Source organism: Pseudomonas sp. FP2335 (genome assembly GCF_030687535.1).
Classification (GTDB): Bacteria; Pseudomonadota; Gammaproteobacteria; order Pseudomonadales; family Pseudomonadaceae; genus Aquipseudomonas.
This window is the reverse complement of record NZ_CP117437.1, coordinates 3921734-4826447: the sequence shown is the minus strand read 5'-3', so window position 1 is coordinate 4826447 and position 904714 is coordinate 3921734. Positions and strand designations below refer to the sequence as shown.

The following is a 904714-nucleotide window of genomic DNA, read 5'->3' as shown; positions in this document are numbered from 1 at the left end:
TAGGCATAGGCCACCGAACCCAGGGAGTAAAGGCCCTGCGGCGCGCCGAAGGCGTCGAGGTTCAGGCGTCCCTTGGCTTCCACGCCCTTGATGGTGGCGCGCTTGATGTTGCTGGCCTTGAAGGCGGTGCCGGTGGGGGACAGCAGCGCGGCGTCTTCGTTGATGAAGTCGCGGTACTTGTTATAGAACACCGCCACGTCGAAGTTGCCCGATTCGAAATTGCCACGCAGGCCGGTTTCGAAGCTCTTGCTGCTTTCCGGCTTGAGGTCCGAGTTCGGTTCGACCACGTAGCCTTGCTGGATATTCTCGAAGCGCCCGTACAGGGCCTTGGCCGATGGGGTGCGGAAACCTTCGGCGTACTGGCCGAACCAGGTGTAGTTATCGGTCAGGGCGTAGGTCAGGCCGAATTTGGGCGATACGCGGTGCCAGGTCTTGTCGCTGTCGTCGTGGGCGTAGATGCGGTTCGGGTCGGTGGCGTTGAGAAAATCCTCGGTCAGCTTGGGCTTGAGCTGGGTGTAGTCATAACGCACGCTCGGCAGGAAGGTCCAGTCGCCCCAGCTGATCTGGTCCTGGGCGAACAGCGCGTAGGTGTTGATGGTCGGGTCCGGGAAGTCGCTGGCCGGTGTGACTTTGTCCGAGGCGAAGCTGCTGGGACCACCGACGGCCGCGCAGTAGGTGCTGACGGTCAGGCAGGTGGCGCTGCCGGTACGCGAGCCGGTAACTTTGGCCTGTTTGAGGGTGGTGCCGTAGGTCACCACGTGGTCGGTGTCACCGATGGCGAAGGCTTTGTCCAACTGGGCGTCGAAGATCCATTGTTTTTCCTGGTAGAGCGTCTCGCGCTCACGCAGCAGGTTGCGCGCACCCGACACGTAGTGTTCGGCGGTGCTCTGGTCGGTCTTGGCGATCTGGTAGTTGAGGCTGGTCTTGATGTGATCGGCAAACGGCGCGTCGAGGGCGAAGGTGTTTTCCAGGCCGAAGCGTTCACGGCTGATGGTGTCGTTGCCCGAGCGTGCGCGGTACAGGTTGCTGTTGAAGCCGGTGTTGAACGGGCCGCCTACCGCACTTTTCTGGTTTGTATCGCGGTCGTCCTTGTACTTCTCGTAGGTCAGCACCAGGCGGTTTTCGTCGCCGTAGTTCCAGCCCAGCTTGGCCAGGACGTTGGTGGTGCGCGCGTCTTCCGGGTTGGCGCCGGTGCGGGCCAGGCCGGTGGCATTGTTGCCGTCGTAGGATTCGGTCTCGTGGCCGTTGCGCTGGCTCAGGTGCAGCAACCCGTCGAAGTCCTGCACGCGGCCGGCGACGGTGCCGGAGGTCAGCCAGCTCTCGTCGGCGGAACTGTAGCCGGTCTTGAGGCGGGCGCCGACGTCCTGGCCGGGCTTGATGATGTCGTCCGGGTCGAGGGTGAAGTAGCTCACTGCGCCGCCGATGGCGCTGCTGCCGTACAGGGCTGACGCCGGGCCGCGCAGGATCTCGACGCGCTTGACGATTTCCGGGTCGACGTAGTTGCGACGGGTTTGCGCGTAGGGGCCGTTGGAGAAGTGATCGGGCACTTCAACGCCGTCGACCTGGGTGAGGATGCGGTCGCCGTCGATGCCACGGATGTTGAAGCCGGCATTACCGGAGCGGGTACCTGCGCCGCCGACGGAGACGCCGGGCTCGTAGCGCACCAGGTCGCGGCTGTTGCCGACGTTGAGGCGGTCCAGCTCCTGGCGATCATGCACGCTGACGGTGCTGGGGACGCTGTTCACATCCTGTTCGTGGCGGGTGGCGCTGATGGTCACCTGTTGCAGGTTGAGGGTACTGCCGGCGGCGCGCTTTTCCAGGACGATATTGTTGTTGCCCAGTTTGCGGTAGCTCAGGTTGGTCCCCACCAACAGCTGGTCCAGGGCCTTTTCCGCTGATAGCGGGCCGCGTACGCCGGGGGACGAGACACCCTGGCCCAGTTCCGCCGGCAGGCCGACTTGCCAGCCGGTGACGCCGGTGAAGGCATTCAGCGCCGAGACCAGCGGTTGCTGGGCGATGCTGAAGTTGTAGTTGCCGTGGCTGCGTGGCGCCGGTTCGGCGGCGCTGGCGCTCATCACCGGCGCGCCGGCCAGCAGAATGGCGGCGGTCAGCAAGGACAAGACGGGCGAAGAAGACCGGCGATTGAAACGAGAGGACATCGAGAGCGCTCCGGAGTACGAATCTTATAGTTGCGAACCGAACCAAATAGGAATCAGTTGCATTGGCTAAGACGAGACGTACCGTCGCAGGCTATCGAGTAAAAATAATTCTCATTTAGTTCAGGATCACCAGCGCGGGGTATTCCGAGAGCTTGGCCGAGGTGATGTGTGCCAGGGAGCGCACCACGTCCAAGGGCTGGTCGAGGCGGTAGTTGCCGGTCACGGCGACGCTGGCGAGCTGGTCGTTGTTATTGACGATCCAGCCGGGGTAGTAGCGGCGCAGCTCGGCGAGCACTTCGCCCATGGGGCAGTTTTCAAAGATCAGCCGGCCCTCGACCCACGCCAGGTCCTTGTCTGCATCCAGCTTGGCCGGTGGGCCGAAGCCCTTGGGGCCGATGCGGATGCTCTGCCCGGCGCTCAGGCGCACACGGGCGTCGTCGACGGTGTTGCTCAGGTCCACGTCGCCGCGTTGTACTTGCACCTGGGCCTCGCCGTTGAGGTAGCGCACGGCGAAGGCCGTGTCGCGCACGCTGGCGCGCACCGGGCCGGCGTCGATCTCCAGGGGCAGGCCACGGTTGGGCGCGATCTCGAAAAACGCTTCGCCCTGATACAGGCGGGCAACGCGCTGGTGGTCCTTGATGCTGCTGGAAAACGCCGAGTTGGTGTTCAGCAGCACTTTCGCGCCGTCGTCGAGTTGCAGGCGCTGGCGCTCGCCGACCACGGTCAGGTGGTCGGCTTGCAGGCGCACCGGCAGGTTGCTGAAGCTGAACAGGCCGATCAGCAGCACGGCGGCGGTGGCCAGGGGTTTCCAATGCGGTTTGAGCCGGCGCCAGGCACTCGGCTTGCGCGGCGCGGCGAGGGCGACGGCAGCGCTGTGCACCGGCGCGCCCCCCCAGGCGGCCTGGGCCTTGGCGAAAGCGTGGACGTGGGCCGGATCGCTGGCCAGCCAGGCCTGGAACTCGGCCTGCTGCCCAGGCTGCGGGCACTGCAAGGTGATCAGCCAGTCGAGGGCCTGGTCCATAGCCGTGTCTTGCAACACCTCATGAGCCAGCTCATGGGGGCGCAGTTTATTCGGGTCCGTCACGGTGTTCCTCGGGTCTTCGCCACGTTTTATTGATCTTTCCTACAGCTGAATCGGGTGAAGCTTAAGGCCGATCCAGCCTTTCGGCCACACCTACACAGATGGCCATGATCAACTTCAGTTCCTTTTGCACGGTGCTCAAGGACACGTCCAACTGATCGGCAATCTCCTGGTAGCTGCAACCGTGCAGGCGGTTGAGGATGAAGATCTGCTGCTGGCGGGCGCTCAACTGGCCGAGGCTGACGCTCAGGTGTTCCAGCAGTTGCTCGGCCTGGGTCGCGTCTTCGGGCGTACTGATGGGGGCGGCGACGCTTTGCAGGACATCCAGCGGGACATCTTCCTGCAACGTACGGGCCTGGATCCTGCGTGAGCGCAGATGATCCAGCGCCAGATTGCGTGCGGTTTGATAGACGAAGGGTTCGAGGTGGTCGATCGGCCGCTCGCTGAGGGCGCGGGTGACACGCAGGTAGGTTTCCTGCAAGAGGTCCTCGGCGGTGCTGGGGTTATTTACCATCCGCTGCAAGGTGCGTAGCAGAATCACCCGTTGGGTGATAAAGACTTGGTTGAAGCGAGATTGGCTCACAGGGGTACCAGACCGATTTGCAGTTAATGATAATGCTTATCATCAACTCAAATAGCAAGGAGCACTTTTGGGAGGGTTGGCGCAGGACAAATGTGGGAGCGGGCTTGCTCGCGAATACAGTCTGTCAGTTGATAAAGATGTCGACTGACCCACCGCTTTCGCGAGCAAGCCCGCTCCCACACAAGCCCCACACAAGCCAACTCCCGTGGGGATTTCTACTGGGCCGTTATTCGGCGTTGCACAGCGCCAGGCAGTTATCCAGCATGCGGTTGGAGAACCCCCACTCGTTGTCATACCAGGCCAGCACTTTCAGCAATTTGCCAGTGGACTTGGTGTGATTGGCATCGAAAATCGACGACAACGGGTTGTGGTTGAAGTCGCTCGAAACCAGCGGCAGGGTGTTGTAACCGAGGATTTTCGAGTGCTGGCTGGCTTCCTTGAGCAGCGCGTTGACTTCTTCGGCCGTGGCTTCCTTCTTCAACTGCACGGTGAGGTCGACCAGCGACACGTTGATCACCGGCACACGCACGGCCATGCCGGTCAGCTTGCCTGCCAGTTCCGGCAGCACCAGGCCGACCGCTTCGGCGGCGCCGGTCTTGCTCGGGATCATGTTCTGGGTGGCCGACCGCGCGCGGTACGGGTCGGTGTGGTAGACGTCGGTCAGGTTCTGGTCGTTGGTGTAGGCATGAATGGTGGTCATCAGGCCGCTTTCGATGCCCAGTTCGCGGTGCAATACCTGGGCAACCGGCGCCAGGCAGTTGGTGGTGCACGAGGCGTTGGAGATGATTTGGTGGGATTGGCGCAGAATGTCGTGGTTCACCCCGTAGACGACGGTGGCGTCCGCGCCCTTGGCCGGTGCGGAAATGATCACCTTGCGTGCGCCGGCGGTAATATGGGCGGCAGCCTTGGCGCGGTCGGTGAACAGGCCGGTGCATTCGAACACCACGTCGATATTCAGCGCGGCCCACGGCAGTTCGGCCGGGTTGCGAATGGCACTGACAGCGATCCGGTCACCATTGACGGTCAGGCTTTCCTGATCGTGGGCGACCTCTGCTTCGAAAGTGCCATGTACGGTGTCGAATTTGAGCAGGTGGGCGTTGATCGAACTGTCGCCCAGATCGTTGATGGCGACGATCTGCAAATCCTGGCGGTAGCCTTGGGTATACAGTGCGCGCAGGACATTACGGCCGATACGGCCAAAACCATTGATTGCGATACGAAGAGTCATTGGAAAGTGCCTGTCGTCGATTTGTTGTAAGAATTACAAGATTATTCGCATAAAAATAGAAAACAAGCCTTTTTAGTGGCAATATTTTGTTCAATCTACAACGAGTGACCTGAATCAACTGGTCCGATGATTCAAACGACACCCTGCCATCCCATGGTTAGCGGGCGTTTGATCAGCATAGACACTCAGGTCGCCACATCCGTTAGCCTGGAGTTCTACACATGCATCCCCGCGTTCTTGAGGTCACCGAACGGCTTATCGCCCGTAGCCGCGCCACCCGCGAGGCTTACCTTGCGCTCATTCGCGGCGCAGCCAGCGACGGTCCGATGCGCGGCAAGCTGCAATGCGCCAACTTCGCCCACGGCGTGGCCGGTTGCGGCACTGAAGATAAAAATAGTCTGCGCATGATGAATGCCGCCAACGTGGCAATTGTTTCGTCATATAACGACATGCTCTCGGCGCACCAGCCGTACGAACATTTCCCTGAACAGATCAAGAAGGCCCTGCGCGAAGTGGGCTCGGTCGGCCAGTTCGCCGGCGGCACCCCCGCCATGTGCGACGGCGTGACCCAGGGCGAGCCCGGCATGGAGCTGAGCCTGCTCAGCCGCGAAGTGATTGCCATGTCCACGGCGGTAGCGCTGTCCCACAACATGTTCGACGCCGCGCTGATGCTGGGCATCTGCGACAAGATCGTCCCCGGCCTGATGATGGGCGCGCTGCGCTACGGTCACCTGCCGATGATTTTCGTGCCCGGCGGGCCGATGCCGTCCGGTATCTCCAACAAGCAGAAAGCCGACGTGCGCCAGCGCTACGCCGAAGGCAAGGCGACCCGCGAAGAACTGCTGGAATCGGAGATGAAGTCCTATCACAGCCCCGGCACCTGCACCTTCTACGGCACCGCCAACACCAACCAATTGCTGATGGAAGTGATGGGCCTGCACCTGCCCGGCGCCTCGTTCGTCAACCCGTACACGCCGCTGCGTGACGCCCTGACCCGCGAAGCCGCGCACCAGGTCACGCGCCTGACCAAGGCCAACGGCAGCTTCATGCCGATTGGCGAGATCGTCGACGAGAAGTCCATCGTCAACTCCATCATTGCCCTCAACGCCACTGGCGGCTCGACCAACCACACCCTGCACATGCCGGCGATCGCCATGTCGGCGGGCATCATCCTGACCTGGGACGACATGGCCGACCTCTCCGAGGTGGTGCCGACCCTGTCCCACGTGTATCCAAACGGTAAGGCCGACATCAACCACTTCCAGGCGGCTGGCGGCATGTCGTTCCTGATCCGCGAACTGCTCGAAGCCGGCCTGCTCCACGAAGACGTCAACACCGTGGCGGGCAAGGGCCTGAGCCGCTACACCCAGGAACCGTTCCTGGTCGACGGCGAGCTGATCTGGCGCGACGGCCCGATCGAGAGCCTCGACGAAAGCATCCTGCGCCCCGTGGCCCGCGCGTTCTCGCCGGAAGGTGGCTTGCGCGTGATGGAAGGCAACCTCGGCCGTGGCGTGATGAAAGTCTCGGCCGTGGCCCTTGAGCACCAGATCGTCGAAGCGCCGGCGGTGGTGTTCCAGGATCAGCAAGACCTCGCCGATGCCTTCAAGGCCGGCCAGTTGGAAAAAGACTTCGTCGCGGTGATGCGCTTCCAGGGCCCGCGCTCCAACGGCATGCCCGAACTGCACAAGATGACCCCGTTCCTCGGCGTGTTGCAGGACCGTGGTTTCAAGGTTGCGTTGGTGACAGACGGGCGCATGTCCGGCGCCTCGGGTAAGATTCCCGCCGCGATCCACGTCAACCCCGAAGCCCAGAGCGGCGGGCCACTGGCGCGGGTGCGTGATGGCGATATTATTCGCGTGGATGGCGTCAAAGGCACCTTGGAGCTCAAGGTGGACGCCGAAGAATTTGCAGCGCGCGCGCCGGCCACGGGCCTTCTGGGCAACAACGTGGGGGCCGGTCGCGAGCTGTTTGCATTTATGCGCTTGGCCGCAAGCTCCGCAGAGCAGGGCGCCAGCGCCTTTACCTCTGCCCTGGAGACGCTTAAGTGAAGCTTGCGCTGGTCGGTGATATTGGTGGAACCAACGCGCGTTTTGCGTTGTGGCGCGATCAGGAGCTGCATTCGATCCGCGTGCATGCAACGGCGGACTATGCCAGCCCTGAGGATGCGATCAAGGTTTACCTCAAGGAAGAAGGCCTGCACATCGGCGACATTGGCGCGGTGTGCCTGTCGGTGGCCGGTCCCGTGAGTGGCGATGAATTCAAGTTCACCAACAACCATTGGCGCTTGAGCAGGGCGGCTTTCTGCAAGGCCTTGCAGGTAGACGAACTGCTGCTGGTCAATGACTTCTCGGCCATGGCCCTCGGCATGACCCGCCTCAAACCCGGCGAATTCCGCGTGGTCTGCGAAGGCACGCCGGAACCGTTGCGCCCGGCGGTGGTGATCGGCCCGGGCACCGGCCTGGGCGTCGGCACGCTGCTGGACCTGGGGGGCGGGCGTTTTGCGGCGCTGCCGGGGGAGGGCGGCCATGTCGACCTGCCATTGAGCAGCCCGCGAGAGACCCAGCTGTGGCAGCACATCTACTCTGAAATCGGCCATGTCAGCGCCGAAACCGCCTTGAGCGGCGGTGGCTTGCCGCGTCTGTACCGGGCGATTTGTGCCGTCGACGGGCATACCCCGGTGCTGGAAACCCCCGAAGCCATCACGGCCGCAGGCCTGGCCGGCGACCCGGTGGCGATGGAAGTGTTGGACCAGTTCAGCATCTGGCTGGGCCGCGTGGCCGGCAACAACGTGCTGACCACGGGCGGGCGCGGTGGTGTGTATATCGTGGGCGGGGTGATACCGAGGTTTGCCGACTTCTTTATCGCCAGCGGTTTCGCCAAGAGCTTTCGCGACAAAGGCTGCATGAGTGACTATTTCAAAGGTATTCCGGTGTGGTTGGTGACGGCGCCTTATTCCGGGTTGACTGGCGCGGGCGTGGCGCTTGAACAGGCTTTTGCGTAGGCAGCGATGGCCTCTTCGCGAGCAAGCCCGCTCCCACATTCTGATGTGTGAACACCTTCAAGTGTGGGAGCGGGCTTGCCCGCGAAGGGGGCCTCAAGGGCAACAAATGACTTAAGCTTGGCCATAACAACAAGGAGGCCCCCGTGAGCGTAATCAGTAAATCCATTCTCCTCGTCGACGACGACCAGGAAATCCGCGAATTGCTGCAAACCTACCTCAGTCGCGCCGGCTTCCAGGTGCGTGGCGTGCCGGATGGCGCGGGGTTCCGCCTGGCGATGAACGAGGCGCCGTGCGACCTGGTCATCCTGGATGTGATGCTGCCGGGCGAAGACGGTTTCAGCCTTTGCCGCTGGATCCGCCAGCACCCGCGCCAGGCGCAGGTGCCGATCATCATGCTCACCGCCAGCTCAGACGAAACCGACCGTGTGATCGGCCTGGAACTGGGCGCCGACGATTACATCGGCAAGCCGTTCAGCCCCCGCGAGTTGCAAGCGCGGATCAAGGCGCTGTTGCGCCGTGCGCAGTTCGGCCAGGAACAACGCGGCAGCAGCGATGTGCTGGCGTTCGATGAGTGGCGCCTGGACATGATCAGCCACCGGCTGTTCCACGTAGACGGCGAAGAAGTGATCCTCTCCGGCGCCGACTTTGCGCTGCTCAAATTGTTTCTCGATCACCCGCAACAGATCCTCGACCGCGACACCATCGGCAACGCCACCCGTGGCCGCGACCTGATGCCGTTGGACCGTATCGTCGATATGGCCGTCAGCCGCCTGCGCCAACGCCTGCGCGATACCGAAAAACCGCCGAGGCTGATCCGTACCGTGCGTGGCAGCGGTTATCAACTGGCAGCCAGCGTGGTTGCCGGCAATGCCCACTGAACATCTGAGCGAACGCCGCCGCCGCTTCCCGGTACCGCGCTCGCTGCTGGGGCGCATGCTGCTGCTGACTTTGCTGGTGGTGTTGTTTGCCCAGGCGCTGTCGAGCGTGATCTGGGTTTCGCAACTGCGCGCCACCCAGCTTGAAGGCCTGGTCACCAGTGCCCGCAGCCTGGCGCACTCGATGACGGCCAGCGTGAGTTATTTCCGTTCGTTGCCGGTGGCCTATCGCCCGTTGGTCCTCGACCAATTGCGCAGCATGGGCGGCACACGGTTCGTGGTGACGCTCAACGATCGGCCGCTGGACATGCAGGTCTTGCCGCAAACTCCGCGCAAACAGGCGGTACTGGAGGCGGTGGATGAAGTGCTGCGCCAGACCCTGGGCGCCGACGTGCACATCTCGGTGGAATTCGTCAGCGCCGAAGACCTGCGCATCTTCAACGCCGGTTTGAAACTCGACGAGTTGCCACGCTCATGGGCGCATTACGCGCTGACCCTGGAGCCGGTGAACCCGCCGGTGCTGGTCACCCAGATCCAGCTCGCCCCTGGCGAGTGGCTGTACATCGCCTCGCTGCTGCCCGAGCCCTACACCAGCCTTGAAGAACAGGGCCTGCCGTCCCAGCAAGTGTGGTTTATCGTGCTCACCAGCGGCTTCTTGCTGCTGTTTATCGGCCTGCTGGTGCACTGGCAAAGCCGGCCGCTCAAACGCCTGGCGCGGGCGGCGCGGGACATGTCCCTGGGCGCCGACGTCGAACCCGTGGCCGAAGGCGGCGGCAGTGAAGTGGTCGAAGTGGGCCGCGCCTTCAACGCCATGCGCGAGCGCATCAGCCGTTACCTGACCGAGCGCAGCCAGTTGTTCAGCGCTATTTCCCACGACTTGCGCACACCGATCACACGCCTGCGCCTGCGTGTGGAGTTGCTTGAGGACGAAAACCTGCAAGCCAAGTTCGGCCGCGACCTGGATGAATTGGAGTTGCTGGTCAAAGGTGCGCTGCAATGCGTGAAAGACACCGACATCCACGAAAACATCGAGCCGGTGGACCTCAACCACGTGCTCGACTGCCTGGTCGAGCCGTACCTGGCGCCGAACGGCAACGGCCGCGTGACCCAGCACGGTCGTGCGCTGAGCACCTATCCGGGCAAGCCGCTGGCGCTCAAGCGCTGCATCGGCAACCTGATCGACAATGCGTTGAAGTACGGGCAGAACGCGCATTTGCACATCGAAGACGATGGCGCGCAGTTCATCCTGCATGTGGATGATGAAGGGCCGGGCGTGCCGGAGCAGCGCTTGGAGCAGGTGTTTGAGCCGCACTTCCGCTTGGCTGGGCAGCAGCAGGGGTACGGGCTGGGGTTGGGGATTGCGCGCAATATTGCCCACAGTCATGGCGGCGAGGTGAGTCTGCAGAATCTGCGCGAGGGGGGGCTGCGAGTGACCCTCCAGCTACCCCGTGGCCTGGATTAAAAAACGCCGCAGATCAAATGTGGGAGCGGGCTTGCTCGCGAATGCGGTGGATCAGTGAATATATTTTTGACTGACACACCGCATTCGCGAGCAAGCCCGCTCCCACATTTTTGATCTCTATTGAATCAGATGCTTTGGCGCAGTCTGGCCAGGTCTCTCAAAGGCGGCGCGCCGAATAACCGGCTGTATTCGCGGCTGAACTGCGACGGGCTTTCATACCCCACCCGATACCCCGCCGCCGAGGCTTCCAGCCCTTCGGCAATCATCAGTCGGCGCGCCTCCTGTAACCGCAGCTGCTTCTGATATTGCAGCGGGCTCATGGCGGTAATCGCCTTGAACCGATGGTGCAAGGTCGAGACGCTGAGGTTCACTTCCTTGGCCAGGTCATCGATGCGCAGCGGCTGTTCATAGTTGCTGTTCAACCAGGTGATCGCCTGGCTGACCCGATGGCTCTGACTGTTGGCCACGGCGATTTCATACAGCCGATAGCCCTGCGGCCCACGCAACAAACGGTAGAGGATTTCCCGGTTGATCAGCGGCGCGAGCATGGCGATGTCTTTGGGCGTATCCAGCAGGCGCGCCAGGCGCAGCACCGCGTCGAGCAACGGGTTGTCGATGCGGTCGACGTACATGCCGCGGGCGGTCGGACGCGACGGCACGCCCATCGGCCCGGCTTCGGCGATCAGCGCGGTGAGTTGTGCCGGGTCGATATTGATGCGCACCGACAGGTTCGGGTCTTCGGGCGTGGCATCGATGATCCGCCCGGCGACCGGCATGGCGACCGAGAACACCAGGTAATTGAGCGGGTCATAGGCAAAGATTTCATCGGCCAGGCGCACTTCCTTACTGCCACTGGCGAGGATGCACAACGCGGGCTCCACCAGCACCGGCATAAAGTCGCGTGGGGTGTTGTGGCGGTTCAGGTAGAGCGAAGTGATCGCGGTGCCGTAGGAACCGTCCTCCCAGGTGTGCCGGTGGACGATGCTGGCCAGTTCGGAACGCTGTTTTTCCATCTCGGCATCGAGGGGCGTGGACTGATGTTCAGCTGACGACATGGGGCGTCCTCTACAGGCTTTTTTGATGGGCTCAGCTTAGCGGCGACTTTTCAAAAAGTGTTACGTCGATTCTGCACAATCCTTGCCTGATCCTGCGATACGTCACGAATCAGGCAAGCAGCGGGGCTGTCATCTGCCTGAAACACTGAGTCTGCGGTGCTCATCTCTCCAGCACCCCGGACCTGCGCGCTACGCTTCTCGCAGGATTGTGCAATAAGCCGGCAGGAATCGACTAACCGCGCCGAGCGCCGCGCCGTTATCTTTGATCCTGTGGCAACACGCCCTCACCGTGCTTGCCGAGCATCACTTCTCAACGGGAGAGTCGAACATGTCCACCCCCATTCCCGCGAGCCATATGGCCTTTATCCGCGCCCGCAGCGGGTGCAGCACCGAACTCGGTGCACGCTTGAGCAGTTTGATCGAACCGGGCCGCCAGGCTCAGGGTTGCCTGCAATTCTCGTTGCAGCAGTCCCAGGTTGACGCCGATGTGTGGCTGGTCTCGGGCTTCTGGAGCAGCGAGCAGGCGATGAGCCTCTACTTCAACTCACCGGCCTTGATGATCTTCACTGAGCTGTTGAACGACATGGTGATCCGCAGTATGGATTTCCAGACATTCACCGATGCATCCGCCGCCAACGCCTATGGCGAGTACCTGCAACTCGCCGGCTAAATCAGGTTTAGAATGGCCGACTTTCCATTGGCCAGGACCTGCAACATGGCACGTAAAGAATTTGCCCACCACGAAGCCGTTTCCGCCGTAGTGCCGGGAGAGGGTGGCTACAGCGCCGCCGTCGCCGTGAAGGCACTGGACGGCATGGGCGCACCGCGCTTTCACAAGATCCTTGATGGACAGAAGTTCAAGACGGCGTCCGATGCTGACGATGCGGCGGCACTGCAGCTTGAGCGGTTGATTGCTGTGGATGAAGAAGGTCAGCTGTCCTGGGCGCCTGCCACAGTCTAAATAACACTGCTGATCCAAAGGTGGGAGAGGGTTTGTGTGGGAGCGGGCTTGCTCGCGAATGCAGTCTGTCAGTTGATAAAGATGTCGACTGATACACCGCCTTCGCGAGCAAGCCCGCTCCCACACAAGCCCTCTCCCACAGTTTTGATCGCATTTCAGTCAGGGTTTGGTGGCGCCTGGGCGGTACATCTTGAACAGGGCTTCCGGGCCCAGCTGGAAGTAATCTGCCGGCCCACCGCCACGCAAGATCGGCTCGGCGGCGGCCGTGTCGTAGACGCCATCCTTGAGCAACCACTTGGCAATATGCACCGCCACCACCTCACCGAGCACCAGCCAGCTCGGTACCCGTTCCTTGTCGGCCCGTTGCAGCTGAATAATCTGCGTCACCTTGCATTCAAACGACACCGGGCTCTCGCCGACCCGTGGCACGGCAACGATTTTCGAAGCCACCGGCGTCAGCCCGGACAACTCGAATTCATTCACCTCAGGCGATACCGCCGCGCAACTCTGGTTCATCTGCTCGGCCAGCGGGCGGGTCGCCAGGTTCCACACGAACTCGCCGGTCTGCTCGATATTGTTCAGGCTGTCTTTGCGGCCGACGCTGGAAAACCCAATGATCGGCGGAATGTAGTTGAACGCATTGAAGAAGCTGTAAGGCGCCAGGTTCAAGCGGCCTTCGCGGTCCTGGGAGGAAATCCAGCCGATGGGCCGTGGGCCGACGATGGCATTGAACGGGTCATGGGGCAGGCCGTGGCCGTTGGCGGGTTCGTAGAAGTGGATGTCGTCGGGCATGGCCGGGGTTCCTGCGATTGAGTGCGGTGAGGTGGCCATACTGCAAGGCATGGCGGTGAATTTCCATCGGCGATATGGAATTTTCATACAGCGCCCACCTATTTTTCACAGCTACACGTTCAGTCTGCGCGGCAGGTCGACGCCCCCTCATAAGTCGGCCAGTTCAAAGACTGAGCATTGGAGCTTTTTACCCCCCATGAACAAACTTCCTCAGATCACCCTGGCGTTCTGGGTCATGAAAATCTGCGCAACCACCCTGGGCGAAACCGCCGGGGATTTGCTCTCGATGACCCTGAATGTCGGCTACGCCCTCAGTTCGATGATCTTGATCAGCGTGTTCCTTGTCACCCTGGTGACGCAACTCTGGTCGAAAACCTACAACCCGGTGCTGTACTGGATCGTGATTCTGTCCACCAGCACGGCCGGCACCACCATGTCGGACTTTATGGACCGTACCTTGGGCCTGGGCTACGCAACGGGGTCGATGATCCTGATTGTGATCCTGATGATCATCTTCGCGATGTGGCACCTGAGCGGTGATTCGCTGAACGTGAACAAGGTGCAGACGTTCCGTGGCGAGTTGTTCTACTGGATGGCGATTCTGTTTTCCAACACCCTGGGCACCGCACTGGGCGACTTCCTGGCGGACGATTCGGGGCTGGGTTTTGCCGGCGGTGCGTTGTTGATCGGCTCGACCATTGCGGCCGTGGTGGCGCTCAAGTACTTCACGCGGATCTCGTCGGTGTTGTTGTTCTGGGTGGCGTTTGTGTTGACCCGCCCGTTTGGCGCGACACTGGGTGACTTCCTCACCAAACCCCATGAAAAGGGCGGGCTGGATTTCGGCACGATTGGCTCGTCGGCGGTGCTGGCGGCGGTGTTGGTGGTGATGATTGTCGGGGCGTCGTATGCGCAACGGCGGTATGGACGTGACCGCATTAGCCCGGCGATACAAAACTAAAATGTGGGAGCGGGCTTGCTCGCGAATGCGGTGGATCAGTCAAAATATCTGTGTCTGATACACCGCATTCGCGAGCAAGCCCGCTCCCACATAAGCCCGCTCCCACATTTAGAACTGCATTCAGCTGTTAGTCAGTGGTAATCCGCGAATGCTTGCGCGTGTCCTTCATGGTCACGTAGACCACCAGCGACACCGCGATGCACGCAGTCACATACCAGTAGTAACCGGTTTCCATGCCGATGCTCTTGAACCACAGCGCAATGTATTCAGCCGTGCCGCCGAAGATCGACACCGTCAGCGCATACGGCAGGCCCACGCCCAGTGCACGGATTTCGGTAGGGAACAGTTCGGCCTTCACCACCGCGTTGATCGAGGTGTAGCCGCTGACGATGATCAGCGCGGCCATGATCAGGAAGAACGCGCCCCACCAGGTCTGGATGGTGTGCAGGGTTGTGAGGATCGGTACGGTACACAGGGTGCCGAGGATACCGAAGGCGATCAGGATCGGCCGCCGGCCAACCTTGTCCGACAGAGCGCCGACCAGGGGTTGGATGCACATGAACAGAAACAGCGTCGCCGCCGAAATGGTGGTGGAGTCGGAAATGCTCATGCCGACGGTGTTCACCAGGTATTTCTGCATGTAGGTGGTGTAGGTGTAGAACGCCAGCGTGCCGCCCATGGTCAGGCCGACCACGGTCAATACTTCCTTGGGGTGACGCAGCAAGGTGCGCATCGCGCTTTCCTTGGCTTTTTCCTTCTTGGTGAACGACTCGGTTTCTTCCATGCCGCGACGCAGGTACAGCGCAACGACCGCGCACAGTGCGCCGATGGCGAACGGGATGCGCCAGCCCCAGGCGTACAGTTGCTCGGTGGTGAGCACTTGTTGCAGCACGATCAATACCGCCAAGGCAATGAGCTGGCCGGAAATCAGGGTCACGTACTGGAAGCTGGAGAAGAAGCCGCGGCGTTCCTTGGTCGCCATTTCACTCAGGTAGGTCGCGGAGGTGCCGTACTCGCCACCCACGGACAGGCCTTGCAGCAAGCGCGCGAGGACCAACAGGATGGGTGCGCCGATGCCGATGGTGTCATAGCCCGGCGTCAGGGCGATCAGCAGCGAACCGAAGCACATCAACAGTACCGAGGCCATCAACGCGGCCTTGCGGCCTTTGTAGTCGGCGTACATGCCCATCAACCAGCCGCCGATCGGCCGCATGATGAAGCCCACGGCAAAGATCGCGGCGGTGTTCATCAGTTGCGCGGTGGAGGAACCGGCGGGAAAAAAGGCTTTGGCGAAGTACAGCGAGAATGCCGCGTAGACGTACCAGTCGTACCACTCGACCATGTTGCCGACCGAGCCGCTGAAGATCGATTTGATCCGGCTGGAGGTGGTGCGTTCTTTTGCCGGCGCGGCCGCCGACCCCAGAGGCAGGGCGTTGGAGTTATCCATTGAAGGATCCTTCATCTAGTTGTTTTTATGGAGCGTGCCTGGGCACAGCCTGGTTGGGGCTATAGCAGGAGCTGTGCCAGGTGGATGAAGGCCCGGTCTAGAAGGGTTTGGCGGATTTTTTGAGCGGAAAGTCGCTGATGTTTTGTGAGGGGTGAGCGGAAATCCGCTTATGGCGGCTGGCCTTTTCGCGGGCAAGCCCGCTCCCACAGTTGACCGAGTTCCAAATTTGGAATGCAGTCAGTGTGGGAGCGGGCTTGCCCGCGAAAAGGCCCGAAGGTCGCTAGAGAAACATCTCCCGCACCAACCCATGGCGCTGCATCTTTTCATTGAAGGTGCGCCGCGGCAGTTGCAGCTCCGCCAGCACCGCCTTGATGTCACCTTTGTGCCGCGTCAACGCCGCCTTCAAGCAATGGGCTTCAAACGCTTCCTGCTGCGCCGCCAACGATTGCCCGGCCTCGATGCCTTCCGGCTCCGGCTCGCCCAACCCCAGCACTTGGCGTTCGGCGACGTTGGCCAGCTCGCGCACATTGCCCGGCCAGTCGTGGCTGAGCAGGCGCCCCAACTGCGCGCCGCTCAAGGGCTCGATACTGCGGCCGAGGCGCTCGGCGGCACTGTGTGCAAAGTGGTCGAACAACAGCGGAATATCTTCACGCCGCTCACGCAACGGTGGCAGGCGCAGTTGCGCGACATTCAACCGATAGGCCAGGTCTTCACGGAAACGCCCGGCGCGCGCTTCTTCCAGCAGATCGGGTTTGGTCGCGGCAATAATGCGCAAATCCACGTGGATGCTCTGGTTGGAGCCCAAGCGCTCCAGCTTCTGCTCCTGCAACACCCGCAGCAGCTTGACCTGCTGGGCCAGGGGCATGCTTTCGATTTCATCCAGGAACAGGGTGCCGCCGTGGGCGTATTCCAGTTTGCCGATGCGTTTGCCCTGAGCGCCGGTAAACGCGCCGCTTTCATGGCCGAACAGCTCGGCCTCAAACAGTTGCTCGGGGATCGCCGCGCAGTTGAGCGCCACAAACGGCTTTTTCGCGCGCGGGCCGAAATCATGCAGGCAGCGCGCAACCAGCTCCTTGCCGCTGCCGGTCTCGCCGCGGATCAGTACATTGACCGGCAAGCCTGCCAGGTCCAACACCTGGCGCCGCAGGTTCTGCAACCCCCGGGACACGCCGAGCAGGCTCGATTCAAGCTGGGCCTTGTGGTCAGCCTGTTGATGCAGGCGCCGGTTTTCCAGGATCAGCCCGCGCTTGTCCAACGCCCGGCGCAGGCTGTTGAGCAGGGCGTCGGGGCTGAAGGGTTTTTCCAGAAAGTCGTAGGCACCGTCGCGCATGGCTTCCACCGCCATCGGCACATCGCCGTGGCCGGTGAGCAGGATCACCGGCAGGTCGGCATCGCGGCGTTGCACTTCGGCGAGCAACTCCAGGCCGCTGAGGCCGGGCATGCGCACATCGCTGAGGATCACGCCGGGGAAGTCCCTGGGCAACTGCGCCAGGCATGCCTCGGCGCGGCTGAACAGCTGCACCTCAAAGCCCGACAGGCTCAACCACTGCTCCACGGCCGTGCGGATGCTGGCTTCGTCATCGACCACAATCACCGCGTTCAACATAGGTCGGGCGTCTCCAGCGCGATTGGCAAGGTCAGGGTAAACACCGCGCCGTCGCCACGGTTGCCGGCGATCAGGCGCCCGCCCAATTCGTGCACGATGGCGTAGGACACCGCCAGCCCCAGGCCCAGCCCATCACCCACCGGCTTGGTGGTGAAGAAGGGGTCGAACACGCTGTTCAGGTGTTCTTCGGCGATCCCGCCGCCGCTGTCGCTGACGGTCAGTTGCCACAGCTGCTGGTCGGCGTGCAGGCGGATTTCCAGGCGTTTGCGCGGCTTGTCGGCCATGGCGTCGAGGGCATTGCGCAGCAGGTTGATCAGCACCTGTTCCAGGCGGATCGCGTCGCCGCGGACCCAGGCCGGGCGGGTCAGGTCGAGTACCACGCCGATGCCTTCATCACGCAGGCGTGCGTCGAGCAGGTGCAGGGATTGGTCGACCACCATCGCCAGGTCCAGGCGTTCGCGCAGGCCGCTGGGGCTCTTGCGGGCGAAGGTCTTGAGGTGGCCGGTGAGCGCGGCCATGCGTGTGAGCATTTCGTCCAGCGGGGTCAGGGCCTTGTAGGCATCGTCCACGCGGCCGTGGTCGAGCAACAGGCGCAGGGTGGCCAACTGCATGCGCTGGGCGGTCAGCGGCTGGTTGATCTCATGGGCGAGGGCGGCGGACATCTGCCCCAGCGCCGCCAGCTTGGCCGATTGCACCAGGCCATCCTGGGCGGTGCGCAGCGCCTGGGTACGTTCTTCCACCAGGCGCTCCAGCTCTTCGCGGCTGCGCTGGCGCAACCGGGCCAGGCGCCAGCGCTGCGTGAGGAACAACACCAGGAACACCAGGGCCAGCCAGGAACCGGCGGCGGCCAGGCCGGCGTTGCGCTGGTCTTCAAAGGCGAATTGCGGTTTGCGCAGCAGGTGCAGGGTCCAGCCTTCGGCTTTGAGCGGCAGGGATTCCCAGATGTAATTGGCGTTGCCATCGGGGCCGTTGACGCGCATCAGGTGGCTGTTGTCGTCAAAGCGCTGCAAGGGCTGGGTGTCCAGCGGTTCCAGGTGTTTCTTGTCGTATTGGCGGGTGGCCTTGAGTTCGGCCAGGTCGGTGTCCGACAGCGGTCGCAGGTTGCGGTAACGCCAGCCTGGCTGATTGGCGATAAACACGATGCCGCGCGCGTCACTGACCAACAACAGGTCGTTGCCCTGGGCCCATTCGCGCTCGAGCTCGGGGAATTCCAGCTTGACCACCATGGCGCCGAGGAACTGCTCGTGTTCATCCACCACCGCGCTGGAAAGAAAATAGCCCGGCACGCCTGTGGTCACTCCCACCGCGTAGAAGCGTCCCGTGCCCTGGCTTTTGGTCTGGCTGAAATACGGCCGGAACGCGTAGTTGTGCCCGACATAACTGCTCGGCAGGTTCCAGTTGCTGGCAGCCACCGCGAGGCCGTTGCGGTCCATCAATTCCAGGGTCGATGACTGTGCGGCGCCGTTGATGCGTTCCAGTTTGCGGTTGAGCACATCCTGGGTTGCGGGGTCCAGCGGGCCTTTCAACGCGCTGATCATTTCCGAGTCCAGCGCCAGTACGGCGGGCAGGGCGCGGTAGCGTTCGATCAGGGTGTGCAGGGAATTGGCGTACAGGGCGAGTTGCTGATTCGCACGAGCCGCATCGTCCACCAGGGCTTGGCGTTCGGCGTGGCGGGTGGCCAAGGCGGCGGCCAACAGCGCACCGGCGATGATCAACAGGGAATAGAAGGTCAGGCGCAGGGGGCGAGGGATCACGATCATACGGTGATGAACAGGCGCAGTGAGGGGAGTGCACCATACCATGCGTGCCTTGAATCTTGTGACGAATGGGTTTGTGTGGGAGCGGGCTGGCCCGCGAATGCGCTGTGTCAGTCGCCGCAGATGTTGGCTGATCCACCGCCTTCGCGGGCAAGCCCGCTCCCACATTTGAAGCGTGCCAGCCATAAAAAAGGCGACTGGGCCGTGTAGCCGCAGTCGCCATTTTTTATGGCAGGGAAGTGCTTATTGCACTTCTACCGCCAGGCTTTCACTGATCTTTTTCTGCCAGATGGCAGGACCGGTGATGTGCACGGATTCGCCCTTGCTGTCGACTGCAACGGTGACCGGCATGTCTTTGACGTCGAACTCGTAGATCGCTTCCATACCCAGTTCGGCGAACGCAACCACGCGCGACTTCTTGATGGCTTGCGCCACCAGGTAGGCAGCACCGCCGACGGCCATCAGGTACACGGCCTTGTGGTCCTTGATCGCTTCGATCGCAGTCGGGCCGCGCTCGGATTTGCCGATCATGCCCAACAGTCCGGTTTGCTCGAGGATCTGGCGGGTGAACTTGTCCATCCGCGTCGCGGTGGTCGGGCCAGCCGGGCCAACCACTTCTTCGCGCACCGGATCAACCGGGCCGACGTAGTAGATGAAACGACCCTTGAGGTCCACCGGCAGGGTTTCGCCCTTGTTCAGCATCTCGACCATGCGCTTGTGCGCGGCGTCGCGGCCGGTAAGCATCTTGCCGTTGAGCAACACGGTTTCGCCCGGCTGCCAGCTCTGCACTTCTTCCGGGGTCAGGGTGTCGAGGTTGACGCGACGGGCCGATGGGCCGGCTTCCCAGACGATTTCCGGGTAGGCGTCCAGCGGTGGCGCTTCCAGCGACGCCGGGCCCGAACCGTCGAGCACGAAGTGTGCGTGACGGGTGGCGGCGCAGTTGGGGATCATGCACACCGGCAGGGAGGCAGCGTGGGTCGGGTAGTCCATGATCTTCACGTCGAGCACGGTGGTCAGGCCACCCAGGCCCTGGGCGCCGATGCCCAGTTGGTTGACCTTCTCGAACAGCTCCAGGCGCATCTCTTCGATACGGTTCTGCGGGCCGCGTTTTTTCAGTTCGTGGATGTCGATGGATTCCATCAACACTTCCTTGGCCATCACCGCGGCTTTCTCGGCGGTGCCGCCGATGCCGATACCGAGCATGCCCGGTGGGCACCAGCCGGCGCCCATGGTCGGAACGGTCTTGAGCACCCAGTCGACGATCGAGTCGGACGGGTTGAGCATGGCCATTTTCGACTTGTTCTCGGAACCGCCACCCTTGGCCGCCACGTCCACTTCCACGGTGTTACCCGGGACGATGGAGTAGTGGATGACCGCAGGGGTGTTGTCCTTGGTGTTTTTACGCGCGCCTGCCGGGTCGGCGAGGATCGATGCACGCAGGACGTTTTCCGGCAGGTTGTAGGCGCGACGCACGCCTTCGTTGATCATGTCGTCCAGGCCCATGGTGGCGCCATCCCAACGTACGTCCATGCCTACGCGCACGAACACGGTAACGATACCGGTGTCCTGGCAGATCGGGCGATGGCCGGTGGCGCACATGCGCGAGTTGATCAGGATCTGGGCGATGGAGTCACGGGCCGCTGGCGATTCTTCGCGCAGGTAGGCTTCGTGCATGGCCTGGATGAAATCAACGGGGTGGTAGTAGGAAATGAATTGCAGGGCGTCGGCAACGCTCTGAATCAGGTCGTCTTGCTTGATCACGGTCATGAGTCGCGCTCCTCTATAAGGGAACATTCAATAAAGGTGGCTTCAGTGGGGTGCATCGGTCGGCTGAAGCCACCTTTCCAAGGCACGCCAATGGTGCAGGCGCGACGCTAAAAAGGCGCGGCAGTATAACCCGGCACGGTGGCCGATACACCCGACTATGGTCAAACTGTCGCAGGCATGATTCCCTGTGCCCATCCCCTGTGATTGAGACCTTTATATGCCTGAACTGCACGTCGGCGAACGCCACTGGTCGGTCGCCACCGGCAGCAATCTGTTGGATGCGTTGAATCAGGCGGGTGTGGCGGTGCCCTACAGTTGCCGCGCCGGCAGTTGCCATGCGTGTCTGGTGCGGTGTACCGGCGAGGTTTCCGATCGGCAGCCGGATGCCTTGAGCCCGGCCCAACGCCAGGAGGGTTGGCGGTTGGCCTGTCAGTGCCAAGTCAGCGCGGATCTGCGTGTCGAAACCTTTGATCCGGTGCGTGACGGTTTGGCGGCGCAGGTCGTGGGCGTCGATTGGTTGAGCTCGACGGTGCTGCGCCTGCGTCTGCAACCGGAGCGTGGCCTGCGCTATCGCGCCGGCCAGCATCTGGTGGTGTGGGCGGGGCAGGTGGCGCGGCCTTACTCGCTGGCGAGTTTGCCGCAGGAGGACCCGTTCCTGGAGTTTCACCTCGACTGCCGCCAGCCTGGGGAATTCACCGATATTGCCCGTCAGTTGCAACTCGGCGACGGTTTGCGTCTGGGCGAGTTGCGTGGCGGCGCGTTGCAATATGATCCGGACTGGCAAGCCCGACCGTTGTGGCTGCTGGCGTCGGGCACGGGCCTGGGCCCATTGTGGGGGGTATTGCGTGAGGCGCTGCGCCAGGATCACCAGGGCGCCATCCGCGTGATTCACCAGGCCCATGATGTCGCCGGGCATTACCTGGCCGAACCCCTGGCAGCGCTGGCCGCGCAGCATCCGAACTTGACGGTGGAGCTGTGGACGGCGGCGCAGGCGACCCAGGCATTGGCGCAACTGCGGCTTGTTTCGCGGCAAACCTTGGCCTTACTCTGCGGACACCCCGCCCATGTCGACGCGTTCTCCAAGCGCCTGTTCCTGGCGGGCCTGCCGCGCAATCAACTGCTGGCCGACGTGTTCCTGCCCCGTGGTTGAGCGCTGAACTCCACAGCCGCGAGAATCGCCATGACCGACGCCATCCTGCAGCACCGCGAACGTGGGCTGCTGACCTTGCAGCTCAATCGCCCCGACAAGAAAAACGCTCTGACCCGTGGGATGTACACACAGTTGGCCAAGGCGCTGGAGTTGGCCGATGCAGATTCAGCCATTCATGCGGTGCTGATCCAGGGCAGCAGCGAGTGTTTTACCGCCGGCAATGACATCGGTGACTTCCTCGAGCAACCGCCAGCCGACCTCGACAGCCCGCCGTTTCACTTCATGCAAAGCCTGCTCAACTGCCGCAAACCGGTGATCGCCGCAGTGGCGGGCGCGGCCGTGGGGATCGGCACCACGCTATTGCTGCATTGCGACCTGGTCTATGTCAGCCGGGATGCGCGGTTGCGCATGCCGTTCGTCAACCTGGGGCTGTGTCCGGAGTTTGGCTCGAGCCTGATCCTGCCGCGACTGCTGGGGCATGCGAAGGCCGCAGAGCTGTTGCTGTTGGGTGAGGGGTTCAGCGGTGAGCAGGCGGCGGCGTGGGGGATTGCGACCGAGGCGCTGGGCAGTGGCGAAGCGGCGTTGGCCAAGGCGCGGGAAGTGGCTGCGCGTTTCGAGACGCTGGCGCCGGGGGCGGTGCAGGTGACCAAGCAGTTGATGAAAAGCGTGGATCGCGAGCAGTTGCGGCGGGTGATTGAGGAGGAGGGCGCGTTGTTTACCCAGCGGTTGAGGTCGCCGGAGGCGGTTGCGGCGTTGTCGGCTTTTATCACTGGGCGATGAAGCTTGGCTGATTGGTCTGGCCTCATCGCGGGCAAGCCCGCTCCCACAGGGGATCGCGGTCAAACTGTGGGAGCGGGCTTGCCCGCGATGAGGTCCTGTGCAGCCACACAAAAACCCAGGCATAAAAAAGCCCCGAACCAGTCGGGGCTTTTTCATTCAGCAGTCACTCAGACCATTGGGTCGCCAACGTGCAGGATCTTCATGCCGTTGGTGCCGCCAGTGGTGTGGTAGCTGTCGCCCTTGGTCAGGATGACCCAGTCGCCTTTTTCCACGACGCCGCGCTTGACCAGCTCGTCGATGGCCGCCTGGCTGACTTCGTGCGGCGGCAGCGATGCCGGGTCGAACGGCACGGTGTACACACCACGGAACATCGCCGCGCGGGCCTGGGCTTCGCGGTGTGGGGTGAACGCGTAGATCGGCACCGAAGAACGGATGCGCGACATGATCAACGGCGTGTAGCCACTTTCGGTCAAGGCGATGATCGCCTTCACGCCCGGGAAGTGGTTGGCGGTGTACATGGCCGCCAGGGCGATGCTCTGGTCGCAGCTTTCGAACTCTTTGCCGATGCGGTGGCTGGAGGTCTTGCTGGTCGGGTGCTTTTCAGCGCCGACGCAGATACGCGCCATCGCTTGCACGGCTTCCAGTGGGTACGGGCCGGCGGCACTTTCAGCCGAGAGCATCACGGCGTCAGTGTAGTCGAGCACGGCGTTGGCCACGTCGGACACTTCGGCGCGGGTCGGCATCGGGTTCTGGATCATCGACTCCATCATCTGGGTCGCCACGATCACCGCTTTGTTGTGGCGGCGTGCGTGCAGGATGATCTTCTTCTGGATGCCGATCAGCTCGGCGTCACCGATTTCCACACCGAGGTCGCCACGGGCAACCATCACGGCGTCGGAAGCCTTGATCAGGCCATCGAGGGTTTCGTCATCGGCCACGGCTTCGGCGCGTTCGATCTTCGCCACCAGCCAGGCGGTGCCGCCGGCTTCGTCGCGCAGTTTACGGGCGTATTCCATGTCGGCTGCGTCGCGCGGGAAGGACACGGCGAGGTAGTCCACTTCCATTTCAGCGGCGAGCTTGATGTCGGCCTTGTCTTTTTCAGTCAGGGCAGGAGCGGTCAGGCCACCACCGCGACGGTTGATGCCTTTGTGGTCCGACAGCGGGCCGCCGATAATCACGGTGCAGTGCAGTTCGGTCGGGGTAGCGGTGTCGACGCGCATGACCACGCGGCCGTCATCCAGCAGCAGTTCGTCGCCGACGCCGCAATCCTTGACCAGGTCCGGGTAATCGATACCCACGACTTGCTGGTTGCCTTCGGTCAGCGGGTGGCTGGTGGAGAAGGTGAACTGGTCACCGATCTTCAGCTCGATGCGCTTGTTGGCGAATTTGGCGATACGGATTTTCGGGCCTTGCAGGTCACCCAGCAACGCCACGAAACGGCCATGCTTAGCCGCGAGGTCACGCACCAGCTTGGCACGAGCCTTGTGCTCGTCCGGGGTGCCGTGGGAGAAGTTCAGACGGGCGACGTCCAAACCAGCCAGAATCAGCTGTTCGAGGACTTCCGGCGAATTGCTGGCCGGGCCAAGGGTGGCGACGATTTTGGTACGACGGACGGACATGCACAGACTCCTGAGTTCAAGCGCTGAGGAAGGCTACTATGCTCTTTCGTTGTAGTCATTGTTCGTTTGCACTACTTATCGACGATTAACTTGTTTTCGCGGCGGCTGATTACGAACAACCTTGAAGATTTTCGACTAGGGGTCGATACATTGCACAAGACAGGAGAACCCTCATGCGAATTTTGCTCGTTGCCGCCCTGGCCGTCAGTGTTGTCGGCTGCACCCGCTGGTCGATGGACCACCATTTGAACAACGCTTATCGCGCCTACAAGGTCGGCGATTGCGAGCGCGTCACTCTGGAGTTGTCCCAGGTCGACCGCGAGAGCCGTACCCGGCGTTATGTGCAGCCGGAGGTCTCGATGTTGCGTGGGCAGTGCCTGGAGCGCCAGAAATTGTTTGTCGACGCCGTGCAGACCTATCAGTTCATCATCAATCAGTATCCGTCGAGTGAGTACGCCTATCGTGCCCGCGCGCGGCTCGATACCTTGCAACAGCTAGGACACTACCCTGGAGCAAGCACCGCCCAGACGCGCCCGGCCTCGCTGTGATGACATTCGTCATTTAATAACTGGCCCGTTGCCAGTCTTGGGCTATCCTTCGGATGTTCGTTTGTACAAGTTTCTATTCGAACGAATGAGGGACCCGGATTCGGCAGTTGTCTGGTGACACAAGGTTGTATGTTGTCACTCCGATATCCAGGGAGAGCGAGAGATACGCGCTCGTTCCGAATCACTGGCACGGCCAGATTAATGGCCATTGGATGGCGATCTCACCATGTTTACCGACCGACGGATCGAGCGGCATCAGCTACCTTGTTTTCTGCAAGTATTCAACCGCCTCACTGACAAGCCCATCGGCTTTTTGGGTAACGTCTCGGCAGACGGGCTTATGTTGATCAGCCTGCTGCCCATGATGGTCGACGCGGACTTCGAGTTGCGCTTGAAGATTCCCGTGCCTGGCGACACCTTTGAGGCCATTGACCTGACGGCGACCTGCTTGTGGAGTCATGAAGACATCAACCCACAGCATTACGATTCCGGGTTCAGGGTGCTCCAGGCGCCCGAGGAATATGGGCAACTGATCAGCGTATTGATGCATTACTTCAGTTTCGATCCTTTGCAGGCTTCAGCCTAGCTATCGCGTGCTGTCGGCCCGGTTGGGGACTGCCCCTTGCCGAGGCCGTGCGCTCTATTCTCAGAGTACGCCCGCTTTCTTCCAGCCCAGGTAGCGTGTCACCAGGGCTGGGCCAAGCTCCGATGGTGGAGTGTCCAATACCGACAGGCCATGGGCGCTCAAGCGGTCATGCAGTTCATCCCGGGTATTGAGGTAGTCGACGGTGCCGCTGTAGGCCAGGGCTTCGGGCAAGGTTTGCACGGGGATCTGGCGCAGTTGGTCGAGTACTTCCTCGCGCAGGCTGGCCACCAGCACCCGGTGTTGGCGGCCGATGCGCTTGGCCGCGGTCAACAAAGCTTCATCGTCCTCATCCCGAAGGTTGGTGACCACAATCACCAGGGCGCGGCGTTTTTGTCGGGCTAGCAGTTGGCTGGCCGCGGCCTCGTAGTCGGCTGTGCGTCGTGTCGTGTCCAGGTCGTAGACTGCGTTGAGCAGCAGGTTCAACTGGCTGCTGCCCTTGACTGGTGCCAGGTAGCGCGACTGTTCACCGGCAAAGGTGCATAAGCCCACCGCATCGCCCTGGCGCAAGGCTACATAGCTGAGCAGCAGGCAGGCATTCAGCGCATGGTCGAAGTGCGACAGCTCGTCGTCCTGGCTGCGCATGCGTCGGCCGCAATCAAGCAAGAACACGATTTGTTGGTCGCGCTCATCCTGATATTCCCGGGCGATCGGTGTACGTTGCCGTGCAGTCGCCTTCCAGTCGATCTGGCGCAGGCTGTCGCCCTCGCGAAATTCGCGCAGTTGATGAAACTCCAGCCCCAATCCGCGTCGCTGATGCTGCCGAACGCCCAACTGGCTCAGCCAGTTGTCCACTCCCAGGAGCTGTGCACCATAGAGTCGGGCGAAATCCGGGTAGACACGTGTGGCGTCGTTGACGTCGATCAAGCGCCGCACCGCCCACAGCCCGAGGTGGCTCGGCAGGTGCACCTCGCAACGAGTGAAAGTGAAATGCCCGCGCCGCAAGGGGCGCAGGCGATACCCCAGCTCACTGCGTTCACCCGGTCGCAGCGCGATGGACTGCGGCATGTTCTCTACGCTCAGGCCGTCAGGAGCATGGTCGAATACCTGCACGGTCAGGGGCTGTGGCGAGTCGTGTTCCAGCGTCAGGCGCACCTCGCCCCAGCGGCCCAACGCCAAGCTGCCGGGCATCTGCCGTTGCACGCGTGGGGAAGGGCGACGGCGCAGGCGCGCGGCATCCAGCAACGCCAGCAGCAAAAGCGCCAGCAGCAGGCCCCAGGCTATCGAGTACAGGGTGTCGGGCACCTTGAACTGCAACGCGGTCGCCGCGCCGAGCAGGGTGTTCAGGCCAAGCAGCACTGCGAGCCAGGTCAACAGCAGGCGGGTCGGTTTCATGGGCGGTTCATTGCCGAGGTGCCGGGATCTGGTCGAGCATTTGCTTTAGCACCTGGTCCACGTCCAATCCGTCGATGTCCAGTTCGGGGGCGATACGCACCCGATGGCGCAATACCGCCAGGGCGCAGCCCTTGATGTCATCCGGGGTGACAAACTCACCGCCGCGCAACAGGGCCCTGGCTCGGGCGCCGCGTACCAGGGCGATGGACGCCCGGGGGCCGGCGCCAATGGTCAATCCTGGCCAACTGCGGGTGGCGCGTGCCAGGCGCACGGCATAGTCGAGTACCTGCTCGTCGAGGGGCAGTTCGCTGGCGATCTGTTGCAATTGCAGCACATCTTCAGCCTGCAACACGGTACGCAGGGGCTGTACATCAAGCATGTCGGCGCGGGATGAGCGCGTCACTTCGCGCACCATGTCCAGCTCTTGTTGCGCATCGGGGTAGTCCATGCGGACTTTCAGCATGAAGCGGTCCAGCTCGGCTTCGGGCAGGGGGTAGGTGCCTTCCTGTTCGATCGGGTTCTGGGTCGCCAGCACCATGAAGGGTTGGCCGATGGGCAGCGCTTCGCCTTCAAGGGTGACCTGACGTTCTTGCATGGCTTCGAGCAGCGCCGCCTGGGTCTTGGCCGGGGCGCGGTTGATCTCGTCAGCCAGCAGCAGATGGGTAAACAACGGCCCCTTTCGCAACTTGAACTGCTCAGTGTGCAGGTCGTACACGGCATGGCCGGTGACGTCACTGGGCATCAGGTCCGGGGTGAACTGGATACGCGCGAATTCTCCACCGAAACACCGCGCAAGGGCGCGCACCAGCAAGGTCTTGCCCAGGCCGGGAACGCCTTCGAGCAAGACATGGCCTCCGGCGATCAGCGATGTGAGGACATCATCGATCACCTGATCCTGGCCAATGACCGCTTTACGTAGTTCAACACGCAGGGCCTGTGCCTGCCGACTGGCCTTTTGCAGGCTTTCGGTCGTCAGGGCAGTTGCCGGGGAATATTCGCTCATAGGGCGTTCCTGAGAGTTTGCAGGCTGGCCACCTGACGGCTGAAATCGGCGCTGGTGAGCCGTTTTGCCGGGAGGGGGCCGAGGGCCTGGCTGATGACGTGAGAAGGTTGGCGCGTCAGGTGTTCGAGCACCTGCTGCTGTTCTGCGGAGTCGAGGTGTTCAAAACCTGGGTGACGCCGCCTTGCGGCGCGCAGGATGTCGCGCTGCAACGCACGCAGCAAAGCACCCTGGCCGCCGCGGCGGAGCAGGAAGTCGGCGCTCGCGTTCAGGTGTTCTTGCAGTTGCCGGCGCGCCTTGGGGGCCGGCGCTTGTATCGGACCTTGGCGCATGCCGACGTGCCAGAGTGCCAGGGCGAGCAGCGCAGCGAGTGCCACCAACGCCTGGGGGAAGTAGCGCAGCAACAGGGTGAACAGGTTGTCCACGTCACTGTTGAACAGCAGGGTCACCGCGGTGCCTTGGTTGAGATACCACAGCAGCCAGGCGTTGTCGTGCTTGCCGATGTTCGGGTTTTTCCACAGGTCGCTGTCGGTGATCACCGTCACACGACCATGCCCGAGATTGAGTTGCATCAGGTGGCTGGACTGGGCGCTATTGGCAGAAAACTGTGCCAGATGCTTGGGGTCGGTGAGGTTGAAGTCGGTATCGAAACTGAAATAGGCCGGTGCGGTTTCGTTGTCGACATAGAGCTTGGTCAGGTCTGGCGATTTCTGTTTTCGCGCAGGTACGGGCTCGTCAGGTTCGTCGCTCAATGCCTGGTGAATCTGCAGGTGATCCAGCAGCAAGTCGCCGCTGTTGCCGGTTTCTTCATCCCAGAGCGCTTCAGCCACCAATAGCAGATGGCCGCCGGACCTGGCCCAGTCCAACAGCTGCTCGGCCTGGCGTGGTGTCATGTTGCTGCGCTCGCCCAGCAACAGCAGGCTGTTGTTTTTGGCTGGCAGGGTCTTCAGCCTCTCAAGGCTATTGGCGTGTTCGACGCCCAGGCCTTGCTGGCGTAAAAAGTGTTCCGCTGCCAGGTAGGGGTTGGCTGCGGCCTCGGGTGAGGGGCCGCGGTCTATGACTTCATCGTAGGGGATCGCTTTGTTTCCGACATAGACAAGGCCTGCCCCCAGCAGGCACGTCAGCAGCGCTACGATGACCCACAGTAAAGTCCGTTTCATCGGGCTGCCCCCGCGTTGAACAAGGTGCGCCAATCACTGCACAGTTGCTGTTGAGCCTGGGCCGGGGGCAAGCGGTGGCCGTACGCGAGGTTTTGCCAGTGCCGGGTCAGCTCATCGCTGAATGCCAGCAAGTGCGGCTGTTGCAGCCGATGGATGCGTTCCAGGACCTGGCCTTCCGTATCGGCGCTTTTCAGTGGCAGGTTGAAGTCATGCAGCAACCGGCTAAGCAAGCCTCGATAGAGCAGGCCGAGTGCTTCCCGTGGCTGTGTGGGCCAAAGTTGCTCGGCCGTGCTGGCGATGTCGTCGGGCAAGGTCTCGACGCCCAGTTCCAGGCCGAACAGTTGCGTGGGTATCGGTTTGGCGGGTTTTGGTTGGCGTGAGCGGCGCCGGCTGACAAAGGCGTGCAGCCAATCGCGATAGCGCCAGATGAGCAGGGCAATACCGGCGGCCAACAGGCTCCACAGCAGCACTTCCATGCCCAAGGCGACGTGTTTGAGGGTATTGCCGTTGAGGTTGTCCAGCCATGCCCGCAACCAGGCCGGCAGCTTGCCGTCTCCGTGTGCCTTGCTCTTAGTGGCGGGTTTCTCATCGCCGAAACGATAGCGCGTGACGGTTTCCGGATTTTTGAACGGTGGCTTCTCCAGCAATGTCTTGATCGACTGGCTGGCGGCCTGGGTTGTCACTTGTTTGGGCGGGGAGGCGTCCTCGGCCATGGCGGGGCCGCTGAATGGGCTCAGGGCCAGCACCGTCACCAGCACCAACAACGGCACTACGCTGCTCAGGCGTTCGCGCAGGCGGCGGAATACCAGCTCCAGGTCCCAGGCCTCCAGCACGGTACGGCGGTTGAGGTACAGGCTGAAGCCGCACGCGACATACATCGGCTCCCAGAACACCAGGATCAGGGCATAGAAGGCATTGCCCAGGTGTTCCAGCCAGAGCCCCTCGGAACCCGTGGCCAGTGCCATTCGTTGCCAGTCCCAATCCAGTTCGAGCTGCTGGGGGATGAGTAGATAGAACAGGGCCATGCAGCCGAACCACAGGCCTATTTCCAGATGCACCCCAATAATGGTCAGCCAGCGTCCGGCCCAGGCGCTGCGTTGCTGCAAGACGCCCAGGCGTTTTTGGCGGTCGGGACCATCCAGGCCTTCGAGTTGACTGACCGGCATCAAAAAGCTGCGACTCGGGCTGAGTCGCCGCCAGGTCAGGCTGGCCAATAGCTGGCCTTTGAGCAGTCGCGGCCATTGGCTGACGGCCTGCCTGGCGCTGGGTGTCTCTGCGAACAGGGCTTTCGACAAGATATACAGCGGCAGACGATCAAAGGCCGGCTTCAGCCACCAGAACACCAACAGAGCCGTGGAGGGATACTTCCAGAACAGTGCGGTCAGCAACGCGAAAACCGGCAAGGTCACCATCGCCCAACTGCCCATCAGCAGCCAGCGATGTTCCTGGGCCATCCGTACTCCAAGGTCCATGGCTTCCCATGGCGTGCGGGGGCGGATCACTACGCTGGCATTACTCAGGCGCATGGCGAGTCCGTCCGGCAAAGATCAGGTAAGCGGCCACCAGCAACCAGAGCAGGGTGCCCACCAGGTATTTGAGCCAGGGCGCAACGCTGGTGGTGGAAGACCAATAGGCTTCGATGAACGCGGCGATCAGCAGGAACACCATCACGCCGCACAGCATCTGCACGCTTTGATGCGCCGCCAGCCGCAGGGATTCGCCTCGCGTCAGTTGACCCGGGGCGATCAATGCCCAGCCCAGTTGCAGTCCCGCCGCGCCGGCCAGGGCGATGGCGCTGAGTTCGAAGGCGCCATGGCCGATCACAAAGGACCAGAACGTCTGGCCAAAGCCTATTTCGGTGAGGTGGCCGGAGATCGCACCGATGATCAGGCCGTTGAAGATCAGGAAGAACACACTGCCCAGCCCCAGCAACAAACCGGCGGCGAAGGTCTGGAACGCGATACCGATGTTATGCATCACGTAGTAGCCAAACATCATCCAGTCTTCGCTGGAAGCACGTTCGGCCGCGCGCCCGAGGCGGCTGGCCTCGGGGTTGTACATGCTGTGCATCTCGGCTACCTGCTGGGGGCTGACGATGCTGTAGATCAGGTCGGGAAACAGGTACACCAGCAGTGCTACACCGGCCAGGCTGCCGAAGAACAGCAGGCTGGCAACCAATACAAAGCGCCACTGCGCGCGAACCAGGCGTGGGAAGTCGGCCAGGATAAAACTCAGGACCTTTGCGCCCAATTGGCTGCGATGGCGGTAGAGCTGTTGATGGCCACGCAAGGCCAGTTGTTGCAGGGGGTCCACCAGATAACTGCTGTAGCCGCGCTCCTGAGCCAGGGCGAGGTGTTGGCACAGGCGCCGATACTGGTGGGGGAAGTCGGTCACGTCAGCGGCCTTGGCCTTGCCTTGTTCCAGCTGGGTCAGTTGTTCGGCGAAGGCATGCCATTGCTGCTGGTAACGGCTTTCGAACAGGCTCTGTTTCATATTGGCCCCAACAGGCCGCGAGCCACGCCGTTGAGTTGTTCGGCGGCACGTGCCGGTGACACTTGCAGGGGCGTGGCGAGAATGGAGGCCAGTTCGTGGACCCGCTCGGCCGACAACTCACCCTGGCGTTCGGCAAAGCCAAGGATGGCGCGTTGCTCGCTGAGGTCCAAGGCAAAGGGCAGGCGCAAGGCCGCAGCTGCGGGGACATTGGGACGGGGCAGGGGATGCTCGCGGTAGATCACCAGCGTACCGGCGGCGAGGTCGCCGAGTCGTTTGAAATGGGGGTGCTGCAGGCAACTGATGGCCCCGAGAAAGTAGCCGAAAGGCAGCATGTCGACAAAGCGCAGCAGGTTGCGGATCAACGAGGCGGACCAGCCGATGGGCGTGCCGTCATCCTGTACCACGCGCAAGCCCATCACCTGCTTGCCTGGGGAGCAGCCCTGGTTGAGCACTTCGAACAGCACCATGTACCACCAGCTGACCAGGAACAGCAGCAGCGAACCGATGCCGATGCCGATATTGCCGAGCAGCGCCAGGGGCACGACGAGGATTCCCATGACCAGCCCACGCAGGCCCAGGTCGAACCCGAAGGCCAATGCACGGGGTACCAGGCCGGCTGGGCGCAACGGCAGGTCGATGCCCTCCGGGGTCTCGATCTGGTAACGGGTGTCCAATGGGGCTGATGGCATCGCGATCCTTGGCAGTGCAGTGTGGCTGAGAGAGACGGATGCTAGCAGTGTCGGCGCTGGAAGCAACCATTCAAGGTTTTACTGGATGTTTGTACAGGGTCGATGGCGCTGGCTTCGAATGCCTTGCAGCGCCTAGACTTTGCCGATCTTCAGCACAGGAACAGCCCGTGACCTCCATTTTCTGGTACGACTATGAAACCACCGGCATCAATCCGCGCAGCGATCGCCCCCTTCAGGTCGCCGGTATCCGCACCGATCTTGAACTGAACGAGATCGGGCCGCCGGTCAACCTATACTGCCAACCCAGCGACGACATCCTGCCGCATCCTGCTGCATGTGCGATTACCGGCATCACCCCCGGCATCCTGGCGCAAAAAGGCTTGGCCGAGGCCGATTTCATGACACGGGTGCACGCCGAACTGGCTGCCCCCGGTACTTGCGGGGCCGGTTACAACACCTTGCGGTTCGACGATGAAATGACGCGCTACAGCCTGTATCGCAACTTCTTCGACCCTTATGCCCGCGAGTGGCAAGGCGGCAACAGTCGCTGGGACTTGATCGACGTGGTGCGCACCGCCTACGCCTTGCGTCCGGAAGGTATCGAATGGCCACAGCAGGACGGCCGTGTCACGCTCAAGCTTGAACGCCTGACCGCCGCCAACGGGATTGATCATGGCCAGGCCCACGATGCCTTGTCCGACGTGCGTGCAACCATTGCGTTGGCCCGGTTGGTACGGGAGAAACAGCCCAAGCTGTATGACTGGCTGTTCCAGTTGCGCAGCAAACAGCGGGTGATGGACCAGGTGCGTCTATTGCAGCCGATGGTGCATATCTCCGGACGTTTTTCGGCCGAGCGTCATTACCTGGGCGTTGTGTTGCCATTGGCTTGGCACCCACGCAATCGCAATGCGTTGATTGTCTGTGACCTGGGTCTCGACCCTCAAGGCTTGCTGGACCTTGATGCCGAAACCTTGCGTCAGCGCCTCTACACGCGGCGTGACGAACTCGCTGACGGGGAACTGCCTGTGCCCCTCAAATTGCTGCACATCAATCGCTGCCCGGTGGTGGCTCCGTTGAATGTGTTGCGGGCGCAAGATCGTGAACGCTTGCACTTGGATATGGACAGTTACCAGGCGCGCGCGCTGCGGCTAACTGACGCACAGGAAGTTTGGCGCGACAAGTTGGCGAGCATTTATGCCGAGGAGGAATTTGCGCCGACAACAGACCCGGAGCAGCAGCTTTATGATGGTTTTATCGGCGATCGCGATCGGCGCTTATGTGAACAAGTACGCAACGCTGAACCTGCGCAACTAGCACATCAGCAGTGGCCGTTCGACGATCATCGCCTGCCCGAATTATTATTTCGCTACCGTGCGCGCAACTTTCCCGAGACCTTGAATAACGAGGAGCAACAACGCTGGAAATTATTTTGCCAGCAGCGTTTGTCGGACGCTGAGCTGGGCGCGCCGATTACCCTTGAGGGATTTAATCAGGCACGCCTGGAGTTGGCGGCAAGTGCCACGCCGTATCAGTTGCAGGTGTTGGCGCAGTGGCAGGAATATGCCGACGCTTTAGCGGCCCGGTTCAATTTGTAATCGGGGCCCTAGAGTATTTTCAGGCAATAAAAAACGCCAGCGAGCTGGCGTTTTCAAAGTGTCGCGTATCAGGCCGCAGCCCGATGGGGCTTAGCCCAGCAGGGTAGCCCAACCTTCAACCACGTCACCGCCCCACTTGGCTTTCCACTCTTTCAGAGTCTTGTGGTTGCCACCTTTGGTTTCAATCACTTCGCCGTTGTGTGGGTTCTTGTATTGCTTGACCTTGCGAGCACGCTTGGTGCCGGTAGTTTTCACGGCGCCACGTGGAGCCTTAACTTTCGACTCTGGGTCCAGCAGCGCGATGATGTCACGCAGGGACTTGGAGTATTCACCCATCAGGGTGCGCAGTTTGCCTTCGAATTCCAGCTCAGTTTGCAGCTTGTCGTCTTGGGACAGGTTCTTCAAGCGGGCTTGCAGCTCTTTGATAGCTTCTTCGGTGGCACGGTATTCGTTGATCAGGGACATGTGGACTACCTTATGTAGAGCGCTGATTGACAGGAAGTGGGTCAATAATAGTCAGGCCAAATCCTCAAGTAAACATTTAAGGGTGTATTTATGTGAATTGCGTTGAATGTTTGTGGCAATGCAATGCGTTGGAGTTAATTAATAGGGCATACGCGGCAAAGATAATCTACGTAAGAAAAGCATAATTGCCCGATTTTGCGCGTGAACGTTCATATAGCGCTGGTAAAACCTTACGCTATTAAGGGGCGTATCGCTGCCAGGCCACCAGAATAAGCCTCGACGGATACTGCAGTTTTTCTGCGTAGTGGCTAGAATGGCGGCCTTTGCGAAGTTCTGGAGTTTTCCCCTAATGCGCACTTTTCGGCTGGTGATTGCTTGCCCGGACCGGGTTGGTATCGTTGCCAAAGTCAGTAACTTTCTGGCCTCCCACAACGGCTGGATCACCGAGGCGAGCCATCACTCGGACAATCTCAGCGGTTGGTTCTTCATGCGTCACGAGATTCGTGCCGACTCGCTGCCCTTTGGCCTTGATGCCTTCCGCGAGGCGTTTGCGCCGATTGCCGAAGAGTTTTCGATGACCTGGCACATCACCGACACCGAGCAGAAAAAACGCGTGGTGCTGATGGCCAGCCGCGAATCCCACTGCCTGGCGGACTTGCTGCACCGCTGGCACAGCGATGAGCTGGACTGCGAGATCGCCTGCGTGATTTCCAACCACGACGACCTGCGCAGCATGGTTGAGTGGCATGGCATCCCGTACTACCACGTGCCGGTCAACCCGCAGGACAAGGAACCGGCGTTCGCCGAGGTGTCCCGCCTGGTCAAGCAGCACGAAGCCGACGTCGTGGTGCTGGCGCGCTACATGCAGATCCTTCCGCCGGAGCTGTGCAGTGCCTACGCTGGCAAGGTGATCAATATCCACCACAGCTTTCTGCCGTCGTTTGTCGGCGCCAAGCCGTATCACCAGGCATCGCTGCGTGGTGTGAAGTTGATTGGTGCGACCTGCCACTACGTGACCGAAGAGCTGGACGCCGGCCCGATCATCGAGCAGGACGTGGTCCGCGTGAGCCACAGCGACAGCATCGAAGACATGGTGCGTTTCGGCCGTGACGTCGAGAAGATGGTGTTGGCCCGTGGCCTGCGTTACCACTTGGAAGACCGCGTGCTGGTTCACGGTAACAAGACTGTGGTGTTCTGATCACCGAGTGGTGATTGAAGAATGAAGGGCCTGGGCGTTAAATCGTCCCAGGCCCTTTTTTTTGCCTGCCCTCAAGGAGTGGACCATGAGCGATCCGTTGGACAAAGCCACATCCAAAGCCCCGGCGACGCTGGGGGAGGGTTGTTTGAGCCGCTATGACCCGGATGACCTCGACAGTGAGGACGGCACCGATTTTCCCGGTGCCGCCGAACTGTGGGCGCGTGAGCAGGGCAAGCCTGCACACGGGTCAGATGCGGAAGCTGCCGACCAACTGCTTGAGCCGCCCGGCCTGTTGCTCAAGGTCGGCACAGGCACGCAAGGTTGACTGCAGGTTTTCCACACCTTCCTGGTTGAGGGTGTTGATCTCGGTGATGTCCATGTTGATCGACTCCACCACCGAGGTCTGTTCCTCGGTAGCGGTGGCGACCGACTGGTTCATGCCGTCGATTTCGCCGATACGTTGGGTCACGCTGTTCAGGCGTTCGCCAGCGAGGTTGGCAATCTCCACGCTGTCCTGGCTGTGACGCTGGCTTTCGCTCATGGTACTGACCGAGTCCCGTGCACCGACTTGCAGCTCTTCGATCATGGTTTGCACCTGTTGCGCCGATTCCTGGGTGCGATGGGCCAGGTTGCGCACTTCATCGGCGACCACGGCAAAGCCACGGCCAGCTTCCCCGGCGCGGGCGGCTTCGATGGCGGCGTTGAGCGCCAGCAGGTTGGTTTGCTGGGAGATGCTGGTGATGACTTCGAGAATTTGCCCGATGTTCACCGTTTTGCTGTTAAGTGCTTCGATATTGGTGCTCGAAGCGCTGATCATCGCCGATAGCTGCGTCATCGCCTTGATGTTGCGCTCCACCACTTGCTGACCATCTTCCGCCAGGCTGCGCGCATCGCTGGCCTGGCTGGAGGCCTGCGCGGCGTTACGGGCGATTTCCTGGGCGGCGGCCCCCAGTTGATTGATGGCGGCAGCCACGCTGTTGGTGCGGTTGGCCTGTTCGTCGGAATTGACCATTGATGAGTTGGACGCGCTGACCACACGCAGGGCCACTTCATTGACCTGCCCGGTGGCCGAGGACACTTCGCGGATCGACGTATGAATACGCTCGACGAAGCGGTTGAACGCGTTGCCCAGGGTGCCGAATTCGTCGTGGTTCTGGATGGTCAGGCGGCGCGTCAGGTCGCCTTCGCCATCGGCGATGTCCTGCATGGCGCGGGTCATCAGGTGCAACGGTTGCAGCAGCACACGGATCAGCATGCCAAGCAGGGCGATGATGATCACCACGGCAATGAGGGTGGCGATCACCGCCGAGGTGCGAAATTCGCTGAGCATGGCGAAGGCTTTGTCTTTATCCACCGAAATTCCGAGATACCAGTTCACCGACGGCAAGCCTTTGATCGGTGTGAAGGTGACGATGTTGTCCTTGCCGTTGGCCTCGACCTCGCTGAAGTCGCTGCTGATTTTCGGGGTGTTTTTGGGGTAGACGTCGGCCAGGGTCTTCATCACCAGGTTTTTGTCCGGGTGCACCAGGACCTTGCCGTCGGCACTGACCAGGAAGGCGTAGCCCATGCCGCCCAGGTCCAGCGCGCCAATGTTGTCCACCAGGGTTTGCAGGCTCAGGTCACCGCCCACGACGCCGATGCTTTGGCCGGACTTGATGCTGGGGGTGGCGATGGAAATGATCAATTTGCCAGTAGCGGCGTCGATGTAGGGTTCGGTCAGGGTCGAACCGTTACTGCTCTGGGCGCCCTTGTACCAGGGGCGAACGCGGGGGTCGAAGCCGTCCGGCATTTTGGTGTCGGGGCGGATGGTGAAGGCGCCCGTGCTGTCGCCTACGTAGGTTGCCATGAACGAGGAGGTCAGGGTTTTCTGATCCAGCAGGCTGCCGACCACACTCGGCTCGGGGTTGATGGCGATGTTCTGTGCGGCGTTTTCCACCAGGGCAATGCGCCCGGTGAGCCAGGTTTGAATGTTGCCTGCGGTGACGTCGCCCATTTCATTCAGGTAGCTGTTGAGGTCGTTGCGAATGGCGTTGCGTTGCAGGTAGTCGTTGTAGAGGGTAAACAGCGCGAATGCGGCGACGACTATAAGGGAGGCTGCAAGCAGGATTTTATGGCTGAAGCGTAGATTTTTATTCATGGCTTGTAGGGGTCCGCTAAGGTCTTAATATCCGATGCGCGTCCTTGTGGGAGGCGCAGAATGGCAGCGTCAAAAAAGGTGTGATATTGCTTGTGATAGCTCCGCTGGCTCCTGTGGGAATTATCTGACCTATTTTTAGACTTTGTGGGTCTCACATCTGTCTGTATCGACCTCGCGTTATTAAAGCTTAATCATGGGAGACAAAATGTCTGACTCCACGCAACTCCTGATCGGCGCAGACCTTGAAGGCCAGCCCATCGCCCAGGCCATGCGCCTGGGCAATCGCCACGGGCTTATCGCCGGTGCCACCGGCACGGGCAAGACCGTCACCTTGCAGCGTCTGGCCGAGGCGTTCAGCGATGCCGGTGTGGCGGTGTTTGCCGCTGACATCAAGGGCGATCTGTGTGGCCTGGGTGCCGCCGCCAACCCCCAGGGCAAAGTGGTCGAGCGCATTGCCGGCATGCCTTTCCTTAACTACACGGCCAAGGCTTATCCGGTCACGTTGTGGGATATACACGGGCAGTCTGGTCATCCTTTGCGTACCACCATCAGCGAAATGGGCCCGTTGTTGCTTGGCGCCCTGTTGGAGCTGACGGACAGCCAACAATCGGCGCTCTACGCGACATTCAAGATGGCCGACCGCGAAGGTCTGTTGCTGCTGGACTTGAAGGACCTCAAGGCGCTGCTCAACCACTTGCGTTATCACCCGGAGTTGCTGGGCGACGATGCCGCGCTGATGACCACCGGCTCCAGCCAGGCGCTGTTACGGCGCCTGGCGGTGTTGGAGCAGCAGGGCGCCGAAGCCTTGTTTGGCGAACCGGCCCTGCAACTTGAAGATATTCTGCAACCCGCCAGCGACGGACGGGGGCGCATCCACCTGCTGGACGCCAGCCGCCTGGTACACGAGGCGCCGAAGGTCTACGCGACGTTCCTGTTGTGGCTGCTGGCGGAGTTGTTCGAACAACTGCCAGAGCGTGGCGATGCAGACAAACCGCTGCTGGCGCTGTTTTTCGATGAGGCGCATTTGTTGTTCGCCGACACGCCCAGGGCCCTGCAAGAGCGCTTGGAGCAGGTGGTGCGGTTGATTCGTTCGAAAGGGGTAGGGGTGTATTTCGTCACCCAGTCCCCGGGTGACCTGCCGGACACGGTGCTCGCGCAGCTCGGCCTGCGTATCCAGCACGGCCTGCGCGCGTTCACCACCAAAGAGCAGAAGTCTCTGCGGGCGGTGGCAGATGGTTTCCGACCGAACCCCGCGTTCGATGCTCTGGCGGTGTTGACCGAGTTGGGCACGGGTGAGGCGTTGGTGGGCACCTTGCAGGAAAAAGGCACGCCGGAAGTCGTCCAGCGCGTGTTGGTTGCGCCGCCGCAATCGCGGATCGGGCCGTTGAGCGAGGTTGAACGCGTGGCATTGATCGCCAGTTCGCCGTTGCAGGGGCGCTATGACAAGCCGATCGATCGCGAATCAGCCTACGAAGTGCTGATGGCGCGCAAGGAGCTGGGGCCGACCGAGGAGGCCAAGCCGGCCGAAGAAGAGCCGAGTTTTACCGACAAGGCCGGAGCGTTTCTGGGAACGGCAGCGGGCAAGGCGTTGAAATCCGCCATGCAGCAGGCTGCCAATCAGATGGGGCGGCAGCTGGTGCGGGGGTTGCTGGGGTCGTTGCTTGGCGGCAGCAAGCGCAAGTAACGGCTCAGGCCTTGGGCTTGGCGTGGGCGGCGAGCCGCTCAAGCGCTGCGCGCAGGCCTGGATCGCTGATCCCGTCGGCCGTTGCCTGAATGGTTTCGGCCGCGTTTTCCGACAAATCCATGGTGTGCCCCACCGCGCCCTGCTGGACAGTGGGCGGTTGCACCTTGAACTGGATGCGCGTCAGGCTGGCGAACTCATCAAATGCCATCAATTGGCGTTGCAGGCGCTTCTGTTGATAGCGCAGGCGGGTGGCCCAATGGCCATCTGTGACAATGAGTAGCAGGTTGCCCTCGCGCCACGACGCCACATGACAATGTTCACGTGCGGCCGGTTGCAGTTGGCTTTCGACCAGGCGCTGCAGATGGCCCAGGCGTTGTGCATGGCCAAAGATGGCTTTCAACGGCTTGGCTTCGCGAAGCAACGCGCCGGGAGCGCGGGCTGTAAGGGGGCGAAATGCCATTATTGGACACCTAAAGTAACAGAGCGGCCATCTTAGCAGAAAGCGCCTGTACGCCCCCAAGCCATGCGCTGAAGGGGTAAAGCCCGTGAAATCAATAGTTAACTTCTGTGCTCCATGGGTTGAAAGTCCGGTAAAAGCCCTTATTTTAAACAAGCCCTCTCACCGCCCCATGCCTGCATCGGGGAACAACGCCACTTTCCTCACCCACGATTCCGGGTAGAATGCGCGTTCGCATGCGGCCGTGAGGGCTGCTCGGGCCACTCACGGTGCGCCCTCCATCCCTATGTGTGGAAGAACCTGCCGATATGTTTGCGCCTTTGTTAAAGAAACTTTTTGGAAGCAAGAATGAGCGCGAAGTCAAACGCATGCTCAAGACGGTGCAGCTGGTCAATGCCTTCGAAGAGCAGATGGTTGCCCTTTCGGACGAGCAATTGCGCGCCAAGACCGAAGAGTTCAAGGCCCGCATAGCCAAAGGTGAAACCCTCGACAAGCTGCTTCCCGAAGCCTTTGCGGTCGCCCGTGAAGCCGGCAAGCGTGTCATGGGCATGCGCCACTTCGACGTCCAGTTGATCGGCGGCATGACCTTGCATGAAGGCATGATTGCCGAAATGCGTACCGGTGAAGGCAAGACCCTGGTGGCAACGCTGGGTGTTTACCTCAACGCACTGTCCGGCAAGGGCGTGCACGTTGTGACGGTGAACGACTACCTGGCTCGCCGGGACGCCAACTGGATGCGCCCGCTGTATGAATTCCTCGGCCTGACCGTCGGCGTTGTCACGCCGTTCCAGCCGCCGGAAGAGAAACGCGCCGCCTACGCCGCCGACATCACCTACGGCACCAACAACGAATTCGGTTTCGACTACCTGCGCGACAACATGGCGTTCAGCATGGAAGAAAAATTCCAGCGCGAACTCAACTTTGCCGTGATCGACGAAGTCGACTCCATCCTCATCGACGAAGCCCGTACCCCGCTGATCATCTCTGGCCAGGCCGAAGACAGCTCGCGCCTGTACACCGAGATCAACAAGTTGATCCCGCGCCTGGAGCAGCACATCGAGGAAGTCGAAGGCGTGGTGACCAAAGAAGGTCATTTCACCATCGACGAGAAGACCCGCCAGGTCGAACTCAACGAAGCCGGTCACCAGTTCGTCGAAGAAATGCTGACCCAGATCGGCGAGCTGGCCGAGGGTGAAAGCCTGTACTCGGCGCACAACCTGGGCCTGTTGACCCACGTGTATGCCGGGCTGCGTGCCCACAAGCTGTTCCATCGCAACGTTGAATACATCGTGCAGGACGGCCAGGTCGTGCTGGTCGACGAGCACACCGGCCGTACCATGCCAGGCCGCCGTCTGTCCGAAGGCCTGCACCAGGCCATCGAAGCGAAGGAACACCTCAACATCCAGGCTGAAAGCCAGACGTTGGCGTCCACCACCTTCCAGAACTACTTCCGTCTGTACAACAAACTGTCCGGCATGACCGGTACGGCCGACACCGAAGCGTTCGAATTCCACCAGATCTACGGTCTGTCGGTGGTGGTTATCCCGCCGAACAAGCCACTGGCGCGTAAGGACTACAACGACCTGGTGTTCCTGACCGCCGAAGAGAAGTACGCGGCGATCATCAACGACATCAAGGACGGCATGGCCAAGGGCCGTCCAATCCTGGTGGGTACCGCCACCATCGAGACTTCCGAGCATGTGTCCAACCTGCTCAACAAGGAAGGCATCGAGCACAAGGTCCTCAACGCCAAGTTCCACGAAAAAGAAGCCGAGATCATCGCCCAGGCCGGTCGCCCAGGCGCACTGACCATCGCCACCAACATGGCGGGTCGTGGTACCGACATCCTGTTGGGCGGCAACTGGGAAGTGGAAGTCGCGGCCCTGGACAATCCGAGCCCCGAGCAGATCGCCCAGATCAAGGCCGACTGGCAGAAGCGCCACCAGGCCGTGCTGGAATCCGGTGGCTTGCAGGTGATCGCTTCCGAGCGTCACGAATCGCGCCGTATCGACAACCAGCTGCGTGGCCGTGCCGGTCGCCAGGGTGACGCCGGCTCCAGCCGCTTCTACCTGTCCCTGGAAGACAGCCTGATGCGCATCTTCGCCTCGGACCGCGTGAAGAACTTCATGAAGGCCCTGGGCATGCAGTCCGGTGAAGCGATCGAGCACCGTATGGTGACCAACGCCATCGAGAAGGCGCAGCGCAAGGTTGAAGGGCGCAACTTCGATATTCGTAAGCAACTGCTCGAGTTCGATGACGTCAACAACGAACAGCGTAAAGTGATCTATCACATGCGTAACACGTTGCTGGCCGCCGACAACATTGGCGAGACCATCGCCGATTTCCGTCAGGACGTGCTCAACGCCACTGTCAGCGCGCACATTCCGCCACAGTCGCTGCCTGAGCAGTGGGATGTGGCCGGTCTGGAAGCAGCGTTGAAGAGCGATTTCGGCGTGGATCTGCCGGTTCAGCAATGGCTGGACGAAGACGACCACCTGTACGAAGAAACCCTGCGCGAAAAACTGATGGCCGAATTGCTGGCCGCGTACAACGAGAAAGAAGAGCAGGCGAGTGCCGAAGCACTGCGCACCTTCGAGAAGCAAATCGTACTGCGCGTGCTGGACGACCTGTGGAAAGACCACCTGTCGACCATGGACCACTTGCGTCACGGCATCCACCTGCGCGGCTACGCCCAGAAGAACCCGAAGCAGGAGTACAAGCGCGAGTCGTTCACGCTGTTCTCCGAACTGTTGGATTCGATCAAGCGCGATTCGATTCGCGTGCTGTCCCACGTTCAGGTGCGTCGCGAAGACCCGATCGAGGAAGAAGCTCGCCTGCGCCAGGAAGCCGAGGCACTGGCTGCGCGCATGCAGTTCCAGCACGACGAAGCGCCGGGCCTGGACGCCCCAGAGGTGTTGGGCGAAGAGGTCGATGTGGCCTTGGCTCAAACCCCGGTTCGCAACGACCAGAAACTGGGCCGCAACGAGCTGTGCTACTGCGGTTCGGGCAAGAAGTTCAAACACTGCCACGGCCAGATCGAATAAGATTTCGCCCTGACGCTGCAACACCTTGCGCCGCGACCGGCCTGTGCCGTCGCGGCGTTTTGCCATTAATTTCACCGTCGCTTACGACGGCACAGACATCACCTATTTTTTAAGGAGCGCATTCATGGCTGTTGGTCTTGGTCCTTTGCCCACTTTGCACCCGGTTGCCGGTTTTGAACTCGGTATCGCTTCGGCCGGCATCAAACGCCCAGGGCGCAAGGATGTGGTGGTGATGCGCTGTGCCGAAGGCTCGACCGTCGCCGGTGTGTTCACCCTCAACGCGTTCTGCGCTGCGCCGGTGATCCTGGCCAAGCAGCGTGTTGCCGGGACTATCCGTTACCTGCTGACCAACACTGGCAACGCCAACGCCGGCACCGGCGAGCCTGGCCTGGTAGCGGCTGCGCGTACCTGCGCCAAGCTGGCCCAACTGACTGGCGTGGACGCCAGCCAAGTGCTGCCGTACTCCACCGGCGTGATCGGCGAGCCGCTGCCCGTCGAGAAGATCGAAGGCGCACTGCAAGCCGCGCTGGACGACCTGTCTGTGGATAACTGGGCCGCCGCCGCCACCGGCATCATGACCACCGACACCCTGCCAAAAGGCGCCAGCCGCCAGTTCGTGCATGATGGCGTGACCGTCACCGTGACCGGCATCAGCAAGGGCGCGGGCATGATCCGTCCGAACATGGCCACCATGCTCGGCTACATTGCCACCGACGCCAAAGTCTCCCGCGACGTGTTGCATAGCCTGATCCTCGACGGCGCCAACAAGTCGTTCAACCGCATCACCATCGATGGCGACACCTCGACCAACGACTGCTGCATGCTGATCGCCACCGGCCAGGCCAACCTGCCGGAGATCACCGAGGCCAGCGGCCCGCTGTTCGCGGCGTTGAAGCAGGCGGTGTTCGAAGTGTGCATGGACGTGGCCCAGGCCATCGTGCGTGACGGCGAAGGCGCAACCAAGTTCGTCACCGTAGAAGTCAACGGCGGCGGCAATCACCAGGAATGCCTGGACGTGGGCTACACCGTGGCGCACTCGCCGCTGATCAAGACCGCACTGTTTGCTTCCGACCCCAACTGGGGCCGTATCCTTGCGGCCGTCGGTCGTGCCGGCGTGCCAGACCTGGACGTGAGCAAGATCGACGTGTTCCTCGGTGACGTCTGCATCGCCAGCCGTGGCGCGCGTGCCGAAACCTACACCGAAGCCCAGGGCTCGGCCGTGATGCAGCAGGAAGAAATCACCATCCGCATCGAGCTGGGTCGCGGCGATTGCAGCGAAACCATCTGGACCACTGACCTGTCCCACGAGTACGTGAAGATCAACGCGGAATACCGCACCTGATCGCAGAGAGGATGAACGCGGTGAAACGAGTGCATGTAGCAGCAGCGGTGATCCGCGGTGTCGATGGCAGGATTTTGCTGGCGCGCCGCGCAGACACTCAGCATCAGGGCGGCCTCTGGGAGTTTCCCGGTGGCAAGGTGGAGGCCGATGAGTCGGTCGCCACCGCGCTGTCCCGCGAATTGCAGGAAGAACTGGGTATCCAGGTCACCACGGCGCGGCCGCTGATCCAGGTGCAGCATGACTACCCGGACAAGCAGGTGTTGCTGGATGTCTGGGAAGTCTCGGCCTTTACCGGCGAGCCCCATGGTGTGGAAGGGCAACCGCTGGAATGGGTGGCGCCCCGGGACCTGCCGAACTATGAGTTCCCGGCGGCCAATGCGCCGATTGTGGCTGCGGCGCGTTTGCCTGCCGAGTACCTGATCACTCCTGGTGAGCTGGAAACACCGACGCTGTTGCGTGGCCTTCAGAAAGCCATTGCCGGCGGCATCAAGCTGGTCCAACTGCGTGCGCCCAACGGCTACGATCCCAAATATCGTGACCTGGCGGTGGATGCGGTTGGCCTGTGTGCCGGCAAGGCGCAATTGATGCTCAAGGGCCCGTTCGAATGGTTGGGGGATTTTCCTTCAGCCGGCTGGCACATGACCTCGGCGCAATTGCGTAAATACGCCAGCAAAGGTCGACCGCTGCCTAAAGATCGTTGGTTGGCGGCGTCGTGCCACAACGCTGAAGAGCTGGCGCTGGCGGAATTGATGGATGTGGATTTTGTCACGCTGTCGCCGGTGCAACCGACCCAGACTCATCCTGACGCGCAGCCGTTGGGTTGGGAGCAGGCCGCGCAGTTGATCAGCGGCTTCAGCAAGCCGGTGTTTCTGCTGGGTGGGGTTGGGCCGGCCGCGCGGGAAAAGGCTTGGGGCGCTGGGGCTCAGGGTGTGGCCGGGATCCGGGCATTCTGGCCTGAGGTTTGATGCGGTTCTGACTGGCCTCTTCGCGAGCAAGCCCGCTCCCACACTTGACCGAGTTCCGACATGAGAATGCGGTCGAATGTGGGAGCGGGCTTGCTCGCGAAGGCGTCAGATCCGGCACTGATTAATCAATGGGGTTTAGCGGCTGCCTGCCACAAAACCTCAGCAACACCCTGGCGTTTGGCAATAATCCGCGCCGCCACGAACAACAAATCCGACAACCGATTGATATACGCCAACCCCACGCCATCCAGTGGCTCAATCCCATTCAACTGCTGACACCGCCGCTCGGCACTACGCGCCAGGCTGCGGCACACGTGTGCCTGGGCGATCAACGCCGAGCCACCGGGCAGGATGAAGTTTTCCAGCGGCCCGACCTCCTCGTTCCAACGATCAATCGCCGCTTCCAATCGGTCCACTTCCGCCGCATTCAGCGCCTTGTACACTGGCATGGCCAGTTCACCGCCAAGGTCAAACAAGCGATGCTGGCACGGCGTAAGCACTTCGATCACATCTTTGAGTTGTGGGTGTTTGCCGCTCTGTTCTTCCAGATTGGCCAGCAATAGCCCCAGTTGACTATTGAGCGTATCCACCTCGCCAATCGCCTCCACGCGCGGGTGGTCCTTGGGCACGCGGCGGCCGTCACCGAGGCCGGTTTCGCCCTTGTCGCCGGTGCGGGTGTAGATCTTCGACAGGCGAAAGCCCATGGTCATTGCTCCAGTTGGGTGAGTTCGTAAGGCGGCAGTTGGCTGCCCGCCAGGGGTAGGCGCAAGGTGAAGCAAGTGCCTTGGCCGAGGGTCGATTGCACTTCCATCTGGCCCTTGTGGTTGTTGGTGATGATGAAGTACGACACCGATAGTCCAAGCCCGGTGCCCTGGCCGATTTCCTTGGTGGTGAAGAACGGCTCGAACGTGCGTTTGCGCACGTTTTCGCTCATGCCGATGCCGTTGTCTTCCACCTGGATCTCCGCCCACGGTGGGTTGAGGCGCGTGCGCAGGATGATGCGTCCGGGCTCGCGGTCGTCTTCACGCAGGTGAATGGCCTGGGCGGCGTTCTTGAGCAGGTTGAGCAACACTTGCTCAAGCTCGTTGGCGGTGCCGGGCACGGGGCCCAGTTGCGGGTCGAACTGGCGGACGATGGCCTGGCCCTTGAAGTCGAAGCCGATGGTCAGGTCGAAATCATTGCCAGCGATTTCCACGGCTTGATCGATCAGCGCGGGCAGGTCGCAGGGCGCCATCTGCCGGTTGCTGCGGCGACTGAAACTGAGCATGTGGGTCACGATTTTCGCTGCGCGCGCGCCGGCCTGCTGGATGCCGTCGAGTAGTTGCGGCACTTCACGGCTTTGCAGGTAGCGGTTCACCGTGTCCAACTCGACGCCGACCTGTTCGGCGTGTTCGAGGTTCTTGGGCAGGTCCGGTGACAAGCGGCGGCGGATGTTCTGCACGTTATGCAGGATCGCCCCCAGTGGGTTGTTGATCTCATGGGCCATGCCGGCGGCCAGCCCGCCGACCGAAAGCATTTTCTCCGACTGCACCATCATTTCTTCCAGGGACAGGCGCTGGGTGATGTCGTCGATGCGGATCACCACCCCGCGCCCGGCGCCGCCCATCAGCGGGTAGAAGGTCAGGGCGTAGTGTTTGGGCTCGTCGTCCTTGATCCAGGTAACGCGCTCGATGCGTTCCACGGTGTGCTGTTCCACTGTGGCCTTGATCTGCGGCAGGTATGGCTTGAGCGGCTGGAACGCAAGGAAGATCGGTTGGTTCAGCGCTTCATCCAGGCGTGTGCCGGAGAGCGCGCTGGCCTCCTGGTTCCACTGGGTGACGTAGAGCTGTTCGTCGAGGGCGATCAGGGCCGACGGCATGGAGTCGATGATGCTATTGAGGTAGTTCTGGAAACCCGTGAGCTTTTTCTCGATCTTGCTGCGCACCTGTACTTCGAGTTCCAGCTTGCGGTTGGTGTGGCGGGTTTCTTCGGCCAGGCCCTGGGCTTGGGCGTAGGCTTCCTGGGAGTCGTCCCGCGCGCGCTTGAGCTGCTGCTCGCGGGCTTCGATGCGCGACAGCATGGTGTTGAAGGCTTCGGCCAGGCTGCCGATTTCATCGTGGTTGCCGCGCCCGGCACGCAAGGCGTAGTTCTCTTCGCGGGTAACCTGGCGCGACAGTTCTTCCAACTCATGGATCGGCCGGGTGATCAGGCGTTTGATCTGCCGGGCGATGACCAACCACAACAGCACACTGAAAATCAGGATGCCCAGGCTCGCGGTCAAGGTGCCGGTATAGAACGCTACCGGCAGCTCGCTGCTGGCGACCAGCAGCAAATGCCCGGATGGCTGGCCCGGACGGGGCAGGGTGATGACCTGGTTGCTGCGAAACTCGGTGGCGCGCCAGGCCTCGATATGCCGGTAGTTGTCCGGCAGGTGCAGGCGGTCGCCATGTTGCAATTGCGCCAGGCGGTTGCCTTCGCTGTCATACAGGGCGGCGGCGCGCAGCGGTGAGTAGCTGGTCAGCTCGTTGAGCAGGGCGTCGGCTTTGGCCGGGGATTCCAGGGCTTCGGCGGCCAGGGCCGGGTTGGAGACCAACCGACCGATGGCTTGGAGTGCCTGGGGGGCCATGCTCTCCTGGGAGATCCAGTAGGCGGCGCTGATAAACGTGAGGTTGGCCACCAGCAATACAGTGGTCAGCAGCACCAGCAGGGCGGCGAGCAGTTTCTGCCCGACCGGTAGATTTTCAAGACGCTGGCGCAGCGGCATCAGGGTTTTCCCAGGTGATAGACAGGCGGGCAGGGTAGCGCGTGGTTCAGTCGCGGGGCAATCCGCGTGCATGCAACTGCTCGACCAGGCGCATTTGCACTTGTTGCAGGTGCGGCAGATTCAATTGGTGACGGGCCGCCGCCTGGCAAGCATAGCCCAACAGGTAGCTGATTTCGGTGCGCCGGGCGTTGGCCACGTCTTGGTACATCGAGGAGTAATTGGCTGCAGTCGCCTGGATTACCCGTACCACCTCGCTGTGCAGGTCTTGTGCGGCGACGGGCTGGCCGCAGCATTCGAGCAACTCGCTCAATTCCGCGCAGAGGGTCGCGACCTCACAGGCGTGGGCCTGCAAGCCGCCGTTGCGGCATTGGTAAAGCACCGTCAGCGGATTTATCGCACAGTTGAGTGCGAGCTTGCGCCACAGGCGGGTGAGGATGTCGGTGCTCCATTCGTGAGGGATTCCTGCGGCCTGTAGGTCTTCCAGCCACAGCGGCGGGGTGGGATGCCTGGCGTCACCCAGCCAGGTGTAGCCGTGGCCGGCGAACACCACACGCCAGTCGCCGTCGCGAAACGCGCCTTCGGTGCTGGAGGCATAGATGCAGCGGGCCTGGGGCAACTGGGTGGCAACGGCGTCCTGGCTGCCGAGGCCGTTCTGCAGCAGGATCAGTTCGGCGTCTGGCGCTAGCCGATGTTGCAGCTGTGCGACGGCGCTTTGCGCGTCGTAGGCTTTGCACGCCACCAGCAGGCGACGGATTGGCTCTGGGCTGTCGGGCGTTTCGGCGATCACCGGGTAGGTGTGTGCCACATCATGCTCCACCAGGGTCAGACCAGGCGTCGCCTGATAGCTGGCCAGGCGTGCCGCATCGCGCAGGATCAACCGCACGGGCACGCCCGCACGGGCCAGCCGCGTGGCCCAGAGGGTGCCAAGGCTGCCGGCGCCGAGAATATGCCAGGTGGTCGACATCAGATTTTGCTCCGTAGGGTCGCCCGCAGTGAACGAGGCGAAAGAACCGCTATAATGCTCCGGCATTTTAGCTCGGGCGCGCTCCATCTCTACTGAGCCCGCCCCTTATATTGGAGAAATGACATGCCTTCGTTCGACGTGGTATCCGAACTGGACAAACACGAAGTCACCAACGCCGTCGAGAACGCCGTCAAGGAACTGGACCGTCGCTATGACTTGAAAGGCAAGGGCAGCTTCGAATTCAAGGAAAAGGAACTGACCGTCAACCTGACCGCTGAAGCCGATTTCCAGCTGGAAGCGATGATCGAGATCCTCAAGCTGTCGCTGGTCAAGCGCAAGATCGATGCGCAGTGCCTTGAAATCAAGGACGCCTACGCCTCCGGCAAGCTGATGAAACAGGAAGCCGTGCTCAAGGAAGGCATCGACAAGGAGCTGGCGAAGAAGATCGTCGCTCATATCAAGGATGCCAAGCTCAAGGTCCAGGCTGCCATCCAGGGCGAGCAGGTGCGTGTCACCGGCAAGAAGCGTGACGACCTGCAAGAGGCCATCGCGGCCCTGCGCGCCAAGACCTTCGACATGCCGCTGCAGTTCAATAACTTCCGCGACTGATGGCACATCGCGGAACCTGGGGGCGTTTTTGACGTCCCACGCCCCAGAATCCGTGCCTACACTTGAGCCCTACGGGGCTCATTTGCGTTTTTAGGCAGTCAATAAAGCCGCACATCCGCCACATAGGAGAAGCTACATGGATTTGAACGCTGAAATGGATCACTTGATCAAGACCTCGCAGTCGTGGGTCCCGATGATCATGGAATACGGCAGCCGGGTGCTGCTGGCCGTCCTCACCCTGGCCATCGGCTGGTGGCTGATCAACATGTTGACCCACCGTGTGGGGCGCCTGCTGGCTCTGCGCAATGCGGACCTGGCCCTGCAACACTTCATCACCAACCTGGCCAACATCGCGCTGAAAGTCATGCTGATGGTCAACGTGGCGTCGATGATCGGCGTGGCAACCACCTCGTTCGTCGCCGCGATTGGTGCCGCGACTCTGGCCATCGGCCTGGCATTGCAGGGCAGCCTGGCGAACTTCGCCGGCGGCGTGCTGATTCTGCTGTTCCGCCCGTTCCGCATTGGTGACTGGATTGAAGCCCAGGGTACTTCGGGTACGGTCGACAGCATCCAGATCTTCCACACCGTGCTGCGCACCGGCGACAACAAGACGGTGATCATCCCGAACGGCAGCCTGTCCAACGGCATCATCACCAACACCAACCGTCAGCCGACCCGCAAGGTGGTATTTGATGTGGGTGTGGATTATGACGCCGACCTGCAGAAGGCCCGTGAGGTACTGCTGGAACTGGCGAAAGACCCGCGCGTGCTGGCAGACCCGGCCGCGGTGGCGGTGGTTTCGACCTTGGGCGACAGCTCTATCACTGTGTCCCTGCGTTGCTGGACCAAGACAGCGGACTATTGGGATGTGATGTTCATGTTCAATGAACTTGCCCGTGACCGTTTGAAAGCGGCGGGGATTGATATTCCGTTTCCACAGCGGGTTATTCGTGTGATGCAGGAAACTGCAGCTAAATAATGCCAGGTCAATTGCGCCGAACTTGGCTGAAAGGTCAGGTTCGAAGCTGCGAGTTTAATCTCGTTAGTTAGCTTGCTAGTTATTTATCCGCTGAAACAATACTGCAATAAAAAAGCCGCTCCCTTGTTTGCAGGGGAGCGGCTTTTTATTTAAGGCCGAAGCCTTACGTCATCGTTGTAATCAAGCAATCAATTACAGGATGTTCAGCGGGTATTGCGCGATCAGACGCAGTTCATCGAGCGAACCCGAGTAAACCTGATCAGACGAACGATAGGTCGCTTGACGTACGCGCAGGCTCAGGTCTTTGGCTGGACCGCTCTGGATCACGTATTTGGCTTCGATGTCGCGTTCCCACTCTTTACCGTTGCTGGTGCTGGCGATGTTGGCGCCGGTACCTTTCACGTAACGGGTCATGAAGCTCAGGCCAGGGATACCGAAGGTAGCCATGTTGAGGTCATAACGAGCCTGGTAGGACTTCTCACCTTCGGCGTTGAAGTCGGAACGGGCGATGGAGTTGGCCAGGAAGATCGTGCCGCCGCCGTCTACGCCGTAGGCGTATTGGCCGTCGCCGGTGACTTTCTGGGCTGCCAGGGTGAAGGTGTGAGCGCCGAGGGTGTAAGCACCCTGCAAGCTGAACGCACGGTTGTCGAGCTTGCTGCCGTCCTTGTCGGAACGTACCAGGCCAGCACCTTCGCTCTTGGTGTCGTAGATGTTGAAGTCTACGGCTACGGATTGGTCATCGCTCAGGGCGTGGGTCCAGTTCACGTTGGCGTAGATCTTCTTCCAGTAATCTTCCACTTTCGAGTAGTAGAGGCTGGTGGTGAACTCTGGGGTCCAGGAGTAAACGCCGCCGACGAAGTTGGCATCACGCAGGCCACGCTTGGAGCCAGGCTCGGAGCTGCTGATACTGTCCTTGTAGGTCTGGTCCTGGGCAACGATCGAGGTGAAGTGACCGGCTTCCAGTTTCAGATCTTTGATGTCGGTGCTGGTGATGGAAACGCCTTGCGGCAGTTCCGGCAGCAAGCGGCTGTCATCGGAGGCGAATACTGGAGCGGTGGTGTATTGATCGCCGACCTTCAGGACCGTGTTGGAGATACGGAACTTAACGGCAGCGCCGCCTTTGGAATAGTCGTCTTCCGAACGGCCGTCGGAGCCTTGAGGGAACAGGCCGGTACCGGCGCGACCCTTGCCGCTGTCGAGTTTGACGCCCAGCAGGCCGATCACGTCTACACCGACACCGATGGTGCCTTGGGTGTAACCCGAGCTGAACAGGCCGTGGAAACCAAGACCGGTTTCTTCGATACGGCTTTGAGTCGCATCGTGGTTACGGCGGTCACGGCTGAAGTACAGGGCGCGGGTCAGAATGCTGGCCGTGCTGTCTTCGATAAAGCCCTTGGAGTCGTCCTGGGCGGACGCCATTGCGAACTGCGAGGTGCCTGCTGAAACAGCCAGGGCGATCATGCTCCACTTCATCACGCGCATCGTGATTTGCTCCTTTGGTTTTTAGGAAGAGTACTGCCGTCCCACCTGTATTTTTGTCTGGGCGGCTCTTTCTTTTTGTGTCGGCGCAAAGTTATATCACGCTGACAATACTTGGCGATACTTGCCTATCTTTCCTTTCAGCTTCTTTACGAGGCTGTCGCAAATTGCTAGATCCATGTCGCAAATTCACAGTCCTGAATGTAGCGGGACTGACAACTTCAATGCTGTTTCCAAGCTTTTTAAAAGTTTGGATTCTTCCTGGTTAAACATTGAAACGCTGCTGTTCTTATCGCGTAACACCTGCTTCCAGGCGGGTGTCGTTGTCGACGATGTGAGGTTGAATGCAACAAGCGTGCACAAACCGGTAACCGAATGTCATTTTTTCGTGAAAGCCGTTATCTCAATGTAAAAACCGCATAAGCACGGGGTTTTTACGCCGTTTGGTTTGGGCTTGACGCCGGGCCATTACACCTGAACGGGGCCGCGCAAAACTTGCTCCAGAGCAAAACGTTACCGGTTCACCCCGCGAGTGGGTAAACGGCGGATCGCTTTGAGGCACAAGTGGGTCATTTTGGTGCGTCCCGCTGAGGCCCGTCTTAGCGTAGTTGAAATATCCGCCTGCATCGAAAAGGTGCAGTTGTTTTTCTCGGGTTGCATCGCACCTTCTGCATGGCGGGCCATTCGAAGGTATGCTGGGCGCCTGAAACTGACCTGCCAATACGGAGTGCCCGCGGTGTTCGCCTTAGACCAACGCCTGCAACAAGATACGCTGACCCTCGGGGATTTCCCCTTGTGCCGCCTGCTGCTGTCCAATGATTCGAATTACCCGTGGTTCATTCTTGTGCCGCGTATCAACGGTATCAGCGAAGTGTTTCAACTGGGTGTCGCCGATCAGCAGACGCTGTGGCAAGAGACCACAGCCCTGGCGCAACTTCTCAATGAAGGCCTGGCGGCGGACAAGATGAATATCGGCGCCCTTGGTAACGTGGTCAGTCAGCTGCACGTGCATGTGATCGTGCGCAAGCGCGATGACGCTGCCTGGCCTGCGCCGGTGTGGGGCAAACACCCCGCCGTGCCATATACCGCGGAGCAGGTTGCGGCCATTCGCGCCAGGTTGCGCACGCTGTTGCCTGCCGACTTCATCTTTACCCAGGGCTGAACCATGGATCTGCAAGACCGCGTCAACGACCTGGAAAGCCGCCTGGCCTTTCAGGACGATACTATCGAAACCCTCAATGACATCCTTGTCACCCAGCAACGGGCGGTCGAGCGTTTGCAATTGCAGATGACGGCACTGCTCAAGCGCCAGGAAGAAATGGGCGGCCAGTTCGAGACCTCCGAAGAAGAAGCGCCGCCGCCTCATTACTAAACAGGCGCGCAATAAAAAACCGCGATCCAGTCTGCACTGGATCGCGGTTTTTTTTGCTGCGAAGGCGTGGATCAGCGACGCGGCAGGGCCGCAATCACGTCTTCGGCTTGCAGGCCTTTGTCGCGGTTCATCACGGAGAACTCCACGCGCTGGCCTTCCACCAGGACACGATGGCCTTCGCCGCGAATGGCCCGGAAGTGGACGAAGATGTCGTCGCCCGAATCACGAGAAATAAAGCCGAAGCCCTTGGACGTGTTGAACCACTTGACCGTCCCGGTATCGCGGTTGGTCATGTCGTAGTTTTGCGAAGCGGCTGCAGGCGACGAACGGTAGAAACTGATTGCCAGGTGCAGAACGATGGCAACCACGGCAATTACCAGGCTGAGCAGGATGGCCGGGTGGCCACCGACTTCAGGCATGGGTGCCAGGAGGGTGAGGGTTTGTACGACAACGGTCAGTACCAGCAGTGCGCTGACCAGGTTTTGCAGTTGATGACGTGTGCCTTTGTTCCAGTAAGGGATCACCGGTGCCAGCGTCAGGTTAAGAAGGCCGAACAAGGCCAGGTACAGAGCGTCATATTGTTGCAGGTAGGGCAGGCTTTCAGGCTGCAGGCTCGGGATAAAGGACAGCAGCAAAGCTGCAACGCCCGTTAGCAGGTGGACGATTTTCAACATTTTGATTAACTCACGTTAAGACGGATCACAAGGAAGAGCTGACTGGCACGGTTCGCTTCTGAACAATGGGAGGCGTTGAGCACGTGCGCGGGTATCAGCCTATGTAACGTGCCGCAAACATTAACGGCAGCCACACGCCGCCTATTTAACAGCAAAGGCTGTGCCTACTCAAATCAAGCATTTGCGGGTGTTGCGGGAGACGCGGCGTTTATGCGGCAAACGCTTGTCCTAGACAGGTTTGGGTGTTTTGAGGGGTATTTCAAGAGTCTGCCTGAGCGCTGTAGCGCTTGCCCCACGCGGCCTGGCGAGCGGCAGAGGGGCGATTTGCCGCAGGTCACCGGGGTGTGTCGGGCTGCACAACACCGGGTCTCTTGCTAGAGTGGTCCTGCACCTGATCAATGAACGCTCGTCAATTGAAGGGGAAAAACATGGCAATCGATATTGGTATCAGTGAAGCAGACCGTAAATCCATCGTCGATGGGCTTTCGCGTCTGCTGTCCGATACCTACGTACTGTATCTGAAGACCCACAACTTCCACTGGAACGTCACGGGCCCCATGTTTCGTACGCTGCACTTGATGTTTGAGGAGCAGTACAACGAACTGGCGCTGGCGGTGGATTCCATTGCCGAACGTATCCGTGCCCTGGGTTTCCCGGCGCCGGGTGCCTATTCGATCTATGCTCGCCTGTCTTCCATCAAGGAGGAGGAAGGCGTGCCCAGCGCTGAAGAGATGATCAAGCAGCTGGTGGCGGGCCAGGAGGCGGTCACTCGTACCGCGCGTGGCATTTTTCCATTGCTCGACAAGGTCAGCGATGAGCCGACTGCCGACCTGCTGACCCAGCGCATGCAGGTCCACGAGAAGACCGCGTGGATGTTGCGTTCCCTGCTCGAAAACCAGTAGATACCTGCTTCGAGCGGCGCCACCCTGGCGCCGCTCGCTTGTTTCCCTGCGCTTCCTGGCGTTGTCCTACGACTATCAACTCCGCGTCTTCTGGCCGCTCCGCTCGTCCTGCTGTTTTATAGGCCCACTGTCCAACGGGAGTACCCCGTGGGCTGTTGTTTGGCAATGGAGTGTCAGGTGTATGTCACGCGGAGTGGGTAATGGAGTGATGGAGGCCTGTGGTTTCCATAAGATAAAGGTCGATCCCTTTGCAAAGGGGTTCGACATGGGGCTGTCCAAGCCCTTGTCCCGATCGGTCAGGCTCAATGGGTTTTCCACGTGCCTGCGGCTTGAGCAGATCTATTGGAATATCCTCACGGAAATTGCCAGGATCAATGCCTGTTCGGTCAGTGCGTTGCTGTCGTATGTCGATCGGGAAGTGCATTTGCGTTACGGGGGGGTGAAGAACTTCAGTGGTCTGGTCCGTGTGGTGTGTGTGGTTCACGCATTGAAGGGCCAGGTTGTGCCGCCGAACCCCGAGTAGCACGGCGGCCCCGAGGACGACCCGCTGCCCTGGCGGGCCGTGCTTAGGGCAGAAAGCCGGCTGCGCTGCCTTGATTTACCATATATAATCCCGCGCTTTGCTGCGCAGGCCGGGGCTGTTCTCCAAGGGCCAGGCGTGGCGCAGTAATGATCTGATCGCCGAGACATCGCCATGCCCATGTACGACTATCAATGTGCTTCCTGTGGTCATCAGTTGGAAGCCATTCAGAAGATCAGCGCAGCACCGTTGGTCGATTGCCCAGCCTGCCAGGCGCCGGAACTCAAGAAGATGTTGTCCATGCCGGGCTTTCGCCTGAGTGGCAGCGGCTGGTACGAGACCGATTTCAAGACCGGCTCGAAGAAGAATCTGGCGGGCGGCGACAAAGCAGACTGAGTTGAACTCTACGCGCAGGCTCCTGCATTATCCGTCCCCTGCTTTAATGTACGGTGACGAGGCAGGCCTCCACCGAATTTCGAATTACGAGAAGTGAAACCACTACCATGATGCGCAGCCACTATTGCGGCCAACTGAACGAGACCCTGGATGGTCAGGAAATCACCCTTTGCGGATGGGTTCACCGTCGCCGCGACCACGGCGGGGTGATCTTCCTCGATATCCGTGATCGTGATGGTCTGGCCCAGGTGGTGTTCGACCCGGACCGCGCCGAAAGCTTCGCCGCCGCCGACCGCGTGCGCAGCGAATACGTCGTGAAGATCACCGGCAAGGTTCGCCTGCGTCCGGCCGGTGCCGTGAACGCGAACATGGCCTCCGGTGCGATTGAAGTGCTGGGCTATGAACTGGAAGTGCTGAACGAGTCGGAAACCCCGCCGTTCCCACTCAACGAATACTCCGACGTGGGCGAAGAAACCCGCCTGCGCTACCGCTTCCTGGACCTGCGTCGTCCGGAAATGGCCGAGAAGCTGCGCCTGCGTTCGCGCATGACCACCAGCATCCGCCGTTTCCTCGACGAGAACGGCTTCCTGGACGTGGAAACGCCGATCCTGACCCGGGCCACCCCGGAAGGCGCGCGCGACTACCTGGTGCCGAGCCGTACCCATGCCGGTTCGTTCTTCGCCCTGCCGCAATCGCCACAGCTGTTCAAGCAACTGCTGATGGTCGCTGGCTTCGACCGTTACTACCAGATCGCCAAGTGCTTCCGCGACGAAGACCTGCGCGCCGATCGCCAGCCCGAATTCACCCAGATCGACATCGAGACCAGCTTCCTCGATGAAAACGAGATCATGGGCCTGACCGAAAAAATGATCCGCAACCTGTTCAAGGAAGTGCTGGATCTGGAGTTCGGCGATTTCCCGCACATGACCTTCGAAGAAGCCATGCGCCGCTACGGTTCCGACAAGCCAGACCTGCGCAACCCGCTGGAACTGGTAGACGTGGCCGACCAACTGAAGGAAGTCGACTTCAAGGTGTTCAGCGGCCCGGCCAATGACCCTAAATGCCGTATCGCCGCCCTGCGCGTACCTGGCGGCGCAAGCATGCCGCGCAAGCAGATCGACGACTACACCAAGTTTGTCGGCATCTACGGTGCCAAGGGCCTGGCTTACATCAAGGTCAACGAGCGTGCTAACGGTGTTGACGGTCTGCAATCGCCGATCGTGAAGAACATCCCGTTGGACAACCTGAACGCGATCCTCGATCGCGTTGGTGCAGTCGATGGCGACATCGTGTTCTTCGGCGCCGACAAGGCCAAGATCGTCAGCGAAGCCCTGGGCGCGCTGCGGATCAAGCTGGGTCACGACCTGAACCTGCTGACTTGCGAGTGGGCCCCGATGTGGGTCGTTGACTTCCCGATGTTCGAAGAGAACGACGACGGCAGCTTCAGCGCCTTGCACCACCCGTTCACCGCGCCGAAGTGCTCGCCGGCCGAGCTGGAAGCCAACCCGGCTGGCGCACTGTCCCGCGCCTACGACATGGTTCTGAACGGTACTGAGCTGGGTGGCGGTTCGATCCGTATCCACCGCAAGGAGATGCAGCAAGCGGTGTTCCGCCTGTTGGGCATCAACGAAGCGGAACAGGAAGAGAAGTTCGGCTTCCTGCTCGACGCCCTGAAATACGGTGCGCCGCCCCACGGTGGCCTGGCGTTCGGCCTGGACCGTCTGGTGATGCTGATGACCGGCGCCCAGTCGATCCGTGAAGTGATCGCCTTCCCGAAAACCCAGAGCGCTGCGGACGTCATGACCCAGGCTCCGGGTGTGGTGGATGCCAAGGCACTGCGCGAACTGCACATCCGCCTGCGTGAGACACCGAAGGCTGAGTAAGGCTGCGGCGTGAAAGCGCGTTGAGTTCTACGCAGTCTAAAAAAGGCGCATCTTCGGATGCGCCTTTGCGTTACAAGGGTTGCATCCTGCCTGGGGCAGGGTTGACAAGGTTTCTACAGAATTTCGGAGTTGTGTTATGGCTGGCCATTCCAAGTGGGCGAACATCAAGCACCGCAAAGAGCGTCAGGATGCCAAGAAAGGCAAGATTTTCACCAAGTGGATTCGCGAGCTGACTGTCGCTGCCCGCCAGGGCGGTGGTGACCCGGGCTCCAACCCGCGCCTGCGCCTCGCGCTGGACAAGGCCCTCGGCGCCAACATGAGCCGCGACATTATCGACCGCGCCGTGGCCCGTGGTGCCGGCGCTGCCGATACCGACGACATGGTCGAGCTGACCTACGAAGGCTACGGCCCGGGCGGCGTGGCGGTGATGGTCGAGTGCATGACCGACAACCGCAACCGCACTGCGGCGGCCGTGCGCCATGCGTTCAGCAAGTGCGGCGGCAACCTGGGCACCGATGGTTCAGTGGCTTACCTGTTCGAGCGTAAAGGGCAGATCACGTTCGCGCCGGGTACGGATGAAGACGCGCTGATGGAAGCGGCGATGGAAGCGGATGCCGACGACGTGGTCACCAACGACGATGGTTCTATCGACGTGTTCACCTCGTTTGCCAGTTTCTACGCCGTGCGTAACGCCCTGGAAACCGCCGGTTTCAAAGGTACCGACGCGGAAATCGTGATGCTGCCGACCACCAGCGCCGAACTGGACCTGGATGGCGCACAAAAAGTGCTGAAGCTGCTGGATATGCTCGAAGACCTGGATGATGTGCAGAACGTCTATTCCAACGCCGACATCCCGGAGGATGTGGCTGCACAGCTAGTCTGAGGTATGACGTCGATCAAAATGTGGGAGCGGGCTTGCCCGCGAATGCGGTGTACCAGTCGCTGAAAATGTTGACTGATCCACCGTCTTCGCGGGCAAGCCCGCTCCCACATTGGATCTCCTTTGTATCAAAATTGTTTTACCCAAACCGCAGGCGTTATGACTTTAATCCTAGGTATCGACCCCGGTTCGCGCATCACCGGTTTTGGCGTGGTGCAACAGACCCCGCGTGGCTGCATCTATGTCGCCTCGGGCTGTATCCGCACCGGGGCGGGCGAGCTGGCCGAGCGCCTGCAGATTGTTTATCGCGGCGTGCGTGAAGTGATCCAGACCTATGGTCCGGTGACCATGGGCATCGAAAAGGTGTTCATGGCCAAAAACGCCGATTCGGCGCTTAAGCTCGGCCAGGCCCGTGGCGCTGCCATCGTCGCAGGTGCCGAGGAGGGCATGGAGATCGCCGAATACACCGCGACCCAGGTCAAGCAGGCCGTGGTCGGCACCGGCGCGGCGAACAAGGAACAAGTGCAGATGATGGTCATGCACATGCTCAAGCTCACCGCGAAGCCACAAATCGACGCCTCCGACGCACTGGCCATCGCCATTTGCCACGCGCACACCCGTTCCAGCCTGTTGCCTCACGGCCTGGGTACTGCACGCAGTCGTGGCGGGCGGCTGCGTCTCTGATAGCATCAGCGCAATCGTTTTTCCCGGTCAGGCCTTTTATCTGACCTCAAGCTTTAAGGATTTGAACCGTGATTGGACGCTTGCGCGGCACCCTGGCTGAAAAACAGCCGCCGCACCTGATTCTGGATGTAAACGGGTTGGGGTATGAGCTGGAAGTGCCCATGACCACCCTGTATCGCCTGCCGTCGGTCGGCGAGCCGATTACGCTGCACACCCACCTGGTGGTGCGCGAAGATGCGCAATTGCTCTATGGTTTCATTGGCAAGCGCGACCGTGATTTCTTCCGCGAGCTGATTCGCCTCAATGGTGTCGGGCCGAAACTGGCGCTGGCGTTGATGTCGAGCCTGGAAGTGGATGAGCTGGTGCGCGCCGTCTCGGCCCAGGACACGTCGGCGCTGACCAAGGTGCCGGGGGTTGGCAAGAAGACCGCCGAGCGCTTGCTGGTCGAACTCAAGGACCGCTTCAAGGCCTGGGAAGTCGTGCCAAGCATGTTCGCCCTGGTGCCGAACCAGCCGGATATGCCGGCGGCCCAGGTCGCCAGCGCCGAGAGCGATGCTGTCAACGCGCTGATTTCCCTGGGCTACAAGCCCCAGGAAGCCAGCAAGGCCGTGTCGGCCATCAAGGACAAGAACCTGAGTGCCGAAGACATGATCCGCCGCGCCCTGAAGGGAATGATTTAAGTGATTGAAGCTGATCGTCTGATTGCGGCCACCGGTCCGCGTGACCGTGAAGAAGTCCAGGACCGCGCCATCCGCCCGTTGAGCCTGGCCGACTACATCGGCCAGCCCTCCGTGCGCGAGCAGATGGAGCTGTTCATCCAGGCTGCGCGCGGGCGCAGTGAGTCCTTGGACCACACGCTGATCTTTGGCCCGCCGGGCCTGGGTAAAACCACGCTGGCCAACATCATTGCCCAGGAAATGGGCGTGTCGATCAAGTCCACGTCCGGCCCCGTGCTGGAGCGTCCGGGTGATCTGGCGGCGTTGTTGACCAATCTTGAGCCCCACGACGTGCTGTTTATCGACGAGATTCATCGTCTGTCACCCATCGTCGAGGAAGTGCTGTACCCGGCGATGGAGGATTTCCAGCTCGACATCATGATCGGCGAAGGCCCGGCGGCCCGCTCGATCAAGCTCGACCTGCCACCCTTCACCCTGGTCGGCGCCACCACTCGCGCGGGCATGCTGACCAACCCGTTGCGAGACCGTTTCGGCATTGTTCAACGTCTAGAGTTCTATAGCACTGCAGACCTGGCGACCATCGTCAGCCGTTCGGCGGGCATTCTCGGCTTGCCCCTGGACCCGGAAGGTGCGTTTGAAATCGCCCGTCGTGCCCGCGGTACGCCACGAATCGCCAACCGTCTGCTGCGTCGCGTGCGTGACTTCGCCGAAGTGCGGGCCAAGGGGCATATCACCAAGGCCGTCGCCGACCTGGCCTTGAACCTGCTGGATGTGGACGAGCACGGCTTCGATCACCAGGACCGACGTCTACTCTTGACCATGATCGAGAAGTTCGACGGCGGCCCAGTGGGCGTCGACAGCCTGGCGGCTGCCATCAGTGAAGAACGCCATACCATCGAGGATGTGCTGGAGCCTTACCTGATCCAGCAGGGCTATATCATGCGCACGCCGCGGGGGCGCGTGGTGACACGCCACGCCTATCTGCACTTCGGGCTAAACATTCCGTCACGATTGGGTGAGATGCCCGTGGTAGACGAATTCCTTGATGCAGTGGACGATTAAAAAGGTCACGCCAGTCGATTTATCTGAGGTTTGTGCTGTCCTAGTGGCTGGTGTCGTCATTCAGTCGTTAGAAATGTTTCATAGAATGAAAAAACAGTTGCCCAGCCAATTGGCAACCTGAGGAGTAAGCACTAGAGTATGCGCGCGCAAAACGGGGATCAGTCGTTCGCACATCGCTGTCGCGTTTATTACGAGGACACCGATGCGGGCGGCATCGTGTATTACGTCAACTATCTCAAGTTCATGGAGCGGGCTCGCACCGAGCGGCTGCGGGAGCTGGGCTTTGCCCAATCCCAGCTGGCAGGGGAGGACCTGTTGTTTGTCGTGCATTCCAGCGAGGCGCGCTATCACGCGCCGGCGCGGCTCGACGACGAACTGCTGGTCAGCGCTGAAGTAATCGAATTGAACCGTGTCAGCCTGCGCTTCAAACAGCAGGTCAGGCGGGCAACGGATGCAACGCTGCTCTGTGAGGGGCAGTTCCTGGTGGCCTGTGTGCGCACCAATAGTTTGAAACCCCGGGCCATTCCCGAAGCTCTACGTGCGGCCTTTGCCGACGTAAGCGGCGCGGGTAAACAATCAAAGCAGGAGATTTAGCGTGGAACCTACCGTCGTCGACCATTCCTCCATGTGGAGCCTGGTCAGCAATGCCAGTGTCGTGGTTCAACTGGTGATGCTGACCCTGGTAGCCGCATCGGTTACCTCTTGGGTCATGATTTTTCAGCGCAGCAACCTGCTGCGTGCCGGTCGACGTGCCCTGGAGAGCTTTGAAGAGCGCTTCTGGTCGGGTATCGACCTGTCCAAGCTGTACCGCCAGGCGGGCAGCAACCCGGACCCGGATTCGGGCGTCGAGCAGATCTTCCGCGCCGGCTTCAAGGAATTCTCCCGTCTGCGCCAGCAGCCAGGCGTCGACCCGGAAGCGGTGATGGAAGGCGTGGCCCGTGCCATGCGCGTCGCCATCTCCCGCGAAGAAGAGAAACTGGAGCAGAGCCTGCCGTTCCTCGCCACCGTGGGTTCCGTGAGCCCGTACATCGGTCTGTTCGGTACCGTGTGGGGCATCATGAACTCCTTCCGTGGCCTGGCCCAGGCTCAGCAAGCGACCCTGGCCACCGTGGCCCCGGGTATCGCCGAAGCCTTGATCGCTACTGCGATCGGCCTGTTCGCTGCGATCCCGGCAGTCATCGCCTACAACCGTTTTGCCGCTCGCGGCGAAAACCTGATTGGCCGTTACTACACCTTCGCCGATGAATTCCAGGCGATCCTGCACCGTAAAGTGCACACCAGCGAAGAATAAGCAGGTACCTCCCGATGGCTTTAATCACTCGAGCTCGAACCAAGCGCAAGCCGGTCGCCGAGATGAACGTAGTGCCTTACATCGACGTGATGCTGGTGCTGCTGGTGATCTTCATGGTGACCGCGCCGATGCTCAACCAGGGTGTGAAGGTTGACCTGCCCAAGGTTTCCAGCGAAGCCTTGCCCCAGGACAACAACACGCAGGTGCTGACCATTTCGATCAAGTCCGATAAGACCTATTACTGGAACCTTGGCAGCGAAGTCGACACTCAGAAGCAACAGGACAAGGCCATGACCTTGCCGGCGATGACCGATGCGGTGACCAAGATCATTCGCGCCGGCAACGAAGGCGGCAAGCACACCCAGGTGTTCATCCGGGGTGACAAGGCAGTCGACTACGGTTCCGTCATGGGTGCCATGGGCGGGCTGCAGAAGGCCGGCGTCGGTAACGTTGGCTTGATTACCGAGGCGCCCTGATGCAGCAACAGCGAGAGCCGTCCGCCTCGGAAAGCTACTTCTGGCCTAGCGTCTGGGCAATTGCCCTGCACGTCCTGGTGTTTGGCATGCTGTTCGTCAGCTTTGCCATGACCCCGGACCTGCCGCCAGCCAAGCCGATCGTGCAGGCGACCCTGTATCAGCTGAAATCGAAAAGCCAGGCCACCACCCAGACCAATCAGAAGATTGCAGGTGAGGCCCAGAAGTCGGCTGCGCGCCAGACTGAAGTCGAACAGATGGAACAGAAGAAGGTCGAGCAGGAAGCGGTGAAGGCTGCTGCGGAACAAAAGAAAGAAGAGGCGGCTCAAAAGGCCGAGGAATCGAAAAAGGCTGACGAAGCGAAGAAGGCCGACGAGGCGAAAAAGGCTGATGAAGCCAAAAAAGCCGAGAAGGCTGCCGAAGCTAAAAAAGCCGAAGAGAAACAATTGGCTGATATAGCCAAGAAGAAATCTGAAGAAGAAGCCAAGAAAGCTGCCGAAGAAGAGGCCAAGAAAAAGGCCGCTGAAGAAGCCAAGAAGAAAATAGTCGAAGACGCGAAGAAGAAAGCCGCCGAAGACGCCAAGAAAAAAGCTGAAGCAGACGAGGCGAAGAAAAAAGTCGCCGACGACGCGAAGAAGAAAGCTGCCGCCGATGCCACCAAGAAAAAGGCCCAGGAAGCAGCACGTAAATCCGCCGAAGAGAAAAAGGCCCAGGCCCTGGCAGATTTGCTTTCCGACACGCCGCAGCGTCAGCAAGCCTTGGCCGATGAACGTGGTGACGAAGTCGCGGGCAGTTTCGACGACCTGATTCGGGCACGGGCAGCGGAAGGTTGGACACGTCCACCTTCGGCACGCAAAGGCATGACAGTAGTGCTGCAGATCGGCATGTTGCCGGACGGTACGGTGACTTCGGTCAGCGTGGCCAAGTCCAGTGGCGATGGTTCGTTCGACAGTTCGGCGGTTGCAGCGGTCAAGAACATTGGCCGGTTGACCGAGATGCAGGGAATGAAACCAAGCGACTTCGCTCCCTATCGTTCATTCAAGATGACATTCACACCTGAGGATCTAGCCTTGTGAGAAACCTTCTTCGAGGAATGCTTGTCGTTATTTGCTGTATGGCAGGGATAGCGGCGGCGGATGAAAAGAACATCCTGGTCACCAGCGGTAGCGATCGGGCCACCCCGATCGCGGTAGTACCGTTCGGCTGGCAGGGCGGCAGCGTGCTGCCGGACGACATGGCCCAGATCGTCAGCGACGACCTGCGCAACTCCGGCTACTACGCGCCGATTCCGAAAGGCAACATGATCAGCCAGCCGAACCAGGCCAGCGAAGTCGTGTTCCGTGACTGGAAAGCCGTGGGCGCGCAGTACCTGATGGTCGGTAATATCACGCCGGCCGGCGGTCGCCTGCAAATCACCTACACCTTGTTCAACGTTGCCACCGAGCAGCAGGTCCTGACCGGCAGCGTGTCGGGCACAGCCGAGCAAATCCGCGACATGGCCCACTACATCTCGGACCAGTCGTTTGAAAAGCTCACCGGCATCAAAGGTGCTTTCTCGACGCGTCTGCTTTATGTAACGGCTGAGCGTTTCTCGGTAGACAACACCCGCTACACCTTGCAGCGTTCGGACTACGACGGTGCTCGTGCAGTGACCTTGCTGCAGTCGCGTGAGCCCATCCTGTCGCCGCGTTTTGCGCCGGACGGCAAGCGTATTGCCTACGTGTCCTTTGAACAGAAGCGTCCGCGTATCTTCGTCCAGCACATCGATACTGGTCGTCGTGAGCAGATCACCAACTTCGAAGGCCTCAACGGTGCGCCAGCCTGGTCGCCGGATGGTTCGCGCCTGGCGTTCGTGCTGTCCAAGGACGGCAACCCGGACATCTACGTGATGAACATGGCTTCGCGTGCGATTACTCGCGTGACCAGCGGCCCGGGTATCAACACCGAACCGTTCTGGGGTAAGGATGGCTCGACCATCTTCTTCACCTCCGACCGTGGCGGCAAACCACAAATCTACAAGGCGAGTGTTGGTGGCGGTGGCGCGGAACGCGTGACTTTTATCGGCAACTACAACGCCAACCCTAAACTTTCGGCTGATGAAAAGACGTTGGTGATGATTCACCGTCAGGATGGTTTCACTAATTTCCGGGTTGCGGCCCAGGATTTGCAGCGCGGAACCGTAAAAATCCTCACAGATACCAACCTTGATGAGTCAGCCACTGTTGCGCCCAACGGCACCATGGTAATCTACGCCACCCGCCAGCAGGGCCGGGGAGTCTTGATGCTCGTGTCCATTAATGGACGCGTAAGGCTCCCACTTCCTACCGCTCAAGGCGAAGTCAGAGAACCATCCTGGTCCCCTTACCTGAACTGACGCGGCGCTACAAGATTTGCTTAACACACTGGGGTTCATTAGGAGTTTCACGATGGAAATGCTGAAGTTTGGTAAGTTTGCTGCTCTGGCTCTGGCTCTGTCCGTAGCCGTTGGTTGCTCGTCTAAAGGCGGCGACAATGCCGGTGAAGGCGCAGCTGTTGATCCAAACGCTGGTTACGGCGCTAACACTGGTGCAGTTGACGGCTCCCTGAGCGAAGAAGCTGCTCTGCGCGCTATCACCACTTTCTACTTCGAATACGACAGTTCGGACCTGAAACCAGAAGCCATGCGCGCTCTGGACGTTCACGCGAAGGACTTGAAAGCTAACGGCGCTCGCGTTGTTCTGGAAGGTAACACCGACGAACGTGGTACTCGTGAGTACAACATGGCACTGGGCGAGCGTCGTGCGAAAGCCGTTCAGCGCTACCTGGTACTGCAAGGTGTTGCTCCAGGCCAACTGGAACTGGTTTCCTACGGTAAAGAGCGTCCAGTTGCTACTGGCCACGACGAGCAGTCCTGGGCTCAAAACCGTCGCGTCGAACTGCGTAAGTAATTCGTCATGCGAACGTGCCGTCGTGCTCTGACTGTATTGGCTCTCAGCTTCGCACCGCTTGCGGTGTGGGCTGCGGTTCCTGTGGAAGATAGCAACTCTGGCTATAACAATAGCGGGAGCAGTTATCCGCCAGCAGGTTATGGCACGAACGGCGCCTATGCGGGGGGAGCGGCTACGTCCGCTCCCTCGGCACAGGGCGAACTGTTCAACCAGCTGCAACGTATGCAGGATCAATTGGCGCAGCAACAAGGCACCATTGAAATTCTGCAGAACGAAGTGCGCCAGCTGAAGCAAGAAGGCCTGGAACGTTACCAGGATCTTGATCGACGCATTGGAGCCGGTGTTACACCTGCCGCAACTCCTGATAATTCTTCCGCCGGTGGTGCACCTAGTGCTGCCATCGGTGGTGCAGCAGCGGGGGCGGCTGCCAGCCAAGCCCCTGCCGCGAGCAGCGAACCGGGTGATCCGGCGAAGGAAAAGCTGTATTACGATGCGGCCTTCGACCTGATCAAAGCCAAGGATTTCGATAAGGCCAGCCAGGCATTCAGCGCTTTCCTGCGCAAATACCCAAACAGCCAGTACGCGGGTAACGCCCAATACTGGTTGGGCGAGGTGAACCTGGCCAAGGGTGACTTGCAGGGCGCAGGCCAGGCATTTGCCAAGGTCAGCCAGCTCTATCCCAAGCATGCCAAGGTGCCGGATTCGCTGTACAAACTCGCTGACGTAGAACGCCGCCTGGGTCATACCGACAAGGTCAAAGGCATTCTGCAGCAAGTGGTTGCCCAGTATCCGGGGACTTCCGCTGCCCAGTTGGCCCAGCGGGATCTGCAACGCTTGTAGGCAAAGCAGCCCGTTCAGAAGAAACCCGCGCCTGGCGCGGGTTTTTTCGTTAGAATCCACGCCCTTTTATGAAACACGCTTCTTGGGGTCTACGCGTTGGCGGGGTCTCATGAAGTGCCTGACGGAGGCGGACAGCCTGTTTAGCTGTTACGCCCGTGGCGACTATGCAAGACACATTACGTATCACCGAAGTTTTTTACTCTTTGCAGGGTGAAACGCGCACCGCTGGCCTGCCCACAGTCTTTGTGCGCCTGACCGGTTGCCCGTTGCGCTGCCAATACTGCGACAGCGCCTACGCCTTCAGTGGTGGCACCGTGCGCACCCTCGACGACATCCTCGAACAGGTTGCCGGTTACCGGCCGCGCTACGTCTGCGTGACGGGGGGTGAGCCGTTGGCGCAACCCAATGCCATCCCTTTGCTCAAGCAGTTGTGCGATGCCGGTTACGAGGTGTCCCTGGAAACCAGCGGCGCCCTGGATATTTCCGCGGTCGACCCGCGGGTAAGCCGGGTAGTCGACCTCAAGACCCCGGACTCCAAGGAGTCGCACCGCAACCGCTACGAGAACATCGACTTGCTGACGGCCAACGATCAGGTCAAGTTCGTTATCTGTTCCCGTGATGATTACGATTGGGCGAACTCCAAGCTGATCCAGTATGGCCTGGACCGTCGCGCGGGCGAGGTGCTGTTCTCTCCAAGCCACCACGACCTGAACGCACGCGACCTCGCCGATTGGGTGGTGGCGGACAATCTACCGGTGCGCCTGCAATTACAGTTGCACAAATACCTTTGGAACGACGAGCCAGGACGCTGACATGACTGAGCACACCAACGATCAAAAACGCGCCGTGATTCTCCTGTCCGGCGGCCTCGACTCCGCTACCGTGGTCGCGATGGCGCAGGCGCAAGGCTACAGCTGCTACACCATGAGCTTCGACTACGGCCAGCGTCATCGCGCCGAACTGAACGCTGCCGCCCGCGTCGCCCGCGACATGGGCGTGGTCGAGCACAAGGTGATCGGCTTGAACCTCAATGGCATCGGCGGCTCGGCGCTCACTGACAGCAGCATCGACGTACCGGAAACACCCGGCGAAGGCATCCCGGTCACTTACGTACCGGCCCGCAACACCGTCTTCCTGTCCCTGGCCCTGGGCTGGGCTGAAGTGCTCAACGCCCGCGACATCTTTATCGGCGTCAACGCGGTGGACTACTCCGGTTACCCGGACTGCCGCCCAGAGTTCGTCGAGTCGTTCGAACGCATGGCCAACCTGGCGACCAAAGCCGGTGTAGAAGGGCAGGGCTTCCGCATCCTGGCGCCGCTGCAAAACCTCAGCAAAGCCGACATCGTCAAGGCTGGCGTAGGACTTGGCGTCGATTATTCGCTGACAGTTTCCTGCTACCAGGCAGACGATGACGGCCGTGCTTGTGGGAAATGCGACAGCTGCCGACTGCGTGCAGAAGGCTTCCAAGCAGCCGGAATTACTGACCCAACGCGTTATTTCTGATTTTTTTAAAATAAGGTGTTGAATAATCCTTAGAAATCAGTATTATACGCGCCACCACACAGCGGGTCGTTAGCTCAGTTGGTAGAGCAGTTGGCTTTTAACCAATTGGTCGTAGGTTCGAATCCCACACGACCCACCATTTTTGGCGGTTTAGAAAATCCGGAAGGCCCACGCAAGTGAGGATTTCCGGGTTTTTTTTTGCTTGCGATTTAGGTAAGCCTGCGTAGCTGGACGATTTAGCCAAAGCCGATAGCCCATGTGAGGAAGGCTCAATGCGTCACCTAAACCGCATGACCCGCGCATTCCAAACCACGCCCCTCGGCGACCTAATCTTCTATTTCGACCCCCGCTATCAGCCTGAACTCTCCACGCTGGTCCAACGCTTCCTCGCCGCACCGGAACAACACACCACCCTCGACATACCCGAGGCCACGCGCGGGGTGTTCCTGCTGGAGGGCGAGCGCCGGTGGGTGTTGAAGCACAATAAGCTTGAGCACTGGAAAAAACAGCTGCAGAACTACCTGGGGCTAAAACGTGCATTTGGCCTGCATGACCTGACCAACGAGTTCATCAACCTGTCCGTGGTGTCCACCAAGTCAGCCAGCGTGCCGCGCGTCGCCGGGTTCGGCTATAAAGCGCGCTTTCCGTTCCTGAAAGAGGAGTACCTGCTGGTGGGCTTTTTTGATGATCATTGCAGTGTGGATGATCGTCTTGTCGCGCAACCTGAACAGGCCGCTGCACTACTGCCACAGGTGTTTCGACTGTTTGCGCAGATGCTCGCCGAAGGGTTTGTGCACATGGACCCCCACCCCAAGAACATTTTGATCGCGCCGGACGGTCAACTGCGCCTAATCGATTTTGAGTGCTGCGCGCATTCGGTTATCGATCATGACTTCAGCCTGGGTTTCTCCATGGGGTACTTCTATCACTTCTGGATCAAGCGCTTCGTCAGCCTCGAAGCCTATCGTGCGCTCTGTGAGCGTTACCTGGAGGACGAGCAGCCGAATCTACAACGGTCCATCTTCGACCCCGTATTCGAACGCTTCCTTACCCGGAAAGTCTCGCGCACCACGCGCTACAGCATCCTGACCAACCCCAAGGCCCAGGCCGCCTTCAAACAGGCTCCCGCCACGCACCCTTGACGGGCTCAGCGCCGTTTGCCAAACACCGACTTGGGCGGTTTGCCAAAAAACCGCGTAAACGCTGCGCTGAAGTTATTCGGAAATTTGTACCCCACCTGATAAGCCGCCTGGGCCACCTGACAGCCACTTTCCAGCAAGGTGTAGGCCTTGCGCATGCGGATCTCGTTGAGCATGCGGTGCGCAGTGGAGTTGAAGCGGTAGTGCAAACCTTCCTTGAGCTTGAACTCGTTGAGCCCGACCGCCGCGCAGAGATAGGGGATGGTCAGCGGCTGGTCCATCTGCTCGATCATGATGTCGCGCGCGCGCTCGAGTTTCTCGATGTCGGTCGCGCTGAATTTCAGGCTTTGCGAGAGCGCGTCGGGGCTCAGCAGCTTGAGCTGTTCGCAGAGCAGGCTCAGGGTGTGAATGTGCATGTCCAGGGTGCCGGTCACGCCGTGGCTGAGGTAGCGGGTCAGGGCGCTGGCATGGCTGGCGCTGGCGGCCGAGGTCTTCTGGAATGCCAGTTGGCGCACATTGCCGTTGCCGAGGATCTGCTGGGTGCGCTGCTCGCCGATGTATTTGTTGAGCATGCTCTCGCCAATCAACAGGCGCAGTTGCGACACCGTTGCACCGGCCTTATAGCAGCGTTCGCCGAGACTGAGCTGGAACGAAGTGATCGTGGTAAAGCCCGCCCTGAACGACACCGCCGCGCCATCGGCGCCCTTGTAGCCGGAATCACCCTGCATACCGAAAGTAATCACCAACATGTGGCGGTTGTGCGGGCTGACGGTTTCTTCAATCAGGTTGCGCGTCGGGCGATAGCGCGAACGCACCACCATCAGGTCGTCGTCGAAGGTCAGGCGTTCCGAATAACACTCGCCCAGTTCTTCCGGCAACTGTTGGCGCATCCAGCCGCAGGCTTGCGTACTGACCTGCCGCGAGTGCGTTGACGCAACTCGATACGACTGGGAAATCCTCTGTAAAGCCGACACGTTTAACGCCCTCCCTAGATTTGGCTCCGATTCGCATATGGATTGATCCGAAATCCATACGGACTTACATGATAAGTATTCGCATTAATGCGTAGCATGTTTCCCCATCAACTGCCATCGCCAAGACGCGGCCATGGGGCGATTCATTGAAGGGGAATGCGGGTGAGCACAGCTGTTTTCAGGGGCGTACTGGTGTGTTGGCTGGGTAGCGCAAGCGTTGCCGTTGCACAGACTGAACTGGCGCCGGTCAAGGTCACGGCCAACAAGATCGAGCAGGAACAGGAAGAGGTCCCGGCCAGCCTCTCGGTGATCTCCGGCGAAGAGCTGCGCAAGGGCAATATCGATGATCTGGAACGCCTGGCCCGCACCACTGCGGGCTTCACCTTCCAGCCGTTCGGCCAGTCCGGCACCAATCTGCCGGTGGTGCGCGGCCTGAGTTCGGGTGCGACGGCGTTTTCGTCCTCGATGCTGATGCTCGTGGACGGCGTGCCGACCCTGATGGGGCAGGGCTTCGACCACACCCTGCTGGGCGTCGAACGCATCGAAATCCTGCGCGGCCCGCAATCCACCCTGTACGGTCGCAACGCCGAAGCCGGCGTGTTGAGCATCCACACCCGCCAGCCTGGCGATACACCTTACGCGCGCCTTGAAGCCGGCACCGGCAGTCGCGACCTGCGCACCATGAGCGTCGACGCCAGCACTGCCCTGGTGCCCGGCACCTTGTATGCCGGCGTCTCCGGCCAGTGGCGCGAGCAGGACGGGTTTATCGATAACGCCTATAAAGGCGGCCAGGCCGATGACCGCGATCGCCACAGTGCGCGTATGGTGCTGCGCTGGACACCCAGCCTGGCCACTGATGTCAACCTGCGCTACAGCCGCCAGGATTACCGTGACGGCGGCTCACAGTGGGGCACCGCCACTTCGGCGCGGCGCGAAGTGCGCTCCGGCACGCCAAGCTGGAACCACTCCAGCGGCCGCAGCGTGTCCCTGGATGTGACGCACGAGTTCGACTCCGGCCTGAAGCTGCGCTCGATCACCGCCCGCAATGACTTCTACGACCGCCTGCAACAAGACACCGATTTCCAGCCGGCGGACCAACTGCACCTGGCCCGCGACTACCATTTCAACACCCTGTCCCAGGAATTGCGTCTCGAAGGCCAATGGCGCAACAACCAGTGGCTACTCGGCGCCTACACCGACCGCGACGACCACGACCTGTCCTACCAGCAAAAACTGCCGCTGCGCCTGACCCAGACTGACAGCCAATTGGGCGGCAACACCCGCGCACTCTTTGGCCAATGGCTGATGCCCCTGGCCGAACGCTGGACCCTCACCCTCGGCGCCCGTGCCGAGCAGGACAAAGTGCACATCGACCCCGCCAGTGGCGGCCGCCAAAGCGCCAGTTGGCAACGCTTCACGCCCAAGGCCGCGCTGCAATACGAATGGCAGCCCGACGCCTTCGTCTACGCCAGCTACGCCGAAGGCTTCCGCGCCGGTGGTTTCAATGCCTTCTCCAGCGCCGCCAACTACCCCGGCTACGATCCGGAAAAAGTCAAAACCTACGAACTCGGCGCCAAGGGCTGGCTGGCCGACAAACGCCTGCGCTACTCGGCCGCGGTGTACTTGGTGGACGTGCGCGACATGCAGGTCCAACAGATCATCCAGCCCGGCGTGGTGTACATCACCAACGCCGCCACCGCGCGCTCCAGCGGGCTTGAGTTGCAGGCCGAATACCTGGTCGCCGACGACTGGCGCGTGGTCAGTTCCGCGGGCCTGAACCGCACGCGCTTCAAGCAGTTCAGCGAAGGCAGCAACGACTACAAGGGCAATCACAACCCCTACGCGCCGGACCTCACCGGCCACCTCAGCCTGCGTTATGACGCCCCTGCCGGTTGGTACGCCCAAGGGGGCGTCAGCGCCGTCGGCAAGACCTACCTGGACGCCGCCAATCAATACAGCCGTGGCGGCTACGGCTTGATCGACCTGAGTGCCGGCTACGACTTCAGCCACTACGGCATCAGCGCCTACCTGAACAACGCCGCGGACAAGCGCTACGACGCCGTCGGCTACCTGAATGGCACCACCCGCGTGTACAGCCCGGGCCGCGAAGTCGGCCTTCGGCTCAGCTATGAACTGTGAGCGATAAACCTATGAACCTGTCCACCCCACATGCCCTGCAACCTTTCTGGCACCTGACCCTGGCCGCCGTGCGCGCCGACGCCCTGCGCATTGCGCTGGAATGGAAACTCTTCGATCTGTTGCAAGTGCCCACCTCGGCCCACCTGATTGCCCGGCAACTGGAACTCGACCCGACAAACACCGGCTTCTGGCTCGAAGCCCTGTGGAGCATGGACCTGCTTGAGCGCGACGAACGCCAGCCTGCGCTGTACCGCAACACTGCGGTAGCCAGTGATTACCTGCGCAGCGACGCACCGCACTACTGCGGTGACGCCTGGACGTTTCGCCTGCGTGGCATGCGCCGGTTCGGCAGCCAGCTGGGCGAACACGTGCGCGCCGGCCAGCCCGACAGCCAACCCACCGACATGACCACCACCATCGACAACTGGACCGCCGCCGCCCGCCTGCAAATCGCCCAGGAGCAGCGCGCCGTCACCGTCGATGTGGCTCTGCGGCTGATGGCGCTGGTCCCGGAGTTCGCCCAGGCGCGTCGCTTGCTCGACCTCGGCGGCGGCCCGGGTTTGGTGGCGATCGCCCTGGTGCGCGACAACCCGATGCTCAGCGGCGAGATCTTCGACTTCGAAAAAACCGTCGAAGTGGCGGCGCTCAACATTCAGCGCGCCGGCCTGGAGCAACGCCTCGGCGTGCGCGGCGGCAACCTTGCCAGCGACCCGATTGGCGACGGCTACGACGTGATCTGGTGTTCTTCGGTGCTGCACTTCGTCCCGGACCTGCCTGCCACCCTGGCCAAGATCCGCGCCGCCCTGCGCCCCGGCGGCGTGCTGATCAGCGCCCACGCCGAGATCCCTGCCGACCCCGAACATGCCAGGCGCGTCATGCCGTATTACCTGTCGATGCAGATGCTCGGCCGCCACGTCACCGAGGCCGGTGGCCTGAGCGCCGCCCTGCAACAGGCCGGCTTCAGCAGCATCGACAGCTACCCCGAGGTGGCCTTTGCCGTGGCGCCGGTCTCGGTGCTGGTGGCCCGACGGAGCGCCTCATGAACGCTTCCCTGTGGCGCCTGCAATTGCTGTTTGGCTGGCTCGGCTTTGTGCTCGCGGTGCCGAGCATCTACCTGCTGCTCGGGCTGCCGCTGGTGATGCGAGAACACGGTTGGTCGGGCACCGACATCGGCCTGTTCCAGCTCGCCGGGCTGCCGGCGGTGTTCAAGTTTTTGCTGGCGCTGCCCGTGCAACGCTATCGCTTCCAGCGCGGGCATTACCGCAACTGGGCGATGTTGCTGTGCCTGCTGCTGGCGGCGCTGCTGGTGGTGGCGAGCCAACAGTCGATCAGCGGCAACCCGCTGTACCTGTTCGGCCTGGCGTTCGCCGCCTCCGTGCTGGCGACCTGGGCCGACATCCCGGTCAACGCCCTGGCGATCAAGTTGCTGCCGCACGCCGAGCAGGCGCGCGCCGGTGGTATCCGCTCGGCGGCGCTGTTTCTGGGGGCGATTGTCGGCGCTGGCGTGATGCTGCTGGTGCAGAACCGCTGGGGCTGGCAAGCGCCGTTCCTGTTGATGGCCGCCGGCCTGCTGCTGGCGCTGCTGCCCTTGGCCAGGCTGCGTGAAGGCGACGTACAAGCGGCCGATGGCAAGCCGGCCAGCCCGGCGCTGGCCGACTGGTCGGGTTACTTCCGCCAACCCGGTGCACGCCTGTGGACCTGGGTGCTGCTGACCAGCTTCCCGTTTGTCGGCGCGGCCTGGCTGTACCTCAAACCGCTGCTGTTGGACCAGGGCATGCTCGCGCCAAACGTCGCGCTGATCGCCGGTGTCGGCGGTGGCGTGGTCGGTGCCGTGGCCAGCCTGCTCGGCAGCCGGCTGATCCAGCGCATCGGGCCGGGCCGGGCGATTCCGCTGTTTATGTTGTGGGCGCTGATTTCGTTACTTGCACTGACTGCCGCCGTCGGCCTGCACGCCGACATGCTCTGGCTGGTGGTCGCGGCGTTCCTGCTGGCCACGGCCATGGGCGCGGTATCGACCCTGGTCTTCGCCCTGATGATGTTTTTCTCCCGCGAGCACCACCAGGCCGCCGACTACGGCTTGCAGGCCAGCCTGTTCGTGTTGACGCGGATGCTGGTGCCGATTGGCGCCGGGGTGCTGCTCGACCGCAGCGGCCATGTCGGCATGCTCGCCGGCCTGTCGTTGGCGATGGCCCTGGTGTGCGGCGTGGCCTTGCTGGCCCGGGCTTTTCCGGCTGGTACGGGCGCGCCTTGATGGGCGGCGGAGATTGATCCACGGGTGGTCTGAGGGCCGCGTCATGGGACAAAAAAAGGGAAGCTCCGCTGCTGGGGCTTCCCTTTTTTTGCCCGACAGACGCACGTGCAAACGCCAGATTGGGCTTTTGAATCGATTGGATATTCTGTAGCCTTGCGCGGCTTCTGTTTCAACCGTGCTTGATGAGCAAAAACACTTCGTCCGGCGGCGCCCGATGGGCTCCAGAGCCGGTGGTACACTCGACTTTCGCGCTACTGCGCCTGCAGGTCTTGCGAACATGACGCAAATTTCCGAACGCCTACTGGTTCAAGCCCACCTCGACGCCAAGCAGCCCAAGGCCCTCAGCGCCGATGAAGAGGCGAGCCTGCGTGCCGCCATTGCCGCCGAGCTCAAAGCCCAGGACGCGGTGCTGGTTGCCCACTTCTATTGCGACCCGGTGATTCAGGCCCTGGCCGAAGAAACCGGCGGCTGTGTCTCCGACTCCCTGGAAATGGCCCGCTTCGGCGCCGCCCACCCGGCCAAGACCGTACTGGTTGCCGGCGTGCGGTTCATGGGCGAGACCGCCAAGATCCTCACCCCCGAAAAACGTATCCTCATGCCGACCCTGGAAGCCACGTGCTCCCTGGATCTGGGCTGCCCGGTGGACGAGTTTTCCGCGTTTTGCGACCAGCATCCCGAGCGCACGGTGGTGGTCTACGCCAACACCTCGGCGGCGGTCAAAGCCCGCGCCGATTGGGTGGTGACGTCCAGCTGCGCGCTGGAAATCGTCGAGAGCCTGATGGACAACGGCGAGACCATCATCTGGGGCCCGGACAAGCACCTGGGTACCTACATCCAGCGCCAGACCGGTGCCGACATGCTGCTGTGGGACGGTGCATGCATCGTCCATGAGGAGTTCAAGTCCAAGCAGTTGGAGGACATGAAGGCGCTGTACCCGGACGCCGCGATCCTGGTGCACCCGGAATCGCCGACGGCGGTGATCGAACTGGCCGACGCGGTGGGTTCCACCAGCCAACTGATCGCCGCCGCCCAGCGTTTGCCGAACAAGACGTTTATCGTGGCGACCGACCGCGGCATCTTCTACAAGATGCAGCAGCTGTGCCCGGACAAGGTCTTCGTCGAAGCGCCCACCGCCGGCAACGGCGCGGCATGCCGCAGTTGCGCGCATTGCCCGTGGATGGCGATGAACACGCTGGAGCGCACGTTGCAGTGCTTACGTGAGGGCAGCAACGAGATCTTCGTTGAGCCGTCGGTGATTCCGCATGCGGTAAGGCCGCTCAAGCGCATGCTGGACTTTACCCAGGCGGCGCGCCTGAAACTGGCCGGCAACGCCTGACCTGAGGCGAACTCGGCCAAAAATGTGGGAGCGGGCTTGCTCGCGAAGGCGGAGTGTCAGTCGATATATTGATTGACTGATACACCGCCTTCGCGAGCAAGCCCGCTCCCACATTTGGATCTTCACTAGGCTGTGATTATTTCTTCTGTTTGGGGATCCGCACCAGTTGCGTGTCCGAATAGATGTCATGCCAGCTGCGCTTTTGCTTATCAAACAGCGACCAGACAAACCCCAGCCCCACGCACAGCCACGACGCAATCGACACCACAAACCGCAGCAGCGCCTGCCACAGGCTGATCCGCGAGCCGTCGGCGTTCTGCACGCGCACGCCCCACACCTGCATGCCCAGGGTCTGCCCGGAATGGGTCCAGAACTTGGCGAAGAAGCCAAACAGCACAAAAAACAGAATCGTCGACAGCAACGGATCGCCGTCCAGCGCACCGGATTCGGTCAGGGTGCGCATCTTGGCTTCGCCGACAAACGCCATCCACACCAGCTTGTAGATAAACGCGGTGACGATCAGCAGCGCGGTGCACAACAGGAAGTCATAGAACATCGCTGCCAGACGACGGCCCAGGCCAACGGCGGGAAATTCGCCCTGGGGGCTCAGCAGGGATTTGGACATGGCAGGGCTCTCTGGAGAAAAAAGCCATAGTACGGAATAACGCCCATAAAAAAGCCCCTGATGTCATATCAGGGGCTTTTTGTCGCAGGAAGGATCAGCCTTCTGCTTGTACTTCGTCTGCTTGCAGGCCTTTTTGGCCCTGGACCGAGACGAAGGTCACTTTCTGGCCTTCTTTCAGGCTCTTGAAGCCGTTGCCCTGAATAGCGCGGAAATGCACGAACAGATCCGGGCCGCTTTCTGGAGTGATAAAACCAAACCCTTTTTCGTCGTTAAACCACTTGACGGTGCCGCTCTGACGTTTGCTCTCCGACATTTTCTTATTTCCTTGACGCTAAAAAATTAATGACAGCCTCTTTCGCATGAAAGAGTACTGGACTGGATTGCAGGAAAGTAAGACGTCGAACGGGTTGTAGCGCAACTACTTCAGCTACTGCCCAGGTCCAGGTTCAAAGCGACCCATGCAAACACAGTGGGCAAACTCTACGCCAACTAATAAGTAAAATACAAGCCCTGACAAAACCCCAGCGTTTGCTCGGTTTTATGACACTTTGGTGGCTGCGCGGGACTCGCCTTATTCGATAGAGTTGATCACTTGTTATAGGTTATTCCTTAATGTATTGACTATCGTCAATGCACTGTTTTATGGCGGTTGCGTTACAAATTAGTGCGCATTAACGCAACCGCGTTACTTATAGGAACAGTTACTCAGCCACGATAGTAACGCTGTGGGACGAATGGCGTTTTACTTACACGAAGTGGCACCTTTTTCCCACGTACCAACGCAGAGACTTCAGTGTCCAGCGCGATGAATGCGCTGTCCAGGTAACCCATGGCGAGCGGGCCGCCGAGGGTCGGACCGAAACCGCCGCTGCATACGCTGCCGATCACGGTGCCGTGTTCGTCGACGATCTCTGCGCCTTCACGTACCGGCGTGCGTTCTTGCGGCAGCAGGCCCACTCGCTTGCGGCTCACACCGGCTTGCTGTTGGGTGAAGATGCGGTCGGCACCTGGGAAGCCACCGGCACGCGCGCCGTCGGCCCGGCGGACCTTGGAGATCGCCCACAGCAGGCTGGCTTCGATCGGCGTGGTGTCGGCGTTCATGTCGTGGCCGTACAGGCACAGGCCGGCTTCCAGGCGCAGGGAGTCGCGGGCGCCCAGGCCGATGGGCTGGACTTCGGTCTCGGCCAGCAGGCTGCGGGCCAGGCTTTCGGCGCTGGCAGCGGGTACGGAGATTTCAAAACCGTCTTCACCGGTGTAGCCCGAACGGCTGACATAGCAGTCCACGCCCAGCAGGCGCAGGGAGGCGAACTGCATGAAGGTCATCTTGGTGACTTCCGGCGCCAGGCGCGCCAGCACCTTTACCGCCGCCGGGCCTTGCAGGGCGAGCAGGGCGCGTTCTTCGAACAGCGGTTCGATGCTGCATTGTTCGCCAATGTGTTTGCGCAGGTGCGCCAGGTCCTGGTCCTTGCAGGCCGCGTTGACCACCAGGAACAGTTCGTCGTTACCCAGGTTGGCCACCATCAGGTCGTCGAGGATGCCGCCCTGCTCGTTGGTGAACATCGCGTAGCGCTGCATGCCGACCGGCAGGTCGATGATGTCGACCGGTACCAGGGTTTCCAGGGCCTTGGCGGCATTCGCGCCGGTGAGGCGGATCTGGCCCATGTGGGACACGTCGAACAACCCGGCCTGTTCACGGGTGTGCAGGTGTTCCTTCATCACGCCCAGTGGGTATTGCACCGGCATGTCGTAGCCGGCAAAGGGCACCATGCGCGCGCCGAGTTCGATGTGCAGGGCATGCAGTGGGGTTTTCAACAGGGTTTCGGTGGACATGTTCAGCTCCTGAAAAACGTGCTGGCGCGCCTTGAGGCGTCAGCACTCGATAATGTTGACCGCCAAACCGCCACGGGCGGTTTCCTTGTATTTGCTTTTCATATCGGCGCCGGTCTGGCGCATGGTGCGGATGACCTTATCGAGGGACACAAAGTGCTGCCCGTCGCCGCGCAAGGCCATGCGTACCGCATTGATGGCTTTCACCGAGCCCATCGCATTGCGCTCGATGCACGGCACCTGCACCAGCCCGCCAATCGGGTCGCAGGTCAGGCCGAGGTTGTGCTCCATGCCGATTTCGGCGGCGTTTTCCACCTGGGAAACCGTGCCGCCCAACACCTCACACAGGGCGCCGGCGGCCATTGAACAGGCCACGCCGACTTCGCCCTGGCAGCCGACTTCGGCGCCGGAAATCGAGGCGTTTTCCTTGTACAGAATGCCGATGGCGGCCGCGGTGAGCAGAAAGCGCACCACGCCGTCTTCGTTCGCGCCGGGGATAAAGCGCATGTAGTAATGCAGCACCGCCGGCACGATTCCGGCCGCACCGTTGGTGGGCGCCGTCACGACGCGTCCGCCATTGGCGTTTTCTTCGTTGACGGCCAGGGCGTAGAGGTTGACCCAGTCCAGTACCGACAGCGGATCACGCAGTGCCGATTCCGGGTTTTTGCACAGCTGGCGATGCAACCCCGCCGCGCGGCGCTTGACCTTCAAACCGCCGGGCAAGATGCCTTCGTTGCGACAGCCCGCAGCCACACAATCTTGCATCACCTGCCAGATCTTCAGCAGCCCGGCGCGGGTTTCGGCTTCGGGGCGCCAGGCACTTTCGTTGGTCAGCATGACCTGGCTGATGGACAGCCCGTAGGTGGTGCAATGCTGTAGCAAGTCCTTGCCGTGTTTGAACGGAAAGGTCAGCGGGGTGGCGTCTTCGACGATACGGTCGGCGCCGGCCGCGTCTTCATCCACCACAAAACCACCACCGACCGAGTAGTACTCGCGGCTGCGGATCTGGATATGGGCGGCGTCGAAGGCACGAAAAATCATGCCGTTGGGATGGTAGGCGAGGGGTTTGCGAATCATCGCCAGGTGTTCTTTCTCGTTGAACACGATGCTGTGTTCGCCGAGCAGATTGAGGCGGCCGTCCTTGCGCATCTGCGCCAGGCGCGTGGCCACGGTTTCGGTGTTGACGGTGTCCGGGTGTTCGCCTTCCAGGCCCAGCAACACGGCCTTGTCGCTGCCGTGGCCTTTGCCGGTGGCGCCCAGCGAGCCGTAGAGTTCCACCTTGACGCACGTGGTGGCGCTCAGCAGGTTGTCACGCTTGAGCCCCTCGACGAATCGAGCGGCGGCGCGCATCGGGCCGACGGTGTGGGAGCTGGAGGGGCCGATGCCAATCTTGAACAGGTCGAACACGCTTAAAGACATGGTTGTTCTCCGGTTTCTTATTATTTTCTGAAGGTCCACTCGGTTAAATGTGGGAGCGGGCTTGCTCGCGAAAGCGGTGGGTCAATCACAGTTGTATCAACTGATAGACCGCATTCGCGAGCAAGCCCGCTCCCACATTTTTGACCGAGTACAGCCTCAGGTTACGCGTAGCTCTCGATGGAAGGGCAGGCGCACACCAGATTGCGATCACCAAACACGTTGTCCACGCGCCCAACCGGCGGCCAGTACTTGCCTTCGATCAACGATGGCACCGGGTACACCGCTTGCTCGCGGGTGTACGGGTGCGTCCATTCACCGACCAGTTCAGCGGCGGTGTGCGGGGCGTTTTTCAGTGGGTTGTCGTCCTTGTCCAGGGTGCCGTTTTCTACTGCGCGGATTTCTTCGCGGATGGCGATCATGGCGTTGCAGAAGCGGTCCAGTTCTTCCTTGGATTCGCTCTCGGTCGGCTCGATCATCAAGGTGCCGGCCACCGGGAACGACATGGTTGGCGCATGGAAACCGAAGTCGATCAGGCGCTTGGCCACGTCATCCACGCTGATGCCGCTGCTGTCTTTCAATGGGCGCAGATCCAGGATGCATTCGTGGGCGACCAGGCCGTTGCTGCCGGTGTAGAGGACCGGGTAGTGCTCTTCCAGGCGACGGGAAATGTAGTTGGCATTCAGGATTGCCAGCTGCGAAGCGCGCTTGAGGCCCGCACCGCCCATCATGCTGATGTACATCCAGGTGATCGGCAAAATGCTCGCGCTGCCGAACGGCGCCGCGCACACCGCGCCTTCCTTGCGTTCCATGGCCGCGTGGCCCGGCAGGAACGGCGTGAGGTGCGCTTTGACGCCAATCGGGCCGACGCCCGGGCCGCCACCGCCGTGGGGAATGCAAAAGGTCTTGTGCAGGTTCAGGTGGGACACGTCGCCGCCGAACTTGCCCGGTGCGCACAGGCCGACCATGGCGTTCATGTTGGCGCCGTCGATGTACACCTGGCCGCCGTTGTCGTGGATGATCCCGCAGATTTCGCGGATACCTTCTTCGAACACGCCGTGGGTGGACGGGTAGGTGATCATCATTGCGGCGAGCTGATCGCGGTGCTCGATGGCCTTGGCGCGCAGGTCTTCGATGTCGACGTTGCCGCGCGCATCGCAGGCGGTCACCACCACACGCATGCCGGCCATGTTGGCGGTGGCCGGGTTGGTGCCGTGGGCCGACGACGGGATCAGGCAGATGTCGCGGCGCGCATCGCCACGGCTCTGGTGATAGGCGCGGATCGCCAGGAGGCCGGCGTACTCACCCTGGGAACCGGCGTTCGGTTGCAGGGAGATCGCGTCGTAACCTGTGGCCGCGCAGAGCATGGCTTCCAGGTCGGAGGTCAGCTCCAGGTAGCCGGCGCTCTGCTCGGCCGGGGCGAACGGGTGCAGGGCGCCGAACTCGGCCCAGGTCACCGGGATCATTTCGCTGGCGGCGTTGAGCTTCATGGTGCACGAGCCCAGCGGGATCATGGTGCGGTCCAGCGCCAGGTCCTTGTCGGCCAGTTTGCGCAGGTAGCGCATCAGCTCGGTTTCCGAGTGATAGCGGTTGAACACCGGGTGGCTGAGCACCGGCGACTGACGCAGCAGCGCGGCGGGCAGGGTGCTGTCGACGCTGGCGTTGAAGTCCGGCAGGGCCTTGCCGTCGGCGAAGATCGCCCACAGGGTTTCGATGTCGGCCTGGGTGGTGGTTTCATCCACGGAAACGCCAAGACGCTCAGCGTCTACCACACGCAGGTTGATGCGCTGGGCGCGGGCCTTGTCATGCAGGGCAGCGGTGTGGGCGCCGGTGTTGAGGGTGAGGGTGTCGAAGAAGTTTTGCTGCTCGGCCTTGAAACCCAGGGTAGCCAGGCCGTTGGCCAGGATCGCGGCCAGCTGGTGCACACGCTGGGCAATCTGGGTCAGGCCTTTGGGGCCGTGGTACACGGCGTACATGCTGGCGATGTTGGCCAGCAGCACCTGGGCGGTGCAGATGTTCGACGTGGCTTTCTCGCGGCGGATATGTTGCTCGCGGGTCTGCATGGCCAGGCGCAGGGCCGGCTTGCCGAAACGGTCGACGGACACACCGACCAGGCGGCCGGGCATGTCGCGCTTGAACGCATCCTTGGTGGAGAAGTACGCCGCGTGCGGGCCACCAAAGCCCAGCGGCACGCCGAAGCGTTGTGCGCTGCCGATGGCCACGTCGGCACCGAACTCGCCCGGCGGGGCCAGCAGGGTCAGGGCCAGCAGGTCGGCGGCCACGGCCACCAGGGCGTTGGCGGCGTGGAAGCGCTCGGTCAGTGCGCGGTAGTCGAACACGTCACCATTGCTGGCCGGGTATTGCAGCAGGGCGCCGAAGAACGGGCTGACATCGGTCAGTTCGCGTTCGTCGCCCACCACCACGTCGATGCCCAGTGGCTCGGCACGGGTGCGCAGCACGTCGAGGGTTTGCGGGTGGCTGTGGATCGAGGCGAAGAAGGCGTTGCTGCCCTTGTTCTTGCTCAGGCGCTTGCAGAAGGTCATGGCTTCTGCAGCGGCGGTGGCTTCGTCCAGCAGGGAGGCGTTGGCGATCGGCAGGCCGGTAAGGTCGCTGATCAGGGTCTGGAAGTTCAGCAGCGCTTCCAGGCGGCCTTGGGAGATTTCCGGCTGGTACGGCGTGTAGGCGGTATACCAGGCCGGGTTTTCCAGGAGGTTGCGCAGGATCGGCGCCGGCGTGTGGCAGTTGTAGTAGCCCTGGCCGATGTAGGTCTTGAACAGTTGGTTCTTGCCGGCGATGGCCTTGATCTTGGCCAGGGCCGCGGCTTCGCTCAGGCCGTCTTCCAGGCCGAGTACGCTGGTGCCCTTGATGCTTTCCGGGATCACGCTGGCGCTCAGGGCTTCGAGGGAGTCGAAACCGAGGCTGGCGAGCATGTGTTGCTCGTCTTGCGCGCGCGGGCCGATGTGGCGGGCGATGAATTCGTTGGCGGTGCTGATGTTAACGGTCATTGCGCGCTCCTCAAGCTTCGGCGTTGGCTTTGATCAGGCGGTCGTACGCGTCCTGATCCAACAGTTTAGCTACCGCGTCGGCATCGGCCGGTTTAAAGCGGAAGAACCAGCCTTCGCCCAGCGGGTCTTCGTTGACCAGTTCCGGGCTGTCGCTCAGTTTGTCGTTCACTTCCAGCACTTCGCCGGTCAGGGGCATGTACACGCCGCTGGCGGCCTTGACCGATTCCACGGTGGACGCTTCGGCGCCTTGCTCGTAGGCCTGCAACTCCGGCAGTTGCACGAAAACCACGTCACCCAGCGCGTTTTGCGCAAAAGCCGTGATACCCACGGTGACGCTGCCGTCAGCTTCGGCGCGCAGCCATTCGTGATCTTCGGTGAAACGCAACTCGCTCATGGAAACTCCTCAGGGCCAGAATCGTCTGGTGGACGGGATTGGAATAATGAGGAGTTGCTTAGCAAGAACGCGGCCAAGGTTATTAAATCGTTATAAAACAAATACTTAATAAATTTGGCTATAGCGTTATGCATTTTACCTGTAGCGATTTCGATACAGCTGGACCGGTTAAAAAAAGCCTATGTGGATCAAAGCCTTGCATGGCACGCAAAAAACAGGGTTGTAGCGAAATCGTTACGCTGTAGCGCTTTCAGTACACGGAATGTCGTTTCTGGACCAAAAATGGGCAGGCATTCCAAATGTGGGAGCATTCCACATTTGGATTTTGTGGGTTCAGGGCTTGTTGGGAATGCCGTACTTGCGCAAGCGATGGGCAATCGCCGTATGGGAGGTCTGCAAACGGCTGGCCAGTTGGCGGGTCGAGGGGTAGCTGGTGTAGAGCGTTTCCAGCAGGTTGCGTTCGAAGTCTTCCATCGCTTGCTCCAGGCTGTCGACTTCGTTGTCATTCTGACGGGCCACCGAGGTGCCGGCGATGTCGAGGTCGCCGATGTCCACCAGGCTGCTTTCGCAGATGGCGGCGGCGCGGAAGATCACGTTTTGCAACTGGCGCACATTGCCCGGCCAGCGGTTGCCCAGCAGCGCCGGATAGGTGCCGGGGGCCAGGCGGCAGACCGGGCGCTGGATCTGCGCGCAGGCCTGCTGCATGAAGTAGCGCGCCAGCAGCAGGATGTCCTGGCCCCGTTGGCGCAGCGGCGGTACTTCGACGTTGAGCACATTGAGGCGGTAGAACAGGTCTTCGCGGAAGGTGCCTTCGCTGACCATCTTTTCCAGGTCTCGGTGGGTGGCGCTGAGGATGCGCACGTTGACCTTCACCTCACGGTCACCCCCCACGCGACGGAAACTGCCGTCATTGAGAAAACGCAGCAGCTTGGCCTGCAGATACGGCGACATCTCGCCGATTTCATCGAGAAACACCGTGCCCTGGTTGGCCAGCTCCATCAGCCCTGGCTTGCCACCGCGCTGGGCGCCGGTAAACGCGCCCGGTGCATAGCCGAACAACTCGCTCTCGGCGAGGTTTTCCGGCAACGCCGCGCAGTTCAGTGCCAGGAACGGTGCACTGTGCCGCGCACTGATGGCGTGGCAGGCCCGTGCCACCAGTTCCTTGCCCGTGCCGGTTTCGCCCTGGATCAACAGCGGCGCATCCAGCGCCGCCACCCGCTGTGCGCGGGCCTTGAGGGTGCGGATCACCGGGGACTCGCCGAGCAGTGCATCAAAGCCTTCGGCGTGGTCGTGGTGCAGTGCCGACAGTTGTTCGCCGATGCGGTTGGGTTGGTACAACGTCAGCAGGGCGCCGGCATCAGTGATCGGCGTGGCGTCCAGCAGCAGGGTCTGGCCGTTGACGCTGATTTCGCGCAAGGGCAAACGAAAGCCCTGCTCCAGCAAGGTCTCCAGCAGCTTGGGGTCGTTGAACAGTGCGCTGATGCTTTCCCCGGCCGGTTCGCGGCCGTACAGGGCGATCAGTGCCGGGTTGGCCAGCAGGATCGTGCCCGCGCTGTCCAGCGCCAGCACCGGGTCGGTCATGGCGGCCAGCAGGGCGTCGAGTTGCAGGTGGCGACGTTGGCCGGGAAGGATGTCGACCACGGTGACGGCTTGCACGCCATGCACGCTGAACAACGCATCACGCAGTTCTTCGAGCACATCAGCGCTGAGGGTCGGCGCGTCGATATAGACGTTGGGCGGCACCATCTCCACCGCATCCAGGTTGAGATTGCGCCCACCGAGCAGGGCCAGGACTTCCTGGGTGATGCCGACGCGGTCGATGAAGCTGACGTGGATACGCATGGGATGGATGGCAATTCTGCAGAGCGAGAGGTGGCAAGTATGCCTTGGAGCGAGGGTAGAGGTGAAATCTCACATGGGATGAAGATCCAAATGTGGGAGCGGGCTTGCTCGCGAATGCGGTGTATCAGTCACTGATGTGCTAACTGATCGACCGCATTCGCGAGCAAGCCCGCTCCCACAGGGGATTTACGCTGTGCTTACTCTAAGTGCTCAGGTTTGACCGGATCACCTGGCTTCACATCCAGTTGATGGCGCACATCCTCGAACATCAAGTCGTACTGCTTGTGCATCGAGCCGTTGAGCACCGCCACCTTTGGCATGCCGTACTTCTGCGCAATGTTCATCGCATGCCGGGCAAAGTCGAATGCCTGGTCCTTGGGCAGGAAAAACTCCTCTTTGATGTCCTTGCCCTGCACCGAGCCATGCAGCTTGAAGAGCATGCCCTTGCCTTCCTTGGGGTCCTGGCTGACTTCATAGTCGATGCACAGGTTGTAGCTGTAGTCATTGGCATTGAGTGCATGACGTTCAACGTGCAAGTGACCCGGTTCAAAGGTGGCCATCGGCGTTTCTCCTCAACTTCACAGGTAGGTAATGCCAGGCTTTGCCGTGCTGATGCGTGTACCGGCGCTGCCCTGGACGATCGCTTCGATGTCCGAGAGTGAACCGATGACTGCGGTTTTGCCAGTCTTGCGGGCGAACTCGCAGGCCGCTTGCACCTTGGGCCCCATGGAGCCGGCGGCGAAGCCGAGTTTCTCGATTTCGTCGGGGTGGGCGTGGCCGATGGCTTTCTGGGTCGGCTTGCCATAGTCGATAAAGGCCGCGTTGACGTCGGTGGCGATCACCAGCAGATCGGCGTCCAGTTGCGAGGCCAACAGCGACGAACACAGGTCTTTGTCGATCACCGCCTCAATGCCACGCAGTTTGCCGTCTTCGCCATACATGGTCGGGATGCCGCCGCCGCCGGCGCAGATCACGATGGCGCTTTTTTCCAGCAGCCACTTGATCGGGCGGATTTCAAAGATGCGTTTGGGCCGCGGGCTGGCGACCACACGGCGGTACTTGTCGCCATCCGGCGCAATGGCCCAGCCTTTTTCGGCGGCGAGCTTCTGCGCTTCGGCCTTGGAATACACCGGGCCAATCGGTTTGGTCGGGTTCTGGAAGGCCGGGTCCTTGGCGTCGACTTCGACCTGGGTGAGCAGGGTGGCGAACGGCACCTCGAAGTCCAGCAGGTTGCCCAGTTCCTGTTCGATGATGTAGCCGATCATGCCTTCGGTCTCGGCACCCAGCACATCCAGCGGATAAGGCGAAACCTGGGTGTAGGCCGCCGCCTGCAACGACAGCAGGCCGACTTGCGGACCATTGCCGTGGGCAATCACCAGTTCGTTGCCAGAATGGATCTTGGCGATCTGTTCGGTGGCGATCCGGATGTTGGCGCGTTGGTTGTCCGCGGTCATGGGTTCACCACGGCGGAGCAGGGCGTTGCCGCCCAGTGCAACGACGATACGCATACAGAGTGTCCTTCTGAAATTCATCGTTGTGAACACGGTGCAAAAAATGTGGGAGCAAGCCCGCTCCCACAGTTGACCGCATTCCTTCAGTTACAGGTCGGCGAGGGTGGAGACCAGGATCGCCTTGATGGTGTGCATGCGGTTTTCCGCCTGCTCGAAGGCAATGCACGCCGGCGACTCGAACACGTCATCCGTCACTTCAATGCCATTGGCCAGGTGCGGATACTGCTCGGCAATCTGCTTGCCGATCTTGGTATCGCTGTTGTGGAATGCCGGCAGGCAGTGCATGAACTTGGTGCGTGGGTTGCCGGTGGCTTTCATCAACTGGGCGTTCACCTGGTACGGCAGCAGTTGCTCGATGCGTTCAGCCCAGGCTTCCACTGGCTCACCCATGGACACCCAGACGTCGGTGTGGATGAAGTCCACGCCTTTGACCGCAGCTTTCGGGTCGTCGGTGAGGGTGATGCGTGCGCCGCTTTCTTCCGCGTATTTTTTGCAGCGGCTGACCAGGTCATCGTGGGGCCACAGCGCTTTCGGTGCGCAGATGCGTACGTCCATGCCGAGTTTGGAACCGACCAGCAGCAGCGAGTTGCCCATGTTGTTGCGTGCGTCACCCAGGTAGGCGTAGCTGATCTCGTGAATCGGCTTGTCGGCGTGTTCACGCATGGTCAGCACGTCGGCGATCATCTGGGTCGGGTGGTATTCGTCGGTCAGGCCGTTGAATACGGGCACCCCGGCGAACTTGGCCAGTTCTTCGACGATTTCCTGCTTGAAGCCACGGTATTCGATGGCGTCATACATGCGCCCGAGTACGCGGGCGGTGTCTTTCATGCTTTCTTTGTGGCCGATCTGCGACGAGCCCGGATCGATGTAGGTGACGTTGGCGCCCTGGTCATAGGCCGCCACTTCGAAGGCGCATCGGGTGCGGGTCGAGGTTTTTTCGAAGATCAGCGCAATGTTGTTGCCCTTGAGGTGCTGCTGTTCGGTGCCGGTGTACTTGGCGCGCTTGAGGTCGCGGGACAGGTCCAGCAGGTAGCGCAGCTCGCGCGGGGTGTGGTGTTCCAGGCTGAGCAGGCTGCGGTTGTGGATGTTGAACGCCATGATGATTCTCCTTGGATTCGGTAATCGGCCCGGTCGGCGCGGGATATGCGCCGCCGGGTGGATGGTCGTTTAGTAGTCGATTGGGTCGCGGATGATCGGGCAGGTCATGCAGTGGCCGCCGCCACGGCCCCGGCCGAGTTCACCGGCGCTGATGGTGATGACTTCCACGCCGGCCTTGCGCAGCAGGGTGTTGGTGTAGGTGTTGCGGTCGTAGCCGATGACCACGCCGGGCTCCACGGCGACCACGTTGTTGCCGTCGTCCCACTGCTCGCGCTCGGCGGCGAAGGCGTTGCCGCCGGTTTCCACTACCCGCAGGGCCTTGAGGCCAAGGGCAGCGGCAACGGTGTCGAGGAAGTTGGTTTTTTCGCGTTGGATGTCGATACCGTGCGGCTTGCTTTCGTCAGGGCGCAGGGTGAAGGCGACGATCTGGTTGACCACTTCGGGGAAGATGGTCACGAGGTCGCGGTCGCAGAAGCTGAACACGGTGTCCAGGTGCATCGCGGCGCGGGATTTGGGCAGACCGGCAACGATCACCTTCTCCACCGCCTTGTTCTTGAACAGGTTGCGCGCCAGCTGGCCGATCGCCTGGTGGGACGAGCGCTCGCCCATGCCGATCAACACCACCCCGTTGCCGATCGGCATCACGTCGCCGCCTTCCAGGGTGGACGCGCCGTGATCCTTGTCGGGGTCGCCGTACCAGATCTGGAAGTCGGCGTTGGTGAACTCGGGGTGGAATTTGTAGATGGCCGAGGCCAGCAGGGTTTCCTGACGTCGCGCCGGCCAGTACATCGGGTTCAGCGTCACGCCGCCATAGATCCAGCAAGTGGTGTCACGGGTGAACTGGGTGTTGGGCAGCGGCGGCAGGATGAAGCTGGCGTGGCCGAGGAAGTCGCGGAACATTTCGATGGTCTTGCCGCCGAACTGGCTCGGCAGGTCATCGGCCGAGACGCCACCGATGAGGAACTCGGCGACCTTGCGTGGTTCCAGGCTGCGTAGCCACGAGCCGACTTCATTGACCAGGCCCAGGCCGACCGTATCGGCAGTGATCTTGCGTTCCAGGATCCAGTCCAGCGCTTCAGGGATGGCAACGATGTCGGTGAGCAGGTTGTGCATTTCCAGCACATCAATATCCCGCTCGCGCATCTTGGTCACGAAGTCGAAATGGTCGCGCTTGGCCTGGGCCACCCACAGCACATCATCGAACAGCAGTTCATCGCAGTTGTTGGGCGTCAGCCGCTGGTGGGCCAGGCCTGGGGAGCACACCATGACTTTGCGCAGTTTGCCGGCTTCGGAATGTACGCCGTACTTCACTTTTTCCGTGGTCATTACAGATCCTCCAGTTATCAACAATTACAAGGTCAGGAAACCGTCGTAGAGCCCATAGGCCGCCACCAGGGCGCCAATGACTACTGCGGCGAAGATCAGCTTCTCGACGTTGGTGAAAATCGGTTTGCCCAGTTCACGCTTGGCCTTGGCGAACAGGATTGCGCCAGGGGCGTAGAGCAGGGCGGAGAGCAGCAGGTATTTGGTACCGCCGGCGTAAAGCAGCCAGATCGCATAGATCAGGGCGACGGCGCCGATGAACAGGTCTTTCTGGCGCTCCTTCAGGGCGTTTTCGTAGGTCTCGCCGCGCACCGCCAGCAGCAGGGCGTAGGCCGCGGACCACAGGTACGGCACCAGGATCATCGAGGTAGCGAGGTAGATCAGCGACAAGTAGGTGCTGGCGGAGAACAGCGTGATCACCAGGAACACCTGCACCATCGCGTTGGTCAGCCACAGGGAGTTGACCGGCACGTGATTGGCGTTTTCCTTGCGCAGGAACTCCGGCATGGTGTGGTCCTTGGCGGCGGCGAACATGATCTCCGCACACAACAGCACCCACGACAGCAGCGCACCCAACAGCGAGATGATCAAGCCGACGCTGATCAGCACCGCGCCCCAGTGGCCCACCACGTGTTCCAGCACGGCGGCCATCGACGGGTTCTGCAGCTTGGCCAGTTCCGGTTGGGTCATGATCCCCAGGGACAGCACGTTCACCAGCATCAGGAACAGCAGCACGGTGATAAAGCCGATGACAGTGGCCTTACCCACGTCCGAGCGTTTCTCCGCACGGGACGAGAAGATGCTCGCGCCCTCGATACCGATGAACACCCACACGGTGACCAGCATCATGTTGCGCACCTGGTTCATCACGCTGCCCAGGCTCGGGTTTTTCACGCCCCAGATGTCGGCGGTGAAGATGTCCAGCTTGAACGCGAACAGTGCGATCAACACGAACAGCACCAGCGGCACGACCTTGGCGACGGTAGTCACCAGGTTGATGAACGCCGCTTCCTTGATCCCGCGCAGCACCAGGAAGTGCACGGCCCATAGCAGCACCGATGCGCCGATCACGGCTGCGGGGGTGTTGCCTTCGCCGAAGATCGGAAAGAAGTAACCGAGGGTGCTGAACAAGAGTACGAAGTACCCCACGTTGCCTAGCCAGGCACTGATCCAGTAGCCCCAGGCCGACGAGAAGCCCATGTAGTCGCCGAAACCGGCCTTGGCGTAGGCGTACACGCCGCCGTCGAGGTCGGGCTTGCGATTGGCAAGGGTTTGAAAGACGAACGCGAGGGTCAACATGCCAATGGCGGTAATGACCCAACCGATCAACACCGCGCCCACATCAGCACTGGCGGCCATGTTTTGCGGCAGTGAGAAGATCCCGCCACCAATCATCGAACCCACGACAAGTGCAACCAGTGCGCCAAGCCTAAGTTTTCCAGGAGTTTCAGACATTGCGTGACTCCAATGCAGGAGAAGAGAGACCACAGAATAAATCCGTGAGCTATTCAAACAGCTGACTCAGATCACTTCATTGGCACATTCCATTGTGAATTAATGACTTAGGATGGAATCCCATTGGCAATGAAAAGCTCCGAAAGGTGCTTTCCAGAGCGGCTCCTCCGTTATTGTTAATTAATAAGTCAGGGGGTTGGACGTTTGAAGCTAGACCGTTTTCACGGATGTGCAAAATTTTTGTACGATGTTTTACAAATCTTTCAGAATTGTAAAAGTTGATGGTGTATTTAAATTTCAAATAAGACTAAATGTGTCTTTTTTGACATGCCATTGCGTTATGAACAGCCGAGTTTTATTTGCTATCGCTATTAAGCGCTACACTCATTTGCGTCCGTAGTTGAGTGCACAGTTGTCAGCTGATTTTTGTTTTAGCTAGGAGTCTGCATGTCCCAACCGGCCCAGAAGCTTCGACTCAGTGCCCTTATCGCCCTGGTGGTGGGGTCAATGATCGGCGGCGGAATTTTTTCCCTGCCACAAAATATGGCCGCCCGTGCCGAGGTGGGTGCGGTGTTGATCGGCTGGGGAATTACCGCCATCGGTATGTTGACCCTGGCGTTTGTGTTCCAGACCCTGGCCAATCGCAAGCCTGAACTGGATTCAGGCGTGTATGCCTATGCCAAGGCGGGGTTTGGCGACTACATGGGGTTTTCGTCGGCCTGGGGCTACTGGATCAGCGCATGGATGGGCAACGTCGGTTACTTCGTGTTGCTGTTCAGCACCCTCGGTTACTTTTTTCCGGTGTTTGGCCAGGGCAATACGCCGGTGGCCATCGGCTGTGCGTCGCTGCTGCTGTGGGCCGTGCATTTCCTGGTGATGCGCGGGATCAAGGAGGCGGCGTTCATCAATCAGATCACCACCGTGGCGAAGATCGTACCGTTGGTGATGTTTATCGTGATCGCCGTGGTGGCGTTCGAGGCCGACATTTTCACCCGTGACGTCTGGGGCCTGGGCAATCCGAAACTCGGCACGGTGGTGGATCAGGTGCGCAACATGATGCTGGTCACCGTGTTTGTGTTCATCGGCATCGAAGGTGCCAGCGTGTACTCGGCGCGCGCCGAAAAACGCTCGGACGTGGGCCGCGCCACCTTGATCGGTTTTCTCGGTGTGCTGGCGCTGTTGGTGCTGGTGAATGTGTTGTCACTGGGGATCATGAGCCAGTCGCAGCTCTCGCAACTGCAAAACCCCTCCCTGGCGGGCGTGCTGGAACATATCGTCGGGCCGTGGGGGGCGATGGCGATCAGCATCGGCCTGGCCGTGTCGTTGCTCGGCGCATTGCTGTCGTGGGCGCTGCTGTGTGCCGAAATCCTCTATGCCACGGCCCATGACAAGACCATGCCGGCGTTTTTGAAGAAGGAAAACACCAATCAGGTGCCGGTCAACGCGCTGTGGCTGACCAACGTGATGATCCAACTCTTCCTGGTGATCACGCTGTTTTCCCATAGCACCTACACCACGTTGATCTATCTGGCTTCGTCGATGATCCTGGTGCCGTATTTGTGGTCGGCGGCGTATGCGGTGCTGTTGAGTGGGCGCGGGGAAACCTATGAAGGTGAACAGGGCCGACGCATGAAGGATCTGCTGGTGGGCTTGATCGCGCTGGGGTATGCGGTGTGGCTGCTCTATGCCGGCGGGTTGAAATACCTGCTGCTGTCGGCGCTGTTGTATGCGCCGGGGGTGATTCTGTTTGCCCTGGCCAAGCGCGAGCAGGGGCAGCCGTTGTTCACCCACATGGAGAAAGGCATTTTCAGCTGCGTGATTGCGGGGGCGGGGTTGGCGGCGTATGGGTTGTACAGCGGAGTGTTGAGTTTGTGAGGGGGGGACGGTAATGGCCTCTTCGCGGGCAAGCCCGCTCCCACATGTTGACCGCGCCGCCTATCCAATGTGGGAGCAGGCTTGCCTGCGAAGGCGAGCTTCAGGTCACCACTGCGCCCGATGTGAACCCAGTTCTCCCGCCGGCAAATCCCACTGCAACGGCGAGCCGCTGATACTCAGCGGCGCCAGCAACCGATGGGCCTGGCCCCACGCCGTCTGCTCCACCAGCAAACCCTGATCGCCCGGTGTTTCGGCACGCAACGCCGGTTGTTCCGGCACTTGTCCAGCTTCCATCAATAACCTCGCCGTGCGGGCCAGTGACAACCGCGCCGAGCCACCGCGTCGGGTCTTCAATCGTTCACTCAAGGCTTGGATGGCCGCGGCCGCCATCAAATACCCCGTGGCGTGATCCAGCGCCTGCACCGGCAGTGGCACCGGTTTGTCCGTGTGTTTCCAGGCCATGCCGGCGTCTGCGATGCCGCTGCTCATCTGTACCAGGCTGTCGAAGCCCCGGCGGTTGCGCCATGGGCCGCTCCAGCCGTAGGCGTTGAGGCTCACGTCGATCAGGCCGGGGGCGAGGGCCTGCCACTCGCTGGCGGTGTAGCCCAGGTGTTCAAGGGCATCGGCGCGGTAGCCGTGAAACAGGATGTCGGCGTCCTTGAGCAAGGCTTCGAAAACCTGTCGGCCCTGCGCGGTTTTCAGGTCCAGGCGGGCACAGCGTTTGCCCAAGGTCATCTCCGGGACGACGCCGGGTTCGTTCCAGGTGGGCGCGTCGATGCGCAACACATCGGCACCCAGGCCGGCAAGAAAACGACTGGCCACGGGACCGGCCAGCACGCGGGTCAGATCCAGCACCCTGATGCCCGCCAGCGGGCGCGCCACCGAACCGAGCCAGGGCTGGTCGGTGGTGGTGTCGAAGGTCTGGCGCTGCACCAGCGCTTCGGCGTTGACGGCCAGCCCCTGGGGATGTGCCTGCCAGGCCTGCCAAGTGCGCATCTGCGCGGCGCACCCGCCCTCATCGACAATCGCCTGCTCCAATTCTGCGGCGTTCCACGCGGCGACTTTGGCGGCCATCGCCTTGCGCTCGGCAACCTGGCCCAACACGCGTTCGGCGGCGGCACGGTGATGGGGGGCGTTGGTGTGCAAGCGTATCCAGCCATCGGCGCTGGGGTAGTCGCCGGCCACCGGGTCCCACAGCGGCGGCACTTGCCAGCCCAGCGGGCGGAGCGAGGACGCGAACCAGAAGGAGGCGAGGCGTCGGTCCACACTGACGTTGGGCAGGCGCCCGGTCTGTTGCTGGATCAACTGGGCCACGGCCTGGCCAGCGGCGCCGAGGCTGGCGGCCGCCAGTTCGGTGACGGCGAAGGTCGAGGGTAGGGCGCCGGCCTCGGTCAAGGTCAGTGGGGTGTGCGGCAGATCGAGTGCGGCTTGGATGGGTGTCAGCAAGTCAGTCATCAAAGGCCCTCCGTAAGAGAAGGGCCACTATAAGAGATGATCAGGCCGGTGTGACAACTCCGGGTTCCAACGGCAGGTCGATGCTGGCGATAAAACCGCCGTCAGGGTGGTTGGCCAGGGTCAGGCTGCCACCATGGCGCTCGGCGGCGCGGCGCGCAATCGCCAGGCCCAGGCCATGGCCTTGGGCGGTCTGGCCGGGGGCGCGGTAGAACGGTTCGCCCAACTGGCAGAGGTGTTCGGCATCGACGCCGGGACCGTGGTCGCGCACGCTGATCAGGATGCGTTCGCCCAGGCGTTGCGCAGCCAGCTCGATGGGCTGTCCCTGCGGATTGAAGCGCTGGGCATTGCGCAGCAGGTTGTCTACGGCGCGTTCGATCATGGTCGGCCAGCCTTTGAGCTGCAGGTCGGGCGCTGCACTCAGTTGTACGAGCTGATCCGGCGCGCCGAGTTGGGCGTCCTTTTGCAGGGTCTTGAGCAATGCACTGAGGTCGATGTCTTCGGCGCTGGCGTTGTCGGCATCGACGCGCGCCAGCACCAGGATTTCGCTGATCAAGGCTTCGAGGCGATCACATTCGCGGGTCAGGCGTGGCCAGAGCTTTTCTCGTTCTTCGGGGCTGGCGCGCTCGGCCAGGGCCAGGGCGATACGCAGACGGGCCAGGGGCGAGCGCAGTTCGTGGGATACGTCGCGCAGCAATTGGCGCTGACTGCCGATCAGGCTTTGCAGGCGCGCGCCCATGCGGTTGAAGTCGGTGGCGAGTACGCCGAACTCATCGCGGCGGTTGGCCAGTTGCGCCAGGCTGTTCTGCTGGTAGGTGGCTTGGCCGAGGTCGTGCACCGCACCGCGCAGGCGGCTGAGGGGGCGGGTGATGGACAGCGTCACCAGCAGGCTGAACAGCGTCAGTACCACCAGCGCAATCGCCAGCGCGCTGAGCGGCCACAGCAGGCTGTTGCGGTGCCAGGCATCCAGTTCCGGGTGGGGAATGCGGTAGATCAGCAGGTAGGTGTCGCCGGTTTTTTCGCTGGTGTATTCGGCCGTCAGGCGGCGCCAGGGCAGGTGGCCGTCCTGGCTGTCGTTCTGGCGGGCCTCGAAGGCGGCAGCGCGGCGCGGGAAGGTGCCGCGTACCACCGGGTCGCCGCTTTCGTTCAGCACTTGCACGTCGATGTGGTACTGGCGCTTGCGCTGTTGCAGCAAGTCCTGGGCGGCGTCTTCGCCTTGGGATTCGTAGAGCTCGGTCCACTCTTGCGCCAGGTTGTTGAGGCCAGGGTGGCGGCTGAGAATCCAGGCATCTTGATTGAGCATATGCCCAAGCAGGATCGACAACCCGGCAACCAGGGCGATGGCCAGCCAGAAACTGGCCAGGATCCGCCAGAACAATGAACGCACAGGAAACCCTCAAACAGGAAAAGCCCAGTGGCGGTGGCCACTGGGCTGGGAGCGTTAACGCGTGGGCATTATTGCGCTTTTTGCGGCTGTTGCGCTTTCCAGGCCTGGAATTCCTTCCACTCGGCACGACGCTCGGCTTGTTTCTTGACGATCTCGTCGAACTTCTTCTGCTGCTCAGGCTTGAGTACCGCGCGGATGTCCGCCTGGGTTTTCTGCTTGCTGGCGGCAATTTCGTCCTGCATGGCTTTCTGGTCAGCGGCTGGCAGTTTGTCCAGGTACTTCTTGGTCAGGTCTTTGCGAGCGTGCCATTGGTCGCCCATCAACTTGCCGATCTGCTGGCGCTGTTCCTTGCTCAGGTCCAGTTGGCTGAAGGGGCCGCCTTTGCCACGCGGACCGTGTTCACCGCCGTGGCCCGGGCCGCCCATCATGTGGCCTTCCGGACCGCCCATCGGGCCTGGGCCTTCAGGCATTGCTGCCATGGCGACGGTTGGCAGGGCTGCGGCGAACATCAAAGCGATAAGGGTCTTGCGCATGGTGATTCTCCTGTCTCTATTCCGGTGAGTCCGGATGTGAGTAGATTACGGAGATCAAGGTCAGCGGCGGTCAGGGGAGCGTAAAGCTTGGGTAAAGAGGGTTTTGGTCGGGCCTGACAAAAACTTGCGCGTCAGAACACCGCGTGTGGGAGCGGGCCTGCTCCCACAGGGACAGCGATGGCTTAAAGGCTGTAGTAATAGCCGCGGCTACGCAGCGCCATGATCCGTGGCCGGCCATCGGGGTGCGGGCCGATCTTCTTGCGCAGGTTGCTGACGTGCATGTCCAGGCTGCGATCGTAAAGGGTCAGCTTGCGGCCCAGGGCAATCTGCGCCAGTTCCTGTTTATCCAGGGGCTCGCCGGGCTGACGCAGCAAGGCTTCGAGCAGGCGGCTTTCGGAGACGGTGAGGGTGAATTCCTGTTCGTCGATGCTGACCACACCGCGCACCGGGCTGAAGCACAGGTCGCCCAGTTCCATCTGCGTGGAGACCGCGGCCGGGTGGCTGCGGCGCAGCACGGCGCGCAGGCGGGCGGTGAGCTCGCGGGGGTCGCAGGGCTTGGCCAGATAATCGTCGGCGCCGAGTTCCAGGCCAAGGATGCGGTCCAGCGGTTCGCCACGGGCCGACAGCATCAGCACTGGCAGCTCGGGGTGGTCGGTGCGCAATTGCTTGAGCAGCTCCAGGCCACTGCCGTCGGGCAGCATTACGTCGAGCACCACGGCGGCGGGCGCACTGTCGGCCAGGGCTTTGCGCGCACTCAGGCCGTCATGGCAGGCGCGCACCTGGAAACCTTCCTGGCTCAACCAACTGCTCAGCAGCTCACAGAGCTCCTGGTCATCATCTATCAGTAACAGCTCGCTCATGACTCACTCAATTTAGCCATTGTCGACGGCGACGGTGCCCACCACTGGCGAAAATCCCGCACAGCAAGGCGATCAGTGCGACGGCCCCGCCGGTGACAAACCACTGTTGTTGCTCGGTCAGCCAGCGCGTCAAGGCGCCGCCCTGTGTCTCTTTGAGTTGCTGGGCCAGGCGTTGGTTCTCTTGGCGAAGACGACTCAATTGCGCGCTTTCGCGGGCGGCGTCCGCGTTTTGCAGTTGCTTGCTCAGTTCATCGCGCTGGCGTTCGCTTTCTTTCAAGCGTTGCTGCAACTCGGTGATCTGGCTGCCGGCACTCAACGACAGAGGCGTCGAATTGCCGGTGTTAGGGGTTTCTTCAGCGTGGGCCGTAGCCCCGATCGTTAACACTACCAACAGACACAACTGACGTAAGCGCATCGGAACTCCTGATTCCACACGAATATTCAGAACGTTGTCGGCAGGTTACCGAGAATAATGAGCCATTGGGAGTGTGCCGAACGCAATAGGTTCGGCACGGACCCCGGTCAAGGCAGGACTTGCTTGAACGGCTTGATCACCACGTCGGCATAAACGCCGGCCGCGACATACGGATCAGCCTTGGCCCAGGCTTGGGCATCGGCGAGGGAGGCGAACTCGGCAACGATCAGGCTGCCGGTGAAGCCGGCTTCGCCCGGGTCGTTGCTGTCTACCGCCGGATGCGGGCCAGCCAGTAAGATGCGGCCTTCGGCTTGCAGCTGCTTGAGGCGCTCGACGTGGGCCGGGCGGACGCTCAGGCGTTTTTCCAGCGAGTTGGCAACGTCGGTGGCAATGATGGCGTAGAGCATGTCAGTCCTCGGTTTTTGGCGTGGTGGGGGCGGCGTCATGCAGGTGGCGCGACAGGTAGATGCCCTGGCCGACCAGGAACAGCACGGTCATGCCCAGGCTGCCGAAGACCTTGAAGTCGACCCAGTAGTCCTGGAATGTAAACGCGACGAACAGGTTGGCGGCGCCGCAGAAGATGAAGAACACGATCCAGGCGATGTTCAGGCGTGTCCACACCGGCTCCGGCAGGGTCAGCGCGTGGCCCATGATCCGCTTGATCAGCAGGCGGTCACCGATGAAGTGGCTGCCGATAAACACCAGGGCGAACAGCCAGTTGACCACCGGCGCTTTCCATTTGAGGAAGGTTTCGCTGTGGAAGGCCAGGGTCAGGCCGCCGAATACCAGGCAGGCGACCAGGGTCAGCCATTGGCTTTTTTCCAGCTTGCGCTGGGAGATGAAGATGGCGCCGTAGACGACGATAGAGCTGATGATCAGTACGGCGGTGGCGCTGTAGATGCCTCCGAACGAGAGCTGGTGACCGGCGATATCGATGACCCTGGGGTCGAGTTTGGTAACGATGAAAAACAGCAACAGCGGGATGAAGTCGATGAATTGTTTCACAGTAAGAGCCAGAAGCTGGATGTGGCGGCATAATAACAAACATCCTTGGTAGCGAAAGCGCCAGCTGACTTGAGGTTACACACTCCCGTGAATGTTGATTTGCACTGCCACAGCACGGCCTCCGACGGCGCCCTGGCGCCCGCGGTACTGGTTGCGCGTGCGTTTGAAAAAGGCGTGCGAGTCCTGGCGTTGACCGACCACGACACCCTCGAGGGCCTCGATGAAGCCCGCACGGCGGCGCAGGCGCTGGGCATGCAACTGGTCAACGGCGTGGAATTGTCCTGCACCTGGGGCGGCGCCACCATTCACGTGCTTGGCTACGGTTTCGATCAAACAGCCGCGCCGCTGGTGGCCGCCATTGCGGCGTTGCATGATGGCCGCTGGCTACGCTCCGAAGAAATCAGTCGCAAACTCGGCCTCAAAGGCATGCCCAACGCCCTCGACGGCGCCCGTGCCATCCAGCAGGAGCTGGGGGACAGTGGCAACGCCCCGGCCCGGCCGCATTTCGCCGACTGGATGGTGCGCGAAGGGTTTGTCAAAGACCGCGCCGAAGCTTTCCGCAAATGGTTGGGCGCCGGCAAGCTGGGCGACGTCAAACAACACTGGCCGACCCTGGAAGACACGGTCGAGACCCTGCGCGCCTCCGGCGCCTGGGTCAGCCTGGCACATCCATGGCATTACGATTTCACCCGCAGCAAGCGCCGCAAGCTGATCAGCGACTATATTGGAGCAGGCGGTCACGCAATCGAAGTGGTCAACGGGCACCAGCCCGCCGAACAGGTGGGCAGCCTGGCGATCCTTGCCCGCGAATTTGGTCTGCTGGTCAGCGCCGGCAGTGACTTTCATGGCCCAGGTGGTTGGTCCGAAATCGGCGAGTATCGCCAGGTACCTGATGACCTGCCGCTCTTGTCGGGGCGATTCAAGCATGACCCCATTACTGCCACCGTCTGAACAGGTAGAACACGTGAGTCAATTCTTCCAGATTCATCCGGAAAACCCCCAGGCGCGCCTGATCAAACAGGCCGTGGAGATCATTCGCGCCGGCGGCGTGGTGATCTATCCGACAGACTCGTCCTACGCCATCGGTTGCCAGATCGGCGACAAGGGCGCGGTCGAACGTGTACGCCGCCTGCGCCAGCTGGATGACAAACACAACTTCGCGCTGATCTGCAGCGACTTGTCCCAACTCGGGCTGTTCGCCAAGGTCGACACCGGCACGTTCCGCCTGCTCAAGGCCCACACGCCGGGGCCCTACACCTTCATTCTCAACGCCACCCGCGAAGTGCCGCGCCTGTTGCTGCACCCGAAGAAACGCACCATAGGCCTGCGCGTGCCCGAGCACCCCATCGCCCTGGCGCTGCTGGCCGAGCTGGGTGAGCCGTTGATGAGCGTGTCGCTGATCATGCCCGGTGAAACCGAGCCGCTGGAAGACCCGTACGAAATGCGCCAACTCCTGGAAAAACAGGTCGACCTGATCATCGACGGTGGCTTCGGCGGCAACAAAGCCTCCACCGTGATCAACCTGGCCGATGGCGAGCCGGAAGTGATCCGCGTCGGTTGCGGCGATCCGGCGCCGTTCATGGTCGAGGCCTGAATGTCCGCTGTGGAAACCGTTGATCCCCAGGCCGGCGCCCAGCAGGAACTGCCATTTGCCATGGTCTATGGCCAGGCGGTCATGGAAATGCCCCTGGACCTGTACATCCCGCCGGACGCCCTGGAAGTCTTCCTGGAAGCCTTCGAGGGCCCGCTGGACCTGCTGCTGTACTTGATTCGCAAGCAGAACATCAACATCCTCGACATCCCGGTGGCGGAAATCACCCGCCAGTACATGGGCTATGTCGAGCTGATGCAGTCGGTGCGCCTGGAGCTGGCCGCCGAGTACCTGGTGATGGCCGCGATGCTCGCCGAGATCAAGTCGCGCATGCTGCTGCCGCGTTCGGAGACGGTGGAAGCCGAAGAAGACGACCCGCGTGCCGAACTGATCCGTCGCCTGCAAGAGTACGAGCGTTTCAAGGCTGCTGCCGAAGGTATCGACGGTCTGAGCCGCGTCGGTCGTGACGTGGTGGTGCCCAAGCTGGATGCGCCCGAGGCCCGCGCCCGAAAGCTGTTGCCGGATGTAAGCCTGGAAGAATTGTTGATGTCCATGGCCGAGGTGCTGCGCCGTGGCGATATGTTCGAGAGTCATCAGGTCAGCCGCGAGGCGCTGTCCACCCGCGAACGCATGAGTGATGTGCTCGAGCGCCTCAAGGGCGGCGGGTTTGTGCCGTTCGTCGAGCTGTTCACTAAAGAAGAAGGGCGTTTGGGGGTAGTGGTGACCTTCATGGCGGTCCTTGAATTGGTCAAGGAATCCTTGGTCGAGCTGGTCCAGAATGAGCCTTTTGCGGCTATCCACGTGCGGGCGCGAGCCGAATAAAGAGCTGAATCGATGAATCTGACTGAACCCCGCGAACTGGCCCCGCTCCTGGAGGCTTTTCTACTGGCCTCGGGTAAGCCCCAATCGTTGGAGCGCCTGTTCGAACTGTTTGAAGAAGCCGAGCGCCCTGAGCCGCCGGTGTTCAAGAAGGCGCTGGAGATTCTGCGCAAATCCTGCGATGGCCGAGCCTTTGAATTGCGCGAAGTTGCGTCAGGCTATCGCTTGCAGATCCGTGAGAAGTTTTCCCCGTGGGTCGGCCGACTGTGGGAAGAGCGCCCGCAGCGTTATTCGCGGGCGATGCTGGAGACCATGGCGCTGATCGCCTATCGCCAACCGATCACCCGGGGCGAGATCGAGGACGTACGGGGCGTGGCGGTCAACAGCCATATCGTCAAGACCCTGCTGGAGCGCGAGTGGATTCGCATCGTCGGCTACCGCGACGTGCCCGGCAAACCGGCGATGTTTGCAACCACCAAGGTGTTTCTCGACCACTTCAACCTGAAAAACCTCGATGACTTGCCGCCGTTGGCCGAACTGCGCGAGATGGAGCCGGACCCGGTGCTGGACTTCGACGACGCACCTGTGCCCGCCAGCCTGCAAGAGCTGGCCGATGCCAGCGCCGAGCCGGAAGAGCCGAAGGACGAAACCAGCTTCCACACCTTGTTGCTGGAATTGGACGACATGGAGCAGGGCATCAAGACTGACTTTGATGATTTGTTGCGTGATGGTGCCGTTGAGCCTGAGGCCGCAGAGATTGCTGAACCCGAACCCGAACCCGAGGAAGACATCCTCGGCGTTGCCCAAGCCCGCGAAAAACTCCTGGCCGCCGTCGCCGCCCTCGAACAACCGGCCTTGAGCGACGAAGAAGCCGAAGCCCGTGCATTGGCCGAAGCCATCGAAGCTGAGCGACGCGAATTCGAAGACTGACCCAATCCCGCAAACACTGCTGAACCCCCTGTGGGAGCGGGCTTGCTCGCGAAAGCGGTCTATCAGTTGACTTATGTGGTAACTGACACACCGCATTCGCGAGCAAGCTCGCTCCCACATGTTGATCTGCTGTGGGCCACTGGTCGGCGCAAGGCCAGCGACTTTGCCTTTATCAACTAGTCTCTGATGCGCAACGCGCAGCATACGCGTATGATTCGCGACCCTTCGCCGACCTCTTCGGCCTAGACCCCGCTTTCAACACTCTTCAGGCCACGCCTGAATCGACCCACCGGGAGGTGCTTAAGATGAACGACAAAGACCAGAACGACAGCCAGGAAATCGGCCCAGCAGGCGAAAAACTGCAAAAGGTGCTGGCGCGTATCGGCGTGGGCTCGCGCCGCGACGTCGAAGCCTGGATCACCCAGAAGCGCATCAAGGTCAACGGCGTCGAGGCTACCCTCGGCCAGCGCGTCGACCTGCACGATGCAATCACCATTGATGGCAAGGTCATCAAGCGTGAAGAGGCCGCCGAATCGGTGCGCCGCGTGATCATGTACAACAAGCCCGATGGCGAGATCTGCACCCGTGACGACCCGGAAGGCCGTCCGACCGTGTTCGACAAGATGCCCAAGCCTAAAGAAGGCCGTTGGATCAACATCGGGCGCCTGGACATCAACACCACTGGCTTGCTGATGTTCACCACCGACGGTGAACTGGCCAACCGCCTGATGCACCCGTCCTATGAGATGGACCGCGAATACGCCGTGCGTGTACGTGGCGAAGTCGATGACGAGATGATCGAGCGCTTGAAAGCCGGTGTGGTCCTCGAAGACGGCCCGGCCAAGTTCACCGACATCAAGCAGGCTCCAGGCGGCGAAGGTTTCAACCACTGGTACCACTGCGTGGTGATGGAAGGCCGTAACCGTGAAGTCCGTCGCCTGTGGGAATCCCAGGGCCTGGTGGTCAGCCGCCTGAAGCGCGTGCGTTTCGGCCCGGTGTTCCTGAACTCCGACCTGCCGATGGGCCGCTGGCGCGAAATGAGCCAGTACGAAGTCGACATTCTCAGCGCCGAAGTCGGCCTGACGCCGGTCGCCATGCCGCAGATGAACGCCAAGAGCAAAGACAAGCTTGAGCGTATGCAGCGTAAATCGTCGCGTCCTGTGGCGCGTACCGAGCGTGTTGCGCGCACGCTGCGCCCAGCGTTGAATGCACCGGCCACCGGCGGTCGTATCTCCCGTGAGCCGCACATCGAAGGCGAGCGCCGCCCAACCGCGCCATCGCGTCAGGAAGGCGAGCGCGCTCCACGTGCACCGCGTCCGGCTCCGACGGGTGGTCGCAGCAACCGTGGTGAAGCCGAGCGCCCGGCCGACAACGCCAGCACCAAGCGTCCAGCCAAGCCGGCGGCGAACAAGCGCCCTGGCCCGAAACTGGTCGCGGACGAGCCGTCGGGCAAGCGCCGTGGCGCGCCGGCCGGTTCGGGCCAGCGTCCTGGTTTTGGTCGCAAGAAGCCGCAGTGATGTTTTAAGCGCGGCCTGAAAACGCCAACCCTCGGGTTGGCGTTTTTTTTTGCCATTCAAAAAATGTGTGTGGGGGCTCCCCAGCGTTGCTGATAGCGGGATTCAGAAGGCAAAGCTGCCATCAAACACCGGCTTGTCATCCAGTGCCAACACCCCGCTGGCGAAGATCAGGTCCAGATGGTGGCTGCCTTTCTGCCCGCCGCCCAAGCCCAGGTGCAAGCCGCAGTGGCGCTCCTCGAAGCCCGCATTGCGCGCATACAGATCCTTGACCCCTTCATTGGTGCCAATCCCCAATTCCTCCACGCGCCGGTTCGACGGGTTGGCGTTCAGGTACTTGTTGAAATCCTCCACCAGCCCCGGCACATCACTGGCCACGCTGCACACCGTCGAATTTTCGATCCACAACTGCAGTGGCGATTGCAGCACGCCGTACTTGCGCGCAAACGGGATGGTGCTGAGGAAAGTACCGACAAACCGTACCTGGCCATTGATGGCTTCGCTGTGGGTGGCGATTTCGCCGGGCGCCAGGTCGTGGTTGCCGACGCCGTTGATATTGGTCCACTTGCGCACGCTGCTCAGCGGCGCCTGAAGGCGTGAACCGTGCTTGTCGGTAAAGCTCAGCACCTGGGCCTGGGACAGGCGCCGGATCAGCGTGGCGTTGAGGTCGGCGATGCGCTGGGGCTCGACGCTGAAGGTGTCGTAGAAGTAGTCGCCGTAATCCTTGAACAGCAGGGACTTCTGCCAGTGCTCCGCCATCACCCCTTGCAGGTCGCGGATAAACGCCGGGCCTTGGGCGCTGGGGTTGGGCAGTGTCGACGAGTCGTACAGGAACAGGTACAGGTCGCAGGTTTCGATGGCCTGGGCCAGGGTCTCGCTGTTGGCCAGATCCAGGCGCTGCACCTGGAAGTTGAAACGCGCCGCGCTGGCGTGGGTGATGGCCAAGGCAATCGCCTCATATCGCGCGGTGTGGCCCAGCAGTACGGTGGGGCAGTTCAGGCCGGTGAGGGCCGGGTGGTGGGCGAGGTAGTAAAGAAAGTGTTCGACAGCGCGGGCCTTGTCCATGACGGGTGTCCTTGTGTGCCTTGGGTAAGGAGGGCAGGTGCCGTGCACAGCACCTGCCGGGAGCCTGTCGGGCGTTACGGCCACATCGCGGTGCCAAACGGCACCACGGCGTCGGCTTGCATCATTTCCACGGCGGCCTCATGGGTAGGGGCTTCAAACCAATCGTCGAGTTGCAGTTCGGTTTCCAGAGCGTTTTCCAGTGTGTGCATGCTGTCTCTCCTTGAAGGCATTTTCGGAATGGCTTGCCGACCGGCAAGTGGTTTGAACCTAGGAGAGAGTGTTTCAGAAAGCAAAAAATTTAATGACACGGTTCCATTGGCGATTTTTGTTGCGGTTTTTCATGGGGATTTTTTCCTGAGGAAATACAGCAGGCTGGCGGTGCTGATTTTGAACCAATCGGCGACCGCCAATTTTTCTAAAACTGACAGCCGTAACGTAGGTTTTCCGCGCTGTAACGATAAATTTACGGGTCTGTGGCGGGTTCATTGGCGTAGCGGTTGCCGTAAGAAATACCTGACAGTTCGTCGCACGCACCATTCGAGAGCGGCCCCAAGCAGTCGAGCGGTGTACAATGCGCCGCGTTTTACTGTGACCCCTCCTTGCGCAACCACGCGAAAGGCCAAGACCTCAGGGTTTGCCTACCCTGATCACTCCGTTTGGCTACGAGCCGGACGGGTTCGATTTCGTCACAGATAAAAACAAACAGGTGACGCATGACCCTTAGAACGACGCTGTACTCCTGGTGCCTGCGCTGGGGTTTGAGCGGGGCTGCTTGAGTCGAGATTCACGGCAGCTACGTGTATTCAACATCATCAAACCTTGCGTGAGACCCTTTTCATGAGTGGACCCCATTCCTCTTCAGGCGAGCTGAAACGCGGCCTGAAAAATCGTCATATCCAGCTGATCGCCCTCGGTGGCGCCATCGGTACCGGCCTGTTCCTCGGCTCGGCCGGGGTGCTCAAATCCGCCGGCCCGTCGATGATCCTGGGCTATGCCATCTGCGGCTTCATCGCCTTCATGATCATGCGCCAGCTTGGCGAAATGATTGTCGAAGAGCCGGTCGCCGGTTCCTTCAGCCACTTTGCCCACAAGTACTGGGGCGGTTTCGCCGGCTTCCTGTCGGGCTGGAACTGCTGGATCCTGTACATCCTGGTGGGCATGTCGGAGCTGACGGCCGTCGGCAAATACGTGCATTACTGGTGGCCGGAGATCCCGACCTGGGTCTCGGCGGCGGCGTTCTTCGTGCTGATCAACCTGATCAACCTGGCCAACGTCAAAGTCTTCGGTGAGGCCGAGTTCTGGTTCGCGATCATCAAGGTGGTGGCCATTGTCGGCATGATCGCCCTGGGCAGCTACCTGCTGGTCAGCGGCAGCGGCGGCCCGCAAGCTTCGGTGAGCAACCTGTGGGAACACGGCGGCTTCTTCCCCCACGGCGTTGGCGGCCTGGTGATGGCCATGGCGATCATCATGTTCTCCTTCGGTGGCCTGGAAATGCTCGGCTTCACCGCTGCCGAAGCCGACCAGCCACGCACCGTGATCCCGAAAGCGATCAACCAGGTGATCTACCGCATCCTGATTTTCTACATCGGCGCGCTGGTTGTGCTGCTGTCGCTGACCCCGTGGGACAGCCTGTTGACCACCCTCAACGCGTCCGGCGATGCCTATAGCGGCAGCCCGTTCGTGCAAGTGTTCTCGATGCTCGGCAGCAACACCGCTGCGCACATCCTCAACTTCGTGGTCCTGACCGCGGCACTGTCGGTGTACAACAGCGGCACGTACTGCAACAGCCGTATGCTGCTGGGCATGGCCGAGCAGGGCGATGCACCCAAAGCGCTGGCCAAGATCGACAAGCGCGGCGTGCCGGTGCGTTCGATCCTCGCCTCGGCGGCGGTGACCCTGGTGGCGGTGCTGATGAACTACCTGATCCCGCAGCACGCGCTGGAACTGCTGATGTCGTTGGTCGTGGCCACGCTGGTGATCAACTGGGCGATGATCAGCTTCTCGCACTTCAAGTTCCGCCAGCACATGAACCGCACCGGCCAGGTGCCGCTGTTCAAGGCGCTGTGGTACCCGTACGGCAACTACATCTGCCTGGCGTTCGTGGCGTTTATCCTGGTGGTGATGCTGATGATCCCGGGCATCCAGGTGTCGGTGTACGCGATCCCTGTGTGGGTGGCGTTTATGGCGGTGTGTTATGGCATCAAGAACAAGCGCAGTGCCGAAGCGGTGCAAGCCTCGGCGAATGCGGCGTTGAAATAAGCCAACGCCTGAAAACACGGAACCCGGCGCTTTGCCGGGTTTTTTGTGGGCGCTGGCAGGTTAGACTCGCGCCTCGTTTTAATGCCTGACCGGCACAGCGGTCCTTTAGGCCTGATCGGCTTGGATTTGAGCGGTTTTCGCCTCAATGATGCCAAACTGTTCAAAGGCGCCGTGATTTCCAAAGCCCAGGCGTCGATGTTGTTGTCCGAGTTGGGCTTGTCCGTTGCTTAGGGTGTTTGATTGATGCTGGTGATTTCCAACAATGTGCACTTGCCCGATGCCGAGATCGAGCTGACCGCCATTCGCGCCCAGGGCGCCGGTGGGCAGAACGTCAACAAGGTATCGAGCGCGGTGCACCTGCGTTTTGACATCCCTGCGTCGTCGTTGCCGGAGTTCTACAAGGAGCGGCTGCTGGCTCTGCGTGACAGCCGCATCACCAGCGACGGCGTGCTGGTGTTGAAAGCCCAGCAGTATCGGACCCAGGAGCAGAACCGCGCGGATGCGCTGGAGCGTCTGGTGGAGTTGATCCTCAGTGCCACCAAGGTCGAGAAGAAGCGCCGCCCGACCAAGCCGACGCTGGGCTCGAAAAAGCGTCGCCTCGAATCCAAGACCAAGCGCGGCAACATCAAGGCCGGGCGCGGCAAGGTCGACTTTTAGTCGCCGCGCGTTTCGCGGGCCTTGGGCGCCTGGCGGTACAGGTAAACGCTGAGCAGCAAGCCACCGAGGGCAGCGAGGGCGGCGAACAGGAAGATCGATGCAAAGCCAAAGCCGGCCGCGACCGCCCCAGCCAGCGGTCCGGTGATCCCCAGGGACAAGTCGATGAACAACGAGTAGGCGCCCACCGCCGAGCCACGGCTGGAGGCGGGTACCAGGTTGACCGCCTCCACGCCCAGCGCCGGAAACACCAGGGAAAAACCGAAGCCGCTCAATGCTGCACCCGCCAGGGCCAGGTTGGCGTCCGGCGCCAGCCATAACAGCAGCAGGCCAAGGATCTCCACCGACAGGCAGGCAATCGCCACGCGAAAGCCGCCGATGCGGTTGATCAAGTTGCCAAACAACAGGCGCGCACCGATAAAGCTCGCGCCGAACAGGCTCAGGGCCCACACCGCGTTGTCCCAGTGCTGGGTGGTGTAATACAGGGTGATAAAGGTGGCGATGGTGCCGAATCCGATCGAGCCCAGCGCCAGCGCGCAACCGTGGGGCAGTACGCGGCCCAGCACGTTCATGAACGGCAGGCGCACGCCGGCGACGATGGGCGCGGCTTCCTTCTTCCAGGCCAGCAGCAGGCCGATGACGGCGAGCAGGATGATGCTGACGCCCATGCTCCACAGGCCCAGGCTTTTCACCAGCAACACGCCCAACGGTGCGCCGACGGCCAGTGCACCATAGCTGGCGATACCATTCCACGAAATGACCTTGGCCGTATTGGCCGCGCCGACACGGCCGATGCCCCAGCCGATGGCGCCAGAGCCCACCAGGCTTTCCGCGCTGCCCAGCACCAGGCGCCCGATGAGCAGGCTGCCCAGGCTGATCGCCGGCAGGCTGGAAAACCAAGCGGCCAGCAGCATGAACACACCGCTCAGACCACAGCCGACCAACCCGATCAATACCGCGCGCTTGCTGCCCAGGTTGTCGATGATTTTGCCGGCATACGGGCGGCTCAGCAGGGTGGCCAGGTATTGCAAGCTGATCACCAGGCCGGCGATAACGGCGCCGTAGCCCAGTTCACTGTGGACATAGCCGGGCAATACGGCGAGGGGGATGCCGATATTCAGGTAGCCGATAAAGGTAAACAACACGATGGAAACAACTTGCAGCGTGACCGCCATGGGGCGCTGGGTATCTGGCATGGGAGAGGTCCACAGTCGCAGCAGGTAAAGATAGGCTGCTAATGATACCGATGGTTTGACCCACGCAGGGTGGTAAATTCCAAAAACGTCAGATCAGAAAGACGTCAGGACTTGGGCGGGGCGAGCAATTGGGTGGTGACCAGGGCGGCCAAGGCGTTTTCCTGGGTGCCAAAGCGCTTGAGCAGCAGGGCTTGTTTGTCCGCGCTGAGGCGGTTCCAGACGTCGACCATCTGCAAGGCAGCGTCGAGGACGGCGGTATCCGGGGTATCTGTCATGGCGTCTATCCAGGTCTATTCAGGCAGTGTGGAAAGCGCGCAAAGCTGCGCTTTCCACACGGTCTGGTACGGCGTCAGCCCTGGCTTTTGCCGTCGACTGGTTTTGCTTCTTTGGCCTCAGGCTGCTTTGGGCTGGCCTGCTGCGGTGTTGGCTGCTCAGTTTCGTGCAGGCTTGGGAAGGGGAGATTAGGTATCTCGTGCATCGTCGTCGCTCCTCGCAAGGTCTGTTTTTTCAATCGCAGGTGATTCCGCGCTCTCAAAAAGCCTTGGCAGGATACAGCACTGCAAATGACAAAAAGATTTTTCTGTCGGCGGATGTCAGAACTTTGATCATTTAACGCAAGTGACATGGGGTCACACGTCTAGAACGGGACTTTGCCAAGGATCATGTCGCGATACATCACGAAATCCCCCAATAAGCTGTAGAACGGGTGCTTGAAGGTCGCCGGGCGGTTCCTTTCGAAGAAGAAGTGGCCGATCCAGGCAAAGCTGTAGCCGGCAATCGGTATGGCCAGCAGCAACGCCAATGAGCCCCGACCAATGGCATAGGCCAGGATGCCGATCACCAGGGTGGTGCCGATGAAATGCAGGCGCCGGCAGGTACTGTTGGCATGCTCGCCCAGGTAATACGGGTAGAACTCAGCAAAGCTATTGAATTGCTTGATATTTTCCACGATTGCCGGCCCTTTGATTGTTGTGCCGCCCAACAGATGTTCGGCGGGGAGCTTATTTGAGTCTAGAGTGATCAGTGGTAACGGCCAGTGACAATAGATGCCACTTTAGTATCCTTGGCTTTCCTGGCTGCCGTTTAAGCCTGCTTTATTAAGAAGACGCCATGAGCGAACGAACAACTTCTGCAAGCTGGGCGATGGGGATAGTCAAGGCATTGGAAATGGATGGCCTGGACTGCCGGACGCTGTTCAAGCAACTGGGCCTGGATTACGCCGCCCTGAATGACCCCGATGCACGGTTTGCGCAAGACTCCATGACCCGCCTGTGGCAGCGTGCGGTGGAACTGTCCGGCAACCCGGCAATTGGTCTGAACATGGGCAAGGTGGTGCGCCCGGCCTCGTTTCATGTGGCCGGGTATGCGTTGATGTCGAGCAACACGCTGGCCGAGGGGTTTATGCGCCTGGTGCGTTACCAGCGGATCATTGCCGAAAGTGCCGACCTGAGTTTCCGCCTGCTACCTGAAGGCTATGCACTGATTCTGACGGTGCATGGCGATCACCTGCCGCCCACCCGGCAAAGCGCCGAAGCCTCGCTGGCCAGTGCTCTGGCGATGTGCGGCTGGCTCAGCGGCCGCACCCTGCAGCCGCGTAAAGTGCTGTTGCAAGGCGATCACCCGGTGGACCTGGGGCCGTACAAACAAGCCTTCCATGCCCCGCTGGAATTCAACGCGGCCTACGATGCACTGATTTTCGAGCAGGCCGACATGGAGGCGCCACTGCCCACCGCCAACGAGGCCATGGCGCTGCTGCATGATCGGTTTGCCGGTGAGTACCTGGCGCGCTTCTCGGAAAGCCGCGTGACCCACAAGGCCCGGCAGGTGCTGTGCCGCCTGTTGCCCCAGGGTGAGCCCAAGCGCGAAGTGGTGGCGCAGACGCTGCACCTGTCCCAGCGCACCCTGCAACGGCGATTGCAGGAGGAGGGCACCAGTTTTCAGACCCTGCTTGATGACACCCGTCGCGAACTGGCCGAGCAATACCTGGCGCAACCGAGCATGACCTTGCTGGAAATTGCCTACCTGTTGGGGTTTGCCGACCCGAGCAATTTCTTCCGCGCCTTCCGTCGCTGGTTCGATGCCACGCCCGGTGAATACCGGACGCGGTTGCTCGAAGCGTCGACGGTCAGTGGCGCCAAAACGCCGGAATACACAGAACAAAGACCGTAATGATCTCCAGTCGGCCGAGCAGCATGCCGAGCGACAGGATCCACTTGGCCGCATCCGGCAGGCTGGCGAAGTTGCCGGCCGGGCCGATGGTTTCCCCCAGGCCCGGGCCGACGCCGGACACCGTGCTGGCAGCGCCGGTCAGCGCGGTCATCCAGTCCAGGCCGAGCAGCGACAGTGCAAGGGCGATGGCGCAGATGGTGATGGCGAAGAAGAACGAAAAAGTCAGGATCGAGCGTACGATTTCTTCGTCGAGACGGTGGCCGTTGTACTTCTGCTTGATCACCGCGCGAGGGTGAATCAATTGGTTCAAGTTGGCCTTGAGCAGGATGTAGGCGACCTGGAAGCGGAAGATCTTGATCCCGCCCGCCGTGGAGCCGGAGCAGCCGCCGATAAAGCCCAGGTAGAAAAACAGCATCAGTGAGAAGTTGCCCCACAGGCTGTAGTCCCCCAGTGCAAAACCTGTAGTGGTCACCACCGAGGTAACGTTCAGCGCCACGTGGCGCAGGGCGTCCAGCCAATGCAGGTCGGTGGTCCACCAGTACCAGGTGCCGAGCACCAGCCAGGTTACCAACAGCAAGCCGAGCAAGCCCTGCACCTGCTGATCCTTGACCAGCGCCTTGCGGTTGCCGCGTAACGTGGCGACATACAGGGTGAACGGCAGGCTGCCGAGGATCATCACCACCACCGCGACCCAGTGCACCGCCGGTTGTTTCCAGTGGGCCAGCGACTCATCGGAGGTGGAGAAGCCGCCGGTGGAAATCGCCGACATCGCGTGGTTGATCGCATCGAACAAACCCATGCCGGCCCACCAGAACGCCAGGCTGCCCAGGATGGTGATGCCCACGTACGCCGCCACGATCAGGCGCGCCACCATGTGTGAGCGCGGCATGACCTTTTCCGAGCGGTCCGAGGATTCGGTCTGGAACAGACGCATGCCACCGATGCGCAGCAGCGGCAGGATCGCCACTGCCATGCCGATAAAGCCGATACCGCCGAGCCAGTGCAGCAGCGAGCGCCACATCAGGATGCCCGGCGACATGCTATCCAGCCCGCTCAATACGGTGGAGCCGGTGGCGGTGATGCCGGACATGCTTTCGAAAAACGAGTCGGTGTAGCTGATGTGCTGGGTCAGCAGGAACGGCAGCGCGGCAAAGATGCATACCACTACCCAGCTTGTGACGGTGAGCAGGTACATGTCCCGTGGGCGCAGGTGCACGTGTTCGGGGCGGCCGGGGATGACCAGGGCCAGGCCGGCGAGAAAGGTGATCATGCTGGCCCACAGGAACGAGGGCAGGTCGCGGGTGCGTTCGAAGATCACCAGGGTGGCCATGGGCACCACCATGGCAATTGCGAGGGTGATCAGGAAGATGCCGATGATGAAACCGATGATGCGTAGGGTCGGCAACGCCATGAAGTGAGCTCGGGTGATTGGGCAGAGGCGCCATTCTACCTGGGGTGCAGGTCTTGTAAACCGGCCCCTTCAGGCGATACCGAGCAAATGTGGGAGTGGGCTTGTGTGGGAGCGGGCTTGCTCGCGAATGCGGTGGGTCAGCCAAATATCCAGTGACTGATACAGCGCATTCGCGAGCAAGCCCGCTCCCACATGGGGTTTGTGGTGTTTGATGCAGGCATTAAAAAGGCGACCCGAAGGCCGCCTCATTCAACTCGGCGTTGATCAGAACTCGTGATCAGCGTTGTCCGGGTTCAGGTCGCTGATGCCCAGCTTGCCCGCCGCCGCTTCGATCGAACCGGTCTGCTTGACCAGCGCCGCGATGGCGTCACGTACGATCTGGTTGCCCGCATCGTTACCGGCCGCGATCAACTGGTCGTAGTGCTCACCCTTGTTGGCGTGGTCAACCATGACTTGGATCTTCGCTTCGGTCGCTGCCAGGTCTGCCTTCAGCGCGCTGTCGGCAGCCGGGTCGACCTTGGCCACCAGGGACGACAGGCTGGCGCCGGTCAGCTTGGTGCCGTCGGTGCGGGTGTATTCGCCCAGGTAGACGTTGCGGATGCCCTTGGCGTCGTAGAAGTGCGAGTTGTGGGTGTTGTCGCTGAAGCAGTCCTGCTCGTCTTCCGGCGAGTTGGCTTCCAGGGACACTTTCATACGCTCACCAGCCAGTTCGCCGAGGGACAGGCTACCCATGCCGAACAGCATTTTGCGCAGGCCGTCGGTGGCCGGTTCAGCCTCCAGGGTGGCGCGGTAGTTGTCGGCGACGTTTGGCTTCCAGTTGCCGACCATTTCTTCCAGGTCGCTCACCAGCAGCTGGGTCACGGCGCTCAGGTAGGCGCGGCGACGCTCGTTGTGGCCGCCCGTAGCGCCGTCGCCGGTCAGGTAGTCCGATGCTGGGCGGTTGCCGGCGCCAGGGCCGGTGCCGTTCAGGTCCTGGCCCCAGAGCAGGAATTCGATGGCGTGGTAGCCGGTGGCGACGTTGGCTTCGGAACCGCCCAGCTCGTTGAGGCTGGCAAGTTTTTCCGGGGTGATTTCCTTCACGTCGACCTTGTCTTCGCCGACCTGGACTTCGGTGTTGGCGACGATGTTGGCGGTCGCGCCTGGGTTACCCAGGGCGTGTTCGTAGGACTTGTCGACGTAGTCGATCAGGCCTTCGTCCAGCGGCCATGCGTTCACCTGGCCTTCCCAGTCGTCGATGATGGTGTTGCCGAAGCGGAACACTTCGCTCTGCAGGTACGGGACGCGTGCGGCAACCCAGGCCGCGCGGGCGGCTTTCAGGGTTTCGTCGTTCGGCTTGGCGAGGAACGCGTCGATGGCGGTCTGCAGGGTTTTGGCGGTGGATTCGGCGTCGCTGTAGACCGCGAACACCATGTCAGCGTAATGCGCGACCACGGCCTTGGCAGCTGCTTCGTCGACTTGGCCGGCAGGGGTGGCAGCCGCTGGAGCGGTAGTGCTGGCAGCCGGGGTCGGCGCCTGTGGCGCGGCGGCCTTGTCTTTACCTTCGCCGCAACCGGCGAGAGAAATGGCAATGGCCAGCAGACTGGCGGTGGCCAGGGGCATACGAATCATGGCGAACATCCTGCTTCGGTTGTTGATAGGGCGCGCGGGGGGAGCGCAAAACTGCGACATAATGCGAAAGATTTGCATTTTGTGTAAAGGCTTAAACGCGGGAAATATTCAGTATCGTTTTCTCGGTTCAAAGAATCGCGGCGTTATTGCGCTCTGACTGTTTCAGATACGCGGCCAATTCCCGCGCCGGCAGCGGTTTGCTGTAGTGATAGCCCTGCCCCTCATGGCAACCCTCGGAGATGATGTAGGCCTCTTGTTCCGCGGTTTCCACGCCTTCGGCGATCACCTGCATGCCCAGGCTTTTACCCAACTGGATAATCGCCCGCACGATGGTGGCATCGTCGTCGTCATCCAGCAGGTCCTGGACGAAGCTCTTGTCGATCTTGATCTTGTCCAGGGGGAGGCTTTTCAGGTAACTGAGGGATGAATAGCCGGTGCCGAAGTCGTCAATCGCGATCAACGCTCCGGAGCGGCGCAGGCTCAGCAGGTGTTGGGCGGCGGTGCTGATGTCTTCCATCAGGCCGGTTTCGGTGACTTCCAGCTCCAGGCTGCGCGGCGGCAGGCGGTAGATCTGCATCAGGTTGTTGACCACTCGCGGCAACTCGGTGTGGTGCAACTGCACGGTGGACAGGTTGACCGCCATGCGCAACTCGGTGAAACCCAGGTCATGCCATTCGCGCAACTGCCGGCAGGCCTGGTCCAGTACCCATTCGCCAATCGCGATGATGGTGCCGTTCTGTTCGGCCAATGGGATGAACAAGTCAGGCGGCACCAGGCCATGTTCCGGGTGCTGCCAGCGGATCAACGCTTCGACGCCCACCACACGGTGGTCGCGGTAGCTGATTTGCGGTTGGTACACCAGGTGGAACTGGTTGCGACTCAAGGCGTCGCGCAGGTCTTTTTCCAGTTCGCGGCGGCGGCGCATTTCGCTGTCGACGCTGGCGATATAGAACTGGTAGCGGTTGCGTGACCGGCTCTTGGCCAGGGTCATGGTCTGTTCGGCTTTTTGCAGCAGCTTCTCGGTGCTGTCGCCATCTTCCGGAAACAGGGTGATGCCTATAGTGGCGCGCAGGCGGATCTGTTCGTGGTCGAGGGCGAATTCCGCTTCGAGGTCATCGAGGATGCTTTGTGCCAACTCCGCGGCTTCGTAGGGTTGGTCGATGTCGGCCTGCACCAGGGCGAACTGGTCGCCCCCCAGGCGGGCGAGGGCGCCGAGGCGGCCGCTATGGGCGCGCAAACGGTCGGCGAGGGCCAGCAGCAATTGGTCGCCGGCCTGGTAGGTGAACTGCTCGTTGACGCTCTTGAAGTCGTCCAGGCCCACGCACAACACCGCCACGCGGCGCTGCCGGCGGCCGGCGTCGATGAGGATCTTGTCCAGTTGTTCCTGCAGCTTCTGGCGATTGGGCAACCCGGTCAGGAAGTCGTACTGCGCCATGCGCCGCAGGCTGCTCTCGGCCTCGTGACGCAGGTGGGTGTTGCGCTCGATGGATTCGAGCAACTGGTTGGCGGTATTGATCCACAGCCCCAGTTCATTGCGTTCATGGCCTTTGAGCTGGGGGATCTTGTGTTCGCTGGGCCGGTCCGGGTTGATCGACGTCAGGTGCTCGATGATCCGCGACAACGGCTTGGTCAGCAGCCAGTGGTAGACCAGGTACAACACCAGGCCCATCGCCAGGGCCCGAAGCACTCCGGAGATAAAGATAATCACCGAGCTGACAATAAAATCCTTGCCGTACGTGGCGGTGTCGAGGGTGATGCTCAGGTCGCCGTAGTACTCGCTGTAGGGACCTTTGCCCACCAATGCCGTGGTGAACGTGCGTTCCTGGCCAAGAATCAGGTCGGTCAGCCAACGGCTGGGGGATTGCTGCAGGGCGCGGCTTTTTTCCGCGAGCATGGTTTCGTTGGGATGGCCGATGGACGCCATGCGTACCGCATCGTCTTGAAACAGGCCCTCAATGACCTGCATTCCCATCTCGCGGTCCAGGCTGTAGACGGCCTGGGTCGAGGGGTCGCGGAACATGTCGAGGATGCGCTGGGCATCGCTGGCCACGGCCTGGCGCGTTTTGTAGGCATCAAAGACGATCTGCGCCACGCTCAGCGCTACACCCACGACCAAGGCCGACAGCAGCACGACCCGTAGCAACTTCACCGACAAGCTGTTTTTGAGTTCCAGCTTCAAAGGGGGATTCCTTGTTCCATGCGGGTAGCCTCAATATGCCATGAGTATTGGCAATCTGAGGGTGGCAGTCAAAGGGACATTCGGTTAAGCGGGAAATGTTGAGAAAAGTGGAACCCAGCTCGCGGAAATTGCCACCCACGCGGTGAGGGGAATGAGCCTCTCGTTGAATACTGGAGTACTTATTTATGTTGACGGCATTGGCAGGCATAGCGTTGCCTGCAGTGGCTGCGGCTGCAGCCCCTGTGGTTGGGCAGGGTTTGAAAATGTTAGGGGATGTTGGCGAGCAGGTCGTAAAAGGCGCGATGGGCGCAGTCTTGGGGGGGGCGGGTCTAGGGCAGTCAAATCCAACAATCAACTTTGGGGGCAGCAACAATCGCAATAACGTACTGGAGCAAATAGGCCTCCAAATGTTGGCGAATGCCGTGAAGCGTTAAGCCCACATATTCCCTGGCATGCCCCGTGCGATAGCGGAGTCAAAAGCCGCAGGAGCAGGAGCGGTCCCGCTCCTGCCCTGGCGCTATCGTTTAATTAATGAAACTGATCGTCTGCTTAGCCTTGTTGGTCAGGGCGGCAAACTGTATCGGTTCGCTGGATTCGCTCTTTGGACTCTCTGCGCCGATTTTCTTTGCTACTGCGTCGGCAAAGGGTTGGATCAGTGGTGCAATAGCTTTTACCACTTCGCCAACGACAGGAATTGCGGCTTTCAATAGATCGCCACCCAGCGAGATTGCGGAGGCTGCGCTTATTGTCATTGTGATTTCTCCGATAGGTTAAGGGGGCGTATCCCCTCACCGAATAAGTGGCGGCTGACGCTGTGAGAGTTCCTCGTGGGGTTTGCGCTAACCATGAAAAAGCCCGGCAATTCAGGCTGTGTGAAAACCTAGCAATCTGCCGCCCGGTTTAAGAAAAATGCCCGTATCGAAAGATACGGGCATTTTTCTTATGCGCTACATCCAAGGTGAAGACCGTATCCAAGGCATTCTGTTTCCAGTCTCACTGGACGAACTCATTCCCGAAAAAATGCCCGGTTCCTGTTTCGCCAACTCGACGGAACACGAACGGAAATGGCGCTAGCGATGCAGGTGTACAACCTGAAAAGAGCCATAAACGTGTTGGGTGTGCGAAAAATGATGGAGTTGATGGGCTGAAAAGCCCTTTTTGCTATCCGAAACCGCAAAAGCAAATGCCCCGACAAGTCGGGGCATTTGCTTTAGACCGGCGTGGGCTGCGTTTTCACACAGCCTGCATTGCCGGGCTTTTTTTACTGCAAGGGCTGCTTAGGCAGTGAAGGTCTTGCCTTCGAACTGCTCAGCCACGAACTTCCAGTTGACCAGGTTCCAGAACGCTTCCACATACTTTGGACGCGCGTTGCGGTAGTCGATGTAGTAGGCGTGTTCCCACACGTCGCAGGTCAGCAGCGGGGTGTCGCCGCTGGTCAGCGGGTTGCCGGCGCCGATGGTGCTGGCCAGGGCCAGGGAACCGTCAGCCTTTTTCACCAGCCAGCCCCAACCGGAACCGAAGGTGCCGACGGAGGTCTTGGTGAACTCTTCCTTGAACTTGTCGAACGAACCGAACGCAGCGTTGATGGCTTCAGCCAGCGCGCCGGTTGGTTGACCGCCGGCGTTTGGCGCCAGGCAGTTCCAGTAGAAGGTGTGGTTCCAGACCTGGGCAGCGTTGTTGAAGATGCCGCCCGAAGAGGACTTGACGATCTCTTCCAGGGTCTTGCCTTCGAACTCGGTGCCTGGCACCAGGTTGTTCAGGTTCACGACATAGGTGTTGTGGTGCTTGTCGTGGTGGAATTCCAAGGTTTCCTTGGAGATGTGCGGCTGCAGGGCATCGTGTGCGTAGGGCAGCGGCGGCAATTCGAAAGCCATGATGATTCTCCTAATCAGGTCAGTTGCGGTGAGCGCAAGGCCGATCACGGGCGGCCAAACAAGCGCCGGGGAGTTTGTACTCTTTGCGGCGCAGGGTCCGGATCATAGCACCGGGGGGGCGGCAAAACCACGCAACAACTGTGTGGGATAGAGGTTCCAGAGCGTTTTGGAATATTCGTCAGGCGGCGATCAATTGATAGGCCACGCTGAACATCATCACCGCCACCAACAGGTCCAGCAGGCGCCAGGTGGCCGGGCGTGCCAGCCACGGCGCCAACCATGCCGCACCGAGGGCCAGGGTGGCGAACCACAGGAAGGACGCACTGGCCGCCCCGGCCACGTAGGCACCGGGTTCGGTTTGTTGCGCGCCCAGTGAGCCGATCAGCAATACCGTGTCCAGATACACATGGGGATTGAGCAGCGTCACCGCCAAGGCACTGAGCATCACCGCGCGCAACGAACGCACCTTGAGGTTGCCGCCCTGCTCCAGGCTTTGGCTCGAAAATGCCCGACGCAGTGCCAGGGTGCCATACCACAACAGGAATGCCGCGCCGCCCCAGCGGGCAATCGCCAGCAGCAGCGGGTTTTGCGCCAGCACCGTGGCCAGGCCGAACACCCCCGCGGCCACCAACAACGCGTCGCATACCACGCACAACGCCGCGACGGGCAAATGGTGTTCGCGGCGCAGGCTTTGCGCCAGCACAAAGGCGTTCTGGGTGCCGATGGCCATGATCAAACCGAGGGCCACCAACAGGCCGTTCACATAGCTTTGCCACATAGGATTTACTCCGCGTCCGCCGCCAGTTGCCGTAATACCTGCAAGGCACGCTCGGCATCGGCGCGGCCGACGAACAGGTGATCGTGGTAATAGCCGGCAATCACATTGCAGCTGATTCCGGCCTGGCCCAGCGCGCTGGCAAAGGCGGCGGTGAGGCCGACAGCCTCCAGGGACGAATGCACGTTCAAGGTGATCCAGGCGGCCACGTAGTCGAACTGCAATCCTGCCTGTTCGGCTTGCTCGCGCTTGACAATCAGCGTCAGGCCTTCCTGTTCGCGAAAGCTGCCGATCACTTCACAGCCCGCCGGGATGCGGTGGTCGGGCAGGGTGCAGAACACATAGTCGCCGTCATTCAACTGCGGGCTCATGCTACTTAGCAGGGTCGCCAGGGCGGTTTCGCCAGTCATGTGAGAATTCCTTGAATAGAGAGAAGCAATGCTGGTCATTCTCACGGGCGAAGCTGTATAAGAAAAACCAATATTGCTGATCGCTCATTAGAGAAACTGATGTTCGACTATAAATTGCTTTCCGCCCTGGCAGCGGTGGTGGAACAGGCCGGCTTTGAACGCGGCGCCCAGGTGCTGGGGTTGTCGCAATCGGCGATTTCCCAGCGCATCAAGCTGCTTGAAGCACGCATCGGCCAGCCGGTGCTGGTGCGAGCCACGCCGCCGACGCCCACCGACATCGGCCGGCGCCTGCTTAACCATGTGCAACAGGTGCGCCTGCTGGAGCGCGACCTGCAAAGCCAGGTGCCGGCGCTGGACGCAGAGGGCATGCCCGAACGCCTGCGCATCGCCTTGAACGCCGACAGCCTTGCCACCTGGTGGGCCGAGGCGGTCAGCGCGTTTTGCGCCGAGCAGCATTTGCTGCTGGACCTGGTGGTGGAGGATCAGACCGTCGGCCTCAAACGCATGCGCGCCGGTGAAGTGGCGGCCTGTATCTGCGCCAGCGAGCGCCCGGTAGCCGGGGCCCGCAGCTTGTTGCTCGGCGCCATGCGCTATCGTGCGCTGGCCAGTCCGGCGTTTATCGCCCGGCACTTTCCCGGAGGGGTACGTGCCGATCAACTGGCGCGCACTCCGGCGCTGGTGTTCGGTCCGGATGATTTCCTGCAACACCGTTACCTGGCTTCGCTTGGTGTGGACGGTGGTTTCGAACACCATTTATGCCCATCTTCCGAAGGCTTCATCCGCCTGACGGAGGCCGGGCTCGGTTGGGGCCTAGTGCCGGAATTACAGGTGCGCGACCAGTTGGAAAAGGGCGTGCTGGTGGAGTTATTGCCAGATAAGCCCATCGATGTGCCGCTGTACTGGCATCATTGGCGCAGTGGCGGGCAACTGCTGGGCTTGTTGACCGACCATCTGGCCCAGGCGTGTGGCCAATGGCTGGTGCCGTTGGACTGACAGCGGGCGTCAAGGCAACAGCGATGAAAAATGAAAGAACATGGGGTAATACATGAAAATTCTGGTCACCGGCGCAAGCGGCTTCATCGGCGGACGCTTTGCGCGTTTCGCTCTGGAGCAGGGCCTCGACGTGCGGGTCAACGGGCGACGCGCCGAAGGTGTGGAGCACCTGGTCAGGCGCGGTGCCGAGTTTATCCAGGGTGATTTGAATGATGCCGACCTGGTACGCGAACTGTGCCGCGACGTTGAAGCCGTGGTGCATTGCGCGGGCGCCGTCGGGTTGTGGGGCAAGTATCAGGACTTCTACCAGGGCAATGTGCTGGTGACTGAAAACGTCGTCGAGGCCTGCCTTAAACAGCGTGTCGGCCGGTTGGTGCACCTGTCGTCGCCGTCGATCTACTTTGATGGGCGCGACCACCTGGGGTTGACCGAAGAGCAAGTCCCCAAGCGTTTCAAGCATCCTTACGCCGCGACCAAATACCTGGCCGAGCAGAAGGTGTTCGGCGCCCAGGAGTTTGGCCTCGAAGTGCTGGCGCTGCGCCCGCGTTTCGTGACGGGCGCCGGCGACATGAGTATCTTCCCGCGCCTGTTGAAAATGCAGCGCAAGAACCGCCTGGCCATCGTCGGCGACGGTTTGAACAAAGTTGATTTCACCAGCGTGCACAACCTCAACGAAGCGCTGCTCAGCAGTTTGCTCGCCACAGGTTCGGCGTTGGGCAAGGCCTACAACATCAGCAACGGTGCCCCGGTGCCGGTGTGGGATGTGGTGAACTATGTGATGCGTCAAATGGAACTGCCGCAGGTGAAGTGTTACCGGTCCTACGGTTTGTCCTACGGCGTTGCGGCGTTGAACGAAGCGTTCTGCGCGATATGGCCCGGCCGCCCGGAACCGGCGCTGTCGCGCCTGGGCATGCAAGTGATGAACAAAGATTTCACCCTCGACATCAGCCGTGCCAGGCATTATCTGGACTACGAGCCCAAGGTCAGCCTATGGACCGCCCTCGACGAGTTCTGCAGCTGGTGGAAGGCCCAGGATTCGGGGCTCAAGTAAGGTCACAACAGGCAACACATCGGGAACCGAATTCGTGGTTCCGGGTCGATCAGAGCGACAGGACTGCGGTTTATACTCCCGTCGCTCGCCACCTCACCGATTCAGGGTTGATTCATGCGTAACGATGCCAAAGACGATTTCGACGACGTTCCCAGCCTGCGCGCCGATGTAGGGGATGACGATGATTTCGAACCGACTCCCGCCACCTCGGTGCGTTCGCGCAACACAAAGGTGGTCAAGGTCAAGAGCGCCAGCACCGGGCCATTGTGGGCCCTGATCGGCGCGCTGCTCTTCGCCTTCGCCGGGCTGGCCTGGTGGAGCTTCCAGCAGATTTCCCTGATGGGGCAGCAACTGGTCGCCACCCAGGAAAGCTTTGCGCGCATCAGCGAAGAAGCGGCGGGGCGCCTGCAGGATATTTCCGGCAAGGTCGTCGCCAGTGAGGCCAGTGTGAACAACGGCAGTGAAGCGTTGAAGTTGCAGATCCGCCAGTTGGAGACCCAGTTGCTGGAGCAGGGCAAGCAGCAGGTCGGCGTGGCCGGCCAGGCCACCGAGCTCGACAAGCGCCTGGCGACCATGACCGCCAGCACCACCGAACTGTCGAGCGCCAACAGCAAGCTGCAAGGCCAGGTGCAGGCCTTGACCGACGCCGTGGCAGGCTTGAAGGCGGCACAAGGTGAGGCGGCCAAGCGCGATGCCGAGTTCAAGGAGCTGGCCGCCGATGTGGCTGCACTGAAGAAACAAGGCAACCCAAGCGCGGCCATTGCTCGTCTGGAGCAGGACCTGGTGGTGCTCAAGAGCGCCCAGGAAAACCAGCCGGCCAGCAGCGATGCGCCGACCAATAAAGAGTTTGATGTGTTCCGCATCCAGACCACCCGCAACATCACCACCTTGCAGAGCCAGGTGCAGAACCTGCAGCAGCAACTGAATGCACCGGCCAGGGTCACCCCGCTGGGGCAGTGATCACACCTGAGACAACAGGCGTGTAAACCGATCCAAATGTGGGAGCGGGCTTGCTCGCGAAAGCGTTGAATCAGCCAATGAATCCGTTGACTGACCCACTGCTTTCGCGAGCAAGCCCGCTCCCACATTTTGCACTGGGGCCAGGAGTTAAATAGTGCTCTTGGTCTCATTGTCACCGCCTGGTGACATTTCCCATCCCCTTCGTTACTTGCCCCCACGGCCCCCTTGTTTAGACTCCGGTCACCCCATAAACAATAATAAGGGCCACCCATGACCACCCAACCACTGCCTGCCAGCAGTTGGCTGAACGCGCCTGCCCATCACGCCTGGCTTGCCGCCGAAGGCCAGCGTCTGTTGGCATTCGCCAAGGCCGCGCGCCTGCCCGACGGTTTCGGCAACCTGGACGACAGAGGCCAATTGCCGGCCGATGCCCACGCCGAAACCATGAACACTGCCCGTATGACCCACAGCTTTGCCATGGCCTACGCCCTTGGCCTGCCGGGTTACGCCGAGTGGGTGGCCCACGGTGTCGCGGCCCTCAATGGTCCGCTGAAGGATGCGCAGCACGGTGGCTGGTTCGCCACGCCCCGCGCCCTCGATGGCAACCGTGGCAAGGCTGCTTACCTGCACGCCTTTGTCGCCCTGGCTGCCAGCTCCGCGGTGGTGGCCGGCGTTCCCGGTGCCCAGGCCCTGCTAAACGACGCGATCCACATCATCGACCAGTGCTTCTGGAACGAGGAGGAGGGCGTCATGCTCGAAACCTTTGCCCAGGATTGGAGTGGCGTCGAAGCCTATCGCGGCGCCAACAGCAACATGCACGCCACCGAGGCCTTCCTCGCCCTGGCCGATGTAACCGGTGACACGCGTTGGCTGGACCGTGCGCTGCGGATCGTCGAGCGGGTGATCCATACCCACGCCGCCGGCAACCAGTACATGGTGATCGAACATTTCGACGCCCACTGGCAGCCCCTGCTGGATTACAACGAAGACAATCGCGCCGACGGCTTCCGCCCCTACGGCATCACTCCTGGCCATGGGTTCGAGTGGGCGCGGCTGGTGCTGCACCTGGAGGCCTCGCGCCTGCGCGCTGGGTTGGTCACGCCGGACTGGTTGTTGACCGACGCCAAAGGCCTGTTCGCCAGCGCCTGCGAATACGCTTGGGCGGTCGATGGTGCGCCCGGCATCGTCTACACCCTGGACTGGAACCAGCGCCCGGTGGTGCGTGAGCGCCTGCACTGGACCCACGCCGAAGCCAGCGCCGCAGCTCAGGCCTTGCTCAAACGCACCGGTGAGTTGCACTACGAAACCTGGTATCGGCGTTTCTGGGAGTTCTGCGAAACCCATTTCATCGACCGCATCCACGGCAGCTGGCACCACGAGCTCAGCCCGCGCAACCAACCCAGCAGCACGATCTGGGCTGGCAAGCCGGACCTGTACCATGCCTGGCAAGCGGTGCTGCTGCCTGCGCTACCGTTGGCGCCAAGCATGGCCAGTGCATTGGGGGCGGGGTCTTATGTCACCAGCTGGTGACATTTGTACGTCCCTTTGTTACCTGCGCCCTAAATATCCATGTTTAAACTCCGTGCAGCGCAAGCTCTAGACTTGCATGCATAACAACAAAAAAAGGTACTCAGATGAACGCGATTAATCGCCTCGCCGTCGCTATTTCCATTGCCTCGTTGTTTCCCCTCAGTGCATTTGCCGCCGACTCCAAAGGTACGGTTGAAGTGGTGCATTGGTGGACCTCTGGCGGTGAGAAAGCGGCAGTGGATGTCCTGAAGGCCCAAGTTGAGAAAGACGGTTTCACCTGGAAAGACGGTGCCGTCGCTGGTGGCGGTGGTGCCACGGCCATGACTGTGCTGAAAAGCCGCGCAGTTGCGGGCAACCCGCCCGGCGTTGCCCAGATCAAAGGTCCCGACATCCAGGAATGGGCGTCCACTGGCCTGCTCGACACCGACGTCTTGAAAGGCGTGGCCAAAGACGAAAAGTGGGATTCCCTGCTCGACAAAAAAGTCTCCGATACCGTGAAGTTCGACGGTGACTACGTCGCCGTACCTGTGAACATCCACCGCGTCAACTGGCTGTGGATCAACCCGGAAGTCTTCAAGAAAGCCGGCATCACCAAGAACCCGACCACCCTCGAAGAATTCTACGCAGCCGGCGACAAGCTCAAGGCTGCCGGTTTCATTCCGCTCGCCCACGGCGGCCAGCCTTGGCAGGACAGCACCGTGTTCGAAGCCGTCGTCCTGTCGGTGATGGGAGCCGACGGCTACAAGAAAGCCCTGGTCGACCTGGACAACGCTGCGCTGACGGGCCCGGAAATGGTCAAGTCGCTCACCGAGCTGAAAAAAGTCGCGACCTATATGGACGTCGACGGCAAAGGCCAGGACTGGAACCTCGAAGCCGGTAAAGTCATCAACGGCAAGGCCGGCATGCAGATCATGGGTGACTGGGCCAAGTCCGAGTGGACCGCCGCCAAGAAAGTCGCGGGCAAGGACTACGAGTGCGTCGCCTTCCCTGGCACCGAGAAAGCTTTCACCTACAACATCGACTCCCTGGCGGTGTTCAAGCAGAAAGACAAAGGCACTGCCGCTGGCCAGCAGGACATTGCCAAAGTCGTGCTGGGTGAAAACTTCCAGAAGGTCTTCAGCATCAACAAAGGCTCGATCCCGGTGCGTAACGACATGTTGAACAACATGGACAAGCTCGGCTTCGACTCCTGCGCCCAGACCGCTGCCAAGGACTTCCTGGCCGACGCCAAGACCGGTGGCCTGCAGCCAAGCATGGCGCACAACATGGCCACCAACCTGGCGGTGCAAGGCGCGTTCTTTGATGTCGTGACCAACTTCCTCAATGACCCGAAAGCCGACCCGGCCGACACCGCCAAGAAACTGGGCGCTGCGATCAAGTCGGCCAAGTAAGCGACAAGCTGCAAGTTATTAGCTGCAAGTGGTCTGCAACCTCTCTTGCCGCTTATAGCTTGTAACTTGCAGCTGCCCTCACTCTTTCATTGGATTTCCCCATGAGTTCTGTTGCTGTGTTCAGCAAAGCCTCGCCGTTCGATGCACTGCAGCGCTGGCTACCGAAACTGGTGCTGGCGCCGAGCATGTTCATCGTACTGGTGGGCTTCTACGGCTACATCCTGTGGACGTTTGTGCTGTCGTTCACCACATCCACTTTCCTGCCCAGCTACAAGTGGGCGGGGTTGGCGCAATATGAGCGCCTGTTCGACAACGACCGTTGGTGGGTCGCAAGCAAAAACCTGGCGCTGTTTGGCGGCATGTTTATCGGCATCACCCTGGTGATTGGTGTTCTGCTGGCGGTGTTCCTCGACCAGCGTATCCGTCGTGAAGGTTTTATCCGCACCATTTACCTGTACCCGATGGCGCTCTCGATGATCGTTACGGGTACGGCCTGGAAGTGGCTGCTCAACCCGGGCATGGGCCTGGACAAACTCCTGCGGGACTGGGGCTGGGAAGGCTTCCGTCTCGACTGGCTGATCGACCCGGATCGCGTGGTCTATTGCCTGGTAATCGCCGCGGTGTGGCAAGCCTCGGGTTTCATCATGGCGATGTTCCTCGCGGGCCTGCGTGGGGTTGATCAATCGATCATCCGCGCCGCGCAGATCGATGGCGCGAGCCTGCCGCGCATCTACTGGAGCGTGGTGCTGCCCAGCCTGCGTCCGGTGTTCTTCAGTGCCGTGATGATCCTGGCGCACATTGCGATCAAGAGCTTCGACCTGGTGGCGGCGATGACCGCAGGTGGGCCGGGCTACTCGTCCGACCTGCCGGCGATGTTCATGTACTCGTTCACCTTCAGCCGTGGCCAGATGGGCATGGGCTCGGCCAGTGCCATCCTGATGCTCGGTGCGATCCTTGCGATCATCGTGCCTTACCTCTACTCCGAGCTGAGGACCAAACGCCATGACTAGTCTCGCTTCCAAACCTGCCATCAGCTTGAGTCGCGTCGCGATCTACGCGGTGCTGATCCTCGCGGTGCTGCTGTACCTGGTGCCGCTGGTGGTGATGTTGCTCACCAGCTTCAAGACCCCGGATGACATCAGTAACGGCAACCTGCTGAGCTGGCCGACCGTGGTCACCGGCATCGGCTGGGTCAAGGCCTGGACCACGGTCGACGGTTACTTCTGGAACTCGATCAAGATCACTGTGCCGGCCGTGCTGATCTCCACCGCCATCGGTGCGTTGAACGGCTATGTGCTGTCGTTCTGGCGCTTCAAAGGTTCGCAGTTGTTCTTCGGCTTGCTGTTGTTCGGCTGCTTCCTGCCGTTCCAGACCGTGCTGCTGCCGGCGTCGTTCACCCTTGGCAAGATGGGCCTGGCCAGCACCACCACCGGCCTGGTGTTTATCCATGTGGTCTACGGGCTGGCGTTCACCACGCTGTTCTTCCGTAACTACTACGTGAGCATTCCGGATGCGCTGGTCAAGGCCGCACGCCTGGACGGTGCAGGTTTCTTCACCATCTTCCGTCGGATCATTCTGCCGATGTCGACCCCGATCATCATGGTCTGCCTGATCTGGCAATTTACCCAGATCTGGAACGACTTCCTGTTCGGCGTGGTGTTCTCCAGCGGCGACTCCCAGCCCATCACGGTGGCGCTGAACAACCTGGTCAACACCAGCACCGGGGCCAAGGAATATAACGTGGATATGGCGGCGGCGATGATCGCCGGGCTGCCGACCCTGCTGGTCTATGTGATCGCAGGCAAGTATTTCGTGCGCGGCCTCACGGCCGGCGCGGTCAAGGGGTAATCATGGCTACGCTTGAACTTCGCAATGTAAACAAGACCTATGGCCCCGGCCTGCCCGACACCTTGAAGAACATCGAACTGTCGATCAAGGAAGGCGAATTCCTCATCCTGGTCGGCCCTTCGGGTTGCGGTAAATCCACGCTGATGAACTGCATCGCCGGCCTGGAAACCATCACTGGCGGCGCGATCATGATCGGCGACCAGGACGTCAGCGGCATGAGCCCCAAGGATCGCGACATCGCCATGGTGTTCCAGTCCTACGCGCTATACCCGACCATGAGCGTGCGCGAGAACATCGAATTCGGCCTCAAAATCCGCAAGATGCCCCAGGCCGACATCGACGCCGAAGTGGCGCGCGTGGCCAAGCTGTTGCAGATCGAACACCTGCTCAACCGCAAGCCGGGCCAACTCTCCGGTGGCCAGCAACAGCGTGTGGCCATGGGCCGCGCCCTTGCACGTCGGCCGAAGATCTACCTGTTCGATGAACCGCTGTCCAACCTCGACGCCAAGCTGCGCGTCGAGATGCGCACCGAAATGAAACTGATGCACCAGCGTCTGAAAACCACCACCGTCTACGTCACCCACGACCAGATCGAAGCGATGACCCTGGGCGACAAAGTGGCGGTGATGAAGGACGGCATCATCCAGCAGTTCGGCACGCCGAAAGACATCTACAACAACCCGGCCAACCAGTTCGTGGCGAGCTTTATCGGTTCGCCGCCGATGAACTTCGTGCCCCTGCGCCTGCAACGCAAGGACGGTCGTCTGGTGGCCCTGCTCGACAGCGGCCAGGCCCGTTGCGAGCTGGTGCTGAACGTGACCGACGCCGGTCTTGAAGACCGTGACGTGATCCTTGGCCTGCGCCCCGAGCAGATCCTGCTGGCGGCGGGCGAGGGCAACGGTTCGAGCATCCGCGCCGAAGTGCAGGTCACCGAACCGACCGGCCCGGACACCCTGGTATTCGTGCAACTCAATGACACCAAGGTCTGCTGCCGCCTGGCGCCCGACGTGGCCCCGCAGGTGGGCGAGACCCTGACCCTGCAATTTGATCCATCCAAGGTATTGCTGTTCGACGCCAATACCGGCGAGCGTCTGGGCACTGCTTCTTCATTGCCCGCACAGGGGCATGCCGACAATGTGGCCCAATTCAAAGGCCGTTGAAGCAGATAAGTTGTTGTTTTAAATAAAAAAGTAACCCGCGTTAGATAAAAACAGTTTAATAACAATAAAGACGAGGATGTAGGGATGAAAAAGCAACACAACACTACCCGGCTGATCTGCCAACTGTCAGCGGCAGCAGCCCTGGTTTTGTCCGCCAATGCGATGGCGGACGAAGCATTCAGCGCCGATTCCAAGTGGATGACCGGCGATTGGGGCGGCGAACGGACCAAGCTGATCGAGCAAGGTATCGATATCAAGGCTGACTACGTAGGTGAAATGGGCTACAACGCCCACGGCGGCTACAACACCGACAAGACCGGTCGCTACTCTGACCAGTTCGGCTTGGGCGTCGCGCTGGACCTGCAAAAACTGTGGGGCTGGGACAACACCCAGGCCAAGATCCAGTTGACCAACCGTAATGGCCAGAACATCTCCAACGATCGTATCGGCGACCCGCGTGCCGGCACGCTGAGTTCGTCGATGGAAGTCTACGGGCGTGGCCACATGGTGCGTCTGACCCAGTTCTGGATCCAGCACCAGATGTTCGACAACAAGTTGGACGTGAAGCTCGGTTACTTCGGTGAAGGCGAAGACTTCAACACCTTCCCGTGCGACTTCCAGAACCTGTCGTTCTGCGGTTCCCAGGTCGGTAACTATGTGAGCACCTGGTACAACTGGCCGGTCAGCCAGGCTGCGATCCGCGTGAAGTACCACATCACGCCTGAGCTGTACGCGCAAATCGGTGCGTACAACCAGAACCCGTCGCAGCTGGAGCACGGTAACGGCTTCAAGCTCAGCGGCAGCGGTACCAAGGGCACTGTAATCCCGGTGGAATTGGTCTGGTCGCCGAAGGTCAACAACCTGCCGGGCGAATACCGTGTGGGTTACTACAAAAGCGCCGCCGAGGCGTCCGACGTGCGTGAAGACGTGAACGGTAACGATGCTGCTACCACACGCGCGGACTACCGCACCCACAGCAGCAAGAAAGGCTACTGGTTCGTTGCCCAACAGCAACTCACCACCCATAACGGCGACGCTTCCCGTGGTCTGAACATCGCGGCCAACGCCACGTTCCACGACAAGGAAACCAACACCGTCGACAACTACCAGTCGTTGATGCTGGTGTACAAAGGTCCGTTCGACGCGCGTCCAAAAGATGACGTCGGCATCGGTGCGGCGCGTCTGCACGTCAACAATGACGTGAAGAAAAACGCCGAGCTGCTCAACGCCTCCAATGGCGTGAGCGACTACGACAACCCGCTGTACACGCCGATCCGCGAGACCGAGTACAACTTCGAAATCAACTACGGTTTCCACGTCACCAACTGGCTGACCGTGCGTCCTAACCTGCAATACGTCGTGCAACCTGGCGGCGTGGACAAAGTCGACAACGCGTTGGTGGCTGGCCTGAAAATTCAGTCTACGTTCTAACGTTGTTGCGATAAGCTCCTTCTCTCTGTGCGCATTTTGCGGGTAGCCATGGCTATCCGCTTTTTTTTGCGCAGCACTGTGAAGACCTTCAGGACAGTGGCAAATGCATGAGCAACCGCTGCAACGCTTTTTCAAATCCCTGCGCGAACGTCCAGTGTTCGCCTGGGAGCGCTTTCAGATGCGCGACGTATTGGTGATCGACCACCCGCTGTGCCAGGCGGTGTTCAGTCGTCAGGGCGCGCAACTGTTGCACTTTCAACCCACGGGGCAAAAACCCTGGCTGTGGTGTGCGGCGAAGTGGCCGCAAGTCGGCGCGATCCGTGGTGGCGTGCCGGTGTGCTGGCCGTGGTATGGCCGTCATCCCAGCGAGAACGCGTGGCCATCCCACGGCTGGGCGCGGCTGATCGACTGGAAACTGCTCGACAGCAGCACTGACGACGACGGTGTGCGTCTGCACTGGCAACTGCAGTTGTGCGATTGGCAGGTCGACCTGCACGCACACCTGGGCGACACCCTGGAACTGCGCCTGAGCACCGAGCATCAGGACGAGCTGCCGTGCCAATTGAGCCATGCTTTGCATGCTTACTGGCGTATTGGTCATGTTGATGAGATAGCGCTGTCTGGACTCGACGGGGCGCAAGGGTATGACCAGCTCAGTCGCCAGGCTTGCCAGCAGGAAGGTGAGTTGCGGGTGGACGGTGGATGCCAGCGGGTGTTCCAGCATGATGGGGAATTGCAGCTCAAGGACCACGCCTGGCAACGCGAATTGTGCATCGACACCGGCGACAGCGCCGACACCGTGGTGTGGCATCCGGGCAGCCGGCCGCTGTTGGGCGTGAGTTTCAACGAGGCGTCGGGGTTTGTGTGCGTGGAGTCGGCAATGGCCGGCGCGAGCCTGGCGCCGGGGGAACGGGCGCATTTGAGTCTGCAGGCCAGGGCTGGGGTGTAGCGGTGTGGCTGCGGGCCCCTTCGCGAGCAAGCCCGCTCCCACATTTGAATGTGTTCACAAATCAAAATGTGGGAGCGGGCTTGCTCGCGAAGAGGCCGGTACAGCTGGTAGAGATTCCAGCCTTAGTTGAACTCATCGCCAACCGGATACCGGCTGTCATTCAAGCTCTCTTTGATCTTGCGCAGATGGGGCTGGAAATCCACCCCACGGCGCAGCGTCATGCCTGTCGCCAGCACATCCAGCACCGTCAACTGAATGATCCGCGAGGTCATCGGCATATAGATGTCCGTATCTTCCGGCAGTGGAATATTCAGGCTCACCGTACTGGCCTTGGCCAATGGTGAGTTCTCGGCGGTCACGCCCAGCACCGAGGCGCCGTTGCTGCGGGCGATACGTGCCACTTCCACCAGCTCACGGGTACGCCCGGTGTAGGAAATGATCACGAACAGCTCGCCCGTATGCGCCACCGACGCGATCATGCGCTGCATCAGCACGTCCGCGTGGGCGGTGACCGACAGGTTGAAGCGGAAGAACTTGTGCAGCGCGTCCATCGCCACAGGTGCCGAAGCGCCGAGGCCGAAGAAGTGGATCTGCCGCGCCTGGATCAGCAGGTCCACGGCCTTGCTGATCAAGTTCGGGTCCAGGGCCTGGCAGGCGCTGTCCAGGGATGCGATGGCGCTGCCAAAGATCTTCTGGGTGTAGGCCTCGGGGTTATCATCGGCCTCCACGGCGCGGCTGACATACGCAGCACCGCTGGCCAGGCTTTGCGCCAGTTGCAGTTTCAGTTCAGGGTAGCCGCTGACGCCGAACGAACGGCAGAAACGGTTGACCGTCGGTTCACTGACCGAGGCGGCTTGGGCGAGGGCGGCGATAGAGAAGCGGGTCGCCTGCTGCGGGTTGAGCAGGATGACCTCGGCGACTTTTTTCTCGGCCTTGTTCAATTCTTCGAGGCGGTTCTGGATCTGTTCCAGAAGATTTCGCACGCGGTCCATTCAGTCTTTCCTTCGGGCGACGATGCAAATGAGGGTGGCAACCAATCGACCAGTGGTCTTTTGCGGTGGCCTATCCTACTGAGGGTAGCTGAACACCACCACTCGCAATGCGTATTTCGGGAAAATGTTGTGGTTATTACTACATTTTTCCTTGAGTGATGCCTTGAAAAAAGGTATTTGTAGCTTAACTTGATAAAAGAACAAACATCATGCCTTCGATAACCGTAGAACCCTGCACCTTTGCCCTGTTTGGCGCCTTGGGTGATCTGGCGCTGCGCAAGTTATTTCCTGCCCTCTATCAACTCGATGGCGCCGGGCTCTTGCACGACGACACCCGCATCCTGGCCCTGGCCCGTGAAGCCGGGACCGAGCAACAGCACCTGGCCCATATCGAAAAAGAACTGCGCAGCTACGTCGGCAAGGAACTGGACGAAAGCATCGCCCAGCGTTTCCTGGCGCGCCTGACCTACGTTCACGTTGACTTCAAAAACGCTGACGACTACACCGCCCTGGCGGAAAAAGTCGGCAGCGAGCAACGCTTGATCGCCTACTTCGCCACCCCGGCGGCGGTGTACGGCGCGATCTGCGAAAACCTGGCCAAGGCCGGCCTGGCGGAAAACACCCGCGTGGTGCTGGAAAAACCCATCGGCTCGGACCTGGAATCCTCGCGCAAGGTCAACGATGCCGTGGCGCAGTTCTTCCCGGAAAACCGCACCTACCGCATCGACCACTACCTGGGCAAAGAAACCGTCCAGAACCTGATCGCCCTGCGTTTCGCCAACAGCCTGTTCGAAACCCAGTGGAACCAGAACTACATTTCCCACGTGGAAATCACTGTCGCCGAGCAGGTTGGCATCGAAGGCCGTTGGGGCTACTTCGACAAGGCCGGCCAGCTGCGCGACATGATCCAGAACCACCTGCTGCAACTGCTTTGCCTGATCGCCATGGACCCGCCGGCTGACCTGTCCGCCGACAGTATCCGTGACGAGAAGGTCAAGGTGCTCAAGGCCCTGGCGCCGATCAGCCCGGAAGGCCTGACCACCCAGGTTGTGCGCGGCCAGTACATCGCCGGCTACAGCGCTGGCAAGCCGGTGCCGGGTTACCTCGAAGAAGAGAATTCCAACACCCAGAGCGACACCGAGACCTTCGTCGCCCTGCGTGCCGACATCCGCAACTGGCGTTGGGCCGGGGTGCCGTTCTACTTGCGCACCGGCAAGCGCATGCCACAAAAGCTGTCGCAGATCGTTATCCACTTCAAGGAACCGTCCCACTACATCTTCGCCCCCGAGCAGCGCTTGCAGATCAGCAACAAGCTGATCATCCGCCTGCAACCGGACGAAGGTATTTCCTTGCGTGTGATGACCAAGGAGCAGGGCCTGGACAAGGGCATGCAACTGCGCAGCGGGCCGCTGCAACTGAATTTTTCCGACACCTATCGCAGCGCACGGATTCCCGATGCCTACGAGCGGTTGTTGCTCGAAGTGATGCGCGGCAATCAGAACCTGTTTGTGCGTAAAGATGAAATCGAAGCCGCGTGGAAGTGGTGTGACCAGTTGATCGCCGGGTGGAAAAAATCCGGTGATGCGCCCAAGCCGTACGCGGCGGGTTCCTGGGGGCCGATGAGCTCCATTGCACTGATCACGCGGGATGGGAGGTCGTGGTATGGCGATATCTGATTTGAAACTGCCCCAGGGCGTCACGCCGCACGAGTACCGCACGCCGGTGCTGTTGGCGCAAGGCCTGGCCAATGATGTGGCCGAGCAATTGCGTGCGGCCATCAGCGCCCGTGGCGAAGCCACGTTGGTGGTGTCCGGTGGCCGTAGCCCCGTGGCGTTTTTCCAGAACCTGGCCAAGCAAGGCCTGGACTGGTCCAAGGTGACGATCACCCTGGCCGACGAACGCTGGGTGCCGGTGGAACACGCCGACAGCAACGCCGGTCTGCTCAAGCAATACTTGCTGCAAGGCCCGGCGGCCAAGGCCAAATTCCTGAGCCTGTACAGCGCCGCGGCCAATCTTGAAGACGCTGCCGAGCAGGCCGATCGCCTGCTGGCGGAATTGCCGGCGATTGACGTGTTGGTGCTGGGCATGGGCGATGACGGTCACACCGCGTCGCTGTTTCCCAACAGCCCGAACCTGAGCGAAGCCTTGCAGCCGGACGGCACGCGCCGTTGCTGGCCGATGCTGGCGCCGACCGTACCCCACCAGCGCCTGACCATGAGTCGCGCGCTGCTGGCTTCGGCGAACTACACCGTACTGTCGATTTCCGGCAGTTCGAAATTGACGACCTTGAGCGCTGCACTGGCCGGTGACGACATCGCTGCCATGCCGATTCGCGCGTTTTTGCAACCCACATTAGAGATTTACTGGTGCCCATGAGCCAAGGATCAGCCGCTATGAAAAGCCCTCAACCGACCGTGTCCATGGCGGATAAAGTTGCCCTGATCGACAGCCTCTGCGCCAAGGCGCGGATCCTGCCGGTGATCACCATCGCCCGCGAACAGGACATCCTGCCGCTGGCCGATGCCCTGGCCGCCGGTGGTTTGACCGCGCTGGAAGTGACCCTGCGTTCGCAGTACGGCCTCAAGGCCATTCAGGTGCTGCGCGAGCAACGCCCGGAACTGTGCACCGGTGCTGGCACCGTGCTGGATCGCCATATGCTCGAAGCGGCCGAAGTCGCCGGCTCGCAATTTATCGTCACCCCAGGCATCACCCGCGACCTGCTGGAAGCCTCGGTACACAGCGCAATCCCGCTGCTGCCGGGCATCAGCAACGCCTCCGGGATCATGGAAGGCTATGCGCTGGGTTATCGCCGCTTCAAGCTGTTCCCGGCTGAAGTCAGCGGCGGCGTCGCGGCAATCAAGGCCCTGGGCGGCCCGTTTGGCGAAGTGAAATTCTGCCCGACCGGCGGCGTTGGTCCGGCCAACATCAAAAGCTACATGGCGTTGAAAAACGTGATGTGCGTGGGCGGTAGCTGGATGCTTGATCCTGAGTGGATCAAGAACGGCGACTGGGCCCGCATTCAGGAAGTCACCGCCGAGGCGCTGGCGCTGCTGGATTGATCTGATTCATCGAATCGTTGTTGCTGTGCTTGACGGCATTTTTGCGGTGCACTTGGTCGGTGTGCCGCTTTTTTTTGCCTGCAGAAAACCTCTCAGGTCGGCGTAACTCCTTGAGTTGGAATGGGTTTGTGTGGGAGCGGGGTTGCTCGCGAATGCGGTGGTTCAGCTTGCAGATGTATTGCTGACACACCGCATTCGCGAGCAAGCCCGCTCCCACAGTTTTAATCGGCGTTGAGTTCGGCGATGGCGGTGACCAAGGCATTGATGTCCGCGGCCGACGTGACCAACCCCGGCGTCACCCGAATGCAGGTCCCAAACGCCGCGCCCACCCGTGTGGTGGTAAACAGGTTGTAGTCCTTGAGTAAACGATCTGCCATCACCTGCTGGTCCCTTCCGACAAACTTGAACGCCGTAATCCCGCAATACAGGCGCGGATCATCCGACGTCAGCACCTCAACCCCCGCCAACGGCCGCACCTTGCTCACCCACAGGTCACGCAGGTAATTCACCCGCGCGCCCTTGGCCGCCGAGCCTCCCAGGCTTCGATGCTCCTCAAACACCAAGGGCAAGGTCATCAGCGCCGGAAAATTCGGTGTGCTGTAGGACGTGCGTGCGCGCACGTCGCTGGGCGGGTAGTGAAACTCGCCCATGTCCGGGTCGATGTCGGCCAGGCGCTCGGGCGCGATGTACAGAAAACCCAGGGTCAGCGGCGCGCCGATCCATTTGTGCAGATTGAAACCGGCGAACTGAATGCCCAGTTCGGCGAGGTTGAAGTCGATCTGGCCCAGGGCGTGAGCGCCGTCGAGGATCACATCCACATCATATTCACGCGCCGCCTTGGCGATCGCCTCGACCGGCATCACCAGGCCAGTGCGATGGGTGACGTGGGTCAGCGCCATCAGCTTTAAACGTGGGTATTGCGCGAACGCATCGCGGTATGTGCGCAGCAGGCTGTCGAAACTCGCCGGGTGCGCGTGGGACAGTTCGATCACCTCCACGCCGCGAACCCCGGCCAACCAGCGCATGGCGCCTTTGACCGTGTCGTACTCCAGGTCACTGATCAACACCTGATCCCCCGGCTCCAGGCGGTTGTAGTTACGGATCAGCGACTGCAAGGCCTCGGTGGCGTTGCGGGTGAAGGCGACCGACTCGGGGTCGACGTTGATCAGCCCAGCCAGTTGGCGGCGGATCTCGACGTTTTCGCCCTGCTCGAAACGCTGGCGCACATGCAGGGAATTGCTGCGGTTGATAAACGCCACGTGTTCCAGATACTGCGCGCGCACGACGCGGCTCATGCGTCCGAAATAGCCGTTTTCCAGATTGATCGGGCCAGGCTCCAGCTCATAGCGCCTGGCGATGGCGGTCCAGTGTTGCTCGTTATCGGCATTCCTTGGCATGGCGGGGTTCTTTCTTAATGGCGGGGGGCGGGCTTGCCGTGTTTTACGCGCAACGGTTCGAGCAATTCGGCCAGGCCGTTGCTGTCGATTTCCTGCATCAATGCCAGCAGCCCACCCAGTTCGCCGTGGGGGAAACCTTCTCGGGCAAACCAGTTCAGGTAGGGGCCGGGCAGGTCGGCGATGATCCGGCCCTTGTACTTGCCGAAGGGCATTTGGCGGGTGATCAGCAGTTCGAGTTTTTCGGGGTTCATGGGCTTCAGACGAATGAGTCGAGAGCCCTGAAAATACAGGCATTCTGCATGAAGGCCAATTGACAGATCATGCAAATAACGTACATACAGATGGTTCAAATATTTTTAAGTTATTGAAAACAAAGGAAAAGTTGTTATTGAAAAAACTGGCACGGGCGCTGCAATCATTAAGACAACCTCTTAACCCGTACAAGGAATTGAAAAATGACTGACATCACTAAAGAATCGATCTCCGTACTGAACTACCTGATTGAAACCAGCATCGACGGTCAAAAGGGTTTCAAAGAGTGCGCTGAAGACATCAAGCACCCAGAGCTTAAAGCGCTGTTCGCCAAGCGTTCCGCCGACTGCGCCACCGCTGCTGCCGAGCTGAAGACTGCCGTGCGTGCCTTGGGTGGCGATCCGGAAGATTCCGGCAGCGTTGCCGGCGCACTGCACCGTGGCTGGGTCGACGTGAAGTCGATGCTCACCGGCAAGGATGAAGAGGCGGTACTGAACGAAGCCGAGCGCGGTGAAGACCACGCACTGAAGGCTTACAAAGAAGCGATCGAGAAGATCAACAAGCACAACCTGTTGGGCATTCGTGACCTGGTTGAGCGTCAGTACCACGGCGTGCAACGTAACCATGACCAGGTGAAGGCGCTGCGTAACCAGGCTCGCGCCCAGTCGTAAGCCTTACGCTGTAACGAATGTGGGAGCGGGCTTGCTCGCGAATGCGGTCTTTCAGTCACAGTGTTGGTGACTGATCCACCGCTTTCGCGGGCAAGCCCGCTCCCACATTTGTATTGTGTAGATTTCAGCCAATGCTGATCGGCGGCAATTCGGTCAGCGTCACCACCTGCTGCTTGCGCGGCGCCAGAATCTCCGCTTCACCATCCACCACCAACTCATCGCGCTGGTTGAACACCCGCGTGGCGATGCGTACGCGGAATTTCGGCAGTTTTTCGAGAATTTCCAGGCGCACGGTCAGGGTGTCGCCGATCTTCACCGGCTTCTGAAAGCTCATCTGCTGGCCGATATAGATAGTGCCCGGCCCAGGCAATTCGCAGGCTACCGCCGCGCTGATCAGGGCACCGCTGAACATGCCGTGGGCGATACGCTCCTTGAACATGGTCGCCTTGGCGTATTCGGCGTCCAGGTGCACCGGGTTGTGGTCACCGGACATCGCGGCGAACAGCTGGATGTCGCGCTCTTCCACCAATTTGCTGTAGCTGGCGGTCTGGCCGACTTCAAGGGCTTCGTACGGGGTGTTGGTTACCTGGGTCATCTAAAGGTGCATCCTGTGGCTAATCGGTAATTTAATCGGCTGATTCTAAAGCAAACATTATTCGCAGCGGGCCGGCCTGTGCAGGGTCAGGGCCTGGTCGAGCCACGTCAGCAGGTCGGCGGTGACTTGGTCACGGTTGGTTTCGTTGAACACTTCATGGCGCGCCTGCGGGTAGATCGTCAGTTGCACGTGGCGGCAGCCGGCTTCACGCAGGGCGTTGGCCAGATGGGTGAGACGCTTGCCCTCACTCACCGGATCACATTCGCCGCCGGTCACCAGGATCGGCAGGCCCGGATCGATCTGCGCGAGATTGGACGCTTTGCTGATTTGCTGCAAGCCGCCGAGCAGGTCGACCCACAGCTGGTTGGTGCAGCGGAAACCGCAGAGCGGGTCGTTGATGTACTTGTCGACTTCCGCCGGGTCGCGGCTGAGCCAGTCGAAGGCCGTACGGTTGGGTTTGAACGCTTTGTTGAATGAGCCGAACGACAGGAAGTCGATCAACGCACTGCGCCCGCGCAGGCCCTGGCGGGCCCGCTCGATGCGCGCGATCACCCGGGCGGCGCGGTACAGCGCCACGGGTTGGAAATTCGAGCCGCTCAGAGCCGCGCCGCTCAGGCTGGCGCTGTGATGCAGCAGATAGGCCTGGGCGATGTAGCTGCCCATGCTGTGGCCCAGCAGAATGATCGGCACCCCCGGATGCTGCTGGCCGATATGCTGGTTGAGGCTGGCGAGGTCGCCCACCACTTTGTTCCAGCCGTCGTGCTCGGCGTACAGGCCCAGGGTGCCTTCGTCGGCGGTGCGGCCGTGGCCACGCTGGTCCGGTGCGTACAGGCCGTAGCCCGCCGCACACAGTGCCTGCGCCAGGCGCGCATAGCGCCCGCTGTGCTCGGCCATGCCGTGGGACAGCATGATCATCGCCTTGGCGGGGCCGTCCGGCAGCCATTGATTGACATACAGGCGGCTGTGGTCATTCGCGGTCAGCCAGAAGGTGCTGTGGTTCATGGCGGTTCCTTTGCTCGGGGTCGTTGCAGTGTATAGCTCATCCCACGGTAAGCGTCTGATCAGTGCAGGGCCTTGTAGGAAGATTCACGCAATTAATGACGCTCTTTCCTGTATTTGCCTGTTTGGCCATAGCTGCTAACGTCCCCAAAGCTCCGCTTTGTATGCAGTGCAAAAGCGGCCGGACACACTCAGGTAAGAGGACAAGAATAATGCAACCTGATTTCTGGAATGACAAACGCGCCGCGGGCGTTCCCAATGCCATCGACCTCACCTCTTACAAGTCGGTGATCGAAGTCTTCGAGCGTTCCTGCAAGACCTTTGCCGACCGTCCGGCGTTCAGCAACATGGGTATCACTCTGACCTACGCCGAGCTGGAGCGCCAAAGTGCGGCGTTCGCCGGCTACCTGCAACAGCACACCGACCTCAAGCCCGGCGAGCGCATTGCGGTGCAGATGCCCAACGTGCTGCATTACCCGATTGCCGTGTTCGGCGCCCTGCGCGCCGGGCTGATCGTGGTCAACACCAACCCGCTGTACACCCCGCGCGAGATGCGCCACCAGTTCAAGGACGCCGGCGTGCGTGCGCTGGTCTACCTCAACCTGTTCGGTTCGCGGGTGCAGGAAGTGTGCGCCGATACCGAGATCGACTACCTGATCGAAGCCAAGATGGGCGATTTCATGCCCGCCGCCAAAGGCTGGCTGGTCAACACCGTGGTCGACAAGGTCAAGAAAATGGTCCCGGCCTATAGCCTGCCGCGCGCCGTTTCCTTCAAGCGTGCGTTGCGCATGGGCGCAGGCCTGGGCGTGATCCGCCATCCCGTGACCCTGGACGATATCGCAGTGCTGCAATACACCGGCGGCACCACCGGCCTGGCCAAGGGCGCGATGCTCACCCACGGCAACCTCGTGGCGAACATGCAGCAGGCGCGGGCGTGCATGTCCCAGGTCAACGACGACGGTCAGCCGCTGGTGCGCGAGGGGCAGGAAGTGATGATCGCGCCGCTGCCGCTTTACCATATCTATGCATTCACGGCGAACTGCATGTGCATGATGGTGACCGGCAACCACAACGTGCTGATCACCAACCCGCGCGACATCGGCGGCTTTATCAAGGAGTTGAAGAAGTGGCGCTTCTCCTGCCTGCTGGGGTTGAACACGCTGTTTGTGGCATTGATGGATCATCCGGACTTCAAGACCCTGGATTTCTCCCACCTCAAGATCACCAACTCCGGTGGCACCGCGCTGGTCAAGGCCACTGCGGAGCGCTGGAAAGCGCTGACCGGCTGCACTATCGGCGAGGGCTACGGGCTGACGGAAACGTCGCCGGTCGCCAGCACCAACCCCTACGGCAGCCAATCGCGGTTGGGCACCGTGGGCATTCCGGTGCCGGGCACGGCGATGAAAGTCATTGATGACGAAGGCCGCGAATTGCCCTTGGGCGAGCGCGGCGAGTTGTGCATCAAGGGCCCGCAGGTCATGAAGGGCTACTGGCAGCAGCCGGTGGCCACCGCCGAGACGCTCGACGCCGAAGGCTGGCTCAAGACCGGCGACATTGCGGTGATCGACACCGATGGCTTTGTCAGCATCGTCGATCGCAAGAAAGACCTGATCATTGTCTCGGGCTTCAATGTGTACCCCAACGAGATCGAAGATGTGGTGATGGCCCACCCTGCGGTGGCCAACTGCGCGGTGATCGGCGTGCCGGACGAGCGCACGGGGGAGGCGGTGAAGCTGTTCGTGGTCGCCCGCGCCCAGGGTGTGAGCCTTGAGGAATTGAAGACGTACTGCAAGACCAACTTCACCGGCTACAAGGTGCCCAAGCATATTGTGTTGCGTGAGTCGTTGCCGATGACGCCTGTAGGGAAAATCTTGCGGCGGGAACTGCGCGACATCGCCTGACCCTGAGTTGAAATGCAATCAAAAAATGTGGGAGCGGGCTTGCCCGCGAATGCGGTGCATCAGTCGACATATCTGTGTGACTGGTACACCGCATTCGCGGGCAAGCCCGCTCTCACATTTGCTGTTCGGTGTCCTCAAAGCCTTATTCCAGAGCCTTTCCCGAGGCAAATTAAGTGCTGTTTATAGTGTGACCAAATATTGTAGGACAGTCGCGAATATGACTGTAGGGCCCGCGTTTGGCTCTAGTCGGCCCTTGGCAAAGCTGCTACTCTCGGCGCGCTTTGTGACGTCTCGGCCTGCTTGAAAGCGCCAGATTCACCTTAAAAAAACATACACCAATAATAATCGCATCAAATGCGATGATGAATTCGCGTCGCTGAGGAGTGGGCTTCCATGAACGAAGACTTTTGGAAGGATAAGTACCCCGCCGGGATTGCTGCAGAAATCAATCCAGACGAGTATCCGAATATTCAGGCGGTACTGAAGCAGTCCTGCCAGCGCTTCGCCAACAAACCGGCTTTCAGCAACCTGGGCAAGACAATCACCTACGGTGAGTTGTACGAATTGTCCGGTGCTTTCGCCGCGTACCTGCAACAGCACACCGACTTGAAGCCCGGCGACCGCATCGCCGTGCAACTGCCCAACGTCCTGCAGTACCCGGTCGCCGTGTTCGGTGCCATCCGGGCCGGCTTGATCGTGGTCAACACCAACCCGCTGTACACCGCGCGGGAAATGGAACACCAATTCAACGACTCCGGTGCCAAGGCCCTGGTCTGCCTGGCCAACATGGCGCACCTGGCGGAAAAGGTCGTGCCCAAGACCGCCGTCAAGCATGTGATCGTCACCGAAGTCGCCGACCTGTTGCCGCCGCTCAAGCGTCTGCTGATCAACAGCGTCATCAAGTACGTGAAAAAAATGGTCCCGGCTTATCACTTGCCCAAGGCGATCAAGTTCAACGACGTGCTGGCCAAGGGGCAGGGCCAGCCGGTCAGCGACGCCAACCCCGCCAGCAGTGATGTGGCCGTGCTGCAATACACCGGCGGCACCACCGGCGTGGCCAAGGGTGCGATGCTCACCCACCGCAACCTTGTCGCCAACATGCTGCAATGCAAGGCGCTGATGGGCTCGAACCTCAATGAGGGCTGCGAGATCCTGATCACGCCGCTGCCGCTGTACCACATCTATGCGTTCACCTTTCATTGCATGGCGATGATGCTGATCGGCAACCACAACATCCTGATCAGCAACCCGCGCGACCTGCCGGCGATGGTCAAGGAATTGTCCAAGTGGAAGTTCAGCGGTTTTGTCGGCCTGAACACGCTGTTCGTGGCGCTGTGCAACAACGAGGCGTTCCGCAAGCTGGACTTCTCTGCGCTGAAGGTCACCCTGTCGGGCGGCATGGCCCTGCAACTGGCCGCCGCCGAGCGTTGGAAGGACGTGACCGGTTGTGGCATCTGCGAAGGCTACGGCATGACCGAAACCAGCCCCGTGGCGACCGTGAACCCGATCCAGCATATCCAGATCGGCACCATCGGCATTCCCGTGCCGTCCACCGTGTGCAAGGTCATCGCCGATGATGGCACCGAGTTGCCGCTGGGCGAAACCGGCGAGCTGTGCGTGAAGGGCCCACAGGTGATGAAGGGCTACTGGCAGCGTCAGGACGCCACCGACGAGATGCTCGACAGCGAAGGCTGGTTGAAGACCGGCGACATCGCGATCATCCAGCCGGATGGCTACATGCGCATTGTCGACCGCAAGAAGGACATGATCCTGGTCTCGGGCTTCAACGTGTACCCCAATGAGCTCGAAGACGTGCTGGCCGGCCTGCCGGGCGTACTGCAATGCGCGGCCATCGGTGTGCCGGACGAGAAGTCCGGTGAGATCATCAAGCTCTTTATCGTGGTCAAACCGGGTGCCACGTTGACCAAGGATCAGGTGATGGAGCATATGCGCGCCAACGTCACCGCCTACAAGGTGCCCAAGCTCGTGGAATTCCGCGATGCCTTGCCGACTACCAACGTGGGCAAGATCCTGCGGCGTGAGTTGCGTGATGAAGAGCTGAAGAAGCTCGGCCTCAAGAAGTAACCCCATAAAAAACCCCGCGAATGCGGGGTTTTTTACGCCTGCTGATTTCCAGGATTGGAATCCAATCCAATGCGGGAGCTCCCACAGTTTTTGAACCGGGTTCTTACAGGGCGAACTGGGCGAAGCTGATACCCGCACCGGCTGGCCGCACATCCTTCAGGAAGGAATCCTTGTCTGCGCTCAGCTCCAGGGTGATCTCCGGCTTGCGCTTGCCCGCATTGCGCACCACCAGGCCTTCGATGTGTTCGCGCAAAAACGCCGTCGGCACCTTCAGGTGCAGCAACTGGTCGGTCTCGGCGTTGTGCATCAACAGGTGAATCCACTCGTACTGGCCCACCGCAATACGGCCCACCGGCAGATCGAACCACCAGATGTTGCGTTTGCGGTCCAGGTCGGTGAAGTGGCAGTTGTTGACGCCGAGTACGGCACCGCCCAGTTCGGTGTTTCTGCGGGCGATGGCCTGTGCTTTATTGAGTTTCATAACCTTCCTACGGGATCTGTTATTCAGCGTTATAGCCTGAATGTGCCGGGCATTCTCGTGGGTTGGCCACAAAACATAAAGCCAAACCTGCGCCCGGCGATGAAATGTCCGTGGAAAATAATTGAAACTCTGCCGGACAGCCCCGGGTCAATTTCTACGTAATGACCAAAACCCTTGATTGTTCTTCTGGAGAAATACCATGGGCAGCACAGCGGATAAGGCAAAAGGTTTGAAAGACGAAGCCGTCGGCAACATCAAGCAAGGCATCGGCAAAGTCACCGGAAACGACAAACTGCGCGCTGAAGGCGTGGTGCAGGAAAAGAAAGGCCAGGTTGAAAAGGCCATTGGTGACACCAAGGACGCGGTCAAGAAAGCCGTCAAATAAGGCAGCACTTGAGCAGTCGGAGCGGCCATCCACGGATGGCCGTTTTTTTGTCACCGGATGCGGTTAAAGTTTCGAAATTGTTTCAAGGTCGCCAAATAAGCTACCTTGATGTAGAAAACGGCCCCTGAGTCGCCCTTGAACTCATCTTTTGCGGCGAAAGGAGACGCTATGATTTTTCCGGTCCTTGATGGCCTCAAGCTACATAAAGTGTTGGTGCGCACCGTCAAAGAGTTCGTCGATGACGAAATGTCCACCTACGCGTCGGCGCTGGCCTACCAGATGCTGTTTTCGCTGTTTCCCTTCCTGCTGTTCCTCATCGCCCTGATTGGTTTTCTGCACCTGCCCGATTTCTTCACCTGGCTGCGCCTGCAGTCGGAGCTGGTATTGCCGCCCCAAGCCCTGGAGCAGGTCAACCCGGTGATCGACCAGCTGCAGCAATCCAAGGGTGGGCTGCTGTCGGTGGGTATCGTGATTGCGCTGTGGACCGCTTCAGCGGGTGTGCGCCTGATGATGAGCGCAATGAACGCCGCCTACGACGTCGTCGAAGGCCGGCCGATCTGGAAGCGTTTTCCGCTGTCGATTTTCTACACCGTCGGCATTGCCGGCATGCTGCTGGCCGCTGCGGCGCTGATGGTGCTCGGCCCACAAGTGATGGAATGGGTGGCGGGCCAGATCGGCATGCAGGAGTTCGTGGTCACCCTGTGGACCATCCTGCGCTGGCCGCTGATCGTGATCCTGCTGATGTTCGCCGTGGCCCTCATGTACTACGTGATGCCCGACGTAAAACAGAAATTCCGCTTCATCACCCCAGGCTCGGTATTGGCGGTGGTAGTGTGGATTGTCGCGTCCCTGGGCTTTGGCTACTACGTCAAGACGTTTGCCGACTACAACGCCATGTACGGCAGCATCGGTGCGATCATCGTGCTGCTCCTGTATTTCTACATTTCCGCCGCCGTGCTGCTGCTGGGGGCAGAGATGAATGCCGTAATCGAACACATGTCGGCTGAAGGCAAGGAGCCTGGCGCGAAGGATTTCGACCAGCCAGCCCATGAAAAACAGCATGTCTCCGGCCTCGGCCGGGACCATTCCAAGCCCACTACTGATGAAGTCTGATCGATGATCCGTGAAATCCTGAAAATGGGCGACGAGCGCCTGCTGCGTATCGCGCCACCGGTGCCGCCGGAGATGTTCGACAGCCCCGAGCTGTGGCAATTGATCGACGACATGTTCCAGACCATGGAGCACGTCGGTGGTGTCGGCCTGGCCGCCCCGCAGATCGGCGTTGACCTGCAACTGGTGATCTTTGGTTTCGAGGCCAGCGAACGCTACCCGGACGCGCCGCCGGTGCCGCAGACCATCCTGATCAACCCGTTGATCACGCCGCTCAGTCCGGTGTTGGAGGAGGGGTATGAAGGCTGCCTGTCCGTGCCCGGCTTGCGTGGTGCGGTGAACCGTTACCAGCAGATTCGCTACGAGGGTTTCGACCCCAAGGGCGAGCCGATCGTACGGGTTGCCGACGGGTTTCATGCGCGGGTGGTGCAGCATGAATGCGACCACTTGATCGGCCGGTTGTACCCGTCGCGGATTACCGATTTCAGCAAGTTCGGATTTATCGAAGTGATGTTCCCCGACATGGACCCCACGGCTGACGATTAGCTTTCAAGCCCAATGAGGCAAAACTGTGGGAGCGGGCTTGCTCGCGAATGCGGTGTTTCAGCCGACATATCAGGTGACTGGTACACCGCATTCGTGAGCAAGCCCGTTCCCACAGTTGGAATGCACTTCAAATAGGTTTATTTGGCTGGCTTGACGAACCGCAACGTCAGCCGATCGGACTCACCAATTGCCACATACCTGGCCTTGTCCTGTTCGCCCAACTTCAACGTCGGCGGCAAAGTCCACACCCCCGCCGGATAATCCTTGGTGTCCTTGGGGTTGGCGTTCACTTCACTCTGCGCCGCCAGCTTGAACCCGGCATCGGTGGCCAGTTTCACCACCTGGGCGGTGGTCAGGTAGCCGCTGTCCTTGATTGCTTCCAGGTCTGCTCCGTCCTTGGCCCGGTGATCTTCCACGCCCAGTACGCCACCGGGCTTGAGCACCTTGTAAAACGCGCTGAAGGTCGCGTCGGCGGTGCCCGCCAACACCCAGTTATGCACATTGCGAAAGGTCAGCACCGCATCCGCCGAGCCCGGCTTGCCGAACACCGGTGCCTTGGGATCGAACTCGACGACCTCGGCCTTGCCATACCGCGTCGGGTCTGCGGCGAATTTTTTCTTCAGGTTCTCTTCGGACGTACGCGCGTAGGCGCTGCTGCTCGCGGCCTGTACGGCAGCGATGTAATGCCCGTGGTCCTTGAGCAGCGGTGCCAGCAGCTCGCTGTACCAACCGCCGCCCGGGGTGATTTCGATCACGCTCTGTTTGGCGCCCAGGCCAAAGAATTCCAGGGTCTGTTGTGGATGGCGATAACCGTCGCGGGCGCTATTGGCCGGGTCACGCCAGCTGCCGGCGAGTACGCTTTGGTACTGCTTGGCGCTGATCGGCGCGTCGGCGGCCTGGCTGAGGGGCGGGACGAGGAGGGCGGTGAGGCAGAAAGCTGCAAGCGTCGTTTTCATGATCATCCTGTGAGGGGGCCACTGTGTCGCCGAGGCTAGCATGGGCCCTGTACCCACGGATCACACATTATCCGAGGTCAACCTCACTAACGGTTCTAAGCCCATGGCGATCATCGGCTTGTTGCGTTTGTAGCGCACCAGACGTTCGCTGAGGGATTGCGGTAGCAGTGTGTCCTGAGTGAACCCCATGCGTTGATACAACCCTTCCAGGTCCGGATGGCACAGCAGCCATACGGTGCCTTCGCACGCGGCCACCGCCTGCAGAATCAGGGTTGCCGCCAACCCCCGGCCGCGATAGGCCGGGTCTACAAACACCCCGGTCAACCACTGCCCGCCCACCACCGGCGTCAGGCACAGGCCCGCGACAATCTCGCCGTCGCGTGCGACCCACAAACGCCCGCCCTTGAGCGCTTTCATCGAGCAATTGTGGCTGCGATAGAACTTGTTCAGCAGCGGCCACAGGGGTTCTGCCAGTAGATCGATGGTCAACTCGGGCATGGTGTTCAGACGACGTGATGGAGGGGACGCGATTATAAGCCCCTTCTGTCGGGCAATAGGTGGTATACCCAGTGTCACGTTCCCTGACAGTGGAGTACGCATCATGGCCAAAGGTATGGATTCAAAGAAAGCCGCGAAGAAAAAACCGGCAAAAACCGCCGATGAAAAACGCGCCGACAAGAAAGCCAAGAAATCCGAGGGTGGTTTGTTCGGCCATTGAGTTTCAAGCCTGATGTGGGAGCTGCCTGGCTCCCACATGCTCATCCCATTTCAGCTCATTGAGCTTCTGCCGCCAGTGCCGCAATCACTGCCGGCCGCTGCCCGACCCTTTGTTCAAACGCCTGCAGCGCCGGCCATTCGCGCAGATCAATAGCGTGGAACGCCGCCCAGCGCAGCACCACGAACAGATAAGCATCCGCCACCGAATACTGCGAACCCAGCAGATAGTCCTGGCGCTCCAACGTCTGCACCAGAATCACAAAGCGCTTGAACAGTGTGGCCTGGAACATCGCCCGCACTTCGCCTTGGATCGCGCCGTTGAAGAACACCGCCAGCCCGCCATGGATCTCGGTGGCAATAAAATTCAGCCATTCCTGCAAGCGCACCCGCTCCCAGCTGCCATTGGCCGGGGCCAGTCCGGCGGCGGGTTTCAGGTCTGCCAGGTATTGCAGGATCGCGCTGGCTTCGGTCAACACCTGGCCGTTGTCCAGTTGCAGTGCCGCCACGTAGCCCTTGGGGTTGATCTGTAGGAAGTCCTCACCGTTGGCCGTGGTTTTTGCCTGGTTATCCACCTTCACCAACTCAAATGGCAGCGCCAACTCCCGCAGCACGATGTGTGGGGCGAGGGAACAGGCGTGAGGGAAGTAATACAGTTTCATCGAGGGCAGCTCCGTTGGATTTGCGCCAGTCTCGCGGGCATGACACCGTGCGTAAAATTAAACCTTCAGAGCCCTGCCATAAGGACAGCTACTGCCATGATGAACCTGATGCACTGGCGCCTGCTGGTGGCCGTTGCCGACCACGGCAGCATCACCGCCGCCGCCGAGCGCGTGGGCATGACCCAGTCCGCCGCCAGCCAGGCCATGGCAGGCATGGAGTCGACCCTGGGGGCGCAACTGTTTACCCGCGCGCCGCGCCAGACCTTGCCCACCGCCCTGGGCCTGAGTGTGATCGAGCAGGCGCGGGTGATGCTCGGCGCCTTGCAGGCGATTCGCAGCACCGTCGACGAAGCCAGGCCGATGTTGCGTGGAAGTCTTCGCATCGCCAGTTTCCCCATGGTGCTGGCGACGTTTCTGACGCCGCTGTTGCAGCGTTTCGCTCAACTGTACCCAGGCATCGACGTCACCACCCTGGAAGTCACCGACAACGAAGTGAACACCTTGCTCGACGCCGGCCTGATCGATCTGGGCGTGGTGCTCAACCCCAAGCCGGAGCGCAATGCCACGGTGTTGGGGCGCGACAACTGGCTGGCGGTGTTGCCGCAGGCGCATGCGCTGGCCCAGCGTCCGGCGGATGCCACGCTGACGCTGGAGGAGTTGTTGCAACAGCCGTTTGTACTGGCCACTGGCGGCTGCACTGCCAATGCCCGCAGCCTGGCCGCCGAGGCGGGGCTGACTTTGGCTGATATTCGCGTGCAAGTGCGCGAATGGAGCAGCGCCTTCAGCCTGGTGCGTGATGGCATCGGCGTGACCCTGGTGCCCGAAGTGACACTGCCTGTCCAGCGCCAGGGCCTGCGGGTGATGCCACTGGCCGTGCCCCTGCACCGTGAGTTCTCTTTGGTGGCCTCGCAAACCTGCCCGCCCTCCGTAGCCGCCCGCGCGTTGTTGAAAACGCTGGCTGACTAGTGGCCTTGCGTAGCGCCGAGCCCTGTCTATGCTCATCCAAAACCGATGATGACACTTGGCATATAAAACGTTTCGGATGGTTTGTTTCCCATGAAAAGCGTGCCAGCAGTATCCAACTGATGAATGGAATGCGCCTTCCAGGCGCCGGGACTCAAGGGTGACCTGACCATGTTCAACCGCCATCACAAAGCCGATCTGCGCGAAATCGAACGTTTCTCCTGCGCCCTGACCGAAGCCAACGCCAAACTCGCCGCCATCAGCCGTTCGATGGCGATGATCGAGTTCGATCGCAATGGAGTGATCCTGGATGCCAACGACAACTTCTGCAAAACCATGGGTTACAGCGCCGAGGAAATTCGCGGCAAGCATCACCGGATTTTTTGCGACGAGGCCTACACCCAAACCGAGCCCTACGCCAAGCTCTGGCGCGACCTGGCGCGGGGGGAGGCCATCAGTGGCACCTTCATGCGCTTGAACAAGCACGGCGAGGAGGTCTGGCTTGAAGCCAGCTACATGCCGGTGCTGGACAGTGACAATCAGGTACAGAGTGTCATCAAGGTGGCGTCGGATATTTCCGCGCGGGTCCACCATGAACACGAAAACCAGAGCCTGATCGATGCCATCGGCCGCTCCATGGCGGTGATCGAGTTTACTCCGCAAGGGCAGATCCTCAACGCCAACGACAACTTCTTGCGCACCGTGCAGTACTCCCTGGACGAAATCATCGGCCAGCATCACAGCATGTTCTGCCACCGCAGCGAGGTCGAATCGCCCGCCTATAAGGCGTTCTGGGCGTCGCTGAACCGCGGCGAATATCACTCTCACCGCTTTGAGCGCAAAAACAAATACGGCAAGACGCTGTTTCTGGAAGCGTCCTACAACCCGATCTTCGACACCAATGGGCGCCTGTACAAAGTGGTGAAGTTCGCCAGCGACATCACCGACCAGGTCTCGACCCTACGCAACGCTGCCGATTCGGCCCACGCCACATCGGTACAAAACGACGCCTGCGCGCGCAAAGGTTCGGAGGTGGTGCAGCAAACCGTGCAGATCATCGAAGGAATTTCCCAGGACTTGAACCAGGCCGCCGTGAGTATCGACGCGGTGAGCAAGCAGTCGGACATCATCGGCGCCATCGTGCAGACCATCCGCAGCATTGCCGAGCAGACCAACATGCTCGCGCTCAATGCCGCCATTGAAGCCGCACGGGCAGGTGAGCATGGGCGCGGCTTTGCGGTGGTGGCCGATGAAGTGCGCAGCCTCGCGGGGCGCACCAGCCAGGCGACGGTGGAGATTGTCGACGTTGTACGCAAGAACCACGACCTTTCGCTGAGCGCGGTGTCGAGCATGCAATCGAGCCTGAGCCGCACGGGGCTGGGTGTGGAACTGGCGAATGAGGCAGGGCAGGTGATCCTGGAAATCCAGGAAGGGTCACGGCACGTGGTGGATGCGATCAGTCAGTTCAATTCGACCCTGCAACTGCAATAACACCCGTAGTGAGCGGGCTTGCCCGCGCTGGGCGGCGCAGCCGCCCCAAATCCAGGCACCTCGGTCTTCCTGATCCTCCGCGGCGATCTGTTTGGGGCGGCTTCGCCGCCCGGCGCGGGGCAAGCCCGCTCACTACAGGTTGCGTTTTAGATTGCGGCGAGGGTTTCTTTTACGCTTTGAGCCGGGTCAGTGGCCTTGGCGGCAACCTGCTGCTCTTGCTGCTGCTTCAAACGCTCGGCCACTTGCTTGGAAATCGCGTCCTGCTTTTCCTGCGTCATGTTCTGCACATCCGCTTCGGTCAAACCCTGTTCCTTGAGCAATTGTTCACGGATACGCTCGGCCGGAGTCTTGCTCATGTAGTCGGTGAATTCCGAACGTGCCGCCGACGTGGCATTGACCGCTGGAACATCCGTGGTTGCCGCCTGCAACTGCACGCGGGTCTTGGCGAAGGCTTCGTCGATACGGTCGGCGGCCTTGTCCAGTTCCTTCTGCGCGGCCGGCACGGTAATGCTCTGCTGCGCCGCTTGCACCGCACCGCTGTACAGCGCGCTGGCGGCGGCGTTGGCGGGGTCCATGTCGGAGCGCTTGAGCTGCTGGAGGGTCGTCACAGCTTGGGTGTTGTTGTTAACCAGCATGATCGGTCACCTGGGGAAATGTTCGTGTGCCACAGGTGGAGCAAATAGCGTGCCGAGGTTTATTCCCTTTGCCGCGTGGCTTCTGGCCGGCGGGAGCGGCAATGAATGGCCCATGCAGGGCTGTTCATTGCCGCTTGTGCTGCAAAGTATTGCCTGGGTTTAGGCTTTGATATCGAAGTGGCCCGCGAGTGTGTAGTCAGTATTTTCTACGGTGACGACGACATCGAACTTGCCTGAAGCCTCAGCATTGGCTGTGCTGAAGCTTTCCAGCGTCAATGTCCCACTCTTCGCTGGAAAAGACTGCCTGGCGCTGCCCACTTGGCGGAAGTAGTTCACCGAGTAGGTATCGGGAAAGCCTTGGGGAATGGTGTGTTGACCCAAGCTCGCGGAACTGGGGAAATCAATTTGCACGCCCCTCGAGCTGCCATTGGTTTCAGGCTGCAAGCCGTCCAGCGTAATGTTTCGGCCGCCGTTGCCCCATTGGCGATACGAGGTGGTGACGGCGTCAATAGGGCCATCAGGCGCACTTGTAGCAATCAGAGTTTTTCCGGGTAGTCCCTTGGTATTGGGCATGTCCAGCTCCTCTTTCGTCATCGGAGGGCGGCCCGAGCTGGGCTCGCCTTCCGAGAGTAGATACCCGGGGGAATTAGGGCGGTACTGTCATAATTAACAGTTATGACGCCTGGCTGACGAATGGCAGTGGTGTGCTTTCCATGGGCATTGATTGCTTTAAGTGATGGGGATTTCAAAAGTCTGGAAGGCATCGTCCACCGGTTGATAACCCAGCACCCGCGTGGTTTCGCTCAAATCCAGGCGCTTGAAGCGGTTGTTGGAGATGCCATGGGCGATCAGGTGCCTCACACCCTCGGTTTCTACCGAGCGTTGCAGCAGCTGCACCGCATCGCGCGGGCTGAGCCAGGCGCTGAGGTCGCGGGCGTTGTTGAGGTCGTGGGTTTCGACAAACTCGAAGGCGCCAATGCGCAGGGCAATCGTCGACAGCGGGGTTTTCGCTGCGTAGTAGGCACACAGCGCCTCACCGTAGCATTTGCTCACGCCATACAAGTTGGCCGGCATCACCTGCATGCCGGGGATAATCTGGCGGTCCACCGGGTAGCCTTCGATGGTCTGCGCGCTGCTGGCGAAGACTAGACGTTTGACCCCGGCGGCCACGGCGGCTTCAAACAGGTAGGTGGTGGCGAGGATATTGTTCGGCAGCAATTCGTCGAACGAAGCGCTGGCGTGGGGGATGCCCGACAGGTGCACGATCACGTCGATGCCGTCGAGCAGCGCCGCCAGGCCGGTTCTGTCACTGAGGTCGGCGTGTACGAAACGGTGTTCGCCGAGGGCAAAATCCGGGGCGATGCGGTCGGTGAGAGTGAAGCGGTAACGGTCTTTCGAGGCGTCGAAAAACGTCTTGCCGATTCTGCCGCAAGCGCCGGTGAGCAGTACGTTGAGTCCTTTCATGTGACCTCCGGTTAGATAGAAGTTGTGAGCTTCGGGCTTCGGGCTTCGAGCTGCAAGCTTCAAGCTGAGAGGCTGTTACTTGCGGCTTGTAGCTAAAAACTTGACGCTGCTTCTATTCAATCATGGCCGTCGAGGGCGAAGGTCTGGAAACCGGGGCGCTGGCTGAGGCGCTGATAGTAAGCCTCGACAGCGGGGTAGGGCGGATGCTCCAGCGGCGCGTTGCGCCAGCGGTGCACCGACAGGCCGACGAGGATGTCGGCCAGGGTGAACTCATCGCCAGCCACGTAGGCACCGGTCTTGAGCAACTGTTGTTCGAGCAGGCCCATCTTGCTGTTCCAGGCTTGCACGCCGGCCTGGATACGCTGCGGGTCCTGGTAGTCGGGGTTCTGGCGTACCAGTGCATGGAACGCGTAGCCCCAGGACGGGTTGAGTTCGGTGGCTTGCCAATCCATCCATTGCTCGACGCGCGCCCGTGGCGCGGGTTCGGCGGGCAGCAGGTCATGGCGTTCGTAGAGGCCCACGAGGTAACGGCAGATGGTGTTGGATTCCCACAGCACACCGTGATCGTCGATCAGCACCGGCACCTGGGCGTTGGGGTTCAGGGCGAGGAACTCGGGGGATTGGGTGGGGGTGTAGCCGATGCCCCAGTCTTCGCGCTTGTAGTCGATGCCGAGTTCCTGGCAGGTCCACAGCACTTTGCGCACGTTGATGGAGGAGGTGCGGCCCAAGATTTTCAGTGAGTGTCCCATGGTGCTTCCCTTGCGGTGGAGAGCAGCCAATCTAGCAGTGGACAACAGCGACGGCGAGTGCATGTTGTTTATTTCTTTCTCACTGGAACTCAGATCCTTTAACTATTGTTTACGGATGCGCTCGCGATGGATGCTCTCATGCCGTCTATGAGTTCGGAGTGCATTGAGGGATGTGGCGCGATGATTTCGGCAAGACGTGTCCCGTCGGTGGCCACGTCTTATTGCCAATAGTCATATAGTTTAGCGAGGTTGCGACGTGCTTGATAAACTGAGTGTCGCTACTCTCATCTGATAAAGGCATTGTTGAAAAGATGCTTGTGTTTCTAAGTGGGCGTAATGTTGTACTCGGCTTCAAACTCATTATCAGTCCCGGCGCTGTTTGATATGAAGTTGAGTTTTCCCGTTAGGTGCGATGCCTTTTCGATGTAAATCATTTCGTAAGAGCCAGAGTCGGCGTTATAGAAAACTCCACCGCCATTACTGTCGATACGAATGCCAAAGGCCCACGGCCTGCCATCGCCATCGGTCACTTGGAAATCTCCCTTAGACGTACCATGCGCGAGTACGACGTTGAGTTCAATCAGGATCTTATCGCCAGATGGAAGTGTTGTTGATCCCGTCACGATCATGACCCCACTGGCCATGAAATAATATTCTGTGGCACTAAAAGAGCCGAAGGGCGATTTAGTTACGTTGAAGTAACCTCTGAACTTAGGGTTTTTGTTTGGTGTGGTGTTCATGGTGGATCTCTCTTATGCTTTTTATGGAGGTTTATCTCTATTGGGAGATGGTGCGAGTATAGGCGGCGAGCGTGGTGTGTCTACTGTCATACTTGACAGTGGTAGCCACCTGTCTCTTAACGTATGGTTTAAGGTTTTTATATGTGAGTGGGTGGTGGTGCTTTTTTATTTAACTATTGCAAGTTTCTATTGGCTGCTTTTAGTGCTCGGGTGAGTCAGGAGGTGATGAGACTCTAGCGCTTAGAAATGAATCCAGTGGTTGATGCAAGCCGCGCCAGCGCAGCCGACGGCGCACTAAGCGGTGGGTCAAGTATCTGGTGCAGTGACGGATACTCAGCACTCGGCGGCAAGTACCCTCCCACAGGTTTAGTGTGCTCGGCTTTTGAGCGTCAGGTACTTTCGCGCACCTGCAACTCAAAGCCCATATCCACCACCGGCTTGGCCACCTTGTTCCCCGCCATGATCGTCAACAGATGCTCCGCTGAACGCCGACCAATCGCTTCACGCGGCGTGCTGATGCTGCTCAGGCGCGGCACCATGAACGATGACGACGGCAAGTCGTTGAAACCCAGCACCGCCACGCGTTCCGGCACCTTGATGCCGTGGCGCAGGGCTTCAAGCAGAGCGCCCTGGGCCAGGTCGTCATTGCCGAAGAAGATCGCGTCCACATCGGGATGGGCGGCCAGCAACTGCAGGAACAGTTCGCCGCCCAGGCCCACGGAGGACGGGCGTGGCGTCAGCACTTCCAGCGCCGGGTCGTACAGGCCGGCCTGTTGCAGTGCGCGGCGGAAACCTTCGCCACGCAGCAGGGTGCGTTGGTCCAGTTGTGCGCCTATATACGCCAGGCGCTTGCGCCCACGGGCCAGCAGGTGCGCCGCCGCCGTTTCACCCGCCGCCAGCTGCGAGAAACCCACGCAGTTCACGCCGGCATTCGGGTCCAGGTCCATCATGTACACGCAGGGAACATTGCTGCTCTCGACCATCCGTCGGGCGCTCTCGGTCCGGTCGAAGCCGGTCAGCAGCAAACCCCGTGGCTGGTAGGCCATGTAGTTGCGCAGCAGGTTTTCTTCTTCGTCGCGCGAATAGTGGGAGTTGCCGATCAGCACTTCAAAACCTTTGGGCCGCAGCACTTGGTGGATGGCTTCGAGGGTTTCGATAAACAGCAGGTTGGACAGCGACGGCACGATCACCACCACCGAATGGCTCTGGGCCGAAGCCAGGGCGCGGGCGGCGGGGTTGACCACGTAATTCAACTCGGCAGCGGCGTGCTGGACTTTTTCGACCAGCTCTGTCGCTACGGTGCTGATGCCGCGCAGGGCGCGGGAGGCGGTAATCGGGCTGACGCCAGCGAGGCGGGCGACTTCGTTGAGGGTCGGGCGACCCGTGGTGCGCAATTTTTTATCGTTCTTGGAGGTCATCAGGCGGCTTGCCAAACAAAAATCGAGGCACTAAGGTAGCGCTGTCTCCAAAAGGCTGCAAATTCTTGAACAAAGGGTTGCCTGATCCTGTTCAAACGCTTGGAGCGGATGCACGCGTCACTCCATAAAAAAAGACAAGACGGCGCGGGAAAAGCCTGTTTTTGCACTAGCCTTACAGCGTGCAAAGGTAGCGCTATCTGCGTCCTGAGGTGTTTCATGAGTCAACCTGTTACTGCCCTGGTCATCATGGGTGTTGCTGGCTGTGGCAAGACCAGCGTCAGCGAAGCCGTGTGCCGTCTGAACGGCGCTACCGCCATCGAAGGCGACAGCTTCCACCCTGCCGCCAACATCGAAAAGATGAGCGCCGGCCACCCCCTCAACGACGACGACCGCGCCGGCTGGCTCGACATCCTTTGCGATGAACTGCGCCGTTCGCTAAAAGCCGGCGAACACCCGGTGCTCACCTGTTCAGCCCTCAAGAAGAAATACCGCGACCACCTGCGCGAAGCCGCGCCGGGCCTGGGTTTCGTGTTTCTGGAGTTGAGCCGTGAAGTGGCGTCCGACCGCGTGTCCCATCGCCCCGGCCATTTCATGCCGGCAAGCCTGATCGACAGCCAGTTCGCCACCCTTGAATCACCCGTGGGCGAGCCGCTGACCCTGGCCCTCAACGCCAGCGTCGACAGCGTCGAGCAATTGGCCGAGCAGGCCCATGCCTGGTGGCTGCAACACGGCTTCGAACCTTCCAAGTGATTTTTTGCCGGAAAAGATAGCGCTATCTACGGCAGGAAATTCAACACCCGCTTTAATAACAACAACAAACAGGAGAGACCCCCCATGTTTGGCATGTCCCACGAGTCCTACCTGCTGCTAGATGCAGTGGTCACTATCATCGGGTTGATCGTTCTGATCACCAAGTTCAAGGTTCATCCGTTCATTGCACTGATCATCGCGGCCGGCTTCCTCGGCCTGACCTCGGGCATGCCCGTGGACAAGATCATCAAGGCGTTCCAGGACGGCTTCGGCGGTGTGCTCGGCTTTGTCGGCATTATCCTCGCGCTGGGTACGATGCTCGGCAAGATGATGGCTGAATCCGGTGGTGCCGATCAGATCGCCCAGACCCTGATCCGTGCCTTCGGCAAGGAAAAGGTCCAGTGGGCCATGATGTTCGCCGCGTTCCTGGTGGGCATCCCGCTGTTTTTCGAGATCGGTTTTGTACTGCTGATCCCGCTGGTATTCATCGTCGCGCGCCGCACCGGCGTGTCGCTGATCAAGATCGGCATCCCGCTGCTCGCCGGCCTCTCGGCGGTGCACGGCCTGGTGCCACCGCACCCGGGCCCGCTGCTGGCCATCGGCGTGTTTGGCGCGGACATCGGCAAGACCATCCTGTACGGCCTGATCGTGGCACTGCCGACCGCCATCATTGCCGGCCCGATCTTCGGTACGTTTATCGCCAAGTACATCCCGGGCAATCCGTCCCAGGAACTGGTCGATCAACTGGCCCGCGAGTCGCAACACAAGTCGCTGCCGAGCTTCAGCATCACCCTGATCACCGTGCTGCTGCCGGTGTTCCTGATGTTGCTGAAAACCTTTGCCGACATCGGTCTGCCGGACGGCCATATCGTGCGCAACTGGATGGACATGATCGGTCACCCGATCTCCGCGCTGTTGCTGGCGTTGCTGCTGTCGCTGTACACCTTTGGCCATCGCCAGGGCATTCACTCCAAGCAGATCCTCAAGTTGCTCGACGCCAGCCTTGCGCCGACCGCCGCGATCATCCTGATCATCGGTGCCGGTGGTGGCTTCAAGCAGATGCTGGTGACCAGTGGTGTGGGCGACGTGATCGGCCATATGGCGGTGAACGCACAGATCAACCCGATCCTGCTGGCGTGGCTGGTGGCGGCGGTGATCCGCGTGGCGACCGGTTCGGCGACCGTGGCGACCATTACTGGCGCGGGCATCGTGGTGCCGGTGGTGGGGATGATTCCAGGGGTTAACCGTGAGCTGCTGGTGCTGGCGACGGGGGCGGGGTCGTTGATCCTGTCGCACGTCAACGATGCGGGCTTCTGGCTGGTGAAGCAGTACTTCAACATGACCGTGGCGGAAACGTTCAAGACGTGGACGGCGATGGAGACGATCCTGTCTGTGGTGGCACTGATCTTCATCATGCTGTTGTCGCTGGTGGTCTAACCGACACACCACAAGGGCAGGGTGCAAACCCAATCCAAATGTGGGAGCGGGCTTGCTCGCGAAGGCGGTGGATCAGTCACCCAATACATTGACTGATCCACCGCCTTCGCGAGCAAGCCCGCTCCCACAGTTTTGACCATATTCCTACAGGGGGATTGGGTCAGGCCTTGGTGACCAACCCATCCGCACGAAACATCCCGCGAATCCCCCGCACCGCCTGCCGTATCCGGTCCTGGTTCTCGATCAGCGCAAAGCGCACATGATCGTCGCCATACTCACCAAAGCCGATGCCCGGCGACACACACACCTTCGCCTCCAGCAGCAGCTTCTTGGCAAATTCCAGCGAGCCCATTTCGGCATACGCCTCGGGAATCTTCGCCCAGACGTACATCGATGCCTTTGGATTTTCCACCATCCAGCCCAGTTCATGCAGGCCCTTGACCAGCACGTTGCGGCGCTGGCGATACTGCTCGGCAATGTCCTTCACGCACTGTTGGTCGCCTTCCAGCGCGGCAATCGCCGCCACTTGCAGCGGGGTGAAGGTGCCGTAGTCGTGGTAGCTCTTGATGCGCGCCAGGGCGTTGACCAGTTCCGGGTTGCCCACCATGAAACCGATGCGCCAGCCGGCCATGTTGTAGCTCTTGGACAGGGTGAAGAACTCCACCGCAATGTCCTTGGCACCAGGCACTTGCATGATCGACGGGGCTTTCCAGCCGTCGTAGACGATGTCGGCGTAGGCCAGGTCGTGGATCACCAGCACGTCATATTGCTTGGCCAGGGCGATCACGCGCTCGAAGAAGTCCAGCTCCACGCACTGCGCGGTGGGGTTGGACGGAAAGCCCAGGATCATCATCTTTGGCTTGGGGATCGAGCCGCGAATCGCCCGTTCCAGTTCGGCGAAGAAATCCACGCCGGGAATCAGCGGCACCGAGCGCACCTGGGCGCCGGCAATCACGGCACCGTAGATGTGGATCGGGTAGCTGGGGTTGGGCACCAACACGGTGTCGCCCTGGTCCAGGGTGGCCAGCATCAAGTGCGCCAGGCCTTCCTTGGAACCGATGGTCACGATGGCTTCCGACTCGGGGTCGATGTCCACTTCATAACGGTCCTTGTACCAGCGCGAAATCGCCCGGCGCAGACGCGGAATGCCTTTGGAGGTGGAGTAGCCGTGGGTGTCTTCACGCTGGGCCACTTGTACGAGTTTCTCGACAATGTGCGGCGGCGTGGGGCCGTCGGGGTTGCCCATGCTCAAGTCGATGATGTCTTCGCCGCGCCGACGCGCAGCCATCTTCAGCTCGGCAGTGATATTGAAAACGTAAGGGGGGAGTCGATCTATGCGCGCAAAGCGGCGCGGCGAACCTTGGTCGGCCATTGTTGCCTCGAGAGTACGTAAGCGCCCGGAACCGTCCGAGCGACGTTGGCCACTGCGGTGGCCTGCGGGGCAGACAATACGGTCGATGATGGCCAGTTGTCCAGATGCGTAGGAAAATTTTCTGCTTGGAGTGCAGCGTCGATATAGCCCTATACTCGATGCGGGTTTGTTCCCCCATAAGAAGGAGACTGTTCCAATGGATCAGCACACAACACAACCGTTAGAGCCACGCATGGAAGAGGGTAAAGCCCTGGTGATCGCCGGTGTACAAGGGCGTTATTCGAAGGCCACCGTGGGTGATATTCCCAAATTGTGGGAGTTGTTCGACACCTGCATCAAAGACATCAAGCAACGCGTCGGCGGCGTGACTTACGGGGTGTGCCATAACCCCAACCACGGCGAGTTCGACTACATGGCCGGGGTGGAAGTGCCGCGTAAAAGCGATGTGCCCGGTAACTTCGAAACCGTTGAAATCCCAGCCCATCACTACGCCGTGTTCCCGCATTACGGGCCGGTACAGGCGCTGGAGCAGACCTATGAACGCATCATGTTCGAGTGGTTGCCGCACTCGGGCTTCAAGGTGGCGGGGCCGGATTTCGAGCGTTACAGCGCGGATTTTGATGTGACGAAGGGCACGGGGACGGTGGAGGTCTGGCTGCCGGTGGAGCCCAAGTAAACCCATCGATCTCTGTGGCGAGGGCGCCTGCTGGCGCTGGACTGCGCAGCAGGCCCCTCGCTGGGGGACGCTTCGTGCCCCAACGGGAGCAAGCTCCCTCGCTACAGGTCTAGCGTCGTTGACTCGGCAATGGCGCATTTCAACCTGCGCTCATACCCCACCCGCGCCTTGTACGCCTCCCCGCAATCCACCCATCCAGCTCCAAGATACAAGCCCATTGCCGCCACATTTTCGGTGTCCACCGACAACTCGATCCCCTTGATCTGCGGCCACGCCAGCAACGCCGCAGCGGGCAGCGCCTGCAAGCACGCCTTGCCAAACCCGCGCCCTTGTTGGCCACGATCGACTTGCAGCGCATGCAGCGTGGCGCTGTGCTCGTCGGCCCAATGGGGCAGGCACGGCGGGCGTTTGAGCAGCAGGAAAGCCACGGGCTGGTCGTCTGCGAGGAGGGCGAAGCCTTTGATGCCAGGGTTGGGATTGACCCGCAGGCTGTTCAGCGCGCAGTAGATGTCGCCGCAAAACGGCAGCTGTTCGGGGTGCACTTGCAGGCTGTCGAGCTGCTGTTTTTGCAACATGCTCAACGTCTCATAGGGGACGAGGCGGGTTTCCATCGGGGCTGCATCCCAAATACTACAAAGAGGCGCGGATTCTAGCGGGTTTGGCGCCGGTCTGGTCGAGTGCCACCTCCCGGCGCTGCGAACTATAGTGAATGCCTTGCACCGTTGACTCTCTGAACACAACAAACATAAGACTCAGGAGGTTTATTCCATGTCTACCCAACCTGCCGAATTTGAGTTGTCCATCAGCCGTGTGATCGACGCGCCCCGCAGCCGAGTGTTCCGCGCCTGGACCGAGCCGGCGCTGTTGCAACAATGGTGGGGCCCCCACGGCATGACCACCCCCGAATGCGAAATGAACCTGTGGGTCGGTGGGCTGTTTCGCACCCTGATGCGCGCGCCGGACGGCAGCGAATACCCGACCGAGGGCGTGTTCCTGGAAATCGTCGCGCCCCAGCGGCTGGTGTTTACCGATGCGTTCAGGCCGGGGTGGATCCCCTCGGGCAAGGCGTTCATGACCGCAGAAGTGACGTTGCAGGAGGTCGAAGGCAACAAGACGCTCTATACCGCGCGGGCGATGCATTGGAGTACTGAGGATAAACAGGCGCATGAAGCGATGGGCTTTCATGACGGCTGGGGCCAGAGCCTGGATCGCTTGGTGACGCTGGTCACAACCGGCATGCGCGATTGACCAGGCTGTAGGCAATCAACACTGTGGGAGATTCTATGGTTGAGGGGCAGCATATCCGCCAACAGTGCCGCCGCCTTCGCAGCCTCGCCAAAGCTCGACACATTTGCTCTGCATTGTTGCGCCCAGCATATTCGGGCATCACTCCAACATCTTGCCCAGTAACCAGCTCCCCGCCGGCCCCGGCGGGTGGTGGCGGGACCACAGGGCATCCACCGCCACCGACCGCGGCCAGCTGCGGGCCTTGAGCTCCACCAGGCGGCCGCCGTCAAAACGCTCCACCAGCCAGCGCGGCAGCGGTGCCCAGCCAAAGCCGAGCTGGGCCATCTCCATCAACATCAAGTAACTGGGCGCCGACCACACCCGCCCGCTGGCACGGGTTTCAGTCGGGTTGATGATGCTCGCCAGGCGCAGTTCGCGGTGTTGGCGCAGGGTGTCGACGGGGATGCTTTTCAGCCTGGCCAGCGGATGTTCGGGCGCGGCAAACAGGGCGATTTCCGTGCGCTCTTGCACTGGCGCGCCGGTGAGGTCGGGCGGGTAAGTCTCCTGTTGTTCGATAAACGCGATCTGCGCCCGGCCACTCTGTACCAGGGCGATCAAGTCTTCGCACTCGGCGATCAAGCATTCCAGTTCAAGGTCCGGATAACGCTGTTCAAACGCACTGAGGGCAACTTCAAAGCGGTCGGACTGGTAGGTGTCGGACATCGCAATCGTCAGCTTCGGCTCCAGGCCCTGGGACAACTGGCTCGCCGCCAATTCCAGGCGGCTGCTGGCTTCCAGCACCTGTTCGGCGCGTTGCAGCAACACATGCCCGGCCGGGGTCAGCGTTGGCTTGCGGCTGCTGCGATCAAACAGCACCACGTCCAGGTCGATCTCCAGGCTCGCCACCGCCGCGCTGACCGTCGATTGGCTCTTGCCCAGCTTGCGCGCCGCCGCCGAAAACGAGCCCTGGGTCGCCGCCTGGACAAACGCCTGGAGCACTTCATGTGAGGCCATGACTATCGCCTTGATCGATGGTTATTGGTTATGAAGTATCGGCACAAGGGGTAATGATGGCAACGTCTTCACTCACGGAGCCGGGCCATGACCCCTACCAAATCGATGACTGAACGTGTGTGCCAAGCCCTGGGTTTTGAAGGCCTGGCCTTGTTGATCTGCACCCCGTTGCTGGTGTGGATCACCGGCCGGCCGGCGTTGGAGATGGGCGCTGTCACGCTGGGGATCAGCCTGTTGGCGCTGACCTGGAACATCATTTTCAACAGCCTGTTCGACCGCCTCAAGGCGCGTCTGCAACTGGCCAACAACAGCGGCACGCGGGTGCTGCATGCGCTGATGTTCGAAGGCGGGCTGATCCTGGTGTGTGTGCCGTTGATCGCGGCGTGGCTGAACATCAGCTTGATGGACGCGTTTATCCTCGACATCGGTGTACTGCTGTTCTTCCTGCCGTACACCTATGTCTATCACTGGGTCTATGACGTGCTGCGTGACAAGTTCCTACAGAAACATGCCGCCCGAGGCCTCGATGCGCTGCCCGGTGATCCAGTGGCTGCCGTCGGCCAGCAAGAGGGAAATGGCCCCGCCAATATCGTCCGGTAAACCGGCGCGACCCAGGGCGGTATTGTTGGCGACCATCGTGTTCAATGCGGCGTTGTCACGCACGGCGCCGCCGCCGAAATCGGTCTCGATGGCACCCGGTGCAAGGATGTTCACGCTGATGCCGCGACCGCCCAACTCCTTGGCCTGATAGCGCGTGAGCACTTCCATTGCGCCTTTCATCGCGGCATACGCGGCATAACCCGGCAGGCTGAAGCGCGCCAGGCCGCTGGAAATATTGAGAATGCGACCACCGTCGCGGATCAGCGGCAGCAGCTTCTGGGTCAGGAAGAATGGACCTTTGAATTGGATCGCCAGCAGTTGGTCGAACTGCGCCTCGGTGGTCTCGGCAAAGCTGGCATGGGCGCCGATGCCGGCGTTATTGATCAGAAAATCGAAGCGCTCCTGTGCGAAAACATCCTTGAGCAAAGTGCCGACGTCGCCAACAAAATCATTGAAGGTCGCGCTTTGGCCCACATCCAGTTGCAGCATCGCGGCACGGCCGCCCAGCGCCTGGATCTGCTCGGCCACCGCCTGGGCTTCGGCGGCAGCACTGTGGTAGGTGCCAATGATGTCGACGCCTTGTGCTGCCAGGTGCAGCGCGGTGCTTTTGCCCAGGCCACGGCTGGCGCCGGTGATCAATGCGATTTTACGGGTCATGGTGCAATCCTCTCGGGTGGTCAGTGGGATTGAGTGTATTTGTCCGGTCATTACGTGATAAACAGCGCTATACCGGAATCACTGGCCGGATAAAGCGAACAATCCCATGAACAAACTTGAGCTGTTGCGCACCTTTGTGCGCGTTACCGAACTGTCGAGTTTCACCGGCGCGGGCGAGAGCCTGGGGCTGCCGCGCTCCACCGTGTCCGAGCATGTACAGGCGCTGGAAGAACTGCTCGGCACGCGCCTGCTGCAGCGCACCACGCGCAAGGTCCAGGCGACCCAGGACGGTCGCGTGTTGTATGAGCGCAGCAAGGACTTGCTGGCGCACATGGACGAGCTGGAAGGGCTGTTCCGCCAGGATGAAGCGCAACTGAGCGGGCGCATTCGCGTGGACATGCCCAACGTGATGGCACGGGAATTGATCCTGCCGCGCCTGCCCGAATTCATGGATGCGCACCCGTTGATCGAACTGGAAATCAGCAGCACCGACCGCCAGGTCGACCTGCTCGCCGAAGGCTTCGATTGCGTACTGCGCGTCGGCGCGCAGCCGGACCAGACCGTCGTCGCGCGGCTGCTGTGCCGCCTGCCGATGATCAACTGCGCCAGCGCGGCGTACTTGCAACGGTATGGCGTGCCCCAGACGCTGGCCGACCTCGCGCATCATCACCTGGTGCATTATGTGCGCCCGTTGGGCTCACGTTCGGCGGGGTTCGAGTACCAACAGGGCAACAAGGTGCAGCGCATTCCCATGGCCGGGCGGGTCACGGTCAACAGCACCGACGCGTACCGGGTGGCGTGCCTGGGCGGGTTTGGGATTACTCAGGTGCCGGCCCTGGGGATTCGCGAGTTGCTGGCCAGTGGGGAACTGGTGGCGGTGTTGCCCGATTACCCGGCGCCGCCGTTGGATGTGTCGTTGCTGTACGCCGGTCAGCGGCACTTGCCGCAGCGAGTGCGGGTATTCATGGATTGGTTGGCCACTCTTTTACAGTCGCAGTTGTAGCCAATGTGGGAGGTGGCTTGCCCCTCCCACATTTTTACCCTCTGCCGGGTCAGAAGAGTTTGGTGAATAGCCAGTAGAGGCTGCCCGACAACACAATCGCCGCCGGCAACGTCAACACCCACGCCATCAACAGATTGCGGATGGTCTTCATCTGCAACCCGCCGCCATTGGCCACCATGGTTCCCGCCACACCGGACGACAACACATGGGTGGTCGACACCGGCAAGCCAAACATATCCGCCGCGCCGATGGTCAGCATCGCCACGGTTTCCGCCGAAGCCCCTTGAGCATAGGTCATGTGGGTCTTGCCGATCTTCTCGCCCACCGTCACCACGATGCGTTTCCAGCCGACCATGGTGCCCAGGCCGAGGGCGATGGCCACGGCGATCTTCACCCACAGCGGGATAAAGCGCGTGGAGTTGTCGATCTGTTGCTTGAACAGTTGCAGCTTGCTTTGGGTATCGGCGTCGAAATTGCCGACCTTGCCCTTGTCCATCAAGCGAATGGTTTCGCTGGTCAGGTACATGTCGTTACGCACGTTGCCCACCGCTTCGGCGGGGACCTTGGCCAGGGAGCCGTAGCCTTTGACCTGCTCGCCGATCTGCCCGGCGAGGGCGGCGAGGGCCGGGATCAGTTGCGGAGTGACTTCCTTGGTACTGACGTACGCCGACAGAATCGGCCGCGGGTTGCCCGGCAATGCCTGCGGCGCGCTTTTCGCCAGCGCGACTTGAGTCACTTCGGCCACGGCGGCGAATTGTAAGGATTGCTCGGCGGGCATGGTGCGGTTCAGCGCGTAGGCCATCGGCAACGTGCCCACCAGGATCAGCATGATCAGGCCCATGCCTTTTTGCCCATCGTTGGAGCCGTGGGCGAACGACACACCGGTGCAGGTGGCGATCAGCATGCCGCGAATCCACCACGGCGGCGGGGTGTCGCCTTTCGGCGCCTTGTACAGCGAACGGTTCTTCACAAACGCGCGCAGGGCCAGCAACAGCAGGGCGGCAAAGCCAAAGCCGATCAGCGGCGACAGCAGCAGCGCGTAACCGATCTTGGTGGCCTGGGCCCAATCCACTCCGCTGGTGCCGTCACGCCCGTGCATCAAGGCATTCGCCACGCCGACGCCGATGATTGAGCCGATCAGGGTGTGGGACGACGAGGCCGGCAAACCCAGCCACCAGGTGCCCAGGTTCCACAGGATCGCGGCGATCAGCAGGGCGAAGATCATCGCGAAACCGGCCGACGAGCCGACCTGCAAAATCAGCTCCACCGGCAGCAGGGCAATGATGCCGAACGCCACGGCACCGCTGGAGAGCAGCACGCCGAGGAAGTTGAAAAAGCCCGACCACACCACCGCAAAATGCGGCGGCAGCGAGTTGGTGTAGATCACCGTCGCCACCGCGTTGGCGGTGTCGTGGAAGCCGTTGACGAACTCGAAGCCCAGGGCGATCAACAGCGCCACGCCGAGCAGCAGGAAGGGGGTCCAGGTGGTGACCACCGTGCCCAGTTCGTGCATGTCGTGCATCAGGCTGTAGGCGGTGAACAGCAGGCCCATGGCGAGCACGGCGAAGAAAATGATCACCGTGAGCAGGTTGGGCTTCTTGTCCAGCCGGGGTTTGGGGTCTGCGGGGGAGGCGTGCGTGGAGGCAGTCAGGGAAGGGGTGGCCATGCCGGAGCATCCAGTGTGAGAGGGATGCTGCCCATGATCATTGCAGAATGTTACAGAGATGCTGCCATATGTCAGTGTTTCAATGATTGAAGATGCCGCTGGTCGAGATCACACCGCAGGGCCAAATGTGGGAGCGACCACATTTTCAATGGCGTTCCAGTTCAGTAATCCTTGCGTTTGCGGAACGCCCAGCGCCCGGCAATCAGGGTAAAGGTCGCGACCAAGGCCACCAATATCCAGAAGCCTTCCGGGTCCTGGGAAAGCGGCACGCCCCCCACGTTCATACCGAAAAAACCGGCAATGATGTTGATCGGCAATGCCAGCACCGTCACCACCGTCAGGGTGAACAGCGTGCGGTTGCTTTGCTCGTTGAGGTTGGCGGCGATCTCTTCCTGCAACAGCTTGATACGTTCTCCGAGCGCCGTGAGGTCGTTGATGATCAGCGCAAACTCCTCGGTGGATTTGCGCAACTCCTTCACGTCTTCCTTTTGCAGCCACTGCGGTGGGCGGTTGAGCAGGCGCAGCAGCGAGCCCGGTTCCAGCGCCAGCAGGCGTTGCAGGCGCACCAGCACCCGCCGCGCGGCACCGAGTTCGGCGCGGTTGGTGGACAGGCGCGAAGACAGCAACTGGTCTTCGATATGGTCGACGCTGATGCTGGTCTTGCGCACGATCTGCGTCAGCACCTCGCCCTGATCGCGCAGCAGATGCACGAGCAACTCCAGCGGCGAACGGAAGCGTTCCCCGGCCTTTACCGACGAGCGCAGTTTGTCCACCGAGTGCAACGGTTGCAGGCGTGCACTGATCAGCAGGCGGCTGCGGGCGCACACCCACAGCGTGGAAATATCCGACGAGACCATGCTGCTGAAGTTGAACACCACGTCGTTGACCACCGCCAGCAAGGCCGAGTCGACGTGTTCGATACGGGTGGAGCGTGAGCCTTCGTGCAGGGCTTCGAAGAACTCATCCGGCAATTCCAGGTGCTTCTGCATCCAGCGTTCGCACGCGGCATGGGCCAGGTTCAGGTGCAGCCACAGGAATTCTTCCGGGTCTTGTGGGACCTGTAGCGCAGCCAGTGCGGTGGCCGAGTCGATCTGTTCACCCTTTTCGCCTGGGCGAAAACGAAAACCGTAGAGCAAGCCGAACAGGTCGGAGTCCTGGTGGCTGTGGTCAATGCTGTGATTCATGGAGGCTCGCAGGGAAAGGGCCTGTAGGACGTTTCACAGGTCGCGTAGCCGAATCATTGCAAGGGGAATTGACAGTTTTGTGACGGCTTTGTGTTTATTTCCGCTGCGTTAGGTTTATTTGATTATTTCTCAGGGACCGTTCAAACAGCGTCTAGCCCGGCAGATACGGCGCGCTTGGGCGCCTGATGAACCTGTGGGAGCGGGCCTGCTCGCGAAGACGGTCTATCAGAAACACATTCAGTGACTGATCCACCGCTTTCGCGAGCAAGCCCGCACACACATTGGGTTCTGCGTTTTGATCAAGTATCCAGTTTGTTTTCCAGCACTTCGCCGGTCTTGGCGTCGAGCTTCACGTCCCACTTCTTGCCGGTGGTGTCGGTCAGTTCAACTTCGTAGACCAGGCGACCGGCCTTGTCCTCCAGCTCGGTGTCGTGGATAACGGCGCCAGGGTGTTTGGCCAGGGCGTCTTTGTTGAGTTGTTCAAAAGGCTTCACCGCGCCGGACTGCAACAGGCTTGGAATCTGGTCAGGGCGAACGTCGGCTTGAGCCAGGCCGGCGGTCAGGGTCAAGGCGGTGGCGGCGAACAAAGCGGTCAGGGTTTTCATCGTGTGGGTCCTTTTGGGGTGAGCTGTTTAAGTGGCCTCAGGTTAGTCAGCGCAACTTAACTCACCCTTAATTATTTCAAGCAGTTGCGCAGTTTGTTCAATTCGTCGGGCGCGGCGGGTTTCATGCCGGGGGCTGTGGCAACCGCACCTGCTGCTGGTGTTCGCGGGCACTGCGTTTTATCGCGATGCCTACCGCACGGCCTCCAAGGACAGGTCTGCGTGCAACAACGGGGCGAGATCGAACACGGCAGGCTCGGCATATAGCACCGATACCTCACCCTGGCTCGCAAGAATGGCGTGGGGCTGACGCGAAGGGATAAACAGACGATGGGCCCTGGTGACCTGGCCGTCGGGGTTGACCGTGATCGGCGAACCGTTGGAGCACATCACCTGATGCGCATAGTACGCATGGGGCGCGGTACGCCCCAGCTCGCCGATGATCAGGCCGTAGTCACGCCCCAACCACAGGCGGCCTGACCAATGGGCCTTCACTCAATACTTATAGTCGTTCAGCAAGTCCTGCACGCTGGACGACGGCCAGCGCTTGTAGAACTTCAGCAGTTCGGCCGCGCGGTTGGTGAAGATGCCGTCCACGCCAGCCTTCATCACCTTGTCGAAGTCAACCGGCTCGTCGACGGTGTAGACGTGCACCAGCAGGCCTTTGTCGTGGGTCAGCTTGTTCATTTCAGGCTTGACCAGGTTCGAATAACTTTGATCGCCATGGGCGGTCAGCTCAGCCGACGGGCCAGTGCCGATGGCGCCGAGGCTCTTGGCTTCGTCGACCCACTTTTCGAACTCGGCGGCGTCTTTCGGCTCTTGCTTGGCATAGTAGGCGGCCTTGGTGGTTTCGCCGGACTCGGCGAACGTCTGCTTGGATTTTGGCTCGATGCTGCCTTCACCGACCCACAACAGCAGGATTTTCGGGGTGTTCGGCATCTCTTTTTGCAGCTCGACCAGGCTCGACTTCTCGAAGGTTTGCAGCACCACGCGGCCCTTGCCCTGGCCGACACCGGTGTTGCTCTTGCCCAGCTTGGAGCCGGCGGAACTCAACCAGCCTTTATCCAGCAGCTTGTTTTTCAGGTCGGCCTCGATGCCCGGGAATTGCTTGGGCTCCTTGGTCTCGATGTACAGGCCGGGTTTGTGCTGTGGGTTGCCTTCGGCGATCTTGATGATGTCGTCCAGGCTCTGGATTTTCAGGCCGACGAAACCCGGGCGGGCGCGGTCCGGGTAAGCGGCGTTGAACCAGCTGCCGGCGTCGAGGCTTTGCAGTTCTTTCCAGGTGAATTCGTTGGCCGGTGCGTCTTTGCGCTCGGGGAACTTGGTGGCCACGTCGGTGGTGCGCTGCAGGTTGTTGTCGTGCAGGGCGAACAGCACGCCATCCTTGCTGCGTTGCAGGTCCATTTCCAGGTAGTCGGCACCCAGGTCGCGTGCAACTTTGTAGGCGGCGGCGGTGGATTCGGGAGCGTCGTACGAGGCGCCACGGTGAGCGATGACGGCGGGATACGGAATGCCTTCGTTTGTCGCCAATTCAGCCGGGCTGATCGGATCGGCAGCCTGGGCCTGGCCGAGGCCAAGCGTCAGGGCGAGCAGCAGGGCGCTCTTGGTGAACGTGACAGGCATATGCGAAGTCCTTTCGTGGAGGTAGCTTTGAGAAGGCCTCCTTTTTAACAATTGATTGCGAACGGCGCCATCACCAAACCGACATTAACGTGCGCATGCGCCAATTTTCTGGGTTTTTTTGCGGTGCATTGCAGTACTCTTGCCCGAAGCTTCCCCGCCAGAGGGCGGCAATTTCTGCCACGCGTGTAAACCATCTTTCCAGTCCATGTGGGACTTTTCAGTGAGGTTTACCATGCGCATCACTTCCGAGCTTATCTGCCAGGCTGCCGACAGACTCCACGGTTTTGTCGGACTGAACCGCAAGACCGGGCAGTACATCGTTCGTTTCAGCGAAGACTCCTTCGGCATGGATGTGGCCGATGACGGCATCATCCCCACCGCCGAATTTGTCTGGCTGCCCGCCGAGGATGACACCATGACGTTGTCCCGCGAGCGCATCCAATTGCTGCTGGACCAGAACATCGACGACCGCATCAACATCAGTGAGCCGCTGCGGGTGTACATGCGCCGGGTCGAGATCCCGCAGATTGCTGCGTTGCGCAGTCTGGTCAGCTAGCTACCTGTTTGCGAGGTTATAGAGAGCCAAATGTGGCAGCGGGCAAGCCCGCTCCCACAGGGGGTCAGCATTTCAGTTCTGGAACGCATAGTCCCGTTCGACTTTGCACACCCGTGTCTGAAACGCCGAGTACCAAAGGGCCCGTCCTTGCTCACGCACGGCACTGTGCTCGGCTTGCCGCTTCCACGCCAGGATCGCCGCCTCGCTTTGCCAGTACGACACGGTGATCCCCAGGCCATCCTCCCGCGCCGATTCCACCCCGAGAAACCCCGGTTGCCCACGCGCCAGTTCCAGCATGCGCGCGGCGGCCGCGCCGTAGCCGTGATCGCCCTCGGTGCGCAGCGAGCTGAAAATCACCGCGTAGTAGGGCGGGGTGGGTGTGGCGGCGATCATGCGGACACCTCCCGGCAGGCGTTGAGCAAGGCCATCGCCAGCGGCGGCGTGATGCCGTTGAGGGCGGCGCGTTCGGGTTGGAACAAGGTGGCGACGAAAAACGGGTGATCGAGCAACTCCACCGCGCGCAGATCGCCCGCCGAGTCGTGGCCGCAGGCAATCAAGTCGCCTTCGAGCAGGGCATCGAGAAACTCGCGATTGACCCCGTAGCGGCAGCGATAGCCCTCTTCAAGGTCCAGCGTGCCGTAGGCCTCGGCGATGCGGGTGTAGGGCGCCAGACGCACGCGGTCGGTGGCTTCCACCAGGGCGCAGCTCAGCGGCGCGATCACCGCGCGTTTGGCCTCGGGGTTCAGTTCGCCATGTTGCGCATCCGCCCAGCCCAATACATTGCGGGCATATTCCAGCACTGCGTGCTGAAAACCGCCGCAGGTGCCGAGGAACGGTCGCCGCTGCTCGCGGGCAAAACGGATGGCTTGCAGGGCGCCGTCGGTGTCGCGATAGGGGCTGGCGGGCACGCACCAAAAACCGTCAAAGCCGTGCAGCGATGGCAAGTTGTCGGTGTCGAGCCATTGCAGGTGAACGGTCAGGCCAAGCCTGTCGGCTGCCTGTTGCAGGGCCACGGGAATGGCTTGGTGCGCGGTGACAGCGGGGTGGTACTCGCCGATCAGGGCGAGGTGCAGCGTAGAGGCGTTCATCCTGTGCATCCCATGGCTTGTGGTGTCCTGGAGCGCACTATAAATTGGCGTTCACGCAATCAATATTGGCGTTTACCCATATGTTCAATGCGTCAACGCACTATCAGATTGACTACCCCGACCTGTCGTTGATCCTCGCCCTGGTGCGCGGTGGCTCCCTCGCGAGGGCGGCGGCGTTGTTGCGGGTGGACGTGTCCACGGTGTTTCGCGCAGTGCGGCGCCTGGAGGCGGCATTGGGCCAGACGCTGTTTGAAAAAAGCCGCGCCGGCTACTTGCCCACGGGCTTGGCGCGGGACCTGGCGCAACAGGCCGAACGTGCCGAACAAGCGCTGGAGGCGGCGCGCATTGGCGTGGAGCAGGGCGGTGAAGTGATCAGCGGCACGGTGCGCCTGACCTGTACCGACTCGGTGTTGCAAGGGTTGCTGCTGCCCGCGTTGGCGCAATTCATGCCGGATTATCCGGCGCTGACCCTGGAGCTGAGTACGTCCAACGACTTCGCCAACCTCAGCCGCCGCGATGCGGACATCGCCCTACGCTTGACCAAGACGCCGCCGGAGCACCTTGTAGGACGCTGCCTCGGCAACGTCGCCTACCAGGTGTGTGCGAGCCCGGGTTTTGCGCGTGAGCATGCCGGGCGCGAGTTGGCCGAACTGGCCTGGATCGCCCCGGATGATTTCATGCCGGACCATCCGACGGTGGCCTGGCGTCGCGAGCACCTGCCGGGTGTACGCCTTGGTTTTCGCTGCAACAGCATGCTGTCGGTCACCGAACTGGTGCGTGCCGGGCTGGGTGTGGCGGCGTTGCCGGACTTTCTCCTGGATGAAGGCTTGCAACCGATGGGGCCGACGTTGACAGGGCATGGCACGGCGCTGTGGTTGCTTACCCGTCCTGACTGCCGGGCGTTGCGCTCGGTGGTGGCGTTGTTTGATGAATTGGGGCGGCACATCCGGATGAAACCCTAGACCCAAATCAAAAATGCGGGGGACAAGCCCCCCTCCCATATGGGATTACGGGTGTTCTTGGGGTTTTCTTACAAAGTGCTCGTGCAGTTCACACGTCAGGCTTTCGACATGTTCCGTCAGTTGCTTGGTCATTTCCGTCAGCCGGGTGTTCTGTTCGAGTAATTCCAGCAACTGTTTGGTGGTCTGCGCGGCCTGGGCCTGGCGTTCGGTATTGGCAACGGCGAGGGCTTCACGGTGCTGCGCATCGGCGTCGGACTGGGCTTTGTCCCGCGCTGCCTGGCGTGTCTGCGCCAGCAGGATCAGCGGCGCGGCGTAGGCCGCTTGCAGGCTGAAGGCGAGGTTGAGCAGGATGAACGGGTAGGCGTCGAAGTGCGTCACGCCGGTCATGTTCAATACCATCCACACCACCACGATCACCGTCTGCGCACCGAGGAAGGTCGGCGTGCCGAAGAATCGGGCGAAGGCTTCGGCCTTGAGGGCAAAGGTGTCATTGCCAAACGTCGGTGCCAGGTGGGCGTGGGGGCGGTGGAAACGCAGGTGATCGACGGGGGCAGCTTCAGGTTTGCTTGGGGTCATGATGGGCTCGGATCTTCAACTGAGAGACAGTGAAGCACTATAGACCGAGCCCCCGACGCTACGTATGAAGATCGGGTCAGTTGCCGCCACGCTCGTTGGCGAATGCACTGACTGCCTGCACGGCCTCGCTGGTGCCTTCACGAATCTGCAGGATCACCGTGCCGGCGCGGTTGGCCAGGTCGACACCCTGGGCCGCGCGGTCGCGGGTGCCGTCCATGCTGTGGATGGCCTGGCGGGTTTCGTCCTGGATCATCGCGATCATGCTGGAGATCTCCGCGGTGGAGCCGCTGGTACGCGCTGCCAGTTGCCGCACTTCATCGGCCACCACGGCAAAACCACGGCCTTGTTCACCCGCGCGCGCCGCTTCGATGGCCGCGTTGAGGGCCAGCAGGTTGGTCTGATCGGCGATGCCACGAATGGTGTTGACGATGGCGGTGATCTGCTGCGAACGCTCGCCAAGCTTGGCGATCAGTTGTGAGGAGCCGTCAATGTCGGCGGCAATGTCGCGCATGCCGCTGGCCGTTTGCTGGATCACTTCGGCACCTTTTTCGGCGATGTCCCGGGTGCTCAGGGAGATGTGATACGCCTGGGCTGCGCTGGCCGCATCGGCGCTGTGCTGCTGCACCATGGCGGTGACGTCGGAGGCGAACTTGACCACTTTGCACAGGCGTCCGCCGGCGTCATACACCGGGTTGTAGTTGGCTTCCAGCCACACGGTGCGGCCGTTTTTATCCACGCGCTCGAACTGGCCGCTGAACATTTCGCCCTGGTTCAGGCGGCGCCAGAACTCGCTGTAGGCCGCGCTGTTGGCCAACTCCGGGGTGCAGAACAGGCGGTGATGCTGGCCCTGGACCTGTGTGAGGCTGTAGCCCATGCGTTGTAGGAAATTCGTATTGGCGGTGAGGATGGTCCCGTCGAGGTTGAACTCGATCACCGCCATCGCCCGGCCGATGGCGTCCAACTTGGCGTTGGCTTCGCTCTCGGCTTGCAGGCGTGGGGTCACGTCCATGGCGTACTTCACCACCTTGACCACGCGGCCGGCGTCGTCGCGTACCGGGTTGTAGCTGGCTTCCAGCCATACTGAATGGCCGTCGCCTGCCACCCGTTCGAAGGTGCCGGACCGGAATTGGCCGTTGCGCAGGTTCGTCCACAACTGGTTGTACTCGGCGCTACGCGCAAATGTGGGGGTACAGAACAGCTTGTGGGGCTGGCCGACGATCTGTTCGGCGCGGTAGTTCATGGTCTTGAGGAAGTTGTCGTTGGCCCGCAGCACGTTGCCTTGCAGGTCGAATTCGATCACCGCCATGGAGCGCTCGAGGGCGTCCAGCAGGCTGGCCTGTTGGGCCACGGTATGTTGCAGGGCGCTGATGGTTTTTTTGTGGGCGTTAAATAGCATGTTCGGATGCTCGGGCAAGCAAGCGTAGGGGGTATCCATGTGAGGTCGCCTGCCCCGTAAGGCGCTGGGCTCTACGGTTGACGTGCTCATTGTCAGCTTCCTGGTGCTGACAGCGGGGTGGAACAACGGGGTCAGAGTCGCGCAGCGGGAAGAAAGTTCGGCGATGTGCCACTACTTTTTACCGGCGGCGCCCAATGAAGGCATTATGCTATCGCTGCAAGTGCTGGGCAGGAAATTCAGACGAGGTGTCGTACGACAACTTCAGGCGGAATGAGCCACGCAATAGTTGCTGACGTTGACCCGGTTGCGCCCGGTGGCCTTGGCGGCGTACAGCGCCCGATCCGCGGCGTTGAGCCACATCGCGGCATCGCTGAAACCGGGTTGGAAGTCGGCCAGGCCGATGCTCAGGCTGACGCGTAGCTCCGGGATCTGCGGGTTACGGTAGTTGCTGAAGGTCTCGCGCATGCGTTCCATCAACTGCGCGGCTTCTTCCAGGGGCATTTTCGGAAGAATCACACAGAATTCATCGCCACCATAGCGTCCGGCCAGGTCGTTTTCCCGCAGGTTGCGCCGCAACTCCAGGCTCAGTTGGCGCAGCACCGCGTCACCGACGATATGGCCGTGGGTGTCGTTGATCTGTTTGAAGTGGTCAATGTCGATCAGCGTGATGGTGGCGTGGCTTTGTTGTTGCCGGCACTTATGGAATTTGATGTGCAGCAGGTCTTTCCACGAACCGTGATTAAGCAAGCCCGTGAGGCTGTCGATACGGCTGAGGGCGCTGAGGGCACGCTTGTGCTCGGACAGTTTGATCGCCAATTGGTAACAGACCATGCCGATGGCCATGGGGTAGAGGGTCAGCATCGGCAGGCAGGCGTAGATCTCAAGCACGCTGACATCCGCGTCGAAGCGCATGCCGAACAGCAACCACCCGGCTCCGATACCCACTGCCTGAGCCAACAGGCCGCGCAGGAACATCTGTTTGCCGCCCGCTGCGACGTTATTCATGGCCATCATGGACAGGATGGTCACGGCCGTCAGCGGCGAGAACTCAATGGCTGCCGCCCAGAACCCGCCGAAAAACGAGTCGTAGATCAGGTTGCGTTTTTCGGCCTGATAGGGGAATTGGGCGCGCGTCGAGAGTTGATACGCCACATGCGGCCAGCCAAGGCCATTGAACAGCAGGAACGCCCAGACCCAACCGGGCATCGAGAGCGGGTAGAGGGCGGCGGCCACACTGATGCCGCCGATGCCCAGGCCGATGATCCTTGGCTTGTAGATACGCCTGGCAAATGAGAGCCCTTTGCCTTGTCGGTTTTCCATAAATTCTGAGTCAGCTCTTTTTGCAGGTACGGCAGCGTGTTCGTGGGGTAACCGTTTATCGGATAAGGCTGTGAATATTGTCAGTTATTTGCGCACGAATAATCAGTGGCCTTACAGGCCATTTGTGCAAAACAGAGGGCGAATGCGTCAAAAACGACCTGCAATGTCGTTCAAGCAACAGCGTCTACCGAGGGTGGACTTCGTAGCCGGCCAGGAACAGGTCGATGGCAGACTCGATCACGCTGGCCTGGTTGGCGGCATCCAGGGTCGGTTGGCCAAGGGTGATTTGCGGCCAGAACGCGAACGCCTTGAGCAGGCTTTGGATCTGGTGGGCGGCGAATGCCGGATCGCTGCAACTGAGGCGGCCGTCTTCCTGGGCGGCGCGGACCCACTGGGTAAAACCTTCTTCGCGCTGGCTCAGGCGGGTCACCATGTCTTGGGCACGTTCCGGCGAGTGAATGGTGGCGGCGATAGCAACCCGGGCCAGGTCGAGGAAGTTGGCATCCGCCATCATCTTCATCTTGGCCTCCAGCAACCCGCGCAGTTGCTCGCGCAGCGGGCGGTCGCTGGTGTAGCTCACATCCAGTTGCGCGACGCTGCTGGCCCACAATTGGTGAAGGATTTCGGCGAACAATTCCTCCTTGCTCGGGAAGTGGTTGTACACGGTGCGCTTGGAAACACCGGCGGTGGCGGCGATCTTGTCCATGCTGGTGACCTCGAAACCGTTGGCGCGAAACTCGGCGATGGCCGCAGCCACGATGGCTTCGCGTTTACGGTCGGTGAGGCGTTGAGGGGCAGTCATGGGGGGCATTCGGCTCGGCAGGGGAAATTACACTCGGTAGTTTACTTGCTCCGGATTTTGTTGCAATCTTGAAACTACACTGTGCAGTGTAATTCTTCAGCGCTCTGTAGGAGTCACCTGGTAATGGCCATCCTCTCATCCCGTGTCGACCCTTTGCCTGAGGGGCTCAAACCTGCCGAGCAGGAACAGGGCCCCTTCAGTAACGACGCTCCCGTACAACACGGCGGCTTTGGCAAAACCTTGCGGATTTTCTGGAACATGCTGTTCAACAAGCCACGCAGCACGCGGCCGGTGGGGACGATCCCAGTGCAACCGCTGACCCGTGACCAGTTGCTGGCAGCGCCCGATCACAGTGTGTTTCGCCTTGGGCATTCCACGGTCTTGCTGAAAATGCGCGGTAAGTTCTGGGTGACCGACCCGGTCTTCGCTGAGCGCGCTTCGCCGTTCAGTTGGGCTGGCCCCAAGCGTTTCCACCAGCCCCCCATCAGCCTCGATGAACTGCCTGCGCTAGAGGCGGTGATTCTTTCCCACAACCATTACGACCATCTTGACTACAAGGCGGTCGTGGAATTGGCCGACAAGACTCGCTATTTTCTCGCACCGCTGGGCGTGGGCGACATTCTCGTCAAGTGGGGCGTTGAACCCGGCAAAGTACGGCAACTGGATTGGTGGCAGGGCACCGAGGTGGATGGCATCCGGTTTGTCGCCACACCTGCGCAGCATTTTTCCGGGCGCGGCTTGTTCGACAGCAACCAGACCCTGTGGTGTTCCTGGGTGATGATCGACGGCGCGCGGCGGATCTTCTTCAGCGGTGACACCGGCTATTTCGATGGCTTCAAACGCATTGGCGAGCAGTACGGTCCGTTTGATCTGACGCTGATGGAAACCGGTGCCTACAACGTCGACTGGCCCCACGTGCACATGCAGCCAGAGCAAACCGTGCAAGCACACATCGACCTCAAGGGGCGTTGGCTGCTGCCGATTCACAACGGCACCTTCGACCTGGCGTTCCATGCCTGGCACGAACCGTTCGACCGCATCATGGCCTTGGCGTGGGAGCGCAATGTGTCGATCACCACGCCGGCGATGGGCCAGGCGTTCAGCCTGAACCAACCTGAGCGCGGGCAGGCGTGGTGGCTGGAGGTGGAAACCCAGGGCGCCGAAGAAAGCCTGGCAAGCTGAAGCTGGCGGCGTCGGAAAAAGGAGTTTTCAAGGTGTTTCCGGGCTGCGACAGAGGCCGGATGAGGGTGCGATGATTCCCGGAAAATTAATTTCTGGGGGACGTTTTGATGGATGAAAAGTGTAGGAAAATTTGTGCAGTACGCGTGCCGTGCCTGCCGGTGCAAGTGCTGCCCACGTTTGTCGAGCCTGCACCTGCTGGCCACGTTCCTGAGGCAGCGGGCCGGCGCGGTATTGCGTTTAGCGTCGAACCCCTGGCCGGCATGCCGCATGAGGTGAGTATCCCGATCCCTGGATATGACGCACCGGCGATTCCCTTTAAAACCGTGCGTGATCCCTCGCTGTCATTGATCGCCCTGAGTGGTATCGACCCCTCTGGACCAGTCATGGTGGAGGTGCCTCTGGTGCAGAACAACACCACATTCACTGCGACCCCGGCTCTGGCAGGCCGACGCGTGGGGGTTGCCGAGCGATTTGATGATCAGACACCGATCGAGCAACACGCCTCTTTTCTCCGCGCGCTGGAGATACTGCGGCGGGCTGGCGCGCACTTGGTGCTGGTGCCTGCCCGCGCGGCCAAGGGCGATCTGCACTTCACCTTGCAGAGCCTTAATGAAGTCGATGAGCTTGTCAGCGAATATCGCTTGGATGCGGTGGTGTCCGACAGCCGCACTGGAGCGTTTCACAGCGCTTGCTGGAACGGTTACCCAGCGCTCAACGAGCCGCTTGAGGACGGGGCGACACTGTGGTTCTACGGTGCGCGCTGGTCGAAGGCGATGTTGGCAGCGCTGGTGCAGGGCTATCGCAGCGTGCGTGCGTTGACTCCGGTTTAGGCCAGGCTACCCCATGCGTTGAACAATCCCACGGTATGAACGACTGGCCTCGCGCAGCCTGGATGGAGGGGCGTTTTTAGAATGGTGTGCGGATCAACATAGGTCCTTCGTCAATTCTTACCCCTTCCTGGAGGTGTTGCATGTTTGGTATTGGTCTTGGTGTGGGCGCGGTAATTAGCCAGGCGTCGAGAATGATGGGGGTGAAACCCGCGGGCGATCTACGCAAACCGGTACCGCCTGGCACTGAGTATGTCGGTGTTCGCGAACTCGGCGAGCAAATGGCACGGCCGGGTGGGTTCACCTCGGAAGATCTGGTCACCTATTTGCAAGCGCGCATTCGTAAGCTCGACCCCGCGTTAAGCACCATCATCGAACTCAACCCACAGGCGTTGGAGATTGCACGCGAGCTGGACCGCGAGCGCATGTCAGGCAAGGTCAGGGGGCCGCTGCATGGTATTCCGGTGCTGCTCAAGGACACGATCGAGACAGGCGATACCCAGCAAACCAGCGCCGGCGCGTTTGGATTGACGGGGACGGCGGCGCGCAAGGATGGATTTATTGTCGAGCGCCTGCGTGAGCAGGGCGCGGTGATCCTGGGCAAGACCAACCTGACGGAGCTCGCGGGTTTTCGCGGCGGCCCCGACGGTTGGAGCAGTCGGGGCGGGCAAACGCGCAACCCTTACCATGCGGATGCACCGGTCGGTGGTTCAAGTTCGGGATCGGCCGCCGCTGTTGCCGCCGGGTTGGCGCCGCTGGCCGTGGGCACCGAAACCAGCGGTTCGATCATTGTGCCGGCGGCGCTCAACGGCGTGGTCGGTTTCAAGCCCAGCGTGGGCGTGTTGAGCCGCAGCGGCATCATTCCAGCCAGCCACCGGCAGGACACACCGGGGCCGATGGCGCGCTCGGTGTTTGATGCTGCGCTCATGCTTAATGCAATGTCTGGCAGCGACCCTGACGACAGCGCGAACATTGATGCGCCCAAGGGCATCGACTACACCGCATTGCTCAAACCCGGAGCGTTGCACGGCAAGCGTATTGGTTACCCGGCGACCTTTTGCGCGAAGGGCGAAAGCCTGTCGGTGGACAATAGCCCTCAGTTTGCCCAGGCGCTTGAGGTGCTTCGAGCGCAAGGGGCAACTGTGGTGCCGGTGAATATGCGACTGGCCGACGCCTCGCGTTATGGCGAATTGTTGTTTGCCGATGTGAAGGACGAGTTGAATGACTACCTGGCCAAGCGACAGGGACTGCCGGTCAAGTCGGTGCCGCAACTGATTGCGTTCAACGATGCGCGTGATGGAGCCGCCACCGAGCACCAGCCGGTACTCAAGCAAATCGAGGCATCCACCCTCACGCCTGAGGAACGCGAACCCCTATGGGATGCCCTGATCCAGGAGTTTCGTGGCACCTTGGATGAGCTGATTGACGAGCAAAACCTTGATGCGGTGGTCTCGGACTTCGAGACCAACAGCTACTTTGCGGTCGCCGCAGCTGGTTACCCTGGTGTCTCGGTGCCTTCCGGGAAAAATGACGACGGTGAACCGACCAGCGCGTATTTCTTTGGTGCCCGCTGGAGCGAACCGACATTGCTGGCGGTGGCCCATGGGTATGAGCAGGCTGCGAAAGTGGGGATCAAGCCGGTTCTTTAACGTCAACGCATTAGACTTCATCCTGCGCCGCCTACGCTGTCCAGTGATCCGGCTGGACACTACGCACCATTCGGTTGAGGGGCTGGTGAGTCAAGAGAGGCCGCTGTTGAACCCATCAGCCGCGAGATGATACCTGGCTCGGCGGGTTCGGCCGGAGCAGGGGTAGACCTGCGTGCACTCATTCCCCACCCCGGCGCGAACCCTGGGAAAAACACCAGCCCCTCCGCCTCCAGCCGAAACGCCAGGGTCAACCGGGTTTCATCTTCCACGTCGGCGTGGCTTTCAAAGCGTTGCACCGCTTCCACTGCGACACCCGCCTGGCTGGCCAGGTCTTCGCGGCTCCAGCCCAGCATCGCGCGGGCCTGGACGCTGTGCTTGGCGGTGAATTGGTGCAGGACGATCTGTTGTTCTACGAAAGAGCTCATTGCCAGAGAGGACATGGGGTTTCTCCAGGATTCGACGGGGGAGGGCAAACTATACTGTGTTTTTGTACAGTTGTTTTGACCGCTCATCAACTGGATTTTTTTCGAAGGCTCGCGACCAGCCCTTACTCCACCCCCGGCGCCTCCCGAATAATCAAGTGATCCAGGTTCTCGATATTCGCGCTGAACACCCCGAACGTCTGCTCGGGGTGTTTCTTGCTTGGTACTTGTTTCAGCTCGGGCGTCACCCCGTAAAAGAAACAGTACAGCGCCTGCTTACTGTCCACCGCCGCCTTGATCTGCTCCAGGAACGCCTTGCGCTTGCGGTAGTTCTCGATCAGCTTTTTGCTCAGGTAGACGTTGACAGAGTAAGGCTTCTTGTCGAGCCACACCTTCTTTTCGAAGTCGATGCGAAAGCTGCTGGTGTAGTCCTTGATCGCCTTGATCCTGCCCCAGTAGATCAGGCCCTTGTTGTCTTGCAGGTACTCGATCTTCTTGAAAAACGCCCAGTACGTCGCAGTATGCTCGCCGATCTTCAGTGGCATGCTTTTGAGCTTGTGCTTGTCGTCGATGTTCGACACATAGCATTCCACCGGGTGGGCGAACACACTGGTTTTGTCTGGGGGGGAGTCAGTGGCGACGTGGGAGGTGCTGCTGCGGATTGAAGGTGTTTTCGTTGGGTCTTGTGGGGCGTTTGCTTCGGTGTCGACCACAGTGGCTTTGCGTTGGTATTGGCGGCGGGTGAGCACAAACTCCGATGGGAAATTGTCCTCGCGCTCGTCGTCACTTTCACCGGATGCGGCCTTGTGCGTGCTGGCATAACGGCAGCCGTCGATATGCCGGGTGCCGGCCTTGTTCTTGAAGTGCGGCGTGCGTTGGTAGTTGACGTTTTTTGCGTTGAAGGTGCTCAGCGTGTTGCCCGCATCGAATGCTGCACGGCATTCATCGTTGGGGCAGAAGAAACGATCCTTGTCGGAATCGAAGTCGCTGGTTTCGTCGAAATTCAGGTCTCGTACGTCGTAGATCGACAGCTTTTCATCGAGACTCAGGCTGTAGGCCGTGTCGAATTTCATGGGGCTCGGGTCCGTGAGATAGTTCGCTATTAATAGCGGGATTTGCCTCAAATATCAGCAACAAGAGCAATCCATATACCTTTGGCGAGGCTACGATGGGGCCGCCATGATTCACTCGTAACGCCGGCCAAGGCGCTTGCGAATATCTACGTTCGACCGCGTGCCAGGCTTGCGGGTAGAGGATTGGGTTTAAGCTGCGCAGCAGAGCAGCGTCAGCGCTCACGGTTTTCAGACTCACACCGATCAAATGTGGGACCTGTAGAACCCCTGTGAGGCTGCGAAGGGATCGGCTCAGTTTTTTTTGCCGACCCCACTCACTGGTATCACCGCTGCAACCGGGCCCGCTTGTTCTTCTTCCCATGAAAATGCCGAAAATGCGCATCCTGCGCCGCCGCCAGCAACTCCCGATCCCCGCGCGTGTCACCCCAGGCCCGCAGACGATAATCCCCCAGGTCCCCATACACCGCTTCAAGCCGCAGCACCTTGTTCTCACAGCGGCAATTGTTGCCGGTCAGCTTGCCGGTCAGCACCCCGTCGACCACTTCAAGCTCGGTGCCGATCAACTTGATCCCCAGGCGATCGGCAAACGGCTGCAACACCAGCGCCGGCGACGCCGAGCACAGGGTCACCACCGCTCCGGACTTCAACTCATCGGCCACCGACTGCAAGCCGCTCGGGCGCATCAACCTGGTCCAATACGCCTGGCAATACGCTTGCGCCTGCTGCTGCACCCAAGCTTTCTCCACCCCGGTCATGAAGGTGCGGATCAACTGCGCCTTCAACTCATCCCGGCTGGTCAGCCGCAACAAAAACCGCAGCCCAGGCACCGCGAGCTTCACCATCCGCCGGCAGAACTCAGCCTTGCCAAAGGCAAACTTGAGGAACGGCACAAAACTGTCGTGGTGGGTCAGGGTGCCGTCGAAGTCAAATACGGAAAGTACTTTTGCATCGGCGGGGCCGGCTTCGAGCATGTCTGGGGTCACGGGGTGGCCTCGGTCGTATCTACTGAATATTGGAATGCACCAGCTGTGACAACCGCAGTTTGCTCGCGTATCAATCTATCGATTTTCGCGTAAATCGCTGCGGTAAAAGCCTCCCGGTCGCTGGACCGGTGACAACGCTGATGGCAATTGGGGCACAAGGCTACAGCATTGGTGATGCGATCCGAACCCTTCCGGGCGAGGTGCTGGGTGCGATGTGCTTCAAGAAATGGCAAATCACCAGGCATAAAAAAGCCCCGAGCGAGTCAGGGCTTCTTGATATTGCTTGGCGCGGGAATCAATCCCAGCTCAACGCACCACCAGTCTGATACTCGATCACACGGGTCTCAAAGAAGTTCTTCTCTTTCTTCAAGTCCATGATCTCGCTCATCCACGGGAACGGGTTGGTGGTGCCTGGGTATTCTTCCTTCAAGCCGATTTGCGACAGACGACGGTTGGCGATGAACTTGAGGTAGTCCTCCATCATCGCGGCGTTCATGCCCAACACACCGCGGGGCATGGTGTCGCGGGCGTATTCGATCTCCAGTTGGGTCCCTTGCAGGATCATCTGGGTCGCTTCTTCCTTCATCTCGGCATCCCACAGGTGTGGGTTTTCGATTTTGATCTGGTTGATCACGTCGATGCCGAAGTTCAGGTGCATCGACTCGTCGCGCAGGATGTACTGGAACTGCTCGGCCACGCCGGTCATTTTGTTGCGGCGGCCCATGGACAGGATCTGGGTGAAGCCGCAGTAGAAGAAGATGCCTTCCAGCACGCAGTAGTACGCGACCAGGTTGCGCAGCAGTTCCTTGTCGGTGTCGACGGTGCCGGTTTCGAACTTCGGATCGGAGATTGAACGGGTGTACTTCAGGCCCCAGGCGGCTTTCTTCGCGACCGATGGAATCTCGTGGTACATGTTGAAGATCTCGCCTTCATCCATGGCCAGCGATTCGATGCAGTACTGGTAGGCGTGGGTGTGGATCGCCTCTTCGAAGGCCTGGCGCAGGATGTACTGGCGGCACTCCGGGTTGGTGATCAGGCGGTACACGGCCAGCACCAGGTTGTTGGCGACCAGGGAGTCGGCGGTGGAGAAGAAACCCAGGTTGCGCATGACGATGCGACGTTCGTCGTCGGTCAGGCCTTCGGGGTTTTTCCACAGCGCGATGTCGGCGGTCATGTTGACCTCTTGCGGCATCCAGTGGTTGGCGCAGCCGTCGAGGTACTTCTGCCAGGCCCAGTCGTACTTGAAGGGTACGAGTTGGTTGAGGTCGGCGCGGCAGTTGATCATGCGCTTTTCGTCAACGGCGACGCGGGCGGAGGCGCCTTCGAGTTCGGCGAGGCCTTCGGCGATGTCGAGTTTGTCCAGCGCAGCTTTGGCGCGCACGATGGCAGCGGAGTCGTTGGCGGTGACGGCGCGGGCTTCCACGGCAGCGGCAGCGCCGGCACCGTCGAGGCGGTCCATGTTGGCTTCGGTGGCGTGGCCGGCGTTGGCACCTTTGGTGGCTACTTCGCCTTCTTCTTCTTTGTCGAATTCGTCCCAGCTCAGCATGACGTGTCGTCTCCTGCGTGAGGGCTCAAAGGTGCCCGTGTGAAACCGGATGGTTGGGTGTTCACACGGCCCAGAGGCCGCGGTGGATCTTAAGGAATCGTTTGTTGCAACAGCTCGCGCAGGCATTAAACGGAATCAGGGTTACGGGTGGTCTGCTCGAGGCTTGAGGGGCGGAGCGCAGGTGTTTGCTCCAGCGGGGCCTCAGGTCTGGCTCTTCATCCCAGTGTAAAGGGATATTGCAGGCCCGATTTACCCGCGCATTATAGGGAAAAAATCGGCTTTGTGTTGTGGCGGATGGTCACGGATCGCAGACAAAAAGCCTGCTTTTCAAGCCAAGGCACGGGTTTGCTGGGGTTGGCTGGAGGGACGAGCGGCAGGTTTTTTTTCGAGGGGGCGCAGCGCGGGGAGGAGGGGGAGGTTTTTTGGCCGCAAGAACGATTTCTTGCGGCGAGTACGATCAGGTTCAACTTGCACTAACGAAGTTGTTATCCGTTAGAGCAGCCATTGCCCATTACATGGTAATTAAGAATATGGCGCTGACCTTGTGAATCTTCATATTCCATCTTCACCGGTACAACTTCGCAGACTTCTGGAATCGCGCTCATGGACAGTACTTTGGCAACGTCCAGATGGGTGCTGTAAGTGTAGTCCTCGACAATCGGGGCATTGCGGTCAGCTACGTCAGTCGGGGCTTCGTCGGCCAGGGCGGCGGTGGCGCACAAGCTGCTGAGGGCCATAACTACTAGAGCTTTCATTTCTGTGTTTACCTTATTGAGGTCGAAGTGGGTCACGGGGCCTTTGTGAGGCCACGTGTGTAACTTAGGGTTGTTTGGTTCGGATTAACGTTGCCTTCGTGGGGGCTGTTGCGTTGTTAATCACAGTGCCTCTGTTGGCGGAAGTGATTCTAGGCTCGCGGGTTATATTCATATACCCGTGCTTTTGATAAACACTATTGGCGGTTTTTGTAACAATCCACGGGTAAAGCTTTTTTCATCAAGGCGCAAAACGCCACGGGCCGCGGGCCAGAGCCGCCAAAGCACATAGCAGGGCAAAATGTAGGGGCTTGTTACTACCATCGTCGAATGGTTCTATGGGGCAGCCCCGGCTAAAACAGGGCATACAAAAACAACTATTGTCACCGAGGTAAGAAAGATGAGTGCGGCTTCCCTGTACCCCGTTCGCCCCGAAGTAGCAGCCAACACGCTGACCGACGAGGCGACCTACAAGGCCATGTACCAGCAGTCGGTGGTCAACCCCGATGGTTTCTGGCGTGAGCAAGCCAAGCGCCTTGACTGGGTCAAGCCTTTCACCGCGGTGAAGCAGACCTCGTTCGACGATCACCATGTCGACATCAAGTGGTTTGCCGATGGCACCCTGAACGTTTCCTACAACTGCCTGGACCGTCACCTCGCCGAGCGTGGCGACCAGGCTGCGATCATCTGGGAGGGCGACGATCCTTCCGAAAGCCGCACCATCACCTATCGCGAGCTGCATGAAGAAGTCTGCAAGTTCGCCAACGCCCTGCGCGGCCAGGATGTGCATCGCGGCGACGTGGTGACTATCTATATGCCAATGATCCCCGAAGCCGTGGTCGCCATGCTGGCGTGTGCCCGTATCGGTGCGATCCACTCCGTGGTGTTTGGCGGTTTCTCGCCGGAAGCCCTGGCCGGTCGCATCATCGACTGTAAGTCGAAGGTGGTGATCACCGCCGACGAAGGTATCCGCGCCGGTAAGAAGATTCCGCTGAAGGCCAACGTCGACGACGCCCTGACCAACCCGGAAACCAGCAGCATCCAGAAAGTCATCGTGTGCAAGCGCACCAGTGGCAACATCAAGTGGAACCAGCATCGCGACATCTGGTACGAAGACCTGATGAAAGTGGCCGGCACCGTCTGCGCACCCAAAGAGATGGGCGCCGAAGAGGCCCTCTTCATCCTTTATACCTCCGGCTCCACCGGCAAGCCCAAGGGCGTGCAGCACACCACCGGCGGCTATCTGCTCTACGCGGCCCTGACCCACGAGCGCGTGTTCGACTACCGCCCGGGTGAAATCTACTGGTGCACCGCCGACGTCGGTTGGGTTACCGGCCACACCTATATCGTCTACGGCCCGCTGGCCAATGGCGCGACCACGCTGCTGTTCGAAGGCGTGCCCAACTACCCGGACATCACCCGCGTCGGCAAGATCGTCGACAAGCACAAGGTCAATATCCTCTACACCGCGCCGACCGCTATCCGCGCGATGATGGCGTCCGGCACTGCCGCTTGCGAGGGCGTGGATGGCAGCAGCCTGCGTCTGCTGGGGTCGGTGGGTGAGCCGATTAACCCTGAAGCGTGGGACTGGTACTACAAGAACGTCGGACAATCCCGTTGCCCGATCGTCGACACCTGGTGGCAAACCGAAACCGGCGCGACGTTGATGAGCCCGCTGCCGGGCGCCCATGCGCTCAAGCCGGGTTCAGCGGCGCGGCCGTTCTTTGGCGTGGTGCCGGCGTTGGTGGACAACCTGGGCAACATCATCGAAGGCGCTGCCGAAGGCAACCTGGTGATCCTCGATTCGTGGCCAGGCCAGGCGCGGACGCTGTACGGCGACCATGACCGGTTCGTCGACACCTACTTCAAGACCTTCCGTGGCATGTACTTCACCGGCGACGGCGCGCGTCGTGATGAAGACGGCTACTGGTGGATCACCGGGCGCGTGGATGACGTGTTGAACGTGTCTGGCCACCGCATGGGCACCGCCGAGATCGAAAGTGCCATGGTGGCCCACCCGAAAGTCGCCGAAGCGGCGGTGGTCGGTGTGCCGCATGACATCAAGGGCCAGGGCATCTATGTGTATGTCACCCTCAAGAATGGCGAAGAGCCGAACGAAGCGCTGCGCCTGGAATTGAAGAACTGGGTGCGTAAAGAGATCGGGCCGATTGCTTCGCCGGACGTGATCCAGTGGGCGCCGGGCTTGCCGAAGACGCGTTCGGGGAAAATCATGCGCCGCATTCTGCGCAAGATTGCCACGGCCGAGTACGACGGGCTGGGGGATATTTCCACCCTGGCGGACCCAGGCGTGGTGGCGCATTTGATTGAAACGCACAAGACCATGAACGTCGCGTAAGGCGGGTTGGTGGTACAGAGCCCTATTCGGTGTAAGCCGGATGGGGCTTTTTTGTGGGACCTTGCAAACTGTGGAGATCCCCGGTGGGAGCGGGCTTGCTCGCGAATGCGGTGGGTCATTCAACATCTCCAGCGACTGACACTCTGCATTCGCGAGCAAGCCCGCTCCCACATTTGGATTGCATTTCATAGCGAGGGCGGTGGTGGTATGACGAGCCTGCATAACCATCAAGCCAATAAATATCGGTTTCTCTCGTAGGACGTTTCTGAATGTTACCGGCGGCCCTAAATGTGTAACCCCGCGCCCAAACATGAGGCAAAGCGCTACGCCTGCGCACCGAAAAGCCCCATTGCAGACACCCATCTCAATAAGATTAAACGCCAGACTTGCCGTGCCAGAAGGGTTTGCGAATAATAGGCCCGCAATTTGCAGTATCAATAGGTTTAATGTCTTTTGTCTCTGCATAAAATTCAGAGGCTGTCAATGTGCTGGAACCGCTTTCTCGGTGCTTCTGTAAATTGTTGTCGCATTGAGGAAATATCGGCTTCCGGCCTGTCGTTAGAATGCCGATCACTCGCTCGTCGTCTCCGGTGTGTAACTGGTGTAGGACGCAGCACCGCAATTCGGTTTCCCTTATGTCGCATCGTGGGCCATGGCTCATACTGCTGTTTTGCCCTATACCGATGGAGTCCCAAGATGAAGAAACTCGTGCTGTTGGGCGCCCTGGCGCTGTCCGTGCTGTCCATGCAGGCTTTCGCTGATGAGAAGCCTCTGAAAATTGGTATCGAAGCGGCCTACCCTCCGTTTGCCTCGAAGGCGCCGGATGGCAGCATCGTGGGTTTTGACTACGACATCGGCAACGCCCTGTGCGAAGAGATGAAGGTCAAGTGCACCTGGGTCGAGCAAGAGTTCGACGGCCTGATCCCGGCGCTCAAAGTACGCAAGATCGACGCGATCCTGTCGTCCATGTCCATCACCGAAGATCGCAAGAAGTCCGTGGACTTCACCAAACGCTACTACCTGAGCCCGGCGCGCCTGGTGATGAAGGACGGCGTAGCGGTCAGCGACAGCCTGGCTGAGCTCAAAGACAAGAAGATCGGCGTGCAGCGCGGTTCGATCCACGACCGTTTCGCCAAGGAAGTGCTGGCTCCCAAAGGCGCCACCATCGTTCCTTACAGCACCCAGAACGAAATCTACCTGGACGTGGCTGCCGGTCGTCTTGACGGTACCGTGGCCGACGCCACCCTGCTGGAAGACGGTTTCCTGAAGACCGACGCTGGCAAAGGCTACGCGTTCACCGGCCCATCCTTCACCGACGCCAAATACTTCGGCGACGGTATCGGCATCGCGGTCCGCAAAGGCGACAAGGAAAACCTGGACCGCATCAACGCTGCCATCACCGCGATCCGTGCCAACGGCAAATACAAAGAAATCGAGAAAAAGTACTTCAACTTCGATATTTACGGCCCAGAAGCCCAGTAAATACTCGCAGCTGTCAGTCCGAAATGGCGCAAGCAACAGAATTCCTGAGGTTTGCGCCATTTTTTCATCCCCCTTTTCGAGGACCTGAATCATGTTGAAAGGCTACGGGGCCGTCATCCTCGATGGCGCATGGTTGACGCTTCAGCTCGCCTTGTCGTCCATGGCCTTGGCCATTGTTCTGGGTCTGATCGGGGTCGCGTTACGCCTGTCGCCGGTGCGCTGGTTGGCCTGGCTGGGTGACTTGTACTCCACGGTGATTCGCGGAATCCCTGACCTGGTGCTGATCCTGCTGATTTTCTACGGCGGCCAGGACCTGCTCAACCGCGTCGCGCCGATGCTCGGCTACGACGACTATATCGACTTGAACCCCTTGGCCGCCGGCATCGGCACCCTGGGTTTCATCTTTGGCGCCTACCTGTCGGAAACCTTCCGCGGCGCCTTCATGGCTATTCCCAAGGGCCAGGCCGAGGCCGGCCTGGCGTATGGCATGAGCAGTTTCCAGGTGTTTTTCCGGGTGATGGTGCCGCAGATGATCCGGCTGGCGATCCCTGGCTTCACCAACAACTGGCTGGTCCTCACCAAGGCCACCGCGCTGATCTCGGTGGTGGGTTTGCAAGACATGATGTTCAAGGCCAAGCAGGCGGCAGACGCCACCCGCGAGCCTTTTACCTTCTTCCTCGCAGTGGCGGCGATGTACCTGGTGATCACCAGCGTGTCGTTGCTGGCCCTGCGTCATCTTGAGAAGCGCTACTCGGTAGGCGTAAGGGCGGCTGATCTATGATCTTCGACTACAACGTCATCTGGGAGGCCATGCCGCTGTACCTTGGCGGCCTGCTGACCACCCTGAAACTGCTCGCCATCTCGTTGTTCTTCGGCCTGCTCGCCGCCTTGCCCCTGGGCTTGATGCGTGTGTCCAAGCAGCCGGTGGTCAACGGTGCGGCCTGGCTCTACACCTATGTGATCCGCGGTACGCCGATGCTGGTGCAGCTGTTCCTGATCTACTACGGCCTGGCCCAGTTCGAAGTGGTGCGCGAGAGCTTCCTGTGGCCGCTGCTGTCCAGCGCCACGTTCTGTGCGTGCCTGGCGTTTGCGATCAACACCAGCGCCTACACCGCCGAGATCATTGCCGGTAGCCTCAAGGCCACGCCCAATGGCGAGATCGAAGCGGCCAAGGCCATGGGCATGTCGCGCTACAAGCTGTATCGCCGCATCCTGCTGCCGTCGGCCCTGCGCCGCGCACTGCCGCAGTACAGCAACGAAGTAATCATGATGTTGCAGACCACCAGCCTGGCCTCGATCGTCACCCTGATCGACATCACCGGTGCCGCGCGCACGGTGAATGCGCAGTTCTACCTGCCGTTCGAAGCCTACATCACCGCCGGCGTGTTCTACCTGTGCCTGACCTTCATCCTGGTGCGCCTGTTCAAGTTGGCCGAGCGCCGTTGGCTGAGCTACCTGGCTCCAAGGAAGCACTGATATGGAACGTATCGATCACCTGTTGCCCTGGGGGCATTTGGGCTGCGAGCGCCAACTGAGCGTGTTCCGCTTCGGCAGCGGCGAGCGCAAGGCCTATATCCAGGCCAGCCTGCACGCCGATGAATTGCCCGGCATGCGCACCGCCTGGGAACTGAAAAAGCGTCTCACCGAGCTGGAAGAGCAGGGCGCCCTCAACGGCGTCATCGAGCTGGTCCCGGTGGCCAACCCGATGGGCCTCGGCCAGCTGCTGCAAGGCGCACACCAGGGGCGTTTCGAGGTCGGCAGCGGCAAGAACTTCAACCGCGATTTCGTCGCGTTGGACGAGCCGGTTGCCGCGCTGCTGGAAGGCAAGCTGGGGGACGATCCTCACGCCAACGTGCGCCTGATCCGACAGGCCATGATTGACACTATCGACGCCTTGCCTGAGCCGGCGAGCCAGCTGCAAGGCATGCAGCGGGTGCTGTTGCGCCACGCCTGCAACGCTGACGTGGTGCTCGACCTGCATTGCGACTGCGAAGCCGCGTTGCACCTGTATGCGTTGCCCCAGCATTGGCCGCAGTGGCGTTCGCTGGCCGCGCACCTGAATGTGAAGGTCGGCCTGTTGGCGGAAGACTCCGGTGGCAGTTCGTTCGATGAAGCCTGCTCGACGCCCTGGCTGCGTTTGTCCAAGGCGTTTCCAGACGCGCAGATCCCGTTGGCGTGCCTGGCGACTACGCTGGAGTTGGGTGGCCAATCCGACACCGGGCGCGACGAGGCGATTTTCCACGCCGAAGGCATTCTGGCGTTCCTCGCCGAGCAAGGCCTGATCAAGGGCCAATGGCCGGCGGCACAATTCGATGCCTGTGAAGGCATGCCGTTCGAAGGCACCGAGATGCTGTTCGCGCCCCATCCCGGCGTGATCAGCTTCCTGCGCAAGCCGGGTGAATGGGTCGAGGCCGGTGATGAGATTTTTGAAGTGATTGATCCCTTGTCCGACCAGGTCAGCATTGTTTGCGCCGGCACGTCCGGGGTGCTGTTTGCCGTTGAGCGGCTGCGTTATGCCCAAGCAGGTTTTTGGCTGGCCAAGGTCGCGGGGCGCGAAGCCCTGCGCCATGGCAATTTGCTGAATGACTGACCCACTGTTTTTGTGAGAACCGACCGCATGTACAAACTTGAAGTCCAAGACCTGCATAAACGCTATGGCAGTCATGAAGTGCTCAAAGGCGTGTCCCTGGCCGCCGCGGCCGGTGACGTGATCAGCATCATCGGTTCCAGCGGTTCGGGCAAAAGTACCTTTTTGCGCTGCATCAACCTGCTGGAGCAACCCCACGCCGGCAAGATCCTGCTCAATAACGAAGAGCTGAAACTGGTGGCCAACAAGGACGGCGCCCTCAAGGCCGCCGATCCGAAACAGCTGCAGCGCATGCGTTCGCGCCTGTCGATGGTGTTCCAGCATTTCAACCTGTGGTCGCACATGACCGCGTTGGAAAATGTCATGGAAGCGCCGGTGCACGTGCTCGGCATGTCGAAGAAAGACGCCCGTGAAAAGGCCGAGCATTACCTGGCCAAGGTCGGCGTGGGCCATCGCAAGGATGCGTTCCCCGGCCACATGTCCGGCGGCGAGCAGCAACGTGTGGCGATTGCCCGTGCCCTGGCGATGGAACCGGAGGTGATGTTGTTCGACGAACCCACTTCGGCCCTCGACCCGGAACTGGTCGGTGAAGTGCTCAAGGTGATGCAGGACCTGGCCCAGGAAGGCCGCACCATGGTGGTGGTGACGCACGAAATGGGCTTTGCCCGTGAAGTGTCGAACCAGTTGGTGTTTTTGCACAAAGGTATCGTCGAAGAACGTGGCAACCCGCGTGAAGTACTGGTGAACCCGCAGTCCGAGCGTTTGCAGCAGTTCTTGTCCGGTAGCTTGAAATAATCAAGGCTGCTTTTGTGCACTGAAGTAGTGCGTGATCGGAAGTCTTGAGGCTAGCTCAAATCCCCTGTGGGAGCGGGCTTGCTCGCGAAAGCGGTACATCAGATATACCTGTATCAACTGAAACACCGCTTTCGCGAGCAAGCCCGCTCCCACATTGGTTCTTCACCGTTTTTAAGATTTGTGTTGGTTTACCGGCTAGCATTAGCCCCTGTCTTCATTACTGTTACTCGCTTCGGATAGCCCTACATGACCGCCCATCGCATTGGTTTCCTGATTTGGCCCAGCACAAAAGCACTCACGCTTGCGCTGGCTGAGGAGGCCTTGCGCGTTGCTCAGCGGGTGCATCCGGACGTGGTCTACGAACTGTCGTTCCTGCTCGCCGAGCCGGCCTCCGATGGCGCCTGGCAACTGCCGGGCGAGCCGTGGGGCGGCAAGCTGGAAGGTTTCCAGAAACTGTTCCTGCTGGCGGACGAGCCGCCCGCCGCCATCGCCTCGCAACTGAGCAGCGCGCTCAAGCAACTGGTGCGCGCCGGATGCGTGATCGGTGGCTTGTCGGCCGGTGTCTACCCGCTGGCCCAGCTCGGCCTGCTCGACGGCTACCGTGCCGCCGTGCACTGGCGCTGGCAGGACGATTTCGCCGAGCGTTTCCCCAAGGTCATCGCCACCAGCCACCTGTTCGACTGGGACCGCGACCGTCTCACCGCCTGCGGTGGCATGTCGGTACTCGACCTGCTGCTGGCGGTGCTGGCCCGCGATCACGGGGCCGAACTGGCCGGTGCGGTCTCCGAAGAACTGGTGGTGGAGCGCATCCGCGAAGGCGGTGAACGCCAGCGCATTCCGTTGCAGAACCGCCTGGGTTCCAGCCACCCGAAGCTGACCCAGGCCGTGCTGTTGATGGAAGCGAATATCGAAGAGCCGCTGACCACCGACGAAATCGCCCAGCACGTGTGCGTGTCGCGACGACAACTCGAGCGCATCTTCAAGCAATACCTCAACCGCGTTCCCAGCCAGTATTACCTGGAACTGCGCCTGAACAAGGCGCGCCAGATGCTCATGCAAACCAGCAAGTCGATCATCCAGATCGGCCTGTCGTGCGGCTTCTCCTCGGGGCCGCACTTCTCCAGCGCCTACCGCAATTTCTTCGGCGCCACCCCGCGTGAAGACCGCAACCAGCGGCGCAGCAGCAGCCCGTTCGAGCTGTCGTCGGTGCCCGCCGAACGCGGCTAGATGCTTATTCCTCCTCTGTCTGGGGCGTCGGTGGCGACAACGGGTTGCCCTGCTCATCCACGCTCGCCTCGGGCACCCGGAAATCTATGCCGGTGCGCTGGTAGTAGCTGCGCAGCCTGCCAATACTTTGCGCCGACCAAGGGTTGTCACTCAGGTCGCAGTCCTCCAGAAACGTGGGGATCATCTCCAGCAGGTCGGGGGGGATGTGGCTGATCTGGTTCTGGCTCACGTCCAGTGTGTCCAGCGCGCTGAGTTGAAACACGCCGCGAGGCAACTCGCGGATCCGGGTGTTGCGCAGGTGCAGTGAAGTCAACTGGCTCAACCGCCTGACATCGGGTGCCAGTGTCAGCGGGTTCTCGCTCAAGTCCAGAAACTCGATGTCCGCCAAGTCGCCGATGGCCGCGCTGTCGGAAGCGCTGAGCCTGAGTTGGCAGTGGGACAGTCCCAGGCTTGTCAGTTTGCGCAGGCTGAACAGCGATTGCGGCAACGCTGGCAGATGACACTGGGTCACGACCAGCGATTGCAGGTTCGGGAAACAGCCCAAGGTGCCGTCGAGCCCGGTGGTCGTGCCATCGCCGGTGTATTGGAACCAGGACACATGGTCGAAGCGTGCGCTCAGTTGCGGCAGGTCACCGAGGATGGGAGTGTCCAACACCAGCGCATGGGTGAGTTCATCATTCAGGCTCTCTTCGTCTTCGGCTCCTTCGCGGCGCCACGCCTGTTGCAGCAGGGTCTTGAAATCATTGCGCAGCAGTTGCTCACGCGCCCGTTCCGCTTCGTCCAGCGGCGTATCCAGTATGGGGTGGCGTTGCGGTACATCCAGCATCCACTGTTGCAGGTCTGTCGTCAGTTGGGCGTATTCGGCTTCCAGGCGGCCGAGGGTGGGGGACACGGCGTCCATGGTGCCGGGGAGCCTGAAAATGAAGCGGTCGGCTTCGGCCTCGGTAAAGGTCGGGTACAGGCGCAACAGGCGCTCCCGATCGGCCTCGGGGGCCTGGGCATTGAAGTTTTCTCGCCAGGCCTGGCTGTAGCGTTTGACCTGTTCGAGCGCCGCGGGCGATAGCGGGTTGCCGGACAGGTCATAGGCGCGGCTGACCTGCGCCGACAAGTTGAACAGTTCTTCGGGCAGCGTCTCGATGGCGTTATTGCTCAAGTTCACCGTGCTGCGCGGCACGCCGTTGACCAGGCTGGCGGGCACTGCGCGCAGGCCGGTGTTGGCCAGCAATACGTTGGACAGCCTCGGTAGTTGATGAAAGTCTGGCGTACGGCCCAGGGGGTTGTGGCTCAGGTCCAGGTATTCCAGGTGTTGCATGCCTTGCAGGGCGGTTGCGGCGGGCGCTGACAGTGTGATGTTGCACCGGGGCAGGCCGAGAAACGTCAGGTTGGGCCGTGAAAGGATCGCGGCGGGGATCTGCCCGAGTGGGGCGTTTTCGATGTCCAGGATGTCCAGCGCAGGGAAACTGTCGAGAAACGCCGCGGGCTCCAGTGCGCGGCCATTACCGTGAATCACCAGAGAACGCACATGGTCGAAGCGCGCGCTGAGCGTCGGCAGCTCGCCGACCAGGGGTTGGTCGATGACCAGGGACTGGAGCATGCGTGTCTCCTGAGTCGTGATCCGCCTCCAGCTGTCTTCCAGGCGCTGGCTCAAGGCACTGCGCCGGGCCTGTTCCAGGGCCGGTTGCCCGGGTGCCTGGCGCCAGGTGCTGAGCTGTTGTTGCAGCCTGTCCAGTTCACCGGCCAAGCGTGCCAGTTCGATCCGCCCCTGTTCGATATTGCCCGGCAGGGTAAAAATCAAGCGGTTGATTGCCGGGCGGTCCAGTGTCGGGTACAGCCGCTGCGCGTCGCGGATGTCGGTGGGGTGGGCGTCGGCCTCCCAGCAGGTGCGGTGGACCTGGAAGTAAGCCTTGACCCGTTGCAGGGTCGAGCCGGAAAGGGGGTTGTTCGACAGGTCCAATCGGTAGCTGGAGGTGGCAGGCTGGTTGTAGATCGCTTCAGGCAGCTCGCTGATGCGGTTGTCGCTCAGGATGGCCGCCTCCAGCTCAGGCCGGTTGAGTAGGCCCGCGGGCACGCGATCGATGCCGGTGCGGGTCAGGTCCAGGGCTATCAGGTTGTGCAGGGCTTGCACATCCGGCACCAGGCCCAGCGGGTTGTGATCCAGCGCGAGGGTTTGCAGGCGGCTCATCGAGGCGAGCTCAACCTGGTTGGCAGCTGTGAGCACTATGTTGCAGTCGCTCAGGCTGAGGGTGTTGAGGTTCGGCCAGGTGTGTACTTGCGCCGGTAATCTGCCCAGGGGCGTGTGGCGCACTTCCAGGTGACGCACGCGCTGGAAGCGACTCAAAAACGCCTGGGCGCCACGGGTCGTGCGCGTGCCGATCAGGGACAGCAGCGACACGTGGTCGAAATGGGCGCTCAGGTTGGGCAGCTCGCCCATGATCGGTATGTCCAGACGCAGGGTATGGCCGTTGCGTGCGGGGTCGTCGAAGTACTGGTCGACATCGGTTTCACGCAGCCAGGCCTGTTCGAGTTGCCGGGCCATCAGTTGCCGGTTGCGCCGTTCATAACGGCGTTGGCGGGGGGTGAGCGGCTCGCCGGTTTCAGGGTGGTGGGTAGGGGGCGCGGTTTGCCAGGCCGCCAGCTCTTGCTGCAGTTGGCGATGTTCCTCAGCCAGGGCCGCCAACTGGTTGGCCGCACCGCCGGGTTGGCGTTCCCACTGCTCGAGCAGCGCGGGGATGCGGTCGCGGTCGAGCCGTGGGTACAGCAGCTCGGCCCGTTGTTGCAGCGTCAGGGGTTGGTCGGAGGCGGGCGGTTGAGCGGGATAGCCGCCGTTGTTACCCAGCAGGCGCAGGGTTTCGAGTGACGGCGCTTCGGGCGCGCCATTGCTGAGTACTACGCGCAACTCATCCCGGGGCAGCGGCCGTTGGCGCAAGCGGCGTTTGAGTTCCGTGCCGTCGGTGACCTGGATGCCCAGCGCGTCGCGTTGCGCATCGGGCAAGGCTTTAAGGATGGCGCTGTACAGGTCGGTTTCGCCAAACAGCGCACCCCGGTCGTCATAGGGCACATAGCGGCCATTGTCGGTACGTACCAGGGTGCGCACGATGGTGGCATCGGCGGGGCCGACGCTGTTCCAGACCGGCCCGTGCGGCGATTGATAGCGGGCCACCAGGCGCACCCGAGGCGACCAGCGCGGCATCAGTTTCAGCGAGTTGAGCGCCAGGCGATCGCTGTCGATACCCGCTGTTGCATCCAGGTGCTGGCCTTCATAGGCGCGATTGAGGCGAACCTCCCGCATGGCGGTCATGGCCAGTTGCGCCAGGCGCGGCGGCGTGCGTTGCTGGTCCAGCGTGTGCAGCTCGCTGCCGGTGGCGTGCTCCAGCAGGTGCTCGGCGACATTCACCGGCAACCCAGGTGCGGTGTCGATCAGGCGCTGGGCAGCGGCAGACGGGGCGGGTTGCGGGAGCGTGTAGCGCGAGTCGAACAGTTGCGCGCGTTGCCGTTCGGCAATGTCGGCCAGCACGCGGCGCAGGTTTTTCGCGCGGGTATCCAGGCTCAATTGCGGATCGCTGGCCCGTTCGCCGAACGATGCGCGGATCTCTTGCGGGCTCAGGGCCTCCAGCACGATCTTGAGCAAGTTGCCGTTCTTCAACTGCGCTTCGTGGATCTGCACCACGGGCCGGTCGCTTTCACCGAAGCGCCACGCCACGTTACCTTCGGCATCCAGAAAATGCAGGGCTTTGGAGGTTGGCCAATAGCCGTAGCTGGTCAGCAGTTGCAACTGATCCTGTGGATCGATCGCGAGGTACACCGCCGGGTCGTCACTGCGCAGTTGCTCGATCAGTTGCTCAATGGCGCGGTTGATGCGCATCCGGCTCAAGGTGTCGCTGAGCAATGGGGGAAGCGGGTCGCCCCTGACGTGCATCCTGCGCAGGGCGGCTTCATCCACGCCGCTCAGTTGCAGGGCCAGCGCACGGTCGGCGTCGCTGAGGTCATGCGCGCGGTGACCCAGGCGCTGCAGCAAGGTCGAGGAGTCCCATTGCATCGGCTGCTCCAGCTCGCTGTGCCAGGCGCCGGCGCCGTTATGGGTGAGGGTCGGGCGGTAGGCGTCGGGGCGGCTGGGGTGTTTGATCACATAGCGCCCGGTACCGGGCGTCTGCTCCACGGCATAGTGCTGGCCTGCCAGGGGCAGGATGGCCTCGTCACGCACCTTCAGCAGCCCCAGCCCGTCATGCCCCAGGCGCGGCGGCACGTTTATGGCCTGTTGGTAGGGCTTGAGGTCGGGTTTCCAGTAGCGGGTCTTGCCATTGGCGAGGGTGACGGGCTTGAAACGGTCGATGAACGTCAACACGTTCTGTGGCAGCAGCTTGCGCAGTTCGGTCACGCCCAAGGTGCTGCCGGCGACAAAAATACCCGCCTGCACCAAGGATTCGAGGATATTCATCAGGTGGCCGAACGCCTGCTTGTCCAGGCCTTGCGCCCAATCGACGATGCCTTCAAACACCTCATCCAGCAGTTGATAGGCCATGTAGCCCAGCATCAGTTCACCCAGGCCCGGGATGAAGGGCGCCACCACCAGCAGCACGGCGTTGAGCACCGATGAGGCGACGCTGACAAACGAGTCCCACAACGCCCAGCGTGCATTTCGATCGGCATCGGCGGTGGGCACGGCCAAGGTGCGGGCGTCATTGAGCAGCTTGTTTAGCGTCTGCTGATACAGGTGTTGCCAGACGTCGCCTGAAATCGCTGTGGCAGCCACTTGCAGCGTGGGCGCAGCGATGGACTCCTCGCGCCACGGCGCCTGGCCATCGCCCGGCTTGGGAGGGTGCCAGGTGATCCGTGCCAACCGCTGTTTGAGGTCGGCAAAAAACACCCCGCGTTGCGCGTGGGCCACGAAACGGCTGAAAAAACCCTGGTACTGCTCGTCACGCAGCTGCTCGGCCAGGGTCTGCTGGAAGGCGCGCGACGATGCATATTCCTTGATGGGGTGCTGCGGGTCGTCCGGCACATAGGCCACCACGCGCTGTACCGTGCGGGCGTGCTCCGGGTCGGGGGCGAACAGCAGGATGCCGGTGAGTGGGGCGTCCATCATGCTCAGGGCATGGCACACCATGGGACGGCCGCCGATCGTCACGCCAGTGCGCCCGGCGATCAGGTCTTCAATCGCCCTGGCGTAATCGGCCTGGATGTCGCCCTGTACCCGCGCCACTTGCAGGGCTGCGCGCAGGGCGGCCTTTTGGTGGATGTTGACTTTGTGCTGCAGCACGGCGCGGGCGACGGGCTCTGTCATGCCCAGCGCCTCGCGCAGGTAGGTGGCATAGCGGGCGCCGATATCCAGTTCGCGGCACAGCCTGGTGAAGGCGGCAATCGACAGGGCCTGTTTGATCGCGGGCAAGGTGTCGAACTGTCCGTCGTCGGAGGGTCGGGTGATAAAGGTCGAGCCCGCCTCGTATGCCTGCGGGCGCATTTCCTGGGCGTCGAAGTTATGCAGGGCCGCGTCCAGCAGTGACACGGTCCAGGCCCGCGCCCCGCCTGAGGTCAACGAGGGAAACCAGGGCACGTGCTGGGGAATGTACAGGCGCACGAAGATCGCTTCGGCATCCAGGTTCAGGCTGAAGCGAGTGAGCAGGGCGTCTTCGAGGATCGGCTTGGCGAAGGCCCTGGCGTCCTGTACGTGTGCGAGGGCCTGGTCAAGGTTGTTGCGGGCGGTCCAGAGCTCGGCAGTGTGTTGGCTGAGCGCGGTTTTTAATGGCGCGGGCGCGTTCGCCAGCGCCACGGCGTGTTGCGGTTGGGCGTTTTTCAGGTCGCTGCGGGTGCGGGTGCTGGCTTGCCCGAGCCACTGTGGGAACGCACCGAGCAGCGGTGCGTAATGGCTGTCCGGGTGGCGGGTACTCTGGGCCAGGGTGGCAGGAGGGGAAGCGGTCGTCATGAGCTTGATCTCTTGGGTCATGAAAACGGCTAGTAGATCAGCGGCACTGCGGCCCAGGAGCTTAGATAGTTAGGGGGCGGGGCGTGTATTGGTCCTGCCGTAAAACCGCCGGGCAGTTTAAACTGCGCCTTTGCGACGCTATTTGTCGCATTGGCGTAAACCCGCTGAAAACGCGGGTTGGCGCTATAAGAAGTTGTCGCTTGGCGACAAGGCTGCACTGAAAACTGTCCTTACAATCCCTGCATCGCCCGCCAGTTCCAGGCAGGCGTTCCTCTTCAGGAGACTCCGATGTCCGTTGAGCAAGCCCCGGTGCAACGTGCCGATTTCGACCAGGTCATGGTGCCCAATTACGCACCTGCCGCATTCATCCCCGTGCGTGGCGAAGGTTCCCGTGTATGGGACCAGGCGGGTCGCGAGCTGATCGACTTTGCCGGCGGTATCGCGGTCAACGTATTGGGCCATGCCCATCCGGCGCTGGTCGGTGCACTGACCGAGCAGGCCAACAAGCTGTGGCACGTCTCCAACGTCTTCACCAACGAGCCGGCGCTGCGCCTGGCCCACAAGCTGATCGACGCCACCTTTGCCGAGCGTGTGTTCTTCTGCAACTCCGGCGCCGAAGCCAACGAGGCCGCGTTCAAGCTGGCCCGTCGCGTCGCGTTCGACCGTTTCGGCACTGAGAAGTACGAGATCATCGCCGCGCTGAACAGCTTCCACGGCCGCACCCTGTTCACTGTCAACGTCGGTGGCCAGTCCAAGTACTCCGATGGTTTCGGTCCAAAAATCACCGGCATCACCCACGTTCCCTACAACGACCTGGCCGCGCTGAAAGCCGCCGTTTCGGACAAGACCTGCGCCGTGGTGCTGGAGCCGATCCAGGGCGAAGGCGGCGTGCTGCCGGCCGAACTGGCCTACCTGCAAGGTGCCCGTGAGCTGTGCGACGCGCACGACGCTCTGTTGGTGTTCGACGAAGTGCAAACCGGCATGGGCCGCACCGGCAAGCTGTTCGCCTACCAGCACTACGGCGTGACCCCGGACATCCTGACCAGCGCCAAGAGCCTGGGCGGTGGTTTCCCGATCGCGGCGATGCTCACCACCGAAGCGCTGGCCAAACACCTGGTCGTGGGCACCCACGGCACCACCTACGGCGGCAACCCGCTGGCATGTGCGGTGGGCGAGGCGGTGATCGACGTGATCAACACCCCGCAAGTGCTGGCTGGCGTGAACGCCAAGCACGACCTGTTCAAGGCGCGCCTGGAGCAGATCGGCAAGCAATACGGCATCTTCACCGAAGTGCGCGGCATGGGCCTGCTGCTCGGCTGCGTGTTGAGCGACGCGTTCAAGGGCAAGGCCAAGGACGTGTTCAACGCGGCCGAGAAAGAAAACCTGATGATCCTGCAAGCCGGCCCGGACGTGGTGCGTTTTGCCCCAAGCCTGGTGGTGGAAGAGGCGGACATCAAGGAAGGTCTGGACCGTTTTGAGCGTGCTGTGAAGACGTTGACGCAAGGCTGATACACGGTTCGGTGACCGGCGATGCGGGCACCGAACACAAATTTTGTATGCCGGACTCCTTGGTTGGAGCTGTGAAGGTCAAATGTGGGAGCGGGCTTGCTCGCGAATGCAGTGGTTCAGTCACCTCAAATGTTGAATGACACACCGCTTTCGCGAGCAAGCCCGCTCCCACACTTGACCTCACTGGTCTCAAGACTGTGTCCGGCATTTTTTCCTGCAAGTTTTTCGAGTTAAGGAGTGACACCATGCTGGTGATGCGCCCCGCGCAAATGGCTGATCTGGGCGAGGTACAGCGTCTGGCTGCGGACAGCCCGATTGGTGTCACCTCCCTGCCGGATGACGTCGAGCGCCTCAGCGACAAGATCGCCGCCAGTGAAGCGTCCTTCGCGGCCGAGGTCAGTTTCAACGGTGAAGAAAGCTATTTCTTCGTGCTCGAAGACACCGAGACCGGCAGGCTCGCCGGTTGCTCGGCCATCGTCGCCTCGGCCGGTTACTCGGAACCTTTCTACAGTTTTCGTAACGAGACCTTTGTGCACGCCTCCCGCGAGCTGAAGATCCACAACAAGATCCACGTGCTTTCCCAATGCCATGACCTCACCGGCAACAGCCTGCTCACCAGTTTCTACGTGGTGCCCGAGCTGGTCGGTTCGCCGTGGTCGGAACTCAATTCCCGTGGCCGCCTGCTGTTCGTCGCCAGCCACCCCGAGCGCTTTGCCGACTCGGTGGTGACCGAGATCGTCGGCTACAGCGACGAGAACGGTGACTCGCCGTTCTGGGACGCCATCGGTCGCAACTTCTTCGACCTCAACTACGCCGCCGCCGAGCGCTTGTGCGGGCTGAAAAGCCGCACTTTTCTCGCCGAGCTGATGCCCCATTACCCGATCTATGTGCCGCTGTTGCCGGACGAAGCCCAGGAAGCCATGGGCCAGGTGCACCCGCGTGCGCAGATCACCTTCGACATCCTGATGCGCGAAGGCTTCGAGACCGACCATTACATCGACATCTTCGACGGTGGCCCGACGTTGCACGCGCGGGTTTCGGGCATTCGTTCGATTGCCCAGAGCCGCGTGGTGCCGGTGAAGATCGGCGAGATGGTCAAGGGGGTCGGTCGCCAGTACCTGGTGAGCAATGCGCAGTTGCAGGATTACCGCGCGGTGATGCTGGAACTGGACTACGCACCGGGCAAGCCAGTCACCCTGGACCTGGCAGCGGCCGAAGCGTTGGGCGTCGGCGAAGGCGCGAGCGTGCGCCTGGTCGCGGTTTAAAAGCAGAGTTTCGCGGGTGGCTCGAACAGAGCGGCCCGTCTGAGGAGATAGCATGATCGTTCGTCCCGTACGCAGCAGCGACTTACCGGCCCTGATTGATCTGGCGCGCAGCACCGGCACCGGCCTCACCACCTTGCCGGCCAACGAAGAGCGCCTGACCCACCGCGTGGGCTGGGCCGAAAAAACCTTTCGCGGCGACGCCGGGCGCGGCGATGCCGACTACCTGTTCGTGCTGGAAAACGACGAAGGCCGCGTGGTGGGTATTTCCGCCATCGCTGGCGCCGTCGGCCTGCGTGAGCCCTGGTACAACTTCCGGGTCGGCCTGACGGTCAGCGCCTCCCAGGAGCTGAATATCTACCGTGAGATCCCGACGCTGTTCCTGGCCAACGACCTCACCGGCAATTCCGAGCTGTGCTCGTTGTTCCTGCACGCCGATTACCGCACCGGCCTCAACGGTCGCATGCTGGCCAAGGCGCGCATGCTGTTTATCGCCGAGTTCCCGCAACTGTTCGGCAACAAGATCATCGCCGAGATGCGCGGGGTGTCCAATGACGCCGGGCGTTCGCCGTTCTGGGAAAGCCTGGGGCGACACTTCTTCAAGATGGAATTCAGCCAGGCCGATTACCTCACCGGGGTCGGCAACAAGGCCTTTATCGCCGAACTGATGCCGAAATTTCCGCTGTACAGCTGCTTCCTTTCCGAGGATGCGCGCAACGTGATCGGCAAGGTCCACCCGGACACCGAACCGGCGCTGAGCATGCTCAAGAGTGAAGGTTTCAGCTACCAGGGCTACGTCGACATCTTCGACGCAGGCCCGGCGGTGGAGTGCGAGACCAGCAAGATCCGTGCGGTGCGCGACAGCCAGGCCCTGGTGCTGGCGATTGGCACGCCGGGGGAGGATGCCACGCCGTTCCTGATCCATAACCGCAAGCGCGAGGAGTGCCGCATCACCGCCGCTCCGGCCCGTCTGGCGGCCGGTACGCTGGTGGTCGATCCGCAGACCGCCAAGCGCCTGCAGCTGGTGGTGGGTGATCAAGTGCGTGCCGTACCGTTGTCTGCTGCTCGGGAGTCGAAATAATGAATTCGCTGTATATCGCAGGTAGCTGGCTGGCTGGCCAGGGTGAACTGTTTGAATCGCGCAACCCCGTGACCCAGCAGGTGCTGTGGGCCGGCAACGGCGCCACTGCCGAGCAGGTCGAGTCTGCCGTGCAGGCTGCGCGCCAGGCATTCCCGGCCTGGGCCCGGCGCCCGCTGGAAGAGCGCATCGGTGTACTGGAAGCCTTCGCGGCTACCCTGAAGAAACGCGCTGATGAAATCGCCCGTTGCATCGGTGAGGAAACTGGCAAGCCGCTGTGGGAGTCGGCCACCGAAGTCACCAGCATGGCCAACAAGATCGCGATCTCGGTGCAAAGCTACCGCGAGCGCACCGGCGAGAAGAGCGGCCCCCTGGGCGACGCCACTGCGGTGTTGCGCCACAAACCCCACGGTGTGGTGGCGGTGTTTGGCCCGTATAACTTCCCCGGCCACTTGCCTAACGGGCATATCGTCCCGGCGTTGCTGGCGGGCAATACCGTACTGTTCAAACCCAGCGAGCTGACCCCCAAGGTCGCCGAGCTGACCGTGCAGTGCTGGATCGAAGCCGGTTTGCCGGCGGGCGTGTTGAACCTGCTGCAAGGTGCTCGGGAAACCGGGATCGCGCTGGCGGCCAACCCGGGGATCGACGGGTTGTTCTTCACCGGCTCCAGCCGCACCGGCAATCATCTGCACCAGCAATTCTCCGGGCGCCCGGACAAGATCCTGGCGCTGGAAATGGGCGGCAACAACCCGCTGGTGGTCGACGAAGTGGCCGACGTGGATGCGGCGGTCTACACCATTATCCAGTCGGCGTTTATCTCGGCTGGCCAGCGCTGCACCTGTGCCCGGCGCCTGCTGGTGCCGCAAGGCGCGTGGGGCGATGCGCTGCTGGCGCGGCTGGTCGCTGTGAGTTCGACGATTGAAGTGGGGGCATTCGACCAGCAACCCGCGCCGTTCATGGGCTCGGTGATTTCCCTGGCAGCGGCCAAAGCGTTGATGGAGGCCCAGGAACTGATGCTGGCCAACGGCGCCGTGGCGTTGCTGGAAATGACCCAGCCGCAGGCTCAGGCCGCGCTGTTGACGCCCGGCATCATCGACGTGACCGGTGTGACCGAGCGCGAAGACGAAGAACTGTTCGGCCCGCTGTTGCAGGTGATTCGCTACGCTGATTTCGCCGCGGCGATTGCCGAGGCCAACAACACCCAGTACGGCCTGGCCGCGGGTTTGTTGTCGGACTCCGAAGCGCGTTACCAGCAGTTCTGGCTGGAAAGCCGCGCCGGGATCGTCAACTGGAACAAACAACTGACCGGCGCGGCGAGTACCGCGCCGTTCGGTGGGGTAGGGGCGTCGGGCAACCATCGCGCCAGTGCGTATTACGCGGCGGATTATTGTGCATATCCGGTGGCGTCGCTGGAAACTCCATCATTGGTTGTCCCAGCAACCCTGACTCCTGGGATAACACTGATCTAAATGAGGGAGCGGGCTTGCTCGCGAAAGCAGTCTGTCAGTTGATGCATCAGGTGCCTGACTCACCGCATTCGCGAGCAAGCCCGCTCCCACATTTGATCTCTGTTGTGTTGAAGATTGCCTATAAAAACAGATGTTCGTGGAGCCTCGCCGATGAAATCCTATGAAGTCAATTTTGACGGTCTAGTGGGGCCGACCCATAACTACGGCGGTTTGTCCTTCGGCAACGTCGCGTCCCAGAGCAACAGCCAACAGCATTCCAACCCCAAGGAAGCGGCGTTGCAGGGCTTGCAGAAAATGAAGGCCCTGATGGACATGGGCTTTGTGCAAGGCGTGCTGGCGCCCCAGGAGCGTCCTGATGTGGCAGCTTTGCGCAACTTAGGCTTCAGCGGCAGCGACGCACAGGTCATCCAGCAAGCCGCCAAGGATGCGATGCCTCTGTTGGTGGCAAGCTGCTCGGCATCGAGCATGTGGGTGGCCAACGCCGCCACGGTCAGCCCGAGTGCCGACACCGCGGATGGCCGCGTGCATTTCACCGCCGCCAACCTCAACTGCAAATACCACCGCAGCATCGAGCACCCGACCACCAGCCGCGTGCTGGGGGCGATGTTTGCCGATCAGAAGCACTTCGCCCACCACGCCGCGTTGCCGGCGGTGGCGCAGTTCGGCGACGAAGGCGCCGCCAACCACACGCGTTTCTGCCGTGAATATGGCGAGGCCGGCGTCGAGTTCTTTGTGTTCGGTCGCAGTGCGTTTGACAGCCGTTTTCCGGCGCCGCAGAAGTATCCGGCGCGCCAGACACTGGAAGCATCCCAGGCCGTTGCGCGCCTGCACGGTCTGAAGGATGCAGGCGTGGTCTACGCCCAGCAGAACCCGGCGGTGATCGATGCCGGTGTGTTCCACAACGACGTGATCGCGGTGGGCAACGGCGAAGTGCTGTTCTATCACGAGGACGCGTTCCTCAATACCGAACAGATGCTCGCTGAATTGCACGGCAAGTTGGGCAAGCTGGGCGGCAACTTCCAGTCAGTGTGCGTGCCGCGCGCCCTGGTCAGTGTCGAGGACGCGGTGCGCTCCTACCTGTTCAACAGCCAGCTGCTGACTCGCCCTGACGGCTCGATGCTGCTGATCGTGCCGGAAGAATGCCGCGTCAACGAACGTGTGTGGAATTACCTGCAAGGCCTGACCGCCTCCGGTGGGCTGATCCGCGAAGTGAAGGTGTTCGACCTCAAGCAAAGCATGCAGAACGGCGGTGGCCCGGCGTGCCTGCGTTTGCGCGTGGCGTTGAACGAAACCGAGCTGGCAGCGGTGAACCCAGGGGTTATCATGACCGCGCCGTTGTACGACACCCTGACCCAATGGGTCGGCAAGCACTACCGCGACAGCCTGCGCGAAACCGACCTGGCTGACCCGCAATTGCTGCTTGAATGCCGGACGGCACTGGATGAACTGACGCAAATCCTTAAACTGGGCAGCGTTTATCCTTTCCAGATCAATTAACGCCACCTTCTATTACGACCTTTGGCTGAGAACTATTTATGACCACCGACACCCTGAAACTGATTCTTGAAGACACCGACGGCACCCAGCTGGAAACTTCCTGCACCCGCGTCGCCGTGGTGTGGCAGGGCAAGGAAATCTGGATCCAGCACGACGGCCGCGGCCAACTGCTGATCGGCGTGGACGTGGAAGAAGGCGACGCCGAATACGCCAACCTGCTGATGCGCCCATTGGCCACCAACCTGATGAGCCTGCAACTGGAAATGGAACCGGCCGACGTCGAAGGTGATGACGACGATCACGTCCACGGCCCAGGCTGCAACCACTAAGGAAGCGCTCTATGCTCGCCCTCGGCAAACTGCTTGAACTGACCCTCGCCGGTCGCGAACCGGCGCAAAAAATTCAACTGACTGTCGGCGGCGTGCAGATGCGCTGGCTCAGCGAGGGCGCGCTTGAAGTGCGCCCACCGCAGGCCCAGGACAACGGCAGCGACCTGCTGCTGTCGTCCGGGATCCATGGCAACGAAACCGCGCCGATCGAACTGCTCGACCGCCTGTTGCATGGCATCGCCCGTGGGGAGATCAAACCCCGCAACCGTATTCTGTTCCTGTTCGGCAACCCCGAGGCCATGCGCCGCGGTGAGCGTTACCTGGAATTGGACGTCAACCGGCTGTTCAACGGCCGGCACGAACAAAACATCGGCCCGGAGGCCATGCGCGCCGCCGAGCTGGAGCAATTGGCCCGCAGCTTCTTCAGCCAGCCGGGCCGTGCGCGCCTGCATTACGACCTGCATACCGCGATTCGTGGCTCGAAGATCGAGCAGTTTGCGCTGTACCCGTGGAAGGCCGGGCGCCAGCATTCGCGCCGAGAGCTGGCGCGTCTGCGCGCCGCCGGCATGGAAGCTGTGCTGTTGCAGAACAAGACTTCGATCACCTTCACCGCCTTTACCTACGAGCAGCTCGACGCCGAAGCCTTCACCCTGGAGTTGGGCAAGGCGCGGCCGTTCGGGCAGAACCAGGGGGTGGACGTGTCGCGCCTGGAGGCGCGCCTCAAGCAGATCATCGAAGGCACCGAGCCTGCCGACGACAGCCTGGATGGCCTGCAACTGTTTGCCGTGTCGCGCGAAGTCATCAAGCACAGCGATGCATTCCTGCTGCACTTGCCGGCGGACGTGGAAAACTTCTCGCCGTTGGACAAGGGCTACCTGCTCGCCGAAGACGTCGCCAAGACCCGCTGGGTGATCGAGGAGGAGGGCGCGCGCATCATCTTTCCCAACCCGAAAGTGAAAAACGGCTTGCGCGCTGGGATCCTGATCGTGCCGACTACCGCGCAAGACCTGGTTTAGTCATTCAGGTATTGCCTGCGCGGCGGGAGCCCAAGTTCCATGCGTAGCCCGTTCTCGGTAAACGCTGGGGGGTTGGTCGTGGTGGGTGGGGTGCTTGGGTCTCGATCAAAGTCGAACGGCTGTGCGGCTGTTGGCAGACCAACGGCTTGCAACTCAGGGTTGTTCACGGGAAATCGAGGCTTGGTGCCGTCAATACCGTCCAGGCTGGTGCCACGCAACAGGGTGCCCGTGACGTGGTTGTAGGCGTGGCATAGCTCGTGGAACAGATTGATGATACTGGGCGTGCCGGGCTGCACGTCGGTGGTGTTGTACCAGATCCTTCCACCGTAGGACGGCCGCCCGGGCTGGTCATTCTCGATGAATGGCAACGCAGCGCTTGCGGGGTCTGGAATGAACTGGCCATTAGGCTTGGGGTAAAACTCATGGATCGTGACGGGACGCCCGCTCGCCAGTGCCGCGCCTTCGAGCTCGGCCATCAGCCGTTGGCCGGTGGGTGAGCCGAGCAGCATCCGCAGGTCGTCGTTGACCCGCTCGACGAATTGCGCGCTGCCTTGTATGGCTACGCCGCAATGAGCCAGCTCCTTGGGTTCGATATGGACAGTATGGGCAGCCAGCTCGCCGGGTGGGAACTGGTCGAGGTGCTCGGGGTGGAGCAACAGGGAGTGATCTATCGTCAGGCTGCTTTTCCAGCTGTAGTAAGTGATGTCATTGGCTTTGAGCCGGGTGACATCATCCTGGCCTTCGCCGGTGTAGATGACGTTGCTGCCAGGCCCGGCCTCGATCCGGTCGTTGCCTCTGGCACCATTGAGGATGTTGTGCCCCTGGCCGCCCACAATGTGGTCATCGCCGTCGCCGCCATCAATGTAGGTTGAACCGGTGCCGCCGCTGATGGTGTCGTTGCCGGGCCCGCCGTATACCGTCATATGGATGTCCTGGTAACCGTGCACGTCGTCATCACCTGGGCCGGCCTCGATATGGCAGCGCCCGTTGATGGCCCAGATGAAGTCATCACCGGGGCCGGTATACAGGCTGGCGGTTCTTGCCGCACTGAGGATGCGGTCGTTGCCTTCGCCGCTGAAGACAAACACCGGCACTGACACGTTATCGTCAATGTGGATCCGGTCGTCGCCGCCCTGAGTGTCGAGGACCAGGGTTTGGCTGCGCGAGTCGAGGGTGATCTCGTAGCGTGGCTGGTTGACCTGTGCGGTCAGCGTCAGTAAGCCGTCGACAGCTGGCGCGGCGGCGAAGAGGTTGATCGTGTCATTCCTGTCGAAGGTGGTGATACACAGCTGGTCGACGCCTTCATCCCTGAACAGTTTGCGCTCGATGCGCACGTTTTCATCTGCGATCAGTTCATGTACCTCGACGAACCCGGGGCCGCCTGGGCGTTCGTTGGTGGGTTCTTGGCGAGGGTTTTGGGTCAGTGTGTTTGCGTCGATGACATAGGCGCCATCGGTATTTCGGTCTGGAAGCATGCTGCGTTTTCTCCGGTGTTGAGTAAGGGGTGGACCTTACTTAACCGCGAGTGCGCAGTATCGAGGAGGTAGATATACAGGGCCGAATACAAGACGCCCCGGCAAGTGCACTTGCCGGGGCGTCTTGTATTCGGCTGGAAAACGTTTCAGACCGCCAGTTTCTGCTCGCTGCGACGGATCGCGCGCACTTTGTGCAGAGTATCGGCGCAGGTACGCGCAGCTTCCTGACCCTTGTGCACGAAGTGCTCGTAGAAGAACGTGTGGTGCTCGCTGCCGGCGTGGAAGTGATGCGGCGTCAGCGACACCGAGAACACCGGCACTTCGGTTTCCAGCTGCACCTGCATCAGGCCGCTGACCACCGACTGGGCCACGAACTCGTGGCGGTAGATGCCACCGTCCACCACCAGCGCGGCGGCGACGATACCGGCGTAGCGGCCGGTCTTGGCCAGCAGTTTGGCGTGCAGGGGCATTTCAAAGGCGCCGCCGACTTCGAAGAAATCGATGTCCGATTCCTGGTAGCCCTGGGCGATCATTTCGGCGAGGAAGCCTTTGCGCGATTGGTCGACAATATCCTTGTGCCAGCAGGCCTGGATAAACGCGACGCGCTCGCCGTGATGGTTTTTGCTTTTGCTGTCGATTGCGGTGGGTTGCATGTTCTGACTCCTGTTTAAGAAAAAAACAGGGCGTTATGAATCGAATGGGATTTAAGGGTACGCAAGACGAGCGGCCCTTAGGTGCCAATCCCGTTCTCTCTTCATCCGGACTATGACCGTCGGCCCCGGGATCACACCGGGTCTGCTGACCTTGGCGCCGTCCCGCGTGAGCAGTTCGAGGCGCCAAGCGCTCGCGGGCTATACACATTGCGTGTAATTACCGCCGGTGGGGAATTGCACCCCGCCCTGAGAACGTTGCCGCCAGAACCCTGGCGGCGGAGAGTTTTTATCATGGTTTTTCAAAAACTGCACGGCTGTCGTATCGATAGGCTATATCGGTTTGTTTGGTTGGTATTCGATTGAATAGGCCTGGGGCTTGATATTCTGTGGCGTTGCCCGCAGTAATGACCTTCAAAAGGACTTACCCAACCTTTAGAGGCCCGTTTCATGTCTGTGATCGACCTGCGCAGCGACACCGTGACCCAACCCACCCCTGGCATGCGAGACGCGATGGCCACTGCCGCCAGCGGCGATGACGTGTACGGCGAAGACCCCAGCGTCAACCATCTGGAAGCCGAAATGGCCAAGCGCCTGGGCTTTGAAGCGGCGTTGTTTGTGCCCACCGGCACCATGAGCAACCTGCTGGCGTTGATGGCCCATTGTGAGCGCGGCGAGGAGTACATCGTCGGCCAGCAAGCCCACACCTACAAATACGAAGGCGGTGGCGCGGCGGTGCTCGGTTCGATCCAGCCGCAACCGCTGGAAGTGCAGGCGGACGGTTCGCTGGATTTGCACGAGGTGCTGGCGGCGATCAAGCCGGACGACTTCCACTTCGCCCGCACTCGCCTGCTGGCGCTGGAAAACACCATGCAGGGCAAGGTTTTGCCGCTGGCGTACCTGGCCAAGGCGCGGGCGTTCACCCGTGAACATGGCCTGGCGCTGCACCTGGACGGTGCGCGGATCTATAACGCAGCGGTCAAGCTGGGGGTGGATGCGCGGGAAATCGCCCAGCATTTCGATTCGGTTTCGGTGTGCCTGTCCAAAGGCCTCGGCGCGCCGATTGGCTCGGTGCTCTGCGGTTCGAAGGCGTTGATCGCCAAGGCGCGACGCCTGCGCAAGATGGTTGGCGGCGGCATGCGCCAGGCCGGCTCACTGGCGGCGGCGGGGCTGTATGCATTGGATCATCAGGTACAGCGCCTGGCCGACGACCACGCCAACGCCCAATGGCTGGGGGACGAGTTGCGCAAGGCTGGCTATGAAGTGGAGCCGGTGCAGACCAACATGGTCTACGTGCAGGTCGGCGACCAGGCCCAGGCACTGAAGGCGTTCGCGGCCGAGCGCGGGATCAAGTTGAGCGCCGCACCGCGCCTGCGCATGGTCACCCATTTGGATGTGAGCCGCGCGCAGATCGAGCAGGTGCTGGCGACATTCGTCGAATTTTCGCGCAAATGAGCCTGCAGACCGTCCAATTGAACCTTTCAATCGTATAAACACGCTGTACCACCGGCAAAGGGCCGATATAATGCGGCCCTTTGCCGTCGCTCCGTCTGATGATGTTGCGCACTGGCCTTTGGCCGCAGCCTCCGTGGAAGAACCTAATGAAAAGCGCAGAAATCCGTGAAGCCTTCCTTCGCTTCTTCGAAGAGCAAGGCCACACCCGTGTAGCCTCCAGCTCCTTGATCCCAGGCAATGACCCAACCCTGCTGTTCACCAACGCGGGGATGAACCAGTTCAAGGACTGCTTCCTGGGCCAGGAAAAGCGCGCCTACACCCGCGCCACCAGCAGCCAGAAGTGCGTACGCGCCGGCGGCAAGAACAGTGACCTGGAAAACGTCGGTTACACCGCGCGTCACCACACGTTCTTCGAAATGCTGGGCAACTTCAGCTTTGGCGACTATTTCAAGAAAGATGCGATCACCTTCGCCTGGACCTTCCTGACCGGCGTGCTGAAGCTGCCGAAGGAAAAACTCTGGGTCACCGTCTACGCGACGGACGACGAAGCGTATGACATCTGGACCCAGCAAATCGGCGTGCCTGAAGAGCGCATGATCCGTATCGGCGACAACAAAGGCGCGCCGTACGCTTCCGATAACTTCTGGACCATGGGCGATACCGGCCCGTGCGGCCCTTGCACCGAGATCTTCTACGACCACGGCGCCGACATCTGGGGTGGCCCGCCGGGCTCGCCGGAAGAAGACGGCGACCGTTACATCGAGATCTGGAACAACGTGTTCATGCAGTTCAACCGCACCGCCGATGGCGTGTTGCATCCGTTGCCAGCGCCGTCGGTCGACACCGGCATGGGCCTGGAGCGGATCAGTGCGGTGATGCAGCACGTGCATTCCAACTACGAAATCGACCTGTTCACCAACCTGCTGAGCGCCTCGGCGGCGGCCATTGGCTGTGCCAATGACAACCAGTCTTCGCTCAAGGTGGTGTCCGATCACATCCGTTCCTGCGGCTTCCTGATCGCCGATGGCGTGCTGCCGTCGAACGAAGGCCGTGGATATGTGCTGCGCCGCATCATCCGCCGCGCCTGCCGCCACGGTAACAAGCTGGGCGCCACTGGCAGCTTCTTCTACAAGATCGTCGCCGCACTGGTTGCCGAGATGGGCGATGCCTTCCCGGAGCTCAAGCAGCAGCAAGGCAACATCGAGCGCGTGCTCAAGGCTGAAGAAGAGCAGTTCTCCAAGACTCTCGAGCACGGCCTGAAAATCCTCGAGCAAGATCTGGCCGGGCTCAAAGGCACCGTGGTGCCGGGCGACGTGGTGTTCAAGCTGTATGACACCTACGGCTTCCCGATGGACCTGACTGCCGACATCGCCCGTGAGCGTGAACTGACCATCGACGAAGCCGGTTTTGAGCGCGAGATGGAAGCCCAGCGTGTGCGTGCACGCTCCGCCAGTTCCTTTGGCCTGGACTACAACACCTTGGTCAAGGTTGATGTGCCGACCGAGTTCACCGGCTATAGCGCTACCGTGGGCTCGGCCAAGATCGTTGCCATCTATAAAGACGGCAAGTCGGTCGACGTGTTGAACGAAGGCGAGGAGGCGGTAGTCGTCCTGGACCAGACGCCGTTCTACGCCGAGTCCGGTGGCCAGGTTGGTGACTGTGGTTTCCTCAGTTCGACGTCCGGTCGGTTTGAAGTGCGCGACACCACCAAGACTGGCGGTGCGTTCCTGCATCACGGCAAGTTGGTGTTGGGCAACCTGACCGTTGGTGCGCCGGTTGACACTCAGGTCGACGCCAACGTGCGCCACGCCACGGCGCTGAACCACTCGGCCACTCACTTGTTGCACGCTGCACTGCGTCAGGTGCTGGGCGATCACGTTCAGCAGAAGGGTTCGTTGGTCGATAGCCAGCGCCTGCGTTTCGACTTCAGTCACTTCGAAGCGATCAAGCCGGAGCAGATCAAGGCCCTGGAAGACATCGTCAACGCCGAGATCCGCAAGAACACCCCGGTGCAAACCGAAGAAACCGATATCGAGACCGCCAAGGCCAAGGGCGCCATGGCGCTGTTCGGCGAGAAGTACGGCGACAGCGTGCGCGTACTGAGCATGGGCGGTGATTTCTCGGTGGAACTGTGTGGCGGTATCCACGCCAACCGCACCGGCGACATCGCCCTGCTGAAAATCATCAGCGAAGGTGGCGTGGCGTCCGGTGTACGGCGTATCGAGGCAGTGACCGGTGCTGCGGCTCTGGCCTACCTCAATGCGGCCGAAGAACAACTCAAGGAAGCGGCCAGTCTGGTCAAGGGCAGCCGCGACAACCTGATCGACAAGCTGTCCGCCGTGCTGGAGCGCAACCGCGCCCTGGAGAAACAGCTGGAGCAGTTGCAGGCCAAGGCAGCCAGTGCGGCGGGCGACGATCTGTCGGCTTCTGCGGTGGACGTCAAGGACGTGAAAGTCCTGGCCGCGCGCCTGGACGGTCAGGACGGCAAGGCGCTGTTGGCCTTGGTCGATCAGTTGAAGAACAAGCTCGGCCGCGCAGTGATCCTGCTCGGCGGTGTCCATGAGGATAAGGTCGTTCTGGTTGCCGGTGTAACCAAGGACCTGACTGGCCAACTCAAGGCCGGTGATTTGATGAAACAAGCCGCTGCGGCAGTGGGCGGGAAGGGGGGGGGTCGTCCGGACATGGCGCAAGGCGGTGGTGTAGACGCCGGTGCCCTGGACGCGGCCCTGGCCCTGACCGTGCCGTTTGTCGAGGCGGGTATTTAAGGCGCCATGATTGAGCCCATGGTCTAGTCATGGGCTCGCTCCGGTGCTGGAAGATTTGTTTATTGGGCGCCCCTTTACGGGCTGAGGCGGCTTAGAAATGGCTTTGATCGTACAGAAATTTGGAGGCACCTCGGTCGGCTCCGTCGAACGAATCGAGCAGGTGGCCGACAAGGTTAAGAAATTCCGCGATGCCGGCGACGACCTGGTGGTGGTGCTGTCGGCCATGAGCGGCGAGACCAATCGCCTGATCGACCTGGCCAAGGCTATCAGCGGTGATCAATCGCCGCTGCCGCGTGAGCTGGATGTGATCGTGTCTACCGGCGAGCAGGTGACCATCGCGTTGCTGGCCATGGCGCTGAACAAGCGCGGTGTGCCGGCGGTGTCCTACACTGGCAGCCAGGTGCGCATCCTTACCGATAGCGCACACACCAAGGCGCGCATCCTGCAGATTGACGATCAGAAAATTCGTGCTGATCTGAAAGCAGGGCGCGTGGTAGTTGTAGCTGGCTTCCAGGGTGTGGACGAGCACGGCAACATCACCACCCTCGGGCGTGGCGGTTCGGACACCACCGGCGTGGCGCTGGCAGCGGCTCTCAAGGCTGACGAGTGCCAGATCTACACCGATGTGGATGGCGTCTATACCACTGACCCGCGTGTGGTGTCCGTGGCCCAGCGCCTGGACAAGATCACCTTTGAAGAGATGCTGGAAATGGCCAGCCTCGGTTCCAAGGTGTTGCAGATCCGTGCGGTGGAATTCGCCGGCAAGTACAACGTTCCGCTGCGCGTATTGCACAGCTTCAAAGAGGGTCCGGGCACCCTCATTACTATTGATGAAGAGGAATCCATGGAACAGCCGATCATTTCCGGTATCGCTTTCAACCGTGATGAAGCCAAGCTGACCATCCGTGGCGTGCCAGACACCCCGGGTGTGGCCTTCAAGATTCTCGGCCCGATCAGCAATGCGAATGTAGAAGTCGACATGATCGTGCAGAACGTTTCGCACGATAACACCACCGATTTCACCTTCACCGTGCACCGCAACGAGTACGATGCGGCGTTCAAGATCCTGGAAAACACTGCCAGCGAGATTGGCGCGCGTGAAGTGGTGGGTGACACCAAGATTGCCAAGGTGTCGATCGTGGGCGTGGGTATGCGTTCCCATGCCGGCGTTGCCAGCCGCATGTTTGGCGCCCTGGCCAAGGAAAGCATCAACATCCAGATGATCTCCACGTCGGAGATCAAGGTCTCGGTGGTGATCGAAGAGAAGTACCTGGAACTGGCTGTCCGCGCGCTGCATACCGCGTTCGAGCTCGACGCTCCGGCCCGACAGGGCGAGTGATGCGGTAATGCCAGGAAGGCGCGGTTTACCGCGCCTTTGCTTTTTTTGTAGGGCGCATGTTCTTTTGCGTGGGCTCGACAATACTTAGGCGGGTAGGGCCATGACCTTTGGGTTGTAGGTCGAACGCCTTTTTTTTGCAGACTGTTGTTCCTGAACTGAAATGCGTGAGGAGAAAGGTATGCTGATTCTGACTCGTCGTTGCGCAGAAAGCCTGATTATTGGTGATGGCGAAATCACCGTGACTGTGCTCGGCGTCAAAGGCAATCAAGTGCGTATTGGGGTTAACGCTCCGAAAGAGGTAGCGGTCCACCGTGAGGAAATCTACCTGCGGATCAAGAAAGAGAAGGACGAAGAACCAAGCCTTTAATTTTTATCGTTTTTTATGTTTGCAAACGGGGATGAACGTGGTTAATATACGCCCCGTGTTGCGGAGAGCTGGCCGAGTGGCCGAAGGCGCTCCCCTGCTAAGGGAGTACACCTCAAAAGGGTGTCGGGGGTTCGAATCCCCCGTTCTCCGCCATTATTTGTTTAGTACGTTGCAATCTGGTTTTTTCGTAAGTTGTTGAAATTAAACGAAAAAATAGCTTTACATAGAGATTGAACGGCCTATAATGCGCGGCAACAAATGCACTCGTAGCTCAGCTGGATAGAGTACTCGGCTACGAACCGAGCGGTCACAGGTTCGAATCCTGTCGAGTGCACCATTTAAGAGTCAGTTGCAGTAATGCAGGTGGCTTGGCTCCAACCAGTTGTGATCTGGTCTAAAAACACAATCTGCACTCGTAGCTCAGCTGGATAGAGTACTCGGCTACGAACCGAGCGGTCACAGGTTCGAATCCTGTCGAGTGCACCATACAAACAAAAAGCCCGCCTAGTGCGGGCTTTTTGCCGTCTGGGGTTTGTGTGGGAATGATCCTGGATTTTATCTTTTCTCCTACGTCATGTGTTTTCCTTTCGGGCAGCGTCGTCGCAGTTCATAGATCCAGCCATTGCTCAGCTTTTGCTCGCAAGCGCTTGTTCTTGCCAGTTTTTTAACGTTTAAAGCGGTCGGGCGGTGTATCATTGCGCCCGTCAGCCCCGCCGGGGCTTGTGGAATACCTCCATGGACTTACCCAGTAGTTACTCAGTACCCCGTTTTACCAATCATGAATTGACTGATTGATCCTTCCGGCGTGCCCCGCTGCTGGGAGTGGAGTTCGCCTATGACCGAAGTAGAAGTAAAGAAAACACAAGAAAGCCTGCAGGATCGCCTGGCTCAAGTCATCGAGCTGCTGCAGCGCCAGCGTGTGGTCGAAGACCTTACGCATCGCCAGGAAGGTCCGAACCACGACCGCGTCGAAAATCTGGTCCACCGCCAAAACCTCGTCGAGTTGCAACGCAAGCTCGATGATCTGCACTCCGCCGACGTCGCTTACATCCTCGAAGCCTTGCCGCTCGATGATCGACTGACCCTCTGGCAGTTGGTCAAGGCTGACCGCGACGGCGACATCCTTCTCGAAGTATCCGACTCGGTCCGTGAAACCCTGATCGCCGACATGGACGATCACGAGCTCCTGGCTGCGGCCAAGGAGATGGACGCCGACGAACTCGCTGACTTGGCCCCCGAGCTGCCGCGTGACGTCGTGCACGAGCTGATGGAGGCCCTCGACGGCCAGCAGCGTGAGCGAGTGCGCTCCGCGCTGTCCTATGACGAGGACCAGGTCGGCGCGCTGATGGACTTCGAGATGGTCACCATCCGCGAAGACGTCAGCCTGGAAGTGGTTCTGCGCTACCTGCGCCGGCTGAAAGAGCTGCCTGGCCATACCGACAAACTGTTCGTGGTCGACTACGAAGGCATTCTCAAGGGTGTGCTGCCGATCAAGCGTTTGCTGGTCAATGATCCGGACAAGAAAGTTGCGGACCTGATGGCCAGCGACACGGTGAGTTTTCACCCGGACGAAGATGCGTACGAGGCTGCCCAGGCGTTCGAGCGTTACGACTTGATCTCGGCGCCGGTAGTCGACAAGAACGGCAAGCTGATTGGTCGTTTGACCATCGATGAAATGGTCGACTTGATTCGTGAGGAAAGTGAGACCGAAGTCCTCAACATGGCGGGTTTGCGTGAAGAGGAAGACATTTTTGCATCGGTCTGGCGCTCACTGCATAACCGTTGGGCGTGGTTGGCGATCAACCTGATTACCGCGTTTATTGCGTCGCGGGTGATTGGGTTGTTCGAGGGCTCGATCGAGAAGTTGGTGGCCCTTGCGGCGCTGATGCCGATTGTGGCCGGCATCGGCGGCAACTCGGGTAACCAGACGATTACCATGATCGTGCGTGCCATGGCGCTGGATCAGGTGAGTACCGCCAATTCATCGCGCTTGCTGCGCAAGGAGCTGGCGGTTGGCTTGATCAACGGTCTTGTGTGGGGTGGGGTAATTGGTGTGGTGGCTTACTTGCTCTACGGCAGTTGGTCGCTCGGTGTCGTGATGACGGCCGCCATGACCCTCAACCTGCTGCTGGCCGCCTTGATGGGTGTGTTGATCCCCATGACCCTGGCCCGCCTCGGACGTGACCCTGCGATGGGTGCCAGTGTGATGATCACCGCGATGACCGACAGTGGTGGCTTCTTTATCTTCCTGGGGTTGGCAACGATCTTCCTGCTTTGATCCAACCCCGATGGGGGCAGCTCTGCCCCCTTGCTGCATCCTCTTCTCAAATCCCGGGCAAAAAAAAGCCAGCACATGGCTGGCTTCGGCTTTCAGGTGCAGATCAATTGGCTTCTGCGGCCGCCTCAACGTCGTGCGCGATAAGCGAGACGAGAGCATTTTGCTGGCGGTGGGAGAGCTGACGAAAACGCTGCAGCAGTTCGCGTTCGTGCAGTGACAGCTCGGGGCTGTCCAGGCGCATGCTCAACTCTTCGCCCAACGCACCTTCCTGAATAAGGCTTTGCTCCAGGCGCGCGATGATTTCGGAGTTCATGCTGCGGTGATGATTGCGAGCCACCTCGGCAATGCGTTCCCGCATTCCGTCTGGCAGACGTACGACGAACTTGTCAGCCGTACGGCTGGAATAAATTGCCTGTTTCAATGGGCGCATATATTTAACCGGTTAGTTCAGGGGAGCGGTTTCTGGAATTGGCCGCAAGCGATGAGTGTTAAGACAAGGCTCACGACCAAAGTTCAACCTGAATTGCAAAGAGGCCGCATCATGCCTCAGATTTGCCAGTTCCTTGGCGTCAATTCTGTGACAAATATTGAACTGCCTAGAGGCTTAATGCCAGCACTGATTTGCATTTTTGCGGACTGGTTGGAAAACTTTTCGGCGAAGGATTTCATCCAGTAATGATCGCGCAAAGCCCGGCCGCAAAAGGGTTTTAGGGCGCACATCGTATAGCAAAGTGGCCTTTTGCCCTTGAATTTAAGACTAGTGGCAATCTGCCGATTTACTAGCACGAGGCGACATAAGGTAGGTGGGAGTCAGCGCAGTACGGGGTCGAATTTGATCCGGCGACCCACGATGAGGGTCAGCAACAGAATGCCGGCAAACACGCCGCTGGCGATAAATGCGCTGGATTGCACGTCCCGCGCGCTGGCATTCAGTCCCAGGATGGCACTGGCTAGGGTCAGGCAAAGAAACAGCCAGGCGGACTTGTTCATTGCGGCGTCCTCAGAAAACCCAGTGTTCGGCGGATGGCGCTGCTTGAGTGCCCTGGGTCAGGTGAATGTCGGATTGCGGTTTGACGGCCATCACGGCCAGTTGCGGACGCTGTTGCAAATGATGGGGCACGGGCTGGTGCAGCTGCGCGGTGTCGTCGCTAGTGTTCGATTGGAAATGGAAGGCCACCAATGCCGCCAGGGCTGCGGTGTTGAGAGCTAACAGAAGGGCGCTGTTCATAATCATGTTCTCCGCAGCAGGCATGGCCGAGTTGGTTTTATAAGGGAAGTATTGCAGAACCCGTGCCAAGGTTTTAATTCAATAAAATCAGTGACTTAAGTGTAGTTTGGTGGGCTGTTTTATTGCAATTTGCAATGCTGGCATTTTGGGGTAATGCATTTTGCACGATGGCACCAAGTGCCCGGTTCCACGGGACCAAACGGCAGCCACCCCAGTAAGCTGCGGCCTACACTCAAAAAGCCTACAGACGACATGACAAAACCCAACCCGGCCGTTAACATGCACGCCGTCCGTCGCACCGCCCCTTGGCGAGATGACGGTCATTGGTCCCAGTAGCTCAATTGGATAGAGCATCCCCCTCCTAAGGGGAAGGTTGGCCGTTCGAACCGGCCCTGGGACACCAGATCCAAAGCCCCGCACAGATTGTTCTGGCGGGGCTTTTTTGTGGGTGCTTTTCAAAGATGTGTCGAACCTTGACGCTGTTCAGGGTTCACAGCAGGTGCGCGGTGTATTTATCACGATCTATGTACCTTGCAGCCAGCCGGGCAGCGTCTGACGGTTAAGCAAAATAATCCCCGGAAACAGCATATGCCGCCTGTCCGGACCCGCCCACCCAGGACTATCATGCCGATAGCCCTGTCTCTCACCGCAAGGAGCCGCTCGGAACGCCGATGCGCCAGATCTGGAAATCTTTTCGAGCCCTTTATTTCGCCTCTTTGATGATGCTGATCGGCTCCGGCCTGCTCAGTACTTACCTGGCCTTGCGCCTGGCAGCCGACCATGTGGACAGCCTTTGGGTCGGTGCGCTGATGGCGGCCAACTACTTTGGCCTGGTGCTGGGCGGTAAGATCGGGCATCGCCTGATTGCCCGGGTCGGGCATATCCGCGCGTATGCCACCTGTGCCGGGATCGTCGGCGCGGCGGTGCTGGGGCATGGCCTGATTGACTGGCTGCCGGCGTGGATCGTACTGCGGGTCATTGTCGGCCTGGGGATGATGTGCCAGTACATGGTCATCGAGAGTTGGCTGAATGAACAGGCGGACGCCAAGCAGCGCGGTGTGGTGTTCAGCGGCTACATGATCGCCTCCTACCTGGGGCTGGTGCTGGGTCAATTGATCCTGGTGATGCACCCCCAGCTCGGCCTCGAATTGCTGATGTTGGTCGCGTTGTGCTTTGCCCTGTGCCTGGTGCCGGTGGCGATGACCCGACGGATTCACCCGGCGCCGCTGCATCCGGCGCCGATGGAGCCGCGCTTCTTTATCAAGCGGGTGCCGCAGTCGCTGAGTACGGTGCTGGGTGCGGGGTTGATCGTCGGTTCGTTCTACGGCCTGGCGCCGCTGTATGCCTCGCAGCAAGGCTTGAGTACCGAGCAGGTCGGTCTGTTCATGGGTAGCTGCATTTTTGCCGGTCTGGTGGTGCAGTGGCCGTTGGGCTGGTTGTCTGATCGCTATGATCGCGCCCTGTTGATTCGTTGTTTCGCGCTGTGCCTGGCGGTGGCGGCGTTGCCGTTGGCGGTGCTCACCCAGGTGCCGTTGGAAGTGCTGTTCGTGGCTGGGTTCGTGTGTTCCCTGGTGCAGTTCTGTCTGTATCCGCTCGCTGTGGCGTTCTCCAATGACCACGTGGAAGGTGATCGCCGCGTCTCGCTCACCGCGATGCTGCTGGTGACCTACGGCGTGGGTGCCAGTATCGGGCCGTTGCTGGCCGGTGTGGTGATGAAGCTGTTCGGCAGCCAAATGCTGTACGCGTTCTTCAGCCTGTGTGCGTTGATCCTGGTGTGGCGCATCCGGCCGAAGGCGGTGACCAATCTGCATCAGGTGGACGATGCGCCGCTGCATCACGTGGCCATGCCCGACAGCATGTCCAGTTCGCCGCTGGTGGCGGCGCTGGACCCGCGGGTCGATGAACAGGTGGTGCAAGAGCAGATGCAGACCGCTGCGCCGCAAGAGCCTGAGGTCGAGACTGAAGCCGATGCACAGCCAGCGGTTGAAGAGCCTGCCTTCGAAGGGCCACCGGAGCCCTTGGGCCCCGAAGAGCATCCCCATGACTTGAGCAGGGCACGCCCCTGAATGCAAAAACGGGCAGATCCCATCAGGATCTGCCCGTTTTTTTTGCTGCATGCGTTAAGGCTTAAAAGTCGTCGTCTTTGTCAAAACGCCGTGCTTCACGTTGCAGTTGGTACACAAATCGTTCGACCTGGCGTTGTACCAGGCCACTCATGTTGTGGAAGCGCACGCCAGCGAAGGTGGTGTTGATCTTCTCTTCGAAGTGCAGGTAACGCAGTTCGACGGAGGTGGTCATGCTGCCGAAGGGCAGGGCGGCGATAAAGCGGTCATAGACCTGGCCCAGTTGCAGGCGCTCGGAGATGTCGCCTTCAAAACGCAATTTGCAGCCAGTGGCGGAGATGTCCAGCAGCTTGCCGCTGACCGGCGCCTTGAGTTTCTCGCCGCCCAGCTCGATGTTCACCAGTTGTGCCAGCTTCAGCGCGGCGCGAAAGGCATTGCGGCGCTGGTGGTAGACCACCTCGTCCGGCATGCTGCCGGTGTAGATACGGTGGCCGTCTTTTTCACTGATGGTGTAGGTGCCGTTGCTTTCCCAGGCGACGCGCACGCCTTCGTGGAAACCTTCGATGCGAAACGGTTCGCCGCTTTCGAGGAAGCGCTCGCCATCGCGCGGAATCATTTCGTCCAGTGCCAGGGTCTTTTTGTCCCGGTCGACGTCCACCAGATAGCTTTGGAAGCGCTGGCTGCGTTCGTGGAAGGTGATGATCAGCGGGTCGTGGCTTTCTTGCAGCATCCGCAAGGTGCCGACAATTTCCAGGGGCGTAGTGAGTACCTTGGGTGGCTGCGGTGCATCTTCCGCATTAAGGGCGTTGAACACGGTTCTTCCATCTCCAGACAAAATACGACTACACGCAAGAACCGGCATTTTGCCAGTATGTGGCGCGCCTTGGATAGGGCGCGCTGTAAACCGGCGTCAGGCTTGGCTGCGGGTGCTTGGCTTGACCAGGCGTGAGGTGGAGCCTTGGGCGTTGTACAAGGCTGGAGGCTCACCGCCATGGAGTATACGCAACTGGTTGGCGGTCGTGGCTTGCTGAAGTTGGATCGACTGACCGTTGAGCAGGTTGGCTTCCTGGCATTGGGCGAGCAATTGATTGAGTTCTTTGCTCTGCGCCAGCAACTGGTCGCCGACGGAGGAGTGACTGGCCAATTGTGCGAGGCCGTCGTGGTCAGCGGGCAGGCCCAGGCTGAGGAGAATTTCACTGCGTTTCTTGCCGTGTTGTTCCAGCAGCACGATCAACGACTGCTTGCGTGCCAGGATTTCTTCCAGCAGGGGCATGTCCCGGCCATAGAGGGCCAGGGATTCTTCTTTTAGCAGCTCGAGCAAATGTTGCGTCGGCGCCAGATCATCAATGATCAGTTGAAGCAGGTTTTCGTCGTGGTGCATGGCTGGCCTTGGGGTTTAAGCGTCCAAAAGCCCGGCGCAGGCCTTTGCCTAGCGCTCGGCTTCGAAGTTAAGCAGCTTGCTGGCTACACGGTTGCTGTCGACTTTGTAGCTGCCATCGGCGATTGCTTGTTTCAATTCGGCCACGCGGGCCTTATTGACAATCGGCTGATCGCGCAGCGAGTCAGTGACCTTCTGCAACTGTTGAGCCTCATTGCTCAGGTGTACGGATTCCCCGCTTTGGCTGGCGCCAACCTGTTCTGCCTTGGCGGGCAGCGGTTGCGACTTGGCTTCTACGCTGTCCTTGGCACCGCTGGTGCGCGTAGAGCCGGGCAAAGCCTGGGTACTGTTTAAACGGCTGAAATCGATGACCATGATAAAAAAACCTCTGGGTATTTGGACGCTTGCCATGTTTTCGGCCATACCCGGACAAACTTTAGGCTCGATTGACAATAAACCTGCGCGCGCTGACGTCTGACGCACAGTGTAGAAAAAGCCGGCGCCCGATACCAGTGATCTATAAAGCCACTTCGACTTGCCCCGGGGCTGTCACCCGCGCCTTGATCACTCGATTGGAGTTGAGGTTCTTTACCCGTATCTGTTCGCTCATGCCGCCGTTGGACAGCGCTTCCCCTGGCATTTTCACCTGCAACGCACCGCTGCTCGCGGAAATAACCACCTGATCACCTTTGCGAATTACCTCGGCCTGCTCCAGATGCACCAGGGTAATGACCTGATCGGTGACCACTGGTCGGGTCAATTTCTGCCCGACGGCCTGGTCCACGGAGGTAAGGTAGCCCTGGCTGATCAGGCTGATGTCGCGTTCACGCAGTACAACATCGTCTAGACCGATGATGCCGGTGCGCTTCAGCGGGCGGGCGACCACCACCACATCGCGGAACAGTTTGACCTGCGCCGGCACGAACACCGTCCAGGGTGACGCGCCTTCGCAGCGCACTTTGACCGTCACGCGACCAATGGGCTGGGCGGGGCTTTCCAGGGTGGCTGTCAATTCCTTGTCGCACATTGGCATGCGCAAACGCGGGTCCAATGGGTTGACTTGGATTTCATAACGCCCCGGCGTCTGTGTGGTTGCCAGATAATCTTCTACAGTGAACTCAAGAAACCCCTGAGTGACGCCGATAAGTAGATCAGGCAAGGTGACGTTGTCCGCGCGGGCCGCGCTGTTGAGGCCCAGGGCGAACAATGCCAGCGAGACGCAGAGCAATCTGCTGTACCGTGGTAATTGAAGGCGTCGGGAAACTGTCGTTTTAATATCCATAGCCAATAATTAGCAAAGCTCGTGCCGTTTAGAGTTGGGTGCGCGTCGCACCCTCAAAGGTTTTAGCGTAGGAGTCTGGGCATGGCAGGAGTAATGGATTCAGTAAACCAGCGCACACAGCTGGTAGGGCAGAATCGCCTGGAGTTGTTGCTTTTTCGCCTGGATGGCAAACAGCTATATGGCATCAACGTATTCAAGGTGCGGGAGGTGCTGCAATGTCCCAAGCTGACGATCATGCCCAAGTCCAGCCCGGTGGTGTGTGGCGTCGCCAACATCCGTGGTGCGACCATCCCGATTCTTGACCTGGCCCTCGCCACTGGTTCGTCCGGTTTGCAGGACCGCGAAAGCCCGTTCGTGATCATTACCGAGTACAACACCAAGACCCAGGGGTTCCTGGTGCGCTCGGTGGAGCGCATCGTCAACATGAACTGGGAAGAGATCCATCCACCACCCAAGGGCACCGGCCGCGATCACTACCTAACGGCGGTGACGCGGGTCGATAACCAGTTGGTGGAAATCATCGACGTGGAGAAGATCCTCGCCGAAGTGGCGCCGACCTCGGAATCGATTTCGGTGGGTGTGGTCGACGCTGAAACCGCACACAAGGCAATTTCGCTGCGTGTGCTGACGGTGGACGACTCGTCGGTGGCGCGCAAACAGGTGACCCGTTGTCTGGAAACCATCGGTGTTGAGGTGGTGGCGCTCAATGACGGCCGCCAGGCCCTGGATTACCTGCGCAAGCTGGTGGATGACGGCAAGAAGCCGGAAGAAGAGTTCTTGATGATGATTTCCGACATCGAGATGCCGGAAATGGACGGATACACCCTCACGGCCGAGATCCGCAACGATCCACGCATGCAAAAATTGCATATCATCCTGCATACTTCATTGTCAGGCGTATTCAATCAGGCGATGGTCAAGAAAGTCGGTGCCGATGACTTCCTGGCCAAATTCCGCCCTGATGACCTGGCAAACCGGGTAGTCGACCGGATCAAGGCAGCAGATCACGGCTAGGGGCATTTGCCCCTGGCGGTCACACGATTTAAGAGGCGGTATCATTGTCTACGGGTAATTTGGATTTCGAACAGTTCCGGGTCTTCCTGGAAAAAGCCTGTGGCATATTGCTCGGTGAAAACAAGCAGTACCTGGTATCCAGCCGTCTCAACAAACTGATGGAACAGCAGGGCATCAAATCCCTGGGTGAGTTGGTGCAGCGTATCCAGGGCCAGCCGCGCAGCGGGCTCAAGGAAATGGTGGTCGATGCCATGACCACCAACGAAACCCTGTGGTTTCGTGATACCTACCCGTTTGAAGTGCTCAAGAGCAAAGTGCTTCCGGAGGCCATCAAGGCCAGCCCGGGCCAGCGCTTGCGCATCTGGTCGGCGGCCTGCTCCTCGGGGCAGGAACCGTATTCGATCTCGATGTCCATCGATGAGTTCGAGCGGACCAACATGGGCCAGCTCAAGGCCGGTGCGCAGATCGTCGCCACCGACTTGTCCGGCACCATGCTCACCAACTGCAAGACCGGCGAATACGACAGCCTGGCGCTGGGCCGTGGCTTGTCCCAGGAGCGCCTGCAACGTTACTTCGAGCCGAAAGGGGCAGGACGTTGGGCGGTCAAGGCGCCGATCAAGAACCGGGTGGAGTTTCGCTCGTTCAACCTGCTCGACAGCTACGCCAGCCTGGGCAAGTTCGACATGGTGTTCTGCCGCAACGTGCTGATCTACTTCTCGGCCGAAGTGAAGAAAGACATCCTGTTGCGCATCCATGGCACGCTCAAGCGTGGCGGCTATTTGTTCCTTGGTGCTTCCGAGGCGTTGAACGGTCTGCCGGATCACTACCAGATGGTGCAGTGCAGCCCTGGGATCATCTACCAGGCCAAGTAAGCATCAAAAACGTGGGAGCCAGGCTTGTGTGGGAGCTGGCTTGCCTGCGATAGCATCACCTCTGTATCACTGAAGTACCGAGGTGTCTGCATCGCAGGCAAGCCAGCTCCCACACAAACCAGCTCCCACAGTTGTTTTTGCGGCAATCCTCTCAATAGCGGCAAACCCCATTGCCGCTTTACTGGCACCACGCGGAAACCCATTGCCGCTTTTCTGGCATTGCCGCCCGGCAACTTCCCCGCAAAGCCCTGAAACACGGGCCTTCGAAGAATTGGCACACACCTTGCTATAACCCTGCTAACGAAAAGCAGGTCAGCCTAAAGGTTTCCGCCATGAGCATCAGCTTCGATAAAGCGCTCGGTATCCACGAACAAGCCCTAGGCTTCCGCGCCCAGCGTGCCGAAGTCCTGGCCAACAACATTGCCAACGCCGATACCCCGAACTACAAGGCTCGGGACCTGGACTTCTCCGCCGTGCTCGCCGCACAGCAGGACAAGAACAAGAACGGCACCTTCGCCTTGAACATGACCAACAACCGTCATATCGAAGCGCAAGGCCTGAGCAGTGGGGACGAGTCGCTGCTGTATCGCACGCCGATGCAGCCGTCGATCGACCAGAACACCGTCGACGCCCAGCTGGAGCAATCGGCCTACGCCGAGAACTCGGTGAACTTCCAGGCCAGCTTCACCCTGCTCAACAGCAAATTCAAAGGGCTGATGTCAGCCCTGCGTGGAGAGTAAGCCATGTCCCTGTCCAGTGTTTTCAATATTGCCGGTAGTGGCATGAGCGCCCAGACCACGCGTCTGAACACCGTCGCCAGTAACATCGCCAACGCCGAAACCGTGTCGTCGAGCATTGACCAGACCTACCGCGCCCGCCACCCAGTGTTCGCCACCATGTTCCAGGCCGGTCAGAACGGCGGCAGCGACTCGCTGTTCCAGGAGCAGGGTGCCGCAGGTTCCGGCGTGCAGGTGTTGGGCGTGGTCGAAGACCAGAGCAACCTCGAAGCCCGCTACGAACCCAACCACCCTGCCGCGAACGAAAAGGGTTACGTGTACTACCCCAACGTCAACGTGGTCGAGGAAATGGCTGACATGATTTCCGCCAGTCGCTCGTTCCAGACCAACGCGGAAATGATGAACACCGCCAAAACCATGATGCAAAAGGTCCTGACCCTGGGTCAGTGATAAGGGGCGCCGAATAATGGCTATCGTTGATACAACATCAACCAATACAGCGGTGCAGAACCTTTTCAACACGAAGGTCAACACTGCCACCAACAATGTTGCGAGCGCTGCCACCGCTGCCACGGGCAACCAGTCCCTGGGCAAGGATGCATTCCTGCAATTGCTGGTGACTCAGCTGAAGAACCAGAACCCGCTGTCGCCTCAGGACAACGGCGCGTTCGTGGCCCAGCTGGCGCAGTTCAGCAGCCTGGAAGGCATCAACACGCTGAACGACTCGGTGAATGCGATCTCCAGCAACTTCAGCTCGTCGCAAGCGCTGCAGGCTTCGTCGCTGGTGGGGCGTTCGATCATCACCCAGACCGACAAGGCCCTGGTGGATACGAGCAAGAGCATGACCGGTTCGGTCGCGGTGACTTCTGCGGTGGGCAACGTCTCCATCAAGATCACCGACAAAGACGGCAACGTGGTACGCACCATCGACATGGGCGCCCAGAGTGCCGGCACTTCCGACTTTATCTGGGATGGCAAGAACGAAAAGGGCGAGGTTGCTCCAGCGGGCACCTACACCTTCGCGGCCACCACCAAGAACGACAAGGGCGACGCCGTTGCCTTGAGCACTTCGCTGCCAGCCACGGTCACCAGCGTGACCCTGAGCAAGACCGGCGGCGAAATGCTGCTGAACCTGGCGGGCGGCATGGGCAGCGTCAAGCTGTCGCAAATTCAGACTATCGGTACATAGAGCCGGCTAAATACGGCAGAAAGGGAGAGAAGCATGTCTTTTAACATCGGCCTTAGCGGCCTCTATGCGGCCAACAAACAACTGGACGTGACCGGCAACAACATCGCCAACGTCGCGACCACTGGCTTCAAATCGTCCCGTGCGGAATTCGCGGACATCTACGCCGCGTCCAAACTGGGTACCGGCCAGAACAGCATCGGCAACGGGGTGAACCTGGCGGCGGTGTCCCAGCAGTTCACCCAGGGTGACGTCAACAACAGCGGCGGCGTGCTGGACATGGCGATCCAGGGCGGCGGCTTCTTCGTACAGAAGGGCAGCGACGGCTCGCTGGAATACACCCGTAGCGGCGCCTTCCGTGCCGACAAAGATGGTTACATCACCAACAACACTGGCACCTCGCGCCTGCAAGGCTATGCGGCGGATGACAATGGCAAGATCGTCAAGGGTGGCCTGGTCGACCTGCAACTGAACCTGTCGAGCCTGCCGCCAAAGGCGTCCACCAAGGTGGATTCCACCAGTAACCTGAATTCGTCGGACCTGCCGATCGACCAGACGGCACACCCGTTTGATCCTACCAAGACCGACAGCTTCAACACCCAGTACTCCACCACGCTTTACGATACCCAGGGCAACGCCCACTCGATGGTGCAGTACATGGTCAAGACGGGCTCCAACGTCTGGAAGTCCTACACCTTGATCGACGGCCGCAACCCTGACGGTACTGCCATCAGCGGTTCCGACCCATTCGGCGTGACGGCGCCTGTCGCGTCGACGCTGACCTTTGACGAAGCCGGCAAACTCAAGACTATTGTTGCGCCGAATGTCGCTGGCACCACAATGACCGTTGACGACTGGGTTCCAGGCGGCATGGTCAACGGCTTGTGGCAGAAAAACGGTGCTAAAGCCAACCCTGACGGGATCGCCGTCAACATGGGCAACATTACCCAGTACAACTCCGCCAGCTACCGTAACCCGCCGGTCACCGACGGCTACGCCACCGGCCAGATCACTGGCTTGAAAATCGACGGCAGCGGCGTACTGTTCGCCACGTTCAGCAACCAGCAGAGCAAGGCCATCGGCCAGATCTCCCTGGCCAGCTTCAACAACGAACAGGGCCTGCAGCCATCGGGCGGCACCACCTGGAGAGAGACCTTCGCATCTGGCCAGCCGGGTTACGACGCCCCGCAAACCGGCACCCTGGGTTCGATCGTGGCCAACTCCCTGGAGAACTCCAACGTCAACCTGACCAATGAGCTGGTGGACCTGATCAAGGCCCAGAGCAACTATCAGGCGAACGCCAAGACGATCTCCACCCAGAGCACCATCATGCAGACCATCATTCAGATGACGTGATGCTGACCTGTAAATGGTGAAGAAAAACCCCTCGATGAGGGGTTTTTTTTTGCAGGTATTTCTTGCATTGCACTGGCTTTTCCCCGTCAGAAGATCCGATTTTTGACGCGGTTTAAGCTGGAACGGATTACGCCCTTTTTACCACCTATGAAGCCAACAAGGATTCATCTGGGGGAGAGGGGTATATGTTTGGAGTCAACGTGCCGGCCCAGGTGTCATGGGGGGGATTAAGCGGCCATAACAATGCGGGCGGTTTTAAAAAAAGCCAGGACAAGACCGACGATACGCAGAAGGTCGATACCGATAAAGACACCGTTTCGAACCTGCTCAAGGAGTTGGAGGACGCCCAGAAGACGTCCAAGACTCAGCTCGAGCAGGACTTGCGCGACAAACTCAATGAGCTGCGAAAGAAGCTCGGCGAGGAAAAGTTCAAAGAGATCATCGAACAACTGAAGAAGAATGCTTCTGAGGCTTGGCTCGCTTTCTTGAAGGCGTTGTTCCCGGACCTGTTTCCAGACGACGGATCACCACCTCCACCGATTGATAACGGTGGGGGTGGCGGTGGCGGTGGAGGTGGCGGTGGCGGTGGTGTCAACCGAGATGACTTTGGTGGCTCGAAGCCGATGTCCAATGTAAAGCCCAGCAAGGGGGCTGGCTTCTACGACTACAAGACCAACACCGGTACACCGGGGGAGAAACCCAGTACAGAGTTCGGGGCTGGTAACATCTGGAGTGGTTTCAGGCAGGGGGGCAATGGAAGCTGTGTGACTGTTTCAGCTATCAAGGCGGCGATGATGAAGTACGGCAAGAACCCTCAGGACATCTTCGACAAGGTCATTGATACGGGCGACGGCTATAACGTCACGATGAAGGATGGCTTCAACCTTAAGTTGTCCAAAAGTGAATTGCGGGAGGCGGCAGCATATGCGGGCTTTGAGGGGGATGATCCAGAAATGCTGACCAACGCCAACTTTCTGTATGCGGCAAGTGCCAAGCGCGCGCAGATTGAGGGTAATGGTCTGGATGACAATCCCAACGATGCCAAGCGCAGCTTTCGACATGCGATGGAAAGCCTGAACAACGGTGAAATGCCCCATGAGGCGCTAGACCGCCTTGGTTTGAAAGGCCGTTACCGTCGAACATCGAGCAATGAGCTCGCGAATGGTCAACTAGGGGTGGTGGCCTACAACCTGCACTCAATGGCTGTTATTGGGGGGAACATCGAGTTGTGGGGGCAAAAAGGAGGCAGACCTCAGCAAGGAATCGCGTACGCATTGATCTGACTGCAGCGCTTAACAAAAAACCCGATAAACCCTATGCAGTCGGGGTTTATCGGGTTTATCAATCACGGGCATTCCGCCCGGGATCGCCTCAGCTTATTGGCAGGCTTCGCAATCTGGCTCGTCAATCGCGCAGGCTTTTGGCACTGGTGCCGGGCCGGCAGGGGCAGCGAGCACCGAATCATCACCGTGGTTGCCGCTGGAAACAGCGTTCAGCTTGCCGGTGTTGATGGTCGACTTCTCGGTGCTGGTCGCAGCCAGGGCACGGAGGTAGTAAGTGGTTTTCAGGCCACGGTACCACGCCATGCGGTAGGTTACGTCCAGCTTCTTGCCCGATGCGCCTGCGATGTACAGGTTCAGGGACTGGGCCTGGTCGATCCACTTCTGACGACGGCTGGCGGCGTCAACGATCCACTTGGTGTCCACTTCGAAAGCGGTCGCATAGAGCTCTTTGAGTTCTTGCGGGATGCGCTCGATCTGCTGCACGGAGCCGTCGTAGTACTTCAGGTCGTTGATCATCACCGAGTCCCACAGGCCGCGGGCCTTTAGGTCGCGAACCAGGTACGGGTTGATCACGGTGAATTCGCCCGACAGGTTCGATTTCACATACAGGTTCTGGTAGGTCGGTTCGATCGACTGCGATACGCCGGTGATGTTGGCGATGGTCGCGGTCGGCGCGATGGCCATGATGTTGGAGTTACGAATGCCTTTCTGCACGCGGGCACGTACCGGCGCCCAGTCCAGGGATTCGTTCAGGTCAACGTCGATGTACTTCTGGCCACGTTGCTCGATCAGGATCTGTTGCGAATCCAGCGGCAGGATGCCTTTGGACCACAGCGAACCCTGGAACGTCTCGTAGGCACCGCGCTCGTCGGCCAGGTCGCAGGAAGCCTGGATCGCGTAGTAGCTGACCGCTTCCATGGACTTGTCGGCGAACTCGACCGCAGCATCCGAACCGTAAGGAATGTGCTGCAGGTACAAAGCGTCCTGGAAGCCCATGATGCCCAGGCCGACCGGACGGTGCTTGAAGTTGGAGTTCTGCGCCTGTGGCACCGAGTAGTAGTTGATGTCGATCACGTTATCGAGCATGCGCACTGCGGTGTTGACGGTACGTTCCAGCTTGGCGGTGTCCAGCTTGCCGTTGACGATGTGGTTCGGCAGGTTGATCGAGCCCAGGTTGCAAACGGCGATCTCGTCCTTGTTGGTGTTCAAGGTGATCTCGGTGCACAGGTTCGAACTGTGGACCACGCCCACGTGCTGCTGCGGGCTGCGCAGGTTGCACGGGTCTTTGAAGGTCAGCCATGGGTGACCGGTTTCGAACAGCATGGACAGCATCTTGCGCCACAGGTCTTTGGCCTGGATGGTCTTGAACAGCTTGATCTTGCCTGGGTACTGGGCCAGGGCTTCGTAGTACTCGTAGCGCTCTTCGAAGGCCTTGCCGGTCAGGTCGTGCAGGTCCGGCACTTCGGATGGCGAGAACAGGGTCCACTGGCCGTCGTCGAAGACACGCTTCATGAACAGGTCAGGGATCCAGTTGGCGGTGTTCATGTCGTGGGTACGACGACGATCATCACCGGTGTTCTTGCGCAGCTCGATGAACTCTTCAATGTCCATGTGCCAGGTTTCCAGGTAGGCACACACAGCGCCTTTGCGCTTGCCGCCCTGGTTAACCGCAACGGCAGTGTCGTTCACCACTTTCAGGAACGGTACAACGCCCTGGGACTTGCCGTTGGTGCCCTTGATGTACGAACCCAGCGCACGCACCGGTGTCCAGTCGTTGCCCAGGCCGCCGGCGAATTTGGACAACATGGCGTTGTCGTGGATCGCGTGGTAGATGCCCGACAGGTCATCCGGCACGGTGGTCAGGTAGCAGCTGGACAGCTGTGGACGCAGGGTGCCGGCGTTGAACAAGGTCGGGGTCGACGACATGTAGTCGAAGGACGACAGCAGGTTGTAGAACTCGATGGCACGGTCTTCTTTGTGCTTCTCTTCGATCGCCAGGCCCATGGCCACGCGCATGAAGAACACTTGTGGCAGTTCGAAGCGGATACCGTCCTTGTGGATGAAGTAACGGTCGTACAGGGTTTGCAGGCCCAGGTAGGTGAACTGCTGGTCACGCTCGTGGTTGATCGCCTTGCCGAGTTTTTCCAGGTCGAAGCTGGCCAGGACCGGGTTGAGCAATTCGAATTCGATACCCTTGGCGATGTAGGCCGGCAGGGCCTTGGCGTACAGGTCGGCCATCTCGTGGTGGGTCGCGCTGTCGGCCACGCCGAGGAAGCCCAGGCCTTCGGCACGCAGGGTGTCCATCAGCAGGCGCGCGGTCACGAACGAGTAGTTCGGCTCACGTTCAACCAGGGTACGGGCGGTCATCACCAGGGCGGTGTTGACGTCGGTCAGGGCTACGCCGTCGTACAGGTTCTTCAGGGTTTCGCGCTGGATCAGGTCACCGTCGACTTCTTCCAGGCCTTCGCAGGCCTCGGTCACGATGGTGTTCAGGCGGCCCAGGTCCAGCGGTGCAAACGTGCCGTCGGCCAGGGTGATGCGGATCGATGGGTGAGCTTGTACCGCGGCGTCTTCGGCCGGGGTGCGGACAGCGCGTTCCTTGGAGCGGGCGTCACGGTAGATCACGTAGTCGCGGGCGACTTTCTGTTCGCCGGCACGCATCAGGGCCAGTTCGACCTGGTCCTGGATTTCTTCGATATGGATGGTGCCGCCCGACGGCATGCGACGCTTGAAGGTCGCGGTGACTTGTTCGGTCAGGCGGGCAACGGTGTCGTGGATGCGCGACGAGGCAGCAGCGGTGCCGCCTTCAACTGCAAGGAACGCTTTGGTGATGGCGACGGTGATTTTGTCATCGGTGTAAGGAACGACAGTGCCGTTACGCTTGATCACGCGCAATTGGCCTGGTGCAGTGGCGGACAGATCCTGGTTCGAATCAGCGGCCTGCGGCACGGAGCCTTGCGGGTTCTCGCGAGTTGTGTCGGTTTGCATGGGGGGTTGTCTCCGCGTTCTATATTTGATTGCGAGTGCCAGGCTTTTCCTGCAACACCCGTACCGTTTTCCATATCGGGGATGGGAAACAGCTGCCATCCGCGTGAGCGGTTTGGTCTACTGAAAAATCGGTTGGTTCCCTACTGCGCTAGCAATAAAACCCTTGAATATCGAACCACTTGTGTGGTTGGGCGCTTTGCGCAAAAACCCTACATATAGGGTCTGCTGTGTCGCCGAGGTACAAGATAATGCGTTTCGGAAGGGTTGGCAACGCAGTAACCTGTGGATAACGCTGTGGGTAAAATGTGTATGAAAGGCTGAATGTGTGTGTAGGCCGCATTACTGCTGCGTTGCACCGTTTGTCATGAAATATTTCCGACCTAAAACAGCTGGGCCGTTTTCGAAGGGCGCGAACCCTATCACAAAATATCGCGATCACCGAATGGATTTCCCGCCTTGTGCTACAGGCCGTGAGCATGGCTACAATCGGCTTTTGTTATGCCTCTGAAACATGACAAACAGGGTATGACCGATGGAAATCAAACTGTGGGAGCGGGCTTGCCCGCGAAGGCGATGTATCAGCAACAGATTCGGTGACTGACACTGCGCTTTCGCGGGCAAGCCCGCTCCCACATGCAGATATCCCTGGGTAAGAAGAATGTCTAATAACAACGAGGACCGCCCGTGGAGCAAGAAGCCTGGCAGATACTGATCGTCGAGGACGACGAGCGATTGGCCGAGTTGACCCGTGATTACCTGGAAAGCAACGGCCTGCGCGTATCGGTGGAAAGCGACGGTGCCCTGGCCGCGGCGCGTATCGTTGCCGAACAACCTGACCTGGTGATCCTCGACCTCATGCTCCCCGGCGAAGACGGCCTGAGCATCTGCCGTAAGGTGCGTGAGCGCTACGACGGCGTGATCCTGATGCTCACCGCGCGTACCGACGACATGGACCAGGTGCTCGGCCTGGACATGGGCGCCGACGACTACGTGTGCAAACCCGTGCGTCCACGCCTCTTGTTGGCGCGCATCCAGGCCCTGCTGCGGCGCAGCGAACCGGCCGAAGCGGCCATCGTCGAAAACCAGCGCCGCCTGCAATTCGGCCCGTTGGTGGTGGACAACGCCCTGCGCGAAGCCTGGCTGCATGACGGCGGCATCGAGCTGACCAGCGCCGAATTCGACCTGTTATGGCTATTGGTGGCGAATGCCGGGCGCATTCTGTCTCGCGAAGAAATCTTTATCGCCCTGCGCGGCATCGGCTACGACGGCCAGGACCGCTCCATAGATGTGCGTATCTCGCGCATCCGCCCGAAAATAGGCGATGACCCGATCCACCCGCGCCTGATCAAGACCATCCGCAGCAAAGGCTATCTGTTCGTCCCCGAAGCCGCTGCCGATATGCCGCTGTGAACTCGATCTTCCTGCGCATCTACGGCGGCATGTGCGCGGCGCTGATCCTGGTGGCGCTGCTCGGCGTACTCGCCCTGCACCTGCTCAACGAAGTGCGCAGCGGCCAGTACCGCGAGCGCCTGGCCCACGGCACGTTCGCCCTGATGGGCGATAACCTGCAACCCATGAGCGCCATCGAGCGCCAGCGCGCCCTGGCGGTGTGGGAGCGCTTGCTCGGTATTCCCCTGGAGTTGCGCAGCCTCAGCGACGCGCAGTTGGACCTCAGCCAACGCAATCGCCTGCAGCGCGGCCAGGTGCTGGTGCAGCAGACCGGCCCCCATGCGGCGCGCGTGTTGCGCCTGGTCAGCGAGCGCGAATCCCTGGTACTGACCGGCGAAGTGCAGCAGATCAGCGAGCAATTGGCCCGGGCGACCATTTACCTGCTGGCCGACGAACTGGTGCGTTTTCCGGTCGCCGAACAGCCGCAACGCCTGGCGGACATAAAGGAAGCCAAGGGTTTTGGCTTCGAGATGCACCTGATGGCCCTTGACCAGACCGATATGGACGACGACCAGCGCCGCCGCGTATCGGAAGGCGATACGGTGATGGCCCTTGGCAAGGGCGGTGATTCGATCCGCGTGTTCGCCGGCATGGTTGGTACGCCGTGGGTGTTGGAAATCGGCCCGCTGTATCAGATGAACCCGTACCCGGCGCAATGGCTGATCCTGATCGCGTTGATCGGCCTGACCCTGATCGGTTTGATCGTCTATCTATTGGTGCGCCAGTTGGAGCGCCGCTTGCGCGGCCTGGAAGCCGCCGCCACACGGATCGCCAAAGGCAGCCTGGAGGTGCGCGTGCCGGCCCGTGGCGCCGACTCGGTGGGGCGCCTGGCTGCCGCCTTTAATGGCATGGCCGAGCACTTGCAGCAATTGCTGGCGATCCAGCGCGAACTGGTGCGCGCGGTGTCCCACGAACTGCGCACCCCGGTGGCGCGCCTGCGCTTCGGCCTGGAGATGGTGGGCGATGCCACCACGCCCGAGGCTCGACACAAATACCTGGAGGGCATGGACAGTGACATCCAGGATCTCGATGGCCTGGTCGATGAAATGCTCACCTATGCCCGCCTGGAACAGGGCGCGCCGGAGCTGAATTTCCAGCGTGTCGACCTCAACGCCTTGCTCGATCAGGTGATCGGCGAATTATCGCCACTGCGCCCGCAAGTCTCGGTCGCCCGTGGCATTTGCCTGTCCTCGGCGCATTGGGACGACGCCTGGGTCGACGCCGAGCCGCGCTACCTGCACCGCGCCCTGCAAAACCTGGTGAGCAACGCCATGCGTCACGCCCAGGGGCAGGTGCTGATCAGTTACCAGGTGGGCCAGGTGCGTTGCCGCATCGATGTGGAGGATGACGGACCGGGTGTGCCGGAAAGCGCCTGGGAGCGCATCTTCACGCCGTTCCTGCGCTTGGATGACAGCCGCACCCGTGCTTCCGGTGGGCATGGGCTGGGGTTGTCGATCGTGCGGCGGATCATCTACTGGCATGGCGGGCGGGCGTTGATCGGCAAGAGCAACAACCTGGGTGGGGCTTGTTTCAGCTTGAGTTGGCCCAGGGATCAGGAGAAACCTTGAGGCCGCTTTCGCGAGCAAGCCCGCTCCCACACTCGACCGAGTTCCAGCAGGGGAATGCATTCAAATGTGGGAGCGGGCTTGCTCGCGAAAGCGGTCTATCAGGCGCCGACCGCCACCAGGCTCAACAACTGCCCATCCGCCAGTACAAACTGCCCCACCAACTCCTTGCCATAACACCACTCGCTGGACAGGTCCGTCAGCAAGCGTAACCGCACAGCCCCTGACTCATCCCACTGCACCACCTCAGCGTGTTCAAAATAAAAGCGCTTCTGCACAATCGGATACAGCGCCTTGAACAAGCTCTCCTTGGCCGAAAACGTTAGCGTCACCAGCAACGCAACCTGCTCGCGCGGCACATGCGCCATGCGCTTGAGTTCATCGGCGGTGAGGATTTCGCCCGCCAGCCGTTCGGCGCGCTCCAGCGGCATCACGTTCTCCAGGTCCATCCCCAGCCCGCGCCACTGCGCCTTGTGCCCGACAATCGCTGCGGCATGCCCGGTGCTGTGGGTGATGGAGCCGCTGATATGCCCAGGCCACACGGGGGCACGGTCTTCGCCGATGGCCGGGATGCAATCGAGCTGATCCAGCTGCTGCAACGCGGCACGGGCGCACAAGCGGCCGGCAAGGAACTCGGCCTGGCGCTTGGCCACTGAGCGCTGGATGCTCGGCGGTGGCGGCACGGCGCTGCGCTGGAAATCGCCCTCGGCCAGTAAGGTCGGGTCGAAGCGAGTGCTGAGCAATACCGTGCCCGGCAAGGGTTCGGGCAGCGACCAATGGGCGTCGAGTGGGGTGCAGCAAGCGGGTAAAGGAGTCATGGGCGGTATTCTGCCGAGTTGGCGGGCCAGAGGATAGCCCGCTGTTCAGGGGGAGTTCAGGGGCGCCTGCGTAGTCTGGCCCTACAGCCAAACGCATAGAGGTAAGCACCATGACTGCGATCAAAAAGCTGATGTTGGCGTTAACCATGCTCAGCGCCACCGCCGGGGCCCAGGCCTCGGATGCGGCCTTTGCTGCATTCGGTAGCGAAAAAACCAAGAAATCCAGCACGCTGATCCAGCGTGTCAGCTTTGAAGATGCGGGCAGCCAGCCTACGCCGTGGGGCCAGGCCCTGGGCTTGACCGCCGCGCAACCGGCCTACCGTGCCGGCTACGCACACCTGACGGGCCACTACAATGGCACTAAACTGCGCCCGCAAGACTTGCAGGGCCGCTATGATGTCCCTCTGTCGGACAGTTGATTTGCCTTGGAGAGCCTTATGAAATTGCTGGTGGTGGAAGATGAGGCGCTGCTGCGCCATCACCTGTTGACCCGCCTGACCGACAGCGGGCATGTGGTCGAGGCCGTGGCCAATGCCGAAGAAGCGCTGTACCAGACCGGCCAATTCAACCATGACCTGGCGATCATTGACCTGGGCCTGCCCGGCATGGGCGGCCTGGATCTGATCCGCCAACTGCGTACCCAGGCCAAGACCTTCCCGATCCTGATCCTCACCGCCCGTGGCAACTGGCAGGACAAGGTCGAAGGCCTGGCCGCCGGGGCCGACGACTATGTGGTCAAACCGTTCCAGTTCGAAGAGCTGGAAGCGCGGATGAACGCCTTGCTGCGCCGCTCCAGCGGGTTCACCCAGTCGACCATCGTCGCCGGGCCCTTGTTGCTGGACCTCAATCGCAAGCAAGCGTCCCTCGATGAACAGCCGTTGGCGTTGACCGCGTACGAGTATCGGATTCTCGAATACCTCATGCGTCACCATCAGCAAGTGGTCGCCAAGGACCGCCTGATGGAACAACTCTATCCGGATGACGACGAGCGCGATCCGAACGTGATCGAAGTGCTGGTCGGCCGCCTGCGCCGCAAGCTGGAAGGCCCGGGCGGGTTCAAGCCGATCGACACCGTGCGTGGCCTGGGCTACCTGTTCAATGAGCGCTGCCTTTGATTCGCTCGCTGCGCGTGCGCCTGATGCTGGCGGCCGCCACCCTGGCCGTGCTGTTTATGCTCGGTTTGCTGCCGGCGATGCAAGGCGCGTTCAGCCTGGCGTTGCAGGATTCCATCGAGCAGCGCTTGGCGTCGGATGTCACCACCCTGATTTCCGCCGCCCGTGTGGAAAACAACCGCCTGCTGATGCCGGCGCAGTTGCCGGACGAGCGCTTCAACCTCACCGATAGCCGCCTGCTCGGCTATATCTACGACCGTGAGGGCCACCTGGTGTGGCGCTCGCGGGCGACCAAAGAGGAGAACATCAACTACAAGCCGCGCTACGACGGGCGCGGCAATGAGTTTGCGCGGATTCGCGAGGCCAATGGCCAGGAGTTCTTTGTCTATGACGTCGAGGTCAAGTTGCTCGGTGGCAAGAGTGCGGCGTTCAGTATCGTCGCCCTGCAACCGGTGCGTGAATACCAGCTGACCCTCGAAGGCCTGCGCGAAAACCTCTACCTGGGTTTCGGCGCGGCCTTGCTGGTGCTGCTCACGCTATTGTGGTTGGGCCTGACCTGGGGCCTGCAAGCCTTGCGACGCTTGAGCCAGGAACTGGACCAGATCGAAGGCGGCACCCGTGAAAGCCTTACCGAAGAACACCCCCGCGAACTGCTGCGTCTTACCGGTTCCCTCAACCGCTTGCTGGCCAGCGAGCGCGAGCAGCGGGCGCGCTACCGCGATTCCCTCGACGACCTGGCCCACAGCCTGAAAACCCCGCTCGCTGTGCTGCAGGGCGTGAGCGAAGACATGGCCCAGCGCCCGGAAGACCGCGACCAGGCCTGGGTGCTGCAATCGCAGATCGAACGCATGAGCCAGCAGATCAGCTACCAACTGCAGCGCGCCAGCCTGCGCAAAAGCGGCCTGGTGCGCCATCAGGTCCGTCTGGAACCGGTGCTGCAAAGCCTGTGCGACACCCTGGACAAGGTCTACCGCGACAAGCGCGTCAGCGTGTCCTTCGATTTGCCGGACGAGTGCTATGTGCCGATCGAGAAGGGCGCCTTGCTTGAACTGCTCGGCAACCTGCTGGAAAACGCCTACCGCCTGTGTGTACGCCAAGTGCGTATCCGCCTGGTGGAAAGCCTCGAAGGCATCGAGTTGTGTGTCGAGGATGACGGGCCGGGCGTGCCGCCGGATCAGCGTGCACGGATTCTGCAACGGGGTGAGCGGCTGGACCGCCAGCATCCGGGGCAGGGGATCGGGTTGGCGGTGGTCAAGGACATCATTGAGAGCTACGGTGCGCGGCTGACCTTGGGGGATTCGCCGTTGGGTGGGGCTGCTTTCAAGATCCACTTTCCGGCTGTTTGATCTTTATTGGTCATGCTGGCCTCTTCGCGAGCAAGCCCGCTCCCACATTCGACCAAGTTCCAACGTTGGAATGCAATCAAGTGTGGGAGCGGGCTTGCTCGCGAAGACGCCAGTACAAGCAACACACCTCTAACTCTCCTGCGCCCGGTAAGCCCCTGGCGTCACCCCCGTCCACTTCTTGAACGCCCGGTGAAACGCCGACGGCTCGGAAAACCCCAGCTGCTCGGCAATCTGCTGCAACGACAAATCCGCCCGTCCCAGGTGATAGATGGCGATGTCCCGCCGCAGCTCATCCTTGAGTGCCTGAAAGCTGGTGCCCTCTTCGCGCAGGTGCCGCCGCAGTGTCTGCGGGCTGATGTGCAGGTGCTGGGCAACCGCTTCCAGGTCCGGCCAGGGCGTGCGGTCGCGGCTGAGCAAGCGGCGCAGTTGGCTGCTGAGGCTGTCGCCTTCGTCCGGGCGTGACAGCAAGTCGGCAGGCGAGCGTTCGAGGAAGTGCTTGAGCGTGCGCTCGTCCTGCAACAGCGGCAGGCTCAGGTAGCGCGCGGGAAACACCAGGCTGCTGTGCGGCGCGCCGAACACTAGGGGGCAGGGGAACAGCAGGTCGTACTCTCCGGCATGGGCTGGCCTCGGGTAGCTGAAGGTGGCCTGGTTCAGTCGGATGCGCTGCCCGATCAGCCAACTGCCGAGGCGATGCCAGATCACCAGCAGGCATTCGCTGAGGAAGTGATCCGGGTCCCACAGCTGTGAGTCGTCCAGGCTCAAGCGGGCCATGTCGCCTTCGCGTGTCAGCTGCCAGCGCGGGCCCTGTGGGAATAGGCTATAAAATAATAAGCCGCGTTCCAGCGCCTTCTCCAGGGTGCGGCAGTGGATCAGCGCGTGGCACATCATGGCGAAGGTGCCGCGCTTGCTCGGGCCTTCGGCAAAGCCCAGGTATTCGTCATCCAGCCCCAGCCAGAGCATTTGCAGTAGCCGGGTAAATTGCTCCGGGGCAAGGCGGGCGCGCGGTTCGCTCAGCAGTTCGGGGGTGATGCCCAGTTGTTGCAGCAGGCCCGAATAGTCGTAACCCGCCCGGCGCGCACCGCCGAGGGCTGCTCGGGCGTAATGACTGGCGATGGTACGTTCACGCATGCGAAGGCCTCGTCCATGGAATGGCGGATGGTAGCCAGCCGGGGGGAGGGCGACAAGGCGGATATCCGCCAAATTGTAGGACGTGATTGGACGAGTGGGCGGAAATCCGCCACCTGATTCGGCGCGCTGGAGGGCGCCTGAAAAGCCTCAGCCCTGATGTCTAAAGGCCTTCAGGGTTTTTCAGAGAAGTGGCACGACGTTTGCGATATAGATTACAGCGCAGGCCGCTCCGACAGGCCTCGCAAACAACAAATCCCTCCAGTGCAGGAGGGTTCGCAATTCAAGTGTCGTGGGCAATGGCGGATCTTTGCCACACGGGACGATTGAGGAATTTTGCAATGACGACTCGTCAGCCAATCTACAAATCCCTGTATTTCCAGGTGATCGTTGCAATCGTTATCGGTATTTTGCTCGGTCACTTCTATCCGGATACCGGCGTGGCCCTCAAGCCATTGGGTGACGGGTTCATCAAACTGATCAAAATGGTCATCGCCCCGATCATCTTCTGTACCGTTGTCAGCGGCATCGCTGGCATGCAAAGCATGAAATCGGTCGGCAAGACTGGCGGCTACGCGCTGCTGTACTTCGAAATCGTTTCGACCATCGCGCTGCTGATCGGCCTGGTCGTGGTCAACGTTGTGCAACCGGGCGCCGGCATGCACATCGACGTGGCTACCCTGGACGCTTCGAAAGTCGCGGCCTACGTGACTGCCGGTAAAGACCAGAGCATCGTTGGCTTTATCCTCAACGTTATCCCGAACACCATCGTCGGCGCCTTCGCCAACGGCGACATCCTGCAAGTGCTGATGTTCTCGGTGATCTTCGGTTTCGCCCTGCACCGCCTGGGTGCCTACGGCAAGCCGGTACTGGACTTCATCGATCGCTTCGCCCACGTGATGTTCAACATCATCAACATGATCATGAAGCTCGCGCCAATCGGTGCCCTGGGCGCCATGGCGTTCACCATCGGTGCCTATGGCGTAGGTTCCCTGGTGCAACTGGGCCAGCTGATGATCTGCTTCTACATCACCTGCGTGCTGTTCGTGCTGGTGGTGCTGGGCGCTATCTGCCGCGCTCACGGTTTCAGCGTGATCAAGCTGATCCGCTACATCCGTGAAGAGCTGCTGATCGTTCTGGGTACTTCGTCTTCCGAATCCGCACTGCCACGCATGCTGATCAAGATGGAGCGTCTGGGCGCGAAGAAATCCGTAGTAGGCCTGGTGATCCCGACTGGCTACTCCTTCAACCTCGACGGTACGTCGATCTACCTGACCATGGCGGCCGTGTTCATCGCCCAGGCGACCGACACCCACATGGACATCACCCACCAGATCACGCTGCTGCTTGTGCTGCTGCTGTCCTCCAAAGGCGCTGCGGGCGTGACCGGTTCGGGCTTCATCGTACTGGCTGCAACCCTGTCGGCCGTAGGCCACCTGCCGGTTGCCGGCTTGGCGCTGATCCTGGGTATCGACCGCTTCATGTCTGAAGCCCGCGCCCTGACCAACCTGGTTGGTAACGCAGTGGCCACCCTGGTTGTGGCCAAGTGGGTCAAGGAACTGGACACCGACAAGCTGCAAAGCGAGCTGGCGTCCGGCGGTACCGGTATCTCGGAAACCCGCGAACTGGATGACCTGGGCGTGGCCGAAGGCCCTGCACCTACCGTCAAGTAAGCTGCTGCCGGCGTGAACTGACGCCGACCGCGATACACAAACGCCCCGACCTGTTCGGGGCGTTTGCGTTTCTGGTTTACAGTGGGTGAATCTGTTTGCCGTTGTAAAGCTTGCTGGAGGTTTGATGGACAGCGTTGACCTGAATGTCCTGCGCAGCGTGCTCGAATGGCGTCGCGCCGGGCAGCGTGTGGTGTTGTACAGCGTCGTGCAGACCTGGGGCAGTGCGCCACGGCCGCCGGGGGCAATGTTGGCCTTGCGTGGTGATGGTGTGGTGATCGGCTCGGTGTCTGGCGGTTGCATCGAGGATGACCTGATCGCGCGGCTGCAAGACGGTCGCTTGCCGGCCGATGGGCCGCCGGTGCAGTTGGTGACTTACGGTGTCACCCGCGATGAGGCGGCGCGTTTTGGCTTGCCGTGCGGCGGCACCCTGCGCCTGACCGAGGAGCGTGTTGATGAGTGGGAGTGGGTGTCGCAATTGCTGGAGCGCTGCGAGGCCCACCAGATTGTCGCCCGTGAACTTAACCTGGCGAGCGGCGAGGTGACACTGAGCGAGGCGAACAAGACCGATGCGGTGACCTTCGACGGCGAGCGCCTGCGTGCGATTTACGGTCCGCGTTGGCGCCTGTTGCTGATCGGCGCCGGCCAACTGTCGCGCTACGTGGCGCAAATGGCGCGGCTGCTGGATTTCGAGGTACTGATCTGCGACCCGCGGGAAGAGTTCGTCTACGGCTGGGAGCAGCAGCACGGCCGTTTCGTGCCGGGCATGCCGGACGAAGCGGTGTTGAATATCCACACCGATGAACGTACGGCCATCGTCTGCCTTACCCATGACCCGCGCCTGGATGACATGGCGTTGCTGACGGCGTTGAATTCACCGGCGTTCTACATTGGCGCCCTGGGCTCGCGGGTCAATACGCAGAAGCGCCGGGAAACCTTGGCGGCGCTGGGGTTGTCGGCAGAGGCGATTGCGCGTTTGCATGGGCCGATTGGTTTGTATATCGGCAGCCATACACCGGCGGAAATCGCGCTATCGCTGCTGGCGGAAATTGTCGCGATCAAAAATGGCGTGGTGTCGTGACGGTCACTGCGCTTGTATTGGCGGCAGGGCAGGGCAGACGGTTCCGCGCTGAAGCGGGCGATGCCCAGGACAAACTGTTGGCCGCCTGCATGGGCCTGGATGGCGTGATGCGACCGGTGATCGAGCAGGTGCTGCTGAACCTGCCGGCGAGCATTGTACGGCGCTGGGTGGTGACTTCATCGGGGCGGGATGAGGTGGTTCGTCTGGCCAGGGCGTATGGCTGTGAGGTGTTGTTGCTGGAGTCTGCAGGTATGGGCGACAGCCTTGCGGCGGCGGTTGCGGCCAGTGGTTCGGCTGACGGTTGGCTGGTGGTGCTGGGGGATATGCCGTTTATTCAGCCTGCGAGTATTGAGCGGGTGGTGGAGGGGCTGGAGGTGGATGGCATTCGTGTGCCGGTGCAGAGCGGGCGGTATGGGCATCCTGTGGCGTTTGGGGCCGCGTTTGGGCCGCAGTTGATGGCGCTGAGCGGTGATCGTGGAGGGCGGGCGTTGTTTGTGTCGGCATCGGTGCAGGAGGTGCTGGTGGACGACCCGGGGGTGCTTTGGGATGTCGACTTGCCGCAACTCTTGAGCTTCACACCACCTCGCTCGGATTGAACTGCATGGCAAATTGGAAGCATCAAAAAGCCCCGCCTGATCACTCAGGCGGGGCTTTTTAGTCGCTGCTGGAATCAGGCGAGAGGTTTGCTCTCGTGTTCTGCTTCCTGTGCAGCGGCAGCGGCAGCGGCAGCGGCGGCTGCTTCAGCTTCCTTGCGACGACGACGCACTTCACGTGGGTCGTTCGGCGCACGGCCGTTTTCGGTCAAGGCGCTGGCCGGGGCTGCTTCAACCACCGGAGCGGCGACTTCGGCAACCACTGGCGCTTCAACCACGGGTGCAGGCTCGACAACCGGTGCTGGCTCAGCCACTGGAGCAGGTTCTGCAACCACGACAGCTTCGGCAACCGGAGCCGGCGCTTCTTCTACCACAGGGGCAGGCGCTGGCGCTTCAACCGGGGCGGCTGGCTCGGCGGTCCACTGGAAGGCGGTCTGTTCTTCACGAACTTCACGAACTTCCGGGGCGGCTTCGACAACGGGTGCTTCAACCACGGCTTCAACCACTGGCTGAGGCTCAACGACCGGTGCCGCTTCTACCGCAATCACTTCGACTTCTGGCTGGGCTTCGTGAACCGGTGCCAGTTCGACTTGCGCAACAACCGGCGCTTCGACTGGTGTGGTTGCTTCTACAACCGGCGCTTCGGCAACAGGCACTTCAACAGCCGGCGCTTCTACCACTGGGGTTTCGGCGACGGGTGCTTCAACTGCGGCGGTTTCTTCGACAGCAGCGGTCGCACGTTCAGCCTGCTCGTGGGCCTGGGCTTCAGCCGATGCGCTGATGACCGAGCTGGCAACGGCCGCGGTCACGGCCAGGCCGGCAGCCAGTTCGGTGCCAGTGGCTGCTTCTGCGTTCTCGCCGGCTTCTTCCGAGCCTTCGATCACGTTGCCGTTGGCGTCACGTTGACGCTCACGACGGTTGCTGCGACGACGCTGGCCACGGGAGCGGCGGCGTGGGCGATCGCCTTCGGCGCCGTCCTGACCGTCTTCCTGCGACTGCTCTTCAGCGCTCAGTACTTCTTCGTCTTCGCTGGCAGCGGCGGCCTGTTCGGCACGTGGCTGACGCTCTTCACGCGGTGGGCGTGGCTGACGTTCTTCACGTGGCGCACGCTCTTCTCGTGGCTGGCGAGCCGGGCGCTCTTCAGCAACAGCGGCGGCACCAGCAGCGGCGACGGCAGGTGCTGCGTCCAGCGGTTCACGCAGTTCACGCACGCGTTCTTCACGCTCGCCACGTGGCTTGCGATCTTCACGTGGGGCACGTGGGGTGCGTGGTGCGCGTTCTTCACGCGGTGCACGCTCTTCGCGGGCTACGGTTGGAGTCTCTTCACGGGCTTCGCGAGGAGCACGCTCTTCACGTGGTGCGCGCTCTTCACGCGGTGCACGTTCTTCGCGTGGCTTGCGCTCTTCGTCACGGCGGCCGTTGCGGTTACGGCTCTGCTGGCGACCGTTGCGACGTTCTTCGTTGCGCGCCGGGCGCTCGGCCGCTGGTTTTTCAACCACAACCGGAGCAGCAGGTTCTTCCTTGGTAGCAAACAGGCTGACCAGCGACTTCACCAGGCCCTTGAACAGGCTTGGCTCAGGCAGGGCGGCCGGTGCGGCAACCGGAGCGGCGGCTTCAACCGGGACCGGTGCGTTGGCACGGGCTGGCGCGGTCTTGACGGCGGCTTCCTGGCGAACCAGGGTGCGGGTCGCAGCGGCTGGCTGGACTTCTTCCACTTCGGCAGCAGCAGCGGCGATTTCGTAGCTGGACTGGCCGCTGTGGGCTTCCGGGCTGTCATCACGCAGGCGCTGCACTTCGAAGTGCGGCGTTTCGAGGTGATCGTTCGGCAGGATGACGATACGGGCACGGGTGCGCAGTTCGATCTTGGTGATCGAGTTGCGTTTTTCGTTGAGCAGGAACGCGGCAACCGGGATCGGCACTTGCGCGCGGACTTCGGCGGTGCGGTCTTTCAGGGCTTCTTCTTCGATCAGGCGCAGGATTGCCAGGGACAGCGATTCAACATCACGGATGATGCCGGTGCCGTTGCAACGCGGGCAGACGATGCCGCTGCTCTCGCCCAGGGATGGACGCAGGCGCTGACGGGACATTTCCAGCAGGCCGAAGCGCGAGATGCGGCCGACTTGCACGCGGGCACGGTCAGCTTCCAGGCATTCGCGGACTTTCTCTTCCACGGCGCGCTGGTTTTTGGCTGGGGTCATGTCGATGAAGTCGATCACGATCAGGCCGCCGATGTCACGCAGGCGCAGCTGGCGGGCGATTTCTTCAGCCGCTTCCAGGTTGGTCTGCAGGGCGGTTTCTTCGATGTCGCTGCCTTTCGTTGCGCGCGCCGAGTTGATGTCGATGGACACCAGGGCTTCGGTCGGGTCGATCACGATGGAGCCACCGGAAGGCAGTTCGACTACGCGCTGGAAGGCGGTCTCGATCTGGCTTTCGATCTGGAAACGGTTGAACAGCGGCACGCTGTCTTCGTACAGCTTGATCTTGCTGGCGTACTGCGGCATCACCTGGCGGATGAAGGTCAGGGCTTCGTCCTGGGCTTCAACGCTGTCGATCAGCACTTCGCCGATGTCCTGGCGCAGGTAGTCGCGGATGGCGCGGATGATCACGTTGCTTTCCTGGTAGATCAGGAATGGCGCGGAACGATCCAGGGACGCTTCTTTGATGGCGGTCCACAGTTGCAGCAGGTAGTCGAGGTCCCACTGCATTTCTTCGCTGCTGCGGCCAAGACCGGCGGTGCGAACGATCAGGCCCATGTCGGCCGGTGCAACCAGGCCGTTCAGCGCTTCACGCAGTTCGTTGCGCTCTTCGCCTTCGATGCGACGGGAAATGCCGCCGGCACGTGGGTTGTTCGGCATCAGGACCAGGTAACGGCCAGCCAGGCTGATGAAGGTGGTCAGGGCTGCGCCCTTGTTGCCACGTTCTTCTTTTTCCACCTGGACGATGACTTCCTGGCCTTCGCTCAGGACGTCCTTGATGTTCACGCGGCCTTCAGGGGCTTTCTTGAAGTATTCGCGGGAGATTTCTTTGAGTGGCAGGAAGCCGTGGCGCTCGGAGCCGAAATCGACAAAGGCAGCCTCAAGGCTTGGTTCGATGCGAGTAATACGGCCTTTATAGATGTTGGCCTTCTTTTGCTCGCGTGCACCGGATTCGATGTCCAGGTCGTAGAGGCGTTGGCCATCTACCAGTGCAACACGCAACTCTTCGGGTTGAGTTGCGTTAATCAGCATTCTTTTCATGTTGTACCGTCGGTTTCCGGGCTGCCGGAAACGGCGTTCGGCACACACGACTTCTCACGGTCGGTGTCAGGTGCGTCAAGAGTGGTTGGCCACTCCAGTGTCCAGCGACATCTGCCCAAAGGGGGCAAAGGCGCGACGGACGCGTCCTGCTTGTTTGCTGTGGTGACCAAGGCACCACTTCAACAAAAGCTAAGGTCAGGAGGAGGAATCAACCGGCGACTGTGGACGAGATGAAGCGTCTAAATATAAGCCTAGTGCTACACGGTCCGACGGTTGTGCATCTCCACCCTACACGTATCCCTGATAATTCGGGTGCTGCCGCGCGCAGAATCCGCAGCGGGTTGGCATTTACCGTGTTTTCCAATGGGGAGAACACGCTCATGGCTAAACAAGACTAGGTGTGGGCGACTGCGCTCTCACTCAGCTCTTAACAGGCGTTGTTTCCGAAGCATTCGCCATGGTCTGGCCCAAGACTGACTGCACTTTGTGAACTGGCCGTAAATATCGGCGCAAAACGCGAGTATTCACTCTGCTTTCTGCACTCGCTTCAGGCCTCATGTCACCTGCGCTCGTTACAATCCTGAGCCTTCCAAGGTGGCGAAAGCCCCGTAGGACGGCCTCGCGTCCTGATGAATTGCGATGGTCAGGGCCGGCTGTATGCCGCATGTCCTCTGGCCAGGCCGCTTTTGGCGGCGTTCGCGACTATAGCAGCAATGATTAAGTGCTTCAATTCCATAAAAAATTGTTATCATCGCCGCCATGACGACTACCGCCCCCCAGACCCCCAGCGTCCAGCTGCTCGAGGTCTCGCCGGAATATGCCGGCCAACGCATCGACAATTTTCTCCTGGCCAGGCTCAAAGGCGTGCCCAAGACCTTGATTTACCGCATCTTGCGTAAAGGTGAAGTGCGGGTGAACAAGGGCCGGATCAAGCCCGAGTACAAGCTGCAGGCGGGCGATATCGTCCGTGTGCCGCCGGTGCGCGTGCCGGAACGTGACGAGCCTGTGCCGCTGGCCCAGGGCCTGTTGCAGCGCCTGGAAGCCTCGATTGTCTTCGAAGACAACAAGCTGATCGTGATCAACAAGCCTTGCGGCATTGCCGTCCACGGCGGCAGCGGCCTGAATTTCGGCGTGATCGAAGCCTTTCGTCAGTTGCGTCCGGATGCCAAGGAGCTGGAGTTGGTCCACCGCCTGGACCGTGACACTTCCGGCCTGCTGATGATCGCCAAGAAGCGCAGCATGTTGCGCCACCTGCACACCGCCCTGCGTGGCGATGGCGTGGACAAGCGCTACATGGCGCTGGTGCGTGGCAACTGGGCCAGCTCGATCAAGAGCGTGCGGGCGCCACTGCAGAAGAGCAACCTGCGCTCCGGCGAGCGCATGGTGGAGGTGGACGAGGAGGGCAAAGAAGCCCTGACCCTGTTCAAGGTGCTGCGCCGCTTCGGCGACTTTGCCACCATGGTCGAAGCCAAGCCGGTCACCGGGCGAACCCACCAGATTCGTGTGCACACCCTGCATGCCGGGCATTGCATCGCCGGTGACACCAAGTACGGCGACGAGGATTTCTCCAAGGAAATCCGCGACCTGGGTGGCAAACGCCTGTTCCTGCACGCCTACATGCTCACTGTGCCGCTGCCGGATGGCGGCGAATTGAAGCTGCAGGCCCCGGTCGACGAGATGTGGGCCAAGACCGTGGAGCGTTTGAGTGTCGCACCCTGACTACAAGCTGCTGATTTTTGATTGGGACGGCACGTTGGCCGATTCGATTGGCCGCATCGTCGAGTCGATGCACGCTGCGTCGACCCGCTCGGGTTACGCGTTGTGCAGCGATCATGCGGTCAAGGGCATCATCGGCCTGGGCCTGCCCGAAGCGATCCGCACCCTGTACCCCGAGATCAGCGATGCTGAGCTGACCGCGTTCCGTGAACATTACGCCGACCACTACATCGCCCTGGAGGCCGAGCCTTCGCCGTTGTTTGAGGGGGTGGTGCATTCCCTGGCCGCGTTCCGCGCCGAGGGTTACCACCTGGCGGTCGCTACCGGCAAGGCCCGTCGCGGGCTGGATCGCGTGCTCAGGGCCCATGGCTGGGAAGATTACTTCGACATTACCCGCGCTGCCGATGAAACCGCCAGCAAGCCGCACCCGTTGATGCTGGAGCAGATCCTCGCCCATTGCGGCGTAGCGCCGCGCCAGGCGTTGATGGTGGGCGATGCCTCCTTCGACCTGATGATGGCGCGCAACGCGGGCATGGACTGTGTTGCGGTCAGTTATGGCGCCCAGTCCGCCGAAGCCTTGCAGCAGTACGAACCACGGCTGACGATCAATCATTTTTCCGAATTGCAGGCCTGGCTCGGTCAGGCTCACTAAGTCTTTGCTGGGGTTATTGGCATGAGTGATGAGTGGAAAGCGCCTGAAAAGGCCGAGAATGGTGAAGACAAGAGCTGGAAGCTGCTGGAGAAGACCCTCCTGGCTGGCGTCCAGGAGCAGCGTCGTGCGCGGCGGTGGGGGATTTTCTTCAAGCTGCTGACCTTCACTTACCTGCTCGGCATGCTGGTGCTGTTCAGTCCGCTGGTGGACATGGAGAAGAGTGCCGCCCGTGGCAGCAACTACACCGCCTTGATCGAGGTGCGTGGGGTGATTGCCGACAAGGAGGCTGCCAGTGCCGACAACATCGTCAGCAGTCTGCGCGCGGCGTTTGAAGATCCCAAGGTCAAGGGTGTGATCCTGCGTATCAACAGCCCGGGCGGCAGTCCGGTGCAGTCGGGTTACGTGTATGACGAGATTCGTCGCCTGCGCGGCCTGCACCCGGATACCAAGCTGTATGCGGTGATTTCCGATCTGGGTGCCTCGGGTGCTTATTACATTGCCAGTGCCGCTGACCAGATCTACGCCGACAAGGCCAGCCTGGTCGGTTCCATTGGCGTGACGGCGGCCGGTTATGGCTTTGTCGGCGCCATGGAGAAGCTGGGTGTGGAGCGTCGCACCTATACGTCGGGTGAGCACAAGTCGTTCCTGGACCCGTTTCAGCCGCAGAAGCCTGATGAGACCCAGTTCTGGCAGGGTGTGCTCGACACCACGCATCGCCAGTTCATCGCCAGCGTGAAGCAGGGGCGCGGGGATCGGCTGAAGGATAAGGAACATCCGGAGCTGTTTTCCGGCTTGGTCTGGTCTGGCGAGCAGGCGCTGCCGTTGGGCTTGATCGATGGGTTGGGCAGTGCCAGCTCGGTGGCGCGGGACGTGGTCGGCGAGAAAGAGCTGGTGGACTTTACTGTGCAGGAATCGCCGTTTGATCGGTTCTCCAAGAAGCTGGGTGCCAGCGTGGCGGAGAAACTCGCGCTGTACATGGGCTTTCAGGGCCCGACCCTGCGCTGAGATTTCGAACCTGGTGTAGATCAAAATGTGGGAGCGGGGTTGCCCGCGAATGCGGTGTTTCAGTCATCTGATGTACTGGCTGATCCACTGCATTCACGGGCAAGCCCGCTCCCACATTTGGTTTTGTGGTGGGCTTAGGGGATTTGTACGCCTTCGACCAGCAGCATATCCACCAGTCGAATCAATGGCAGCCCGATCAGGCTGGTGGCATCCGGCCCTTCGGTGCTCTGGAACAGGCTCACGCCCAGCCCCTCGGCCTTGAAGCTGCCTGCGCAGTCATACGGCTGCTCAATGCGCAGGTAACGCTCGACTCGCTCGGCGTCCAGTACGCGCATCTGCACCGTGAATGGCACGCAGTCCACCTGGCAGTGGCCGGTGTTGCTGTTGAGCAGGGCCAGGCCGGTGAGGAAGCTGACGCGCTTGCCGCTCGCCGCCAGCAATTGTTCACGGGCGTTCTCGAAGGTGTGGGGTTTGCCGATGATCCGTCCGTCGAGCGCTGCTACTTGGTCGGAGCCGATGATCAAATGCCCTGGGTGCTCGGCGGCAAGGGCGCGGGCTTTTTCTGCGGCGAGGCGCTTGACCAGCTCAACGGCAGACTCATTGGCGCGATGGCTTTCGTCAATGTCCGGCGAGCTGCAGATGAACGGCAAGTGCAGGCGGCCGAGCAATTCCCGGCGATAAACCGAGCTGGAAGCGAGTAATAAAGGCAGCATGGGTGTCTCCTCAGGGCAGTCGCGGATTCTAGCGAGGACTCCTGGCGACGGACAGGGCTGAATTTCCTTTGACATGGCTGGGTGCATCCCTATAATGCTGCGCCTATGTTGAATGACCCGATTCCACCTCACGTTGACCCGCGCAAATTGGCTGATCGTGGCACTTCCCTTCAAGGTGAATTGCTGCTGGCCGATTTGGAGAGACTCTGCGACCCGCTTTCCGACACTGTCGGTACGGTGCAGGCGAAATTCGTTTTTGAACGAGATGAACGTAAATCTGTGGTAATTCACAGCTTTATCGACACCGAAGTCAAAATGGTTTGCCAGCGTTGTCTTGAGCTGGTCACCCTGCCGATTCACAGCGAATGCAGTTACGCTGTGGTAAAGGAGGGTGCGAATACCCAGTCGTTGCCGAAAGGTTATGACGTGCTGGAACTGGGCGAAGATCCATTGGATCTGCATGCACTGATCGAGGAGGAGCTTCTGCTCGCCTTGCCCATTGTGCCTGCTCATCATCCGGAAGAATGCCAGCAGCCGGAGGGGCTCGATGACGAGTCCGAACCGAGCGAGGACGAGGTAACGCGGTCCAACCCGTTCAGTGTATTGGCGCAGTTAAAGCGTGACCCAAACGTTTAGGAGTTAATCAATTATGGCTGTTCAGCAGAACAAAAAATCCCGCTCTGCCCGTGACATGCGTCGTTCGCACGACGCCCTGACGGCAAGCACTCTGTCTGTAGAAAAAACCACTGGTGAAATTCACCTGCGTCACCACGTATCGCCAGAAGGCGTATACCGTGGTCGTAAAGTGATCGACAAGGGCGCTGACGAGTAATCACTTGTCTGCTCTAGTCATCGCGATAGACGCAATGGGCGGGGACTTCGGTCCCCGCAGCATTGTTCAGGCCTGCATTGCCAGCCTGTCTGCAACGCCCTCGCTGCACCTGACCCTTGTCGGTCAACCCTCCTTACTTGAAGAACTGATTGCCAGCCATCCGGCGGTGGATCGCGCGCGCCTGACGATTACGCCAGCCAGCGAAACCATCACCATGGATGAGAAGCCGGCGGCTGCCCTGCGTGGCAAGCCTGACTCTTCAATGCGGGTGGCGCTTGAGTTGCTGCGCGATGGCAAGGTGCAAGCCTGCGTCAGTGCGGGCAATACCGGGGCGTTGATGGCGTTGTCGCGCTATGTACTCAAGACGCTGCCAGGCATTGACCGGCCGGCGATGGTCGCGGCCATTCCGACGCAGAAGGGCTATTGCCAACTGCTGGACCTTGGCGCGAACGTCGATTGCAGTGCCGAGCACCTGTTCCAGTTCGCCGTCATGGGCTCGGTGGCTGCCGAAGCGCTAGGCGTGGCTCGCCCGCGAGTGGCGCTGCTGAATATCGGCACCGAAGACATCAAGGGCAACCAGCAGGTCAAGCTCGCCGCTACGCTGCTTCAAGGCGCACGCGGCTTGAACTACATCGGCTTCGTCGAAGGTGATGGTTTGTACCGGGGCGAGGCGGATGTGGTGGTGTGCGACGGGTTTGTCGGCAATATCCTGCTCAAATCCAGTGAGGGGCTGGCGACCATGATCGCTGCGCGCATCGAGGCGTTGTTCAGGCAAGGTTTTGCGTCGCGCCTGGTCGGTGCCCTGGCGCTGCCGTTGATGCGGCGCCTGCAGGCTGATCTGGCGCCGGCGCGGCATAACGGTGCGAGCTTTCTCGGCCTGCAGGGCATTGTGGTGAAAAGCCATGGTTCGGCCGGTGTAGAAGGCTTTCAAAGCGCGATTGCGCGAGCCCTGATCGAGATCCAGGAAAACCTGCCGCAACGCTTGCATGGCCGTCTTGAAGACCTGTTGCCTTAGGCGAATCGGCCCGGAAATGCTTAAATGTGACCGGCCAGTTCAATTGACCATCCAATCTGTCAGTTTCGTGCGCTCCCATCGTAGGCGCGTTCATTTTTGACGACCAGATCATTAGGGGCTTGTTACATGTCTACATCCCTCGCATTCGTCTTTCCAGGGCAGGGTTCGCAGTCCCTCGGCATGTTGGCCGAGCTGGGCGCGCAATACCCGCTGATCCTGGACACTTTCAAGGAAGCTTCCGATGCCCTGGGTTACGACCTGTGGGCTCTGACCCAGCAAGGGCCGGAAGAGCAGCTCAATCAAACCGACAAGACCCAGCCGGCCATCCTGACCGCTTCGATCGCCCTGTGGCGCTTGTGGCTGGCCGAAGGCGGCGCGCGTCCGGCATTCGTTGCCGGTCACAGCCTGGGCGAATACAGCGCCCTGGTCGCGGCGGGCAGCCTGACCCTCGGTGAAGCGGTCAAGCTGGTCGAGCGTCGTGGTCAACTGATGCAAGAAGCCGTTCCGGCGGGGCAGGGCGGCATGGCTGCAATCCTGGGTCTGGACGACGCAGTGGTGATCGAAGCCTGTGCCGAAGCGGCCCAGGGCGAAGTGGTCAGCGCAGTGAACTTCAACTCCCCTGGCCAGGTGGTGATCGCCGGTGCCAAGGCAGCAGTCGAGCGCGCCATCGAAGGCTGCAAGGCTCGTGGTGCCAAGCGTGCGTTGCCGTTGCCGGTAAGCGTGCCGTCCCACTGTGAGCTGATGCGCCCGGCAGCCGAGCGTTTTGCCGAGTCCATCGCCGCCATCAACTGGCAGGCGCCGCAGATCCCGCTGGTGCAGAACGTCAGCGCGGCCGTGGCTGCCGACCTCGATACCCTCAAGCGCGACCTGCTGGAGCAGCTCTACAAGCCGGTACGCTGGGTTGAATCGGTCCAGACGCTGGCCGCCAATGGCGCCACCGAACTGGTCGAGTGCGGCCCGGGCAAAGTCCTGGCCGGCCTGAACAAGCGCTGCGCCGACGGCGTGTCGACCGCTAACCTCAATACCCCGGATGCCTTTGCTGCCGCTCGCGCAGCACTGGCCTGAAGAATTAGGAGAAGCCTGCATGAGTCTGCAAGGTAAAGTTGCACTGGTTACTGGCGCAAGCCGTGGTATTGGCCAGGCCATCGCTCTCGAACTGGGTCGCCAAGGCGCCATCGTGATCGGCACCGCCACTTCCGCTTCGGGCGCCGAGCGTATCGCCGCGACCCTGAAGGAAAACGGCGTACAAGGCACCGGCCTTGAGCTGAACGTGACCAGCGATGAGTCCGTGGCTGCCGTATTGGCCCAGATCACTGCGCAGTTCGGCGCGCCGGCTATTCTGGTAAACAACGCCGGTATTACCCGCGACAACCTGATGATGCGCATGAAAGACGACGAGTGGTACGACGTGGTCGATACCAACCTGAACAGTCTGTTTCGCCTATCCAAGGGCGTTTTGCGCGGCATGACCAAGGCGCGTTGGGGCCGAATTATCAATATTGGCTCCGTAGTGGGTGCCATGGGCAACGCAGGCCAAGTAAACTACGCGTCCGCCAAGGCCGGTCTGGAAGGTTTCAGCCGTGCATTGGCACGTGAAGTCGGTTCGCGGTCGATTACGGTCAACTCGGTGGCCCCAGGGTTCATCGACACCGATATGACCCGCGAGCTGCCGGAAGCACAGCGTGAAGCCTTGCTGACGCAGATTCCGCTGGGCCGTCTGGGCCAGGCTCAAGAGATCGCGAATGTGGTCACTTTCCTGGCATCCGACGGTGCGGCATACGTGACTGGGGCTACAATCCCGGTTAACGGCGGGATGTACATGAGTTAAATTGTGACGGATTGCTTCAAAAAAATGTCATACGAGCTGTCTAAAATCCGTTATAAAGCTGCAACTTAATTTATAGGCAGGTGGCCGACCGGGTACGTGGGTGAAGCTTTCAGTTGAAAAGCTGAAAAGGCTTTCTATACACTTACCCACTGGCCAGCTGCCTGAATTTGTCCATTAGGAGTTAAACAAGGTATGAGCACCATCGAAGAGCGCGTCAAGAAAATCGTTGCCGAGCAACTGGGCGTCAAAGAAGAAGAAGTGGTCAACACTGCTTCCTTCGTAGAAGACCTGGGTGCCGATTCCCTTGACACCGTTGAGCTGGTGATGGCTCTGGAAGAGGAATTCGAGACCGAAATCCCGGACGAAGAAGCTGAAAAAATCACTACTGTTCAAGCTGCTATCGACTACGTTACCAGCCATCAGGCGTAATAGTTTTTAGTCGTCGCTTGCTGTTGGGAAAAACCGCACTGCTGTTACAGCGTGCGGTTTTTTCTTTAGCTCTGACGAAAAGTGAGCCTGAAGCAAAGTGTCGTCATTAGAAAAAGGAGAGTGCTGTGTCGCGTAGACGCGTCGTAGTCACCGGTATGGGTATGTTGTCGCCACTGGGTACGGATGTGCCGAGCAGTTGGCAGGGCATTCTGGCTGGCCGCAGTGGTATTGGTCTGATTGAACATACGGACCTTTCTGCCTATTCCACCCGTTTTGGCGGCTCGGTAAAGGGTTTCAATGTCGAGGAATATCTCTCGATCAAAGAGTCCCGCAAACTCGACCTGTTCATTCAATACGGCCTGGCCGCCGGTTTTCAGGCAGTGCGTAATGCCGGCCTGGAAGTTACCGACGCCAACCGTGATCGCATCGGCGTGGCCATGGGTTCGGGTATTGGTGGTCTGACCAATATCGAAGAAACCAGCCGCATCCTGCACGATACTGGCCCCCGTCGAATTTCACCGTTCTTCGTGCCGGGCTCGATCATCAATATGATTTCCGGCTTCCTGTCCATCCACTTGGGCGCACAGGGACCTAACTACGCCATCGCCACCGCGTGCACCACCGGTACGCATTGCATCGGTATGGCGGCGCGCAACATCGCCTACGACGAAGCTGACGTGATGATCGCCGGCGGCGCTGAAATGGCTGCCTGCGGCCTTGGCATGGGCGGCTTTGGCGCGTCCCGTGCGCTGTCGACCCGCAACGACGAACCGACCCGTGCCAGCCGTCCGTGGGACAAGGGCCGTGATGGTTTCGTGCTGTCCGACGGTGCCGGCGCCCTGGTGCTGGAAGAGTTGGAACACGCCAAGGCGCGTGGCGCCACCATCTACGCCGAGCTGATCGGCTTTGGCATGAGCGGCGACGCCTACCACATGACTTCGCCACCGTCCGACGGTGCCGGTGCTGCACGTTGCATCACCAACGCCCTGCGCGACGCGAAGATCAATGCGGACCAGGTGCAGTACATCAACGCCCACGGCACCTCGACCCCGACCGGCGACCTGGCGGAAGCCGAGGCCATCAAGTCGGTGTTCGGCGAACACGCCTACAAGCTGGCGGTCAGTTCCACCAAGTCCATGACCGGTCACCTGTTGGGTGCGGCGGGCGCGGTCGAGGCGATTTTCAGTGTGATGGCTATCAAGGATCAGGTCGCTCCGCCGACCATCAACCTGGATGAGCCGGACGAGGGCTGCGATCTGAACTTCGTGCCGCATGAACCGCAACCGATGCCGATCGACGTGACGATCTCCAACTCGTTCGGCTTTGGTGGCACCAACGGTTCCCTGGTGTTCCGCCGGTTCGCCGAGTGATGGACAGCTGGGTCGACGGTCAGCCAGCGGACAGCGTGCCTCTGAAAGATCGCGGCCTGGCGTATGGCGATGGGCTCTTCGAGACCATCGCCGTCAAGGCTGGGCAGCCTGTGCTGCTCGACCGCCACCTGCAGCGTCTTGAAGACGGTTGCAGGCGCCTCGCTCTCGCCGCGGATCACAGTGTGATTCGCAGCGAAGTGCAGGCCTATGCCGCCGCCCTCGGCGACGGTGTTCTCAAGTTGATCCTCACCCGTGGCGACAGCCTGCGAGGTTATGGCCTCAACCCCGGCGCGCCGCTGCGCCGTATCTTGCAGGGCAGTCCGCCCGCTCCCTATCCCCCGCCCCATGGAACCGACGGCATCCGCCTGTTTCCGTGCGTCACCCGCTTGGCCGAGCAGCCCCTGCTGGCCGGCCTCAAGCACCTCAACCGCCTGGAACAAGTGATCGCCCGCGCCGAATGGCAGGATGCCGAGCACGCCGAAGGCTTGATGCTGGATACGTCCGGGCGGGTCATTGAAGGCGTATTCAGCAACCTGTTCCTGGTGCGCAACGGCTTGTTACTAACCGCCGATCTGACCCGTTGCGGCGTTGCCGGCGTGATGCGCGCCGAGATTCTGGCCCAGGCGCAAACCCTGGGCATCCCGGTGGCCGTGGCTGACATCAGCATCGAACAGTTGCAGCAGGCCGATGAAGTCTTCGTTTGCAACAGCGTTTATGGCATCTGGCCGGTGCGTGCCTGCGCTGCGATGAGCTGGTCGGTTGGGCCGCTCACCCGTAAACTGCAAGGCATTGTTCGCGCGCTATTGGATATTTGAGTTGATACGAAAACTGGTTGTACTGCTGCTGGTTGGTCTGTTCTCGGCGGCTTTGCTGTTGGGCTATGGCGCCTGGAAATACGACGCTGCCCTCAAGCAGCCCCTGAACCTGACCCAGGAGCAGCTGCTCGACGTACCGGCCGGGGCGACGCCTACCGGCACCTTCAATCGCCTCGAAGCCGACGGCGTGCTCGACGGCGCCTTCTGGCTGCGCCTTTACTGGCGTTTCAATCTCGACGGCCAGCCCCTGCACAGCGGCGAATACCGCATGACCCCCGGCATGACCGCACAAGGTTTGATCGGCCTGTGGCAGCGTGGCGAAGTGGTGCAATACAGCCTGACTCTGGTGGAGGGCTGGAACTTCCGCCAAGTACGCTCGGCCCTGGCCAAGCATGAAAAGATCGTGCAAACCCTGTCAGGCCTCACCGACAGCGAAGTGATGGACAAGCTTGGCCACCCCGGCGTGTTTCCGGAAGGGCGCTTCTTCCCCGACACCTACCGTTTCGTACGCGGCATGACCGACGTCGAGTTCCTGAAAAAAGCCTACAACCGCTTGGACGATGTCCTCGCCCAGGAGTGGAGCAAGCGGGCTGCCGATGTGCCGTATACCGAGCCCTACCAGGCGCTGATCATGGCTTCGCTGGTGGAGAAGGAGACCGGCGTGCCTGAAGAGCGCGGCCAGATTGCCGGGGTGTTTGTGCGCCGGATGAAGATCGGCATGCTGCTGCAGACCGACCCGACGGTGATCTATGGCCTGGGTGAGCGCTACAACGGCAAGTTGACCCGTGCCCATCTCAAGGAAGCCAACCCCTACAACACCTACATGATTGCCGGCCTGCCGCCGACGCCCATCGCCATGGTCGGCCGCGAAGCGATCCATGCCGCGCTGAATCCGGTGCCGGGCAGCAGCCTGTATTTTGTCGCCCGTGGCGATGGCAGCCATATTTTCTCCGATGACCTGGATGCGCATAATGCCGCCGTGCGCGAGTTCCAACTCAAGCGCCGCGCCGATTACCGCTCCAGCCCGGCGCCTGCGGCAAAGCCGGCAGAAGACGCAACACCACCGGCCGATGCGCCTGCCGAACCGCAAAGCCTGCAATGACTCTGACTAAGGACTGCCCGTGACTGGCTTGTTTATTACCCTGGAAGGCCCTGAAGGCGCCGGCAAAAGCACCAACCGCGATTACCTGGCCGAGCGCTTGCGCGCTGATGGCGTCGAGGTGGTGTTGACCCGTGAGCCCGGTGGCACGCCGCTGGCCGAGCGCATCCGCGAAGTGCTGCTGGCCCCGGGTGACGAGCCGATGAATCCGGATACCGAACTGCTGCTGGTGTTCGCTGCCCGCGCCCAGCATCTGGCTGAAGTGATCCGCCCGGCGCTGGCCCGTGGTGCCGTCGTGATCTGCGACCGCTTCACCGATTCCACCTACGCCTACCAGGGCGGCGGCCGCGGTTTGTCCCTGGCGCGCATCGCCACCTTGGAAACCTTCGTGCAAGGCGATCTGCGTCCCGACCTGACCCTGGTATTCGACCTGCCGGTGGAAGTCGGCCTGGCCCGCGCCAGTGCCCGTGGTCGCCTGGATCGCTTCGAGCTGGAAGGCCGTGCATTCTTCGACGCGGTGCGCAGCGCGTTTCTCGCGCGTGCCAAGGCCGAGCCTGCACGCTACTACCTGCTGGACGCTGCCCAACCCTTGGCCCAGGTGCAGCACGCCATCGATGCCCTGCTGCCCACGTTGCTGGAGCGCGCCCGTGGCTGAAGCCTACCCGTGGCAGGCCAGCCTCTGGCAACAGTTGGCCGGCCGTGCCCAGCACGCCCACGCTTACCTGTTGCACGGGCCGATTGGCATCGGCAAGCGCGCGCTTGCCGAGCGTCTGATGGCCAGCCTGTTGTGCCAGCGCCCTGTCAATCTGGAGGCGTGTGGCGAGTGCAAATCCTGCCTGTTGCTCAAGGCCGGCAGCCATCCGGATAACTACCTGCTCGAACCTGAAGAAGCCGACAAGGCGATCAAGGTCGATCAGGTGCGCGATCTCGTCAGCTTCGTGGTGCAGACCGCGCAGATGGGCGGGCGCAAAGTCGTGTTGATCGAGCCGGTGGAGGCGATGAACATCAATGCCGCCAACGCCCTGCTCAAGAGCCTGGAAGAGCCGTCCGGCGATACGGTGTTGCTGCTGGTGAGCCACCAGTCCAGTCGTTTGCTGCCGACTATCCGCAGCCGTTGTGTACAGCAGGCCTGCCCGTTGCCGAGCGAGGCCATGAGCCTCGAGTGGCTGGCCCAGGCGTTGCCGGAGTGCAGCGCAGAAGAGCGTGGCGAATTGCTGACCCTGGCCGCCGGTTCGCCGCTGGCTGCGGTGAAATTGCAGGCCCAAGGCGTGCGTGAACAACGTGCGCTGGTGGTAGATGGGGTGAAGAAACTGCTCAAGCAGGAACTGTCCGCCACCCAGTTGGCCGAGACGGCCTGGAAGGATATTCCGCTGTTGCTGCTGTTCGACTGGTTTTGCGACTGGTCGAGCCTGATCCTGCGCTACCAGTTGACCCAGGACGAAAACGGCCTGGGCCTGGCGGACATGCGCAAAGTCGTGCAGTACCTCGCGCAGAAAAGCTCCCAGGACAAGGTGCTCAACATTCAGGACTGGATTCTTGCCCAGCGCCAGAAGGTGCTCGGCAAAGCCAACCTCAACCGCGTGCTGTTGCTCGAAGCGCTGCTGGTGCAGTGGGTCGGCTTGCTCGGCCGCCGTTAATTTCCGTGGCCGACGGGTGTATCGTCGGCCAGACCCTTTTTCGCGACTCAAGTTGTAATTACCCATGCTCGTAGATTCCCATTGCCACCTAGATCGCCTTGACCTCGCCCAGCACGGCGGCTCCCTTGACGCCGCCCTCGAAGCCGCGCGCCAGCGTGGGGTAGGGCACTTCCTGTGCATCGGCGTCAGCGCCGACAATGCTGCCGACGTCAAAGCCCTGGCCGAGCGTTATGCGGATGTGGACTGCTCGGTGGGGATCCACCCGCTGGACCTCAAGCCCGGCGAAGCCCCGGCCCTCGACTGGTTGCTGGGCGAACTCAATCACCCGCGTGTGGTGGCGATCGGCGAAACCGGTCTGGATTACCACTACGAACCCGAGGCTGCCGAATTGCAGCAGGCCTCCTTCCGCCTGCACTTGCAGGCCGCCCAGCAGACCGGCAAGCCGGTGATCGTCCACACCCGTGGCGCCCGCGCCGACACCCTGGCCCTGCTGCGCGAAGCCGCGTTGCCCCAGGCCGGTGTGCTGCATTGCTTCACCGAAGACTGGGACATGGCCAAGGCGGCCCTGGACCTGGGTTTCTACATTTCCCTGTCGGGTATCGTCACCTTCCGCAACGCCGACGCCCTGCGCGATGTAGCGCGCCAAGTGCCGGCCGATCGCCTGCTGGTGGAGACCGACTCGCCGTACCTGGCGCCCATCCCCCATCGCGGCAAGCCGAACCTGCCGGAATACGTGCGGGATGTGGCGGATTACCTGGCGATGTTGCGCGGCGAGTCCTACGAGCGTTTTGCCGAGCAGACCACGCAGAACTTCAAGCGCCTGTTCCCGTTGGCCCACGTCAAATCGTAGGCAAAAAAAACCCGGGTTCTGGGGGGTGAATCCGGGTTAAGACCATTAGGAGTAAAACAGGGCACGCAGTCCGTCGGTACCCAGGGTCGGCGCGTCACTTGGGGGAGATGTCACGCCGACAGTTCAAGTATTGATCAGTATCTGATTCAGTCCAGTCGTGACTGGTCGATTTTTAAACAGATTTGGAATACACGCGCTTCGCTTGAGTTCTCATCACGCGGGTGCACAGGCGCAGTTTGTGCGTATTATTTCTGACTGAGAGCGGTGAAAACGTTGGCGCGCTGAAACTAAAGTGCATGACGGGTTCACATAGGCGTTGCCCAACGACCGTTCAGTCGGGATAATCCCTCGCACCGGGTAAATCGTATCGCCGCGTCTGCGTGGCCCTGCGCAACCCTCCCCATAGTCACCTCTGCAGACCTCTTCCTCATGCACAAAGAACCCCGTAAGGTCCGTGAGTTTCGCCGCCGTGAGCAGGAAATTCTCGACACCGCGCTCAAGCTGTTCCTCGAACAAGGTGAAGACAGCGTCACCGTCGAGATGATCGCGGATGCCGTGGGTATCGGCAAAGGCACGATCTACAAACACTTCAAGTCCAAGGCCGAGATCTACCTGCGCCTGATGCTCGATTACGAGCGCGACTTGAACGAGCTGCTGCATTCGGCCGATGTGGACAAGGACAAGGAAGCCCTGTCCCGCGCCTACTTCGAGTTCCGCATGCGCGACCCGCAGCGTTATCGCCTGTTCGACCGCCTGGAAGAAAAGGTGGTCAAGGGCCATCAGGTGCCGGAAATGGTCGAGGAACTGCACAAGATCCGCGCCTCGAACTTCGAACGCCTGACCCTGTTGATCAAGGGCCGCATCAGCGAAGGCAAGCTTGAAGACGTACCGCCGTATTTCCACTACTGCGCCGCCTGGGCGTTGGTGCATGGTGCCGTGGCGCTGTACCACTCGCCATTCTGGAGCAATGTGTTGGAAGATCAGGAAGGTTTCTTCCAGTTCCTGATGGACATCGGCGTGCGCATGGGCAACAAGCGCAAGCACAGCACCGAACTGCCGCCCGCTGAAACGCCCGCCAGCTAATGATTTGCTGCCACGCGTAGTACCCCAGGAATATACTCAGGCAAGGACTCTTGCTAAAAGCTGATTTTTAAGTCAGCTTTTAGCGCGCCCGAATCATCCTCTGCCGGAGTGATCCATGATCGTTGATCGTCAAGGCAGGCGTTTTCGCAATTTGCGGATCAGCCTGACCTCAGCCTGCAATTATGCGTGTACCTACTGCGTGCCCAATGGCAAGCGGTTGGTGGCTGCCCAGGACGAACTCTCGGCCGAGGCCATGGCGCGGGGTGTCGAGTACCTGATCGAAGCGGCGGGCATCGAGCGCCTGCGCATCACCGGCGGTGAGCCGCTGGTCAGTCCCAAACTGGAAGCCTTCATGGGCGCGGTGGGGCAGCTGGGCCTGAGTGACATCAGCCTGACCACCAACGGCCAACTGCTGGCGCGCAAACTGCCGTTGCTGGTGGAGGCCGGGATCAAGCGCATCAACGTCTCCCTCGACACCCTGGACGCCGCCGCCTTCCGCAGCATCGCCCGTGGCGGCGACCTGGCCAGCGTGCTCGACGGTATGGACCAGGCCCGCGCCGCCGGGATCAAGATCAAGGTCAACATGGTGCCGTTGCGCGGCCAGAACCTGGATCAGGTGATGCCACTGCTCGACTACTGCCTGGAGCGTGGTTACGAGCTGCGTTTTATCGAGTTGATGCGCATGGGCCACCTGGCCAAGGATTCCAATGCATTCCTGCAGCAATTCGTCAGCCTGCAACAGCTGCTCAGCCTGATCGGCGAACAATACGAATACCTGCAAGCCAACGCTCCGGTGGACGCCACCGCTGTGCGTTATGAAATCCCAGGCAAGGGCTACTTCGGCGTGATCGCCAACGAAAGCGTGCCGTTCTGCCGCACGTGTTCGCGGCTGCGCCTGTCGTCCACGGGTTGGTTGCATGGCTGTCTGTCGTCGAGCAACCGTCACTATGTCGGCGACCTGCTGGACAAGCCGCGCCATCAGGCGCTGCCGGCGCTGCAAGGGCTGTTGATGAAGGCCTTGGGCGATAAGCAGGAAGTGGCGTTCTCGGGCGGTGCGACGATCATGAAAATTATTGGCGGCTGACCCGATATTCTTCCGCCACATTCCCCTGTGGGAGCGGGCTTGCTCGCGAATGCGGTGTATCAGAAACAGATGTGCTGACTGACACACCGCATTCGCGAGCAAGCCCGCTCCCACACAAGCCCGCTCCCACATTTGATTTGTGTCGTCTGTGAATGGCGCGGATTCTGCATCTCACGCCCATTCGCCGGTTTTCCGTCACCGGCTTCTGGAGGATTAGGATGCGTAGTCTGGTTTTGTTGCTGGCGTCGTTGGCGCTGAGTGGTTGCATGACCGTCAGCGATATGGCCGAAGGCACTCGCTATCAGATGAGTGACGCCGGGTTGCTCGACCACAGCGACACCCGCCGTACCAACTCGATCCGCCTGCAACCGGACTCCTTTGTCTTTATCGCTCAAGGCGCATTTGTGCCGCCGGGCAGTGCCTACCCGCGTCCCAACGTGGTGGCCGAAGAAGCCTTCAACGGCTTCGTCGAATACTTCCCCATGGTCCGTCGCGCCCGTCAGCCGGAAGGCCTCGAGCAGGCAATGACTGAAGCGCGCGGCGCGGGGGCCCACTACCTGCTGTATTGCCGTTTCGCGGCAGCCGATGACCGCATCGGCAACGCCGATGAATGGGCCGACCAGGAAGCCCTCGATCGCGTCGGCCTCGACAGCGGTGTGATCCAGGTGATGTTGATCGAGACCAGCACCCAGTATTTGATTGATACTGTGCGGATTCGCAGCCGTGGCGGTTTACTGACGTTCCACGACAACCGACCCCAGGATCTGATCGCCCGCCCCCTGGCGCAGTACGCCCGCAGCCTGCTGGGCATGAGCGATCAATAAGACACAGGAGCAGCCCATGACCGATTCCGCCAAGGCCAATGATCTGTTGGCCCAACTGCCCAAGGGCAAGGGACCGGCGCCAGTGCACCTATGGAACCCGGAGTTCTGCGGCCATATCGACATGCGCATCGCCCGCGACGGCACCTGGTTCTACCAGGGCACGCCGATCGGGCGTAAGCCGATGGTCATGCTGTTCTCCAATATCATCCGCCGCGATGGCGATGAGTACTTTCTGGTCACTCCCGTGGAAAAAGTCGGCATCCGCGTCGATGATGCGCCGTTCGTTGCGCTGACGCTTGACGTCGAAGGGCAGGGCGAAAGCCAGGTGCTGCGCTTTACCACCAATGTCGACGAGCAGATCGATGCCGGCCTCGAGCACCCGCTGCGGGTGGTCATTGACCCAGTCACCCAGGAACCGTCACCCTATCTGCGGGTGCGCACCAACCTCGAAGCCCTCGTGCATCGCAATGTGTTCTACCAATTGGTCGAACTGGCGGTCAGCCGTCCGATCAACGGTCAGAACTGGCTGGGCGTCTGGAGTGGCGGGGAATTCTTCAGGATTGGCCTGGAACCCTGAGGCTGGCTTTTTCATCCTCCTAAAATAATTCGCTTGCTGACAGCGGGCGCTTTCGGGTATGAATTTGTACATGATTAGACATGTTCGATTTGATAAGAAAAAACGCGTCGTCGACGAGCTCATCCGCCGTATCGAGGGTGGGGTGATGGCCGACGGTTTCCTGCTCCCGGGTGAGCATCAACTGGCCGAAGAGTTCGCCGTCAGCCGGGGCACCCTGCGCGAGGCGCTGGCCGAGCTCAAGCGACGTCATTACATTGCGACCCAGAGCGGCGTCGGCTCCATCGTTACCTTTGACGGCATGATGCTCGACCAGCGCAGCGGCTGGGCACAAGCCCTGGCGGACACCGGGGCGCAGGTGAGCACCGACGTCCTGCGGTTCGAGGCCGTGAGCCGCCCGGACCTGTTCAGCCGCTTCGGCACCGAGCAATTCATTGCTCTCGACCGCCGCCGGCGCACGTCAGACGGTACCGCCGTGTCCCTGGAACGTTCGCTGATGCCGGCTTCCGGTGGCCTTGAGAGCCTGCCGGAAGTCGGTCTGATCGAGAACTCCCTGACCATCACCCTGGCAGCCTACGGCTTTGTCGGCGCCGAAGGTGACCAATGGATCGGCGCCGAGCCCCTCAGTGACAGCGACGCCGAGCTGCTCGGTCGCCCCAGCGGTAGCGTGTTTCTCAAGGCGTCGCGCACCACCTACGACCGTCGCGAGCGCTTTATGGAATACGTTGAAAGCTTGCTTGACCCGCTGCACTTTCGCCTGCATCTGCAATTTGGAAACCCGAAATGACCCCGCTCAACCGCGCGCTCGGCGCCTTCTACGGCCTGGCCTTGGGCGATGCCCTGGGCATGCCCACCCAGTCCCTGAGCCGCGAACAGGTGCGCGCACGCTTCGGTGCGATCACCACCCTGGAAGATGCCGACGCCAACCAGCCCATCGCGCCGAACATGCCCGCCGGTTCCATCACCGATGACACCGAGCAGGCGATTCTGGTCGGTGAGCTGCTGGTCGAAGGCCGAGGCACCATCGAGCCCACCGTGCTGGCCAAGCGCTTGATCGCGTGGGAAGCGCGGATGCGCGCCAAGGGTTCCCAGGACTTGCTCGGCCCATCGACCAAACGTGCGATCGACATGATCCTCGCCGGTCACACCCCGCAGGAGTCCGGGCGTTATGGCACCACCAACGGTGCCGCGATGCGCATCACTCCGGTCGGTATCGCCGCTGATGTCAGCGATCCGACGCGGTTTATCCAGGCTGTGATCCAGGCGTGCCAGGTCACCCACAACACCAGCCTGGGCATCTCCAGCGCGGCGGCGGTGGCGGCGGTGGTCTCGGCCGGGATCAACGGCGTGGATTTGGGCGAAGCACTGAACATCGGCACCCAGATCGCCCAGCAGGCGCAAAGCCATGGTCACTGGATTGCCGGAGGACGCATGTCCACCCGCATCAGTTGGGCGCGCACCCTGAGTGTCGGCAGTGGCGACAAAGCGCTGTTTGCCGATTTGCTCTACGAATTGATCGGCACCTCCGTCGCATCCCAGGAGTCGGTGGTGGTCTCGTTCGCCCTCGCGCAGCAAGTGGCGGTGGGCGACATGAGCGCGTTTGAAGCCTTGTGCCTGGCTGCCAGCCTGGGCGGCGACACCGATACCATCGCCGCGATTCTCGGCGCCATGCTGGGTGCCTGCCTGGGCATGCAGTGCTGGCCACAGGCGATGGTCGAGCAGGTCAAGCGGGTCAATGGTCTGGACTTGCAGCCACTGGTCCAGGCACTACTCGCCATGCGCTGACTGGCACAGATCCACCCGCTCCCACAGTTGATCGACTGCATGGAACACTTGCCACAACCACAACAACACAGGCAGCAGGAGCATCCTTCATGAGCAGCACCCCTAGCGGCCAAAGCGCCGGGCAATTGGAAACACGTGGCATCGAACCGGTTCCGGAAGGCGAGTGCAACGGCCATCCGCTGCAACTGTTCTGGGTCTGGTTCGCCGCCAATATCAGCATCCTCGGCCTGCCGCTGGGAGCGACGCTGGTGGCGTTTCGCGGCCTGGCCATCTGGCAGGCAATCATCGTCGCGATCCTCGGCGCGGCCGGTTCGTTCGCGGTGGTGGGCATCATCTCCATCGCCGGTCGACGTGGCCGTGCGCCGAGCCTGACCTTGTCCCGGGCGATCTTCGGTGTGCGCGGCAACATCGGCCCGACGCTGGTCTCGCTGATGTCGCGCCTGGGCTGGGAAACCGTGAACACCACCACAGCCGCGTTCGTGCTGCTGTCGTTGTGCTCGATCCTGTTCGGCTCGCCGGTCGAGGCGAAAAGCGCACCGGTTCTGACGCTAGTATTCATCGCCATCTTCGTGCTGCTGACCCTGTCGGTATCCGGCCTCGGTCACGCCACCTTGCTGGTGATCCAGAAGTGGGCGACCTACGTGTTCGGCGCCCTGAATATCCTGGTGGGCGGCTTCCTCTGCGCCACCATCGACTGGAGCGCGGTGTTCAACGCTACGCCGGCGCCGCTGAGCGCGATGATCATCGGCGTCGGCACCATGGCCGCCGGCACGGGTATCGGCTGGGCCAATGCCGGCGCCGACATGTCGCGATACCAGCACCGCAGCGTCAAGGCCGTGCGCCTGGTGGCCTCGGCCGCGTTTGGCGCGGGCATCCCGCTGGTGCTGCTGATCACCCTCGGCGGCCTGCTCTCGGTGGGCAACAACGACCTGGCCTCGGCCACCGACCCGATCATCGCGATCCGCGACATGTTGCCGACCTGGATGGCCGTGCCGTACCTGATCACCGCGTTCGGCGGGCTGCTGCTGTCGAACAACCTCTCGGTGTACTCGGCGGGCCTCACCACCTTGACCCTCGGCTTGAAGGTCAAGCGCGTGCACGCAGTGATCGTCGACATCGTGGCGATCTTCGCCGGCTCGATCTACTTCATGCTGATCGCCGACAGCTTCTACGGCCCGTTCATCACCTTCATTTCGCTGTTGGCGGTACCGATCACCGCGTGGGTCGGGATCTTCGTGGTCGACCTGATCCACCGTCACCACTACAGCGCCAATGACCTGCTGGACGTCAGCCCGAGCAGTGCCTATTGGTACCGCGGCGGCGTGGAATGGCGCGCGTTTGGTGCCTGGGCCGTGGCGATCGTGCTGGGTTTCAGCTTTACCACCATCGGCACCACCGCCGAAAACATCTGGTTCGCCGGGCCTTTGTCCGACTCCTGGCTGGGCCACAACGGCTTGGGCTGGATCGTCACCTTCCTGGTGGCCGGCGGGATTTATGCCGTACTGGGCGGCGCATCCGACCGTCGCCCGGCGTTAGTCGAGCGTCGTCATGTCTAGATTGCTGCACACCGGCCAGGTCATTGTCGATCTGGTCATGGCCCTGGAAACCTTGCCCGCGACTGGCGGTGACGTGTTGGCACAATCTGCCAGTTTCGAAGCCGGCGGTGGTTTCAATGTGATGGCGGCGGCACGGCGCAACGGCTTGCCGGTGGTGTATCTGGGGCGCCACGGCAACGGGCGCTTTGGTGACTTGGCCCGCGCGGCGATGCAGGCCGAAGGTGTCGAGATGGCCCAGGCCGCCAGCCCCGATAAAGACACGGGCTTGTGTGTGTCACTGACCGAGGCGACGACCGAACGCACGTTCATTTCCCATCTCGGTGCCGAGGGCGAGTTGACGGCCGAGGATTTGGCGCGGGTTGTCCCGCAGGCGGACGATTATGTCTATGTCAGCGGTTACAGCCTGTTGCTCGAAGGCAAGGCCCAGGCGTTGCTCGATTGGCTGTTGGCGCTGCCGCGTGAGATCACCGTGGTGTTCGATCCGGGCCCGCTGGTCAAGGCGCCGGAGTCGCCGCTGATGGCAGCGTTGCTGCCGCGTATCGACATCTGGACCAGCAATGGTCCGGAGGTGTTGGCGTTTACTGGTGCGGCTACGTTGGCGCAGGCCTTGAACGCCTTGCAACGGCATCTGCCCGAGGGCGCATTGCGGGTGGTGCGCGATGGCCCGAATGGCTGCTGGGTGAATGCCGAACATGTGCCGGGCTTCAAGGTGACGGCGGTGGACAGCAACGGAGCGGGCGATGCCCATGCTGGGGTGTTTATCGCAGGCTTGGCCAATGGCCTCGCACCCGTCCAGGCGGCGCGCCGTGCGAACGCTGCGGCAGCCTTGGCCGTGACACGCTGGGGCCCGGCCACTTCTCCTGGCACCGCCGAGGTCGACGCGCTATTGGCGCGCTGAACCGCGGCAAAAATGTGGCAGGAGGTAAGCGCCCTGCCACATTGGGTTTCGGAACATGCCTTCTACGGCGCAGGCTGTTTCGGCGCGCCCGGCAGGTTGGAGTCATCGCCTTTGTTGATCGTCGGCTCGTTCACCGAGGGGCCCATCTTGCCATTGCCCACCGCAGTTGGCGCCTGGCGTTCCGCGTCGTGCCCCTTGGTGTGCGGGTCGGCGCCGTTGGAGTTTTCGATCACCGCCCCATTGTTGATTTGCAGCCCCGTGCCCATGGATTTCTGGGACTCGGTGGTCGCGTCAGGGGTGCTCGTGCCGGTGGACGAGGTGGCCGCAAAACCGCTCAGCGAAACCGACGACAACAGGCCTGCAAAGGCGAGGGCAGCCAACTTGGAATGCTTCATGAGGGAATCTCCATAGAGTTATTGTCCTTACCCTCTATTGGTCCGCCCGCAAGGCTGGTTGGTGCCTCGATGGCGACGAACGGCGCAGTACCAGCCGAACAACGCTGATCAGCCAATTGAGCGCCGCCACCGCCGTCACACTCAACAACAGCGTGGGCATGCCGTGTTCGACGATGATCTTGCCCGCCAGCAACGGAAACCCGAACACCCCGACAAAGTACGCCAGGCTGAACAACAGCAACGCCTGGGAGGTGCTGCCCGGCGGTGCTTCGTTCGCCACCAACCCGTTGATCACCGAATACGTCAGGCCGTAACCCACCCCCAACGTAATCGCCGCCAACAGGTAACTGAAACTGCCTGACACACCGAAGCCAAACATCAACACCGACACCAGCATCAACCCCGACAGCACACACGCCGCGCGGTACGCATCCCGCTTGACCACGAAGCCGGCGATCAACAACCGGCTGCTGATCGCGGCGCTGAGAAAACCCGCAAAAAACAGCGAATAGTCCAGCGAGTGCGCCGCTGCATAGCTGGTCTGGAACGACGACAACCCGCCAAACACACAACCGCCCAGGCCGACCATGACAATCGCGAATGCGGCTTTGGACGACAGCACCTGACGCGTGGCGCGCCAGGAGATTTTGGCCACCGCAGCCTCTTGCCCGAGATGGGCACCCAGGCGCCAGAACATCAGCACACCGATCAGGCTGGCGCATGCAGCGATCAGAAATGCGCTGGTCAGCGCCAGCCCCAGGACGTTGGCCGCCCGCCCCAGCAACGGCCCGGCGCCGATGCCGCTCATCATGCTGCCCGACAGCAACGCAAAATATTTGGCCCGTTGTTGCGGCGCCACCAACATCGCCACGATGATCGGCCCCAAGGTGTAGAACACCCCCCAGCCCAGTCCCAGGGCCAGCCCGAACACCATCAGGCTTTCGCCAACGCCCGGCGTCAGCGCAAAGCCCAGGCATGCCACTACCAACAGCAGACCCATACCGGCAATCGCGCGCGCCGCACCCAGGGCGTCGGACAGATGCCCTGAGACCATCACCGCGACAAAGGTGCTGAGCATCGCCATGGAAATCACACTGCCCGCATCGTGCTCATCGCCGCCGCGTGTATGCATCAGCAGCGACAGCAAAAAGGTCGAGCCGTAAGACAACGACAGCAGAAAACTGGCGAGACAGAACAGGGCGAACAGCTTGTTGCTCACCGGGGGTGTGGAGTGCATGGGGGGCGGCCTGGAAGTCGTTGGAGTTATGCCGGTTTTTTTACCATGGTGGCATTGGTCGATTGTTGTGCGGTTGCTGGTGCCAGCGTTAGCTGCCGACGGAGTAACGGCAGCGATGAAAATGCACTGCAATCAGTCATGAATCCCCCTTAGTATGTGTGCTTTGAAATTGCCCAAGGCTCGACCATGACCATCGAGATTCGCCCCGCGGTGCCCAGCGATGCTGCGCAGATCCTGACTTTCATCACCGAACTGGCCGAGTACGAAAAGGCCCGGCATGAAGTGATCGCCAGTGTCGTGGACATCGAGCGCAGCCTGTTCAGCGAGGGCGCCACCGCCCATGGCCTGATCTGTTTGCGCGACGGCTTGCCGATTGGTTTCGCGGTGTTCTTTTTCAGCTACTCCACGTGGCTGGGCAGCAACTGCCTGTACCTCGAAGACCTCTACATCAACCCGGAACAACGCGGCGGCGGTGCGGGCAAGAAGTTGCTGCGCCACCTGGCGAAGATCGCCTTTGACAACGGTTGCGGGCGCTTCGAATGGAGCGTGCTGGACTGGAACGAGCCGGCGATCGCCTTCTACAAATCCATCGGCGCGCAGCCCCAGGAAGAGTGGGTGCGCTACCGCATGGAAGGCGATGCGTTGCGCGACTTTGCCTTGGGCTGAGATCACTTTTTAGAAAGCACTGAAGTTCAAATGTGGGAGCTCCGACATAAGCCGGCTCCCACTTTTTTTGCGCGACTGCTCAGTATGTGGGATGCAAATTTATATATTGAGATATTTCAAAAGATAGGTTTATAGTCGGCGGCATCAGCACTCACTACCAAAAATAAAACAGGTGAAGCGATGCAGGCACAACCGTTGTCCCTCCCCGCCGTGCCCGAGCCAACCTACGGCGAGCGGCTCAAAGACAAGGTGGTGATCATCACCGGCGCCGCCCAAGGCATCGGCGAGGCCATCGTCGCGTGCTTCCAGGCCCAGCAGGCGCGCCTGGTCATCGCCGACATCCAGGCTGAAAAAGTCCAAGCCGTTGCCGCCCACTGGCGCGAACGCGGCGCTGCAATCCACGCCCAACCCGTCGACATCACCTCAAAAGAGCAATGGCAGGCGCTGGTCAACCTGGCCATCGAGCGTTTTGGCCGTGTGGACGTGCTGGTCAACTGCGCCGGGGTCAACGTGTTCCGCGACCCGCTGCAAATGAGCGACGAAGACTGGCGCCGCTGCTTCGCCATCGACCTCGACGGCGCCTGGTTCGGCTGCCGTGCGGTGTTGCCGCATATGATCGAGCAGGGCATCGGCAACATCATCAATATCGCCTCCACCCATTCCAGCCACATCATCCCCGGCTGCTTTCCCTATCCCGTGGCCAAGCATGGCCTGCTTGGCCTGACCCGCGCCCTTGGCATCGAATACGCGGCCAAGGGCATCCGCGTGAATGCCATCGCGCCGGGCTATATCGAGACTCAGCTCAACGTCGACTACTGGAACGGTTTCCCCGACCCCCACGCCGAGCGCCAGCGCGCCTTCGACCTGCACCCGCCCAAGCGCATCGGCCAGCCGGTGGAAGTCGCGATGACCGCGCTGTTTCTGGCGACCGACGAGGCGCCCTTTATCAATGCCACCTGCCTGATGATCGATGGCGGGCGGTCTGTGATGTACCACGACTAAAGCGTTCTCCAATAACAAGAAGGAGGTGGTTCATGTTGAAGAAGACACTCGGCACCCTGGCGCTCGCCGTCGCGTTCAGCGGCGTTGTTTCGGCTGAAGAAGTGAAGATCGGCTTTCTGGTCAAGCAGGCCGAAGAGCCGTGGTTCCAGACCGAATGGGCCTTCGCCGAAAAAGCCGGCAAGGACCATGGGTTTACCGTGATCAAGATCGCCGTGCCCGATGGCGAGAAAACCCTTTCGGCCATCGACAGCCTCGCGGCCAACGGCGCCAAGGGCTTTGTGATCTGCCCGCCGGATGTGTCCCTCGGCCCGGCGATCGTGGCCAAGGCCAAGGCCAATGGCTTGAAAGTCATGGCGGTGGATGATCGTTTCGTCGATGCCAAGGGCAACTTCATGGAGGACGTGCCGTACCTGGGCATGGCCGCTTTCGAAGTCGGCCAGAAACAGGGTGCGGCCATGGCTGGCGAAGCGAAAAAGCGCGGTTGGGACTGGAAGGACACCTACGCGGTGATCAACACCTATAACGAACTCGACACTGGTAAAAAACGCACCGACGGCTCGATCAAATCCCTGGAAGAAGCCGGCCTTCCCAAGGACCACATCCTCACCGCCGCCCTGAAAACCCTCGACGTGCCGGGCAGTATGGACGCCACCAACTCGGCCCTGGTCAAGCTGCCCAGTGGCGCGAAAAACCTGATCATCGGCGGCATGAACGACAACACCGTGCTTGGCGGCGTGCGCGCCACCGAAAGCGCCGGCTTCAAGGCGGCCAACGTGATCGGCATCGGTATCAATGGCACCGACGCCATCGGCGAGCTGAAAAAGCCTGACAGTGGTTTCTTCGGTTCGATGCTGCCGAGCCCGCATATCGAGGGCTACAACACGGCGCTGGCGATGTATGAGTGGGTCACCACCGGCAAGGAACCGGCGAAGTACACGGCGATGGACGAAGTGACGCTGATCACCCGCGAAAATTTCCAGGCAGAACTGACCAAAATCGGTCTGTGGAAATGAGCGGCGCGGCCCTGCGTTTCAACGGCATCGGCAAGGAGTTTCCCGGGGTCAAGGCCTTGGCGCAGATCAGCTTTGAAGCGCGGCCGCACGCGGTACACGCGCTGATGGGCGAGAACGGTGCGGGCAAGTCGACGCTGCTGAAAATACTTGGCGGCGCCTACATCCCAAGCAGCGGCACAGTGCAGATCGGCGCGCAGACCATGGCCTTCAAATGCGCCGCCGACAGCATCGCCAACGGCGTGGCGGTGATCCACCAGGAGCTGCACCTGGTGCCGGAAATGACCGTCGCCGAAAACCTGTTCCTCGGGCATTTGCCGTCGCGGTTCGGCGTGGTCAATCGGGGCTTGCTGCGCCAGCAGGCCCTCGCTTGCCTCAAGGGCCTGGCGGATGAAATCGACCCGGCCGAAAAGCTCGGCCGCCTGTCCCTGGGCCAGCGCCAACTGGTGGAAATCGCCAAGGCGCTGTCCCGTGGCGCGCATGTGATCGCGTTTGACGAACCCACCAGCAGCCTGTCGGCGCGGGAGATCGACCGCTTGATGGCGATCATCACGCGCCTGCGCGACGAGGGCAAAGTGGTGCTCTACGTGTCGCACCGCATGGAAGAAGTGTTCCGCATCTGCAACGCGGTGACGGTGTTCAAGGACGGCCGCTTCGTGCGCACCTTCGACGACATGAGCGCGCTGACCCATGACCAGTTGGTGACGTGCATGGTCGGGCGCGACATCCAGGACATCTACGATTACCGCCCGCGTGACCACGGCGAAGTGGCGTTGAAGCTCGACGGTTTACAAGGCCCCGGCTTGCGTGAACCGATCAGCTTTGACGTGCGCAAGGGCGAGATTCTCGGCCTGTTCGGCCTGGTCGGGGCAGGGCGCACCGAACTGTTGCGCCTGCTCAGCGGTTTAGAGCGCACCAGCGCCGGTCGCCTGGAGCTGTGCGGCGCGCCGCTGCAACTGCGCTCACCGCGCGATGCCATCGCCGCCGGGGTGCTGCTGTGCCCGGAAGACCGTAAAAAGGAAGGCATCATCCCGCTGTCCAGCGTCGCCGAGAACATCAACATCAGCGCCCGTGGCGCCCATTCGGCGTTCGGCTGGTTGTTGCGTGACGGCTGGGAAAAGGGCAACGCCGAGCACCAGATCAAGGCGATGAAGGTCAAGACGCCGAATGCCGAGCAGAAGATCATGTACCTCTCCGGCGGCAACCAACAGAAGGCCATTCTCGGCCGCTGGCTGTCGATGCCGATGAAGGTGCTGCTGCTCGACGAACCCACCCGCGGTATCGATATCGGCGCCAAGTCGGAGATCTACCAGATCATCCATACCCTGGCGGCAAGCGGGATTGCGGTGATCGTGGTGTCCAGCGATTTGATGGAAGTGATGGGCATCAGCGACCGCATCCTGGTGATGAGTGAAGGCGCCTTGACCGGCGAATTGACCCGCGCCGAAGCGGACGAAGCACGGCTGTTGCAACTGGCTCTCCCGCGTTCGCGGGCTTGATGAATTCGAGGTGAGTATGTCCGAGGTAAAAACTGCAAAGGGCTTCTGGCCGGGTTTCAACCAGCGCAAGTTCCTCGATGACTGGGTGATGTTGCTCGCGGCGCTGGGCATCTTTGTGCTCAGTGCGTTGTTTATCGACAACTTCCTTTCGCCGCTGAACATGCGCGGGCTGGGCCTGGCGGTTTCCACGGTGGGCATCGCCGCCTGCACCATGTTGTTCTGCCTGGCGTCGGGGCATTTCGACCTGTCGGTGGGCTCGGTAATCGCCTGCGCCGGCGTGGTGGCCGGCATCGTGATCCGCGACACCGACAGCGTGGTGCTCGGCGTGTCGGCCGCGTTGGCGATGGGCCTGGTGGTGGGGCTGATCAACGGCATCGTGATTGCCAAGCTGCGCATCAATGCGTTGATTGCGACGCTGGCGACCATGCAGATCGTGCGCGGCCTGGCCTACATCTTCTCCAATGGCAAGGCGGTGGGGGTGATGGATGAACGTTTCTTCGTGTTCGGCAACGGCCAACTGCTGGGTGTGCCGGTGCCGATCATCATCACCGTGCTGTGTTTTGTGTTCTTTGGCTGGCTGCTCAACTACACCACCTACGGGCGCAACACCATGGCCATTGGCGGCAACCAGGAAGCGGCGCTGCTGGCCGGGGTGAATGTGGATCGCACCAAGATCATCATCTTTGCCGTACACGGCTTGGTGGGTGCGTTGGCCGGGGTGATCCTCGCCTCGCGCATGACCTCGGGCCAACCGATGATTGGCCAGGGCTTCGAGCTGACGGTGATTTCGGCGTGCGTGCTGGGTGGGGTGTCGTTGAGCGGCGGGATCGGCATGATCCGGCATGTGATCGCCGGGGTGTTGATCCTGGCGATCATCGAGAACGCGATGAACCTGAAGAACATCGATACCTTCTACCAGTACGTGATCCGTGGTTCGATCCTGCTGTTGGCGGTGATCATCGACCGCATGAAACAACGCTAAGCCATGCCATGTGAGGACTAAATGTGGGAGCGGGCTTGCTCGCGAATGCGGTGGGCCAGCTAGCTCATCAGGTGACTGACACACCGCATTCGCGAGCAAGCCCGCTCCCACATTTTGATCTTCGCTGTGCTCAGGTTCAGCTTTTGCCATAATGCCCGCGCTTTCACACTTATAGGCCCGATATGCAGGAAAACGCCCACACCCCCGCCAAAGAAACCGCCCCCACTGGCACCCAGACCCTGCTCCGTGGCCTGGGCGTGGTACAAGCGGTGGCGGCCGGTGCGCGGGATCTCAAAGAGATCGCCAAGCGCATCGGCACCACCCGCAGCACCACCCACCGCCTGGCCAGTTGCCTGGTGGAGGAGCGCTACCTGCGCGTGGTGCCGCAAGTCGGTTACCTGCTGGGGCCCAAATTGATCGAGCTGGGTTTCCAGGCGCGTGAAGAGCTGCCGTTGGTGACGTTGGCGGTGCCGTACCTGGACGAATTGTCGGCGTTGACCGGGGACACCATCCACCTGGCCATCCGCGAGTACGACGACGTGCTCTACCTGCACAAGAACCCCGGCCGCAATGGCCCGGAAATGCGCTCGCGGGTCGGCCACCGCATGCCGCTGGCGCGTACGGGCATCGGCAAGGCATTGCTGTTGGATGATTCGGTCGAAGAGTGGCAGCGCCTGTACGACGTCAGCTTGCCGGCCGCAGGGAAAAGCCCGCAGTGGCCGCAGCACCCGGAGCAGTCCTGGGCCCAGTTCGAGCAGCGCATGCGTGAATACGTGGTGGGCGGTTATGCGTTCGACCTGGAAGACAACGAACCGTCGATCCGTTGTGTCGCGGCACCTGTGCGCGATGCCAGCCGGCGGATTGTCGCCGGCATCAGCATCGCCAGTACCGTGCCCTACATGCCGCTGGAGAAAATGGCCGAGCTGATCCCTGTGATCAAACAGGTCGCAGCGCGGCTGTCAGCGGAGTTGGGCGCGAAGGCCTGATCAGGCCTTGAGGGTCGCCATGTCGATGACAAAGCGGTACTTCACATCGCCGGCGATCATGCGGCTGTAGGCTTCGTTGATGTTGCGGATGTCGAGCATTTCGATGTCGCAGCTGATGCCGTGTTCGGCGCAGAAATCCAGGACTTCCTGGGTTTCGGCAATGCCACCGATCAGCGAACCGGCCAGCACCTTGCGGCCCAGGATCAGCTTGGCGGCGTTGACCGGCGGGTCGACCGGCTCGATCAGGCCGACCAGGATGTGCACGCCGTCAAAGCGCAGCACGTCGAGGTAGGGGTTGAGGTCGTGCTGCACCGGGATGGTGTCCAGCAGGAAATCGAACTGCCCGGCAGCAGCTTGCATCTGCGCAGCGTCGGTGGACACGATCACGTGGTCGGCGCCCTGGCGACGGCCTTCCTCGGCCTTGCTCGCCGAGCGGGTGAACAAGGTCACTTCGGCGCCGATCGCCTTGGCCAGCTTGATGCCCATGTGGCCGAGGCCGCCCATGCCCAATACGCCGACCTTGTCGCCAGCCTTGATGCCGTAGTGCTTGATCGGCGAGTACATGGTCACGCCGGCGCAGAGGATCGGCGCGGCGCTGGCCAGGTCGAGCCTGGCCGGGATCTTCACCACGAAGTGTTCGCTGACCACGATGCTGTCGGAGTAGCCACCCATGGTGTTGCTGCCGTCGACGCGGTCCGGGGTGGCGTAGGTCATGGTCGGGCCTTCGAGGCAGTATTGCTCCAGGTCCGACTTGCACGCGTCGCAGTGACGGCACGAGTCGACCATGCAGCCCACGCCGACCAGATCGCCGACTTTGTGCGCGGTGACGTCGGCGCCGACGGCGGTGACTTTGCCGACGATCTCGTGGCCCGGCATCAGCGGGTACACGGCGATGCCCCACTCGTTGCGTGCCTGGTGGATGTCGGAGTGGCACACGCCGCAGTACAGGATCTCGATGGCCACATCATCGACGCGCGGGCTGCGGCGCTGGAAGGACATGGGGGCGAGGGGAGTGGTGGCCGACTGGGCGGCATAACCGATGGCGGTGTACATGGGAAAAACCTCGCAAAAAGCAATGACAGGTGAGGCGGCGCATTCTCCGCGCCGGGCCTTGCAGCGGCCATGGCGATTGCTCCGAGTCTCATGCCTATTCGTCCGGAGGTGCCCCGGGTTTGGGTTTTTGTGTCGCCGGACCTGCGATGATGCGTTCATCCCTTTTTCGCGAAGTTTTTTGCCATGTTGTTGACTCGCCATCTTGATGCCAACGCCACGCTGGTTTCCTTGATTGAGGGGCTGACGCCCTGCGACGGTTTCTCGCCGACCCACCTGCCGGGCGTGAAGGTATTGCGCGCCAGCTGCGATGTGGCGCGCGGCCCGCAGATCTATGAGCCCAGCCTGATGTTCGTGGCCCAGGGCAGCAAAGTCGCCTACCTGGGCCCGCGCACGCTGGAGTATGGCGCCGGGCACTATTTAATCCAGGCCATGCCGGTGCCGTTCGAGTGCGAGACGTTTGCCATGGCACCGGATGCGCCGCTCTACGGGGTGACGGTGGGCATCGACCGTGTGGTGCTGGGGGAGTTGGTGATGGCCATGGGCATTCAGGCCGGGCCGCCGCCGACGGCGCAGACGTTGGAGTCGATGAGTTCGGTGGTGCTGGATGACGCCATGCGTGGCTGCGTCGAACGGCTGCTGCAGTGCCTGCATGATCCGCTGGAAAGCCGGATCATGGGCCCGGCGCGGGTGCGTGAATTGTTGTTCACCGCGCTGCGCGGGCCGCAGGCCGATGTGTTGCGCGCCTTGGTGGAACAGCAGGGGCAGTTTTCGCGAATCGCCACGTCATTGAATCACCTGCACGCCCATTATGCCGAGCCGCTGAATATCGAGACATTGGCGGGGTATGCGCACATGAGTGCGTCGACGTTTCACGAGCATTTCAAGCGCTGCACCTTGTTGTCGCCGGTGCAGTACCTGAAGCGATTGCGCTTGTTGAAGGCGCAGCAGTTGCTGATGGTGGAAGGCATGGGGGTGGCGCAGGCGGCGCATAGCGTGGGGTATCAGAGTACGTCGCAGTTCAGTCGCGAGTACAAGCGCTACTTCGAGCGTAACCCCGGCGAGGAGCGCGTCGCCTAGATCTTACTGATTCAATGGGTCAATGTGGGAGCGGGCTTGCTCGCGAAAGCGGTTTGTCAGTCAAATATGCTCTAACTGACCCACCGCTTTCGCGAGCAAGCCCGCTCCCACATTTGACCGAGTTCCTGCCACAAAAAAGGCTCCCATTTGGGAGCCTCAGTTGGCGTTACATATTCGGGTAAGTCGGCCCACCCGCGCCTTCCGGCGTTACCCAGGTGATGTTCTGCGAAGGGTCCTTGATGTCACAGGTCTTGCAGTGCACGCAGTTCTGGGCGTTGATCTGGAAGCGCTTGGCGCCGTCTTCCTGGGTGATCACTTCATACACGCCCGCCGGGCAGTAGCGCTGCGCCGGTTCATCGTAGAGCGGCAGGTTGGTGCCGATCGGGATGCTCGGGTCTTTGAGCTTCAAGTGGCACGGCTGTTCTTCTTCATGGTTGGTACCGGAGATGAACACCGAGCTCAACTTGTCGAAGCTCAGCTTGCCGTCGGGTTTGGGGTAGTCGATCTTCTTGCTGTCCTTGGCCAGCTTGAGGCAGGCGTAGTCCGGCTTGGTGTCGTGCAGGGTGAACGGCATCTTGCCGCCGAGGATGTTCTGGTCGAACCAGTTGAAACCTGCACCGATGATCGGGCCGAACTTGTGCATCGCCGGGCCGAAGTTGCGGCTGGCGAACAGTTCTTCGTAGAGCCAGCTGGACTTGAAGCTGTCGACGTAAGCGGTCAGTTCATCACCGCCTTCGGATTCGGCTAACAGGCGGTCGGCCACGGCGTCGGCGGCGAGCATGCCGGACTTCATCGCGGTGTGGCTGCCCTTGATCTTGGCCACGTTCATGGTGCCCAGGTCGCAGCCGATCAATGCGCCGCCCTTGAACACCATCTTCGGCAGCGAGTTGATGCCACCTTTGGCCAGGGCGCGGGCGCCGTAGCTGATGCGCTTGCCGCCTTCGAGGTACTGGGCCAGCACCGGGTGGTGCTTGAGGCGCTGGAACTCATCGAACGGCGACAGGAAGGTGTTGCTGTAGGACAGGTCGACGATCAGGCCGACGACCACCTGGTTGTTTTCCAGGTGATAGAGGAACGAACCGCCGGTGTTCTCGTTGCTCATGATGTCCAGCGGCCAACCGGCGGTGTGCACCACCAGGCCTGGTTGATGCTTGGCTGGGTCGATTTCCCAGATTTCCTTGAGGCCGATGCCGTAGTGCTGGGCGTCGGCGTCGCTGTCCAGGTTGAAGCGCTGGATCAGCTGCTTGCCGATGTGGCCACGGCAACCTTCGGCGAACAACGTGTACTTGCCACGCAGTTCCATGCCCGGGGTGTAGACGCCTTCTTTCGGGTTGCCTTCGCGGTCGACGCCGAGGTCGCCGGTGATGATCCCGCGTACCACGCCGTTTTCGTCGAACAGCGCTTCCTGGGCGGCGAAGCCTGGGTAGACTTCCACGCCCAGGTTCTCGGCCTGCTGGGCCAGCCAGCGGCACAGGTTGCCCAGGGAAATGATGTAGTTGCCTTCGTTGTGCATGGTCTTGGGCACAAAGAAGTCAGGAACCTTGGTGGAGGCTTCGGGGCTGCGCAGTACATAGATGTCATCGCGCACCACGGGGGTGTTGAGCGGGGCGCCGAGTTCTTTCCAGTCCGGGAACAATTCGTTCAGGGCGCGGGGTTCAAACACCGCACCGGAGAGAATATGTGCGCCCACTTCGGAGCCTTTCTCGACCACGCAGACGCTGATTTCCTTACCGGCTTCGGCGGCCTTCTGCTTCAGTCGGCAGGCGGCAGACAGGCCCGCCGGGCCAGCGCCGACGATGACCACGTCGAATTCCATGTATTCGCGTTCCACAGGTTATCTCCTACTCAAGGCTCAACAGGCTTTTTTTCTAATGGATGGAGGTTCGGTGTCGTCTGGCGCAAAGGCCTGACCCACCTTTCTCTCTAGGTGGCGCATTATATATAGACCACTGCGAGCGTCCAATACAAACGTTTGTTTGAATTGCCCGCAGGCTAGGTAAATCAAAGCAACGCGGCTTATGACTGGCTATTTTGCCGTATTGACCAGAATAGGCGTTCCGGTCAATATACGGTCGGTTTTGCGCTTACCGTAGGCAGACAGCAGGTTTCAAGAGCACGTCCAAAAGCAAGACAGGTGACGCGCGCCGAAACTCGGGCGCGCAGTTTACACGCTGCGATAAAGAATGACCTCTCAGTCACCACTGACGAACGGTCGTCATTTCCCGTGAGCAAGGTCATCCGCCGACGTTTTTGGAGGTGCCCTTGTGTGCCGATGAGCATCAACCGCCAGGTTCGCCTAGGCGACTTTCTTTTCACCGGAGAGTAACGAGGAATCCATGAAGGTTCTTGTAGCTGTCAAACGCGTTGTCGATTACAACGTGAAAGTTCGCGTCAAGGCGGACAATTCCGGCGTCGATCTTGCTAACGTCAAGATGTCGATGAACCCGTTCTGTGAAATCGCCGTGGAAGAAGCCGTACGCCTGAAAGAGAAAGGCGTGGCAACTGAAATCGTCGTGGTTTCCATCGGCCCGACCACTGCTCAAGAGCAGCTGCGTACCGCCCTGGCACTGGGTGCCGACCGCGCCATCCTGGTCGAGTCCGCTGAAGAGCTGACCTCCCTGGCCGTGGCCAAGCTGCTCAAGGCTGTTGTCGACAAGGAACAGCCTCAGCTGGTGATCCTTGGCAAGCAAGCCATCGACAGCGACAACAACCAGACTGGCCAGATGCTGGCTGCACTGACCGGTTACGGCCAGGGCACCTTCGCGTCCAAAGTCGAAGTGAGCGGTGACCGCGTCGCTGTGACCCGTGAAATCGACGGCGGCGCCCAGACCGTTTCCCTGAAACTGCCGGCCATCGTCACCACCGACCTGCGTTTGAACGAGCCGCGCTACGCGTCCCTGCCAAACATCATGAAAGCCAAGAAGAAGCCTCTCGAAGTGCTGACTCCGGATGCTTTGGGCGTTTCCACCGCGTCCACCAACAAGACCGTCAAGGTTGAAGCGCCGGCTGCACGCAGCGCGGGCATCAAGGTCAAGTCGGTCGCTGAACTGGTCGAGAAACTGAAAAACGAAGCGAAGGTAATCTGACAATGACTATCTTGGTAATCGCTGAACACGACAACAAGGTCGTGGCCCCGGCCACCCTGAACACCGTGGCTGCTGCCGCTAAAATCGGTGGCGATATTCACGTGCTGGTTGCAGGTCAGGGCGCTGGCGCCGTGGCTGAAGCCGCCGCGAAAATCGCTGGCGTGAGCAAGGTGCTGCTGGCCGACAACGCCGCGTACGCTCACCAGTTGCCGGAAAACGTTGCCCCTCTGGTTGCAGAGCTGGGCGCTGGCTACAGCCACATCCTGGCTGCCGCCACGTCCAACGGCAAAAACATCCTGCCACGCGTCGCCGCGCAGCTGGACGTTGACCAGATCTCCGAGATCGTTTCGGTTGAAAGCGCTGACACCTTCAAGCGCCCGATCTACGCCGGTAACGCCATTGCCACCGTGCAATCGACGGCCTCGGTGAAAGTCATCACCGTGCGTGCCACCGGTTTCGACCCGGTTGCCGCCGAAGGTGGTTCGGCTGCCGTTGAAGCCGTTGCAGCTGCCCACAACGCGGGTACTTCCAGCTTTGTTGGCGAAGAGCTGGCCAAGTCGGATCGTCCTGAGCTGACCGCTGCCAAGATCGTCGTTTCCGGCGGGCGTGGCATGCAGAACGGTGACAACTTCAAGCACCTGTATGCCCTGGCCGACAAGCTGGGCGCTGCGGTCGGCGCTTCCCGCGCGGCCGTCGACGCAGGTTTCGTACCCAACGACATGCAGGTCGGCCAGACCGGCAAGATCGTGGCGCCACAGCTGTACATCGCCGTCGGTATCTCCGGCGCGATCCAGCACCTGGCCGGCATGAAAGACTCCAAAGTGATCGTTGCGATCAACAAGGACGAAGAAGCGCCGATCTTCCAGGTAGCCGACTACGGCCTGGTGGCAGACTTGTTCGAAGCCGTACCCGAGCTGGAGAAGCTGGTCTAATCCAGTCGCTTCACTTATAAAGAGCCCGGTCCTTGTGACCGGGTTTTTTTTTGACTTGCTGGAGCACCTCGCCATGGAACTGCGCCCCTGGACCTTACTGATGGGCCTCACGCTACTGCCAGGCCTGGCGCTGGCCGCCGGCAAGTGCGAGCGCCTGGTGATCACCGGCAGCCCCGACGCACCGCCTTTGCTCTGGCGCGACCCCCAAGACCCCACACGCCTGATCGGTGCCACCGCCGATGTGCTGCAACAAGTGGGCAAGGACCTCGGCCTGAAAATCGACCTGCTCTACGGCGGCAAACGCTCCCTGGCCCTGGACGAAGTGCGCAGCGGGCGCATGGACATCCTCGCCGACGCGCCGCTGAACCTGGGCGAGTTGGACACCCTCGATTATATCCACCCGGCACTGGTGCAGACCGACTACCTGGTCTGGACCCGCAAGGACTCGGCACTGGCCTACACCACCGCCGCCGACCTGCACGGCCACAAAGGTGCGGCCTCTGAGCGTGCACGGTTGAGCGCCGCCTTCGAAACGTTCGCCGGGCAGCAGCTCACCCTGCAACGCCTGCCGAGTCTGACGCCGGCGTTTCAGAAACTGCTGCTCGGGGAAGTGGACTACGTCCTTGCCGGTCGTTACTCCGGCATGGCCATGGCCCAGACCCTGGGGATGAGCAATGACTTGATTGCGCATGAGGTGCCCATCGATCAGCCCGGCCTGTACCTGGCGATTTCCCACAACTCTGCCTGCAATGATCCGTGGCTGCGCGGACAGCTGGCGAAAAAGATGACAGAATTGCCCGCGTCCGGTGTGGTGCAAGCGGCAACGCAGCGCAATCTCGAGCGCTGGAAAGCGCAATTGCAGCAACCTGTCGGCACTCCAGCAAAGTAAGGATTTTCAGTGACTCTTCGACCTCTTTTCGCGGCCCTCGCCGTTGTCGCTTTGGCGGGATGTGCGGCCGATCCTGCGCCGAATGAACAAATGCGCCTCACCCAGCAAGCCTTGGAACAAGCCAGCGCCGTGGGTGCCAACACCGATGAATCGCCCGAGTTGAAATTGGCCGAAGCCAAATTCGCCCGGGCCAAGGGCAGCATGGCCGACGAGTCCTACAAGAACGCCCGTATGCGCTCTGAGCAAGCCGAGCTGGACGCGCGCCTGGCCGAAGCCAAGGTGCTGACCCGCAAAAGCCAGGAACAGTTGAACGTGCTCAACACTCGCATCACACGCCTGCGCAAGCAGTTGCAGTTGGGGGAAGCCCAATGAGCCCGATGATCCGTGGTTTGAGTGGTGCGCTGCTGTTGGTTTCGGCGGTGTTGGGCGGTTGCGCCAGTCACCCTGATAGCGAGCAGGCTTTGCAGCAGGCGGGCAACGACTTCCAGAAGGTCAAGGAAGACGCCAACGTGCTGCGCTTTGCGCCCAAGGACGTGATCCGCGCCGGTGAATCCCTGGCCCGTGCCGACCGCCTGTCGAGCTACTGGGGCAGCGGCGCCGACGTCGCGCATTACGCCTATCTGAGCCAGCGTTACAGCGCGATTGCCCGCGAACACACCGAGCAGGCGCTCAATGCCGAGCGCGGTGCCAAGCTCGAGTTGGAGCGCCAGCGCCTGCAACTGGCCCTGCGTGAAAGCAAGCTGACCAGCGTGCAGCAACAGGGCAAATGGCTCGAAGAACAGATCGCCAGCCTGACCACCACCCAGACCGATCGTGGCTTAGTGATGACCCTGGGCGACGTGCTGTTCGATACCGGTGAAGCGGAACTGAAAAACTCCGCCAACCGCACCGTGCTGAAAATCGTGCAGTTCCTGCAACTGAACCCCAAGCGCGTGGTGCGTATCGAGGGTTACACCGACAGCACCGGCGGCGAGCAGGAAAACCTCAAGCTGTCCCGTGACCGTGCGCAATCGGTGGCCGATGTGCTGGTGGACCTGGGGATCGACGAAAAACGCATCCAGGTTGAAGGTTATGGTGACCAGTACCCGGTCGAAGCCAACGCTTCCGAGCGGGGCAGGGCGCAGAACCGGCGGGTAGAAATCGTGTTCTCCGACGAAAAAGGCCAGTTGGGCGCCGCCCGCTAGACGCCACACACAAATCCAAATGTGTAAGTGAGCTTGTGTGGGAGCGGGCTTGCCCGCGATTGCGGTAGGTCAGCCAGAGTTGTTTCTGCTGATACACCCCTATCGCGGGCAAGCCCGCTCCCACATTTTGTTTGGTGTACACCCAAAAGGCTCTTAAGCACCCTTACAGTTTTTACTGTCACTCCCGCCCGCGCTCGACTATTGTGGCAACTGTCCCCGTACACTTTTAAACTGTGCCGGTATGTTTCACACAAAAATAAAATACCCGTGAAATCGAGTGCTGCGTCATGACCAATCTGTTGCTCTACCAACGTATCGCCCAGCAACTGGCCGAGGACATCCGGCGCGGCGTCTATCAACCGGGCGAGCGTGTGCCTTCGGTGCGCAAGATGAGCTCCCAGCTCAACGTCAGCCACGCCACGGTGTTGCAGGCTTATGCCAACCTGGAAGACCAGGGGCTGATCCGCGCACGCCCGCAGTCGGGCTACTACGTGCACCAGACGCCGGCGCTCACCGCGCCAACGCCAGACATCGCCCGCGTCGAGCGCCCAGGGTTGGTCACCCGCAGTAGCATTATCCAACAGGTATTGGTCGAATCGCGCCGCGAAGGGGTGTTCCCTTTGGGCGCCGCCGTGCCGAGTGTCGATTACTTGCCGGTGCGCGCGTTGCACCAGCAGTTGGCCAAGGTCACGCGCTTCCAGAGCCCACGGGCGTTCAGCTACATGTTCAGCCCCGGTTTCGAGCCGCTGCGCCGCCAGGTGGCGATCCGCATGCGCGATGCGGGCGTGGTGGTCGACCCGTCCGAAGTGGTGATCACCCATGGCTGCGTCGATGCGCTGCAGATGTCGCTGCGCGTACTGACCCGGCCTGGCGACCTGATCGCCGCTGAATCGCCGACGTATTACGGCTTGCTGCAACTGGCTGATCTGCTTGGCCTCAAGGTCATCGAGATCCCCAGTGATCCAGCCTCCGGCATGAGCCTGGAAGCCTTGCAACTGGCGGCCAACCAATGGTCGATCAAGGCCCTGGTGCTGACCACGCGCCTGAGCAATCCCCTCGGTGGTACCATGCCCGAGGAACGGCAAAAACAGTTGCTGCGCCTGGCGTCGGATTTCGATATTCAGATCGTCGAGGACGACATTTACGGCGAATTGATGTTTGAAGTCGGTCGCACCAAGGCCCTCAAGGCCTACGACCGCCTTGACCGAGTGATCTACTGCTCGAGCTTCTCCAAGACCCTGTCACCCGGCGTGCGGATCGGTTGGATGATTGCCGGCAAGTACCAGCAGGAAATCCAGCGCCTGCAGATGTTCAGCACCCATTCGGCGTGCAGCGTCACGCAGATGGGCGTTGCCGCGTACCTGGAGAACGGGGGCTATGATCGCCACCTGCGTTACATCCGCCAGGAGTACCGCAAGAACCTCAACGCCTTCCAGCTCGCCGTGCAGCAGTACTTCCCCGAAGGCACGCAGATGACCCGCCCCAGTGGTGGTTTTATCCTGTGGGTCAGTTTGCCGGGACGGGTCAATACCCAGGAACTGCACGTACGCGCCTTGCAACAAGGCATCAGCATTGCACCGGGGCTGATCTTCAGTAACACCGAGCAGTTCAACCACTGTATCCGTCTCAATTGCGGCACAGCGTGGAACCGCGAGGCAGAGCGGGCGCTGATGACGTTGGGGATGCTCGCCAGCCAACTTTGCCAGGAAACCGCCGCCGGCTTTTGAGCCCGGGAATAGGGACGTGACCGGCCGCTGGCCAATCACCGCGCTTGTCATGCTGCCCACAACAAGCGAGCATATGGCCCTCTGCCGTTAATGCTGTAGGCGATATGACCTGTATTTTTCGCGCTGTCTTGGTGATTGGCCTGTTAAGCCTGTGTAACGTCAGCACAGTGCTGGCGGCAGCACCTGTGACCCAGGGCAAGGTCACCGCCGGCGCCACGCAGAAGGCCCCGGCCAAAAAGGCCGTCGAGGCCAAGAAAAAAGCCGCTGCGGTGAAAAAGCGTACGACAAGCAAGTCGAAGTCGTCCCAGGAAGTTACCCAGACCAAATTGCCACCGGCACAGTTGGACCTGTCCCTGCCTTCGGACATGGTCAGGCACTTGCAACCCATCGGCACCATGCCCAAGCCCCAGAGCGTGCCCCTGCTGCCGCCGATGTTTGGCGAGAAACCGGCAGGCAACAGCGCCTTCCAGATCAACGGTCGCCTGCTCAGCAATGAGATGAAGCTGCAACTGCGCAACGAAGAGCGGCGTGACGTTGAAGGCGCGGCGTTGGAATTCGAGTTCAAGCAGTAAACTTTTCCTGCAAACGTGACGTGGCTCTTCGACCATGTGTCGGAGACTGGTCAGTCATTTTTGTTTTCTGCGAAAAACCCCTGTTAGACCATTTTAAAACGGCTGTTTAAGGGCGTACTCTAGCCCGGCCATCCACATTGAGTCGTCGAGGACCTGCCTGTCATGAATTGCCGTGAAGGCTGTGGCGCGTGCTGCATCGCCCCCTCCATCAGTTCGCCATTACCGGGAATGCCACAAGGCAAGCCGGCAGGCGAACGCTGCCTGCACCTGTCGGTCGAACAACTGTGCCTGCTGTTCGGGCAGCCGGAGCGGCCGGCGGTATGCAGTGATTTCAAGGCGGACATCGAGGTCTGCGGTACCGACCAGGCCGATGCGATCCGCTTGATCGGTTGGTGGGAGCAGATGACGGCGGCTTGATGGGCTTTACTATCGGAACTTCAACAATAAGGAATACAACAATGGGTTCGCTGAAACGAATGGCTGTGCTGTGCGGGTTTACGGTGTTGTTTGCTGCTACGGCCCAGGCTGAGGATTGGCAGGTCGCCAAAGATGAAGACGGGATCAAGGTGTCCTTGAGCGAAGTGGCCGGCTCCAAGTACAAGGCCTATCGCGGCGTGACCACGATCAAGGCGCCGGTGGCCAAGATCCAGGCACTGCAAGAAGACGTTGCGGGTGCCTGTGCCTGGATTCACGAGTGCAAATCGCAAAAACTGCTTAAGCAGGAAGGCGACAAGAGCTGGACCTACACCCAGTTCAAGGCTCCGTTCCCGGTCACCGACCGTGACTCCATCCTGGAGATCACCACCTCCAAGGCCGCTGACGGCACCCTGACGCGCAAGCTGCTGGAAGTGCCGACCTACCAGCCGGAAGTCAAAGGCTATGTGCGTGTGGCCCAGGTCGAGGGCTTCTGGAAACTGGTGCCCAAAGGCGACAACCTGACCGAAGTCACTTACCAGGTGCACACCGAGCCAGGCGGCAGCGTGCCATCGTGGTTGGCCAACAAATTCGTGGTGGATGCGCCGTTCAACACCTTGAAAGCCCTCAAGGACCACGCCGAGAAGTAAGCGCAACTGATCCGGTGCCTCCAGCCTTGAGTGGAACGTTTGGCGATCCCTCAAGGTCCAGATGGATGTGAGCCCACACATGGGCTTTATCGAGGAGGCACCGATGCAAACGTGGAACATTACCTTCGTTGATGATCACGGCGAGACTTCGGTGGAGCAGTTCACCTGCAATGAAAAGCCCAGCCTTGAAGAAGCTGCGCACATGATCCGCAACAAGCTGCTGCCGGTCGCCGCCGAACTCGACCTCAATGACCTTGAGGGGCGCCAGTCTGAGCCGACGGTCAAAATCCTCAAAGACCAGAACAGCATTCAAATCCTCGACATTTTGCCCGCCGCCTGAACATTGCGTGGTTGCCACTAAAGTGCCTCTGGTGGTGGTCAAAGCTTCGCGCTACTCTGCAAGCGAGATCAGCGAATGAATCGCTAAGGTCTGGTCTTGTCAGCTACATGCTTGTTTTCCAGCGGTGTTGTCATCGCCGTAGTCCATGCGCCAGTACGGCGTGGGCCTCGGGAAGCACGGAAAGTCTATCCATCGGTCAGAGGAGCACTTTTCATGAGCACAGCCTATCAAGAAGACATCAGCACCAACGTTCTGCGCCGCATGAAAGAAGGCGGCTTCGACTTCTCGCGTTTCCACCCCATTGAGTTCTACGCCATTTTCCCGGATGAGGAACGTGCGCGCAGGGCTGCGGGTGAGTTTCGTGGGGAATCCCTGAATGCCCAGGTCAGTGCGCGCGACGATGGCGCCTGGTATCTGGAACTGAGCAAAATCATGTTTGCCACCTACGACGGTATAGGAGACTTCGAACAGGACTTTGGGGCGGTGGTAGAGCCTCTGGGCGGGATTATCGAAGGGTGGGGCGTCAAGCAGGAGGTGCGTGGGTTACCCATGTAGTTGTATGAAAAAACGCAGCGTATCGGCTGACCTTTGGGTCGGCCGATTTTGTTTGTGGCGTGGGAAAACTATTCTGAACTTGTGCGCCATTTTTCAGCACCAAAAAAAAGCCACCCAAGAAGGGTGGCCTAAAGGGAAGAGCGGTGTGCTGAAGGAGCGTGTTCAGCAGATGGGGCGATTATCCGCAGGCTTGGCCGGGCAGTGAAATCAACTCTGGCTATGCTGCTGATAGTCAAAGCCCGCATTGCGATGAAGCGCGCGACGGGACGGCGGGCATCTGGCTGCACCAGGACGGTGCGCTTGTGTCCTTGCTTTAATTCAACTCACTGATTTTTAAGTGTTTATGCCGCTGGCACGGGCCTTGCGATGGTTCTAGCGCCCGGGTGACAAGGAGTTCGGCATGATCCGCACTTATTACGATGAAATGTACGATGGGGCAGGCCAGGTCCGGCCTCATTACCGCGAGTTCGCCCGCTGGTTGGCCGAAACCCCAGATGATCTGTTGGCCCAGCGTCGGCGTGAAGCCGATTTGCTGTTTCACCGCGCCGGCATCACCTTCACCCTCTACGGTGACGAGCAGGGCACCGAGCGCTTGATTCCCTTCGACACCATCCCGCGCAGCATCCCGGCCAGCGAGTGGCGGGTTGTCGAGCGTGGCTGCATCCAGCGGGTCAAGGCGCTGAACATGTTTCTCGCCGACCTGTACCACGATCAGCGCATCATCAAGGCCGGGATCATCCCCGCCGAGCAGGTGCTGGCCAACGAGCAATACCAGTTGGCAATGCAGGGTCTGGACCTGCACCGCGACCTGTATTCCCACATCTCCGGGGTCGATCTCGTGCGTGATGGCGACGGCACCTACTACGTGCTGGAAGACAACCTGCGCACACCGAGCGGCGTCAGTTATATGCTCGAAGACCGCAAGATGATGATGCGCCTGTTCCCCGAGCTGTTCGCCGCCCAACGCATCGCGCCCATCGACCATTACCCCAACCTGCTGCTTGACACCCTGAAAAGCTCCAGCCCCCTGGACAACCCCAGCGTGGTGGTGTTGACCCCGGGGCGCTTCAACAGCGCGTTTTTCGAACATGCCTTCCTGGCCCGGGAAATGGGCGTGGAACTGGTGGAAGGTGCCGACCTGTTCGTACGCGATGACCGCGTGTTCATGCGCACCACCGATGGCCCCAAGGCCGTGGACGTGATCTACCGCCGCCTCGACGACGCCTTCCTCGACCCGCTGGCGTTCAATCCGGACTCCATGCTCGGCGTGCCCGGCCTGCTGGCCGCGTACCGCTCCGGCAATGTCGTGCTGGCGAATGCCATCGGCACCGGGGTGGCGGATGACAAGTCGGTGTACCCATTCGTCACCGATATGATCCGTTTTTACCTGGACGAAGAACCTATCCTCAACAACGTTCCTACCTTCCAGTGCCGTAAGCCCGACGAACTGTCCCACGTCCTGGCCAACCTGCCGGATCTGGTCGTGAAGGAAACCCAAGGCTCCGGTGGCTACGGCATGCTGGTCGGCCCTGCCTCCACCGCAGCGCAAATCGAGGCCTTCCGTGTACGTATCAAGGCCAAGCCCCACGCCTATATCGCGCAACCAACCCTGTGTTTATCGACGTGCCCGACCTTTGTCGAAAACGGCATCGCGCCACGCCATATCGACCTGCGTCCGTTCGTCCTGTCCGGCAAGGAAACCCGTGTAGTGCCTGGCGGTTTGACCCGCGTGGCGCTGCGTGAGGGTTCGCTGGTGGTTAATTCGTCCCAGGGCGGTGGTACCAAAGACACCTGGGTGGTGGAGGACTGATGCCATGTTGAGTAGAACTGCCTCGGATTTGTATTGGATGTCGCGCTACCTGGAGCGCGCGGAAAACCTCGCGCGCATGCTCGATGTCAGCTATTCGCTGTCGCTCATGCCCCAGGACGGGCGCGGTGATGGCCTGCATGAACTGGCCATGCCGCTGTTGATTACCGGCACCCTGGATGACTACCGCGAGCGCCACGCTGAGCTGCACGCCGAACACCTGCTGCACTTCTTTGCCCTGGACGCGGCCAACCCGGCCAGCATCTACAGTTGCCTCGGCGCTGCGCGGGCCAGTGCCCATGCGGTGCGTGGGCGAATTACCGCCGACATGTGGGAAAACATCAACGCCACCTGGCTGGATATTCGCGACATTGCCCAGCAGGGCCTGAGCCGTTATGGCATGAGCCGCTTCTGTGAATGGGTCAAGGAGCGTTCCCACCTGTTCCGGGGCGCAACCTACGGCACCATCATGCGCAATGACGCCTTTCGTTTTATCCGCCTGGGTACGTTCATCGAGCGCGCCGACAACACCCTGCGCCTGCTCGACGCACGTTATGAAATGGCCGGCGACCAGGCTGCAGCGGTCACCGACGGTACGGCCCACGCCTACTATCAATGGAGCGCCTTGCTGCGTGCGCTGTCGTCGTTCGAGGCCTACACCGAGATCTATCGCGATGCGCCAGGCGCGCGACAAGTCGCCGAATTGTTGTTGCTGCGCGCCGATGTGCCACGTTCATTGCGCGCCTGCAGCGAAGAGATCGACCAGATCCTCGCCAGCCTGCCCGGCCTCAACGGCCGCCCGGCCCAGCGCCTGGCCGCCGAGATGGATGCGCGCCTGCGCTTTACTGCCATCGATGAAATCCTCGAGGAAGGCCTGCACGCCTGGCTGACCGACTTTATCCCCCTGGTGCGCCAGTTGGGCGACGCCATCTACAGCTCCTACCTGGAGGCCGCATGAGACTCTCCATCAGCCACGAAACCACCTACCACTATGAAGACCAGGTTCGCGCCAGCATTCAGTACCTGCGCCTTACGCCCCACGACAGCGAGCGCCAGAACGTCATCAGTTGGCAGCTCGACCTGCCGCGCCCGGTACGTGCGCAAGTGGACCCATTCGGCAACATCCTGCATGTGCTGACCCTGGACGAGCCCCATGACGCCATCATCATCGGTGCCCGTGGCCAGGTAGACATCGACGAACTGAGCGAGGCCGAACACGAGAGCCAATCGGCGTTCCCGTTCCTGCGCAGTACGCGCCTGACCGAGCCTGACGAGGCCCTGCGCGGGTTTGCCCTGCAACACTGCCATCAACGCCGCGACCGCAACGCGCTGATCGACTTGATGCACGCCCTCAACCACTCAATGGTCTACACACCCGGTGCCACCGAAGTCGACACCAGCGCCGCCGCAGCTTTCGCCGGCCGTGCTGGCGTATGCCAGGACCACGCCCATGCGTTCCTCGCCTGCGCCCGCAGCCTGGGGATTCCGGCGCGGTATGTGTCGGGGTATTTGTACAGCGAAGACAGTGCGCACCTGGCCAGCCATGCCTGGGCCGAAGCCTGGCTGGATGACGCGTGGTACAGCTTCGACGTGACCAACCAACTGGCGCGGCCCGAGCGGCACCTGAAGTTGGCGGTGGGCCTGGATTACCTCGACGCCTGCCCGGTACGCGGCATGCGCCGTGGCGGTGGGCATGAGCAGATGCATGCCAAGGTGTTCGTGGCGCCGACGCCGGTGATTGCTGTGCAGCAACAGTAGGCGAAGGCGATCAACGGTGGGAGCTGGCTTGTGTGGGAGCCAGCTCCCACCGTTGATATATGTTGTACTCAGGGTTGTTGTTTACGCCCCGCCATGTGCTTCAAATATCCCACCAACAAATCCAACTCGCGGTCCGGCAACACACTGGCCGCAAACCCCGGCATCTTCGCCTGTGGCCAGTGCCTCAGGCTTTGCGGATCACGGATATAGCGCTTGAGAAAGTCACCGCTGAAATATTCCGTGGGGTTGTAGGGAATGTTCAGATCCGGCCCGACCTGCGCGTCCCCGGCACCATTGAGCCGATGGCACGCCAGGCAGTTTTTCTGGAACAACGCAAAGCCTTGGTTGATCGGATCATCGGCGGCCAGTTCCGGGGCCGGCAACAGTGCCGGAAAACGTTCTGCGACGGTCTTCAACTGCTTGATCGCGCAGATCTGGAACGGCCACTGTTCCGGGCTGATATGCCCGGCTTGCGGGTCGGTCCACACCAGATAGAACGGCCCGGCACTCGGTTTGCCATCTGCCAGCGCGGGCCATGGCTGCGCCGGGTCCTCCACCGCCAGCCAGGCGCGGGCGCCGTGGGTTGCCAGCAAGGGCGCGGCCGTGAGTTCGGCGGCAAACCCGTCCAGGGCAACCGCTTGCAGATGGCTCTGTGCTGTGAGGCCCGGTAGGAGTGCTGCCAGCGGCACCGCGCGATAAGTCATGGTGCGCTTGTAGGAAACGTCATCGATGATCTGAATTGTTTTGACCGCCGGGTGTTTGAGCAATTCGGCGGTCTGCCAGGTCTTGCTGGCATGGTCCAGGTCGATGGTCAATTGCGCCGCCGTGACCGGCAGGGCCATGAACAGGGCGAGGAGGGCAAGGATCGATTTCAAGAGGAAGGCCTGCTGCAAAGTGGCGATGGCGCTCACGATACCGGAAAAATCCAGGCAAAAAGACAGCCCCCGCAACAGGATTGCTATTGGCAATGTCCCGGCAGGTGCTGCCAAAAACTGCAGTCCTGATGCTGTGTATACGCGCAGTGCGGGTGTTTAAGAGTTACCCAATGATCTTGGTCAGGTTGGGTAGGATCAGAATCAGTGTGGTGGCGAACAGAATAAGTCCCGCCTGACGTACTTTCGAGTGCTTGAACATGGCTGACTGCCTTTTTTTGTTATTCCTGAGCGTCAAATACGTGCCGTTTTATCGCAGTATGACGGTATGACGTGTCGCTTTTCTTACAGTTGCTCCAGCAAAACCCGGCAGCAACCTCCTACTGATTCAACCTTAGAGCCCTCGTTCTGCGTGGCTTAGATCCATTTCATATCAGCTCATTAGCATTCGCGCTAAAAACGGCATGAGGCCTAACGCCATCTTGGCGCCAGACCGTTGGCTAGACAGCTAAAACGATTAATCAGCGGATTGCCCCGGCGACCTACCGTTCGTCCGAGCGAGGGGGTCAAAAGCAATGAGCGCATCCGTCATTGAAACCGTGTCAATCGGGCCTAAGGTAGGGGCACACAGGTACAGCGGTTCGAGGACGTCATGACCCAAGCTTTGATCTTTGATGCGATACGCACGCCCCGGGGCAAAGGCAAGGCTGACGGCGCCTTGTACAGCGTCAAGCCGGTGACCTTGGTGGCCGGCTTGCTCACCGCACTGGCCCGGCGCAACGACCTCGACACCCAGCAGGTGGATGACATCGTGCTGGGCTGTGTGACCCCGGTGGGCGACCAGGGCGCCGACATCGCCAAGACCGCCGCCTTAGTGGCGGACTGGGACGTCAGCGTCGCCGGCGTACAGGTCAACCGCTTCTGCGCCTCGGGCCTGGAAGCGGTGAACCTCGGCGCGATGAAAGTGCGTTCCGGTTTTGAAGACCTGGTGGTGGTCGGCGGCGTCGAGTCCATGTCCCGCGTGCCCATGGGCAGCGATGGCGGTGCCTGGGTGCTGGACCCGCACACCAACCTGCACAGCCATTTCACCCCGCAAGGTATCGGCGCGGACCTGATCGCCACCCTGGAAGGCTTTACACGCCAGGATGTCGACGCCTTTGCCCTACACTCGCAGCAGAAAGCGGCGAGGGCGCGTGCCGACGGTTCCTTCAACAAGTCGCTGGTCGCGGTGCAGGACCAGAACGGCATCGTGCTGCTGGACCACGATGAATTCATTCGTGGCGATTCCACGCTCGAAGGGCTGGGCAAGCTCAAGCCGAGTTTCGAGATGATCGGGCAGATGGGCTTTGATGCCACGGCGCTGCGGGTCTACAGCCATGTCGAACGCATCCAGCACGTACACACACCGGGCAACAGTTCCGGGATTGTCGATGGCGCCGCGTTGATGTTGATCGGCTCCGAGGCCAAGGGCCGCGAACTGCGCCTGCAACCGCGGGCGCGCATTGTCGCCACGGCGGTGACAAGCACCGACCCGACCATCATGCTCACCGGCCCCGCGCCGGCGACACGCAAGGCCCTGGCCAAGGCCGGCTTGCGCGTCGAGGACATCGACCTGTTCGAGGTCAACGAAGCGTTTGCTTCTGTGGTGCTCAAATTCATCAAGGACATGCGTATCGACGCCGCCCGGGTCAACGTCAACGGCGGCTCCATCGCCATGGGCCACCCGTTGGGCGCCACCGGCTGCGCCATCCTCGGCACCTTGCTCGACGAACTGGAAGCACGCCAGCAGCGTTACGGCCTGGCCACCCTGTGTGTCGGCGGTGGCATGGGTATCGCCACCATCATCGAACGGCTCTGAGCCCAAGGAATCCAGCATGACCCAAGCCATTCGTTACGAAAAAGGCCAGGACCAGATCGTGGTGCTGACCCTCGACATGCCCGGCCAGAGCGCCAACACCATGAATGGCGCGTACCGCGAGGCCATGGCGGCCAGCGTTGCGCGTCTGGAGGCGGAGATAGACACGCTGGCCGGCGTGGTCATCACCTCGGCGAAAAAGACCTTTTTCGCCGGCGGCGACCTCAATGAACTGATCAAGGTCGACAAGGCCCAGGCCAAGGATTTCCATGACGGCGTATTGCTGCTCAAGGCGCAACTGCGCCGCCTGGAAACCCTTGGCAAACCGGTGGTGGCCGCGATCAACGGCGCCGCCCTGGGCGGCGGCTGGGAGATTTGCCTGGCGTGTCATTACCGGGTCGCGCTGGACGACAAATCCGTGCAGCTCGGCCTGCCGGAGGTGACCCTGGGCCTGCTGCCGGGTGGCGGCGGCGTGGTGCGCATGGTGCGCATGCTGGGCCTGGAAAAGGCCTTGCCGTACTTGCTGGAGGGCAAAAAAATCCGCCCGCAACCGGCGTTGCAGGCCGGTTTGATCAACGAGCTGGCGGCGGATCGCGATGAGCTGCTGGCCAAGTCCCGCGCCTGGATTCTTGCCAACCCCGAGGCCCGGCAGCCGTGGGACAACAAGGGCTATCAGCTCCCCGGTGGCACGCCGTCGAACCCGAAAGTGGCGCAGATGCTGGCAATCGCCCCGTCGATCTTGCGCAGCAAAACCCAAGGCTGTTTCCCGGCACCGGAGAAGATCCTGTGTGCCGCCGTTGAGGGCGCCCAGGTCGATTTCGACACCGCGCACCTGATCGAAACCCGCTACTTCACCGAGCTGGTCACCGGACAAGTGGCGAAAAACATGATCGGCACGTTCTGGTTCCAGCTCAACGAGATCAATGCGGGCAGCTCCCGTCCCCACGGTTTTGCGCCGTACGTCACGCGCAAAGTCGGGGTGCTCGGCGCGGGCATGATGGGCGCGGGCATCGCCTATGCGAGTGCCTGCGCGGGTATCGAGGTGGTGCTCAAGGACATCAACCCGGCGGCCGCCGAAAAGGGCAAGGCGCACTCGGCGGCGTTGCTCGACAAGAAAGTCAGCCGTGGGCAATTGAGCGCCGAACAGCGGGAAACCACCCTGGCGCGCATTCATCCTACGGACTCGGACGCCGACCTGGCGGGCTGCGATTTGATCATCGAGGCAGTGTTCGAAGACCGCGAACTCAAGGCCAAGGTGTCCGCCGCCGCCCAGCGCGTGGTGGGGGCCGACGCGGTGATCGCCTCCAACACCTCGACCTTGCCGATCAGCGGGCTGGCCACGGCCGTGCCGGACCAAGGCAAGTTCATCGGCCTGCATTTCTTCAGCCCGGTGGACAAGATGCCCCTGGTGGAAATCATCAAGGGCGCCCACACCTCGGACGAAACCCTGGCCCGAGGTTTCGACTTCGTACTGCAAATCAAGAAAACCCCGATCGTGGTCAACGACAGTCGCGGTTTCTTCACTTCCCGGGTGTTCGGCACCTTTACCAACGAAGGTATCGCCATGCTCGGCGAAGGCGTGGCGGCGCCGATGATCGAGACCGAAGCGCGCAAGGCCGGCATGCCGGTGGGGCCGTTGGCGGTGTCGGATGAAGTATCCCTCAGCCTGATGAGCCATATCCGACAGCAGGCGGCCAAGGATCTGCTCGCAGAAGGCAAGGCTGTGCCGCAGCACCCGGCGACGTTGGTGATTGATCTGTTGGTCAATGAATACAAACGCGGAGGCAAGGCGGCGGGGGGTGGGTTTTACGAGTATCCGAGCGGCGCGCAGAAATTCCTGTGGCCGGAGCTCAAAAGCCGCTTTGAACGGCCCGACCAACGCATCTCGCCGCAGGATGTGCGCGACCGCCTGCTGTTTATCCAGGCCATCGAAACCGTGCGCTGCGTGGAGGAGGGTGTATTGCGATCGACGGCGGATGCCAACGTCGGTTCGATCTTCGGCATCGGCTTTGCCGCGTGGACTGGCGGCGCATTGCAGTTTATCAATCAGTACGGCTTGAACGATTTCATCGCCCGCGCCCGCTACCTGGCGCAGCAGTATGGCGAGCGCTTCACGCCACCGGCGTTGCTGCTGGAAAAAGCCGCGCAGGGCGCATCTTTCTAGGCGTTCACACGGCTCAGACTGTGAGAGAGGGACTTGCTTTGCAGGTGGGTTTCGAGGCAGGCTTGGGTGTGCATTATTCCCATCACCGTGTCAGGTATTTTTTATGTCGCTACGCGTCTGCATTCTGGAAACCGATGTCCTGCGCCCGGAGTTGGTGGATCAATATCAGGGGTATGGGCAGATGTTCCAGCGTCTGTTTTCCCAGCAGCCGATTGCGGCCGAGTTCGTCGTGTACAACGTGATGAACGGCGAATACCCGGACGACAGCGAGCAGTTCGACGCTTACCTCGTCACCGGCAGCAAGGCTGACTCCTTCGGCACCGACCCTTGGATCGAGAGGCTGCGGGCGTACCTGCTCAACCGCTATGAGCGTGGCGACAAATTGCTGGGCATCTGCTTTGGCCACCAACTGCTGGCGCTATTGCTGGGCGGCAAGAGTGAGCGCGCAAGCCAGGGCTGGGGTGTGGGCATCCACAACTACAAGATGGCTGCCAAGGCGCCGTGGATGAGCCCACGGGTGGAAGAGCTGACGCTGCTGATCAGCCACCAGGACCAAGTCACCGCGCTACCGGAAAACGCCACCGTCATCGCCTCCAGCGATTTCTGCCCGTTTGCCGCGTACCACATCAACGACCAGGTGCTGTGCTTCCAGGGCCACCCGGAATTCATCCACGATTACTCCCGCGCCTTGCTGGATATTCGCCAGCAGAACCTTGGTGAGAAAATCTACAACAGCGGCGTGGCCAGCCTGGAACATGACCACCACGGCGTGACCGTGGCGGAGTGGATGATGCGTTTTGTCGCGCACAAGCCTGACGCAGCGGCTTAAAGCCAGCCCGAACGTTTGAAGCTGGCCCACAAGCCGGTGCAGCCCAGTGCGATAAACCCGAGCACCGCAAAATAGCCGTAGTGCCATTGCAGCTCGGGCATGTTCTGGAAGTTCATCCCATAAATCCCCGCCACCGCCGTGGGGAACGCGAGGATCGCCGCCCACGCGGCGAACTTGCGCTGCACCACACTCTGGCGCGACGCCTCCAGCAACACACCGATCTCGATGGTCTGGCTGGCGATGTCGCGCAGGGTGGTGAGGTCTTCCATCTGGCGTGTCACGTGGATCTGCACGTCACGGAAATACGGGCGCATATTCTTGTCGATGAACGGGAAGCTCAGCTTCTGCAGTTCCTGGCTGATCTCCACCATCGGCGCCACATAGCGCTTGAGCCGCAGCACGTCGCGACGCAGGCCGTGAAGGTTCTGGATGTCGCGCTCATTCAAAGAACTGCACAGCACGTTGCGCTCCAACTCATCGATCTCGGCATGGATCGCTTCGCTCACGGGCTGGTAGTTCTCGGTGACGAAATCCAGCAGCGCATACAGTACGAAATCTTCCCCGTGTTCCAGCAGCAACGGCCGCGCCTCACAACGCTGGCGCACAAAGCCGTAGGACGCCGAATGACCGTTGCGTGCCGTGATGATGTAGCCGTTACCGGCAAAGATATGGGTTTCGATAAACACCAGCTTGCCGTTCTCGCGCACCGGCGAGTACGTGACGATAAACAGTGCATCGCCGAACGTCTCCAGCTTCGGCCGGCTGTGTTTTTCCAGGGCGTCTTCGATGGCCAGTTCATGCAGGTTGAACTGGCGTTGCAGGTTGGCCAGCTCTTGGGCGTTGGGTTCTTCCAGGCCGATCCAGACAAAGTGGCCGGGTTTGGCGGCCCAGGCCGCGCCTTCGTCGAGGGTAATGTCAGTAACTTTCTTACCGGCGCTGTAGACAGCGGCCGCAACAACTCTACCCATGGTGCTGATCACTTCTTATTAGGAGGACAGGTGTTGGGCAGCTTAGCCCGAAAGGCGTTCCATTGTGGGAACACAAGCCTGTAATGCTTGCTCGCGCTGGGGCGCGAAGCGCTCCCAAGACATCCTCACCCCCGCACCCACTCAAGATCCATCTGCGCAATACAAGCCTCCATCTGCACCTGACACGCCTGCATCAACCTCGGCACGTCATCCACCGTCATGCCAACCGTAGGAATCGGCGGCAACGAGCGTATGAGCACATCACCACTGTTCCAGCGATTCAGGCGCATCTGCGTGACGTAATTGTTCACGCACACCTGCACGATCGGCACACCGGCGGCAATCGCCATATGGAACGCGCCCTTCTTGAACGGCAGCAAACCCTTGCCCAGGTTGCGCGTGCCTTCCGGGAACACCCAGATCGACGTGTCCTTGTGTTGCAACGTATCGGTGGTGGTGAGCATCGCCCGGCGCGCCTTGTGCGCATTGCCCCGGTCGATCAGCACATTGCCCGCCAGCCAGAACAACTGGCCGAACAACGGCACCCATTTCAGGCTTTTCTTGGCGATACACACAGTGCGATGGGGCACCACGTTGCCAAACACAAACAGGTCATAGTTGGACTGATGGTTGGCGATGATCACACAGCCGCTGGGCTTGTTTCGCAACGAGTCCACGTCGGCCTTGAGGTTCAGCCCCAGAATCCACATGGCCGGCAGTGCGTATAAACGTGCGCACAGGCGACTGTTGTCCGGGTTGAACGGTCGGCAGATCCCGACGAGCACGCCCAGCACACCGGCGAGCATAAAATGCAGGCCCATCAACAACATACGCAGCAGAAAAAGCATCGACACGGCCTATCGGGACAAAAGGTGGCGCAGTGTACGGATGTGCACTGTATTCGGCAATTACCCCTGTAGAGGTAGGAGATAGGCGATGTTTAAGTACATGTTTCAACATGTGCCAGCAGTGGCCGGCTAGAGCGGCTAGGGAAGTTTCGAGTTTGTGTGTAAGAAAAAGCCCGACTCAAGGTCGGGCTCTGGTGTGGCGGATGTAAGGCTTAACTCAGGATATGGCCCTGATCTTGGATGATGGCGTCATCCAGGGCGTCCAGCAGCGCCTTACGCACCTTCAACTTGGTGTGCTTGTGGGCGTTCATGTTGATCTTCTTCAACTGCCGTGCCGCTTCCAGGGCGGCAGCGTGCAGTTCTTCAGGCGCCACCACCTTGTCCAGGAAGCCCGCCTGCAACGCGCCCTGCGGGTCAAACATCTCGGCATTGATCACCGAGCGATGAAACGCCGACTTGCGCAGGCGATCCCGCGCCAGCTCGATCCCGGCGTGGTGCATGGTCATGCCGATCGCCACTTCATTGAGGCCAATGCTGAACGGGCCCTCGACCCCAATCCGATAATCCGCCGACAACAGCAGGAACGCGCCCTTGGCCACCGCATGCCCAGGGCACGCCACGATCACCGGGAACGGATGCGACAACAGACGGCGCGCCAACGTCGAGCCCGACGTCACCAGACCGATGGCTTCTTTAGGGCCGGCCGTCATCACCTTCAAATCATAACCACCGGACAAAATCCCCGGCGTCCCGGTGATGATCACCACCGCCCGATCCTTCTCGGCCTGATCCAGTGCCGCATTAAACGCACTGACCACATCCGGAGAAATGGCATTCACCTTGCCGTTGCTCAACGTCAGGGTCGCGATACCGTCTTCGAGGTGGTAAGTAATCAACTCACTCATGACGCGGTTCCTTGTATGACTTGTTATAGATAGGCTGTTTATAGAAACGCATCCCCAAACGTTACCCACCCCACCCGCCCCGGTAAAGCGCCATGACTGACTACCCAGTCAGACTTTTCCCGCTCACCCAGCGGCGGACGGCCTAGGGCAGGGCACGACAGCCGCCCCAGACACCCGCCGACGGTGCCTGAGAATGGCAGAAACACCACCCCTTGCCGGGCATGCAATGGCATATCCCGCTAAGCGCATGAAAATTCTGAAAAAAACCTTTGCCATCGGAAAGGCTTTCGACTACATTAGCGCGCCTCGACAGACTGAACTGGTTTGACGAGATACGGTGAAGTGTCCGAGTGGCTTAAGGAGCACGCCTGGAAAGTGTGTATACAAGAAATTGTATCGAGAGTTCGAATCTCTCCTTCACCGCCACATTAAGTAAACACAAACCCCCGGTTTTCCTAGAGGAAACCGGGGGTTTGTGGTTTTTGGCGTCTGAAAAATTGCCATATGGGACAGATCTGGGGCAGATGGGTGTTTTTTAAGGGGGCTGACCCTCTCTTGTTCAAATGGGAAACCCCCGCCAAAACCCCGCTAAACCCCGCCGTAGACTGGTGGCTCACCACTACCAGCCCCCGGAGGGGCAGCACCATGGCGTTTCCTTTGATTGATCACACTGCCCAACCCGCGCCGTGCCCGGCGCCGACCGGGCGGCAGCACCGGCCCCCGATTCCGCCGCTGTTACCGGTGGTCAGCGGGCCGGTGGCCCAGCCGATAACTTATGCCAGTCCGACGCTGGAGTTTCCCCGCGAGTTGGCTGCTGTGATTACAATGGGGCCTTATTCAAGGAGAGCAGCAATGAGCACTGGAAATAATATCGGCACTGAATACTTGGTCGGTCTGGCCAAGCAGGCAACCAACGGTTCGGCTGTGCATCTGGCGGCCCTGTCTGCTCTTGGTCAGGCCGGCGGGCCGGCGGCGCTTGATTATTTGGTTGGCCTGGCGAAACAAGCTACGAATGGCTCGGCTTTACACTTGGCTGCCGTTGCAGCACTGGGAAAGGCTAGCCGCGAGTGATCGCCTAGCACTTCCAATAACGCCGCTTATGTAAGATCGGCCCCCACACTTTGCGTAAGCGTGGGGGCCTTTTTTATACCCTTTGCTTACCGATACTCCCTGGTCTGGTAGACCAGAACCCCCCCTACAGTGGTTTTACGCACAGTCACCCCCTCATTTGAAAAGAAATCGCTTCCATGCCGCTAACCGTCACGCCGTCCTATGAGCAGCGCTTGGGGCTCCTGCGTAGCTACGCGCCCGAGGTAGCCGAGTTGGCCGCTTGCGTCGCCCAGGCCATGAAGCCCGAAGCCCTGGTGCAGTAGGTCAACGCCCTGGAAAGCGTATTGTTCGACTACTTGCAGACGGTCGGCTAACAGCAGGCGCGCAGCGTTACGCGCTTGAGTGTGTGGTTTTACCAACTGGTCCATGGGGAGGCCTTGCAACACGCCGAAGCCGCTGCGTTCCTAGCCGAAGCGGCGCACCATGGTGGCCCGTTAGGAGTAGCAGAGTGAGCACAGTGGACCTGAAAGGCACGAACTATGAGGTGGCTGGTAAGCTTGAACACTGGGCACGTGACTGGTAGCTGGGTAAGGAATGGTTGCTGTGCCGGCACTGCGGCGGCATCCAGACTTTTGATGGCGTCGCCAGCGGCAAGCCCTTTGCCGCGCATAAAGACAAGTGTTCAGGTTTGAAAGGCGGCCATCGCTACCCTCTGCGTGAACTGCGTACTGCCGTTGACACCCTGACTGCGGTCGCGCCATGAGTGCTATCAAGGCGAGCGGGTCACTTCGGTGACGCTGGCCGGCACTCAGATGGCATTGAAATGGAAGACGCAATAAAACGAGCGGTAGAACGCCAGTTTCCCGAACTGACCGGTGGCTATCACCTGCCACGGTTCGCCAAGGTGATCGCCGTGCCTGATGCCCCTGCCGGCGCCGGCGTCTGTGACGACTTCCGGCCGCGCTTTGGCGTGGACCTGCAGGTGCTTGGACCGGATGGGGAGGTGGACGCGAGCCTGCCGGTGCTGTCGGGTGTGCCGTTACCGGTGCCGGTCGGTGGGGATGAAATGGGCTTCTATGCTTTCCCGGAGGAGGGCACCACGGTTGTGGTGTGCTTTGCGTACGGGTTGCCGCACAAGCCCTATATCCAGACGGTACTACCCCACGGCCTGACCCTGCCAAGCGTGCCGAAAGGCGACCAGGTGTGGCAGCACAGCGAAGCCTGCCAGCAGCGCGTCGACGCGGACGGCAACTGGCTACGCCAAACGGACGGCAAGATCCAGGACAAGGCGGTCCAGCGGGAAGTGGAGGCGATGGAGAACACCGAGAGCTTCCAGAGCCATACCAGGACGGTGGACGACCATTCAACCGAGTCGGTGGGTGGGATTAAGAAGGTCGAGGCGTTGGGCGCGCTCAAGCTGTTGTCAGGTGGATCTGCGAGCCTGGCGGCGGTAGATGATCTGCACCAGGCGACTGGGAGGGATTTGAACCTGGTGGTGGGGCAGAAGCATAACGCCACGGTGGGTGGTGATATGGAGGAACGGATTCAGGGGATCCGTGAGAGTGTGGCGGTGGTCAGCCAACGGCTGGTCTCTTCAAAGACTTGGTTGGGATCAGAGGGCGTGAACGTGCTGCGGGTGCTGTGTGATTTGCTTGACCTGGTGCAGCAAATGAATAGCCAAATTGCTGACCATACTCACGGGCCAACACCTATACCGGGAAATACAAAGGACTTTTTAAGTAACGCGGCTACTTCTATTCTGCTGCACACGAAGCTGGAGAGCATTACGCTCTGATACAACACTGGTAATGTTGCTATCACTAGGATGTGTGGTCGGCTAGCATGATCCTTCTGGTTGCTAATCTATAATTGAGGCGCTGGTTTTGGTGGGTTTGCGGGATGTGCTAATAATCTATAGAGAACTATATTTAGAAGATATGGGGTCAATGTCGTAAAAAGTATATAGGGAGAGCGGAAGATGCTAGAAATCGGCGAGAATAAGTTTAGAGATTATTTGTTTGAGAATCATAAGGAAGATTTTTTCTCATTGGTGGTGGGTAGGCGAGAACCGAAAGAGTGGGTAGGAGATGATTTTCCCCCTGTTCATTTTTTGCTTCAACGAAAGGCGGAGCGTAAAATTAATGAAATTTTAGATCAACTTGAAGTTTTGGTTTTAACTGCGAAAGAATTGCGGCTCGAGCAGTCTGGACCTCATCCCACTCGCATAGATCTTTTTGGGTGTTCTGAATCCTCGGGTATTACAATTATTGAGTTAAAGAAATCAGAACAAACGGAAAGGCAAGCATTTACGGAACTGCTCGCGTATGCCAACCATTTTTGCTCAGTATTTCCTGGGGTCAATGAGTCTGCCATTACTTCTTTGTTAGTCGCTCCTATGAAAGGGCGAACTGTGAAAGACGCTTATGTGCAGGAGCTGTTGCTTAATGGGAAAAACATTTTGGCTTTGATGCCGTTCGAGAAAGAAGGCAGGTTCTTTTTAGAGGTTTTTTATCCCGAGGCGTCTTATTATCAGTGGTTTGAGAATAATATATTTAACGATCATTCAATGATGTGTGTAACTATTTCGTTTCCGCTATTGCCTGGTTGGATTGACTCGGATATTGGGTGTGCAGGTTCGCCGCCGCAATACACGGTTGATGCTCTAAATCAAATAAGCAATGCTGTGGCTCATAAATTAGAAGGTCAGGGAATTCATGCGATAGTATATGCAACCCAAAAATGGGGGGAGATGGCTAGCTTTTTTCCGTATCCTAATACGTTGGTCGTCGCTGCTATGAACCCTTTTTCGTCGGTGCGAACAACCACGGATAAAGGGCGGATAGTTGGTCGGTCAGCACAGGGGCGTTTGGCACAGGTTCAGGCAATATATGACCAGCTTACAGATGAAGGAAAAAACTATTTCTGGGTTGAGTCGATGGAAAGCGATTTTTTAGGTAGGCTGATTCGCGCTGTTCGAGATCAAGTTAAACTATGCTTGCTTAATAATAATGGCGAAGTTGACTTGGAAATCGGTATTCCAGATTGGTATGGTCTGAAAACAAGTATGGTAGACGCAGTATTTACGCATAACTTGGAAGCTTACACTACTGGGCTTTTGAGGGAGATATATTTGGAAAATATCACCTACGGTTTTGAGAGGGGGGAGCAAAGCGTCATGTTCGGATACCAAATGTTGACGCCATTTCTGGCGGTATGGGAGATTTGCAGGGGGTTTGGTTATGAGGAACCAATCGAGTAATAAATTGAGTCGCTTGTAAGGTGCAATACAAGGGTTTAAGTGTCCTTGTATTGCGTGTGGCCTAATTTCGGTAGGGTATTATTTATTAGGGTCGTAGCTGTTTTTGCTTGTATTTGAATGCGGCATGTTTTGGTTGTGTTCAAGATGTGATCTTTATTGTGATGCCATGTATTCAAAGAAGGTTTGTTGATTTCCAGCATGCACGCTTTCTTGCCATTGCCTGTCCCAAGTTACTAAGACCGGGTCGCGAAGCAGATCTGGATGACGAATATTGCCGTTCTCACATATGAGTCTGAGCTCGTCTGCCCCCGCAAGTTCTTTTACGAAAGATAAGCTAAGCCCGGTTTTAGGCCGAATTCCTTGATGGACAAGGATGTCAGAACTCTCATTTTCTGTCCTTTTTCCTGGGAACGTATGGAGCTCGCCAGTATTCTCTTTACGAAATTTTTTACCTCGCCTTATTTCTTTTAAGTTAATCTGGTCACTGTTCAAGAAATAAATGTTTTCTTCTGCGTTGGCTAGTATTAAAGTGTTTATCTGATCCATGTCGCGTTGCTCGGTAATCTGAATCGTAAGACCATGTTTTCCGCCAACTTTGTATGTGCTGTTATCATAGAAAATAATCGCAATCTCTGGAGAGACGGGGAAGAAGATTTGTAACCCTTTAGATGCGGTGCCAAGACCTTGGTGTATTTGGCACGATTCCAGCGCCTGATTATAGAAAACTACTGGGTTGTCAGAGGTTATGAATTCTGCGCCTTTTTTTGATAGGAGTAATTTGCATGATAAATCTAGAGCGAAATGTATAGAGTGATTTGCAGCTTTCAAAGCATGGATTGCCGGATCATTAACCTCTATTGAGACTTTTTCAAATATATCTTTTGGTATTTCAGGTCTGTATGAAATTAATTTTTGTGCCATTGCTACAAGCATTTCATTGATTGCTCTAGCAGCGTACAGAGTGCGGTTGCGCTGAAATATAACATACGTTAGGAGGTCTCCATAGTCAGCACTTTCAGGGGATGGAGGTTTCAGGTCTTTGCGGATTTCACGGAACAGTTTGGCCGCTAGGCCCTCAATCAGTCCAAGTGCTTTTTCGAGTCCGTCTTCAATTCCATAAAGATAATCTCGGTAACATTGGGATTTTAGTTTTCCACCAGAAATTACGATTTCTCTGCTCAAATTAAATAGGTTTATTGTCTTGTCGTTAGATGAGAAGTTTTTAAGATATACCCTTGGCACGTAGTGGTGTTTTTTATTGGCAGGCATTGAATAGGACCGCTCAGGATAAAACAACGATATTAGATAAGCGCCGGTCGTCGAGCAAGCATTGCTGCATAAATGTGTGATTGCTGCTCTTGAAAATAGAAATTATGCATCAGTTATCCTTTGGGACCTACCTCTGTGCGCCCGCTTAGTCCTGCTTCGCGTCGCTTCTGCCGTTTAAAACTAAACCGCAGCCATCCTGCCGCTGAAAAAGACCAGCAAGAAGAAAAAACTTACTTGAAAAGCACTTATCCCCCTCCCGCCGACGGGCTTTGTGTCCCTTTTTTGTGCAAAGGCGTAGTGGGGTGCAAACGATGCCCCCGCCCAAGCCCGCTGCGGGGTCTGAGGGATGTTTCGCAATTGCACAGAGTGCAAGGCTTTGCAAAAAAGTGCAGTGGCCTTGCACATGCGCCACAGGACGGCAGGGGAGTGGTCACGCGGACGAGGTGCCCGGATTACGGGGACTACGGCTGTGAAAACCTGCAGCAGGCGGTGTTTTCGTTTTCGGGGCCGTTCATATCTGGGGTCAACCAACCACCTTCGAACCCTGCGCAAAAACGACTGAGAGGCCCAGCCTGTAGGGGGGGGCAAGCGTTTATAGGCATTGCACAGCATCGCCATCAATTCCCGGTTGTTAGTACCAGCCCAGAGCGTGTGGAAAAAATCGCTGAAACGATGGGCGGGTGGCTTTTTTCCAGGCGAGGGGTGGGAAAAGGGTAATTTTAGTAATTGGCAGGTCATAACGGGCTGGAGCCCTTATAGAACGTGGCTTTCAGCCATTACCTTGGAGGGTAATATAAGGTAACGAGAGAGGTAATATTTTGTTCAAGCCCCCATTTTGCTGGGGTTGGCGGCTCACTGGCATTACTAGCTCTGAAAGTAATTTTCTAACCACTTACTTACCTTATTATTACCTCTATAAAAATATATCAACTACCTGATTTTATTGGGCTTTATCCAATTTTTCACAGCTCATTACCAAAATTACCTTTTTCCCACGCCTCAACATAAATCGTTCAAAACGCCTGTTCTGACCGTTTTCTGCAACCTGGTGCATTTAAGCCATGGGACTGACGTGGGACAGATCCTACGCACGCGACCGGGCTGCAGCCCTTATAAACCGGGGGCCTTGGTTTCGAAAACCGCGAACGGGTAGTTTCGAATCTCTCCTTCACCGCCACATTAAGTAAACACAAACCCCCGGTTTTCCTAGAGGAAACCGGGGGTTTGTGGTTTCTGGCGTCTAAAAAATCACCTCTTGCTCCAAAAGTCATCACCCCTTCGCAATCACACCACTCATATACTCATTCAAATCGCGAAAATCCTTAACACTCCAAGCGTGCGGCGGCACCTTCACGCCATTCTCCCGTAGCGTCCTTGGAATCAGGTCTCCATTGGGCCGAAGTATGACCGAAGACACAATGACGCCCGGGTAGTCGCTCATGCGTTTCTTGAATGCGCGTGTTGTCAGGTCCGGGGTAGGAGGATTGCTCTTATTGGCCAGGGGCCCCGTGGCCTTGAGATCTGCTCCGTGACACATGGCGCAGCGTTGTGAATAGAGGTTCTTGCCATTGATGTTATCCGCGAAGGACAGTGGTGTGTGAATCAGCCAGGCCAATCCAAATGAAGCAATGAGTGAAGCTCTCACGGGTATACGTCCTTGTTTTGTCATTGGGGCGGGCTTTGCAGGGGCCAAGGCGCCTCAATGCCTATGTCGATGATGCACATCCGGAAAATGCGCGTGACTATGCCGCACCGGGCTGTGGACATGCACATGGTTATGCGGCACTGCCGGGTCCCATTCAAAGTCGTGTTCGTGCTGGTGATGATCGTCATGCACGTGGCGGTGCCCGTGTTCCATTGCCTCATGTTGATGGTCATGGGCGTGCCGCTCCGTCAGGTGTAGCCACACGCCGATGGCCATCAGTGCCGATGCTGCCCAGAACGCCAGTGTCACCGATTCCCCCAGCACCAGCAGCGCTGTCGCCGCGCCGAGGAACGGTGCCGTGGAAAAGTAAGCGCCGGTCCGCGCACTGCCGAGCCCGCGCAGGGCCAGGACAAACAGGACCAGGCTGATGCCGTAGCCCAGGAACCCCACCAACAGGATCGGCGCCAACTGCGCCAAGCCTGGAATCTGTGCGCCGAGATAAACCGCCAGGCTGCAATTGACCAGCCCGGCCATCAGCCCTTTGGTGCCAGCGATGAACACGGCGTCAGACGCGGAGACCTTGCGTGTCAGATTGTTATCAATCCCCCAGCACAAACACGCCAGTGCCACCGCGAACGGCCCGGTCCAATCCTGCTGGCCGCCGCCACCGCCTGCGCCGGATAGCGCCAGGCCACCCAGTACGATGGCAAACATGCCGAGGACGATGCGCCGATCGGCGTTTTCCCTGAACACCAGCCACGCGATCAGCGCGGTCAGGACCGACTCCAGGTTGAGCATCAGGGAGGCCGTCGCGCCGGAGGTGTGGGTGAGGCCGAACATCAGCGCAACCGGGCCGAGGATGCCGCCGAATGCAATGGCGCCGAGTAGCCAGGGCCATTCCGATGGGGTCAGTCCGCTGGGTTTCCAGCCGCGATCACGGATCAGCCGCACGCCGGCGAGTCCCACGCCGCTGCCGAGGTAGAGCAGGCCGGCGAGCAGTATGGGCGAGAGGCCCAGGCCGAGGCTTTTGGCGAGTGGGGTGCTGGCGCCGAAGAGGGCGGCGGCGGCCAGGGCGTAAACGATGCTGAGGTTCATGGGGCGTCCTCGAAGGTAGGCCCCATGATACGACTTATGTGGCTTTGTTCATGCCTGCACGTAAAGCCAGGCTGCCTGTTTAATGCGTCAGGCAAGCAGGTCTTCGTAAAAGGCGCCGTAGGGTTTGCTCGGGTGGGCGATCTGGATTTCGAGGATCCACAGTCCCGCATTCGGGTAGTGCTCGAAGTCGCCAAGGTCGCCGCCACGGTGGATGGCGTGGGGGAAGTCGCTGACGCGGTGGCCCTTGATGTCGAGGTTCAATTGCCAGCCCATGGCCTGGGCTTGTGCTTCGGCGTAGCGGTACAGCTCGAGGCCGACGACCTGCTCGTTTTTCCAGCGTGCCTGCACGCGGTCGAAGAGTTCCTTGGCCGCGCTGGCGCAGGCGATCATTTCCGGGTCGTTGCCGGTGGCGAACGTGGCACCGGCATCACCTTCGTGGCCTTGCCACACGGCGCCCATGTCGATGAAGAAGATGTCGTCTTCGCCCAGCACCGGGTCACCTTCGGAGCGCTGGTTGAACGCCTTGAGGGTATTGGCGCCAAAGCGCACCAGCAGCGGGTGCCAGATGCGTTGCATGTCGAGGTCGGCGAGGACGTGCTTGCCCAGTTCGCGGGCTTGGGATTCAAGCATGCCGGGGCGGATGCGTTGGGCGAGTTGTTCGATGGCTTGCCAGGTCATGGCCTGGGCGTAGCGCATGGATTCGAGGCTGTAGGCGGCGCCCACGGCTTCCTTGGTTTGTACGGTCACCAGCGGTCCCTCGGCTTGTGTTGGTTTGTCGTTATGCTTTTTACTATATAGCGCGGGAATGGTGTAGTGACAGCGCAAATTATGGGGGCTGACCCACCGTCATCGCAGGCAAGCCGGCTCCCACACAAGCCAGCTCCCACATGGGGTAGGCAGGGTGTCAGATATGCAGCCATGCCAGGCTGCCCAGCACCACCGCCACGCCCGCCGCCGCATACGACATGCGCTTCAACCACTCCTTCCTCGTCAATAACGTAATCGCCGCCAGCGAAATCGCGATCTGAATCGCGGTCATCGCCTGGGCCCAGCGGTGGTGCTGGTGCAGCGCCTGTTCCGACTTTTCATCCCATTCCTTCGAGGTGGCCTCAAGCTTCTCGGCTTGCTTGCGCACGTCTTCCTTCTGGCTTTTGTAGCGCTCGATCTCGTCCTTGTAATGCGCCGCGTCCACGCCGGGAATGTGGGTGGCCAGTTCCGCCAGGTTCTGTCGGCTGGATTTGGCCTGGTAGTAGTTCCATTGGTTGGCGGCTTCGGTCTTGATGATGGCGGCGTTGTTTTTGTCCATCGCCGCTTCGCTTTCGGTGGAGCCGGCCTGGTAACTGAGCATGGCGCCGAGGGTGGCCATGAGGGCCGTCATCACGGCGATGCGGCTGGCGAAATTGTCCCCGCGGGCGTGGGCATGTTCGGTGGTGTGTTCGATGTGTTTTTCGTGGGGGCTGGGGACTTCGAAGGCTTCGGACATGGGAGCGTCTATGAAGGGACTAAGGGAGTCTGATTCTTCACCAGCGAAGCTGTCTCAAGCCTGTACGTAACGTCGGATCAGCCAGCCGTACACCGCGACGTTGACCGCGACCACCACCGCGCCGAGCGCCAGTTGAATATCCGGCGTCAGCCCGGCGGGGTAGATCAGCGTGAGGATGTAATGCTCGATAAACCCGCCGCCATAACCATCCTGCCCGGCGAGGTGGCGAAACAGGTTTTCCCAGCGGGTCAGCGGGCAGGGCAGGTGCAGCAGCTCAACCGCGATGCCCCAGGCCACGGCAGGCAAGTGCAGCCAGATCACGCGGCGCCACTTGAGGGCGAGCAACCCACCGAACAGCACGAACAGGATAAAGCTGAGGTGAAACAGCACCAGGCTGTCGGCGGCGAGACGGTAGAACATCGCGGGCACTTCAAAAGAAAGGGCGCACAGTCTAAAGGGTTGCCTGGCGGCAAGGGTGGCCGTTATTGTGCTGAATCCTTTTAGTCCTCCGCCCCCAAGGTTCTGTAGTGATGAATGCACCGCGTACCGCTGTCCCGATCAAGGCCGTGATTTTCGATATGGACGGGTTGTTGCTGGATACAGAAGGCATCTACACCGAAGTCACGCAGATCATCGCTGAACGCTACGGCCGCACCTATGACTGGGGGATCAAGCAGCACATCATCGGGCGTGGTGCCCAGGACCTGGCCGACTACGTGGTCAAGGCGCTGGACCTGCCGATTACCCCGGCGGAGTTTTTGCGGGTCCGCGAGCCCTTGATGAGCGAGCGTTTCCCCACCGCCCTGGGCATGCCCGGTGCCGAAGCGCTGGTGCGCCACTTGAAGGCGCATGACATTCCGATTGCCGTGGGCACCAGCTCGTCGCGCAATTCGTTTGGCCACAAGACGACGTTGCACCGCGAGTGGTTTGGCCTGTTCGACACCATCGTCACCGCTGACGACCCGGAAGTCGGCGCCGCCAAACCTGCGCCCGACATCTTCCTCACTGCCGCCCGCCGCCTGGGCATTGCACCCGAGGACTGCCTGGTGTTCGAAGATTCGCCGTTCGGCGTGACCGCCGCCAAGGCTGCGAACATGACCGCCATCGCCGTGCCGGATGAGGCCATGGCCGACAGCAAGTACCAGCATGCCGACCAGATCATCCGCAGACTTGCGGACTTTGACCTGGCGGCTTACGGCTTGCCGCCCATCCGCTGAATAAACGCGGTAAAAAATGTGGGAGCGGGCTTGCTCGCGAAAGCGGAGCGTCAGTCAACAGATTGATCGACTGATCCACTGCTTTCGCGAGCAAGTCCGCTCCCACATTGGGTTTTGCAGTGTTCCAGCAAACTAGGCGCTGAAACCACCATCGATGGTCAGGCTCGCCCCAGTGATATAACCGGCTTCCGGGCCGGCGAGGTACGCCACAAAACTGGCAATCTCCTCCACATGCCCATACCGCCCCACCGCCATCAGCCCGATCAAGCTCTCGGCAAAATCACTGTTCGCCGGGTTCATGTCGGTATCCACCGGCCCAGGCTGCACGTTGTTGATGGTAATCCCGCGTGGCCCCAGATCCCGTGCCAAGCCTTTGGTCAAGCCCACCAGCGCCGCCTTGCTCATCGCATACGGGCCACCGCCGCCAAAGGGCATGCGCTCGGCGTTGGTACTGCCGATATTGATCACCCGGCCGCCGTCTCCCATATGCTTGGCCGCTTCCTGGGTCGCAATAAACACGCTGCGCACGTTGATCGCCAGGGTCTGGTCGAAGTCTTCCAGCTTGAACGCTTCCAGCGGCGCGATGGCCAGGACGCCGGCGTTGTTCACCAGGATGTCCAGGCGGCCAAAGGCTTCGACGGTGGCGTTGACCGCGTTGCGGATCGCTGCGGCATCGGCGCTGTCGGCGTGGATCGCCAAGGCTTTGCCACCTTCGCTGATCACGCTGTTTTGTAATTCTTCAGCCTTGGCGGCCGAGCTCACGTAAGTAAAGGCAACCGCTGCACCTTGCGCCGCCAGGCGCTTGACGATGGCGGCGCCGATGCCGCGGGAACCGCCTTGAATCAAGGCGACTTTGCCGCTGAGGTTGTGTGTGGTCATGTCGATCTCCTAGTTGTTCAAGGCGGGATGCCTTGTTGTTGGAGCCGAGTATCGACCTCACCCACCCCTATCGGTAGACCGTGATTGCTATAGTCTGTGTAAACCAAAAGTTTAGAGTGTGGCGATATGGAAAGCTTTGGCAGTATCGAATGCTTTGTGCGCAGTGCAGAAGGTGGCAGTTTTGCCGAGGCGGCGCGGCACCTGAGCCTGACACCGGCAGCGGTGGGCAAAAGCGTCGCCAAGCTGGAAGCGCGCCTTGGTGTGCGCCTGTTCCAGCGCAGCACCCGCCGCCTGACCCTGACCGAAGCCGGCAAGCTGTTCCTTGAAGAAGTCAGCGGCAGCCTCACCACCATCCAGAACGCCGTGGCCAACCTGGCCAGTGCCGAAGGGCGGCCGGTGGGCACGCTCAAGGTCAGTATGGGCACGGTGTTTGGCAACCGCTACGTGGTGCCGCTGTTGGGCGCGTTCATGGCGCGCTTCCCGGACATAAGCCCGGACTGGCATTTCGATAACCGCCAGGTCGACCTGATCGGCCAAGGCTTCGATGCGGCCATCGGCGGCGGTTTTGAACTGCCCCAAGGCGTGGTGGCACGCAAACTCACGCCCGCGCATCGGGTGCTGGTGGCCGCGCCGGATTACTTGGCACAACGCCCGCCGGTGCGGGCGCCCGAGGATTTGTCGCGCTGCCTCGGCATCCTGATCCGCTCACCGCAGACCGGGCGCATACGTTCCTGGCAATTGACCAGTATCGAGCGTGAGCACCGGCCGTTGGTGCTCAAGCCGAGCATGACCATGAGCGACTCCGAGGCCGCCTGTTGCGCCAGCGCCCAGGGCCTGGGCATTGCCCTGGTGAGTATGCCCATGGCTGTGCCGTTTCTGGACAGCGGCGCGGTGGTGCGGGTGCTGCCTGACTGGTACGTCGACGACGGCAACATCTCCATCTACTACGCCGAACATAAACTGCTGCCTGGCAAGACTCGCGCATTTGTAGATTTCATTATCGAGCAGTTTGCCGAGCAGCAGTTGGGGCAGCGCTTCAGTGCGGTTTGATCCTCCTGGTGGACCGAGTCGCCTGCATCGCAGGCAAGCCAGCTCCCACAGGAGAATGCATTTCACCGTTGCACTGCGATCAACTGTGGGAGCCGGGCTTGCCCGCGATGCAGGCAGCTCGGTCTACCGGCCGAACTGGCCCGGCCAACCGATGACCTTCTTTGGCCTGGGGGGCGAATAGGTCCTGATCTTCGACGTCGACAACCCCAGTCGTACCAGCGACTCGGCAATGGTCACCGCTGCTGTTACCCCATCCACCACCGGCACGCCGGTGCGCTGGCGGATCTGCTCATCCAGCCCGGCCATGCCGCCGCAACCCAGGCAGATCACCTCGGCCTTGTCCTCGCGAATGGCCAGTTCCGCCTGGCGCACGATGGCTTCCATCGCGGCCAACGGGTCTTCTTCCAGCTCCAGCACCGCCATGCCGCTGGCGCGTACCGAGGCGCAACGCTGGTAGAGCCCTGCGAGTTTCAGGCGGTCTTCGATCAGCGGCACAGTGCGGTCGAGAGTGGTCACCACCGAGTAGGCATGGCCGAGGAACATCGCGGTACTGGCGGCGGCTTCGGTGATGTCCACCACCGGCACGTTCAACAATTCCTGCAAGCCTTCGCGGCCGTGTTCGCCATAGCCGGCCTGAATCACCGCATCGAACGGTTGGTCGTAGGCCATCACCCGGTCCATCACCGCGATGGCCGCCAGGTAGCTTTCAAAGTTGCCCTCCACCGATTCCGCGCCGAAGTAAGGCGTGAGCCCGACAATCTCGGTGCCCGGCGCGGCCACGGCGCGTGCCTGCTGGGCGATGGTTTCGGTGATGGATTCGGTGGTGTTGACGTTGACCACGAGGATGCGCATGGAATGTCCTTGATTAATGGCTGACGTTATCGACGGCAATGCTTTCGCCACTGACATCGGCGTAGAACGGCTGGCGCTTGGCGATCAGCAGGTACAGCAACCCTGCAATACCGGCACCAAACATCCAGGAGAACGGTGACACGCTGGCGAAACCGGGCAGCAGGGCCAGGAGAATGGCGATCACTGCCGCAGGAACAAATGCCGCTACGGCACGCAGATTGACCCCGCGGCTGTAGTAATAAGCGCCATTCGGGTCTTCGCTATACAGTTGCAGCACATCTACCCGGCTTTTACGGATCAGCCAGTAATCGACCATGATCACCCCGTACAACGGCCCCAGCAGCGCGCCCAGGCCCGACAGGAAGTACACGATCACCAGCGGGCTGTTGTAGAGGTTCCACGGCAGGATCAGTACGGCCACGGTGGCGCTGATCAACCCGGCACGACGGAAGTTCAGGTATTTGGGCGCCAGGTTGCTCAATACAAAGGCCGGCGCGACAAAGTTGGCCATAATATTCACCGCCACGGTGACGATCAGGAACGCCAGGCAACCCAGGACCAGGAAGAAGGTGTTCGGGATGGCGGCGATGATTTCGGTCGGGCTTTCGATTACCCGGCCGTTGAGTTGGAATTGCCCACCGCACAGCAGCACGGTGATCGCGGCAAACACCAGGATGTTCACCGGCAGGCCCCAGAAGTTGCCGACCTGGATGGTCTTGCGGCAGGGTGAGGAGCGGGCGAAGTCGCAGAAGTTGAGGATCAGCGTGCCGTAGATCGACAGCCACAGCGCGCCGCCCGCGAAGATATTGCGCCACATCTCACCACCGCTGAGCGGATCGCGGATCGACCAGGCAATGCTGCCGCCGGTCTGGAAATACATCCAACCGGCCAGCGCGGCCACGGTCAGCAAAATCACCGGCCCGGCGAAGCCTTCGTAGCGGCGCACCATTTCCATGCCGTAGGCCAGGATCACCAGTTGCACCAGCCAGATCGCCACAAAACACGCCCAGCCGAGGGAGGACAGACCGAGGATCGAGTCGTGGTCATAGTCGGCAAAGCCTGGATGAATGGCGGTCAGCAGCACGCGGAAAACCACCGAGGCCAGGTAGGTCTGGATACCAAACCAGGCAATCGCGATGACGGCGCGGATCAACGCCGGAATCTGTGCGCCATGAATACCGAAACTGATGCGGCTGATCACCGGGAACGGCACGCCGGTCTTCTGCCCCATGTAACCCGACAAGTTCATGAAGAAGTACACCAGCGCAGCGCCAATGCCGAGGGACAGCAATATCTGCCAGCCGCCCAGGCCCAGTGCATATAAGCCAATGGCGAACGAATAGTTGGCGATGTTGTGCACGTCGTTGGTCCATAGCGCAAAGATGCTATAGCGCCCCCAGCGTCGCCCTTCGACTTTGGTGGGCGCCAGGTCCTTGTTGTGCAGGCGCGGGCTCAGCACCAGCGGGCCAGGGTCGACGGCCGCGGAGTGGAGGGCGGAGGGCAGATCCAGTGCGATGTTATTCGAGAGACTTGTACGCATTCCGGCAGGCTCCAGCACATCCGCAGGAGAGCCGCAGATGGCAAAGTGTATGTAGGTTTTGTATTTATTGTATACAAAGCGCTTTTCACCTTAAGCCACATGCGTGCCAGTTTTCGATCTATGAAAACTGTAGGTAATTTCGTTTTTGTAGGTGGGATAAATAAATTACTGAATTACAAGAAATATAAATTGACCGATTGAACAGCTATTTATTTTTTGGCGGGAAGAGGGCGATTCACGAACGGGAAAGATAGGCGGGAAGAGGTGTTACGTATTGGTGCGGACAAGCAAAAATTGCACACATAAATGGCACCGATAGTTACACGTGTGTGTACATCTCTAATGGCCAATACAAAACAAATGTGGGAGCGGGCTTGCTCGCGAATGCGGAGTGTCAGTTGATACATTCATCACTGATACACCGCATTCGCGAGCAAGCCCGCTCCCACATAAGCTCATTCCACATTGTTTACTGCATCAGCCTCAAGCCTTGCTGATGATGTTCCCCGCATGCAGCCCACATTCCTTCTGCGTCGCTTCCTCCCACCACCAACGCCCTTCGCGCTCATGCTGGTTCGGCAACACCGGGCGGGTGCACGGCTCGCAGCCGATGCTGATAAAGCCACGCTCATGCAGGCTGTTGTACGGCAGTTCCAGCATGCGGATGTAGCCCCAGATCTCTTCGCTGGTCATCTGTGCCAGCGGATTGAACTTGTACAGCGTGCGCTCTGGCGTGGAGAACGCCGAGTCGATTTCCAGCGCCGCTACCTGGCTGCGGGTGCCAGGGCTCTGGTCGCGGCGCTGGCCGGTAGCCCAGGCGCTGACACCGGACAGTTTGCGGCGCAAGGGCTCGATCTTGCGCACGCCGCAGCATTCGCCATGACCGTCCTTGTAGAAGCTGAACAGGCCCTTTTCCTTGACGAAGGGTTCCAGCTTGGTCTGGTCCGGCGAGATCAGCTCGATGTCGATTGTGTAGAACTCACGCACCTGCTCGATGAACCGGTAGGTCTCCGGGTGCAGGCGGCCGGTGTCGAGGCTGAACACCTTGACGTTCTTGTTCAGCTTCCAGGCCATGTCCACCAGCACCACGTCCTCGGCACCGCTGAAGGAAATCCACAGGTCATCGCCGAACTGGCTGAACGCCAGTTTGAGAATGTCCTGGGCGGACTTGTTGGCATAAGTCGCGGCGAGTTCAGCGACGTCGAAGGCTTGGTTCATCAGCACGGTTCCTACAAGGTCAGTGGCGCTAAGCGCTCTATAGGTGGGCGATGGTATCAAAATCCGCCCTGCGTTGCGGCCGCGAGCTTGAATCGCTAGAGTTCGGCAGTCCTTTTGCTCGCTCAACGTCAACAATATAAATAGGAGTGTCTTGTGGAAATTGCCTGTCTCGACCTGGAAGGGGTGCTGGTTCCGGAAATCTGGATCGCCTTCGCCGAAAAAACCGGTATTGAATCCCTGCGGGCCACGACCCGTGACATTCCCGACTACGACGTGCTGATGAAGCAGCGCCTGCGCATTCTTGACGAACATGGACTCAAGCTCGCCGACATCCAGGAAGTGATCGCCACCCTCAAGCCGCTGGACGGCGCCATCGAGTTCGTCAACTGGCTGCGCGAACGCTTCCAGGTGGTGATTCTGTCGGATACCTTCTACGAATTCTCCCAGCCGCTGATGCGCCAACTGGGCTTCCCGACACTGCTGTGCCACCGTCTGATCACCGACGAAACAGACCGCGTGGTGAGTTACCAACTGCGCCAGAAAGACCCCAAGCGTCAGTCAGTACTGGCGTTCAAAAGCCTGTACTACCGGGTGATTGCTGCGGGCGATTCCTACAATGACACCACCATGCTGGGCGAGGCCGATCGTGGGATCCTGTTCCATGCGCCGGAGAATGTGATCCGCGAGTTCCCGCAGTTCCCGGCGGTGCACACGTTTGAGGCGTTGAAGCAGGAATTTATCAAGGCGTCGAATCGGTCGTTGAGCCTGTAAGGCTTTCAGCGCGGCTGATGGCCTCTTCGCAGGCAAGCCAGTTCCCACACTTGACCGAGTTCCATCATGAGAATGCAGTCAAATGTGGGAGCGGGCTTGCCCGCGAAGAGGCCAGCCCAGTCACTACAAACCGTCCAGTGTCTCCAACAACACCCGCACCTTCGTCAGCGACTCCTGATACTCCGCCTCCCACTGCGAGTCCGCGACAATCCCGCCGCCCCCCCAGCAGCACACTTGCCCGTCCTTGACCAGCAAGCTGCGGATAGCGATGGAGCTGTCCATCTCGCCGCGCACGTCCAGGTACACCAGCGAGCCGCAGTACAAGCCGCGCCGGGTCGGTTCCAGTTCGTCGATGATTTGCATTGCGCGGATCTTCGGTGCGCCGGTGATGGAGCCGCCGGGGAAGCTGCCGGCGATCAAGTCGAGGGCGTCCTTGTCATCGGCCAGGGTGCCGACAACGCTGCTGACCAGATGGTGCACGTTGGGGTAGCTTTCCAGGCTGAACAGTTCCGGCACGCTCACCGAGCCGGTGCGGCAGGTGCGGCCGAGGTCGTTGCGCAGCAGGTCGACGATCATCAGGTTTTCGGCGCGATCCTTGGGGCTGGTCAGCAGTTCGGCGGCGTTGGCGGCGTCTTCTTCTGGCGTCAGGCCACGGGGGCGGGTGCCTTTGATCGGGCGGGTTTCAACGCAGCGTTCGCTGACGTGCACGAAGCGTTCCGGCGACAGGCTCAGCACGGCGCCGTCATCGGGCAGGCTCTGGAACCCGGAGAAAGGCGTAGGGCAGGCTGCGCGCAGGGCGCAGTAGGCGACCCACGGGTCCCCGCTGCACGGCGCGCGAAAGCGCTGGGCAAAGTTGACCTGGTAGCAGTCGCCGGCCTGGATGTAGTCCTGGATCCGCACGATGGCCTGTCGATAGGCCTCGGCGGTGAGGTCGGGGGCCATGGGGCCCTGGAGTTTGAAGGTGGCAGGCGTGTCGGTCATGCCAGCGCTGAACAGCGCAATCAGGCGTTGGCGCTCGCTGTCGGCCAGCGTGGGGTGGAATACAAGTTGGCTGGTCCGCGCCTGGTGATCGCTGATCAACGCCCAGGCATACAGTCCGAAGCGTGCGTCCGGCAGGTGCAGGTCGTCTGTCGCCAGGTGCGGCATCTGTTCCAGGTGCCGGCCGAAGTCGTAGCTCAGGTAGCCGATCAGGCCACCGGCAAAGGGTAATTCATAACCTGGAGGCAAATCCGCCTCGCCCAGATGCGCCACGTTTTCCCGCAAGCGTTGCAGGAAATCAGTGCCGTTTTCGTCAGGCGAAACCGTCAATGTAGCCTGTGGCCAGGCGCTGAGCAGGTCATAACGCCCACGTTCGGCCGCCGGGCGGCCGCTGTCCAGCAGCACCGCGCCGGGGGCATGGCGAATCGCCGTGAAGTAGTCAGCGGGGTTGGCCCGGTAGGGCAGCGGGTGTACGGAGCAGGTAGGCATGCGCGGGATGGATCAGCCGTGTGCGTGGGGGGAGGGGATTGTAGCGCCCCGAAGAACTGGGTCCTAGACCGCGGTTCAAATGTGGGAGCGGGCTTGCTCGCGAATGTGGTGTGTCAGTCACAGGTGTTTCAACTGATCCACCGCATTCGCGAGCAAGCCCGCTCCCACATTAGATTGGTGTTCAGCCTTCAACCGGCGGGATATGCCCAAACATCTCCTGCACGAACTTTACCCGTTCTTCCGGGGTTTCCGTCACGCCAGCGGCCTTCAGCTCTTCCAGGCGCGCTTCCACCGCGTGGGTACGCAGGGTCAGCCCGCAGTCGTTGGCGATCTGGATATTCAGCCCCGGCCGCGCATTCAGTTCCAGGATCAGCGGGCCTTTTTCCTGGTCGAGCACCATGTCCACACCGATATAACCCAGCCCGCACAGCTCGTAGCAACCGGCCGCGAGTTTCATGAAACCGTCCCAGTTGGGCAGTTGCACGCCGTCCACCGCGTTGGTGGTGTCGGGGTGTTTGGTGATGATGTTGTTCAGCCAGGTGCCCCGCAGGGTCAGGCCGGTGGCCAGGTCGACGCCCACGCCGATGGCGCCCTGGTGCAGGTTGGCCTTGCCGCCGGACTGGCGTGTCGGCAGGCGCAACATGGCCATCACCGGGTAACCCATCAGCACAATGATGCGGATGTCCGGCACGCCTTCGTAGCTGATGCTCTTGAAGATCTGGTCGGGTACCACGCGGTACTCGATCAACGCGCGGTCACGGTGGCCGCCCAGGGAATACAGGCCGGTGAGGATGCTGGAGATCTGATGCTCGATTTCTTCATGGCTGATGATCTTGCCCGATACCGTGCGATAGCGGCCCTCGAAGCGGTCCGCCACCACCAGGATGCCATCACCGCCGGCGCCCTGGGCCGGCTTGATCACGAAGTCGCTGCGCCCACCGATGATCTCGTCGAGCTTGTCGATTTCCTTCTCGGTGGAGATCACTCCGTACATTTGCGGCACGTGGATGCCAGCGGCAATTGCCCGTTCCTTGGTGATGATCTTGTCATCCACGATCGGGTACAGGCTGCGCTTGTTGTACTTGAGCACGTAGTCGGCATTACGCCGATTGATGCCCATGATTCCCCGCGCTTCGAGGGCTTTCCAGGTCTTCCAGAAACCGAACATTACTGGTCAGCCTTCAAGAACGCCTTGAAACGCACCAGCTCGGTCAGGCGGTAGCCGCGATAACGCCCCATGGCCAGCATGAAGCCCACCAGGATCAACAGGATCGCCGGGAAGGTAAACACGAAGTACACCAGCTCCGGCACGCTCATGATCAGGTGCGCCAGGGACGCGGCGAACAACGTGCCGATCGCCACTTTCAGCGCATGGTTGGCGCCGCGTTCCTCCCAGGTGATCGACAGGCGTTCGATGGTCATGGTCAGGATCACCATAGGGAACAGCGCCACCGACAAGCCGCGCTCCAGGCCCAGCTTGTGGCTGAACAGGCTGATGGCGGCGATCAGCACCACCACAAACGTCAGCACCACCGACAGCCTCGGCAGCATCTGCAACTTCAAATGCTCCAGGTAGGAGCGCAATGAAAGCCCCAGCGCCGTGATAATCGTAAACAGCACAATCCCGAAGCCCAGCTGCGTCTCGCGGAAGGCCAGGGCGATCAGCACCGGGGTGAAGGTACCCAGCGTCTGCAAGCCGATCAGGTTGCGCAGGATCAGGATCACCAGCACGCCGATCGGGATCATCACCATGATCATGAAGGTCTGCTGGGTTTGCAGCGGCAGGCCGTACAACGAGTATTCGAGGAAGTTGGCGTCGGTGTTTTCGTCCGTCAGCTTGGCCAGGCGAATCGCGTTCATCTCGCTGTTGTTCAGGCTGAAGGTCACCATGGCTTTCTTGCCGCCATCCACCGTGATCAGGTTTTCATCGCCAGTCCACCACAGCAGGCGGTCGGCGGGCAGGCCTTGTTCGCCGGTTTCCGGGTTGAAGTACAGCCAGTCATTGCCGTTGAAACTGCGCAGCCACAGCTCCGGGGTTTGTGGTTGGTCGGCGACGAGGCGGATGGTGTGGACTTTTTCCACCGGCACGTGGGCGATGGACAGCAGCAACTCGACGATCTTGGCCTTGTGCGGCGTCGACGGGTCGCCCGCCAGCAGCAGCTTCACGTTGTCGTCGTTGAGGTTGTTGGTGCGCTTGATGGCTTCGGTGATGAAGGTCTCGACGTCGGCCGAGTGCTGGCGGATCGGCGCCAGCAGGGCTTCGGCGGCGATTTTTTCCGGGCCTTCCACGGCGATGCTGTCGCGGAAGGTCGGGCCCTTGATCTTGACCTTTTCACCGCTGTAACGCTTGGTCAGCACCAGGCGGTAATACAGGGTCTGGTTGCCTTTGGCGCGGCGCGCCGACCAGGTCACCTTGCGGTTGCCGTCGATGCGGTTGACGCTGACCCCGTAGTTGTTCGAGATGAAGCTCTCGTTGAGGCTGACGAAGTCGCGGCTCAGCGGCGGCACGAACATTTGGATCTTCACCGGGTCCTTCGGGTTGGCGACGAACTCGACCTTGGCGTCGATATTCCACAAGTCGTCGGTGGCGTCCTCGGTAACGGGGATCCCCAGCACGAAAATCTGGTAGGCGGTGACCGAAATACCCAACACCACCAGGATGGTGATCAGGATTTTCAGGTGCAGGGTCAGAGAGCGCATTCGGTTTACTCGGCGGTATAAGCGTCGGCGGCGCAGGCGGGTTTGCCTGCTGCGTATTTAAGACTGGGGTCGACCAGCGCATCAAAGCGTTTCAAGGCTTCGGAGCCGATCAGCAGCGGGTATTGGAATGCGCTACGGTCAGTCAAGTTCACTTCGATGCTGCGTAAAGCGTTGCCCATGCAGACGTCGAGGGCAATCACCGGACGGGCGGTGTATTTCTTGTCCTCATCGGGGTCGTAGTCACCGGCGCGGCGCTTGATCTTGCTGACGCGGGCCAGGGGCAGTTCGATGGGGTGGGAATGGGCGGTGTCGATGGCCAGGTAGAAGCGTACCCAGGATTCACCATTGCGCTTGAAGCGCTTGATGTCGCGGGCACTGAGGGAGGCGGTCTTGGCACCGGTGTCGAGTTTGGCGGCGACTTCGAGGTCGATACCCGCCAGCTTGGCGTATTCGTTCAGGCCATACACAGTCTTCTCGGCGGCAATGCCAAGGCTTGGTAGGGTCAACAGGCTGATCAATAGAAGGAAGGGCTTGAGTCTCATAAATCCCGAGGCTGTACAGTGCGATGTTCAATTCAAGGCGACTGGCATTGCTGCGCAAACTCCCTCGTGCGCCTTTTCATCAGGTGATGTCAGGCAAAAGCGGCGGGCATTCTAACATGATGCTTTTTTGGCGCCAGCGCTGGCAGGCGGCCATGCCCTTATCAAGTGTGAAGGGGGTTATTAGACGATTGTCGACAATGTGGATTTATTCTTTGACTATCCAGGCTTGATTGGCTAGTTTTTGCCACATTGATTTTAAAGGTGTCGACAATATGCTGGATCAAGCGGAAGCCTCGGTGGCGACAACGGACGAATCCCAGACCATGTCTGAGAACGTCTTCCGCCGTATCCAGGCCGCCATCGTCAAGGGCGAGATCGCCCCCGGCAGCAAGATCTCCGAGCCGGAGCTGGCGCGCACCTACGGCATCAGCCGTGGCCCGCTGCGCGAGGCGATCCACCGCCTGGAAGGCCAGCGCCTGCTGGTGCGCATACCGCATGTTGGCGCGCGGGTGGTGTCGTTGAGCCACGCCGAGTTGATCGAACTCTATGAAATCCGCGAATCCCTCGAAGGCATGGCCTGCCGCCTGGCGGCCGAGCGCATGACCGACGCCGAAATCGAAGAACTGCGCCAAGTGCTGCATACCCACGAACGCGACGCCGCGTTCCAGGCTGGCGTCGGCTACTACCAGCAGGAAGGCGATTTCGACTTCCACTACCGGATCATCCAGGGCGCCGGCAACCGCACCCTCACGCAAATGCTCTGCGGCGAGCTGTACCAGTTGGTGCGCATGTACCGCATCCAGTTCTCCGCCACACCCAATCGTCCACGCCAGGCCTTTGCCGAACACCACCGCATTCTGGATGCGATTGCCGATCGCGACGGTGAACTGGCCGAACTGTTGATGCGCCGCCACATCGGCGCATCCAAACGCAACATTGCCCGTCACTTCCCCGACGGCGCAGCCCAATCACGAGGTGAATGATGAGTTCCAATAACAAGAGCACCCCAGGCCAGCGTTTCCGTGACGCCGTCGCCAGTGAGCACCCGCTGCAAGTGGTTGGCGCGATCAATGCCAACCACGCGCTGCTGGCCAAGCGCGCCGGGTTCAAGGCCATTTACCTGTCGGGTGGCGGGGTTGCGGCGGGTTCCCTGGGGGTGCCGGACCTGGGCATCACCGGCCTGGATGACGTGCTCACCGACGTGCGCCGCATCACCGACGTGTGTGATCTGCCGCTGCTGGTGGACGTGGACACCGGTTTCGGCTCCTCGGCGTTCAACGTGGCGCGTACGGTCAAGTCGATGATCAAGTTCGGCGCTGCCGCCATCCACATCGAAGACCAGGTCGGTGCCAAGCGCTGCGGCCACCGCCCGAACAAGGAAATCGTGTCCCAGCAGGAAATGGTCGACCGCATCAAGGCCGCCGTGGATGCGCGCACCGATGACAGCTTCGTGATCATGGCGCGCACCGACGCCCTCGCGGTGGAAGGCCTGGAGTCCGCCCTTGAGCGTGCCGCCGCCTGCATCGAGGCCGGCGCCGACATGGTCTTCCCTGAAGCCATCACTGAACTGGAGATGTACAAGCTGTTCGCCGCCCGGGTGAAAGCGCCGATCCTGGCCAACATCACCGAATTCGGCGCCACGCCGCTGTACACCACCGAACAGTTGAAATCTGCCGATGTTTCCATCGTGCTGTACCCGCTCTCGGCCTTCCGCGCCATGAACAAGGCCGCCGAAAACGTCTACACCGCGATCCGTCGCGACGGCACCCAACAGAACGTGATCGACACCATGCAAACCCGCATGGAACTGTACGACCGCATCGACTACCACACCTTCGAGCAGAAGCTCGACGCGTTGTTTGCTGCGAAAAAGTGATTGTGTGGGAGCAGGCTTGTGTGGGAGCGGGCTTGCTCGCGAAAGCGGTGTATCAGCTGTAATTGCTGTGACTGACACACCGTCTTCGCGAGCAAGCCCGCTCCCACACGAACCCAGCTCCACTCGCGACTCCCTATAAGTACAAGATTGGAGAACAGACATGGCTGAAGCAAAAGTACTGAGCGGCGCCGGCCTGCGTGGCCAGGTGGCCGGGCAGACCGCACTGTCCACCGTGGGCCAGGCCGGTGCCGGCCTGACCTATCGCGGCTACGACGTGCGCGAACTGGCCGCCGATGCGCAGTTTGAAGAAGTCGCCTACCTGCTGCTGTACGGTGAACTGCCGAGCAAGGCCGAACTGGCCGCCTACAGCGCCAAGCTGAGCAAGCTGCGCGACCTGCCCCAAGCCCTGAAGGAAGTGCTGGAACGCATCCCCGCCGACGCCCACCCGATGGACGTGATGCGCACGGGTTGCTCGTTCCTGGGCAACATCGAGCCGGAAACCGACTTCAGCGTGCAACGCGACGTCACCGACCGCCTGCTCGCCGCCTTCCCGGCGATCATGTGCTACTGGTATCGCTTCAGCCACGACGGCCAGCGCATCGACTGCGTGACCGACGAGCCAAGCATCGGCGGGCATTTCCTGCACCTGTTGCACGGCAAGAAGCCGAGCGAGCTGCACGTCAAGGTGATGAACGTGTCGCTGATCCTCTACGCCGAACACGAATTCAACGCCTCGACCTTCACCGCCCGGGTGTGTGCGTCGACCCTGTCGGACTTGTATTCCTGCGTCACCGCCGCCATCGGCTCCCTGCGCGGCCCGCTGCATGGCGGTGCCAACGAAGCGGCGATGGAAATGATCGAACGGTTCTCGTCCGCTGAAGAAGCGGTCGAAGGCACCCTCGGCATGCTGGCGCGCAAGGACAAGATCATGGGCTTTGGCCACGCGATCTACAAAGACAACGACCCGCGCAATGAAGTGATCAAGGGCTGGGCGAAAAAGCTTGCTGACGAAGTGGGCGACACCGTGTTGTTCCCGGTGTCCGAAGCCATCGACAAGACCATGTGGGAGCAGAAGAAGCTGTTCCCCAACGCCGACTTCTACCATGCCTCGGCGTACCACTTCATGGGTATCCCGACAAAGCTGTTCACGCCGATCTTTGTCTGCTCGCGCCTGACCGGCTGGGCTGCGCATGTGTTCGAGCAGCGTGCCAACAACCGCATCATCCGTCCAAGCGCCGAGTACATCGGCGTAGAACAGCGCAAGTTCGTGGCAATCGAACGTCGCTGAGTAAGAAGACCGGCGACCCTGAATTGGAAACCGGATCAAATGTGGGAGCGGGCTTGCTCGCGAAAGCGGTGTCTCAGTCGCAGGTGTGTTGAATGACACACCGCTTTCGCGAGCAAGCCCGCTCCCACACTGGGATCGCATTTCAATTCTGGATAGGCACAGGTCTTCCTTTTGCAACTACCGTGACCGAGTCCTGACGATGAACACTGAATTTCGCAAACCGCTCCCCGGCAGCCGCCTGGATTTCTTCGACGCCCGCGCGGCTGTCGAGGCCATCACCCCCGGTGCCTACGCCACCTTGCCCTACACTTCCCGCGTACTCGCCGAAAACCTCGTGCGTCGCTGTGACCCGGCCACCCTCAATGCGTCCCTGAGCCAACTGATCGAACGCAAGCGTGACCTCGACTTCCCGTGGTTCCCGGCCCGTGTGGTGTGCCATGACATCCTCGGCCAGACCGCCCTGGTCGACCTCGCCGGCCTGCGCGATGCCATCGCCCAGCAAGGCGGCGACCCGGCGCAGGTCAATCCGGTAGTGCCGACGCAATTGATCGTCGACCACTCCCTGGCCGTCGAAGCCGGTGGTTTTGATCCGGACGCGTTCGAGAAGAACCGCGCCATCGAAGACCGGCGCAACGAAGACCGCTTCCACTTTATCGAGTGGACCAAGAAAGCCTTCAAGAACGTCGACGTGATTCCGCCGGGCAACGGCATCATGCACCAGATCAACCTGGAGAAAATGTCCCCGGTGATCCAGGTGCGTGACGGCGTGGCGTTCCCGGATACCTGTGTCGGCACCGACAGCCACACCCCGCACGTGGACGCGTTGGGCGTGATCGCCATCGGCGTCGGTGGCCTCGAAGCCGAGAGCGTGATGCTCGGCCGCGCCTCGTGGATGCGCCTGCCGGAAAGCGTCGGTGTCGAGCTGACGGGCAAGCTGCAACCGGGCATCACCGCCACCGACATGGTGCTGGCGCTGACCGAGTTCCTGCGCAAACAGAAAGTGGTGGGCGCGTGGCTGGAGTTCTTTGGCGAAGGTGCTTCGGCCCTGACCCTCGGCGACCGTGCGACCATCTCCAACATGGCCCCGGAATACGGGGCCACGGCGGCGATGTTCTATATCGATCAGCAAACCATCGCCTACCTGAAACTCACCGGCCGCGAAGACGAACAGGTCGCGCTGGTGGAGCAATATGCACGTCACACTGGCCTGTGGGCCGATGACCTCAAAGGCGCGCAATACGAGCGCGGCCTGACGTTCGACCTGTCCAGCGTAGTGCGCAACATGGCAGGCCCGAGCAACCCCCACGCGCGCGTGGCAACCAGCGACCTGGCCGCCAAAGGCATCAGCGGCCAATGGGACGAAGTGCCCGGCCAGATGCCCGACGGCGCGGTGATCATTGCGGCCATCACCAGTTGCACCAACACCAGCAACCCGCGCAACGTAATTGCCGCAGGCCTTCTGGCACGCAATGCCAACAAACTGGGGCTGACGCGCAAACCGTGGGTCAAATCCTCATTGGCGCCAGGTTCGAAAACCGTGGCCATGTACCTGGAAGACGCCGGCCTGGATCATGAACTGGAACAACTCGGCTTTGGCGTGGTGGCGTTTGCCTGCACCACGTGCAACGGCATGTCCGGCGCGCTCGATCCGGTGATCCAGCAGGAAATCATCGACCGCGACCTGTACGCCACCGCCGTGCTGTCGGGTAACCGCAACTTTGACGGGCGCATTCACCCGTACGCCAAGCAAGCATTCCTCGCCTCGCCGCCGTTGGTGGTGGCCTACGCGATTGCCGGCACCATCCGTTTCGACATCGAAAAAGACGTGCTCGGCCTCGACGCCAACGGCCAGGAAATCCGCCTGCGAGACATCTGGCCGAGCGACGAAGAAATCGACGCGGTGGTCAAGGCCTCGGTCAAGCCGGAGCAGTTCCGCAAGGTGTACATCCCGATGTTCGCGATCCATGAAGACACCGGCCCCAAAGTCGCGCCGCTGTACGACTGGCGCCCGCAAAGCACCTATATCCGTCGCCCGCCTTACTGGGAAGGTGCGCTGGCCGGGGCCCGTCCGCTCAAGGGCATGCGCCCGCTGGCGGTGCTGCCGGACAACATCACCACCGACCACCTGTCGCCGTCCAACGCGATCATGCTCGACAGCGCCGCCGGTGAATACCTGGCGAAAATGGGCTTGCCGGAAGTCGACTTCAACTCCTACGCGACCCATCGCGGCGACCACTTGACCGCGCAGCGCGCGACCTTTGCCAACCCGAAACTGTTCAACGAAATGGTGGTGGAAAACGGCAAGGTCAAGCAGGGCTCCCTGGCGCGGATCGAGCCGGAAGGCCAGGTCACGCGGATGTGGGAAGCCATCGAAACCTACATGGAACGCAAGCAGCCGCTGATCATCATTGCCGGCGCCGACTACGGCCAGGGCTCGTCCCGCGACTGGGCGGCCAAGGGCGTGCGCCTGGCCGGTGTGGAAGCGATCGCCGCCGAAGGTTTCGAGCGCATCCACCGCACCAACCTGGTGGGCATGGGCGTGTTGCCGCTGGAGTTCCTGCCGGGCACCGACCGTCATACGTTGCAGATCGATGGCAGCGAAACCTATGACGTGGTCGGCGCACGCACCCCGCGTGCCACGCTGACCCTGGTGATCAACCGCAAGAATGGCGAACGTGTCGAAGTGCCGGTGACCTGCCGCCTCGACACCGCCGAAGAAGTGTCGATCTACGAAGCGGGTGGCGTGTTGCAGCGTTTTGCCCAGGACTTCCTGGAATCGGCGGCAACGGCCTGAGGGGGAACCATGGCACACGTAGCGCAAATCAAGATCCCCGCCACCTACATGCGTGGCGGCACCAGCAAAGGCGTGTTTTTCAGCCTCACGGACCTGCCCGAAGCGGCGCAGGTGCCGGGCGCTGCACGCGACGCCCTGCTGCTGCGGGTGATCGGCAGCCCCGACCCCTATGACAAGCAAATCGACGGCATGGGCGGCGCCACGTCGAGCACCAGCAAAACCGTGATCCTCGCCAAAAGCACCCGCGCCGAGCACGACGTGGATTACCTGTTCGGCCAGGTGTCCATCGACAAGCCGTTCGTGGATTGGAGCGGCAACTGCGGCAACCTGTCGGCGGCGGTCGGTTCGTTTGCCGTCAGCGCGGGGCTGGTCGACCCGGCCCGCGTGCCCCGCAACGGCGTGGCCGTGGTGCGTGTGTGGCAGGCCAATATCGGCAAGACCATCATTGCCCACGTGCCGATCACCGACGGCGCCGTGCAGGAAACCGGTGACTTCGAGCTGGATGGCGTGACCTTCCCGGCCGCCGAAGTGCAGTTGGAGTTCATGGACCCGGCGGCGGACGAAGAGGGCGGCGGCGGTTCGATGTTCCCCACCGGCAACCTGATCGACGACCTCGAGGTGCCGGGTGTCGGCACCTTCAAGGCGACGCTGATCAACGCCGGCATCCCGACGATCTTCATCAACGCCGAAGACCTCGGCTACACCGGCACCGAACTGCAAGGCGCGATCAACAGCGACCCGAAAGCCCTGGCGATGTTCGAAACCGTTCGCGCCTACGGCGCGCTGCGCATGGGCCTGATCAAGCAACTGGATGAAGCGGCCCGGCGCCAGCACACACCAAAGATCGCATTTGTGGCCAAGCCTGCGGACTACGTGGCCTCGAGCGGCAAGGCGATCAAGGCCGGCGATGTGGATTTGCTGGTGCGTGCACTGTCCATGGGCAAGTTGCACCACGCGATGATGGGCACGGCGGCAGTGGCGATTGGCACGGCGGCAGCAATTTCCGGCACGCTGGTCAACCTCGCCGCGGGTGGCGTGGAGCGCAATGCGGTGCGCTTCGGGCATCCGTCGGGCACGTTGCGGGTGGGCGCCGAAGCCAGCCAGGTGGACGGTGAGTGGGTAGTGAAAAAAGCCATCATGAGCCGCAGTGCGCGGGTATTGATGGAAGGCTTCGTGCGCATCCCCGGCGACGCCTTCTAAGCCCAACACCAATCCCTAATGTGGGACAGGGCTCGTGTGGGAGCGGGCTTGCTCGCGAAGGCGCTGGGTCAATGAAGTCTGTATCGACTGAAACACCGCCATCGCGGGCAAGTCCGCTCCCACAGGGGGCTACCTACGTAGAGTTTCTATTCCAAGGCAGGCATTCAAGACCTGCTTTCAACAACCGTGAGCCCGAGGACTAACCCCAACCCTTTCTTGGAGCACTGCCATGAGCGCCAACGTCGACCAGAACAACCGCCCCGACTACGACCAGGTCCTGCAGGACATCGCCGACTACGTCCTCAACTACCGGATCGATTCCCAGGTCGCCCTGGACACCGCCCGCAACTGCCTGATGGACACCCTGGGGTGCGGCCTGCTGGCCCTGCGTTTCCCCGAGTGCACCAAGCACCTGGGGCCGATTGTCGAGGGCACGGTGGTGCCGTTCGGTGCACGGGTGCCGGGCACCTCGTTCCGCTTGGACCCGGTCAAGGCCGCGTGGGACATCGGCTGCATCGTGCGTTGGCTTGACTACAACGACACCTGGCTCGCTGCTGAATGGGGCCACCCTTCGGATAACCTCGGCGCCATCCTCGCCGTGGCCGATCACCTCTCACAAAAACGCGTGGCCAACGGTGATGCGCCGCTGACTATGCGTGCGGTACTCGAAGCGATGATCATGGCCCATGAGATCCAGGGAGTGATTGCCCTGGAAAACTCGTTCAATCGTGTCGGCCTCGACCATGTGCTGTTAGTGAAAGTTGCCTCCACGGCGGTGACCGCCAAGCTGATGGGGGCCAGTCGCGAGCAGTTGCTTGCCGCGCTGTCCCACGCGTTTGTCGATGGGCAGGCGCTGCGCACCTATCGGCACGCGCCGAACGCGGGTTCGCGCAAGTCATGGGCGGCGGGGGATGCGTCGAGTCGCGGTGTGCGCCTGGCCGACATCGCCCTGCGTGGCGAGATGGGCATCCCCGGCGTCTTGAGCGCGCCGCAATGGGGTTTCTACGACGTGCTGTTCAGCCACACCAACAAGGACCTGGCCCTCAAGCCCGAAGACAAACGCGCATTCAGCCTGCCCCAGCCCTACGGCACTTACGTGATGGAAAACGTGCTGTTCAAGATCAGCTTCCCCGCCGAGTTCCACGCGCAAACCGCCTGCGAAGCCGCCGTGACCTTGCACCCGTTGGTCAAGGATCGCCTGCATGAAATCGAGCGCATCGTGATCACCACCCATGAATCGGCGATCCGCATCATCTCCAAGGTCGGCCAACTGGCCAACGCTGCCGACCGTGACCACTGCCTGCAATACATGACCGCCGTGCCGCTGGCGTTTGGCAATTTGGTGGCCGAGCAGTACGAAGATGAATTCCACGCCGCGCACCCGATCATCGACGCGTTGCGCGACAAGATGGTCATCGTCGAAGAGCTGCGCTACAGCCGCGAATACCTGGAAGCCGACAAACGCTCAATTGCCAACGCGGTGCAGGTGTTTTTCACGGACGGCTCCAGTACCGAGCAGGTGGCGGTGGAATACCCGATTGGTCATCGCCGTCGTCGGGTGGAGGGTATTGCATTGCTGGAAGACAAGTTCAAGGCCAACCTGGCCACGCGGTTTACCGCGCAGCGCAGCGGGGAGATTTTTGCGTTGTGCAAGGATCAGGCGAAGCTTGAGGCCACGCCGGTCAATCGCTTTGTGGATTTGTTCGTAATCTGAAAACACCAGAGATTCAATGTCGAAGTGAGCTTGTGTGGGAGCGGGCTTGCTCGCGAAAGCGGAGTGTCAGTCGCTACCTGTGCTGGCTGAAACACCGCTTTCGCGAGCAAGCCCGCTCCCACATTTGGAACTGTGTTGGTCCTGACTAACTACATGCTGCCTTCGACGTCTTCCAGGCTGAATGTCTCAGTGTGGTCGTCGTAGGAGAAAATCTCCGCGTACCGCCCCCACGCCACCACGCTTTCCAGGGTCTTTTCCACGAAGGCTTCGGTCATCGAGTCTTCCAACTCCTGTTCGAAACGCACCCGTGGCGCGCGGTGCCCGCTGCGTTCGAGCAGTACCTGGTGAATGCGCGCGGCCAGCGGTACGTGCTGGATCAGGTGCTCGGCGAACAGGGTCTTGCGTTCCTGGGTGCCGTAGTCGGCAAACAGTTTGCCGGCGTCGGTGAGGGTGATGTCGGCGCCCTTGAGTTCGGCGAAGCCCAAATGCTCGAGCATCTCGGCCACCGGGAACAGGTCGTCGACTTCCAGCAAGCGCCGCTCGGCCACGTTGGGCAAGCCCGCGTGGCCGTTGTAGGGCTCGGCGGCCAGGGTTTCGATCAGGCCGGCCATCAGGTTGGTGGAGACTTCCGGCAGCAGGCTGCTCATCTTCAACTCCGGCTTGCCGGCGCTGGCATCGGCGCTGCGTCGGTCGGTCATCAGCGCGTAGATGTCATCGACCATTTGCCGGAACGTCGGGTCCAGGCGGTTGCGTGGGTGGGCAAACGGCACCTTGATCTCGGCGACCACCCGGCCGGGGTTGGAGGACAGCACCAGGATGCGGTCGCACATCAACACCGCTTCTTCGATGTTGTGGGTCACGATCAGGATCGATTTGATCGGTAATTGCTTGCCACTCCACAGCTCCAGCAAGTCGGTGCGCAGGGTTTCGGCGGTGAGCACGTCGAGGGCGGAGAAGGGTTCGTCCATCAGCAGCAGGGTCGGGTTGACCACCAGGCCACGGGCAAACCCGACGCGCTGGCGCATGCCGCCGGACAATTCGCGGGGGTAGGCGTTTTCAAAACCGTCCAGGCCGATCAGGTCGATGGCGGCCAGGGCACGGCGGCGGGCTTCCTTGCGTTCGACCTGCAAGGCTTGCAGGCCGGCCTCGACGTTTTCCAGCACGGTCAGCCACGGGAACAGGGCAAAGGTCTGGAACACCATGGCCACGCCTTCGGCCGGGCCGGTCAGCGGTACGCCGTGGTAGCGCACGTCGCCCGACGACGGCTGGATCAGCCCGGCAATAATGCGCAGCAAGGTCGACTTGCCGGAACCGGAACGGCCGAGCATGCCGACGATCTCGCCTTCGTGCAGGCTCAGGTCCACGCCGCTGAGCACTTGCAGCTCGTCTTTGCCTTTGCCGAACACCCGGTTCACATTTTTCAGCGAGTAGATTTCCGGGGTGTCGGCAGTGTGTTCGGTATAGGTACTCATCTCGGCAAATTGCCCCTCAATTCAGACGCAGTTTGTTCTCAGCCATGGCGTACATCGGGCGCCAGACCGCACGGTTGAAGACCACCACAAAGATCGACATCACCACCACGCCCAGGGCGATTTTCGGGAAGTCGCCCGCCGCGGTGGTTTGTGCAATGTAGGCGCCAAGGCCGTGGGCGACCACATTGTCCTGGCCCCAGGACACATACTCGGAAACGATGCTGGCGTTCCATGCGCCACCCGATGCGGTAATCGCGCCGGTGACGTAGTACGGGAAAATGCCCGGCAGCATCACCTTGCGCCACCACAGCCAGCCGCGAATGCGGAAGTTGGCGGCGGCTTCCTTGTAGTCATTGGGAAACGCGCTGGCCCCGGCCACCACGTTGAACAGGATGTACCACTGGGTGCCCAGGACGATCAGCGGGCTGAGCCAGATGTCCGGGTTGAGGTGGTAGTGCAGGATCACAATGACGAATACCGGGAACAGCAGGTTCGCCGGAAACGCCGCGAGGAACTGCGCCACGGGCTGGATCTTTTGCGCCAGGCGCGGACGCAGGCCGATCATCACGCCCAGCGGTACCCAGATCAGCGAGGCAATCAGGATCAGGCCGGTCACTCGCAGCAGGGTTATCAAACCGAGCACGAAGACATGGCCGACCTCGGCGAAGGTCACTTCGGTGCCGACGTACTGCACGATGTGGTACAGCGCGTAGGCCGTGAGCAGGCCAATCAACCCGCCCCATACCCAATCGATCACCTTGGACGCTGCCGGCGATTCGCTCGGCAATGCCTTGAACGCGCCGCCGGCGAGCCTGAAGCGTTTGTTGCCGATGCGGCCGATGGCGCGGGTGATGGGGCGCAGGATGCGTTGAACCATGCGCGTGCGCTGGATCAGGTTCAGCACCCAGGATTGCGGCGCAGCGCCCTGGGAGGCGGTGGTTTCCATGCGGAACTTGTCGGCCCAGGCCACCAGTGGGCGGAACAGGAACTGGTCGTAGATCAGGATCACCGCGATCATCGCCAGGATCACATAGCCCACGGCATGCAGGTCTTTCTGGGCAATGGCCAAGGCCAGGTACGAACCGACGCCGGGCAGGGTGATGGTCTTGTCGCCGACGGTGATGGCTTCGGAGGCGACCACGAAAAACCAGCCGCCGGACATGCTCATCATCATGTTCCACACCAGCCCCGGCATGGCGAACGGCACGTCGAGCTTCCAGAAGCGTTGCCAGCCGGACAGCCGCAGGTTGGTGGACACTTCCACCAGGTCATGGGGCAGCATGCGCAGCGACTGGTAGAAGCTGAACGTCATGTTCCAGGCCTGGCTGGTGAAGATCGCGAAGATCGCCGCGAACTCTGCGCCCAGCACGCGGCCGGGAAACAGCAGCAGGAAGAAGGTCACGGTAAACGAGATGTAACCGAGCACCGGCACCGATTGCAGGATGTCGAGCACGGGCACCAGCAGTTTTTCGGCGCGCCGGCTTTTGGCGGCCAGGGTGCCGTAGAGCAGGGTGAAGATCAGCGCCGCGACCATCGCCGCGAGCATGCGCAGGGTGGTGCGCATCGCATATTCCGGCAGGTTGGCGGGGTCGAGGGAAATGACCTCGCTCTGCAGCGTCTCGATGGGGGCCCAGGTTTCCCGCGCAGTGATGGAAAAAAACAGCAGAAAGCCGATCACCAGCGGCAGGGCGACCAAATCCCAACGGTTGGGCAGCAAGCGCATGGTGGATGCTGGTATGTAGTGACGGAGCACTTTATTCATAGGCAGTCATTCCTGCAGCGTTCAGGTTCAGGGGAGCGGTGGGGTGAGCTTGGCTTCTGTTCGAAAGACCCCGCGAGAAGGGGCGGGCGCTCTTTCTCCGAGAGTCAGGTGGCAGTGCATCAGGACGATGACCTGCTGGCGAGATTCTACGTTTCTGAATGTTACAAGGCGGATAAATTTCCTGTCAGTTCGCTGTACGAAAAGCGGCCGGGGGGTTGGCTCCCCAGCTGCGTGGCCATTACTCGAAGCGCAGGATCACCCGCCGGTTGTGTTTGCTCTTCTTCTCGATCTTCTCGCAGAACACCCGGCCGATTTCCTCGGTGTTGATCACATGGGTGCCGCCGCAGGGCTGGATGTCGATGCCGGCGATTTCAATGATGCGCACCGAGCCCTGGATCACTGGCGGCGCGACCGCCTGGGTGCGGGTGATCTGCAGCAGGGTGGCGTATTCCGAGGCGGGCATCGCCAGGGCCTTTACCGTGTGGGCCTGTTCGATCAGCGCATTGAGGTCGCGGGTGAGGCTGTCTTTGTCGAGGGTCATTTCCGGCAGGTCGAAGTCCAGGCGGCCTTTGTCGGCGCTGATGCTGCAGCCGGTCACGGGGGCATCGATCAGCGAGCACAACAGGTGCAGGCAGGTGTGCATCTTCATGTGCTGGTAGCGTCGCTCCCAATCGAGGCCGGCGTCGACTTGCACACCGGCGGTCAATTGTTCGGGGCAGTGTTCCACCTGGTGCCAGATGATCGAACGCAGCACCGGGTCGCGTACCGTACCGACCACCTCGACCCGCGTGCCGTCCGCCAGGGTTAAGTGGCCGGTGTCGCCCGGTTGCCCGCCGCCGGTGGGGTAGAACAACGTGTGTTCCAGGGCAATGCCGTGTTCGCTGACGGCAATCACCCGGGCGCTGAATGCGTTCTGGTAGGGCGCGCTGTCAAACAGCGCCAGGGTTTCCATGGTGTGCACGGACATATTCAACCTCGGACGATCAGTGGGCTGGCTTGCAATAAATGACGCACCATTGCGCTCAAGCCAGGGGGGGAGAGCAGGGTGATTTCAAACTCCGGGCCGCAGACCTTGAGGTTCAGCGGCAGGCGCGGCAGGTAGCCGTCCGAGTCGATGCGGTGCAGGCGGAACTGCAGGTGATGGCGTTCTTTCACCGTGGGTTCGAGCAACAACCCCTGCAAGGGGTGAAAGTCGGCGTCCAGCACGGTGACCTTGTGGTTGGCATTGATCTCGCCGACCACGTGCAGGCGCTCGTCGAGGGCGAAGGCCCCGAGGTAGTTGCTATGGTCCGACTCGTCGTTTTTTTGCAATTGCACCTGGTTCACCACCTTGACCTTGGTGCCCGCCGGCACGTCCTGGGTGATCACGCAGGAGGGGCTGATGAACACGTCGTCGCCGATCAGCACATAACCCAGCACGCGCGCGCCGGAGCCGATCTCGACGTTGTTGCCCAGGCGCGGGTGGCGCTTGCCGTCCGGGTTGTTGGCAATGCCACGGGCACCGAGGGTCACGCCGCAGAGGATGTAGCAGTCGTTGCCGATCTCGCAGGTCTCGCCGATCACGGTGCCGTAGCCATGGTCGAGCACAAAGCGCCGGCCGATGCGCGCGGCCGGGTGGATCTCGGCGCCGGAGAGGATCTTGCCCTGGTTGCTGAGCTTGAGGGCAATGCGTGAAAACACGCCGTTGGTCTGGTCCGGGAAATTCCACACCAGGTGCGCCAGGCGATAGAACAGCACAGCCTTGAACGAGGCGTAGGACTCCAGGATCAGTTCGCCGCGCCCGCGCGACGCCGGGTCACGGTAGGCGTAGGCGATCAGGTCTTCGGCCACGGCCTGGGCGGCGTTCTGCACCAAGGGCGCCAGGTGTGGTTCCAGCTGCTTCATCTGCGTTGGCGTAAGGGTCTTGATGAGGTGGGTGAGCAACTCATCGTGCAGCTGTTGCATGTCAATAAAGCCCCCCATGGAGGCACCCCCACATTCTGGATGGTTGGGAAACCGTTTATTCGAAACTGGGCAGGTAGCTGTCGGCATTGTCGTAGACCATGGTCAGTACCACCGTTTCGGTGGGCAGTTCCGGGGCGAGCCTGGCGATGGCGACCATATTGGCCGCCGAGGACAGGCCCAGGCTGATGGCGTCCGTGCGCATGATGCGTTTCATCATGTCGATGCACTCCTGGCGCGACACCTTGAGCATGCCGTCCAGTACGTCGAGGTTGAGAATGCTCGGAATCAGGCCAATCGACAGGCCCTGGATATGGTGCGGCGCGTGCTGGTTTTTCAGCAGGTCGCATTCTTCCGGCTCCACGCCCATCACCCGCAGCTGCGGCCATGTGGCCTTGAGGGTTTCGCCGATGCCGGTGATATGGCCGCCGGTGCCGATGCCGCTGACGAAGTAGTCCACGCGCAGATCACCGAAGGCACGCAGGATCTCCGGCGCGGTGGTCTCGCGGTGGGTTTGCGGATTGGCACCATTGCGCTGCTGGTTGAGCATCACGTAGCTGGGGTTTTCCAGCTGCATTTCCAGGCACTTTTCGCCATGGGAGTTGTTGCCCAGGCGGCTGTCCGACAGCACCACCTTGGCCCCGTAGAGGCGCAGCAACTTCTGTTTTTCCGGGCTGTAGTTATCGGGGATCACCAGCACCACTTTGTAGCCCAGCACATTGCCGGCCATTACCAGGCCAATGCCGGTGTTGCCGCCACTGGGCTCGATGATGGTTTGCCCGGCGTTGCGGATCAGCACGCCACGCCGTTCGGCGTCGAGGATCATGCCCAGGGCGATGCGCGCCTTGTGGCTGCCGCCGGGGTTGAGGGATTCGAGCTTGGCGTAGACCTCGATGCCGAGGTCTTCGGAAAACTGCGCCAGACGCACGATGGGCGTGTGGCCGATCACGTCGAGGATGGAGTTATGCAGCATCAGTCGATCCCCGGCTCAATACAGCGGCATGTCGGGTTCGACGTCGCGCACCCAGTGTTTCATCCCGCCCTGCAAGACCTTGGTGTTGGCGAAACCGGCCGCCAGCAGGGTCGTGGCAGCTTGTTCGGCGCGGGTGCCGGCGTAGCAGATCAGGTAGTGGGTATTGTCGCGGCTGAGGCTGTCGAGTTGCCTGTCCAGTTCGGCCAGGGGAATGTGCACCACGCCTGGTAGTTTGCACACTTCCAGTTCGCTGGCGTCACGCACGTCCAGCAGCACATCGGCGCTGTGGTGGTGTTCGAGCAGTTGCTTGAGGACGCGGGGCTTGATGTAGCGTTCTGCGGCCAGCGACGGCTGGCTTGGCACGGCGTCGGCGCAGACCGCTGGCGCCTGGGTCTGGCTGTGGCGCAGGTCCGAGCAGCACGGGCAGTCGGCGCGGCGCTTGAAGCGGATCTCGCTGAACTTCATCGCCAGCGCATCGAAGCGCATCAGGCGGCCGGACAAGGGTTCGCCGATGCCGATCAGCAATTTGATCGCTTCGGTGGCCTGGATCATCCCGACCACGCCGGGCAGCACGCCGATGACCCCGCCGGCGCTGCAATTGGGCGCCAGTTCGGCGGGCGGAGCCTGGGGGAACAGGCAGCGGTAGCACGGCCCACCTTTATAGTTGAGCACGCTGATCTGCCCGTCGAAGCGGTAGATGGCGCCGTACACCAGGGGTTTGCCAAGCTGGACGCAGGCGTCATTGACCAGGTAGCGGGTGTCGAAATTGTCGGTGCCGTCGATCACCAGATCGTAGGCGCCCACCAGCTCCAGGGCGTTGTCGGCATTCAGGGCGGTGTCGTGGGCATTGATCTGGATGTGGCGGTTGAGGTCTTGCAGGCGCTGCTTGGCGGACTCGACCTTGGGCAGGCCCAACGTGCTGTTGCCGTGGACGATCTGGCGTTGCAGGTTGCTGCTTTCCACCACGTCGAAATCCACCAGCCCCAGGGTGCCGATGCCGGCTGCCGCCAGGTACAGGCTGATGGGCGAGCCCAGGCCGCCGGTGCCGATGATCAGCACCTTGGCTTTCTTGAGGTTCAACTGGCCTTCGCGGCCGACGCCGGGCAGGGTGATGTGGCGCACATAGCGCTGCACCTCTTCATTGCTCAGCGTGTCGACATTGATGCCGCCAGAAGTGGCGAGCAGCACTTCGATCCTGGCCTTTTCCGGGAGGCGATCATCGGCGCCCACCAGTTCTTCCTCGGCGGTAAACAGGAAGTGCTCCTTGAGCTGGTTGTTCTTCTCGTGGAACAGGTGCGGACGCAGTTGCGGGTGGTTGATGCAGAGGTTTTCAATGACTTCGCGCAATGTCGATCCGGTGCCTTCAAGGGTCGATTCCGGCAGCTTGGCTACGCGAACCAGAATGTCGGGGAAAGAGACAGCGTTCATGGACAACTCCGTGTGCAGGTCGTTGAAAGGGTTGAGGGCGAAATGCTTGCCATCCCAGGCAAACAGCTTTGAGCCCAGGGCGTGGCCCTGGCGAACGTCGACCACCAGATAACTCACAGGGAAGATCGGTTCGCCCATGAACAGCGCCTTGTCCTGGTCTTCGTCACTGAAGTAGGCGCCTACGTCGGGGTGGGAGTGATAGATCACTACCACCGGGTTGTTGCCGCGAGACGCCTTGTTCATCAGTAGGGTGTCGGCCACCGAGAAGGTGTAGCCGTTGGCGGCGGTGCGCGGGTATATCTGGGGGTTCTTGCGGTGCAGCTCGTTCTGGATATTGCTGCCCAGGTGCACACTGCCGTCGGCGAAGACGAAGCCACAGCATTCCTCGGGATAGCTAGAGCTGGCGTGGGCGTAGATCTGTTCCAGGGCTTTTGGGCGGAGGACGTCCATGTTTCTCTCGCGTGGTTGATGTTGATGGGGCCGCAAGCTCAATTTTTCTTGGCCAGGAGTTTTTCAATCGGCAACTTGGTGATCGCAAAGCCGGCCAGCAGGATGGCCGAGTACAGCATCAGGTCGCGGGAAATCGCCATGCCTTCGTACCAGGCGCCGATGATCACCGCGAACACCGGAAAGATGATGAACACGAACGACAGGATGATCGGGCTCAAGCGCTTGAGCAGCATGAAGTACACGATGAACCCGCCGACCGAGGCCACCAGCCCCAGGTAGAACAACGCGCTCCAGGAGCGCAGGGTGATGGCCTCGAAGGTCGGCGTTTCAAACCACAGGCCCGCCACGAACAGCATCAGCCCGGCAATGCCGATGGGCAGGGTGTTGTAAGTGATCACGCTGATGGCGCTGCCTTTTTGCTTGGTAATGACGTAGCACAAGGCGTGCATGATCGCGGCGCTCAGAATGGCCAGTACCCCGAGAAACTCGGCGTGGTCCAGGTGCAGGCCCTGGCTCTTGATGATCATGTAGAGGCTGCCGAAACCGATGCCGATGCCGACCACCTGGGAGAAGTAGATGCGCTCGCGCAGGAACAGCGCGGAGAAAATCAGGATGAACACCGGCATGCAACTGAACAGCAGGGCGGTAAGCCCGGACGAGACATGCATCTCGCCGTAGTTGAGCAGGTAATAAGGAACACTGAAGTAGGAAAGCGTCACGAACACGAAGAACCAGCGGCTTTCCCGGGGAAACAGGATCGGCTCCCGGCGCACCATGGCAAAACACAGGAACAGCGGGAAGGCGATCAGGAAGCGCAGGCCGGCGGACGTCAGCGGCGGCACGCTCTCCACGGCGATCTTGATGCCCAGCCAGGTGGTGCCCCAGCTCAGGCACACGATCAGGAACATCACGCTGGTGACCAGGCCGGCCAGCCATTGTTTCTGGGATTTGGTTTTTTCAGTGTTTTCGAGAACGGCGGACATTGGCATCGTTTATTACTTCCATGAGCCGGAATTGAACTCTATATTGACTGTGTATTGAGTTGTTTCATCCGGTGATTGAACCCGTAAAAGCACACTATTAGGGCGAAAGATGGCTGTCAAAACAAATATTGACATGGTGTCAATTATGCGTGAGGGGTTGTCCAGCGGTCAGGGCGTGAAGTACAAGCGCCTGTCCGATGTCATGGAACGGGGCATCCTTGAAGGGCTGATTGAACCAGGACGAAAGCTACCGCCTCATCGGGTGCTTTCCGACAATCTGGGGGTGACCATCGGCACCATCAGCCGGGCCTACGGCGAGTTGGAACGCCTGGGGTTGGTGGTGGCGCGGGTGGGGGACGGAACTTTCGTGCGCAAGCGGGGGATGGAGCGCCAGCGCGATGAAGGCTTTCGCAACTTCAGCGAGGAGCCGCGCCAGTACTTCGACATGAGCCGCAACATGCATATTCCCGGGCAGGAAACGGCCTTCCTGGCCCAGAGCCTGCAAACCCTGGCGACCAACGCCAAGTTCCTCCAGGACATCAGTGCCTACACGCCCGACGCCGGGCTGCCGCGTTATCGCGAGGCGGGTGCGCAATGGCTGGTACAACGCGATTTTCATCCGATTCCCGAGCAGGTCATCTGCGTCAACGGCGGCCAGCACGGTTTACTCTGCGCCATGATGGCGTTGCTGCGCGCCGGCGATACGGTGGTCACCGAGCAACTGACCTATCCAGGGTTGATCACGGCGGCGCGCATGTTGGGTGTGCGTCTGATCGGCCTGGAGATGGATGAGGAAGGCGTGCTGCCGGGGGCGCTGGATGAAGTCTGTCGTAACCACCGGGTTTCGGCGTTGTATTGCACGCCGACCATTCAGAACCCGACCACTGCAGTACTTTCGATTCCGCGCCGCGAAGCCTTGGCCCGGGTCTGTCGGGAACACAATCTACTGATTCTTGAAGATGAAGCCCACGGCGTGCTGGTGGAGGATCGTCCACCGCCCCTCAGCTATTTCGCGCCTGAGCGTACGATTTTGATCAGCAGCTTGAGCAAGGCAGTGTCTGCCGGGTTGCGCGTGGGCTATGTGCATGCACCACCGGCCTTGGTCAGCCGCATCTCGGCGGCGCTGCGCTCGACCTGCTGGATGGCCACGCCGGTGACGCTAGAACTGGCGACACAGTGGATCGAAAACGGCACCGCCGAATACCTGCTGCGCCAGCAGATCAATGAGATCAGTCGCCGCAAAGCCTTGGTGCAAGGGTTGTTGGCCGGTCTTGAATACCGCACGCACCTAAACAGCCCGCACTTCTGGATTGAAGTCCCGGAGCCGTGGCGCGCGTCGGAAATCGAAGCCGAGCTCAAACAGAACAATTACCTGATCGCCACCGCCGAGGCGTTTGCCGTGGGGCAGACGGCGGTGCCGCAGTTTATTCGGGCGAGTATCTGCAATACGTCGGGGGATGATCAGTTGCTGTTGGCCGGGTTTGATGCGCTGGCGACCGCGCTGGGGCAGGGCGGCGGACGATTTCAATTGTAGTGAGCGGGCTTGCCCCGCGCTGGGCGGCGAAGCCGCCCCAATAAGGCCGCCGCGGTGTTTCAGAAAGACCGCGGCCGCCTGGATTTGGGGCGGCTGCGCCGCCCAGCGCGGGCAAGCCCGCTCACTACAGGCTTCGGGGTTACTTGAAACGGCGCTCTACCCCTTTCTCGACCAGAATCTTCGCGGAAATCTCTTCCACCGAGAAATGCGTGGAATTGATGTGCGCAATATTCTCGCGGCGGAACAGATTTTCCACTTCACGCACCTCGAATTCGCACTGCGCATAGCTGGAATAACGGCTATTGGGCTTGCGCTCGTTGCGGATCGAGGTAAGGCGGTCCGGGTCGATGGTCAGGCCGAACAGCTTGTGCCGGTGCGAACGCAAGGCCGCAGGCAGCGTCAGGTGTTCCATGTCGTCCTCGGTCAGCGGGTAGTTGGCCGCGCGGATACCGAATTGCATGGCCATGTACAGGCAGGTCGGGGTCTTGCCGCAGCGCGATACGCCCACCAGGATCAGGTCGGCCTTGTCGTAGTAGTGCGTGCGGGCGCCGTCGTCATTGTCGAGGGCGAAGTTCACCGCCTCGATACGCTCCATATAGTTGGAGTTATGGCCAATGGAATGGGACTTTCCTACAGAGTACGAGGAGTGTTCACTCAGCTCTTGTTCCAGGGGCGCCAGGAAAGTCGAGAAGATGTCGATCATGAAACCATTCGACGTTGCGAGAATCTCACGGATGTCTTGATTGACGATCGTGTCGAAAATGATCGGCCGAAAGCCGTCTTTTTCAGCCGCCAGATTGATTTGTTGTACCATGGCCCGCGCTTTTTCCACGCTGTCGATGTAAGGCCGCGTGAATTTGGCGAAGGTAATGTTTTCGAACTGCGCGAGCAGGCTTTGACCCAATGTTTCGGCTGTGATGCCGGTGCCGTCGGAGATAAAGAAAGCAGATCGTTTCATTTGAGCCCTGGGCCTTAAGCTGATGACGAATCTTGGATATGATAGGCGCGATTTTGCCGTCCCACAGTGGGCCGCATTCTCACTTATTTTCCAGGTCCAGGCCACAAACGCCGGCGAAAGCTCCTACTGAGCAGCCCGCGTCCTGAGCTTTTCCAACACAGTTAGTGGAGAGATCACCTTGGTAGAGTACGTAGTTTCCCTCGATAAGCTCGGCGTCCATGATGTAGAGCACGTAGGGGGCAAGAACGCATCCCTCGGCGAGATGATCAGTAATCTTGCAGGCGCTGGTGTATCGGTGCCCGGTGGTTTTGCCACCACGGCCCAGGCTTACCGCGATTTCCTCGAACTGAGCGGCCTCAATGCTCAGATCCACGCCGCGCTGGACGCACTGGACGTCGACGACGTCAACGCCCTGGCCAAGACCGGCAGCCAGATCCGCCAGTGGATCATGGAAGCCGAGTTCCCCGAGAAGCTCAACGCGGAAATCCGCACCGCCTTCGCCGCCCTGTCGGCGGGCAACCCGGACATGGCCGTCGCCGTGCGCTCCTCGGCCACTGCCGAAGACTTGCCGGACGCCTCCTTCGCCGGTCAGCAGGAAACCTTTCTGAACATCCGCGGCGTGGAAAACGTGATCCGCGCGGCCAAGGAAGTCTTCGCCTCGCTGTTCAACGACCGCGCCATTTCCTACCGCGTCCACCAAGGTTTCGACCACAAGCTGGTGGCCCTGTCTGCCGGTGTGCAGCGCATGGTGCGTTCGGAAACCGGCACCGCCGGCGTAATGTTCACCCTGGACACCGAATCCGGCTTCCGTGACGTGGTGTTTATCACCGGCGCCTACGGCCTGGGCGAAACCGTCGTACAAGGCGCGGTAAACCCGGACGAATTCTACGTACACAAGGGCACCCTCGAAGCGGGTCGCCCGGCCATCCTGCGCCGTAACCTGGGCAGCAAGGCCATCAAGATGATCTACGGCGACGAGGCCAAGGCCGGTCGCTCGGTCAAGACCGTTGATGTCGACAAGGCCGAGCGCGCGCGTTTCTGCCTGACCGACGCTGAAGTCAGCGAATTGGCCAAACAAGCGATGATCATCGAAAAGCACTACAAGTGCCCGATGGACATCGAGTGGGCCAAAGACGGCGACGACGGCAAGCTGTACATCGTGCAGGCCCGTCCGGAAACCGTGAAGAGCCGCACTTCGGCCAACGTCATGGAACGCTACCTGCTGAAAGAAACCGGCACCGTGCTGGTGGAAGGCCGTGCCATCGGCCAGCGCATCGGCGCCGGCAAGGTGCGGATCATCAAGGACGTGTCCGAAATGGATAAAGTCCAGCCAGGTGACGTACTGGTCTCCGACATGACCGACCCGGATTGGGAACCGGTGATGAAGCGCGCCAGCGCGATCGTCACCAACCGTGGCGGGCGGACTTGCCACGCGGCGATCATCGCCCGTGAGCTGGGGATTCCTGCGGTGGTGGGTTGCGGTAACGCTACCCAGCTGTTGAAAGACGGCCAGGGCGTGACGGTTTCCTGCGCCGAAGGCGATACCGGTTTCATCTTTGAAGGTGAGCTGGGCTTCGACATCAAGCAAAACTCCATCGATGCCATGCCAGACCTGCCGTTCAAGATCATGATGAACGTCGGCAACCCGGACCGTGCCTTCGATTTCGCGCAACTGCCGAACGCCGGTGTGGGCCTGGCCCGCCTGGAGTTCATCATCAACCGCATGATCGGCGTGCACCCCAAGGCCCTGTTGAACTACGACGGCCTGCCGCTGGACATCAAGGAAAGCGTCGACAAGCGCATCGCCGGCTACAACGACCCGGTGGGCTTCTACGTCGAGAAACTGGTGGAAGGCATCAGCACCCTGGCGGCGGCGTTCTACCCGAAAAAGGTCATCGTGCGCCTGTCGGACTTCAAGTCCAACGAATACGCCAACCTGATCGGTGGCAAGCTCTACGAGCCGGAAGAAGAAAACCCGATGCTGGGTTTCCGTGGCGCCTCGCGTTACATCAGCGAAGCGTTCCGTGACTGCTTCGAGCTTGAATGCCGCGCGCTCAAGCGTGTGCGCAACGAGATGGGCCTGACCAACGTCGAGATCATGGTGCCGTTCGTGCGTACCCTGGGCGAAGCGAGCCAGGTTGTTGACCTGCTGGCTGAAAACGGCCTGTCCCGTGGCGAAAACGGCCTGCGCGTGATCATGATGTGCGAACTGCCGTCCAACGCCATCCTGGCCGAAGAGTTCCTGGAGTACTTCGACGGCTTCTCCATCGGTTCCAACGACCTGACCCAGCTGACCCTGGGCCTGGACCGCGACTCCGGGATCATCGCGCACCTGTTCGACGAGCGAAATCCTGCGGTCAAGAAGCTGCTGTCCAACGCCATCCAGGCCTGTAACAAGGCTGGCAAGTACATCGGCATCTGCGGCCAAGGCCCTTCCGACCATCCGGATCTGGCCCGCTGGCTGATGGAGCAGGGCATCGAAAGCGTCTCGCTGAACCCCGATTCCGTGCTGGAAACCTGGTTCTTCCTCGCGGAAGGCCAAGCGTCCGCCTAAGGTCGATACGTCAAAAGTGCCGGTCACCTGTCGCGGGTGACCGGCATTCTTATCTGTACAGGGCGGCAATCCCCGCGGACGCCGCCCTTTTTTGTGCAAGAGCATTATGCAAAGCAGTAGCAACCTGTTTCCTGTCGCCCTGATCAGCGCTGAACGTCGTGGCGACCTGAGTGAAGATGTCTACCGACTCAAACCCGGTAACAGTCCCGACGGCACCGTCGAGCTCGCGGTTACCCGTTTGGGCCTGGCGGATGTCCCGGAAAACCGGGGCATTCCCGTTATTTTATTGCATGGCAGTTTTTCCAACCGACGCTTCTGGTATTCGCCCAAGGGGCTCGGCCTGGGGGCCTACCTGGCGCGCCAAGGGTTTGATGTATGGATCCCGGAAATGCGCGGTCATGGTTTGTCCAAGCGCAACCATGACTACACGCGCAACCGCATCGCCGACTATGCGCGTTACGATTTGCCGGCCATTGGCGCGTTTGTACGTGAGCAAAGTGCGCAGGTTCCGCACTGGATCGGCCATTCCCTGGGCGCCACGACCTTGGCTGCGGCCCTGGGAGGCGAGTATCTGGGGGCACCGGCGGTGGCTTCTGCGGCATTGTTTGGCTGTCAGGTCAGTCGCACGCACTGGCCGTTGAAGCTGCCGCCGGTGGAGTGGACTGGGCGCTTGCTGTTGAAACGCATCGGCGGGATTTCCGGCTCACGCTACAAGCGCGGCCCAGAGGATGAGCCGGCGGGCGTGCTGATCGAAGCCATGCGCTGGAATGGCCTGTTTGGCCGTTTTGGCGAGGGTAAGAATGATTGGTGGAAAGGTTTGGCCGAGGTCGATGTGCCGCTGTTGGCGGTGAGCGCCGCCGGCGATCATCAAGACCCGGACTGGGCCTGCCGCAAGCTGTTCGAACAGGTGGGTTCTGAGCATCGCCAGTACCTGTGCCTGGGACGCCAGCAGGGTTTCAGCGGGGATTTCGGGCACGTAGAGATGCTGGTCAGCAAAGCGGCGCAGGCTGAAGTGTGGCCGTTGATGACGCAATGGCTGAAGGATCCGCTCACACCTTTGCCCGGTGCCTCGGTCGAGCCTGCGACTAAGGTTTGATGGAGCGCTCAGCCACGGGCGTTTCGCTCCTTTGCGGTTGCGGCTAAGATATGACGCGCTGAACGCTTCTGGTCATATTCAGTCGCGCAGTGGCTATTGCGTTGCGGCGAAGCGAGTGGGATGTTCTGCGCCTGTTTCGACCGGTACTTCCTTGAAAGACACTTCTTTGGCAGAAAGGAATTTTTTCGATGAACCATTACGTGACCCCCGACCTGTGCGATGCCTACCCGGACCTGGTGCAGGTCGTCGAGCCGATGTTCAGCAACTTCGGTGGCCGAGATTCCTTTGGCGGTGAGATCGTCACCATCAAGTGCTTCGAGGACAACTCGCTGGTCAAGGAACAAGCCGACCAGCCGGGCGCTGGCAAGGTGTTGGTGGTTGACGGTGGTGGTTCCCTGCGCCGCGCCTTGCTGGGCGACATGATCGCCGAGAAAGCCGCGAAAAACGGTTGGGAAGGCCTGGTGATCTACGGTTGCATCCGTGATGTCGATGTCATCGCGCAGACCGACCTGGGCGTGCAGGCCCTGGCCAGCCATCCGATGAAGACCGACAAGCGCGGGATCGGCGACCTGAACGTGGTGGTGACGTTTGCCGGGGTGACGTTCCGTCCGGGTGAGTACATCTACGCCGACAACAATGGCGTGATTGTCTCGCCAAGCCCGCTGAAAATGCCTGAATAAACTGCAATAGCCGACAGGGGTGAGGATGTTCGAGGAAGAAAACGCGCAATGGGGGCTGGTGCATGCCCTGGTGCTGGACGGTAAAGGCGGTGCGCGTTCGATTGCCCGGACTGAGCTTGACGATTTGCAACTGCAGCCCCAGGAAAGCCTGTGGCTGCACTGGGATCGCAGTCATCCCCAAACGCAGACCTGGCTGCGCAAATCCAGTGGCCTGAGTGAATTCGCCTGCGACCTGCTGCTGGAGGAAAACACCCGCCCGCGCCTGTTGCCACTGCCGGATGCGCAGCTGTTGCTGTTCCTGCGCGGGGTCAACCTGAACCCCGGCGCCGAGCCGGAGGACATGGTCTCGGTACGTATCTTTGCTGCGGCCAACCGGGTGATTTCCCTGCGCCTGCGACCGTTGCGTGCCACCGATGAGCTGTTGGTGCAGTTGGCGGATGGCAAAGGTCCTAAAACGGCGTCAGAACTTATCCTTTATATGGCGCAGTACCTGACCAATAAAGTGCAGGATCTGGTCACCGACCTGTCTGAAATCGTCGATAGCGAGGAAGAAAAACTCGATACCGACGAACGGTATACCCCGGAACATGGCAGCGTTTTGCAGATCCGTCGGCGAGCGGCCGGGCTCAAGCGATTCCTCGCCCCGCAGCGCGACATTTTTGCCCAGCTGACGCGGATCAAATTGCCGTGGTTCTGTGACGACGATGCCGATTACTGGAACGAATTGAACAACAGTCTGACGCGTTACCTGGAAGAGCTCGAATTGGCTCGGGAGCGCGTGGGGCTTGTGCTGGAGGCCGAAGACCGGCGTTTGAGCGTGCGCATGAACCGCACCATGTACCGCTTCGGTATCATCACCGGGATCTTCCTGCCGATGAGCTTTCTCACCGGTTTGCTGGGTATCAATGTGGGCGGGATTCCGTTCTCCGCCAGCCCCTACGGATTCGTGATTGCCTGCCTAATGATGGTGGCGGTTGCGCTGGGACAATGGTGGCTATTTCGACGATTGCGCTGGGTTTGAGCTGAATATGAGCTGAACGTAGGAAGGGTCCTATGTGACCCCAAGAATTTTACCCTCGTCTTTTAAAACACTTGCGAGAGGTCTTTATGCACGATCCGTTCGAACAGTCTTTGCGTGACATGCTCAATGCTTCGCCATCCAACCGGGATGACGATGCCTGCCTGGGTCGCGTGCTGAAAACCGCCAACCGTCAGGTAGGGGCGGGTGATTTGTTCGGTCTGCTCGGTCGTTGGCTGCCGGCGTTGATGATGGCCCTGAACAATGGTTCGGCCCACGTATCGCCGGTTTCCCGTCGTAGATCTCTTGCTCGCACTGCTGATAAGGCTGATTGAATATGGAACTTGATCTCTGGACCCAGAGCCTGGTCACCGCGATGACCGCGTTGTGGACCAAGGTGGCGAACTTCATTCCCAACCTGTTTGGTGCTCTGGTACTGGTGTTGCTGGGCTTTGTCGTGGCCAAGCTGCTCGACACCCTGCTGTCCAAATTGCTCGCCAAACTGGGCCTTGATCGCCTGATGGCTGGCACCGGCCTGACCAAGTTGCTGGGGCGTGCCGGGCTGCAAGTGCCGATCTCCACGCTGATCGGCAAGATCGTCTATTGGTTCGTATTGCTGATTTTTCTGGTTTCTGCGGCTCAATCCCTTGGACTTGAGCGAGTTTCAGCTACGCTCGACATGCTGGCGCTGTATTTGCCGAAGGTTTTCGGCGGCGCGTTGGTGCTGCTGGTAGGCGTTCTGCTGGCGCAATTGGCCAATGGCCTGGTGCGCGGCGCCGCGGAAGGCGTGGGGCTGGACTATGCCGCAGGCCTCGGGCGAATTGCCCAGGGGCTGGTGATCATCATCAGTATTTCGGTCGCGATCAGCCAGTTGGAGGTCAAGACTGACCTGCTCAACCACGTGATTGTGATCGTTTTGATTACCGTTGGTCTGGCCGTTGCACTGGCCATGGGCCTCGGAAGCCGGGAAATTGCCGGCCAGATTCTTGCGGGAATCTATGTGCGTGAGCTGTATCAGGTGGGGCAACAGGTGCGTGTGGGCGAGGTCGAAGGGCAAATCGAGGAGATCGGTACAGTCAAGACGACAGTGCTGACCGACGACGGCGACCTCGTGTCGTTGTCCAATCGGATTCTCCTGGAGCAGCAGGTCAGTAGCCGCTAATCCGGCAAACCCTGCTAATGTACGCCGCCGCAAACCCGGGTGACCGGGCTGTAGCGGACATTGACCTGACTGTCGGCACGACTTGTTTTGAATAAAGCCCAAACGCTGTCCACGCGCTATGACCCCCGTGAGCTCTCTGATGAGGAGTTGGTCGCGCGCTCGCACACGGAGCTGTTTCACGTAACTCGCGCGTACGAAGAATTGATGCGCAGATATCAACGCACTCTGTTCAACGTTTGTTCAAGGTATTTAGGGAACGATAGAGATGCGGATGATGTCTGTCAGGAAGTGATGCTCAAGGTGCTGTACGGCTTGAAGAACTTCGAGGGGAAATCGAAGTTCAAGACATGGCTCTATAGCATCACGTACAACGAGTGCATCACGCAGTATCGCAAGGAACGACGAAAGCGTCGCTTGATGGACGCGTTGAGTCTGGACCCCCTTGAGGAAGCGTCTGAAGAGAAGACGCCGGCACCCGAGGAGAAGGGCGGACTCGATCGTTGGTTGGTGTATGTGAACCCGATTGACCGGGAAATTCTGGTGCTACGATTTGTCGCAGAGCTCGAGTTTCAGGAAATCGCTGACATCATGCACATGGGTTTGAGTGCTACAAAAATGCGTTACAAACGTGCTCTAGATAAATTACGTGAGAAATTTGCGGGCGAGACTGAAACTTAGTGCGTGGCAAATATCTCTTACGTGTAGGCAAGTTCTGTTAGACTTGTCGCCGAGTTGTCCCCCGGTTTGTGGGACTGCTTTACAATCACCAGATGGGGATTTAACGGATGAAACTGAAAAACACCTTGGGCTTGGCCATTGGTACTCTTATTGCCGCTTCTTCTTTCGGCGCACTGGCACAAGGCCAAGGCGCAGTTGAAGGCGAGCTGTTCTACAAGAAGCAATTCAACGATAGCGTTAAGCACATCGAAGACGGCTTCAACCCAGGCGCTCGCATTGGTTACTTCCTGACCGACGACCTGTCGTTGAACCTGTCCTACGACAAAACCAACCACACCCGTTCGAACGACGGTACTGGTAACCAGAAAATCAAAGGCGATACCGGCAGCCTGGTTGCCCAGTATCACTTCGGTCAAGCTGGCGTAGACAGCCTGCGTCCATACGTAGAAGGTGGTTTCGGTCACCAGAGCCGTGGCAACGTCAAAGCTGACGGCCACAGCGGTCGCGATCAGTCGACCCTGGCTATCGTTGGTACTGGCGTGAAGTACTACTTCACCGACAACCTGTACGCTCGTGCTGGTGTTGAAGCTGACTACGCTCTGGACAACGGCAAGTGGGATTACTCCGCACTGGTTGGCCTGGGTGTGAACTTCGGCGGCAACGCTGGCGCAGTAGCTCCAGCTCCTACCCCAGCACCAGCTCCAGAGCCAACTCCAGAGCCAGAAGCTCCAGTTGCTCAGGTTGTTCGTGTTGAGCTGGACGTTAAGTTCGACTTCGACAAGGCCGTTGTTAAGCCTAACAGCTACGGCGACGTGAAAAACCTGGCTGACTTCATGAAGCAGTACCCAGCTACCCACGTAGAAGTGGCTGGTCACACTGACTCCGTAGGTCCAGACGCTTACAACCAGAAGCTGTCCCAGCGTCGTGCTGACGCTGTTAAGCAAGTCCTGGTTAAAGACGGCGTTGCTGCCAACCGCGTAACTTCCGTAGGTTACGGCGAATCCCGCCCAGTTGCTGACAACGCAACTGAAGCTGGTCGTGCTGTTAACCGTCGCGTAGAAGCGTCGGTTGAAGCCCAAGCTCAGTAATTACTGAGTGGTAGAAAAAAGCCCGGCTCAGGCCGGGCTTTTTTTCGCCTGCAATTTGCCTCAGGCGCTGGCCGCTGCCGCTATATAAGCGGCTTGCCCACTGGCCGCGACCTTGCCAATCACCAGGATGGCCGGGCTCTTCAAGGCAAACGCCTGGGCGTCCTCATGCATCCGCGACAGCGCACTGCGGCATTCGCGCTGGTGAGGCAACGAAGCGTTTTCGATCATCGCCACCGGCATATCCGCCGCCATGCCGCCCTCCAGCAGTTGCTGGCGAATCTCCTCCAGCTTGGCCACCCCCATGTACACCACCAACGTCGTCCCGCTTTCGGCCAATGCACGCCAATTCAGGCTGCTGTCGTCCTGGGTATGCGCCGTGACCAGGGTTACACCACGGCTGACACCGCGCAACGTCAGGGGGATCGCGCAATTCGTCGCCCCCGCCAGGCCCGCGGTAATTCCGTTGACCAACTCCACCTCGATCCCGCGCTCATGCAGCCACAGGGCTTCTTCGCCGCCCCGCCCGAAAATGCACGGATCGCCGCCCTTGAGCCGTACCACGCACTTACCCTGGCGCGCATAACGCAACATCAGGCGGTGGATGAAATCCTGCGGCGTCGAGCGACAACCACCGCGTTTTCCTACCGTGATCACCCGCGCACTCGCGCAGTGTTCCAGCACCGCCGGATTGACCAAGTCATCAATCAGTACCACGTCGGCCTCATGCAGGGCCCTTACCGCCTTGAGGGTCAGCAGTTCCGGATCACCGGGGCCTGCGCCCACCAGCCAGACTTTTGCGCTCATGTCGTTGCCCTCACACACTGATTGCGATTGGCTGCGGGTTGCTCGCCAATAAACGTTTGATTTCCGGGACACAGGAGCCGCATTGCGTGCCGCAACCCAACTCCCGCTTCAACCCATCCAGATCCAGGCCCCGGCCAATGGCGCTGTACACAGCGTTCTCGCTGACGTTTTTGCAGTTGCACAGGATCTTGCTGCTGGCCGCCGCGCCCCCCGGCGGGGCGCTGAGGGGCGCCAACAACCAGCGGCGCAGTTGATCGTCTGTACGCCCCTCCAGCCACAGGCTTTGCAGCCAGTGCCGCGCCAAGGTTTCCCCGGCGAGGCGCAGCGCCGTGATACGGCCTTTTTCGATTTTCACCCGCTTGCCAATCGAGCGGCGCGGGTCGTCATAGGCCATCACCGGCCCGTCATTCAGGCCCAGCAATTGGTCAATACGCGTCAGCAGTTGCAGGTCGGGCGCCTCGCTGTGTGCGGCACGCACCAGCAGGGCAGGGCGCTCGCGCCCGGCCAGGCTCAGGCTCACGTAGGCAAAGCCCTCGCACAGCGGGCGCAAGGCTTCAAAGTGTTGCTGCACATCGCCCTCGATCAGGGCGAACAGCTGCCAAGGCAGGTGCACGGTCTCCAGGCGCACCCCGCTGTGCTTGAGTTCCGGCTGTTTCGACAACGGATCGAATGCCGGCTGGGTGAGTGCGTTCACGCCGCCCTTGAGAAAACGATCCCCCCAATGCATCGGCAGGAACGCCTGGCCCGGGCGCACACTGTCGTCCGCACTGACGGCCACGATCACTTGCCCGCGACGGCTTTTCAGGTTGACCAGATCACCGTCTTTCACGCGATGACGGCGCATTTCGTCCGGATGCAGGCTCAGCAATGCCTCGCTGACGTGCCCGAACAACTGCGCGGCAGTGCCGGTGCGGCTCATGCCGTGCCACTGGTCGCGCAGGCGGCCGGTGATCAGGGTCAGAGGGAAGCGTGCATCGCGCTGTTCCTTGGCTGCGCGATACGGGTCGGCGACAAACTGCGCGCGCCCGCTGGCGGTGGGGAAGCGGCCATCGCTATACAGGCGTGGCGTGCCGGCCTGTGCCCCTTTGGGAAACGGCCATTGTTGTGGTCCGATCTTGTCGAGCAGGGCGTGGCTGATGCCTGACAGGTCGAGGTCACGCTCCTGGGTCAGCAGTTTGTATTCGTCAAAAACCTGCGCAGGCTGCTCGAACGCAAACAAACTGTCGCGCCCTGGACGCAAACGACGTTCCAGGCGCTGTGCGAAATCTACGGTAATTGCCCAATCCGGCCGCGCTTCTCCCGGTGGGGCGATAGCTCGGCGGACGTGGGAAATGCGTCGTTCGGAGTTGGTCACCGTGCCTTCCTTCTCCCCCCAACTGGCGGCGGGCAACAACAGGTCGGCAAAGGCTGCGGTTTCCGTCGTCCGAAACGCCTCCTGCAACACCACAAAGGGACAAGCCGCCAACGCCGCGCGCACGCTGTTCTGGTCCGGCAGCGATTGCGCCGGGTTGGTGCAGGCGATCCAGACCGCCTTGATCTTGCCGGCCTGCATCTGCTCGAACAGTTCGACAGCGGTCAGCCCGGTAGCCGCCGGCAACGACTCAACCCCCCAATACGCCGCAACCTGTGCGCGATGCTCTGGGTTCGCTGCCTCACGGTGCCCCGGCAGCAAATTCGACAAACTGCCGGTTTCGCGCCCGCCCATGGCATTCGGCTGACCGGTCAGGGAAAACGGCCCACAGCCTGGTCGGCCGATGGTGCCGGTGGCCAGGTGCAGATTGATCAGCGCGCTGTTTTTTGCGCTGCCGGCGGTGGACTGGTTAAGCCCCATGCACCACAGCGACAGGAAACTGCTGGAGGTGCCCACCCACTCGGCACACAAGCGCAGTTGCTCGACGCTGATCCCGCACAACTGTGTGACCATCTGCGGCGTGTAGTCGTGCACCAAGCGCTTGAGCTCGGCCAAGCCCTCGGTATGCGCCTGGATAAACGCGCGGTCGATCCAGTCTTCCCACAGCAGCAAATGCAAGATCCCATGGAACAACGCCACATCGGTGCCCGGCAGAATCGCCAGGTGCAGGTCAGCCAAGTCGCAGGTGTCCGTACGGCGTGGATCGATCACCAGCACTTTCATTTGGGGGCGGCGTGCCTTGGCCTCTTCAAGACGTCGGAACAATACCGGGTGGGCGTAGGCCATATTGCTGCCAACGATCATCACGCAGTCGCTGTTTTCCAGGTCCTCATAACTGCAAGGCGGCGCATCGGCACCCAGGCTGCGCTTGTAGCCGACCACCGCCGAGGACATGCACAGCCGCGAGTTGCTATCGATGTTGTTGGTACCCACCAGGGCGCGGGCGAGTTTGTTGAAACTGTAGTAGTCCTCGGTCAGCAGTTGCCCGGAGATGTAGAAGGCCACGCTGTCCGGCCCGTGTTCGGCGAGGGTGTCGGCGAACACGTTGGCGGCGTGTTCCAACGCGGTATCCCAGTCGGTGCGCGAGCGCGCCAGGCCTTTGCCCAGGCGCAGCTCCGGGTACAAGGCGCGGGCGGATATGTCGCCGGTCAGGTGCAGGCTGGAGCCCTTGCTGCACAATTTGCCGAAGTTGGCCGGGTGGCTCGGGTCGCCCGTCACCCCCAGGATTTGCGCGCCGTCATGTTCGATCAACACGCCGCACCCCACCCCGCAATAGCAGCAGGTGGACGCGGTGGTCTGGCGGTTCATCACACGGCGTCCCGCAGGGCCAGCAGCACCCGGCCGTTTTCCACACGGGCCGGGTGATGGTGGGCGCAACCGACGTCTGGTGCCTGGGCTTCGCCGGACGCCAGGTCGATCTGCCAGTTGTGCAGCGGGCAGGCCACGCGCTTGCCGTAGATCAAGCCTTGGGACAACGGGCCGCCCTTGTGTGGGCAGCGGTCGTCAAGGGCGAAGACTTCGTCATCACTGGTACGAAAAATCGCGATATCGCCTTTGGGGCCTTGGATGATGCGCGAGCCCAGCACGTTGATCTCGTCGAGGGCGCAGATATTCAGCCAGTTCATGCCGGCATCTCCAGTTGTTGGACGGGGATCACATCAAATTCTTTTTTCAGCAGCGGCTGTTCCAGGCGCTCTTTCCACGGATCTTGTTCGAACGACAGCGAGAACTGCAGGCGCTCGTTGAGGGCTTGGCGGCGGGCGGGGTCTTCGAGTACGGCTTTCTTGATGTGCTCCATGCCGACCCGTTGCAGGTAGTGCACGGTGCGCTCAAGGTAGAAGGCTTCTTCGCGGTACAGCTGTAGGAAGGCGCCGTTGTACTCACGCACTTCTTCAGCGGTTTTCAGCTTGACGAAGAACTCCGCCACCTCGGTCTTGATCCCACCGTTGCCGCCGATGTACATCTCCCAGCCGGAATCGACGCCGATGATTCCCACGTCCTTGATGCCGGCTTCCGAGCAATTGCGTGGGCAGCCGGACACCGCCAGCTTGACCTTATGCGGCGACCACATATTGAACAGGTCGTGCTCAAGCTCGATGCCCAGTTGCGTGGAGTTTTGCGTGCCGAAGCGGCAGAACTCGCTGCCCACGCAGGTTTTTACAGTGCGGATGGACTTGCCGTAGGCATGGCCGGATGGCATGTCGAGGTCTTTCCACACCCCCGGCAGGTCCTGCTTCTTGATACCGAGCAGGTCGATGCGCTGACCGCCGGTGACCTTGACCATTGGCACGTTGTATTTGTCGGCCACATCGGCGATGCGGCGCAGTTCCCCAGGATTGGTCACACCGCCCCACATCCGGGGGACTACGGAGTAGGTGCCGTCTTTCTGAATGTTGGCGTGGGCGCGTTCGTTGATCAGGCGCGATTGCGGATCGTCCTTGGCCTCGCCGGGCCAGGTGGAAATCAGGTAGTAGTTCAGCGCCGGGCGGCAGGTGGCGCAGCCGTTGGGCGTGCGCCAGTTGAGGTAGTTCATGGTGCCGGCGATGGTCAGCAAGTGCTGGTCGCGGATGGCCTGGCGGATTTGTCCGTGGTTGAGGTCGCTGCAACCGCAGATGGCTTTTTCGCTTTTCGGTTTGACATCGGCCGCACCGCCCACGGTGTTGATCAGGATCTGCTCGACCAAGCCGACGCAGGAACCGCAAGAACTGGCGGCCTTGGTGTGTTTTTTTACCTCATCGACACTGAACAAGCCCTGTTCCTGGATCGCCTTGACGATAGTGCCCTTGCACACGCCGTTGCAGCCGCAGACCTCGGCGTTGTCGGCCATGCTCATGGCCTTGTCCTGGCCTTGATGGCCTACGTCACCCAAGGCGTTTTCGCCGAACATCAGGTGGTCGCGGATCTCGCCGATGGCGTGGTTCTCACGGATCTGGCGGAAATACCAACCACCGTCGGCGGTGTCGCCGTACAGGCAGGCGCCGACCAGGATGTCGTCCTTGATCACCAGCTTCTTGTACACGCCGCCAATCGGGTCGGAGAGGGTGATGGTCTCGGTGCCTTCGCCGCCCATGAAGTCCCCGGCCGAAAACAGGTCGATACCGGTCACTTTCAACTTGGTCGAAGTCACCGAGCCTTTGTAGGTGGCAAAACCCAGTTGGGCCAAATGGTTGGCGCAGACTTTGGCCTGTTCGAACAAGGGCGCCACCAGGCCGTAGGCGATCCCGCGATGGCTGGCGCATTCGCCGATCGCGTAGATGCGTGGGTCGTAGGTTTGCAGGGTGTCGTTGACCAGAATCCCACGGTTGCACGGGATACCGGATTTTTCCGCGAGTTCGGTGTTGGGGCGAATGCCGGCGGCCATCACCACCAAATCCGCGGGGATTATGTCGCCGTTCTTGAACTGCACCGAGCCGACGCGACCATTGCCGGCATCATGCAGCGCCTGGGTCTGTTCACACAGGCGAAACACCAGGCCTCGGCTTTCCAGTTCGGTTTGCAGCAGTTGGCCACTGGTCTTGTCCAGTTGTCGCTCCAGCAGCCACTCGCCGATATGCACAACGGTCACGTGCATACCGCGCAGCATCAGGCCGTTGGCGGCTTCCAGGCCGAGCAGGCCGCCGCCGATGACCACCGCGTGCTTATGAGTCTTGGCGGTGTCGATCATGGCCTGGGTGTCGGCGATGTCGCGGTAGCCGATCACGCCCTGCAAGGTATTGCCGGGGATCGGCAGGATAAACGGGGTAGAGCCGGTGGCGATCAGCAGGCGATCGTATTCGGCTTCGCTGCCGTCTTCGGCGATGACGATGCGTTTGACGCGGTCGATCTGCACCACTTTGCGGTTCAGCAGCAACTTGATGTTGTTGTCCAGATACCAGCTGAGGTCGTTGAGCACGATCTCTTCAAAGGTCTGTTCACCGGCCAGCACCGGCGACAGCAGGATGCGGTTGTAGTTGGTGTGCGGCTCGGCGCCGAACACGGTGATGTCGTACAGGTCGCTGCTCAGCTTGAGCAATTCTTCAAGGGTGCGAACCCCGGCCATGCCGTTGCCGATCATCACTAATTTGAGTTTTTTCATGTCGTTCTCCGCAATGGCTCGACAAATCACGCGCAAACAAAAAAAGGCGTCCCCGCTAGTTACCTAGCGAGGACGCCTTTGTCCTGGTCCCGTTCTCTCGGGAAGCGCGACCCTTCGTCGTTGAAGGGGCGGCTATATGTCTGTTGTTGAAAGAGCTAATGCAGCGGTTGTGCCAAGTTGGCAGATGCCCGGATTTATTGGGCTTGGGCTCGATGTCGCAGAGCTATTTGCCCTCTAGTGGTGCAGCAGCCAGTACAGCAGCACCAGATTGAGCAGCAAAGACATGGCGGCCAGGGTTTGCCAGACCTTGAGCGGTTCGCGCTCCAGCAGCGGCCTTGGCTGCACGCTCAATTCGCGGCGGTCGGCCTGTTCCAGGTCGCGCAGCCACTCTTCAGCGGTTTCATAACGTTGTGTGGGTTGCGAGGCCACCGCCCGTCCCAGGCTCAGGGGCAGCCACTCCGGCAGGTCGGGGCGATACCGGCTGGCGCTGATGGGTTGGGTGAAGCGCGGCCGTTGGAACGCTTCGATTTCTCCGTAGGGATAGTGCCCGGTCAGCAGGTAATACAGCGTCACGCCGACACTGTACAAATCCTGTTGGGCCGTAGGACGTTCTCCACTGAAAGCCTCGGGCGCGATAAAACTCGGGGTGCCGGGCAGCAGGTGCGCGCGGTCTTCGGAGAGCCCCGGGCAGTAGGCCAGGCCGAAATCCAGCACGCGCAACTCGCCGTCGTCCCCCTGTAACAGGTTCTCCGGTTTTATGTCGCGGTGCAGGATCTGCCGCCGATGCAGCATGCCCACCGCGCGTACCAACCGCTCGGCGATGGACAGCCATTGCGCCAGGGGCAATGGGCCTTGTTGCTGGAACAGTTGTGCCAGGGTTCTCCCCGGATATTCGCGCATCACATAGTACAAATGCTGACGCGCGCTGGCGGCGTGGACTTCAGGAAACGCGCGCCCGGCTACCCGGCGCAGGAACCATTCCTCCGACAGCAAGGCCTGCCCGGCGTCGCTGTCGTCGTCGCGGTTGAGGGGCAGGGTTTTCAGCAGCCATGGCTGCTGCTGGGCATCGCGTACCCGGTACAGCAATGACTGTCGACTGTGTGCCAGCACACCTTCTACCTGCCAGCCCTCGAAGGATTGCCCGGTTTTCAGTGGCGGCGGCAGCGGCCATTGCTGCAACTGCACCAGCGCGTCGCCGAGGGTCGCGGCGCCGAGCGTGTCGATACGCACCAGCAGGGCACTGGCGTTGTCCTGGCTGCCGGCCAGGTGTGCGGCATTGACCAGGGTGTTGACCGCCAGTTCGAGGTCGGTTTGCTCACGCAGGATCGCGCTGATGCTGTGCTCGGCAAGGGTGGCCCACACGCCGTCGCTGAGCAGCAGGAAGCACTCGCCTTGGCGCAATTCGCCGTCGAGAAAGTCCAACACCAGGTGTTGATCCAGGCCGAGGGCGCGCTTGAGCACATGCTGCATGCCCGGTTGCTCCCACACATGGTCGTCGCTGATGCGTTGCAACTCGCCATCCAGCCAGCGATACACCCGGCAATCGCCGACATGCGCCAGGGTGAAACGCTGGCCGCGAAACACCAGGGCGCTGAGGGTGGTCAGCAGTGGCTGGCCGCCGCCATTGGCTTGCAGCCAGCGGTTCTGCGCGAGCAGCAAGCGTTCGAGCGCCTGGGCCACGCCCCAGGTTTGCGGCGTGGCGTAATAGTCCAGGGCCAGTGCCTGCAAGGTCGAGCGCGCCGCCAGGCCGCCGTCGGCGCATTGGCTGACGCCGTCGGCCAGGGCGCACAGGTAACCTTTGCTTGCGGCCAGTTCGGCCACGGGCGTGACCACCCGCAGCGCGTCCTGGTTTTCCGGGCGTGGGCCGATGGCGCTGGCGTGGGCGATGCTCAGTTGCAGGCTCATCAGACGCGCGCGGCCGTCACGGCGGCCGAGCCCCAGGTGGTGCGCCAGCGACGTTTCACGCCGTGCAGGCCGAACCAGGCCAGCACGCCCAGGCTAGCGAACAGCCACAAGGCCAATTGATAGCTGCCGGTGCTCTGTTTGATCGCGCCCATTCCTGCCGCCAGGGCAAAGCCGCCGATGCCGCCGGCCATGCCGATCAGGCCGGTCATCACGCCGATTTCACGGCGAAAACGTTGCGGCACCAACTGGAATACCGCGCCATTACCGGCACCAAGACCGAGCATAGTGCAGACGAAAAGTGCCAGTGCCGCGTAGGAACTCGGCAGGTTGAAACCCACCGCCGCGATGCACACCGCCGCCACGCCGTACATGCCGAGCAGGGTACGAATCCCGCCGAAACGGTCGGCCAGGGCGCCGCCCAGCGGGCGCATCAGGCTGCCGCCGAACACGCAGGCGGCGGTGTAGTAGCCAGCGGTCACCGGGCTCAGGCCGTACTGGTCGTTGAAATAGCCGGGCAGGGCACTGGCCAGGCCGATAAAGCCGCCGAAGGTCACGCTGTAGAAAAACATGAACCACCAACTGTCACGGTCGCCCAGGGCCTTGAAGTAGTCGGCCATGGATTTGGCTTTCGGCCGTTCGGGAGCATTGCGGGCAAGCCAGGCGAACACGATCAGGGTCAGGGTCAATGGGATCAGCGCAAAACCGAACACATTGCTCCAGCCAAACGCGGCTGCCAGCACTGGCGCCAGCAACGCCGCAAACACGGTGCCGGAGTTGCCTGCGCCCGCAATGCCCATGGCTTTGCCTTGATGTTCGGCGGGATACCACTGGGACGCCAATGGCAGTGCGACCGCAAAGGATGCGCCGGCCATGCCGAGGAACACACCCAGCAACAGGGCTTGCTCGTAGCTGTGGATACCGAGTTTCCAGGCGCCTAATAACGCCGCGATCACGATCACCTGGCCGATCAGCCCGGCGGTCTTGGGTGATAGTTTGTCGGCCAGCATGCCCATCAAAAAGCGCAGCACCGCGCCGGCGAGGATCGGCGTTGCGACCATCAGGCCACGTTGTTGAGTGGTCAGGTGCAGGTCGGCGGCAATCTGAATCGCCAGCGGGCCCAACAGATACCAGACCATGAAGCTCAAATCGAAATACAGGAATGCGGCAAACAGGGTCGGGGTGTGCCCGGATTTCCAGAAGCTTGATTTCATCACGCACCTCAACGGTTGGAAGTCTTGTAAGAAGGCCTGGTGATGGAACAGCCGGCTAAGGCCGCCCCACCGGCCCCATGCACTGGGGCCAAAACGCAAAAACGCCGCCACCGGGTTCGCGAGGGGCAAACCGGATGTGCGACGTCTTTGTCGTGGAGGGGCAACCGCCGTTGGCTACCTGTGAAGATCCTTTAGCAAGAGCTGCGCCAGATCAGCCGAGCAACTCGCTCATGGCGATAATCTGCTCCGCCACCTGGATCAGTTTCTGCTGGCGACTCATGGCCTGGCGGCGCATCAGGGTGTAGGCCTCTTCCTCATTGCAGGCCTTCATTTTCATCAGCATGCCCTTGGCCAGTTCGATGCGCTTGCGCTCGGCCAACTGCTGGTCGCGGGCCTGCAGCTGGGCGCGCAGGGCCTGGTCACTCTCGAAGCGCGCCATGGCCACGTCGAGGATCGGTTGCAGGCGTTGGGCCTGGATGCCTTCGACGATGTAGGCGCTGACGCCGGATTTGATCGCCTGGCGCATCACATCTGGGTCATGTTCGTCGGTAAACATCACAATGGGCCGGGGCTGGTCGCGGCTGACCAGCACCACTTGTTCCATCACATCGCGCCCGGGTGACTCGGTATCGATCAGGATCACGTCCGGACGCACCGTTTCGACGCGCGCGGGCAGGTCGATGGTCAGGCCTGACTCATCGATCACCTCGAAACCGGCCTCGATCAGCGCGGCCTTGAGTCGGCCGACCTTACGCGGGGTGTCGTTGATCAACAGGATTCGCAGCATATCGTTCTTCCTGTCAGCGCAAGGCCTGGCGGCTTGTGGGATCGGTCATTGCGTGCAGGCGGAAACTGCGCGCGTAGGCGGCGGGGTCATGGCCGTCCCAGATCTTGCCGTCGATCAGTTGGCTGCTGCGCATGTCTGCGGCTGTCGTGCTGAGGCCAACGGCGCTGGCGGCGTCGCGATAGAGCGCTAGTTGCTGGACCTGGCGGGCAACATCCAGATAGTCCGGGTCGTCGCGCAACAGGCCCCAGCGACGGAATTGAGTCATGAACCACATGCCGTCGGAGAGATACGGCAGGTTCACCGCGCCTTCGGCAAAAAAACGCAGGGCATGGGGGTCTTGCCAGTGGTTGCCGAGGCCGTCGTCGTAGGTGCCGAGCAGGCGCGGTTCGATGCAGTCGAGCGGCGCGTCGAGGTAGTCGCGGGCACTGAGCAATTGCGCGGTGGAGCGACGGTTTTCCTGGCTCTGTTCAATGAAGCGGCTGGCTTCAAGGATCGCCATCACCAGTACGCGGGCGGTGTTGGGGTATTGGTCGACGAACGCCTGGGTGCAGCCAAGGACTTTTTCCGGATGATCCGGCCAGATCGCCTGGGTAGTCGCCATCGTAAAGCCCTGGTTCTGCTTCACCGCGCTGGCGGACCAGGGTTCGCCGACACAGAAACCGTCGATACGCCCGGCTTGCAGATGCGCGACCATTTGCGGCGGTGGGACCACCACGCTATCGACATCCCGTAGCGGATGAATGCCCTGGCTCGCCAGCCAGTAATACAGCCACATGGCGTGGGTGCCTGTGGGAAACGTCTGGGCAAAGGTCAGTTTTGTGCGGCTTTGGTGCACGTGGCGATCCAGCGCCTCAGGAGTGACCACTCCTTGCTGTTGCAGGCCGTGGGACAGGTTGATGCTCTGGCCGTTCTGGTTCAGGCCCATCAGCACCGCCATGTCGGTCGGCGCTACACCGCCGATGCCCAGGTGCACCGCGTAGATCAGCCCGTACAAGCTGTGGGCGGCGTCCAGTTCACCGCTGACCAGTTTGTCGCGCAGGTTGGCCCAGGACGCCTGGCGCTTGAGGTTGAGTGTCAGGCCATAAGGTTGGGCGAAGCCCTGGGTGGCGGCGACGACCAGCGAGGCGCAATCGCTCAAGGCCATGAAGCCGAGGTCCAGGCTGCTTCTTTCCGGGGCGTCACTGCCATTGACCCAGGCCAGCGCATTGCGGGTCGGGCTGTAGTCTACCGGTTCGTTCATCAACACCTGCCTTTTCTCTCAAAAAAAAGCGTCGTTCCCTCGGGTGGCGATAGAGGCCCTTGCAAGGTAACGACGCCTTTGTCCGTAAGCCTGCGCCTTCGTTGGCGCGCGCTCTGATGCACAGTGCAAAGCAATGCACATGCCACGGGGCGGTGGAGGTCACTTGCCGTCAGCTTTCCGTCAAGATTGAAAGCTGAGTGCCTTTCAGTATGGCCGTTTCTTTACGCCCGGCCGCCCAGGAAACCCCAAGGTGCAGACTGATTCCCGTGCAAGCATGACCCGCCACCGGCTGTGCAACTGGTTGTTGTGCGTTGCGTTGTTAGTGGGCTCCTCGTTTGCCCGGGGTGAGCCCTATCTGGCGCAGGAACAAAGCCTGCGCAGGTTTTTTACTGCGCTTTCCGTGCCCCTGGGCTTGCCGGTGGTGGTCAGTCCTCAAGCCGCTCGTCGGCAGGTCAGTGGCGTATTCGATTTCGAGACCCCGCAACAGGTCCTGGAACTGCTGGCCGAGCGCGAAGGGTTGATCTGGTACAGCCACGGGCGCGTGGTGTACCTCTATGACGCTGGTGAAGCGCGCAGCTCGGCGGTGGCGCTCCGCTACATTTCCGTCGCCCGGCTGCGCAGCCTGATGGGGCGTACCGGGCTTGATGAATCGCGTTATCCGCTGCGTGCAAGCGGAGCGCGTACGTTCTACGTGTCGGGCCCGCCAAGCTATGTGGACCGGGTACTGCGCCTGGCACAACTGATGGACCGCAAACCAGCCGAGCCCGCAGCGGCGTTTGGTGTGGTGCAGGTGTTCAACCGTGACGTGGCGGATCGCCGTTACGGGGCGGGCGCAAACACGATTACGGTGCCGGGGATGGTTTCGCTGATCGAGGCCCGCCTCGCCAAGGAGCGCAAGGGCGCGCCGGCTGACGCCCGTCTTGCGCTGATTGCCTACCCCGATACCAACAGCTTGCTGATCAAGGGCAAGCCCGCCCAGGTGACACTGATCAAGAAGTGGGTGGCGGAGTTGGATGTCTTCAAACCGCCGGATGATGCCGCATTGTGGCAGGCCGACAATGCTGTGCCACCGCTGCTGAGTGCCGAGCAGTCCAAGCGTGTGCAACGTGCATTTATGCGGCCGGGTCGCGAAATCTCTCAATGAATAGGCGTTTTCCCATGCACCTGGAAATACTTCTGCAGGAGCAACTGATCAGTCGCAAGCGCCTGGCTGCGTTCGACGTGGGGAAGGTGTTGCCCTTGGCACCGGGCGTCACCCGCTGCGTCGAAGTTCGGGTTAACGGCCATTTAATGGCGTTGGGCGAGCTGGTGCAGTTGGAGGATCGGTTAGGGGTTGAGCTGCATGAGATCTACCAGGAGTGGCTAGGTCGGTAGGGCCGCGCAAGGAATTGTCCTAAGGCACGCTTCCGAAAATCGCGGGATGAATGGGTTTTGTCCTGGCGCGAGGTGTAGGACGTTTTTTTATAGTCATGCGGTTGGCGGGTGAGTCGGTACAGGAAAATAGGGAACTCAATGTCAGTAGTTGGATGCAGAGGTACGTATGGCTGTCGTGATTGATGAATCGACGGCGCCCCTCGTCTTTGCCCGCTGGACCTTGCATGGCGATGGCCGTTTGACCAGCGGGGAGGTGGACATTCAGTTGCCGCCCAAAGAGGGGCAGGTCCTGCGGTTGCTGCTGGCCTCGGCCGGCACGCTGATGACCAAGGATCGTTTGCTGGAGCTGGCCTGGCCTCGTGGCGAGGTGGCCGAGGAATCACTGACGCGTTGCATCTACTCGCTGCGCAAGCACTTGAAGGGCGACAAGGGCTTTATCAAGACGATCTATGGCAGGGGCTATCGCTTTACCTGCGAGGTGCGGACCGGGGCGGATGATCCCGCGCCGGTCGCGTATGTGTGTTCGGTGTGTGGGCAGGTGAGCAATGGTTAAGGTGTGGAGCAAAGGGTTGTTGCTGAGCCTATTGATGGGCAGCACCCCGGCACTGGCGTACTGCTGGGACGAAGTGGCCAGCCGTTATGATATTGAGCCGGAGTTGCTGCAGGCCATCGCGGCAGTAGAGTCAGGCTACCGCGCCAGCGCGATCAACACCGCCAATCGCAATGGCACGCGAGACATCGGCCTGATGCAGATCAACAGCATTCATTTGCCGCGATTGCTCAACCAGGGCATTACCGAAGAGAGGCTGTTGAGCGAGCCGTGTCTGTCGGTAGAGGTAGCGGCTTCGATTCTTTCCGAGTTCATTCAGCGCTTTGGCTACAACTGGACCGCCGTGGGTTCCTATAACGTCGGTGTAGGCTCCGGCCCCAAGCGTGATGCGCTACGGATGCAGTATGCGCAGAAGATCTGGGCGCGTTATGAGGAACTGGTCGCCAATCGCAGCTGATGATTGGGCGGCACGCCTCGCATGCGGCGCGCCACCGCGGCTATAATCGCCGTCACCTTTCGCCGCCATCCGAGTCTAGCCCGCCCATGTATACCCTGGCCCGCCAGCTGTTGTTCAAACTCTCTCCGGAAACTTCCCACGATCTGTCCCTGGACCTGATCGGTGCCGGTGGCCGCCTGGGGCTCAATGGCCTGGTATGCAAGGCGCCGGCAAAGATGCCGGTGTCGGTAATGGGGCTGGATTTCCCCAACCCGGTCGGGCTGGCGGCTGGCCTGGACAAGAACGGCGCGGCCATCGACGGCTTGGCGCAGCTGGGTTTCGGTTTTGTCGAAATCGGCACCGTGACCCCGCGTCCGCAGCCGGGCAACCCCAAGCCGCGCATCTTCCGCTTGCCGGAAGCCGAGGCGATCATCAACCGCATGGGGTTCAACAACCTGGGGGTCGATAACCTGCTGTCGCGGGTTCAGGCGGCGAAGTACAAGGGCATCCTCGGCATCAATATCGGCAAGAACTTCGACACGCCGGTGGAACGTGCGGTGGATGACTACCTGATCTGCCTGGACAAGGTCTACGCCCACGCCAGCTACGTCACGGTCAACGTCAGTTCGCCCAACACCCCGGGCCTGCGCAGCCTGCAGTTCGGTGACTCCCTCAAGCAATTGCTTGAAGCCCTGCGCCAGCGCCAGGAAGACCTGGCCGTACGCCATGGCAAGCGTGTGCCGTTGGCGATCAAGATTGCCCCGGACATGAGCGACGAAGAAACCGTACTGGTGGCCCAGGCCCTGGTGGATTCGGGTATGGATGCAGTGATTGCCACCAACACCACCCTCAGTCGTGTCGGTGTCGAAGGCCTTGCCCATGGCGACGAAGCGGGTGGCCTGTCAGGTGCGCCGGTGCGTGAGCAGAGCACCCATATCGTCAAGGTGCTGGCCGCCGAACTGGCCGGGCGCTTGCCGATCATCGCCGCAGGCGGTATCACCGAAGGCAAGCATGCGGCCGAGAAGATCGCTGCCGGCGCCAGCCTGGTGCAGTTGTACTCCGGGTTCATCTACAAGGGCCCGGCGCTGATCCGCCAGGCGGTAGATGCCATCGCCGCACTGCCAAAGGCCTGACAAGCGCCCATTAAAAAGGGCTCCATAAAGGAGCCCCCTGGGCCGAAGCCCGCCGCCCGGATAGGACGTGCGTGGTTAAGTCGTTATCGCTTCAACAGTGTGTGTCGGAATTGAATGCCCTTATTAGCCGACGGCGTGAAGTTCGTTGAGTCTGTGGATTCCCGCAGTGCCAGTCATACCGTCCCAGTTGTCGCCGCGTCCTTCTCGCCAGCCGTTGATCCAGGCTTGGCGTACCGACGGTAGAGTAAATGGGCAAAGCTCACGGGATTTGCCATGAACGCCATATTGATATCCGCGTAAAAACGCTCTTTCCAACGGATCACGCTTAAGTCTTCTCATAGGGTGTTTCCCTCACTTGTTGACTGTCTTGATATCCTTCGGCCCCGTTGGGAGCCGGGCAGAGTTTTTCTGCCGTTGGTGGGCTCGCTGCCGGCGTGGCGAGCCTATGTGTCGGCGTCGTTACGGCGCCAACCTGTGTTGAGTTCTAACCAATAGGTCACATGGATTCAATGATCGTTTTGTCATAAGCACGTAACGATAACGATGCTATAGCCATAAGCTGGGCTGGCTTTTCGCCCCATTTGTCTGGCAAACCCAGCTATGATGCACCCTGCAAAGAGGATGGGTTTAATCCTTTAGTGAGAATGCCCGCCCGTTGCAGTCGGTTATTATTCGACGAAGGGTCGGAATATTTCCTTTTGTTGCTGCACTTTATCGATCTGCCCCGTCACTCAACGCCCAAAGGGCCTGCAGGCGGGGTGGGACGGCACATTCGTGCCACGCGAGCACTCTTCAAGAAAAGTGCTTGATTGAAAACCGAGCCGGCGATGCGTCGCCCGTTCATTTATTGCTGAAAAGCCTGGAATGCCCCATGTCGGACCGTTTTGAACTCTTCCTCACTTGCCCCAAGGGCCTCGAAGGCCTGCTGATCGAGGAAGCCATCGGGCTTGGCCTTGAGGAAGCCCGCGAGCACACCTCGGCCGTGCGCGGCATGGCCGACATGGAAACCGCCTACCGCCTGTGCCTCTGGTCGCGCCTGGCCAACCGCGTGTTGTTGGTGCTCAAGCGCTTCCCGATGAAGGACGCCGAAGACCTCTACCACGGCGTGCTGGACATCGAATGGGCCGACCACATGGTGCCGGACGGCACTTTGGCCGTGGAATTCAGCGGCCATGGCTCGGGCATCGACAACACCCACTTCGGCGCGCTGAAGGTCAAGGATGCGATTGTCGACAAGCTGCGCACCCCGACCGGCGAACGTCCGTCCATCGATAAGATCAACCCGGACCTGCGCATCCACCTGCGCCTGGACCGTGGCGAAGCCATTCTGTCCCTCGACCTCTCCGGCCACAGCCTGCACCAGCGCGGCTACCGTTTGCAGCAGGGTGCAGCACCGTTGAAGGAAAACCTCGCGGCAGCCGTGCTGATCCGTGCAGGCTGGCCGCGCATCGCTGCCGAAGGCGGCGCGCTGACTGACCCGATGTGCGGCGTGGGTACCTTCCTGGTGGAAGGCGCGATGATCGCCGCCGACATGGCACCGAACCTGAACCGTGAGTTGTGGGGCTTCACCACCTGGCTCGGTCACGTCCCGGCCTTGTGGAAGAAACTTCACGCCGAAGCGTCGGAACGTGCCGCGATCGGCATGAACAAACCGCCGTTGTGGATTCGTGGCTATGAAGCCGACCCGCGCCTGATCCAACCTGCGCGCAACAACATCGAACGCGCGGGCCTGAGCCATTGGATCAAGGTGTACCAGGGCGAAGTCGGCACGTTCGAGCCGCGCCCGGACCAGAACCAGAAAGGCCTGGTCATCTGCAACCCGCCGTACGGCGAGCGTCTGGGTGACGAAGCCAGCCTGTTGTACCTCTACCAGAACCTCGGCGAGCGCCTGCGCCAGGCGTGCATGGGCTGGGAAGCGGCGGTGTTCACCGGCGCGCCGGACCTGGGCAAGCGCATGGGCATCCGCAGCCACAAGCAGTATTCGTTCTGGAACGGTGCGTTGCCGTGCAAATTGCTGCTGATCAAGGTCAACCCCGACCAGTTCGTCACCGGCGAGCGTCGCACGCCAGAGCAACGCCAGGCGGAACGTGAGCAAGCCGCTTACGATCAAGCCCCGGTCGAGCCGCAAGAGCGCCAGTACAACAAGAACGGCAACCCGATCAAGCCCGCCCCGGCTCCGGTGGTTGAACAGGCACGCCTGAGTGAAGGCGGGCAGATGTTCGCCAATCGCCTGCAAAAGAACCTCAAGCTGCTGGGCAAGTGGGCCAAGCGCGAAGGCGTGGATTGCTACCGCGTGTACGACGCCGACATGCCGGAATATTCCATGGCCATCGACCTGTACCACGATTGGGTGCATGTGCAGGAATACGCCGCACCGAAGTCCATCGACCCGGAAAAAGCCTCCGCCCGCATGTTTGATGCCCTGGCCGCGATTCCCCAGGCGCTGAACATCGACAAGAGCCGCGTCGTCGTCAAGCGCCGCGAGCGCCAGAGTGGCACCAAGCAGTACGAGCGCCAGAGCGCCCAGGGCAAGTTCACTGAGGTCAGCGAAGGCGGCGTGAAGTTGCTGGTCAACCTCACCGACTACCTCGACACCGGCCTGTTCCTCGACCACCGTCCGATGCGCATGCGTATCCAGAAAGAAGCGGCCGGCAAGCGTTTCCTCAACCTGTATTGCTATACCGCTACCGCAAGTGTGCACGCAGCCAAGGGCGGCGCACGCAGCACCACCAGTGTCGATTTGTCCAAGACTTACCTGGACTGGGCGCGTCGCAACTTCTCCCTCAACGGTTTCTCCGACAAGAACCGTCTGGAGCAGGGCGATGTGATGGCGTGGCTGGAAGCCAGCCGTGATGAATTCGACCTGATCTTCATCGACCCGCCGACCTTCTCCAACTCCAAGCGCATGGAAGGCATCTTCGACGTGCAGCGTGACCACGTGCAGTTGCTCGACCTGGCCATGGCCCGCCTGGCACCGGGTGGCGTGCTGTATTTCTCGAACAACTTCCGCAAGTTCGCGCTGGAGGACAACCTCAGCGAGCGCTATGCGGTCGAAGAGATCAGTGACAAGACCATCGACCCGGATTTCGCGCGCAACGCGAAGATTCACCGGGCGTGGAAAATCACTGCACGCTGATCGCTCTTAAAAAAAGCCGCAAGCCTGGATTTTTCCGGGCTTGCGGCTTTTTTGCGCTGGTCAAATACAGGGCCGATGGCTATAACTAAATGCCTAGCCAAAGTGACACCCCCCGCACGCTGGCGTTGTGAGTGTTGCCTATGCCGTTGCAAGCCGTTCGCCCGAAAATCCTTGGTTTTATCAGTGAGCAGGCATCGGCTTGGCTGGTGGCGTTGATGGTGTTCCTGGCCGGTGGCGCGCTGACGTTGATCATCGCCTGGGCCGCCTCCGACCTCTACGAGCAGCAGGTGCGCCAACGCTTTCAACTGCTGGTCAATGAACGCTACACCCGCCTGCAAGAGCGCTTCGAGGACCAGGAGCAACGCTTGGGCAGCCTGCGGCGTTTTTTCGTCAACTCCGGCGAGGTTTCCCGCGAAGAATTCGATGGTTTTGCCCAGCCCCTGCTGTTGCGGACCCGTGCTTATGCCTGGGCGCCACGGGTGTTTCGCGACCAGCGCAGTGCGTTTGAAGAGGACGTGTCGCGCCAGCGCGGTGAGCCGTTCAGCATTCGTGAGTTGAATGCCCAAGGGGAGCTGGCGTCGGCGCCCGAGCGCGATGAATACGTGCCGGTGCTCTACAGCCAGACCCAGAGCCTGCTCGGCTCGCCCCTGGGCTTTGACTTGCTGGCCCAGCCGCTGCGGCGTTCAGTTCTTGAGCGTGCGTTGAAGACGGGCAAGCTGGCCGTGTCGCAACCCATGCAACTGGTCGGCGTCGAACCGGCCTACGCCGCCGGGGTCTTGCTGGTGGCCCCCGTGAGTAAGCTGCCCGAAACCCAACAATCCCAGGCTGAGCCCTACGGCTATGTGATGGCGGTGATCAGCATGCGGCAATTGGTGGCCGACGGTTTGCCCAAGCCGAACCGTGACAACCTGGTCATGCAGATCATCGACACGTCCGACATCCACAAGCGCGCACTGTATGAGTCCAGCAATGCGCCGGGCGGCAGCGACCTGGTGGCCGCACGCCGGCTGAGCCTGGGGGATCATGTGTATGCCTTGAACCTGCGTCCGAGCCAGGTGTTCGACCAGGCCAACCATTCCTCGATGAGTACGATCCTGACCATGGGCGGGCTGCTTAGCCTGTTGCTCAGCGCGTTGCTGTATGTGTTGGTCAGCCAGCGCCAGCGCGCGCTGAAACTGGTCGAGCAACGCACCGAGCAGTTGCGTGTGCGCGAGCTGGAGTTGCGCGGCGCCCATGGGCAACTGCGCAGCGTGCTGAATGCGGCGACCCAAGTCGCAATCATTGCTACTGACCTGCGCGGTGTGATCAACACCTTCAATGCGGGGGCCGAGCAGATGCTGGGGTTCAAGTCCGAGGATGTGTTGGGGCGCTTGACCCTGGAGAGCCTACACCTGGAATCGGAGCTCGATGCCCGCGCCGCCACGCTGAGCATGGCCATGGGCAAGCGGATTCCGCCAAGCCAGGCGATGCTGGTGGAGCGTCCCGACCACCAGCACGAGGCTCGGGAGTGGACCCTCAAGCGCCGGGACGGCAGCCAACTGACCGTGAATATGCTGGCCACCGTATTGCTCGATGACCATGGCTTGTGGGTCGGGCACTTGGCGATCTACCTCGACATCACCGAGCAAAAGCGCGCCTACGAGGCCCTGGCCGCGCGGGACCGCCTGCTCAAGAAACTCAGTGCTCACGTGCCCGGCGGGATCTTCCAGTTCACCCTCGAAGCCCACGAAAAGTGGCGTTTCATCTACGCCAGCGATGGCATGCGCGATATTTATGAAATCGAGCCTGGCACGTTGCAACAGGACGCCAGCCGGGTGCTTGAGCGCATTCATCCCCTGGATGTGGAGCGGGTGCGGGCATCGATTCGTCTATCTGCGTTGCAGTTGAGCCATTGGCGTGAAGAGTACCGTGTGCAGTTGCCGCAACGCGGCCTGCGCTGGATTCGCGGCGAAGCCACGCCGGAAGAATTACCGGGAGGCGGCACCTTGTGGCATGGCTACGTGTCGGATATTTCCGATCTGAAACGGGTCGAGGAAGAGCTGCGCGCGCTCTCCATCACCGACTCTCTGACTGGTATCCACAACCGCCGCTATTTTCAGGACCGCCTCAAGGCCGAGATGTTACGACTCAACCGCGTCTCGGGTTCGCTGTCGTTGATCATGCTGGATATTGACCACTTCAAGCGGATCAACGACCAGCATGGCCACGGCGTGGGCGATGGGGTGTTGCAGGAGCTGTGCAGGCGCATCAGCGTGCGCCTGCGGCGTACCGACGTGTTCTGCCGCCTGGGCGGTGAAGAGTTCATGGTGCTGTGCCCCAACACCGACGGCAAGCAGGCCTACAGCCTGGCGATGGAATTGTGGCAGTCGTTGCGCAATGCGCCGATGGAGCCGGTGGGCATTGTCACTGCCAGCTTTGGTGTGGCCAGTTGGCGGGTGGATGAAGGCATCGATGGCTTGCTGTTGCGGGCGGACTCGGCGGTGTATGTCGCCAAGCAGGCGGGCAGGGACCGGGTGGAGGTTGAAGGCTTGCGTACGTGAGACCGCCGCAAGCCCGCTCCCACAGATTAAAGGACTGGCGCGGCCGCCACCGCCTTCGGCTGGCGGTAAAGGTCCAGCAACACCTGATCCAGCACCGACGATGCCCCCCACGGCTTGGGATCGTTGAGGATTGCCACCACCGCCCAGGTATTGCCGTTGTTATCGCGGCTGAATCCGGCGATGGCGCGCACGGTGTTCAAGGTGCCGGTCTTGACGTGGGCTTCGCCGCGCATCGCGGTGGTCTTCAGGCGTTTACGCATGGTGCCGTCGGTGCCGGCAATCGGCAGTGAGCTGATGTACTCCGCCGCGTAGGGGCTTTTCCATGCCGCTTGCAGCATGGCGGCCATCTCGCGGGCGCTGACGCGCTCGGCACGGGACAGGCCGGAGCCGTTCTCCATCACCAGGTGCGGCGCGGTGATGCCCTTCTTCGCCAACCATTGGCGCACGACACGCTGGCCGGCCTTGGCGTCGTCACCGTCGGCATCGTTGCGAAACTGCGCGCCCAGGCTCAGGAACAACTGCTGGGCCATGGTGTTGTTACTGTATTTGTTGATGTCGCGGATGATTTCCGCCAGGTCCGGCGAGAACGCGCGAGCCAGTACCTTGGCATCCTTGGGCACTGGCGCCTGGATGTCGCGGCCCTGGATGGAACCGCCCAGCTCCTGCCAGATCGCGCGCACGGCGCCGGCGGTGTAGGTGGCGTGGTCGAGCAGCGACAGATAGGTCTGCGAACTGCAACCGTCGGCCAACTGGCCGCTGACGGTCACCGTCACGCTGCCATCGGCAGCCGTTACCGGGTTGTAGCGCACGTCGCCGGTGCATTGCTTGGCGTTGGACACCTTGACCTGATTGTCGATGCGGATGCTGGCAATTGGCGGCTCGACCGAGACGATCACCCGCCCCGAATCATTGCGGGTCACAAAACGCAGGGCCTTGAGGTTGACCAGCAGGGCGTCGGGCTTGACCAGGAACGGCTTGTTCTCGTCGTTGCCATCGTCATTGAACTCGGGCAAGAGCGGCTGTTTGAAGAAGGCACGGTCCAGCACCAGGTCGCCGGTGACTTGCTGCACACCGTTGGCGCGCAGGTCGCGCATCAGCAGCCAGAGTTTTTCCATGTTCAGCTTGGGGTCGCCACCGCCCTTGAGGTACAGGTTGCCGTGCAACACGCCACCGCTGAGGGTGCCGTCGGTGTAGAACTCGGTTTTCCACTGGTGGTTGGGCCCCAGCATTTCCAGGGCGGCGTAGGTGGTGACCAGCTTCATGGTGGAGGCTGGGTTGACCGAGACGTCGGCGTTGAAGATGGTCGGCGTGCCCGGGCCGTTCAGGGGGATCATCACCAGGGACAGCGCGTTGTTTTGCAGCTTGGCTTTTGCCAGTGCCTGCTGGACGTTGGGTGGCAGGGTGTTGGTGACGGTGGCGGCGGTAGCAGAGAAGGCCAGTGGCAGAAGAAGACCGGCAAGGAGCAATGGACGCAAAGATTTGATCATAAAGAATAAAACCCTACTGCTGAGGAGGGTGAAAAAGGCGAGGGGCAAATAAGAAAAATCCCTCATTGGTCACGAAAGTGTCGGCATTATGCCCCAAGGTGGGGCCTGTTGTAGCTGAACGATAGCTGGAAATCGGCGTTTTTTTGCAGGCAATTTGCCGCCCGTCCCAGAGAGTCGGGCAATCGCCGTCTTAAACTGCTAAAGTGCCGCCCGTTATTACTTAAGAGGATTGTTCCAATGGCGACTAACCGTTCCCAGCGTCTGCGCAAAAAACTGTGCGTTGATGAATTTCAAGAGCTGGGTTTCGAACTGAACCTGGACTTCAACGAAGGCCTGAGTGAAGAAGCTATCGACGCTTTCCTCGAAGCATTCATCAAAGAAGCCATGGAAGCCAACGGTCTGGGTTATGTCGGCGGCGATGACTTCGGTCTGGTTTGCCTGCAGAAGCGTGGCTCGGTCTCCGAAGAGCAACGTGCTGCCGTTGAAGCCTGGCTGAAAACCCGTTCCGAGCTGACCAAGGCTGAAGTCAGCCCGTTGCTGGACGTGTGGTATCCGGAAAAGCCGATCAACGCGGCTAAGTGATACTGAAAAAAACGGCGACCCGATGGTCGCCGTTTTTTTATGCCTTGCGCCAGTTCAGGATCAACAGCGTCAACACCCCCGCGACAATCCCCCAGAATGCCGACCCGATGGAAAACAGCGTCAAGCCTGACGCAGTGACCATAAAGGTGATCAACGCCGCTTCCCGCTCCTTCGGCTCATTCATGGCGATGCTCAGGCCATTGATGATCGAGCCAAACAATGCCAACGCCGCGATCGACAGCACCAGTTCCTTGGGCAATGCGGCGAACAGTGCCGCCAGCGTCGCGCCAAACACCCCGGCAATCCCGTAGAACACCCCGCACCAGACCGCCGCCGTGTAGCGCTTGTTACGGTCTTCATGGGCGTGAGGCCCGGTGCAGATCGCCGCGCTGATCGCCGCCAGGTTGATGCCGTGGGAGCCGAAAGGCGACAGTACCAGGGATGCGAGGCCCGTGGCCGTGATCAGCGGCGAGGCGGGCACGGTGTAGCCATCTGCGCGCAAGACCGCCACGCCGGGCATGTTTTGCGAGGTCATCGCCACCACAAACAGCGGGATGCCGATGCTGATGGTCGCCGCCAGGGAGAAGTGCGGGGTGGTCCATACCGGCGTCGCCACTTCCAGGTGGAAGCCGCTGAAATCCAACAGGCCCAACCACCCCGACAGCAGCGTGCCGAGCACCAGCGCCGCCAACACCGCATAACGCGGCGACAGGCGCTTGATGATCAGGTAGGTGAAAAACATCCCCAGTACCAGGCCGGTGCGGTGTTGCGCGGCGACAAAAATCTCGCTGCCGATCTTGAACAGAATCCCCGCCAGCAAGGCCGCAGCCAGCGACGCCGGGATGCGCTTGACGAGCCTTTCAAAACTGCCGGTCAACCCGCAGATCGTCACCAGCACCGCGCAGGTGATATAGGCGCCGATGGCCTCGCCGTAACTCACGCCGCCCAGGCTGGTGATCAGCAACGCGGCGCCGGGTGTCGACCAGGCAATGGTGATCGGCGTGCGATAGCGCAAGGACAGGCCGATGCTGCACACCGCCATGCCGATGGAAATCGCCCAGATCCACGAGGAAATCTGCGCCGTGGTCAAACCGGCGGCCTGGCCGGCCTGGAACATCAGCACCAGGGAGCTGGTATAGCCGGTCATCATGGCGATGAAACCGGCGACGATCGCCGATGCAGAGGTGTCGGCCAGCGGGCGCAGCGGCGCTTGGGCGGCTTCGGACATAGAAAGGTGTTCCTTTAACCAGAGAAATTGCTGATTCAAGCCTAAACTCAAACGTAACCACTCATTGCAATACAGCCGAGACCGCAAACAGCCGTACAGTGTGTTGGCGCAATCGGTTGTGTACAATGTGCGCTGTTTTTAGGTGATACTTGCCAGCAACACGCTGTTGCCGTATTACCGTTATTTCGCCGCCGTTCTCCCGACCCGAGTGCCCATGAACGAACAGTTGCAACCTCTCAAGAAACAACCGCGAGCTGGCAAGGCCGGTCGCAGCGGAACCCAGGACGATATTGTCTACGCGCATATCTTCGAGGCGATCCTCGAACAACGCCTGGCACCCGGCACCAAATTGAGCGAAGAGGCACTGGGCGAAATCTTCGGCGTCAGCCGCACCATCATTCGTCGCGCCCTGTCGCGCCTGGCCCATGAAGGCGTGGTGCTGCTGCGGCCCAACCGCGGTGCAGTGGTTGCCAGCCCGAGTGTGGAAGAGGCCCGCCAGGTATTTATGGCGCGGCGCCTGGTAGAACGCGCGATTACCGAGCTGGCGGTCCAGCACGCCACTGCCGAACAATTGGCCGAACTGCGCCAGATGGTCAACGACGAGCGCGACAGCTTTTCCCGTGGCGACCGTGGGGCGGGTATCCGTCTCTCCGGCGAATTCCACCTCAAGCTGGCCGAGGCGGCGAAAAACGCGCCGCTGATCAGCTTCCAGCGCAGCCTGGTGTCCCAGACGTCATTGATCATCGCCCAGTACGAAAGCGGCAACCGCTCGCACTGCTCCTACGATGAACACACCCAGTTGATCGATGCGATCGAAGCGCGGGACGCGGCGTTGGCCGTGGACCTGATGATGCATCACATGGATCACATCGACAGCAAGCTCAACCTCGATGAGGAAAGTGCGTCGGATGATTTGCATGCGGTGTTTTCGCATTTGTTGCAGACCAAGAAGCCGGGGCGCTCTTCAGTAAAACTGTAATTTCCCTGAATCACCGGGGACAAAAAATGTGGGAGCGGGCTTGCTCGCGAATGCGGTGGATCAGTCGACAGATGTGTCGACTGATCCACCGCATTCGCGAGCAAGCCCGCTCCCACATTGGTTTTGTGGTGTTGCTGAAATTAGCGTTGGTGTACCAATTGCCCGGCCGCATAGGTCTGCAACACCGTCCGATCATCCCCAAGCGTCATCAGCACAAACAACGTCTCGGCAATGTCATTGGCCTGTTTCAAGCGATAGCTCAGCAGCGGCGTGGCGTTGTAGTCCAGCACCAGGAAATCCGCATCCGTGCCCGGCTGCAACGTACCGATCTTGTCTTCCAGGCGCAGCGCCCGTGCGCCGCCCAATGTGGCGAGATACAGCGACTTGAACGGGCTCAATCGCGCGCCCTGCAACTGCATGACCTTGTAGGCTTCGTTCAAGGTTTGCAGCAACGAGAAGCTGGTGCCGCCGCCCACGTCCGTGCCCAGCCCTACATTCAATTTGTATTTTTCCGCCATCGGCAGGTTGAACAAACCACTGCCGAGGAACAGGTTCGACGTCGGGCAGAACGCCACCGCCGAACCGGTCTCCGCCAACCGCGCGCACTCGTCATCACACAGGTGCACACCGTGGGCAAACACCGAGCGCTCGCCGAGCAGTTGGTAATGGTCGTACACATCCAGGTAGCCGTTTCGCTCGGGGAACAGCTCTTTTACCCACTCGATTTCCTGCTTGTTCTCACTGATGTGAGTCTGCATGTACAGGTCCGGGTATTCCCCCAGCAGTTGCCCGGCCAGTGCCAGTTGTTCCGGCGTGCTGGTCGGTGCGAAGCGTGGCGTCACGGCGTAGTGCAGGCGGCCCTTGCCGTGCCAGCGCTCGATCAGCGCCTTGCTTTGCTGGTAGCCGGTTTCGGCGGTGTCGGTCAGGTAGTCCGGGGCATTGCGGTCCATCATCACCTTGCCGGCGATCATGCGCAGGTCGAGTTTTTCCGCTGCTTCAAAGAATGCATTCACCGACTGCGGATGCACGCTGCCGAACACCAGCGCAGTGGTGGTGCCGTTGCGTAGGAGTTCCTTGATGAAGATGTCGGCGACTTCCTCGGCGTGGGCCTTGTCGGCGAATTGGCTTTCACACGGGAAGGTGTAGGTGTTGAGCCAGTCCAGCAACTGCTCGCCGTAGGCGCCGACCATGCCGGTTTGCGGCAGGTGGATGTGGGTGTCGATCAGGCCGGGGGTGATCAGCGCGTCCTGGTAGTGGGTGATGTCGATGTCGGAAGGTAGGGTCGGCAGCAGGTCCTGCGCATGGCCGACAGCGCTGATCTGACCGTTCTCAATCACCAGTAGGCCATCTTCGAAATACTCGTAGGAGGCTTCGATGCCAACTTCGGCGGGGTCGGCGATGCTGTGCAGAATGGCGGCACGGTAGGCTTTGCGAGTCAAAGGCATGGTTATCTCAATTCAAATGGCTTGGCTGCGGCGTGAAGCCGGCAGCAGTTTGGCAATCGGTTCGGCGCTGGCGGTGTGCTGGCCGAAATTGGCGTTATAGATGGCGATGATCTCGCCGGCGATGGAGATGGCGATCTCTACCGGCAATTTGCCCTTTACCTCGCTGAGGCCCATGGGGCAGCGCATGCGTTGCAATTGCGCGGCGTCGAAGCCGCGATCACGCAGACGGTGTTCGAACTTGACGCGTTTGGTCTTCGAGCCGATCAGGCCGAAGTAGGCGAAGTCGTTGCGTTTGAGCAGGGCGGCGGTGAGTTCCAGGTCCAGCGCGTGATTGTGGGTCATGACGATGCAGTAACTGCCCGCTGGCAGGCCGGCAATTTCGTCGACCGGCTCTTCGCTGACGATTTTACGCACGCCCTGGGGGATATGTTCCGGAAACTCCTGTTCACGCGAATCGATCCAGCGCACCCGGCACGGCAGGCTCGCCAGCAACGGCACCAGCGCGCGGCCGACGTGGCCGGCGCCAAACACCGCGATCTGTGCCTGCACCTGGCCCATGGGTTCGAACAGCAGCACCGTCACGCCGCCGCAGCACTGGCCCAGGCTGGCGCCGAGGCTGAAGCGCTCCAGATGGGTGTTCTGCTGGCCACGCACGAGCATGTCCCGGGCGATCTGCATCGCTTTGTACTCCAGGTGCCCGCCGCCGATGGTGTCGAAGGTCTGGGCGGCGCTGATCACCATCTTGGAACCGGCATTGCGTGGTGTGGAGCCGAGTTCTTCGATGATGGTTACCAGTACGCAGGGTTCGCCGCTGGTTTGCAGGTGGGCGAGGGCGCTGATCCAGTTGTTCATGTCTACCTCAACATTTCTGTTGTCAGTCAGGCCGCTATCGCAGGCAAGCCAGCTCCCACATTTGACGGTGTTCACAGATCAAAATGTGGGAGCTGGCTTGCCTGCGAAGGCAGCGCCTCGGTCTAGAGCGAAGCCATCTCGGTATCAGCCTCAACCACCTTCGCCGCCGTCAACTGCCGCATCTGCTCACAGCCCCACAGCACCCGTTCCGGCGTCGCCGGTGCATCGATCTTTGGCTGATGCCGGTAATCCGCCAGGCTCGCCACCGCATCCTTGATCGCGCACCACGAGGCAATCCCGAGCATGAACGGCGGTTCGCCCACAGCCTTGGAGTGGAACACCGTGTCTTCCGGGTTCTTGCGGTTTTCCACCAGCTTGACCCGCAGGTCCAGCGGCATGTCTGCCACCGCCGGGATCTTGTAACTGGCCGGGCCGTTGGTCATCAGCTTGCCCTTGTTGTTCCACACCAACTCTTCCATGGTCAGCCAGCCCATGCCCTGGATGAACCCGCCTTCCACCTGGCCGATGTCGATGGCCGGGTTCAGCGAGGCGCCCACGTCGTGGAGGATGTCGGTGCGTAGCATCTTGTATTCGCCGGTCAGGGTATCGACGATCACTTCGCAGCACGCCGCGCCGAAGGCGAAGTAGTAGAACGGCCGGCCGCGTGACTGGCTGCGGTCGTAGAAGATTTTCGGGGTTTTGTAGAACCCGGTACTCGACAGCGAAACCTGGGCGAAATACGCCTGCTGGATCAGCGCTTCGAAGGTCAGGATCTGCTCGCGCACGCGCACATGGCCGTTGTGGAACGCCACGTCGGCCTCACTGACGTCGTACTTGCGCGCAGCAAACTCCACCAGGCGTTGCTTGATGGTTTCGGCGGCGTTCTGCGCGGCCTTGCCGTTCAGGTCGGCACCGCTGGAGGCGGCAGTCGGCGAGGTGTTGGGCACTTTGTCGGTGTTGGTGGCGGTGATCTGCACGCGGTCGATTTCCACCTGGAACACCTCGGCCACCACTTGCGCGACCTTGGTGTTCAAGCCCTGGCCCATTTCGGTGCCGCCGTGGTTCAGGTGGATGCTGCCGTCCGTGTAGATATGGATCAGCGCACCGGCCTGGTTGAGGAAACTGGCGGTAAACGAAATGCCGAACTTCACCGGGGTCAACGCCAGGCCTTTTTTCAGGATCGGGCTATGGGCGTTGTACAGGCGGATCGCTTCGCGGCGCTCGGCGTATTGGCTGCTGGCCTCCAGTTCGGCGGTCATCTCTTCGAGCAGGTTGTGTTCGACGGTCTGGTAGTAGTGGGTGACGTTGCGCTCGGTCTTGCCGTAGTAGTTGGCCTTGCGCACCGCCAGCGGATCGAGGGCTAGATGGCGCGCGATGGCGTCCATCACTTCCTCGATGGCGACCATGCCTTGCGGGCCGCCGAAGCCGCGATACGCGGTGTTGGACGCGGTGTTGGTCTTGCAGCGATGGCCGTTGACGGTGGCGTCGCCCAGGTAATAGGCGTTGTCGGCGTGGAACATCGCACGGTCGACAATCGAGTTGGACAAGTCCGGCGAGCAGCCGCAGTTGCCGGCCAGGTCCAGGTTGATCCCGTGCAAGCGGCCGCTGTCGTCAAAGCCCACGTCGTATTCGATATAGAAGGGGTGGCGCTTGCCGGTCATCAGCATGTCTTCGACACGCGGCAGGCGCATCTTGGTCGGCTGGCCGGTGAGGTGCGCGACCACCGCGCACAGGCACGCGGGGCTGGCGGCCTGGGTTTCCTTGCCGCCGAAACCACCGCCCATGCGGCGCATGTCGACCACGATTTTGTTCATCGACACGTCCAGTACTTCGGCCACCAGTTTCTGCACTTCGGTGGGGTTCTGCGTGGAGCAGTAGACGATCATGCCGCCGTCTTCGGTGGGCATTACCGAGGATATTTGCGTCTCCAGGTAGAAGTGTTCCTGGCCGCCGATATGCAGGGTGCCCTGGATACGGTTTTTGGCCGACGCCAGCGCGCTTGCCGAATCACCCCGTTGGTGGGTGTGGCTGTCGAGCACAAAGTGCTTGTTGCGGAAGGCCTCGACCACATCCAGCACCGGCTCCAGGTCTTCGTATTCGATCACCGCAGCCATCGCGGCTTTGCGCGCGGTTTCCAGATCACGCGCGGCGACGGCGAGTACGACCTGGCCGACGAACTGCACCGTGTCGATGGCCAGCAATGGGTCGCCGGGCAGCAGCGGGCCGATGTCTTTCAGGCCTGGCACGTCTTCGTGGGTGATGACGATACGCACGCCTTCGAAGGCGTAGCAGGGCGCAGTGTCGATGCTGAGAATTTTCGCGTGGGCGCGGTCGGACATGCGCGCATACAGGTGCAACTGGTTGGGGAATTCCAGGCGGTCATCGATGTACTGCGCTTCGCCGCTGACATGCTTGGCGGCGCTGTCATGCTTGACGCTGCGGCCGACTCCGGTGGTGAGGTCCTGGGCGAACAACTCGGCCAGTTCGGCCTGGGTTTTAACGACGGCGTGATGGTTAGACATAAGCGGTCACCCGAGTCTCGATGTGCGGTGTTTGCAGCTCGATGAAGTATTTGCGCAGCAGGTTCTGTGCGCTGAGCAGGCGGTATTCCTTACTGGCGCGGAAATCCGACAGCGGGGTGAAATCCTCGGCCAGGGCGGCGCAGGCGTTCTCGACGGTGGCGCTGTTCCAGGTGGCGCCGAGCAACGCGGCCTCGCAGCTTTTGGCGCGTTTGGGCGTGGCGGCCATGCCACCGAACGCCACGCGGGCTTCGCGTACCACACCGTTGTCGATCTTCAGGTTGAACGCGGCGCAGACCGCGGAAATATCATCGTCCAGTCGCTTGGACACCTTGTAGGCGCGAAACAGTGCATGGCCCTTGGGTACGATGATTTTTTCGATGAATTCGCTGTCCTGGCGGGCGGTGACGCGGTAGTCGATGAAATAGTCTTCCAGCGCCAGGGTGCGACGGGTGTTGCCCTTGCACAGCACGATCTGCGCGCCGAGGGCGATCAGCAGCGGCGGCGAATCGCCAATCGGCGAGGCGTTGCCAATGTTGCCACCGAGGGTGCCCTGGTTGCGGATCTGCAAGGAGGCAAAGCGCTGCAGCAGTTCACCGAAGTCCGGGTAGGCCTGGTGCAGCGCGGTGTAGCAATCGGAGAGGGCAGTGGCGGCGCCGATTTCCAGGCGGTCGTCAAAGTCTTCGATGCGCTTCATCTCTTCGATGTTGCCGACGTAGATCATCACTGGCAGGGTGCGGTGAAACTGCGTGACTTCCAGCGCCAGGTCGGTGCCGCCAGCCAACAGACGCGCTTGCGGGTAGGAATCATAGAGGTCGGCCAGGTCGGCGACGGTCAGTGGCACCAGGCAGCGTTTGTCGCCGCTGTTGAGTTCGCCGGTCTGGGTCGGCGCGATGGCTTTGAGGCGCGCGATGGTCTGGGCTTCTCGGCTGTCGAACTGATCCTGGGGTTTGTTGCAGCAGGCCTGTTCGGCAGCGGCGAGGATCGGGCGATAGCCGGTGCAGCGGCACAGGTTGCCGGCCAGGGCCTCATGGGCTTTTTGGCTGTCGGGGGCGTCGCTGTTCTTTTGCAGGGCGAACAGCGACATCACGAAACCGGGGGTGCAAAAGCCGCACTGCGAGCCGTGGCACTCGACCATCGCCTGCTGCACGCTGTGCAGTTGGCCCTGGTGCTTGAGGTCTTCGACGCTGATCAGTTGTTTGCCGTGCAGCGACGACACGAAGGTCAGGCACGAGTTGAGGCTGCGATAACGGATCTGCTCGGCGCCCTGGGCGTCGGTGTGCAGTTCGCCGACCACCACGGTGCATGCACCGCAGTCGCCGCTGGCGCAGCCTTCCTTGGTGCCGGGCTTGCCCAGATGCTCGCGCAGATAGTTGAGCACGGTGAGATTGGGGTCCAGGGCGTGCTCGCTACGGAGTTCCTGGTTGAGTAAAAACTGGATCACGGAAGGCCTCGCAGACTCATTATTGTTGTTAACCGCTTTGCGCCGAATCTAGTCATCTCTGACTTTTCGGTCAACGAATTTCTGACCGGGAGGTCAAGAAAATGCGATCGCAACACTTTCAATTATGGTCCAGTCTTCTGGAACCGGCGTTTTCAGGGGCTTTTGAGTTTTCAGCTTTGCTTATTCCGTGCCAAATTCGCCACGGTGGGCGTAGCGCCATCAGCGGGCCAATGCGCTACACTGCCGCGCTTGTATCGATAGAAGATTTTGAAGGGAAAACATGACGTTCAAGGCGCCGGACAGTCTCGCCGAGCAAATCGCTCACCACCTCGCCGAACGCATCATTCGCGGCGAACTCAAGCCTGGGGAGCGCATCCAGGAGCAAAAGGTCACGCTGGCCCTCAATGTCAGCCGTGGTTCCGTGCGCGAAGCCTTGTTGATCCTCGAACGCCGCCACCTCATCGCGATCCTGCCGCGCCGTGGCGCCCACGTCACCGAACTCACCGCGCACAAGGTGCAGAGCTTGTGCACGCTGATGGGCGAGTTGTACATCCTGCTCGGCAATGCGGTCGCCCAAGGCTGGCAGACCCAGGCCGACATGGCGCCGTTCGTGCAGATCCAGCAGCGCCTGGTGACCAATTTCGAGCGCCAGGACATCCGCGCCTTCGTCGAAGAAAGCTTCAACGTGATGCGCGCCGCGTACCCCTTCGCCAACAACCCGTACCTGCAGGAAACCGTCGAGAACCTGCAACCGGCGATGAACCGCGCGTATTACCTGGCGCTGGATCAACGCAAGGCGTCCATGAGCGAATACCTGGTGCTGTTCGAGCAACTGCTCGCCGCCGTACTCGCCCGTGACCTGGCGCAGATCCGCCTGGTGTTGTCGGCCTACGGCGAGCGCAGTTGCTCGCTGGTCATCGCTGCGTTGGCGGACGCCTAAACGTGCGGCTCAAGTGCATCAAGCTGGCGGGGTTCAAATCCTTCGTCGACCCGACCACGGTGAACTTCCCCAGTAACATGGCGGCGGTGGTCGGGCCCAATGGTTGCGGCAAGTCGAACATTATCGACGCCGTCCGCTGGGTGATGGGCGAGAGCTCGGCCAAGAACCTGCGCGGCGAGTCGATGACCGACGTCATCTTCAACGGCTCCACCAGCCGCAAGCCCGTGAGCCAGGCCAGTATCGAACTGGTGTTCGACAACTCCGATGGTACGTTGATTGGCGAGTACGCGGCCTACGCCGAAATCTCGATCCGCCGCAAAGTGACCCGCGACAGCCAGAACAGTTATTTCCTCAACGGCACCAAGTGTCGCCGTCGGGACATCACCGATATTTTCCTTGGCACCGGCCTGGGGCCGCGCAGCTACTCGATCATCGAGCAGGGCATGATCTCCAAGCTGATCGAAGCCAAGCCCGAAGACCTGCGCAACTTTATCGAGGAAGCGGCCGGCATCTCCAAGTACAAGGAGCGCCGCCGCGAGACCGAAAACCGTATCCGCCGCACCCACGAGAACCTCGCCCGTCTCACCGACCTGCGTGAAGAGCTGGAGCGCCAGTTGGAGCGCCTGCACCGCCAGGCCCAGGCCGCCGAGAAGTATCAGGAATACAAGGGCGAGGAACGCCAGCTCAAGGCGCAACTGTCGGCCCTGCGCTGGCAGGCGTTGAACGAGCAGGTCGGCCAGCGCGAAGCCATCATCGGCACCCAGGAAATCAGCTTTGAAGCCCTGGTGGCCGAGCAGCGCAACGCCGACGCCAGCATCGAGCGCCTGCGCGACGGGCACCATGATTTGTCCGAGCGCTTCAATCTGGTGCAGGGCCGCTTCTATTCGGTGGGCGGCGATATTGCCCGCGTCGAGCAGAGCATCCAGCACGGCCAGCAGCGTTTGCGCCAGTTGCAGGATGATCTCAAGGAAGCCGAACGCGCGCGCCTGGAGACCGAGTCCCACCTGGGCCACGACCGCACCTTGCTGCTGACCCTCGGCGAAGAGCTGGACATGCTCACCCCCGAGCAGGAAGTCACCAGCGCCGCCGCCGAAGAGGCCGCCGCCGCCCTGGAAGAATCCGAAAGCACCATGCATGGCTGGCAGGAGCAGTGGGACACGTTCAACCTGCAATCCGCCGAACCACGCCGCCAGGCCGAGGTGCAGCAGTCGCGCATCCAGCAGCTGGAAACCAGCATGGAACGCCTGGCCGAACGCCAGCGCCGCATGCAGGAAGAGCGCGCGTTGCTGTCCGCCGACCCGGAAGACGCGGCGATCATGGAGCTGAGCGAGCAACTGGCCGAAAGCGAAATGACCCTGGAAGAGCTGGAGGCCAGCGAAGAACAACAAGTGGAGCGCCTGGAGCAGTTGCGCCAGCAGTTGCAACAGGCGACCCAGGCGCAACAGCAGGCCCAGGGCGATTTGCAGCGGCTCAATGGGCGCTTGGCGTCCCTTGAAGCCTTGCAGCAAGCCGCCTTGGACCCGGGCACCGGCACCGCCGAATGGCTGCGCGATCAGCATCTGGCCGAACGCCCGCGCCTGGCGGAAGGCCTGAAAGTGGAAGCGGGCTGGGAGCTGGCGGTGGAAACCGTACTCGGCGCCGACCTGCAAGCGGTGCTGGTGGATGATTTTGGCGGCTTTGACCTGGCCGGGTTTGCCCAGGGCGATCTGCGTTTGCTCAGCCCGGCGGCGGATGGCACGCGGGTGCCGGGCAGTCTGTTGGACAAAGTTGAAGCGGCGATTGATCTGTCGCCCTGGCTGGGCCAGGTCAAGCCGGTGGATTCCCTGGAGCAGGCCCTGGCCCAGCGTGGTCAACTGGCGGCCGGCGAAAGCCTGATCAGCCGTGACGGCTACTGGGTCGGCCGGCACTTCCTGCGGGTGCGCCGCGCCAGTGAAGCGGAAAGCGGCGTATTGGCCCGTGGCCAGGAAATCGTCAACCTGATCGCCGAGCGTGAAGAGCGCGAAGCCACCCTGGAAAGCCTGGAAACCCAACTGCAAACCCTGCGCGCCACCCAGCGCCAGCAAGAGACCGGCCGCGAACACCTGCGCCGTCTGTTGCAGGACGAAGCGCGCCAGCAAGGCGAGCTGAAAGCCCAGCTGTCCGCGAGCAAAGCCAAGGTCGAGCAACTGACCCTGCGCCGCACCCGCCTCGACGAAGAAGTTGCGGAAATGGGCGAGCAGCGCGCCCTGGAACACGAACAGATCGGCGAAGCGCGCCTGCAGTTGCAGGAAGCCCTCGACAGCATGGCCCTCGACACCGAGCAGCGCGAACTGCTGCTGGCCCAGCGTGACAGCCTGCGCGAACGCCTCGACCGTGTGCGTCAGGAGGCCCGCCAGCACAAGGATCATGCGCACCAGTTGGCGGTACGGTTGGGCTCGCTCAAAGCTCAGCACGCGTCCACCGCCCAGGCCCTTGAGCGTCTGGAGATGCAATCCGAACGCCTCACCGAAAAGCGCGAGCAACTGAGTCTCAACCTGGAAGAGGGCGAGGCGCCGCTGGAAGAGTTGCGCCTCAAGCTCGAAGAATTGCTCGACAAGCGCATGACCGTCGACGAAGAACTCAAGACCGCGCAGATCGCCCTGGAAGACGCCGACCGCGAACTGCGCGACGCTGAAAAGCGCCGCACCCAGGCCGAGCAGCAATCCCAGTTGATCCGTGGCCAACTCGAACAACAGCGCATGGAATGGCAAGCCCTGACCGTGCGCCGCAAGACCCTGCAAGACCAACTGCTTGAAGATGGCTACGACCTGCACGGCGTGCTCAACACGTTGACCACCCAGGCCAACGAAAAAGACGCCGAGGAAGAACTGGAGCGGATTGCCGCGCGTATCCAGCGCCTTGGCGCGATCAACCTCGCGGCCATCGACGAATACCAGCAACAATCCGAGCGTAAACGTTATCTGGACGCGCAGGACGCCGACTTGGTCGAGGCCCTGGACACCCTGGAAAACGTGATCCGCAAGATCGACAAGGAAACCCGCAACCGCTTCAAAGATACCTTTGATCAGATTAATAGCGGTTTACAGGCGTTATTTCCGAAAGTTTTCGGTGGGGGCAGCGCTTACTTGGAACTGACGGGCGAAGATCTACTCGATACAGGGGTAACGATCATGGCGCGGCCTCCGGGCAAGAAGAACAGCACCATCCATTTGTTGTCCGGCGGCGAAAAAGCCCTGACCGCATTGGCCCTGGTATTTGCCATCTTCAAGTTGAACCCGGCGCCGTTCTGCATGCTCGACGAAGTTGACGCGCCATTGGATGACGCTAACGTTGGGCGTTACGCGCGACTGGTTAAAGAGATGTCCCAGACCGTGCAGTTCATCTATATCACCCACAACAAGATCGCCATGGAAATGGCGGATCAATTGATGGGTGTGACGATGCACGAGCCTGGGTGTTCGCGACTGGTTGCGGTGGATGTGGAAGAAGCGATGGCGATGGTGGAATCCTGACCCACGCTTCGAAAGAGAATTTACAGCAGGATGTGAGGTGATTTAACCGTCCGGCAAAGATGGCCTAACGACATAATTGTCCAAGGCATTTTGACAGACGGTGTAAAGTTATCTTTGGTCGTGCTAGTTTAATGTCAATTTTTCGTGTGCGTGGGCAAAACGTCAGTCAGAACATAGAGTTGGCGCCACGTTTTAAAGCGGTTTGCACGGTGCTAAACCCCTTATTTTTCAGCATTTTTTATTAGAGGCACGGGATTACATGGAAATCGGTCTGCGCGAGTGGCTGATCGTCATCGGCATTATTGTCATTGCCGGTATTCTTTTTGATGGCTGGCGCCGCATGCGCGGTGGCAAGGGCAAGCTCAAGTTCCGTCTGGACCGCAACCTGTCCAACTTGCCTGACGACGACGGCGGCGCCGAGCTGCTGGGGCCGCCCCGTGTGCTGGATACCCATAAAGAACCGCAACTGGACGAGCATGACCTGCCGTCGATGAGCGCGCCGCTGCGTGAAGCCCGCGAGCCGTCGCCCAAGCGTGGCAAGCGTGCCAGCGCCGCCGTGGCCGAGCCGCATCAGGGCGACCTGAACCTCGACGTCGATGAAGGCCCGAGCTTCAGCAGCCGCGATGATGATTTCCCCGATGAGAATGTCGGCAAGACTGCCACGCGCCAATCGGTCAACGACCAGCCGGCTGCCGAAGAAGTCTTGGTGATCAGCGTGATCTGCCGCGACGCTGCAGGTTTCAAAGGCCCGGCGCTGTTGCAGAACATCCTCGAAAGCGGCCTGCGGTTTGGCGAGATGGATATTTTCCACCGTCACGAAAGCATGGCCGGTAACGGCGAAGTGCTGTTCTCCATGGCCAACGCGGTCAAGCCCGGCACCTTCGATCTGGACGACATCGACCTGTTCAGCACCCCGGCGGTGAGTTTCTTCCTCGGTCTGCCAGGCCCGCGTCACCCGAAACAAGCGTTCGACGTCATGGTGGCTGCGGCGCGCAAGCTGTCCCAGGAACTGAACGGCGAACTGAAGGATGATCAACGCAGCGTCCTGACCGCCCAGACCATCGAACACTACCGTCAGCGCATCGTCGAGTTCGAGCGTCGCGCCCTGACACAAAAACGCTGAGTAGAATAAGCGCACCAACATTTGAGCAGCTACGGCTGCTCTTTTGCTTTATGAGAGAACACCGATGACCGCCGCCCACACCCGCATCCTCGAACTGCGCGCTGAACTGGATCAGCACAACTACCGCTACCACGTCCTCGACGAGCCGAGCATTCCGGACGCCGAGTACGACCGCTTGTTCCACGAGCTCAAGGCCCTGGAGGCCGAGCACCCGGAGTTGGTCACGCGGGATTCGCCGACACAGCGGGTGGGCAGTGCGGCGTTGTCGGCGTTCACCCAGGTCAAGCATGACGTGCCGATGCTCAGTCTCGGCAACGCATTCGATGAAACCACCATGCTCGAGTTCGATCGCCGCGTGACCGAAGGGCTCGACTTGCCCACCGGCGATCTGTTTGGCGGTGGTGCCGCGGTGGAATACAGCTGTGAGCCCAAGCTCGATGGCCTGGCGGTCAGCCTGCTGTATCAGGATGGCGAACTGGTGCGCGGCGCCACCCGTGGCGACGGCACTACCGGCGAAGACATCAGCGTGAACGTGCGCACCGTGCGCAATATCCCGCTGAAGCTGCACGGCAGCGGTTGGCCGGCGACCCTCGAAGTGCGCGGCGAAGTGTTCATGTCCAAGGCCGGTTTCGAACGGCTCAACGCCGCGCAACTGGAAATCGGCGGCAAGACCTTCGCCAACCCGCGCAACGCCGCCGCCGGCAGCCTGCGCCAGTTGGATTCGAAGATCACCGCGAGCCGCCCGCTGGAGTTCTGCTGCTACGGCGTGACCACCGATCTCAGCGATACCCATATCGGCAACCTGCAACAGTTGCAGAAGTGGGGCATGCCCATCAGCCATGAGCTGAAACTGGCCAAGGGCATCCAGGACTGCCTGGAGTATTACCGCGACATCGGCGAGCGGCGCAGCAGCCTGCCGTATGAAATCGACGGCGTGGTGTTCAAGGTCAACAGCATTGCCTACCAGCGTGAACTGGGCTTTCGCGCCCGCGAACCGCGCTGGGCCATCGCGCATAAATTCCCGGCCACGGAAGAGCTGACTGAACTGCTCGACGTGGAATTCCAGGTCGGCCGCACGGGCGCCGTTACCCCGGTGGCGCGCTTGAAGCCGGTCAAGGTCGCGGGTGTCACCGTGTCCAACGCCACCTTGCACAACATGGATGAAGTGGCACGCCTGGGCGTCATGATCGGCGACACGGTGATCATCCGCCGCGCCGGCGATGTGATCCCACAGGTCGTCTCCGTGGTGCTCGAGCGTCGTCCGGAACACGCCCGTGCGGTGCCGATCCCCGAGAGCTGCCCGGTGTGCGGTTCCCATGTGGAGCGTACCCAGTTGGTCAAGCGCAGCAAGGGCAAGGAAACTGTCAGTGAAGGCGCGGTGTACCGCTGCGTCGGCCGCCTGGCGTGTGGGGCGCAGCTCAAGCAAGCGATCATCCATTTTGTCTCGCGCCGGGCCATGGACATCGACGGCCTGGGCGACAAGACCATCGAGCAACTGGTGGATGAAAAGCTTATCGGCTCGCCGGCTGACCTCTACAAGCTCAAGTACGAGCAGATCATCGACCTGGAAGGCTTCGCCGACATTTCCAGCAAGAAGCTGATCACCGCCATCGAAAACAGCAAGACTCCGACCCTGGCGCGCTTTATCTATGCCCTGGGGATTCCGGACGTGGGCGAGGAGACCGCCAAGGTGCTGGCGCGCTCCCTGGCTTCCCTGGAGCGGGTGCAGAAGGCCTTGCCGGAAGTGCTGACGTACTTGCCCGATGTGGGGTTGGAAGTGGCGCACGAGATCCACAGCTTCTTTGAAGACAGCCATAACCAGGACGTAATCGGCGCGTTGCTGTCGCCGGACGAGTGCGGCCTGCAATTACAGGATCAAGGCGACCTGAGCGCCGAGTTCGCCGCCAGCGCGACCTTGGGCGGTTTGCTCGACAAACTGCACGTGCCCAGTGTCGGCCCGGGTGCTGCGCAGAAACTGGCAGACAAGTTCGGCAGCCTGCAAGGCGTGATCAACGCCGATTGGCTGGACATGCGCCAGGCGCTGCCCGAGAAGCAGGCCAAGGCGGTGCGCGAGTTTTTTGATAACCCCGACAACGCCCGCCGTGCCCTGGCCATTGAGCAGCAGCTCAAGGACTTTGGCATGCACTGGGACAGCGAAAAGAAAGTCGTCGAAGGCTTGCCCGAAGCCGGTCACACCTGGGTACTCACCGGTTCCCTGGAGCTGATGAGCCGTGACGTCGCCAAGGACAAGCTGGAAAGCCTTGGCGCCAAGGTGGCGGGTTCCGTTTCGGCGAAAACCCATTGCGTGGTCGCCGGGCCGGGCGCCGGTTCAAAACTGGCCAAGGCCAGCGAGCTGGGCCTGAAGGTGCTGGATGAAGAGGCCTTTATTGCCTTCCTGGCCAAGCACCACATCACGCTCTGATAAAGGTCTTTTGTAGTGAGCGGGCTTGCCCCGCGCTGGGGGGGCGCAGCCGCCCCAAACGGTACGCCGCGGTGTTTCAGGAAGAACGCGGTGCCTGGATTTGGGGCGGCTGCGCCACCCAGCGCGGGGCAAGCCCGCTCACTACAACGATGTGGAACGAACTCTAGGGGGAAATGATCTAGTCTCTGTCACCCAGGGAGAGACGCCATGTTCCGCTACTTCGAACAACTCAGTTCGCGCATTGCCGCACCGTTCATGGCCGATACCACGCGCAACGCCAAGGTATGGCAGTGCCGCTGCGGCCAATCCTTGTTCTTTCGCAACAGCCAGTGCCTGGCCTGCCAGGCGCTGTTGGGTTATCAGCCCCAGCAAGGTCGCTTGGCCTCCCTGCAGCCCGGTCCTGTCGAAGGCACCTGGCAGCAGGACGGCAACCTGGAAGCGGGCGCCTTCCGTCGTTGCGCCAACCTCGACACCCCGGCCGCCTGCAACTGGCTGATCCCGGCCCACAGCACTGCGGCGCTGTGCGTGGCGTGCAGCCTCAATCGCACCATTCCCGACCTGTCGATCCCGGAAAACCCCGAACGCTGGCGCAAAGTGGAGACCGCCAAGCGTCGCCTGGTGGCGCAACTCATCAGCCTGGGTTTGCAGGTCGTGCCCAAAAGCGTCGACGAAGACACCGGCCTGGCCTTCGATTTCATCGGCATCGACCTGGAAGGCAACGCGCCCATGACCGGCCATGCCAGCGGCCTGATCACCCTGGACATCAAGGAAGCCGACGACGCCCATCGTGAGAAAGTTCGCGTGCAGATGCGCGAGCCTTACCGCACCTTGCTCGGACATTTTCGCCATGAGGTGGGGCATTACTACTGGGACCGGCTGATTGCCGACACCCACTGGATCGAGCCGTTTCGCCGACTGTTCGGCGACGAACGCGCCAGTTATGCCGATGCCCTCGATCAGCACTATCAGCAGGGCCCACGTCCCGACTGGCAGCAGGCCTGCGTCAGCGCCTACGCGACCATGCACCCCTGGGAAGACTGGGCCGAAACCTGGGCGCATTACCTGCACATGATGGACGCCGTCGACACCGCCCTGGGCTTCGGCATGAGCGCGCGCGAGATGGACCTGGATTACCAGCCGTTCCCCCTCAGCACCCTCTACGATCCCGAGCACCCGGGCGGCCCGGCGTTCCTGTCGTTCGTCAACGCGTGGATCGAACTGGCCGGGATGCTCAACGAGCTGTCGCGCAGCATGGGCCAGCCGGATTTCTATCCGTTTGTACTGCCGCCGGCGGTGATCGCCAAGCTGCACTTCATTCACTTGGTGATCCAGGAGGAGGGCGGCCGGGCGGATGAGGTCCTACAGGCCCAGTGAAATGGCTTTTCTGTGGGAGCTGGCTTGCCTGCGATAGCATCACCTAGGTCCAACTGATACACCGAGGTGCCTGCATCGCAGGCAAGCCAGCTCCCACAGGGGGCGATGTACTGGCTGAGGCCGTGGGCAAGTGCTTGAACCGCCAGATGTTTTTATTCCAGCACCAACGGTTGTAACTTCCGATCAGATCGGTACAATGGCCCCGCTTGCCGAGAGGCAGGCGTCGTTATGGTGACCCCATCGGTCCCCCCGCAACGATTACCCGTGAACCTGGTCAGAGCCGGAAGGCAGCAGCCACAGCGGGAACATTGTGTGCCGGGGTGTGGCTGGTGGGGTTGCCTCCATAACGCTCTTCCCCGCAGTACCTCTTCTGCTTCAAATCAAAATTCTTTTATTCAGTCATCTGCCAGGTTTATTGCGCAGTACGTGACGGCTGTTTCACAACTTTCAAAGCCCCCACTTTACAAGCCAAAACCACCTTGTTAGTTTCCGCCGGCGACTTGTTTCAGAATATGACAATGGCGCGAATTTGATATTGAAGTGCTATCACTTCTTTAACTAACAAGGATGTCTGTGATGAAAAGCCTGCAAGGGTTGCCCCGTCTTATCAGTGCTTCGGTAGGCGCTCCCGGTAAAGCCCGTAACTTGCCCGCCGATGTGCAGTGCATCCAGTATTTATTCAATCTGATCATCCCCAAACTGGGTTTTCCGCTGGCCGAGAACGGCAAGTGCGACGGCCAGTTGGTGCAGTGCATCAGCCAGTATCAGTTCCGTCATCTCAAGTATGCCCATCCCGATGGAGTGATCGACCCCACCGGCCGTACGTTCAACAGCCTGATCGAGGAAGCAGTGAAGGTGCCGGTCAAAGCCTATCCAACCCTGCGCATCCCGAGCTTTCTCAACGTGTTCGGCAACAATCAGGGCGATGCAGTGCAGGCCACGGTCAATGTGTACCTGGATCGCATGCGGGCGATGATCGAGGCTGAGCGGCGCAACCGTCAGTTGATGCTCCAGGCCACGTGCGACGGGGGCATGACCCTCAGCGAAACGGATTTCAAGAACGCCGCCACCCAGTTGGGTAACGGTATTTCGGTGAATATCATCAAGGCTTTCGCCACGGTTGAATCCGGCGGGCGCTCGGGCTTTGGCCCGGCCAAGTTGCCGGTGATCGCCTTTGAAGGGCACCTGTTTCGCAAGTACACCAAGCACATCTACGACCAGGCGCACCCGCTGCTGTCATACCCCTATGTGAGAAAGGCCGGGCCGCAGTGGCAGGTCAATAACAAGGATCAGGTCAAGGCCTGGGAAACCATGGCCACCGCCTTTGCCCTGGATCAGGAAGCGGCACTGATGTCCGCATCCTGGGGCATGTTTCAGGTGATGGGGTTCAACTTTGCGGCGTGTGGTTACAAGACTGTGTTTGAATTTGCTGCGGCATTAAAGATTAATGCCGGCAGCCAACTAAAGGCGTTCCTGGGTTTTTGCAGCCAGAGCCCGGCGTTGATGAAAGCCATGAAAGACAAGGATTTCGCCGGTATGGCGCGTAACTATAACGGCAAGGATTACGGCATCTATGACCAGCTTATTGAGAAAGCCTACAACGCACTTGAAGGGAAGAAATAAGATGACCCGTTTTCTGGCGATGAGTGTGTTGTCGTTGTGTGTCGTGGCGCCTGCGTTTGCCGGCGCCCCCGCATTGCATTCGGGCAAGTACGAAGGCTTGATGCTGGCGGTGACGCCAGAGCATCAGGTAGAGGGCTTCTACGCCGAAGAACTGGGCGAGGGTGTGACCCGCAGTTGCGCCTTTTACTTGCAGGGCAAGGCGAATGCACTGACCACCTGGCTCGACGATGCCTACCCAGGCAGCGTGAGTCCGTCCTCCGACGGCGTGACCCTGACCGTTGAGCAGGGTCGCCAGCACCCCGGCTGCATGAGCGTGTTGATGCCAGAGATTGCCACTGGCCTGGACCTGACCCAGACCGCCAACAAGCAGTGGATTGGCCTGGTGACGGTGTCCGCCGACAAGGCCTACCTGCTGAAAACTCCGGGCGCCAAGGTGGCCAAGCGTCCGTATATCGTCAAGGATGATGTGGTTGGCGTGCTGGCCTTCAAGGATGGCTGGGCCCAGGTTGAGTTCATCAATGCCCAGAATCGTTCGTTTATTGGCTGGATCAGCATGGATCAGTACGCGCGCCTGGCGCCTCCGAAAAGCTGATCTCAACAACACGCCGCAAAAATGTGGGAGCACGCCCGCTCCCACACAAGCCCGCTCCGACAGGGGCATGTGTCAGCCAAAGGTCTCGCGAAGTAACCCGGCAAACGCATCCCTGGCCAGATGCCGCTGGGTGTCCTTGTTCCAGAACAATAGATTGTCCACCGTCTGCCACTCGTCAAACCGATACGACGCCAGCTGATTGGCCTGCTCATACCGCGCCAGGATGCCTTCCGGCGCCAATGCCACGCCAATCCCCGCGCTCACGCAACCAATGATCGTGCCCCAACTGGCATAGCTGGCAATGTTCGGTCTGAAATCCTGGGGCTTGACCCAGTTTTCCAGCGCTGCACGGTAGGGGCAGCCGGGCGGCCACACCAGCAAGGTGCGCCCAGCCAGGTCGGCGGCGCTGTGGATCGGTGCGCTTGCCGCGCTGGCGATCAACACCAGGCGCTCGCTGTAGACCACGCAGTGTTCGAGCTTGGCGCGCTTGCCGCCACTGGCCACCAGCGCCACATCCAGGCGGTGGTGTTGCAGGTCGTCGAGCAACTGGCCCCAGGCGCCGGTTACCAGTTCCAGGCAGACCTGCGGGTAGCGTCGGTGATATTCCGCGAGCAATGGCGGCAGACGCCCGCTGGCACTGGACTCCACCGCGCCGATGCGCAGGGTGCCACGGGGGATGGCGTTGGCGTCCACGGCGCGTTTGGATTCGTCTACCAAGGCCAGGATGCGCTCGCAGTACTCCAGGAAAATCTCCCCGGCGGCGCTGATGACCAGCCCGCGCCCGGCACGGATAAACAGCGGCGTGCCCAACTCGCTTTCCAGTTGCTTGATGCGCGTGGTGATGTTGGACGGCACGCAATGCAACTGCACGGCAGCCTGGGCCACGCTGCCGGTTTGCGCGACGGCTCGCACCATTTTCAGTTGGGCCAGTTCCATTGCTCAGTTCCAGTGATTTCAGAAGTCAGAAACGCTTAATTGTCCTACGCCTTGCTGGGGCCAAGACTGACGGCATTCCTTGTTTCGTTCTGGACGCCATCGATGAATCCCCCGTCACCCGTGAAGCTTACGCTAGTCATTGCCAGCGTCATCCTCTGCTGGGCCTTTTCGCCGATTGGCGTGCACATGGGGCTGCACAGCTACAGCCCCGGGCAATTGGCCTTGCTGCGGTTTCTGATTGCGTCAGTGTTCATGGGCGGCGTGGCACTGGTAATGGGCATCGGCCGGCCGCGCCTGTGCGATTTGCCGTGGTTGCTGGTGCTGGGTTTTTTCGGCGTGTTCCTGCATCACACCAGCCTCAACTATGGGCAGCAATTCGTCACGGCGGCGGCGTCCAGCGTGCTGGCGCAGTCGGCGCCGTTGTTCAGTGTATTGATCGCGTTTTTCTGCCTGAAGGAGGGCGTCAGCGCTTGGCGTTGGGGGTGCGTGCTGCTGGGGCTGGCGGGCGTGCTGGTGGTGGTCTGGGGTGATCAGGGTGTGGGTGACATCGACCCGCGTGGCTTGTTGATCCTGGCGGCGGCGCTGTCGTGGAGTGTGTACTTCGCCATCCAGAAGCACTTTGCCCACCGCTACAGCCCGCTGACCATGGCGTGCTACATGGTGTGGGCGGGCACTCTGATGTTGTGTAGCAACCTGCCCGGCCTGCCGGCTGCGGTGGTGCAGGCGCCATTGGCGGAAAACCTCGCGGTGCTGGTGTTGGGGATTTTCCCCAGCGCCCTGGCGTACCTGGCCTGGGCGTATGTGTTGAAACACGTCGAGGTCAGCCGGGCGTCGGTGGCGATGTACTTGATTCCACCCGTGGCCATGCTGATGGCCGCGACGCTGCTTGGCGAACGGATTGCCCTGCCAGTGGTGCTGGGCGGGGTGATCGTGTTGGCCAGTGTGGCGGCGATCAGTCTTGAGGGGCGTTGGGTGCGCGCTCCCCGGTGTACAGCTGGATGATGTCATCGATTTCGCCGGACATTTTCATCCGCAGCAAGGTGCGCAAAATTTGTTGCACCGGCACGTTCGGGTCATTGCGCACCGTGCACCCCAGGCCCTGCTCCTCGATCACCGCGACTTTATGCAAGCGCTGGCCGGGTGCCAGCTTCTGGTTGAAGCGTTCGAGTATCCACTCATTGATGACCGCATATTTGAAGCGACCTGCCACCAGCTTGTGCAGCACCTGTTCTTCGCTGCGGGCGTCGTCACGCATGAGTTGGCCGCTGGCAAACAGCGGGTCGAGGGTGGTGTAGCGGTAGCTCAGCACTGTGCCGATCAACTGCGGGGCCAGTTTGTCCAGTTGCACCGTCTGCGCGGGTACATGGGCGCTGACCAGCAGGTTGCGCTGCACAAACAGCGGAACGCTCCAGAGGTAGTCGCCGGGCATATCGTCGACCCAAGCCTGGGCGACATAACAGCGCACATCTATCTCGCCATGCTCCATGGCGGGGGCGATGCGCGCCCGCGCCAGTACGTGGAACTGCGCCGGCTGCCCGACCTGGGTGGCCAGGCTCGACATCAGGTCATACAAAATACCCTGCGTGGGACGGCCATCCTCCAGTTGCACCATGGGCATCGCCCAACTGTCGGAAACCGAGAAGCGCAGCGGTGCAGGCGCTGCAAGGCTGGCCGTGGCAATCATCCATAAAATGCCCAGGACTGCGCGCATATGCTCTCCGGGTTCAGGCCTTTATGGGGCCAGTCACAAGAGCTTAGTCAGATTAGGCAAGCGTGCCGGATGCAATTTCCCCCTTGCTCCGCTAGCATTACCGGCTTCTGTTTCCCAGTTGCGACGGTTTTCGATGAGTTATCAGGTTCTTGCACGTAAATGGCGTCCGCGCTCGTTCCGCGAAATGGTCGGCCAGACCCATGTGCTCAAGGCTCTGATCAATGCCTTGGACAGCCAGCGGCTGCACCACGCCTACCTGTTCACCGGCACCCGTGGGGTGGGCAAGACCACCATCGCGCGCATCATCGCCAAATGCCTGAACTGTGAAACCGGTATCACTTCGACGCCCTGCGGCACCTGCTCGGTATGCCGGGAAATCGACGAAGGGCGTTTCGTCGACCTGATCGAGATCGACGCCGCGAGCCGCACCAAGGTCGAAGACACCCGCGAGCTGCTCGACAACGTGCAGTACGCGCCGAGCCGTGGCCGCTTCAAGGTCTACCTGATCGACGAAGTGCACATGCTGTCCAGCCACTCCTTCAACGCCTTGTTGAAAACCCTGGAAGAGCCGCCGCCCTACGTCAAATTCATCCTGGCCACTACCGATCCGCAGAAACTTCCTGCAACGATTCTGTCGCGGTGCCTGCAGTTCTCCCTGAAAAACATGACCCCCGAGCGGGTGGTCGAGCATTTGACCCACGTGCTGGGTGTCGAGAACGTGCCGTTCGAAGACGACGCACTGTGGCTGCTCGGCCGCGCCGCCGATGGCTCGATGCGGGATGCCATGAGCCTCACCGACCAGGCCATTGCCTTTGGTGAAGGCAAGGTCATGGCCGCCGATGTGCGCGCCATGCTCGGCACCCTCGACCATGGCCAGGTCTTCGACGTGCTGCACGCATTGATCGAAGGCGATGCCAAGGCGCTGCTCGAAGCCGTGCGTCATCTGTCGGAGCAAGGCCCGGACTGGAACGGCGTGCTTTCGGAAATCCTCAACGTGCTGCATCGCGTCGCCATCGCCCAGGCCCTGCCCGAGGGGGTCGACAACGGCCATGGCGACCGCGACCGCGTGCTGGCCCTGGCCCAGGCGTTGCCGGCCGAAGACGTGCAGTTCTACTACCAGATGGGCCTGATCGGCCGCCGGGACTTGCCCCTGGCACCGGACCCGCGTGGCGGCTTCGAGATGGTCCTGCTGCGCATGCTGGCCTTCCGGCCTGCTGATTCGACCGATGCGCCGAGACAGCCGCTAAAGCCAGTGGGGATCAGCCAGGCCACAGTTGATTCCGCCAAACCAGTGGCTGGCGCGGCGGTGGTTGCGCCAGTGGCTGCTGCGCCGATTCCCGCGCCAGCGCCTGAACCGGTGCCTGTGGCAGAGCCCGAGCCTGCACCCGTTGTCGAGCCGCAAGCTGTCGTCGACCTGCCGTGGAACGACCCGGTAGACGCCGAGGCCGAGGCCGAAGTGGAGCAGCAACCCGTCGTGGAGCCCGTGCTGGAAACCACCGGCGAGCAGCCCGAGCTGACGCCGATGCCTACGCCGACCCCGGACAGCGTTGTATTGGACGCTCCGGAGTGGGTGTCCGCGCCGGTGCCCGAGCCCACCGTCGCCCAGGTGGAGGCGTCCGTTCCCGGCATCGACCTCGACGACGAGCCGCCGCTGGACGAAGACTACATCGAGCCGGACATGGATTCGGCCTACAGCTACCTGGACGATCTGGCCAGCGAACACACCGCCGAGCCGGCCCCCGAGCCCGAGGCTGAACCGGCTGCGGCGCCGGCCACCGGCCTGGCCTTGCAATGGCTGGAATTGTTCCCGAAACTGCCGATCTCTGGCATGACCGGCAGCATCGCCGCCAACTGCACATTGATCTCCATCGAAGGCGACCACTGGCTGTTGCACCTGGACCCGGCCCACAGCGCCCTGTTCAACGCCACCCAGCAACGTCGCCTGAATGACGCACTGAACCAGTACCATGAGCGCACGCTGACCATCGCCATCGAGCTGATCAAGCCCGAGCAGGAAACCCCGGCCCAGGCCGCGACCCGTCGGCGAATCAACCGCCAGCGTGAGGCCGAGGACTCGATCCACGGCGATCCGCTCATCCAGCAAATGATGCAACAGTTCGGGGCGGTCGTCCGTCACGATACTATTGAACCTGTCGAAGCCCCGGTGCCCCAAGCGTCATGAAACCGGGCTACTAATTGATCCACGTACTTTTGAGGTGATTCCCATGATGAAAGGTGGCATGGCCGGCCTGATGAAGCAGGCGCAGCAGATGCAGGAAAAAATGGCCAAGATGCAGGAAGAACTGGCCAACGCCGAAGTCACCGGTAAAGCCGGTGGCGATATGGTCAGCGTGGTGATGACCGGTCGTCACGACATCAAGCGCGTGAGCATCGACCCGAGCGTATTGCCAGGTGTCGGCGAAGACGACCTGGAAATGCTCGAAGCGCTGTTCGCCGCGGCCGTCAACGACGCCGTGCGCAAGATCGAAGCCAACAGCCAGGAAAAAATGGGCGGTGTGACCGCTGGCATGCAACTGCCACCGGGCATGAAGCTGCCGTTCTGATCGGCGATCGTTGGCTAGACTCCAATGCCAGGCCTTGTGCCTGGCATTTTTGTTTGTGTCGATCCGATCGAACCCAGGCACCCCCAATACGGTCTGCACCCTATACCGATGGATTCGCGAAAGGAGCCCCAGATGCCACAACAACCCATTCTGAACCAGCGCATTGTGCTGGTCTCACGCCCCGTGGGCGCGCCGACCCCGGAAAACTTCCGCATGGAGCGCGTGGCCTTGCCGGAGCTGGCAGACGGCCAAGTCTTGCTGAAGACGCTGTACCTGTCCCTCGACCCCTACATGCGCGGACGTATGAGCGACGCGCCGTCCTACGCCGCGCCGGTGGAAATCGACGAAGTGATGACCGGTGGTGCTGTCAGCCGTATCGAACAGTCGCGCAACCCGAAATTCGAGGTGGGTGATCTGGTGGTCGGTGCCACGGGCTGGCAGAGCCATGGCATTTCCGACGGGCGCAATCTGATCCCGGTGCCCAATGGGCTTCCCAGCCCGTCCATGGCCTTGGGGGTCCTCGGCATGCCGGGCATGACCGCGTACATGGGCCTGATGGACATCGGCCAGCCCAAGGCCGGCGAAACCCTGGTGGTGGCGGCCGCGTCCGGTGCGGTGGGTTCGGTGGTGGGGCAGGTGGCCAAGCTCAAGGGCTTGCGTGTGGTCGGGATTGCCGGTGGCGCCGACAAATGCCGTTATGTGGTGGATGAGCTGGGTTTTGATGCGTGCATCGACCACAAAAGCGAGGCGTTCGCCGATGAACTGGCGCAAGCCTGCTTCAAAGGCGTGGACATTTACTTCGAAAACGTCGGCGGCAAAGTCTTCGATGCGGTGCTGCCGCTGCTCAACCCCAAGGCACGCATCCCGCTGTGCGGGTTGATCGCCGGCTACAACGCCCATCAGCCGCCCACGGGCCCTGACCGCTTGCCTGCGCTGCAACGCACCTTGCTGACCAAACGCGTGCGTATCCAGGGCTTTATCGTGTTTGACGACTACGGCGACCGCCAGCCCGAATTCCTCAGCGCGATGGCGCCGTGGGTGCGTGATGGCAAAATCAAGTTCCGCGAAGACGTAGTCGACGGCCTGGAGCATGCGCCTGAAGCTTTTATCGGTCTGCTCGAAGGACGCAACTTCGGCAAGTTGGTGGTGCGCGTCGCACAGGATTGAGCATTTGACGCTAATCCGGGGCGCGGGTATAAACCGCGTCTCGTCGTTTTGTCGGACCCTTCGCCCATGAGCTTCAGCCCCCTGATTCGCCAACTGATCGACGCCCTGCGCACCTTGCCCGGCGTCGGCCAGAAAACCGCCCAGCGCATGGCGCTGCAACTGCTGGAGCGTGATCGCAGCGGCGGCACCCGGTTGGCCCAGGCCCTGAGCCAGGCCATGACCGGCGTAGGCCACTGCCGCCTGTGCCGCACCCTCACCGAAGAAGACCTCTGCCCGCAATGCGCCGACCCGCGCCGCGACGACACGCTGCTGTGCGTGGTGGAAGGGCCGATGGATGTGTACGCGGTGGAGCAGACCGGCTATCGCGGGCGCTACTTTGTGCTCAAGGGCCACCTGTCGCCGCTGGACGGCCTTGGGCCGGAAGCGATCGGCATTCCGCAACTGGTGGCGCGCATTGAAGAGCAGGGCACCTTTACCGAGGTGATCCTGGCCACCAACCCGACAGTGGAAGGTGAGGCGACGGCGCATTACATCGCGCAACTGCTGACCAACAAAGGCCTGATCACCTCGCGCATCGCCCATGGCGTGCCGCTGGGTGGGGAGTTGGAGTTGGTGGACGGCGGCACGCTGGCGCACTCCTTTGCAGGTCGCAAGCCGATCGCGCTCTAAGCCACATTGCAAAACTAAATGTGGGAGCGGGCTTGCTCGCGAATACAGTGTGTCAGTCGCCAGATTTATTGACTGATTCACCGCGTTCGCGAGCAAGCCCGCTCCCACACAGAGCTGCTCCCACATTGGTTTTGTGTTGAGGGTGAGGTTTGCGCCCGGCTTGCTAACCAAGCAAGCGCTTGGTAATTTCCCTCCACCTCACCGTGGAGCTTGCCGATGTCTGCCTATCAGGACTACTTCGACCCCAGCCACCAGTTGATCCGCGACAGCGTGCGCCGTTTCGTCGAGCGCGAGATGTTGCCGGGCATCGAGCAGTGGGAGGAGGCCGAGAGCTTTCCCCGTGAGCTGTACCTCAAGGCCGGTGCGGCGGGGATCCTGGGGATTGGCTACCCGGAAGACCTCGGCGGCAGTCATGCCGGTGATCTGTTTGCCAAGGTCGCGGCCAGTGAGGAATTGATGCGCTGTGGCTCTGCCGGAGTCGTGGCCGGGCTCGGTTCGTTGGATATCGGCTTGCCGCCGGTGGTCAAATGGGCGCGGCCCGAAGTGCGCGAGCGTGTGGCGCCGCAAGTGCTGTCGGGCGACAAAATCATCGCCCTGGCCGTCACCGAACCGGGCGGCGGCTCCGACGTGGCCAACCTGCAAACCCGCGCCATCCGCGAGGGCGATTGCTACCGGGTCAGCGGCAGCAAGACCTTTATCACCAGCGGCGTGCGCGCCGACTTCTACACGGTCGCCGTGCGCACCGGCGGGCCGGGCTTTGGCGGCATCAGCCTGCTGCTCATCGAAAAACACACCCCGGGTTTCACCGTCGGCCAGCCCCTGAAGAAAATGGGCTGGTGGGCGTCGGACACTGCCGAATTGTTCTTCGACGATTGTCATGTGCCCGTAGGCAATCTGATCGGCGCCGAGAACATGGGGTTTGCCTGCATCATGGGCAACTTCCAGAGTGAACGCCTGGCCCTGGCCTTGATGGCCAACATGACCGCGCAGCTGGCCCTGGAGGAAAGCCTCAACTGGGCGACCCAGCGCGAGGCGTTTGGCAAGCCCATCGGCAAGTTCCAGGTGCTCAAGCATCGCCTGGCGGAAATGGCCACGGCGGTGGAAGTCTCACGGGAGTTCACCTATCGCCAGGCGGCGAAGATGGCCGCGGGCAAGAGTGTGATCAAGGAGATATCCATGGCCAAGAACCTGGCGACCGACACGGCGGACCGGGTCACTTATGACGCGGTGCAGATTCTGGGCGGTCAGGGCTATATGCGCGGCAGCCTGGTGGAGCGGCTGTATCGGGACAATCGCATCTTGTCGATTGGTGGGGGGACGCGGGAGGTGATGAACGAAATCATCAGCAAGCAGATGGGGCTTTAAGTGGTGTGTTGTTTTTTAGGGCCTCATCGCAGGCAAGCCAGCTCCCACATTTGACGGTGTTCACACATCAAAATGTGGGAGCGGGCTTGCCCGCGATGGCGTCAGCCCCGGCAACCCTTACCTTTCAGTCAGGGCAAACTGCGTCAAACAAAACGTCGGAATCCCCATATCTTCCAAACGCTGCGAGCCACCCAACTCCGGCAAATCGATAATCGCCGCCGCCTCAAAGATCTTCGCGCCCATGCGCCGCACTAGGTTGGCCGCTGCGATCAGCGTACCGCCAGTGGCGATCAGGTCATCGAACATCAGCACCGAGTCGCCTTCGCACAGGCTATCGGCATGCACTTCCAGGAACGCTTCGCCGTATTCGGTCTGGTAACCCTCGGCCAGCACGTCCGCCGGCAATTTGCCTTGCTTGCGGAACAGGATCAGCGGTTTGTTCAGTTGGTAGGCGATGATCGAGCCAATCAGGAAGCCGCGGGCATCCATGGCGCCGATGTGGCTGAAGTCGGCTTCAACGTAGCGGTGGGCAAAGCTGTCGGCCACCAGGCGCAGGGCGCGGGGCGATTGGAACAGGGGCGTGATGTCACGAAAGATCACCCCAGGCTTGGGGAAGTCGATGACAGGGCGGATCAGGGATTTGATGTCGAACGAATCGAAGGTCATCGTCGAAGAGTCCTGGGGCTGGAAACGGACTCGAAGTATACCTGCGGCCTCGCCGATTGGCGCGGCCACAGGTGTCTGGATCAGCCTTTCGCTTAACCTTCGAGCGAACCGCCGGCCAGTGCGCACAGTTGGATCGGGTCGAGAATGTGCACTTCCTTGCCCTCGGCCGCGATCAGTTCGTTCTGCTGGAAGCGGGTGAACACGCGGGACACGGTTTCCACCGCGAGGCCCAGGTAGTTGCCGATTTCGTTGCGCGACATGCTCAAGCGGAACTGGTTGGCCGAAAAACCACGGGCACGGAAGCGCGCGGACAAGTTGACCAGGAAGGTGGCGATGCGCTCGTCGGCGGTTTTCTTCGACAACAGCAGCATCATTTGCTGGTCGTCACGAATCTCACGGCTCATTACACGCATCAACTGACGGCGCAGTTGCGGCAGTTGCAGGGCCAGTTCGTCCAGGCGTTCGAAGGGGATTTCGCACACCGACGTCGTCTCCAGCGCCTGGGCCGAGACCGGGTGAATCTCGGTGTCCATGCCCGACAGCCCCACCAACTCGCTCGGCAGGTGGAAACCGGTGATCTGCTCTTCGCCGCTGTCGCTCAGGCTGAACGTCTTCAAGGCACCCGAACGTACTGCATAAACGGAATCGAACCCGTCGCCCTGGCGAAACAGGAACTCGCCTTTTTTCAGCGGGCGGCCACGTTTTACGATGTCGTCCAACGCATCCATGTCTTCCAAATTCAGCGAAAGTGGCAAGCAGAGGGGGGCCAGGCTGCAATCCTTGCAATGAGCCTGGCTGTGAGCGCGCAGTTTTACTGGCTCGGACATTTATTAAATCCTTGTGGGGAAACACACATAAGACGTAAGGGTAACGCACTGGGGGGCAAGGAGGCCAGCCTGTACAAAAAACCGGCAAAGGTATAAAGCTTTTTGTATCGAGGCCGATACAAGGACGTGTTTTTACGAGCAGGAGCTCAGCCCATGATTGTTTTCGCGGTCAATAACCCCCAGCTCCGCGTGCCGACGGTGCCGGACGCGCAGCCGACCGCTGCGGTCGAGGATAAGGACACCGCCGCGTTGCCAGCGGCCGAAGGCGTCAAGGTGACGATTTCCTCGGATGCATTCAAGGCGGCTGCGGCAAAAAGCCCCGATTCGGACATCGACGACAGCGGCCTGGACGATAACGTCAAACAGATCCTGAAGATGATCCGCCAGATCAAGCAGCAGCTCGAGGAAAAGATGGCCGAGCTGCAAGCCATCGCCATGGACCAAAGCCTGACGGCAGAGGAACGGCAGATGAAGACCGCCAACCTGCAAACCGCCATCAGCTCCTTGCAGGCCGGGCTCGTCACCGCCCAGGTGTCCCTGGCCAAGGCAATGAAAGGCATGAGCTCGGAAGACGTCGGAAAAGTCCTCGCGTTGTCGAGTTGATCAGATCACCCGGGAGAACCGCTGCCGGTTCTGGTGCTCCAGGTACGCATCGAACACCATGCACACCGACCGCACCAGCAACCGCCCGGCTGGCAACACCCGGATGCCCTGGGCGTCGAGTTCGATCAGGCCGTCTGCCGCCATGGCTTCGAGTTGCGGCCAGATCTCGTCGAAATAGCCGCGAAAATCGATATTGAAGGCCTGTTCGACCTTGTCGAATGCCAGGCTGAAATTGCAGATCAACTGCTGGATCACTTCCCGCCGCAAACGATCGTCCGTGGTGCACACCAAGCCACGGCTGGTGGCCAGTTGCGCGCCGGCCAGGGTGTTCTGGTAGGCGTTGAGGTCGCTGCTGTTCTGGCAATACAGGTCGCCGATCTGGCTGATGGCCGACACGCCCAGGCCGATCAGGTCGCAATGGCCGTGGGTGGTGTAGCCCTGGAAGTTGCGTTGCAGGGTGCCTTCTTCCTGGGCGATGGCCAATTCGTCATCCGGCAGGGCGAAGTGGTCCATGCCGATGTAGCGATAGCCGGCCTGGGTCAGTTGCTCGATGGTGGTTTGCAGCATCAGCAGTTTTTCCGCCGGGGAGGGCAGGTCGTCGGTGTTGATCCGCCGCTGCGGCATGAAGCGTTCCGGCAAGTGGGCGTAGTTGAACACCGACAGGCGATCGGGTTGCAGCTTGATCACTTCTTCCACGGTACGCGCGAAGTTGATCGGCGTTTGCTTGGGCAGGCCGTAGATCAGGTCGATATTGATCGAGCGAAATTGCAGGGTGCGCGCGGCATCGATGACTGCGCGGGTTTCTTCCAGGCTTTGCAGGCGATTGACCGCGCGCTGCACCTCGGGGTCGAGGTCTTGCAGGCCGATGCTCACACGGTTGAAGCCCAGCTCACGCAGCAGGCCCATGGTGGCCCAGTCGGCTTCGCGTGGGTCGATCTCGATGCCGTAGTCGCCGGAATCGTCGTCGAGCAAATTGAAGTGGCGGCGCAGGCTGGCCATGACCTGGCGCAGTTCATCGTGGCTGAGAAACGTCGGGGTGCCGCCGCCGAAGTGCAGTTGCTCCACTGGCTGTTTCGGGTCGAGATGGCAGGCCATCAACTGGATCTCTTGCTCCAGACGCTGCAAGTAGCCTTGGGCGCGCCCGCGATCCTTGGTGATGACCTTGTTGCAGGCGCAGTAGTAGCAAATGTTCGCGCAGAATGGCACGTGCACGTACAGCGACAGCGGTCGCGCGGCCTTGCGGCTGTCGCGCAGGGCGTGGAGCAGGTCGAAGGTGCCGACCTGGCTGTCGAATTGTACGGCGGTGGGGTAGGACGTGTAGCGCGGCCCCGCCAAGTCGTAGCGATGAATCAGATCAGTGTCCCAACGAATGGCGTCGAGCATGCGGGCGTTCCCCCGGATAGGCTAATGGGCCGAGTCTAGGGGCGTTGCGGGGAGGGCACCTTGATTTGCATCAACAGGCAGCGGCGCTATGCCACAGAGCGATTCAGTGGCCCATCAACAGGTGCTGATGCGGGCCGGGCAGCGTCCAGATCCCGAAGAGCATGACCAGCACGCCACCCGCCATGCGCACGCTGCGCTTGCGCAATAACGCGGTCACCCGCTCCGCCGCGAGCCCGGTGGCCAGCAGCACCGGCCAGGTGCCCAGGCCAAACGCGAGCATCAGCACTGCGCTGTCGAGCGCATTGCCCTGGCTCGCCGCCCACAGCAAGGTGCTGTAGACCAACCCGCACGGCAACCAGCCCCACAGCGCGCCCAACAGCAACGCACGTGGCAGGCTGGACACCGGCAGCAAACGGTTGGCAATCGGCTGGATATGCCGCCACAGGCCGCGCCCGAGGCTCTCGATGCGGGTCAGGCCGCCCCACCAACCGGCCAGGTACAGACCCATGCAGATCAGCAGCAGCCCGGCGAGCACGCGCATGAACATTGCCGCCGGGCTGTTGGCCACGGCCCAGCCCGCCAGGCCGATCAACAAACCGGCGGTGGCATAGCTGAGGATGCGCCCCAGGTTGTACGCCAGCAGCAGGCGAAACCGGCGGCTGCGTTGTTCCTTGGGGATCGCCAGGGTCAACGCGCCCATCAGCCCGCCGCACATGCCCAGGCAATGGCCGCCGCCCAGCAGGCCGAGGATCAGCGCGGAGACCAGCAATGGCGCCAGTTCAAGCATGGGGCGGGTCTTTCGGTGGTTGTTCGGGGTGGTTGGCTTCGTCGACGGCGGCCAGGTGGTTGGGGTCCTGATCGTCGAACAGTACGCTGTGGGCCGGGCCGTCGAGGTCGTCGTACTGGCCGCTGTCCACCGCCCAGAAGAAGATGTAGATGGCCACGCCTACCAACAGCAGCGCCGCCGGAATCATCACGTAGAGAGCTGGCATGTGTACTCCATGTTCGCGCGGCTCACGCCGGCAGCGGACGGGTGACTAAAGGGGCGTTGGCGGCCGGCGCGCTCGGTTGACGAGTCAGGCGCAGGGCGTTGAGCACCACGGTCAATGAACTGAGGGACATGCCGACCGCTGCCCAAATCGGTGTGATCCAACCCAGGGCGGCAAACGGCAGCATAAGGCCATTGTACAAGCCCGCCCACAACAGGTTTTCAATGATGACCCGACGGGTGCGCCGCGCCAAGCTAAAGGCGTGCACCAGCGCGTCCAGGCGGTTGGACAGCAACACTGCATCGGCGCTGGTTTTCGCCAGGTCGGTGGCTGAACCCATGGCCACGCTGATGTCGGCGGCGGCGAGCACGGGTACATCGTTGACTCCGTCGCCGAGCATCAGCACCTTGCGGCCCTGCTGGTGCAACTGTTGCAGCATGTGCAGCTTGTCGTCGGGGCGCAGGCCGCCGTGGGCTTCGTCGATACCCAGCTCGGCGGCGACGCTGGCGACCATCGGCGAGCTGTCCCCCGACAGCAGCAGCGTACGCCAGCCGCGGGCCTTGCACGCCGCCAAAAGCGCCGGGGCGTCGCTGCGCAAACGGTCATCGAGGACGAACCAGGCGAGGGCACCCTGGGTGTCGCCCAACAGCAGCCATTGGCCGGCTTCATCGGGGGGCGTCGGGATTGCACAGCCGCTCAGTGCACACACAAAGGCCGGCTGGCCGATGCGCAACTGGCGCTCGCCTACGTGGCCTTCCAGGCCAAGGCCGGGGGAGCTGAGCACTTCGTCGGCGGCCAGCGGTGCGCGGCCAAAGGCGCGGGCGATAGGGTGTTCGGAGCGGTTTTCGAGGGCGGCGGCGAGGCTCAGGCAGTCGTCGCTGTTCAGTGCGCTCAACGGGCGGATCGCGCGCAGTGCCAGGCGCCCTTCGGTGAGGGTGCCGGTCTTGTCGAAAATCACCGTGTCGATCTGGTTCAGGCCTTCCAACACATGGCCGCGGGTCAGCAGCAGCCCGAGTTTGTGCAGGGTGCCGGTGGCGGCGGTAAGGGCGGTCGGCGTGGCCAGCGACAAGGCGCACGGGCAGGTGGCGACCAGCATCGCCAGCACGATCCAGAACGCCCGCGACGAATCCAGTTGCCACCACACCAGGCCGATCACGCCAGCGGCAATCAGCGAGCACAGCAGGAACCACTGCGCGGCGCGGTCGGCGATTTCGGCCAGGCGCGGCTTCTCGGCCTGGGCCCGTTCCAGCAGGCGCACGATGGCGGACAGGCGGGTGTCGTGGCCCAGGGCGCGCACTTCGACGCTCAGCGCGCCTTCGACATTCAGCGTACCGGCGGTGACCGCATCGCCGACCTGGCGTGGTTGTGGCAGGTATTCGCCGGTGAGCAGGGACTCGTCGATGCTCGATTGACCGTCGAGGATCACCCCATCCGCCGGCAACACCGCGCCGGGATGCACCAGCACGCGGTCACCCACGGCCAATTCACGCAGCAGGATGCGTTCGCTCTGGCCATCGGTCTTGAGGCGCAGGCACGAGGCGGGCAACAGGTTGACCAACTGCGCGGTGGCCGCCGCCGTGCGTTCCCGCGCGCGCCGCTCCAGGTAACGGCCGGCCAGCAGGAACAGGGCAAACATGCCCACGGCATCGAAGTAGAGCTCGCCGACGCCGGTGATCGCGGTCCAGATCCCCGCCAGATAGGCCCCGCCAATTGCCAGGGACACCGACACATCCATGGTCAGGTGGCGGGTGCGCAAGTCGCGCAGGGCGCCCTTGAAGAATGGCGCGCAGCTGTAGAACACGATGGGGGTTGTCAGAAACATCGCCACCCAGCGCAGGATAACGTGCAGCTCCGCGCTCAGGTCGATATTGAATTCCGGCCAGGTGGCCATGGTTGCCATCATCGCCTGGAACCACAGCAATCCGGCGACGCCGAGCTGGCGCAGGGCCAGGCGGTTTTCGTTGGCCAGTTGCTCGGCGGCACGGTCGGCCTGATAGGGGTGGGCGGCGTAACCGATATGGCGCAACTCGCTGAGCAATTGGCTCAACGGCAATTGCCCATCGGCCCAGCGCACGTGCAGGCGATGGTTGGACAGGTTCAGGCGCGCCTCGGCCACGGCGGGCAGGTTGCGCAGGTGTTTTTCGATCAGCCAGCCGCAGGCGGCGCAGCTGATGCCTTCCATCAACAGGGTGGTTTCGGCGAGCTCGCCACTGTGGTGGACGAAGGGTTTTTGCACGTCGGCGCGGTCATACAGCGCCAGTTCGTCCACCAGTTGCACCGGCAGCGCCTCGGGGTTGGCCGAGGCTTCGCTGCGGTGCTGGTAGTAGCTTTCCAGGCCGCCGGCGACGATGGCTTCGGCCACCGCCTGGCAACCCGGGCAGCAGAGTTCGCGGCGTTCGCCGAGGATTTCGGCGGTGAACCGGCTGCCGGAGGGGACGGGCAGGGCGCAGTGGTAGCAAGGGGTGGTCATGGTTTGGAATCTGTAGTGGCTGGGAGGGCCGCATCGCGGGCAAGCCCGCGCCCACAGGTAGATCGCGGTCCCCTGTGGGAGCGGGCTTGCCCGCGATGCGCGAAGCGCCGGTTGTTACTTTTTCAGGTCTTCGGCACCTTGCAGCGGTTCATCCCCCAACAGCAAATCCTTGTCGTGGCTGACCTGCTCCTCTTCGAACATGCGCCAGGTGCGGTCGCCTTCCACCCCAAGCAGTTCGACGAAACGGCGGCCTTCGACCTTGTCGGTGACCTGGCCGATATAGCGGCCGGGTTCGCTGGCGCTGCGGGCCAGGTTGATCTTGCGGTCCTTCTCCGGTTGGGTCGGGGAAATCAGGTTGAGTTCCAGGTTGGCCGGGTTGCTGTTGCCGGTCAGGTGCACGTCGACTTCGCCGGTCAGCTCATCCAGGTGCACCTTGGCGCGCATTTGCAGGGTCTGGGCCAGCAGTTCGCGGTCGAGGGAACGGTTGATGCCTTTGCCTGCCTCGTAGTAGTTGTCGTTGACCAGGTTATCCGGGTTGTTCACCGCGATGGTTACCATGGACAAGGTCAAAGTCACCGAGCAGGCCAGGATGGCAATGATGATCCAGGGCCAGAGGTGCTTGTACCAAGGGCTTGTGGCAGTCGCTACGGGCATTGTTCTGCTCTCTATTTAACTTAACGGACTTGTGGGCCAATGAATCGGCTCTTGGCTTCAATACGCACGTCGGGGTCGTCGGCATCGGTGAGGATGAATTTGACCTCGTTGGTGCTGGACGGCAATTGCTCCGGCGCACTCGACAGCTCTACCGGCATGCTGATGATGTCGCCCGCAGCCACCTTGATCTCGCGGCGGCCTTGCAGCTTCAGGTCCGGCAGGCCGGCGGCGTCGAGCACGTAGGTGTGGTCGCGCTGGTCCTTGTTCATGATCTTCAGGCTGTAGACGTTTTCGATGCGGCCTTCGGCGTTTTCGCGGTACAGCACACGGTCCTTGCTCACGTCGAAACCGACCAGCGAACGCATGAAGAAGGCGGCGACCAGCAGGCCGATCATTGCCAGCAATACCAGCGCGTAGCCGATCAGGCGGGGGCGCAGTTTGTGGGTCTTCTGCCCGGACAGATTGTGCTCGGTGGTGTAGCTGATCAGGCCGCGCGGGTAGTCCATCTTGTCCATGATGTTGTCGCAGGCGTCGATGCACGCCGCGCAACCGATGCATTCGATCTGCAAGCCGTCGCGGATGTCGATCCCGGTCGGGCACACCTGCACGCACATCGTGCAATCGATGCAATCGCCCAGGCCCTGGGCCTTGTAGTCGCTGCCTTTTTTACGTGGGCCGCGTAGTTCGCCACGGCGCGGGTCGTAGGAAACGATCAGGGTGTCTTTATCGAACATCACGCTCTGGAAGCGCGCGTACGGACACATGTAGATGCACACCTGCTCGCGCAGCCAGCCGGCGTTGCCGTAGGTGGCGAGGGTGAAAAAGCCAACCCAGAAATACGACCAGCCATCGGCCTGGCCGGTGAAGAAGTCGATCACCAGCTCGCGGATCGGCGAGAAGTAGCCGACAAAGGTCATGCCGGTGACAAAGCCGATCAGCAGCCACAGCGTGTGCTTGCTGAATTTGCGCAGGAACTTGTTGGCGCCCATCGGTGCCTTGTCGAGCTTGATGCGCTGGTTGCGGTCGCCTTCGGTGACCTTTTCGCACCACATGAAAATCCACGTCCACACGCTTTGCGGGCAGGTATACCCGCACCACACGCGCCCGGCGTAGACGGTGATAAAGAACAGGCCAAAGGCCGCAACGATCAGAATGCCCGAAAGCAGGATGAAGTCCTGGGGCCAGAAGGTGGCGCCAAAAATAAAGAATTTACGTTCCGGCAGGTTCCACCACACAGCCTGGTGGCCACCCCAGTTCAGCCACACGGTGCCGAAGTAGAGCAGGAACAATCCGGCGCCGCCGAGCATGCGCAGATTGCGGAACAGGCCAGTGAAGGCGCGGGTGTAGATTTTCTCTCGCGAGGCGTAGAGATCGACGGTTTTGGCAGGGGGGGTAACGTCATGTACCGGTATCTGGTCGCTCATCATTGCATCCCACGGCGGTGGAGATTTGCCTCGGTCAGTACGTGCCGGCCGGGGTCAAATTAAGGGTGTTGCAGTGGCCTAATGATACGCCCCCGATGGTGCGCAAAGGGTGCGACCTTTGGTCGCGTTGGGGGAAATCAATTGATGGTGTACGTGATCTGGATCAATTGACTTGGCAAGTATGGTCGGTTTTGGCGGGCTCGGCCTTCAAAAACCAGCGATCTGATGTGATGAAGCTGATGTGGGAGCGGGCTTGCCCGCGAATGCGGTGTACCAGTCGACACCTCTGTGCCTGGACTATCGCATTCGCGGGCAAGCCCGCTCCCACACCGGTTTTTCAGGGTTTTCAAAGGTGGTGAGCGGCGTTACTGCTCCTCAGCCTTCTTGTCGCCATGGGACAGGCTGTAAACATACGCCGCCAGCAAGTGCACCTTGTCGTTGCCTTGCAGTTGTTCCTGCGCAGGCATCTGGCCCTGACGGCCGTAACGGATGGTCTGTTGCAGTTGGGCGAAGCTCGAACCGTAGATGAACGCGCCAGGGTGAGTCAGGTCCGGCGCGCCCATGGCTGGGGTGCCTTTACCGGCCGGGCCGTGGCAGGCGACGCAGTTGGTGGCGAAGAGTTTCTCGCCGTTGGCCACGTCGGCCTTGGCGCCTTCCGGCAGTTTGCGGCCATCGAGGTTGGTCAGTACAAAACCGGCCACGTCGGCCACGCCTTGCTCGCCAATCACTTCGGCCCAGGCCGGCATGATCGCGTGGCGGCCTTTCATGATGGTTTCCTTGATCGTTGCCGGCTCGCCGCCCCAGCGCCAGTCGGCGTCGGTCAGGTTGGGGAAGCCATAGGCGCCCTTGGCATCGGAACCGTGACACACCGAGCAGTTGGAGGCGAACAAGCGGCCACCCATCTTCAGGGCTTGCGGGTCCTTGGCCACTTCTTCAATCGGCATCGACGCGAATTTGGCGAAGATCGGCCCGAACTTGGCGTCCGACTTGGCCATTTCCTTTTCCCATTCATGCACGCCGGTCCAGCCGGCCTGGCCGTTGGCGAAGGGGGTTTGCTTGTCGTTGTCGAGGTAGGCGTAGCCCGGCAGCAGGCCTTTCCAGTTGCCCAGGCCGGGGTACAGCGCCAGGTAACCGAGGGCGAAGATGATGGTGCCGACGAACAGCATGAACCACCATTTCGGCAGTGGGTTGTCGTATTCCTCGATGCCGTCGAACGAGTGGCCGACGGTCTCGTCGGTTTGTTCGGCGCGCTGCCCCCTGCGGGTCGACAGCAACAGCCAGGTCAGGGCGAAGATGGTTCCCAGGCTGAGGACTGTGACGTACAGACTCCAGAACGTAGTCATTCTTTGTTACTCCTAGAAGCTTGCTCGACGTGCTTGATGGCTTCGGGATCATCCGCAAAGGGCAGCATGGTCGCGTCGTCAAACTCCGACTTGCGGCGGGGGCTGAACACCCACAGCGCCAGGCCGATAAAGGCCACCATCACCACGACGGTGCCCAGGCCTCGAATCATCCCGATATCCATGAAGGTCACCGTTTGCTTTTGATGATGGTGCCAAGGCCTTGCAGGTAGGCCACCAATGCGTCCATTTCGGTCTTGCCCTTCACGGCTGCGGCTGCACCGGCGATGTCTTCGTCGGTGTAGGGCACGCCCAGGGTGCGCAAGACTTCCATCTTCTTCGCGGTGTCCTTGCCGTCGAGCTTGTTTTCCACGAGGAACGGGTACGCCGGCATTTTCGATTCAGGCACCACGTTGCGCGGGTTGTACAAGTGCGCACGCTGCCAGTCATCGGAGTAACGCCCGCCGACACGCGCCAGGTCCGGCCCGGTGCGCTTGGAGCCCCACAGGAACGGGTGGTCCCACACGCTTTCGCCGGCGACCGAGTAGTGGCCATAGCGTTCGGTTTCGGCGCGGAACGGGCGGATCATCTGCGAGTGGCAGCCCACGCAACCGTTGGCGATATAGACGTCGCGGCCTTCCAGTTCAAGGGCGGTACGCGGCTTCATGCCTTCGACCGGCTTGTTGGTGACGTCCTGGAAAAACAGCGGAACGATCTGGGTCAGGCCGCCGATGCTCACGGCGATGACCATGAAGAAGGCCAGCAGGCCGATATTCTTCTCGACTACTTCGTGCTTCATCAGTGAGCTCCCACAACGGCGATCTTGGCGGCGGCTTCGGCTTGCGCCGGGTCGGAGGCACGCACGGTGCGCCAGACGTTGTAGGCCATGAGCAACATGCCGCAGGCAAAGAATGCACCGCCCAGGGCGCGCACGATGAACCCCGGATGGCTGGCTTGCAGCGCTTCGACGAAGGAGTAGGTGAGGGTGCCGTCATCGTTGATCGCACGCCACATCAGGCCTTGGGTGATGCCGTTGACCCACATCGAGGCGATGTAGAGCACGGTGCCGATAGTGGCAAGCCAGAAGTGCGCGTTGATCAGCCCGACGCTGTGCATCTGCGCACGGCCGAACAGTTTCGGGATCATGTGGTACAGCGCGCCGATGGAAATCATCGCCACCCAGCCGAGGGCACCGGCGTGCACGTGGCCGATGGTCCAGTCGGTGTAGTGGGACAGCGAGTTGACGGTCTTGATCGCCATCATCGGGCCTTCGAAGGTCGACATGCCGTAGAACGCCAGCGACACCACGAGGAAACGCAGGATCGGGTCGGTGCGCAATTTATGCCAGGCGCCCGACAGGGTCATCATGCCGTTGATCATGCCGCCCCAGCTGGGTGCCAGCAGGATGATCGACATCGCCATGCCCAGGGACTGCGCCCAATCCGGCAGCGCGGTGTAGTGCAAGTGGTGCGGACCGGCCCAGATGTACAGGGTGATCAGCGCCCAGAAGTGCACGATGGACAGGCGATACGAGTAAATAGGACGTTCGGCCTGTTTCGGCACGAAGTAGTACATCATCCCCAGGAAACCGGTGGTCAGGAAAAAACCGACCGCGTTGTGCCCGTACCACCACTGGATCATCGCGTCCGTCGCCCCGGCGTAGGCCGAGTAGGACTTGAACAGGCTGACCGGCAAGGAGGCATGGTTGACGATGTGCAGCATCGCCGTGACCAGGATGAAGGCGCCGTAGAACCAGTTGCCCACATAGATGTGCTTGGTCTTGCGCTTGACGATGGTGCCGAAGAACACCACGGCATACGTCACCCACACGATGGCGAGCAAGATCGCGATCGGCCATTCCAGCTCGGCGTATTCCTTGGTGGTGGTGTAGCCCAGTGGCAGGGTGACGATGGCGCCGAGGATCACGGCTTGCCAGCCCCAGAAGGTGAAGGCGGCGAGGCCATCGGAGATCAGTCGCGTCTGGCAGGTTCGCTGCACGACATAGTAGGAGGTGGCAAACAATGCACATCCACCGAAGGCGAAGATCACCAGGTTGGTGTGCAGCGGGCGCAGGCGACCGAAGGTCGTCCAGGGCAAGCCGAAGTTCAATTCCGGCCAGACCAGTTGCGAGGCGATGAAGACCCCGAGCCCCATGCCAAGGATCCCCCAGACCACCGTCATGATGGCGAACTGGCGGACTACCTTATAGTTATAAGCAGTCGGACTGATTGCTGTGCTCATTCTAAGGTTCCACGGTTTAGGTTTTTTTATAGGTAAAAATCGGCCGCAAGTATGTAGAAAGCGAGAGGCCAATGCAACGCAACGCTGACCTGGGTCAAGGCGTTCCACGCCAGATTCTGCGCCCTTTCCCTGTTTTGCGTAAGGACAAAATCGGAATTCAAAAGCTGATCAAGTGGACAGGAATTTTTTCGGCTCGCGACGGGAGTCGTCGCGTACGCCAGAACCGGTCCGCTGTGGGCAAGCGTAGACCCGAATGGCAGGAGGGGAAAGTTGTGCTTTGGAGGGGGTGTGACAAAAGGTCGCGAGGACGCGGCGAGTGAACGCCCGATTATTCGTCCCAGGGGTTGATCACCGTCACGCCACTGGATTTGAAGTCACTGACATTGCGCGTGACAACGGTGAGCCCATGTACCAGCGCGGTCGCCGCGATCAGTGCATCACTCTCGTTGACCTGGTCGGGTACGTGCAAGTGGGCACAACGCAGCGCGACGGCGGCGTCCACCGGCAGGATCCGCGCATCGAACGCCGGCATCACGTGGCGCTTGAGCCAGGTGCGCAACACCTTGCCCTGCGCCGGATCGCGCCGCTCCATGCGCAACACCCCGGTTTCCAGCTCCTTTAGCGTAATCGCAGAGATAAACATGCGGGGTGCGATGACGCTCCTGGCCCAGGCGACGACGTTCCCGTCAGCCTGGGGTTTACGCAGTTCGGAAATGACATTGGTGTCGAGTAGATACATCAAGAAAGGTCCACAGGGCGATGAGTGATCACGGCGCGTTCGGTTTCGAAGTCGATATCGGCGGCGTCCGGCATCACCAGCAAGTCAACGATGTCGGCATTCAGACCAGTCAATTTCTGGTAGTCCTCAATGCTTAGCAGCACATGGGCGGGTTTGCCGCGGTCGGTGATGAAAACCGGGCCTTGGCGCGTGGCTTTTTTGGCACCGCTTGTGTCTTGATTGAATTCGCGGCTGGAAATAGTGGTGATGGTCATGGGGTGACTTCCCTGGCTAGGGTGAATGTAGGTACGTTACTACTTTGCCAGTGCGAGCAGCAAGCCAGCCCCACAAAAAAGCCCCGTCCGGTTTACACCGGGCGGGGCTTCAAGGGTTTACGAAGTCTGCTTACTGCGCAGCCTTCTGCTCCCCATGGGACAAGCTGTAAACATACGCCGCCAACAAGTGCACCTTATCGTTGCCTTGCAGCACATCCTGCGCCGGCATCTGGCCTTGGCGGCCGTGACGGATGGTCTGCTGCAACTGTGCCAGGCTGGTGCCGTAGATGAAACCGGCAGGCTCGGTCAGGTTCGGCGCACCCATGGCTTCCATGCCGTGGCCTTGCGGGCCGTGGCAGGCCACGCAGGTGGTGTTGAACGCGGCTTGGCCGGCGGCCAGGTCGGCGGTGCTGTCGGCCGGCAATGGCAGTTTGGCCAGGTCGTGACGGACATAGGCGGCCACGTTTTTCACACCGTCTTCGCCGAGGATTTCACCCCAGGCCGGCATCGCCGCGTGGCGACCGTTGAGGATGGTGGTCTTGATCGCCTCGGCCGAACCGCCCCAGCGCCAGATGTTGTCCGCCAGGTTCGGGAAACCGTACGCGCCCTTGGCGTCCGAGCCGTGGCACACTGCGCAGTTGGAGGCAAACAGGCGGCCGCCCATTTTCAACGCTTGCGGGTCTTTGGCGACTTCTTCCACGGGCATGGCTGCGAATTTGGCGAAGATCGGCCCGAACTTGGCGTCGGCCTTGGCCATTTCCTTGTCCCATTCCTTGTTCTGGGTCCAGCCGTCCTCGTAGCCTGGCAATACGCCTTTCCAGTTGCCCAGGCCCGGGTAGAGGATCAGGTAGCCGACCGCAAACACCAGGGTGCCGGCGAACAACATGAACCACCACTGGGGCAGCGGGTTGTCGTATTCCTCGATCCCGTCGAAGGCGTGGCCCATGGTCTGGTCGACGCTGCCCTTGGTCTCGCCCTTGCGGGTGCCGATCAACAGCCAGGTCAGGCCGATCAGGCTACCCAGGGTCAGTACGCAGATCCATGTACTCCAAAATAGGGTCATGGCCGGGTGCTCCTTATTGCAGGCTCTTCTTGAGCGTCGGATGGAGAGGGTTCATCGGCGAACGGCAGCAGGCGCGCCTGCTCGAATTCCGCATTGCGCCGGTTGTTGAACACCCACAGCGACAGGCCGATAAAGGCGATGGCGACGACCAGCGTGCCAAGGCCGCGGATGGTGCCCGCATCGAATTCAAATCCCATGGCTCACCTCTTGCTCTTGATGGCAGTGCCGAGCACTTGCAGGTACGAAACCAGCGCGTCCATCTCGGTCTTGCCCTTGAGGCTGGCGACTGCGCCGCTGATGTCGTCGTCGGTGTACGGCACGCCGAGGGTGCGCATCACGCTCAACTTTTTCTCGGTGTGGCTGCTGTCGACCGGGGCTGTGACCAACCACGGGTAGGCCGGCATTTTCGACTCAGGCACCACGTTGCGCGGGTTGTACAAGTGCGCGCGATGCCAGTCGTCCGAGTAGCGCGCGCCGACACGTGCCAGGTCCGGCCCGGTACGCTTGGAGCCCCACAGGAACGGGTGGTCCCACACGCTTTCGCCAGCGACCGAGTAGTGGCCGTAGCGTTCGGTTTCGGCGCGGAACGGACGGATCATCTGCGAGTGGCACTGTACGCAGCCTTCACGGATGTAGATGTCACGGCCTTCCAGTTGCAGCGCGGTGTAGGGCTTCATGCCCTCCACCGGCTTGTTGGTGACGTCCTGGAAGAACAGCGGGACGATCTGGGTCAGGCCGCCGATACTCACGGCCAGCACCATCAGCAGCATCAGGATGCCGACGTTCTTTTCAATCGTTTCGTGTTTCATCACAGACTCCTCAGGCCAGCTGCGCAGTGGTGGCGGCTTCGACAGGCTGTGGCGAACGCACGGTGCGCCACGTGTTGTAAGCCATCAGCAACATGCCGGTGAGGAATACTGCACCGCCCACCAACCGCACGATGAAGCCTGGGTGGCTGGCCACCAGGGTTTCGACGAAGGAGTAGGTCAAGGTGCCGTCTTCGTTGACCGCACGCCACATCAGGCCCTGGGCGATGCCGTTGACCCACATCGAGGCGATGTAGAGCACGGTGCCGATGGTGGCCAGCCAGAAGTGCGCGTTGATCAGGCCGAGGCTGTACATCTGCTCGCGGCCGAAGATTTTCGGGATCATGTGGTACAGCGCGCCGATGGAGATCATCGCTACCCAGCCGAGGGCACCCGCGTGTACGTGGCCGATGGTCCAGTCGGTGTAGTGGGAGAGGGCGTTCACGGTCTTGATCGCCATCATCGGGCCTTCAAACGTCGACATGCCGTAGAACGCCAGCGATACCACCAGGAAGCGCAGGATCGGGTCGCTGCGCAGCTTATGCCAGGCGCCCGACAAGGTCATCATGCCGTTGATCATGCCGCCCCAGCTCGGAGCCAGCAGCACCAGCGACATCACCATGCCCAGGGACTGTGCCCAGTCCGGCAGCGCGGTGTAGTGCAAGTGGTGAGGACCGGCCCAGATGTACAGGGTGATCAGTGCCCAGAAGTGCACGATGGACAAGCGATAGGAATACACCGGACGCTCGGCCTGTTTCGGCACGAAGTAGTACATCATCCCCAGGAAACCGGCGGTGAGGAAGAAGCCTACCGCGTTGTGCCCGTACCACCACTGCACCATGGCATCCGTCGCACCACCGTAGAGGGAGTAGGACTTGGTCAGGCTGACCGGGATTTCCAGGTTGTTGACGATATGCAGGATCGCCACGGTGATGATGAACGCACCGAAGAACCAGTTACCGACATAGATATGCTTGGTGTTGCGCTTCATCACCGTGCCGAAGAACACGATGGCGTAGGCCACCCAGACGATGGTGATGAGAATGTCGATCGGCCATTCCAGCTCGGCGTATTCCTTGGAGCTGGTGTAGCCCAGCGGCAAGGTGATCGCGGCCAGCAGGATGACCAACTGCCAGCCCCAGAAGCAGAACGCGGCGATTTTCGGCGCGAACAGCTGGGTCTGGCAGGTGCGTTGCACCGAGTAGAAGGAGCTGGCGAACAGCGCGCAGCCACCGAACGCGAAGATCACCGCGTTGGTGTGCAGCGGGCGCAGGCGGCCGAAGCTGGTCCACGGCAGATCGAAGTTCAGAGCAGGCCAGACCAATTGGGCGGCGAGAAAAACCCCGAGCCCCATGCCGACGATGCCCCACACCACCGTCATAATGGCGAATTGGCGGACCACCTTGTAGTTATAGGCGGTACTTAAAGTAGTGTTCATGGTTCCCCATCCACGGTTCAACCCAAGCAAATGCAGCACTTGGGCTGGAGTTATAGGCAGACTAAATAGCGAGGCAAGCATGGGCAAAGAGCACAAGGCCAGTATTGACGGGGATCAATGGGCGCAGTGTGTGCGGGAACGCGGATGGCTGTGGGATGTCGCGTCGAACGTTGCAGGACATACGCCTATGACGTTGATCCTGGCCCACGGCGCCGGTGCGCCGATGGACTCATCCTTCATGGGTGACATGGCTGCACGCCTTGCCGGGCACGGTGTGAACGTGTTGCGCTTCGAGTTCCCCTACATGGCCCAGCGCCGTGTGGACGGCGGTAAACGCCCACCGAACCCGGCGCCGAAACTGCTGGACGCCTGGCGGGAGGTGTATGCCGAGGTGCGACGTCATGTCGCTGGGAAGCTGGCGGTGGGCGGCAAGTCCATGGGCGGGCGCATGGCCAGTCTGTTGGCGGATGAATTGGGCGCTGATGGGCTGGTGTGCCTGGGTTATCCGTTCTATGCGGTGGGCAAGCCGGAGAAACCTCGGGTCGAGCATCTGGCGGGGTTGAAGACGCCGACATTGATCGTGCAGGGCGAGCGCGATGCCCTGGGGAATCGGGCGGCGGTGGAAGGCTATGTGCTGTCGCCGAACATCGAGGTGATGTGGCTGGTGGCGGGGGATCATGACTTGAAGCCGTTGAAGGCTTCGGGGTTCAGTCATGAGCAGCATCTGGCCGCTGCGGCGCTGAAAGTGGCTGGGTTTCTCGGCGGCTGTTAGGGCCTCTTCGCGAGCAAGCCCGCTCCCACATTCGACCGCATTCCAAGGGATGTACACGGTTAAATGTGGGAGCGGGCTTGCTCGCGAAAGCGATTTACCGGTTGAAACGCTCCACCAGCGAATACTGGGTATTCGCCGTATGCGTCAGCTCTTCACTCAACTGCGCCGAATTCAACGCCTGCTCCGACGTCTGATCCGCCAACAGCGCGATCGTGCTGATATTGCGGCTGATCTCTTCCGCCACCGAGCTTTGCTCCTCGGTCGCCGCCGCGATCTGGGTGGTCATATCGGTGATATGCGCCACCGCCTCACTGATGCCCACCAACGCCTGATCCGCTTCCATTACCCGTGCCACGCCTTCTTCGGCCTGGCGATGCCCGGCGTCCATGGTCTGGACGGCGGCGGCGGCAGTCTGCTGCAACTTGGCGATCAAGGTATGGATCTGCCCGGTGGACTCGGCCGTACGCTGGGCCAGTTGGCGCACCTCGTCGGCGACCACCGCAAAACCACGGCCCATCTCACCGGCACGTGCCGCTTCGATGGCGGCGTTGAGCGCCAGCAGGTTGGTCTGGTCGGCGATGCCTTTGATCACGTCGACCACGCCGCCGATTTCATCGCTGTCCTTGGCCAGTTGGGTGACGGTCACGCCGGTCTCGCCAACGGCCACCGACAGGCGCTGAATCGCCTCGCGGGTTTCCCCGGCGATGTCGCGGCCACGACCGGTCAGGCGATTGGCCTCCTGGGTCGCATCGGCGGTGCGCTGCACGTGGCTGGCGACTTCCTGGGTGGTTGCCGCCATCTGGTTGACCGCGGTGGCCACCTGTTCGGTCTCCACGCGCTGGCGCTCCAGGCCGCTGGAGCTGTTGTGCGCCAGGGTGTTGGACTGCGCTGCCTGGTCGTTGAGGTGCTCGGCGGTGTCCTGCAAGCGTGTCAGGCACGTCTTCAGACGGGCTTCCTGGCTGAGGATCGACATCTCCAATCGCGCCTGTGCGCCACGGCTGTCGGTGTACATCTGCGCGATCAACGGGTCGGAGGTGGTCTGCTCGGCCAGGCGCAGCAAACGCTTGAGGCCACGCTGCTGCCAGCTCAAGCCCAGCAGGCCGAGCGGCACCGACAAGCCCGCCGCCAGGGCAAAGCCCCAGTGGGAGTTGAGCGACGCACCGATCATGAAGCTCAGTTGGCTGACCAGGATAAACGGCACCCAGTCCTGCAACACCGGCAGCCACTTGTCCCGCTGGGGAACGGCCGACTTGCCCTGGTTGATGCGTTGATAGAGCGCTTCGGCCCGGCGGATCTGCTCGGCGGTGGGCTTGATGCGCACCGATTCGTAGCCGACCACCTGGTTGCCGTCGAAGACTGGCGTCACGTAGGCGTTAACCCAGTAGTGATCCCCGGTCTTGCAGCGGTTCTTGACAATGCCCATCCATGGCAAGCCTTGTTTGAGCGTGGACCACATATGCGCGAACACAGCCGCCGGTACATCCGGGTGACGCACCAGGTTGTGCGGTGCGCGCAGCAGTTCGTCCCGGGTGAACCCACTGATTTCGACAAATGCGTCGTTGCAGTAGGTGATCACACCCTTGGCGTCTGTGGTGGAGATCAACCGTTGCTGAGCGGGGAAGGTACGTTCGCGCTGGGTAACGGGTTGGTTATTACGCATGATTGTTCAATCCGCAAGGCTTTCAATGGGTATCGGCACGGGCAGGGGTTTATTTAACTTATTTTTGCAACAATCAACCGGCCAGCATCGGGTACGTAAACAAACCGAAGTGAAGCAGGTTCAAGCCAAAGTGCGTCGCTACCGCTGCGCCCAACCCGCCAAAGCGATACGCCAGGCCATAACCGGCCCCGGCAATGCTGGCCAGCAGCACCCATTGCCAGCCCGCGCCCAGGTGCACCAGGCCGAACAACAGCGAGGCCAGCAGCAGTGCGAGGTTGTCGCCGTAGGGCAGCTGTTTGAAGCGCTGGCTCAAGCCGCCCTGGATGTAGCCACGGAACAGCGCTTCTTCGACCAGCGTGACCAGCAGCAGGTTGTTCAACACCCACAGCCACGCCTGCTCCGGCCATTTTGGCGCCCAGCTGATCATGCCCAGCAACGCCGCGCCACCCAGCGCGGCAACGGCCGTGAGGGTCAGGGCCAGTGCTGCGACGCAGATCGACAGGCGCAACGAACGACGCGCCACGATCCACGGGCAGGCCAGCAGCAGCCAGAAGCCGATCAGCGGTTTGTCTTGGTTCAGGTACATCGAGAAGGGCACTGCATCCGGGGTCAACCGCTGCGGGTCAATGCCGCGGCCGTTGTAGAAACCCGGCAACCAGTGCAGCGCCAGGCTCAAGGCCAGCACGATAAACAAGCCGTGGCCCAGGTAGCGTGCCCATGGCGTGCGTTGCTGGCGTACCGCGTAGCCGGCCAGCAACAACAGGGCCACCGACACCCCGGCCAGCACGCCCAATTGCCCGTAGATCAGGGCCAGGCCATAGCCAATGGAAAGAAGTGCCAGGTACAGCCAGGGCAATGTGAGCATGGGGAATCCTTGGAAAAATCTGGGCGGCATTATAGCGGCCGTCCTACATGTGCCAGATGAAAACTCCTCCCCCCTGCCTTCCCCGACAACCTGTAGTGAGCGGGCTTGCCCCGCGCTGGGTGGCGCAGCCGCCCTAAACCCAGGCACCTCGGTGTATCCGTAAGACGCAGGCGGTTGGATTTGGGGCGGCTGCGTCCCCTAGCGCGGGGCAAGCCCGCTCACTACAGGTTTGGTCGGCGTAGGACGAGCCATAGCGCTCCGGCAATCAACACTGCGCCATACACATGGGCCATCGACAACGGCTCGCCCAACAACAGCGCGCCCCACAACACCCCAAATGGCGGGATCAGAAAGGTCGTGGTCATCGACTTCACCGGCCCGATGGCCGTCAGCAAGCGGAAGTACAGGACGTAGGCCAGCGCCGTACACACCAGCCCCAACCCCAGCAACGACCCCCACACCGGCCAGCCACCCCAGCTCGCGGGCGGATGGTTGATGGCGCTGTAGGCAAACAGCGGCAGCAGAAACAGGGTGGCGCCGAGCATACTGCCCAGGGCCGACAGGCGACTGTCCAGCCCGCCGCGTTGATCCAGCCAGCGCCGTGCGAGGAACCCGGCAAAGCCATAACAGGTGGTGGCCACCAGGCAGGCCAGCGCGCCCATCAACAATTCCAGGTCAAACGCCACCGGCCCCGCGCGGGTCAGTACGCCGACGCCCAGCAGGCCCAGGCTGACCCCGGCGAGTTTCGACGGCGTCAGGCGTTCACTGAAAAACAACCCGCCGATCAATACGCCCATCAACGGCGTGGTGGCGTTGAAGATTGCCGAGTAACCCGCCGGCAGCACCTGGGCCGCCACAGAATACATGGTCGCCGGGATGCCCGAGTTGATGACCCCCAGCAGCAGGACGGTCTTGAACTTGCCCTGGAAATCCCACTTCACGCGCATTACCGCGAGCATCGCCAGCAGGCCGGCGGCGGCAATCGACACACGGAAAAACGCGGTCGGCACTGCCCCAAGTTCCGGTGCGATGATGCGCATAAACAGGAAACTCGCGCCCCAAATGGCAGCGAGCCCCAGCAGGTACACGGTGTCGACAGGTCTCACAGAACACTCCTACATCAATCAGGCGGCGAGTGTTGCACGAGCCCTGCGCGGATCACAGGACAAACCGCGTGACCAACCCATTGAGGTCCACCGCCAGGCGCGACAGTTCCTGGCTGGCGGCCGAGGTCTGGGTCGCTCCGGCGGCGGTCTGGGTGGACAGGTCGCGAATGTTCACCAGGCTGCGGTCGACTTCGCGGGCCACCAGTGCCTGCTGTTCGGCGGCGCTGGCGATCACCAGGTTGCGCTGGCTGATCTGCGAAATGGCCGCAGTGATCTTTTCCAGGGCGCTGCCGGCGCTGTTGGCCCGCTGCAAGGTCTGGCCGGCGTGCTCCGCGCTGCTGTTCAGCGCGCCGACGGTGTCCTGGGTGCCTTGCTGGATACCGTTGATCATCTGCTCGATTTCTTCGGTGGAGTCCTGGGTGCGTTGCGCCAGCGAGCGCACCTCGTCGGCGACCACTGCAAAACCACGGCCGGCCTCGCCCGCGCGGGCGGCTTCAATCGCCGCGTTGAGGGCCAGCAGGTTGGTTTGCCCGGCGATGCCACGGATCACTTCCAGCACCTTGCTGATGTCCTGGGCCTGCACCGCCAGGCCTTCGGCCTTGTTCGAGGCGCCGAGCACTTCGTCCACCAGGTTCTGGATCGAACTGATGGTTTCGCTGATCTGGTAGTGGCCGTGCTTGCTGTCTTCGTCGGACGCCTTCGACGCCTCGGCGCTGGACACCGCATTGCCCGCCACTTCGTCCACCGCCGCGCTCATCTGGGTGACGGCGGTGGCGGCCTGTTCGATTTCATCGTTCTGCGCTTGCAGGCCACGGGTGCTCTGTTCCATCACCGAGCTCATCTCTTCCGCGGCGGAGGCCAGTTGTTGCGCCGATTCGCTGATGCCTCGGATGGTGGCCTGCAACTCGGCCTGCATGCCGGCCAGGGCGCCGAGCAATTGCGCCGGTTCGTCATGGCCTTGCACAGTGATCGGCTGGCTCAAGTCTCCGGCGGCGATGGTGCGCGCCACCGTCAGTGCCTGGCTGATGGGGGCGGTGATGCTGCGTGTCAGCAGCCAGGCCAGCGCCAAGGTCGCGATCAACGCAAACACGATGATCAGGCCGACCACCCACAGCGCGCTCGAGTACGTGCGCGCGGCCGCATCCACCGCCGACTCGACGCCGCTCTGGTTAAAGGTAATCAGGCTTTCCAGGCTTTTGCCGAGGACCACGCCCTGGGGCGCCAGGCGCGTGTTGAGCAGGTCGATGGCGTCTTGTTGCTGGTCGCCGTCCACCAGCGTGATGATCTGCCCGACCAGGTTGAGGTAGCTGTTCACATTGACCTTGAGCTGCTTGAGCAACTCGCGCTCTTGATCGTTGCTGAGCAAGGTCTCGTGATGTTCCAGCAAGGTTTGCAGTTCGCTGCGCTGGCGGGTGATCAGGCTTTTGCTGTTGTCGCGAATCCGCGACTCATCAGTGGTCGCCAGGCGCAAGGTTTCCAGGCGGATGCTGGCGACGTAGGCGGCGCTGTCGTGGATATTCTCGATGCTCGGCATCCACGATTGCTCGATGATCAGCGCGCTTTCGCGCAGCTTGGCCATCTGCCCCAGGCCAAACAGGCCGACAATCACCAGCAGGCTGGCCAGAACCCCAAAACTCAGACTGGCACGCACGCCGATCCGCATATTCCTCAATGACATCTCAATGCTCCTTAGGCGATTAGAACCTGTCCCCGGGTCGGTCTTTTGACCTTGTTAGGGTGGGGAGGGGCGCGCTGTATATCAAAGTGCCACTAATGAGGTAATCAGGGTTTCCCTTACGTTGCATCGATGCGGTTACACATCACTGCGCTTGAGTGACATGCGCTGTTTTTCACGGTCAACCCGCCAAGCCACGGCGTTTCAGGCGTGCGGAAAAATCCACTGCGACGTTTTGGTGCATTTGTTGACTGGCTGGTCGACTTATGAAAATTGAAAGTAAATGTACGAAGTGCAGCAAGTTGTACAACCGTGCGCGAAAAAACGTCCTTCTCCTGCCTTCCTACACTGGCTAAGCTCAGGGCTTCCAGATTCCCGTAGAGGTTTCCCGCATGTCGCAACCGACGCCCGCCCTTGCCATCGCCCGCATGATCCTCGATGGCTTTGACGATTACCGCGAGCACTTCCGCCAGATCACCGATGGCGCCCGCGAGCGTTTCGAAAAGGCCCAGTGGCAGCAGGGGCAGGCGGCGTCGGCGGCGCGGATCAACCTGTATGAAGAAAAGGTCAGTGAAGTGACCACGCACCTGCGCGCCAGCTTCAGCGAAGACGAGCTGTTGGACGTAGGCCTGTGGCCGTTGGTGAAAAACGCTTACATCGGCCTGATCGACCTGCGTTTCGACGATGAGCTGTCCGAGACCTGGTACAACTCGATTTTCTGCGGCCTGTTCAGCCACGACTTGATCAGTGACGGCTGCATGTTCATCCACACCACCCGGCCCAGCCTGCGCCGGGCGCGTGCGGCGCAAACCCGCAACTACCTGCCGGCGGGCAACATCGCCGGGATGCTTGGACAGATCTTTGCCGACTACCGCTTCAGCGAGCCTTACGCCGACCTGCCCGCCGACCTGCGCCGCCTCGAAGCGCAATTGCGCGAGAACCTGCCGGACTGGGTGTGCAAGGACCCGGACCTCAAGGTCGAGCTGTTTTCCTCGGTGCTCTACCGTAATAAAGGCGCGTACCTCGTAGGACGCATCTATACCCGCGACGAACAATGGCCGTTGGTGATCCCGCTGCTGCACCGTGAAGGGCAGGGCATCCAGATCGACGCGTTGATCACCGACGAAGCCGACGTGTCGATCATCTTTTCGTTTACCCGTTCCTACTTCATGGTCGATGTGCCGGTGCCGGCGGAATTTATCGGTTTTCTACGGCGCATCCTGCCGGGCAAGCACATCGCCGAGCTGTACACTTCCATCGGCTTCTACAAACATGGCAAGTCGGAGTTCTACCGCGCGCTGATCAACCACCTGGCGACCACCGACGACCAGTTCATCATGGCCCCCGGCGTGCGCGGCATGGTCATGAGCGTGTTCACGCTGCCGGGCTTCAACACCGTGTTCAAGATCATCAAGGACCGCTTTTCGCCGTCGAAAAACGTCAACCGCGCCACCGTGATCGAGAAGTACCGGCTGGTCAAAAGCGTCGACCGCGTCGGGCGCATGGCCGACACCCAGGAATTCGCCGACTTTCGCTTCCCCCTGAGCAAATTCGAGCCCGAGTGCCTGGCCGAATTGCTCGAAGTCGCCGCCGGCACCGTCGAAGTCGAAGGTGACACGGTGCTGATCCGCCACTGCTGGACCGAACGGCGCATGACCCCGCTCAATCTCTACCTCGACCACGCCAACCCCGCCCAAGTGCGCGAGGCCCTGGAAGACTATGGACTGGCCATCAAGCAATTGGCGGCGGCGAATATTTTTCCGGGTGACATGTTGCTCAAGAATTTCGGCGTCACCCGCCACGGCCGCGTGGTGTTCTATGACTACGACGAAATCTGCTTTCTGACCGAGGCCAACTTCCGCCACATCCCCGCGCCGCGCACCCCCGAGGATGAAATGGCCTCCGAGCCCTGGTACTCCATTGGCCCGCTGGATGTGTTTCCCGAAGAATTCCCGCCGTTTCTGTTTGCCGATGCGGGCCAGCGCAAGTTGTTCAATGAATTGCACGGCGAGTTGTACAACGCCGATTATTGGAAGGGGCTGCAAGAGGCGATTCGCGCCGGTAAGGTTATTGATGTTTTCCCTTACCGACGCACCGGTCGAACGGCCGACTAAAGCCTGTCATACGCCAGGCAATGTGAAGGTGTCGATCAGGCCGGGCCTGATCGACAAGGCATTAGACGCCTTCCGATTTTCTGTTTTCCTTGCGCACATCTTTCAGCCAGGGCTGGCCGTTGCCTAGCGCCAACAGTGAGTCCGAGTGGTTGGACGCGCGGTTTTTGTCGGTCTGGTTGGTGCCGTTTGTCTGAACATCTCTAGCTTGTTTGTAGAGATTTTTCATCTCGTTCCCCAGCTCTTTGTCTGTTTTCTTGACCTCCTGGCGGTGTTTGTACTGGGTCACTGGGTTCCTGCTGGCAGGAGCGCTCTGTTCCTGGGTGATGCGTTTTTCCGTCAGGCTCAGGGCCTTGTTATAGCTTTCTTTAGGGATTGCAGGCGTCGGAAACTGTTCAGGAAGCTTCGACAGGACGCTGTGCTGATGGGTGAGTGACTGGACATTGGATTTTTGGGTGGCACTCAATGATGAACTGGGTGTTTGGTTGAGCAGTGGTTGCGATGAGCTGGCGCTTGAATAGGTACTGGATGAGCGCTCGCGGGGTTCCGGGTTATGCCAGGAACTGTGCGGGGCAGAGGTCTCAGGCGCGATGGACTGATATTTGGTGGCGTAACTGTGGTTGTTACCACTATTGCTGTAGGCATAGCTATTGGAGTCAATGGGCATAACGATTTCATTTCCTGTACGTGGTGAGAGGGCGCGTGTACGTGGCCAGTCAGCGGGAGAGTCCACTCAGTGTGTTCATCCCGCGCATGGCTTGCGCGCTGGGTTGACTGCTGATTCGGTTCGCTGCCAGGTTGGTGGTTGGCCTAGATGAGGCCTGGCGGTTCGCAGGCTGCTCACTGGCGTTTTTTGTATAACTGGGCGCGAATTCATAGGCTGGCGGTGGCAGCGAGTCAGCCGATCGAGGCTGCGCACGCATCGCGTCTGCATAAGAAGGTAGATAGGGGGTGGAAGTGGATGAGTCGATTGGCATAGGAGCTCCATTCTGAGTCGGCGTTAATGAACAGCCAGTCAGGACTGGCTAGCTCATTGGAACGCTTGCGTCACTCGTCACAAATCGGACTTTCGCTAGAAACGTGTGGGGGAGAGTGTTGATCCGCTGTAGTAAATTTCGCCACGGTATGAGCGAAAGTCCCGTTGCTTTTGACGGGCCGTCTTCAGAAGCGTCGAAATCTGCGACAATCGCCACCTCGTCTTATCCGTCCACCGCTGTGCAGGTCATGCCTGCCCCATCCCGAAGACCTTTACCACCCAGATGACTGACCAAGCGCCCACTATCGACCAACTGCTCAAAACCCTCGACCACGCCATGCTTGCCGACCGCCACCGTTTGCGTCGGCAGTTGCTTGAGTTGCGCAAAAAGCCCGACGAGGACAAGTTGGCGCAGTGGGTCGTGCGCATGCAGGCGTCCTGTGCCCAGGTCACGGCGCGGCGCGCCAGCCTGCCGGTGATTCGTTATGACGACAGCCTGCCGATTGCGGCCAAGCGCGATGAAATCAAAGAAGCGCTGAACCAGCATCAGGTGCTGATCATTGCCGGCGAAACCGGCTCGGGCAAGACCACCCAGTTGCCGAAGATCTGCCTGGAAATCGGTCGTGGCCAGTTCGGTCTCATTGGTCACACCCAGCCCCGCCGGATCGCCGCACGCAGCGTGGCCAGCCGGGTCGCCGAAGAGTTGGCCACGCCATTGGGCGCGCTGGTCGGTTATCAGGTGCGCTTTGAAGACCAGAGCGATTCCAACACCCTGATCAAGCTGATGACCGACGGCATCCTGCTGGCAGAAACCCAGAACGACCGCTACCTCGAGCGCTACGACACGATCATCGTCGACGAAGCCCACGAACGCAGCCTTAACATCGACTTCCTGCTGGGCTACCTGAAAACCCTGCTGCCGCGCCGCCCGGACCTGAAGGTCATCATCACCTCGGCGACCATTGACCTGGAGCGTTTCTCCAAGCACTTCGACGATGCCCCGATCGTCGAAGTCTCGGGTCGCACTTTCCCGGTGGACACCTGGTATCGCCCGCTGACCCTGGAGCAGGACGAGGAGGGCAACCGCGTCGAGGATGACCTCACCGTCGACCAGGCGATCCTGGCCACCCTGGATGAAATCGCCGCCTACGAGCGCAGCGAACGGCGTAGCCCGGGCGATGTGCTGGTGTTCCTGCCGGGTGAGCGTGAGATCCGCGATGCCGCCGAAATGCTGCGCAAGGCCCAGCTCAAGCACACCGAAATCCTGCCGCTGTATGCGCGCCTGTCACCGGCCGAGCAGCAGCGGATTTTCCAGTCCCATCCAGGCCGTCGTGTGGTGCTGGCAACCAACGTCGCGGAAACCTCGCTGACCGTACCGGGCATCCGTTATGTGATCGACAGCGGCACCGCGCGCATCAGCCGCTACAGCTACCGTGCCAAGGTGCAACGCCTGCCGATCGAGGCGATTTCCCAGGCCAGTGCCAACCAGCGTAAAGGTCGTTGCGGCCGGGTCGAGCCGGGCATCTGCATCCGCTTGTACAGTGAAGAGGATTTTATCGGGCGTCCGGAATTTACCGACCCGGAAATCCTGCGTACCAACCTTGCCGCCGTGATCCTGCAGATGCTGCACCTGCGCCTCGGCGAAATCACCGACTTCCCGTTTATCGAGCCGCCGGACGGCAAGGCCATCAGCGACGGTTTCAACCTGCTGCAAGAGCTCTCGGCGGTGGACCGCAACAGCCAGCTCACGCCGTTGGGCCGCCAACTGGCGCGCCTGCCGGTGGACCCGCGCATGGGCCGCATGCTGCTGGAAGCGGCCAAGCTCGGCAGTTTGCAGGAAGTGCTGATCGTCGCCAGCGCCATGTCGATCCAGGACCCGCGCGAGCGCCCGCCGGAGCGTCAACAGGCCGCCGACCAGGCCCACGCCCAGTGGAAAGATGCGGACTCGGACTTCGCCGGGTTGGTCAATCTGTGGCGCGGTTTTGAAGAGCAGCGCCAGGCACTCACCGCCAGCCCTTTGCGTAACTGGTGCCGCAAGAACTTCCTCAACTACCTGCGCCTGCGCGAATGGCGCGATTCCCACCGCCAGCTCAGCCTGATCTGTCGCGACATGCAGCTGACGATCAATAAAGAGCCGGCGGATTTCCCCAAACTGCACAAGGCGGTGCTGTCCGGCCTGCTCAGCCAGATCGGCCAGAAAACCGAAGACGGCGATTACCTCGGTGCGCGCCAGCGGCGGTTCTGGATTCACCCGTCGTCGGGCATCGGCAAGAAGCGCCCGCAATGGCTGATGACCGCTGAATTGGTGGAAACCACCAAGCTGTATGCGCGCATGGTTGCCAAGATCGATGCCGACTGGATCGAGCCGCTGGCCGGGCACCTGATCAAGAAGAACCACTTCGAACCGCATTGGGAGAAAAAGCGCGGCCAGGTAGTGGCGTTTGAGCAGATCACCCTGTTCGGGCTGATCGTGGTCGGGCGCCGGCCAGTGCATTACGGACCGATTGACCCGGTGGTGTCCCGTGAGTTGTTTATCCGCGAAGGCTTGGTGCGTGGCGAGATCCAGTCGCGGGCCAAGTGCCTGACCGCCAACCAGCAACTGCTGGAACAGCTCGACGAGCTGGAAGCCAAGGCGCGTCGCCGTGACATCCTCGCCGACGAGGAAACGCTGTATGCCTTCTACGATGCGCGCTTGCCGGCAGAGATCCACCAGACTGCGACGTTTGACAGCTGGTACAAGATCCACAGCCAGAAAGACCCGCAACTGTTGATCATGCGCGAAGAAGACGTGCTGGCCCGCGAGGCCAGCGAGGTCACCGCCGCGCATTACCCGGACACCCTGCACCTGGGCGACCTGGCCCTGGCCTTGAGTTACCACTTCGAACCCAACCACCCCCGCGACGGCGTGACCCTGCGCGTGCCCGCGCCGCTGTTGCCGGCGTTGCCGCCGGAACGCCTGGAATGGCTGGTGCCGGGGCTGATCGAGGCCAAATGCATCGCCCTGGTGCGCAACCTGCCAAAGGCGCTGCGCAAGAACTTCGTGCCGGTGCCGGACTTCGTCAAGGCGGCGCTGCAACGCATCGAATTCGGCCAGGGCTCGCTGCCCCAGGCGCTCGGCCGTGAGTTGCTGCGCATGACCGGTGCCCGCGTCAGCGATGAAGCCTGGGCCGAGGCGGCGCAGCAGGTGGACAACCATCTGAAGATGAACCTGGAAGTGGTCGATGGCCAAGGCAAGTTCCTCGGCGAAGGCCGCGACCTGGCCGAGTTGACCGCACGCTTCGCCGAAGCCAGCCAGGCCGCGCTGGCGGTGCCGCAAACCGCGAAAAGCCAACAGCCGGTGGAGGCCAAGGTGTTCGCGGCGGTGGCGCAGAAGACCCAGCAAAAGATCGCCGGCCTGTCGATGACGGTTTATCCGGCGTTGGTGGAAGAAAACGGTACGGTCAAGGAAGGGCGTTTTTCCACGGCCGCCGAAGCTGAATTCCAACATCGCCGCGCCTTGCAGCGTTTGCTGATGCAGCAACTGGCGGAGCCGGCCAAATTCCTGCGCGGCAAATTGCCCGGCCTGACTGAGTTGGGGTTGATGTACCGCGAACTGGGGCGTATCGATGCACTGGTGGAAGACATCCTGCTGGCCAGCCTCGACACCTGCGTGCTCGAAGGCGAAACCAGCCTGCCGCGTGACGGCGCGGGTTTGGCCGCCTTGGCCGAGCGCAAGCGCGGCAGTTGGACCGAGCATGCCGAACGCCTGGCACGCTTGACCCTGGAGGTTCTGAAGCTCTGGCACGCACTGCAAAAACGTTTCAAAGGCAAGATCGACCTGGCTCAGGCCGTGGCCCTGAATGACATCAAGCAGCAACTGGGCAACCTGGTGTATCCCGGTTTTGTACGGGAAACCCCGGCGCAGTGGTTCAAGGAACTGCCACGCTATCTCAAGGCCATCGAGCTGCGTCTGGAGAAACTGCCGAGCCAGGTACAGAAGGACCGGGTCTGGAGCGGCGAGTTGGCCGGTTTGTGGGCGCAGTACGAGAATCGCCTGAAAAAACACGCCCAGGAAGGCAAGCGCGATCCTCAGCTAGAGCTCTACCGCTGGTGGTTGGAAGAGTACCGGGTGTCGTTGTTTGGCCAGCAGTTGGGCACCAAGGTGCCGATTTCCGACAAGCGCCTGAGTAAGCAATGGAGCCAGGTAGAACCCTGAAATCCAACACAACCCCCCCTGTGGGAGCATTCCAAGGGAAACCGGTGTTTGTGCGCAGATAGCGCCAAACTCCGAGGGTTGTGGCAAACTTCGCGCCTATAAATGCCGGGATCGTCGTTACAGGCTGGCGGTTGCAGCCACGGCGCGATGGAATAAAGCGATGCCAGTTTGATGTCCGCTGGGCGGATTCGGACTACTTACAGTTTGGTACGAAGGTACCAACATTCCCTGCCTGACAGATTTAGAGGAACGACCGTGCATAACGTCGTCATCAGCGGCACTGGCCTGTACACCCCGGCCAACAGCATCTCCAACGAAGAGCTGGTGCAGTCTTTCAATACCTACGTCCAGCACTTCAACACCGACAACGCCGCCGCCATCGAGCGCGGTGAAGTTCAGGCGCTGACCGAGTCCAGTGCAGCCTTCATCGAAAAAGCCTCGGGCATCAAGAGCCGTTTCGTGATGGACAAGGAAGGCATTCTCGACCCGCAGCGCATGACCCCGCGCCTGCCCGAGCGCAGTAACGACGAATGGTCGGTGCTCTGCCAGATGGCCATCGGCGCCGCCGAACAAGCCCTGCAGCGTGCCGGCAAGACTGCCGCTGACATCGACGGCGTGATCGTCGCCTGTTCCAACCTGCAACGCGCCTATCCGGCCATTGCCATTGAAGTCCAGGAAGCCCTGGGTATCGAGGGTTTCGGCTTTGACATGAACGTGGCGTGCTCCTCGGCCACGTTCGGCATCCAGAACGCTGCCAACAGCATCCAACTGGGCCAGGCCCGGGCGATCCTGATGGTCAACCCGGAAGTCTGCACCGGACACTTGAATTTCCGTGACCGCGACAGCCACTTCATCTTTGGTGATGCGGCCACCGCCGTCGTCCTCGAACGTGCCGACCTGGCGACCTCCGAGCACCAGTTCGACGTGGTCAGCACCAAGCTGCTGACCAAGTTCTCCAATAACATCCGCAACAACTTCGGCTTCCTCAACCGCGCGGCGGAAGAGGGCATCGGCGCGCCCGACAAACTGTTCGTGCAGGAAGGCCGCAAGGTCTTCCGCGATGTGTGCCCGATGGTGGCCGAGCTGATTGGTGTGCACCTGGCGGAAAACCAGTTGAACGTCGCCGATGTGAAGCGTTTCTGGCTGCACCAGGCCAACCTGAGCATGAACCACCTGATCGTGAAGAAACTGCTGGGCCGCGAAGCCACGGTGGAAGAAGCGCCGGTGATCCTCGACACCTACGCCAATACCAGTTCGGCGGGTTCGGTGATTGCGTTCCATACTTACCAGGACGATTTGCCCAAGGGCTCCGTGGCGGTGCTCAGCTCGTTCGGCGCAGGCTACTCGATCGGCAGCGTGATCCTGCGTAAACGCTGATCGGTGGGGAGGGCGCGGTCAATGGGTGGGAGCTGGCTCCCACAGTGATCGCATGTTCAAAGTGAGATTGAGGTAGCCCATGGCAGCAGCCGACGACGCGGATCTGCTTGAACGCCTGCTCAAGGGGGAGCAGCGGGCCTACAAGGAATTGGTCAGCACCTACCAGAGCGCCATGCGCGCGGTGGCCTATGCGATCGTCGGCCAGCGCCATGCCGATGAAATCGTGCAGGACGCTTGGCTCTCGGTGGTCCGCAACCTGTCCAGGTTCGAAGGGCGCTCCAGCCTCAAGACCTGGCTATTGACCATTACCGCCAACGCCGCCAAGGGACGCTACAAGCAGAACCGCCGTGAAGTGCTGCTCGACGACCTGCCATCACCCCATGGCACCATCGGCGATGACCGCTTCACCCCGGACGATGGCCACTGGGCCGTCGCCCCCTATGCCTGGCACCAGGACACCCCGGAAGCCTTGCTCACCGAAGGCGAACTGCGCGACTGCCTGGAGCACACCTTGTCGAGCCTGTCGCAGTTGCAGAGCAGCGTGCTGGTGCTGCGTGAGCGCCAGGGCCTGGAGTTGGAAGAGATCTGTAATCTTCTGACGCTCTCACTCTCCAATGTCCGTGTGCTGCTGCATCGGGCACGGCTTAAAGTCTTCGCCACGGTGGAGCATTTTGAGGAAACGGGCGAATGCTGACCTGTAAAGAACAAGTGGCGCGGTCCAGTGACTATCTTGATGGGCAATTGACCTTTCGCGAGCGTCTGCTGGTGCGTCATCACTTGATGTTCTGCCCGAACTGCCGACGGTTTATCCGCCAGATGCGTTTGATGCAGGCTACGCTGAAGCTGCTGCCGCAAGAGCCGGTAGGGGATGTGGATGCCTTGGCGCAGCAATTGGCTGCCGAGCGGCTCAAGGATCAGAAAGGCGGGGAATAGGCAGGCTCGCGTGGCGGGAGCGGACGGATGATGGGGACCGATCCGACCACGAGAGACTGTTGCAGCCACCTTGGGCCGTCCTGGCCCAAGGCTCGTAACACTGACTCTTAGAACTTGGCTTCTGCGTCCAGCTGCAGGGTGTTGGTGTTGGCGTCACGCTGGGTTCGGCTGGCGTAGTCGGCCTTGGTCAGGAAGTACGTGGCACCGAGTGCGAAGTTCTTGTCGATGTCATAGCTGACCTTCATTTTGTGACCGCGCGAACCCGTGGTGCCGTTGGCGAAGTCCGAGTCGGTGAAGGCACCCACTACAGCGTTACGTTGAGTGTCGCGGTAGTTGTAGTCCAGGTTGAAACCGAACACCTTGGACTTGGCGCCGATCAGCCAGGCGGTGTCCTGGTCGGTCACGGCGTCGTTGTTTTTCACGTACTGGCCGTAGAACGCCAGAGGCACTGCCAGGCCGCCGATGTCGGCTTGGGCGAAACCTTCATACAGGCGGAACTGGTTGTCGGCCGAGTTACCGTTGACCGCCAGTGCGCAAGGCGTGGTGGTGGTTGTGCAACGGCTGTCCTTGTCATTCTGGTAGGCGTAGACGCTGCCGCCCAGGGTCATTTTCAGGTTGTCGGTGACCGAGAAGCGCGTCCCCAGCTGGCCGGAGGTCAGGCGCAGGTCGTGGCGGAATTGCACGCCGTCGCCGTCGACGTTGTCCTTGAGGTTGTAGTTGCCGAGGCTGCCGAACAGCTCGGCGCTGCTGCCCAGTGGGTATTTGTAGGTGACTGCCAGGCCTTCTGGGTTGATGTCGCTATCCCAGATCACGTCGCCCATGTTGACCCACGGTTGCAGCATCTTGCCGCCGATCACGTGCAGGTTCTTGATCTGGTCCGGGTGGTAGTCAATGTAGCCGAGGTCCAGCCAGATCGACTTCTTGTCGAAGTAGTTGTCCTGATCCTGGTTGGTGGAGCGCGCGTCGTCGCTGCTACCTGTGGCAATGCGGATACCGGTGTCGACTTGCGAGTTGATCTCGGTGTAGGCGCCGAGGCGGGCACGGATGCGCTGGCGATCCTTGTCACGGCCGCCGTTGTTGGATTCACCCTGGATTTTCACGGTTTCCTGACGGAAACGTACGTCACCCTTGAACTGAGTCTTGGCCGCCCAGGCCAGCTTCTGGTCGAAGCTGCTCAGTTCGTTGGTTTTTTTCGCGGTGGCCGCGATCTGTTCGTTGGTCTCTTGTTGAGCTTGCCGTGCGATCTGCTGTTCTTTCTGATCCCGTGCCAGCTCAGCTTGCAGTTCGCTGTATTGGGCGTTGGTGATCTGGCCGTTGGCCTTGAGCATGTCGAGCAATTTAGCGTCGACTGCAGCGCTGGCCGGTACGCTCAGGGCCAGCAACAGGCCACCGCACAGGATCGCCGCAGTTTTAGTGGAAGCAAGACGCATATCAATCTCCGAAAGTGAGGAGGGATGGCAAACCATCCAGGACACAACCGACCAATGACGGACGGAAAAAATGCCGCCTGGTAGCACCAGGCGCTCTAAAAACAGGCGTCAGTATCGCGATCGTTTATGACGGCGCAGTGGCGAAGTGATGTCATCTAGATGACAAATTATTCATGCTGGGAACTATTGGTTTAGAGCCTTGTCCGGCGATTCGAGGGTGTGCGAAAGCCGCCGATAAGCGATACTCGCGAGGCTTTCACACCCCCAAGAAATGAGGATGCCGATGCCGCTGCAACGTCTGATCAGCCTGTCCGAAATCGCCCCACAGACCTGGGATGCACTCGTGGCGGACGCCCAGCCGTTTGTGCGGCACGCGTTCCTGAGTGCGCTGGAGGACAGTGGCAGTGTCGGCCCGCATTCGGGGTGGCAACCGGAGCATCTGCTGCACTGGGAAGGCGAGCGGCTGGTGGCGGCGCTGCCCTGCTATCGCAAGTGGCACTCCTATGGCGAGTACGTGTTTGACCATGGCTGGGCGGACGCCTGTGAACGGGCCGGTATCGAGTACTACCCCAAGTTGCTGACGGCCGTGCCGTTCAGCCCGGTCAGCGGGCCACGTTTGCTGGCAGCGAGTGCCGAGGACGGTTTCGAGCTGCTCAAGAGCCTGCCGGGCTATCTGGAAATCGAAGGGCTCTCCAGCGCCCACGTCAACTTCACCGACGATCTGGCCGATGCAGCGTTGGCGCAGCAACCGGGCTGGCTGCAGCGCCTGGGCTGTCAATTCCACTGGCAGAACCGTGGCTACCGCGACTTCCAGGACTTCCTCGACGCCCTCAGCTCGCGCAAGCGTAAACAGATGCGCAAGGAGCGTGAGCAAGTGGCCGGGCAGGGCATCGACTTCGAATGGCTGCAAGGCCATGAGCTGAGCGAGGCGCAGTGGGATTTTGTCTACGCCTGCTACGCCAACACCTACGCGGTGCGCCGCCAATCACCGTACCTGACCCGCGAGTTTTTCAGCCTGCTTGCCGAGCGCATGCCCGCAGCGATTCGCGTGGTGCTGGCCAAGCAAGGCACACGGCCGGTGGCCATGGCGTTCAGCCTGATCGGTGGCGACAGTTTCTACGGCCGTTACTGGGGCTGCCTGGCGGAATTCGACCGCCTGCATTTCGAAACCTGTTTCTACCAGGGCATGGACTACGCCATCGCCCACGGCGTGCAACGTTTCGATGCTGGCGCGCAGGGCGAGCACAAGTTGATTCGCGGGTTTGAGCCGGTGATCACGCGGTCGTGGCATTACTTGCGGCACGCGGGGTTGAAGACGGCCGTAGAGGATTTCCTGGAGCGTGAACGGGTAGGGATCGTGGCCTATGCCGAAGAGGCGCGAACCGCATTGCCATACCGCCAGCTATAACCATGTAGTGAGCGGGCTTGCCCCGCGCTGGGGGGCGAAGCCGCCCCAAATCCAGACGCCGCAGTCTTCCTGATACACCGCGGCGTACCGTTTGGGGCGGCTTCGCCCCCCAGCGCGGGGCAAGCCCGCTCACTACTAGGCAGGCTCTTCCTTGCCGAGCCATCGGTAGGTAAAACCGCCCACCACCGCCCCGAGGATCGGCGCGAGCCAGAACATCCACAATTGCTGGATCGCCCACCCGCCAACGATCAAGGCTGGCCCCGTACTGCGAGCGGGGTTGACCGAGGTGTTGGTCACGGGAATGGAGATCAGGTGGATCAGCGTCAAGGCCAGGCCGATGGCGATTGGCGCGAGGCCCTTCGGGGCGCGGTGGTCGGTGGCGCCGAGGATGATCAGCACGAACATCGCGGTCATCACCACCTCGGTGACAAATCCCGCCGCCATCGAATAACCGCCGGGCGAATGCTCGCCATAACCGTTCGACGCCAGGCCCGAGGCCAGTTCGAAGCCGGGTTTGCCACTGGCAATGAAGTACAACAATGCGGCGGCAACCGTGCCGCCGACGACCTGGGCGACGATGTACGCCGGCAACTCCCTGGCCGGAAACCTCCCGCCCACGACCAGCCCCACCGACACCGCTGGGTTGAGGTGACAACCGCTGATATGTCCGATGGCAAACGCCATGGTCAGCACCGTCAACCCGAACGCCAGGGACACCCCCAGCAAACCAATCCCGACTGCCGGGAACGCTGCGGCCAATACCGCACTCCCGCAACCGCCCAACACCAGCCAAAACGTACCCAACCCCTCAGTGATTGAACGTTTGAACAAAGACATGCAGCACGTCCTTGATAGATCGCTCTACCGAATCAGTAAAACAGTGATGCTCCCTGCATTGACTACAGCGCCCGTCTGGGCACTGCGTTGATTACAGCAGGGTTGTGGCACAAATCCAGTGCCCAAATGGGGAAAGGCCCCATGAAACATGGCGCCTGGCACTGATCAAATGTGGGAGCGGGCTTGCTCGCGAATGCGGTGTGTCAGTCACAGTTGTTTTGACTGACACACCGCATTCGCGAGCAAGCCCGCTCCCACACAAGCCCGCTCCCACAGGTTGAACTGTGTTTGAGCGGTAGATTATTAGTCGATGCCGACAAAGCCGCCGGTCTGGTGCTGCCACAGCCGCGCATACAGCCCGCCATGGGCCAGCAACTCGGCATGGCTGCCCGTCTCGGCGATCTGGCCTTTCTCCAGCACCACCAGGCGGTCCATCCGCGCAATGGTGGACAGGCGGTGGGCAATCGCGATCACGGTCTTGCCCTGCATCAGGGTTTCCAGGCTTTCCTGGATCGCCGCTTCCACTTCCGAGTCCAGTGCCGAGGTCGCTTCGTCCATGATCAGGATCGGCGCGTCCTTGAGCAGCACGCGGGCAATCGCGATGCGCTGGCGCTGCCCACCGGAGAGTTTCACCCCGCGTTCGCCCACATGGGCATCCAGCCCGGTGCGGCCTTCGGAGTCCGACAGCAACGGGATGAACTCATCGGCACGCGCCTTGTGCACCGCCGCCCAGAGTTCTTCGTCGGTGGCGTCCGGCTTGCCGTACAGCAAGTTGTCGCGGATCGAACGGTGCAGCAACGAGGTGTCCTGGGTGATCATGCCGATCTGCGCACGCAGGGATTCTTGGGCCACGTCGGCGATGTTCTGTCCGTCGATCAGGATGCGCCCGCCTTGCAGGTCATACAGGCGCAGCAGCAGGTTGACCAGGGTCGACTTGCCCGCGCCGGACGGGCCGATCAGGCCGATTTTCTCGCCGGCCTTGATCTCCAGGTTCAGCCCGCCAATGATCCCGCTCTTCTTGCCGTAGTGGAAATCCACGTGCTCGAAGCGCACTTCGCCGTGGGGCACCGTCAGGCGCGGGGCGTGCTCGCGGTCGATCACCGCCAGCGGCTGGGCGATGGTTTTCAAACCGTCCTGCACCATGCCGATGTTTTCGAAAATGCCGTTGACCACCCACATGATCCAACCGGACATGTTGACGATACGGATCACCAGGCCGGTGGCCAGCGCGATGGCGCCCACCGAGATCAGCGACTGCGTCCACAACCACAAGGCCAGGCCGGTGGTGGTGACGATCAGCAGGCCGTTCATGGTGGTGATCACGATATCCATGCTGGTGACGACACGGCTGGCCAGTTGGGTCTTTTCGGTCTGCTCGATGATCGCTTCCTTGGCGTACTGCTGCTCGTATTGGGTATGGGCGAACAGTTTCAAGGTGGTGATGTTGGTGTAGCCGTCGACGATGCGGCCCATCAACTTGGAGCGCGCCTCGGAGGAAATCACCGAGCGTTCCTTCACCCGTGGCACGAAGTAACGCAGCGCCAGGCTGTAGCAGATGATCCAGGTCACCAGTGGGATCATCAGGCGCCAGTCGGCCTCGGCAAACAGCACCAGGGAACTGATGGCGTAGATCGCCACGTGCCAGATCGCGTCCACGGCGGCCACGGCGGAGTCGCGCAGGGAGTTGCCGGTTTGCATGATGCGCTGGGCGATGCGCCCGGCGAAGTCGTTCTGGAAGAAATTCAGGCTCTGCTTGAGCACGTAGCTGTGGTTCTGCCAGCGGATCAGGCTGGTCATGCCGGGGCTGATTGTCTGGTGCACCAGCAGGTCATGCAGGGCGCCGAAGATCGGGCGCAGCAGCAGGGCGACCACGGCCATCCAGATCAGCTCGGTGCTGTGCACCTGGAAGAAATTCGCGGGCGGTGTGCCCTGGGCCAGGTCGATGATGCGGCTCAGGTAGCTGAACAGCGCGACTTCGATCAGCGCACCGATCAGGCCCACCACCAGCAAGGCGGCGAAATGCGGCCAGACCTGGCGCAGGTAATAGAGGTAGAAGGGCAGGACTTTATCGGGTGGGGCGTCGCTGGGTGCGTCGCGGAAAATATCGATCAGTTGTTCAAAACGACGATAGAGCATTAGGTATGACGCCCGCAGGGCGGGCTCTCCTTTCAAATGCGCGCGCGGCCTTGTGGGCCACGCGCGGAACCTCCTGCGGACCTCAGTCGATGCGCTTGGCCGACTTGATCAGGACAGGATCGATTGGCACGTTCTGCATGCCCTGCTTGGTGGTGGTCTGGGAGTTGACGATGACATCGACCACGTCCATGCCCTTGACCACCTTGGCGAACACCGCGTAACCGGCGTCACGGCCCGGGTCGAGGAACGCATTGTCGGCAACGTTGATGAAGAACTGGCTGGTGGCCGAGTTCGGGTCGTTGGTGCGGGCCATGGACAAGGTGCCGCGCACGTTATGCAGGCCGTTGCTGGCTTCGTTGCGGATCGGCGCTTCGGTCGGCTTTTGCGACATCTGCGGGGTGAACCCGCCGCCCTGGATCATGAAACCCGGGATCACGCGGTGGAAAATCGTGTTGGTGTAGAAACCCTTGTCCACGTAGGCCAGGAAGTTCTTGGTACTGATCGGCGCCTTGACCGGGTCCAGTTCGATTTCGATGTTGCCGTTGGTGGTGATGATTTCGACGCGGGGCGCCTTGGCAGCCTCGGCCGCCATCAAGTTGGCAGCGAATAGAACGGAACCGGCAAAGAAGGCGATTTTTTTCAGCATGGGTCAGTGATCCTGGGTAGTGGTTTCGACTGTCTTTAGAAAATCAAGCAAGGTAGCGTTAAAGACTTCGGGTTGATCCAGCGGCGTGGCATGGCGGGAATCTTCGATCACCACCAGTCGCGCATCGGGCAGCAGTTTTACATAGTTTTGTTTCTGCGCCACGGGGGTGTAGTCGTGGTCGGCGCTGATGACCAGCGTAGGACAGGTAATTCGGGAAAGATGTTCCTGCACCCCCCAGCCCACAATTGCATCGAAGCTGGCGAGATAAGCACGTTTGTCGTTTTTTGCCCAGCGTTCGGCCATCTTGCGACGCAGGCCGGCCTGCGCCGGTTTGGGGAACAACCGCTCGCCCAACGCCTTGCCGATCGTGGCCAGGCTCAGCAACCGCGCCAGGCTCCAGCGCTTGGCCCATTGCCAGTAATCGTCGGCGCTGCGAACTTTCACTTCGGGCGCGCTGTTGACGATGCACAGGCTCTTGAGCAGGGCCGGTTCGTCCACCGCCAGTTGGAAGGCGATCATGCCGCCCATGGACAAGCCCACCACGTGGGCCGGTGGTAGGCTCAGGTGCTCGAACAAGGCAATCAGGTCGTCAGTGAAACCCCGGATGCTGTAGCGCTCACGGGGTTTATCCGAGCGGCCATGACCTCGCACGTCTACCACGATCAGGCGGTAATGCCTGGCCAGCACTGGAATCTGCAATTCCCAATCCTGGCTGCTGGAGCCCAGGCCGTGGATCAGGATCAGTGGGGTGCCGTGGCCGTATTCCTCGTAGTGCAGGCTGCATCCCTCGTGGTCGAACCAGGCCATGGGTGAACTCCGTTTCAGGCTTGCTGGGGGGCGGCGAAAGGTGCGTCCAACGGGGCGGTGTCAAAGGTCCGCAGCAGTTCCACGAGGATCTGCGTCGCGGGCCCCAGGGGTTTGTCCTTGTTCGAGTAGAGGTAGAACGTGGGGTGACGGCTGCCGCCCTGTTCCAAGGGTAGCTGCTTGAGCACGCCTTCGGTGAGTTCGCGTTCGATCATGTGCCGGGGCAACCAGGCAAAGCCCAGGCCGCTGCCCACGAATGATGCGGCGGTGGCCAGGCTGCCGACGGTCCAGCGCTGCTCGGCGCCGAGCCAGCCTACATCGCGCGGTTGCTGGCGGCCGGAGTCGCGGATCACCACCTGCATCTGGCTTTCCAGGTCCTGGAAGCTCAGTTCGCGGTTCATGCGGTGCAGGGCGTGTTCGGGGTGGGCCACGGCGACAAATTCCACGTCGCTCATTTCCGTGCCCAGGTAACCGGGAATACTGAACCCGCAGATCGCCAGATCGGCCACGCCTTCGATCAACAACTCTTCCACGCCGGACAGCACCTCCTCGCGCAGGCGCACGCGGCAGCCACGGCTCTGCGGCATAAAGGCCGAGAGGGCGCGCACCAGGCGTGCATTCGGGTAGGCGGCGTCTACCACCAGGCGCACTTCGGCTTCCCAGCCCTGTTCCATATGGTGGGCGAGGTCTTCCAGCTGGCTGGCATTCTTCACCAGTTGCCGCGAGCGGCGTAACAGCACTTCGCCGGCGTCGGTGAGCACGGCCTTGCGCCCGTCGATGCGCAACAGCGGCACGCCAAGTTGGTCTTGCATGCGGGCCACGGTGTAGCTCACCGAGGACTGCGAACGGTGCAGCGCTTCAGCCGCCTGAGCGAAGCCGCCGTGGTCGACCACGGCCTGCAGCGTGCGCCATTGATCGAGGGTAACGCGGGGCGCTTTCAAGATGGGTTCCTCTTGTCCTAAGCTGGCGGTCCTTATTGGAGACCACCGAATGAGAAAATTCTGTTGTGTGTTGCTGGCGCTGCTGCCGCTGAGCGCGTTTGCCTATTCCATCGACGTGACGAAAAAGATCGACGGCGTGAGCATTGATTACACCGCCTCCGATGTGGACGGTGACATCAGTTCGATCCGCCTGAATAACTACGGCACCAACGATGCAGTGTGTTCGGTAACCTTCACCAACGGCCCGGAAGCGCCACGCAATCGCAAGGTCACGGTGCCGGCAGGTAAAAGCACCAACACCACCGTCAAGTTCAACCGCGCCATCATCAAGATGCGCATTGCCCTGGCTTGCAGCCCGAAATAACCCGACAGCGGAGCATCTCCAGAGGAATACTCCGCTTATAAACAAATTTATAGATGGGTTATAGCAGTTTTTTGCGCTTTTTTATCGAATTGGCTCTGTTTAATCTCCACTCCATCGACTTACAGCATTTACAGATGGAGCCTACGCAGCCATGTCCAACGTTCTGATCATCGAAAGCAGCGCCCGCCAGCAAGGCTCGATCTCCCGCCAGCTGACCCAGCAGTTCATCAGCCAATGGCAGGCCGCCCACCCGGCGGACCGGATCACCGTCCGTGACGTGGCCCTCAACCCGCTGCCACACCTGGATGCCGACCTGCTGGGCGGTTGGATGAAACCTGCAGATCAGCGTAGCGCCAGCGAACAGGCCAGCCTCGACCGCTCCAACGCATTGACCGACGAATTACTCGCCGCCGACGTGCTGGTGATGGCCGCGCCGATGTACAACTTCGCCATCCCCAGCACCCTCAAGGCCTGGCTGGACCACGTGCTGCGCGCCGGTGTGACGTTCAAATACACCGCCACCGGCCCGCAGGGCTTGCTCACTGGCAAGCGCGCCATCGTGTTGACCGCCCGCGGCGGCATCCACATCGGCGCCACGTCGGATCACCAGGAACCGTACCTGCGCCAGGTCATGGGCTTTATCGGCATCCACGACGTGACGTTCATTCATGCCGAAGGCGTGAACCTGAGCGGTGACTTCCAGGAAAAGGGCATCAACCACGCCAAGGCGCTGTTGGCACAGGTCGCCTGATCCTTTAATCGTCAGATAATCGCGCGGTGTTTATCTAGTGCCACGCAAACCCTTCAAGTACGCGTAATGAACCTCCCTTTGCACTTTTTGCTCCTGAGTGCTCCTGCCCGACTGCCGCTTTAGCGAGGTCGGGTTTTTTTTGCCCTGAGTTTCGTCAAGCGCCGAAAACCTTTAATGTCCCGCCCATTCGAAGCGAGGCGCGCATGGGCTATCTACTGGTTGTCACCCTGATTCAGGCATTTTCCTTCAGCTTGATCGGCGAGTACCTCGCCGGTCACGTCGACAGCTACTTCGCCGTGCTGGTGCGCGTGTTGCTGGCCGGCCTGGTGTTTATCCCGCTGACCCGCTGGCGTTCGGTGGAACCGGGGTTCATGCGCGGCATGCTGGTGATTGGCGCGCTGCAATTTGGCGTGACCTACGTGTGCCTGTACCTGAGCTTTCGCGTGCTCACGGTGCCGGAGGTGCTGCTGTTCACCATTCTCACGCCGTTGCACGTGACCCTGATCGAAGACGCCCTCAACCGCCGCTTCAACCCCTGGGCGCTGGTCGCCGCACTGGTGGCGGTGGCGGGCGCGGCGGTGATTCGCTTCGACCAGATCACCCCGCACTTCCTGGGTGGCTTCCTGCTGCTGCAACTGGCCAACTTCACCTATGCCGCCGGGCAGGTGATGTACAAGCATCTGGTCCAGCGCTACCCGAGCGACCTGCCGCATTACCGGCGTTTCGGTTTCTTCTATGTGGGCGCATTGCTGGTGGTGTTGCCGGCGTTCCTGTTGTTCGGCAAGGCCAACTTCCTGCCCGATGCACCGTTGCAATGGGGCGTGCTGGTATTCCTGGGGTTGGTCAGCACGGCACTGGGCATGTACTGGTGGAACAAGGGCGCCTGCCTGGTACAGGGTGGCACGTTGGCGGTGATGAACAACCTGCATGTGCCGGTGGGGTTGCTGCTGAATTTGCTGATCTGGAACCAGCATGAGCCGCTGGGGCGCTTGGCGTTGGGCGGGTTGGTGATTTTGGGGGCGGTGTGGATCAGTCGGTTGGGGGTTGAGCGCCGCGTATCTTCGGTTTGAGTTGGGCGGATTGATATTTTTCGCTTCCCGATGGACGCCAGCGCAATGCTGGCTAAGCTCACCGGTGTAGGTATCCAACCCAACGGATCATCACCGTGAGTAAGGTTTGAGAAGCCGACCCAACGGGTCGGTCCCTTCTTTGAAGTACTTGTCGTATCAGCGTGATTGAGCGCCTGAGGCCTTTTTTATCCTTGAGATGAAAGGTGTACATAATGGCTGCTTGTTTCTCACGTTTGCGCGCCCTCAGCGCTGCTTCCATCGGCAGTGCTTCAGCTGTTTTCCTCGTCCTGTCTTTTTTCCTGACCTTTGCGGCGCCTGCTTTGGCACAGGACGAGGGTGGGTTCGAGAGGGAATTTGCGAAGGATCGCCTGGTTGACTCGTTCAACAGCTTTCAAGCGCATCAGGACGCCGCGGCTTGGTTATCAAACGCTGCGCGGATGGGAAGCGCGGCATTGGAAAACCAAGCAGCGGTGAGACTGAAACGCGGTGGCGGTGAAAACCAGCAAACCATAGAACCAGATCCCATCGGGTCACCGATTGTGAACGGAGCCCCTCAGCACCAGCCGATCAACCGAGGCAGAGTGATGGGCTGTGGCAGCTCGGTCGGCGAACTGCGTGGCCTGGTGCCACTGCCACGGGACCGCAAATATGCGGTCACCCTGGTGGCGTTGGACCGTGGTTGCCTGGACGATTCCGGCAGCGCGCCGAATGTGCCCAACCCTGAAATCCCCAAGCGTTCAGTGGTGGTAATGGCTTATCAGGGGCGTGCGTTTTGTACTGGGATGCTTCTGGACGAGCGCACATTGATGACGGCGCGCCACTGCTTTATCCGGCAAACGGATGGAAAGGTACGCGACGAGTTCCGCTCTGCATTGCCCTCGACTATCACCATTCAAAGTGTGGATCTCAAGCGCAGGGTAGTGGTTTCGAACGCGGATATAGAGCGGTTGCAAGTGTTCAAGCGCTTTGACATCGACCAGGACCCGGTACGTGTCCCAGCCCTGACATTACGAGAGCCTGGCGCTGAAGCACTGCCTGAAGCCTTATACAAGACGCCGCAAGCAGAACAGCTGTTATGGATCGGTGGCCCCTTTGCGCTGCTCGATGAAGCGTTGGCCATGCTTGAGCCCTCGCGCAGCGTGGCTACGGGCACGGCTCGCCCCAGTTGGCTAGACGCTTTCCGTTGGAGTGCCGCCGACGCCGCACAGTGCAGGGTGCAGGCCGTCGGCCCGGCCTGTATCTACCACACGTGCCAGACATCCAAGGGTTTCAGCGGTAGCCCGATGATTCTCTCCGCTTATGAAAAAGCCAACGGGCAAGGCGCCGTTATCGAGTATGTAGGCGTCCATTCTGGAACCCCGGGTTTTGACGAAGATGAAGGTTGGCCGGCCTGTGCTGAATCCAGCGGGAGCTTTGATGGCTCGATGTATTCGGCATTCAACGTTGGAAAAAATGGAGGTCTCTAAAATGCTGAAGACAATCTGGATTGTGTTCTTGAGTTGCCTGGCTGCTGGGTGCGGATACTTTGATGTCAAACCCCGAGACTCTGAACAAGGGACCGTCATTGCCAGGGCGTTTTTCAGCAACAGTGCGTGCAGTGCATCCGGCGGGGTGAGCGAGAGTGCATTGGGGGTCAAGGCATTGACGTTCGGCGTGGACAAAGTCAGTGAATGGGTCGTGGGTTACCTGACCGATGCGGTGGCGCAAGCGGCAAAGGCCGATAGAGAGACGGTGACTATCATCGGGCAAAACCCGGACTATCTGTTCGGCGTGCAGGGAGAGACGGTGAGGATGCGGGGTTGTCTGTATGTCGTCGTGGCGCCACGTGTGAAGAAAGGTGAGTTCTGTCCGCAAACAGCAGGTAAGAGTCAGGGCAACTGGTACAACCCTGTCAACTGCAAGAGCGGCGTGGCGATAGAAATGGTGGATAAGTGGAAGGAATGGAGCCTGGGCACGCCGACGTTCTTCGCACAGATCTCATTTAAAGTGCCCAAAGGCGGCCCGGCCTCGACGGTCATCCCACAGGTCTACAAGATTTATTACCCCAAGCCCGTGACCACCATGAACGAAGATAAGGTCAAGGGCTTTTCAATCCTGGTCTCGGCCTCCAAGCCCGGCATGTCGACTCAATCAACGGGGGATAAGGTCATGGAGGTGTTCATCGGCGGAGATGGGGTTACGCCGAAAACCGTGAGCACTGACAACTCGCTGCAAACCAGTGGGCTATGGGTCAACCTGCCGGCCCAGGAAGGGGAAAAGGGTGAAAGCTATGCCGGCCCTGTGAACTTGACCGTGACAGTCGCTGAAACCCCACACCCAACGGTTTGGTTGCAAACCATCGCTGATTTTGTCGCGACGCAAAAACAGCCCGCCACCGACTGGTTGCGCGCACAAGTCGACCCCGTGGCGAAGGCCGCTGCCGCCAATGCTGAAGAAGTGGCCGCGGCAACGCTGCGTAAAAGCGCACATGAGTCGTGCTCGGCCTTTTCGACTCAGGTGGAAAAGCTCTCTGAGTCGGCAGAGGAACTTTCGCGCAATGCGTATGCGAACTATGAGGAGCGCCAGCGCGCCTTGAGCGCTTTTGCCATTGGCTGCGACGACGCCAACCTGGCAGGTTCCGCTGCCACCCAGGCCTGGGAAAAAGCCGGCCTGAAGGGCGCAGTGTGCCTGCGTGATCAAGCGCCCAAGCACCAGATCAAGGCGTTGTGCGCGTCGCGGTGAGCCTGCGCTGGCAAATCCCCCACTGACCCTGTGGGAGCGGGCTTGCCCGCGATGGGGGAGTGTCAGTTTGTGAATCTTTCGACTGATACACCGCCATCGCGGGCAAGCCCGCTCCCACAAATGGTTGGTAGTGCTAGGCAGATTTGTTTTCCAACGGTGGTAAATGACTGGCACCGAGCAGGGCCGGCAGCATCCCAGCGCGCAAGTCATTGCCACTCGGCTGCTGATACAGGCTCAAGCCAAACTCCGGCAACACCGCCAGCAGATAGTCAAAAATGTCCCCCTGGATCCGCTCGTAATCCGCCCACGCCGTGGTGCGCGTGAAGCAGTAGATCTCCAGCGGCACACCCTGGGCGGTGGTTTGCATCTGGCGCACCATGCAGGTCATGTTCGGCTGGATGTCCGGGTGGCTTTTCAGATAGGCCAGGGCGTAGGCGCGAAAGGTGCCGAGGTTGGTCATGCGCCGCCGGTTGGCCGACAGTTGCGCACTGTGGCCCTGGGCTTCGTTCCACGCCTTGAGCTCGGCCTGCTTGCGCCCGATGTAGTCGGTGAGCAGGTGCACCTGGGTCATGCGTACCTCTTCATCGTCGCGCAGGAAGCGCACGCCGCTGGCGTCGATAAACAGGCTGCGCTTGATCCGTCGCCCGCCCGAGGCCTGCATGCCGCGCCAGTTCTTGAACGACTCGGACATCAGGCGCCAGGTGGGGATGGAGACGATGGTCTTGTCGAAGTTCTGCACCTTGACCGTGTGCAGGGTGATGTCCACCACATCGCCATCGGCGCCGACCTGGGGCATTTCGATCCAGTCGCCGACCCGCAGCATGTCGTTGCTGGTCAGTTGCACGCTGGCGACGAACGACAGCAGGGTGTCCTTGTACACCAACAGGATCACGGCCGACATGGCGCCAAGACCCGACAGCAGCAATAGCGGCGAACGGTCGATCAGGGTGGCGACGATGATGATCGCGCCAAATACATACAGGACCATTTTCGCCAGCTGCACGTAGCCCTTGATCGAGCGAGTGCGCGCATGCTCGGTGCGCGCGTAGATGTCCAGCAGGGCGTTGAGCAGGGCGCTCATGGCCAGCGTCAGGAACAGGATGCTGATCGCCAGGGCCACGTTACCGATGAACAGGATCGCTGTCTTGCTCAGGTCGGGCACCAGGTACAGGCCGAACTGGATCACCAGTGATGGCGTCATTTGCGCCAGGCGGTGGAAGACTTTGTTGTGCCGCAGGTCATTGAGCCAGTGCAGGGCCGGTTGCCGGCCGAGCAACTTGATGGTGTGCAGGATCAGGTAGCGCGCCATCCGTCCGAGCAACAGCGCCACCACCAGCAACACCAGGAGGCCGAGGCTGGCGTGCAGCAACGGGTGTTCATCGAGGGCGCCCCAAAGGTCTTGGACGTTGAGCCAGAGCTGTTTTATATCCATGGGTGAAACCGATTCTTCTGTGGGACAAGACGGGGCGATTAGAGCATTGAAGTGCTACAAAGTTGGCCTCTTGGACAAAAGTCCTGACAAAAAAGCGGCTGATTAGCACCGTTCGCGTAAAGAAACTCGGTTTGGACGCCCGAAACCGTTACCCTATGCAGCTGATATTTTGTATTTCTTCGAGGTAGCACCCGTGTTTTCCCAATTCGCCCTGCACGAACGCCTGCTCAAAGCCGTGGCCGAGCTTAAATTTGTCGAGCCAACGCCTGTGCAAGCAGCGGCCATCCCGCTCGCGCTCGAAGGGCGTGACCTGCGGGTGACAGCTCAAACCGGCAGCGGCAAGACCGCGGCTTTTGTCCTGCCGGTGTTGAACCGCTTGATCGGCCCGGCCAAGGTCCGCGTGAGCATCAAGACCCTGATCCTGCTGCCGACCCGTGAGCTGGCCCAGCAGACCCTGAAGGAAGTGGAGCGCTTCTCGCAGTTCACCTTCATCAAGTCCGGCATCATTACCGGCGGCGAAGACTTCAAGGTGCAGGCCGCCATGCTGCGCAAGGTGCCGGACATCCTGATCGGCACCCCGGGCCGCATGATCGAGCAACTCAACGCCGGCAACCTTGACCTCAAGGAAGTCGAAGTACTGGTGCTGGACGAAGCCGACCGCATGCTCGACATGGGCTTTGCCGACGACGTGCAGCGTCTGGTGGGCGAGTGCGTCAACCGCCAGCAGACCATGCTGTTCTCCGCCACCACCGGCGGTTCGACCCTGCGCGACATGGTCGCCAAGGTGCTGAACAACCCTGAGCACTTGCAGGTCAACAACGTCAGCGACCTGAACGCGACCACGCGCCAGCAGATCGTCACCGCCGACCACAACGTGCACAAAGAGCAGATCCTCAACTGGCTGTTGGCCAACGAGACCTATCAGAAGGCCATCGTGTTCACCAACACCCGCGCTGCCGCCGACCGCATCTACGGTCGCCTGGTTGCCCAGGATTACAAGGCGTTCGTGCTGCACGGCGAGAAAGACCAGAAGGACCGCAAGCTGGCCATCGACCGCCTCAAGGCCGGCGGCGTGAAGATCCTCGTGGCCACCGACGTTGCCGCACGCGGCCTGGACGTTGACGGCCTGGACCTGGTGATCAACTTCGACATGCCCCGCAGCGGCGACGAATACGTGCACCGTATCGGTCGTACCGGGCGTGCCGGCAACGATGGCCTGGCCATCTCGCTGATCTGCCACGGCGACTGGAACCTGATGTCGAGCATCGAGCGCTACCTCAAGCAGTCGTTCGAGCGCCGTACCATCAAGGAAGTCAAAGGCACCTACACCGGGCCGAAGAAGGTCAAGGCGTCGGGCAAGGCCGTTGGCGTGAAGAAGAAAAAGACCGACGCCAAGGGTGACAAAAAGAAAACCGGCGCCAAGTCGCCGACCAAGCGCAAGATCGCCAACCGGCCGAAGACCGACAACCTGTCGCTCGTCAGCAAGGACGGCATGGCCCCGCTCAAGCGCCGCAAGCCAGAAGCACCGGCTGCCGAGTAAGGCAGGGGTGATGTGAAAGAACCGGACGATTGTCCGGTTTTTTTATGTCCGCCGGTTATGCAGCTTCGTCGGCTGGACTGAACGGCGCTTAGCGAGGCCTGTCCACCGCGTATCGGGCCACTTTTCCGTCGGCCTGCAGGAGGAATAGGGATGACGACTTACAACTGGGATCTGATCGAACGCCTGTTGCATGAAGTACAGAACGGCGAAGGCAGCTTCGCGCCGCGCAAATACGCTGAACAAGAGGCCGCCGAGAAGGCTACGGCAGGCGAGTCCACCGGCAATCTGGATGCGTTGAAAAAGACTGCTGCGGATTATGAAGCGCTGTTGTTCAAGCGCGGCTTTATTGAATCGCGGCCTGAGGAGGAGGGCGGCAACGGCGAGAACTTCATTCTCACCCCGCTGGGTGCCCAATTGCTGGCGCTGATCGACAGCTCGATTCCGGGCAACGACCACCCGCGCCAGGTGTTGGATGAGCAGGTCGACGCGCTGGACCCGGCGACATTTGCCGAGGTGGCCGCAAAAGCCCAGATCGCCTGAGGCCCTTCACGTCCCGGTGCCCGCTGTGGCGCCGGGCGAACCTGTCAGATCAGTAATCTGGCGCTAAGGTGGCTGACAGCCATCCCTGCCTAATCTGCGGCCATTCAACTGACGGACTTGAATCGGCATGCACTTCACCCCCTCACGACGCACCTTTGTCAAAGGCCTCGCCGCCGGCGGCTTGCTTGGCGGGCTCGGGCTCTGGCGCAGCCCGGTCTGGGCCCTCACCAGTCCCGGCCAGCCTACTGTGCTGGCGGGCACCGAGTTTGAGTTGTTCATCGACCAGACCCCGGTCAACCTCACCGGCCGCAACCGCACCGCGCTGACCATCAATGGCAGCCTGCCCGGCCCGTTGCTGCGCTGGCGCGAAGGCGACACCGTGACCCTGCGCGTGAAAAACCGCCTGGCCGAGCCGACCTCGATCCACTGGCACGGCATCTTGCTGCCTTCGACCATGGACGGCGTGCCTGGCCTGAGCTTCAAGGGCATCGAGCCGGGCGGGGTGTTTGTCTACCAGTTCACCCTCAAGCAGCACGGCACCTACTGGTATCACAGCCATTCCGGGTTCCAGGAACAGCAGGGCGTGTATGGCCCGCTGGTGATCGATCCCCGTGAACCCGAGCCGTTCACGGTGCAGCGTGACTATGTGGTGATGCTCTCGGATTGGACCGACGAAGATCCCGTCGCCCTGATGAAAACCCTCAAGAAGCAGTCCGATTACTACAACCTGCACAAACCCACCGTCGGCGATTTTGTCCGCGATGTGGGGGCGCAGGGCTGGAAGGCCACGGCCGCCGACCGCCTGATGTGGGCGCAGATGAAGATGAACCCCACGGACCTGGCCGACGTCAGCGGCGAGACCTACACCTACCTGCTCAACGGCCAGCCGCCCGAGCGCAACTGGACCGGGTTGTTCGAGGCGGGCGAGACGGTTCGCCTGCGCTTTATCAACGGCTCGGCCATGAGCTACTTCGATGTGCGCATCCCAGGGCTGAAAATGACCGTGATTGCCGCCGATGGCCAATCGGTAACGCCGGTCAGGGTTGATGAGTTTCGCATTGCCGTCGCCGAGACGTTCGACGTGCTGGTCGAGCCTACGGCGCAGGCTTACACGGTGTTTGCGCAGTCGATGGACCGCAGCGGTTTCGCCCGCGGCACGCTGGCCCGCCAGGCTGGCGCCACGGCGCCAGTGCCGACGCTGGAGCCGCGTCCCTGGATCACCATGGACGACATGGGCATGGGTGGCATGGACCACGGCGCCATGGCCGATATGCCGCAGATGGCCGGCATGGACCACAGTGCCATGGCGATGCAGAGCCATCCGGCCAGCGAAGGCAACAACCCGCTGGTGGACATGCAGGCCATGAACCCGCTGCCCAAGCTCGACGACCCCGGCATCGGCCTGCGCAACAACGGCCGGCGCGTGCTGACCTACGCCGACCTGCGCAGCACCTTCGAAGACCCCGACGGCCGCGATCCCAGCCGCACGATCGAGTTGCATCTGACCGGGCACATGGAGAAGTTCGCCTGGTCGTTCAATGGCGTGAAATTTTCCGATGCCGAGCCTCTGGCATTGACCTACGGCGAGCGGGTGCGGCTGGTGTTGGTCAACGACACCATGATGAGCCATCCGATCCACCTGCACGGCCTGTGGAGCGACCTGGAGGACGAGAACGGCCAGTTCCAGGTGCGCAAACACACCATCGACATGCCGCCGGGGTCGCGGCGCAGCTACCGCGTGACGGCAGATGCGCTGGGCCGATGGGCTTATCACTGCCACCTGCTGTACCACATGGAGATGGGCATGTTTCGTGAGGTGCGCGTGCATGAATAAGCATGTGAATAGAAGTGCCTGGATGGCCTCTGGGTTCATCGCACTGACGTTTGGCCCGCTGGCGTTGGCGGACGAGTTTCAGGGCATGAGCCCTGCCTCCCCGGCTCTCACCGAGAGCCGCACGCCGATCCCGCCGTTGACCGACGCAGACCGCGCGGCGGTGTACAACGCGCCGGGCGGGCACATGGTGCACGACAGCGCCGTGCATTCGATGTTGCTGGTCAACCAGTTGGAATGGCAGGGCGGCGAGGGTGACGGTGCGCTGAACTGGGACATCAAGGGTTGGGTCGGCGGTGACATCGACCGCCTGTGGTTGCGTAGCGAGGGTGAGCGCAGTGCCGGGCGCACGGAAAGTGCCGAGGCCCAGGCCCTGTGGGGGCATGCCATCAGCCCGTGGTGGGACTTGGTCGGCGGCGTACGCCAGGATTTCAAACCCGGCGACGGCCAAACCTGGGCCGCCTTTGGCGTGCAGGGCATGGCGCTGTACGGCTTCGAGGCCGAAGCGACGCTGTTTGTCGGTGAATCCGGCCACACCGCCGCACGCCTGGAAGGTGACTACGACATTCTGCTGAGCAACCGGCTGATCCTGCAGCCCACCGCCGAACTCAATATGTATGGACGCAACGATCCGCAGCGCGGCGTCGGCTCGGGGCTGTCGGACAGCGAGCTGGGCCTGAGGCTGCGCTACGAAGTGCGACGTGAATTCGCGCCCTACGTGGGCGTCACCTGGAACCGCCGCTATGGCCAGACCGCGCAATACACCCGGGAAGACGGCGAGGACGTCAGCCAACTGCGCTGGGTCGTCGGCGTGCGCCTGTGGTTCTGACGTTTCACTATTCTTATAACTCGCCGCCATGAGCGGCTTGGAGCCTTGCATGTCGATGTTGAAAACGCTGTTGGTGGGCGCTGTGCTGTCGGTCGGATGGGGCGCCAGTTTTACGCTCTCGGCGCACCCTAAACTGTTGTCCTCCATCCCCGCGGACGGTGCCCAGGGCGTTGCGCCGGTGGTGATAGAGCTGCACTTCTCGGAAAACCTGCTGACGCAGTTTTCCGGGGCCAAGCTGAGCATGACTGCAATGCCCGGCATGGCCCATGCGCCGATGCCGGTCAAAGCCAGTGTCGCGGCCAGTAGCGACCCGAAGGTGATGTTGATCAAGCCCGCTTCGCTGTTGGCGCCCGGCAGCTACCGGGTGGACTGGCGTGCGGTGTCGTCGGATACGCATCCGATCCTCGGTAACGTGGCGTTCAGCGTCCAGCCATGAGTGAAATGATCCCGGTGTTGTTGCGGTTTGTGCTGTACCTGGACTTGATGCTGGTGTTTGGCCTGGGTTTGTTTGGCCTCTACGCAAGGCACTGCCGGTTGGATGTGAGGCGGCTGCTGCGGTGGATGGCGAGCCTGGGAGTGCTGCTGTCGGTGCTGTCGATGGTGTCCATGACCCAAGCCATGAGTGGTGCCGAGGACTGGCAAACGCTGTGGCCGCATGTGCAGATGATGCTGGCGCACACCGAACTGGGATGGACGTGGTGCCTGCGTCTTGTGGCGCTGGTCGTGGTGCTGCTCAACCCCCGGCTGGCCACGTTGTGCGGCGGCGTCGCACTGGTGACGCTGGCATGGGCCGGGCATGGGGTGATGCACGAGGGCGCGCTGGGGGTGTGGCATTTGATCAGCGACATTGCGCATTTGCTGGCGGCGGCGGGTTGGGTCGGCGCGTTGGCTGCGTTCGGGCTGTTGTTGATGAGCCCGTCGTTACCCGGCGCGCCGCATGTCGAGGCGTTGGCGCAGGCGTTGGTGGGCTTCGAGCGGGTCGGCATGGGGTTTGTCGCGGTGCTGATCGTGACGGGCGTGACCAATTACCTGCTGGTGGTCGGGCTGAATCCGGACGGGCTCAGCGAGGGGCTTTATGCACTGTTGTTGGGCCTCAAGTTGGCGGTGTTCGGCTTGATGCTGGGGTTGGCGGCGCTCAATCGCTTTCATCTGACGCCATGGTTGCAGCGGTCCCTGACCTCAGGCGACAACGCGACGGCGACCCGGGCGTTGCGCCGCAGCATCGCGGTGGAGTTTGGCGCCGTGGTGTTGATCCTCGGGTTGGTCGCCTGGCTGGGCACCTTGGCGCCGGATTAACCTTTTGCGCTTTGCAGGCATTTGAGTGCCTGCAAGTCGCTGCGCACCTTGGCGATTTTCTGGGTGAGTTTCTGGCGTTGTTGCACCGTGGTCTCGGCCATCACGTCGACAATCAGGCTGCGGGCCTCGGCCTCCGTTTGTGCGTAAGCGGCACTGTATTGCGGGGTCCACAGGCTTTCGCGGTCCACCAGCAGTTGCTCGATCTTCGGCGCGAAGCCGGCGCTGTGGCGTTGCCTCACGGCGGCGCTGAACTGCGCCTGCCACTGGGCGCGGTTGCCGATCCAGGCCTGGTTCTGTTCGCCCAGCGCGCTGGACCAGGCGCTGACGCGCGCCTGCTGGCTGGCACTGAGCGGGCCGATCCAGGCATCCAGGCGTTTGTTCATGCGCTCGGCACGGTCCTTGATTTGCTCGGCCAGTGGCGGTTTGAGGTACTCGTCCTGGCGTTTGCGCAGGTCCTTGGCCAGGGCCGCGTTCATGTCCCGCACCTGCTGGTCGTCCAGGCCTTGCAGCAACTCGATGGCCGACGGGGTGATCTGCCGCGCGATTTGAGTGATGGCCTGCTTGGCTTCGGCGGTTCGCGCTTGCAGCGCGGCATCGCTGACCTGATGGTTGTCGGCCATCTGTTGCAGGCGGTCGAGCCAGTCGAGGTAGCCCGGCAGTTGTGTGCTGCAGTGCCAGGCCAGGTGCTCCTTGAGGGTGTCGTTGAACCAGCTCTTCTGCCCGGCATTCATGTCCAGGTAGTCGTTGAGGGTCCAGGGGATGATCACATCGAGGTTGCGGTAGGCCAGGCCGACGCGATTGCAGCCGGCCAGCACCAGGCTTAGGGTCAGCAGCACCGTCAGGAGTTTGAGCCGTTGCAGCATGGGCGGGTCCTTTCGCGCGAGGGATTGAGGTATGTGAACTCGCATGGGATGCAACAGTTCAGCCCATCAATAAAACGACCGCACCGCCTTCAACGTCAACAGGCCATCGCATTGCGAGTTGTGTCCGGAGTAGGCCGAGCAATTGCTGCCGCTGAGGCTGGAGTCGCTGTAGATCAGGTTCAGGTCAACGCCCATCCACTGTCGGGAGAATTGCACCGACCAATCACTGAAGCTGCTGATGGAGCCACCGTCGACGGTGGCCGGGGTGCCCAACTGATGAGTGGTGTATTTCAGGCTGACGCCGATGCCGAACGGTTGGGTGCCACTGAGGTCGGCGAACAGGGTGCTGTCCTGGCGGTCCGGGTCGTTGCTGAAGGAGGCGCCGAAGCGATTGCCCAGCAGGTTCAGGCCGCCGTAGAACTCCTGGCTGTCGAGGGGGCTTAGCTTGGGATAGCTGTAGTGGATCAGGCCGACTTCGTAGCCCAGGGTCTGGTCGAACGGGTGCTTGAAGCCCATGTAGGAGTCGACTTCGAGGGTGCTGTCTGGCGACAGGCCCATGCTGGGGGAGAATTGGCCGAAGTACAGGCCGCTGTCGTGGCTCAGGTCGAGGCCGCCGTGGAATGAGTCGCTGCCCGGAGACGTCGGCTTGACCAGACCCTGGGCCATGCTGCGGCTGGGTGTGGTGCCCAATTTCAGGTCGAAGTCGCCCAATTCGCGCTGAAAGATCTGCGCTTGGGCGAGGGGGCTGGCTGCCAGGGCAGTGAGCAGGAAAATGCACGCTTTGAACATGCTTCACTCCATGAAAAGCGAGGAGCAGTAACCGGGGAAAAATCGGGCAGATGCCCGTGCTAGACGTGTGCAAGCATACCGGCGAATGCGCGGGGTTGAGCCCCGTTCGTCGATTGACGCAATGTTGGATGTGTCGGGAGGGTGCTTCGGGCTCTAGTCCTAGCGCCTTGATGGCAAGGCGCTTAGGGACCAGGTGTGTTGCGCGGTATTACTTTTTACCCAGGCTGATCTGCTTGGACGGGCCGAAAGTCTGGCCGCTCACGCCCTTGGCAATTTGCTGGATTTCGCCACCGGACTTGAGGAATGCAGCAATCTGGCTGTTGATCGATTCGCTGGTTTCAACGGCGGGAGCTGGCTTTGCTTTGCTGTTGGATGCTTTTACGCGCATGGCGGCCACTAACCTGTAGAAAATTAACTTGGCCAGGCATCGTACAGGAAATACTTGACAATTGCTTGGTAAATATCCTCCGGGAATAAGTGCTGCGCCAGGAAATAAGCAAAGTTTATCCTTGAAATAAGCCCCTAACTTACTGTTTTAACTCGAAACCATTGGGTGGTGAGTGGCATGTGCGCCAGTGAAATTCAGCGCAATGATCAGACGAGCGGGGCGCTGCCACCACCGCGCCACGCCAGCCCTCGATTTTTCAGGCGCGCGCGCGTGGCGGGCACAACTCGGGTAGAATGCCGCCCACGTAACGAGGGTATTGGAAATGGCTTTAGTCGGGCGCTACAACAGCTTGCAAGTGGTTAAACACACTAACTTTGGTTTGTACCTGGATGGTGCGCAAGACGGTGAAATCCTCTTGCCTAATCGGTATATCCCCAAAGATATTCCCAGTGAAGATGAAGATTGGCTGAACGTTTTCATTTATCTGGACAGCGATGACAAACTTATCGCCACCACTGAAAAACCGAAAGTTCAAGTGGGCGAATTTGCCAGTTTGAAAGTCGTCGAAGTCAACAGTATCGGCGTCTTCCTCGATTGGGGTTTGCCCAAGGATCTGTTGCTGCCGTATTCGGAAGAAAAGCGCCAGATGACCGCCGGTGAATATTGCGTGGTGCACGTCTACCTCGACAAACACACCAAGCGCATCACCGCCACTGCACGCCTGGATCGCTACCTGGACAAGACGCCAGCCAACTACGAGGTGGGCCAGGAAGTCAATCTGCTGGTGGCCGAAGCCACCGACATGGGCTTCAAGGCGATCATCAACAACAAGCACTGGGGCCTGATCCACAAGAACGAAGTGTTCAAGTTCCTGCGTCCGGGCAAGGAAGAGAAAGGCTTTATCAAAGAGATCCGCGCCGATGGCAACATCAGCCTGAGCCTGCAACCGGTGGGCCAGGAAGCGGCCTCCAGCCTGAACTCCAAGATCCTCGCCAAGTTGCGTGAAAACAACGGCACCTTGCCGGTCAGCGACAAAAGCGACCCGGCGGTGATCAGCAACTTGTTCGGCGTGAGCAAGGGCAACTTCAAGAAGGCTATCGGTGCCCTCTACAAGCAGGGCCAGATCGTGATTCATGCGGATCGCATTGAACTAAGCTGATCGACGTTCCTCTTTGTATGAAAGGGCTTGTGGTGGCGAGGGAGGTGGTGCCCTCGCCACGACAGGCTGTCTTCTGCCAGAGGTGTGTCATGTCCAAAAAATCAGTATTCGCCTACCTCGGCACCTTGCTCGCGTTCCTGGTGCTTGACGGCCTCTGGCTCGGCGTCCTCATGGGCCCGACCTACAAATCCCTGCTGGGCCCGCTGATGCTTGATCAGCCACGTTTAGTGCCCGCAGTACTCTTCTATCTCCTGTATGTCCTCGGCTGCGTGGTGTTTGTCGTCTTGCCCAGCGCGAGTTGGCAGCGTGCGGCGCGTCTGGGGGCCTTGTTGGGCCTGGTCGCCTACGGCACTTATGACCTGAGCAACTGGGCCACGCTGCACGGCTGGTCTGGCGGGTTGGCGCTGATGGACATGGCCTGGGGCACCTGCCTGACGGCGGCATGCTGCACGCTTGGGTATTTGTGTGCAGATCGGGTGCGCCAGTGATTGTGTACAGGATTTTTGTGCACCGTTGCTGAGCGAAGTCCCCGCATCCCATCATTGGTCAAGCTGTTTGGGGCGTGATTCGGTAGGGATTGTGTGCCATTGGCACGCATTCTGCTGACTGCTTCGTATACAAACCATGCCGCCTACCGTATGCACAGTGCTACGGCAGCGCAGGCCGGTATTACGAGGAGCCCAGCGATGACCGAACAATTGCCCAAAGGCTACAGCCCGCGCCTGTACAACCAGGACCTGGGCCCACTGCCGCAGAAGTGGACCTGGTACAACATTTTCGCGTTCTGGATGAGCGACGTGCACAGCGTCGGCGGCTATGTGTTCGCCGCCAGCCTGTTCGCCCTGGGGCTGGCCAGTTGGCAGGTATTGATCGCCTTGCTCACCGGTATCTGCATCGTGCAGTTGATCGCCAACCTGGTGGCCAAGCCGAGCCAGCAAGCCGCCGTACCGTACCCGGTAATTTGCCGACTGGCCTTTGGGGTGTTTGGCGCGAATATTCCTGCGGTGATTCGTGGCTTGATTGCCGTGGCCTGGTACGGGATTCAGACCTATCTGGCTTCCAGCGCCCTGATCATCGTGGTGCTGCGCTTTTTCCCACAAATGGCGGTGTATGCAGAGCCGCATTTTGCGGGCCTGTCCTACCTCGGCTGGTTTGGTTTCCTAAGCTTGTGGGTGCTGCAAGCGGCGGTGTTCTGGGCCGGCATGGAGTCCATCCGCCGCTTTATCGATTGGGCCGGGCCGGTGGTGTATGCGGTGATGTTTGCCCTGGCGGGGTGGATCGTGTGGAAGGCGGGCTGGGCGAATATCAGCTTCACCCTATCGGAAAAATCCCTGTCGGGCTGGCAGGCGTTTGGTCAGGTGATCGTGGCAACGGCGTTGGTGGTGTCGTACTTCTCCGGCCCGACGTTGAACTTCGGCGATTTCAGTCGCTACTGCCGCAGCATGCACGACGTGCGACGCGGCAATTTCTGGGGGCTGCCGGTAAATTTCCTGGCGTTCTCGCTGGTCACCGTGGTGATCGTCTCGGGCACTTTGCCGGTGTTTGGTGAAATGCTCCACGACCCGATTGCCACCGTGTCGCGCATCGATAACAGCATGGCCGTGCTGCTCGGCGCCTTTGCCTTTGTGACCGCCACCATCGGCATCAATATTGTTGCCAATTTTGTTTCCCCGGCGTTCGATTTCGCCAACGTCGCGCCGAACAAAATCAGCTGGCGCGCCGGTGGCATGATCGCCGCCGTGGCATCGATCTTCATTACCCCGTGGAACCTGTTCAACAACCCGCTGATGATCCACTACACCCTGGACATCCTCGCTGCGTTTATCGGGCCGTTGTTCGGCATCCTGCTGGTGGACTTCTACCTGATCAAAAAGCAGCAGATCGACGTGGATGCGCTGTTCGACGACAGCCCAGGCGGTCGTTATTACTTCGATGGCGGCGTGAACTGGACGGCGGTCAAGGCGCTGGTGCCAGCGACATTGGTCGGTGTCGCGATCACCTTCACCCCGGCGTTGCAAGGCATGGCCAACTTCGCCTGGTTCACCGGGTGCTTCCTGGGTGGGCTGTTCTTCCTGGTGCTGGCGCGTCGTGAACAGCTTCGTGTGCCTGTGCCCCTGGTTGCCGGCTGAGCAGCGCACCTGCCACCAGCAGGCCGCATCCGGCGATCACCAACGCCGGGTGCAGGCCGCCGCTCAGATGACTGCTCACCGAAGCCAGCAACGGCCCGCTCAACTGGCCCATGGCAAAACTGGCAGTCAGCAAACCGGTGCTGCGCTGGTAGCCGTGGGGCGCGATTTCTCTCAAGCGCGCCATTACCAATTGCATACACGCCAGGAACGGCGCACCACACAGCGACACGCCCAGCGCCAGACCCCAGCCATTGCCCAGCAAGCAGGCGAACACACCGGCACCCTGTAGCCACAGCGTGGTCATCAGCCAGCGCCGCGTGGTGTTCGGGTCCTTGCGGCGCAGGCTGGCGACAACCACGCCTAGCGCTGCTGCCAGGCCGAAACACGGCCAGAACAGATCGGCCTGCCAGGCGCCGCTGAACTGCGCACTGGCCATCTGTGACAGAAAGGTCGCCGGGATGATGTAGCCCAAGCCGAACAGAAAGTAGATCCAGCCCAAGTGGGCGATGCTCTGGTTGCGGCCAGCACTGGCAGTGGGTGCAGAGGTGGCTGTCGGCCGGGGCAGGTAGGGCAGCACGGCGAGCAACATCACCAGCGCCACGGCCCCATACACCAGCCACAAGGTGGCGCTATCCTGTCCCAGCAGGTTCGAGACCAGTGCCAGCAAGCCCGTCAGCAAGATCCCCAATCCCGGACCGGCAAATACCAACGCCCCCAGGCGCGGCTGGCCAGCGGCAAGCGCCAGGGGTTGGCTCAGGCTGGTGATCATCACCAGCGCCCAGGCACTCGCAACGCCGGTGCCGAAGCGCAACAACACGTGCGGCCAGAAACCGTGGGCCCAGTACGACGCAAGTGTCAGCAGCACGCACAGCCACAGCCCGCCATACAGGCGGCCGCGTACGTGGTGATGGCTGCGGGCGAAGATCGAATCCACCGCGCCGACGAAATAGCCCAGGTAATTGGCAGCAGCGATCAGCCCGGCGCCGGTCAGGTCGATCTGCCCCTCACTCAGCAGGTGCGGCATTTGTGGGGTGAGGGCGAAGCGGCCAATGCCCATGGCCATCATCAGGGCGATAAAGCTGGCGAGTAGGCGGGTGCGGGCTGACATGCTGTGTTCCTGCGGGTTAGCGAGTGATCTTCAGCCTAAAGCGCATTGACTTTCTGTAAAATTGAATAATAGTGAGTAACTTGTTCAGTTTTGGAGAAAGGTATGGAGTTCAGTCAATTGCGCATTTTCCAGGCGGTGGCGGAGGAGGGCTCCATCACCCGCGCAGCTGAGCGCCTGCACCGTGTGCCGTCGAACCTGTCGACGCGGCTCAAGCAGATGGAGGAGCAACTCGGCGTTGAACTGTTCGTGCGAGAACGCCAGCGCTTGCAACTTTCTCCTGCGGGTAAGGTGCTGCTGGACTACAGCACCCGTCTGCTCGCGCTGCATGACGAAGCCCACGGCGCGGTCCAGGGCGGACAACCGGCCGGCGACTTTGTGCTGGGCAGCATGTACAGCACGGCAGCGGTGCATTTGCCTAAGCTGTTGGCCCGCTATCACAAGGCGTATCCGATGGTGAACCTTCAGGTGCAATCGGCGCCCAGCGGTGAGTTGCTCGAAGGGTTGATTACCGGTCGCCTGGATGCCGCCTTTGTGGACGGCCCAATTACCATCGCGAGTCTGGAAGGTGTGGCCCTGTGCGAAGAACGCTTGGTGTTGATTTGCGAGGCTGACCACCCACCTGTGCGCGGGCCGCAGGATGTGGCGGGGCGTGCGGTGTTCACTTTCCGACGCAGTTGCGCCTATCGCACACGGCTGGAAACGTGGTTTTCCCACGAACACGTAGCCATGGGGCGGGCAATCGAGATCGAGTCCTATCAGGGCATGCTGGCCTGTGTGATCGCCGGTTCGGGGGTGGCGCTGATGTCCGAATCCATGCTCGACAGCCTGCCGGGCAAGGACAGCGTGTCCGTTCATCCGCTGACAGGGCATTTTGCCACTGCGACCACCTGGCTGATGTGGCGAAAGGGTATGCTCGGCGCTAACCTCAATGCATGGATCGACCTGCAGCAAGAAGGCAAGGTCGGGCTCGAGCAAGACACACGCGCAAGTGCTTGAGCGATTCGTCAGGATTTCGATGAATTCAGTAATAGTTCGTTGTGGTTTCGTACAAGCAATGCGTAGGACTTAGGGCTACTATCCTGTAGGAAGAGGCGAAAGAATTGACCGCCGACCCGCATTACCCTCAAAGGGGGCAACCATGAAAGAGAAAATTCAAAACTGGCTCCATGACCTCGGTGTTGCACTGGGCCTGATCGAGCCGCCCCTGCAGCCGGTGCCGATCCGCACGGATGATGAGCAGCGCCGGCCGCGTCGCAGATAAACGCTGGTCGACATTGAATTAACAATGTGGGAGCGGGCTTGCTCGCGAAGGTGGCGTATCAGTCGATGAAAGATTGACTGGTGCACCGGCTTCGCGAGCAAGCCCGCTTCCACATTAAACTGGCTGCTGTTTCTCGGTACTTCAGATGGATTGTCGATAGTCCATGGCTCTGCCTACCATCAAATCGTGGCCGGTGGAACATATGCCGCAGGCGCGACACAGGGACGGGTATGGGCCTCTCTGGTCCCGGACTCCTCCAGGCCAACCACAAGGCGCCAGTTGCAGGTAAAAAAAACGGGCACGACATCCGACGTCGTGCCCGCTGAAGAAACCGCTCTAAACCCGGTTGCGCATCACACCGCGCGAGCCGTTGCTGCCTGTGGCTTGCGCGACAGCACACTGACCAGCACAAAACTCACCAGCCCTATCGCCAGGCTGTAGTAGATCGGCGTGTTCGCGTCCAGGCCATCCTTGAACATGAACACCAGCGCCGTCACAAAGCCCAGGGTCATCGAGGTGATCGCGCCGGAGGTGGTCGCACGCTTCCAGAAAATCGCCCCGATCAGCGGGATCAACATACCGCCCACCAACAGGTTGTAGGCCAGGGTCAGCGCGCTGATCACATCATTCACCACCAGCGCGATACCCAGCACGGCAACACCGGTCAGCATCGTGAACAAACGGTTGATCGCCAGGCTCGACTGTTTACCGCCACGCAGGCGCGGCAGCAGGTCTTCGGTCAGAACGGTGGAGGCGGCCAGCAAGCCGGCACTGGCGGTGGACATCATGGCGGCCAGTGCCGCAGCGATCACCAGGCCACGGATGCCATCGGGCAGCGAGACTTTGACGATGGCGGCAAACGCGTTGTTCACGTTGTCCAGGTCCGGGATCAGCACATGGGCGGCCATGCCGATCAACGCACAGGCCAGGCCGTAGAGGATGCAGTAGAAACCGGCGAAAGTGCCGGCGTACTTGGCGACCTTTTCGTCGCGGGCGGTGAACACGCGCTGCCAGATGTCCTGGCCAATCAGGATGCCGAAAAAGTAGATCATGAAGTAGGTGATGATCGTGTCCCAGCCGATCGCGGTGAAGCTGAAGTTCGACGCGGGCAGCTTGGCCACCAGTTCATCCCAGCCGCCGACGCGGTACAGGCAGATCGGCAGCAGGATAAACATCAGGCCGACGGTCTTGATCACGAACTGCACGATGTCGGTGAGGGTCAGCGACCACATGCCGCCAATGGTCGAGTACACCACCACCACGCCACCGCCGAGCAGCACCGAGATCCAGAACGGCAGGCCGAACAGCACTTGCAGCACGGTACCGATGGCCAGGATCGAGGTCACGCCGATCATCAGCGCGTAGGCCAGCATGATCACCGCGCTCGCTTGGCGGGCCATGGGGTTGTAGCGTTTTTCCAACACCTGGGTGACGGTGAAGATCTTCAGCTTGAGCAGCGGCTTGGCGAGGAACAGGTTCAGCGCAATGATCCCCATGCCCAATGCGGCGCACAGCCAGAAGCCGGAAATACCATGCACATAGCCCAGGCGCACGGTGCCGACGGTGGAGGCACCGCCCAACACGGTGGCGGCCATGGTGCCCATGTACAGCGACGGGCCGAGGTTGCGGCCGGCCACCAGGTAGTCTTCGTGGGTCTTGGCGCGACGCATGCCGTAATAGCCGAGCACGAGCATGCCGGCGGCGTAGATGAGTACGACGAATAAATCCAAAGCCATGACGGCGATTCTCCGATTTCTTATTGTGATGACGAAGCTTGGTGTGGCGAGGGCGCTTGTTCCCGCTCGCCTGCGAAGCTGGAGGCTGCTGTTTTAGGGCCGCTTCGCACCCCGGCGGGAGCAAGTTCCCTCGCCACAAAGGCCGGCCCATACACCGCAGCCGGCTCAGGAAACACACGCAGCAAGGTCAGGTACACCACCGACGCCAGCCCCAGCGTCACCGGCAGACTGATGTCGATGCCATCGGCCAGGTTGCCCAGCGGCCCAACGAACTGCCCCGGCAGGTTGACGAAGCACAGGCCCACCAGCGCACTCGGAATCCAGGCCCCCAGCCCGCGCCAGTTCCAGCCATGGCTGAACCAGTAGCGGCCGCCACTTTCACCACGGGTGAACACTTGCAAGTCATCCGGGCAATAGAAGCCGCGACGCACGATCAGGCCGATGATCATCATCACCATCCACGGTGTGGTGCAGGTGATGATCAGCACGGCGAAGGTCGACACGCTCTGCACCAGGTTGGCGGCGAAACGTCCGATAAAGATGAAGGCAATCGACATCAGCCCAATCAGCAGTGTCGCCTTGACCCGCGACAGCAGGCGCGGGAACACGCTGGACATGTCCAACCCCGTGCCATACAGCGATGTGGTGCCGGTGGACATGCCGCCGATCACCGCAATCAGGCACACCGGCAGGAAGAACCAGCTCGGCGCCACCGCGAGCAAACCGCCGACGTAGTTGTTGGCCGCGATGTAGTCCGGGGCCTTGACTGCCACGATGGTCGCGGTGGCCAGGCCGAACAGGAACGGGATCAATGTGGCGATCTGGGCCAGGACCACGGCCAGCATGATGCGCATTTTCGGCGTCTCACGCGGGATGTAACGCGACCAGTCCCCGAGGAACGCGCCGAAGGAAATCGGGTTGCTCATGGCCACCAGCGCCGCGCCGATAAACGCCGCCCAGAAGCCGCTCTGGCCCATGGCGACGGTGCCGGCGAAGTGGCTGTCGAAGGTCGGCGCGAAGGCGAAGATCCCGAGTAAAAACAGGAGACTCGCCGCCCACACCGCGATGCGGTTGACCCACAGCATGAAGCGAAAGCCGTAGATGCATACGGTCAGCACCAGGATCGCGAACACGCCGTAGGCCAGGCCCAGGGTCAGGTCGGTTTCCGGTAGGCCTACCAGACGTTTCGCACCGCCCACCAGCGCATCGCCTGAACTCCACACCGACAGTGAGAAGAAGGCAATCGCCGTCAGCAGTGACAGAAACGAGCCGACAATTCGCCCGTGCACGCCGAAGTGCGCACCGGACGACACCGCGTTGTTGGTGCCGTTGATCGGCCCGAACAGGCCCATGGGCGCCAGGATCAGCGCCCCCACCAGCACGCCGAGCACAATCGCCCACACCCCGGCCTGGAACGACAGGCCGAACAGCACGGGAAAGGAACCCAGCACGGCGGTGGCAAAGGTATTGGCACCGCCGAAGATCAGGCGGAACAGATCCTTGGGCCCGGCGGTACGTTCATGGTCCGGGATCTGCTCGACCCCGTTGGTTTCTATCTTGCGAATACTTTTATCGTTGTTTTTATTATTCATGATCAGCTCCGATCACATTGGCTAAGGGGGCGGCAGCCCTTCCGGCATAGCGGACAAATGTTCGTGACAGGCCAGCCACAGGCCTTGTTTTTGTTCTGTGCGATTCCCTTGCCGTTTGAAGACAATGGTTTCGCGTTCCTGGCTAAAAAATTGCTCCCCGTTCATGCGCAGCTCGGTGGCCACGTCATGCATAAAAATCGCCACGTCACCTTGCAGGCTGACCACGGCGTTGCTCGACGTGCAGGACAGCACTTCGAAGCCCTCGTCCCGGCGCCAGCTGTCCCACAACGCCTGGTAGGCGTCGCGACTGAGCAGTGGCTGGGGCAGGGTGTAGAACACAAAGCTGGCATCGGCCGTGAACGCGCCGAAGTAGGCGGCGCGGTCATTGCGGGCGAAGGCCGCCACCAGGTCGGCGGCGGCTTGCAGCACCTCGCGCGTGCTCATCAGCGGTGCGCCACGCCAGGCAGTACGCAGAGCATCTCGTACAGCAGGTTGGCGCCGAGCAGCGAGGTGTTGCCGGTGGTGTCGTAGGGCGGCGAAACTTCTACCAGGTCACAACCAATCAGGTCGAGGCCCTGGCAGCCGCGGATGATCTCGATGGCCTGGATGGTGGTCAGCCCGCCGATTTCCGGGGTGCCGGTGCCCGGTGCCCAGGCCGGGTCGATGCCGTCGATGTCGAAGCTCAGGTACACCGGGCCGCCACCGACTTTTTCCCGCACTTCGGCCATCAATGGCGCAAGGGAGTGGTGCCAGCATTCTTCGGCCTGGACCACACGAAAGCCCTGTTTGCGGCTCCAGTTGAAGTCTTCGGCGGTGTAGCCCTGGGCGCGCAGGCCGATCTGCACCACGCGGTCGCAATCAAGCAAACCTTCCTCCACGGCGCGGCGGAAGGTGGTGCCGTGGGCGATTTTCTCGCCGAACATATGGTCGTTCACATCGGCGTGGGCATCGATGTGCACCAGCCCGACCTTGCCGTGTTTCTTGTGGATCGCCCGCAGGATCGGCAGGGTGATGGTGTGGTCACCGCCCAGGGTCATGGGGATCACATTGTGTTCGAGGATCTCGTCGTAGGCTTCTTCAATGATGCGTACGGCGTCGAGCAGGTTGAAGGTGTTGATCGCCACGTCGCCGATGTCGGCCACCGACAGCGAGTCGAACGGTGCCGCGCCAGTGGCCATGTTGTAGGGGCGGATCATCACCGATTCGGCGCGGATTTCGCGTGGCCCGAAACGGGTGCCGGCGCGCAGCGAGGTGCCGATGTCCAGGGGCACGCCGATAAAGGCGGCGTCCAGGCCCTTGGCGGTTTGCAGGTGGGGAAGTCGCATCATGGTGGCGATGCCGGCAAAGCGCGGCATTTCGTTGCCGCCCAGTGGTTGGTGGAAAATCTTGTCCACGGGAGTGCCTCATCGTTGTTGTGTTTATTAGAGGCCGATTCTGCGAAATACCCCGAGGCGAAAGAATCGGCAGGGGCAAATACTTAGTTCAGATTTTTCTAAACTAATCCCTGAGGTAAACTCCGTTCAAATGTGGGAGCTGGCTCCCACAGGATTATGTGTGTGCCTTCGGAGACCCCATGGCCAACGCCTTGCCCGACCTGAAACTCTTGCGCATCTTCGTCAGCGTCGTACGCCACCAGGGGTTCGCCAGTGCCCAGCACGAGCTCAACCTGTCCACGTCGGCCATCAGCACCTATATGAGCCAGCTGGAGTCGGCGCTGGGTCTGGTGTTGTGCCACCGTGGGCGGGGCGGGTTCAGCCTGACCAGCAAGGGCGAGCTGTTCCATCAGGAAACCCTGCGCCTGCTCGGCGAGTTGGAAGGCTTCGAGCAGTACGCCGCGGCGTTGAAAGGCGAGTTGCGCGGTACCCTCAAGCTCGGCGTGCTTGACTCCACCGTCAGCGACAAAGCCTTGCCGTTCGCCGAAGTCATCGGCGCCTACAGCCTCGAACACCCGGCGGTGCACCTGCATTTGTCGGTGATGAGCCCTTACGAACTGCAACTGGGCGTGCAGGACAACCGTCTCGACCTGGCCATCGGCGCCTTCTCCAACCGCATGAGCGGGCTGATCTACATGCCGCTGTACCGCGAACAGCACTGGTTGTATTGCAGCACCCGCCACCCGTTGTTCAACGAGCGGCGCATCCCCGAGCAGGTGATCACCCAGCAGCGCATGGTCGGGCGCGGCTACTGGAGCCAGGCGGAACTGGCGCGCCACGGCTTCAAGCACAGCGCCGCCACGGTGGAAAGTATGGAGGCACAACTGATCCTGGTGCTGTCCGGTGCCTACATCGGCTACCTGCCCGAACACTACGCCCAGGCCTGGGCCGACAAGGGCGACTTGCGCGTCTTGCTGCCGGCGACCTTCGGCTACCAGGCGCCGTTCTCGATGATCATGCGCCGAGGTCGCAGCCGTGAGCCACTGATCCAGACCTTTCGCGACTTGCTCAAAACCCAGCTCAACCAGGCCTGAAACCATGTCCAGACCCCAATGCTCCCGTTGCCTCAGGCCTCTTGCCCATTGCCTGTGCCCACTGATACCCAGCCTCGACAGCCGCACCCGGGTGTTGCTGTTGCAGCACCCGAGCGAGGTCAACCACGCACTCAACACGGCACGGTTGGCGGCATTGGGGCTGAACAATGCGCAGTTGGTGGTGGGCGAGGTGTTTGCTGATTTGCCGGCGTTGTTGAACCCGCCGGGTTATCAGGCGCGGTTGTTGTTTCCCGGCGACGATGCCCAGCCATTGCAAGGGTATACACCTGACGATCAGCCGTTGTTGCTGGTGGTGCCTGACGGCACCTGGCGCAAGGCGCGCAAACTGTTGCACCTCAACCCGTTGCTGGCGGCGTTGCCCAGGGTGAGCCTGGCCGAAGGCGCCGTCTCCCGTTATCGGCTGCGCAAGGCGCCGGGACCGGGGGCGTTGTCGACGGTCGAGGCGATTGTGCAGGCCTTGCAGGTGCTGGAGGCGCCGACTTCGTTCGAGCCGTTGCTCCAGCCGTTCGAGGCGTTGATCGAAGGGCAGATCGCCGCGATGGGGCCTTTGGTCTTCGCCAAAAACCACGCTTGATGCGTGGCGCTACATAGCTACCGGAGCGGCTGATGGCGACTGGGTAGGCTCGTTCATTTAAGGAGCGTACCTATGGCTGAACCGAATTCCCCTGACACGTTGGCCGCGTTTATGGCGCAGCATCCCGGGCCGCTGATGTCGCGTGCGCAGTGGTCTGCCTTGCAGGCCCTGGACGGATACCGGGTAAAGTTCGATGCCTTTCTCGGTGAACTCAACGACGACGAGCGGTTTGAATACGTACGTCTGCAACGGGCGTGGGTTTCTGCGCAATACGCTCTGGAACAAGGCATTCATGAACTGACCCTGGCTTTCGAGCAACAGGCCCTGGCGTCGCTGCGCCAAGGCCTGAAATCCCTGACGGGTCAGGACATCGACCCGAAAGTCGCACAGATCCATACGCGTTACCTTCAATCGGCCAATCGTGTTCGCCGTGGCGCCGATGGCGATGTGATAAAAACCGCCAGCCTCACCCTGTGGGACGCCGCGTGCATCAACTACGACGGGCTGACCGGCTGGAGTTATCCCGGCCGCACGGGGTTGGCTGACGCCAGCTTTCTTGACGAGGGTATCAATGCCAACGCGGCTGATTTCATAGCGCTGGTGCGCAGGCTGGATCTCGGCGGGCAACTCAAGGCGCGTCTGGATCAGGCACTGTCGGCCTCCGCCGAGTTGGGCGGGCGGGTCATGGCACTGGCCGCGGCTGAGTTCGAATTCGCGCTGATCGAGGCCCTGAGAACCACTGCCGCAAGCCGGGTGGACAGGGCGTGTTATCAGGCCGTGAAGCAAGCGTTGGTGGGAGGGGTGCGCTGGGAGAACGTTGAGGAAATGCTGCTGTTTATCCCCCACGGGGTGGACAACCTCAGTTGGTTGCCGCAATCCCTGGGGTTCACCGGGCAATACGTCGGCCCGCCCCCCGGCGACAGCCTGAGCATTCCCCATATCGTGTTTTCCGTCAGTGGTTGCCGGGGCGCCTTCAGCTTCTTCCCGAATCGTCCTGGTGGCTCGTTGCGTCACCATGCCAGCCACCGCGAAGCCTGTGAGGAATTTCACGTCGCCTTCCAGGGCTTCTACCGCAGAGGCGAGGTCGATTGGCTGTATCAGATGATGTCACTGCGTGACTGTGCACGCGTAAAGCAGCTTGCCAAAGCTTCTGTCCGACCCCAGGGCCTCAATGACGTCGCCCAACTGCTTTACGCATTGGCGCAGTCCATTCCCTCGCTCGACAAGGCCCAGAGCATTGGCAGTGTGCGCACCCCGGTGCAGAAGGTGCCCGTGGTCTGCTTGAGCGCCTTCTACATCAAGCGTTGCCGCGCCAACCTGCAAGAACTGGCCAACGAGATGCCCGGGTTGATGCCGAGCGTGATCGAGGTGTTCCAGGCCTTGCTCAATGAAATCCTCAACCTGTTGTTGATTCCGGTGCCGGGAGCACCCAACGGGCTGGGGCGGGCACGCGTGTTTGGCATGTTCGTCGCGTTGACCCAGGGCTTGATCGGCGGGGGGCATCAGGCGTTGCAGGGGCGGCCAGGCGAACTGCTGCAGGCATTTGTCGATCTGGCCGATTTATTGATCAGCGGCCGCATGCATACCCGGCTGGCGTTCACCGTGCAGCGTCGGCATCAGCGTCTTTATCAGCAACTCTCGCGGTCGCACACGGTCATCGACCCTCAGCGCCCGACGGGCCCGCAGTTGCTCGAACGAATGCTCGGCGCGAAGGATGTGCCTTCCCGTGCGCTGGACGCCGTGCTCGATTCAAGTGCCACCGCGCATGCTGCCCTGAACCAAGTGTGGGAGGGCGCGCCGCCTTCGGCGTCACTGGTTGAGGCGGTGCAGCGTTTCAACACTGACCGGTTGATCGACTGGGTAAGCCAGGGCGCCAATCCCGATCACCCTGCGCCCGTCGGTGCTGTTGAGGTCATGGCGCCGCTGCTCACCCAGTTGGCGGACTGGCCGGCAAACACCGCGTTGAGCATTGCCAATCAGCAAGGCCTGGAGCTGCGACGCTACAGCGCCAATACGATGGGACCGCCGACAGAAACGGTCACCGTCATCGCCCTGGAAAACTATCAATTCGCCTATGGGCCCACGAGTCGTCGCGTCGTGCATCTGCCGAATGCCATCGCCGCGCTGATGCCGACAGTTTTTGCCGCGGGCGCACCGCTGATTCGCCAGCAACTGGCGGCGCTGGCCAAGACCTTGAGCATCGAGTTGTTTGAGGCACTGACGCGCTTCGCCGGGGCCAGTCGCTCGACGGCCAAGGGGGCCAGCAGGGGCGTGCGGCAATTGTTGCCTGATCGCGTCGGCCACGAGTTGTCCATGCCGGCGGTGGTTGCGCAATTGCAGGCACTGCACCCACAGGTGAGCCTGGCGCGCTTGCTTGAGGTGCTGCGCGAACATCCCTTGTCGGCACACCAACAGATGCAGTTGCTGACTTCGCAATTGCAGCCTGAAGCGCTGTATGACGCCTTGCGCGCGGCCCGTCGGGGAGCGCGTCGGGAGGCCATTGTCGATGGCCTGTTCCACCGCCGCCGCTTTGACCGGCAAACCCAGAATTGGGCGGCCGCGTATGCCCATGGCGTGTTGAGTGATGGGCTCGGGCGAGCACTGGTCGTCAGCTGGGCCGAGCAGCCGGTGCCTTATGTTTCCAAGGGCACTCGAGATCGAACCCTGGTCGTGATCGATCATCGCCTGGGGCGGTTCGCGGCGTATGACGCACAGGCGCACCGCAGCGGCGAGATGTTCACTGGCGCCGACAGCTTCTACGCCCTCATCGTGAGCCAGTTGTCAGAGCAAGACCGTGCCCGCCTGGGGCTCTCGGCGGCGCAGGCCATCGGCGATCTGCGTCACCAAGTCGCCCAGGCGCTGGTGCGCAATCGTGCGCCCGACGGTACGTTCTATCCGTATCGACGTGAGATCGCGGCGTACGCCCGTAGCGACGATATTTCACGCATCGGCGCCGAGCCCGACGCGCTGGGCCTGTATGCCCTCGGCTCGGCGCGCTACCTGTTTATCGAAGGCGACTGTTTCAAGGTGGCCCAAGCGGACCCGGCACAGCCGTGGCGCATCCAGCACCCCTCGTTGAGCGACGCTTACGCCCCGGCCCTCACCCATAACGGCGTCGGCGCGTGGCGCCATGAATGGGAAGACCCGCTGACTTGGGACGGCCAACGACCGTTTTATCGACTGGGGCCGTTGGCCCGTGCGCTGGGGCCGGATGCGATTGAACAGGTGCTGCGGATCAGCGGGGTGACAACAGACATGCTGCGCCGGGTGCATGTACGCAATGAGCTTCCCCCCGCCGTCCTGCTGGATACCCTTGAGCGCTTCACGGTCCATCAGCGGGTCAAGGCCGGTATGGACGTTGGTGCGGCTTTTTTCGAGCGGATGCTGGGCGAAGTCGGTGCCGATCGCGCCGATGCACTGGTGGGGCGCAAGGGCGTCGCGCATTCCGATCAGATCACCGTGCTGGAGGCAAAAGTGGCGCTGGACAAGCCGCAGATGGAACACCTGTTCTTCGAGGCGTTGTGCCCTGATCGCCGGCATTCCAATGACCCACTGGCCCAAGTGCTGCAGCGTGACTACCCCGATTTGACCAACCGGGTCGCCGAAGACCTGGTGCGCGCTGTCACCCCGGCCGAGCGCCGCAGCCTGGAGAGCGGGGTGGTCCCGTTGACGCTGACCTCGGCGATCCGATGGTGGGTGCAATACCTGCGCAAAACCAGGATTCTGGAGAGCGCGCACCTGCCGGCCAGCGCCGATGAGAACAGTGCGACCGCGCTCCTGCATGCATTGGCGCAAATAGACGGTTGGCCGGCGCACCTTCGGGTTGAAGTGTGGCAAGGCGGTTTTATGCAGACCAGCGTCGGCCCGTTCGATGCAGCGCTCAAGTGCATGGTGGAGCGGGTATCCCACCAGTATCAGGCCTATCTCCCCCAGGCAAACGGGCGGCGACAGCCAGTGGGACGCCCGGGTCCATTCCTTGAGGTGTTACTGGCCGCGCTGCCGCTGGCCGAGCGGCAGTCATTGGGGTTCACCCAGGGCGCCGGGGAGGGGGAATTGCTCGAGCAGGTGCGTTGGCGTCTGCAACGCATATGGGAGTTTGCCGAGACCCAGAGGCGTGTGGGGCGCCGTCCGCATTTCCATCCGCCACAGCGTGTTGCGGATGGGCGCATCGCTTATCCGCTGAGCGGTAGAGGGCTGAGGCCGATGGAGCGCGCCCAGGTGGCGCGCTTGCGCGCGTTGTATCCGGCGAGAACCGACGACGAGGTTCTACAGCTGTGGCGGGACGCGGGCGACTCGGTTCGAGAACGCGATGGGATGATCGACTATCTCTACAACGAACGTGAGGCGATGAACGTTGCGCTGGGGCGATGGCTTCATGGCACGACGGGCCCCGCGCGGGAGGCCCGGGCGCAGGCGGTTGTACGTATCCAGCGATGTTGGGCCAGGGAGGCCTCGACTCACGGGACGGCCATGGTCAAGGAACTGAATCTCGATGGCCTGGACCTGACCGATCTGCCCACGTTGGGCGCGCATTTCGGACACGTGGAGGTATTGAGCCTGAAGCGAAACCAACTGTCTCAATTGCCTACGCGTTTCCTGCGCTGTTTCCCGGGCGTGACGCGGCTTTACCTGAGCGACAACAGGTTCGAGCAGATGCCGCCGGGGCTTTCCGAGGTCCCGCGGCTGAGGGCCTTGTACCTGGGTAACAATCGACTCAAGTTCAGGCTGGGCGATGTGATCCGGCTGAGTGAGCTGACGCAATTGCGCGTGTTGGATTTGTCCTCGAACCCCCTTCGCCAAGGACAGCGACTGAACTTGGCGGGTTTGAAACACCTGCGCTATCTGAACCTGCGCAACACTCAGTTGGAAAGCCTGCCCAAGGGGGCTGTCACCCTGAAATGGCTGGAGGTGTTTGACCTCGCAAACAACCGCATCCAAGTGCTGACTCGGTCTGACCTGTTTATCTACGCTGATGTCCATCGCGCCATGGACCTGTCCGGCAACCCCTTGTCGCAGGGCACGCTTCAGATGCTTCGTGTTTATCGCGAGCAGCCGGGGCGTTCTGGCATTCATTTCGGATTGCATCCGCATAATATTCCCGTTACTGCCGGTCCCGACCGCTGGTTGGCGGTGCTGGCGGTCAGGGACGTACCGTCGCACCTCGCGCTTTGGCAGGACTTGCAGGGGCGGGAGATTTTTGCGCGGTTTTTCACGCTGATCGAGCGTGTTGCCGCTGATCCCAAGTTTGTTGCCGTGGGTTACCGAGCCCTGCGAGAAGACCTCACCGGCAGAGTCTGGCGTTTGATCGAAGGGGCTGCCAACACCCCGCAACTGGCGACGATCCTGTTCGAGCATCCGTACGACATGAGCGCTGGCGTGAACGGTTGCATGGTGTCGCTCAACAATTTGGAGCTCAAGTTCAGAATGTTCGAACTGCTTACCGGGGGCGACGGCGATGGGATGCCGCTGCTCAATTGTTTGCGGGCCAGCAGCCGCTTGGCGGCCATCACGAACGCTGTGCTTTTGTTCGATCCGCATCAGACGCCGGAGCTGGCGGGCACACGCATACTGGCTTACCGAATTGCCTTGTCCGCGGCCCTGGACCTCCCCCTGGGCTTCGATCAACGGCTGGATCGGACGTTGGGCACCCCCAGCCCCGAGAGCGTTGCCGCGATGCTTAACGGCATCCTGGCGGGCGAGACGAGGTTGGACTGGCCTGGGTGGCTGATTGAGAAGACGTATTGGCGGCAGTTCCTGCAAGCCAAGTATCAGGTGCGTCTTCAAGCCACGCTGGGGCATTACGATCAGGCGCTGGAGGACGCCTTGGATAGAGTCAACCGTGCAGAACTGAGCGATGGGGCTTACCTGGCGTTGGCCAATGACCTGTCCAGCCGGCGCTCAGTCGATGAGGACCGCTTGCTTCTGGCGTTGACAGAAGGTGAGTGGGCCAACTTCACAGGTGCCGCCAATGTTGCTTATACCTATCAGCAATAAGCACCTTACTTTGCGTGATATGGCCCGCCGGGCTTTCCCGGTATGATGTCCGCCCCCGCAGTCTGGATTGCGAATACGCCATGACCTTGCAGTACCCTACAATTGCCGATTGCGTCGGCAACACGCCCCTGGTCCGCTTGCAACGCATGGCGGGAGAAACCAGCAATACCCTGTTGCTCAAGCTCGAAGGGAACAACCCGGCCGGCTCCGTGAAGGACCGCCCGGCGCTGTCGATGATCACCCGCGCCGAGTTGCGCGGGCAGATCAAGCCCGGCGACACCCTGATCGAAGCCACCTCGGGTAATACCGGGATCGCCCTGGCCATGGCCGCCGCGATCAAGGGTTACAAGATGATCCTGATCATGCCCGACAACGGCAGCGCCGAGCGCAAGGCGGCGATGACCGCCTACGGCGCCCAGTTGGTGCTGGTGACCCAGGAAGAAGGCATGGAAGGCGCCCGCGACCTCGCCGAGCGCATGGCCGCCGAAGGCCGTGGCCTGGTGCTGGACCAGTTCGCCAATGGCGACAACCCCGAGGCGCACTACACCAGCACCGGCCCGGAAATCTGGCGCCAGACCGGGGGCACCATCACCCATTTCGTCAGCTCCATGGGCACCACCGGCACCATCATGGGCAACTCGCGCTACCTCAAGGAGCAGAACCCGGCGATCCAGATCGTCGGCCTGCAACCGATGGAAGGCGCAGCCATCCCGGGTATCCGCCGCTGGCCCGAAGAGTATCTGCCGAAGATCTACAACGCGACGCGCGTGGACCGCATCATCGACATGGCCCAGCGTGAAGCTGAAGACACCACCCGGCGCCTGGCCCGTGAAGAAGGCATCTTCTGCGGCGTGTCTTCCGGTGGCGCCGTGGCGGGTATGTTGCGCTTGTCCCAAGAAGTGGAAAACGCGGTGATCGTCGCGATCATCTGTGACCGTGGCGACCGTTACTTGTCGACCGGCATTTTCGACGAACCCAACTGATGGCCAAGCACGAGAGAGGCCTGCGCTTCCAACCGACGGGCGGCAGCCGGGCCCCGCAGATTCCAGTGGGCAAGAAACAACGCCTGACCATCGAGCGCCTGGCCAACGATGGCCGTGGCATCGTGTTCTTCGAAGGCCGCACCTGGTTCGTGAACGGTGCGCTGGCCGGTGAAGAAGTCGAAGCGCGGGTGTTGGGGGCCCACGGCAAAGTGGTCGAGGCGCGTACCGAGCGGGTGTTCAAGGCCAGCGAACTGCGCCGCCCGGCGCCGTGTGCCCACGTGGGCCGCTGTGGCGGTTGCAGCGTGCAGCACTTGCCCCATGGCGAACAACTTGCCCTGAAACAGCGCATGCTCGCCGAGCAACTGTCCCGCGTGGCGGGTGTCGAACCGCAGGAGTGGGCCGCACCTTTGAGCGGTCCGGAATTCGGCTACCGTCGCCGTGCCCGTGTAGCGGTGCGTTGGGATGCCAAGGCGAAAAAACTCGAAGTGGGTTTTCGCGCGGTCGCCAGCCAGGACATCGTCGCCATCGATGATTGCCCGGTGCTGGTACAGGCCTTGCAACCGATCATGCAGCGTCTGCCGAACATGCTGCGCCGCCTGAGCAAACCCCAGGCCCTGGGGCATGTGGAGCTGTTCAGCGGTACATCCATCGCCGTGCTGCTGCGGCATATGGCGCCATTGTCGGACGCGGACCTGCTGGTATTGAAAGAATTCTGCGCGTTCCATCAAGCCCAGTTGTGGCTGCATGGCGAGGGCCAGCCGGAGCCGGTGGATGCCGATGCCGCGTTGGGTTTTCAGCTGGAGCAGTGGGGCCTGGAACTGGCCTACCGTCCCGGCGACTTCGTGCAAGTCAACGCCGCTGTCAACGCGGCGATGGTGGCCCAGGCCCTGGAATGGCTGGCCCCACAGCCTGACGAACGCGTATTGGACCTGTTTTGCGGCCTGGGCAACTTTGCCCTGCCACTGGCCAGACAAGTACGCGAAGTGGTCGCGGTGGAGGGCGTGCAGACCATGGTGGATCGGGCGGCGCTTAATGCCGTCAGCAACAATTTGCATAATGCGCAGTTTTTTCAGGCCGATTTGTCCCAGCCTTTGACTGACGCAGAATGGGCCAAACAGGGCTTTTCTGCGGTACTCTTGGACCCACCCCGCGATGGTGCCCAAGAGGTTGTGCGCAAGCTCGCCACTCTGGGGGCCAAGCGCCTGGTGTATGTGTCCTGCAACCCGGCGACGCTGGCGCGGGACACGGTTGAGTTGGTCAAGCAAGGCTACCGGCTAAAACGTGCCGGGATCCTCGACATGTTTCCGCAGACAGCGCATGTCGAGGCCATGGCGTTATTTGAAGCGGGCTAGGATGCCCGTTTAATCCGACTGGCCTGCGTTCTCCAGGGCCTGTGATCTGCCACGGAGTTCGCAGTAAAGTCGGCGATGATTTTGGCGCATCAGAGGTGCGTCGTAGGGAAGGTAAGCAAGATGGTACAGGTGAGAGCACACCAGCCGATCAACACCGACGGCAGTATCAATCTCGAGGCATGGCTGGATCATGCCGTCAGTGTCGACCCGGCACTGGACCGTGAAGCCTTGAAGGCAGCCTGCGAGTTCGCTCGCGAGTCTGAGCAACAAGACAATGCGGCCAAGAACCTGTGGGCCGAAGGCACTTCGAGCTTTCGCACCGGGCTCGAGATCGCCGAGATCCTTGCCGATCTCAAGCTGGACCAGGATTCGCTGATCGCCGCCGTGCTCTATCGCGGCGTGCGTGAAGGGCATATCGCGTTGCCGCTGGTCAGCCAGCGTTTCGGCGCCGTGGTGGCCAAGCTGATCGACGGCGTGCTGCGCATGGCCGCCATTAGCGCCAGCCTCAGCCCGCGCCAGTCGATGGTGCTGGGCACCCAGGGCCAGGTGGAAAACCTGCGCAAGATGCTGGTGGCGATGGTCGATGACGTACGCGTCGCCCTGATCAAGCTGGCCGAACGCACCTGCGCGATCCGGGCGGTGAAGACCGCCGACGACGAAAAACGCAACCGTGTGGCCCGCGAGGTGTTCGACATCTACGCGCCGCTGGCACACCGCCTGGGCATCGGCCATATCAAGTGGGAGCTGGAGGACTTGTCCTTCCGCTACCTCGAACCCGATCAATACAAACAGATCGCCACGCTGTTGCACGAGCGGCGGCTGGACCGTGAGCGCTTTATCACCGATGTGATGAACCAGCTGCGCTCCGAGTTGCAGGCTACCGGCGTCGATGCCGACATCAGCGGCCGCGCCAAGCACATCTATTCCATCTGGCGCAAAATGCAGCGCAAGGGCCTGGCCTTCAGCCAGATCTACGATGTGCGCGCCGTGCGTGTGCTGGTGCCGGAAATGCGCGACTGCTACACCGCGCTGGGCATCGTCCACACCCTGTGGCGGCATATTCCCAAGGAGTTTGACGACTACATCGCCAACCCCAAGGAAAACGGCTACCGCTCGCTGCACACCGCCGTGATCGGCCCTGAGGGCAAGGTGCTGGAAGTGCAGATCCGCACCCACGCCATGCACGAAGAGGCCGAGTTGGGCGTGTGTGCGCACTGGCGCTACAAGGGCACCGACGTCAAGGCCGGGTCCAACCAGTACGAAGAGAAAATCTCCTGGCTGCGCCAAGTCCTGGAATGGCACGAAGAACTCGGCGACATTGGCGGCCTCGCCGAACAGTTGCGCGTGGACATCGAGCCGGACCGGGTCTACATCTTTACCCCTGACGGCCATGCCATCGACCTGCCCAAGGGCGCCACGCCGCTGGACTTCGCTTACCGCGTGCACACCGAGATCGGCCACAACTGCCGGGGCGCCAAGATCAACGGGCGCATCGTGCCGCTCAACTACAGCCTGCAAACCGGTGAACAGGTCGAGATCATCACCAGCAAGCACGGCACGCCGAGCCGCGACTGGCTGAACCCGAACCTGGGCTACATCACCACGTCGCGGGCGCGGGCGAAGATCGTGCATTGGTTCAAGTTGCAGGCGCGCGACCAGAACGTCGCCGCCGGCAAGACCCTGCTCGAACGCGAACTGGCCCGCCTGGGCCTGCCGCAGGTGGACTTCGACAAGCTGGCCGAAAAGGCCAACATGAAGATCGCCGAAGACATGTTCGCCGCCCTCGGTGCCGGCGACCTGCGCCTGGCGCAACTGGTCAACCTGGCGCAACAACTGGTCGAACCGGAGCGCGGCAGCGAGCAGCTGGAGTTGATCCCGCGCAAAGCCACCGGCTACAAGCCGGGCAAACGCGGCGACATCCAGATCCAGGGCGTGGGCAACCTGATGACGCAAATGGCCGGCTGCTGCCAGCCGTTGCCGGGCGACGCGATCGTCGGCTACATCACCCAGGGCCGTGGCGTGAGCATTCACCGCCAGGACTGCGCTTCGGTGCTGCAACTGGGCGGGCGTGAGCCGGAGCGGATCATTCAGGTCAGCTGGGGCCCGGTGCCGGTCCTTACCTATCCGGTGGACATCGTCATTCGTGCCTACGACCGTTCCGGTTTGCTGCGGGACGTGTCGCAAGTGCTGCTCAACGAGCGGATCAACGTGCTGGCGGTCAACACCCGCTCGAACAAAGAGGACAACACCGCGTTGATGTCCTTGACCATCGAGATCCCGGGCCTGGACGCGTTGGGGCGGTTGCTGGGGCGGATTTCCCAGTTGCCGAACATCATCGAGACGCGGCGTAACCGTACGCCATGATTAGCTGGATGAACGCGGGCTAACATGTGGGAGGGCTTTTGTGGGAGCGGGCTTGCTCGCGAATACGGTGTGTCAGTGCCAGATTCATTGGCTGACACTGCGCATTCGCGAGCAAGCCCGCTCCCACATTTGATCTTCTGCGTGCCCACTTGATCGGACAGAAACTGATGTATTCACTAGATGACCTGCTGCACCTGATGAACCGCCTGCGCGACCCGCAATACGGCTGCCCGTGGGACATCAAGCAAACCTACGCCACCATCGTCCCGCATACCCTTGAAGAAGCCTACGAAGTCGCCGATGCCATCGAGCGCGGTGACTTCGATCACCTGCAAGGCGAGCTCGGCGACCTGTTGTTCCAAGTGGTGTATTACAGCCAGCTGGCTCGGGAAGAAGGGCGTTTCGAATTTGCCGGCGTGATCGACAGCATCACGCGCAAGCTGATCCGTCGTCATCCCCACGTGTTTCCCAGCGGCGATCTGTACGCACCGCTGGATACCCCCCGGTTGAACGAAGAGCAGGTCAAGCACCGTTGGGAGCAGATCAAGGCCGAGGAGCGTGCGGAAAAGTCCTCCGTACCGGAGCAACTGTCCCTGCTCGATGACGTACCCACGGCGCTGCCATCCTTGTCTCGTGCCGCCAAGTTGCAAAAGCGCGCCAGCCAGGTCGGTTTTGACTGGCCATCCGCCTTGCCGGTGGTGGACAACGTCCGCGAAGAGCTGGATGAAGTACTCGAAGCCATGGCTGACAACGACCCAGCCGCCATCGCCGATGAAGTTGGCGACCTGCTATTTGCCGCGGTCAACCTGGCCCGTCACCTCAAGGTCGACCCGGAAACCGCGCTGCGTGGCGCCAATGCCAAGTTCGAACGACGTTTCCGATTTATCGAACAGGCATTGCGCGATACGCATCAATCCATAGAAGATTGCACCCTCGAAGAGTTGGACGCCCTGTGGGGTGAAGCCAAACGCCAGGAAAAGAACATGTCCAGCTGCGGTTGAGCGGCTGCCTAAGTGAGTAAGCACCATGAGCATTTCCCTTCGCGATCAGTTGCTCAAAGCAGGTCTGGTCAACCAAAAGCAGGCCAAGCAGGTCGGCAAAGAGAAACAGAAGCAGCAGCGCCTGGTCCACAAGGGCCAGATCGAGGCCGATGACACCCAGGCTCGCCTGGCTGCCGAAGCGAAGGCCGAGAAGGTCAAGCGCGATCAGGAACTCAATCGCCAGCAGCAGGAAAAAGCCGAGGCCAAGGCCCGCACGGCCCAGGTCAAGCAACTGATCGAGACCTCGCGCCTGCCCAAGCTGACCACCGAGGATTACTACAACTTCGTGGATGACAAGAAGGTCAAGCGCCTGTCGGTCAACACGTTGATGCGCAACAAGCTGAGCAACGGCTCCCTGGCGATCGTGCATCACGGTGGTGGTTACGAGGTGATCCCGCGTGAAGCGGCGCTGAAGATCCAGGAGCGTGCGCCAGAGCGCATCGTGCAGCTCAACATCCTCACCGAAAGCCAGGTGCCGGACGAGGATGATCCATACGCCGCCTACCAGATCCCGGATGATCTGATGTGGTAAGGCTGTAGAAACAACAAACCCCGCTCAAAAGGCGGGGTTTTTGTTGATAGGTACTCCGGCTGCGTGGGCTGGAGCACCTATAGGATTTCGATACTCAGGAGCTTTCTGCCTGGCGTTTCATCTCAAGCGACTCGAGCTCGTTCTTATAATTGTGAGCGTCACTCTCGTTGTGAAACATGCCGACCAGCAGGTCTTGTTGGTGTACATCCCAGATGTGAATCCCATGGCCCAGCGCTTCATGGGACATATGTGCATCGTCGCGTTCAGTTACTTTTACAGTCATCTGCTTGCTCCAATCTCTGGTGGGTCTGCGGCAAGTCGTCGCAGGCCTTTGTTATATGTTTTGTTAGCTTGCTAAGTAAACCGACTTTTCGCGCAACAATTCATTGCAGGAACTGCAACAGTGCTGCAGGCCTTGAGGATTGGGGGGGTTGCGGTATGGGTGCTGGAGTTTTATGACAGAAGTTTCATGTTGAGAGCCCGCTATCGCCATCGCAGGCAAGCCAGCTCCCACAGGGGAATGCATTCCAAATGTGGGAGCTGGCTTGCCTGCGATGACTGCACAAGCCTCTACATAGAATCCGCAGGCAAAAAAAAGCCCCGCAGTCAGCGAGGCTCTTTTTTTGATTCATCAGCCGATCAGCTACCTTTGACAGCCTTGCCGTCAACCGTACCGTCTTGCAGCATGATGTTGTATTCCTTGCCGTCAGTCTCGACCTGACGCAGGGCAACCAGGATGCCGCCCTGGTCCTTGGCAAACCACATCTGGGTGATGCGCTTGCTTTGGGTTGGGTCACGCACGCGCTCAACCTTGATCGCGTCGATGGAGCCGACCTTGGTCTGGACCTTTTCCGGGCCGATCACGCGGAAGTCGTAGGTGTCGACGTCGGTGCCTTCGACCACGTTGTAGCTCATGCTTTTCTTGCCAGCGGCAACGTCGCGCTGCAGGGCCAGCTGGTAGGTCGACTTGTCGAGCATGCCGCTTTGCAGGGCCACGTTGACCGGGTCTTTGTTTTCAAAACCGGTGACTTTCTTGGCGGTTTGATCAAAGTCCAGGTTGATCTTCTTGGCTTTGCCCAGGCCACCGCGTTCGAAGATGTAGCTCTTCGGTTGCAGGGTGTCCTTGTCAAACAGGATCACGCTGGTTTCGGTGAGGCTGGCGATCATCATGGAAGCCTTGAAGTTCAAGGTCCAGGTGCCGTCGCCATTCTTGGCCAGGCTGCGTTCAGCCGAACCACTCATGGGCAACTGTTTCCAGTCGGCGGTGTAGCTAACGGAGAAAGGGTGAAGGTCTGCCGCTTGCACGGCAGGCAAGGCAAACAGAGCAAAAGCGAAGAGCAAGGCGCGACGCATAAAATCTCCTAGGTTCGAATCAAGTGGCCGCTGGCCGCGAGTAACTGACCGTCCAATAATGCACCCTGCTCACCAAGAATCAACCGCCCCTCGGCAAACCAGCGCACTGCCAGCGGGTAAATCCTGTGTTCCTGGGCGTGAACCCGTTGCGCAAGGCTCTGCGCTGAGTCATCCGACTCTACCGGAACCACTGCCTGTACGACCAGAGGCCCGCCATCGAGTTCCTCGGTGACGAAGTGCACGCTGCAGCCATGCTCGCTGTCGCCGGCGTCGAGCGCCCGCTGGTGCGTGTGCATGCCTTTGTATTTAGGCAGGAGGGAAGGGTGGATGTTGAGCAGGCGCCCAGCATAGTGCCGCACGAAATCAGCGCTGAGGATGCGCATGAAACCGGCGAGGACCACGAGTTTGGGATTGAAGGCGTCGATCAGTTCGACCAAGGCGGCATCGAAGGCTTCGCGGCCTTCGAAGGCCTTGTGATCCAGGGAGCGGGTGGCGATACCCGCGTCGCTGGCGCGTTGCAGGCCGAACGCGTCGCTGCGGTTGGAGATCACCGCAGCGATGCGCACCGGGCTGTCGCCGGTGCGCGTGCTGTCGATCAGGGCCTGCAAGTTACTGCCGGTGCCGGAGAGCAGCACCACGACATCACAGGTCTGGGACATCAATGAGCCTTGAGGTTCTTCAGTTCAACCTGGGCCGCGCCTTCCGGTGCGGTGGCGATCTGACCGATGACCCAAGGCTGCTCGCCCGCTTCACGTAGTACGTTCAACGCGGTTTCAACGTGCTCTTGGGCCACGCAGATGACCATGCCGACGCCGCAGTTCAGCACGCGGTGCATTTCGTTTTCGTTGACGTTGCCTTTCTCTTGCAGCCAGTCGAAGACTGCAGGACGCTGCCAGCTGGCCACGTCGACAATCGCCTGGGCGCCTTTTGGCAGCACGCGCGGGATGTTGTCCAGCAGGCCGCCACCCGTGATGTGGGCCATGGCCTTGACGGCGCCAGTGTCCTTGATCAGCTTGAGCAGTGGCTTGACGTAGATGCGGGTCGGGGCCATCAGCAGGTCGGTCAGCGGTTTGCCGTCGAGCTGGATGTTTTCGATGTCGGCGCCGGACACTTCGATGATCTTGCGGATCAGCGAGTAGCCGTTGGAGTGCGGGCCGGACGATGGCAGGGCGAGCAGGGCGTCACCGGCGGCAACCTTGGAGCCGTCGATGATCTCGGCTTTCTCGACCACACCGACGCAGAAGCCGGCCAGGTCGTAGTCTTCGCCTTCGTACATGCCTGGCATTTCAGCGGTTTCGCCGCCGACCAGGGAGCAACCCGACAGTTCGCAACCGGCGCCAATGCCGGTCACAACCTGGGTGGCGGTCTCGACGTTGAGCTTGCCGGTGGCGTAGTAGTCCAGAAAGAACAACGGCTCGGCGCCGCACACCACCAGGTCGTTGACGCACATGGCCACCAGGTCGATGCCGATGCTGTCGTGCTTGTTCAGGTTCAGTGCCAGGCGCAGCTTGGTGCCCACGCCGTCGGTGCCGGAGACCAGCACTGGCTGTTTGTAGCCGGCCGGGATCTCGCAGAGGGCGCCGAAACCGCCCAGGCCGCCCATGACTTCGGGGCGCGCAGTGCGCTTGGCGACGCTCTTGATGCGTTCGACCAATGCTTCACCGGCGTCGATGTCTACACCGGCGTCCTTGTAGCTCAGGGAGGGTTGCTTGCTCATGATCCAGGCCTTTAGGGGGGATTCAGGGGTAACGACCGGGCGGGCGGGGGCTTTTATAAAGGCCACGCCGTTGACGGTCTGCGAAGGCGCGCGATTTTATCAGGCTTGAGGGGCAGCGGCCATCCTCGGGCCGACGGGCAGAGGCATATGGGTTAAAAAAATGCTAATCCGGTCTGCTTTGGTACGTATTAAGGTATAGCCTTGAACCCGCTATCGTTATGACAGTACGAAAACTTACCGATACCCGTGAATGTTTTGCCAGCCGCTGTGGTCACAGCCCTGGTAAGCCGAATTCACGCGGTCTGTTCCAGCCGCTAAATTTGTCGTTCGGGAATCTTCCATGCGTCTGTGTAAATTCTTCTTTGTAGGCTGCTTGTCGTTGGTCAGCCTGGCGAGTCATGCCGAAACCCTCAATGGCCTGTATCAAGTGCTTGAACCCGTCAGTAGCCAGTCGCCGCAAGAGCGCGACCAGGCGACCCAGCGTGCCGTGCAAACCCTGGTGATCCGCCTGACCGGCGACGCCAAGGCCGCCGATGGCCCGGGCCTGGCGGCGGTTCGCAAGGACCCGCAGCAAATCATCACGCAATACGGCTACGACGCCGGCCCGCCGGAAAGCCTGCAAGTGGATTTTGACCCGGTCAGCACCGACCGCGCCTTGCGTGATGCGGGTCTGTCGATCTGGGGCAGCAACCGGCCGTCGATCCTTGGCTGGTGGCTGAATGACTCTACCGAAGGCAGCAGTCTGGTCGGTGATGGCCAAAGCGTCGCCCAGGCATTGCGTCGCGCGGCGCAGCACCGTGGGCTGCCGTTGCGGCTGCCGCTGGGTGACTTGGAAGAGCAGGTAGTGGCCACCGCGCCCAACCTGGAAAGCGCCGACGCCACGCCACTGCGCGCCGCCTCCGAGCGCTACGGCGCGGATGCCCTGTTGGCCGTGCATGCACGCCAGGAAGGCAACCAGTGGCAGGCCAAGTGGCGCTTGTGGCTGGGCGACAAGAGCGAGCAGGGCAGCGTCCAAGGCGCCGATACGGGCGCGGTGGCCGATGCCGTCATGCTGGCGGTCAGCCAGAAGCTGGCACCGCGCTTTGCGGTCAAGGCCGGGGTAAGCAGCGAGCAGTTGCTCGAAGTACAAGGCATGAACCTGGAGCGCTATGCCGCCCTGGGGCATCTGCTCGAGCCGTTTGGTGGCCAGCCGCAGTCTGTGGATGGCGACCGCATCGTCTATCGCGTCAACGGCAGTGTCGATCAATTGCGTACCCAGTTGGGCCTGGCCAAGTTGCAGGAGGTTGGGCCTGGTGAAGCACCGGCGGCAGCAACGCCTGCGGCGCAACTGCGGTTTCGTTGGTAACAGTTCTTCCTTATATAGAAGCAATGGAGTGGTTTATGGCGGATACGCGTCGTTGGGTGTGGCTTGGTGGGCTGGTCCTGCTGTGCGCGTTTGTTTTCTTGCTGCATTCGATCCTGACGCCGTTCCTGGTTGCGTTGCTGCTGGCCTACCTGTTTGATCCGGTGGTGGATCGCCTGGAGAAGGTCGGCTTGTCACGGACCTGGGGCGTGGTGACGGTTTTCGCCTTGTTCACCCTGATCATCACGGCGTTGGTGCTGGTGCTGGTGCCGATGTTGGCCAAGCAATTGTTCCGCCTCTATGAACTGGCCCCGCAGATGCTGGATTGGCTGCAGCACACGGCGATGCCGTGGGCCCAGGCCAAGCTGGGGCTGGCGGATGGGTTCTGGAAGTTCGACAAGGTCAAGGCCGCGATCAGCGAGCATATGGGGCAGACCACCGATATTGTCGGCGTCGTACTCAGTCAGGCTACGGCGTCCAGCCTGGCGCTGATCGGCTGGTTGACCAATCTGGTGCTGATCCCGGTGGTGGCGTTCTACCTGCTGCGCGACTGGGACATCATGATGGCCAAGATCCGCAGCCTGCTGCCGCGCAACCGTGAAGAGCGCATCGTCTCGCTGGCAGAGGAGTGTCATGAGGTGCTGGGTGCGTTTGTGCGCGGTCAGTTGCTGGTGATGCTGGCCCTGGGGGTTATCTATGCTGCCGGCCTGATGGCGATCGGCCTGGAACTGGGCTTGTTGATTGGCCTGATCGCCGGCCTGGCGGCCATCGTGCCGTACATGGGCTTTGTGATTGGTATCGGCGCGGCGCTGGTGGCCGGGTTGTTCCAGTTTGGTGGCGACCTGTACCCGATGCTCGGGATTGTCGCGGTGTTCATGGTCGGCCAGGCGCTCGAAGGCATGGTGCTCACGCCGTTGTTGGTGGGGGATCGGATCGGTCTGCACCCGGTGGCGGTGATCTTTGCGATCCTGGCGGGCGGAGAGCTGTTCGGCTTTACTGGCATCTTGCTGGCGTTGCCGGTGGCGGCGGTGATCATGGTGCTGGTGCGCCATGTGCATGACTTGTACAAGGATTCGGATGTGTACACGGGGGTCGAAGACCCTGATCTGTAAACGTTGCGTCACAAACCCGGCCTTGGTCGGGTTTGTTGTTTCTGGGGGTGGGGCGTCAAACAATCCGCGCAAAACCGGTAAGTTAACGCAAACCTTTGATTTTGCTTGTGGTCTGCTGCATTGTGCGCCCGGCGTCACGGGTATAAACTTTGCAAACTTTACACAGAGGCCACTAGCGGTTCGTTTGGAGCCGTTCAGTCAGCATGAAACCGATTCAGCTGCCCTTGGGTGTGCGTCTGCGTGACGACGCCACCTTTATCAACTACTACCCAGGCGCCAATGCCGCTGCACTCGGCTATGTCGAGCGGCTCTGCGAAGCCGACGCCGGGTGGACCGAAAGCCTGATCTATCTGTGGGGCAAGCACGGCGTAGGGCGTACTCACCTGTTGCAGGCCGCGTGTTTGCGTTTTGAACAGATGGGCGAGCCGGCGGTTTATTTGCCGTTGGCCGAGTTGATGGATCGCGGTATCGGTATCTTCGACCACCTTGAGCAATATGAGCTGGTCTGCCTGGACGATCTACAGGCCATCGCCGGCAAGGCGGAGTGGGAAGAGGCGTTGTTTCATCTGTTCAACCGTTTGCGTGACAGCGGCCGGCGCTTGCTGATCGCTGCATCCACCTCGCCGCGGGAGCTGCCGGTCAAGCTGGCGGATCTCAAATCTCGCCTGACCCTGGCGCTGATCTTCCAGATGCGTCCCCTGTCTGACGAGGACAAATTGCGTGCCCTGCAATTGCGGGCCTCCCGTCGCGGCCTGCACCTCACCGATGAGGTCGGGCACTTCATTCTGACCCGCGGTACCCGCAGCATGAGCGCGTTGTTCGATTTGCTCGAACAGCTCGATCAGGCCTCTCTGCAAGCCCAGCGCAAGCTGACGATTCCTTTCCTCAAGGAAACCCTCGGCTGGTAGCCAGCCCTTTGTTTTCGGGGCTTTCGGCAAAATCCAGGCGCCAGAAAACCTGCGTTTGGGCCGGGTTAACCACGCAAATCGGTCGCATAGGGTGTTAAGGGCTTAGATGTCATCGTCCAAACAAGAAGTCACATAGATCACGATTGAATTTGCAAATCGATCTGATAGCGGGCATAGTCTCGGCTTCTTTACACATCAGCCACGGTCGTGCCCATGCTAAATCGCTTCGCACCCCTCGTGCCTCTCGCACTCGTTACCCTGTTGTTTGGTTGCGCCTCCCACCCTCAACAGGTGGCCGAGCAGCAAAAACCTCAGGTTCAAAATCAGGCAAAATTCGTCGCTGCACAGTCTGCTTCTGTTTATGAAGAAGAGCTGGCGACTGAAAAGGAACTGGGCGCCTTCTCCGGCAACAAGCCTTACCAGCTTCCAGTCCTGGCCGACAGCATTCTCGAACGCGGCATGTCCCTGATCGGTACCCGTTACCGTTTCGGTGGTACCTCTGAAGCCGGTTTCGACTGCAGCGGCTTCATCGGCTACCTGTTTCGTGAAGAAGCTGGCATGAACCTGCCACGCTCCACTCGCGAAATGATCAACGTGAATGCACCGTTGGTCGCACGCAACAACCTCAAGCCCGGTGATCTGCTTTTCTTTAGTACTGCTGGCCGTGGTCGCGTAAGCCATGCCGGTATCTACCTGGGCGATAACCAGTTTATCCACTCAAGCAGCCGTCGCAGTGGCGGTGTCCGAGTCGACAACCTGGGCGATAGCTACTGGAGCAAAACCTTCATCGAAGCCAAGCGTGCACTCGCCATGGCCCCGACGACGGTTACCGCTAGCAAGTAAACTTAAAGTGATACTTGAAGTTTGACGTGTAAGCGCTAGAATCCCTGGATATTGTTGTAAACCGTACGCGCGAGCTCTGCTTGCGCGTTCTGGTTTTCAGCGTTCGGCAGCGAAAGCCGCATCCAGACCAGGATTGTTCTGCACATGTCGACCTCGGCCCGCCTGATTCTTATTGTTTGCGCCGCGCTCCTCAGCGCCTGCGCCAGCCGTCCACCGCCCGCTCCCGTAGCGGTGAAGCCCAAGCCGGTGTTCAACTATTCCACCCAGAATTTCTCGCCTGTCGCCGAAGACGTACTCTTTCGCGCGCTCGGCCTGGTCGGTACGCCTTATCGCTGGGGCGGCAACACGCCGGACTCAGGCTTTGATTGCAGCGGCCTGATCGGTTTTGTCTACCGCGATGCGGCCGGCATCTCCCTGCCACGCACCACCCGCGAACTGATCGTGATGCGCGCCCAGGATGTGAGTGAAGAGAACCTGCAAACCGGTGATCTGCTGTTCTTTGCCACCGGCGGCGGCTCACAGGTCAGCCATGCCGGCATCTATGTGGGCGAGGGCCGCTTCGTGCACGCGCCGCAAACCGGCGGCACGGTGAAGCTGGACACCTTGTCCAAGGCGTATTGGCAGAATGCTTACCTGAGCGCCAAGCGCGTGTTGCCAGGGAATCTGGCACGTAATCCCTGAGCTGACAGAGATCTGAATGTGGGAGCGGGCTTGCTCGCGAAGGCGCCGGATCAGACCACACATCTGTGACTGACACACCGCCTTCGCGAGCAAGCCCGCTCCCACATGGGTTTTGTGGTCTGAAGCCTGTCTACTTAGCCGCCGACACCCGCCACACCTTATTTCCCACATCATCTGCCACCAGCAAATCCCCCTGCTGATCAATCACCACGCCCACCGGCCGGCCCATGGCTTTCTCGTCTTTGTCGAGGAACCCGGTCAGCACATCCACCGGCTGTCCCTTGGGCTGGCCAGCCTCGAACGGTACGAAGATCACCTTGTAGCCACTGTGGGGCTTGCGATTCCACGAACCATGCTGGCCGATGAATGCGCCATTCGTGAAGGGGGCGGGCAATTTGCTGTTCTCTGCAAACGTCAGTCCCAGCGAGGCGGTATGCGGGCCTACGGCGTAGTCTGGTGCAATCGCCTTGGCCACCAGGTCGAGGTTTTGCGGATTGACTCGCGCATCCACATGCTGCCCGTAGTAGCTGAACGGCCAGCCATAGAAGGCGCCATCCTGAACCGAGGTGATGTAGTCCGGCACCAGGTCGCTACCGATTTCATCGCGCTCGTTCACCGCCGTCCACAGCTTGCCGCTTTGTGGTTCCCAGGCCATGCCGTTAGGGTTGCGCAGGCCCGAGGCGAAAATGCGGTGCTGGCCGCTGGCGCGGTCTACTTCCCAGATCGCCGCCCGGCCTTCTTCTGCCTGCAGGCCGTTTTCACCAACGTTGCTGTTGGAGCCTACGCTTACGTACAGCTTGCGGCCGTCTTTGCTCGCCACCACGTTCTTGGTCCAGTGGTGGTTGATGCTGCCGCCGGGTAGGTCGACCACCTTGGTACCGGCTGCCTTGATCGCGGTTGCTCCCGGTTGGTAGGGGAAGCGCAGCAGCTTGTCCGAGTCCGCCACATACAGATCATTGCCCACCAGGGTCATGCCGAAGGGCGAATTGAGGTTTTCAAGAAATACTGTCCGGGTCTCGGCGATGCCATCGTGGTCGGCATCGCGCAGCAACGTGATGCGATTCGGGCTAGGCACACCTGCACCGGCTCGGCCCATGACCTTTTCCATTACCCAGCCACGAATGCCCTTTGAGTCATCGGGTTTGGGCGGCGCATTGGTTTCTGCCACCAGTACGTCGCCATTGGGCAGCACATACAGCCAGCGCGGGTGGTCCAGGCCCTCGGCAAACGCCGCCACCTGGGTGCCCGCGGCGGGAGTTGGCTTCGCACCCGCAGGCCAGCCGATGGCTGGCGCGATGTTTACCGTGGGGATCAGGGTCTTGTTCGGCTCCGGTAGCTTGGGGGAAGGCCCGGTTCCGTCAGACACTTGCAAGGTCGAACTTTCACCGCAGGCGGCGAGGGCGCCTGCGAACATGATCAGTAGGGCAAGTCGGGTCTTGTGCATGTTTTTCTCCTGGGTACCTGCAAGGGTAGAGGCATGCAGCGGTCCGATGGTTCAAGTGCGAAGCCGGCTTTAATTGACGCTCCACCCCCAACCCTCTACCCTTCGCGACTTGTTCCAGGTGCTCTGTGACCCACGGGTCGACCGAGTGAAACAGGGAAGCCGGTGAGTGAGCGCACTTGTACACAGTGCTGCCGCGATCCCGGCGCTGCCCCCGCAACGGTAAATGAGTCAAGACCCTGCTTTCTGCCACTGTATCGCCCCGCGATATGGGAAGGCGCAGCGTCGGCGATCGCCACTCATGAGCCCGGAGACCGGCCTGAAACATCCAACAGCATCACGGTGGGCGATGCTTGGCTGTCTGTTTTGTCTTTTTCCTGCCCGCCGTTTTTTGTCCAGCCCCAACGGAGAGCTGCCATGACCGATTCCCCTGAACGCGACGAACGCCACCTGGCGCGCATGCTGCGCAAAAAAGCCGTGATCGACGAGCGCATCGCCAACTCGCCCAACGAATGCGGTTTGCTGCTGGTGCTCACCGGCAACGGCAAAGGCAAGAGCAGCTCTGCGTTCGGCATGCTGGCTCGGGCCATGGGCCACGGCATGCAGTGCGGTGTGGTGCAGTTCATCAAGGGGCGCAACAGCACGGGCGAAGAGCTGTTCTTCCGCCGCTTCCCTGAGCAAGTGCGTTTTCACGTCATGGGCGAAGGCTTCACCTGGGAAACCCAGGACCGCCAACGTGACATCGCCGCCGCCGAAGCCGCCTGGGCGGTGTCCCGCGAGCTGCTGCAAGATCCCGCCATCGGCCTTGTCGTGCTTGACGAACTGAACATCGCCCTCAAACACGGCTACCTCGATCTGGACCAAGTACTCAGCGACCTGCAAGCCCGTCCGCCGATGCAACACGTGGTGGTCACCGGCCGTGGCGCCAAGCCCGAGCTGATCGAAATGGGCGACACCGTCACCGAAATGGGCATGCTCAAGCACGCGTTCCAGGCCGGTATCAAGGCACAGAAGGGCGTCGAACTTTGAATCAGCCCCGTCATTGCCCGGCCGTCTTGATCGCCGCACCGGCGTCCGGCCAGGGCAAAACCACCGTCACCGCCGCGCTCGCCCGTTTGCACCGCAACCTGGGGCGCAAGGTGCGCGTGTTCAAATGCGGGCCGGACTTTCTCGACCCGATGATCCACGAGCGCGCCAGTGGTGCGCCGGTGTATCAATTGGACATGTGGATGGTGGGAGAGCAGGAAAGTCGTCGCCTGTTGTGGGAAGCCGCCGGCGAGGCTGACCTGATCCTCATTGAAGGCGTGATGGGCCTGTTCGACGGCACGCCGTCCAGCGCTGACCTGGCGCGCCACTTTGGCGTGCCGGTGCTCGGTGTGATCGACGGCACCGCCATGGCCCAGACCTTCGGTGCCCTTGCGCTGGGCCTGGCGCGTTATCAGCCGGACCTGCCGTTCGCCGGCGTGCTGGCCAACCGCGTGGGCACGCTGCGCCACGCACAATTGCTCGAAGGCAGTCTGACCGAAGGCCTGCGTTGGTACGGGGCGCTGTCCCGCGAGACCGGGATCGAATTGCCCAGCCGCCACCTAGGCCTGGTACAAGCCAGCGAACTGAATGACCTCGACCTGCGCCTCGATGCCGCCGCCCAAGCCCTGGGCAGCAGTTGCGAAGTCGCATTGCCGCCGCCGGTGACGTTCGCTGCGCCGCAGATCATTGAGGCCGAGCCGTTGCTCAACGGCGTACGCATTGCCGTGGCTCGCGACGAAGCCTTCGCCTTCACCTACGGCGCCAGCCTCGATCTGTTGCGGGCGATGGGCGCCGAGTTGCACTTCTTCTCGCCGATCCATGACCGCCAATTGCCTGACGCCGACAGCCTGTATCTGCCGGGTGGTTACCCGGAATTGCATCACCAGGCGCTGTCGGAAAATACCGCGATGCTCGATGCGATCCGTGCCCATCACGCTGCTGGCAAACCACTGCTCGCCGAGTGCGGCGGCATGTTGTACCTGCTGGACTCGCTCACCGATGTCGACGGCCAGCGTGCCGAGTTGCTCGGTCTGCTGCAGGGCGATGCCGTGATGCAAAAGAAACTGGCCGCCCTGGCCCTGCAAAATGTCGAACTGCCGGAAGGCACATTGCGCGGTCACACCTATCACCACTCCCTGACCAGCACCGACTGCACGCCGATTGCCCGTGGCGTGAGCCCCAACGGTGGGCGTGGTGCCGAGGCGGTTTTCCGACAGGGGCGGATGACGGCTTCCTACGTGCACTTTTACTTTCCGTCGAATCCGGCGGCGGTGGCGGCACTGTTTGCGCCAGACCGGGAGGGCGCTATCGCAGGCAAGCCCGCTCCCACAGGGGATCGCGTCGAAACCCAATCCAATGTGGGAGCGGGCTTGCCCGCGAAGAGGCAATGACCGACAACGCCTTCCCAGAAGCCGACCGCCAGGCCGTCTACCGCGCCATCGCCGAACGCCGCGACATGCGCCACTTCAGCGGCGGCACCGTCGCGCCTGAACTGCTGCAGCGCCTGCTCCAGGCCGCACACCAGGCCCCCAGCGTCGGCCTGATGCAACCCTGGCGCTTCATCCGTATCAGCGACCGCCAGCTACGTGGGCAAATCCAGCAACTGGTGGAAGAAGAACGCATCCGCACCGCCGAAGCCCTGGGCGAGCGCTCCGACGAATTCATGAAGCTCAAGGTCGAAGGCATCCACGATTGCGCCGAGGTATTGGTAGCAGCGCTGATGGACGACCGCGAGCGCCACATCTTCGGTCGTCGCACCTTGCCGGAAATGGACATGGCCTCGCTGTCCTGTGCCATCCAGAACCTGTGGCTGGCTGCCCGCGTCGAAGGCCTGGGCATGGGCTGGGTCTCGCTGTTCGAGCCCCAGGCCCTGGCCGACCTGCTGGGCCTGCCGCCCGGCGCCAAACCCCTGGCCGTGCTGTGCCTGGGCCCGGTCGCTGCGTTCTACCCGGCGCCGATGTTGCAACTCGAAGGCTGGACCGAGCCGCGGCCGCTGAGTGACATGCTGTACGAAAATTCTTGGGGAGTGAGTCAATGAGTGTGGCCTTGCTGTGTGTCGCCGCAGTCGCGCTGGATGCGCTGCTGGGCGAACCCAGGCGCTGGCATCCGCTGGTGGCGTTCGGCAATTTCGCCGGGCGCATCGAGCAACGCTTCAACAGCGGTGGCCGGGGCTGGCGCAGCCATGGCGTGACCGCGTGGTTTATCGCCGTGGTGCCGTTGACCCTGCTGGCCACGGCTTTGTCGTGGGCGCCGTATATCGGCTGGATCTTGGAGATCCTGGCGTTGTACTGCGCCCTCGGCATGCGCAGCCTTGGCGAGCACGTGATCCCGGTCGCCCAGGCGCTGCGCAGTGATGACCTGGACGAAGCGCGAAAACGTGTGAGTTACCTTGTCAGCCGTCAGACCAGCGAACTGGACCGTACCGAAGTCGCCCGCGCCGCCACCGAGTCGGTACTGGAGAACGGCAGCGACGCGGTATTCGCCGCGCTGTTCTGGTTTGTCGTTGCCGGTGTGCCGGGCGTGGTGCTGTACCGCCTGAGCAACACCCTCGACGCCATGTGGGGCTATCGCAACGAACGCTTCGAGCGTTTCGGTTGGGCGGCGGCCAAGATCGACGACGTGCTGAACTATATTCCTGCGCGCCTGGTGGCATTGACCTACGCGTTGCTGGGCAAAACCCGCCTGGCGTTGAAGTGCTGGCGTACCCAGGGCCCGACGTGGGACAGCCCCAACGCCGGCCCGGTGATGGCGGCCGGCGCTGGTGCGCTGGGTGTCGAATTGGGCGGCGCCGCGATTTATCACGGCGAAGTACATCAACGTCCGCAACTGGGCGAAGGCCCGGCGGCGGATGCGGACTCCATCGACCGAGGCTGGCAACTGGTGCAGCGCGGCGTATGGTTGTGGCTGCTGATCCTATGCGCGGGGGCGCAATTCTATGCTTGAGCACGGTGGCCGGCTGCGCAAGGCAGCGATTCAATACGGGATTGCCGAGGCCGATTGGCTCGACCTGTCCAGCGGCCTCGCGCCGTGGCCGTGGGCGATCCCGGAAATTCCGCTGCGGGCCTGGGCGCGCTTGCCGGAAACCGACGACGGCCTGGAACGCGCCGCCAGCGAATATTACGGCGCCGCCCATTTGCTGCCGGTGCCGGGCTCCCAGGCGGCGATCCAACTGTTGCCGCGCTTGCGGCGGGCGGGCAAGGTCGGCGTGCTGTCGCCGTGCTATGCCGAACACGCCGAAGCCTGGCGCCGCGCCGGTTATGTGGTGCGCGAAGTGCTGGAGCAGGAAGTCGACTTCTTTCTCGACAACCTCGACGTGCTGGTGGTGGTCAACCCGAACAATCCCACCGGCCTCAGCCTGAGTCCGCAACGCCTGCTGGACTGGCACGCGCGGCTGGCGCAGCGGGGCGGCTGGCTGGTGGTGGATGAAGCCTTCATGGACGTCACGCCGCACCTGAGCCTGGCGAGCCAGGCCCATCAGGTCGGGTTGATTGTGTTGCGTTCGTTCGGCAAGTTCTTTGGGCTGGCCGGTGTGCGCCTCGGTTTTGTCCTGGCCGAGCGCAAGTTGCTCAGGCTGCTTGCCGAGCAGGTGGGACCCTGGGCCGTCAGCGGCCCCACCCGCGTGCTGGGCCAAGTCTGCCTGGCGGATACGGCCGGGCACACGCGCCAGCGCGAGCGCTGTATCGAGGCCAGCCAGCGGCTGTTCGACCTGCTTGAGCGCCACGGCTTCCAACCTCACGGCGGCTGTGCCTTGTTCCAATGGCTGATCACCCCGCATGCCGAGCGCATGCACGAATTCATGGCCCAGCGCGGCATCTTGCTGCGCCTGTTCGTTCACGACAGCAGCCTGCGTTTTGGCTTGCCTGATAGCGCCGCCGATTGGCTGCGCCTTGACGAAGCGCTGACGGCCTACAAGGACGCTGCATGAGTACGCTGATGGTGCAAGGCACCACCTCCGATGCCGGCAAGAGCACCCTGGTCACCGCGCTGTGCCGTTGGCTGGTCCGCCAGGGCGTGGCTGTGGCGCCGTTCAAGCCGCAGAACATGGCCCTCAACAGCGCCGTGACGGCCGAAGGTGGCGAGATCGGCCGCGCCCAAGCCGTGCAGGCCCAGGCCGCCAACCTGGCGCCCCATACCGACATGAACCCGGTGCTGCTCAAGCCCAACAGTGACACCGGTTCCCAGGTGATCATCCACGGCCGTGCCGTCACCAGCATGAACGCCGTGGCCTATCACGATTACAAAGCCATCGCGATGCAAGCCGTGCTGGCCTCCCATGCACGCCTGAGCGATGCCTATCCGGTGGTGATGGTGGAGGGCGCGGGCTCCCCGGCGGAGATCAACCTGCGCGCCAACGACATCGCCAACATGGGCTTCGCCGAAGCCGTGGATTGCCCGGTGCTGCTGATCGCCGACATCAATCGTGGCGGCGTATTCGCGCACCTGGTCGGCACCCTGGAATTGCTGTCGCCGAGCGAACAGGCGCGGGTCAAAGGCTTCATCATCAACCGTTTTCGCGGCGATATTGCGTTATTGCAACCCGGCCTGGATTGGCTGCAAGCGCGCACCGGCAAGCCTGTGGTGGGCGTATTGCCCTACGTGATGGACCTGCACCTGGAAGCCGAAGATGGCATCGACAAGCGCCAGATCGACAAGGCCGCCCAAGTGCTCAAGGTGGTGGTGCCGGTGTTGCCGCGCATCAGCAACCACACGGATTTCGACCCGCTGCGCCTGCATCCCCAGGTGGATTTGCAATTTGTCGGGCCGGGCCAGCCGATTCCGCCTGCCGACCTGATCATCCTGCCGGGCTCGAAAAGCGTGCGCAGCGACCTGGCCTACTTGCGTGCCAACGGCTGGGACAGCGCCGTGGCGCGACATTTGCGCTATGGCGGCAAAGTGCTTGGCATTTGCGGCGGCTTGCAGATGCTCGGCGAGCAGGTTCACGACCCGTTGGGCCTGGAAGGGCCGTCGGGCTCCAGCCATGGCTTGGGGCTGCTGGCCTTCAGCACCACGCTGGAAGAAGAAAAGCAGCTGCGCAACGTGCGCGGGCGCCTGCTGTTGGAAAACGCCGAGGTCAGCGGGTATGAGATCCATGCGGGCGTGACGTCCGGCAGCGCGCTGGCGAACGCCGCCGTGTTGTTGGATGACGGTCGCAGCGACGGCGCCCAGAGTGCGGATGGGCAGATCCTCGGCACCTACCTTCACGGCCTGTTCGAAACCCCGGCCGCGTGCAGCGCGTTGCTGCGCTGGGCGGGCTTGCAGGATGTGCAAAGCGTGGATTACCACGCGTTGCGCGAGCGTGACATCGAGCGGTTGGCGGACTTGGTGGAGAACCACCTGGACACTGAATTGCTGCGCACGCTGTGTGGGATTTAACTGTATGTGGGTTTCAACTGCTGCACTGCTCCCACAGGAAGGTGTGACCTTATGCTGCAACTGATCCTCGGCGGCGCCCGCTCCGGCAAAAGCCGTCTCGCCGAAAAGCTCGCCAGCGACAGCGCGTTGCCGGTCATCTACATCGCCACCAGCCAGCCGCTGGACGGTGAGATGAACGAACGCGTCGCCCTGCATCGCCAGCGTCGCCCCGACCACTGGGGGCTGATCGAAGAACCCGTCGAACTCGCCCGCGTCCTGCGCGAAAACGCCGCCGCCGGCCGCTGCCTGTTGGTGGATTGCCTGACGCTGTGGCTGACCAACCTGCTGATGCTCGAAGACCCCCAGCGCCTGGCGTTCGAGCGCGATCAACTGCTGGAAACCCTGGCCGCGCTGCCGGGTGAAATCATTTTTGTCAGCAACGAGACCGGCCTCGGTGTCGTGCCGCTGGGCGAATTGACTCGCCGCTATGTGGATGAAGCCGGTTGGCTGCATCAAGCTTTGGCTGAGCGTTGTCAGCGTGTTGTCCTGACGGTTGCCGGCCTGCCCCTGACTTTGAAAGGTACTGCGTTATGACTGACATCTGGTGGCTCAACCCATGTAAGGCGATTGACACTGCGGCGTACGAACAAGCCTTGGCGCGTCAGCAGCAACTGACCAAACCGGCGGGTTCCCTTGGCCAGCTGGAAGCGTTGGCCGTGCAATTGGCCGGCTTGCAGGGGCAGGTCAAACCTTCGGTGGATCAACTGTGGATCGCGATCTTTGCCGGTGATCATGGTGTGGTCGCCGAAGGCGTGTCGGCATTTCCCCAGGAAGTCACCGGGCAGATGCTGCATAACTTTGTCACCGGCGGTGCCGCTATCAGCGTACTGGCGCGGCAGTTGGACGCGCAGTTGGAAGTGATCGACCTCGGCACGGTCACGCCGTCGCTGAACCTGCCTGGGGTACGTCACCTGAACATCGGCGCGGGCACTGCCAACTTCGTCAACGGTCCGGCGATGACTGGAGCCCAGGGGCGGTTGGCGTTGCAAGCCGGTCGTGACAGTGCGCGTCGTGCACTGGCGAGCGGTGCGCAGTTGTTTATCGGCGGTGAGATGGGCATCGGCAACACCACTGCCGCCAGTGCGCTGGCGTGTGCGTTGCTCGATTGCCCGGTCAGCGATCTTACGGGGCCGGGCACCGGCTTGAATGCCCAAGGCGTCAGTCACAAGGTTGCGGTGATCGAGCGGGCACTGGCGGTGCACGCCGGGCAGCGCGATGACGTGTTGCACACCCTGTTCAATCTCGGCGGCTTTGAAATTGCAGCGCTGGTCGGCGCATACCTGGCCTGCGCCCAGGAAGGCATCGTGGTGCTGGTGGACGGGTTTATCTGCAGCGTCGCCGCGCTGGTGGCCACACGCCTGAACCCGGGCTGCCGCGAATGGCTGGTGTTCGGCCACCGGGGCGCCGAGCCAGGCCATCGTCTCGTGCTGCAAAGCCTCGACGCACGGCCGCTGCTGGAGCTTGGCCTGCGCCTGGGCGAAGGTAGCGGTGCGGCCCTGGCGGTGCCATTGTTGCGCCTGGCGTGTGCCTTGCACGGCCAGATGGCCACCTTCGCCGAAGCCGCCGTGGCAGACCGCCCGGCATGACTTTGCACCTGGACCTGTTGCGCCACGGCGAGACCGAGCTGGGCGGCGGCCTGCGCGGCAGCCTGGACGACGCGCTGACCGCCAAGGGCTGGGAGCAGATGTGCGCCGCCGTGGTGGCCCAGGGGCCGTGGCATCGGCTGGTCAGCTCGCCTTTGCAGCGTTGCGCACGTTTTGCCGAAGAGTTGGGCGCTCAATTGCAGGTGCCGGTCAGCCTGGAGCCGGATCTGCAAGAGCTGCACTTCGGCGCCTGGGAAGGCCAAAGTGCTGCGGCGCTGATGGAGACCGATGCCGAAGCGCTCGGCTTGTTCTGGGCAGATCCCTACAGCTTTACACCGCCTGAGGGCGAGGCGGTCAGCGACTTTTCCGACCGCGTTCTGGGTGCCGTCGCACGCTTGCATCAAGCGCACGCCGGTGAGCGGGTGTTGTTGGTCAGTCACGGCGGCGTGATGCGCTTGTTGCTGGCGCGGGCGCGGGGCTTGCCCCGTGAGCAATTGCTGAATGTCGAAGTCGGCCATGGCGCGCTGTTCAATCTGCAGGTCGCGGCTGACGGCGTGCTGAAGGAAGGAATCTGACGATGTTGCCGTTCTGGATCGCCCTGCAATTTCTCAGTAGCTTGCCGATTCGCCTACCGGGCATGCCGCAGCCGCAGGAGCTGGGGCGCTCGTTGCTGTTTTATCCGCTGGTCGGCCTGTTGTTCGGCTTGCTGTTGTGGGGCTTTAACGCGTTGTTGATGGGCGCCCCGTTGTTGCTGCATGCCGCGTTGTTGCTGACCGCCTGGGTGTTGCTCAGTGGCGGCTTGCACCTCGATGGCCTGGCCGACAGCGCCGATGCCTGGCTTGGTGGCTTCGGCGACCGCGAGCGCACGCTGACCATCATGAAGGACCCGCGCAGTGGGCCGATTGCCGTGGTCACGCTGGGTCTGGTGCTGCTGCTCAAGTTCACCGCGCTGGTGGCGTTGATCGAGCAGCATAACGGCGCAGCGCTGATCCTGGCGCCATTGATCGGGCGCGCATCTATGCTGGGCTTGTTCCTGACCACGCGCTACGTGCGTGCCGGCGGGTTGGGGCAGGCGCTGTCGGATCATTTACCGAGAGTTGTGGCCCAACAGGTGCTGATCCTCAGTGGCTTGGCGTGCCTGCTGATCGGTGGTTTCAGCGGCGGGATCGCGGTGCTGCTCGCGGCGCTATGTTTTGTCGGTTTGCGCCACCTGATGGTCAAGCGCCTCGGTGGCACCACGGGCGACACTGCCGGGGCCTTGCTGGAACTGCTGGAAGTCGCGGTTCTGGTCGGTTTGGCGCTGTAACACTTTCTTGCAAATCCTTAATCGCGGGTATATACACGTTCCATGCTTGCCTCCCAATGTTTATGCACCAACCTGCGACGTGCCGCCCGTGGCGTCAGCAGGCATTACGACGGCGCTCTCGACGGCTTCGGGATCAACGTTGCCCAGTATTCTTTGCTGTGCAACTTGCAGCGTCTGGATCAACCGAGCATTTCCAGCCTGGCGGAAGCCATGGGCCTGGACCGCAGCACCTTGGGGCGCAACCTGCGGGTGCTGGAAGGCGAAGGCCTGGTGCAACTGGTGGAAGGCAATGACCTGCGCAACCGCCTGGTACTGTTGACCGAGGCCGGTGCGCAACGATTAGCCGCGGCGTTACCGGCGTGGGAAGCAGCGCAGCAGAAATTGATCGATCAACTCGGCGCAGATAAACGCGAAACCTTGTTGGCCTTGCTGGACGAACTCGCCTGACGGCGGGTCTGTTCCAATACAAGCGGGTATATACCCGCGAACGGAGAATAAGAAATGACCTCGATGTGGCGCACCAGTGGTTGGATCCTTGTGGGGAGTGCGCTGATCCTGGCGTTGTCCTTGGGCGTGCGGCATGGCTTCGGCCTGTTCCTGGCGCCGATGAGCGCCGAATTCGGTTGGGGGCGCGGCACCTTCGCCCTGGCTATCGCCTTGCAGAATCTGGTGTGGGGCCTGGCGCAGCCGTTTGCCGGTGCGTTGGCGGACCGTTTCGGTGCGACCAAAGTGGTGTTTGTCGGTGGGGTGCTGTACGCCGTGGGCCTGGTATTCATGGGCTTGTCCGACTCGGCGTGGTCGTTATCCCTCAGTGCAGGCTTGCTGATTGGTATCGGCCTGTCCGGCACCTCATTTTCGGTGATTCTCGGCGTGGTTGGCCGTGCCGTCGCGCCGGAAAAACGCAGTATGGCGATGGGGATCGCGAGCGCGGCCGGTTCGTTTGGCCAGTTCGCCATGGTGCCAGGCACTTTGGGCTTGATCAGTTGGTTGGGCTGGTCCGCTGCGTTGCTGGCGTTGGGCCTGATGGTGGCGTTGATTCTGCCGCTGGTCGGCATGCTCAAGGATCGCCCGCTGCCGGCGATGGCGGGTCAGCAAACCTTGGGCGAAGCGTTGAAAGAAGCGTGCGGCCACTCAGGGTTTTGGCTGCTGGCGTTTGGTTTTTTCGTCTGCGGCTTCCAGGTCGTGTTTATCGGCGTGCATCTGCCGGCCTACCTGGTGGACCAACATCTGCCTGCAACCACAGGTACCACGGTGCTGGCGTTGATTGGCCTGTTCAATATCATCGGCACCTACACCGCTGGCTGGCTCGGTGGGCGTATGTCCAAACCGCGCTTGTTGACCGCGTTGTATCTGCTGCGCGCCGTGGTCATCGTCTTGTTCCTGTGGGCGCCGGTGACCCAGGTCAGCGCCTACCTGTTCGGCATGGCGATGGGCTTGTTGTGGCTGTCCACCGTGCCGCTGACCAACGGCACAGTCGCGACGCTATTTGGCGTACGAAATCTCTCGATGCTTGGCGGGATTGTGTTCCTGTTCCATCAGATCGGTTCCTTCCTTGGTGGTTGGCTGGGCGGGGTGGTCTATGATCGAACCGGTAACTACGATTTGATCTGGCAGGGCGCAATCGCGTTGAGCCTGCTCGCGGCGGCATTGAATTGGCCCGTGCGTGAGCGGCCGGTGGCACGTTTGCAGGCGCAGATGGAGGCGGCATGAGCATAGCGGCAAGGGGTTTGCTGATCGCGGCGGGGTTGGTCCTGACGCTGCTCGCCTGGTGGGGTTGGCAGCACGGTGGCCTGGCGTTGATGCAACTGGGTATGTCGATCTGTTAAGTTCGGACTCTGACTTTTTCAAGGACACACGACATGCAGATGCGCTGGCTCGCTGTACCCGTGCTGATGGCGATTGGCAGTGCCGCAATGGCTGCCGATTGCCCGCCGTTGCTGGAGGGCCAATTGCCCAAGCTGCGGGCCAAGGAATCCATCGACTTGTGCCAGCGTTTTGCTGGAAAGCCCCTGGTGATCGTCAATACCGCGAGCTTCTGTGGGTTCGCCCCGCAGTTCAAAGGCCTAGAAGCCTTGTATCAACGTTACAAGGATCAAGGGCTGGAAGTGATCGGTGTGCCTTCAGATGACTTCAAGCAAGAGGCCAAGACCGGCGAGGAGACTGCCAAGGTCTGCTACGTGAATTACGGCGTGACCTTCACCATGACCGAACCGCAGAAGGTCAAGGGGCCGGATGCGGTGCATTTGTTCAAGGTATTGGCGCAGCAGAGTAATGCGCCGAAGTGGAATTTCTACAAGTATGTGGTCGACCGCCAGGGCAAGGTGATTGCTGATTTTTCCAGCCTGACCAAGCCGGACAGCCCGGATTTGATCGAAGCGGTGGAGAAGGCGTTGGCTTCGAAGCCCTGATCGTCAGCCATCAAAAAGCCCCGCCTCCTTTGCAGGAGAGCGGGGCTTTTTTGCGCGGTTCTGAATCAGAACTTGTAAGTCATGCCCAGGCCGAAACCGTTGGCACTGTTTTCATACTTGGCGCGGTAGCTCGACGGCGCGGCGGTGTTGTTCACCTTCACGTCCTCTTCCTTCAGGTAGGAATACGCCAGGTCGATGGTCATGTTGTCCATGACTGCGTAGCCCAGGCCAACGCTGAAAATCGTCCGGTCGCCGGTAGGGATACGTGGCGAGCGGTCCTGGTTGTTGGTTGGCGACTGGTCGAAGGTCAGGCCGGTACGCAGCACAACCTGCTTGGTCAGCTGGTACGAGGTGCCCACGGCGTAAGCCCAGGTGTCGTGCCAGTCTTGTTTCTCGGTGATGCTGCTGATTCGGCTCGGGGCGAGAATGCCGCCGTTGGCTCCGGTCACGCCTTCGTTGTTGACGGTGATCTCTTTCAGGCGGCTCCAGCGAGTCCAGGTGGTACCGGCGTAGAGTTTCCAGGCGTCAGTCAGGTCTTGAGTGACCGACAGGTCGTAGGATTCCGGAGTCTCGATTTTCAGCGAGGCGTCGTAACGGTTGTTACGCAGGAAGCCTTGAGTCTGCACTGGGCCGCTGACGGTGGTGTGGCCTTCCAGCTTGTAGTTGACCTTGGAGTGGTAGGTCAGGCCGACGCGGGTGGTATCGGTCGCCTGGACCAGCACGCCGATGTTGAAGCCCAGCGCGGTGTCGTCACCCTTGATCTTGACGTTGGTGTCGGGAAGTGCCGCGTTAAGGGTTTTTTCCGATTCCAGTACCCCGGAGATCCGGTTGATGGTCGGACCGAAACCGATGGACACGCGGTCGTTGAAGGCATAGCTGACAGTTGGCTGGAAGGTCATCACCTTCACTTCGCTCTTGCTGCCGAAGCCACGGCCCTGGAAGCCGTTTTCATAGTCGGTGACCAAGCCGAACGGTGCGTACACGCCGAAGCCGACAGCCCACTGATCGTTGAGTTTGTTGGTGTAGAAACCGAAAGGTACGGCGGTGAATGGAACCATGTCACCTTTGTTGGAGCCGCTGGAAACGCCACCCGTATCCTTGATATTGGTCGACGCATCGATAGCCGCAACACCACCGGTGACTTGCTGGCCATTCAGGCGGGACATACCGGCAGGGTTACCGTAGACAGTGCTTGCATCATCGGCAGAAGAGGAGCGACCTGCGAAACCCGTACCCATCCCGCTGACGCTCTGTTCGTTGAGTGCGAAACCGCTTGCGAACAGTTGGGAGGATGCCATGGCAACGGCGAGGCTAAGTGTGGTCTTGAGCATTACTTTTTTCATTATTAGAACTCCGTGGTGATCACCGCTGCGGAAAGTATCAATAAATCTCACATCGCGCTATAGGCTGTAATGCAGGAGATAGAGCGGTTTTGTAGGACAATCCGACCAAAATTCGGGTTTTTTGGCGAATCTTGCAAATTGCCCGGTCAGCAAACCGCGTGATTCATGGGTGAAACACAGGTTTGCCAGGTTTGCGTGAAATCGCGCAGCCTTCCTTGGGGATGAAATATTTCTTTCCAGATACGTGCCATGGCTAAAACATCGCCGGGAGGGGGCAGGGCGGGGTGATGTTGTTCCACCAATAGCCAGGCAATGGCGGTGGCGTAACGCAGGTTTACGGTGAGTTCCAGTTGGGGAGCACTGAGAAAGGCATGTTGGCTGGCCAAGCCGCGTACCAGGCTGGCGCGTTCGGGGTCCAGCGCCAGGTAGTTGTCCCACAGCGCGCGATGGCGAGGTTCGGTGATGCTGTACAGGCCATGGCCGCGCCGGTCGTGCAAGGCGGAGCCGAGTTCCGACTGGCTGGCCGCGATGCCCAGTAGCAGGGCTTCAGCCGTCTGGTTGTGGCGGCCCAGGTACATCAACGTTGGCCGGATCACATAACGACACAATTCGCTGGCAGCGATACCCATACAAGCCTCAATCCGTGACGGAAGTGGTCGACGAGGCCTGAGAGGTGGGGGCTTGGCAGCGGTGGATCGGATCTCAGGCTCGCCGGAAGCGGATCATGCCGCTTGAGTTGAAGTGTAGTGTCATATTCATGATGTAAAGGACTGTTTTTAAAACATCTTATTCATTTAGTTATATCGTTTATATCTGTTTGAACTTAGTAAAAAAGCCGAATCTACACATTCAAGGCAATAAAAAACCCTGTGTTTTAAACAGGGTTTTTTGTGTTTCAGCGACTCGGGTCGATCAGGCAGTCAGTGCCTGACGGGTACGCTCGATCACGGCCTGCAGCGGCTCGGCGCTGGAGTATTGATCGGGGTACAGGCGTTCGCTGTGACGAGCGATGCCGTGTTCGTTGACCAGGGTGAAGCTGAAGCAGCCTTTGCGAGCAGCCATGATCAGGCAATTCATTGGTGCAAAAGCGTTGGTGAGGGTGCGAATGGCATCCTGAGTATGGATTTGAGCGTTCATATTATTGGTGTTCCTACAAATGACACGGATAAGAACCGTGCAACGTTAAAACGTTCCAGTAACGTTGATCACCATTGATCAAACGAAGAACCCGACTGGAACAAAGCAGCCAGTTTGAAGCGCTAATAAGTTAGGCGCGCTTGGGCTGGCAGGTAGGTACTTAGGAGGGCAGGCAACACAACAGGGGCAAAGGTTCTGGGCCCAGGGTGAAGATCCTGATCAATTTGCAGGTTGGTTCGGTCAGAGTATTGAAACTTCGCGGCACCCTTTGCTTGTTCAAAGGCAGTGTCGTCGCAAGTGATACCTGGAAACCATCGAGGTGGTCGGTCCCGCGTTGTTCGGGGGAGTTGTTCGACCAGAATTGACTTTCAGCTTGGTACTAACGCCGCGGATAGTAACGGATTGAAACAAGGAAAGAAAGTGTGCTAGCCAAAAAACTTCAATCAACCCCCTATCAGGCTGCGATAGATCAGCACCGTAGCGGCTGCGGCCAGGGAGCAACCCAAGGCGTACGCCGCCAGGGTCAGGCGCCAGGACTGGCCGGCTTCAATCACCTGCATCACGTCGCGCATGTCGTTTATCCTGCCGTCACCCAACTCGATGCACAGGCTTATGGCAGTAAAGGCGGCCGACAGCAGGATGGCGATGGCAAACAACGCGCCGTCAGGCGCGGGCAGGGCCGCGTTGATGCCCAGGGCGGTTGCGCAGATTGCGAGCAGCAGGAGTGCGAATAACAGAATTCCTTTCATGGGCGGTGCACGCTTGCGTTATGGGTAGAGCAGTGTGGCCAGCCCGTATCGATTTGGAAAGTCCTCCCACGCGACTCGCCGGTAACGTTTTTCGTAGAAGTCGCAGCAAAAAAAGCCGCCGATATAACCGTCTGATCGGGACTTGTGCACATTAGTTGCGGAGTGTGTAACCAACCTGTCAACTCCTTCGCAGGGCCGCCTTTAGCCTGCAATGGAAATTTAAGTCAATGAAAAATCTCGCTTTTTTTAATTGGTGAAAAAATCGTCAGTTTGACTGCGGCCCCCGTTCCACGGGCCTTTGCGCGGGTTAAAGGGGGGTTGTCCACTGAGTTATCCACAGCTTCTGTGGATTGTCCCTAGCGCTTGCTCTAGAACGGGCGTGCTGAGATTTTTCAGCTTTACCTGTACGAAAAAAAGAGTAGAGTGGCGCGCCTTCCGATCTGCCCCACAGTGCTTTATGAAGTTTCGCTCAGTATCACCTTCTGTTACCGACACTCCCCAGACTGTTACCGCACCCAAGCGTTTCTCCTTGAAGGTTGCCTTGTGGCTGCTCGACAGCCCGCGCCTGGGGCACAGCACCAACGTCAAACACTTCGCCGGGCGTTTGCTCAAGCAGCCTGCCCGTGATGGCGTGGTGGCCGCCCAGAGCCGCCTGGGCCAGCTGATGTGCCGTGAATGCGGTAACGCCCGCGACCGCCGCATCGGCCATGACCTATTGCGCCAGGCTGCCCGCGCCGGTGATCGTCGCGCCCAACGCGAACTGGGCCAGGTCGAAGACTGAGCTGTCGTCAGACCCTGTGCTCCGTTAACCTTGCTCTTTTTCGGTAATGGCAGAAATGGCTATGGTTTTTGACTGGACCAGTGTTGCCCTGGGCCTTGCTGGCGCCGCGTTGCCTCTGTTGGCCGTGTGCTGGCAGCTTCAACGGCGGCTGACCGCCCGCACCACCGGCTGGGAGCTGCTCGAAGAGCGCCTGGCGACTGCGCAACTGGCCCAGGAAGGCCTGGCGGCTCAACTGGACGCCAGTCGCGACGAAATCAGCGACCTGAGCCACGCCAACGCCTCCAAGCAAGCTGACTTGGCCGCCTTGCGCCGTGAAGTCGAACTGTTGCAGATCGACCGCGACAATGCCCGCGACGCCGCCCACGCCTGGAACCTCGACCGCAACGCCAAGGACACCGAACTACGCCGCCTCGATGCGCTGTCGGCGGCCTTGCGCGCCGAGTTGCGCGAGCAACAGGACAGCCACCAGCAACGCCTCACCGACCTGCAAGGTTCGCGTGACGAGCTGCGTGCGCAGTTCGCCGAACTGGCCGGCAAGATCTTCGATGAGCGCGAACAGCGCTTTGCCGAGACCAGCCAGGAACGCCTCGGCCAGTTGCTCGACCCGTTGAAGGAACGCATCCAATCCTTCGAAAAGCGTGTGGAAGAAAGCTATCAGAATGAAGCTCGCGAGCGCTTTTCCCTGGCCAAGGAACTGGAGCGCCTACAGCAACTGAACCTGCGTCTGTCGGACGAGGCCACCAACCTGACCCGCGCCCTCAAGGGCCAGAAAACCCAGGGCAACTGGGGCGAACTGATCCTTGAGCGGGTGCTGGAGCACGCTGGCCTGGAGAAGGGCCGTGAATACCAGACTCAGGTCAGCCTCAAGGGCCCGGACGGTGAGCGCTTCCAGCCCGACGTGCTGATCATGTTGCCCGGCGACAAGCAGGTGGTGGTCGACTCGAAGGTCAGCCTGACCGCCTATCAACAGTATGTCGGCGCGGACGACGAAGTGATCGGCCAAGCGGCGCTCAAGCAACACGTATTGTCCCTGCGCAATCACGTCAAAGGCTTGGCCGGCAAGGATTACAAGCGCCTCGAAGGCTTGCATAGCCTGGATTTCGTGTTGTTGTTCGTGCCGATCGAGGCGGCGTTTTCCGCCGCGCTGCAGGCTGAACCGAACCTGTTCCAGGAAGCGTTCGACCGCCATATCGTGATCGTCAGCCCGACCACTTTGCTCGCCACCTTGCGGGTGATCGACAGCCTGTGGAAGCAGGAGCGTCAGAGCCAGAACGCCCGTGAAATCGCCGAGCGTGCCGGTTGGCTGTACGACAAGTTCGTGTTGTTTATCCAGGACCTGGATGAAGTAGGCAATCGTCTGCAGCAGTTGGATAAGGCTTACAGCTCGGCGCGGAACAAGCTTACAGATGGCCGCGGAAATCTGGTCAGCCGTACCGAGCAGTTAAAGTTGCTTGGTGCACGTGCCAGCAAAAGTCTTCCTGCCGACCTGCTGGAACGGGCAATGACCGATTCCGATGGCGTTGCCCATCTGCCTGAATAAACCCCGCCCACAATTCCGATCGAGCACGGCCTGGCTACAGTGGCAAATGCCTACTCAGCAACGCGCGCAACGCCGCCGGCTTCACCGGCTTGGCCAGATAATCCAGCCCGGCCGCGTGCACCTCGGCCACCATCTCCGGACGGCCATCGGCGCTGATCACCACGCCGGGAATCGGCTCGGCCAATTGCGCGCGCAACCAACCCATCAACTCGGTGCCGGTTTCGCCATGGTCCAGGTGGTAATCCACCAAGGCCAGTTGCGGACGCACGCCGTCTGCCAGCAGTGCCGCGCATTGCGCCTGGTCGGTAGCCGTCCACACCTGGCAGCCCCAACGACTCAGCAGGCTGCGCATGCCGATCAGGATGCTCTCTTCGTTGTCCACGCACAGCACTTGCGCGCCACTCAGCGGCTGGCCGTTCTCCGGTGTCGCCAACACCCGTGGGCTGGCCTGGTTGCGCGCCAACGGCACACTGACGCTGAACACACTGCCCTTGCCCGGCCAGGAGCGCACGCGCAACGGGTGGCCCAGTACGCGACACAAGCCATCGGCAATTGCCAGGCCCAGGCCCAGGCCCTTTTCCGCGCGGGTCTGGTGGCTGTCGAGACGCTTGAACTCTTCGAAGATCACCTTCTGTTTATCCAGTGGAATGCCGGGGCCACGGTCCCAGACTTCCAGGCATAACTCGCCCTCGCGGCGACGTACGCCAAGCAGCACCGGGCCGTCGGCATAGCGGAAGGCGTTGGTGAGAAAATTCTGCAAGATTCGCCGCAGCAGCTTGATGTCGCTGTCCACCCGCAAACGGCTGCCGCGCACGCGAAAGCGCAAGCCTTGTTCCTGGGCCAGGGCCTTGAACTCGGCGCCGAGGGTGTCGAACAGCTCATTGAGTGCAAAGGGTTGGCGCTGCGGGTTGATCTTGCCGTTTTCCAGGCGCGAGATGTCCAGCAGGTCGCTGATCAGGTCCTCGGCGGAACGCAGCGAGCTGTCCAGATGCTGCACCAATTGCCGTGCTTCACTGGACATGCCGTCGTTCTGGTGTGACAGCGCGGCGGAAAACAGCCGGGCGGCGTTGAGTGGTTGCATCAGGTCATGGCTGACCGCCGCGAGGAAACGGGTCTTCGACTGGCTGGCGGATTCGGCCACGCCCTTGGCGTCAGTGAGTGCCACGTTGAGCTGCGACAGTTCATGGGTGCGCTCGGTCACCCGCTGCTCAAGGCCTTCGTTGGCCTCAGTGAGCGCTTGCTCGGCTTCGCGGAACGCGGTGATGTCGGTGAAGCTCATGACGAAACCACCGCCAGGCATCGGGTTGCCGATCAGTTCGATCACCCGCCCGTTGGGGAACAAGCGCTCTGAGGTGTGCGCGCGGCCCTGGCGCATCCAGTGCAGGCGACGCGCCACATGGACTTCGGCCTCACCCGGCCCGCACAGGCCGCGCTCGGCGTTGTAACGGATGATGTCGGCAATCGGCCGGCCGACGCTGATCAGGCCTTCCGGGTAGTTGAACAGCTCCAGGTAGCGCCGGTTCCACGCCACCAACTTGAGAGACTGGTCCACCACGCTGATGCCCTGGGTAATGTTTTCAATCGCACCTTGCAGCAGGGCCCGGTTGAATTGCAGCACCTCGGAGGCTTCGTCGGCGATACGTACGACGTCCTCCAGTTGCATTTCCCGACCTTCAATCGCGGCTTTTACTACAGCGCGTGTCGACGAAGCGCCGAGCACACCGGCCAGCAGGCGTTCGGTGTGGGCGATCCAATCGTTGTCGGCGTTCTGGTTGGGGTTGAAGCCTTTGCCCTGGCGATAGGCGAAGCGGATAAAACTCTGCTGGGCGCGTTCTTCACCGACAAAACGTGCGGCCAGGCTGAGCAGGTCGCTGATCTGTACCGACAGCATCGAGCGTGCGTTGGCGCGCTGGCTGATTTCCTGGCCGATAAAACGCCCGGCCTGCCAGTGTTCGGACACCCGTGTGCGCGACAGCATCGACACCCACACGAACAGCGTGAAGTTGCCTGCCAGGGAGAACACGGTGCCCAGGGTCAATGAGGTCACGGACAAGCCAAACGGATGGGAGTGCATCCACGTCAGGCCAGGGAAAAGACTTAGCGACCAGCCGAGACTTTTCGCCGTCACAGGCAGGACCAGGGTGTAGAACCACAGGAAAGTCCCCGCCGCCAAGCCGGCAAACACGCCGCGCCGGTTGGCCTGCTTCCAATACAACGCACCCAGCATCGCCGGTGCCAGCTGGGTCACGGCGGCAAAGGCGATCTGGCCGATGGTCGCCAGGCTCGCGGTGGAGCCCAGCAAGCGATAGCTCACGTAGGCCAGCAGAAGGATGATCACGATGCTGACCCGGCGTACCGAGAGCATCCAGTGCCGGAACACTTCGAACGGCCGCTCGGCGCTGGAACGGCGCAACAGCCAGGGTAGCAACATGTCGTTGGAGACCATGGTCGACAGGGCGATGCTCGCCACGATCACCATGCCGGTGGCTGCCGAGGCGCCGCCGATAAACGCCAGTACGGCGAGGGCCGGATGCGCTTCGGCCATGGGCAGGCTGATTACGTAGGAATCCGGCAATACCGAACCGGGCAACAGCATCTTGCCGCCGAGGGCGATAGGGACGACGAACAGTGCGGCGAGGATCAGGTAGGCGGGGAATACCCATTTGGCCAGGCGCAGGTCCTGCGGGTCGATGTTCTCCACCACCGTCACATGGAACTGCCGGGGCAGGCAGATGATCGCCATCATGGCCACGCCGGTCTGCACCACCATCGACGGCCAGTTGACTGTCTCTTTCCAATATTCGTCGAGGCGCGGTGCAAGCATCGCCTGGCTGAACAGGTCGCCGAAACCGTCATACAGGCCGTAGGTCACAAACGCGCCGACCGCGAGAAAGGCGAACAGCTTGACCAGCGACTCAAACGCAATCGCCAGCACCATGCCACGGTGGTGCTCGGTGGCGTCGAGGTTGCGGGTGCCGAAGACGATGGTGAACAGGGCCAGAACCAGTGACACGATCAGCGCCGTGTCCTGGGCGCGGGTGCCCGTGGTGTCGGCACCTGCGCCGATCAGCAGGTTCACCCCCAGCACGATGCCTTTGAGTTGCAGGGCGATATAGGGCAGTACGCCGACCAGGCAGATCAGCGCCACCACCACGGCCAGGGATTGGGATTTACCGTAGCGTGCGGCGATAAAGTCGGCGATGGAGGTGATGTTTTCCTGCTTGCTGATCAGGATCATCTTTTGCAGCACCCAAGGTGCCAGCACCAGTAGCAGCACCGGTCCCAGGTAGATCGGTAAAAACGCCCACAACTGTTCGGCAGCTTGCCCTACAGAGCCAAAGAAGGTCCAACTGGTGCAGTAGACTGCCAGCGACAGGCTGTACACCCAGGCACGCATGCGGGGCGGCAGCGGCGCACGGCGGCGGTCACCATAAAAGGCGATGGCGAACATAATGGCCATATAGGCCAGGGCAACGGCGGCGATCAGCCCGCTGGACAGCGTCATGGTAACTCCGAGCATAAGAACGCCCGGGCATTTCAGGCCCGGTTGGACAGTCTCGCATGATGCATGGGGTTAGTCAGTGTCGACCAAGGTCGTGTGAGGGAGAATGTCGCAGGGCGTGTCTAGCGCGGCGGCAGGGTTTTCTGGCGCAGGATGTAGATCGACACCAGCACGGCACTGGTCAGCATGAAGCCGCGTGCCCACGGTAGAGGTACCAGATAGCAGGACAGGCCGATACTCAGCCACATCAAACCGATGGCGTAGACCTTGCCTTTGAGGGGGATGCCGTTGCCGTCCAGGTAATCGCGAATCCACGGGCCCAGGCGCGGGTGTTCCACCAGCCAGTGGTAGAAGCGCGGAGAGCTGCGGGCGAAGCAGGCGGCGGCGAGGAGCAGGAAGGGCGTGGTCGGCAACACCGGCAGGAAAATGCCAATCACCCCCAGCGCTACGCTCAGCCAGCCGATGGCCAGCAGCACGTAACGCAGGAGAGGCGAGCGATTGCCCATGGGTGTCACGGGCAAACGACTCAGTGGTGACGTGGCTTGAGGATCGCCGGTTTTTCGTCAGGGGCGTTGCACAGCAGGTACAGGGCGGTCAGGGCTTCCGGGATCTGTACGATCATGTCGTCCATCAGGTTGGCGTCGGAGGCGATGTCGGCGAACTCTGGCTGGTCGTCGAACAGGCCCGAACCGACCATGATCGGCAGCAGCATCTCGCTGACTTCTTCCTCGGCGGTTTCGAACCAGGCGGCTTCGCGCAGGAACACGCCTTCCATGAAGCCGATGCACCAGCCGCGCAAGTCGGAGTCGTCCGGCTCTTCGCCCAGGTCCAGGTCGCACGGCAGCTCGAACTCCTCGTCGGAGGCCAGTTGGCGACCGATGTGGGCTTTGAGGGCGATCAGGGTCGATTCGATTTCTTCGCGCTGGGCGGCGTCGGCGTAGTGCGGCTCTTCGGCGAACAGGGCGTCGATCCATTCACGATCAGGAACAGGCTCGGCACAGATGGACAGGGCGGTCAGGTAGCCGTGGGCGGCCACGTAGTCCAGCGCCTCGTCATGCAGCTCATCGGCGTCGAGGAAGGCTTGCAGGCGGGTTAGTTGCTCAGCGAAGGACATTGAAGGACTACCTTGGGAATAAACGATGCTGAATTCTAGGCTTTCTTGAGCGCCCAGGCCAGCCGCATGGCAGATTAGATCGCCGCCGCTATTCGTCAGCCGCGCCCTTTGCCGGGTGTCGCTCGGGTATACTGCCGCGTTTTGTGATGCCCCTGCAGGCCAAGCGCCAACCCGCGAAAACTTCGCTTACGGATTATTTCCCGTGAGGACGGATTTTTTCGGCCAGCCTGTACAGAGGGATTTCGGCGATATTTTGGAGTTTTACATGCTCGAGCAGGCTCAACGCGTCCTCAAGGACATCTTCGGCTACGACAGTTTTCGTGGCCGCCAGGGTGCGATCATTGAGCGCGTGGCCAGTGGCGGTGATGCCCTGGTACTGATGCCTACCGGCGGCGGCAAGTCGTTGTGCTTCCAGGTGCCGGCGCTGTTGCGCAACGGGCTGGCGGTGGTGGTGTCGCCGCTGATCGCGTTGATGGACGACCAGGTTGCGACCCTCGAAGAACTGGGCGTCGCCGCAGCGTCCTTGAACTCCACCCTCAGCGCCGAACAGCAGCGCGACCTTGCCGCGCGGATCAAGCGCGGTGAGGTGAAGATGCTCTATCTGGCGCCCGAGCGCCTGGTACAGCCGCGCATGCTGGCGTTCCTGCAGAGCCTGGAAATCGCCCTGTTCGCCATCGATGAAGCCCACTGCGTATCGCAATGGGGCCACGATTTCCGGCGCGAATACCTGCAACTGGGCCAGTTGGCCGAGCTGTTTCCCGATGTGCCGCGTATCGCCCTGACCGCCACTGCCGACAAACGGACCCGCGAAGAAATCGTCGAGCGCCTGCATTTGCAGAACGCCGAGCGTTTCCTGTCGAGCTTCGACCGCCCGAATATTTTCTACCGCATCGTGCCCAAGGAGCAGCCGCGCAAGCAGCTGCTCGCGTTCCTCTCCGAGCGGCGCAGCGATGCGGGCATCGTCTATTGCCTGTCGCGCAAGAAGGTCGATGAAGTCGCGGCGTTCCTCTGCGAGCAGGGCTACCCGGCGTTGCCGTACCACGCAGGCCTGCCCAACGAAACGCGTTCGGCGCACCAGAAGCGCTTCCTCAACGAGGAAGGCCTGATCATGGTCGCCACCATTGCGTTTGGCATGGGGATCGACAAATCCAACGTGCGCTTTGTGGCGCACATGGACCTGCCCAAGTCCCTTGAGGCCTACTACCAGGAAACCGGCCGTGCGGGCCGTGACGGCCTGCCGGCGGATGCGTGGATGGTCTACGGCCTGCAAGACGTGGTGATGCTCAAGCAGATGCTGCAAAACTCCGAAGGCGACGAGCGTCACAAGCGCCTGGAACAGCACAAGCTCGACGCCATGCTCTCGCTGTGTGAAGAAACCCGCTGCCGCCGCCAGACGTTGCTCGCCTATTTCGACGAAGACATGCCCGAGCCCTGTGGCCATTGTGACAACTGCACCGATGGCGTGCAGACCTGGGATGCCACCGAGCCGGCACGCCAGGGCTTGTCCGCCATCTATCGCACCGGCCAGCGTTATGGCGTTGGCCATTTGGTGGATGTGCTGCTGGGCAAGGACAACGAAAAGGTCCGCAGCTTCGGTCATGAAAAACTCTCGGTCTATGGCGTTGGCAAGGCCCGCGCCGAAGGGGAGTGGCGCTCGCTGTTCCGGCAGATGGTCGCGCGTGGCCTGGTGGACATCGACATCGAGGGCTATGGCGGCCTGCGCTTGAATGACAGTTGCCGGCCGCTGCTCAAGGGCGAAGTCAGCCTTGAATTACGCCGCGACCTCAAGCCGCAAACCACTGCGAAGACCAGCACCAGCCAGGCCAGCCAACTGGTGCGTGGCGAAGAGCGTGAACAGTGGGAAGCCTTGCGCACCCTGCGGCGCAAATTGGCCCAGGAACACAGCGTGCCGCCGTACGTCATCTTCCCCGACTCCACCTTGCTGGAGATGCTGCGCGAGCAGCCGACAACGATGGCGCAAATGGCCCGGGTCAGTGGCGTGGGTGCGCGCAAGCTGGAGCGTTATGGGCAGGCGTTCCTCGAAGTGCTCGGTGGCCAGGCCGAAGCGCCGAAGGAAGTCGCGGATATTCGCCACGAACTGATCAGCCTGGCGCGCGCCGGCATGACGCCGATCCAGATCGCTGGCCAGTTGCAATGTTCGGAGAAGAACGTCTACACCCTTTTGGCGGAGTCCATTGGCGCCCAGCAGCTGTCGCTGGAACAGGCACTTGATCTGCCGGAGGATCTGCTCGGCGAAATCCAGGACGCGTTCCTTGACGGAGAGGGCGAATTGCCACCTGTGGCGGAGATCGCGCCGTTGTTCACCGGGCGTGTGCCTGAAGGGGTTTTGTACTGCGTACGTGCCGCATTGCAGTCTGAATTCGAAATTTAGTGTGCCAATTACGACAATGTAACGAATCAGTACATAGCACCTCTTGCCTGTTGGCAGGGCTCATGCTTAGCTGACTAATAATTAGCCACACTTTATTTTCAGTCTAAACCATGAGTTTTTTATGCCGTTAACCGATCAACACCGCTTTGGCATGCAGTTGGCGCAAATGTCCCGAGGTTGGCGCGCCGAACTGGATCGCCGTCTGGCGGGGCTGGGGTTGTCCCAGGCACGCTGGCTGGTGCTGTTGCACCTGGCCCGGTTCGAAGAAGCCCCTACCCAGCGTGAGCTGGCACAAAGTGTCGGCGTAGAAGGGCCAACTTTGGCCAGGCTGCTCGACAGCCTGGAAAGCCAAGGCCTGGTGCAACGCCAGGCTGTGGTCGAAGACCGCCGTGCCAAGCGTATCCTGCTGTGTGATACCGCGCGCCCGTTGATCGACCAGATCGAGACAATTGCCACGCAATTGCGCCGTGAGCTGTTTGTAGGTGTGGATGAAGAGGATATGCGCGTGTGCATGCGGGTGCACGGGCACATCCTGGCGAACCTGGAAAAGTCCTGATTTCGGATACGACTAAGATCAAACTGTGGGAGCGGGCTTGCTCGCGAATGTGGTGTGTCAGTCAACAGATTCATTGGCTGAGCCACCGCTTTCGCGGCAAGCCCGCTCCCACATTTGGTTTTGTGTTCGGCTTTCTAGAAGGTTTGGCCCAGGTTCAGGTACACCGCCTTCTGATTGTCATCATTGAACCCATAGCTGAAATTCAGCGGCCCCAACGGCGTATCGAAGCCCAGGAAAACGCTCGCCGCGTTGATATACCCACTGTCGAACTCGTTATCGTTGTTCCACGCCCGACCGCGTTCCACTGACGCACCCAGGTACAGTGGGAAATCCAGCGGCAAGTACGAGCGCGGCGTCAGCCGGCGGTAATACACCGCGCGCATCAGGCTGATGTTCTGTCCCGAGATGGCATCTTCGCGAAACCCCGACAACTGTCGCGCGCCACCCAGCAGGAAGCTGGAAATCACCACGTCGGATTTATCCAGCGTACGCCCGTAGCGCCCGCCCAGGATCAGGGTGTCTGGGCCGCTGCTCATGGCCTTGTCCAGCTTGAATTCCCACTGGCGGTAGCGCTGGTCCGAGCCGAGCCCCGGTTCGAATTCCCGGTAGGCCAGGCCGATGTCTTCGCCGGTGTGGGGGAAGTACACGTTATCCAGGGAGTCGAAGGAGTACTTCAGCTCATAGAAGCCTTCGCTGAAGCTCACGCTCGGCAGGTCGCGGTCGCCGATGCGCACATCCGCCTTGCCCCAGGCTTCGCCGACGCCAAAGCGGATTTCGCCGCTGTTGCCGATCTGGCGCCCCAGGTTCAAGCCAAAGCCGTAGCGTTCCAGGCGGTATTCGGAGATAGGGTCGTTATCGAGGATCAGTTCCACGTTCTGCGCCTGGGCGCTGATATAAGGCGCGACGAAGTAGCGTGAACCGGTATCCAGCGGCTGATAGAACTCGCTGTACAGCTCCTGGCGATCACCGATCTGCACGCGCGTCAGCCATTCGGCGCCGAGGCGGTTGATGCCGTTCATGCGGTAGCTGGCGCCGAGGTTGAAGGCGCTGTCGCCGCGCATGTCGTCCGACAGGTTCAGGCCCAGGCGCAGGTAGTCGGTGCCGGCGCGCTTGCCCCGTGCGCTGATGACCAAGGTGTTGTCCTGGCCCTTTTTCACCACGCGATATTGCACTTGCTCGAAGTAATCCAGGCCGTACAAGGTGCCCATGTCGGTTTGCAGGCGCCCCAGGTTGAGCGGTTCGCCCAAGGGTTGGCGAATGTAGTAGCGGATGACGTCGTCGCTGACCTTGGAGTCGTTTTCCACGTTGATCGCGGTAATCACTGGCGTGCGCTCGCCCGGTGTGCGTGCAGCGATCAATTGCGCGTCGATGGGGGCGGCGGGACGCAGGTGCGCCAGGCGTAAGTCGAGGGCGCGGGTGGCGCGGTAGCCGGCGTCGATCATGTCCTTGGCGCGGCCGAAGTCGGTCACGCCGTAGGCGGCCAGGGGCGGCTGGATCAGCACGTCCTTGGGGTGCAGGTCCTTGAGCTGTTCTTCGGAATTACGCCGGGTCATCAGGGTGATGGATTGGTTGAGTACGTCCACCACCGTTGCCAGTTGTTTGCGCGAACGTAGCGGGGTGCCGATGTCCACCACGATGGCGATATCCACGCCCATCTCCCGCGCCACATCCAGCGGGATATTGTCGGTCATGCCGCCGTCCACCAGCAGTCGGCCGTCCAGTTCCACCGGGGCGAACACCGCCGGGATCGACATGCTGGCGCGGATCACCTGGGGCAGATGGCCCTTGCGAAATACCACTTTTTCCCCGGTGGTGATGTCGGTGGCTACGGCACGAAACGGGATCGGCAGCTTGTCGAAATTTCGCGTGTTGCTGGCGTGGGCGAACATGCTTTCCAGCAGCAACGCCAAGTTCTGGCCCTGGATCACACCCAGTGGCAAGCCCAGGCTGCCGTCGTCGCGAAAGCTGAGTTTCTGTTTGATCAGGAAATCGCGGTCATCCTGCTTGCGCCGGAACGGCACGTCTTCCCGTGGCGGCGCGTCGGACAGGGCCTGTTGCCAGTCGATGCTCAGCGCGAGCTTTTCCAGCTCGTCGATCTTGTAGCCGGAGGCGTACAGCCCGCCGATCACCGCGCCCATGCTGGTGCCGGCAATGGCATCGATCTGGATGCCCTGTTCTTCCAGGGCCTTGAGCACGCCGATGTGCGACAGGCCTCGGGCGGCGCCGCCGGAGAGCACCAGGCCGATTTTCGGGCGTGGGCTTTCAACGGCTTGGGCGAGGAGGGGGAGCAGGCACAGCAGTAGGCAGGACAACAGGCGGCGCATCGTGAATCTCGGGGCTGGGCGATAAAGGCCGGTATTATAGCCACCCGAACCCCCGAGCCCGTTACGCCAGGAGCCTGTCAAAAAATGTCCACGCGCAAACCCGAGATCGTCATCACCTATTGCACCCAATGCCAGTGGCTGTTGCGCGCCGCGTGGCTGGCCCAGGAACTGTTGAGCACCTTCGCCGATGACTTGGGCAGGGTGGCGCTGGAGCCGGCCACAGGTGGCGCATTTCGCATCACCTGCGACGGCGTGCAGATCTGGGAGCGCAAGCTTGATGGCGGTTTCCCCGAAGCCAAGGTACTCAAGCAGCGCGTGCGCGACAGGATCGACCCGCAACGCGACCTCGGGCACAACGACCGCACGCCGTAAAGGCCGCCGCCCCAGAGGGCGGTGGCCGGGCACCTATTTGGCGTCGAGCTTTTGCTTGATGAAGCCGATGACCCACGTCAGCACCAACCCGCCGACGCCACCGCCGACGATATTGCTGCCGACCGCTGCCACATCCAGTGCTTCGGTGCCGGCGGTGCCGGTGAGCGCCGAAACAATCTGGCCCAGTACCAATCCGCCGATACCGCCGAGAAAGGTGTTGAGCCCGGTCCCCATACTTTGTTTGGTCATGCCGGCGATGTTGCCACCGACTGCGCCGCTGATGATTTGAACCAACAAGTTGATGAGCATTTCCATGGTAAAGCTCCTGCATCGCGTTAATGGGGTGACCACTCGCTAGCAGCAACTTCGGAAAACACCAGGGCTGTCGTCGAGCTGTCGGGTACCCGTTGAACGACTACTGGCTGTTGCGGATGTTTAAAGTATAGATCAGGCCGTTGTCGCGGGTTGTTTGGCCTGGCTCGCACTGCCCATCAGCCCCGACAGCACAATGGCGACGATGATCAGCAGGCCACCGAGCAACATGCGTAAGGTCGGGGTTTCGGCGAACAGCAGCCAGGCCACGGTGATGCCATAGACCGGTTCCATGGCGAACACCACCGACGCGGTGCGCGCCTTGATCACCGCGAGGCTGGCGACAAACAGGCTGTGGGCCAGGCCGGTGCAGAACACCCCGAGCAGGCCGATCCACAGCCAATCAATGCCCCGCACGTCCGCCAGACCAGGCGCCGCCACGGGCAAGAGCAGGGCGGCGACCACCACGTTCTGGCACAGCGCCGCCTGCACCGCCGGAATCCGTCCGGAGCTGGCGCGGTTGTTCAGCGACAGCAGGGAAAACAGCAGCCCCGACGCGATGCCCCAGAGCAAGCCGCCGGTGGCCGCGCTGGCGAGGTTGAAGTCTGGCGTGACCAACACCAGGCCGATGCTGACCAGCACCACCAGCAGCACTTCGTTGGCGCGGATGCGTTCACGGAAGATCAGCCCTTCGAGGATCACGGTAAACGCCGGGAACGCGGTAAAGCCCAGCGTGGCAACGGCCACGCCGGCGACCTTGACCGCCATGAAGAACGTCACCCAATGCGCCGCCAGCAATACGCCGCTGACCAGCAGCCGGCGCCAGTCGCGGCTTTCCAGGTGTTTCCAGGGGGCATTGCTGGCCAAGCGCGCGAACACCGCCAGGGCCAGCACGGCGAACGCGGCGCGACCAAACACGATAATGGCCGGCGACGCCGCCGCCAGCTTGCCGAATACGCCGGTGAGGCCAAACATCAATGCGCCGATATGCAGGGCGCCGAGGGCTGAACGGGGAGTCATTGCGATCCTTGAAACAACGAGGTGACAGAAGCCCAGTCTAGGGGGTTGCAGGCGTGGGTGTCTGTCGTACGACTCGCGATTTTTAGCGCAGGACTCTTCTACGCTGAACGTCGCAGCGCGCCTGGCGAAGCGCCAAACTCGCGCAGCATCGCGGCGGCAAACGCGCTTTGCGAGCTGTAGCCGACTCGCTCGGCGATTTCGCCGATGGGCAGCGGGGTACTTCGCAGCAAACCGAGGGCCAGTTGCAGGCGTCGGCTGCGGATGTAGTCCATGGGCGTCTGCCCGCATTCAGCCACGAACCGCGCATGCAGGCGCGGCACCGACAGGTCGGCGATGCGTGCGAGGTCGGCGACCTGCAAGGGATGGGCGACATGGCGTTCGATGTGCGCATTGAACGCGGCATACGGCAGGCGCTTGCCCGCCAGCGGCTGCTCCTGGGGATGATTGAGACTGGCCAGCAGCAACACCGCGCCTTGCTGCACGATCAGCGGGTCGTCCACCGGACTGCGGGCCAGCCATTGCACCAGTTGGTGTTGCCGGGCGTCCAAGGCCAGGCGCGCCGGTTGATCGAGCAGGCGGCGGCTGGCGTCGGCGTGCTCGCCCAAGGATTGCAGCACCCAGTGCTCGGTGGGCACGTCCAGCACCAGGCAGCGGCTGCCGTCGCGGCTGTCGCAGGCGTGGTGGGCGTCGTAGGGCAGCACCATCACGCTGCTTTCCCGCACCTGGCTGCCACGGCCATCGACCTCGAAATCCAGGTGCCCGGACAGGCCGAACACCAGTTGCGCATGCTCGTGGCTGTGGGCAATCGGGGCGGTGGTGTAATGGCGTAGCGTGAGGATCGGTCTCATCGCGGTCTCCTGGGGCAGGCTGTCGCAGTCTACAACGCTTCGCGTCTTGCGGGCGCTGTCATCAGACTGACGCACAGTTGTCATGGGCTATTAATCGCCCTGGCGCAAGCTCGCGAAAACACCGTCGAGGGACACCCATGACCAGTGCCGAGTTGATCAAGCCCAGCCGCAAGCAACGGGTGCGTACCCTGTGGATTTCCGACGTGCACCTGGGCACCCGGGATTGCCAGGCCGAACATCTGTCGCAATTCCTCAAGGGCTACCAGGCCGACAAAATCTATCTGGTGGGCGACATTATCGATGGCTGGAAACTGCGCGGCGGCATGTATTGGCCCCAGGCTCACACCAATGTGATCCGTCGCCTGCTGACCATGGCCAAGCGTGGCACTGAAGTGATCTACGTCACCGGCAACCATGACGAATTCCTGCGCCGTTATTCGAAGCTGATCCTGGGCAATATCCAGTTGGTCGACGAAGCGGTGCACGTGACGGCCGACGGTCGCCATCTGCTGGTGATCCACGGTGACCAGTTTGACGTGATCACCCGTTATCACCGCTGGCTGGCGTTCCTTGGCGATTCGGCCTACGAATTCACCCTCACGCTGAACCGCTGGCTCAATCACTGGCGCGCGCGGTATGGCTACGGTTACTGGTCGCTGTCGGCGTATCTGAAGCACAAGGTGAAGACGGCCGTGAACTTCATCAGCGATTTCGAAGAAGCCATCGCCCATGAGGTCACCAAGCGTGAGTTGCACGGGGTGGTGTGCGGGCATATCCACCATGCGGAGATTCGCAAGGTGGGCGAGGTGGACTACCTCAATTGCGGGGATTGGGTGGAGTCGTGCACGGCGCTGATCGAGCACTGGGATGGGCAGATCGAGTTGTATCGGTTGGCGGATGCGCAGGCCAAAGAGGCGCAGCTCAAGGCCGAAATGGTTGCTGGCTGAAAGGTTGTCCTCGGTCAAAATGTGGGAGGTAACTTGCCTGCGATAGCTGTCTATCAGTGAAAAATGTGGGGCTGACACACCGCTATCGCAGGCAAGCCAGCTCCCACACAAGCCAGCCCCCACACAGGCCAGCTCTGGGTTTTGTCAGTTGGAAACGTCGGCGATCGCTTTGGCAAGCAGCGCCAACCGCGTCGCATCAATCCCGGCAACGTTGGCCCGCCCCGAATTGACCATATACACGCTGTGCTTCTCGCGCAGTTGCTTGACCTGCTCGGCACTCAAACCGGTGTAGGAAAACATCCCGCGCTGCGCACCAATATGAGCAAAACGCTCGGCCAGACCGTGGGGGGCCAAGGCCTCGACCAAGCCGGAGCGCAGGTGCGCGATCCGTGAACGCATGGCTTCGACTTCTTCGCTCCACTGCTGTTTCAGGCCAGCATCACCGAGGATGGTCGCGACCACCGCGGCGCCGTGATCCGGCGGTGTCGACCACAGGTTGCGCGCGATATTCGCCAGTTGGCTGCGCACATCCGTCAGCTTTTCGGCATCCGCCGCGCACACGATCAGCGCGCCGACACGGTCGCTGTACAGGCCGAAGTTCTTCGAGCAGGAACTGGTGATCAACACTTCCGGCAGCTCGGCGGCAAACAACCGCACCGCCCAGGCGTCTTGCTCCAGGCCATCGCCAAAGCCCTGGTAGGCGAAGTCGATCAGGGGCAGTAACCGGCGTTCGCGCACGATCTGCAACACCTGGCGCCAGTCATCCTGGGACAGGTCGAACCCAGTCGGGTTATGGCAGCATGCGTGCAGCAGCACCACATCACCGTGGGGGATGGTGGCGAGGGTCTCGAGCATCGCTGCCACATCCAGGCGATTGTCCGCGCCCACGTAGGGGTAGTGGCTGACCTTGAGCCCGGCCTTGGCGAAGATGCTTTCGTGGATCGGCCAGGTCGGGTTGCTCAGCCATACGCCACGGCCGGGCAGGCTGTGGGCGATGAAGTCGGCGCTCAGGCGCAGGGCACCGGTGCCGCCCGGGGTCTGGGTGGCGCCGGCGCGGCGGGCGTGGATCAGCGTGGAGTCGCTGCCGAGCACCAGTTGGCTGATCAACGTGCCGAAGGCGGCATTGCCGTGGCCGCCGATGTAGGTCTTGGTGGTTTGCGTGTCCACCAGGCGCTGTTCGGCGAGTTTTACCGAGTGGGGAATCGGCGTCAGGCCCTGGTCGTCTTTATACACACCTACGCCGAGGTCGAATTTGTGCGGGTTGCTGTCCTGGGCATACAGGTCCATCAGCCCGAGGATTGGGTCGCCGGGCACGCGGTCAATCGCATCAAAATGCATTACTTGCGGCCCTCGGCGTCCTTGGCCACTTCGTCGGTGCGCGCGGCCATGATGAAGTCGTTGCGGTGCAGGCCCTTGATGGAGTGGCTCCACCAGGTCACGGTGACTTTGCCCCACTCGGTGAGCAGGCCTGGGTGGTGGCCTTCGGCTTCCGATATTTCACCCATGGCGTTGGTAAAGGCCAGGGCGAATTTGAAGTTCTTGAACAGGAAGACCTTTTCCAACTGCATCACGCCGTCGCGCACTTCGATATTCCAGTCGGGGATCTGCTTGATCAGCACCGGCAGTTCTTCGTCGCTGACTTGCGGGGCGTCGGCGCGGCAGGCTTCGCAGTGGGCTTGGTTCAAGGTGGTCATGTGAAAGTGTCCTGAATTCGAGTATTTGAAGGTCAGTGGCGTCACCCTAAAGCAACGCGGGGCCAGGGAACAGACTCACCTGGCGCAAAAAACCGAGGTTTAGGCGGCTTTGGGTTTGGGCGGGAACTTGGGCGCGTGCAGACCCAGCTGCATGCCGCGCTCGACCATGCCCATGATGTCCTCCTGCGCGACTTCGAACAGACGCTTGAGCTCGGGCAATACGAAGTACAGCGGTTGCAGGATGTCGATGCGATACGGCGTGCGCATCGCTTCCAGCGGATCGAAGGCCTGGTGCTCGGGTTCGGACGACAGGCTGTACACCGTCTCCTTGGGCGACGACAAAATGCCGCCACCGTAGATGCGCAGGCCGGCGGGCGTATCGACCAGGCCGAACTCGATGGTCATCCAGTACAGCCGCGCCAGGTACACCCGTTGCTCCTTGGTGGCCGCGAGGCCGAGCTTGCCATAGGTGTGGGTGAATTCGGCGAACCAGGGGTTGGTCAGCAGCGGGCAGTGGCCGAAGATCTCGTGGAAAATATCCGGTTCTTGCAGGTAGTCCAGCTCTTCACGGGTACGGATGAACGTCGCTACCGGAAACTGTTTGCTGGCGAGCAATTCGAAGAAGGTCTGGAAGGGGATCAGTGCCGGCACGCGGGCGACTTGCCAGCCGGTGGTCTCGGCCAGCACTTTGTTGACCTCGCCCAACTGCGGGATACGGTCCAGGGGCAGGCCGAGCTTGTCGATGCCGTCCAGGTATTCCTGGCAGGCGCGACCCTCGATCACTTTCAACTGGCGCGTGATCAGGGTGTTCCACACCGCGTGTTCTTCCGGCGGGTAGTGGATAAAACCTTGCGCATCGGGCTCGCGGGCCACGTACTGCGTCTGCTTCATACGGCTCTCCTGCTAGGCATTCGTTCTTGTTATGTCCTGCTGTGCCTCTATTGATAACCCGGCGTGGGCAAGAATCCATCCGCCTCTGACGACGGTGTGTAGGAAAATACGCTGGTTTTCGTAAAGTAATCGTTACGCTTGTGGCGTCTGGCGCTGCATTGGGCTGGGAAAAGCTCACAAGCTGTCACATAATCTTGACGACTATCTGCGCCCAGCGACAAAAAGACGCGGCGCCTCCCCACCTTTCGGGTCTTTTCATGCGTATCAAAGTGCACTGCCAGAACCGCATCGGCATCCTGCGGGACATCCTCAACCTGCTGGTGGAGTACGGCGTCAACGTCGCCAAAGGCGAGGTGGGCGGTGAGCATGGCAACGCCATCTATCTGTTCTGCCCGAACCTGGTGAACATGCAGTTCCAGGCATTGCGCCCGCAATTCGAGGCGATTGCCGGGGTGTTTGGTGTGAAAAGGGTAGGGCTGATGCCCAGCGAACGTCGGCATATGGAGCTCAATGCGCTGCTTGGCGCCCTGGAGTTCCCGGTGCTTTCCATCGACATGGGCGGCTCCATCGTCGCCGCCAACCGCGCCGCGGCGCAGTTGCTGGGCGTGCGGGTGGATGAGGTGCCGGGCATTCCGCTGTCGCGCTACGCCGAGGATTTCGATTTGCCGGAGCTGGTGCGCGCGAGCAAATCGCGGATCAACGGGCTGCGGGTCAAGGTCAAGGGCGACGTGTTTCTGGCGGACATCGCGCCGCTGCAATCTTCCGAGCACGATGACAGCGAAGCCATGGCCGGTGCCGTGTTGACCCTGCACCGAGCCGATCGGGTCGGTGAGCGCATCTATAACGTACGCAAGCAGGAGCTGCGCGGTTTCGACAGCATCTTCCAAAGCTCCAAGGTCATGGCCGCCGTGGTCCGCGAGGCCCGGCGCATGGCACCGCTGGATGCGCCGCTATTAATAGAAGGCGAAACCGGCACCGGCAAGGAATTGCTCGCGCGTGCCTGCCACCTGGCCAGCCCGCGTGGGCAGTCGCCGTTGATGGCCCTCAACTGCGCGGGTTTGCCGGAGTCGATGGCCGAGACCGAATTGTTCGGTTACGGCCCAGGTGCATTTGAAGGCGCACGGGCTGAAGGCAAGCTGGGGCTGCTGGAGCTGACGGCGGGGGGGACGTTGTTTCTCGATGGTGTCGGGGAAATGAGTGCGCGCTTGCAGGTGAAGTTGCTGCGCTTCCTGCAGGACGGTTGCTTCCGGCGTGTGGGCAGTGATGAAGAGGTCTACTTGGATGTGCGGGTGATCTGCGCGACTCAAGTGGACTTGTCGGAACTCTGCGCCCGTGGTGAGTTCCGCCAGGACCTTTACCACCGGCTCAACGTGCTGTCGCTGCATATCCCGCCGCTGCGCGAATGCCTGGATGGCTTGGCACCATTGGTTGATCACTTCCTTGACCAGGCCAGCCGCCAGATTGGTTGCCCGCTGCCCAAGCTGGCGCCGGCGGCCATGGAGCGCCTCAGCCATTACCACTGGCCGGGCAACGTGCGGCAGCTGGAAAACGTGCTGTTCCAGGCGGTGTCGTTGTGCGAGGGCGGTACAGTGAAGGTTGAGCATATTCGGTTGCCGGACTATGGGGTGCGTCAACCCCTTGGCGATTTTTCCCTGGAGGGTGGGTTGGAAGAGATTGTCGGACGGTTCGAGAAGGCGGTGCTGGAGGCGCTGTACGCAGAACACCCCAGCAGCCGGCAGTTAGGTAAACGGCTAGGGGTTTCGCATACCACGATTGCCAATAAGTTGCGGGACCATCATGTGACCAAGTAACGGTTCCATAGGGTTGCGCGCTGAACACTACGCAAGGTGCGCAGTGTTCAAATTAGCGTGCGTGAGCGGTATCAGTGTGAGCGCTCATCTACAGAACCAATGGGCACGTAGTTGTCTCGATTGCCTTTTTCTTCCCATACGAGCAGGGAGGTATCATTTCCCATGTAATCGGGGAGTGAGACCAGTGAATAGTTTTTACCTTGCGTCAGTAGGTCCATGCTCTTCTTTATTTCTGGTGAAAGTTTGCCATGTACGCCTTTTTTTAAGTCGTCTGAAGTTACACCAAGATTGATGGAGTTTGCGTTGGTTTTAATTATGTTTGGCAAGTCCCATATTGGGTGTCCGATGTTTTTCCTGGAAGCGTCGTCGTTCAGCGGTTGGGTCAAGGTGGGCTTGTTCTCGTCAGTGGGTATCCAGGCGGACTCCAAACCTTTTTCGCTACTTAGAATGACCAGTCGGTAGTTTTGACCTTCGTCCAGTTTTTCAAGCTCCTTCCTTGCGTTTGGTGGGAGCGTTCCATACTTGCCGGCTCGGATGTCATCGGACGTAATACCGTGGTCGAACTCTGTTTTTCGATTGGGTATACGGTCGAGTAATTGACCTATTGCCTCAATGGTCCGGGTGGTTTGAGATGTGTCGAGGGCAGGGCGAACGTCCGGGACGCGACGAGAGTCGGGCAGTCGACGGTCGGGGTTGTAGTCCCGGTCATGGCGGGTATCGGGCAGTCGACGGTCGGGGTGGCAGTCCCGCTCATGGCGGGTATCGGGCAGTCGACGGTCGGGGTTGTAGTCCCGGTCATGGCGGGTATCGGGCAGTCGACGGTCGGGGTGGTAGTCCCGGTCATGGCGGGTATCGGGCAGTCGACGGTCGGGGTGGTAGTCCCGGTCATGACGGGTTTCGGGTAGTCGACGATGGGGGTGGTAGTCCCGGTCATGACGGGTTTCGGGTAATCGACGATGGGGGTGGTAGTCCCGGTCATGGCGGGTATCGGGCAGTCGACGGTCGAAACGGTGGTCCCAGTCACGATGGGTGTCGGGGAGCCTACGGTCGTGGCGGTACCCGCGATCCGGTCCGAACTCCGGAAAGTCTCCGTTTGCGTTATGGTCGCGATCGCAGCGGTGGTAATGGGGTTCGGTATACGTGCGGTAAGTATCGCGTCGGTCGTAGTGACTGTCGCGGTTGTTTGGGAAGTAAGGCTCCCTGAAATAGATTGAAGGGTTGTCGTTAACTCTAAACATGTTTGTGGGCCTTGTATAAGAGGATAAGTGTGTATTGCGGAGTGACTTGGGTGTTGTAAGTGGTCGCCGCCGGTTGGGCGGTGGGAGGAAGTTACGCCGGGTGGAAAAGTGCGGCAAGGGAGCTTTTTTGAGGAAATGTAATTGTGTGCCGGTCGCGATTGGAAAATAGTGCGCCTTATCAGCGCGTCGTGGAATGCAAGTTAAAACACATGCCTTAACTAATTGTGCGAGTGTGTGGAGGTGGCGGTTTTCGCAGTGCGTGTGATTTTTGAAATAATAAATAGAGAGGGCCTGAGATTTATATCAATAAGTCTCGGTTGTGTTGCATTAGTCAAGTCAACTTTGCGGGATGCGCGGGCTTGGTTTGTGCTGGGGCGGCGAGATCTTTTGAGGGGGATGGTCCTTGGCGCCGGTGTTTGCCGTTAGCGGCATAACTCCGCCGTTTTTTCGACTCGTCTGTTGGGCGCGACGCTTGAGGAAAATCCTGAACCCCCTGTGTTCATTGGCGTTTTACGCCATTTTGAAAGTTGGTTCGCAAATTGCTTATCCCTTATCAGTACAGCGGTGGGCGGCAAGCGTCCGTCAGAAAGAGGATAGAGCGTGGACAAGTACCTTTATGTGGCAATGACCGGCGCCAGCCAGAATGCTCTGGCGCAGAAGGCCCATGCCAACAACCTGGCGAACATTTCCACCAATGGTTTCCAGCGCGACCTGGAACAGGCGCGTTCGATACCGGTGTTTGGTGACAGCTTTCCGGCGCGGGCGTTTGCCCTCACCGAACGCCCGGCCACCGACTTCACCCCTGGCGCGATGATCGAAACCGGCCGTGACCTTGACGTGGCCGTCAGCGGCGACGGCTGGATGGCCGTGCAAACCCCTGACGGCAGCGAGGCCTACGTGCGCAGCGCAAGCATGAACGTCGATGCGTTGGGCGTGCTGCGTGCCGGCAACGGCATGCCGATCATGGGCAACGGTGGCCCGATTGCGGTGCCACCCCAGCAGAAAATCGAAGTGGGCGCCGACGGCACCATCAGCATCCGCGCCATGGGCGAAGGCCCGCGCGTCATGGCTGAAGTGGACCGGATCAAGCTGGTCCAGCCTGACCTGAAGAATATGACCAAAGGCCTCGACGGCACCATCCACACCAAGGATGGCCAGCCGGCCCAGGCCGATGCGGGCGTCAAGCTGACCTCGGGCTTCTTGCAGGCCAGCAACGTCAATGCGGTGGAAGAAATGACCGCAGTGCTCGCGCTTTCCAAGCAGTTCGAGCTGCACATCAAGATGATGAACAGCGCCAAAGAAGACGACCAGGCCATGACTCGCGTCATGCAGATGAGCTGATTGCAGCCCACTAATTAATTTGCCACGCCGCGCCAACAAACAGGCGCACAGAGGAGAACAGCATGCTTCCGGCTCTATGGGTTGCCAAAACCGGTCTGTCCGCCCAGGACACCAACCTGACCACCATCTCCAACAACCTGGCGAACGTGTCGACCACGGGTTTCAAGCGTGACCGCGCCGAGTTCCAGGACCTGCTCTACCAGATCAAGAAGCAGCCGGGCGCCCAGTCGACCCAGGACAGCGAACTGCCATCGGGCCTGCAACTGGGTACCGGTGTGCAGATCGTCGGCACGCAGAAGAACTTCAGTGCCGGTAACCTGCAACAGACCGGCCAGCCGCTGGACATGGCGATCAACGGCCGTGGTTTCTTCCAGATCCTGCAACCGGATGGCACTACCTCCTACACCCGCGACGGTACTTTCCACCTGGATTCCAACGGCCAGATCGTGACCGCCAACGGTTTCGCCCTGGAGCCTGCGGTTGTCGTGCCAGCAGATGCCAAGACCTTCACCGTCGGCAACGACGGCACCGTGTCGATCACCGTAGCCGGCAACCCGGCGTCGCAAGTGATCGGCAACCTGCAAACCGCCGACTTCATCAACCCGGCCGGTCTGCAAGCCATGGGCAACAACCTGTTCCTCGAAACCGCCTCCAGCGGCGCGCCGCAAATCGGCACCCCTGGCCTGAACGGTTTCGGCACCACGCTGCAAAGCACCCTGGAAACCTCCAACGTGAGCACGGTTGAGGAGATGGTCAACATGATCACCACCCAGCGCGCCTACGAGATGAACTCCAAGGTGATTTCCACCGCCGACCAGATGCTCTCGTTTGTCACGCAGAATCTGTAATCAAGTCTATGGGGCGCTCTTGAGGGCGCCTGCAACACCGTGAGGTAAGGGTCATGAATCGCTACGTTTCTGTTCTGGCATTGAGTGGGATCACCGTGCTCGCGGGCTGTGTCGCCCCTACGCCAAAACCCAATGACCCGTACTACGCGCCGGTGTTGCCACGCACGCCGCTGCCGGCGGCGGCCAACAATGGCTCGATCTACCAGGCCGGTTTCGAACAGAACCTGTACAGCGACCGCAAGGCGTTCCGGGTCGGTGACATCATCACCATCACCCTGAACGAGAAGACTCAGGCCAGCAAGAATGCCAACTCCCAGGTCGGCAAGACCAGCAAGACCGGTATCGGCCTGACCTCGTTGTTCGGTGCCGTGCCCAACACCAACAACCCACTGGGCGATGGCGACCTGAGCCTGAGCGCCGGCTACAGCGGTGATCGCGCCACCAACGGCAAGAGTTCGGCGGGGCAGGGCAACAGCCTGACCGGTTCGATCACCGTCACCGTGGCCGATGTGCTGCCCAACGGCATCATCGCCGTGCGCGGTGAAAAGTGGATGACCCTCAACACCGGTGACGAGCTGGTGCGCATTGCCGGCATGGTCCGTGCCGATGACATCTCCACCGACAACACTGTGCCGTCCACACGGATTGCCGATGCACGCATTACCTACTCGGGTACGGGTTCGTTTGCGGATGCAAGTCAGCCGGGCTGGTTCGACCGTTTCTTCCTTAGCCCGCTGTTCCCTTTCTAGGTGATGACTTTGAACCTCAAACAGCTGATGGCAGCGGCACTCTTGCTGTCCCTGAGCGCCGTCGCCCAGGCCGAGCGCCTGAAAGACATCGCGAGCATCTCCGGCGTGCGTTCCAACCAGTTGATCGGTTACGGCCTGGTGGTGGGGCTCAACGGTACGGGTGACCAGACCACCCAGACCCCGTTCACCTTGCAGACCTTCAACAACATGCTCTCGCAGTTCGGCATCAAGGTGCCGGCGGGTTCGGGCAACGTGCAACTGAAAAACGTCGCGGCCGTGTCGATCAGTGCCGACCTGCCGGCGTTCTCCAAGCCAGGCCAGGTGGTGGACATCACCGTGTCGTCCATCGGTAACTCGAAAAGCCTGCGGGGCGGCACCCTGTTGATGACGCCGCTCAAAGGTATCGACGGCAACGTCTACGCCATTGCCCAGGGCAACCTGGTGGTGGGCGGGTTTGACGCCGAAGGTCGCGACGGTTCGAAGATCACCGTCAACGTGCCGTCGGCCGGGCGGATTCCTGGCGGCGCCACGGTGGAACGCACCGTGCCGAGCGGCTTCAACCAAGGCAATAGCCTGACCCTGAACCTCAACCGTTCCGACTTCACCACCGCCAAGCGTGTGGTTGACAAGATCAACGACATGCTCGGCCCTGGCGTGGCCCAGGCCATCGACGGCGGCTCGATCCGCGTGACCGCGCCGCTGGACCCAAGCCAGCGGGTGGACTACCTGTCGATCCTGGAAAACCTTGAAGTCGACCCGGGCCAGGCGGTGGCCAAAGTCATCATCAACTCGCGTACCGGCACCATCGTGATCGGCCAGAACGTCAAGGTTTCGCCGGCGGCGGTGACCCACGGCAGCCTGACCGTGACCATCACCGAAGACCCGATCGTCAGCCAGCCTGGGCCGTTGTCCAACGGCCAGACGGCAGTGGTGCCGCGCTCGCGTGTCAACGCTCAGCAAGAAGCCAAGCCGATGTTCAAATTCGGCCCCGGCACCACCCTGGATGAGATTGTCCGTGCGGTGAACCAGGTGGGCGCAGCGCCCGGCGACTTGATGGCGATCCTTGAAGCATTGAAACAGGCCGGCGCCTTGCAAGCCGACCTGATCGTGATCTGAGGCCATGGCCATGGATATGCGCAAGAGCGGGATCAGCAGCACGGCGGACTCGGGGTCTTACTCCGACTTGGGCAGGCTTAACCAGCTCAAGGTCGGCGCCGACAAGAACAGCGAAGGCAACATGCGCAAGGTGGCGCAGGAGTTTGAGTCGTTGTTCGTCAGCGAAATGCTCAAGTCCATGCGTTCGGCCACCGAGGCGTTGGGCAAGGACAACCCGATGAACACGCCGGCGGCCAAGCAGTATCAGGAAATGTACGACCAGCAGTTGGCGGTGTCGATGTCCCGCGAAGGCGGCGGTATCGGCCTGGCCGATGTGTTGATGCGCCAGATGCAGAAGAACAAGCCGGTGGACGCCCAGGCGGCCACCTTGCAGGGCCCGGCGGCGGCAGAGCCGGTGAAGAAGGTCGATGTGCCGACGGAAATTGGTGCCGGTACCCAGGCCGACGGTGCACTCGGTCGCTCCAATGGCCAGCGTCCATTGTGGGCCTATCGCGTCGCGGTGCCCGAAGGCACTGCCAGCGCTCACGTCAACGATATGGAGCTGATGAACCAGCGCCGCATCGCCTTGCCGAGCAAACTCACCGACCGCCTGCTGGCCGGCATCGTGCCCAGCACCGACACCACGGTCGCCAAGGCTGCACCGCTGCGTAACAGCGCTGCCGATGACAATGTGGTCAACAGCACCACGCGCAGCTTTGCCGTGCCCAGCGATCGCATGCAGATCTACGGCCGCGCCATCGCCCAGCCGCCGCTGGCGCCAGCGAAAAAAGCCTTCAGTTCCCAGGATGAGTTCGTCGCCACCATGTTGCCGATGGCCAAGGCCGCCGCCGCGCGGATTGGCGTCGATCCGAAGTACCTGGTGGCCCAGGCCGCCCTGGAAACCGGCTGGGGCAAATCGGTAATGCGTGCCGAAGACGGCAGCAGCAGCCACAACCTGTTCGGCATCAAGGCCGGCCAGAGTTGGCAGGGCGGTCAGGCCCGTGCGATCACCAGCGAGTTCCGCGATGGCGCGATGGTCAAGGAAACGGCGCAGTTCCGTTCCTACGCCTCGTACCAGGACAGCTTCCACGACCTCGTGACCTTGCTGCAAAGCAATGATCGCTATAAAGAAGTTGTGAAATCGGCCGATAACCCCGAACAGTTTGTACGCGAGTTGCAAAAAGCCGGTTACGCAACCGACCCGGCCTATGCCAGCAAGATTTCGCAGATCGCCAAAACGATGGACAGTTACCAGAATTACGCTGCCGCTGGCGCAACCACACATTTATAAGGTCTGAACCATGAGTTTGCTCAGTATCGGGATGTCAGGGCTCAATGCCGCTCAAGGATCGTTGTCGGTCTTGAGTAATAACATTGCCAACGCCAATACCTCGGGCTATTCGCGTCAGCAGACTACCCAGAGCGCCAACGCGTCGAACCCTTACGGCGGCGTGTTCATCGGCAGCGGCACCACCCTGGCCGACGTGCGCCGGGTGTATAACGAATACCTCGACGCGGCCTACCAGAACAGCACCTCGCTCAACAGCGATGCCAAGGCCTACCTGGACCAGGTAAGTGCGGTCGACAAGACCCTGTCGGACAAGACCACCGGCATGTCCGCTGTGCTCAGTTCGTTCTTCGCCGCGGTGCAGACGGCTTCGGCGAACCCGAGCGATGCGTCGGCGCGCCAGATCCTGCTGACCAATGCGCAGACCCTGACCAACCGTTTCAACGCGATTTCCACCCAGTTGAGCACGCAGAAAGAGACCATCAACGGTCAGCTGACCTCCATGAGCGATCAGGTCAACCAGCTGACCTCGTCGATTGCGTCCCTCAACAAACAGATCAACCAGGTTCAGGGTTCGAGCAACGTTACCCCGGCCAACCTGCTGGACGCGCGTGCCGAAGCCGTGCGCTCGCTCAATGAGCTGATCGGCGTGACCGCCAGCGAGAAGAACGGCGTGTTCAGCGTCAGCACCGGCACTGGCCAATCGCTGGTGATGGGCGACCAGTCCAACACTATCTCCGCCGTGCCGAGCGACAGCGATGCAAGCCAATACACCATCCAGTTGAACATGGCCGGCAACACCAAGGTCGACCTGGGCAACGTGATCAGTGGTGGCAGCATCGGCGGCCTGCTGCGGTATCGCAGCGACGTGTTGACGCCGGCCATCAATGACCTGGGCCGCATCGCTACGGTGACGTCCGACGTGATCAACAGCCAGTTGGGCCAGGGCCTGGACCTCAACGGCGAGTTCGGTGCCGCGATGTTCAAGGACATCAACAGTGTCGCCTCGATTGCCCAGCGCAGCGTGGCATCGGCGTCCAACACCGGCGACGGTGGCCTGAACGTGACGATCAAGGACAGCAGCAAGCTGACCAACTTCGATTACAAGGTGACCTTCACCGCAGCCGACAAGTACAGCGTGGTGCGTTCCGATGGCAAGGCCATGGGTAACTTCACCCTGGACCCGACCCAGCCGGCGCCGGTGATCGACGGTTTCGCCTTGACCCTCAAGACCGGCACCATGCAGCCGGGCGACAGCTTCAAGGTCAGCCCGACCGCCAACGGCGCCAAGGAAATCGGCACGGTCCTTACCGACCCGAGCAAGATTGCCTTTGCCGCGCCATTGTCCGGCGAGGGCAGCAAGACCAACCAGGGCACCGGCACCTTCACGCCGCCAACCCTGACGGTGCCTCTGGACATCGCCGGCGGTGCCGCGACCGCGCAGTTGCAAGTGGGTATCGAGCACTCGATGCCAGTGAAAATGGTCTTTGGCAAACCGGCGGCCGATGGCACCCAGAGCTACACGATCAATAACGCCCAGGGCGATCCGATCGGCTCCGGCAGCATCGTCCCGGGGCAGGCCAACAAGATCACCATCAACGTGCCGATGCGCGCTGCGGATGGCACGCTGGTGAGCCCGGCCAAGAGCTTCAGCTTCGACACCACGGTCGGCGGCTCGCCGACCGACGGTGACAGCACCTCGTTTTCGTTCAATGCCACGGGCGTTTCCGACAACCGCAACGCCCAGAAACTGCTGGACCTGCAGACCAAGGCGACCGTCGGTACAGCCGCCGATGGCAGCGGTGGCACCAGCCTGGTGGGGGCCAACAGCAAGCTGGTGTCCACCGTCGGCGCCAAGGCGGCCGCGGCCACCACCGACACCACCGCGACCAACGCGCTGCTGACGGCCAACAAGAATGCGCGCAACTCGGTGTCCCAGGTCAACCTGGACGAAGAGGCAGGCGACATGATCAAGTTTCAGCAGTACTACACCGCGTCGTCGCAGATCATCAAGGCCGCGCAAGAAACCTTCAGCACGCTGATCAATAGTCTTTAAGGGAGCCTGGGACGATGCGCATTTCGACACAGCAGTATTTCGACACCAGCGCGACTCGCTATACGGATAACTATTCCAGCGTGGTCAAGGCGCAGCAGCAGGCGAGTTCAGGCGTGCGTGTGCAGACCGCCGCCGATGATCCGGTTGCCGCGCAGCGTTTGCTGATGCTGCAACAGCAGAAAGACATGCTGGCGCAGTACAGCGGCAACATCACCAATATCCAGAGTTCGCTGACCAACGAAGAAAGCGTGCTGGATGCGATCAACACCACCCTCCAGGCGGCCAGCCAGTTGGCCTTGAAGGCCGGTGGCGTGACCAGCGATGCGGACCGCAAATCCATTTCCGTTGAAGTGGGTGCTCTTGAGGATCAGTTGCTGGGCTTGCTCAACAGCAAGGACGCGGCGGGCAAATACCTGTTCTCCGGTTCCAAGACCGACACGCCGCCGTATTCGCGCAACAATGATGGTACTTACAACTATCAGGGCGACGAAAATGAGCTGAGCCTGCAAGTGTCCGAGACGCTGACCGTACGCACCGGCGATACGGGCAAGACGATCCTGGAAGGCGCGGTCAACAACAGCCGCACGAAGTCCACGTACACCACGCCTGCACCCGTGCCGCCCGCGACTACTCCGTCGCAAGTGGACGATCACAAGGTCGCCATTTCGGCGGGCCTGGTGACGTCGGGTATTGAATACAACAAGTCGTACGCCGACGGCCAGCCGTACAAGCTGACCTTCACCAGCAGCACCCAGTATGTGGTGACGGATAAAGGCGGCAACGACATTACCTCGCAGCTTCCGGGCAACGGGACGTTCGACTCTACCAAGGAGGGCAGTGCCAGCGTCAACCTGCGTGGGGTCAAGTTCGACATCAGTGTCGACCTGACCGACAAGGCCTCCGGGCCGGATGCCGATGCGATGGTCAAGGGGCGTGAGTTCACGCTCTCGGCCAAGCCGGACACGTTCAACGTCGCCCGCACCGCGAGTAACACGTCGCCGACGCAACTGACCAATGCCACGGTCAGTAGCCCGGCCAAGTACGCCAGCACCTTCCCGGCCAACAGTGGCGTGCTGATCAAGTTCAGCGATACCGATCCGAACGCCTACGAGGTGTTTTCGCAGCCCTACACCCCCAACAGCAAGGCGATTGATTCGGGTGTCATCGATGCGACCGCCACGCCGAGCCCGACGATCACGGCGGCGGGCGTTACGTTCAGCCTGAGCGGCGCGCCGAACGTCGGCGATCAGTTTTCGGTCGGTGCCAGTACCCACAAAACCCAGAGCGCCCTCGATACCTTGAGTCAGCTGCGCATTGCTCTGGAGCAACCGGCGGATGGAATTCCCGGTGCACGGGTCAAGCTGCAGGACGCCTTGAACGCTGCCGTCAGTAACCTGACCAGCTCAACCGACCAGGTGGATAACGTGCGTGGCTCCATCGGTGCGCGGCAGAATGCGCTGAATGTGCAGTCCAGCGAAAACACCAGTGTCGGCCTGGCCAATACCAGCACTATGAGTGCCCTGGCCAACGTCGATATGGGTGAGGCCGCGATCAACCTGACCTTGCAGCAAACCATGCTCGAAGCCTCGCAGCTGGCATTTGTGAAAGTCTCGCAGTTGAGCCTGTTCAACAAGATGTAAACGGCGTCATCCCCAGCGGCCCAGCCTGGAAACAGGCTGGGCCGCTGTCGTTTACGCGGTTTAATTGTTTGAAGGTTTTGCATAAACCACACAGAATTGAGTGACCTGTGAGTCATAAAGCGCATCTTCACTGTATCGTGTGAAAAGGATAAGTCGTCTCAGAGTCCTTGCGCAGCGGCTTTCAGCGAGTTTTTTGCGGGGTTGCCCCCTTTATTGTCAGCACCCGGCGAGGCGACTCGCGGGGTGATCTCCAGCTATTTAGTATTGGGAAGCCACAATGATTGGCATAAAAAGCATCGCCAGTTACGTGCCGGCCGACGGGATCGATAACTACGCCCAGGGTGCCAAATTCGCCAAGGATGAAGAGTTCATCATTGGCAAGATCGGTTCGGCGTTCCTGCCGCGCAAGGAAGCCGCGCAGGAAACCTCCGATCTGTGTGTCGAGGCGGTCAACGCTTTGTTTGCCAATAACCCCGATTTGAAGCGTGAGTCCATCGACGCGCTGATCGTCGTCACCCAGAACGGTGATGAAGAGGGTTTGCCCCACACGGCCGCCATCGTCCAGGACAAGCTCGGCTTGCCGACTCACGTCGCGGCGTTCGATATTTCCCTGGGCTGCTCCGGCTACGTCTACGGCATCTACGCGATGAAGGGCTTCATGGAAGCCACTGGCCTGAAAAACGGCCTGCTGATCACCGCCGACCCGTATTCGAAGATCGTTGATCCGGAAGACCGCAACACCACCATGCTGTTCGGTGACGCTGCCACCGCGACCTGGATGGGCGAAGACGCGTCCTGGCTGCTGGGCAAGTCCAAGTTCGGCACCGACGGTTCCGGCGCGCCGCACCTGAAGGTCAGCGACGGCGTGTTCTTCATGAACGGTCGCCAGGTGTTCAACTTTGCCCTGCTTAAAGTGCCTGCGCATCTGCACGAGCTGCTCAATGAGTCGGATCTGCAAGCGGATGACATCGATGCGTTCTGCATCCATCAGGGCAGTGCGGCGATTGTCGATGCCGTGGCGCGTCGGTTTGAAGATGCGCCGGTGGACAAGTTCATCAAGGACATGGTCGAGACCGGCAACACCGTGTCGTCGAGCATTCCATTGCTGCTGGAAAAGCACGTGATGGATGCGACCTGGAAGCGCGTAGCCATCAGCGGTTTTGGGGTGGGCCTGTCGTGGGGGTCGGCGATTTTGCATCGTCCGTGAGCCTTTAGCGCATAGCACAAAAAAACGCCGATGATCGAAAGATCATCGGCGTTTTTTATTTGGCGCCAGAAAAGCCAATGAATCCGGGGTTTTTTGCCTGCGTAAGCCCTTGAATTGCAAGGGGTGGCACGTCGCCAGCAAAAAAATCAAAAAAAATCCTCAAGCAACTGCCCAGCACGACGATAACTATTACGTAGGTTCTCAGGCCACACCCGGCGGTTGCCAGGGCCGGAAGCCGCAGTATCCATCCAACGAGGATTTCGTCATGGCTTTAACAGTAAACACCAACATTGCTTCGATCACTACTCAGGGCAACCTGAACAAAGCCGGCGGCGCCCTGGCCACCTCCATGCAGCGCCTGTCTTCCGGCCTGCGTATCAACAGCGCTAAAGACGACGCTGCAGGCCTGCAGATCGCTAACCGCCTGACCAGCCAAATCAACGGCCTGGGCCAAGCAGTAAAAAACGTGAACGATGGTATCTCCATCGCTCAGACCGCTGAAGGCGCGATGCAGGCTTCGACCGACATCCTGCAAAAAATGCGTACCCTGGCTCTGTCCTCCGCTACCGGTTCCCTGAGCGCTGACGACCGTAAGTCGAACAACGACGAATACCAGGCTCTGACTTCGGAACTGACCCGTATCTCGCAAACCACTACTTTCGGTGGCCAGAAGCTGCTGGACGGTTCGTACGGTACCAAAGCCATCCAGGTTGGCGCCAACGCTAACGAAACCATCAACCTGAGCCTGGAAAACGTTGCAGCCAACAACATTGGTTCGCAGCAGATCAAAACCAAGGCCATCGTACCTAGCGCCACTGGCCTGGCTGGCGGCGCCATCACTGTTACCGGCAACGGTCAGACCAAAACCGTAAACTACGCTGCAGGCGCTTCGGCTAAAGACATCGCTGCGGGCCTGAACGGTTCGATCGGTGGCCTGACCGCTACCGCCAGCACTGAAGTCAAACTGGAAGTAGGCGCTGCCACTCCGTCGAACTTCAAGCTGGCTGTAGGTAGCGGTAATGCTGTTGATTTCGTCGGCGTGAAGGACCTGGCCGGCCTGGCTGACCAGCTGAAATCGAACGCTGCCAAACTGGGCATCAGCGTTAACTACGACGAATCCAACAAAACCCTGTCGGTTAAGTCGGATTCCGGCGAAAACCTGTCGTTCTCGGGTGCTGATGCCAACGCTCAGACCAACATCCTGGTTGGCGCAAAAGACGGCGCTGGCGCATTCGCCACCCCGGCTGCTCTGGGTGCTGCTGCAATCGTTGTGACCGGTCAGGTTTCCCTGGATTCGGCTAAAGGCTACTCCCTGAGCGACGCTGGTACTGGTGTATCGGACTTGTTCGCGGCTGCTACCGTTTCGTCGACCAAGACCACCATCTCTAACACCGACGTGACCGACTCTACCAACGCTCAAAACGCGCTGGCTGTTATCGACAAGGCCATCGGCACCATCGACGGCGTTCGTTCGGGCCTGGGTGCTACTCAGAACCGTCTGACTACCACTGCAGACAACCTGCAGAACATTCAGAAGAACTCCACCGCTGCACGTTCCACCGTTCAGGACGTCGACTTCGCTTCCGAAACCGCCGAACTGACCAAGCAACAAACCCTGCAGTCGGCTTCCACCGCGATCCTGTCGCAGGCTAACCAGCTGCCATCCGCTGTACTGAAGCTGCTTCAGTAATCCCAGCGCTTGGTAACTAACGGAAGGGTGCGTCTACGTGCCCTTCCGTTTTTTCGGTTTAGAGGAGATTGGACATGGACATGAGTGTAAAGCTGAACCAGTCTTATCCGCCGGTTGCACCCCTAAGCGCATCTGCCCAGGTAGTGACTGATAAAGCCGTTCCAAAAGCCCAGGAAGCCGCCGCCACAGCAAAACAGCCTGAGCGTGCCGACCTGGAACAAGCAGTAACCGATATTCGAGAATTCGTTCAAGCTGCCCAGCGCAGCCTGGATTTTTCCATTGATGACTCCACCCATCGCGTGGTGGTCAAGGTCATCGCCACCGACAGTGGTGAAGTGATTCGCCAGATTCCGTCGGAAACGGCATTGAAACTGGCACAGAGCCTTTCCAGCGCCAGCAGCTTGTTGTTCGACGACAAGGCCTGAGCTGGCATGAAACTTGTTGCTGTCAGGTCTTGAGGCGCAATAAGTCAAGATAACGGCAGCCACCGAACAGGAGATACGAAGATGGCGGGTTCAACGGTAAGTGGTATCGGTTCCAATATCGATACGCAGGCGATCGTGACGTCCTTGGTGAACGCCGAAAAGGTGCCCAAGCAGACGCAGATCAATACCGCATCAGCGAAAGCGACCACCACGCTGTCTTCGATCGGCAAGATTCAAGCGGCGCTGGACGCGTTTCGTGGTGCGCTCGACACGATGGCCAAGGACAGCAGCTTTACCGGCCTGACCGGTTCATCCTCGGATGAAAAAGTCGCGACCATGACCTCCAGCAATACCGCTTCGACAGGTAGCTTCCGACTGATCGTCAACCAATTGGCCCAGGCGTCGAAGCTGTCCAGCGCCAATTTTTCCGGTGGTACTTCTTCGGTGGTGAATGCCACCAACAAGCCGACGACGCTGACGATTACCCAGTCCAGCAAAGACTATGACGTGAGTATCCCGGCCGGTGCGACCTTGCAGCAGGTGCGGGATTCGATCAACACCCAGTTTGGTACGTCGGGATTGAGCGCCAACATCCAGACCGACTCCAATGGTTCCCGGTTGATCCTGACGTCGACCAAGATGGGTACGGGCTCTGACCTGACGCTTTCGGGTAATTCGGGATTGGATGTCGGGGCTACTGTCGTTGATGAGCCCAAGGATGCGTTGTACAGCATCGATGGTGTTTCTTCGGTGTCCAAGACCAACAACATTGAAGGGGCACTCAGTGGTGTGAACATCAAGCTGGTGTCGGTTTCGGCGCTCAAGACGGCAGGTGATGTCAGTGATAACCCGGTGAGAAACGCCACGCTGATCACGGTGAGCACCAACACCACGGCGCTCAAGTCCGGGGTCAAGGGTTTCATTGATACCTACAACGCCTTGATCACTGCGATGAACGCCGAAACCAAGGTCACCAAGAACCTGGACGGTAGCACCACGGCGGCAACGCTGACGGGCGACTCGACCATGCGCTCCCTGCAGAGCGCGATTCGCAACGAGTTCAACACGCTGTCGGGCACAGGGGCGTTGAAGTCCCTGGCACAATTTGGCGTGAGCACCAGTTCGACCACTGGCCTGCTGACGATCGATGACAAGAAGTGGGATGCAGCGGTTAAAACCAACGCGGCCGACATCAACAGCATGTTTTCCGGCAAGGACGGCATGCTGGCGCGGATGAAAAGCGCCACCGACGATTTCGCCAAGGCCAGCACCGGCATCCTGGCGACGCGTTCGACCTCCTTGTCGGACACGCTCAAGGACCTGACCAAGGAGCAGTCCACCCTGGACGAGCGCATGACCTTGCTCACCAACAGCCTGTCGGCCAAATACAACGCCATGGACACCCTGGTCGCCCAATTGCGCCAGCAAAGCACCAGTGTCATGACCACGCTCAATGCGCTGAACAACGTAAAGACCAATAGTTGATCCCGCGTCATAAAAAAAGGCCAGGCGACCTGCCTGGCCTTTTTTATCGAGAGACGACTGGCGCTAAAGCTTTTTGCGAGCCAGTCGACATATTGGTTACTCAACCACTTTCCGCTGTCGCCCGTCACGAGGTAGAAACATGAATCCCATGAGAGCCCTTCGCCAATACCAGAAGGTCAATTCCCATGCTCAGATCTCCGAAGCCAGCCCTCATCGTCTGGTGCAGATGCTGATGGAAGGTGGGCTCGACCGCATGGCCCAGGCCAAAGGCGCGTTGGCACGTGGTGACATCGCGGCAAAGGGTTTGATGCTCGGCAAGGCCATCGACATCGTGATCGGCCTGCGTGATGGGCTCGACGCCCAGAAAAGTGACAACCCGGCTTACGTCCAGCAGTTGGAAAGCCTGTACGCCTACATGACCAACCGTCTGATGGAAGCGAACCTGCATAACGATGCGGACATGATCGACGAAGTCGCCCGTTTGCTGATTACCGTAAAAGAAGGCTGGGATGCTATTGGCGCGCCGCAGGCCGCCGCTGAATAAGGCCTGAGGGCCTTGAGGATCACGTCATGAGCCATGCACTGCAACGCATTGATGAAACTCGCGAGGCGCTGATGGGCGCGCTGGCGGAACGCAATTGGGACGCTATTGGCGAGCTCGATCTGGGTTGCCGCAGTGTGATCGATGAGGCGCTCAGCGAAGCGCCGGAAGACGAGAGCATGTTGCGCGAAAAACTCGAGAGCCTGCTGGCGGTATATCAGCAGTTGCTGGAAGTGACGACGGGCGAAAGACAGGCGATTTTTGAAGAGATGTCGCAGATCAACCAAGCTAAAAATGCGTCAAAGGTTTACCATCTGTTCGGCTGAATAGCGTCAGTTGGTCCGAACGGTGCGTCATATATTTGACTGTGCCAGCATTTTTGACTTAACTAGTGCTGTTTTCAGATTTCAGACGTCTAGTAGGTACAAAATCGTACAAGCGTCTTGATTGCCCTCATTCTTGGGCAGGAAGTTTTACTAGGGAAGTTGCTATTGCATGTGGCGTGAAACCAAAATTCTGCTGATTGATGACGATAGCGTCCGCCGCCGCGATTTAGCGGTGATTTTGAATTTTCTTGGCGAAGAAAATCTGCCCTGCGGCAGCCATGACTGGCAGCAGGCGGTCAGCTCATTGTCATCGAGCCGTGAAGTCATTTGTGTGCTGATCGGGACGGTAAACGCTCCTGGCGCTGTTTTGGGCTTGTTAAAGACACTGTCCACCTGGGATGAGTTCCTTCCAGTTTTGCTAATTGGCGAAATTTCTCCCGTCGACCTGCCCGAAGACCAGCGTCGCCGGGTACTTTCCTCCCTGGAAATGCCGCCCAGCTACAGCAAATTGCTTGATTCCCTGCACCGCGCCCAGGTCTATCGCGAGATGTACGACCAGGCCCGCGAGCGCGGTCGCCACCGTGAACCCAACCTGTTCCGCAGCCTGGTCGGCACCAGCCGTGCGATCCAGCATGTGCGCCAGATGATGCAGCAAGTGGCCGATACCGACGCCAGCGTGCTGATCCTCGGCGAGTCGGGCACCGGCAAGGAAGTGGTGGCGCGCAACCTGCACTACCACTCCAAGCGTCGTGACGGGCCCTTTGTGCCGGTCAACTGCGGGGCGATCCCGGCAGAGCTGCTCGAAAGCGAATTGTTCGGCCACGAGAAGGGCGCCTTTACCGGGGCGATCACCAGCCGTGCCGGGCGTTTCGAGCTGGCCAACGGCGGCACCCTGTTCCTCGACGAAATCGGCGACATGCCGCTGCCGATGCAGGTCAAGCTGCTGCGCGTGTTGCAGGAGCGCACCTTCGAGCGCGTGGGCAGCAACAAGACCCAGAGCGTCGATGTACGCATCATCGCGGCGACCCACAAAAACCTCGAAAGCATGATCGAGATCGGCAGCTTCCGCGAAGACCTGTACTACCGCCTCAACGTCTTCCCGATCGAGATGGCCCCGCTGCGCGAGCGCGTCGAAGACATCCCGCTGCTGATGAACGAACTGATCTCGCGCATGGAGCACGAAAAGCGCGGCTCGATCCGGTTCAACTCCGCGGCGATCATGTCCCTGTGCCGCCACGGCTGGCCGGGCAACGTGCGGGAGCTGGCCAACCTGGTCGAGCGCATGGCGATCATGCACCCCTACGGTGTGATCGGCGTGGTCGAGCTGCCGAAGAAATTCCGCTACGTCGACGACGAAGACGAGCAACTCGACAGCCTGCGCAGCGACATGGAAGAGCGTGTAGCCATCAACGGCCATACCCCGGACTTCGGTTCCACCGCCATGCTGCCGCCGGAAGGCCTCGACCTGAAGGATTACCTCGGCAACCTGGAACAAGGCCTGATCCAACAGGCCCTGGACGACGCCAACGGCATCGTCGCCCGCGCCGCCGAACGCTTGCGTATCCGCCGTACCACCCTGGTGGAGAAGATGCGCAAGTACGGCATGAGCCGTCGAGAAGGTGATGAACAGGCGGATGATTGACGCCTGTTTTTTAAACCACTGAAACTTCAGTGGTTTTTTTTAGGCACGGGTATTGCTACAGCCCTCGCAACGTTCCGTTTAACTGACGGTCAGCCAAGCGAGAGAGCATGATGCCCCACGCCGCCCAACTATCTTCGGTGCCTGACGCCGAGCAGCTCAGTCGCAATGGCCTGGAACAGGCCTTTTCGCTGTTCAACCAGATGTCCAGCCAATTGACAGACTCCTACAGCCTGCTGGAAGCCCGGGTTTCCGAGCTAAAAGGCGAGCTGGCCGTGGTCAGTGCGCAGCGCATGGAAGAGTTGGCCGAGAAAGAGCGCCTGGCCAACCGTCTGCAAAACCTGTTGTCGCTGTTGCCTGGTGGCGTGATCGTCATCGACGAAGACGGCCGCGTGCGCGAGGCCAACCCGGCCGCCTGCGACCTGCTCGGCCTGCCACTGGAAGGCGAGCTGTGGCGCCACGTCATCACCCGCTGTTTCGCCCCGCGTGAAGACGACGGCCATGAAATCTCCCTGAAAGACGGGCGCCGCCTGTCCATCGCCACCCGCTCCCTGGATGCCGAGCCCGGCCAGTTGGTGCTGCTCAACGACCTGACCGAAACCCGTCACCTGCAAGACCAGTTGGCGCGGCATGAGCGTTTGTCGTCGTTAGGGCGGATGGTCGCTTCTTTGGCGCATCAGATCCGTACGCCGCTGTCGGCCGCGTTGATCTACGCCAGTCATTTGACTGATGAGCAATTGCCACCACAGACCCAGCAGCGGTTTGCCGGGCGCCTCAAGGAACGCCTGCACGAGCTGGAACACCAAGTGCGCGACATGCTGGTGTTCGCCCGTGGCGAGTTGCCGCTCACCGACCGCATCACCCCGGCCGAGCTGATGCGTGCCCTGCAAGCGGCTGCGAGTACCCATATCCAGGACGTCCAGGTGCGCTGGCAGTGTGACAGCCACCTCGGCGAACTGCTGTGCAATCGCGACACCCTGGTCGGCGCGCTGCTCAACCTGATCGAAAACGCCACCCAGGCCAGCGCCCCCGGCGCACGCCTGAAGATTCACCTGTACTGCCGCGAACAAACCCTGCGCCTGTGCATCAGCGACAGTGGCAGCGGCATCGACCCGCAGGTACTGCGGCGCCTGGGCGAACCCTTTTTCACCACCAAGACCAACGGAACGGGCCTCGGCCTGACCGTGGTCAAGGCCGTGGCACGCGCCCATCAGGGAGAATTGCAGCTGCGTTCCCGTGTGGGGCGTGGCACCTGTGCATTGATGACCTTGCCGCTGTTTTCAGGCGTGGCAAGCACGGAGTAAACGAACATGGCAATCAAGGTTTTATTGGTAGAAGACGACCGCGCCCTGCGTGAAGCACTGGCTGACACGCTGCTGTTGGCGGGCCATGACTATCGGGCGGTCGGCTCGGCCGAGGAAGCCTTGGAGGCGGTAGAGCAGGAGTCCTTCAGCCTGGTGGTCAGCGACGTCAACATGCCTGGCATGGATGGTCACCAATTGCTCGGCCTGCTGCGCGCGCGCCAGCCACAGCTGCCAGTGTTGCTGATGACGGCCCACGGCGCGGTAGAGCGCGCGGTGGATGCCATGCGTCAGGGGGCGGCGGACTATCTGGTCAAGCCTTTTGAGCCGAAGGCCTTGATCGACCTGGTCGCGCGCCATGCCCTTGGGGTGATCTCGGCCAGCGACGGCGAAGGCCCGATTGCCTTCGAGCCGGCCAGCGCCCAGTTGCTGGAACTGGCGGCCCGTGTCGCGCGCAGCGATTCCACGGTGCTGATCTCCGGCGAGTCCGGCACCGGCAAGGAGGTGCTGGCGCGCTACATCCACCAGCAATCCAGTCGCGCCAGCCAGCCGTTCATTGCGATCAACTGCGCGGCGATCCCGGACAACATGCTTGAAGCCACCCTGTTCGGCCACGAAAAAGGCTCGTTCACCGGCGCCATCGCGGCTCAGGCCGGCAAGTTCGAACAGGCCGACGGCGGCACCATCCTGCTCGATGAAATCTCCGAAATGCCCCTGGGCCTGCAAGCCAAATTGCTGCGGGTGCTACAGGAGCGCGAGGTGGAGCGGGTCGGCGCGCGCAAGCCGATCCAATTGGATATTCGCGTGGTCGCCACCACCAACCGCGACCTGGCGGGTGAAGTGGCGGCGGGGCGCTTCCGTGAAGACCTGTTCTACCGGCTCTCGGTGTTCCCCCTGGCCTGGCGCCCGCTGCGTGAACGCCCGGCCGACATCGTGCCGCTGGCTGAGCGCCTGCTGAATAACCACGTCAAAAAAATGAAGCATGCCCAGGCGCGCCTGTCGGCCGAGGCCCAGGCCTGCCTGATCGCCTACCCGTGGCCCGGCAACGTGCGCGAGTTGGATAACGCGATCCAGCGCGCGCTGATCCTGCAACAGGGCGGCCTGATCCAACCCCAGGATTTCTGCCTGGCCATGGGCAGCGGTGCCGCGCCACTGCCGACCCTGGCGCCCGCGCCAGTGGTGGCCGAGGCCGAGTCTGCCGGAGCGTTGGGTGACGACCTGCGCCGCCGCGAGTTTCAGATGATCATCGACACCCTGCGCGCCGAGCGCGGCCGGCGCAAAGAGGCTGCCGAACGCCTGGGTATCAGCCCGCGCACCCTGCGCTACAAGCTGGCGCAGATGCGCGATGCGGGGATGGATGTGGAAGCTTATCTGTTTGCCACCTAGTCGGTATTAAGACCGACAAGGTTTGTCGCCTTTTCTTACGAATCGATACAGAGCTGGCACCCTTGTTGCTACTTCCCTTGGTAATTGCGGCGTAGTGTCAAAAAAAATGCGGGTTGTCGGAGAGAGAAGGTCATGAGCCAGGGTATTGAGTTCAATCGGTTGATGTTGGATATGCGCTCCATGCAAATGGATGCCATGGCTCAACCGAAATCCGTCGCGCCAGCGCCGGAATTGGGCCAAAGCAGTTTCGCCGACATGCTCGGTTCGGCAATCAATAAAGTCAGTGACACCCAACAAGCGTCCAACCAATTGGCGAGCGCGTTCGAAATCGGCAAAAGCGGCGTGGACCTCACCGATGTGATGGTCGCCTCGCAAAAAGCCAGCGTGTCGTTCCAGGCGTTGACCCAGGTGCGTAACAAGCTGGTTCAGGCTTATCAAGACATCATGCAGATGCCGGTTTAAGGACGAGATTTAAGTCATGGCAGAAGCAGTCGTGGACAACGCACCCGCCAAGGCAGACGGCAAACCGCCGCTGTTTGGCCTGTCGTTCCTGGAAAACCTCTCCGAAATGACCATGCTGCGTCAGGTAGGCCTGATGGTCGGCCTGGCTGCCAGCGTGGCGATTGGTTTTGCCGTGGTGCTGTGGTCGCAGCAGCCGGATTACCGGCCGTTGTACGGCAGCCTGGCGGGCATGGACTCCAAGCAGATCATGGAAACCCTCGCCGCCGCCGACATCGCCTACACCGTCGAGCCCAATTCCGGCGCCTTGCTGGTCAAGGCCGACGACGTGGCCCGTGCGCGCATGAAGCTCGCCGCTGCCGGCGTGACACCGTCCGACGCCAACATCGGTTTTGAAATTCTCGACAAAGACCAGGGCCTGGGCACTTCCCAGTTCATGGAAGCCACCCGCTACCGTCGTGGCCTGGAAGGCGAGCTGGCTCGCACCATCTCCAGCCTGAACAACGTCAAGGGCGCCCGCGTGCACTTGGCCATCCCGAAGAGCTCGGTGTTTGTGCGTGACGAACGCAAGCCAAGCGCCTCGGTCCTAGTGGAGCTGTTCTCCGGCCGCTCCCTGGAGCCTGGCCAAGTGATGGCGATCATCAACCTGGTGGCCACCAGCGTTCCCGAGCTGAGCAAGTCGCAAATCACCGTGGTCGACCAGAAGGGCAACCTGCTGTCGGACATGGCTGAAAACTCGGCACTGACCCAGGCTGGCAAGCAGTTCGACTACAGCCGCCGCATGGAAAGCATGCTCACCCAGCGTGTGCACAACATCCTGCAACCTGTGCTGGGCAACGACCGCTACAAGGCTGAAGTGTCAGCCGATGTGGACTTCAGTGCCGTCGAGTCGACTTCCGAACAATTCAACCCGGACCAGCCGGCGCTGCGCAGCGAGCAGTCCACCAGCGAACAACGCACCGCCAGCAGTGGCCCGCAAGGTGTGCCGGGTGCCCTGAGCAACCAGCCACCAACCCCGGCCTCGGCCCCGCAAACCACCGGCGGCGCCGCAGCCACCGCAGGCGCCATCGCCCCGGGCCAACCGCTGTTGGACGCCAACGGCCAGCAGATCATGGACCCGGCCACCGGCCAGCCAATGCTCGCACCGTACCCGGCGGACAAGCGTAACCAGTCCACCAAGAACTTCGAGCTCGACCGTTCCATCAGCCACACCAAGCAGCAACAGGGCCGCGTCAATCGCCTGTCGGTGTCGGTGGTGGTCGATGACCAGGTCAAGGTCAATGCCGCTGACGGCACCATTACCCGTGCCCCATGGGGCGCCGACGAATTGGCGCGCTTCACCCGCCTGGTGCAGGACGCGGTCGGTTTCGACGCAAGCCGTGGCGACAGCGTCAGCGTGATCAACATGCCGTTCTCCGCCGAGCGTGGCGAAGTGATTGCCGAAGCGGCGTTCTATACGCAGCCGTGGTTCTGGGACATCGTCAAGCAAGTGTTGGGTGTGTTGTTCATCCTGGTACTGGTGTTCGGCGTGCTGCGCCCGGTGCTCAACAACATCACCGGCAATGGCAGCAAGAAACAACTGGCGGCCTTCGGTGGCGGCGACGTGGAGTTGGGTGGCATGGGCGGCCTGGATGGCGAACTGGCCAACGACCGCGTCAGCCTCGGCGGCCCGCAAAGCATCCTGTTGCCAAGCCCGAGCGAAGGTTACGACGCTCAGCTGAACGCAATCAAAAGTCTGGTGGCAGAAGACCCGGGTCGTGTGGCCCAGGTCGTGAAAGAGTGGATCAACGCAGATGAGTGATAATCGAGCCGCTGTTGCCAAACTGACCAAGGTCGACAAAGCCGCCGTGCTGCTGCTGTCCCTCGGTGAAACCGACGCCGCCCAAGTGCTGCGCCACATGGGCCCCAAAGAGGTCCAGCGGGTTGGCGTGGCCATGGCGCAGATGCGCAATGTGCACCGCGAGCAAGTCGAGCAGGTGATGAGCGAGTTCGTCGAGATCGTCGGCGACCAGACCAGCCTGGGCGTCGGCTCCGACAGCTACATCCGCAAGATGCTCACCTCGGCCCTGGGCGAAGACAAGGCCAACGGCCTGATCGATCGCATCCTGCTGGGTGGCAACACCAGTGGTCTCGACAGCCTCAAGTGGATGGAACCGCGCGCCGTCGCCGACGTGATTCGCTTCGAGCACCCGCAGATCCAGGCCATCGTCGTCGCGTATCTCGACCCGGACCAGGCCGGTGAAGTGCTTGGCCACTTCGACCATAAAGTGCGCCTGGACATCATCCTGCGCGTGTCGTCGCTGAACACTGTGCAGCCGGCGGCCTTGAAAGAATTGAACACCATCCTGGAGAAGCAGTTCTCCGGCAACTCCAACGCCGCGCGCACCACCCTGGGTGGTATCAAGCGTGCTGCCGATATCATGAACTTCCTCGACAGCTCGGTCGAAGGCCAGTTGATGGACTCGATCCGCGAGATCGACGACACCCTGTCCGGCCAGATCGAAGACCTCATGTTCGTGTTCAACAACCTCTCCGATGTCGATGACCGTGGCATCCAGGCGTTGCTGCGCGAAGTCTCCTCCGACGTGCTGGTGCTGGCCCTCAAGGGCTCGGACGAAGGCGTCAAAGAGAAGATCTTCAAGAACATGTCCAAGCGTGCCTCCGAACTGTTGCGCGACGACCTCGAAGCCAAGGGCCCGGTGCGCGTCAGCGACGTGGAAACCGCACAGAAAGAAATCCTCACCATTGCCCGCCGTATGGCCGAAGCCGGAGAAATCGTTCTCGGTGGGAAGGGCGGCGAAGAAATGATCTAAGGCGCCCCTGATGTCGAACAAAGATGAGGCACCCAGCGATCTGATTCGCGCACGGGATGTCGGCGGGTTCGACATCTGGTCGCTGCCCAGCTTCGATCCGCATGTGCCGCAACCCGAGCCCGAGCCGGAACCCGAAGTGCCGGCGGAAATGGAAGAAGTGCCGCTGGAGGAAGTCCAGCCACTGACCCTCGAAGAGTTGGAAAGCATCCGCCAGGAAGCCTACAACGAAGGCTTTGCCGCCGGGGAAAAGGACGGCTTTCGCGCCACCACGCTCAAGGTGCGCCAGGAGGCCGAGGCTGCGCTGGCCGTCAAGCTTTCCAGCCTGGAGCGCTTGATGGTCGGGTTGTTCGACCCGATTGCCGAGCAGGATTCGCAGATCGAAAAAACCATGGTCGGCCTGGTGGAGCACATTGCGCGCCAGGTGATCCAGCGCGAACTGGTGCTCGACTCCAGCCAAATCGAAAGCGTCATGCGCGAAGCCCTCAAGCTGCTGCCTCTGGGCGTCGGCAATGTGCGGCTGTACATCAACCCGCAGGATTTCGAGCAGGTCAAAGCCCTGCGCGAGCGCCATGAGGAAACCTGGCGCATCGTTGAAGATGCGGCGTTGCAGCCCGGTGGCTGCCGGGTCGAGACCGAGCACAGCCGCATCGACGCCACCGTGGAGACGCGCGTCAGCCAGATCATGGCCAAGCTGCTCGACCAAGCCCACGAGCAGGTGCTCAACCCCGCCGAACCCGACCTGAGCGTTGACCTGGACGCCCCCGATGCGCCTTGATCGCACCAGCTTCGCCAAGCGCCTGAGTGGTTACACCGAGGCCACCGAGTTGCCCGGCCAACCGATCCTCGAAGGGCGCCTGTTGCGCATGGTCGGCCTGACCCTCGAAGCCGAAGGCCTGCGTGCCGCCATGGGCAGTCGCTGCCTGGTGATCAACGACGACAGCTACCACCCGGTGCAGGTTGAAGCCGAGGTGATGGGCTTTTCCGGCAGTAAGATTTTCCTGATGCCCGTTGGCAGCCTGGCCGGTATTGCCCCCGGCGCCCGCGTGGTGCCCCTGGCCGACACCGGCCGCCTGCCGATGGGCATCAGCATGCTCGGCCGCGTACTCGACGGCGCCGGCCGTGCGCTGGATGGCAAGGGTGGCATGAAGGCCGAAGACTGGGTGCCGATGGACGGCCCGACGATCAACCCGCTCAAGCGCAACCCGATCAGCCAGCCGCTGGACGTGGGCATTCGCAGCATCAACGGATTATTGACGGTCGGGCGCGGCCAGCGTCTGGGCCTGTTTGCCGGTACGGGTGTGGGTAAATCGGTATTGCTGGGCATGATGACCCGGTTTACCGAGGCCGACATCATCGTGGTCGGGCTGATCGGCGAGCGGGGTCGCGAGGTGAAGGAGTTCATCGAGCACAGCCTTGGCGAAGAAGGCCTCAAGCGTTCGGTGGTGGTCGCCTCCCCGGCGGACGATGCGCCGTTGATGCGTTTGCGCGCCGCGATGTATTGCACGCGCATCGCCGAATATTTTCGCGACAAGGGCAAGAACGTCCTGTTGCTGATGGACTCGCTCACCCGTTTCGCCCAGGCCCAGCGGGAAATCGCCCTGGCCATCGGCGAGCCGCCAGCGACCAAGGGCTATCCGCCGTCGGTGTTCGCCAAGCTGCCGAAACTGGTGGAGCGTGCCGGTAATGCCGAGGCCGGTGGCGGCTCGATCACTGCGTTTTACACGGTGTTGTCCGAAGGCGATGACCAGCAGGACCCCATCGCCGACTCGGCGCGGGGCGTGCTTGACGGCCACATCGTGCTGTCGCGGCGCCTGGCGGAGGAGGGGCACTACCCGGCCATCGACATCGAAGCGTCCATCAGCCGGGTGATGCCATCGGTGGTCACGCCGCAGCATATGGCCCGCGCTCAACAGTTCAAGCAGTTGTGGTCGCGTTATCAGCAGAGCCGCGACTTGATCAGCGTCGGCGCCTATGTGGCCGGTGGCGACCGCGACACCGACCTGGCGATTGCCCTGCAACCGCAACTGGTGACCTACCTGCGCCAGGGCCTCAACGACAAGATCAGCATGGGTGAAAGCGAAGCGCACCTGGGCTCGATCTTCGCCCCGGCGCCAGGCGGCTAAGCCATGGCCAGTACGCGCTCTTCACGCCTGGCGCCGGTGGTGGACATGGCCGAAAAGGCCGAAAAAACCGCCGTGCAACGTTTGGGCTATTTCCAGGGCCAGGTGCGCCTGGCGGAAAGCAAGCTGGGCGATCTGGAGCGCTTTCGCAGCGAGTACCAGCAGCAGTGGATCGAGCGCGGGACCCAAGGTGTGTCGGGCCAGTGGTTGATGGGCTACCAGGGCTTCCTCAACCAGCTGGAAACCGCCGTCGACCAGCAGCGCCAAAGCCTGCTCTGGCACCAGAACAACTTCGAAAAGGCCCGCGACAGCTGGCAGCAGGCCTATGCGCGGGTCGAGGGCTTGCGCAAATTGGTGCAGCGCTACATCGACGAAGCGCGGGCGCTGGAAGACAAGCGCGAGCAAAAGCTGCTGGATGAACTCTCCCAGCGTCTCCCAAGGCCGTCGCAATACTGAATGTGGATGAGGGCTTGTGTGGGAGCGGGCTTGCTCGCGAATGCGGTGTATCAGTCGGAAAACTCATTGACTGATCCATCGCATTCGCGAGCAAGCCCGCTCCCACATTTGAACTGCTGTGTTGCTGCTATTCACTTCAGCTGCTAAACCTTTGTCTACCGCCTATGACAAGGAAGCAGTCACATGTCAGTCGAGTCCGAAGTATCCCTGGATGGGAAGAAATTGACGATCGCGATCCGTGGTCGTTTCGATTTTGGCAGCCACCAAGTGTTTCGTGATGCCTATGAGCGTTTCTACAAGGTGCCCGAGCTGTACGTCGTGGACCTCAAGGAAACCACCTACATGGACAGCTCGGCCCTGGGCATGCTCCTGCTGCTGCGCGATCATGCCGGCGGTGACAACTCGGAAGTGCAGGTGGTCAACAGCAACTCCGATGTGCGCAAGATCCTCGCCATCTCCAACTTCGACAAACTGTTCGACATCAGTTGAGCGGCCTGGCCCCCGTGCTGGAGCCGTTGACGGTGCTGATTGCCGAAGACAGCGCCGCCGACGTGCTGTTGTTGTCGACCATCGTGCGGCGCCAGGGGCACCGGGTGCTCACGGCCAGTAACGGCCTCGATGCCGTGCAGGTGTTTGCCCGCGAACGCCCGCAACTGGTGTTGATGGACGCGCTGATGCCGGTGATGGACGGTTTTGAAGCCGCGCGCCAGATCAAGCAACTGGCCGGTGAGGCGCTGGTGCCGATCATCTTCCTGACCTCCCTGCGCGAGAGCGCGGCCCTGGCCCAGTGCCTGGATGCCGGCGGTGATGACTTCCTGGCCAAGCCCTACAACCAACTGATCCTGGCGGCGAAGATCAACGCCATGGACCGCCTGCGCCGCTTGCAGGCCACGGTGCTGCAGCAACGCGACCTGATCGCCAGGCACCACGACTACCTGGTACACGAGCAGCGGGTGGCCAAGGCGGTGTTCGACAAAGTCGCGCATTCGGGCTGTATCAACGCCGCGCCGAATATCCGCTACCTGCAATCGCCCTATGCGCTGTTCAACGGTGACCTGCTGCTGGCCGCGTATACGCCGTCGGGCGATATGCATGTGCTGCTCGGCGACTTTACCGGCCACGGCCTGCCGGCGGCGGTCGGCGCCATGCCCCTGGCGGAGGTGTTCTACGGCATGACCGCCAAGGGTTACGGCTTGGCGCAGATCCTGGGTGAGATGAACGTCAAGCTTAAGCGCATCCTGCCCGTGGACATGTTCTGTTGCGCCACCCTGTTGTGCCTGAGCACCCAGCGGCGTGTGGTGGAGGTGTGGAACGGCGGCATGCCCGAAGGTTATGTACATGAAGTCGCCAGCGGCAAGCGTACGGCGCTGGAGCCACGGCATTTGCCGTTGGGCGTGTTGTCGGCCGAGGCGTTTGACGACAGCACCGAAGTCTGGCCGATGGCCCTGGGTGACCGGGTGTTTTTGCTCTCCGACGGCGTACTCGACACGGCTGATACCGCTGATCAGCTGTTTGGCGTCGAACGTTTACATCAGGTATTCGCCGCCAATCGCGAGCCCGACCGGCTGTTTGAAGAGATCGAGCAGGCCTTGGCCGCGTTTCGCGGTGAGGCGCGCGACGATGTGAGCATGGTGGAAATCACCCTGCAAGATGGGCCATCCCTGCGTGCGACGGGGCCGCTGTATACCGATAGCGGCCAGTCGTGCCCGCTGGATTGGTCGGTGAGTTTCGAGTTCCGCGCCGAAACCCTCAAGCGTTACAACCCCTTGCCCTACCTGTTGCAGTTGCTGCTGGAGGTCCATGGCCTGCGCGAGCAGAGCGGGGCGCTGTACAGCGTGATGGCCGAGTTGTATTCCAACGCCCTGGAGCATGGCGTGCTGGGCCTGGACTCGCGGCTCAAGCGCGACGTGCACGGTTTTGCCGACTACTACCGCCAGCGCAACGAGCGGCTGGCGCAGCTCAGTAGTGGCTATGTGCGCGTGCATGTGCAGGTGTTGCCGACGCTGGGCGGCGGGCAGCTGTCCTTGCGTATCGAAGACAGCGGCGCCGGGTTTGACGTGGATCAAGTGTTGGCGCGGCCCCTGGACGTTGATCGGCTGTCCGGTCGCGGCTTGAATCTGGTCCGTCAATTGAGCGGCGATGTGCGCTGGTCCGATGGTGGGCGCAGTGTCTGCGTGGAGTTTTCATGGCCGGCTCAGGCATAATCCGCCGATTCTTGATCAAGGAGCGAACAAGTGGCTGAGATTCATCTGGACCCCGACGTGCTGTCGGGTTTGCAGGAAGTCATGGAGGGCGAGTACCCCAGGCTGTTGGATACCTTCCTCGATGATTCGCAAAAACGCGTCGAAGCCTTGCGCAAGGCGCGCGATGACGCCAAGGCGCTGGGGCGTATCGCCCATAGCTTCAAGGGCAGCAGCGGCAACCTCGGTGCGGTGCGGCTGGCGCAGTTGTGCCAGCGGCTGGAGGCTGAGTCTGCGCAAGCGCCTGGCGCTGACCTGGGGGTTCTGGTGGATCAGATTGATCATGAGTTTGCCTTGGTGCGGCCGCTGTACGAATCGGAGCGCCAGCGCTTCCAGCTCTGATGTGCTGATAGAGATTTGAAGATCCAAATGTGGGAACGGGCCCTCTCCCACATTTTTCAGCTGCGCTCGGCAACCTGGCCCGACTCTTGCTCTACCTCCAGATACTGCATCCCCGACCCTCATGCAGTGGAGACCTTTACCTATGCCAGTCGCCCCTAATTCGCTTCTTCAGGCTGCCCCTGCGGCCAAGCCTCAAGCGCCTGCCGCCAACCCGCCGGCAGCGGCTGCGGAGCCGCGTGACAAGGGCGCCGGCTTTGCTCAGGTGTTCGCCAATCAGGGTTCCAAACCTGTGGCAAAGGCCGACGATACCCCGTCGAAAACCAGCCGTGACAAGCCTGCCGACAGCAGCGCCAAGCCTGCGGCCGGCGGCGACAAGCCTGCCGCCAGCACACCGGCAGTTGCCGATAGCGGCAATCCTTTGCCTGCCAACCCGCCGGCCAAGGCTGATGACAGCGCCAGCAAGAGTGATGACGACAAGCCCGCCGACCCAAGCCTGGTGCAACAGCCGGTGGTTGACCCGGTCGTAGACCCGGCGTTGGTGGCGACGGTCACGCCAGTCGCCGTGCCAGTGCCGGTGGCTCCGGCAACCGTCGCGCCTGTGGTTGATGAAAAGGCTCAGCCCGTGGCCGCAGCACCGCTTGCCGTGACCGATGAGGTCAAGGCACCAGCGTTCGACCCCGCCAGCGACCCTCTCGACGCAATGCCGGCCGTGCGCCTGGCGATGGAGCAGGGCGGTCACGTCTCGGCCAGTAGCCTGGCCCCCCAGAAAAGCGCACCGCCGCCGGACCTGGACCAGCCGACCGCCGCCCAGAATTTCAGTGCCGGCCTGGCCAGTATGGTCGACCAGCAAGCCGCCAAGGACAGCACTGACCAGGGTGGTGACAAAGCCTTCGGCGGGCTGATCGAAGACGGCCTCAAAGACCTCAAGGGCGCCAGCAGCGACACCCGCGTCGATGACTTCGCCAATCGTCTGGCTGCCTTGACCCAGGCCGCCACGCCGAAAACCGCAAACGCCCTGCCGCCGGTGACCAACGCACCGCTGGCCATGCACCAAAGCGGCTGGACCGAGGAAGTGGTCAACCGCGTGATGTACCTGTCCAGCGCCAACCTCAAGTCGGCGGAGATCCAACTGCAACCGGCCGAACTCGGGCGCCTGGACATCAAAGTCAATATGACGGCGGACCAGCAAGCCCAGGTCAGCTTCATGAGCGGCCATGCGGTGGTGCGCGAGGCGCTGGAAAGCCAATCCGGGCGCTTGCGTGAGATGTTTGCCCAGCAGGGCATGGGGCAGGTGGATGTGAACGTGTCGGACCAGTCCCGTGGCCAGGAGCAGCAGCAACAGCAGAATCAGGCACGGGGCATCAGTAGCAGCGGACGTGGTGACAGTGGCGACAGCACTGCCCATGCCGAAGTGGCTGAAGCAGTGACGCCTGTGATCTCCAACGTCATCGGCTCCAGCGCCGTCGACTACTACGCCTGACCTGAACCTGTCGCGGGACAAAATGTGGGAGCGGGCTTGCTCGCGAATGCGGTGTGTCAGTCAATACATCTGTCACTGACACACCGCATTCGCGAGCAAGCCCGCTCCCACATTTGATTGGTGGTGCTGGCTCTGCCCAATTACCAGACAACTCTGGCATAACACTTGCTCTTGCCTTTCCGTAGATCTATGAATCCCCGAATAGTGACGGATTATTGGCATGGCGAAGAGCGACGACGCAGCAAAACCACCCGCAGGCAAAGGCAAGCTCAAGCTTATCCTGATGATTGTCGTGGGCCTGATCCTGGCCATTGGCGCCTCGGTGGGTGGCACTTGGTACATCATGCACAGCAGCGCGAGCAAACCGGCGCCTGCGGCCGAAACCGCCAGCAACGTCAAGCAACCGGCAATCTTCGAGCCGATGCTCCCGGCCTTTGTCGCCAACTTCAATCAGAACGGCCGCCAGCGCTACCTGCAAGTGAGCATCACCTTGCTCGCGCGCAACCAGGCTGACCTGGAAGCCCTCAAGGTGCACATGCCGGTGATCCGCAACAACCTGGTGATGCTGTTCTCCGGGCAGAGCTTCGATGCCCTGGCCACCCCGGTCGGCCAGGAAATGCTGCGCCAGAAGGTCACTGCCAGCGTGCAGGAAGTGGCCCAGAAAGAGCTCGGCAAAGTCGTGATCGAGCAGGCGCTCTTCACTAACTTCGTATTGCAGTAGGATCACGACATGGCCGTGCAAGACCTGCTGTCCCAGGATGAAATCGACGCGCTGTTGCATGGCGTCGACGATGGTCTGGTGCAGACCGAAATGGCTGCCGAACCCGGCAGCGTCAAAAGTTATGACCTGACCAGCCAGGATCGCATCGTCCGTGGACGTATGCCGACCCTGGAGATGATCAACGAACGTTTCGCCCGTTACACCCGCATCAGCATGTTCAACATGCTGCGCCGCTCGGCGGACGTGGCGGTCGGTGGCGTGCAGGTGATGAAGTTCGGTGAATACGTGCACTCGCTGTACGTGCCCACCAGCCTCAACCTGGTCAAGATCAAGCCGCTGCGCGGCACCGCGCTGTTCATCCTTGACGCCAAGCTGGTGTTCAAGCTGGTGGACAACTTCTTCGGCGGCGACGGCCGTCACGCCAAGATCGAAGGCCGTGAATTCACCCCCACCGAACTGCGGGTGGTGCGCATGGTGCTGGAGCAAGCCTTCATCGACTTGAAGGAAGCCTGGCAGGCGATCATGGAAGTCAATTTCGAGTACATCAACTCGGAAGTGAACCCGGCCATGGCCAACATCGTCGGCCCCAGCGAAGCCATTGTGGTGTCCACGTTCCACATCGAACTCGATGGCGGTGGCGGCGACCTGCACGTGACCATGCCGTACTCGATGATCGAGCCGGTGCGCGAGATGCTCGACGCCGGTTTCCAGTCCGACCTGGACGATCAGGACGAGCGTTGGGTCAAGGCCCTGCGCGAAGACCTGCTGGATGTGGACGTGCCGCTCAGCGCCACCGTGGCCCGTCGCCAATTGCGCCTGCGTGACATCCTGCACATGCAGCCGGGTGATGTGATCCCTGTGGAATTGCCGGAAGAAATGATCATGCGCGCCAATGGCGTGCCGTCATTCAAGGTCAAGCTCGGTTCCCACAAGGGCAACCTGGCACTGCAAGTGATCGAGCCGATCAACCGTCGCTGATCCAACCCTAATTTATGAATGCTTGCTCCGCCGAGGACATGTAATGGCTACCGAACACGAAAACACTTCCGCCGAAGACCAGGCCCTGGCTGACGAATGGGCTGCGGCCCTGGAAGAAACTGGCGAAGTCGGCCAGGACGACATCGACGCGCTGCTGGCCGCTGACGCCGCCACCGCGCCGGCCGGCAACCGCTTGCAGATGGAAGAATTCGGCAGCGTGCCGAAGAACCACGAGCCGGTGAGCCTCGATGGCCCGAACCTGGACGTGATCCTCGACATCCCGGTGTCGATCTCCATGGAAGTCGGCAGCACCGACATCAACATCCGCAACCTGCTGCAACTCAACCAGGGTTCGGTGATCGAGCTCGATCGCCTGGCCGGTGAGCCGCTGGACGTACTGGTCAATGGCACCCTGATCGCCCACGGCGAAGTGGTGGTGGTCAACGAAAAGTTCGGCATCCGCCTGACCGACGTGATCAGCCCGAGCGAACGCATCAAGAAGTTGCGCTGATATGAAGCGGCTGATGCTCGCACTGTTGCTCGCGCTGCCGTTGAGCGTGTTGGCGGCGGAGCCCGTGGCCCAGGCCGCGGCGGCACCGGTCGGCAGTGGCGTCGGTGGCCAGTTGACCCAACTGGTGCTGGGCCTGTTGCTGGTGGTCGGCTTGATCTTCGTGCTCGCCTGGCTGATGCGCCGCGTGCAGAACGTCGGCCCGGGCAACGCCCAGGTGATCGAACTGATCGGCTCGCGCGCCCTGGGCCCGCGTGATCGGCTGGTGCTGGTGCAGGTGGGTGAGGAGCAGATCCTGCTCGGCCTCACCCCCGGCCGCATCACCCCGCTGCATGTGCTCAAGACGCCCGTCAACGTGGATCAGACCCAGTCCGCCACGCCAGAATTCGCCCAGCGCCTGATGGAGTTGTTGGGCAAGGATCAGAAGGATAAGAAGTAATGCGCGTTTTCTTGACGCTCATGCTGTTGCTGGCTGCGCCACTGGCGTTCGCCGCCGACCCGTTGTCGATCCCGGCGATTACCCTGGGCACCAACGCCGCCGGCGCCCAGGAATATTCGGTCAGCCTGCAGATCCTGCTGATCATGACTGCGCTGAGTTTCATCCCGGCGTTTGTCATGCTGATGACCAGTTTCACGCGGATCATCATCGTGTTCTCGATCCTGCGCCAGGCCCTCGGCTTGCAGCAGACGCCGTCGAACCAGATCCTCACCGGCATGGCCCTGTTCCTGACGATGTTCATCATGGCGCCGGTGTTCGACAAGGTGAACCAGCAAGCCCTGCAGCCTTACCTCGCCGAAACCATCACTGCCCAAGTCGCGATCGACAAGGCCCAGGGGCCGATCAAGGACTTCATGCTGTCGCAGACCCGCTCCAGCGACCTGGAGCTGTTCATGCGCCTGTCCAAGCGCACCGACATCGCCACCCCGGACCAGGCGCCGTTGACCATCCTGGTGCCGGCGTTCGTCACCTCCGAATTGAAGACCGCGTTCCAGATCGGCTTCATGATCTTTATCCCGTTCCTGATCATCGACCTGGTGGTGGCGAGCGTGCTGATGGCCATGGGGATGATGATGCTGTCGCCGCTGATCATCTCGTTGCCGTTCAAAATCATGCTGTTTGTGCTGGTGGACGGCTGGGCGCTGATTATCGGCACGCTCGCCGGCAGTTTCGGAGGGGTATAGCGCCATGACGCCAGAAGTCGCCGTTGACCTGTTCCGTGAAGCGCTGTGGCTGACCACCATGATGGTTGCCGTGCTGGTGGTACCAAGCCTGTTGGTGGGCCTGTTGGTGGCGATGTTCCAGGCCGCGACCCAGATCAACGAACAGACCTTGAGCTTCCTGCCGCGCCTGCTGGTGATGCTGATCACCCTGATCGTCGCCGGCCCGTGGCTGGTGCAAACCTTCATGGAATACATCCTGCAGTTGTACGGCAGTATTCCGCAGTTGATCGGCTGAGCCGATGCAATCCTTGCTGGCATTGACCGACACCCAGATCAGTACCTGGGTGGCGTCCTTCATTCTGCCGCTGTTTCGCGTGACGGCGATGTTGATGGCCATGCCGGTGTTCGGCACGACCCTGGTGCCGCGCCGGGTGCGCCTGTATTTCGCGGTGGCGATCACCGTGGTGCTGGTCCCCGGCTTGCCGCCGATGCCACCTGTGAATGCGCTCGATCTCAGCGCCTTGCTGCTGATCGCCGAGCAAGTGCTGATCGGCGCCATGCTGGGCTTCTCCCTGCAACTGTTCTTCCAGGCGTTTGTGATCGCCGGGCAAATCATCTCGATCCAGATGGGCATGGGCTTCGCGTCCATGGTCGACCCCACCAACGGCGTGTCGGCAGCGGTGATCGGGCAATTCCTGACCATGCTGGTGACCTTGTTGTTCCTTGCCATGAACGGCCACCTGGTGGCGTTCGAAGTGCTGACGGAGAGCTTCACCACCTTGCCGGTGGGCTCGGGGCTGGTGGTCAACCATTTCTGGGAGATGGTCGGGCGTCTCGGTTGGGTGCTGGGCGCCTCGCTGCTGCTGGTGTTGCCCGCGATCACGGCGCTGCTGGTGGTCAACATCGCGTTTGGCGTGATGACTCGCGCAGCGCCGCAACTGAACATTTTCTCGATTGGTTTCCCGTTGACCCTGGTGTTGGGCATGGGGATTTTCTGGATCGGCCTGGCCGACATTCTCAATCAGTATCAACCGCTGGCGTCCGACGCCTTGCAGTTCTTACGTGATCTGGCACGGGCGCGCTGAGCCATGGCCGAGAGCGAGAGCGGTCAGGACAAAACAGAAGACCCCACGGAGAAGCGCAAAAAGGACTCCAGGGAAAAGGGCGAGATCGCCCGCTCGAAAGAGCTGAATACCGTGGCGACCATGATGGCCGGCGCCGGCGCCCTGCTGATCTACGGCGGTGGCCTGGCGCTGGATTTGATGGAGTTGATGAAACACAACTTCAGCTTGCCCCGCGAAGTGCTGCTGAACCCTGGCGCGATGGGCCAGTACCTGCTGCATTCGGGCAAGATCGCGATTCTGGCGGTGCAGCCGATCCTGATCACCTTGCTGTTGGCCGCGCTGATCGGCCCGGTCGCCCTTGGCGGCTGGCTGTTCGCGGCCGGCAGCATGGCGCCCAAATTCAGCCGCATGAACCCCGCTGCCGGGCTCAAGCGCATGTTTTCGGCCAAGGCGCTGGTGGAGTTGCTCAAGGCCTTGGCCAAATTCATCCTGATCCTGTTCGTCGCGCTGATGGTATTGACGTCCGACATCGACGACCTGCTGCGCATCGCCCACGAGCCGCTGGAGTCGGCGATCATCCACAGCGTGCAGGTGGTGGGGTGGAGCGCGCTGTGGATGGCCGCCGGGCTGATCATCATTGCTGCCGTGGATGCGCCGATCCAGCTGTGGGAAAGCCACAAGAAACTGCTGATGACCAAGCAGGAAGTGCGCGATGAACACAAGGACCAGGAAGGGCGTCCCGAGGTCAAACAGCGCATTCGCCAACTGCAGCGGGAAATGTCCCAGCGCAAGATGATGGCCTCGGTGCCCGACGCCGACGTGATCATCACCAACCCGACCCACTACGCCGTGGCGCTCAAGTACGACCCGGAGAAAGGCGGCGCGCCGATGCTGTTGGCCAAGGGCAGTGACTTTACCGCACTGAAAATCCGCGAAATCGCCGTGGCCAACGACATCCTGCTGCTGGAGTCGCCGGCACTGGCGCGGTCGATCTTCTACTCCACCGACCTCGACCAGGAAATCCCGGCCGGGCTTTACCTGGCGGTGGCGCAGGTGTTGGCCTATGTCTATCAGATCCGCCAATACCGCGCGGGCAAAGGCAAGCGGCCTGATCCGCTCAAGGACCTGCCGATTCCCCCGGATTTACGCCGCGACTCCTGATATTTCCCCTTACCCTGTAGTGAGCGGGCTTGTCCCGCGCTGGGTGGCGAAGCCGCCCTAAATCCCGACACCTCGGTCTTCCTGAAACATAGCGGCGTCCCGTTTGGGGCGGCTTCGCCACCCAGCGCGGGCAAGCCCGCTCACTACGGCAATCGCATGCGTACCGTTCGTCGTAAATCCTTGCTGACCTGTCAACTCTGACAGTAGCCAGCCTGCGCGTCCCGCGTTTCCATGGCAGCAGAAACTGCGTGTAGGAACAAGCAGCGAGGTAGCAATGAAGTGGGTGACCGGAACCGTCAGGTTTTACAGCAGTGAGACAGGGGAAGGGGTCATCGCAATGGATGGCGGGAGTGAGCAGGTGCGGGTAGACCTCACCAGCTCGGTCGGGGTTCGGCTCAAGGTTGGGCAGCGGGTGCGATTTGGCAGGATTCATCGTCCCCGGGGCATCTTTGCAGTCAACGTCACACTGATCTCGGGTTTTTGAATGAGATGTCGGGAGAGCGGCAATGGCGACAGGCACGGTGAAGTGGTTCAACGCAGAAAAGGGCTTTGGGTTTATCCAGCAGGAAGATGGTACGGATGTTTTTGTCCACTATTCGGCGATTGAGGCCAGCGGATTCAAGAGCCTTACTGAAGGGCAAAAGGTCGAGTTCGAGATAACGCCCGGACAAAAAGGGCCGCAGGCTGCAAACGTACGGGTCGTGTAAAAAAACGGTACTCGTCTGACTTGGGTAAAAGTTGGAAGGCTTCTTGCAATACCGCCTTCAAGTCGCCTCCCGGCGTCAAAACTTTGCTTCAAGGAACACGAGGAATACCGGTGGTAGATCGCTCTCAAATGTTCAGCACGGCCCGTGGCACCCTGACTGACCTGTCGCGGGGCAATCTGGGTGTGCCGTTGCTGCTACTGGTGATGCTGGCAATGATGATGTTGCCGATGCCGCCGTTCCTGCTGGACGTGTTCTTCACCTTCAACATCGCCCTGTCCGTCGTAGTCCTGCTGGTCTGCGTATACGCGCTGCGACCGTTGGATTTCGCGGTATTCCCGACGATCCTGCTGGTGGCAACCCTGTTGCGCCTGGCGCTCAACGTGGCGTCGACCCGCGTGGTGATGCTTCACGGCCAGGACGGCCACGCCGCCGCCGGCAAGGTGATCCAGGCCTTTGGTGAGGTGGTGATCGGCGGTAACTACGTGGTCGGTATCGTGGTGTTCGCGATCCTGATGATCATCAACTTCGTCGTGGTGACCAAGGGTGCCGGGCGGATTTCCGAGGTGAGCGCACGGTTCACCCTCGATGCGATGCCCGGCAAGCAGATGGCGATCGACGCCGACCTCAACGCCGGCCTGATCGACCAGAACCAAGCCAAGACTCGCCGCCTGGAAGTCGCCCAGGAAGCCGAGTTCTACGGTTCCATGGACGGTGCCAGCAAGTTCGTGCGCGGTGACGCCATCGCCGGCCTGCTGATTCTGTTCATCAACCTGATCGGTGGCATGGCCGTCGGTATCTTCCAGCACGGCATGACCTTCGGCGATGCGGGCAAGGTGTACGCCTTGCTGACCATCGGTGACGGTTTAGTGGCGCAATTGCCATCACTGTTGTTATCCACAGCTGCCGCGATCATGGTGACCCGTGCCTCGGGCTCCGAAGACATGGGCAAGCAGATCAGCCGGCAGATGTTTGCCTCGCCCAAGGCCCTGGCCGTGGCGGCGGGCATCATGGCGATCATGGGCATCGTGCCGGGCATGCCCCACGTATCGTTCCTGAGCATGGCGGCCCTGGCAGGCGGCGCGGCGTACCTGTTCTGGAGAAAGCAAAACGCGGTCAAGGTCCAGGCCCTGCAAGAGGTGGCGCGCCAGCAGGAACTGCTGCCGTCCCCGGCCCGCGCCTCGGAAACCAAGGAGCTGGGCTGGGACGACGTGACCCCGATCGACATGATCGGCCTGGAAGTCGGCTACCGCCTGATCCCGCTGGTGGACCGCAACCAGGGCGGCCAGCTGCTGGCGCGGATCAAGGGCGTGCGCAAAAAATTGTCCCAGGACCTGGGCTTCCTGATGCCCACCGTGCACATCCGCGACAACCTCGACCTGGCCCCCAGTGCCTACCGCCTGACCCTGATGGGCGTGATCCTCGCCGAAGCCGAGATCTACCCGGACCGCGAGTTGGCGATCAACCCCGGCCAGGTATTCGGCAGCCTCAACGGCATTACCGCCAAAGATCCGGCTTTTGGCCTGGAAGCGGTGTGGATCGAAATCAGCCAACGCAGCCAGGCGCAGTCCCTGGGCTACACCGTGGTTGACGCCAGCACCGTGGTCGCCACCCACCTCAACCAGATCTTGTACAAGCACTCCCACGAGCTGATCGGCCACGAGGAAGTCCAGCAATTGATGGGTTTGCTGGCCAAGGCTTCGCCAAAACTCGCAGAAGAGCTGGTGCCGGGCGTGCTGTCGCTGTCGCAGTTGCTCAAGGTGTTGCAGGCGCTGCTGGCCGAACAGGTGCCGGTGCGCGACATTCGCAGCATCGCCGAGGCCGTCGCCAACAATGCCGCCAAGAGTCAAGATACCGCCGCGCTGGTGGCGGCGGTGCGTGTCGGATTGTCTCGCGCCATCGTGCAAAGCATTGTAGGGACTGAGTCTGAGCTGCCTGTGATCACCTTGGAGCCAAGGTTGGAACAAATATTGCTCAATAGTATTCAGAAGGCAGGACAAGGCCAGGAAGAGGGCGTTCTGCTGGAGCCAAGCATGGCTGAAAAACTGCAGCGTTCGTTGATCGACGCCGCACAACGCCAGGAAATGCAGGGCCATCCGGTGATTCTGCTGGTGGCCGGCCCCGTCCGGGCGATGTTGTCGCGGTTTGGACGCCTGGCAGTTCCGAATTTGCACGTTTTGGCTTATCAGGAAATTCCTGACAACAAGCAAGTGACTATCGTCGCGACAGTAGGGCCCAACGGCTGAGGTAGTGGGTTATGCAAGTGAAGCGTTTTTTCGCCGCCGATATGCGTCAGGCCATGAAACTGGTGCGTGATGAGCTGGGCGCCGATGCCGCGATTATCGGTAACCGTCGTATTGCCGGCGGTGTCGAGCTGACGGCTGCCCTGGATTACACGCCTTCGGCGCTGGCGCCGCGTGTGCCGAACATGGAACTCGAAGACGAGCTGCGCAAGACCGCCTCGCGCATTGTGTCGGCCCAGGCCGAACTGAGCATGCGCGGCGACAGCGATGCCACCACCAATCGCCAGTTGTTCGCCGGCCTGCCGCTGACCGCTGCGGAGCCCTTGGTTGAGCCCACCTTCACCGAACCACCGCGTCCTGCAGCGCCGCCACCGGCGGGCGCAGTCGACCAGCGTGTGTTCGACTCGATGCGCTTTGAACTCAATGGCCTGCGTGAGCTGCTGGAAGTGCAGCTGGGCTCCCTGGCGTGGACACAGTTGCAAGGCAGCAAGCCGGCCCAGGCCAACCTGTGGCGCCGCCTGCAACGCATCGGCCTGTCCGGCCCGTTGTCCCGCGACCTGCTGGCACTGACCACCGAAATCGAGGAACCTCGCCAAGCCTGGCGCATGCTGTTGGCGCACCTGGCGCGGATGATCGTCACCCCGGAAATCGAGCCCCTGGAAGAGGGCGGTGTGATCGCCATGGTCGGCCCTGCCGGCATGGGCAAGACCACCACGCTGGCCAAGCTGGCCGCGCGTTATGTGCTCAAGTACGGCGCGCACAACATCGCGCTGGTGAGCATGGACAGCTACCGCATCGGCGCCCAGGAGCAGCTCAAGACCCTGGGCCGTATCCTCAATGTGTCGGTAACCCACGTCGACCCGGGCCAGTCCCTGGCCAACGCCCTCGATCCGCTGCTGCGCAAGCGCGTGGTGCTGATCGACACCGCCGGCCTGCAGGCCAGCGATCCGGCGCTGCGCATGCAACTGGAAAGCCTGGCCGGGCGTGGCATCAAGTCGAAAAATTACCTGGTGCTTGCAACCACCAGCCAGAAACAGGTTCTTACCGCTGCATACCACAGCTACAAACGTTGCGGCCTGGCCGGCTGCATCCTGACTAAACTGGATGAGACGGCGAGCCTGGGCGAAGTATTGAGCCTGGCGATCAGCCATGAATTACCGGTCGCCTACCTGACCGACGGGCCGCGGATCCCGGATGATTTGCATCTGCCGCGCCGTCATCAGTTGGTCAGCCGCGCTGTCAGCGTGCAAATGCAAGAAGAGCCTAGCGAGGAAGCGATGGCCGATATGTTCGCCGACCTCTACCACAACCCGGCAAAGCGGGTGGGTTGAGGGCAGGGCGAACACCGTGAAATGTATCTACATCGTTGGTCTGCAAGCGATTCACGCGGCCAAGCCATGTAGCCTGCGTCTAAGCAAGACAAGGTAAAGAAATAAAATGGGCAGCATGCATCCCGTACAGGTGATCGCGGTGACCGGCGGCAAAGGTGGCGTCGGGAAAACTAACGTGTCAGTGAATTTGTCCCTGGCCCTGGCAGAGCTTGGCCGTCGGGTCATGTTGCTGGATGCTGACCTGGGTCTGGCGAACGTCGACGTTCTGCTGGGGCTGACGCCCAAACACACCCTCGCCGATGTGATCGAGGGCCGCTGCGAGCTGCGTGATGTGCTGCTCCAGGGGCCTGGCGGGATCCGCATCGTACCGGCTGCCTCCGGCACCCAGAGCATGGTGCACCTGAGCCCGGCGCAGCATGCCGGCCTGATCCAGGCGTTCAGCGACATTGGCGACAACCTCGACGTGCTGGTGATCGACACCGCCGCCGGGATCGGCGAGTCGGTGGTCAGCTTCGTGCGCGCCGCGCAGGAAGTCTTGCTGGTGGTCTGCGATGAACCCACCTCGATCACCGATGCCTACGCCCTGATCAAATTGCTTAACCGTGACTACGGCATGAACCGCTTCCGCGTCCTGGCCAACATGGCCCAGAGCCCGCAGGAAGGGCGCAACCTGTTCGCCAAGTTGACCAAGGTCACGGATCGCTTTCTTGATGTCGCCTTACAATACGTAGGCGCAGTTCCCTATGACGAGTGCGTGCGCAAGGCCGTGCAAAAGCAGCGTGCGGTCTATGAAGCGTTCCCTCGTTCGAAGTGCGCACTGGCGTTCAAGGCTATTGCTCAGAAGGTCGATACTTGGCCATTGCCCGCCAATCCCCGGGGGCATCTGGAGTTTTTCGTCGAGCGATTGGTGCATCAGACGAGCGCGGGACCTGTGCTATGACATCCAGCGGCTACAACCTTTACAAGAAGTCGGCACGTGACAGCCAGGGCGAATTGATCGAGCGCTATGCGCCGCTGGTCAAGCGCATCGCCTATCACCTGCTGGCGCGCCTGCCGGCGAGTGTGCAGGTCGAAGACTTGATCCAGGCCGGCATGATCGGCCTGCTTGAAGTGTCGACCAAATACGATGCGAGCAAGGGTGCCAGTTTCGAGACGTACGCGGGCATCCGTATCCGTGGCGCGATGCTCGATGAGGTGCGTAAAGGTGATTGGGCGCCGCGGTCGGTACACCGCAATACGCGCATGGTCAGTGACGCAATTCGTGCAATTGAAGCAAAAACCGGTCGCGACGCTAAAGATCACGAAGTTGCGGCCGAACTCCAATTGAGTCTCGACGATTATTACGGGATTTTGAACGATACCTTGGGCAGCCGCCTGTTCAGCTTCGACGACCTGCTACAGGACGGCGAACACGAAGGGCTGCACGAGGACGGCGCGAGTGCACATCTTGAGCCGTCGCGCGACCTGGAGGATGAACGCTTCCAGGGCGCGTTGGCGGACGCGATTGCCAATTTGCCGGAGCGTGAGCGACTGGTGTTGGCGCTGTACTACGACGAAGAGCTGAACCTCAAGGAAATCGGTGAGGTCCTGGGGGTCAGCGAATCGCGTGTCAGCCAGCTGCATAGCCAGTGCGCAGCCCGCTTGCGGGGGCGGTTGGGAGAGTGGCGCGCGCGCTGACAGGCAGTGTGGGGACACTGCAGACGAGACCGTGAAGGCGTGACGCTTTTGCGGTTTTGCGCCGTGGTGCCCTGGGCAGTCCTTTTTGTGTAACGCCTGTTGATTGAAATGGCGCGTCCAGGTGCTGGGCGCGTTTAAGACTGCTTGGAGGTCGAATTGGACAAGAACATGAAAATCCTCATCGTTGATGACTTCTCAACGATGCGGCGGATCATTAAAAACCTGTTGCGTGACCTTGGGTTCACAAACACGGTCGAGGCGGATGACGGCCTTACGGCGATTCCGATCCTCAACAGCGGGAGCATCGACTTTCTGGTAACCGACTGGAACATGCCGGGCATGACCGGTATCGACCTGCTGCGTCACGTGCGTGCCGACGAAAAGCTGCGCGGCCTGCCCGTGTTGATGGTGACCGCCGAAGCCAAGCGTGAACAGATCATCGAAGCCGCCCAAGCCGGGGTAAACGGTTACGTGGTCAAACCTTTCACTGCATTGGCCTTGAAAGAGAAGATCGAAAAAATCTTCGAACGCATCCACGGCTAATGCCATCGCGGGGGAGCTATGGAGCATAAAGAAACATCACAGGGAGACTTCGAGTCGACCCTGAAAAAGCATGCTCACCAGTTGGTCGACTGCCTTGAGAGAGGCCAGTTCGGCGACGCGGTGCAGTTGATCCATGAGCTCAACCAGACCCGTGACCGCGGCCTGTACCAGGAAGTGGGCAAGCTCACGCGTGAGCTGCATAGTGCGATCGTCAATTTCCAGATCGACCCGCACATGCCCCAGGCCGAAGAGATCTCGCAGATCACCGATGCCACCGAGCGCCTGTCCTATGTGGTCAGGCTGACTGAGGCAGCGGCCAACCGCACCATGGACCTGGTGGAAAACGCCACGCCTCTGGTCAATGGCATGGCCACCGAAGCCCAGGCCTTGAGCCACGACTGGGGTCGCTTCATGCGCCGCGAAGTCGGGGCCGAAGAGTTTCGTGAGTTGGCACGTCGGGTCGAAGGTTTCCTGTCACGCAGTGAGCAGGAAAACCGCATGGTTTCCAGCAACCTCAATGACATTCTGCTGGCCCAGGATTACCAGGACCTCACCGGTCAGGTGATCAAGCGTGTGACCCAATTGGTCACCGAAGTGGAAAGCAATTTGCTCAAATTGGTGCTCATGGCAGGCCAGGTTGACCGTTTTGCCGGCATCGAACATGACCGCGAAGCGATCCTCTCGGAAAAAGATCCACAAAAACATCTCGCCAAGGGTGAAGGTCCGCAGATTCATGCCGATAAACGTGAAGACGTTGTATCGGGTCAAGATGATGTCGATGACCTGTTATCCAGTTTAGGCTTCTAAGGAGCACCCACATGAGCTTCGGCGCCGATGAAGAGATCCTTCAGGATTTCCTTGTAGAGGCCGGCGAAATTTTAGAGCAGTTGTCCGAGCAACTGGTCGAGCTGGAAAGCCGACCGGATGATGCGAACCTGCTCAATGCAATTTTTCGCGGTTTTCATACTGTAAAAGGGGGCGCCGGCTTCCTCCAGCTCCATGAGCTGGTGGAGTGCTGCCACATCGCCGAGAACGTGTTCGACATCCTGCGCAAGGGTGAGCGGCACGTCGACTCGGAGTTGATGGACGTGATTCTCGAAGCACTGGATGCGGTCAACGGCATGTTCAGCCAAGTGCGTGAACGTGCCCCGATCACCGCAGCTACGCCGGAACTGCTGGCCGCCCTGGCGCGCTATGCCGAGCCTGCCGACATGTCGGCGGCACCGGTGGCTGAAGCTGTGCCGGAACCTGTGGCAGAGCCCGAAGCGGACGTGACCGACAGCGAGTTCGAGCAACTGCTCAACTCCCTCAGCGCGGTCAAGGCCGAGGCTGAAGCTCCGGCAGCGCCCGTTGCGGCGCCGACGGGTGAAGACATTACCGACGCTGAATTCGAATCGCTGCTCGACCAGCTGCACGGCAAAGGCCAGTTCGCCGCCGACGCGGTGGCACCTGCCGCGCCGACCGAAACGCCTGCCGAAGCGCCAGCCGCCTCGACCAGCACCGACATCACCGACGACGAATTTGAAGCGTTGCTCGACCAGCTGCATGGCAAGGGCACGTTTGCGGCCGACGCCTTGCCCGCCGTCGCAGCCACCGCACCAACCGCGGCGGCTGCCACGCCTGCTGCCCCTGCCGCACCTGCCGGCGATGGACTGATCTCCGATCACGAGTTCGAGTCGTTGCTGGACGAACTGCACGGCAAAGGCAAGTTCACCGAAGTGGGCGCGACGGCCAAGGTCGCCACGCCGGCGCCAGCAGCGGCGGCGAAAGCTGCGACTCCGGCAGCCGCCAAACCGGCTCCCGCGCCTGCTGCGGCGCCCGCCGCCGCCGCCCCTGCACGTGCCGCGGCACCTGCACCGGCTGGCGCTGAAAAACCTGCCAGTGAAGCCGAAACCACCGTGCGGGTTGATACCGCACGCCTGGACGACATCATGAACATGGTCGGCGAACTGGTGCTGGTGCGTAACCGCCTGGTGCGCCTGGGCCTGAACAGCGGCGACGAGGCCATGCAGAAGGCCGTGTCGAACCTCGACGTGGTCACCGCCGACCTGCAAACCGCCGTGATGAAAACGCGGATGCAGCCGATCAAGAAAGTCTTCGGCCGCTTCCCGCGCCTGGTTCGCGACCTCGCGCGCCAGCTCAAGAAAGAAATCAACCTGGAACTGGTGGGTGAAGAAACCGACCTCGACAAAAACCTTGTCGAGGCCCTGGCCGACCCGCTGGTCCACTTGGTGCGCAACGCCGTCGACCACGGCGTGGAAACCCCGGAAGAACGCGAAGCCTCGGGCAAGTCCCGTGGCGGCAAGGTGATCCTGGCGGCCGAGCAAGAAGGCGACCATATCCTGCTGTCGATTACCGATGACGGCAAAGGCATGGACCCGACCATCCTGCGCAATATCGCGGTCAAGCGTGGCGTGATGGACAAGGACGCCGCCGACCGCCTGACCGACACCGAGTGCTACAACCTGATCTTCGCCCCGGGCTTCTCGACCAAGACCGAGATCTCCGACGTGTCCGGCCGTGGCGTCGGCATGGACGTGGTGAAGACCAAGATCAGCCAGCTCAACGGCTCGATCAATATCTACTCGACCAAGGGCCAGGGCTCGAAGATCGTGATCAAGGTGCCGTTGACCTTGGCGATCATGCCGACCCTGATGGTGATGCTGGGCAACCAGGCGTTCGCCTTCCCGCTGGTCAACGTCAACGAGATCTTCCACCTCGACCTGTCGCGCACCAACGTGGTCGACGGCCAGGAAGTGGTAATCGTGCGTGACAAGGCGTTGCCACTGTTCTACCTCAAGCGCTGGCTGGTGGCTTCGGCTGCCCATGAAGAGCAGCGCGAAGGCCATGTGGTGATTCTTTCCGTGGGCACCCAGCGTATCGGCTTTGTCGTCGATCAACTGGTTGGCCAGGAAGAAGTGGTGATCAAGCCTTTGGGCAAAATGCTGCAGGGAACCCCGGGCATGTCGGGTGCGACCATCACCGGTGACGGTCGGATCGCGCTGATTCTCGATGTTCCGAGCATGCTCAAGCGTTACGCCGCTCGGCGTATTTGATTCTGGTGGGGTAGGGCGGTTCGCCCGCCCCGCCTAACGGAGTGTTTATGGCAGTCAAGGTCCTGGTGGTGGACGATTCGGGTTTCTTCCGCCGCCGCGTCTCGGAAATTCTTTCCGCCGATCCAAGCATCCAGGTGGTCGGCACGGCCACCAACGGCAAAGAGGCGATTGATCAAGCCATTGCGTTGAAGCCGGACGTGATCACCATGGACTACGAGATGCCGATGATGGATGGCATCACGGCAGTTCGACACATCATGCAACGCTGCCCGACCCCGGTATTGATGTTCTCCTCGCTGACGCACGAAGGCGCCCGGGTAACCCTCGATGCGCTGGACGCTGGTGCGGTGGACTTCCTGCCGAAAAATTTCGAAGACATCTCGCGCAACCCCGAGAAGGTCAAGCAACTGCTGTGCGAGAAAGTCCACAGTATTTCCCGCAGCAACCGTCGCAGCCTGTTCAGCGCACCGGCCCCCGCGCCTGCGCCGACACCGGCGGCTGCCGCATCGGCGAGCACGTTCGGTCGCCCGGCACCCGCTCCGGTTGCCCGGCCTGCGGTGGCAGCACCGACGCGTGCTGCGGCCGCCACGGCGTACTCGCCAGCGCCGAAACGCAAAGCCTACAAGTTGGTCGCTATCGGCACCTCCACCGGCGGCCCGGTGGCCTTGCAACGCGTGTTGACGCAGTTGCCGGCCAACTTCCCGGCGCCGATCGTGTTGATCCAACACATGCCAGCGGCCTTCACCAAGGCGTTCGCCGAACGCTTGGACAAGCTGTGCCGCATCAGCGTCAAGGAAGCCGAGGATGGCGACATCCTGCGTCCTGGCCTGGCGCTGCTGGCGCCCGGTGGCAAGCAGATGATGGTGGACGGGCGCGGTGCGATCAAAATCCTGCCGGGCGACGAGCGCCTGAACTACAAACCCTGTGTGGACATCACCTTCGGTTCGGCTGCCAAGTCCTACGGCGACAAAGTTCTGGCGGTGGTCCTCACCGGCATGGGCGCCGACGGCCGTGAAGGCGCGCGCCTGCTCAAGCAGGGCGGCAGCGCGATCTGGGCGCAGGACGAAGCCAGCTGCGTGATCTATGGCATGCCCATGGCCATCGTCAAGGCTGAACTGGCCGACGCCGTGTACAGCCTGGACGACATCGGCAAGCATCTGGTGGAGGCCTGCCTCTAATGGATGTGTTGAGCCTGATCGGCATTACCATGGCGTTTGTCGCAATCATCGGCGGCAACTACCTCGAAGGCGGCCACCTCGGCGCCCTCGCCAACGGTCCGGCTGCGTTGATCGTGATTGGCGGCACCGTGGGCGCCGCGTTGTTGCAGTCGCCGTTGAGCTCGTTCAAGCGCGCTATGCAGATCTTGGTGTGGATCATTTTTCCGCCGCGCGTCGACCTGGCCGGCGGCATCGACCGCGTGGTCAACTGGAGCCTCACCGCCCGCAAAGAAGGCCTGCTGGGCCTGGAAGGCGTGGCCGATGCCGAGCCCGACAGCTACGCGCGCAAAGGCCTGCAATTGCTGGTGGACGGCGCCGAACCGGAAGCGATCCGCAGCATCCTGGAGGTGGATTTCTACACCCAGGAGAGCCGTGACATCAATGCCGCCAAAGTCTTTGAAAGCATGGGCGGCTACGCGCCGACCATCGGCATCATTGGTGCGGTGATGGGCCTGATCCACGTGATGGGCAACCTCGCCGATCCGTCGCAACTGGGCAGCGGGATTGCCGTGGCGTTCGTCGCCACCATCTACGGCGTGGCCAGCGCCAACCTGGTGTTGCTGCCAGTGGCGAGCAAGCTCAAGTCCATTGCCCAGCGCCAGTCGCGTTATCGCGAGATGTTGCTCGAAGGCATCCTGTCGATTGCCGAGGGGGAAAACCCACGCTCCATCGAATTGAAGCTCCAGGGCTTCATGGACTGATGGCGATGGTTATCGATCTGTGGCGCACTGGCCTTTGGTGGCGAGCGAGCAAGCTCGCCCGTCACCACCACAACACGCTCGCCAGCCACAGGGAATTGTGTGTTCAGAGAGGTAACTGCCAGTGAGCCGTCGCCGTCGCGAGCCTGAAGAACACGTCAACCACGAACGTTGGCTGGTGTCCTACGCGGACTTCATCACCTTGCTGTTCGCGTTTTTCGTGGTGATGTACTCCATCTCGTCGATCAACGAAGGCAAGTACAAAGTCATTTCCCAGGCGCTGATCGGGGTGTTCAACGACACCGATCGCGCCCTCAAGCCGATTCCCATTGGCGAAGAGCGGCCCAGGACCGTGACCCCGGCCAAGCCGCTGGTCAACGACAGCGACGAAACCGCCGCCGGCGTCGGTGGCACCAGTGATCCACTCAAGAGCATCGCCGACGACATCAGCGCCGCCTTTGGCGACCTGATCAGTTCCAACCAGATGACCGTGCGCGGCAATGAGTTGTGGGTCGAGATCGAACTCAATTCCAGCCTGCTGTTCGCCAGTGCCGATGCGCTGCCCAGCGACCAGGCGTTCACCATCATCGACAAGGTCGCGGCGATCCTCAAACCGTTCGAGAACCCGATCCACGTCGAGGGCTTTACCGATAATTTCCCGATCAGCACCGCGCAGTACCCGACCAACTGGGAGCTGTCCTCGGCGCGGGCGTCGAGCATCGTGCGCATGCTCGCGATGCAGGGTGTGAACCCCGGACGCCTGGCGTCGGTGGGGTATGGTGAGTTCCAGCCAGTGGCGAATAACGCCACGGTAGAAGGCCGCGCCAAGAACCGCCGGGTAGTGCTGGTGGTATCCCGCAACCTGGATGTGCGCCGCAGCCTGACCGGCACCGGCACCGCTAATGCAACACCGGATGCGGCCTTGAAGCGGGCTGGCACACAAACTGCACCGGCCCCTGCAAAGCCGCCGGTGCGTCAGAGCTCCGTCAATTCTCCGTCACCGGCTCAATAACCTATGCAATGTCTCGGTCGCGCCTGTGCCCACCGGGAGGAACTAACCGAATGAGAGTCTGGGCAGTTGCCAATCAAAAAGGTGGAGTCGGCAAGACCACCACCTCCATCGCCTTAGCCGGCTTGCTGGCCGAGGCGGGCAAGCGTGTGGTCGTGGTCGACCTCGACCCCCACGGCTCGATGACCAGCTACTTCGGCTACGACCCGGATGCGCTGGAACACAGCTGCTACGACCTGTTCCTGCACAAAGGCAGTGTGCCGGCCGACCTGCCGGGGCAACTGCTGCTGCCCACCAGCAACGACAGCATTTCCCTGTTGCCGTCGAGCACCGCGCTGGCCACCCTCGAGCGCCAGTCGCCGGGGCAGAGCGGCCTGGGCCTGGTGATCGCCAAGACCTTGGCGCAACTGTGGCAGGACTTCGACTACGCCATCATCGACAGCCCGCCGTTGCTCGGCGTGCTGATGGTCAACGCCTTGGCGGCCAGCCAGCAACTGGTGATCCCGGTACAGACCGAGCACCTGGCGGTCAAAGGCCTGGAACGCATGGTCAGCACCCTGGCGATGATCAACCGCTCGCGCAAGCAGGCGCTGCCGTACAGCATCGTGCCGACCTTGTTCGACCGCCGTACCCAGGCGTCCCTCGGCACCTTGCGCGTATTGCGCGATGCCTACCCGGACACCATCTGGAACGGCTACATCCCGGTGGACACGCGCCTGCGTGACGCCAGCCGCGCCGGCCTCACGCCGTCACAGTTCGACGGCAAGAGCCGTGGCGTGATGGCCTACCGCGCGCTGCTCAAACACCTGTTGTCCCAGCAACTTGTGGCGCAGGTGGCTTGATGAACCGTCCTGTCGAACTTAAGACCCGGCCACAACTGGCACTGGAATCCTACCTGGATGCCCTGCTGCAGGAGGCGACCGCCGAAGAGTTGCCCGAGCCGATTCTGGTGCTTGAGCCAGAAAGCACGCTGGATGAATTCCAGTTGGCAGTGCTCGAAGAACAAGCCCGTGATGCCCACGTTGCCCCGGTTGTAGCGCCATTTGAGCCCGTGGTGGTCGCCCCGGTGGTGGTCGAGCCGGTGGTCGAAGTGCACCTGCCGCCGAGCATCACGCCACCGCCGGTCACTGGTGATGGTCGCCCAAGCTGGGCTGCCGAGCCGTTCGAGTGCCTGCTGTTCGACGTCGCCGGCTTGACCCTGGCGGTGCCGCTGGTGTGCCTGGGCTCGATCTACTCCCTGGAAGGCCAGGAGTTGACGCCATTGTTCGGGCAACCGGAGTGGTTCCTCGGCATCCTGCCCAGCCAGGCCGGCAACCTCAAGGTGCTCGACACAGCGCGCTGGGTGATGCCCGACCGCTACCGCGACGACTTCCGCCAGGGTTTGCAATACGTGATCTCGGTGCAGGGCTACGAGTGGGGGCTGGCGGTGCATCAAGTCAGCCGCTCGTTGCGCCTGGACCCGAACGAAATCAAATGGCGCAGCCACCGGGGCCAGCGGCCTTGGCTGGCGGGCACCGTGATCGAACACATGTGCGCATTGCTCGACGTGTCCGAATTGGCCGAGCTGATCGCCAGTGGGGCCGTCAAGTCGATGCCCGGTAACACACGCAGTTGATTGAACAATAAGGGCCGCGCGCAAGTGCGGCCAACGAAGTACACACGCCGTTTCAACGGCATTTGAAGGGGTCAGGGGTATGAACAACAAGTCAGCGTCCGCACAAGGTTTGGATGATCCGATCCTGCAATGGGTAACCTTCAAGCTGGACAACGAGTCCTATGGCATCAACGTAATGCGCGTGCAGGAAGTGCTGCGCTACACCGAGATCGCGCCGGTACCGGGTGCGCCGAGCTACGTGCTGGGCATCATCAACCTGCGCGGCAACGTGGTGACGGTGATCGACACCCGCCAGCGTTTTGGCCTGGTGCCGACCGAAGTCAACGACAACACCCGTATCGTCATCATCGAAGCCGACAAGCAAGTGGTCGGGATCATGGTCGACAGCGTGGCCGAAGTGGTTTACCTGCGCCAATCGGAAGTGGAAACCGCGCCGAACGTCGGTAACGAAGAATCTGCCAAGTTCATCCAGGGCGTGTGCAACAAGAACGGCGAACTGCTGATTCTGGTTGAGCTGGACAAGATGATGAGCGAAGAAGAATGGTCGGATCTGGAGAACATCTGATTGTTTCTTGAAGCGGCAGTGATCGTCCTGGCCCTGTTGTGGGTCGGGACGTTGGCCTTCCTGCTGCGCTATTTGCGCCAGCAACGGGAAGTGGCCCTGCAACAGGCCGAGCGCGACGCCGTGCGCGACCGGCGTGTGGTCGAGCTGGCCAAGCGTGTCGATCACTTCCAGCAAAGTGCGGTGCGGGTCGGGGACGAGGTGCATGAACTGCGCGCGATCCTCGCACCGTTGCCGGACAAGCTGGCGCAGATCGAGCAGCGTGATCCGTCGAGCCTGTCGTTTGCCCAGGCGGCGAAGCTGGTGGGCATGGGCGCGACGGTGGATGAGCTGACCCAGTCTTGCGGCCTGACCCAGGCCGAGGCGCAGTTGATGAGCAAGTTGCACAAGAGCTGATCCTTGGTTTCATCCCAACTGTAGTGAGCGGGCTTGCCCCGCGCTGGGTGGCGAAGCCGCCCCAATCCAGGTACCTCGGTCTTCCTGAAAAACCGCGTCGGCCCGTTTGGGGCGGCTGCGCCACCCAGCGCGGGGCAAGCCCGCTCACTACAGTTGTGTAGATCGGGATATGAAGCTGTACAAAAGTTGAATTTTTGTCGAGTCTGGAGAAATCAGCTCTAGGCCTCGAGATAGAGCCTTCAACACTAAAATCCGAGCCTTTCCCACCCCCCGTTTTTGCGAAATGTGTCACAAGGCCATACATCCCGATGGCACTTTTATGTCTTTGTGGTGACCAACCTGCGCATGTAGGAAGTTTCACTCACAAGGATGCGAAATGTCTTTCGACGCTCTACCTAGAACAAAACCCTCTGTTTTGCTGCAGTCTTGCGTCGCCACCTGCTCCCTTGTCGGTTTTCTAACCAGCGCGGCGGCACTCGCGGCTGAACCTCAAGTGCCTGCCCAGCAATTGCTCCTGCAGCAACAACGTGAACGTGCCCAGCGCGAGCAGTTGGAGCCGTCCCCCGACGTGCGTCTCGAAGCTCCGCAAGACAGCACCGGCACCCTGCGTCTGCCGCGCAATGAAACGCCGTGCTTCAAGATCGACCGCGTGGTCCTCACCGGCGAGCAATCCGAAGATTTCCAGTGGGCCTTGCGTGCCGCCAACCCGAGCGACGATCCGGTGCTGGGCCAATGTATCGGCTCTGCCGGTATCAACCTGACGATGAAACGCATCCAGAACGCGATCATCGCCAAGGGCTTCATCACCACCCGCGTCCTCGCCCAGGCCCAGGACTTGAACCAGGGCACGCTGGCGTTGGTGCTGGTGCCGGGGCGCATCAAGCACATCCGTTTCGCCCCGGGTACCTCCAGCCGCGCCAACTACTGGAACGCCATGCCCGCGTCGCCTGGCGATGTGCTCAACCTGCGCGACATCGAACAGGCGCTGGAAAACTTCAAGCGCGTGCCCACCGCCGAAGCCGACGTGCAGATCACGCCGGCCGAAGGCGCGGACGCGCAGCCGGGGGAGAGCGATGTGGTGATTGCCTGGAAGCAGGCGATTCCGGTGCGCGTCAGCCTGTCGGTGGACGACTCCGGCAGCAAACAGACCGGCAAGTACCAGGGCAACGTTGCCCTGTCGCTGGATAATCTGGCGAGTCTCAACGACCTGTTCTACATCAGCTTCAACCACGACCTGGGCGGCGGTCAGAGCGGCGATCGCGGCTCGAAGGGCCACACCGTGCACTACTCGGTGCCCTACGACTATTGGCAGTTGAGCCTGACGTCCAGCGAATACGACTACCACCAGACGATCGCCGGGGTGAACCAGGCCTATGCCTACAGTGGCCGCAGCCGGACCAACGAGGTGCAGCTGTCACGGGTGATCTACCGCGACGCAGTGCGCAAGACCACCGTGTCGGTCGGCGGCTGGAGCCGCACCTCCAGCAACTACGTCGAAGACACCGAAATCGAATCGCAACGGCGGCGCATGGCCGGTTGGCAGGCCGGGATCAATCACCGTGAATTCATCGGCGCCAGCACCCTCGACCTTGGCGTGGGTTATCGCCGTGGCACCGGCGCCCGCGATGCACTGCGTGCCCCCGAAGAAGAAACCGGCGAAGGCACCTCGCGCTCGCAGATCATCAGCGCCAACGCGCAATTGCAGGTGCCGTTCACCCTGGCCGATCAACGCCTGCGTTACGTCGCGGGCTGGCGCGGGCAGTGGAACCGCACGCCGCTGATCCCTCAGGACCGCTTTTCGATTGGCGGGCGCTACACCGTGCGCGGTTTTGACGGCGAGCAGATCCTGTCGGCCGAACGCGGCTGGACGTTCAGCAACGACCTGGGCCTGAGCCTGGCCAACACCGGCCAGGAGCTGTACCTGGGCGTGGACTACGGCGAAGTCGGCGGGCATTCCACCCAGCACCTCGCGGGCCGACGCCTGGCTGGTGCGGTGGTGGGCCTGCGCGGCGGCTACAAGCAGTTTTCCTATGACATCTACACCGGCAAACCCCTGGAAAAACCCAAGGGTTTCCAGACCGCCGACGTGACCAGTGGCTTCAGCGCCAACTGGTCGTTTTGAAGGAGCCCAGCATGCGCCACGACACCCTGGAGGTGCTCGCCCCCGAGCGCGCCGACAGCGCCATCGACGAAGCCCAGGTGCTGGGCTCGGCGGTGTGGCTGTGGATGCACTCGGCGGCCCATCGCGATGCGCCGTTGCACAGCCTGTCGAGCCTGTTGTTGCCGGCGATCAAGCGGCGTCAGTTCATCTTGATCAGTGAGGAAGGGCGGCCGGTGTTTTTCCTGTCATGGCTCAACCTCAGTGCCGAGGCCGAGGCGCGCTACCTGCGTGCACCCGCGGTGTGCCTGCCGGCAGAAGACTGGGACAGCGGCGATCGGTTGTGGGTCAACGACTGGGTTGCGCCGTTCGGCCATACCCGGCGGATCAGCCGCTTGCTGCTGCGGCGTCTGTGGCCCACGAAGGTGTTCCGCGCGCTGCACCACAAAGGCGAAGAGCGCGGTTTGCGCGTCTTGAACTTCCAGGGTATCGCCGTCCTGGACCTGGAGGCGCAAGCCTGGTTTGCCACTCACCCGTTACCCAGCGACGCGCTCTGATCGGTCACCGCGCAAAGGATTTGCATGAACAAGCATCTATTTCGAGTTGTCTTCAACCGCGCCCGTGGCCTGCTGATGGTGGTGGCCGAGAACGTCAAGAGTGCCTGCAAGGCCCCCGGCACCACACGCGCCGTGGCCCAGGCCGGCCCGCTGGTGGCGACGCTCACGCCCCTGCGCTTTGCGCTGATGCTGGGCATGGGCTGGGTCGCGCTGGTCGCGCCCGTCCAGGCTCAGGTCGTGGCGGACGGCTCCGCGCCTGCGGGCCAGCGCCCGACTATCGGCGCCGCCGGTAACGGTGCGCCCGTGGTGAACATTACGGCGCCGAGCGGCGCGGGCGTTTCGCGCAACACCTATTCGCAGTTCGATGTGGACAAGCGCGGAGTGATCCTCAACAACGGCGCGACCAACAGCCAGACCCAACTGGGCGGCTGGATCGAAGGCAACCGCGCGCTGGCCAACGGCAGCGCACGGGTGATTCTCAACGAGGTCAATTCGAACAACCCGAGCCAGTTGCGCGGCTTTGTCGAAGTTGGCGGTTCCAAGGCCCAGGTGGTGATTGCCAACCCGTCGGGCATCACCTGTGAAGGCTGCGGTTTTATCAACGCCGACCGCGCCACGCTGACCACTGGGCGCGCGCAGTTCGAGAATGGCTTGATCAGCGGCTATCAAGTCTCGGGCGGCAAGGTCACGGTCGGCGGCGCAGGCATGGACAGTACCCGCGCCGACTACACCGAGATCATCGCGCGCACCGTCGAGGTGAACGCCGGGATCTGGTCGAAAGACCTGACCATCAAGACCGGCACCAGCGGCCAGCCGCCGGCAGACACGCCCGCAGTGGCCATTGACGTGGCGCAGCTGGGCGGCATGTATGCCGGCAAGATCACCCTGGTCGGCAACGGCGCCGGTGTGGGCGTGCGCAACGCCGGGCAGATCGGCTCCAGTGCCGGTGAAGTGGTGATCAGCAGCGACGGGCGTATCGAAAACCGTGGCCAGATCAGCAGCGCCACCGACCTGACGGCCACGGCCGACAAGGGCATCGACAACAGCGGCACGCTGTTCGCCCAGGGCAACCTGGCGCTGACCACTGGCGCCGATATCGACAACAAAGGCATCGCGTCGGCCCAAGGCAATGCACGCCTGAGCGCCACTGGAGCGATTCGCAGCCACACAGGTTCGGCCCTGGCGGCGGGCGTCGACAGTGCCGGCAAGCTGGGCAACAGCGGCTCGCTGACCCTGACCTCGGCGGGCACGATCACGACCAAGGGGCAGAACCTCGCGGCACAAAAACTCACCGCCAACGCCGCCCAGGTCGACCTGAGCGACAGCCAGACCTCGGCCCAGACCGTCGAGCTGACCAGCACCAATGGCAACCTGGACCTGCGCCGCAGCCGCGTCACCGCAGGCCAGGCGCTGACCGCCAACGCCAACCAGAGCTTGCTCAGCGATGCGGCCCAGGTGGGCGCGGCGCAGATCAGCGTCACCGCGCTGGACCTGTCCAACGCCGCCGGCAAATGGGTCCAGACCGGCAACGGCGGCATGCGTGTGACCGTCACGCGCAACCTCGATAACACCGGCGGCACCCTCGCCAGCGGCGGGCGCCTCGACGTGAGTGCCAACACCCTGGGCAACCGTGGAGGCCTGGTGCAGTCCGGTGCGCAGGGCGACCTGGCCGTCACTGCGCGCGAGCACCTGGACAACGCAAACGGCAAGCTGGTGACCGCCGCGCAACTGACCCTCGACGGCGGCACCCTGGATAACAGCAGCGGGCAGATCACCGCAGGCGGCGCGCTGGGTATCAACGCCGCGCAGTTGAACAACGCCAAGGGCACCGTCGCCGCCACGCAAAACCTGACAGTCACCGCCGGTAGCGTATTGAACCAGGGCGGTACGCTTGGTTCGGTGGCCGGCGATTTGCTGCTCAACAGCACTACCACAGCACTCGACAACACCGGCGGCCGCCTCGAGGCGACCAAGGCATTGACCGTCAACGCCCAAGGGTTGACCAACAGCGGTGGCGTGGTCACCGCCGCGCAACTGCGCGTCGACACCCACGGCCAACAGCTGGACAACAGCGGCGGCACCCTCAACGCCAGCGACACCCTGACCCTCGACAGCGGCGCGCTGAACAACGACGGCGGCATCGTGCAGGCCAAGTCGAGCCTCAAGGTGGACACCCACGGCCAGTTGCTGACCAACCGCGATTCGGGCAGCACCGGCGGCATCCTCGGCCAGCGCGACGTCACCGTGCACGCCGGGCAGTTGCTCAACGACCGTGGCTTTATCGGCAGCGCCAGCACCTTGCAGGTATACGCCCAGCAACTGAGTAACCAGGCCGGTCTGTTGCGTGCCGACGGGCATCTGTTGCTGAGCAGCGCCAGCGTGGATAACAGCAGCACCCAGGGCGCCAACCAGGGCATCAAGGGCCAGTCTGTCGCGATGGATGCAGACACTGTCAGCAACCGCAGTGGTTCGATTGTTTCCGACACCACCCTGAGCGTCACCGGCAGCGGTACCGTGGACAACGAACAGGGGATTCTCTCGGCCGGTAGCAACCTGACCGTGGCCGACCGCGACCTCGCGCAAAAACGCCAGGTCATCAACAATGGCGCAGGCACCTTGATTGCCGGCCAATCGCTATTGATCGACAGTGCCAACTACACCGGCAGTGGCAAGGTGTTGAGCCTGGGCGACCTGACGTTCCGCCTGACCCAGGACTTCATCAACAGCGGCCTGTTCCAGGCCAACGGCAATGTGGCACTGGCGACCGCCGGGCGGCTGACCAACGTGGGCACCTTGCAGGCGGGCAACCTGCTGCGCCTCGACGCCAACGTGATCGACAACGGGGCCGCTGGCGTGATCAGCGCACGTAGCGTGCAGGCCAATGCGGCCACACAACTGGATAACCGTGGCCTGATCGACGCCGAGACCACTCGCCTGGGCACCGCAACCCTGAACAACCTTGGCACCGGGCGCATCTACGGTGATCAACTGGCGATTGCCGCCGGCACGCTCAACAACACCCTCGAAGGCGCATCGGCCGCGACCATTGCCGCACGCAACCGCCTGGACATCGGCGCGCAGGTCCTCAACAACCGCGAACACGGGCTGATTTTCAGCACTGGCAACCTGTTCATCGGCGGTGCACTGGATGCCAACGACCAGGCCAGCGGCCAGGCGCAGGTGTTGAACAACGCCAGTGCCACCGTCGAAGCGCTGGGCAGCCTGACTGTCAACGCCAGGCAGATCAACAACACCAACGAACACTTCGCCACCCAGCAAGTGCAGGTGTCCACCCAGGCGTTGCAGGAATACCTGCTGTCGGGCTCGACCAACCGCTACCTGCCGGGGCAGATCTCGCTGTACAACGACGAGGTGCTGCACCTCGTCACCCCGGAAGGCTACGGCACGCGCTGGAACCGCTATGACTACACCCGCACCGTCACCCAGACGCAGATCGTCGCTTCGGACCCGGCGCAAATGCTCGCCGGCGGCAATATCAACCTGATTGCCGACCAGGTGTACAACGACAAGAGCCGGATCATCGCCGGCCAGGCGTTGAACGCCAGCGTCGGTTCGGTAATCAACACCGAATTGAGCGGCCAGAAAGTCACGTCCGACAGCGGCACTTTGTCCAGCTACTACCGCATCCAGCGCAAAGGTCGTGACCGCCAGGGCCTGAACGTCACGGCCTATACCCCGGCGCCGTTGATCGAGCAGATCTCGCTGACGCCGACCGTCTTTACCGAGTACGCGGCCATCAACGGCACGGGCACCCAGGTCGGCGCGCTGGTGCTGGCCAAGGTCACCGACAGCGCGGCGGGTACCGGTGACCTGGCCGGTGCCGGGCGCACCTATGCGGTCAGCCCGATCAGCCAGGTGCAGGCGCTGACCCAACAGAACGCGACCGGCGCGGTGGAGCAGATCCGTACCGGCGGTTTCAACCCGGACCTGCCCAACAGCAGCCTGTACCAGATCAACCCGAACAGCACCGCCGGTTACCTGGTGGAGACCGACCCGCGGTTTGCCAACTACGGCAAGTGGCTGTCGTCGGACTACATGCTCGAACGCCTGAACCTTGACCCGGCGGGCACTCAGCAACGCCTGGGCGACGGGTTCTACGAGCAGAAGCTGATCCGCGAACAAGTCGCGCAGCTCACCGGGCGCCGGTTTGTCGACGGCTATGCCAGCGACGAAGCGCAATACCGCGGCATGATCGACAGCGCCGTGACCCTGGCCGACCAGTGGAAACTGATCCCGGGCGTGGCGCTGACCGCCGAGCAAATGGCGCAGTTGACCAGCGACATCGTGTGGCTGGTGTCCAAGGACGTCACCCTGGCCAGCGGCGAAGTGCGCCAGGTGCTGGTACCGCAGGTGTATGTGCGGGTTCGCGAAGGCGATGTGGATGGCTCGGGCGCGTTGATGGCCGGGCGCACCCTGAACCTGGATGTACGCGGTGACCTGGTCAACTCGGGCAGCCTGGCCGGGCGCGACGGTGTGACCATCAGCGTGCAGAACCTCGACAACCTCGGCGGGCGCATCCAGGGCAACGACGTGTCGCTCAATGCCAGCCAGGACCTGAACAACATCGGTGGCCTGATCAGCGCCAACAGTCGCCTGGCGTTGAGCGCCGGCAATGACATCAACGTGCGTTCGATCACCACCGACAGCACCAGCGAGCAGGGCATCCGCACCGCGTTGTCGCGGGTGGCCGGGCTGTACGTGTCGGCCCCGGCGGCGAACCTGATTGCCACGGCGGGCCATGACATCAACCTGCAAGCGGCCCAGGTCAGCAACACGGGCGTCGGCGGCAAGACCGCGCTGGTGGCGGGCAACGACATCACCTTGAGCACGCTCAAAGAGTCCTATACCCAGGCCAACCAGTGGGACGGCGACAACTGGCGCAAGGAAGCCGGGCGCAATGAGGTCGGCAGTTCGGTACAAGCCAACGGCGACATTCGCCTGGGCGCCGGGCGTGACGTGCAGGCACGCGGTGCGCTGGTCAACAGTGACGCCGGCGCGGTGTCGGTCAGCGCGCTGCGCGACATCAACGTCGAGGCCAGCGAGCGCTTCAACAGTGCGGACGAGGCGCACAAGGTCAAGGGCAGCAACGGCATGTTCTCCAGCAAGACCACCACCACCCGCGACACGGTGGCCCAGACCACCGCGCAAGGCTCGACGTTCAGCGGCGAGCAGACGGTGATGCAGGCGGGCAACAACATCACCCTCACCGGCAGCAACGTGGTCTCGACCTCGGGCACGGCGCTGGTGGCGGGCAATGACATCAAGGTGTTGGCGGCCACTGAGACCCTCGACGAAAAACACACCAAGGACGTGAAGACCAGCGGCATGTTCAGTGGCGGCGCGATTGCCGTCACCATCGGCTCGCAGCAGCAGACCAACAAGGACAGCAGCCAACAGACCACGGCCGCTGCCAGCAGCGTCGGGTCCACCGACGGCAATGTGCTGATCAGCGCGGGCGGCGAATACCGCCAGGTTGGCAGCAATGTGAGTGCGCCCAAGGGCGATGTGTCGATTGACGCATCCGAGGTCAATATCCTCGAAGCGCGCAATCTCGCCGCGCAGCAACAGGAGCAGCGCTTCAAGCAGACCGGCGTGAGCCTGACCCTGACCAACCCCATCGTGAACGCGGTGCAAACCGGCCAGCGCATGAACAAGGCCGCCGATCGCACCGACGACAAGCGCATGAAAGCCCTCGCCGCGCTGAACACCGCCTGGGCCGCCAGCGAAGCCCATACCCAGGTGATGGCCGACCCGGCAGCGGCGGGCGGGATCAACTTGAGCATCGCCTTGGGCATGAACAAGAGCGAGAACAAAAGCGAGCAGACTTCCAACACAGCGGCCGGCTCGACGGTAGCGGCGGGGCACGATGTGTCGATTGTGGCCACGGGCGGCAAGCGCAACAACGACCTGACCGTGCAGGGCAGCCAGATCACTGCCGGCAACGATGCGTTGCTCAAGGCCGACGGCAATATCCTGCTGGCGGGTGCGCAGAACACCATCGAGCAGCACAGCACCAACAAAAGCGTGAACGGCAGCCTGGGGATTGGGATCTCTTTCGGCAGCGAGAAAAACGGCCTGAGTTTCAACGCTTCAGCCTCCCAGAGCCGTGGCAATGCCGATGGCAACGACTTGGTCTGGAGCAACACCCACGTGACAGCGGGCAACCAGGCCAGCCTGATCTCCGGCAAGGACACCACCCTGCGCGGTGCAGTGGTCTCGGCCGACAAGGTCAAGGCCGACGTCGGCGGCGACTTGAATATCGAGAGCCTGCAAGACACCAGCACATTTGCCTCCGAGCAGAAGAGCATGAGTGCCGGCATCAGCATCTGCATCCCGCCGGTCTGCGCTGGCGCGGCGACGGCCAGCTTCAGCTCGAGCAACACCAAGCAGAAGTCCAACTTTGCCAGCGTCATCGAGCAATCGGGCATTCGCGCCGGCGACGGTGGTTTCGACCTCAACGTACGCGGCAACACCGGCCTCAAGGGCGGCGTGATTTCCAGCACCGACAAGGCCATCGCCGACGGCAAGAACAGCCTGACCACCGGCACGCTGACCGTGGCCGACATCCACAACACCTCCGAAGCCAGCGTCAAGACGTCAGGGGTGGAGCTCAGTTCGGACATGCTCGACGGCAAGCTCGGCACGGCCAAGGCGCTGCTCGCCAACAGCCTCGCCAACGGCTCGGACTCCGACTCCGCCGCCAGCGACACCCGCAGCGCCATCAGCGCCGGCACCCTGGTCATCACCAATGCCGAGCGCCAGCGCGTGGTCGCCGGCATGAGCGTCGACCAGACGATTGCCAACCTCAACCGCAATACCGAGGCTGCCCATGCTGCCGTGGAGCGTCTGGACGTGGCGGAAATGGGGCGCAAGGTCGAGGCTGAGCAAGAGATCAAGCGTGAGTTCTACAACCAGGTGTCGCTGCTGGCGGATGAGGCGTATCGCAAGATCTTCCTTGAGAAGGCGCGGGTGTATGAGGTGTTGAAGGATGAGAATGGCAAGGCGCTGCTGCTCGATGGCAAGAAGGTTCAGTACCGCGAGTTGAGCGACGAAGAAAAGCAGCACCTCAAGCCTGGCCCGGACGGCAAGGTACATATCGCCAACAACGGCATTTTCAACGACGCCGACGGTGCCGCCAAATATGCCGAGCAACACAGTTCGGCCGACACTGGGCCGCAGTATCTGATCCATTTCGAGAAGGCCAACAACTTCACGTCGGAGTTGATGATCGCGGCGTATCAGAAGAACCTGGAAAACGATTTCTGGGGCCTGTCCAACGCGACGGTGCAGACCAAGGAATACATGGTCCAGTTCGGTCAGAGCGGGTTGCATATCGACGGGCATAGCCGTGGCACCATGACCACGGGCAATGCCATGGAGTCGTTGGTACGTGATCAAGCGAACGTTGGGCTGTTGGGTGATACATCGATGAACTTCTTCGGGGCGGCGTATGGGGTGAAAAAGGCCGATACGCTATTGGGGATATTGCAGGACCGTACAAAAATCACCTCGGCGGAACAGCGCGACGGGTTGATCTTGAAGTATCAGAACCATGACTTCGACCCCGTTGCCCGCACACCGGGCGTAGGGTTCAACCCGGGGACTGGCGGCAACATTCCCGATGGCAGTAATCGCTTGTGGGAGTGGTTGAAGGTATTTGGTGCTGAGAACACCGTGCATAACTGCTACGCCAATGGCGGAGAAGCGTGCCGCAAATACTGGAGCCACTCCCCCACGGGCAAGCCAGAGTTCGTCAAGGTCCCGCAATCATGAGGAATCCGAATATGTTCAAGATTACCGTTATGTTGAGTCTGTGCCTTTTGGCACTCGGCGCGTGTACGCCCTTCCAGCCTCCGCCTGGGTCCTACACCCAATGGAAAAAGAAGGGGGTCTCCCAGCAGGGCGTCGACGACGCAATGCGTGCTTGCGGGTACACCAACCTTGATGGTGTGGGAGACAAGTCGCCAATTGATGTGGTGCTGACGCGCTTCTACTGCATGAAGGATGCAGGTTTTACCCGCAAGGACAACGTGGACCTGTGCAAGGAAGGCCGCATCGGCGAATCGCCGGTGTGCGAAGGCCGCCGCTAATCCATCACTAAAAGGAACCAAGGAATGATCGATCTACGCAATGGACTGTACGGCGCCGCGCTGGTGCTGGCGGCAACCACCCTGGGCGGTTGCGCCTCGTCGGCCGCTGTTACGGGCGAGCCAGGAGTGAACATGGGTGACAGCTACCAGAAGGTGCTCGCCGTGGTCAGCCGTAACAACACCGTGACCAAGCAAGTCGATGGCCAGGGCTTTCGCGCCGAGGGCTATTCGCCGATGTTCAAGGATTGCCGCGCCAAGTACTTCCTGTTCCAGGGCGCCGACGGCTTGCAGCGCGTGAGCTACGAACCGGCGCCGCACCTGTCGGTCAACCAGAACTGCCGCCAGCCCCTGTAGTGAGCGGGCTTGCCCGCGCCGGGTGGCGAAGCCGCCCCAATCCATACACCGCGTTTATCCTGTTAAACCGTGTCGCCAGGTTTTGGGGCGGTTTCGCCACCCCGCGCGGGGCAAGCCCGCTTACTACAAGGATGTGCTGATGAAGTATCCAAGCGTTATTGCTGTTGTGTTGTTCGCGCTAAGCGGCTGCGGCCAGGTGGCGAACATCCGTTCGTTGTCCACCGGCTACGTACCGCCGCAAAGCGGCGAGACTGCGCGGGTGCGCATTGTCACCGACGGCCTGGTGCGCGCCGTGCCTGGGCGTGATTGCCTGGACTGGAACGTGCCGGGCGCCGGGGTGATGGCGTCGGTGAAAGCCGGTTTTCCCGATCACAACGGCGAAAACCTCGGCATGCCTGGGCCGATCTACTCGTGGGCCGGTGCGGTCACGTCGGAGTTGGTGGTGCCGGCGAACAAACCCATCGCGTTCCATTATCTGGGGCGGCTGCAATACCCTCGCCAGTGCGCCAAGACCATGACCTTTGTCCCCAAGCCAGGGCGTGACTACATGGTGCAAGCGTCCATGTCGGCAGATTGTTCGATCCTGCTCGACGAGTTGCCGGTGGCCGGCAAGCAATGGCTGCGGATCGAACCGACCCCGGTGGGCAAAGTCCCGATGTGCAACGCGATGGATAATTTCTAGGGCGGCAGATTAATTTGCCTCGCCGATGGCTTTTTTCCGGTTGCCAAAGGTCCACATCCTTCATGCACCTTTGAATCCAGGAGTAAGCCCGCTATGACCAGCCCCAAGGCACTGTTGATCCTTCACGGCAAGCAAGCCCTCAACGAGGACGTGCGCGCCGCGGTGCTGGCTCGGCGTGAGCAGGGCTGGGAGTTGGCGGTGCGCGTCACGTGGGAGGGCGGCGACGCCAGGCGCCTGGTGCATGAGGCGCTGGACGCGGGCTACACCCACCTGATCGCCGGCGGCGGTGATGGCACCTTGCGCGATGTCGCCGAAGCCATGGCCCAGGCCAAGACCGACGCGAGCCTGGTGCTGATGCCCCTGGGTACCGCCAATGACTTCGCCCGCGCCGCCGGTGTGCCGCTGGCGCCAGCCGAGGCCCTGGCCCTGTTGGACGTGCCGCCCAAGGCCATCGACCTCGGCCAGGCCGGCGAACAGATTTTTCTGAACATGGCCACCGGCGGCTTCGGCAGCCAGGTCACCGCCAACACCTCCGAAGACCTGAAAAAAGTGCTGGGCGGCGCCGCCTATCTGTTCACCGGGCTGACGCGCTTCAGCGAGCTGAAGGCGGCCTATGGCGAACTGGAAGGGCCGGGCTTTCACTGGAAGGGCGACCTGCTCGCGCTGGGCATCGGCAACGGTCGCCAGGCGGGCGGTGGGCATGTGCTGTGCCCGGGGGCGATGGCCGACGATGGGCTGCTCGACATCAGCATCCTGCCGGCGCCGCAGGAAGTGGTCGGCACGTTGCTGACCCTGATGACCGATGGCGGTCTGGACAATATCTTCGTGCGGGCGCGGTTGCCGTGGGTCGAGATCAAGGTGGCCGACGGGTTGTATATCAACCTCGACGGCGAGCCGCTCAAGGGTGACGACTTGCGTTTCAGTGCACTGCCCAAGGCCTTGCGCGTGCACCTGCCGGTGGGTTCGCCGCTAGTCGTCGAGGCTGATGATTTGCTCGCGCACCGCGAATAACACCAGGCCCGCCACGTCGAAAATCTGCAGGCGCTTCATGATCTGCGAACGGTGCGCCTCCACGGTCTTGATGCTCAAGCCCAGGCCGTGGGCGATCTCCCGGGTGGACTTGCCGCGCACGATCAAACGCAAAATCTCCAACTGGCGCGCCGTGAGGTTGTGACTGTGGGCGATGGCCGCGGCGGGCGCCTGGTTGCGCACCAGCGCCTGGTTGATCACCGTATGGGCAATCGCCGGGCTCAGGTAGCGTTCGTTGTTGCGCAGCGCCAGCAGGGCATGTTCCAGCTCGCTGGCGCTGGTGTCCTTGAGCAGGTAGCCGTGGGCGCCAGACTCCAGGGCACGCATGATCAGCTCCGGGTCGGTGTGCATCGACAGGATCAACACCTTGCACTTGGGATGGGCGCGCTTGAGCTGCTGCAACGCGTCCAGGCCGCCCATGTGCTTCATCGACAGGTCGAGCAGCACGATGTCCGGTTGCAGCGCGTCGAACTGCGCCAGCAACTGCGCGCCGTCGCCAGCCTCGCCGACCACCGCATAGCCGGGTATATCCATGATCAGCGCGCGCACGCCTGCCCGGATCAGCGCGTGATCATCCACCAGCAGTAAATTGCACGTCACTCTAGCACCTTAGGCGCGCTGGCCCGTTCGAGGGCGCGGGGTGCCCAGGGGAAAAGGGCGTCGATCCGCGTGCCGCAGCCTGGCTGGCTGAGCACCGCCAAGGTGCCCCCCAGTTGATCGATGCGCTCGGCCATCCCGGCCATGCCCCGTTGCCCTTCCAGGCCGGGGTTGGAGGCGGGCAAAAAACCCTGGCCATCATCGCAGATGCTCAGCGACAGGCCTTCCGGCAAGCGTTGCAGGCGCACCCGCAGGTTGCGCGCCTGGGCGTGGCGCAACATGTTGGTCACCGCTTCCTGGGTGATGCGAAACGCGGCCACGGCCATTTCTTCGGGGATGCCGGTGAGCCGTTGCTGGCACTCCAGGCTCCAGTGGATGGGGGTGTTTTCCAGGGTCTTGAGCAGGTGCGCGCGCAGGCTCGCTTCCAGGCCCAGGCTCGCCAGCTGGCGCGGGTTGAGGATGGCGGACACATCGCGCACTTTCGCCAGGGTTTCACTCAGGGTGTTGCACAGCACCGTGCATTGGCCTTGCAGCTCTTGGGGCATGCGCCGTTGCAGCCATTCGCTTTGCAGCTTGGCGGCGGTCAGCAGTTGGCCAATGTCGTCGTGCAGTTCACGGCTGAGGCGGTGGCGTTCGTTTTCCTGGACTTGCAGCAGGCGGTCCGCCAGTTCCTGGGGTTGGAACTTGATGGATTTACGCGAGGACCACTGTTGCAGAGCAACGATGCTCAAGGTGCTCAGGTTGAGCAGGAGCAGCGCCAGCGGCACCGGCGCAGAGCGGCTGTAGGCCCAGAGGCTGATCAGCAGCGAACACAGGCACAACGCGAGAATGATGCGACGTGCCTGACTGCGGGAAATGGATTTGGCGAGGAGTGACTTGAGGCTGGCGTACATAGCGGATGCTTTTTCAGTTTTTATGCATCATGAAGTTGAGTCACTTCGAGGGCTGCATGGTAACACTTTGATTACCGTTGGTCGCCAAACGTCACTTTAGCAACGAAGGTTATATATCGCCGCTCGCGCTGTATAAGCGGGTGCTTATAACCGGCGTTATTTTGCCGGGATATAAGTGCACGTCGCGTATTAGTTAATGTTGTCGTTTTTGGATAAGTCATTGATTAAAAGCGACAACTTTACCCAATCAGCATGCAGTCATGACGCGTGATGCAGGCGCTGCTGCGGTTTATGGCCGAAGTTTTTCTGCGGGATCTGCAAGGCCACCGTCGCAATCAAAGTGGTTTGTTCGCTTTCGTCCAGGCCCAGTTCGCCGGTACGCGTGTCGATCAGTTCCAGTTGCCAGGCCAACAACGTCAGGCAGGCATGCAACGCATCCAGGGCCTGATCATGCAGTTGCAGCGGGTTGACGGCGTTGGCAATCAGGTACTGGATGTGCCGCGAGAATTCGCTGATGGCCTGCAGGGCCAGGCTATCGGCCTTTTCGGCTAGTTTGGTGAGGCTGAGTTTCATGCAGTCGATCGCATCGCTGTCGTTGCGGATCAGATGCAGGTGGCTCAGGCATTCTTCCGACTTGGCCAGCAGTGTTTCCGCTTCGAGCAGAAACTCTGGAAGTGCGGTTTGCCATTCGTTTGCGCTATTCATCATGCAAGTCTCCACAACGTAAGGTCGTAAGGTCGGGCGATGAGATGCCGCATCGGGTGAATGGCGTAAAACTAGCGCTGAAATATGACTTGGGTCTGTAGGGGGCGTCTGAACTTTTAGTAGGACGTTTATTTGAATGCACACAAAAACCGCGCATTGCCCACATCATTGGCGGCGTTTGCGCGGCTTTGGTTGCCAGCATGTAAATGTCTGGAAGACCCGTGGGCGGGGGGCTTGGCATAGCAAACAAAAGCCTGACTCCATTCATGCAAGTGAGAAAGGCGTCACATTAATGGCTATTAGATATTGCGAATATCAGGTTGGGCCTGATTGCGTATAGGGGAATCCCTTATATGACGGAACCTTGCGTCGGTTTGAGTGTCGCCGTGGGTCGCAAGATTGCCATATGAAGCGTCAGGCCAGTAAAGCATGATGTCAGTGTGACATCAATTAAATTACGTGGCATTTTAACGGGGTCAAGATCTGGCGGTCGCCGCCGATAAACAGCCATAAGTGAGCTACACAAACCCTTAGCGCATCAGGAGCTTTTAATGGCCGGCATTCTCGACACGGTAGATCAACGTACGCAACTGGTCGGTGAGAATCGCCTGGAGATCCTCATGTTTCGCCTGGCCGGGCGGCAGCTGTTTGCAATCAACGTGTTCAAGGTGCAGGAAGTCCTGCAATTGCCCAAGTTGACCCTGATGCCCCAGCGCCATCCGTTTGTCTGCGGCGTGGTCAACCTGCGCGGCCAGACGTTGCCGGTGATCGACCTGTCCCAGGCCATCGGCATGCGCCCATTGGTGCCGGGTCCGAACAGCACCATCATTGTCACCGAGTACAACCGCTCGGTGCAGGCGTTCCTGGTGGGCGGCGTGGACCGCATCGTCAACATGAACTGGGAAGCCATCCTGCCACCGCCGACCAGCGCCGGGCGCCAGCATTACCTCACGGCCATCAGCAAGGTTGACGACCAGTTGGTGGAAATCATCGACGTGGAAAAAGTCCTGGCCGAAATCGTGCCGTACAACGCCAAGGTCTCGCGGGAAAAACTCGAAGACCCGGTGCTGGAGCGTGCACGTGGCCGCGAAGTGCTGCTGGTGGATGACTCCAACGTGGCCCTGTCGCAACTGCGCGATACCCTCGGCCAACTGGGTGTGAAGATGCACATCGCCAGTGACGGCCTCAAGGCGTTGAACATGCTCAAGGCCTGGGCCGACGCCGGCCATGTGATGACCGACAAGCTGCTGATGATCTTCACCGACGCTGAAATGCCCGAGATGGACGGTTATCGCCTCACCACCGAGATCCGCAACGACCCGCGTCTGCGCAGTCTTTACGTGGTGTTGCACACCTCACTGTCGGGCAGTTTCAACGAATCGATGGTGAAGAAGGTCGGCTGCGACAACTTCCTGTCCAAATTCCAGCCCGACAAGCTGGTGGACGTAGTACGTCAGCGCCTGATGTTGGACGAAGTGCCCGTTTGACCTGAGGCGAGGGAGCAAGCTCTGTCGCCACAGGTTCAGCACAAGGTGCCAGGAAGTGGGGATTGGGATAGGGTAGTGGCTTTCGTCCCAAGGAACGCAGGCCCATGCTTCGTCTCAGCGCGTTGTACCGTTACCCCTTGAAGTCCGGCAAGGCCGAGGTCTTGCAACAGATCGGCCTGGATAAACTCGGGTTGGACGGCGACCGACGCTGGATGCTGGTGGACGAGGCCAGCGGGCGTTTCCTCACCCAGCGTGCGGTGGCGAAGATGAGCCAGCTGTCGGCTCTGTGGAACAGCGCAGGTGGCCTGACCCTCAGCTCACCCGGCCACCCCGCGCTGGACGTGACGCTGCCCGGCAGCGACGCCGAGTTGCGCGGCGTGACGATCTGGCGCGACACCCTGCGCGTGCCGGATGCGGGTGATGCCGCGGCGGCCTGGGTCAGCCGTTTTATCGGCAAGCCCACACGCCTGGTACAGATCCCCCTGGAACGCGCCCGCACCACCGAAGCGGGTTACGGCAAGGACGATGACCAGGTCGCGTTCGCCGATGGTTACCCGTTGCTGGTGATCGGCCAGGCGTCCCTGGACGACCTGTCGCAACGCATCGGCCGTCCCATGGAAATGCTGCGTTTTCGCCCCAACCTGGTGATCGAAGGCAGTGCGGCCTTTGCCGAAGACGGTTGGAAACGCCTGCGCATCGGCGATGTGGAGTTTCGTGCGGTCAAGCCCTGCTCGCGTTGCATCCTCACCACCATCGACCCGCAGACCGGCGAGCGCAGCGCCGACCGTGAACCCTTCGCCACCCTGGAGACCTATCGCAAGACCGAGAACGGCGCGATCTTCGGGCAGAACCTGGTCAACGATGGCATCGGCCAACTGGCCGTCGGGATGCCGGTAACGATCCTGGAATAAAAAAAGCCCGTCTCCTGCGAGACGGGCTTTTTTTTCCGCACGCGACGGCTTAGCCGCGGTATTCGCACAGGTAAGCAGTGTCTACGGCGACTTTCAGCTGGAACTTGCTGTTGGCCGGTACGTTGAACTGGCTGCCGGCGGCGAAGGTTTCCCACTCGCCGGCTTCAGGCAGCTTGACGGTCAGCGCGCCGGACACCACGTGCATGATTTCCGCTTGGGCGGTGCCGAATTCGTATTCACCCGGGGCCATCACGCCGATGGTCGCCGGACCTTCTGCGGTGCCGAAAGCGATCGACTTGACGGTGCCGTCGAAGTACTCGTTGACTTTAAACATGGGTGAATCCTCGGAAAAAGGGTCTGGAAAGGTCGGCCAGTATGCCCAAGGGCAGGGGAGCTGCCTAGACCGGCAAAATCAGCGGCAGCAGGCGTGCCGTGTTACGCGCATCCTCCAGGGCCCGATGTTGCTGGCCCTGGAACTGCATCCCCGCCAATTGCAGTGCGCCGTTGAGCCCCAGCGGCTTGTCCAGCCGCCGGGCCTTGGCGAAGCGTTGCTTGAGGTTCACATGGGGCGTTTGCGCCAGTGCGCTGGCCAGGCCATGGCGCTGCCATTCCAGCTCCAGTTGCTTGCGGTCGTAGTCACCCCAACTGCTCCAACCTTCCAGGCGCGCCTGATGCTGGGCCAGCCAGCGCTCGAACAGCGGCCACACCTCGGTGATCGGCGCGGCGCCGTCGATATTGGCCTGGGTGATGTGGGTCAGCTGGCGGCAGAAGGGCGTCAGCAAGGGCCGGCGCAGGGGCCGCACAAAGCGCTGGAAGTGATCCAGTTCGCGGCCCTGGCGGTTCACCAGGCTCGCGCCGATCTCGATGACTTCCATCTCCGTCACGGGCCAGCCGCCGTCATCCGTGGTGGCTTCAAGGTCAATAACAAGCCAATGAGGCATCGTGCAGGTTCCCGTCTCTTCCCTTCTTGATGGGGATAGAGCGTAGCCCGGCCGCGTAGTTCCGCCTAGGCGTTATTCGATCTCCAGCAATACCTGGCGGTTGCGCACCTGGTCGCCAGCGATCACCTGCACGTCCTTGATCACCCCGTCGATGCCGGCCAGCAGTGGATGCTCCATTTTCATCGCTTCGAGTACCAGCAACAGTTGGCCTTTGCTGACGCTGTCACCGGCGCAGACGCGCACATCGACAATGGCCCCGTCCATCGGCGCCTTGACCGTGCCGCTGCGCGCGTCGGCCTGGCGGCGGGCGACTTGCTGGGTACGGTTGGTCACGCTCAGGCCCGGCAGCCACAGTTGGTCGCCGTCGAGGTGGTAGGCGATGCGTCGGCGGATGCCGTTGAGTACGGCGCTGACGTGGCGGCCGTCGCTGGTCAGCGCCAGCGGGGCAACACTGACACTATGCAGCTCGTGGTTGACCTCCAGGCGGTAAGTGCCCGGCACACCGACGTTGTTGCGCCAGCCCGCCAGGCCCGGGGGATGCCGCTCGGCGCTGTGCTGATAGAACAGCGCGGCGGCCAGGGCGAGTTGTTCGGCTGATACGGGTGGGGGCGCGATGTCGTTGAAGTGTTCGGCGATAAAGCCGGTGCTGAAATCGCCGCCGATAAAATCCGGATGCCTGAGCAACGCCACCAGTAACCGCTGATTGGTGGTCACGCCGAGCAACAGCGTGTCTTCCACCGCCCGCAGCAGCTTGCGCCGCGCTTCTTCGCGGGTGGCGCCGTGGGCGATGATTTTGCCCAGCATCGGGTCGTAGAACGGGCTGATGCGCTGGCCTTCGCTGACGCCGTGATCGATACGTACCCCCGCCGCTGGCGTCCAGCGCAGCACTTCGCCGGTTTGCGGCAGGAAGCCCTGGGTCGGGTCTTCGGCATACAGGCGCACTTCGATGGCGTGGCCGGTCAGGCTCACCTGCTGTTGCGTCAGCGGCAGTGGCTGGCCGGCGGCGATCTGCAATTGCCAGTCGACCAGATCGAGGCCGGTGATCAACTCGGTGACCGGGTGCTCCACTTGCAGGCGGGTGTTCATTTCCAGGAAGTAGAACCGGCCGTTGCGGTCGAGCAGGAACTCCACAGTGCCGGCACCCACGTAATTCACCGCGCGCCCGGCTTTCAGCGCGGCTTCGCCCATGGCGTGGCGCAGGTCGGGCGTCATCACCGGGCAGGGCGCTTCTTCGATGACTTTCTGGTGGCGGCGCTGGATCGAACAGTCGCGTTCACCCAGGTAGATCAAGTGGCCGTGGCTGTCGCCGAACAGCTGGATCTCGACGTGGCGCGGCTCGATCAGTGCCTGTTCGAGGATCAGTTCGTCGCTGCCAAAGGCGTTGCTGGCTTCGGAGCGTGCGGTGTGGAGGTTCTCCAGCAACATCTCGGCACTGTGCACCAGGCGCATGCCGCGCCCGCCACCGCCGGCGCTGGCCTTGATCATCAGCGGGTAGCCGACGCGCTCGGCTTCGCGTTGCAGGGTAGCGTCGTCCTGGGCACTGCCCTGGTAACCGGCGATGCACGGCACACCGGCGTCGAGCATGGCAAGTTTGGACCGGCGCTTGCTGCCCATCAGCTCGATGGCCTCGGCGCTGGGGCCGATGAAGGTCAGGCCTGCCGCCAGACAGGCGCGGGCGAAGTCGGGGTTTTCCGAGAGGAAACCATAGCCGGGGTGGATCGCATCGGCGCCGGTTATTCGAGCCGCTGCGAGAATCGCCGCTGTATTCAAGTAGGACTGCTGCACGGGCGCGGGGCCGATAGGCACCGCTTCATCGGCCATCTGCACATGCAGGGCGTCGGCGTCGGCGTCGCTGTAGACGGCCACGGTGCGATAGCCCAGGGCTTGGGCGGTGCGCTGGATGCGGCAGGCGATTTCGCCACGGTTGGCGATGAGGATTTTGTTGAATGCGGGCATGGGTTATCCCTCGGCTGATGGGGTGTTTGTTCGGGCCTCTTCGCGAGCAAGCCCGCTCCCACAGGTGGAACGCATTTCAAAATGTGGGAGCGGGCTTACTCGCGAAGGCGTCATTTGCACCACCCAGGCTTGCGCTTGTGCACAAACGCCCGCGTCCCCTCAATCCCTTCCTCCCCGCGCACCGCTTCGGCAAACCACTGCGCCCCACGATCCAACACCCGTTCCAGCGGCTCATCCACACTGGCCAACAACAACGCCTTGGTCCGCCCATTCGCCCCCGGCGCGCAGCGCAACACCTGGCCCAACACCTCATCCAGGCGCTCGGCCAATGCCTGGGGATCGCGCTCGGTAAAGTGCACCACCCCCAACCGCTGCGCCTCCACCCCATCGAACCGCGCTGCCGTCAGCGCCAGCCGCCGTGCCTGGGTCAGGCCGATGCGCTTGACCACAAACGGCGCAATCTGCGCTGGCAGCAACCCCAGGCCTGTCTCCGGCAAGCCGAACTGCGCCTGATGATCAGCCAGTGCGATGTCGCTCACACAGGCCAAGCCAAACCCACCGCCGAGCACCGCGCCTTGCAGCACTACGATCACCACCTGCGGCACGGCTTCGACGGCTTGCAGCAAGGTGCCGAACGCCCGGTTCAGCGCCTGCAAATCACTGCCCGCAGCGGCCAGGTCCTTCACATCCGCGCCGGCGCAAAAATGCCCACCGGCGCCGCTGATCACCAGCGCTCGCGTGTGGCCATCCAGCTGAGCCAACACGGCATGCAGTTCGTTGACCATCTCCAGGCTCATCGCATTGCGCGATTGCGGACGGTTGAGGGTGATGTGCAGCACACCGTTGTGTGATTCCAGCAGCAGGGTATTCATGGTTTTTTCCCCGGCAAGGTGCCCATCAGTTTGCAGATGATGCCCAGCATGATTTCGTCGGCGCCGCCACCAATCGACACCAGGCGCACATCGCGATAGGCGCGCGCCACCGGGTTGTCCCACATAAAGCCCATGCCGCCCCAGTATTGCAGGCAGCTGTCGCTGACTTCACGCCCCAGGCGCCCGGCCTTGAGCTTGGCCATGGACGCCAGGCGCGTGACGTCCTGGCCTTTGATGTATTGCTCGGTGGCCTGGTAGACCAGCGCGCGCAGGCATTCGATTTCGGTGGCCAGTTCGGCCAGGCGAAAGTGGATGACCTGGTTGTCGATCAGCGCCTTGCCAAAGGTCTGGCGTTCCTTGCAGTACTCGATGGTGCTGTCGATGCAGTACTCCAGGCCCTTGATCATGTTGGCCGCGCCGAACAGGCGTTCTTCCTGGAACTGCAACATCTGCATCATGAAGCCCGCGCCTTCGTGGCCGATGCGGTTGCGCTGTGGTATGCGCACATTGTCGAAGAACACCTGGGCGGTCTCGGAGCTGTGCATGCCGAGCTTTTCCAGGGGCTGGCTGACGCTGATCCCCGGTGTGTTCATCGGCACCATGATCAGCGATTTGTTGATGTGCGGCTTGTCGTCGGAGGTGTTGGCCAGCAGGCAGATAAAGTCGGCGCTGGGCGAGTTGGTGATCCACATTTTGCTGCCGTTGATCACGTAGTCGTCGCCGTCCTTGCGCGCATGGGTCTTGAGCCCGGCCACATCTGAACCGGCACCCACTTCCGACACGCCGATGCAGCCGACCTGCTCGCCGCTGATGGCCGGGCGCAGGAACTCCTCGCGCAGTTCATCGCTGCCGAAGCGGGCGAGGGCGGGGGTGCACATGTCGGTCTGCACGCCGATGGCCATGGGGATGCCGCCGCAGCGGATGCTGCCGAATTCTTCGGCGGCGACGATGGAGTAGCTGTAGTCCAGGCCCATGCCGCCGAATTGTTCCGGCTTGGAAATGCCCAGCAGGCCGAGGTCGCCGGCCTTGCGGAAGATCTCGTGGATGGGAAAGCGCCCGGCTTTTTCCCATTCATCCACATAGGGGTTGATCTCGCGGTCGACGAAGGCGCGCACGGTGCGGCGCAGTTCCTGATGTTCCTGGGTAAACAGCATTTTTATTGTTCTCCTAGAAGCGCGCTACGCCGAAGGTATTGGGTTGCAGTTCACGCATCTGGGCCTCGTGGCAAAGGTCCAGCAGAAAGCCGAGCAGGGTCCGTGTATCCCGGGGGTCGATCAGCCCGTCGTCCCACAGGTTGGCACTGCCGTAGAGCGCGGTGGACTGGCTGTCGAGCTTCTGCGCGGTGACTTGCTCCAGCATGTCCAGCACCTTGGGATCGGGCACCAGGCCGTCTTTCAATTGCTTGGCCTCGGTGACGATCCGCAGCACCTTGCCCGCCTGCGCGCCGCCCATCACCGCCGTGCGGCTGTTAGGCCAGGCGAAGATGAAGCGCGGGTCCAGGCCACGGCCGCACATTGCATAGTTGCCGGCGCCGTAGGAGCCGCCGAGCACAATCGTCAGTTTAGGCACCCGCGCATTCGCCACCGCCTGGATCATCTTCGCGCCGTGCTTGATCACCCCTTGCTGTTCGGATTCGGTGCCGACCATGAAACCGGTAGTGTTGTGCAGGAACAGCAGTGGCGTGCGGCTCTGGTCGCACAGCTGGATAAATTGCGCAGCCTTGCTCGCGCCTTTTGGCGTGATCGGGCCGTTGTTGCCGATCACGCCGACGGCGCGGCCCTGGATGTGCAGGTGGCCGCAGACGGTGTGGGCATCGAACTCGCCCTTGAATTCGAGCAAGCGCGACGCGTCGGCCAGGCGCGCGAGGATCTCGCGCACGTCGTAGGGTTTTTTCGGGTCGTCCGGGATCAGGCCCAGCAGCTCTTCGATGGGGTAGAGCGGTTCGTCGTAGGCGCGCTTGGGCACCTGCGGCAGTTGATCATTCCATGGCAAAGCGCTGACGATCTCACGCACGATGCGCACGCCATCGGCATCGTTTTCCGCCAGGTATTCCGCGGTGCCGGCGATTTGGGCGTGCATTTCGGCACCGCCCAGTTCCTCATCGGTGGCGACTTCGCCGGTGGCCGCCTTGAGCAACGGCGGCCCGGCGAGGAACAGCTTGGCCTTGCCGCGCACCACCACCACGTAATCCGACAACCCCGGCTGATACGCCCCGCCCGCCGTGGCCGAACCGTGCACCACGGTGATCTGCGGCAAGCCCATGGCCGACATGCGCGCCTGGTTGGCAAAGCTGCGCGCACCTTCGACGAAAATTTCGGCGGCATAGTTGAGGTTGGCACCGCCGCTCTCGGCCAGGGTCACCACCGGCAGTTTGTTTTCCATGGCGATCTGTTGCAGGCGCAGGGATTTTTTCAGCCCCGTGGGGGAAATCGTGCCGCCCTTGATCGCGCTGTTGTTGGCCACCACCAGCATGCGCACGCCACTGACGTAGCCGATACCGGCGATCAAGCCACCGCCGGCGGCGCTGCCGTCCTTGTCGTCGTGCAGCTTGTAGCCGGCCAGGCTGGCGAGTTCGAGGAACGGCGCGCCCGGGTCCAGCAGCAGATTGAGGCGCTCACGGGGCAGCAGTTGCCCGCGCTTGTCGAACTTGGGCCTGGCCTCCTCGGCCTTGTTCAGCAGGTTCTGCTCCAATTGGCGCAGGTGCTGGATGCCCACCAGCATGGCTTCACGGTTCTGCGCGAACTGGGCGCTGTGGGGGTCGATCAAGGATTCAAGCACTGGCATGGTTTATTGCTCCGCCTTGAGCACATCGGGCAAATACGCGCGGTGGAAGCCGTTGAACGGCTCGCTCGGCGGTTGCGCCTTGTGCAATGGCCAGGCGCGGCTGCCCAGGCTCGCGGCACCGTCGATGCGCAGGGTGCTGCCGCTGATAAAGGCGGCGGCGGGGCTGAGCAGGAACACGATGGCCGCGCTGACTTCCGATTCGGTGCCGATGCGCTTGAGCGGCACATGTTCGCCCAGGGTCGGGATCACCGCCTTGAATGCACCTTCGTAGGTGTCCATGCCGCTGGACGCAATCCACCCCGGCGCCACGGCGTTGACCCGCACCCCGGCACAGCCCCACTCGAAGGCGGCCGTCTTGGTGAAGTTGTCCATGCCGGCGCGCGCCGCGCCCGAGTGGCCCATGCCGGGCATGCCGCCCCACATGTCGGCGAGCATGTTGACGATGGCGCCGCCCTGTTTGCTCATGGATTGGTTGAACACTTCCCGGGCCATCAGGAAACCGCCGACGAGGTTGGTGCGCAGCACGGTTTCGAAGCCTTTCTGGTTGATCGAAGCCAACGGCGACGGGTATTGGCCGCCAGCGTTGTTCACCAGGCCGTGGATCGCCCCGTGCTCCTTGAGAACCTGCGTGACCAGCGCCTTCACCGCCTCTTCATCGCGAATATCGCAGGCCAGCCAATGGGCGTTGCCGCCGTCTTCGGCAATTTCTGCCGCGACTTTTTCCAGCTTCTCGGGCTTGCGTCCCACCAGGATCACCCGCGCACCGAGCGCCGCCAGCTCATGGGCGGTGCAACGACCGATGCCGCTGCCACCCCCGGTGACTATCACGGTGTGCCCCTGGAACAGGTCGGCTTTGAAGATCGAATCGAAGGCCATGGCCACGCTCCTGTCAGTTGAGTTGGTCAGCAAGGTGTTGCGGCACGGCGATGGGGATTTCCAGCAGTTGCTGGGCGAAGGCCTTGCCTTGCGGGTCGATGCGCAGGCTGGCGATACCGCCGCCGCCCAGGGCGTTTTCCAGCAGGAAATTGAGGCTGTGGCTGCCCGGCAGATACCAGCGTTGAACGCGGCCGCGCTGTGGGTCGAGCACGTGGCCCATCCACTCGACGATCACCTCGGGGGTCAGCGCTTCAGCGATCCACGGCAGGTACTCGGGCGCACGGGCGATCACGCCGATATTGCTGTGGTTGCCCTTGTCCCCCGAGCGCGCCACGGCGAGTTTGACCAGCGGCACGCTGGCGTCGGCCTGGCCCTCGGGCTTGGGGGGCGCAACCGCGGCGGTGGGTGTGCTGGGGCGGGCGGCGGCGGGAAGTTCAACGTTGTGACGCTGGCCCTGGAAATCGATCAGCGGCGCGCACACGGATTTATCCACCAGGAACGAAAACAAGCGGATCAGCGGATACACCGTCGGCCGTCCGCCGACGATCCCGGTCAACCCCGGCGCCATGCCGGTGGCGGCCTGGGCAATCTCGCGGGCGAACAGCACCAGCGCCTGTTTGCTGGGGTGACGTACCGCCAGTTTCACCACCACTTCGCGGCAGTCGTGGCGCCTGGCGTGGGGGCCGTAGGTGGCTTCGCTGCCGAGCAGTTCGATGTTCACCTCGGTATACGGCGCCCAGCCGCGTTGGCGGAACAGTTCGGCGGTCTTGTCGATGATCGCCTGGCTGACCCGCTCGGCCTTGGCCACGGCGTCGATCCCGGCGATCAGGCAACTGGCGGTGCAACGGAAGCCGTCCGGCCAGGTGGCGCTGACCTTGTATCTGTCGCTGGGCGGCAGGCCCTTGGCGCCGTGCAGGCGCACGCGGTTGTCACCCTGTTGCTGCAAGGTGACCTGGCTGAAGTCGCAGATCACATCCGGGAGTAAATAGGCGCGTGGGTCGCCAATCTCATACAGCAGTTGTTCGGCCACGCTCAGTTCGCTGATCAGGCCGCCGGTGCCCTCGACTTTGCTCACTGTGAACTGACCGTCGGCGCTGACCTCAACGATGGGGAACCCGATGTGTGCGTAGTCCGGCACATCGCGCCAATCGGTGAAGTTGCCGCCGGTGCACTGCGCGCCGCATTCGATGATGTGCCCGGCCAGCGCGGCTTGGGCGAGGCGGTCGTAGTCGTGCCATGACCAGTTGAAGGCATGCACCAGTGCCGCGCTGACCACGGCGCTGTCGACCACGCGGCCGGTGATGATGATGTCTGCGCCCAACCCCAGCGCTTGGGTTATGCCGGGCGCGCCGAGGTAGGCGTTGGCGGACACGCACATGGGGGGCAGGGGCGTGCCGTCGAACATGTCGGTGATGTTTTCGAGTTTTTTGAGTTGGGGTTGCAGGTCGTCGCCCAGCAGCACGGCGATTTTCAGCGCGATGCCGGCCTTGTCGCAGGCCGCTTGCAGGGCGGCGGCGCAGGCTTGGGGATGGATGCCGCCGGCGTTGCTGATCACGCGGATGCCCTGGCGCTGGATGTCTGCCAGCAGCGGCGTGAGCACCTCGACAAAATCCGTGGCGTAGCCGGCCTGGGGATCTTTCATCCGCGCTCCGGCAAGAATCGACATCGTGACTTCCGCCAGGTAGTCGAACACCAGGTAATCCAGCGCACCGCCATGCACCAACTGGGCGGCGGCGGTGCAGGTGTCGCCCCAGAAGGCGCTGGCGCAGCCGATACGAACCGTGTCACTCATGAGAAATCCTTGCTCTGATGGCTGTTGCCGAGACTACCAAGCAAGCGCTTGGTTTGTAAACTCTGGACATAGATTTTGCCCAAGCGCTTGCTTGGGTAGCGGCCACGGCCTAAATTGCCGGCCAAGACGTCAGTAGAAGTAGAGGAGAGAGGCATGGATGAGCACAAAGCCCTGGGGGTGATGCGCACCATGGTCGACGCCGGCCAATTGACCGACCCCGAGAGTGCCCGGGGCAAGTTGCTGCAAACCGCGGCGCACCTGTTTCGCAACAAAGGCTTTGAGCGCACCACCGTGCGTGACCTGGCAAGTGCCGTGGGCATCCAGTCCGGCAGCATTTTTCATCACTTCAAGAGCAAGGACGAGATCCTGCGCGCGGTGATGGAAGAAACCATCCACTACAACACGGCGATGATGCGCGCCTCGCTGGAAGAAGCGAGCACGGTGCGCGAACGCGTGCTGGCGCTGATCCGCTGTGAATTGCAGTCGATCATGGGCGGCAGCGGCGAGGCCATGGCGGTGTTGGTGTACGAGTGGCGTTCGCTGTCTGCCGAAGGCCAGGCCCAGGTGCTGGCGCTGCGCGACGTGTACGAAGCCCTGTGGTTGCAGGTACTTGGCGAGGCCAAGGCGGCTGGCTACATCAGGGGCGATGTGTTTATCACCCGGCGCTTTTTGACCGGGGCCTTGTCCTGGACCACCACCTGGTTTCGCGCCGAGGGCAGCCTGACCCTGGAGCAATTGGCCGAGCAAGCGCTGCTGATGGTTCTGAAGGCCGATTGAGGCGCAAGCTATTAATTTGGCGGTGGAAAGTTGTCTCCCTCGACAAAAACGCCTAGCTTATCGCCATCACAGTATGAAACGGTGCGTGCCTCGATGTTTTCGCCATGGCGGCTGGCTGCAGGAGTTACTTTATGGGCACTGGGCACCGCATGTTGGGTGCCGGCTTCGGCTGCGCAATTGGTGAGGATCGGCGCGGCACACTTCCCGCCCTACACCGTACGCCCTGAGCAAGGCGCCGACACCGGGCTGCTGCCGCAACTGGTGGAGGCCTTGAACACGTCGCAAACCGACTACCAGTTCGTGCTGGTACCCACCTCCATTCCGCGGCGCTTCCGTGACTTCGAGCAGGGCCGGGTCGACATGGCGATCTTCGAAAACCCCGACTGGGGCTGGCAGAAGATTGCCCACACCAGCGTCGACATGGGGCTGGAAGACGCCGAAGTGTTCGTCGCTCAACGCCTGCCTGCACGCGACCAAAGCTATTTCACCGACCTGGATGGCAAACGTTTGGCGGTGTTCAGCGGTTATCACTACGCCTTCGCCAACTTCAACCCCGACCCCAAGTACCTGGTCGAACACTTCAACGCGACGTTGACCTATTCCCATGACAGCAACCTGCTGATGGTTGCACGCGGGCGTGCCGATATTGCCTTGGTGACCCGTTCGTACCTGAGCGATTTCATGGTGCGCAATGCACAGATGGCCGGGCAGTTCCTGGTTTCGCAACGCATTGACCAGGTGTATCACCACTATGCGTTGCTGCGGCCGAAAGCGCCGATTACGGCGCAGGCGTTTACCGAGTTGCTCAAGCGTTTGCGCGATAGTGGGCAGATGCTGAAAATATTCGAGCCCTATCGCATCGATGTAATGCCGATGCCCTGACCGGCACAACGCGGACCAACCTGTGGGAGCGGGCTTGCCCGCGAAAGCGGTGGTTCAGCCAACACTGCTCCCACAGAGAACTAGCAATGCGTGGGGATCTGCAGCCGAGCACTCACTCCCCAGCAACTCCCACAAAAGCCCACACAGTCAGTTTTGTGCTGTGTTCAGACCCGCCGTGCAAACGTATCGCTATGGCTGCCCGACACCTTGCGGCAGTGCACCAGCGCATCACGGATCATGAAGTTCACCAACGTCGGCGACACGCCGAGTTCCTTGGCGATGTCTTTTTGCGGCACGCCGTGCAAGCGGTACATCTCGAATGCGTAGCGGGTGCGCTGGGGCAACTCCGTCAACGCGTCGGCGATGTTTTCCAGGGTGTTGAAGTTGATGTGGGACGTCTCCGGTGAAGCGCCGTGAATAACCACATTCAAGCCTTCCTCTTCTGTCCCGGAGTACTTGAGCTCCAGGGCCTGCTTGCGATAGTGATCGATCGCCAGGTTACGCACGATCTGAAACAGGTAACTCAATTGGGCCTTGAACGATGACGTGATCGTCGGCGCCGATTGCAGTCGGAAGTAGGCGTCCTGCACTACGTCTTCGGCACGGGAACGGCACCCGGTAATGCGTGCCGCGATCTTCACCAGGATCAGTCGATTGTCGACAAATGCCTGTAGAAGGGGTGAGTCGCACCTGCCTGTGGATACTTGTTCCGTCATGGAAAATCACCTTGTCGCAAAGAGGTTAGGGGAGGGCGTCCTTGCTGAGGCCTCCTACACATCGGGCAACAAATTATGCTGAATGATAATGATTGTCAAATGAGAAGGCGAACTAATCTTATGCTTTCTGGTTCGATGTGAACCCCGTCTGGCGCAAAGCCTGCGACTAATTATTTGCCGGCTCCGTCCGTTCTCATGGGTGACAGGTCCGTTCGTAAAACGGCCAAGGATCAGCACCCGCAGGAGGGCGAAATGGGTTTTTATCGTGCACACAGCGTGTTTCAGTGTGGAGTGCTCGCCAGATGAGTACGCCGACGCGCCTGCGCCTGTTTTGCCTGCCCTATTCGGGCGCCAGCGCCATGGTCTACGCCCGCTGGCGGCGGTCTTTGCCGGACTGGTTGCAGGTCTGTCCGCTGGAATTGCCCGGGCGCGGCATGCGCATGGACGAGCCGTTGCAGCGCGACATCCAGGCCCTGGCCGCGCAGCTCGCCGAGGAAATCGGGCGCGACCTGAACGGTCCCTACGCCTTGTTCGGCCACAGCCTCGGCGGCCTGCTGGCATTCGAACTGGCCCACGCGCTCAGCGCCCGCAACCTGCCAGCGCCCCTTGCGCTGTTCGCCTCCGGCACCGCCGGCCCGGCGCGGCGTGACGTCAGCGAGTACGCCATCGAGAAGACCGATGAGCAACTGATCGCCCGCCTGCGCGAACTGCAAGGCACCGCCGAAGAAGCCTTGGCCAACCCCGAATTGATGGCGTTGATGCTACCGATCCTGCGGGCGGATTTTCTGCTCTGCGGCAGTTTCAGCTACGGCCGACGCGCGCCGCTGCGCATGCCGATCCACGTGTTCGGCGGCAAGCAAGACAGCGTGCGCGCCGATCAACTGCTCGACTGGCAGGACGACGCCGCCAGCGGCTTCTCCCTGGACATGTTCGACGGCCACCACTTCTTCCTCGTGCAGCACGAAAGCGCCGTGCTGCGTTGCATCCGCCGTTACGCCGACGAACACCTGGCCCGCTGGCGCAATGGCGCGGCGCGGCAATTGATCGCTGGCTGAACGCACCCGACTTCCCGAATTTCCCGTAAGCCGATTCCAGGCAGGAACCCCATGATGGACGCCTTCGAACTCCCCCGCACTTTGGTCCAGTCCCTTCAACGCCGCGCCGCGCAGACCCCGGACCAGGTTGCCCTGCGCTTCCTCGCCGAGTCCGCCGAGCACAGCGTCGTGCTCAGTTACCGCGACCTCGACAGGCGCGCACGTACCATTGCCGCCGCCTTGCAGGCCAATGCCGAACCGGGCGACCGCGCGGTGCTGTTGTTCCCCAGCGGCCCGGACTACGTCGCGGCATTTTTTGCCTGCCTGTACGCCGGGGTGATCGCGGTGCCGGCCTACCCGCCGGAGTCGACCCGTCGCCATCATCAGGAGCGCCTGCTGTCGATCATCAGCGATGCCGAACCGCGCCTGCTGCTGACCATCGCCAGCCTCGGCGACGGCCTGGCTCAGATCGAAAATGCGCCGCCGGTGTTGAGCGTCGACACCCTGGAGGCAACGCTCGCCGACCGCTGGAGCGCCGTCGACCTGCAATCTGACGACATCGCCTTCCTGCAATACACCTCCGGCTCCACCGCATTGCCCAAGGGCGTGCAAGTCAGCCACGGCAACCTGGTCGCCAACGAGGTGCTGATCCGCCGTGGTTTTGGCATCGACCTCAACCCCGACGACGTGATCGTCAGCTGGCTGCCGCTGTACCACGACATGGGCCTGATCGGCGGCCTGCTGCAACCGATTTTCAGCGGCGTGCCGTGCGTGCTGATGTCGCCGGCGTACTTCCTGGGGCGGCCGTTGCGTTGGCTTGAAGCGATCAGCGAATACGGCGGCACCATCAGCGGCGGCCCGGATTTCGCTTATCGCCTGTGCAGCGAACGGGTCAGCGAGTCGGCCTTGGAACGCCTGGACTTGAGCAAGTGGCGCGTGGCCTATTCCGGCTCCGAGCCGATCCGCCTCGACACCCTGGAACGCTTCGCCGAGAAGTTCGCGGTGTGCGGTTTCAGCGCGGACAATTTCTTCGCCTCCTACGGCCTGGCCGAAGCGACCTTGTTTGTCGCCGGCGGCACCCGTGGCCGTGGCATCCCCGCGCTGCACGTCGACGAGCAAGCGCTGGCCGCCAACCGCGCCGAGCCGGGGCAGGGCAGGGCGATCATGAGCTGCGGCACCAGCCAGCCGGAGCACGCGGTGCTGATCGCCGACCCGCACACCCTCGCCGAACTGCCGGACAACAGCGTCGGCGAACTCTGGGCCACCGGCCCGAGCATCGCCCACGGTTACTGGCGCAACCCCGAAGCCAGCGCCAAGACCTTCGTCCAACACAACGGCCGTACCTGGCTGCGCACCGGCGACCTGGGCTTTATCCGCTTTGGCGAGGTGTACATCACCGGGCGCCTCAAAGACCTGCTGATCGTGCGTGGCCACAACCTGTACCCCCAGGACATCGAACAAACCATCGAACGCGAGGTGGAAGTGGTGCGCAAGGGTCGGGTTGCGGCGTTCGCGGTGAATGACGGTGGCCTGGAAGGCATTGGTATCGCTGCCGAGATCAGCCGCAGTGTGCAGAAGATCCTGCCGCCCGCAGCGCTGATCAAGGCGATCCGCCAAGCCGTCGCCGAGGCCTATCAAGAAGCGCCAAGCGTGGTGGTGTTGCTCAACCCCGGCGCCTTGCCCAAGACCTCCAGCGGCAAGGTGCAACGTGCCGCGTGTGGCCTGCGCCATGCCGATGGCAGCCTCGACAGCTACGCGCAGTTCCCCGACGCGGGCGCCTCAGTCAGCACTGCGGCGCTGGAATCCGACCTGCAAAACCAGATCGCCGCGGTCTGGTGCGAGCAGCTGCAACTGGCCAGCGTCGCCGCCGATGACCACTTCTTTCTGCTCGGCGGCAACTCCATCACCGCCACCCAAGTGGTTGCCCGGCTGCGCGAAACCCTCGGCCTGGAGCTGAACCTGCGCCTGCTGTTCGAAGCGCCGACACTCTCGACCTTTGCCGCCAGCGTTGCGCAATTGCAGCAGGACGGCGGCGTCGCCCAAGGCGCCATCCACGCACTGTCACGCCAGGACGAGCTGCCGCAGTCCCTGGCGCAAAACCGCCTGTGGATCACTTGGCAACTCGACCCGCAGAGCAGCGCTTACACCATCCCGGGCGCCTTGCGTTTGCGTGGCGAACTGGATGAAGACGCCGTGCGCGCCAGCTTCGAACACCTGATCCAGCGCCACGAAGCCTTGCGCACGCGCTTCTACGAGCGCGACGGCCAAGCCTTCCAGCGTGTCGATAAAAACACGGCGTTCGACCTGCAAATCATCGACCTCAGTGACCTGCCCGCCGCCGACCGCGAAGCCCGTGCCCGGCAGCTGCGCGAGGACGAAGCGCGCACCCAGTTCGACCTGGAACAAGGCCCGCTGCTGTGGGTCACCCTGGTGCGTCTGGACGATGAAGATCACCAGTTGTTGGTGACGCTGCACCACATCATCGCGGACGGCTGGTCGCTGAACATCCTCATTGATGAATTCTCACGCCTGTACGCCGCGGCCGCCCAAGGCCAGACCCTGGAGCTGCCGCCCCTGGCGCTGCAATACGCCGACTACGGCAGTTGGCAGCGTCAATGGCTGGCCGAAGGGGAAGGCCAGCGTCAACTGGCGTACTGGAAAGCCCAGCTCGGCGATGAGCATCCGCCGCTCGGCCTGGCCACCGACCACCCGCGCTCGGCGCAACACCTACACAGCGCTTCGCGCCACAGCGTGCGCCTGGATGCCCGCCTCAGTGCGGCGATCCGCCAGACTGCCCAAGCCCATGAGTCGACGCCGTTCATGCTGCTGCTCGCGGCGTTCCAGACGTTGCTCTACCGCTACAGCGGCCAGCGCGACATCCGTATCGGCGTGCCCAGTGCCAACCGCCCGCGCCAGGAAACCCAGGGCCTGATCGGCTTCTTCATCAACACGTTGGTGTTGCGCGCCGAACTGGACGGGCGCCTGCCGTTCAACCAGTTGTTGGCCGCAACCCGCCAGACGACGTTGGGCGCCCAGGCCCATCAGGACCTGCCCTTCGAACAGTTGCTCGAAGCCTTCCCCCAGGCCCGCGAACAAGGCCTGTTCCAGGTCATGTTCAACCACCAGCAACGCGACCTCAGCGCCTTGCGCCGCCTGCCGGGGATGCTTGCCGATGAGTTGCCGTGGCACAGCCGCGAAGCCAAGTTCGACCTGCAACTGCACAGCGAAGAAGACCGCAACGGGCGCCTGAGCCTGTCGTTCGACTACGCCGACGAGCTGTTCGATACCGCGACCATCCAGCGCCTGGCCGAGCACTTCACCCACCTGCTGCAGGCCATCTGCGAACAACCGCATCAAGCCATCGGCGATCTGCAACTGCTGCAAACCGAACTCCAGCCGTGGGGCGCCGCGCCGTGCGCACCTGCCCAACAGTGGCTGCCCGAATTGCTCAACGCGCAGACCTCGGACAACACCGCACTGGTGTGGCAGGGCGGCACCTTGACCTTTGCCCAACTGCACACCCAGGCCAACCGCCTGGCCCACTACCTGCGTGACAAAGGCGTCGGCCCGGACGTGTGCGTGGCCATCGCCGCCGAGCGTTCGCCGCAACTGCTGATCGGCCTGTTGGCGATCATCAAGGCCGGCGGCGCCTACGTGCCACTGGACCCGGATTACCCCGCCGAGCGCCTGGCCTACATGCTCAACGACAGCGGGGTTGAACTGCTGCTGACCCAAACCTCGCTGCTGGAACAACTGCCCACGGCGGACGGCGTCAGTGTGATCGCCATGGACAGCCTGCACCTCGACAGCTGGCCGACCCAGCCGCCGGGCCTGCACCTGCACGGCGACAACCTCGCCTACGTGATCTACACCTCCGGCTCCACCGGCCAGCCCAAGGGCGTGGGCAACACCCATGCAGCCCTGGCCGAGCGCTTGCAGTGGATGCAGGCGACTTACCGACTGAACGCAACCGACGTGCTGATGCAAAAGGCGCCGATCAGTTTCGACGTGTCGGTGTGGGAATGCTTCTGGCCGCTGATCAGCGGCTGCCGCCTGGTGCTGGCCGGCCCCGGTGAGCATCGCGACCCGCACCGCATCGCGCAGTTGGTGCAGCAACACGGCGTGACCACGCTGCACTTTGTGCCGCCGTTGTTGCAGCTGTTTATCGACGAACCGCTGGCAGCCGAATGCACCAGCCTGCGTCGCCTGTTCTCCGGTGGCGAGGCGTTGCCCGCCGAGCTGCGCAACCGTGTGTTGGCGCAGTTGCCGGCGGTGCAATTGCACAACCGTTATGGCCCGACCGAAACCGCGATCAACGTGACCCACTGGCATTGCCACGCCGGAGACGGCGAGCGTTCGCCGATTGGTCGGCCGTTGGGCAATGTGATCTGCCGTGTGCTCGACGAGCACCTGAACCTGCTGCCGGTCGGCGTGCCGGGCGAGCTGTGCATCGGCGGCATCGGCCTGGCGCGCGGTTATCTCGGGCGTGCCGGTTTGACCGCCGAGCGGTTTATCGCCGACCCGCTGGGCGAGGCGGGCGCACGCTTGTATCGCACGGGTGACCGTGTGCGCTGGAGCGTCGACGGTGTGCTCGACTACCTCGGCCGCCTCGATCAGCAGGTCAAGCTGCGCGGCTTTCGCGTGGAACCGGAAGAAATCGAAGCGCGCCTGCTCGCCCTTGAGGGCATCGCCCAAGCCGTGGTGCTGGTGCGTGACGCGCAGTTGATCGGCTACTACACCGCCCACACCGCATTGGACGAAGAGGACGTGAAAAGCGCCTTGGCCGCCGAGTTGCCGGAGTACATGGTGCCTGCGCTGTTGATGCGCCTGGATGCCATGCCCCTGAGCCCCAGCGGCAAACTCGAGCGCCGTGCCCTGCCGGAACCGGTGTGGCAAACCCGCGAACACGTCGAACCTCAAACGCCGCTGCAACAGCAGATCGCCGCGATCTGGCGCGAGGTGCTCGGCTTGCCACGCATTGGCCTGCGCGATGATTTCTTCGCCCTCGGCGGGCACTCGTTGCTGGCCACGCAGATCATCTCGCGCACCCGCCAGGCTTGTGACGTCGAGTTGCCGCTGCGGACCTTGTTCGAAGCCAGCGAGCTGGGCGCGTTTGCCGAGCAGGTCGGCTTGATCCAGGCCTCGGGCCAGCGCAACCAACAGACCGCCATCGCCCAGGTCGACCGCAGCCAACCCGTGCCGTTGTCCTATTCCCAGCAGCGCATGTGGTTCCTCTGGCAGATGGAACCGGACAGCCCGGCCTACAACGTCGGCGGCATGGCGCGCTTGCGCGGTGTGCTGGATGTGGGGCGTTTCGAGGCGGCGTTGCAGGCCTTGATCATGCGTCACGAAACCCTGCGCACCACCTTCCCGAGTGTGGACGGCGTGGCTTATCAAAAAGTCTCGGCGCAGACCGGCCTGCGCATGGGCTGGCAGGACTTCTCGGCGCTGGACGAGAGCGAACGCCAGCAACGTTTGCAGCAACTGGCGGATCACGAAGCCCACACCCCGTTCAACCTGGAAACCGGCCCGTTGCTGCGCGCCTGTGTGGTCAAGGCCGGCGAGCGTGAGCACTACCTGGTACTGACCCTGCACCACATCGTCACCGAAGGCTGGGCCATGGACATTTTTGCCCGTGAGCTCAGCGCGCTGTACGAGGCGTTTATCGACGAGCGTACCTCGCCGCTGGCGCCGTTGCCGGTGCAGTACCTCGACTACAGCGTGTGGCAGCGCCAGTGGCTGGAGTCCGGCGAACGCCAGCGCCAACTGGACTACTGGACCGCGCAACTGGGCAGCGAACACCCGCTGCTCGAACTGCCCGGCGACCGTCCACGTCCGCCGGTGCAAAGCCATCAGGGCGAGCTGTACCGCTTCGACTTGAGCGACGACTTGGCTGCCCGCGTCCGCACGTTCAATGCCGAACGCGGCCTGACCCTGTTCATGACCATGACCGCCACCCTCGCCGTGCTGCTCTACCGCTACAGCGGCCAGACCGACCTGCGCATCGGCGCCCCCGTGGCCAACCGCATCCGCCCGGAAAGCGAAGGGCTGATCGGCGCGTTCCTCAACACCCAGGTGCTGCGTTGCCAACTCAGCGGGCAGATGAATGTCGCCGAGCTGTTTGAGCAGGTGCGCCACACCGTGATCGAAGGCCAATCCCACCAGGACCTGCCGTTCGACCACCTGGTAGAAGCCCTGCAACCGCCGCGCAGTGCGGCGTACAACCCGTTGTTCCAGGTGATGTGCAACGTGCAGCGCTGGGAATTCCAGCAGAGCCGCGAACTCGCCGGCATGACCGTCGAGTACCTGGCCAACGATGCACGGGCGACCAAGTTTGACCTCAATCTGGAAGTCACCGATCTTGACCATCGTCTGGGTTGCTGCCTGACCTACAGCACCGATTTGTTCGACGAGCCGCGCATTGCGCGCATGGCCGAACATTGGCGCAACCTGCTCGAAGCGTTGATCGCCGACCCGCAGCAGCGTCTGAGCGAACTGCCGTTGCTCAGCCGCGATGAGCAGCGCGCCTTGCAGCACAGCCTAGGCAGCGAACCGGGCGAACACCGTCTCGACCAGTGCATCCATCAGTTGTTCAGCCAGCAGGCGCTGGCCCGCGGTGAGGCGCCGGCCCTGACCTTTGCCGGTGCGACCCTCAGCTACCGCGAACTCAACGAACGCGCCAACCGCCTGGCCTGGATGCTGCGCGAGCGTGGCGTCGGCCCGCAGGTGCGGGTCGGCCTGGCGTTGCCGCGATCCCTGGAAATGGTCGTCGGCCTGTTGGCGATCCTCAAGGCCGGCGGCGCCTACGTGCCGCTGGACCCGGAATACCCGCTGGACCGCTTGCACTACATGATCGAAGACAGCGACATCGGCCTGCTGCTCAGTGACACAGCGATGTTCGAAGCCCTCGGTGAACTGCCGGCAACGGTGGCCTGCTGGTGCCTGGAAGATGACCTGCCAGTGCTTGGCAACTACCCGCTGGACGAGCTGCCGTTGCTCAGCCTGGCGCAGCATCAGGCGTACCTGATCTACACCTCCGGCTCCACCGGCAAACCCAAAGGCGTGGTGGTGGCCCACGGCGAAATCGCCATGCATTGCCAGGCGGTGATCGAACGTTTCGGCATGCGCGCGGATGACTGCGAGCTGCACTTCTATTCGATCAACTTCGACGCCGCCACCGAGCGCCTGTTGGTGCCGTTGCTCAGTGGTGCGCAGGTGGTGTTGCGGGCGCAAGGGCAGTGGGACGCACAAGAAATCTGCGCGCTGATCCGCACCCATCGCATCAGTATCCTCGGCTTCACCCCAAGCTACGGCAGCCAGTTGGCGCAGTGGCTGGCGACACAGCAGCAGACCTTGCCGGTGCGCATGTGCATCACCGGCGGCGAGGCGCTGACCGGCGAACACTTGCAGCGGATCCGCGCGGCGTTCCAGCCCGAGGTGTTCTTCAACGCCTACGGCCCGACTGAAACCGTGGTCATGCCGCTGGCCAGCCTCGCCCCCGAGCAATTGGAAGAGGGCGCCGCCAGCGTGCCGATCGGCAGCATTATCGGCGAGCGCGTGGCGTACATTCTCGACGCCGACCTGGCCCTGGTGCCGCAAGGCGCGACTGGCGAGCTGTACGTCGGCGGCGCAGGCTTGGCCCAGGGGTATCACCAGCGTGCGGGGATGACGGCGGAGCGTTTTATCGCCGATCCGTTTGCCGGCAATGGCGGGCGTCTGTACCGCACTGGCGATCTGGTGCGTCAGCGCGCCGACGGTTTGGTCGAGTACCTGGGACGTATCGACCATCAGGTGAAGATCCGTGGCTTTCGCATTGAACTGGGCGAGATCGAAACCCGCCTGCTGGAACACGACGCGGTGCGCGAAGCGGTGGTGCTGGCGCTGGACGCGCCAAGCGGCAAACAGCTGGTGGCGTATCTGGTCAGCGATGCCGACCACGCCCCATTGCGCGAAGCACTCAAGGCCCATCTGAAAGCACAACTGCCGGACTACATGGTGCCCGCGCACCTGATTGTGCTCGACAGCATGCCGCTGACCGCCAACGGCAAACTCGACCGCCGCGCCTTGCCGCAACCGGACCCGCAGGCCAATCGTCAAGAGTACGTGGCGCCGCGCAACGAACTGGAAAGCACCTTGGCGGCGATCTGGTGCGCAGTGTTGAACGTGCAGCAGGTCGGCCTCGACGATAACTTCTTTGAGCTGGGTGGCGACTCGATCCTGTCGATTCAGGTGGTCAGCCGTGCGCGCCAGGCCGGGATTCATTTCAGCCCGCGGGACCTGTTCCAGCACCAGACCGTGCAAACCCTCGCCGCCGTCGCCACCCGCTCCGAGCAGGTCACCGCGGAGCAGGGCGTGTTGGTCGGCAGCTCGGGCCTTACGCCGATCCAGCACTGGTTCTTCGATACCGAGATTGCCCAGCGCCAGCACTGGAACCAGGCGCTGCTGCTCCAGCCGCTGCAGTTGCTCGAACCACATCGCCTGGAGCAAGCGCTGCTGGCGGTGCTGGAGCACCACGATGCACTGCGTCTGAGCTTCACCCAGCGCGATGCGCAGTGGCACGCCGAGCACTTGGCAGTGCCTAAAGGCGGTGTGCTGATGCAGGCGCAAGTGCGCGACATGAGAGATTGCACCGCGCTGTTCACCGACACCCAGCGCAGCCTTGACCTGGAACACGGCCCGTTGCTGCGTGCCTTGCTGGTGGACGGCCCCGAGGGGCAACAACGCCTGCTGATCGCGATCCATCACCTGGTGGTGGACGGCGTGTCGTGGCGTGTCTTGCTCGAAGACCTGCAAAACGTCTATCGCCAGTTGAGCGACGGCCAGTCCGTCAGCCTGCCGGCCAAGACCAGCGCGTTGCGTGATTGGGCGGCACGTTTGCAGGCGTATGCCGGCAGCGAATCCCTGCGCGAAGAACTCGGTGTGTGGCAAGAACAGTTGGCCGGGCCCGCGGTGAGCTTGCCGGTGGACCGTCCACACGGCAGCCTGCGCCATCGCGATGCCGAGACCGTCAGCGTGCGCCTGGATGCCGAACGCACCCGCCAGTTGCTGCAACAGGCGCCAAGCGCCTACCGCACCCAGGTCAATGACTTGCTGCTGACCGCCCTGGCCCGCGTGCTGTGCCGCTGGAGCGGGCATGCTTCGGCGCTGATCCAATTGGAAGGCCACGGCCGCGAAACCCTGTTCGACGACATCGACCTGACCCGCAGCGTCGGCTGGTTCACCAGCGCCTACCCGCTGCGCCTGACCCCGCTGCACATCGAAGAAGCCGCCGGGCAGGGCGCCTCGATCAAGGCGATCAAGGAGCAACTGCGCGGCGTGCCGCACAAAGGCCTGGGTTATGGCGTGTTGCGCTATCTCGCGGACGACGTGACCCAGCAGACCCTGGCGGCACTGCCGAGCGCCGAGATCACCTTCAACTACCTCGGCCAGTTCGACCAGAGCTTTGGCAGCGATGCGCTGTTCCACCCGCTGGACGAATCCGCCGGCCTCGCCCACGACCCGGACGCGCCGCTGCCCAACGCACTGAGCGTCGACAGCCAGGTGTACGGTGGTGAACTGGTGTTGCGCTGGACCTTCAGCCGCGAACGCCACGCCCCGCAAACTATCCACGAACTGGCCGACGCCTACCTCGCCGAACTGCACAGCCTGATCGCCCACTGCCTCAAGGACGATGCCGGCGGCCTCACGCCGTCCGACTTCCCACTGGCACAGCTGACCCAGGTGCAACTGGATGCCTTGCCCGTACCGGCCAGCGTCATCGAAGACGTCTACCCGCTGACGCCGATGCAGGAGGGCCTGTTGCTGCATACCCTGCTGGAGCCGGGCACCGGCCTGTACTACATGCAGGATCGCTACCGCATCAATAGCGCCCTGGACCCCGAGCGTTTCGCCCAGGCCTGGCAGGCAGTGATTGCCCGTCACGAAGCCTTGCGTGCGTCGTTCTGTTGGAACGTCGGCGAAGACATGTTGCAAGTGATCCACAAGCCGGGCAGCACGCCGATTGAATACCTGGATTGGAGCAATGCTCCTCAAGAAGAGCAGGAACCGCGCCTGCAAGCCTTGCTCAAGGCCGAGCGCGAAGCCGGTTTCGATCTACTCAACCAGGCGCCGTTCCACCTGCGTTTGATCCGCGTCGGCGCCGAGCGCTACTGGTTCATGATGAGCAACCACCACATCCTCATCGATGCATGGTGCCGTTCATTGCTGATGAACGACTTCTTCGACATTTACATGGCCCTCGGCGAAGGCCGCGAGGCGCAACTGGCGGCGCCGCCGCGTTATCGCGACTACATCGCCTGGCTGCAACGCCAGAACCTGGATGAGGCGCGCCAGTGGTGGCAGCAGAACCTGCAAGGCTTTGAGCGCACCACGCCGATCCCGAGCGACCGCCCCTTTATGCGTGACCACGCGGGCCACGGCGGCATGGTGGTGGGGGATTGCTACACCCGTCTGGATGCCCGCGATGGGGCGCAATTGCGTGAGCTGGCCCAGGCCCATCAACTGACCGTCAACACCTTTGCCCAGGCCGCATGGGCTTTGGTATTGCGGCGTTTGAGCGGTGAGCGCGACGTGTTGTTCGGCGTCACCGTGGCCGGTCGCCCGGTGGAAATGCCGCAGATGCAGCGCACCGTCGGCCTGTTCATCAACAGCATCGCGCTGCGGGTGAAACTGCCCGAGGACGGTCAGCCGTGCAGCGTGCGCCAATGGTTGAGCGGCCTGCTCGACAGCAATATGCAACTGCGCGAGTACGAATACCTGCCGCTGGTGACGATCCAGGAACACAGCGAACTGCCCAAGGGCCAGCCGCTGTTCGACAGCCTGTTCGTGTTTGAAAACGCGCCGGTGGAAGTCTCGGTGCTGGACCGTGCGCAAAGCCTGAATGCCACCTCGGACTCCGGCCGAACCCACACCAACTTCCCGCTGACGGCGGTGTGTTATCCGGGGGATGATCTGGGCTTGCACCTGTCCTATGACCAGCGTTACTTCGACGAAACCACCGTGCAAGGCATGCTCGGCGAGTTCAAGCGTCTGTTGCTGGCGCTGGTGCAGGGCTTCCATGGCGACATGGCCGACTTGCCGTTGATTGGCGAGCAGGAGCGTGAGTTTTTGCTGGAGGGCTGCAATCAGAGCGACCACGACTATCCGCTGCAAAGCAGCTACGTGGAGCTGTTCGAAGCCCAGGTGGCGGCGCATCCACAGCGTGTCGCCGCCAGTTGCCTGGACCAGCACTGGAGCTATGACGAGCTGAACCGGCGCAGCAACGGCCTGGGCCATGCGTTGATCGAAGCCGGTGTCGGCCTTGATCAACCAGTGGCGTTGCTCGGCGAGCGCAACTTGGACCTGCTGGGCATGATCATCGGCAGCTTCAAGGCTGGAGCCGGTTACCTGCCGTTGGACCCGGGCCTGCCGAGCCAGCGGTTGCGCAGCATTATCGAGCTGAGTCGTACGCCATTGCTGGTGTGCAGCGAGGCGTGCCGCGAGCAGGCCATCGAATTGCTCGAAGGCTTCGACTGCCAGTTGCTGGTGTGGCAAGAAGTGCCGGCTCGCGGTGCCAACCCTGGGGTCTACAGCGGCCCAGACAACCTCGCCTACGTGATCTACACCTCGGGTTCCACCGGGTTGCCCAAGGGCGTGATGGTCGAACAGCGCGGTATGCTCAACAACCAGTTGAGCAAGGTGCCGTACCTGAACCTGAGCGACGCGGATGTGATCGCCCAGACCGCCTCGCAAAGTTTCGATATTTCCGTCTGGCAGTTCCTCGCCGCGCCGCTGTTTGGCGCACGGGTGGACATCGTGCCGAACGCCCTGGCCCATGATCCGCAAGGCTTGCTCGAGCATGTCCAGGTGCAAGGCATCACGGTGCTGGAGAGCGTGCCGTCATTGATCCAGGGCATGCTCGCCCAGGACCGCATCCACCTCGACGGCCTGCGTTGGATGCTGCCGACCGGCGAAGCGATGCCACCGGAACTGGCGCATCAGTGGTTGCAGCGTTATCCCGAGATTGGGCTGGTGAACGCCTATGGCCCGGCGGAATGTTCGGATGACGTGGCGTTCTTCCGCGTCGACCTGGCCTCGACCCGTGGCACTTACCTGCCGATTGGCACACCGACCGACAACAACCGTTTGTACCTGCTGGACGGTGCGCTGGAGCTGGTGCCGCAAGGCGCGGTCGGCGAGTTGTGCGTGGCCGGTACGGGCGTCGGGCGTGGTTACGTCAGCGACCCGCTGCGCACCGCACCGGTGTTTGTGCCGAATCCGTTTGGTGCACCGGGCGAGCGCCTGTACCGCACCGGCGACTTGGCGCGTCGGCGCAGCGATGGCGTGCTGGAGTACGTCGGGCGTATCGACCATCAGGTGAAGATTCGCGGCTACCGCATCGAACTCGGTGAAATCGAAGCACGCCTGCATGAGCAACCGGAAGTGCGCGACGGGGCGGTTGGCGTGCAGGACGGCGTCAACGGCAAACACCTGGTTGGCTATCTGGTCGCTGCCAATGAAACCCTCAACCCGAGCGAACGCCTGGACCGCATCAAGCAACGCCTGCGCGCCGAACTGCCGGAATACATGGTGCCGCTGCACTGGCTGTGGCTTGAGCGTCTGCCGTTGAATGCCAACGGCAAACTCGACCGCAAGGCGTTGCCTTTGCTCGAAATCGGCCAGCTCCAGAGCCAGGATTACCTGGCGCCGCGCAACCCGCTGGAAACCACCCTGGCTGCGATCTGGGCCGAGGTGCTGAAAGTTGAACGGGTCGGCGTGCAGGACAACTTTTTCGAACTGGGCGGGCACTCGTTGCTGGCCACGCAGATTGCCTCGCGGGTGCAAAAGAGCTTGCAGCGTGATGTGCCGTTGCGGGCGATGTTCGAGTGCAGCACGGTGGCGGAGTTGGCCGAGTATATCGATGGGTTGGCGGCCAATGAGGTCAGCGCCGAGAAGGTGGATCGGTTGAGTGATTTGATGGCGCAGTTGGAAGGGATTTGAGCGGGCCGCTAGTCAGAACTGTCAGATCTGACAGTAGGCAAAGCTCCTGATCCAAGCGTTAGATCACCGAAGGCTCTGGCCGATATGGCCAGCTATGACAGTGATCTAATGCTTGACAGGAGTCTTATCGTGGCTAAAAAACCGATCTCTGAAAATACCTCATCTCTTCAACCGGCCAGCACTCCACCGCGCTCGCCGAAAGGGCCCAAGGCGCAATTCCCCGTTCCTGTTGTCAAGTTCGCAGCCAATAACAGCGTGCTGTACCCCATGGATGCGATTGACGGGACGCAGGCCAAGTTGACGTTGCCTGCGGATGCCACGGGCTGCACATTTTTCATCGCTATCAAGGATCAGGCTGAGCCTGCATTCGAGCCCGTTTCTGTGGATGACGGCGATGATGTCGTTCCTATTTCTGCGCAGTCAGTCAGTTTGATGATCGGACACACTATGCAGATGTGGTACACGGCTATGGTGGGGGGCAAGGAGGAGGCTTCCCAAGTGCTGGAGCTGGAAGTTCAGTTCTTGCGGGAGAACGATCTGGTTGTATCGAGGCCGGTGTATACGCACGCCAAGAATGAGTGGAACACATTGTGGCTGAGGATGCAGGGTTTCACTGGTAATGAAATCGTCGCAGTCGAGGCCTGGCCTTTTATCTATGCAGGGCAACGGTTGTTTATCGCCGTCGCCGGCAACCAGCACGTCGCGCCGTACCGCTTCATCTGGGTTGCGCTGGATTATGTGGTACAGCCCCATGAGGCTCATGCGGGTTATGTCTTCAGGTTTCCTCTTTCACGCCCATGGATGGCCAGACTGGATGACTACTCGGCGCTGACGGCCCACTTAGGTGTTATCTGGGATACAAGCCAGCCTGTATTCCCTGAGCCAGGCGACCCTCTTTTTGAAACTCCACTGCCTATCAACGCCCAGGATTTCCACTTGCGTACCACCACGCTGCTGCAGGTGGACCCGTACCAGGAACTGAACCCTCCAAATCTGCGAGAGTCGGTCGAGCTGCGTCCCGGGCATTGGGAGGTCAACCCAACCAACACGGTCAACGGCGGACATGCGATTGTCAATTATGAGGGTATGACTGAAGGCGATCTTGTTTGCGCTCAGGCTGAAGGGGGCGACTATGGACCTATATCGCTTGGTTGTCAGCACGTAAGCGCGGGCGAAAGCAGCTTGTCATTTGAGGTTCCTCCCGAGGTCTTTGCTGCGCTATTCAATAAGACGCTGAAACTGGGCTACACCCTTCAATTCAATGATTACGCACCACAACCTTCGCCGCTGCGCTATATCGACGTGTTGGCGCCACAGCTTCCACACCCGGGCATTGAGCAAGCCACCGCGAGTACGGTGGATCTGAGCACATTCATTGGTGACGGCACAGGTATCGTTCCTCTCTTTGACTACGCCGCCGTGGGTCAATGCTGCTGGATGTGGGTAACCGGTGAGCTTGAGAATGGCAACATCCATGAGTTCGACGTATTGGTGGGTAAGCCCCTTACCGCAGATTGGGTGCAGAGGGGGGTGGATGCCCCCATCTCACGCAGTGAGTTGAAAAAACTGGCGGATTGCAGCGAATTCCAACTGCATTTCGCAGTGGGTTTTGATGGCAAATGCAATCGGGCGACCGCCATTGAGTTTCCTTCGCAGACGTTCACTATCGAGCAAGAGCCGCTGGTGTTGCTTGAGCCCAGCGTTACAGAGGCGGTGGGCTCCAACTTGACTGCTTACAATGGGCGCAATGGCGTACACGTTGAAGTGAATTACGTCGGCATGAACCCCAAGCACACCATCAGCGTCTGCTGGAAAAAGGCTGATGGTACGTGTTGGTCTCTGGCTTCCCAATCCGGCAGCGCTTCGGGGCCGGTCATCTTCCTTCTGCCGTCGGAAGCCGTGATCGAGAGTATGGGGAAAGTGGTGCAGATCACTTACACGGTCACCACTGCATGCAAGGTGCAGACCTCACGGCCTATGAACTTGAACGTCAGTTTGCCTGTGCGCCTGGAAACGCCAAACGTGCTGGAGGCGACGCCACCCAGGACTCAGAACGCCGTTCTGGACCTGAGGACATTTACCGGGAATGCCAATTCTCTCGAAGATCCGATGTGGTTTCTGCGGGCAGGGCAGAAGTGCTGGTTACGAGCGGAGGGTACGGACAAAAACGGCAATGCCTACTCGTTTAATGTGTACTCGGCCAGAGCCATTACCTCGCCAGAGCTGACTGCAGGGGTGGCGGCTCCTGTACTGCGATCCGAGTTGGCTAAGCTAAAGGACACAACCAACTTGTCCCTCACATTCAGCGTCGCAACGGACGGTAGTTCAGATGAGAATGTGGTATGTCCAAAACGGATGTTGAGCGTGGTTACGCCAGCTTTAATTCTCTATGAGAACTTCGATGTTCGTGATGTACCCAACCCTCAAATTATCACTGCTGGCGGCAGTCTTGAAACTCCACGTATGACCGTCAGGCACATAAGTGGTCCCGGTCAGTCCGGTGTTATGTTTGAGCCATCCTCACCGTCGGGCCCTGGGCTCATGATAGGTTACCTCCACACGGGCCCTCAGAATATTGAGTTGGATTTAAAATTCTCGTGTCGACGCGTGACCTTTTCACTGATATGGCTTGATGGTTTATTTACGATTGAGTTTTTAGACAGCAGTCATTTCTCAATAGGGAGAATGGTGCTACGCGGCCAAGAAACGGGTGGACCACTTAATCATTGGGTCGATTTCTCCGCACCCTTGAACACTAGCATCTCAACAATTACTTTAAAAACGAGTACCAATGACTGGGTGATGGTTGATACGTTTACTTTGTATCTGACGTAAGACTGGGGCTCGATAAAGGTGCCCATGCATTTGAATGGTCACCTTTATTACAGAAAATCACTGCGGGCCAAGAATCTTCACCAACTTCTCCGGCGACGGCGCCCCCTGCTGTTGCTGCAACCCACCTTTGTCATCCAGATAGAAAATCGCCGGCGTCGCCGACAATTCCAGCTCATCCATCAGCTTCATATTCCCATCCAGCTTGGCTTCAATATCCGCCGGGATCTTCGCCAGTGCCTGCAACTTGCTGCCCTTGCCCGCGGCTTCGTGCTCTTGCAACGCCTTTTGCGGGTCTTTGGCGGCAAACAATGCGGCGGATTTGGCCGCGCTGTCTTCGCGGATGATGCCGACCATGATGTGGCGCAACTGCACCTTGCCGGCCTTCACCCATGGCCGCGCCTGTTCCCAGAACATGTTGCAGTAGGGGCAGTTGGGGTCGCTGAACAGGTAGACGATGCGTGGCGCCTTGACGTCGCCGTCCTGGATCCAGCTGCTTTTTTCCATCTTGGCCCAGACTTCCTTGGCCATTGGTGCGTACACCAGCTTCTCCAGCGGTGCGCTGCTCAGGTCGTTGCCTTGGGCGTCATACAGGTTGCCGGCGAGCACGCTTTTGCCGTCGGCGGTCAGGTACAGGGCCATGCCGCGGTTCTGGTATTGCGCGGCGTAGCCGGTGAGGCCGCTGGGGGCGTCGAATTTGCCGATGATCTTGGCACCCTTGGCCTCGATCTGTTTGATCGGCGCGGGCCAGTCTTCGGCGTGGGCCAGGGTAGCCGCCAGCGTCAGTGGCAGCAGGGTCAGCAGGTGGCGGAGGCTTGGCATGTGGGTTTCCTTGTTGGGGCAGTGTCGAAGGCTTCGAGCGAACGGGCCAGGCTGGCCTGGGACAGTTCGCCCAGGTGGCTGTGGATCAGGCGCCCGTCGGCCTGATAGAACAACGTGGTCGGCAGGGCCATGGAACCCACGGCCTGGCCAAGGCGGCCACTGGCGTCGAACAGCATATTGTCGAGGGTCAGGCCCTGGGTGGCGAGGAAGGTGCTGACGCTTTGCATGCTTTCGGCCTGGTTGACGAACAGAAAGGTCACGTCGGGGCGTTGGCGCTGGGCGCGTTCGAGCACCGGCATTTCCCGGCGGCACGGTGGGCACCAGGTGGCCCACAGGTTGATCACCAATGGGCCGCCTTTGTAGTCGGCCAGTTGCACGGCTTCACCGTTGGCATTGCGCAAGGCGATGTCCGGCAGTTGCACGCCTTTGTCGTACAGGCTCAGGGACAGGCTGGCCAGCCCCCAGAACACCAGGCCGGTAACCACCCCGGCGGCGAGTGGCTTGCGCAGGGGCGGGCGGCGCCAGCCATAGGCCAGGGCGCCGAGGACCAGGGCGATCACGCCGGGCCAGGCGAGGAAGCCGCCGTCGCGCACGTCGACCATTTGCAGCCAGTCGTTGCTGTAGTCGTTCCAGTACATCAACACAAAGCTGACCCGCGCCGCGAGCATCCCTAGCAGGAACAGGCTGAACAGCACCGATTCCGGGTTCTCGCCGCCACGCTTGGCCACGCGCCAGCCCACCAGGGTGGCGAAGATCAGCGCGCTGATCAGCAGCAGGTGATTCAGGGCGATGGCAAAGGTGCCAATGGTCAGGGTCAGCATCAGCGCGCGTCCCGGGTTTGCGTCCAGCGTTGCAGGAAGCCCGCGGCATCCACTTCGCCAGTGATGCGTTGGGCGCGGCGCTCTTCACCGTCCGGGCCGATCCATACGAAGCTCGGCGGGCCGGGGACTTTGTAGCGGCCGAGCAGTTCGCGGCTGGCGGCGTTGTCGGCGGTGACGTCCAGGCGCAGCAGGCGCACGTCTTTCAGCGCGTCGAGGACTTCGGGTTTGCCGAACACCTGTTTCTCCATGATCTTGCACGACACGCACCAGTCGGCGTAGTAGTCCACCAGCACCCATTGGCCCTGGGCCTTGGCGCTGTCGAGTTGGGTTTGCAGCACGGCGGGGTCGTTGATGGTCATGAAGGCGTCGTGGGCTGTCGGCGCGGCAGCCGTCTGTGAACCGCCGTAGACCTTCAACGGTTGCCAGAGGTCGTCGCCGCCACCGGCCGCGCCCACCACCAGCACCGCCCCCCACAGGCCCAACACCAGGGAGCCGGAGCCGAACACCTTGGCGGTCAGGCCGTATTCGTGGGCCAGGGTCCAGCCGCAATAGGCCATGATCAACGCCAGTGCGCCCCACAGGCCGATCCACAGGCTTTCATCGACCACCGGGCGGATCATCAGCACGGCGGTGCCGAGGAACAGGAAGCCGAAGATACCCTTGAGCACGCTCATCCAGCTGCCCGGCTTGGGCAGAAAGCGATTGCCCACGGTCACCAGCAGCAACAACGGGATGCCGATGCCAATGCCCATGGCGAACAGGATCAGGCCGCCATGCAGCGCGTTGCCGCTCTGGGCGATATACAGCAGGGCACCGGCCAGCGGGGCGGTCATGCACGGGCCGACGAGCAGGCCGGACAGCGCGCCGAGCACCCCGGCGCCGACCAGGCTGCCACCGCTTTGCTGGCGGCTGGCGGTGTCCAGGCGGTCACGCAGGAAGGCGGGCAGTTGCAGTTCAAAGAAGCCGAACATCGGCAGGGCGAGGAACACGAACAACGCGGCGAAACTGCCGAGAATCCACGGGGTTTGCAGCAATGCGGCAAGGTTGCCGCCGGCCAGCGCCGCCAACACGCCCAGCGCCGCGTACACCAGCGCCATGCACACCACGTAGCTGCTGGCCAACGCAAAGCCGCGACGCGGGCTGGCGCCACTGCCGACTACCAGCCCGGCGAGGATCGGCAGCATCGGCAACGAACACGGGGCGAACGCCAGCAACAGGCCCAGGCCAAAGAACACCAGCAGGCTCCAACCCAGGCTGCGTTGTTGCAGGCCACTGGCCAGGCTTTGGTCGCTGGCTTCGGCGGTGGCGGCCACAGCCGGGTTGCCACCCAGGTCCACCGTCATTGACTGCGGCGGATAACACAGGCCCGCATCGGCGCAACCCTGCCAGCCCAGCTTGACCTTGCCGGTGACACCGGCGGGGATCTTCACTTCCAGCCCCTGGCGATACACTTGCTGCTCGCCGAAGAACTCATCGCTATGGGCTTCACCCTGGGGCAGCACGGGTTTCTCGGCCAGGCCGTCGAATTTCATGCGCTGCTGGTACAGGTAGTAACCGTCGGCAATCTGCCAATACAGCTGGGTTTCGCCGCTTTCCAGGCGCTCGGATGTAAAGGCGAAGGCCTTGCCCACCGGGAGGAAGTCGGGTTTTGTCTCAAACGGATTGCCCGGCGCGGCCTGGGCGAACCCCGCGAACAACACCAGCAGAAAGATAAACAGATGCCGCATGGTCAAGCCTTAGTTCGATGCAAGTGAGGCACACAATGTGTGGCGTTGATTAACCGATGATTAACCGGCGCTATTCTAGAGTGTAGGGAGTGTCTGAGCGCGCCTCTTTTCACGGCATAATCTGCGCTTAATCCGTGGCACCTTTAATCTCCCCCATCTTTTATGAAGGGTTCAGCATGCACGTACTGGTCTGCGAAGACGATGAACTGATCGCCAGCGGCATCGTGGCCGGCCTCACCGCCCAGGGCTTCACGGTCGAGCGCGTGGGCACGGCGGCGGCTGCGCGGGCGATGCTCAAGGCGGCGACCTTCGACATCATGGTGCTCGACCTTGGCCTGCCCGATGAAGATGGCCTCAAGTTGTTGCAGCAGCAGCGCAGCCAGGGCCTGGAGATTCCGGTGCTGATCCTCACGGCACGGGATTCTGTGACCAATCGCGTCGACGGCCTGCAAGCCGGTGCCGACGACTACTTGCTCAAGCCCTTCGACCTGCGCGAATTGGCCGCACGCCTGCAAACCCTGTTGCGCCGGGTGGCGGGGCGCAGCGTCAACCTGATCGAACACGGACGCCTGGCCTATGACCCGAGCAGCCGCGAAACCTTCCTCGGCGGTCAGCCGGTGGACCTGTCCCGCCGCGAACAGGCGCTGTTGCAGGCGCTGCTGCACAACAAGGGCCGCGTGCTATCCAGCGAGCAACTCAAGGACAGCGTCTACGGTTTCAACGACGAGCTGGAAAGCAACGCGTTGAACGTGCACATCCACCACCTGCGGCGCAAATTGGGCAACGGCATCGTCGAGACCGTACGCGGCCTTGGCTACCGCCTGGGCCCGGCGGATGACGGAGAGAACGCGCCGTGAAAAGCCTGCGCCTGCGCCTGACGTTCAAGCTTGGCGCCGCCTTTGTGCTGATCTGGGCCCTGGCGGCAGCGTGGATGCTCAACGACTTGCGCAACCAGATGATGTTTTCCCTCGACCAGCGCCTGGTGGCATCGGCGCGCATGGTCGCCGGGCTGACCGAGCAGATGCCGGGCCTGGCCAGCATGAGCGGCGGTGCGCATTTCAGCGCGCAGCAACTGAATGTGCCGGGGGGCATGGCCTGTCAGGTCAGCTCCTTGCGCGGCGAAGTCCTGGCGCGCAGCCACGCAACGCCGGACGAAGGCCTGGAGTCGCGCAAGAGCGGTTTTCGCGACCAGGTGATCGATGGCGTGAATTGGCGCAGTTTTACCCTGTCCCGGGGCGATTTGTTGATCACCACCGCCGACCGCCAGGTGGAGCGCGAGGCGCTGAACCTGTCGATCCTGCTCGCTGCATCGGTGCCGGTGGGCGTGGCGATGCTCGGTTGCCTGTGCCTGTTGTGGCTGGGCATCGGCCAGAGCCTGCTGCCGCTCAACCGCATGCGTGACGCGCTGATGCGGCGCAGCGCCGACTCCCTCGAACCGTTGCAGATCCACCCGTTGCCCAGCGAACTCAAGCCGCTGCTCGACACCCAGAACCAACTGTTGCAGCGCATCGCCAAGACCATCGAGCGCGAACGTCGGCTCACCGGCGACGCTGCCCATGAGCTGCGCAGCCCGCTGACGGCGATCAAGACCCACCTGCAAGTGGCGCGCATGACCGACGGCGCGGCCCGCGACCAGTCCCTGGCCCACGCCGAAGAGGGCGCCGACCGTCTGCATCGCACCCTGGAACAATTGCTGCTGCTGGCACGGGTCGAAGGCAGTTTGTCGTTTGACGATGGTTTGCAGTCCAGCGCCGAGGAAGTGGCGCGGTTGGCGATCCAGGACGCCAACGCCGGCGATAACGGGCGTATCGACCTGATCCTGGCGGACAACCTGCGCACCACCCCGGTGGAAATGCCCGTGGGCCTGGCCGTTGCGGCCCTGCGCAACCTGCTGGACAACGCCTTGCGCCATACCCCGGCGCACACCCGGGTGGAACTGCGCGTGTTCACCGACGCCGACCATGTGGTATTTCGCGTACGTGACCATGGCCAGCAGATCTCCAGCGAAGACCTGCAATACCTGACCCAACGCTTCTGGCGCAACGGCAGCAGCGAAGGTTGCGGCCTGGGCCTGGCGATCGTGCAAGCGATTGTGCAGCGCTGCTCGTGCTCGTTGAAATTCGACAGCCAGGCCGATGGCCTGCGCGTCGACCTGGGCATGCCGCTGCGGCACTGATCTTTTTCTTTCAAGCGCCACATAGTTACCGCCCGCCTGAAGGTGAACCCTTCAGGATGGCGTTGGTTTTTTGCGCTTGAACGGGCCGAACGACTCGGCCTGGATTGAAAAGGACAGCTCTTATGTTGGTGATCGATACCAGTTTCCCAGCCAAGGATTTCAACGAACGTAATGGCGAACCTGTGCGCCAGTTGATCCTGCATTACACCGCCGCCCCCTTCGGCGCATCCCTGCGCACCCTCACGCAGGATGGCGTCAGCGCCCACTACCTGGTGCCGGACCCGGATGAGCCGAGCTACCGCGCCGCCGGGTATGACGAATTACGCGCGTTCCGCCTGGTCGATGAAGGCAAGCGCGCCTGGCATGCCGGGGTCAGCCACTGGGGCGGGCAGGACAACCTCAACAGCCGCGCGATCGGCATCGAACTGGTCAACCTGGCACGGGATGACGCCGGGGTGTTTACCTTCCCGACGTACCCTGAGGAGCAGGTCGAAGTGCTGATTGCACTGGCACGGGACATCCTGGCGCGCCACCCGCAGATCGGCCCGAGCGACGTCCTTGGGCACTCCGATGTGGCCTATTGGCGCAAGAGCGACCCCGGGCCGCGTCTGCCGTGGCAGCGTTTACACGAGGTGGGCGTAGGCGCCTGGTTCGATGACGCCACCCGTGCGATGTATCAGCGCCGGTTTTGCCTTGGTTTGCCGCCGGAGGTTGAGGTCGAGCGGGCGTTTCAGCGTTATGGGTACAAGCCTGCGCAGAATCGGCGAGCGTTTGAACAGCGCACGCGAGCGTTCCAGATGCACTTTCGGCCGCGGGATTATTGCGGTTTTCTCGACGCGCAGACCTGCGCGATCCTGTATGCCCTGAATGAAAAGTACCGAGGCCTGTGACCTTATGCCTGGTCGAGAGGTAGGAGGTGCATCCATCAGTTAGCGACCGTGCGGCCTAAATCCTTTCCTCGCTGGTGCGTTTCCAGAACAGGAATCAGATGAGGGATCGAGCAATGTCCGTCGCTATCAGCCATATCGAAGACACCCAGCTTCACGAAACGCTGTACCAGTTTGACGAAAACCCGCTGTTGGCCCGCCAACGCCAGCAGGAGTCCAACGCCCGCAGCTACCCACGGCGCATCCCCCTGGCGCTCAAACGCGCCAAGGGCATCTACGTGGAAGACGTGGAAGGTCGCAGTTTTATCGACTGCCTGGCGGGTGCCGGCACCCTGGCGCTGGGGCATAACCACCCGGTGGTGATCGCCGCCATTCAGCAAGTGCTCAGCGATGAGTTGCCGCTGCATACACTCGACCTGACCACGCCGGTCAAGGATCAGTTTGTGCAGGACCTGTTCGGCCTGTTGCCGCCAGAACTGGCGCGGCAGGCGAAGATCCAGTTCTGCGGCCCGACCGGCACCGATGCGGTGGAAGCCGCATTGAAACTGGTGCGTACCGCCACCGGGCGCAGCACGGTGTTGTCGTTCCAGGGCGGCTATCACGGCATGAGCCAGGGCGCACTGAGCCTGATGGGTAGCCTGGGGCCGAAAAAACCCTTGGGCGCGTTGCTCAGCAGTGGCGTGCAATTTCTGCCGTTTCCTTACGACTACCGCTGCCCGTTCGGCCTCGGCGGTGCCGAAGGCGTGCGGGTCAACCTGCATTATCTGGAAAACCTGTTGAATGACCCGGAAGCAGGCGTAACGCTACCGGCCGCGGTGATCGTCGAAGTGGTGCAGGGCGAGGGCGGTGTGATCCCGGCCGACCTCGACTGGTTGCGCGGCCTGCGCCGCATCACCGAACAGGCGGGCGTGGCGTTGATCGTCGATGAAATCCAGAGCGGATTCGGTCGTACCGGCAAGATGTTTGCCTTCGAGCACGCCGGCATCCTTCCGGACGTGGTGGTGATGTCCAAGGCTATCGGCGGCAGCCTGCCGCTGGCCGTGGTGGTGTATCGCGACTGGCTCGACACCTGGCTGCCGGGCGCCCATGCCGGCACGTTCCGTGGCAACCAGATGGCGATGGCGGCCGGCTCGGCGGTGATGCGTTACCTCAAGGAACATGACCTGGCCGGTCATGCGGCGGCCATGGGCGAGCGCCTGGGTGAACACCTGCGCATCCTGCAGCGCGATTTCCCGCACCTGGGCGACATTCGTGGGCGTGGGCTGATGCTTGGCGTGGAGTTGGTCGACCCGGATGGCACCCCGGATATTCAGGGGCATCCGCCGGTGCATCGCCAACTGGCGCCGCTGGTGCAGCGCGAATGCCTCAAGCGCGGGCTGATCCTGGAACTGGGCGGCCGCCATGGCAGCGTGGTGCGCTTCCTGCCGCCGCTGGTGATCACCGCGGCTGAAGTCGACCGCGTCGCCGAACGCTTCGGCCGCGCCGTCGCGGCAGCGGTCGCCAGCCTCTAATTTTTTGGCGGCTTGGTACGTTTCTACAGATATGAGCGCTGCGCACGGTGCGCAGCCGGCCTTTGAGCGATGGAGAACAGTAATGACCTCAGTATTTGACCGCGACGACATCCTGTTTCAGGTAGTGGTCAACCATGAAGAGCAGTATTCCATCTGGCCCGACTACAAGGCTGTGCCGGAAGGCTGGCGCACCGTGGGCAAGAGCGGCTTGAAGAAAGAATGCCTGGCCTATATCGAAGAAACCTGGACCGATATGCGTCCACTGAGCCTGCGCCAGAAAATGGACGGCACCGCCCTCGCCTGATCTGTTGTGAGCGGGCTTGCCCCGCGGTGGGCAGCGAAGCCGCCCCAAATCCAGGCACCGCGGTCATCCTGAAACACCGCGGCGTACCGTTTGGGGCGGCTTCGCCACCCAGCGCGGGCAAGCCCGCTCACTACTGGGGTGGCGTGGTGGTGACTACTTGCACGCTCAGGCGCGGTGTGGCCAGGTCCAGCCCTGCCTCATCCAGATGCCGCTTCAACGACAGGTTGAACGCCCGCGACACTTCCCATTGCTTGATCGGCGCCGTCTTGAAGCGTGCGCGCAGGATCGCGCTGCCCGACTCGAAACTCTCCACCCCTTGAATCTCCAGCGGCGACCAGATGTTGCGACGCTGCAACGGGTCATTGCGTATTTTCTGGCCGACATCGCGTATCAGCTTGATCGCGTCGTCGATTTCCATGTTGTACGGAATCGCTACCCGGAAGATCGCGTAGCCGAACTCCCGTGAGTAGTTCTTGATGCTCTTGATCTCGCTGAACGGGATGGTGTGCACGATACCGTCGATGTCGCGCAGGCGCACGGTGCGGATGGTCAGGCCTTCGACGGTGCCGAGGTGGCCGCCGACGTCCACGTAGTCATCGATGGCCAGGGAGTCCTCGATGATGATGAACAAGCCGGTGATCAAGTCCGCCACCAGCGACTGTGCGCCAAAACCGATCGCCAGGCCGATCACACCGGCACCGGCCAGCAGCGGCGTGACGTTCATCCCCATGTTCGCCAGGGCGACGATGGCGGCGATGATAAAGATGGTCACGAACAGTACGTTGCGGATCAGCGGCATCATGGTTTGTGCGCGTGCATTGGCCAGGCCTTTGCGCGAGCGGGTGAGGGCGTGGTGGATCGCGGTGTCGCTGAGGATCCAGATCAGCCAGGCAAACAGCAAGGTCCCGGCCAGGCCGAACAGCTTGACGCTGACTTCATGGCCGTCGCCCTCGGTAAAGCGAATCAGCGACAGGCCCCACACCCGCAGGCCCAATTCGATAAAGGCCAGCCACACTACCAGGTGGGCCAGGGTGTAGAAAAAGCTCTTCAGCCGCTCGGAATACAACGCATGACGCTTGTGCCCACGGTGCGGCTTGAGTGCATGGCGGCGCACCAGGCCGTTGATCACCATGCACAACACCAGCAAAACCGTGCACAACAGGGATTGGCGCAGGGCGGTACTGGTGTCGCCGGCCGAAACAAAAGTGGCGAACAGCGAGATACCCACCAGCAGCAAGGCCGGGATGTACCAGAACGAACCGATGATTTCGATGGTGTCGCTCAGGGCGCGGCGTGTAAGGCGGCGCGACAGCGGCTGGTTGCGGATCAGGTGGGCAATCGGCCGGCGGAAACGCAGGATGAACACACCTGTGGACAGCGCCGCCATTACATTGGCCACAGTCGCGGCGGTATGGGACAAGTGCTGACCCAGGGCCTGGACCAGGCGCGGGTCGCTCAAGGCTTCACCAAACGCGGCAAAGCTGCCGATCCACCACAACGGGCGGAACGCCTGGTGGCGCAGGATATACAGCGCGCGATGGCGATGGGGGCCGTCGAGCACCGAGAAGGCAATCACGCAGATCGCCGAAAAGCAGGTGCCGACCACCAGCGCGTACGCCAACACCATCGCCAGGGATTTGCCCAGGGACGACGGCAGCGCGTAGCTCAGGTACACCGTGATCACCAGGGCGATCATCCACGGCCCGAGTTTGCGCAGGGCGAAGCGCACCATGTCCCAGGTGCGCGGGTGTTGCGGCAGTTCTTCGGGCAGGCCGAAACGTTCGCGCACGCGGTGGCTCAGCCAGATCAGCGCGTAGGCCAGCAGGCTCCACAGCGCGAGGATCAGGGCAAAGCCGAAAATGATCGGCAGCCATTCGTTGGCCGGCAGGATCAGGGCACTGAGCTCATCCTTGGCCTGGTCGATCTCATTCGACCAACGCCCCAGCGGGCTGTCGTCCCCGGAAAACTGCGCTTCGAGGCTGGCCAGGGTGCCGCCGATCAGACCCAGCACGCCCTCTTCGGCGGCCGGCTGGGCTTTTTGCGTGGCGGCACGCAGTTTTTTCAGGTCGCTCAGCAGCTGGGTACGCTGCTGATCGTTTTCCAGGGTCTTGATCACCTCGTCCAACGACTGCCCCAACGGCACTTCGGCCTGGGGTTGGGTCTTGTTGCCGCTGCCGAGCAGGCCGGGCAAACCCACGGCGTGGGCGGGCGCGAGCGGCAGCAGGGTGAGCAGGGCGATCAGCAGATAGCAGGGTAGGGCAAACAGGCGGGAGAGCACGAGGCGGTCAACCTTGAAAGCGACGGATCGACCGAGTGTACGAGTGCAGGGGTCATTCGGCCAGTTTGGCGAGGATTTTGTACACCACCGTGCCCAGGATCAGCAGCATGCCGATCCACATGCCGAACACGCCGAGTGGTTTGTCGCGAAAGTTGAAGCCCACGGCCAGCATGATCATGCCGATGAGGATCGGGATAAGCATGGCGTGGAAGGAGGACATGGAGATCATGGTGCGACGGCCTTGTCGGAGTGGGAATAGTGACAAGTCTAGGTCGGAATACGGGAAATGGCGTTGATGTGTGTCAGATAGCATTGGGGTGTTTGACATTGCCCCATCGCAGGCAAGCCAGCTCCCCCATTTGAATGTGTTCACAAATCAAAATGTGGGAGCTGGCTTGCCTGCGATGACAGCACCTCGGTCTCAGGGCAGGTCGTGGCTCGCGTAGAACGCGCCGAGCACTTTCACCAGGTGTGCCAGGTCATGGCTGCCGCACAGCTCGCGAATGGAGTGCATGGCAAACGTCGGCAAGCCGATGTCCACGGTCCGCACGCCCAAGTGGCTGGCGGTGATCGGGCCGATGGTCGAGCCACACCCCATGTCGCTGCGCACCACGAAGCTCTGCACCGGCACTTCCTCGGCCATGCACAGGTGGCGGAAGAACCCGGCCGTTTCGCTGTTGGTGGCGTAGCGCTGGTTGCTGTTGACCTTGATCACGGGCCCGGCGTTGAGCTTGGGGCCGTGGTTGGCGTCGTGCTTGTCGGCGTAGTTCGGGTGTACGCCGTGGGCATTGTCCGCCGAGACCAGCAGGGATTTCTGAATGGTGCGTACGAATTCATCACCTTCCGGCAGCAGGCGGCGCAGGGTCTGTTCCAGCATCGGGCCATCGGCACCACAGGCCGAGCAGGAGCCGACTTCTTCGTGGTCGTTGCACACCAGCACACAGGTTTCATCGCTGTCGCTGGTGAGCAAGGCTTGCAGGCCGGCGTAGCACGACAGCAGGTTGTCCAGGCGTGCGCCGGCGATGAAGTCGCCGTTCAAGCCAATCACCGCAGCGCTCTGGGTGTCGTAGAAGCTCAGCTCGTAGTCGAGCACCACGTCGGCGTTCAGGCCATGTTCGCGGGCCAGTTGTTCGGTGAGCACGGCGCGGAAGTCCACGCGTTCGTCACCGGCAAATTGCGCGAGGATCGGCGGCAGTTCGGTCTGGGCATTGATCGCCCAACCCTGGTTGGCTTCACGGTTCAGGTGAATGGCCAGGTTGGGGATGATGGCGATGGGCAGCTTGAAGTCGATCAGCTGGCTTTCGACCCTGCCGTCGCGGCGGAAGGTCACGCGGCCGGCCAGGGACAGGTCGCGGTCGAACCACGGCGCCAGCAGCGCGCCGCCGTAGACTTCCACACCCAGCTGCCAGAAACCCTGGCGTTGCAGCTCGGGCTGGGGCTTGACCCGCAGGCACGGGCTGTCGGTGTGGGCGCCGACCAGGCGGATCCCGCCTTGCAACGGCGAGTGACGGCCGAGCTTGAAGGCGATGATTGAAGAGTCGTTACGGGTCACGTAGTAGCGACCGTTGGCTTCAGTGGCCCAGGTTTCGCGCTCGTCGAGACGCTGGTAACCGGCGGCCTCCAGGCGTTGGGTCAGGGCGGCAGTGGCATGAAAAGGAGTAGGGGAGGCCTTGAGGAAGTCGATCAGGCCTTGATTCAACGCTTCGCGCATAAATAGCTCCAGACAGCAATGCGCGGAGTTTACCGTCGGTGGCGAAAAGTGCACAGAACAAATGTGGGAGCGGGCTTGCTCGCGAATGCGGTGTGTCAGTCAATATTTTTGGTACTGACAGGCCGCCTTCGCGAGCAAGCCCGCTCCCACACAAGCCCGCTCCTACATTTTGATTGTATTGCCAGCTTTAGAACGGTGCGGGGCACTCGAAACGCAAACGCTCGCCGCTTTGCGGATGGGTGAAGCTGAGCATGCTGGCGTGCAGGCACAGGCGTGGCCAGGCGGCCAGGGCTTGTTCGTGGGCGTACAGGCCATCCCCCAACAGCGGATGCCCGATCGACAGCATATGCACGCGCAACTGGTGCGAGCGCCCGGTAATCGGCGTCAGCTCCACGCGGCACCAGTCGCCACAACGCTCCAGCACTTTCCAGAAGGTCAGCGCGTGCTTGCCGAACTCGTGGTCGACCACATGGCGCGGCTTGGTCGGTGGGTCGTAGCGCAGCGGCAGGTCGATGCTGCCGCTGTCCAGTTCCGGTTGGCCCCAGGCCAGGGCGGTGTAGGCCTTTTCGGTTTCACGGTCGTGAAACTGGCGGGACAGTTCGCGGTGCGTGTCGGCGTCGCGAGCCAGCAGGATGATGCCCGAGGTTTCCCAGTCCAGTCGATGGACGATGCGGGCTTCGGGGTAACCGTTTTCCTGCAGGCGGGTGATCAGGCAGTCCTTGTTGTCGTCGGCGCGGCCGGGCACCGAGAGCAGCAGGGTCGGCTTGTTCACCACCAGGACAGCGTCGTCCTGATGAAGGATATGGATATTGGACAGCGGCATTAAACAGCCTCGTAACAAACGCCAACGGCGGCTCGCCCACCCGGTTCCCGAAACGGGATCAAGGTGTGCGAGCCGCCGTGGCGACCGCCTTGTCGATTAACGATCAGGCAGGGTGATATTGAGTTCCAGAATCGAGCAGCTGCCGTCGTTTTCCAGGGCGACATGCACGTCGTCGTTGCCGATGTTGACGTACTTGCGGATCACCTCCACCAGTTCCTTCTGCAAGGCTGGCAGGTAGTCCGGCGTGCTGCGTTGGCCGCGTTCGTGCGCCACGATGATCTGTAGACGCTCTTTCGCTACCGACGCGGTACTTGGCTTTTTGTTGGCGCGAAAGAAGTCGAGAAATTTCATTGTTTAGTTGCCTCCAAAGATACGCTCGAAGAATCCCTTCTTCTTTACATCGAGGAAGCGATGTTCCACGGTCTTGCCGAGCAAGCGATCAACCGCGTCACTGTAAGCCTGGCCTGCGTCGCTCTGGTCATCGAGGATGACCGGCACACCTTGGTTGGACGCTTTCAGCACGGCCTGGGATTCCGGGATCACGCCCAGCAGGGTCACGGCGAGGATGTCCTTGACGTCTTCAACGCCGAGCATTTCGCCATTGTTGACGCGCTCAGGGTTGTAGCGGGTCAGCAGCAGGTGTTCCTTGATCGGGTCTTCACCCTTCTCGGCGCGCTGGGACTTGCTGGCCAGCAGGCCGAGCATGCGGTCCGAGTCACGTACCGAGGAGACTTCCGGGTTGGTCACCACGATGGCTTCATCGGCGAAGTACATCGCCAGGTGAGCACCGGTCTCGATGCCGGCCGGGGAGTCGCAGACCACGTATTCGAAGGTTTCCTTCAGTTCAGCGAGGACTTTGCCTACGCCTTCCTTGGTCAACGCATCTTTGTCACGGGTCTGGCTGGCGGCCAGTACGTACAGGTTCTCAAGGCGCTTGTCCTTGATCAGGGCCTGTTGCAGGTTGGCTTCACCGTTGACCACGTTGACGAAGTCATACACCACGCGGCGTTCGCAGCCCATGATCAGGTCGAGGTTACGCAAACCGACGTCGAAGTCGACGATGACTGTCTTGTGGCCGCGCAAAGCGAGGCCGGTACCGATAGCGGCGCTGGTGGTGGTCTTACCCACACCACCCTTGCCGGATGTAACCACGAGAATCTTGGCCAAGGTGTTTCACCCCTAAGGAAAAAGGACTTTTCAGTCCCTGAAAAACATCTCTTGGAACTCGCCGCAGGCGGACAGCCTTTGTAGGGAAAAGACGGGTTGGCGTACGAAAAACGCCAGCCTTCAGATGTTCCTACACAAGTATTGCCGGTTTCGCTGTGCTATCAGAGTCTAGAGATGCTTGGAAAATGCGGCAGTATCCGTTAAAGCCGGATGATGTTCAACACATCGCCCGACAGGCTGACCTGCACCCCGGCCCCCCACAGTGGATCGCGGCGCAAATCTTCGGAAACCTTGTACCGGCCCGCGATGGACACTAGCTCAGCGGTCAACTGCTGGCAAAAAATCCGGGCCTTGGTATCACCCTTGATGCCGGCCAGGGCACGGCCGCGCATCGGGCCGTATACATGGATGTTGCCATCGGCGAGAAGTTCCGCCCCGGGACTGACCGAAGCGATCACCACAAGGTCGCTGCCCTCGGCGTAAATCTGCTGCCCGCCCCGTACGGGCGAGGTGATGATCTTTGTAGGCTTGATCGTCGGCTCTGGCGGTTTTTCCGGTTTTTTCTTCTCTTCACTGACCAATGGTTCCAGCGGACGCTCCCGTGCGCCGGACGGTGGCAGTACTGGCAGTTCAATTGCGATGGCTGCGGCAATGTCTTCGATGCGGCTGGCACGGATAGCCAGGGTGCGTAAGCCATGGGAGCGGCACACGCGCATCAGGCCGGGCAAATCGATCACGCCCTGGCCGGCCGGGAGTTTGTCCAGGGCCAGCACCAGCGGGGCATTGTTGAAAAAGTTCGGCGCCATGGCGACCTTGGCGGCGAGCTGGCGGTCCAGGGCGTCGAGGTCGTTGCGCGCCAGTTCCAGCACGGTGATGGCGAGCATGCTGCCTTTCAGCTGGAACACGGGATCTTGGTCTAGCGGTTCGGTTTGGCTCATGGTCGGCATAAAGCGGCTTGTCACGAAAAGTGTCGAGACTTATAACGAGAACATCCACTGGCCGCAAGCCGAGTCGAACCGTTGTAGAATGCGCGGCCCTGTCTTTACCGGAATCTGTAATGGATCGCCCGCGTTTTCGAGCTGTATTTTTTCACCCCCGTTTCTGGCTGTTATGGCTGGGGCTCGGCCTGCTGTGGCTGGTCACCCAATTGCCGTACCGTGCGCTGCTGACCATTGGTCGCATTCTGGGTGCGGGAATGTACCGTGTGGCCGGCGAACGTCGCCGTATCGCCGCGCGAAACCTGGAACTGTGCTTTCCGGAAAAGTCCGCCAAAGAGCGTAAGCAGTTGCTCAAGGAAAACTTCGCCTCCACCGGCATCGCCTTTTTTGAAATGGCCATGAGCTGGTGGTGGTCGCGCCAGCGCCTGGCGCGCCTGGCCCATGTCGAAGGGCTGGAGCATCTCAAGCAAGCCCAACTGGACGGCAAGGGCGTGATCCTCATGGCCCTGCACTTCACCACCCTGGAAATCGGCGCCGCGCTGCTGGGCCAGAAGCACACCATTGATGGCATGTACCGCGAACACGGCAACCCGCTGTTCGACTTTATCCAGCGCCGTGGCCGCGAGCGTCACAACCTCGACTCGCTGGCCATCGAGCGTGAAGACGTGCGCGGCATGCTCAAGCTGCTGCGCGCCGGCCGTGCCATCTGGTATGCGCCGGACCAGGACTACGGCGCCAAGCAAAGCATCTTTGTGCCGCTGTTCGGCATCCAGGCCGCTACCGTGCCGGCCACCAGCAAATTCGCCAAGCTGGGCAAGGCGCTGGTGGTGCCATTCACCCAGGAGCGCCTGGCCGATGGTAGCGGTTACCGACTGGTGATCCATCCGCCGTTGACCGACTTCCCGGGTGAAAGCGATGAAGCCGATTGCCTGCGTATCAACCAGTGGGTCGAAGCCTCGGTACGCCAATGCCCCGAGCAGTACCTGTGGACCCACCGTCGGTTCAAGAGTCGTCCGCCGGGTGAGCCGAAGCTGTACGAAAAACGCCGTCGATAAGACGTGAGAGCACTTGTGGCGACGGAGCAAGCGCCCTCGCCACAATAAGACTGACCTTTCCCCACATGGAGTGACGCGATGCGCCCAGCTGAACCGGTTACAGGCTTGATTCTTTCCGGCGGCGGGGCGCGAGCGGCGTATCAGGTAGGGGTATTGGCGGCGATTGCCGAACTGTTGCCGCCGGGGGCGCCCAATCCGTTCCCGGTGATCGTCGGCACCTCGGCCGGGGCGATCAATGCGGTGAGCCTGGCCAGTGGCGCCATGGACTTCACTGCGGCGATCCAACGCCTGACCGCCTTCTGGCAGGGCTTTCGCAGCCATCTGGTGTTGCGCAGTGACTGGCCGGGGGTGATTCGCCAGGCGAGCCGCTTCTTTATTCACAGCCTGCTGGGGCTGGGCGCGCAAGTGCCGGTAGCGCTGCTCAACAGTACGCCGCTCAAGGCGCTGCTCAAGGACAAGCTGCACCTGGCCGGCATTGACGAAGCCATCCGCAACAAACACCTGCATGCCGTGGCGATCACCGCGTTTGGCTACGAATCCGGGCAAGCGGTGACCTTCTATCAGGGCGGCGGCACCATCGATGCCTGGTTGCGCCACCGACGTATCGGCGTGCCCACCCAGCTGTCCGTAGAGCACTTGCTGGCCAGTTCGGCGATCCCGCTGTTGTTCGCCCCGGTCAAACTCGACGAGGAATATTTCGGTGACGGCGCCGTGCGCCAATCCGCGCCCATCAGCCCGGCGCTGCACCTGGGCGCCAGCCGCGTGCTGGTGGTCGGTGTCAGCGGCAACCCGCGCGGCAACGAGCCCGCGGTGCAGCGTACCTTCACCGGCCAGCAGCCGACCCTGGCGCAGATCGGCGGGCATATGCTCAACAGCACGTTCATTGACAGCCTGGAAAGCGACATCGAGTTGCTTGAGCGCCTTAACCAGTTCAGTCATTTCCAGCCGGCCGACAGCGCGGCCCGGGGCTTGGCTCCGGTGGAGGTGCTGGTGATCGCGCCGAGCCAGCCGATTGATGAAATCGCGGCACGGCATCGCCAGGAGTTGCCGGCGGCGTTGCGATTGTTCTTGCGTGGGCCGGGGGCGACCAAGACGAGCGGGGCAGGCGTGTTGAGCTACTTGCTGTTCGAGGCGGGGTATTGCAGCGAATTGATCGAGTTGGGGCGCCAGGATGCGTTGGCCAAGCGCGACGAAATCACCCGGTTCTTGGGGGTGTCCCCAGTCTAAATGTGGGAGCGGGCTTGCTCGCGAATGCGGTGTATCAGTCAACATTTTTGGTACTGACACACCGCATTCGCGAGCAAGCCCGCTCCCACACAAGCCAGCTCCCACAGGAGACTGGCACCGCCAGTTAAAAGTGGTACTTGACCAGGAAGCTCGCGGTGTCCTGGTTGGTCTTGAACGCACCGGAATCTTCGATCCCGTACTTGTTCTTCCAGTAGTCGTATTCGAAACCGACATACAACTGCTTCGCGCCCCAGTTCATTGCCTTGCCCAGGTCATATTTGACCTGCGGGTTGAAGTGCAGGTTGGCGTGGTAAGTACCGCGGGCGTTCTTGTCGTTGTCCACCACCCAGTCCATGAAACCGTCGATCAGCACGTCGGAGTTGCCCACCGGGATGGTGTACGCCCACACCGGGGTGATCTGCCAAACGCCGTCACCCGCGCGATTGCCTTCGGTCTGGCGCTGGTAGAAGTTCAACTGGAAGTAGTCGAAGCCCGGCACGTTCAGGTCGAAGCCTGGGCCGAGCAGGTACGACTCGTTGTCGCCTTCGCCGAACTCGTAGGTGAAGGCCAGCAGCACATCCTTGATCGGGCCGAAGGACAGGTCCTGGTCAAAGATCTTGCCGAACGACAAGCGTGGGCTGATCTCGCCGTAGTAGGTGCTCGGGCCGACGTTGCCGTCTTCCTTGCCGTTGTAAAAGATGCGGTCGACGAACAGGAAGTTGTCGCCGTATTTCCACGCGTCGGCATGTTCGAACGTGACGGTCTGCTGGATCTGCGGGTTGACGGTGAAGTTCTTGCCCCACAGGTAGGTCAGGCTGTTGTTCTGCCACTGCAACAAATCGCCGGCCACGGCTTGGCCACCGGCCAGCAGCGATCCCGCCAGCATCAGGCCTTTGAACATAGGTTTCATTCGGTGCTCCCGAGTTAAGGTTTTATGTTTTTTTCTAAGGGGCGCTCTGGTGTGGCGCCTTTGGGTTCGCTGAAAAACTCGTCTGATTGGTCAGCTTTATTGCTACAGCAAAAGCCGCGCCAAGGCGGTAAGAAACCGTCGATTTAAGCGGGCGCGGAGAATACTGGCTCCCACGTCTGCGCTCAAGTGCGCCGTTACAGCGCGCACCGGGCGACGATGGGGCATGCCTCAGGTGTGGGCATGCTCGACAGCAGGTCGTTCAGCACCGCCGAGGATGTTGAACAGGATGTTCAGCGACAACGCGCTGAGGGTGGCCATGGCAATGCCACTGTGGGTAATCGGGCTCATCCACAGCGGCAGTTGCGCGAAAAACTCGGGACGCACCACCGGGATCAGGCCCATGCCGATGCTCACCGCCACCAGCAACTGGTTGCGCCGGTCGGCGATGTCGGCTTCCTGGAGGATCTTGATCCCGGTGGCCGCGACCATGCCGAACATCGCAATTGCCGCGCCGCCCAATACCGCCGGCGGGATCGACGCCACCAGGTAAGCAGCCTTGGGCAGCAGGCTGAGCACAATCAGGAAGGCCCCGGCCATGATCGTCACCGAGCGGCAACGCACGCCGGTCATCTGCACCAGGCCGATGTTCTGCGCGAAGGAGGAGTGGGTAAACGTGTTGAAGAACCCGGCAAAAAATGACGCACCGGCATCACACAACAGGCCACGGCGCAGCATCCTAGGGGTGACGTCCTGGCCGGTGATCTTGCCCAGCGCCAGGAACATCCCGGTGGATTCGACAAAGATGATCACCACCACCAGGCACATCGACAGGATCGGTGCCAGCTCGAACTTGGGCATGCCGAAATGCAGCGGCGTGACCACCTGCACCCACGGCGCCTGGGCCAGGCCGCTGAGGTCGACCATGCCGAGCAGGCCGCACAGCATGTAGCCCAGGCCCATGCCGATCAGCACCGAAATATTCACCCAGAAGCCGCGCATGAAGCGGTTGATCAGCAGGATGGTGCCCAGCACCAGCGCGGCAATCGCCAGGTAGATCGGCGAGCCGAAGGTGGCCGCCGCACTGCCGCCACCGGCCCAGTTCACGGCCACCGGAAACAACGACAGGCCGATCGCCGTGATGACGGTGCCGGTGACCAATGGCGGGAAAAAGCGTACGACCTTGGACATGAACGGCGCGATGATCATGCCAAAGAACCCGGCGGCGATGGTCGCGCCGAAGATCCCCTGCAGGCCGATACCGGGCATGCCGGCCATGGCGACCATGCTGCCGACGGCGGCGAAACTGGCGCCCATCATCACGGGCATGCGGATGCCCACCGGGCCGATGCCGAACGACTGCACCATGGTGGCGATACCGGCCACCAGCAGGTCAGCGTTGATCAGGAAGGCGATTTCTTCACGGCTCAGCCCGGCGGCCTGGCCAATGATCAGGGGGACGGCGACGGCGCCGCCGTACATCAGCAAGACGTGTTGCAGGCCTACCAGAATCAGTTGCAAGAGGGGCAGCCGCACCATGGCGGGTGCGGCAGGAATCTGCGGTTCGGCTAACTCGGTCATGCAACACCTCGGATCTTTTTTATTGTTGTGTTGTTTGGCATTCAATTGCCATTTGGAGCGCGATCTTTCAAACACTGCCAATCCCCTGTGGGAGCGGGCTTGCTCGCGAATGCGGTCGTTCAGTCAATGCTTGGTTGAATGACACACCGCTTTCGCGAGCAAGCCCGCTCCCACATTTGGATTTGCATCAATCAGTTAATTTGTGCGAGCCCCCTGATTGATCCAGGTGCCAATCAAATCCCGCTCCTGCTGGGTCATCTGGGTGATGTTGCCCAACGGCATGATCTGGCTGGCCACGGCCTGCGCTTGGATGCGCGCCGCCTGCTGCTGGATCTGTGCTGGCGTATCAAACATCACCCCCGCCGGTGCGGTGCTGAACAGCGGGCTGGTGGGCTTGGCCGAATGGCACACGGCGCAGCGTTCCTGGATCACCCCGTGGACCTTGTCGAAATCAATCGTGGCCTGGGCGGGTGCCGGTTCGGCAGCAGGAGCAGGGGCGGGCGCAGCGGGTTTCAAGCCACCGCCCAACGCCGTTTCCGGCAATGGCTGGTACTCGATGGCCGCGGGGGCTTTGGCGACTTCAGCCACCGGCTTGGGACCGGTCACGTACGCCAGGCTGATCATCGCCAATGCGCCGACCGGCAGGGTCCACGCGTACTTCTGGCTGTCATGCCGGGTGTTGAAGTAGTGCCGCACCAACACCGCCGCCACCGCGATACCCGCGAGGATCAGCCAGTTGTATTGGCTGCCGTAGGTGCTCGGGAAGTGGTTGCTGATCATGATGAACAGCACCGGCAAGGTGAAGTAGTTGTTGTGACGCGAACGCAGCAGGCCCTTGGCCGGCAGTGCCGGGTCCGGCGTGCGGTTCTCGGCGATGGCCGCGACCAGGGCGCGTTGCGCCGGCATGATGATGCGGAACACGTTGCCGACCATGATGGTGCCGATGACCGCACCCACGTGCAGGTAGGCGCCACGGCCGCTGAACACCTTGCTGAAGCCATAGGCCGCTGCAATCAACAGCACAAACAGAATGAAGCCGAGCAAGGCAGGGCGTTTGCCCAGGGCCGAGTCGCAGAGGAAGGAGTAGATGAACCAGCCGGCGAACAGTGAGCCGATGCCCAGCAATACGCCTTCGGTGCCGCTGAGGCTGCTGCCGGGGGCAAGCAGGTACAGCGTCGGGTTGAGGTAGAACACCACGCACAGCAGCGCGACGCCCGACATCCAGGTGAAATAGGCTTCCCATTTGAACCAGTGCAGGTTGTCCGGCATGGTCGGTGGGGCCAGTTTGTATTTTTCCAGGTGGTAGATGCCGCCACCGTGGATCGCCCACAAGTCACCGGCCAGGCCGTTCTTGGGGTTGACGCGATTGAGGTTGTTTTCCAGCCAGACGAAGTAGAAAGAAGCGCCGATCCACGCGACGCCAGTGATCATGTGAACCCAGCGCACGCTAAGGTTCAGCCATTCCAACAGATGTGCTTCCACAGTCTTTACCTCTCGCCTGTCACCCTTGTTGTCGGGTGATCAAGCCTTCTCTTATTGGTGGGGGGCGAGGATCAACCGCTCATCCTCTTTGAAAAAATGCTCATCGCAGTTATTGCCTGTGCCACTGCGATCAACCACCAGGAAGTCATCCCGCTTTTCGATCGTCAGCACCGGGTGGTGCCAGACGCCGCGATGGTAATTAATGCCCTGCCTGCCGTTGGTGACGAAGGCGCGGACCAAGCCCGATACAGGTTCATCGCCAAGTGGCGCGACCACGATCAGAAAGGGGTTGCCGAGCAGCGGAATGAAAGCCTGGCTGCCCAGCGGGTGTCGTTCCAGCATGCACACGGTCAGCGGCATGTCCTGCGCGTCGGCGCGGAAGATGCTGATGATGGCGTGGTCTTCCGGCTTGGCGGTTTCGACCGTGGCCAATTTGTGAAAGCGCATGGTCGACCCGTTGTTGATCATGAAGTGGTCGCGGCCAGAGGTTTCGATAACGTCTCCGAAAGGGGCGAAGGCTTCTTTGGTCAGGGGTTCGATCACTAGTGTGCGCATGGCTGTCTTCTTATCCGAATGCTGTGTTGGTTTTCTTGCTTTTGTGTAGTGAGCGAGCTTGCCCCGTGCTGGGTGGCGAAGCCGCCCCAAAACCCAGGCACTGCGGTCTTGCTGAAACACCGCAGCGGTCTTGTTGGGGTGGCTTTGCCACCCCGCGCGGGGCAAGCCCGCTCACTACCAGTTCAGCGTTTACTTGGCGACTTTGCCGAGTACACGCAGGCGGCTCACACCGCCATCCGGGAACACGTTCAGGCGGATGTGGGTGATCGGGCCCAGCGCCTTGATCTGTTCGGCGAAGGTATGTTCGGCGTGCATTTCCAGTTTTTGTGCCGGCAGCAGTTCGCGCCAGAACAGCGATTGGGTTTCGATCTGGCTGTCGGTGCCGCCTTTCACGAATGCGCCCTGGATCGAGCAGGTGTCCGGGTAGTTGCCCTTGAAGTGCAGGGTGTCGACGATGATTTTCTCGATCTCGCCCGGATGGCCCAGCGCGACGATGACCCAGTCATTGCCTGGCGTACGACGACGTGCGGTTTCCCAGCCGTCGCCCATGTTGATGCCACGGCCCGGGTTGAGGATGTTGCTCATGCGGCCGAAGTGTTCATCGGAGCAGGCCAGGGCACGACCACCGTTGAGGGCGGCAGCCAGGTCGACCTGTTCGTTGTCGCCTACCGACGACCAGTCGCGGAACGGCACGCCGTACACGCGCAGACGGGCCACGCCACCATCCGGGTAGATGTTGAAACGCAGGTGGCTGAACGCCTGGTCGTTGCTGATCTCGTGGTAGTGGTGGCTGTTGCCTTGCAGCTCGACGGCCGACAGCACTTCCACCCACTGGGTGTTGGCGTCTGGCTCGCCCGAGGCGAGGAAGCAGGCTTCCAGGGAGGCCGATGGCGGGAAGTTGCCGGTGAAGAATGAAGTGTCGATGTCCACGCCCTTGATCGAGCCCGGCACGCCCAGGCGGATCACCGCGCTGTCGTAGCCTTCGAAGCGCTTGCGGCGTGACTCCCAGCCGTCCATCCACTTGCCGTTGTCATCGAAAACGCCCTCCTTCCACACGGCCGGGGTCGGCTGGAACAGGCGGTTGGCGTCGGCGAACCAGTCATCGGTCACGGAGATGATCTTGGTGCCCAGGCGGGCGTCGGCCAGGTTGACGAACTTCTCGAAAGGTACGGCGTAAGCTTTCATTCTTCTTGTCTGCCTTAGATAGAGTGGCTTGGGATGCTTGCCCGGCCCTGGGCGTCATGAGCGCTCGGGCCAGGGTTGCTTTAAAGGGTCAGTAAACGGAACAACGCGATCTTGTTGATCTCGGCCAAAGCGCATTTGAACTCGGCTTGCACCGAGTTGTGAATGCGCGTTTCGAACGCGGCCAGGATCTGGTGCCGGTTGCTGCCTTTTACCGCCATGATGAAGGGAAACTTGAACTTGGCCTTGTAGGCGTCGTTCAGCTCGGTGAAGCGAGAAAACTCTTCGGCCGTGCATTGGTGAATCCCCGCGCCAGCTTGCTCATCGGTGCTGGCTTGGGTCAGTTGGCCCTGGACGGCGGCTTTGCCGGCCAGGTCCGGGTGAGCGTTGATCAGGGCCAGTTGGCTGGCGTGATCGGCGCTCAACAGGATGTCGCTCATGCGCTGGTGCAGGGTTTCGATCTCGTCGATCGAAGGGTCCTGGCCCAGGTCGAAGGCCTTTTCGGCCACCCATGGCGAATGTTCGTAGATGTCGGCGAAGGCCTCGACGAATGCGTCGCGGCTCAGGCTCGAGGGTTTCAGGGTCTTGAACGCAGTCATTTGGCCGCTCCCTTGAACGGGTGGGTTTCATGCCAGTGGCGGGCGATATCGACACGGCGGGTGAACCACACCTGTTCGTGACCTTTGACGTATTCGATAAAGCGCTTCAACGCGGCCAGGCGGGCAGGACGGCCGATCAGGCGGCAATGCAGGCCGATGGAGAGCATCTTCGGGGCATCCAAGCCTTCGGCGTAGAGCACGTCGAACGCGTCCTTGAGGTATTCGAAGAAGTCATCGCCCTTGTTGAAACCCTGCACCTGGGTGAAGCGCATGTCGTTGGTGTCGAGGGTATAGGGGATCACCAAATGCGGTTTGCCAGTGGGATTGTTGGGCTCCCAGTAGGGCAGGTCGTCGTCGTAGGTGTCGCAGTCGTAGAGGAAGCCGCCTTCCTCCATCACCAGCCGGCGCGTGTTCGGGCCGGTGCGCCCGGTGTACCAGCCCAGCGGGCGTTCGCCGGTCAGTTCGGTGAGGATGCGGATCGCTTCGAGCATGTGCTCGCGCTCCTGGGCCTCGTCCATGTACTGGTAGTCGATCCAGCGGTAGCCGTGGCTGCAGATTTCGTGGCCGGCTTCGACCATCGCGCGGATTACATCCGGGTGACGCTGGGCGGCCATGGCCACGGCGAAGATGGTCAGCGGAATATCGAATTCTTTGAACAGCTTGAGGATGCGCCATACGCCGGCACGGCTGCCGTATTCGTACAGCGACTCCATGCTCATGTTGCGTGCGCCTTGCAGCGGCTGGGCCGAGACCATTTCCGAGAGGAACGCTTCGGACTCCTTGTCGCCGTGCAAAATGTTGCGCTCACCGCCTTCTTCGTAGTTGAGTACGAAAGACAACGCAATGCGTGCCTTGCCCGGCCAGTGGGGGTGAGGAGGGTTACTGCCGTAACCGATCAGGTCGCGTGGGTAGTCAGCGCTCACTGCAGTCTTCCTTCTTGTTCGTGATCATTCATGTGGCGGCCGGGCAGCGAAATGACTGGGTGGCGTCACAGCGATGAGTGATTGTATACAACTTATCTGTCACTTTGTAAGCCTACATTTCTGCATTTTTTCCGCAGGCCTCTGTGTAAAGGGTGTAGCAAGAAACTTGCCCAGTTGGTCAGCTAATGGACAAAAGGTCGTTAAAAAGCAAGGATCACAGGTCAATCGCCTGCACAAGCAATGAGCGCGGGTGGATCGCAAGGTTTGTGATTTTTATTGTGTACAATTTTTTTTAAAAGTGTCTTAATCAGCCATCGCCGGCTTTTTCGCTGCCCTGAAAAAGTGCGGATCTCTCTTCTACTGACTTCGGGAGGCGCGTAGACGCCATGGGACGTTTGACCACACACGTTTTGGATGCCGCACACGGTTGCCCCGGCAGCGCGATCAAGGTTGAGTTGTACCGCGTCGAAGGCGCGCAGCTGGAACTGGTCGCCACTACCTTGACCAACAGCGACGGCCGCTGCGACGCACCTCTGCTGCAAGGCGACGACTACCGCAGCGGTGTGTACCAACTGCAATTCAGCGCCGGCGACTACTATCGCGCCCGTGGCGTGCCATTGCCGGAACCGGCCTTTTTAGACGTGGTGGTGCTGCGCTTCGGCATCAGCGCCGAACAGGATCACTACCATGTCCCGCTCCTGATTTCGCCCTACAGCTACTCCACCTATCGCGGTAGCTAGCGTCACCTCGCTTCACACCCCCAAAGCTCTTCGTTGGTTTTTCGCCCGCCCACACTGCGGGCTTTTTTTCGTCCGCTCAAAGGCGCGGCAAGTATGTAAAGCACGGCGCGCGGCAAGCTGCTTAGGCTGGACTTTTGTGTGGACAGGAACCCGCCATGAACAACCCTATCGACGCTCAATCTGAAGAATGCGTTCAGACGCTGCTGACCCGGCGGATCAATGCGGTTGGCGATCCCGGCAGGCTGATCAATCAGTTGCACGCAGCCCAGACGGGCTGTATCGAAGCGGGCAAAGGGCTCAAGCGCTTGATCGCGCGTGCGCCGCGTATTTCACGGATGGTCCGGATGGCATTGCAGGATGCCTTCGCCCTGAATCCCGATCACCTCTTGTTTACCGAGCCGGGTCAGGTCAATAGCCTCACCGAGCGCGCCCTGGCCTTGCTGGTCGATCCGTTTATACCGGCCAATATCAACCAATTCACCCAGTTGAGCGTCAAGGACGATGGTGCGCGAAAACTGCCCTACAGCCCCCTTCAGGCCCTGGAGAAGGTAAGGGCGCTGGGTTTGCTGGAGCACTTCAACCAGACTGTGGCGGCGTATTGGCGTCGCCTGGCCTACGGCTCCTGGCGTACGCGGCGCGAGCGGTGGGTGCAGTTGTATGGTGCGCAGTTTGCCGACCAGGCATTCATTGCGTGTCAGTTGTATGAGCTGTCGGAACCGGGGCTTGCCATGGTCCGGCAACTGGCGGACGCACCCACCCCCCAGGCGCGGCGGCTTGCCGGTGGCGAATGGACGGGTATGCAGGTGCGTCAATTGTTTTGGCCGGGGAGCAACCAGGCGGCGCTGGCGATTCCGGGTGCGCTGTATGTTTCACGGGGGTCGCTGCACGTCGCCTACCTGCCCGGCCTGGCGCGTGGGTTTTATGAATATCAGTCCTGGGCGCAGATGCAACAAGGGTTGGGGGCGTTGCTTCAGGGGCGCTTGTTCACCCTGTTGTGGCAATGTCTGCCGCTGCGACGGCGTGATGCAGTCCTCGAGCAGGGCCCGATCGTGCATGACGACGCGTTGGCCCACAGTGCATTGGCCCTGCTCGACGGGCAGTGGGACAACGAGTTGGCATGCGCCCTGACGATCAATCACATCGCTGTCGCCGCGCCGGGGCAACCACCGCCCCAACCCCGTCGCTTTCTTGCCCAGATCGAAAAGGCCCGCAAGCACTTGGTGGGCGAGCCGCGCCTGGTGCCGTCGCTGGCAGCGTTGCTGAAATGGGATGGGCAGCGGCAGGCGGCGCAAGTCATGTTGGGGCGCTTTACCCAGGGGCTCTCACTGGCCATTCGCGAACACCGGGTGCGCCGTCATGAACAAGGCCTGCTCGCGTTGCTCGATAGCCAGGACTTGGAAAAAGACACTGAACCCTATCTCGCATTTGTGGCCCTGCAAGCGCGCTGGCAGGCGCAACGCGAACGTGTGCGGCAGTGGACCGAGGTTGCGCCCGAACGTGCATTCGACCCCGCATTCTGGCTGGAGCGCCCGGACGGCACGCGCAAGCGTGCGACCCTGATGCTTGAGGCCCGGCGCCAGGCGCTGCTCGCCGAAGCTGAGTTGCTGCAGCGTGCACAGCTGATCAGTGCGGCGCATCAGCAGTGCCTCGTCGACGCACTGGAGACTCCCCTGGCCGGCCAACGCACCGGCAATGACACGTGTGTGTTGCGTATCCGAGTGGGGCGCGAAGCAGGCCGCGGCGTGCCGTTGCACGATGTGTTTGTGGTGACCACGTGCAAGGGGCGCAGCCATCCCACTCGGCAACAGCCGGTATTACTGGTGGTGGGCGGCGCGCACGGCGGGATGTCGGCGTTCAATTGCCTGGCTGACTTGAGCCACAGCCTGCAGGCCAGCCTGCAAAGCCCCGACGGATCGCCGTTGTGGCGCAGCGTTGCGCGGGATCAGCGTGCCCTGCGCGCAGCGGGGGTGGAAGTGACTTACGCGCCGGTCACGGGCAATGTCCTGCATGAAGGCTTCAAGGGGCTGGTCAAACTGTATGCCCGGCTCGCCGCGCAACTCGATGACAAGGTCCGGCTGTACAGTGAGGTCAGCGACCCCGCCCTGGCTCGGCTGTTGCTGGCCGATGAGCTGCGCGAACATGTGCAGGTGCCGGTGGACGACGCCCGAATGTTGGCATTGGCCAATGTACAGTTGTTGCGCATTGCCGCGACACAGGCGAAAAAACTGCCTGCATGGCTCGGCACCGCCACGACGACACTGCGCCAGCGCTATAGGCATTTGCAAAACCACTACCTGACCAGCGCCTTGGCTTTTGAGGAAAAGCTCTGGAGCCTGCTGCCCGAGCTGGAAGATTTTGCCCGCGAGCGACTGATCGCACAGCTGACCCTGGATGGCTTCTATCCGCAACTGGATGTCGACCGCCCATTGTTCGATATTCCCGACGATGTCAGCGCGCATTTTTGTGGCTGGTCGAGCCAGTGCGCGGTGGGTGACCGGCACGTGAAAAAGGTCGTGAGCGCGCAACGCAGCACCTACAGCCTGCTGCAATTGGCCCTGCATAACCTTGACCCCCAGGCGCCATGGACCGCGTGGCGGCTGAACCGTGCCCGCTATCTGGACCCCGCCTGGAAAGACCGCCTGAACGTGCGCTACCTGATCAAGACCCTGTCCGCCCTGGACATCGGCGGGCATTACGAAGCACGCATCCGCCAGGTGTTTTACCCGGAGTCGGGCTACCCTGGCCTTTGCCCTGCACTCAGCTACCGGGTCGTTCGGCAGCACGCACGATGGCAGCTGTTTTCGGCCGAACAGCAAGGCCTGAGCGCCCAAGGGCGAAGTTTGTTCAATACCGCTATCGCCGCCTCTGTACCTGCCGACCTGGAACGCAATGGCCATCGCGTGCAACTATGTTTCGTCCGATTGGTGGGCTACACCCTTGAGCACGACCGGCATATTGCCGGGATGCTGGTGATGTTTGACCGGGTATCGCAACGCTGCGTGGTGTATTGGCCGGCGGCGCAGGGGTTTCCAGTGATCAGCGAATACCCGCACTGGGATGCCATGAGGGACACCCTCAACCACGGCTGTGCTTTGCCCGCGCCGATCAAGGTGCTGGCGCGGCAGGTTGCACCTGGCTGGGCGCACGAGGCGTTGGCCAGTTATCCCGGGGCGCCGCCGTCAACCGAATCGGCGCAGGGCACCTTTAGGCGATTGCGCATGAAGGGCTTTTTTATCTTGACGATAGGCGAGGCCGTTGCCCGATTTGTGCGTTCGTTCAAGGTCCGGCATCGCGTGGCGTCCGTGTTGCCGGAGGAGATCGAGGCGCAGATTCGCGAGCAGATCCAGGCGGTTGCGCCACGTTGGCTGGACATCGCCGTCACTGACCACAGCCATGCAGTGGCGCTGCTGGTACATGCGCGGTTGTTTGAAATCCAGCATCGTAGCCAGGCCAGTGCCCGCTCCGCTCATGCCTTGGCGGAGTATCGCGAATTGCGCCTGGGTGAACAGCGCTCGGCGACGGTGCGTGGTGCGTTGTCGTTTATCCCGCTGATTGGCGTAGGGATCAGTGTGTACGAGTTGCTGCTGGCTGCACGGCACTATCACCACAGTGGCGATGCCAAGGCGGCGGTGGACGTGGCCTTTCTGACGTTGATCGCCTTTGTCGATGTGCTGACGACATTAGTGCCTGGCCCCAAGGGGCTCTCCAGCGCCGGCTCCGCGACCGCACGGGCGACGATGCGCAATGCCATGGTGCGCTTTTCGCAGCGCCAAACACTGACGGGCCTGAAACAATCGTTGCCCAGGCCGCTGAAGCTGTTGGAGCGTTACAAGAAAGGTGGCATGCCCAGTGATGCGCTGCAGTTGCAAAGCCCGGGGAACAGAGGCAGCTACATCAAGGACGGTGAGCAGTTTGTGGTTATCGATAGCGAGCGCTACCCGGTCTACCGGCGCAAGGATGAGCAAGTGCTGCGTTTTAGAAACCAGCAAGCGCACGGCCATGATGAATTGATCCTGTACATCGACGAGCCGCGAGAGTGGCTGCTGGGCGCCGATGCGCCGCAGCCAGGGCCCAGTGCAGCCCCGTGGCGACCTTGGGCTTCGTCGTCGACTGCAACTGAATGGGCCCGACCTGCGCAAGCATTGCTGGAACAAGCGATACGTCAATCGCCAGAGGCGCCTGGCGGTTGGCAGGTGTGGGGGTTCGTGACGGAAATGACGTTAGTTGAAGCAACGCCACCAAGGAATATCTTTACGGCGTCCAGCGCGACGCCCGACCAGGCCTTCAGCGTGTTGAGGCTGGGAACTCGCTATTACCGGCTATTGCCCGAGGCGCAGGAGGGGTTGTCGCAGCGCCTGGTGTTCATCACGCCCAACCATGCCGTGGTCCACCCGGCCTCGATCGACGTGTACTACTGGACCGGGCCAGGCATTGCACACCAGCCGATCCCGGCGACCCTGGGGGCCAATGGCGTGTGGACGTTGCATCGAGGGTTGTTTACGGAGCCGGTGTCGGCGTCGTTGAACCGGGCCTTTCCCTTGATGACCCGTAGCAGTCGGCATTTTCTGCTGGAGCGTCTGTTGCATCTGTCGGACTCCAGCGGGAGCACGCTGACCGCCACCCAGTGGTTCGATCTCAGGGCGACACTCGACAAATGGCTGGCCCCGGCGGCCGTTGGGCAGACGGACGATGTGTTGAGGATGTTGCGACCCATCGAGAGCTCGACCAGAACCAGTATTTTCATTGGCGACGAAGGCCTGACCCCAGGGTTTGATCGCTTGGACTTCTCTTTGACGCAAGCCCCCGAAGCTTCGTTGCAAGTTGCGACTCAGCACAATCTGACTGAGCGACGTCACTTGGCCCAGGGGCAGGTTCGAGTGCACCTTGAGCAGATGGGGTTCAGCTTGCACGTGGTGGAAAAACGCTCTGGCGCCTTGCTGGCGTCGGACTTCTACTGCACGCACCCACAGTCCGACACGGTGTATTTCGTCATGACGCGCTGGGCGAGTGGCAGCTCGCTGGATCTAAAGGCCCGCGTGGGCATTCAAATGACCGATGAGTGGTTCCGGCGACGACTTTTCGCGACTCCCATCGCTGCCGCCTATGCGCCGATCTCTGCGGCGATGGACGAAGGGCGCCTGGTGAAGATCATTGCCGGTGTGCAATGGACGTCCAGGCGTGACCCTTCGGTGTATTTCGTCAGGTTCGGCAGCGTTATGCCCGGAGCAAAGCAGCAACGCCCGCGCTACCAAAAAAAGCGGCACTGACCCGGTTGAACCAGCCCTGGCCGCTGCCGCTGCGCAGATACCGGGCCGCTCCGTGTGCGCCGAGACCGTAGGCCAGCTTGCAGAGCAGGTCGAGCAGGGTCCAGGTGGCAATCATGATCAGCAGCTGTGGCAGGAACGGCTGCTGGCTGCTGAGAAATTGCGGCAGGAACGCGGCGAAGAACAGGATGTCCTTTGGGTTGCTGGCGCCCAGCACAAAGGCACGCCCGAACAGTGTGCGAAAGCGCGGTACGGCGGCCAGTTGCGGTACTTCGGCACCCTGGGCCGGTTGCCGCGACTGCTGCCAGCTCTGCCAGGCGAGGTAGAACAGGTACGCCGCGCCGACGACCTTCAGGGCGCTGAACAGTTGCTCGGAGGCCAGCAGCAGTGCGCCCAGCCCCAGGGCCGAGGCGCTGAGCAGGCAGATCGAGGCAAACACCCCACCGAGAAACGCTGGATACGAACGGCGCAGGCCGTAGTTCAGACTGTTGCTGATCATCAACAGTGACAGCGGCCCCGGGATCAGGATCACCACCAATGCCGCGCCGCTGAACAGTAGCCAGGTTTCCAGGTTCATCATGTGTTCCTTTTATAGAAATATGAATTTGGCAATAAAGATCGCGCACAGCACCCACAGGCTGACGGAAATCTCGCGGTACTTGCCGGTGCCCGCCTTGAGCGCCACGTACGTGATAAAGCCCAGGGCGATGCCGTCGGCCACCGAGAAGGTCAGCGGCATCATGATCGCCGTGACAATCGCCGGAATGCTGTCGGTGGCTTCGTCCCAATTGATATGGGCCATGCTCGCCATCATCAGCATCGCCACGTAGATCAGCGCACCGGCGGTGGCGTACGCGGGAATCATGCCGGCCAGTGGCGCGAAAAACATCGCTGCCACAAACAGGATGCCCACGGTCACGGCGGTCAGCCCGGTTCGGCCACCCGCGGCAACACCGGCGGCACTTTCCACGTAGCTGGTCACCGGCGGTACACCGACCATGGCGCCAAACACGCTGGACGCACTGTCGGCTTTGAGCGCACGGGACAGGTTATCGATCTTGCCATCGGCATTGACCAGTCCGGCGCGTTGCGCGACGCCCATCAGTGTACCTGCAGTGTCGAACATGTGTACAAAAAGAAAGGCAAATACAACGCTAATCATGCTTACATTGAATACACCTTTTACGTCCATGGCCATCCAGGTCGGCGCCAGGCTCGGTGGGGTGGAGATCATGCCGTTGTAATGCACCAGGCCCAAGCCCCAACCGGCCAGGGTCACGGCGATGATGCTGATCAGGATTGCGCCGAACACGCGGTGGTAGCTGAGGATCGCGATCAGCAGGAAACACACGGCCGCCAGTAGCGGTGCCGGTTCATGCAGCGAGCCGAGCTTGATCAGCGTGGCCGGGCTGTCGACGATGATCCCGGCGGTTTTCAGGCCGATCACCCCGAGGAACAGCCCGACACCGGCACCCATGGCGTGGCGCAGGCTCACCGGGATGCTGTTGAGCAGCCACTCACGCACCCGCGACAGCGTCAGGCCCATGAACAGCACGCCCGAGATAAACACCGCACCCAGCGCGGTTTCCCAGGTGTAGCCCATGGTGCCGACCACGGTGTAGGTGAAAAACGCATTCAAGCCCATGCCCGGCGCCAGGCCTACCGGCCAGTTCGCATACAGGCCCATCAACAGGCAACCGAGCGCGGCGGCGATGCAGGTGGCGACAAATGCCGCGCCATGGTCGATGCCGGCGTCGGCCATGATGTTGGGGTTGACGAAGATGATGTAGGCCATGGTGATGAAGGTGGTGAGACCGGCGATCAACTCGGTCCTCACTGTGGTGCCATGCAAGCTGAGTTTGAACAGGCGTTCTAGCCAGCTGTTGGTGGGCGGGGCGACGTCCAGCGTAGGGGCTTCGGATTTGCGGCTATCCACAGCGAGTACTCCTCAAGAGTTTTATTGTTATTTCCAGCGCCGGTCACAGATGTGGGCAACAGCGCTTTGAGGTACTGGCGGGTTTTGTTGACCGATAGGTCAGGAACTCGCACGAGGCGAATTATGCTTTTGTATACAAAGAAAGCAAATAATGTTTTCGAATAGCTTTGCGCTGGGCTAGTTCGCCGCACTCAATGCCTGGTTTACAGCCAACCATCCGGCCACCGCTTCTTCACCGGCTTCACTGAACGCGCGTTGCAGCAGCTTCACCTGTTCACGGCGCAACGACTGTTCGAAACGCAGGCCTTCCTCGCTCAATTCCAGCAAGCGTTTGCGCTTGTCGGTCGCAGAGGCAACGCTGTGCACCAGGTGCATTTCCTGCAATTGGCGCAGCGGCATGTTCAGCGCCTGCTTGCTCACCCCGAGCAGTTCCAGCAGTTCTTTCACGCTCAAGGTCGGGTAACGCGCGATAAAAAACACAATGCGCTGGTGCACCCGGCTCAGGCCCCGGCGTTCGAGCATTTCGTCGGCCTTGGCGGTAAACGCCTGGTAACCGAAGAAGAACGCTTGCATGGCTTCCTGCTGGGCGGTGGGGTTTTTAAGGTCAAGCATATTGACGTATCCGTGGGCGCTGTCGTAATTTCGGTCAACCAGTTTGACGTATTTCCCACAGTTTTCGCTACCGGTGACCCCATGGCCTTCTCTGAACGTGTTACGCGCCTCAAAAGCTCCTTGATCCGTGAAATCCTCGCGGCAGCCCAGCGCCCGCAAGTGATGTCGTTCGCCGGTGGCCTGCCCGCCGAAGCCATGCTGCCGGCGCTGAACTGGGATGACATGCCGTCGAACATCGGCCAATACGGCATGAGCGAAGGCGAACCGCAGTTGCGTGAATTGCTCGCCGCCCAAGCACGGGCCCTGGGCGTGCCGTGCCAGGCCAGCCAGGTGCTGGTGGTCAGCGGCTCGCAGCAAACCCTGGACCTGGCGGCCAAGTTGTACATCGACAAAGGCACGCCGGTCCTGTTGGAGGGCCCGACCTACCTGGCCGCGTTGCAGATCTTCCAGCTGTTCGGCGCCGACTGCCTCAGCGTCCCGTTGGAAGCCGACGGCCCCGACTTGAGCACCCTGCGCGCCAACCTCGAACGCCATCGTCCGGCGTTCATCTACCTGATCCCGACCTTCCAGAACCCGTCGGCCGTACGCTACAGCGAAGCCAAGCGCGAAGCGGTCGCCGCGTTGCTCGATGAGTTCGGCGTGACCCTGATCGAAGACGAGCCGTACCGCGAACTGAGCTTCGACGGCGGCAGCGCCAAACCCATCGTCGGGCGCCTGAAAAAAGCCAGTTGGATCTACACCGGCACCGTGTCCAAGACCCTGTTGCCGGGCCTGCGTGTCGGTTACCTGATCGCCAGCCCGGACCTGTTCCCGCACCTGCTCAAGCTCAAGCAGTCGGCCGACCTGCACACCAACCGCGTCGGCCAATGGCAGGCGATGCAGTGGATCGGCACGCCAAAATACCAGCAGCATCTGGAGCAACTGCGCAGCTTCTACCGCGAGCGCCGCGACGCTTTCCAGGCTGCGCTGGAGCGCCATTTCGCCGACCTCGCCGACTGGCAAGTGCCCCAGGGCGGATTATTCTTCTGGCTGACCTTGAAACAGCCGCTCGACACCCGCACCTTGTTGGCGCAAGCGTTGGATCAGGACGTCGCGTTCATGCCCGGTGAACCGTTCTTTTCCGAGCCCGACCAACACCTGGGTTCATTGCGCCTCAATTTCAGCCATATCGACCCGGCCCGCCTGGATGAAGGCCTCAAGCGCCTGGCCGCGGTGGTCCGTCAAGCACAGCACGCGCAAGCGGCATAAGGGGAGCCCCCATGTACAAGGTTTATGGCGATTACAAATCGGGCAACTGCTACAAGATCAAATTGATGCTCAACCTGTTGGGCCTCCCGTACCAATGGATCGATGTGGACATCCTCAACGGCGATACCCAGACCGCTGAGTTCCTGGCCAAGAACCCCAACGGCAAGATCCCGGTACTGGAACTGGAAGACGGCACCTGCCTGTGGGAATCCAACGCGATCCTCAACTTCCTCGCCGACGGCAGCGAATTCCTGCCGACGGAACCGCGTTTGCGCACCCAGGTGTTGCAGTGGCAGTTTTTCGAGCAGTACAGCCATGAGCCGTACATCGCGGTGGCGCGGTTTATCCAGTTCTACCTGAACATGCCGGAGGATCGCCTGGAGGAATACAAGACCTGCCACAAGCGCGGCCACAAGGCGTTGAAGGTTATGGAGCGGCAGTTGCAAGCCACGCCGTACCTGGTGGGTGAGCAGTATTCGATTGCGGATATAGCGTTGTATGCCTACACGCATGTGGCGCATGAGGGCGGGTTTGATCTGACGCCGTATCCGGCCGTGCAGGCGTGGCTGGCGCGAGTGGCCAGCCATCCAAGACATGTGACGATGCTGGACTGACAATGAGGTAAAAATGTGGGAGCGGGCTTGCTCGCGAAAGCGGAGTGTCAGGCACTATATCTGTCACTGATACACCGCATTCGCGAGCAAGCCCGCTCCCACATTTATCTCTGCGGTGTGTCAGGTAATGCTTCATTGAGCATATCGAAACAGCGCTGTGCCGCAGGGCTCAAACCGATCCCGCTGCGACTGATCAAGCCGATCTCCCGATTCACCCCAGGATGATCGATGTTGATCCGCTTCAACCCCTCCAGGCTGTCCGCCGCCGACTCCGGCAGCACACTGATCCCCAGCCCCTGGCGCACCAGCGCCAACACCGTCGACATGTAGTTGGCCTCCATTCCCGCGTTCATCGTCAGCCGCGTTTCATCGAACAACGCGTCTACCTGCTCACGCACGCTGCTGTCGCGGCCGGTGAGGATGATCGGTTGGTCCGCCAGTTGCTCCAGGGTCAGCTGGCGATGGCGGGTGAGGGGATGATCCAGCGGCACAAAGGCACACAAACGATCATTCAGGACGGGGACGAACGCTAGGCCGTGGCTGAGTCGCGCGCGCACGCCGATGCCGAAATCCACCTCGCCGGAGCGCACCTGGGCATGAATGCGATGGGCCACCAGGTCATGCAGGCGCACTTCAATTCCGGCAAACCGTTCACGGAACAGCCGCAGTGCCGGCGGCAGGGCGCCAGCGCAGACGGAGGGCAGGGCGGCGATGGTGACGACGCCTCGGCGCAGGGCGGCAAGGTCGCGGGAGCCGGTGACGATGTTGTCCAGGTCCAGCAGCAGCTTTTCCATCGGTCCGCGCGCTTCCTCGCCGGCGGCCGTGATGCTCACGTGACGCGGGCTGCGGTCGAGCAAGGCGACGCCGAGCCAGTCTTCCAGCTGTTGCACCTGCACGGTCAGCGCCGACGGTGACAGGTGCAGCTCGTTGGCCGCCTTGGTAAAGCTGCCGGTGCGGGCCACCGCGAGGAACGCTTGAATATGTTGGATACTGTTCTTCATTTTGTTTTTCCGAATGTACTCGGCTGAATATTCCAATTTACAAAGACTAACCCGCTTCCAATACTCCAGGGAAAACAATAACCGGCCAACAAGGCCGCTCTGGAGTAACCCATGCTCGCTACCCTGGGTGTCATTACCATCCTGTGCCTGCTCGCTGCCGTCATGAGCAAACGCCTCTCGCCACTGGTGGCCCTGATCGCCTTGCCGATCATTGCCGCACTGCTCGGTGGGTTCGGCCTGCAAACCAGCGCCTTCATCATTACCGGTATCAAGAACGTCGCCCCCGTGGTGGGCATGTTTGTGTTTGCGATCCTGTTTTTCGGGATCATGACCGACGCCGGTATGCTCGACCCCATCATTGATCGCATCCTGCGCACGGTTGGCACACGTCCTACGCGGATTGTCGTCGGCACCGCGACCCTCGCTTTACTGGTGCATCTGGACGGTTCCGGCGCGGTGACCTTCCTGGTGACGGTGCCGGCGATGCTGCCGCTGTATACGCGGCTGGGCATCGATAAACGTATCCTCGCCTGTGTTTGCGCGATGGCTGCCGGGGTCAACTTCCTGCCCTGGACCGGCCCGGTGCTGCGCTCGTCCGCTGCTTTGCATGTGCCCGTCGCGGACCTGTTCCAGCCGCTGATCCCGGTACAGATCGTCGGCCTGATCTTTGTGTTCGCCTGTGCCTGGTGGCTCGGTCGCCGGGAAGAAAAACGCCTGGGCCTGGGCGCCGGCACCCGCGTCGATGCCATGCCGCAACGGGTGCTCAGCGAGGATGACATCAAGCTGCGCCGCCCGCGTCTGTTCTGGGTCAACCTGATGCTCACCGTGCTGGTGATGGTGGTGATGATCGCCGGCTGGGTCGATCCGGTGGTGATGTTCATGCTCGGCACCGTGGTGGCGCTGTGCATCAACTACCCGAACGTGGACGCCCAGCGCGCCCGCATCGATGCGCATGCCAAGACCGCACTGACCATGGCCAGCATCCTGCTCGCCGCCGGGGTGTTCACCGGCATCATGCAAGGCACCGGCATGCTCAAGGCGATTGCCGAAGTGGCGGTGGCGCAGATTCCGGCGGGCCACGGCAAGTTGATCCCGGCCGTGGTCGGTTTCATCTCCATGCCGTTGAGCATGCTGTTTGACCCCGATTCCTACTATTTCGGCGTGATGCCGGTGATCGCCGAAGTGGGCAAGGCCCTGGGCGTCGACCCGCTGCAAGTGGCCCAGGCCTCATTGCTTGGCGTGCATACCACCGGCTTCCCGGTCAGCCCGCTGACCCCCGCGACCTTCCTGTTGGTGGGCCTGTGCAAGATCGAATTGGCCGATCACCAGCGCTTCACCATTCCGTTTCTGTTTGCCGCGTCGGTGTTGATGACCCTGACTGCGCTGCTCCTGGGAGTGATTTGAGATGAAAACCTTGCGCATCGGTTCCGGCGCCGGCTATTCCGGCGACCGTATCGAACCTGCCGTCGAGTTGGCCGAGCAGGGCGACCTGGATTACCTGGTGTTCGAGTGCCTGGCCGAACGCACCATCGCCCTGGCGCAACAGGCGCGGATCACAGATCCCGCGGGCGGTTACGATCCGCTGTTGAGTGAGCGCATGCGCCGTGTACTGCCGTTCGTGGGCGATAAGACTGGGCGTCGCCTGCGGGTGATCACCAATATGGGCGCGGCCAACCCCGTGTCGGCGGCGCTTGAAGTGCGGCGTATTGCCCGTGAGCTGGGCTTGGAACTCAAGGTGGTCGCCGTGGTTGGCGATGACGTGTTGGACGTGTTGCACGCCGATTTTCGGCTGGATAACGGCCAGACCGTTGGCTCCCTCGGTGAACGGCTGATCTCGGCGAATGCCTACCTGGGTGTCGAGGGCATCCTGGAGGCGCTGCACGCCGACGCCGATGTGGTCATCACCGGGCGGGTGGCCGACCCTTCGTTGTTCCTCGCGCCGCAGATGTTTGAGTTCGGCTGGGCGGCGGACGATTGGCAGCGCCTGGGGCGCGGTACGTTGGTCGGGCATTTGCTGGAGTGTGCCGGGCAAGTCAGCGGCGGTTATTTCGCAGATCCCGGCTTCAAGGACGTGGATGACCTTGCGCGCCTGGGCTTCCCCTTGGCCGAAATCGATGCCGACGGTGAAGCGGTGATCACCAAGGTTGGCGGCTCTGGTGGGCGGGTCAGCCGCGCTACCTGCACCGAACAATTGATCTATGAAGTGCATGACCCGGCGGCGTACCTGACGCCGGATGTGACCGCAGATTTTTCCCAGGTGGGGTTTGTCGAGGAGGGCGTTGACCGCGTGCGTGCCCAGGGCGCCGGTGGCCGCGCGCGTCCCGAGCAATTGAAAGTCAGCGTCGGCTATCTGGACGGTTGGATTGGCGAAGGGCAGATGTCCTACGGCGGGCCGGGGGCTGTCGCACGGGCAGAGTTGGCGCGGGCTGTCGTCCTCAAGCGCCTGGAGTTGATGGGCGTAAAGATGCAGGACGTACGCGCCGAGCTGATCGGCATGGACTCGCTGCACGGCCCGCGCAGCGGCGTCGAGCCCTGGGAAGTACGCCTGCGCGTGGCGGCTCGCTGTGAGGATCGCCTTGAGGCGGTGCGGGTTGGCAATGAAGTGGAAACCCTCTACACCAACGGCCCCTCCGGCGGCGGCGGTGCCAGCAAAAGCGTACGGCAGGTGGTGGCGGTGGCATCGTTGCTGCTGCCGCGTGATGCGGTCAACCCGAGGATCGAAGCATGAAGTTGCACACGCTGGCCCATTCCCGCACCGGGGATAAGGGCGATACGTCGAACATCTCGATCATTGCTTATCGCGCAGAGGATTACCCGTTGCTGTGTGAGCAACTGACGGCCGAACGCGTGGCCGAATTCTTTGCAGGGTTGCTGCCACCGGGTGCGGCGCCGGTGCGGCGTTACGAATTGCCCAATGTGCAGGCGCTGAATTTTGTGCTGCCGGGGATCTTGCGCGGCGGCGTCACGCGTTCGCTGGCGCTGGATGCCCATGGCAAGTGCCTGGGTTCGGCGCTGCTTGATCTTGATCTGATAACACCGAACTAAATGTGGGAGCGGGCTTGCTCGCGAATGCGGTGTGTCAGTTGAAATATCTGTGACTGACACACCGCATTCGCGAGCAAGCCCGCTCCCACATTTTGATCTGTGCCAGCCTGTTAGATAGCGGCGAAGCGCTTGTCCAGGTAATCAATGATCACCTTGGAGTCATACATCCACGTGACCTGGCCATGTTCTTCAATGCGCAGGCACGGCACCTTGATCTTGCCGCCTTGCTCCAGCAGGGTCTGGCGGTCCTGTTCGTTGTTTTTCGCGTCCTTCAACGCCACCGGTACATTCAGGCGGTGCAGGGTGCGGCGGGTCTTCACGCAGAACGGGCAGGCGTGGAACTGATACAGCGTCAACTCCTTGGCCGCTGCGTTGACCTGAGCCTGTTGCTCGGCCGAACGCTGCTTTTTGCTTGGGCGCGTTAGAAAGTCGCCCGCGATGATGATGTGGCCGAGGCCCACACGAAGTGCTTTGACGAACATGGCTGAAACCTCTTGCCCATGAAGAAGGGGCCGCAGCTTACCTGATTTCTGCAGGCGAAAAAAAACCGACGATGAACGCCGGTTTTTTCCTACCCAGCCGCTTACTTGATCAGGCTGAGGAATTCGCTGCGGGTCGCCGCGTTTTCACGGAACTCACCCAGCATCACCGAAGTGATCATCGACGAATTCTGTTTCTCCACGCCGCGCATCATCATGCACATGTGCTTGGCCTCGATCACCACGGCCACGCCCAGGGCGCCGGTGACTTGCATCACGGCATCGGCGATCTGGCGGCTGAGGTTCTCCTGGATCTGCAGGCGGCGCGCGTACATGTCGACAATCCGCGCGACCTTCGACAGGCCCAGCACTTTGCCGCTCGGGATATACGCGACGTGGGCCTTGCCGATGAACGGCAGCAGGTGGTGTTCGCACAACGAGTACAACTCGATGTCCTTGACCAGCACCATTTCGCTGTTGTCAGAGCTGAACAAGGCACCGTTGGTGACTTCTTCCAGGGTCTGCTCATAACCGCGGCAGAGGTACTGCATCGCCTTGGCGGCACGCTTTGGCGTGTCGAGCAGGCCCTCGCGGGAAACGTCCTCGCCGAGTTGGCCGAGGATCGCGGTGTAATTCTGTTCCAGGGACATGAAACTACCTGTGGGATTTTTGCAAAGCGCAAGGTTACGGTGGCGGACACAACGCTGCAAGCCTGACGATGGCACCGGTTACTCGTCACGCCCTTCCATCATGGTGCGCTTGAGCATCACATACACCGCACCGGCCCCACCGTGGCGGGCCTGGCATGAGGTGAAGCCGAGCACTTGGGCATGCTGGCGCAGCCAGGTGTTGACGTGGCTTTTGATCATCGGGCGCTTGCCATCGAGCCGCACGGCCTTGCCGTGGGTGACGCGCACGCAGCGGATCTCGAATTTGGTCGCTTCGGCGAGGAAGGCCCAGAGGGTTTCGCGGGCTTTCTCCACGGTCATGCCGTGCAGGTCGAGGCTGCCTTCGAAGGGGATCTGCCCGACCTTGAGCTTGCGCATCTGGCTTTCCTGCACGCCGTCGCGGGCCCACATCAGTTCGTCTTCGGGGCCGACATCGATCACGAACTGGTCCGACAGGCCATCCACGGTGGTGGCATCGGTGCGCACGGTCGCAGCCTGGCGCAGCTTGGCGATCTGCGCACGGTCGGCCTTGGGTTTGCCGGTGTCGGCACGGTCGTGCTTGATCGGCTTGACGCCGCGCAGCTCGTTTTTGAACAGGGAAAAATCGTCGTCTTGCATGTCAGCCTCCGCGAAGGGCGGGCAGTTTACCTAAATCGCGGCGGCCAGGGCGCAGGAAACGCTATCCAAGCGCCATCAGTCGTGCTTTTTCATCAGGTGTGCGGAGATGTTCAGCGACAACGGTTGGCGCATTTTCCGACGGCTGCGCCGCCACAACCACACTCCCAACCACAGTACCAGTAGCCCGGTCCCCAGCAGAATCGCCGAGCCGCCGGGGCTGGCATTCAGTTCGCCAAGGGCCGGTGAGTGGCCAAATAAACCGGCGCCACCAGCACCGGCCAACAACAGACCTACGATCGCCAGCAGCGCAGCAAAGCCCGCCACCAGGCGCAGACGCCAGTTGCTCGGGCCCTTGGGGCGCAAGCGACGAGCATCAAAACCATCGGATATCTTCATTCCGACCTTTCCTCCAGGGTATCGGCCCTTCGACCGGACAATACACAGGTTGTTCCGGGGGGAGGGCTAAATGCGCCAAATGAGAAGGCTTTGCGGATGAGCGGGGCCATAAACACGCCGCTCACCGGCAGGACGATCAGATCAGATCTTTGGTCAACGCGAGGGTGGCGAAGTTGTCGGCCATGATGGCCATTTCGGTTTGCTGCACGTGTTCGGCGCTCAGGATGCCACCTTTGTAGGGCAGGTCGCGGGTGGCGCAGGCGTCTTCCACCAGGGTGCAGCGAAAGCCCAGGTTCTTGGCGGCGCGCACGGTGGTGCTGACGCTGGAGTGGCTCATGAAACCGGCCACGATCAAGTCCAGGGACCCCAGGTCTTGCAGGTGTTTTTCCAGGCCGGTGCCGTGGAAGGCGCTGGGTAGCAGCTTGCCGATGATGGTTTCGTCGCCCACTGGCTCAAGGCCAGGAATGAACTCGCCGCGCTCGCCCTGAGGGTCGAACAGGCCGCCGACGGTGCCCAGGTGACGCACATGCACAATCGGGCGCCCGGCGTGGCGCGCCGCTGCAACCAGTTGCTTGATGTTGTCGACCGCGGCGTCCATGCCCGAGAGGGCGAGTGGGCCGCTGAGGTATTCCTTCTGGGCGTCGATGATCACGAGGGTCGCATGGTTGAGATTGGCTGCTGCGTAACCGCGACCGCTGAGTTGAAACATCGTCTTTGGAACGGACATTCTGGGGCTCCTGTGAGGGGGGCTTTTGCGACATTGTCCACTGGCTGAGCGGTTCTGTGAATCGCTACCATCGTAAGGTACGCCGTTGTTGACGTGCAGCGATGTCAAGAGGTGGGCTTGTTTAACGCAATGATGGCAATTTGGATGAAATCCGACGGATGGCGGCGGCGTTTCGTACATCGTCGGTACAGGCGAAGGCTGCTAGAATCGCCAGTCGTTTTTTCCAGGAGTCCTGCCCCCGTGATCACTTCCCGCCTGCGCACCTTGCGCGACCACATCCGTTGGGCTGTCAGCCGTTTCCATGGGGAAGACCTGTTTTTTGGCCATGGCACCGACAATGCCTGGGACGAAGCCCGCCAATTGGTGCTTGGTGCCTTGAATTTGCCGTGGGAAATTGCCGACAGCTACCTGGACTGCAATCTCGAAGAAGAGGAAGTCTCCCATGTGCAGCGCTTGCTGCATCGCCGTATCCACGAGCGTGTTCCTACCGCCTACCTGTTGAAGGAGGCGTGGTTCTGCGGCATGTCGTTTATCGTCGATGAGCGCGTGCTGATCCCGCGCTCACCCATTGGCGAGCTGATCGAAAACCGCTTCGAACCCTGGCTGGCCCAGGCGCCGGCACGCATTCTCGACCTGTGCACGGGGTCCGGTTGCATCGGTATCGCCTGTGCTTACGAGTTCCAGGACGCCGAAGTGGTACTGGCTGACCTGTCCTTCGAAGCGCTGGAAGTGGCCAACCAGAATATCGAGCGCCATGGCGTCGATGAGCGCGTCTACACCGTGCAGGGTGACGGTTTCGATGGCCTGCCGGGCCAGCGCTTTGATCTGATCGTGTCGAACCCGCCGTATGTGGACGCTGAAGACTTCGCCGACATGCCCGACGAATACCAGCACGAGCCTGAGTTGGGCCTGGCCTGCGGTGACGATGGTTTGAACCTGGTGCGGCGCATGCTGGCCGAAGCGGCGGATCATCTGACCGAGAAGGGCCTGTTGATCGTTGAAGTGGGCAATAGCCAGGTGCATGTCGAGGCGTTGTACCCGGAAGTCGACTTTGCCTGGCTGGACTTCCAGCGCGGTGGGCACGGGGTGTTCATGCTGACGGCGGAGCAGTGCCGCCAGCATCAGGCGGTGTTTGCCGCCAGGGTCTGACCCGTCTATCCCTGTAGGAACAGGGGCAGTGTGGGAGCGGGCTTGCTCGCGAATGCGGTGGACCAGTCATCGGATGTATTGGCTGATCTACGGCTTTCGCGAGCAAGCCCGCTCCCACACAAGCCCGTTTCCACAGGTTGATTGCATTTCACCCCGCTGTCAGCGGTGCGTGGCAATCCAGATCAGCAGCCCCGCCTGGAACACCGTAAACGCCACCAGGCAGGTAATGGTAAAGCGCAGCCCGCTGTCTTCGCGCTTGAACTTGGTGACCTTTTCCTCTTCCTTGCGCAGCTTGATTTCCTGCTCCGCCAGGTTCTGCTCGGCCTGTTGCAGCATCTGCGCCGCTTCAAGGATCTCGACGAACTGCACCTTCTCGGTGTTCCAGCTCTCCAGCACATCGCCGACCTTGCCCGGCTGCACGTTGCCCTTGAGGTGCTGCACATCGGCGTAGGCCACATCAAAACCGTGGACCCGCAGGAAGTGGTCGCGACGCAGGCGCGTGGCTTCGTTCAGCGCGTCCTTGTTGGACAGGTCTACGCCGTCGATGCGGTAGCTGGCCCATCGTTTCTTCGCCCACGCCGCGCCTTGGGCCACCAGGAAGCGCCCCAGGCCGCGGTTGGGCGGTTCGATTTCGAGGCTGTTGCCCGGGCCGAAGTGCACGCGGTGTTTATCGTGATCAACCCACACATCCAGGTGATTCTGCTCGCGGCGCACCCGTTGCCCCGGCAACTGGATGACCATGCGCAACAGGCTGTGATGCGCGTCATTGCGCTCGGCATAGCCAAATTGCACGAAACGCAGCGGCCGCACGCCGGTGGCACGGTCGGTGGCCAGGGGCGCGAGGCGCAGCATCTTGAAATGCTCGGCCTGAACATCCGCCCACGGCAGGGGCGCCGCGTCGACGGCCTCGGTGTTTTCAGCCTTGGTGTCGGCGGTGGGTTCCGGTGTTGCTTCTGTGGTTGTCATGCGGCGCGATCCTGTCCAAGCCCTGCAAGTCGACAGTCTTTTTGCGGTCGACACCCGCTTATCGGCCGCGTTCTGCAGGACTGGAGGCAAATTGTCGCTTAACGGGGCTGAAGTCCGGCGATAAAGCGCACCACGCGGTTGCCCAGCTCGGCGGCGAGGGGTAATTGCGGGTTGTTGTAGGAGGCCAATTGCTGCTTCACGTCGTTGGGCACGATGCGCATCACGTGGTTCATGCCCTCAATCAGCACGAGCTGCGCGTCGGGTTTGGCCTGCTTCAGTTGCCGGGCATCCGCCACGCCTACCTGGATGTCGTTGGTGCCCTGGATGATCAGCGCCGGCATATCCAGTCTGGCAAAGGCGGCCGATGGGTCGGCGCGGAACAGGCTGATCAGATACGGTTGCACACTCGGTCGGAAAATACCTTGCAGCGGGTCCGGTACGTCCGCATCCACCTGGCCGGCCTTGAGGTGGTCGAGGATTTGATTGCTGCGCAGCAGCAGGGCAGGGGGCAGGTGATCGGCCAACTGTTGGCGGATCACCTGATCGACTGGCCTTGCACTGCCGGACAACGAAATCACTCCCGCCGGTTCCAGCTGCGGCGCGGCGAGGGCCGCGACCAATGCACCTTCGCTATGTCCCAGCACGACCAGCGGGCCCATGCGCGGGTCGGCCTTGAGCAGCTTGCCCCAGGCCACGGCGTCGGCCACGTAGGCGTCGAGGGTCAGGTTGCGTTCGTCGGGGGTGGCGGCCAGGCTGGCGGCGACGCCGCGCTTGTCGTAGCGCACGCTGGCGATGTTATGCCGCGCCAGTACCCAGGCCAGGCGCTTGAGGCTGTCGTTGCGGGCGCCGTCGGCGCTGTTGCCATTGCGGTCGGTGGGGCCGGAACCGGCGATGATCAGCACCACTGGCACCGGTTTGTCGGATTGGGGCAGCAGCAATGAACCAAACAGCTCGCCGCTGCCGGTGTCCAGGCTGATCGGCCGTTGCAGCACCACGGGGGAGGCGGCATGGGCCACGGCGGTAAACAGGGTGAGGGTCAGCAGTAAAACTCGAAGCATCATCGCGCCATCATCGTAGGAGGTGCCGGTTCGACCAATGTCTACCCGGAAGGTTTCGAGGATGAACTAGTCGGTTGGCCCGCGTATACTGGCGCGCTTGGTTATCACCCCTGAGTGATTACAACTGATTTCACGGAGCGCCCTGCATGTCCGGCAATACCTTCGGCAAGCTGTTCACTGTCACCACCGCGGGCGAAAGCCATGGCCCGGCGTTGGTCGCCATTGTCGACGGCTGCCCGCCCGGCCTCGAGCTGTCCCTGGAAGACCTGCAGCGTGACCTCGACCGCCGCAAGCCCGGCACCAGCCGCCACACCACCCAGCGCCAGGAGCCGGACGAAGTCGAGATCCTCTCCGGCGTGTTCGAAGGCCGCACCACCGGGTGCGCCATCGGCCTTTTGATCCGCAACACCGACCAGAAGTCCAAGGACTACTCGGCGATCAAGGACCTGTTCCGCCCGGCCCACGCCGACTACACCTACCACCACAAATACGGCGAGCGCGACTACCGTGGCGGTGGCCGCAGCTCGGCGCGCGAAACCGCGATGCGCGTGGCCGCGGGTGCCATTGCCAAGAAATACCTGGCCACCCAGGGCATCGTGATCCGTGGCTACATGAGCCAGCTGGGCCCGATCGAGATCCCGTTCAAGACCTGGGACAGCGTCGAAGACAACGCCTTCTTCAGCCCCGACCCGGACAAGGTGCCGGAACTGGAAGCCTACATGGACCAGTTGCGCCGCGACCAGGATTCGGTCGGCGCCAAGATCACCGTGGTTGCCGAGGGCGTGAAACCGGGCCTGGGCGAGCCGATCTTCGACCGCCTCGACGCCGAACTGGCCCATGCGCTGATGAGCATCAACGCCGTGAAAGGCGTGGAAATCGGCGCCGGCTTTGCCTGCGTGTCCCAGCGCGGCACCGAGCACCGTGACGAGCTGACCCCGCAAGGTTTCCTCAGCAACAATGCCGGCGGCATCCTCGGTGGCATTTCGTCCGGCCAGCCGATCGTGGCGCACCTGGCGCTGAAGGCCACGTCGAGCATCACCACGCCGGGCCGTTCCATTGACGTACACGGCAACCCGGTGGACGTGATCACCAAGGGGCGTCATGACCCGTGCGTCGGCATCCGTGCCACGCCGATTGCCGAAGCCATGATGGCCATCGTGCTGATGGACCACCTGCTGCGCAATCGTGGGCAAAACGCCGACGTCCGCGTCGACACCCCGGTGCTGGGCCAACTGTGACAGCCTGTTGTGGCGAGGGAGCTTGCTCTCTGTGGGCTGCGAAGCAGCCCCAACCCCAACAGACATGACGCTCCCCTACTGGCGCCTCTCCAGCTTCTACCTGTTCTATTTCGCCTTGCTGGGGGCGACCGCGCCCTTCCTGGCCCTGTACTTCGACCACCTGGGATTCACCAGCGCGCGCATCGGCGAGCTGGTGGCCATCCCCATGTTGATGCGCTGCGTGGCGCCCAACCTGTGGGGCTGGCTCGGCGACTACACCGGGCGGCGCCTGGCCATCGTGCGGTTCGGCGCGGTGTGCACCCTTATCAGTTTTTCCCTGATCTTCGTCAGCAAGACCTACGCCTGGCTGGCCCTGGTTATGGCTCTGCACGCCTTCTTCTGGCATGCGGTGCTGCCCCAGTTTGAAGTGATCACCCTGGCCCACCTGCAACAACAGACCGCGCGCTACAGCCAGATCCGCCTGTGGGGTTCCATCGGCTTTATCCTCACCGTGGTCATCATGGGGCGCCTGTTCGACTGGCTGAGCCTGGATATTTACCCGGTGGTGGTCGTGGTGATCATGGCCGGCATCATCGGCGCCAGCCTGTGGGTGCCGAACGCGCAACCCGCCAGCCACGGCAACCGCTTGGCCGGCGATGGTTTCCTCAAGCAATTGCGCAGCCCCGGCGTGCTGGCGTTTTATGCCTGCGTGGCGCTGATGCAAATGAGCCATGGCCCGTACTACACCTTTCTTACGCTGCACCTTGAACATTTGGGCTACGCCCGTGGTGTGATCGGCCTGCTCTGGGCGTTGGGCGTAGTGGCTGAGGTGCTGATGTTCCTGGGCATGAGCCGCATCCTCACGCGCTTTTCCATCCGTCGGGTGCTGCTGGCGAGCTTTTTGTTGGCGGCGCTGCGCTGGTTGCTCCTGGGCACGTTTGCCGAATTTTTCTGGGTGCTGTTGCTGGCGCAGGTGATGCATGCCGCCACCTTCGGCAGCTTTCATGCGGCGGCGATTGCCTTTGTGCAACGCAGCTTCGGCGCCAAACAACAAGGCCAGGGCCAGGCGCTGTACGCCGCACTGGCTGGCACCGGCGGCGCGCTGGGCGCGTTGTACTCCGGCTACAGCTGGAACCTGTTGGGGCCGACCCTGACCTTTAGTATTGCCAGCATCGCGGCGCTGGCCGCCGCCATTATCATTGGCCTTCGATTGCAAGAGCCCAACAAAGGAACCGTGCAATGAGTTATGTCGCCGTCTACCACGTTGCTTCGCCGGATACCCCGAACAAAGTCCTGACCCACCTCGATGACATCGCGGTGACGTTGGCCGAGCATGGCGTGCGTTTCGAGCGTTGGCAGCCGAGCCCTATCGAAAAGGGCGCCAGCGACGCGCAAATGATCGCGGCGTACCAGGCGCAGATCGACGCTTCGGGTTACGCCGGCGCACAAGTGTTCAGTGTCAGCGGCGATCATCCGCAAAAGGCGCAGCTGCGTGCGCAGTTCCTCGATGAGCATCGTTACAGTGAAGACGCCGCGTGTTTTTTCCTCGCCGGCCAAGGCTTGTTTAGCCTGCACATTGGCGACTACGTGTACGCCGTGCGTTGTGAGAAAAACGACCTGCTGGTCGTCCCGGCCGGATTGCCACATTGGTTTGACATGGGGGAGAACCCGCACGTAGTGGCACTGCGTCTGTTCAATGCAACGACTGTCCGGGTCCCCGAGTTCAGCGGCGATAACATTGCCCGACGGTTTCCCGGTTTGGATGACTAAGCACTAATCCTTGAATGTTCAACCCTGGCAAGGTGGAAGTTTCTGTGGGAAGTGCCTTATTTAGTTGTAGGGTTCGGATGTTTATTGTTGACCCTACGCACTAATACTATTCGTTATGTAACGCTCTCCGGCCTCAATGTTTATATCGCCTGTCAATAGGAGCAATCCGAAGGGTGATGGAGCATCAGCTAATAAAAAGGAGAGCACCTCATGAGCGTCCCCGAGGAATCGTTGCCGTATTCCGTGCCCACCGCTGTGAGAAGACGTCTGAACTTGTCCGGCAAGCCCTTGACGCCCACGGAGCGGGTCATCCTGCGATGGGCTTCGGAGGGCAAGACCGTCTGGGAGATCAGCCAGATTCGCAGCACCTCTCAAGCCACGGTCAAGTTCCACCTGCGCAATATCTACGGCAAGCTGGACGTCAACAACCGCGTACAGGCGCTGAATGCAGCGGCACGCCAAGGGCTGTGCTGAACCGAAAAAAAAGGCCGCGACACCTGGGGGCGTCGCGGCCTTTTTGTACCTGTCACTCAGGCTGAGTGATAAGTCGGCAAGGCAAAGCGGTTCTGGCTTTGCAGCATGGAAATCTGCGGCAGGTCGCTGGCTTGTTCGGCCAGGTCGCGGCGAATCGCGCTGATCACCCACGTCAGTTGGTCGGCGGTGTGCAATTGCTGGTAAGAGATCGAGCGCTTGACCTGCTTGCCTTCGCTGTTGCGCAGGGTCAACAGGATACCGCCGTCGGGACGTGGCTGAGTGGTGACGTCGTAGTTGGAGAATACTGAAGCGAATTTATCTTGGATCAGGCTCATGTCTATCAGCTCCGTTGGCTCAAGTTGGCAAGCATGGAGTGATAGGTGCAGTGATTGTGCCATCTAGTGATATTGAAAAATATCGTTATAAATCAACAAGATATAAAAAATGGAAATTTTCGTTTTCGTGCAATTTGCATGAATGGCCATCATGCATCCTGCATTTTGCGCTGCTCAGAGCGGTGGTTTGGCGTGCCGATATGTTTAAAGACTGCCTGCGCGTCGCTAAATTCCTTTTTTTCATGGCCTGCCCGATGGGATACAAAACTTTTCAAATCCCGCGTGTACAGCGCCAGAACGGCTGACGTATTTTCCTGCAACGCATACGAACAATAAGAAAAAGGACGTTCCTCCATGAGCCACCCGCAAAACGACATGATCAGTTGGGGCATGCTGCTGCGTAAGGTGCCCGCCATTGTTCGCGCCTTGCCGCGGGTCCTGCGTGGCATGCGTGCCGCCAACGTCACCGACCCGGCGCAGCCCTGCGGCCTGGGCTGGCACTTCGAGCAGGCCACCTTGCGCAATCCGGACGGCATCGCGTTGTTGTACGGCGATCAGGTGCTCAGCTACCGCGAAACCAACCGCCGCGCCAACCGTATCGCTCATCACCTGCAGGCCCAAGGCATCCGCAAGGGTGACGTGGTGGCGCTGTTTATCGAAAACCGTCCCGAATTGCTGCTGAACGTGCTGGCCGTGGCCAAGATCGGCGGCGTCTGCGCGATGCTGAATACCGCGCAGACCCAGGCCGCGCTGGTGCACAGCCTGAACCTGGTGAGGCCGGTGGCGATTGTGGTGGGGGCGGAATTGGTTGGGCCCTATGACGCGGTACGTGAACACGTGGCGATCCCGGCCGAGCGCACCTGGTTTGTCGCCGATCAGGCCTCGAGTGCGCTGCCTGCGGGTTATGTCGACCTGCTGGCCGCCAGCGCCGAGAGCCCGGAGGGCAACCCGGCCAGCACCGCGCAGATCTTTTTCAATGACCCCTGCTTCTATATCTACACCTCCGGCACCACGGGCCTGCCCAAGGCCGGCATCATGAAGCACGGGCGCTGGACCAAGACCGCCGTCAGTTTCGGCAGCATTGCCCTGGACATGGGCTCGGACGACGTCCTCTATTGCACCTTGCCGCTGTATCACGCCACCGGCCTGTGTGTGTGCTGGGGCTCGGCGATTGTCGGCGCGTCGGGTTTCGCCATCCGGCGCAAATTCAGCGCCAGCCAGTTCTGGGACGATGTGCGCAAGTTCAACGCAACCACCTTGGGGTATGTCGGCGAGTTGTGCCGCTACCTGCTCGACCAGCCTGCCAGCGCAAACGACCGTGACAACCGCGTGACCAAGATGGTCGGCAACGGCCTGCGTCCCGGCGTGTGGGCGCAGTTCAAGCAGCGCTATGGCGTCGAGCATATCTGCGAGTTGTATGCCGCCAGCGACGGTAACATCGGCTTCACCAACGTACTGAATTTCGACAACACCATCGGCTTTTGCCTGCAACACTGGGCGCTGGTGGACTACGCCCACGACAGCGGTGAGCCGTTGCGTGGCAGCGATGGCTTTATGCGCAAGGTGCAGACGGGCGGGCAGGGCCTGTTGCTGGCGCGCATCGATGAAAAATCCCCGTTCGATGGCTACACCGACCCGGAAAAGAACCGCAAGGTAATCCTCACCGACGTGTTCGAGAAGGGTGACCGTTACTTCAACACCGGCGATTTGCTGCGCAGCATCGGCTTTGGCCATGCGCAGTTTGTCGATCGCCTGGGGGACACCTATCGCTGGAAGGGCGAGAACGTCTCCACCACCGAGGTCGAGAACATCCTGCTGCAACACCCGCAGATCGCCGAGGTGGTGGCCTACGGGGTGGAGATCGAAAACACCAACGGCCGCGCGGGCATGGTTGCGATTACCCCAAGCGAGTCGCTGGCTTCGCTGGACATGCGCGAGTTGCTGCAATTTGCCCACGGCCAGTTGCCGCACTATGCGGTGCCGCTGTTCCTGCGGATCAAGGTGAAGATGGAGACCACCGGGACCTTCAAGTACCAGAAGGTCAAGCTCAAGGAGGAGGCGTTCGACCCGGACAAAGCCGGAAACGACCCGGTCTACGCCTGGTTGCCGGGCTCCGACTGCTATGTGCCGGTGACCGGGCAGTTGTTGGCGCAGATCCAGGGCGGCCACTTCCGTTATTAAAAGCCGCGTTATTGATTCTGCCTATGGCGGCTTTTGGCAAAAAAACCATGACAGTGAGGAACTCCGTAGCGACACTGGCGCCCTATACAGCATCAGACAAGGAGCCCCTCACATGTCCAAACAAATGACCGAAACCGAAGCCGCCGAATTTGCCGAACAGGTCTTTGATGTCGCGCGCCGGGGCGACGCCGCGATGCTCGCCGCGCTGCTGGCCAAGGGCTTGCCGGCCAACCTGCGCAACCACAATGGTGACACCTTGTTGATGCTCGCGGCGTACCACGGCCATGCCGAAGCGGTAAAAGTGCTGCTGGAATTCAAGGCCGACCCGCAGATCCCCAACGACAAGAACCAGCTGCCGATTGCCGGCGCCGCGTTCAAGGGCAACCTGGACGTGGTCAAGGCGCTGATCGAAGGCGGCGCGCCGGTGGATGCGGCGTCTTCCGATGGGCGTACCGCGTTGATGCTGGCGGCGATGTTCAACCGCGTCGAAATGCTCGACTACCTGCTCGGCCAGGGCGCCAACCCCCAGGCCGCTGACGCCCAGGGCGCCACCGCACTGGCGGCGGCACACACCATGGGCGCGGTGGATACGGCGGCGCGCTTGCAGAAACTGGTGTAGGCTACGCGCCCTCGAAAACCCGCCCGCCACAGGACCATCGCCATGAAAACCGCCCTCGTCGAACTCATCAGCAAAATCAGCGCCGGCGTCATGGGCGAGGACGAGGTGGCGCGCATCGCCGACGAAGCGGCCCAGGCCTACGCGGACCCGGCGGCGTTTCTGGCGGCCAACCCGGACATCAACTACGACGACAGCTTCCCGATCCCACTGGGTGAATGGGTTGTGGTCGGCAGCCTGCCGGACACCGTGCTGTTCCAGGCCGACACCTATGGCGACCTGTTCGCGCAGATCGTCGCCTCCTTCGGCCCGGGCGTGGCGTTCAACCTCAAGCCCAAGCAACTGGCCAAGACTGAAGCCCTGACCGCACTGAACCGCATCCAGATCCAGATGAGCGCCCTGAGCCCACAAGACGGTGGCTACGTGCTGCTCAACTTCAGCGAATTGCTGGATGACGAGATCCAGGCGGTGCTGGTGTACGGCAACGACCTGCCGCGCGTGCTGGAACTGTGTGCCGAAGTTGGCATCAAGGCCGAGCCTTCGCTGGAAGCTCTACGAATCGCCCTACACGTCTGAAATAAAACGGAACCCCCGGCAGGGCTGACTATCCTACAAGTGCATGCCCTCACTTTAGGAGCGACACCATGGGTTCCACTTTTAATGGCTTGATCGGGCTGATCATCCTTGCGCTGGACATCTGGGCGATCATCAACGTGTTCAAAAGCGGCGCGAGCACCGGTGCCAAAGTGCTGTGGATTCTGTTGATCCTGTTGTTGCCGGTACTGGGCTTGATCATCTGGGCCATCGCCGGGCCACGGGGCAACGTGCGCATCTGATCACTCAAAGGATCTAGAGCAAGCGCCGTCGATGTGGGGGCGGGCTTGCTCGCGAATGGGGTGTGCCAGTCAAAGCATCTGTGACTGACACGCCGTATCCGCGAGCAAGCCCGTTCCCACAATGGTTTCAGTACAGTCATGAGATTTGTGTATCGAAATATTCGCTACACACAATTTTCACATTCCATCCAAGACAATTCGCCAGATTTCCTTCCCGCCGGGGCTCTATCTCAAGTGCCGTCACGGTGGGGCAGGTGTGCGCGCTCAGTAATTAATAGCCTTGCTGCTGTTGATCGGGCACCATTCGCGCCACTGCATTATCCAGCCACTTAAACTTCCAATGGGTCCTAAAACGACATGGCAAACCCGGACGCCCTGAATCAGCAGCGAGCTTCAACTCGCCTGCTGCAACCGACCGTCAAATCCCATCTGGCGTACACGCTGCTCTGCGCACTGGTCATGATGGTGATGTTCTCGCTGCTGCGCCTGGCGCTGCTGGTGTACAACCGCGAGATGATCCTCGACACACCGGCCTCGACCTTCCTCGAAGCGTTCGGCAATGGCCTGCGCCTGGACATCCGCCTGGTGGTCTACCTGATCATCCCGCTGCTGCTGGCATTGTTCAGCGTACGGGCCATGGCCGCGCGCGGGTTCTTCCGGTTCTGGCTGACGGTGGCGTCGAGCATCGCGCTGTTCCTCGGCCTGATGGAAATGGACTTCTACCGCGAGTTCCACCAGCGCCTCAACGGCCTGGTCTTCCAGTACGTGAAGGAAGACCCGAAAACCGTGATGAGCATGCTCTGGTACGGTTTCCCGGTGGTGCGCTACCTGTTGGCCTGGGCCGTGGGCACGCTGATCCTGAGCATCGCCTTCAAAGGCGCCGACCGTGCGACACGCCCACGCGGCCCATTCAGCGGCGGCAGCATCGGCACCCGCCAGGTGGCACCGTGGTACAGCCGCATCGCGGTGTTCGTGGTTTGCCTGTTGATCGCCGTGGTCGCCGCCCGCGGCACCCTGCGCCAGGGCCCGCCGCTGCGTTGGGGTGACGTGTACACCACCGACTCCAACTTCGCCAACCAACTGGGCCTCAACGGCACGTTGTCGCTGATCGCGGCGGCCAAGTCGCGCTTCTCCGAAGATCGTTCGAACGTCTGGAAGGCCACCCTGGACCAGCCGCTGGCGACCCAGACCGTGCGCGACATGCTGGTACTGCCGCAGGAAAAACTGGTGGATCCCGACACCGCTGCCGTGCGCCGCGACTACACGCCACCGGCCGAGAAGACACTGCCGATCAAGAACGTGGTCGTGATCCTGATGGAAAGCTTCGCCGGTCACTCGGTGGGCGCCCTGGGCCGTCCGGGCAACATCACGCCGTACTTCGACAAACTGTCCAAGGAAGGCCTGCTGTTCGACCGTTTCTTCTCCAATGGCACCCACACCCACCAGGGTATGTTTGCCACCATGGCCTGCTTCCCGAACCTGCCGGGCTTCGAATACCTGATGCAGACCCCGGAAGGCAGCCACAAGCTGTCGGGCCTGCCGCAGCTGCTCAGCGCGCGCAAGTTTGACGACGTGTATGTCTACAACGGCGATTTCGCCTGGGACAACCAGTCGGGTTTCTTCAGCAACCAGGGCATGACCAACTTCATCGGCCGTAACGACTTCGTCGACCCGGTGTTCTCCGACCCGACGTGGGGTGTGTCCGACCAGGACATGTTCAACCGTGGCCTGGAAGAGTTGAAAGCCCGCGAAGGCGGCAAGCCGTTCTATGCCCTGTTGCAAACCCTGTCCAACCACACGCCTTACGCATTGCCGACCCCATTGCCGGTCGAGAAGGTCACCGACCGTGGCAGCCTCAACGAGCATTTGACGGCCATGCGCTACTCCGACTGGGCCCTGGGCCAGTTCTTCGAGAAGGCCCGCAAAGAGCCGTACTTCAAGGAAACCCTGTTCGTCATCGTGGGCGACCACGGCTTCGGCAACGAACAGCAGATCACCGAGATGGACCTGGGCCGCTTCAACGTGCCGATGCTGATGATCGCACCGGGCGTGCAGGAAAAGTTCGGCGAGCGTGACCACACCGTGGGCACCCAGATCGACATCGTGCCGACCATCATGGGCCGCCTGGGTGGCGACACCCTGCACCAGTGCTGGGGCCGTGACCTGCTGAACCTGCCGGAAGGCGACAAGGGCTTCGGCGTGATCAAGCCTTCGGGCAGCGATCAGACCGTGGCCCTGGTCACCGCAGACCGCATCCTGGTACTGCCCAAGGAAATGCCACCGAAGCTGTGGGAATACGAACTGGGCGCCGAGCCGACTGGTAAGGTGATTCCCGATTCGCCGGACGAGGCCGCACTCAAGCAGAAACTTGAGTCGTTCCTGCAGACCGCCACCAAGAGCCTGTTGGATAACACCGCTGGCGTCGTGGATGGCAAACCGGACTAACTAACCGGCAATAAAAAAGAGGCCCTCTAGAGGGCCTCTTTTTTTTGCCTGGTGTTTATATCCGGCCGAGTAACAACAGCACCAGCAACACTACCAGGACGACGCCGAGGATACCCGACGGGCCATAACCCCAATTGCGGGAGTGCGGGAATACCGGCAGGCCGCCGACCAGCAGGAGGATCAGGATGATGATCAGAATAAGGCTCATGGGTTACTTCCTTCTGGTTGTTGAGCGATAGGCTTGCACGTTTAATTGCAGGCGCCTTAACAACTCCGACTGTGTTGTTGTGCGGAAAATTCCAAGTTTTTTTAAAGCTTTTTGCAAACTTGCTTATTTCTTTTAAAGCATCGACTTAGTTGAAAAAGATTGAACTTACCCCTGCGTCAATGCTCCGACCCGGCCGTGGGTTTGCCTGGGGCATTCATCAATCTGATGGTGCGTGGGTGCAGGAATAACCTTCGCTACACTGCCGATCACTTCTTCCGTGAACCACAAGGCTACTTCCTATGCAAAATCGCATGATGATCACTGGCGCCGGGTCCGGCTTGGGTCGTGAAATCGCTCTGCGCTGGGCTCGCGAGGGCTGGCAGCTGGCCTTGTCGGATGTCAGCGAACCGGGCTTGCAGGAAACCCTCAAGCTGGTGCGCGAGGCGGGTGGCGACGGCTTCGTGCAACGCTGCGACGTGCGCGACTACAGCCAGCTCACCGCGTTTGCCCAGGCTTGCGAAGTCAAGCTCGGCGGCATCGATGTGATCGTCAACAATGCCGGTGTGGCCTCGGGCGGGTTCTTCGCCGAACTGTCCCTGGAGGACTGGGACTGGCAGATCGCAATCAACCTGATGGGCGTGGTCAAGGGCTGCAAGGCGTTCCTGCCGCTGCTGGAAAAGAGCCAGGGCCGCATCATCAATATCGCTTCGATGGCCGCGCTGATGCAGGGCCCGGCCATGAGCAACTACAACGTGGCCAAGGCCGGTGTGGTGGCGTTGTCGGAAAGCCTGCTGGTGGAGCTCAAGCAACAGAACGTCGGGGTGCATGTGGTGTGCCCGTCGTTCTTCCAGACCAACCTGTTGGACTCGTTCCGTGGCCCGACCCCGGCGATGAAGGCCCAGGTAGGCAAACTGCTCGAAAGCTCGCCGATTTCGGCGGCGGACATTGCCGATTACATCTACCAGCGTGTGGCTGAAGGCGAATTCATGATCTTGCCCCACGAACAGGGGCGGATGGCCTGGGCGTTGAAGCAGAAGAACCCGCAGTTGCTGTATGACGAAATGACCACCATGGCCGACAAAATGCGCGCCAAGGCGCAAGCCACCAAAGCTTGAGCGCAGCCCTGGTGTAAATGTGGAGCGGGCTTGTATGGGAGCGGGCTTGCTCGCGAAAGTGGAGTGTCAGTCACTGAATGTGTAGCCGATATACCGCATTCGCGAGCAAGTCCGCTCCCGCATTTTTAGCCGTAGTCTGTCAGGAAAATTACCTGTTGATGTAGGCCTCGCCTGATTTTGCCGCGAGCCATTGCTGCACTCCCTTGCAAGCGCGCATGGTCAAGGTCCTGTCACTCTCAAAGGACAACCGCCATGCTGGTACTAAGCCGCGCTGTAGGCGAAATCATCTCCATCGGCGATGACATCGCCTTGCACATCGTCGAGTTGAATGGCTCACAGGTGAAATTCGGCGTCCAGGCGCCGGTGGGGGTCAATGTGCATCGTGCCGAGGTGTATCAGAAAATCCTCGAACGCCAAGCCACAGAAACCCCCGCCGTTACCAACCCATAACCTTCTCAGTCGAACAGATGCTTGGGCACGTCGTGCTTGAGCATCAACTGACATTGCTCGCTTTCCGGGTCGAACACGATCAGCGCCTGGCCTTTGGTCAGCGCTTGGCGCACGCGTAATACGCGGGTTTCCAGGGGCGTGTCGTCGCCATTGTCGGTGCCGTCACGGGTGACGAAATCTTCGATGAGGCGGGTCAGGGTGTCGACTTCAAGTGCGTCGTAGGGAATCAGCATACAAGCCTCGGCTGGAGAATCCCGGCGATGCTACTGCGCCGGGACCCAGGTTGCCAGTCTCAGGATTTCTGACCGACCAGGCTGTCCACCGACGGTACCCGCGTGTCGCTCTCCATTTGCGTTTCATGTTCCAGCTGGTGACTGAACCGATCCAGTGAACCCTGGGCCGGTTGCGCGTCGCTGGCGAACACCGGCGGGCTGAGGATGTATGCGCCCAGCAGGCGACTCAACGCCGCCAGGCTGTCGATATGGGTGCGTTCGTAGCCGTGGGTCGCATCGCAACCAAACGCCAACAGGGCGGTGCGGATGTCGTGGCCGGCGGTCACGGCCGAGTGCGCATCACTGAAGTAGTAGCGGAACAGGTCGCGGCGTACCGGTAGATCGTTGTCCGCCGCCAGCCGCAGCAGGTGCCGCGACAGGTGATAGTCGTACGGCCCGCCGGAATCCTGCATCGCCACGCTGACCGCATGCTCGCTGGAATGCTGGCCGGGGGCGACGGGGGCAATGTCGATGCCGACAAACTCGCTGACATCCCAGGGCAGGGCGGCGGCCGCACCGCTGCCGGTCTCTTCGGTGATGGTGAACAGCGGGTGGCAGTCGATCAGCAACGGCTCGCCACTGTCGACGATGGCCTTGAGTGCGGCGAGCAGGGCGGCCACGCCGGCTTTGTCGTCGAGGTGGCGGGCGCTGATATGCCCGCTCTCGGTGAATTCGGGCAGCGGGTCGAAGGCCACGTAGTCGCCGACGCTGATGCCCAGGGAGTCACAATCGGCACGGGTGGCGCAGTAGGCGTCGAGGCGCAACTCCACGTGGTCCCAGCTCACCGGCATTTCATCTACGGCGGTGTTGAACGCATGCCCGGAGGCCATCAACGGCAACACGCTGCCACGGATCACGCCGTTGTCGGTGAACAGGCTCACACGGCTGCCTTCGGCAAAGCGGCTCGACCAGCAGCCTACTGGCGCGAGGGTCAGGCGCCCGTTGTCCTTGATCGCCCGCACGGCGGCGCCGATGGTGTCCAAATGCGCGGACACCGCGCGGTCGGGGCTGTTTTTCTGGCCCTTGAGGGTGGCACGGATCGTGCCGCGCCGGGTCATTTCGAACGGGATACCCAACTCTTCCAGGCGCTCGGCGACGTATCGCACGATGGTGTCGGTGAACCCGGTGGGGCTGGGGATGGCGAGCATTTCCAGCAGGACTTTTTGCAGGTAGTTCAGGTCCGGCTCGGGGATGGTTCGGCTCATAAAGACTCCTCTGTGCTTATGGTCAGGTGGTGCTTGTGCCAGTGCCTTCGCGAGCACGCCCGCTCCCACAGGGGAATGCGGTGTAAATGTGGGAGCGGGCTTGCTCGCGAAGGCGCCAGGTCAGGCAATGCACCTCTCAAGCCATCAGCTAACTGTGCGGAAACAACAAATCCACAAACCGCTCAGCCGTCGGTTGCGGTTCATGATTGGCCAGCCCGGCCCGTTCATTGGCTTCGATAAACACGTACTCGGGCTGGTCGGCGGCGGACACCATCAGGTCCAGGCCCACCATGGGGATGTCGAGGGCGCGGGCGGCACGCACGGCGGCGTCCACCAGCGTGGGGTGCAGGATTGCAGTGACGTCCTCCAGGCAACCGCCGGTGTGCAGATTGGCGGTGCGGCGCACGGCCAGGGTCTGGCCGCGTGGCAGGATGCTGTTGTAGTCGTAGCCGGCGGCGCGCAGGGTGCGTTCGGTTTCGGCGTCCATGGGGATTTTGCTTTCGCCGTCCGTGGCGGCCTGGCGGCGACGGCTTTGCGCTTCGATCAACGCACCGATGCTGTGATGCCCATCGCCGGTCACTTCAGCCGGGCGACGGATCGCGGCGGCGACCACTTCAAAGCCGATCACCAGGATGCGCAGGTCCAAGCCCTCGTGAAAGCTTTCCAGCAGCACGCGGCTGTCGAACCGCTGCGCCGCTTCGATCGCCTGCTGCACTTGCTCGATGGTCTGTAAATCCACCGCCACGCCTTGGCCCTGCTCGCCATCCAGCGGCTTGACCACGACGCGCAGATGTTCGTCGAGGAATTCCAGGTTGTCATCGGCGCTGCCCGCCAATTGTTGCGATGGCAGTTGCAGGCCGGCGGCCTTGAGCACCTTGTGGGTCAGGCTCTTGTCCTGGCACAGGGTCATGCTGATGGCGCTGGTCAAGTCGCTCAACGACTCGCGGCAACGTACGCGGCGACCGCCGTGGCTCAAGGTGAACAAGCCTGCATCGGCGTCATCCACCTGCACGTCGATGCCGCGTCGATGCGCCTCTTCGACAATGATCCGCGCATACGGATTGAACCCGGCCTGCGGACCAGGGCCGAGGAACAGCGGCTGGTTGATGCCGTTCTTGCGCTTGATCGCAAAGGTGGTCAGCGCGCGAAAGCCCAGTTTGGCGTAGAGGTTCTTGGCCTGGCGGTTGTCGTGCAGTACCGACAGGTCCAGGTAGCTCAGGCCACGGCTCATGAAATGCTCGACCAAGTGGCGCACCAGCACTTCGCCGACGCCGGGGCGCGTGCAACGCGGGTCGACTGCCAGGCACCACAGGCTGGAGCCGTTCTCCGGGTCGTGAAACGCCTTCTGGTGATTGAGGCCCATCACGCTGCCGATCACCGCGCCGCTGTCTTCATCCTCAGCCAGCCAATACACCGGGCCACCTTGATGGCGCGGCGTCAGGCGGTTGGGGTCGATGGGCAACATGCCGCGCCCTTGGTATAACTGGTTGACCGCCTCCCAATCGGTGTCGCTCTGCACACGGCGGATGCGAAAGCCGCGAAACACACGGGTCGCCGGGCGATAGTCGGTGAACCACAGGCGCAGGGTGTCAGACGGGTCGAGGAACAGCTGCTGCGGATCGATGCCGAGGATCTGCTGGGGCGCGGCCACGTACAGGGCGATGTCCCGTTCGCCGGCCTGCTCATTGAGCAACTCCAGGGCCAGGCTCGATGGGTCGGCGAAGGTGTGCCCGATCAACAGGCGCCCCCAGCCGCAATGCACGGCGATGGGGTCAGGGCTCTGCGGGCTGCCATCTTCGGCCAGTCGGGCTTGCAGGCGCTCGTAGGATGGCGCCTGGCCCCTCAGTAGGCGTTGGTTGTAAGCCGCTGCATGAGGTTTCATCAATCAGATTCCTTGTTCGCTGAGCCACAGGTTCAGCGCCGCCAGTTGCCACAGCTTGGAGCCGCGCAACGGGGTCAGTTGGCCCTGCGGGTCGGTGAGCAGGCGGTCGAGCATGGCCGGGTTGAACAGGCCACGATCCTGGCTGGGGTCCAGCAGCAGGTCGCGTACCCAGTTCAGGGTGTCGCCTTGCAAATGCTTGAGGCCAGGGACGGGGAAGTAGCCTTTCTTGCGGTCGATGACCTCACTTGGAATCACTCGGCGCGCGGCTTCCTTCAGCACTTGCTTGCCGCCGTCGGGCAGCTTGAACTTGCCCGGCACACGGGCCGACAGCTCCACCAGGCGGTAGTCGAGGAACGGTGTACGGGCTTCCAGGCCCCAGGCCATGGTCATGTTGTCGACGCGTTTGACCGGGTCGTCCACCAGCATCACCGTGCTGTCCAGGCGCAAGGCCTTGTCCACGGCGGCAGTCGCGCCGGGCATAGCGAAATGTTCGCGCACGAAGTCGCCGGCGGCGTCATTGGCGGTCAGCCATTGCGGTGCGACGGTGGACGCATAGTCGTCGTAGCTGCGGTCGAAAAACGCCTCCCGATAAGCCGCGTAGGGGTCACTGGCGCCGTCCACCTGCGGATACCAGTGGTAACCGGCGAACAACTCGTCGGCGCCCTGGCCGCTTTGCACCACCTTGCAGTGCTTGGCCACTTCCCGCGACAGCAGGTAGAAGGCGATGCAGTCGTGGCTGACCATCGGCTCGCTCATGGCGCGGAACGCCGCCGGCAGTTGCTCGATGATCTCGCTTTCGGCGATGCGCAGTTGGTGGTGACGGGTGCCGTAGTGCTTGGCGATCAGGTCCGAATACTGGAATTCGTTGCCAGCCTCGCCGCCGGCGTCTTCAAAACCGATGGAGAAGGTCGACAAGTCCTTTACCCCGGCTTCACGCAACAGGCCGACGAGCATGCTCGAGTCGACGCCACCGGAGAGCAGCACACCCACATCCACGGCGGCACGTTGGCGAATGGCCACGGCTTCGCGGGTGCTGTCGAGGACGCGGTCGGTCCAGTCTTGCAGCGTCAGGTTTTGCTCATCGCTGTGTGGGCCGTAGGGCAGGGTCCACCAGACCTTCTGCTCGGTGGTGCCGTTGGCATGGATGCGCATCCAGCTCGCCGGCGGCAGTTTTTCAATGCCCGCCAGCAAGGTGCGCGGCGCCGGGACCACGGCGTGGAAGTTCAGGTAGTGGTTGAGCGCTACCGGATCGAGGATCGGGTTGATGTCGCCACCTTTGAGCAGCGCTGGCAGCGCCGAGGCAAAGCGCAGGCGTTGGCCGGTGCGCGACAGGTACAGCGGCTTCACGCCGAGACGGTCACGGGCGATAAACAGGCGCTGGGTGTCGCGCTCCCAGATGGCGAAGGCAAACATGCCGTTGAGCTTGGGCAGCAGCGCCTCGCCCCAGGCGTGATAGCCCTTGAGCAGCACTTCGGTGTCGCCGCCGGAATAGAAGGCGTAGCCCAGGGCTTCCAGCTCTTCACGCAGTTCCGGGAAATTGTAGATGGCGCCATTGAAGGCCAGGGACAGGCCCAAGTGGGCGTCGACCATCGGTTGGGCCGAGCCGTCCGACAGGTCCATGATTTTCAGGCGTCGGTGGCCCAGGGCAATCGGCCCCTGAGCGTGGAAGCCCCAGGCGTCGGGGCCACGGGGGGCCAGGTGATGGGTGATGCGTTCTATCGCTGCCAGGTCGGCAGGTTGTTGATCAAAACGTAGCTCGCCAGCTAATCCGCACATAAATTCCTTACCGGTTTTTCCGTTGGGGAGGGGGAAACACTCAATACGCCCGGAGGGCGCGTACCCAGAAACTGACACGGGGCTATGGTGGGAGTTTTAGATCAATAAGTTATAAGTCTGCTGGCCTGGTCCGCGCTTGCATGCCCCTCGGCGCTGCGCGGCCCGTAAGGCAGGGGTGTTACATACCGCCAGGATGCATTGGGATTGCCGCTCGTTTGGCGGGCTGACCACGTCGATATTCGAATGCGTTTTTTGCTGCCGCGCGCTTAGGGTGAGCACTCAGTTAGCAGTGCGACAAGGACGCCTACCCATGACGGAGAAACGCGATTTGAGTGCAGTCACGGAACCTGTGACTGAAGATGAACTGTTGGCAGTCGTGTTGGACATGACCGGTGACCTGGACAAGGCACGGGTGCTGCGCAGCACCCTGCCGCCGTGGTTGGTGGAAGCCAGGCCCGCCACCCTGGCTGCCCTTGAGCAAGCCCATCGCGACAGCCAGCAACCGCGACGCCAACTCAAGGCGCTCCTGCAGCGCGTGCAGCCCCTGGATGAGTTCTGTGCCGAGCGGTTGCATACCTTTCTGCTGAGCAAAGGCGTGGAGCAGGTGGATGTAAAGCAGGATCGCCTGGAGCTGCCAAGACGTAGCCTGACAGGCGTTACCCCCGACCTGGGTGGCGCGTTGATCGAAACCACCACCTGGGAAAAACGCAGCCTGGTGCAAGCCGCCATGCAGAACTTCGACGCCGCCCGGGCCAGAAGGGGCGGCATGTCGCCGCGGGCGGTGATCCGTTCAGCCGCCACGGGCAAGCCAATACCGGACCTCACGGTGCAACAGTTCGTCGAGTACTGTCGCGAACTGGACCTGGGGGGGGCCTACCAACGCCATCTGTGCGACGTCTTTGGCTTGCCACAACCGACGGATCCACTGCAAAACAGTGGCTTGAGCTACAACACGGCGGCCACGCATATTGGCCAATCGAAGAACCTCGACATGCAGATCGACCTGCACATTGCCTGCGCCAAGGAGCATGTCAGCGCGGCGTTGGGCGAGCGCATGCTCAAGTTGATCAAGGCCGACCGCCCCGCCAGTGAGCTGGCGTACCTGACCCCACTGGAAAAACCCCTGATATGGCAAGGCCTGAACATCGATAGCACCTGCCTGTGGAGCGTGTTGGTGGTGTGTGACGACGACCCCGGCAAGCTCGGGGGCGGGGCGTTCCTGGTGTACATGCCCAATGAGCCCTTCAGGCCCTGGTATGAGTACGAATCCCTGGAGGACTTCCGGCTTTACCTCACGTTGAAGTTGCAGGTGGCCAGTTATCGCGAGGTTTTCCAGCAGTACCTGGATGAAAACGACCGCCTGGGCTTCTTTGAGCGTTTCGACGTGAACAAACGTCTGGGGCGGTTGGAGCCCGTACCGACGACCAGTGAATTTTCGGCGTTCTTTTTCCATGCCTACACCGGAAAAATCCAGCGCGATGCCCTTGCCCTGGTAGTGCCGACGTTGCAGGTCGACCAGGACGCTGACGAGGCTCGCTGGCAAGGCTACCTGGAGGCGGGCCTGAATATCTTGAACGTTGCAGCCTTGATGGTGCCGGTGCTGGGCCAACTGATGAGCGGCGTGGCCATCGGGCAACTGTTGGGCGAGGTGTTCGACGGTGTCGAGGACTGGCTGGATGACGACAGTACCGAGGCCTTGCGGCATCTGGTCAACATCGCAGAAAGCCTGGCGGCCATGGTGGCGTTCGCGGCGGGGGGGCGAATAGTCGGTGCGTTGAAACCGCGCGAACCCTCGACGGATTTCTTCAATAAGGTCGAGGCCATTACCCGCACGGACGCGCGTCCGGGTTTATGGCGCCCGCGCCTGGCGCCCTACCGGCAAGCGCCCGCCAAGGATGCGCGCTGGGTTACCAACAGTAAGGGCCTGTATCAGTCAAAAGGGCAGTCGTGGATCAAGATCGACGGGGCGCTGTATTCGATCGGCTTCGACCCCGGCATTGGCCACTGGCGGATCAACCATCCGCTGCGCCCTACGGCCTACCGTCCGCCGCTGTATCACAATTATCGTGGTGGCTGGCAGCACGCTTTCGAACGCCCGGAGCACTGGCAGGACTTGCGCTACAGCTTGAAGCGTCTCGATCCCAGCCTTGAAGAGATCAATGGCGAGCAGTTGGACACCATTGCCGGCATCACGGATATGACCATCCCCGAAGCGCGGCGCCTGGCCCGGGGGCATGAAGCGCTGCCGGAGCGCTTCCAGGATTGTGTGGTGCGGGTCAAGCAGCATCAGAAAGTCGTCGACCTGATCAGCCAGCTGCAACGAGGTGAGTCGCCCTCGGTCGACACTGCGCGCACCCAGTTGCTGGCGATTCCGATGATGCCGGGTTGGCCCAAAGGGCGCTTTTTCGAAGTGTTGGATGATGAGGAGTATTTGCTGGAGCGCCATCCGGACCTTGAGCCTTTCGATTACGAAGATCTGAGCATCCATATCACCCAGCACGAGCTTAAGGAGGGCCGGGTGATGCAGACCGTACTGCAGGCGTTGAACGATGAAGAACGTCATGCGCTGCTCGGTGAGAGTATCCCGCGGGACCAGGCGCAGCCGGTGTTGGAGCGGCGTTTGCTGGAAACTCTCAAGGCGCATCACCAGGTGCTGACGCACAAACTCTATCTGGATCAGGAGGGCGTGGCCGAGGGCGAGTTGCAGTCTCTGAAAGAGGCACATCCCAGGCTTTCCAACCGCTTGGCCAGGGAAGTGCTGATCGAATCTCCGGACGTCCAGCGCCAGCGTTTGCGCAAGACCGGCCGTGTGCCGTTGGGTATGGCCGAGCGCGCGCACGGCGCGCTTGAGCGAATGCACGAGGATCGCGCCCTGACCGGTCTGTACCTGCCGGAGCAGGCGCTGCCCGACACCCGTCGCATTGCTCTCGGGGCGGCGCAGGACTTGGCGGGGTGGCCACGGGACCTGTCAGTGCAACTTCGCCGGCAAAGCGTGCGCGGCGAGGTGATGGCCCGGGTGGGGAGCCCCTCGGCCACTGTCCAACGCACGTTGGTGGAGACTGAGGAGGGGGTCCAGGCGTTCGATGAGGTGGGTCGGCCGCTGTCAGGCCGAGCCGATGGCCCTTATGGGTTCTACCAGGCCTTGGTGGATGCATTGCCCGCGCGCCATCGCACAAGCATGAACCTGATGGACGAGTCGGCGCCCCAGCAGTTGCTCAGTCGCATACGCTCGAGCACCCAGAGTCAACGCAGACGGGTAGCGGCCTACCTGCGTTCCGACTGGGCTGCGGTCGAGCCCGACCCACTCCCCTGTTTCCAGGCGGCGCCGCCAGGCCTGTCAGAGGCCGAGCCGGCATTGATGCGCAAGCTGAGGAAACTCTATCCCCTGGAGGATGACCACAAGCTGACCAACATTATTCAGGACGCGGGCGTTGATCATCTCGGGCGGGCCAAGTTCGTGGAGGCGCTGGAGCAGCAGTTCGACGCGTTGCACCGAGCCTTGAAAATCTGGCGCAGTGACCGTTCTGCGGAAAACCCTGAGGTTACATCACACAGGGACTACCGCTTGAGCCGCCATCAGGTGGCCAAGGCCATTGAGCACGGCTGGAAGCGCATGACGAGCCTGCTCGATCATAACGCCAGGAAAGTGCCGGGCCTGTCGCTGGACGGCATGCTGCATGACCCCTTGCCGACGTTGCCGCCGCAAGTCAGCTTTGATGGGGTGCGGCTGTTGTCCCTTGGCAAAATGGGCCTGGACGACAGGGTGGCCTACTTTCTCAAACACTTCAAAAACCTGATGTCCCTGAACCTGGCGGACAACCAGGTCAAGCGGATTCCCCAAGTGCTGGCGCAGATGCCGCAGCTGGAGTACCTGTGCATGGCCAACAACGGCCTGCAACTGAATGAATACTCGCGTGCCACACTGGCCGGGCTGCGCAGCCTGCAAGTGTTGAACCTGAACAACAACCCGCTGCTGGACCCGCCCGACGTCAGTCAGCTGTTCGTGCTGCGCGAGTTGATGCTGCGCAATTGTCGTCTCACGGAGTTCCCCAAGGGCGTTGCCCGCCTGCCGTATCTGGAAACCCTCGACCTTAGGGAAAACGATATCAGTGTATTGCCCGCCTGGTTGTTCGAGGCGCCGCGCAGCTATGCCCAGACGATCAATCTGCGGCATAACCCTCTGGATGTGCGCAGTCAGCAGTTACTGCGCAACTACCGCAGTGCCCATGGTGTGGGCATGGGGTTCCTGGAGGACGACCTCGCTCGCCTGACGGAACAGAGGGCACGCGACCTGTGGCTGTCGGATGAGCGGGTGGCCGGCTACACCGAAAAGGACCAGACCTGGGCGGGGTTGAGGGACGAGCCGGGCTCGGACGGTTTGTTCACCCTGCTCGCCGAACTGGGCGGTACGGCGGATGCTGCTCAGGTCCGCGAAGACATGGATCGGCGCGTCTGGCGCGTACTTGAGGCGACCGGCAAAGACGCCGAGTTGCGCGAGGAAATCTTCGAGCGCGCCGCAACCCCTCTCAATTGCGATGATGCCGCGGCAGTCAATTTCAGCAGCCTGGAGGTGCTGGTGGAAATTCGCGAGGCCGCCCGGCTGGCGGCAACCGGGCGCCTGACCGCCACGCCGCTGTTGAAGTTGGCCAAAGGATTGTTTCGTCTCGACCAGCTTGAGCGGCTGGCCCATAACCACAGCCTCGAACATCCCTTGGTCGACCCGTTGGAAGTCAGCCTGGCGTTCCGCACAGGCCTGGTTGAACGGTTCCATCTGCCTGGGCAGCCACGGCATATGCGCTTTGCCAGCCTTGGCGGGGTGACCGCCGCCAATCTGGAGGAGGCGGAAAGCCGGGTCAGGGCTGCCGAACTCTCGCCAAAGCTAATGAAGTACCTGGTGGAACTACCGTTCTGGACGCAGTACCTCAAGCGCACGCATGCGGCCAGGTTCGAGGGCTTGAACGAGCCCTTTGATGGACGGCTGCAAGCGGTGTTCGACCAAAGCCTTACGCTGGACGACGCCAGTTACCGCGAGCAGATGAACATCATTCTTCGGGAGCAGGAGAAGGCCGAGAAAACCGAACTGGAGCGCTTGACCCTGGACGCCTTGAAGCAAGGCGAACTGAAGGGGTGCATCTAGTCAGGCCTTGTTCGCGTTGCTGCGCACCAGCCCGCGCACGGCAAACCGATTGGGGTGGCAGGCGTCCGCCACGCTGCGGGGCACCGGCAAGGGTTCGTCATCGAGCCAGGCAGCGAGCAGCTCGGCAGACAGTGGTGCGGTGATCAGGCCGCGGGAGCCGTGGCCGCTGTTGACGTACAAGCCGTCGAGCCAAGGGCAGGCTGTGTCCGGAACGCTGCGTGCGTCCTTGCGCAATACTGCGTAGGCCTGGTTGAACGCCATGCTGTCGGCCAGCGGCCCGACAATCGGCAAGTAATCCGGGCTGGTGCAGCGGAACGCAGCGCGGCCTTGCAATACGCTGGGGTCGAGCGTGTCGGCGTGCAGGCGCTGGGCCAGATCGGTGGAGATGTCGTACAGCATCGTCAGGTTGCCGGCATGGTCGGCAGCCGTGGGGGTGAGGTCTTCGTTCTTGAAGTCGAAGCTGGCCCCCAGGGTGTGTTCGCCCAGGCGCGGCGGGGCGACGTAACCTTCGGCACACACCACGGTGCTCAGGGCCTGGCTCTCGGCAGTCTGTGGCAGACGCGTGATCTGCCCGCGAATGCGCTTGAGGGGCAGGTCGGCGAAACGCTGGACCTCGGCGGCGCCGGCCAGGACAACCACGGGGGCGCTGGCCAGCAGGTGTTCACCGTCCCAGGCTTGCCAGTGATCGTCGACGCGGCGCAGGTCGAGCACATGGGTGTGGGGCAGCACCGTAATGCCGGTTTGGCTGGCTTGCCATTCGCACAGCGCGGGGGGATGTACCCAACCGCCTTCAGGGAAAAACAGCCCGCCGTGTTCCAGCGCAATACCGGCTCTGGCTTGCGCCTGGTCGCGGTCAAGCAGGTGCAACAGGTCTGGCGCGAAGGCTTGCGCAAGCTGTGCCTGGCGCTGGGCTTCCTTGGTGTCGAAGGCCAGTTGCAATACACCGCAGCCGTCCCAGTCCACGCCGCGATGCAAGTGCTCCAGCAGGCGGCGCGTGTGGCCGAAACCGGCGACGATCATTTGCGACAACGCGGTGCCATGGGCCGAGAGCTTGAGGTAAAGCACGCCCTGGGGGTTGCCCGAGGCTTCCTGGGCGAGGGTGGCATGCCGCTCTAGCAGGCTCACTTGCCAACCCCGCGCTGCCAGGCTGGCGGCCGTGGCGCAACCGGCCAGGCCGCCGCCGATGACCAAGGCCTTGCGTTCGCCTTCCACGGGCACAGGGCGGGCGAACCAGGGTTTGGCGCGGGTGGGTAGCGGGGCTGTTTCGGGCCAGCCGAGAAACTCGCCGCGCAGGATCTCCCACTTATGGCCGATGCCCGGCGTGCGCTTCATCTTGAACCCGGCGGCGTTGATCAGTCGTCGCACCCAGCCGGTGCTGGTGAAGGTGCTGATGGTCGAGCCCGGCGCGGCCAGGCGTGCCAGTTCGGCAAACAGCTCGGCGGTCCACATCTCGGGGTTTTTCGCTGGTGCGAAGCCGTCGAGAAACCATGCATCGACCTGCGCATCCAGTTGCGGCAATTGCTCCAGTACGTCGCCGATCAACAGGGTCAGGGTCACGCGGCCGTTGTCCAGCACCAGGCGCTGGAAGCCCTGGTGGATGGCGACGTACTGCTGGAGCAGTTGCTCGGCGAATGGCTGCAACTCAGGCCAGAGGGCGAGGGCACGTTGCAGGTCGGCGTGGCTCAGCGGGTATTTTTCCACGCTGACAAAATGCAGCCGCGCCCCGGCCACCGCGTGCTGTTCGAACAGCTGCCAGGCGCACAGGAAATTCAGGCCCGTGCCGAAGCCGGTTTCGCCAATCACCAACCGCCCACCCACCGGCAAGGCCGCAAAGCGTTCCTGCAAGCGGTTCTGTTCAAGGAACACATAGCGGGTTTCTTCAAGGCCCGACTGGTCGGAGAAGTACACGTCGTCGAAGACCCGCGAGTGCGGGCGACCTTGTTCGTCCCAGTCGAGCTGGGCGTGGGTGATGGGGTTCATGGGCGGCTCGGTAAACACAAGGCCGTCATTCTAGCCGATCAATGGGGAATGAATTGACCCACGGCAAGCGCCGGTGGAATTTCCTCCCGCGTGTTGCTGCCCAATCCGCTAGTCTTGAGCCATCTTGAAACGGAGCTGCCCATGTTCGAATCCGCCGAAATCGGTCACGCCATCGACAAAGACACCTACGACGCCGAAGTGCCCGCCCTGCGCGAAGCCTTGTTGGAGGTGCAGTACGAGCTGCAACAGCAAAAGCGCTTCCCGGTGATCATCCTGATCAACGGCATCGAAGGCGCCGGCAAGGGCGAGACGGTCAAGCTGCTGAATGAATGGATGGACCCACGCCTGATCGAGGTGCGCACCTTCGACCAGCAGACCGATGAAGAACTGGCCCGCCCACCGGCCTGGCGCTACTGGCGACAGTTGCCGGCCAAGGGGCGCATGGGCGTGTTCTTTGGCAACTGGTACAGCCAGATGCTGCAAGGCCGGGTGCACGGGCAGATCAAGGACGCCCGCCTGGACCAGGCCATCGCCGGCGCCGAACGCCTGGAAAAGATGCTCTGCGATGAAGGCGCGCTGATCTTCAAGTTTTGGTTCCACCTCTCCAAGAAGCAGATGAAGGCACGGCTCAAGGCCCTGGCCGACGACCCGCTGCACAGCTGGCGCATCAGCCCGCTGGACTGGCAGCAGTCCGAGACCTACGACAAGTTCGTGCACTTTGGCGAGCGCGTGCTGCGCCGCACCAGCCGCGACTATGCGCCGTGGCATGTGATCGAAGGTGTCGACGCCAATTACCGCAGCCTCACCGTGGGCAAGCTGCTGCTCGAAGGCATCCAGAACGCCCTGAAACTGCCCAAGGGCAAGGCCAGCGGCATGAACCCGGCGCCGTTGATTGCGTCGGTGGACAAGAAAAGCCTGCTCGACAGCCTCGACCTGAGCCAGCGCCTGGAAAAGGACGATTACGAAGAACAGCTGATCACCGAGCAGGCGCGGCTGTCCGGCCTGATGCGCGACAAACGCATGCGCAAGCACGCGCTGGTCACGGTGTTTGAAGGCAACGACGCGGCAGGCAAGGGCGGGGCGATCCGCCGTGTCGCGGCCGCGCTCGACCCGCGCCAGTACCACATCGTGCCGATCGCCGCGCCGAGTGAAGACGAACGCGCCCAACCGTACCTGTGGCGCTTCTGGCAGAAGATCCCGGCGCGCGGCATGTTCACCGTGTTCGATCGCTCGTGGTACGGCCGCGTGCTGGTGGAGCGTATTGAAGGCTTCTGCACCTCCGCCGACTGGATGCGCGCCTATGGCGAAATCAATGACTTCGAAGAGCAACTGCGCGACGCGGGGGTGATCGTGGTCAAGTTCTGGCTGGCGATCGACAAGGACACTCAGTTGGAGCGCTTCCAGGCCCGCGAGGAAATCCCGTTCAAGCGCTTCAAGATCACCGAAGACGACTGGCGCAACCGTGACAAATGGGATGACTACCGTGGGGCCGTCGGCGATATGGTCGACCGTACCAGCACTGAAGTCTCGCCCTGGACGCTGGTGGAGGCCAACGACAAACGCTGGGCGCGGGTCAAGGTGCTGCGCACCATCAACCTGGCGCTGGAGGAGGCGTTTGCCAAGTCCGACAAGCACGCCAAAAAGAAACACAAATAACCGACTCGTGACGGGCCCCCGCCTTGCCTGTTGTAGTGAGCGGGCTTGCCCCGCGCTGGGTGGCGAAGCCGCCCCAAACCCAGGCACCTCGGTCTTCCTGATACACCGCGGCGGATCGATTTTGGGCGGCTTCGCCACCCGGCGCGGGGCAAGCCCGCTCACTACGGGGATGGCGGTTCAGCAGGGGATGATTTTTGTCCCCATGCTTTTGCATACGCCGGGTGAATGATCGTCGCGGTTGGAATCAGCTGGATCTATGCTCGATCCATCTCCCAACAATGACAAGATCGAGGTAGCCCATGCGTGAAGTAGTGATCGTCGACAGCGTGCGAACCGGCCTGGCCAAATCCTTTCGCGGCAAGTTCAACCAGACCCGCCCCGATGACATGGCGGCCCATTGCGTCAACGCGCTGCTCAGCCGCAACGGCATCGACCCGGCCGCCGTGGAAGATTGCATCGTTGGCGCGGGTTCCAACGAGGGCGCCCAGGGCTACAACATCGGGCGCAACGTGGCGGTATTGTCGCAACTGGGCACCGGCACGGCGGGGATGACCCTCAACCGTTTCTGCTCGTCGGGCTTGCAGGCGATTGCGATTGCGGCCAACCAGATTGCTTCGGGGTGCAGCGATATCATCGTTGCCGGTGGAGTCGAGTCCATCAGCCTGACCATGAAAAGCGTCAACACCGACAACCTGATCAACCCGCTGCTCAAAGAGCAGGTGCCGGGTATCTATTTCCCCATGGGCCAGACCGCCGAGATCGTCGCCCGCCGCTACAACGTCAGCCGTGAAGAGCAGGACCTGTACGCCCTGCAAAGCCAGCAGCGTACGGCCCAGGCTCAGGCCGATGGTTTGTTCGACGATGAGATCGTGCCGATGGCGGTCAAGTACAAGGTCGAGGACAAGAACACCGGTGCGGTGCAGATCCTCGACGGTGTGGTCGACCGCGACGATTGCAACCGCCCCGATACCACCTTGGCCAGCCTGCAAGGCTTGAAGCCGGTGTTTGCCGACGACGGTTCGGTGACGGCGGGTAACTCGTCGCAGTTGTCCGACGGTGCGTCGATGACCCTGGTGATGAGCCTGGAAAAAGCCCTTGAGCTGGGGCTCAAGCCCAAGGCGTTTTTCCGTGGTTTCGCCGTGGCCGGTTGTGAGCCGGACGAAATGGGCATCGGCCCGGTGTTCTCGGTGCCCAAGTTGCTCAAGGCCAAGGGTTTGCAGGTGGCGGACATTGATCTGTGGGAGTTGAACGAAGCGTTTGCGTCCCAGTGCCTGTATGCGCGCAATCGTCTGGAAATCGACAATGCCAGGTACAACGTCAATGGCGGTTCGATCTCCATCGGGCATCCGTTCGGCATGACCGGTTCGCGGCAGGTGGGGCATCTGGTGCGTGAGTTGCAGCGGCGCAACCTGCGCTACGGCATTGTCACCATGTGTGTGGGCGGCGGCATGGGGGCCACCGGCCTGTTCGAAGCCGTACGCTAAGGCTACTGAAGAAACCGGATCAAATTGTGGGAGCGGGCTTGCTCGCGAATGCGGTGTGTCAGCCAATACAAGCAGCGACTGACACCCTGCATTCGCGAGCAAGCCCGCTCCCACATTTGAACTGCAGCGTATCGCGAGTCGTGTTCTTGCCCCTAGAATGCGGCTCCACTTCCTCTGGCTTCTGGGGCACTCATGCACATCTCTTCCGGCCGCTGGGTCTATGGCTTTCTGTTGACCCTGCTGACCGCGTTCCTGTGGGGCATCCTGCCGATCAAACTCAAGCAGGTGCTGCAGGTGATGGACCCGATCACCGTCACGTGGTTTCGCCTCACCGTTGCCGGTGGGTGTCTGTTCTTCTACCTCGCACTGACCAAGCGCCTGCCCAGCCACAAGGTGCTCGGCCCCAAGGGCGGCTGGCTGGTGGGCATGGCCGTGTGTGGCCTGGTGGGCAACTACGTGTTGTACCTGGTGGGCTTGCAACTGCTCAGCCCCGGCACCGCGCAATTGGTGGTGCAGATGGGCCCGATCTTTTTGATGGTCGCCAGTGTGTTTGTGTTCAAGGAGCGCTTCAGCCTGGGCCAGGTGCTTGGCCTGATCGTGCTGATCTGTGGCTTTGGTTTGTTCTTCAATCAACGCCTGGAGGAGTTGCTGACGTCCCTTGGCGATTACACGGCGGGCGTTCTGACCGTCCTGCTGGCCACCACCATTTGGGTGTTCTACGCCTTGGGCCAGAAGCAATTGCTCACCGCATGGAATTCGCTGCAAGTGATGATGGTGATCTACCTGTGTTGCGCCGTGTTGCTTACGCCGTGGGCACACCCGTTGGAAGCCTTGGACCTGAGCCCGCTGCAAGCATGGCTGTTGCTGGCGTGCTGCATGAATACCCTGGTGGCTTACGGTGCGTTTGCCGAAGCATTGGCGCATTGGGAAGCCTCACGGGTCAGTGCGACTCTGGCGCTCACGCCGTTGGTGACTTTTGCTGCGGTGGCGGTGGCAGCGTGGTGGTGGCCGGATTATGTGCAGGCCGAAGAGATCAACGCCCTGGGGTATGCCGGGGCGTTGGTGGTGGTGCTGGGCTCGGCGACCGTGGCGCTGGCGCCTTCATTGATGGCCGGGCTCAAGGCCCGGCGGTTGCGCATGGCGTCTTAGGCTCCCAGCATGTTTTCCGGGCGCACCCACAGATCGAACTCGGCATCGGTGAGGTAGCCCAGCGCCAGGGCGGCTTCCCGTAGCGTCAGCCCTTCGGCGTAGGCTTTCTTGGCGATTTCGGCCGATTTGTCGTAGCCGATATGCGGGTTGAGCGCTGTCACCAGCATCAGCCCGCGCTCCAGGTGTTCGGCCATTTGCCCGGCGTCGGGCGCAAGCCCAGCCACGCAATGTTCCTGGAAGTTGTTGCAGCCGTCGGCCAGCAGACGGATCGATTCCAGCAGGTTGTGGATGATCACCGGTTTGTACACGTTCAACTGCAAGTGACCCTGGCTGGCGGCGAGGCCGATGGTCACGTCATTGCCCAGCACCTGGCAGGCCAGCATCGACAGGGCTTCGCACTGGGTCGGGTTGACCTTGCCCGGCATGATCGAACTGCCAGGCTCGTTGGCGGGCAACTTGACCTCGGCAAACCCGGCACGCGGGCCGGAGCCCAGCAGGCGCAGGTCGTTGGCGATCTTCATCAACGCCACCGCGAGGGTTTTCAGGGCGCCGTGCAGGGTCACCAGCGGCTCATGGCCGGAGAGGGCGGCAAACTTGTTCGGCGCGGTGACGAAAGGGAGCCCGGACAGCGCCGCCAGCTCGGAGGCAATCGCCTCGCCAAAGCCATGGGGCGCATTCAGCCCGGTGCCCACCGCCGTGCCACCCTGGGCCAACTCGCACACCGCGGGCAGGGCGCTGCGCACGGCGCGTTCGGCGTAGTCGAGCTGGGCGATGAACGCCGAGAGCTCCTGGCCGAAGGTGATCGGCGTGGCATCCATCATGTGGGTACGGCCGGTCTTCACCAGCTTCATATGCCGTGCAGCCTGTTCGGCCAGGCCACCGGAGAGGGCGGCAATGGCTGGCAGCAAGCGTTGGTGTATCGCCTGGACCGCCGCAATGCTCATCGCCGTGGGAAAGCAATCGTTGGAACTCTGGGAGCGGTTCACATGGTCGTTGGGATGCACCGGGCTCTTGCCCCCACGGGATTTGCCCGACAGCTCATTGGCGCGGCCCGCGATGACTTCATTGGCGTTCATGTTGCTCTGGGTGCCGCTGCCAGTCTGCCAGACCACCAGCGGGAATTGGTCGTCGTGCCTGCCTGCGAGGACTTCGTCGGCGGCCTGTTCGATCAGGCGGGCGATGTCGGCGGGCAGGTCGCCGTTACGGTCGTTGACCCGCGCGGCGGCCTTCTTGATCAGCGCCAGGGCGTGCAACACCGCCAGCGGCATGCGTTGCTCGCCGATGGCGAAATTCACCAGTGAACGTTGGGTCTGCGCGCCCCAGTAAGCGTCATCCGGGACTTCTACGTCTCCCAGGCTGTCGGTTTCGATACGGCTCATCGGGCACACTCCTTGAGATCGGTTTGCGCAGTTTAGGCCGTGATCGGCCGGTGGGGTTCCCTAAAAGACTTTTCATCGGATTCATCCGCGCGGAATCCTCGCCCGGCAAGGCCCGGGGTTGAGCCGCGAGGTTTTTTAGGCGCAGAATGGGCGCCCTTGGGGTCTTACCTCGCCTGCTAGAAAAGGAAACTCGATGACTCGTCTTCGTGCCATCTGTACCGCGGTTGCTCTGGTTTGCGCCAGCGGCCAGGTTTTTGCCGATACCGCCAGCCACAACGCCAGTGCCGAAGCCTTCCTTACCCTGGCCCACGCCGACAAGCTGGGTACCCCGGTGTACATGCAAGTGCAGCAAATGTTCGCCCAGCGTTTCGAACAGACCAAGGCTCCTGCCGCCAAGCAGTCCGTGCTGGACAGCTACCAGGCCAAGGCCAACGCCGCCCTGGACAAGGCCATTGGCTGGGACAAGCTGAAACCGGACATGGTCAAGCTCTACACCACCAACTTCAGCGAATCCGAACTCAAGGACCTGGTGGCTTTCTACCAATCGCCATTGGGCAAGAAGGTCCTCGAAAAAATGCCGCAACTGACCCAGCAATCGGCCCAGATGACCCAGGCCAAGCTGGAAAGCGCCGTGCCGGTGGTGAACAAGCTGTTGGACGACATGACCAACGAGCTGGCGCCGAAAGCCGCCGCACCGGCCAAGAAGAAGTAAGCAGGAATGACCATGCAACAGCGTATCGAAACGGCGCTCGCCGCCCTGGGCCCGGACCACTTGAGCGTGCTGGATGAAAGCCACATGCACAGCCGTGGGTTGCAGACCCACTTCAAGGCCGTGCTGGTCAGCCCACAGTTCGAGGGGCTTAACCGCGTCAAGCGCCACCAGAAGGTCTACGCCACCCTGGGTGACCTGATGAGCGAGTTTCATGCGCTGGCGCTGCATACCTACACGCCTGAAGAATGGGCGAAAATCGACGCAGCCCCGGCCTCGCCGACCTGCGCCGGCGGGCATGATTGATGATCGGGTGTCTCTGACACCGGGCATTTGTTAGAATCCGCAACGCGCCGCTCAGTCGGCGCGTTTTTTTTTGCATCCGGTTCACCCTTTACGAGGGTAGCCACCTGGAGAGAACACCCATGACTCAACCGATTGTCGTGGCGGCACTGTATAAGTTCGTCACCCTCGAAGATTACGTCGCCCTGCGCGAGCCACTGCTGCAGGCGATGGTCGACAACGGCATCAAAGGCACCTTGCTGATCGCCGAAGAAGGCATCAACGGCACCGTTTCCGGTAGCCGCGAAGGCATTGATGGCCTGATGGCCTGGCTGAAGAACGACCCGCGCATGGTCGACATCGACCACAAAGAATCCTACTGCGACGACCAGCCGTTCTACCGCACCAAGGTCAAGCTCAAGAAAGAGATCGTGACCCTGGGCGTCGAAGGCGTCGACCCGAACAAGAAAGTCGGCACCTACGTGGATCCGCAGGACTGGAACGCATTGATCAGCGACCCGCAAGTGCTGTTGATCGACACCCGCAACGACTACGAAGTGTCGATCGGCACCTTTGAAGGCGCAATCGACCCGAAAACCACCAGTTTTCGCGAATTTCCCGACTACATCAAAGCCAACTTCGACCCGGCCAAGCACAAGAAAGTCGCCATGTTCTGCACCGGCGGTATTCGTTGCGAAAAGGCCTCCAGCTACATGCTCAGCGAAGGCTTCGATGAGGTGTATCACCTCAAGGGCGGCATCCTGAAGTACCTCGAAGAGGTGCCGCAGGCCGAAACCAAGTGGCAGGGCGACTGCTTTGTTTTCGATAATCGCGTGACCGTGCGCCACGACTTGAGCGAAGGCGACTACGATCAATGTCATGCCTGCCGCACACCCGTGAGTGTCGAAGACCGCGCGTCCGAGCACTACGTGGCCGGCATCAGCTGCCCGCATTGCTGGGACAAGCTGCCGGAGAAGACCCGCCGTAGCGCGATCGACCGGCAGAAGCAGATCGAGCTGGCCAAGGCCCGCAATATGCCGCACCCGATTGGCTTCAACTACAAGCAATCCCCTTCCGAGGCCTGAGCCATGTCCGCGCGCTTGCTCTATGTAATGGACCCGATGTGTTCCTGGTGCTGGGGGTTTGCCCCGGTAGCCGAAGCCTTGGTGGAGCAGGCCCGGGCCGCCGGTGTGGAACTGCACCTGGTGGTGGGCGGCTTGCGCACCGGCAGCGGTGCGGCGTTGGAGCCGACCACGCGGCGCTACATCCTCGAACACTGGCAGGCGGTGACCGACGCTACCGGCCAGCCGTTCAAGCGCGAAGGCGCGTTGCCCGACGGTTTTGTGTATGACACGGAGCCTGCGTGTCGCGCCATCGTCACCGCGCGCAGCCTGGCGCCGGATTGTGCGTGGACGTTGCTGGGGCTGATCCAGCGCGCGTTTTATGTCGAGGGCCGCGACGTGACCCTCGCCAGCGTGCTGGTGGACCTGGCCGAACAGGCGGGCATCCCGCGTATCGAGTTTGCCGGTGCCTTCGACCGTGCCGAGCAGCACGCGGCCACGGCTGCCGATTTCACCTGGGTGCAGGACCTGGGCATCGCCGGTTTTCCGACGCTGCTGGCCGAGCGCAATGGCCAGCTGGCTTTGCTGACCAACGGCTACCAGCCGCTGGCCGAGCTGTCGCCGCTACTGGGCCGATGGCTGGAGCGAGCCACCTGTGCATGAACCGGCCCAGCGCACTGATCGACTGACCTGGGCGGAGATCCGCCGCCTGGCCCTGCGTCACAAGAAATCCCTGTGGATCGCCAATGGCGTCGCCGTCCTGGCGACCCTGTGCAGCGTGCCTATCCCGCTGCTGTTGCCGCTGCTGGTCGATGAAGTGCTGCTCGGCCACGGCGACGCCGCGCTCAAGGTGATGAACCACGCGCTGCCGCTGGGCTGGCAGAAAGCCGCCGGTTATATCGGCCTGATGCTGCTGGTGACGTTGTTCCTGCGCTGCGGCGCGCTGGTGTTCAACGTGGTGCAGGCGCGGCTGTTTGCGCGGCTGGCCAAGGACATCGTGTACCGCATCCGCGTGCGCTTGATCGAGCGGCTCAAGCGCATCTCCCTGGGGGAATACGAAAGCCTGGGCAGCGGCACGGTCACCACCCATTTGGTCACCGACCTGGACACCCTGGACAAATTCGTCGGTGAAACCCTCAGCCGTTTCCTCGTGGCGATGCTCACCCTGGTGGGCACGTCGGCGATCCTGGTGTGGATGCATTGGCAGCTGGCGCTGCTGATCCTGCTGTTCAACCCGTTGGTGATCTACGCCACGGTGCAGTTGGGCAAACGGGTCAAGCACCTGAAGAAACTCGAGAACGACAGCACCTCGCGGTTCACTCAAGCCCTGACCGAAACCCTGGATGCGATCCAGGAAGTGCGCGCCGGCAACCGCCAGGGGTTTTTCCTGGGCCGCCTGGGCCAGCGCGCCCAGGAAGTGCGTGACTATGCGGTGCACTCGCAGTGGAAAACCGATGCGTCCAGCCGCGCTAGTGGCTTGCTGTTCCAGTTCGGCATCGACATCTTCCGCGCGGCGGCGATGCTCACTGTGCTGTTTTCCGACCTGTCCATCGGCCAGATGCTCGCGGTGTTCAGCTACCTGTGGTTCATGATCGGCCCGGTGGAGCAACTGCTTAACCTGCAATACGCCTATTACGCGGCGGGCGGCGCGCTGACGCGGATCAACGAGCTATTGGCAAGGGCCGACGAGCCGCAATACGCCGGCGGCGAAGACCCGTTCAGCGGGCGGGAAACGGTCGGTATCGAAGTCCGCGGGCTGAATTTCGGCTATGGCGAAGACCTGGTGCTCGACCAACTGAACCTGGCCATTGCGCCGGGCGAGAAGGTCGCGATCGTCGGCGCCAGCGGTGGCGGCAAGAGCACCCTGGTGCAGTTGCTGCTGGGGTTGTACACGCCGCAGGCGGGCAGCATCCGCTTCGGCGGTGCGACCCAGCAGGAAATCGGCCTGGAGACCATCCGCGAGAACGTCGCCGTGGTGCTGCAACACCCGGCGTTGTTCAACGACACCGTGCGCGCCAACCTGACCATGGGGCGCACCCGCAGCGACCAGGCCTGCTGGCAGGCACTGGAAATTGCCCAGCTGGATGCTACCGTCAAGGCACTGCCGATGGGCCTGGACAGTGTGGTGGGGCGTTCCGGGGTGCGGTTTTCCGGCGGCCAGCGGCAACGCCTGGCGATTGCGCGGATGGTCCTGGCCGAGCCGAAGGTGGTGATCCTCGACGAAGCGACTTCCGCCCTCGACGCCGCCACCGAGTACAACCTGCACCAGGCGCTGGCGCGGTTTCTCAGCGGGCGTACTACACTGATCATCGCCCACCGTCTGTCGGCGGTTAAGCAGGCAGACCGGGTCTTGGTGTTTGACGGCGGGCACATTGCCGAGGATGGTGATCATCAACAACTGATCGCCGACGGCGGGCTGTACGCAAAACTTTATGGACACTTGCAACAAGTGCGTTGATTTAGCCTAGGCTGAGCTATCGGAAGCGGTTTTTCGCGTGCGTATCCAGCGGTGCATGTGCAAGGGACTTCATGAAGCAAAAGCGGACTCTCGGAACGCCTCGGCTGTTGGGCATTGTGTGGCCCTTTATCGCCGTCGTGCTGTTCCAGGCATTGTTAGGCTGCGTCAGTCTCTACGTGCTTTCGGCCGTGCGCGGCTACGTGGCAGGCGAAAGCTTGTGGTCCAAGGGCCAGAAAGATGCCATCTATTACCTGACCCTCTACGCCGACAACCGCGACGAAACCACCTACCTCAAGTACCAGCAAGCCATCGCCGTGCCCCAGGGCGGGCATGAACTGCGCATCGCCCTCGACCAACCCGCTCCCGACATCGCCGCCGCCCGCCAGGGCATCCTCAAGGGCGGTAACCATCCCGACGATGTCTCCAGCCTGATCTGGCTGTACCTCAACTTCCGCCATTTCAGCTACCTGGAAAAAGCCATCGAGCTGTGGACGGTCGGCGACGGCTACCTGCTGCAACTGGATGACCTGGCCCAGGAAATGCACCGCGCGATCCGCGCCGACCACCTCAGCGGCAACGACGTGCGGCAATGGAAGGCGCGCATCACTGCGATCAATGAAGGCGTGACGCCGGCCGCCAAGGCCTTCAGCGACGCCTTGGGCGAAGGTTCGCGGATGATTCTGCGCCTGCTGCTGATCACGAACCTGGCGACCGCCCTGGGCCTGATCGTGCTGGCGCTGTTGCGCACCCACAAACTGCTGGCCCAGCGTCATGCGTTCGCCGACGCCTTGCAGGCGGAAAAGGAGCGTGCGCAGATCACCCTGGAGTCGATTGGCGATGGGGTGATCACCACCGACGTCGATGGCGCCATCGCCTACATGAACCCGGCGGCCGAGGCGTTGACCCACTGGAAGTCGGCCCAGGCCCAGGGCCTGCCCCTGGCCGCGTTGTTCAAACTGCTCGACGAAAACGCCGAGCCCGACGGTTTTACCCTGATCGATCACATCATCAAGGGCCGGCTCAGTGGTGGCAGCGAGCATTCCAAGCTGATCCAGCGCCTGGACGGCAGCACGGTTTCGGTGACGCTGGTGGGGGCGCCGATCTGCAGTGCCGGCAAGGTCAGCGGGGCCGTGCTGGTGCTGCATGACATGACCCAGGAGCGCCAGTACATCGCCAACCTGTCGTGGCAGGCCACCCACGATGCGTTGACCGGCCTGGCCAACCGTCGCGAATTCGAGTTCCGGCTGGAGCAGGTGCTGCATCACGTGGGGCGCCAGCAGAACCCACGGCATGCGTTGATGTTCCTCGACCTGGACCAGTTCAAGCTGGTCAACGACACCTGCGGCCACGCAGCGGGCGATGAACTGCTGCGGCACATCTGCGCGCTCCTGCAATCGGACCTGCGCGACGGCGACACCCTGGCGCGCCTGGGCGGCGACGAGTTCGGCATCCTGCTGGAAAACTGCCCGGCGCCGGTGGCGGAGAAAATCGCCGAGAGCCTGCGCCATACCGTGCAAAGCCTGCATTTTGTGTGGAAGGGCCGGCCGTTCATGACCACCGTCAGCATTGGCCTGGTGCATATCTCCCAGGTCCCGACCACCCTGGAGACGTCACTGCGAGCGGCGGACATGGCCTGCTACATGGCCAAGGAAAAGGGCCGCAACCGGGTGCAGGTCTATCATGCCGACGATTCGGAACTGTCCCTGCGGTTTGGCGAGATGGCCTGGGTGCAGCGCTTGCACATGGCCCTGGAGGAAAACCGGTTTTGCTTGTACGCCCAGGAAATCGCGCCCCTGGGGTATACCGATGGCGGCACCGGGCATATTGAAATCCTGCTGCGCCTGCATGACGAAGGCGGTCGCATCATCTTGCCCGACAGTTTTATCCCGGCCGCCGAGCGCTATGGCTTGATGACCTCGCTGGACCGTTGGGTGGTGGATAATGTGTTCAAGATCATCGCCGACTGCATGCGCGAGCGGCCGGGCCTGCCCATGGCGATGTGTGCGATCAATCTGTCGGGTATTACCATCGGCGATGACGACTTTCTCGGCTTTTTACGTGAGAAATTCAATAACTACGGTATACCGCCGGCGATGATCTGTTTTGAAATAACCGAAACCAGTGCTATCGCCAACCTGGGCAGTGCAATTCGCTTTATTAATGAACTCAAAGCCTTAGGTTGTCATTTCTCGCTCGACGACTTTTGTGCCGGAATGTCCTCATTCGCTTATCTCAAACATTTACCTGTAGACTTCCTGAAGATCGATGGAAGTTTCGTAAAGGATATGCTGGACGACCCGATTAACCGCGCCATGGTCGAAGTGATCAATCACATCGGCCACGTCATGGGTAAGCGCACAATTGCCGAGTTTGTTGAAACACCGCACATCGAACAGGCGTTGCTTGAGATTGGTGTGGATTACGCTCAGGGCTACCTGATAGAACGCCCGCAATTGTTTACCTTTGATAGCTTGCAGTGTCGACCTGTGCGACCGCAGCCCCTGTTATTCAGGGCGCCCGGCACATTCCGCTGAAACATACGCTGGTCTGTACTATCACACTAAAAAAGGAGCCTTATAGTGATCGACACATTCAACAGAACCGGCCCGCTAATGGAAGCCTCAAGTTACCCAGCCTGGGCACAGCAATTGATCCAGGACTGTAGCGAGAGCAAGCGCCGAGTTGTCGAGCACGAACTGTACCAGCGCATGCGTGACAACACGCTCAGCGCCAAGACCATGCGCCACTACCTGATCGGTGGCTGGCCGGTGGTTGAACAGTTTGCGTTGTACATGGCACAGAACCTCACCAAGACCAAGTTTGCCCGCCATCCTGGGGAGGATATGGCGCGACGTTGGCTGATGCGCAATATTCGCGTCGAGTTGAACCACGCCGATTATTGGGTGCATTGGGCGCGTGCCCATGGGGTCAGCCTCGAGGAGTTGCAGGCGCAGAACGTGCCGCCTGAATTGCATGCGCTCAGCCACTGGTGCTGGCACACCAGCTCGGCCGATTCGCTGATCGTGGCCGTGGCCGCGACCAACTATGCAATCGAAGGGGCGACGGGGGAGTGGTCGGCCGTGGTGTGTTCCACCGGTGTCTACGCGGCGGCCTTCCCCGAAGAAGAACGCAAGCGTGCGATGAAGTGGCTGAAGATGCATGCCCAGTACGACGATGCCCACCCGTGGGAAGCACTGGAAATCATCTGCACCCTGGCCGGGATGAACCCGAGCAAGGCCTTGCAGGTCGAACTGCGCCAAGCCGTATGCAAGAGCTACGACTACATGTATCTGTTCCTGGAAAGCTGCATGCGCCTGGAGAAAGAGAAAGCGCCTGCGGCCGTGCGTGAGCGCCCGATGCGCGTCGCCAGCGAGGCGTGATGTAACACGTGATGGCGGGGTGCTTACCCCGCCATTGCCAAGCGGTTGCGGCCTTCGCGCTTGGCCACGTACAAGGCGCTGTCGGCCCGGCGCAATAGGCTGTCGGCCGACTCTGCGGCCAGCAGGGTCGAGCAACCGAGGCTCACGGTCAATTCGATTCTTGTCCCATCCGCCCAATAGTCGTGGGCTTGTGCCGCCTTGCGCAGGCGTTCGCCGACCAGCGCCGCCGCGTCCCGGCCGGTGTTGGATAGCAGGATCAGAAACTCTTCCCCGCCAAACCTGAACACCATGTCGACGTTACGCAACTGGCTCTTTATGGCCTGGGCCACGGTGCGCAACACGCTGTCGCCGGCCGTATGGCCATGGGTGTCGTTGATGACCTTGAAGTGATCGATGTCCAGCATCAGCAGCGACAGTGGGTTCAAATGCCGGCGCGCCATGTCGATTTCCCGTTGCAGGGTCTGATCCATGGCGATGCGGTTACCGGTTTGCGTCAACGGATCGCGCAGCGCGCTGCGGGTGGCCGCGCGATAGAGCAGGGCATTGCGCATCGGGTAGAGCAGGGTAGCCAGCAAGGATTCGAGCTGACTCAGTTCGTCTTCCAGCAGGCGCTGGTTGCGGCGGAACACCAACTCGCCCAGGTGCTCGCCTTCATGGCTCAGCGCGTAGCTCACCGAGTGATGGCCGCGATGGCCAAACTCCAGGCGCAGGTCGCTGGCCTGGTGGTGATATTGCAGGGCGTCCAGGGGGACCAGGCGTTGGATTTCGCGGAAAAACAGGCCGAGGATCCGCTCCGGTTCCAGGCTGGTCTGCAAGTGCATGCTCAACTGCTGGCGCAGCTGCGCGACTGTGGTGGGGCGTCGTGGCAGGGAGGACGGTTGACCGAAACCCAGGCGTTGCAATTTGGCACTGTCGAAGTCAATTGCGTTGGTATGGGTCGGTGTTTTCATAAACTATCAGCCTCTAAGCGCAGAACTGTCTTACAGGCTCGATAAGAGTGGCGAGTGCCATGCGTCGTACTGTTCCCTCAGTTCCGTAAAACATTGGAAACAGTTTAGACCGCTTTGCAGTGGGTTATAACCCCTGGGCACTGCCACACGTCTTGTCATCGCCTAACCTGCTTGAGACAAGTTAGAGCGAGATTCATGCCAAATCCTTTGTTTTTATAAAAGTCCTTTTAAATCAAATGGCTGTAAATACAGCCAAGGTGCAACGGTGCCCAGTGACGCCATTTATTTGGCTATGGGTTGACCAGCGTTGTACGGTCGATCTGATCGATCGAGGTCACACCGGTCAGGGTCATGGCCACGCGCATTTCCTTGGCGAAGATATCCAGCAGGTTTTCCACGCCGTGCTGACCCTCGGCGGCCAGCGCGTAGGCGGTCGAACGTCCCAGCAGGCACGCCTTGGCGCCGAGGGCGAGCATGCGTACCACGTCGAGCCCGGAGCGCACACCCGAGTCCACCAGCACCGTCAGATCGTCCCCGACCACTTCGGCAATCGGCGGCAATGCCTTGGCGGTGGACAACACGCCATCCAACTGCCGGCCGCCGTGGTTGGAGACCACGATGCCGTCGGCGCCGAAACTCACGGCGTCCTTGGCGTCTTGCGGGTCGAGGATGCCCTTGATGATCATCGGGCCCTTCCAGAATTCACGGATCCACTCCAGGTCTTTCCAACTGATCGACGGATCGAAATTGTTGGCCAGCCAGCCGATGTAGTCTTCCAGGTGCGTGGGTTTGCCGAGGTATTTGGAGATATTGCCCAGGTCATGGGGGCGCCCCATCAACCCGACATCGACGGCCCATTGCGGCTTGGTCACGGCTTGCAGTATGCGGCGCGAAGCGGCGAACGGCCCGGACATGCCCGAGTGCGCATCGCGGTAACGCGAACCCGGCGTGGGCATATCGACGGTGAATACCAGCGTCGTGACCCCGGCGGCTTGCGCACGCTCCAGGGCATTGCGCATGAAACCGCGGTCCTTGAGCACATAGAGTTGGAACCAGATCGCCTGTGGGCTTTGCGACGCGACCTCTTCAATCGGGCACACCGACACTGTCGACAGGCAGAACGGAATACCTTTGTTCGCCGCCGCCTTGGCCGCCTGCACTTCACCGCGACGCGCATACATGCCGGTCAGGCCAACCGGGCTGAGGATCACCGGCAGCGCCAATTCCTGGCCGAACAGCGTGCTTTTCAGGCTCAGGTTGTCGACATTACGCAGGATGCGCTGGCGCAGGCTGATGTCGGCCAAGTCCGTGCCGTTGGCGCGCATCGTGTGCTCAGCGTTGGCGCCACCGTCGATGTAATCGAACAGAAAGCGCGGCAGCTTGCGTCGGGCGGCTTCACGGTAATCGGAAGCGGACGAAATGATCATCAGCGTAAACTCCACAGGTCAAAGGGGGTTCACGATAAGCAAAGCTCTGGCATGATAAAAACAACTTTTTCAACTAGCATCCAGTCGCTAAAGGAATACTGATGAACCTCAGAACACTGCGCACCTTTGTCGAAGTGGTGCGCCAGGGCGGTTTCTCCCAGGCGGCTGAGGTTGTGTCCCTGACCCAATCCACGGTGAGCAAGGCGGTCAAGACCCTGGAGGATGAACTGGGCATGCCGCTGCTCAATCGCCTCGGGCATAAGAACGAACTCACCGCCGCTGGCGAAATGACCTACCGCCGCGCCCAGGTGCTGCTTGCCGAGCACAATGACCTGCTGGCCGAGATCAACGACTTGCGTGGCCTCAAGCGCGGCGTACTGCGCATCGGCTTGCCGCCAGTGGGCTGCGGTGTGTTGTTTGCAGCGATGTTTGCGACCTACCGCCGCCGCTATCCGGACATCGAGATCGAACTCACCGAATACGGCAGCAAAAAACTGCGCGACTGCCTGGAAGCGGGGGAGGTCGACCTGGCGGCGCTACTGCTGCCGATGGACGAAGGTTTCGACTACCAGCCCGTACGCAACGAACCGTTGATGGCCGTGCTACCCGTGGAGCACCCTCTGGCGCAAAACACGCGCATCGACTTCAACGACCTGGCGGACTCGCCGTTCATCCTGTTCGAAGCCGGCTTCGCCCTCAACGCCAAGATCCTCGCCGCGTGCGAACGCAAAGGCGTGACCCCTCGGGTCGCGGCCCGCAGCGGGCAGATCGACTTTATCGTCGACCTGGTTTCGGCCGGCCTGGGCGTCGCCTTCCTGCCGCGCATGCTGGCGCACAAGCATCAACACACCGGCATCGCCCTGATCCCGCTGGACGAACCCCACACCGACTGGCACATCGCCCTGGCCTGGCGCGCCAGCGCCCACCTGCCACCCGCCGCGCGGGCCTGGCTGGATTTGGCCAAGGAACAGCCACTCACAACCGATCATCCGGTACGTTCGCACTGAATGCTTGACTTCTTCTTTTTAATCAGTAACATACGGCGCATTCCGCGATAGCTCAGTTGGTAGAGCAAATGACTGTTAATCATTGGGTCCCTGGTTCGAGTCCAGGTCGTGGAGCCAGATAGAGAAAAGCCTGCAGAGATGCAGGCTTTTTTTTGCCTTGGATTTGGCCGGGGTGATCGAAGCGCACAGCGTGGCAGGCATGAAGACGTCTCTAATCCCACGATTCAGAGGTAAGCCCCATGAAAGTCGCTGCAGTCGTTTCAACCAAAGGCGGGCCGGGTAAGGCTACGGTTGGCGCCAATCTGGGCGCGTTCTGGCTTCGTAGTGCGCGCGAATCCGGCAAGCAAATGGAAACCTTTAAAATGATCAACTTAAGGCTGGCGAATGAGTATCTGGCTGGGCCGGTATTTTGCCCTGACCTAGATCAAATGGGGCACGTTGATATCGAAGATTTACCTGTTTCGCGAAGTTTGAGCGATAAAATCAGGATGTGGGATGATGAGTATCAAAGTACTTTCAATGACGAATATCCTCCCGACTCTGGGTTTTGCTCTCCGCAGGAGAAAGTCCGTCATGTAAACGAGGGGTGCCTATTGGCCCAAGAAATGCAGGCGGAATTAGGCGATAGCTATAAAATTGAGTATTGCTCCTGAGCTTTCTTAAAAATTCCTAAGGTTGTTGTGAGCATAATCTGTCTGAGTCATATGTACATAGGGAAAAAGGGGGGGCGGATTTAAATTCTCTTGATAAATAAATTTGGCCCCTCTTCGTGCTGTGAATATTTTTGATAATCAGGGCGTCATGTTGCGTCCACCAAGGAAAACTCCGTGATGGAAGAAAGAGTGACTTACGCTGAAATTAGGGCTTGGTTTTTGGGCAGTTACTACAGCTACTGCAGAGTAAAGCTTAGGCATCGAAGCGCTTGGGTCGAAGGTGAAAGCGAGGTAGGCTTTGCCTATAGCGAACTCGAAAATTCCTTTGATCTGCCAGTTGAGAAGTTGATGCTTGAAATTTTAGCTCTTGTTCTTTCTGCGGGTCGATCTTCCGAGAGCGTCAAACAATATCATATGGATGCTGCCTTAATGCTGATCGAGCAGATTGACCTTTCCTCTATGCTGAAAGAGCTGCCTCCGGAAGAGGCAGTAGACCTTGTTGAAGATCTTCGGTTATTAGACATTTTGTAAGCTTTGTACGAACAGTTATGTCGATGATACTGCATAGCGCAGGCCGGCGATCTAGATGTATGGACTCGATCTCCATCATCATGCTCGGTTCGATAGTTTCTCCGGTATCAACGATGTGTTTTGAAAAGGACAAAAAAGGGGACGAATTTAAATTTTCTGAATAAATTAATCTGGCCCCTTTTCTCACTCACCGTGGATATGTTCTGTCCATGCACCTTTCATCCATTGGCGTGAGGGCTAAAATGAACATTCGTTTTTTTATGGAAGAGTCAGCCGAATTCTCAAGTCCTCGGTGCAGCACTGATGTGGAGAGAGTTGATGGTGTAGATCTTCTCGCATGCTTATTGATCGACAATGGCGGAGTGCCTTTTAACGAAACCATTCCTTGGTTGGATGAAGGGGTGAATCGACTATTGGCAGTGAGACGCGACGAGAAAGTCTTTACGGAATGGGCTCGTGATGCTTGGGCTGCTCATATATCTAAAGATGGAGTGAAAATCTATTCGCTTTATGATGAAGATTTCTCAGTCACCATTAGCTTGGGCGACTTCGAAAAGGCTTTACGAGGTTGGAAGGATTTTCTAGTGTCGCTGTAGAAACCGGCGACGCTCATGTAAGCTCAGCGATTGCGTGAAACAAGGGGCAAGTTCTGGCGAATTATCCTAAAGTCACTGCGATTGTTTTCGATGCACGGCTCCGGATCCGACGAATTCTGATAGGTGTAGTATGTTGAAGAGCTATGAATTTTTGCTGGATTCAATAAGTTCAGAAGATTACTGGTCGGATGTAGGAATTGATACCGCGGCCTCCAAGATCTCTCAGTTTGATAATTCAAGCTGGAACGAACTTGAATCTATTTTTCTGGCGAAGTCTGAAGTCTGGCGAGGTCGGTGCGCGGAGTCTCTCGGTGACTCGGATGATGAGCGGGCTTTGCGCGTTTTGCTAGCGCTTCTAAAAGCTGAAGAGGAGTCGGTTGTCATTCATGCAATTGAATCAATTGAATCAGTTTTTTTGGCTGGCTACATTCTTGACAGGGCGCAGGTCATACGCGCTCTAGATGAGGAGTTTGAGGTAGAGAGCAGAACATTGAAGCTAATGGCGGCTACGCTGGTCAGGAAGTTAAGTCAGGCATAAAGGTTACTCGGTAGCTGACAGAGGGCACCTCCTTTTCCTACAGGTCATTGCTCTGCGCCGCTTTGACAAGCCAAGCCAAGTCAACCCAACCCGACTAACTTTCCAGGCATGACGTATGACAGGCAATGCTCATCTAGCTTGAATTGGACTTGCAGAAAATGCCTCTTTTCAATCTGCCAGTTTCAGTGTGCGATAGGCGAAAAATACCCATCGTCGGATAGGTTGGCTTTCTCTGCCATCTGGCGATATATTTTAGCCATATGGCAGAGGAGGGCGACCATGATTCCTGCAAGCAAAAGCCTACAAGCGACAACATACGATCCAGCGCGGCCGCTACAGCTGCTGTTTGGCGAAGGCAAAAAACTCAAGGTTACGAGTGCGTTTGAGCTTCATTCCATGATGGAGAAGGGGTTTCCGTCAGAGCTGGTGATTGCGTTTGTTCAGTCATACAGCCAACTACGAGATCACCATGTGTTCTCTAAGGTGCTCGGGCTTTCGGATCGAACGGTGCAGCGGCGTATCAAAAAGCCCGAACCCCTGACGGCTGAGCAGACCAACAGCACGTGGCGTCTGGCTAGCGTATTGAGTAAGGCAGAGGAGGTGTTGGGAGATCGCCAGCAGGCGCTCAACTGGATGACCTCTCCTGCTATGGGGCTCGAGGGAAAGACGCCTCTGGATCTGCTCACGACTCAGATGGGATTTGAGTTGGTAGAGGACTTTCTGACCCGCATGGAATACGGGGTGTATTCCTGATGACGATAGTGCCAGGGAATGGTGAGTTGTATTTGTGGCGATTGGATCAAGAGAAGCATGCATCCACTTGGTCGTCCGGCATTGGTGCAGAAATCGCTGGCGGCCGGTGGAACTCTAAAGGTATCAAAGCGGTGTACTGCTCCGCAGATCCGTCTACTGCGATCCTTGAGGTGGCCGTGCACAAAGGTTTTCAGGCGCTGGACACGATTGCGCATGTACTCACGTGTGCCCGGGTCAAGGACTTCAAGCTCGTCCATCGGGTCATGCCTGACTCGGTACCTAATGCAAACTGGCTGTTCCCGGGCTCCCCCGGACGAGGTCAGCAGCAGTTTGGTGACAGCCTCTTAGCAGAGCATCCCTTCGTGTTGATTCCTTCAGCCGTTTCCCGGCATAGCTGGAATGTGCTGATGAATCCTTCTACAACGCTCGATTTGTTCGAATTGATAAGCCAGGAGCATTTTGCCCTCGATACAAGATTGAACCCTCCTCAGTAGGTGCTTTGAGCAGAGAGGTGGGCCTCGGAGGGTTCGGCGACTGAGGGACTGCGTAGTTCTTACCGAGACGAGGCTGTAGAGAAAATTGGAGCTAGGTAGGTTTGCCCCCCCATAACGCAGGCCAGCGCAATCATCGCTGTGTCGGTAAGTTCGCTCCGTTTGACCGACAACCGTTGAGTTTTTTTCTAATGGGGCGTGGCTGATAGCCAGATGAAAAGGCCTGCACAGATGCAGGCCTCTTTTTGCCTTGGGATTGGCTGGGCAATCGCGTAGGTAGGCGCAGTTATAGGGTCTGCACAATCACCTGGCTTTTCAGGTCGTTGACCATCCCTTCAATCGTCGGCTTCATCGCGACGTAGTCCTGTGCGCTGCACTGCGCGTCGGTGTGGGCGAACTGGTAACTGCGGGTCACCACCACGCTGTTGCCGTCCTGGGTGTACGTGGCTTGGTAATCGAAGCCGCCGCTCTTGAGAGACACCGCCTTGGGCACTGCCAGAATATTTACCGTCTTCGGAAATTCGAAGCGCGCCCGTTCGGCAATTTCGCCAGACAGGCAGGTAAAGTTCTGGGTGCGCTCTTTTTCGGCCATAAACGCAAACACGTTCTGTGAAATGCCGCCGGCGAGGCTGGTGAGGGTCGGCACGCCGGTCGGGCCGGGCAGGTTGACCAGGTTGTCGGTGTGGCCCGTGATCGTCGATTTGAAGATCGGCGCATTGCCTTCCAGGGTGTCGCTGACGACTTCACCATTACCGGACTGGCCGTACATGCTGAGGATTTCCTGCGTCAGTTTCTTGAGGTCGGCGGGCGGCAGCGACTTGAATACGAAGCGGTTGAACTCCGCGCCCCAGCCTTCCACGGTGGAGACGTGGTTGAAGTCGGCGCCGCCGTTGTCGGCGACGGTGAAGGTCAGGGTGTTGTCGACTTTGCCCAGTTGGCTGATCGGCGTGCGTTCCAGTGCGCCGGTCTGGGTCAGCAACACCGGCTTGCCCAGGTCCGGAATCGGCAGGTAGCCGGCGCCAATCGGCGCCGCCGTGGAGTCCAGGTACAGGTCCAGGCTCGGGACGTAGGTGATCGCATGGTTGAGCAGGCCCAGCGTCGGCACCGTTGGCAAGGTATAGGCGTTGCCGAAGTTGATCAGCGCCGGTGAGCTTTCGAGGGCGACGGCCTTGAGCAAGGCTTCGAGCAGGGCGACATGGTCTTTGCAGTCGCCGTAACGGTTGTCCAGCACCGCCTGCGCCGGGTGCGGTACTACGCCGCCAGGGCCGACGTAAACCGCGACATAGCGAATGTTCTTACGCACCCAGTCGCTCAGCGCCAGGGCTTTGCTACGTGGGGTGTCGAGGTTGTTTGTGAGTTCCTTGGCCAGTTTGCTGATGGCGGGCGTCACTTCGATCTGTGCCCTGGCGGCGTAGGCTTGGGCAAATTGTTTGTAGTCGGCGAACGTCGATACAGCCATGAATTGCCCGTAGTCGCTGTAGGCGACAGCACCGTTTTCGATTCGGAATTTCTCGCTGGGCAGTTGTTCCCAGTGATAGATCTTGCGACCGGGTGCCGCCGCTGGCGTGGAGGCCTTGTAGCCTTTGACATCGGCGTACAGTGGCATGCTCGCTGGCATGTCGTAGGAAAAGCTGGTTTGCTCGGTTTGGTAGAAGTCCGGGATGTTGATGTCTTCGAACTGCTGGGGAAACAATGGCTTGTTGCGCTGCAACTGGTAGCGCAAGACCAGGCGGTCGCCGACCGCCACGTCCGGGAAGATCACCACTTTGACCCGGGAGTCCTGGAACATCGGCGCATCGGCTGAGGCGCGCTCTTGCTGCTCCTTGATCTGTTTGGGCTGTACGCGGATTTTGCGACCGCTGGCTTTCTGGGTGTAGGCCTCGACGACTTTCAAGGTTTCCAGTGTGCGGTTGAAGCTCAGTGGCCGTTGGGCGTGCAGCTTGATTGCGCGCTCTTCATTGACCCGCGAGATCATTTCCACGTTGAGCACAAAGCTGCCGTCAGCATTGACGACATAGGCGTGGGTATTTTTTTCGACAGTGAGGGAGTGGTCGGTGTCATCGGCCTGCACCTGTGCCGTGAACAGCCCGCAAACCACCACAGCCAGCACACCGAACAGGCGCGCCGGGGAGAGAGTAAAGCCTTGCATAAAGATCCTTCTGAACGATGACGTGCGCCGTCGGTAACAGGGCGCGCATTCCTTGGGTAATCCGCTTAATGCGAAGCATTACTATATAGAAGTGGCGATAGGCCTGCAGTGTTTTTCCACGCTTCCCCGGCGGTTTTCCAGGTCTGCTACGGCTGTTTGAGTTGCGGCGCCACAACCGACGCCGCCACATCCCACGCCATCAGCAGCTGATCAATCGCCGCGTCGATCACGGCATGGGGCACGTTATCCCGTGCCAGGATCGACACCCCCTGCAAAAAGCTGTCAAACACCGTTGCCAGCACCGGGGCCTGCGTGTATTGCGGCAATTGCCCGGCGCGGATCGCGCGCTCCACACACGCGACGATCCCCGCCCGCGTGCGCAGGCGTGATTGCGTCAGTGCATGGGCGACCCGCGCATTTTCCGGGCTCGGTGCACTCATCACGCCTAGCGCGACCATGCAGCCCTTGGGGTGCCCGTCTTCGCACTGCATGCGCGCCGACTGACGCAGGGCGGTTTCGATGGCCTGACGGGGCAACAGGGTTTCGTCCCACAGGCATTCGGTGACTCTGGCGTAGGTCGACAGGTAGCGCTGCACGCATTCGTCGAACAACGCCTCCTTGGAGCCGAACGCGGCGTAAAAACTTGGCGCGGAGATACCGCCCCCCAGGCCGGCCTTGAGTTGGGCGAGGGAGGTGGCGTCGTAGCCGTATTGCCAGAACAGGTGCATGGCCTGTTCCACGGCATGGTCACGGTCGAAATTACGCGGGCGGCCCATCTGTGCCATGTCAGGTCTCCAGTAGAAAACGAGATAAATACTAGTCGATACATAAGTCGTTGACAATGTACCCGCTGGGCTTGCAACATTTGTATCGATCAGTATTTAAGTCGTCCCAGGAGTTGCCCATGACACCTTCACTCAGCTTGTCCGCGTCTTCAGAACGCTTGCCCATCGGCGCTTTGCTCGCCCTGGCCATGACCGGTTTCATCTGTATCGTCACCGAAACCTTGCCCGCAGGCCTGCTGCCGCTTATCAGCGCAGGTTTGGCGATTTCTCCGGCAATGGCCGGGCAGATGGTCACCGCCTATGCGCTGGGTTCGGTGCTGGCAGTCATCCCCATGACCATTGCGACCCGTGGCTGGCGTCGGCGTAATGTGCTGTTGCTGACCATCGTCGGTTTCCTGCTGTTCAACTCGATCACCGCGCTGTCATCCCACTACGGGGTGACCCTGGTCGCGCGGTTCTTCGCCGGCGTCGCCGCGGGCTTGGCCTGGAGCCTGCTGGCTGGTTACGCCCGGCGCATGGTCGCGCCCCGCCAACAGGGCAGGGCGCTCGCATTGGCGATGGTCGGCACGCCGATTGCGCTGTCGCTGGGGGTGCCTCTGGGCACGTGGCTGGGCGGGCTGGTGGGGTGGCGCACCACATTCGGGCTGATGTCGGCGCTGACGCTGGGGCTGATTGTGTGGGTGCTGGTGAAAGTCCCGGACTATCCACCCCAGGCCGCGCATCAGCGTTTGTCCCTGGGCAGGGTGCTGACCACGCCGGGCGTGCGCCCGGTGCTGGCGGTGGTAATCAGTTGGATGCTGGCGCACAACATTCTGTACACCTACATCGCGCCCTTCGTGGCGCAGGCCGGGTTGGCGGAGCGTGTGGATGGAGTGCTGCTGGTGTTCGGGCTGTCGGCATTGGCGGGGATTTGGCTGACGGCCAGGCTGGTCGAGCCGCTGTTGCGCAAAACCGTGCTGGTCAGCCTGGCGACATTTGCAGGGGTCAGCGTGGTGTTTGGTGTTGTAGGAAGCCTGCCCGCAGTGATCTATCTCGGTGTCGCGGTGTGGGGCTCAGCTCAGCTTCGGCGGTGCAGCGACGCTGCTGCAAACCGCCCTGGCCGATGCGGCGGGGGATGGTGCGGACGTCGCGCTGTCGCTGAATGTGGTGGCGTGGAACAGCGCAATTGCCGTCAGTGGTATTGTCGGCGGGGTGTTGCTGGAGACCTGGGGCGTGGCGTCGTTCCCGTGGGCGATGCTGCTGTTGATTGCGCTGTCATTCACACTGGCCTGGAGTGCACGCAGCCATGGGTTCAAGCCAGGGCCTCGGGGTGCGGGAAAACCTGCAGCGATCGGGCACTAATCCGACATTCGATAGTCAATAATCCTCGTAATATCATCCACTTGGCGGCGTTTTTCGCCGCCTGTCGCGTCACTCTCTGTCGAAGATTTAATGCATGTACCTACGCAATATTGCAGTTGGTCTCACCGCCCTTGTTTTACTTTCCTCCGGGGCCAACGCGCGCAGTCTGCCGGACCTTTACTCCAAACAGCAGAAGCAGGCGTCATTCGACAATTGCGCTGACTTGTTTCCCGCTGCAACACCGATCAATACCGCCACTGTGCCCGCCACGATGAGGCCCCTGGCGCTGTGCTCCGACCACTTCGCCGTGCTCTATTCGCAAACCAGCAAGACCCCGCTGGTGGTGGTCGAGCGCCTGAACGCCGCACAGTTGAAAGACGCCAAGGGCGAGGAACGCACCAACCAGTTCTACGCTGACCCGCGTATTCCCAAGGGTGGGCGCGCGGAATTGAGCGACTACCGCAGCCAGCATCCGGCCGTGGACCGTGGCCACCAAGCCCCGGCTGCCGACGCGCCGAACGCTAACGCGATGGCGCAGTCGTTCGCGCTGTCGAACATGGTGCCGCAAGACCCCACCAACAACCGCAAGATCTGGAGCAAGGTCGAGGCCGACGTGCGCAAATTCGCCGTGCGTGCCGGCGGCGATGTGTATGTGTTCACTGGCCCATTGTTCGACCCCGGCCACAGCACCATCGGCGCCAATCAGGTCTGGGTGCCGACGCGCCTGTTCAAGCTGGTGTATGACGCTTCGTCCAAACGCGCCTGGGCCTACGTGCTGCCCAACGCCGAAACCCGCATCCAGAAACCGATGGACTACGACACCTTTGTAAAAAGCACCGGGCTCAAGCTGCTGGGTAACCTGCCGGTATCGGGGTCGGTGGGGCGTACTTAGTCGTACGCTTACTTGGCCTTTTTCAGCGCTTTCAAACGCAGGGTGGCGCGTTGCACGGCGGCCATTTTCTCCGGCCGTTTCATCCTTTTCCATTTACGGATGTCGTCTTTGCTGCGCCCGCAACTGACGCAGAGGTCGCCGCTGAGCTGGCAGGTGGAGATGCAGGGGTTTTCTATATCTTTAGCCAAGGGGGCACCCATAGATGGCGTCAGTGGTCGCGGTTACGCCGCACGAAACTCGACGGTGAGGTGGCTCACCTCATGCACCGGCTTGAGGCGCTCGCGAATGCGCTCGGCATCCGTCGTTGCGGCGCCCACCACACTGACAATCGCCGCATGGGCGTCTGGCCCCACGCGCCAGACGTGCAGGTCGGTGATCCGCGCATCGCCGGGCTGCTCAACCAACTCGCGGATCTCGGCGGCGACGTGCTCATCGGTCTGGTCCAGCAGCACGCCGGCGGTCGCGCCCATCAGGCTCCAGGCCCAGCGCGCAATGACGATGGCGCCGACGATACCCATCACGGGGTCCAGCCACACCCAACCGAGGTAGCGCCCGGCCAGCAACGCGGCGATGGCGAGGACGGAGGTCAGCGCATCGGCGATGACGTGCACGTAGGCCGATCGCAGGTTGTTGTCGTGGCCGTGGTGGTAATGGTCGTGTGCGTGGCCGTGATCATGGCTGTGGCCGTGGCCCAGTAGCAGCGCACTGGCGATATTCACCACCAGGCCCACCACGGCAATCAGGGTAGCCGTGCCAAATTGCACCTCGGAGGGCGTCAGCAAGCGCATCACCGATTCCACCCCGATACCCAACGACACCAGCGCCAGGATCAGCGCCGAGGCAAAGCCGCCGAGGTCGCCGACCTTGCCGGTGCCAAAGCTGTAGCGCGGGCTGTGCGCATGGCGTTTGGCAAAGGCGTATGCGGCGGCGGCAATGCCCAGGGCGCCCGCGTGGGTAGCCATGTGAAAACCGTCGGCGAGCAGGGCCATGGAGCCGGTGAGCGCACCGGCGGCGATTTCCACGACCATCATCACCACCGTCAGCATCACCACCCACAGGGTGCGCCTGGCGTTTTCATCGTGGGATGCACCAAGGAACACATGCTCGTGGCTATGGCTATTGGCGAGGCTCATTTGGAATAGCGCCGAATGGCTTCAAGCAATTCTTCGACGCCCTTGCTGCGTTCTTCTTCGGAGAGGGCAGGGTCGGCCACGTGCGACCTGGCGTGGTCTTCGATGATTTCTTCCATCAACCCGTTGATCGCGCCGCGGGTGGCCGCCACCAAGTGCAGGGTCTTGGCGCAGTCGGCATCCGCTTCAAGCTCGCGCTCAAGGGCCTGGATCTGCCCGGCAATGCGTTTGACGCGTTTGATCAGGTTGTCTTTGTTTGCCGAGACGTGGCCCATGCCTATACCCCCCCTACCTATGAAGGGGGCGATCATTGCATACCCCACCCCCCTATAACAAGGCGCGGCGCTGCCGGGTGTTTACGCTTGTTCCGCAGGCGCGGCGGCTTCTTCGGCGAGTTTCAGACGGTCGGCTTTGCTGATGTATTTGTCTTTGGATTTGGGCGCCAGTTTGGCACTGGCTTTTTTGGCTTTGGCCTTGAACAGTTGCTGGAGCTTTTTCTGGCGATTCATGGGGTTTTATCCGACGGGTTAAGGTGCGGATGATACCAGCTAAAAATCCCAGCCCTACAGCGCGCAATCCAGCCGAATCGGCCCAATCTCGATCATACCGGCCGACACCGAAGCGATACCCTCCATCCCCCAGAACAATGGCCCGCCATCACTGACCAGATCATAGATCGCACTTTCACTGATCAACCGGCCGTTGCGCTGATCGTACAGGCGAAAGAACGCCGGGCTTTCCCAGCGTACAAACAGGTGAACCTCGGCTGTTTCGTCCGGATGGGCCTGGGGGTGAAAGGCGCTGGGCAGTACCCAGAAAGGTTTGAATTGCTGCACCCGATAACAGCCGTTGGGGCTGATATGGGCGGAGCCGGAGGGTTGCGCCAGGCCTTTTTCCCACCACTGCGAAGCGCCCCACAGCGCTGCGCAAGTTAAGAGTGTGCTGAAGACTACTTTTCTCACGTTGACACGGCCTTATTTGCCCGCAGGTTGGGCGAGAAATTCGCTGATCAGGGCCACCACTTGCTGTTGAATCGCCTCCCGTGGTCGCGCGCCCTCGCCATCGTGGCAAATCATGCCGTCACCGGGCGAACTCTCTTCAATCAGCGCCTCGCCGCCGGGTTTGCAGATCGCCATAAAGCTGAAGTGGGTGGCGTCGCTGATCTGCACATACTGGGTCGATGCTTTCGGCAGACGCCTGGCCAGGTCGGCGGATTCCAGTTCGGCCGGCAGTTGCGGTTCCGTCACGCCCGCCGCAAGTATCAATGCCGGCACCGGCAGTGCCGCCAGGCTGGCGTCGGTCATGCCGCGTGACAGGCCCAGGTCCAGCGATACCACGGCGCTGACGCGTTTATCGCTCAGGTCTGCGGCCACCTTGGCGTTGTCGGGGTTCATCTGCCGGTACGCCGTGCAGGCGACCAATTGCGGGTGAGCGGTGCAGTCTTGGGCGAACAGCGCGGGGTCGAAGCGCGCGCCGGCGGCTTCCAGCACGGTCCAGCCGCCGAGTGAATGGCCTATCACGGCAATCCGACGATTCTCCACGGCGCCGAATTGCTTGGGCTGCGTGAGCACCGCGTCGATGGCGCGGCTCAGGTCCTTGGGCCGTTGCCACAACTGCGCGGCGGCCTCGGGGCTGCGATCTTTGCTGGTGGTGCCGGGGTGGTTGACCGCCGCGACGATATAACCCTGATGCGCCAACGCACTGGCCAGCCACACCTGATTACCCCAATTGCCGCCATTGCCGTGGGAAATCACCACCAACGGATGTCTGCCGCTGGCGGGCGGTGCGTCGGGCACGGCGAGGGCGCCGTGAAAGACGGCGTCGTCGCGGATCAGCTCTGGGGCTTTGGCGGTTTTAGCGGGATACCACACGACCATCTGCAACGGGCGGTTGCCGTGGGCGTCGGGGAGGGTGGTGTTCTGGAAGCCGATGGGGCTGTTGTCGGCGAATGCAGGTGTGGCGAGGCAGACCAGGAACAACGCGGCAAGGGTGGTTTTCACTGTTGTTATCGTCCTTGAAGTGAGGCGCGCATCATGACTGGAAATCGGCGATTTGAGTAGAGGGCCGGCGGGACTAGGAAGTTGCTGACGAACTCCTAATTTAAAGTATGACGGAGTTGTCTTTGTTGATTTTAGGAAGTGTGTGGGTTTATTCGGTTATTGAATCGTGCAAAAAAAGGTAGTGGCGTGATTCTTACAGTTGGCTTGATTGGAACCTTATGTGTTAACACCTGACTCTATGGTGAAGATTTTGAAAGGTTTGATTGTATTTCCTCAGCGCGTAAATCTCGCCGGAGCGGTTCTTGCGCTGTTTGCTGTTTTAGTTGTTTTTAACAATGAAGCCGCTTTTGCCGGGGAGGGATCAATCACTCAATCCACTGCGCCCGGTCCGGTGCTGATTTTATCCAATGCTGATACCGTTCCCGCTGTTGGTTTTTCAAATTTCTATGCTACTTCTTCGGAGTTTCCTGCGGTTATGCTATTACCGTCCGTACAGCACTCAAGAATATTGTATGGACATGCTCGCGAATGCGAAGTGTCAGTCACCCGATAGATAGACTGATCCACCGCATTCGCGAGCAAGCCCGCTGCCACATTTTTGATCTCTGTGTTTTAGTTCATCGCACCAGGCACGGCTGTTTGTTGTTGAACTTCCACCCTGGAATCAAAAACTGCATCGCCACGCTGTCATCCCGTGCGCCCAGGCCCATGCCCTTGTACAGCTCATGGGCCTTGGCCACGGCGTCCATGTCGATGTCCACGCCCAGGCCGGGTTTGGCCGGCACGTTCACGTAGCCGCCTTCGATCTTCAGGGGTTCCCGGGTCAGGCGCTGGCCGTCCTGCCAGATCCAATGGGTGTCGATGGCGGTGATGTCGCCCGGTGCGGCGGCGGCGACCTGGGTGAACATCGCCAGGGAAATGTCGAAGTGGTTGTTGGAGTGCGAACCCCAGGTCAGGCCCCACTCGTGACACATCTGCGCGACACGTACCGAGCCTTGCATGGTCCAGAAGTGCGGGTCGGCCAGGGGGATGTCCACTGATTGCAGTTGGATCGCGTGACCCATTTCGCGCCAGTCGGTGGCGATCATGTTGGTCGCGGTTTTCAGCCCGGTGGCGCGGCGGAATTCGGCCATTACTTCGCGGCCGGAATAGCCGTTTTCCGCACCGCAGGGGTCTTCGGCGTAGGCGAGCACGTGGTGTTGGTCGCGGCACAGGCGGATGGCTTCTTGCAGAGACCATGCGCCGTTCGGGTCGAGGGTGATGCGTGCATCGGGGAAGCGTTCGGCCAGGGCGGTGACGGCTTCGATTTCTGCGTCGCCGCTCAATACCCCGCCTTTGAGCTTGAAGTCGTTGAAGCCGTATTTGGCCTTGGCGGCTTCGGCCAGGCGCACCACGGCTTCGGCAGTCAACGCCTGCTCATGGCGCAGGCGGAACCAGTCGTCATCGGCGTCGGCTTCGTTGCGGTAGGCCAGGTCGGTGGTGTTGCGGTCGCCGATGTAGAACAGGTAACCGAGCATTTTCACCGCATCGCGCTGCTGCCCTTCGCCAAGCAGGGCGGCCACCGGCACTTCGAGGAACTGCCCCAGCAAGTCGAGCAACGCCGCTTCCATCGCGGTGACGGCATGGATGGTGATGCGCAGGTCGAAGGTTTGCAGGCCGCGCCCGGCAGAGTCCCGCGAGGCGAAGGTGCTGCGCATCTGGTTGAGGATGCGCTGGTAATGGCCGATGGGCTGGCCGATCACCAGGCTGCGGGCGTCTTCCAGGGTTTCGCGGATGCGCTCGCCGCCGGGCACTTCGCCGACGCCGGTGTTGCCCGAACTGTCCTTGAGGATAACGATGTTGCGCGTGAAATACGGACCGTGGGCGCCGCTGAGGTTGAGCAGCATGCTGTCATGGCCGGCGACCGGGATGACTTGGAAATCGCTGACGATAGGCGTGTTCATGGCAGGTTCCTAAATAGGTTCAGAGAGGTTTGCTGATGGCCGCGCCGCTGGGCACGACGCTGGGTGCCGCCAGCGCGGCAGAGGGCGAAGTCTTGGCAAAAAACACCAGGATCGCGGCCAGCACCGAGGTGCCGGCCAGGCCGTAGAGGCCGCCCTGGATCGACCCGGTGGTCTGTTCCAGGAAGCCGAACGTGGTCGGCGCAACAAAGCCGCCCAGGTTGCCGATGGAGTTGATCAGCGCGATCACCGCCGCAGCGATGCGCGCATCCAGGTAGCCCTGGGGAATCGGCCAGAACAGCGACGACGCCGACTTGAAACCGATCGCCGCAAAACAGATCGCCACGAAGGCAAACACCGGCCCGCCGGTGGTGGACATGAACATGCCCGCCGCCGCAATCAACAACGCCGCCGCAACCCACGCCTGCTGGAACTTGAACTTGCCCGACAGCGACGCGAAGGCGTACATGGCGATGATCGAGATCAGCCACGGGATCGAGTTGAAGAAACCGACCTGCACGTCACTCAACTCACCCATCTTCTTGATGATGCTCGGCAGCCAGAACGTCGCGGCGTAGATCGTCAACTGGATGCAGAAGTACAACGCACAGAACAGCATGATCTGGCGGTCCTTGAGCAGCTTGCCGATGGTCGGCTTGACCGTGCTCAGCGCTTCACGGTCGCGTTGTTCCTGGTCGATGGCGTTGACCAGTGCGTCCTGCTCTTCGCGGCTCATCCATTTCGCGTCGTGAGGCTTGGAGTCGAGCCAGAACCACACAAAGAACCCCAGCGCCACCGAGGCCAGGCCTTCGATGCCGAACATCCATTGCCAGCCGTGCAGGCCGAAGCCTTCGATCTGCAACAGCGCCCCCGACAAGGGGCCGGAAATCAGCGAGGCAACCGCCGAGCCACTGAGAAAGATCGCGATGGCCTTGCCGCGCTCAACGCCGGGCAACCAGCGGGTGAAGTAGTAGATCACCCCCGGGAAGAAACCCGCCTCGGCCACACCCAACAGAAACCGCAGGATGTAGAAGTGGGTTTCGTTCTGGATGAACGCCATCAGCGTGGCGACGATGCCCCAGGTGAACATGATGCGGGTCAGCCAGATCCGTGCGCCGACCTTTTGCAGGAGCATGTTGGAGGGCACTTCGAACAGTGCGTAGCCGATGAAGAACAACCCGGCGCCGAAGCCGTAGGCCGCTGCGCCGATGCCCAGGTCATGCTCCATGTGCGTGCGCACGAAGCCAATGTTGACCCGGTCGATGTAGTTGAGGATGAACATAATCACGAACAGTGGCAGCACGTGGCGCTTCACTTTGCTCACGGCGCGCGCGAGGACGGAATCACTGGTTGAAGCGGCGGATGCATGGCTTGAATGGGTCACAGTTCAAAACTCCCCCTGATTGTTTTTATGCGGGTTTATGCGTCTTGTTGATAGACATCATACAAGTGCTTTTCTTGAAGCCGCAATCGGGCGCTGTGATTTTTGTTTTTATAAGGCCGTAGGGTTTATTGGTATTTTGGTTATTTGTCAGTGTTTGCTGGGTTTTTTAGGCTGTCTGGTGGGTGTGGATAGCTGTGGATGCCTTGGCGATGTGTTTGAGTCTGTGCCAAGCAAAAGATAGTCATCATACAAGTTGTGTGGGATTTTGAATCTGCCCGGCCTCGTCTGCGGGCAGGGTGTTAAGCTCCCACCAGCCCAGCCCCGTGGACCCGTAACGATGCCCAATGAAAACGGAACGCCTGTCCGTAAACGTTCCAACAACCTCGCCCAAGGCGTGCTCGACGCGCTGACCCAGCGCATCCTGCTCGGGCAGTTGCAGCCCGGTGAAAAGCTGCCATCCGAATCCACCATCGTGGCTGAACACGGGGTAAGCCGTACCGTGGTCCGCGAGGCGCTGTCCAAGTTGCAGGCCTCGGGGCTGGTGGAGACACGCCACGGCATCGGCACCTTTGTGCTCGCGCCGCAAGCTCAATCCGGCCTGCGCCTGCATGTGGACACGGTGGCCAGCGTGCGCAGCGTGCTCGAGTTGCGCTTGGGTCTTGAGGTGCAGGCGGTGGCGCTGGCCGCACTGCGCAGGAGTGATGAACAATTGGCGCGCATGCGTGTGGCGCTGAGTGACTACCAGGCTTGCCTGGCCAACAACGACAGTTGCGTGGAAGCAGACAAGCGCTTTCACCAGTTGATCGCCGAAGCCACCGGCAATACCTTCTTCACCGAAATCATGCTGCACCTGGGCAATGCGATGATTCCGCGCACCCAGGTCAAGGGCGCCGAGCGCGGCGGCGCGGACTTCGCCCAATTGGGCCAGTTGGCGCACCTGGAGCATGAGGCAATCTTCAATGCGATCAAGCGCCAGGACCCGGACGCCGCACGCGCCGCGATGGTGCTGCACTTGAGCAACAGTCGCGATCGTTTTTCGGGAGAGTAGGGCAGTTGAACGAACACACTTTATCCATGCGCCTGGAGCGCGTGGCGGCGAACGTGCCCGCCGGTGCACGCCTGGCCGATATCGGCTCCGACCACGCTTACCTGCCGGTGGCGTTGTTACGTCGTGGCGCAATCACCGCGGCGGTGGCGGGCGAGGTGGCGGCTACGCCCTTTCACGCGGCGCAGCGCACCGTGCGTGACAACGGTCTGGAACAACAGGTCAGCGTGCGCCTGGCCAAAGGCTTGGCGGCCATCGAGCCGCAAGACGGCATCACCGCGATCAGCCTGTGCGGCATGGGCGGCGAAACCATCCGCGACATTCTCGCCAGCGGCAAGGCGCACCTGAACGGCCGCGAGCGGCTGATCCTGCAACCCAACGGCGGTGAGCAACCGTTACGCCAATGGTTGATGGACAACGGCTACGCCATCCTTCACGAGGAGCTGCTGCACGAGAACCGCTTCTACTACGAAATCATCGTCGCCGAGCGCGGCGAGCCCGTGCGCTACAGCGCCGAGCAACTATACTTCGGCCCGTTGCACTTGCAGGCCCGCAGCCCGGTGTTTTTGGCCAAGTGGCAACGTACGCTGCGCGAGAAACAAAAGACCTTGGCCAGCCTTGAACAGGCGCGCCAGGCGGGGCTTGAGGACAAGTTGCAAGCGCTTGCGCGGCACGTCAGCTGGATCACCGCATTGTTGAAAGGCGAGTGAAAACAAAATGTGGCGAGGCCGCTTGCACCCTCTCCACAAGCACAGCGTTCGCCCTTGACTGACTGGTACCAGGGCCCGCTCCAGATCCGTTGTTTTGTACCAATGGTTACGCCTGTGAGCGGTACTGAGTGCTTTTGCCCCATTTCAGGGCAAGTGGCGTGCGCTTTTTGTGTGCCACCCCGCGTAACTCAAGCCTCCCACCCTACGGCCCGTATCTTGCTTGAGCCAATTTAATCAATGACATGGCGTTTTGCCGTTAGTCATTTCAAGGCTTCACCGTGCGGTGCACCGCGTGGGTCGTTTTAGGGAGTGGTCGGACATGCACAGCTTTTTATCACCCGGTATCCGCCTACTCGGCCGTTTTGGTTTCGCGCGCAAGTTCCAGATCCTGTTCTTCCTGTTCATGCTGCCCCTGGCCGGCAGCCTGTGGATGATCGGGCAGGACTACCGCGCCAAATTGACTGTGATCTCCAGCGAGCAGTCCGGCGTGCGCCAACTGCTGGCGATGGACGCGCTGGACGCCCAGTTGACCGCCCAGCGCAACCTGGCCGCACGCTGGAAAGCCGCCGACATCCTGCACGCCCCCACGCCGGCGGCGAAGGCGGCGATGGACAAGGTCGATGCCAACTTCCCGGTGCTGCTGCAAAGCCTGCAAACCCTCGGCGAGGCGCTCAAGGCCCAGCATGCCAGCGCCGATATCCTGACGCGCTTCGAGGCGTTGCAGGCCACGGTCAAGGGTATGGATTCCCAAGCCTTGCGTACCGTGGGCTGGTGGCCGGACGGCTATGATCGCTTCACCGCAGCCCTGACTGCGATGCAAACCCTGCGCGAACAGGTGACCCTGGACACCGGCCTGATCCTCGACCCATGGCTGGAAACCTACCTGCTGATGCAGATTTCCACCCAGCACACCCCCGACCTGATCGAGCGCATCGGACGCATGGCCAGTGTGGGCCAGTCGTCCATCGCGTCTGGCCAGTTCACCCTGCAAAGCCGCTTGCAGATGCGCGACCTGCGCGGCCGTATCGGCGATGCGCGGGATCAGTTGGTCAAGGCCGCCGCCTCGCTCAAGGCCAAGCAATACGCGGGCATCGAGGCGTGGACCGCGCAGTACGACAGCAGCCTGCAAGGCCTGGATAACCAACTCAAGGTCCTCGACGACGGCGTGTTCGGCGGCACCATCAAGCTCGATACCACAGCGTTCGAAAGCAGTGTCGATACCATGCTCGACAGCCTCGGCGCGCTGCGCAACCAGACGCTGAAGTCCCTGGATGCGCGGTTGAGCTATTACCACAACCGCTCGCTGCAGCAGATCATTCCCGTGGCGGTGACGTTCAGCCTGCTGGCGTTGGCGGCGCTGTACCTGTTTATGTGCCTGCAAGCCTCGATCCGCCGCAGCGCCAGTGGCATCACCACCCTGGCGGAGTCGCTGCGTGACGGCAACCTGTGTGTGGAAGTGGCGGTGCAAGGGCGTGACGAACTGGCGGCGATCAGCACTGCGCTGAACGTCGCAGTGGTGCAATTGCGCACCAGCCTGCTGGGGGTCAATCACGAGACCCAGCAATTGGGCTCGGCGGTGCTCACCCTCAATTCGCAATCAGGCAGCACCCTCAACGAAGTCGAAGACCAGCAACAACAGATCAGCCAGATTGCCGCCGCCGCGACCCAGTTGGCCGCCACGTCCATGGGCGTCGCGCGCAGTTGCGAACAAGCCTCGGGCAGCGCCCAGCAGACCCGGCGCATCGCCGAAGACAGCAGCCGCGACAGCCAGCGCACCACCGCGAGCATCCAGCAGCTCAACCGGCGCCTGACCGACACCGCCAATGCCTTGGAGCAAGTCAGCCAGCAGGGCCAGCAGATTCAATCGGTGGTCGACACCATCCGTGGCATTGCCGAGCAGACCAACCTGCTGGCGCTCAACGCCGCCATCGAAGCCGCCCGCGCCGGCGAACAGGGCCGTGGTTTTGCGGTGGTGGCCGATGAAGTGCGCAGCCTGTCGCAACGTACCCAGGCCTCCACCGCGCAGATCGCCAGCACCGTGGACAGCCTGCGCGCGACGGTGAGCCAGGCGGTCACCCTGATGGGCGCCGCGTGCGAGCAAGCGCTGACCGATGCCGAGTCCGTCACCGGGCTCGGCACGCGCCTGGGCGAGATCGCCGGCGCGGTGCAGAACGTCACCGACACCCTGGCGCAGATCGCCACGGCGGTAGAAGAACAGGCCGCGACGGCGGATGAAGTCAGCGGCAATATCCAGCAGGTGGACCAGGCGGCGGGGCGCTTGCTTGACGGTGCACGGGCGGTCAACCAGGCGGCCGATACCTTGAGCAAGGGCAGCCAGGCGTTGAGTGATAACACTGCACGGTTCCGGCTGAGCTGATCTCTGTTTGTGTCGCGCGCTTGTGTGGGAGGGGGTGAGCCTCTTCCCATCTTTGAGTGCCTTTCAGCATTTCGATGGGAGCGGGCGGCGATCAGTCAAATGCCTCTGCAATAAAGGCTTCCAGCGTTGCCGCTTCGAGGATTTCCATGGAGAAATGCCCGAAGCGCTTGGGCAACCAGATGATGCGTCCGCCGGACGGCGATTGCAGGTTCTCGCGGGCGAGCGGCGTGCCGTTTTCGTCTTCGGGTTGCACCCCAGCGGCGACCAGTTCGTCGTAGGCGATTTCGATGTCCGGCGTGGTGTAGCAATGCCGGTAAATCATCCCTTCGCCGTGGGCGTCCAGCAATGCGCGCAAGTTCCCCGCAATGGGCTGGACCAGCATGAAGCGCTCCTGCCCCAGCAGCACCACGGCATACCGCACGTGCAGGCCGCCGCGTTCCCACACGAACGTCTTGGAGATGCGGGCCTTGAGGATGTGCGCGTAGTAGGCGCAGGCCTCGTCGAGGTTTTCGACCAGTATGTCGACGTGACTGAATTTCAGATCCATGGTGCCTCTCCGTACGAGCCGATCCCCATCGTAACCATGGCGCCCGTCACACTGAAATATATTTCCTGGCACTCCAGGCCAGTGGCGTAGTCTCTTGCTCAGTCATTCACTGTCGCCCAGCGGAGCCACCCTATGATCACCGTCCACCACCTCAACAACTCCCGCTCGCAGCGCATCCTCTGGCTGCTCGAAGAACTCGGCCTGCCGTACCAGATCAAGCGTTACCAGCGCGATCCGAAGACCAACCTTGCACCGCCTGAACTCAAGGCCATCCACCCGCTGGGCAAATCCCCGGTGATCGAGGACGGCGGCCAGGTGCTGATCGAGTCCGCCGCGATCATCGACTACCTGATCCGCCGCCACGGCGCCGGCCGCCTGCAACCGGACCCGGCCAGCGCCGCCTACGACCAGTATGTGCAATGGCTGCACTTCGCCGAAGGGTCGGCGATGTTGCCGTTGATGCTCAACCTCTATGTCGGCCGCCTGGGCGAGGCGGGCGCGCCATTGCATCCGCGCATCGAATCGGAAGTGGCCAATTACCTGGGGTACCTGAACGACGTGCTGGGGCAGACGCCGTACCTGCTTGGGCATGAGTTGAGCGGCGCGGATATTCAGATGAGTTTTATTGGCGAAGTCGCCGGGGCGCAGGGCAAGTTGGCGGCGTATCCGCACCTGGCGGCGTGGGTGCAGAAATTCCAGGCACGCCCGGCGTATCGCAAGGCAGTGGAGCAAGGTGGCGAGTACGCATTCGCCAAATAACCCCCCTGATGTACACCAAACGGGCCACTGTAGTGAGCGGGCTTGCCCCGCGCCGGGTGGCGCAGCCGCCCCAAATCCCGGCACCTCGGTCCCCCTGCAACACCGCGGCGCATCGTTTGGGGCGGCTGCGCCACCCAGCGCGGGCAAGCCCGCTCACTACGGGTGCGTCGAGGCAGGGTGGGTTAGCGGACTACTTCGAGCGCGGTGTATTCATTTACGTAATGGGTTTGGCTCGAGGTCGATTCCAGCGTCAGGGCCACGCCCAGATCTTCGATGAACACGCGTGAGGTCTTGTAGTCGCCCTGGTCGCAGGCCAGCTTTATCGCGTCACCGGTCAAGGTTGCAAACACCTGGCGCGCCGGGATGCGCGCGCCGACGGTGCAGGTCAATGACGTGTCGATGGCCTTGTCGGTCGGCCGGGCGGGCACATTGACCATGTGCAACTTCGCGCTCAGCGTCTGGCCCTGGGTCCAGCTGGCGGGGATGTGCAGCTCGGCTTCACGGGTTTGCAGCACCCGGCCATCGCCCACGCCGTTCATTTTCGATTTCAGCTGGATCATGTCCGCCTGCGTCAGGCGGTCGACGTTAAAGGTCTTGCCGTAGACCTCGTTCTTCACCAGCAAACCACCCTCGGCCTTGAACGTGACCGAAGTCGGCTGGTCCTGGCTGCCATCGCCTTTGCGGGCGAAATAGGTGTAGCTCAGTGTCTTGAACTTGGGTTGCAGCAGGGGCGAGTCGAGGCGCTGGAGCACGTTGGCCGGCACTTCGACATCGCCGATCTCTGTTTCAGCCTGCGTACGTGGGTAGTCCGCCGGTGCAATGTCCGGCCGCAACTGCGCCAGCAGCCCCGCGTTGACCCCGCCCTGCACCGAACAGCTGATGCGCGATTGCGTGCCTTGCTTGCCTTCCGGTTCGACGATCAGCACACGCTCCACCTGGCGCAGGCCCGGCGCCTTGCCCGGCTGCGGTTTGATCGACAGCCAGCCGTTGCCGACCTTGAGCTCGCTGCGGGTGTATTCCTTGTCGCCTTTTTGCAGCGAGCCGGGCTGCTCCAGCAACGCGGTGAGGCGTTGTGCGACCTCATCGACACCGCCATCGACAATGAAGCCCCAGTAATAAAACAGGCCCAGCGCGCCAAGGTCGGTGACCTCATCGTTGTACGACAGCAGCTTCAGCCCGCCGATGGCCGGCGCGCTGACCGGCACCTGGTTGGCCTTGTGGTCGGCACGGTTTTTAACCGCGATCCAGGCGAAGTTCTTTTCCTGCTTGAGCGGCGCGTAGGCCTGCCAGGCGTCGCGGTGGCTGTTCAGGCTGCTGAAGAAACTCGCATCGCAACGGGTGAAGGCCTTGAGCGTGTCGGTCAGCGCGGCATCGGTGGCGTGGGCAGCAGTGGGGAGCAGCAGGGCACAGGTCAGCAGGGCGAACGGCAACTTCATGGGGCAGGACTTCCTTATCGAAGGGCGGGGAGCAGGGTGGGGCATTATCCAGCAGTTGGGCGCCGGGCTCTAGTTGGCGGAGCGGGTCAGGCGCAAACGCCAATTGCCGCCGTGACGGGCTTGGCAGTCTTCTTCGCAGTCGAACTGGACGCAGCGGTTCAGCGGCACGGGCGCGATGTCGGCAGCGTGCAGGGCCGTGGCGGTGAGTTCGCGGATGCGCGTGTCCAGGCCGGTGGCCAGGGCGTGGTCGCGGTGGGCACGGGTGTCGAAGACCCAGGTGATCACCAGGCTGCGCGGGAAGTCGGCGTAGTTGACCGTATGAGTCAGCCACTCGAAGCCCGGGATTTCGGCTTTGGCGGTTTCGCAGGCTTCGGTCAGGCTGGCGACGAGGCTGCGGTCGATGCGCGCGCTGTCGCGTTTTGAGAGGGCCATGGAACGCTCCGGAAAAAGGCAAGGGCCGCAGGTTAGCAGGGGCCGAGCGCAGTTTCAGCCATGGCACTGCCCGACGGTGGGAGGTGCCGAGATTGAGTGAGGCGCCGATGGGGTCGCTTCGGTCAACCTAAAGCTCACGCTATGCCCGTCGATAACCTGTAGGAACCCACCGATCATGGATTGATTGAAATGGTACTTTCCGTCAGCTCGACCTTCATCCCGCCAGCAAACACCCAGCTTAGGCCTTCTGAACACAAGCTCGAGCCCCAGCCGCTGACAGATGCCAACCAGCACACCCTGGCAAATGCCTCGCCCGCAGTCATCTACCATCCCAATGAAGACACCAGCACCATGGTGAAACAACTCGAGGTCGTCGACACCTGGATCGGCCGCTCCCAATCCCCGGAGTTCCCTCGATTCGCTCAGATTGCCGCTGGGGCGCATGGAGCGCTGAAAGCCTCTTTCCAGGCATTCCAGGCAACGCTGTCGAACAGTGCTCCCGACCTGGCCAGCAAAAAATATGGTTTCACTGTTGAGGCCGATGGCAACCTCAAGGTGCTCGATACCGCCGCGCAGCTCAGCCGCTCGGACACCCAGCGGCTCACGGATCTGCTGAACAAATCCCTTGGCCTCAAAGCCGCCGCCGTTTCTTATCGAGATGCGTCCATCGATCTGGTTGACGCCGATTCACCGTGGTCGGGCAGCTACATGGGTTACTACAGCCTGACGAAGGAAAACTTCGCCAGCACTATTGATCTGGCGCCCTTGCTGAAAGACACGCGCACCATGGTTCCCGCAGAGTTCAAGGACGCGACTTTTTTCACTCAGTTGTCCAATAAAGGCGAACGGGCCACGCGCGAGACGGAAAACGCGATGCTTGAGCGGCGAGCAGCGCAGCGGTTCTCCGTGATGGTCTGACTTGCGGGTGGGTAGGTGATGGTTTGGGGCGGTTAGTGCTGTTTGCGACGGGCTGCTTTCGGCCGATTCTGTTGAAAAAGTCGGTTCTTCCAGACTGCCCGCATACTGATCGCTGAAAACGCCTTTTTTGCGCGCAGCTACGCGAAATCTGAGCCCGGCATACTCTGCTCAATGCAAAGATTTCAATCTCAAGCGCGTACTTTTCTACCGTGGAAACCACGGCCGACTTTTTCAACAGAATCGGCCAGAAGCGGACTGTCGCCTAATAGATAACTCTGTCCCATATTCCGTGCAAATGAGCGATGAATCTAGATGGATCAGCCACTAGGTGAAAGGCAGCCAGGGGTGGCTGGTGACAGCTGTGGACATCCACTCAGCGCCTAGGCATATGATCTACTAGAAAAAACGGGGCTGATACGCCCCGCAGAGGCTCTAGCTCGGTCTCAAGCCAGGTTTGTATACGCCCAAAATTCTTTGTCCTCGCCTAAAGTAGGTGTGGAAGGTGTTTCCGTCGTCGCCTATGCTCCTTGCTGCCACTAATGATGGCCCAAAGCTACTTAGCAAAAAGGAGTCAGGCTGTGATCACGGAATTGAACATAAATGGCGTCGCTAGCTACAAGTCCAAATCTATTCTCTCTCCAACCAGAAAGACATCGCTAATTTATGGGCTTAATGGAGCCGGGAAAAGCACTATTTCCGAGTTTCTATATAATCAAAGTGAGCCGCGGTTTGCTAAATGCAGTGTAAAATTAAGTCAGTCGTGTGATTTTCTAGTCTATAATCAAAGCTTCCTCAACGACTACTTTTACGAAGAAGATAATTTAAAAGGAATTTTTACTCTTTCGAAAGAGAACAAGGTCGCACTCCAGCAAATTGAAGCAGAAACGAAAGAGCTGGACAAACATCGTGCTGCGCAACAGGCAAACTCAGCAGCCTCTTCAGCAAACTCTGCCAAATTAGATCAAGAGAAATCGAAAGCGAGCACAAAGATCTGGGAAATAAAAACGAAGTATGCTGGTGGAGATCGTGTATTGGAGTTTTGCCTGGATGGCTTGAAAAAGACAGATCTTCTTTTTCAGCACGTTCTTGGGCTTCCCTTGCCAGAAGCTTCACCGGACTACACGGCCGATGATTTAAAGACAGAGGCCTCATCAATCGAAGGTGAAGGTGCTGTCACGTATAATAAAATTCCAAATATTTCTGCTGGTTGGCTAAGTATTGAGGGCAATTCGCTCTGGTCGAAGATCATTGTTGGCAGCCAGGAAGGTTCAGTCGCCGAGTTCATAGCCAAGGCAGGGAATTTTGATTGGGTGAAGGAGGGGCTTCAGTTTGTTTCGAATGACAAAGATAAACAGGAGTGCCCCTTTTGCCAGCAAGAAACGATCACCAAAAGCTTTATTGACTCCATAAGTTCAGTCTTCGATGAGGCTTACAAGGATGATGTGAACTCGCTGGAGTCAATGAAAAGTATCTATGAGTCACTAACCTCTAGCCTGAACCTGCAGGACATCTCAAACTCTGCGCTTGCGAGTAAAGAACTAGCAGAAGCATGGAATATCGCATTTGAAGCTTTGAAAGCGTCAGTACGTGAGAACGTCCTGCTTATTGGCAACAAGATCAAGAGCCCGAGCGCGGCAGTTAGTCTTACCGACACCAAGGCAACTGTTGATGTGCTTAACGGTTTACTCAACGACCTGAACACATTGATCGAATCGCATAATGACAAACTCACGAACAAGAAAAAAACTCGGGACGATATAAAGGCTCGTTTTTGGGCTTTGATGCGTTGGGACTACGATCAAACCATTTTTGCCTACTCTCAATCGGCCACTGGCATTGAAAATGAGGCCAGCCAATTCAGCCAAGACGCTAGCAAGATAAATAAATCTATCGAGGCCTCAAATCTCAAGATTTCTAATCTTAGAAAGCAAACTGTTAATATCGAAGAGTCTATCGAAAATATAAATCGCGGACTGGTAGAGATCGGCATCGATGGCTTTTCTGTGATATCACATGGCGAGAACTTCTATCGTGTTTCAAGGGCCAGTGATCAAGGAAATGCATTTCACTCGCTAAGTGAGGGCGAGAAAACAGTCATTAGCTTTCTGTACTTCATTGAGCTTTGTAAAGGGCAGAAGACTGCCAATGCTGTTCCGCAGACGAAAGTAGTGGTGATTGATGACCCAATCTCAAGCCTTTCCCACCTCTATGTTTTCAATATCGGGCAGTTGATCAAGAGATATTTCATCAATGATAAAAGCTATGCTCAAGTGTTTGTCCTGACTCATAGTCTGTATTTTTTCTATGAGCTAACGCATACTAACAAAGAGAAGCGGGCCAGACGCAGCATCTTTTCAGGGTTATCAAAAATGCAAATGGAAGCTCTGTAATTTCAATGAACTATGAGGAAATCCAGAATGATTACCAGTCTTACTGGTCAGTTATAAAGGACCAAGCCTCACCGCCCGCGCTAATTGCAAACTGCATGCGCAACATTGTCGAATACTTCTTTAATTTTGTTCAAAAGAAAGACTTTAATAATGTTTTCCAAAAACCAGCCCTGTCAGGCGACAAATTCGTGACGTTCTACAGATACATGAATCGAGAATCCCATTCGTTGGGACAAAATATTTTTGATATCAAGGAATTTGACCATCAAGTATTCAAGGACGGCTTGAGGTTGATTTTCGAAGAGTCAGGGTATGGAGAGCATTACCAGGCGATGAATAAGTAAATCCGACATGAGACGGGCATTCACCATATGGCGAGTACTCCGTCTCATCGGCTATTAGCCATGCTCTCTCCTCGTCAGGACGGGTGAAACCAGCCCATCACGAAACCAGGTGGGTGGAAAAGGGACAGATTTATTTACTTGGTGACCGTCCGCTTCTGGCCGATTCTGTTGAAAAAGTAGCTCCCCTGTCTGGCCTGCGGCAAAATCTTCACATCGGCCAGCAGGGAAGCACGCAGCATGATGGGACAGTTATCGAGTGGACAGGAACGGCTGTTTTACTCGTTCAATCTCGAAGATCACATCCCAACCAATCACCTACTGCGCAGCATTGATCAGTGTCTCGATCTGAGCGACCTGCGCCATTACCTCGCCGATTTCTATAGCCCGATTGGACGCCCTTCGATTGATCCTGAGCTAATGATCCGCATGCTGATCGTCGGCTACTGCTATGGCATCCGCTCTGAGCGGCGACTGTGCGAAGAGGCTCATTTGAACCTGGCGTATCGCTGGTTCTGCCGGTTGAGCCTTGAAGATGAAGTCCCCAATCACTCGACCTTCTCCAAGAATCGACACGGCCGTTTTCGGGACAGCGATCTGTTTCGCTGGTTGTTCAATGAAGTGCTGCGTCGCTGCATGGACGCAGGCCTGGTCAAAGGCGAAGGCTTTGCCGTGGACGCCAGCATCATCAAAGCGGATGCGAGTCGGCAACGCGGCGTACCGGGTGATGAGCCAGTCAACTGGAGCGATCCGTCCCTGAGCAGCCGCGCCGTGCGAGAGTACCTTGAGGCACTCGATGAGGAGGCTCTGGCCGAAACGCTACCGAAGCGCCTATCGCTGACGGATCCTCAAGCCCGCTGGACCGCAGCTCCAGGTGGCCCAGCGTTCTACGCCTATTCCACGAACTATCTGATCGATACCGAGCACGGCGTCATCGTGGATGTGGAGCCCACACCGGCTCATCGCACGGCGGAGGTCGAGAGCACCAAGACCATGATCGACCGCGTCGAAGCGCAGTTCGACATCAAGCCGGAACGCCTGATTGGCGACACCGCTTACGGAACCGCGCCGATGCTGGCCTGGATGGTGGAGGAGAAAGACATCGAACCGCATGTGCCGGTTTGGGACAAAACCGAGCGCAAGAACGACAGCTTTTCGAGCAAGGACTTCCACTGGAATGAGGAGGCTGAGGAATACCGCTGCCCCGCCGGCAACGCATTGCGCAGCGAATGGCGAGCCTTCAAGAATGAGCGTTCGCACGTCACCAAAGCCAACACCATCATCTTCCGATCCCGGCAAACCGACTGCGCGAACTGCCCGATGAAAGCCCAGTGCTGCCCGAACACTACGTTTCGCAAGATCGCTCGCAGCGTCCATGAAGCCGTGCGGGATGTGGCTCGGCGCATTGCAGCGACACCGGAGTACGTGCGCTCTCGCCACGAACGCAAGAAGGTCGAAATGTTGTTTGCCCACCTCAAGCGCATCTTGAAATTGGATCGCTTGCGACTACGTGGCATGAGTGGCGCCACCGATGAGTTCACGCTGGCCGCCGCGGTGCAGAACCTGCGCCGGCTGGCCAAACTTTTACCGCAAGGGCCACCGGTCACGGGATAGGTGCGCCTGCACCAAGCAGAAAACCTCAAATTAACCCAATAACCGAGCCGCAAAGGTCAACGAAGGGCCGAAAAACCACTCAATGTGGTGAGTAGGTTCTCTGGTGGTAGCCGTGCCTGAGTTCAGGCCAGCTGAAAATCCGACTTTTTCAACAGAATCGGCCGAAAGCAGTCTTCCCCAATCTGGAAAAAGGGCACGGAATTAATTAATGTCCTGAAAAACAACCCGTCCCTTTTTCAACCCTCCAATTCCGCTTCCAGTCGAATTAGCACCCCGAATGGCAAATGCTCATCCGGAACAAGGCGTCTCGCGGTCCAAAAGCTTGGCGGTGAGTAGCACGCCCAATTCACTCAGCTGATGAATGGCCAGCGCGATGTCGCGCTGCTTGCCGTTCAACTCTTCGGAAAGGTCGAGCAGCAGGGTGCTGACCGAGGTGAAGGTTTCATAGCTGTTGGTAATGAGGGCTTCGTTGCTGGCGCTTGGCGCAACGTAGAAGAGAGCAGTCTGATCTGACGAGCCTTTAAGCATGTTTGCATTCCTGTTTAGGGCAACCATCCTTCAGCTACTAAACAAAAGGGTGGCAGCTGTACGCAGGTTAGTAGACCGGGGAATCCAAACGAAAGCCGGCGCGCCCGAGGGCGCCCTGCGCACAGCCGCCATCAAATGCAGACGGTAGCGTCTGATTGATGAAGCTTGTGCACATTGTTTGGATAAACCATCAGGCTACTAAACCCGATCACCGAGAAATTCAGCGACCGCGCAACCTTAGATTTCGCCACTCCAGCGCACAAGCCGGCGGATTCTGACGCAGGCGTAGGCAACGGAGCAAGGTGCCGGATGGCTTTGGGATTTATCTTGGGTTGAACTGCGCAGTTGATTGGCGCAACGGCCGAGTTTTTAGGCCATCGCTGTAGGTTCCGGCCAGCCCTTTTGTAGCCACTTTCTGAAATTGAATTCCGCCCGCGGGCCTCGGGTGAGGCCCGTTCTAATTACCTGAATTTTAAAAGCACGAAGATTATCGCTAGCCAAACACCAGTAACAATTATCATCGCTAGATGGATTTTGAGCAGGCGCTTGAGGTGAGGGGGAAACTTTTCGTGATCGGCTGCATTTAGGTCGCCAATGCGGATATACGTTCTTGGCATCATTATCATCCCTGTGATTTTTGCCATTTCAAGAAGCGACCAAATTAAACCGCGCTTTCCCAAACTCGGTCCCCAAAGATAGATATAACGGCTATTTTTCAGCGCGTCTTTCATGGCGCTCAAGTGCCGGTGACTTAGGTGCAGGCTGTACCCAACACTTACGATTTCGAGCAGCAATGGGCCAGCCAAAAACCAGATTGCTAGCCATGAGTTCCAAAATTCCTCCGTGGTCATGGCTGAGTTCTCTCGTACAAAGTAAACGCGCACTTATCGCGCAGTTACCCTGATGATCTGGTTTTTTGAAGTACAGTCGGACGCTTCCTGGCTTCATTTAGGAAAAGTCTGGTCGGTAGGTAAGAGCTGACGCTGTACTCGCGCCGGAGGAGATATTTCCCAAAGCGCTGGGCAGATAGGTCTACCATGTCGCCCCCGGCAGCTGTTCCACGCGCTACCGACCTCTCTTTTTCAAGGTATCGCCCATGTCCATCGACCAGATCAGCCTGCCCAAAGGCGTCGGCCCCCACGCCAGCAAGCTCCTCGACGCCATCACCGGTGCATCGACCCACGAAGAACTCAACCGTGCCGGCGGCAAGGCGGAAGGTTTTGTGTTGGGGCTGGAGTCGACCAAAGCCATCAAAAGCCAGGTCGCCGAGTCGCTGTACGTGGCTTACGATGACGCGGCGAGCCACCGGGCCAGTGAGTTGAAGGGCTGATAGCCCGTGGACGCTTCATATTTCAGGATGAAATGCTCATGTTTAAAGCTGTTGTCGCGTCACTGCTGCTGATTTCCCCTCTCTGCGTTTCGGCCGCGTCTTCGGTGGATGTCTCGAGGATTTACGGCAAGATCCAGTTCGTCGACAGCTACCCCGACTACAAGGTCAAGGTCGTGAATCAATACCCTGACCTCAAAGTGCAACAGGTGAGTATTTACCCTGACTCCGTTGGAAAATGGCAGACGGTGAGTTCGTTTCCCGATTACAAGATCCAGATTGTCGATTCGTATCCGGACTTCACCATTCAATATGTGGAGTCCTACCCTGGAGTGAATTGAAGGGCGTGGCGCGACACATGGTTTGAAGGGAATACACATGACATTGACCGTCGACCGCTTGCTCGAATTGGCCATGGCCAACCCCATCAATGCCGAGATCGCCGCGCGTTTGCCGACGCTGGGGTTGGATCAGTGTTTGCTCACCGCCGGCTGCTTGTTCCAGGCGGTGTGGAACCATCAGGCGAACCGGCCTGCTGGGCATGGGGTGAAGGACTACGACGTTTTTTACTTTGATACGGACCTTTCCTACGAGGCTGAGGACAAGGTCATACGTGCGGCGCAGCGGTTGTTCGACGACCTGGGTGTGAATGTCGAGGTGAGGAACCAGGCGCGGGTGCATCTTTGGTATGGCCAGCGGTTTGGGCGGCCTTACCCGCAATTGCACACCGCCAGACAGGGGATTGATCGTTACCTGGTGGCGGGCACGTGCATTGGCTTGGACGTGGCGACGGGCGAGGTGTATGCGCCGTATGGGTTGGAAGATGTCGAGCAGGGGGTGTTGCGGATCAATCCCCATCACCCGGAGCCGCAGTTGTTTGCCCAGAAGGCGCTGAGTTATCAGGCCCGCTGGCCCTGGCTCAAGATCCTGGAACCAAACCCTGCCGACACGGTTTGACGGGATAACGCGGTGTCTGGGGTGGGGCGGCTGCGCCACCCGGCGCGGCGCAAGCGGGTGTTTGAAGGGGGCGTGAACTTTTACCCCTGTGCTGCCCGTCCAAGTTGAAATGCCCAGCCAAGGACCGACCATGACTTTCTTCATCTTCCTGCTCGCCTGCGTCGCCGCCGCCAGTACCGGCCTGCTGTTCAAGCCCGGCGCGTGGTACGAATCCCTCGTCAAGCCCAGCTTCACGCCGCCCAACTGGCTGTTCCCGGTGGCGTGGACGCTGATTTATCTGCTGCTGGCCTGGGCCGGTTATCGCCTCAGCCTGATCCCGGACAGCCAGGTGGTGTTGGCGTTGTGGGCGGCGCAGATTGCGTTGAATACGTTGTGGACGCCGGTGTTCTTCGGCGCGCATCGCATCCTGGCCGGGATGGTGATCCTGGCGGTGTTGTGGCTGACCGTGGCGACGATGGTGGTGCTGGCGGTGCGTCTGGATCTGATCACCGGGTTGATCCTGTTCCCCTACCTGGCGTGGCTGTGTGTGGCGGCGGCGCTGAACTTCTCGATCCTGCGCAGTAACCGCTGATGCCCTATAAACCATGGCCTGCCAGCGAACCCCAGCTGGCCGAAATGCGCCGTTTCAACAAAAAGCTCGCGTGGCTGCCGCGCTTCAAGATCCGCAACCGTGTGACGCCGCGCTTGATCCAGGCGCTGTTGCGCGCCGGTCAGGTGTTCAAGCGCTCGCCCGTGGCGCAAACCCGGCTCGCCGGCAACGTCCCCGTGCGTATTCTGCGGCCAGTCGGCAAACCCAAGGGCGTGGTGCTGGATATTCACGGCGGCGGCTGGGTGATCGGCAACGCGCAGATGGACGACGATCTCAACCTGGGCATGGTCAATGCCTGCGACGTCGCGGTGGTGTCGGTGGACTACCGGCTGGCGGTGGACACGCCGGTGGCAGGCTTGATGGACGATTGCCTGGCGGCGGCGCGTTGGTTGCTCAGCGCCGAGGAGTTTGCCGGGTTGCCGGTGGTCGTTGTCGGCGAATCGGCCGGCGGGCATCTGGCGGCAGCGACGTTGCTGGCGCTGAAGCAATCACCAGAGCTGCTCCAACGGGTGTGCGGCGCGCTGTTGTACTACGGCGTTTACGATTTGAGCGGCACGCCCAGCGTACGCGCGGCGGGGCCGCACACCTTGTTGCTGGACGGGCCGGGCATGGTCGAGGCGTTGCGCTTGCTGACGCCGGGGTTGAGCGATGAAGAACGTCGGCAGGCGCCATTGTCACCGCTGTATGGCGACTTCAACGGGTTACCGCCGGCGTTGATGTGGGTGGGCACGTTGGACCCGCTTAAAGACGACACGCTGTTGATCGCCGAGCGCTGGCCTGGGACTGAGGCGTACCTGGTGCCCGAAGCGGCGCATGGGTTTATTCATTTTCCGCTGGGGGTGGGAGCGGCGGTGCTGGAGCACAGCCGGGCGTGGATTCTGCAACGGATTCAGGCGGTAAGCGCCGTGGGTGAACCGTGACAATGCTGATCCAGCCGGTTGATACGCCGGCTATTCCCGAGGTACTGGCCTTTGTGCTGCACGCCCGTGGCGAGCTGTTTCCCAAGCTCAGCGATGCAGGTATGCCGAACGATCTTGCACAGTTCGAGGCGGTTTACGTGCAAGGCAGCGGCCGGTTTTTGATCGCCCGCGCTGGCGACGAAATTGTTGCCGCGATTGGCTACTTGCCCTATGACGGGCGTTTTCCCCAGTTGGATTACCAGGGGCGCCGGACGGTGGAAGTGGTGCGCCTGTTTGTGCTGCCAGCGTTCCGCCGTTCTGGATTGGCGAGGGAGTTGTACCGTGCGCTGGAGGCGCTGGCGCACGCGCAGGGGGTGGAGGTGATGTACCTGCACACCCATCCGTTTCTGCCGGGTGCGATTGAGTTTTGGCGGCGGCAGGGGTTTGCGGTGGTGGACGTGGAAGCTGATCCGGTGTGGCAGACCACGCACATGCAGCGGCTGCTGTAGTGGCCTGAAGAAGCACCACTGGACTCCCCGTGTTTAGTTGGAACGCAGCCGCAGTATCTGCGCGCCGTCGAACGGGTCTGTGAGGTAGTGCGCCTGCACCCCGAATGTGTCTTGCAAACGCTGCGGCGTCAGCACTTCCAGCGGCTTGCCCAGCGCCACCAATCGCCCGTGGTCCAGCACCGCCAGGCGATCACAGGTCAGCGCCTGGTTCAGGTCATGCAGGGCAATCAGCGTCGTCACCGGCAGCGCTTGCACGCCTTTCAAGATCGCCAGTTGATGCTGAATATCCAGGTGATTGGTCGGCTCATCCAGCAACAGGATCTGCGGCCGTTGCGCCAGGGCGCGGGCGATGTGCACGCGTTGGCGCTCGCCGCCGGAAAGGCTGCGCCAGGCGCGTTGGGCCAGGTGGGTGGCGTCCACGTCGTGCAGGGCTTGGCGCACGATGGCGTCGTCTGCATCCGACCACGGGCTCAGCGCCGACAGCCACGGCGTGCGGCCCAGGGCCACGGCGTCGAACACGCGGATGGCGTCATCGGTGTCGGCCTGTTGCTCTACCACGGCCAACTGTTGCGCGATGCTGCGGCGCGACAGCTGCCCGAGGCGCTGGCCGCCCAGCAGCACGTCGCCACGCGCCGGGGTACGCAACCCGGCGAGCAGCTTGAGCAGGGTGGATTTGCCGGAACCGTTCGGCCCGACGATACCGAGGGTCTCGCCCAGCTCCACGTCCAGGTGAATGTCGCGCAGCAACTCGGCTTCGCGCACCCTGAAGCCCAGGCCACGGCAACTGAGCACGCTCATCGCGCATTCCTCCGGCCGATCAGGATCAGCGCAAACACCGGCGCGCCTACCAGCGCGGTCACCACACCCACCGGGATCACCTGGCCCTTGATCAAGGTGCGCGACAGCACATCCGCGGCAATCAGGAACAACGCCCCCCCCAACGCGCTGGCCGGCAGCAGGCGCGAATGCCCGGTGCCGAGCAGCAGGCGCACGGCATGGGGGATCACCAAGCCGACAAAGCCGATGGAGCCGACAATCGACACCATCACCGCCGTCACCAACGCCGCGCAACCCACCAGCACAAATTGCACGCGGCGCACCGGGATGCCCAGGGACGCCGCCGAATCTGTGCCAAAGGTGAACGCATCCAGCGCCCGGCGATGCCACAGGCACACCGCCAACCCCACCAGCGCCACCGGCACCGCCAGCCACACCGACGGCCAGCGCACGCCGCTGAGGTTGCCCAGCAGCCAGAACATGATGCCGCGCGCCTGTTCGGAGCTGGCGGATTTGGTGATGAGGAATGCGGTGAGTGCGTTGAACAGCTGCGAACCGGCAATGCCAGCGAGGATGATCTGCCCGGTGCCGCTGGACGAGCCGCTGGCCCGCGCCAATAAAATCACCAGCGCAAACGCCGCCATCGCGCCGACAAACGCGCCAGCCGACAATGAAATCAAGCCGCCGCCCACCCCGATCAGCGCCACCAGCACCGCACCTGTCGAGGCGCCGGCGCTGATGCCCAGCAGGTACGGATCGGCCAGCGGATTGCGCAGCAGCGATTGCAGGATCACCCCGCAGGTCGCCAGCCCGGCACCGCAGGCGGCGGCGACCAGCGCGCGGGTCAGGCGGTAGTTCCACACTACGCCTTCGTCGATGGGGTCGAGCACGTAGCCGGCGCCCCACAGTTTATTGGCCAGCACCTGAAGTACGACCTGCGGCGAGATGGCGGTTTCGCCGATGGCCACGCCGGCGAGCACGGCGGCCAGGAGTAGGGCCAGGGCGAGGAGGGCACGAATCATTTCGGCAGGTCGTAGCCGTCGATGGCCGTGGCCAGTTGCTCAAGGCCGTCGAACATGCGGATGCTGGCCTGCAACGCCAGGGCGTCGAGGATGATGATGCGGTTGTTTTTTACCGCATCCATGTTGCGGGTGACCGGGTCGCTGCGCAGGAAGGCGAGTTTCTTTTCATGGTCGTCGGCAGGGTAGCGGCGGCGGTCCATGCGGGCGATGACGAGGAAGGTCGGGTTGGCCTTGGCGATGGTTTCCCAGCCCACGGCGGGCCATTCTTCATCGGACTGCACCACGTTGCGCAGGCCGAGGGTTTGCAGCATGAATTCGGGAATGCCCTTGTGCCCGGCGACATACGGGTCGCTGGCCAGCTCGGCGCTGGAGAACCACACCAGTGCGCTGGCCTGCTTGAGGCCCTTGCTCTGCACGGTGGCGACGGACTTGGCCAGGCGCGCCTTGAGTTCGCCGTTCAGCTGTTGACCGCGGTCCTGCACATCGAAGATCGCCGCCAGTTGGCTGATGCTTTTGTAGATGGTCTCGATGCGGAACGGCTCCAGCCGCGTGCCGTCGGCGCCCACCAGGTTGTCCTTGCCTTCGCAGTCGGAGGGCAGCAGGTAGGTGGGGATCTGCAGTTCGTGGAATTGCTCACGGGTGCCGACCACGCCTTGTGCGCCGACCACCCATTCCAGCTCGGCGGCCACCAACTGCGGGCGCTTGGCGATCACGGCTTCGAAGCTCGGCTCATTGTTGGCCAGGCGTTCGATGCGCTCGTTCTGTGCCTTGAACTGCGGCAGCACACTGTTGAACCACAGTGAGGTGCCGACCACTTTGTCGCCCACGCCCAACGCATAAAGCATCTCGGTGGCGGCTTGGCCAATGGTCACGCTGCGCGCCGGCGCTTGCTGGAAGGTGAGGGTGCTGCCGCAGTTTTCCAGGGTCAGCGGGTAGTCAGTCGGCGCGGCGTGGGCCAGGGCACAAACACTCAGGCCGGTGAGCAGGGCGGTAATGCGTGGCAGCATGGGGCAATCTCCGTTGGGACCGTACAGGGAGCTGGGGCGGTACGGTAGTGGAAATACAGCCATGAACGCTGCCGGTCCGGCAGGCCAGGGATGCCCTTCCCGGACACCCCGCCGGTTGGTGATAACGCTTGGCCGGCAGGTCTCCTGACTGATGCGTCATCGCCACGCTCCGGCCTTCCCGGACAGCGTCCAGTGGCAGTGGGGAGCAGGCTCAGCACCTACAGTTGCGGGGGCAGTTCCGATTGGCGCGGGTGGCCGCGCTTCGGATTCCCTATTAGTCCCGTTGGGGAACCGGCGCGGTATGGTAGTCGATCTTGGACGTGAGGGCGCGTGTCTCTTATGATGCGCGGCCACGGAACCGCCCCATACAAGGAAAATACAGTGAAACGTTTAGTCGCCCTCGCCCTGATCACCCTGCTCGCCGGTTGTGCGACCCAGGGTAAAAGCGAATCGCAGATTTTCGACGAGGCCGCCACTGCCCATGTCATGTCGCTGCCTGCCGGCGCCAACAAGGTGCGTTTGCACAGCGTCAAGATCGCCAGCCATGGTGTGATCGGCGACATGCTGGCGACTGTCCTGGGCGGCGGCGCGAATGCCGGCCAACTCAGGCAAGAACTGCTCAACGCCCAGCGCCTGGGCGACAGTGGGTTCTTGATCATTGGGGCGCGCAGTTCAATCGACGTGGCGGTTGTTGAGAACGCCTGCGAAGGCCTCGGTTTGCAGGGGATGAATATCTACTACGCGGGCAGTGAGGCGCAGCAGGACAAAGTGCGCCACGCGGTTGAACAGGCCCGGGCGCAATTTCACTTCATCAATACCCAGTGACCACCGGTCTGTAGTGAGCGGGCTTGCCCCGCGCTGGGTGGCGAAGCCGCCCCAAACCCAGGCACCTCGGTCTTTCTGATACACCGGGTTGTCTGGATTTGGGGCGGCTTCGCCACCCAGCGCGGGGCAAGGGTGTCAGCCCGGCCGGGGGTTATTTGCGGTCCAGCCACACGGTCTGCGCGTTGCAGAATTCCCGCACGCCGAAGTGTGACAGTTCACGGCCAAAGCCGCTTTTCTTGATCCCGCCAAACGCCACCCGAGGGTCGGACACGCTGAAGGCGTTGACGAAAATCCCGCCGGTTTCCAGGCGGTTGGCTATATCCCGCGCCTTCGCCGCGTCGGTGGTGAAGATGCTCGCGGTCAGGCCGAACTCGCTGTCATTCGCCAGCGCTACCGCGTGGTCGGCGTCGCGGGCGGTGATGATCGAGGCTACCGGGCCGAACAGTTCCTGTTTGAACGAGGTCATCTGGTCGGTGACGCCTGCCAGTACGGTCGGCTCATAGTAGTTGCCGGCACCGGCGACTTTATGGCCGCCCAGTAGCAGGGTCGCGCCTTCTTCAAGAGTCGCCTGGACCTGGCCGTGCAGCTCGTCGCGCAGGTCGAAGCGGGCCATCGGGCCGATGTACGTGGCGGCGGATGTCGGGTCGCCCATCACCAGGGCACGGCTGGCTGCGAGGAATTTTGCGGTAAAGGCTTCGGCCACGCCGGCTTCGATGATCAGACGCTTGGCAGCTGCGCAGACTTGCCCGCTGTTCTGGAAGCGGCCAATCACGGCGGCTTGCACCGCGGCGTCAAGGTCGGCGTCGTTGAGCACGATGAACGGGTCGGAGCCGCCCAGTTCCAGCACACACTTTTTCAGCGCGGCACCGGCCTGGGAGCCGATGGCCATACCGGCGCGCACGCTGCCGGTGAGGGTGACGGCGGCGATGCGCGGGTCGGCGATGGCTTTGGATACGCCGTCGGTCGTCACGTTGATCACTTCGAACAGGCCTTCAGCAAAGCCGGCTTTTTTGAATGCCTGCTGCATCAGGTAGGCGCTGCCCATCACGTTCGGCGCGTGCTTGAGCACGTAGGTGTTGCCGGCGAGCATTGTCGGCACGGCGCCGCGCAGCACTTGCCAGACCGGGAAGTTCCACGGCATCACCGCGAGGATCGGGCCCAGTGGGCGGTATTCGATATGGGCGCTGCCGTTGTCCACCAGGGTCGGCTCCGGGGCGAGCATGGCCGGGCCCTGGGCGGCGTACCAGTCACTGAGCTTGGCGCATTTTTCGATTTCGGCGCGGGCCTGGGCGATGGGCTTGCCCATTTCCAGGGTGATCATCTGCGCCATCTCTTCGGCTTGTTCGCGCAGGGCGGCGGCCAGGGCCAGCAGCCGTTCGGCGCGCTGGCTGAGCGGCTGGTGGCGCCAGGTGCGGAAGGCCGCGGTGGCACGGTCGAGGGCGGCGTTCAGCTGCGACTCGCTTTCATACGAGTAGCTGCCGACCGTTTCGCCGTTGGCCGGGTTAATCGAGAGGGCGTGGGTAGTCGCGTTCATGGCACCGTCCTGCGCAAGGGATAAGTTGAGTTCAGGTTACGGGGCTGGTTCTTTTCTGGAAACTGAATAATATTGAGCAATACATTCACGATTGGAGAATGACTTGGATCTGGTGCAGCTGGAAATCTTCAAGGCCGTTGCCGAGCAAGGCAGCATCAGCGCCGCCGCGCAGTTGATTCATCGGGTGCCGTCGAACCTGACCACCCGCATCAAGCAATTGGAGCAGGACCTGGGCGTGGAATTGTTCATCCGCGAGAAAAGCCGCCTGCGCTTGTCACCGGCCGGCTGGAATTTCCTCGGTTATGCGCGGCGCATTCTCGATCTGGTGCAGGAGGCCCGCGCCACGGTGGCGGGGGAGGAGCCCCAGGGTGCGTTTGCCCTGGGCTCGCTGGAGAGTACGGCGGCGGTGCGCATCCCGGCGTTGCTCGCGGCGTATAACCAGAAACACACCAAGGTCGAGCTGGACCTGAGCACCGGACCGTCGGGCACCATGATTGAAGGCGTGCTATCGGGACGCCTGGCGGCGGCGTTTGTCGATGGGCCGGTGTTGCACGCGACCCTCGAAGGCGTGGCGGTGTTTGAGGAGGAAATGGTGGTGATCGCGCCGCTGCATCACGCGCCCATCACCCGGGGCCAGGATGTGAATGGCGAGAATATCTACACGTTCCGCTCGAACTGCTCGTACCGGCATCATTTCGAACGTTGGTTTTCCCAGGACGGTGCGGTGCCGGGGAAGATTTTCGAGATCGAGTCGTATCACGGCATGTTGGCTTGCGTCAGCGCCGGTGCGGGCTTGGCGCTGATGCCGCGCAGCATGTTGGAAAGCATGCCGGGGTTTACGGCGGTGAGTGTGTGGCCGTTGACGGACAAATTCCGGCTGCTGCACACCTGGCTGATCTGGCGGCGGGGCACGGTGTCGCAGAGCCTCAACAGCTTTGTGAAGCTGCTGCAAGAGCGCGTTCTAGAGCCAACATAGATCAGGTGTGGGAGCTGGCTTGCCTGCGATGCAGGCGACGCGATCGTCCTGCATGACCGAGTAGAGGCCATCGCAGGCAAGCCAGCTCCCACAGTTTGATCGGTGTCAGCCGCCAAATTGCAGGGTGCCCATGGCGAGCTTGGCCATCAGTGCCGTGGCCCCCAGTTGCACCAGCCACAACGCCAAGCCACCGAGGAACACCCCTAGCGCTACCTGCAACACCAGGCTCTTCTGGCGCTTGGGTTGCGGCGCGCGGGGCACATAGTCATCCAGCTCGTCGCGGTCGGCACGCAGGTCCAGGTCGTCGTTTCTCATAAGGTTCTCACAGCAAAGGGGCGGGCAAGGTTCAGTCTAGGGGCTGGATACGAAAAAGGGGAAGCCAGCGGCTTCCCCTTCTGTGCAACGGCTCCAGGCTTACAGGACCTGGACGATTGCCTTTGTGACTGCGTCGATGTTCGACTGGTTCAACGCCGCCACGCAGATGCGGCCGGTGTCGAGGGCGTAGATGCCGAACTCGGTGCGCAGGCGGGTGACTTGCTCAACGGTCAGGCCGGAGTAGGAGAACATCCCACGCTGGCGGCCGACGAAGCTGAAGTCATGGCCCGGTGCAGCCTTGGCCAGTTCCGACACCATCTGCTCACGCATCCCACGAATGCGCAGGCGCATTTCAGCCAGTTCGGCTTCCCACTGCGCGCGCAGCTCAGGACTGTTCAGCACGGCAGCTACAATCGCGGCGCCGTGGGTTGGCGGGTTGGAGTAGTTGGTGCGGATCACACGCTTGACCTGGGACAGGATGCGCGCGCTTTCTTCCTTGGATTCGCCGACGATGGACAGCGCGCCCACACGTTCGCCGTACAGGGAGAACGACTTGGAGAACGAGCTGGACACAAAGAAGGTCAGACCGGACTCGGCGAACAGGCGCACGGCCGCGGCGTCTTCGTGGATGCCATCGCCAAAGCCCTGGTAGGCCATGTCGAGGAACGGTACGAGGCGCTTGGCCTTGACCACGTCCAGCACGTTCTGCCAGTCGGCCGGGGTCAGGTCGACGCCGGTCGGGTTGTGGCAGCAGGCGTGCAGCACCACGATGGACTGCGGCGGCAGGGCGTTGAGGTCTTCGAGCAGGCCGGCACGGTTTACGTCATGGGTGGCGGCGTCGTAGTAGCGGTAGTTCTGCACCGGGAAACCGGCGGTTTCGAACAGGGCGCGGTGGTTTTCCCAGCTTGGGTCGCTGATGGCGACGACGGCGCCTGGCAGCAGTTGCTTGAGGAAATCAGCACCGATTTTCAGCGCGCCGGTGCCGCCAACCGCTTGCACGGTGGTGACACGGCCAGCGTTCAGCAGTGGCGACTCAGCACCAAACAGCAGGGTCTGCACGGCCTTGTCGTAGGCCGCGATGCCGTCGATTGGCAAGTAGCCACGGGCAGCGTGTTGCGCCACGCGAATGGCTTCCGCTTCGGCAACGGCACGCAAGAGTGGAATCTTCCCCTCCTCGTTGCAGTAAACGCCTACGCCAAGGTTGACCTTGGTGGTTCGAGTGTCGGCGTTGAATGCTTCGTTGAGGCCCAGGATAGGATCGCGTGGTGCCATTTCGACAGCGGAGAACAGGCTCATTTTTGCGGCAGCTCTATGGGGGAAGGGAGGGACGTGTCGCGCTCCAGCCGAATGCACTAGAGCGGTGCACAAACGGGGAGCTAGTATAGAGGCCATCACGGCTGAGAGCGACAACCGAAACGGCTTTTCGGCCAAGTTTTTCGGTTTATTTGCCGACCGTTAGTCTTATTGCAACGCAGATCGACAGCGGCATGCAGGACGATTGCCTTGAAACCCGTCACATTCGCCACCACTTCTACGGCTATCATGGTTTTTTCCTGCTGCCCGCTCTGAATATTCGCGGGTGGTGGTCTTTTTCGTTCCCGACGGGTTTACAGTCTGGGGTGACTTCAAGAGGTACGTTATGTCGGATTTCCAACTCGTCACCCGCTTCGAGCCCGCCGGCGATCAACCCGAGGCGATTCGCCAGATGGTCGAAGGCATCGAGGCCGGCCTGGCGCACCAGACGCTGCTCGGGGTGACCGGTTCGGGCAAGACCTTCAGCATCGCCAACGTGATCGCGCAGATCAATCGCCCGACCCTGGTGCTGGCACCGAACAAGACCCTGGCCGCGCAGCTTTACGGCGAGTTCAAGGCGTTCTTCCCGAACAACGCGGTGGAGTACTTCGTTTCCTACTACGACTACTACCAGCCTGAAGCCTACGTGCCGTCGTCGGACACCTTCATCGAGAAAGATGCGTCTATCAACGACCACATCGAACAGATGCGCTTGTCGGCGACCAAGGCGCTGCTGGAGCGCAAGGACGCGATCATCGTCACCACGGTGTCGTGCATCTACGGCCTGGGCAGCCCGGAAAGCTACCTGAAGATGGTGCTGCATATCGACCGGGGCGACAAACTCGACCAGCGCGAAGTGCTGCGCCGACTGACGAGCTTGCAGTACACCCGCAACGACATGGATTTCGCCCGCGCCACCTTCCGCGTGCGCGGCGATGTGATCGACGTGTACCCGGCCGAGTCCGACCTGGAAGCGATCCGCATCGAACTGTTCGACGATGAAGTCGAAAGCCTGTCGGCCTTCGACCCGTTGACCGGCGAAGTGATCCGCAAGTTGCCACGCTTCACCTTCTATCCGAAAAGCCACTACGTTACGCCGCGTGAAACCTTGCTGGACGCCGTTGAGCACATCAAGGTGGAGCTGGCCGAGCGTCTCGACTACCTGCGCGCCAACAACAAGCTGGTGGAAGCCCAGCGCCTGGAGCAACGCACGCGCTTCGACCTGGAGATGATCCTGGAGTTGGGCTACTGCAACGGCATCGAAAACTACTCGCGCTACCTCTCGGGCCGCGATTCTGGCGCGCCGCCGCCGACGCTGTATGACTACCTGCCGGACGATGCGCTGCTGGTGATCGACGAATCCCACGTCAGCGTGCCGCAGGTCGGCGCGATGTATAAGGGCGACCGTTCGCGTAAAGAAACGCTGGTGGAATACGGTTTCCGCCTGCCTTCGGCGCTGGACAACCGGCCGATGCGGTTTGACGAGTGGGAAGCCATCAGCCCGCAGACGATTTTTGTATCGGCGACGCCGGGCAACTACGAGGCTGAGCATGCCGGCCGCGTGATCGAGCAGTTGGTGCGTCCGACCGGCCTGGTCGACCCGGAAATCGAAATCCGCCCGGCGCTGACCCAGGTTGATGACTTGCTCTCGGAAATCCACAAACGCGTCGCGCTGGAAGAGCGGGTGCTGGTCACCACGCTGACCAAGCGCATGTCCGAAGACTTGACCGACTACCTTGCCGACCACGGCGTACGCGTGCGTTACCTGCACTCGGACATCGACACCGTGGAGCGCGTGGAGATCATCCGCGACCTGCGCCTGGGCACCTTTGACGTGCTGGTGGGGATCAACCTGCTGCGTGAAGGTTTGGACATGCCGGAAGTGTCGCTGGTGGCGATCCTCGACGCGGACAAGGAGGGCTTCCTGCGCTCCGAGCGTTCGCTGATCCAGACCATCGGGCGTGCCGCGCGTAACCTCAATGGCCGCGCGATTCTCTATGCCGACCGCATCACCGGCTCCATGGAGCGCGCGATTGGTGAGACCGAGCGCCGTCGCGACAAGCAGATTGCCTTTAACCTGGCCAATGGCATTACGCCCAAGGGCGTGTTCAAGGACGTTGCCGACATTATGGAAGGCGCTGTCGTACCGGGTTCGCGCAGCAAGAAGCGCAAAGGCATGGCCAAGGCGGCCGAGGAAAGCGCCAAGTACGAGAACGAACTGCGCTCGCCGAGCGAGATCACCAAGCGTATTCGCCAGTTGGAAGAGAAAATGTACCAGTTGGCGCGGGATCTGGAGTTTGAAGCGGCGGCGCAGACGCGCGATGAGATTGGCAAGTTGCGCGAGCGGTTGTTGGCGGTTTGATTTTGCGCTGACGGTACTGGCCTCTTCGCGAGCAAGCCCGCTCCCACACTTGACCGTGTTCTAACGTTGAAATGCGGTCAAGTGTGGGAGCGGGCTTGCTCGCGAAAGCGGCACCACGGTCTCAATGACTCTCCCCAGCCTTCAACCCCGCCGGCAACGCCTTGGTCAACAACACCGCGACCATACTGACCCCCAGCGCCAACCCGACAAAGTGAAACGCATCGTTGTAGGCCATGATCTGCGCCTGCTGGTGCGCGATCTCGCTGAGCTTGCCCAGCGCTGCGGTGTCGCTGCCGAACTGCTGCGCCAGTGTTGCCAGTCGCTCCGCCACCTGCGGGTTGGTCGGCACGATCGCCTCGCGCAAATAATCGAAATAGGTCTTGGTGCGCGCATCCAGCAGCGTCGCCAGCAATGCAATGCCGATGGCGCCGCCCAGGTTGCGCAGGATGTTGAACAGGCTCGACGCCGAGCCTGCGTCCTGGGGCAGGATGTAGGCGGTGGCGATCAGCGAGATGGTTACCATGATCAGCGGCTGCCCCAGGGCGCGGATGATCTGGATCTGGTTGAACTGGCTGCCGGCGAAGTCCGGGTTGAGCACCCCCGAGGAAAAACTCGCCAGGCCGAACAGGCCGAATCCTACAGTGCATAGCCATTTGGGCGACACGTACTTCATCAGCTTGGGCACCAGCGGAATCAGAAACAGCTGGGGCACGCCCATCCACATGATCACTTCGCCGATCTGTAAGGCGTTGTAGTTCTGGATCTGCGCCAGGTACAGCGGCAGCAGGTAGATCGAGCCGTACAGGCCGACGCCCATGCCAATGCTGGCAATGCTCGACAGGCCAAAGTTGCGGTTGGCGAGGATGCCCAGGTTGATCAGTGGGTTGGGTTTGGACAGTTGCACGATGACAAAGGTGATCAGGCTGAGCAGGGCGATGCTGCCGAGGCTGACGATCAGGTTCGACTCAAGCCAGTCCTTGCGGTGGCCTTCCTCCAGAAACACCTGCAAGCAGCCGAGGCCCACCGCCAGGGTGGCGATGCCCAGGTAGTCGGTGCTCTTCAGCAGGTCCCAGTTCGAGGCCTTTTTTTCCAGGCCATAGAGCAGCCCGGCGATCATCAGCAGGCCCGGTGGCACGTTGATGTAGAAGATGTATTCCCACCCCCAGTTTTCCGTGAGCCAGCCGCCGATGGTCGGGCCAATGGAGGGCGCGAAGGTGGCGGTCATGGCGAACATGGCCATGCCTTTGGCGCGGTGGTGTTCGGGTAGCTTGATCAGGGTAAGGGTGAACGCCAGCGGGATCAGCGCACCGCCGGTAAAGCCTTGCAGGGCGCGGAACACGATCATGCTTTCCAGGCTCCAGGCCATGGAGCACATCAACGAGGCGATCAGGAACCCCACCGACACCCAGACCGCCAGCCGCCGCGCCGAGAGCAACTGCACCAGCCAGGCGGTGAGGGGGATCATGATGATTTCGGCTACAAGGTAAGACGTGGAAATCCACGAGCCTTCTTCCAGGGTGGCTGACAGCGCGCCCTGGATGTCCTTGAGCGACGAGTTGGTGATCTGGATGTCGAGCACCGCCATGAACGCGCCGAGCATCACGCTCATCACCGCGATCCAGTCGCGCCGGGTCGGTTCGCCGAGCGGGCGCAGCAGTTGATCACCGGCCATCGGGCTGGTCTTTGATGTTCACTTTGACGGTCACGGACATCCCGGGACGGATCTTGCCGTGCAGCGGGTTATCCGTGGCGAAGGTCAGTTTTACCGGGATGCGCTGTACGACTTTGGTGAAGTTGCCCGTGGCATTGTCCGGCGGCAACAGGCTGAACTGCGCACCGGAGGCGGCGAACAGGCTGTCGACCCGGGCCTCGATGGGCGTGTCGGGGTAGGCGTCGAAGGTCAGCTTGGCCTTTTGCCCGGGCTGCATGTGGCCGATCTGGGTTTCCTTGAAGTTGGCCTGGATCCAGATGTCTTGGTCGGGGACGATCGACAGCAGGTAGGCGCCGGCCTGTACGTACTGGCCGTTGCGTGCGGCGCGCTGGCCCACCAGGCCGCTGATCGGCGCGTGGATCTCGCTGCGGGTGAGGTTGAGTTCGGCCTGGGCCAGGTCAGTCCTGGCGTTGGCGATCAGCGCGTCGAGGCGCTTGATCTCGGCGTTGAGGGCGTTGACCTGCTGGCGCTGGCCCTGCAGGTCGGCCTGGGCCATGGTCACCTGGGAGCGGGCGATGTGGTTGTCGGCGGAGAGGGTGGTCACGCGTTCTTCCGAGACGTAGCCGGGCTTGCGCAGGGTTTGTGCGCGGGACAGGTCGATCTGCGAGCGGCCGAGGCTGGCCTGGCTTGACGCGACTTTGGCCGCGCCGGCGGCGATCAGGCTGGCTTGCTGGGTGAGTTTGCTTTGTGCCTGGGTGCGTTCGGCCTCGCGCATGGCCAGGGCGGCGTTGGCGCGGTCGACGGCGAGGTGGAAGTCGTCGGCTTCGAGCTGTACCAGGAGCTGGCCTTTTTGTACGTGTTCGTTATCGCCGACCTTGACCTCGACGATGCGGGCGCCGAGCTGGCTGGACACGCGGGTGATCTCACCCTGCACATAGGCGTTGTCGGTGCTTTCATAGAAGCGGCCCTTGAAGAACCACTGGGCGAAGAAGCCCAGGCCGATCAGGACTACGAGGCACACGAAGATAAACAGTCGGCGTTTCAGTGGGGCTGGCATGGGCGAGGTGTCTGTAACAAGAGGTAATGGAATATAGCCAGCCAAGCATCTGTCCAATAGCCATGACTGGCCTCCAGACCGAAGCTTGGCCTAAATGCCCTTCTGCTGGAGCCCAAGTGCCGAGGGCTGTTACCATTCGCGCCTTGTTTCAATTCCAGTTTTATCGCCAATTCGAGACCCGCCATGACCACCGTCCGCACGCGCATCGCGCCATCGCCTACTGGGGATCCCCACGTCGGCACTGCCTACATCGCCTTGTTCAACTACTGCTTTGCCAAGCAGCACGGTGGTGAATTCATCCTGCGGATCGAAGACACCGACCAACTGCGCTCGACCCGTGAGTCGGAGCAGCAGATTTTCGATGCCCTGCGCTGGTTGGGCATTACCTGGGCCGAGGGCCCGGACGTCGGTGGTCCCCACGGCCCGTATCGCCAGAGCGAGCGCAGCGACATCTACAAGCAGTACACCCAGCAACTGGTCGACATGGGGCACGCGTTCCCATGCTTCTGCACCGCCGAAGAGCTGGACCAGATGCGTGCCGAGCAACAGGCGCGTGGCGAAACCCCGCGTTACGACGGCCGCGCGCTGCTGCTGTCGAAAGAAGAAGTGGCCCAGCGCCTGGCGGCCGGCGAGCCCCATGTGATCCGCATGAAGGTGCCGAGCGAAGGCGTGTGCGTGGTGCCGGACATGCTGCGCGGTGACGTCGAGATCCCGTGGGATCGCATGGACATGCAAGTGCTGATGAAGACCGACGGCCTGCCGACGTACTTCCTGGCCAACGTGGTCGACGACCACCTGATGGGCATCACCCACGTGCTGCGCGGTGAAGAATGGCTGCCGTCGGCGCCTAAGCTGATCCTGCTCTACGAGTACTTCGGCTGGGAACAACCGCAACTGTGCTACATGCCGCTGTTGCGTAACCCGGACAAGAGCAAGCTGTCCAAGCGCAAGAACCCGACCTCGGTGACGTTCTACGAGCGCATGGGCTTCATGCCGGAAGCGATGCTCAACTACCTGGGCCGCATGGGCTGGTCGATGCCGGACGAGCGCGAGAAGTTCTCGCTGCAGGAAATGGTCGACAATTTTGACCTGTCCCGCGTGTCCTTGGGGGGGCCAATCTTCGACATCGAGAAACTGTCGTGGCTCAACGGCCAATGGTTGCGTGACCTGCCGGTGGAAGAGTTCGCCAGCCGCGTGCAGCAGTGGGCGTTGAACCCCGAGTACATGATGAAGATCGCACCGCTGGTGCAGGGCAGGGTGGAGACGTTCAGCCAGGTCGCACCGTTGGCCAGCTTCTTCTTTGCCGGTGGCGTGAACCCGGATGCCAAGTTGTTCGAATCCAAGAAGCTCTCGGGCGATCAGGTGCGCCAGTTGATGCAGTTGATCCTGTGGAAGCTGGAAAGCCTGCGCCAATGGGAGAAGGACGCGATCACCGCGACGATCCAGGCGGTGGTGGAATCCCTCGAATTGAAATTGCGCGATGCCATGCCGCTGATGTTTGCCGCGATCACCGGGCAGGCCAGTTCGGTATCGGTGCTGGATGCGATGGAAATTCTCGGCCCGGACCTCACGCGTTTCCGTCTGCGCCAAGCCCTTGATTTGCTTGGTGGTGTGTCGAAGAAAGAAAACAAAGAGTGGGAAAAGCTGTTGGGCGCTATCGCTTAATCAGCCTGCTGCAACGGCGAAACCCAGGTTTTCCGGGGTTTCGCCGGTAAGTGATTGTTATCCCGGCAAAAAACTTTGGAAATTGTTGAAAATAAATTTGACACACTTCCAAACCGCCATTAAGATTCGCCCCGTCCTCACCGATGAGGGGCTATAGCTCAGCTGGGAGAGCGCTTGCATGGCATGCAAGAGGTCAACGGTTCGATCCCGTTTAGCTCCACCAATTTACAGGTTCAAGGTCTGGCCACACCGTCCTTGAATCGATCAGTTCTCAGCGCTGATCATGTTGTACAGAAGGTTTTGTCCCCTTCGTCTAGTGGCCTAGGACACCGCCCTTTCACGGCGGTAACAGGGGTTCGAGTCCCCTAGGGGACGCCAGTTTCAACAAGCAGTTCGCAAGGTCTGCTGCGTCGCGAGACGAAAAATCCGGGGCTATAGCTCAGCTGGGAGAGCGCTTGCATGGCATGCAAGAGGTCAACGGTTCGATCCCGTTTAGCTCCACCAATTTACAGTTCCAAGGTTCCGGCCACACCGTCCTTGGATCGATCAGTCTCAGCCTGATCAGTTGTACAGAAGGTTTGTGTCCCCTTCGTCTAGTGGCCTAGGACACCGCCCTTTCACGGCGGTAACAGGGGTTCGAGTCCCCTAGGGGACGCCACGATTACCCGCTCTGCGGGATTTTTAAGGGTCATTCAATTATTGAATGGCCCTTTTGTTTGTCTGGCGTTTGGCCAATTCTCTTACTCCCTTCCTACTTCCTCTTCAGACCAATGGTCATGTCGGTCGCTTGCCAAATATTATTATGGTAATAATATTCAACCCATGAGACCGGAGGCTTTGATGAGCGATAAAAAAGCACAAACCCGCGAACGCATTTTGCAGGCGGCCAGCGCGGCGTTGATCCAGCGTGGCCCGGCCGAGCCGAGTGTCGGTGAAGTGATGGGGGCAGCGGGGCTCACCGTCGGTGGTTTTTACGCGCACTTCGAAAGCAAGGACGCGCTGATGCTGGAGGCATTCACTCAATTGCTGGCCAAGCGTCGTGCGGCCATTGACGATATGGATGCGCTGTTGACCGGTGAAGAGCGCCGAGGCCTTGTGGCGGCGTTTTACCTGTCGCGCAAACACCGCGATTCCACCGTTCAGGCCTGTCCGATCCCGGCGACCGTCGGCGAAATGAGCCGCCTGCCGGATGAATTCCGCCAGGCGCTGAACGAGCACTGTGAGCTGATGGCCGCCCAATTGGCCGCCAGCCCCGAAGACACCGACAAGGCCCTGGCCGACATGGCGTTGATGATCGGTGGCCTGGCCCTGGCGCGGGCCCTCGGCCCTGGTGAATTGTCTGACCGTGTATTGCGTGCCGCCAAGTCGGCCGTGCGCTAGAAGAGGGTTCTAAGGATGGGCACGCTGACCTGGATTCGTCGCTTCAACGGCACCCTGGGGCATCTGGCGCCGCAAACCGTGGCCAACCAGATGCGACGTGCGTTCATGACGCCACGCGAGCTGCCGCCACGCGACTGGGAGTTGCCGTTGCTGGCGCAATCAGAGCGCATCACCCTGCGTTTCGGCCTGTCGGCGTTGCGCTGGGGCCAAGGGCCCGCCGTGCTGTTGATGCATGGCTGGGAAGGGCGCCCCACGCAGTTCGCCAGCCTGATCAGCGCATTGGTGAATGACGGTTATTCCGTAATTGCCCTCGACGGCCCCGCCCACGGGCGTTCGCCCGGGCGTGAAGCCCATGTGCTGCTGTTCGCCCGCGCGATGTTGGAGGCGGCGGCCGAGTTGCCGCCGCTGCACGCCGTGATTGGTCACTCCATGGGCGGCGCCAGCGCGATGCTGGCGGTGCAACTGGGGCTGCGTACCGAAGCGCTGGTAAGCATTGCCGCGCCGTCGCGATTCCTTGATGTGCTTCGAGGGTTCACCCAGATGGTCGGCCTGCCGGCGCGGGCCCGTTCGGCGTTTATCCAGGAGGTCGAACACACCTTCGGCATGCCGTTGAAGCATCTGGATGTGGCCCACTACCAAATGAACATCCCCGGCCTGATCGTGCATGCCGAAGACGACACCTTCGTCCCCGTCAAAGCCTCCCAGGCGATCCACGAAGCCTGGTTCGACAGCCGCCTGTTGCGTCTGGAGCAGGGCGGTCATCAGAAAGTCCTGGCCGACCCCCGGGTGACCGACGCGGTGCTGGCGCTGTTGGCCGGCCGCCGTCTACAGGCGCGGCAAACCGCCTGATACACTGCCCGGCCGAGATCAATCGACTGGAGCAAGGCATGGGCTGGGATCTGGCAACGCCGTTTATCATCGACCTGCAGGTCGGCGCCGAAGACATCGACGGCCTGGGCCACGCCAACAATGCCGTTTACGTGTCCTGGCTGGAACGCTGCGCCTGGCGCCATTCCCAGCGCCTGGGCCTGGACCTCACCGAATACCGCAGGCTGGATCGCGCCATGGCGGTGGTGCGCCACGAGATCGATTACCTCGCCGCCGGCTACGAAGGCGACGAACTGCAACTGGCCACCTGGATCGTCGACTGGGACCAGCGCCTGAAAATGACCCGCCGCTTCCAATTGGCCCGCCCCCGCGACGGCGCGACCCTGCTGAGGGCGCACACCACCTTTGTCTGCATCGAGCTGTCCAGCGGCAAGCCCAAGCGTATGCCCGCCGAGTTTCTTGACGGTTATGGCCCCGCCCTGACGGGGGGTTAACGGTTGCCGCAGGAAACCCAGTAAACTGCGCCACGATTTTTGTTGAGTGTTTTCCATGCAAATTGCTTTGGCGCCCATGGAGGGGTTGGTCGACAACATCCTGCGGGACGTGTTGACCCGCGTGGGTGGGATCGATTGGTGCGTGACCGAATTCATCCGCGTCAACGACCGCCTGCTCACCCCGGCGTATTTCCACAAACTTGCTCCCGAACTGCTGCACGGTGCCCACACCGCGGCGGGCGTGCCGCTGCGCGTGCAGTTGCTTGGTTCCGACCCGGTGTGCCTGGCGGAAAACGCCGCGCTCGCTGCCGAGTTGGGCTCCGAGGTGATCGACCTGAACTTCGGTTGCCCGGCCAAGACGGTCAACAAGTCCCGTGGCGGCGCGGTGTTGCTCAAGGAGCCGGAGCTGCTCAACCAGATCGTCGAGCACGTACGCCGCGCCGTTCCCGCGCACATCCCGGTTACCGCGAAGATGCGCCTGGGTTTCGACAGCCCGGATGGCGCCCTGGTCTGCGCCACGGCCCTGGCCGAAGGCGGCGCCGCGCATATCGTGGTGCATGCGCGGACCAAGACCGACGGCTACAAGCCGCCGGCGCACTGGGAGTGGATTCCGCGCGTGCAGGATGTGGTCAAGGTGCCGGTGTTTGCCAACGGCGACATCTGGAGCGTTGAAGACTGGAAGCGTTGCCGCGAAGTCAGCGGCGCCGAAGACATCATGCTCGGCCGTGGCCTGGTGGCGCGGCCCGACCTGGCGCGGCAGATTGCAGCAGCGCGGGCCGGTGAAGAAGTCGTGGAGATGACCTGGGCGCAGATGCAGCCCATGCTCCAGGAGTTCTGGACCCAATCGGTGGCGCAGCTGACCGAGCGCCAGGCGCCGGGCCGTTTGAAACAATGGCTGGCAATGTTGACGCGCAACTACCCTGAAGCGGTTGAACTGTTCACCGCGATGCGCCGAGAGACCGATCTAGAGCAGGTCAGCCGGCTGTTGGGCATGCCCCATCCGGCGGCGGCATAACGCGAAGAGATCTGCAGCAAGGGCGCCATCGGCGCCCTTTTCTTATTGTGAAACGTGATCCCCGGAACCGGGCAAGGCAAAATCCCACGAACTTCTGGGCATATCTCATAGGAATCTTCGCCCATGAACGCTTCGAACTTGAAATCCCCTACCTTTGCCTTCACTGCCCCGTCGACGCTCTCTGCATCAAAGGCCATAAAGTCTGTCGTGAACGCCTTCGACGTCGGCGAGCGGCGCTTTGGTGAGCACTTTGACGTAAGCACCCATGCTGCCGTCATCAAAATGATGATGGCGACGCTTGGCCCCACGCCTGCCGATATGTTCAATCAAGTGACGCCTACCGCAAACGGCTACGACGTGATGATGAAGGATGAGTTCAACGCTCGCATCACGCACGAAGAGCTGCAGCTAGTCGCGCAGGTGTCCAAATTCAGTGGCAATGATGCGCAAGCCCTCAGCGCCGCCAACTTTGCGTTGACGGTGTTTGTAAAGCGCAGGCAGCAGATCGGTGGCTACGCCAATTTTCACGCGGCGCTGACAAAGTCACTCCAGGGCGAAACCACTCTGCGGTGCTTGCAGGGTATGGGGGTGTATGGGCTTTCCCAGTATGTGCCGCCGAGCAGGATGGTTGGCGAAGGCGTAGTGGCGGTGATGGAGACCCATAATTTTGGCAGTGCGCTGGTAGTGGACGGGCTTGGGCACGCTAACGGCAAACCGCGTCAGGTAGGCAGTCGCTATGGTTACAGGCTGTTCGCCGACAAACCTCGGGGAGGCGCACCCACACCGAAGGTGTTTGCGGGCCGAAGACCCCTGGATATTTGGGGGGGGTTCTACCAAGGGACACCGGGGAACTGCGTGACGGTGTCGGCAATCAAGGCGGCTATGATGAGGTTCGGGCAGTGCCCCGCGGATATTTTTCGGGAGGTCACTGCCACTGCCGAAGGTTATGCAGTCGTTATGCGTGATGGTTTCAGGCTGACGCTGACCCATGAGCAATTGCGCAAGGCGAGGGCCGCTTCCGGCTTTCGCGGCAACGACTGTGCAATGCTGGAGGATGCCTATTTCCTGTTCGCCGTGAGCGCCAGGCGCGCGCAGTTGGAAAACAACGACTTTCGTGGCGGGCAGAGTTTCGACGTTGCCATCGATACCCTCAATGACGGTGAATACCCCGGGCAGGCGCTGCGTCGGTTGGGGTTGTACGCCTATATCCGCGAAAGCGATGTGAACGAGTTGATTGCCGGCGCTATCGGCACCCTGTCTGACGGTGGTCACTCGATGACGGTGATTGGCGGCGTGCTCGATTATTATGGGGGCCGGCACACTCTGCAGACGTCGCAATGGAAGGGGACTTATTTGCGGGCGCTGAAGTTGGTGTGACAGCTATTCCAGCAAGCGCCTGAACGCCTCAATCGGCAACGGCCGACTGTGCAGATACCCCTGAAACACATGGCACCCCAACCGTTGCAGGAACGCCAACTGCTCCAGGGTTTCCACGCCCTCGGCAATCACTTCCAGGTTCAGGCTGCGAGCCATGGCCACGATGGCGCGGATGATTTCCGCGTCGTTCGGGTCGTGAGTCGCATCGCGCACAAACGACTGGTCGATCTTCAGTGCGTCCACCGGCAGGCGCTTGAGGTAGGTCAGCGATGAATAGCCGGTGCCGAAATCATCCATCGCGAAGCTCACGCCGAGCTTTTTCAGGCGGCGCATCTTGGCCACGGTGTCGTCCAGGTTCTGGATCACGATGCCTTCGGTAATCTCCAGTTTCAGCAGGCTGTAGGGCAGGTCGTGCTCATCGAGGCTGTGCACCACGCGTTCAACGAAGTCGTTCTGGCGAAACTGCCGGGGGCTGATATTCACGCACAGGCTGAAGCGCAACGGGTCTACCAGGCCGTCAGAGATCAATTGCTGAAATGCACCGCAGGCCTCATCGAGAATCCAGGTGCCGACTTCCAGGATCAGCCCGCTGTCCTCCAGCACCTTGATGAACTCGGCAGGGGACTGCGCGCCCAGTTGCGGGTGCTGCCAGCGCACCAGGGCTTCGGCGCCGATGATGTGGTTGCCGCGTGCATCGACCTGGGGTTGGTAGTGCACGCTGAATTCGCCGCGTGACAGGGCCAGGCGCAGGTCGGTTTCCATGCGCAGGCGTTCGCTGGCGGTTCTTTGCATGCTGTTGTGGAACATCTGCGTGGTGTTGCGCCCCGAATCCTTGGCGCGGTACAGGGCGATGTCGGCGCGCTTGAGCAGGTCGGCCGGCGTCGAGCCATGGTCGGGGATCAACGCTACGCCAATGCTCGGGGTGACCTGCAGGCGGTGGCCGTCGAGGAACATCGGCTCCGAGAGCAATTCACGCAGGGTGTCGGCCAATTCCTGCACCTGGGTACTGACCTGCGAACGCGTGCCGTCGAGGCCGCTGAGCAGTACCACAAACTCATCGCCGCCCAGGCGGGCCACGGTGTCTTCCATGCGCACGCTGGCTTCCAGGCGGGCGGTGACGATTTTCAGCACAGTGTCGCCGACCGGGTGGCCAAGGGAATCGTTGATGTGCTTGAAGTGGTCCAGGTCCAGGAACAGCAGCGCGCCTCGCAGGTTGTGGCGCTTGAGCAGGGCGATCTGCTGGCTCAGGCGGTCCATCAGTAGGGCGCGGTTGGGCAGGTTGGTCAGCGGGTCATGGTAGGCCAGGTGGCGGATCTGCGCCTGGGCATTCTTCAACAGGCTCACATCGCGGGCGGTCAGCAGCAGGCACGGCGTTTCATTCAGGGTGATCGGCTCGACCGAAACTTCCACCGCCAACACATCGCCGCGCTTGTTGTGCCAAAGCATTTCCAGGTGGTGGATGCGCCCTTTGATCTGCAATTCAGCCAGCAGCGCCGAGCGTTGGTTTTCATCAGCCCAGATGCCGATTTGATACAGCGTGAGCCCGATGGCTTCTTCCGCGCGGTAACCCGTGAGGCGGCAAAAACCATCGTTGACCTCGACATACCGACCGGTGTCGCGCTCGGTAATGGAAATGGCGTCGGGGCTGGAATGGAACGCCTTGGCGAACTTCTCTTCGCTGGCCTTGAGCGCGGCTTCCGAGCGTTGCTGCTGGGTGATGTCGCGCAAGGTGGTGACGATGCACGGTTGGTCGCCGACCTTGATCAGCCGGCTGGCGATCACGCAGGTCAGGCTTCGCCCATCCTTGTGGCGAGCGGTGATGGCCACATTGTTCAATGACTGTTCGCGAATCACCCGCTCGATGCGTTGCAGGCGCTTGCTGGAGTCGTCCCACAGGCCGATCTGCTCGGCACTTTTGTCGAGCACTTCGGCCGCGGTCCAGCCAAAGGTCTGGGTAAACGCGGGGTTGATTTCGATAAATACGCCGCTGTCCAGGCCGGTGACGCAGATCGGATCGGGGCTGGCCTGGAACAGGCTGGCGAATTTCTCTTCGGAGGCGCTCAGGCGTTGCTCGCGTTCGACCTGGTCGGTGATGTCCAGCAGGGTGCCGGCCATGCGCAATGGCGCGCCCTTTTCGTCGCGGTAGAGGCGCGCGCGGCTTTCCAGGTAGCGCGAACTGCCGTCCTCCATGGGCACGCGGTAGGTCAGTTGGTAGTTGCCGGCCGGGCCTTCGCGCAGGGTGCGATAGGCATTGCGCATGTTGTCGCGTTCTTCATCGGGCATGCCTTCGAAAAACGCGTCGAAGGACTCGTGGAACGGCTCGGGCGGCAGGCCGTGCAGTTGCGCGGCGCGAGCCGAGCCGTAGAGCATGCCGGTGGGAATGTGCCAGTCCCAGGTGCCCAGTTGCGCGGAATTGAGCGCCAGGTCGAGGCGTTCCTGGCTGTCCTTGAGCGCCTGATCGGCGTTTTTGCGTTCGGTGGTGTCAAGAAAGGTGCTGATCAGATAAGCCTCACCCTCCAGTTCGACCTTTTGCGCGCTGAGGGTGCCATCGTGGATCTGGCCGTTGCTGGCGCAAAACTGCACCTCCATGGTGATCGGCTCGCCCTTGCGCTGAGTAGCCTTGACCAGCTGCGCGCGCTGCTCGGGATGGCGCCACAGGCCCAGGTCCAGGGTGGTGCGGCCGATGGCATCGGCGACCGGCCAGCCGAAATGGATCTCGAAATACTGGTTGGCTTCACTGATCAGGCCGTCGGCCTGGCGGGTCAGCAGCACCATGTTCGGGCATAGGTGAAACAGCGTGGCGAAGCGCTTTTCGGAGTGGCCGAGGGCGGTTTCCCGTTCACGCTGCTGGGTGATCTCACGGATCACCCCGATCATCCGACGCCGCCCGGTCTTGTCCGGCGCCAGGCTGCCGTTGATTTCCAGCCAGTGATAGCTGCCGTCGGGCCACTGGATGCGGTGGCGCATCGCCTGCTCGAACGGTTCGCCGGCCAGCACCGCATGAAAGGCCCGCACGACCTTGGCGCGGTCGGCCGGGGCGAGCAGGTCGAGGTAATCCAGGTCTTTGGGCAGTGGCGCGCGCGGGTCGAAGCCGAACAGCGCCTGGGTCCCCCGTGACCAACTGATCCTGCCGGTGTCGATTTCCCAGCACCATGCCCCCAGCCGGGCACCGTTGAGGGCTGCCAGCAATTGCGGGGCGCTGTCCCAGCTCTGTTCCGCCTCTTGGGGGTCTAGAGCGTAAATGCGGGGCAGGGGTGGCACGGAATCGACGGGATTGCGCATTATCAAAGGGCCTTGGCTCAATGGGCGTAAGGCGCGGTTTCACGTAAACCTGAGGCCGCACGGCTTCATGCCGGTATTCCTGGCAGATCGACCTGTGCATCCAATAGGCTCATGAAAGCCCGCGCTGCGTTCGACAACGTCCTTTCGGTGTGCACGATATAGCCTAGCTGGCGACTGAGTTGTATGCCCGGTAAAGCGATGCTCGCCACCTGATCATCCAGCATGGTGCGCGGCAAGACGCTCCAGGCCAGGCCGATGGACACCATCATCTTGATAGTTTCCAGGTAGTTAGTACTCATCGCGATGTTTGGCGTCAGGCCCTGGGCTTCGAACAAGCGCCTGACGATATGGTGTGTAAAGGTGTTGCCGCCGGGAAAAACCGCCGGATGACCGGCAATATCGGCCAGGCTGACGTGGCCGTTGCTGGTCAGGCTGTGCTCCGGCGCCACGACAAAATCCAGCGGGTCATCCCAGACCGGGGTCGCACGCACCAGGTGATGGGGGTCGGGCGCGAGGGTGATCACCGCCACCTCGGCGCGGCCGTGGAGGATTTCCTCGTAGGCCACTTCCGAATCGAGGAACTGAATATCCAGCGCCACGTTCGGGTATTTGCGGGTAAAGGTGCGCAACACGGGCGGCAGGCGGTGCAGGCCGATGTGGTGACTGGTGGCCAGGGTCAGGCGCCCGCTGACTTCGCCGGTCAGGTTGGTGAGGGCGCGACGGGTGTCGTCCAGCACGTTGAGAATCTGATAAGCCCGTGGCAATAGGGCCCGCCCGGCCTCGGTCAAGCCGACTTCGCGGCCCAGGCGGTCGAACAGGCGCACCTTCAATTGTTGCTCCAGGCCGGCAATGCGTTTGCTGATGGCCGGCTGGGTCAGGTGCAGGCGCTCACCGGCGCCGGAGAAGCTGCCGGTCTCGGCGATGGCAATAAAGGCATTGAGGTTGGCCAGGTCCATGGTTGTATTCCAGTTGGTAATCCAAAGCATAAAAAATATGAATTTGAGTTATTTAATGTAGCGCCATACCATCAGCCTCACAAGCCAAAGGGTTATTGAAATGCCCAGGGCATAGAAAGACCGATGATGAGGACCGACTGATGGCCGGCAAAACGCTTTACGACAAACTTTGGGATTCCCATGAAGTGAAACGGCGCGACGATGGCTCGTCGCTGATCTATATCGACCGTCACATCATCCATGAAGTGACCTCGCCACAAGCGTTCGAAGGCCTGCGGCTGGCAGGGCGCAAGCCTTGGCGCGTCGACTCCATCATCGCCACCCCGGACCACAACGTACCGACCACCCCGGAACGCAAGGGCGGCATCGACGCGATCGTCGACACCGTGTCGCGTCTGCAGGTGCAAACCCTCGATGACTACTGCGACGAATATGGCATCACCGAATTCAAGATGAATGACGTGCGTCAAGGGATCGTCCACGTGATCGGCCCGGAGCAGGGTGCAACCTTGCCGGGTATGACTGTGGTCTGCGGCGACTCCCACACCTCCACCCACGGTGCCTTCGGTGCCTTGGCCCACGGCATCGGCACGTCCGAGGTGGAGCATGTGTTCGCGACCCAGTGCCTGGTCGCCAAAAAGATGAAGAACATGCTGGTGCGCGTCGAAGGCCAATTGCCGTTCGGCGTGACCGCCAAGGACATCGTCCTCGCCGTGATCGGCAAGATCGGCACCGCCGGCGGTAACGGGCATGCCATCGAATTCGCCGGCAGCGCGATTCGCGACTTGTCCATCGAAGGCCGCATGACTATTTGCAACATGTCCATCGAAGCCGGTGCCCGTGTGGGCATGGTGGCGGCGGACGAAAAGACCGTTGAATACGTCAAGGGCCGCCCATTCGCACCGACCGGCGCAGACTGGGACGCTGCCGTCGAAGCCTGGAAAGACCTGGTCTCCGACGCCGACGCGGTGTTCGACACCGTGGTCGAACTCGATGCAGCACAGATCAAGCCGCAAGTCAGCTGGGGCACCTCGCCGGAAATGGTCCTGGCCGTCGACCAGAACGTGCCGGACCCGGCCAAGGAAGCCGATCTGGTCAAGCGCGGTTCCATCGAGCGTGCCCTGAAGTACATGGGCTTGCAGGCCAACCAGGCGATCACCGACATCCAGTTGGACCGCGTGTTCATCGGCTCCTGCACCAACTCGCGGATCGAAGACCTGCGCGCTGCGGCGGTGATCGCCAAAGGCCGCAAAGTCGCCTCGACCATCAAGCAAGCCATCGTGGTGCCGGGTTCGGGCCTGGTGAAGGCACAAGCCGAAGCCGAAGGCCTGGACAAGATCTTCCTCGAAGCCGGTTTTGAGTGGCGCGAGCCGGGCTGCTCGATGTGCCTGGCGATGAACCCGGACCGCCTGGAGTCGGGCGAGCATTGCGCGTCCACCTCCAACCGTAACTTCGAAGGGCGCCAGGGCGCCGGTGGGCGTACCCACCTGGTCAGCCCGGCCATGGCTGCTGCGGCGGCCGTCAACGGTCGTTTCATCGACGTTCGCGAATTGATCTGAGGAATACCCGATGCGTGCTTTTACCCAACACACCGGCCTTGTCGCCCCTTTGGATCGCGCCAACGTCGACACCGACCAGATCATCCCCAAACAGTTCTTGAAGTCGATCAAGCGCACCGGTTTCGGCCCGAACCTGTTCGACGAGTGGCGCTACCTGGACGTGGGCTACGCCTACCAGGACAACTCCAAGCGCCCGCTGAACAAGGACTTCGTACTCAACGCCGAACGTTACCAGGGGGCCAGCGTGTTGCTCGCCCGCGAGAACTTCGGTTGCGGCTCCAGCCGTGAACACGCGCCGTGGGCCCTGGAAGAATATGGCTTTCGCAGCATCATTGCGCCGAGCTATGCCGACATCTTCTTCAACAACAGCTTCAAGAACGGCTTGCTGCCGATCATCTTGAGCGACGCAGAAGTCGACGAGTTGTTCAAGCAGGTGGAAGCCGAAGAGGGCTACCAGCTGACCGTCGACCTGGCCGCGCAAACCGTGACCCGTCCGGATGGCAAGGTGTATCACTTTGAGGTCGATGCGTTCCGCAAGCACTGCCTGATCAACGGCCTGGACGATATTGGCCTGACCTTGCAGGACGGCGATGCAATTGCCGCCTTTGAAGCCAAGCACCGGGCCAGCCAGCCTTGGTTGTTTCGCGATGCCTGATTTGATGTAAGCAGGACTGGCCCTTTCGCGAGCAAGCCCGCTCCCACATTCGACCGAGTTCCTTCAGTTGAAATGCGGCCAAATGTGGGATCGGGCTTGCTCGCGAAGACGGCAGCACAAACACCATAAGTCCCAAGGAAACCCTCATGACCAGCACCGCCCACACCCAAGTCGTGCAAAAACAATTCGGCGAACAAGCCTCGGCCTACCTGAGCAGTGCCGTGCACGCCCAGGGCACCGAATTCGCGCTGCTCCAGGCCGAACTGGCCGGGCAGGGCGCTGCACGACTGCTGGATCTGGGCTGCGGTGCCGGTCATGTGAGCTTTCACGTCGCCCCTCTGGTTAAAGAGGTGGTGGCCTACGACCTTTCCCAGCAGATGCTCGATGTCGTCGCGGGCGCTGCAAACGATCGGGGCCTGGACAATATTCGCACCGTCCATGGCGCCGCCGAGCGCCTGCCGTTCGCCGATGGCGAGTTCGACTTCGTGTTCAGCCGCTACTCGGCGCACCACTGGAGCGACGTCGGCCTGGCCCTGCGCGAAGTGCGCCGGGTGCTCAAGCCGGGCGGGGTAGTGGCGTTTGTCGATGTCTTGTCACCGGGCAGCCCGCTGTTGGACACTTACCTGCAAACCGTCGAAGTGCTGCGCGACACCAGCCACGTACGCGATTACTCCGCCGCCGAATGGATGCAGCAGCTCAGCGAGTCCGGCCTGCATGTGCGTAACAGCAGCCGCCAGCGCCTGCGCCTGGAATACACCTCGTGGGTCGAGCGCATGCGCACGCCCGAGGTGCTGCGCGCTGCCATCCTTGAGCTGCAACGGGCGATGGGCCAGGAAGTGCGCGATTACTACGAGATTCAAGCCGACGGCACCTTCAGCACCGACGTGCTGGTGGTGTTTGCCGAGCGCTGAGCAATTTTTCCCGACCTGCCCGCGGGCGGGTCGCTTGATGAAATGAGGAACCCATGAGCAAGCAGATTCTGATTCTCCCTGGCGACGGTATTGGTCCGGAAATCATGGCCGAAGCGGTCAAGGTGCTGGAGCTCGCCAACAGCAAGTACAGCCTGGGCTTTGAACTGAGCCACGACGTGATCGGCGGCGCCGCCATCGACAAGCATGGCGTGCCACTGGCCGACGAAACCCTGGACCGCGCCCGCGCGGCCGACGCCGTGCTGCTCGGCGCCGTGGGTGGCCCGAAGTGGGACAAGATCGAACGTGACATCCGCCCTGAGCGCGGCTTGCTGAAAATCCGTGCGCAACTGGGCCTGTTCGGCAACCTGCGCCCGGCGATCCTCTACCCGCAGCTGGCTGACGCGTCGAGCCTCAAGCCGGAAGTGGTCGCGGGCCTGGACATCCTCATCGTGCGTGAGCTGACCGGCGGTATCTACTTCGGCTCGCCACGTGGCGTGCGCGAGCTGGAAAACGGCGAACGCCAGGCCTACGACACCCTGCCGTACAGCGAGAGCGAAATCCGCCGTATCGCCCGTGTCGGTTTCGACATGGCCCGTGTGCGTGGCAAGAAAGTCTGCTCGGTCGACAAGGCCAACGTGCTGGCCTCCAGCCAACTGTGGCGCGAAATCGTCGAAGAAGTGGCCAAGGACTACCCGGATGTCGAGCTGAGCCACATGTACGTCGATAACGCCGCCATGCAGTTGGTGCGTGCGCCCAAGCAGTTCGACGTGATCGTTACCGACAACCTGTTCGGCGACATCCTGTCCGACCAGGCGTCGATGCTCACCGGCTCCATCGGCATGCTGCCGTCGGCGTCCCTGGACACCAACAACAAGGGCATGTACGAGCCTTGCCACGGCTCGGCGCCGGACATCGCGGGCCAGGGCATTGCCAACCCGCTGGCGACTATCTTGTCGGTGTCGATGATGCTGCGTTACAGCTTCAACCTGAGCGAAGCGGCGGATGCCATCGAGAAGGCCGTGAGCCTGGTGCTGGATCAGGGTTTGCGCACCGGCGACATCTGGTCGCAGGGTTGCACCAAGGTTGGGACGCAAGAAATGGGCGACGCAGTAGTCGCCGCGCTGCGGAATCTGTAATCTCTCGGGCCCGCTTGCAGTTGTTGCTGCAAGGCGGCCCACTTTTTAACAAGGTGTAGTTGCGATGAAACGTGTAGGTCTGATCGGTTGGCGCGGTATGGTCGGTTCCGTGCTCATGCAGCGGATGCTGGAAGAGCAGGATTTCGATCTTATTGAGCCGGTGTTTTTCACCACTTCGAACGTTGGTGGCCAAGGCCCGTCCGTGGGCAAGGATATTGCCCCGCTCAAGGACGCCTACAGCATTGAAGAGCTGAAGACCCTCGACGTGATTGTGACCTGTCAGGGTGGCGACTACACCAGTGAAGTCTTCCCCAAGCTGCGTGAAGCCGGCTGGCAGGGTTACTGGATCGATGCTGCATCGAGCCTGCGTATGCAGGACGACGCCGTGATCATCCTGGACCCGGTGAACCGCAAGGTCATCGACCAGCAGCTGGATGCGGGCACCAAGAACTACGTCGGCGGCAACTGCACCGTCAGCCTGATGCTGATGGGCCTGGGTGGCTTGTTCGAAGCCGGCCTGGTCGAGTGGATGAGCGCCATGACCTATCAGGCGGCCTCCGGTGCCGGTGCGCAGAATATGCGTGAGCTGATCAAGCAGATGGGCGCGACCCACGCGGCTGTCGCCGATCAACTGGCCGACCCGGCCAGCGCGATCCTCGACATCGACCGTCGTGTGGCTGAAGCCATGCGCAGCGATGCGTACCCGACCGAGAACTTCGGCGTGCCGTTGGCCGGTAGCTTGATCCCGTGGATCGACAAGGAACTGCCGAACGGCCAGAGCCGCGAAGAGTGGAAGGCCCAGGCCGAGACCAACAAGATCCTCGGTCGCTTCAAGAGCCCGATCCCGGTGGATGGCATCTGCGTGCGTATCGGCGCGATGCGCTGCCACAGCCAGGCGCTGACCATCAAGCTGAACAAAGACGTGCCGATCGCTGATATCGAAGCGTTGATCAGCTCGCACAACCCATGGGTCAAGCTGGTGCCGAACAACCGCGACATCAGCATGCAGGAGCTGAGTCCGACGAAGGTCACCGGTACCCTGAATGTACCCGTGGGCCGTCTGCGCAAGCTGAACATGGGCAGCCAGTTCCTGGGCGCGTTCACGGTTGGCGACCAACTGTTGTGGGGCGCGGCTGAACCGCTGCGTCGCATGCTGCGGATCTTGCTGGAGCGTTGATCGCTTGAGGCAATCAGGAAACCCGCGTTCTGGTGACAGGCGCGGGTTTTTTGTTGTGCTTTCGGGCCTCTTCGCGAGCAAGCCCGCTCCCACATTTGATTGCATTTCAATTGGAGAAACTCGGTCGAATGTGGGAGCGGGCTTGCTCGCGAAGAGGCCATCAGCGACACCCCAAGACCCGGTCCAATTGCCTCACCCCCAACCACCCGGTAAAGTGCCGCTCCCCCCGCAATGCCCGAGGCAGCCCCCATGACCCAGACCTTTGAAATCGCCGTGATCGGCGCCACCGGCACCGTGGGTGAAACCCTGGTGCAGATCCTCGAAGAACTGGATTTCCCGGTGGGTACCCTGTATCTGCTGGCTGGCAGCAACTCGGCGGGGGCATCGGTGCCGTTTCGCGGCAAGAACGTGCGGGTCAAGGAAGTCGACGAGTTTGACTTCAGCAAGGCGCAGCTGGCGTTCTTTGCAGCCGGGCCGGCCGTCACCCTGAGTTTCGCCCCGCGCGCCACGGCGGCCGGGTGTGCGGTGATCGACCTGTCGGGTGCCTTGCCTGCCGAACAGGCGCCGCCGGTGGTACCGGAGGCGAATGCGCAGGTTCTCAAGGGCCTGAAAAAACCCTTCCAGCTCGCCAGCCCGAGCCCGTCCGCAACCAACCTGGCGGTGGTCCTGGCGCCATTGCGTGGCTTGCTGGACATCCAACGCGTGAGCGTCACCGCCAGCCTGGCCGTGTCTGCCCAGGGGCGCGAAGCCGTCAGCGAGCTGGCGCGGCAAACCGCTGAACTGCTGAACGTGCGCCCGCTGGAGCCGAAGTTCTTTGATCGGCAAATGGCCTTCAACCTGTTGGCACAAGTCGGTACGCCAGATGCCCAAGGTCATACAGCCCTTGAGAAGCGTCTCGTACACGAACTGCGCGCGGTGCTGGAAACTCCTTTACTAAAGATTTCCGCAACTTGCGTTCAAGCCCCGGTGTTTTTTGGCGATAGCCTGACAGTGTCATTGCAGCTGGGTGCCGCGGTCGACCTTGCCGCCGTCAACCGCGCACTCGACGCAGCGCCGGGTGTAGAGCTGGTGGAGGAGGGTAATTACCCAACCGCTGTTGGCGATGCAGTCGGGCAAGACGTGGTGTATGTCGGACGGGTTCGCGCAGGTGTGGATGATCCGTCGGAACTAAATCTGTGGCTGACGTCAGATAACGTACGCAAAGGCGCGGCACTGAACGCCGTACAGCTGGCACAGTTGTTGATAAAAGACCTTGCGTAAAAGATACTTGGCGGCAATTTGTAGATTGATTCTAACCAGGCGCTATGCTTGGCCCCAAGCTGGAAAAGTTGCGCGTCGGTGACCTATCGGCTCGCCATGCCTAATGGCAGCGGTTACCAACCTTCTCGCAGGCCGGGGAGTGTTCAAACAAAGGATGAGGCTATGGTTCAAGTTCGCAAACTGGTGTTAGCAATAGCGGCCGCCTCGGCGCTGTCCTCCGGTATGGCGCAGGCGCTGCAACTTGGGGAGATGACCCTCAAGTCGAAGTTGAACCAGCCCTTGTCGGTGGAAATCGAATTGCTTGATGTCGGCGGCCTCACGGCGTCCGAGATCACGCCGAGCCTGGCTTCCTCCCAGGCGTTTGTGGATGCGGGCGTGGATCGCCAGGCGTTCCTCAATGACCTGACGTTTACTCCCGTGATCAACCCCAGTGGCCGCAGCGTGGTGCGCGTCACCTCCAGCAAGCCGCTGCCGGAATCCTACGTACGTTTCCTGTTGCAGGTGCAGTGGCCCAATGGTCGCCTGATGCGCGACTACAGCGTGCTGCTTGATCCCGCCAAATTTGAACAACCGGCAGCTGCCGTCCCAGCGCCGCGCTTGTCGGCGCCGGCGAGTGCCGCGCCCGCTGCACCTGCCGCCCCTGTTGTAAGCAAGCCGAACCAGCACACCACGACTTCTCGCGACACCTTGTGGGAAATTGCCGCGAAGAACCGCAACGGCGGCTCGGTCCAACAGACCATGCTGGCGATCCAGGCACTTAACCCTGGCGCCTTTATCGATGGCAACATCAACCGCTTGAAGACCGGCCAGGTCCTGCGCCTGCCGGATACCGTACAAAGCACCGCACTGCCACAGCCACAGGCGATTGCCGAAGTCACCGCGCAAAACGCTGCCTGGCGCCAGGGCCGTCGCTCGGCGACCAATCAAGTCGCGGGCAAGCAGCAACTGGATGCCACCAAGCGCACCCAGGCGGGCAATGCGCCGTCGAGCACCACGACCAAGGACAACCTGAGCCTGGTCTCGGCCGAGTCCGCCAAGAAGGGCGCAAAAGGCAAGGCCGCTGACGGCCGCGCCCTGAGCGACAAGCTGGCGATGACCCAGGAAGAGCTGGACACCACCCGTCGCGACAACGCCGAGCTGAAAAGCCGTGCGGCGGACCTGCAAAGCCAGTTGGACAAGCTGCAAAAGCTGATTCAACTGAAAAATGACCAGTTGGCGCGTTTGCAGGCTGAAAAAGGTGATCCCGCAGCGGCAGCTGCAACGGCACCCATCTCTGCACAATTGGCTGGCGAGCCGGCCGCGGCGACGCCTGCTGCTCCGGTAGCGGCGCCTGTTCCTGCGCCTGTCCCGGCGGCGCCTGCGCCTGAGCCGATCAAGCCTGAAGCGGCACCTGCCAGCGCGGATGACAAATTCAACGACCTGCTGACCAATCCGGTGGTGCTGGGTGTGATCGGTGGCACGGCGGGCCTGGTGGTGTTGTTGCTCCTGCTGCTGTGGGCGCGCCATCGCAATGCCCGTCGCGAAGAGGAAAAGCACCTGCGCATGGCCCGTGCCCTGGCCGAAGAACCGGTATTCACCTCCGATATTGACCAGGATCTGCCACCGGACAGCTTCGAGGGTCTGGAAGTCCCGCCGCCGAACGTCAAGCTGTCAGCCGCTCCGGCGCCTGTGTCTGCCCCTGTGGTCGAGCAGACAGTCGTGCCAACCGTCGCCTCGGTGCTCTCGCCGCTGGCAGTGGCCGTTGCCCCGGTCAACGCCAACGATGCGCTGGCCCAGGCCCAATCCCTTGTCGACCGCGGCCATCTGAACCAGGCCGCCGACGTATTGGAGCAAGCGATCAAGCACGAACCCAAGCGCAGCGATTTGCGCTTGAAGCTGATGGAGGTCTATGGCCTGCAAAACGACAAGGACGGCTTTGTCACCCAGGAGCGCCAGCTGGTAGCCAACGGTGAGAACCATGCCCAGGTCGAGCAGCTCAAGTCGCGCTTCCCGGCCATGGCCGTGCTCGCGGCGGGTGTCAGCGCCGCAGTGGCCGCCGCCGCCCTGGACGCTCAATACGTCAAGGACCTGCTGGAAGACAAGCCGGTGGCACCGGCACCGGCGCCAGAACCTGAGGCCTTCGAGACTGATTTCGACCTGAGCCTGGATGAATTGGAAGCCGCTTCGCCTGCCAGTCTGGACGATGAGTTGAGTTTTGAGTCGGTGCTGCAACAGCAGACCGAAGCCAAGGCCAGCCCGGACGACCTGTCCGACTTTGATTTGGACCTGCAACTCGATGAGCCGGCTTCGGCGCAGGCCGATGACGACTTCCTGTCTGGCCTCGAAGAGCAGATGCAGGATGTGCCTGCCGTCGAGCCGCCAACCCTGACGCCCGCTGCGTTGGACGATTTTGACCTGCCGGAAGACTTCGACCTGTCCCTGGCCGACGAGCCTGAGGCGCCAGCCAAGCCTGATGCCTTTGCGTCCGAGCTGGATGACGTCAACGCTGAGCTGGATCGTCTGTCCCAGAGCCTGGAGCATCCGCCTATCGAGCCATCCTTCACCGCTGAAGATGCGGCGCTGGGTGGTGATGAGCCGGAATTCGACTTCCTGTCTGGAACCGATGAAGTAGCGACCAAGCTGGACTTGGCCCAGGCGTACATCGACATGGGTGATGCTGATGGCGCGCGGGACATCCTGTCCGAAGTGCTGACCGAAGGTGACGAGTCTCAGCGCGGCGAGGCCAAGGAAATGCTCGGCCGCATTTGAAGGGCAACGAAAATCCACTGTGGGAGCGGGCTTGCCCGCGAAGGCGTAGTGTCAGTCAATGATGTCGTGACTGAGTGACTGCCTTCGCGAGCAAGCCCGCTCCCACATTTGGGCGGTCATCTTTATAATGGCCGCCTTTGCGTAACTCATCAGGCTCTCAGTTCTTGGCAAATATAGATAACGCGGCCGCCGAAATGGCGGCCGCAGGCTTTTACCGCATCGCCCTGGGCGTGGAATACAAAGGCTCGCGCTATCGCGGCTGGCAGCGCCAGGCGTCGGGTGTGCCGACGGTGCAGGAAACCCTGGAAAAGGCCCTGTCTAAAGTCGCTGACTCGCCGGTGTCGCTGATGTGCGCCGGGCGTACCGATGCTGGCGTGCATGCCTGCGGCCAGGTGGTGCACTTCGACACCCAGGCCGAGCGCACGATGAAGGCGTGGGTGATGGGCGCCAATATCAATTTGCCCCATGACGTCAGTGTCAGTTGGGCCAAGGTCATGCCTGCGCACTTTCATGCGCGCTTCAAGGCCATTGCCCGGCGCTATCGTTATGTGATCTACAACGACCAGATCCGCCCGGCTCATCTCAACGAAGAAATCACCTGGAACCACCGCCCGCTGGACGCCGAGCGCATGGCCGAGGCCGCGCAGCACCTGGTCGGTGTACATGATTTCAGCGCGTTCCGGGCGGGCCAGTGCCAGGCCAAGTCGCCGATCAAGGAAGTCCACCACCTGCGGGTCACGCGCCACGGCAAGATGATCGTGCTGGATATTCGTGCCGGTGCGTTCCTGCACCATATGGTGCGCAACATTGCTGGCGTGCTGATGACCATCGGCACGGGCGAGCGCCCTGTGGAATGGGCCAGGGAAGTGCTGGAAAGCCGCATCCGCCGTACCGGCGGGGTGACGGCGCATCCGTTCGGGTTGTACCTGGTGGATGTGGAGTACCGCGACGAGTTCGAATTGCCGGAACGTTTTATCGGGCCACACTTCCTCACAGGTTTCAGCGAACTTGGCGGCTGACGCCCGGAAAAGCATTTGTTACCATCCGGGACTTTCTCGGCCCAACCCCTGAGGTTTCCACGACATGCCAGCCGTTCGCAGCAAGATTTGCGGGATTACCCGCATAGAAGACGCGCTGGCGGCAGTCGAAGCGGGCGCGGACGCCATCGGTTTCGTGTTTTATGCCAAGAGCCCGCGGGCGGTTAATGTATTGCAGGCGCGGGCGATCATCGCCGCGTTACCGCCGTTCGTGACTACGGTGGGCTTGTTCGTCAACGCCAGCCGCTGCGAACTCAATGAGACCCTGGATGCCGTTGCGTTGGACATGCTGCAATTCCACGGCGACGAAAGCCCCGACGAGTGTGAGAGCTACCAGCGTCCGTATATCAAGGCGCTGCGGGTCAAGGCCGGAGACGATGTCGCCGCGGCCTGCGCCATCTACACGGGCGCTCGCGGGATTCTGCTGGACACCTATGTCGAAGGCGTGCCGGGCGGTACGGGTGAAGCGTTTGATTGGTCACTGATTCCCGAAGGCTTGAGCAAGCCGATCATCCTGGCGGGCGGGCTCAATCCCGCGAACGTTGCGGCCGCTATCGAACAGGTGCGCCCGTACGCCGTGGATGTCAGCGGTGGAGTGGAGCAGGGCAAGGGCATCAAGGATCACGGCAAGATCCGCGCATTCATGCAGGCTGTGCGCGGGATGTGACGGCTGGCAGTCTGCCGCCGTCCATAACTACCACTGTGTAAAACAGCCCGGCGCCGCCTGTAGGTGGCCCGGAAATGAAGTGGCAACCTTGCGCTGGCAGGTTGTCTGGAAGGCTGAGGATGCATGCGGGAAATGGCTGGTCGAACGTCTGACCCCGTCCAGCATGTGTCATCGCCACATATGAATTTAGCTCAAGGGCATACGCGGGGCTGTGTTCAAGCCACCGGTACTGGAGAAAGAAAGCATGAGCAACTGGTTAGTAGACAAACTGATCCCTTCGATCATGCGTTCCGAGGTGAAGAAAAGCTCGGTTCCTGAAGGTCTGTGGCACAAGTGCCCATCCTGCGACGCGGTGCTGTACCGCCCGGAGCTGGAAAAGACCCTGGACGTTTGCCCCAAGTGCAATCACCACATGCGCATCGGTGCCCGCGCCCGCATCGACATCTTCCTGGATGCCGACGGCCGTGCCGAGCTGGGTGCTGACCTCGAGCCGGTTGACCGTCTCAAGTTCCGCGACGGCAAGAAGTACAAGGATCGCCTGACCGGCGCGCAGAAGCAGACCGGTGAGAAAGATGCGCTGATCTCCGTCAGCGGCAAGCTGCTGGGCATGCCGGTGGTAGTTTCGGCGTTCGAGTTTTCCTTCATGGGCGGCTCCATGGGCGCCATCGTCGGTGAGCGCTTTGTTCGCGCCGCCAACTACGCCCTGGAAAACCGCTGCCCGATGATCTGCTTCGCTGCCTCCGGTGGTGCGCGTATGCAGGAAGCCCTGATCTCCCTGATGCAAATGGCCAAGACCTCCGCGGTACTGGCGCGTCTGCGTGAAGAAGGCATCCCGTTCATCTCCGTACTGACCGACCCGGTCTACGGCGGCGTTTCCGCCAGCCTGGCGATGCTGGGCGACGTGATCGTCGGCGAGCCAAAGGCCCTGATCGGCTTTGCCGGCCCGCGTGTGATCGAGCAGACCGTGCGTGAAAAACTGCCGGAAGGCTTCCAGCGCAGCGAGTTCCTGCTGGAGCACGGTGCGATCGACCTGATCATCCCGCGTGGTGAGCTGCGTCCGCGCCTGGGTAGCCTGCTTGCGCAAATGATGGGCCTGCCGACGCCTGTATACGTCGCGCCAAAGGTAGAGCCAATCGTCGTACCGCCGGTGCCTGCAAACCTATGACCCAACGTACCCTGGGCGAATGGCTCGCCTACCTTGAGCAGTTGCATCCGTCCGCCATCGACATGGGCCTGGAGCGCTCGCAACAGGTAGCGGCCCGCCTCGGGTTGGGACGGCCGGCACCGCGTGTGATCACGGTGACCGGCACCAACGGCAAAGGCTCCACCTGTGCCTTTGTCGCGGCGCTGCTGCAGGCCCAAGGGCTGAAAGTGGGCGTCTACAATTCTCCGCACCTGCTGCGTTATAACGAGCGGGTGCAACTCAATGGCGTCCAAGCCACTGATGAGCAACTCTGCGAAGCCTTCGCCGCGCTTGATGCCGGGCGTGGCGAGACATCCCTGACCTACTTCGAAATGGGCACCCTGGCGGCGTTCTGGCTGTTCGAGCGTGCGCAGCTGGATGTGGTGGTACTGGAAGTCGGCCTGGGTGGGCGTCTGGATACGGTCAACGTGGTGGATGCCGATCTCGCGCTGGTGACCAGTATTGGCGTGGATCATGCCGATTACCTGGGGGATACCCGTGAGTCGGTGGCCTATGAAAAGGCTGGGATCTTTCGCCAGGGCAAGCCAGCCCTGTGTGGTGACCTGGACCCGCCGCATACCTTGCTGGACAAGGTGCGCGAGCTGGATTGCCCGTTCTTCCTGCGTGGGCGTGAATTCAATCTCGAGATCGGCGAGCAGCACTGGCAATGGCGCGGGCGGGATGCGCGTGGCCAGGTTGTAGAGCTGCGCGATTTGCCGCTGTTGAATCTGCCGATGGAAAACGCCGCGCTCGCTCTGCAAGCCTACCTGTTGCTGGATCTGCCGTGGGATGTCGAGCAGATCGCTGCGACATTGCTGGCGACCCGCGTGGTGGGGCGCCTGGATCGGCGTGTATTCGAATGGGAAGGCAAGCGCCTGAACCTGTTGCTCGACGTGGGGCATAACCCTCACGCCGCTGAATACCTGGCGCGCCGCCTGTCGCGCACGCCGCCGGTCGGTCGTCGTCTTGCGGTATTCGGGCTGCTGGCCGATAAGGATCTGGATGGCGTGGTTGCGCCATTGTTGGGCGATGTCCAGGCCTGGGCGGTCGCACCGTTGGATTCGCCGCGTAGTCGTCCGGCTGTTGAGCTGGAACAGGCCTTGCAGAACCTTGGCGCGCCGGTGGCGTCGTATGCAAGCGTCGCCGTTGCCCTTGAAGCGCAGTGCGCGGTTGCCACGCCTGACGACGAAATTCTGTTGTTCGGATCATTTTATTGTGTTGCCGAGGCGCTTGAGTGGTTGGCCCGGCGCTCCACGGAGGAAGCTGCACATGGCATTACTGGATAGCGCATACAAGCAGCGAATGGTTGGAGCCCTGGTTCTGGTGGCATTGGCGGTGATTTTCCTGCCGATGCTGTTTTCCCGTCAGGACGAGCAGCGCCAGGTTGTGGTTGAGGCGCCGGCTGCGCCCCAGGCGCCGGTGGTGCCTCAAGTGCAGGTGGAGCCGGTGGTGGTACCTGAGCCGCAGGCCTTGCCTGAGGAAGAGCCGGTGCCGACCGATGAGGAAGTGGCCGCGCAAGCCGCACCGTCGACGCCGGTGCAGCCAAGTGTGCCGGTGGTCAAGCCTGCGCCGGCGCCCGTCGTGGCGGCCAAGCCTGCTGCGCCGGCACCTGCGCCCAAGCCTGTAGCGCCGCAGCCGGCCGCGCCGGGCAAGCCGGATGTGGGCCAGAGCCGTATTGATCCGAATGGCCTGCCGATCAGTTGGTCGATCCAGCTCGCCAGCCTGGCCAATCGCGAAAGCGCCGAAGCCTTGCAGAAAAAACTGCGCGCTCAAGGCTATAACGCCTACATCCGCAGTGCCGATGGCAAGAACCGGGTGTTTATCGGGCCGTTGATCGAGCGTGCCGAAGCGGATCGCCTGCGCGATTTGTTGGGGCGCCAGCAGAACCTCAATGGTTTTGTGGTGCGGTTCCAGCCTGAGCGCGGTTGAATAGCTGCCGCCTCCGGTTGGCAATGCGGTTCAAATGTGGGAGCGGGCTTGCTCGCGAAAGCGGTGTTTCAGTCGCCAAATGTTCTGGCTGACCCACCGTATTCGCGAGCAAGCCCGCTCCCGCACTCGTTTTAAAGTGGGGTTGAAATTGGATTCCTTCGCCACAAACTACTGATTTGCAAGGCGCCGACAATCACAGCTTACCGACAGCCCAGCGCTCTGCTAAAATGCGCCGCCTTATCCGTCTGTAGGCTGCACTGTGCCATTTACCTGGGTTGATTGGGCGATCGTTGCAATCGTCGCCATCTCCGCTTTGATCAGTCTAAGCCGCGGCTTCGTAAAAGAAGCACTGTCGTTGCTGACCTGGATTATCGCAGGAGTCGTAGCCTGGATGTTCGGTGGTTCACTGTCGGTCTACCTGGCCGGATACATCGAGACACCTTCGGCTCGCGTCATTGCGGGCTGCGCCATCATGTTCATCGCCACGCTGCTGGTGGGGGCAATGGTCAATTATCTTATTGGCGAGTTGATACGTGTCACCGGCCTTTCCGGGACCGATCGATTCCTCGGCATGGCCTTCGGCGCCGCGCGTGGCGCGTTGCTGGTGGTTGTGGCAGTCGGGCTGTTGAGCCTGGGGCCGGTACAGCAGGATTCGTGGTGGCAGGAGTCGGTACTCGTGCCAAAATTTCTATTGGTTGCGGATTGGTCCAAGAACCTCATTCTGGGGTGGAGCAGTCAGTGGCTGGCCAGCGGAATCAGCGTACCCGCTGATCTTCCGTTCAAGGAACACCTCTTGCCGGCCAAAACGCCTCAGTAAGCTGTGTTCAGTCAAGATTCATTAAGTAGGGGTTGCGTCGCATGTGTGGCATCGTCGGTATCGTCGGTAAGTCGAACGTCAATCAGGCGCTGTATGACGCGCTAACCGTCCTCCAGCACCGCGGCCAGGACGCTGCCGGTATTGTGACCAGCCACGACGGCCGGTTATTCCTGCGCAAGGACAATGGTCTGGTTCGTGACGTGTTCCATCAGCGTCACATGCAGCGCCTGGTCGGGCACATGGGTATTGGCCATGTGCGTTACCCGACTGCCGGTAGCTCGACTTCGGCCGAAGCTCAACCGTTTTACGTCAACTCGCCTTACGGCATCACCCTGGCGCATAACGGTAACCTGACCAACGTTGAACAGCTGGCCAAGGAGATTTACGAATCTGACCTGCGCCACGTCAACACCAGCTCCGACTCGGAAGTGCTGCTCAACGTGTTCGCTCACGAGCTGGCCCAGCGCGGCAAGCTGCAGCCGACCGAAGAAGACGTGTTCGCCGCCGTCACCGACGTGCACAACCGTTGCGTGGGTGGCTACGCCGTCGTGGCGATGGTGACCGGTTACGGCATCGTCGGTTTCCGTGATCCGCACGGCATCCGTCCGATCGTGTTCGGCCAGCGTCACACCGACGAAGGCGTCGAGTACATGATCGCTTCCGAAAGCGTCTCCCTGGACGTGCTGGGCTTCACCCTGATCCGCGACCTTGCGCCGGGCGAAGCGGTGTACATCACCGAAGACGGCAAGCTGCACACCCGTCAGTGCGCCGTGGCACCGAAACTGACCCCTTGTATCTTCGAACACGTCTACCTGGCGCGTCCGGATTCGATCATCGACGGCGTTTCGGTCTATAAGGCGCGCCTGCGCATGGGCGAGAAGCTGGCCGAGAAGATCCTGCGCGAGCGGCCTGAGCACGATATCGACGTGGTGATCCCTATTCCGGACACCAGCCGTACCGCTGCGCTGGAGCTGGCGAACCACCTGGGCGTCAAGTTCCGCGAAGGCTTCGTGAAGAACCGCTACATCGGTCGTACCTTCATCATGCCGGGCCAGGCAGCACGCAAGAAGTCGGTGCGCCAGAAGCTCAATGCCATTGAGCTGGAGTTCCGCGGTAAGAACGTGATGCTGGTGGACGACTCCATCGTGCGCGGCACCACCTGCAAGCAGATCATCCAGATGGCTCGCGAAGCCGGTGCGAAGAACGTGTACTTCTGTTCGGCAGCCCCAGCCGTGCGTTATCCGAACGTTTACGGCATCGACATGCCGAGCGCCCACGAGCTGATCGCCCATAACCGCACGACCCAGGACGTAGCCGACCTGATCGGCGCCGATTGGCTGATCTATCAGGATCTGCCAGACCTGATCGAAGCGGTCGGTGGTGGCAAGATCAAGATCGAGCAGTTCGACTGCGCCGTGTTCGACGGCAAGTACGTAACCGGTGACGTCGATGAGGCCTACCTGAACAAGATCGAGCAGGCGCGTAACGACTCGTCGAAGATCAAGACCCAGGCGGTCAGCGCGATCATCGATCTGTACAACAACTGAGTAGACACCGGCCCTGAGGGGCCGGTTTTGTATCTTAAATAAAGAATTGAGTAAGGAGTCGCAGCATGAGTCAGGAATGGGATGCCGGTCGGTTGGACAGCGACCTCGATGGCGTAGCTTTCGATACCCTGGCTGTGCGCGCCGGTCAGCACCGCACGCCGGAAGGCGAGCACGGCGACCCGATGTTCTTCACGTCCAGCTATGTGTTCCGCACCGCTGGCGATGCAGCTGCGCGTTTTGCCGGTGAAGTGCCGGGCAACGTCTATTCGCGTTACACCAACCCGACCGTGCGGGCGTTCGAAGAGCGTATTGCGGCCCTGGAAGGTGCTGAGCAGGCGGTGGCGACGGCGACTGGCATGGCGGCGATCCTGGCGGTGGTGATGAGCCTGTGCAGCGCTGGCGACCATGTGCTGGTGTCACGCAGTGTGTTCGGTTCGACCATCAGCCTGTTCGAAAAGTACTTCAAGCGCTTCGGTATCGAAGTGGACTACGTGCCGTTGGCGGATCTGTCCGGCTGGGATGCGGCGATCAAGGCCAACACCAAGTTGCTGTTTGTCGAGTCGCCCTCCAACCCGCTGGCCGAGTTGGTGGACATTGCCGCGCTGTCCGAAGTGGCTCACGCCAAGGGCGCGATGCTGGTGGTCGACAACTGCTTCTGCACGCCTGCATTGCAGCAGCCGCTGAAGCTGGGTGCGGACATTGTCGTGCACTCGGCCACCAAGTTCATCGACGGCCAAGGCCGTTGCATGGGGGGTGTGGTTGCCGGTCGCGGTGAGCAGATGAAGGAAATCGTCGGCTTCCTGCGTACCGCCGGGCCGACCCTGAGCCCGTTCAATGCCTGGATCTTCCTCAAAGGCCTGGAAACCCTGAGCCTGCGCATGAAGGCCCATTGCGCCAACGCCCAGGCCCTGGCCGAGTGGCTGGAGCAGCAGGACGGTATCGAGAAGGTGCATTACGCCGGTCTCAAGAGCCATCCGCAACACGAATTGGCCCAGCGCCAGCAGCGTGGTTTCGGGGCGGTGGTGAGTTTCGAAGTGAAGGGTGGCAAGGACGGCGCCTGGCGCTTTATCGATGCCACACGCCTGATCTCCATCACCGCCAACCTGGGGGACAGCAAGACCACCATCACGCACCCGAGCACCACCTCCCACGGGCGCCTGGCGCCGCAAGAACGTGAGGCGGCCGGTATCCGTGACAGCCTGATCCGCATCGCGGTGGGCCTGGAAGATGTGGCTGACTTGCAGGCTGACCTGGCTCGCGGGCTGGCGGCCTTGTGATCGAGTGGTCCTTGGAGGCGGCGGCAGCCAGTAACGGGCGCGTCGCGCTGGTGACTGGCGCGGCGCGGGGTATTGGTCTCGGGATTGCCGCGTGGCTGATCAGCGAAGGCTGGCAGGTGGTTCTGACTGACCTGGACCGTGAGCGCGGTTCCAAAGTATCCAAAGTGCTGGGCGAGAATGCCTGGTTTATCAGTATGGACGTGGCCGACGAGAAGCAGGTTGCGCAGGGCGTTGCCGAGGTGCTTGGGCAGTTTGGGCGCCTGGATGCGTTGGTGTGCAATGCGGCGGTGGCCGATCCGCGCAATATCACATTGGAAAGCCTTGATCTGGCGTATTGGAATCGTGTGCTGGCGGTCAACCTGAGTGGGCCGATGTTGCTTGCCAAGCACTGTGCGCCGTACCTGCGTGCCCATGGCGGTGCCATCGTCAACCTGGCGTCGACCCGGGCCCGTCAATCGGAGCCGGACACCGAAGCCTATGCGGCGAGCAAGGGCGGTTTGTTGGCCCTGACACACGCCTTGGCGATGAGCCTTGGGCCGGAAGTGCGGGTCAATGCGGTCAGCCCGGGTTGGATCGATGCGCGTGATCCTGCCGCACGGCGCGCCGAGCCTTTGACGGACGCTGACCACGCCCAGCATCCAGCGGGCAGGGTTGGCACGGTGGAGGACGTCGCGGCGATGGTGGCGTGGCTGTTGTCGCGTCAGGCCGGGTTTGTCACCGGCCAAGAGTTTGTCGTGGACGGTGGCATGAGCAAGAAGATGATTTACAGCGAGTAGGGCAGGTGGCCGTCTTGAAGTAATTTTGTCTTTTTCAGAAAAACTTCAAGCAGGCTATTGACTTAGGTCCGTTACCTGCGTAAATTTCGCGGCCTCAACGAAGCAAAGGGTGATTAGCTCAGCTGGGAGAGCATCTGCCTTACAAGCAGAGGGTCGGCGGTTCGATCCCGTCATCACCCACCACTTCTTGAGAGTTTTGCCCTAGGGCAAGACGCAACGTAAAGGTTGCACCGACGCGCAGCGGTAGTTCAGTCGGTTAGAATACCGGCCTGTCACGCCGGGGGTCGCGGGTTCGAGTCCCGTCCGCTGCGCCATATTTTCCAGGCTTGATTTTTCGGGCTTGAGATTGAACAACCAAGGTTGATCAATCAGATGTTTAAAGACAGTTGAATGTTTGCGTTCAACTGGTCAAGCGATACGCAGCGGTAGTTCAGTCGGTTAGAATACCGGCCTGTCACGCCGGGGGTCGCGGGTTCGAGTCCCGTCCGCTGCGCCATATCTGCATCAAGGCCCACTGAACGCCTTGAAGCACAAAGAAAGCCTCTGGCTACTTTGATCCGATAGCAAAGACCCTGGTCGAAAGACCGGGGTTTTTTGTGTCTGCGATTTTATTATATGTGGGGGCGGGCTTGCTCGCGAAAGCGGTGGATCAGTCAATAAGTCTGGTGACTGACACACTGCATTCGCGAGCAAGCCCGCTCCCACACAAGCCCGTTCCCACAGTTGGATTCGGTCAGAATCCCAGCTTATCCCGCAGCCCGTAATACCAGGCTCCCAGTGCTGCGAATGGTGTGCGTAACAGCTGTCCACCCGGGAATGGGTAGTGCGGCAGGTCGGCAAACGCGTCAAAGCGCTCTGCCTGGCCTCTCAGTGCCTCCGCCAATACCTTGCCCGCCAGGTGCGTGTACGTCACACCATGACCACTACAGCCCTGGGAGTAATAGATGTTGTCGCCCAGGCGACCTACTTGCGGTAAGCGCGACAGGGTTAGTAGGAAATTGCCGGTCCAGGCGTAGTCGATCTTTACATCCTTGAGCTGCGGGAACGCCTTGAGCATCTTCGGACGGATGATCGCTTCGATATTTGCCGGGTCGCGCGCGCCATACACCACGCCGCCGCCGAATATCAGGCGCTTGTCGCTGGTGAGGCGGTAGTAGTCGAGCAGGTAGTTGCAGTCTTCGACGCAGTAATCCTGTGGCAGCAACGTTTTTGCCAGTTCGTCCCCCAGTGGGGCTGTGGTGATGACTTGGGTGCCGCACGGCATCGACTTGGCCGCCAGCTCGGGCACCAGATTGCCCAGGTAGGCGTTGCCCGCGACAATGATGAACTTGGCCCTGACCTTGCCCTCGGCGGTGTGTACCACCGGATTGGCGCCGCGCTCAATGCGCAGTGCAGCGGATTGCTCATAGATCGTACCGCCGAGTGACTCCACGGCCGCGGCTTCGCCCAATGCCAGGTTGAGCGGGTGGATGTGCCCGCCGCTCATGTCGAGCAGGCCGCCAACATAGTTGTCACAGGCCACCACCTCACGGATGCGGCGCTCGTCCAGCAGTTCCAGCTGGGTATGGCCATAGCGCTCCCACAGGCGCTTCTGCGACTCCAGGTGGCCCATGTGCTTGCTGTTGAGCGCGGCGAACACGCCGCCGTCTTTCAGGTCGCACTGGATCTGGTATTTGGCGACCCGCTCGCGAATGATCTTGCCGCCCTCAAACGCCATCTGCCCGAGCAACTGCGCCTGCTTGGGGCCGACACTGCGTTCGATCACGTCGATGTCGCGGCTATAGCTGTTGACGATCTGCCCGCCGTTGCGCCCAGACGCGCCAAACCCGACCTTGGCGGCTTCCAGCACCGTCACGCGAAAGCCGTTCTCCAGGAGAAACAACGCGCTGGACAGGCCGGTGTAACCGGCGCCAATCACGCATACATCGGTTTCGACGTCACCTTGCAGTACCGGGCGCGGCGGAACCGCGTTTGCGGACGCGGCGTAATACGACTGGGGGTAGGGGGTGTTCGCCATCCTGGAACCTCTGTTTTATATTTTTTACGAGTGCGCCGATCCTACCTGAGTTGAAAATTGCCTGCCAGCCACCCGAAAACCACGGGTCTACCCGGCGCAAATAAAAAATTCGCATATTCATAGGGTTAGCTGCAAAAAAGATGTTGACACCCCTCCGGAATTCCGTAGAATGCCGCCTCACAGCAGGCACGTAGCTCAGTTGGTTAGAGCACCACCTTGACATGGTGGGGGTCGTTGGTTCGAGTCCAATCGCGCCTACCAAACAAAATCCGCTCTGCTGGGCGGTGTGAAGGGGAATCCGAAAGGGTTCCCCTTTTTCTTTGCCTAAGAAAACGTTCACAAATTATAGGTTTCGTTCACACAAGGCAATGTGAACGTGGATTCATGCCTGCCTCTGTTCACACTCAAATTTGTGAACGACTCTACCTAACCCATTGATATACATGGCTCGTTCACTATCTTGTCTAGGTGGTGGTACGTTCGCAGGCTCACTCCCTTGCCCGTTGCTCGTGCCTCGCAAGGGCAGGCTTCTAACCAACTGAGCTACGTGCCTGCTGTGAGGCGGGTACGCCTGTCGGCCACGCTCAACGCCCTACGCTCTGTGGTGAATCCTGAACGCTCTGTGTGCTGCTGTAGGGCTGGCGGGGGCGTCTCTCTAGGGGTGGGGCAGGGGGTGTGGGGTGGGGGGCTTATATATGCAATGCTGGTTTTAGCAATCTAGAAAAAATTACCTGTTCTGGTCATCTGGTTAATTTGCTAGCGATCTTAAGTGCCGCATGCATAAGTTGAATCGCTTCTTGGTATTGCTCTGCGTAACCCTGGTTTCTGAGAACACCTTCGGGCCTGAAGTCTTGTACGACCGCGTCTATTAACCCATAAAATGTAACAATATCAGTAGCTACCTTAGGAGGTAGGACACCTATTTTTTCAAGGTGAGCTTTGTAAATTTTGTTGTAGTCTTCAGGTATTGTGAGCAATGTGGTTTCAGTGTGCTCGGTGAAAAATGTATTATTATCGTGATGGAATTTTCGATCTCTCTGGTTATCCGCTTCTAATTCTTTGTGGGTACTAATGAGGCCTTTCAAATATCCGCGAAGTTCTATTATTCCGACCAAATAAGAAATTTCAGCAATCAACGCTGCCTGCACTGCTTGGGTTGCCTTTCTGGCGCGCCACCATCCTCCTACCGCCAAGGGTATGTAGGCGAGTAGGGCGCCTGCAATGGTTGACCAAAGGGGAATCCAAGGACTATTTCCCCCTACTAGCTCTTTAAGCTCTCTAACAATACGAACGTAGTGGAGCAATTCTTCCGGTGCTAGCGTATCCATAGTACAAACTCCTGACGATGCGTAGAAGATACTCGACACCAAGGTAGTATGGAAGTTGGCTGTTGACTTTTCAGGCGTTCAAGGAGATTAATATAAGTGGGAAACGGCCCTAGCAGCTGCTGAACTGTACGTCTCAGAGAGCGGGGCGCCTCATTGTGAGTAGGGTCATAGCGAACCTTCAATGGTGTAGTGGTGGCTTGAACGCTGAGAGGACCGAGCCGGTGGTTTGTAAACAGGTCGAGGTGCCACCCTCAGAGGTGGATCGCTTACCCCTTCTGGCGTGGTTAGGAGGGCAGGTGACTGGTAGCTGAACTATCAGGCGTAGAGGGCTTGGCCCCTATGAAGAACGGCCAGTGTGGTAACGCATTGAGCACCCCTGAGGGGCATAGGCTTCACGCCTAATCTATACGGTCACAGTGCCGTGGCCAATCTACCTCCTTGCCTTTAGGATGCAAAATGCAGACGATTGTGGCATCTCAAATTATTCGCTATGTAGCTGTGTTCGTTTTCATAATTGTCGCCTTGATAGGTTTTGATCGGAGCTATAATCGAAAGTATTACGCGTGTATTGACTATCTGGAAAGCTTGAGGGGGAGTGATAAGATCAGCAGCGCCGGAACATGCGCGACTCAAGTTAAATAAGTTAAAGGTCATACTGTTAGGTCAATGCGCCCCTCCTGTCTTAATAAATAATTATCTTGGTTTGCTGTCTACGAGCTTCATTCGTCGAATGTCTGCGTCATATTCTTCCTTAATGCGCTTGTCGATTGCAATTTCACGCTCAGCCTCTAATTTACGTGGGCGTCCCACAGGTCTTACGCCTCCAGTTACCTTTAACATCTCCTTAACGGCACTGATGTTTCCATTGACTAGCTCTTGTTTCAATATCTCAATTGATTTGTCATGCCAATAGATGCGGTGTTCCTCTTTCCATCCTTGTTCTTCTGCGTAAGTGTCAAGAGTAATCATGCTGACGCCTAAGCGCTTAGCTAGTACGCAATGTGAGTTTGTCTCAATGTATTCTGTCTTGTCTTTATCTGTTAGGTTCATTGCTTGTCTCTGTGTTTAATTATGGTCGTTAGAGTTTATGAATAGCGGACGCTCTCTCAATTTCCTCTAGTGAACATCTTGATAGATAGCCTACTGCTTGAAGAGAGATGCCATGATTATATGAGATGTAATACAGCGCTTGGTGGTCCTTACGCTTAGCAATAATCTCTTTGGCTAAACCCCTTCGTATGGTGATGCTATGAATTACGAAAGAGGTTAGATCAGGTATTCGAATGTTATCACTGTCTGACATTGTGTTGTCCTGGGTAAGTTGTCTTAACGTCACTGCGTGACAGAAGCAAAAGCAAGAGCACGCCACGGAGTGGCATACGCATAAAGAAAGATCAAGAGCGATACACTGGTAGATGCTCTGCTTTTGATTTTCTCTTTTAATGCGTGCTCTTTGTCGGCTCTGCCGACGTTGCTTTTGCTTCTAAGCATAAGATTGGTAGTCTTGTATGCTTTAAAAGATCAAAAATCCTTAAAGGTCTTTAAGAGAAAATGATCTCAGTATTGACGCCGTTGATCTATGATATATCTATATCTTTAGGGGAGCCCCTCTACAGGCCACGTAATACAAGGGGGTTTAGCGATTTGGTGACAAAGAAATGCACTTTTCTTGTCACTAAATTTCTAGCCAGTTTTCTAGCATGGTTTTCATTCGCTCACTAGCAACCAAGATGCTCATAGGGTTGTGAGTTCTTATCGACCCTCTGAAGATGAATTGAAGCATGTAGCCTAGTGCATATTTCTCAGCGTCAATCTCAATGTCCAAGGTCTTATAATGTTGAACTATTGAGACGTTCGGGTAGACATTGTAGGCGTATATGCAATTGGTCCTGTCTGCAAAGTCGTTGGTTGCTCTAGTATTCCAAGGAACGAATGTCCTGTGTTTGGAGCCGTCTTTGTTATCTAGGTCAGTCTGCCAGCGCTTATGAGTCATAACCTTTAATTGTTGGTACGGAGTTGAGCCTATTGGTGCCGTCCAGAAGTATGCACCCTTCGGCATACTCTTCTGTCTAGCATTCTCTAGGCTCGCACCAAGCACTTTCAGTGACTCACTATCAGCATTTTCAAACCATGAGTAAGAGAATGTATGTGGTGCATACATACCTCTGTCATCTCTCTGTATCTCTAGCACCTTCTTGGGCGTATTGATAATGCTGAGCTTGGATTTGATAATGCGCTTGATCTCCTCCTCTGAGCGTAGTCCTTCTGGGTAGTAGGGCGTGTAGCTCAGCTTGTTAACTTTCAGCCATGCAGCCATTAAGCTACCCTCAAAAAGGTAGGTTAGAATGGTAGCGGTCTTGGCAGCATCAATGACGCAAGGAGGTGTTCGAGCAATGAAGATACTATCTCCATATAACCATAGAGAGCCTATATCGCATTTGTTCTTTACTGAAAGGTCACGACCTTTATAGTTTGGATACTTTATGTGGTTCCATTCTACCTTACCGCTTTCAGCAATGTTAATCATGCCAGCCTCGGCCAGGGCTGTAATGTCTTGAGGGTGGTACTCTTTCCAGACTTCGATCATATCCATCGTTTCATCAATGATTAGGTGGTAGTCATTCTCATAGATGATTTGTACTGTGTCCTTATCAATGTCCTCGAATAGCGCATGGGTGCATGCAATATTGTGTCCGGCAGTGAGAAGGTTTTTGAGGTGTGAAGCCTTGCTAAGGGAGTTCGTGCCAGGAGCCTTGAAGTCTAGTGCGGGCAGTTCTAGTTGGATGCGCCCTTTGGTCTTTCCGTCACCCACTTCGCTAAGGTAAGGAGATACGAATAGCCAGCGCTTATCTGAATTTGTGCGGATATGGTCGAATACCCAAGTGGTTTTTCCTGCTCCACATATTGCGTCAACTACTCTTATCAATAGGTAGCTCCGATTGTTGTTTTTGTAATTGTCTTATGTTGTCAGTGCGGTAGAGGTGTGTGGCTAGATGTTTATATTTTTAAATGTCCCATGGGTTACTTGGGTTCAATCAGTTTCCCTTCTGTGATTAAGTTATCTATCGTTCGGGTGATATGTCTAGCGTCTGTGAAGGTGCCTTCAAGCTCTACAGGGAGCGAGTTGCTACCATGAACAGACAGCACCTGATATGAGCCATATTGAGTCATGCCATACTCACTCCCTTTGTAGTCCCTAGTGCCTGAGATGAGTTTGTTCTTTTGCTCAATGCTACAGTCGATAGCACCTAGGGCTGAGCGACGCTGTTCTAGTGATTTTACTTCTGCTGGTGTCAAGTCTACTGCTTTCATAGTTATTCTCCTTGGTTGTACATTGCACGAATGGCTGCCATCAGTTCCGCTTGCTCTTTTGAAGTGGCCCCTGTGAGCATGGATTTAGTGGTGCCTGTAATATTTCCAAACGCATCACGTTGGACAATGCTTTGCTTGGCCTGCTGAGCAGATGAGTTATATGCGTTGTCCAAGTCAGTAAGCTGTCGAACAAGGGGGTCTGCTTTATAAAGCTCGTCTCGTACCTTCTGCTTAGATGTCTTCCACTGTGCTAATGCATCCTTAGAGGAAGTCAACGGATTGCCTCTAGGTGCAGGAGGTTCCTCGACCAACTGATAGCCACGCTCGATTAGATCCGTCAAAACCCCCATGGGAGTATTGCCAGTGCGGCGAGCCAGTTCGTTAACTTCATTCATTGTAATTGTGTTCATTGGTCATACTCCAGGGGGATTGTTTTAAATTGATTGCGATATGAAGATCCAAGCCTTACCTTTCGGATGGCTATGAGTTCGTGCTTTACTAGATATTGAATGACTCGGCTGCATGCACTTGGTGATTTTCCCGATGCAGAAGAAAACTCATTAACGGAGATTTCACACCAGCGTGAGCCATCGTTGCTATTGTTTCTAATCATCAAGTACAGGAGTTTTCGGTCTGTTGTGTTAAGTTTCATAGCTTTGCTTCCTATAATTTTTTCGATTTCCATCATTACTCTCTCTTTAGAAAACCTCTTCAATATTACAATGGTTGTGGAGCTCGCCGCTCAGGCAAACAAAAAGACTGCTATCCATTTGGCCCTTTGAAAGCAGCTAGGAGGAAGCAATCTTTATACTGGTATAAGCTATACTGTTTTTTGAGAGAAAACTCTACATGGATTCTCAAAATTAATGTCTACCCGTAACTCTCAGCTACACCCATTCCTTTACTCACTGCCACTGTAAGCCCCTATAAGAGGCTACAGGCTTGCATGGCTATATGGGGGCAGTTGATTGTCTATCGTTGTTCCTGTGCGTTTGCAGGTGGCTTAATCAATGAGATGAAGTACATCCTTCGCATTCAAGTGAGAGTATCTAGCCACTGATCTCGTATCTCTGTGCCCCGATACAACCATTATCTGAGCGTTGTTGAATCCCTTCTTGGCTACATTGGTTATACGTGTATGTCTTAACTGGTGAAGCCTCACGCTACAGTCGAGTCCTGCTTTGTTCCTTGCCAGCCTAACGGCCTGTGACACAGCATGAGGCGTCACAATAAACAGTCTTCCTCTGTGTGCCTTGTTTGCTACAGCCAGCCTCTGTGCCTCTTTCAATAGCTCTATGGCACGCATGGTCAAGGGCACAGACCTAGTGCCGTTCTTACCATCCACTACATCCGCAATACGTTCATCCAGGTGAAGGCATTGGGTTGTGAGCTTGAGTATTTCTGAGCGCCTCATGGCTGTCTCATAGGCCAGCTCCACGATTAGGGCCATGGTGGGGGAGAGCTTGTTGAGCAACTGTCTAAGCTCGCCAGCACTGATTACCTTGTCGCTCGACTTGTCGGGCTTGGGTAGGGCTATGTCACTTACGGGGTTGTGTATGTCTATGAGCAGGCCACGCTTAGCGAACCTGAAGAAACGAGACATGAACGCTAGCTGTATGCGACAGGTAGCAGGCTTGACCGTTTGTAAGCGCTTCAGCTTGAAGTCGTTGACTAGCTGAGGGGTGATGTCATGAATTGGCTGAGGGAAGGCAGCAAAGAGCTGGTCAACAATCTTGATTGCATGGTCATAGCTACCCTTGCCCTTCAGCATGGTTTCGCAATAGGTCACGCCAAGCGTGTACAGGGTGTGCGTCTGATGCGTCTTGGTGACAGCCTCCAACTGATCTGCCCATGCCTGGGCCAATGCCTTAGTAGGGAATGTTTTGGATTGCGGGGGACTTCCTCTCAACCGAACCTGAGCGTTCCAATTGCCAGAGGGAAGGGAGCGAATGTTAGCCATGATTGACGCCTCATAATGTGAATGGGCGTTTCCTTAGGGCTATAGGCTACGGGGCCTAGCGCCTAGCATGGTGGCTCTTGACATGGTGGGGGTCGTTGGTTCGAGTCCAATCGCGCCTACCAAACAAAATCCGCTCTGCTGGGCGGTCTAGAAGGGCTCACCGAAAGGTGGGCCCTTTTTTGTTGTCTTGATTTTTTGCGCGGCGTTACGCCTTGGCACGTCTCGCAAGATCCACCGCCGCAGTGATAGCCGCCCGAGATTGCGGGCTGTTTTTCCGGCACGTCGAACCTAACGCTGCTTAGGCTTGCGCGAGGATGCCACCGACATCTGACGCCCCTGGTTCGGCCAGGGATTGGATGCCCATTTGCTCCAATCGGGCAGCCACAGTGGGACCTACGCCCTTGAGCGCAAGCAATAGGCATCTTTCTTCCGGTGAAAACGGCATCCGCAAAATCCTTTTTTCGGGTGTCGGGTATTTGGGCTTACTGATCAGTCAGCAAAAAAGCTGAGCCACCGATAGCAGGCAGATGATCTGTACAACCATCTGGCAGCGGATCTCACCATTCGTTGTCGCCATACCCATTTGTCCGGCGTACATAGTGAATTACCTCTTCGTCAGCAAAGCGAAGCAGCGAAATACGCTGTCGCTCCAATGAGTATAGGTCCTGCGCCGGATTCGTCACTGTTGTCGCGATCACGGGGGGCGGCCCTGGATCGGTCTTGAATTGCCGACAAAATTTATTGGTGTGCAGCAACAATTTTTCTTGTTGGACACCTCCCCATCCCAGACAGCAAAGTTGCCGCCACTGACGCTCGACCTTCCGGGTCAACAATAAAAAACCGAGCCGACTGCCCGCCACATTCTTGCTGCGAACCCTTTGTTCGCATCCTGCTGTAATGGCGCCGCAGCGCGCACATAAGGACTTCATCGTCATGCAAACTGTTGTGAACCTATGGCCGTTGATCGGCGTACTTGTCATCGTGGTTGGCTTTGTCTTGCGCTTCAATCCGCTGCTGGTGGTCACCGCTGCCGCCATCGCGACCGGGCTTGCTGCCCATTTTCCCTTGGAGAAAATCCTCGCCAGCATGGGTGAAGGTTTCCTTCAGACCCGCGCCCTGCAACTGATTCTTTTATTACCCCTGGCCGTGATTGGGCTGCTGGAACGCCACGGTTTGCGCCTGCATGCGCAGAACTGGATCGCACGGTTCGAACGTGCGACCGTCGGGCGACTGTTGATCATCTATTTGTTTGTGCGCGAATCCACTGCAGCCATGGGGCTGACCAGCCTGGGCGGGCATCCACAGATGGTGCGGCCGCTGCTGGCGCCGATGGCGGAAGGTGCGGCGGAAAAACGCTACGGCAAACTGCCAGACAAGGTGCGCCACAAGGTGTTGGCCATGTGCGCGGCGACCGACAACGTTGGGCTGTTTTTCGGTGAAGACATCTTTGTCGCTTTTGGTGCCATCGCGCTGATGCACACCTTCCTGCTCGGCTCCGGAATCGATGTGGAGCCGCTGCATATTGCCGTGTGGGGCATCCCTACGGCGATCTGTGCCTTCATCATTCACGCGATCCGCCTGCACCGATTCGACCGCCGGCTCACCCGTGAGCTGACGCCGGTCGCTACCGCCGTGGAGGCCGCGCAATGATTATCTCCATTCAATACCTGTACTGGCTGGCCGGTGTGCTGTTGCTGATCACGGCGGGCATGATCGTGTTGGATCGCACCCATCCCAAGCGTTGGTCCAGCGCGTTGTTCTGGCTGCTGTTCGCCATTCCGTTCCTGGTCGGCGAGCGCTTGCCGTCGGTGGTTATCGGCGTCGGTGTGGTGGTGATGGCGTTGATCGCAGGCTTGGGCGGTGTCGGGCGAGGAGCCCATGCCGAACTGCATGACAAGGCTTCCCGTGCCAGCGCCGGTCGCCTGGGGCACAAGCTGTTTATCCCGGCACTGGCCATTCCGTTGACCACGGTAATTGGCTCGGTATTGCTCAAGCACACCGAGATCGGCGGTGTACCGTTGCTGGACCCGAAAAACACCACCTTCGTGTCTCTCGGCATCGGCTGCCTGATCGCCCTTGGCCTGGCGTGCTGGCTGACCCGTGATACCCCGGTGCAAGCCTTGCGTGAATCCCGACGCCTGACCGAAGCCCTGGGCTGGGCCATGGTGCTGCCGCAGATGCTGGCGATGCTTGGGCTGTTGTTCAATGAAGCGGGGGTCGGCACTGCTGTGGCTCACGTCACCACCACCTACATCAACCTGGATTTCAAGTTGGTGGCGGTGATGGTCTATGTGCTTGGCATGGCGTTGTTCACGGTGATCATGGGGAACGGCTTCGCCGCGTTTCCGGTGATGACCGGTGGTGTCGGCGTGCCGGTACTGGTTGGTATCTACGGCGGCAACCCTGCGGTGATGGCGGCCATCGGCATGTTCTCCGGTTACTGCGGCACACTGATGACGCCCATGGCGGCCAACTTCAATATTGTGCCCGCCGCGCTGTTGGAGCTGCCGGACAAGAACGCGGTGATCAAGGCGCAGTTGCCGACTGCGTTGATGATGCTGGTGGTCAATATCGTCCTGCTTTATCTGTTGATGTGAGGCGAAGATGCGAACGCTACTGCTGACGGGGTTTGAGCCCTTTGATCAAGCCCCGGTGAACCCGTCCTGGGAGGCTGCGCGCCAGCTGGACGGGATGCTGCTGGACGACGGTGTGCAGATTGTTGCGCGCCGCTTGCCTTGCGCATTTGCCACGGCGGGTGACTGCCTGGCCCAATTGATTGCCGAGCTGCAACCTGTGATGGTCATTGCGACTGGGCTGGGGCCTGGGCGCAGTGATATTTCCATCGAGCGGGTGGCGATCAACGTCAACGATGCGCGCATCCCCGATAACCTGGGCGCGCAGCCTATCGACACTGCTGTCGTGGTGGGCGGTCCGGCGGCGTACTTCAGTACGTTGCCGATCAAAGCGATGGTCAAGGCTGTGCGCGAGGCGGGGATTGCGGCGTCGGTTTCGCAGACGGCGGGGACGTTTGTGTGCAACCAGGTGTTTTATCTGTTGCAGCATGCACTGGTGGGGACAGGGATACGTAGCGGGTTTGTTCATGTGCCCAACCTGCCTGGTTCGGGCGAGCCAACGATGGCGCTGTCGACCCTGGTCGAGGGGTTGCGGGTCGCCGTGCTGGCTGCTTGGAAAACCTCGGTGGATGTCGTTGAGGTCGGCGGTCGGGTGAGTTGATGAGGTCTTGCTGATTCTGCGTGAGAAACCCTAGGCTCGACTACAGTTCAGGAACATTCCTGTTCTGGACGATTCGCCATGATCAAGTATCCCAAGTTCATGTCTGTGGTGTTGTCACTGGCCTTGTCTGCGGGTAGCGCTATTGCCTTGGCTGATCCGGGCAATGGCAAGGGCGGCGGTAATAACAAGGGGCATGACCAGGGTGGGCAGGGGCATGATAAATCCAAGGGCAAAGGTGCTCCGGATGCTCGCGGCCCCAGCATCGACCGCGGCGGTGTACTCAATGTGCTGGTGGGGCATCGGGACTACTGGAGTCCAGGCCCTGCATTGCCCCCCAGCATCCAGAAAAACCTGGCGCGCGGCAAGCCCTTGCCGCCAGGGATCGCAAAAAAACTCGATGGTCGTTTAGCCGGCCAGCTCCCCCATTACGATGGGTATGAGTGGCGGCAAGCGGGCACCGATCTGATATTGGTAGCAATTGCTACGGGCGTCATCTATGAAATCCTCAATGGCGCGTTTGACGGACGCTGATGGCTAGCCGATTGGGCGTCCAGGCACCGACAGCGTTTACAAGCACCCAGGTGATCCGTAGATTGCAGCGGGCTGATTGTTTGTTACCGCCCATGAGGAAATTACGCAGTGTCCATCCCCGTTGCCCAGCATTACCGCGCCTTTCTGTTCGATATGGATGGCACCCTGCTCAACTCCATCGCTGCCGCCGAGCGGGTGTGGAGCACTTGGGCGCAGCGTCATGGCCTGGACGTGGCGGCGTTCCTGGCCACCATTCATGGCGCCCGCGCCATTGACACCATCACGCGTCAGGCGCTGCCCGGGGTCGATCCTGAGGTTGAGGCGCAGTGGATTACCGAAGCCGAAATCAACGATGTCGAAGGCGTTGTCGCGATTCCTGGGGCCGTTGCTTTCCTGAGTGATTTACCGGGCGATCAATGGGCGCTGGTGACGTCTGCCCCGCGGGCACTGGCGTTGCGTCGCCTGCAGGCTGCGGGTATTACGCCGCCCGCCGTGTTGGTGACGGCCGAAGATGTGGCCAGCGGCAAGCCGGACCCAGCCTGTTATGTGCTCGGTGCGCAGCGGCTTGGGGTGTCGGTTGAGGACTGCCTGGTATTCGAGGATGCGGCCGTAGGTATTCGAGCCGGGGAAGCGGCGGGTGCGGATGTGATGGTCGTGACGTCGACGCATCTCGAGCCGATGGTGACCAAGCACCCTTCGATAGATGGATATGAACAATTGCAGGCCAGGCGCAACGCTGAAGGTTTGCTCTACGTGCACGGCAGGGTTTTGTAGCCGCCGACGCTCAGGTAGGCGTGGTTCATCAGCTCGCCGTTTTCCGGTGCGCGCGATGAGCTGCGCGCCTGCACAGCTTTCGCTGGACGATCACCTGGATCGGCTTGAGGCAAAACACGAACAGGTAGGTGCACAGGAATAGCCCGAGGTCGAGCCATGAGCTCACTTCGTTACCGAAAGTGCGTTCCGCTTCCAATTTGAGGGCATATTCCATCCCGAGGAAGGCAAGCGCAATCAGCAAGGTTATTGTCCAGGCGCGGGTGGAAATGTGTTGCGTAGAGGTAAGCCTCATCGACGTGCTCCTGAGTGCACTCTGATGGCCGGGGGAAACTCAGGAGGTTCGGCTATGAATCGGCGGACAAGTTCCAAACTTCGATACAGTTTCATCTTTCGCAGGCAATAAACCGGCAGGGCATTCGCGACTCGCGAAAAGTGCGAGCAGGCCCAAGGGGTTTTCGCCAGCCGTTACAGTAAACGAAAGGGCTGGCTACTGAGGGCGCGTCAAGGCGTCTGGTTTTTGTCCGGAGCAGTCAGGCCGGCCTGGATGCGCTGGTAAATCTCTTCGCGATGCACGGCAACATCCTTCGGAGCGTTGATGCCGATTCGTACTTGCTGGCCGCTAACGCCCAGGATGGTGATCGTGATGTCATCACCGATGTTTATGCTTTCACCGACTTTGCGGGTGAGTATAAGCATGGACTTCTCCTTGATTACTTTTAAGGACACATGTTTCAGACAGGGCAGGTGTCGGATGTGTGTAGCTTACTGCTAAGCGCTTCCCTGTGACTGCCTCTTTTAGGACGCATAGAGGCGACATTAATTCCCATGGCGGCATCATACAGGTCTGCGATACATGATTCGCATTGTTTAAGCCAACGTTTATGACGGCCAGAATAGACAGTGAATGATAAAGTTGCCTCTTTATCCTTAAAGGAGCAGGGCAGTGCGTAAAGTAGCGATGGCAATTGCGGTGTTGGCGTTGGCCGGTTGCGGTGAAGGCAAAAGCGTCGATGCCCCCAAGGCCAAGCCTGCCGTGACTGAAAGCCAGCCACAGACCGGTACGATTGCCGCCCAGGAATGGGATGTGCGCGTAGGCCCGCCCGACCACAAGTTGCAGGCCATTACAGACCTGACCGCGTGGTTGCTGGAACATGGTTTCAATTTTTATATCGTGAAGGTCGACGGCAAGGACGAAGTACTGCTGGGGCCATTTGCAACCAAGGCCGAGGCCGAGGCCAAGCAAGCGCTGCTCAACGAGAAGATGGCCCGCGCCAAGAAAACCGACACCGAGTCGCAGGTCATCGAGCACAAGGCGGCGCAGTAACAGACGGCTTGGGCGGCAATCCCGCCCACGTTCAACCGCAGGCTTTCAGGTTTACCGGGCCGACGAATTCATTGCCGCGTCCCATCACGCACGCTACGGTCTGGTTGCGTTGACGCTCCCAGGGTTGCACTGGGTAGGTCTTGTTCCAGGCTTCATACAGTTGGCGATCCTGTTTCGACAGGCGCAAACCGTATTGTTTGCTCATATAGAAGTAAGTCCGCGCAATCATCCCGCGAACCGACGGACGTGGCATGACCTTCTTGGCCTTGAAGTCCACTTGGGTCAGGCATGAGCCGTACTGCCCGCGTTGTACTGGCAGCCAGCCAAAACTGAAGTTGTTGCGGTCGCCATTCACCTCGCCAATGCTTGGCACCAGGTTGTGCAGGTCGGCTTCGGCGCGCTTGAACACGTCATCATGACGCGTACAGTTCTTGCGCCCGCCGTTTTGCCAGCACTGACGCTGATGCCCGATCTGCCAGGCCGGAACGATGTGCTCCCATTCGATACGTGCGGCACGGCTGGCGCTCTTGCGGGGGATGTAACCGCAGGCTTTCAGGTCCACACGGTTGCCGGTGTATTTGCAGCCGCAATAGAACTCGGTGGATTGCGGGGCGTAGAGTTTCCAGGCGACTTTCTTGGCTTCGCTGAACGTTCGCGGTGCTTGCGCCTGGGCGCTAATGGCAAAAAACAGGCAACACACAGCAATAAAACGGGCACTCATTGAATCAATCTTCCTTCGGCACAACCCAGAAAATCTGCACACCACCATCATCCCGGTAGGCGAGGGTGACGTTATCGTTCTCTGCGATTTCCTCGAGCAGGCGCTGCCACTCGTCTTCCGGCTCATCCGGTAGGCGGAAGATCAAGGCTGCCTTCGCTTTCTGGGCATTGGTCGAATTGATGATCTTTTGCACACGCGTCGCCAGGCGTGTGTAGGCATCAGGTGGAGTTGACGCTGCGGAAGAAGACTTTGCCACGGAAGATTCCTTGATAAGCTGTACGTGCGTACAGTATTTAACTGTGCGCAATTTCGCAACTGCTTAAAACTCAGGAAGCCTGATTGACGTCGATAAAGGTGGTTTGGCGCAGGGGTCATTGCGGGGGGAGGCAGGGGCGGTAAACCACCCCTGCCGGTCAATCACCAGGAATCAATATTCCCAGAACATCCGTTGCAGCTCTTTGCTGTCCTGGGTCTTGGTCAGGGCGACCATCGCGAGGATGCGGGCTTTTTGCGGGTTCAGGTCATGGGCGACTACCCAGTCGTATTTGTCGTCAGGTTGTTCGGCATTGCGCAGAACGAAACCGCCGGCATTCACGTGGGAAGAACGAATGATCTGTACGCCTTGTTTACGCAGTTCCTGCAGGGCAGGGACAACCTTGGATGACACCGAGCCATTGCCGGTGCCGGCGTGGATGATGGCTTTGGCGCCAGCCTGGGCCAGCGCCTTGTAGGCGGTGTCGCTCACGTTGCCGTAGCCATAGGCGATTTCAACGTCGGGCAGGCTCTTGATGTTCTTGATGTCAAATTCCGAATCCATGGTGTGGCGCTTGGCTGGCAGGCGGAACCAGTAGGATTTGCCTTCAACCACCATGCCCAGCGGGCCCCATGGGCTCTTGAAGGCTTCGGTCTTGATATTGATCATCTTGCTCACGTCGCGACCCGACTGGATCTCGTCGTTCATGGTCACCAGTACGCCTTTGCCGCGTGCTTCTTTGCTGCCGGCAACGGCCACGGCGTTGTACAGGTTGAGCATGCCGTCCGCCGACATGGCGGTGCCTGGGCGCATCGAGCCGACCACAATGATCGGCTTGTCGGTTTTTTCCACAAGGTTCAGAAAGTAGGCGGTCTCTTCGAGGGTGTCGGTACCGTGGGTGATCACGATACCGTCCACATCCTTGCTATCGGCCAATTCGGCAACACGGCGGCCCAGTTGCAGCAGGTTGTCGTTGTTGATGCTCTCGGACGCAATCTGCATCACTTGTTCGCCACGCACATTGGCGACTTGGCTAAGCTCAGGAACACCGGCGATCAGTTGTTCGATACCGACCTTGGCTGCCTGGTACGTGGCACTGTTGGCCGCGCTGGCGCCAGCGCCGGCGATGGTGCCGCCGGTGGCGAGGATCACCACGTTGGACAGTTTGGTCTTGGTTTCAGCTTCCTTTGCCTGGGCGGCAACGGGGAACAGCAGCAGTAGGGCCAACGCGCCCGGAACAATGTTCTTCAATGCAGATTTCATTATTTTTCTCTCTGGTTTGTGATGAGTGCTGGTGCAGGTTCATCTAGAGCGCTCGGGCGGTTCTGAACGCCGCGAGGTTCAGGGGAACAGCAGGATCTGTACCAGCCTGGACAAGTTTGTGTTCATAAAATAAAGCGTTGATTTTTAAGGGTTTGGTTTGAATTTTTAAGCGACTCGGACGATCTGCTGTCCGGCTTTCCGAACAGCTGGACGTTATCGCGTTCGGTTGTCCGAAAAAATGATCGGATCTTCCTTGGGCGTGTATGACTTCAGCCCAAAGGCCTGTCGTTTTAGAGAACGACCGAGCGCTGGCGATGTTTAAGGACGTGGCGTGAAGGTGGGGGGGGGGCAGAGGGCCAGGATGAAAGGCTGCGGGATACCGTTGACAAATCTCGACAAGGTTCTCATAGTTTCAATAACGCAAACGTTTGCGAGATGTTTCCATGCAGGCGTTGCTCACAATAATCATAAGATCGGAGTGAACCCATGAAGCTGCCATTCGCTGGACGTCTTCTTGCTGTCGCTGTGCTGGCTGCCGCATCCGCCGCCTTACCTCTTTCCTCTGCATTTGCCGATGACGCCGCCGCCAAACCCAAGGTCGGCCTGGTCATGAAATCACTCGCCAACGAATTCTTTGTCACCATGCAAGACGGTGCCAAGACATATCAGAAAGAACACGCCGCCGATTTCGACATGATCACCAACGGGATCAAGAACGAAACCGATACCAGCGCGCAGATCGATATCGTCAACCAGATGATCCTCGCCAAGGTGAATGCGATCGTGATCGCCCCTGCCGACTCCAAGGCACTGGTCACTGTGCTGAAGAAAGCCTCGGATGCCGGTATCAAGGTCGTCAATATCGATAACCGCCTTGATCCGGACGTGCTCAAAAGCAAGCACCTCGACATCCCGTTTGTAGGCCCCGACAACCGCAAAGGCTCCAAGCTGGTGGGGGACTACCTGGCCAAGCATCTGGCAGCGGGTGACAAGGTCGGCATCATTGAAGGTGTGCCGACCACCACCAACGCCCAGCAGCGCACCGCGGGCTTCAAGGATGCGATGGACGCGGCCGGCATGAAGATCGTTTCTACCCAATCCGGTAACTGGGAAATCGATCAGGGCAACAAGATCGCCGCCGCGATGCTCAGCGAAACGCCAGACCTCAAGGCCTTGTTGGCCGGTAACGACAACATGGCCCTGGGCGCGGTCTCCGCTGTTCGCGCAGCCGGCAAGGCTGGCAAAGTACTGGTCGTAGGCTACGACAACATCGAAGCCATCAAGCCGATGCTGCAAGACGGCCGCGTCCTGGCGACCGCCGACCAGGCTGCTGCCCAGCAAGCCGTGTTCGGCATCCAGAACGCACTCAAGCTGGTCAAGGGTGAAAAGGTCGATGCCAAAGACGGCGTGATCGAAACCCCGGTCGAACTCGTCATCAAGCAGTAATCCTGGCAGCACCCAACAGCGCCCGTTCGTCCTGGACGGGCGCCTGGAGATTTTCCTATGTCATCTTCCGCCCCGAACGCTGTCCTCTCGGTCAGCGGTATCGGTAAGACCTATGCCCAGCCGGTTCTGTCCGACATCACCCTGACGCTCAATCGCGGAGAAGTACTGGCGCTGACCGGAGAAAACGGCGCAGGCAAAAGCACCTTGTCGAAGATTATCGGCGGGTTGGTCACGCCGACCACCGGGCATATGCAATTCAATGGTCAGGACTACCGTCCGGGCAGTCGTACCCAGGCTGAAGGGCTGGGGGTGCGCATGGTCATGCAGGAACTCAACCTGCTGCCGACGCTGACCGTCGCCGAAAACCTGTTTCTGGATAACCTGCCCAGCCACTGTGGCTGGATCAGCCGCAAGCAACTGCGCAAGGCCGCGATTGAGGCCATGGCCCAGGTCGGCCTGGACGCGATCGACCCGGACACCCTGGTCGGCAGCCTGGGTATCGGCCATCAACAAATGGTCGAGATCGCGCGCAACCTCATCGGCGACTGCCACGTGCTGATCCTCGATGAACCGACGGCCATGCTGACCGCCCGTGAAGTCGAGATGCTGTTCGAGCAAATCACCCGCCTGCAGGCTCGGGGCGTGGCGATCATTTATATTTCGCATCGGCTGGAAGAGCTCGCCCGTGTCGCCCAGCGCATTGCGGTGCTGCGTGACGGCAAGCTGGTGTGCGTCGAGCCAATGGCCAACTACAACAGCGAGCAATTGGTGACCTTGATGGTCGGTCGCGAGCTGGGCGAGCACATCGACCTGGGCCCGCGCACCATCGGCGATCCGGCCCTGACGGTAAAAGGCCTGACTCGCTCGGACAAGGTTCGCGACGTGTCCTTTGAAGTGCGCGCAGGCGAGATCTACGGCATCTCCGGCCTGATCGGCGCCGGTCGTACCGAGCTGTTGCGCCTCATCTTCGGTGCCGACCTGGCCGACAGCGGCACCGTGGCGCTCGGCTCGCCAGCCCGGGTAGTGAGCATTCGTTCGCCGGTGGACGCAGTGGACCATGGCATTGCGCTGATCACCGAGGACCGCAAGGGTGAAGGCCTGCTGCTGACCCAGTCCATCAGCGCCAACATAGCCTTGGGCAACATGCCGGAAATTTCCGGCGGTGGGGTGGTCAACAGCCGCAACGAAACGGCCTTGGCCAAGCGCCAGATCGATGCCATGCGCATCCGCAGTTCCAGTCCGGCGCAGTTGGTCTCTGAACTGTCCGGCGGTAACCAGCAGAAGGTGGTGATTGGCCGCTGGCTGGAGCGCGACTGCTCGGTGATGCTGTTCGATGAGCCGACCCGTGGCATCGACGTAGGTGCCAAATTCGACATTTATGCCTTGCTTGGTGAACTGACGCGCCAAGGCAAAGCGCTGGTGGTGGTGTCCAGCGACCTGCGCGAACTCATGCTGATCTGCGATCGCATCGGGGTGTTGTCCGCCGGGCGCTTGATCGAGACCTTCGAGCGCGACAGCTGGACCCAGGACGAATTGCTTGCCGCCGCCTTTGCCGGCTATCAGAAACGTGACGCGCTGCTGAACGACGCAGCGCTTAGGGATACCCCATGAAAACCACAATTTCCCCGGGCAAAACCGGCGGCAACTTCTACGGCCTGGGTACTTACCTGGGGCTGGCTGGCGCGTTGCTGGCAATGATTGCGCTGTTCTCGGTACTCAGCGATCACTTCCTGTCCTACGACACCTTCAGTACCCTGGCCAACCAGATCCCGGACCTCATGGTGCTGGCAGTCGGCATGACTTTCATCCTGATCATCGGCGGCATCGATTTGTCGGTGGGCTCGGTGTTGGCATTGGCGGCGTCGGCGGTCAGCGTGGCGATCCTTGGCTGGGGCTGGAGCGTCTTCCCCGCCGCCATACTCGGTATGGGCTGCGCCGCACTGGCGGGCACCATCACCGGTTCGATCACCGTGGCCTGGCGTATTCCGTCGTTTATCGTGTCCCTTGGCGTGCTGGAAATGGCCCGTGGCGTGGCGTACCAAATGACCGGTTCGCGTACCGCCTACATCGGCGACTCGTTTGCCTGGCTGTCCAACCCAGTGGCCTTTGGCATTTCACCGTCGTTCATCATTGCGCTGCTGGTAATCATCGTCGCCCAACTGGTGTTGACCCGTACGGTGTTTGGTCGTTACCTGATCGGTATCGGCACCAACGAAGAAGCGGTGCGCCTGGCCGGGATCAATCCCAAGCCCTACAAAATCCTGGTGTTCAGCCTCATGGGCCTGTTGGCCGGTGTGGCGGCGCTGTTCCAGATATCGCGTCTGGAAGCGGCGGACCCGAATGCTGGTTCTGGCCTTGAACTGCAAGTGATTGCGGCGGTGGTTATCGGTGGCACCAGCCTGATGGGCGGTCGCGGTTCGGTAATCAGTACCTTTTTTGGTGTGTTGATTATTTCGGTACTGGCCGCCGGTTTGGCGCAGATCGGTGCTACGGAGCCGACCAAGCGCATCATCACCGGTGCCGTGATCGTGATTGCGGTGGTCCTGGATACCTACCGCAGCCAGCGCGCCAGTCGGCGGGGCTGACCCATGGCAACGATCAAGGATGTGGCCGCGCTTGCAGGTATTTCCTACACCACGGTGTCCCATGTGGTGAACAAGACGCGCCCGGTCAGTGAGCCGGTGCGCATCAAGGTGGAAGCGGCGATCAAGCAACTCGACTACGTGCCTAGCGCCGTTGCGCGTTCGCTCAAGGCCAAGACCACTGCCACCATCGGCCTGCTGGTGCCCAACAGTCTCAACCCGTATTTCGCGGAGTTGGCCAGGGGCATCGAGGATTACTGCGAGCGTAACGGCTATTGCGTGATCCTGTGCAATTCCGACGACAACGCGGAAAAACAGCGTAACTATTTACGGGTGTTGCTGGAAAAGCGCATCGACGGCCTGATCGTGACGTCGGTGGGCGGCGACGACAGCGGCCTGGCCGCTGGCTTGAGCGCAGTACGCACGCCTATGGTGATTGTCGACCGGGCGCTGGACGGCATTGATGTCGATCTGGTGCGCATCGATCACGAGCAGGGCGCTTACCTGGCGACTCGGCACCTGCTTGAGTTGGGTCATCGGGACATCGCCTGCATCGGCGGCCCTGCGCACACCCGCGTCGCGCAGATGCGCCTGGCAGGCTACCACCGCGCGTTGCGTGAGGCAGGCGTGGACGTGGCGCCCGACCGTACCCAGGAAAGTGATTTCACCAGCACCGGTGGTTATGCCGCTGCCGTGCAATTGCTGGCGCAAAACCCGCCCAGCGCGATTTTTGCCAGCAACGATATGATCGGTTTCGGCGTGTTGCGTGCAGCTGCCGAGCGTAATATCCGTGTGCCGGGCGAGCTGTCGGTGATCGGTTTCGATGACATTCAAATGGGCCGCTACGTGTACCCGGCGCTGACCACGGTCGGGCAGTCGATCGTGCAACTGGGCGAGACGGCGGCCGAGCTTTTATTGCGACGAATTGCAACACCCCAACTGCCGATCGATCAACGCATCGTGACGCCGAGCATTGTGTTGCGCGAGTCCACGGCGCCCGTCGCCGGTGTGTTTGCCCAATACCGCTGAACCGAATTGATGAGTACTGATGTATGTCCGCAAACGTAGTGGTAATAGGCAGCTTGAACATGGACTTGGTCACCCGGGCCAGCCGGCTGCCCCGTGCCGGTGAAACCTTGATCGGCCAGACATTCTCCACAGTGCCCGGCGGCAAGGGCGCCAACCAGGCAGTGGCGTCGGCGCGGCTGGGCGCGCAGGTGGCGATGGTTGGTTGTGTCGGCAGCGATGCCTACGGCAGCGAGTTGCGTGATGCGTTGCTGGTCGAAGGCATCGATTGCCAGGCCGTCAGTACCGTGGAAGGCTCCAGCGGCGTGGCGTTGATCGTGGTGGATGACAGCAGCCAGAACGCCATCGTGATCGTCGCCGGCAGCAACGGCGCGCTGACACCCGACTCATTGCAGGCGTTTGACGCTGTGCTGCAGGCGGCCGACGTGATCGTCTGCCAGCTGGAGGTGCCGATGGACACGATCGGGCGTGCCCTGCAGCGTGGCCGTGAGCTGGGCAAGACCGTGATCCTCAACCCGGCGCCGGCCAGCGGCCCGCTGCCTGCCGAATGGTACGCCTCGATCGATTACCTGATCCCGAATGAAAGCGAAGCCACGGCGTTGAGCGGCGTGACGGTCGACTCCCTCGACAGTGCCAAGCTGGCCGCTACGCATTTGATCAAGGCGGGTGCCGGTAAAGTCATCATCACTCTGGGTGCCCAAGGTGCGTTGTTCGCCGACGGCCAGGGGTTTGAGCATTTGCTCGCGCCTAAGGTCAGGGCGGTGGATACCACGGCGGCCGGCGATACCTTTGTCGGTGGTTTTGCCGCCGCGCTGGCCAATGGCAAAAGCGAAGCCCAAGCCATCCGTTTCGGCCAGGTTGCCGCCGCGCTGTCGGTGACCCGTGCCGGTGCGCAACCCTCCATTCCCACGCTGCGCGACGTACAAGGTTTTGTACCCTCATGAAAAAGACGCCACTGCTTAATATCGCCTTGTCGCGCGTGATCGCCTCCCTGGGCCATGGCGACATTCTGGTCATCGGTGATGCGGGGTTGCCCGTGCCGCCGGGTGTCGAGTTGATCGACCTCGCGTTGACCCAGGGCATTCCTGATTTCATCAGCACGTTGCGTGTGGTGCTCAGTGAAATGCAGGTGGAAAGTCATGTGTTGGCGCAAGAAATCCTGCTCAAGCAACCGCCGGCGCTGGCGGATCTCAATACGCTCAATGGGCAGGCGGCGCTCGGTGAGCGGCGTCTGCTCAGCCATGAAGCGTTCAAGCAGCTCAGCCGTCAGGCGCGTGCCGTGGTGCGTACCGGCGAGTGCCAGCCGTATTGCAATATCGCGCTGGTGTCCGGCGTAACGTTCTAGCGTGTCCCAACAACAAGGAGTGTTTTATGCAACGTGGTCTTCCAACCCTGAGAAATCTGTTTCGGAGTGTTCTGCTCTTGTCCGCACTCACTGCAGCAAGCGCCCAAGCGGCGGAAAAGATCGATCTGATCATTGATACCGATCCCGGCGCCGACGATGTGGTGGCCTTGCTGTTCGCATTGGCTTCCCCGGAGGAATTGCAGATCCGTGCGCTGACCACCGTCGCCGGCAACGTGCGCCTGGACAAGACCTCACGCAATGCGCGCCTGGCCCGCGAGTGGGCAGGGCGCGAGGACGTTCCGGTCTATGCCGGTGCGCCGAAGCCGCTGCTGCGCACGCCGATCTATGCCGAGAACATCCATGGCAAGGAAGGTATCTCCGGGGTCACCGTGCACGAGCCGAAAAAAGGCCTGGCTGAAGGCAACGCCGTTGATTACCTGATCAAGACCCTGAGCACCGCCAAGCCCCACAGCATCACCATCGCCATGCTCGGCCCGCAGACCAACCTGGCACTAGCACTGACCCAGGCCCCGGAAATCACCCAGGGCATCAAGGAAGTGGTGGTGATGGGCGGCGCGCACTTCAACGGCGGCAATATCACGCCGGTGGCCGAATTCAACCTGTTTGCCGACCCGGCAGCAGCGGAGATTGTGCTCAAAAGTGGCGTGAAGTTGACCTACCTGCCGCTGGACGTGACCCACAAGGTGCTTACCAGTGAAGCGCGCCTGAAGAAGATTGCCGACCTGAACAGCAATGCCAGCAAGGTCGTCAGCAATATTCTCAACGAGTACGTCAAAGGTGACATGGAGCATTACGGCATCCCGGGTGGCCCGGTGCATGACGCCACGGTCATTGCCTATCTGCTCAAGCCTTCGTTGTTCAGTGGTCGTCAGGCCAACATGGTGGTGGACAGCCGCGAAGGCCCGACTTTCGGCCAGACCATCGTCGATTGGTACGATGGCCTGAAGCAGGAAAAGAATGTGTTCTGGGTTGAAAACGGTGATGCCCAGGGCTTCTTTGATCTGCTGACCGAGCGCCTGGCGCGCCTGAAATAACGCTTTCGGCGGTGTTGCTTACTCGCGCTCGGGGTCGTGTGCCCCCTTGTGATCGGCTGGGTATTTTTCGAATACCTGGCCGATGAACGCCTGCGCCGCCTGGGTGCCCAGCTCCTTGACCAACAGGTCGATGCCGATGATTGCCAATTCTTCCGGGCTTCCGGGGCTATAGGAGCTCTGTCCCAGGGGCCACTTGGCTTTGATGTCGGCTTGGAGCGTTACGGTGGTCATGGAAATCTCACGGGGCTGAAGTGCGGGGCGGCGCGCTGGAACGCGGCTTTTACGCGGGCAGTTAAGCATTTTGCGCCGCGTTTGGCACTGCTACTTAGGCATGAGGCAAGCGCTGTGCGACACTGCTCTCCTGTTTAATTGCCGGGGAACACCGCGTGCAGATCGATTTGAACAACCCCGAGAACCTGACACTGGCCGCTGTGCGCCAGTTGATTGCGAGTGCCAGTGACGACGAGCACACGCAGTTGCGGGTGACCAAGGCCGGTATTGCCTACATCTCCTCCGGCAGGGCCGTAGGTGGTGTGGAGATTGATGGTCTGTTGTTTCGCCTGGAGACCTGGGCCAAGGGGTCCGGATATGTCGGCAACGTGGCGGCCAGCGACGAGGTCTGGGTCACGCAGATTTTCAACGCCCTCAAGCAGAATTGGCCGAAGCCGCCGTTTGACTACATCGACATATACTGACTGCGTTCATATTTGGTGACGATTGACCTGGCGAATACCGCTTGAGAGTCAGGCAGACTTGCCCACCGGCGGTTTACGTCTTGAAACCAATCCGCCTCACAGCTGTCGCACGATCTCTGTCCATTTTTTTACATAGGAGGCTTCATGCCTTGGAAGCTCGCATCATTCGGTACTTTGTTGGCAGCACTCGCATTGGCGGGTTGCAGCACCCCGGGTGCCTCTGAGCCAGCCAAAGACGCCGCCGTGACCGATGCAGGTCATAGCCGCTGTGAGTCGAAGGCCGCCGAGTTCGCGATCGGCCAGAAAGCGTCTCCCCAGTTGCTGGAGCAGGCCCGTGCCCGCGCTGGTGCGCAGAACGCCCGGATTCTCAAGCCCAATGACATGATCACCCTGGAATACCGCTCCGACCGCCTGAACCTGAACACCGATGACAACCTGGTGATCACGCGCGTCAATTGTGGCTGATTGCTTCCAGCTTTTTGCAGCGCTCATAAAAAACCCCGTCACATGGACGGGGTTTTTTTAGCTCAGCGGAGAATTACTCGCCGCGAACCTGTGCAGCTTGCATACCCTTTTGGCCTTTCTCAGCCACGAAGGAAACGGTTTGGCCTTCTTTCAGGCTTTTGAAACCGTCGCTTTCGATAGCTTTGAAGTGTACGAACAGGTCGTCACCGCCACCTTGAGGAGTGATGAAGCCGAAGCCTTTTTCATCGTTGAACCATTTAACGGTGCCGGTTTGGCGATTAGACATGGTGTATCTCCAAGAAACATATATTTTCAGTAGTACTGTGCTGCTCAGGCCAACTGGGCACACTGGGCTATCATAGTCGAAATGTTCGGCTTGGGAGCCCCCCCAAGGCATTGTTTGCTAATCAATAGCGTTGCGTTTAGTGCTTTTTTCGACTGAAAGCCCCGATCTACGGGGCTTTCAGCCGAAATGTCAGCTGGTAAAAAAAGCCGTAAAAGCTGCGTAATTTGTATGAAATGGCTGTTTTTGGGCTGTTTTTTCGGCAAGACGACCGTCTGATCAGTGGTCGTTCTTACTTTTTCTTCACGACTTTGCAGGACGAAATCGCCGAGACCGCTTTGTTTTTGAGCTCGGGCTTGGCATCCGGGTTGCTCATCAACTCTTTGATTTCTGCCGTGGTCAATTCGGCATTGATCTTGTCGGCGCCGCATTCGCAATGGTCTTTGGCAGTTTTAGCGTCTACGTTCTGGCTGGCTGCAGCGCTGCAGTCTTTGACGAAGCTGTCGCGGGCGCCGGCCGGCCAGTTCGACGGGGCGGCTGCCTGTGCGCCAAGTGACAGGAGACTCAGGGAGGCGGCGAGAGCGAGGGTCGAGGTAAAACGCATCATGGGATGCTCCTTTGGGTCGGGGACAAACGGCAATTCTCAGGGGATTGGAGGTGGTGCGTACAGCTCAAGTTCCGTTTTGCAGCTATAAAGCCTGGAATTTGTCTTTACCAGGCATGGCGTCGGCGCGATGACCGTTCATCTGTGCTAGCATCGGTGCCCTGGCTATTTCCAGGTGTGCCATTTGCCGCCTTGCCATGTTCTTTTTAGCTCACTCCAGTCACTCTGGTTCGATTATCGGTTGGCCGAAAGGCTCCTGCCGCTGTAAGGCAGGCGTTCATCACTGAACGGCCTGGTATTGGATCTTGTACTGGCTCATCCCAACCCACGTGACCTTTGGTAGGGGTCACCACTAGGAGAGGAGGCGCCATGCCAACTATTACTCTTCCCGACGGCAGTCAACGTTCATTCGATCATGCGGTTTCCGTAGCCGAGGTCGCCGCATCCATCGGTGCCGGCCTGGCCAAGGCCACCGTCGCCGGCAAAGTCGACGGCAAGCTGGTTGATGCCAGCGACCTGATCACCAGCGACGCCAGCCTGCAAATCATCACGCCCAAGGACCAAGAGGGGCTGGAGATCATTCGCCACTCTTGCGCGCACCTGATTGGCCACGCGGTCAAGCAGCTTTACCCGACGGCGAAAATGGTAATCGGCCCGGTCATCGACGAAGGCTTCTATTACGACATCGCCTATGAGCGTCCTTTCACTCCGGACGACCTGGCCGCTATCGAACAGCGCATGCATCAGCTGATCGAAAAAGATTACGACGTGATCAAGAAAGTCACGCCGCGCGCCGAAGTGATCGACGTGTTCACCGCCCGTGGCGAAGACTACAAGCTGCGTCTGGTGGAAGACATGCCGGACGAGCAGGCCATGGGCCTGTACTACCACGAAGAATACGTCGACATGTGCCGTGGCCCGCACGTGCCGAACACGCGTTTCCTCAAGTCGTTCAAGCTGACCAAGCTGTCCGGCGCCTACTGGCGTGGCGACGCGAAGAACGAGCAGCTGCAGCGCATCTACGGCACCGCCTGGGCTGACAAGAAGCAGCTGGCCGCTTACATCCAGCGCATCGAAGAAGCCGAAAAGCGTGACCATCGCAAGATCGGCAAGCGCCTGAACCTGTTCCACCTCCAGGAAGAAGCGCCGGGCATGGTGTTCTGGCATCCGAACGGCTGGACCCTGTATCAGGTGCTCGAGCAGTACATGCGCAAGGTGCAGCGCGACAATGGCTACCTGGAGATCAAGACTCCCCAGGTCGTTGACCGCAGCCTCTGGGAGAAATCCGGGCACTGGGCCAACTACGCCGACAATATGTTCACCACTCAGTCGGAAAACCGCGATTACGCCATCAAGCCAATGAACTGCCCTTGCCACGTGCAGGTGTTCAACCAGGGCCTGAAGAGCTATCGCGAGTTGCCGATGCGCCTGGCCGAGTTCGGTGCCTGCCACCGTAACGAGCCATCGGGTGCGCTGCACGGCATCATGCGCGTGCGTGGTTTTACTCAGGACGACGCCCACATCTTCTGCACCGAAGAGCAGATGCAGGCTGAATCCGCTGCGTTCATCAAGCTGACCATGGACGTTTACCGCGATTTCGGCTTTACCGAAGTCGAGATGAAGCTGTCCACTCGTCCGGAAAAACGCGTCGGTTCCGACGAGTTGTGGGATCGCGCCGAATCCGCACTGGCCGCAGCGCTAGACAGTGCGGGCCTTGCGTACGATCTGCAGCCTGGCGAGGGGGCCTTCTACGGTCCTAAGATCGAGTTCTCGCTGAAAGATTGTCTTGGTCGTGTCTGGCAATGTGGTACTTTGCAGCTCGATTTTAACCTGCCGATCCGTCTGGGAGCTGAATACGTCTCCGAAGACAACAGCCGTAAACACCCGGTTATGTTGCACCGGGCGATCCTCGGCTCGTTCGAGCGGTTCGTCGGGATCCTGATCGAGCACTACGAGGGTGCATTCCCTGCGTGGCTGGCGCCGACCCAGGCAGTGATCATGAATATCACTGATAAACAGGCAGATTTTGCCGCTGAAGTTGAAAAAACTCTCAACGAAAGCGGATTTCGTGCCAAGTCCGACTTGAGAAATGAAAAGATCGGCTTTAAAATCCGCGAGCATACTTTGCTCAAGGTTCCCTATCTTTTGGTTATCGGAGATCGGGAAGTCGAGATGCAGACTGTCGCTGTGCGTACTCGTGAAGGTGCTGACCTGGGCTCGATGCCCGTCGCCCAGTTCGCTGAGTTCCTCGCGCAAGCGGTTTCCCGGCGTGGTCGCCCAGATTCGGAGTAATTATTATTAAGCGTGAAATGAGACAAGATAAACGAGCTGCACCGAAAGCCCCGATCAACGAGAATATCTCGGCACGCGAGGTTCGGTTAATTGGCGCTGACGGCGAGCAGATTGGCATCGTCTCGATTGATGAAGCGCTTCGTATCGCTGAAGAGTCCAAATTGGACCTGGTGGAAATCTCCGCCGACGCAGTCCCGCCTGTTTGCCGGGTGATGGACTACGGCAAATCGATCTTCGAAAAGAAGAAGCAGATTGCTGCGGCGAAGAAGAACCAGAAGCAGATTCAAGTAAAAGAAATCAAGTTTCGTCCAGGGACGGAGGAAGGGGATTACCAGGTAAAACTGCGCAACCTGGTACGTTTCCTGAGTGATGGGGACAGGGCCAAGGTATCCTTGCGATTCCGCGGCCGTGAGATGGCCCACCAGGAGCTGGGTATGGAACTCCTCAAGCGGGTTGAAGCTGACCTGCTCGAGTACGGTTCCGTCGAACAGCATCCTAAGATGGAAGGACGCCAGCTGATCATGGTCATCGCCCCGAAAAAGAAGAAGTAATCAACAGGGCACGGCAGGCCTTCTGATTATGTTTATCAACTGAATGCGGAGTATCCGAACATGCCAAAGATGAAGACTAAAAGTGGTGCTGCTAAGCGGTTTCTGAAAACTGCTAACGGTATCAAGCACAAGCACGCTTTCAAGAGCCACATCCTGACCAAAATGTCGACCAAGCGTAAGCGTCAACTGCGCGGTAGCAGCTTGCTGCATCCGTCTGACGTGGCAAAAGTCGAGCGCATGCTGCGCCTTCGTTAATTTTTGGATCAAGAATAGAGGAAGTAACTCATGGCTCGTGTAAAGCGTGGCGTCATTGCCCGTAAACGTCACAAAAAAATTCTGAAACTTGCTAAAGGCTACTACGGCGCGCGTTCACGCGTATTCCGTGTTGCCAAGCAAGCGGTAATCAAGGCAGGCCAATACGCTTACCGTGACCGTCGTCAGAAAAAACGTCAGTTCCGCGCTCTGTGGATCGCTCGTATCAACGCTGGTGCACGTGTTAACGGTCTGTCCTACAGCCGTTTCATCGCTGGCCTGAAAAAAGCTTCCATCGAGATCGACCGTAAGGTTCTGGCCGAACTGGCAGTGAACGAAAAAGCGGTGTTTGCTGCGATTGTCGAGAAAGCTAAAGCCACTCTGGCTTAAGTACCCCCGACAATCACCCTGGGCTGCTCCTGTAGCCCAAGGTGGTAAACGTCTTAAATAGGGGAAGAGCCTTCAAGCTCTTCCCCTATTTTGTATCTGGAGTCTGTACATGGAAAACCTGGACGCGCTCGTCGCTCAAGCTCTTGAGGCTGTGCAAAGCGCTGAAGATATCAATGCCCTGGAGCAAATCCGGGTTCACTACCTTGGCAAAAAGGGTGAATTGACTCAGGTGATGAAGACCCTGGGGAATTTGCCGGCTGAAGAGCGTCCGCAAGTCGGTGCGCTGATCAACGTCGCCAAGGAGCGTGTCACAGAGGTGCTCAATGCGCGCAAAGCGACGATGGAGGAGGCTGATCTTGCGGCCAAACTCGCCGCCGAGTCCATTGACGTAACCTTGCCTGGCCGTGGCCAGGCCTCGGGCGGCCTACATCCGATCACCCGGACTCTGGAACGTATCGAGCAGTTCTTCACCCACATTGGCTACGGCATTGCCGAAGGCCCTGAGGTCGAAGACGACTATCACAACTTCGAGGCGCTCAACATCCCAGGCCATCACCCGGCCCGGTCGATGCACGACACCTTCTATTTCAACGCGAACATGCTGTTGCGCACCCATACCTCGCCGGTACAGGTCCGCACCATGGAAGCGAACAAGCCGCCGATCCGCATCGTCTGCCCAGGCCGTGTGTACCGTAGCGACTCCGATATTACCCACTCGCCGATGTTCCACCAGGTCGAAGGCCTGCTGGTTGATCGCGACATCAATTTCGCCGACCTCAAAGGCACCATCGAAGAGTTCCTTCGTGTGTTCTTCGAGAAGGAGCTGGCGGTACGTTTCCGTCCATCGTTCTTCCCCTTCACCGAGCCATCCGCCGAAGTCGACATGGAGTGCGTGATGTGCAGCGGTAAAGGCTGCCGCGTCTGCAAACAGACCGGCTGGCTGGAAGTGATGGGCTGCGGCATGGTTCACCCCAACGTGCTGCGCATGTCCGGGATCGACCCGGAAGAGTTCTCGGGCTTTGCCTTCGGCATGGGCGTTGAGCGTCTGGCCATGCTGCGTTACGGCGTGAACGACTTGCGTCTGTTCTTCGACAACGACTTGCGGTTCCTCGCGCAATTTCGCTAGTCGTAACGAATCTTTAGGAGAGCAGGATGAAATTCAGTGAACAATGGCTGCGTGGCTGGGTAAACCCGCAGGTAGGTCGCGACGAGCTGGTTGCCCGTCTGTCGATGGCCGGTCTTGAGGTCGATAGCGTTACCCCGGCCGCCGGTGTTTTCAGTGGTGTGGTGGTGGGCGAGGTGCTGAGCACCGAGCAGCATCCGGATGCCGACAAATTGCGTGTGTGCCAGGTCAGCAATGGCGCGGAAACCTTCCAGGTCGTGTGCGGAGCGCCCAACGTGCGCCCGGGCCTGAAGATCCCGTTCGCCATGATCGGTGCCGAACTGCCGGGCGATTTCAAGATCAAGAAGGCCAAGCTGCGTGGCGTCGAGTCCAACGGCATGCTGTGCTCCCAGGCCGAACTGCAAGTAGGCGAGGGCAACGATGGCCTGATGGAACTGCCGGCCGACGCGCCAGTGGGTCAGGACATTCGCGTTTACCTGGAACTGGAAGACGCAAGCATCGAGGTCGACCTGACCCCGAACCGTGGCGACTGCCTGTCCCTGGCCGGTCTGGCCCGTGAAGTGGGCGCGTTGTACAACGTCCCAGTCACGCGTCCAACCGTCGCCGCTGTGCCAGCGGTACACGATGAAGTGCGCGCGATTGAAGTGCTGGCGCCAAACGCCTGCCCGCGTTACCTGGGTCGTGTGATCCGTAACGTCGACCTGTCCAAGCCGACCCCACTGTGGATGGTTGAGCGTTTGCGTCGCGCCGATGTGCGCAGCATCGACGCTGCCGTCGACATCACCAACTACGTGATGCTCGAGTTGGGCCAGCCGCTGCACGCCTTCGATCTCGCCGAGATCAACGGCGGCATCCGCGTACGTATGGCGGAAGAAGGCGAGAAGCTGGTACTGCTTGACGGCCAGGAAGTCAGCCTGCGTGCCGACACCCTGGTCATCGCCGACCACTCCCGCGCTCTGGCGATTGCCGGCGTGATGGGTGGCGAGCACAGCGGTGTGTCCGCGACCACACGTGACGTCTTTCTTGAAAGTGCGTTCTTCGACCAGATCGCCATCGCGGGCAAGGCGCGTTCCTACGGCCTTCACACCGATGCCTCGCACCGTTACGAGCGTGGTGTGGACTGGAAGCTGGCCCGTGAAGCCATGGAGCGCGCCACTGGCCTGCTGCTGGAAATCACTGGCGGCGAAGCCGGCCCGATCACCGAAACCGTCAACGAACAGTACCTGCCGTCCGTTGCGCCGATCACCCTGCGGGCCAAAAGCGTTGAGCAAATGCTTGGCCTGGTGATCGAGCCGGCTGAAATCGAGCAACTGCTGTCGGCCCTGGGCCTGGCGATCTCCGTGAGTGGGGAAGGGCAGTGGCACGTTGAAGTGCCAAGTCATCGTTTCGACATCAGCCTCGAGGTCGACCTGATCGAAGAGTTGGCCCGCCTGTACGGCTACAACCGCCTGCCGGTTCGTTACCCACAAGCGCGCCTGGCACCACAACCCAAGGCCGAGGCGCGCGCGCACCTGCCTGAGTTGCGTCGTCTGCTGGTTGCCCGTGGTTATCAGGAAGCGGTGACCTACAGCTTCATCGATCCGAAGCAGTTCGAACTGTTCAACCCAGGCGTCGAGCCGCTGTTGCTGGCCAACCCGATTTCCAACGACATGGCTGCCATGCGTTCGTCCCTGTGGCCAGGCCTGGTGAAAGCACTTTCCCACAACCTGAACCGTCAGCAAGATCGCGTGCGCATGTTCGAAAGCGGCCTGCGTTTCGTCGGCCAACTGGATGGTTTGAAGCAAGAGCCGATGCTGGCTGGCGTGGTGTGCGGTAGCCGCCTGCCGGAAGGCTGGGCGCAGGGCCGCGATGCCGTGGACTTCTTCGACGTCAAGGCTGATGTAGAAGCGGTATTGGGCTTTGCTGGTGCGCTGGATGCATTCAGCTTTGTACCCGGCAACCACCCGGCGTTGCACCCAGGCCAGACAGCGCGCATCGAGCGTGAAGGTCGTTTGGTTGGTTTCATCGGTGCCATTCACCCTGAATTGTCGAAAACCCTCGGTCTTGATCGTCCGGTCTTCGTCTTCGAACTGGTCCTGGCGGAAGTTGCCGCGGGCAAGATGCCGAAGTTCAGCGAGCTGTCGCGCTTCCCTGAAGTGCGCCGCGACCTGGCGCTGATCGCCGACCGTGAAGTGGCCGCCACTGCTGTCCTGGATGTAATCCGTGAAAATGCAGGGGAATGGCTGACAGACCTCAGGCTATTTGACGTCTATCAGGGTAAAGGTATTGATCCGCATAGAAAAAGCCTTGCAGTTGGCTTGACCTGGCAGCATCCATCGCGCACTCTTAATGACGATGAGGTGAATACCACGACACAAAATATCCTCACCTCGCTCGAACAAAGGTTGAACGCCACGTTAAGGAAGTGACGTATGGGGGCTTTGACGAAAGCTGAGATGGCGGAACGTCTGTACGAAGAGCTGGGTCTGAACAAACGCGAGGCCAAGGAATTGGTCGAGCTGTTTTTTGAGGAAATCAGACACGCTCTGGAAGACAACGAGCAGGTCAAGTTGTCCGGTTTCGGCAATTTCGACCTGCGGGACAAACGCCAGCGGCCTGGCCGCAATCCAAAAACGGGAGAAGAAATCCCGATCACGGCTCGCCGTGTGGTCACCTTTCGTCCAGGGCAGAAGTTGAAGGCCCGAGTTGAGGCTTATGCTGGAACCAAGTCATAACGACGAGCTACCCGTCATCCCAGGCAAACGCTACTTCACCATTGGTGAAGTCAGCGAGCTCTGTGCGGTAAAACCGCACGTGCTGCGCTATTGGGAGCAGGAGTTTCCTCAACTCAACCCCGTCAAACGCACCGGGAACCGTCGGTATTATCAGCGCCAGGATGTGCTGATGATCCGACAGATCCGCGCGTTGCTGTATGACCAGGGGTTCACCATCAGCGGTGCGCGCCAGCGTATGTCCGGCGATGAAGCCAAAGACGACACCACCCAATACAAGCAAATGATCCGCCAGATGATCGCCGAGCTCGAAGATGTGTTGGTGGTTTTGAAGAAGTGATACCGGCTTTTAAAATACTTCCACATTTCAAAAGCTTGCGGTATATTCCGGATTGCTTCGTCAAGAAGCGAACCCAGTAACACGCCTAGTCGGGGCGTAGCGCAGTCCGGTAGCGCACTAGCATGGGGTGCTAGGGGTCGAGTGTTCGAATCACTCCGTCCCGACCATTATTCCTGAGTAAAATCAGACACTTAAGCCGATCAGATAGATCGGCTTTTTTGTGCCTGCGCAAAACCCGCGCAAAACTACCCTGTGATTTCGCTGATATTCAGGTCCGCAATTGCCTCGGACCAGATGATTTCATCGTGGTCACGCTGGTAGTTCTTGGTCATGCCCTCGCTGGCATGGCCTGCGATCTTCTGCCCATCCTTACCGGCTTTTTTGTACAGGTGCAGCGACAGCGCGCGCACTTCATGGAAGCCCGGCATCTCTTCTTCCTTCCATCCCGCGTAGCAGTTCGCAGCCTCCCTAGCCTCCTTGAATACTCGCGTCAAATACCTCTCCTCAACCTTCGTCCAGTGGTCCTTTGTCGCGTCTTCGCCGTTTTAAGCTTTTTGCGAGCATCTGGTGATAGCTCAATCTCAACACCTAAGTAGGCAATCCAGCTTCCGTCTGCCTGCAGTTCAAGGGCTGCCAAGTGCGTCCTGTCCTGTAAATGCCAGGTGAAAAGGATGTCGCCGAAACGAAAGGTCTCGCATCGCGGCCTGCTTGAAGGCCGTTTTCAGAATGATGTAGCTATTGATTGGGCCAGCTGCATGTCTGACATGAGCGGAGAAGGATAGGTCGAATGGTAGTATCTGGATGCCTGCTCAAACTCTGCGCCACGAATCTCGCCGTCTGAACCAATGAATGCCAGGGCGTCGGTCTTGGCTGACTTGAAGATCTTCGGCGGCTCGGTCGTGAGAGATGTGGTCGCGCCAATTAAAATGGTCGGCGCGGAGATTGTGAGAAATACCGCGGCAGCGATAGGGTTGGCACCATCACCTGATACGGCTGGTGTGCTGATAGACACCAAGAGGGCAATTGCCAGAGTCTTCCATGAATCCATTCTTCGATGCTTCCATTGCGATCTGAGGGCACCACCTTAGCAGGGTAGGGGATCGCCAGATACAAGAAGCCCGGGACAGGGCCGGGCTGTACACCCAGGCTTGTAGCAGTCGCGAATCTCATGCTTTGGCAGATGGCGCATCTTTGATCCTCACAATCCTTCCCGCCTTCACCTCATCTGCATAACCCACCAGCCTGTCGGCTTCCTCATAGAGCGTGCCCACCAAACCCATCAGGGCTATGGCATTGGCATCGCTGAGTAGGCTGGCCAACCTATCCAGGTCGACACAGGACTGCTCAAGGTCGAAGTCGATGGCCTTCAGGTCGCGGCGCAGTCGCTGGTTTGGCTTTGTGAGCGCCATTAGGCTTACTTAAAGTCACATTGCTACTTTGCAAATTACCGACTGCCACATGCCCGTGATGAGTGGCGCCGACCTTGCTCGGGCGATACGTAAAGGCGCAGTTGTTGGTCGAATGCTGCCAGGCATTGCCGGCCTGCCCAACCGGCATCAGTTATCCAAGCAACGCCTGTGCTTGCGCCAACGTCACTCGCGGCACCACTGCCTCCGGAATCCTCGAACAATCCGAAAGGTTATAAACCCTGAACCCATCCCCAATGACCTTCTCGGACATCAACTCAAACGACGGCAATATCCGCGTGTGATAGTGCTGGTCCAGCCCGCAAGGGGAGTTGATGCCCTCCCGCTTTTCGTAAAACCTTCCCGATTTCTCGTTCAGATCCACCCCCACCAAAAACACCTTGGAAAACCCCAGATGATAGGCCAGCTGCAAGGCCAGGTAAGCCACGGTGCGTGCGTCAAAGAAGCCCTCGCTCATGTCCTTGCTGAACCCAACAGGCCGCTGGCGAAATCCCGGCAACGCATGATTGGCGACCAGCGCCTCATGCTTGCCCAGAACAGCGTCGAGCCAGGACGGGCGTTTTGCCTTGGATAGCGGATACATCCGTCCGGTAGGACGAATGCCCGACGAACGTGCGTGATCTTCCCAAAGTGCCACGTTCTGGCTGACAGCCATCGCGTACTTGAACAACTCCGGCTGTTGCTCGGAAAAGCTCTTGTCGGTGCAGGCGTAAAAACACGGTTTAACGCCGGTATCCATAAACATCGAAATAGCGCCATTCATCGTGATCATCGGCACGTGGGCAAACTGTTCGAGTGGAAACGACTTGGCCGACATGCCGGACGCGATGATGAACACAGGCCCGGTGCGGGTGTTTCGACAGGCGTCAAAATCGTGCAGAGTCAGCTGGGATCGCCGTGATCCCGACGCTGCTGCATACAAAGCCTGCTGACTGTCGCGGGCAGGCGTGGTGTCGACGAGGGACAACGGTTTCATCGGACCCAACCATGCAATAAAGTAAAAATGTGTATAGGGTCGGATCTTAGGGGGCTCGGATAATTCAATTGATGAAGAAAACTATATAAACCCCCGCTCAAAACGACTGCCCATAGAGAACTGGAAAATCTGCTTGTCCGCTCCCACATTGGGTGTGTACCCGCCCCGACAACGCTACCGTTCGGCACAGTATTGGGGCAGCCGCTGGGCTATTCGGTAGCACAACCCGCCTTCCTTGCCTGCATGTCCGTAAGCAGAGCATGCCGGTTACTTTCTTTAAATCAGTGACTTAATCCGGCTACACAGCAGTTGGCACACATCCTGCTTTTTTGCATCCGTGGATAATTGGATACAAAAATTCAAAAGGTGCTGCCGATGCAATTTGCCCCCGCTTACGTAGACCGTCAGCCCCTCACCGCCGAGGAGGAGGCCTACAACTTTCTGCTCGATGCCATTTGCGGTGGCCGCTACCGCAAGGGCGACCGGCTGATCGCCGAGGACATCGCCAGTGAAATCGGCATGAGCCGCATGCCGGTGCGTGAAGCGTTCCGCCGCCTGGATGCCCAGGGCCTGGTGACCCTGCGCCCCAACCGTGGCGCGATCGTCAGCGGCCTGGACATCGATGAATTGCACGAAGTCTTCGAAATGCGCAGCGCCCTCGAAGGCCTGGCAGTGCGTGTCGCGGTCGGCCGTATCGGCGAACGCCAACTGGCCGCCCTGGAGCGCATGCTCGACGAGATGGACGACTACCGCGACGAAAGCGCCGCCTGGGTCAGTCGCCACCGTGCCTTCCACGAATACCTGTGCAGCCTCAGCGGTCGCCCGCGCTTGATGAAGCAGATTTCGGCGCTCTATTCGCTGGTGGAAGCCCCCATGCGCCTGTGGTTGCAACACGGCGACAAACCCCTCAGCGCCCGCCAGGAACACGCGGTGATCCTCGCGGCCATCCGCGCCGGTGACGCCGCCCGCGCCGAAGCCGTGGTGCGCGAGCACATCGAAGGCACCGTGCCGGCGCTGATCCAGTTTTTGCAAACGGAACAATAATCAGAGGCGGGCCCAAGCCCGCCCGTGTTTTGACTTTGAGTCCTGCCCCGTTATTCAACGAACTGGAGTGTCTGGTCATGCATAAACGCCGCGCCTTGCTGGTGGCTCTCTCCCTCGGGCTCTGCACACCATGGGCCGTTGCCGCGCCCCAGGTGCCGGAGCGCTTGCAGAAAGTCGACAAACTCACCTACTGCTCGGGGATGGATTCACCACCCCTGGTGTCCTTCGATGAAACGCAGAAACCGCGCGGGTTGACCGTCGACCTGGGCCTGGAAATCGCCAGGCGCCTGGGCGACAAACAGGTGCAATGGCGCGTGATCCCGTTCTCCGGCCTGGTGCCGGCGTTGCTCGCCCAGCAGTGCGACATGATCGTCGACCAACTGTTCGACAAGCCCGAGCGGCGCCAAGTGATCGACATCGTCAACTACATGTATTCCAGCCAGTCGGTGGTGGTGCCCAAGGGCAACCCCAAGGGCATCAAGACCCTGGATGACTTGTCCGCGCACAAGGTCGCGGTGCTCAACGGTTCCACCATCAAGACCCTGCTCGACACACAGAACGACAGCCTGACCAAAGCCGGCAAGCCGCCGATGAAACTGGTGGTGTACAACACCGACACCGATGCGTTCCAGGCCTTGCGCATCAACCAGGTCGACGCCTACGGCACCACTGTGGAAACCGCCGGCTACTACGCGGTGATGGCCCCCGACCTGTTCCAGGAAGGCGTGCCGGCGTTCAGTCGTATCCTCACCGGCCTGGGCATGCGCAAGGACGATCCACAGCTCACCGCCGCCGTGCAGCAGGTGATCAGCGACATGCGCAGCGACGGCAGCTACACGCAATTGCTGAACAAATGGCATGTCAGCAGCGACACACTCGACTGAGGTTTCCCGCAATGAACTTCAATTGGGATGTGTTCTGGCAGTACCTGTTGCAGCCCAGCGGGGTTTACCTCACCGGGCTCTGGCTGACCTGCCTGATCAGCGTGTTGGCTATGCTGCTGGGCTGCGTGCTGGGGTTGGCGGCGGCACTGTTGCGGCTGTCGAGGAACCCGCTGTTGCACCTGCCGGTACGCTTTTATGTGTGGCTGATGCGCGGCACGCCGCTGCTGGTGCAGATCGTATTTCTGTACACGGCGCTGGCGGCGGGCGGGCTGTTCCGCTTCGAAGACATCGAGCTGTTCGGCCTGATCGTGCCCGGCAATATCCAGGCGGCCATCATCGCCCTGGGCCTCAACGAAGGTGCGTACATGGCCGAGATCATCCGTGCCGGCATCGGTGCGGTGGACAAGGGCCAGTACGAAGCCGGGCGTTCCCTGGGCATGGGTTTTGCCAAGCTGATGCGGCGCATCGTGCTGCCCCAGGCGTTCCGCGTGATCGTGCCGCCGCTGGGCAACGAGTTCAATGTGATGCTCAAGAACACCACCCTGGTCAGCGTGATCGGCGTGCAAGAGTTGCTGCTCAGCACGCAGATGGTCACCTCGGCGACGTTCCGTGTGTTCGAGTTGTACCTGGTGGTTGCTATCTACTTCCTGATGCTCACCACCCTGTGGGGCTTCTTCCAGCGCTGGCTGGAGGCGCGCTTCGGCCAGTCCGACCGGCCATCCGGGCCACCGCCCGCGTCCAGCCGCATGTTCGGGCGCAGCACCTTGAAACTGCTGAGGGGACGCTGACCATGGCGCATAAAAGTGAAGAACTGATCATCGAAGCCCAGGACCTGCACAAGTCGTTCGGCGACCTGCAGATCCTCAAGGGCATCTCCTTGAACGTGCGGCGCGGTGAAGTGGTGGTGTTGATCGGCGCCTCGGGCTCGGGCAAGACCACCTTTATCCGCTGCATCAACCTGCTCGAAGACATCCAGGGCGGACGCATCCGCGTCAACGGCCGCGCCATGGGCTATCGCGAACGCAGCGACGGCAGCCTGGTGCGCGACTCAGAACGCAACATCGCCCGCCAGCGCCGCGACATCGGCATGGTGTTCCAGCGCTTCAATCTGTTCCCGCACATGACCGCGCTGGAAAACATCATCGAAGCGCCGATCCACGTGCTCGGCACCCCGCGTGCCGAAGCCCTCGAGCAGGCCCGTGGCTTGCTGGCGCGGGTCGGCCTGGCGGACAAGGCCAGTCACTACCCGTCGATGCTTTCCGGCGGCCAGCAACAACGCGTGGCGATTGCCCGTGCGCTGGCGATGAAACCCCAGGCCATGCTGTTCGACGAGCCCACCAGCGCCCTCGACCCGGAAACCGTCGGCGAAGTGCTGCAAGTGATGAAGGAGTTGGCCGAGGAGGGCATGACCATGGTGGTGGTCACCCACGAAATGGGATTTGCCCGTGAAGTGGCCGACCGCGTGGTGGTGCTCGACCAGGGCGAACTGATCGAGCAGGGGCCGCCGGAACAGATTTTCAGCCACCCCAGCCACCCGCGGACCCAAGCGTTTCTCAGCCGCGTGTTATGACTTCAAACCTTGTGTGGAAGAGCCTTTGCCATGTTGAATTTTTCTGCTCACGAGTACCCCTATCCGTCGCAACGCCAGAGTGTGTTCGCCAGGCGCGGCATGGTCGCTGCCTCCCAGCCGCTGGCGGCCCAGGCCGGTATCGAAATCATGCAACAGGGCGGCAATGCCATCGACGCGGCGATTGCCACGGCGGCGGCGTTGACCGTGGTTGAGCCCACCGGCTGCGGCCTGGGCGGCGATGCGTTTGCATTGGTGTGGTGCAAGGGCCGGTTGCACGGCCTGAACGGCAACGGCCATGCGCCGGCGGCTTTGAGCGTCGAGGCGGTCAAGGCGGCAGGGCATGAGCAGATGCCGTTGTACGGCTGGACCCCGGTCACCGTACCCGGTTGCCCGTCGGCCTGGGCCGAGCTGTCACAACGCTTCGGCAAGCTGGCGTTTGCCGCGTTGCTGCAACCGGCCATTCGCCTGGCGCGTGACGGTTTCCCGCTGTCGCCGGTGGTCGCCCAGCAATGGCAGAGCGCGCTGGACGAATTCAGCCCCCATCGCGACGCCGTGCTGGACGCCTGGTTCGACACCTTCCTGATCGATGGCCGCGCACCCCGGGCGGGGGAGATTTTCCGCAACCCGGCCCAGGCGCGTACCCTTGAGGAACTCGCCGCCAGCCGTTGCGAAAGTCTGTATCGCGGCGCCTTGGCTGCGCGTCTCGATGCGCATTCCAGGGCCACGGGCGGCTACCTGCGCGCCACCGATCTGCAAGACTACCGCGCCCAGTGGGTCGAACCGATCCACATCAACTATCGCGGCGTCGACGTCTGGGAAATCCCCCCCAGCGGCCAGGGCCTGGTGGCCTTGATGGCGCTGAAAATCCTCGAAGGCTTCAGCTTCGATCACCGCGACAGCCAACAGACCTGGCACCGCCAGTTGGAGGCGATGAAACTCGCCTACAGCGACGGCCTGCACTACATCACCGACCCGCTGCACATGCGCGTGGCCGTTGCGGATCTGCTCAGCGACGACTACAGCCGCCGCCGCCGCGCCCAGATCGGCGAACACGCCCAGCCGCCCAAACCGGGCGATCCTCATGCCAGTGGCACGGTGTACCTGGCCACGGCGGATGCCGAAGGCAACATGGTCTCGTTCATCCAAAGCAACTACCACGGCTTCGGCTCCGGCGTGGTGCTGCCCGACAGCGGCATCGCATTGCAGAACCGTGGGCAGGAATTCAGCCTCGACCCGGCCCACGCCAACTGCCTGGCACCAGGCAAAAAAACCTTCCACACCATCATCCCCGGCTTCCTCACCAAAGACGGCGAGGCTCTCGGGCCGTTTGGCGTGATGGGCGGCTACATGCAGCCCCAGGGCCATGTGCAGATGGTGATGAACCTCGTGGATTTCGGCCTCAACCCGCAAGCCGCCCTGGACGCGCCGCGCTGGCAATGGCTGGGCGAGATGAAGGTCGGTATCGAACAAGGCGCTTCCCGCGACCTGGCCAATGCCCTGGCGCGGCGGGGGCATCAGGTGCAAATCGCCAGCGACCTCACCGATTACGGGCGCGGGCAGATCATCCTGCGTGATCCGGTCAGCGGCGTGCTATGCGGTGGCACCGAGCCGAGGGCCGACTCCCATATCGCCCTCTGGTGACCCCCGACGACCTGTAGTGAGCGGGCTTGCCCGCGCTGGGTGGCGAAGCCGCCCCAAATCGGTCTCTGGTGCCCCCCGACGACCTTGTAGTGAGCGGGCTTGCCCCGCGCTGGTGGGCGAAGCCGCCCTAAACCCAGGCGCCGCGGTGTATCAGAAAGACCGAGGCGCGTGGATTTGGGGCGGCTTCGCCCCCCAGCGCGGGGCAAGCCCGCTCACTACATAGGGCACGCGCTAACACAGCGAGGTATTTGGCGCGGGCTGAAAAATAATTCAAATAGCCTGTCCCTTTTTTTCGCGTCACCGGTCATTTGAGGTAAGTGCACATCATCGAGAGCTTCCTTCAATGCCCGTAGTCCGCCCCTTGCTCAACCTGAGCCTGCTGCTGAGCCTCAGCGCCGGCCCGCTATTCGCCACTGTCAGCTACGCCGACGACGCCCGCCGCAGTTACCAGGTGCCCGCCGGTAGCCTGAGCGCGGCGCTTACCCGGTTTGCCGGGCTGGCGGGGGTCAACCTGTCGGTGGACCCGGCACTCGTCAGCGGGCGCAGCAGCAGTGGTTTGTCCGGCGAGTTTGCCGTGGAGGAGGGCTTCGCACGCCTGCTGCAAGGTTCCGACCTGCAACTGCAACCCGTCGGCGATTCAGCCTACATGCTCATCCCGGCACCGGATGGCAGCAGCCTGGAACTGGCCCCGACCTCGATCCTCGGCACCACCGGCCTGTACGACGGCGACACCTACGCCGGTGGCCAAGTGGCGCGGCGTGGCGCCCAGGGCATTCTCGGTACGCGGGACTTCATGGAAACCCCGTTCAGCATCACCACCTACACCGCCGACGCGGTGAAGAACCAGCAAGCACGCACCCTGGGCGAACTGATCGCCAGCGACCCATCGGTACGCGCCACCAACCCGGCCGGTGGGCGCTACGAGCAATTCACCATCCGCGGCTTCAGCCTGTTCAACAGTGATGTGTCCTATAACGGCCTGTACGGCGTGCTGCCGACCTACAGCATTGATATGGAAATGGCCGACCGCGTCGACATCTTCAAAGGCCCGACCCAGTTGATCAACGGCATTTCACCCCGTGGCAGCGTGGGCGGTGGGATCAACGTAGTGCCCAAGCGCGCCACCGACAAGGACATCACCTCGTTCACCGGCACCTGGGCTTCCGAAAGCCAGGCGGGCGGTGCAGTGGATGTGGGCCGGCGGTTTGGCGAGGACAACAAATTCGGCATCCGCTTCAACGGCGTGAAGCAGTCCGGCGACACCGAATGGGATCACCAGAGCGTCGACCGTGAAATGGCCGTGCTCGGCCTGGATTTCCGTGGCGAGCGCCTGCGCCTTTCCACCGATATCGGCCACACCGAGCGCGACACCGACGCCCCCCAGGAACGCGTGCAAGTCGCTGCCGCCGCGCCGGTGCCCAGCGCCAACGATGTGCGCCGCAACTATGCGCAATCCTGGAGCAAGGCGCGCACCAACGACACCTTTGGCACGGTCAACGGCGAGTACGACCTCAGCGACAACGTGATGCTCTACGGTGGCTTCGGTGCGCGTAAAAGCAACCATGACTTCCTGCGTCACGCGGTCTCCGTCACTAACGCCGCCGGTGATTTCAGTGTGCTGCCCCGTGACTTCACCCGCGATGAAAATGTGCGCACCTACACGGCGGGCGTGCGCAACTGGTTCCATACCGGGCCGGTGAGCCATGAGGTCAACCTGGCCGCCAGCTACTTCGACATGGATTTCACCAACGGCGGCGCGCGGTACGCGACGGCCTCCAGCAACCTCTACAACCCGGTGCAGACCCCGACACCGTCCACGGCCACGCGCCAGGACGCCAAGGTCTATACCGAGAACAAATTCAGCGGCGTGGCCTTGTCCGACACCCTGGGCTTCTTTGACGACCGCCTGCTGCTGACCCTCGGCGCACGCTGGCAGCGGGTCAAGGTGACTGACTGGAGCAATGGCGTCAAAGGCAAGACCGGCTACGACGAAGAAAAGGTCTCGCCCTCCGGCGGCCTGCTGTTCAAGGCCACCGACCGGCTGTCGCTGTACGCCAACTACATGGAAGGCCTGAGCCAGGGCAAGATCGCGCCGACCACATCGCGCAACAGCGACGAGATCTTCCCGCCGTTCATCAGCCGCCAGGTTGAAGTCGGGGCTAAATACGACGCCGGTGCCGTCGCCGTGACGGCAGCGGTGTTCCGCATCAAGCAACCGGCCTATGAAACCAACGCCACCACGCGGCTGTTCGGGCCCAACGGCAAGCGCGAGAACACCGGTGCAGAACTGAGTGTGTTCGGCGAACCGCTCAAGGGTGTGCGTTTGCTTGGCGGCGTGATGTACATCGACAGCAAACTCAAAGACACCACCAACGGCGCCTGGGACGGCAACCGCGCCCCGGCCACCCCCAAATACAACGTCAACCTTGGCGCCGAGTGGGATGTGCCGGGCCTGGAAGGCTTGACCCTGACCAGCCGCGGCATCCACTCCAGCTCGCAGTACCTGGACCAATCCAACGTCAAGGAAATCGACGCCTGGAACCGCATCGACGTGGGCGCGCGGTATGCCTTCAAAGTGGACGACAAACACGTGACCCTGCGCGCAAACGTGGAAAACGTCGCGGATAAACGCTACTGGAGCTCGGCCGGTGCATCGGACGACAGCGAGCCAGGCCTGACATTGGCGACACCGCGCACCTACCTGCTCTCGGCCACTGTCGATTTCTAACGGGTGCACACCCATCGACATGTGGGAGCGGGCTTGCTCGCGAAAGCGGAGTGTCAGTCACAACATGTATTGGCTGATCCACCGCATTCGCGAGCAAGCCCGCTCCCACAGGTTGATTTCAGTTGTTCTCTATGGCTTTTTTCACGTCGATGGATTTGGGCAACAGGTGGTTCTGGTAGAACAGATCCGCCGTCGCCTGCTGCGCCTGGAGGATCTTCTCGTCAATCGGCAGGATCGGCGAAGGCGGGCGATTGTCCATGTACCGCGCGATCACGTCCTCCGGCAGGCCCATAAAGCCGGTCAGCACTTTCAGACTGTCTTTGCGATGGCTGCGTGTCAGCGCTTCGGCGGCGCTGAGCTCATTCAATAAATCATGCACGAACGCGCCATTCGCCTTGGCATACTCGCGCCGTGCGGTATACACCGGCCCCGACAACCCCAGCCCCTCGCCGTTGGCCAGCACATGGCTCGGGCTCTGGCTCAGCGCCAGGGACGAGTAGGGTTCCCAGATCGCCCAGGCATCCACGCTGCCTTGTTCGAACGCGGCACGCGCGTCGGCCGGCGGCAGGTACACCGGCTGGATGTCCTTGTAGCTCAGCCCTGCCTTGTTCAGTGCACGCAGGATCAGGTTGTGGGAGCTGGAGCCTTTCTGGAACGCGACTTTCTTGCCCTTGAGGTCCGCCACCGAATGCAGCGGGCTGTCGTCTCGCACCAGGATGGTTTCCGCACTGGGCTTGGGCGGTTCGGCGCCGATATAGACCAGATCGGCGCCCGCCGCCTGGGCGAACAACGGCGGGATGTCGCCGGTGGAGCCCACATCCAGCGCGCCAACGTTGAGCGCTTCGAGCATCTGCGGGCCAGCGGGGAATTCGATCCACTTCACGGCGGTCTGTGGGAAGCGTTTTTCCAGCAGGCCGTGTTCCTTGGCCAGCACCAGGGCGATGGAGCCTTTTTGGTAGCCGATGCGCAGGGTGGCGGGGTCGGCGGCCAGGGCGGTCTGGGTCGCGGCCAGCAAGGCCAGCAGCAGGGCGGGAAGCTTCATGCGTCATCCTTTTCAAAACGATTGGCGGGTCGCGCCAAACCGAGGTTTTCACGCAAGGTCGTGCCGCTGTATTCAGTGCGGAACAGACCACGCCGTTGCAGCTCGGGCACCACCCATTGGGCGAAATCCTCCAGCCCGCCGGGCAGGTGCGGCACCAGGATATTGAAGCCATCCGCCGCGCCCTGTTCGAACCAGCGTTGCAGCTCATCGGCGATCTGCGTGGGGGTGCCGATCAGGCTGTAGTGCCCGCGACCACCGGCGATCCGTCGGCCCAACTGGGCCAGCGTGAGGTTTTCGCGCAACGCCAGGTCGCTGAGCAACTGCTGGCGGCTGCGCTGCCCGCTGTCGGTCAGTGGCAGCTCCGGCAGCGGGCCATCCAGCGGGTAGCCGGACAGGTCGAAGTTACCGAGCATGCGCCCCAGCAACGCGACGCCGACTTCGGGCTCGACCAAATCCTGGAACGCCTCGAACTTGGCCTGCGCCTCGGCCTCGGTCTGCCCGACCACCACAAACACGCCGGGCATGATCTTCAGCGAGTCGGCCTCACGTGCGTATTGCGCCAGGCGCCCCTTGAGATCGGCATAAAACCCCTGGGCATTTTCCAGCGAGGTCTGTGCGGTAAATACCACCTCGGCGGTTTGCGCCGCCAGGTCACGACCGGCCTCGGAAGAGCCGGCCTGTACGATCACCGGCTGGCCTTGAGGCGAGCGGGCCACGTTCAGCGGGCCCTTGACGCTGAAGTGTTCGCCCACATGCTCCAGCACATGCAGTTTGGCCGGGTCGTAGTAGTTGCCGCTGGCCTTGTCGCGCCCGAAGGCGTCGTCTTCCCAGCTGTCCCACAATCCGGTCACCACCTGATGAAACTCGCGGGCGCGGCTGTAGCGCTCGGCGTGGCCGAGGTGTTCGTCGCGGCCGAAATTCTGCGCCTCGGCGGCGGCGTCCGAGGTCACCAGGTTCCAGCCCGCACGCCCGCCGGACAGGTGATCCAGTGAGGCGAATTTGCGCGCCACATGGTACGGCTCGTTGTAGGTGGTGGTCGCCGTGGCGATCAGGCCGATATGCTCGGTCACCGCGCTCAGCGCCGAGAGCAAGGTCAGTGGTTCGAAATGATCCGAGCGCGCCATGTGGCTGGCAATCGCGCCGGTGGCCGCCGCCACGCTGTCGGCGACGAACAGCGCATCGAACTTCGCCGCTTCGGCGACCCGCGCCAGGTGTTTGTACTGGGCGAAATCCAGCCCGGCATTCGCCGGAACATCCGGGTGACGCCAGGCGGCGACGTGGTGCCCGGTGGCCATGAGGAAAGCACCGAGTTTGAGTTGACGGCTCATGCTAGAAATCCTTGCGCAGTTGCACGCCGAAGTAACGTTCATCGTCACGGGGCACGGCGCGGTAGATGTAGTTGCCGCCGCTGGCGAGCATCGGCGAGTAGGACTTGTCGGCGAGGTTCTTGGCCAGCAGGGCGACGCGCCAGCCGTTGCTGTAGTCGGCCAGGGCGACGCTGGCGTTCCAGATGCCGTAGGCGCCTTGTTTGGTGTCGACGTTCTGGCTGATGTCGTACTGCACTTCGCTCTGCCAGCTGTAGTCGGTGCCCAGCTCGATGTCGAGGCCGTTATCCAGCGGGATGCTGTAGTCGGCGCGCACGTAGCTTTTCCAGTCCGGGCTGTACGGCAGTGGCTTGCCATTCACGTTGCAGGTTGCCGCTGCACCCGCCGGGCAGGCGAACTCGTCGATGCGCGCGCGGGTATAGGCCAGGGCGCCGGAGAGCTTGAGTTGCTGGGTGGCCTGCAAGGCGTAATCCAGCTCGACGCCTTCGGTGCTGACGCTGCCGGCGTTGATCAAACGGGTCACCACTTGGCCGGCGACGGTGTCGAAGAAGTTCGCCTGGTAGTTGTCGTAGTCGCTGTGGAACACCGCGAGGTTGGTGGTCAGGCGGTTGCTCCAGGCGCTGGCCTTGATCCCGGCTTCCCAGGTGTTGGAGGTCTCGGGCTTGAGCGCGTCGGTGTCACGCGGTTGCATGTTGAAGAACACGTTGTAGGCCGGGCCTTTGTAGCCGCGCGAGTAGGTCAGGTAGCTGGTGACGGTATCGCTGATGTCGTACTGCACGCCCAGGCGCCCTGACCAACCGTCTTCATCCACCGAGCCGGAGCTGGAGGTGGCCGGTTGAATGCCGCTGACCGTGGTGGCCGAGGTGGAGACGCGGCGGTGATCGTATTTCAGCTCGTCGTGGGTGTAGCGCAGGCCGGCGATGCCGCGAAAGCGTGAGGTGAAGTTCAGCGTGGTCTCGCCGAACACCGCGTAGCTGTCGTTGGTGGTGCTGTAGTCGGCAATGCCACGGTCGGTGCGCGTGGTGGTGGTCAACGTGCGCTGGTAGGTTTCTTCATCCTTGCCGTGCATGTAGAACAGGCCGCCGACGTACTCCAGCAATTCACCTTTGGGCGAGGCCAGGCGCAGCTCCTGGGAGTACTGGTTGAACTCCAGTTGGCCCTTGTCGGCGGTGCCGGGGAACGCGGCGGTCACCGTGCCGAGACGGTCGCCATCCTGGTACTGGGTGTTGTCCCAGCCGCGCCAGGCGGTGATCGAGGTCAGGGTGTAGTCGCCGAGGTTCCAGTCCAGTTGGGCCGACAGGCCTTTGTTGGTGTCTTCGACATGGCTGCGGGTGTCGGTGTTGATGTCGCGGTTGTCGCTGGAGGCGCGCACCAGGCCCAGGGCGTTGGCGAACGCCGGGGTCAGGGACTTGCTGACCACGCCGTTCGGTGCATCGTCGTGGGACTGCATGTAGTCGGCGATCAGGGTCAGTTTCACGGCGTCGTTGGGGGTGAACTCCAACTTGCCGCGAATGCCCTTGTGGTTGTAGCCGTTGACCTCCTGGCCGTTGTGCTGGTTGTCGACGTTGCCGTCATAGCTGCCGAACAAGGTGCTGACCGAGCCCTTGAGCACATCCGGGACAAGGCTGCCGCCGATGCCGAAACGGCTGCGGCTTTCGTTGCCGCTGTAGTAGGACTGGTCGATATAGCCGTGGGTCTCGGCGGTCGGCGCCTTGCTGGTGATGTTGAGTACCCCGGCCGAGGCATTCTTGCCGAACAGCGTGCCTTGGGGCCCGCGCAGTACTTCGATGCGTTCCAGGTCGAGCAGGTCGAGGGTGGCCTGGCCGGGACGGGCGTAGACCACGCCGTCGATCACCGTGGCCACCGTCGGCTCGACGCCGGGGGAGGTGGAGATGGTGCCCACGCCGCGCACGAACAGCGAAGTGTCCTTGTTCGACGCGCCGGTGCGGAAGTTCAGCGACGGCACCTGTTGCGCGATGCTCGCCACGCCGTTGCGGTTGTCGCGCTCCAGTTGCTCGCCGTCCAGCACCGAGACCGCCACCGGGACTTTTTGCAGCGATTCTTCGCGGCGGGTGGCGGTGACGGTCACGGATTTGAGCGTCGGTTCCTGCTCATCGGCCGCAAAGGCGCCGGGCACCGGGAGTGCCGTAAGACCAGCGAGAAACAGTAGATGGGTATGCCGTGGGAAGTGATACATGCTGTGCCCGCTCGAAAAAAATGCCCTGAACCGCTGCTGTTGCGCAACCTGCAGCGCCTGTGAATTCGTCTTTGGCATTCGCTCGAGCGAGTAGCAGACAACGCGCTTTGTTAGCGCTAACATCGGCATTATTGGTGGGGCTGGTTTAGAACGTCAAATACTGAAAAATTAGTCCCATATGCCTTTTGGTTTCTAGCAGGATTTCCCCGTGAGCGAAGACAAACCGCGCAAACGCCGTGGCGCCGGACGCGTCACCCTCAACACCGTGGCGCGCCAGGCCGGGGTGTCGGCGATTACCGTGTCGCGTTACTTCAACCAGCCGGAGCAGGTTTCGCCAGAGCGCCGCGAGCGCATTGCCGCGGTGGTGGCCGAGTTGGGCTACGTGCCCAACCTGGTCGCTGGCGGGCTGGCGTCGGCGCGGGGGCGGATCGTGGCGATGGTGATCCCGAACATCTCCGGGCCGATTTTTGCCAATACGATCCAGGGCTTCAGCGACACCCTCAGTCGCCACGGGTATCAGCTGTTGCTGGCGTCGAGTTACTTCAGCGCCGAACAGGAAGAAAGCGCGGTGCGCGCGTTTCTCGGCTGGTCGCCGGCAGCGCTGGTGTTGACCAGCCGCTTCCACAGCGCGGCCACCGAAAAGATGATCGCCGACGCCGACATCCCGGTGGTGGAAACCTGGGACTACGTGCCCGAGCGTGAGCCGTTGCAGATCGGCTTTTCCCACTACGCGGTGGGCGTCACGGCCGCGCGCTACCTGCATGCCCAGGGCTACCGGCGCATCGCCTTCGTGCACAACAGTGTGGCGGGGGATTTCAGCGCGATGGAACGGGGCGAGGGGTTTGCCGCGACGCTGAGCGAACTGGGCGTGCAGCCCTGGACCTTCGCCCCCGACGCCGGCCTTGCACCGTTCGAAGCCGGCAAGCAGGCGATGCAAGTGCTGATGAGCCACGCCACGCCGCCCGATGGGATTTTCTTCGCCAATGACAACCTCGCCGCCGGAGGCTTGCTGGCGGGGCAACGCGCCGGGCTGAGAATCCCCGAGGACTGCGCCGTGCTGGGGTTTGGCGACTACCCTTTCGCCGAAATGCTGCTGCCGAGCCTCAGCACCATCAAGCCACCCGCGCTGGAGATCGGTGTACTCGCCGCCACCCGCGTGCTGGAAAGCCTGGGTGTGCTGCCGCTGGAGGATGAGGTACAACGGTTGAACCTGTTGGACTGCCGCCTGATCGAACGGGAAAGCTCAAGGACGCTGCCATGACCGAACCCACGCCCAAGACCCGTCGCGCGCCCAAGGGCGAAAAACGTCGCGAAGAACTGCTGGACGCGGCCTTGCAGGTGTTTTCCCTGGAAGGCTACAGCGGTGCCTCGATGGCCCAGGTGGCGGCGATCGTCGGTATCTCCGTGGCCGGCTTGCTGCATCACTTTCCCAGCAAGATCTCGTTGTTGATGGGCGTGCTGCAACGGCGCGACGAGGTCAATCAGCGGATTGCCGATCAAGTGCGTGCGGAGAAATCGTTGTCCGGCTTGCTCGGCAGCTTGCGGGCGATCAACCGTTCGAATGCCACGGCACCGGGGGTGGTGCGCGCGTTTACCATCTTGAATGCCGAGAGCCTGTTGGATTCACACCCGGCGTGGGGCTGGTTCCAGGCGCGCTACACGGCGATTCACCAACGCATGCAGGGGCAGTTCGCCGAGCTGGTGGCGATGGGGGAGGTGCGCGGGGACGTGGATCTGGCCGGGCTGGTGGAAGAGATCCTGGCCATGATGGATGGCTTGCAGATCCAGTGGCTGCGGTTTCCCGAGCAGGTGGACCTGGTGGCGCGCTTTGACAGCTACATCGCCGGTGTCGAGGCAGCGATCAGACCCTGATATCAGCTGATGTATGGAGATCAAAATGTGGGAGCGGGCTTGCTCGCGAAAGCGGTGTGTCAGTCCCCTTATGCGGTGAAGGACACTCCGTATTCGCGAGCAAGCCCGCTCCCACAAAAAAGCAACCGTGCTTAGGGATCAGTTAGCGGCAGCGCTGCCTTGTGCGCTGTCGTCGCTCATGTCATAGCCGTCGCCTGCACTGGTGTCGCTGTCATCATTTTCATTCTGATGCAGCACCCCGCCGGTCTTCACCTGGGGCAATTCACGCAGTGTCGAGTTCAGCGCCGAGCGCGGCAGCGGGTTACTGGTGGTGGTCGACAGTTCCTGGCGGAACGGGTTGACCAGCTTGGCGTTCAGGCGGATGTCCTGGGAGGACGCGCCCACCGACAGATTGAAGCTGTCGGCATCCACTACCCATTGCTTGCTCTTGACGTCGTAGTAGGCCAGCGAGCGGTCGTTGAGTTCGATGGTCACGCGCTTGCTCTCGCCCGGCTTCAAGAACACCTTCTTGTAGCCCTTGAGCTCCTTGAGCGCGCGCTCGACTTTCGGATGGTTCTGGCCCACATACAGCTCGGCGACTTCCGCCCCCGCGACCTTGCCGGTGTTGGACAGGTCGAACGACACCTTGATCGGCGCACCCGCCACCGCGACGCCAGGGGTCACGCTGATGTTGCTGTAGCCGAAGGTGGTGTACGACAAGCCATAGCCGAATGGGTACAGCGGCTTGATGCCTTTCTTCTCATAACCGCGGTAGCCGAGGAACAGGTCGTCCTTGTAGCTCATCTCGGCCAGGGTTTCCTGGTTGTCGAATCTCGGGAAGGTCGCGTAGATCGGGTTGTCTTCGATGTTGCGCTCGATGCTGATCGGCAGCTTGGCCGACGGGTTGACCTTGCCCAGCAGGATCTCCGCCAACGCCTGGCCGCCGTTCTGCCCAGGGTAGAACGCATGCAGCGCCGCCGGCACCTGGTCGATCCAGTCGCTCATCTTCAAGCCAGTGCCGCCGTGCAGGGTCACCACGGTGTGCGGGTTGACCTTGGCGATGCTCTGGATCAACTGGCTCTGGAACTCCGGCAAATCGAAGCTGTGGTCGAAACCTTCACCCTCGTATTCATTGCTGTTGCCGGCCGCCACCAGGACCGCGTCGTACTGCGCCAGATCCTTTGGTGCCACCAGCGAGGCCCAACTCATCTGCACGCCCACCAGGCCGCCCATGGTCGAGAGGTAGCCGTTGCGGCGCGAGTATTCGAGCTTGATGTCCACCGCTTTGCCCGCTTGCAGGTTGACCTTGGCGAACACCGGAATGGTCGGCGGGATGCTGTTGTTCGGCAGGGGTTTGCCGTCACCGTTGTCGAGGATCTTCTTGCCGTCCACATACAGGCGCACGGCCCCGTCGGCGCGGATCTTGAACACCTGTTCGCCACTGACCGTTGGCGTGACCTGGCCGCTGTAGCGGATCGAGGTGGCGGCGGTGTCGCCGTTGACCGGCAGGCTGTCGGTGGACCAGTCCAGATCGACGTGGGTGTCGGTGCGGCTGGCAGCCGCGTCGCCGGACCAGTTGGTGTTGCTGAAGAACTCGGTCTGCAAGCCCTTGACGCGGTTGCCGGCGCTGTCGGTGTGGGTCCAGACCGAGGCGCTCGGGTCCAGGGACAGGCCGTCGATAAACTCGACCTTGGCGCCCGGAGCCAATTGCTGCAAGCCGCTCAGCTCGCTGATGTAGTTGGCCGCCATCACGTTGGCACTGCCGAAACCGGTCGGCGGCGCATACTTGGCGAGGTTGCCGACCACGGCGATGCGCTTGGCTTTCTTGGCATCCAGTGGCAGCAGATTGGCCTGGTTTTTCAGCAGCACGATGCCTTCGCGTGCGGCATTCAGGGCCACGCGGTTGCTGGTGGCGCTGTTCATGTTGTGGTTGGTCAGCGGTGCCTTGCTGTCGAACTTGTACAGGTAGACCTGCTTGAGGATGCGCCGCACCTTGTCATCCAGGGTCGCGCCGCTCAGCTCGCCGCTGTCCAGGAACGGCTTGAGCACCGTGCTGTTCATCTGGTAGCCCATCATGTCCAGGTCGGTGCCGGCCTGGGCGGCGGGCAGGCCGTTGACCACGGCGTTGTAGTCACTCTGCACAAAGCCCGGGTAGCCCCATTCGGTCTTGAGGATGTCGTGGATCAGGTGTGAGTTCTCGCAGGCGAACTCGCCCTTCACCTTCTGGAACGCGCACATCATCATCGCCACCTTGCTGTTCTTCGAGGCGGACTCGAACGGTGGCAAGGTCATCTCGCGCAACACGCGCTCGCTGATGATTTCATCGAGGTGGAAGCGGTTGCTTTCCTGGTCGTTGGCCGCGTAGTGCTTGGCGTTGGCCCACACCCCGCGCGATTGAATGCCGTTGATCAACGCCGGACCGAGGCTGGCACCAAGGAACGGATCTTCACCGGACAGGTACTCGAACGCCCGCCCGCTGTAGGGCATGCGGTACAGGTTCACGCCGGGCCCGGTGACGAACTGGTAACCGCCGCTGGCCGTGTCGTAGCCCAGGGCGCGGCCCAGGTCGATGGCGCGACGCGGGTTCCAGCTGGCCGCCAGGTTCGGCCCGGACGGGTACACCACGCCTTGGGCATTGCCTTCGCTGGTGTAACGCACGCCGACGCCGCCATCGGCACCGTGAATCTGCGGCACGCCGTACTGGCTCAGCGGCTTCACATCCCAGCCACCGATGCCGCCGATGTAGGCGAGTTTTTCTTCCGTGGTCATCTTCGCCAGGGTCTTGTCTGCCGCCTTTTCGGCACGGCTGACCATGCCTTCATTCAGCGCCGGGCTGGTCGCCGCGTGCGCGTGGGACACGGCCAGCGCCAGCAGGGCGAACGCCGACTGCGCACCGATCATCTTGCGTTTATTCATGGGGTTTCTCCGAACAGCGGTGTGTTGAAAATAGGGCGTGGAGACGTGCGTCGCATACAGCACGCTCGTCACTTTTTTACGGGCAATAGTTCGCCTTGATCGCAATGTTTAACCGATGGCTAATTGCAATTACTTGGCGGATTTCGCAGTTTTATAAGTTTAATAATTGTATTAATTATTGTTGTGGGTGATATCTTGGTGATATTGCGGGGTGGCATTTTGAATCGCGGAAACGCCATAATTAAGGCAATTCTTGCGGTTATCTGTCAAACAAAAGCTATTTTTTGCGTGAAATAAGAAATATTTCATTACGATTTTGAACTAAGGCTAAACCTACCAGTCGATTGGTTTAAGAAAATAGATGCGGCAATGGCGAACTAGTGGCTTTGCGCGGTAGTTCTAAAAGGCCATGTTTTATACGTGCTGTCATATACAACGCTTTGGTGTAGGGTCTTGAGCCGATTCAAGACGCCATTCGAGCAAATCGCTGTTTTTTGATCTGGAGAAAATCGATGAAAGTATCCCTGTTGAGTGCCGGTGTAGTCCTGGGTGTTGCACTGAGTGGCGCGGCCATGGCGGCTGAATCCACCGATGCCGATGCCAAGTCCGGCGCCACCGATTCCACGGTGATCACCCAGGCCCACGACGCCAAGGCGGTCAAAAAGCAGAAGGCCGAAACCACTCGCGGCGGTCGCCCGCTGAATGGCCAGCAGGTCGCGCCGAAGGCCTCTAACTAACGGCTTGCGCCCCTCTCTTTGTGGGAGCGGGCCCGCTCCCACAAGGGTTTTTACCTAGTCCCTCAGATAGCTGCTCATGCCAAGTCCCGCAACGCCCATCGATGCCTGCCAGATGCCCATCCCGACCACCGAACAGGTGTGCGCCTGGTTGATGCAGCACGCCGGTTTGAAAACCGTCGACCTGGAGCGTGCCCGGCGTTTGTCCCAGGAGTCTGACGAGGCCGGGTTGCTCAGTCTGTTGACCCGCCTGGGGCTGGTCTCCGAAGTCGAGTTGGCCAAGGCCTGGGCCGACTTGATCGGCGCGCCGCTGTTGCTCGCTGATGCCGCGCCACCGTTGCTGGACCCGTTGCCCAGCGTGACCGAACGCTTCATGCGCCACTACCAGGTGGTGCCGGTGGGGTGGCGCGATGACGGCTTGCGCGTGCTGGCCGCCAACCCGGCGCAGGCGTACCCGTTCCAGGCGCTGGCCTATGCCTGTGGGGTGCCGATCTGGCTGGCCATCGGCCCGCGCAATGAAGTCGACACGCTGATCGAGCGCTACTACGGCCAGGGCCGTTCGGCCATGGGCACCCTGATCGAGAACCTCGACGAGCAGGGTGGCGCGCTGGAAGACATCGAACACCTCAAGGACATGGCCTCCGAAGCGCCGGTAATCCGCCTGGTCAACCTGATCCTGCAACGCGCCGTGGAACATCGGGCGTCGGACATTCATATCGAACCCTTCGAAAACCAGTTGCAGGTGCGCTACCGCATCGACGGCGTGTTGCACGAGGCCGAAGCGCCGCCGTCCAGCTCCTCGGCGGCGGTGATTTCACGGGTGAAGATCATGGCGCGCCTGGACATTGCCGAGCGCCGCCTGCCCCAGGACGGGCGCATCATGCTGCGCATCCAGGGCAAGGAGCTGGATTTGCGGGTGTCCACGGTGCCCACCAGTTTTGGCGAATCGGTGGTGATGCGCCTGCTCGACCGCCAGACCGTGCAGTTCGATTTCCAGAGCCTGGGTTTCGACGGCCAGCGTCTCGACGCGTTTTTGCAGGTGCTGGAACGACCCCACGGCATCCTGCTGGTCACCGGGCCGACCGGCTCGGGCAAGACCACCACGCTGTACACCGCGTTATCGCGGCTCAACACCGCCGAACGCAAGATCATCACCGTCGAAGACCCGGTGGAATACCAGCTCGAAGGCATCAACCAGATCCAGGTCAAGCCCGCCATCGGCCTGGATTTCGCCGCAGCCCTGCGCTCCATCGTGCGCCAGGACCCGGACGTGATCATGATCGGCGAGATCCGTGACCTGGAGACCTGCCGCATCGCGATCCAGTCGTCGCTGACCGGCCACCTGGTGCTGTCGACGCTGCACACCAACAGCGCGGCGGCGAGTATCACGCGGCTGCTCGACATGGGCGTGGAAAGCTACCTGATAGCCTCGACGGTCAACGGCATCCTCGCCCAGCGCCTGGTCCGCCGTCTCGACCCGGCCACCCGCGAAGCCTTTGACGCACCGCCCGAATTGATCGCCGAACACGGCCTGGATCGCTTTACCGATGCGCGTCCGATCCGGCTTTACCGCCCGCGTGCCGATGCGCCCGGCGGCGGTTACCACGGGCGCAGTGCAATCACCGAATTGCTGGTGATGAACGACGAACTGCGCAGCCTGCTGATGCGCCAGGCCGACGCCGCCACCCTTGAACACGCCGCGCGCCGCAGCGGCCTGCGCACCCTGCATGAAGAGGGCCTGCGCCAGGCCGTGGCGGGCGTGACCTCGCTGGAAGAAGTGCTGCGCGTCACGCGGGGCGACGGCACATGAGCCTGTTCAAATACCGCGCCCTCGACAGCCAGGGTGCTGCGCATAACGGCACCCTCGACGCCAAGGACCAGGCCGCTGCCGTCGCCGCCCTGCATAAGCGTGGCCTGCTGTTGTTGCAGATTGCGCCGGCGGGCAGCCAGGGCCTGCGGCAGGCCTTGGGGCGCGGCCAGTTGAAGGCGGCGGCGTTGGTCAGTTTCACCCAGCAACTGGCCACGCTGCTGGGCGCCGGGCAACCGTTGGAACGCTCGCTGGGCATCCTGCTCAAGCAACCCGGCCAGCCCCAGATGCGCGCCTTGATCGAGCGTATCCGCGAACACGTCAAGGCCGGCAAACCGTTATCCAAGGCCCTGGAAGAAGAGGGCAGCCAGTTCTCGCCGCTGTACCTGAGCATGGTCCGCGCCGGTGAGGCCGGTGGTGCATTGGAAAACACCCTGCGTCAGCTCAGCGACTACCTGGAGCGCAGCCAGCTCCTGAGGGGCGAGGTGATCAACGCGTTGATCTATCCGGCGTTCCTGGTGGTGGGCGTGCTCGGTTCGCTGGCGCTGCTGCTGGCCTATGTGGTGCCGCAGTTCGTACCGATCTTCAAAGACCTCGGTGTACCCATCCCGTTGATTACCGAAGTGATCCTTGGCCTCGGCCAGTTCCTCGACGCCTGGGGCCTGGCGGTCCTGGCCGGGGCTATCGTGACCATCTGGACCCTGGCCGCGCGCCTGCGCAACCCGCAACGGCGTGAACGCTACGACCGCCGCGTACTTGGCATCCGCGTCATCGGCCCGCTGTTGCAGCGCGTAGAAGCCGCACGCTTGGCCCGCACCCTTGGCACCTTGTTGAGCAATGGCGTGGCCTTGCTGCAAGCGCTGGTGATCGCGCGCCAGGTCTGCACCAACCGCGCGCTGCAAGCCCAGGTCGCCCAGGCGGCCGAGTCGGTCAAAGGCGGCGGCACCCTGGCCAGCGCGTTCGGCGCCGAGCCGCTACTGCCGGACCTGGCCCTGCAAATGATTGAAGTCGGCGAACAGGCCGGTGAACTGGACAGCATGCTGCTCAAGGTCGCCGATGTGTTCGACGTTGAAGCCAAACGCGGCATCGACCGTCTGCTCGCCGCACTGGTGCCGTCCCTGACCGTGGTCATGGCGGTGCTGGTCGCGGTGATCATGCTCGCGATCATGCTGCCGCTGATGAGCCTGACCAGCAATATATGAACCCCCGAGGACCCACCCCCATGCGCTTGAAACCTGCACGCCGCCAAAGCGGCTTCACCCTGTTGGAAATGCTCGCCGTAATCGTGCTGCTGGGCATCGTCGCGACCATTGTGGTCCGCCAGGTTGGCGGCAATGTCGACAAGGGCAAATACGGCGCGGGCAAGGCGCAATTGGCGAGCCTGGGCATGAAGATCGAAAGCTATGGGCTGGACGTCGGCTCACCGCCCAAGACCCTGCAACAGCTGGTCGACAAGCCCGCCAACGCCGCAGGCTGGGCCGGCCCGTACGCCAAGCCGTCGGACCTCAAGGACCCGTTCGGGCATGCCTTCGGCTATCGCTTTCCCGGTGAGCACGGTGCGTTCGACCTGATCTTCTTCGGCCAGGACGGCCAGCCCGGCGGCGAAGGCTACAGCGCCGACCTGGGCAACTGGGAATAACCCGCGACCATGCCCAACCCTCAACGCGGCTTTACCTTGCTGGAGATGCTGGTGGTGATCGTGTTGATCAGCATCGCCGCCGGGTTGCTCGGGTTTGGCCTGCAACAAGGGCTCAAGACCGCCCGCGAGCGCCAGGCGGTCGGGCAGATTGTCGATGCCCTGCGCAGCACGCGGGCGCGGGCGATTGTCAGCGGGCAAACCGCCACGACTGTGTTTGATCTGCGAGGGTTGAGCGTGCAGGCCCCCGATCGGCCACCCAGGCACTGGCCGGCCGACCTGCAAGTGACCCTGCACACCGCCGAACAAGTGGGCGCTGCGGTGGCGTTCTATCCGGATGGCAGCTCCACCGGCGGCAACCTGTTGCTGGCCAGTGGCAGTCGGCGTTGGCGCATCGACATCGGCTGGCTGACCGGCAGCGTGCAATCCAAGGCGTTGCCATGAAGCGCCAGGCGGGGTTCACCCTGCTGGAGATGCTCGCCGCCCTGATGCTCATGGCGATCTGCAGCACGGTGCTGCTGGTCGCGTTTGGCCAGAGCGCGCGGTCGTTGTTGCAGGTCCAGCACAGTGATCGCCTGACCCACGCGGCACTCAGCGTGTTCGATCAGGAAGCGGCGGGGCCGCTGACCAGTGGCATCCGCCAGGGCAACCTGGCGGGCATCGCCTGGCACTTGCACATCGCCCAGCAACCCACGCGTCTGGGCCAGCCGCGTTTGTTTCGCCTCGATCTGACGGTGCGCGAAGGGCCGCGCCAGGCGCAGTTCAGCACGCTGAAATTGCGCGCTGCCAGCGACAAGGCGCCGTTATGAACCGGCGCCAGCAGGGGTTTACCTTGCTCGAAATCATGATCGTGCTCAGCTTGCTCGGCGTGCTGCTGACCCTGGTCGGCGGCGCGTTGCTGGGGGCCAACCGTGCGGTGCTCAAGGCCCAGCGCTACGCGGTGAGCCTGGATGAAATGCGCGCCGCGCAGCAGTTTTTGCGCACGGCGATCAGCGAAGCGCTGCCGCTGGACGTGACCGAAGACGACAGCCAGACCCCCGGGTTTTTTGTCGGTGCGGCGCAGCGCCTGCAGTTTGTCGCGACCTTGCCTGGGGTGCTTGGCGGTGGAATTCAGCGCTTCACCCTGCAACTGCACGGCGATGACTTGCAGGTGGCGTTCGCGCGCTTCGAATCCACCGCCCAGGTCAGCGTGCCGGCCGCGCGCAGTGAGCCGCAGGTGCTGTTGCGCGATGTCGAGGCCTTGCAATTCAGTTATCGCGGCGTGTCCCCCAAAGGCCAAGCCACTGGTTGGATCAGCGCATGGCCGTGGACCAAGCGCCTGCCTTACGCGGTGCGTATCGACGCCACGGTCGGCGGGCCGGTGCCGTGGGTCAGCCAGGTGGTGGCGTTGCGTCTGAACCTGTCCGGCGGAGCGTCGGATCAATGAAGCAGCAACGCGGCGTGGCCTTGTTGCTGGTGCTGTGGGTGCTGGCGTTGCTCAGCCTGTTGCTCGGTGGCCTGGCCGGGTGGGTGCAACTGCAGACGCGCCAGGCGACGTGGCATCGCCAGCACACCCAGGCCGTGCTGGCGGCGGAGGCGGGCGTCGCGCTGGTGATGCAAGCGCTGGCTGATCCGCTGCAGAGCAAACAGTGGGTCGCCGATGGGCGGCAAATGCCGTTGGTATTTGATGACGCGCAGTTGCGCGTAAGCCTGCGCAGCGAGCGCGGCAAGTTGTATCTGAACAGTGCCGAGCCGGCTGATTTCGCCCGCGTGGCCTTGGCCTGCGGCGCTTCCGCGGCCCAGGCTGCGCGCCTGGCCAAGGACCTGGAAACCCGCCGCAATCAAGGTGTGGCGCCGTTCCGGGTGGTTGAAGAGTTGCGTCAGTTGCCGGGCATGACCCAGGCGCTGTACAGCCGGTTGGTGCCGCAGATCACTTTATGGAGCGGCCTGGACCGGCCCGATCCCGCCTTCGCCAGCACACTGCTGCGCAAGGCCCTGAACCTGCCGCAACAAAGCGCGGTGGGGGCTGATCCCGGCGAAGTGCTGGTGATCAGCAGCCGGGCAGAACGCCCTGGCGGTTACCACGCGCGGTTGCAAGTCACCGTTTTATTGAGCCCATCGGAGGGAAGCGCACAACCGTATCGGGTGTTGCGTTGGCAAGAATGAATCGATCGTTATCCAAACCCCTGGCGCAGCTTGAGCAGTGGGCTCAACCCATTGCCCAGCGCTGGCGCGGCAGCCTGTTGCAGCAGGGCTGGCGCCTGTGGCTCAAGGAGCTGCGCGGCTGCCTGCCGGCGTGGTTGCTGGCGCACGAGCCACCTGAGCGCAGCTACCCCTGGCCTTTGACGGCGCCGGTAGGGCCGGTGCCCGAGCATGTGCGCCAGGTGTTGCTGCTTGCGCCGTCGATGGTGCTGGTACAGAGCCTGCAACTGCCGCTGGCGGCGGCCCGCAACCTGACGGCGGTGGTCGGTTATGAACTTGACCGTTTCACCCCGTTCGACGCCGAACAACTGTACTTCGTCGCACGCCAGGAGCGGCGCACTAGCATGCACCTCAAAGTGACGCTGGTGGCGATCCAGCGCACACGCCTCGACCAGATCCTGCTCGACTGCGCAGCCCTGGGTTTGCATCCCCATCAGGTCGATGTGCCGGGCCTGGGCATCGACCTGCTGCCCGCGCCGTTGCGGCCACGCCAGCGCGCCCGCGGCAAAGGCCTGCAACGCAGCCTGCCGTGGCTGTGCGCGGCGTTGGTGATTGCGGCGATGCTGTTGTGGCTCAACGACCGCCAGCGCGTGCTGGATGTGATGCACGCCAGCGTCCAGCAGCAAAAACACCAGGTGGCCCAGGTCCAGCAGCTGCGCCAGCAACTGCTCAATACCCGCGGTGCAGCGAACTACCTGACCCGCCGCAAAGCGGCCCAGCCACCCTTGGCGGCACTGCTTAACGAGTTGACCACCTGCCTGCCCGCCGACACCTGGATCGAGCAATTGGAAATCACCGATGGCGCCGAGGTGTCGCTCTCTGGGCAAAGCGCCAAGGCCAGCGCCTTGATCACCCGGATCAAGGCGTGCCGCAGCCTGGAAAACGCCAGGTTCGAAGGGGTGATCCAGCCCGATGCGCAAACCGGCAAGGATCAGTTTGCCCTGCGCGCCCACTTGCACCAGGAGGCCAACGATGCGCCGACCCCTGACACCCCGTGAACGTCGCGGCGCCGCGCTGTTGGTGCTGGCCCTGGTGCTGGGCGCGACGTATTGGCTGTTGATCGACAGCTGGTTCGCCGGCCCGCTGCGCGACATGGGCGAGCGCGCCGAGCAACTGCGCGAACAGCAGCAACGTTACGCCGGGCTGTTGCAGCAGGGCGCGTCGTTGCGTGAGCAATTGGAGCAGGCGCGCCAGGACCCGGCGAGCAGCACCAGCCTGTTGCCCGGTGACGACCCCAGTGCCGTGGCCGCCGACTTGATGCAACGCGTCGCCGACCTGATCAGCAGCCAGGCCAGCCTCGGCGGCGGCTGCAAGTTGACCCAGCGCATGCCGATCACCCCGGAGCAGGACGACAGCGAGCCGTACCGCCAGGTCAAGGTCAGCCTGACCCTGGACTGCGCCATCGAACCGCTGACCGCCATCTTGCATGCACTGGAATACCAGCGGCCGTTCCTGTTCGTGGATGAAATGAGCATCCGCCGCCGCGCCGATGCGCCGGCCAGCGGTGGCGCCGGGAAGCTGGTGGTGCACCTGCTGGTGCGCGGTTATCTGCAACCGGCTGGCGCCGGGCAGGTGGCCCGATGATTCCGGTATTGCGCCCCATCGAGTGGGGCTTGCTGGGGTTGTCGGCGGCATTGGGCCTGTTGATGCTCGGCATTTTGAGCAGCATCGGCGACGCGCCGCAGTGGCTGCCGGCACCCGCGCCGAGCGCGCGCAGCACCGCGGCGGCCAAGGTGCTGGCCGCCCCGCAGGCGAGCCTGGAAAGCCTGGCCGGCACCTGGCAGGCGCCGTTGTTCAGCCCCGATCGCAGCCCTGATCGCGCGGTTGGCCAGGCGCAGGCGTCGAGCCTGTCGAGCCTGGTGTTGACCGGCATTGTTCTCGACGGCGAGCTGCGCGTGGCGCTGCTCAAGCCGCTCGACGGCCCCGCGCTGAAAATCCACCAAGGCCAGGCCCTGCCCAACGGCTGGCGCCTGGAACACCTGACACCCCGCGAAGCGCACTTCGCCCTCGATGGCCGCACGCAAACCTTGAGCCTCAAGGCCCTGCGTCTGCCACCGCCATCGACCACCCCCCCGATTACTCTTCCTCACGAGCCCACCCCTTGATCGATACATTGCGTACCACCGCGTTTTGCCTGGCCACTGCCGTTTCCCTTGGTGGCTGCGGCTCACTGCCCGACCACCTCGACGCCGATGACGCGCTCATGCACGAGGCGATGCAGGGCACCGGCTCACAACGTCCGCCGCTGGACCCGGCCAGTGAGCCGGCGGTAGCGGCCGACACCCAACAGGCCAAGGCTGCGCCGCAGCGCCAGTTGATCCGTGGCAACCAGCAATTCGTGCGCCCACCCACGGCCGCGGCAGCAGCGCAGCAGGGCGGCGGCGACATCGTGTTCAACTTCGCCGACCAGCCCATCGAAGCGGTGATCAACAGCGTGATGGGCGACCTGCTGCACGAGAACTACAGCATCGCCCAGGGTGTGAAAGGCAACGTCAGTTTTTCCACCTCCAAACCGGTGAACAAGCAGCAGGCGCTGTCGATCCTCGAGACCCTGTTGTCCTGGACCGACAACGCGATGATCAAACAGGGCAACCGTTATGTGATCCTGCCCGCCAACCAGGCTGTGGCGGGCAAGCTGGTGCCGCAGATGCGTGTTGCGCAGCCGTCCAATGGTTTGTCGGCGCGGCTGTTCCCGCTGCGCTACATTTCCGCCACCGAGATGCAGAAACTGCTCAAGCCCTTCGCCCGGGAAAATGCCTTCCTGCTGGTGGACCCGGCGCGCAACGTGCTGAGCCTGGCGGGTACGCCGGAGGAGTTGGCCAACTACCAGGACACCATCGACACCTTTGATGTGGATTGGCTCAAAGGCATGTCGGTGGGCGTGTTCGGCTTGCAGCGCGCGTCGGTGGCCGAGTTGATGCCCGAGCTGCAAAAGATGTTCGGCCCCGACAGTGGCATGCCGTTGGCCGGCATGGTGCGCTTCCTGCCAATCGAACGGACCAACTCGGTGGTGGCGATCTCGTCGCAGCCGCAGTACCTCAGTGAGGTCGGTGACTGGATTCATACCATCGACGAAGGCGGCGGCAACGAGCCGCAGATGTACGTGTACGACGTGCGCAACATGAAGGCCACCGACCTCGCCAAATACCTGCGGCAGATCTACGGTACCGGCGCGATCAAGGATGACGCCCCGGCCAAGGTCGCGCCGGGCTTGCGCACGGCGACCCTGTCGTCGCCAGGCACCAACAGCACGTCGGGCAGCACGCCCGGCGGCCTGAGCAACAATCTGAACAACAACCCGTCTGTTGCCGATGATGAGGAGCAGGCACCCGAGTCCGACCAGGACAATCCCGAGCAGGGCGCCACTGAGGACGCCCCGGCCAAAAGCCTCGACGCCGGCACCCGCATCACCGCGCAGAAGAGCAGCAACCAATTGCTGGTACGCACGCGTCCGGTGCAATGGAAAGAAATCGAATCGGCGATCAAGCGCCTCGACAACCCGCCGCTGCAAGTGCAGATCGAGACGCGCATTCTCGAGGTCAAGCTCAGCGGTGAACTGGACCTTGGGGTGCAGTGGTACCTGGGGCGCCTGGCGGGCAATTCCGCCAGCACCACCGTGGCCAACACCGCCGGCAGCCAAGGCGCCCTGGGCGGCGGCGGGGCAGGGCTGGGGGCGACGGATTCGTTGTTCTACTCGTTTGTCAGCTCCAACCTGCAAGTGGCCTTGCATGCGTTGGAAACCAACGGCCGCACCCAGGTGCTGTCAGCGCCCTCGCTGGTGGTGATGAACAACCAGCCGGCGCAGATCCAGGTGGGCGACAACATTCCCATCAGCCAGACCACGGTGAACACCGGCACCTCGGACACCACCCTGAGCAGCGTCGAATACGTCCAGACCGGGGTGATCCTCGACGTGGTGCCACGGATCAACCCGGGTGGCCTGGTGTACATGGACATTCAGCAGCAGGTCAGCGATGCCGAGACCCAAGCGGCCAGCGACACGCAGAGCAACCCGCGCATCTCCACGCGCTCGGTCTCCACCCAGGTGGCGGTACAGAGTGGCCAGACCGTGCTGCTCGGCGGCTTGATCAAGCAGGACAACGCCGAATCCGTGAGTGCGGTGCCCTACCTCGGCAAAATCCCCGGCTTGCGCTGGTTGTTCGGCAACACCAGCAAGTCCAAGGACCGTACCGAGCTGATTGTGCTGATCACACCAAGGGTGATAACCAGCGGCAGCCAGGCGCGGCAGGTGACGGATGATTATCGTCAGCAGATGCAGTTGCTGCGGCCGTCCAATTGAAGGGGCACTGGTGGGTAGCTTTGGTTCGGTCGGCGTGTTTGACAGGGCGACCCGAGATCAAAAGTCAGAGCGCGGCGGCCTTAAAGCCGACCGGTATTGTGTGTCGTTCACCTTTCAACTGTGGGAACTGGTGCCTGTGGGATGTGGCTTGCCTGCGATGCAGACACCTCGGTGTATCTGGTCCACCCAGTCGATGCCATCGCAGGCAAGCCAGCTCCCACAGGGGGATGCGCAAGCTTCATCGATCAGGTCGGCTACTAGGCTGCCTCGCTTTGTTTTTGATCTCAGGCGGCCCCCCAAATCCTGTATTCACGGTCTTACCCATGGCTTGCCCAAGCTCAACGTGATCAGATAGCGCTCTTCATCGGGGTGCCGTTCATCTCTGAAACGATGCGTCACCAGCATTACCTGATACTTGTTCCCAGCCTGCCAATAAGACGTTCCACCCTGGTAGATGTCCTGCAGTTTGGTACGCCATTCAGGGGTGTCCTCTATGGGGGGGTCGTATTTTGCTCGGACAGGCACCCACCCGCTCATGCGCCATTGCGCTTGTAAATCCAGCACGACCTTGAGTGTGTCGTCGAGCAGAAGTGGTTCGACTTGAGGGGACATACGCACGCCACTGACATGTTGGTCACTGTCGAAACTCACTGTGAGAAAGCGTGCTGGTGGCGTTGTGAACGCATATTCAGGGTCGATGAAGTGAAGACGGGCATCAGACCTGGGCATGCCGAACCAATGATGGCCGGGAATAGCCGGGCCAATGGATGCGCTGGACCGCTTGCGCATGTCTTCCCAGGGTTCGCCAAAGATCAAGGCGACCTCTGGTTCTACAGCGAGAAAGTGCAGGCTTATGCCTATCGAGAGCGTGACGGCTGACAGCAAAAACACGGTCTTTTGCCGGCTCATCTTCATGCAGTCGTTCATTGAACACCCCGTCCTTCGGCAATGTCCTTGATCGCCTGTTCGATCTGGTGCCGCTGCGCTCCCTTTAGCAAGCCGTCAAACTGCGCCGCAGCTTTGAGTACGAACGCCATGCGTTGATCAATATCGGCCAAGTTGGCGAATGGCTTGCTGCTAAATACGACTGTGCGCCCGTCATCGAGTGAATGGCATTGACTGGCAAGCGTCAGTTCGATGGCCTGCGCTGCTCCCGACGGAATGTCAGTGATGTAGGAAAGGTGGTTGCTGCGCAGTAGTGCGACCAATTTTCTATCGTTGTAGAGAGCCGTTTGAAGGATGTTTTGCTGTTCGTGAGCGGCCAAATATTCAACACCTTTTGTGATGTCGCCTACCTCAATCGCCTCAAAAGCTTGCAGTATTTCATTGTGGTTACTACCGAATTTAAGCGTCTCCTGCCCAACCGGCCACAACACCGCCGCCTGACCATCGCCATGAATATTCTTACGCAACGGCAAACACCGCTCCAACAACGCCAACCCCCGCTCCTTGTAGAACGCGTGCAACGGAAATACATCCAGAAACAACGTGGTGTTGCCCAGCGCCAAACGTTCATACACGTGCTGATAAAGCTGCTGCACGGCCGACAAGCCGTCACCGACCCGTCTCAGATCAACCCCCGGCACAGGGTTGTTGCGCTGCGTCTGTTCATACTCACGCAGCCGCTGCTCGTACGCCTGCAGTCGCGCGCGGCGTTCGCGCTCGTCGGCACTGAACAGCCCGAAGACTCCACTCCTGGCACTTCTGCGCAACTGCTCGGCTGCTTCGTATTCGGCCTGGATCTTCTCGATGGCATCCGACGCATGCAGCAGGCCACAGCCCACTTGCTTGGACGCAAACGCTGCAAGCCCGGCCCATTGAAAGCGCTTATCCAGTTGCCAGAGCTGCGCGTAGGTGGCGTTGATAACGCGGTTGCGCAGTTTGGGATCGGCGATCAGTTTGCCGTGCGGTGCGATGAGGTCTTCGGCTTGGTTCTGATAGAACCGCCAGGCGCGCTCGCAGGCCGACTCGATCTGGTCGTTGAGCAGCGCAGCGGATGACCGGGAGCCTGGGGCACGGGCTAGGGAGGCGGGTTCTGGCGTGACTCGGGCCTGTGCAGAGGCTGTTTCGGTGATGGTCTGATACCGCTCGAACTGGTCGGCAATCAAGCGCGGTGGCGGGTCGCATTGGCAGTCGCACAGATCGTCCGAAAGGGCGACCTTTCGCCCGTGCGCGTTCTGGCTCAGACGTGGGCCGATGCACGCAATGACGCCAGTGGTTGCGCATACCGGGCAAGATACCGGATGGCCTTCGAGGGCGATGTCTACACCCCTGATCGCATAGCCCTGCAACCCGCTGAGCACGGTCCCCCCGGCGGTGGTCTTGGCTCCTCTGGTAATCCAATAGCGGCGCATGTCGGCGATGTCCTTTGCTTGGCAGGGACACGCACGCTAAGGCGCGAAGGGCAGACGCGAAAAGTCAGATGCTTCCTAGGCGGATGTAGGTTGCATCCGCAACAGGCCGAGTGGTCACGCCCCAACACTCGGCACCTCGCCTAGACCCAGTGCGGCTAACCCGGCGTCTCGGTATGTGCGGGTCGAACGGGGTCAAAACTGTGGGAGCGGGCTTGCTCGCGAATGCGATGGATCAGCCAATGAATGAGTTGACTGACACACCGCATTCGCGAGCAAGCCCGCTCCCACATTTGGAGCTCCATGTATTCAGATGGAACTGTGGTTTGCGCTTTTCAAAAGTGAGCCGCCGTTACCGCAGCAATGGATATGCACTCAAAAACATCATTTATATGTATAAAAAAATCCATAAATAATGAAATACAAGAATATTAGCTTAGACCAAAACAGCATTATATTTTCAAAACCCATTCCGTTATGTTTGATCGCAACAGCCTACCCCTGACCTCGGATGGTACTCATCGTGATTCAGATTCTGCTGCCATAACCGGGTAATCATGCCCGTAGCAGAATCGTTGGAAGGGAATTCAACGTATGTTGCCGATTCACACCCCGCACGCGCCTTAGCCCCCAATCGCCGCCACACCCCCCAAAAAACGAGCACCGCGCACGACCGCGTGGCTGCCCGACTTCGCGATTTGGATAAGCAGGAATGGCTATGAAGCAAGCGCTAACACCCACCGCCGTACTGGCCCTGGCAATGCTGGCCAACACCGCCCAGGCCCAGGATGACAGCACCCTTTCGACCGTAGTGGTCACCGGCAACCGTGGCGCCGAGCAGCGCACTGTCACCAGCAGCGCGGTGCCGATCGATGTGGTCAGCGCCAAGCAATTGCAGAACACCGGCAAGCCCGGTTTGATGGAGGCCCTGAGTGCAGTGATCCCGTCGCTGACCCTGCCGGAAAAAACCGGCTGGGACGCCAGCGGTATCGCCCGCGCCCCCAACCTGCGTGGCCTGAGCGCCGCTGAAGTGCTGGTGCTGGTCAATGGCAAGCGCCGCCACACCAGCGCCACCTTGAACATCAACGGCATCAACACTGGCGCGGCCCCGGCTGACCTGGACCTGATCCCCATCAGCGCCATCGACCATGTGGAAGTCCTGCGTGACGGCGCCGCCGCCCAATATGGCTCGGACGCCATCGCCGGGGTGATCAACGTGATCCTCAAGGCCGACACCAGCGGCACCTCGGTGACCAACGCAGGCCTGGGTTACGACGGCAAGAAACAGACCGTGCAACAGAGCCTCAACAAGGGTTTTGAAATCGGCAACGGCGGCATTGTGCAGTTGGCCCTTGATGCGCGCAGCCAGAACGATGACAACAAGGCCAGCGCCAACGGCTACACCTACGCCCAGGCCCATGAGCAGGCGGGGCGTTCTACCTACGGCGGCTACGGCACACCCAAGACCAATCTGCTGACCCTGGGCTACAACGCCGAGCTGCCGCTCGATGACAGCTTCAGCCTGTATTCCTTTACCACCTACTCGCGGCGCAAGGCCGAGCAGGGCCAGAACTTCCGCCTGCCGACCATCACCAACACCATCACCACCGGCCCCAACGGCTACCCCGGCGGCTACACGCCGACCTGGTTTATCGACGAAGACGACTTCCAGGCCGCCTTCGGTGGCAAAGGCACCGTCGGCGAGTGGGACTGGGATTTGTCCACCACCTACGGGCGCAACGACGCGGAGCAGGGCACCACCCACAACCAGAACCCGTCCCTGGGCGAGGCCACGCCGAATCACTTCACCTCGGGCACGTGGATTTCCACCGAGCTGACCACCAACCTCGACTTCAAGCGTGGCTTCGACATTGGCCTGCAAAAGCCGCTGGACCTGAGCTATGGCTTCGAACACCGGCGCGACACCTATGAGGTGCAGGCCGGTGACTATGCGTCCTACGCCAACGGCGGCTACTGCGTGGCACCGGGCAATTGCGCGTCGTCCGGGGCGCAGGTCACCAACGGCATTTCGCCGGATGAAGAAGCCACCGCCTCGCGCAACAGCCTGGCCAGCTATGTAGACGTGGGCTTCAACCCGGTGCCGGACTGGTACGTGGGCACCGCGTTGCGTTACGAACACTACAACCAGGGCGTCGGCGCCACGCGCAGCGGCAAGCTGACCACCCGTTATGACTTCACCCCACAATTCGCCGTGCGCGCCACGGTGAGCAATGGCTTCCGCGCGCCGTCCCTGGCCAACAGCCTGTTCAGTGCGCGTTCCACCACCTATGGCGTGGTGGACGGGGTGTATCAGTCGATCAACTACGGTGTGCTACCGGTCGGTTCGGCCGCCGCCCAGGCCCTCGGTGCACAAGCGTTGAAACCCGAGCGCTCGACCAACTTCAGCCTCGGTTTCACCCTCACACCCACCGACCGCCTGAGCTTCACCGCCGACGCCTACGTGATCAACCTGCGCGACCGCATCACCCTCACCGGCACCTTGCTCGGCCCGCAAATCACCCAAGTCCTGCAAGGCAACGGCATCACTTCCACCTCCGGCGGCCAGTACTTCATCAACGGTGCCGACACCCGTACCAAGGGCCTCGACCTGGTCAGCAACTACAACCAGGACCTCGGCGCATACGGTTCGCTGAAGTGGACCGCCGCGTTCAACTGGAACCAGACCAGGATCCTCAACTACAAGGAGTCCACCACGATCCTCGGCACCTCCTACGACCTGATGGATCGCCAGGCGCGCAACCTGATCACCGGCGTACAGCCGAGCACCAAGCTGATCCTTGGCGGCGATTGGAGCATCGAGCGCTTCAACCTCAACCTGGCCCTGACCCGTTACGGCTCCTACAAGGAGGTCAACGTCTCCGCCGACCGCAGCCTCGACCGGGTCTACAGCGCCAAGTGGATCACCGACCTCGATCTTGGCTACAACCTCACCAAAGACCTCAACGTCGCCATCGGCGCCAAGAACCTGTTTGACGTCTACCCGAAAAAACAAGGCGTGCCGAGCAGCACCATGGTCAGCAGCTACGGCACCTATTCGCCCTTCGGTTTTACCGGCGGTTACTACTACACCCGGCTGACTTACGCCTTCTAAGGCCACAACCCGCGAGGAAGAGAACATGCCCATCGTCGCCAAACCCTATGATCTGATCGAGCACGCCAGCCCGGTCCGCACGGCGCGTGTCGCCACTCCGATCAAGACCCTGCAAGTCGTTCCCGCGCGGCATCCCTGGCGCTGGGCCGGGTCGATCTTTGCCGCGTTGGTACTGCTCGGCATCGTGCACTCCCTGGCCACCAATCCGCGTTGGGAGTGGGGCGTGTTCGGCCAGTGGTTCTTTTCGCCGTCGGTGCTGCGTGGCCTCGGCCAGACGTTGTTGCTGACGCTGCTGAGTACGCTGTTCAGCATGCTCCTCGGCACTGGCCTGGCGCTGGCGCGGCTGTCGGGCTCGCCGCTGCTGGCCGCGTTGGCCTGGGGCTACATCTGGTTTTTTCGCTCGATGCCGGCGCTGTTGGTGCTGATCATCCTGTACAACTTCGCCTACCTGTATGACCACATCGTGCTGGGCGTGCCGTTCACCGACCTGGTGATCGCCGAGTGGTCCACCGTGGACGTGCTCAGCCAATTCACCGTGGCGGTGCTGGGCTTGAGCCTGATGCAGGCGGCCTACGCGGCGGAGATCATTCGTGGCGGCCTGATCGGTGTGGACGCCGGCCAGCACGAAGCGGCGGCCGCCCTCGGGTTACCGGCGTCGCGGCGGGTGTTCCGGATCATTCTGCCCCAGGCGCTGCGCTCGATCCTGCCGTCGGGTTTCAACGAGATCATCGGCCTGGTCAAGGGCACTTCCATCGTCTACGTGCTGGCCTTGCCCGAGCTGTTCTACACCGTGCAGGTCATTTACAACCGCACCCAGGCGGTGATCCCGCTGCTGATCGTAGCGACGGTCTGGTACTTGATCATCACCACCGTGCTGACGAGTGCGCAGTACTACGTCGAGCGCTACTTCGCCCGTGGCACTGCGCGGGTGCTGCCGCCCACGCCGTTGCAGCGCATCACGCGCTGGCTCAAGGAGAAATCCCATGAGTGAAGCCCGCGCCGGTCGTATTCAAATCCAGGGCGTGGGCAAGCGCTTTGGCAATCAACAGGTGTTGAAAGACATCGACCTGACCATCGACCCCGGCAAGGTCACGGTGATTCTCGGGCCATCGGGCTCGGGCAAGTCCACCTTGCTGCGCACCATCAATCACTTGGAAAAGATCGACAGCGGCCACATCACCATCGACGGTGAATACGTCGGCTACCGGCGCAAGGGCGACCTGCTCTACGAGTTGAAAGAACGCGAAATTCTCAAACGCCGCATCGACGTCGGCTTCGTGTTCCAGAACTTCAACCTGTTCCCGCACCTCACCGCCTGGGAAAACATCGCCGAAGCGCCCCTGGCCCACCAGCGCTGGAGCAAGGCCGAGGCCCAGGCCAGGGCGTCGGCGCTGCTGGCCAAGGTCGGCCTGGCGGACAAGGCCGACGCCTACCCGCGCCAGCTGTCCGGCGGCCAGCAACAACGTGTGGCCATCGCCCGCGCCCTGGCCCTGGACCCGAAAGTGCTGCTGTTCGACGAACCCACTTCGGCCCTCGACCCGGAGCTGGTGGGCGAGGTCCTCGACGTGATCAAGGGCCTGACCCAACTCGGCGTGACCCTGGTGATCGTCACCCACGAAATCGGTTTTGCCCGCGAAGTCGCCGACCACGTGGTGTTCCTCTGCGACGGTCAACTCATCGAAGAGGGCCCGCCCGAACAGATTTTCCGCCAACCCCGACATCCTCGCACCGCGGCCTTTCTCGGCAAGGTGCTTTAGCTCAAGGAGTGACTGCCCATGTTTATCTCTACTGCCCGTGTGGCCCTGCTGGCGCTGGCCGTCAGTGCTGCGCAAAGCGCGTTCGCCGTGCAACAGGTCGACCTCAGCCCCGACCGCGTGCGTATCCATGCGCCGCGTAACGAGGCGGCCATCGCGCAAATCCCGCCGGGCTTCAAGTTCGCCCAGCCCGGCAAGTTCACGGTGGCCGTGTCCGGCGTGGCCGGGCCGCCCCTGGCTTTGCTGGCCAGCGATGACAAGACCACCATCGGCAGCGAAGCCGACACCGCGCAGTTGGTCGCTGACAGCCTTGGCCTGCAACTCAACGTGGTGCAGACCAGCTGGGAAGATTGGCCGCTGGGCGTCAGCTCGGGCAAATACGATGCAGTGATCAGCAACGTCACCGTGACCGAGGCGCGCAAGAAACGTTTCGACTTCGCCACCTATCGCCAGGACGTGCTCGGCTTTTATGTGAAGAGCACCAGCAAGATCAACGCGATCAAGCAGGCCTCGGACATCGCCGGGTTGAAGATCATCGTTGGTTCGGGCACCAACCAGGAGAAAGTCCTGTTGGCCTGGAACGAAGCGAATGAAAAGGCCGGGATCAAGCCCGCGCTGTTGCAGTACTTCGACGACCAGGCCGCCGCGCAACTGGCGGTGCAGTCCGGGCGCAGTGACGCGCTGTTCGGGCCGAACTCGGTGTACGCCTATTCGGCCGCGATCACTGGTGGCATCAAGCGCGTCGGCACCGTCAACGGCGGTTGGCCGTTGCAGGCCGACATCGCCGTGACCACGCGCAAGGACAACGGCCTGGTCAAGCCGATCCACACCGCCCTGGAAAGCGCGATTGCCGGCGGCCAATACGAACAGGTGCTGCAACGCTGGGGCCTGGACGTGGAGCGTGTCGACAAGTCGCTGATCAACCCACCCGGCCTGCCGGATTAAGGAGCAGCGAGTATGGGACTGACACGACGTGAAGCACTGTCGAGCATTGCTGCGGTGGGCGGTGAGCAGGCGGTCAAGGATGCGCTGGCGGCGCTGGGCCTGGGGCCTTCGTCGCACCGCCGCCCGCAACCGCTGAAACTCAAGGACGGCCTGGGGCAGGGCACCCGCGTGCTGGTGCTGGGCGCCGGGATCGCCGGGCTGGTCACAGCGCTGGAACTGAGCCGCGCCGGGTTCACTGTGCAAGTGCTGGAGGCCCGCGACCGGGTCGGCGGCCGCACCTGGACCATTCGCCATGGCGACCGTGTGCACTACAAGGACGGCCGCACGCAAACCGCCGGGTTTGATCAGGGCCACTACTTCAACGCCGGGCCTGCGCGGATTCCCAGCCAGCACCGCACGATCCTCGACTATTGCAGTGAGTTGGGGGTGCCCCTGGAAGTGCTGGTCAACAGCAGCCATGGTGCCCAGGTGCGGCCGGATCTGGAGAAACCGGCGTTCAGCGTCGGCCAGGCGCTCAACGATACGCGCGGGCACTTGTCCGGCCTGCTGGCAAAAGCCGTGCAACGCGATGCCCTCGATGATGTGTTGAGTCGCGAGGAACGCACGCGCCTGCTGGCGTTTTTGCAGGTGTATGGCGACCTTTCGCAAGCGCTGGCATTCGAAGGCACGATTCGTTCGGGGCACCTGGACTCCCCGGCGCACCCCGGCGCGTTGCCGGCTGCGCGTAGCCCGTTGGCACTGGATCAACTGCTGCACCCGGAGTTGTGGGGCGCGTTGCTGCACACCGAATTCCCGGAATTTTCGGCGACCATGTTCCAGCCGGTCGGCGGCATGGACCGTATCACCGATGCGTTCTACGCCCGGGTCCGTGACCACGTGCAACTCGGCGCCCAGGTGCGCCAGATCCGCCAGTTGGAAGACGGCGTGGCAGTGACGTATCACGACCAACACAGCGGCCGCGAGCAGGTGGTACGCGCCGACTACTTGATCTCGACCCTGCCATTGCCGCTGTTGGCCAAGCTGGATACCGACTTCAGCGACCCGATCAAGGCGGCCTTGCTCAGCACCCGCAGCGACCAGGCGACCAAAGTCGCGTGGCAGTCGCCGCGTTTCTGGGAGACCGACTACCGCACCTATGGCGGCCTGTCGTGGATCGAGCACCCGGCGCGGCTGCTGTGGTACCCGAGCAACGACCTCAACACCCGCGACGGTTTATTGGTGGCGGGTTATGTGACCGGCGAGGGCGCCGACCGGTTTGGCGCCAAAGCCCTGGAAGAACAGTACGCCACCTCGCAAGAAGCCGTGGAGTTGCTGCACCCGGGCTATTCCAGACACCTGCGCCACCCGCTGGCGGTGTCCTGGGAACAGATCCCCTACAGCGAAGGCCCGTGGCTGCAACGCGAACACTTTGCGGCCGAGGCCAGCGCCTTGCTCGAAGCGGGTTTCGGTCGCGTGTACCTCGCCGGTGACGGCCTGGTGCAGAGCGGCGTGGGTATCTGGCAGGAATCGGCGGCGAATTCGGCGCGGCATGTGGTCGCGCAACTGGCCGAACGGATCACTGAGCAACAACACCGCGCGGCGCTTGCCGCTTCTTGAGGAGCATCACCATGAGCGACAGCATTCAACGGACCAGCGTCGGCCACTTCCCGATCTCGCAGACCGTCACCGTACCGGCGTCGGCCAGCTTGATCTTCGTCAGCGGCACCTTGCCCGACCTGCACGATGCCAACGCCCCGGCGGGCACCCCAGCGGCTTACGGCAACACTGAGGTGCAGACCGTTTCAGTGTTCAACAAGATTCGCTCGATCCTGCGCCAGCAAGACCTCGACCTCGGTGACATTGTGCAGTTGCGCGTGTTTCTGGTCGGCGCCGAAGAGACCGGCGGCAAGCTTGACTTCGCCGGTTTGCAGGCGGGTTACACGCAGTTCTTCGGTACACCGGAGCAACCGAACAAACCGGCGCGCACGGCCTTGCAGGTGGTGGCACTGCCACTGCCCGGCGCCTTGGTTGAAGTCGAAGCCATCGCCGCGAGAACCCACTGACTCACTCGGTAAAAAACTGTGGGAGCGGGCTTGCTCGCGAAAGCGGTGTATCAGTCAAAGCTGTTCCAGCTGAACCACCGCATTCGCGAGCAAGCCCGCTCCCACATTTCTGATCCGGTTTCTCCAGTGATATCCATCTATTTCAGGAGCATTTTCATGTCTACAACACCCCGGCAACTCAAGTTCGGCGCCATTCTCACCGGTGTCGGCACTGCGCAGAACGAATGGCTGCACCCACAAATTCCCGGCGATGCCAGCGTCGACATCGACTGGTATCGCGCCCAGGCGCAGCAGGCGGAAGCGGCCAAGTTCGACCTGGTGTTCATCGTCGACAGCCCCTACATCACCGCGGATTCGGCGCCACATTTCCTCAATCGCCTGGAACCGTTGACCCTGCTGTCGGCCATCGCCGGCGCCACCTCGAACATCGGCCTGGTGGCGACCTTGACCACGTCCTATACCGAACCCTTCAACGTGGCGCGCCAGTTCGCGTCCCTGGACCATATCAGCGGCGGCCGTGCCGGTTGGAATGTGGTCACCACCGGCCTGGAAGGCGCCGCCGGCAACTTCGGCCGTGAGCAGCATATCGATCACACCGAGCGTTATCGCCGGGCTGCCGAGCATCTGCAGGTGGTGCAGGGCCTGTGGGACTCCTATGAAGACGACGCGTTTGTGCGTGACAAGCGCAGCAAGGTGTTCCTCGACCCGCAGCGCCAGCATCGCCTTGATCACCACGGTGAGTTTTTTTCAGTGACCGGGCCATTGAATATTGCGCGTTCGGCCCAGGGCCAGCCAGTGATCTTCCAGGCTGGCATTTCCGAATCCGGGCGCAGCCTGGCGGCCCATTACGCCGAGGGGATCTTTGCTGGCGTGGGCAATTTCGAGGACGCCCAGGCCTACTACCGCGACATCAAACAACGCACCGCCGCCGCGGGGCGCAATCCGGATCACGTGACCATCCTGCCGGGCATCTCGCCGATCATTGCCGACACCGACGAGCAGGCCCAGGCCATCGACCGGGAACGCAACGGCGCGCTGGACCTGGACAAGGCCCTGGTGCAACTGGGGCGGCCGTTCAACTACCACGATTTCAGCCAGTACCCGCTGGACGAACCTTTCCCGGAACTGGGCGACCTGGGCAGCAATGGCTATCGCGGCCACGCGGAAAATATCAAACAAGTCACCCGCGACCAGGGCCTGACCTTGCGCCAGGCGGCGTTGCGTTTTGCCAAGCCGTTCTCCAGTTTTGTCGGCTCGCCGCAAACCGTGGCCGATGAGATCGAGCGTTGGTTTATCGAGGGGGCGGTGGACGGTTTTAACATCCACGTCGGTGCGCCGGATGACTTTGCGCGCTTTACCGATCAAGTGCTGCCGCTATTGCGTGCGCGCGGTTTGTTCCGCAGTGAGTACAGTCACAGCACCTTGCGCGGGCATTTGGGCTTGCCGGTGCCGGTCAATCGACATACGGCGGCGCGGGTGGTGAAGCCTTTGCAGGCGGTTGGTGCATAACTATTTCCAACGGCGTGAGCGCGGCATTTACCACCCTTTCCATTTGCCCTGTTTTTTCAGGGTGGCGATGATGTGCTCGCGCTTGTGTCGGAGTTCAACCATCTTGTGGCGCAGTTCGCGGCAGCGGTTGCTGTTAAGGATGAGTAGGCCGATCAGGGGGCTGAGAAGAGCCATGGAGTACAGGTAAATGTTGGGGGTGTACGTGATTGCGGGGAGTGAGCTCAGAAAGCACAGGCAGTAGATCCCGACATTTATCCAGACCCAATGAGCGTGACCATACAACACTTGTATTTGAGCAATAGCGAACACCACACCGATCGTCAGTCCGGAAAAAAACCAGTTGCGCAAGGTTTCTCCTTCGAGTGCCCCGCAGAGGTAGGTGACCAAAACCAGAACGCCGGTCATCGCAATTGAAAAACAGCCCGCAAGTATCCAGCCACCAATGACATGCATGTAGCGTTTGCGTAGCAGTCGAGGGTCTGTGATGTAGAAGGCTGAATAGTAGAAATCTGTTGGGCTCATGGTTTTCCAGTCTGGCGTCGGGGGCTCGTCGTAGCCCATTTTTTCCAGGATCTTTTGTGCTCGCCGTTTTTTCATTGGCGGATTTCCTCATAGAGACCGATAGCGAGTGGCTTGATGTTCCCGGACACGGCGCTACTGGTGACGCCAAATATTCCTGCCACTGAATCGCTTATGTGAGTAGCGGTGATACGTTTCATCTGTGTTGCACTGATACGTTTGGTCGCAGTGCCGGCGGCTTGCTTCAGTTTGAGTAGTTTTGTGGTCAATCGTGGGTCATTGATGCTGAGCAATTCATTATTGAGTTTTGCTCGTTCTTGTCGTGTCAGCCCTTTCAGTACCTGGCGAATTGGTTTGCCGGTTACTTGGGTACTGACATTGATTGCTTTGACTGTCGTCACGGTGGATGTCCCTATTCCAGCCAGGGCGATGCCATCCAATACTGCGACTACCGCCTGGTACCAGGCTTCATCGTCGAGACGCTCCAGTGCTTGCGGGTCAATCCATGCAGCGGTTGTTCTACCAACGCCGATCAAGCATTGGGTGACGCTCGCGGCCATGGCGGCTTTGCCGACAAACGTAAGCACCACACTGGTCCCCGCCGTAAACGGCATGAGCGTAATTCCAGTCGTAACGACGAACCAGCTCAGTACCGCTCCTGCGCATGTCACCGCAGCGATAAGCCCTTCCGCCACCCATTCCGACTCCCGCGGCTCATGCTCCAACATCCGCTTGAACTCCACCGGCCCCACCGCCCTCGGCGCCTCACGCAACACAACCTTTTTCACCTGCACACTGCACACCGCTTGAAACTCGCGCAGTGTCAGCACATTGAAATCTTCATCGATATACACCACCCCCGCACCAATCAGCGCAGGGTCGGCGTCGATGGCGCAGAACAGTCGACGCAGGTCAATGCTGCTTTCAATTCGCTGGCGCGTGGTGCGGTGGGCCGAGGGAAATCCATCTTTGAACAGGGCGGTCGTCATTCCTTAACTCCTGGGTTTTTCGGGAGTTGAGAGGTTAAAGACGCGGTGGCGCAAATGAATGTCGGAAGTTTCGGTGTTTGCCGACAGGCGCTTCCCGATCCTGCTGTGGCGGCTTGTGGCCCTCGTGTCGGATCAGGAAAAGTTCGCCCCGCGCCATTTCCGGCGCTGACTAAGGAGAGGGAGCCAACATGGCCGTCGATATGTTTTTGAAACTGGGCGATATCAAGGGCGAGTCACGGGACCAGGCGCACCGCGACGAGATCGACATCACCGAATGGGCGTGGGGGTTGTCGCAGACGGGTTCGATGCATTCGGGTACGGGGGGCGGTGCGGGCAAGGTCGATATCAACAACCTGAACCTGAGCAAACCGCTGGATAAATCCAGCCCCAACCTGATGATGGCCTGCGCCAGCGGCAAACATTACCCCGAGGCGCGGTTGGTGGTGCGCAAGGCGGGCGGCTCCAGCCCGGTGGAGTACTTGGTGATTACGTTGAAGGAAGTCATGGTGGTGTCTTACAGCACCAGCGCAGAAAGCAAGGATGATCTGCTCTACGACCGCATCGCCTTGAATTTCGCCACCGTGGATGTCAGCTACCAGCCGCAGAAGGCCGACGGTGCCAAGGACGGTGGGCCGGTGAAGTTTGGGTGGAATATCCGGCAGAACGTAAAGGCCTGACACCTCACCGCGTGCCCGGATACCGCGTCTGCATCACTATCGACAACGCATCCGGGCGCCAGAATTGACAACTAATTTTCCAGGTGCAACGCCTGTTGCTTGAGCTGGCGCTTGCGTTCGAAGGGCAGTTTTTCCTGGTCGCCATAGGGCGCGCTGTACCAGTTGCCGTAGGTCGGGTTGGGCAGCAGGAACCAGCGCTGGCCGAGCCAGGCCACGTACGGTGCGGCGGCCTTGCGTTGGTCGGCCAGGGTGTTGTGCTCGGCCTGCACGAAGTCGCCGAAGGAATCCCCGGCCAGCATCAGCACGCGGGCATGGCTGGCGACCCATTGGCGTCGGCAGTTCTTACCGTAGCCAGCCTGTTCGCAGCCGCCGGTCGGGGTGCTGGCGGCCAGCACCTGTTCGTTGTGCGCCACCGGAAAACCGCGCAGGCGCAGGTTGTTGACCGTGGCCTGGACCTGGCTGTGTTCGCGGTTGGTGATGTAGTAGACGGTGATGCCTTTCTTGTCCGCCGCCTGCAAGAACTCGACGGCACCCGGCAGGGCCTGGGCCTTGGCCTGGTCGACCCAGGTGTTCCAGCGGTCGTAGGAGTAGACCTGGTTGGTGAGGATGTCCCGCGCATTGAGCGGCACGTTGTCGAGCACGGTTTCGTCGATGTCGACCACCACGGCCGGCGGCAAACCGGCGAGGTCTCGCGGCGGCAGGGCCAGGGCGTCCCAGGTCGGGTCGGCCAGGGCAGTATCCAGCTGGCGCGTGGCGCTGGCGAAGACCTGGCGGTAAATCAGCTCGTGCTCGATCGACGTTTGCGTCCACAGCACTGCGTCCAGCTGGTCGTTCGCGGGTGGTTGCTGCTGGCAGCCGATCAGGGCGGTGGAAAGCAGGCACACGCCGGAAAACATCAGATTACGCATGAACAATCAGCCTCGAAATTTTAAGGTGGCGGACAACCGCGCCGTGCAACAGGTGGCCGTCGTTTGCGGATTCACCCTCGTCGCGCCAGTACAGTAGCGTAATCGCCGACCCAGGTGGTGTCGCGCAACTGATCGAACTGGCGCAGTTGCTGGCGGATCGCGTGCACGATGGCGTCTGCCAGCCGATCACCACGTGTCGCTAAAACATGCCCATGAAGCTCAGGCCCGGTACGCCGACCGAGGCAAAGTCGTAAGCGTATTTCACCTGCCAGGTGGTCTCGCCCCCCCAGCGCGGGCAAGCACTTAGGGGTGGCGCCAGAGGGGGTGCAGGTGTGCGTCAATCACCCAATGCGGTTGGCCGGGTGTGACCCGTGTACCACCTACCCACCGCTCATGGCTGGCATGCTCCAGCCAATACGCTTGCCCATCGAGCACCGCCCGGCCCAATTCGGTCAGCGCCAATCCTGCTGGAGTTTCCGTCAGCAAGGGTTCGGCCGCATCGATCAACGGCCGCAACAGCGCATAAAACATCATGTCCCCCAGGAACGGCAGCGGTTCGCGCTTGGCCATCAACTCGGCGAACACCCGGCCCGCAGGTTTTGGCCCGGCTTCGGCAAGGTAGCTCAGGGTCAGGCGCTCGGTCAGCGACAAGCCATCGCGGGCGCCGGGCAACTCCTGCAACTGCCGCAGCAATGCGGGCGCCAAAAACGGCAGGGCCGGGTGAGTGCCGTGAGCCAGCTGCGCCCATTTGATCGGTGAGCTGTCGCAATACGCGGCCCACGCCTGTTTGGCCAGTTGCACGGCCTGCTCATCGATCAAGCGCCGTTGCGGCCACAGCCATGCAAGCAGGTCGGGCGCCAATTGGCCGATACCGATAAAGCGCTGCACACCGGGTATGCGGTCAACCTCAATCAGCTCCAGTTTCTTTGGCACCCGCTCCAGGCCTGCCAAGGCGCGGATCAGGAACAGTTGGTCGTAAGCGTCGGCTTCGCACCACAGCACGCTGTGTTCGGCGTGGGCCAAGGCTTCCAGTTGCAGGTATTCGTCGGCCAGCCGGCGCGAGGCCTCGTTCTTGTCCAGGGCAAACGCCTGGCTGATAAAGGCCGCGCGCAGGGCCTGGTAATCGTCAGTGGGCAGGTCGCGCACCGGGCCCATGCACAACGGGTCGCTGAGCATCTGGAACCGGCCCTTGAACCCGGCCAGCTGCAGGCTGTGGGCGATGTCATTGCCGCAGCGCCAGTGGGTGGTGCGGGCTTCATCGCTGGCGGCGAAGTCGGGGTGGCGGGCGGCGAAGTCGATGGCGTCGACATGGGCCTTGAGCTTAGGCCAACTGCTGAAGCCCAGTCTCTTGGCGATCGCCCATTGCGCCTGGGACAGGGTGGCGCTGGAGTCTTGGGTTTTGAGGCGCGCCAGCAGTTCCTTGGCGCGCTTGCGCTGTTGCTCAAGGTTGAGGCGACCGTCGGTGTTGAAGTGCTGGGACATACGAGCTCCTTGTCTGAACCTTGTCCGCTTTAAGGTCGGGAGTCGTAGAAAAATAAGGGTGTTGCAGTGTCCTGGGCGCAGCCCTTTCCGCGGAAGGTGGCGTAGAAGGCGCCAGGCGAGGAATATAGGCAGGATCGTCGGGGTGTGCAACACGCTGATCGATCAAGATTCAGGGGGGAGCGGGCTTGCTCGCGAGTGCGGCGTGTCAGATACAGGCTCAGTGGCTGAGCCAGCGTTTTCGCGGGCAAGCCCGCTCCCACATTTTGACCCCGTATAGCCCGTGGGGCACCATTGCGCTTAACCGAATCGAAAGGAACCCCGCGTCCATGAGCGCACTGATCGAAACCCGCGCCCTCACGCGCATGGACGAGCGCCGCCAGGTGCCGTTGCTCCAGCCCACCGATTTCATCTTGAACGCAGCCGATCGTGTCTCCATCACCGGTTCCTCCGGCTCTGGCAAAAGTGTCTTCCTGCGCGCCTTGGCCCTGCTGGACGCGCCCAGTTCCGGGCAAATCCTGTGGAACGGCCAACCGATCAGCAACGCCGAGATTCCCCATTACCGTTGCCATGTCAGCTACCTGTCCCAGCGCCCGGCGTTGCTCGAAGGCACGGTGGAAGACAACCTGCGCTTCCCGTTCAGCCTCAAGACCTCGCGCAATCGCAGCTTCGACCTGGGCGCGGTTACCACCCTGTTGGGCCACGCTGGCAAGGCAGCGGATTTTCTGTCGAAGAACGCCGCTGATCTATCGGGTGGCGAATCCCAGGTCGTCTCGCTGATCCGCACCTTGCAACTCAATCCCGAAGTGCTGCTGCTGGATGAGCCTACCGCCGCCCTCGATCCCACCTCGTCCCGCGAAGTGGAAGCGCTGATTGACGCCTGGTTCTGCGCCGACAAGTCCCGTGCCTGCATCTGGGTTTCCCATGATCTCGAGCAGGCGCAGCGCATGAGCAACATCCACCTGCACATGAACGCGGGCGTTCTGAGCGGAGCCACCCAGCCATGAACTACCAGAACCTCACGGCCCTCGACCTGGGCATCGCGGCCTCGCTGATCCTGATCAACGGCGCGCTGTCGCTGCTGCTGCGCCTGGGCCTGGGCCGCCAACTGCTATGGGCGGCAGTGCGCACCGTGGTGCAACTGCTGGCCATCGGTTATCTGTTGGGCTGGGTGTTCGAGTTCGCCTACTGGTACGTGGTGCTGCCGTTGATGTGCGCCATGACCTTGATCGCCGGCATCTCTGCCGCCGGGCGCGGGCGGCGCACGTACAAGGGGCAGCGGGTCGACAGCATATTGTCGGTGTGGGGCAGCTCGTGGCTGGTCACGGCGGTGGGGTTGTTCGCGGTGATCCGTATCCACCCGTGGTACGAACCGCAGTACGCGATCCCGATCCTCGGGATGATCCTTGGCAACACCCTGACCGGCGTGTCCTTGGGCATCGAGCGCATGACCCAGGAACTGACCTCGGGGCGCAACACCATCGAAATGATCCTGGCCCTCGGCGGCTCACGCTGGGAAGCCGCCCAGGACGCCATCCGCCAAGCCGTGCGCGCGGGCATGATCCCGACGCTGAACCAGATGACCGTCGTCGGCATCGTCAGCCTGCCCGGCATGATGACCGGCCAGGTCCTGGCAGGAGAAAGCCCGGCGGATGCGGTGCGGTATCAGATCGTGATCATGTTCCTGATTGCCGCATCATCGGCGCTGGGCACGGTGGGGGCGGTGCTGTTGACGTATCGACGGTTGTTTTCGGTGGGGCATCGGTTTTTGCGGGAGCGGCTCGAAGAGCGGTGACAGCCCGCCCTACCTAGCCGTTCGGTCAGTATTTAATCCACACCTGATTTGTTAGGTTGCGAAACTAACAACAAAACGGGTGTGCCGACGTGCTCAAACAAGGCGTTTTTATTGGATTGTTGTTCAGCCTGCTAAGCGCCGCGTTCGATGTCTACGTGGCATTTATCACGCAAACCCTCATTACGCAGTTGGTGTTGTTCTACTGCTTCGTTACTTCTGCTGGCTTTTTTCTGGCACTCGCGTTGTATTTCGATTCGGCTTCCTTGCGGTCCAAACTCAAAGCCGATTGGAAGCTCATCGTCATCATCAACGTCTCCGTGCTGCTCAACTGGGGCGGCCTGTTTTACGCCTTGCGTTATTTGGAGCCAGCGGTGGTCGGCGTTGCTTCGGTCGCCTGCGGTCCTGCGCTTACCCTGATCATGTCCCTCGTCAAAAAACGCAGTGCCAAGGCTGTCTTCGCAGATGCACTGGTTTCATGCCTGGTGCTTATCTCGGTGGGGATCATGTTGTTCAACGCCTTTGCCGGGGACAGCGGTATTGTCAACACCACGCTGGAACAACGCTTGTCGGGCATTGTTGCCGTGATCGTCTGCGCACTGGGCACGGTGATGTATACGGTTTTCTCGAAGGACATGTTCGCGCGCCAATGGTCAGTCTACGAAATTCTGGCCGTCAGGAACGTGGCGATGATTGTTGTTTGTGTCGTCGCCATTCCCGTATCAGGCGCAGGCTTTGCGCTGGATAGGGAATTGATTGTGCCGATGATGATTCTGGTCGTGGTCGGGCACTTGCTCCCGATTTTCCTGATCCAGAAAACCATTTACTACCTCACGCCAATTCACGTTTCTCTGGTGTTGCTGACCCTCCCGGTGTTTGTACTGTTGCTCCAGTACCTGGATAAAAGGGTGGCGTTTTCCATGGCGAGTGTCACCGCGGTCGGCATCATCGTGCTTTTGCTGTTGGGGCGTGCGTTGTATGCAATCAAGAGGGGTACACCATGATCAGGGTCGTCGTAGTCGATGGTTTTTCATCCGGGAAATTTGTAGCCAGTCGCTTGAGTGAAAAGGGCTGTGTACTGATGCATGTGGCCTCATCGGGCGACTTGGACGGTTATTACTACAAAGGCTTTGATCAAGCGCTGTATGAGCAAATGATCGTCAACGCCGATTTCGCCACAACCCTTGCAAGTGTCGAGCGTTTCGAACCGCAGTTTATTATTGCCGGCGCCGAAACCGGTGTATTGCTGGCTGACCAGTTGAATGAACGGCTGCGACTGCCTTACCGCAATGACTTTGATAAAACCAGCGCCCGTCGCAACAAGTACGACATGATCCAATGCGTGACCCATGCACAACTCCCCGCTGCGCGCCAGTTCATCGCAGGCACATGGGAACTGGCTCAAGACTGGATCAGGCATCACGGGCGTTTTCCGGTGGTCATCAAGCCCCTTGAAAGTGCAGGCGCTGATGGTGTGTATATCTGTGACACCCTGCTTGACTGCGAGAGGGCTGTGGGAAAGCTGCTGGGAACGACGAACAAACTCAATATTCCCAACTCGCAGGTACTGATCCAGGAGTATCTGGCAGGGTCGGAGTATGTGGTGAACATGGTCTCGCTAGAGGGGCAGCAGCTAGTCACTGAAGTCGTGCGGTACCAAAAACAGCGTGTCAAAGAGGGCGGCACTGTCTATGACATTGATGAACTGATCGAGCCCGACGCTGTGGTCTATCCGATACTGGTGGACTACACCCGAGCCGTGGTGCGCTGCCTGGGTATCCGCAACGGCCCGAGCCACGCCGAGGTGATGTTTACAGAGGAAGGGCCAAAACTGGTGGAAATTGCCGCAAGGACCGACGGTATCTTGCGCCCGGATGTGTCCGCCCAGACCACTGGGCTTGGGCAAATTGAGGCGGTGGTTTTATCGATTACCGAAGCCGACATGTTCGTGCAATTGTTGACAAGGGCATTCGATTATCGACGTTTGCAACACACCTACAACGTGTGCTTGATCAACCGTTCGGCAGGCTATTTTGATAAAGACCTGTTCCTGACTGAGCTGCTTAAGCTCGAGTCGTTTTTCGATGCGGTGTTTTATGTCGAGAACGGGCAGCAGATAGGTGCGACTCATGATGTGTTCAGCCAGCCGGGTACGGTCTATCTCGTGCATGCCAACCCTGCGGTGGTCGAGGCGGACTATCGCAGGATTCGCATGCTTGAGGCTCAGGGCGTGTATTTGGTCGTGGGTGAGTAGAACTCAATCCCGATCCAACACCCCAAAATCCAACACCACTTTCATCGCCTGACTCTTGTCCGCCGCCAGCTCAAACGCTTGCACCGCCTGGCCAAATGGCACGGTGTGGGAGATCACCGGGGTGACGTCGATGATCCGGCGGTTGAGCAGGTCCACGGCCTGGGCGAACTCAGGATGGAAGCGGAAGGTGCCGCGCAGGTCGATTTCGCGGCTGACCAGCAGGTTGAGTGGCAGGGTGACGTCGCCGCCCAGGCCGACGGTGACCAGCACACCCCGTGGCGCGATGCATTCCAGGCCGTTGCGCAGGGCCTGGGCGCTGCCGGAGACTTCGAACATCACGTCGAAATAGCCCTTTTGCGCGGTGTAGCGTTTGAGCGCATCGGCACCGTCGGCGATGTTGTGGGTGCGCGTGGCGCCCATTTTTTCGGCGCAGGCGAGGGCGCTGGTGGACAAGTCCACCGCGACGATTTCAGCGGCACCGGCGGCGCGCAGGCTGGCGATCAGCAAGTTGCCGATGGGCCCGCAGCCGGTCACCAGCACGCGTTTGCCGAACACGGCACCGGCGCGCTGGATCGCGTGCAACCCCACGGACAATGGCTCGGCCAAGGCGCCTTCGGCCAGGCTGACGCCGTCGGCGAGCAGGTGGGCCTGATGGGTCTCGATCACCAGGCTCTGGCGAAACGCGCCCTGGATATGCGGGAAGGGCATCGCGCTGCCGTAGAAGCGCATGCCCAGGCAATGGTTGGGCAGGCCCTGGTGACAATAGCGGCAAGCGCCGCACGGGCGCGAGGGTGATACCGCGATCCGCTGGCCAACCTTGAACGTGCCGGCGTCGCTGCCCACGGCATCGATCACCGCCGAGACTTCATGGCCGAGCACCATCGGCTCGCGCAGGCGCACGGTGCCGAAGCCGCCGTGCTGGTAGTAATGCAGGTCCGAGCCGCAGATACCGCCCCGGGCGATGCGCACGCGCAACTGGTCGGGGGCGAGGGCCTGGGGTTCGTCCTGGGGCTCGACCCGCAGGTCTTTCGAAGCGTGGCAGACAATGGCGTGCATGAGATTCTCCAAAATTACAGCTGCGCGGTGATGCCACCGTCGACATACAGGATATGACCGTTGACGAAACTGGCCGCATCGCTGGCCAGGAACACCGCCGCTCCGGCCAGTTCGGCCACGTCACCCCAGCGTCGGCTCGGCGTGCGTTGCACTAACCAGTCGCTGAACTCGGGGTTGGCCACCAGGTTGGCGTTCAACTCGGTCTTGAAATAGCCGGGGCCGATGCCGTTGACCGTCAGCCCATGGGGGCCCCAATCGATGGCCATGCCCTTGGTCAGCATCTTCAGTGCGCCCTTGCTCGCCGCATACGGCGCGATCCCGGGGCGGCCCAGCTCACTCTGCACCGAGCAGATATTGATGATGCGCCCCTGCTTGCGCGCAATCATCACCCGCGCCACCGCCTGGCCGACCAGAAACGCACTGTCGAGGTTGGTGCTGAGCAGTTCGCGCCAGTGCTGTTCGCTGTAGTCTTCCAGCGGCCCGCGCCGTTGCATGCCGGCGTTGTTGACCAGGATGTCCAGCGGGCCGAGACGCGCTTCAATATCGGTCACGGCGGCCTGGATCGCCGCGCTGTCAGTCACATCAAACGCCTGGGTGTGCACCTCCAGGCCTTCCAGGGTGAGCATGGCCGCCGCATCGCACAGGGTGCCGCGGTTGCGCCCGTTGAGCACCACCCGCGCACCCGCCTGGGCCAGGCCACGGGCAATCGCCAGGCCGATACCGGCGCTGGAGCCGGTGACCAGCGCGAGGCGGCCATCGAGGCGGAAGTTGTCTAGAACGTTTTGCATGGGATCACTCTCCTAACGCTTCACACCACCAACGACAGCAGCATGATGAACCCCAGGGCGGCGAAGGAGAGCACGGTCTCCATCAGCGTCCAGGTCTTGAAGGTTTCGACGACGGTCATGTTGAAGTACTGCTTCACCAGCCAGAAACCGGCGTCGTTGACATGGGACAGCACCAGCGAACCGGCGCCGGTGGCGAGCACCAGCAACTCGCGGTTGACGCCAGGCAGCAAGCCGATCACCGGGGCGACGATGCCCGCGCCGGTGATGGTGGCGACAGTGGCAGAGCCGGTCGCAACGCGAATCACCGCCGCCACCAGCCACGCCAGCAGGATCGGCGAAATCTCGGCACGCACCGCCATATGCCCGATCACATCACCCACGCCGCTGGCTACCAGCATCTGTTTGAAACCACCACCGGCGCCGACGATCAGCACAATCGCAGCAGTGGGCGCGAGGCTGGCATCCAGCAGTTTGCTCAGGTGTTCGCGCGAGAAACCCCGCGCCGCGCCAAAGGTGTAGAACGCCAGCAGCAAGGCCGCGAGCAGGGCGGTGATGGGGTGGCCGATAAAGTCCATCCACACCCGCAAGCTGCTGTCGGCGGCAAAGGCCACGTCGGCGAAGGTTTTGAGCAGCATCAGCACCACAGGCAACAGGATGGTGGTGACGGTGATACCAAAGCCCGGCAGGTTTTCACCGGAGGATTCCTTGGCCAACTGTTCCATCAATTCCGGCGACGGCGTGCCGGGCACATAGCGCGAGATCAGGTTGCCAAACAGCGGCCCGGCGATCACCGCGGTGGGCAGGCCGACGATCAGCCCGTAGAAAATCGTCTTGCCGATGTCTGCGCCGAAGATGCCGATGGCCAACAACGGGCCTGGATGGGGCGGCACCAGCCCGTGCACCACCGACAACCCGGCCAGCAGCGGCATGCCGACCTTGATCAGCGACAGCCCGGTGCGCCGCGCCACGATGAACACCAGTGGGATCAGCAGCACAAAGCCGATTTCAAAAAACAGTGGAATGCCCACCAGGAACGCCGAAAACATCATCGCCCAGTGCACCCGCCGCTTGCCGAAGGCACGGATCAGGGTGCGGGCGATCTGGTCGGCGCCGCCGGAATCGGCCATCAACTTGCCGAGCATGGTGCCCAGGCCAAGGATGATGCCGACAAACCCCAGCACGCCGCCAAAGCCGTCCTGGAAGGCTTTCATCACCTTGTCCACGGGCATGCCGGAGGTGAGCCCCAAGAAACCCGCGGCCACGGTCAGGGCAACAAAGGGGTGGACCTTGAGGTGGGTGATCAACAATATCAATCCGATAATCGTGACCAGTGCATCGAGTAGCAGATAAGTGTCGTTAGCCATGCCGAGCATGGTGCCTCCTTGTTCTCATTGTTATAGGCCAAGCCCTGTCATATCGTGTATGACCGGGTGTTACTTCAACGCAGGGGCGCGGCAGCGTCCAATTTTCATTTGTGATGGGCTGATCAATATTCGTGATAACCATGGAAAATTTATGGAGCTGAAGCACTTGCGCGCCTTTGTGGTGCTTGCCCAGGAGCTGCATTTCGGCCGTGCGGCGGCGCAGTTGGCGATCGTGCAGCCCGCGCTGAGCATGCAGATCAAAGTGCTGGAAAGTGGCCTGGGCGTGCGCTTGCTGGACCGCAATCGCCACTCGGTGACCTTGACCGACGCCGGCCGCGCGTTTCTGCCGGAAGCCCAGGCCACCCTGCACCAGGCGGCGCGGGCGGCGGATGCGGCGCGGGCGTCCAATCGCGGTGAAATCGGCCGGGTGCGCCTGGGTTTTGTGTCGTCGGTGCTGCCGCACCTGTTGCCCCAGTTGATCCGCGCGGTGCACCAGCGCTACCCGCGCATCGAACTGGAACTCAAGGACATGCCCGGCCCCGATCAGGCTGCGGCGCTGAAGCAGGGCCTGCTGGATTTCGGCCTGATGCGCCTGCCCGCCGCCCACCCCGGGGTGCAGACCCGAGCGGTGCTGCACGAGCATTTCTGCGTGGCCTTGCCGGTGGATCATCCCTTGGCGGCACAAGCGTCGATCCACCCCGGCGACCTGCTCCAGGTGCCGGTGTACATCCTGGCGCGACGTTATGCGCCGGGCTTCTACGACGAGTTTATCCAGGCCGTGGGCATGCCCTTGCAGATCGCCTCCGAGCTGGGGGAGTTCACCACCATGCTCGCACTGGTCTCCGCCGGGCTGGGCGTGGGGGTGTTGCCGCAGCAGGCGGCGCGGGCGCTGCCGGCCAATTGCGTGGCGCGCCAGTTGCAGTTGGGGACGTTCCAGGCCACCACCGGCCTGGCCTGGACCGAGTTGGACAGCGCGGTCAAGACCACCTTGTTCAACCTGATCGTGGAATTGTTTGGCGAATGATTGTTTCGCCGGGTGAAATGCTGGATTGTGAATCCTGGTGATTCCAACGATCCGGGGCGCGGTGGAACATGTGTGGCGTCGATTACCCCTTTTTGGAGCCTTTCATGTCCCAGCCTGCGATCAAACTGTATGGTTTCCCGTTGTCCGGCCACTCCCATCGAGTCGAGCTGATGCTGTCCCTGCTGGGCTTGCCCACCGAATTCATCCTGGTGGACCTCAAGCACGGCGCACACAAGGCGCCGGACTTCCTCGCCACGATCAACAGTTTTGGCCAGGTACCGGCCATCGATGACAACGGCACGGTACTGGCCGACTCCAATGCGATCCTGGTGTACCTCGCCAGTCGATATGGCAAAGGCCAATGGCTGCCCAGCGATCCGGTGGGCCAGGCCCGTGTGCAGCGTTGGTTGTCGGCGGCTGCCGGTCAACTGCATGTCGGTCCGGCTTCTGCGCGTTTGGCGGTGGTGTTTGGCGCCCAGATCGATACGGTTGACGCCATCAGCCGCGCCCATGCCTTGCTGCAGCTGGTGGAGCAGCAACTGAGCCAAAGCCGCTTCCTCGCCAGCGACCAACCGAGCATCGCCGATATTGCCTTCTACACCTATATCGCCCATGCGCCGGAGGGCAATGTGTCGCTGGCCGACTACCCTCAGGTGCGCGCCTGGCTGGCCAGCATCGAGGCGTTGCCAGGTTTTGTCGGCATGCCGCGCACGGCGGCCGGCCTACAACAGGCCTGAAGTCGACACCTTTGGCGAGGCAGCAAGTGTGTAAGCCACAGAAGGATCAACAATGGATCGATTCCACGAAATGCAGGTGTTCCTCGCGGTGGCCGAGGAGCAGGGCTTCGCCGCCGCCGCACGCCGCTTGAACACCTCGCCACCGAGCGTGACGCGGGCCATCGCCGCCATGGAGGCGCGCATTGGCACGCAATTGCTGGCGCGTACCACACGCAGCCTGCACCTGACCGAGGCGGGCCAGCGTTATCTGGAAGACTGTCGGCGCATCCTGGCCGAACTGGATGAAGCCGAAGAGGCTGCGGCGGGCAGTTATTCGATCCCCTGTGGCCACCTCACGGTGACCGCGCCGGTGCTGTTTGGCGAACTGTATGTGGCGCCGGTGCTGGGGGCGTATCTGGACCGTTTTCCCTTGGTCACGATCAATGCGCTGCTGGTCGACCGCGTGGTCAACATGACCGACGAAGGTGTCGACGTGGCCGTGCGCATCGGTCATCTGCACGAACCGGGGCAGCAGGCGATCCAGGTCGGTGAAGTGCGGCGCGTGGTGTGTGCTGCGCCGGGGTACCTGGACAGGCATGGGCGGCCGTCGCATCCGGCGCAGTTGCGTGACGCTCAGATCGCCACGTCGTCGTCCAGCCAATTGGTCAGTGAGTGGACGTTTGTCGACGCCGGCCAGCCGCTCAGCGTGCCCATCGAGCCGCGCCTGGTGGTTTCGGCCAATAACGCCGCGATCAACCTGGCGCGGCTCGGCTGGGGCGTGACGCGGGTGTTGTCGTATCAAGTCGCGGCGCTGGTGGAAGCGGGGGAACTGGAGATCGTGCTGCAAGCCTTTGAACCGGCGCCGCTGCCGATCCAGGTGGTGTTCCAGAAGAGCGCCCGGGTGCCGGCCAAGGTCCTCAGCTTTGTGGATTTTCTTGGCGAGCGCCTGGGCCAGGACGCCGCCCTGAACCGGCGCAATTGATGGAGCGCTATCGCGACATGCAGCTGTTCGCCGCGCTGGCCGGGCAGCCGAGCCTGGCGTCGGCGGCGCGCAGGGCTCAGGTCTCGGGCCCGACCCTGGTACGCGCGGTTGCACGTTTGGAAGCGCGCCTGCGCGTGGCATTGCTTGAGCGCAGCACCCAGGGGGTGAGCCTCACCGACGCCGGCCGCGCCTACCTGGCTGACTGCTTGCGCCTGCTCGCCGCCGTGGACGCCGCCGAGGCATCGGCCAAGGGCTTGCATGTGCAGGCCCAGGGCAATCTGCGGGTGTTCCTGCCGTTGCTGTTCAGCCGGTATGTGATGGCGCCGGTGTTGGCCGACTATCTGCAGCGCTATCCCGAGGTGCGCCTCAATGCCCGCTACCACGACTATTACCCCAACCTGCACGAAGAGGGGCTGGACGTGGCGATCCTTGTTGGTGAACTGCCCAGCTCGTCACTGATCGCCCGGCCGCTGGGGCAGGTGCGGCAGATCCTCTGTGCCAGCCCCGACTACCTCAACGCCCACGGCGAACCCCGGCATCCGCGAGACCTCAAGCAGCATCGGCTGATCGCCAATGCCGAGCAGGTGGATTGGGGGTTTCCCGGCTACCCGCTCAAGACTCGCGCACGCTTGAGTTGCGCCACCGTGCAAGGCGCGATCAATGCGGCGCTGCAGGGTGCAGGCCTGGTGCGCTGCCTGAGCTATCCGTTGCACGAGCACCTGCATAACGGCCAATTGCGCCGGGTGTTGCAGGCGTATGAGCAGGCACCGTTGCCAGTGCACGTGGTGTACCGCGAAGGCCGCAACGCACCGATGCGCGTGCGCAGTTTTGTCGATCACTGTGTTGCGGCATTGCGCGAGCATCCGGCATTTCAGCTGGCGTAATAGTGGATTGCCTGGGGTGGTGATTCCCTCGCAGGCGAGAGGGGCGCAGCATTGGCACATACAACCTGAGGTGCTCGCCATGAACCCGATCGAACATTCCCCCTGGCATGCCGGTGAACGGCAGATGCAAGCCGCCGTTGGCGTGGCCGACCGCATGGCGGTGGTCGGGCCCAAGGTGATCCGTGACCACTTGCCGGAGCAACACCGAGATTTTTATCCGTTGTTGCCCTACCTGCTGCTGGGCGTGGTGGATGCGCAGGGCATCCCGTGGGCGACGATGGTGGAAGGCGCGCCGGGGTTCGCCCACTCGCCGGACCCGCAGACCTTGCAGGTCGACAGCCTGCCGCCCCTGAACGACCCGGCCCGCGCGGGGTTTTATCCAGGGGCGGCGGTGGGGGTGCTGGGGATCGATCTCAACACCCGGCGCCGCAACCGCATGAACGGACGGATTGGCAGCCTTGATCACGAGGGTTTCTCGGTGGCGGTGGTGCACTCGTTCGGCAATTGTCCCAAGTACATCCAGGTGCGCCCGGTCGATGGGGTTGCGCGCAAACCCGGCGTACAGAGCGAGCGCTCCGACAGCCTGGATGAGCGCGCACAAACGCTGATCCGCAACGCCGACACCTTCTTCGTCGCCAGCTACGTGGACACCGATGGCGAGCGCTCGGTGGACGTCTCCCACCGTGGCGGCAACACCGGCTTCGTGCGGGTCGAGGGAGACGTGCTGACCATCCCCGACTTTGCCGGCAACCTGTTCTTCAACACGCTGGGCAACTTGCAGTTGAACCCGGTGGCGGGGTTGTTGTTTATCGACTTTGAATCCGGGGACGTGCTGCAGGTGGCCGGGCGTACCGCGCTGATTCTCGACGGGCCGCAGGTGGCAGAGTTCGAGGGCGCACAACGCTTGTGGACGCTGACCGTGGAACATGTGGTCAAGCGCCCGGCGGCGTTGGCGTTGCGCTGGCAGTTTGCAGAGTTTTCGCCGTTCAGTCTGGGAACGGGGCGTTGGTAGCCTGGACGTCGCCACAACCCAGCCCCCACCCCAATGCCATGTAGTGAGCGGGCTTGCCCGCGCTGGGTGGCGAAGCCGCCCCAAACGGGCCACTGCGGTATATCAGAAACACTGAGGTGCCTGGATTTGGGGCGGCTTCGCCACCCAGCGCGGGTGTAGAACCGTAGACATCCTTTACATCTGAAACCGGGGACATCGTTTACACATTTTAGGCTTGGACGCGGCTCATGCCTCGTCCAAGCCTCCCTAGGGGATAGTCACACAGGTACAGATCCCAAACATCATCTTCAACTTCTTTGAGCGCAATCCGCTCTCCTGATAGCGCTTCGCTTACAAACAACAACTTTCCTTTCCACATGATTGAGCCGTTCTGTCTGACGCTTCGTACTTTCATTTCCGCGGCATACTCCACATCCGGCAGACATCCTGGATAAGGTCGAGTAGACGGCACATATACCTCACCCGGGCGCTTCATGCCCAGCGCCTCGTGAGGTCGTATGTAGTTGAATTCATGTCGAAAATGCTCCAGCAGGAGCTGCTGCTCAATCAGGTTTTTCCCCAGTGGCAACTCAAACTTCAAACTACGATGCATCCGTTCGTGCCGGCCGTTCTGGGCAGGTCTTCCCGGCATGGTTCGCTCCGGGTAGATACCCAGGCGGATCCACCAAACTGCCAGTGTGGACATTCTTGCCAGGCCTGGAGAAGCAAAAGGAACGCCGTTGTCAGAGCGAATGACTTCCGGCATCCCGTACTCTTGAAAAAGCCTCTCGAATGCGTGTTTGACGGGCAAGGTCATGATTTTGGGGTGGGCCCTGCAGGCCAAAATCAAGCGAGAGGCATGGTCCGTAACGGTCAGGGGATAGCACATCTGGGCGTTGAGCATCTTGAACTGCCCCTTGTAATCAACGCACCACGTCTTGTTGGGCTCGTTGGCTTCGCGCATTTCCCTGTGAGCAGTGCTGTGCCGTCGCTTGAAGCGCCGTTTACTGACCAGCCCAAGCCGGTCAAGCCATTGGCCTGCCGTGCTGGGCGATGGCCAGGCGACTGACGGATCCTCGATTCGTAATAGCCTGACAAGCTTCTTCGGCCCCCATTTATCGTGCGCTTCTTTCATCGCCACTATGCGAGCCAAGATCTCATCGTCAGTCTTGTTTGGGCTGGTATGAGGTCGTCGAGACAGCTCTGCCAACGACTTCAAATCGCCGTCAACGTGACGAGAGATCCATTTATCTACAGTTGGTCGACTGACGTCGAAGCGCCGAGCTAGCTGGCTTTTGCTGAAGTCACCAGAAAGCCAGTCGATGACCAGTTTGATTCGTTGATCCATGGGAGACTCTTGGTTCCAGGGCATGATCAGTTACCTCCTGATCATGCGTATTAACCTGTAAACCATGTCCCCGGTTAGACATGTAAACGATGTCCCCGGTTTGTACCGGGGCAAGCCCGCTCACTACCAAAGATGGGGGTCAGTAGCGGATCATCACCGATTTGAGCTCGGTGTAATCCTCAATGAATGCTGCGCCAAACTCCCGCCCAACCCCCGAGGACCGGTTGCCGCCAAACGGCACCGCCGGGTCGAGCAGGGTGTGCATGTTCACCCACAACGTCCCTGCGTTGATCGCCGGGACCATGCGCAGGGCCTTGCCCAGGTCGTTGGTCCACAGGCTGGCGCTGAGGCCGTAGGGGCCTCTGTTCATCAGTGCGAGCAGTTCGTCTTCGTCGTCATAAGGCAAAAAGGTCGCGATGGGGCCGAAGGTTTCTTCGTTGAGCAGGGTGTCGTGGGCATGGTTGGCGAGGATCACGGTAGGTTCGATGTAGCAGCCGGGACGGTCGAGCAGGGTGCCGCCATGGATGATGGTGTTGTGTTCGGCGCGGGCCTGGGCGATGTAGCCGAGTAGTTTGAGTTGGTGTTGATGGTGCGTGACCGGGCCGAATTCGGTGCGTTCGTCCAGGGGCGAGCCGATGGTCAGGCGGCTGAGGCGCTGCTTGAGTTTTTCCAGTACGGCGTCGAGCTGCGAGCGATGCACGTAGAAACGCTCGGCCGCTGCGCAGATTTGCCCGGCGTGCAGGAAACCGGCTTCGAAGATGCCGTCCACGGCCTTGTCCACGTCCACATCGCGCAGGAACCCGGCGGCATTCTTGCCGCCCAGTTCCAGGGTGGCACGGGTCAGGCCGGCGCCCATGGCACTGCGGCCCACGGCGATGCCGGTGGGCACCGAGCCGGTGAAGGAGACTTTGTGGGTGTCTGGGTGTTCGACCAGGCCCTTGCCGACGTGGCCGCCGCCGGTCAGCACGTTGAGCACGCCAGCCGGCAGCCCGGCGTCAATCGCCAGCTCGGCGATGCGCAGGATGGTCAGCGGGGTGAATTCGCTGGGCTTGATGATGATGCTGCAACCGGTGACCAGCGCCGAGGCGAGTTTCCAGATGGCGATCATGGTCGAGAAATTCCACGGCACGATGCCCACCACCACGCCCACCGGCTCGCGCAGAGTAAAGGCGGTGTAGCGCTCGCCGTTGAACGAGGGCAGCGACGGGGTGATGGTCTGGCCGCTGATCTTGGTGGCCCAGCCCGCGTAATAGCGCAGGAAGTGCGCGGCCTGGTCGACCTCGAACGCACGGGCGATCTGGATGATCTTGCCCGACTGGCAGGTCTCGATCTGCGCCAGTTCTTCGCGGTTGCGCTCCAGCAGGTCGGCGAGCTTGAGCAGTACCTGGCCGCGTGTTGCCGGGGCGGCCTGGGACCATTGCGCGAAGCCGCGATTGGCCGAAGCCACGGCGGCGTCGATGTCGCTGAGGTCGGCATCGGCCACGTGGGCAATGACCTCGCCGTTGGCCGGGTTGACCACGGCCAGGGTCTGGCTGGAATGGCTGCGCACGCTGGCGCCGTCGATGAACAGCCCGTGGTCGCGACGCAAAAATGCTTCGACTTGAGGCAGCAGCGGAATATCGCTCATGGCAGGTTCCTGGCAGTTCACAAAGGAAAGGCCGAGGTTAACCAACGGCCCCCCTCGGTGGCTTGACTGTGCCTGCCAGGTTTCCTGCCTGTGCCTGCCTGCGCCGTTCAGAACGGCACGGCGACCACCAACTGGCTGTAGACGTTGGTGCCGTTGCCACCGACCTGGTTGCCGCCGGTCTCGGCATCCTTGTTGGGCTTATACAGGCCCAGCAACGGCGTGATGATCAGGTGCTCGTTCACCGCCCATTCGGCGTACAGGTCCAGCTCGCGGCCATCCAGGTTCAACTGGCCACGGGTGCTGACGGTGCTGTAGTTGAAAAACAGCGCACCGAGGGTGAGGTTTTCCCACGGCTTGAGCTTGAGCCCCACGTGCTGCACCGTCGTATTGGTGTTGAACGGCCCGGAATAATTGCCCGCCACTTCGCCCTGGACCCAGGTGCCCAGGCCGCGATTGAAACCGCTGAACATCGCGTCCCAGTTCTTCGAATAGCGTGCGTAGCGGTAGGTCAGGTCGGGTGACCACGGCAGGTCGGCGAAGGTATAGCCCGCTTCGGCGTAACCGGCGTTTTGCTGGCTGTCGCGACGGTCCTGGCGCGCCAGCTCAAACGCCAGGTGCGCGTTGTCGATGCCCGCATTGCCCGCGCCGCGCAGGCTGTAGAGGTTCATGCCCTTGCGCTGGCGCTGTACATCGGTGGCGTAGCGCTCGTCCACATCGATGCCATGCATATAGGTGAGCCCCAGGGTACCGGGTGCAGCGCTGTATTCCAGAGTGCCGGCGGCCATTTCGGTCATGGCCTGGGCCGGGTTGTCGGACTTGAACCACAGCAGGCTGCCGTGCACGCCGTCCTTGCCGCCGAGGCGGAGCACGGCGGTCTTGTCGAAGGCGTGCCGCGCGGCGATGTAGTAGGCGCCGCCGCGATTGAACTGGCCATCACCGACGCCTTTGCCGAGGTTGGGGCCGTCGTCGTTGAGAATGAAACCGTCACCCAGCATCAGCACTTGGCGGCCGAACGACAGGTCCACGCCATCCTTGCCCAGTACCGGGAACAGCTCACCGGAGCGCCAGCCGGCGAAGGCTTCGTCAAACTTGGTGGTGCGCTCGCGGCCGGTGGTGACGCCGGACGCGTCGCCATCGCCCCAGGTGCCGGAACTCACCAGATTCGCCGTGCCGTAGACGCCACCAAAGCTGCCCAGGTTCTGCTCGACACTCAGGCCGTACTTGATGAACGCTTCACGCCAGGTGGAACCACCGCTGCGGCCATCATAGTTTTTCGGGCTGTTGAACAGGCCGTACACGGCGAGGAAGTTGCCGGTGACTTTGCTGTCGGCATCGGCATACAGCTCGACCGCCTGCGCATGGCTCGCCAGCAGCGCGAACGCCAGGCCAAGGCCGCGATTTTTCAGGGTGTGCACCATTGTTATTGTCCCCATCTTGGTTAAGAGTGAGGGCGCATTAGGGCCAGCGCGCAGGCGTAAGTCTTTCCTCTGCGTGCCAGGCAATTGACCCTGGCCGCCACGCCGCCCGCGGTGGCAGGCAGCAACAAAAGCGGCGGCAGACAGGGGCAAGACGCTCGACACGGGTGGGGCGCAGAGTGCCGACACATTCCAGAAAACCGCTTTCGAGGACCCCACCATGTCGAGCAATGACCGACTCACCGCGCACCTCAACCGGGGCACGGTAGGTTTCCCCACCGCGCTGGCCAGTACCATCGGCCTGATCATGGCCAGCCCGGTGATTCTCACCGCCACCATGGGCTTCGGCATCGGCGGCAGCGCGTTTGCCCTGGCGATGCTGATCGCCGTGGTAATGATGCTGGCCCAGGCCACGACCTTTGCCGAAGCCGCCGCCATCCTGCCCACCACCGGCTCGGTGTACGACTACATCAACTGCGGCATGGGGCGTTTTTTCGCGATCACCGGCACCTTGTCCGCCTACCTGATCGTGCATGTGTTTGCCGGCACGGCCGAGACCATCCTCGCCGGGGTGATGGCGCTGGTGAACTTCGAACACCTCAATACCCTGGCCGAGTCGGCCGGTGGCTCGTGGCTGCTGGGGGTGGGGTTCGTGCTGGTGTTCGGCGTGCTGAACGCGTTTGGTGTCAGCGCGTTTGGCCGTGCGGAAATCATCCTCACCTTTGGCATGTGGACCACCCTGATGGTCTTCGGCGTCCTTGGCCTGATTGCCGCGCCGGCGGTGCAGTTGGACGGCTGGTTCGGTGTGTCGCTGGTGGGCACCGACGTGATCACCGTGCTGTCGCTGGTGGGCATGGCGATGTTCATGTTTGTCGGCTGCGAATTTGTCACGCCGTTGGCGCCGGACTTGCGCCAGTCGGCCAAGGTGATGCCGCGCGCGATGATGCTCGGGCTGATGGGCGTGGCGTCGTGCATGTTCATCTATGGCGCGGCGATGAAGCGCCAGGTGGAAAACGTAGTGCTCGACGCCGCCTCGGGCGTGCACTTGCTGGACACCCCGATGGCCATCCCCAGGTTCGCCGAGCAGGTGATGGGGCAGGTCGGCCCGCTGTGGCTGGGCATCGGGTTTCTGTTTGCCGGTGCGGCGACCATCAACACCCTGATGGCGGGTGTGCCGCGGATTCTCTACGGCATGGCGGTGGACGGCGCGCTGCCCAAGGTCTTTACCTATTTGCACCCGCGCTTCAAGACGCCGCTGCTGTGCATCCTGGTGGCGATGCTGATCCCGTGCCTGCACGCGTTGTATCTGGGCGGCAACACCGACACCATCATGCACTTGGTGCTGGCGGCGGTGTGTGCCTGGAGCTTTGCCTACCTGCTGGTGACGCTGTCGGTGGTGATCCTGCGCATTCGTCGCCCGGATCTGCCACGGGCGTACCGCTCGCCGTGGTTCCCGCTGCCGCAGATCGTGTCGAGCGCGGGCATCCTGCTGGGCATGTGGTTCATCACGCCACCGGGGATGAACCCGGCCGACATCTACGTGCCGTTCGGCGTGATGCTCGGCGGTACGGCGCTGTATGCGTTGTTCTGGACCCTGGTGGTGCAGAGGGTCAACCCGTTCAAGCCCGCCTCGGTAGAAGAGGTGTTGGCCAAGGAATTCAGTTATCACGCGGAGCAGGCTGGCCATGGTTATAGCGACTTTGCGGCAAAAGCTGTTTGAGCTGTTTCGCGCTGATCGAGCGCCGTCGGGCTATCGCCCGGGGCTGACCCTTGAGCGTTTGCGGCGCAACCTCGGGCTGGCGCAGCTTGAGGTGGATGGCGTGGCGTTCGAGATTGTCGAGCGCACCGAATCACAGTTGTTGATGCACCTGGTGCTGACCGAATTTGTACTGCGCGTGCCTGCTGCGACACAGGGCATGGCATGCCTGGAGGTGCACCATGGCGGCGCGATTCGGCGCAGCGGGATGCGCGTGCGTCAGCGTGGCGGTGACCCGACGCTGGGGCGTGAACTGCAGGCGTGCATCGAGGCGGATGCGGCGTTGTTCGCGGCGCTGATGCCCCTGGACTTCAAGCGCCTGCGCATCGACCTGCAAGGCGGGCAATGGTGCGTGCGCCTGGAGCATATGGGCGGCAGTGAGGTGGTCAATCGCCTGCCGGCGTTCCGGCGGTACATCGCGTTGAGCGCTGTGCAGCGCGAGCATCTGCTCGCCAGCCTGGCGGGCCTGCAACGGCTGTTGTCGAGCCGCTGATTGGCATCATTAGTGCAACCGTAATGGGCAGACAGGTTGTTGTTGCGCGCATATAGCTAACATGTTAACTATTGCCCGAGAACAACAAAAAGAAGCCATTGCGGAGACACCCCATGAGCATCCCTCAGCGTGCGCACGACGGGCTGGACACTTGGAATCGGGAGCTGCGCGCCGCGTGCGGCTATTTCGATACGGAACTGGCGTTCAACCGCTCGCTGTTCATCGGCGAGATCAGCAACTTGCCGCGCGGCCTTGCCATGCTGCGCACCAATGCCGGGCTGATCAAGCGCCCGGCGCACCACGCCGACCACGACAACGACCAGGACTGTTTCCTGGTCAGCCAGCGCAGCGGTTACTCGCAGATCGTACAGAACGGCCAGACCCTGCAACTGGCGCCTGGCGAGATGCTGCTGATGGACTCGGTGGGCTCCATTGAGATCATCCCCTTCGGCCTGATCGAACACGCCTCGCTGTCCCTGTCGCGCGCCGATGTGTGCAAACACCTGGGTGGCGATGGGCGTGCGTTCGGCAAGATCTCCTCGACCAAAGCCTGCGGGCGCATGTTGCATGTGTTGATGGATCAACTGTGCAAGGACAACTCAGAGGATGGCGGCGGTGAAGTCGAGGCGCTGCAATCGGCTTTTGTTTCGCTGCTGGGCTCGGCGTTGGAGCAGGGCGATGACGGCCGCGAGGGCGTGGCGTCGTTGCAGGGCAACAACCTGCGCAGTTATGTACAGAAGGTCATTGACGAGTCACTCAGCCAACCGGGCCTGAGCCCGATCGGCCTGGCCAACCGCTTGAACATCTCGGTGCGCCACTTGTACCGGTTGTTTGAGGAGCAGGACGACAGCGTCTGCCGCTACATCCAGCGCGCACGGCTCAAACGCAGCGCGGATGATTTGACCAACCCGTTCTTGCGCAGCGAGTCGATCACCTCGATCGCCTACAAATGGGGCTTTACCGACTCGGCGCATTTCAGTCGTTCGTTCAAGAAGCAGTTTGAAGTGTCGCCGAAGGATTTCCGTTCGAGCCGGATGCAGGCGGCGGGCTAGACCGGGGCATTTGTAAGGCGCCGTAGTGAGCGGGCTTGCCCGCGCTGGGTGGCGCAGCCGCCCCAAACCCAGGCACCGCGGTCCTTCTGAAACACCGCAGCGGTCTTGTTGGGGCGGCTGCGCCCCCCAGCGCGGGGCAAGCCCGCTCACTACAGACTTATTTGGTCACTATGTGGGGCTGGTTGGCTGTAAATCGCTGGCTAGTGTTAATGCTCTTAGGGACTTTGCCCAGGAGCAACGGATTGCGCTCAACACCTCAAACCCATCGTCTGCGTCACGGCCGCTACTCGGAGCACGGACGCAGCTACCTCATCACTATTGTCACTCACCACCGCCAGCGCTTGTTCACCGACCTGTTCCTCGGTCGCCTACTGGTGGCCGAGTTCCGCCAGGTGCACGAGCTTGGTCTGGTCGACTCGCTGGCGTGGGTCATCATGCCTGATCATCTTCATTGGCTGTTTGAGTTAAAGCAGCAGACGCTGGGCGACGTGGTACGTCGTATCAAGTCGCGCAGTACGCTGACGATCAACAGGTGTCGACAAAGCCAAGCGCGTGTATGGCAACCCGGTTATTACGATAGGGCTGTGCGTGTGGAGGATGATATTCGCACTATGGCGCGTTATATCGTGGCCAACCCGTTGCGGGCTGGTTTGGTTGAACACCTAGGCGACTATTCACTCTGGGACGCCACCTGGCTCTGATTGTAGTGAGCGGGCTTGCCCCGCGCTGGGTGGCGAAGCCGCCCCAATAAGACCGCTGCGGTGAGTCAGGTAATCCGCGGTGTTTGGATTTGGGGCGGCTTCGCCCCCCAGCGCGGGGCAAGCCCGCTCACTACAAGGGTCAGGGGGGCCCCGGAGCGAAGGGTTTGTCAGGCAACGGCAAAGTAGTGTTTGACGAAACTCTCGCTGACCACTTCCCACAACACCGGCGTGCCCTGGGTGACGAACCAGCTGTCACCGGTCTTGAAGCGTGTGGACTGGCCGGTGGACTCGTCGGTGAGGATCACTTCCCCGGTCACGACGGTGGCCTGCTCATTGAACGGATAGACCATGCGGAACTTGCCCTGTGTCGTACCGAAGTAGGCGCTGCTGATCGCGTCGGTAGGTGCACCAAAGGTCATTTTGCCGAAGGCACGCACTTCGCCTTCGAGGATTTCGGAACCGAGGTCGGCCACGCTGCCCCAGGCGTCGAGTTCGGACAGCTGGATATTGTGCTTGAGGGTGGTAAGGGTCATGGCAGTTGCTCCTGATGAGTAAAAAATAGTTAGCGGCGCCCGTTCCAATAGCCGGAAAGTTGGTGCCAGGATTTGCCCGCCGTCAGCAGCAAGGGGCGGATGGCGTCCTTGCCGATAATGGTCGGGCGCGGGATTGAGCTGAGCAGGTCATAGCGCGCCGAGCCTTCGCTCATGCCTTCGGCCAGGACCTTGCAGATGATGTGGCTGGGGGTCACGCCAAAGCCGGAATAGCCCTGCACGAAAAACGCATTGCTGCGCCCCGGCAAGGTGCCGATCTGCGGGAACAGGTTGGGGCTGCACGCCATCGGGCCGCCCCAGGCGAGGTCGATTTTCACCTCCTTGAGGTACGGGAAAATCTTCAGCATAAGGTGGCGGTTCCACGCCTTGAGATCGCCGGGAATATGCTCCACCAGCGGCGTCGCGGCACCGAACAGCAGGCGGTTTTCATTGGTCACGCGGTAGTAGTCGATCACCGGGCGGATGTCGCTGTAGGCCCCGCGAATCGGGCTGATGCGCTGGATCAATTCTTCGGGCAACGGCTCGGTCATCATCTGGAACGCATAGGTGTTGATGGTCGAACGGTGCAGCTGCGGTTCCAGTTTGTTGAGGAAACTGTCACAGGCCCACAGCAGCTTGCTGGCCCGCACCGAACCGCGCCCGGTGCGCACGGTGATGCGTTCGCCGTAGCTGACCTCCAGCGCCGGGCTGTTCTCGAAAATCCGCACGCCGTGGCTGGCCAGCGCGGTGGCTTCGCCCAGCAGCAGGTTCAACGAGTGCACATGGCCGCCGCCCATGTGCAGCAGGGCACTGGTGTAGGCCTTTGAACCGATGATCTGCTGCACGTCGGAGCCGCCGAGAAAGCGGATCTCGTGCTGGCTGTTGATCGACTTGAAATCTTTCTCCCAGGCACGCAGGGTTTTTTCCTGGCGGGCGTTGAAGCCCATGTAGCCGTAGCCGTGGCAGAAATCCGCATCGATGTTGTACTTGGCGATGCGGTGCTTGATGATGTCGGCGCCCAGGTCGCTGATCTCGAACACCTGGCGCAGGCCGTCTTCGCCCACGTCCTTCTTGATCTTTTCCAGGTCGTGGCCGATGCCGGCCATGATCTGCCCGCCATTGCGGCCGGTACCGCCAAAACCGAGGTAGCGCGCTTCCAGCACGACGATATTGGTGAGACCTTTTTCGGCCAGCTCCAGGGCCGTGTTGATCCCGGAGAAACCGCCGCCGATCACCACGACGTCGGCGTCGATGTCCTGCTCCAGGGTCGGGAAACTCAGGTTGTACTTCTTGGTGGCGGTGTAATACGTGGGGGTTTCGATGTTGATCATGGCGCAGCCTGAAAGGTGAAGGAAGGCGCTAAAGCGGATGCCTCCATTAAGGGCCCTGACGGGGTGGAAGTCTTGATCCTGCGTGCCCGGGGTTTTGATTCTGGGCGCCACCGGCAGCACGCGCCAAACGTATAGCGCGCACTTGCCGGCAGGGAATGCTAGAGTTTCGTTAAATTATTAATCAAATCCATCGTGACCCTGATCCCTATGCTCAAACCTCGCCAGTCCCTGACCTTGATCCTGTTGCAAGCCCGCGAAGCCGCCATGAGTTTTTTCCGCCCGTCCCTGAATGAGCACGGCCTGACCGAGCAGCAGTGGCGCATCATCCGCATCCTCGAACAGCACGGTGAGCTGGAGATTTACCAGTTGGCCGAACTGGCCTGCATCCTCAAACCGAGCATGACCGGCGTGCTGGTACGCATGGAAGCCGCCGGCATGGTGCATCGCCGCAAGGCCGAGCAGGACCAGCGCCGCGTATTGGTGACCCTGGCGGACAAGGGCAGGGAAAGTTTCGAGGCCATGAGCTCGTGCATGGAAGCCAACTACCAGCGTTTGCAGGATGAATTGGGCGACGAGAAATTGCAGACCCTGTTGGGCCTGCTCGATGACCTGAAAAACATCAAGCGCTAGCGCGGATTGACGATGGCGGCGTGGGTGCGCAGCACCAGCAAACCGCCGAGCGCGATGAACAGCGCAAGCACGTAGAGCGCCAGGCTGGCGCTCTGGGTGGCATCGCGCATCCAGCCGATCAGGTACGGTGCGAGGAACGCTGCCACGCTGCCGAACGAACTGATCATTGCGATGCCCGCCGCCTGGGTGGTGTTGGACAAAAACGCCGGCGGCAGTTGCCAGAACATCGGCAACGCGGCGCTCGCGCCCATGCCTGCCAGCACCAGCCCGCCCATCACCAGCAGCGGGTTTTCCGGCGCCAGCCCGGCGACGGCAATGCCCAGCGCCGCCATCAACAGCGGCACGCACAGGTGCCAGCGGCGTTCACGCAAGCGGTCGGACGAGCGCCCACAGCCGATCATGAAAAAACACCCGGCCAGGTAAGGCACGGCGCTGAGCAGGCCGACCTGGCTGTCGCGGCCGATGCCCGCGCCGTGGATCAGGGTCGGCATCCAGAACGCCAGGGTGTTCACTGCCAGCATCACCGCAAAGTACACCGCGACCAGCAGCCACACCTGCGGGTCACGCAGGATGCCGCTGAACGAGGTGATGGTCTTGCGTTGTTCTTCGCTGCGCAGTTGCGCATGCAGTTGCTGCTTCTGCGCGGCGCTCAGCCACGGCACCGAGTCGAAACCATCCGGTAGCCACTTGAGCACCACCAACCCCAACAGCACCACGGGCGCGCCTTCGATCAGGAACATCCACTGCCAGCCGCGCAGGCTGCCTACGTTGTGGAAGTGTTCGAGGATCGCCCCCGACAGCGGCCCGCCCAACACCCCGGCCATCGGCACCGCAATCGCGAACAGCGCGGTGACCTGGGCACGTCGGCGTGCCGGATACCAGCGGTTGAGAAACACCAGGATCCCCGGAAAAAACCCGGCCTCGGCCACCCCCAGCAAAAAACGCAGCACGTAGAAGCCACGGGCGCTTTCCACCCACAACATGCCGGTGGACAACAGGCCCCACACCACCATCAGGCTGGCGATCCAGCGCCTCGGCCCGACGCGGTCCAGCGCCATGTTGCTGGGCACGCCAAACAGCGCGTAGGCGATAAAAAACAACCCGGCGCCGAAGCCGTAGACCGTGTCGCTAAAGTGCAGATCGCTGCTCATCTGCATCTTGGCGAAGCCGATGTTGATGCGGTCCAGATGGGCGAACAGGTAACACACCAGCAGCAACGGCATGAGGCGCCAGGTGACTAAACGATGGGTGCGATCGTGCTCGGCCAGCTCGCGGCTGGCGATGGAATTGACGGTGCTCATAGTGTTGTACTTTTTGTTTGAGTGGCCGTGGGGAGAAGGGCCTGTCGCGGCCCGCCTCGAACAATCACGCCGACCTTGCGGCAGATCGTTCATGTGTTAACGTTATATTTAATATGTTAACTACCGTCAAGCGTGGCAAAATCCAGCAGCGTTAAAACAACAAGAAGAGAGCAGCGTGAAGCCGATCCCCAACATCAACATCGGGCAGGTCTACGACCAGCGTTACAGCGACGCCGAGGTGCATTACGACCGGCTGGCCAACCTGGCGGGATTTTTCGGGCGCAATATGCCGGTGCATCGGCATGACCGGTTTTTCCAGGTGCATTACGTCAAGAGCGGCGTGGTGCGGGTGTATCTGGACGATCGCCAGTACGTCGAATCGGGGCCGATGTTTTTCCTCACGGCGCCGACGGTGCCCCACGCCTTTGTCACTGAAGCGGACGCCGATGGGCACGTGCTGACGGTGCGCCAGCAGTTGGTATGGGCATTGATCGATGCCGATCCCAGCCTCGCCTCAGGCTCGGCTTGCGTCGCATTGGCGCCTGACAGCCAGGGCCTGGATCAACTCTTCGAAGAACTGTGCAGCGAGATCAACGCCGAGCGGGCAGGGCGCGCCGCCGCCCTCGACAGCCTCACGCGGTTGATCATGATCCGCTTGCTGCGTCTGTGCGCCCACTCCCTGCCGGCACGTCCGACGCGGCATGAAGACCTGCGCATCTTCCATCGTTTCAACGAACTGATCGAAGCCCACTACCTGGAACACTGGCCGCTGGCCCGCTACGCCGAGGCGATTGGCGTCACGCCGGCCAGGCTCAACGAGGTGTGCCGACGCCTGGCCGACCTGCCGTCCAAGCGCCTGATCCTGGAGCGGGTGATGCAGGAAGCCAAGCGTCTGCTGCTGTTTACCGGCAGCTCGGCGAATGAAGTCTGCTACCAGCTGGGGTTCAAGGACCCGGCGTATTTCAGCCGGTTTTTCCTGCGTTATGCGCAACTGACGCCGGGGGAGTATCGGTTGCGGCAGTCGGGGCTGTGACGCCCCACGCGCCGCCCAGCGCGGTGTGCAGGTTGACCTCGGCCACCAGCGCCCAGCAGGCAGGCCAGGGCCAGCGTGGAGAATCTGAGGTTGTGCATCAGGCGCCCACCATCCATTTGGCCAAACCATGCCGGCCGCTCACGCCCAGCTTGGCGGCGGCGCGCTTGAGGTAGGTTTCGATCGAGCTGTTTTTCACGCTGAGTTTTTCCGCCATCTGCGGCACGGTGCCGCCGGTCAACAGCCCCAGGCACACCTCCTGCTCGCGCGCCGACAGGGTCACCTCGCTGAGGGCCAGGCGCTTGTAGAACTCACGTTGCAACTGCGACTGCTCGAGTGAGGTGGGGGCCGGTTCGCTGTCGACGGCGGGGGCCTGGCGCAGGATCTGCGCGTGGCGCTCCATCAGCGGCAGCAGGGTGTCCGACAGGCACTTGAGAAACGACAACTCGGCCAGGGAAAACCCGCGCTGGGTCGGTGGGCGGTAGAACGAAATCACACAGCGCCGGTTGCCCTGGCGTGACACCAGGTTGCACTGGTGCGAACCGCCCCGGGGATGGGCGCTATGGGCCTTGGCCTTCATCTGGATCAGCAACGGGTCTTGCATGTGCAACATGTCCCGCAACAGGGGATGGTCGCTGGGCGGGTGCACGATCTGCGGTGCTGACAAAGCCTGTCTGATCCCGGCGCTGCCCAGCAACTTGATGTCGAGCACCGTGTCGCGCGCTTCGTCGAGGGTCCATTCGCTGAGGTCCACCAGATGGATCGGCACCCATTTGTCCACCAGATGCAGCATGTTCGCGGCAAAATCCCCGTGGCCGCTGTTGGCAATCAACTCACCCATTTCGGCATAGAAATGCGGGCTCTCGGGGGTGCCAATGCTCTGCGTCAAACTCATAGCCATCTCATCCTTGATGTCAAAAACCGTCAGCGGACACCCTGGCGGGTTCGGGGCGATCCGTTCTTCCAGAACAGTCATCGGCGCTCGAAAAGCCATTCAACCAGGGGATTTGTCCTACATATGTAGCGGAAATGCGTGATAGAAGCTGCCATAAAAATAACGTCATTAATTCGACGTTTCTGACAGGCAATTCCGCCGAAAAAAAGTCATGGAGTGCCGTGCTTATTAATTAAGTAATTGAAATAGGAAGGAAAATATTTTCGTTGAGAGCATCCGTTGCTCATCGACATCGGGAAGATGTAGCCAATCTCCTACAACTATTTAATCGTTTCAGCACTGAGTCGTTCGCCAAGCCCGTTGCTATCCATTTGGATGTCCGGGTTTCGGCTGACAGACAGTCCCGGGGGCCCATGCTCAAATCCGGCAATTTCGCCGTAGTGGGCCTCTCTGCGCGGTCAGTGCCCGACCTCCATGAGAAGGATCTTATGCAGCATTTTCCCATCCCGCCCAATAGGACATCTGGCTCGACCAACTGCGCCAGGGCGATTCGCCGCTCTACAACATCGGCGGCTATGTCGACCTGACCGGCCCACTGGAGCCCGTGCTGCTCCAGCGCGCAGTCGAGCAACCGGTGGCCCGCCACGACGCGTTGCGTACCCAATTGCACCGCGACGCCAACGGCTTCCCGATGGCGTTGCTCGCGCGCATCGCTTCAATCACTTCACCGATGGGCAAGGCTTTATGACGGCCTATGGCGCCAGCACGCTGGATGAAGCGTTCATCCATGCTGCAAGCCTGCCGAAAGGGGCGCCTTAACGCCCGGGCAAAAACGCCACGCTGCCTTCCTCACGTTTCTTGAACATGCGCTCGCCGTTATCCGGTTGGGTGACGATCACCTGGTGGTCCGCCCCCAGGTACGCCAACGGCGTCGGGTCGTCTTTGCTGAATTGCGCGACGATGAGGGTGTGCTGCGGGTCGAAGTGCCGGCCGCTGGTTTTGTCCAGCCAGGCGATGAACGCGGCGCTGTCGCCCTGGCGCGGGAAGTCCTGGTCCTGGGCCACGTAGTAGAACGGTTTGCCGCCGTTTTGCAGGTACATCGGCAGCTTGTTGTCGACTTCCACCAGCACCATTTGCCATTGCTCCCAAGGCGCGCGTTTGACGGCTTCGGCGCGCACGTCTTCGGCGAAGCGGGTCACGCCGCCGTTGCCGTTGGTCCAGGGATACGCCACGCCAAGTATCAGCAGCAACAGGCCCGCGGCGATGCCAAACCCTGTGCGCCAGCGTGGCCGGGCGGCCGGTTTTTTCAGCAGGTGTTCCTGCAGCCACCAGGCGCCGAGCAGTTGGGCAAACGGCACCAGCGGCAGCACGTAATAGCTGCGGCGGCTGCCGCTGGCGGTGAAGAAGATGAACAGCAGGCCCAGGCCCCACACCAGCCAGCGCACGTTGGGTGGCGTGGTGCGCCAATGGCGCAGGGCAAGCCACAGGCCGAGCAGCCAGCAGGGTGTCCAGGGCAAGGTGTAGGCGGGCAGGTAGATCAGGTAGGTATAGATCGGCCCCATATGGTCAAAGGGGTCGAAGAAGCGCACTACGTTTTCCCGGAACACCAGGGCCAGGCCGCTTTGGCCATAGGTTGGCGTGCCGTAGAAGTGCGACAGCACGAACGGCACCGCATACACCCCGGCGGCGATCAGCAGCGCCAGCAGCAGGCGCAGGTTGAGGTGACGTTTGTAGCGTTGTTCGCTGAGCAGGTGCGGCAGCAGCACCAGGCCCGGCAGCACAAAGCCGATCAAGCCTTTGAACAGGGACGTCAATGCCAGTAGCAGGAAAAACACCGTGTAGCGTCCCAGCCGCGTGTCATCCGGGCCGCGCCAATACCACCACACCGCCGCCAGCACGCCGCACACGGTAAGCACATCCGCGGTGGCGACCCGTGCCCAGAACATGAAGTAGAAGGTGGTGGCGAGCATCCAGCCTGCAAGCAGGCCGGTGCCCTTGTGCAGCAGGCGTGCGCCGATCAGGTAGACCAGCCACACGCTCAACCACGCCGCCAGCACCGACGGCAGGCGCAACGACCACGGGCCCAGGCCACCCATCACGTGGGCCAGGCCGGTGATCAGCCAGTAGGAGGGCAGGGGCTTGTCGTAGTAAGGCACGCCCTTGAGGTAGGGATCGAAGTAGTCGCCGCTTTGCAGCATGTGCAAGGCGATGTCGGCCCAGCGCGTTTCCGGGCCCCACAGGTCACGGCCGCCGAGGCCCGGCAAGAGCATCAATGCCGTGACCGCCAGCAGGAGCAGCAGGGCGCCGTGTTTCTCTGTGAATCGCTGGTTCATGGCAGCTTCGGATAAATGATCAGTTGCAGGTAGCCCTTGTCATACCGCGTGCCACCGAGGGGCAGTTGCCCGGCCTGACGCATTTCACTGGTGCTGCCGACGCGGATCAGCACGCCCACCGAACCTTTGCGGCGGGCGTCCCTCAGCCAGTCTTCAACCTGGTCCAGGCTGATCTTGCGTTGTGCGCTGTCCGGATATTGCAGGCCATAGCGCAGCTCGCCTTCGGTCTCATACAACCCCACTTCGGGCCGTTGCAGGCGCCAGGCGAGGGCGCTGGCACTTTCCAATTCGTTGCTGAGCAAGGCACTGGTTTGCTTGAGTTCGTCCAGGTGCTCCAGCACAAACTGGTCGGGCATTTCGTTGTCGGTGACTTGCGCCGGCATGCTCGCCGGCAACAGCACCACCAGCAAGCCGATGCCCAGCACCGGCATCGCCCACAGCGTCAGCGGGCGGAACGCTTGCAGCAGGTTCGTGAGGATCCAGCCCAGCAGCACGATGAACATCAGCGACAGGCTGAACATCTCCGCGTGGCTATTGCCATACGGCGGCCTGGTGATTTGCAGGTAGATCAGCGCCACCATCGCCGCCATGCCGATGCCAAAGTTGAGCATGCCGTTGACGCGGATCGAGCGCGATTTGCCCTGTTGTACCAGGTCGCTCAGCGCATGCCCCATCAACAACGCCAGCGGCAGCAGGCACGGCATGATGTAGGTGGGCAGCTTGCCTTTGCTCAGGCTGAAAAGGAACAGCGGCAACAACAGCCACAGCGCAAGAAAGCCCACCGCTGGCTGGCGTTTTTGCGTCCAGGCCTTGCTCAAGGTGGCCGGCAATAGCGCAGCCCAGGGCAGGCACGCGACCACCATGATCGGCAGGAAGAACCACCACGGCCGGGCGTGTTGAGCGGTGGCTCCGCTGAAGCGGCGGACATGTTCGTTCCAGAAGAAGAACCGCCAGTAGTCCGGTTCTTGCACATGGATCGCCCATACCCAGGGCAGGCACATTAGCAGCGCCACTGCCATGGCCAGCGGGCCATAGCGCAACAACTCGCCCAGGCGCCGCTGCCAGAGCATGTAGGGCACGGCGATCAGCACCGGCAGCGCCCAGGCCAGGAAACCCTTGGTCATGAAGCCCATGGCGCAGGCCCCGCCCAACATTGTCCACGCGGCCAGGCGACCACGGGTGGTGGTGTTGTCGAGGGCAAACCACAGCGCGACCAGGCTGAGGTTGACCCAGAAGGTGAATTGCGGATCGAGGTTGGAGTACCCGGCTTGCCCGGCGACCAGGCCAAAGCTCAGATACAGCAGCGCACAGGTCAGGCTCTTGCGTGGATCGTTCCACATCCGCCGTGCGATCAGATAGGCCAGCAGCACGCTGAGGGCGGTGGTCACGGCCGAGGCGATGCGCACACCGAACAGGTTCTGGCCAAACACCGCCTGGCCGAGGGCGATGAGCCAATAGCCGGCGGCAGGTTTTTCGAAGTAACGCACGCCCATGAAGTGCGGTGTGACCCAGTTGCCGCTCAGCAGCATTTCCTGGCTGATCTGGGCGTAGCGGGTTTCATCCGGGATCCACAAACCGTGCAGGCCCAGGGGTAACAAATAGAATGCGATAACGGCCAGCAACAGCAGCGGCAGGGGTTTGAATCGGGTCATGAAAACGTCGCTCCTTGACGTTCGCGGCAAGCGGGAGAGGGTATGAAAGTCATAGCGTAAAACATTGAAGTTTCCACTAAGTCACTGAAAATATTCATGACGTCCTTAACTAACAGGCACAACTAAACATGCCAGAAGTTGGCTGTCGTTTTGCTGAACATGGCTGGGGCGGTAAGTATTTAAGTTCTAGAGTTGCTTGAGTACGGCGGGCCAATCCTTGTTGTTGACGATGCCCAGAGTCTTGAACTTGCCGTTCGCCAGCACCTGCACGAACAGTGCGCTGCCGTACTCGGGGAACGTCGCGTGGGGGAAACCCAGGGTCTTTTCGAAGTCGGCGATGCAGCCGCTGTGAGTGACGAAGACCAGATTGCGGCCAGGCAGTTTGTGGCTGAGCATTTCTTCACCCATGGCCGCGCCGCAGATGGCTCTTTCGCCTGAGCTGAACTCACTTTTGTCAAACATGAAATGCACCGTCTGGGCGGTTCGCACGGCCGGGCTGGCAAGGATGTCGCTGGCCTCCATGCCCAATGAATTAAAGGCTTTGCCGAGTTTTACCGCCTGTTGGCTGCCATTCACGGTCAGACCTTCGGGAGGGCCCAGGCAAGGATTGGCGGAGCGGTCGCAGCGCTCTTCATGGCGCACCAGCACAATCACCTCGCCGCTGTGCCAATGGGCCAACAGGCCTGAGCTGAGCAGCCGGCTGCCGACGCCCAGATCGGGCGGTGACGACGGCCATAACATCGCGCCGGTGAGCAGCAGGCCGACGGCCGCAGTGCCGATCCAGAGCCTTCGCAGGCGTTTGATAACGGCTCGGATTGAGCGCGGTTTGGTCAGAGTAAGGTCAACCACACTAATCACCATGGGCACTGTTGGCAGTGTTAAATCAAACAGGCGCAACGTTACAAATAGAAGCCCGTAGTGGAACTGGAGCGTGGCACAGGGCTGCTGTCTTTTCGCTGAACATGTGAGTGCTAGAAGTTGCCATTGCTACCGGCGGAAAAGTTGCAGGTATTTGGCGTGTGATGGGCAATTTAGAGGGCGATGGGTGGGCAACCGGTGAAATCCATGTGAAAAATTTGCGTGAGCCTGTCGGCCAACCGTTATTCTCGATTTCAGTCCTTTGGTGAGTGCTCCCATGTTGCAGGTGCAAGGTGTCTTTAAAAGCTACGCAACCCCGCAAGGTCCGCTGGCGGTGCTGGGCGGGGTCGACTTGCAACTGCCGGCGCGCAGCAGCCTGGCGCTGATGGGCGAGTCGGGCAGCGGCAAGAGCACCTTGTTGCATCTGGTGGCCGGTCTGGACCGGGTGGATAGCGGCAGCATCCGCGTCGGTGAGCAACGCCTTGATCAACTCGGTGAGGCACAACTGGCCGATTGGCGTCGCACCGAAATCGGCCTGGTGTTCCAGCAGTTCAACCTGATCGGCAGCCTGCGCGTCGACGACAACCTGGCCTTCCAGGCGCGCCTGGCCGGGCGGTTTGACCCGCGATGGCAAGCGCAATTGGTGGAACGCCTGGGCCTGGGCGACTTGCTCAAGCGTTATCCCGAACAGCTCTCCGGCGGCCAGCAGCAACGGGTCGCGGTGGGGCGGGCGTTGGCGTCGCGTCCGTCGCTGCTGTTGGCCGATGAACCCACCGGCAACCTCGACGAAGCCACCAGCGATGAGGTACTGCAATTGCTGTTGGATCTGTTGCGCGACAGCCCCACCAGCCTGTTGATGGTCACCCACAGCTCGCGCATCGCCGCACGCCTGGAGCGTCAAGTGGTGCTGCACCGTGGCCGGGTTGTCCCGGCGGACGCTGTTTGAGATGGCGGTGTTTTACTGGGCCTTGCGCGCACTGCTGAGCCACTGGCGGCGCCATCCCGTGCAGTTTTTCAGCGTGTTGACCGGGTTGTGGCTGGCCACGGCGTTGCTGACCGGGGTGCAGGCCCTCAACAGCCAGGCGCGGGACAGTTACGCGCGGGCCAGCCAATTGATCGGCGGCGAGCCCCAGGCCAGCCTGAGCGCGCCGGATGGGGCGAGTTTCCCCCAGGCGTTGTTCGCCGAGTTGCGCCGGATGGGGTGGCCGGTGTCGCCGGTGGTGCAGGGGCGGGTGCAGCTCCAGGGGCATGAAGACACGCGCCTGCAATTAATGGGCATCGAGCCGTTGTCGCTGCCGGGCGGCGGCGCGGTGGCGGGCCAGCGCTTGAGCCAGGCGCAGATGCTGGCGTTCTTCGAGCCGCCGGGGCGTACCTGGATCGCGCCGCAAACCCTGCATGCCCTCGGGTTGCAGGAGGGTGACCAGCCGTTGACCACCAACGGACATCGCCTGGCGCCGTTGCAGGTCCGGCAGGACATGGCCCCCGGGCTGCTGCTGACCGACATTGGCTTCGCCCAGCCCGTGCTGGACATGCCCGGGCGTCTGTCGCGCTTGCTGCTGGACAAGGCCTACGCCGCCGCCCAGCCCACGCCACCCGCCGGGTTGCAACTCAGGCAGGGCGAAGACAACAACTTGTCGCGCCTTACCGAGAGCTTTCACCTGAACCTCGATGCCCTGGGCTTTTTGTCCTTTGTGGTGGGGCTGTTTATCGTGCACGCCGCCATCGGCCTGGCCCTGGAGCAACGTCGTGGCCTGTTGCGCACCTTGCGCGCCTGCGGGGTCAGTGCGCGGCTACTGATCCTCAGCCTGGCCGTGGAACTGGGCGTGTTGTCCTTGCTCGGCGGCGTGCTCGGGGTGGCCAGCGGTTATGTGCTGGCGAGCCTGCTGCTGCCGGATGTGGCGGCGAGCTTGCGGGGCCTCTATGGCGCCGAAGTCGCTGGCCAACTGAGCCTGAGCCCCTGGTGGTGGGCCGCCGGGCTGGGCCTGAGCCTGCTCGGCGCGCTGCTTGCCGGCGCCAGTAGCGTGTGGCGGGCGGCGCGTTTGCCCTTGCTGGCGCTGGCCAATGCCCAAGCCTGGCACGACGCCCATGGGCGCTGGTTGCGCCGCCAGGGTTGGGTCGCCGCCGCCGCGCTGTTGATCGCGTTGCTCGCGCTGCTGCTGGGCGACAGCCTGGCCGCCGGTTTTGTGCTGATGGCGGCCTTGTTGCTGGGGGCGGCGCTGGGCTTGCCGGTGATGCTCAATGGCGTGCTCAAGGCCGTGCTGGGGCGCAGTCGCTCGGTGCTGGGGCAATGGTTTCTAGCTGACTGCCGCCAACAGCTGCCCGCGTTGAGCCTGGCGTTGATGGCACTGTTATTGGCCCTGGCGGCAAATATCGGCGCGGGCTCCATGACCTCGGGGTTCCGCCAGACGTTCAACAACTGGCTGGAGCAACGCCTGACGGCCGAGCTGTACCTCAATCCGCAAAACCCGGCGCAAGCCGAACAGCTCAACACCTGGCTGGCGCAACAGCCGTTGGTGCAGGCGGTACTGCCGACCTGGCAGGTCGCCGTGCAATTGCGCGGTTGGCCGGCGGATCTGTTCGGTGTGGTCGACGACCCGACCTATCGCCAGCATTGGCCGTTGCTCGAGGCTGCGAGCGCGCCGTGGGACCGCTTGCTGCAAGGCGACAGCCTGATGCTCAGCGAGCAATTGGCGCGGCGCCTGTCGGTGAAACTGGGGGATACGGTCAGTATTCCCACACCCCGAGGCGTCTGGTCGCCCGTCCTGGTGGGGATTTATGCCGACTATGGCAACCCCAAGGGCCATCTGTTGATCAATGCCAAGCACCTGCTGGCGCACTGGCCGACCCTGGCGCCGGCACGTTTCAACCTGCGGGTGTTGCCACAGGATGTGCCGCCGCTGGTGCGTGAAGTGCAGCGCGGGTTTGCCCTGGAGGACAGTCGCATCGTCGATCAACAGCAACTCAAGGGCTGGTCGAGCCAGGTGTTCGAACGCACCTTTGCCGCCACTGCGGCGCTCAACAGCCTGACCCTTGGCGTCGCCGGCGTGGCGCTGTTTATCAGCCTGTTGACCCAGAGCCAGAGCCGCCTCGGTCAACTTGCGCCGCTGTGGGCGCTGGGCGTGACACGGCGGCAATTGATGTTGCTGAACCTGGGGCAGACTTGGCTGTTGGCGGTGCTCACGCTGGTCCTCGCCGTGCCCCTGGGGCTGTTGCTGGCGTGGTGCCTGGATGCGGTGATCAACGTGCAGGCGTTCGGTTGGCGCCTGCCGTTGCAGGTGTTCCCGTGGCAGCTTGCGCAGTTGCTGGCACTGGCGCTGCTGGCCACCTTGCTGGCGTCGGCCTGGCCGCTGTGGCAGCTGTACCGCAGTCGTCCGGCGGACTTGTTGAGGACCTTTGCCCATGAAGATTAGAGCGACGTTGTCCGCGGTTTTGCTGCTGTTGGGCGCGTGCGACAAAGTCCCGGCGCCCGAGGAAAGCTTCGCCGGTCTGGGCAGCGCGGCGGCGGACTTTGCCCAGGTGGTACCCGGCAGGGTGTTCAGCTTTCCTGGCGACCATGGCCCTCACGACGGTTTTCGCATCGAGTGGTGGTACGTCACCGCCAACCTCAAGGACGCCCAAGGCAATGAATTCGGCGTGCAATGGACGCTGTTTCGCAATGCGCTCAAGGCCGGGCCGACGCAGCCCGGCTGGCACGACTCGACGGTTTGGCTGGGCCACGCCGCCGTCACGTCCGCCACGCGCCACTACGCCGCCGAACGCTACGCCCGCGGCGGCGTCGGCCAGGCCGGCGCGCAGGCGGTGCCGTTCAATGCGTGGATCGACGACTGGGACTTCGCCAGCCAACCTGGCGCCGCGAGCCCACTGGCCGACATGCGACTCAAGGCCAGTGGCGCGCAGTTCGCCTATGACCTGCACCTGACCTCCAGCCGCCCGCTGGTGTTGCAAGGGGACAAGGGCTACAGCCGCAAATCCGACCAGGGCCAGGCGTCGTACTACTACAGCCAACCGTTTTTCCGCGCCAGCGGCAGCGTCAGCATCGACGGCCACACCTATCAGGTCAGCGGTCCCGCGTGGCTCGACCGCGAATGGAGCAGCCAACCCCTCGCCGCGGGCCAGACTGGCTGGGACTGGTTCTCCCTGCACCTGGACAGCGGTGAACAGTTGATGCTGTTCCGCGTGCGTCAGCAGAACGGCGCGGGTTACCTCACCGGCACCTGGATCGATCAGCAGGGTCAGGTCCAGACCCTGCACAACGCCGACATCCAACTGACACCGTTGGCGACCACCACTCTTGACGGGCGCACGATTCCCACGCGCTGGTCACTGAACATTCCCGGCAAACAGCTGGACATCACCCCAACGGCGCTCAACCCGAACGCCTGGATGAATCTTGGTATTCCCTACTGGGAAGGACCGGTGCAGTTCGACGGTGGGGTGGGTTACCTGGAAATGACCGGTTATTAGGCTGGTTTCTGTCAGCACTGTTTCTGCGCCTATGTAGGCCGCTTCCCAAATTGAATGGTCGCCCCCTGGGCTTGTGTCCGGGGCGGCAGTGCCTGCTTATATTTCGACGCCATCTCTATTGGATTCGGGATGCAGGGCATGGCGCAGGGCTATATCAACCGCGAAACCATCGATCTCACCAGTTTGAAAACCCGCTTGATGGGCCACGGCCTGAGCCGCCAGCGCTCGGACCATTTTGACGTGTTGAACCACCACCTGCGCCACGGCTTGGTGACGCCGGGGCAATTGGTGGTGATTCCCGACACCTACAGCGTGAGCTGCTCCCGAGAGGAAGCCTGGTTGATGCGCCGCGCCGAAGAAGTGCGGCGCGAGCTGGAGCAAAAGGCATCGGTCGGCACAGCCGTGATCAATGACTATGACCTGCTGCAAAGCCTGCTGACCTACGGCTCGATAGGTGTGGGCAGCACGACCTCGGCGTGGGCGCGGCACCTGGATGAAGTGCTGCGCACGCTGGAAGACATCGAGCAGTTGCATCAGCGCTTGAAGGCCGGTGGCTTGGACCGTCAGACGTTTATCCGCCAGCGCCAGGTGTTGTTTGAATTGCTCGACACACAACTGCGTGGCGCGGCGCGGTTTGGCACGGGGTTGCGTGGCAATCAGTCGTTGAAGAACGTGTTGGGGATTTCCACCAAGAGCTTTTTGCACAAGGGCGAGATCGATGGGTATGCCAAGCGCATGGGGGCGATTGCGCAGGTGTCGAAGTGGTTGGGGAAGGGCACGTATGTGGGCTTGGCGATGGACGTCGGGGCTGCGGGTTTGGAGATCAAGGAAGCGTGTGTGATGGGGCGGGAGGCGCAGTGTCGGCGGGCGAAGTATGTGGAGAGTGGGCGGTTGGCGGGGAGTGTGGCGGGGGCTTCGATTGGTGGGAGGTATGGCGCAGAGGTTGCTCGTAGTGCATGCAGGATCGTGTTGGCGGTAGGGCTTAGGGAGCGCAGTGGGTTGGCCTGTGGAATTATTGGCGGTGCTGCAGGAGGGTATGCAGGAGGCTCAATTTTCGGCGATACCGGTGCCTTTTTGGGGGGGAAAGTCTTAGAGGTCGATGGCCAATTCATCTTTGAGCCAGAGGGGGCATGACAATGTCATTTTTTCTCGCTTACAGCATCGTGTTGATGGGTGGGTGTTTTGTTATCTGGGGACTGATGCTCTTTGTGGAATATAGAAAGCTCGACGAGCTGGAAAGCTACTTCAGTGAAAACGAAAAGGTTTGCAAACATAAGCGCTTCTGGGGAAGGAACCAGCCGATAGACAAGTCTCAACGGATGGGGCTGATGGTCGACTTCCTATCTGACTCAAAGCGCTTTGTGAAAGCAGGCCTCGTGACCGAAGCCGAACTGGCCTCTGTTCCTCTAGCCCTCAAACGCTGGGTGTTGTGGCCTTATCGCTTAGCGGGAATTTGGTTTTTTGCAGCAGTCATCTGGGCCATCTGGCACAGATGGTAGGTGACGCCGTTTTCGTGAGCGGGTACGCATGCCGACTCCTGGCTGTTTTTGTGGTGTTGGAGCGTAGCCCGGCCTGAACATTCTGCTAGTCGCATGTGTGTTTCAAAGTACCGGGTCCTAGCGTTGCGACCTGTCGCTCTCGGCCTATGGCTCGATAGGTGTGGGCAGCACCACCTCGGCGTGGGCGCGGCACCTGGATGAAGTGCTGCGCACGCTGGAATACATCGAGCAGTTGCATCAGCGCTTGAAGGCCGGTGGCTTGGACCGTCAGACGTTTATTCGCCAGCGCCAGGTGTTGTTTGAATTGCTCGACACACAACTGCGTGGCGCGGCGCGATTTGGCACGGGGTTGCGTGGCAATCAGTCGTTGAAGAACGTGTTGGGGATTTCCACCAAGAGCTTTTTGCACAAGGGCGAGATCGATGGGTATGCCAAGCGCATGGGGGCGATTGCGCAGGTGTCGAAGTGGTTTGGGAAGGGCACGTATGTGGGTTTGGCGATGGATGTCGGGGCTGCGGGATTGGAGATCAAGGAGGCGTGTATGGTGGGGCGGGGGCTGCTTGGTTCGGAGCGGCAGGTGCAAAAGTTGCGCGTCGCCTATGTTCAGTCGCTTTGGGTGTGGCGATGAAAGGACAGAGTGAACTGGTCTGCGCAGTTATTGGGGGAGCGGGGGGAGGGTATTTAGGCGGTGACAGGATGGGTGATAGCGGTGCCTTTCTGGGGGGGAAAGTTGTAGAGGTCGATGGCGTTTTGATTTTTGAACCGGAGCGGGCTTAACAATGTCGTTTTTTCTTATCTACAGCATTGTATTGATGGCCGGCGTATTCATCCTTTTGGGGCTGATGTTATTTGCGGAGTATCGAAAGCTCGATGAGTTGGAAAAATACTTCAGTGAAAACGAAAAGGTTCGAAGGCATAAGCGTTTCTGGGGAAAAAACCAGCGGATCGACAGATTTCATCGCATGGGGCTGATGATTGATTTCCTCTCGAATCCAAAGCCCTATTTGAAGGCAGGGCTAGTTTCAGAGGCCGAACTTGCATCAGTTCCCATAGCGCTCAAGCGATGGGCGTTGTGGCCCTATCGCATTTCTTACATTTGGATAGTTGTCATGATCATCGGCGGCATTTGGCAGAAGTGGTAACTCACTTTCCGGCCGTCATGCAAACCGCTGAGCAGGAAGCCGTCAGCAGCAGGAACGCCACCACCCAGCAGCAACACAAACAGCAGGTGACGCCGTTTTCGTGAGCGGGTACGCATGCCGACTCCTGGCTATTTTTGTGGTGTTGGAGCGTAGCCCGGCCTGAACATTCTGCTGGTCGCATGTGTGTTTCAAAGTACCGGGTCCCAGCGTTGCGACCAGTCGCTCTCGGCCTTGACCACGCCCCGGAGTAACTCCAGCGCGTGTTGCAACACCGTCGAATCCCGTGCCCGCGAGTACACCAGATACGTCGGGAAACTGAACTCCGGCGCCTTCGCCACGCGCTGCATCACGCCGCTGTCGAGGTAGCTTTGTACCACCCGCGTGCGGAAGTACCCGGCGCCGCCGTTTTCCAGGATGTACTGCAAGGCCAGCGGGCCCAGGTTGAAACTCAGCGCGGCGCGTGCCCTGTCCGGCAGGGCGGCGTCGTGTTGCTGGCGGAAGCCTGGGCCCCAGTCGATGTACACGTAGGGCACCGGGTTGCTGACCAGTTGCACCAGGATCAGTTTTTCTTCCAGCACCTGCTCCACCTGCAACCCCGGCCAGTATTGCGGCTGGAACACCAGGGCGGCATCCAGCACCCCCAGCTCCAGCTGGCGCAGCAGGTATTCGCCTTCGCGCACTTCGGTGCGCAGCGCATGGCCGGGGATGTGTTCACGCAGGGCCTGGGCCCAGCCGAGCATCAACGGGTTGCACAGGCTGACCTCGCCACCGATGTGCAGCACGTTGCGATAGCCCTCGGGCAACGGCAGATCGCGGCGCGCGGCTTCCCAGGTTTGCAGCAACTGGTTGGCGTAGACCACGAAGGCTTCGCCATCCGCGGTCAGGCGCGCGCCAGCGCGGTTGCGGATGAACAGCGTGCTGCCCAGCTGGCTTTCCAGGCTTTTGACCCGGGCGGTGATGGCGGTCTGGGTAACGTGCAGTTTCTCGGCCGCCGCGGCGAGGCTGCCGCAGCGGGTGATTTCGAGGAAGGTGCGTGCCAGTTCGATGTCCATGGGAGCCCCGGAGAATGAATGGGGGCATTGTAGTGGAATGCGCTCAGAACTGTGGGCGCGGGCTTGTGTGGGAGCGGGCTTGCTCGCGAAGACGGTGGATCAGTCGATAATTCTGTGACTGACACTCCGCTTTCGCGGGCAAGCCCGCTCCCACAGTTGATGGGGGTTGATGGGGAGTGAGTGCTCGGCTGGAGATCGCCCGGGCACTGCCAATCTCCCACATTCAATTGCATTTCAGGTCGGAGTTACTGGGGCTTGCAGGTGCTGGGTAGGGAATGCCTTTGAATAAGCCTGGCAAACCCGCAACACCACATCATCGGCAAACCGCGCACCGACCACATGCAACCCCACCGGCAAGCCATTCGCCGCCAACCCGCAGGGCACTGACGCGGCCGGTTGCTGGGTGAGATTGAAGGGGTAGGTGAACGGTGTCCATTCGGTCCATTCCTGTAACCCGGAGCCCGGCGGGACGTCGTGCCCGGCGTCGAATGCGGTGATCGGCATCATTGGCGAGACCAGCACGTCGTAATGTTGGTGGAACGCAGCCATCCGCGCTACCAACGCCGCCCGCGCTTCAAGGGCCGCGCTGAAGTCATCCAGGCTCAAGCGTTCGCCCCGTTGCGCGATGCGCAGCAGGCCGGGGTCCAAGAGCTGTTTTTGCGCGTCGCTCATCGAACCGGTCAAACGTGCGGCCCCGGCTGCCCACAGGGTGCTGAACACCTCCAGCGGGTCGCTGAAACCGGGGTCGATCTGTTCGACATGAGCGCCCAATCGCACCAACCCCTCAACCGCCTGGGCGACCACTTTAGCCACTTGCGGGTCCACGTCCACGTAGCCGAACGCAGGGCTGTACGCTACCCGCAAGCCCTTCAAGTCTGCCCCCGGCGTCAGCCACGGCGCAGTCCTCGGCGCACCGCTCAAACCGTCCCGCGCATCCGGCTGGGCGATGGTTTGCAGCATCAATACGCTGTCTTGCACCGTGCGGGTCATCGGCCCCAGGTGCGACAGAATCGTCATGGAACTGGCCGGCCACTGCGGCACATAACCAAAGGTCGGCTTGATCCCGAACGTGCCGGTAAACGCACAGGGGATACGGATCGAGCCGCCCGCATCACTGCCCTGGTGCAACACCCCCAGGTTCAACGCCGCCGCCGCCCCCGCGCCGCCGGACGAACCACCCGCCGTGGTCCGCGTGTCCCACGGGTTGCGGGTGATGCCGTATAGCGGGTTGTCGGTGACGCCTTTCCAGCCGAATTCCGGCGTGGTGGTTTTGCCCAGCAATACCGCGCCGGCCTTGCGCATAAAGGCCGGGAAGGGCGCGTCGACGTCCCACGGCCCGTCGGCAGATGAGGTGCGCGAGCCCTTGCGGGTCGGCATGCCGAGCGTCAGCGTGAGGTCTTTGATGGAGGCCGGTACACCGTCCAGCGCGCCGCACGGCTGGCCCTTGAACCAGCGTTGTTCCGAGGCGCGCGCAGCGTGCAACGCGCCCTCCGGGTCCACATGGCAGTAAGCGTTTACCACCGGGTTGTAGCGTTCGATGCGCAGCAAGGCATCCTCGGTGACCTCCACCGGCGACAGGGTCTTGTCGCGAAAATGCGCCAGCAATTGCACCGCCGTCAGTTGCCCGATATCGCTCATGCCCGATCCCCCTGCGCCGCATTGACCATGGCCCGCAGCAACACCGCGCAGCCCGCCGCCAGGTCATCCGGCGCGGCGTTTTCGATTTCGTTGTGGCTGATACCACCTTCGCACGGCACAAAGATCATCCCGGCCGGGCCCAGTTCCGCGACGAAAATCGCGTCATGCCCGGCGCCGCTGACGATGTCCATATGGCTCAGGCCCAGGCTGCGCGCAGCGTCGCGCACGGCGTTGACGCAGGCCGGGTCGAAGTCCAGCGGCGGGAAGTCGGCCGTCGGTGTCAGCTCATAAGCCAGGCCGTGTTGTTGTGCCGTGGCTTCAATCACACCGCGCACCTCGTCGACCATGGCTTGCAGCTTGTCGGCATGCAGGTGGCGCAGGTCGAGGGTCATGTGCACCTGGCCCGGAATCACATTGCGCGAACCCGGATGCAGGCTCAGGCAACCCACCGTGCCGCAGGCGTGGGGTTGCTGTTGATGGGCGATACGGTTGACTGCACTGACCACCTCGGCAGCGCCGACCAGTGCGTCCTTGCGCAGGTGCATCGGTGTCGGCCCGGCGTGGGCTTCGACGCCGGTGAAGGTCAGGTCGAACCACTTCTGGCCCAGGCAACCCATGACCACGCCAATGGTGGTGGCGCGATCTTCCAGCACCGGGCCCTGTTCGATATGCGCTTCGAAATACGCCCCCACCGGGTTGCCCAGCACCGCGCGGGAACCGGCATAACCGATGCGCTGCAATTCGGCACCCACCGACAGGCCCTGGTCATCGAGCTTGGCCAGGGTCTCCTGCAAATCGAATTTCCCGGCAAACACGCCGGAACCCATCATGCACGGCGGAAAACGCGAGCCTTCTTCGTTGGTCCACACCACCACTTCAATCGGCGCTTCGGTTTCAATCTTCAGATCGTTCAGGGTGCGGATCACTTCCAGCCCGGCCATCACCCCGTAGCAGCCGTCGAACTTGCCGCCGGTGGGTTGGGTGTCGATATGGCTGCCGGTCATCACCGGGGGCAGGGCGGGATTGCGCCCGGCGCGGCGCGCAAAGATATTGCCGATGGCATCCACACTGACGCTGCACCCGGCCGCTTCGCACCACTGCACAAACAGGTCGCGGGCCTGGCGGTCGAGGTCGGTGAGGGCCAGGCGGCACACGCCGCCTTTTAGCGT

823 protein-coding genes, 16 tRNA genes, 1 other RNA gene, 10 pseudogenes and 3 riboswitches (2 of these 853 cut by a window edge) are annotated in these 904714 nt (G+C 61.2%); of the genes and pseudogenes, 509 read left to right on the top strand and 341 right to left on the bottom strand.

The features are described from left to right. The 4 genes from PSH81_RS21700 to gap form a co-directional block, all read right to left on the bottom strand. A protein-coding gene (locus PSH81_RS21700) for a TonB-dependent receptor (protein ID WP_305391460.1) crosses the window boundary here: on the bottom strand, positions 1-2159 show its 5' portion. 412 nt of this gene lie to the left of the window's left edge; the window shows 2159 of its 2571 coding nt (coding positions 1-2159); it begins with the start codon at positions 2157-2159; its stop codon lies off the left edge, out of view. A 115-nt stretch (positions 2160-2274) separates the two neighbouring features. Next, positions 2275-3243, bottom strand: a complete 969-nt coding sequence (locus tag PSH81_RS21695; protein WP_226456276.1) for a FecR domain-containing protein — start codon at positions 3241-3243, stop codon at positions 2275-2277. A gap of 61 nt (positions 3244-3304) precedes the next feature. Beyond that, positions 3305-3823 (bottom strand): RNA polymerase sigma factor, encoded by a 519-nt coding sequence (locus tag PSH81_RS21690; RefSeq protein WP_305391459.1) that lies wholly within the window; start codon positions 3821-3823, stop codon positions 3305-3307. 226 nt (positions 3824-4049) lie between these two features. Beyond that, entirely contained in the window at positions 4050-5051 is a 1002-nt protein-coding gene (gap, locus tag PSH81_RS21685; protein ID WP_192299486.1) for a type I glyceraldehyde-3-phosphate dehydrogenase, read from the bottom strand. A gap of 221 nt (positions 5052-5272) precedes the next feature. Here gap and edd point away from each other — a divergent pair, with 221 nt between their 5' ends. The 4 genes from edd to PSH81_RS21665 all read left to right on the top strand — a co-directional run bounded on the left by edd (position 5273) and on the right by PSH81_RS21665 (position 10389). Beyond that, positions 5273-7099: a phosphogluconate dehydratase gene (edd, locus tag PSH81_RS21680; RefSeq protein ID WP_305391458.1), complete on the top strand. Its 1827-nt coding sequence runs from the start codon at positions 5273-5275 to the stop codon at positions 7097-7099. Continuing rightward, positions 7096-8052, top strand: coding sequence for a glucokinase (locus tag PSH81_RS21675; RefSeq protein ID WP_305391457.1), 957 nt, complete (start codon positions 7096-7098; stop codon positions 8050-8052). Before edd ends, PSH81_RS21675 begins: the two co-directional genes overlap by 4 nt. 143 nt (positions 8053-8195) lie before the next feature. Continuing rightward, positions 8196-8930 (top strand): response regulator, encoded by a 735-nt coding sequence (locus PSH81_RS21670; protein ID WP_305391456.1) that lies wholly within the window; start codon positions 8196-8198, stop codon positions 8928-8930. Continuing rightward, positions 8920-10389, top strand: a complete 1470-nt coding sequence (locus PSH81_RS21665; RefSeq protein WP_192299482.1) for an ATP-binding protein — start codon at positions 8920-8922, stop codon at positions 10387-10389. Before PSH81_RS21670 ends, PSH81_RS21665 begins: the two co-directional genes overlap by 11 nt. Positions 10390-10514: 125 nt before the next feature. Here PSH81_RS21665 and PSH81_RS21660 read toward each other — a convergent pair whose 3' ends face one another. Continuing rightward, positions 10515-11444: an AraC family transcriptional regulator gene (locus tag PSH81_RS21660; protein ID WP_305391455.1), complete on the bottom strand. Its 930-nt coding sequence runs from the start codon at positions 11442-11444 to the stop codon at positions 10515-10517. A 328-nt stretch (positions 11445-11772) separates the two neighbouring features. Here PSH81_RS21660 and PSH81_RS21655 point away from each other — a divergent pair, with 328 nt between their 5' ends. Both PSH81_RS21655 and PSH81_RS21650 read left to right on the top strand, forming a co-directional pair. Further along, positions 11773-12114 (top strand): antibiotic biosynthesis monooxygenase family protein, encoded by a 342-nt coding sequence (locus PSH81_RS21655; protein ID WP_192299480.1) that lies wholly within the window; start codon positions 11773-11775, stop codon positions 12112-12114. A 12-nt stretch (positions 12115-12126) separates the two neighbouring features. Continuing rightward, the gene (locus PSH81_RS21650) at positions 12127-12405 is read left to right on the top strand and encodes a hypothetical protein (protein ID WP_192299479.1); all 279 of its coding nucleotides are present in this window, start codon (positions 12127-12129) and stop codon (positions 12403-12405) included. A 159-nt stretch (positions 12406-12564) separates the two neighbouring features. Here the strand turns inward: PSH81_RS21650 and PSH81_RS21645 are convergent, their stop codons facing one another. Next, complete coding sequence (locus tag PSH81_RS21645) at positions 12565-13197, bottom strand: flavin reductase family protein (RefSeq protein WP_192299478.1); 633 nt, start codon at positions 13195-13197, stop codon at positions 12565-12567. A gap of 196 nt (positions 13198-13393) precedes the next feature. On the opposite strand from PSH81_RS21645, the gene PSH81_RS21640 reads away from it, so the two are divergent. Continuing rightward, entirely contained in the window at positions 13394-14155 is a 762-nt protein-coding gene (locus PSH81_RS21640; RefSeq protein WP_192299477.1) for a hypothetical protein, read from the top strand. A gap of 127 nt (positions 14156-14282) precedes the next feature. Here the strand turns inward: PSH81_RS21640 and PSH81_RS21635 are convergent, their stop codons facing one another. From PSH81_RS21635 to PSH81_RS21620, 4 genes are all read right to left on the bottom strand, one after another. Next, the gene (locus PSH81_RS21635) at positions 14283-15602 is read right to left on the bottom strand and encodes an MFS transporter (RefSeq protein ID WP_192299476.1); all 1320 of its coding nucleotides are present in this window, start codon (positions 15600-15602) and stop codon (positions 14283-14285) included. 280 nt (positions 15603-15882) lie between these two features. Continuing rightward, complete coding sequence (locus PSH81_RS21630) at positions 15883-17208, bottom strand: sigma-54 dependent transcriptional regulator (RefSeq protein ID WP_192299475.1); 1326 nt, start codon at positions 17206-17208, stop codon at positions 15883-15885. Beyond that, a complete protein-coding gene (locus PSH81_RS21625; RefSeq protein WP_226456271.1) occupies positions 17202-18968 on the bottom strand; it encodes an ATP-binding protein in 1767 nt (588 codons plus the stop codon). The genes PSH81_RS21630 and PSH81_RS21625 overlap by 7 nt, the downstream gene beginning before the upstream one ends. Positions 18969-19208: 240 nt before the next feature. After that, the gene (locus PSH81_RS21620; RefSeq protein ID WP_016971118.1) at positions 19209-20732 is read right to left on the bottom strand and encodes a fumarate hydratase; all 1524 of its coding nucleotides are present in this window, start codon (positions 20730-20732) and stop codon (positions 19209-19211) included. A 217-nt stretch (positions 20733-20949) separates the two neighbouring features. On the opposite strand from PSH81_RS21620, the gene PSH81_RS21615 reads away from it, so the two are divergent. Together PSH81_RS21615 and PSH81_RS21610 are read left to right on the top strand one after the other, a co-directional pair. Then, positions 20950-21882, top strand: a complete 933-nt coding sequence (locus tag PSH81_RS21615; protein WP_226456270.1) for an iron-sulfur-binding ferredoxin reductase — start codon at positions 20950-20952, stop codon at positions 21880-21882. A gap of 30 nt (positions 21883-21912) precedes the next feature. Next, positions 21913-22662, top strand: coding sequence for an enoyl-CoA hydratase-related protein (locus PSH81_RS21610; RefSeq protein WP_226456269.1), 750 nt, complete (start codon positions 21913-21915; stop codon positions 22660-22662). 167 nt (positions 22663-22829) lie between these two features. On the opposite strand, the gene pyk is transcribed toward PSH81_RS21610, so the two are convergent. After that, on the bottom strand, positions 22830-24281 hold the full coding sequence (gene pyk / locus PSH81_RS21605; protein ID WP_192299471.1) for a pyruvate kinase: 1452 nt from the start codon (positions 24279-24281) through the stop codon (positions 22830-22832). 173 nt (positions 24282-24454) lie between these two features. Here pyk and PSH81_RS21600 point away from each other — a divergent pair, with 173 nt between their 5' ends. Both PSH81_RS21600 and PSH81_RS21595 read left to right on the top strand, forming a co-directional pair. Next, a complete protein-coding gene (locus PSH81_RS21600; protein WP_192299470.1) occupies positions 24455-24829 on the top strand; it encodes a tetratricopeptide repeat protein in 375 nt (124 codons plus the stop codon). Between the two features lie 226 nt (positions 24830-25055). Then, positions 25056-25415 (top strand): PilZ domain-containing protein, encoded by a 360-nt coding sequence (locus tag PSH81_RS21595; RefSeq protein WP_192299469.1) that lies wholly within the window; start codon positions 25056-25058, stop codon positions 25413-25415. A gap of 60 nt (positions 25416-25475) precedes the next feature. On the opposite strand, the gene PSH81_RS21590 is transcribed toward PSH81_RS21595, so the two are convergent. From PSH81_RS21590 to PSH81_RS21565, 6 genes are read right to left on the bottom strand one after another with little or no spacing between them, the layout of a single operon-like run. Then, positions 25476-26807: a DUF58 domain-containing protein gene (locus PSH81_RS21590; RefSeq protein WP_305391454.1), complete on the bottom strand. Its 1332-nt coding sequence runs from the start codon at positions 26805-26807 to the stop codon at positions 25476-25478. A 7-nt stretch (positions 26808-26814) separates the two neighbouring features. Then, positions 26815-27810 (bottom strand): MoxR family ATPase, encoded by a 996-nt coding sequence (locus PSH81_RS21585; protein ID WP_192299467.1) that lies wholly within the window; start codon positions 27808-27810, stop codon positions 26815-26817. Then, positions 27807-28967: a DUF4350 domain-containing protein gene (locus tag PSH81_RS21580; RefSeq protein ID WP_305391453.1), complete on the bottom strand. Its 1161-nt coding sequence runs from the start codon at positions 28965-28967 to the stop codon at positions 27807-27809. The genes PSH81_RS21585 and PSH81_RS21580 overlap by 4 nt, the downstream gene beginning before the upstream one ends. Next, positions 28964-30493: a DUF4129 domain-containing protein gene (locus PSH81_RS21575; RefSeq protein ID WP_305391452.1), complete on the bottom strand. Its 1530-nt coding sequence runs from the start codon at positions 30491-30493 to the stop codon at positions 28964-28966. The genes PSH81_RS21580 and PSH81_RS21575 overlap by 4 nt, the downstream gene beginning before the upstream one ends. Continuing rightward, positions 30480-31460: a stage II sporulation protein M gene (locus PSH81_RS21570; protein WP_305391451.1), complete on the bottom strand. Its 981-nt coding sequence runs from the start codon at positions 31458-31460 to the stop codon at positions 30480-30482. The genes PSH81_RS21575 and PSH81_RS21570 overlap by 14 nt, the downstream gene beginning before the upstream one ends. After that, a complete protein-coding gene (locus tag PSH81_RS21565; protein WP_226456263.1) occupies positions 31457-32149 on the bottom strand; it encodes an RDD family protein in 693 nt (230 codons plus the stop codon). Before PSH81_RS21565 ends, PSH81_RS21570 begins: the two co-directional genes overlap by 4 nt. 167 nt (positions 32150-32316) lie before the next feature. On the opposite strand from PSH81_RS21565, the gene sbcB reads away from it, so the two are divergent. After that, the gene (sbcB, locus tag PSH81_RS21560) at positions 32317-33744 is read left to right on the top strand and encodes an exodeoxyribonuclease I (RefSeq protein WP_226456262.1); all 1428 of its coding nucleotides are present in this window, start codon (positions 32317-32319) and stop codon (positions 33742-33744) included. 90 nt (positions 33745-33834) lie between these two features. Here sbcB and mvaT read toward each other — a convergent pair whose 3' ends face one another. Beyond that, positions 33835-34209, bottom strand: a complete 375-nt coding sequence (mvaT, locus tag PSH81_RS21555) for a histone-like nucleoid-structuring protein MvaT (RefSeq protein ID WP_005790963.1) — start codon at positions 34207-34209, stop codon at positions 33835-33837. Positions 34210-34558: 349 nt separating this feature from the next. Between mvaT and purU the strand changes: the two genes are divergently transcribed. Together purU and PSH81_RS21545 are read left to right on the top strand one after the other, a co-directional pair. Next, positions 34559-35407: a formyltetrahydrofolate deformylase gene (gene purU / locus PSH81_RS21550; protein WP_226456261.1), complete on the top strand. Its 849-nt coding sequence runs from the start codon at positions 34559-34561 to the stop codon at positions 35405-35407. A gap of 85 nt (positions 35408-35492) precedes the next feature. Then, positions 35493-35732, top strand: a complete 240-nt coding sequence (locus PSH81_RS21545; RefSeq protein WP_192299579.1) for a hypothetical protein — start codon at positions 35493-35495, stop codon at positions 35730-35732. Here the strand turns inward: PSH81_RS21545 and PSH81_RS27610 are convergent. Both PSH81_RS27610 and PSH81_RS27605 read right to left on the bottom strand, forming a co-directional pair. Further along, on the bottom strand, positions 35655-36419 hold the full coding sequence (locus PSH81_RS27610) for a methyl-accepting chemotaxis protein (RefSeq protein WP_370694924.1): 765 nt from the start codon (positions 36417-36419) through the stop codon (positions 35655-35657). The two genes, PSH81_RS21545 and PSH81_RS27610, sit on opposite strands and share 78 nt — an antisense overlap. 141 nt (positions 36420-36560) lie before the next feature. After that, a pseudogene (locus tag PSH81_RS27605) lies at positions 36561-37400 on the bottom strand (cache domain-containing protein); the annotation flags it as partial. A gap of 349 nt (positions 37401-37749) precedes the next feature. On the opposite strand from PSH81_RS27605, the gene PSH81_RS21535 reads away from it, so the two are divergent. After that, on the top strand, positions 37750-39228 hold the full coding sequence (locus PSH81_RS21535) for a helicase HerA-like domain-containing protein (RefSeq protein WP_305391449.1): 1479 nt from the start codon (positions 37750-37752) through the stop codon (positions 39226-39228). Between the two features lie 4 nt (positions 39229-39232). Here PSH81_RS21535 and PSH81_RS21530 read toward each other — a convergent pair whose 3' ends face one another. Further along, positions 39233-39688 carry a DUF721 domain-containing protein gene (locus PSH81_RS21530; protein WP_192299440.1) on the bottom strand — a complete coding sequence of 152 codons (456 nt, stop codon included), beginning with the start codon at positions 39686-39688 and terminating at the stop codon, positions 39233-39235. Between the two features lie 305 nt (positions 39689-39993). Between PSH81_RS21530 and secA the strand changes: the two genes are divergently transcribed. The 3 genes from secA (at position 39994) to PSH81_RS21515 (ending at position 45036) form a co-directional block, all read left to right on the top strand. Next, a complete protein-coding gene (gene secA / locus PSH81_RS21525; protein ID WP_192299439.1) occupies positions 39994-42729 on the top strand; it encodes a preprotein translocase subunit SecA in 2736 nt (911 codons plus the stop codon). 124 nt (positions 42730-42853) lie between these two features. Then, a complete protein-coding gene (gene argJ / locus PSH81_RS21520) occupies positions 42854-44071 on the top strand; it encodes a bifunctional glutamate N-acetyltransferase/amino-acid acetyltransferase ArgJ (RefSeq protein WP_192299438.1) in 1218 nt (405 codons plus the stop codon). A 20-nt stretch (positions 44072-44091) separates the two neighbouring features. Next, positions 44092-45036, top strand: coding sequence for a Nudix family hydrolase (locus PSH81_RS21515; protein ID WP_305391448.1), 945 nt, complete (start codon positions 44092-44094; stop codon positions 45034-45036). 125 nt (positions 45037-45161) lie between these two features. On the opposite strand, the gene PSH81_RS21510 is transcribed toward PSH81_RS21515, so the two are convergent. From PSH81_RS21510 to PSH81_RS21500, 3 genes are read right to left on the bottom strand one after another with little or no spacing between them, the layout of a single operon-like run. Continuing rightward, positions 45162-45740, bottom strand: a complete 579-nt coding sequence (locus PSH81_RS21510; RefSeq protein WP_226456257.1) for a cob(I)yrinic acid a,c-diamide adenosyltransferase — start codon at positions 45738-45740, stop codon at positions 45162-45164. A 2-nt stretch (positions 45741-45742) separates the two neighbouring features. Beyond that, complete coding sequence (locus tag PSH81_RS21505) at positions 45743-47779, bottom strand: PAS domain-containing sensor histidine kinase (protein ID WP_192299435.1); 2037 nt, start codon at positions 47777-47779, stop codon at positions 45743-45745. A 46-nt stretch (positions 47780-47825) separates the two neighbouring features. Next, positions 47826-48743: a putative 2-dehydropantoate 2-reductase gene (locus PSH81_RS21500; protein WP_305391447.1), complete on the bottom strand. Its 918-nt coding sequence runs from the start codon at positions 48741-48743 to the stop codon at positions 47826-47828. A 123-nt stretch (positions 48744-48866) separates the two neighbouring features. On the opposite strand from PSH81_RS21500, the gene PSH81_RS21495 reads away from it, so the two are divergent. Beyond that, positions 48867-49352: a YajQ family cyclic di-GMP-binding protein gene (locus PSH81_RS21495; protein WP_003175814.1), complete on the top strand. Its 486-nt coding sequence runs from the start codon at positions 48867-48869 to the stop codon at positions 49350-49352. Positions 49353-49488: 136 nt separating this feature from the next. Next, entirely contained in the window at positions 49489-50331 is an 843-nt protein-coding gene (locus PSH81_RS21490) for a mechanosensitive ion channel family protein (RefSeq protein ID WP_305391446.1), read from the top strand. 192 nt (positions 50332-50523) lie between these two features. Here PSH81_RS21490 and PSH81_RS21485 read toward each other — a convergent pair whose 3' ends face one another. After that, positions 50524-51813 carry an OprD family porin gene (locus PSH81_RS21485; RefSeq protein ID WP_192299432.1) on the bottom strand — a complete coding sequence of 430 codons (1290 nt, stop codon included), beginning with the start codon at positions 51811-51813 and terminating at the stop codon, positions 50524-50526. Positions 51814-52546: 733 nt separating this feature from the next. On the opposite strand from PSH81_RS21485, the gene PSH81_RS21480 reads away from it, so the two are divergent. Both PSH81_RS21480 and PSH81_RS21475 read left to right on the top strand, forming a co-directional pair. Continuing rightward, complete coding sequence (locus PSH81_RS21480) at positions 52547-52972, top strand: HIT domain-containing protein (RefSeq protein WP_192299431.1); 426 nt, start codon at positions 52547-52549, stop codon at positions 52970-52972. A gap of 3 nt (positions 52973-52975) precedes the next feature. Continuing rightward, positions 52976-53182 (top strand): SlyX family protein, encoded by a 207-nt coding sequence (locus PSH81_RS21475; protein ID WP_010208093.1) that lies wholly within the window; start codon positions 52976-52978, stop codon positions 53180-53182. Between the two features lie 71 nt (positions 53183-53253). Here PSH81_RS21475 and PSH81_RS21470 read toward each other — a convergent pair whose 3' ends face one another. Further along, on the bottom strand, positions 53254-53856 hold the full coding sequence (locus tag PSH81_RS21470) for a cold-shock protein (RefSeq protein WP_191956007.1): 603 nt from the start codon (positions 53854-53856) through the stop codon (positions 53254-53256). A 428-nt stretch (positions 53857-54284) separates the two neighbouring features. On the opposite strand from PSH81_RS21470, the gene PSH81_RS21465 reads away from it, so the two are divergent. The 19 genes from PSH81_RS21465 to PSH81_RS21375 all read left to right on the top strand — a co-directional run bounded on the left by PSH81_RS21465 (position 54285) and on the right by PSH81_RS21375 (position 69036). Further along, positions 54285-54758 (top strand): Dps family protein, encoded by a 474-nt coding sequence (locus PSH81_RS21465; RefSeq protein ID WP_122720393.1) that lies wholly within the window; start codon positions 54285-54287, stop codon positions 54756-54758. Between the two features lie 181 nt (positions 54759-54939). Beyond that, positions 54940-55281, top strand: coding sequence for a ribbon-helix-helix domain-containing protein (locus PSH81_RS21460; protein ID WP_305391445.1), 342 nt, complete (start codon positions 54940-54942; stop codon positions 55279-55281). 171 nt (positions 55282-55452) lie between these two features. Further along, entirely contained in the window at positions 55453-55674 is a 222-nt protein-coding gene (locus PSH81_RS21455; RefSeq protein WP_010208103.1) for an FmdB family zinc ribbon protein, read from the top strand. Between the two features lie 107 nt (positions 55675-55781). Then, complete coding sequence (gene aspS, locus PSH81_RS21450) at positions 55782-57557, top strand: aspartate--tRNA ligase (RefSeq protein ID WP_192299429.1); 1776 nt, start codon at positions 55782-55784, stop codon at positions 57555-57557. Between the two features lie 136 nt (positions 57558-57693). Then, positions 57694-58440 carry a YebC/PmpR family DNA-binding transcriptional regulator gene (locus PSH81_RS21445; protein WP_226456251.1) on the top strand — a complete coding sequence of 249 codons (747 nt, stop codon included), beginning with the start codon at positions 57694-57696 and terminating at the stop codon, positions 58438-58440. Between the two features lie 156 nt (positions 58441-58596). Then, positions 58597-59121, top strand: a complete 525-nt coding sequence (ruvC, locus tag PSH81_RS21440; RefSeq protein ID WP_065908840.1) for a crossover junction endodeoxyribonuclease RuvC — start codon at positions 58597-58599, stop codon at positions 59119-59121. Positions 59122-59189: 68 nt separating this feature from the next. Further along, complete coding sequence (gene ruvA, locus PSH81_RS21435; protein ID WP_003193868.1) at positions 59190-59801, top strand: Holliday junction branch migration protein RuvA; 612 nt, start codon at positions 59190-59192, stop codon at positions 59799-59801. Then, a complete protein-coding gene (gene ruvB / locus PSH81_RS21430) occupies positions 59802-60860 on the top strand; it encodes a Holliday junction branch migration DNA helicase RuvB (protein ID WP_305391444.1) in 1059 nt (352 codons plus the stop codon). 138 nt (positions 60861-60998) lie between these two features. Beyond that, positions 60999-61454, top strand: coding sequence for a tol-pal system-associated acyl-CoA thioesterase (gene ybgC / locus PSH81_RS21425; protein WP_015885610.1), 456 nt, complete (start codon positions 60999-61001; stop codon positions 61452-61454). 1 nt (position 61455) lies between these two features. After that, positions 61456-62151, top strand: a complete 696-nt coding sequence (gene tolQ / locus PSH81_RS21420) for a protein TolQ (RefSeq protein WP_010208111.1) — start codon at positions 61456-61458, stop codon at positions 62149-62151. A gap of 23 nt (positions 62152-62174) precedes the next feature. Continuing rightward, positions 62175-62627 (top strand): protein TolR, encoded by a 453-nt coding sequence (gene tolR, locus PSH81_RS21415; protein WP_161549410.1) that lies wholly within the window; start codon positions 62175-62177, stop codon positions 62625-62627. Continuing rightward, positions 62627-63700, top strand: a complete 1074-nt coding sequence (gene tolA, locus PSH81_RS21410; protein ID WP_017738026.1) for a cell envelope integrity protein TolA — start codon at positions 62627-62629, stop codon at positions 63698-63700. The genes tolR and tolA overlap by 1 nt, the downstream gene beginning before the upstream one ends. A 17-nt stretch (positions 63701-63717) precedes the next feature. Further along, the gene (gene tolB, locus PSH81_RS21405; protein ID WP_192299426.1) at positions 63718-64998 is read left to right on the top strand and encodes a Tol-Pal system beta propeller repeat protein TolB; all 1281 of its coding nucleotides are present in this window, start codon (positions 63718-63720) and stop codon (positions 64996-64998) included. A 52-nt stretch (positions 64999-65050) separates the two neighbouring features. Beyond that, complete coding sequence (gene pal, locus PSH81_RS21400) at positions 65051-65551, top strand: peptidoglycan-associated lipoprotein Pal (protein ID WP_003209827.1); 501 nt, start codon at positions 65051-65053, stop codon at positions 65549-65551. A 6-nt stretch (positions 65552-65557) separates the two neighbouring features. Then, positions 65558-66391, top strand: a complete 834-nt coding sequence (gene ybgF / locus PSH81_RS21395; RefSeq protein ID WP_226456250.1) for a tol-pal system protein YbgF — start codon at positions 65558-65560, stop codon at positions 66389-66391. Between the two features lie 164 nt (positions 66392-66555). Next, the gene (queE, locus tag PSH81_RS21390) at positions 66556-67203 is read left to right on the top strand and encodes a 7-carboxy-7-deazaguanine synthase QueE (protein ID WP_159955528.1); all 648 of its coding nucleotides are present in this window, start codon (positions 66556-66558) and stop codon (positions 67201-67203) included. A gap of 1 nt (position 67204) precedes the next feature. Further along, positions 67205-67894 carry a 7-cyano-7-deazaguanine synthase QueC gene (gene queC, locus PSH81_RS21385; protein WP_192299424.1) on the top strand — a complete coding sequence of 230 codons (690 nt, stop codon included), beginning with the start codon at positions 67205-67207 and terminating at the stop codon, positions 67892-67894. Between the two features lie 63 nt (positions 67895-67957). Continuing rightward, positions 67958-68033: transfer RNA gene (locus tag PSH81_RS21380), tRNA-Lys, on the top strand. 133 nt (positions 68034-68166) lie between these two features. After that, positions 68167-69036 (top strand): phosphotransferase, encoded by an 870-nt coding sequence (locus tag PSH81_RS21375; RefSeq protein WP_226456248.1) that lies wholly within the window; start codon positions 68167-68169, stop codon positions 69034-69036. Positions 69037-69041: 5 nt separating this feature from the next. On the opposite strand, the gene PSH81_RS21370 is transcribed toward PSH81_RS21375, so the two are convergent. Beyond that, positions 69042-70007: a helix-turn-helix domain-containing protein gene (locus tag PSH81_RS21370; RefSeq protein ID WP_370694872.1), complete on the bottom strand. Its 966-nt coding sequence runs from the start codon at positions 70005-70007 to the stop codon at positions 69042-69044. Positions 70008-70169: 162 nt separating this feature from the next. Here PSH81_RS21370 and PSH81_RS21365 point away from each other — a divergent pair, with 162 nt between their 5' ends. The 4 genes from PSH81_RS21365 (at position 70170) to nadA (ending at position 75733) form a co-directional block, all read left to right on the top strand. Continuing rightward, a complete protein-coding gene (locus tag PSH81_RS21365) occupies positions 70170-72146 on the top strand; it encodes a TonB-dependent receptor (RefSeq protein WP_305391442.1) in 1977 nt (658 codons plus the stop codon). Positions 72147-72157: 11 nt separating this feature from the next. Beyond that, entirely contained in the window at positions 72158-73189 is a 1032-nt protein-coding gene (locus PSH81_RS21360) for a methyltransferase (protein WP_305391441.1), read from the top strand. Further along, positions 73186-74397 (top strand): MFS transporter, encoded by a 1212-nt coding sequence (locus PSH81_RS21355; protein ID WP_226456244.1) that lies wholly within the window; start codon positions 73186-73188, stop codon positions 74395-74397. The genes PSH81_RS21360 and PSH81_RS21355 overlap by 4 nt, the downstream gene beginning before the upstream one ends. A gap of 277 nt (positions 74398-74674) precedes the next feature. Next, positions 74675-75733, top strand: coding sequence for a quinolinate synthase NadA (gene nadA, locus PSH81_RS21350; protein WP_032890946.1), 1059 nt, complete (start codon positions 74675-74677; stop codon positions 75731-75733). A 136-nt stretch (positions 75734-75869) separates the two neighbouring features. On the opposite strand, the gene PSH81_RS21345 is transcribed toward nadA, so the two are convergent. The 12 genes from PSH81_RS21345 to arcD (PSH81_RS21290) form a co-directional block, all read right to left on the bottom strand. Continuing rightward, positions 75870-76358, bottom strand: a complete 489-nt coding sequence (locus PSH81_RS21345; protein WP_226456243.1) for an RDD family protein — start codon at positions 76356-76358, stop codon at positions 75870-75872. Between the two features lie 94 nt (positions 76359-76452). After that, a complete protein-coding gene (locus tag PSH81_RS21340; RefSeq protein ID WP_226456242.1) occupies positions 76453-76671 on the bottom strand; it encodes a cold-shock protein in 219 nt (72 codons plus the stop codon). Between the two features lie 392 nt (positions 76672-77063). Beyond that, positions 77064-78188 carry a glycine cleavage system aminomethyltransferase GcvT gene (gene gcvT / locus PSH81_RS21335; protein ID WP_192299419.1) on the bottom strand — a complete coding sequence of 375 codons (1125 nt, stop codon included), beginning with the start codon at positions 78186-78188 and terminating at the stop codon, positions 77064-77066. Between the two features lie 39 nt (positions 78189-78227). Continuing rightward, positions 78228-79604 (bottom strand): L-serine ammonia-lyase, encoded by a 1377-nt coding sequence (locus tag PSH81_RS21330; protein ID WP_226456240.1) that lies wholly within the window; start codon positions 79602-79604, stop codon positions 78228-78230. Positions 79605-79765: 161 nt separating this feature from the next. Next, the gene (gene gcvP / locus PSH81_RS21325; protein ID WP_192299417.1) at positions 79766-82606 is read right to left on the bottom strand and encodes an aminomethyl-transferring glycine dehydrogenase; all 2841 of its coding nucleotides are present in this window, start codon (positions 82604-82606) and stop codon (positions 79766-79768) included. A gap of 10 nt (positions 82607-82616) precedes the next feature. Beyond that, positions 82617-83000, bottom strand: coding sequence for a glycine cleavage system protein GcvH (gene gcvH, locus PSH81_RS21320; protein ID WP_192299416.1), 384 nt, complete (start codon positions 82998-83000; stop codon positions 82617-82619). Between the two features lie 333 nt (positions 83001-83333). Further along, positions 83334-84842 carry a sigma-54-dependent transcriptional regulator gene (locus tag PSH81_RS21315; RefSeq protein WP_192299415.1) on the bottom strand — a complete coding sequence of 503 codons (1509 nt, stop codon included), beginning with the start codon at positions 84840-84842 and terminating at the stop codon, positions 83334-83336. Positions 84843-85039: 197 nt separating this feature from the next. Next, entirely contained in the window at positions 85040-85402 is a 363-nt protein-coding gene (locus tag PSH81_RS21310) for a DUF5064 family protein (RefSeq protein WP_305391440.1), read from the bottom strand. 18 nt (positions 85403-85420) lie between these two features. Further along, positions 85421-86350, bottom strand: coding sequence for a carbamate kinase (gene arcC, locus PSH81_RS21305; protein ID WP_192299413.1), 930 nt, complete (start codon positions 86348-86350; stop codon positions 85421-85423). Between the two features lie 90 nt (positions 86351-86440). Beyond that, on the bottom strand, positions 86441-87451 hold the full coding sequence (locus PSH81_RS21300; protein WP_226456238.1) for an ornithine carbamoyltransferase: 1011 nt from the start codon (positions 87449-87451) through the stop codon (positions 86441-86443). Positions 87452-87520: 69 nt separating this feature from the next. After that, positions 87521-88777 (bottom strand): arginine deiminase, encoded by a 1257-nt coding sequence (arcA, locus tag PSH81_RS21295; protein ID WP_305391439.1) that lies wholly within the window; start codon positions 88775-88777, stop codon positions 87521-87523. 24 nt (positions 88778-88801) lie between these two features. Continuing rightward, complete coding sequence (arcD, locus tag PSH81_RS21290) at positions 88802-90229, bottom strand: arginine-ornithine antiporter (RefSeq protein ID WP_192299410.1); 1428 nt, start codon at positions 90227-90229, stop codon at positions 88802-88804. Positions 90230-90676: 447 nt separating this feature from the next. Between arcD (PSH81_RS21290) and arcD (PSH81_RS21285) the strand changes: the two genes are divergently transcribed. Next, complete coding sequence (gene arcD / locus PSH81_RS21285; RefSeq protein WP_192299409.1) at positions 90677-92104, top strand: arginine-ornithine antiporter; 1428 nt, start codon at positions 90677-90679, stop codon at positions 92102-92104. A 105-nt stretch (positions 92105-92209) separates the two neighbouring features. Here arcD (PSH81_RS21285) and PSH81_RS21280 read toward each other — a convergent pair whose 3' ends face one another. The 7 genes from PSH81_RS21280 to PSH81_RS21250 form a co-directional block, all read right to left on the bottom strand. Continuing rightward, complete coding sequence (locus PSH81_RS21280) at positions 92210-93559, bottom strand: CoA transferase (RefSeq protein WP_305391438.1); 1350 nt, start codon at positions 93557-93559, stop codon at positions 92210-92212. 40 nt (positions 93560-93599) lie between these two features. After that, complete coding sequence (locus PSH81_RS21275; protein ID WP_305391437.1) at positions 93600-94943, bottom strand: sensor histidine kinase KdpD; 1344 nt, start codon at positions 94941-94943, stop codon at positions 93600-93602. 68 nt (positions 94944-95011) lie between these two features. Next, complete coding sequence (locus tag PSH81_RS21270; protein ID WP_305391436.1) at positions 95012-95476, bottom strand: LTXXQ domain protein; 465 nt, start codon at positions 95474-95476, stop codon at positions 95012-95014. A 182-nt stretch (positions 95477-95658) separates the two neighbouring features. Continuing rightward, positions 95659-96336, bottom strand: coding sequence for a response regulator transcription factor (locus PSH81_RS21265; protein ID WP_226456234.1), 678 nt, complete (start codon positions 96334-96336; stop codon positions 95659-95661). Between the two features lie 7 nt (positions 96337-96343). After that, positions 96344-96751, bottom strand: coding sequence for a translation initiation factor 2 (locus PSH81_RS21260; RefSeq protein WP_192299404.1), 408 nt, complete (start codon positions 96749-96751; stop codon positions 96344-96346). Positions 96752-96858: 107 nt separating this feature from the next. After that, entirely contained in the window at positions 96859-97158 is a 300-nt protein-coding gene (locus tag PSH81_RS21255; RefSeq protein WP_305391435.1) for a YciI family protein, read from the bottom strand. Between the two features lies 1 nt (position 97159). Continuing rightward, positions 97160-97756 carry a septation protein A gene (locus PSH81_RS21250; RefSeq protein ID WP_192299403.1) on the bottom strand — a complete coding sequence of 199 codons (597 nt, stop codon included), beginning with the start codon at positions 97754-97756 and terminating at the stop codon, positions 97160-97162. Between the two features lie 87 nt (positions 97757-97843). Here PSH81_RS21250 and PSH81_RS21245 point away from each other — a divergent pair, with 87 nt between their 5' ends. The 5 genes from PSH81_RS21245 to rluB all read left to right on the top strand — a co-directional run bounded on the left by PSH81_RS21245 (position 97844) and on the right by rluB (position 102613). Next, positions 97844-98707 carry a PHP domain-containing protein gene (locus tag PSH81_RS21245; RefSeq protein ID WP_192299402.1) on the top strand — a complete coding sequence of 288 codons (864 nt, stop codon included), beginning with the start codon at positions 97844-97846 and terminating at the stop codon, positions 98705-98707. Positions 98708-98720: 13 nt separating this feature from the next. Further along, on the top strand, positions 98721-99350 hold the full coding sequence (locus PSH81_RS21240; protein WP_192299401.1) for an L-threonylcarbamoyladenylate synthase: 630 nt from the start codon (positions 98721-98723) through the stop codon (positions 99348-99350). 120 nt (positions 99351-99470) lie between these two features. Continuing rightward, on the top strand, positions 99471-100169 hold the full coding sequence (locus PSH81_RS21235; protein WP_177325347.1) for a ScpA family protein: 699 nt from the start codon (positions 99471-99473) through the stop codon (positions 100167-100169). A gap of 12 nt (positions 100170-100181) precedes the next feature. After that, a complete protein-coding gene (gene scpB, locus PSH81_RS21230) occupies positions 100182-101096 on the top strand; it encodes an SMC-Scp complex subunit ScpB (RefSeq protein ID WP_226456233.1) in 915 nt (304 codons plus the stop codon). Between the two features lie 305 nt (positions 101097-101401). Next, positions 101402-102613 carry a 23S rRNA pseudouridine(2605) synthase RluB gene (rluB, locus tag PSH81_RS21225; protein ID WP_192299399.1) on the top strand — a complete coding sequence of 404 codons (1212 nt, stop codon included), beginning with the start codon at positions 101402-101404 and terminating at the stop codon, positions 102611-102613. Between the two features lie 102 nt (positions 102614-102715). Here the strand turns inward: rluB and PSH81_RS21220 are convergent, their stop codons facing one another. Continuing rightward, the gene (locus PSH81_RS21220) at positions 102716-103675 is read right to left on the bottom strand and encodes a leucyl aminopeptidase (RefSeq protein ID WP_305391434.1); all 960 of its coding nucleotides are present in this window, start codon (positions 103673-103675) and stop codon (positions 102716-102718) included. A gap of 74 nt (positions 103676-103749) precedes the next feature. After that, positions 103750-103884 (bottom strand): hypothetical protein, encoded by a 135-nt coding sequence (locus PSH81_RS21215; RefSeq protein WP_263864820.1) that lies wholly within the window; start codon positions 103882-103884, stop codon positions 103750-103752. A 628-nt stretch (positions 103885-104512) separates the two neighbouring features. On the opposite strand from PSH81_RS21215, the gene PSH81_RS21210 reads away from it, so the two are divergent. Then, positions 104513-105934, top strand: a complete 1422-nt coding sequence (locus PSH81_RS21210) for an amino acid permease (protein ID WP_192299397.1) — start codon at positions 104513-104515, stop codon at positions 105932-105934. A 243-nt stretch (positions 105935-106177) separates the two neighbouring features. Further along, entirely contained in the window at positions 106178-106591 is a 414-nt protein-coding gene (gene arfB, locus PSH81_RS21205; protein ID WP_192299396.1) for an alternative ribosome rescue aminoacyl-tRNA hydrolase ArfB, read from the top strand. Here arfB and PSH81_RS21200 read toward each other — a convergent pair. The 4 genes from PSH81_RS21200 to PSH81_RS21185 all read right to left on the bottom strand — a co-directional run bounded on the left by PSH81_RS21200 (position 106588) and on the right by PSH81_RS21185 (position 108733). Then, entirely contained in the window at positions 106588-107784 is a 1197-nt protein-coding gene (locus PSH81_RS21200; protein WP_226456231.1) for an MFS transporter, read from the bottom strand. The two genes, arfB and PSH81_RS21200, sit on opposite strands and share 4 nt — an antisense overlap. Before the next feature lie 104 nt (positions 107785-107888). Continuing rightward, positions 107889-108059 carry a hypothetical protein gene (locus PSH81_RS21195; RefSeq protein ID WP_305391433.1) on the bottom strand — a complete coding sequence of 57 codons (171 nt, stop codon included), beginning with the start codon at positions 108057-108059 and terminating at the stop codon, positions 107889-107891. A gap of 74 nt (positions 108060-108133) precedes the next feature. Further along, the gene (locus PSH81_RS21190) at positions 108134-108409 is read right to left on the bottom strand and encodes a hypothetical protein (RefSeq protein WP_192299578.1); all 276 of its coding nucleotides are present in this window, start codon (positions 108407-108409) and stop codon (positions 108134-108136) included. 12 nt (positions 108410-108421) lie between these two features. Beyond that, positions 108422-108733 carry a DUF962 domain-containing protein gene (locus PSH81_RS21185; protein ID WP_192299393.1) on the bottom strand — a complete coding sequence of 104 codons (312 nt, stop codon included), beginning with the start codon at positions 108731-108733 and terminating at the stop codon, positions 108422-108424. A gap of 161 nt (positions 108734-108894) precedes the next feature. Here PSH81_RS21185 and PSH81_RS21180 point away from each other — a divergent pair, with 161 nt between their 5' ends. Continuing rightward, a complete protein-coding gene (locus PSH81_RS21180; protein WP_305391432.1) occupies positions 108895-109953 on the top strand; it encodes an AraC family transcriptional regulator in 1059 nt (352 codons plus the stop codon). Here the strand turns inward: PSH81_RS21180 and PSH81_RS21175 are convergent. The 7 genes from PSH81_RS21175 to PSH81_RS21145 form a co-directional block, all read right to left on the bottom strand. Further along, a complete protein-coding gene (locus PSH81_RS21175) occupies positions 109910-111364 on the bottom strand; it encodes a TrkH family potassium uptake protein (RefSeq protein ID WP_192299391.1) in 1455 nt (484 codons plus the stop codon). The two genes, PSH81_RS21180 and PSH81_RS21175, sit on opposite strands and share 44 nt — an antisense overlap. A gap of 264 nt (positions 111365-111628) precedes the next feature. After that, entirely contained in the window at positions 111629-112972 is a 1344-nt protein-coding gene (locus tag PSH81_RS21170; RefSeq protein ID WP_226456229.1) for an imelysin family protein, read from the bottom strand. A 127-nt stretch (positions 112973-113099) separates the two neighbouring features. Beyond that, the gene (locus tag PSH81_RS21165; RefSeq protein ID WP_192299389.1) at positions 113100-115151 is read right to left on the bottom strand and encodes a bifunctional diguanylate cyclase/phosphodiesterase; all 2052 of its coding nucleotides are present in this window, start codon (positions 115149-115151) and stop codon (positions 113100-113102) included. A 524-nt stretch (positions 115152-115675) separates the two neighbouring features. Continuing rightward, a complete protein-coding gene (locus PSH81_RS21160) occupies positions 115676-115903 on the bottom strand; it encodes a hypothetical protein (RefSeq protein ID WP_305391431.1) in 228 nt (75 codons plus the stop codon). A gap of 525 nt (positions 115904-116428) precedes the next feature. Next, positions 116429-117025: a superoxide dismutase gene (locus PSH81_RS21155; protein ID WP_192301010.1), complete on the bottom strand. Its 597-nt coding sequence runs from the start codon at positions 117023-117025 to the stop codon at positions 116429-116431. Between the two features lie 178 nt (positions 117026-117203). Then, positions 117204-117803, bottom strand: coding sequence for a LysE/ArgO family amino acid transporter (locus tag PSH81_RS21150; protein ID WP_226456227.1), 600 nt, complete (start codon positions 117801-117803; stop codon positions 117204-117206). A 5-nt stretch (positions 117804-117808) separates the two neighbouring features. Next, positions 117809-118210 (bottom strand): ACT domain-containing protein, encoded by a 402-nt coding sequence (locus PSH81_RS21145; RefSeq protein ID WP_192301012.1) that lies wholly within the window; start codon positions 118208-118210, stop codon positions 117809-117811. A 99-nt stretch (positions 118211-118309) separates the two neighbouring features. Between PSH81_RS21145 and PSH81_RS21140 the strand changes: the two genes are divergently transcribed. The 10 genes from PSH81_RS21140 (at position 118310) to PSH81_RS21095 (ending at position 129523) form a co-directional block, all read left to right on the top strand. Continuing rightward, entirely contained in the window at positions 118310-119203 is an 894-nt protein-coding gene (locus PSH81_RS21140; protein ID WP_192301013.1) for a LysR family transcriptional regulator ArgP, read from the top strand. A gap of 52 nt (positions 119204-119255) precedes the next feature. Beyond that, on the top strand, positions 119256-120254 hold the full coding sequence (locus PSH81_RS21135; protein ID WP_305391430.1) for an NAD(P)-dependent oxidoreductase: 999 nt from the start codon (positions 119256-119258) through the stop codon (positions 120252-120254). Positions 120255-120368: 114 nt separating this feature from the next. Then, a complete protein-coding gene (locus tag PSH81_RS21130; RefSeq protein ID WP_192301015.1) occupies positions 120369-121214 on the top strand; it encodes an ATPase in 846 nt (281 codons plus the stop codon). Positions 121215-121484: 270 nt separating this feature from the next. Next, positions 121485-122744 (top strand): AGE family epimerase/isomerase, encoded by a 1260-nt coding sequence (locus PSH81_RS21125; protein WP_305391429.1) that lies wholly within the window; start codon positions 121485-121487, stop codon positions 122742-122744. Positions 122745-122848: 104 nt separating this feature from the next. Next, a complete protein-coding gene (locus tag PSH81_RS21120; RefSeq protein WP_226456223.1) occupies positions 122849-124135 on the top strand; it encodes an ABC transporter substrate-binding protein in 1287 nt (428 codons plus the stop codon). Between the two features lie 101 nt (positions 124136-124236). Beyond that, positions 124237-125145: a carbohydrate ABC transporter permease gene (locus PSH81_RS21115; RefSeq protein WP_192301018.1), complete on the top strand. Its 909-nt coding sequence runs from the start codon at positions 124237-124239 to the stop codon at positions 125143-125145. Next, positions 125138-125983, top strand: coding sequence for a carbohydrate ABC transporter permease (locus tag PSH81_RS21110; RefSeq protein ID WP_305391428.1), 846 nt, complete (start codon positions 125138-125140; stop codon positions 125981-125983). The genes PSH81_RS21115 and PSH81_RS21110 overlap by 8 nt, the downstream gene beginning before the upstream one ends. Before the next feature lie 2 nt (positions 125984-125985). Next, a complete protein-coding gene (locus PSH81_RS21105) occupies positions 125986-127143 on the top strand; it encodes an ABC transporter ATP-binding protein (RefSeq protein WP_192301019.1) in 1158 nt (385 codons plus the stop codon). Positions 127144-127227: 84 nt separating this feature from the next. After that, entirely contained in the window at positions 127228-128574 is a 1347-nt protein-coding gene (locus tag PSH81_RS21100) for a carbohydrate porin (protein ID WP_017737958.1), read from the top strand. Between the two features lie 103 nt (positions 128575-128677). Beyond that, positions 128678-129523, top strand: a complete 846-nt coding sequence (locus tag PSH81_RS21095) for a D-hexose-6-phosphate mutarotase (protein WP_305391427.1) — start codon at positions 128678-128680, stop codon at positions 129521-129523. A gap of 122 nt (positions 129524-129645) precedes the next feature. Here the strand turns inward: PSH81_RS21095 and PSH81_RS21090 are convergent, their stop codons facing one another. Beyond that, positions 129646-130506, bottom strand: a complete 861-nt coding sequence (locus tag PSH81_RS21090) for a MurR/RpiR family transcriptional regulator (protein WP_177413991.1) — start codon at positions 130504-130506, stop codon at positions 129646-129648. Between the two features lie 218 nt (positions 130507-130724). Between PSH81_RS21090 and zwf the strand changes: the two genes are divergently transcribed. From zwf to PSH81_RS21075, 3 genes are read left to right on the top strand one after another with little or no spacing between them, the layout of a single operon-like run. Continuing rightward, positions 130725-132191, top strand: a complete 1467-nt coding sequence (gene zwf, locus PSH81_RS21085) for a glucose-6-phosphate dehydrogenase (RefSeq protein WP_305391426.1) — start codon at positions 130725-130727, stop codon at positions 132189-132191. Continuing rightward, positions 132178-132891 carry a 6-phosphogluconolactonase gene (gene pgl / locus PSH81_RS21080; protein WP_192301023.1) on the top strand — a complete coding sequence of 238 codons (714 nt, stop codon included), beginning with the start codon at positions 132178-132180 and terminating at the stop codon, positions 132889-132891. The genes zwf and pgl overlap by 14 nt, the downstream gene beginning before the upstream one ends. Before the next feature lie 17 nt (positions 132892-132908). Further along, complete coding sequence (locus tag PSH81_RS21075; protein ID WP_226456220.1) at positions 132909-133574, top strand: bifunctional 4-hydroxy-2-oxoglutarate aldolase/2-dehydro-3-deoxy-phosphogluconate aldolase; 666 nt, start codon at positions 132909-132911, stop codon at positions 133572-133574. Positions 133575-133795: 221 nt separating this feature from the next. Here the strand turns inward: PSH81_RS21075 and PSH81_RS21070 are convergent, their stop codons facing one another. Next, the gene (locus tag PSH81_RS21070) at positions 133796-134971 is read right to left on the bottom strand and encodes an aminotransferase class V-fold PLP-dependent enzyme (RefSeq protein WP_226456219.1); all 1176 of its coding nucleotides are present in this window, start codon (positions 134969-134971) and stop codon (positions 133796-133798) included. A 14-nt stretch (positions 134972-134985) separates the two neighbouring features. After that, on the bottom strand, positions 134986-135222 hold the full coding sequence (locus PSH81_RS21065; RefSeq protein ID WP_135289383.1) for a DUF3820 family protein: 237 nt from the start codon (positions 135220-135222) through the stop codon (positions 134986-134988). Positions 135223-135426: 204 nt separating this feature from the next. Here PSH81_RS21065 and PSH81_RS21060 point away from each other — a divergent pair, with 204 nt between their 5' ends. Further along, complete coding sequence (locus tag PSH81_RS21060) at positions 135427-135894, top strand: PA2169 family four-helix-bundle protein (RefSeq protein WP_305391425.1); 468 nt, start codon at positions 135427-135429, stop codon at positions 135892-135894. A gap of 124 nt (positions 135895-136018) precedes the next feature. Here the strand turns inward: PSH81_RS21060 and PSH81_RS21055 are convergent, their stop codons facing one another. Beyond that, complete coding sequence (locus tag PSH81_RS21055) at positions 136019-136489, bottom strand: MaoC family dehydratase (RefSeq protein WP_010208208.1); 471 nt, start codon at positions 136487-136489, stop codon at positions 136019-136021. A 57-nt stretch (positions 136490-136546) separates the two neighbouring features. Next, positions 136547-137491: an alpha/beta hydrolase gene (locus PSH81_RS21050; RefSeq protein WP_305391424.1), complete on the bottom strand. Its 945-nt coding sequence runs from the start codon at positions 137489-137491 to the stop codon at positions 136547-136549. Positions 137492-137700: 209 nt separating this feature from the next. Here PSH81_RS21050 and fadD2 point away from each other — a divergent pair, with 209 nt between their 5' ends. After that, positions 137701-139389 carry a long-chain-fatty-acid--CoA ligase FadD2 gene (gene fadD2 / locus PSH81_RS21045; protein WP_192301028.1) on the top strand — a complete coding sequence of 563 codons (1689 nt, stop codon included), beginning with the start codon at positions 137701-137703 and terminating at the stop codon, positions 139387-139389. A 393-nt stretch (positions 139390-139782) separates the two neighbouring features. Further along, the gene (gene fadD1, locus PSH81_RS21040) at positions 139783-141474 is read left to right on the top strand and encodes a long-chain-fatty-acid--CoA ligase FadD1 (RefSeq protein ID WP_226456216.1); all 1692 of its coding nucleotides are present in this window, start codon (positions 139783-139785) and stop codon (positions 141472-141474) included. Positions 141475-141577: 103 nt separating this feature from the next. Here the strand turns inward: fadD1 and PSH81_RS21035 are convergent, their stop codons facing one another. After that, complete coding sequence (locus tag PSH81_RS21035; protein ID WP_226456215.1) at positions 141578-141955, bottom strand: hypothetical protein; 378 nt, start codon at positions 141953-141955, stop codon at positions 141578-141580. Between the two features lie 199 nt (positions 141956-142154). Here PSH81_RS21035 and PSH81_RS21030 point away from each other — a divergent pair, with 199 nt between their 5' ends. The 3 genes from PSH81_RS21030 (at position 142155) to def (ending at position 143996) form a co-directional block, all read left to right on the top strand. Continuing rightward, complete coding sequence (locus PSH81_RS21030; RefSeq protein ID WP_192301030.1) at positions 142155-142340, top strand: CsbD family protein; 186 nt, start codon at positions 142155-142157, stop codon at positions 142338-142340. A 168-nt stretch (positions 142341-142508) separates the two neighbouring features. Beyond that, positions 142509-143453: a YihY/virulence factor BrkB family protein gene (locus PSH81_RS21025; RefSeq protein ID WP_305391423.1), complete on the top strand. Its 945-nt coding sequence runs from the start codon at positions 142509-142511 to the stop codon at positions 143451-143453. 3 nt (positions 143454-143456) lie between these two features. Then, positions 143457-143996, top strand: a complete 540-nt coding sequence (gene def / locus PSH81_RS21020; RefSeq protein ID WP_226456213.1) for a peptide deformylase — start codon at positions 143457-143459, stop codon at positions 143994-143996. A gap of 137 nt (positions 143997-144133) precedes the next feature. On the opposite strand, the gene PSH81_RS21015 is transcribed toward def, so the two are convergent. From PSH81_RS21015 to gstA, 3 genes are all read right to left on the bottom strand, one after another. Then, a complete protein-coding gene (locus PSH81_RS21015; RefSeq protein ID WP_305391422.1) occupies positions 144134-144952 on the bottom strand; it encodes a class I SAM-dependent methyltransferase in 819 nt (272 codons plus the stop codon). A 60-nt stretch (positions 144953-145012) separates the two neighbouring features. After that, positions 145013-145450, bottom strand: coding sequence for a GNAT family N-acetyltransferase (locus PSH81_RS21010; protein WP_192301034.1), 438 nt, complete (start codon positions 145448-145450; stop codon positions 145013-145015). A 275-nt stretch (positions 145451-145725) separates the two neighbouring features. Further along, positions 145726-146328 (bottom strand): glutathione transferase GstA, encoded by a 603-nt coding sequence (gstA, locus tag PSH81_RS21005; protein ID WP_305391421.1) that lies wholly within the window; start codon positions 146326-146328, stop codon positions 145726-145728. Between the two features lie 96 nt (positions 146329-146424). Here gstA and PSH81_RS21000 point away from each other — a divergent pair, with 96 nt between their 5' ends. From PSH81_RS21000 to PSH81_RS27595, 3 genes and pseudogenes are all read left to right on the top strand, one after another. Beyond that, on the top strand, positions 146425-147294 hold the full coding sequence (locus tag PSH81_RS21000) for a LysR family transcriptional regulator (protein WP_305391420.1): 870 nt from the start codon (positions 146425-146427) through the stop codon (positions 147292-147294). 123 nt (positions 147295-147417) lie between these two features. Continuing rightward, positions 147418-148188 (top strand): annotated as a pseudogene (locus PSH81_RS27600) (PAS domain-containing protein); the annotation flags it as partial. Between the two features lie 21 nt (positions 148189-148209). Then, positions 148210-148782 carry a methyl-accepting chemotaxis protein gene (locus PSH81_RS27595; protein WP_370694923.1) on the top strand — a complete coding sequence of 191 codons (573 nt, stop codon included), beginning with the start codon at positions 148210-148212 and terminating at the stop codon, positions 148780-148782. 146 nt (positions 148783-148928) lie between these two features. Here the strand turns inward: PSH81_RS27595 and PSH81_RS20990 are convergent, their stop codons facing one another. From PSH81_RS20990 to PSH81_RS20965, 6 genes are all read right to left on the bottom strand, one after another. Continuing rightward, on the bottom strand, positions 148929-149417 hold the full coding sequence (locus tag PSH81_RS20990; protein ID WP_226456209.1) for a hypothetical protein: 489 nt from the start codon (positions 149415-149417) through the stop codon (positions 148929-148931). A 159-nt stretch (positions 149418-149576) separates the two neighbouring features. After that, on the bottom strand, positions 149577-149990 hold the full coding sequence (locus tag PSH81_RS20985) for a hypothetical protein (RefSeq protein WP_226456208.1): 414 nt from the start codon (positions 149988-149990) through the stop codon (positions 149577-149579). Positions 149991-150146: 156 nt separating this feature from the next. Next, positions 150147-150881: an NAD(P)-dependent oxidoreductase gene (locus tag PSH81_RS20980; protein WP_305391419.1), complete on the bottom strand. Its 735-nt coding sequence runs from the start codon at positions 150879-150881 to the stop codon at positions 150147-150149. A gap of 116 nt (positions 150882-150997) precedes the next feature. Next, positions 150998-151630, bottom strand: coding sequence for a glutathione S-transferase family protein (locus tag PSH81_RS20975; RefSeq protein WP_226456206.1), 633 nt, complete (start codon positions 151628-151630; stop codon positions 150998-151000). 323 nt (positions 151631-151953) lie between these two features. Beyond that, positions 151954-152370 carry a hypothetical protein gene (locus PSH81_RS20970; protein ID WP_305391418.1) on the bottom strand — a complete coding sequence of 139 codons (417 nt, stop codon included), beginning with the start codon at positions 152368-152370 and terminating at the stop codon, positions 151954-151956. 389 nt (positions 152371-152759) lie between these two features. Then, positions 152760-153791, bottom strand: a complete 1032-nt coding sequence (locus PSH81_RS20965; RefSeq protein ID WP_192301070.1) for a LacI family DNA-binding transcriptional regulator — start codon at positions 153789-153791, stop codon at positions 152760-152762. Positions 153792-154004: 213 nt separating this feature from the next. On the opposite strand from PSH81_RS20965, the gene PSH81_RS20960 reads away from it, so the two are divergent. Beyond that, positions 154005-154538 (top strand): gluconokinase, encoded by a 534-nt coding sequence (locus tag PSH81_RS20960; protein ID WP_305391417.1) that lies wholly within the window; start codon positions 154005-154007, stop codon positions 154536-154538. Between the two features lie 84 nt (positions 154539-154622). Continuing rightward, positions 154623-155975 carry a GntP family permease gene (locus PSH81_RS20955; protein ID WP_192301043.1) on the top strand — a complete coding sequence of 451 codons (1353 nt, stop codon included), beginning with the start codon at positions 154623-154625 and terminating at the stop codon, positions 155973-155975. 160 nt (positions 155976-156135) lie between these two features. On the opposite strand, the gene alaC is transcribed toward PSH81_RS20955, so the two are convergent. Then, positions 156136-157347, bottom strand: a complete 1212-nt coding sequence (alaC, locus tag PSH81_RS20950; RefSeq protein ID WP_226456204.1) for an alanine transaminase — start codon at positions 157345-157347, stop codon at positions 156136-156138. Between the two features lie 196 nt (positions 157348-157543). Here alaC and PSH81_RS20945 point away from each other — a divergent pair, with 196 nt between their 5' ends. Beyond that, positions 157544-158023: a GyrI-like domain-containing protein gene (locus tag PSH81_RS20945; protein ID WP_226456203.1), complete on the top strand. Its 480-nt coding sequence runs from the start codon at positions 157544-157546 to the stop codon at positions 158021-158023. 101 nt (positions 158024-158124) lie between these two features. On the opposite strand, the gene PSH81_RS20940 is transcribed toward PSH81_RS20945, so the two are convergent. Then, positions 158125-158634 (bottom strand): GNAT family N-acetyltransferase, encoded by a 510-nt coding sequence (locus tag PSH81_RS20940; RefSeq protein ID WP_305391416.1) that lies wholly within the window; start codon positions 158632-158634, stop codon positions 158125-158127. Positions 158635-158791: 157 nt separating this feature from the next. Here PSH81_RS20940 and PSH81_RS20935 point away from each other — a divergent pair, with 157 nt between their 5' ends. Further along, complete coding sequence (locus PSH81_RS20935) at positions 158792-159271, top strand: SRPBCC family protein (protein WP_305391415.1); 480 nt, start codon at positions 158792-158794, stop codon at positions 159269-159271. 138 nt (positions 159272-159409) lie between these two features. On the opposite strand, the gene PSH81_RS20930 is transcribed toward PSH81_RS20935, so the two are convergent. Further along, on the bottom strand, positions 159410-160264 hold the full coding sequence (locus PSH81_RS20930) for a LysR family transcriptional regulator (RefSeq protein ID WP_192301048.1): 855 nt from the start codon (positions 160262-160264) through the stop codon (positions 159410-159412). A gap of 87 nt (positions 160265-160351) precedes the next feature. Between PSH81_RS20930 and PSH81_RS20925 the strand changes: the two genes are divergently transcribed. Further along, positions 160352-160864: a multidrug/biocide efflux PACE transporter gene (locus PSH81_RS20925; RefSeq protein WP_226456199.1), complete on the top strand. Its 513-nt coding sequence runs from the start codon at positions 160352-160354 to the stop codon at positions 160862-160864. Here PSH81_RS20925 and PSH81_RS20920 read toward each other — a convergent pair. Further along, positions 160763-161521 carry an SDR family NAD(P)-dependent oxidoreductase gene (locus tag PSH81_RS20920; RefSeq protein ID WP_192301050.1) on the bottom strand — a complete coding sequence of 253 codons (759 nt, stop codon included), beginning with the start codon at positions 161519-161521 and terminating at the stop codon, positions 160763-160765. The two genes, PSH81_RS20925 and PSH81_RS20920, sit on opposite strands and share 102 nt — an antisense overlap. Positions 161522-161627: 106 nt before the next feature. On the opposite strand from PSH81_RS20920, the gene PSH81_RS20915 reads away from it, so the two are divergent. Continuing rightward, the gene (locus PSH81_RS20915) at positions 161628-162524 is read left to right on the top strand and encodes a LysR family transcriptional regulator (protein ID WP_192301051.1); all 897 of its coding nucleotides are present in this window, start codon (positions 161628-161630) and stop codon (positions 162522-162524) included. A gap of 49 nt (positions 162525-162573) precedes the next feature. On the opposite strand, the gene PSH81_RS20910 is transcribed toward PSH81_RS20915, so the two are convergent. The 5 genes from PSH81_RS20910 to PSH81_RS20890 all read right to left on the bottom strand — a co-directional run bounded on the left by PSH81_RS20910 (position 162574) and on the right by PSH81_RS20890 (position 167599). Beyond that, positions 162574-164190, bottom strand: coding sequence for an inorganic phosphate transporter (locus PSH81_RS20910; protein WP_192301052.1), 1617 nt, complete (start codon positions 164188-164190; stop codon positions 162574-162576). 161 nt (positions 164191-164351) lie between these two features. Then, positions 164352-165374, bottom strand: a complete 1023-nt coding sequence (locus PSH81_RS20905) for a transporter (protein WP_305391414.1) — start codon at positions 165372-165374, stop codon at positions 164352-164354. A gap of 299 nt (positions 165375-165673) precedes the next feature. Continuing rightward, a complete protein-coding gene (locus tag PSH81_RS20900; RefSeq protein WP_192301055.1) occupies positions 165674-165979 on the bottom strand; it encodes a PepSY domain-containing protein in 306 nt (101 codons plus the stop codon). Between the two features lie 189 nt (positions 165980-166168). Continuing rightward, positions 166169-166471 (bottom strand): hypothetical protein, encoded by a 303-nt coding sequence (locus PSH81_RS20895; RefSeq protein WP_226456198.1) that lies wholly within the window; start codon positions 166469-166471, stop codon positions 166169-166171. Then, positions 166472-167599, bottom strand: coding sequence for a glycerophosphodiester phosphodiesterase family protein (locus PSH81_RS20890; RefSeq protein ID WP_192301056.1), 1128 nt, complete (start codon positions 167597-167599; stop codon positions 166472-166474). A gap of 232 nt (positions 167600-167831) precedes the next feature. On the opposite strand from PSH81_RS20890, the gene PSH81_RS20885 reads away from it, so the two are divergent. Beyond that, positions 167832-168155 carry a DUF2025 family protein gene (locus tag PSH81_RS20885; protein WP_192301057.1) on the top strand — a complete coding sequence of 108 codons (324 nt, stop codon included), beginning with the start codon at positions 167832-167834 and terminating at the stop codon, positions 168153-168155. A 72-nt stretch (positions 168156-168227) separates the two neighbouring features. Here PSH81_RS20885 and PSH81_RS20880 read toward each other — a convergent pair whose 3' ends face one another. Both PSH81_RS20880 and PSH81_RS20875 read right to left on the bottom strand, forming a co-directional pair. Next, a complete protein-coding gene (locus PSH81_RS20880; RefSeq protein ID WP_305391413.1) occupies positions 168228-168548 on the bottom strand; it encodes an antibiotic biosynthesis monooxygenase in 321 nt (106 codons plus the stop codon). Further along, positions 168545-169243, bottom strand: coding sequence for a CTP synthase (locus PSH81_RS20875; RefSeq protein WP_305391412.1), 699 nt, complete (start codon positions 169241-169243; stop codon positions 168545-168547). Before PSH81_RS20875 ends, PSH81_RS20880 begins: the two co-directional genes overlap by 4 nt. A gap of 80 nt (positions 169244-169323) precedes the next feature. On the opposite strand from PSH81_RS20875, the gene PSH81_RS20870 reads away from it, so the two are divergent. Continuing rightward, positions 169324-170205, top strand: a complete 882-nt coding sequence (locus tag PSH81_RS20870; RefSeq protein WP_305391411.1) for a LysR family transcriptional regulator — start codon at positions 169324-169326, stop codon at positions 170203-170205. Positions 170206-170250: 45 nt separating this feature from the next. On the opposite strand, the gene PSH81_RS20865 is transcribed toward PSH81_RS20870, so the two are convergent. From PSH81_RS20865 to PSH81_RS20850, 5 genes and pseudogenes are all read right to left on the bottom strand, one after another. Beyond that, the gene (locus PSH81_RS20865; RefSeq protein WP_192301061.1) at positions 170251-170781 is read right to left on the bottom strand and encodes a DUF1003 domain-containing protein; all 531 of its coding nucleotides are present in this window, start codon (positions 170779-170781) and stop codon (positions 170251-170253) included. 76 nt (positions 170782-170857) lie between these two features. Then, positions 170858-171292: pseudogene (locus tag PSH81_RS27590) on the bottom strand (methyl-accepting chemotaxis protein); the annotation flags it as partial. Positions 171293-171457: 165 nt separating this feature from the next. Continuing rightward, a pseudogene (locus PSH81_RS27585) lies at positions 171458-172087 on the bottom strand (PAS domain-containing protein); the annotation flags it as partial. A gap of 351 nt (positions 172088-172438) precedes the next feature. Further along, positions 172439-173497 carry a diguanylate cyclase gene (locus PSH81_RS20855; RefSeq protein WP_305391410.1) on the bottom strand — a complete coding sequence of 353 codons (1059 nt, stop codon included), beginning with the start codon at positions 173495-173497 and terminating at the stop codon, positions 172439-172441. 184 nt (positions 173498-173681) lie between these two features. Then, a complete protein-coding gene (locus PSH81_RS20850; RefSeq protein ID WP_226456193.1) occupies positions 173682-174299 on the bottom strand; it encodes a TetR/AcrR family transcriptional regulator in 618 nt (205 codons plus the stop codon). Between the two features lie 123 nt (positions 174300-174422). Between PSH81_RS20850 and PSH81_RS20845 the strand changes: the two genes are divergently transcribed. From PSH81_RS20845 to PSH81_RS20835, 3 genes are all read left to right on the top strand, one after another. Next, positions 174423-175481, top strand: coding sequence for an MBL fold metallo-hydrolase (locus tag PSH81_RS20845; protein ID WP_226456192.1), 1059 nt, complete (start codon positions 174423-174425; stop codon positions 175479-175481). A gap of 107 nt (positions 175482-175588) precedes the next feature. After that, on the top strand, positions 175589-176311 hold the full coding sequence (locus PSH81_RS20840) for a hypothetical protein (RefSeq protein ID WP_305391409.1): 723 nt from the start codon (positions 175589-175591) through the stop codon (positions 176309-176311). A 140-nt stretch (positions 176312-176451) separates the two neighbouring features. Further along, complete coding sequence (locus PSH81_RS20835; protein WP_305391408.1) at positions 176452-177957, top strand: amidase family protein; 1506 nt, start codon at positions 176452-176454, stop codon at positions 177955-177957. Positions 177958-178016: 59 nt separating this feature from the next. Here the strand turns inward: PSH81_RS20835 and PSH81_RS20830 are convergent, their stop codons facing one another. From PSH81_RS20830 to PSH81_RS20805, 6 genes and pseudogenes are all read right to left on the bottom strand, one after another. Further along, a complete protein-coding gene (locus tag PSH81_RS20830) occupies positions 178017-178397 on the bottom strand; it encodes a helix-turn-helix transcriptional regulator (protein WP_226456189.1) in 381 nt (126 codons plus the stop codon). 107 nt (positions 178398-178504) lie between these two features. Beyond that, positions 178505-179452, bottom strand: coding sequence for a hypothetical protein (locus PSH81_RS20825; RefSeq protein WP_305391407.1), 948 nt, complete (start codon positions 179450-179452; stop codon positions 178505-178507). A 323-nt stretch (positions 179453-179775) separates the two neighbouring features. Further along, the gene (locus tag PSH81_RS20820; protein ID WP_226456312.1) at positions 179776-180423 is read right to left on the bottom strand and encodes an HAD-IB family hydrolase; all 648 of its coding nucleotides are present in this window, start codon (positions 180421-180423) and stop codon (positions 179776-179778) included. Between the two features lie 74 nt (positions 180424-180497). Beyond that, positions 180498-180668, bottom strand: a pseudogene (locus PSH81_RS20815) (HNH endonuclease); the annotation flags it as partial. Between the two features lie 62 nt (positions 180669-180730). Continuing rightward, on the bottom strand, positions 180731-181981 hold the full coding sequence (locus PSH81_RS20810) for a ribonucleotide-diphosphate reductase subunit beta (protein WP_305391406.1): 1251 nt from the start codon (positions 181979-181981) through the stop codon (positions 180731-180733). 485 nt (positions 181982-182466) lie between these two features. After that, positions 182467-182736 (bottom strand): DUF2790 domain-containing protein, encoded by a 270-nt coding sequence (locus PSH81_RS20805; protein WP_192300705.1) that lies wholly within the window; start codon positions 182734-182736, stop codon positions 182467-182469. Positions 182737-183133: 397 nt separating this feature from the next. Between PSH81_RS20805 and acs the strand changes: the two genes are divergently transcribed. The 7 genes from acs (at position 183134) to argR (ending at position 191180) form a co-directional block, all read left to right on the top strand. Beyond that, positions 183134-185089, top strand: coding sequence for an acetate--CoA ligase (acs, locus tag PSH81_RS20800; RefSeq protein ID WP_192300637.1), 1956 nt, complete (start codon positions 183134-183136; stop codon positions 185087-185089). Between the two features lie 696 nt (positions 185090-185785). After that, the gene (locus PSH81_RS20795; protein ID WP_226457534.1) at positions 185786-186571 is read left to right on the top strand and encodes an ABC transporter substrate-binding protein; all 786 of its coding nucleotides are present in this window, start codon (positions 185786-185788) and stop codon (positions 186569-186571) included. A 91-nt stretch (positions 186572-186662) separates the two neighbouring features. After that, complete coding sequence (locus PSH81_RS20790) at positions 186663-187352, top strand: ABC transporter permease (RefSeq protein WP_010208305.1); 690 nt, start codon at positions 186663-186665, stop codon at positions 187350-187352. After that, a complete protein-coding gene (locus PSH81_RS20785; protein ID WP_061449306.1) occupies positions 187349-188047 on the top strand; it encodes an ABC transporter permease in 699 nt (232 codons plus the stop codon). Before PSH81_RS20790 ends, PSH81_RS20785 begins: the two co-directional genes overlap by 4 nt. A 1-nt stretch (position 188048) precedes the next feature. Continuing rightward, a complete protein-coding gene (locus tag PSH81_RS20780; RefSeq protein WP_305391405.1) occupies positions 188049-189161 on the top strand; it encodes a M14 family metallopeptidase in 1113 nt (370 codons plus the stop codon). A gap of 27 nt (positions 189162-189188) precedes the next feature. Beyond that, positions 189189-189953, top strand: coding sequence for an ABC transporter ATP-binding protein (locus tag PSH81_RS20775; RefSeq protein WP_090400457.1), 765 nt, complete (start codon positions 189189-189191; stop codon positions 189951-189953). A 246-nt stretch (positions 189954-190199) separates the two neighbouring features. Then, positions 190200-191180: a transcriptional regulator ArgR gene (gene argR / locus PSH81_RS20770; protein ID WP_305391404.1), complete on the top strand. Its 981-nt coding sequence runs from the start codon at positions 190200-190202 to the stop codon at positions 191178-191180. A 4-nt stretch (positions 191181-191184) separates the two neighbouring features. Here the strand turns inward: argR and PSH81_RS20765 are convergent, their stop codons facing one another. After that, positions 191185-197100, bottom strand: coding sequence for a dermonecrotic toxin domain-containing protein (locus tag PSH81_RS20765; protein WP_305391403.1), 5916 nt, complete (start codon positions 197098-197100; stop codon positions 191185-191187). Between the two features lie 288 nt (positions 197101-197388). Here PSH81_RS20765 and PSH81_RS20760 point away from each other — a divergent pair, with 288 nt between their 5' ends. From PSH81_RS20760 to astE, 7 genes are all read left to right on the top strand, one after another. Beyond that, complete coding sequence (locus tag PSH81_RS20760; protein WP_192300642.1) at positions 197389-198609, top strand: aspartate aminotransferase family protein; 1221 nt, start codon at positions 197389-197391, stop codon at positions 198607-198609. A gap of 245 nt (positions 198610-198854) precedes the next feature. Beyond that, positions 198855-199874 (top strand): arginine/ornithine succinyltransferase subunit alpha, encoded by a 1020-nt coding sequence (gene aruF, locus PSH81_RS20755; protein WP_226457538.1) that lies wholly within the window; start codon positions 198855-198857, stop codon positions 199872-199874. 52 nt (positions 199875-199926) lie between these two features. Further along, the gene (gene astA, locus PSH81_RS20750; RefSeq protein WP_192300643.1) at positions 199927-200952 is read left to right on the top strand and encodes an arginine N-succinyltransferase; all 1026 of its coding nucleotides are present in this window, start codon (positions 199927-199929) and stop codon (positions 200950-200952) included. Next, positions 200949-202418, top strand: a complete 1470-nt coding sequence (gene astD / locus PSH81_RS20745) for a succinylglutamate-semialdehyde dehydrogenase (protein WP_305392797.1) — start codon at positions 200949-200951, stop codon at positions 202416-202418. Before astA ends, astD begins: the two co-directional genes overlap by 4 nt. A gap of 150 nt (positions 202419-202568) precedes the next feature. Next, positions 202569-203915, top strand: coding sequence for an N-succinylarginine dihydrolase (gene astB / locus PSH81_RS20740; RefSeq protein ID WP_226457539.1), 1347 nt, complete (start codon positions 202569-202571; stop codon positions 203913-203915). Between the two features lie 38 nt (positions 203916-203953). Beyond that, entirely contained in the window at positions 203954-204244 is a 291-nt protein-coding gene (locus tag PSH81_RS20735) for a hypothetical protein (protein WP_003214319.1), read from the top strand. 11 nt (positions 204245-204255) lie between these two features. Then, a complete protein-coding gene (gene astE, locus PSH81_RS20730) occupies positions 204256-205260 on the top strand; it encodes a succinylglutamate desuccinylase (protein ID WP_226457540.1) in 1005 nt (334 codons plus the stop codon). Here the strand turns inward: astE and PSH81_RS20725 are convergent. Both PSH81_RS20725 and PSH81_RS20720 read right to left on the bottom strand, forming a co-directional pair. Further along, positions 205257-206735 (bottom strand): M91 family zinc metallopeptidase, encoded by a 1479-nt coding sequence (locus tag PSH81_RS20725; protein ID WP_305391402.1) that lies wholly within the window; start codon positions 206733-206735, stop codon positions 205257-205259. The two genes, astE and PSH81_RS20725, sit on opposite strands and share 4 nt — an antisense overlap. Positions 206736-206881: 146 nt before the next feature. Next, the gene (locus PSH81_RS20720) at positions 206882-207388 is read right to left on the bottom strand and encodes a 6,7-dimethyl-8-ribityllumazine synthase (RefSeq protein WP_056861672.1); all 507 of its coding nucleotides are present in this window, start codon (positions 207386-207388) and stop codon (positions 206882-206884) included. 88 nt (positions 207389-207476) lie between these two features. Beyond that, positions 207477-207646, bottom strand: a riboswitch (FMN riboswitch). Between the two features lie 189 nt (positions 207647-207835). Here PSH81_RS20720 and ltaE point away from each other — a divergent pair. The 8 genes from ltaE to mgtE all read left to right on the top strand — a co-directional run bounded on the left by ltaE (position 207836) and on the right by mgtE (position 215589). Beyond that, positions 207836-208840: a low-specificity L-threonine aldolase gene (gene ltaE, locus PSH81_RS20715; protein WP_305391401.1), complete on the top strand. Its 1005-nt coding sequence runs from the start codon at positions 207836-207838 to the stop codon at positions 208838-208840. Between the two features lie 146 nt (positions 208841-208986). Beyond that, complete coding sequence (gene alaS, locus PSH81_RS20710; protein ID WP_226457543.1) at positions 208987-211605, top strand: alanine--tRNA ligase; 2619 nt, start codon at positions 208987-208989, stop codon at positions 211603-211605. A gap of 97 nt (positions 211606-211702) precedes the next feature. Then, positions 211703-212944: an aspartate kinase gene (locus PSH81_RS20705; RefSeq protein ID WP_305391400.1), complete on the top strand. Its 1242-nt coding sequence runs from the start codon at positions 211703-211705 to the stop codon at positions 212942-212944. Positions 212945-213122: 178 nt separating this feature from the next. Continuing rightward, positions 213123-213311 (top strand): carbon storage regulator CsrA, encoded by a 189-nt coding sequence (csrA, locus tag PSH81_RS20700; protein WP_003175645.1) that lies wholly within the window; start codon positions 213123-213125, stop codon positions 213309-213311. A 62-nt stretch (positions 213312-213373) separates the two neighbouring features. Then, a tRNA-Ser gene (locus PSH81_RS20695) sits at positions 213374-213464 on the top strand. 107 nt (positions 213465-213571) lie between these two features. Next, positions 213572-213648, top strand: a tRNA-Arg gene (locus tag PSH81_RS20690). Between the two features lie 72 nt (positions 213649-213720). Next, a tRNA-Arg gene (locus PSH81_RS20685) sits at positions 213721-213797 on the top strand. Positions 213798-214146: 349 nt separating this feature from the next. Further along, positions 214147-215589, top strand: coding sequence for a magnesium transporter (gene mgtE, locus PSH81_RS20680; RefSeq protein WP_192300650.1), 1443 nt, complete (start codon positions 214147-214149; stop codon positions 215587-215589). 103 nt (positions 215590-215692) lie between these two features. Here mgtE and PSH81_RS20675 read toward each other — a convergent pair whose 3' ends face one another. The 3 genes from PSH81_RS20675 to PSH81_RS20665 form a co-directional block, all read right to left on the bottom strand. Next, on the bottom strand, positions 215693-216019 hold the full coding sequence (locus PSH81_RS20675; protein ID WP_003193592.1) for an Arc family DNA-binding protein: 327 nt from the start codon (positions 216017-216019) through the stop codon (positions 215693-215695). Between the two features lie 380 nt (positions 216020-216399). Next, positions 216400-216579: a PA3371 family protein gene (locus PSH81_RS20670; RefSeq protein WP_226457544.1), complete on the bottom strand. Its 180-nt coding sequence runs from the start codon at positions 216577-216579 to the stop codon at positions 216400-216402. A 10-nt stretch (positions 216580-216589) separates the two neighbouring features. Further along, positions 216590-216817, bottom strand: a complete 228-nt coding sequence (locus tag PSH81_RS20665) for a hypothetical protein (RefSeq protein ID WP_226457545.1) — start codon at positions 216815-216817, stop codon at positions 216590-216592. Positions 216818-217143: 326 nt separating this feature from the next. Here PSH81_RS20665 and PSH81_RS20660 point away from each other — a divergent pair. Next, a tRNA-Arg gene (locus PSH81_RS20660) sits at positions 217144-217220 on the top strand. A 268-nt stretch (positions 217221-217488) separates the two neighbouring features. Then, the gene (locus tag PSH81_RS20655) at positions 217489-218883 is read left to right on the top strand and encodes an MFS transporter (RefSeq protein WP_226457546.1); all 1395 of its coding nucleotides are present in this window, start codon (positions 217489-217491) and stop codon (positions 218881-218883) included. Between the two features lie 61 nt (positions 218884-218944). On the opposite strand, the gene PSH81_RS20650 is transcribed toward PSH81_RS20655, so the two are convergent. From PSH81_RS20650 to flgA, 4 genes are all read right to left on the bottom strand, one after another. Then, the gene (locus PSH81_RS20650) at positions 218945-219694 is read right to left on the bottom strand and encodes a flagellar brake protein (RefSeq protein ID WP_192300654.1); all 750 of its coding nucleotides are present in this window, start codon (positions 219692-219694) and stop codon (positions 218945-218947) included. 96 nt (positions 219695-219790) lie between these two features. Beyond that, the gene (locus tag PSH81_RS20645; RefSeq protein WP_192300655.1) at positions 219791-220261 is read right to left on the bottom strand and encodes a flagella synthesis protein FlgN; all 471 of its coding nucleotides are present in this window, start codon (positions 220259-220261) and stop codon (positions 219791-219793) included. A gap of 48 nt (positions 220262-220309) precedes the next feature. Then, a complete protein-coding gene (gene flgM, locus PSH81_RS20640) occupies positions 220310-220633 on the bottom strand; it encodes a flagellar biosynthesis anti-sigma factor FlgM (protein WP_226457568.1) in 324 nt (107 codons plus the stop codon). Positions 220634-220775: 142 nt separating this feature from the next. Beyond that, a complete protein-coding gene (gene flgA, locus PSH81_RS20635; protein ID WP_192300656.1) occupies positions 220776-221540 on the bottom strand; it encodes a flagellar basal body P-ring formation chaperone FlgA in 765 nt (254 codons plus the stop codon). 81 nt (positions 221541-221621) lie between these two features. Here flgA and PSH81_RS20630 point away from each other — a divergent pair, with 81 nt between their 5' ends. The 7 genes from PSH81_RS20630 to PSH81_RS20600 all read left to right on the top strand — a co-directional run bounded on the left by PSH81_RS20630 (position 221622) and on the right by PSH81_RS20600 (position 227988). Continuing rightward, positions 221622-222554, top strand: a complete 933-nt coding sequence (locus PSH81_RS20630) for a chemotaxis protein CheV (RefSeq protein ID WP_192300657.1) — start codon at positions 221622-221624, stop codon at positions 222552-222554. Positions 222555-222598: 44 nt separating this feature from the next. Next, a complete protein-coding gene (gene cheR, locus PSH81_RS20625; RefSeq protein WP_060756330.1) occupies positions 222599-223426 on the top strand; it encodes a protein-glutamate O-methyltransferase CheR in 828 nt (275 codons plus the stop codon). Positions 223427-223758: 332 nt separating this feature from the next. Continuing rightward, positions 223759-224166, top strand: coding sequence for a flagellar basal body rod protein FlgB (gene flgB, locus PSH81_RS20620; RefSeq protein ID WP_159936855.1), 408 nt, complete (start codon positions 223759-223761; stop codon positions 224164-224166). Between the two features lie 3 nt (positions 224167-224169). Beyond that, positions 224170-224613: a flagellar basal body rod protein FlgC gene (gene flgC, locus PSH81_RS20615; protein ID WP_192300658.1), complete on the top strand. Its 444-nt coding sequence runs from the start codon at positions 224170-224172 to the stop codon at positions 224611-224613. Between the two features lie 16 nt (positions 224614-224629). Then, positions 224630-225352: a flagellar hook assembly protein FlgD gene (flgD, locus tag PSH81_RS20610; RefSeq protein WP_192300659.1), complete on the top strand. Its 723-nt coding sequence runs from the start codon at positions 224630-224632 to the stop codon at positions 225350-225352. 33 nt (positions 225353-225385) lie between these two features. Further along, complete coding sequence (gene flgE / locus PSH81_RS20605; RefSeq protein ID WP_192300660.1) at positions 225386-226705, top strand: flagellar hook protein FlgE; 1320 nt, start codon at positions 225386-225388, stop codon at positions 226703-226705. 185 nt (positions 226706-226890) lie between these two features. Next, positions 226891-227988, top strand: coding sequence for a hypothetical protein (locus PSH81_RS20600; RefSeq protein WP_305391399.1), 1098 nt, complete (start codon positions 226891-226893; stop codon positions 227986-227988). 93 nt (positions 227989-228081) lie between these two features. Here PSH81_RS20600 and PSH81_RS20595 read toward each other — a convergent pair whose 3' ends face one another. Continuing rightward, the gene (locus PSH81_RS20595) at positions 228082-230976 is read right to left on the bottom strand and encodes a ribonucleoside-diphosphate reductase subunit alpha (protein WP_226457549.1); all 2895 of its coding nucleotides are present in this window, start codon (positions 230974-230976) and stop codon (positions 228082-228084) included. Positions 230977-231660: 684 nt separating this feature from the next. Here PSH81_RS20595 and PSH81_RS20590 point away from each other — a divergent pair. Beyond that, on the top strand, positions 231661-232386 hold the full coding sequence (locus PSH81_RS20590; RefSeq protein ID WP_192300662.1) for a response regulator: 726 nt from the start codon (positions 231661-231663) through the stop codon (positions 232384-232386). Beyond that, a complete protein-coding gene (locus PSH81_RS20585; RefSeq protein ID WP_226457550.1) occupies positions 232383-233993 on the top strand; it encodes an ATP-binding protein in 1611 nt (536 codons plus the stop codon). Before PSH81_RS20590 ends, PSH81_RS20585 begins: the two co-directional genes overlap by 4 nt. A gap of 98 nt (positions 233994-234091) precedes the next feature. Here PSH81_RS20585 and PSH81_RS20580 read toward each other — a convergent pair whose 3' ends face one another. After that, entirely contained in the window at positions 234092-234808 is a 717-nt protein-coding gene (locus PSH81_RS20580; protein WP_226457551.1) for a 4'-phosphopantetheinyl transferase, read from the bottom strand. A 110-nt stretch (positions 234809-234918) separates the two neighbouring features. Between PSH81_RS20580 and PSH81_RS20575 the strand changes: the two genes are divergently transcribed. From PSH81_RS20575 to PSH81_RS20565, 3 genes are read left to right on the top strand one after another with little or no spacing between them, the layout of a single operon-like run. Then, the gene (locus PSH81_RS20575; protein ID WP_192300665.1) at positions 234919-235227 is read left to right on the top strand and encodes a hypothetical protein; all 309 of its coding nucleotides are present in this window, start codon (positions 234919-234921) and stop codon (positions 235225-235227) included. An 18-nt stretch (positions 235228-235245) separates the two neighbouring features. Continuing rightward, positions 235246-235923 (top strand): response regulator transcription factor, encoded by a 678-nt coding sequence (locus tag PSH81_RS20570; RefSeq protein ID WP_192300666.1) that lies wholly within the window; start codon positions 235246-235248, stop codon positions 235921-235923. Further along, a complete protein-coding gene (locus PSH81_RS20565; RefSeq protein ID WP_305391398.1) occupies positions 235920-237266 on the top strand; it encodes an ATP-binding protein in 1347 nt (448 codons plus the stop codon). The genes PSH81_RS20570 and PSH81_RS20565 overlap by 4 nt, the downstream gene beginning before the upstream one ends. 129 nt (positions 237267-237395) lie before the next feature. On the opposite strand, the gene PSH81_RS20560 is transcribed toward PSH81_RS20565, so the two are convergent. Continuing rightward, positions 237396-238394: an AraC family transcriptional regulator gene (locus PSH81_RS20560; protein ID WP_305391397.1), complete on the bottom strand. Its 999-nt coding sequence runs from the start codon at positions 238392-238394 to the stop codon at positions 237396-237398. Positions 238395-238732: 338 nt separating this feature from the next. Between PSH81_RS20560 and PSH81_RS20555 the strand changes: the two genes are divergently transcribed. The 3 genes from PSH81_RS20555 (at position 238733) to PSH81_RS20545 (ending at position 241738) form a co-directional block, all read left to right on the top strand. Further along, positions 238733-240064 (top strand): dicarboxylate/amino acid:cation symporter, encoded by a 1332-nt coding sequence (locus PSH81_RS20555; RefSeq protein WP_192300669.1) that lies wholly within the window; start codon positions 238733-238735, stop codon positions 240062-240064. A 124-nt stretch (positions 240065-240188) separates the two neighbouring features. Next, complete coding sequence (locus PSH81_RS20550) at positions 240189-241142, top strand: XdhC family protein (RefSeq protein ID WP_305391396.1); 954 nt, start codon at positions 240189-240191, stop codon at positions 241140-241142. After that, a complete protein-coding gene (locus tag PSH81_RS20545) occupies positions 241139-241738 on the top strand; it encodes a nucleotidyltransferase family protein (RefSeq protein WP_305391395.1) in 600 nt (199 codons plus the stop codon). Before PSH81_RS20550 ends, PSH81_RS20545 begins: the two co-directional genes overlap by 4 nt. A gap of 74 nt (positions 241739-241812) precedes the next feature. Here PSH81_RS20545 and rne read toward each other — a convergent pair whose 3' ends face one another. Continuing rightward, positions 241813-244971 (bottom strand): ribonuclease E, encoded by a 3159-nt coding sequence (gene rne / locus PSH81_RS20540; RefSeq protein ID WP_305391394.1) that lies wholly within the window; start codon positions 244969-244971, stop codon positions 241813-241815. A gap of 759 nt (positions 244972-245730) precedes the next feature. On the opposite strand from rne, the gene rluC reads away from it, so the two are divergent. From rluC to PSH81_RS20525, 3 genes are read left to right on the top strand one after another with little or no spacing between them, the layout of a single operon-like run. Beyond that, positions 245731-246690, top strand: a complete 960-nt coding sequence (gene rluC / locus PSH81_RS20535) for a 23S rRNA pseudouridine(955/2504/2580) synthase RluC (protein ID WP_033901273.1) — start codon at positions 245731-245733, stop codon at positions 246688-246690. Further along, on the top strand, positions 246677-247339 hold the full coding sequence (locus PSH81_RS20530) for an HAD-IA family hydrolase (RefSeq protein ID WP_305391393.1): 663 nt from the start codon (positions 246677-246679) through the stop codon (positions 247337-247339). Before rluC ends, PSH81_RS20530 begins: the two co-directional genes overlap by 14 nt. A 21-nt stretch (positions 247340-247360) precedes the next feature. Then, the gene (locus PSH81_RS20525; protein ID WP_226457556.1) at positions 247361-248344 is read left to right on the top strand and encodes a S49 family peptidase; all 984 of its coding nucleotides are present in this window, start codon (positions 247361-247363) and stop codon (positions 248342-248344) included. 134 nt (positions 248345-248478) lie between these two features. Here the strand turns inward: PSH81_RS20525 and PSH81_RS20520 are convergent, their stop codons facing one another. Beyond that, entirely contained in the window at positions 248479-249057 is a 579-nt protein-coding gene (locus tag PSH81_RS20520) for a nucleoside triphosphate pyrophosphatase (protein ID WP_226457557.1), read from the bottom strand. Between the two features lie 105 nt (positions 249058-249162). On the opposite strand from PSH81_RS20520, the gene PSH81_RS20515 reads away from it, so the two are divergent. The 20 genes from PSH81_RS20515 (at position 249163) to PSH81_RS20420 (ending at position 266736) form a co-directional block, all read left to right on the top strand. Then, positions 249163-249693, top strand: coding sequence for a YceD family protein (locus tag PSH81_RS20515; RefSeq protein WP_015885435.1), 531 nt, complete (start codon positions 249163-249165; stop codon positions 249691-249693). Positions 249694-249706: 13 nt separating this feature from the next. Further along, positions 249707-249889, top strand: a complete 183-nt coding sequence (gene rpmF / locus PSH81_RS20510; protein ID WP_008152339.1) for a 50S ribosomal protein L32 — start codon at positions 249707-249709, stop codon at positions 249887-249889. Between the two features lie 4 nt (positions 249890-249893). Continuing rightward, positions 249894-250904, top strand: coding sequence for a phosphate acyltransferase PlsX (gene plsX / locus PSH81_RS20505; RefSeq protein ID WP_192300676.1), 1011 nt, complete (start codon positions 249894-249896; stop codon positions 250902-250904). 126 nt (positions 250905-251030) lie between these two features. Continuing rightward, positions 251031-251969 (top strand): ACP S-malonyltransferase, encoded by a 939-nt coding sequence (gene fabD, locus PSH81_RS20500; RefSeq protein ID WP_021491483.1) that lies wholly within the window; start codon positions 251031-251033, stop codon positions 251967-251969. A 19-nt stretch (positions 251970-251988) separates the two neighbouring features. Continuing rightward, entirely contained in the window at positions 251989-252732 is a 744-nt protein-coding gene (gene fabG, locus PSH81_RS20495; RefSeq protein ID WP_192300677.1) for a 3-oxoacyl-ACP reductase FabG, read from the top strand. Between the two features lie 192 nt (positions 252733-252924). Beyond that, the gene (acpP, locus tag PSH81_RS20490; RefSeq protein WP_003175607.1) at positions 252925-253161 is read left to right on the top strand and encodes an acyl carrier protein; all 237 of its coding nucleotides are present in this window, start codon (positions 252925-252927) and stop codon (positions 253159-253161) included. A 125-nt stretch (positions 253162-253286) separates the two neighbouring features. Further along, the gene (gene fabF, locus PSH81_RS20485) at positions 253287-254531 is read left to right on the top strand and encodes a beta-ketoacyl-ACP synthase II (RefSeq protein WP_192300678.1); all 1245 of its coding nucleotides are present in this window, start codon (positions 253287-253289) and stop codon (positions 254529-254531) included. After that, positions 254531-255346 carry an aminodeoxychorismate lyase gene (gene pabC, locus PSH81_RS20480; protein ID WP_305391392.1) on the top strand — a complete coding sequence of 272 codons (816 nt, stop codon included), beginning with the start codon at positions 254531-254533 and terminating at the stop codon, positions 255344-255346. The genes fabF and pabC overlap by 1 nt, the downstream gene beginning before the upstream one ends. Position 255347: 1 nt before the next feature. Next, a complete protein-coding gene (mltG, locus tag PSH81_RS20475) occupies positions 255348-256448 on the top strand; it encodes an endolytic transglycosylase MltG (protein WP_305391391.1) in 1101 nt (366 codons plus the stop codon). A 19-nt stretch (positions 256449-256467) separates the two neighbouring features. After that, positions 256468-257100, top strand: a complete 633-nt coding sequence (tmk, locus tag PSH81_RS20470; RefSeq protein ID WP_192300681.1) for a dTMP kinase — start codon at positions 256468-256470, stop codon at positions 257098-257100. After that, positions 257093-258082: a DNA polymerase III subunit delta' gene (locus tag PSH81_RS20465; RefSeq protein WP_305391390.1), complete on the top strand. Its 990-nt coding sequence runs from the start codon at positions 257093-257095 to the stop codon at positions 258080-258082. The genes tmk and PSH81_RS20465 overlap by 8 nt, the downstream gene beginning before the upstream one ends. Positions 258083-258146: 64 nt before the next feature. Further along, entirely contained in the window at positions 258147-258932 is a 786-nt protein-coding gene (locus tag PSH81_RS20460; protein ID WP_226457560.1) for a TatD family hydrolase, read from the top strand. Positions 258933-259361: 429 nt separating this feature from the next. Then, on the top strand, positions 259362-260015 hold the full coding sequence (locus tag PSH81_RS20455; RefSeq protein WP_192300684.1) for a TetR/AcrR family transcriptional regulator: 654 nt from the start codon (positions 259362-259364) through the stop codon (positions 260013-260015). 115 nt (positions 260016-260130) lie between these two features. After that, positions 260131-261099: a GTP 3',8-cyclase MoaA gene (locus tag PSH81_RS20450; protein ID WP_192300685.1), complete on the top strand. Its 969-nt coding sequence runs from the start codon at positions 260131-260133 to the stop codon at positions 261097-261099. Between the two features lie 218 nt (positions 261100-261317). Next, the gene (locus PSH81_RS20445; protein ID WP_192300686.1) at positions 261318-261923 is read left to right on the top strand and encodes a DUF4823 domain-containing protein; all 606 of its coding nucleotides are present in this window, start codon (positions 261318-261320) and stop codon (positions 261921-261923) included. Positions 261924-261939: 16 nt separating this feature from the next. Then, positions 261940-262500: a DUF1285 domain-containing protein gene (locus PSH81_RS20440; protein ID WP_305391389.1), complete on the top strand. Its 561-nt coding sequence runs from the start codon at positions 261940-261942 to the stop codon at positions 262498-262500. 70 nt (positions 262501-262570) lie between these two features. Next, the gene (locus PSH81_RS20435; RefSeq protein WP_305391388.1) at positions 262571-263284 is read left to right on the top strand and encodes a GntR family transcriptional regulator; all 714 of its coding nucleotides are present in this window, start codon (positions 262571-262573) and stop codon (positions 263282-263284) included. Continuing rightward, on the top strand, positions 263281-264282 hold the full coding sequence (locus PSH81_RS20430) for an ADP-ribosylglycohydrolase family protein (RefSeq protein ID WP_305391387.1): 1002 nt from the start codon (positions 263281-263283) through the stop codon (positions 264280-264282). The genes PSH81_RS20435 and PSH81_RS20430 overlap by 4 nt, the downstream gene beginning before the upstream one ends. Before the next feature lie 89 nt (positions 264283-264371). Next, the gene (locus tag PSH81_RS20425) at positions 264372-265838 is read left to right on the top strand and encodes a cytosine permease (RefSeq protein WP_226457563.1); all 1467 of its coding nucleotides are present in this window, start codon (positions 264372-264374) and stop codon (positions 265836-265838) included. After that, a complete protein-coding gene (locus PSH81_RS20420; protein WP_305391386.1) occupies positions 265831-266736 on the top strand; it encodes a PfkB family carbohydrate kinase in 906 nt (301 codons plus the stop codon). Before PSH81_RS20425 ends, PSH81_RS20420 begins: the two co-directional genes overlap by 8 nt. Before the next feature lie 62 nt (positions 266737-266798). Here PSH81_RS20420 and PSH81_RS20415 read toward each other — a convergent pair whose 3' ends face one another. Both PSH81_RS20415 and PSH81_RS20410 read right to left on the bottom strand, forming a co-directional pair. Continuing rightward, positions 266799-267131: a hypothetical protein gene (locus tag PSH81_RS20415; protein WP_192300692.1), complete on the bottom strand. Its 333-nt coding sequence runs from the start codon at positions 267129-267131 to the stop codon at positions 266799-266801. A gap of 34 nt (positions 267132-267165) precedes the next feature. After that, complete coding sequence (locus PSH81_RS20410; protein ID WP_226457565.1) at positions 267166-268368, bottom strand: MFS transporter; 1203 nt, start codon at positions 268366-268368, stop codon at positions 267166-267168. A gap of 186 nt (positions 268369-268554) precedes the next feature. On the opposite strand from PSH81_RS20410, the gene PSH81_RS20405 reads away from it, so the two are divergent. The 6 genes from PSH81_RS20405 (at position 268555) to PSH81_RS20380 (ending at position 274513) form a co-directional block, all read left to right on the top strand. Continuing rightward, the gene (locus PSH81_RS20405; RefSeq protein WP_010208407.1) at positions 268555-269034 is read left to right on the top strand and encodes a GNAT family N-acetyltransferase; all 480 of its coding nucleotides are present in this window, start codon (positions 268555-268557) and stop codon (positions 269032-269034) included. Between the two features lie 180 nt (positions 269035-269214). Beyond that, positions 269215-270036 carry an SDR family oxidoreductase gene (locus PSH81_RS20400; protein WP_226457566.1) on the top strand — a complete coding sequence of 274 codons (822 nt, stop codon included), beginning with the start codon at positions 269215-269217 and terminating at the stop codon, positions 270034-270036. 32 nt (positions 270037-270068) lie between these two features. After that, positions 270069-271049 carry a substrate-binding domain-containing protein gene (locus PSH81_RS20395; RefSeq protein WP_192300694.1) on the top strand — a complete coding sequence of 327 codons (981 nt, stop codon included), beginning with the start codon at positions 270069-270071 and terminating at the stop codon, positions 271047-271049. Beyond that, entirely contained in the window at positions 271046-272545 is a 1500-nt protein-coding gene (araG, locus tag PSH81_RS20390; RefSeq protein ID WP_305391385.1) for an L-arabinose ABC transporter ATP-binding protein AraG, read from the top strand. The genes PSH81_RS20395 and araG overlap by 4 nt, the downstream gene beginning before the upstream one ends. Positions 272546-272561: 16 nt before the next feature. Further along, positions 272562-273527 (top strand): L-arabinose ABC transporter permease AraH, encoded by a 966-nt coding sequence (araH, locus tag PSH81_RS20385; RefSeq protein ID WP_305391384.1) that lies wholly within the window; start codon positions 272562-272564, stop codon positions 273525-273527. A 182-nt stretch (positions 273528-273709) separates the two neighbouring features. Beyond that, complete coding sequence (locus tag PSH81_RS20380) at positions 273710-274513, top strand: IclR family transcriptional regulator (RefSeq protein WP_305391383.1); 804 nt, start codon at positions 273710-273712, stop codon at positions 274511-274513. On the opposite strand, the gene PSH81_RS20375 is transcribed toward PSH81_RS20380, so the two are convergent. Continuing rightward, the gene (locus tag PSH81_RS20375; RefSeq protein ID WP_226454832.1) at positions 274514-275566 is read right to left on the bottom strand and encodes an NAD(P)-dependent alcohol dehydrogenase; all 1053 of its coding nucleotides are present in this window, start codon (positions 275564-275566) and stop codon (positions 274514-274516) included. It lies immediately after the preceding gene. 183 nt (positions 275567-275749) lie between these two features. Here PSH81_RS20375 and PSH81_RS20370 point away from each other — a divergent pair, with 183 nt between their 5' ends. Beyond that, positions 275750-276643 carry an AraC family transcriptional regulator gene (locus PSH81_RS20370; RefSeq protein WP_192300699.1) on the top strand — a complete coding sequence of 298 codons (894 nt, stop codon included), beginning with the start codon at positions 275750-275752 and terminating at the stop codon, positions 276641-276643. A 166-nt stretch (positions 276644-276809) separates the two neighbouring features. Here PSH81_RS20370 and PSH81_RS20365 read toward each other — a convergent pair whose 3' ends face one another. Next, positions 276810-278474 (bottom strand): electron transfer flavoprotein-ubiquinone oxidoreductase, encoded by a 1665-nt coding sequence (locus PSH81_RS20365; protein WP_305391382.1) that lies wholly within the window; start codon positions 278472-278474, stop codon positions 276810-276812. Between the two features lie 505 nt (positions 278475-278979). On the opposite strand from PSH81_RS20365, the gene PSH81_RS20360 reads away from it, so the two are divergent. From PSH81_RS20360 to PSH81_RS20295, 14 genes are all read left to right on the top strand, one after another. Beyond that, positions 278980-279729 (top strand): electron transfer flavoprotein subunit beta/FixA family protein, encoded by a 750-nt coding sequence (locus tag PSH81_RS20360; RefSeq protein ID WP_305391381.1) that lies wholly within the window; start codon positions 278980-278982, stop codon positions 279727-279729. Positions 279730-279731: 2 nt separating this feature from the next. Then, on the top strand, positions 279732-280661 hold the full coding sequence (locus PSH81_RS20355; RefSeq protein ID WP_192300701.1) for an electron transfer flavoprotein subunit alpha/FixB family protein: 930 nt from the start codon (positions 279732-279734) through the stop codon (positions 280659-280661). 73 nt (positions 280662-280734) lie between these two features. Then, on the top strand, positions 280735-281550 hold the full coding sequence (locus tag PSH81_RS20350; RefSeq protein WP_305391380.1) for an ABC transporter substrate-binding protein: 816 nt from the start codon (positions 280735-280737) through the stop codon (positions 281548-281550). 9 nt (positions 281551-281559) lie between these two features. Further along, positions 281560-281922 carry a DUF4398 domain-containing protein gene (locus PSH81_RS20345; protein ID WP_192300703.1) on the top strand — a complete coding sequence of 121 codons (363 nt, stop codon included), beginning with the start codon at positions 281560-281562 and terminating at the stop codon, positions 281920-281922. Continuing rightward, complete coding sequence (locus PSH81_RS20340; protein ID WP_226454836.1) at positions 281919-282734, top strand: OmpA family protein; 816 nt, start codon at positions 281919-281921, stop codon at positions 282732-282734. Before PSH81_RS20345 ends, PSH81_RS20340 begins: the two co-directional genes overlap by 4 nt. Positions 282735-283021: 287 nt before the next feature. Continuing rightward, entirely contained in the window at positions 283022-284461 is a 1440-nt protein-coding gene (locus PSH81_RS20335) for a PLP-dependent aminotransferase family protein (protein ID WP_192297207.1), read from the top strand. Between the two features lie 104 nt (positions 284462-284565). Further along, positions 284566-285033 carry a translation initiation factor 2 gene (locus PSH81_RS20330; protein ID WP_226454837.1) on the top strand — a complete coding sequence of 156 codons (468 nt, stop codon included), beginning with the start codon at positions 284566-284568 and terminating at the stop codon, positions 285031-285033. Positions 285034-285195: 162 nt separating this feature from the next. After that, on the top strand, positions 285196-285450 hold the full coding sequence (locus tag PSH81_RS20325; RefSeq protein WP_015885398.1) for a YkgJ family cysteine cluster protein: 255 nt from the start codon (positions 285196-285198) through the stop codon (positions 285448-285450). Positions 285451-285491: 41 nt separating this feature from the next. Then, complete coding sequence (locus tag PSH81_RS20320) at positions 285492-286097, top strand: START domain-containing protein (RefSeq protein ID WP_192297205.1); 606 nt, start codon at positions 285492-285494, stop codon at positions 286095-286097. 103 nt (positions 286098-286200) lie between these two features. Continuing rightward, complete coding sequence (locus PSH81_RS20315) at positions 286201-286437, top strand: hypothetical protein (protein WP_226455214.1); 237 nt, start codon at positions 286201-286203, stop codon at positions 286435-286437. Between the two features lie 213 nt (positions 286438-286650). Further along, positions 286651-286992, top strand: a complete 342-nt coding sequence (locus PSH81_RS20310; protein WP_025854181.1) for a ribonuclease E inhibitor RraB — start codon at positions 286651-286653, stop codon at positions 286990-286992. A 400-nt stretch (positions 286993-287392) separates the two neighbouring features. Beyond that, the gene (locus tag PSH81_RS20305; protein ID WP_192297204.1) at positions 287393-288802 is read left to right on the top strand and encodes a circularly permuted type 2 ATP-grasp protein; all 1410 of its coding nucleotides are present in this window, start codon (positions 287393-287395) and stop codon (positions 288800-288802) included. A 4-nt stretch (positions 288803-288806) separates the two neighbouring features. Next, entirely contained in the window at positions 288807-289757 is a 951-nt protein-coding gene (locus PSH81_RS20300; protein WP_192297203.1) for an alpha-E domain-containing protein, read from the top strand. Further along, positions 289754-290557: a transglutaminase family protein gene (locus tag PSH81_RS20295; protein ID WP_305391379.1), complete on the top strand. Its 804-nt coding sequence runs from the start codon at positions 289754-289756 to the stop codon at positions 290555-290557. The genes PSH81_RS20300 and PSH81_RS20295 overlap by 4 nt, the downstream gene beginning before the upstream one ends. 68 nt (positions 290558-290625) lie before the next feature. On the opposite strand, the gene PSH81_RS20290 is transcribed toward PSH81_RS20295, so the two are convergent. Continuing rightward, positions 290626-291432 (bottom strand): cytochrome c, encoded by an 807-nt coding sequence (locus PSH81_RS20290; RefSeq protein ID WP_226455215.1) that lies wholly within the window; start codon positions 291430-291432, stop codon positions 290626-290628. Positions 291433-292081: 649 nt separating this feature from the next. Between PSH81_RS20290 and PSH81_RS20285 the strand changes: the two genes are divergently transcribed. The 3 genes from PSH81_RS20285 (at position 292082) to PSH81_RS20275 (ending at position 296277) form a co-directional block, all read left to right on the top strand. Next, positions 292082-293287 carry an acetyl-CoA C-acetyltransferase gene (locus PSH81_RS20285; protein ID WP_192297201.1) on the top strand — a complete coding sequence of 402 codons (1206 nt, stop codon included), beginning with the start codon at positions 292082-292084 and terminating at the stop codon, positions 293285-293287. A gap of 16 nt (positions 293288-293303) precedes the next feature. Further along, positions 293304-295448, top strand: a complete 2145-nt coding sequence (locus PSH81_RS20280; protein WP_305391378.1) for a 3-hydroxyacyl-CoA dehydrogenase NAD-binding domain-containing protein — start codon at positions 293304-293306, stop codon at positions 295446-295448. A gap of 103 nt (positions 295449-295551) precedes the next feature. Then, on the top strand, positions 295552-296277 hold the full coding sequence (locus PSH81_RS20275) for an amidotransferase (RefSeq protein ID WP_192297199.1): 726 nt from the start codon (positions 295552-295554) through the stop codon (positions 296275-296277). Here PSH81_RS20275 and PSH81_RS20270 read toward each other — a convergent pair. From PSH81_RS20270 to PSH81_RS20260, 3 genes are all read right to left on the bottom strand, one after another. Continuing rightward, positions 296274-297245 carry a magnesium and cobalt transport protein CorA gene (locus PSH81_RS20270; RefSeq protein WP_192297198.1) on the bottom strand — a complete coding sequence of 324 codons (972 nt, stop codon included), beginning with the start codon at positions 297243-297245 and terminating at the stop codon, positions 296274-296276. The genes PSH81_RS20275 and PSH81_RS20270 overlap by 4 nt on opposite strands. A 125-nt stretch (positions 297246-297370) precedes the next feature. Beyond that, on the bottom strand, positions 297371-298093 hold the full coding sequence (locus tag PSH81_RS20265; protein WP_226454841.1) for a 1-acyl-sn-glycerol-3-phosphate acyltransferase: 723 nt from the start codon (positions 298091-298093) through the stop codon (positions 297371-297373). Positions 298094-298305: 212 nt separating this feature from the next. Continuing rightward, positions 298306-298998, bottom strand: a complete 693-nt coding sequence (locus PSH81_RS20260; protein ID WP_226454842.1) for a crotonase/enoyl-CoA hydratase family protein — start codon at positions 298996-298998, stop codon at positions 298306-298308. Between the two features lie 336 nt (positions 298999-299334). Here PSH81_RS20260 and PSH81_RS20255 point away from each other — a divergent pair. The 5 genes from PSH81_RS20255 (at position 299335) to PSH81_RS20235 (ending at position 303307) form a co-directional block, all read left to right on the top strand. Beyond that, positions 299335-299424, top strand: a tRNA-Ser gene (locus tag PSH81_RS20255). Between the two features lie 426 nt (positions 299425-299850). Further along, entirely contained in the window at positions 299851-300069 is a 219-nt protein-coding gene (locus tag PSH81_RS20250) for a hypothetical protein (RefSeq protein WP_305391377.1), read from the top strand. A gap of 176 nt (positions 300070-300245) precedes the next feature. Further along, a complete protein-coding gene (locus tag PSH81_RS20245) occupies positions 300246-300371 on the top strand; it encodes a hypothetical protein (RefSeq protein ID WP_305391376.1) in 126 nt (41 codons plus the stop codon). Positions 300372-300871: 500 nt separating this feature from the next. Beyond that, entirely contained in the window at positions 300872-301843 is a 972-nt protein-coding gene (locus PSH81_RS20240; RefSeq protein ID WP_305391375.1) for a phage baseplate assembly protein V, read from the top strand. A gap of 183 nt (positions 301844-302026) precedes the next feature. After that, on the top strand, positions 302027-303307 hold the full coding sequence (locus PSH81_RS20235; RefSeq protein WP_305391374.1) for a hypothetical protein: 1281 nt from the start codon (positions 302027-302029) through the stop codon (positions 303305-303307). 153 nt (positions 303308-303460) lie between these two features. Here PSH81_RS20235 and PSH81_RS20230 read toward each other — a convergent pair whose 3' ends face one another. The 6 genes from PSH81_RS20230 to PSH81_RS20205 all read right to left on the bottom strand — a co-directional run bounded on the left by PSH81_RS20230 (position 303461) and on the right by PSH81_RS20205 (position 309219). Next, positions 303461-304576, bottom strand: a complete 1116-nt coding sequence (locus PSH81_RS20230; RefSeq protein ID WP_305391373.1) for a DUF4238 domain-containing protein — start codon at positions 304574-304576, stop codon at positions 303461-303463. 1270 nt (positions 304577-305846) lie between these two features. Further along, positions 305847-306245 (bottom strand): cytochrome c, encoded by a 399-nt coding sequence (locus PSH81_RS20225; protein ID WP_370694871.1) that lies wholly within the window; start codon positions 306243-306245, stop codon positions 305847-305849. A 30-nt stretch (positions 306246-306275) separates the two neighbouring features. After that, positions 306276-307316 (bottom strand): DMT family transporter, encoded by a 1041-nt coding sequence (locus PSH81_RS20220; protein WP_305391371.1) that lies wholly within the window; start codon positions 307314-307316, stop codon positions 306276-306278. Positions 307317-307403: 87 nt separating this feature from the next. Further along, on the bottom strand, positions 307404-308012 hold the full coding sequence (locus PSH81_RS20215; protein ID WP_225595278.1) for a M24 family metallopeptidase: 609 nt from the start codon (positions 308010-308012) through the stop codon (positions 307404-307406). Positions 308013-308220: 208 nt separating this feature from the next. Further along, positions 308221-308799 (bottom strand): DUF4337 domain-containing protein, encoded by a 579-nt coding sequence (locus PSH81_RS20210; RefSeq protein ID WP_192297190.1) that lies wholly within the window; start codon positions 308797-308799, stop codon positions 308221-308223. 54 nt (positions 308800-308853) lie between these two features. Further along, a complete protein-coding gene (locus PSH81_RS20205; RefSeq protein ID WP_226454876.1) occupies positions 308854-309219 on the bottom strand; it encodes a DUF2784 domain-containing protein in 366 nt (121 codons plus the stop codon). 110 nt (positions 309220-309329) lie between these two features. On the opposite strand from PSH81_RS20205, the gene PSH81_RS20200 reads away from it, so the two are divergent. Beyond that, a complete protein-coding gene (locus PSH81_RS20200) occupies positions 309330-310016 on the top strand; it encodes an HAD-IA family hydrolase (RefSeq protein WP_192297188.1) in 687 nt (228 codons plus the stop codon). A 132-nt stretch (positions 310017-310148) separates the two neighbouring features. Here PSH81_RS20200 and PSH81_RS20195 read toward each other — a convergent pair whose 3' ends face one another. Beyond that, positions 310149-310895, bottom strand: coding sequence for a 3-oxoacyl-ACP reductase family protein (locus PSH81_RS20195; RefSeq protein ID WP_305391369.1), 747 nt, complete (start codon positions 310893-310895; stop codon positions 310149-310151). A 126-nt stretch (positions 310896-311021) separates the two neighbouring features. Between PSH81_RS20195 and PSH81_RS20190 the strand changes: the two genes are divergently transcribed. Further along, the gene (locus PSH81_RS20190) at positions 311022-311945 is read left to right on the top strand and encodes a LysR family transcriptional regulator (protein WP_192297186.1); all 924 of its coding nucleotides are present in this window, start codon (positions 311022-311024) and stop codon (positions 311943-311945) included. A 123-nt stretch (positions 311946-312068) separates the two neighbouring features. On the opposite strand, the gene PSH81_RS20185 is transcribed toward PSH81_RS20190, so the two are convergent. The 3 genes from PSH81_RS20185 to PSH81_RS20175 form a co-directional block, all read right to left on the bottom strand. Then, a complete protein-coding gene (locus tag PSH81_RS20185) occupies positions 312069-312797 on the bottom strand; it encodes an aspartate/glutamate racemase family protein (RefSeq protein WP_305391368.1) in 729 nt (242 codons plus the stop codon). 13 nt (positions 312798-312810) lie between these two features. Then, positions 312811-314337, bottom strand: a complete 1527-nt coding sequence (locus PSH81_RS20180; RefSeq protein ID WP_305391367.1) for an NCS1 family nucleobase:cation symporter-1 — start codon at positions 314335-314337, stop codon at positions 312811-312813. Between the two features lie 483 nt (positions 314338-314820). Further along, a complete protein-coding gene (locus PSH81_RS20175; RefSeq protein WP_305391366.1) occupies positions 314821-315555 on the bottom strand; it encodes a phosphoadenylyl-sulfate reductase in 735 nt (244 codons plus the stop codon). 153 nt (positions 315556-315708) lie between these two features. On the opposite strand from PSH81_RS20175, the gene thrH reads away from it, so the two are divergent. Further along, positions 315709-316326 carry a bifunctional phosphoserine phosphatase/homoserine phosphotransferase ThrH gene (gene thrH / locus PSH81_RS20170; protein WP_226454880.1) on the top strand — a complete coding sequence of 206 codons (618 nt, stop codon included), beginning with the start codon at positions 315709-315711 and terminating at the stop codon, positions 316324-316326. Positions 316327-316449: 123 nt separating this feature from the next. On the opposite strand, the gene pabB is transcribed toward thrH, so the two are convergent. The 4 genes from pabB to PSH81_RS20150 all read right to left on the bottom strand — a co-directional run bounded on the left by pabB (position 316450) and on the right by PSH81_RS20150 (position 321035). Next, positions 316450-317793 (bottom strand): aminodeoxychorismate synthase component I, encoded by a 1344-nt coding sequence (pabB, locus tag PSH81_RS20165; RefSeq protein ID WP_305391365.1) that lies wholly within the window; start codon positions 317791-317793, stop codon positions 316450-316452. Positions 317794-317974: 181 nt separating this feature from the next. Further along, the gene (locus PSH81_RS20160) at positions 317975-318961 is read right to left on the bottom strand and encodes an alpha-L-glutamate ligase-like protein (RefSeq protein ID WP_090400363.1); all 987 of its coding nucleotides are present in this window, start codon (positions 318959-318961) and stop codon (positions 317975-317977) included. Next, positions 318961-320493 (bottom strand): inactive transglutaminase family protein, encoded by a 1533-nt coding sequence (locus tag PSH81_RS20155; RefSeq protein WP_192297181.1) that lies wholly within the window; start codon positions 320491-320493, stop codon positions 318961-318963. Before PSH81_RS20155 ends, PSH81_RS20160 begins: the two co-directional genes overlap by 1 nt. 5 nt (positions 320494-320498) lie before the next feature. Continuing rightward, on the bottom strand, positions 320499-321035 hold the full coding sequence (locus tag PSH81_RS20150) for an ATP-dependent zinc protease (protein ID WP_226454882.1): 537 nt from the start codon (positions 321033-321035) through the stop codon (positions 320499-320501). A 272-nt stretch (positions 321036-321307) separates the two neighbouring features. On the opposite strand from PSH81_RS20150, the gene PSH81_RS20145 reads away from it, so the two are divergent. The 6 genes from PSH81_RS20145 (at position 321308) to prpD (ending at position 329907) form a co-directional block, all read left to right on the top strand. Continuing rightward, on the top strand, positions 321308-322018 hold the full coding sequence (locus PSH81_RS20145) for a GntR family transcriptional regulator (protein ID WP_192297179.1): 711 nt from the start codon (positions 321308-321310) through the stop codon (positions 322016-322018). Next, the gene (prpB, locus tag PSH81_RS20140) at positions 322018-322911 is read left to right on the top strand and encodes a methylisocitrate lyase (RefSeq protein ID WP_027603670.1); all 894 of its coding nucleotides are present in this window, start codon (positions 322018-322020) and stop codon (positions 322909-322911) included. Before PSH81_RS20145 ends, prpB begins: the two co-directional genes overlap by 1 nt. 160 nt (positions 322912-323071) lie before the next feature. Further along, positions 323072-324199, top strand: coding sequence for a 2-methylcitrate synthase (prpC, locus tag PSH81_RS20135; RefSeq protein WP_192297178.1), 1128 nt, complete (start codon positions 323072-323074; stop codon positions 324197-324199). A gap of 199 nt (positions 324200-324398) precedes the next feature. Beyond that, entirely contained in the window at positions 324399-326993 is a 2595-nt protein-coding gene (gene acnD / locus PSH81_RS20130) for a Fe/S-dependent 2-methylisocitrate dehydratase AcnD (protein ID WP_305391364.1), read from the top strand. A 9-nt stretch (positions 326994-327002) separates the two neighbouring features. Then, on the top strand, positions 327003-328193 hold the full coding sequence (gene prpF / locus PSH81_RS20125) for a 2-methylaconitate cis-trans isomerase PrpF (protein ID WP_192297176.1): 1191 nt from the start codon (positions 327003-327005) through the stop codon (positions 328191-328193). Positions 328194-328422: 229 nt separating this feature from the next. Beyond that, the gene (gene prpD / locus PSH81_RS20120; protein ID WP_305391363.1) at positions 328423-329907 is read left to right on the top strand and encodes a 2-methylcitrate dehydratase; all 1485 of its coding nucleotides are present in this window, start codon (positions 328423-328425) and stop codon (positions 329905-329907) included. A 149-nt stretch (positions 329908-330056) separates the two neighbouring features. Here prpD and PSH81_RS20115 read toward each other — a convergent pair whose 3' ends face one another. From PSH81_RS20115 to PSH81_RS20085, 7 genes are all read right to left on the bottom strand, one after another. After that, on the bottom strand, positions 330057-331379 hold the full coding sequence (locus PSH81_RS20115; RefSeq protein WP_226454886.1) for an AAA-associated domain-containing protein: 1323 nt from the start codon (positions 331377-331379) through the stop codon (positions 330057-330059). Between the two features lie 16 nt (positions 331380-331395). Further along, positions 331396-333141, bottom strand: coding sequence for an ABC transporter permease subunit (locus PSH81_RS20110; protein ID WP_226454887.1), 1746 nt, complete (start codon positions 333139-333141; stop codon positions 331396-331398). A 238-nt stretch (positions 333142-333379) separates the two neighbouring features. Then, positions 333380-334108, bottom strand: a complete 729-nt coding sequence (locus tag PSH81_RS20105) for an alanyl-tRNA editing protein (protein WP_192297172.1) — start codon at positions 334106-334108, stop codon at positions 333380-333382. A 2-nt stretch (positions 334109-334110) separates the two neighbouring features. Continuing rightward, the gene (locus PSH81_RS20100; RefSeq protein WP_192297171.1) at positions 334111-335103 is read right to left on the bottom strand and encodes a serine O-acetyltransferase; all 993 of its coding nucleotides are present in this window, start codon (positions 335101-335103) and stop codon (positions 334111-334113) included. Positions 335104-335140: 37 nt separating this feature from the next. Then, positions 335141-336055, bottom strand: a complete 915-nt coding sequence (locus PSH81_RS20095; RefSeq protein WP_305391362.1) for a PLP-dependent cysteine synthase family protein — start codon at positions 336053-336055, stop codon at positions 335141-335143. Between the two features lie 15 nt (positions 336056-336070). Further along, positions 336071-337933 (bottom strand): molybdopterin-synthase adenylyltransferase MoeB, encoded by a 1863-nt coding sequence (moeB, locus tag PSH81_RS20090; protein ID WP_305391361.1) that lies wholly within the window; start codon positions 337931-337933, stop codon positions 336071-336073. A gap of 38 nt (positions 337934-337971) precedes the next feature. Then, positions 337972-338865 carry a DMT family transporter gene (locus PSH81_RS20085; RefSeq protein WP_192297241.1) on the bottom strand — a complete coding sequence of 298 codons (894 nt, stop codon included), beginning with the start codon at positions 338863-338865 and terminating at the stop codon, positions 337972-337974. Positions 338866-339025: 160 nt separating this feature from the next. Here PSH81_RS20085 and PSH81_RS20080 point away from each other — a divergent pair, with 160 nt between their 5' ends. Beyond that, positions 339026-340450 (top strand): PLP-dependent aminotransferase family protein, encoded by a 1425-nt coding sequence (locus PSH81_RS20080; protein ID WP_192297168.1) that lies wholly within the window; start codon positions 339026-339028, stop codon positions 340448-340450. 139 nt (positions 340451-340589) lie between these two features. On the opposite strand, the gene PSH81_RS20075 is transcribed toward PSH81_RS20080, so the two are convergent. Next, entirely contained in the window at positions 340590-341408 is an 819-nt protein-coding gene (locus PSH81_RS20075; RefSeq protein WP_192297167.1) for a pyruvate, water dikinase regulatory protein, read from the bottom strand. Between the two features lie 178 nt (positions 341409-341586). Here PSH81_RS20075 and ppsA point away from each other — a divergent pair, with 178 nt between their 5' ends. The 8 genes from ppsA to PSH81_RS20035 all read left to right on the top strand — a co-directional run bounded on the left by ppsA (position 341587) and on the right by PSH81_RS20035 (position 349684). Continuing rightward, positions 341587-343962 (top strand): phosphoenolpyruvate synthase, encoded by a 2376-nt coding sequence (ppsA, locus tag PSH81_RS20070; RefSeq protein WP_226454889.1) that lies wholly within the window; start codon positions 341587-341589, stop codon positions 343960-343962. A 106-nt stretch (positions 343963-344068) separates the two neighbouring features. Continuing rightward, positions 344069-345058, top strand: a complete 990-nt coding sequence (locus PSH81_RS20065) for an alpha/beta fold hydrolase (RefSeq protein WP_305391360.1) — start codon at positions 344069-344071, stop codon at positions 345056-345058. 188 nt (positions 345059-345246) lie between these two features. Further along, complete coding sequence (rraA, locus tag PSH81_RS20060; RefSeq protein WP_032887592.1) at positions 345247-345738, top strand: ribonuclease E activity regulator RraA; 492 nt, start codon at positions 345247-345249, stop codon at positions 345736-345738. A gap of 25 nt (positions 345739-345763) precedes the next feature. Beyond that, complete coding sequence (locus tag PSH81_RS20055) at positions 345764-346759, top strand: zinc transporter ZntB (RefSeq protein WP_305391359.1); 996 nt, start codon at positions 345764-345766, stop codon at positions 346757-346759. 86 nt (positions 346760-346845) lie between these two features. Further along, positions 346846-347091 (top strand): CrfX protein, encoded by a 246-nt coding sequence (locus tag PSH81_RS20050; protein WP_192297163.1) that lies wholly within the window; start codon positions 346846-346848, stop codon positions 347089-347091. A gap of 2 nt (positions 347092-347093) precedes the next feature. Further along, complete coding sequence (locus PSH81_RS20045) at positions 347094-347918, top strand: mechanosensitive ion channel domain-containing protein (protein ID WP_003175519.1); 825 nt, start codon at positions 347094-347096, stop codon at positions 347916-347918. 87 nt (positions 347919-348005) lie between these two features. Further along, positions 348006-348596 (top strand): RNA polymerase sigma factor SigX, encoded by a 591-nt coding sequence (sigX, locus tag PSH81_RS20040; RefSeq protein ID WP_122485727.1) that lies wholly within the window; start codon positions 348006-348008, stop codon positions 348594-348596. Positions 348597-348703: 107 nt separating this feature from the next. After that, positions 348704-349684, top strand: coding sequence for an OmpA family protein (locus tag PSH81_RS20035; RefSeq protein WP_226454892.1), 981 nt, complete (start codon positions 348704-348706; stop codon positions 349682-349684). A 60-nt stretch (positions 349685-349744) separates the two neighbouring features. Here the strand turns inward: PSH81_RS20035 and cobA are convergent, their stop codons facing one another. The 8 genes from cobA to PSH81_RS19995 all read right to left on the bottom strand — a co-directional run bounded on the left by cobA (position 349745) and on the right by PSH81_RS19995 (position 361117). Then, positions 349745-350488 carry a uroporphyrinogen-III C-methyltransferase gene (gene cobA / locus PSH81_RS20030; protein ID WP_305391358.1) on the bottom strand — a complete coding sequence of 248 codons (744 nt, stop codon included), beginning with the start codon at positions 350486-350488 and terminating at the stop codon, positions 349745-349747. 10 nt (positions 350489-350498) lie between these two features. Then, entirely contained in the window at positions 350499-353207 is a 2709-nt protein-coding gene (locus PSH81_RS20025; protein ID WP_305391357.1) for a nitrate reductase, read from the bottom strand. After that, on the bottom strand, positions 353207-353524 hold the full coding sequence (gene nirD / locus PSH81_RS20020; protein ID WP_192297159.1) for a nitrite reductase small subunit NirD: 318 nt from the start codon (positions 353522-353524) through the stop codon (positions 353207-353209). The genes PSH81_RS20025 and nirD overlap by 1 nt, the downstream gene beginning before the upstream one ends. Further along, positions 353521-355974, bottom strand: coding sequence for a nitrite reductase large subunit NirB (nirB, locus tag PSH81_RS20015; RefSeq protein WP_305391356.1), 2454 nt, complete (start codon positions 355972-355974; stop codon positions 353521-353523). The genes nirD and nirB overlap by 4 nt, the downstream gene beginning before the upstream one ends. Positions 355975-356208: 234 nt before the next feature. After that, entirely contained in the window at positions 356209-357879 is a 1671-nt protein-coding gene (locus tag PSH81_RS20010) for a bifunctional protein-serine/threonine kinase/phosphatase (RefSeq protein WP_305391355.1), read from the bottom strand. Continuing rightward, complete coding sequence (locus PSH81_RS20005) at positions 357879-359090, bottom strand: NarK/NasA family nitrate transporter (RefSeq protein WP_192297156.1); 1212 nt, start codon at positions 359088-359090, stop codon at positions 357879-357881. Before PSH81_RS20005 ends, PSH81_RS20010 begins: the two co-directional genes overlap by 1 nt. Before the next feature lie 211 nt (positions 359091-359301). Continuing rightward, positions 359302-359877, bottom strand: a complete 576-nt coding sequence (locus tag PSH81_RS20000; RefSeq protein WP_226454897.1) for an ANTAR domain-containing response regulator — start codon at positions 359875-359877, stop codon at positions 359302-359304. 13 nt (positions 359878-359890) lie between these two features. Beyond that, complete coding sequence (locus tag PSH81_RS19995) at positions 359891-361117, bottom strand: CmpA/NrtA family ABC transporter substrate-binding protein (protein ID WP_305391354.1); 1227 nt, start codon at positions 361115-361117, stop codon at positions 359891-359893. A 250-nt stretch (positions 361118-361367) separates the two neighbouring features. On the opposite strand from PSH81_RS19995, the gene PSH81_RS19990 reads away from it, so the two are divergent. The 5 genes from PSH81_RS19990 to PSH81_RS19970 all read left to right on the top strand — a co-directional run bounded on the left by PSH81_RS19990 (position 361368) and on the right by PSH81_RS19970 (position 364610). Beyond that, positions 361368-362261, top strand: coding sequence for a secretin N-terminal domain-containing protein (locus PSH81_RS19990; RefSeq protein ID WP_370694870.1), 894 nt, complete (start codon positions 361368-361370; stop codon positions 362259-362261). 14 nt (positions 362262-362275) lie between these two features. Beyond that, positions 362276-362491: a FliM/FliN family flagellar motor switch protein gene (locus tag PSH81_RS19985; RefSeq protein WP_226454899.1), complete on the top strand. Its 216-nt coding sequence runs from the start codon at positions 362276-362278 to the stop codon at positions 362489-362491. Between the two features lie 166 nt (positions 362492-362657). Beyond that, entirely contained in the window at positions 362658-363044 is a 387-nt protein-coding gene (locus tag PSH81_RS19980; RefSeq protein ID WP_226454900.1) for a winged helix-turn-helix domain-containing protein, read from the top strand. After that, a complete protein-coding gene (locus PSH81_RS19975) occupies positions 363037-363498 on the top strand; it encodes a transglycosylase SLT domain-containing protein (RefSeq protein ID WP_305391353.1) in 462 nt (153 codons plus the stop codon). Before PSH81_RS19980 ends, PSH81_RS19975 begins: the two co-directional genes overlap by 8 nt. A gap of 86 nt (positions 363499-363584) precedes the next feature. Further along, positions 363585-364610, top strand: a complete 1026-nt coding sequence (locus PSH81_RS19970) for a quinone-dependent dihydroorotate dehydrogenase (protein WP_305391352.1) — start codon at positions 363585-363587, stop codon at positions 364608-364610. A 123-nt stretch (positions 364611-364733) separates the two neighbouring features. Here PSH81_RS19970 and rmf read toward each other — a convergent pair whose 3' ends face one another. Next, on the bottom strand, positions 364734-364949 hold the full coding sequence (rmf, locus tag PSH81_RS19965; RefSeq protein ID WP_002553055.1) for a ribosome modulation factor: 216 nt from the start codon (positions 364947-364949) through the stop codon (positions 364734-364736). Between the two features lie 532 nt (positions 364950-365481). On the opposite strand from rmf, the gene rlmKL reads away from it, so the two are divergent. Both rlmKL and PSH81_RS19955 read left to right on the top strand, forming a co-directional pair. Further along, the gene (gene rlmKL, locus PSH81_RS19960; RefSeq protein ID WP_192297149.1) at positions 365482-367746 is read left to right on the top strand and encodes a bifunctional 23S rRNA (guanine(2069)-N(7))-methyltransferase RlmK/23S rRNA (guanine(2445)-N(2))-methyltransferase RlmL; all 2265 of its coding nucleotides are present in this window, start codon (positions 365482-365484) and stop codon (positions 367744-367746) included. Between the two features lie 140 nt (positions 367747-367886). Continuing rightward, on the top strand, positions 367887-370286 hold the full coding sequence (locus PSH81_RS19955; protein ID WP_305391351.1) for a diguanylate cyclase: 2400 nt from the start codon (positions 367887-367889) through the stop codon (positions 370284-370286). A 26-nt stretch (positions 370287-370312) separates the two neighbouring features. On the opposite strand, the gene dacB is transcribed toward PSH81_RS19955, so the two are convergent. Then, complete coding sequence (gene dacB, locus PSH81_RS19950) at positions 370313-371773, bottom strand: D-alanyl-D-alanine carboxypeptidase/D-alanyl-D-alanine-endopeptidase (protein ID WP_226454903.1); 1461 nt, start codon at positions 371771-371773, stop codon at positions 370313-370315. Between the two features lie 237 nt (positions 371774-372010). Here dacB and PSH81_RS19945 point away from each other — a divergent pair, with 237 nt between their 5' ends. Beyond that, on the top strand, positions 372011-372355 hold the full coding sequence (locus PSH81_RS19945) for a YggL family protein (protein WP_016979277.1): 345 nt from the start codon (positions 372011-372013) through the stop codon (positions 372353-372355). Between the two features lie 37 nt (positions 372356-372392). On the opposite strand, the gene PSH81_RS19940 is transcribed toward PSH81_RS19945, so the two are convergent. After that, on the bottom strand, positions 372393-373583 hold the full coding sequence (locus PSH81_RS19940) for a benzoate/H(+) symporter BenE family transporter (protein ID WP_305391350.1): 1191 nt from the start codon (positions 373581-373583) through the stop codon (positions 372393-372395). A 214-nt stretch (positions 373584-373797) separates the two neighbouring features. Between PSH81_RS19940 and PSH81_RS19935 the strand changes: the two genes are divergently transcribed. Next, positions 373798-374562: a GntR family transcriptional regulator gene (locus tag PSH81_RS19935; protein ID WP_192297145.1), complete on the top strand. Its 765-nt coding sequence runs from the start codon at positions 373798-373800 to the stop codon at positions 374560-374562. Positions 374563-374702: 140 nt separating this feature from the next. Here the strand turns inward: PSH81_RS19935 and guaD are convergent, their stop codons facing one another. From guaD to xdhA, 4 genes are all read right to left on the bottom strand, one after another. Further along, positions 374703-376007, bottom strand: a complete 1305-nt coding sequence (guaD, locus tag PSH81_RS19930) for a guanine deaminase (protein ID WP_305391349.1) — start codon at positions 376005-376007, stop codon at positions 374703-374705. A 12-nt stretch (positions 376008-376019) separates the two neighbouring features. Continuing rightward, positions 376020-376859: a xanthine dehydrogenase accessory protein XdhC gene (xdhC, locus tag PSH81_RS19925; protein ID WP_305391348.1), complete on the bottom strand. Its 840-nt coding sequence runs from the start codon at positions 376857-376859 to the stop codon at positions 376020-376022. Positions 376860-376981: 122 nt separating this feature from the next. Continuing rightward, entirely contained in the window at positions 376982-379381 is a 2400-nt protein-coding gene (xdhB, locus tag PSH81_RS19920; protein WP_305391347.1) for a xanthine dehydrogenase molybdopterin binding subunit, read from the bottom strand. After that, entirely contained in the window at positions 379374-380822 is a 1449-nt protein-coding gene (gene xdhA, locus PSH81_RS19915) for a xanthine dehydrogenase small subunit (protein ID WP_226454907.1), read from the bottom strand. The genes xdhB and xdhA overlap by 8 nt, the downstream gene beginning before the upstream one ends. Positions 380823-381102: 280 nt before the next feature. Here xdhA and PSH81_RS19910 point away from each other — a divergent pair, with 280 nt between their 5' ends. From PSH81_RS19910 to PSH81_RS19875, 8 genes are all read left to right on the top strand, one after another. Continuing rightward, positions 381103-381762 carry a GntR family transcriptional regulator gene (locus PSH81_RS19910; protein ID WP_192297140.1) on the top strand — a complete coding sequence of 220 codons (660 nt, stop codon included), beginning with the start codon at positions 381103-381105 and terminating at the stop codon, positions 381760-381762. A gap of 2 nt (positions 381763-381764) precedes the next feature. Beyond that, complete coding sequence (gene smc, locus PSH81_RS19905; RefSeq protein WP_305391346.1) at positions 381765-385253, top strand: chromosome segregation protein SMC; 3489 nt, start codon at positions 381765-381767, stop codon at positions 385251-385253. Between the two features lie 259 nt (positions 385254-385512). Next, positions 385513-386376, top strand: a complete 864-nt coding sequence (gene zipA, locus PSH81_RS19900) for a cell division protein ZipA (RefSeq protein ID WP_305391345.1) — start codon at positions 385513-385515, stop codon at positions 386374-386376. A 64-nt stretch (positions 386377-386440) separates the two neighbouring features. After that, positions 386441-388798 (top strand): NAD-dependent DNA ligase LigA, encoded by a 2358-nt coding sequence (gene ligA / locus PSH81_RS19895; protein WP_305391344.1) that lies wholly within the window; start codon positions 386441-386443, stop codon positions 388796-388798. A gap of 207 nt (positions 388799-389005) precedes the next feature. Further along, positions 389006-390172, top strand: a complete 1167-nt coding sequence (locus PSH81_RS19890) for a putative zinc-binding metallopeptidase (RefSeq protein WP_305391343.1) — start codon at positions 389006-389008, stop codon at positions 390170-390172. Between the two features lie 238 nt (positions 390173-390410). Beyond that, positions 390411-390507, top strand: an RNA gene (gene ffs / locus PSH81_RS19885) — signal recognition particle sRNA small type. Positions 390508-390748: 241 nt separating this feature from the next. After that, on the top strand, positions 390749-391795 hold the full coding sequence (locus tag PSH81_RS19880) for an N-acetylmuramidase family protein (protein ID WP_192297135.1): 1047 nt from the start codon (positions 390749-390751) through the stop codon (positions 391793-391795). A gap of 1 nt (position 391796) precedes the next feature. After that, on the top strand, positions 391797-392387 hold the full coding sequence (locus tag PSH81_RS19875) for a hypothetical protein (protein ID WP_226454922.1): 591 nt from the start codon (positions 391797-391799) through the stop codon (positions 392385-392387). Positions 392388-392459: 72 nt separating this feature from the next. Here the strand turns inward: PSH81_RS19875 and PSH81_RS19870 are convergent, their stop codons facing one another. Then, positions 392460-393323: a LysR family transcriptional regulator gene (locus PSH81_RS19870; RefSeq protein WP_192297133.1), complete on the bottom strand. Its 864-nt coding sequence runs from the start codon at positions 393321-393323 to the stop codon at positions 392460-392462. A gap of 102 nt (positions 393324-393425) precedes the next feature. Between PSH81_RS19870 and PSH81_RS19865 the strand changes: the two genes are divergently transcribed. Continuing rightward, on the top strand, positions 393426-394325 hold the full coding sequence (locus PSH81_RS19865) for a DMT family transporter (RefSeq protein ID WP_305391342.1): 900 nt from the start codon (positions 393426-393428) through the stop codon (positions 394323-394325). Here the strand turns inward: PSH81_RS19865 and PSH81_RS19860 are convergent. Then, positions 394276-395034: an ABC transporter substrate-binding protein gene (locus tag PSH81_RS19860; RefSeq protein WP_305391341.1), complete on the bottom strand. Its 759-nt coding sequence runs from the start codon at positions 395032-395034 to the stop codon at positions 394276-394278. The two genes, PSH81_RS19865 and PSH81_RS19860, sit on opposite strands and share 50 nt — an antisense overlap. 133 nt (positions 395035-395167) lie before the next feature. Here PSH81_RS19860 and dnaX point away from each other — a divergent pair, with 133 nt between their 5' ends. The 5 genes from dnaX to PSH81_RS19835 all read left to right on the top strand — a co-directional run bounded on the left by dnaX (position 395168) and on the right by PSH81_RS19835 (position 400799). After that, positions 395168-397216 carry a DNA polymerase III subunit gamma/tau gene (dnaX, locus tag PSH81_RS19855; RefSeq protein ID WP_305391340.1) on the top strand — a complete coding sequence of 683 codons (2049 nt, stop codon included), beginning with the start codon at positions 395168-395170 and terminating at the stop codon, positions 397214-397216. Positions 397217-397259: 43 nt separating this feature from the next. Further along, entirely contained in the window at positions 397260-397598 is a 339-nt protein-coding gene (locus PSH81_RS19850; RefSeq protein WP_003175481.1) for a YbaB/EbfC family nucleoid-associated protein, read from the top strand. Positions 397599-397730: 132 nt separating this feature from the next. Continuing rightward, positions 397731-398765 (top strand): NADP-dependent oxidoreductase, encoded by a 1035-nt coding sequence (locus PSH81_RS19845; protein ID WP_305391339.1) that lies wholly within the window; start codon positions 397731-397733, stop codon positions 398763-398765. Between the two features lie 66 nt (positions 398766-398831). Beyond that, entirely contained in the window at positions 398832-399434 is a 603-nt protein-coding gene (gene recR, locus PSH81_RS19840; protein ID WP_192297128.1) for a recombination mediator RecR, read from the top strand. Between the two features lie 216 nt (positions 399435-399650). Beyond that, positions 399651-400799, top strand: a complete 1149-nt coding sequence (locus PSH81_RS19835) for an acyl-CoA dehydrogenase family protein (protein WP_192297127.1) — start codon at positions 399651-399653, stop codon at positions 400797-400799. Positions 400800-400916: 117 nt separating this feature from the next. Here PSH81_RS19835 and PSH81_RS19830 read toward each other — a convergent pair whose 3' ends face one another. Further along, positions 400917-401465, bottom strand: coding sequence for an adenine phosphoribosyltransferase (locus PSH81_RS19830; RefSeq protein WP_192297126.1), 549 nt, complete (start codon positions 401463-401465; stop codon positions 400917-400919). A 92-nt stretch (positions 401466-401557) separates the two neighbouring features. Beyond that, positions 401558-402292: a fumarate/nitrate reduction transcriptional regulator Fnr gene (gene fnr, locus PSH81_RS19825; RefSeq protein ID WP_192297125.1), complete on the bottom strand. Its 735-nt coding sequence runs from the start codon at positions 402290-402292 to the stop codon at positions 401558-401560. A gap of 153 nt (positions 402293-402445) precedes the next feature. Between fnr and PSH81_RS19820 the strand changes: the two genes are divergently transcribed. After that, entirely contained in the window at positions 402446-402895 is a 450-nt protein-coding gene (locus PSH81_RS19820; protein WP_226454927.1) for a hypothetical protein, read from the top strand. On the opposite strand, the gene hemN is transcribed toward PSH81_RS19820, so the two are convergent. The 16 genes from hemN to ccoN (PSH81_RS19740) all read right to left on the bottom strand — a co-directional run bounded on the left by hemN (position 402896) and on the right by ccoN (PSH81_RS19740) (position 417696). Further along, positions 402896-404278: an oxygen-independent coproporphyrinogen III oxidase gene (gene hemN, locus PSH81_RS19815; RefSeq protein ID WP_226454928.1), complete on the bottom strand. Its 1383-nt coding sequence runs from the start codon at positions 404276-404278 to the stop codon at positions 402896-402898. Between the two features lie 103 nt (positions 404279-404381). Further along, positions 404382-405065, bottom strand: coding sequence for a sulfite exporter TauE/SafE family protein (locus PSH81_RS19810; protein WP_305391338.1), 684 nt, complete (start codon positions 405063-405065; stop codon positions 404382-404384). Further along, positions 405058-405270 (bottom strand): cbb3-type cytochrome oxidase assembly protein CcoS, encoded by a 213-nt coding sequence (gene ccoS / locus PSH81_RS19805; RefSeq protein ID WP_192297121.1) that lies wholly within the window; start codon positions 405268-405270, stop codon positions 405058-405060. The genes PSH81_RS19810 and ccoS overlap by 8 nt, the downstream gene beginning before the upstream one ends. Before the next feature lie 22 nt (positions 405271-405292). Beyond that, positions 405293-407737: a heavy metal translocating P-type ATPase gene (locus tag PSH81_RS19800; RefSeq protein WP_305391337.1), complete on the bottom strand. Its 2445-nt coding sequence runs from the start codon at positions 407735-407737 to the stop codon at positions 405293-405295. 114 nt (positions 407738-407851) lie between these two features. Next, positions 407852-408391, bottom strand: a complete 540-nt coding sequence (locus PSH81_RS19795; RefSeq protein WP_226454930.1) for a FixH family protein — start codon at positions 408389-408391, stop codon at positions 407852-407854. 20 nt (positions 408392-408411) lie between these two features. Then, on the bottom strand, positions 408412-409815 hold the full coding sequence (ccoG, locus tag PSH81_RS19790) for a cytochrome c oxidase accessory protein CcoG (protein ID WP_192297118.1): 1404 nt from the start codon (positions 409813-409815) through the stop codon (positions 408412-408414). 365 nt (positions 409816-410180) lie between these two features. Further along, a complete protein-coding gene (gene ccoP / locus PSH81_RS19785) occupies positions 410181-411158 on the bottom strand; it encodes a cytochrome-c oxidase, cbb3-type subunit III (RefSeq protein ID WP_226454931.1) in 978 nt (325 codons plus the stop codon). Further along, positions 411155-411340 (bottom strand): CcoQ/FixQ family Cbb3-type cytochrome c oxidase assembly chaperone, encoded by a 186-nt coding sequence (locus PSH81_RS19780; protein WP_003193169.1) that lies wholly within the window; start codon positions 411338-411340, stop codon positions 411155-411157. The genes ccoP (PSH81_RS19785) and PSH81_RS19780 overlap by 4 nt, the downstream gene beginning before the upstream one ends. 5 nt (positions 411341-411345) lie before the next feature. Next, positions 411346-411954: a cytochrome-c oxidase, cbb3-type subunit II gene (ccoO, locus tag PSH81_RS19775; protein WP_003193167.1), complete on the bottom strand. Its 609-nt coding sequence runs from the start codon at positions 411952-411954 to the stop codon at positions 411346-411348. Further along, positions 411954-413396 (bottom strand): cytochrome-c oxidase, cbb3-type subunit I, encoded by a 1443-nt coding sequence (gene ccoN, locus PSH81_RS19770; protein ID WP_305391336.1) that lies wholly within the window; start codon positions 413394-413396, stop codon positions 411954-411956. The genes ccoO (PSH81_RS19775) and ccoN (PSH81_RS19770) overlap by 1 nt, the downstream gene beginning before the upstream one ends. 328 nt (positions 413397-413724) lie before the next feature. Then, positions 413725-414135, bottom strand: a complete 411-nt coding sequence (locus PSH81_RS19765) for a type II toxin-antitoxin system VapC family toxin (RefSeq protein WP_305391335.1) — start codon at positions 414133-414135, stop codon at positions 413725-413727. Next, positions 414135-414389 (bottom strand): type II toxin-antitoxin system Phd/YefM family antitoxin, encoded by a 255-nt coding sequence (locus PSH81_RS19760; protein WP_124526607.1) that lies wholly within the window; start codon positions 414387-414389, stop codon positions 414135-414137. The genes PSH81_RS19765 and PSH81_RS19760 overlap by 1 nt, the downstream gene beginning before the upstream one ends. Positions 414390-414519: 130 nt before the next feature. Next, positions 414520-415452: a cytochrome-c oxidase, cbb3-type subunit III gene (ccoP, locus tag PSH81_RS19755; RefSeq protein ID WP_192297115.1), complete on the bottom strand. Its 933-nt coding sequence runs from the start codon at positions 415450-415452 to the stop codon at positions 414520-414522. Then, positions 415449-415649 carry a cbb3-type cytochrome c oxidase subunit 3 gene (locus PSH81_RS19750; RefSeq protein WP_010208563.1) on the bottom strand — a complete coding sequence of 67 codons (201 nt, stop codon included), beginning with the start codon at positions 415647-415649 and terminating at the stop codon, positions 415449-415451. The genes ccoP (PSH81_RS19755) and PSH81_RS19750 overlap by 4 nt, the downstream gene beginning before the upstream one ends. Positions 415650-415652: 3 nt before the next feature. Continuing rightward, on the bottom strand, positions 415653-416261 hold the full coding sequence (gene ccoO, locus PSH81_RS19745; RefSeq protein ID WP_192297114.1) for a cytochrome-c oxidase, cbb3-type subunit II: 609 nt from the start codon (positions 416259-416261) through the stop codon (positions 415653-415655). Between the two features lie 10 nt (positions 416262-416271). After that, positions 416272-417696 carry a cytochrome-c oxidase, cbb3-type subunit I gene (gene ccoN / locus PSH81_RS19740; protein ID WP_192297113.1) on the bottom strand — a complete coding sequence of 475 codons (1425 nt, stop codon included), beginning with the start codon at positions 417694-417696 and terminating at the stop codon, positions 416272-416274. 79 nt (positions 417697-417775) lie between these two features. On the opposite strand from ccoN (PSH81_RS19740), the gene PSH81_RS19735 reads away from it, so the two are divergent. Further along, on the top strand, positions 417776-418468 hold the full coding sequence (locus tag PSH81_RS19735) for an alpha/beta family hydrolase (RefSeq protein ID WP_305391334.1): 693 nt from the start codon (positions 417776-417778) through the stop codon (positions 418466-418468). A gap of 94 nt (positions 418469-418562) precedes the next feature. Here PSH81_RS19735 and PSH81_RS19730 read toward each other — a convergent pair whose 3' ends face one another. The 4 genes from PSH81_RS19730 to PSH81_RS19715 form a co-directional block, all read right to left on the bottom strand. Then, positions 418563-420128, bottom strand: a complete 1566-nt coding sequence (locus PSH81_RS19730) for a PAS domain-containing methyl-accepting chemotaxis protein (RefSeq protein WP_192297111.1) — start codon at positions 420126-420128, stop codon at positions 418563-418565. A 73-nt stretch (positions 420129-420201) separates the two neighbouring features. Beyond that, on the bottom strand, positions 420202-420993 hold the full coding sequence (locus PSH81_RS19725) for a CPBP family intramembrane glutamic endopeptidase (protein ID WP_305391333.1): 792 nt from the start codon (positions 420991-420993) through the stop codon (positions 420202-420204). 221 nt (positions 420994-421214) lie between these two features. Then, complete coding sequence (locus PSH81_RS19720; RefSeq protein ID WP_226454935.1) at positions 421215-422099, bottom strand: DMT family transporter; 885 nt, start codon at positions 422097-422099, stop codon at positions 421215-421217. 52 nt (positions 422100-422151) lie between these two features. Then, a complete protein-coding gene (locus PSH81_RS19715) occupies positions 422152-423777 on the bottom strand; it encodes a methyl-accepting chemotaxis protein (RefSeq protein WP_305391332.1) in 1626 nt (541 codons plus the stop codon). A 389-nt stretch (positions 423778-424166) separates the two neighbouring features. Between PSH81_RS19715 and aceK the strand changes: the two genes are divergently transcribed. Further along, positions 424167-425888 carry a bifunctional isocitrate dehydrogenase kinase/phosphatase gene (aceK, locus tag PSH81_RS19710; protein WP_305391331.1) on the top strand — a complete coding sequence of 574 codons (1722 nt, stop codon included), beginning with the start codon at positions 424167-424169 and terminating at the stop codon, positions 425886-425888. A 61-nt stretch (positions 425889-425949) separates the two neighbouring features. Here the strand turns inward: aceK and PSH81_RS19705 are convergent, their stop codons facing one another. Further along, positions 425950-426552 carry a hypothetical protein gene (locus tag PSH81_RS19705; protein WP_226454938.1) on the bottom strand — a complete coding sequence of 201 codons (603 nt, stop codon included), beginning with the start codon at positions 426550-426552 and terminating at the stop codon, positions 425950-425952. Positions 426553-427144: 592 nt separating this feature from the next. Between PSH81_RS19705 and hrpA the strand changes: the two genes are divergently transcribed. From hrpA to PSH81_RS19685, 4 genes are all read left to right on the top strand, one after another. Next, on the top strand, positions 427145-431056 hold the full coding sequence (gene hrpA / locus PSH81_RS19700; RefSeq protein ID WP_305391330.1) for an ATP-dependent RNA helicase HrpA: 3912 nt from the start codon (positions 427145-427147) through the stop codon (positions 431054-431056). Positions 431057-431311: 255 nt separating this feature from the next. Beyond that, the gene (locus PSH81_RS19695) at positions 431312-432433 is read left to right on the top strand and encodes a beta-ketoacyl-ACP synthase III (protein WP_192297104.1); all 1122 of its coding nucleotides are present in this window, start codon (positions 431312-431314) and stop codon (positions 432431-432433) included. A 79-nt stretch (positions 432434-432512) separates the two neighbouring features. After that, positions 432513-433127 carry an RNA polymerase sigma factor gene (locus PSH81_RS19690; protein ID WP_226454940.1) on the top strand — a complete coding sequence of 205 codons (615 nt, stop codon included), beginning with the start codon at positions 432513-432515 and terminating at the stop codon, positions 433125-433127. Continuing rightward, a complete protein-coding gene (locus PSH81_RS19685) occupies positions 433121-433366 on the top strand; it encodes an anti-sigma factor (RefSeq protein WP_192297102.1) in 246 nt (81 codons plus the stop codon). The genes PSH81_RS19690 and PSH81_RS19685 overlap by 7 nt, the downstream gene beginning before the upstream one ends. 107 nt (positions 433367-433473) lie before the next feature. Here PSH81_RS19685 and PSH81_RS19680 read toward each other — a convergent pair whose 3' ends face one another. After that, positions 433474-434796: a putative porin gene (locus tag PSH81_RS19680; protein ID WP_192297101.1), complete on the bottom strand. Its 1323-nt coding sequence runs from the start codon at positions 434794-434796 to the stop codon at positions 433474-433476. Between the two features lie 283 nt (positions 434797-435079). Here PSH81_RS19680 and PSH81_RS19675 point away from each other — a divergent pair, with 283 nt between their 5' ends. Further along, positions 435080-436204, top strand: coding sequence for a GNAT family N-acetyltransferase (locus PSH81_RS19675; RefSeq protein ID WP_305391329.1), 1125 nt, complete (start codon positions 435080-435082; stop codon positions 436202-436204). 135 nt (positions 436205-436339) lie between these two features. Here PSH81_RS19675 and aqpZ read toward each other — a convergent pair whose 3' ends face one another. From aqpZ to PSH81_RS19650, 5 genes are all read right to left on the bottom strand, one after another. After that, positions 436340-437041, bottom strand: a complete 702-nt coding sequence (aqpZ, locus tag PSH81_RS19670; RefSeq protein ID WP_226454942.1) for an aquaporin Z — start codon at positions 437039-437041, stop codon at positions 436340-436342. Between the two features lie 303 nt (positions 437042-437344). Beyond that, positions 437345-439177 (bottom strand): ABC transporter ATP-binding protein, encoded by a 1833-nt coding sequence (locus PSH81_RS19665; RefSeq protein WP_226454943.1) that lies wholly within the window; start codon positions 439175-439177, stop codon positions 437345-437347. Positions 439178-439259: 82 nt separating this feature from the next. Beyond that, positions 439260-439823 (bottom strand): peptidylprolyl isomerase, encoded by a 564-nt coding sequence (locus tag PSH81_RS19660; protein ID WP_226454944.1) that lies wholly within the window; start codon positions 439821-439823, stop codon positions 439260-439262. A gap of 3 nt (positions 439824-439826) precedes the next feature. Beyond that, positions 439827-440630 carry an alpha/beta fold hydrolase gene (locus tag PSH81_RS19655; RefSeq protein ID WP_226454945.1) on the bottom strand — a complete coding sequence of 268 codons (804 nt, stop codon included), beginning with the start codon at positions 440628-440630 and terminating at the stop codon, positions 439827-439829. A gap of 14 nt (positions 440631-440644) precedes the next feature. Beyond that, positions 440645-441568: a LysR family transcriptional regulator gene (locus tag PSH81_RS19650; protein WP_192297095.1), complete on the bottom strand. Its 924-nt coding sequence runs from the start codon at positions 441566-441568 to the stop codon at positions 440645-440647. Positions 441569-441617: 49 nt separating this feature from the next. Between PSH81_RS19650 and PSH81_RS19645 the strand changes: the two genes are divergently transcribed. From PSH81_RS19645 to PSH81_RS19625, 5 genes are all read left to right on the top strand, one after another. Further along, positions 441618-441932, top strand: a complete 315-nt coding sequence (locus PSH81_RS19645) for a 3-phosphoglycerate kinase (RefSeq protein WP_192297094.1) — start codon at positions 441618-441620, stop codon at positions 441930-441932. A gap of 151 nt (positions 441933-442083) precedes the next feature. Continuing rightward, on the top strand, positions 442084-442683 hold the full coding sequence (locus PSH81_RS19640) for an FMN-dependent NADH-azoreductase (protein ID WP_305391328.1): 600 nt from the start codon (positions 442084-442086) through the stop codon (positions 442681-442683). A gap of 203 nt (positions 442684-442886) precedes the next feature. Beyond that, entirely contained in the window at positions 442887-443753 is an 867-nt protein-coding gene (locus PSH81_RS19635; protein WP_305391327.1) for a carboxylate/amino acid/amine transporter, read from the top strand. A gap of 212 nt (positions 443754-443965) precedes the next feature. Further along, a complete protein-coding gene (locus PSH81_RS19630; RefSeq protein WP_305391326.1) occupies positions 443966-445219 on the top strand; it encodes a trypsin-like serine protease in 1254 nt (417 codons plus the stop codon). 1 nt (position 445220) lies between these two features. After that, complete coding sequence (locus PSH81_RS19625) at positions 445221-446474, top strand: hypothetical protein (protein WP_305391325.1); 1254 nt, start codon at positions 445221-445223, stop codon at positions 446472-446474. A 133-nt stretch (positions 446475-446607) separates the two neighbouring features. Here the strand turns inward: PSH81_RS19625 and PSH81_RS19620 are convergent, their stop codons facing one another. Continuing rightward, positions 446608-447906, bottom strand: a complete 1299-nt coding sequence (locus PSH81_RS19620) for a mechanosensitive ion channel family protein (RefSeq protein WP_305391324.1) — start codon at positions 447904-447906, stop codon at positions 446608-446610. 193 nt (positions 447907-448099) lie between these two features. Here PSH81_RS19620 and PSH81_RS19615 point away from each other — a divergent pair, with 193 nt between their 5' ends. The 6 genes from PSH81_RS19615 to copD all read left to right on the top strand — a co-directional run bounded on the left by PSH81_RS19615 (position 448100) and on the right by copD (position 453942). Then, positions 448100-449446, top strand: a complete 1347-nt coding sequence (locus PSH81_RS19615; protein ID WP_135288619.1) for a DEAD/DEAH box helicase — start codon at positions 448100-448102, stop codon at positions 449444-449446. Positions 449447-449596: 150 nt separating this feature from the next. After that, the gene (locus PSH81_RS19610) at positions 449597-449986 is read left to right on the top strand and encodes a transcriptional regulator (protein WP_226454951.1); all 390 of its coding nucleotides are present in this window, start codon (positions 449597-449599) and stop codon (positions 449984-449986) included. A gap of 127 nt (positions 449987-450113) precedes the next feature. Then, positions 450114-451820, top strand: coding sequence for a copper resistance system multicopper oxidase (locus tag PSH81_RS19605; protein WP_226454952.1), 1707 nt, complete (start codon positions 450114-450116; stop codon positions 451818-451820). A 22-nt stretch (positions 451821-451842) separates the two neighbouring features. Continuing rightward, the gene (locus PSH81_RS19600) at positions 451843-452646 is read left to right on the top strand and encodes a copper resistance protein B (RefSeq protein WP_305392796.1); all 804 of its coding nucleotides are present in this window, start codon (positions 451843-451845) and stop codon (positions 452644-452646) included. A gap of 49 nt (positions 452647-452695) precedes the next feature. Beyond that, positions 452696-453082 (top strand): copper homeostasis periplasmic binding protein CopC, encoded by a 387-nt coding sequence (copC, locus tag PSH81_RS19595; protein WP_226454953.1) that lies wholly within the window; start codon positions 452696-452698, stop codon positions 453080-453082. After that, entirely contained in the window at positions 453079-453942 is an 864-nt protein-coding gene (gene copD / locus PSH81_RS19590; RefSeq protein WP_226454954.1) for a copper homeostasis membrane protein CopD, read from the top strand. Before copC ends, copD begins: the two co-directional genes overlap by 4 nt. Here the strand turns inward: copD and PSH81_RS19585 are convergent. The 3 genes from PSH81_RS19585 to PSH81_RS19575 all read right to left on the bottom strand — a co-directional run bounded on the left by PSH81_RS19585 (position 453939) and on the right by PSH81_RS19575 (position 455982). Continuing rightward, on the bottom strand, positions 453939-454805 hold the full coding sequence (locus tag PSH81_RS19585; RefSeq protein WP_226454955.1) for a DUF6279 family lipoprotein: 867 nt from the start codon (positions 454803-454805) through the stop codon (positions 453939-453941). The two genes, copD and PSH81_RS19585, sit on opposite strands and share 4 nt — an antisense overlap. Positions 454806-454871: 66 nt before the next feature. Beyond that, positions 454872-455594, bottom strand: coding sequence for a TorF family putative porin (locus PSH81_RS19580; protein ID WP_305391323.1), 723 nt, complete (start codon positions 455592-455594; stop codon positions 454872-454874). Positions 455595-455802: 208 nt separating this feature from the next. After that, entirely contained in the window at positions 455803-455982 is a 180-nt protein-coding gene (locus tag PSH81_RS19575) for a hypothetical protein (protein ID WP_003193095.1), read from the bottom strand. A gap of 322 nt (positions 455983-456304) precedes the next feature. Between PSH81_RS19575 and PSH81_RS19570 the strand changes: the two genes are divergently transcribed. The 3 genes from PSH81_RS19570 (at position 456305) to PSH81_RS19560 (ending at position 459270) form a co-directional block, all read left to right on the top strand. Beyond that, on the top strand, positions 456305-457141 hold the full coding sequence (locus tag PSH81_RS19570; RefSeq protein ID WP_192297081.1) for a S1 RNA-binding domain-containing protein: 837 nt from the start codon (positions 456305-456307) through the stop codon (positions 457139-457141). An 89-nt stretch (positions 457142-457230) separates the two neighbouring features. Continuing rightward, the gene (locus tag PSH81_RS19565) at positions 457231-457629 is read left to right on the top strand and encodes a DUF2177 family protein (protein ID WP_192297080.1); all 399 of its coding nucleotides are present in this window, start codon (positions 457231-457233) and stop codon (positions 457627-457629) included. A 198-nt stretch (positions 457630-457827) separates the two neighbouring features. Continuing rightward, positions 457828-459270: an NCS1 family nucleobase:cation symporter-1 gene (locus PSH81_RS19560; RefSeq protein WP_305391322.1), complete on the top strand. Its 1443-nt coding sequence runs from the start codon at positions 457828-457830 to the stop codon at positions 459268-459270. On the opposite strand, the gene PSH81_RS19555 is transcribed toward PSH81_RS19560, so the two are convergent. Continuing rightward, positions 459182-460378 (bottom strand): MFS transporter, encoded by a 1197-nt coding sequence (locus PSH81_RS19555; RefSeq protein WP_226454958.1) that lies wholly within the window; start codon positions 460376-460378, stop codon positions 459182-459184. The genes PSH81_RS19560 and PSH81_RS19555 overlap by 89 nt on opposite strands. 102 nt (positions 460379-460480) lie before the next feature. Here PSH81_RS19555 and PSH81_RS19550 point away from each other — a divergent pair, with 102 nt between their 5' ends. Next, on the top strand, positions 460481-461374 hold the full coding sequence (locus PSH81_RS19550; protein ID WP_192297077.1) for a LysR family transcriptional regulator: 894 nt from the start codon (positions 460481-460483) through the stop codon (positions 461372-461374). Positions 461375-461516: 142 nt separating this feature from the next. Next, positions 461517-461639 (top strand): PA1414 family protein, encoded by a 123-nt coding sequence (locus tag PSH81_RS19545; protein WP_003193089.1) that lies wholly within the window; start codon positions 461517-461519, stop codon positions 461637-461639. Between the two features lie 353 nt (positions 461640-461992). Here the strand turns inward: PSH81_RS19545 and PSH81_RS19540 are convergent, their stop codons facing one another. From PSH81_RS19540 to speB, 4 genes are read right to left on the bottom strand one after another with little or no spacing between them, the layout of a single operon-like run. After that, positions 461993-463375, bottom strand: a complete 1383-nt coding sequence (locus PSH81_RS19540) for a sodium:solute symporter (RefSeq protein WP_192297076.1) — start codon at positions 463373-463375, stop codon at positions 461993-461995. A 20-nt stretch (positions 463376-463395) separates the two neighbouring features. Next, entirely contained in the window at positions 463396-464967 is a 1572-nt protein-coding gene (locus tag PSH81_RS19535) for a cytosine permease (RefSeq protein ID WP_226454959.1), read from the bottom strand. Positions 464968-464988: 21 nt separating this feature from the next. Beyond that, positions 464989-465411, bottom strand: coding sequence for a nuclear transport factor 2 family protein (locus tag PSH81_RS19530; RefSeq protein WP_226454960.1), 423 nt, complete (start codon positions 465409-465411; stop codon positions 464989-464991). After that, on the bottom strand, positions 465411-466361 hold the full coding sequence (speB, locus tag PSH81_RS19525) for an agmatinase (RefSeq protein ID WP_003175388.1): 951 nt from the start codon (positions 466359-466361) through the stop codon (positions 465411-465413). The genes PSH81_RS19530 and speB overlap by 1 nt, the downstream gene beginning before the upstream one ends. 179 nt (positions 466362-466540) lie before the next feature. Here speB and PSH81_RS19520 point away from each other — a divergent pair, with 179 nt between their 5' ends. The 8 genes from PSH81_RS19520 (at position 466541) to PSH81_RS19485 (ending at position 480294) form a co-directional block, all read left to right on the top strand. Continuing rightward, a complete protein-coding gene (locus PSH81_RS19520; protein WP_003193084.1) occupies positions 466541-467434 on the top strand; it encodes a LysR family transcriptional regulator in 894 nt (297 codons plus the stop codon). Between the two features lie 4 nt (positions 467435-467438). After that, a complete protein-coding gene (locus tag PSH81_RS19515; RefSeq protein WP_192297073.1) occupies positions 467439-468029 on the top strand; it encodes a tRNA-uridine aminocarboxypropyltransferase in 591 nt (196 codons plus the stop codon). A gap of 72 nt (positions 468030-468101) precedes the next feature. Then, positions 468102-474023 carry an NEL-type E3 ubiquitin ligase domain-containing protein gene (locus tag PSH81_RS19510; protein WP_305391321.1) on the top strand — a complete coding sequence of 1974 codons (5922 nt, stop codon included), beginning with the start codon at positions 468102-468104 and terminating at the stop codon, positions 474021-474023. 80 nt (positions 474024-474103) lie between these two features. Next, entirely contained in the window at positions 474104-475006 is a 903-nt protein-coding gene (gene cysM, locus PSH81_RS19505) for a cysteine synthase CysM (RefSeq protein ID WP_192297071.1), read from the top strand. Beyond that, the gene (rlmD, locus tag PSH81_RS19500; RefSeq protein WP_226454963.1) at positions 475006-476358 is read left to right on the top strand and encodes a 23S rRNA (uracil(1939)-C(5))-methyltransferase RlmD; all 1353 of its coding nucleotides are present in this window, start codon (positions 475006-475008) and stop codon (positions 476356-476358) included. The genes cysM and rlmD overlap by 1 nt, the downstream gene beginning before the upstream one ends. Positions 476359-476478: 120 nt before the next feature. Then, positions 476479-478722 carry a GTP diphosphokinase gene (relA, locus tag PSH81_RS19495; protein ID WP_192297069.1) on the top strand — a complete coding sequence of 748 codons (2244 nt, stop codon included), beginning with the start codon at positions 476479-476481 and terminating at the stop codon, positions 478720-478722. 167 nt (positions 478723-478889) lie between these two features. Next, positions 478890-479723, top strand: a complete 834-nt coding sequence (gene mazG, locus PSH81_RS19490) for a nucleoside triphosphate pyrophosphohydrolase (RefSeq protein WP_226454964.1) — start codon at positions 478890-478892, stop codon at positions 479721-479723. A gap of 25 nt (positions 479724-479748) precedes the next feature. Beyond that, positions 479749-480294: a DUF2058 domain-containing protein gene (locus PSH81_RS19485; protein WP_105694808.1), complete on the top strand. Its 546-nt coding sequence runs from the start codon at positions 479749-479751 to the stop codon at positions 480292-480294. Positions 480295-480388: 94 nt separating this feature from the next. Here the strand turns inward: PSH81_RS19485 and PSH81_RS19480 are convergent, their stop codons facing one another. The 4 genes from PSH81_RS19480 to purM all read right to left on the bottom strand — a co-directional run bounded on the left by PSH81_RS19480 (position 480389) and on the right by purM (position 483364). Further along, positions 480389-480577, bottom strand: coding sequence for a hypothetical protein (locus PSH81_RS19480; protein ID WP_017734626.1), 189 nt, complete (start codon positions 480575-480577; stop codon positions 480389-480391). Between the two features lie 356 nt (positions 480578-480933). Beyond that, positions 480934-481647, bottom strand: a complete 714-nt coding sequence (locus tag PSH81_RS19475; protein ID WP_192297067.1) for a DUF3108 domain-containing protein — start codon at positions 481645-481647, stop codon at positions 480934-480936. An 8-nt stretch (positions 481648-481655) separates the two neighbouring features. Continuing rightward, positions 481656-482306, bottom strand: coding sequence for a phosphoribosylglycinamide formyltransferase (gene purN / locus PSH81_RS19470; RefSeq protein WP_192297066.1), 651 nt, complete (start codon positions 482304-482306; stop codon positions 481656-481658). Next, entirely contained in the window at positions 482306-483364 is a 1059-nt protein-coding gene (gene purM / locus PSH81_RS19465; protein ID WP_192297065.1) for a phosphoribosylformylglycinamidine cyclo-ligase, read from the bottom strand. The genes purN and purM overlap by 1 nt, the downstream gene beginning before the upstream one ends. 340 nt (positions 483365-483704) lie before the next feature. Between purM and PSH81_RS19460 the strand changes: the two genes are divergently transcribed. From PSH81_RS19460 to PSH81_RS19440, 5 genes are all read left to right on the top strand, one after another. Further along, positions 483705-484709 carry a DUF2066 domain-containing protein gene (locus PSH81_RS19460; protein WP_192297064.1) on the top strand — a complete coding sequence of 335 codons (1005 nt, stop codon included), beginning with the start codon at positions 483705-483707 and terminating at the stop codon, positions 484707-484709. A 35-nt stretch (positions 484710-484744) separates the two neighbouring features. Continuing rightward, complete coding sequence (locus PSH81_RS19455) at positions 484745-485818, top strand: AI-2E family transporter (protein WP_192297063.1); 1074 nt, start codon at positions 484745-484747, stop codon at positions 485816-485818. A 203-nt stretch (positions 485819-486021) separates the two neighbouring features. Then, on the top strand, positions 486022-486726 hold the full coding sequence (gene hda / locus PSH81_RS19450) for a DnaA regulatory inactivator Hda (protein WP_058422138.1): 705 nt from the start codon (positions 486022-486024) through the stop codon (positions 486724-486726). A 213-nt stretch (positions 486727-486939) separates the two neighbouring features. Next, entirely contained in the window at positions 486940-487569 is a 630-nt protein-coding gene (locus tag PSH81_RS19445; protein ID WP_192297061.1) for a C40 family peptidase, read from the top strand. Positions 487570-487713: 144 nt separating this feature from the next. Beyond that, positions 487714-488250: a C40 family peptidase gene (locus PSH81_RS19440; RefSeq protein ID WP_226454966.1), complete on the top strand. Its 537-nt coding sequence runs from the start codon at positions 487714-487716 to the stop codon at positions 488248-488250. Positions 488251-488380: 130 nt separating this feature from the next. Here PSH81_RS19440 and PSH81_RS19435 read toward each other — a convergent pair whose 3' ends face one another. Continuing rightward, on the bottom strand, positions 488381-489694 hold the full coding sequence (locus PSH81_RS19435) for a sorbosone dehydrogenase family protein (protein ID WP_305391320.1): 1314 nt from the start codon (positions 489692-489694) through the stop codon (positions 488381-488383). Between the two features lie 99 nt (positions 489695-489793). Beyond that, a riboswitch (cobalamin riboswitch) is annotated at positions 489794-490029 on the top strand. 79 nt (positions 490030-490108) lie between these two features. Here PSH81_RS19435 and cobO point away from each other — a divergent pair. From cobO to PSH81_RS19370, 13 genes are all read left to right on the top strand, one after another. Continuing rightward, positions 490109-490720, top strand: coding sequence for a cob(I)yrinic acid a,c-diamide adenosyltransferase (gene cobO / locus PSH81_RS19430; protein WP_192297058.1), 612 nt, complete (start codon positions 490109-490111; stop codon positions 490718-490720). Continuing rightward, on the top strand, positions 490717-492108 hold the full coding sequence (locus PSH81_RS19425) for a cobyrinate a,c-diamide synthase (protein ID WP_305391319.1): 1392 nt from the start codon (positions 490717-490719) through the stop codon (positions 492106-492108). Before cobO ends, PSH81_RS19425 begins: the two co-directional genes overlap by 4 nt. After that, positions 492105-492755: a 5,6-dimethylbenzimidazole synthase gene (gene bluB / locus PSH81_RS19420; protein ID WP_192297056.1), complete on the top strand. Its 651-nt coding sequence runs from the start codon at positions 492105-492107 to the stop codon at positions 492753-492755. The genes PSH81_RS19425 and bluB overlap by 4 nt, the downstream gene beginning before the upstream one ends. Beyond that, positions 492752-493660, top strand: a complete 909-nt coding sequence (gene cbiB, locus PSH81_RS19415) for an adenosylcobinamide-phosphate synthase CbiB (RefSeq protein ID WP_192297055.1) — start codon at positions 492752-492754, stop codon at positions 493658-493660. Before bluB ends, cbiB begins: the two co-directional genes overlap by 4 nt. Then, a complete protein-coding gene (gene cobD, locus PSH81_RS19410) occupies positions 493653-494642 on the top strand; it encodes a threonine-phosphate decarboxylase CobD (RefSeq protein WP_305391318.1) in 990 nt (329 codons plus the stop codon). The genes cbiB and cobD overlap by 8 nt, the downstream gene beginning before the upstream one ends. After that, entirely contained in the window at positions 494639-496090 is a 1452-nt protein-coding gene (locus tag PSH81_RS19405) for a cobyric acid synthase (RefSeq protein WP_305391317.1), read from the top strand. The genes cobD and PSH81_RS19405 overlap by 4 nt, the downstream gene beginning before the upstream one ends. 51 nt (positions 496091-496141) lie before the next feature. Further along, positions 496142-496663: a bifunctional adenosylcobinamide kinase/adenosylcobinamide-phosphate guanylyltransferase gene (cobU, locus tag PSH81_RS19400; RefSeq protein ID WP_226454971.1), complete on the top strand. Its 522-nt coding sequence runs from the start codon at positions 496142-496144 to the stop codon at positions 496661-496663. After that, positions 496660-497715 carry a nicotinate-nucleotide--dimethylbenzimidazole phosphoribosyltransferase gene (gene cobT / locus PSH81_RS19395; RefSeq protein ID WP_305391316.1) on the top strand — a complete coding sequence of 352 codons (1056 nt, stop codon included), beginning with the start codon at positions 496660-496662 and terminating at the stop codon, positions 497713-497715. The genes cobU and cobT overlap by 4 nt, the downstream gene beginning before the upstream one ends. Continuing rightward, entirely contained in the window at positions 497712-498287 is a 576-nt protein-coding gene (cobC, locus tag PSH81_RS19390; protein ID WP_305391315.1) for an alpha-ribazole phosphatase family protein, read from the top strand. Before cobT ends, cobC begins: the two co-directional genes overlap by 4 nt. 2 nt (positions 498288-498289) lie before the next feature. After that, positions 498290-499018, top strand: a complete 729-nt coding sequence (locus PSH81_RS19385; protein ID WP_226454974.1) for an adenosylcobinamide-GDP ribazoletransferase — start codon at positions 498290-498292, stop codon at positions 499016-499018. Between the two features lie 42 nt (positions 499019-499060). Continuing rightward, entirely contained in the window at positions 499061-499465 is a 405-nt protein-coding gene (locus PSH81_RS19380; protein WP_192297048.1) for a MarR family winged helix-turn-helix transcriptional regulator, read from the top strand. Positions 499466-499528: 63 nt separating this feature from the next. Next, positions 499529-500728, top strand: a complete 1200-nt coding sequence (locus PSH81_RS19375; RefSeq protein WP_305392795.1) for an MFS transporter — start codon at positions 499529-499531, stop codon at positions 500726-500728. A gap of 149 nt (positions 500729-500877) precedes the next feature. Then, positions 500878-501426 carry a glutathione peroxidase gene (locus PSH81_RS19370; RefSeq protein ID WP_226454975.1) on the top strand — a complete coding sequence of 183 codons (549 nt, stop codon included), beginning with the start codon at positions 500878-500880 and terminating at the stop codon, positions 501424-501426. A 65-nt stretch (positions 501427-501491) separates the two neighbouring features. On the opposite strand, the gene PSH81_RS19365 is transcribed toward PSH81_RS19370, so the two are convergent. The 4 genes from PSH81_RS19365 to PSH81_RS19350 all read right to left on the bottom strand — a co-directional run bounded on the left by PSH81_RS19365 (position 501492) and on the right by PSH81_RS19350 (position 504655). Next, entirely contained in the window at positions 501492-502769 is a 1278-nt protein-coding gene (locus tag PSH81_RS19365; RefSeq protein ID WP_305391314.1) for an OmpP1/FadL family transporter, read from the bottom strand. 146 nt (positions 502770-502915) lie between these two features. Beyond that, on the bottom strand, positions 502916-503398 hold the full coding sequence (locus tag PSH81_RS19360; RefSeq protein ID WP_192297045.1) for a hypothetical protein: 483 nt from the start codon (positions 503396-503398) through the stop codon (positions 502916-502918). Between the two features lie 283 nt (positions 503399-503681). Further along, positions 503682-503906, bottom strand: coding sequence for a hypothetical protein (locus PSH81_RS19355; protein WP_005790139.1), 225 nt, complete (start codon positions 503904-503906; stop codon positions 503682-503684). 443 nt (positions 503907-504349) lie between these two features. Further along, positions 504350-504655 (bottom strand): hypothetical protein, encoded by a 306-nt coding sequence (locus PSH81_RS19350; RefSeq protein WP_226454977.1) that lies wholly within the window; start codon positions 504653-504655, stop codon positions 504350-504352. Positions 504656-505112: 457 nt separating this feature from the next. On the opposite strand from PSH81_RS19350, the gene PSH81_RS19345 reads away from it, so the two are divergent. After that, positions 505113-505436: a sel1 repeat family protein gene (locus tag PSH81_RS19345; protein WP_192297043.1), complete on the top strand. Its 324-nt coding sequence runs from the start codon at positions 505113-505115 to the stop codon at positions 505434-505436. 61 nt (positions 505437-505497) lie between these two features. After that, the gene (rmuC, locus tag PSH81_RS19340; protein WP_370694922.1) at positions 505498-506976 is read left to right on the top strand and encodes a DNA recombination protein RmuC; all 1479 of its coding nucleotides are present in this window, start codon (positions 505498-505500) and stop codon (positions 506974-506976) included. Positions 506977-507010: 34 nt separating this feature from the next. Here rmuC and PSH81_RS19335 read toward each other — a convergent pair whose 3' ends face one another. The 3 genes from PSH81_RS19335 to PSH81_RS19325 all read right to left on the bottom strand — a co-directional run bounded on the left by PSH81_RS19335 (position 507011) and on the right by PSH81_RS19325 (position 511592). After that, a complete protein-coding gene (locus PSH81_RS19335) occupies positions 507011-510481 on the bottom strand; it encodes a PAS domain-containing hybrid sensor histidine kinase/response regulator (RefSeq protein ID WP_226454978.1) in 3471 nt (1156 codons plus the stop codon). Between the two features lie 119 nt (positions 510482-510600). Beyond that, positions 510601-510984: a YbaN family protein gene (locus tag PSH81_RS19330; protein ID WP_192297041.1), complete on the bottom strand. Its 384-nt coding sequence runs from the start codon at positions 510982-510984 to the stop codon at positions 510601-510603. A 20-nt stretch (positions 510985-511004) separates the two neighbouring features. Continuing rightward, on the bottom strand, positions 511005-511592 hold the full coding sequence (locus PSH81_RS19325) for a YecA family protein (protein WP_192297040.1): 588 nt from the start codon (positions 511590-511592) through the stop codon (positions 511005-511007). A gap of 265 nt (positions 511593-511857) precedes the next feature. On the opposite strand from PSH81_RS19325, the gene recQ reads away from it, so the two are divergent. Together recQ and PSH81_RS19315 are read left to right on the top strand one after the other, a co-directional pair. Further along, positions 511858-513984 carry a DNA helicase RecQ gene (gene recQ / locus PSH81_RS19320; RefSeq protein WP_192297039.1) on the top strand — a complete coding sequence of 709 codons (2127 nt, stop codon included), beginning with the start codon at positions 511858-511860 and terminating at the stop codon, positions 513982-513984. A 121-nt stretch (positions 513985-514105) separates the two neighbouring features. Continuing rightward, positions 514106-514540, top strand: a complete 435-nt coding sequence (locus PSH81_RS19315) for a MarR family transcriptional regulator (protein ID WP_192297038.1) — start codon at positions 514106-514108, stop codon at positions 514538-514540. A gap of 134 nt (positions 514541-514674) precedes the next feature. Here PSH81_RS19315 and PSH81_RS19310 read toward each other — a convergent pair whose 3' ends face one another. After that, entirely contained in the window at positions 514675-516864 is a 2190-nt protein-coding gene (locus PSH81_RS19310; protein WP_192297037.1) for a patatin-like phospholipase family protein, read from the bottom strand. An 84-nt stretch (positions 516865-516948) separates the two neighbouring features. Between PSH81_RS19310 and PSH81_RS19305 the strand changes: the two genes are divergently transcribed. Then, complete coding sequence (locus PSH81_RS19305) at positions 516949-517236, top strand: SelT/SelW/SelH family protein (RefSeq protein ID WP_226454981.1); 288 nt, start codon at positions 516949-516951, stop codon at positions 517234-517236. 33 nt (positions 517237-517269) lie between these two features. Here the strand turns inward: PSH81_RS19305 and PSH81_RS19300 are convergent, their stop codons facing one another. The 3 genes from PSH81_RS19300 to PSH81_RS19290 all read right to left on the bottom strand — a co-directional run bounded on the left by PSH81_RS19300 (position 517270) and on the right by PSH81_RS19290 (position 519416). Further along, positions 517270-517551, bottom strand: coding sequence for a hypothetical protein (locus tag PSH81_RS19300; protein ID WP_192297035.1), 282 nt, complete (start codon positions 517549-517551; stop codon positions 517270-517272). 132 nt (positions 517552-517683) lie between these two features. Then, complete coding sequence (locus PSH81_RS19295; RefSeq protein WP_305391313.1) at positions 517684-518568, bottom strand: DMT family transporter; 885 nt, start codon at positions 518566-518568, stop codon at positions 517684-517686. Between the two features lie 98 nt (positions 518569-518666). Next, entirely contained in the window at positions 518667-519416 is a 750-nt protein-coding gene (locus PSH81_RS19290) for an AraC family transcriptional regulator (RefSeq protein WP_192297033.1), read from the bottom strand. A 137-nt stretch (positions 519417-519553) separates the two neighbouring features. On the opposite strand from PSH81_RS19290, the gene PSH81_RS19285 reads away from it, so the two are divergent. Beyond that, positions 519554-520363, top strand: a complete 810-nt coding sequence (locus PSH81_RS19285; RefSeq protein WP_192297032.1) for a UDP-2,3-diacylglucosamine diphosphatase — start codon at positions 519554-519556, stop codon at positions 520361-520363. A 144-nt stretch (positions 520364-520507) separates the two neighbouring features. On the opposite strand, the gene PSH81_RS19280 is transcribed toward PSH81_RS19285, so the two are convergent. The 3 genes from PSH81_RS19280 to phhA all read right to left on the bottom strand — a co-directional run bounded on the left by PSH81_RS19280 (position 520508) and on the right by phhA (position 522948). Then, positions 520508-521701 carry an amino acid aminotransferase gene (locus tag PSH81_RS19280; protein WP_305391312.1) on the bottom strand — a complete coding sequence of 398 codons (1194 nt, stop codon included), beginning with the start codon at positions 521699-521701 and terminating at the stop codon, positions 520508-520510. After that, positions 521701-522057 carry a 4a-hydroxytetrahydrobiopterin dehydratase gene (locus tag PSH81_RS19275; RefSeq protein ID WP_017134918.1) on the bottom strand — a complete coding sequence of 119 codons (357 nt, stop codon included), beginning with the start codon at positions 522055-522057 and terminating at the stop codon, positions 521701-521703. The genes PSH81_RS19280 and PSH81_RS19275 overlap by 1 nt, the downstream gene beginning before the upstream one ends. A gap of 99 nt (positions 522058-522156) precedes the next feature. Continuing rightward, complete coding sequence (gene phhA / locus PSH81_RS19270; RefSeq protein ID WP_192297030.1) at positions 522157-522948, bottom strand: phenylalanine 4-monooxygenase; 792 nt, start codon at positions 522946-522948, stop codon at positions 522157-522159. A gap of 257 nt (positions 522949-523205) precedes the next feature. Here phhA and PSH81_RS19265 point away from each other — a divergent pair, with 257 nt between their 5' ends. Continuing rightward, complete coding sequence (locus PSH81_RS19265) at positions 523206-524759, top strand: sigma-54-dependent transcriptional regulator (protein ID WP_226454984.1); 1554 nt, start codon at positions 523206-523208, stop codon at positions 524757-524759. Between the two features lie 71 nt (positions 524760-524830). On the opposite strand, the gene PSH81_RS19260 is transcribed toward PSH81_RS19265, so the two are convergent. Further along, on the bottom strand, positions 524831-525997 hold the full coding sequence (locus PSH81_RS19260; protein ID WP_305391311.1) for a hypothetical protein: 1167 nt from the start codon (positions 525995-525997) through the stop codon (positions 524831-524833). Positions 525998-526597: 600 nt separating this feature from the next. Here PSH81_RS19260 and PSH81_RS19255 point away from each other — a divergent pair. The 56 genes from PSH81_RS19255 (at position 526598) to yegS (ending at position 588381) form a co-directional block, all read left to right on the top strand. Beyond that, positions 526598-527338, top strand: a complete 741-nt coding sequence (locus PSH81_RS19255; RefSeq protein ID WP_305391310.1) for a flagellar basal body rod protein FlgF — start codon at positions 526598-526600, stop codon at positions 527336-527338. Positions 527339-527400: 62 nt separating this feature from the next. Then, positions 527401-528186 (top strand): flagellar basal-body rod protein FlgG, encoded by a 786-nt coding sequence (gene flgG, locus PSH81_RS19250; RefSeq protein ID WP_005790105.1) that lies wholly within the window; start codon positions 527401-527403, stop codon positions 528184-528186. Between the two features lie 53 nt (positions 528187-528239). Continuing rightward, complete coding sequence (gene flgH, locus PSH81_RS19245; protein ID WP_192297026.1) at positions 528240-528935, top strand: flagellar basal body L-ring protein FlgH; 696 nt, start codon at positions 528240-528242, stop codon at positions 528933-528935. 3 nt (positions 528936-528938) lie between these two features. After that, positions 528939-530051: a flagellar basal body P-ring protein FlgI gene (locus tag PSH81_RS19240; RefSeq protein WP_370694869.1), complete on the top strand. Its 1113-nt coding sequence runs from the start codon at positions 528939-528941 to the stop codon at positions 530049-530051. A gap of 4 nt (positions 530052-530055) precedes the next feature. After that, positions 530056-531321, top strand: a complete 1266-nt coding sequence (gene flgJ, locus PSH81_RS19235; protein WP_305391309.1) for a flagellar assembly peptidoglycan hydrolase FlgJ — start codon at positions 530056-530058, stop codon at positions 531319-531321. Positions 531322-531331: 10 nt separating this feature from the next. After that, positions 531332-533374 (top strand): flagellar hook-associated protein FlgK, encoded by a 2043-nt coding sequence (gene flgK / locus PSH81_RS19230; protein ID WP_192297024.1) that lies wholly within the window; start codon positions 531332-531334, stop codon positions 533372-533374. Positions 533375-533388: 14 nt separating this feature from the next. Further along, on the top strand, positions 533389-535014 hold the full coding sequence (locus tag PSH81_RS19225; protein WP_305391308.1) for a flagellar hook-associated protein 3: 1626 nt from the start codon (positions 533389-533391) through the stop codon (positions 535012-535014). A gap of 277 nt (positions 535015-535291) precedes the next feature. Continuing rightward, positions 535292-536221 carry a ketoacyl-ACP synthase III gene (locus PSH81_RS19220; protein WP_192297022.1) on the top strand — a complete coding sequence of 310 codons (930 nt, stop codon included), beginning with the start codon at positions 535292-535294 and terminating at the stop codon, positions 536219-536221. Positions 536222-536486: 265 nt separating this feature from the next. Beyond that, on the top strand, positions 536487-537911 hold the full coding sequence (locus tag PSH81_RS19215; protein WP_305391307.1) for a flagellin: 1425 nt from the start codon (positions 536487-536489) through the stop codon (positions 537909-537911). Positions 537912-537985: 74 nt separating this feature from the next. Continuing rightward, a complete protein-coding gene (locus PSH81_RS19210; RefSeq protein WP_192297020.1) occupies positions 537986-538336 on the top strand; it encodes a flagellar protein FlaG in 351 nt (116 codons plus the stop codon). 81 nt (positions 538337-538417) lie between these two features. Beyond that, on the top strand, positions 538418-539821 hold the full coding sequence (gene fliD, locus PSH81_RS19205) for a flagellar filament capping protein FliD (RefSeq protein WP_305391306.1): 1404 nt from the start codon (positions 538418-538420) through the stop codon (positions 539819-539821). 139 nt (positions 539822-539960) lie between these two features. Continuing rightward, positions 539961-540365, top strand: a complete 405-nt coding sequence (gene fliS, locus PSH81_RS19200; protein WP_192297018.1) for a flagellar export chaperone FliS — start codon at positions 539961-539963, stop codon at positions 540363-540365. A 26-nt stretch (positions 540366-540391) separates the two neighbouring features. Further along, positions 540392-540688, top strand: a complete 297-nt coding sequence (locus PSH81_RS19195; protein ID WP_192297017.1) for a flagellar protein FliT — start codon at positions 540392-540394, stop codon at positions 540686-540688. Positions 540689-540857: 169 nt separating this feature from the next. Further along, positions 540858-542330 carry a sigma-54 dependent transcriptional regulator gene (locus PSH81_RS19190; protein WP_305391305.1) on the top strand — a complete coding sequence of 491 codons (1473 nt, stop codon included), beginning with the start codon at positions 540858-540860 and terminating at the stop codon, positions 542328-542330. A gap of 110 nt (positions 542331-542440) precedes the next feature. Continuing rightward, positions 542441-543631 carry a PAS domain-containing sensor histidine kinase gene (locus tag PSH81_RS19185; RefSeq protein WP_305392793.1) on the top strand — a complete coding sequence of 397 codons (1191 nt, stop codon included), beginning with the start codon at positions 542441-542443 and terminating at the stop codon, positions 543629-543631. A gap of 6 nt (positions 543632-543637) precedes the next feature. Further along, positions 543638-545014 carry a sigma-54 dependent transcriptional regulator gene (locus PSH81_RS19180; protein ID WP_226454994.1) on the top strand — a complete coding sequence of 459 codons (1377 nt, stop codon included), beginning with the start codon at positions 543638-543640 and terminating at the stop codon, positions 545012-545014. 132 nt (positions 545015-545146) lie between these two features. Further along, entirely contained in the window at positions 545147-545476 is a 330-nt protein-coding gene (gene fliE / locus PSH81_RS19175) for a flagellar hook-basal body complex protein FliE (RefSeq protein ID WP_192297013.1), read from the top strand. A 16-nt stretch (positions 545477-545492) separates the two neighbouring features. Beyond that, positions 545493-547274, top strand: a complete 1782-nt coding sequence (gene fliF, locus PSH81_RS19170) for a flagellar basal-body MS-ring/collar protein FliF (protein WP_226454995.1) — start codon at positions 545493-545495, stop codon at positions 547272-547274. After that, positions 547267-548286: a flagellar motor switch protein FliG gene (gene fliG, locus PSH81_RS19165; protein WP_017735208.1), complete on the top strand. Its 1020-nt coding sequence runs from the start codon at positions 547267-547269 to the stop codon at positions 548284-548286. The genes fliF and fliG overlap by 8 nt, the downstream gene beginning before the upstream one ends. Positions 548287-548296: 10 nt before the next feature. Beyond that, on the top strand, positions 548297-549061 hold the full coding sequence (gene fliH, locus PSH81_RS19160; protein WP_192297011.1) for a flagellar assembly protein FliH: 765 nt from the start codon (positions 548297-548299) through the stop codon (positions 549059-549061). Continuing rightward, positions 549051-550409, top strand: coding sequence for a flagellar protein export ATPase FliI (gene fliI, locus PSH81_RS19155; RefSeq protein WP_192297010.1), 1359 nt, complete (start codon positions 549051-549053; stop codon positions 550407-550409). The genes fliH and fliI overlap by 11 nt, the downstream gene beginning before the upstream one ends. Before the next feature lie 3 nt (positions 550410-550412). Beyond that, a complete protein-coding gene (fliJ, locus tag PSH81_RS19150; protein ID WP_192297009.1) occupies positions 550413-550862 on the top strand; it encodes a flagellar export protein FliJ in 450 nt (149 codons plus the stop codon). Positions 550863-551045: 183 nt separating this feature from the next. After that, complete coding sequence (locus PSH81_RS19145) at positions 551046-551351, top strand: STAS domain-containing protein (protein WP_192297008.1); 306 nt, start codon at positions 551046-551048, stop codon at positions 551349-551351. Continuing rightward, positions 551348-553066, top strand: a complete 1719-nt coding sequence (locus tag PSH81_RS19140) for a fused response regulator/phosphatase (protein WP_305391304.1) — start codon at positions 551348-551350, stop codon at positions 553064-553066. Before PSH81_RS19145 ends, PSH81_RS19140 begins: the two co-directional genes overlap by 4 nt. Positions 553067-553096: 30 nt before the next feature. Next, positions 553097-553444: an Hpt domain-containing protein gene (locus PSH81_RS19135; RefSeq protein ID WP_192297006.1), complete on the top strand. Its 348-nt coding sequence runs from the start codon at positions 553097-553099 to the stop codon at positions 553442-553444. Between the two features lie 142 nt (positions 553445-553586). Beyond that, on the top strand, positions 553587-554924 hold the full coding sequence (locus PSH81_RS19130; protein ID WP_305391303.1) for a flagellar hook-length control protein FliK: 1338 nt from the start codon (positions 553587-553589) through the stop codon (positions 554922-554924). Between the two features lie 220 nt (positions 554925-555144). Then, positions 555145-555645 carry a flagellar basal body-associated protein FliL gene (fliL, locus tag PSH81_RS19125; protein ID WP_192297004.1) on the top strand — a complete coding sequence of 167 codons (501 nt, stop codon included), beginning with the start codon at positions 555145-555147 and terminating at the stop codon, positions 555643-555645. A gap of 9 nt (positions 555646-555654) precedes the next feature. After that, positions 555655-556623, top strand: coding sequence for a flagellar motor switch protein FliM (gene fliM / locus PSH81_RS19120; RefSeq protein WP_017735217.1), 969 nt, complete (start codon positions 555655-555657; stop codon positions 556621-556623). A gap of 43 nt (positions 556624-556666) precedes the next feature. Then, complete coding sequence (fliN, locus tag PSH81_RS19115; protein WP_192297003.1) at positions 556667-557134, top strand: flagellar motor switch protein FliN; 468 nt, start codon at positions 556667-556669, stop codon at positions 557132-557134. A gap of 1 nt (position 557135) precedes the next feature. Then, positions 557136-557570 (top strand): flagellar biosynthetic protein FliO, encoded by a 435-nt coding sequence (gene fliO, locus PSH81_RS19110; RefSeq protein WP_226454998.1) that lies wholly within the window; start codon positions 557136-557138, stop codon positions 557568-557570. Next, on the top strand, positions 557570-558313 hold the full coding sequence (gene fliP, locus PSH81_RS19105; RefSeq protein ID WP_192297001.1) for a flagellar type III secretion system pore protein FliP: 744 nt from the start codon (positions 557570-557572) through the stop codon (positions 558311-558313). The genes fliO and fliP overlap by 1 nt, the downstream gene beginning before the upstream one ends. A gap of 4 nt (positions 558314-558317) precedes the next feature. Next, entirely contained in the window at positions 558318-558587 is a 270-nt protein-coding gene (fliQ, locus tag PSH81_RS19100; RefSeq protein WP_003214552.1) for a flagellar biosynthesis protein FliQ, read from the top strand. A 4-nt stretch (positions 558588-558591) separates the two neighbouring features. After that, complete coding sequence (gene fliR / locus PSH81_RS19095; protein WP_192297000.1) at positions 558592-559377, top strand: flagellar biosynthetic protein FliR; 786 nt, start codon at positions 558592-558594, stop codon at positions 559375-559377. 3 nt (positions 559378-559380) lie between these two features. Then, positions 559381-560517, top strand: coding sequence for a flagellar biosynthesis protein FlhB (flhB, locus tag PSH81_RS19090; protein ID WP_192296999.1), 1137 nt, complete (start codon positions 559381-559383; stop codon positions 560515-560517). 506 nt (positions 560518-561023) lie between these two features. Then, positions 561024-561224: a cold-shock protein gene (locus PSH81_RS19080; protein WP_305391302.1), complete on the top strand. Its 201-nt coding sequence runs from the start codon at positions 561024-561026 to the stop codon at positions 561222-561224. 128 nt (positions 561225-561352) lie between these two features. Then, positions 561353-563467 (top strand): flagellar biosynthesis protein FlhA, encoded by a 2115-nt coding sequence (flhA, locus tag PSH81_RS19075; protein ID WP_226455001.1) that lies wholly within the window; start codon positions 561353-561355, stop codon positions 563465-563467. An 11-nt stretch (positions 563468-563478) separates the two neighbouring features. Beyond that, a complete protein-coding gene (gene flhF / locus PSH81_RS19070; protein WP_226455002.1) occupies positions 563479-564795 on the top strand; it encodes a flagellar biosynthesis protein FlhF in 1317 nt (438 codons plus the stop codon). A 106-nt stretch (positions 564796-564901) separates the two neighbouring features. Continuing rightward, positions 564902-565735 (top strand): flagellar synthesis regulator FleN, encoded by an 834-nt coding sequence (gene fleN, locus PSH81_RS19065; protein ID WP_003192912.1) that lies wholly within the window; start codon positions 564902-564904, stop codon positions 565733-565735. Further along, positions 565732-566472: an RNA polymerase sigma factor FliA gene (fliA, locus tag PSH81_RS19060; RefSeq protein WP_065909829.1), complete on the top strand. Its 741-nt coding sequence runs from the start codon at positions 565732-565734 to the stop codon at positions 566470-566472. Before fleN ends, fliA begins: the two co-directional genes overlap by 4 nt. A 168-nt stretch (positions 566473-566640) precedes the next feature. Next, positions 566641-567015, top strand: a complete 375-nt coding sequence (locus tag PSH81_RS19055) for a chemotaxis response regulator CheY (RefSeq protein ID WP_192296994.1) — start codon at positions 566641-566643, stop codon at positions 567013-567015. Positions 567016-567033: 18 nt separating this feature from the next. Further along, the gene (locus tag PSH81_RS19050; protein WP_192296993.1) at positions 567034-567822 is read left to right on the top strand and encodes a protein phosphatase CheZ; all 789 of its coding nucleotides are present in this window, start codon (positions 567034-567036) and stop codon (positions 567820-567822) included. A gap of 11 nt (positions 567823-567833) precedes the next feature. After that, a complete protein-coding gene (locus PSH81_RS19045) occupies positions 567834-570071 on the top strand; it encodes a chemotaxis protein CheA (RefSeq protein WP_305391301.1) in 2238 nt (745 codons plus the stop codon). A gap of 47 nt (positions 570072-570118) precedes the next feature. Continuing rightward, the gene (locus PSH81_RS19040) at positions 570119-571249 is read left to right on the top strand and encodes a chemotaxis response regulator protein-glutamate methylesterase (protein ID WP_305391300.1); all 1131 of its coding nucleotides are present in this window, start codon (positions 570119-570121) and stop codon (positions 571247-571249) included. Then, positions 571249-571989 carry a flagellar motor protein gene (locus PSH81_RS19035; protein ID WP_192296990.1) on the top strand — a complete coding sequence of 247 codons (741 nt, stop codon included), beginning with the start codon at positions 571249-571251 and terminating at the stop codon, positions 571987-571989. Before PSH81_RS19040 ends, PSH81_RS19035 begins: the two co-directional genes overlap by 1 nt. A gap of 121 nt (positions 571990-572110) precedes the next feature. Further along, on the top strand, positions 572111-572998 hold the full coding sequence (motD, locus tag PSH81_RS19030; RefSeq protein WP_226455006.1) for a flagellar motor protein MotD: 888 nt from the start codon (positions 572111-572113) through the stop codon (positions 572996-572998). 50 nt (positions 572999-573048) lie between these two features. Further along, positions 573049-573837 carry a ParA family protein gene (locus PSH81_RS19025; RefSeq protein ID WP_192296988.1) on the top strand — a complete coding sequence of 263 codons (789 nt, stop codon included), beginning with the start codon at positions 573049-573051 and terminating at the stop codon, positions 573835-573837. Beyond that, positions 573837-574610 (top strand): CheW domain-containing protein, encoded by a 774-nt coding sequence (locus tag PSH81_RS19020; RefSeq protein WP_192296987.1) that lies wholly within the window; start codon positions 573837-573839, stop codon positions 574608-574610. The genes PSH81_RS19025 and PSH81_RS19020 overlap by 1 nt, the downstream gene beginning before the upstream one ends. 79 nt (positions 574611-574689) lie before the next feature. Further along, positions 574690-575175 (top strand): chemotaxis protein CheW, encoded by a 486-nt coding sequence (locus tag PSH81_RS19015; protein ID WP_017735234.1) that lies wholly within the window; start codon positions 574690-574692, stop codon positions 575173-575175. After that, positions 575176-575568 carry a DUF2802 domain-containing protein gene (locus tag PSH81_RS19010; protein ID WP_226455008.1) on the top strand — a complete coding sequence of 131 codons (393 nt, stop codon included), beginning with the start codon at positions 575176-575178 and terminating at the stop codon, positions 575566-575568. A 493-nt stretch (positions 575569-576061) separates the two neighbouring features. Continuing rightward, positions 576062-577690 (top strand): ShlB/FhaC/HecB family hemolysin secretion/activation protein, encoded by a 1629-nt coding sequence (locus tag PSH81_RS19005; RefSeq protein WP_305391299.1) that lies wholly within the window; start codon positions 576062-576064, stop codon positions 577688-577690. Positions 577691-577701: 11 nt separating this feature from the next. Beyond that, complete coding sequence (locus tag PSH81_RS19000; RefSeq protein WP_192296984.1) at positions 577702-578223, top strand: toxin-activating lysine-acyltransferase; 522 nt, start codon at positions 577702-577704, stop codon at positions 578221-578223. A 24-nt stretch (positions 578224-578247) separates the two neighbouring features. Further along, the gene (locus PSH81_RS18995) at positions 578248-586017 is read left to right on the top strand and encodes a hemagglutinin repeat-containing protein (RefSeq protein ID WP_305391298.1); all 7770 of its coding nucleotides are present in this window, start codon (positions 578248-578250) and stop codon (positions 586015-586017) included. Positions 586018-586028: 11 nt separating this feature from the next. Further along, complete coding sequence (locus PSH81_RS18990) at positions 586029-586334, top strand: hypothetical protein (protein ID WP_305391297.1); 306 nt, start codon at positions 586029-586031, stop codon at positions 586332-586334. A gap of 24 nt (positions 586335-586358) precedes the next feature. After that, the gene (locus PSH81_RS18985; protein ID WP_305391296.1) at positions 586359-586688 is read left to right on the top strand and encodes a hypothetical protein; all 330 of its coding nucleotides are present in this window, start codon (positions 586359-586361) and stop codon (positions 586686-586688) included. 139 nt (positions 586689-586827) lie between these two features. After that, a complete protein-coding gene (locus PSH81_RS18980; RefSeq protein WP_305391295.1) occupies positions 586828-587370 on the top strand; it encodes a hypothetical protein in 543 nt (180 codons plus the stop codon). 93 nt (positions 587371-587463) lie between these two features. Continuing rightward, complete coding sequence (yegS, locus tag PSH81_RS18975) at positions 587464-588381, top strand: lipid kinase YegS (RefSeq protein WP_192296979.1); 918 nt, start codon at positions 587464-587466, stop codon at positions 588379-588381. On the opposite strand, the gene PSH81_RS18970 is transcribed toward yegS, so the two are convergent. From PSH81_RS18970 to PSH81_RS18960, 3 genes are all read right to left on the bottom strand, one after another. Beyond that, complete coding sequence (locus tag PSH81_RS18970; protein WP_226455012.1) at positions 588340-588999, bottom strand: response regulator transcription factor; 660 nt, start codon at positions 588997-588999, stop codon at positions 588340-588342. The two genes, yegS and PSH81_RS18970, sit on opposite strands and share 42 nt — an antisense overlap. After that, positions 588996-589889, bottom strand: coding sequence for a sensor histidine kinase (locus tag PSH81_RS18965; RefSeq protein WP_305391294.1), 894 nt, complete (start codon positions 589887-589889; stop codon positions 588996-588998). The genes PSH81_RS18970 and PSH81_RS18965 overlap by 4 nt, the downstream gene beginning before the upstream one ends. A 258-nt stretch (positions 589890-590147) precedes the next feature. Beyond that, a complete protein-coding gene (locus PSH81_RS18960) occupies positions 590148-590597 on the bottom strand; it encodes a hypothetical protein (protein ID WP_192296976.1) in 450 nt (149 codons plus the stop codon). Positions 590598-591145: 548 nt separating this feature from the next. Between PSH81_RS18960 and PSH81_RS18955 the strand changes: the two genes are divergently transcribed. After that, positions 591146-592081, top strand: a complete 936-nt coding sequence (locus PSH81_RS18955) for a chemotaxis protein CheV (RefSeq protein WP_226455014.1) — start codon at positions 591146-591148, stop codon at positions 592079-592081. A 104-nt stretch (positions 592082-592185) separates the two neighbouring features. Next, positions 592186-592992: an MOSC domain-containing protein gene (locus PSH81_RS18950; protein ID WP_192296974.1), complete on the top strand. Its 807-nt coding sequence runs from the start codon at positions 592186-592188 to the stop codon at positions 592990-592992. Positions 592993-593041: 49 nt separating this feature from the next. On the opposite strand, the gene PSH81_RS18945 is transcribed toward PSH81_RS18950, so the two are convergent. From PSH81_RS18945 to PSH81_RS18910, 8 genes are all read right to left on the bottom strand, one after another. Next, positions 593042-593326: a pyrimidine/purine nucleoside phosphorylase gene (locus PSH81_RS18945; RefSeq protein WP_192296973.1), complete on the bottom strand. Its 285-nt coding sequence runs from the start codon at positions 593324-593326 to the stop codon at positions 593042-593044. Between the two features lie 64 nt (positions 593327-593390). Beyond that, a complete protein-coding gene (locus tag PSH81_RS18940; RefSeq protein WP_192296972.1) occupies positions 593391-593933 on the bottom strand; it encodes an exonuclease domain-containing protein in 543 nt (180 codons plus the stop codon). A 72-nt stretch (positions 593934-594005) separates the two neighbouring features. After that, entirely contained in the window at positions 594006-595889 is a 1884-nt protein-coding gene (locus tag PSH81_RS18935) for an acetyl/propionyl/methylcrotonyl-CoA carboxylase subunit alpha (protein ID WP_305391293.1), read from the bottom strand. A gap of 110 nt (positions 595890-595999) precedes the next feature. Beyond that, on the bottom strand, positions 596000-596761 hold the full coding sequence (locus PSH81_RS18930; protein ID WP_226455016.1) for an enoyl-CoA hydratase/isomerase family protein: 762 nt from the start codon (positions 596759-596761) through the stop codon (positions 596000-596002). After that, on the bottom strand, positions 596758-597915 hold the full coding sequence (atuD, locus tag PSH81_RS18925) for a citronellyl-CoA dehydrogenase (protein WP_226455017.1): 1158 nt from the start codon (positions 597913-597915) through the stop codon (positions 596758-596760). The genes PSH81_RS18930 and atuD overlap by 4 nt, the downstream gene beginning before the upstream one ends. Before the next feature lie 13 nt (positions 597916-597928). Next, on the bottom strand, positions 597929-599545 hold the full coding sequence (gene atuC / locus PSH81_RS18920; protein ID WP_305391292.1) for a geranyl-CoA carboxylase subunit beta: 1617 nt from the start codon (positions 599543-599545) through the stop codon (positions 597929-597931). 3 nt (positions 599546-599548) lie between these two features. Continuing rightward, on the bottom strand, positions 599549-600421 hold the full coding sequence (locus PSH81_RS18915; RefSeq protein ID WP_305391291.1) for an SDR family oxidoreductase: 873 nt from the start codon (positions 600419-600421) through the stop codon (positions 599549-599551). Positions 600422-600434: 13 nt separating this feature from the next. After that, positions 600435-602213 carry an acyclic terpene utilization AtuA family protein gene (locus PSH81_RS18910; protein ID WP_305391290.1) on the bottom strand — a complete coding sequence of 593 codons (1779 nt, stop codon included), beginning with the start codon at positions 602211-602213 and terminating at the stop codon, positions 600435-600437. Between the two features lie 153 nt (positions 602214-602366). Here PSH81_RS18910 and PSH81_RS18905 point away from each other — a divergent pair, with 153 nt between their 5' ends. Both PSH81_RS18905 and PSH81_RS18900 read left to right on the top strand, forming a co-directional pair. Then, entirely contained in the window at positions 602367-602990 is a 624-nt protein-coding gene (locus PSH81_RS18905) for a TetR/AcrR family transcriptional regulator (protein WP_305391289.1), read from the top strand. A 93-nt stretch (positions 602991-603083) separates the two neighbouring features. Next, on the top strand, positions 603084-603872 hold the full coding sequence (locus PSH81_RS18900) for an ABC transporter substrate-binding protein (protein WP_226455021.1): 789 nt from the start codon (positions 603084-603086) through the stop codon (positions 603870-603872). 164 nt (positions 603873-604036) lie between these two features. On the opposite strand, the gene PSH81_RS18895 is transcribed toward PSH81_RS18900, so the two are convergent. Further along, positions 604037-604588, bottom strand: a complete 552-nt coding sequence (locus PSH81_RS18895; RefSeq protein WP_005789991.1) for an RNA polymerase factor sigma-70 — start codon at positions 604586-604588, stop codon at positions 604037-604039. A 302-nt stretch (positions 604589-604890) separates the two neighbouring features. On the opposite strand from PSH81_RS18895, the gene PSH81_RS18890 reads away from it, so the two are divergent. The 3 genes from PSH81_RS18890 to PSH81_RS18880 all read left to right on the top strand — a co-directional run bounded on the left by PSH81_RS18890 (position 604891) and on the right by PSH81_RS18880 (position 621435). Further along, a complete protein-coding gene (locus PSH81_RS18890) occupies positions 604891-605643 on the top strand; it encodes a thioesterase II family protein (RefSeq protein WP_192296963.1) in 753 nt (250 codons plus the stop codon). 51 nt (positions 605644-605694) lie between these two features. After that, positions 605695-618600: a non-ribosomal peptide synthetase gene (locus tag PSH81_RS18885; RefSeq protein ID WP_305391288.1), complete on the top strand. Its 12906-nt coding sequence runs from the start codon at positions 605695-605697 to the stop codon at positions 618598-618600. 129 nt (positions 618601-618729) lie between these two features. Then, positions 618730-621435, top strand: coding sequence for a hypothetical protein (locus PSH81_RS18880; protein WP_305391287.1), 2706 nt, complete (start codon positions 618730-618732; stop codon positions 621433-621435). A gap of 57 nt (positions 621436-621492) precedes the next feature. Here PSH81_RS18880 and dsbG read toward each other — a convergent pair whose 3' ends face one another. From dsbG to dsbD, 3 genes are read right to left on the bottom strand one after another with little or no spacing between them, the layout of a single operon-like run. Beyond that, complete coding sequence (gene dsbG, locus PSH81_RS18875) at positions 621493-622254, bottom strand: thiol:disulfide interchange protein DsbG (RefSeq protein WP_226455024.1); 762 nt, start codon at positions 622252-622254, stop codon at positions 621493-621495. Then, positions 622230-623075 (bottom strand): TlpA disulfide reductase family protein, encoded by an 846-nt coding sequence (locus tag PSH81_RS18870; RefSeq protein ID WP_226455025.1) that lies wholly within the window; start codon positions 623073-623075, stop codon positions 622230-622232. Before PSH81_RS18870 ends, dsbG begins: the two co-directional genes overlap by 25 nt. Beyond that, positions 623075-624802, bottom strand: a complete 1728-nt coding sequence (gene dsbD / locus PSH81_RS18865) for a protein-disulfide reductase DsbD (protein WP_305391286.1) — start codon at positions 624800-624802, stop codon at positions 623075-623077. The genes PSH81_RS18870 and dsbD overlap by 1 nt, the downstream gene beginning before the upstream one ends. 176 nt (positions 624803-624978) lie before the next feature. Between dsbD and PSH81_RS18860 the strand changes: the two genes are divergently transcribed. The 5 genes from PSH81_RS18860 (at position 624979) to PSH81_RS18840 (ending at position 629680) form a co-directional block, all read left to right on the top strand. Further along, the gene (locus PSH81_RS18860; RefSeq protein WP_226455027.1) at positions 624979-625659 is read left to right on the top strand and encodes a response regulator; all 681 of its coding nucleotides are present in this window, start codon (positions 624979-624981) and stop codon (positions 625657-625659) included. Further along, entirely contained in the window at positions 625656-626978 is a 1323-nt protein-coding gene (locus PSH81_RS18855) for an ATP-binding protein (protein WP_192296956.1), read from the top strand. Before PSH81_RS18860 ends, PSH81_RS18855 begins: the two co-directional genes overlap by 4 nt. 122 nt (positions 626979-627100) lie before the next feature. After that, a complete protein-coding gene (locus PSH81_RS18850; protein ID WP_226455028.1) occupies positions 627101-627868 on the top strand; it encodes an N-acetylmuramoyl-L-alanine amidase in 768 nt (255 codons plus the stop codon). 113 nt (positions 627869-627981) lie between these two features. Further along, complete coding sequence (locus PSH81_RS18845) at positions 627982-629376, top strand: aspartate aminotransferase family protein (protein WP_192296954.1); 1395 nt, start codon at positions 627982-627984, stop codon at positions 629374-629376. Between the two features lie 82 nt (positions 629377-629458). Next, positions 629459-629680 carry an MbtH family protein gene (locus PSH81_RS18840; protein WP_192296953.1) on the top strand — a complete coding sequence of 74 codons (222 nt, stop codon included), beginning with the start codon at positions 629459-629461 and terminating at the stop codon, positions 629678-629680. Between the two features lie 130 nt (positions 629681-629810). Here PSH81_RS18840 and PSH81_RS18835 read toward each other — a convergent pair whose 3' ends face one another. The 7 genes from PSH81_RS18835 to minC all read right to left on the bottom strand — a co-directional run bounded on the left by PSH81_RS18835 (position 629811) and on the right by minC (position 636597). After that, positions 629811-631958 carry a mechanosensitive ion channel family protein gene (locus PSH81_RS18835; RefSeq protein WP_192296952.1) on the bottom strand — a complete coding sequence of 716 codons (2148 nt, stop codon included), beginning with the start codon at positions 631956-631958 and terminating at the stop codon, positions 629811-629813. A gap of 52 nt (positions 631959-632010) precedes the next feature. Further along, positions 632011-632187, bottom strand: a complete 177-nt coding sequence (locus tag PSH81_RS18830) for a hypothetical protein (protein WP_010208820.1) — start codon at positions 632185-632187, stop codon at positions 632011-632013. A 192-nt stretch (positions 632188-632379) separates the two neighbouring features. Then, a complete protein-coding gene (locus PSH81_RS18825; protein ID WP_305391285.1) occupies positions 632380-633669 on the bottom strand; it encodes a M18 family aminopeptidase in 1290 nt (429 codons plus the stop codon). Positions 633670-633856: 187 nt separating this feature from the next. Further along, positions 633857-634492 (bottom strand): RluA family pseudouridine synthase, encoded by a 636-nt coding sequence (locus PSH81_RS18820; RefSeq protein ID WP_005789965.1) that lies wholly within the window; start codon positions 634490-634492, stop codon positions 633857-633859. Between the two features lie 96 nt (positions 634493-634588). Further along, positions 634589-634843 (bottom strand): cell division topological specificity factor MinE, encoded by a 255-nt coding sequence (gene minE / locus PSH81_RS18815; RefSeq protein ID WP_003175252.1) that lies wholly within the window; start codon positions 634841-634843, stop codon positions 634589-634591. Positions 634844-634846: 3 nt separating this feature from the next. Next, positions 634847-635659: a septum site-determining protein MinD gene (minD, locus tag PSH81_RS18810; protein WP_192296950.1), complete on the bottom strand. Its 813-nt coding sequence runs from the start codon at positions 635657-635659 to the stop codon at positions 634847-634849. Between the two features lie 200 nt (positions 635660-635859). Continuing rightward, positions 635860-636597 carry a septum site-determining protein MinC gene (gene minC / locus PSH81_RS18805; protein ID WP_192297237.1) on the bottom strand — a complete coding sequence of 246 codons (738 nt, stop codon included), beginning with the start codon at positions 636595-636597 and terminating at the stop codon, positions 635860-635862. 119 nt (positions 636598-636716) lie between these two features. Between minC and PSH81_RS18800 the strand changes: the two genes are divergently transcribed. Both PSH81_RS18800 and PSH81_RS18795 read left to right on the top strand, forming a co-directional pair. Then, positions 636717-637652: a lipid A biosynthesis lauroyl acyltransferase gene (locus tag PSH81_RS18800; protein WP_226455031.1), complete on the top strand. Its 936-nt coding sequence runs from the start codon at positions 636717-636719 to the stop codon at positions 637650-637652. Positions 637653-637730: 78 nt separating this feature from the next. Continuing rightward, positions 637731-638879 (top strand): patatin-like phospholipase family protein, encoded by a 1149-nt coding sequence (locus PSH81_RS18795; protein ID WP_226455032.1) that lies wholly within the window; start codon positions 637731-637733, stop codon positions 638877-638879. Between the two features lie 124 nt (positions 638880-639003). Here PSH81_RS18795 and PSH81_RS18790 read toward each other — a convergent pair whose 3' ends face one another. The 7 genes from PSH81_RS18790 to puuE all read right to left on the bottom strand — a co-directional run bounded on the left by PSH81_RS18790 (position 639004) and on the right by puuE (position 646108). Next, positions 639004-639789, bottom strand: a complete 786-nt coding sequence (locus PSH81_RS18790) for an outer membrane protein OmpK (RefSeq protein ID WP_305391284.1) — start codon at positions 639787-639789, stop codon at positions 639004-639006. Positions 639790-640017: 228 nt separating this feature from the next. Then, the gene (locus PSH81_RS18785) at positions 640018-641367 is read right to left on the bottom strand and encodes a nucleobase:cation symporter-2 family protein (protein ID WP_226455034.1); all 1350 of its coding nucleotides are present in this window, start codon (positions 641365-641367) and stop codon (positions 640018-640020) included. A gap of 195 nt (positions 641368-641562) precedes the next feature. Beyond that, positions 641563-642849 carry a urate hydroxylase PuuD gene (locus PSH81_RS18780; RefSeq protein WP_226455035.1) on the bottom strand — a complete coding sequence of 429 codons (1287 nt, stop codon included), beginning with the start codon at positions 642847-642849 and terminating at the stop codon, positions 641563-641565. Positions 642850-642900: 51 nt separating this feature from the next. Beyond that, complete coding sequence (locus tag PSH81_RS18775; protein WP_305392791.1) at positions 642901-643404, bottom strand: ureidoglycolate lyase; 504 nt, start codon at positions 643402-643404, stop codon at positions 642901-642903. Positions 643405-643593: 189 nt separating this feature from the next. Continuing rightward, positions 643594-644589: an allantoicase gene (gene alc / locus PSH81_RS18770; RefSeq protein ID WP_226455036.1), complete on the bottom strand. Its 996-nt coding sequence runs from the start codon at positions 644587-644589 to the stop codon at positions 643594-643596. A gap of 80 nt (positions 644590-644669) precedes the next feature. After that, entirely contained in the window at positions 644670-645185 is a 516-nt protein-coding gene (uraD, locus tag PSH81_RS18765; RefSeq protein WP_305391283.1) for a 2-oxo-4-hydroxy-4-carboxy-5-ureidoimidazoline decarboxylase, read from the bottom strand. Further along, on the bottom strand, positions 645182-646108 hold the full coding sequence (puuE, locus tag PSH81_RS18760) for an allantoinase PuuE (protein WP_305391282.1): 927 nt from the start codon (positions 646106-646108) through the stop codon (positions 645182-645184). The genes uraD and puuE overlap by 4 nt, the downstream gene beginning before the upstream one ends. A 386-nt stretch (positions 646109-646494) precedes the next feature. Between puuE and uraH the strand changes: the two genes are divergently transcribed. Together uraH and PSH81_RS18750 are read left to right on the top strand one after the other, a co-directional pair. Continuing rightward, positions 646495-646848: a hydroxyisourate hydrolase gene (gene uraH, locus PSH81_RS18755; protein WP_226455039.1), complete on the top strand. Its 354-nt coding sequence runs from the start codon at positions 646495-646497 to the stop codon at positions 646846-646848. 155 nt (positions 646849-647003) lie between these two features. Then, a complete protein-coding gene (locus PSH81_RS18750) occupies positions 647004-652115 on the top strand; it encodes a dermonecrotic toxin domain-containing protein (RefSeq protein ID WP_305391281.1) in 5112 nt (1703 codons plus the stop codon). Here PSH81_RS18750 and PSH81_RS18745 read toward each other — a convergent pair. The 3 genes from PSH81_RS18745 to PSH81_RS18735 all read right to left on the bottom strand — a co-directional run bounded on the left by PSH81_RS18745 (position 652063) and on the right by PSH81_RS18735 (position 654660). Continuing rightward, positions 652063-652689, bottom strand: coding sequence for a LysE family translocator (locus tag PSH81_RS18745; protein ID WP_226455041.1), 627 nt, complete (start codon positions 652687-652689; stop codon positions 652063-652065). The two genes, PSH81_RS18750 and PSH81_RS18745, sit on opposite strands and share 53 nt — an antisense overlap. Before the next feature lie 12 nt (positions 652690-652701). Continuing rightward, complete coding sequence (locus PSH81_RS18740; protein WP_192296938.1) at positions 652702-654048, bottom strand: NCS2 family permease; 1347 nt, start codon at positions 654046-654048, stop codon at positions 652702-652704. Positions 654049-654225: 177 nt separating this feature from the next. After that, positions 654226-654660 carry a MarR family winged helix-turn-helix transcriptional regulator gene (locus PSH81_RS18735; RefSeq protein WP_192296937.1) on the bottom strand — a complete coding sequence of 145 codons (435 nt, stop codon included), beginning with the start codon at positions 654658-654660 and terminating at the stop codon, positions 654226-654228. An 81-nt stretch (positions 654661-654741) separates the two neighbouring features. On the opposite strand from PSH81_RS18735, the gene PSH81_RS18730 reads away from it, so the two are divergent. Further along, positions 654742-655908 carry a PLP-dependent aminotransferase family protein gene (locus tag PSH81_RS18730; protein ID WP_226455042.1) on the top strand — a complete coding sequence of 389 codons (1167 nt, stop codon included), beginning with the start codon at positions 654742-654744 and terminating at the stop codon, positions 655906-655908. 11 nt (positions 655909-655919) lie between these two features. After that, positions 655920-656522, top strand: a complete 603-nt coding sequence (locus PSH81_RS18725; RefSeq protein WP_192296935.1) for a glutathione S-transferase family protein — start codon at positions 655920-655922, stop codon at positions 656520-656522. A 104-nt stretch (positions 656523-656626) separates the two neighbouring features. Here the strand turns inward: PSH81_RS18725 and PSH81_RS18720 are convergent, their stop codons facing one another. Next, positions 656627-657523, bottom strand: coding sequence for a LysR family transcriptional regulator (locus PSH81_RS18720; RefSeq protein ID WP_226455043.1), 897 nt, complete (start codon positions 657521-657523; stop codon positions 656627-656629). A 111-nt stretch (positions 657524-657634) separates the two neighbouring features. Between PSH81_RS18720 and PSH81_RS18715 the strand changes: the two genes are divergently transcribed. The 3 genes from PSH81_RS18715 to PSH81_RS18705 are packed head-to-tail and all read left to right on the top strand — an operon-like array spanning position 657635 to position 660568. Then, positions 657635-658927, top strand: a complete 1293-nt coding sequence (locus PSH81_RS18715; protein ID WP_192296933.1) for a CitMHS family transporter — start codon at positions 657635-657637, stop codon at positions 658925-658927. 1 nt (position 658928) lies between these two features. Continuing rightward, positions 658929-660251 carry an acyclic terpene utilization AtuA family protein gene (locus PSH81_RS18710; RefSeq protein ID WP_305391280.1) on the top strand — a complete coding sequence of 441 codons (1323 nt, stop codon included), beginning with the start codon at positions 658929-658931 and terminating at the stop codon, positions 660249-660251. Then, positions 660248-660568 carry a hypothetical protein gene (locus tag PSH81_RS18705; protein ID WP_226455045.1) on the top strand — a complete coding sequence of 107 codons (321 nt, stop codon included), beginning with the start codon at positions 660248-660250 and terminating at the stop codon, positions 660566-660568. The genes PSH81_RS18710 and PSH81_RS18705 overlap by 4 nt, the downstream gene beginning before the upstream one ends. Positions 660569-660678: 110 nt before the next feature. On the opposite strand, the gene PSH81_RS18700 is transcribed toward PSH81_RS18705, so the two are convergent. The 5 genes from PSH81_RS18700 to PSH81_RS18680 form a co-directional block, all read right to left on the bottom strand. After that, the gene (locus tag PSH81_RS18700) at positions 660679-661050 is read right to left on the bottom strand and encodes a glutathione S-transferase N-terminal domain-containing protein (protein ID WP_192296930.1); all 372 of its coding nucleotides are present in this window, start codon (positions 661048-661050) and stop codon (positions 660679-660681) included. Between the two features lie 101 nt (positions 661051-661151). Then, positions 661152-661697, bottom strand: coding sequence for a GTP cyclohydrolase I FolE (gene folE, locus PSH81_RS18695; RefSeq protein WP_003442011.1), 546 nt, complete (start codon positions 661695-661697; stop codon positions 661152-661154). 78 nt (positions 661698-661775) lie between these two features. Continuing rightward, complete coding sequence (locus PSH81_RS18690) at positions 661776-662333, bottom strand: Smr/MutS family protein (RefSeq protein ID WP_032888029.1); 558 nt, start codon at positions 662331-662333, stop codon at positions 661776-661778. 75 nt (positions 662334-662408) lie between these two features. Then, complete coding sequence (locus PSH81_RS18685; RefSeq protein ID WP_192296929.1) at positions 662409-662729, bottom strand: hypothetical protein; 321 nt, start codon at positions 662727-662729, stop codon at positions 662409-662411. Positions 662730-662865: 136 nt separating this feature from the next. After that, complete coding sequence (locus PSH81_RS18680; protein WP_192296928.1) at positions 662866-663456, bottom strand: cysteine hydrolase family protein; 591 nt, start codon at positions 663454-663456, stop codon at positions 662866-662868. Positions 663457-663696: 240 nt separating this feature from the next. On the opposite strand from PSH81_RS18680, the gene prmB reads away from it, so the two are divergent. After that, positions 663697-664605 carry a 50S ribosomal protein L3 N(5)-glutamine methyltransferase gene (gene prmB, locus PSH81_RS18675; protein WP_192296927.1) on the top strand — a complete coding sequence of 303 codons (909 nt, stop codon included), beginning with the start codon at positions 663697-663699 and terminating at the stop codon, positions 664603-664605. Between the two features lie 159 nt (positions 664606-664764). Here prmB and PSH81_RS18670 read toward each other — a convergent pair whose 3' ends face one another. Both PSH81_RS18670 and PSH81_RS18665 read right to left on the bottom strand, forming a co-directional pair. Next, the gene (locus tag PSH81_RS18670) at positions 664765-665571 is read right to left on the bottom strand and encodes a hypothetical protein (protein ID WP_192296926.1); all 807 of its coding nucleotides are present in this window, start codon (positions 665569-665571) and stop codon (positions 664765-664767) included. A 98-nt stretch (positions 665572-665669) separates the two neighbouring features. Continuing rightward, entirely contained in the window at positions 665670-666632 is a 963-nt protein-coding gene (locus PSH81_RS18665; RefSeq protein ID WP_305391279.1) for an alpha/beta hydrolase, read from the bottom strand. Positions 666633-666775: 143 nt separating this feature from the next. Between PSH81_RS18665 and aroC the strand changes: the two genes are divergently transcribed. From aroC to PSH81_RS18645, 4 genes are all read left to right on the top strand, one after another. Next, a complete protein-coding gene (gene aroC / locus PSH81_RS18660) occupies positions 666776-667867 on the top strand; it encodes a chorismate synthase (RefSeq protein WP_192296924.1) in 1092 nt (363 codons plus the stop codon). Between the two features lie 64 nt (positions 667868-667931). After that, the gene (locus tag PSH81_RS18655; protein WP_305391278.1) at positions 667932-669089 is read left to right on the top strand and encodes an MFS transporter; all 1158 of its coding nucleotides are present in this window, start codon (positions 667932-667934) and stop codon (positions 669087-669089) included. Beyond that, positions 669086-669616, top strand: coding sequence for an acireductone dioxygenase (locus tag PSH81_RS18650; RefSeq protein WP_305391277.1), 531 nt, complete (start codon positions 669086-669088; stop codon positions 669614-669616). The genes PSH81_RS18655 and PSH81_RS18650 overlap by 4 nt, the downstream gene beginning before the upstream one ends. Positions 669617-669826: 210 nt before the next feature. Beyond that, positions 669827-670090, top strand: coding sequence for a response regulator transcription factor (locus PSH81_RS18645; RefSeq protein WP_192296921.1), 264 nt, complete (start codon positions 669827-669829; stop codon positions 670088-670090). A gap of 56 nt (positions 670091-670146) precedes the next feature. On the opposite strand, the gene PSH81_RS18640 is transcribed toward PSH81_RS18645, so the two are convergent. Continuing rightward, the gene (locus PSH81_RS18640; RefSeq protein ID WP_010208870.1) at positions 670147-670425 is read right to left on the bottom strand and encodes a DUF3509 domain-containing protein; all 279 of its coding nucleotides are present in this window, start codon (positions 670423-670425) and stop codon (positions 670147-670149) included. Between the two features lie 149 nt (positions 670426-670574). Then, the gene (locus tag PSH81_RS18635; protein WP_305391276.1) at positions 670575-670781 is read right to left on the bottom strand and encodes a hypothetical protein; all 207 of its coding nucleotides are present in this window, start codon (positions 670779-670781) and stop codon (positions 670575-670577) included. Between PSH81_RS18635 and PSH81_RS18630 the strand changes: the two genes are divergently transcribed. The 5 genes from PSH81_RS18630 (at position 670780) to PSH81_RS18610 (ending at position 676503) form a co-directional block, all read left to right on the top strand. Then, complete coding sequence (locus PSH81_RS18630; protein WP_305391275.1) at positions 670780-672606, top strand: long-chain-acyl-CoA synthetase; 1827 nt, start codon at positions 670780-670782, stop codon at positions 672604-672606. The two genes, PSH81_RS18635 and PSH81_RS18630, sit on opposite strands and share 2 nt — an antisense overlap. Before the next feature lie 112 nt (positions 672607-672718). Beyond that, a complete protein-coding gene (locus tag PSH81_RS18625; RefSeq protein WP_305391274.1) occupies positions 672719-673225 on the top strand; it encodes an ankyrin repeat domain-containing protein in 507 nt (168 codons plus the stop codon). A gap of 42 nt (positions 673226-673267) precedes the next feature. Beyond that, positions 673268-673798, top strand: coding sequence for a hypothetical protein (locus tag PSH81_RS18620; protein WP_192296917.1), 531 nt, complete (start codon positions 673268-673270; stop codon positions 673796-673798). A gap of 68 nt (positions 673799-673866) precedes the next feature. Continuing rightward, the gene (locus PSH81_RS18615; RefSeq protein ID WP_003172956.1) at positions 673867-674058 is read left to right on the top strand and encodes a PLDc N-terminal domain-containing protein; all 192 of its coding nucleotides are present in this window, start codon (positions 673867-673869) and stop codon (positions 674056-674058) included. Positions 674059-674415: 357 nt separating this feature from the next. After that, positions 674416-676503 (top strand): LTA synthase family protein, encoded by a 2088-nt coding sequence (locus tag PSH81_RS18610; protein WP_305391273.1) that lies wholly within the window; start codon positions 674416-674418, stop codon positions 676501-676503. Between the two features lie 55 nt (positions 676504-676558). Here PSH81_RS18610 and PSH81_RS18605 read toward each other — a convergent pair whose 3' ends face one another. Beyond that, entirely contained in the window at positions 676559-676711 is a 153-nt protein-coding gene (locus PSH81_RS18605; protein ID WP_015885095.1) for a DUF3309 family protein, read from the bottom strand. Positions 676712-677010: 299 nt separating this feature from the next. Between PSH81_RS18605 and PSH81_RS18600 the strand changes: the two genes are divergently transcribed. Together PSH81_RS18600 and csrA (PSH81_RS18595) are read left to right on the top strand one after the other, a co-directional pair. After that, a complete protein-coding gene (locus PSH81_RS18600) occupies positions 677011-677826 on the top strand; it encodes an SDR family oxidoreductase (protein ID WP_226455054.1) in 816 nt (271 codons plus the stop codon). A gap of 252 nt (positions 677827-678078) precedes the next feature. Continuing rightward, the gene (csrA, locus tag PSH81_RS18595; protein ID WP_226455055.1) at positions 678079-678276 is read left to right on the top strand and encodes a carbon storage regulator CsrA; all 198 of its coding nucleotides are present in this window, start codon (positions 678079-678081) and stop codon (positions 678274-678276) included. Between the two features lie 5 nt (positions 678277-678281). Here the strand turns inward: csrA (PSH81_RS18595) and PSH81_RS18590 are convergent, their stop codons facing one another. The 4 genes from PSH81_RS18590 to PSH81_RS18575 form a co-directional block, all read right to left on the bottom strand. Next, positions 678282-678509 (bottom strand): YheU family protein, encoded by a 228-nt coding sequence (locus tag PSH81_RS18590; RefSeq protein ID WP_003192759.1) that lies wholly within the window; start codon positions 678507-678509, stop codon positions 678282-678284. Between the two features lie 59 nt (positions 678510-678568). Beyond that, on the bottom strand, positions 678569-679753 hold the full coding sequence (locus PSH81_RS18585) for an osmoprotectant NAGGN system M42 family peptidase (protein ID WP_192296913.1): 1185 nt from the start codon (positions 679751-679753) through the stop codon (positions 678569-678571). Between the two features lie 148 nt (positions 679754-679901). Then, the gene (gene ngg / locus PSH81_RS18580) at positions 679902-681635 is read right to left on the bottom strand and encodes an N-acetylglutaminylglutamine synthetase (RefSeq protein WP_305391272.1); all 1734 of its coding nucleotides are present in this window, start codon (positions 681633-681635) and stop codon (positions 679902-679904) included. 3 nt (positions 681636-681638) lie between these two features. Beyond that, on the bottom strand, positions 681639-683411 hold the full coding sequence (locus PSH81_RS18575) for an N-acetylglutaminylglutamine amidotransferase (protein ID WP_305391271.1): 1773 nt from the start codon (positions 683409-683411) through the stop codon (positions 681639-681641). 310 nt (positions 683412-683721) lie between these two features. Here PSH81_RS18575 and PSH81_RS18570 point away from each other — a divergent pair, with 310 nt between their 5' ends. After that, the gene (locus PSH81_RS18570; RefSeq protein ID WP_305391270.1) at positions 683722-688548 is read left to right on the top strand and encodes an NEL-type E3 ubiquitin ligase domain-containing protein; all 4827 of its coding nucleotides are present in this window, start codon (positions 683722-683724) and stop codon (positions 688546-688548) included. On the opposite strand, the gene mnmC is transcribed toward PSH81_RS18570, so the two are convergent. Next, entirely contained in the window at positions 688549-690528 is a 1980-nt protein-coding gene (mnmC, locus tag PSH81_RS18565; RefSeq protein ID WP_305391269.1) for a bifunctional tRNA (5-methylaminomethyl-2-thiouridine)(34)-methyltransferase MnmD/FAD-dependent 5-carboxymethylaminomethyl-2-thiouridine(34) oxidoreductase MnmC, read from the bottom strand. A gap of 141 nt (positions 690529-690669) precedes the next feature. Here mnmC and pap point away from each other — a divergent pair, with 141 nt between their 5' ends. The 3 genes from pap to PSH81_RS18550 all read left to right on the top strand — a co-directional run bounded on the left by pap (position 690670) and on the right by PSH81_RS18550 (position 694817). Further along, positions 690670-692184, top strand: a complete 1515-nt coding sequence (pap, locus tag PSH81_RS18560) for a polyphosphate:AMP phosphotransferase (protein WP_226455060.1) — start codon at positions 690670-690672, stop codon at positions 692182-692184. A gap of 299 nt (positions 692185-692483) precedes the next feature. Then, complete coding sequence (locus PSH81_RS18555) at positions 692484-693668, top strand: thiolase family protein (RefSeq protein WP_305391268.1); 1185 nt, start codon at positions 692484-692486, stop codon at positions 693666-693668. Positions 693669-693860: 192 nt separating this feature from the next. Further along, positions 693861-694817 (top strand): DMT family transporter, encoded by a 957-nt coding sequence (locus PSH81_RS18550; RefSeq protein WP_305391267.1) that lies wholly within the window; start codon positions 693861-693863, stop codon positions 694815-694817. Here the strand turns inward: PSH81_RS18550 and PSH81_RS18545 are convergent. Beyond that, positions 694814-696196: a class II fumarate hydratase gene (locus PSH81_RS18545; RefSeq protein WP_226455062.1), complete on the bottom strand. Its 1383-nt coding sequence runs from the start codon at positions 696194-696196 to the stop codon at positions 694814-694816. The genes PSH81_RS18550 and PSH81_RS18545 overlap by 4 nt on opposite strands. A gap of 193 nt (positions 696197-696389) precedes the next feature. Here PSH81_RS18545 and PSH81_RS18540 point away from each other — a divergent pair, with 193 nt between their 5' ends. The 7 genes from PSH81_RS18540 to PSH81_RS18510 all read left to right on the top strand — a co-directional run bounded on the left by PSH81_RS18540 (position 696390) and on the right by PSH81_RS18510 (position 704086). Next, positions 696390-696908, top strand: coding sequence for a DUF2059 domain-containing protein (locus tag PSH81_RS18540; protein ID WP_192296904.1), 519 nt, complete (start codon positions 696390-696392; stop codon positions 696906-696908). A 6-nt stretch (positions 696909-696914) separates the two neighbouring features. Next, entirely contained in the window at positions 696915-697211 is a 297-nt protein-coding gene (locus PSH81_RS18535) for a BolA family transcriptional regulator (protein WP_192296903.1), read from the top strand. 119 nt (positions 697212-697330) lie between these two features. Next, positions 697331-698272, top strand: coding sequence for a rhodanese-related sulfurtransferase (locus PSH81_RS18530; protein ID WP_305391266.1), 942 nt, complete (start codon positions 697331-697333; stop codon positions 698270-698272). A gap of 36 nt (positions 698273-698308) precedes the next feature. Next, positions 698309-698911 (top strand): DsbA family protein, encoded by a 603-nt coding sequence (locus PSH81_RS18525; RefSeq protein ID WP_305392790.1) that lies wholly within the window; start codon positions 698309-698311, stop codon positions 698909-698911. Further along, a complete protein-coding gene (locus PSH81_RS18520) occupies positions 698904-700706 on the top strand; it encodes an ABC transporter ATP-binding protein (RefSeq protein WP_192296901.1) in 1803 nt (600 codons plus the stop codon). Before PSH81_RS18525 ends, PSH81_RS18520 begins: the two co-directional genes overlap by 8 nt. 71 nt (positions 700707-700777) lie before the next feature. Continuing rightward, on the top strand, positions 700778-703240 hold the full coding sequence (locus tag PSH81_RS18515) for an EAL domain-containing protein (RefSeq protein WP_226455065.1): 2463 nt from the start codon (positions 700778-700780) through the stop codon (positions 703238-703240). Between the two features lie 78 nt (positions 703241-703318). Next, positions 703319-704086 carry a TenA family transcriptional regulator gene (locus PSH81_RS18510; protein WP_370694921.1) on the top strand — a complete coding sequence of 256 codons (768 nt, stop codon included), beginning with the start codon at positions 703319-703321 and terminating at the stop codon, positions 704084-704086. A 23-nt stretch (positions 704087-704109) separates the two neighbouring features. Here the strand turns inward: PSH81_RS18510 and PSH81_RS18505 are convergent, their stop codons facing one another. Together PSH81_RS18505 and lldD are read right to left on the bottom strand one after the other, a co-directional pair. Next, positions 704110-705036 carry a GGDEF domain-containing protein gene (locus PSH81_RS18505; RefSeq protein ID WP_226455067.1) on the bottom strand — a complete coding sequence of 309 codons (927 nt, stop codon included), beginning with the start codon at positions 705034-705036 and terminating at the stop codon, positions 704110-704112. Positions 705037-705326: 290 nt separating this feature from the next. After that, positions 705327-706463, bottom strand: a complete 1137-nt coding sequence (gene lldD, locus PSH81_RS18500; protein WP_226455068.1) for an FMN-dependent L-lactate dehydrogenase LldD — start codon at positions 706461-706463, stop codon at positions 705327-705329. Between the two features lie 101 nt (positions 706464-706564). Between lldD and PSH81_RS18495 the strand changes: the two genes are divergently transcribed. The 8 genes from PSH81_RS18495 (at position 706565) to PSH81_RS18460 (ending at position 711035) form a co-directional block, all read left to right on the top strand. Then, complete coding sequence (locus tag PSH81_RS18495) at positions 706565-707470, top strand: LysR family transcriptional regulator (protein WP_192296896.1); 906 nt, start codon at positions 706565-706567, stop codon at positions 707468-707470. A gap of 41 nt (positions 707471-707511) precedes the next feature. Next, a tRNA-Asn gene (locus tag PSH81_RS18490) sits at positions 707512-707587 on the top strand. A 122-nt stretch (positions 707588-707709) separates the two neighbouring features. After that, positions 707710-708123, top strand: a complete 414-nt coding sequence (locus PSH81_RS18485) for a hypothetical protein (protein ID WP_305391264.1) — start codon at positions 707710-707712, stop codon at positions 708121-708123. Between the two features lie 177 nt (positions 708124-708300). Next, positions 708301-708654, top strand: a complete 354-nt coding sequence (gene imm2, locus PSH81_RS18480) for an Imm2 family immunity protein (protein ID WP_305392789.1) — start codon at positions 708301-708303, stop codon at positions 708652-708654. 242 nt (positions 708655-708896) lie between these two features. Further along, positions 708897-709250 carry a hypothetical protein gene (locus PSH81_RS18475; RefSeq protein ID WP_305391263.1) on the top strand — a complete coding sequence of 118 codons (354 nt, stop codon included), beginning with the start codon at positions 708897-708899 and terminating at the stop codon, positions 709248-709250. Between the two features lie 130 nt (positions 709251-709380). Further along, positions 709381-709788, top strand: a complete 408-nt coding sequence (locus PSH81_RS18470) for a HEAT repeat domain-containing protein (RefSeq protein WP_305391262.1) — start codon at positions 709381-709383, stop codon at positions 709786-709788. Positions 709789-710067: 279 nt separating this feature from the next. Further along, on the top strand, positions 710068-710541 hold the full coding sequence (locus PSH81_RS18465; RefSeq protein ID WP_192296893.1) for an antitoxin Xre/MbcA/ParS toxin-binding domain-containing protein: 474 nt from the start codon (positions 710068-710070) through the stop codon (positions 710539-710541). Next, positions 710541-711035, top strand: coding sequence for an RES family NAD+ phosphorylase (locus PSH81_RS18460; RefSeq protein WP_226455072.1), 495 nt, complete (start codon positions 710541-710543; stop codon positions 711033-711035). The genes PSH81_RS18465 and PSH81_RS18460 overlap by 1 nt, the downstream gene beginning before the upstream one ends. A gap of 283 nt (positions 711036-711318) precedes the next feature. On the opposite strand, the gene PSH81_RS18455 is transcribed toward PSH81_RS18460, so the two are convergent. Together PSH81_RS18455 and PSH81_RS18450 are read right to left on the bottom strand one after the other, a co-directional pair. Then, positions 711319-713181, bottom strand: a complete 1863-nt coding sequence (locus PSH81_RS18455; RefSeq protein WP_305391261.1) for a DUF3857 and transglutaminase domain-containing protein — start codon at positions 713179-713181, stop codon at positions 711319-711321. A 146-nt stretch (positions 713182-713327) separates the two neighbouring features. Continuing rightward, positions 713328-713966 (bottom strand): TetR/AcrR family transcriptional regulator, encoded by a 639-nt coding sequence (locus tag PSH81_RS18450; RefSeq protein WP_305391260.1) that lies wholly within the window; start codon positions 713964-713966, stop codon positions 713328-713330. A 119-nt stretch (positions 713967-714085) separates the two neighbouring features. Between PSH81_RS18450 and PSH81_RS18445 the strand changes: the two are divergent. Then, a pseudogene (locus PSH81_RS18445) lies at positions 714086-715307 on the top strand (MFS transporter). Positions 715308-715401: 94 nt separating this feature from the next. After that, positions 715402-716199 carry a DNA/RNA non-specific endonuclease gene (locus tag PSH81_RS18440; RefSeq protein ID WP_226455075.1) on the top strand — a complete coding sequence of 266 codons (798 nt, stop codon included), beginning with the start codon at positions 715402-715404 and terminating at the stop codon, positions 716197-716199. An 8-nt stretch (positions 716200-716207) separates the two neighbouring features. Here PSH81_RS18440 and PSH81_RS18435 read toward each other — a convergent pair whose 3' ends face one another. The 6 genes from PSH81_RS18435 to PSH81_RS18410 all read right to left on the bottom strand — a co-directional run bounded on the left by PSH81_RS18435 (position 716208) and on the right by PSH81_RS18410 (position 719329). Then, positions 716208-716387, bottom strand: coding sequence for a DUF1289 domain-containing protein (locus tag PSH81_RS18435; protein ID WP_064453335.1), 180 nt, complete (start codon positions 716385-716387; stop codon positions 716208-716210). Positions 716388-716420: 33 nt separating this feature from the next. After that, positions 716421-717332: a CDF family Co(II)/Ni(II) efflux transporter DmeF gene (gene dmeF / locus PSH81_RS18430; RefSeq protein WP_305391259.1), complete on the bottom strand. Its 912-nt coding sequence runs from the start codon at positions 717330-717332 to the stop codon at positions 716421-716423. Further along, positions 717329-717604: a metal/formaldehyde-sensitive transcriptional repressor gene (locus PSH81_RS18425; RefSeq protein ID WP_192296882.1), complete on the bottom strand. Its 276-nt coding sequence runs from the start codon at positions 717602-717604 to the stop codon at positions 717329-717331. The genes dmeF and PSH81_RS18425 overlap by 4 nt, the downstream gene beginning before the upstream one ends. Before the next feature lie 81 nt (positions 717605-717685). Continuing rightward, entirely contained in the window at positions 717686-717838 is a 153-nt protein-coding gene (locus PSH81_RS18420) for a DUF2986 domain-containing protein (RefSeq protein WP_192296881.1), read from the bottom strand. Positions 717839-717892: 54 nt separating this feature from the next. Continuing rightward, entirely contained in the window at positions 717893-718291 is a 399-nt protein-coding gene (locus tag PSH81_RS18415; protein WP_226455078.1) for a hypothetical protein, read from the bottom strand. 12 nt (positions 718292-718303) lie between these two features. Then, a complete protein-coding gene (locus PSH81_RS18410; RefSeq protein ID WP_305391258.1) occupies positions 718304-719329 on the bottom strand; it encodes an alpha/beta fold hydrolase in 1026 nt (341 codons plus the stop codon). A gap of 220 nt (positions 719330-719549) precedes the next feature. On the opposite strand from PSH81_RS18410, the gene PSH81_RS18405 reads away from it, so the two are divergent. Continuing rightward, the gene (locus tag PSH81_RS18405; RefSeq protein WP_305391257.1) at positions 719550-719882 is read left to right on the top strand and encodes a hypothetical protein; all 333 of its coding nucleotides are present in this window, start codon (positions 719550-719552) and stop codon (positions 719880-719882) included. A 64-nt stretch (positions 719883-719946) separates the two neighbouring features. On the opposite strand, the gene gudD is transcribed toward PSH81_RS18405, so the two are convergent. Next, positions 719947-721272: a glucarate dehydratase gene (gudD, locus tag PSH81_RS18400; RefSeq protein ID WP_226455081.1), complete on the bottom strand. Its 1326-nt coding sequence runs from the start codon at positions 721270-721272 to the stop codon at positions 719947-719949. A 19-nt stretch (positions 721273-721291) separates the two neighbouring features. After that, positions 721292-722653: an MFS transporter gene (locus PSH81_RS18395; protein WP_305391256.1), complete on the bottom strand. Its 1362-nt coding sequence runs from the start codon at positions 722651-722653 to the stop codon at positions 721292-721294. Between the two features lie 337 nt (positions 722654-722990). On the opposite strand from PSH81_RS18395, the gene PSH81_RS18390 reads away from it, so the two are divergent. The 3 genes from PSH81_RS18390 (at position 722991) to PSH81_RS18380 (ending at position 726785) form a co-directional block, all read left to right on the top strand. After that, the gene (locus PSH81_RS18390; RefSeq protein ID WP_192296876.1) at positions 722991-723701 is read left to right on the top strand and encodes a FadR/GntR family transcriptional regulator; all 711 of its coding nucleotides are present in this window, start codon (positions 722991-722993) and stop codon (positions 723699-723701) included. Between the two features lie 5 nt (positions 723702-723706). Then, positions 723707-724408 (top strand): tRNA (adenine(22)-N(1))-methyltransferase TrmK, encoded by a 702-nt coding sequence (locus PSH81_RS18385; protein WP_305391255.1) that lies wholly within the window; start codon positions 723707-723709, stop codon positions 724406-724408. Positions 724409-724727: 319 nt separating this feature from the next. Beyond that, positions 724728-726785 carry a methyl-accepting chemotaxis protein gene (locus tag PSH81_RS18380; protein WP_305391254.1) on the top strand — a complete coding sequence of 686 codons (2058 nt, stop codon included), beginning with the start codon at positions 724728-724730 and terminating at the stop codon, positions 726783-726785. Between the two features lie 91 nt (positions 726786-726876). On the opposite strand, the gene PSH81_RS18375 is transcribed toward PSH81_RS18380, so the two are convergent. Then, positions 726877-727332, bottom strand: coding sequence for a VOC family protein (locus tag PSH81_RS18375; RefSeq protein ID WP_226455085.1), 456 nt, complete (start codon positions 727330-727332; stop codon positions 726877-726879). Between the two features lie 132 nt (positions 727333-727464). On the opposite strand from PSH81_RS18375, the gene PSH81_RS18370 reads away from it, so the two are divergent. Next, positions 727465-728091 (top strand): glutathione S-transferase family protein, encoded by a 627-nt coding sequence (locus PSH81_RS18370; protein WP_226455086.1) that lies wholly within the window; start codon positions 727465-727467, stop codon positions 728089-728091. A gap of 182 nt (positions 728092-728273) precedes the next feature. On the opposite strand, the gene PSH81_RS18365 is transcribed toward PSH81_RS18370, so the two are convergent. Together PSH81_RS18365 and PSH81_RS18360 are read right to left on the bottom strand one after the other, a co-directional pair. Then, complete coding sequence (locus PSH81_RS18365) at positions 728274-729527, bottom strand: hypothetical protein (protein WP_305391253.1); 1254 nt, start codon at positions 729525-729527, stop codon at positions 728274-728276. Positions 729528-729596: 69 nt separating this feature from the next. Continuing rightward, positions 729597-729959, bottom strand: a complete 363-nt coding sequence (locus PSH81_RS18360; protein ID WP_192296870.1) for a hypothetical protein — start codon at positions 729957-729959, stop codon at positions 729597-729599. Positions 729960-730148: 189 nt separating this feature from the next. On the opposite strand from PSH81_RS18360, the gene PSH81_RS18355 reads away from it, so the two are divergent. The 3 genes and pseudogenes from PSH81_RS18355 (at position 730149) to PSH81_RS18345 (ending at position 735222) form a co-directional block, all read left to right on the top strand. Further along, complete coding sequence (locus PSH81_RS18355; RefSeq protein WP_305391252.1) at positions 730149-730877, top strand: hypothetical protein; 729 nt, start codon at positions 730149-730151, stop codon at positions 730875-730877. A 539-nt stretch (positions 730878-731416) separates the two neighbouring features. Further along, positions 731417-733611, top strand: a pseudogene (locus PSH81_RS18350) (AAA family ATPase). Positions 733612-733848: 237 nt separating this feature from the next. Then, the gene (locus tag PSH81_RS18345; protein WP_305391250.1) at positions 733849-735222 is read left to right on the top strand and encodes an IS1182 family transposase; all 1374 of its coding nucleotides are present in this window, start codon (positions 733849-733851) and stop codon (positions 735220-735222) included. 288 nt (positions 735223-735510) lie between these two features. On the opposite strand, the gene PSH81_RS18340 is transcribed toward PSH81_RS18345, so the two are convergent. Together PSH81_RS18340 and PSH81_RS18335 are read right to left on the bottom strand one after the other, a co-directional pair. Then, entirely contained in the window at positions 735511-735750 is a 240-nt protein-coding gene (locus PSH81_RS18340; RefSeq protein ID WP_192296866.1) for a DUF6124 family protein, read from the bottom strand. Positions 735751-736211: 461 nt separating this feature from the next. Then, positions 736212-736601: a hypothetical protein gene (locus PSH81_RS18335; RefSeq protein ID WP_305391249.1), complete on the bottom strand. Its 390-nt coding sequence runs from the start codon at positions 736599-736601 to the stop codon at positions 736212-736214. A gap of 245 nt (positions 736602-736846) precedes the next feature. On the opposite strand from PSH81_RS18335, the gene PSH81_RS18330 reads away from it, so the two are divergent. The 6 genes from PSH81_RS18330 (at position 736847) to PSH81_RS18305 (ending at position 740031) form a co-directional block, all read left to right on the top strand. Further along, on the top strand, positions 736847-737080 hold the full coding sequence (locus PSH81_RS18330; RefSeq protein WP_305391248.1) for a hypothetical protein: 234 nt from the start codon (positions 736847-736849) through the stop codon (positions 737078-737080). Positions 737081-737118: 38 nt separating this feature from the next. Next, a complete protein-coding gene (locus PSH81_RS18325) occupies positions 737119-737418 on the top strand; it encodes a hypothetical protein (protein WP_305391247.1) in 300 nt (99 codons plus the stop codon). Between the two features lie 37 nt (positions 737419-737455). Then, on the top strand, positions 737456-738034 hold the full coding sequence (locus PSH81_RS18320) for a nucleotidyltransferase family protein (protein ID WP_305391246.1): 579 nt from the start codon (positions 737456-737458) through the stop codon (positions 738032-738034). 130 nt (positions 738035-738164) lie between these two features. After that, complete coding sequence (locus PSH81_RS18315; protein WP_305391245.1) at positions 738165-738605, top strand: TspO/MBR family protein; 441 nt, start codon at positions 738165-738167, stop codon at positions 738603-738605. After that, positions 738605-739543 carry an alpha/beta hydrolase fold domain-containing protein gene (locus PSH81_RS18310; protein WP_305391244.1) on the top strand — a complete coding sequence of 313 codons (939 nt, stop codon included), beginning with the start codon at positions 738605-738607 and terminating at the stop codon, positions 739541-739543. The genes PSH81_RS18315 and PSH81_RS18310 overlap by 1 nt, the downstream gene beginning before the upstream one ends. A gap of 2 nt (positions 739544-739545) precedes the next feature. Next, entirely contained in the window at positions 739546-740031 is a 486-nt protein-coding gene (locus PSH81_RS18305) for a GNAT family N-acetyltransferase (RefSeq protein ID WP_305391243.1), read from the top strand. A gap of 33 nt (positions 740032-740064) precedes the next feature. Here the strand turns inward: PSH81_RS18305 and PSH81_RS18300 are convergent, their stop codons facing one another. Genes PSH81_RS18300 through PSH81_RS18290 form a run of 3 tightly spaced genes read right to left on the bottom strand, consistent with a single transcriptional unit; the run spans position 740065 to position 742837 of the window. Beyond that, on the bottom strand, positions 740065-740829 hold the full coding sequence (locus PSH81_RS18300) for an ABC transporter ATP-binding protein (protein WP_305391242.1): 765 nt from the start codon (positions 740827-740829) through the stop codon (positions 740065-740067). Then, positions 740826-741830 carry an iron ABC transporter permease gene (locus PSH81_RS18295; protein WP_192296857.1) on the bottom strand — a complete coding sequence of 335 codons (1005 nt, stop codon included), beginning with the start codon at positions 741828-741830 and terminating at the stop codon, positions 740826-740828. Before PSH81_RS18295 ends, PSH81_RS18300 begins: the two co-directional genes overlap by 4 nt. Next, positions 741827-742837 (bottom strand): ABC transporter substrate-binding protein, encoded by a 1011-nt coding sequence (locus PSH81_RS18290; protein ID WP_305391241.1) that lies wholly within the window; start codon positions 742835-742837, stop codon positions 741827-741829. The genes PSH81_RS18295 and PSH81_RS18290 overlap by 4 nt, the downstream gene beginning before the upstream one ends. A gap of 116 nt (positions 742838-742953) precedes the next feature. Continuing rightward, positions 742954-743148: riboswitch (cobalamin riboswitch) on the bottom strand. Between the two features lie 70 nt (positions 743149-743218). Between PSH81_RS18290 and PSH81_RS18285 the strand changes: the two genes are divergently transcribed. Continuing rightward, positions 743219-743662 (top strand): hypothetical protein, encoded by a 444-nt coding sequence (locus PSH81_RS18285; protein WP_226455100.1) that lies wholly within the window; start codon positions 743219-743221, stop codon positions 743660-743662. 151 nt (positions 743663-743813) lie between these two features. Here the strand turns inward: PSH81_RS18285 and PSH81_RS18280 are convergent, their stop codons facing one another. Next, positions 743814-745196 carry an aldehyde dehydrogenase family protein gene (locus PSH81_RS18280; protein WP_305391240.1) on the bottom strand — a complete coding sequence of 461 codons (1383 nt, stop codon included), beginning with the start codon at positions 745194-745196 and terminating at the stop codon, positions 743814-743816. Positions 745197-745299: 103 nt separating this feature from the next. On the opposite strand from PSH81_RS18280, the gene PSH81_RS18275 reads away from it, so the two are divergent. Then, on the top strand, positions 745300-746172 hold the full coding sequence (locus tag PSH81_RS18275; protein WP_305391239.1) for a LysR family transcriptional regulator: 873 nt from the start codon (positions 745300-745302) through the stop codon (positions 746170-746172). A 105-nt stretch (positions 746173-746277) separates the two neighbouring features. On the opposite strand, the gene PSH81_RS18270 is transcribed toward PSH81_RS18275, so the two are convergent. Continuing rightward, positions 746278-746487, bottom strand: coding sequence for a hypothetical protein (locus tag PSH81_RS18270; protein ID WP_105524885.1), 210 nt, complete (start codon positions 746485-746487; stop codon positions 746278-746280). A 99-nt stretch (positions 746488-746586) separates the two neighbouring features. Continuing rightward, a complete protein-coding gene (locus tag PSH81_RS18265; RefSeq protein WP_192296852.1) occupies positions 746587-747783 on the bottom strand; it encodes an amino acid aminotransferase in 1197 nt (398 codons plus the stop codon). Positions 747784-748126: 343 nt separating this feature from the next. On the opposite strand from PSH81_RS18265, the gene uvrB reads away from it, so the two are divergent. Beyond that, positions 748127-750142 (top strand): excinuclease ABC subunit UvrB, encoded by a 2016-nt coding sequence (gene uvrB, locus PSH81_RS18260; protein ID WP_192296851.1) that lies wholly within the window; start codon positions 748127-748129, stop codon positions 750140-750142. A 121-nt stretch (positions 750143-750263) separates the two neighbouring features. On the opposite strand, the gene PSH81_RS18255 is transcribed toward uvrB, so the two are convergent. Continuing rightward, positions 750264-751754, bottom strand: a complete 1491-nt coding sequence (locus PSH81_RS18255; RefSeq protein ID WP_192297232.1) for an MDR family MFS transporter — start codon at positions 751752-751754, stop codon at positions 750264-750266. Between the two features lie 49 nt (positions 751755-751803). Further along, complete coding sequence (locus PSH81_RS18250; protein WP_226455103.1) at positions 751804-752850, bottom strand: HlyD family secretion protein; 1047 nt, start codon at positions 752848-752850, stop codon at positions 751804-751806. A gap of 183 nt (positions 752851-753033) precedes the next feature. Here PSH81_RS18250 and gltX point away from each other — a divergent pair, with 183 nt between their 5' ends. From gltX to PSH81_RS18200, 10 genes are all read left to right on the top strand, one after another. Beyond that, a complete protein-coding gene (gltX, locus tag PSH81_RS18245; RefSeq protein WP_053128828.1) occupies positions 753034-754515 on the top strand; it encodes a glutamate--tRNA ligase in 1482 nt (493 codons plus the stop codon). Between the two features lie 147 nt (positions 754516-754662). After that, positions 754663-754738 (top strand) — tRNA-Ala (locus PSH81_RS18240). A gap of 79 nt (positions 754739-754817) precedes the next feature. Then, positions 754818-754893 (top strand) — tRNA-Glu (locus PSH81_RS18235). A 50-nt stretch (positions 754894-754943) separates the two neighbouring features. Then, positions 754944-755019: transfer RNA gene (locus PSH81_RS18230), tRNA-Ala, on the top strand. Positions 755020-755097: 78 nt separating this feature from the next. Then, positions 755098-755173: transfer RNA gene (locus tag PSH81_RS18225), tRNA-Glu, on the top strand. A 182-nt stretch (positions 755174-755355) separates the two neighbouring features. Further along, a complete protein-coding gene (locus tag PSH81_RS18220) occupies positions 755356-755895 on the top strand; it encodes a TetR/AcrR family transcriptional regulator (RefSeq protein WP_192296849.1) in 540 nt (179 codons plus the stop codon). Positions 755896-755910: 15 nt separating this feature from the next. Then, positions 755911-756744 (top strand): alpha/beta fold hydrolase, encoded by an 834-nt coding sequence (locus PSH81_RS18215; protein WP_192296848.1) that lies wholly within the window; start codon positions 755911-755913, stop codon positions 756742-756744. A gap of 38 nt (positions 756745-756782) precedes the next feature. Continuing rightward, positions 756783-757217 (top strand): thioesterase family protein, encoded by a 435-nt coding sequence (locus PSH81_RS18210; protein WP_305391238.1) that lies wholly within the window; start codon positions 756783-756785, stop codon positions 757215-757217. A gap of 55 nt (positions 757218-757272) precedes the next feature. Further along, a complete protein-coding gene (locus PSH81_RS18205) occupies positions 757273-758232 on the top strand; it encodes a tRNA-dihydrouridine synthase (protein ID WP_226455106.1) in 960 nt (319 codons plus the stop codon). A 123-nt stretch (positions 758233-758355) separates the two neighbouring features. Then, positions 758356-759609, top strand: coding sequence for a hypothetical protein (locus PSH81_RS18200; RefSeq protein WP_305391237.1), 1254 nt, complete (start codon positions 758356-758358; stop codon positions 759607-759609). 3 nt (positions 759610-759612) lie between these two features. On the opposite strand, the gene PSH81_RS18195 is transcribed toward PSH81_RS18200, so the two are convergent. Both PSH81_RS18195 and PSH81_RS18190 read right to left on the bottom strand, forming a co-directional pair. Beyond that, on the bottom strand, positions 759613-762891 hold the full coding sequence (locus PSH81_RS18195) for an EAL domain-containing protein (protein ID WP_305391236.1): 3279 nt from the start codon (positions 762889-762891) through the stop codon (positions 759613-759615). A gap of 65 nt (positions 762892-762956) precedes the next feature. Then, the gene (locus PSH81_RS18190) at positions 762957-763847 is read right to left on the bottom strand and encodes a LysR family transcriptional regulator (RefSeq protein ID WP_192296843.1); all 891 of its coding nucleotides are present in this window, start codon (positions 763845-763847) and stop codon (positions 762957-762959) included. Positions 763848-763987: 140 nt separating this feature from the next. Here PSH81_RS18190 and leuC point away from each other — a divergent pair, with 140 nt between their 5' ends. From leuC to PSH81_RS18095, 19 genes are all read left to right on the top strand, one after another. Then, complete coding sequence (gene leuC, locus PSH81_RS18185; RefSeq protein WP_305391235.1) at positions 763988-765406, top strand: 3-isopropylmalate dehydratase large subunit; 1419 nt, start codon at positions 763988-763990, stop codon at positions 765404-765406. A 10-nt stretch (positions 765407-765416) separates the two neighbouring features. Beyond that, positions 765417-766061 carry a 3-isopropylmalate dehydratase small subunit gene (leuD, locus tag PSH81_RS18180; RefSeq protein WP_015884976.1) on the top strand — a complete coding sequence of 215 codons (645 nt, stop codon included), beginning with the start codon at positions 765417-765419 and terminating at the stop codon, positions 766059-766061. Between the two features lie 146 nt (positions 766062-766207). Next, positions 766208-766972 (top strand): class I SAM-dependent methyltransferase, encoded by a 765-nt coding sequence (locus PSH81_RS18175; protein WP_305391234.1) that lies wholly within the window; start codon positions 766208-766210, stop codon positions 766970-766972. 53 nt (positions 766973-767025) lie between these two features. Continuing rightward, the gene (gene leuB / locus PSH81_RS18170) at positions 767026-768108 is read left to right on the top strand and encodes a 3-isopropylmalate dehydrogenase (protein ID WP_021491199.1); all 1083 of its coding nucleotides are present in this window, start codon (positions 767026-767028) and stop codon (positions 768106-768108) included. Positions 768109-768172: 64 nt separating this feature from the next. Next, positions 768173-769285 (top strand): aspartate-semialdehyde dehydrogenase, encoded by a 1113-nt coding sequence (asd, locus tag PSH81_RS18165; RefSeq protein WP_192296839.1) that lies wholly within the window; start codon positions 768173-768175, stop codon positions 769283-769285. Between the two features lie 249 nt (positions 769286-769534). Beyond that, positions 769535-770545, top strand: coding sequence for an aspartate-semialdehyde dehydrogenase (locus tag PSH81_RS18160; RefSeq protein ID WP_305391233.1), 1011 nt, complete (start codon positions 769535-769537; stop codon positions 770543-770545). A gap of 162 nt (positions 770546-770707) precedes the next feature. Further along, positions 770708-773293, top strand: a complete 2586-nt coding sequence (locus PSH81_RS18155) for a FimV/HubP family polar landmark protein (RefSeq protein WP_305391232.1) — start codon at positions 770708-770710, stop codon at positions 773291-773293. A 194-nt stretch (positions 773294-773487) separates the two neighbouring features. Continuing rightward, the gene (truA, locus tag PSH81_RS18150; RefSeq protein WP_192297231.1) at positions 773488-774312 is read left to right on the top strand and encodes a tRNA pseudouridine(38-40) synthase TruA; all 825 of its coding nucleotides are present in this window, start codon (positions 773488-773490) and stop codon (positions 774310-774312) included. 64 nt (positions 774313-774376) lie between these two features. Beyond that, on the top strand, positions 774377-774997 hold the full coding sequence (locus PSH81_RS18145; protein WP_305391231.1) for a phosphoribosylanthranilate isomerase: 621 nt from the start codon (positions 774377-774379) through the stop codon (positions 774995-774997). A 244-nt stretch (positions 774998-775241) separates the two neighbouring features. After that, on the top strand, positions 775242-776162 hold the full coding sequence (accD, locus tag PSH81_RS18140; protein ID WP_192296835.1) for an acetyl-CoA carboxylase, carboxyltransferase subunit beta: 921 nt from the start codon (positions 775242-775244) through the stop codon (positions 776160-776162). After that, entirely contained in the window at positions 776159-777466 is a 1308-nt protein-coding gene (gene folC, locus PSH81_RS18135; RefSeq protein ID WP_305391230.1) for a bifunctional tetrahydrofolate synthase/dihydrofolate synthase, read from the top strand. Before accD ends, folC begins: the two co-directional genes overlap by 4 nt. Beyond that, positions 777450-778109: an SPOR domain-containing protein gene (locus tag PSH81_RS18130; RefSeq protein ID WP_226455115.1), complete on the top strand. Its 660-nt coding sequence runs from the start codon at positions 777450-777452 to the stop codon at positions 778107-778109. The genes folC and PSH81_RS18130 overlap by 17 nt, the downstream gene beginning before the upstream one ends. A gap of 259 nt (positions 778110-778368) precedes the next feature. Next, on the top strand, positions 778369-778926 hold the full coding sequence (locus PSH81_RS18125; RefSeq protein WP_003192538.1) for a CvpA family protein: 558 nt from the start codon (positions 778369-778371) through the stop codon (positions 778924-778926). Positions 778927-778967: 41 nt separating this feature from the next. Beyond that, positions 778968-780473: an amidophosphoribosyltransferase gene (gene purF / locus PSH81_RS18120; protein WP_017737850.1), complete on the top strand. Its 1506-nt coding sequence runs from the start codon at positions 778968-778970 to the stop codon at positions 780471-780473. Positions 780474-780538: 65 nt separating this feature from the next. After that, on the top strand, positions 780539-781750 hold the full coding sequence (locus tag PSH81_RS18115) for an O-succinylhomoserine sulfhydrylase (RefSeq protein ID WP_017737849.1): 1212 nt from the start codon (positions 780539-780541) through the stop codon (positions 781748-781750). An 11-nt stretch (positions 781751-781761) separates the two neighbouring features. After that, positions 781762-782526: an SDR family oxidoreductase gene (locus tag PSH81_RS18110; RefSeq protein WP_124410364.1), complete on the top strand. Its 765-nt coding sequence runs from the start codon at positions 781762-781764 to the stop codon at positions 782524-782526. A 107-nt stretch (positions 782527-782633) separates the two neighbouring features. Further along, positions 782634-782709, top strand: a tRNA-Val gene (locus PSH81_RS18105). Positions 782710-782763: 54 nt separating this feature from the next. Continuing rightward, positions 782764-782840: transfer RNA gene (locus PSH81_RS18100), tRNA-Asp, on the top strand. 105 nt (positions 782841-782945) lie between these two features. Continuing rightward, positions 782946-783022, top strand: a tRNA-Asp gene (locus PSH81_RS18095). Positions 783023-783259: 237 nt separating this feature from the next. Here the strand turns inward: PSH81_RS18095 and PSH81_RS18090 are convergent. Continuing rightward, complete coding sequence (locus tag PSH81_RS18090; protein WP_192296831.1) at positions 783260-784543, bottom strand: FAD-binding oxidoreductase; 1284 nt, start codon at positions 784541-784543, stop codon at positions 783260-783262. Between the two features lie 184 nt (positions 784544-784727). On the opposite strand from PSH81_RS18090, the gene PSH81_RS18085 reads away from it, so the two are divergent. Further along, a tRNA-Val gene (locus tag PSH81_RS18085) sits at positions 784728-784804 on the top strand. Between the two features lie 479 nt (positions 784805-785283). Here the strand turns inward: PSH81_RS18085 and PSH81_RS18080 are convergent. The 9 genes and pseudogenes from PSH81_RS18080 to PSH81_RS18040 form a co-directional block, all read right to left on the bottom strand. Beyond that, positions 785284-785871 (bottom strand): hypothetical protein, encoded by a 588-nt coding sequence (locus PSH81_RS18080; RefSeq protein WP_305391229.1) that lies wholly within the window; start codon positions 785869-785871, stop codon positions 785284-785286. A gap of 693 nt (positions 785872-786564) precedes the next feature. Continuing rightward, positions 786565-786921, bottom strand: a complete 357-nt coding sequence (locus PSH81_RS18075) for a hypothetical protein (protein ID WP_275959246.1) — start codon at positions 786919-786921, stop codon at positions 786565-786567. 625 nt (positions 786922-787546) lie between these two features. After that, positions 787547-788797 (bottom strand): hypothetical protein, encoded by a 1251-nt coding sequence (locus PSH81_RS18070; protein ID WP_305391228.1) that lies wholly within the window; start codon positions 788795-788797, stop codon positions 787547-787549. A gap of 95 nt (positions 788798-788892) precedes the next feature. After that, a complete protein-coding gene (locus tag PSH81_RS18065) occupies positions 788893-789183 on the bottom strand; it encodes a hypothetical protein (protein ID WP_305391227.1) in 291 nt (96 codons plus the stop codon). A gap of 2 nt (positions 789184-789185) precedes the next feature. After that, the gene (locus tag PSH81_RS18060; RefSeq protein ID WP_305391226.1) at positions 789186-789593 is read right to left on the bottom strand and encodes a hypothetical protein; all 408 of its coding nucleotides are present in this window, start codon (positions 789591-789593) and stop codon (positions 789186-789188) included. Continuing rightward, positions 789590-789871, bottom strand: a complete 282-nt coding sequence (locus PSH81_RS18055; RefSeq protein WP_305391225.1) for a hypothetical protein — start codon at positions 789869-789871, stop codon at positions 789590-789592. Before PSH81_RS18055 ends, PSH81_RS18060 begins: the two co-directional genes overlap by 4 nt. A 315-nt stretch (positions 789872-790186) precedes the next feature. Further along, complete coding sequence (locus PSH81_RS18050; RefSeq protein WP_305391224.1) at positions 790187-791143, bottom strand: site-specific integrase; 957 nt, start codon at positions 791141-791143, stop codon at positions 790187-790189. Positions 791144-791348: 205 nt separating this feature from the next. After that, positions 791349-791588: pseudogene (locus PSH81_RS18045) on the bottom strand (helix-hairpin-helix domain-containing protein). A 112-nt stretch (positions 791589-791700) separates the two neighbouring features. Next, positions 791701-792078, bottom strand: a complete 378-nt coding sequence (locus tag PSH81_RS18040; protein WP_192297247.1) for a hypothetical protein — start codon at positions 792076-792078, stop codon at positions 791701-791703. Between PSH81_RS18040 and PSH81_RS18035 the strand changes: the two genes are divergently transcribed. The 5 genes from PSH81_RS18035 to PSH81_RS18015 all read left to right on the top strand — a co-directional run bounded on the left by PSH81_RS18035 (position 792077) and on the right by PSH81_RS18015 (position 795682). Beyond that, a complete protein-coding gene (locus PSH81_RS18035) occupies positions 792077-792793 on the top strand; it encodes a DUF969 domain-containing protein (RefSeq protein WP_192296830.1) in 717 nt (238 codons plus the stop codon). The genes PSH81_RS18040 and PSH81_RS18035 overlap by 2 nt on opposite strands. Continuing rightward, positions 792790-793740: a DUF979 domain-containing protein gene (locus PSH81_RS18030; protein ID WP_192296829.1), complete on the top strand. Its 951-nt coding sequence runs from the start codon at positions 792790-792792 to the stop codon at positions 793738-793740. Before PSH81_RS18035 ends, PSH81_RS18030 begins: the two co-directional genes overlap by 4 nt. Before the next feature lie 7 nt (positions 793741-793747). After that, positions 793748-794377, top strand: coding sequence for a pyroglutamyl-peptidase I (gene pcp, locus PSH81_RS18025; RefSeq protein WP_226455117.1), 630 nt, complete (start codon positions 793748-793750; stop codon positions 794375-794377). Positions 794378-794455: 78 nt separating this feature from the next. Continuing rightward, positions 794456-794908 (top strand): anti-virulence regulator CigR family protein, encoded by a 453-nt coding sequence (locus PSH81_RS18020; protein WP_305391223.1) that lies wholly within the window; start codon positions 794456-794458, stop codon positions 794906-794908. Positions 794909-795061: 153 nt separating this feature from the next. After that, positions 795062-795682: an HAD-IA family hydrolase gene (locus PSH81_RS18015; protein WP_230412710.1), complete on the top strand. Its 621-nt coding sequence runs from the start codon at positions 795062-795064 to the stop codon at positions 795680-795682. A gap of 28 nt (positions 795683-795710) precedes the next feature. Here the strand turns inward: PSH81_RS18015 and PSH81_RS18010 are convergent, their stop codons facing one another. Together PSH81_RS18010 and csrA (PSH81_RS18005) are read right to left on the bottom strand one after the other, a co-directional pair. After that, positions 795711-795974, bottom strand: coding sequence for a hypothetical protein (locus PSH81_RS18010; protein WP_192296825.1), 264 nt, complete (start codon positions 795972-795974; stop codon positions 795711-795713). A gap of 209 nt (positions 795975-796183) precedes the next feature. Continuing rightward, positions 796184-796378, bottom strand: coding sequence for a carbon storage regulator CsrA (gene csrA, locus PSH81_RS18005; protein WP_003192511.1), 195 nt, complete (start codon positions 796376-796378; stop codon positions 796184-796186). Positions 796379-796640: 262 nt separating this feature from the next. Between csrA (PSH81_RS18005) and PSH81_RS18000 the strand changes: the two genes are divergently transcribed. After that, entirely contained in the window at positions 796641-797006 is a 366-nt protein-coding gene (locus PSH81_RS18000) for an SPOR domain-containing protein (protein ID WP_226455223.1), read from the top strand. A gap of 31 nt (positions 797007-797037) precedes the next feature. Here the strand turns inward: PSH81_RS18000 and PSH81_RS17995 are convergent, their stop codons facing one another. The 3 genes from PSH81_RS17995 to PSH81_RS17985 form a co-directional block, all read right to left on the bottom strand. Further along, entirely contained in the window at positions 797038-797727 is a 690-nt protein-coding gene (locus PSH81_RS17995) for an endonuclease (RefSeq protein WP_192296824.1), read from the bottom strand. 4 nt (positions 797728-797731) lie between these two features. Next, a complete protein-coding gene (locus PSH81_RS17990; RefSeq protein WP_192296823.1) occupies positions 797732-797983 on the bottom strand; it encodes a DUF1654 domain-containing protein in 252 nt (83 codons plus the stop codon). A gap of 171 nt (positions 797984-798154) precedes the next feature. Beyond that, positions 798155-799243, bottom strand: a complete 1089-nt coding sequence (locus PSH81_RS17985; RefSeq protein ID WP_226455120.1) for an asparaginase — start codon at positions 799241-799243, stop codon at positions 798155-798157. 486 nt (positions 799244-799729) lie between these two features. On the opposite strand from PSH81_RS17985, the gene PSH81_RS17980 reads away from it, so the two are divergent. Genes PSH81_RS17980 through PSH81_RS17950 form a run of 7 tightly spaced genes read left to right on the top strand, consistent with a single transcriptional unit; the run spans position 799730 to position 806697 of the window. Next, the gene (locus tag PSH81_RS17980; protein WP_226455121.1) at positions 799730-800689 is read left to right on the top strand and encodes a sugar ABC transporter substrate-binding protein; all 960 of its coding nucleotides are present in this window, start codon (positions 799730-799732) and stop codon (positions 800687-800689) included. A gap of 57 nt (positions 800690-800746) precedes the next feature. After that, positions 800747-802300: a sugar ABC transporter ATP-binding protein gene (locus tag PSH81_RS17975; protein ID WP_226455122.1), complete on the top strand. Its 1554-nt coding sequence runs from the start codon at positions 800747-800749 to the stop codon at positions 802298-802300. Then, positions 802297-803274: an ABC transporter permease gene (locus tag PSH81_RS17970; RefSeq protein WP_226455123.1), complete on the top strand. Its 978-nt coding sequence runs from the start codon at positions 802297-802299 to the stop codon at positions 803272-803274. The genes PSH81_RS17975 and PSH81_RS17970 overlap by 4 nt, the downstream gene beginning before the upstream one ends. Positions 803275-803277: 3 nt before the next feature. Continuing rightward, complete coding sequence (locus PSH81_RS17965) at positions 803278-804300, top strand: LacI family DNA-binding transcriptional regulator (protein ID WP_192296818.1); 1023 nt, start codon at positions 803278-803280, stop codon at positions 804298-804300. Between the two features lie 23 nt (positions 804301-804323). Next, positions 804324-805241 carry a ribokinase gene (rbsK, locus tag PSH81_RS17960; RefSeq protein ID WP_226455124.1) on the top strand — a complete coding sequence of 306 codons (918 nt, stop codon included), beginning with the start codon at positions 804324-804326 and terminating at the stop codon, positions 805239-805241. Next, positions 805238-805642 carry a D-ribose pyranase gene (rbsD, locus tag PSH81_RS17955; RefSeq protein WP_192296816.1) on the top strand — a complete coding sequence of 135 codons (405 nt, stop codon included), beginning with the start codon at positions 805238-805240 and terminating at the stop codon, positions 805640-805642. Before rbsK ends, rbsD begins: the two co-directional genes overlap by 4 nt. Positions 805643-805668: 26 nt before the next feature. Continuing rightward, entirely contained in the window at positions 805669-806697 is a 1029-nt protein-coding gene (locus tag PSH81_RS17950) for a nucleoside hydrolase (RefSeq protein ID WP_192296815.1), read from the top strand. Positions 806698-806715: 18 nt separating this feature from the next. Here PSH81_RS17950 and PSH81_RS17945 read toward each other — a convergent pair whose 3' ends face one another. Then, positions 806716-806928 carry a hypothetical protein gene (locus PSH81_RS17945; RefSeq protein WP_192296814.1) on the bottom strand — a complete coding sequence of 71 codons (213 nt, stop codon included), beginning with the start codon at positions 806926-806928 and terminating at the stop codon, positions 806716-806718. A 155-nt stretch (positions 806929-807083) separates the two neighbouring features. On the opposite strand from PSH81_RS17945, the gene PSH81_RS17940 reads away from it, so the two are divergent. Together PSH81_RS17940 and PSH81_RS17935 are read left to right on the top strand one after the other, a co-directional pair. Continuing rightward, the gene (locus PSH81_RS17940; RefSeq protein WP_192296813.1) at positions 807084-807392 is read left to right on the top strand and encodes a hypothetical protein; all 309 of its coding nucleotides are present in this window, start codon (positions 807084-807086) and stop codon (positions 807390-807392) included. Between the two features lie 144 nt (positions 807393-807536). Continuing rightward, the gene (locus tag PSH81_RS17935) at positions 807537-807857 is read left to right on the top strand and encodes an I78 family peptidase inhibitor (protein WP_192296812.1); all 321 of its coding nucleotides are present in this window, start codon (positions 807537-807539) and stop codon (positions 807855-807857) included. 73 nt (positions 807858-807930) lie between these two features. Here the strand turns inward: PSH81_RS17935 and PSH81_RS17930 are convergent, their stop codons facing one another. Further along, positions 807931-808143, bottom strand: a complete 213-nt coding sequence (locus tag PSH81_RS17930; RefSeq protein WP_003234260.1) for a cold-shock protein — start codon at positions 808141-808143, stop codon at positions 807931-807933. A 289-nt stretch (positions 808144-808432) separates the two neighbouring features. Further along, positions 808433-808747, bottom strand: a complete 315-nt coding sequence (locus PSH81_RS17925; protein WP_192296811.1) for a hypothetical protein — start codon at positions 808745-808747, stop codon at positions 808433-808435. A 366-nt stretch (positions 808748-809113) separates the two neighbouring features. On the opposite strand from PSH81_RS17925, the gene thrS reads away from it, so the two are divergent. From thrS to PSH81_RS17880, 9 genes are all read left to right on the top strand, one after another. Beyond that, positions 809114-811036, top strand: coding sequence for a threonine--tRNA ligase (thrS, locus tag PSH81_RS17920; protein WP_192296810.1), 1923 nt, complete (start codon positions 809114-809116; stop codon positions 811034-811036). After that, the gene (gene infC, locus PSH81_RS17915; protein WP_169850653.1) at positions 811036-811587 is read left to right on the top strand and encodes a translation initiation factor IF-3; all 552 of its coding nucleotides are present in this window, start codon (positions 811036-811038) and stop codon (positions 811585-811587) included. Before thrS ends, infC begins: the two co-directional genes overlap by 1 nt. Before the next feature lie 60 nt (positions 811588-811647). Next, the gene (rpmI, locus tag PSH81_RS17910) at positions 811648-811842 is read left to right on the top strand and encodes a 50S ribosomal protein L35 (protein ID WP_002553160.1); all 195 of its coding nucleotides are present in this window, start codon (positions 811648-811650) and stop codon (positions 811840-811842) included. Between the two features lie 30 nt (positions 811843-811872). Next, positions 811873-812229: a 50S ribosomal protein L20 gene (gene rplT / locus PSH81_RS17905; RefSeq protein WP_003174975.1), complete on the top strand. Its 357-nt coding sequence runs from the start codon at positions 811873-811875 to the stop codon at positions 812227-812229. 109 nt (positions 812230-812338) lie between these two features. After that, a complete protein-coding gene (gene pheS / locus PSH81_RS17900; protein WP_017737822.1) occupies positions 812339-813355 on the top strand; it encodes a phenylalanine--tRNA ligase subunit alpha in 1017 nt (338 codons plus the stop codon). 26 nt (positions 813356-813381) lie between these two features. Next, positions 813382-815760, top strand: a complete 2379-nt coding sequence (pheT, locus tag PSH81_RS17895; RefSeq protein ID WP_305391222.1) for a phenylalanine--tRNA ligase subunit beta — start codon at positions 813382-813384, stop codon at positions 815758-815760. A gap of 3 nt (positions 815761-815763) precedes the next feature. Next, positions 815764-816066 (top strand): integration host factor subunit alpha, encoded by a 303-nt coding sequence (gene ihfA / locus PSH81_RS17890; RefSeq protein WP_002553164.1) that lies wholly within the window; start codon positions 815764-815766, stop codon positions 816064-816066. After that, positions 816047-816403 carry a MerR family transcriptional regulator gene (locus PSH81_RS17885; RefSeq protein WP_010209127.1) on the top strand — a complete coding sequence of 119 codons (357 nt, stop codon included), beginning with the start codon at positions 816047-816049 and terminating at the stop codon, positions 816401-816403. Before ihfA ends, PSH81_RS17885 begins: the two co-directional genes overlap by 20 nt. 90 nt (positions 816404-816493) lie before the next feature. Continuing rightward, positions 816494-816570: transfer RNA gene (locus PSH81_RS17880), tRNA-Pro, on the top strand. 78 nt (positions 816571-816648) lie between these two features. Here PSH81_RS17880 and PSH81_RS17875 read toward each other — a convergent pair. The 4 genes and pseudogenes from PSH81_RS17875 to PSH81_RS17860 form a co-directional block, all read right to left on the bottom strand. Then, positions 816649-816933 (bottom strand): annotated as a pseudogene (locus PSH81_RS17875) (integrase); the annotation flags it as partial. A gap of 191 nt (positions 816934-817124) precedes the next feature. Then, positions 817125-817451 carry a DUF2388 domain-containing protein gene (locus PSH81_RS17870; protein ID WP_226455129.1) on the bottom strand — a complete coding sequence of 109 codons (327 nt, stop codon included), beginning with the start codon at positions 817449-817451 and terminating at the stop codon, positions 817125-817127. A gap of 118 nt (positions 817452-817569) precedes the next feature. Next, positions 817570-817812 carry a hypothetical protein gene (locus PSH81_RS17865; protein WP_305391221.1) on the bottom strand — a complete coding sequence of 81 codons (243 nt, stop codon included), beginning with the start codon at positions 817810-817812 and terminating at the stop codon, positions 817570-817572. 151 nt (positions 817813-817963) lie between these two features. Next, positions 817964-818806, bottom strand: a complete 843-nt coding sequence (locus PSH81_RS17860) for a lipopolysaccharide biosynthesis protein (RefSeq protein WP_305391220.1) — start codon at positions 818804-818806, stop codon at positions 817964-817966. A 375-nt stretch (positions 818807-819181) separates the two neighbouring features. Between PSH81_RS17860 and PSH81_RS17855 the strand changes: the two genes are divergently transcribed. The 6 genes from PSH81_RS17855 to PSH81_RS17830 all read left to right on the top strand — a co-directional run bounded on the left by PSH81_RS17855 (position 819182) and on the right by PSH81_RS17830 (position 826673). Continuing rightward, entirely contained in the window at positions 819182-819850 is a 669-nt protein-coding gene (locus PSH81_RS17855; RefSeq protein ID WP_226455132.1) for a GntR family transcriptional regulator, read from the top strand. Between the two features lie 77 nt (positions 819851-819927). Then, positions 819928-820734 (top strand): ABC transporter substrate-binding protein, encoded by an 807-nt coding sequence (locus PSH81_RS17850; protein WP_305391219.1) that lies wholly within the window; start codon positions 819928-819930, stop codon positions 820732-820734. An 11-nt stretch (positions 820735-820745) separates the two neighbouring features. Beyond that, entirely contained in the window at positions 820746-821522 is a 777-nt protein-coding gene (locus PSH81_RS17845) for an amino acid ABC transporter permease (protein WP_192296801.1), read from the top strand. A 2-nt stretch (positions 821523-821524) separates the two neighbouring features. Beyond that, positions 821525-822304, top strand: a complete 780-nt coding sequence (locus tag PSH81_RS17840; protein WP_192296800.1) for an amino acid ABC transporter ATP-binding protein — start codon at positions 821525-821527, stop codon at positions 822302-822304. A 30-nt stretch (positions 822305-822334) separates the two neighbouring features. Beyond that, positions 822335-823945 (top strand): gamma-glutamyltransferase family protein, encoded by a 1611-nt coding sequence (locus PSH81_RS17835; RefSeq protein ID WP_305391218.1) that lies wholly within the window; start codon positions 822335-822337, stop codon positions 823943-823945. 343 nt (positions 823946-824288) lie between these two features. Then, positions 824289-826673, top strand: coding sequence for a TonB-dependent receptor (locus tag PSH81_RS17830; RefSeq protein ID WP_305391217.1), 2385 nt, complete (start codon positions 824289-824291; stop codon positions 826671-826673). A gap of 118 nt (positions 826674-826791) precedes the next feature. Here the strand turns inward: PSH81_RS17830 and PSH81_RS17825 are convergent, their stop codons facing one another. From PSH81_RS17825 to PSH81_RS17815, 3 genes are read right to left on the bottom strand one after another with little or no spacing between them, the layout of a single operon-like run. Then, complete coding sequence (locus PSH81_RS17825; RefSeq protein WP_305391216.1) at positions 826792-827715, bottom strand: sulfonate ABC transporter substrate-binding protein; 924 nt, start codon at positions 827713-827715, stop codon at positions 826792-826794. Further along, positions 827712-829043 (bottom strand): LLM class flavin-dependent oxidoreductase, encoded by a 1332-nt coding sequence (locus PSH81_RS17820; protein ID WP_305391215.1) that lies wholly within the window; start codon positions 829041-829043, stop codon positions 827712-827714. Before PSH81_RS17820 ends, PSH81_RS17825 begins: the two co-directional genes overlap by 4 nt. Before the next feature lies 1 nt (position 829044). Continuing rightward, entirely contained in the window at positions 829045-831237 is a 2193-nt protein-coding gene (locus PSH81_RS17815; RefSeq protein WP_305391214.1) for a TonB-dependent receptor, read from the bottom strand. Positions 831238-831445: 208 nt separating this feature from the next. Between PSH81_RS17815 and PSH81_RS17810 the strand changes: the two genes are divergently transcribed. Next, positions 831446-832498, top strand: coding sequence for a LacI family DNA-binding transcriptional regulator (locus tag PSH81_RS17810; protein ID WP_226455140.1), 1053 nt, complete (start codon positions 831446-831448; stop codon positions 832496-832498). Next, on the top strand, positions 832495-833109 hold the full coding sequence (locus PSH81_RS17805; RefSeq protein WP_226455141.1) for a TetR/AcrR family transcriptional regulator: 615 nt from the start codon (positions 832495-832497) through the stop codon (positions 833107-833109). Before PSH81_RS17810 ends, PSH81_RS17805 begins: the two co-directional genes overlap by 4 nt. Positions 833110-833247: 138 nt before the next feature. Here PSH81_RS17805 and PSH81_RS17800 read toward each other — a convergent pair whose 3' ends face one another. Further along, a complete protein-coding gene (locus tag PSH81_RS17800) occupies positions 833248-836004 on the bottom strand; it encodes a glycoside hydrolase family 3 protein (protein ID WP_305391213.1) in 2757 nt (918 codons plus the stop codon). 512 nt (positions 836005-836516) lie between these two features. Here PSH81_RS17800 and PSH81_RS17795 point away from each other — a divergent pair. The 12 genes from PSH81_RS17795 to gspD all read left to right on the top strand — a co-directional run bounded on the left by PSH81_RS17795 (position 836517) and on the right by gspD (position 846662). Next, positions 836517-836741: a hypothetical protein gene (locus PSH81_RS17795; protein ID WP_192296791.1), complete on the top strand. Its 225-nt coding sequence runs from the start codon at positions 836517-836519 to the stop codon at positions 836739-836741. A 112-nt stretch (positions 836742-836853) separates the two neighbouring features. Then, positions 836854-838548, top strand: a complete 1695-nt coding sequence (gene gspE / locus PSH81_RS17790) for a type II secretion system ATPase GspE (protein ID WP_370694920.1) — start codon at positions 836854-836856, stop codon at positions 838546-838548. Further along, entirely contained in the window at positions 838545-839747 is a 1203-nt protein-coding gene (gspF, locus tag PSH81_RS17785; RefSeq protein ID WP_305391211.1) for a type II secretion system inner membrane protein GspF, read from the top strand. Before gspE ends, gspF begins: the two co-directional genes overlap by 4 nt. A 20-nt stretch (positions 839748-839767) precedes the next feature. Then, entirely contained in the window at positions 839768-840184 is a 417-nt protein-coding gene (gene gspG, locus PSH81_RS17780) for a type II secretion system major pseudopilin GspG (protein ID WP_192296788.1), read from the top strand. Positions 840185-840193: 9 nt separating this feature from the next. Beyond that, positions 840194-840625: a type II secretion system protein gene (locus PSH81_RS17775; protein ID WP_226455145.1), complete on the top strand. Its 432-nt coding sequence runs from the start codon at positions 840194-840196 to the stop codon at positions 840623-840625. Then, positions 840622-840990 (top strand): prepilin-type N-terminal cleavage/methylation domain-containing protein, encoded by a 369-nt coding sequence (locus tag PSH81_RS17770; protein WP_305391210.1) that lies wholly within the window; start codon positions 840622-840624, stop codon positions 840988-840990. Before PSH81_RS17775 ends, PSH81_RS17770 begins: the two co-directional genes overlap by 4 nt. Further along, positions 840987-841607, top strand: a complete 621-nt coding sequence (locus PSH81_RS17765; protein ID WP_305391209.1) for a prepilin-type N-terminal cleavage/methylation domain-containing protein — start codon at positions 840987-840989, stop codon at positions 841605-841607. The genes PSH81_RS17770 and PSH81_RS17765 overlap by 4 nt, the downstream gene beginning before the upstream one ends. Beyond that, a complete protein-coding gene (locus PSH81_RS17760; RefSeq protein ID WP_305391208.1) occupies positions 841604-842326 on the top strand; it encodes a type II secretion system minor pseudopilin GspK in 723 nt (240 codons plus the stop codon). The genes PSH81_RS17765 and PSH81_RS17760 overlap by 4 nt, the downstream gene beginning before the upstream one ends. After that, the gene (locus PSH81_RS17755; RefSeq protein ID WP_305391207.1) at positions 842323-843360 is read left to right on the top strand and encodes a PilN domain-containing protein; all 1038 of its coding nucleotides are present in this window, start codon (positions 842323-842325) and stop codon (positions 843358-843360) included. Before PSH81_RS17760 ends, PSH81_RS17755 begins: the two co-directional genes overlap by 4 nt. Continuing rightward, on the top strand, positions 843335-843946 hold the full coding sequence (gene gspM, locus PSH81_RS17750) for a type II secretion system protein GspM (protein ID WP_226455150.1): 612 nt from the start codon (positions 843335-843337) through the stop codon (positions 843944-843946). Before PSH81_RS17755 ends, gspM begins: the two co-directional genes overlap by 26 nt. Next, on the top strand, positions 843943-844467 hold the full coding sequence (locus tag PSH81_RS17745) for a general secretion pathway protein GspN (RefSeq protein ID WP_226455151.1): 525 nt from the start codon (positions 843943-843945) through the stop codon (positions 844465-844467). Before gspM ends, PSH81_RS17745 begins: the two co-directional genes overlap by 4 nt. Then, the gene (gspD, locus tag PSH81_RS17740; protein ID WP_226455152.1) at positions 844464-846662 is read left to right on the top strand and encodes a type II secretion system secretin GspD; all 2199 of its coding nucleotides are present in this window, start codon (positions 844464-844466) and stop codon (positions 846660-846662) included. The genes PSH81_RS17745 and gspD overlap by 4 nt, the downstream gene beginning before the upstream one ends. Before the next feature lie 309 nt (positions 846663-846971). Here gspD and PSH81_RS17735 read toward each other — a convergent pair whose 3' ends face one another. Together PSH81_RS17735 and PSH81_RS17730 are read right to left on the bottom strand one after the other, a co-directional pair. Beyond that, positions 846972-847589: a hypothetical protein gene (locus PSH81_RS17735; RefSeq protein ID WP_305391206.1), complete on the bottom strand. Its 618-nt coding sequence runs from the start codon at positions 847587-847589 to the stop codon at positions 846972-846974. Next, positions 847586-849016 carry a PAAR domain-containing protein gene (locus tag PSH81_RS17730; RefSeq protein ID WP_305391205.1) on the bottom strand — a complete coding sequence of 477 codons (1431 nt, stop codon included), beginning with the start codon at positions 849014-849016 and terminating at the stop codon, positions 847586-847588. Before PSH81_RS17730 ends, PSH81_RS17735 begins: the two co-directional genes overlap by 4 nt. Before the next feature lie 715 nt (positions 849017-849731). Between PSH81_RS17730 and PSH81_RS17725 the strand changes: the two genes are divergently transcribed. From PSH81_RS17725 to PSH81_RS17695, 7 genes are all read left to right on the top strand, one after another. Beyond that, entirely contained in the window at positions 849732-852125 is a 2394-nt protein-coding gene (locus tag PSH81_RS17725; protein ID WP_305391204.1) for a TonB-dependent siderophore receptor, read from the top strand. Between the two features lie 25 nt (positions 852126-852150). Next, positions 852151-853116, top strand: coding sequence for an amino acid ABC transporter permease (locus tag PSH81_RS17720; protein ID WP_305391203.1), 966 nt, complete (start codon positions 852151-852153; stop codon positions 853114-853116). After that, positions 853109-853882 carry an amino acid ABC transporter ATP-binding protein gene (locus PSH81_RS17715; protein WP_192296775.1) on the top strand — a complete coding sequence of 258 codons (774 nt, stop codon included), beginning with the start codon at positions 853109-853111 and terminating at the stop codon, positions 853880-853882. Before PSH81_RS17720 ends, PSH81_RS17715 begins: the two co-directional genes overlap by 8 nt. 18 nt (positions 853883-853900) lie before the next feature. Next, a complete protein-coding gene (locus PSH81_RS17710) occupies positions 853901-854824 on the top strand; it encodes an ABC transporter substrate-binding protein (protein WP_226455154.1) in 924 nt (307 codons plus the stop codon). A 12-nt stretch (positions 854825-854836) separates the two neighbouring features. Then, positions 854837-856420, top strand: a complete 1584-nt coding sequence (locus PSH81_RS17705) for an FAD-dependent oxidoreductase (RefSeq protein WP_305391202.1) — start codon at positions 854837-854839, stop codon at positions 856418-856420. Positions 856421-856431: 11 nt separating this feature from the next. Further along, positions 856432-856866 (top strand): RidA family protein, encoded by a 435-nt coding sequence (locus PSH81_RS17700; protein WP_226455156.1) that lies wholly within the window; start codon positions 856432-856434, stop codon positions 856864-856866. Between the two features lie 156 nt (positions 856867-857022). Then, positions 857023-858375, top strand: coding sequence for an LLM class flavin-dependent oxidoreductase (locus PSH81_RS17695; protein ID WP_305391201.1), 1353 nt, complete (start codon positions 857023-857025; stop codon positions 858373-858375). A gap of 27 nt (positions 858376-858402) precedes the next feature. Here PSH81_RS17695 and PSH81_RS17690 read toward each other — a convergent pair whose 3' ends face one another. Continuing rightward, entirely contained in the window at positions 858403-858972 is a 570-nt protein-coding gene (locus tag PSH81_RS17690; RefSeq protein WP_305391200.1) for a hypothetical protein, read from the bottom strand. Beyond that, positions 858969-859883, bottom strand: a complete 915-nt coding sequence (locus PSH81_RS17685) for an NAD synthetase (RefSeq protein ID WP_305391199.1) — start codon at positions 859881-859883, stop codon at positions 858969-858971. Before PSH81_RS17685 ends, PSH81_RS17690 begins: the two co-directional genes overlap by 4 nt. A gap of 188 nt (positions 859884-860071) precedes the next feature. Between PSH81_RS17685 and PSH81_RS17680 the strand changes: the two genes are divergently transcribed. Continuing rightward, positions 860072-860560 (top strand): type VI secretion system tube protein Hcp, encoded by a 489-nt coding sequence (locus PSH81_RS17680; RefSeq protein WP_192296768.1) that lies wholly within the window; start codon positions 860072-860074, stop codon positions 860558-860560. Between the two features lie 71 nt (positions 860561-860631). Here the strand turns inward: PSH81_RS17680 and PSH81_RS17675 are convergent, their stop codons facing one another. From PSH81_RS17675 to PSH81_RS17665, 3 genes are all read right to left on the bottom strand, one after another. Next, on the bottom strand, positions 860632-861468 hold the full coding sequence (locus tag PSH81_RS17675; RefSeq protein WP_305391198.1) for a 5'-nucleotidase, lipoprotein e(P4) family: 837 nt from the start codon (positions 861466-861468) through the stop codon (positions 860632-860634). 199 nt (positions 861469-861667) lie between these two features. Continuing rightward, on the bottom strand, positions 861668-861733 hold the full coding sequence (locus tag PSH81_RS17670; protein WP_305392788.1) for a hypothetical protein: 66 nt from the start codon (positions 861731-861733) through the stop codon (positions 861668-861670). A 38-nt stretch (positions 861734-861771) separates the two neighbouring features. Next, positions 861772-862950 carry a DUF1835 domain-containing protein gene (locus tag PSH81_RS17665; protein ID WP_305391197.1) on the bottom strand — a complete coding sequence of 393 codons (1179 nt, stop codon included), beginning with the start codon at positions 862948-862950 and terminating at the stop codon, positions 861772-861774. Positions 862951-863276: 326 nt separating this feature from the next. Here PSH81_RS17665 and PSH81_RS17660 point away from each other — a divergent pair, with 326 nt between their 5' ends. From PSH81_RS17660 to PSH81_RS17645, 4 genes are all read left to right on the top strand, one after another. Then, entirely contained in the window at positions 863277-863954 is a 678-nt protein-coding gene (locus PSH81_RS17660) for an ATP-binding cassette domain-containing protein (protein WP_226455163.1), read from the top strand. Next, positions 863951-864742 (top strand): iron export ABC transporter permease subunit FetB, encoded by a 792-nt coding sequence (fetB, locus tag PSH81_RS17655; protein WP_192296764.1) that lies wholly within the window; start codon positions 863951-863953, stop codon positions 864740-864742. Before PSH81_RS17660 ends, fetB begins: the two co-directional genes overlap by 4 nt. An 89-nt stretch (positions 864743-864831) precedes the next feature. Further along, the gene (locus PSH81_RS17650; RefSeq protein ID WP_305391196.1) at positions 864832-865743 is read left to right on the top strand and encodes a DMT family transporter; all 912 of its coding nucleotides are present in this window, start codon (positions 864832-864834) and stop codon (positions 865741-865743) included. Further along, positions 865740-866993, top strand: coding sequence for an ATP-grasp domain-containing protein (locus PSH81_RS17645; RefSeq protein WP_305391195.1), 1254 nt, complete (start codon positions 865740-865742; stop codon positions 866991-866993). The genes PSH81_RS17650 and PSH81_RS17645 overlap by 4 nt, the downstream gene beginning before the upstream one ends. A 3-nt stretch (positions 866994-866996) precedes the next feature. On the opposite strand, the gene PSH81_RS17640 is transcribed toward PSH81_RS17645, so the two are convergent. Genes PSH81_RS17640 through PSH81_RS17630 form a run of 3 tightly spaced genes read right to left on the bottom strand, consistent with a single transcriptional unit; the run spans position 866997 to position 870210 of the window. Further along, complete coding sequence (locus PSH81_RS17640; RefSeq protein ID WP_305391194.1) at positions 866997-868049, bottom strand: L-idonate 5-dehydrogenase; 1053 nt, start codon at positions 868047-868049, stop codon at positions 866997-866999. Positions 868050-868063: 14 nt separating this feature from the next. Further along, entirely contained in the window at positions 868064-868837 is a 774-nt protein-coding gene (locus PSH81_RS17635) for a glucose 1-dehydrogenase (RefSeq protein ID WP_305391193.1), read from the bottom strand. 20 nt (positions 868838-868857) lie between these two features. Next, entirely contained in the window at positions 868858-870210 is a 1353-nt protein-coding gene (locus tag PSH81_RS17630) for a GntP family permease (protein WP_192296759.1), read from the bottom strand. 142 nt (positions 870211-870352) lie between these two features. Here PSH81_RS17630 and PSH81_RS17625 point away from each other — a divergent pair, with 142 nt between their 5' ends. From PSH81_RS17625 to PSH81_RS17605, 5 genes are all read left to right on the top strand, one after another. After that, a complete protein-coding gene (locus tag PSH81_RS17625; protein ID WP_305391192.1) occupies positions 870353-871225 on the top strand; it encodes a LysR family transcriptional regulator in 873 nt (290 codons plus the stop codon). Between the two features lie 104 nt (positions 871226-871329). Then, on the top strand, positions 871330-871962 hold the full coding sequence (locus PSH81_RS17620) for a glutathione S-transferase family protein (RefSeq protein ID WP_192296757.1): 633 nt from the start codon (positions 871330-871332) through the stop codon (positions 871960-871962). Between the two features lie 52 nt (positions 871963-872014). Next, the gene (locus tag PSH81_RS17615) at positions 872015-872923 is read left to right on the top strand and encodes a LysR family transcriptional regulator (RefSeq protein ID WP_226455169.1); all 909 of its coding nucleotides are present in this window, start codon (positions 872015-872017) and stop codon (positions 872921-872923) included. Beyond that, positions 872923-873807 carry a LysR family transcriptional regulator gene (locus tag PSH81_RS17610; RefSeq protein ID WP_226455170.1) on the top strand — a complete coding sequence of 295 codons (885 nt, stop codon included), beginning with the start codon at positions 872923-872925 and terminating at the stop codon, positions 873805-873807. The genes PSH81_RS17615 and PSH81_RS17610 overlap by 1 nt, the downstream gene beginning before the upstream one ends. A gap of 79 nt (positions 873808-873886) precedes the next feature. Further along, positions 873887-874819 carry a pyridoxamine 5'-phosphate oxidase family protein gene (locus tag PSH81_RS17605; protein ID WP_192296754.1) on the top strand — a complete coding sequence of 311 codons (933 nt, stop codon included), beginning with the start codon at positions 873887-873889 and terminating at the stop codon, positions 874817-874819. A 208-nt stretch (positions 874820-875027) separates the two neighbouring features. Here the strand turns inward: PSH81_RS17605 and PSH81_RS17600 are convergent, their stop codons facing one another. From PSH81_RS17600 to PSH81_RS17590, 3 genes are all read right to left on the bottom strand, one after another. Next, on the bottom strand, positions 875028-876146 hold the full coding sequence (locus PSH81_RS17600; protein WP_305391191.1) for a helix-turn-helix domain-containing protein: 1119 nt from the start codon (positions 876144-876146) through the stop codon (positions 875028-875030). A 139-nt stretch (positions 876147-876285) separates the two neighbouring features. Continuing rightward, positions 876286-877773 carry an aldehyde dehydrogenase family protein gene (locus PSH81_RS17595; protein WP_305391190.1) on the bottom strand — a complete coding sequence of 496 codons (1488 nt, stop codon included), beginning with the start codon at positions 877771-877773 and terminating at the stop codon, positions 876286-876288. Between the two features lie 107 nt (positions 877774-877880). Further along, positions 877881-879191, bottom strand: a complete 1311-nt coding sequence (locus tag PSH81_RS17590) for a hypothetical protein (protein WP_305391189.1) — start codon at positions 879189-879191, stop codon at positions 877881-877883. A gap of 217 nt (positions 879192-879408) precedes the next feature. On the opposite strand from PSH81_RS17590, the gene PSH81_RS17585 reads away from it, so the two are divergent. From PSH81_RS17585 to PSH81_RS17570, 4 genes are all read left to right on the top strand, one after another. Next, complete coding sequence (locus PSH81_RS17585) at positions 879409-880908, top strand: APC family permease (protein ID WP_305391188.1); 1500 nt, start codon at positions 879409-879411, stop codon at positions 880906-880908. Then, complete coding sequence (locus PSH81_RS17580; protein ID WP_192296750.1) at positions 880874-881437, top strand: DUF3156 family protein; 564 nt, start codon at positions 880874-880876, stop codon at positions 881435-881437. Before PSH81_RS17585 ends, PSH81_RS17580 begins: the two co-directional genes overlap by 35 nt. Before the next feature lie 113 nt (positions 881438-881550). Further along, positions 881551-882489 (top strand): transcriptional regulator FeaR, encoded by a 939-nt coding sequence (gene feaR / locus PSH81_RS17575; protein ID WP_226455175.1) that lies wholly within the window; start codon positions 881551-881553, stop codon positions 882487-882489. 242 nt (positions 882490-882731) lie between these two features. Beyond that, on the top strand, positions 882732-883190 hold the full coding sequence (locus PSH81_RS17570) for a transposase (RefSeq protein ID WP_226455176.1): 459 nt from the start codon (positions 882732-882734) through the stop codon (positions 883188-883190). A 167-nt stretch (positions 883191-883357) separates the two neighbouring features. Here the strand turns inward: PSH81_RS17570 and PSH81_RS17565 are convergent, their stop codons facing one another. Next, positions 883358-883723: a cupin domain-containing protein gene (locus PSH81_RS17565; protein ID WP_226455177.1), complete on the bottom strand. Its 366-nt coding sequence runs from the start codon at positions 883721-883723 to the stop codon at positions 883358-883360. A 29-nt stretch (positions 883724-883752) separates the two neighbouring features. Then, positions 883753-885051: an FAD-binding oxidoreductase gene (locus PSH81_RS17560; RefSeq protein WP_305391187.1), complete on the bottom strand. Its 1299-nt coding sequence runs from the start codon at positions 885049-885051 to the stop codon at positions 883753-883755. 207 nt (positions 885052-885258) lie between these two features. On the opposite strand from PSH81_RS17560, the gene hpaR reads away from it, so the two are divergent. Continuing rightward, positions 885259-885681, top strand: coding sequence for a homoprotocatechuate degradation operon regulator HpaR (gene hpaR / locus PSH81_RS17555; RefSeq protein WP_192297227.1), 423 nt, complete (start codon positions 885259-885261; stop codon positions 885679-885681). Here hpaR and PSH81_RS17550 read toward each other — a convergent pair. Continuing rightward, positions 885678-886982 carry an MFS transporter gene (locus tag PSH81_RS17550; protein WP_226455179.1) on the bottom strand — a complete coding sequence of 435 codons (1305 nt, stop codon included), beginning with the start codon at positions 886980-886982 and terminating at the stop codon, positions 885678-885680. The genes hpaR and PSH81_RS17550 overlap by 4 nt on opposite strands. A gap of 175 nt (positions 886983-887157) precedes the next feature. Here PSH81_RS17550 and hpaA point away from each other — a divergent pair, with 175 nt between their 5' ends. After that, on the top strand, positions 887158-888015 hold the full coding sequence (gene hpaA / locus PSH81_RS17545; protein WP_192296744.1) for a 4-hydroxyphenylacetate catabolism regulatory protein HpaA: 858 nt from the start codon (positions 887158-887160) through the stop codon (positions 888013-888015). 97 nt (positions 888016-888112) lie between these two features. Here the strand turns inward: hpaA and PSH81_RS17540 are convergent, their stop codons facing one another. Beyond that, positions 888113-888907, bottom strand: coding sequence for a helix-turn-helix transcriptional regulator (locus tag PSH81_RS17540; RefSeq protein WP_305391186.1), 795 nt, complete (start codon positions 888905-888907; stop codon positions 888113-888115). 604 nt (positions 888908-889511) lie between these two features. Between PSH81_RS17540 and PSH81_RS17535 the strand changes: the two genes are divergently transcribed. Both PSH81_RS17535 and PSH81_RS17530 read left to right on the top strand, forming a co-directional pair. Next, complete coding sequence (locus PSH81_RS17535) at positions 889512-889655, top strand: hypothetical protein (RefSeq protein ID WP_305392813.1); 144 nt, start codon at positions 889512-889514, stop codon at positions 889653-889655. Further along, positions 889619-889726: pseudogene (locus tag PSH81_RS17530) on the top strand (ABC transporter ATP-binding protein); the annotation flags it as partial. The gene PSH81_RS17535 and the pseudogene PSH81_RS17530, both read left to right, overlap by 37 nt. Here PSH81_RS17530 and PSH81_RS17525 read toward each other — a convergent pair. The 3 genes from PSH81_RS17525 to PSH81_RS17515 form a co-directional block, all read right to left on the bottom strand. Continuing rightward, positions 889723-891240: a glycosyltransferase family 39 protein gene (locus PSH81_RS17525; protein WP_192296742.1), complete on the bottom strand. Its 1518-nt coding sequence runs from the start codon at positions 891238-891240 to the stop codon at positions 889723-889725. The pseudogene PSH81_RS17530 and the gene PSH81_RS17525 overlap by 4 nt on opposite strands. Continuing rightward, positions 891237-892892 carry a lipid IV(A) 4-amino-4-deoxy-L-arabinosyltransferase gene (arnT, locus tag PSH81_RS17520; RefSeq protein WP_305391185.1) on the bottom strand — a complete coding sequence of 552 codons (1656 nt, stop codon included), beginning with the start codon at positions 892890-892892 and terminating at the stop codon, positions 891237-891239. The genes PSH81_RS17525 and arnT overlap by 4 nt, the downstream gene beginning before the upstream one ends. 186 nt (positions 892893-893078) lie before the next feature. Further along, positions 893079-893753, bottom strand: a complete 675-nt coding sequence (locus PSH81_RS17515; RefSeq protein ID WP_226455185.1) for a histidine phosphatase family protein — start codon at positions 893751-893753, stop codon at positions 893079-893081. A 274-nt stretch (positions 893754-894027) separates the two neighbouring features. Between PSH81_RS17515 and PSH81_RS17510 the strand changes: the two genes are divergently transcribed. The 7 genes from PSH81_RS17510 to PSH81_RS17480 all read left to right on the top strand — a co-directional run bounded on the left by PSH81_RS17510 (position 894028) and on the right by PSH81_RS17480 (position 900855). Next, positions 894028-894696, top strand: coding sequence for an ABC transporter ATP-binding protein (locus PSH81_RS17510; protein WP_305391184.1), 669 nt, complete (start codon positions 894028-894030; stop codon positions 894694-894696). A 1-nt stretch (position 894697) separates the two neighbouring features. Next, on the top strand, positions 894698-897160 hold the full coding sequence (locus tag PSH81_RS17505) for an FtsX-like permease family protein (RefSeq protein WP_305392787.1): 2463 nt from the start codon (positions 894698-894700) through the stop codon (positions 897158-897160). Continuing rightward, positions 897150-898214 carry a lipocalin-like domain-containing protein gene (locus tag PSH81_RS17500; RefSeq protein WP_305391183.1) on the top strand — a complete coding sequence of 355 codons (1065 nt, stop codon included), beginning with the start codon at positions 897150-897152 and terminating at the stop codon, positions 898212-898214. Before PSH81_RS17505 ends, PSH81_RS17500 begins: the two co-directional genes overlap by 11 nt. A 138-nt stretch (positions 898215-898352) precedes the next feature. Next, positions 898353-899348: a hypothetical protein gene (locus PSH81_RS17495; RefSeq protein WP_305391182.1), complete on the top strand. Its 996-nt coding sequence runs from the start codon at positions 898353-898355 to the stop codon at positions 899346-899348. 2 nt (positions 899349-899350) lie between these two features. Continuing rightward, complete coding sequence (locus PSH81_RS17490) at positions 899351-899713, top strand: hypothetical protein (protein WP_192296736.1); 363 nt, start codon at positions 899351-899353, stop codon at positions 899711-899713. Positions 899714-899873: 160 nt separating this feature from the next. Beyond that, entirely contained in the window at positions 899874-900341 is a 468-nt protein-coding gene (locus PSH81_RS17485) for a hypothetical protein (protein WP_370694868.1), read from the top strand. 151 nt (positions 900342-900492) lie between these two features. Then, a complete protein-coding gene (locus tag PSH81_RS17480) occupies positions 900493-900855 on the top strand; it encodes a hypothetical protein (RefSeq protein WP_192296735.1) in 363 nt (120 codons plus the stop codon). Positions 900856-901043: 188 nt separating this feature from the next. Here the strand turns inward: PSH81_RS17480 and PSH81_RS17475 are convergent, their stop codons facing one another. The 3 genes from PSH81_RS17475 to PSH81_RS17465 form a co-directional block, all read right to left on the bottom strand. Continuing rightward, positions 901044-901907, bottom strand: coding sequence for a LysR family transcriptional regulator (locus PSH81_RS17475; protein ID WP_305391181.1), 864 nt, complete (start codon positions 901905-901907; stop codon positions 901044-901046). Between the two features lie 234 nt (positions 901908-902141). After that, the gene (locus PSH81_RS17470; RefSeq protein WP_226455191.1) at positions 902142-903545 is read right to left on the bottom strand and encodes an amidase; all 1404 of its coding nucleotides are present in this window, start codon (positions 903543-903545) and stop codon (positions 902142-902144) included. After that, positions 903542-904714, bottom strand: the 3' portion of a protein-coding gene (locus tag PSH81_RS17465; RefSeq protein WP_305391180.1) for a Zn-dependent hydrolase. The gene runs 96 nt beyond the window's last position; the window shows 1173 of its 1269 coding nt (coding positions 97-1269); its start codon lies beyond the right edge, outside the window; it ends in the stop codon at positions 903542-903544. Before PSH81_RS17465 ends, PSH81_RS17470 begins: the two co-directional genes overlap by 4 nt.

What these genes read in the sequence shown, in the direction of transcription:
- gap (WP_192299486.1), bottom strand. Translation starts at nt 5,051, where the DNA reads ATGACTCTTCGTATCGCAATCAATGGTTTTGGCCGTATCGGCCGTAAT.
- edd (WP_305391458.1), top strand. Translation starts at nt 5,273, where the DNA reads ATGCATCCCCGCGTTCTTGAGGTCACCGAACGGCTTATCGCCCGTAGC.
- PSH81_RS21665 (WP_192299482.1), top strand. Translation starts at nt 8,920, where the DNA reads ATGCCCACTGAACATCTGAGCGAACGCCGCCGCCGCTTCCCGGTACCG.
- PSH81_RS21660 (WP_305391455.1), bottom strand. Translation starts at nt 11,444, where the DNA reads ATGTCGTCAGCTGAACATCAGTCCACGCCCCTCGATGCCGAGATGGAA.
- PSH81_RS21655 (WP_192299480.1), top strand. Translation starts at nt 11,773, where the DNA reads ATGTCCACCCCCATTCCCGCGAGCCATATGGCCTTTATCCGCGCCCGC.
- PSH81_RS21650 (WP_192299479.1), top strand. Translation starts at nt 12,127, where the DNA reads ATGGCCGACTTTCCATTGGCCAGGACCTGCAACATGGCACGTAAAGAA.
- PSH81_RS21645 (WP_192299478.1), bottom strand. Translation starts at nt 13,197, where the DNA reads ATGCCCGACGACATCCACTTCTACGAACCCGCCAACGGCCACGGCCTG.
- PSH81_RS21640 (WP_192299477.1), top strand. Translation starts at nt 13,394, where the DNA reads ATGAACAAACTTCCTCAGATCACCCTGGCGTTCTGGGTCATGAAAATC.
- PSH81_RS21635 (WP_192299476.1), bottom strand. Translation starts at nt 15,602, where the DNA reads ATGGATAACTCCAACGCCCTGCCTCTGGGGTCGGCGGCCGCGCCGGCA.
- PSH81_RS21630 (WP_192299475.1), bottom strand. Translation starts at nt 17,208, where the DNA reads ATGTTGAACGCGGTGATTGTGGTCGATGACGAAGCCAGCATCCGCACG.
- PSH81_RS21625 (WP_226456271.1), bottom strand. Translation starts at nt 18,968, where the DNA reads ATGATCGTGATCCCTCGCCCCCTGCGCCTGACCTTCTATTCCCTGTTG.
- PSH81_RS21620 (WP_016971118.1), bottom strand. Translation starts at nt 20,732, where the DNA reads ATGACCGTGATCAAGCAAGACGACCTGATTCAGAGCGTTGCCGACGCC.
- PSH81_RS21615 (WP_226456270.1), top strand. Translation starts at nt 20,950, where the DNA reads ATGCCTGAACTGCACGTCGGCGAACGCCACTGGTCGGTCGCCACCGGC.
- PSH81_RS21610 (WP_226456269.1), top strand. Translation starts at nt 21,913, where the DNA reads ATGACCGACGCCATCCTGCAGCACCGCGAACGTGGGCTGCTGACCTTG.
- pyk (WP_192299471.1), bottom strand. Translation starts at nt 24,281, where the DNA reads ATGTCCGTCCGTCGTACCAAAATCGTCGCCACCCTTGGCCCGGCCAGC.
- PSH81_RS21600 (WP_192299470.1), top strand. Translation starts at nt 24,455, where the DNA reads ATGCGAATTTTGCTCGTTGCCGCCCTGGCCGTCAGTGTTGTCGGCTGC.
- PSH81_RS21595 (WP_192299469.1), top strand. Translation starts at nt 25,056, where the DNA reads ATGTTTACCGACCGACGGATCGAGCGGCATCAGCTACCTTGTTTTCTG.
- PSH81_RS21590 (WP_305391454.1), bottom strand. Translation starts at nt 26,807, where the DNA reads ATGAAACCGACCCGCCTGCTGTTGACCTGGCTCGCAGTGCTGCTTGGC.
- PSH81_RS21585 (WP_192299467.1), bottom strand. Translation starts at nt 27,810, where the DNA reads ATGAGCGAATATTCCCCGGCAACTGCCCTGACGACCGAAAGCCTGCAA.
- PSH81_RS21580 (WP_305391453.1), bottom strand. Translation starts at nt 28,967, where the DNA reads ATGAAACGGACTTTACTGTGGGTCATCGTAGCGCTGCTGACGTGCCTG.
- PSH81_RS21575 (WP_305391452.1), bottom strand. Translation starts at nt 30,493, where the DNA reads ATGCGCCTGAGTAATGCCAGCGTAGTGATCCGCCCCCGCACGCCATGG.
- PSH81_RS21570 (WP_305391451.1), bottom strand. Translation starts at nt 31,460, where the DNA reads ATGAAACAGAGCCTGTTCGAAAGCCGTTACCAGCAGCAATGGCATGCC.
- PSH81_RS21565 (WP_226456263.1), bottom strand. Translation starts at nt 32,149, where the DNA reads ATGCCATCAGCCCCATTGGACACCCGTTACCAGATCGAGACCCCGGAG.
- mvaT (WP_005790963.1), bottom strand. Translation starts at nt 34,209, where the DNA reads ATGTCCCTGATCAACGAATACCGTGCCACCGAAGAAGCTATCAAAGAG.
- purU (WP_226456261.1), top strand. Translation starts at nt 34,559, where the DNA reads ATGCGCACTTTTCGGCTGGTGATTGCTTGCCCGGACCGGGTTGGTATC.
- PSH81_RS21545 (WP_192299579.1), top strand. Translation starts at nt 35,493, where the DNA reads ATGAGCGATCCGTTGGACAAAGCCACATCCAAAGCCCCGGCGACGCTG.
- PSH81_RS27610 (WP_370694924.1), bottom strand. Translation starts at nt 36,419, where the DNA reads ATGGTCAATTCCGACGAACAGGCCAACCGCACCAACAGCGTGGCTGCC.
- PSH81_RS21535 (WP_305391449.1), top strand. Translation starts at nt 37,750, where the DNA reads ATGTCTGACTCCACGCAACTCCTGATCGGCGCAGACCTTGAAGGCCAG.
- PSH81_RS21530 (WP_192299440.1), bottom strand. Translation starts at nt 39,688, where the DNA reads ATGGCATTTCGCCCCCTTACAGCCCGCGCTCCCGGCGCGTTGCTTCGC.
- secA (WP_192299439.1), top strand. Translation starts at nt 39,994, where the DNA reads ATGTTTGCGCCTTTGTTAAAGAAACTTTTTGGAAGCAAGAATGAGCGC.
- argJ (WP_192299438.1), top strand. Translation starts at nt 42,854, where the DNA reads ATGGCTGTTGGTCTTGGTCCTTTGCCCACTTTGCACCCGGTTGCCGGT.
- PSH81_RS21510 (WP_226456257.1), bottom strand. Translation starts at nt 45,740, where the DNA reads ATGGGCTTTCGCCTGTCGAAGATCTACACCCGCACCGGCGACAAGGGC.
- PSH81_RS21505 (WP_192299435.1), bottom strand. Translation starts at nt 47,779, where the DNA reads ATGCCGCTGCGCCAGCGTCTTGAAAATCTACCGGTCGGGCAGAAACTG.
- PSH81_RS21500 (WP_305391447.1), bottom strand. Translation starts at nt 48,743, where the DNA reads ATGTCGACCACCTGGCATATTCTCGGCGCCGGCAGCCTTGGCACCCTC.
- PSH81_RS21495 (WP_003175814.1), top strand. Translation starts at nt 48,867, where the DNA reads ATGCCTTCGTTCGACGTGGTATCCGAACTGGACAAACACGAAGTCACC.
- PSH81_RS21490 (WP_305391446.1), top strand. Translation starts at nt 49,489, where the DNA reads ATGGATTTGAACGCTGAAATGGATCACTTGATCAAGACCTCGCAGTCG.
- PSH81_RS21485 (WP_192299432.1), bottom strand. Translation starts at nt 51,813, where the DNA reads ATGCGCGTGATGAAGTGGAGCATGATCGCCCTGGCTGTTTCAGCAGGC.
- PSH81_RS21475 (WP_010208093.1), top strand. Translation starts at nt 52,976, where the DNA reads ATGGATCTGCAAGACCGCGTCAACGACCTGGAAAGCCGCCTGGCCTTT.
- PSH81_RS21470 (WP_191956007.1), bottom strand. Translation starts at nt 53,856, where the DNA reads ATGTTGAAAATCGTCCACCTGCTAACGGGCGTTGCAGCTTTGCTGCTG.
- PSH81_RS21465 (WP_122720393.1), top strand. Translation starts at nt 54,285, where the DNA reads ATGGCAATCGATATTGGTATCAGTGAAGCAGACCGTAAATCCATCGTC.
- PSH81_RS21460 (WP_305391445.1), top strand. Translation starts at nt 54,940, where the DNA reads ATGTCACGCGGAGTGGGTAATGGAGTGATGGAGGCCTGTGGTTTCCAT.
- PSH81_RS21455 (WP_010208103.1), top strand. Translation starts at nt 55,453, where the DNA reads ATGCCCATGTACGACTATCAATGTGCTTCCTGTGGTCATCAGTTGGAA.
- aspS (WP_192299429.1), top strand. Translation starts at nt 55,782, where the DNA reads ATGATGCGCAGCCACTATTGCGGCCAACTGAACGAGACCCTGGATGGT.
- PSH81_RS21445 (WP_226456251.1), top strand. Translation starts at nt 57,694, where the DNA reads ATGGCTGGCCATTCCAAGTGGGCGAACATCAAGCACCGCAAAGAGCGT.
- ruvC (WP_065908840.1), top strand. Translation starts at nt 58,597, where the DNA reads ATGACTTTAATCCTAGGTATCGACCCCGGTTCGCGCATCACCGGTTTT.
- ybgC (WP_015885610.1), top strand. Translation starts at nt 60,999, where the DNA reads ATGCGCGCGCAAAACGGGGATCAGTCGTTCGCACATCGCTGTCGCGTT.
- tolA (WP_017738026.1), top strand. Translation starts at nt 62,627, where the DNA reads ATGCAGCAACAGCGAGAGCCGTCCGCCTCGGAAAGCTACTTCTGGCCT.
- tolB (WP_192299426.1), top strand. Translation starts at nt 63,718, where the DNA reads ATGCTTGTCGTTATTTGCTGTATGGCAGGGATAGCGGCGGCGGATGAA.
- pal (WP_003209827.1), top strand. Translation starts at nt 65,051, where the DNA reads ATGGAAATGCTGAAGTTTGGTAAGTTTGCTGCTCTGGCTCTGGCTCTG.
- ybgF (WP_226456250.1), top strand. Translation starts at nt 65,558, where the DNA reads ATGCGAACGTGCCGTCGTGCTCTGACTGTATTGGCTCTCAGCTTCGCA.
- queE (WP_159955528.1), top strand. Translation starts at nt 66,556, where the DNA reads ATGCAAGACACATTACGTATCACCGAAGTTTTTTACTCTTTGCAGGGT.
- queC (WP_192299424.1), top strand. Translation starts at nt 67,205, where the DNA reads ATGACTGAGCACACCAACGATCAAAAACGCGCCGTGATTCTCCTGTCC.
- PSH81_RS21375 (WP_226456248.1), top strand. Translation starts at nt 68,167, where the DNA reads ATGCGTCACCTAAACCGCATGACCCGCGCATTCCAAACCACGCCCCTC.
- PSH81_RS21360 (WP_305391441.1), top strand. Translation starts at nt 72,158, where the DNA reads ATGAACCTGTCCACCCCACATGCCCTGCAACCTTTCTGGCACCTGACC.
- PSH81_RS21355 (WP_226456244.1), top strand. Translation starts at nt 73,186, where the DNA reads ATGAACGCTTCCCTGTGGCGCCTGCAATTGCTGTTTGGCTGGCTCGGC.
- nadA (WP_032890946.1), top strand. Translation starts at nt 74,675, where the DNA reads ATGACGCAAATTTCCGAACGCCTACTGGTTCAAGCCCACCTCGACGCC.
- PSH81_RS21345 (WP_226456243.1), bottom strand. Translation starts at nt 76,358, where the DNA reads ATGTCCAAATCCCTGCTGAGCCCCCAGGGCGAATTTCCCGCCGTTGGC.
- PSH81_RS21340 (WP_226456242.1), bottom strand. Translation starts at nt 76,671, where the DNA reads ATGTCGGAGAGCAAACGTCAGAGCGGCACCGTCAAGTGGTTTAACGAC.
- gcvT (WP_192299419.1), bottom strand. Translation starts at nt 78,188, where the DNA reads ATGTCCACCGAAACCCTGTTGAAAACCCCACTGCATGCCCTGCACATC.
- PSH81_RS21330 (WP_226456240.1), bottom strand. Translation starts at nt 79,604, where the DNA reads ATGTCTTTAAGCGTGTTCGACCTGTTCAAGATTGGCATCGGCCCCTCC.
- gcvP (WP_192299417.1), bottom strand. Translation starts at nt 82,606, where the DNA reads ATGACCGTTAACATCAGCACCGCCAACGAATTCATCGCCCGCCACATC.
- gcvH (WP_192299416.1), bottom strand. Translation starts at nt 83,000, where the DNA reads ATGAGCGAGTTGCGTTTCACCGAAGATCACGAATGGCTGCGCGCCGAA.
- PSH81_RS21315 (WP_192299415.1), bottom strand. Translation starts at nt 84,842, where the DNA reads ATGCGTATCCACGTCAGCTTCATCGACCGCGTCGGCATCACCCAGGAA.
- PSH81_RS21310 (WP_305391440.1), bottom strand. Translation starts at nt 85,402, where the DNA reads ATGGCCACCTTTGAACCGGGTCACTTGCACGTTGAACGTCATGCACTC.
- arcC (WP_192299413.1), bottom strand. Translation starts at nt 86,350, where the DNA reads ATGCGTATCGTCGTTGCACTGGGCGGCAACGCCCTGCTCCGCCGTGGT.
- PSH81_RS21300 (WP_226456238.1), bottom strand. Translation starts at nt 87,451, where the DNA reads ATGGCGTTCAACATCCACAACCGCAGCCTGCTCAGCCTGGAACACCAC.
- arcA (WP_305391439.1), bottom strand. Translation starts at nt 88,777, where the DNA reads ATGACCACGGAAAAAGTGAAGTACGGCGTACATTCCGAAGCCGGCAAA.
- arcD (WP_192299410.1), bottom strand. Translation starts at nt 90,229, where the DNA reads ATGTCTGAAACTCCTGGAAAACTTAGGCTTGGCGCACTGGTTGCACTT.
- arcD (WP_192299409.1), top strand. Translation starts at nt 90,677, where the DNA reads ATGTCCCAACCGGCCCAGAAGCTTCGACTCAGTGCCCTTATCGCCCTG.
- PSH81_RS21280 (WP_305391438.1), bottom strand. Translation starts at nt 93,559, where the DNA reads ATGACTGACTTGCTGACACCCATCCAAGCCGCACTCGATCTGCCGCAC.
- PSH81_RS21270 (WP_305391436.1), bottom strand. Translation starts at nt 95,476, where the DNA reads ATGCGCAAGACCCTTATCGCTTTGATGTTCGCCGCAGCCCTGCCAACC.
- PSH81_RS21265 (WP_226456234.1), bottom strand. Translation starts at nt 96,336, where the DNA reads ATGAGCGAGCTGTTACTGATAGATGATGACCAGGAGCTCTGTGAGCTG.
- PSH81_RS21260 (WP_192299404.1), bottom strand. Translation starts at nt 96,751, where the DNA reads ATGCGCTTACGTCAGTTGTGTCTGTTGGTAGTGTTAACGATCGGGGCT.
- PSH81_RS21255 (WP_305391435.1), bottom strand. Translation starts at nt 97,158, where the DNA reads ATGCTCTACGCCATCATTGCCACCGACGTTGCCAACTCGCTGGAAAAA.
- scpB (WP_226456233.1), top strand. Translation starts at nt 100,182, where the DNA reads ATGAATCTGACTGAACCCCGCGAACTGGCCCCGCTCCTGGAGGCTTTT.
- rluB (WP_192299399.1), top strand. Translation starts at nt 101,402, where the DNA reads ATGAACGACAAAGACCAGAACGACAGCCAGGAAATCGGCCCAGCAGGC.
- PSH81_RS21220 (WP_305391434.1), bottom strand. Translation starts at nt 103,675, where the DNA reads ATGGACAAGGCCCGCGCTGTCGAACACTTTCTTTACTACCTCGCCCAC.
- PSH81_RS21215 (WP_263864820.1), bottom strand. Translation starts at nt 103,884, where the DNA reads ATGCACACACTGGAAAACGCTCTGGAAACCGAACTGCAACTCGACGAT.
- PSH81_RS21210 (WP_192299397.1), top strand. Translation starts at nt 104,513, where the DNA reads ATGAGTGGACCCCATTCCTCTTCAGGCGAGCTGAAACGCGGCCTGAAA.
- arfB (WP_192299396.1), top strand. Translation starts at nt 106,178, where the DNA reads ATGCTGGTGATTTCCAACAATGTGCACTTGCCCGATGCCGAGATCGAG.
- PSH81_RS21200 (WP_226456231.1), bottom strand. Translation starts at nt 107,784, where the DNA reads ATGCCAGATACCCAGCGCCCCATGGCGGTCACGCTGCAAGTTGTTTCC.
- PSH81_RS21195 (WP_305391433.1), bottom strand. Translation starts at nt 108,059, where the DNA reads ATGACAGATACCCCGGATACCGCCGTCCTCGACGCTGCCTTGCAGATG.
- PSH81_RS21190 (WP_192299578.1), bottom strand. Translation starts at nt 108,409, where the DNA reads ATGTCACTTGCGTTAAATGATCAAAGTTCTGACATCCGCCGACAGAAA.
- PSH81_RS21180 (WP_305391432.1), top strand. Translation starts at nt 108,895, where the DNA reads ATGAGCGAACGAACAACTTCTGCAAGCTGGGCGATGGGGATAGTCAAG.
- PSH81_RS21175 (WP_192299391.1), bottom strand. Translation starts at nt 111,364, where the DNA reads ATGGCGTTGCCGACCCTACGCATCATCGGTTTCATCATCGGCATCTTC.
- PSH81_RS21170 (WP_226456229.1), bottom strand. Translation starts at nt 112,972, where the DNA reads ATGATTCGTATGCCCCTGGCCACCGCCAGTCTGCTGGCCATTGCCATT.
- PSH81_RS21160 (WP_305391431.1), bottom strand. Translation starts at nt 115,903, where the DNA reads ATGACAATAAGCGCAGCCTCCGCAATCTCGCTGGGTGGCGATCTATTG.
- PSH81_RS21155 (WP_192301010.1), bottom strand. Translation starts at nt 117,025, where the DNA reads ATGGCTTTCGAATTGCCGCCGCTGCCCTACGCACACGATGCCCTGCAG.
- PSH81_RS21150 (WP_226456227.1), bottom strand. Translation starts at nt 117,803, where the DNA reads ATGTGGCAAAGCTATGTGAACGGCCTGTTGGTGGCCCTCGGTTTGATC.
- PSH81_RS21145 (WP_192301012.1), bottom strand. Translation starts at nt 118,210, where the DNA reads ATGACTGGCGAAACCGCCCTGGCGACCCTGCTAAGTAGCATGAGCCCG.
- PSH81_RS21140 (WP_192301013.1), top strand. Translation starts at nt 118,310, where the DNA reads ATGTTCGACTATAAATTGCTTTCCGCCCTGGCAGCGGTGGTGGAACAG.
- PSH81_RS21135 (WP_305391430.1), top strand. Translation starts at nt 119,256, where the DNA reads ATGAAAATTCTGGTCACCGGCGCAAGCGGCTTCATCGGCGGACGCTTT.
- PSH81_RS21130 (WP_192301015.1), top strand. Translation starts at nt 120,369, where the DNA reads ATGCGTAACGATGCCAAAGACGATTTCGACGACGTTCCCAGCCTGCGC.
- PSH81_RS21125 (WP_305391429.1), top strand. Translation starts at nt 121,485, where the DNA reads ATGACCACCCAACCACTGCCTGCCAGCAGTTGGCTGAACGCGCCTGCC.
- PSH81_RS21120 (WP_226456223.1), top strand. Translation starts at nt 122,849, where the DNA reads ATGAACGCGATTAATCGCCTCGCCGTCGCTATTTCCATTGCCTCGTTG.
- PSH81_RS21115 (WP_192301018.1), top strand. Translation starts at nt 124,237, where the DNA reads ATGAGTTCTGTTGCTGTGTTCAGCAAAGCCTCGCCGTTCGATGCACTG.
- PSH81_RS21110 (WP_305391428.1), top strand. Translation starts at nt 125,138, where the DNA reads ATGACTAGTCTCGCTTCCAAACCTGCCATCAGCTTGAGTCGCGTCGCG.
- PSH81_RS21105 (WP_192301019.1), top strand. Translation starts at nt 125,986, where the DNA reads ATGGCTACGCTTGAACTTCGCAATGTAAACAAGACCTATGGCCCCGGC.
- PSH81_RS21100 (WP_017737958.1), top strand. Translation starts at nt 127,228, where the DNA reads ATGAAAAAGCAACACAACACTACCCGGCTGATCTGCCAACTGTCAGCG.
- PSH81_RS21095 (WP_305391427.1), top strand. Translation starts at nt 128,678, where the DNA reads ATGCATGAGCAACCGCTGCAACGCTTTTTCAAATCCCTGCGCGAACGT.
- zwf (WP_305391426.1), top strand. Translation starts at nt 130,725, where the DNA reads ATGCCTTCGATAACCGTAGAACCCTGCACCTTTGCCCTGTTTGGCGCC.
- pgl (WP_192301023.1), top strand. Translation starts at nt 132,178, where the DNA reads ATGGCGATATCTGATTTGAAACTGCCCCAGGGCGTCACGCCGCACGAG.
- PSH81_RS21075 (WP_226456220.1), top strand. Translation starts at nt 132,909, where the DNA reads ATGAAAAGCCCTCAACCGACCGTGTCCATGGCGGATAAAGTTGCCCTG.
- PSH81_RS21070 (WP_226456219.1), bottom strand. Translation starts at nt 134,971, where the DNA reads ATGCCAAGGAATGCCGATAACGAGCAACACTGGACCGCCATCGCCAGG.
- PSH81_RS21065 (WP_135289383.1), bottom strand. Translation starts at nt 135,222, where the DNA reads ATGAACCCCGAAAAACTCGAACTGCTGATCACCCGCCAAATGCCCTTC.
- PSH81_RS21060 (WP_305391425.1), top strand. Translation starts at nt 135,427, where the DNA reads ATGACTGACATCACTAAAGAATCGATCTCCGTACTGAACTACCTGATT.
- PSH81_RS21055 (WP_010208208.1), bottom strand. Translation starts at nt 136,489, where the DNA reads ATGACCCAGGTAACCAACACCCCGTACGAAGCCCTTGAAGTCGGCCAG.
- PSH81_RS21050 (WP_305391424.1), bottom strand. Translation starts at nt 137,491, where the DNA reads ATGAACCACAGCACCTTCTGGCTGACCGCGAATGACCACAGCCGCCTG.
- fadD2 (WP_192301028.1), top strand. Translation starts at nt 137,701, where the DNA reads ATGCAACCTGATTTCTGGAATGACAAACGCGCCGCGGGCGTTCCCAAT.
- fadD1 (WP_226456216.1), top strand. Translation starts at nt 139,783, where the DNA reads ATGAACGAAGACTTTTGGAAGGATAAGTACCCCGCCGGGATTGCTGCA.
- PSH81_RS21035 (WP_226456215.1), bottom strand. Translation starts at nt 141,955, where the DNA reads ATGAAACTCAATAAAGCACAGGCCATCGCCCGCAGAAACACCGAACTG.
- PSH81_RS21030 (WP_192301030.1), top strand. Translation starts at nt 142,155, where the DNA reads ATGGGCAGCACAGCGGATAAGGCAAAAGGTTTGAAAGACGAAGCCGTC.
- PSH81_RS21025 (WP_305391423.1), top strand. Translation starts at nt 142,509, where the DNA reads ATGATTTTTCCGGTCCTTGATGGCCTCAAGCTACATAAAGTGTTGGTG.
- def (WP_226456213.1), top strand. Translation starts at nt 143,457, where the DNA reads ATGATCCGTGAAATCCTGAAAATGGGCGACGAGCGCCTGCTGCGTATC.
- PSH81_RS21015 (WP_305391422.1), bottom strand. Translation starts at nt 144,952, where the DNA reads ATGAAAACGACGCTTGCAGCTTTCTGCCTCACCGCCCTCCTCGTCCCG.
- PSH81_RS21010 (WP_192301034.1), bottom strand. Translation starts at nt 145,450, where the DNA reads ATGCCCGAGTTGACCATCGATCTACTGGCAGAACCCCTGTGGCCGCTG.
- gstA (WP_305391421.1), bottom strand. Translation starts at nt 146,328, where the DNA reads ATGAAACTGTATTACTTCCCTCACGCCTGTTCCCTCGCCCCACACATC.
- PSH81_RS21000 (WP_305391420.1), top strand. Translation starts at nt 146,425, where the DNA reads ATGATGAACCTGATGCACTGGCGCCTGCTGGTGGCCGTTGCCGACCAC.
- PSH81_RS20990 (WP_226456209.1), bottom strand. Translation starts at nt 149,417, where the DNA reads ATGCTGGTTAACAACAACACCCAAGCTGTGACGACCCTCCAGCAGCTC.
- PSH81_RS20985 (WP_226456208.1), bottom strand. Translation starts at nt 149,990, where the DNA reads ATGCCCAATACCAAGGGACTACCCGGAAAAACTCTGATTGCTACAAGT.
- PSH81_RS20980 (WP_305391419.1), bottom strand. Translation starts at nt 150,881, where the DNA reads ATGAAAGGACTCAACGTACTGCTCACCGGCGCTTGCGGCAGAATCGGC.
- PSH81_RS20975 (WP_226456206.1), bottom strand. Translation starts at nt 151,630, where the DNA reads ATGGGACACTCACTGAAAATCTTGGGCCGCACCTCCTCCATCAACGTG.
- PSH81_RS20970 (WP_305391418.1), bottom strand. Translation starts at nt 152,370, where the DNA reads ATGAACACCACACCAAACAAAAACCCTAAGTTCAGAGGTTACTTCAAC.
- PSH81_RS20960 (WP_305391417.1), top strand. Translation starts at nt 154,005, where the DNA reads ATGAGTCAACCTGTTACTGCCCTGGTCATCATGGGTGTTGCTGGCTGT.
- PSH81_RS20955 (WP_192301043.1), top strand. Translation starts at nt 154,623, where the DNA reads ATGTTTGGCATGTCCCACGAGTCCTACCTGCTGCTAGATGCAGTGGTC.
- alaC (WP_226456204.1), bottom strand. Translation starts at nt 157,347, where the DNA reads ATGGCCGACCAAGGTTCGCCGCGCCGCTTTGCGCGCATAGATCGACTC.
- PSH81_RS20945 (WP_226456203.1), top strand. Translation starts at nt 157,544, where the DNA reads ATGGATCAGCACACAACACAACCGTTAGAGCCACGCATGGAAGAGGGT.
- PSH81_RS20940 (WP_305391416.1), bottom strand. Translation starts at nt 158,634, where the DNA reads ATGGAAACCCGCCTCGTCCCCTATGAGACGTTGAGCATGTTGCAAAAA.
- PSH81_RS20935 (WP_305391415.1), top strand. Translation starts at nt 158,792, where the DNA reads ATGTCTACCCAACCTGCCGAATTTGAGTTGTCCATCAGCCGTGTGATC.
- PSH81_RS20930 (WP_192301048.1), bottom strand. Translation starts at nt 160,264, where the DNA reads ATGGCCTCACATGAAGTGCTCCAGGCGTTTGTCCAGGCGGCGACCCAG.
- PSH81_RS20925 (WP_226456199.1), top strand. Translation starts at nt 160,352, where the DNA reads ATGACCCCTACCAAATCGATGACTGAACGTGTGTGCCAAGCCCTGGGT.
- PSH81_RS20920 (WP_192301050.1), bottom strand. Translation starts at nt 161,521, where the DNA reads ATGACCCGTAAAATCGCATTGATCACCGGCGCCAGCCGTGGCCTGGGC.
- PSH81_RS20915 (WP_192301051.1), top strand. Translation starts at nt 161,628, where the DNA reads ATGAACAAACTTGAGCTGTTGCGCACCTTTGTGCGCGTTACCGAACTG.
- PSH81_RS20910 (WP_192301052.1), bottom strand. Translation starts at nt 164,190, where the DNA reads ATGGCCACCCCTTCCCTGACTGCCTCCACGCACGCCTCCCCCGCAGAC.
- PSH81_RS20905 (WP_305391414.1), bottom strand. Translation starts at nt 165,374, where the DNA reads ATGAATCACAGCATTGACCACAGCCACCAGGACTCCGACCTGTTCGGC.
- PSH81_RS20900 (WP_192301055.1), bottom strand. Translation starts at nt 165,979, where the DNA reads ATGAAAACCCTGACCGCTTTGTTCGCCGCCACCGCCTTGACCCTGACC.
- PSH81_RS20890 (WP_192301056.1), bottom strand. Translation starts at nt 167,599, where the DNA reads ATGCCTGTCACGTTCACCAAGAGCGCCCTGCTGCTCGCCCTGACGCTT.
- PSH81_RS20885 (WP_192301057.1), top strand. Translation starts at nt 167,832, where the DNA reads ATGCGCATCACTTCCGAGCTTATCTGCCAGGCTGCCGACAGACTCCAC.
- PSH81_RS20880 (WP_305391413.1), bottom strand. Translation starts at nt 168,548, where the DNA reads ATGATCGCCGCCACACCCACCCCGCCCTACTACGCGGTGATTTTCAGC.
- PSH81_RS20875 (WP_305391412.1), bottom strand. Translation starts at nt 169,243, where the DNA reads ATGAACGCCTCTACGCTGCACCTCGCCCTGATCGGCGAGTACCACCCC.
- PSH81_RS20870 (WP_305391411.1), top strand. Translation starts at nt 169,324, where the DNA reads ATGTTCAATGCGTCAACGCACTATCAGATTGACTACCCCGACCTGTCG.
- PSH81_RS20865 (WP_192301061.1), bottom strand. Translation starts at nt 170,781, where the DNA reads ATGACCCCAAGCAAACCTGAAGCTGCCCCCGTCGATCACCTGCGTTTC.
- PSH81_RS20855 (WP_305391410.1), bottom strand. Translation starts at nt 173,497, where the DNA reads ATGGAAAACCGACAAGGCAAAGGGCTCTCATTTGCCAGGCGTATCTAC.
- PSH81_RS20850 (WP_226456193.1), bottom strand. Translation starts at nt 174,299, where the DNA reads ATGACTGCCCCTCAACGCCTCACCGACCGTAAACGCGAAGCCATCGTG.
- PSH81_RS20845 (WP_226456192.1), top strand. Translation starts at nt 174,423, where the DNA reads ATGGCCATCCTCTCATCCCGTGTCGACCCTTTGCCTGAGGGGCTCAAA.
- PSH81_RS20840 (WP_305391409.1), top strand. Translation starts at nt 175,589, where the DNA reads ATGGATGAAAAGTGTAGGAAAATTTGTGCAGTACGCGTGCCGTGCCTG.
- PSH81_RS20835 (WP_305391408.1), top strand. Translation starts at nt 176,452, where the DNA reads ATGTTTGGTATTGGTCTTGGTGTGGGCGCGGTAATTAGCCAGGCGTCG.
- PSH81_RS20830 (WP_226456189.1), bottom strand. Translation starts at nt 178,397, where the DNA reads ATGTCCTCTCTGGCAATGAGCTCTTTCGTAGAACAACAGATCGTCCTG.
- PSH81_RS20825 (WP_305391407.1), bottom strand. Translation starts at nt 179,452, where the DNA reads ATGAAATTCGACACGGCCTACAGCCTGAGTCTCGATGAAAAGCTGTCG.
- PSH81_RS20820 (WP_226456312.1), bottom strand. Translation starts at nt 180,423, where the DNA reads ATGCTCGAAGCCGGCCCCGCCGATGCAAAAGTACTTTCCGTATTTGAC.
- PSH81_RS20810 (WP_305391406.1), bottom strand. Translation starts at nt 181,981, where the DNA reads ATGCTGAGCTGGGACGAATTCGACAAAGAAGAAGAAGGCGAAGTAGCC.
- PSH81_RS20805 (WP_192300705.1), bottom strand. Translation starts at nt 182,736, where the DNA reads ATGAAAGCTCTAGTAGTTATGGCCCTCAGCAGCTTGTGCGCCACCGCC.
- acs (WP_192300637.1), top strand. Translation starts at nt 183,134, where the DNA reads ATGAGTGCGGCTTCCCTGTACCCCGTTCGCCCCGAAGTAGCAGCCAAC.
- PSH81_RS20795 (WP_226457534.1), top strand. Translation starts at nt 185,786, where the DNA reads ATGAAGAAACTCGTGCTGTTGGGCGCCCTGGCGCTGTCCGTGCTGTCC.
- PSH81_RS20790 (WP_010208305.1), top strand. Translation starts at nt 186,663, where the DNA reads ATGTTGAAAGGCTACGGGGCCGTCATCCTCGATGGCGCATGGTTGACG.
- PSH81_RS20785 (WP_061449306.1), top strand. Translation starts at nt 187,349, where the DNA reads ATGATCTTCGACTACAACGTCATCTGGGAGGCCATGCCGCTGTACCTT.
- PSH81_RS20780 (WP_305391405.1), top strand. Translation starts at nt 188,049, where the DNA reads ATGGAACGTATCGATCACCTGTTGCCCTGGGGGCATTTGGGCTGCGAG.
- PSH81_RS20775 (WP_090400457.1), top strand. Translation starts at nt 189,189, where the DNA reads ATGTACAAACTTGAAGTCCAAGACCTGCATAAACGCTATGGCAGTCAT.
- argR (WP_305391404.1), top strand. Translation starts at nt 190,200, where the DNA reads ATGACCGCCCATCGCATTGGTTTCCTGATTTGGCCCAGCACAAAAGCA.
- PSH81_RS20765 (WP_305391403.1), bottom strand. Translation starts at nt 197,100, where the DNA reads ATGACGACCGCTTCCCCTCCTGCCACCCTGGCCCAGAGTACCCGCCAC.
- PSH81_RS20760 (WP_192300642.1), top strand. Translation starts at nt 197,389, where the DNA reads ATGTCCGTTGAGCAAGCCCCGGTGCAACGTGCCGATTTCGACCAGGTC.
- aruF (WP_226457538.1), top strand. Translation starts at nt 198,855, where the DNA reads ATGCTGGTGATGCGCCCCGCGCAAATGGCTGATCTGGGCGAGGTACAG.
- astA (WP_192300643.1), top strand. Translation starts at nt 199,927, where the DNA reads ATGATCGTTCGTCCCGTACGCAGCAGCGACTTACCGGCCCTGATTGAT.
- astB (WP_226457539.1), top strand. Translation starts at nt 202,569, where the DNA reads ATGAAATCCTATGAAGTCAATTTTGACGGTCTAGTGGGGCCGACCCAT.
- PSH81_RS20735 (WP_003214319.1), top strand. Translation starts at nt 203,954, where the DNA reads ATGACCACCGACACCCTGAAACTGATTCTTGAAGACACCGACGGCACC.
- astE (WP_226457540.1), top strand. Translation starts at nt 204,256, where the DNA reads ATGCTCGCCCTCGGCAAACTGCTTGAACTGACCCTCGCCGGTCGCGAA.
- PSH81_RS20725 (WP_305391402.1), bottom strand. Translation starts at nt 206,735, where the DNA reads ATGCTTCCAGACCGAAATACCGATGGCGCCTATGTCATCGACGCAAAC.
- PSH81_RS20720 (WP_056861672.1), bottom strand. Translation starts at nt 207,388, where the DNA reads ATGCAACCCACCGCAATCGACAGCAAAAGCAAAAACCATCACGGCGAG.
- ltaE (WP_305391401.1), top strand. Translation starts at nt 207,836, where the DNA reads ATGTCTGTGATCGACCTGCGCAGCGACACCGTGACCCAACCCACCCCT.
- alaS (WP_226457543.1), top strand. Translation starts at nt 208,987, where the DNA reads ATGAAAAGCGCAGAAATCCGTGAAGCCTTCCTTCGCTTCTTCGAAGAG.
- PSH81_RS20705 (WP_305391400.1), top strand. Translation starts at nt 211,703, where the DNA reads ATGGCTTTGATCGTACAGAAATTTGGAGGCACCTCGGTCGGCTCCGTC.
- csrA (WP_003175645.1), top strand. Translation starts at nt 213,123, where the DNA reads ATGCTGATTCTGACTCGTCGTTGCGCAGAAAGCCTGATTATTGGTGAT.
- mgtE (WP_192300650.1), top strand. Translation starts at nt 214,147, where the DNA reads ATGACCGAAGTAGAAGTAAAGAAAACACAAGAAAGCCTGCAGGATCGC.
- PSH81_RS20675 (WP_003193592.1), bottom strand. Translation starts at nt 216,019, where the DNA reads ATGCGCCCATTGAAACAGGCAATTTATTCCAGCCGTACGGCTGACAAG.
- PSH81_RS20670 (WP_226457544.1), bottom strand. Translation starts at nt 216,579, where the DNA reads ATGAACAAGTCCGCCTGGCTGTTTCTTTGCCTGACCCTAGCCAGTGCC.
- PSH81_RS20665 (WP_226457545.1), bottom strand. Translation starts at nt 216,817, where the DNA reads ATGAACAGCGCCCTTCTGTTAGCTCTCAACACCGCAGCCCTGGCGGCA.
- PSH81_RS20655 (WP_226457546.1), top strand. Translation starts at nt 217,489, where the DNA reads ATGCGCCAGATCTGGAAATCTTTTCGAGCCCTTTATTTCGCCTCTTTG.
- PSH81_RS20645 (WP_192300655.1), bottom strand. Translation starts at nt 220,261, where the DNA reads ATGCACCACGACGAAAACCTGCTTCAACTGATCATTGATGATCTGGCG.
- flgM (WP_226457568.1), bottom strand. Translation starts at nt 220,633, where the DNA reads ATGGTCATCGATTTCAGCCGTTTAAACAGTACCCAGGCTTTGCCCGGC.
- flgA (WP_192300656.1), bottom strand. Translation starts at nt 221,540, where the DNA reads ATGGATATTAAAACGACAGTTTCCCGACGCCTTCAATTACCACGGTAC.
- PSH81_RS20630 (WP_192300657.1), top strand. Translation starts at nt 221,622, where the DNA reads ATGGCAGGAGTAATGGATTCAGTAAACCAGCGCACACAGCTGGTAGGG.
- flgB (WP_159936855.1), top strand. Translation starts at nt 223,759, where the DNA reads ATGAGCATCAGCTTCGATAAAGCGCTCGGTATCCACGAACAAGCCCTA.
- flgC (WP_192300658.1), top strand. Translation starts at nt 224,170, where the DNA reads ATGTCCCTGTCCAGTGTTTTCAATATTGCCGGTAGTGGCATGAGCGCC.
- flgD (WP_192300659.1), top strand. Translation starts at nt 224,630, where the DNA reads ATGGCTATCGTTGATACAACATCAACCAATACAGCGGTGCAGAACCTT.
- flgE (WP_192300660.1), top strand. Translation starts at nt 225,386, where the DNA reads ATGTCTTTTAACATCGGCCTTAGCGGCCTCTATGCGGCCAACAAACAA.
- PSH81_RS20600 (WP_305391399.1), top strand. Translation starts at nt 226,891, where the DNA reads ATGTTTGGAGTCAACGTGCCGGCCCAGGTGTCATGGGGGGGATTAAGC.
- PSH81_RS20595 (WP_226457549.1), bottom strand. Translation starts at nt 230,976, where the DNA reads ATGCAAACCGACACAACTCGCGAGAACCCGCAAGGCTCCGTGCCGCAG.
- PSH81_RS20580 (WP_226457551.1), bottom strand. Translation starts at nt 234,808, where the DNA reads ATGACTCCTTTACCCGCTTGCTGCACCCCACTCGACGCCCATTGGTCG.
- PSH81_RS20575 (WP_192300665.1), top strand. Translation starts at nt 234,919, where the DNA reads ATGACTGCGATCAAAAAGCTGATGTTGGCGTTAACCATGCTCAGCGCC.
- PSH81_RS20570 (WP_192300666.1), top strand. Translation starts at nt 235,246, where the DNA reads ATGAAATTGCTGGTGGTGGAAGATGAGGCGCTGCTGCGCCATCACCTG.
- PSH81_RS20560 (WP_305391397.1), bottom strand. Translation starts at nt 238,394, where the DNA reads ATGCGTGAACGTACCATCGCCAGTCATTACGCCCGAGCAGCCCTCGGC.
- PSH81_RS20555 (WP_192300669.1), top strand. Translation starts at nt 238,733, where the DNA reads ATGACGACTCGTCAGCCAATCTACAAATCCCTGTATTTCCAGGTGATC.
- PSH81_RS20550 (WP_305391396.1), top strand. Translation starts at nt 240,189, where the DNA reads ATGGACAGCGTTGACCTGAATGTCCTGCGCAGCGTGCTCGAATGGCGT.
- rne (WP_305391394.1), bottom strand. Translation starts at nt 244,971, where the DNA reads ATGAAAAGAATGCTGATTAACGCAACTCAACCCGAAGAGTTGCGTGTT.
- rluC (WP_033901273.1), top strand. Translation starts at nt 245,731, where the DNA reads ATGACGACTACCGCCCCCCAGACCCCCAGCGTCCAGCTGCTCGAGGTC.
- PSH81_RS20525 (WP_226457556.1), top strand. Translation starts at nt 247,361, where the DNA reads ATGAGTGATGAGTGGAAAGCGCCTGAAAAGGCCGAGAATGGTGAAGAC.
- PSH81_RS20520 (WP_226457557.1), bottom strand. Translation starts at nt 249,057, where the DNA reads ATGCTGCCTTTATTACTCGCTTCCAGCTCGGTTTATCGCCGGGAATTG.
- PSH81_RS20515 (WP_015885435.1), top strand. Translation starts at nt 249,163, where the DNA reads ATGTTGAATGACCCGATTCCACCTCACGTTGACCCGCGCAAATTGGCT.
- rpmF (WP_008152339.1), top strand. Translation starts at nt 249,707, where the DNA reads ATGGCTGTTCAGCAGAACAAAAAATCCCGCTCTGCCCGTGACATGCGT.
- fabD (WP_021491483.1), top strand. Translation starts at nt 251,031, where the DNA reads ATGTCTACATCCCTCGCATTCGTCTTTCCAGGGCAGGGTTCGCAGTCC.
- fabG (WP_192300677.1), top strand. Translation starts at nt 251,989, where the DNA reads ATGAGTCTGCAAGGTAAAGTTGCACTGGTTACTGGCGCAAGCCGTGGT.
- acpP (WP_003175607.1), top strand. Translation starts at nt 252,925, where the DNA reads ATGAGCACCATCGAAGAGCGCGTCAAGAAAATCGTTGCCGAGCAACTG.
- pabC (WP_305391392.1), top strand. Translation starts at nt 254,531, where the DNA reads ATGGACAGCTGGGTCGACGGTCAGCCAGCGGACAGCGTGCCTCTGAAA.
- PSH81_RS20460 (WP_226457560.1), top strand. Translation starts at nt 258,147, where the DNA reads ATGCTCGTAGATTCCCATTGCCACCTAGATCGCCTTGACCTCGCCCAG.
- PSH81_RS20455 (WP_192300684.1), top strand. Translation starts at nt 259,362, where the DNA reads ATGCACAAAGAACCCCGTAAGGTCCGTGAGTTTCGCCGCCGTGAGCAG.
- PSH81_RS20450 (WP_192300685.1), top strand. Translation starts at nt 260,131, where the DNA reads ATGATCGTTGATCGTCAAGGCAGGCGTTTTCGCAATTTGCGGATCAGC.
- PSH81_RS20445 (WP_192300686.1), top strand. Translation starts at nt 261,318, where the DNA reads ATGCGTAGTCTGGTTTTGTTGCTGGCGTCGTTGGCGCTGAGTGGTTGC.
- PSH81_RS20440 (WP_305391389.1), top strand. Translation starts at nt 261,940, where the DNA reads ATGACCGATTCCGCCAAGGCCAATGATCTGTTGGCCCAACTGCCCAAG.
- PSH81_RS20435 (WP_305391388.1), top strand. Translation starts at nt 262,571, where the DNA reads ATGATTAGACATGTTCGATTTGATAAGAAAAAACGCGTCGTCGACGAG.
- PSH81_RS20430 (WP_305391387.1), top strand. Translation starts at nt 263,281, where the DNA reads ATGACCCCGCTCAACCGCGCGCTCGGCGCCTTCTACGGCCTGGCCTTG.
- PSH81_RS20425 (WP_226457563.1), top strand. Translation starts at nt 264,372, where the DNA reads ATGAGCAGCACCCCTAGCGGCCAAAGCGCCGGGCAATTGGAAACACGT.
- PSH81_RS20420 (WP_305391386.1), top strand. Translation starts at nt 265,831, where the DNA reads ATGTCTAGATTGCTGCACACCGGCCAGGTCATTGTCGATCTGGTCATG.
- PSH81_RS20415 (WP_192300692.1), bottom strand. Translation starts at nt 267,131, where the DNA reads ATGAAGCATTCCAAGTTGGCTGCCCTCGCCTTTGCAGGCCTGTTGTCG.
- PSH81_RS20410 (WP_226457565.1), bottom strand. Translation starts at nt 268,368, where the DNA reads ATGCACTCCACACCCCCGGTGAGCAACAAGCTGTTCGCCCTGTTCTGT.
- PSH81_RS20405 (WP_010208407.1), top strand. Translation starts at nt 268,555, where the DNA reads ATGACCATCGAGATTCGCCCCGCGGTGCCCAGCGATGCTGCGCAGATC.
- PSH81_RS20400 (WP_226457566.1), top strand. Translation starts at nt 269,215, where the DNA reads ATGCAGGCACAACCGTTGTCCCTCCCCGCCGTGCCCGAGCCAACCTAC.
- PSH81_RS20395 (WP_192300694.1), top strand. Translation starts at nt 270,069, where the DNA reads ATGTTGAAGAAGACACTCGGCACCCTGGCGCTCGCCGTCGCGTTCAGC.
- araG (WP_305391385.1), top strand. Translation starts at nt 271,046, where the DNA reads ATGAGCGGCGCGGCCCTGCGTTTCAACGGCATCGGCAAGGAGTTTCCC.
- araH (WP_305391384.1), top strand. Translation starts at nt 272,562, where the DNA reads ATGTCCGAGGTAAAAACTGCAAAGGGCTTCTGGCCGGGTTTCAACCAG.
- PSH81_RS20380 (WP_305391383.1), top strand. Translation starts at nt 273,710, where the DNA reads ATGCAGGAAAACGCCCACACCCCCGCCAAAGAAACCGCCCCCACTGGC.
- PSH81_RS20375 (WP_226454832.1), bottom strand. Translation starts at nt 275,566, where the DNA reads ATGTACACCGCCATCGGTTATGCCGCCCAGTCGGCCACCACTCCCCTC.
- PSH81_RS20370 (WP_192300699.1), top strand. Translation starts at nt 275,750, where the DNA reads ATGTTGTTGACTCGCCATCTTGATGCCAACGCCACGCTGGTTTCCTTG.
- PSH81_RS20360 (WP_305391381.1), top strand. Translation starts at nt 278,980, where the DNA reads ATGAAGGTTCTTGTAGCTGTCAAACGCGTTGTCGATTACAACGTGAAA.
- PSH81_RS20355 (WP_192300701.1), top strand. Translation starts at nt 279,732, where the DNA reads ATGACTATCTTGGTAATCGCTGAACACGACAACAAGGTCGTGGCCCCG.
- PSH81_RS20350 (WP_305391380.1), top strand. Translation starts at nt 280,735, where the DNA reads ATGGAACTGCGCCCCTGGACCTTACTGATGGGCCTCACGCTACTGCCA.
- PSH81_RS20340 (WP_226454836.1), top strand. Translation starts at nt 281,919, where the DNA reads ATGAGCCCGATGATCCGTGGTTTGAGTGGTGCGCTGCTGTTGGTTTCG.
- PSH81_RS20335 (WP_192297207.1), top strand. Translation starts at nt 283,022, where the DNA reads ATGACCAATCTGTTGCTCTACCAACGTATCGCCCAGCAACTGGCCGAG.
- PSH81_RS20330 (WP_226454837.1), top strand. Translation starts at nt 284,566, where the DNA reads ATGACCTGTATTTTTCGCGCTGTCTTGGTGATTGGCCTGTTAAGCCTG.
- PSH81_RS20325 (WP_015885398.1), top strand. Translation starts at nt 285,196, where the DNA reads ATGAATTGCCGTGAAGGCTGTGGCGCGTGCTGCATCGCCCCCTCCATC.
- PSH81_RS20320 (WP_192297205.1), top strand. Translation starts at nt 285,492, where the DNA reads ATGGGTTCGCTGAAACGAATGGCTGTGCTGTGCGGGTTTACGGTGTTG.
- PSH81_RS20315 (WP_226455214.1), top strand. Translation starts at nt 286,201, where the DNA reads ATGCAAACGTGGAACATTACCTTCGTTGATGATCACGGCGAGACTTCG.
- PSH81_RS20310 (WP_025854181.1), top strand. Translation starts at nt 286,651, where the DNA reads ATGAGCACAGCCTATCAAGAAGACATCAGCACCAACGTTCTGCGCCGC.
- PSH81_RS20305 (WP_192297204.1), top strand. Translation starts at nt 287,393, where the DNA reads ATGATCCGCACTTATTACGATGAAATGTACGATGGGGCAGGCCAGGTC.
- PSH81_RS20300 (WP_192297203.1), top strand. Translation starts at nt 288,807, where the DNA reads ATGTTGAGTAGAACTGCCTCGGATTTGTATTGGATGTCGCGCTACCTG.
- PSH81_RS20295 (WP_305391379.1), top strand. Translation starts at nt 289,754, where the DNA reads ATGAGACTCTCCATCAGCCACGAAACCACCTACCACTATGAAGACCAG.
- PSH81_RS20285 (WP_192297201.1), top strand. Translation starts at nt 292,082, where the DNA reads ATGACCCAAGCTTTGATCTTTGATGCGATACGCACGCCCCGGGGCAAA.
- PSH81_RS20280 (WP_305391378.1), top strand. Translation starts at nt 293,304, where the DNA reads ATGACCCAAGCCATTCGTTACGAAAAAGGCCAGGACCAGATCGTGGTG.
- PSH81_RS20275 (WP_192297199.1), top strand. Translation starts at nt 295,552, where the DNA reads ATGTCGCTACGCGTCTGCATTCTGGAAACCGATGTCCTGCGCCCGGAG.
- PSH81_RS20270 (WP_192297198.1), bottom strand. Translation starts at nt 297,245, where the DNA reads ATGGGTAGAGTTGTTGCGGCCGCTGTCTACAGCGCCGGTAAGAAAGTT.
- PSH81_RS20265 (WP_226454841.1), bottom strand. Translation starts at nt 298,093, where the DNA reads ATGCTTTTTCTGCTGCGTATGTTGTTGATGGGCCTGCATTTTATGCTC.
- PSH81_RS20260 (WP_226454842.1), bottom strand. Translation starts at nt 298,998, where the DNA reads ATGAGTGAGTTGATTACTTACCACCTCGAAGACGGTATCGCGACCCTG.
- PSH81_RS20250 (WP_305391377.1), top strand. Translation starts at nt 299,851, where the DNA reads ATGAGCACTGGAAATAATATCGGCACTGAATACTTGGTCGGTCTGGCC.
- PSH81_RS20245 (WP_305391376.1), top strand. Translation starts at nt 300,246, where the DNA reads ATGCCGCTAACCGTCACGCCGTCCTATGAGCAGCGCTTGGGGCTCCTG.
- PSH81_RS20240 (WP_305391375.1), top strand. Translation starts at nt 300,872, where the DNA reads ATGGAAGACGCAATAAAACGAGCGGTAGAACGCCAGTTTCCCGAACTG.
- PSH81_RS20235 (WP_305391374.1), top strand. Translation starts at nt 302,027, where the DNA reads ATGCTAGAAATCGGCGAGAATAAGTTTAGAGATTATTTGTTTGAGAAT.
- PSH81_RS20230 (WP_305391373.1), bottom strand. Translation starts at nt 304,576, where the DNA reads ATGCCTGCCAATAAAAAACACCACTACGTGCCAAGGGTATATCTTAAA.
- PSH81_RS20225 (WP_370694871.1), bottom strand. Translation starts at nt 306,245, where the DNA reads ATGACAAAACAAGGACGTATACCCGTGAGAGCTTCACTCATTGCTTCA.
- PSH81_RS20220 (WP_305391371.1), bottom strand. Translation starts at nt 307,316, where the DNA reads ATGAACCTCAGCATCGTTTACGCCCTGGCCGCCGCCGCCCTCTTCGGC.
- PSH81_RS20215 (WP_225595278.1), bottom strand. Translation starts at nt 308,012, where the DNA reads ATGCGCTACGCCCAGGCCATGACCTGGCAAGCCATCGAACAACTCGCC.
- PSH81_RS20210 (WP_192297190.1), bottom strand. Translation starts at nt 308,799, where the DNA reads ATGTCCGAAGCCTTCGAAGTCCCCAGCCCCCACGAAAAACACATCGAA.
- PSH81_RS20205 (WP_226454876.1), bottom strand. Translation starts at nt 309,219, where the DNA reads ATGTTCTACCGTCTCGCCGCCGACAGCCTGGTGCTGTTTCACCTCAGC.
- PSH81_RS20200 (WP_192297188.1), top strand. Translation starts at nt 309,330, where the DNA reads ATGAATGCACCGCGTACCGCTGTCCCGATCAAGGCCGTGATTTTCGAT.
- PSH81_RS20195 (WP_305391369.1), bottom strand. Translation starts at nt 310,895, where the DNA reads ATGACCACACACAACCTCAGCGGCAAAGTCGCCTTGATTCAAGGCGGT.
- PSH81_RS20190 (WP_192297186.1), top strand. Translation starts at nt 311,022, where the DNA reads ATGGAAAGCTTTGGCAGTATCGAATGCTTTGTGCGCAGTGCAGAAGGT.
- PSH81_RS20185 (WP_305391368.1), bottom strand. Translation starts at nt 312,797, where the DNA reads ATGCGCATCCTCGTGGTCAACGTCAACACCACCGAATCCATCACCGAA.
- PSH81_RS20180 (WP_305391367.1), bottom strand. Translation starts at nt 314,337, where the DNA reads ATGCGTACAAGTCTCTCGAATAACATCGCACTGGATCTGCCCTCCGCC.
- PSH81_RS20175 (WP_305391366.1), bottom strand. Translation starts at nt 315,555, where the DNA reads ATGAACCAAGCCTTCGACGTCGCTGAACTCGCCGCGACTTATGCCAAC.
- pabB (WP_305391365.1), bottom strand. Translation starts at nt 317,793, where the DNA reads ATGCCTACCTGCTCCGTACACCCGCTGCCCTACCGGGCCAACCCCGCT.
- PSH81_RS20160 (WP_090400363.1), bottom strand. Translation starts at nt 318,961, where the DNA reads ATGTTCGGTTTCTGGAAGACCTGGAAAGCCCTCGAAGCGCGGGGAATC.
- PSH81_RS20155 (WP_192297181.1), bottom strand. Translation starts at nt 320,493, where the DNA reads ATGCGCTCTCTGACCCTGCACCTGAAAATCCTGATCACCATCCTGGTG.
- PSH81_RS20150 (WP_226454882.1), bottom strand. Translation starts at nt 321,035, where the DNA reads ATGAGACTCAAGCCCTTCCTTCTATTGATCAGCCTGTTGACCCTACCA.
- PSH81_RS20145 (WP_192297179.1), top strand. Translation starts at nt 321,308, where the DNA reads ATGCTGGATCAAGCGGAAGCCTCGGTGGCGACAACGGACGAATCCCAG.
- prpB (WP_027603670.1), top strand. Translation starts at nt 322,018, where the DNA reads ATGAGTTCCAATAACAAGAGCACCCCAGGCCAGCGTTTCCGTGACGCC.
- prpC (WP_192297178.1), top strand. Translation starts at nt 323,072, where the DNA reads ATGGCTGAAGCAAAAGTACTGAGCGGCGCCGGCCTGCGTGGCCAGGTG.
- acnD (WP_305391364.1), top strand. Translation starts at nt 324,399, where the DNA reads ATGAACACTGAATTTCGCAAACCGCTCCCCGGCAGCCGCCTGGATTTC.
- prpF (WP_192297176.1), top strand. Translation starts at nt 327,003, where the DNA reads ATGGCACACGTAGCGCAAATCAAGATCCCCGCCACCTACATGCGTGGC.
- prpD (WP_305391363.1), top strand. Translation starts at nt 328,423, where the DNA reads ATGAGCGCCAACGTCGACCAGAACAACCGCCCCGACTACGACCAGGTC.
- PSH81_RS20115 (WP_226454886.1), bottom strand. Translation starts at nt 331,379, where the DNA reads ATGAGTACCTATACCGAACACACTGCCGACACCCCGGAAATCTACTCG.
- PSH81_RS20110 (WP_226454887.1), bottom strand. Translation starts at nt 333,141, where the DNA reads ATGAATAAAGTGCTCCGTCACTACATACCAGCATCCACCATGCGCTTG.
- PSH81_RS20105 (WP_192297172.1), bottom strand. Translation starts at nt 334,108, where the DNA reads ATGTCCGTGCACACCATGGAAACCCTGGCGCTGTTTGACAGCGCGCCC.
- PSH81_RS20100 (WP_192297171.1), bottom strand. Translation starts at nt 335,103, where the DNA reads ATGGGGGGCTTTATTGACATGCAACAGCTGCACGATGAGTTGCTCACC.
- PSH81_RS20095 (WP_305391362.1), bottom strand. Translation starts at nt 336,055, where the DNA reads ATGCTGCATAACTCCATCCTCGACGTGATCGGCCACACGCCCATCGTG.
- moeB (WP_305391361.1), bottom strand. Translation starts at nt 337,933, where the DNA reads ATGGACGTCCTCCGCCCAAAAGCCCTGGAACAGATCTACGCCCACGCC.
- PSH81_RS20080 (WP_192297168.1), top strand. Translation starts at nt 339,026, where the DNA reads ATGGCTGTCAAAACAAATATTGACATGGTGTCAATTATGCGTGAGGGG.
- PSH81_RS20075 (WP_192297167.1), bottom strand. Translation starts at nt 341,408, where the DNA reads ATGAAACGATCTGCTTTCTTTATCTCCGACGGCACCGGCATCACAGCC.
- PSH81_RS20065 (WP_305391360.1), top strand. Translation starts at nt 344,069, where the DNA reads ATGCAAAGCAGTAGCAACCTGTTTCCTGTCGCCCTGATCAGCGCTGAA.
- rraA (WP_032887592.1), top strand. Translation starts at nt 345,247, where the DNA reads ATGAACCATTACGTGACCCCCGACCTGTGCGATGCCTACCCGGACCTG.
- PSH81_RS20055 (WP_305391359.1), top strand. Translation starts at nt 345,764, where the DNA reads ATGTTCGAGGAAGAAAACGCGCAATGGGGGCTGGTGCATGCCCTGGTG.
- PSH81_RS20050 (WP_192297163.1), top strand. Translation starts at nt 346,846, where the DNA reads ATGCACGATCCGTTCGAACAGTCTTTGCGTGACATGCTCAATGCTTCG.
- PSH81_RS20045 (WP_003175519.1), top strand. Translation starts at nt 347,094, where the DNA reads ATGGAACTTGATCTCTGGACCCAGAGCCTGGTCACCGCGATGACCGCG.
- PSH81_RS20035 (WP_226454892.1), top strand. Translation starts at nt 348,704, where the DNA reads ATGAAACTGAAAAACACCTTGGGCTTGGCCATTGGTACTCTTATTGCC.
- cobA (WP_305391358.1), bottom strand. Translation starts at nt 350,488, where the DNA reads ATGAGCGCAAAAGTCTGGCTGGTGGGCGCAGGCCCCGGTGATCCGGAA.
- PSH81_RS20025 (WP_305391357.1), bottom strand. Translation starts at nt 353,207, where the DNA reads ATGAACCGCCAGACCACCGCGTCCACCTGCTGCTATTGCGGGGTGGGG.
- nirD (WP_192297159.1), bottom strand. Translation starts at nt 353,524, where the DNA reads ATGAACTGGCTGAATATCTGCGCCCTCGACGAGATCAACGTGCTGGGC.
- nirB (WP_305391356.1), bottom strand. Translation starts at nt 355,974, where the DNA reads ATGAAAAAACTCAAATTAGTGATGATCGGCAACGGCATGGCCGGGGTT.
- PSH81_RS20010 (WP_305391355.1), bottom strand. Translation starts at nt 357,879, where the DNA reads ATGAGCCTGCAACTGAGCATCGCCCACGCCAGCGCCATCGGCCCACGC.
- PSH81_RS20005 (WP_192297156.1), bottom strand. Translation starts at nt 359,090, where the DNA reads ATGAAATCAAGCTTCTGGAAATCCGGGCACACCCCGACCCTGTTTGCC.
- PSH81_RS20000 (WP_226454897.1), bottom strand. Translation starts at nt 359,877, where the DNA reads ATGCTGCGAATCCTGTTGATCAACGACACCCCGCGTAAGGTCGGCCGA.
- PSH81_RS19995 (WP_305391354.1), bottom strand. Translation starts at nt 361,117, where the DNA reads ATGAACGAACCGGTAGACTACAGCCCGACCCGCAATGCGCTGGCCTGG.
- PSH81_RS19985 (WP_226454899.1), top strand. Translation starts at nt 362,276, where the DNA reads ATGCACCTGGAAATACTTCTGCAGGAGCAACTGATCAGTCGCAAGCGC.
- PSH81_RS19980 (WP_226454900.1), top strand. Translation starts at nt 362,658, where the DNA reads ATGGCTGTCGTGATTGATGAATCGACGGCGCCCCTCGTCTTTGCCCGC.
- PSH81_RS19975 (WP_305391353.1), top strand. Translation starts at nt 363,037, where the DNA reads ATGGTTAAGGTGTGGAGCAAAGGGTTGTTGCTGAGCCTATTGATGGGC.
- PSH81_RS19970 (WP_305391352.1), top strand. Translation starts at nt 363,585, where the DNA reads ATGTATACCCTGGCCCGCCAGCTGTTGTTCAAACTCTCTCCGGAAACT.
- rmf (WP_002553055.1), bottom strand. Translation starts at nt 364,949, where the DNA reads ATGAGAAGACTTAAGCGTGATCCGTTGGAAAGAGCGTTTTTACGCGGA.
- rlmKL (WP_192297149.1), top strand. Translation starts at nt 365,482, where the DNA reads ATGTCGGACCGTTTTGAACTCTTCCTCACTTGCCCCAAGGGCCTCGAA.
- PSH81_RS19955 (WP_305391351.1), top strand. Translation starts at nt 367,887, where the DNA reads ATGCCGTTGCAAGCCGTTCGCCCGAAAATCCTTGGTTTTATCAGTGAG.
- dacB (WP_226454903.1), bottom strand. Translation starts at nt 371,773, where the DNA reads ATGATCAAATCTTTGCGTCCATTGCTCCTTGCCGGTCTTCTTCTGCCA.
- PSH81_RS19945 (WP_016979277.1), top strand. Translation starts at nt 372,011, where the DNA reads ATGGCGACTAACCGTTCCCAGCGTCTGCGCAAAAAACTGTGCGTTGAT.
- PSH81_RS19940 (WP_305391350.1), bottom strand. Translation starts at nt 373,583, where the DNA reads ATGTCCGAAGCCGCCCAAGCGCCGCTGCGCCCGCTGGCCGACACCTCT.
- PSH81_RS19935 (WP_192297145.1), top strand. Translation starts at nt 373,798, where the DNA reads ATGAACGAACAGTTGCAACCTCTCAAGAAACAACCGCGAGCTGGCAAG.
- guaD (WP_305391349.1), bottom strand. Translation starts at nt 376,007, where the DNA reads ATGCCTTTGACTCGCAAAGCCTACCGTGCCGCCATTCTGCACAGCATC.
- xdhC (WP_305391348.1), bottom strand. Translation starts at nt 376,859, where the DNA reads ATGAACAACTGGATCAGCGCCCTCGCCCACCTGCAAACCAGCGGCGAA.
- xdhB (WP_305391347.1), bottom strand. Translation starts at nt 379,381, where the DNA reads ATGTCTAACCATCACGCCGTCGTTAAAACCCAGGCCGAACTGGCCGAG.
- PSH81_RS19910 (WP_192297140.1), top strand. Translation starts at nt 381,103, where the DNA reads ATGACGTTCAAGGCGCCGGACAGTCTCGCCGAGCAAATCGCTCACCAC.
- zipA (WP_305391345.1), top strand. Translation starts at nt 385,513, where the DNA reads ATGGAAATCGGTCTGCGCGAGTGGCTGATCGTCATCGGCATTATTGTC.
- ligA (WP_305391344.1), top strand. Translation starts at nt 386,441, where the DNA reads ATGACCGCCGCCCACACCCGCATCCTCGAACTGCGCGCTGAACTGGAT.
- PSH81_RS19890 (WP_305391343.1), top strand. Translation starts at nt 389,006, where the DNA reads ATGTTCCGCTACTTCGAACAACTCAGTTCGCGCATTGCCGCACCGTTC.
- PSH81_RS19880 (WP_192297135.1), top strand. Translation starts at nt 390,749, where the DNA reads ATGAAAAGCCTGCAAGGGTTGCCCCGTCTTATCAGTGCTTCGGTAGGC.
- PSH81_RS19875 (WP_226454922.1), top strand. Translation starts at nt 391,797, where the DNA reads ATGACCCGTTTTCTGGCGATGAGTGTGTTGTCGTTGTGTGTCGTGGCG.
- PSH81_RS19870 (WP_192297133.1), bottom strand. Translation starts at nt 393,323, where the DNA reads ATGGAACTGGCCCAACTGAAAATGGTGCGAGCCGTCGCGCAAACCGGC.
- PSH81_RS19865 (WP_305391342.1), top strand. Translation starts at nt 393,426, where the DNA reads ATGAATCCCCCGTCACCCGTGAAGCTTACGCTAGTCATTGCCAGCGTC.
- PSH81_RS19860 (WP_305391341.1), bottom strand. Translation starts at nt 395,034, where the DNA reads ATGCGCGCAGTCCTGGGCATTTTATGGATGATTGCCACGGCCAGCCTT.
- dnaX (WP_305391340.1), top strand. Translation starts at nt 395,168, where the DNA reads ATGAGTTATCAGGTTCTTGCACGTAAATGGCGTCCGCGCTCGTTCCGC.
- PSH81_RS19850 (WP_003175481.1), top strand. Translation starts at nt 397,260, where the DNA reads ATGATGAAAGGTGGCATGGCCGGCCTGATGAAGCAGGCGCAGCAGATG.
- PSH81_RS19845 (WP_305391339.1), top strand. Translation starts at nt 397,731, where the DNA reads ATGCCACAACAACCCATTCTGAACCAGCGCATTGTGCTGGTCTCACGC.
- recR (WP_192297128.1), top strand. Translation starts at nt 398,832, where the DNA reads ATGAGCTTCAGCCCCCTGATTCGCCAACTGATCGACGCCCTGCGCACC.
- PSH81_RS19835 (WP_192297127.1), top strand. Translation starts at nt 399,651, where the DNA reads ATGTCTGCCTATCAGGACTACTTCGACCCCAGCCACCAGTTGATCCGC.
- PSH81_RS19830 (WP_192297126.1), bottom strand. Translation starts at nt 401,465, where the DNA reads ATGACCTTCGATTCGTTCGACATCAAATCCCTGATCCGCCCTGTCATC.
- fnr (WP_192297125.1), bottom strand. Translation starts at nt 402,292, where the DNA reads ATGTCCGAGCCAGTAAAACTGCGCGCTCACAGCCAGGCTCATTGCAAG.
- PSH81_RS19820 (WP_226454927.1), top strand. Translation starts at nt 402,446, where the DNA reads ATGATTGTTTTCGCGGTCAATAACCCCCAGCTCCGCGTGCCGACGGTG.
- hemN (WP_226454928.1), bottom strand. Translation starts at nt 404,278, where the DNA reads ATGCTCGACGCCATTCGTTGGGACACTGATCTGATTCATCGCTACGAC.
- PSH81_RS19810 (WP_305391338.1), bottom strand. Translation starts at nt 405,065, where the DNA reads ATGCTTGAACTGGCGCCATTGCTGGTCTCCGCGCTGATCCTCGGCCTG.
- ccoS (WP_192297121.1), bottom strand. Translation starts at nt 405,270, where the DNA reads ATGCCAGCTCTCTACGTGATGATTCCGGCGGCGCTGCTGTTGGTAGGC.
- PSH81_RS19800 (WP_305391337.1), bottom strand. Translation starts at nt 407,737, where the DNA reads ATGACCACCCCTTGCTACCACTGCGCCCTGCCCGTCCCCTCCGGCAGC.
- PSH81_RS19795 (WP_226454930.1), bottom strand. Translation starts at nt 408,391, where the DNA reads ATGCCCGTAGCGACTGCCACAAGCCCTTGGTACAAGCACCTCTGGCCC.
- ccoG (WP_192297118.1), bottom strand. Translation starts at nt 409,815, where the DNA reads ATGAGCGACCAGATACCGGTACATGACGTTACCCCCCCTGCCAAAACC.
- ccoP (WP_226454931.1), bottom strand. Translation starts at nt 411,158, where the DNA reads ATGACTACGTTCTGGAGTCTGTACGTCACAGTCCTCAGCCTGGGAACC.
- PSH81_RS19780 (WP_003193169.1), bottom strand. Translation starts at nt 411,340, where the DNA reads ATGGATATCGGGATGATTCGAGGCCTGGGCACCGTCGTGGTGATGGTG.
- ccoO (WP_003193167.1), bottom strand. Translation starts at nt 411,954, where the DNA reads ATGAAGCACGAAGTAGTCGAGAAGAATATCGGCCTGCTGGCCTTCTTC.
- ccoN (WP_305391336.1), bottom strand. Translation starts at nt 413,396, where the DNA reads ATGAGCACAGCAATCAGTCCGACTGCTTATAACTATAAGGTAGTCCGC.
- PSH81_RS19765 (WP_305391335.1), bottom strand. Translation starts at nt 414,135, where the DNA reads ATGTATCTACTCGACACCAATGTCATTTCCGAACTGCGTAAACCCCAG.
- PSH81_RS19760 (WP_124526607.1), bottom strand. Translation starts at nt 414,389, where the DNA reads ATGACCATCACCACTATTTCCAGCCGCGAATTCAATCAAGACACAAGC.
- ccoP (WP_192297115.1), bottom strand. Translation starts at nt 415,452, where the DNA reads ATGACCCTATTTTGGAGTACATGGATCTGCGTACTGACCCTGGGTAGC.
- PSH81_RS19750 (WP_010208563.1), bottom strand. Translation starts at nt 415,649, where the DNA reads ATGGGATTTGAATTCGATGCGGGCACCATCCGCGGCCTTGGCACGCTG.
- ccoO (WP_192297114.1), bottom strand. Translation starts at nt 416,261, where the DNA reads ATGAAACACGAAACGATTGAAAAGAACGTCGGCATCCTGATGCTGCTG.
- ccoN (WP_192297113.1), bottom strand. Translation starts at nt 417,696, where the DNA reads ATGAACACTACTTTAAGTACCGCCTATAACTACAAGGTGGTCCGCCAA.
- PSH81_RS19735 (WP_305391334.1), top strand. Translation starts at nt 417,776, where the DNA reads ATGGGCAAAGAGCACAAGGCCAGTATTGACGGGGATCAATGGGCGCAG.
- PSH81_RS19730 (WP_192297111.1), bottom strand. Translation starts at nt 420,128, where the DNA reads ATGCGTAATAACCAACCCGTTACCCAGCGCGAACGTACCTTCCCCGCT.
- PSH81_RS19725 (WP_305391333.1), bottom strand. Translation starts at nt 420,993, where the DNA reads ATGCTCACATTGCCCTGGCTGTACCTGGCACTTCTTTCCATTGGCTAT.
- PSH81_RS19715 (WP_305391332.1), bottom strand. Translation starts at nt 423,777, where the DNA reads ATGTCATTGAGGAATATGCGGATCGGCGTGCGTGCCAGTCTGAGTTTT.
- aceK (WP_305391331.1), top strand. Translation starts at nt 424,167, where the DNA reads ATGTCGCAACCGACGCCCGCCCTTGCCATCGCCCGCATGATCCTCGAT.
- PSH81_RS19705 (WP_226454938.1), bottom strand. Translation starts at nt 426,552, where the DNA reads ATGCCCATTGACTCCAATAGCTATGCCTACAGCAATAGTGGTAACAAC.
- hrpA (WP_305391330.1), top strand. Translation starts at nt 427,145, where the DNA reads ATGACTGACCAAGCGCCCACTATCGACCAACTGCTCAAAACCCTCGAC.
- PSH81_RS19690 (WP_226454940.1), top strand. Translation starts at nt 432,513, where the DNA reads ATGGCAGCAGCCGACGACGCGGATCTGCTTGAACGCCTGCTCAAGGGG.
- PSH81_RS19685 (WP_192297102.1), top strand. Translation starts at nt 433,121, where the DNA reads ATGCTGACCTGTAAAGAACAAGTGGCGCGGTCCAGTGACTATCTTGAT.
- PSH81_RS19680 (WP_192297101.1), bottom strand. Translation starts at nt 434,796, where the DNA reads ATGCGTCTTGCTTCCACTAAAACTGCGGCGATCCTGTGCGGTGGCCTG.
- PSH81_RS19675 (WP_305391329.1), top strand. Translation starts at nt 435,080, where the DNA reads ATGCCGCTGCAACGTCTGATCAGCCTGTCCGAAATCGCCCCACAGACC.
- aqpZ (WP_226454942.1), bottom strand. Translation starts at nt 437,041, where the DNA reads ATGTCTTTGTTCAAACGTTCAATCACTGAGGGGTTGGGTACGTTTTGG.
- PSH81_RS19665 (WP_226454943.1), bottom strand. Translation starts at nt 439,177, where the DNA reads ATGCTCTATCGTCGTTTTGAACAACTGATCGATATTTTCCGCGACGCA.
- PSH81_RS19660 (WP_226454944.1), bottom strand. Translation starts at nt 439,823, where the DNA reads ATGCTGAAAAAAATCGCCTTCTTTGCCGGTTCCGTTCTATTCGCTGCC.
- PSH81_RS19655 (WP_226454945.1), bottom strand. Translation starts at nt 440,630, where the DNA reads ATGGCCTGGTTCGACCACGAGGGATGCAGCCTGCACTACGAGGAATAC.
- PSH81_RS19645 (WP_192297094.1), top strand. Translation starts at nt 441,618, where the DNA reads ATGAGAAAATTCTGTTGTGTGTTGCTGGCGCTGCTGCCGCTGAGCGCG.
- PSH81_RS19640 (WP_305391328.1), top strand. Translation starts at nt 442,084, where the DNA reads ATGTCCAACGTTCTGATCATCGAAAGCAGCGCCCGCCAGCAAGGCTCG.
- PSH81_RS19635 (WP_305391327.1), top strand. Translation starts at nt 442,887, where the DNA reads ATGGGCTATCTACTGGTTGTCACCCTGATTCAGGCATTTTCCTTCAGC.
- PSH81_RS19630 (WP_305391326.1), top strand. Translation starts at nt 443,966, where the DNA reads ATGGCTGCTTGTTTCTCACGTTTGCGCGCCCTCAGCGCTGCTTCCATC.
- PSH81_RS19625 (WP_305391325.1), top strand. Translation starts at nt 445,221, where the DNA reads ATGCTGAAGACAATCTGGATTGTGTTCTTGAGTTGCCTGGCTGCTGGG.
- PSH81_RS19620 (WP_305391324.1), bottom strand. Translation starts at nt 447,906, where the DNA reads ATGGATATAAAACAGCTCTGGCTCAACGTCCAAGACCTTTGGGGCGCC.
- PSH81_RS19610 (WP_226454951.1), top strand. Translation starts at nt 449,597, where the DNA reads ATGACGACTTACAACTGGGATCTGATCGAACGCCTGTTGCATGAAGTA.
- PSH81_RS19605 (WP_226454952.1), top strand. Translation starts at nt 450,114, where the DNA reads ATGCACTTCACCCCCTCACGACGCACCTTTGTCAAAGGCCTCGCCGCC.
- PSH81_RS19600 (WP_305392796.1), top strand. Translation starts at nt 451,843, where the DNA reads ATGGCCTCTGGGTTCATCGCACTGACGTTTGGCCCGCTGGCGTTGGCG.
- copC (WP_226454953.1), top strand. Translation starts at nt 452,696, where the DNA reads ATGTCGATGTTGAAAACGCTGTTGGTGGGCGCTGTGCTGTCGGTCGGA.
- copD (WP_226454954.1), top strand. Translation starts at nt 453,079, where the DNA reads ATGAGTGAAATGATCCCGGTGTTGTTGCGGTTTGTGCTGTACCTGGAC.
- PSH81_RS19585 (WP_226454955.1), bottom strand. Translation starts at nt 454,805, where the DNA reads ATGCTGCAACGGCTCAAACTCCTGACGGTGCTGCTGACCCTAAGCCTG.
- PSH81_RS19580 (WP_305391323.1), bottom strand. Translation starts at nt 455,594, where the DNA reads ATGTTCAAAGCGTGCATTTTCCTGCTCACTGCCCTGGCAGCCAGCCCC.
- PSH81_RS19575 (WP_003193095.1), bottom strand. Translation starts at nt 455,982, where the DNA reads ATGCGCGTAAAAGCATCCAACAGCAAAGCAAAGCCAGCTCCCGCCGTT.
- PSH81_RS19570 (WP_192297081.1), top strand. Translation starts at nt 456,305, where the DNA reads ATGGCTTTAGTCGGGCGCTACAACAGCTTGCAAGTGGTTAAACACACT.
- PSH81_RS19565 (WP_192297080.1), top strand. Translation starts at nt 457,231, where the DNA reads ATGTCCAAAAAATCAGTATTCGCCTACCTCGGCACCTTGCTCGCGTTC.
- PSH81_RS19560 (WP_305391322.1), top strand. Translation starts at nt 457,828, where the DNA reads ATGACCGAACAATTGCCCAAAGGCTACAGCCCGCGCCTGTACAACCAG.
- PSH81_RS19555 (WP_226454958.1), bottom strand. Translation starts at nt 460,378, where the DNA reads ATGTCAGCCCGCACCCGCCTACTCGCCAGCTTTATCGCCCTGATGATG.
- PSH81_RS19550 (WP_192297077.1), top strand. Translation starts at nt 460,481, where the DNA reads ATGGAGTTCAGTCAATTGCGCATTTTCCAGGCGGTGGCGGAGGAGGGC.
- PSH81_RS19545 (WP_003193089.1), top strand. Translation starts at nt 461,517, where the DNA reads ATGAAAGAGAAAATTCAAAACTGGCTCCATGACCTCGGTGTTGCACTG.
- PSH81_RS19540 (WP_192297076.1), bottom strand. Translation starts at nt 463,375, where the DNA reads ATGGCTTTGGATTTATTCGTCGTACTCATCTACGCCGCCGGCATGCTC.
- PSH81_RS19535 (WP_226454959.1), bottom strand. Translation starts at nt 464,967, where the DNA reads ATGAATAATAAAAACAACGATAAAAGTATTCGCAAGATAGAAACCAAC.
- PSH81_RS19530 (WP_226454960.1), bottom strand. Translation starts at nt 465,411, where the DNA reads ATGAGCACGCGCGAGGTGCTGCAAGCCGCCGCCGACCTGGTGGCGGCC.
- PSH81_RS19520 (WP_003193084.1), top strand. Translation starts at nt 466,541, where the DNA reads ATGGCCAACGCCTTGCCCGACCTGAAACTCTTGCGCATCTTCGTCAGC.
- PSH81_RS19515 (WP_192297073.1), top strand. Translation starts at nt 467,439, where the DNA reads ATGTCCAGACCCCAATGCTCCCGTTGCCTCAGGCCTCTTGCCCATTGC.
- PSH81_RS19510 (WP_305391321.1), top strand. Translation starts at nt 468,102, where the DNA reads ATGGCTGAACCGAATTCCCCTGACACGTTGGCCGCGTTTATGGCGCAG.
- cysM (WP_192297071.1), top strand. Translation starts at nt 474,104, where the DNA reads ATGACCTTGCAGTACCCTACAATTGCCGATTGCGTCGGCAACACGCCC.
- rlmD (WP_226454963.1), top strand. Translation starts at nt 475,006, where the DNA reads ATGGCCAAGCACGAGAGAGGCCTGCGCTTCCAACCGACGGGCGGCAGC.
- relA (WP_192297069.1), top strand. Translation starts at nt 476,479, where the DNA reads ATGGTACAGGTGAGAGCACACCAGCCGATCAACACCGACGGCAGTATC.
- mazG (WP_226454964.1), top strand. Translation starts at nt 478,890, where the DNA reads ATGTATTCACTAGATGACCTGCTGCACCTGATGAACCGCCTGCGCGAC.
- PSH81_RS19485 (WP_105694808.1), top strand. Translation starts at nt 479,749, where the DNA reads ATGAGCATTTCCCTTCGCGATCAGTTGCTCAAAGCAGGTCTGGTCAAC.
- PSH81_RS19480 (WP_017734626.1), bottom strand. Translation starts at nt 480,577, where the DNA reads ATGACTGTAAAAGTAACTGAACGCGACGATGCACATATGTCCCATGAA.
- PSH81_RS19475 (WP_192297067.1), bottom strand. Translation starts at nt 481,647, where the DNA reads ATGCGTCGCGCCTTGCTCTTCGCTTTTGCTCTGTTTGCCTTGCCTGCC.
- purN (WP_192297066.1), bottom strand. Translation starts at nt 482,306, where the DNA reads ATGTCCCAGACCTGTGATGTCGTGGTGCTGCTCTCCGGCACCGGCAGT.
- purM (WP_192297065.1), bottom strand. Translation starts at nt 483,364, where the DNA reads ATGAGCAAGCAACCCTCCCTGAGCTACAAGGACGCCGGTGTAGACATC.
- PSH81_RS19460 (WP_192297064.1), top strand. Translation starts at nt 483,705, where the DNA reads ATGCGTCTGTGTAAATTCTTCTTTGTAGGCTGCTTGTCGTTGGTCAGC.
- PSH81_RS19455 (WP_192297063.1), top strand. Translation starts at nt 484,745, where the DNA reads ATGGCGGATACGCGTCGTTGGGTGTGGCTTGGTGGGCTGGTCCTGCTG.
- hda (WP_058422138.1), top strand. Translation starts at nt 486,022, where the DNA reads ATGAAACCGATTCAGCTGCCCTTGGGTGTGCGTCTGCGTGACGACGCC.
- PSH81_RS19445 (WP_192297061.1), top strand. Translation starts at nt 486,940, where the DNA reads ATGCTAAATCGCTTCGCACCCCTCGTGCCTCTCGCACTCGTTACCCTG.
- PSH81_RS19440 (WP_226454966.1), top strand. Translation starts at nt 487,714, where the DNA reads ATGTCGACCTCGGCCCGCCTGATTCTTATTGTTTGCGCCGCGCTCCTC.
- PSH81_RS19435 (WP_305391320.1), bottom strand. Translation starts at nt 489,694, where the DNA reads ATGCACAAGACCCGACTTGCCCTACTGATCATGTTCGCAGGCGCCCTC.
- cobO (WP_192297058.1), top strand. Translation starts at nt 490,109, where the DNA reads ATGACCGATTCCCCTGAACGCGACGAACGCCACCTGGCGCGCATGCTG.
- bluB (WP_192297056.1), top strand. Translation starts at nt 492,105, where the DNA reads ATGACCGACAACGCCTTCCCAGAAGCCGACCGCCAGGCCGTCTACCGC.
- cbiB (WP_192297055.1), top strand. Translation starts at nt 492,752, where the DNA reads ATGAGTGTGGCCTTGCTGTGTGTCGCCGCAGTCGCGCTGGATGCGCTG.
- cobD (WP_305391318.1), top strand. Translation starts at nt 493,653, where the DNA reads ATGCTTGAGCACGGTGGCCGGCTGCGCAAGGCAGCGATTCAATACGGG.
- PSH81_RS19405 (WP_305391317.1), top strand. Translation starts at nt 494,639, where the DNA reads ATGAGTACGCTGATGGTGCAAGGCACCACCTCCGATGCCGGCAAGAGC.
- cobU (WP_226454971.1), top strand. Translation starts at nt 496,142, where the DNA reads ATGCTGCAACTGATCCTCGGCGGCGCCCGCTCCGGCAAAAGCCGTCTC.
- cobT (WP_305391316.1), top strand. Translation starts at nt 496,660, where the DNA reads ATGACTGACATCTGGTGGCTCAACCCATGTAAGGCGATTGACACTGCG.
- cobC (WP_305391315.1), top strand. Translation starts at nt 497,712, where the DNA reads ATGACTTTGCACCTGGACCTGTTGCGCCACGGCGAGACCGAGCTGGGC.
- PSH81_RS19385 (WP_226454974.1), top strand. Translation starts at nt 498,290, where the DNA reads ATGTTGCCGTTCTGGATCGCCCTGCAATTTCTCAGTAGCTTGCCGATT.
- PSH81_RS19380 (WP_192297048.1), top strand. Translation starts at nt 499,061, where the DNA reads ATGCTTGCCTCCCAATGTTTATGCACCAACCTGCGACGTGCCGCCCGT.
- PSH81_RS19375 (WP_305392795.1), top strand. Translation starts at nt 499,529, where the DNA reads ATGTGGCGCACCAGTGGTTGGATCCTTGTGGGGAGTGCGCTGATCCTG.
- PSH81_RS19370 (WP_226454975.1), top strand. Translation starts at nt 500,878, where the DNA reads ATGCAGATGCGCTGGCTCGCTGTACCCGTGCTGATGGCGATTGGCAGT.
- PSH81_RS19365 (WP_305391314.1), bottom strand. Translation starts at nt 502,769, where the DNA reads ATGAAAAAAGTAATGCTCAAGACCACACTTAGCCTCGCCGTTGCCATG.
- PSH81_RS19360 (WP_192297045.1), bottom strand. Translation starts at nt 503,398, where the DNA reads ATGGGTATCGCTGCCAGCGAATTGTGTCGTTATGTGATCCGGCCAACG.
- PSH81_RS19355 (WP_005790139.1), bottom strand. Translation starts at nt 503,906, where the DNA reads ATGAACGCTCAAATCCATACTCAGGATGCCATTCGCACCCTCACCAAC.
- PSH81_RS19350 (WP_226454977.1), bottom strand. Translation starts at nt 504,655, where the DNA reads ATGAAAGGAATTCTGTTATTCGCACTCCTGCTGCTCGCAATCTGCGCA.
- PSH81_RS19345 (WP_192297043.1), top strand. Translation starts at nt 505,113, where the DNA reads ATGAAGTTTCGCTCAGTATCACCTTCTGTTACCGACACTCCCCAGACT.
- rmuC (WP_370694922.1), top strand. Translation starts at nt 505,498, where the DNA reads ATGGTTTTTGACTGGACCAGTGTTGCCCTGGGCCTTGCTGGCGCCGCG.
- PSH81_RS19335 (WP_226454978.1), bottom strand. Translation starts at nt 510,481, where the DNA reads ATGACGCTGTCCAGCGGGCTGATCGCCGCCGTTGCCCTGGCCTATATG.
- PSH81_RS19330 (WP_192297041.1), bottom strand. Translation starts at nt 510,984, where the DNA reads ATGGGCAATCGCTCGCCTCTCCTGCGTTACGTGCTGCTGGCCATCGGC.
- PSH81_RS19325 (WP_192297040.1), bottom strand. Translation starts at nt 511,592, where the DNA reads ATGTCCTTCGCTGAGCAACTAACCCGCCTGCAAGCCTTCCTCGACGCC.
- recQ (WP_192297039.1), top strand. Translation starts at nt 511,858, where the DNA reads ATGCTCGAGCAGGCTCAACGCGTCCTCAAGGACATCTTCGGCTACGAC.
- PSH81_RS19315 (WP_192297038.1), top strand. Translation starts at nt 514,106, where the DNA reads ATGCCGTTAACCGATCAACACCGCTTTGGCATGCAGTTGGCGCAAATG.
- PSH81_RS19310 (WP_192297037.1), bottom strand. Translation starts at nt 516,864, where the DNA reads ATGCGCCGCCTGTTGTCCTGCCTACTGCTGTGCCTGCTCCCCCTCCTC.
- PSH81_RS19305 (WP_226454981.1), top strand. Translation starts at nt 516,949, where the DNA reads ATGTCCACGCGCAAACCCGAGATCGTCATCACCTATTGCACCCAATGC.
- PSH81_RS19300 (WP_192297035.1), bottom strand. Translation starts at nt 517,551, where the DNA reads ATGGAAATGCTCATCAACTTGTTGGTTCAAATCATCAGCGGCGCAGTC.
- PSH81_RS19295 (WP_305391313.1), bottom strand. Translation starts at nt 518,568, where the DNA reads ATGACTCCCCGTTCAGCCCTCGGCGCCCTGCATATCGGCGCATTGATG.
- PSH81_RS19290 (WP_192297033.1), bottom strand. Translation starts at nt 519,416, where the DNA reads ATGAGACCGATCCTCACGCTACGCCATTACACCACCGCCCCGATTGCC.
- PSH81_RS19285 (WP_192297032.1), top strand. Translation starts at nt 519,554, where the DNA reads ATGACCAGTGCCGAGTTGATCAAGCCCAGCCGCAAGCAACGGGTGCGT.
- PSH81_RS19280 (WP_305391312.1), bottom strand. Translation starts at nt 521,701, where the DNA reads ATGCATTTTGATGCGATTGACCGCGTGCCCGGCGACCCAATCCTCGGG.
- PSH81_RS19275 (WP_017134918.1), bottom strand. Translation starts at nt 522,057, where the DNA reads ATGACCACCTTGAACCAAGCCCACTGCGAAGCCTGCCGCGCCGACGCC.
- phhA (WP_192297030.1), bottom strand. Translation starts at nt 522,948, where the DNA reads ATGAAGCAGACGCAGTACGTGGCCCGCGAGCCCGATGCGCAAGGTTTT.
- PSH81_RS19265 (WP_226454984.1), top strand. Translation starts at nt 523,206, where the DNA reads ATGCGTATCAAAGTGCACTGCCAGAACCGCATCGGCATCCTGCGGGAC.
- PSH81_RS19260 (WP_305391311.1), bottom strand. Translation starts at nt 525,997, where the DNA reads ATGTTTAGAGTTAACGACAACCCTTCAATCTATTTCAGGGAGCCTTAC.
- flgG (WP_005790105.1), top strand. Translation starts at nt 527,401, where the DNA reads ATGCTTCCGGCTCTATGGGTTGCCAAAACCGGTCTGTCCGCCCAGGAC.
- flgH (WP_192297026.1), top strand. Translation starts at nt 528,240, where the DNA reads ATGAATCGCTACGTTTCTGTTCTGGCATTGAGTGGGATCACCGTGCTC.
- PSH81_RS19240 (WP_370694869.1), top strand. Translation starts at nt 528,939, where the DNA reads ATGACTTTGAACCTCAAACAGCTGATGGCAGCGGCACTCTTGCTGTCC.
- flgJ (WP_305391309.1), top strand. Translation starts at nt 530,056, where the DNA reads ATGGCCATGGATATGCGCAAGAGCGGGATCAGCAGCACGGCGGACTCG.
- flgK (WP_192297024.1), top strand. Translation starts at nt 531,332, where the DNA reads ATGAGTTTGCTCAGTATCGGGATGTCAGGGCTCAATGCCGCTCAAGGA.
- PSH81_RS19225 (WP_305391308.1), top strand. Translation starts at nt 533,389, where the DNA reads ATGCGCATTTCGACACAGCAGTATTTCGACACCAGCGCGACTCGCTAT.
- PSH81_RS19220 (WP_192297022.1), top strand. Translation starts at nt 535,292, where the DNA reads ATGATTGGCATAAAAAGCATCGCCAGTTACGTGCCGGCCGACGGGATC.
- PSH81_RS19215 (WP_305391307.1), top strand. Translation starts at nt 536,487, where the DNA reads ATGGCTTTAACAGTAAACACCAACATTGCTTCGATCACTACTCAGGGC.
- PSH81_RS19210 (WP_192297020.1), top strand. Translation starts at nt 537,986, where the DNA reads ATGGACATGAGTGTAAAGCTGAACCAGTCTTATCCGCCGGTTGCACCC.
- fliD (WP_305391306.1), top strand. Translation starts at nt 538,418, where the DNA reads ATGGCGGGTTCAACGGTAAGTGGTATCGGTTCCAATATCGATACGCAG.
- fliS (WP_192297018.1), top strand. Translation starts at nt 539,961, where the DNA reads ATGAATCCCATGAGAGCCCTTCGCCAATACCAGAAGGTCAATTCCCAT.
- PSH81_RS19195 (WP_192297017.1), top strand. Translation starts at nt 540,392, where the DNA reads ATGAGCCATGCACTGCAACGCATTGATGAAACTCGCGAGGCGCTGATG.
- PSH81_RS19190 (WP_305391305.1), top strand. Translation starts at nt 540,858, where the DNA reads ATGTGGCGTGAAACCAAAATTCTGCTGATTGATGACGATAGCGTCCGC.
- PSH81_RS19185 (WP_305392793.1), top strand. Translation starts at nt 542,441, where the DNA reads ATGCCCCACGCCGCCCAACTATCTTCGGTGCCTGACGCCGAGCAGCTC.
- PSH81_RS19180 (WP_226454994.1), top strand. Translation starts at nt 543,638, where the DNA reads ATGGCAATCAAGGTTTTATTGGTAGAAGACGACCGCGCCCTGCGTGAA.
- fliE (WP_192297013.1), top strand. Translation starts at nt 545,147, where the DNA reads ATGAGCCAGGGTATTGAGTTCAATCGGTTGATGTTGGATATGCGCTCC.
- fliF (WP_226454995.1), top strand. Translation starts at nt 545,493, where the DNA reads ATGGCAGAAGCAGTCGTGGACAACGCACCCGCCAAGGCAGACGGCAAA.
- fliG (WP_017735208.1), top strand. Translation starts at nt 547,267, where the DNA reads ATGAGTGATAATCGAGCCGCTGTTGCCAAACTGACCAAGGTCGACAAA.
- fliH (WP_192297011.1), top strand. Translation starts at nt 548,297, where the DNA reads ATGTCGAACAAAGATGAGGCACCCAGCGATCTGATTCGCGCACGGGAT.
- fliI (WP_192297010.1), top strand. Translation starts at nt 549,051, where the DNA reads ATGCGCCTTGATCGCACCAGCTTCGCCAAGCGCCTGAGTGGTTACACC.
- fliJ (WP_192297009.1), top strand. Translation starts at nt 550,413, where the DNA reads ATGGCCAGTACGCGCTCTTCACGCCTGGCGCCGGTGGTGGACATGGCC.
- PSH81_RS19145 (WP_192297008.1), top strand. Translation starts at nt 551,046, where the DNA reads ATGTCAGTCGAGTCCGAAGTATCCCTGGATGGGAAGAAATTGACGATC.
- PSH81_RS19130 (WP_305391303.1), top strand. Translation starts at nt 553,587, where the DNA reads ATGCCAGTCGCCCCTAATTCGCTTCTTCAGGCTGCCCCTGCGGCCAAG.
- fliL (WP_192297004.1), top strand. Translation starts at nt 555,145, where the DNA reads ATGGCGAAGAGCGACGACGCAGCAAAACCACCCGCAGGCAAAGGCAAG.
- fliM (WP_017735217.1), top strand. Translation starts at nt 555,655, where the DNA reads ATGGCCGTGCAAGACCTGCTGTCCCAGGATGAAATCGACGCGCTGTTG.
- fliN (WP_192297003.1), top strand. Translation starts at nt 556,667, where the DNA reads ATGGCTACCGAACACGAAAACACTTCCGCCGAAGACCAGGCCCTGGCT.
- fliO (WP_226454998.1), top strand. Translation starts at nt 557,136, where the DNA reads ATGAAGCGGCTGATGCTCGCACTGTTGCTCGCGCTGCCGTTGAGCGTG.
- fliP (WP_192297001.1), top strand. Translation starts at nt 557,570, where the DNA reads ATGCGCGTTTTCTTGACGCTCATGCTGTTGCTGGCTGCGCCACTGGCG.
- fliQ (WP_003214552.1), top strand. Translation starts at nt 558,318, where the DNA reads ATGACGCCAGAAGTCGCCGTTGACCTGTTCCGTGAAGCGCTGTGGCTG.
- fliR (WP_192297000.1), top strand. Translation starts at nt 558,592, where the DNA reads ATGCAATCCTTGCTGGCATTGACCGACACCCAGATCAGTACCTGGGTG.
- flhB (WP_192296999.1), top strand. Translation starts at nt 559,381, where the DNA reads ATGGCCGAGAGCGAGAGCGGTCAGGACAAAACAGAAGACCCCACGGAG.
- PSH81_RS19080 (WP_305391302.1), top strand. Translation starts at nt 561,024, where the DNA reads ATGGCGACAGGCACGGTGAAGTGGTTCAACGCAGAAAAGGGCTTTGGG.
- flhA (WP_226455001.1), top strand. Translation starts at nt 561,353, where the DNA reads ATGTTCAGCACGGCCCGTGGCACCCTGACTGACCTGTCGCGGGGCAAT.
- flhF (WP_226455002.1), top strand. Translation starts at nt 563,479, where the DNA reads ATGCAAGTGAAGCGTTTTTTCGCCGCCGATATGCGTCAGGCCATGAAA.
- fleN (WP_003192912.1), top strand. Translation starts at nt 564,902, where the DNA reads ATGGGCAGCATGCATCCCGTACAGGTGATCGCGGTGACCGGCGGCAAA.
- fliA (WP_065909829.1), top strand. Translation starts at nt 565,732, where the DNA reads ATGACATCCAGCGGCTACAACCTTTACAAGAAGTCGGCACGTGACAGC.
- PSH81_RS19055 (WP_192296994.1), top strand. Translation starts at nt 566,641, where the DNA reads ATGAAAATCCTCATCGTTGATGACTTCTCAACGATGCGGCGGATCATT.
- PSH81_RS19050 (WP_192296993.1), top strand. Translation starts at nt 567,034, where the DNA reads ATGGAGCATAAAGAAACATCACAGGGAGACTTCGAGTCGACCCTGAAA.
- PSH81_RS19045 (WP_305391301.1), top strand. Translation starts at nt 567,834, where the DNA reads ATGAGCTTCGGCGCCGATGAAGAGATCCTTCAGGATTTCCTTGTAGAG.
- PSH81_RS19040 (WP_305391300.1), top strand. Translation starts at nt 570,119, where the DNA reads ATGGCAGTCAAGGTCCTGGTGGTGGACGATTCGGGTTTCTTCCGCCGC.
- PSH81_RS19035 (WP_192296990.1), top strand. Translation starts at nt 571,249, where the DNA reads ATGGATGTGTTGAGCCTGATCGGCATTACCATGGCGTTTGTCGCAATC.
- PSH81_RS19025 (WP_192296988.1), top strand. Translation starts at nt 573,049, where the DNA reads ATGAGAGTCTGGGCAGTTGCCAATCAAAAAGGTGGAGTCGGCAAGACC.
- PSH81_RS19020 (WP_192296987.1), top strand. Translation starts at nt 573,837, where the DNA reads ATGAACCGTCCTGTCGAACTTAAGACCCGGCCACAACTGGCACTGGAA.
- PSH81_RS19015 (WP_017735234.1), top strand. Translation starts at nt 574,690, where the DNA reads ATGAACAACAAGTCAGCGTCCGCACAAGGTTTGGATGATCCGATCCTG.
- PSH81_RS19000 (WP_192296984.1), top strand. Translation starts at nt 577,702, where the DNA reads ATGCGCCACGACACCCTGGAGGTGCTCGCCCCCGAGCGCGCCGACAGC.
- PSH81_RS18995 (WP_305391298.1), top strand. Translation starts at nt 578,248, where the DNA reads ATGAACAAGCATCTATTTCGAGTTGTCTTCAACCGCGCCCGTGGCCTG.
- PSH81_RS18990 (WP_305391297.1), top strand. Translation starts at nt 586,029, where the DNA reads ATGTTCAAGATTACCGTTATGTTGAGTCTGTGCCTTTTGGCACTCGGC.
- PSH81_RS18985 (WP_305391296.1), top strand. Translation starts at nt 586,359, where the DNA reads ATGATCGATCTACGCAATGGACTGTACGGCGCCGCGCTGGTGCTGGCG.
- PSH81_RS18980 (WP_305391295.1), top strand. Translation starts at nt 586,828, where the DNA reads ATGAAGTATCCAAGCGTTATTGCTGTTGTGTTGTTCGCGCTAAGCGGC.
- yegS (WP_192296979.1), top strand. Translation starts at nt 587,464, where the DNA reads ATGACCAGCCCCAAGGCACTGTTGATCCTTCACGGCAAGCAAGCCCTC.
- PSH81_RS18965 (WP_305391294.1), bottom strand. Translation starts at nt 589,889, where the DNA reads ATGTACGCCAGCCTCAAGTCACTCCTCGCCAAATCCATTTCCCGCAGT.
- PSH81_RS18960 (WP_192296976.1), bottom strand. Translation starts at nt 590,597, where the DNA reads ATGATGAATAGCGCAAACGAATGGCAAACCGCACTTCCAGAGTTTCTG.
- PSH81_RS18955 (WP_226455014.1), top strand. Translation starts at nt 591,146, where the DNA reads ATGGCCGGCATTCTCGACACGGTAGATCAACGTACGCAACTGGTCGGT.
- PSH81_RS18950 (WP_192296974.1), top strand. Translation starts at nt 592,186, where the DNA reads ATGCTTCGTCTCAGCGCGTTGTACCGTTACCCCTTGAAGTCCGGCAAG.
- PSH81_RS18945 (WP_192296973.1), bottom strand. Translation starts at nt 593,326, where the DNA reads ATGTTTAAAGTCAACGAGTACTTCGACGGCACCGTCAAGTCGATCGCT.
- PSH81_RS18940 (WP_192296972.1), bottom strand. Translation starts at nt 593,933, where the DNA reads ATGCCTCATTGGCTTGTTATTGACCTTGAAGCCACCACGGATGACGGC.
- PSH81_RS18935 (WP_305391293.1), bottom strand. Translation starts at nt 595,889, where the DNA reads ATGCCCGCATTCAACAAAATCCTCATCGCCAACCGTGGCGAAATCGCC.
- PSH81_RS18930 (WP_226455016.1), bottom strand. Translation starts at nt 596,761, where the DNA reads ATGAATACCCTGCTGCTGGAATCACACAACGGTGTGCTGCACATCACC.
- atuD (WP_226455017.1), bottom strand. Translation starts at nt 597,915, where the DNA reads ATGCTGTTTACCCAGGAACATCAGGAACTGCGCCGCACCGTGCGCGCC.
- atuC (WP_305391292.1), bottom strand. Translation starts at nt 599,545, where the DNA reads ATGCCAGTGCTTGAATCCTTGATCGACCCCCACAGCGCCCAGTTCGCG.
- PSH81_RS18915 (WP_305391291.1), bottom strand. Translation starts at nt 600,421, where the DNA reads ATGGCCTTCGATTCGATCTTCAAAGCCGACCTGTTCCAGGGGCACACC.
- PSH81_RS18910 (WP_305391290.1), bottom strand. Translation starts at nt 602,213, where the DNA reads ATGAGTGACACGGTTCGTATCGGCTGCGCCAGCGCCTTCTGGGGCGAC.
- PSH81_RS18905 (WP_305391289.1), top strand. Translation starts at nt 602,367, where the DNA reads ATGGATGAGCACAAAGCCCTGGGGGTGATGCGCACCATGGTCGACGCC.
- PSH81_RS18900 (WP_226455021.1), top strand. Translation starts at nt 603,084, where the DNA reads ATGTTTTCGCCATGGCGGCTGGCTGCAGGAGTTACTTTATGGGCACTG.
- PSH81_RS18895 (WP_005789991.1), bottom strand. Translation starts at nt 604,588, where the DNA reads ATGACGGAACAAGTATCCACAGGCAGGTGCGACTCACCCCTTCTACAG.
- PSH81_RS18890 (WP_192296963.1), top strand. Translation starts at nt 604,891, where the DNA reads ATGAGTACGCCGACGCGCCTGCGCCTGTTTTGCCTGCCCTATTCGGGC.
- PSH81_RS18885 (WP_305391288.1), top strand. Translation starts at nt 605,695, where the DNA reads ATGATGGACGCCTTCGAACTCCCCCGCACTTTGGTCCAGTCCCTTCAA.
- dsbG (WP_226455024.1), bottom strand. Translation starts at nt 622,254, where the DNA reads ATGCCAAGCCTCCGCCACCTGCTGACCCTGCTGCCACTGACGCTGGCG.
- PSH81_RS18870 (WP_226455025.1), bottom strand. Translation starts at nt 623,075, where the DNA reads ATGCTGACCCTGACCATTGGCACCTTTGCCATCGCCCTGAATCACCTG.
- dsbD (WP_305391286.1), bottom strand. Translation starts at nt 624,802, where the DNA reads ATGCGGCATCTGTTTATCTTTCTGCTGGTGTTGTTCGCGGGGTTCGCC.
- PSH81_RS18860 (WP_226455027.1), top strand. Translation starts at nt 624,979, where the DNA reads ATGCACGTACTGGTCTGCGAAGACGATGAACTGATCGCCAGCGGCATC.
- PSH81_RS18850 (WP_226455028.1), top strand. Translation starts at nt 627,101, where the DNA reads ATGTTGGTGATCGATACCAGTTTCCCAGCCAAGGATTTCAACGAACGT.
- PSH81_RS18845 (WP_192296954.1), top strand. Translation starts at nt 627,982, where the DNA reads ATGTCCGTCGCTATCAGCCATATCGAAGACACCCAGCTTCACGAAACG.
- PSH81_RS18840 (WP_192296953.1), top strand. Translation starts at nt 629,459, where the DNA reads ATGACCTCAGTATTTGACCGCGACGACATCCTGTTTCAGGTAGTGGTC.
- PSH81_RS18830 (WP_010208820.1), bottom strand. Translation starts at nt 632,187, where the DNA reads ATGATCTCCATGTCCTCCTTCCACGCCATGCTTATCCCGATCCTCATC.
- PSH81_RS18825 (WP_305391285.1), bottom strand. Translation starts at nt 633,669, where the DNA reads ATGCGCGAAGCGTTGAATCAAGGCCTGATCGACTTCCTCAAGGCCTCC.
- PSH81_RS18820 (WP_005789965.1), bottom strand. Translation starts at nt 634,492, where the DNA reads ATGCCGCTGTCCAATATCCATATCCTTCATCAGGACGACGCTGTCCTG.
- minE (WP_003175252.1), bottom strand. Translation starts at nt 634,843, where the DNA reads ATGAAATTTCTCGACTTCTTTCGCGCCAACAAAAAGCCAAGTACCGCG.
- minC (WP_192297237.1), bottom strand. Translation starts at nt 636,597, where the DNA reads ATGAGCCAAACCGAACCGCTAGACCAAGATCCCGTGTTCCAGCTGAAA.
- PSH81_RS18800 (WP_226455031.1), top strand. Translation starts at nt 636,717, where the DNA reads ATGGATCGCCCGCGTTTTCGAGCTGTATTTTTTCACCCCCGTTTCTGG.
- PSH81_RS18795 (WP_226455032.1), top strand. Translation starts at nt 637,731, where the DNA reads ATGCGCCCAGCTGAACCGGTTACAGGCTTGATTCTTTCCGGCGGCGGG.
- PSH81_RS18790 (WP_305391284.1), bottom strand. Translation starts at nt 639,789, where the DNA reads ATGAAACCTATGTTCAAAGGCCTGATGCTGGCGGGATCGCTGCTGGCC.
- PSH81_RS18785 (WP_226455034.1), bottom strand. Translation starts at nt 641,367, where the DNA reads ATGACCGAGTTAGCCGAACCGCAGATTCCTGCCGCACCCGCCATGGTG.
- PSH81_RS18775 (WP_305392791.1), bottom strand. Translation starts at nt 643,404, where the DNA reads ATGCGCACACTAGTGATCGAACCCCTGACCAAAGAAGCCTTCGCCCCT.
- alc (WP_226455036.1), bottom strand. Translation starts at nt 644,589, where the DNA reads ATGAAAGCTTACGCCGTACCTTTCGAGAAGTTCGTCAACCTGGCCGAC.
- uraD (WP_305391283.1), bottom strand. Translation starts at nt 645,185, where the DNA reads ATGACTGCGTTCAAGACCCTGAAACCCTCGAGCCTGAGCCGCGACGCA.
- uraH (WP_226455039.1), top strand. Translation starts at nt 646,495, where the DNA reads ATGGGACGTTTGACCACACACGTTTTGGATGCCGCACACGGTTGCCCC.
- PSH81_RS18750 (WP_305391281.1), top strand. Translation starts at nt 647,004, where the DNA reads ATGAACAACCCTATCGACGCTCAATCTGAAGAATGCGTTCAGACGCTG.
- PSH81_RS18745 (WP_226455041.1), bottom strand. Translation starts at nt 652,689, where the DNA reads ATGAACCTGGAAACCTGGCTACTGTTCAGCGGCGCGGCATTGGTGGTG.
- PSH81_RS18735 (WP_192296937.1), bottom strand. Translation starts at nt 654,660, where the DNA reads ATGCTTGACCTTAAAAACCCCACCGCCCAGCAGGAAGCCATGCAAGCG.
- PSH81_RS18730 (WP_226455042.1), top strand. Translation starts at nt 654,742, where the DNA reads ATGGCCTTCTCTGAACGTGTTACGCGCCTCAAAAGCTCCTTGATCCGT.
- PSH81_RS18725 (WP_192296935.1), top strand. Translation starts at nt 655,920, where the DNA reads ATGTACAAGGTTTATGGCGATTACAAATCGGGCAACTGCTACAAGATC.
- PSH81_RS18720 (WP_226455043.1), bottom strand. Translation starts at nt 657,523, where the DNA reads ATGAAGAACAGTATCCAACATATTCAAGCGTTCCTCGCGGTGGCCCGC.
- PSH81_RS18715 (WP_192296933.1), top strand. Translation starts at nt 657,635, where the DNA reads ATGCTCGCTACCCTGGGTGTCATTACCATCCTGTGCCTGCTCGCTGCC.
- PSH81_RS18710 (WP_305391280.1), top strand. Translation starts at nt 658,929, where the DNA reads ATGAAAACCTTGCGCATCGGTTCCGGCGCCGGCTATTCCGGCGACCGT.
- PSH81_RS18705 (WP_226455045.1), top strand. Translation starts at nt 660,248, where the DNA reads ATGAAGTTGCACACGCTGGCCCATTCCCGCACCGGGGATAAGGGCGAT.
- PSH81_RS18700 (WP_192296930.1), bottom strand. Translation starts at nt 661,050, where the DNA reads ATGTTCGTCAAAGCACTTCGTGTGGGCCTCGGCCACATCATCATCGCG.
- folE (WP_003442011.1), bottom strand. Translation starts at nt 661,697, where the DNA reads ATGTCCCTGGAACAGAATTACACCGCGATCCTCGGCCAACTCGGCGAG.
- PSH81_RS18690 (WP_032888029.1), bottom strand. Translation starts at nt 662,333, where the DNA reads ATGCAAGACGACGATTTTTCCCTGTTCAAAAACGAGCTGCGCGGCGTC.
- PSH81_RS18685 (WP_192296929.1), bottom strand. Translation starts at nt 662,729, where the DNA reads ATGAAGATATCCGATGGTTTTGATGCTCGTCGCTTGCGCCCCAAGGGC.
- PSH81_RS18680 (WP_192296928.1), bottom strand. Translation starts at nt 663,456, where the DNA reads ATGTCCGTTCCAAAGACGATGTTTCAACTCAGCGGTCGCGGTTACGCA.
- PSH81_RS18670 (WP_192296926.1), bottom strand. Translation starts at nt 665,571, where the DNA reads ATGACAACCACAGAAGCAACACCGGAACCCACCGCCGACACCAAGGCT.
- PSH81_RS18665 (WP_305391279.1), bottom strand. Translation starts at nt 666,632, where the DNA reads ATGATGCTTCGAGTTTTACTGCTGACCCTCACCCTGTTTACCGCCGTG.
- aroC (WP_192296924.1), top strand. Translation starts at nt 666,776, where the DNA reads ATGTCCGGCAATACCTTCGGCAAGCTGTTCACTGTCACCACCGCGGGC.
- PSH81_RS18655 (WP_305391278.1), top strand. Translation starts at nt 667,932, where the DNA reads ATGACGCTCCCCTACTGGCGCCTCTCCAGCTTCTACCTGTTCTATTTC.
- PSH81_RS18650 (WP_305391277.1), top strand. Translation starts at nt 669,086, where the DNA reads ATGAGTTATGTCGCCGTCTACCACGTTGCTTCGCCGGATACCCCGAAC.
- PSH81_RS18645 (WP_192296921.1), top strand. Translation starts at nt 669,827, where the DNA reads ATGAGCGTCCCCGAGGAATCGTTGCCGTATTCCGTGCCCACCGCTGTG.
- PSH81_RS18640 (WP_010208870.1), bottom strand. Translation starts at nt 670,425, where the DNA reads ATGAGCCTGATCCAAGATAAATTCGCTTCAGTATTCTCCAACTACGAC.
- PSH81_RS18630 (WP_305391275.1), top strand. Translation starts at nt 670,780, where the DNA reads ATGAGCCACCCGCAAAACGACATGATCAGTTGGGGCATGCTGCTGCGT.
- PSH81_RS18635 (WP_305391276.1), bottom strand. Translation starts at nt 670,781, where the DNA reads ATGGAGGAACGTCCTTTTTCTTATTGTTCGTATGCGTTGCAGGAAAAT.
- PSH81_RS18625 (WP_305391274.1), top strand. Translation starts at nt 672,719, where the DNA reads ATGTCCAAACAAATGACCGAAACCGAAGCCGCCGAATTTGCCGAACAG.
- PSH81_RS18620 (WP_192296917.1), top strand. Translation starts at nt 673,268, where the DNA reads ATGAAAACCGCCCTCGTCGAACTCATCAGCAAAATCAGCGCCGGCGTC.
- PSH81_RS18615 (WP_003172956.1), top strand. Translation starts at nt 673,867, where the DNA reads ATGGGTTCCACTTTTAATGGCTTGATCGGGCTGATCATCCTTGCGCTG.
- PSH81_RS18610 (WP_305391273.1), top strand. Translation starts at nt 674,416, where the DNA reads ATGGCAAACCCGGACGCCCTGAATCAGCAGCGAGCTTCAACTCGCCTG.
- PSH81_RS18605 (WP_015885095.1), bottom strand. Translation starts at nt 676,711, where the DNA reads ATGAGCCTTATTCTGATCATCATCCTGATCCTCCTGCTGGTCGGCGGC.
- PSH81_RS18600 (WP_226455054.1), top strand. Translation starts at nt 677,011, where the DNA reads ATGCAAAATCGCATGATGATCACTGGCGCCGGGTCCGGCTTGGGTCGT.
- csrA (WP_226455055.1), top strand. Translation starts at nt 678,079, where the DNA reads ATGCTGGTACTAAGCCGCGCTGTAGGCGAAATCATCTCCATCGGCGAT.
- PSH81_RS18590 (WP_003192759.1), bottom strand. Translation starts at nt 678,509, where the DNA reads ATGCTGATTCCCTACGACGCACTTGAAGTCGACACCCTGACCCGCCTC.
- PSH81_RS18585 (WP_192296913.1), bottom strand. Translation starts at nt 679,753, where the DNA reads ATGAGCCGAACCATCCCCGAGCCGGACCTGAACTACCTGCAAAAAGTC.
- ngg (WP_305391272.1), bottom strand. Translation starts at nt 681,635, where the DNA reads ATGAAACCTCATGCAGCGGCTTACAACCAACGCCTACTGAGGGGCCAG.
- PSH81_RS18575 (WP_305391271.1), bottom strand. Translation starts at nt 683,411, where the DNA reads ATGTGCGGATTAGCTGGCGAGCTACGTTTTGATCAACAACCTGCCGAC.
- PSH81_RS18570 (WP_305391270.1), top strand. Translation starts at nt 683,722, where the DNA reads ATGACGGAGAAACGCGATTTGAGTGCAGTCACGGAACCTGTGACTGAA.
- mnmC (WP_305391269.1), bottom strand. Translation starts at nt 690,528, where the DNA reads ATGAACCCCATCACCCACGCCCAGCTCGACTGGGACGAACAAGGTCGC.
- pap (WP_226455060.1), top strand. Translation starts at nt 690,670, where the DNA reads ATGTTCGAATCCGCCGAAATCGGTCACGCCATCGACAAAGACACCTAC.
- PSH81_RS18555 (WP_305391268.1), top strand. Translation starts at nt 692,484, where the DNA reads ATGCGTGAAGTAGTGATCGTCGACAGCGTGCGAACCGGCCTGGCCAAA.
- PSH81_RS18550 (WP_305391267.1), top strand. Translation starts at nt 693,861, where the DNA reads ATGCACATCTCTTCCGGCCGCTGGGTCTATGGCTTTCTGTTGACCCTG.
- PSH81_RS18545 (WP_226455062.1), bottom strand. Translation starts at nt 696,196, where the DNA reads ATGAGCCGTATCGAAACCGACAGCCTGGGAGACGTAGAAGTCCCGGAT.
- PSH81_RS18540 (WP_192296904.1), top strand. Translation starts at nt 696,390, where the DNA reads ATGACTCGTCTTCGTGCCATCTGTACCGCGGTTGCTCTGGTTTGCGCC.
- PSH81_RS18535 (WP_192296903.1), top strand. Translation starts at nt 696,915, where the DNA reads ATGACCATGCAACAGCGTATCGAAACGGCGCTCGCCGCCCTGGGCCCG.
- PSH81_RS18530 (WP_305391266.1), top strand. Translation starts at nt 697,331, where the DNA reads ATGACTCAACCGATTGTCGTGGCGGCACTGTATAAGTTCGTCACCCTC.
- PSH81_RS18525 (WP_305392790.1), top strand. Translation starts at nt 698,309, where the DNA reads ATGTGTTCCTGGTGCTGGGGGTTTGCCCCGGTAGCCGAAGCCTTGGTG.
- PSH81_RS18515 (WP_226455065.1), top strand. Translation starts at nt 700,778, where the DNA reads ATGAAGCAAAAGCGGACTCTCGGAACGCCTCGGCTGTTGGGCATTGTG.
- PSH81_RS18510 (WP_370694921.1), top strand. Translation starts at nt 703,319, where the DNA reads ATGGAAGCCTCAAGTTACCCAGCCTGGGCACAGCAATTGATCCAGGAC.
- PSH81_RS18505 (WP_226455067.1), bottom strand. Translation starts at nt 705,036, where the DNA reads ATGAAAACACCGACCCATACCAACGCAATTGACTTCGACAGTGCCAAA.
- lldD (WP_226455068.1), bottom strand. Translation starts at nt 706,463, where the DNA reads ATGATCATTTCGTCCGCTTCCGATTACCGTGAAGCCGCCCGACGCAAG.
- PSH81_RS18495 (WP_192296896.1), top strand. Translation starts at nt 706,565, where the DNA reads ATGAACCTCAGAACACTGCGCACCTTTGTCGAAGTGGTGCGCCAGGGC.
- PSH81_RS18485 (WP_305391264.1), top strand. Translation starts at nt 707,710, where the DNA reads ATGAAAGTCGCTGCAGTCGTTTCAACCAAAGGCGGGCCGGGTAAGGCT.
- imm2 (WP_305392789.1), top strand. Translation starts at nt 708,301, where the DNA reads ATGGAAGAAAGAGTGACTTACGCTGAAATTAGGGCTTGGTTTTTGGGC.
- PSH81_RS18475 (WP_305391263.1), top strand. Translation starts at nt 708,897, where the DNA reads ATGAACATTCGTTTTTTTATGGAAGAGTCAGCCGAATTCTCAAGTCCT.
- PSH81_RS18470 (WP_305391262.1), top strand. Translation starts at nt 709,381, where the DNA reads ATGTTGAAGAGCTATGAATTTTTGCTGGATTCAATAAGTTCAGAAGAT.
- PSH81_RS18465 (WP_192296893.1), top strand. Translation starts at nt 710,068, where the DNA reads ATGATTCCTGCAAGCAAAAGCCTACAAGCGACAACATACGATCCAGCG.
- PSH81_RS18460 (WP_226455072.1), top strand. Translation starts at nt 710,541, where the DNA reads ATGACGATAGTGCCAGGGAATGGTGAGTTGTATTTGTGGCGATTGGAT.
- PSH81_RS18455 (WP_305391261.1), bottom strand. Translation starts at nt 713,181, where the DNA reads ATGCAAGGCTTTACTCTCTCCCCGGCGCGCCTGTTCGGTGTGCTGGCT.
- PSH81_RS18450 (WP_305391260.1), bottom strand. Translation starts at nt 713,966, where the DNA reads ATGGCACAGATGGGCCGCCCGCGTAATTTCGACCGTGACCATGCCGTG.
- PSH81_RS18440 (WP_226455075.1), top strand. Translation starts at nt 715,402, where the DNA reads ATGTACCTACGCAATATTGCAGTTGGTCTCACCGCCCTTGTTTTACTT.
- dmeF (WP_305391259.1), bottom strand. Translation starts at nt 717,332, where the DNA reads ATGAGCCTCGCCAATAGCCATAGCCACGAGCATGTGTTCCTTGGTGCA.
- PSH81_RS18425 (WP_192296882.1), bottom strand. Translation starts at nt 717,604, where the DNA reads ATGGGCCACGTCTCGGCAAACAAAGACAACCTGATCAAACGCGTCAAA.
- PSH81_RS18420 (WP_192296881.1), bottom strand. Translation starts at nt 717,838, where the DNA reads ATGAATCGCCAGAAAAAGCTCCAGCAACTGTTCAAGGCCAAAGCCAAA.
- gudD (WP_226455081.1), bottom strand. Translation starts at nt 721,272, where the DNA reads ATGAACACGCCTATCGTCAGCGATTTCCAAGTCATCCCGGTCGCCGGC.
- PSH81_RS18390 (WP_192296876.1), top strand. Translation starts at nt 722,991, where the DNA reads ATGCCCAATGAAAACGGAACGCCTGTCCGTAAACGTTCCAACAACCTC.
- PSH81_RS18380 (WP_305391254.1), top strand. Translation starts at nt 724,728, where the DNA reads ATGCACAGCTTTTTATCACCCGGTATCCGCCTACTCGGCCGTTTTGGT.
- PSH81_RS18375 (WP_226455085.1), bottom strand. Translation starts at nt 727,332, where the DNA reads ATGGATCTGAAATTCAGTCACGTCGACATACTGGTCGAAAACCTCGAC.
- PSH81_RS18370 (WP_226455086.1), top strand. Translation starts at nt 727,465, where the DNA reads ATGATCACCGTCCACCACCTCAACAACTCCCGCTCGCAGCGCATCCTC.
- PSH81_RS18365 (WP_305391253.1), bottom strand. Translation starts at nt 729,527, where the DNA reads ATGAAGTTGCCGTTCGCCCTGCTGACCTGTGCCCTGCTGCTCCCCACT.
- PSH81_RS18360 (WP_192296870.1), bottom strand. Translation starts at nt 729,959, where the DNA reads ATGGCCCTCTCAAAACGCGACAGCGCGCGCATCGACCGCAGCCTCGTC.
- PSH81_RS18355 (WP_305391252.1), top strand. Translation starts at nt 730,149, where the DNA reads ATGGTACTTTCCGTCAGCTCGACCTTCATCCCGCCAGCAAACACCCAG.
- PSH81_RS18345 (WP_305391250.1), top strand. Translation starts at nt 733,849, where the DNA reads ATGATGGGACAGTTATCGAGTGGACAGGAACGGCTGTTTTACTCGTTC.
- PSH81_RS18340 (WP_192296866.1), bottom strand. Translation starts at nt 735,750, where the DNA reads ATGCTTAAAGGCTCGTCAGATCAGACTGCTCTCTTCTACGTTGCGCCA.
- PSH81_RS18335 (WP_305391249.1), bottom strand. Translation starts at nt 736,601, where the DNA reads ATGACCACGGAGGAATTTTGGAACTCATGGCTAGCAATCTGGTTTTTG.
- PSH81_RS18330 (WP_305391248.1), top strand. Translation starts at nt 736,847, where the DNA reads ATGTCCATCGACCAGATCAGCCTGCCCAAAGGCGTCGGCCCCCACGCC.
- PSH81_RS18325 (WP_305391247.1), top strand. Translation starts at nt 737,119, where the DNA reads ATGTTTAAAGCTGTTGTCGCGTCACTGCTGCTGATTTCCCCTCTCTGC.
- PSH81_RS18320 (WP_305391246.1), top strand. Translation starts at nt 737,456, where the DNA reads ATGACATTGACCGTCGACCGCTTGCTCGAATTGGCCATGGCCAACCCC.
- PSH81_RS18315 (WP_305391245.1), top strand. Translation starts at nt 738,165, where the DNA reads ATGACTTTCTTCATCTTCCTGCTCGCCTGCGTCGCCGCCGCCAGTACC.
- PSH81_RS18310 (WP_305391244.1), top strand. Translation starts at nt 738,605, where the DNA reads ATGCCCTATAAACCATGGCCTGCCAGCGAACCCCAGCTGGCCGAAATG.
- PSH81_RS18305 (WP_305391243.1), top strand. Translation starts at nt 739,546, where the DNA reads ATGCTGATCCAGCCGGTTGATACGCCGGCTATTCCCGAGGTACTGGCC.
- PSH81_RS18300 (WP_305391242.1), bottom strand. Translation starts at nt 740,829, where the DNA reads ATGAGCGTGCTCAGTTGCCGTGGCCTGGGCTTCAGGGTGCGCGAAGCC.
- PSH81_RS18295 (WP_192296857.1), bottom strand. Translation starts at nt 741,830, where the DNA reads ATGATTCGTGCCCTCCTCGCCCTGGCCCTACTCCTGGCCGCCGTGCTC.
- PSH81_RS18290 (WP_305391241.1), bottom strand. Translation starts at nt 742,837, where the DNA reads ATGCTGCCACGCATTACCGCCCTGCTCACCGGCCTGAGTGTTTGTGCC.
- PSH81_RS18280 (WP_305391240.1), bottom strand. Translation starts at nt 745,196, where the DNA reads ATGAACGCGACTACCCACGCCCTCTCGATTAACCCGGCCAACGGCGAA.
- PSH81_RS18270 (WP_105524885.1), bottom strand. Translation starts at nt 746,487, where the DNA reads ATGAGAAACGACGACCTGGACCTGCGTGCCGACCGCGACGAGCTGGAT.
- PSH81_RS18265 (WP_192296852.1), bottom strand. Translation starts at nt 747,783, where the DNA reads ATGAGCCTGTTCTCCGCTGTCGAAATGGCACCACGCGATCCTATCCTG.
- uvrB (WP_192296851.1), top strand. Translation starts at nt 748,127, where the DNA reads ATGTCGGATTTCCAACTCGTCACCCGCTTCGAGCCCGCCGGCGATCAA.
- PSH81_RS18250 (WP_226455103.1), bottom strand. Translation starts at nt 752,850, where the DNA reads ATGCCAGCCCCACTGAAACGCCGACTGTTTATCTTCGTGTGCCTCGTA.
- gltX (WP_053128828.1), top strand. Translation starts at nt 753,034, where the DNA reads ATGACCACCGTCCGCACGCGCATCGCGCCATCGCCTACTGGGGATCCC.
- PSH81_RS18220 (WP_192296849.1), top strand. Translation starts at nt 755,356, where the DNA reads ATGAGCGATAAAAAAGCACAAACCCGCGAACGCATTTTGCAGGCGGCC.
- PSH81_RS18215 (WP_192296848.1), top strand. Translation starts at nt 755,911, where the DNA reads ATGGGCACGCTGACCTGGATTCGTCGCTTCAACGGCACCCTGGGGCAT.
- PSH81_RS18210 (WP_305391238.1), top strand. Translation starts at nt 756,783, where the DNA reads ATGGGCTGGGATCTGGCAACGCCGTTTATCATCGACCTGCAGGTCGGC.
- PSH81_RS18205 (WP_226455106.1), top strand. Translation starts at nt 757,273, where the DNA reads ATGCAAATTGCTTTGGCGCCCATGGAGGGGTTGGTCGACAACATCCTG.
- PSH81_RS18200 (WP_305391237.1), top strand. Translation starts at nt 758,356, where the DNA reads ATGAACGCTTCGAACTTGAAATCCCCTACCTTTGCCTTCACTGCCCCG.
- PSH81_RS18195 (WP_305391236.1), bottom strand. Translation starts at nt 762,891, where the DNA reads ATGCGCAATCCCGTCGATTCCGTGCCACCCCTGCCCCGCATTTACGCT.
- PSH81_RS18190 (WP_192296843.1), bottom strand. Translation starts at nt 763,847, where the DNA reads ATGGACCTGGCCAACCTCAATGCCTTTATTGCCATCGCCGAGACCGGC.
- leuC (WP_305391235.1), top strand. Translation starts at nt 763,988, where the DNA reads ATGGCCGGCAAAACGCTTTACGACAAACTTTGGGATTCCCATGAAGTG.
- leuD (WP_015884976.1), top strand. Translation starts at nt 765,417, where the DNA reads ATGCGTGCTTTTACCCAACACACCGGCCTTGTCGCCCCTTTGGATCGC.
- PSH81_RS18175 (WP_305391234.1), top strand. Translation starts at nt 766,208, where the DNA reads ATGACCAGCACCGCCCACACCCAAGTCGTGCAAAAACAATTCGGCGAA.
- leuB (WP_021491199.1), top strand. Translation starts at nt 767,026, where the DNA reads ATGAGCAAGCAGATTCTGATTCTCCCTGGCGACGGTATTGGTCCGGAA.
- asd (WP_192296839.1), top strand. Translation starts at nt 768,173, where the DNA reads ATGAAACGTGTAGGTCTGATCGGTTGGCGCGGTATGGTCGGTTCCGTG.
- PSH81_RS18160 (WP_305391233.1), top strand. Translation starts at nt 769,535, where the DNA reads ATGACCCAGACCTTTGAAATCGCCGTGATCGGCGCCACCGGCACCGTG.
- PSH81_RS18155 (WP_305391232.1), top strand. Translation starts at nt 770,708, where the DNA reads ATGGTTCAAGTTCGCAAACTGGTGTTAGCAATAGCGGCCGCCTCGGCG.
- truA (WP_192297231.1), top strand. Translation starts at nt 773,488, where the DNA reads ATGGCGGCCGCAGGCTTTTACCGCATCGCCCTGGGCGTGGAATACAAA.
- PSH81_RS18145 (WP_305391231.1), top strand. Translation starts at nt 774,377, where the DNA reads ATGCCAGCCGTTCGCAGCAAGATTTGCGGGATTACCCGCATAGAAGAC.
- accD (WP_192296835.1), top strand. Translation starts at nt 775,242, where the DNA reads ATGAGCAACTGGTTAGTAGACAAACTGATCCCTTCGATCATGCGTTCC.
- folC (WP_305391230.1), top strand. Translation starts at nt 776,159, where the DNA reads ATGACCCAACGTACCCTGGGCGAATGGCTCGCCTACCTTGAGCAGTTG.
- PSH81_RS18130 (WP_226455115.1), top strand. Translation starts at nt 777,450, where the DNA reads ATGGCATTACTGGATAGCGCATACAAGCAGCGAATGGTTGGAGCCCTG.
- purF (WP_017737850.1), top strand. Translation starts at nt 778,968, where the DNA reads ATGTGTGGCATCGTCGGTATCGTCGGTAAGTCGAACGTCAATCAGGCG.
- PSH81_RS18115 (WP_017737849.1), top strand. Translation starts at nt 780,539, where the DNA reads ATGAGTCAGGAATGGGATGCCGGTCGGTTGGACAGCGACCTCGATGGC.
- PSH81_RS18090 (WP_192296831.1), bottom strand. Translation starts at nt 784,543, where the DNA reads ATGGCGAACACCCCCTACCCCCAGTCGTATTACGCCGCGTCCGCAAAC.
- PSH81_RS18080 (WP_305391229.1), bottom strand. Translation starts at nt 785,871, where the DNA reads ATGGATACGCTAGCACCGGAAGAATTGCTCCACTACGTTCGTATTGTT.
- PSH81_RS18075 (WP_275959246.1), bottom strand. Translation starts at nt 786,921, where the DNA reads ATGAACCTAACAGATAAAGACAAGACAGAATACATTGAGACAAACTCA.
- PSH81_RS18065 (WP_305391227.1), bottom strand. Translation starts at nt 789,183, where the DNA reads ATGAAAGCAGTAGACTTGACACCAGCAGAAGTAAAATCACTAGAACAG.
- PSH81_RS18060 (WP_305391226.1), bottom strand. Translation starts at nt 789,593, where the DNA reads ATGAACACAATTACAATGAATGAAGTTAACGAACTGGCTCGCCGCACT.
- PSH81_RS18055 (WP_305391225.1), bottom strand. Translation starts at nt 789,871, where the DNA reads ATGATGGAAATCGAAAAAATTATAGGAAGCAAAGCTATGAAACTTAAC.
- PSH81_RS18050 (WP_305391224.1), bottom strand. Translation starts at nt 791,143, where the DNA reads ATGGCTAACATTCGCTCCCTTCCCTCTGGCAATTGGAACGCTCAGGTT.
- PSH81_RS18035 (WP_192296830.1), top strand. Translation starts at nt 792,077, where the DNA reads ATGCAAACTGTTGTGAACCTATGGCCGTTGATCGGCGTACTTGTCATC.
- PSH81_RS18040 (WP_192297247.1), bottom strand. Translation starts at nt 792,078, where the DNA reads ATGACGATGAAGTCCTTATGTGCGCGCTGCGGCGCCATTACAGCAGGA.
- PSH81_RS18030 (WP_192296829.1), top strand. Translation starts at nt 792,790, where the DNA reads ATGATTATCTCCATTCAATACCTGTACTGGCTGGCCGGTGTGCTGTTG.
- pcp (WP_226455117.1), top strand. Translation starts at nt 793,748, where the DNA reads ATGCGAACGCTACTGCTGACGGGGTTTGAGCCCTTTGATCAAGCCCCG.
- PSH81_RS18020 (WP_305391223.1), top strand. Translation starts at nt 794,456, where the DNA reads ATGATCAAGTATCCCAAGTTCATGTCTGTGGTGTTGTCACTGGCCTTG.
- PSH81_RS18015 (WP_230412710.1), top strand. Translation starts at nt 795,062, where the DNA reads ATGGATGGCACCCTGCTCAACTCCATCGCTGCCGCCGAGCGGGTGTGG.
- PSH81_RS18010 (WP_192296825.1), bottom strand. Translation starts at nt 795,974, where the DNA reads ATGAGGCTTACCTCTACGCAACACATTTCCACCCGCGCCTGGACAATA.
- csrA (WP_003192511.1), bottom strand. Translation starts at nt 796,378, where the DNA reads ATGCTTATACTCACCCGCAAAGTCGGTGAAAGCATAAACATCGGTGAT.
- PSH81_RS18000 (WP_226455223.1), top strand. Translation starts at nt 796,641, where the DNA reads ATGGCAATTGCGGTGTTGGCGTTGGCCGGTTGCGGTGAAGGCAAAAGC.
- PSH81_RS17995 (WP_192296824.1), bottom strand. Translation starts at nt 797,727, where the DNA reads ATGAGTGCCCGTTTTATTGCTGTGTGTTGCCTGTTTTTTGCCATTAGC.
- PSH81_RS17985 (WP_226455120.1), bottom strand. Translation starts at nt 799,243, where the DNA reads ATGAAATCTGCATTGAAGAACATTGTTCCGGGCGCGTTGGCCCTACTG.
- PSH81_RS17980 (WP_226455121.1), top strand. Translation starts at nt 799,730, where the DNA reads ATGAAGCTGCCATTCGCTGGACGTCTTCTTGCTGTCGCTGTGCTGGCT.
- PSH81_RS17975 (WP_226455122.1), top strand. Translation starts at nt 800,747, where the DNA reads ATGTCATCTTCCGCCCCGAACGCTGTCCTCTCGGTCAGCGGTATCGGT.
- PSH81_RS17970 (WP_226455123.1), top strand. Translation starts at nt 802,297, where the DNA reads ATGAAAACCACAATTTCCCCGGGCAAAACCGGCGGCAACTTCTACGGC.
- PSH81_RS17965 (WP_192296818.1), top strand. Translation starts at nt 803,278, where the DNA reads ATGGCAACGATCAAGGATGTGGCCGCGCTTGCAGGTATTTCCTACACC.
- rbsK (WP_226455124.1), top strand. Translation starts at nt 804,324, where the DNA reads ATGTCCGCAAACGTAGTGGTAATAGGCAGCTTGAACATGGACTTGGTC.
- rbsD (WP_192296816.1), top strand. Translation starts at nt 805,238, where the DNA reads ATGAAAAAGACGCCACTGCTTAATATCGCCTTGTCGCGCGTGATCGCC.
- PSH81_RS17950 (WP_192296815.1), top strand. Translation starts at nt 805,669, where the DNA reads ATGCAACGTGGTCTTCCAACCCTGAGAAATCTGTTTCGGAGTGTTCTG.
- PSH81_RS17945 (WP_192296814.1), bottom strand. Translation starts at nt 806,928, where the DNA reads ATGACCACCGTAACGCTCCAAGCCGACATCAAAGCCAAGTGGCCCCTG.
- PSH81_RS17935 (WP_192296812.1), top strand. Translation starts at nt 807,537, where the DNA reads ATGCCTTGGAAGCTCGCATCATTCGGTACTTTGTTGGCAGCACTCGCA.
- PSH81_RS17930 (WP_003234260.1), bottom strand. Translation starts at nt 808,143, where the DNA reads ATGTCTAATCGCCAAACCGGCACCGTTAAATGGTTCAACGATGAAAAA.
- PSH81_RS17925 (WP_192296811.1), bottom strand. Translation starts at nt 808,747, where the DNA reads ATGATGCGTTTTACCTCGACCCTCGCTCTCGCCGCCTCCCTGAGTCTC.
- thrS (WP_192296810.1), top strand. Translation starts at nt 809,114, where the DNA reads ATGCCAACTATTACTCTTCCCGACGGCAGTCAACGTTCATTCGATCAT.
- rpmI (WP_002553160.1), top strand. Translation starts at nt 811,648, where the DNA reads ATGCCAAAGATGAAGACTAAAAGTGGTGCTGCTAAGCGGTTTCTGAAA.
- rplT (WP_003174975.1), top strand. Translation starts at nt 811,873, where the DNA reads ATGGCTCGTGTAAAGCGTGGCGTCATTGCCCGTAAACGTCACAAAAAA.
- pheS (WP_017737822.1), top strand. Translation starts at nt 812,339, where the DNA reads ATGGAAAACCTGGACGCGCTCGTCGCTCAAGCTCTTGAGGCTGTGCAA.
- pheT (WP_305391222.1), top strand. Translation starts at nt 813,382, where the DNA reads ATGAAATTCAGTGAACAATGGCTGCGTGGCTGGGTAAACCCGCAGGTA.
- ihfA (WP_002553164.1), top strand. Translation starts at nt 815,764, where the DNA reads ATGGGGGCTTTGACGAAAGCTGAGATGGCGGAACGTCTGTACGAAGAG.
- PSH81_RS17885 (WP_010209127.1), top strand. Translation starts at nt 816,047, where the DNA reads ATGCTGGAACCAAGTCATAACGACGAGCTACCCGTCATCCCAGGCAAA.
- PSH81_RS17870 (WP_226455129.1), bottom strand. Translation starts at nt 817,451, where the DNA reads ATGGATTCATGGAAGACTCTGGCAATTGCCCTCTTGGTGTCTATCAGC.
- PSH81_RS17865 (WP_305391221.1), bottom strand. Translation starts at nt 817,812, where the DNA reads ATGGCGCTCACAAAGCCAAACCAGCGACTGCGCCGCGACCTGAAGGCC.
- PSH81_RS17860 (WP_305391220.1), bottom strand. Translation starts at nt 818,806, where the DNA reads ATGAAACCGTTGTCCCTCGTCGACACCACGCCTGCCCGCGACAGTCAG.
- PSH81_RS17855 (WP_226455132.1), top strand. Translation starts at nt 819,182, where the DNA reads ATGCAATTTGCCCCCGCTTACGTAGACCGTCAGCCCCTCACCGCCGAG.
- PSH81_RS17850 (WP_305391219.1), top strand. Translation starts at nt 819,928, where the DNA reads ATGCATAAACGCCGCGCCTTGCTGGTGGCTCTCTCCCTCGGGCTCTGC.
- PSH81_RS17845 (WP_192296801.1), top strand. Translation starts at nt 820,746, where the DNA reads ATGAACTTCAATTGGGATGTGTTCTGGCAGTACCTGTTGCAGCCCAGC.
- PSH81_RS17840 (WP_192296800.1), top strand. Translation starts at nt 821,525, where the DNA reads ATGGCGCATAAAAGTGAAGAACTGATCATCGAAGCCCAGGACCTGCAC.
- PSH81_RS17835 (WP_305391218.1), top strand. Translation starts at nt 822,335, where the DNA reads ATGTTGAATTTTTCTGCTCACGAGTACCCCTATCCGTCGCAACGCCAG.
- PSH81_RS17830 (WP_305391217.1), top strand. Translation starts at nt 824,289, where the DNA reads ATGCCCGTAGTCCGCCCCTTGCTCAACCTGAGCCTGCTGCTGAGCCTC.
- PSH81_RS17825 (WP_305391216.1), bottom strand. Translation starts at nt 827,715, where the DNA reads ATGAAGCTTCCCGCCCTGCTGCTGGCCTTGCTGGCCGCGACCCAGACC.
- PSH81_RS17820 (WP_305391215.1), bottom strand. Translation starts at nt 829,043, where the DNA reads ATGAGCCGTCAACTCAAACTCGGTGCTTTCCTCATGGCCACCGGGCAC.
- PSH81_RS17815 (WP_305391214.1), bottom strand. Translation starts at nt 831,237, where the DNA reads ATGTATCACTTCCCACGGCATACCCATCTACTGTTTCTCGCTGGTCTT.
- PSH81_RS17805 (WP_226455141.1), top strand. Translation starts at nt 832,495, where the DNA reads ATGACCGAACCCACGCCCAAGACCCGTCGCGCGCCCAAGGGCGAAAAA.
- PSH81_RS17800 (WP_305391213.1), bottom strand. Translation starts at nt 836,004, where the DNA reads ATGAATAAACGCAAGATGATCGGTGCGCAGTCGGCGTTCGCCCTGCTG.
- PSH81_RS17795 (WP_192296791.1), top strand. Translation starts at nt 836,517, where the DNA reads ATGAAAGTATCCCTGTTGAGTGCCGGTGTAGTCCTGGGTGTTGCACTG.
- gspE (WP_370694920.1), top strand. Translation starts at nt 836,854, where the DNA reads ATGCCCATCCCGACCACCGAACAGGTGTGCGCCTGGTTGATGCAGCAC.
- gspF (WP_305391211.1), top strand. Translation starts at nt 838,545, where the DNA reads ATGAGCCTGTTCAAATACCGCGCCCTCGACAGCCAGGGTGCTGCGCAT.
- gspG (WP_192296788.1), top strand. Translation starts at nt 839,768, where the DNA reads ATGCGCTTGAAACCTGCACGCCGCCAAAGCGGCTTCACCCTGTTGGAA.
- PSH81_RS17775 (WP_226455145.1), top strand. Translation starts at nt 840,194, where the DNA reads ATGCCCAACCCTCAACGCGGCTTTACCTTGCTGGAGATGCTGGTGGTG.
- PSH81_RS17770 (WP_305391210.1), top strand. Translation starts at nt 840,622, where the DNA reads ATGAAGCGCCAGGCGGGGTTCACCCTGCTGGAGATGCTCGCCGCCCTG.
- PSH81_RS17765 (WP_305391209.1), top strand. Translation starts at nt 840,987, where the DNA reads ATGAACCGGCGCCAGCAGGGGTTTACCTTGCTCGAAATCATGATCGTG.
- PSH81_RS17760 (WP_305391208.1), top strand. Translation starts at nt 841,604, where the DNA reads ATGAAGCAGCAACGCGGCGTGGCCTTGTTGCTGGTGCTGTGGGTGCTG.
- PSH81_RS17755 (WP_305391207.1), top strand. Translation starts at nt 842,323, where the DNA reads ATGAATCGATCGTTATCCAAACCCCTGGCGCAGCTTGAGCAGTGGGCT.
- gspM (WP_226455150.1), top strand. Translation starts at nt 843,335, where the DNA reads ATGCGCCGACCCCTGACACCCCGTGAACGTCGCGGCGCCGCGCTGTTG.
- PSH81_RS17745 (WP_226455151.1), top strand. Translation starts at nt 843,943, where the DNA reads ATGATTCCGGTATTGCGCCCCATCGAGTGGGGCTTGCTGGGGTTGTCG.
- PSH81_RS17735 (WP_305391206.1), bottom strand. Translation starts at nt 847,589, where the DNA reads ATGAACGACTGCATGAAGATGAGCCGGCAAAAGACCGTGTTTTTGCTG.
- PSH81_RS17730 (WP_305391205.1), bottom strand. Translation starts at nt 849,016, where the DNA reads ATGCGCCGCTATTGGATTACCAGAGGAGCCAAGACCACCGCCGGGGGG.
- PSH81_RS17725 (WP_305391204.1), top strand. Translation starts at nt 849,732, where the DNA reads ATGAAGCAAGCGCTAACACCCACCGCCGTACTGGCCCTGGCAATGCTG.
- PSH81_RS17720 (WP_305391203.1), top strand. Translation starts at nt 852,151, where the DNA reads ATGCCCATCGTCGCCAAACCCTATGATCTGATCGAGCACGCCAGCCCG.
- PSH81_RS17715 (WP_192296775.1), top strand. Translation starts at nt 853,109, where the DNA reads ATGAGTGAAGCCCGCGCCGGTCGTATTCAAATCCAGGGCGTGGGCAAG.
- PSH81_RS17710 (WP_226455154.1), top strand. Translation starts at nt 853,901, where the DNA reads ATGTTTATCTCTACTGCCCGTGTGGCCCTGCTGGCGCTGGCCGTCAGT.
- PSH81_RS17705 (WP_305391202.1), top strand. Translation starts at nt 854,837, where the DNA reads ATGGGACTGACACGACGTGAAGCACTGTCGAGCATTGCTGCGGTGGGC.
- PSH81_RS17700 (WP_226455156.1), top strand. Translation starts at nt 856,432, where the DNA reads ATGAGCGACAGCATTCAACGGACCAGCGTCGGCCACTTCCCGATCTCG.
- PSH81_RS17695 (WP_305391201.1), top strand. Translation starts at nt 857,023, where the DNA reads ATGTCTACAACACCCCGGCAACTCAAGTTCGGCGCCATTCTCACCGGT.
- PSH81_RS17690 (WP_305391200.1), bottom strand. Translation starts at nt 858,972, where the DNA reads ATGAAAAAACGGCGAGCACAAAAGATCCTGGAAAAAATGGGCTACGAC.
- PSH81_RS17685 (WP_305391199.1), bottom strand. Translation starts at nt 859,883, where the DNA reads ATGACGACCGCCCTGTTCAAAGATGGATTTCCCTCGGCCCACCGCACC.
- PSH81_RS17680 (WP_192296768.1), top strand. Translation starts at nt 860,072, where the DNA reads ATGGCCGTCGATATGTTTTTGAAACTGGGCGATATCAAGGGCGAGTCA.
- PSH81_RS17675 (WP_305391198.1), bottom strand. Translation starts at nt 861,468, where the DNA reads ATGCGTAATCTGATGTTTTCCGGCGTGTGCCTGCTTTCCACCGCCCTG.
- PSH81_RS17665 (WP_305391197.1), bottom strand. Translation starts at nt 862,950, where the DNA reads ATGTCCCAGCACTTCAACACCGACGGTCGCCTCAACCTTGAGCAACAG.
- PSH81_RS17660 (WP_226455163.1), top strand. Translation starts at nt 863,277, where the DNA reads ATGAGCGCACTGATCGAAACCCGCGCCCTCACGCGCATGGACGAGCGC.
- fetB (WP_192296764.1), top strand. Translation starts at nt 863,951, where the DNA reads ATGAACTACCAGAACCTCACGGCCCTCGACCTGGGCATCGCGGCCTCG.
- PSH81_RS17645 (WP_305391195.1), top strand. Translation starts at nt 865,740, where the DNA reads ATGATCAGGGTCGTCGTAGTCGATGGTTTTTCATCCGGGAAATTTGTA.
- PSH81_RS17640 (WP_305391194.1), bottom strand. Translation starts at nt 868,049, where the DNA reads ATGCACGCCATTGTCTGCCACGCTTCGAAAGACCTGCGGGTCGAGCCC.
- PSH81_RS17635 (WP_305391193.1), bottom strand. Translation starts at nt 868,837, where the DNA reads ATGCAAAACGTTCTAGACAACTTCCGCCTCGATGGCCGCCTCGCGCTG.
- PSH81_RS17630 (WP_192296759.1), bottom strand. Translation starts at nt 870,210, where the DNA reads ATGCTCGGCATGGCTAACGACACTTATCTGCTACTCGATGCACTGGTC.
- PSH81_RS17625 (WP_305391192.1), top strand. Translation starts at nt 870,353, where the DNA reads ATGGAGCTGAAGCACTTGCGCGCCTTTGTGGTGCTTGCCCAGGAGCTG.
- PSH81_RS17620 (WP_192296757.1), top strand. Translation starts at nt 871,330, where the DNA reads ATGTCCCAGCCTGCGATCAAACTGTATGGTTTCCCGTTGTCCGGCCAC.
- PSH81_RS17615 (WP_226455169.1), top strand. Translation starts at nt 872,015, where the DNA reads ATGGATCGATTCCACGAAATGCAGGTGTTCCTCGCGGTGGCCGAGGAG.
- PSH81_RS17610 (WP_226455170.1), top strand. Translation starts at nt 872,923, where the DNA reads ATGGAGCGCTATCGCGACATGCAGCTGTTCGCCGCGCTGGCCGGGCAG.
- PSH81_RS17605 (WP_192296754.1), top strand. Translation starts at nt 873,887, where the DNA reads ATGAACCCGATCGAACATTCCCCCTGGCATGCCGGTGAACGGCAGATG.
- PSH81_RS17600 (WP_305391191.1), bottom strand. Translation starts at nt 876,146, where the DNA reads ATGGATCAACGAATCAAACTGGTCATCGACTGGCTTTCTGGTGACTTC.
- PSH81_RS17595 (WP_305391190.1), bottom strand. Translation starts at nt 877,773, where the DNA reads ATGAGCGATATTCCGCTGCTGCCTCAAGTCGAAGCATTTTTGCGTCGC.
- PSH81_RS17590 (WP_305391189.1), bottom strand. Translation starts at nt 879,191, where the DNA reads ATGGTGCACACCCTGAAAAATCGCGGCCTTGGCCTGGCGTTCGCGCTG.
- PSH81_RS17585 (WP_305391188.1), top strand. Translation starts at nt 879,409, where the DNA reads ATGTCGAGCAATGACCGACTCACCGCGCACCTCAACCGGGGCACGGTA.
- PSH81_RS17580 (WP_192296750.1), top strand. Translation starts at nt 880,874, where the DNA reads ATGGTTATAGCGACTTTGCGGCAAAAGCTGTTTGAGCTGTTTCGCGCT.
- feaR (WP_226455175.1), top strand. Translation starts at nt 881,551, where the DNA reads ATGAGCATCCCTCAGCGTGCGCACGACGGGCTGGACACTTGGAATCGG.
- PSH81_RS17565 (WP_226455177.1), bottom strand. Translation starts at nt 883,723, where the DNA reads ATGACCCTTACCACCCTCAAGCACAATATCCAGCTGTCCGAACTCGAC.
- PSH81_RS17560 (WP_305391187.1), bottom strand. Translation starts at nt 885,051, where the DNA reads ATGATCAACATCGAAACCCCCACGTATTACACCGCCACCAAGAAGTAC.
- hpaR (WP_192297227.1), top strand. Translation starts at nt 885,259, where the DNA reads ATGCTCAAACCTCGCCAGTCCCTGACCTTGATCCTGTTGCAAGCCCGC.
- PSH81_RS17550 (WP_226455179.1), bottom strand. Translation starts at nt 886,982, where the DNA reads ATGAGCACCGTCAATTCCATCGCCAGCCGCGAGCTGGCCGAGCACGAT.
- PSH81_RS17540 (WP_305391186.1), bottom strand. Translation starts at nt 888,907, where the DNA reads ATGAGTTTGACGCAGAGCATTGGCACCCCCGAGAGCCCGCATTTCTAT.
- PSH81_RS17525 (WP_192296742.1), bottom strand. Translation starts at nt 891,240, where the DNA reads ATGAACCAGCGATTCACAGAGAAACACGGCGCCCTGCTGCTCCTGCTG.
- arnT (WP_305391185.1), bottom strand. Translation starts at nt 892,892, where the DNA reads ATGACCCGATTCAAACCCCTGCCGCTGCTGTTGCTGGCCGTTATCGCA.
- PSH81_RS17515 (WP_226455185.1), bottom strand. Translation starts at nt 893,753, where the DNA reads ATGGTGATTAGTGTGGTTGACCTTACTCTGACCAAACCGCGCTCAATC.
- PSH81_RS17510 (WP_305391184.1), top strand. Translation starts at nt 894,028, where the DNA reads ATGTTGCAGGTGCAAGGTGTCTTTAAAAGCTACGCAACCCCGCAAGGT.
- PSH81_RS17505 (WP_305392787.1), top strand. Translation starts at nt 894,698, where the DNA reads ATGGCGGTGTTTTACTGGGCCTTGCGCGCACTGCTGAGCCACTGGCGG.
- PSH81_RS17500 (WP_305391183.1), top strand. Translation starts at nt 897,150, where the DNA reads ATGAAGATTAGAGCGACGTTGTCCGCGGTTTTGCTGCTGTTGGGCGCG.
- PSH81_RS17495 (WP_305391182.1), top strand. Translation starts at nt 898,353, where the DNA reads ATGGCGCAGGGCTATATCAACCGCGAAACCATCGATCTCACCAGTTTG.
- PSH81_RS17490 (WP_192296736.1), top strand. Translation starts at nt 899,351, where the DNA reads ATGTCATTTTTTCTCGCTTACAGCATCGTGTTGATGGGTGGGTGTTTT.
- PSH81_RS17480 (WP_192296735.1), top strand. Translation starts at nt 900,493, where the DNA reads ATGTCGTTTTTTCTTATCTACAGCATTGTATTGATGGCCGGCGTATTC.
- PSH81_RS17475 (WP_305391181.1), bottom strand. Translation starts at nt 901,907, where the DNA reads ATGGACATCGAACTGGCACGCACCTTCCTCGAAATCACCCGCTGCGGC.
- PSH81_RS17470 (WP_226455191.1), bottom strand. Translation starts at nt 903,545, where the DNA reads ATGAGCGATATCGGGCAACTGACGGCGGTGCAATTGCTGGCGCATTTT.